This is a genomic window from Candidatus Tisiphia endosymbiont of Hybos culiciformis (assembly GCF_964030975.1).
In the GTDB taxonomy this organism is placed as follows: Bacteria; Pseudomonadota; Alphaproteobacteria; order Rickettsiales; family Rickettsiaceae; genus Tisiphia.
The window spans coordinates 1-922,746 of record NZ_CAXIQH010000001.1 but is presented as its reverse complement, the minus strand read 5'-3'; the positions used below and the strand labels follow the sequence as shown (position 1 = coordinate 922,746).

Below are 922,746 nucleotides of genomic sequence, written 5' to 3'. Positions count from 1 at the left end.
GCAAGATATTTTGTTGCTTTATATAAAGTATCTGGTTTGAATATATTTAGTTCAATCCTACATTTGTTAAATTTTTATAAGGTAAATTTTATGGGTAAAGCTACCACAAAACTCAATACAATTATCAAAGCTCTGCAAGCAGGAGAAAATATTGAAAGCATAGATTTGTACAATAACAAGATAGGCAATAAGGGCGTTGAGTTACTAGTACAAGCCTTATTACAAAACCATACTGTAAAACGTATAAATTTGGATGGCAACCAGGTAGGTAATAAAGGGGCTATGTCAATAGCAAAACTCTTAGAGGGCAATGATTCTATAACGAGAATAGATTTGCACAATAACAAGATAAGCGATAAGGGTACAAAATATCTAGTACAAGCATTAGAAAAGAATAACCATATATTGATACTTGAGTTGTCTGGAAACAATAAGATAGAGCCTAACTTACAAAAAAATGTAACTGCACTATTACAGAGAAATATATTAAAAGCTGTAGAAACATTACCCAATGAGAATGACCAAGGAGATCAGGCACAAGAAAATAGTATATGTCAATGGATAGAAAAGAAAAGCCCCTTCCCCATTTCCTCCAAAATACAAACACAGTCGCAAAACAAATGCACACTAGACAAAAAACTACAGTCTATTGTACAAAAATTAAAAGAAATGCAGCAACAATTAGGCGTGATTATAGAAATGCAGCAGCAATTAGGTGGGATTATAGAAGAAATAGCATCACAACAACCCTTCTTACAAGAACATTCGCCTCAAAGTTCATCGTTATTAGGTAATATGAGTCTAATGGATATTTCTGAATTAACAGATTTTGTTTGCCTGGCTTGAATAAGCTCTTGTATACTCAAATGATTTGGAGAATTTGATTTGAAAATGGGGGGCGAGTACACGCAGCGTACATAAGATATATGAGTATGCGAGTCCCTGATATTTTCAAAAAACAATTCTTCAAAGTAGAAGAGTATACTGGTATTGCTAACTTGTTAAGAGCTATAGACATACGGTATTGCGAGTAGGCGTATGCCCCCCACAACTGTCGAAAGTTAGAAGAGAAAGCAGTTTTAGAGGTTATCATGGTAGTTTAACAGTTGTAGAAAAATAACCGATGTCATTGCGAGGAGACATGAGTCGACGAAGCATTTTTGTGTCATCCCTGCTTAAATTTAATGTCATACCTGCGAAAGCAGGTATCTTAGATTCCTACCTACGCGGGAATGACAGCTTACAATTGCTTCGTTCTGACTCATGCATCCTAGCTAATAAACGGCAAGCTGTTCCCTCTATGACTTTTAAATGCCATGCGTAAGGTGAATAATTAATTACAGCATATTTAATAGTTTTTCAGTTTTTGATAACCATTTATTATGCTACTTTCTTTTTTTATACCAGTATGCTCGAGAACAATATAATAATTGCTAACTTTAGAAATTCTTATGCATTCATCTATATCATAGATATTATCACTATGCTGCATCTCTTCATTTTTCGGTGCCTTTTCTCTTGCCTTTTCAATTGCTTTACTTCTTGATTGAGCAACTACCAAAGTCATAAAATGGCACTCTCCAAAGGAATTATTTTTATATGAACCAAGATTCACAAAAAACAGATGATTCTCGCTAACCGTAGGTTTTGTTTCATGAATGTGAATATTAAAACCATCAATAGTATCAGCTATAAACCAAGAATCAATATGTAAGGATTCAGGTATGCCTACCCATTTGCTTTTAATCTGTTGAGACATGTCTATATTTGATTTCCCAATTACAAACACCACATCATGTATTTCTATATTGCATCCTTCAATCTTACCACCAAGGTAAAAAATACCTAATTTAGGAGAGTTAAATATAAAATCATGAAATTGTTGCATATAAAAAGTTTTCAACAGACAAATTAAGATTATTTATAACACAAAAAAATGGTTCCATACAAGAGTTGCTGTCGCTTTTTAGTATAGACTTTGTTATAGCACAGGTACTGTTTTAGTTACCTCATCATATTTCTTTAACCTAGATAAGATAGGTTCTAAATCAGACAGCTTGATCATACAAGAGCCGTCACTTGGTGCATTATCTGGATCTTGATGAACTTCCATAAAAATACCAGCTACTCCAACACTAACAGCTGCCCTTGCCAGTATTTCAACATATTTTCTCTCACCACCACTACTATTGCCTATACCACCTGGCTGCTGAACCGAATGGGTTGCATCAAAAATTACTGGAGTACCGGTTTCTGCCATGATTGGTAAACTACGCATATCTGATACTAATGTGTTGTAACCAAAACACGCCCCCCGCTCGGTAAACATGATACTTTTAGCACCAAAATTTTCCAGCTTAGCATGAACATTCTTCATATCCCAAGGAGCAAGAAATTGTCCTTTTTTCACATTAACAACCTTATTGGTCATCGCTGCAGCACGCAGTAAATCTGTTTGTCTACATAAAAAAGCAGGGATTTGTAGTATATCGACAACTTCAGCAACTATAGCACATTGAGCCTCTGTGTGTACATCCGTAAGAATATGACAATTAAAGGCTGATTTTACCTTATACAAAATTTCTAACCCTTTGTCAAGCCCCCTACCACGGATGCCATTGATTGAAGTTCTATTTGCTTTATCAAATGATGATTTATAAACAAATGGTATGTTAAGTTTAGCAGTAATAGTAACAAGCTTGTCTGCCATAAATAGTGCGTGATCTAGAGTTTCTATTTGGCAAGGTCCAGCAATCAAAATAAATGGCAGAGCATTACCAATTTTGATGTTATGTAAGTCAATTATTTTTTGCATAGGTAACAGTATATCCTTCCTAAATTCTATTTAGCAATTGGCAAGCTAGATTCTTGTTGCTTATCATCAACTTGCTCAATTTTCTTAATTATCCCAGGATTTTTCTTAGAAGACAAATTAGCAAGAATAATAGCATTGATTATAAACAATGTGGCAAGCACTACTGTAGTTTTAGTCAAGAAATTAACCACTGTCCGACCTGCTACAACACCCATAGTCCCATTACCACCACCAACGCCACTCAATCCATCACTACCAGTCTTTTGCATCAAAATTACGATGATTAGCAATATTGCTATCACAATATGAACAAAAAGTAATATATTCATCATTTTCTAAAAACCCTAAAATTTAACATTTGAACTAACATTTGATAATCAAGTGAAGATTTGCCAACCATAACCCCATCAATATTCTGTAGATTCAATATTTTTTCTATATTATCTAAATTTACAGACCCACCATACACCAAGCTGATATTATTTGCAACTTGGCTTTGCTTGAGATAATAATTAAGAACTTCAAATATCTCTATTAATTCTTCTTTCCTAGGAATAATCCCTGTTCCTATAGACCAAATTGGTTCATAGGCTACTATTAGATGTTGTTCACCTATTATATCATAATTTGGCAAAGATTCCTCTAATTGCTTTAATAAGAAATTTTTATAATTATTATTTTTTCGTATAGCTAGATCCTCTCCAATACAAATAATAGGGGTAACCTGAGATTTTAAACAATTTTCTACTTTTTGTCTTATTAATTCATTAGATTCTTGCAAGAAATTTCTGCGTTCACTATGACCGATAATAGAGTAATTAATTCTACTCTGTTTTAGTAATAAGCTTGAATATTCTCCAGTATAACTCCCCTGCCCTGCAAATTGGCTGACATTCTGTCCACAAAACTCTAAAGATTTGAATTTATCAGATAAATAAGCAAGGTAAGGGACAGGAGGAGCTATAATAAGTTGATTATTATATTGTTGTTCTGTAAGCTTAGTGCAAAATTTAAATGCATCATCTAAACTCATATGCATTTTCCAATTAACAATAATAAGTTTTTTCATAAAAAATCACTTGCAGATATTAGTGGACGAACTATTTTAGTGTATTGTAAAAACTTAAAGAAGAAAAATTTTATATTTTATGTTAAATAATATTAGAAACGCTGCTGATGGTTTTGTAATGCGTGTTCTACTTGGCATGATTGCCTGCGCCTTTGTCGGATGGGGAATTAAAGATGTATTACAGACTAACAATAATTTTGATTTGATTACATTTTCTGATGCAAAGAATATTAGCCAAGAAGATTTCCTAAAAGAAAAAGCCGAACAAATTCGTATTATTCAAAGACAAAGTGGCACAAATCTTAGTGAAGAAGATATAAAGCAGTTAAATATTGATAATTTTATTATTAGAAAACTTATCAATAACCGTATTATCAACTATTTAATTCGCTATTATAATTTAGATATAACTGATGATACTGTAATTCAGTTGATTAAAGAAAATCCTAATTTTAAAAATGAACAAGGTCTATTTGATATAGAGCGATTTAAAGGTTTTTTAAAAAATTCCTACATTAATGAAGAAGACTATTTATCCGACATTAAAGAGCATACATTAAAAAATCTTCTAATTAGTATTTTTATAGAATCATTCCACACGCCAAAAATAATGGTTAGAAATATTGTAGATTATATGGCAGAAACAAGAGATGTAGATATTGTACAAATTGATCTAAAAAGTCAATCTAAAGACTTATCAATACCCTCTCCAACCACAGCCCAGTTAGAAGAACTGTACAAAAATAACCTAGCATTATTTGAAGTGCCGGAAAAACGTAGCTTGTCTTATGTAAAAATATCAACTGAAATATTATGCCAGAAAGTTCACAATAATGATGAGGAGTTATTAAATTTTTATCATGACAATAAAGAAGAATTTGCTAATAAAAAGTTTAGTGAGGTCAAAAAACAAGTTAATGAATTATTGCAACAACAAAAAACAGAAGAGTTGAAGCTATTAATGATCAAAAATTTAGAAGATGATGTTGCTGCTGGTTCAAGTTTAATAGAAATTGCCGGAAAATATGAACTACCCATACAAAATTTAGAATCTATAAGTTATCAGGATTTAGCGATTAATAAAATTGATATTGTCCAAAATGCTGACAGTATTTTTGATCTTGCAGAAGGAGAATTATCATACCCCATAGAATTAACTGATAAAGGATCCTTTATATTGGTTGAGATTAAATCTATTCAACCAAGCAAAGTACAAGAATTCTCAGTAATCAAGGAGCAAGTACAAACACTATGGAATGAACAATATTTGATAGGGCTAAATTTAAAAACCATAGAGACTATTGCTAAAGAATACACCCCAGCTAATAGTAAAGAATTTCTGAAAGTTATTACCAGCCAATCTACAGCTTTTTCTAGATCTGAGATTCATAATAATCAGTCCAGTCATCATCAACTACCAACAGAATTACTATCAGCAATCTTTCAGGCTAATATTGGCTCCAACACCCCAGTTTTTCAGTCGAAAGATAAGGCGTATTTTGCTTATGTAAAATCAAAAAAAATTGATAAGAAAAAAAGACAGGAAATACAGAAGAAAAATGAGAAAGATATTGCAAGTGCCATACAAAACAATGTTATTGATGAGCTGATTAGCTATGCTATCAAGAAAAACAAAATGAAACAAGTAGGGTCATGAACATTTTTAATTAATTTTCCGCCTGAAGAAATTTGCACTATTTAGCCTCTCCGTCAAAAGGGCTGTAAGTATTAGAGGTATAGTGAAACCTATTGAATTAGGTGATACAAACTTTGTGTCATACCTGCGAAAGCAGGTATCTAGATTCCCGCCTACGCGGGAATGACAACTTACAATAGTTATGTTCTTTATCACCTAATCCTATAGGCATAACTATAATACATGTTTGCGGTTAAAAATCACATCAAAATCCATAAGATTTTTACCTTATTTTGTCAAAAACCTTATGGATTTACAAAGTTTTTATAACCTAATCACAGTACCAAGCTTGTCATCCCTGCGAAAGCAGGGATCTAAAATAGTGGACAAAAAGCCCTGAGATATTATAGATTCCTGCCTACGCAGGAATGACATCCTTTTTGTTTAAACATAGCAGATGTTGTATCTTTAGACTTTTGACGGGGGAGCTATTTAAGCATTCCTTTTGTCGAACAATTACGTCTCTTCACTAAATCTTTTGATAGTTTCTCAACCATATCACTGGTAGTTGTAACAAATAAAAAAGGGAAGAAACCGTGAACAAAGGAAATAGCACTAATTTTTATCAAGGTATAACTAAGATAAAAAGAGTGTTTAAGATGCCCGAAGTAAGTTTCTTTTAACGATTTAGGGTGTTCTAAAAATAAATTTCTCATGTGACATCCTTGGTGGTAATAGTAAATAATTAAAATTTTGTCAACAGAGCCTAATTTGCTGTTGCCTTCCTTATCAGGCAACTAACATTATCGTTTTGCTCATCAGAGATTTCCAATGCTGTTCTATAATGATAATCAGTAGCCTTAATGCTTATCCCTCGCATAATCAAAAATTTTGCCATATAATAATTACCAGTTTCTGCAGCTTCGTGTAAAAGAGTATAATTATCATCCCCCCTTTTTTGAATTATTAAATAATTATCCAAAAGAGTCCTAAGAACAAATAAATTATTCTTTCTAACCGCCTCAAACGTTTTATCTGATGCCTCATTTACTATACTATTAGCAATACGTACATCACTATTATAATTATCAATAAACCTATCTATTATCTTTCTTTGATTTTCTCTATACCCACTATCATAAATTCTCTTAGACATTTGAATAAATTCATACATCGCCATTTGATCTAATCTTGCCTCTTCTGTAATCTTTCCCAATACTATATCATCATCTGGCAAGAATAACATTTGCTTTTCATCTTCTATGAATAAGGTTATTTCCGGTGATATTTCTTTAATGGTACTAACTGCACTTTGAGTAATTGGAGTAACTTTATTCGACTGCTTCTCATTTACTTTTCTCTCTTCCTTAACTACATTATTATCTTTCTCTTCAACAACTTTGCTAGACTGTTCCGGTTGCTTATCATCTTTTACGAATACTGGTACAGGGGTTTGAGTTTGCGAAGTCGCAGAAACTGGGGAATTCTTAGGAATGATCGGTATAATATCAGGTTTAGTAGCTTTAGATTCAGTATTTTCCTTAGGTAATACCGCTGGTATGATAGGGGGAGTTTCTTGAGACTCAGTAGGCTTTTTTTCTTGTAAAGAAGGTACTATATCTAAATTGGGCGTAACCTCTCCTTTCTTATCTTCACTATCTGCTTGCCGTGAATCTACTGGATTCTTTTCCTTATCTGGTATAGTTATAGGAGATACATTAGGCTCAGTTACTTCGGGATTAGCCTTGTTATCTATCTGCTCTCCAGCTATCTGAGGTTTAGGTAAAATAGGTACGTCAATAGGAGTATCCTGACTCTCTGTATTTTGCTTTTCAGTTGGTGGCAAGGTAGAAGAATTATTATCAATACTATTATTGTTTTTTCTGGACTCTTCTGGTTCAATTTTCCGAGACGGGATTTTATCTAATTGCTTCAATTCTTCTGAGTTATTTATTTTTTTATCATCTAGAGTATTTCCTAGAGATGGTAATTTATTATTTCCTAAATCAATGAAAGAATCTGTCTCCCCCTCTTCCTTACTGGCATCTTGAGGGGTGGATACTGGTTCTATTACTTCTGGTACTTGAGAATCAACTTTCTTAGAAGGTATAAACTGTTGTATTTCTTTCATCAAAGAATCTGTCTCTTTTGAATCTTCTTTGTGTTTATTCACTTCATCATTTTCTAATTGTGGCAATGCTGGAGGAAGAGGTGGTGGAGCAGAATAAGCCCTATCCATAAACAGAAAAATAGTTATCAGAAACATTACCAAGAATTTCTTATAACTTAATCTAGCTAATAATCTTAGAATAACAAAACTCCTACTCTCATTTCCAAGAACTCTATAACTAACCCGATTAGCATTTAGCCATAGTAAACTGACGTCATTGTGAGGAGCTACTTTGCTACGATAAAACAACTGTAAGTTGTCATTCCTGCGTAGTAAATTGTCATTCCCGCGTAGGCGGGAATCTAGATTCCTGCTTTCGCAGGAATGACATAAAACAATATTGCTTCGTTCTGGTTTCACCCCTCCTAGCAATGACAGAGTAATACTAATCTGGTTAGCTATATTAAAGTACATTAGCATTCTCACATTTTTTATATTATTAGCATAGCAAAAAAGAGGCTATAGCTAACAGGGCAGTTTAAAAGTCGCAACTAATGATATAAGAATCTGTTTTAAGAAATGCATAAACGTCATTGCGAGGAGCCGCTTCGCTACGACACGGCAATCCAAAAAATTGCAACGGCAAAAATAAAACAACAAGCTGTTTATTTGGATCGCCACGCCACTTCGTGGCTCGCGATGACGGTTATTCGTTTCTATAATCTAGTATTTTATATCATTAGTTGCGACTTTTAAATTGCCCTGATAGCTAACCCAACTAACATTACTCCGTCATTGCGAGGAGGCATAAGCCGACGAAGCAATCTAATGAATAGTGGATTGCCACGAGTACTATGTGGTCTCGCAATGACGAAAGTACTTTTACCCACCGTCATTGCGAGGAGCTACTTTAGTAGCGACGAAGCAATCCATCTTTGGTTACCTTTATGGATTGCTTCGTCGACCTTATGGCCTTCCCTCGCAATGACACCAGTTTACATGGATAAATGCCCATCTGGTTAGCTATATACTAACATAATTTACTTTCTGCACTAAGTCATTTTTGATCATTTGGTAATAACTTTTGAATCTCTTTTTCTACTAACTGCCTTACTAATAAAGGCAAGTTTTTATCTAACCATTGGCTCAATTGTGGTCGTATCATCTCAACAATTAGCTCCTCTAATGTTTTGACCTTAGAGTTTGAAGTATTTGAGTTAATCTCTCGAGCTGTTTTCGAGAAATGTTGGAAAATCTTGGTAGTTTCTGCTGCAGATTTATTGGATATCAATGATGCCTGCAATAACTCCTCTGTTAATTGACTATGCACATTATTCTCTTCTAGATTATCTCCTTCATTCCAGGCTTCCCCCTCACCTACTATGTTAGTCAACTCTAATATATCGTCATCATTAGATTGGGTACCACTACGATTATCAATCATTCCCTTAATTGATTTCAGTATCTCTTCAACTGACATATCTTGGTTTTTTTTATGATCTTTACTCATAATTAAAAACCTATAATAAGTTTCTTCTTAAGCCCCTTAAACTCACCTTCAGGAGTAAAATATTTAACTTTTAATTTCAAGCTTTTTGCCGTCAATTCCCCCAGTAAAGATTTAATTTGGTAAGCCGTTAAGATAGAGTCTTTGTATGCATCAACTTTTGATATCTTAGCATTATATAATTTTTCTTCAGCAGTAAAAACTTCTAAAATTGTCTTAGAACCAACAATTTCTTCCTGCATCGTCCCATCATAAGCTATCTGGGCAGCTTCTACTCCTTGCGATGCGGCAATAATTCTAGATTTTGCTGCTTCAAATCCTTCCCAACTGCCAATAGCACTTGCTCGTATTTGTTTTATTGTATCATCAAGTTGAATAGCTGCAGTCCTAGTAGCATTTTTAGCTCTCCTAATTTTTGAATATTCACTACCCTTAGAATAAATAGGTATACTAACTGATAAATTTGATGTAGTACTTATACTATCGGGATGATCCGGCATTTCTGGGGTATAGTAAGTTTTACCAGATTGAACTTTAAAGCTTACTCTAGGCAGAAGTTCAGCCTTTGCCGCTATTTCGGCAGCTTTATGACTTTTAACACTATGTCTTATAGCATCTATGCTAGGATGAACATTTACAGCCCTCTCTATTAAAGCCCCTAATGAATTAGGTAAGTTGCCCGGCATAGGAGGCATAGCAATATCATCTGCTTCTATACCAAACATGCGAATGAAGTCTGCTTTTATTGCTTGATACTTAGCATATAAGGCTAATCTATTAGTTTCAGATGCTGCAAGAGAGGCCTTGGCACTAGCTAAATCTATTAATGTTGCTTCACCTAATTTTAGTTTCTCTTCGATGGTTTGTAAGTTATGTTTAGTCATTTTTAGACTAATTTCAGAAATCTCATATTTTTCTTTTGTTTCATAACATTCGAGATAATTTTTTATTAAGTTTAAAATAACTTTCTGTTCTCCCTCATAATATTTAGCACGCGATGCTCTAAAAGCTGACTGGGCAGCTTTCAAATTTGCCACACTACTACCACCACTAAATATAGGCTGTTCTAATATTAAAGTTCTTTGTTGTGACTTTAATTCTTTTTTAGGATATAAAGCCTCATATCGCCCTTTCGTTTTATTACCACTAATATTAGAATCAATATTATAAGATGCACTAGGCATAAAAGCTGAGAAAGCTGCAGAAAATTGTTCAATCTCATTTAAAAAATTCTGTCTAATGGTTTGTAAGTCACCATTATTATTATACGCACTAGATAAAGCATCAGGTAAGTCGACAGCCAAAACCGAACAGTTTAACAAAATGATAATGGCAAAATGTGTAAATTTATACATAGTTGATTCTAAATATGTTTATGTTAAAAAATTTGCTAGCTTCTGCAATAAGTTAAAGGTATCATTGAGTTAAAAATTGACCTATTACATAAAGCTAATATGTAACATATCAAAAACTAATCTTGAGAGCAACATAACAGTGTTAAACTATAGTTTTTATTTGTATTATCTTTAAGTAATATTATAGATTCCCAATTCAAAAATTTTAATATAAATAATTTATTATGCCTAATATATATTCTCTCCTTTCAGACAGTGCTTTATCTAGTATCTTATCAAACCCTTCTATTACTGCTACTATAAAGCAGTTGAAATTTGATTCTACGGAAACATTCAAAATGTTTTCCAATAACTTAAAGAATATTAAAAAAAGAGCTGGCTCCATATATGACATATTTGTAGATTCAGATTCGAACGATCAACAACAAAACCGAGAAATAGCTGAAGCTTTTAAAGAAACAGTTGGTAACTCCTTAGATAAATTGGACAAATATCTTGACGAACAAGAACAAGCAAAGGAGGGTATGTTGTTTTTTGAAAGCACTTTCATTGAATACATAATAAACACTCTTGAAAGTATTTTGCAGTTTCAAAACAAATTAAATGCCTCATATCCTGGAGCGTCAGAAAAGATCATCGATTTTTGCGGAAATTTATTAATTGCTTTAATATCTATACAAATGCCGGTAGTCGGTTTAATACTCAAAGGAAGTGGCTTGTTAGATTCGGTAAAATCTTTTCTCAGTACGGAAAATCTAACAAAAACAGTAGATAATTGGAAGGCAAAACTAGCAATAGTTGAAGAGAAGATAGCTACAATAGAAAAACATCCAGACCTTAAAGAAAAATATTGTAAAGCCAAACAAATTTCTGAAATAGCAGAAACAACAGGAGCATCACCTGTAGCTGTAGCATCATTAGGGTTAGATGTTGATTCTTTGAACAAAATTAATAAATCGGTTAAACAAGATCCACAAGAGAAAGATTCTTTTAAAAAACTTATTGACTTATCTAAAGAAATGCCCTATAGTAGGAGTGGTATAATTGGGGCTGTTGGGGCCATACATGATGGTGTGAATGACATCCTTAGACATATGCCAAATAAAGAAAAAGATTTAAAAAATTTAATCGTACCGGAATTATGCGGTATAAAAGAAACCCTCCTCTCTACATTAAATCCTAATAAAAGCGTAATTGATAAATTAGACTGTTGTTATAAAGCAACAAAAAGTATATTTACTATCACTTCCCAAATACAAGAAGCAGTCAAATTAACCCCCGACAGAGAGAAAATCGTCAGAACTTTTGTAAATTTAGTTAAGGATAAAACACAAAATATTCTCCCAGCACACTTTTTACAAGATATTACATCATTAAAGACTACTTTAAAACCACTATCCGCACTAGTGCAAATTGGCAATGCTATGAAAGTAGCTCTTGGAAATAGCAGTAACAAAGCCCAAGGCACAGCACGGGAAAGGTAATAGGTCACAGCTATCAAAAGTTAGAAAGTAGAACGGGTTTTAGGTTGCTTTTTTCATTTTTTATACCAAGAATAAATTACTCTTAGAAACGAACGATTTAAAGAGATACTGAAACAACAATATCTGACACTTATAAATAATAAAGGTATACTAAACAAAGATATTATGGAAGTTATACGTACTAAATTAGGGGGTGGCACTAGAGTCATTATTTCGTCAGAACCTTCATCTAATAGCAGGAGATAACATTATATTACATATGAAGGATGATACAATTTATATTACCTTAGCGTAGAATATTTTCTGAATTATATAGTGAAACCTATTGAATTAGGTGATACAAACTTTGTGTCATACCTGCGAAAGCAGGTATCTAGATTCCCGCCTTCGCGGGAATGACAACTTACAATCGTTATGTTCTTTATCACCTAATCCTATGAGCATAACTATATCATGACCTCTACTAACCCAGGTTAAAATGATACTCTCAACTTCACCGAACCTTGATGGCTAGAGTATTTATTATTAGAAGCTAAATAATCATATACTGCCATAATTTCTGTTGCCCCACGTTTTAGAGTAATAGTTCCGCCAATTTTGTAGTTGTATTTAGCAGGTTTTTCAAGTAGCAATACTTCCTCTCTTCTATTGGAACCTGACGTTATCTGCATACGAACCTTCTGTTGCTTATTATGCAAAAACCTCTCGCCTTCTATATGCAATCCAGGAATCACCTGGGTAGTATCATTGATCTTCATTGGTATAACTGCTTCAAACCCTATAATCCCAGAAGCCCTCCTGTCATTAGTAGCAGCGACCGAGAGACTTTGTGCTTCAAAGCTTTCATTATATCCCGCAATATTGTATCCTCCGTACTTTAGTCCAATATTTGGCGTAATTAATACTTTACCAACCTGCGACTTGTGAGCAACTACTACCTTACTACTATATGAAGTATTAGCAAATTTAGCCTTAGCCAACTGCTTTTGTACTGGTATTTTTGCAGAAACATTACCAAAAGCAAAGGAAAGAACGCCTTGTAGTATTAATTTATCAGACAAATTAGTTTGACCATATATAGATATTACGTGGGCGTGGGCAGCAACTTTGTCGGTACGATTCTTGTATTTAAAGTTAGATAGGACATAGTTATAAGCTCCTCCTATAATACTACCACCTTGCAGCTCTATATCACCCCCTATAGTTGCAGCCCTAGTTCTGCCGGTATATCTACTTAACACATTGTAACCATTATACTTAGCTGTTCCAATCGTACCACTAATCCAGACATTTTTAGACATAACATTATCTTCATCACCAGAGCCAAGAACTGCAAGATCAAATTGGTGGAATCTTGATTGAACAGACTGTTCTATAAAATCAAAAACTGACACTACTGAATTTATTGTTGCTGAAGTTACTTGTTTTTGTACTTCTACTGTTTGTTGTTCTAATGCTTTTACCTGTTCTTGCAATATTAATTCATCGTTGTTGTTACGAGAAGCAGTATCGTTGTCAGCTGGTATATTTGACTGTAACACTGGACTCGATGGTGTTTCTGATTTTGAGCTTGAGTCTTCTTTTTTTTGTACTTCTATTGCTTCTTTCTCTTCTGATTCTAAATTTTGATTTGAGTTTTCTTTTTTTTGTACTCCTATTGCTTCTTTCTCTTCTGATTCTAAATTTTGATTTGAGTTTTCTTTTTTTTGTACTTCTATTGCTTCTTTCTTTTCTGATTCTAAATTTTGATTTGAGTTTTCTTTTTTTTGTACTTCTATTGCTTCTTTCTTTTCTGATTCTAAATTTTGATTTGAGTTTTCTTTTTTTTGTACTTCTATTGCTTCTTTCTTTTCTGATTCTAAATTTTGATTTGAGTTTTCTTTTTTTTGTACTACTACTTGTTCTGGCTGTGCGTTTACTTGTTTTTCAGTATTCCTCTTGTTGCGTTTCTTCCGCTTTTTACGTACCATTTCCTGTTGTTCACCTTGAACTGGCACTATGCTTGATCCCGTATTATTTTGAACAAATGTAGCATCAGAAATTTTATTAGTTTCAGGAGTTAATAGTTGTTGAGCAACCTGCTTAGGAACAATAGGTTGCTGGTTAATTGCTCCATTATTCTGTTCCACTGCTGACTCTTTTTGTAATTCTGCTAGTTTGGCAATATTCTTATTGAGTCTCTTTTGTTTTTTACTTACTACTTCCTTCCACTCTCCTTCATTTCCATCTGACACTATGTTTGGTTCAATATTGTTTTGAGTACATGCAACATCAGGAGTTTTATTAGTTGCAGGAGCTAATAATTGTTGAGCTGTCGGCTGAGCAACAATAGGTCGTTGGTCAATTATTCTATGATTCTGCTCCACTACTAACTTTTCTTGTAATTTTGCTAGTTTGGCAATATCTTTCCTAAATTTTCTCTGGGCTTTACTTTCTACTTTAGTCCACCCCTCTTCATCTAGCACTATGCTTGGTTCAATATTGTTTTGAGTAAATGCAGCATCAGGAATTCTATTAGTTGCAGGAGTTAATGGTTGTTGAACAACCGGCTTAGGAACAATAGGTTGTCGGTCAATTGCCCTATTATTCTGCTCAGCTCGTGCCTGCTGTCTCTGCTCCTTATTCATTTGTTTCACCATATCCAGCACCTGCTTCTTATCTGCTGTTATTTTAGCTTCTATTCTAGTTTCATCTTTCTTCCTCTGTTCTTGTCTTTTCATTGCTTGTTTAAACTCATTATCTTTATGCTTTTGTTTTAATTCCTTCAATTGATTCCGATGATGGGTATTGGGCATCGTTGATGTTGTTGGCAATATTAGCGGTTCTGCTCCTCTGCTTGATGTTCCTAAGTCAGGAGGCTCAGTAATACTAAGATTGTTGAATTCAAGAATTAATTCTTGTTCTTCATCCTCCTGAGGTTTTATTTTTTGGAGCTGATTATCTGTACTTAGCAAGTCTGTGTTCTTTGAACCATTATTATTGAATAATGGGCTTAATACTCTACTTATATTAGATGAACTGTTTTTTTTATTAGAAGTACTCGTCGTTACATCCTTAATAGGAGATTCAAGGATAGGATCACGACTATCTCTACAATCTCTGAACGCATCTGATTGAGAATTATTAGAAGGTGATAGCACAAGATTTGGTGGAACCTTAGCAGGTGTTGATGTAGCGAGTTTAGCAGGACTAGTAGTTGGAGAACTACCAAGATTAGTACCACTATTTTGGTATGATGACAATGGACTAATTGCATCCCATCGTTTTACCTTTGTACTAGATGTTGCTGCAATAATACCTGGTATATTCTCTTTTGATGAGTTATTTACTTTTGCACTAGGATTCCGTGTTATTACTCCAGCTTGTTTTATTTCTTCTATAGATTTATCTACTCTTTCTCTAAATAACTTGCTTTCTTCTATAGATGAATTTCTTTTTTTTCCCAAAAGAAGTACTTCTTCTGATATTTCTTGTAATCCAGAGCTTTGCCTTTCTGTATAATTATGTTCATCTAATAATTGATTTACTTCTTGAAATGGATACCTTACTTTATGTGATTTCTGCTGGACAATTGTAGACAGCTCTGGCGTTGATCTCGTGTATTCTTGCGTTAATAATGAGGGGCTTCTATTCTCATCTACATCTGTCTTAAATGCAAAGTATGAATTATAGCTGAATTGCTTTAGACTTAAACTACTTGACCCTTTAGGTGAAATGTTTTCTGAATCTAATTCTCCATCAGACAATGATGTATTTAAGCTTGATAGAACATTTGTTTTTTGAGATTGAGTGTCATTTAGGTTAAACTTATCCACAGTACTAGTATTAGTGAGAACTTCCATCTGTAATATAGATTTATCAGCTTTGGCACTTGGTAAACTGCTATCCTCAGATTTAAAGTATGCACCATAGCTAGATTTATTTGGACTTACCCCTTTAGGTGGTGGAATGTTTTCTGAATCTAATTCTCCATCAGACAATGATGAATCTAAGGGTAACGAAACATTTGTTTTTTGAGACAAAGTGTCATTTGGCTCAAATTCATTTACAGTATTCCTATTAGTAAGAATTTTCGATGGTGATTTAGATTTATCAGTTTTGACCCTTGGTGGACTGCCACCCTCAGATTTAAAGTATGCACCATAGCTAGATTTATTTGGACTTACCCCTGGTGGTGGAATGTTTTCTGAATCTAATTCTCCATCATACAATGATGCATCTAAGTTTAATGAAACATTTGCTTTTTGAGGCTGAGTGTCATTTGGCTCAAATTCATTTACAGTATTCCCACCAGTAAGAATTCTCAATGGTGATTTAGATTTATCAGTTTTGACCCTTGGTGGACTGCTATCCTCAGATTTAAAGTATGCACCATAGCTAGATTTATTTGGACTTACCCCTGGTGGTGGAATGTTTTCTGAATCTAATTCTCTATCATACAATGATGAATCTAAGGGTAACGAAACATTTGCTTTTTGAGATTGAGTGTCATTTGGCTCAAATTCATTTACAGTATTCCTATTAGTAAGAATTTTCGATGGTGATTTAGATTTATCAGTTTTGACCCTTGGTGGACTGCCACCCTCAGATTTAAAGTATGCACCATAGCTAGATTTATTTGGACTTACCCCTGGTGGTGGAATGTTTTCTGAATCTAATTCTCCATCAGACAATGATGCATCTAAGGGTAACGAAACATTTGCTTTTTGAGACAAAGTGTCATTTGGCTCAAACTCATTTACAGTATTCCCAACAGTAAGAATTCTCAATGGTGATTTAGATTTATCAGTTTTGCCCCTTGGTGGACTGCCACCCTCAGATTTAAAGTATGCACCATAGCTAGATTTATTTGGACTTGAAACACTTGAATCTTTGGGTGATGGAATGTTTTCTGAATCTAATTCTTCATCAGACAATGATGCATCTAAGTTTAATGAAACATTTGCTTTTTGAGACAAAGTGTCATTTGGCTCAAACTCATTTACAGTATTCCCAACAGTAAGAATTCTCAATGGTGATTTAGATTTATCAGTTTTGACCCTTGGTGGACTGCCACCCTCAGATTTAAAGTATGCACCATAGCTAGATTTATTTGGACTTGAAACACTTGAATCTTTGGGTGGTGGAATGTTTTCTGAATCTAATTCTTCATCAGACAATGATGAATCTAAGGGTAACGAAACATTTGCTTTTTGAGACAAAGTGTCATTTGGCTCAAACTCATTTACAGTATTCCCAACAGTAAGAATTCTCAATGGTGATTTAGATTTATCAGTTTTGACCCTTGGTGGACTGCCACCCTCAGATTTAAAGTATGCACCATAGCTAGATTTATTTGGACTTACCCCTGGTGGTGGAATGTTTTCTGAATCTAATTCTCCATCATACAATGATGCATTTAAGTTTACAATATTGCTACTAGTGAGAATTCCCGATGATGATCTAGATTTACTAAAACCTTTAGGTGGTGGAATGTTTGCTTTAGGTGGCGGAATGTTTTCTGAATCTAATTCTCTATCATACAATGATGCATTTAAGTTTACAATATTGCTACTAGTGAGAATTCCCGATGATGATCTAGATTTACTAAAACCTTTAGGTGGTGGAATGTTTGCTTTCGGTGGTGGAATGTTTTCTGAATCTAATTCTCTATCATACAATGATGCATTTAAGTTTACAATATTGCTACTAGTGAGAATTCCCGATGATGTTCTAGATTCACCAAGCTTGACACGCGGTGAACCGCTACCTTCAGTTTTACATGCACTGATTAATACTAATTGTGCTAACCCAACATTGAATAACATGCTTATTCTTGAATTCATATGTAATCTTCTCCATTGTTGAATGGCTTTGTTTGGAATGGTATAATTTACCCTAATTTGCACTGAATCACTCCACTTGCACAAAAAACACCCTCCAAATGAATGCCATTGATTAATAATATTTTAAATAACTACCCCTTCTCATTTTTTAAACTTAGTTTTTGTGTCAAAAAAGTTGAACCGACAGATCTTTTGACACCAATCTGATAAATTCACATAAAAATCTTTACGTCATCATTACCTAATTAATGATTGTAACAGTAACCTACAATTGTATATACTAAATATTTAATAAAAGATTATATTTATATCCTCTAAGTTGTAAATTTATCAACATTCTACCGCATTGCCCAAAATACCTAACTCATATTATAGTGAAACCTATTGAATTAGGTGATACAAACTTTGTGTCATACCTGCGAAAGCAGGTATCTAGATTCCCGCCTACGCGGGAATGACAACTTACAATAGTTATGTTCTTTATCACCTAATCCTATAGGCATAACTATAACTGATTTTATAGTTTCCTTTGGTTCACATTATTTGATATTATTGTTAATTTTTTGGGTAATGATATGGTAGATAATTAGGAAAAAACTATCTTTATTTTTAATTTAAGCATATATGTGCAGTAATATTTTAATATGGGGAACATCAATAGTCGGGTAACAGAGAAAATGTTACCATTCTCTCTGTTACCCGACTAATATTTTTCTGGAATTTCAGATATAGTTATGCTCATAGGATTAGGTGATAAAGAACATAACGATTGTAAGTTGTCATTCCCGCGAAGGCGGGAATCTAGATACCTGCTTTCGCAAGGTTAACACAAAGTCTGTATCACCTAATTCAATAGGTTTCACTATATCATACCGTTGGTGAAGATTAAGTCAGTATTAAAGGCTTGGGTTTGGAAATGCTACAGATAAACGAGCAGCCATAGAAAAGTTAATGCTAGATTTTTCGTTGATGGGGATGTAGCGGATACAATGGTATCCGCTTAAGAAAATCCAATAATAAGTCATGAATTATTATTAGAGTGTTGAAACCTAGAAATGAGTACTATATATTGCTAGTCTATATAAAAATACGACTAAACAAGTTTGTAATAACTAATAACATAATATTGGCTATATAGTCTCCCCGTCAAAAGTGCAAAAAATTAAAAAATTAGCAGCTTAGCAAAAAATTTTTTGTATAAAATTTTAGAGTTTAATTCTTTTGATGTAAATTTTTAATATAAAAAGATGATTTCTAGAAATTTTTTGCACGATGATTTGTTAACGATTTTGTAATCGTTTGATTAATTTTCTTTTATTGAGTCATTTTTATGTAGAAAAATTTGTTTTGAGAAGGTGATTACCAATACACCGTAAGTTCAATCCTACAGCGGAAATTAACGGATTTATTATATCTCCTATTACTCCTTTTAAGTAATTTCTGCCAACTCTACCATAATGCTTAAGGTGTCCTATTATCGGCTCTATAGCACTTCTTCTCTTGATCATTGCCTTATCATCTGAGGATAGCTTCTTCTTGCAATATGGGCTATACACCTTGTCTTTTTCTTTAAAATTATTCCCCTTATAGCCTAAATCAACAAATGTCCTGGCTATTCCCACTCCTGTTAATTTCTTTACAACCTCTACAGTCTGCGATAATGTATGACCATCATATGGATTGCCATGAAATGATTTGGCCGCTAATACAAAATTACCTCGACCACTTACTGCTATCGAAACCTTGTTACCAAACTCATAGGGTTTGTTTAATTTCCCTTTACCTATGCACTCTACCTCCGGTGCGTGAAAACTATATAATACTTTATTATCCTCCTTATATCGCTCTTTCTCTGCTTTACTCAGTATAGATTGTGCCTGAATCTTTTTAATCTTATTTAGTATTTCTTGCTGCTTTAATGACAAACTTAACTTTGTTTTTGCTATTTCTCGCTGACATATTCTTATTAAACGACCCAGCAATATCTTTAAATGTTGCATTACCTTCTTACGTTTTTTGGCTTTACTATTATCCTTATATTTCCATAATTTTACTATGTCTTTTTTATATTGCTTGGCATATGTCTCATGTAACTTAATGCCTAAAGTATGACATAACTTTACTAGCTCTATTCTTGCCTTATCCATCAAATACACATCATGAGGATACTTAATATTCTTAATTTGTACTGTAGTATCAACGATTATCGATGCTAAGTCTTTTTTTTTAAGCACTCCGACTTTGCAACCAATTCTTGTTAATTCTTTTAATATCTCATTATATCCTTCTTCCCCTAATATAGCACGAAACCTTCGTATACTAGCTTCTGATATCTCAGCATCTTTCTGCAAATATTCCCAACCACAAAAATATTGCCAATATACGTTCTCTCTCAGCTCTTCTTCAGCTGCAGCATCTGACAGGTTATACATCGCTTGCAGCATAGTTACTCCAAGTAATAACCTGTGACATCTGCGATTCCTACCAAATTTCTTGATATTAACATTTGTCAATAACCATTCCTCTAAAACAGTCCAATTTATTAACGATCTTAATTTATATAACTTGTTATTAGGGTTTAATTCTTCGGTCAATTTATAACCAAAAAGCTGTCCTTGTTTTTGGGATTTTATTATATCTTCTATCGGCATAATTCATACAATCCATAAGGTTTCTGCCAATATTATAGCATTTTCTTATGGATTATCTAGATATTTTTACCCGCTAACCATATTATATATTATCCTTCTAGACTTTTGACGGGGAGACTATATAGCCCACCATATTGTTGATGTAGTTTATAAGAAAATTAACTTATGACCTGGATTCTAAGCTTTTCGGAAAAAAAAGAGGTTATCCATTACCCCCCTACATGGACTTCACATACCCTCTGGTTTTGGATGGTCTCCATCATTGTGTAAATCATTAAATATATCAAAATGCTCATATATTGTTTTTTTCTCTAAGCTCCTATGTGAGATTAGTGGAGGTATAGCAAACACTTCATCTAATGCCTCAACAATAGGTGTAACTATAAGAAGAGATAATGCTTTCGCTATACTGTGCGTATCACCTGAATATTGCTTATATAAATCTTGATATTTTATTACTACATCCTCAATAATAACAACTTTAGTGCGGGGATAATTCGATAGCATCAGGTTCCAAGGATCAGAATTTGTTCTGTGATCATTGCCACCAGATCTAATATCACTTCTATATAATACTGCAGGTTTATCTAAAAATTTACTGTGAATAAATTCCGCTACTGTACCAGTATCTAGCTCCGAACCGTCAAAACTAAATATACCCCCATCAGTTTCTTTTACTTGTTTTAAATCATTATTTTTTATATGTTGAGCGTGGGCATCTCTTTGTTCTAAATTTTGGGGCAATATACATTTATACTTACCATTAGACGCCTCTTCTAATGCCAAAGATAAATATAAATTACCTATAAGATCCTTATTAGTAAATAAGGGACCTGCAAAATATAAATTATAAGATTTTTTAGTTATATCATCATTCTCAGAAGAGGCAGATAAATTCATAGAGTGATTAAGCATATATTTATAAAGCCCTATATTTAGTTGTTAACAAAAAAATCAAATTATGTTCTGTAAAGTTTTTAAACTTCTACCGGATTAGTTACCACCTGGCTTTTATCATCAAACGATATTCTAGGAACCTGTCGGAGAATAGCGAATTTATCATATTTACTGAGCTCTTCTAAATATTCTGCTCTTCTTTCTTCACTTGTTTCCAGGTAGCTAAAGGTTTTCTTTTATAACTAAAGCCTAACTTTTTTAATATCCTACCAGCTTGCGATCCTGTAATTCCAAATTCTTTACCAATATCTCTTAACTTAACATTTGGATTGCTTTTTACAAACTCTTCTAATTTCTGTTTATCAACTTTACTTTTAAAACCTAATCTAGCTCTTGCTAATATCGTTCCTTCCTTTCTATTCCTTACGTTCCAACGACTAATTGTATTTTTATGTATGTCAAATATCTTTGCAGCAGCTCTTTGACTGCTGCCTTTTTCTATATAATTTATTACTTTTTTTCTTAAATCTTCGCTATATGGGCTTGTTGACATTTTTCTCTTATTTTTATCATATCTTATCACCTAATTTAATATGTTTTACTATACATTTTATAGTTGAAATTGTCAAAGCATTCTTGCTACTGATATCACATTTTTCACTTCCGCTCAACCTGAATATGTAAACTATACCTTAACGAAGCTACTACAATTCTTAAATTATAATTTAAAATAGACAGTATCTTCCTTATAGCTCATCAACTCGATATTCTAATGCAACTTCCTTACCATAAAAAGCTATAGCAATCTTGGCAATTTTCTTGATATGCACATGTTCTTTTATTTTAGCGTCATATTGTTTTCTCGCTATTTGATCTAGCCCTTCTTTGGCAACAGATTCTAGGTTTCCTGCCGTTTTGGCTATTTTATATTCAACTACAATAGCACTATCTCCACGACCAGCTATTGGTACTAACATATGATCACATCTGCCACGCCCTGACTCTCTATTCGATTCTATTACATATTGCACCGTCAGTGGTGCTAATATTCCACCCATCAGATTATGGTAACCTCTCTCCACAAGCATATCATGGTAGCTGGTTGATTTTAGTAAAAATTCTTGAAGTTTCTCGCCAAACTGAACTATTTGATGATTAATTAGTAATTTGATAAAATTATCATACTCATTAATTTCAATATTTAATTTATTTGTCACCCATTTTCTTACTCTTGTAATGTAAATATTTCTTACTTCTTTATTAGGGATCGTTAAACGATAAGTTGGATCCTCTGGATTATCATCAGCAAGTAACGGATTTAAGTAACCGGCAAATAATAATAAACTGTAAAAGATGTTGGGATCATCTTCAATCTCTCCTAGTGAGATTTTTGTATATAATCGCTTAACTATACCTTTCCCCTCTAATAAGCTTTGTAAATCTTCTTGTATCTTATCTGACAATAATGCTTTATCAACAAATCCAGTACCACCACTATCAATCCAGTAAGTATCGAGTTTTCCCTTATGAGCAAGGCACTGCATAATTGACCATGGATTATAGATTATCTCTCCGCCAAATGTGTAGCCATTATACCAATCCTTAATTTGCTCAGGATTTGTCTCAAGTGGTACTTTAATTAGTAATTCATCAACTTCCCCTTGGGTAAAGCCATAAAACTTAGCGAAATCATCATCAAGCAAAGTATATTCAGTAATGTTGTTCAAATCTGAAAATAAATTAGCTTTAGCAATACGCAAAATGCCAGTAATTACACCTTTTTCTAAACAAGGATTACCTTTTAAACTACTACCAAACATCCCACGAAACAACTCAAGTACTTGCTCAAACTCTTCCGTCTTATTGCCAAATTTAATGTAGGAACTACTGATCGGTGTATCATATTCATCGATCAATATATAGACTTTTTGCTTAAAATGTTTGTACAACACTTCACTTAAAAAACGTAAACTATTTTTTAAATCATTCTTATCAAGTTTCCCATCAAAATATCGCCTTAGTTTTTCTTTTTGTGCATTATCTAATAGCCCTGTATCTTCCATCACATGATGATTTAAGTAATGATCACGGCGGCCTCATGAACAATTAGTTAATTTCTATTAAAGCATTAGTAAAACGTTTTAAGTTCTTTGGTGACCAACCCATAGTAAGCATCATTTTGGGTCTAATCTCCCTTTTAGTCTTTATTTTATTTAAAATATTTAATACAAATCTTCTGATAATTGCCATATTCGCAGGAGCATTGCCTTGTCTTATGCTACTTGCATCCTCGTTAAATACCACGTCTATAGTTATGCTCATAGGATTAGGTGATAAAGAACATAACGATTGTAAGTTGTCATTCCCGCGAAGGCGGGAATCTAGATACCTGCTTTCGCAAGGTTAACACAAAGTGTGTATCACCTAATTCAATAGGTTTCACTATACATTTAAAAAATGTAATGCTCTGATACCCTCATGTTTTGTTCCTCTCAGCGTTTTACCATCTATTGCATAATGTTTTTCACTTAAATTGTTAGTAAAATATTTTACTAACACCTTATTTAATTGACTAGAATCAAGACTAGTAAAAAAACGTCTAATTGTACAATCACTAGGCGTACCATTTTCAAACGGAAAATATTCTCTCAAAGTATCAATATGTGCCTTGCCAAATTCTTCAATCTCCTCCCAACTCTCCGCCCGTGCGGCAACCGCTACCATTGCTAAAAACACTAACTCTATTAAGGGATATGCTATCTTACTTTCTTGTCTATGATCTTCAATATCCCAAAAATGTTCTGCAAAGTTCTTGACGAATTCTCTCTCTCTTAACATCACTATCTCCAAATAATAATTATTTTATTAAGAGATTCTTACGATATTACTCCACTATTTGCAAAAACTTTATTATTAACATTTCTTTACCTTCTGTTCATGAGACCGCCGTGGTAGTATCAATATCTCCGTCACACAATGATTTAAAACTTACACCTCTAGTTTTTAAATCCTCTATTAAAGAGACAAGGTGTGACATTGATCTACCTAGGCGATCCAATCTCCAGACAATCAGAGTATCACCTTTCTGCAATATTTTAATGCATTGATCTAAACCTGGTCGCTCAATTTTAGCCCCAGATATATGATCAGTAAATATATTATTTTTCTCACATCCTAAATTTAATAGTGCATCAATTTGCATTTGTAAATCTTGTTCATATTTACTAACACGTGCATATCCAATTTTTCTATTCATTCTCATTTATTGTGTTGTATGATGAGTATCCCAAACTTAGATTTATGAGATGACAATATAATATAAAATATGATAGTCTTTTGAAAGAAAAATTATTGTCTCAACAAACGCTCGTTTGATAAGACATTATATCTATTGAATTATTGTCACATTATTGCCATGATAAAAAACGACAAACTGGCTATTCTCTCTGAACTAGAAAAGTTTGCTTTATATGGATTACCAGATTTCAACAACGAACAACGTAGAAAATATTTTAATAGCCCGCTTTGGTAAAACATATCCTCATAACGGGTTAAATATTCTTCATCTTCTTTGGAGCGTTTATCAGTATATCTCTTATCTTCAGGCAGTCCCAAACGACTATAGAATTTATGCCACTCTTCATCAGAGCTGTCATCTTTTGGCACAGCAACTCGCTGATTCAAGCTCTTCTCTGCTTCCAAATAGCTCTGAGCTAAAGATGATACATCCTTGAATTTACCCAGCGACTCAGCTTTGCGTATTTCTTCAGGCATGTTAGCTAGCCAGTCATTACCAGAGAAAGTAGGGCTAGTTTCATAGTTATTGGCAATTAATTCTTTGCTCATATGCTTATTCTTCTTTTGAATTTTCTAGTTCTTTTTTTAACTTTTTTATTTCTTCAATGGTTAGTTTTGTATATTTAGCTATTTTTTCTATTGGTTCATTATCAATTAACATTTCTTTTGCCACAACTATAGCATTTTCTTTAATACCTTCAACTTTGCCTTCAACCTTGCCTTCAGCCTTGCCTTCTTCTCTACCTTTTTGCTCAGCTGAAACTATATAATCACGTTGTTTTAAGGATTCATTGACATATCTATTATACTCTATACGTTCTTTATCAGTCATTTTTAGGATGCTAAGTCGTTCAGCTACTTTCTTCATATAAGGTGATTTAAAATCATCTCTAACTTCAGCATGTTTAGCAAAATACAACCATTCATCCATTTCCTTTTTTATAATATCGTCAAAAAGTGGTACAGAAATAATAAAATATTCTGGAAATACATTATGAATATCCACTACCTTACCCTCCTTATCGGCAAGATGTACATCTAAAGGATGTTCTCTATCGATTTCTCTAAAAATAGTCTTACCATGACATAAAGGCGATTTCATACCTGCATAAGCAAAATATATTAAGTTGATATGAAATACTTTCTTGATACTAGTATAATCCTGACTAGCATAAATACTATCGACAATCAACCGGCTACTATTAAAACAAGCTTTATGAAGCAACAGGCTAGTATATGTGCGATCTATTTCAACAATATATTTATGACCTTGTTGATCTTCAACAATAACATCAGCAACGCTTTTTTTTAGGTCTTCATTTTCTTTATTACTTTCACTTTCAAGCAAGGCAATGATTTTTACTGCTGGATAGCCACCGACATCTCTAAGTATCGCCGAAATAAAGCCCTCGACTATCTCATAGTCACCTTTATTTTTCAGTAAAAATTTAATTGCGTAGTCCAACGACATCAGCGGTTTACTGCTCATAACTTATCCTCATTATAAAAAACTACTCTATTTTAGCACCATCGATATTATTAACTCCATCATCTTCTGAAACCTGCGAGCAGATATATAGAAACAACGCTTAGGTAGCCTTCAAGGAAGGCAGTGTAATCACTTTCCTGCCAAACGAAATTGCTGCGATATATACCACTCATTTGAGCTAAATCCTCTAATACTATCTTACCATCTTCTCCACTAAAAAGCTTGCAATAAATTGATTTTAATTGCTCTTTTGTTAGTAAATTTGATGGGGGTGAGTTAATTGATAGTTTCATTTATTTTCCCTTAGTCTTGTATCTGTTGTTGCTGCTGTTGTAATTGTTGCATTTGCATCATCTTACGTTGTTGTCTGATTTGTAATACTTCTTGCTCATTCTTAAGGATTGAACTTGGAGTCCCTCTCAGCTCAAAAAATAGTTTAAAACATTCATCCCAGTTGATATTATCATAAATCTCAGGCAAAAAGTTACTGATATAGTGAAACCTATTGAATTAGGTGATACAAACTTTGTGTTAACCTTGCGAAAGCAGGTATCTAGATTCCTGCCGTTGCTAAGAATGACAACTTACAATAGTTATGTTCTTTATCACCTAATCCTATAGGCATAACTATAGTAGCGTCAAACTCATAGAGACCATTAATACCACGCTGACATTTCTCGGCATCTATTCGACACGTACCTAGCAAATTTCTTACTTTAGTTATCATCTCTTCCCGTAAATATTTCCTACCAATAGCAAATGGTGAAAAGCCTACTTTTTCTGCTATTTCATTAGCTTGTTGTAATCTAGACACTGTTAACAAAGCTTATTTAATGGGTGAATAAAGTCTTTTTTGCTACAAATTATAAGATTCTCTGGAAATAGGTACACTATTCCTTCAAAAATCCTATTTATTCTCGTCGAAAAATAGCTCAAAATATAATTAATTAGCCATCTCCAACAGTCTCCTAGATGATATCTTTGCTAAATATTTTTCAAACAAACCATAATTTTTAATCATATAAATATTCCTTATAACCCCTTATATTACAACTGACTTCCAGGCTTTTGTCAGTTGATTAATTGAAAAACACCCCCCTATATTTCGCAGCATATCTCAACTAAAGATTGCTGTCAATAGTTTATTTTCTATTATTTGTATTATTATTAAATTTTTTATATTTAGTTATTCCAAATTAGCTTATATCTATAAATATAACAGATTTTTACGCTCCACTAATAGCCGTTTTCATTATTTTTGCGGGATTGCTTATTTTTTCCATGCCACAGTACATATCTTTGCTGTATTTATCCTTAATCCAATGCCCAATAAAGGCAGCAGTTGGTTTGAGAGTGATCTTATTGCAAGTCGTATCTTCTTCAATTGCTTCTAACTTGCTAAACCAGGATTTGTCCAAGTTCTCACCGTATAACTTTAACAAATATTGCCTTATTTTATACCACACTGACTCTGGGTTTAGTCCACTTAGCTCTAAATAATAATCCGATGGAGTTCTTTTGTTAGTAATACGCAATTGCAGAACCTCTTTGCCATATACCTCTTGCACTTTATTGAGCAATGTGCATTTATCAGGTTCTGACAAAGAGATATCTGCTAGATCAATCTTGTATTCATCTCTAGATATTATATAGTTATGCTCATAGGATTAGGTGATAAAGAACATAACGATTGTAAGTTGTCATTCCCGCGAAGGCGGGAATCTAGATACCTGCTTTCGCAGGTATGACACAAAGTCTGTATCACCTAATTCAATAGGTTTCACTATACCTGCTTTCGCAAGGTTAACACAAAACATAGTTGAGCCACATTCATTAAATTGCTTTATTTGTAGGAATTTCTGTATTATCCGAACGAAAAGTTAAGTTTGGGATATTATAGTAATAAACTAAAAGCCTACTAACAAAAGCTCCTATAAATACTGCAACAATAGAGTATTTTATTGTACTATAATCATGCTTATAAGCATAAGAGTCCAATAATATACTAAAGATCGCACCCCACAATATTAATATTTCAAAATTAATTTCTCTAGGTATATACTCCATATTTGCATCATGTTTACAAATTAAATTCCGGAATATTATACCAACACTAGAAGTCAAACAGGCAAAACATGAACCCCAGAACTCTAGTGGTTCAATTCTTTGTACAATTACGGTTATAACACCAATTATCATAAAAGATGCTTGTCCTAAGGAATCACAAACAATAAGAGTATTATTGCGTATTTTTTGGATAAAATTATCTTCATATAATTGCTTGTTATAATAAGCTAGTAATTTAATAGCAAAGAAACCAATAAGCACCGTTATAAAAATACGACAAGTATAATATGGAGTTAAAATAAAATTAACATTAGAAACATTGTGTACTACGACATCAAGTAAAATACATCCTAGTAAGGATGGTAACAGTGCTAATACAAAAGTAGTAAACAACGTGGCATTTGTTCTAGCCGATATAATGATCCCAGAAATTGCGAATGCTATACTCCCTATAACTCCAATAACATAACACCATGCTGAATCGATAGATTTTAGCAGTAGAATATGGCATCTATAGCTTTCTACAATTTTTTTATATTCATCACTATTGATAAATTCTTTAATTGAATTGTTAAACCGAGCAACTAAGTTAGAAGATACGGTTTTCTTACTAAACATTAAATGCACAGGAGTTTTAATACCAGTAGGTATCTCTTCTATTTGATCTTTTTCTTCATAATTTAAGACAAGTACTACCCCTGCGATTTTGTCAGCAAGAAATCCATCAATTTCATTACGTAGTAGCCCCTTAAATAGCTCCTCATTACTTCCATATTTAATGATGATGTCATTATTACTCACCTGATTTAGGTAGTCAGTTGTTCTTGCGTTGCCATAAACAGCTTTTCTAATTATACCAAGACGAAAATTTAGTAAACGTATCTGAGCTAAGAATTCATTTGTATTATTAAAATGCAGATGTTTTCTTGCTGAACGTGAAGTAAATAAGGAAATTTCTGCAAATCGATATGGAATGGAGAAATTGGCAAAGACCGCTCTTTCCTCGGTATAAGTAAGTCCTGGCACCATATCACTTTTACCTTGTTGGATATTGGATATTACTCGTTCCCAAGCAGAATCAGTATATTGTATACCAATGTTAATTTTGCTACTAATAGCATTGATTAATTCAATATCTAAACCGGTGACACCATAGCTATCACTTCTAGTTATATAACTAAACTGGTATGGTTCCAATGGATACCAATCAACAAGCAAACTTTCTTTATCAGGCGTCCTTTCAGTGCATTGAGTAAAATATGTGTCAAGGGTATTAGCTAGTTGATTACTATTCGCATTAGGGTTAGTAACTTTATGATCCGCAGAGGCAAAAAAGTTTTGTAAGATAATAATAATCGGGATAATACTCTTAAGTATTTGCATGGTGTACAGCTCTTTTCATTAGAATTCTATTTTAAATTTGAGTATACACTATTTTGTAGTGTGTACTAATATATCACCATCAAAAAATTTAATATTAAATTCCTGTTTTCTGCTTGCCATAACTTTTGATGTTATGAATTCCCCATCTGCTGATTTAATTACCGTAAAACCACGTTTTAGTACGGTTTTATAGTCTAAACTGGTAAGAAGTAGATTATTTAAATTTAGTTGATGCTCATAATTTTTTAACTTAGTGCTAATAGATTTTAGTGTATAATTAAATTGATGCTCTAATTCCAAAGCCTTATAGTCGACTTTTTTTAGAGGATTTAATATTTCTATATTCAGTGATTCAAGTTTTGCCACTTTAAATCTAAGTAAATTCGGCAAAGAATCTGTTAATCTAAAACTGAGTTCATCAAGAAGTTGTTGATTATAATCTATATAAGCAGTTAGACTCCTGGAAATATTAGTATTGGAGTTAACGACTTGCTGTTGATATTTAACCAGCTGATTAATACGATTAAGTAATGTCTCATAATACGAACTTATTGTATAATTGAGACCAGAGAGTACAGGTACGGCAAATTCAGCTGCGGCGGTTGGAGTAGGAGCCCGTTTGTCAGCTACTAAATCAATTAAAGTATTATCTACTTCATGCCCAACTGCTGAAATAATAGGAATATCTGAACTAAATACACTACGTACTACTATCTCTTCATTGAATGCCCATAAATCTTCTATAGAACCACCACCTCTTGCAACAATTATAACATCAGGTTTTATATTTTGCTCTAATTTATTAAATCCTTCAATTGCCTCAGCAATTTCACTTGCAGCATTCCCGCCTTGAACAGTAACTGGCCATATTAGTACGTGAGACGGACAGCGATCATTAATACGGTGTATAATGTCCTTAATTACCGCCCCAGTCATTGAGGTAACTACACCAATCTTATTAGGCAAAAAAGGTAATGGTTTTTTGGGTTTATCAAATATACCTTCTTTTTCTAATTTTGCTTGCAGCTCCTTAAGAATCTGCATAATAGCCCCAAGACCCGCAGGCTCAAGGTTTTCTACCGACAGTTGATACCGTGAATTTCCTGCATATCCAGATAGTTTGCCAATAGCTACCACTTCCATGCCATCAACTGGTGTAAATTGAATCTTTGCAAGTACCGGACGCCAACAAGTGCAAGCTAGAACAGCTGTATTTTCTTTAAGATTAAAATAACCATGACCAGAAGTTGCTATCTTAAGACCAGAAATTTCTCCCTTTACTCTAATATAACCAAAATTATTTTCTAGCAATTCCTTAATCTTACTAGAGATTTCAGTGACTGAGAATTCTTGATTTACTAAATTAGTAATAAAATTATTTTCTATCATAAGGGACAACACAATAATTAAAGACGATTAAGTAAAACTAATTTATGTACTATAGTAATTTATAGCTAACTCGACTAACGTTACGTATGGCGTCAGTTTACTATGGCTAAATACTCATAGGGTTAGCTATATAGCTCCCCCTAATAAGTTCTTGATATTAAGTTGTCATTCCCGTGTAATTATGTCATTCTTAGCAACGGCGGGAATCTAGTAGATACCTGCTTTCGCAGGTATGACACGCGTATAGAGGAATCTAGATTCCTCTACTTACACAGGTATGACAATTGCTTTGTCGCTAATAGCAAAGAAATTATCTAGAACTTTAACGGGTTAGTATAGTTTTTTAAACAAAACACAAAAAAGATTATCACTTAATTATTTTCTTTTGTCGATGGTTTTTATAATTGAACTATAGCAATTCTTTATCTCTTGTTTTCTTCAGATTTTCTTCTTCTTTTTGCTTACCTTTAAATTTTGTTAGAAATTCATCTGTTATGTATATAATATCCATACTAAAGCTAAGATGAGGAGCCTCTAATATTATAGTACAATCACTATCTGCAAATCTAATTTCCTTATCACCTAACCTAGGATTCTGGCTATAGGTAAGCTTGTATTTTTCTGAAAGCAACTGATAAAATTCTGTGAATTTACTTTTATCTATTGTTAAGATTACTGCTTGGATAATATTATCATCATTACATATCATTAGTAGCTTAGTAAGCCCCTCTAATTTAACATCTCTAACATTGACATAATAATTATACCCATCCCAATGATTCTGTTCTTTTTTGCTGATATGATATAGTTTCTCTACGTCTGATATAGCTGCTTTATTTAATTCAAAACCCAAGGGAGCCGGATTAGCATTAACATTTAAGTTGAAAATTAAAATAAATAATATGTATAATAGCCTAGTGATCATAAATAGTTACCTTTTATATATTTAAGTTATAACATAATAATATACTAACTATTTAGACTTTCAACCAATCATTTCATTTGAGAGGCATAAAATATACTAAAAGCTACCTTCAAAAGTTATTTTTGATCAAATTCTGAAGCTTAATTGCCAGTACAGACTTATTAAACTACCTGCCAATTACATGATAAGGAACTAATTTGATGTAAAATAGATACAATTTTTGCAATTAGACTATAAAAATAATTATATTCAAAAATTCTAAATAAGTCTCAGTTGCAGTCAGTTTAGTGTTTGATATAATCTATGCAACGAGATTAATAAATCTTGCTGGCATCTTGGTATAAAAATACATTTAATGTCTGATAATGTTAACAATCTATTTGGAGAGCTATAATATGAATAAAGGAGAATTAGTAGCATTAATGGCTGAAGCAGGTCATTCAAAAACTGATGCAGAAAAAGCCCTAACTTGGGTTGTAGATAGTGTACTTAAAGCACTTAGTCGTGGTGAGGACGTGAATCTAGTGGGGTTTGGCTCTTTTCACATACAAAGTAGAGCTGCACGTGAAGGTCGTAATCCAAAAACTGGTGAAAAAATGCATATTTCTGCTTATAAACAACCAGTATTTAGAGCAGGTAAGAAAATGAAGGAAGCCTGTAATAATTCTTAAGTTGTCTTTACTTAGAGCTTTCGCTATAAAATTTGTAGTTTTTTATAATTTTTATTTTGAAATTAGGCATATAGCTAACCTGTTTGGTATTTAGCTACAGTAAACTGGTATAGTTATGCTCATAGGATTAGGTGATAAAGAACATAACGATTGTAAGTTGTCATTCCCGCGAAGGCGGGAATCTAGATACCTGCTTTCGCAGGTATGACATAAAGTTTGTATCACCTAATTCAATAGGTTTCACTATATCATTGCGAGGAGAGCATAAGGTCGACGAAGTGACCTATAATTAAGCGTGGATTGCTTCGTCGTGCTTCGCTACTGCTCGCTAATAGACAAAGTAATGTTAGTTGGGTCAGTTATATTTATAATATAGTATATATGAGATAGGCTTCACTAGAAAAACTTTGTATGGAGAAACTGTTAAAATGGGAACGTCGAAATAAATCTTTTGATCTTGAATTCGAAGAAATTAAAAATTTATGCAGAAATTTTTTAATTAGGGAAGATAAGTTTATTGTTACTAAAGCAGAACATGGTCTTGCTAATACAAATTATATTATTGAATTTGAGAACGGAGATAAATTTATATTACGCATTAATGTTCGAAACCCAGAGTTAGGTGAAAAAGAATTTAAACTTTCGCATTTACTCAATAATGAACCTTTAGTTCCCAAATTTCTTAGCTTTAATCCTATAAATGAAATAACAAACTACTCTTGCAGTTTTGTAGAATATCGTGAAGGCAATTTATTATCAGATTTTTTAACTGAGCCTCAATTCACAGATCAAATCCCAGCAATCTACGATAAATTAGGTGAGTTTCTTGCCCACTTAAGTGTTTATCAATTCCAAGAGAGTGGTTTACTTACTGCAGATTTATCAATCAGTAAAATTACTACCGAACATAATGAATATAATTTATTTGTAAATTATATTTTAGATAAAGTAACTAAACCCAGAGTAAGAACTAAGTTAGGTGAACAACTTTTTCATAGTTTAAAAAATAAAATTATTTTATATGAAAAATCTTTTCCCAATAAATACAATAATCAATTGGTGCATGGTGATTTTAAACCTTCCAATATTTTAGTTAAGAATATAGACGGAACATTAATTTTATCAGGAATATTAGATTGGGAGTTTGCTTATTCTGGTTCAGTATATGGTGATATTGCAACTTTATTTAGGTTCAGATATTTATGTGACAAGCAGCTAAAAGAGAGTTTCATTTCTGGGTACTCAAAAATGTCAAAGTTACTAGACTCAGACTGGGAAAAAAAAGCAAAATTAGTTGATTTAGTAAATTTATGCGATTTGTTAGATTCTGAAGATGAAAGACCTAACATGTATAGTGACATAATAGAGTTAATCACTGATAGTTTAGATTTTATTGATTCTTAGGAGCAATTGATAAGTGGAGTTAAATAGAATGATCAAAGAATATCTTGAAGGTAGGTTTAAACAAGGCAGGCTTTATAATAGTTGGCTGATTGATGTTGATGATACGGCAAAGGCTTTAGAGAATTTACAAATATTTATAGAAAGCAGTTTGTTTGCAGATAAAATTCAATTAAAAAATCATCCAGATTATCGGTTAGTAGCAAGGGATAATTCTGTTACCACTAATGTCAAAGACATATCTGTTGACCAAATTAGAGATTTACAGCAATTTTTTTATAAAACATCGTCAATCTCTAAATACAGAGTAGCTGTTATTTATCAAGCCGATCTAATGAATCTTAATGCGGCAAATTCCTGCCTTAAACTTTTAGAAGATACACCAAAGGATAGTTTTATTTTCTTAATTACCTCAAGAGCTGCTGGTATCATAAGCACTATAAGGTCTAGATGTGCTAAAATTAATATAAAATCACAAAATCGCTTAGTGGGGAGTGAAATATATGTTAAATTTATTACATATATTGCTAATTGTTCAGACCCTAAAGTGAGGCTAAATATTATTGAAGAATTTACCAGTAAAAACAAAGGGTTATGGGAAGATTTTGCTTGCAGCATGCTATATCTAGTTAATAGAATTACTAAGAAATCGCTCAATATCAATATTGAATTCAATGAATTAGAGGATAAAATATTTAATCAATTATCTTCTAATTCACCTGATTATTTGGTAACAAAATTTGCCAATATTAAACGAATAATAAATAATACTATAGATTATGACCTAGACTTAAGAGCTAGTACCATAGAATTAATGGAAGAATTTACTTAATTTATTTTTATGACAATATTCTTTTTAATACGACACGGTGAAACAGATTGGTCTTTAAATGAAAAACATCAATTAAAAGGTGGGTACAGGGATTTGCCATGTTTAACGCCAAATGGGATTAGACAAGCCCATGAATTATCTAAAAATCTGAGATTAAAAAATGCAGAATTAATTCTATCTTCTCCGTATACTAGGGCGTTGCAAACCGCAGCAATTCTTTCAAAAAACATTAATTTAGACATTACTGTAGAATTTGAGTTAAGAGAGTGGCAACCAGATTTAGGGTTAGGAATTAGCAATCAAATACAATTAAAAAATGCAATAGATGATTATGAAAGAAATAATGGTATATACCCAGCAGGTATCCCTAAAACGTGGGAATCAAAAAGTTCTATAAAAGACAGAACGGAAGGTATTCTAAGAAAATATCTAAACTACAGGTATGTAATAGTAGTAACTCATCAGCAAGTAATAAAAACATGGGTAAATGCTAATCAGATAATCCATTGCTCTATTAATGAGTTAGAGATATAGCTAACCCGGTTAGCATTACTCCGTCTATGGAGCTACTTTAGTAGCGACGAAGCAATGTAATGAATATGGATTGCTTCGTCGGCTTATGCCTTCTCGCAATGAAGCCAGGCTGCTTTCTTTATAACTTTTAAACTGTCCTACCAAATTGCCTGGTGTTTTTTCTCTAACATTTCAGTATTTTCTAGTATATAATATAGCCACGTGGTTTGACAATTAATCCACTAATAATGATTATGAACAATTATTTTGAGTTATTAGGCATAGAGACAAAATATGATATTGACTTGCCTATCTTGGATCGTCAATATTTTGCTATGCAGCTAAAATATCATCCAGATAGAATTAATTCTAACAGCGAAAAGCAAAAAAATTTATCTATCTCTATTGATGTCAATAAGGCTTACGCAACGCTTAAAGACGATTTAGCTCGAGCTGAGTATCTTCTCTTGTTAAACAATATAGTCTTGGATGACATAACGGTTAGGCAAGGTATCTCAAAGGAACAATTAAATGTTGTGTGGAGTGAATTGGAGTTTGTTGAAACTACTCAACAATTAACTAAATTACAATCTATGCTAAATAACAAAATTCTTGAAAGAGAACAACTTACTAAATCTCTAACTATTGCGTTCCAAAATCACAATATGCAAGATGCTATTGATAGTACTATAAGATTTAAATATCTTAAAAACTTAATTAATAATATTCAGCTAAAAATCAAGTCATGCAAATAATAGAAATTAGTGAGGCTGGTTCTTCCCAGCATAAAGAGAATGATAATAATATAGCAGTTGGCATAGATTTTGGTACAACAAACTCATTAATTGCTTGGTCAAATCAACAAGTGGTACAAATTATCACAGATGATCAGGATATAGAATTAATCCCATCAGTAATAGCTTTTTATGGCGAAAGCTTTATTGTGGGTAATCCTAATATAGTCGATAATCTTCGTTCTATTAAAAGGCTTTTCGGTAAAAAACTATCTGATATACAAAATAACCCAGCACTTTTTGCCTTAGTGAAAGATTATATTGACTTAAATAGTCAAACCTTACGGTTACAATTTGCTGAAAAACTGATGACCGTTCCAGAAATTGCCGCACAAATCTTTCTATATTTAAGGCAACAAGCTACTGAAAAATTAAATTCAGAAATCAAAAAAGCGGTAATAACCGTGCCAGCACATTTTAACGATGCCGCTAGAGGAGAAGTGATGCTGGCAGCAAAAATTGCTGGCTTTGAGGTGCTGCGGTTAATTGCAGAACCAACAGCAGCAGCTTATGCATATGGTTTAAATAAAGAGAGCAGTGGGTACTATTTAGTATATGACTTAGGGGGCGGGACTTTTGATGTATCAATTCTCAATATGCAAACTGGTGTACTTCAGGTTATTGCCACTGGCGGAGATAATATTTTAGGTGGTGATGATATTGATCACTTAGTGATGAAGTATTTTTGTGATAAATATAAATTAGTGGAATCTAATGAATTAATAAAATTAGCAAAAAAAGCTAAAGAAACACTTAGTGTTCAAAATAAATTTGGTATTATATATGAAGAAAAGGTATTGGAATTAGATATAGAAAATTTTGAACGGTTAATATTGCCATTGGTAGAACGTACCATAGCTATTACTAAAGATACACTAGAACAGGCAGAGAATCCTGATATTTCAGGTATTATCCTGGTTGGTGGCTCAACTCGCATACCGTTAATTAGTAAAAGTTTAAGGCAAACGTTTAATACTAGACTTCCTGCAAAAGTTATTTTTTCAGATATTAACCCAGATAAGGCGGTAGTATGGGGGGCGGCTCTGCAAGCAGAGAACCTAACTGCAGCAAATATTAATTCCTTATTAATCGATGTAGTACCTTTGTCACTTGGTATCGAACTAAATGGCGGGATTACTGAAAAAATTATTCTGCGTAATAGTCCCATACCGATATCGGTTACTAAGGAGTTTACCAATTATGTAGATAACCAAACTTCTATGAAGTTGCATGTGGTACAGGGAGAAAGAGAAATGGTAGAAGATTGTCGGTCGCTTGCAAAATTTGAACTGAAATTGCCACTAATGAAAGCAGGTGGAGTGAGGATAGAAGTAACATTTTCTATTGATGCAGATGGTATTTTGTCAGTATCAGCTCTAGAGAAAAATAGTAATATATCACATAACCTTGAAATAAAACCAAGTTATGGTTTAAATGACAGTGAAATTACCGAGATTTTAGAAAATGCGTATCAAAATGCGGCTAGTGATCATAATAAGAAATTGTTGCAAGAAACAATTATTGATACAAAATATTTGATTTATAATATAGAAAATGCTATTAGGGAGATGCCAAATCTTCTTGCAAAAAATGAAATGAGAAAAATTGATATGGCAATTAAAACTTTAAAAGAAGCAATAAATTCAAATGATCGTGATTACATTATAGAATGTAGCAATAATTTTGAGAGTATAACAGAGCATTTTCTTTCTGAAAGATTAAATAATGCTACTCTGAGCTTACTTAAAGGTAAGCATATTGATGAAATAAACTAAAAAGGAATGATAACTAATGCCTAAAGTAATTTTTGTGGTAGATAAAGATGGTACGGAAAAAATAGTGGATGCCCATATAGGATTATCTATTTTGGAAATTGCTCATCAAAACGACATTGATCTTGAAGGTGCATGCGAAGGATCACTAGCATGTGCCACTTGCCATGTTATTGTAGATGAGGAATTTTATCACAAATTAAAAAATCCTTCCGAGGCAGAAGAAGATATGCTTGACTTAGCATTTGGTCTTACTCATACTTCAAGACTTGGTTGTCAGATTATTGTTAGTGAAGACCTTGACGGTATAAGGGTTCGCTTACCATCTGCTACCCGTAATATTAATTTATAATTGAGTATAATAGAGTGATACGTAAAATTTTACTTTTTATTTGTTTAACTTACACCATAATATGGTTCGCCATTGCTTATACTATCAAAAGCAATATGGTAAGTACTATAAATAATTCACAGACAGATAATATTAAGATATCTTATAGCCAAGTCAAAGTTTCTGGCTTTCCTTCTCGCTTGCAGATTAGCTTAGTCGAGCCAAAAATAAAATTTATCGATCATGTTAATTCCAAGGAAATATCTGCTGAGAAAGTGACATTTTTATTCGATTTTAGTTTTAAAAAAGCTAACTTGATTTTAGGGCAAACCATAAAACAGCAAGAAAATTTTGCTGGTAAGTTAACTGAATATAGCGTTCAGTCGAAGGAAGATATTGCGGCACTAGTTAAATTTAATAAACCTATATATAAATTGTCTAGTGGAGATAGTTTAAAATCTATCGTGAAGTTTCTGCAAGTTAACAATAAATTATTATCAGTTATTCGTGAAGATAAGGAATTCTTTAATATTAGTGACTTGGTTTTCTTAATCAATAAAGCAAAGTCCCAGGATGGTGAAGATATAGCTTTACAATTACGTTTGTCATATGCTGCGGAGGAAGATTTTTTGAATTTTAAAACAGCCAGGCTTGATTTAGCCACATTGATAAATATTGCTACTGATCAAGGTAAAGATACTAATTATATCAAAAATTTAAACATTGATCGGTTAGTTTTTTCTTGTGATGATAATGCTCAAGTAGCTTTGATAGGAGGCTTACAATTTTTTGATAGCAACTTACCAAAAGGTAAATTATCTTTTGAGCTAACTAATTATGATGATATCATCGATAAGTTGATTCCTAATAATTTGTTATTACCTAAAAAAATGCTCCGAGCTATCATTGAGAAAGCTGCTAATTCTTCTGTATCTAATGAAATGGTTAAGGCTGATGATAATGAAGTAGCGACTTGTGAAAAGGTAAAATTTGATATTGAGTTTTCTGATAATGGTATACATATAGGTTCAATTAATTTGCTTGAATTTAAACTAGAGGATAGTAAGATTGATGCTCTGCAAGAATAGATTAGGGTGGTTTAAAAATTACAATTAATGGTAGAAAATACTAGGCTATAGAAATGAATAGTCGTTATTGCGAGCCACGAAGTGGTTGCGGTAATCCATGTTCTTGGATTGCTTCGTCGGCTTATCCCTCCTCGCAATGACATAGTAATGCTAATCGGGTTAACTATAAATACTGAAAGAAAATAAGGAGTTAAACTATGAGAAATGTTAAAGAAGTATTTTCAGATAGAACGTGCTATAAGTTTTTGGATAAGCCGGTTGATAAAATTTTATTGGAAGAAATTTATAATATAGCAAAACTTGGTCCTACTTCAGCTAATTGCTGCCCTTTAAGAATTGTTTTTGTTCAGAGTCCAACTGAAAAAGATAAGTTGTATAAATGCCTAGCTTCAACTAACGTAGAAAAAGTTAAGTCAGCACCTGTTACAGCTATTTTTGCCTTTGATACTAAGTTTTATGAATTAATACCCAGATTATTTCCTCATGATGTCAGTATAAAAGATTATTTTTCTTCTTCTGAGCAAATTGCTTTAGATATTGCAGCTCGCAACTCATCATTGCAAGCAGCTTATTTCATGATTGTGGCGAGGAGTAAAGGGCTGGCTTGTGGTCCTATGTCAGGGTTTAATAAAGAGGCTATTAATAGTACGTTCTTTAATAATACAAATCATCAAGTAAATTTTATATGTAACATCGGTTACAGAGATGGTGATAACTCCTTCTCACGCCTACCAAGACTAGACTTCAATGAGTGTTGTAAGATTATATAGCCGTGGTTAAGTGAATATCTTATAAAGCATAGACTATACAAATTACAATCCTATATAATTAGATTTTTGTATAGCCTAAAAATCTAATTACTAATCTTTTGGCGTAATATAATTGTCTCTATAAAGTGTAAAAACTAGGTTGTACGAAGGAATTTTTAAAATGAGCAAATTTATTTAGGTAACTTGCAATTATGAAAAAATTCAACCTACCACAAACTTATAAAGCAATCGTGTATAATCTGTTTGGCAATCCATCTGAGGTATTAAAAGTTGTTAGGTTAGAAATGCCAATACCTCTGGATAATGAGCTATTGGTTCAAATGCATGCATGTGCTATTAATCCTTCGGATTTATTAACGATCAGAGGAAGGTATCCTGACAGAGTAGATTTTCCTAAAATAGCTGGTTTTGAAGGAGTTGGAACTGTTCGTGCTGCTGGTGATTCTAATAATAATCACCTAGTTGGTAAAAGGGTATTGGCATTAAAAGGGAAAGATACTTGGCGAGAATATAATATTATTCCAGTTCAAGAAGCTATTTTAATACCTGATGAAATTGATAATCGAACAGCTGCACAATTATATATTAACCCTCTTACTTGTTGGCTAATGTTAGTTAACAAATTAAAAATTGATAAAAGTGATATTCTTTTAATCAATGCTGGCAATTCAATTTGTGGGCATATTATTGCTGGTTTTTCTAAAATCTTAAGCTTTGATTTGATTTCAATTGTAAGAAGTGCTGAAAATAAAGTTAAACTGGAACAATTTGGCCTAAAGAAAGTTATTAACTCAAACGAAGAAGACATATCTGAAGCTATTTTAAAATTTACAAATAACAGAGGGGTTGATTATGCTTTAGATGCAATTGGTGGTAATGCAGGAGCAGAAATGCTAAAAGCGATTAATCCTGGTGGTAAATTTTTGCAATATGGTCTAATGTCTGGGCAACAGCTTCCAGCTTCTTTCTTTACTGATGCAACGGAAAAAAATGTACAATTTGAATTTTATCATTTGCGAGATTGGGTATATGGTGAACCAGTAAACTATAGACAGGAAATATTTAAACAAATGATAGAACATTTTATTAAAGCAGATATAAAACTGCCTATAGACACTGAGTACAATATAGATCAAATTGCAAAAGCTGTTATTATGGCAGAATCTGAAGGAAGAAATGGTAAAATCCTACTTAATTTTGATCTTAATACAAATGGTGATACCGAAAAAATGCATGTATAACTAACCAGTCAAGGTTCTAGGAGACTGTCGAAAATGATTGCTTCGTTGGCTTACGCCTCCTCGCTTTAGGAACTTATAACAATATCAAGAACCTAGGGGCTATATTTGAGTATACGTCTTGATTTGCAATAAAACTCTGATATTATGCAAAATGAAAAATTTAATTGTAATGCATAACTTACAGTTGTATTACAATTAGTAATTGGGATAATCGTAGACTGATGAATGACATTTTCTCTAGTACATTGCCTATTCTTTTGATTCCCTTGCTTGGTAGTATTATCAAAAGGAAATGGTTGACTTCTGAAGAGTTTTGGCGGGGGATAGAAAAATTATCATATTTTTTTCTTTTTCCTGTCATGCTTTTCAATAATATATCTGTAGCTGATTTAAATGCATCTTCTATAATAAAACTGGTATTAGGATTAATCATCTCTTCTTCTATTATTGCTGTTGCTTTAATCATTTATCAGAAAAAAACCAACTTTGACAAGATTCAGTTTACCTCAACTTTTCAAGGGGCAGTACGCTATAATAGTTATATCTTTTTTGGTGTTAGTAGTCCTCTTTTGGGGCAGGAGGGACTGGCTATAGTATCAGTGATTTCATCCTATATGATCATTTTTACTAATATCATATCAGTAATGATTTTTGCCCATTATGTTCCTGATAGTTCTGTAGCTCAGAGTCCTAAAGCTAGCTTTATATTAATGCTTAAATTGATAGTGCAAAATCCCTTGATTATTGCTAGTATCGTTGGATTCCTTTTTAATTATTCTAATTTAGAATTACATCTTAGCATTAAGAAAACCTTATCTACCTTGTCTGATTCTGCTTTAGCTATAGGTATGCTAAATGTTGGAGCAAGCCTTAAATTCTTTATGCGTGGTACGATTGTGTACAATGTATTATTTACTAGTTTTGTTAAGTTAGTGGCTTTTCCTATTGTTACAATAATTGTATTGTCACTAATGTCAATTACTGGTACTGCTAAATCAGTTGGGGTTTTATATAGTTGTTTACCATGTGCCAGCACTGCTTACGTTTTATCACGTCAGCTTGGTGGGGATCCAGAATCTATGGCATCAATTATTACCTTCACAACACTTTTTTCAATAGTTTCATTGTCAGTTCTCATGTGGATAAACATATAGCTGTCAAAACTTGAAGTAATTAAGGAGCAACATCTATGGATGAAATGAATAAAATAAACTATCTCAAAGCCCTAGAATATCATAGCAATGGTAAGCCAGGCAAAATTGCTATTGCTGCAACTAAGCCTTTGGATACTCAACAGGACTTGGCTTTGGCTTATACCCCTGGGGTAGCAGCACCATGTCTCGAAATTGCTAAAAATATAGATGATGTTTATAAATATACTGCTAGAGGCAACTTAATTGCCGTAATAACTAATGGTACAGCCATTCTTGGTCTTGGTAATTTGGGAGCAGCTGCGTCGAAACCAGTAATGGAAGGAAAAGCTGTTTTATTCAAAAAATTTGCTGATATTGATTCTATTGATCTTGAAATAGATACTACTGACCCAGATGAGTTTGTTAATGCCGTAAAATATCTTGGTTATAGTTTTGGTGGTATTAATTTAGAAGACATTAAATCTCCTGAATGTTTCATAATTGAGAAAAAATTACAAAGCTGTATGCAGATACCGGTTTTTCATGATGATCAGCATGGAACGGCTATTATTGCTGCGGCAGGCCTTATTAATGCGGCTTATATTACAAATCGCTCATTGGATAGTTTGAAAATTGTAGTAAGCGGGGCAGGGGCGGCAGCGATTGCCTGCATTGAATTATTAATTGCACTTAGTGTCGACAAAAAAAATGTTATACTATGTGATAAAATGGGAGTTGTTTACAAGGGTCGACAAGAAGGTATGAATGAATGGAAGGAATTATACGCTGCTGAAACCGATTTACGTACCATGAGTGATGCTATGAAGTCAGCCGATGTATTCCTTGGCTTGTCTTCTAAAGGTGCGGTATCGAAAGAAATGGTAGCTAGTATGGCTCCAAATCCCATCATTTTTCCGATGGCTAACCCAGACCCAGAAATTACCCCAGAGGATATACAGGCAGTTAGAAGTGATGCGATTATTGCTACAGGACGCTCTGATTACAATAATCAGCTTAATAATGTTATGGGCTTTCCGTATATTTTCCGCGGAGCTTTAGATGTTAGAGCTACTACTATTAATCAGGAAATGAAAATAGCCGCAGCGTTTTCTTTAGCGGAACTAGCAAGACAAGCTGTGCCTGATGAAGTTTATAAAGCATATCCTGGTAGGAAAATGGTTTTTGGTTCAGATTACATAATTCCTGTACCATTTGATCCGAGGTTAATTACTACTGTTTCGATGGCAGTAGCTAAGGCGGCTATAGATAGCGGAGTTGCTAAAATTACAGATTTTGATTTTAAGAACTATGCAAGGGAATTAGAAAGCAGACTAAATCCCATCTCACATTACATGAGTCTATTATTTGAAAGAATCCAACAATCAGCACCTAAAAGAGTAGTTTTTGCTGAAGGTGAGGAGGAAGAAGTAATTATGGCTGCTATTACTATGAGAGATGCTGGTCATGCTCAGCCTATCCTAGTGGGTAGATATGATAAAATATCTGCCGTTTTAAATAAAATAGGTATGAATTATGATTTAGAAGGTATTACCATAATGAATGCGGCTATTAACCAAAATCTTAATAAATATATCGATACTCTTTATAGTCGATTACAGCGTAAGGGTTATTTATACCGTGACTGTGCTAGACTCGTTAAAAGCGATAAAAATATATTCTCAGCTATCATGATAGCTTGTGGCGATGCAAATTGTATGGTTACTGGCGTAACAAAGAGCTATTATAATAGCTTAGAGGATATTATGAAGGTAATGGAACCTAAAGAAAATAATAGAATATTAGGATATTCTATTATGATTGCCAAGGAACATAATATAATTATTGCTGATAATAGCGTGACTGAACTGCCAAGTGAGCAAGAACTTGTAGAAATCACCTTGCAGACTGCCAGTATAGCAAGAAATATAGGGATGACGCCAAAGATTGCACTACTTTCCTTCTCAACTTTTGGTAATCCAATGAGAGACAAAGCAAATAGAGTACGGGAGGCTGTTAGAATCTTAGATAGTATGAATCTGGATTTTGAATATGATGGCGAAATGTCAGCTGATGTTGCTCTGAATCCTAATTTACGTAATTCATATAAGTTTTGTCGGTTATCAGGTCCTGCTAACGTCTTGATTATGCCCGGTCTGCATTCGGCTGCAATCTCAACGCAACTATTGCAAGAATTAGCCAGAGGTGTTTTTATCGGGCCAATAATTAATGGCTTTGAATATCCGGTACAAATAGTACGAATGGGGGCATCAGCAAGTGAAATAACAAAAATTGCCACATTCGCTTGTATAGATGCAATAAATCTTTAGGATAATTTAGAGGTATCTGTTTTATAGCTAACTCTACTAATAATTACGTCTATTCACTTAGGCATACTAACCTGAATTTGGTATAAGATATAGTTATTATATATCAAATTCAGGTTAGTTATGCCATGAGTGCGTTTCAAGCTCTAGGAGACTGTTGGAGATGACTAATTAATTATATTTTGAGCTATTTTTTGGCGAGAATAAATAGGATTATCGCAGGAATAGTGTACCTATTTCAAGAAAATCATGTTTATTCGCAGCCAAAAAGAGCCAAATATAGAATTACTTTAGTCATTTCCGACAGTCTCCTAGATTATATAGTTATGCTCATAGGATTAGGTGATAAAGAACATAACGATTGTAAGTTGTCATTCCCGCGAAGGCGGGAATCTAGATACCTGCTTTCGCAGGTATGACACAAAGTTTGTATCACCTAATTCAATAGGTTTCCTATATACACAAAAGATCCTGAAATAAATTCAGAATGACTATTTTTTATTCAAAATTCCTTTTTACATTATACTTTATATCCCCTTGTCCCCATTTTCTTGTTAAGTTATACAGCTAATAGAGCTACATTGCTGTGCCATTACAACTATTATCATCAACTCCTCAAGTTTCTACAAATAATAAATTTATTAATATCAATAAAAAATTACTTGATTAAGCTAGGACACTATATTATTATTAGTTGAAATAAATGGTAAAAGTTAAATTATTATAACAATGGATGAATCTGATAAATCAAAAGAAAGAATAAACCTAATTATAGGTATGCGTTTAAAAAAGCGTCGTATAATGCTGGGTATAAGTCAACAAGAATTGAGCACAGCTATTAATCTTAGTGTAAAGCAGATACAAAGATATGAAGATGCTACTACCCCAATAGCTAGTAGTATATTGTATTTTTTTGCAAAATTATTAAATGTATCTATCGAGTATTTTCTTGATACAACTGAAACTACTAATGCATTAGATAATTACCTATTTGAAAAACAAGACAATAATAAGTTTTTGAATGATATTATTGCCGAGGATAGGGTAGAATATTTAGTACCTTTAAAATACGATACAGAAGAAGTGTCCTACCTTGTTAAAGTATTTACCAAAATTCAAAATCCACAGATTAGACAAAAAATAGTTGATCTTATTAGCTCAATAGTAGCATCTCAAGACGTGAATACAGGATAATAGTAGATTGTAAGTTATCATTCCCGCGTAGGCGGGAATGACAACTTACAATCGTTATGTTCTTTATCACCTAATCCTATGAGCATAACTATACCTCACAACTGTCGAAAGTTAGAAGAGGGAGCGGTTTTATATAGTGTACTTTAAAAGTCGTATGTGGTCAACGTCATTGCGAGAAGACCTTAGGTCGACGAAGCAATCCATAAAAGTAACCAAAAATGGATTGCTTCGTCGGCTCACGCCTCCTCGCAATGACGCCAGTTATTTCCCCGCAACTTTTAAACTGCCATGCGTAAGGTGAGTCATTTAAGTATATTACTGGTGCTAAACACTGCTCCTATTTCTTGATTTTTCACTAAATCAATAACTTCAACTACTTGTGCTCCTATAAGCTTAGCTTGAATCTGTTTATTGCTAAATTGAGGATCATTCTTTGTTACAGCAATTACCGACGGACAAGTATCTTGTACTAACTGATTATAGTCATCAAAACCTTTGAGTTGAGGTAACATAAGTACTTTATCAACAAAACTTAAGCTACTTAAGATATCTGCACGTTGCAACTGATTATGAATGACTTTACGTTTTTTATAATTAGTAATAGTTTCATCTGGTTCTAACGCTACAATTAGACATTTTCCTTGAGCTTTGGCTTTACGTAAAAACTGTATATGGCCATAATGTAATAAATCAAAACATCCTCCAACTAGAACTAGTTGATCATTTTTTGAACATTTATGCAATAATGTTTTTTTATAATAAATTATTTTTGAATGCTTATCTTTAACTGCACCAGAATTATTCAGATTACTCAAGTATATATGTGAGCTGCAAGATTCGAGTGTAACAAACATTTCTGCTAAAAATAGGTGCCTTAACATATTTTACGATCCTATTAAGTTTTTAAAGTTAATTCTAAATTAATTCTTAGCTCTTGTTCTAAAATAGCAACTAGATCATCAGAGGATTTTGATTGCCATCTACCAGCAGCGTAATAAAAATGGTAAGGACCACTAATCGGTGAAGATAGCCAAATTTCCTTAGCAGCGGAGTGTTTATTAATAACAAATATACCTTGGTTAGTAGTTAGAGTTAGAATGTCATTCTGAAAATCAATATCGATAAGGCAATCCTTATCTTCTGCCTCAATTATTTCTGCAATTGAAGATATTGTTTGTTCAGCTAATTTAGCAAATTCAGTATCATCCATACTTAATGTTCCTTCAAATTCTTGCGATAATTCTTAACGTGCTTCTTATGATCATTAAAATTATTAGAAAAATTATGCCCACCTGTACCGTTACCTACAAAATATAATGAATCAATTTTAGCGGGATTTACTACAGCTTCTAGAGATTTTACTCCAGGACAAGAAATAGCTCCTGCTGGTAAACTGGCAACATAATATGTATTATAGGGTGATTGTATTGCAAAATCTTTTTTAGTTAATGGTTTTGTTAGTCTATCTTTCCCAACTGTTATAGCATAAATTGTTGTTGCATCTGATTGTAGTTTCATATGTTTTTTTAGGCGATTTAGAAATACAGCGGCAATCGAAGGTTTTTCTACATCTAAGGTAGCTTCCTTTTCCACAATGGATGCTAAGATTAACACATCAAGGCGGGTTTTTAATAGAGAATTAGGTGATAATTTTTCCATAGCTTTGTCGAGCTGTAAAGACATTAATTTCCGCATTTTATCAATGATTTGCTCTTTCTGATCGCCATATGAAAAAAAATAGGTAGATGGCATTAAAAATCCTTCAGGAATTGTCCCTATAATCTCTCCAATTAATCGTTCTTCGCTATTAATTTTTTTTATTATTTCATGTACAAGCATACCTTCAGGTATAACCATTTTATGAATAATTGATTTGCCACTGGATAATATCCTTAAAGTTTGCATAGGAGAAATATTTTGAGTAAAAATATATTCCCCACTCTTTATAGAATGTTTTAACGAATATATTTTTGCAAGAAAGGCAAATAAAGAAGGATATTTAACGATGTTATGATCATTTAATATCACAGCAATTTGATCAGTCGATAATTTAGGTTTGATTATTACCGTCTTATTTTCTACAAGTGAACCAGGCACAAATAAGTAGAATATACAAAAGTTGATTCCACTAACCAGTAAAATCAATGCGATAGTTACAAAAATGAATTTTATTTTTAGTATTTTTTTAAACAAGATACACCTGATTGGAATTAAACAGATTCATATAATTATAGCACAAAATAATCCAGCACTAATAGCATATGGGGAAATTTATTATTTTTTATGATCTTCCATCATATTCCCATACTCAGTACTTTTTATTTTTATAAGCTTATCATATTTTGCTTTAAGTTCATTTAGGGAATAATTACCATCATAATATCCTTGGATATTAATGATTCTTTCTAAATAAAAATTCAACTGCTCAGCATCATTTGCTAAAATATCATTATCAATTTTTAAGTCTTTTGTAATATAGATTAATGCCTGATTTTTGACAGCTGAACAGTATAATTTAAATTCTTGGATTTTTCTTATAATAATAGGAATATCTTCTGGTTTTGTCACTATCATTGCTACTAACATAACCACTAATATTTCTCCTAGAGACATATTTTATACTAATTTCTTATGACGATATTTAGGATTAATAATATTTTCACCTGTTACATTAATCATATAATCATGATAATCTTGGTAATTTCCTTCAAACCACGTAGCATTTCCATCTTTATCAAAAGCAATAATATGTGTTGCTATTCTATCTAAAAACCAACGATCATGGCTTATTACTAACACACATCCAGCAAAATCTAAAATAGCATCTTCTAAGGCTCGTAATGTGTCAACATCCAGATCATTTGATGGTTCATCAAGTAATATAACATTAGCTCCTTCTTTTAATAATTTAGCTATATGCACTCTATTACGTTCACCTCCAGAAAGTTGCCCTACTTTCTTTTGTTGGTCGCCACCCCTAAAATTAAAGGCTGCACAATAAGCTCGACTTTTCATTGACCTAGAACCAAGTTGTAAATCTTCAAGACCTGAGGAGATTTCACTCCACACAGTGTTGTTATCATCTAGAGTATCCCTTGATTGATCAACATAACCAAGTTTAACAGTTTGTCCTAATTTAATAGAGCCATGATCTGGATTAGTTTTACCAGTGATAATATTAAATAAGGTAGACTTACCTGCTCCATTTGGACCTATAATACCAACAATCGCTCCTGGAACAATTTTAAAACTAAAATCTGATAACAGTATCTTGTCATCATATCTCTTTGCTATATGCTCTGCTTCTATAACTAAATCCCCTAGGCGTGAACCATTTGGTATAATAATTTGTGCTACGCTTGATCTTTGTTCTTTTTGTTTGATCAACAGATCTTGGTAGGCAGTAATTCTAGCCTTGCTTTTTGATTGCCTTGCCTTTGGTGATTGGCGTATCCATTCAAGTTCTCGTTTTAATTGCTTACTCCTATCATCTTCTTCTTTATCTTCAATTTCTAATTTTGCTTGCTTTTGCTCAAGCCAAGCAGTGTAATTAGAATGCCATGGAACACATCTACCTCGATCCACTTCTAATATCCAATCCGTTACATTATCAAGAAAATATCGATCATGGGTAATAACTACTACCGTACCTTTATAATTTTTTAAATAATTTTCTAGCCAAGAGACCGATTCAGCATCTAAATGGTTTGTTGGTTCATCAAGTAATAACATATCAGGTTTTTCTAGCAAAAGTTTACATAATGCCACTCGCCTTTTTTCACCACCTGAGATTTTTGTAACATCGGCATCTTTATCTGGACACCTTAATGCAAACATAGCAATCTCTATTTCCCGCTCTAAGCTCCAAGCGTCACAACTATCTATTTTTTCCTGTAGATCAGCCTGTTTTGCTAGAAGTTCATTCATTTCATCATCTGACATTTCTTCAGCGAATTTATTGCTTATTTCATTAAATTCATCGATTAATGCTTTCTTGTCATTTAAACTTTCCATAACATTATCGAAAACATTCAGAGTAGGATCAAGATGTGGCTCTTGAGCTAAATAGCCAACTCTAACCCCATTAGCAGCAAAAGCCTCACCATCATATTCTTTGTCAATAGCTGCCATGATTTTTAGAAGAGTAGATTTACCAGCACCATTTGGACCAATAATACCAATTTTTGCCCCTGGTAAGAAAGACAAATACGTTTCCTTTAAAATTTGTTTACCGTTGATGGTCTTACTTAGACCATTCATAACATAAACATATTGATACGACATAATCCTTAATTCCTTTATTTTTTGTAATTTATTTGTAGTTTTTAAATAGTTAGTGGAACAGATTAACCTTAACATACACTCTTTAAGGAAACTATATACATACACAACCTAAATATTTTGTTTATTTGTCCAAGTTGTAAATTCAGACATACTATAGTTATGCTCATAGGATTAGGTGATAAAGAACATAACGATTGTAAGTTGTCATTCCCGCGAAGGCGGGAATCTAGATACCTGCTTTCGCAGGTATGACACAAAGTTTGTATCACCTAATTCTATAGGTTTCACTATAAAAACCCCTTTTAAGTTTCCATGGACTTGCTCTTTTAACCATTGTAAAGCACCTTTTTTGTAACCACCTCCATCTATAATGATAATAACATTATAGACACTTTGTTTTCTAATATTTAATATTGTATAAGGATATTTTTCATCTGCAGAACCGCCTGATTGTTGCCACTTAGATTCAATAACAAGACAATTAGAATGTTTTGTAGGATGATATAGAATAAAATCGCATTGCCAAGCAGTATTATAAATAGTTTCTCCTAAATTAAATTGTCTAGTATAGATTGGTTGTGCTAATACTTGTGAAGCAATAAATCTAGTCTTAGGAACAAAAACGTAACCTTCCCTAACAATGCGATTATTTATAAATATCTCAAGTTCATACCCTGTTTTATTTGCAATTGCTCCACCTTGTATTCTATTCATAATTTCTAATCAAAACTTCTTCTGTATTTTTCCTTCCATTAGCTTTACAATTAATAGTACGCGGTGCTTCTATAATCTCTATATAAAAATCTTTATACAGATGCTTTATAAACTGAATATTAGAATTTGAAAGCATAAAATATACACCTTTATCGTTTAATTCTTTACATTTTTGATAAAGTTTTATCTGATCTGTTTCTGTAAAATCAAGTTTTGTATATTTAGTAAACGATGTATTATTTATAGGATGATAAGGAGGATCAATATAAACAAAATCACCTTTATTTGGAGAAATCTTACTGAAATCTTGATATTTTATATCAACATTTTGTAGTAATTTACTACAAGCTATTATATTTGTCTCATCAGCTATTGCTGGATTTTTGTACTTCCCCATAGGCACATTAAACTCACCTTTGTTATTGACTCTATACAGACCATTATAACAGGTTTTATTAAGATATATAAAACGTCCAGCAACTTCTATATCATTATCATTAATAAATTGTTTCCGGATTTTGTAATAATATTCTTCACAATGATTTACTTTATGTTTTGCCAGTAGCTTTATCAATTCTTCAGGTTTATGTTTAATCACAGCATATGTAATAACTAAATCTAGGTTTATGTCTGATACGGTCGCACCAGACGGGGCAAGAGCAAACAACAATGCTCCTCCTCCTATAAATGGTTCATAATAGCTTTTATAAGTTTGCGGTGTTCTTGTGGATAGTTCTTTTATTAAACTTCTTTTTCCACCTACCCATTTTACAAATGGTTTTGCCTTATCGTCATTTTCAATTATTATGTCATCATTTTTTAGCACACTTTTTCCTATCCTTGATAAAGCTCCATTAAACGATATTCCTAAATTGTTTACTGATTCAATTTGCATAAGAATTTACCATTCCTCTTTTACCTGTTGTTACTTGAAATATAGCAGTATATAACTCCTTTTTTGATCATTAAATTTTTAATCCAGATTTATCCCAATCTTTATTAAAAATCTCTAAACCGGAATCTGTTAGTGGATGATCTAATAATTGCTTGATAATTTTACCAGACATTGTAGCAACATCAGCCCCATACATAGCAGATTGATAGACATGGTTAGGGTTTCTTATAGATGCAGCAAGGATTTTTGTTTGATACTGATAATTATCATATACTTGTTTTATATCACTTATTAAACTAATACCATTCTGACCTATATCATCAAGTCTACCGATAAAAGGTGATATATAAGATGCCCCAGCTTTTGCAGCGATAAGAGCCTGATTAACAGAAAAGCATAAGGTCATATTCACTTTTTTTCCTTTATCTGCAAAATATTGGCATGCCTTAATACCATTCCATGTCGTAGGTAACTTAATCACAATATTACTGGATATTTCTAAAATTTTATTACCTTGGCTAATCATAGTATTAACATCATTCGCAAGCACTTCAACACTAACATCGGAAGTTATTATCTTACATATTTTTGCAATAGTTGATACAAAGTCATATTTTGTCTTAGACATCAAGGAGGGATTAGTAGTTATACCGTCAATGATACCTAATTGGTTAATCTCATCAATTTCTTCAATATCAGCACTATCTAGAAAAATTTGCATTTAATTTAACCTCGACAAAATTGAATCAAGTTCTTCTAAATTACTATAGTGAAATATTAATTTTCCACCAATTGGGTAGTCTTCAATAGTTACTTTTATATTAAATCTTTCTGACAAAGATTTAGCTAATAATTGTAGATCATTCTCTTTACTACTTTCTTTTAGAAAACTTCTCCCTATACGTTTACCATGTTCCGGGGTTTTTGTATATTCATTTTTAGACCAATTTCTTACTATATCTTCAGTTTGACGAACACTCAAATCATTATCAATAATATGGTTAGCTATCACCTCCGCTTGCTGATGATTAATTAGACATCTTGCATGTCCCATAGTTAAAAGCCCTTCATTTATTTTATCTTTGATAGATTGTGGCAATTGATTTAGTCTTAATAAATTAGCTACATGACTACGACTTTTGCTAAGTTTTTCTGCTAATTTCTCTTGTGTATAACCAAACTCTTTTATTAACCTTTCAAATCCTTCCGATTCTTCTATAATAGATAATTCCTCTCTTTGAATATTTTCAATTAGTGCTATCTCTATAATTTCTTTATCCCCTAGATCTTTTATAATAGCAGGGATATCAGTAATCTTAGCTAGCTTACAAGCACGCCAACGTCTTTCACCAGCTATAATTCTATATTTTCCATCACTGATTGAACTAACAATGATTGGTTGCAACAAACCATTATTACTTATGGAGTCAGCTAATTCTTTTATTTTATCATATTCAAATTTTTTCCTTGGTTGATTATTTCTAGCTTCAATCTTATCAATATCTATAATTTTTACTAATTCATCTTTTTCTACAGTAAAAACTTCTTCTCCAAGCAAAGCTGATAATCCTTTACCTAAACCTTTGTTTTTCATATATTTCTACCTAAAATCTCTTTCGTAAGTTCTATATAAGCAATAGAGCCAGTACATTTATGATCGTAGATAATTGCTGGCTGACCGTAAGATGGTGCTTCAGATAGTTTTACATTTCGTGGAATAACTGTCTTAAACACCAAACTTCCTAAGCATTTTCTAACATCATCCTCTACTTGCTCAGTTAATCGATTGCGCTTATCATACATAGTAAATAAAATACCAGCAATTTTTATTTTTGGATTTAAATTCTTTTCTACAATTTCAATTGTTTTTAACAAATGACTTAATCCTTCTAATGAATAAAAATCACACTGCATAGGAATTAATACATAATCACAAGCCACTAACGCATTAACTGTCAGCAGATTAAGAGAGGGAGGGCAGTCTATAATGATATAGTCATATTTATTGACTAACTTATTTAGTAAATCTGATAATAAATATTCACGCTTTTTTATACTTAATAAATCTGATTCAGCACCGGATAAATTAGTGTTAGCTGTAATTAATTGTAAATTTGGAATATTTGTTTGTATTATGGCTTCTTCAATCGTTTTTAAACCAATTAATACCTGATAAATAGTAACTTTTCTATCTTGTTGGTTTATACCAAAACCAGTACTACTATTTCCTTGAGGATCTAAATCTATAACCAAGATTTTTTTATTCATTACAGACAAAGCTGTTGATAAATTTACAGTAGTTGTAGTTTTAGCAACTCCACCTTTTTGATTAACTATCGCAACTATTTTTGTCATATATGTTACTAATTTCTAGAATCTTACTATTATCAGAAGTCTCACTATCATACATAGAATGACAAAAAGACCATCTTTTTTTAGCAATCTCAATTTCTTTTTGATATTGCTCACCTTTAAATAATAAATACTTATTTTTTACATTAATATGTTTAGTATAAACAAATATTTTCTCTAGCTGAGTACAGGCTCTAGAAGTTAATATATCACAATCTAATTTAACATTTTCTATTCGTTGATTAACCACATTGACTTTATTACTAGAAATTTTAGAAGCTTGCAATAAAAAAACAGATTTTCTTACATCAGATTCTACTAAAGTAACATTTTTTATTCCAGCAATAGACAAAACTATCCCCGGAAACCCACCCCCCGAACCAACATCTATTAAATGAATATTTTGGTCATTTATATACTTCATTAGCTGCAAAGAATCTAAGATATGCCTTACCCAAAAATCACGCTCGGTATTACAAGAGACAAGATTAATAGTTTTATTCCATTTCAATGTTAATGATTGATACTTCTCAAGGGCATCTAATACTTCACGTGAAACATTACTATAGTAATACATTAATGTCTATATCTTGTTTTTATATAAATTATAATTGCTATTAAAGCAGCTGGAGTAACTCCAGATATTCTTCTAGCAGCACCAATAGTAGCCGGTTTATGATACTGGAGTTTTTCTCTTACTTCTGTAGACAAGCTTGGTATTTTAAAGTAATCAATATTCTCATCTAATAATTCCAACTCTTCTTCTTTAAATAATTGAATATCTGCATTTTGCCTAATCAAATAAGAAGAATATCTTGATTCAATACAAAGATAATGAAGAATTTTTCTATTTAATGAAAGAAGTTCTGGAAATATCTCTATTGTTTTATCAATACCAAAGTTTGGTAGCCCTAGCAAATCAAAGGCGGTTTTATATGAACCATCTTGTGCGATAGACACACCCAGATTAGCTAACTTAGTAGTTGTTAAAGAAATAGTTTTTACAATATTTTCTATCTTATGAATATCGTCACATTTTTTACTAAAAATTTCTTTACGTAAATTGGATATAATACCAATATCTATAGCCATTTGAGTTAGTCTTAAATCTGCATTATCTGCTCTAACAGAAAGCCTATACTCAGATCTAGAAGTGAACATTCTATAAGGCTCTACTGTACCAAGAGTAATCAAATCATCAATCATAACACCAATATAGGCATCTGCTCTTGTCAAAATAAAATTTGATTGATTTTTTAGCGATAAGGCTGCATTAATGCCAGCCATAATTCCTTGCCCCGCGGCTTCTTCATAGCCAGTGGTACCATTAATTTGACCAGCAAAATACAATCCTTTAATTTTTTTTGTTTCTAACGTTACTTTTAATTCTCTCGGATCAACATAATCATATTCTATTGCATATCCCGGTCTTAACATAGTAGCCTTTTTAAGACCAGGAATGGTTTTTAACAATGCCAATTGTATATCTTCAGGCAACGATGTAGATATACCATTTGGGTATATAGTATGATCGTCCAACCCCTCTGGTTCTAAAAATATTTGATGACTTGCTTTAGAGAATCTAGTAACCTTATCCTCGATGGATGGACAATATCTTGGTCCTATACCCTTGATTTGTCCAGAATACATAGCTGATTTATCTAAATTATTCCTAATAATTTCATGAGTTTGTTCAGTTGTTCTAGTAACGAAACAATTTATTTGCTTTATCTTAACAGAATTTGTAAGTTCTGAGAAAGGGCGTGGTACGGTATCTCCAGCCTGCACTTCTACTTCGTTATAATCAATTGTTCTTCCATCTATTCTTGGAGGGGTACCAGTTTTTAACCTACCAAGAGAAAAACCAAAAGATTTTAAAGTGTTAGATAAACCGTATGACGGATTTTCACCTATTCTACCCGATGGGGTTTTCTTAGTTCCTATGTGAATAAGTCCGGATAAAAACGTACCTGTAGTTAACACAACTTTTTGACATTCAATTCGCGTACCATCATCTAAGGTCAATGATTTTACTTTAGAGCCTAGGACTTCAATATTTTCTACAGATGCACATAAAATTGTTAAATTTGGGTGATTTATCAAAGCATTATACATAGCTTTTTTATAAAGTTTTCTATCAGCTTGAGCTCTTGGCCCCCAAACTGCTGGTCCTTTACTTTCATTGAGCATCTTATAATGGATACCAGCTTGATCTATAATTTTACCCATGAGTCCATCAAGTGCATCTATCTCTTTTACTAAAGTACCTTTTGCTACCCCACCTATTGCAGGATTACATGACATTTCACCAAGATTATCTAATTTTAGAGTAATTAAAAGAGTATCTACACCTAGACGTGCAGAAGCTGACGCAGCCTCACAACCAGCATGACCACCACCAATAACTACAACGCTGTATTTCATAATGACTTATTCTACAATTTCTTTTTCAGTAAAGAAAAATTTTACTTCTCTTTCAGCACTTTCTAAAGTATCAGAACCGTGGATACTATTAGCCTCAATATTTTCTGCAAAATCTTTCCGAATTGTACCTGGTTCAGCATTTTCTGGGTTAGTAGCTCCCATTACTTTACGATTTTGTAAGATAGCATTTTCCCCTTTAAGCACCTGCAAAACAACAGGACCAGAAATAATGCACTCTATTAAACTATTAAAAAATGCTCTTGATTTATGTTCTGCATAAAAATTTTCTGCTTGTTCTCTAGTTAAAATAGTCATTTTTTGAGCTACTATTTTCAGCCCATTATTTTCTAAGTAAGAATTAATTTTACCAATTAGATTTCTTCTCGTAGCATCTGGTTTAATCATTGAAAATGTATATTCTTGAGTCACAGTAAACCTTTATTAATTTATTATTAACATTTATATAAATTTATATATTTTTGGCAAGTAAATTCTGACAGTGCAGTTAAAGTAACACGTTATGCAATTTTTCTAGAACTATAATTCCAAGTTAAAGAAAAAAGTATTGCTCCCAAGAAAGCAGAAAGGCTAAAAAATAAAAAAACACCATTCCAACCTAAATTATCAGAAACCCAACCAACACATACACCAGCAAGTGCAGCACCAAGATAACCAAATAAACCTGAAAGACCATTAGCCGTACCAACAGCTTGTTTATTAGTAAAATCTGCTGTAGCAATACCTATTAAGACTTGTGGTCCAGATACAAAAAAACCAACCAAAGAAAGAGTAATAATACTAAATATTTCATTCTCATTTGGTATTTGCCAAAATAAAATAATAGTAAAAGCCAAAGCAAACATAAATACTGAGCCAACTGGTCCGCGTCGTCCCTGAAATATTTTGTCTGATGTCCAGCCAGCAACAATACCACCAATTAAACCTAGAAGGTCATAAGAAGCAACTTGCCAACCAACTTGAGTAATAGTAACATTCTTTAGTTCGCACAAAAATACAGGAACCCAAAAAATCATACCTGAACGTACAATATAGACAAACATGTTGGCAAAACACACATACCACATTAACCTATTACAAAATACAATTTTTATTAGTTGACTTGTTAATAAATTATCACAATCACTACCAAGAGATATATCACATTCTTTATACTCTTCCACTATAGGTAAATTAACCTCATTAGGAGAATTACGTAATCTATTAAATAAAAATAATGATATTAATAATGCAACTATTCCAGGAATTATAAACGCTGATTCCCAACCGTAAACGTCTATTAAATAACCACATACTATCATAGTAATTGCTCCACCAATTTGATTAGAAGTGGCTCCCAAAGACCATTTTGTTCCTAATTCCTTAGAAGCATACCAATAAGTCAACATACGTGTTGCAGGCGGCCAACCCATAGATTGAAACCAATTATTCAGAATCCACAAAAGACCAAGCGATGTTATACTGGAAGCAAAACCCGATAATAATGTTATAATACCTACACAGACAAGACCAATTACCATAAATATACGAGCATTTGATCTATCGCTCAAGAAGCCATTACACAACTTTCCTACACCATAAAATATAGAAGCGGTTGTTAAAATCCAACCAAGTTGAGTTTTTGTTACGTCGAAATGCTCCATTAAAGCAGGCATTACAATATTAAAATTCTGACGACAAAGTATGAATGTTGAATAACCAATAATTATCGAATATAAAATTCTAATACGCCAACTATTATACTTTTTAGCATAAGGAGGTCTTTCTTTAAAGGGTATATTTACCATCATTTCCTTGATTTATCAATTTTTCAGTATATATTCTTGTCAGGAAAAATACCACAAGCTATTATGTATTTTATATCTAAAACTTGCTCTTTATCAAATATACTTGAGATATATTACAAACTAGGTTAATTTATCTATAAAATATAAGGTAAAAAATTAATTCTAAATGACAATTATTACAAAACTACTAAGATTTTCTGTATTTTTTGTTATACTCTTGCAATTATTATCATGTACCCCTGGTGTTCCTTATGAGATTAAAAGCCCGTGTGTATCTATTGAATCAACAGATCCGTCTAATATTGGAAACCCATGTGTTCGTAGACCGGTGAATTTAACCGTCGATATCGCTTAAAGGTTGCTTTAATAGTGTACAAAATCAGTAAATCTTATGTCAGTAGATTTTATAATTATCTTATAGATTACATCTTACCAGCAAGATGTTTGTCTTGTGCTGAAATGACTGAGACTAAAGAGGATTTCTGCCAAGATTGTTGGAAGAAACTTGATTTTATTACAAAACCCTATTGTATTATTTGTGGTAGTAGATTAAATATATCAATTTTAGATAATATGTGTTGTGCAAAATGTTTCCAACATAAACCACATTATAACATATCACGTAGTTTAATAAAATTTAATGAGCATAGCAAGAAAATAATTCACGCTTTTAAATATCAAGACAAAACTATTCTTGCCAAAACCTTTAGTAAATTATTTTATAGACAATATCATAGCGAGGTTCAGGACATTGATTTGATCATTCCAGTTCCCATGAATAGGTTCAAAAGATTGTTTAGAATGTATAACCCTGCTTTGATTATGGCTCTAGAAATCAGCAAATTACTCAAAAAGCCGGTTAGTCCGGACGCATTAATTAAGTCAAGATGGACTAAATCCCAAACATTTTTATCTAAAAAAGAACGAGAAAAAAACTTATCAAATAGCCTTATATTCAATAAAAAATATCAAATTATAGGTCAAAAAATATTATTGGTGGATGATGTGTTGACCACTGGAACTACAATTAATAAATGTACTAAGATCTTAAAAGACTCCGGGGCTGAGCATGTTTATGTTATGACAATTGCCATGACATAACACACTCATTTCTATATAACTACCCATTAATGTTATAGGCTCTGTAAACAAAATTTAAATTACTAGACTCACCTTACGCATAACCCCACAGCTGTCGAAAGTTAGAAGAGGAAGAGGTTTTATGCAGGACAGTTTAAAAGTCGTATGTGGTCAACGTCATTGCAAGGAAGACCGTAGGTCGACGAAGCAATCATGTTTTGTGTCATCCTTGCTTAATATTAATGTCATCCCTGCGAAAGCAGGGATATAGATTCCCGCCGTTGCTAAGAATGACAACTTACAATTGCTTCGTCGACCTTATGGACTCCTCGCAATGACGTTTGTACCTATAACCCGTCATTGCGAGACCACGTAGTGGTCGTGGCAATCCATTTCTAATCATTTTTATGGATTGCTTCGTCGCCTAAAGTGGCTCCTCGCAATGACAGTTAGAGATCGGTTTTTTTCCTTAAATTGATACATTATGTCGAATTACACTTTCACTATAAAATAAAAAATGTAGGGTACTTATATCTTGAGAATGTGATATAAATAATTGTAAGAGGGTGACTTGTGGGGTACTTGATTGAGATAATCGAGCATAGAATAAGTACCCTCTTACAAAGTTTGCTTTGAACAAATTGCAGAAGGTGCTGGAAGCAGCAGCCTTGCACAATAAGATGAAGGAGATTATATCATGAGTAAAATAATAGGTCTAGATGTAAGTAAAAAATGGTTAGATATAGTGAAACCTATTGAATTAGGTGATACAAACTTTGTGTCATACCTGCGAAAGCAGGTATCTAGATTCCCGCCTACGCGGGAATGACAACTTACAATAGTTATGTTCTTTATCACCTAATCCTATAGGCATAACTATATATGTTTATATGAGTCTAACAATAAACCGATATATAATCGTTTTTCCAATGATAAGTTAGGGCATGAAGAACTGATAACACTAATAAAGAATGACGAGATTAAGCTAATAGTATGTGAGCCTACTGGAGGTTATGAAGCTGAGATTTGCCAAAAATTGTATAATAATAAACAACAGATACATAGGGTCAATACATATAGTTTTAATTCATTTAGTAAATCGGTGAATTTATGTAAAACTGATAAGAAGGATGCATTTAAATTAGCATATTATGGCGATAAAATGCAACTTTCAGCAAATTATGTATATCAAGTTGAATCCGAGACTTTGAAGAGGTATCAGCAAAGGCGGGAAGATTTAGTTCTAATACTGAGTAATGAAAAGAAGAGGCTACATCATAGTATTGATGGTATTGATAAAGAGAGTATAGAAAAGCTCATTAAATTTTTACAGAATGAAATAGCTGAGCTTGATAAAAAATTAAGTGAGGTATAGTTATGCTCATAGGATTAGGTGATAAAGACCATAACGATTGTAAGTTGTCATTCCCGCGAAGGCGGTAATCTAGATACCTGCTTTCGCAGGTATGACACAAAGTTTGTATCACCTAATTCAATAGGTTTCACTATAATAGATGAGTCAGAAGAGTTAAAAGAGAAGGTGAAAATATTAGAGACTGTACCTGGTATTGGTAAATGTTTGGCTACAAAACTAATTAGTTTTGTACCTGAATTGGGGGATAAAAATTATAGTAGTAACGAATTGTCAGCAATTGTGGGGATAGCTCCTTATGCCCGTGATAGTGGTAATAAGCAAGGACGAAGATTTATTAGAGGCGGTAGGAAAATACCACGGGATGCTTTATATATGGCTGTATTAACTGGCAAAAATGGTTTTCAATATTTAAAAACTTTATATGATAGACTTGCTAACAATTTTAAACCTAAGAAAGTTGCTATAGTTGCATGCATGCGTAAACTACTTGAAGTGTGCCATAAACTTATTCAACAAAAACGTTGTTTTGTTATTTAGATAAATATTTTTATTTTTTTTTGAAAATTTAGATAAAAGATAATTGCTGTTGACAAAATTTAAATTATTCTATTTTGACTCTTTATTAGCTGCAAATTATAAGATTTTTTTGAAATAGGAATAACTATTCCTGCAAAAATCTTATTAATTTTCGCTTAAAAATACTCAAAATATAAACAATTTAAATTTTGTCAACAGAACCTAGATTTGCTGAAAGTTTTAGTGAAAAAGAACTAGCCATACTGGGTGTTAATAGGAACAAATCCCCTTACTATAGTACTTTAACGCTAATTACCCGCAAACTAATATACGGAATAATTATGATCTGGTTAGCTATAGCTATAAGATTAATGTATTAGGCTAATTAATTTATGGATTAAGCTATTTTACTAGCATTGCTTTCTGCAAATTTCATTGTAGAGATGGTGGCCAGAGCTGGAATCGAACCAGCGACACAAGGATCTTCAATCCTTTGCTCTACCAACTGAGCTATCTGGCCGCACAACACCTATGGTGGTAGCTAAAGTAAGGTCAATGTTAATAGGTTCTGCGAATATTTCTTTCAACAAGCATATTTTGTCATTGTTTTCGTCTTTGAATTCGTAACAATCATTATTAAAGAGAAATGTTCACAGTAACCATAAAGAAACTTTGTCCTTATAATCTTTAAATATAGCCCCCTATTATTGTCCAGATTTCCTACTAGGCTCTTTTTTACTAGCTTCCTTATTAGTCTCATCTGTTATCTGTGACTGTGGTAACATTATTTTGACATCAGCTTTATTCTCGAGATCAGCAACATACTTTAATATAGCATCCCTACTAAGCTTATTGGTTATATTAGCGGTAGCTTCCTCCTTAGAAGGTATCTGTGCAGGTCTTTTATCAAGTACATTAATAATATGCCAACCAAACTGGGTTTTAACTGGAGAAGATATTTCATTTACTTTCATTGATAATGCTTTATTTTCAAATTCAGGCACTAACTGCCCAGAAGTGATATAGCCTATCTCTCCACCATTTCCCTTAGATCCTTCATCTTGCGAGAAATCTTTAGCAAGCTTGGTAAATTTTTCCCCTTTATTAAGCTTATTTTTTACAGTTATCGCTTCTTTTTCAGTGTTAAGCAAAATATGGCTTACTTTTACTTCTTCTTTTCCTTTTAAGCTAGCAACTAATTTATCGTACTCAGCATTAACCATTTTCTCATCAACATGAGATTTTACATAACGTTCCATCAATTCTTGCTGAACCATTTGGTTTTTCGTTATATTCAACTTAGCTTGAAATTCTTTCGAAGATTCAATATTAGAATTTTTAGCTTCCTGCTCAAGCAATTTTGTATCGATATAACCACGAACTAACATTTCCTGTATGTTCGCATTGAGATCAGAAAATTTCTTGCCTTTAGCACTTGGTTGGGTATCTAAAGAAGGTTGAAATTGTTGCATAACCTGCGATTCTTTTACTTCACCACCTTTATAGGTAGCAACAACTTTATCTTCGTCAGCGAAAGCACTGCTTGCAAGTAAGCTAGCAGATAAGAAAGCTATAGAGATTCTTTTCATTTGTTATCCATTTATATTTGTTATTATGGCTAGATTTTATAATGATAACCACCCGACGTCAACAGCTATTTACAAATTTGTTTGATAAATATTATAAAATACCATATTTTACAATATACTAATTTTTTATAAGGTGTCATTTTTTATAGAGGTGCCATTTTTACAAAGCTATTTACAGAATCTAGGATATAAATGTTTTCTTTACTTAAAAAATTATTCGGCACAGCAAACGATAGAAATATCAAAAAACTATTTTTAGAAATTGAAAAGATTAATTTGCTGGAACCTTCAATACAAAAGCTTTCTGATGATGAATTGAGAAATAAAACAGAGCAATTTAGACAAAGATTAAAAGATGGGGAATCATTAGATGACTTAACTTATGAAGCTTTTGCTGTCGTACGAGAAGCTGCAAAAAGAGTCTATGGAACGAGGCATTTTGATGTTCAGCTAATAGGTGGATTAATATTGCATCGTGGTATGATTACTGAAATGCGTACAGGAGAAGGGAAAACTTTAGTTGCCACATTACCTGCATATTTGAATGCTCTTACTGGTGAGGGAGTGCATGTTGTTACGGTAAATGATTATTTAGCAAAGCGTGATGCTGAATGGATGGGGAAAATCTATAATTTCTTAGGATTGTCTGTTGGTTGTATCGTTGCTAATATCAGTGACAAAGACAGACGTAATGCCTATAGAGCAGATATTACTCATGCAACTAATAACGAGCTTGGATTTGATTTTCTTAGAGATAACATGAAATATAGTGAAGATGCTAAGGTACTTCGTCCCTTTAAATTCGCTATTATTGACGAAGTTGACTCAATTTTAATTGATGAAGCAAGAACTCCACTAATTATATCAGGTCCAGTAGACGATCGCTCAGATTTATACACTAAAATTGATAAATTGATTCGTCAGTTTAAAGATGAAGATTACGAAAAAGATGAGAAATTACGAACAGTTAATCTTACTGAGGATGGTATAACTCATGTAGAATCAATGCTTGTGACCAATAGTCTTATTGAGAAAGGTTCAAGCCTTTATGATTTTGAGAATTTAAGTTTGGTTCATTATGTCAATCAATCATTAAGAGCACATATTCTCTTCAATCGTGATGTTGATTATTTAGTGCGTGATGGAAAGGTGATGATTATTGATGAATTTACTGGACGCGTTATGGAGGGTAGGCGATATTCTGAAGGGCTGCACCAAGCACTAGAAGCAAAAGAACATGTACAAATTCAAAATGAGAATCAAACTTTAGCTTCTATTACTTTCCAAAACTATTTTAGGAATTATCCCAAATTATCCGGCATGACTGGTACAGCAATGACCGAAGCTACAGAGTTAAAGGACATCTATAATCTTGATGTGTTGGCTGTTCCTACTCATAATCCAATCACTAGGGTTGATTATGATGATGAGATTTACGGCAATAAACATGATAAATATCAGGCTATTATAAAATTAATACAAGAATGTTATGATCGTGGTCAACCCGTTTTGGTTGGAACGGTTAGTATAGAAAAGTCTGAAGAAATTTCTAAATTACTTACCAAAAATAAAATAACTCATAATGTTTTAAATGCAAAATTTCATCAGCAGGAAGCATTTATTATAGCTCAGGCTGGACGATTTAAAGCTGTGACTATCGCCACAAATATGGCAGGTCGTGGTACCGATATTATGCTTGGTGGTAACCCGGAAATGCTAATAGAACAACTTTCTTTACAAAATCTACCTGAAGAACAGTATCAATTAGAAATGGTCAAAATAAAGGAACAAACATCCGAAGAGAAGCAATGTGTAATAGAAGCTGGAGGATTATTTGTTATAGGTACTGAAAGACACGAGAGTCGTAGAATAGATAACCAATTACGAGGAAGAGCTGGTAGACAAGGTGATCCAGGTAATACAAAATTTTTCTTGTCTCTAGAAGATGATCTTATGCGTATTTTTGCTTCAGATCGTATTTCTGGAGTCCTAAGAACGTTAGGTCTAAAAGATGGTGAAGCAATACATCACCCTATGATTAGCCGTTCGCTTGAAAAAGCTCAGCAGAAGGTTGAAGGACATAATTACGAGATACGTAAAAACTTATTACGTTTTGATGATGTTATGAACGATCAACGTAAGATATTTTATGAACAACGTACTGATATCATTGCGTCAAAATCTGTCCATGATTTTTTAGCTAGTATGACAAAAGAACTAGTGGAAAAAGTGGTATTAACTTTCATTCCCCCTGGTTCTTATAGGGAAGACTGGGATGTAAATGCTCTAACAGGAGAGTTGCAGCGTATTTTTGCTGTAAAACTAAATCAAGAATCTATAACAAACGCTAATGTTACCGAGATAGAGGTGATATCTAATGTTGTCCAAATGGTAAATGACCTATACCAGGCAAAAAATGAAGCCTATAGCGTTGACTTAATGAATGACGCAATTAAGTATATTCTACTAACAACTTTAGACCAAGTATGGAAAGATCATTTACATAATTTAGATCATTTGCGACAAGGTATATCACTAAGGGCTTATGCCCAAAAGGATCCACTTAACGAGTATAAAAGAGAGGCATTCAATTTATTTGAACAAATGCTTAATAATTTGAAGGAGCTATTTATCCAGAAAGTTTGTCATCTTCATATGGATACTAGCCACATTAAAAAAGAATCAATGTCTTTGGCAAATAAAACGCTGCAAAAGACAATGCGAGAAACTAGGGAAGACCCAGCTTTTAGTAAATATAATGCTGGGGTTAGTATTGAAACTCAGCTTAAACCCATTAAAACTCAAGTCAATCCACAGGATAGAATACAATCAGATCCATTAAGTTGGGGAAAGGTGGCTAGGAATGAGTTATGTCCTTGTGGTTCCGATAAGAAATATAAATATTGTCATGGAAGTAATGAGATGAAGTGATCTATTAGCGTTATTCTTATGCTAAGGAAAGGCACATCAAGGGAATTAATTATACATAACCCATGCAAAATAAATACATTATTACATTTTTCTGGCAACATATAAAACCATATAAATGGTTTTACTTGGTAATGCTACTTGCTCCTACTATAAGTAGTTTTTACCCATCTGCCAATTATTATGCGATTAAATTATTTCTTGATACAATAGCAGCCCAAGAAAATCTAACTTACAAGTTAGTTTTACTACCGATTATAATATTCATGTCTGCACAAGTGATTTTAGATTTGGTGTGGCGTGTCAGTAACATAGCTGAATGGAAGGCGGCACCTTATGTGCGGTGTTCTATATTGCTCCAATCATACGACTATGTTCAGCACCATTCTTATTCATTCTTCCAAGAAAATTTCACAGGAGCCATCAGCAGCAAAATCAAAGGCATTTTGGATGGATATGATAAATTCTGGGCGGAGATGCATCATGGATTACTGCAAAAGATTCTTAAATGCGGTGTAAATTTTTGTGCCCTTAGCCTTGTTAACACAAATCTTGGCATATTTGTACTAATATGGTGTAGTTTGTACGTACCAATTATGTATAAATTATCAACTAAATTAAACCAATTATCTTGCTTAGAATCTGAAAGTAAGCATTTTATAATTGGACAAATTGCAGATAAAATTACTAATATTATTTCGCTTTTTTCTTTTTCTTCTAGGGCAAGAGAATTAAAGGCACTAGATAATAATATATTAAATGATTTTATTCCCAAACAGGTAAAAACATACAAATATAACTTTAAAACTCAAATAATAGGTGCGTGCCTATATATTGTTTTGTTTGCTTTTATTCTCTTCTATATGTTGCATTTAAGAATACATGGCTCAATTTCTGTTGGAGATTTTGCTTTTGTCTTTGGTGTTGCCTTGGTTGTTGCAGAAGATATCTGGGATACAACAATTTCGTTGCAGGATTTTGCTAGATCAATGGGTGATCTAAAGAGTGCTTTGTCATTAGTCACTATCAACCAGCAGGATTTGGATAAACTTAATGCAAGTCCGCTAATAGTTGATAAAGCTATTATTGAATTTAAAAATGTAAATTTTGGTTATAGCAAAGAACTGATCTTTAAAAATCTAACTCTTTCTATTAGTCATGGTGAAAAGGTAGGAATAGTTGGTCATTCTGGTAGTGGTAAATCAACGATTGTTAATCTCTTGTTACGTTATTTTAAAGTTACAAATGGTCAAATTTTAATAGATGGGCAAAATATTGATGATGTTACTCAGGATTCATTACGACAAAACATCGCAGTAATTCCTCAAGACACTTTGTTATTTCATCGAACACTGATGGAAAATATCAGATATGGGAACCAAGATGCAACTGATGTGGAAGTAATTGAGGCAAGCAAAAAAGCACATATTCATGAATTTATTACAACACTGCCAGAAGAGTATAATACTTATGTTGGGGAGCGAGGTATCAAATTATCTGGTGGACAGCGGCAAAGAGTGGCAATAGCAAGAGCTATTCTGAAAGATGCCCCTATTCTTATCTTAGATGAAGCAACTTCTGCCCTTGATAGTCAAACTGAGCGTTTGATCCAAGATAGCCTTAACTTCCTAATTCAAGATAAAAGAAAGACTGTGCTTGCAATTGCCCACCGCTTATCCACTTTAAAGCATATGGATAGGATAATTGTGTTAGATAAAGGTGTAATGATTGAAGAAGGCACACATCATACATTAATTCGTAATAAACATAGCCTATATAAAAAATTATGGAAGTTACAGGAAATTTAGGTTATGGCAGGACACACGCTTCTGCTTTGAAAATTGGCTCCGTAAAACTTCGGGGCATTCGCGTACTCCACGTATGCTTTGTACGCTCCGATCGTTCACCCCTTGTTTTACGTTCCAATTCTTCAAATCATTTGAGTATACAGTTGGTGAGAATTCGCCCTACACAAAATGTAGCCAACATGGTAGAACCAAATCTTACGCATAAGGAGGTAACAAATTATGTGAAGCTAAGGGACGAGATGTATTGGGTTGTAACGCAAGTGAAGGATATAAGCTCCGAAATACTAAATATTGTATTGCTCTACTGGATTCACAGACCATGACACGATACAAGATGGAATTTATCTGACCCCTAGAGGAGTCTGTCCAGAAAAGTGTGTAAACTCCCTCTTTTGTTAGATTTTTATATATAACCTATTTCGAAATTTATACGCTTCTCTGAACAGAGTCCAATTACAAATTATGTATAGCAAGTGGATTAATATACCGCGTTAATTATTCCAATTGGTATTATTACTCAATAACTTTATTCAATTGTACATCATGAAAATTATGATAAAGATTTTCAATTTCCTGCTCATAAGCAATGAGTTCTGCTATAGTCCAATTAAAATGATCAAAAATATTATATGCGTTATTGATCTTAGTATCAATACCAACTGTATTAAGTCTGCCATTAGATAATAACTTTCTTAGCTTTGTTTCCTGTATTTTTTTATATTCATCATGGTTTGCTGTGCCAAATTCTGCGATATTATGCATCTTTCTAGTTCGTATTTGTATTTCTATGTTACGTTCATAGATATCAACTACAGCTATAACATGCAAAGAACGGTAGCCATTATTCTTAGGTTTATCAATATAGTTTTTAGACTTCTTAACATTAACAGAATAGAGATTGTAAATAATAGCCAATACTTTATAACAGTCTTCTTTTTTATCAACTATAACTCTAAAAGCAATTAGATCCGTTAATTCTTTCAAAGCGATAGTTTTTCTTAATATCTTCTTTAAAACAGAACAAGGATCTTTTAATCTGTAATGTATTTCAGCTGCTATATCATTTTTATAAAGTTTAGTACTAATTTCACCTATGATATTACGTAAATCGTTAGTATTTGTATATTGCATAATTATGCTCTACTATAAATGACAGTGAACTTGTTTAAAATATTCTTTTGTTTTACAATAATTTAAGTTGATAGTTTAATAGCTAAATTCATTTTAGCCAGAAAAAATATATTAAATTATTTTAATATATTAAAAAATATTAAGTATTATAAATTATTTCAATTGTTAAAAAGTATTAAGTATTATACGTAAGTAAAAAATACATGGGTATAATCCAGAGAATTGGCAGATTATGTTTTGTATTTAAAGTACAATTCTCTAATCTAAAGATCCTAAGACTTACAGGATGATAATAGTTTAAATAAATTATATATATTATGGAAAATAAGAATATCTTGTGTCCGCAAGAGATTTATGAGAAACATTTGTTAATAATTAACAATATAAAATTCACATCAAGGGAAATAGATGTAATAGCATGCATTATACATGGGAAAAACACAAAAGGAATAGCTAATTTTCTATCAAATGAGGACAAACAGATCGAGACGAGAACCATTGAAAGTCATATTTCTAATATCAAAAGGAAAATAGGAACAAATTCCCGAGAGGGGATTGTAAACTTTATAGAGGAATCTGATAAATATAAATTAGTGCAAAGTTATTATTTAAGCTTATTAATTCAACAAGAATTCAGAAAAATCTTGAAGGAAATTTTAATAATAACAAAGTCTGATAATATATCATTTTTTATTGTTTTACAAAACCTGAGAAATAATGACTCAGGAAACAATGATTTAAACTTGATGATCAATAAGATACGTAGTGATTTACAACTTATAGGCATAACAGTTTTTGTAGAACTGCGAGAGAATCTTGATGCTCCTATAGTTTTAGGAAAGCACAAGAACAAAGGTAGAAAGCAGTTAAGGCAATGTATAATCTATGTTTTAGCTGTAAATGAAGCTAATATAGCTAAACAACAGGAATGTAATAATTATGTTGTTATGTCTAATGATCAGGATATATCTAAAGTATTTTTCCTTATACCGCAGGAAGAACAATGTATAAAATTTTTACCTAAACAAAATAATTTTGAATATATTAATTTCTTTCCATCAAAACAATATCATTTTATTTCTTTAGAAATTATCACAAAAGTTTTTTCTAATGCGAATATAGACAATATGCTCCTTAAGTTTAGTGAAAGATATAATAATATTATATCTAATAATTCTGATTTAGTTTTTCCTAAATCTCATTTAACAGATAAAAATATTCAAGGTAAAGGCAAGAATATTTACTTACCAATATTTGGTGTATTGGTTTTGATTATTTGTAGTACTTATCTTTTAATATTTAGCCCAACTATAGACAAAACGGTTAAAAGTCAAGAAACAGAAGTGTCATGCCTTAAACCACAAGAGTCAATAATATTTCCTAAGAATTTGACCAGTTGGAATATACCAAGACAAGATAATGTTTTCATTGGTAGAGAAAAACTATTGAGTGATTTATATAATAAATTACATCAGAATCATACACCAGGAGCAATAAGTAATTTAGCAATTAATGCATGTGCTGGACTTGGGGGAATCGGTAAAACACAATTAGCCTTGCAATATATAAATCATACAGAATATCCTTATACACTTAAAGTTTGGTTTCTGGCAGAAAATATTGATCATCTATATAATAAATATATTGAATTTGCTAAGTTATTAGGATGCTCAGAAGTTATATATACAAAAGAAAACATTATTGCTTATGTTAAACAATGGTTAGTTAAAAATCCAGGATGGCTTTTAGTTTATGACAAAGTAAACAGTTATCGTGAAATTGAGCCATTTTTACCAGAATCTGGTGGATATGTAATTTTAACAACTCGCCAGCGTTATTGGCCAACAAAGTTTTCAGTATTACCTATTGATATCATGACAGAGGAGGAGGCTATCAAAACAATAAAGACTTTAATAGGACGAAATATAGCAGAAGAACAAAATGCTATAAAAAAATTAGTTGGAGTTTTAGGATATTTACCCTTAGCATTGGCACAAGCTGGAGCTTACATTAAGCAAAAACATATCACTATTCCAGAATATTTAGATCTTTACAAAAGGTATGAGACAGAATTACTAACGGACGATACTTTTTTAGAAGAGACAAATAACTATAACTACCCAGTGGCAATAACCTGGAACATTAGTTTAGAGGCAATTGTTAAAGATACTAAGATTAACAATGAACCACCTATAGCTATTGAGCTTTTAACAGTATGTGCTTATCTAGCACCAAATAAAATCTCTCGTAAACTATTGCTTACATGGTTACAAACAGCTTATCCTCATTTACCATCTCCACAATTAACGTTAAATAAGCATATTGCTCTATTGTGGCAATATTCAATGATCAATTATGATGATAATGATAATATTACTACACACCGCCTAGTACAAGCAGTTTTACGTCACCAGCTCAGTCAAGCATTAGACAGCAAAAATAATATTTATGCTACCTTAAATTTAAGATGGTTTGAACTATTATTACGGTTTTTTGTAGATAATGAACACGAATTTAGGCTAACTGATTCTTTTCAACAACTTATTAAAACTAGTCAGCAATTTAAAAGTAAATTTAAGGATCAATATAATGAAAATCTTGCTGCAATGGATTTAATGGTTTCTTTGCTTTATTTGGGACAAGAAAAATATGAAGAATTTATAAAGATACTTGATGATGTCAATAGATATTTAAAGAAAACTGACGGTTTAGAAATGTTAAAATGTAGAGTTCTATCTTTATATTCACTATATTTTTGTAAAATTGGTAATTATCACAAAGCCGAAGAAAAAATAAATAAAGCATTTTATCAGTATGATAAGATTAAAATAAATAAAGCATCAGAAGATAATGATATGAAAAATTTAAAGGCAGAATTATTGACCAATAAAGCTCAACTTATCTTAACTCAAAATCAAATAATAGATAAAGCCAATAGAAATAAGCTAGAAATAGAAACTGCCATTGAAGCAGTTCAAGAAGCAATAGGTCTATTTAATGAAACTCACAAAACCAGAGATTCTTTAGGAGCAACCATATTATATGGAACGCTACTTATCTTAACAGATCAAGTTGATAAAGTGATAATAGAGTTTAATAAATATAATGACTTAATTGAGAAAATAGCTGATGGTAGAATAAAAATGTCTTTTTATATAACTTATTCAGATGCTTATTTGAGTAAGAAAGATTTTAACAAAGCTTTAGAGTATTGTAATAAAGCTAAACAACAGGCAGAGAAATTACATCTTAACAACGAACTAAATAATATTAACAATCAAGAGAGAACTATTAAAGCCTTATTGCAATAAAATGAGCTATAGCTTCATTTTTAAAGAACCTAGGCTGTGAAGGTTTCTAATTGATCTATATTTTGAGCTATTTTTTAGTGAGAATAAATAGGATTTTTGAAGGAATAGTGTACCTATTTCAAGAAAATCATGTTTATTCGTAGCAAAAAAGAGCCAAAATCAGGTCACTTTAGAAACCTTCACAGCCTAGGAGACTGTCGGAGATGACTAATTAAGTATATTTTTTGTGTATTGCTTCGTTGTGCTTACAAACTCTTCACAATGATGGAGTAATACTAATCGGGTTAGCTATAACTTAGTTTTTTTTTAAGTTCAAGAATTAATAGTAGGAAAAAACTTTTTTTTATATTATAAATATTTTAAAAAATATTAGATCAAAGATGAAAATAAAATCAAATTTAAAATCAACAAGGAAAGGTGAAGAGGATGCTTACTCTTCTTTTGAACAAAGGGTAGATAAAGATAAAGAAAGTTATTATTTCCATCAGCCTTGTATAGAATTTCCTATTATTGATAAAAATAAGCAGGTAGTTGTTGATATAGTAGAGCAAATGCATGATGCTATGAAAGGTTGTGGTATAGGACTTGCTCATAATCAATATCCTAAAGCAGAAAATGCAACAAATCCTTATGCTATTTTTATTATAGAAGCTAGGGATGTTCCGTTTGAAGTTTTTATTAACCCAGTAATCGTTGGATATACTGAGGAAAAAGTAGGTTTTTATCATGGTTGTTTAAGTGCTCTAGGATATGAGAGTGCAAAGGTTGCTACCTACAAAGAAGTTTTAATCGCATTTTATGCCGAAGACCTTAAAACACTGCAAGTAAAAAAATTCGCTGATTTCGCATCGGTAATTTGCCAACATGAATTTAATCATTTGACTACTAAAGGTACTTATGTAGATACAATTTACAATCATGTTAATGGGAACCATGAACTAGCCAAGGATTTTTTCTCTACTGATGAGCAGATTAAGTCAGATAAACGTCGATACTCATTAGATACTGTAAGTGATGATATTCCTTGTTTAATTCCTTCAAATATTTTATCAAAATGCAAAAAATATTTAAATGAGAATAAGCTATATAATGATGCTGTCGATGATTATTTAATAAGTCATCCTGAAGATAAACCCCTATACGAACAGTTAAGTAACTTACCAGATACACAGTTACCATTATACGGAGAGGTAATACCTCACCATAGTGAAAGCTAAACTAAATAACCATACATACAATACAGGCGTCATTGCGAGGAAGACCATAGGTCGACGAAGCACAATCCATAAAAGTAACCAAAAATGGATTGCTTCGTCGGCTCACGCCTCCTCGCAATGACGCCTGTTATTTTCCCGCAACTTTTAAACTGCCATGATGACCTCTAAACCCGCTCTACCTTCTAACTTTCGACAGTTATGGTAATACCCTACATTTTTTATTTTGTAGTCCCCCCGTCAAAAATCTAAAGATACAACATCTGCGTGACCGTTCACGGTTTTTCAATTTCTTCCTAAAATCTTAATTTTTAGATGTAGTTTTTATAGTTTTCACATCTTTTAATTATAAAATCTCAAGCAATAGTAGATTTTGCTATAAAGAATTTATACTAAAAACATCAAAAATCATGATAAACTGAAAAACCGTGAACGGTCACACATCTGCTATGTTTAAACAAAAAGGATGTCATTCCTGCGTAGGCAGGAATCTATAGTGAAACCTATTGAATTAGGTGATACAGACTTTGTGTCATACCTGCGAAAGCAGGTATCTAGATTCCCGCCTTCGCGGGAATGACAACTTACAATCGTTATGTTCTTTATCACCTAATCCTATGAGCATAACTATACCTGCTTTCGCAGGGATGACAAGCTGTATCCGTTCAAGGGGTTGCCTGAGACTTAGCAACAGCTCTTCTTTTAGTATATTTTATATTAAGAATTACAATCAAAAGATGCGAAAATTGCGTCTTAAAATCTAAATTACAGAAGGAAAACTACCTTTTAGTTGACCAGCTACAAATCTCAGCCAACCCCTTACGGATACATCCTGTTTTGTGTTAACCTTGCGAAAGGCAGGCATCTAGATTCCCGCCGTTTGCTAAGAATGACAACTTACAATTGCTTCGTCGCTACTAAAGTGTCTCTTTGCAATGACTTTTGGAGTTCAGCTTATATCATCTGTTGAATCTGGCAGTTTGTTCTTTAAGATAAAAGGTATTTGTAGCAATAGGAAAATGAACATTATAGGTATTGCTCCAAATATTTTAAATATAACCCATGTAGATTCTGCAAAATTACGCCATGTTATTTCATTTAATACTGCCATGAGCAAAAGAAAAGCTGCTGTTCTATAGCTTAAAACATTCCAATTCTTATCTTCAAGTTGGACAAAATGATTAAACATATATTTCATAAATGCCTTATTTCTTACTGCACTAATAAAAAATGTTCCACAAAAAATTAAATATAGAATAGTCGGTTTGATCTTGATATACATAGAGTTACCACTGATCAAAACTATACTAGCTGAGACTAATAACACTCCAGAAGATATTAATGATAATCTTGAAACTTTGCCTTCTATAAAATAACACAGACTAACACAAATAATTGAAGTAATAAGTATATATAACGTTGCACTTTGCATGCTACCACCATAAAAATAGCCAACGAAAAAAGCTATAAGCGGAGCAACTTCTGATAAAAAATTAAGCATAAATTAGGTTTATTTCTCCGTTACTAGTTTTCTGTGCATCTGATTTTTATTTGTATGAAGATATTAATTAAACCTAGAGTACAAATATAAAAAACGACTTGCAAACCATTGGGCTTAGCAATATATCCAGTAATCATATTTAGGAATTTACCGTAAATACTGTTATCAGAGATTAGCCATGAGCTATCCCAAAGCTGGTCTGGCAGGATAGTAACAATTCCAGAAGAAGTTAATATACCAGCTGCTTCTGCTGCAAAGCCACTAGCAATAAACATTAATAAAATTGAAGATATGCGAAATATATATTGTTGGTTTGCTAATTTTATAAAACCTAAATATATAACGATACCAAGTGTTAGTCCACTGACCATGCCAATAATTAACCCTAGTAGATAACTATTAGCGTCAATTATTTCAACTGAGGAAATACTATAAACTAATAAAATAATTTCCATTCCTTCTCGAAGGATAGTTGCTGCAACAATCAATACTAGCATTATATAACTACTATCGCCGCTACTAATTTTTACAGACAAATCATTAAGATGTCGCTTTATCTTAATACCATAACCTTGCATCCATACTATGGTCCAACCAATTAACACAACTGTTAGTAAAATAACTCCGGAATTAAATATCTCATCACCCATACCACTAAATGATATGGATATAGTGCGAGTAAAGAAAGCAAATAATGCAGCAGACACTGTACCAAGCATAACTCCAGCAATTATATAAATTCTAGATTTTTCTAATTGTTTTGTTACAGCAAGTATTACACCAAGTAACAAAGCTATTTCTAAGCATTCTCTAAATACTACTAACGCTATTTTAAACATTTAAACCGTAAATAAATCTAATTAACAATGAGAGATCCTTGAGCCGTCTCTTGATGAAAGTCTCCGAAGAAATCATATTTACCAGGGGCTAAAGGGGCAAGTATTATGTTTATAGAGTCATTTGGCATAATGATCTTTTCGCGATGCAGATCATGACTTTCAAACTCCTCTACGGTATTATCTTGGTTGTGGATAATAAAACGAATTTTCTTACCACTAGGCACTGTGATAGTATCAGGGTCAAACCTATGATTTTTTATAACCGTTACAATTTCTAACATAGTATTATCTACATCATTTTTCGAGCTAACTTTATTATTAATTGTAAAAATTATTATACCTAATAAGAGAACAACACCTAAAAAAAGTCCAATGGTAGTTTTTCTTTCCATAATTTTAACTTGAAAGCTTTATTAAAGTTACAAAATACACTAACGCGATCATAATCACAAGTACATATAAAAGAGTGTAGTTTTTTTGTTTCTTGTTTTTTGGTAAGTTCATAAGCACCCTCCCTAAATTATACAGTATAATTGTATTTCCACTAAGTTAAAAGATCTTGTTTTAACTTTAAATTATTATTTTTATTAATAATAGTCCTATAAACTTGTATATTTTCCAAAACACGTTGCACATAATTCCTAGTTAGAGGATATGGTATTAGTTCTATCCAATCAATTATTTGCCATAAATTCTTTAGTTTTCGTGGATCGCCAAATAAATTAATCCACCTTGGTATCGTATTGGAACCAGCATTATAAGCTGCAATAGTCAGAATATATGATCCTTCAAATCGTTGTAACAGTTTTTTTAAATAATTACTACCTAACATAATATTATATTCAGGATCAGTGGTTAGTTTTTTGATATGACATTGATGATTAAGAGATTTCGCAGTATCACAGGCAGCTGCTTTTTCGAGTTGCATTAGCCCATGCCCTTTAGCATCATTAATGGCGTATTGATTAAAACCCGATTCATGCCTTATAATACTATATGTTAAAGCTTCTTCTATAGGAGCGGTTTTTACTGCCTTCATATGTTGGATAGGGAAAGCATAATCTTTAATAAAAACATGATATTGACAAGCAACTCTTGCTATTTCTACCATATGGAAAATATTGTCATAGCTACTAATTATATCAGTAATTAATAAAATCTCAGACGGTTCTGATGATCTTCTAATAGCCGTGTCAGCATATAAGAAAGCTAAACTATACTTACCATATTTAATTAGATATTTTATTGCTCTAATAATCTCACTATTTTCCATGTTAGGCTTAACGGACTTTGGTTTTTGTGGTAGAATTAAGTGATTCTTTTTAAGTTCAATATTTGCCAACTGCCCATAAAATAGATAAGGATATTTGCCTGCCATATTATAAAATTTATTCGCTTGTTTCATATCCCCTTTGGCTTGATATGTTCTAGCTAGCCAATATTGTCCCCTTGATATACTTAATGGCTTTGTTGCAACTTTCATAAATTTATTAAAATGACTTAAAGCAAGGTCAGGCTTATCTAAAAATCTAAGGGCAAGCCAACCACTAAACCATTCTACTTCTCTTGTATGTTCATGTATATGTTCATGGCTGACAGTAAGAGGTATAGTAATTATTTTATAGCTATTGGCAAAATCTTTTTGGTCAATAAATTCTCTGGCATAATAAGATTGTAAACGACCCCAACGAGCAGAATGTATTTTATCTAGCTTTACTTTTTTAAATAGAGCAATATTCTTGCTGGTTGGCTTCTCTTTTTTCTTGGAATCCAAATAGTGAAATAATAAAGCAGGAGTATAATATTTTTCTGATAGTTTTTGAAAAAGTTTTTCACTGTTACTAGATTGGTTTAGTATAGAAATTTGGGCAAGGAAATTCTGTTTATAGCCATTACTCACATAGTGCATATATTTTTTGGCACTATTAATATCCGCTGCCCATAAATATAGATCAATCTTTTTCACATGATCTTCTTCACGTAATATATTTTTGAAATTAGTCAAATATTCCTTTTCTTCTTGTGCAGTAAAGACTCCATAAATCCAACCATTTTTTATAATCTTCGCTAATTTTTGTTGATCTTTTATTAATTTTTTACCAGCTAAAGCGTAGAACTTATGACCTAAAGCAGTAATTGGCTCGTTTTTACTAAACCAGTTGACGATTAAAGTTTTGTCTGTGTCATAATTTAAATATTGTTCTGCCTTCTCCTTTAGTCTATTGACCTGTGGCCAGTGGGGATTGTCTTGTATGAATTTTATTACCGATGCAAAACTATTTTTCTTATAATCTTGGTCTAAGAACTGTTGAGACAAAACAATTTTAATTAAAGCTTGATCTTTTGAAGCTTTTGCCATCTTCTGACAATCTTGCCATTCTTTGTTGTCTAGATGGATAAAAGTTTCTTTAACATAGTCAAATGCCATTGACTCTGATATTAATAGCTCTAGAATTATTAAAACTATTGACAGTATTGTCTGAATTCTCATAATCAGCAGTGGCTCCTTAGCACTTAGTTGGAATTGGTGTATATCTGTTAGTGTCATTCCCGCGTAGGCGAGAATCTGTAATATTTCAGGGTTTTAGATTCCCGCCTACGCGGGAATGACACCTCATTTTGATGTCATCTAACTACGATGGGAATCTAAAAAAAACCGTTTAAAAAGTTCTGGAATATTATAAATTTAAATATATTAAGGTGTTATTATGAATAGAGCATTTGTCTTCCCGGGTCAAGGATCGCAAATAGTTGGTATGGGAAAAGAGTTTTATGATAATTTTCAAGTAGTAAGAGAGACCTTTGAAATTGTCGATGATACTCTTGGCAGAAAATTAAGTCATATTATCTTTAATGGATCAAGTGAAGATTTGACTTTGACAATTAATGCCCAACCAGCATTAATGACCATATCTATGGCAATAGTGAATGTCATTAAACAACAAACAAATAGAAATATTAGTAATCTGTGTTCATATGTTGCCGGTCATTCTTTAGGAGAATATAGTGCATTATGTGCAGCGGAAAGTATAGATATACAAGTGACTACCGAATTGTTAGCAGTACGTAGTAAGTCCATGAAAGAAGCCTATCCGTTAGGCGAAGGTTTAATGGCAGCATGTATAGGCATTCCTCTAGGAAAGCTTGAAGAGATCGTTAAAGAGGTTGCCAACTTTGGTATAGCTAACGATAACATAGAGGGGCAAGTAGTAATTAGCGGTGAGATTATGGCGGTGCAGAGGGTGATGTCTATTGTAAAAGATTTAGGATACAAAGCTATTAAATTGAATGTAAGTAGTCCTTTTCATTGTGGTTTGATGAAGCCAGCAGAAGATAAAATGGCAAAGGCTTTAGATAAAATAACAATTAATAAACCGCTTGTTCCAGTAATACAAAATGTTACAGCCAAGCCAACAACTAATCCTATAGAAATAAAACAAAACTTAATCTCACAGATTTGTGGTAGAGTGAGGTGGCGTCAAACCTTAGACCAATTAGCAAATCTAAAAATAGAACAAATAGTTGAAATCGGTGCAGGTAAGGTTCTAACGAATATGCTAAAAAAAACGGATCATAAATTTGATTTAATTAATGTTTCTACTATTGTTGAATTGGAAGAGTTTCTTAAAATTGTATAGCCAGAATATAGTGTATACACGAATGATCTGAAGAATTGGAACGTAAAACAAGGGGTGAGTGAGCGGAGCGTACAACTAGTACGTGAGTACACGAATGCCACAACTGTCGAAAGTTAGAAGAGGAAACGATTTTAGATAGTGTGCTTTAAAAGTCGTATGTGGTCAACGTCATTGCGAGAAGACCGTAGGTCGACGAAGCAATTTTTTTGTCATACCTGCGAAAGCAGGTATCTAGATTCCCGCATAAGCGGGAATGATGGTATGGACGAGTGAAGCGAAATATGCTTTACTTGTACGGAGTCTGGTGAAAAATGTTTTTCAGTTGCTCCAAATTAAATAACAATTTAATTAATAGGTCCATACCATGATAAATAATAGCATAGAAAATAGTATAATTGGAATAGATTTAGCAAAAAATATTATGCACTTGGTGCAAGTTGATCAAAATGGCAAAAAAGTCGGTCATCAAAAAGTTAAAAGAGATGAGTTAATAGGATGTTTAAACAATCTCAATAAAAGTTCACTGGTGGTCATGGAAGCATGTGGAGGAGGTAATTATTGGTCGCAAGAAATTAACAAGCTTGATTTGCAAGTTAAGTTGATGAAAACAAAAGATGTAAAAATTTATGCAACATCGAGGCAGAAAAATGATTATAACGATACCTTAGCAATATGTAAAGCTGCTCGCGATCCAGAGCTAAAAGATGTGTTACCCAAAAGCAAAGAGGAACAAGATATAAAATTTTTGCATAAAATCCGAAGTAATACGATCAGAGATCGAGTACAAAAAACTAATTCTACAATATCAAGTTTATATGAATATGGTTATAATACAAAATTAAGCAAAAATAAATTTTGCAAAGCATGTAAGTCGGAGGTAGAATTAGCGTATATAGAAGGTTATATAACTTCTGGGGTACAGTCAATTTTACTTTTAGAATGTGAAGAAATTGAGAATTTGTGTAACAAAGAAAAAACTTTAGAAAAGCTGATAATCAGTAATAATAAACAGAATGAGAAAGCTATTAGGTTGCAGACAATTTTTGGGATTGGAGCAATCAATGCTAGTTGTTTGAGCGTAGCACCAATGGAAAATTACGCAACCCCGAGGGATTTTTCTGCGTCGCTTGGTTTGGTGCCAAAACAATACACCTCAGGAGATAAGATAGTTTTAGGAGGAATTAGCAAACAAGGTGATAGATATGCTAGAACTATGTTGATTCAAGCTGCAAGAACAATAGCAATAAGAGCCAAAAGCGATAAAGAATCAAAAGATAAGCTAGTTCAGTGGGCAGTGAAGAAATTTGCTGAAAACAAATCATATAATATTATATGTGTTGGTTTAGCGAATAAATTAGCTAGAATAGCTTATGCAGTAGTTACCAATGGCAGCGAGTATGTCGCAAATTAGCGCTGTTGGCAAGAAGGATAATTTATGTCAATTAAGCAAAAGAATGGCAATTGGTAAATATTGCGAGTAAGTTAGTAACAATAAAGAGAACGAAAGTAAAAGAGTTAATGAAATAAGTATTCTGAACAAAATCCGCAATTATGTCGAGGCTCTAGAAGCCGTGGGAATGAGAGGTTACTCAAGGATATTTAGAAGAATGCAGAAACCATTATGGCACTCGATGCCGAATATATGACCGCTTCCTTTGTGGCTCTATTTTTTATTTTCTTTATTGACAAATTCACTCGTCCATATATGACAACTTACAATCGTTATGTTCTTTATCACCTAATCCTATGAGCATAACTATATAATGCTTAAAGATTTGCTTTGCAGTAATTAATAAGAGAAGAGGAATCACCTTGGATAAAGCTATTTTTTGGGTTATTATTGTTGGTACTATTATAGTAACTTTGACTTTGATATCTAGTATATTGATGCCATTTTTTATAGCTGGAATAATATCATATATATTACAGCCTATAATTGACAATCTGTCGTTACGATATAAATTATCTAGAACTATAGTAGTTTCAGTAATTTCCTTCCTATTTTTTAGCATTCTTGCTATAGTACTAGTGGTATTACTGCCTATCATATATCAACAAACAACTTTGCTGGTTAATAAGATTCCAGCTTATAAAGATTATTTACAAACTGAATTAATACCTGTTATTACAACAAAAATTTATTCGATAGATCCAAATATTGCTGATACTATAAAAAATTCTATTAGTAATTTTGTTAATGGTATATTTTTGCTGCTCACAGGGTTTGCTAATAATATTTGGCACGTTACTATGGTAACAATCAATTTAGTGGTGTTAATTTTATTAATACCACTTATATTATTTTATTTCTTGCGGGATTGGTTAACAATGTCAAACAATATCAACCTCTTACTACCTGTAAAAGGTAAAAAGAAAATTCAAGAAATATTATCAGCCATTAATATTTCCTTGTCTGCTTATATAAGAGGGCAACTAAATGTTTGTTTATTATTATCAATCTATTACGGAGTCTCTTTATCGATCCTTGGTGTAGATCTAGGAGTATTGTTAGGGGTTTTGTCTGGTTTCTCAATAATTATACCATTTGTTGGCATCTTAATATCCTTTTCTCTTACCATGATTGTTAGTTACTTTGCTTTTGGTATGGTTAATACATTATTTTATATAATCATTATCTATTCGGTTGGTATAATAGTTGAAGGATATATTTTATCACCGAAAATCATAGGTGATAAGATTGGTCTACATCCTCTTTGGATAATATTTGCGGTTCTAGCATTAGGTAATATATTTGGTTTCTTGGGTATATTATTTGCTATACCAATTGCCAGTATAGTAAAAGTTTTATTTTTAGCTGCTATCGATTTTTATAAATCCAGTAAGTTTTATAGATAACCCGACTATAGTGAAACCTATTGAATTAGGTGATACAAACTTTGTGTCATACCTGCGAAAGCAGGTATCTAGATTCCCGCCTACGCGGGAATGACAACTTACAATAGTTATGTTCTTTATCACCTAATCCTATAGGCATAACTATAGCATTACGCCAAATTCACAAACGTCATTGCGAGGAGCTACTTTAGTAGCGACGAAGCAATCCAGAGAAATGATTAGAAATGGATTGCTTCGTAGGCTTACGCCTCCTAGCAATGACACCAGTTTACTATAGCTAAAACCTTCCATAGCTATATAAGAGTTAAATATGAGAGATTCCCAGCAATATATATTACCATTATTTGGTAATGATCGATATATTCTAGATAATTTTATTAATTCACCTTCTAATCAAGTCGCGTACCACTCAATTAAAAACTGGTCGATAACTTGGGGTAGTAAACCCTATGAGTTTACAGTTTTGCTTTATGGTCCACCATCCTCTGGTAAGACATATCTTAGTAAAATATGGCAGAATTTGTCGAATGCATTTTGTATAAAAAAAGATTCAGATATACTTAGTGCAGAGCATATAATGCAGTATAATGCTTTTATTATGGAAGATATAGAATTCTGGCATGAAAGGAATATCCTCCATTGTTTTAATTTAATAAGTGAGTGTCGTAAATATTTGTTGATGACTACAGGAAGTTTAGCTAATAATTTTGCATTACAGGATTTATCGTCAAGGGTCAATTCGGTTCTAAGATTAGAAATAAAACAGCCAGATGATGAATTGATGAGCAAGTTAATCTTTAAGTATTTTTCCGATCAGTCGGTTAAGGTATCTGACTGTGTAATTGAATATTTATTAATTAATTTGCCAAGGCAATTTGATCAAATGATGAAATTATTAATGGCAATAACGCATTATGCATTAGTGCATAAGCGACCTATTACCATCTCTCTTATAAAACATGTACTTAAATAGGAAGTTTGGAAACACTGGGTTGGCCTTACTGTAACTTAGAAGCCCTCACAGCCTAGTTCGGATTAGTTATATAGTGAAACCTATTGAATTAGGTGATACAAACTTTGTGTCATACCTGCGAAAGCAGGTATCTAGATTCCCGCCTACGCGGGAATGACAACTTACAATAGTTATGTTTTTTATCACCTAATCCTATAGGCATAACTATAGATTATGTTGACGATTTAGTTAATATTCTTCTCCGATTGCTTGCAATTGATAAAACCCGTGTATATAATTGCTATATTTTATATATAGCTAACCCGAATTTCTTGATATTGTTATAAGTTTCTGAATGTCATTGCAAAAAGGCATGAGCTTACGAAGCAACCTATTTCTGGTCTTTTGGATTGTTTCGTCGCTCTAAAGTAGCACCTCGCTAATAGCGGAGATGCTATCTAGAACTTTAACGGATTTAGCCATAGAAAAAATTAAAAGCGTATCTAACCGCTTTAATCAGAACTACAAAACCATAATAGAATTGCTGAGTATATGCCGTTTCCAAATGTCAATCCTGTTATTTTCTCTATTGGACCATTTAGCGTTTATTGGTACTCCATGGCTTACGTTTTTGGTGTAATATTTGGGTGGTTTTATGCTTATAAAATTATAAAAAGATTTGACGTTAGTGTTACCACGGAAACCTTCGAAAATTTTATTACTTGGGTTGTTTTAGGAATTGTAATAGGGGCTAGATTAGGTCAGGTGTTACTATATGATCCGGTTAAATATTTTTCTAATCCTATTACCATTTTAAAGACCTATGAAGGTGGTATGTCTTTTCATGGCGGCATTATTGGTATAGCCATATCTTGCTATCTTTTCTGCCGCAAATATAAAATTAGATTCTTTTGTCTAGGTGATATACTAGCTACAGTTGGTCCTATCGGTTTATTTTTAGGTAGAATAGCCAATTTTATTAATGGCGAATTATATGGCAGAGTGACTACAATGCCCTGGGGAATGATTTTTCCAAATAGCGATCTACAAACAAGACATCCTAGCCAACTCTATGAGGCATTTCTGGAAGGAATTATATTATTTTCAATTCTAGCTTATGCTACTTTTAGACATAAAAGCATAAAAATCTATAGTTTGAATTCTGCTATATTTCTAATATTCTATTCGGTGTTTCGAATTATTATAGAAATGTTTCGTGAACCAGAAGATTGTTATACAAGTCTTATTTTTAATAATATAACTATAGGGCAATTTTTATCATTACCTATGCTGATAATAGGGATTTATTTAATAATACGAATTAAATGCCAATTGACTCCAAAATAAGAAAACTTATTGAACAGAATGGTAGTATTAAGCTTGATGAAATGATGCTCCAAGTAACGTCTGTAGCTCCTTCTTCCTATTATCAAAAACAAGACAAGTTAGGTTGCTTAGGAGATTTTACGACAGCTCCTGAAATCTCTCAGCTTTTTGGTGAAATGATAGCTTTATGGGCTATTGACCAATGGTATAAAATGGGTTGTCCTCGGAAGACAAATTTAGTTGAGATAGGTCCTGGACAAGGAGTATTAATGCGGGATTTACTAAATGTTGCTAAATTAGTTCCAGAATTCTACCAATCTCTCTCAATAGAATTAATTGATATTAATCCTCATTTTATCAAGAAACAGAAAACAAACCTAAAGTTGACGGGTTTACCTATCAAGCACTATACAGCAGTACAATATATCTCTAAAATTCCTTCTATTATAATAGCTAACGAATTTTTTGACGCTATGCCAATTAAGCAATATATTAAAAGCAAAGAGCTTTGGTATGAGTCAACACTTATTATTGACCCAACTGATGGTAAAATTAAATTCGATAAAATAGAAGTTAGTAAGGAGTTGCAACGCTATCTACTGCAAGAACACTCAAACGCACATGATGGAGCAGTAATAGAAGAATCACCTAAATCATTAGAAATCATAAAATTTATTAGCAAGCATATAATGAAATTTGGTGGGGCTAGCTTAATTATCGATTACGGTTATGATATAGATCCAATAAAAAGGATGCGTAACCAATATAATCCTACTTTACAAGCGATAAAAAATCATAAATATTACCCACTGCTTGAAACTTTAGGAGAAGCTGATTTATCAGCACATGTTGACTTTTATGCCCTAAAAACAGTAGGCAGAAATATAGGAATAAATGTGTATGGATCAATAACTCAACGTGATTTTTTAATTAATAATGGTCTATTATTACGAAGCGAACTCTTACAAAGTAAATTACCTACTATAGAGGCAGATATCATAGCAAAACAGGTTGATAGACTAATTGCTCCCAATAAAATGGGGCTATTGTTTAAAGTATTGTACCTTGTACAGGAGTAAAAAATATAATTAATTAGTCATCTCCGACAGTTTCCTAGAATCTCTTTTTTGTAATTAAGTTTGTTCATTTGTAAATTAATTGGGCTATAAACAGAAAAACAAGGTAAAATTATGAAATTAAACAAAACTAGTTTAGAACTAGTTAAAAATAATCTTATTATACTTATTATTCTTCTAGTAATTAGACTTCCTGCACAAGTCACTTATGCTGAGGAATTTGGAGGAGATGCTTCACCTCAAACCACAACGCACTCTAGTGTGCGTAAGAATGGAAGTACCGAGACCACGTACAAATTACCAACAGAACTAAAACCTTGCAGAAAGTATATTATATTTTCTGAAGAAAATTTAATTATTCTTGGAGATGGGAAACCACAAGTTGTGAATACAAATTATAGCTGTACAGATGGAAGAAAAATAAATGTAAGGTATCTGAATAAGGGAGCTAATAATTTAGCGATTATTCCAGTTGAAGAAGAAAACCAGATTCTGATTTTTACTGGTAGGGTATCAGCTAGTGGGGCACTATAGTGAAACCTATTGAATTAGGTGATACAGACTTTGTGTCATACCTGCGAAAGCAGGTATCTAGATTCCCGCCTTCGCGGGAATGACAACTTACAATCGTTATGTTCTTTATCACCTAATCCTATGAGCATAACTATATATGGTGCAAATCAATATGAATGGCATATAAAAAATAAAAGAGGAATATTTCATAATATAAATACTGATAATACAGTGCTTTGTGATGAAATAGAATAGTATGACTGAGTGAGTTTAGTTAACATTCAGGTATTAGATCTATAGTAGTTGTATATTGATATCAGGTTGCAACTTGATTTTTCTTTTATAATCTTTCTCAAAACGCTTTACCATCAGATATGCTAATATCACAAAGAAAATAAGATATATGATGGGGAATAATTTAAAGTTTAGATATTTCATTAATACTAGACATACATAATTTGCACTGCCAGACATCAACATTGACCCCATAGTATGACCAAGACCTATTGCCCGGTAGCGATCATTAACAGCAAAAGCTTTTACCATAGTACCATGGGCAAGAGCATTGAAAGGGGCTACAAAACATGCGAGCATCAAACAAGAGCCTAAAGCCAAATTAACCATTTGGTAGTTAATCGAAATAATAAATAATAGACTAGCTAAGATAGTACCGTATAAGCTAAGCTTAAACACTTTCATTTGATTAAATCGATCGGCAAGTAAGCCGGAAATAGGCATAGAAATTGCAAAGCACATAATGATCAGCACTGAAAAAACACTCATAATGAAACTAGTCTGTGGTAAAACCATAGGTAAATATTGTCTCATAAAAATAATGGGCAGTTGATAAGTCACACCAAATCCACCAGCGAGAAATATCACCATCAAAATGATTCTCCACTGTTTGTTAACCAGAACAGCTAAACTTTTTATCTTTATATTATTTTCTTGATTTTTCTTAAATTCTGGTGTTTCATCAAGTTTCCGGCGGAAATATAGCGTAATTAAAGCTAAAGGCAAACTAATTAAAAAAGGAATACGCCAGCCCCAGTCTGGAAAAATATGGGCACTAAAAAAATTGGTTACCCCAATTCCTAGTAATAATCCTAAAACTCCAGTACAACGAGTTATCGCTGAAGCTGTATATCGATATTTCTCTCCTAAATGTTCGATGACGTAAATAGCCGCACCGTCATATTCTCCAGCTACAAAAACACCCTGCATAATGCGACACAAAACCAGAATTATTGTACTCCAAACACCAATAGACGAGTATTCTGGCAAACAGCCTATAACCATGGTAGGTATCACAATACCTATTATGGTTATAGTTAACGCCACCTTACGTCCATAAAGATCTCCTATATAACCAAAAATTAGTGAACCAATAGGTTTTGATAAATATGCTACCGCATAAACAGCAAAAACATTTATTAGACTCGTTATATAATCAGCATTTGGGAAAAATTTGACAGCAATAATTCCGGCAGAAAAACCGTACAAACTATAGTCATAATATTCAACAATCGTCCCTAAAAATGCTCCTATAATTTTATTTTTTGATTTTTTTTTCATTTTTCATCTTATTTAAGCCCCTTCAGTTAGTAATTTATTTCTGACTGAAGGTGATAAGTTAATATTAAGCTCTTTTAAAGCTTTCTCATCAATATAATCAGGAGCATTCATCAATAAATCTTCCGCCTGTTGATTTAATGGAAAAGCTATCACCTCTCTAATATTGGTTGAATCGGTTAATAACATAACAATCCTATCTATGCCAGGGGCTATCCCGCCATGTGGTGGTGCACCAAATTTAAACGCCCTGATCATTCCGCCAAATCTTTTATCTACAACTTCCGAGGGGTATCCAGCGATCTCAAAAGCCTTATACATTATTTCCGGTTTATGATTTCTAATTGCCCCGCTAGATAACTCGATACCATTACAAACAATATCATATTGATATGCTTTAATAGCTAGTAGATCATCTACTGTTTTGGCTGATTCTAGTATTTCCATACCACCTTGCGGCATAGAAAACGGATTATGGCTAAAATCTATTTTGTTAGTTTGCTCATTTAATTCATAAAATGGGAAATCTGTTATCCAACAAAACTCAAAACAATCTTTTTTAAGTAAAGCTAAATCTTCACCTAATTTAGTCCTCAACTTACCAGCAAGTTTAGAGGCTTTATCCACTTTATCACTAGTAAAAAAGACAGTATCGCCATTTTGTAGATTTGCTAAAGATTTTAAATTCAATAATTGTTCCTCTGTTAAAAATTTAACAATAGGCCCTTTAGCTTGCCCATTTTCTAGAAACTGGATGTAACCAAGCCCGCTTGCTCCCTCGGAAGTTGCAAATTCTGCCATTTTGTCAAAGAAGCTTCTCGGTAAAGCAGAAGTTTTAGGAGCTGGCACCGCTCTTACAACAGAACCATTTTTTATATTTTCTTTAAAAATAGCAAAGTTAGACTCTTTAAATAATTCGGTAACATCGGCAATGATTAGCGGATTTCTAAGGTCTGGCTTGTCAGTGCCATATTTTAACATTGCTTCTTCATATGGAATTTGGACAAAAGGGGTATTGGATATTTTTTTATCAGAAAATTTGCTAAATATTTCATACATTACTGGTTCAATGGTATTAAATATATCTTCCTGCGTGACAAAAGACATCTCTATATCCAATTGATAGAATTCACCTGGTGACCTATCCGCTCTTGCATCCTCATCTCTAAAACAAGGAGCTATCTGAAAATAACGATCAAATCCCGATACCATAAGCAATTGTTTGAATTGCTGAGGGGCTTGCGGTAAAGCATAAAATTTTCCAGGATGTAATCGGCTGGGTACTAAGAAGTCCCTAGCCCCTTCTGGTGAACTGGCAGTTAGGATTGGCGTTTGAAATTCTGTAAAACCACCCTGCATCATAAGATAACGTAGATGAGCAATAATTTGCGATCTTAGCATAATGTTATTATGCAACTTTTCACGTCTAAGATCTAGGAAACGATATTTTAACCTAGTTTCTTCGGGAGAAATTTGTTCAGAATTAACCATTAATGGTAAAGCTTCTGCATTAGATTCAATTATAAACTCACTTACCAATATTTCAATTTTACCGGTCATTAACGAGTCATTTATTGTATCATCGGGTCTTGCTACTACTTCGCCGACAATAGTTATAACTGATTCATACCTTAACCGACTAGCAGCATCCATTAAACTTGGATTTTGATCGGTAAACACCAATTGACTGACACCAAAATGATCCCTAAGATCAATAAAGACTAAATTACCGTGATCCCTTCTCCTATGTACCCAGCCAGATAATTTTACCTTTTTCCCAACATCACTTAATCGCAATTCATTACAATTATGCGTTCTATATTTATGCATCTTACTCAACATATTTATTTTGTTTGTATAGATATATAAAAAATATCCATATTAGGCAATAGACTTCTTGTTAAATTCTATCCTTCCTAATAGACAATATATCATAAAAATCAACCACACTAATAGATATATGCAAATTATTTGAAGAATTGTATATATAGCTAATCCAAATGTGGTGTGGGTATGACGTTTTACAGTTTTATGTCAACCCTGCGAAGGCAGGGTTCTAGATTCCCGCCGCAGTTAGGAATGACAAAGAGGTATGTGGAAATGACATCTTTTTCGTTGAGGTAAATACTAATCGGGTTAGCTATAGAGAATTTATCAAATTTCGATTTTTTGTTTGACATTAAAAAAATATTGTACTTTACTTATAGTGTTTGGCAAAATTACAACGTACCTTTGATAATAATAGGATGTACTTATGGAAGATAATGATGGTAATGATTCTGGCTATGAAAGTGATGAAGAGGGGGCTGTTAAAGGCAGAAAAGATGCCATACAAAAAAAGGTGACTAATGCTATCGCAGATTTTCAAAATGACTTAAAATCTGGGGAAGGTTTTTTTGCTGATGTGCTCGCAACTGCAGCAAGATCTAATGGAGGAATTATTGAGGTTAGCAACCGGGATTTTTCGACGGCATGTAAAAGTTTTTTAGAAGCACAAAAAGGTGAGAATGTAACAAGTGCAAAAGATGTTAAGAGCTTACCAGAAGCTATAAAAGCCATAGAGAAAAAAATTAACAAGCTTGAGAAAGATGGTATTAACCCAGAATATTTTGCTGATTTTAAGAAGTATCTAAGAAATTACCAGAAGGATATAGCTGAGAAATTATCAACTAATGAAGGAATTAGAAAGGTTATAAACAAACGTTTTGTTAATACGCTGTTTCTAGACGTACCGCTTATGAGTCGTGATGATGAAGGGAGACCTAAATCTATGTATTACCAAGATAAAACATCTTTTTTCTCCCAGATTACACCTCGTATCAATGATATTCCGCCTGAATTAGAGAAAGCTATGTTGTCTATGTTGTCGCAAAAGAATTTTCCTGAATTAGTCGATTCAATTAATCAGGAAACTCTTAAATTTTTTACATCAGGTGGTGATGGAAAAAAATGGGGTGTGTTAGATAACAACAAAATTACACAAGACAACATCAAGAAATTTGCTAATTCTATTAACAGCATTCTTGAAGATATGAATAGCAAGGCGTTTGAATTAGAAACAAAACAAGTAGAACAAGCAGTTATTAGTAAGATTAAAGAAAAACTAGATATTCCAGATAAGCAAAAAGAAAAAATTATTAAGCACTTATCCTCAGCATTAACCAAACTTGATCCTGACGATCTACGAATGAACAAAGGCGACATAATATCAAAGATTGCAAAAGATATTGTAAAGCATAAAACTATTGGCTCACATTTTACCAAAGATTTTACTATTTCTACTGAACAACTACAAAATGTTTCTAATCAGCTAATCGAGAAATACGGTAAGAAAAACGAGCAGTCAATGAAGCCTGCATTGATTAGCCTTCCAGAAGCAAAACCAGAAAAGAAAATTAACACAGAAATAAGCTCACCGATAATTTCCAAGGTAATTGATGCGGTTTTAAAAGAAAAAAATGCCAAAATAAAACCTGAACAGCGGACAGAAATTGAAAAGAATTTATCAGCAGCTTTGTCTGATATTGATCCTGAATATCTAAAAAGTCAGGCAGATATTTTAACAAAAGACCTTACAAACAAGCTTGTGGATAAGGGTAATACTAGTTTGTGGAATAAGAGCTTTACTATTGACAGTAGTAAACTAGAAAAAATTTCTATGGCAGTAAAAAACGTTGAAGAAAAGAAAAGCGATAAATTTGTTGAAAAAGAAATTAAAAAATCCATTTTTTCTCATGCAATGTCGGATAGTGCTTTGGCAGAAAAATTATCTAGCTTTCTAACTGATAATAAAGTTTCTGATATAAACACAAGACTTGCCGGGGTTGTGAATGATAAAGTTGTTACCGATGGTAAGATAAAATTAGAAGCTAATGACATGAAGAGTATTACAAACCAACAATTAGTAGAGCTTAGGAAAATAAACCCAAAATCATTTGATAAAATACTATTTCCAACTATAGAACCTACTCCTAAGATAACAAGACTTTTAGCACATGAGCCACATACTAAAATTACAAAACCTCCTGTGACTCCTATAGTCCCATCTATTAAAAAGAAGCCAGGTTATAACATTACTCGTTAAATTTATGTATAGCTACCCGAATAAGTTCTTGATATTGTTATAAGTTCCTGAATGTCATTGCGAGAAGACGTAAGCCGACGAAGCAATCGTAAGTTGTCATTCCCGCGAAGGCAGGCATCTTAGATTCCCGCTTACGCAGAAATGACAAGGGAGTGCGGGAATAACAATTTACAACCGATCTCTAACTGTCATTGCGAGGAGCCACTTTAGGCGACGAAGCAATCCATAAAAATGATTAGAAATGGATTGCCACGACCACTACGTGGTCTCGCAATGACGGGTTATAGGTACAAACGTCATTGCGAGGAGTCCATAAGGTCGACGAAGCAATTGTAAGTTGTCATTCTTAGCAACGGCGGGAATCTATATCCCTGCTTTCGCAGGGATGACATTAATATTAAGCAAGGATGACACAAAACATGATTGCTTCGTCGACCTACGGTCTTCCTTGCAATGACGTTGACCACATACGACTTTTAAACTGTCCTGCATAAAACCTCTTCCTCTTCTAACTTTCGACAGCTGTGGGGTTATGCGTAAGGTGAGTCTAGTAATTTAAATTTTGTTTACAGAGCCCAGGGCAGTTTAAAAGTCGCAACTAATTATATAGTTATGCTCATAGGATTAGGTGATAAAGAACATAACGATTGTAAGTTGTCATTCCCGCGAAGGCGGGAATCTAGATACCTGCTTTCGCAAGGTTAACACAAAGTTTGTATCACCTAATTCAATAGGTTTCACTATATAAGAATCTGTTTTGAGAAATGCATAAACGTCATTGCGAGGAGCCGCTTCGCTACGACACGGCAATCCAAAAAATTGCAACGGCAAAAATAAAACAGCAAGCTGTTTATTTGGATCGCCACGCCACTTCGTGGCTCGCGATGACGGTTATTCGTTTCTATAATTTAGTATTTTATATCATTAGTTGCGACTTTTAAACTGCCCTGGTTTTGCACATCTCTGTTTTATCTTGCTAAACTTTATGATTTTTGCTATTAATCATTGTCAAGATATAAAATTTTTTTATATCTAACCTGAATAATATTACGCTAAACTCACAGACGTCATTGCGAGTCGGCGTAAGCCGACGAAACAATTTATAAGTTATCATTCTTAGCAACAGCGGGAATCTAGATAGCTGCTTTCGCAAGGTTAACACAAAATAGGGATTGCTTCGTCGCCACTAAAGCGACTCCTCGCAATGACGCCAGTTTGCTATGGATAAATACTAATCTGATTAGCTATAAAGTTTTCTTTACAAGTAACAGCTAGTTTTTTTAAGGTTATTATAATGAGTTATTTAAAATTTTTTCCTCACCTAATATTATTAGTATTTGTAATAAACTCTTCCGCTCAAGCTAGATGGGGTAGGTATGAGGATGCCCCTATTGAGATTAAATTTCATAACATTGATATTAATATTAACCAGGATGGCACTTCTGAAGACATAACGGAAATGCGTGCAAAAATACTAAAAGAATCAGGGCGTAGTACTTTTGCCCAATATCGCTTGAATTATAACGAATATAGTTCTCAGATTTCTATATTAGAAGCTAAAACTATTTACAATGGACAAGAATATATAGTTACTAAAGACATGATTGAGGATAAACCTCTAGCCTGCCCTGGTAAAGGTTTTGATCAACTAAAACAAATAACCATATCATTTCCTAAAGCAGAACTTGGAGCAGAAATATACTTAAAATATAAGTATGTTGAAACAAAAGTTCCTGTGGATAATTTTTATGGTACTAATTTATTTTACGGTACGTGGGGTTATTGGCAGGCAAGTCACACTAAGATCAATTCTAAATTACCTCTAAATATTAAAGTAAACGATCCAAAAGGCGTATTAAAAATTATTAAAGATGCTGAAAGTAACTTTCATTCGGCAGAGATTATCTTAGAAAAACCTGTTTACAATGCCCTAACAAATGAACCAGACAATGGTGTATTAAATATTAAGCATACTACTTGGCTATCCTTGTCAAGTTTAACCAAATGGCAGGATTTGGCTAAACAACTTGCTCCTGGATATTCTAATGTAATTAATCAACCACTTCCTGCAATTTTTATGAATATAGTGGAATCTGCTGTAGACAAGAATACAGACGAAGAAAAAATTAATTTTGTCACTTCTGCATTAAATGAAAAAATTCAATATATGGGCGATTGGCGAACGGTATCAGGTCGTTACTTCCCTAGAGATTTAGAGAAAATAGCTAGTTCCCAAATTGGTGATTGCAAAGATTTCTCTGCAAGTACTGCTGCTATATTGCAAAAACTTGATTATAAGGTTCAACCTATTATAGTAATGCGAGGTATTACTAATTTTTCTAATCCAGATGCCTTACCTAATATGGGAAATTTTAATCATGTTATGCTTAAAGTAACTAATAAAAATGGCAAAATATATTGGATTGATCCAACAAATTTTATTAGTATGGCACAAGGAATCTTTCCAGATATTGCTAACAAGAGAGCATTGGTATTGGATTCTCAAGAAGCAGGCTATACCAAGATTGCTAATATACAACCTGAAAATTCACAAACTATATTACACAATGAATTAGTTATACAAAATAATATTGTAAAGGTGTCTGGTCAGTTTGATCTAAAGGGAGAAGCAGCATCAAGCATAACCGGTCAGGGATTATATAATTCAGCTGAGCAGCTAAAGGATTCTGCTTTCCGCATGTTGAGTGGAGAATATCTGAATGAAGAGGACAAGAAATCCTTAGAATTACCTGATCTTACTTCTCGTATTGTCAAGGATCTTACAATCAGATATGCATTACAGCAAAGAAATAGAATTTCCAAAACAAATATGGGGGCTGCTTTAAGTTTAAGGTCTAGTAGAACGGAGGGTATCACTGATACAGCTTTTGACCAAATATCAGATATCTTTATAGGAGTACCTGAAACTAATAAGAAATGTATGACTATCAAAAATATTATAGTTAAAGACTGTAAAAAATTAAACTTTGAGATTGATACTCCCTGGATATATGTAAATAGATCATGTAAATATCAGAATAAAGATACTATATTCACAGATATAATAACCATAAAGAAGATCTTGATTACCCAGGAAGAATTAAAAACTTCTCAATATAAAAATCTTAAAACTAAGTTAGAAAATGAATTTTCTCGAGTTGCGATAATATTAGGTAAGTAACAGCTTATATTATTCTATTTTGACGCTTTCTTATTAGTTTTAACGTAAGAAATAACAAAGTGTGGGCTTAACCTACCCAACCTCACTTTGTTATTTCTTAGACCCACATCTTCCATGCCTACCAGACATTTGAGTATACTGCTTTTTTCCTTGTCTCTAAATAAATGTAAAATTTGAGCGATGGTAATTATATAATAATTACTCCTAAAGTAATATTATTACTTTTTTTGTCAAAAAACTTTACATATCAAAATATTTTGATATTATATGAAGTGTATAATATCAAAAGTAAATGATTTTCTTATATAGGTTAACATATCAAAAACATTTAACCAAATAATTTAAGTAAATGTATAGCTATACAATTAAGTAACTATTAATAGTATAACTATAAGAACTATCAATTAATCTGAGGTATGAATATGAAGATTACTAATTTTACAACAGGCTTAATCCTTATAGTTACCGTATCTGCTCTAGTTCTTTTCATGGACATCAATAAAATGGGGAATGACATTACTTATCAACTATTAGTAATTATTTTAATCTTTATTGAAATGATGTTGATCATGATTTCTATCAGGTGGTTATATGGTATTAGGCAGACATGTAACAATCTCCAAAGCGTTAGTCAGGACTTCTCTAATATTTTCACTAAAAGTAAAGAAGAAACGATTTTGTTACATAAAGAATTAAGAGAGTTAAGTATCCTAACTAACAAGAAAGAACAGCAGATTTCGCACATGACCTTTCATGTAGATGAAATAGAAAAGTACGTAAAGACTTTACTTGATGAGATGAGAGTAAGTTTAGCAAAGAAAAAGGATTATTAACAAAATAACAACCTTAACTAATGTAGGTGCTAGACCTCTTCTACAATGAATAGTGAACACGTGGTGTAACCGCACGTGTTCATCACAATCTATGATATAGCAAGAACTATATTAAAAATCGTCAACACTTTTTGAAATGGTGCTGTATAAGCCATCTTCTCTTTTAATTATATCATACTCTCTTTGGGCTATTGAGTCGATGAAGTGAATATTACCTGATATACCAGCATATGAAGATGTACTATTCAACGTCGCTAAAAATCGCTCTTCCGTAAATTTAGTACCTATATATTTTGATGTTATCCTTCCTAAATCATAAGCCACAGCATGCATAAAAGATAAATGATTAATACCTATATTTTTAGCCTTTTCTATTATATTACTATTTACAATATTCAACGAACCAGTGAAGGCAATATCTATCGGTTCAGAATAATCGATATTTATTCTGTTATCACCTATTATAATTGCTTTTTTATCTAAATTATGCTTATGAATACTATCAAAAAGCAAATCTAAATTTTTACCATCATCCGACAGATAAATTACAGGTTTAGTTTCCGTATCCTCCATTTCATTTAAATTATCAACACTATTTGAGACAGTTAATACCGCTTTTTCTATTGACTCAGGTATATTAGCATAAAATTCACTCCGCACTAAGGTAGAATTTTTCTGAATTAATATATTTTGGATAAGTTGGTTGGTTGTTTGTGCATGACGACCTGAAGGTAGAAGTGCAATAAAATTTTTATAATCATTATCTGCAAAGTAATTAATTATTTTTGTCAGCTGCTTTGACGGAGCATGCCCAAAAACAAAAAGTTTCTTGTCTGCCAATACAGGATTATTAGACATGGTAATTATAAAAATATTATGTGTTTTAGCTTTATTAGCAATTAGAGAAGTAAGGTTTGAATATAATGGTCCTAGAATAATTTTCGTCTTACGGGCTAGTATTTTGTCCATCGCAGCAAGTACTTGCTTTTCATTAGAGCCATCATAAGAAGTGACATGGACATAAGTTTTTAAGCCATCCTCTAGCCCCATTTTAATTAATTGGTTATATTGCTTACCTAATGTAGAATTTTCTCCTGTTAGAGGCATTAAAATAGCAACCTCTAGGGTTTCTGGCACAACTTCTTTCGTTGTAGGAATAACAATAACTTCTTTCTTAGATTGGCAAGAAAATAAAGAAACAAAACATATAAATGATAAGATGACCTTTAAAAATTTTTGCTTTATACTATTCATAATACTTATCGGCAATTGGGATTAAATCATGATCTTTAAACCAGGACTATACATTGTCTCAACACCTATTGGTAATTTAGATGATATAACATTTCGAGCTTTAGAAACACTAAAAAACTCTACAGTAATACTGTGCGAGGATACCAGAATATCAAGAAAATTACTAGCAAAACATAATATAAAGACCAAGTTACAAGTATATAATGATCATAGTGATTATCAGTCAAGAGAAGTTATATGTACACTTATTGATAATGGAGCAATAGTCAGCCTAATATCTGATGCTGGAACACCATTAATATCTGATCCTGGCTATAAACTAGTCAGACAATTGAGAGAGCTTAATTATCACGTAGATGTTATACCAGGTGTTTCTGCACTAACCACAGCTATAACCATTTCTGGATTACCGTCAGATCGTTTTTTATTTGCTGGATTCTTACCAAAAACCATTGAAGGTAAAAAGAAGGTTTTTACAGAATTGGCTAACATAAAAGCAACTTTGATTTTTTTTGAAACTGCTAGCAGAATAGAGCAATCGTTACATACGGCTCTTGCTGTTCTTGGCAATAGAGAAGTATGTGTAGCACGTGAACTTACTAAATTGCACCAAGAAGTAAAGTCAGGGTTAATAGAAAACGTTATAAATTTCTATAAACAGAATATTATTAAGGGAGAGATAGTATTACTAATTTCCGGTACTTCTGAAGAGGTTAATGCAGCTACCCTAGCAGATGACTTAAAAAAATTTATACATTTGCATTTATCTAAGGGATGGAGTGCAAAAAGTGTTACAGATATGGCTAATGAAAATTTTGGAAGAAGCTATAGCAAGAAAGAAATATATACTGTAGTGAATAAAATCAAGAGTTCGAGTGATTAATTACAGCTAAATAGCTACCCTGGTAGCATTATGCTGTCTATTAGTGAGGAAGTAAGCTACCCGACTAAGTTCTTGATATAGTTATGCTCATAGGATTAGGTGATAAAGAACATAACGATTGTAAGTTGTCATTCCCGCGAAGGCGGGAATCTAGATACCTGCTTTCGCAGGTATGACACAAAGTTTGTATCACCTAATTCAATAGGTTTCACTATATTAAGTTGTCATTCTTAGCAACGACGGGAATCTAATACTACAGTCGTAGTTTACAAATAATATAAAATGTATTAGTATGTATGGTATAGTTGAAGGAGGAGATGACATAAGGAAGCATTCTTAAGGCTATCCTTATGGCGAAGACGACACCAAGCCAGAGCAAAAGATTGTCACTTTAAAGATAAAGAAAGAACCCGTACACTGTATGTGCAAAGTTTACGACTGTAGTACTAAGCTCCCTGCTTTCGCAGGGATGACACAAAAATGGATTGCTTCGTCGGCTCACGCCTCCTCGCAATGACGCCAGTTATTTTCCCGCAACTTTTAAACTGCCATGATGACCTCTAAACCCGCTCTACCTTCTAACTTTCGACAATTGTGATGACGAACGTTATCCGACTAAAACCTTCTCGGATTAACTACACGTCTGTGAATTGGGCGTAAAGTTAGCCCTGGTCAGCCATCTCAACTATTAACTACAACTAATTACCATGATCTAGACAAGCCTATCTTAGTTGCTCGTAAAATTATGTAGAATAAACAATAAATTATGGTATTTATTACAGTAATTATTGGTGTAATTGGTACGTCAAGATATAATGATGCCGTTAAACCAAGGAAATTTACAATCAAGGCTATGATAACTGAATTGATAATCATTTGAGCAGGATTACTAGAAATCATCCTAGCCGTCATGGCTGGAATCAGCAAAATACTAGTGACAAGCAGTGTTCCAACAATTTTAATAGTCGAGAATACTGATAAAGATAATAGTAACAAAAATGCCAATTCAATTGTTTTTACTTTTATTCCTTTAATTTGAGCAATATCTCTATTAATTACAATTAGAATAATTTGACGGTAGAAATAGCAAATGAAAAAAACAACCGACACAAATATGATTGATAAAATTAAGATATCATTTAAAGAGGTAGATAAAATATCACCAAATAATAGACTAGTAATCTTAATCTGTAGTGGGTACATATAACTTACTACCAAAGCCAAAGATAGCATAAAATTTGATACCAAGATTACCACACTACTGCTACCTGATCTATTTTTTAGGGTGAATACTAAGATAGCAAAAATAATGGCGACAACTAATCCCGAATAAACAACAGGCAAATGGATTAGTATACTAATACTTCCAGCAAGTAAACTTGCATGCGACAGACCATCACCAAAATAAATATATTTCTTCCATAAACTTAGACAACCAAGAGGAGCAAAAATTAAACTGACTAGAATTATAGTTAATATTATTAGAGTCATTTAATACGATTTTTAATAAATAAGTTGAGAATAGCACTTAGTGCTTAATTATTTTTGTGGTATATATTATTAGTAATTCACATTAATGGTATTTAAAAGTCATAGGGAAAACAACCGGGCGTCATTGCGAGGAGTGTGTAAGCACGACGAAGCAATTGTAAGATGTCATTCTTAGCAACGGCGGGAATCTATATCCCTGCTTTCGCAGGGATGACAAAAAAATTGCTTCGTCACCTAAAGTGGCTCCTCGCAATGACAGTTAGAGATCGTTTTTTTCCTTAAATTGGTACATTATGTCGAATTACACTTTCACTACAAAATAAAAAATGTAGGGTACTATGATTTTGTCTACTCTTGTTGCTTACTGCATAAAACCTACCAAACCAACTATATCCAAAATTGAGGTTTAAACAGGTTTTGGTATTTGTTGAAGTATAAAGTTTTTCACTTTCTCAAATGCGGTATTTTCAATCTGTCTAATTCTTTCCTTAGAAATTTTATATTCCATACTAAGAATATCCAAAGTTTTCGGAGAATCTGTTAATTTACGCTCAGTGAGAATATGTAATTCACGATCATTCAATATCTTCATCGCTTGAGTTAACAAATTATGTTTATTAGCAGAATCCTCTTGGCTAATTAATCTTAGTTCTTGACTTGGACGAGTTTCTGGTAAAAATTCAATTAATTCGCTACCGCCATTATCATCACTATTTACCAAATTGTTCAATGATAAGTCCGGACCAGATAATCTAGCATTCATTTCACTAACTTCATTGGTAGTCACTCCAAGCTCTTGAGCAATTTGAGCAAAATCTTGATCTGTAACAGTTCTTGAATATAAGTTAGCAATTTTATGCTTAATTTTACCAAGACTAAAGAATAACTTTTTTTGTGCTGCTGTAGTACCCATTTTAACCAAAGACCAAGATCTCAAGACATATTCATGGATTGAAGCTTTAACCCACCACAAAGCATAAGTAGACAAGCGAAAACCTAAATCAGGATTATATTTCTTTACTGCTTGCATCAGACCTAAATTTCCTTCTGATACAAGCTCATTTAGAGGTAGTCCATAATTTCTATATTTAATGGCAATTTTTGCTACTAATTTCAAGTGGCTAGTTACTAACTTATGAGCAGCTTCTAGATCATTTTGTTCAAGATAGGCTTTAGCAAGTAGAAATTCCTCTTCTTGTGAAAGTGATGGGATTTTATTAATTTTTTGCAAATATTGATAAAACCCTGATTCTGCAGAAATTACTGGCACACTAATTTTGTTAGTCATATAATACCTTTAAAATAGATCGCTAAGTAGATTGCTTTATTAAAATAGAACTCTTTACTTAAAAAGATTTAAAACGAGTATATAATATCATAAGTTTAAGATATTATAAATAGACTTTTCGTAAAAAGTTGGAATTTAATTTTTTATAGCTAACTCGATTAGCATTACTCTGTCATTGCGAGGAGCTACTTTAGTAGCAACGTGGCAATCTAAATAAATGTGGATTGCCACTACACTCACGTGGTCTCGCAATGACGGAGTAACGATAATCAGGTTAGCTATAAGAGAGCAAGATAGTGTTACATAAATCTAACAAAAGTTCCAATAGGAAGTTTGCTTTAGCCTTAGTTAGCTTAGCATTTAGTATGGTTTTTTTAAGCTTTGCATCGATACCAATTTACAATTTATTTTGTAAAGTCACTGGCTATGGCGGTACCACAGCAAGACAGGAGCTTAATATATATTCTCCTAAAAAGGGAACTAGAGTGATAACTATAGAATTTGATTCTAATGTTGATAGTAATTTACCTTGGCGATTTATTCCTAAACAAAGAAGGGCTACAGTTATCCCAGGACAAAATACACTAATTTTTTATGAGTCTGAAAATCTAAGTAATGATGATATAATAGGAACTTCTGTTTATAATGTTACACCTAATAAAGCCGGTAAGTATTTTGTTAAAGTACATTGTTTTTGTTTTGAAGAACAGCTGTTAAAAGCAAGAGAAAAAATGTTAATGCCCGTAACATTTTTTATAGATTCTGATTTTGAAGAAGATAAAGAAATGAATGATGTTGATACAATAACCCTATCTTATAGTTTTTACAAGGTAAGAGTTGTTGAAAAAGAACCAATGAAATTCAAATAATAATTTAAAAAATAGAAATTTAGTATATATTTCTATAGCTAACCTGATTAGTATTACTCGTCATTGAGAGGATCCGCTTTGGTTACAGCTATCGAAAGTTAGAAGAGGAAGCGGTTTTAGATAGTGTACTTTAAAAGTTGTATGTGGTCAACGTCATTGCGAGTCGCCACTAAAGTGGCGACGTGGCAATCCTTTTTGTGTCATCCCTGCGAAAGCAGGGATCTTAGATTCCCGCCTACGCGGGAATGACATGGAAGCCACGGGAATGACAACTTACAATTGCTTCGTCAGCTCATGCTTCCTCGCAATGACTTAGTAATACTAATCAGGTTAACTATACTTTCAATAGATAATTTTAATAAAAAAAGTTAATTATTTTATGACCATAACCATTCATACACCAGAAGACTTTAAGAAAATGCATATTGCAGGCAAACTTGCTGCAGAAACCTTAGATTTCATTACTAATTATGTAAAACCAGGAGTAAGTACCCTCTATTTAAATGATCTCTGCCATGACTTTATTGTATCCAATAATGCAATTCCTGCACCTTTAAACTATAATGGCTTCCCAAAATCAATTTGTACTTCTGTTAATCATGTAGTATGCCATGGTATTCCAAATGATAAACCCCTTAAGAATGGTGATATAATAAACATTGACGTTACCGTAATTGTCGACGGATGGCATGGTGATACTAGTCGAATGTATTACGTTGGCGATGTCGGAATTAAAGCAAAACGCTTAGTGCAAGTTACTTATGATGCTATGATGATAGGAATTGAATTAGTGAAACCAGGAGTACATTTAGGAACTATCGGAAATGCTATACAAACTTATGCTGAGAAGCATAATTATTCAGTTGTTAGAAATTATACTGGTCACGGGATAGGACGTATATTCCATACAGAGCCAACTATTCTACATTACGGTAAAGCTGATACTGGTTTGATATTGGAGGAAGGTATGTTTTTTACTATTGAACCAATGGTAAATACTGGACATCACTCCACCCATTTAAGTAAATTAGACGATTGGACAGTCACCACAAGTGATAAATCATTATCAGCACAATTTGAACATAGTTTAGGTGTGACTAAAGATGGTTTTGACATTTTTACTTTGTCACCAAAACATTTAACATATCCACCTTATAAAACAGATTTATGATAGAACAATATGAAAGATGATACTCCTCATTATATTGGACACAGACAACGTCTAAAGCAACGTATTATTGTTTCTGCAGAGAATCTTGCGGATTATGAATTGCTTGAAATGATATTATTTTCTGCAATACCTAGAAAAGATGTAAAACCATTAGCAAAGGAATTACTAACACGATTTGGTAGTCTCGCTGATTTAATAAATACAGATAAAGAAAAACTGCTTAATATTAAAGGAACTAATGATAATTTATATGTAAATTTTGTTATTATACGTGAACTAACTAATAGGATGCTAAAACAAAAAGTAATCAATCAAAATGTCATTAGCTCTTGGAGTATTCTAATAGACTATCTAAAAGCAACGATGGGTAATATGAAGACAGAACAGTTTCGTATCTTATTTCTAAATAAAAAGAATGTCCTGATTGCTGATGAAGTTTTAAGCCAAGGCACCATAGATCAGGCAACAATATATCCAAGAGAAATAATTAAAAGAGCTTTATTTAATGAAGCTGGGGCAATTATATTAGTACATAATCATCCAAGTGGTGTTAGTAAACCTTCAAATACTGACATTAAATTAACACACAAAATAGTAGAAACTTGTGCTAATGTGAATATATCTGTTCACGACCACGTAATTATTGCAGCCAATGAATATTTCAGTTTTAAATCTAATATGTTGTTATGAGTGATTTTATTAATTATAGTTTTTTATTTTTGTTATCTCTTATAGTAACAAGCTTTCTTACTTGGTTATTGATTTTCAATCTTCCATCTTTTGGAATGGTGGATATACCGGATCCACGTAGAGTACACAATAGAATTACACCAAGAGGAGGTGGGCTTGCTATAGTAATAGTGACAATAATTGGTCTTATCACCTATGAATATTTTGTAACAAAAACGCTGATAAACTCAATTAAGATTGTACCTTTATTGCTGATCATTTCTACAATTTCTTTTTTAGATGATCTTATCTCTATTCCTGTATTTATAAGACTAATTGTTCACATAATTTGTTCTACAATAAGCGTTGTATTATTTTTATCTCCAGCATTATTGTTTCATCACGAATTACCATTATATATTGATTTTGTGTTATCTATACTATACTTGGTTACCTTTTTAAATATTTATAATTTTCTTGATGGAATAGATGGTATTAGTGGTGCTGAATCTATTCATTTATCCATCACTATATTGATACTCTGTTATTTAAAATCTGATATAATAATAAATATAAATTTTATAATTATACTTAACGTCATTATATTGGGATGTTCTATAGGTTTTTTAATATTTAATTGGCATCCTGCTAAAATATTTATAGGAGACATAGGCAGTATAAGTTTAGGATTCTTACTAGGTTTATGTTTGCTACTTATTTCAGCTTCTAGTATTGATTTATTTATTGCTTCATCTATTGCTAGTTTATATTACATGACCGATGGAGGATTAACCATATTAATTAGGCTACTTAATAAGGAAAAGATTTGGCAACCTCACTTAAAGCATTTTTTTCAAAAAGCAGTTAGAAATGGTAAAACTCATAGGGAAGTAGTGTATAGAATTATAATATGCAATATATTACTGATGGTATTATCAATCTCTTCTCTGTATTTTCCTTTGGTATCAATTATTTTTGCTGTATTAGTAGTAATGGTTACAATCATTAATTTTGCACATGAAACCGCTCAGCCATGACATCAACATAATTATTAGACGAATCTTTGGCAAGCAGCACCCATTGCTTGCAGAAATTATGGTTAATTGGAGTAAGATTGTTGGATCAAAATTTAGTAGCAAAACTATTCCTCTAAAAATAGCTAAAGTTAAAGAGAAAGGACAGTTAATAAATATTTTACACGTACAAGCAGAAAATTCGAGTATTGCTTTAGAAATATCATACTTTCAACAAATAATCATTGAGCGTATTTCGGTTTATCTGGGTTTTAAGGCTATACATAGCATAAAAACTACAATCTATATACCGTAACGAAAAATTAATCATAATTTCTCCTGCAGGGAATTTTGTTCCAAACGACTCTTAAGCCCTGTGAAATCGACTATTTTTGCATCTTGCTCCTGGCAGGCACAAGTAAAAATATATCTATTTTCATCTGTAACTTTTTGAACACATTGCCCGCAAATACCTTTCATCATACATTGCATAGGAGAGTTAATGCTTACTATTAGTTGGGGTTTTTTACCAAAAAAATCATCTTTTATATCTCTTATAGCTTGCATCATTTCTGAAACACCGGCGGCTATTATCCGATCTATAGTCACATCTTTCCAAAGATAACAATACCCCATTATAGCATACAACAAATCACCCTTAACACTAATATCTTGCGATCGATTTTTTGATAAAATCCCCTCTTCACAACACCAAACTACTATATCAGCTGATTCTTCAATTTTTTCTTGATAAAATCTATCTTGTAAATTTTTATAACCGACAAAATATATAATTTTACAATTATTCTTTTTAAGAGCCTTAGCCATTGAGCATAAAACCGCATTTCCAACCCCTCCACCAACCAACACTATATTGCTATCCTTTAATATCTCAGTTGGCTTACCATTAGGTCCCATTAGTACTACCTGCTCATTTTTCGATAAATATCTACATAGTTTACTTGATTTACCATTTTGCCAAACTATCAAATGAATTAACCCCTTCTCTGAATCAACATAAGCCCCAGCAACAGCCAAAGGTTCAATAATTTTTGAAATATCACTAGAATAATTTTGCAAACGGAAAAATTGCCCTGGTTGAAAATTATGTGCAGCAAGAGGAGAATGTATTACAAGCTCTACTATCTTATCAGAGAGAATATTAACCTCTTCAATACGACTCATTAATAGATAATCTAGTTTAGCGAAGAAATCCACATAACTACCAGGAAAATTTGGGCTATTTTTGATAAGTTTTTTTCTGATATTTTTGTATCCCTCTTTACTACTTGCTATAGCTTTAACCACACTTCCAGAATATAAAGGATTACAATCACCAAAATAAGTGACATTGTCTTCTAAACAATTATTTACTCCCTCTTTATCGATACCTATTGCCATAAGTATAGTTCGTGCCTTAAAATTTTTCCTTACACCTAAATTATCAAATTCTATTGATTTAGCATAGTTGTACTGATCAATATCAATACCCAAAGCTATCATATTTTCAACAAATTTCACACCGGCACCCATAGCATACATCACTTCCTCAGGGTTTAACTTGTAGGCAGGAGAATCTTTTAATTTCCCCCTATAATAAATTGTTACTCCGCCTAATTCATCTAGGATTTGCTTGATAGCTTGTTTATTTTGTGCTTGCCTAAATAACTTTGCGTGCAAGATAAATTCTTCAGCTATTAATCTATCCTCATTTGTCCAATGTTGTTCTGTATGCTTTTTACCATTTTTCTCAACTGAGAACTGATACTTTTTTAGAAACTTTTCTACTTGTAACTTATAATAATTTAAGCTTTCAGTTGCTGCATCAATAGCGGTCAACCCACCACCAATAATAACAATAGGCATCCTGATAAGCAAATTAGTAGTAGATTGCTCTAAAAAAGCTCCTCCTGATTGTAAAGTCATTAGAAAGTCGGAAGCTGTTCTAACACCTTTTGCCAGAAAATTCCTCATTTCAACGATTTTAGGCTTACCAGCCCCAACACACCAAGCAACATGGTCAAATCCTAAATGAAACGCCTGCTCCATAGTTATATTACTACCTAAACTTACACCACCAAAAAGCTTAAACCGATCATTTCTTTGTAGTATCAGACGTAATATCGTTAAATTATTTTTATCCCATCTTGGAGTAATACCATATTCGACTACCCCGCCAAACCCTCCAGGTATTTTTTCTGATAAATTTTCTTTATAATCAGACCAATATTTAATAGGCTTGCTAATATCAAAAGGTAAAGGGGTAATTTTTAAACCATCTATGGCTACTACATCATGTCCGTCTCGTAATAAATAATGACTTAAGCTAAAGCCAGCTGGTCCTTGACCAACTACTAAAACCTTATAATTAGTTGGAGGATTTGGTAAAGGAGCAAAAATGTTAAGCGGATTCCAATTAGTAAGTAGTAAATATATTTCCACTCCATAAGGCAAAAGCAGAGTAGTTTCTAAGATATTGGACTCAACAAGAGGAATATCTACAGCTTCTTGTTTTTGATAAATGCAAGCATTGGAACAATCATTACAAATCCTATGACCAGTAGCCGCTACCATTGGATTATCAATGATAATAATAGCAAGGGCAGCTAGATTAAATCCCTTTGATTTTACATAATTCATCTCAGAAATTTTCTGTTTTAGCGGACATCCAGACTTTGATGACATAGCTGATAATAATCCTTTAGAGCATGAATCTTTTTCCTGCTTATGACAATAGATACAATAATGAGTATTATTTAAAACCGTATCTAGGTTAGATGTAGAATCTAAATAATCAAATCCTATTCTTGGATGATTTCTATATTTAGCTACCTTATCAGGATCTATTAGATTATCTTTATCTATTTTTTTTGGTAGAGAAAATAGTTGGCTTTCAATGTTATAGCTAACCCGACTAGCATTACGCCAAACGTCATTGCGAGGAGCTACTTTAGTAGCGACGAAGCAATCCACATAATCATCATTTTCCTGGATTGCTTCGTCGTGCTTACACACTCCTCGCAATGGCGGAGCAATGCTAATAGGGTTAGCTATATTATAAACCATAAAAGCCGCATATTGTGCAGCTATATCTAATTCAAAAGCATGTTTCTCAGCATCTAATTGCCATTCTATTACTTGACGAGCAAATTTATTTGTAAAATCATTTTCTGGATTCCTGCCTACGCAGGAATGACATCCTATTTTCGCAGAGAGATGACATCCTACTTCTAACGTTTCTTTGTCATTCCCGCGTAGGCGGGAATCTATATCCCTTCCTACACAGGAATGGCATCCTATTTTCGCAGAGGGATGATATCCTACTTCTAACGTTTCTTTGTCATTCCCGCGTAGGCGGGAATCTATATCCCTTCCTACACAGGAATGGCATCCTATTTTCGCAGAGGGATGATATCCTACTTCTAACGTTTCTTTGTCATTCCCGCGTAGGCGGGAATCTATATCCCTTCCTACACAGGAATGACATCCTATTTTCGCAGAGGGATGATATCCTACTCCCAAGAGTTTTTCTAGAGAATTTGCTACACTAGTAAAATCAATCTCTTGTAATTTCTCATGAGGATATTTTTTTACTGCAATACGCTGAACAAACTTTCTCTTACATTCATAAATTATATCAAACTCCTTATGACTGAATCTTATATTTGCTATTTCTTGCTCGATACCAAATAATTCAGCTAAAAAATCATCGAAAATAGGTGAAATTTCTAATAAAAACTCTGAGTAATATTTCTGATCGACTTGATCGGGATTAGCCCTTAATGATAAAATAGTTTGATAGAGAGAATAACTATGACTACTCAGGAAATTTAAAAAAATTTCATCTAATTTCCTTAGACCTTGTAGATTGTTTAAATCAACAAAATTTAAACCAAAGGCAAGTGTCATACTGTAATTCTAATTATGGTTTTGCAGGTTTGCACAGGCGTATATTATAGCTAAACATTATGCCAAATTCACATACGTCATTGCGAGGAGCTACTTTAGTAGCGACAAAGCAATCCAAGAAATTGATTAAAAATGGATTGCTTCGTCTGCTTACGCCTCCTCGCAATGACGTTTAAGTTAGGAGTATACTTAGCCCAGCAATGACGGTTGAAGTATTATATATAATATATGACATTTTTAGAAAATAACCTATAACCAAGATAACTGAAAAAGGTGACAATAACAGCTACAATAACGGACTTGATAATCATAAAAGCATCTGGCAGCACTCCTTCTGTTACTAAAAATTGAACTGGTCTTATAACAAGAAAAACAGGGTTAATCTCAAAGAGTATTCTTTTTGATTCTGGTACCATAGAATATGGGTACACTATTGGTATACTCCAATATATAACACTCAGAATTAAATTTAACATTTGAGGAACATCACGTATATAAGGGGTTAAAAATGCAAAAGCAATAGAACTACTGCACACGGAAACAACCAACGGCAAAACAAAGACTGGTACAAATAATATATTTATGCTAAATCTTTCAGGATATAAGATGATAAAAGCTATATACATAGCTACAAACGAATAGATTAGGTTATAAACTTGTGCTAAACTATCTGATATAGGAAAGATAGTTCTAGAAATTATGATCTTTTTTATAATCCCACTACGACTAGTTAATGAATTTGATGATACATTTAAACTAGTAGTAATAAATGTCCATAACGGTATAGCTCCAACTAAATTAATAATCATTGTTTCTCTTGGTTGTTTAAGTAAAAATCCAACAAAAAATGAAATAGTTATTATATGAACAAAAGGCTGAACTAGACCCCATAATGAACCTAAAAAAGAATCTTTATTTTGACGAGATATAGAAGCTTGGGTTAATAGCATTACTGACAACCAGTATTTTTTGGAAAAAAAATACTTTAACATTAGTAATTCCCACTATTATAAATTTTTAGTATTTCACTTGGATAACCATCCGCGATAATGCTACCTTCTTTCAATAATACACATCTATTACAATTCTCCCTAATAATATTTTCTTGATGACTTACTAATATTAAAATTGGTATATTTTGTAACTTATTTTTCATAAAATTAGTAGACTTCTCAACAAAATAACTATCACCTGTAGCAAAAATTTCATCTAGCAGAAGAATATCCGAATCTTGAAAAACTGATACAGAAAAAGCCAATCTTGATAACATACCAGAACTGTAATTTTTTACCGGTAAATCTATTTTACTCCCTAGCTCAGAAAAAATTATAATTTCTTGTTCTAATTCTTTGCTGTACCTACTTAACATATTATTATAAAGCATAAGCATTTTAATGTTCTCTCTGCCAGTTTGCTCTAACTCAAGTCCTATTCCAGTTTCAATGATAGCAGCAAAATCACCATGGACTGTAACTGTTCCAAACTTTAATGGATATATTCCAGCAATTACCTTAAGCAAAGAACTTTTACCTGAACCATTATTACCAACAAAGGCAATTCTTTCACCTGTTTGACAAGAAAAATTTATATTATTTAAGATAGAAATTGACGAAGGAAAAATATTACCCCCTTTAATAAAAAAACGCCTTAAGCTTTCTACTCTTTGTTGATTATTAATTCCTTCAACAAAACCATCCACTATTTCTATAGATACTAGTTTAGAAGCCATATGCTAAAAATATTTTTACATTTTTATTGAAGAATTAATCCATTCTTCAATAGAATTTTTAGGAAATAATCCAGTCTTAGTAGCCAATTGTTTACCATCTTTAAATAAGATCATCGTAGGTATAGCACGAATACCTAAACTTGAAGGTATATTAGGATTTTGCTCTATGTCCATTTTAACAATTTTCACTTTGCCTACCAATGTCTTGCTTAATTCTTCAAGAATAGGTGTTAACATTTTACATGGTCCACACCATTCAGCCCAAAAATCAACTAATACAACTGTAGTAGACTGTAAAACTTCTTGGTTAAAATTATCATCTGTTATATTACTTGCCATAATCCCTTAATTTTCAGTTATTAAACACACTATATATCATAAATTCAAGATACAATAGTTCCTATATATTAGCAATAACTTGTTGCACAAGCAAAAATTATACTTATAATTTTTTATTAAGTATGTACATACTTAATACTTTACAAGCAAATTAAAATTATCATGAGGAGAACTAAATGAGTAAGCAAAATAATGGTATTAGCTATACTAATTATAGTAAATTTTCTGCACCTAGAGAAGAAGGAGTAAAACCAAGTTGTGTTGTGCTAACCTATTCCGTTAGTCAAACATTAAACCAAGCACTAATTGCTTTGCAAGAAAGAGGAACAAGTGTACATTACATAATAGATAAAGACGGTCAACAATATCAATATCATAATGACTTAGAGTCAAAAACCTTTTTTGCCGGCGATAGTAGTTGGAAAGGACAAAAAAAAGTTAATGACTTTGGCATATCAATTATGCTTATCAATGATTCAAAAACTAATTTTACACCTTCTCAAATAGATAAAGTAAAAAAATGTCTTACAGATATCAAAGAAAGATATCCAGATTTAAATATTAAGGATGATCTTGTAGGTCTTGGTGAAGTATCTAAAATACATGTAGCACCTGGAAAATTCTTTCCTTGGAAAGATCTTGCAGAAGCTGGTTTTGGTAATTTTATAGAAACTACGAAAGACCAACAAGAAAACATACTAATACGTAAAAATGATCAAGGTGATATAGTCTCCAATGTTCAATCGCAGTTAAAAGATCATGGTTATAATATTTCAGTTGATGGAAAATGTGGTGACAAAACTACAAACTGGTTTGAGAAATTTAATGCCCGTTATGTTCCAGAACAGGAATCATCAAATAGTTGGTCTGAAGCAGATCAATATGTTTTAGACAATCTTCATCCTGCTGTTAATTTAGTAGGTGATTCTGCAAGTATATAACAAATAAGTAACTTACTATTACCCACAAATCTTTTATTAATACAAGGGTACCTAACCACGGTACCCTACACTATTTAGTATAACTTGTTAAAACAGACTTATTACGGTCATAATAAAGCTTCATAATCACAGAAGCAGTTTCTTCTATAGATCGTCTTGAAACATCAATTATTGACCATCCTTGTTGTTGACAAATTTGTTTTACTTGCATACATTCTTCCTGAACTACTTTAAAATTAGTATAACTGGTATTATCGCTTATCTGCAAAGAATGCATTCTAGTTTCTCTTATTTCAATCAGTCTAGTTGGATCAATAACTAAACCAATTATAAGTTGTTTTGTTACATTACCTAAAAGGTCTAAAAATGGATAACCATGTATATAAGGTATATTTGCCGTCTTAAATCCATTATATGCTAAATATACAGAGGTTGGAGTTTTTGATGTTCTAGAAGGACCAATCAGAATAATATCAGCTTCATCTAATTCACTAGTCATCTGACCATCATCATGTCTGAATGTATAATCAATAGCATGAATCTTATCAAAATAACTTTCATCAAATTTATAATCATAAACTAAACTTCCTTCTGTTTCTACACCCAAAAAAGCTGAAATTTCTTTTACAATTCTACCTACGACAGAAATACAAGGAATTTTCAAGTCATAACAAAATTTAGTTAAATTTCTTCTTAACTCATAATCTAAAATAGTGTATAATACCAAGCCTGGCTTCATCTTAATTTTTTTCAAAACCTCACTTAATAATTCTGCATTTCTTAACATCGGCCAATGATACAATTTCGATTCAATTTTGCTAAATTGTGACAAAGCAGTATGAGCTGCATGCTTAACTGTTTGAACTGAAGAGTCTGAAACTAAGTGAATAACTAGCTTATTCATAGTTTATTAGTCTTTGTGGATAATTTTTTATTCATACTTCAATATCTATATTAATATTAACTAATAATTAGGCATATGTATCACGTATTAAAAGGTTAATAACCTATAAAATACAAAGAATAATTTTGTGGATAATTTTGTGTGTAAAATGCTAGATATCCAATATCCATCACGTTCCCTCACTTTAAACACATAAGTTACTATAATTATCCACTAAAAAAATAATTATATAAATAATGTGAGTAATAATTACAACTAATATATTCTATCAAGTAATTTAACAATAAAAAATGTGTATAACTAAGTGTATATATAATATATCTACATATAAACAATCTCTACAACAACTAAAAAAATAATATATAATATATTAGATTAATATGGACTATTTTATGAATCAACTTTTACAAACTTTCAAAAAAAATAATACTGCCATACCAATCTGGTTAATGCGTCAAGCTGGTAGATATTTACCTGAATATCAAAAAATAAGAAAAACTGTTAGTGGTTTCCTAGATTTATGTTATGATGTTAACAAGGCTGTAGAAGTAACTTTACAACCAATAAGAAGATATAATTTTGATGCTGCTATAATTTTTTCTGATATTTTGGTTTTACCTGATGCATTAGGCTGGGATGTTAAATTTGAAGAAAATATAGGACCAATATTACGTAAATTTCAATCAAAAGATGATTTTAAATATCTTAAAGGAAATTATAGTGGGAAATTAAATGTAGTTTATGATATAATAAATAAAATTAAAGCAAACTTGCCAGTTGATACTGCACTAATAGGATTTGCCGGTAGTCCATGGACGGTAATGACTTATATGCTTGAAGGAAGAGGTAAACAAAATTTTGAGACAAGTAAAAAATTTATTTATGAAAATAATAATTTAGCACAAGAACTACTAGACTTTATTACAGAGAAGACTATTATCCATTTAATAGGACAAGTAAAGGCTGGGGCTGACTTAATACAACTGTTCGATTCATGGGCAGGAATATTAGGAGAGCTAGAATATGACCAATTTGTTATACAACCAACAAAAAAAATAGTAGTAGCTTTAAAAGAACAATTTCCGTATTTGCCGATTATAGGTTTTCCAAGAATCTCTGGACTTTTGTATGAAAAATATATTAGTAATACAGGGGTGGATGTTATTGGGGTAGATCAATTTGTACCAATTGATACTATGAAATTATGGAGTAAAAAGGTTGTTGTACAAGGTAATTTAGATCCATTTATACTTCTTACTAATAAAGAAATTATCGCAAAAAAAGTAGATAAAATAATTTATAATTTTAAAGAAAGAAATTTTATATTTAATCTTGGACATGGTGTTTTACCGAATACACCAGTTGAAAATGTTGAATTTTTAGTTAATTATGTTAGAAAATTTAAATACTAAAATATCTCGGAAAAAGATAGCTATTGTACTTTTCAATCTTGGTGGACCAGATAGTTTAAGCTCAGTTAAGCAGTTTTTATTTAATTTATTTTATGATAGAGCAATTATTAACCTACCAAATCCCTTAAGATTTATTCTTGCTAAAATAATATCAATTACCAGAAATAAAAAATCTCAAAAAATATACTCTCTAATAGGTAATAAGTCACCTATTTTACAAGAAACAGAATCTCAAAAAGATGCTATTATAGAAAAATTAAGAAGCATTATAAATGATGACTTTAAAATTTTCATAGCAATGCGTCATTTTTACCCTAATTCCAAAGAAGCTATAAGAAAAATAAATGAGTATAATCCTTCAGAGATAATATTGTTACCATTATATCCACAATTTTCTAGTACTACTACTGGGTCTTCGATTAAAGACTTTGTATCTTCTTTTCAAAAAGATACACATTCAAACCAAAATATACCAATTAAAACTATTTGTTGCTATCCCACCGATAATGAATTTATTGAAGCTCATTTATTATTAATAAAAAAATCATTAAAAAAGTTGAAAAACAAAGATATTTTTCGTATATTATTTTCAGCTCATGGATTGCCTACAAAAATAATAAAAGCAGGAGATCCATATCAGTGGCAGATTGAAAAAACTGTAGAAAATTTAGTGTCTAACCTTAATATAGATAATTTGGATTATAAGATAACTTATCAAAGTCGTGTTGGTCCAGTAGAGTGGCTAAAACCTAATACAGAAGATGAAATTGAAGTCGCTGGTAAAGAAAATAAACCTCTTATAATAGTTCCAATAGCATTTGTATCAGAACATGTTGAAACATTAGTAGAGTTAGATATGGAGTACAGGAAAATTGCTGATAAATATAAAATAGAATATATTAGAACTCCTGCTCTTGGAATAAATAAATTATTCATTAGTAGTTTAACTAAAATGATATCAAATTTAGTTAATGGTGGAGAAGGAACAAAAAATTTGATATGTAGTTCAATTAATAAAAAAATATGTCCTGGTAATTTTACTATGTGTCCTTGTAATTTAAAAATTTAAGTAATTCAAATAATTAGGAGATAATATTAATGGCTAGCTATTATTTATGGTTTAAAGCATTTCATCTTATATCAGCAATTTCTTGGATGGTAGGTCTATTATACTTACCAAGATTATATGTCTACCATTCTAAAGTTATAGTAGGTAGTGAAACTGATAAAATGTTTCAATTAATGGAAAGTAGGTTACTCAGAATAATCATGAATCCTGCTATGATAACCACCTATACTTTAGGCATAATCAATAGTTATATATATGGGTTAGTAGCTTTAGGAACATGGTTTTATATAAAAATGACAGCAGTTTTAGGTATAACTATTTTTCATGGTTTATTAGCTAGATGGCGAAAGAATTTTGTTGATGGAAAAAACGATCATTCTGAGAAATTTTATCGTATTATCAATGAAGTACCAGCATTATTTATGATAACAGCTGTTATTATGGTTATTGTTAAACCATTTGATTAATTTTAATGTAATTACTTATTAGTGCATTGAAAAATTAGTGTATAGTTAATATGATAAAATGGTACGAAAATAAATTTTAATGCAAATTGCTAAAATATTACTGCCATTAGCTAATCTTTTTCCATTGGATTATTTAATTCCAAATGAACTAGAATTAGCTATGGGCGACTTAGTAGTAGTTCCTTTTAGAAATAAGGAATTGACAGGTATAGTTTGGCAATTAGATATTGATATTTCAGAAAAATCTAACAAAATCAAATCTATTAAACAGAAAGTACCACTTGAATTTAGGCTTAATCATGAAATATTATCACTAATTAAATGGGCTGCTAATTATTATATGGTGGAACTTGGTTCAGTTGCCAAGTTGGTTTTGCCAATTGACATTGCTGAACAACCTATAAAAATAAAACATCAAGAGTTAAATAAAGATTTTACTCTACCATCCCTCTCAATAGAACAACAAAACGTACTTTCTCTATTAAGTCAATCTGATAAACCATCAATTATTAAGGGAGTAACCGGATCAGGAAAAACAGAAATCTATTTTCATTTATTAGCTGAATATTTAAGGCAAGGTAATCAAATATTGATAATGTTACCAGAAATTGCCTTAAGTCAGCAAATTATAAATCGTTTTACAGAACGCTTTGGTTTTCATCCAGTAATATGGAACTCTACGGTTACTAAAGCTCAAAAAAAGATGATTTTAAGAGGTTTACTGAACAATGAAATCAAAGTTATAATTGGTGCTAGAAGTAGTTTGTTTCTACCATATCATAGTCTTGGATTAATTATTATTGATGAAGAGCATGATAGTTCTTATAAGCAAGATGAAGGTATATTATACAATGCTCGTGATGTAGCAATATTACGAGGAAGCCTATCTACAACAAAAATAGTGTTATGCTCAGCTACCCCATCTATTGAAACGATTTATAATGTAAATACAGGTAAATATCAATTAATTGAATTGTCAAGTCGTTATCAGGAAGCAACTTTACCAGAAATTCAAATAATAGATATGAAGAAGGAGAAATTACCGAAAAATTCTTACTTATCTACAAAGTTAATAGCGTTAATTGGCGAAAAGCTGGCAAGCAAAGAGCAAGTGCTATTATTTTTAAATCGTAGGGGATATGCCCCATTAATGCTATGCAAGCTTTGTGGTTATCGTTTTACTTGCAATTCTTGTTCTGCTTGGTTAGTGGTACATAAATCTAGTAAAAAACTTGAATGTCACCATTGTGGCTACCAGAGTAGGATTCATATTGTTTGTCCAGATTGTTTGGAAAAAGATTCTTTAACTATCTGTGGTCCTGGAATTGAAAGAATTGAAGAAGAAACAAGATATCTGTTTCCTGATAGTAAAATTGCCGTAATCAGTAAAGATTATGCTCAGAAACCTAAAATGATTCATGAATTACTACATAAGATGGAACATTTAGAGATTGATATTTTGATTGGTACTCAGATGATTACTAAAGGTTATCACTTTCCCAATCTTACCTTGGTAGGTGTTATTGATGCTGATCTTGGAACTGTTGGTAGTGGAGATTTGCGATCAAGTGAACGTAATTACCAGTTACTTCATCAAGTTGGAGGTAGGGCAGGAAGAGAAGATAAAAAAGGTATAGTATTAATGCAAACTTATTATCCAGATAATGCTATATTTAGTTATATAAAAAATGGAGGAGATCAGTTTTTACAATATGAGCTTAAAACAAGACAAGCAGAGAATATGCCACCTTTTACCAAAATGGCATCGATAATTTTGTCTGGAAAAAATGAGCATAAAGTGTTTGAAATATCCAAAAATCTAGTTGCCATTGCCCCAAAAAGTTCGGCACGAATACTCGGGCCATCTAGTGCATTAATGTCTAAATTAGCAGGAAAATTTCGCTACCGTATCCTAATCATAGTAGATAGGAAATTTAATCTACAAAAATTCTTGCAAATATGGTTAAGTTTAATCAAAATCCCTTCTTTTTGTCATTTGAAAATAGATATCGATCCTAAGAGTTTTTATTAATTAATTAAAAAATGAATAACAAGCATATTGGCTCACTGTTACAAAAATCGATCATTTTAGAATGTTATTGACATTATTTGCGATTTCCCATTGACTAAAATAGATGGGAGTAATATAATGCCGACTTAGTTTTGTTTAAGGACTTAATTTATTTAAATTTTAGTTTAGGATATTTTTCATGTTCGCAATCGTCAAAGCAGGCGGAAAACAGTATAAAGTCGGCAAAAACAGTGTCATCAAAATAGAAAAAATTGATGGTGATAGAGGAGCAAAAATTCAACTTGATCAGGTATTAATGATTGGTGAAGATTCGAAGCCATCTTTTATCGGTACGCCAATGGTTCAAGGGGCTCTTGTTACAGCTGAAATTACTAACCAATTTAAAGATAGTAAGGTTATTATCTTTAAGAAAAAACGTCGCCAGAATTATCGTCGGAAGAATGGTCATAGGCAGGAATTAACTGAACTGAAAATATTAGACATTACTAAACTATAACGGAATTTATTTAAGGATATTTAGATGGCAACCAAAAAAGCTGGTGGTAGTTCTAGAAACGGTAGAGACTCAGCCGGTCGTAGATTAGGTACTAAAAAATCTGATGGACACTCTGTCATACCAGGTAATATAATTGTTAGACAACGTGGTACTAAAATTTATCCAGGTGAAAATGTTGGCCTTGGAAGAGACCATACGTTATTTGCTTTGATTACAGGTAAAGTAGAATTCTCTAGTAAGAGAGGTCATAAAATAGTCAGTGTTGTGTGATGATATAATTCTAAATTTGAGACATTATGGTTATTAGAACATATTTCTGGTACATTCTCTTTACAAATTGATGAGAATATGCATCTTCATTTGCCTAATAACACGCCTGCTAGATATCTTCCTGCTAGCGAAAATATAGCCAAGACCATATATAGTTCCCCCGTCAAAAGTCTAAAGATACAACATCTGCTATGTTTAAACAAAAAGGATGTTATTCCTGCGTAGGCAGGAATCTATAATATCTCAGGGCTTTTTGTCCACTATTTTAGATCCCTGCTTTCGTAGGGATGACAATCTTGGTACTGTGATTAGGTTATAAAAACTTTGTAAATCCATAAGGTTTTTGACAAAATAGGGTAAAAATCTTATGGATTTTGATGTGATTTTTAACCGCAAACATGTATTACCTCTAATACCTACAGCCTTTTTGACGGAGCGACTATCTAGCTTCCCGCCGTTGCTAAGAATGACGGGAGTGCGGGAATGGTACTAAAACTGTTGTCATACCTGCGGAAGCAGGAATCTAGCATGTAAATTGTAATCATCTATTGCCCCCCCCTTGACCACAAAAAAAATTAGTTAATTTTGGTTAAAATTCAGATAAAATTCCCTAAAATCATTGGTAATTTTTAATTTATATATAGTTATGCTCATAGGATTAGGTGATAAAGAACATAACGATTGTAAGATGTCATTCCCGCGAAGGCGGGAATCTAGATGCCTGCTTTCGCAGGTATGACACAAAGTTTGTATCACCTAATTCAATAGGTTTCACTATAGCTATATGAACTTTATAGTTTCAATTATAAAACCGCTCTTTTAACAACAGCTAGTTACAATCCACAACTAATTATGTAATCATTGCATAATTGCCACTAAATTTTATATTCCCACAAATTTTTTGCAAAAATACTTTACATATTAAAATATTTTAATACTATATAATTTTAATAATAAAGTTATTAAAATTTATTTATAGTAATGAAGAATCGTGTAAGTCTAAAAAAAGTCATTGCGAGGAGACAATTTAGTAGGGCGACGAAGCAATGTAAGTTGTCATTTCCGTGGACTCCTATGTCATTCCCGCGTAGGCGGGAATCTAAGATACCTGCCTTCGCAGGTATGACATAAAAATGGATTACTTCGTCGCTACTAAAGCAGCTCCTCGCAATGACGGTTTTTAGTCCCCAACGTCATTGCGAGACCACGTAGTGGTCGAAGCAATCCACATTCATTAGATTACTATGAATAAATGATAATCGGGTTAGCCATATGACCTAAAAGACTAGGTTAATGCCAACGATACATATGAAATAACAGTACTTCATTGATAACTAATAAATACTGATCACTTTTGACCGAAATAAAAGAGAGGAAAAAATGCCATTAGAACAAACTATTATACAACAAATAAAAAACAACTCTATTACTACCCTTGACCTGAGTAGTAAGCAGATAGGAAATGCGGAAGTAAAAGAACTAGCAAACCTCTTAAAGGATAATAAATCTATTACTATGCTTTACTTTTGGGGTAACCAGATAGGAGATGCAGGAGCGAAAGGTCTAGCAGAAGCCTTAAAGGATAATCAATCTATTACTACTCTTGACCTTCAAAATAACCAGATAGGAGATGTAGGAGCGAAAGGTCTAGCAGAAGGCTTAAAGGATAATAAATCTATTACTACTCTTTACCTTAATAATAACAAGATAGGAGAGGCAGGAGCGAAAGGTCTAGCAGAAGGCTTAAAGGATAATAAATCTATTACTACTCTTGACCTTCGGTATAACCAGATAGGAGATGCTGGAGCGAAAGATTTAGCAGAAGACTTAAAGGATAATAAATCTATTACTACTCTTTACCTTAATTCTAACCAGATAGGAGATGCAGGAGCGAAAGGTCTAGCAGAAGGCTTAAAGGATAATCAATCTATTACTACTCTTGACCTTCGGTATAACCAGATAGGAGATGCAGGAGCGAAAGGTCTAGCAGAAGGCTTAAAGGATAATCAATCTATTACTACTCTTAGACTTGATTATAACCAGATAGGAGATGCAGGAGCGAAAGGTCTAGCAGACCTCCTAAAGATTAATCCCTATATTACTCATCTTGACCTTTCTGGAAACCAGATAGGAGATGTTATAATGAAGGAGATAGCAACAGCCCTAAATATTAATAGAGATTTTGCTAATAAAGCCAGACAAGAGGCTGCCAAGCTAAAACAGCAACAACAAGCAGAGGCAGCTGAAAAAGCCAGACAAGAGGCTGAAAGACTTGAGCAAGAGGCAAAGCTTAAAGAACAAGAGGAGACTAATAAATTAAAAGTACTAGAGGAGGCAAAAGTGAAAGAATATATACCAAATATACCGGTTGTGAAATTATTTGAGGTAGAGGGTGGAGATGATCAGTTTGATAAGGATGACCAAGCTACTATCAGACAAGTATCAAATCTAATCCGAGATGGTAACGACCGCCTGCAAGAACATGTCGAGAAAGGGGTGCTGGTGGTTGGTGATACTGGGAGTGGCAAGAGTACACTCACTCACGCCCTTGCTGGAAGAAAGTTGCAGGCGATTTTTGATGATGAAATTAAAGAATTTGTTATTGACGCGATGCAACCACTTGCTGATATTGTCATTGGTCATAAAATGGCTTCCGAGACTAAGATTCCTAATAAATGTGTTGCTAAAGGTACAACCATTTGGGATTGTCCTGGCTTTAATGATACTGAGCTTGTTCTAGAAATCGTTAACAGATTCTATATTAAAAGGCTCTTTGAAACTACAGAGCAGCTAAAATTTGTGTTGGTGGTAAATGAATCGGATTTAAGGAGTAAAAGAGGTAATGATTTCCTTGAAACACTATCTAATTTTATAAAAAGTTTTAAGGATATTGGGTCTATAGAGGGCAGCATATCTTTAATATTTACCCATGTCCCACCAAACAAAAATATGGATAATATTAAAAACTCTATAGATAAAATATTAACAGATAATCAAAGGGCAACAGATGAACACAAGGCACTGATTAATAATTGCTCAATACATCTATTCTATAAACCAACTACAGAAGGTGAGTTAGTTGTACCTGACTTACTTGCGGCAATAGAAGAGTCATCCAAATATTCTGACGTTAAAGATGAGATGGTCAATATAACTATTTCAAAGAAAGCTATGGAGTGTTCATCTCATCTGTTAAATACTGCTAGTAGTAATTTTAATCAACTATTAGAGGTGATAGTTAAAGCTATTGGTAATGCAACTCAGTGTTCAAATGTCAATCCACTCAATGCATTTTCCGAGAATTATAATCTTGTCAAAGATTGGGTACCCTCATCAATTAATTACAACGAACTGAAACAACATAGTGAAGGTGAATATTTTCTAGGACTGGAATTATTATCAAGATTGCAGAAAGTACTTAATAAGCAAATAGAGAGTATATCAGATGCCATAACAATCTTGCAGATAGCAGTGGATATTTTTGCTGAATATGCTGAGTCTGATAATTCTCAGCTTAAGCATCAGATACAAGACTATGGTTATTGCTTACAGCAGCAATATGACTATGTGAAATTTTTCTCTACTGTCTGTAAAGCTGAATTACCTGAACATGCAAAGATTGCCGAGTTAATAACAGCTTGCCACACTAAAGTAACAGAGAATCTTGAGTATCAAGTTAGTAGTTTTCCTATTGATGAGAACCAATCTGACCCAGATTATTATAGTAAAGCTATAGAATATCTGGAAAATTACCAAGATTCTCCTGCCTGCAAGAATCTTAAGGCTATAGCCTATAGTTGCTTAGCTAGTATTGCTGAGAAGGATGGTGCCAATGAAGCATCATTGGTTTACTATGCAAAAGCTATAGATGCCAATATCTATCAACCAAAGATATATGAGAAACTCGGGCAGTTTTTTTTAAACAAGGGTGAATATGCTAAGGCGATTGACTGCTATAAAGTAGTTAATAATGAATTTGAGATAAAAGCCTGTTTTAAAGCATGGTTAGAACAAGATAAAAGAAATCCTGATATAATGCTAAAACAGGCTGAATATTTTGAGTCTATATGTTTATTTGAGCAAGCCAAAAAATATTATCACCATGCATTCAGCCTAAGTCATGATGAAAATTTTAAGGTTGCGGTTTTAGAGAAAATTAAGACTATTGTTAATGTTGCTGCTCAGGGACAAGATTTTATCGCCAGAATACAGCAAGAGCCTGATTTTTGTAATTATGACCTGGTAAATGAAGAATTTACCAAAAATCTACTTGGCGATGTAGTTTTAAAATGTGATTTGTACTGCTAAAAGGTTGCGAAGCAGTTTTGCTACAAGTATATTTTATATTTCTTGATAATAATACTTTATTCACTTCATCATACCTTGATTTTAGTTTGCAGACAAACTCTAATATAGCAAGATTTAGGGATATTCAAAAATTCCAAATTCAAGTTTATATGATAGCAATGGTTCAAAATTTTAAAAGGATAATTAAATTAAAATTATTTTTTTGTATTTTTACCCATTGCTACTAAACCTATTGTTACTAAAAAGTAAAAATATTGGTGTAATTTTAACCACTTATACTTTTTCAACAATCCGGTCTCTACCTTTACAAATTATGTAAATCTTTCAGTTTATAAAGCAATTCTCTGTACATCATCCAACAGTCTCCTAAAATAACTAGGCTTTAAAATAATCCGTAAAAGCTCCAATCTAAACTGGTTTAAGGTTCGCAATATGTGCCATACGCCCCGCCATTCCTTATCAGGCTTCCAGGGCTTTATAATTTTTACTAAGAATTTCATATGTGTACCATATGTACAAATCCTGAAATTTAACCTACAAAAAAATCTATTTTTAACCCTGTTGCAAGGGGGAAAAATATGACAGAATCATTAACTTTTTCCGACGGTTTAGTTGAAAATGCTGATACTATTTTCTATAACATAGTCGGTAATTTCGTCCCGCCTGAATGGCGAAACCTTACTAATAATTGTGGTAAGCAATTAACTAAAACTTCTCGTCAACTTCTATCTTTGATAGTTTCTTGCATGAAAACTAATCGTTATAATAATACACAAGACTCACAAGAGTTACAAGAAGGCTATCATTTTTTCCAACAAGAGCTAGGAGTTAGTCAAAGTAGGGTTAAACAATGTCTAACAGAATTGCAAAAAAGTGGGTTCATTTATCATACTTTAATTACTACGGTCAAATATAATATAAAATGCCGTAACATTTTATGTATCAAACTTCTTAAGAAATTTACAAGTTTTCGTAAAGCTAATAATAATTCTTATCACTTTAATCACACTAATATCCAGTCTAGCTATCAAAATATTTTAACCCAACCTGGAGAAAATTCTAACTCAACTCAGAAAAAATTAAAAAAAAATGCATCTATATATATCTATATTATCTAGATACGAAAAAAATAAAAAAAATTGTGGACAAAATTGTGGACAAAGTGTGTCAGAGCCTGAATCAACTGAGGAGCAAAGCCTTAATTTACCGCTTGAGGTACCGGAAAAAAGAGGTGAACAAAGTTTGTCAGAAGTTGAGTCAACTACGGAGCAAAGCTTTAACTTATCGCCAGAGATAACGATAAATTCAGGTGAACAAAGCTTAGCAGAGCTTGAGTTATCTGAGGAGAAAAGTTTGAATTTACCTACGAAGGTAACGGTAAGCTCAGTAAATGAAGCGTTACCCTACAATTCCACAGACGACAATTCCGGCGATGCAGCTCTAACTGATGACAAGTCAGACTCCGATTCAGATTCTGACTCAACAGATGGATATTCAGGAGGTAGCGAGTCTGAGCAAGAAGCTAGTGGAAAATTGTCTAGGTGGCTTAGGGATGTTACTAAAATGGCTAAAGGCTTGTATTCACCTATGGAGCTAAAGGAGTTTTATCCATTGACCGAAGAAGATGCTGCTTGGCTAAGAAGGAGAACAGGTCGTGATTTCAATTTGAGTTTCATGAACAAGCTGTTGATTAAACATAGCGTGGACTCTCCTAAAAATCTCTTTCCCTGCAAGCAAGCAGTACTGAATTACATGAGAAAAACTTTGCGTCATGAAATGCGTTCACCAACTGTAGCTAATAACCCAAACTTTAACTTCAAGCTGGACAATGCTACCAAGGCAAGAGAGGCTTATTTGCGGAAGGTAGAAGCTAATAAGGGCGTTAAACCACTGAATCAGTTGCAACGCAAGATTGTTGGAGCTTTTGAGCCTAATACTGCTTATAAATTGCTGACTAGCTGCAGTTTTTTTGGAGTATGTGACGATGAATACAAGATTGATCTAGCAGACATCTCTTTGTCAGAACCTGATAAATGCACATTGCTCAATAAAGTGCAAGAGGTATATGGTAAAGAGGTTCTGCAATTGCGTATTACTAACAAAAGAACTCCATCGGATTATTATTTAGAGCTAAGTGGACTAAACCCAGAGTCAGTGTGGTATAAAATAAGGCAATATTTGTTAAAGTTATACGGTGAGAACTTGGACAAATCCTGGTTTAGCAAGTTAGAAGCAGTTGAAGAAGATACGACTTGCAATAAGATCACTCTCAAACCAACCACTGCCTTTATTGGACACTGGATTAAGGATAAATACAGCAAAGATATGTACTGTGGCATGGAAAAAATAAGCAATCCCGCAAAAATAATGAAAACGGCTATTAGTGGAGCGTAAAAATCTGTTATATTTATAGATATAAGCTAATTTGGAATAACTAAATATAAAAAATTTAATAATAATACAAATAATAGAAAATAAACTATTGACAGCAATCTTTAGTTGAGATATGCTGCGAAATATAGGGGGTGTTTTTCAATTAATCAACTGACAAAAGCCTGGAAGTTAGTTGTAATATAAGGGGTTATAAGGAATATTTATATGATTAAAAATTATGGTTTGTTTGAAAAATATTTAGCAAAGATATCATCTAGGAGACTGTTGGAGATGGCTAATTAATTATATTTTGAGCTATTTTTCGACGAGAATAAATAGGATTTTCGCAGGAATAGTGTACCTATTTCAAGAGAATCATGTTTATTCGCAGCCAAATATATAGTGAAACCTATTGAATTAGGTGATACAAACTTTGTGTCATACCTGCGAAAGCAGGTATCTAGATTCCTGCCTTCGCGGGAATGACAACTTACAATCGTTATGTTCTTTATCACCTAATCCTATGAGCATAACTATAGAATTACTTTAGTTGTTTCCGACAGTCTCCTAGTACCATCAGTAAGTTTGGCTCAATAGAGGATATCTTTGTGAGCATGGTAACATTGTTATAGCTGCTGAAAAGGCTGGTTGTATACTCGAATAATTTGGATAATTGGATTTAAAAATGAATAGACTTCCTGCATAAGTCAAAGAAGCCCTCGGGATTTTTAGAAGAAACGAAGCCGAGTACCGCGGCGTACTTAAATGTACGTGAGGAGCGGAGGCAAGTTTCGACGACAAAATCACCAACTAGATTGACTTATGCAGGAAGTCAAAAGTAGAAGAGTATATCTCGCCACTTAGGTTGCACCGGATTATTAATAGCGATAAATATTTAGCCAAATGTGTCAATTTAGCTTTAGCCATTGCGGTAGATAGAGCAGAAGGGGTGTTATATGACAGAGCAATTAACGGTTATGAAGAAGTGACCTATAACAAGGATAATCAGGCAATCGCTACTAAGAAAAAATATTGTTCTAAGTCGTTGCTGGAATATCTTAAAGCTAATTCGCAGAAATATCAAACGAGGAAAAATGATACTAGTTATAGCACTTAACATATAGGTTCATACATTATTTTAAACGTTCTACAACTTGCCTCAAATACAGAAATACCTTTATCTAATAATTTTCTAATGTTATTTTTTATCGGAAACCAATGATGTTCAATAGGATTTAAATCAGGGGAATAAGGTGGTAAAAATTTTAGTTTGCAGCCAGCTTTTTCAATTAATTCTTTAGCCCTTTTGGATTTATGAAAGCTTGCATTATCAGCAATGACAACCTGTCCAGGCTTTAGCTCCGGCACAAGGCAATTTTCTATATAAGCTTCAAATACCTTACTATCACAGCTCCCAGTAAAGACTAGTGATGCGATTAAACTATTCTGATTTAACGCACCAATAAAACTTGTTCTTTCACTACGTTTTCCCGATTTACTCCCATTACAACGACTTCCTTTCATTGACCATCCATATTCATATGATTCATTATCATTTATGCCCGCTTCATCAAGATAAACACGTCTCTCTATCGGCACTTTTTCTAATTCACTGAGAAAATCTTGTCGCTTTCCTTCATCTCTTTCTTTATACGCATATGTCTTTTTTTTCGAGTAATGTTGAGTTTCTTTAAAGCTCGGCTGATAGTCATTATACTTGCAACATTATCTAATTCTTTTGCTATTTCTGTAAGCGTTAACGAGTTACCCTTTTCTACTAAATGACGCAACTCCGATAAATCAGGGATTTTATGACCATATCCTTTCTGGTATCCCTCCTTTGACTTTATATCTCCAGTTTGTTTCTTTAATCTAATCCAATCATAGATTATTGACCGACTAATTTTAAAGGTTTCGCATGTAAGTGCTACTTTCTTATATTTCTCATAATGTTCTATAACTCTAGAACGTAAATCGTAACTGTAGGGGGATGCCATATTTCTATTATATAATTTTTTTATTATTTATCATTATAACTTATTTGAATCCATATGTTAAGTGCTATACCATAGGAAAAATAGTGATGAAGCTGAACAGGCGGCAAAAGTTCAAGAAATGTCAAAAATGATAGATATAGCTAATTTTGAAATAGAATCGTATGAAGCAGAATATGCAATTGCCAAAGGGCAGTAAGCCCAGAGTGATGAAAACTACTAGTAAAGCTAAAGCCAGCAAAGAGCTTCCTAGCTCTACCTCTAAAAGCCTTAAGTTTCCAGTGGACTGGTCGCCTTACCCATTTCAACTACCTTTGTGGAGATATTTATACTCTGGTGGGAAGAAAGCTATAGCAATTTGGCATAGAAGAGCTGGTAAGGATATTATGGGTATTAATTGGATCACTGCTAGTGCCATTCGGGAAGTTGGCATTTATTGGTATGTTTATCCTACCTATAATCAAGCTAAAATGAGTATATGGGATGGTATGACATTATCGGGGCGTCCTTATATGTCATTTATCCCTAAAGGCATTATTGCTCGTAGTCAGCAATATAAGCAACGGATATTATTTAAAAATGGCTCAGTGATTCAGTTTGTCGGTAGTGATCGTTATGCTACTATCAGGGGTAGTGGTATTAAGGGAGCAGTTATCTCAGAGTATTCTTACCATGATCCACGAGCTATGAGCTGTGTTATAGAGCCGATGGTAATTCGTAATAATGGCTGGTTGCTTTATTTATATACTCCTTCCGATAATCCAAAATTAACACATGGTGAAGAATTATACCGGAAATACCAAGATAGTCCGGAAGTGTTTTGCCAAATAAAAACTATTGAAGATACTACGGATAATGAGGGACAACCACTAGTCGATAAAAACAAGTTAGTTTCTGTTGATATGACTAACGAAGAGATTCAAAGAGAGTTTTATCTTAATCATTTAAGAACTAGACCCTATCAATATGGACGTAACGTATTGCCCCATGATATGAGTAGAAGACAAATGCCGACTTTGGATACTCGGTTACAACAAGCTAATGAAATAGCAGAAAAAGTAGGCTTTTCACCATTTGCTATTGGTAGGAAATATTTACGGGAAGAGATGATAACTAAAGTAAGAAGTTTGCTAGGTAGGTGTCGAATAGATGCTGAGAAATGTCAGCGTGGTATTAACGGCCTCTATGAGTTTGATGCTACTAAAAGGGGCGTGCATTCTAGCTCCTCGAGAGCTACTGATATAACCGAGAGCTTTTGTTATTTAGCGATGGACGTTAAAACTGGTAATGAGCAACAGCAATCGCAATATAATATATCACAATATCGTAAAGCAATGAATGATTATAATGCTTTGGAGAGGTAAGTAGGATGGGTGAAAGTAGTATAAATATAAACGACTATAATATAGACGAGGTAGTATAATGTCATTTTGGTCTAACCCATGGAAAGCAACTAAAAGTTTTATTAATAGGTATATTCCTGGTGGTAAATATCTTACTGGTTCTGATCTAGAAAGGCACAAGCGTAACTATGAGGAATCACGCGATCGCTATAATAATTATGGTAGTGAAGCACAAACTACTATCGATAATCTATCTGGCGAAATACAGCAATCGATGCAGGGTTTACGTTCTCTAGAGGAGCAACAATACTACTATAGCAATAGAAGCTATGAGATGGAAAACCAATTAAATCAGTATGCTAGCCAATATGATAGTGGTTTAAAGAATATAGAAACACAAAGAGCTAGGCTATCTTCCTCATCTCAGCAACTTAAACAATCTTTTGAAAGCTTAAAACAGAAGGCTCCAGCTCTTGAAGCAAGAATGAGAGAAGTGGAACAACTACCGGGTGCCTTCCAAAACCTCTACGACCGAGTAGCTCAGCAGGAAGAAAGTTTGCGAGGTTTAACTGAAGAAGAAGCAGGCAGTGCAATTGCTAAACATCAGCAAGATGTTGAATCGTTAAAAAAGCAATGTCAGGCAATAGAAGAGAAAATCCGTTATTCTATGAATGATATTACCAGGGAACATAAAAATATAAGTATGGAGAAAGCTGAGCTTGAGCATCAGTTAGGTAACTATCAAGCAAGTCAAGATCGTCTATTGCAAGATACTAGTAAATTTGATCAGGCAAGATATCAATTAACCAGCATGATTGACCAATATAAACAACAGCAAAACAGAGCAGAACAAATAGAGACTGATTATGCTAATCGGCAATCGCATATTCAGGGTCTACAAGATAAGTTAAGGAGTTATAGTGGATCTGCACAAAGCCAGTTGGATAGCTATGCTCACGATGTAAAGTGGCGGGCTGGAAAATATGAGAAATCAGCTGGAATCACTGGTTTGGTACAGGGGGGAGTTCTTGGTGCCTTAACTTTTGGAGCTACTATGGGACTCGCAGGACTCGCAGGATTCGGAGGACTCGGAGCAGGAATAGCTGCTGGGACAGGTTCAGGGTTAGTTGGTATTGGTCATTATATGAACACATCAAATATTGCTAATAAACTGGGAAACCTTGAAAAAATTGATCTTGCTAATAACCATCAATATGATGGTATGTCAGGCAATTTAGACCAAATGGCAAGATATGGTAGATCAGGACTAGAAAAAATGCCGATAGCTGAGCTTGGTGGTTTAAAACAAGCAGTAGAACATTTTAACATGAGGTCAGTACCTAGACTACAAGATTTACCGAAATTATCTGAATCTCTGGGCAAGATAGTCTCACTTAAAGATATTGAAGGATTAACCCTTGGTTTGCCTAGCATGACTGCAGCTAGTAAGAAATATAATTATGAGGTATTATATGATTTTTACCGCAATGGTATGGCAGATAAAATAATACCACTAACTGGTATGGAAAATATCTTGCCTACTGAGATCGAACAAAATCAATGCCGGGATGCCATATACAAGGCATTCTATATCGATATATTCAGGATGCAAAAGGAAAACAAAGAAATGACTGCCACTGAGATGCAAATTAGGACGGAGGAACAATATCGTTTAATGTCTCCGATGGTTGGTAGAATTGAGAGTGAGTTGTTAAATCCGTTAATCATGGCAATATATCAAACACTAATCAAATATAACAGAGTACCAATCTTAGAGGGAGCAAATAGCCCACCCGAGATAGAGATTGAATATGTTTCACCATTATCCAGAGCCCAGAAAACATCAGCAATAGCCAGCGTTGAACAAGTATTAGGTTTCTTTCAACGAAGTGGTATCAGTAACTTTTTTCCTGAAATCTATGATAATATTAACTGGGATGAATGTTTTAAACTATTTTTTGAGCTGAGAGGGGTTCCAAGTTCAATCCTTAAGAATGAGCAAGAAGTATTACAAATCAGACAACAACGTAAGATAATGCAAATGCAACAGTTACAACAGCAACAACAGATACAAGGGTAAGAAGAATAAATGAAACTATTAATTAACTCCTCATCCCCACCAAATTTACTAACAAAAGAGCAATTAAGATCAATTTATTGCAAGCTTTTTAGTGGAGAAGATGGTAAGATGGTATTAGAGGATTTAGCTCAAATGAGTGGTATATATCGCAGCAATTTCGTTCGGCAGGAAAGTGATTACACTGCCTTCCTTGAAGGCTACCTAAGCGTTGTTTCTATATATCTGCTCGCAGGTTTCAGAAGATGATGGAGTTAATAATATCGATGGTGCTAAAAATACTAATGAATCAGATAAGTAATAGCGATATTTAATAACAATTAAGAGGTTATGTTATATGTTTTTATCAAAGTTTCTTGATCCTAAAAATGATTTTTGTTTTCGTAAAATCTTTGGTACTGAAAAGAACAAAGATATACTCGTGCATTTTTTAAATGATGTTCTCAAGTGTGAAGGAAATGAGAAAATAATTGAGGTGACGTTTTTACCAACTATCCAAGACCCTGATATTGCTATTTACAAAAAGTCTATTGTTGATGTTTTATGTAAAGATCAACACGGCAATCAATTCATAGTAGAGATGCAGGTAAGTAAGCATCCAGGATTTGAGAAAAGAGCCCAATATTATGCAGCTAAAGCCTATTCTCAGCAAATAATTAAAGAAGATGAGAACCACAAGAAAATGGCAGTATACGCCAAATTAAAAGGAGTAATATTTTTAGCAATAGCGGATTTTGTGATGTTTGACGATAAAAAACATTGGAAATCACAACATCGTATTTTAGATACAGAGAGCTATGCCAATGATTTAAAAGATTTTTACTTTGTTTTTTTAGAACTCGAGAAATTTAATAAAACTATTAATGAGCTAAAAACTATTGAAGAAAAGTGGATGTATTTTTTTAAGCATGCAGGAGATAGTGCATTAACATTAACAGAAATAGAGAATTTAATAGGTAAGGATGAAATTATAAGGAGAGCCTTTGAGGCTGTAGACCAAGCTAGCTGGTCAGAGGCAGAACTTAACACCTATGAGCAAATGACCAAAGCTCGTTTTGATAATTTAGCGGTAGAACAGCAACAAATTGAAGATGCTGAAGCTGAAGGCGAAGCTAGAGGCGAAGCAAAAAAAGCTATAGCCATAGCAAAGAAAATGTTTGCCAGAAGAAAGCCAATAGATGAAATAATTGAATTTACCGGGCTAACCATTGAAGAAATAAAAAAGTTAAAAAAAGAACTAGAAAATTCAAAAGAAGAATAACCTATGAGCAAAGCAGTAACTGCTAATAACTATGAAACTAGCCCTACTTCCTCTGGTAATGACTGGCTAGCTAACATGCCTGAGGAAATACGCAAAGCTGAATCACTGGGCAAATTCAAGGATGTCTCATCTTTAGCTCAGAGCTATTTGGAAGCAGAGAAGAGCTTGAATCAGCGAGTTGCTGTGCCAAAAGATGATAGCTCTGATGAAGAGTGGCATAAATTCTATAGTCGTTTGGGACTGCCTGAAGATAAGAGATATACTGATAAACGCTCCAAAGAAGATGAAGAATATTTAACGCGTTATGAGGATATGTTTTACCAAAGCGGGCTATCTAAAAGACAAGGTGAGAAGCTGCTTAATTCTTTGTATGGTTTTTCGCAGGATTTGCAGAAACAGCAACAAAATGCTATTGAGCAAACACGTCACTCTCACATTGGTTGGCTGAAAGACAATTACGGTGAAGGTTTTGACAGTAAAATGACAGTGATGCAGGCAGCCTTATCTAAGTTTGGCACTAAAGAATTGGCTAAATTAATTGAAGACTCACATTACTCACCAGCTTTAGTTGATTTATTAGTTAAAGTCGGTGAAACCTTAAAATCCGACTCGTTAGTAACTGGTAAAGAGCTACCAGCAATTAACAGTAGGGACGGGGCATTAGCAGAGATAGAAAAACTTGAATCTGACCCCGAGTTTGTGGTAAAATTAAAGAGTAAAGACCATACGGGACATGAGCAAGCTGTTAAACGTAGGGAACAATTGTACAAAATCGCTTATGATAAAAAACAATAGACTTACTTAGCATAAGTCAATCTAGTTGGTGATTTTGGTGTCGAAACTCGCCTCCGCTCCTCGCGTACGTCTATGTACGCTGCGGTACTCGGCTTCGTTTCTCCTAAAAATCCCTCAACTATCTTTGACTTATGCTAAGTAAGTCTAATAAAAAATAACGTAACCAACCAATCATTAAAGTTTGATGTAGGTGACGACTCATTTTAAGGCTGCAACTTCGCAATAACCTATCAATCATATATACCAGAAAAATCGTTAGTTGTGTAGCGAACAACTACCACATTCTAGTATAAATGATATCGTACTTTAAATATTGATAGATTATTTGAGGAGGAAAAATGGAACAAATAACAGATGGTCTTAAAGAACAATTTGCCAAAAATATCAACTTAGTTATTCAGCAAGAAGGCTCTAAACTACGAAAATGCGTTACTAATGGCACACAGGATACTGAGGTAATTAGCTTTGAGTCAATGACTACCCATGAGGTGGAGAGTAGAACTAGGCACCCGATTGACCCTGATAATCATTTGCATGGGCATTACGCTGATGATGGAGACCGTGACAGGTATAATGACCCCATAAAATAGGACCAAAAAAAATAGATTAATCCGAGTAAATTTGTTAAAAAGCAAGTAAATTGAAAGGAGAAAAAAGTGAGCGTTAAGAAACAATATGCTGCAGAATTTAAGGCTAAGTTGGCAATAGAATTAATCAGTGATAAAAAAACTATTGTTGAGGTTAGTAGTGAATATAAGGTGCCTCAAAGTAATTTACATGAGTGGAAAGCGAAATTACTTGCCTCTGCTAAAGACGCCTTTCTGCCTGAATCAGAAAGAAATAAGCAGTTGAAAATATTAGAGCAAGAAATCAATGGCTTACACAAGATTATAGGGGAAATTACAGTTGAAAATAATTTTCTTAAAAAAAAATTAAAACTATAAATTATGATAGTCGCGTCAGTATGTTAGATGTTCATGATAATATATCAATTAGGCACGCCGCAAGGTTATTAGAGGTTCATAGATCGAAATTTTACTATCAACCTGTACTTAATGATGATAGTGAACTCGCGAATATAATAACTGAGATTTATAGCAAATCTGATTGTCGTTATGGTTTTAGAAAAGTATATGCGGAGCTTATAGATACTGGATTTAATACTAATAAAAAGAAAGTACAAAGACTGATGAAAGAACTTAGCTTTCAAGGGTTATATCCACAAAAGAAATGTATAACAACGATAGGAAATAAAGAACATAAGAGCTACCCATATTTACTGGAGGGAGCAGATATTGTAAGAATTAATCAAGTTTGGACTACTGATATCACGTACATAAAATTACCAGATAGATTTATGTATTTCATTGCCATAATTGATTTATACAGCCGTTATGTTGTAGCATATGGATTAAGTCATAGTTTAGAAGGAGAATTTTATGTATTTATATTAGAAAAAGCGTTGCAAACAGGTAAACCAGAGATATTTAATAGTGACCAGGGGTCTCAATTTACCAGCGGTGATTTTGTAAAATTATTGATTGAGCATAATATTCAAATCAGTATGGATCATAAAGGTAGGTGCTTTGATAATATACATATTGAAAGGTTATGGAGGACAATAAAACAGGAGGCGATATACTATTATAAACCTGAAAATATTTCTGATTTAGAAAAAATATTGAATGAATTTATTAGATGGTATAGTTATGCTCATAGGATTAGGTGATAAAGAACATAACGATTGTAAGTTGTCATTCCCGCGAAGGCGGGAATCTAGATACCTGCTTTCGCAGGTATGACACAAAGTTTGTATCACCTAATTCAATAGGTTTCACTATATAATAATGAGAGGCGACATCAATCTCTTAACTATAAGAGACCTGCTGATATTTATCAGCCAATAAAAATAGATTAACTCTGTTGAAATTTTATATTATCTGTATTTTATTTATAATAAAAAATAGTTAATTTTTATATAGTTAAAAACGGATTAACTTATTTTTTTTGGTTTGACATTTGGGTACACTATAATTCTAGTCAATTAAATAAGGTGTTAGTAAAATATTTTACTAACAATTTAAGTGAAAAACATTATGCAATAGATGGTAAAACGCTGAGAGGAACAAAACATGAGGGTATCAGAGCATTACATTTTTTAAATGTATATGCAGCTGAATCAGGTATAGCACTTAACATATAGGTTCATACATTATTTTAAACGTTCTACAACTTGCCTCAAATACAGAAATACCTTTATCTAATAATTTTCTAATGTTATTTTTTATCGGAAACCAATGATGTTCAATAGGATTTAAATCAGGGGAATAAGGTGGTAAAAATTTTAGTTTGCAGCCAGCTTTTTCAATTAATTCTTTAGCCCTTTTGGATTTATGAAAGCTTGCATTATCAGCAATGACAACCTGTCCAGGCTTTAGCTCCGGCACAAGGCAATTTTCTATATAAGCTTCAAATACCTTACTATCACAGCTCCCAGTAAAGACTAGTGATGCGATTAAACTATTCGTATACTTGCAGCAAAACTGCATAACTCTATTAAATTTTTTTGGTAGTATGAATTTATTTTATAAATTTGGGTTCCTACTATGCAAATATCACCGATTAGTAAAAAAACTGGTTGAAAAACTATCAGTTATACTATAACATTTCAATTATTAAACGTAATGAATGAATCAAAATGAAAAAGCCAAAAGTAGCGACCTTAAGTGCTGAGGAACGAGAAGAACTAATACAACATATTAAGGCAAGTTCATTAACAGGAGATGATCAGCAAGCGGTGATAGAACTTGTGAAATTTTGTAACGAACTAATAGACAAGCTAGCATCATCAAACATCAGTATAAATAAGCTTAAGGAGATGATGATTGGTTTTAAGGCAGATAACAAAAAAAAGATAGTTCAGATTCATTAAAAGAACCACCGAGTGAATCTGATAATAAGAATGGTGGTAATGAAGAAGAGTACGATGAGTCCAAGAAGAGAGATCGCAGTAATTGGCAAGGTAAATATGGATTTGATGATTATCAGGATGCGAATACCAGCTATTTATCTCCTGAGAATTTTTGTAGTGGTGATAGCTGTCCTCACTGTGATAATGGTAAACTCTATAATAGTGAAGCTAGAAAATTGCTACAATTTACAGGTAATGCTCCAATTACAGTCAACAGATATGTAAAGAAAACGTTACGCTGTAATGCTTGCGATTATACAGTTATGAACAATAAGAATATCAACAAATGGACAAATAGTAGCAAAAGTGCAATAGTGTTACAAAAGACCTACGGTACTCCCTTCTATCGTTTATCTAGGTTGCAAAGTTTAAGCGGGGTTCCTGTATCATATAGCACTCTGTGGCAACAATATTTAGATGTTTGGCAAGAAGATGGTGGAGCTGAAATTTACAGGGTATTATTAGAAATGGCTGCCGAATGTAGTTCACTGAACCTTGATGATACTAGAGCCAGGATTTTAGAAATTACTGTAGCCAATAAAAAATTACGAGCTCAAAATAAGAAAGGACGCAGTTGTTATACCACTACTATATGTGCTAAGACTGCCAATAATGAGGTGATAGTTTTATATTTTACCGGTAATAAGCATGGCGGGGAAAATATTGGTAACGTACTAAAGAATCGTAAGAATAGGACTGATTCTATTCATTTAATGACTGATGCAAGTAACAATAATAACCCGGTATTATCAGAAGCAGATAAAGAATTACTGGCAATAATAGTGATGATCAATTGTTTGTCACATGGGCAGAGAAAATTTACAGAGAATGAACCATATTACCCTGAAGAATGCGGATATTTTCTCAAACAGACTGGTGGGATTTACCATAATGAACATCAATGTAAAGAGATGAGCCTTGAGGAAAAGCTGAAGTACCATCAGGAACATAGCAGTAAATATATAGAAAACATATATAACAAAATAGACGAATTATTTAACGACAAGAAAGTTGAGCCTAATAGTAGGTTTGGGCAAGCTATGAAATATTGGTTAAATAATAAAGAAGGTTTGACGCAATTTTTGAAAATTCCAGTTAGCAGTCTTGATAATAATTGGGCTGAGAGGTCACTACGTACCATTATTTTACAAAGGAAGAATTCATTATTCTTTAAAACAATCAATAGTGCTGAGATACATAGTGGTCTGTATAGTATAGTAAAGACTTGTAGTGAGAACGAGATCAATGCCTTTAAATATTTAAATTGGCTGCAAGAGCAGAGCAGCAAAGCAAAGAAGCATCCTACGAATTATACGCCTTTTGCCTATGCAAGATATATAAATAATACGGAATTAATCAAGACAGCAGCTTAAATGACAGGAAGCCAATCATTGGAGAGTTTGGCAGAACTAGGATCACCATTATGAATAAGAATGTGTAAGGTTCTATAGCAAATTTGATAAGATGAATTATCAGATGGGGAAAGTTTGTATACTTGCAGCAAAACTGCATAACTCTATTAAATTTTTTTGGTAGTATGAATTTATTTTATAAATTTGGGTTCCTACTATGCAAATATCACCGATTAGTAAAAAAACTGGTTGAAAAACTATCAGTTATACTATAACATTTCAATTATTAAACGTAATGAATGAATCAAAATGAAAAAGCCAAAAGTAGCGACCTTAAGTGCTGAGGAACGAGAAGAACTAATACAACATATTAAGGCAAGTTCATTAACAGGAGATGATCAGCAAGCGGTGATAGAACTTGTGAAATTTTGTAACGAACTAATAGACAAGCTAGCATCATCAAACATCAGTATAAATAAGCTTAAGGAGATGATGATTGGTTTTAAGGCAGATAACAAAAAAAAGATAGTTCAGATTCATTAAAAGAACCACCGAGTGAATCTGATAATAAGAATGGTGGTAATGAAGAAGAGTACGATGAGTCCAAGAAGAGAGATCGCAGTAATTGGCAAGGTAAATATGGATTTGATGATTATCAGGATGCGAATACCAGCTATTTATCTCCTGAGAATTTTTGTAGTGGTGATAGCTGTCCTCACTGTGATAATGGTAAACTCTATAATAGTGAAGCTAGAAAATTGCTACAATTTACAGGTAATGCTCCAATTACAGTCAACAGATATGTAAAGAAAACGTTACGCTGTAATGCTTGCGATTATACAGTTATGAACAATAAAAATATCAACAAATGGACAAATAGTAGCAAAAGTGCAATAGTGTTACAAAAGACCTACGGTACTCCCTTCTATCGTTTATCTAGGTTGCAAAGTTTAAGCGGGGTTCCTGTATCCCATAGCTCGTTGTGGCAACAATATTTAGATGTTTGGCAAGAAGGTGGTGGAGCTGAAATTTACAGGGTATTATTGGAAATGGCTGCCGAATGTAGTTCACTGAACCTTGATGATACTAGAGCCAGGATTTTAGAAATTACTGTAGCCAATAAAAAATTACGTACTCAAAATAAGAAAGGACGCAGCTGTTATACCACTACTATATGTGCTAAAACTACAAATAATGAGGTGATAGTTTTATATTTTACCGGTAATAAGCATGGCGGGGAAAATATTGGTAACGTACTAAAGAATCGTAAGAATAGGACTGATTCTATTCATTTAATGACTGATGCAAGTAACAATAATAACCCGGTATTATCAGAAGCAGATAAAGAATTACTGGCAATAATAGTGATGGAGTAGCTGGCGAACTAATTCCTTTAGATGGTTTGGTATGGGATCAAACTTGTTAGTTTTAGTTTGACGCCAGGCTTTAAATTGCTGAGCTACTTGCTCAATAGTAATTGATGGTATTTGCATAGTAGGAACCCAAATTTATAAAATAAATTTTATACTAACAAAAAAATTAGATAGAGTTATGCAGTTTTGCTGCAAGTATACAATGATAATGAATCATATGAATATGGATGGTCAATGAAAGGAAGTCGTTGTAATGGGAGTAAATCGGGAAAACGTAGTGAAAGAACAAGTTTTATTGGTGCGTTAAATCAGAATAGTTTAATCGCATCACTAGTCTTTACTGGGAGCTGTGATAGTAAGGTATTTGAAGCTTATATAGAAAATTGCCTTGTGCCGGAGCTAAAGCCTGGACAGGTTGTCATTGCTGATAATGCAAGCTTTCATAAATCCAAAAGGGCTAAAGAATTAATTGAAAAAGCTGGCTGCAAACTAAAATTTTTACCACCTTATTCCCCTGATTTAAATCCTATTGAACATCATTGGTTTCCGATAAAAAATAACATTAGAAAATTATTAGATAAAGGTATTTCTGTATTTGAGGCAAGTTGTAGAACGTTTAAAATAATGTATGAACCTATATGTTAAGTGCTATAGTAGCGGAACATTATAATAGCTATGCAGTAGCATATCACAAAGAGAAGATAGCAGATGTAAGTAGTACAGCATTAGAAGAGTTAGAGAACATTGTAAAAATATGTGGTGGTTATAAGAAATTAGGCTTAGCTCCGGTAGAGAAACAATTATCTGAACTTGATAAAATACGACAACAAGAAGTGAAAGATGTAGACAAAGTAATGACCCAGATGGAAGTAGCTGAGAAATCTTATCATAAACAACTGAAGAAAATACAGTTATCGACTGATAAATTATCAAAATCTAATCCCGATAAAGAAAAATTGAATATTTTTATAAAACTAAAGCTAGAAGCACAAGAGCCAATTAGAACTGATAAACCGCTACCAGAAGACAAAGAAAGAGATGAGTCTTTAAAAATGAAAATTGAGACAACTAAAAAAGTAGATAGTATGATAGAAAGATTTATGAGTAAAGGCTCTCCATCTAATAGACCACCACCATTAAATAAATCAAAACTACAATTAAATAACACTCAAGGGAGGTAACTATAGCAATTATCTTTTATCTAAATTTTCAAAAAAAAATAAAAATATTTATCTAAATAACAAAACAACGTTTTTGTTGAATAAGTTTATGGCACACTTCAAGTAGTTTACGCATGCATGCAACTATAGCAACTTTCTTAGGTTTAAAATTGTTAACAAGTCTATCATATAAAGTTTTTAAATATTGAAAACCATTTTTGCCAGTTAATACAGCCATATATAAAGCATCCCGTGGTATTTTCCTACCGCCTCTAATAAATCTTCGTCCTTGCTTATTACCACTATCACGGGCATAAGGAGCTATCCCCACAATTGCTGACAATTCGTTACTACTATAATTTTTATCCCCCAATTCAGGTACAAAACTAATTAGTTTTGTAGCCAAACATTTACCAATACCAGGTACAGTCTCTAATATTTTCACCTTCTCTTTTAACTCTTCTGACTCATCTATTATAGTGAAACCTATTGAATTAGGTGATACAAACTTTGTGTCATACCTGCGAAAGCAGGTATCTAGATTCCCGCCTTCGCGGGAATGACAACTTACAATCGTTATGGTCTTTATCACCTAATCCTATGAGCATAACTATACCTCACTTAATTTTTTATCAAGCTCAGCTATTTCATTCTGTAAAAATTTAATGAGCTTTTCTATATTCTCTTTATCAATACCATCAATACTATGATGTAGCCTCTTCTTTTCATTACTCAGTATTAGAACTAAATCTTCCCGCCTTTGCTGATACCTCTTCAAAGTCTCGGATTCAACTTGATATACATAATTTGCTGAAAGTTGCATTTTATCGCCATAATATGCTAATTTAAATGCATCCTTCTTATCAGTTTTACATAAATTCACCGATTTACTAAATGAATTAAAACTATATGTATTGACCCTATGTATCTGTTGTTTATTATTATACAATTTTTGGCAAATCTCAGCTTCATAACCTCCAGTAGGCTCACATACTATTAGCTTAATCTCGTCATTCTTTATTAGTGTTATCAGTTCTTCATGCCCTAACTTATCATTGGAAAAACGATTATATATCGGTTTATTGTTAGACTCATATAAACATATATAGTGAAACCTATTGAATTAGGTGATACAGACTTTGTGTCATACCTGCGAAAGCAGGTATCTAGATTCCCGCCTACGCGGGAATGACAACTTACAATAGTTATGTTCTTTATCACCTAATCCTATAGGCATAACTATATCTAACCATTTTTTACTTACATCTAGACCTATTATTTTACTCATGATATAATCTCCTTCATCTTATTGTGCAAGGCTGCTGCTTCCAGCACCTTCTGCAATTTGTTCAAAGCAAACTTTGTAAGAGGGTACTTATTCTATGCTCGATTATCTCAATCAAGTACCCCACAAGTCACCCTCTTACAATTATTTATATCACATTCTCAAGATATAAGGTTTTATGAGGAATTATCTAAGCAATTACCAGAAAATAGTAGGGTTTTCGCAGACAAAGCCTATCAAACAGGGAATCAGCCAGTTGCAGATCAAGGTGGTATTACTCTATACACCCCGGTTAAGAAAGCTAAAGGGCAGGAATTGTTAGATGCGGCAGATAGACTACTATCCAGTGCAATATCAAGCGTGAGGCAACCCATAGAGTCGCTATTTAATTGGATTGAAGAAAAGACCAATATACAAATAGCTAGTAAGGTCAGATCTTACAATGGGCTTATGGTACATGTTTTTGGTAAAATTTCGGTAGCTCTATTCATGATGCAAACTCGGTTTTGCTCTTAATTGGCATTTTAAGTCCAAACAATGCAGATTTTTTTTGAGCCAGTCACGCTCAACGCTTAACTGACCAATTTGCTCATATAGGCTCTTATTAACTCCTGCTGATTTGGCTCAGCACTCTGGGGCTTACTCTTAAAGCCTTGTACTAATAATTCAAGCCCCTGTTTTTTCCAATTACTTATCTGCGTTGCATGAACGCCATACTTACTAGTTATCTGTGCTATTGTTAGCTCACCCTTGATTGCCTCTATGACAATTTTTGTCTTCTCCTCGGCACTATATTATAATTTCACTGTTTGCAAACAAAATTACTGAAACAAGAGAAATCTTTAATAATTATAGAAACAAACTATTTAAGGTTATGACAACTTAAAGTTGCGACTTTTAAATTGCCCTGGGCGTTTATTCGGGTGTTTGCTTGGAAAAATTTTTGCATACCTCGACTATATCCTATTATTAGTTTAATAATGTAAGTACTTTTTTATTATTTGTTAGCAACTAATTTCGTGGGGATATATCAGCTCGCAATGACGCCGGTTATTTTTCCACAACTTTTAAACTACCATGATAACCTCTAAACCCGCCTCCCCTTCTAACTTTCGACAGTTGTGACGCGAATACCACGCAGTTTTGTGGAGCCAATTCTTCAAAGCATTTGCGTATATATATCTAGAATCTTAACAGGTTATAGCACTTAACATATGTTCGTATTAAATAAAAGAGATTCTGTATTTGAGGCAAGTTATAGAATGTTAAAAACAATGTATGAACATATATGTTCAGTGCTATAACTAATAAATGTACAAAGGAAAATTTAAAGAAAGGGCTGTTTTTAAAAGTGTATAAACAATCAGTTAAAGGTAGTGACAGCGAAAGTCGAACTTAGGCAAATATTACAAAAGTAATATTTGCTATATTAAGTCTTTAAAGGAGGTAATCCAGCCGCAGGTTCCCCTACGGCTACCTTGTTACGACTTCACCCCAGTCGCTAATTTTACCGTGGTTGGCTGCCTCTTACGTTAGCTCACCACCTTCAGGTAAAACCAACTCCCATGGCGTGACGGGCAGTGTGTACAAGGCCCGAGAACGTATTCACCGCGGCATGCTGATCCGCGATTACTAGCGATTCCAACTTCATGTTCTCGAGTTGCAGAGAACAATCCGAACTGAGATATCTTTTAGGGATTTGCTCCACGTTACCGTATTGCTTCCCTCTGTAGATACCATTGTAGCACGCGTGTAGCCCAACCCATAAGGGCCATGATGACTTGACATCGTCCCCACCTTCCTCCGGCTTATCACCGGCAGTTTCCTTATAGTTCCCGGCATTACCCGCTGGCAAATAAGAATGAGGGTTGCGCTCGTTGCGGGACTTAACCCAACATCTCACGACACGAGCTGACGACAGCCATGCAACACCTGTGTGTGGTCCAGCCGAACTGAAGGGATGCATCTCTGCTTCCCGCGACCACCATGTCAAGGGTTGGTAAGGTTTTTCGCGTAACATCGAATTAAACCGCATGCTCCACCGCTTGTGCGAGCCCCCGTCAATTCCTTTGAGTTTTAATCTTGCGACCGTACTCCCCAGGCGGAGTGCTTAATGCGTTAGCTACGAAACCGAAAGAATTTCTCCCGATATCTAGCACTCATCGTTTACGGCGTGGACTACCAGGGTATCTAATCCTGTTTGCTCCCCACGCTTTCGTGCATCAGCGTCAGTTGTAGCCTAGATGACCGCCTTCGCCACCGGTGTTCCTCCTAATATCTAAGAATTTCACCTCTACACTAGGAATTCCATCATCCCCTACTACACTCTAGATTAGTAGTTTTGAAAGCAGTTCCGAGGTTAAGCCTCGGGCTTTCACTTCCAACTTACTAAACCGCCTACGCACTCTTTACGCCCAGTAATTCCGAACAACGCTAGCCCCCTCCGTCTTACCGCGGCTGCTGGCACGGAGTTAGCCGGGGCTTTCTTGGTCAGGTACCGTCATTATCTTCCCTGCTGAAAAGGGCTTTACAACCCTAAGGCCTTCGTCACCCACTCGGTATTGCTGGATCAGGCTTTCGCCCATTGTCCAATATTCCCCACTGCTGCCTCCCGTAGGAGTCTGGGCCGTGTCTCAGTCCCAGTGTGGCTGATCATCCTCTCAGACCAGCTACAGATCGTTGGCTTGGTAGGCCATTACCCTACCAACTACCTAATCTGACGCGGGCTCATCCATCAGCGATAAATCTTTCCTCCGAAGAGAATATACGGTATTAGCATTTATTTCTAAATGTTATTCCGTACTGATGGGTAGATTCCCACGTGTTACTCACCCGTTTGCTACTAACTAATTTAGAGCAAGCCCTAAATTAATCCGTTCAACTTGCATGTGTTAAGCATACCGAAAGCGTTCGTTCTGAGCCAGGATCAAACTCTCAAGTTTGATCCTGTCTACTTTTTATTCAAAAAATTGACAGGTTTAATTTATCACTTTAAGTGATAAGTACATTTTGCTGTCACTACCTATATCTGATTATTTACTTTTAAAAACAGCTTACGAGTTAAACGAGTAATCGTCTTTTCGTAGGGGTAATCATATGCAAAATCTACTACGCTGTCAACTGCTATTTTGATTTTTTTTGCATAAGCTTCTAATTTTTTAGATTAAACCTTTGTCCCATAGCATATTGCGTTAACAAATTCTTAATGGGGTCTATATTATCAATAGCTTTAAGCCCTAAACGCCTTAGGTGCCATAAGGGTTTTGAATGATTTGAAAAAATACTATTTAAGCCCTCAGTAATCATGTACATATTAAAATTATCATTTTGCCTTAATTTTTGATATCGCTCTAGCATTGCTGCATTTGTACCGCTATTTGCCACTAATTGAGTTAAAGTTCCAATATCCTTGATGCCCTGGTTCAAACCTTGACCAGCTAGCGGATGGATTACATGTGCACTATCTGCTATAACTGCTATTTTATTATGAAAATATTTACTAGTTATCCGGGCTTTTAAAGGAAAAGTGCTAATATCACTATCCACCGCAATAGCTCCTAAAGAATTTCCACAATTTCTACCTACCAAATACTCAAATTCTTCACCAGGCAAACTCATCAATAGTGCAGCCTGCTCTTGGCTGCTAGTCCATACTATAGACGAGGTTTTTTGATCCTTAAGAGGCAAAATAGCAAAAGGACCAGATGGCATAAAATGTTCAATAGCACAATTTTCATGATTTTTCTCATGCCTAATATTAAATGTCAAGGCAGTTTGGTTATATGCTTTTTCTATTTTATTAAAAAAATAATATTGACGTGCTTTAGAATTATGTCCATCACAAACAATCAATAAGTCACTATTTATAGTCTTCTTGTTATCCAAATATATGATTGAATGCTCAGCTTTACTATCAATCTTTTTATAACCACACTGATCAATTAGGGTGATCAATGAGTTCTTTTTAACATTTTCTAGTAATATCTGCTTAAATTCACTGTTTTTTACTATATAACCTAATGCATCATTGCCTTTGATATTTGGTATACTCAAATGATTTGAGTATAAATGCAGCATTTCTGGTGCCTTGTTATCAACAACATAAATTTCCAGCATTTTGCTAGCTACTTGCTCAATCTCAGACCACACATTAATAACTTCTAAGAACCGCGAAGAAGCAGGAGTTAAGGCAATAGCCCTAATATCAGCACAAAAGCTACTAGAATTTATTGATTGACGCTCAAGGATAGTAGTTTGAATATTCTTCTCGGCAAACGATAACGCCGTAAGCATACCACTTAAACCACAACCTAATATTACTATTTCTTTTTTCATCATGTCACCTTATTAGATTGACTAATAAAATACTTTAAATATGCTCCACTTGCTATAAAACTTAACAGAAAATAAATTAGAGCAATATCTAAATAACAATTATTCATTTTAAATGACCCAAGAAAACAAATGAATAAAGTCATTATACTAGTTAAACTATTCAACACTAATAGTTTGACAAAAATATTTACATTTTTAAGCAATAAATAAATCATTAAACCAACGAATAAAATATTGATGATTAAATAAAAATTTATCATAGACCTATTTAAATTAAACTGATTAGTTGATTATTTGTCCATTCTAGCATAATATCCTGCTATCACTAAGAGTTTTATAGCTAACTCGATTGCATTATGCCAAATTCACAAACGTCATTGCGAGGAGCCGCTTTGCGGCGACGAAGCAATCCCACAGCTGTCGAAAGTTAGAAGGTAGAGCGGGTTTAGAGGTCATTATGGCAGTTTAAAAGTTGTGAAAAAATAACCGGCGTCATTGCGAGGAGGCGTGAGCCGACGAAGCAATCCATTTTTGGTTACTTTTATGGATTACTTCGTCGACCTACGGTCTTCTCGCAATGACGTTGACCACATACAACTTTTAAAGTGTACTATCTAAAACCGCTTCCTCTTCTAACTTTCGACAGTCGTGGAAGCAATCCAGGAAATGATTAAAATGGATTGCCACGACCACTACGTGGTCTCGCAATGACGCTTGCCTGGATCTTACGCCTCCTCGCAACGACGAAGAAGCTATAGTGAAACCTATTGAATTAGGTGATACAAACTTTGTGTCATACCTGCGAAAGCAGGTATCTAGATTCCCGCCTACGCGGGAATGACAACTTACAATAGTTATGTTCTTTATCACCTAATCCTATAGGCATAACTATATCTAAAACCTTGATGGTTTAGCTATACTATTTTTTTATTTATAAAAATTTATTTTATGCACGACACTGACATCATAATAATTGGAGCAGGTCCAGTTGGATTATTTGCTATTTTTCAAGCCGGGATGCTTGGTATGCGTTGCCATGTTGTTGACTCGCAAACAATAATAGGCGGGCAATGTAGCATACTTTATCCAGAAAAACCGATATACGACATACCAGCCTACCCTAAAATTATGGCAGAAGAACTGGTAGCACAATTGGCATTACAAGCCAAGCCGTTTAATCCGACTTACCATCTCGAACAGCAAGTTATACAATTAAAAAAAGAAGAGGACTATTTCCAAATTACCACTTCTAACAACATTACAATAACTGCTAAAGCTATTATTATAGCTGCTGGCTGCGGTTCTTTTGGGCCTAATAGACCACCACTAGCCGGTATAGAAGCATTTGAAGGAAAATCAGTATTTTATTTTATCAATAACCGCAATAGTTTAGCCAACAAAGAAATTGTTATAGCTGGTGGCGGAGATTCGGCGGTAGACTGGGCAATATCACTCTGTGAAATTGCTAAAAAAATATATTTAGTACATCGGCGTGAGAAATTTCGGGCAGCTCCTGAAACTATAAGGAAGCTCAAAGAATTAGCAGATAATGGCAAAATTGAGTTGGTAATTAATTATCAACTAGAGCATTTAGTAGGAAAAGATGGTATCCTAGAAGCAGTTGAAGTAAAGGATTTTGAGGGGAATATTCGCACCTTACCGGCAAATATATTATTACCATTTTTTGGACTTAGCCAAGAACTTGGTCCGATAAAAGATTGGGGCTTGAATGTTAAAACGAATCATATAATTGTCGAGCCAGGTCATTTCGAAACTAATATTCCAGGTATTTATGCAATTGGTGATATTGCTAGTTATCCGGCAAAATTAAAATTAATTCTTACTGGTTTTGCAGAAGCAGCAAGTAGTTTACATCATGCCTATAGTAGGGTATTTGAAGGTAAAGCCTTACATTTCGAATATTCAACTACCAAAGGAGTGCATAAATAGTAGGGTAATTTAAAAGTCGTAGAAAAATAACCGACGTCATTGCGAGAAGCCGCTTTAGCGGCGACGAAGCAATCCAAAAAATTACTAAAAATGGATTGCTTCGTTGGCTTACGCCTCCTCGCAATGACGCTAATTGTTTTTTCTGAAACTTTTAAACTGCCCTGTACAAATAGGGAGCGAATAAATAGTGAAGGAACACGGTAATATAATCAACGGTAAATATTTTGCAGAACAAATATTATCTAAACTAAAGATAGAAATCAATTTACTCAAAGAGCAATATCAGTTGATACCAACTCTTGCTATTATACTAGTGGGCGATAATCCAGCTAGTAGTATATATGTAAGAAATAAACTAAAAGCAGCAACAAAAATTGGCATGAATGCTTTGCAAATAAATTTATCCGATGAAGTTCAAATTGACCATATACTAAATGAAATCACTATACTCAATAATGATTCAAATATCTCTGGGATCATCGTACAACTCCCCTTACCTAACCATATCAATAAAAATTTAATCTTATCTGCTATTGCCCCTAGCAAAGATGTTGATGGTTTTCACCCTATAAATGTTGGTTATCTACATAGTAACTCAGGCGATGGATTTATACCCTGTACCGCCCTTGGCTGTATTGAGTTACTTAAACAAGTTGAGAAAGATTTAGCTGGCAAGAATGCTGTAGTTATAGGACGCTCTAATATTGTAGGAAAACCATTGTCAGCTTTATTAGCTAGAGAAGATTGCACTGTTACTTTATGTCACTCAAAAACTCAAAACTTACACTCTATAACTTCCCATGCTGACATAGTAATATCAGCTATCGGCTCCCCTTTGACATTAACAGAAGAATATTTTAACCCTCAATCTATAGTGATTGACGTCGGTATTAGTAAACTTAGCCATAGTGACAAGATGGTCGGAGACGTTGATTTTTCAAATGTTGTCGATAAAGTACGATATATATCACCAGTTCCTGGCGGTGTTGGACCAATGACTGTTGCTTTTTTGCTCAAAAATACAGTTAAAGCAGCAAGACAAAACAGACTCCTATAGCTAACCCGACTGACATTACTTCCCCAGTTCACAAACGTCATTAGACCAATTAGTGTTAATAGACTTCCTGCATAAATCAATCTAGTTGGTGATTTTGTCGTCGAAACTTGCCTCCGCTCCTCACGTACGTCTATGTACGCGAAGGTAGCAGGCTTCGTTTCTCCTAAAAATCCCTCAACTATAGTTATGCTCATAGGATTAGGTGATAAAGAACATAACGATTGTAAGTTGTCATTCCCGCGAAGGCGGGAATCTAGATACCTGCTTTCGCAGGTATGACACAAAGTTTGTATCACCTAATTCAATAGGTTTCACTATATGAGTACAAAGATTGTCACCCCTACGAAAATACAGGGGTGACAATCTTAAACAACTTGTTAGTATGGGGAAAATAGCGGTTAGAAGTCCATGCCGCCCATACCACCCATACCACCACCCATGCCACCACGTGGCATAGCAGACTCATCTTTATCAGCTGGTTCATCAATAATAAATGCTTCAGTAGTAATAATCAAAGAAGCAACTGATGCCGCATCTTGTAAAGCAGTACGCACGACCTTAGTTGGATCGATAATACCAGCCTTAATCATATCAACATAAGTCATATCTTGAGCATTAAAGCCAAAGTTTTTATCTTTACTATCAGTAAGTTTCCCAACTACAATAGCTCCATCCATACCAGCATTTTCTGCAATTTGCCTTACTGGAGCTTGTAGAGCTTTCTTAACAATGTTAATACCAGCCTGTTGATCTTCATTAGCACTTTTTAGCGATTCTAAAGCTCTTGCCGCATAGAAAAGAGTAACACCACCACCGGCAACAACACCTTCTTCTACTGCAGCTCTAGTAGCATGTAAAGCGTCCTCGACTCGATCTTTTCTTTCTTTTACTTCAACTTCAGTAGCTCCACCAACTTTTAAGACAGCTACACCACCAGCAAGTTTAGCTAAACGCTCTTGTAATTTTTCTTTATCGTAATCTGAACTGGATTCATCGATTTGTTTACGAATTTGTGAGCAACGAGCAGCAATGTCTGCCTTACTACCAGCACCATCAATTATAACGGTATTTTCTTTGGAGATAGTAACTTTTTTAGCAGTACCTAGCATTTTGATATTAACATTTTCAAGTTTCATACCAAGATCTTCACTGATGAGCTGACCACCTGTTAAAATAGAGATATCTTCCATCATGAATTTTTTTCTATCGCCAAAGCCAGGAGCTTTAACCGCAGCAACTTTTAGTCCGCCACGTAATTTATTTACTACCAGAGTAGCAAGTGCTTCTCCTTCTACATCTTCAGCGATTACTAATAAAGGACGTCCTGATTGCACTACTGCTTCAAGTACTGGTAACATTTGTTGTAAATTTGATAATTTCTTTTCAAATAGTAAGATAAACGGATTCTCCAATTCAGCTACCATCTTTTCAGAATTAGTAACAAAATATGGTGATAGATAACCTCTATCAAACATCATACCTTCAACTACATCTACTTCAAAGCTAAAATTCTTAGCTTCTTCAACGGTAATTACCCCTTCTTTACCAACTTTTTCCATCGCCACAGCAATTTTTTCACCAATTTCTTTATCACCATTTGACGAAATAGTACCAACTTGAGCAATCTCTTCTTGGCTACTGATTTTTTTACTGGCTTTCTTAATTTCTTCAACTACTAGGTTAACAGCTGAATCTATACCACGTTTTATATCCATAGGATTAAAGCCAGCTGCTACTGCTTTATTACCTTCCCTTGCTATTGCTTGAGTTAGAACAGTTGCAGTAGTTGTTCCATCACCAGCAACATCAGATGTTTTGCTTGCCACAGATTTTACCAATTGAGCTCCCAAATTCTGAGCTTTATCTTTTAGTTCAATGGCTTTTGCCACTGTTACCCCGTCTTTGGTTAGTCTTGGTGATCCGAATGATTGTTCAATTGCAACATTTCTACCTTTTGGACCTAATGTTACTTTTACGGTATCAGCTAAAATATCAATACCTCTTAGCATTTGTTCACGTGCATTTGAGCCGTGTCTTATTAATTTTGTTGCCATATTATATTCTCCTTACAAATTAAATAATTCTTATAATAATTTAAATAAATTATTAACCAATTATGCCCATGACATCACTTTCTTTCATGATAATCAGATCTAAACCATCAACTTTAACCTCAGTACCAGCCCACTTGCCATATAGTACTTTATCACCTACTTTAACTTCTAATGGGTGGATAGTACCATTTTCCCCTCTCACTCCTTTACCTACAGCTACTACTTCGCCCTGCATAGGCTTTTCCTTTGCTGTATCAGGGATAATAATCCCCCCGAGTGTTTTTTCTTCTTGTTGAATTGGTTTTACCGCAATTCTATCATGCAACGGTCTAAAAGACATTTTTACCTCCATAAAATTAATACTTACACATTGTGTATTCTATATATGCTTGATTTTGTAACAGTTCAAGGGGTAAAAAGAAAAATTCTTAAGAATAATTATTGTGCGTATATTTGTAAAAGTATGATAAAGTTTAGGCACTGTTAACAAAGCTTATTTAGTTGATGAATTAATGGATTTTTTAGCGAAAATTAATAAGATTTTTGCTGGAATAATATACCCATTTCAAAAAAATCTTATAATTTGTAGCAAAAAAGACTTTATTCACCAATTAAATAAGCTTTGTTAACAGTGTCTAATAATGGAACAACAGAAACAGAGCGTTAGTTAAATAATTATTTATGTTTAGACCAGTACTAAAAACATCAGTTAATGCTATTTATTGGATATCCTTTTTTAGTGGAGGAATAATAGCATCTATACTTATAAGTTCAATAGCGTTAATATTACTGCGGTTATTAAAATCGCTAACAATTAATAAAAATCCTGATAAATGGATTATTAAACAAAAAGCTTTTGCACTTGTTACAGTAGCTATAGGAAATATTATTTTTAGTAGTTTAGAAGAATTATCAAGAATAGATAGCCCCGTCGTGCTATCTATTCTTTCAGTTTTTGTATTTATTAATATACTCGTTATATTCTATTATAGTGTGCTAATGCTAGTATAGTTATGCTCATAGGATTAGGTGATAAAGAACATAACGATTGTAAGTTGTCATTCCCGCGTAGGCGGGAATCTAGATACCTGCTTTCGCAGGTATGACACAAAGTTTGTATCACCTAATTCAATAGGTTTCACTATATATTCAATTATCGAAGTAAAAGAGTTAATACCCTAGGTTCTGTTGACAAAATTTAAATTATTCTATTTTGACTCTTTATTAGCTGCAAATTATAAGATTTTTTTGAAATAGGAATAACTATTCCTGCAAAAATCTTATTAATTTTCGCTTAAAAATACTCAAAATATAAACAATTTAAATTTTGTCAACAGAACCTAGTTTATTTTTGATAATCTAGCACTATGTCTTCCACCTTCAAATTTAGTGGTTAAAAATTTATCGACCATTTGACATGCTAGTTCTTCATTTGGTATTTTAGCTCCTAACACTATTATATTAGCATCATTATGAGCCCTTGCTCTTTCTGCCATAAATAAATCAAAACATAAAGCAGCCCTTATTTCAGATATACGATTTGCGGCAATTGACATACCTATACCAGTTCCACAAATTAAAATTCCTAAAGGTGCTCTATTTTCTAAAATTCCATCAACAACTTTTTTAGAGTAATCTGGATAATCCACTATTTCTTGACTATAAGTACCATAATCAAAGATAGATATATTTTTATTGTTTAAATAACTGATTATTTTGCTCTTAAGTAAAAATCCGGAGTGGTCACTGGCTATTAGAACGCTGTAAGTTTTCATAACTACTTAAATTTTGGTAAAAAAAATACTAGAATTAATTGTACATTAAAGTTAGTTTATTGCATAATGAAATTGCAAATTTTTTGGTATGTTATGAAAAGCAATATATTTTTTATCTATTTTGTAATATTTATGATTTCTGGTTGTTCTACTCAACCTCCAGCTCCTATTGAATATAATCGTGGAAAGGATTTTTCTCAAAAATCTACAACCATAAAACCACCAACTACAACATATTCCGAAAATAGCAATATATTAGAAGGTGATGAAGGTGAAATAATAGGTAGAGAGCTTGATGAAAAAGAAAAAGATTTTGATGCTCCGACTGGTTTCTTACAAGAACGCCATGCTATAAAGACTCAAAATCAGGACGATGTAATAATAGTTCCAAGAGTAAAGCTAGATGATAATAAGATAATCTACCGTGAGGCGCAACTAGGGGAAACGTTAGAATCGATAGCCAATGAGTATGGTCAAACGGCTGAACAATTAGCTGAGCTAAATAACATGTCTGAACCATATCATCTTAACAAATCTCAAATTATCATGATAAAAGTTAGTACTGAGCTATTAAATAAAAAAAACCAAGAAATATCCATAAGAAAAAGTGCCATAAAAGAAGCGGAAAATACTGTACCAATTAATACACCAAAATTTATCAAACCAATCGATGGTAAAATTACCATCAAATTTGGTGAACAAACATCTAAAGGAAAAAGCAAAGGGGTTAATATTGCTGCAAACAAAGGTGCTATTGTAAAATCTATCGCATCAGGTAAAGTAATGTTTGCAGGTAATGATACGAAGTTTGGTAACTTACTAATAGTAAAATTAGATGATAGCGACCTTTATGTTGCTTATGCTTATTTACAAGACCTAACTGTTCAAAAAGGAGCAACAGTTTCCCAAGGAGAAGTCATAGGACATGTAGGGAATACTGGAGATGCTGAATATCCTCAGCTGCATTTTGCTATTCGTCAGGGGAAGTTAGCTGTTGATCCGTTACAATATGTAAACTATTAAAATTTCACCTTACACATGGCATTTATAAAGTTATAGGGAAAACAGCTAGCGTCTATTAGCGAGGAGTCACTTTGGTGGCAACGAAGCAATCTAATTTATACTATAGTTATGCTCATAGGATTAGGTGATAAAGAACATAACGATTGTAAGTTGTCATTCCCGCGAAGGCGGGAATCTAGATACCTGCTTTCGCAGGTATGACACAAAGTTTGTATCACCTAATTCAATAGGTTTCACTATAACTTTATGGATTGCTTCGTCGACTCTACGGTCTCTCTCACAATGACGTTGAGACCACAACTGTCGAAAGTTAGAAGAGGAAACGGGTTTATAGGTAATCGTAGCAGTTTAAAAGTTATGGTGTCATTCCTAGCTGCGGCGGGAATCTATAATATTCCAGAGTTTTTTGACGCTATTTTATATCCCTGCCTACGCAGGGATGACACAAAACCAGCTTCTCCTTCTAACTTTCGACAGCTGTGACGTTGAAACCTTGCTTCGTCGCTACTAAAGTAGTTCCTCGCTAATAGACCGAGAGACTATCTAGAACATTAACGGGTTAGCTATAAAATACTCCGCCCGTTATTCCCCTTACTTGGCAAAAATCCTCTATATTGTGCATCCCAAAGAGTTTTATATAGCCCTTCTCTAGCGATTAACATAGCATGAGTACCATCTTCTACAATTTTGCCACGCTTAAATACTAAAATACGATCCATGTGCAGGAGTGTTGATAAACGGTGGGCAACGACTATAGTTGTAGCATTAGTGGTTTCCAAAATTTCATCAATAGATTTTTGAATTAAAGCCTCGGTTGGTGAATCAAGTGCCGATGTTGCTTCATCTAAAATAAGGATGGGTGCATTTTTTAAAATAGCTCTAGCGATGGCAATCCGTTGCCGTTGCCCGCCACTTACTTTTACCCCTCGTTCACCAACTATTGAGTTGTAACCATTGGGCATCTGCAAAATATCGTCATGTATTCTAGCTTTTTTACAGGCTTCTTGAATCTCTGGTAAAGTAGCATCATATTTAGCCAACTGCAAATTTTCTAGAATAGAACGATGAAACATCGTAATATCTTGTGGAATTACTGAAATATTGCTTCTTAGCGACTCTTCCGTTACCTGCGAAATATCGTATCCATCCACTAAAATGGCTCCGCTTTGCAAATTGAAATATCTGAGCAGACATTTAATTAAGGTAGTTTTGCCAGCCCCTGATGTACCAACTATCCCGATCCTTTCTCCAGCTTTGATATGCAATGTAAGATTGTCAAAGATATTATTTCCACCACTACCATAGTTGAAGGTTACATCTTGATATTTAATGTCACCTTTGATACGAGGAAGCAACTTAGCATTTTCTGCATCGGTAACATCTGAGATAGTATTAATAAAGTTATATGAAGATTTGATGGCAGCAATTTTAGGGTTGATAGAAAATATGATATTGTCTAATAACTGATCAATCGCCCATTCAATGTTAAAAGTAATCACCATACTAATGGCAAAATCACCAGCACTGATTTGTCCAGTTTTGTATAAATATGCTGTCACAAATATTTGAGCTGCTGCCAGTAAAGTAATTAATATGCTATCGGTCAAATCTACATAATAAGCATCATATACCCGAGTTTTTCGATCCCAACCTTTCCACTTATCAATGGCAGGTAGGAGTTTTAATTTCAGCTCTGTCCAAACATTGCCAATAATTTTAATACCAAAAATATTACCAACAGAGTCGTTGATAATGCCTACTGCTTCTTGTCGTGCCTTAACATATTCTTCTTGCAGTTGCATTTGTTTTTGGAGCAAAACTGACAATATTGGTACATATACTGCAATAAAAACAATTAACACTCCAGCGATCTTATAATTCATTATGCACAAAAATATTATGCCGCTTACAATAGTTGTAAGCTGAGTCAAAGAACGATAAAGAACCGTGATGACAGTTATAATACCATCTTGAAAATCAGTAATTTTACTGGCAATTTCTCCTGATAAATGGGAATCAAACCAATGTAAAGAATGTTTCATAGTCTTACTGTAGGTATCTTCAACGATTTCTGCCAACATCACTGGCTTGTATTTAATATCAAGAAGCCTACCAATAAAATACACTCCGTGGTGCATCATTTTATATAGTATGAATAATAAGAGAAGTAGGGTAACATTGTCATTTGGATTCTTGGCAATAGTATCAATAATTTCTCTGGTTTGATAATTAACAAACATATTAAATAATGCAGCACTGATGGCTATAAAAGTAAGGCTAGCTAGGTATACTCGGTATTTGTAAGCCAAGGAGTATAGATATGATTTTAGTTGGTAGTTTGAACCCATAAAATATTTATTTCTAGTTATGCAAAAATGCACTTCATTATAGCAGCTTACACCTCCCCCACTAAGTGTTTTTTTAGGATTTTTAATTATGCTCTATCATTGACATAAGCCAGACATCACAATATATTTGATAATAAAACAATTATAATGAGCAGTATAGTGCAAAAATTTCTAAAATATTCAGTAGCGTTATTTATTTTAATAATTGTTATATTGCTGGTAACTCCTTTATTTATTTCTTTGGAATCATATAAAAGACTAGCCTCTGATAAAGCCAAAGAAATAACCGGTCGAGAGCTACAAATCAATGGCAATATCAGCATTTCTTTGTTGCCCACTCCGACTATTACAGTTAAAGATGTAGCTCTTGCTTCTCTACCCAATGCTCATTACCCTTCTTTATTGGAAGTTAAGGAAGTAACGGCTTCTATTTCTATATTATCTTTACTTAAAGGAAAGATAGACATTTCAACGATTGAAATTAACAAACCATTAATTAACTTGGAACGGATGAGTAATGGTTTAGCTTCTTGGGAATTTGCTAAAATGCCAACCAATGTTAGCAAAACTTCAACGGATGAAACGAATAATAGCAAGACGCCGTTTTCTTTATATGTCAACTTAATTAAAATTGTTGATGCTAAGTTAAATTATGTTGATTTTGCTGATAAGACTAAAGGTAATAATGCTGCCCCAACAACAATAGATATTGATAGATTAGAGATCAAAGACCTTCATGGTCCATCTGATTTAGCCTGTCAGTTCTATTCTTCCGGCAAGCATTATGATATCAAAGGTAATATACAAGATAAGCAAGGTGTCATAGCTTTAACAGTAGATTTAAATGCTCTACAAGAAAAGGTTAATTTCTCAGGTAACTTTGCTTACGACAATATGACTTTTGCTGGACAGCTAAAATTGGAAGGAACTGCTAAAAACCTGCAAAGTATTTTTCCTAATATGCCTATCCTGCACGATTTAGATCATAAACTAACTTTTAATATTAATAGTGATAAGAAATTATTAAAAATTAGTGATATTGATTTTACCGCAGGTAAGTTATTAGCTAAGGGTAATGCTAACTTTCGCTTTGAAGATAATAAGATAGATTTAAGAGTTAAATTATTAGATAAGACATTTTCTCTGGCAACAAGCTTCGCCTATTTAGATCAGAATTTATCTCTAAATGGTATTAATTTAACTGTAGATAAAGCTAATTTAACAGGTAATGTAGGAGTTAAAGATTGGGATAAAGAGCTAGTTGTTTCTTATAATGTAAAAATTAGTGAGATACCAACCATTGCTAGTTTATTTGGTAAGACTATACCGATTAATCTTGGAGATATTTGGCTAAAGGGCGAGACCATTAAACAACAAAATTTTCTTAAAACTAATATAAGTAAATTTACTCTTGAGTTTAAAAAGAAGCCTATAAATTTCAGCGGAGCAGTAAATGTCAATTTAGCATCTGCTAAACCAAAGGTTTTATCAGATATAACAATAGCTTCCTTAAATTTAGATGATTTCACTGATGTACCATCTAATAGCGTATCTGCTAGCTCTGTACAAAGTGCAAACAATTCTGCGCCATGGTCTAAAGATACTATAGATTTATCATTTTTAAATAAACTTGATGGAGACTTAACTCTAACTATACAGAAGATTATTAAAGGGAGCCTGATCTTTGATAATGTAAAAACTACTATGTTACTTGCGGGTGGCGTGCTGGATATTAAATCTTTAAATGGTAATTTATTTGGGGGAAGTTTAACCGCTACTGGACAAATTTCTTCGCAAGTTAATCAACCTGTTAGTTTTAAAGCTAGTCTTAAAGATGCTAAGCTAAAAAATATAGCAGCACAGGGAAGTAAAATTAAAGTTACGCAAGGGACGGTTAATTTGGTAACATATCTCAAAACAAAAGGTCAAAGCCAATCTCAATATGTAGGTAACTTATTCGGTACAGCAACATTAACGGCATCTGACGGTATAGTTAGCGGATTTGATCTACAAAAACTATTAGATAGCCTTAGAAATATTAAAAACCTGGCAACTATTTTAAAAATGCTAGATACTTCCTTGGCAAGTGGTGAAACAAATTTCCAAAAGCTTGCGGTAGATAGTGAAATAACAGAAGGTATAGTTAACATAACAGACGGTAAATTAAATGCTGCCTCGTCAGAGCTAACAGTTACTGGAAATGTTAACCTGCCTAAATATACACTTGATATAGATAGTGTTATTAATGTAAATATAAATTCGATACCACCATTGAAAGTTCGCCTTTATGGCAATCTAAATAACCCACAGCATAAACTTGATACTAAGGCATTGCAAGAATATCTTACGAAGAATTTAGTAAATAGTGTGGTTGATGGCGTTAAGAAAGGTACAAAGCCTGAAGATATATTAAAAAATATTATTGGAGGAAGAAAAAATAAGCAAGGAGAAGGAACGCAAAATGATCAAAATGAAGAGTCTTCTGCTAATAAAAATCCTGTCAACAAAGTAAAATCTACCATTGAAAAGGGGCTAAAAGGGTTATTTAAATAATGACTCTATTTAGTATATAGCTAACCAGGGCTAGCTATATTATACTCAAAAAATTTTCTGAAATAATATCTTTTGTTATTAGTGCTACTAAATTTTATGCTATATTATTTTATAACTGATATAGTAAAACCTATTGAGTTAGGTGATACAAACTTTGTGTCATACCTGCGAAAGCAGGTATCTAGATTCCCGCCTACGCGGGAATGACAACTTACAATAGTTATGTTCTTTATCACCTAATCCTATAGGCATAACTATATAGGGTGTTAATTAAGAGCGTTTTTATGGCAAAAATTAAAATAACAGAACAAGAGAGAGATAACTACATATCAGATAAATCATTTTTGGAACATGCTCTTATATATGCTATTAGAGCTAAGGACAATAAAACACTTGAATTGTTAAATAGTAGGTGTCCTAATTTCAATTCTTTTATTAAAATTAAACCCGAAGATTTATTTAAAGAATTAATGCCCTTAGTCACAAATGATAAACATGAAAAGATAGTAAAATTAATAATTAACAAATTCGATAGTAGTTTAAGCCAACAAAGAGATTCAAGAGATGCAACTTTGCTTGATCAAGCTGCTTGCTATGGAGCCGCAAAAATTATAAAAATCTTACTTGCAAAGGGATTTAATCCTAATAATCAAGATTTTTATGGACAGACTTCATTACATCGTGCAGTAACTGCTAATAGTCTAAAAACTGTTCATCTGCTTATTAAACAGCATAAAATAGACTTAAATAAACATCCTGAAACAAACTTATTAAATATTCCAGACCAAGATGGCAATACACCACTTCACTTAGCAATTTTTCATAAGGATTATTTAGTATTAGGAGCATTAAAAGATGCAGGGGCAAAGCAAAATGTAGCGAATAAAAGAGGCTATAATTGTTTGGAACTCTATAATGCATTGACGAAGGGAAGTGCAAAAGTTATGATGCCAAACTTACAACCACCTGAGGAAAAAGAAAACATAAAATTTTATGAAGGAATGACAAGTTTTTATAAGGGTATTTTGTCTGATGAAAATCAAGTAGAATTTTTTGTGAGGGTGCGACCTGGAAAGTCGATTAAAGTAATTGATTGATAGAATAAAGCGAAAGTTTAATTCTACTTAATCCTGCTGTTCTTCCGGCAGAGTCTATCGGGTCTGGCTTCCTTGGTAACGAGGGGGTTAGAAGCACCCGAGACAATGTACCTCCTGGTTCAATCGGTATACGAGTCGTGAGATAGTATATAACTGCTAGTATCAAAGCGGTTGGAGGGCTAGGCTATGATGGTAAGGTGAACATACGTGAATTGCTGATAAAGATCGTTAGGAATAAGAGGCGGAAGATACTAATACGCCTCAACCAAAAAGGTAAATGGGTGGATAATGGATTCTTCAGTGCCATTACGAAGACAACAACCCCATCGGTCGAGAGGCAACACCTAACCCATTAATGTTACTTAATCTGGAACAGGGTAAGCCCCTTTACTTCACCAAGAAATTGGTAGGTTAACCGTAAGGAAGATTGATAAGTAAGGGGGTAAACGATTCTGGAGAAAGCAAAGGCTGTTATGTAATGTAACAGATAGGAGAAAATTCTCCACGCGAAAGCGGGCAGACTTCCAGTTGGTCTTTGATGACAAGAAAATGAGTAAACAATTCGAATATGAGGAAAGCAAATAGATTGTGAGTAATATTACTGGTGCACCCATAGACAATAGAATATCTAGTTGGTCTCAAATACAATGGGAACAACATGAGGTGATTGTTAGAAGATTACAAATGCGTATTGTCAAGGCTGAACAAAGTAAGAAATGGAACAAGGTGAAAGCCTTGTCTCGTATTCTTACAAGCTCTTTTGCTGCGAAAACACTAAGCATCAAACGAGTAGCTGAAATTAATAAAGGTAAAAACACTGTAGGCGTAGATGGAATTAAACTTGATTCCCCTACTGCTAAATGGCAGATGATTGCAAAATTGAAGAAGAAGGGATACAAACCAGAACCTCTAAGAAGAGTTATGATTAAGAAAGCAAATGGAAAATTAAGACCGCTAGGCATTCCAACAATGCGGGACAGATGTCAGCAAGCACTATATTCGCTGCCTCTACTTCCCATAGCTGAATGCAAGGCAGATCCGAATTCCTATGGCTTTCGTCCAGGAAGATCTACAAAGGATGCTATCGAACAATGCTGGATAGCATTGCGAATGAAAATTTCGGCAAATTATGTTCTAGAAGGTGATATAAAAAGTTGTTTCGATGAGATAAGCCATGATTGGATAATGGAAAATATTCCTATAGATAAATCCATTTTACAGAAATGGTTGAAAGCTGGATATATCGAAAGGAATAAATTCTATCCAACAAATAAAGGTACACCTCAAGGAGCTTTATGCAAAGCTTTGCATAATGAACCTTATGCAAAGAAAGTAATTATGCAAAGCAACCTATCAAATCCAAGTACCAATAATAATTTTATTGCATTTTACTTTGCATAATGTCCTAGATTGATAGTGTAGTGCAACTCACTACGTAATTATCATTCTAGGAGACATAATTATGGAAAAGAAATTATTAACTGTTCTAATCAATGATCTTGAACAGGAAATGCTGCGGCTTAACTATACCCCTGGCTCTATGCAATTCTACCGTAGACGATGGAGAATGTTACTGCAATTTGCTCAGGAATGCGGTGAAATTTTCTATTCAGAACGTTTAGGAATAGATTTTGTTGAAAAGCATTTTCGTATCTTTGAGAAAGATTTTAATCGAACCCTTTCTCAATCTGAAACCCAGGAATTGCGTATTATACGAATGATAGGTGATTTTCAATTGCATAATACTATTTTACGCCGATACTATAAGCATGAAGAAATTCTTACTGCACCATATTTTATCGCTATCAGCGATCAATTTAAATCATATTGTGTAAGTAAAGGTTATTCAAAGGTTACAACCAATCACTATGTTACGCAATCTGCACGATTCATGGATTATCTTGTTTCACAAAACATAGCAAATTGCCAATCACTCAACATTACGCTGATCAATAATTATATCAAAACCTTGGCTGGATATACATATAAAACTGTGGAACAAAATATCTGCTCTATGCGAGCTTTCTTCCGCTTTCTTTTAGAAACAGGAGAAGTGCAAACTGATTTTGCTGCAAAAACACCAATGGTACAAGCAAGAAAACAAACTCGGATTCCTTCAGTATGGACTGCAGATGAATTAAAAAAATTAATTATAGCAATTGATAGAGGTAGTCCTAAGGGCAAGAGAGATTATGCTATAATCTTATTGGCATGCTGTTTAGGGATGCGTTGCACAGATATTAAGTCTCTTAAAATGGAAAACTTCAATTGGTCAGAAAAGAAATTAGTTTTTATTCAATCAAAGACAAAAACGTCATTATCTTTACCATTAACACAAGAAGTAGGATGGGCTGTAATTGATTACCTTAAATATGGTCGTCCTAATATAGATAATTCATATGTGTTCGTAAGACATTTAGCCCCCTTTTTGCCTTTTTCAGAAGGAGATCATTTAACCCAAATCATTAAAAGGTACGTGGAGCTAGCACATCTTCCTACTCTCAAGAAAAGAAGGGGAATGCATTCTCTTAGGCATACTATGGCAAGTACTTTACTTGAGCAAGATACTCCTCTTTCTACTATTTCAGAAATTTTAGGTCATGCTGATCCAGATTCAACAGCCATTTATTTGAAGGTTAATATAGCAAAGCTGAAAGAATGTGCCATTTCATTTGAAGAGGTTAGCAACCATGAATGATATTTTTTACACAGGTTCTTTTAAGAGTCATATTCAAGATCATATAGAACTAAAACAAGCTATAGGATACAAATATGACGCTGAAGCTAAGCATTTAAAACGCTTCGATAGATTCGTACTAGACCATTATCCTAACGCTACTGTTCTTACCAAAGAAATTGTACGTGACTGGTGTTGTAAAAAAAGTTACGAAGCACAAGCTAATCAATGTTCTCGCTCATCTATCATCCGACAATTTGCTAAATATCTGGATTCTATCGGATTAGAAGCTTACATCCTTCCAAAAGGCTATTATCCAACAGAAAAACAATATATGCCCTATATTTATACTACATCAGAGTTAGCAAGATTTTTTGCAGAAACTGATAAATGTAAATATTGCTGTGAATGTCCATATCGGCATCACATTATGCCCATAATTTTTAGGATGATTTATATGTGCGGACTAAGGCTATCAGAAGCAAGACTTCTTAAAGTTAGTGATGTTAATCTTGAAGATGGTATCCTTACCATTGATCATTCTAAAAAAGATAATAGTAGATTGGTTCCTATGTCTAATACACTTACAGAACGTTGCCGAGATTTTTCGAAAGAAGTACATCCATACCAGGTTGCAGAGAATTATTTTTTTCCTGCTCTTGGGGGCAGACCAATGACAATAGGGAATCTTTATAAAAATTTCCGTAAGTTCCTATGGCGAGCTAGCATCTCACATGGTGGCAAAGGGAATGGTCCACGTATCCATGACTTTCGTCATACTTATGCTGTTCATTGTTTAAAAAGATGGGTTGAGGAAGAAAAAGATCTAACTGCATATTTTCCTGTACTTAAAACCTATATGGGTCACGATTCGTTCCAAGAAACGGCTTATTATGTAAATTGTAATCATCTATTGACCCCTTTAAAGGAAAAATTGTAATGAAAATTGCCCCCCTAAATAAGTAACAATATCTCCGAAAAATTAATATTGTTAATATTTTTTTTAAGGAGTTTTAAAGGGGTGTTTATAGTGGAAACAATAGGAAGAATACGTAGGATGTACCACGTTGATGGTAAGGCAATTAAAAAAATTGCTAGAGAATTGAATATATCAAAGAATACAGTAAAAAAAGTCATTCGTAGTGATCAAACCAAATTTGAGTTAGCAAAATATACCAAAGATAAACCGGTTCTTGGTAATCATCTTGCAGTACTAAATCAGTTATTAGTAGAGAATAGCAAGGAGCCGGTTCGACGCAGAATGACGGCAAAGAAACTATACCAACAGCTACAGATATCGGGTTACACAGGAAGTTATGAAACTGTGAATCTAATTGTCAGGGCATTTCGTAGAGAACGCGAAGCAAAGGGTCAACAAGTTTTTATTCCACTAAATTTTGAACCTGGAGAATCTTTTCAATTTGACTGGGGAGAAGAGGAGATATGTTTAGATGGTGAGATTATTAGAGTAAAGGCTGCAAGAATAACACTATGCTACAGCCGTCATTCTTTGGTTATTGTCTACCCTAACGAGCAACTTGAGATGGTGATGAAAGCACATGAAGAAGCCTTTAAGTTTTTTGCTGGCTGCTGTAAGAAGGGAATTTATGATAATATGAAGACAGCCGTTAAAGAGATATTAGTCGGCAGGAATCGTATTTTTAACGAAAAGTTTGTTCAGATGGCATCTCATTATTTATTTGAACCGACTGCTTGTACTCCAGCATCTGGTTGGGAGAAGGGGCGAGTTGAAAAACGAGTAGGTGATACTAGACGTAACTTTTTTACACCAATACTGACAGGGGAAAGCTATGAAGATATCAATTATTAACTCAGAGAGATGTCTTTAAATTGGTCTAAAACTAGACAGCATCCTGACTTTAAAGAGCGGACAATCTTTGAAGTATATGAGGAAGAAAAGCCATATTTAATAAAATATAGAGGAGAATTTACAGCTTACAGATTGCATCCAACTATAGTTTCGCCTTTAAGCCTTGTGCAATATGATACTAATATGTATAGCGTTCCGTGTGAATATGTAGGTGTTGCTGTGCAAATTAAATCCTATGCCTGGGAGATAGTTATCCTATATGAAAGCAAGGTTATAGGAGAGCATGTTCGCTGTTTCAATCGCTACCAGAAGATTTATAATCCATGGCATTATATCTCAGCTCTGGAACGTAAACCAGGGGCTTTGCGTAATGGTGCTCCCTTTAAAGAGCTTATGAGCTTATTACCAGAGGTATTTAGTAAGATACGCAATAAACTGGAAAACTACAAGGACAGTGATAAACAATTTATAGCAATTCTGCAGTTGGTTAATAAGTATGGATTAGACAAGGTGACTAATGCCTGTAATTTAGCAATTACTATTGGTGGCTGTAGTGCTAAATTAGTTGAGCAGTATTTACAACCAGCTATACAAGTAGATATCAATGAATATAAGTTTATTCAGTTAAAAACTCCACCAGACGCTGATTGCAGCAGTTACAGTAAAATACATTTAACAACCTATTCAGTAGTGGAGGAAAATTAAATGAAGGAGTTAATATTATTATTAGATAAATTGGGTTTAGCAGGAATGAAGATGCAGTTAACAGAGATGGATTTAGCAAAAGAAATGCCTGTGGGAGCAGTATATGAAGCATTAAAAAGGCTTCTTGAAGCAGAATGTCAGTATAAAAAATCACGTTCATTGAGTTATCGACTACAGCTAGCTAGGTTTCCTACAATAAAGCTACTTTCGGACACTAGCCAAGCTAAATTGGTTAGCCATTGTGATATACAAAAAGTTGTTGATAATCAGCAGAATATAATGTTAATTGGTGGTTCTGGGTCAGGCAAGACTCATCTAGCAATTGGTTTAGCATTTACTGCAGTTGAAAAGGGTTGCAGGGTAAGGTTCTACACTTTAAATGAATTAGCTAGCCAATTACTAAATGCTAGAATGCATAACTATGAGCTCAAATTCATCGATTCAGTTAAGAGGTTCAATGTTATTGTGATAGATGAACTGGGCTATGTACCAATAAAGCCCGAGGCTAGATTCTTACTATTTGAGCTGTTTGCAAAATTATATGAACAGTCCTCGCTTATCATAACCACCCATTTGAGATTTGAAGAATGGGAAGATATATTTGGTAATCCTAAGGCAACAAAGGCAATTATCGATAGGCTAACCCATCATTGTCAAATCATAGAAACTGGTAATAAAAGTTTTAGAGGAGGAAAAGATGCAGAATAAAGATTAAAATAATATACTATTATATAAATTAAAAATTACCAATGATTTTAGGGGATTTTATCTGAATTTTAACCAAAATTAACTAATTTTTTTTGTGGTCAAGGGGGGTCAATAGTTTATTACAATAGGGGGTCAATAGATGATTACAATTTACAATTAGGGTTTGTGATGTTAATTTGCAATCCTCTGCTATCATTACCTTAACTGGTAAAGGAAATAAAGCTAGAAGAGTTCCAATAATGAAAAATACGGCTTCTTTATTACAAAATTATATCCTAGAAAATAAACTAGATAAACCTTGGAAAAATGAACACCAATTATTTATCAATAATCAGCATCATAAACTTACTAAAGAAGGCATTGCTTACATTGTTTCTAAATATGCCATATCCGCAAGGAAAACGTCAACAATTATACCTTTTAAAGTAAAAGTACATATGTTTCGTCATTCAAAGGCTATGCATTTATTACAGGCAGGAGTCAACCTCATATATATCCGTGATTTCCTTGGTCATGTTGATTTAAAAACCACAGAAATTTATGCTAGGGTAGATACTGAGGTAAAAAGAAAGGCAATAGAAAATGCTTATCCCGATTTGATTGAAAGTAATCTTCCGGATTGGAGTAAGGATCAAGCTTTGCTTTCTTGGTTGTCAGAATTAAGGTAGCTTGGATATTATGCAAAGTAAATAAATAAAAAAGTCTGGAGTATAGCAGATTATAGAGCTTTACTTTGCATAATACTTTACTTCGCATAAGGTTCAATCATATCACCGATAATAGCAAACTTAACGCTAGATGGCATGGAAAGGATTCTGGAGCAGTCTTTCTCTAGTCTCCCCGTCAAAAGTCTAGAAGGATAATATATAATATGGTTAGCGGGTAAAAATATCTAGATAATCCATAAGAAAATGCTATAATATTGGCAGAAACCTTATGGATTGTATGAATTATGCCGATAGAAGATATAATAAAATCCCAAAAACAAGGACAGCTTTTTGGTTATAAATTGACCGAAGAATTAAACCCTAATAACAAGTTATATAAATTAAGATCGTTAATAAATTGGACTGTTTTAGAGGAATGGTTATTGACAAATGTTAATATCAAGAAATTTGGTAGGAATCGCAGATGTCACAGGTTATTACTTGGAGTAACTATGCTGCAAGCGATGTATAACCTGTCAGATGCTGCAGCTGAAGAAGAGCTGAGAGAGAACGTATATTGGCAATATTTTTGTGGTTGGGAATATTTGCAGAAAGATGCTGAGATATCAGAAGCTAGTATACGAAGGTTTCGTGCTATATTAGGGGAAGAAGGATATAATGAGATATTAAAAGAATTAACAAGAATTGGTTGCAAAGTCGGAGTGCTTAAAAAAAAAGACTTAGCATCGATAATCGTTGATACTACAGTACAAATTAAGAATATTAAGTATCCTCATGATGTGTATTTGATGGATAAGGCAAGAATAGAGCTAGTAAAGTTATGTCATACTTTAGGCATTAAGTTACATGAGACATATGCCAAGCAATATAAAAAAGACATAGTAAAATTATGGAAATATAAGGATAATAGTAAAGCCAAAAAACGTAAGAAGGTAATGCAACATTTAAAGATATTGCTGGGTCGTTTAATAAGAATATGTCAGCGAGAAATAGCAAAAACAAAGTTAAGTTTGTCATTAAAGCAGCAAGAAATACTAAATAAGATTAAAAAGATTCAGGCACAATCTATACTGAGTAAAGCAGAGAAAGAGCGATATAAGGAGGATAATAAAGTATTATATAGTTTTCACGCACCGGAGGTAGAGTGCATAGGTAAAGGGAAATTAAACAAACCCTATGAGTTTGGTAACAAGGTTTCGATAGCAGTAAGTGGTCGAGGTAATTTTGTATTAGCGGCCAAATCATTTCATGGCAATCCATATGATGGTCATACATTATCGCAGACTGTAGAGGTTGTAAAGAAATTAACAGGAGTGGGAATAGCCAGGACATTTGTTGATTTAGGCTATAAGGGGAATAATTTTAAAGAAAAAGACAAGGTGTATAGCCCATATTGCAAGAAGAAGCTATCCTCAGATGATAAGGCAATGATCAAGAGAAGAAGTGCTATAGAGCCGATAATAGGACACCTTAAGCATTATGGTAGAGTTGGCAGAAATTACTTAAAAGGAGTAATAGGAGATATAATAAATCCGTTAATTTCCGCTGTAGGATTGAACTTACGGTGTATTGCTAATCACCTGCTCAAAACAAATTTTTCTACATAAAAATTAGCAAATAAAGAAAATTAATCAAACGATTACAAAATCGTTAACAAAACGTCATGCAAAAATTTTCTAAAAATCATCTTTTTATATCAAAAAATTACATCAGAACAATTAAACTCTAAAATTTTATACAAAAATTTTTTGCTAAGGTGCTAATTTTTGAATTTTTTGCACTTTTGACGGGGAGACTCTCTATTCATAAGAGAGTAAACGGTAAAAAGTATAATCCCAAAATAAATCTTATTCGATACGCAGATGACTGGATTATCACAGGAGATACAAAAGAACTATTAGAGACTCAGGTTAAACCACTAATAATGGAATTCCTGAAAGAAAGGGGGCTTGAACTATCTCCCGAGAAAACCAACATCACTCACATTAATGATGGTTTTAACTTCTTAAGCCAGAATATTCGAAAGTACGAGAATAAACTCATTATAAAACCTTCAAAGAAAAGTATCAAAAACTTTTTAGAAGATATACGAGGTACAATTCGTACCAACAAATCAATGGCTCAAGGGGAATTGATAAAAATCCTCAACCCTAAACTAACCGGTTGGGCGAACTATCATAATGCAGTATCATCGGCAAGTACCTTCAAAAAGGTATCACATAACATTTGGCAAGCACTATGGCAATGGTGTAAAAGGAGACATCCAAAGAAAAACTTACGATGGATTAAAAGTAAATACGTATACTTGCAGCAAAACTGCATAACTCTATTAAATTTTTTTGGTAGTATGAATTTATTTTATAAATTTGGGTTCCTACTATGCAAATATCACCGATTAGTAAAAAAACTGGTTGAAAAACTATCAGTTATACTATAACATTTCAATTATTAAACGTAATGAATGAATCAAAATGAAAAAGCCAAAAGTAGCGACCTTAAGTGCTGAGGAACGAGAAGAACTAATACAACATATTAAGGCAAGTTCATTAACAGGAGATGATCAGCAAGCGGTGATAGAACTTGTGAAATTTTGTAACGAACTAATAGACAAGCTAGCATCATCAAACATCAGTATAAATAAGCTTAAGGAGATGATGATTGGTTTTAAGGCAGATAACAAAAAAAAGATAGTTCAGATTCATTAAAAGAACCACCGAGTGAATCTGATAATAAGAATGGTGGTAATGAAGAAGAGTACGATGAGTCCAAGAAGAGAGATCGCAGTAATTGGCAAGGTAAATATGGATTTGATGATTATCAGGATGCGAATACCAGCTATTTATCTCCTGAGAATTTTTGTAGTGGTGATAGCTGTCCTCACTGTGATAATGGTAAACTCTATAATAGTGAAGCTAGAAAATTGCTACAATTTACAGGTAATGCTCCAATTACAGTCAACAGATATGTAAAGAAAACGTTACGCTGTAATGCTTGCGATTATACAGTTATGAACAATAAAAATATCAACAAATGGACAAATAGTAGCAAAAGTGCAATAGTGTTACAAAAGACCTACGGTACTCCCTTCTATCGTTTATCTAGGTTGCAAAGTTTAAGCGGGGTTCCTGTATCCCATAGCTCGTTGTGGCAACAATATTTAGATGTTTGGCAAGAAGGTGGTGGAGCTGAAATTTACAGGGTATTATTGGAAATGGCTGCCGAATGTAGTTCACTGAACCTTGATGATACTAGAGCCAGGATTTTAGAAATTACTGTAGCCAATAAAAAATTACGTACTCAAAATAAGAAAGGACGCAGCTGTTATACCACTACTATATGTGCTAAAACTACAAATAATGAGGTGATAGTTTTATATTTTACCGGTAATAAGCATGGCGGGGAAAATATTGGTAACGTACTAAAGAATCGTAAGAATAGGACTGATTCTATTCATTTAATGACTGATGCAAGTAACAATAATAACCCGGTATTATCAGAAGCAGATAAAGAATTACTGGCAATAATAGTGATGATCAATTGTTTGTCACATGGGCAGAGAAAATTTACAGAGAATGAACCATATTACCCTGAAGAATGCGGATATTTTCTCAAACAGACTGGTGGGATTTACCATAATGAACATCAATGTAAAGAGATGAGCCTTGAGGAAAAGCTGAAGTACCATCAGGAACATAGCAGTAAATATATAGAAAACATATATAACAAAATAGACGAATTATTTAACGACAAGAAAGTTGAGCCTAATAGTAGGTTTGGGCAAGCTATGAAATATTGGTTAAATAATAAAGAAGGTTTGACGCAATTTTTGAAAATTCCAGTTAGCAGTCTTGATAATAATTGGGCTGAGAGGTCACTACGTACCATTATTTTACAAAGGAAGAATTCATTATTCTTTAAAACAATCAATAGTGCTGAGATACATAGTGGTCTGTATAGTATAGTAAAGACTTGTAGTGAGAACGAGATCAATGCCTTTAAATATTTAAATTGGCTGCAAGAGCAGAGCAGCAAAGCAAAGAAGCATCCTACGAATTATACGCCTTTTGCCTATGCAAGATATATAAATAATACGGAATTAATCGAGACGGCAGCTTAAATGACAGGAAGCCAATCATTAGAGAGTTTGGCAGAACTAGGATCACCATTATGAATAAGAATGTGTAAGGTTCTATAACAAATCTGATAAGATGAATTATCAGATGGGGAAAGTTTTGCCGTAAATTTACCTTTGGATAGGCGTTTAGAGCATAACCAAAAGCCTTGACCATCAAAGGACAAAATTTTAATGGCAGTTCTGTTTTTATTATAGAATAAAAACAAGGAACCATTAAGAGGGTTGGAAGAAAGTTTTTGTCTGCAAACAGCTATTAAACCATCGATACCCTTACGAAAGTCGATGGCAATAGTGGCAACAAAAATAACTGACTGAGGGGTTATAGCACTTAACATATATGTTCATATTAGAAAAAGATATTTTGTATTTGAGGCAAGTTGTAGAACATTAAAAATAATAGACCTCCTTCGAAACTCGCTTGTACGCAAGGGTATGAAGGAGACACTTCGTCTCGAACCGCAGCGTATTCTAATGTACGTGAGGATTCGAGTGCCACAGCTGTCGAAAGTTAGAAGAGGAAGCGGTTTTAGATAATGAGCTTTAAAAGTCGTATGTGGTCAACGTCATTGCGAGAAGACCGTAGGTCGACGAAGCAATCCATAAAAGTAACCAAAAATGGATTGCTTCGTCGGCTCATGCCTCCTCGCAATGACGTTGGTTATTTTTTCGCAACTTTCAAACTACCATGATGACCTCTAAAGCCGCTCTACCTTCTAACTTTCGACAGTTGTGATTCGAGTACCGGTATCACGTACAAATCACCAGCAGAAGTAGAGTTTCGAAAGAGGTCTAGTGTATTAACATATATGTTAAGTGCTATAGTTGCAGCATAGAAATGTCTGAATTATGATTTTTGGATCCAATGTTTGGATAATAAGCTTGGTACCATTTGGTTTAATAATGTGGCAAGTGTAGTAATTTTGTTTGGGAGTAGCCACAGGATCAGTATCTATAGAATTTACTAGTTGAAATGGAAGGAAATTAATATCTTGTTGCAGTTTTGCTGCAAGTATACGTTGAATTGAACTAATTATTGTTTTATTAATATTGAGATGTTTGGCTATATCTTTGCAAGAATAGTGATGGAGTAGCTGGCGAACTAATTCCTTTAGATGGTTTGGTATGGGATCAAACTTGTTAGTTTTAGTTTGACGCCAGGCTTTAAATTGCTGAGCTACTTGCTCAATAGTAATTGATGGTATTTGCATAGTAGGAACCCAAATTTATAAAATAAATTTTATACTAACAAAAAAATTAGATAGAGTTATGCAGTTTTGCTGCAAGTATACGCTGCATCAGATAGTTTATGTAGTGATTCTATTATAAATTCTGAAGTAGAAGTACATTTACAAAGTCAAAAATCACCTTGGAAGGAAATATTAATACATTTGAGAGATTGGTACGGGAATTTGATATATCATACATGGTTTACTAAAGTAATATTTATTGATTATAATAAAGAAAATAATTTGTTAAACATAAGAGCCGATACAACTTTTTATGGAAATTGGATTGATAGTAATTATAAACAGGATATTTTAAAGGCGTCACAGTTAATAATTCCTCAAATTCGCGATATAGAAATTCATCAATAAATAATTAAGTAGTAAAGAGTTATGCATTGGTATTTATAACTGTAATAATTTTTGATACTATAATGACGTCAAAAAGCAACATCTATGAGTTTATATTAGTGTCATTTTAATATATTATTGACGTAATAATTGACGTAATATGTTGTTTTAAGTAACATTAAATTTTGTTTGGGATTGACTATGATAGTTTTAATAGGTGGTGAAAAAGGTGGTACAGGTAAATATGAATTAGAATAGTAATAATTTAATACTCATCTTTCATTTTTTAGAAAAATTTGAAATAATATTAAGAGTGGTACGATGATAGGATTACAACAAATAGATGTTGTTTAGTTACGATTTATACAAAAATAAAGTGATAGCCATAAAAGCAATTTTAAGGGTAGTTACAAAAGCATTTTATTCTCCCTTTTTGTCTTTACATAAAATACAGATATACATACTGTGTAAGCTTATAATTGCGAAATTTGACGGTTTATAAATAAATCTCTTCTTGCGTTCGAATTTCAGTAATTTAAACTTTATTTTTATACGTTATATCTGTAACGGTTCGTTTTCATCGTCAAAACTGGGTCAAATTAAATGACTTTTAAAATTCAATGTATATCACATTATTAGGCTAAATTATATATTGACATAAGGTACACATTGTCATTAATATTATATAATGACAAAAAAATATAATTATAATTTTTCATCTGAAAAGAACTATAAGCTTATACAAGAAAGAGATATAAGCTTCGAAGAAATAATTTCAGCTATTGAAAATAATTGTTTGTTAGATGTAATTGAGCATCATAACTCTCAAAAATATCCTAACCAAAAAATGTATCTAGTTGAGTTTAATTTTTATGTTTATCTTGTTCCTTTTGTTATTGAAGATAATGAAACAATTTTTCTTAAGACAATTATACCAAGCCGTAAAGCTACTCAAAAATATTTAAAGGAGACAAAAAACAATGAAAAATAAAAACAATAATTCTTCAAAAATATTACTTGATGAAGAGGAAAAATTATTATTAAGTTCTTTTGAAAATAATGAATGGAATACAGCTAAAACCATGAAAGAGGAAAAAGAAAGAGCTATAAAAGCTGCAACCAACTATTTACAAAAAGATATGCGTATTAATATTCGTATTTCTAGTAGTGATTTAAACCGTATCAAGCAAAAAGCAGCTTATGAAGGATTACCTTATCAAACGCTTATTGCAAGTATTCTTCATAAATATTCAGCAGGACATTTATTTTTTAAATGAAATAATTTTAGAAACAACATCCAATTTTAATTTAATATGCTGAAATAGGATAAATACGTTATGGTGTTGATGAACCTTTAGAGCAAGAAACTTATAGTTTCTATATTGCGTATAACCCTATTTTGACGAATGAGGTTTATAACTTTTCTCTGTTTCTCTTAGACCTGACTTAACTTTTGCTAATTATATTTTTGTACATACATTATAACGGAATGTAGAAGCCCTAAATCACACTACAAAAATAAGATAGAAGTTATATTATCTTTAAAAAAAACGCTTTATCAATATGAAAACTACCTTACCTATCCGCTCAGTATTAATTAAAGAAAAGCTAGATGATATTGTTAAAGAAATTCTAGATGTAGCTGAATCAAAGATAGCAATGATTATTTTATTTGGTTCTTATGCTAGAGGGAAGTGGGTACAAGATGAATATACTATAGGTCATATTACCTATAGTTATCAAAGTGACCTTGATCTTATGTTAGTACTAAAAAAAGGCAAATATGTAGGTCATCTTGGGTTAAGAATAGAAGAAAAAATAGAAAAAAGACTAGAGAAAAAATTATTAAGAGACCCCTTGTCTAAAGAACCATGGATAACTTTAGTATTAGAATCAATTAACATGGTAAATACTCAATTGGAAAAAGGGCATTATTTCTTTTCCGATATAAAAAAAGAAGGAATTCTTTTATATGATAGTGGAGAATTCCAGTTATCAGAAGCCAAAAAGTTACCTTGGGGAGAAAGAAAACAAATAGCTAAAGAAGACTATGAGTACTGGTTTGGAAGAGGCAAAGGTTTTTTTATTGATTGTAAATACCCATTAGAAAGGAAGGAATATGCTTTATCATCTTTTTACCTTCATCAAGCTACCGAGAGTTTTTATAATGCCATTCTGTTAGTCTTTTCTGGTTATAAACCAAAATTGCACGATATAAGAAAATTAGGCGGTATATATTGAAACCTATTGAATTAGGTGATACAAACTTTGTGTTAACCTTGCGAAAGCAGGTATCTAGATTCCCGCCTTCGCGGGAATGACAACTTACAATCGTTATGTTCTTTATCACCTAATCCTATGAGCATAACTATAGCAGGAAATTACAATGAAGAGCTAGGGCAGATATTTCCTCATTCTAGTTTTGAACAGAAGCAATGCTTTAACTTACTTAGACAAGCATATATTGAAGCTAGATATAACAAAGATTATAAGATTGACGAAGAGCAATTACTTTACCTTATTGATAGAGTAAATAAATTAAAAATAGTGACTGAAAAGATTTGTTTAGAAAGAATTAATAAGAGATAATTTTATAAACCATCATGTCAATAATTCCTGAATTTGAAAACTAAGTTATAACAAACATTCGTAGAATTTTATTAAGCGATAGGCAAACTAAGTTTACTTTTTTAAACAATACACGTTGAATACTTTTCAATGAAGTGTAAGTTCAAAATGAAATTGTCACTCTTTTTCAAAGTCTATAACTTTACCCCCTATTGAAATAAATACCCCTTTAAGGATTCAAAAATTGTTCATCTAACCACAGTATATGCGGGGGTGGTATGAGGGGGTGGCACACCCCCTTCTTGACCCCCCTAAGTTAAAATAATAGTAATAATTGAAATACAACTTAACTTTTTCAATTACCCGTTTTTTGGTAATTGCACACTTACATGTTGGGGGATTTTTCCCCCAACGTGCGCTCAAACAGTTTCAGGAGTAACATCGTCAGAATACAAATTTTTTATAGGGCTATAACACTTGCTCTAATCATTAGCATTGATATAATTATAAATGTTAGTGATGTCTTTCATCCATCATTAAAAATCGACCTATTAAGCTTCTAGCTTTCTATGCTAGGGGTCTACTGTTATAAGTAAACTTTTTCTTCGAAGGTATGAAATTCAGTAGGTGGTCATTTTAATGACTGATGAAAGCCCCTAGCACCAACTTAAATTAGGGTCGATTATATGGATGAATTAAAATCTCTCATTTGGTTCCAAATAATATCTTACATCGTGATAATACTAATACTCATCATTCATTTCTGGAAAAATTTGAAGTGATAAATTTGGCGGCAAGTACTTCTCTAAAAGTTATGGGGAAAGGTACAATGCGATCCTTCTTACCTTTACCATTATTGATCCGTATTTGGCACTCATTAAGCTCAACATCATCTATTTTAATTTTTACCAGCTCTCCTACTCTAACTCCAGTATATAACATGGTTTTTATTATTATCATGTGTTTTATGTTTTGATCATTCCACACTGCATCGTAATATCTTTTGATATCCTCATCCGAAGGTACATACGGTAATTTCTTGGATTTAGTCTGTACTTTAACATTTAATATTTTCCTAAGTTGCCTAAATAATTCTTTCAAATAAAAGTAATCAGGTTTCTCACTTCTTAGCAACTTGCTTTGCTTTTTGCGGTACAGTTTGTGGCACAGTGTTGCTATTATCAAGCATACGTACCTTCTAGTTTAATACGTGCGTTCATATCTAGTCTAGAGTGGCTACTTTTTATCAAATAAACCTCGCTAATATCTAACAATCAATTGACAAATTAAGTCAAAATCCATAGTGTGTCAATCACAAAAACTAAAACGTTACTTTTTACGTGAGCGTTCACGGTTTTTCAATTTTGTTCTAAAATTTTAATTTTTAGATGTAGTTTTTATAGCCTATACACCTTTTAATTGTAAACTTTTCAAGTAATAGTAGATTTTCCTATAAAGAATTTGTACTAAAAATATCAGAAATCATGGTAAACTGAAAAACCGTGAACGCTCACCTTTTTACTGTGAAAAATATTAAATTTAGAGCTAGTCTTTTGCTCAAGAAAATAAAGATATCAATTTATTTAACACTGAAAGTTATTAGGGTTACAGAGAAATAGTGCTTTCAATAAGAAGATAGGTTTGCAAAAAATAGCCTCCTCTATAAAGCCTATCACTATAATGGATATAGCCACACATTTCGCTTTTCACACGTTCCGTTACGGTGGGTCAAATTACGTGATAACATTTAACGAGTGCTTATGTAAATTTAAAAATTTTAAGTGGTTTGATAATAGGAGTCCTATTAGCCAAATAATTTGTGGGTAATAGTAAGCCCTAGAACCCCATCTACGTTATTTTTTTATGAAAAGTACTTTACAAATCAAAAAATATACTTTAATTTCTATATAAAGTCTTAAACAATAAGATGTTAAGAATACGACTGTGATAGGCGACAGAGGATATGATAGTAGTGCATTTGTAGAAAGCTTAGAGAATAAGGAGTGTAAGGTTGTTATACCACCAAAGTCTAACCGTAAAGTACAACGTGAATATGATAAACACACTTATAAAGAACGGCATTTAATTGAGTGCTTCTTTAATATTTATACAACTAATACAATAGAAGGCTTAAATAGCCAATTACGCAAATAAAAAGACAGAGCCTGAAGGTATAAATTAATGAATACTAAGGATATAGTTTACATAGCTCTTTTTGCTGCAATTACGGCTGCATTAGGTATCATACCTGGTATCGTAATTCCTGTTATTGGTGTTCCTATAAGTGCACAATCTCTAGGAGCTATGCTTTCTGGCAGTATTTTAGGAGCTAAAAGAGGTGCTTTATCTCAAATTCTTTTTCTAGGAATAGTATCACTTGGTCTTCCAGTTCTTGCTGGTGGGCATGGAGGCTTAGGATCAATTTTAGGACCGAGTGGTGGATTTCTTTTAGGATGGCCTATTGCAGCGTTTGTTATTGGTTTTTTATTTAAAAAAAATTGGTCTAATTTAACTAATATTAGTGCTTTTATATATATTATAATTGGCGGCATACTAATTATGTATATTATAGGTATTTTATGGCTTAATATAATTATTAATATTTCTATAAATCAAGCTTTTATTGGAAGTATGATATTTATCCCAGGAGACCTTATTAAAGCAGTTATTGCTACTACTACAGCATTGGTAGTAAAACGTTCTTACCCTATAATACAAGATTAAGTTTTAATATTAGTTAAAGTATAAGCTATAAAGTCTATATGATAAAAATTGAAAATGTTAATTACAGTGTTAATAATTATGATATTTTATCAAATATCAGTTTAATACTAGGTGAAAGAAAAATTGGTATAGTTGGAGCAAATGGTAGTGGAAAAAGTACATTTGCAAGACTTCTTAATGGCATTAAACTACCTACTACTGGACTTGTAACAATTGATGGTTTAGATACACGTAAATTTGGTAAAGAAATAAGACGTAAAGTTGGATTTGTATTTCAGAATCCAGACAATCAAATTGTTTTTCCAATAGTTGAAGAAGACCTTGCTTTTGGTTTAAAAAATCTTGGTTACAATAAGGATAAGATTGAGCAAAGTATAAATTCAATCTTATCCTTATATAATATACATAATTTGCGTAAATCTCCATCTCATCTTCTTAGTGGCGGACAAAAACAATTATTAGCTATTGCCGGGGTATTAGTGATGGAACCTGATTACATAGTATTTGATGAGCCTACGACGCTTTTAGATTTAAGAAATAAAAAAAATATTTTCCAAGTAATAGAAAATTTAAAGCAAGTTGTTATTATGATTTCTCACGACCTTGAATTATTATCAAATTTTGATCGTGTAATTGTTTTTGAGCAAGGGCAAATAATTGGAGATGATCATCCTTCTATTACTATACCTTTATATAAAAATATGATGATATGAATTTAGATACTTATTATCAATATAACTCTCCTATCCATCGCTTATCCCCAAGGATTAAGCTATATTCTCTAGTAGTTTTTTCAAGCGGATTATTTTTAGTATCTAATTTATTTTTGCTTAGTATAAGCTTATTTTTTACATTTTTTTTATATTTTATAGCTAAAATACCACTACAAAAATTATTTATTCAATTACGCCAGATTACTATTATAATATTAATTATTTTGCTTGTTCATATATTTACCAGTAATTGGATAGTAGGAGTACAAGTCATCATTCGATTTGCAACATTATTACTTTTCGCTTCATTGATAACACTTACAACACGTATATCTGAAATGGTTGATAGCCTTAATGAAATTTTAATTTTATTATCTTATGTTGGGATTAATCATAAGAAAATAAGTCTATCCCTGTCTCTTGCCATACGATTTATTCCTGTGATTGTTAGTATTTTTCAGGAAATAAGTGTAGCTCAGCGTACCCGTGGTTTAGAACGTAATTTTATTGCAACTATAATTCCTACAATTATAAAAATTCTAAAAACAGCAGAAAATATTGCTGAAGCTATTGAATCACGTTCTTGGTAAGGGAACTGTAAATATTAAATCTAGAAGAATAACAACTGCTATTCATTCTGTATATAAGGTAGATATATACCATTATTGTCTACGTCACAACCCCGTTATGAATTTTCTTAATCATACGCTTATCAATGTTATCAAAGTAGCTACTTTCAATAAAAAGCTGTCCGTCCTCTAAGTTCATTTGTTTATGAGTTTGTGCAAACAAAGTAGCACCATATTTTCTTGCGGGATAGTCAATATTTAAGGCCTGCTGCTTATTAAAACGGGAATCAACTCCCACAAAGCGTAAAACAAAAGCGACCCTTTTTGCCAAAGGTCCATCTTTAAGACGAGAGCTTCTATGAATTACATTTTTATTGAACAAGAGTACATCTCCTACTCACGGCGGTCTCATGAACAAAAGGTAAAGAAATGTTAATAATAAAGTTTTTGCAAATAGTGGAGTAATATCGTAAGAATCTCTTAATAAAATAATTATTATTTGGAGATAGTGATGTTAAGAGAGAGAGAATTCGTCAAGAACTTTGCAGAACATTTTTGCGATATAGTTATGCCCATAGGATTATGTTCTTTATCACCTAATCCTATAGGCATAACTATATATTTGGTAATCCTAAGGCAACAAAGGCAATTATCGATAGGCTAACCCATCATTGTCAAATCATAGAAACTGGTAATAAAAGTTTTAGAGGAGGAAAAGATGCAGAATAAAGATTAAAATAATATACTATTATATAAATTAAAAATTACCAATGATTTTAGGGAATTTTATCTGAATTTTAACCAAAATTAACTAATTTTTTTTGTGGTCAAGGGGGGGCAATAGTTTATTACAATTTACAGCTAAATACTATTCGGGTTAGCCATAATTGAATTATAACTGTAACCTCTTACGCATAGTCATAAAACCTTGGGGAGCAGGATTGTTATCAACAAATTCCAGGATTTGTTTGGCAGTTTCAAAAGCTGTTCTTGAGGTAGTATCAACTGTTAAATCATATTCTAGCAAACTACTTGCGTGAACTCGGTCTATTTGATCATTCGATAAACCTATAGCCCGATCACCGCGTAGAATTTCTCGCTCCTGCATTACGGAAAGATCACAGAAGACTCCGACAAAATAGACAATATAGCTACTTAAGACTTTTATGTAAGATTTAAGACAGGAATCATCAAATAAGACTTCATCAATAATAATATTATTCCCTCGGCTTACAAGCAGATTGGCAAAATCTGGCATTACCCCAAAAAGTTGCTCAGCTTTTATACCACTCTCAACCCGCATGGTTAAACCACGATCGTTTCTTCCTGGCACAAAGGTAAAATATTCGCTAGATGCTTTATCATCATATGAGCATGGTATCATATTGATAAAACTATCTACACCAAAAGTAAGCCAAGACTCCTTACTTAAATATTGTATTGATTTTGCGATAGACGTTTTGCCGGCAGAACCGCATCCGTTTAAAAATATAATCTTACTCATATGGTACCTTGCTGTTCTTTCTCGTTGCTACAATATAGCTAACCCGACTAGCATTTAGCCATAGTAAACTGGCGTCATTGCGAGACCCACGTAGTGGTCGTGGCAATCCATTTCTAATCACTTTCCTGGATTGCTTCGTCGCTACTAAAGTAGCTCCTCGCAATGACGCCTGAGATATCAACAACTTATTCGGGTTAGCTATATATACTAAATATAACAGATTTTTATGCTCCACTAATAGCAATTTTCATTATTTTTGCAGGGTTGCTTATTTTTTTTCATTCCTCAATACATTACTCTTGCCCACATTTTTTTAAAGAGTTATCATTATCCCGAACTGAAGTTATAGTAATTAAGTTAGGGAATCAATAAATTAATAGAAGCACCATGGATAAAAATATTATAACTACAGAATATAAAGAGTTTTTAGAACAGTTAAAAGCCCGTGTAGCTACAAGTCGTTATCAAGCAGCACAATCTGTTAATAAAGAGCTGATAATTTTATATCATCATATTGGTAGCGAAATTTTGACTCGTCAAGAGCAACATGCCTGGGGTGCTAAAATAATTGACAAACTTAGTCGTGATTTAATATCTGCTTTTCCTGAAATGAAAGGATTTAGCACTCGAAACCTTAAATATATGCGACAATTTGCTAAGGAATATCCTGATTCTACATTTGTGCAAGAGGTACTTGCACAATTAACATGGTATCATAATGTTACCTTACTAGGTTCTTATATCCGAGCTTCAACTGACAAACAAGATCTTACTAACCAACGACATGAAATTTTAACGTATACAAATAACAATAATCTTAAGGTTGATGAGTTTATTGAAATTCATATGTCATCTCATAAGACAGCTAAGCAGAGAAGAATTAGTGAGCTTTTAGAGAAATTAAATAGTGCAGATATACTTATTGTAACTGAGATTAGTAGACTCGGCAGAAGTACATCTGAAATTATTGGACTAACGGCTTCTTTATTAAAAGCTAAAATAAAATTAATTGCCATCAAACAAAATTTAGTAATCATCCATGATAGATATGATATGAACTCTAAAGTAATGGTCACTTTTTTCTCACTATTTGCTGAACTGGAAGGAGATTTGGTAAGTCTTAGGACTAAAGAAGCATTAAAGGCAAAAAAAGCTAATGGCATAAAGCTTGGCAAGCCTGTTGGTACTATACAAAAAAGTAAATTCGATAAGGACATAGATAAGGTGAAAGAACTTTTACACATGGGCTTATCTGTTAGAAAAATAGCAAAGTACCTTGGGTACCCTAATTATTTGTCATTGAATAAATATTTAAATAAAAGAAAAATTAAGGAAATGGCTAGCTAAGACTATATGCTATCATGGTTACAGGTCTACTCTGGTGAAGATACGGGGAATAAGATATAAGAATTTGAATTAGTACTGCAGAAATACAATAATTGCGGTCCTGAGGTTATTGAGAATTTTATTTTTTATCTAACTGGTAATCGGTTAGAACAAGAAGATGCTGTTCTAACACATTCATTATTATACGAGGATTTGTTACTTACAGGCGTTAGTCTACCGTAACGAAACCTGTGGGATATACTGTAATCATTGTATACTTGCAGCAAAACTGCATAACTCTATCTAATTTTTTTGTTAGTATAAAATTTATTTTATAAATTTGGGTTCCTACTATGCAAATACCATCAATTACTATTGAGCAAGTAGCTCAGCAATTTAAAGCCTGGCGTCAAACTAAAACTAACAAGTTTGATCCCATACCAAACCATCTAAAGGAATTAGTTCGCCAGCTACTCCATCACTATTCTTGCAAAGATATAGCCAAACATCTCAATATTATAGCACTTAACATATGGATTCAAATAAGTTATAATGATAAATAATAAAAAAATTATATAATAGAAATATGGCATCCCCCTACAGTTACGATTTACGTTCTAGAGTTATAGAACATTATGAGAAATATAAGAAAGTAGCACTTACATGCGAAACCTTTAAAATTAGTCGGTCAATAATCTATGATTGGATTAGATTAAAGAAACAAACTGGAGATATAAAGTCAAAGGAGGGATACCAGAAAGGATATGGTCATAAAATCCCTGATTTATCGGAGTTGCGTCATTTAGTAGAAAAGGGTAACTCGTTAACGCTTACAGAAATAGCAAAAGAATTAGATAATGTTGCAAGTATAATGACTATCAGCCGAGCTTTAAAGAAACTCAACATTACTCGAAAAAAAAGACATATGCGTATAAAGAAAGAGATGAAGGAAAGCGACAAGATTTTCTCAGTGAATTAGAAAAAGTGCCGATAGAGAGACGTGTTTATCTTGATGAAGCGGGCATAAATGATAATGAATCATATGAATATGGATGGTCAATGAAAGGAAGTCGTTGTAATGGGAGTAAATCGGGAAAACGTAGTGAAAGAACAAGTTTTATTGGTGCGTTAAATCAGAATAGTTTAATCGCATCACTAGTCTTTACTGGGAGCTGTGATAGTAAGGTATTTGAAGCTTATATAGAAAATTGCCTTGTGCCGGAGCTAAAGCCTGGACAGGTTGTCATTGCTGATAATGCAAGCTTTCATAAATCCAAAAGGGCTAAAGAATTAATTGAAAAAGCTGGCTGCAAACTAAAATTTTTACCACCTTATTCCCCTGATTTAAATCCTATTGAACATCATTGGTTTCCGATAAAAAATAACATTAGAAAATTATTAGATAAAGGTATTTCTGTATTTGAGGCAAGTTGTAGAACGTTTAAAATAATGTATGAACCTATATGTTAAGTGCTATAATAAAACAATAATTAGTTCAATTCAACGTATACTTGCAGCAAAACTGCAACAAGATATTAATTTCCTTCCATTTCAACTAGTAAATTCTATAGATACTGATCCTGTGGCTACTCCCAAACAAAATTACTACACTTGCCACATTATTAAACCAAATGGTACCAAGCTTATTATCCAAACATTGGATCCAAAAATCATAATTCAGACATTTCTATGCTGCAACTAACCCCTCAGTCAGTTATTTTTGTTGCCACTATTGCCATCGACTTTCGTAAGGGTATCGATGGTTTAATAGCTGTTTGCAGACAAAAACTTTCTTCCAACCCTCTTAATGGTTCCTTGTTTTTATTCTATAATAAAAACAGAACTGCCATTAAAATTTTGTCCTTTGATGGTCAAGGCTTTTGGTTATGCTCTAAACGCCTATCCAAAGGTAAATTTACGGCAAAACTTTCCCCATCTGATAATTCATCTTATCAGATTTGTTATAGAACCTTACACATTCTTATTCATAATGGTGATCCTAGTTCTGCCAAACTCTCTAATGATTGGCTTCCTGTCATTTAAGCTGCCGTCTCGATTAATTCCGTATTATTTATATATCTTGCATAGGCAAAAGGCGTATAATTCGTAGGATGCTTCTTTGCTTTGCTGCTCTGCTCTTGCAGCCAATTTAAATATTTAAAGGCATTGATCTCGTTCTCACTACAAGTCTTTACTATACTATACAGACCACTATGTATCTCAGCACTATTGATTGTTTTAAAGAATAATGAATTCTTCCTTTGTAAAATAATGGTACGTAGTGACCTCTCAGCCCAATTATTATCAAGACTGCTAACTGGAATTTTCAAAAATTGCGTCAAACCTTCTTTATTATTTAACCAATATTTCATAGCTTGCCCAAACCTACTATTAGGCTCAACTTTCTTGTCGTTAAATAATTCGTCTATTTTGTTATATATGTTTTCTATATATTTACTGCTATGTTCCTGATGGTACTTCAGCTTTTCCTCAAGGCTCATCTCTTTACATTGATGTTCATTATGGTAAATCCCACCAGTCTGTTTGAGAAAATATCCGCATTCTTCAGGGTAATATGGTTCATTCTCTGTAAATTTTCTCTGCCCATGTGACAAACAATTGATCATCACTATTATTGCCAGTAATTCTTTATCTGCTTCTGATAATACCGGGTTATTATTGTTACTTGCATCAGTCATTAAATGAATAGAATCAGTCCTATTCTTACGATTCTTTAGTACGTTACCAATATTTTCCCCGCCATGCTTATTACCGGTAAAATATAAAACTATCACCTCATTATTTGTAGTTTTAGCACATATAGTAGTGGTATAACAGCTGCGTCCTTTCTTATTTTGAGTACGTAATTTTTTATTGGCTACAGTAATTTCTAAAATCCTGGCTCTAGTATCATCAAGGTTCAGTGAACTACATTCGGCAGCCATTTCCAATAATACCCTGTAAATTTCAGCTCCACCACCTTCTTGCCAAACATCTAAATATTGTTGCCACAACGAGCTATGGGATACAGGAACCCCGCTTAAACTTTGCAACCTAGATAAACGATAGAAGGGAGTACCGTAGGTCTTTTGTAACACTATTGCACTTTTGCTACTATTTGTCCATTTGTTGATATTTTTATTGTTCATAACTGTATAATCGCAAGCATTACAGCGTAACGTTTTCTTTACATATCTGTTGACTGTAATTGGAGCATTACCTGTAAATTGTAGCAATTTTCTAGCTTCACTATTATAGAGTTTACCATTATCACAGTGAGGACAGCTATCACCACTACAAAAATTCTCAGGAGATAAATAGCTGGTATTCGCATCCTGATAATCATCAAATCCATATTTACCTTGCCAATTACTGCGATCTCTCTTCTTGGACTCATCGTACTCTTCTTCATTACCACCATTCTTATTATCAGATTCACTCGGTGGTTCTTTTAATGAATCTGAACTATCTTTTTTTTGTTATCTGCCTTAAAACCAATCATCATCTCCTTAAGCTTATTTATACTGATGTTTGATGATGCTAGCTTGTCTATTAGTTCGTTACAAAATTTCACAAGTTCTATCACCGCTTGCTGATCATCTCCTGTTAATGAACTTGCCTTAATATGTTGTATTAGTTCTTCTCGTTCCTCAGCACTTAAGGTCGCTACTTTTGGCTTTTTCATTTTGATTCATTCATTACGTTTAATAATTGAAATGTTATAGTATAACTGATAGTTTTTCAACCAGTTTTTTTACTAATCGGTGATATTTGCATAGTAGGAACCCAAATTTATAAAATAAATTCATACTACCAAAAAAATTTAATAGAGTTATGCAGTTTTGCTGCAAGTATACAAACTTTCCCCATCTGATAATTCATCTTATCAAATTTGCTATAGAACCTTACACATTCTTATTCATAATGGTGATCCTAGTTCTGCCAAACTCTCCAATGATTGGCTTCCTGTCATTTAAGCTGCTGTCTTGATTAATTCCGTATTATTTATATATCTTGCATAGGCAAAAGGCGTATAATTCGTAGGATGCTTCTTTGCTTTGCTGCTCTGCTCTTGCAGCCAATTTAAATATTTAAAGGCATTGATCTCGTTCTCACTACAAGTCTTTACTATACTATACAGACCACTATGTATCTCAGCACTATTGATTGTTTTAAAGAATAATGAATTCTTCCTTTGTAAAATAATGGTACGTAGTGACCTCTCAGCCCAATTATTATCAAGACTGCTAACTGGAATTTTCAAAAATTGCGTCAAACCTTCTTTATTATTTAACCAATATTTCATAGCTTGCCCAAACCTACTATTAGGCTCAACTTTCTTGTCGTTAAATAATTCGTCTATTTTGTTATATATGTTTTCTATATATTTACTGCTATGTTCCTGATGGTACTTCAGCTTTTCCTCAAGGCTCATCTCTTTACATTGATGTTCATTATGGTAAATCCCACCAGTCTGTTTGAGAAAATATCCGCATTCTTCAGGGTAATATGGTTCATTCTCTGTAAATTTTCTCTGCCCATGTGACAAACAATTGATCATCACTATTATTGCCAGTAATTCTTTATCTGCTTCTGATAATACCGGGTTATTATTGTTACTTGCATCAGTCATTAAATGAATAGAATCAGTCCTATTCTTACGATTCTTTAGTACGTTACCAATATTTTCCCCGCCATGCTTATTACCGGTAAAATATAAAACTATCACCTCATTATTGGCAGTCTTAGCACATATAGTAGTGGTATAACAACTGCGTCCTTTCTTATTTTGAGCTCGTAATTTTTTATTGGCTACAGTAATTTCTAAAATCCTGGCTCTAGTATCATCAAGGTTCAGTGAACTACATTCGGCAGCCATTTCTAATAATACCCTGTAAATTTCAGCTCCACCATCTTCTTGCCAAACATCTAAATATTGTTGCCACAGAGTGCTATATGATACAGGAACCCCGCTTAAACTTTGCAACCTAGATAAACGATAGAAGGGAGTACCGTAGGTCTTTTGTAACACTATTGCACTTTTGCTACTATTTGTCCATTTGTTGATATTCTTATTGTTCATAACTGTATAATCGCAAGCATTACAGCGTAACGTTTTCTTTACATATCTGTTGACTGTAATTGGAGCATTACCTGTAAATTGTAGCAATTTTCTAGCTTCACTATTATAGAGTTTACCATTATCACAGTGAGGACAGCTATCACCACTACAAAAATTCTCAGGAGATAAATAGCTGGTATTCGCATCCTGATAATCATCAAATCCATATTTACCTTGCCAATTACTGCGATCTCTCTTCTTGGACTCATCGTACTCTTCTTCATTACCACCATTCTTATTATCAGATTCACTCGGTGGTTCTTTTAATGAATCTGAACTATCTTTTTTTTGTTATCTGCCTTAAAACCAATCATCATCTCCTTAAGCTTATTTATACTGATGTTTGATGATGCTAGCTTGTCTATTAGTTCGTTACAAAATTTCACAAGTTCTATCACCGCTTGCTGATCATCTCCTGTTAATGAACTTGCCTTAATATGTTGTATTAGTTCTTCTCGTTCCTCAGCACTTAAGGTCGCTACTTTTGGCTTTTTCATTTTGATTCATTCATTACGTTTAATAATTGAAATGTTATAGTATAACTGATAGTTTTTCAACCAGTTTTTTTACTAATCGGTGATATTTGCATAGTAGGAACCCAAATTTATAAAATAAATTCATACTACCAAAAAAATTTAATAGAGTTATGCAGTTTTGCTGCAAGTATACTAATCATTATTATGGTACAAAGAATCGCACGTTCCCTAACACCCCGCCAAAGATGTGTAAGGAACTTATTATTTGGCATTAGTTTTGGTACAAAAAAAGTAAATATGAAAATTGCCTTAAGACAGAATTCCTTGATCTAAGGGGGGGGCAAGGCTGAATCACCCCATTAATTTATAATTAACTGCTCCTCTGTAAGTAGTATAAGTAAAGCCTTAAAGACCCCTTGCGAGAAAATTCGTACCTTCCCGCAAAGAACCCCCTATACACCTTTTAATTGTAAACTTTTCAAGTAATAGTAGATTTTCCTATAAAGAATTTGTACTAAAAATATCAGAAATCATGGTAAACTGAAAAACCGTGAACGCTCACCTTTTTACTGTGAAAAATATTAAATTTAGAGCTAGTCTTTTGCTCAAGAAAATAAAGATATCAATTTATTTAACACTGAAAGTTATTAGGGTTACAGAGAAATAGTGCTTTCAATAAGAAGATAGGTTTGCAAAAAATAGCCTCCTCTATAAAGCCTATCACTATAATGGATATAGCCACACATTTCGCTTTTCACACGTTCCGTTACGGTGGGCCAATTAATAAGAAATAATTTAATTATTATAAGGAAAATGTTGAGCTTCATCTGTAAACTGATCATGTGTAAACAACAACAACATATTATTATCGATATGATCCTTAAGAGGCAAATAGGTAATTAAATCATAAACTTGCAAGTCTATTTTGATCGGTAAATTACTGTCATTAAGTAGCGTAAATATACGATCCATGGTCTTCTCATCAAGTGAGCCATAAATTACTAGGTCAATATCGGAGTTGGAACGGTAAAGACCAGTAGCACGTGAACCAAATAAACCAACACGATCTATTTTTTCTGAGAAGGGCAACAAAATACTACGCAGTGTATTTAATTGTTTTGTGCTTAATCCATGGTTAAACATATTTACCTTCTACATCTCTGCTGCAAATTCTAACATTTTTAGATTCATGTTCTCTAATTCAGGATAATAATTTTTTTCAATATCTATAATAATCTTCTCAAATTTTTTGAAGTCATAGGTATGTGACATTTTATTACGAGAATCTAGAGCATCCATCCATATTTCACCATTCTTGATTAAGTTAGCAGCTATTGAGGCTTTAATTACAGCAGCTGGAGTAATGGTTTCCAGTATAACACCTTTATATTCCAGATAATCTTTAAGTACTTTCCATGTCAATTCCCATGTATATTCGAACCGTTGAATAATTCCTTCTTGTTCTAACTGACTTACCTTACGCTCTCGCATTATATATATAGCTTCACGTAATAAAGCAAAAGCACATTTGAAATTGTCAAAACGATATAACCAACGAGGTTTTTCTAAGTTACTAAGTATAGTCATATTAATCCTACATCTAATAGATTAATTCTTTTTGAAGTTGTTTATCAAAGGTTTTTATTTTATGACTTTTATTTTGTTCGCCTTCTACTAAAATCATATAATCTCCAAAATCAGCTTTGCCGGTTACGTACTTTTCTAATGCTTCTAGTACTACTTCTCTGTGACCTATAACGATACCAGTTGAATCAGTTAATGTTATTATTGCTTGATATATCTTATCTCTAGAGAATCCTTTTACTTTCAAAACCCATGCAAATTCTAAAATAGCGTAAGAAGAAATAAATAAAGAATTTTTCTGAGTAATTTTTAAAAGAAACACTTGAGCTTCTTTTGCCAGCTCCTGCTCATCCTGTAAGTAGGCTTTAACTAGTACATTGGTGTCAACTCCTATCATTTTCAGCTATCGCTTTACTAATTGCATCATCTATATCCTCAATAGACATCGGTTCCTCTTGAGTTTTACTTTTACCCATACCAAAAAAGCTGGTAATACTTTTCTTTACAGAAAAAATTTCTAAACTATCATCGTTTTTTATATTGATTACCAGCTCTGAGCCAGAATGTAACCCTAACTTGGTTCTTAATGTCTTAGGAATTACTAATTGACCTTTTGAAGATAAAATTGCCTTCGCACTCATAAACATAAACACTTAAATAATAAATGTATCTGATAAGTAAGTTATCATAACTTACTTTAGATTGTCAATATGTAAAAAATCTCAAGAACTTTAAAAATTATAGAAAATAATTTTATAAATCATCCCGTTCAATAATTCCTGAATTTGAAAACTAAGTTATAACAAACATTCGTAGAATTTTGTTATAACTTAGTTTTCAAATTTAGGTTGTAATGTCCTTTGCAGCTCAGTATCCACACTTGTTTTTTGTCATGGAGTATTTTATAAATTAAGCGATGTTCTAAGTTAATGCGTCTTGACCAATATCCTGAAAATTTATGTTTTAGCTTCTCAGGTTTACCTATACCAAATTCTGGAGTATTGGTTATACTTTCTATTAATGATTCTATACGTTTTATAATTAGTTTATCGCTTTTTATCCAAAAACTAAAATCCGTTTTTGCTTCATCTTGCCAAATTATCTGATACATTTTAAGTATGTAATAATTTTTGCTCAAGTTTTTCTATTCTAGCATTTACTTGTTCTGTACAGTCTTCAGCTGGAACAGTTTTATAGTTCATCCAATATTGCTCTTCTATTTCTTGATAATGTTCATAATCTTCTTTAGCTAGTATTATTGATACTACTCTTCCATGTTTTGCTATAGCAACCGGTTCTCTTCGTGCAATATCAATTATTTCAGCAAATTTATTTCTTGCCTCATTCGTGCTGTATGTACGCATAATGTCTTTTTATTATAATAATGTACATAATATACAATTAATAATAATTATAAACAAGAAAATGAACGACCTACTCAAATTAAAATGACTTTCAAAATTCAATGTGGTTTGCTTTAATTTGAGCCGGCTAGATATTCAATCCAAAAACTTCTTATCATTTTTTACCTTTATAGTTATGCTCATAGGATTAGGTGATAAAGAACATAACGATTGTAAGTTGTCATTCCCGCGAAGGCGGGAATCTAGATACCTGCTTTCGCAGGTATGACACAAAGTTTGTATCACCTAATTCAATAGGTTTCACTATACTTGGCTTTAAGTAAATTTAGGCAAAGAGTAAAGATTATCAATTCCCCTGTCATTTTTTGGCATAAAACATTAAAAATGTATATCATAAAATGGTCGTTTTATAATATCTACTATGAATAATAAAAACACTAATATATAAATATACGTGTTATATATCTATTATGATGATTTAGAGGTTTATAGTAATTATGCCTAAAAATGCCAAAATTATTGCTGTTGACAAAATTTAAATTGTTTATATTTTGAGTATTTTTAAGCGAAAATTAATAAGATTTTTGCAGGAATAGTTATTCCTATTTCAAAAAAATCTTATAATTTGCAGCTAATAAAGAGTCAAAATAGAATAATTTAAATTTTGTCAACAGAACCTAGGTAAGTCTATTAAACATAACACACTTTCTTCACAGCATTAATAACGTCTTCAATAGTTGGTAAGGCTAGTTTCTCTAAATTAACAGCATATGGTAGGGGAACATCCTTACCCGAGATAATTTCTATAGGAGCATCTAAATAATCAAATGCCTGACTCATTACCATACTAGCTATAGTTGCCCCAACCCCTGCAAAAAACCAGCCTTCTTCTATAACAACTAACCGATTAGTCTTTTTGACTGATTGCAATATAGTTTCTATATCCAAAGGCTTAATCGTTCTAAGGTCAATTACCTCACAGTTAATGCCATTATCCTGTAAACTATTTGCCGCATCTAAAGCCAACTTAACTTGTAAGGAAAATGTTACTATAGTGACATCATCACCCTCAGTAAGTTTCTTAGCTTGCCCGAAAGGAATAGGCTCAATTATTTCTGGAACCTCAAAACTATGACCATAGAGAATTTCATTCTCTAGAAAAATCACTGGATTGTCATCACGAATAGCAGTCATTAACAGCCCTTTGTGATCTTCCGCACTATAGGGAGCTACTACCTTTAACCCCGGAATATGACTATAACAAGCTGCATAATTTTGGCTATGTTGAGCTGCAACTCGACTTGCTGCCCCATTTGGTCCACGGAATACTATCGGACATTTAATGGTTCCACCAGACATATAATGGGTCTTAGCTGCAGAGTTAACTATTTGATCCATTGCTTGCATGGCAAAATTAAATGTCATAAATTCAACAATCGGACGTAACCCCGAAAAAGCCGCCCCAATAGCTACCCCAGTAAAGCCATGTTCTGTTATTGGCGTATCAATTACTCTTTTTGCACCAAACTGATCTAACAATCCTTGGGTTACCTTATATGCTCCCTGGTACTCAGCAACTTCCTCTCCTATAATAAAGATACTATCATCTTTCAACATTTCTTCTTGCATTGCCTGACGCAAAGCTTCCCGTACCGTTATTTGTAACATCTTCCTACTCATTAAACGTAAATATTAGTATATAGTTCTCTCTTGTCCGGTAGGCTTGAGTTCTCTGAAAATTCAACTGCTTCTGCAATAATATCTTTGACTTCTTTGTCAATTTCCTTCAACTGCTCTTCACTAGCATATTTATGGTCTAGGATTATCTCTTTTACTTGCGATAAAGTATCTTGTTCTTTATACATCTCCACTTCTTCTTTACTACGATATTTAGCTGGATCAGACATTGAGTGTCCTCTATAACGGTAACTATCCATTTCTAATATTATTGGTCCGCCACCATTTCTTGTAAACTCTGTAGCCTGCCGAGCATAATCATATACTGACTCTAGCGACATAGCATTTACTCTAAATCCGGTAATACCACATGATTCTCCTTTCTTGTAAAGGTCAGTCATAAAGGTAGAACGGGCTACTGAAGTACCCATAGAATATTGATTATTTTCAATAATATAAACTATCGGTAAATTCCATAATGCAGCCATATTAAAAGCTTCATATACTTGCCCCTGATTAACTGCCCCATCTCCTAAAAAAGTAAAACACACATTATTAGTATTTCGATATTTTTCAGCAAAAGCCAGTCCAGTACCTATAGGTACTTGAGCTCCTACAACACCATGCCCACCATAAAATTTGTTTTCTACGTCAAACATATGCATTGAGCCACCCTTGCCTTTCGAACAACCAGTCTCCTTACCCATTAGTTCTGCCAATACATATTTTGCTTCAGTTCCTGCCGAAATAATATGGGCATGATCCCTATAGCTGGTAATAGTATTATCACCAATCTGTTTTACTAAATCTATACCAGTAATTATCGCTTCCTGTCCAATATATAAGTGACAAAACCCACCTATTAGACCCATACCATATAACTGTCCACATTTTTCTTCAAATCTTCTAAGTAACAATATCTTTCTATAAGACTTGAGATATTGAACACTATTTAGTTTATATTTCCCGGGAACAATCATCTATAACTCCTCTATATTCTCAACTATTTATCAACGTCATTGCAAGGAGCTACTTTAGTAGCGACGAAGCAATCCAAAAAAGTAATCAAAAATGGATTGCTACGACCACTCATGTGGTCTCGCAATGACGTTGGTTATTTTCCTGCAACTTTTAAACTGCCCTGCCTTGTTAGTGTCGCCCCAACCTCAAGCCCTTAAATTATCAAGGATTAACTGCCAATTTATGTTTTAAATTTACTAATTTTATATGACAATTAATGCTACATTTAGGATTAGCTACTTTTTTTTGTGCAATACAATTTTCCTTAGGTCTCAAAGCAATATTACTCAAAAATTCTTTAGTCTCCTTAGGCATATATTGCACTCTAACCTTTGCTATACCACGTCTTTTAAATCCCAAAATTTCAGCAGATTTTTCTGAAACATCTATAATACGGTTTTTTTTAAAAGGCCCACGATCATTAACCATAAGAATCAAGGATTTATTATTACTTAAGTTAGTAACTTTGACCAAGCTAGGCAACGGTAAACTACGATGAGCTGCACTTAACATATGTTTATTATAGGTATCACCATTTGCTGTTTTCTTTCCATGAAAATTATGCTTGGAACCATACCAAGATGCCATACCTACTTGGTTACAATTAACATCTTCCTTAGGCTTATAAGTTTTACCTTTGATAGTATATTTTTTGCCTATCTTATAATGTCCCTTATAATGAACATTTTTAGGATCTTCCTGTGATAATTTGCTATATAGCCTAGTCTTTGGGGAAGTAAAACAACCACTAAGTCCTATACAATAAACTAGCAACAAAAGAATAGGTCTAAATTTCACTTTCATTTACATCATTATTATCAATCTTTTCAGTTTCCTTTATTTTAACGTGACAGACAACTCTTTCTACACCATTGATTTGGGAAGCAATAGAAGTGACCATTTCTAACTCTTCCTCAGACCTTGCTAAACCAAATATATATACTATATTATTAACTGTAACAATAGTGTAATTTACCCATTTTATATCTCGGTTAACAAAAGTCCTAGTCTTAATTTGACTAGTAATCATAGCATCTTTAGTATATTGCACTAAGTCAAAATGATCACTTTTTTTATCTATTATCAATTCATTAATAACTTCATGAACCCCTTTTTCATCCCAGACAAGTTCTACAGCTTTTAATGCATCTTCTTTTTTGTCTATGATTCCAGTCAGTAGCACCCTCCCCTGTTCTACCTCAACCTTAATCTTAGTATATAATTCTCTGAAATTATTTTTTATAAAAGAAGCTTTGATCTTTGTCGATATTTTCACGTCATCAATTGTTTCTGCAATTGATTGATCTTTTGCAGCCGCGATAGTAGAACTAGTTGCTGCAGTAAAAATAGCCGGAAAACAACCTGTAAGCATGAAAGATAAGATTATAATAATAAAGTTAATTCTATACATAATCCTCCTTAATCTACGTAATATCCGCCCTTTAAGATAAAGCTTCAAATAGTTCATTATAGTAAATAATATAGTAAGCACAACTAATTTCTGCCCAGAAATTTTAATATAACCCCATTAGCATTACTCCATCATTGCAAGGAAAAGCGTAGGTCGACGAAGCAATCCTGTTTTGTGTCATCCTTGCTTAATATTATAGTGAAACCTATTGAATTAGGTGACACAAACTTTGTGTTAACCTTGCGAAAGCAGGTATCTAGATTCCTGCCTATGTGGGAATGACAACTTACAATCGTTATGTTTTTATCACCTAATCCTATGGGCATAACTATAATGTCATCCCTGCTTCAGTGCGGGATCTTAGATTCCCGCCGTTGCTAAGAATGAAGGGAGTGCAGGTATGACACAAAAATGGATTGCTTCGTCAGCTTCATGCCTCCTCGCAATAACGTTTGTGAATTTAGTGTAATGTTAGCCCCGATTAGCTATAAATCCTCTAAGCTCCATTTTGCTCTAGGGCAGAAATTGAATGAGTTAGTAAGATTATTTTGCAAACGTTCTAGCCCAGCATAAGCGATCATAGCAGCATTATCAGTACATAAATGTGCTGGCGGCACTAAAAGTACATAGCCTTGCTTTTCTGCTTGATGCTTAAGTATAATTTTCAAATAAGTATTAGCGGCAACTCCACCAGCAAGTACGCAGGTTTTTTGTGGTAATGCCGACTTACCAATAAATTCCTCGTACATTGCAAAACTATTAAGCATTTTTATTGACAAGATTTCTCCAACTACATATTGAAAGCTGGCAGCTATATCATTAATTTCCTGTTCACCTATAGGCTGTAACTTGGATATTAATATACGTACTGCCGTCTTTAAACCTGAAAACGACATATCACAACCAGCTTGATGAATAATGGGTTTTGGCAAAATATACTTAGATGGATTACCAAATTTTGCTCTTCTCTCAATTTCTACGCCCCCAGGAAAAGGTAAATTCAGCATTTTTGCCACTTTATCAAAACATTCTCCCACCGAGTCATCGATAGTTTGTCCTAAAATTTTATATTTACCCAACGCTTGGACAGCAACAAATTGACAATGCCCCCCTGAAACTAATAGAAATAAATAAGGATATTCAGCCTTATTGGTTAATCTAGCAGTGAGTAAATGCCCCTCTAAATGGTTAACTGCAATAAAAGGCTTCTTTAAGACACTAGCAACTACTCTGCCAAACATTGAACCAACTATCACCCCACCTATCAAGCCAGGACCAGAAGTAGCTGCGATTCCGTCTATATTGGATAATTCAAGATGACTTTCATCCAAAACATATCTAACTGCTTTTTCTAAATTTTGCAAATGCGATCTAGCAGCGATTTCTGGCACCACTCCTTGAAAAGCCTTATGTTCTTGGTGTTGGGAAATAACAATATTCGATAAAATTTCTTTATCTGAGCTAACTATTGCTACGCCAGTATCATCACAACTTGATTCAATACCTAATATTTTAATTATTGTAATTTCTCCTTTAATAAATCATTCACTAGGTTAGGATTGGCTTTGCCTTCAGTTTTTTTCATTACTTGTCCAACGAAAAAACCAAATAACTTATCCTTACCGCTTCTATAGGCAGCAACAGAGTCAGGGTTTTCTGACAACACTCCGTCAATTATAGCAGTTAGTATACCACTATCTGACACTTGCACTAAGTCTTTTTCTTTAATAATTTTTTCCGGCTCTTGTCCAGTTTCAAACATAGTTTCGAAAACTACTTTGGCAATCTTTCCTGAAATCACCCCATCTTCTATTAGTTTCACCATTTGAGCAAGCATTTCTGGGGTAATTTTACACTCACTTAAGCTAATGGAATTTTTATTAAGCTGACCAAATAACTCACTAATAATCCAATTAGCAAGTATTTTGGGATTGCATAAGCTAACTGCTGCCTCGAAATAACCTGCTACTTGTTCATCAATTACCAAAACCTCAGCATCATACGCATTTAAACTATATTCTGTCATATATCTTTGAATTTTTGCATCCGGTAGTTCTGGCAAATCTCGAGCTAATTGTTCTATTAGCTCCTCAGATAGAACTATTGGCAATAAATCTGGATCAGGAAAGTATCGATAATCATGAGCTTCTTCTTTTAGACGCATCGTCCTGGTTTCACCAGTATCAGCATCAAATAATCTAGTCTCCTGGATTATTGTCTGACCATCTTCAATTAAATTTACTTGCCTATTTGCTTCAAACTCTATTGCTCGCATAATATTACGAATCGAATTGATATTCTTGATCTCACACCTTGTACCAAGTGGATTCCCAGGAAGCCTGACTGAAACATTAGCATCGCAACGTAATGATCCTTTTTCCATATCACCATCACAACTTCCTATATACCTCAACAAAGTTCTGAGTTTACGAACAAACTCAGCCGTATCTTCTGGCGAATCAAGGTCTGGTTCAGTAACAATCTCCATTAATCCTATACCAGAGCGGTTTAAATCAATGAAGCTATAATGAGGAGATTGATCATGGATGGACTTACCTGCATCTTGTTCTAAATGCACACGATTAATTCTGATTCTTTTGGTTGTTCTCTGTTCAGTTACTATATCCAAATAGCCATCTTGGACAATTGGATGATAGAATTGTGAAATTTGATAGCCCTGAGGTAGATCAGGGTAAAAGTAATTCTTACGATCAAATCTTGAATTAAGATTAATTGTCGCGTTAAGTCCAAGACCAGTCTTAATTGCCTGATGGACACAATATTCATTTAATACTGGTAGCATTCCAGGCATTGCTGCATCAATCAAAGATACTTGTGAATTGGGAGGAGCAGCGAATTCGGTAGAACTACCAGAGAAAAGCTTGGATTTTGAAGAAATTTGGGCATGGATCTCCACACCTATCACATATTGCCATTTACCTGTATTACCAATAATATAAGTCATTTAAAATCTCTTTATAGTTTAGTATTTGTTCTAATTTAAACGAAAAAGATGTCATTCTTAGCAACGGCGGGAATCTAGATACCTGCTTTCGCAAGGTTAACATAAAAATGGATTGCTTCGTCACCACTAAAGTGGCTCCTCGCAATGACGTTGCATTATCTGCATAAGTCCTGTTTTTAAGTTGTTTGTATTGGTATTATACCTGAACTTTAGGAGTTATACCACTTAAACCTTGGGTCAAAATTTTACCAGGATACCAGTGTAGCAACGGCGGGAATCTATAGTATCTCAGAACTTTTCAGGCTCTATTTTAGATTCTCGCCTACGCGGGAATGACAAACATTATCTGGCTAAAACCTTCTCAGGTTAGCTATATCATATTTTCAATAAAAATTGTAGTTATTTTATAATTTTTTATTTTTTGCTGTAAGTCTAGGCTGTGTGAAAGTTTCAACACAACCTAGAATTAATTATGTATTTTTTGATAAATATTATATAATTCTTCTTTAACCATTAATGGAGATTTATATATGAGGAATAACCATAACAATTTACCCCTGCCAAATCATGTTAGTCAAGCAGCGTTTCTTGCCGCCTGTGCAAGGATAGCCGCTACTAATGGCTTGCGTCCCATACCTGTTGTTAATAATTTGGATATTCCAAATCCTAATACACTTTCTGTTGTTAATAACAATTTGGATATTCCAAATTTGAACGTTCCAACCCCTGATACGCCCGTTGTTACCTTGGATAATACCTCTGATATTCACCTTGCACTACTAGGAGCCGAACAACCACCTACAGAGTAATCCAATCTCACCATTTCAAGAGCTTGTTTTTACAGCTTTTGAAGTGATATAGTGAAACCTATTAAATTAGATGACAAAAAACATAGACTCGGGGATGACAAACATTATCCGGCTAAAACCTTTTCGGGTTAGCTATATATCCCCTAATTCAATAGGTTTCACTGTATCTACCCGATTAGCGTTAGGTATAGTTATGCTCATAGGATTAGGTGATAAAGAACATAACGATTGTAAGTTGTCATTCCCGCGAAGGCGGGAATCTAGATACCTGCTTTCGCAGGTATGACACAAAGTTTGTATCACCTAATTCAATAGGTTTCACTATATTTTACAATACCTACTTACTTTAACAATTAATAGGAGATTATATATGATTAAAGATACTTATGATTTAGACCTTACTGGCATTGCTAACGGTAATACTGTGACTTTAGATACTACCACCACATCCCCATTACCGCAGAACAACAATGCAAATGCGATGAAGATGAGCAACAATACTATTATTAGTAGTATTACTATTGAGAACAATAACCAGCCCATGAATGTGATAGGTGAAGATTCTGAGAGTTCAGAGAGTGAAGATCTTGGTATCTAACCCCAATTAGCATCACACCGTCATTTGTCATTCCCGCGTAGGCGGGAATCTAGATACCGCACCGAAGCAGGGATGATACAAAACAGGATTGTTTCGTCGCCATTAAAGCCCCTTCTCGCAATAACGGCAATTTACAATGTTAACAAATACTTTAAAAAAGTTTTACTGATTTGTCATGAAGCAACATAATTCCTGTAGTGAAAAATGGGGTGAATATACTCTTTACTTCATGCAACAATGCTTCGTTACTAATTTCTTGTTGCAATTCTTCTCTAATTAAATCAAAGATTTCCTGCAAGTTTTTACCACCATCTATCATTTGTTTAAAAACATATTTGGTATAATTAGAAACTGGTATAGCAATATTGATATTTTTTAAAAATGAATTATTTAACGTAAGATTAATGCTGTTGCCAGCTATCAAAGCACTAGCCTCTATATGATCATAAATTTGTTTGCCAATCCCCGCAATACCGTAAAAATATGGTACATTATCCAAATTATCAAGAGTAGCAATGGTATTTTTTGCATTAGAAACAAAAAAACTGTGTTTAATGATATTGCCAACCATTAATTCACAAATTGCTTGCTGAGTTATTATATCCATCCTCTTAATTTTCTGCAGAAGAGAGAAATCCTTAATATAATTCTCAATTCTTAGAGCTAATTTTTCGCTAACATCAGAAAATTCGACAAAATTTAAACCTGCATTATGAATAAATTCGTATAATTCAGGAATAGAATAAGCCCTATCTTGTTTATGCAAGAACATATCATATAAACCTACATCACCAAAAATAACATGGTCTGCTAATAGCTCTTGTCCACGTATATACCAATTAGTTGCAGGAAAGCCAGCTATAACAGCCTTGGCATTCATTATTTCCTCTACCCTATTGCTAACACCCTGGTTTACCATTTTCATAATATCTTGCACTTGATATAGTCCAGTACGGCCATATTTGGCATAAACCATTACACCAATTGCTCCATTGGCAGTCAGAGAATCCTTCAAAATCTTTAAACCATCAGGTGGGCTTTGCAAATGGTGCAATACTCCTGAACAATTAATATAGTCAAACTTACCTAAATTAAGCTTTGGAATATTTAAGATAGAGTCATATACCCATTTAATATTAGTAAGACCACGTTTCTCGGCACGTTTTTGAGCGATATCCATACTTGGCTTGCTAAAATCTAAATATACCACTTCGGCATTTTTATTTTTTAGCTGCTCTGCCATGTATATAGCAGAATCACCAGTACCACCACCGGCAATTAACACTCGAAAACCTGAATTAAAATCCTCTTTACCTTGATATAAATAATGATTTAATTCACCCAAGAATTCACCGCTAACCGCCAGTAATCTTTTTATTTCATCCTCAGGATCTCTATAAGGATAGGGATAATCTTGATAATGTTCTTGAACTACAGCAAGATCTTTCGTTGTTTCGGTAGGGACATTAATCTGTGTTTTTAATTGTTTAGATTTTGACATAGAGAAAATTCATATTGTATTGGAGTTGATAAACAAACTTAGGTTTTTAGATATAGTTATGCCTATAGGATTAGGTGATAAAGAACATAACTATTGTAAGTTGTCATTCCCGCGTAGGCGGGAATCTAGATACCTGCTTTCGCAGGTATGACACAAAGTTTGTATCACCTAATTCAATAGGTTTCACTATACCTGCCTACGCAGGTATGACAACCATTGTAATTGTCATTCCCGCGTAGGCGTGAATCTCAGGGCTTTTTAAGATTTTTAGTTCCCTGCCTACGCAGGTATGACAACCATTGTAACTAAATTTTTCCAATGTGAGTATAATAGAAAAAATCATATTATCAAGTCCTTTATCTGTAATTGTATAGTATGACGTTCTTGCCAACTATTCATTTTTAACGAACCAATCACAGAAATATTATGTGACTTAATATTAAGTAAAATATTCTCTATAGGACTAGATACAGCATTAAAAGCAATAGCAGGAAGTGCCTTAGAGCCAAAAGCTTCCTTAGAAGGTGCCAGCAAACATTTTATATGTTTTCCTCCAACTATGTCGGCTCTCAAGACAAAAAGATTAGAGAATTTAAATATTGGCTCAGGATTTCCTTGGCCAAATGGTTCAAGTTTACTTAGCTCATCCATTAGTAGCAAATTTACACTACTTGTAGTGAGTTCTGCATCATATTCTTCACATATAAGCTCATTCTGATTACTCATATCACTCTTAAATGAGTGATTTAAGAATTCTTGCAATTCTGGTAATTTTTCTTCTAATACTGTAAATCCAGCAGCCATTGCATGCCCACCACCAACTACAATTAACTCTTTAGTCTTGGCATTGATGATTTTACTACCAAAATCAACATTTTTGATGGAACGACAAGAAGCCTTACCTATTCCATCATTCAAGGCTATAACCGATACCGGTTTATTAAATTTTTCCTTTAATCTTCCAGCAACAATACCGATAACACCTGGATGCCAGCCTTTACCAACTATAAACAAGCAATTATCATTTTTTTGGGTTAAAGCTATTTGAATAGCTTCCTCTATCATTATCAGCTCTATTACTTTCCGTTCATTATTATGTTTCTCTAACTCCTGTGCTAATTTATTTGCTTCTATGGCACATTCAGTAGATAAAAGACTAGCCCCCAATGATGATTTACCAACTCTTCCACCAGCATTAATCCTAGGCCCTAAGACAAATCCTAAATGATAACAGTTTGGTTTTTCCTTTAAACCAGCAATGTCGCATAAGGTTGTCATACCCAAATTCTTTCTTTGCTGAAGAACTTTTAATCCTTGAGCAACAAACGCTCGATTTAAGTGAATAAGCTGCATTACATCACATACTGTACCAAGGGCAACTAAATCTAAATATTGCATTAAGTTGGGTATATTATAGCTACTCCGAGCGTCATTGCGATTGGAATTTATTTCCTCTCCGATTTTTAAATCGCCCTTGGCAAAAAAATTCTGTTTTTTTAAATCAGATAATAAGGCAGTAGCAAATAAAAATGATACTCCTACAGCAGCCAGATACTTATAATTGCTGGTTTCATCAATACGATTCGGATTAACAACAGCAACAGCCTCAGGTAATATATCACTACTAATATGATGATCGATCACTATCACATCAAGCCCTACTAGAGATGCATATTTCAGAGCTTCATGTGCCATTGCTCCACAATCTACGGTAATAAGCAGCTTAGTTGCATTATCCTTAATTTTCTGCATAGCAGCTGGGGTTGGTCCATATCCTTCAGCAATTCGGTCTGGAACGTAAATATCAACATCTTGTCCCAAGTTCCTAAATAAATTCTTAAGTAGCGATGAAGATGTAGCACCATCAACGTCATAATCAGCAAATATACAGATTTTTTGTTTATTTATAATGGCTTCTATGGTTCTATCTACTGCCTTTTGCATATCAAGTAAATGGAAAGGATCTGGCAGTAAGTTCTTAAGCTTAGGTGATAGAAAATCAGTAGCTTGTACCAAATTCTTTAGGCGGGGGGATAGAATCCTAGCTAGAAAATCACTAATTTCTACAGAACGACAAAGCTCTAAAACATCATCCTCGCTAACTAATCGCTGCTGCCAAATTTTGCCATTTACTGAAAATCTTGCTTCTAGTGCTATTGACATCTAGGGTAACCCTATTAAAAATTAAAGTCGTTAGACTCTTCGCAAAAGTCTACGTCATCATTACTCCGTCATTGCGAGGAGGTCATCAGACCGACGAAGCAATCCATTTTTAATCACTTGTCTGGATTGCTTCGTTGCCACTAAAAGTGGCTCCTAGCAATGCATCTTGGTTAGATCACCCTAAACTTGTTATCTACCAAAATCTGTTATATCTATAATATAACAGATTTTTATGATCCACTAATAGCAATTATCATTATTTTTGTGATGTTTTTAATTTTTTTATCATCCATCTATACAGAAGAGTATAAAGACTAGTACTACAGTCGTAAACTTTGCTCATACAGTGTACGGGTTCTTTCTTTATCTTTAAAGTGACAGGCTCTGTCCAGAAAAGTGTGTAAATAATGACATCCTTTTTATTTAAACATAGCAGATGTTGTGTCTTTAGACTTTTGACGGGGGGACTTATTAGTACTACTAACACATAATAGCTAAAATATCTAAGTTAGCAGCATCTCCACTTAATAATGTGGGATCACTATCTTGAAGAGATTGTTTTACATCCTCATGACCGTTTTTACATGCAAGATGAAAAGCCATGGCATTAAGTGGTACTAATGCAGTTAAGGCATTATAGAAAATGTTATCTTTCTGCTCTAAAATAAATTTTACTACCTCATTATGACCATATTCAGCTGCCCAAAGCAAGGCTGGATAACCATGATCATCTACTTCACCTAAATCAAAACCTTGCTGTACAAGAGCTATTATCTCCTCTTTAGACATCTTAGTCCCTTGAATCATTTTGCTCTTGAAGCAGAGAAATAGTTCTGATGGATTCAGTTTTTCTACTTTTGTCATTACATTTTCTCATTTTTTGTTTTTGTATACATACCCGTAGCAGATTAATTATCAAAAATCAAGCGTATTTTTACAAAAAAGTGAAAATTATTTAACCGTAAAGTAATTTTTTCAACTTATACACCAACTCTAAGGCTTGTTTAGGGGAGAGTTGGTCGGGGTCGATTCTATTAATTTCTTCTTCTAACTTATTGAATTTTATCTCTTTTTTACTTTCTACTGGTAAGTTAAATAAACTTAAATTGTTTGATTCGTTATTTAATATATTCTTATTTTTGCTAGTAGCGGTTTTCTCTAATTTTGTTAAAATGTCGTTCGCCCTAATTATAACAGATTTTGGTAGCCCCGCTAAGTAGGCTACGTGAATTCCATAAGATTTATCAGCTGCCCCTTCGATAATATTATGCAAAAATAATATTTCTTTTCCCAATTCCTCAATAGCAACTGTATAATTTTTCAGGCTTGGCAAAAAATTACTCATGCTGGTTAATTCATGATAATGCGTGGCAAATAAACACCGACATTTGAGACTATCATGAATATGTTCAAGTACTGACCAAGCAATTGATACACCATCATATGTCGAAGTTCCGCGACCAACCTCATCTAGTATCACTAAGGAGTTTTTAGTAGATTGAGCTAAAATAGCTGACGTCTCTAGCATCTCCACCATAAAAGTCGACTGTCCGGCTTGTAAATCGTCCCCTGCCCCTATTCTACTAAATATCTTGTCTACCACACCTATCTTGGCACTTGTAGCTGGTACAAAACTACCAATTTGTGCTAATATGGCTATTAGGGCATTTTGCCGCAAAAAAGTACTTTTACCAGACATGTTGGGTCCAGTAATTAACCAAATTCTATTAGCTTCTGATAAAGTACAATTATTGTTAATAAAGCTTTTTTTATTGTTGAACAAACTTTGTTCAACAACTGGATGACGTCCCTTGATAATTTCAAAAGTTAAATCGTTAGTTAAAACTGGTCTGACATAATTATATTCATCGGCAATATAAGCAAAATTACAGAACACATCAAGCTGACTCAAAGAACAGCTAAGCAATCGAAGAAACATAGCATTATCAATAACTTGCCGACATATTTTATTATATAATTCTAGTTCAAGACTAACCGCCAAACTTTTGCTATTAACCATATCACTTTCTAATTTTTGCAATTCAATAGTAGTATACCGACTAGCATTAGAAGTTGTTTGGCGGTGAATAAATTTGGTGTCTACCATCTTATCACTGTGTCTTAGGGTAATTTCAATAAATAACCCAAGTACATTATTATGCGATATTTTAAGAGTTTCAATGCCAGTATCCAGGCGATATAGATTTTTTAGTTTCTCGATATGTGATTTGCCATTATTAATTAGATCATATAATTCTTGTAGTTTAGGATGATAATGATGATTTATTACCCCTCCTTCATTGATATTATTTGGTGCATCTTCTCTAATTGCCTGGTCTATTAAGGAATATAACTGTTCATTACCAGATAATGGTTTAATTAAGTTTTCTATATAGTCTGGCAGATTTAGCCCGTAATGAGCGATAAATTCACCTTTTATTTCCAGGGCAGCATTTAACGTATATTTAATATTTAGCAAATCTCGTCCTGAACCGCGATTCATCATAATTCTAGACAAACAACGCTCTAAATCCCCCGTTTTCTTGAGTAACTTTTTAATATTTCCTACTATTGCAATATTTGTATAAAAAAACTCTGTTATATTTTGTCGAGAATTTATTTCATCAATATCTATTAGTGGTGTTGATAAAAAGTGATATAATAGACGGCTGGCAGCTTTAGTAACGGTATGATCAATAGTAGCAAGGACGCTACCCTTAGTTTTTCCTAATAAATTACTAGTAATTTCCAGATTCCGCCGAGTTGCCGAATCAATAATCATAAAATTATGGTAATTAACCAACCGAGGTAAAGGTAGAGAAGGTATATTTTGCTTCTGGGTCAAAGATAAATATTCTAAGACACTACCAATACTACTTATTTGACATTCAGATATTTCGCCTATGCCTTTTAGATCATTTATTTTATAAAAATCTAAAATAATTTTATGGCATTTCTTACTGGCAAAAAAACTATCAACTTGATATGAGATACGGAAATGCAATTGGCTATGAATATTACTAGCTAATTGCTGCCCTCTCAAACTTTCGCTAAGTAAAATCTCTTTGGGCTTAAGACGTGATAGTTCGTTAATAATTTCATTCTGCGGAATCTCGATAACTGAAATCTCTGAAGTAGAGATATCCACGTAACAAATTGACGCTCTGTTTTTTAGCAAAACTAAACTTGCCAAATAATTAGGTTCACAAACATCAATTAAAGATTCCTCGGTAATAGTACCTGGAGTGATGATACGCGTTACGTCCCTATTTACTACAGCCTTATAGCCACCACGTTTTTTTGCTTCTTCTGGCGTCTCTAATTGATCGCAAATAGCAACTTTGTAATTTTCTTCAATTAATTTATTTAAATAAGTCTCAAGAGCATGATGAGGAACCCCACACATAGCGATCTCACAATCACCATTAGAACCTCTTTTAGTCAGAGCAATACCTAAAACTTGACTGGCAAGAACGGCATCATCAAAAAACATTTCATAAAAATCACCCATCCTAAATAATAAAAGACAATCAATATTAGCAAATTTGATGTCTAAATATTGTTGCATCATCTTTGTTGATTGATCATAATTATACTTCTGACGGAATTCTTCTAAAGTCATAACTACACTAATTATAAGAAATAACTAAATGATAAAGGTGATAGGATGTCTTGTCAAACAGGATAAATGAGCTATTAACGAAGAACATGGTCAGGGCAATTTAAAAGTCGCAACTAATAGTGAAAAAACCAGTTTTATTTAGGTGAGTAGCCGTCATTGCGAGGAGCCGCAAAGCGGCTACGCGGCAATCCAAAAATTGCAGCGGTAAAAATAAAACAGCAAACTGTTTATTTGGATCGCCACGCCACTTCGTGGCTCGCGATGACAACCACTTGTTTCTGTAATTTAGTATTTCTATCATTAGCTGCGACTTTTAAACTACCCTGGAACATGGTATCCAATTTGTACCTGTTAATAGCCACTATCCTCTCTATTGTTTTAGAATTTAAGCCTTGCCCCAATAAGAGCAACAGTACCTCTAGTCTTTTTCTTAGGAGCTTCAACACAATAAACTGGTTTACCTTTAGCTTGGAAATAAGATATTTCAGCATAAGGCAATAACCCTGGTGTTACTAAATATTGAGTACCAAGACTTACTGTATCAACAGTATTTTTATACTTCAATGATCTAAAATAAGAAACACTTGTTTTCATAGGACCTTGTCCATAAGCAACTGCCCCATTATAATATTGCGTATTACGACCAACTTTATGATAAATGTTTGAAGTCAAACTTTTACCTAAATTACCATAAGAAGCTGCACAGGAAATATTACCATAAGTAAAGACTGCCCCTAAATTGTAAGCAGTTAGATTTGATAGCTTATTTCTAGATAATACATTGTTATCGGGGTCTAGTACTATAATCTTATTAGCTGGCTTAGCATATTCTCCTGTAACAGCCACTTTTACTGATACATCCTCTAGAATTTCATACTTATAGGATATCCCAGCAGAAACCGCATCTTTGACATTCTGATTTATAATCACCTGATTGCCTTTAGCACCGTTTATACCTGGTAATGTTACTTTATTTATACCAGAACTTAATTTACTAAAACCTTTATCATCTAAATTTTTTAGCCCGCGATTACCACCAGTATTTGCTGAATCAGGAATATAAGAAATACCAAACTGAAAACCTTGCATTTCCGGTGTATAGTAAGAAATTTTTCTAGACGCCTCTGTTTTATTACTTATATCATCAAAGCTATTGCAGGACGAACTTATATGGAAAGTACCGGGAGTGGTATCAAAGTCTGGCTTCAAATCTTGATACTTCATATTATCATCATCTAGTACTGCAAACCTACTCCAACCAAAACCAGCTACTGCCGCTGCAATCAAACCTGGAGTAACACTCATGTTAGAAGCAGCGTCATGAGGAGACCCTAACTCCACTTTACCATACTCTGTTTCTATGAAAATATGAGAACCATTGTAACCTGCGGAAAGCTTTGGTTTAGTTGTTGTTAGTAAAACTATTTTAGCTCCAGCTGTTATATCATTCAATTCCTGCTTGACAGTAGCCATGAAAGCAGCTTCAGTATAAAATGCAGGATTTTTATTATTATCAGTAATATTTTTACTTGTCCCTGACAATTTCTCCTGATTTCTATAAACACTAGATTGAAAACCAAAGAATCCTTCTAATTTTATTCCCGTATCTTCTGAAGCAGCATCAGCTGGAACTGAAGTAGCACAACCACTAGCAAATGCCATGCTTGAAAAGCAAGAACAACATAGCAACATTATTAATTTTTTCATTGTAATACCTAAATTTCAATTCACTTAATCTTTATTTACTCTATATTTTACGTTCATCTACACCTAAATACAGAGCAATTTTCTATTTGGGATTATAGCATAAGATAAATCATTATGTAACTAATAACTTGCAAATAGTTGTGTTTACTACATAAATATATTTAGGTTATAATGACAAAATTACCATTATAATGATAATTTTTAATTGTTGCTAACATCATAAAAATATTGTATTTATATTGATAGGTTGATTGTTATGAAAAGCAAAGGTGGGTTAAACCCACCTTTTTTATTAAAGTCTTTAAATATTTTTATTTTGTAATGCAAACTATAGAGCAACAAATTATTAATGCTATCCAGGATAACCTGAAAGATATTGGTTTTGATTTAGTAAAAGTAACTTTCAAGGGTTCAAGCCATAAAGTGCTTGAAGTGTTAATAGATAGATTGGATGGCAAAAAAGTTAATATCATAGATTGTCGTAATGTTAGTAGAAATATCTCGGCACTTTTGGATGTTGAAGATATAATTAGTGATAAATATTTTTTAGAAGTTTGTTCAGCAGGTATCGAACGTCCACTAATAAAATTTGAAGATTATACTAGATTTCTCGGTAGAGAAGCTACCATAAAATTAAAAGAACTACTAAATGGTCAAACTCGGTATCAGGGAAAGATAGTTAAAGCTGAAGATAACAAAATTTATCTGAATACTAATGGTAAAGATGTAATATTTTCATTTGATATGATAAAAAAAGCTTCTTTGGTATTGACAGATGAAATGTTCAGAAATTTAATGAATAAAAAATCTTAAAAGGCAGTGACTTTATGGTTAATATTGGTAACATAGAAATTCTACAGATTATAGACTCTGTGGCTAGAGAAAAGAACCTTCCTAAGGAGGCTTTGCTTTCGGCAATGGAACAAGCTGTACAGGCTGCAGGACGTAAAAAATATGGCAATGAACATAATATAAAAGCTGATATTAACAGAAAGAATGGTAATATTAGTCTTTTTAGAGTCCTTGATGTAGTGGATGATGTAGAGGATTATTTTACTCAAATTTCTTTAAATGATGCTATTGAAAAGAAGGACGATGCTAAAATTGGTGATGAGATTTATGAACTTTTACCCCCCATTGATCTTGGGCGTGTTGCAGCTCAAACAGCTAAACAAATAATAATACAACGCGTTGGTGAAACGGAAAGAGAAAAACAATATGAAGATTTTAAAGATAAGAAAGGTGAAATTCTAAACGGTACTGTTAAGAGGATAGAGTTTAATAATATTATAGTTGATCTTGGGCGTGCTGAAGCAATAATTAAAAAGGAACAGCTAATTAGAGGAGAAAGTTTTAAGGTTAATGACCGTATTAAAGCTTATGTACAAGATGTAAGATTAGTGTCTAAAGGACCGCAAATCTTTCTATCTAGAAGCGATGACCAAATGCTAGTAAAATTATTTGAATTAGAGATTCCAGAAATTTATGATAATGTAATTGAATTACGAGCTATAGCCCGTGATCCTGGTTCAAAGGCAAAAGTTGCAGTCTTTGCCTCTGATTCAAGCGTTGATCCTATAGGTTCATGCGTAGGAATCAAAGGTAATAGGATTAGAGCTATTACTAATGAGCTTAATGGTGAAAAGATAGATATAATATTATGGAGCAACAATATTGCCCAATTTATTATGAATGCACTGGCTCCTGCAGAAATTGCAAAAATTGTCATCGATGAAGATAAAAATATAGTTGATGTAGTTGTCTCTCAAGATAATTTGAGTCTGGCAATTGGTAGAAGAGGTCAAAATGTTCGTTTAGCATCTAAGCTTACTGGCTGGAATATTAATATAATGACTGAAGATCAAGAATCTAAACGAAGAAATGATGAGTTTCGTTCTGCTACCGAATTATTTATGGAATCCTTGGATGTTGAAGAAGTGGTAGCACAGCTGTTATCTGCTCAAGGTTTTACTTCTTTAGAGCAGTTGGCTTCCAGTAAAGTTGAAAATTTAATGAATATTGAAGGCTTTGAAGAAGAATTAGCAACTGAGATAATAGAACGATCAATAAACTATGTAAATGCTAAGAATGAAAAAATTATTATTAAGCTCGAGGATTTAGGTGTTGAACAAGAATTAATTGATATATTGGATTTACAACCGGAATTCATATTAAAATTAGCTGAATATGGTGTAAAGACTATAGAAGATTTAGGAGAGTTGACAGTTAAAGAGTTTAGGGCATTAGTGCCTAATTGTAGCATGCTAGATAATGATATAGAATTACTGATTCGCACGGCTCGTATTGGTGATGATGAGTAAGTTGTTTAGGCAGGGATAAAAATTTAATTATGGATGTTTTATATCTACTGGCAGGGACAGAATCCTTGGTATTATAAATGATACTTGGTAGATTTGCTGAAGATTATAAACATTTTACAAAAGACTTATTGTCAGTCAAAGAAAAAATTTAAAGAAAATTTAACATTAAGTATTAGTGTCCGGAATTTTATTGATATAATTGAAATATTACCAACAAAAGTTAGCTAATTCGGGATTAGCTAATTCGGGATTGAAGTAATTTGGTAGATGGTATTGCACAAATCTATCTTAAGCCAAGATAATAAATTTTGAATAAAGAAAATTAGCAATTTCCTTAAAAAAACTGGTATTATAGTATAAGCACGAGATGCAAGTGCTTGTACTATATTTGGTACGTGAACAGGCGGGTACGCCTTTAAATTTTGCGGAACCAATACTCAAGAACATTCGAGTGTATTAAGCTCTGTGAAGGTTTCTAAAGCACCTTAATTTTGGTTCTTTTTTGCTGCAAATAAATAGCACAAAATATGGATAAATTATAAAGCTTCACAAAGCATAGCTATCTGCTAATCAGGTAGCAAAATTATTTACAAAACTTTAGCATATATAATTGCTATTTAAAGGTTTAATATTTATGACGTATGACCAAGAACCTAAACCAAAAAAGTTAACACTTGGTGGCTCAAAACTCTCACTTAACAAACCCTCTCAATCTACTAATGTTACTAGAGGTTTTGTTAGTTCTGCAAAAACGGTTGTAGAAGTCAGAAAGAGTAGCACTCCAACTGGTACTTTATCTTTTAATAAACTTTGGTCTGGTGGCTCTACTACTCAGAGTGGCGAATCTGCTGCTGGGGAAGAATTTAATAGACGCCTAACTATTTTAAAAAAAGCAGCAGAAGATGCAAAATCTAAGAGTAGTGACAATAAGATTAGTACTCTTAGTAAACTTGCAAGCATCAATCAATCTGTGTCACAGGATTGTTTAGAAGATACCACAGAAAGTGTCCAGGATGAATCACAAAATATCGAAAATGATTCTGAGCTACTTCCTACATTAACAAATCCATCTCCACAAGATAAAAACCAATCCAAGCCATTTGTTAGATCGCCGGTGATTGGTTCACAGAGTCATTTTGGTGTTGTGCTTGAAGATATTTCTTCAACAGACAAGGTTGGGGATAATAAAATAGTAGTACCAAAGGTTAAAATTGAGGAGCCTAAAAAATTAAAAAAGGCAGATATTTTCAATATGCTTGATGCAGACGGAAGTGATAATGCCGGTAAAACTAGAAGCCTTGCCTCAATAAAAAGAGCAAGGGAAAAAGAAAAGCGTAAAGCTTATCAACAAACACCTGACAAAGTGTATAGAGAAGTTATTATTCCTGAAGTCATTTCTGTCGGAGATCTAGCCAATAGGATGTCTGAGCGAGCAACTGATGTTATAAAAGAATTGATGAAGCTTGGCATTATGGCTACGACCAGCCAAACGATTGACACAGATACAGCAGAGCTTATTGCTACTACCTTAGGTCATACAGTAAAAAGGGTTCAAGAATCCGACGTTGAGAATATATTGATGAGTGAAGCTGATAAAGAAGAAGATTTAAAGCATAGAGCTCCTATTGTAACGATTATGGGACATGTCGATCACGGTAAAACTTCGTTACTTGATGCTTTAAAATCAACCGACTTGGCAAGTCAGGAGGCAGGTGGCATCACCCAACATATTGGTGCTTATCGGGTAACATTGCCTGATGGTAGAGCTATTACTTTCCTTGACACTCCAGGACATGAAGCGTTTTCAGAAATGAGGACTAGAGGTGCTAAGGTAACTGATATAGTAGTTATAGTAGTTGCGGCAGATGATGGAATAAAACCACAAACAATTGAAGCAATTAATCATGCTAAGGCAGCAAATGTTCCGATAATTGTAGCAATAAATAAGATAGATAAACCGGATATTAATCTTGACCGAATTAAGAACGATCTATTAATTTACGGTTTAGTTAGCGAAGATTTGGGTGGAGATACCATAATTGTACCGGTTTCAGCTTTGAAGAAAACTAATTTAGATAAATTAGAAGAGGCTATATTATTGGTGGCAGAAATGCAAGATCTTAAGGCTAACTTTAGCGGACTCACTGCTGGTGTGGTCATAGAGGCAAAAGTTGATAAAGGCAAAGGGGCTGTGGCTACTATATTGGTACAACGTGGTATTCTAAAAATTGGAGACATAGTAGTTGCCGGAACGAAATATGGTAGAATTAAGAGAATGAATAATGATAAAGGAGCGGATCTTACCGAAGCGGAACCAACTTTACCAGTAGAGATTTATGGTTTAAATGAAGCCCCACGTGCAGGAGATCAGTTTAATGTCGTACAGAATGAAAAACAGGCTCGGGATATTGTAGAGTATCGTGAACGCCTGGCAAAAGAAAAGAAAATTTCTGTTACCAAAAGATCAAGCCTAGAAGAATTATTCCTAAAAGCTTCTGGCAGCACTGGTATGATAAAGGAGTTACCGATAATTGTTAAAGGCGATGTGCAAGGTTCGATTGAAGCAATTGTTACTAGTCTATTAAAGCTGCCAAATGATGAAGTTCGTGTAAGAATTTTACATCATGCAGTAGGCGGAATATTGGAGTCAGATGTTACCTTAGCTAAAGCATCAAATGCTATTATTATTGGTTTTAACGTTAGAACTAATAGTAATGCTTCGATTATGGCAGAAAGAGAAAAAGTAGATATTAGATATTACTCTCTTATCTATAATTTACTAGACGATATTAAATCAATACTCAGCGGTATGCTTTCACCAATTATTCGTGAGCAATATATTGGTACAGTCGAGATCAGGCAAATATTCACTGTCTCGAAGGTTGGAAAAATTGCTGGTAGTTATGTTACTAAGGGTACTATTAAAAGAGGTGCTAGGGTTCGATTGTTACGAGATAATATTGTTATTCACGAAGGAAAACTCAAAACTCTCAAACGTTTTAAAGACGATGTCAAAGAAGTTCACGAGAACTTTGAATGTGGTATCGCTTTTGAAAATTATGAGAATATCGAACAATCCGATATTGTAGAAGTTTTTGAAATTATTGAAGAAAAAAAACAGTTATTGTAAATGAAAAAAGTTTCCGATAGAGACAAGTCTTCAAGACAAAAAAAAGTTGCATCATTAATAAATGAAGCATTAGTGGAAGTGCTAAGACGTGGTAAGATGTTAGATGAACGACTGATTAATTGTCCGGTAACTATTACCAAGGTCTTAGTTACTGCTGATTTAAAAGTAGCACATTGTTATTTTTTACCATTTAATACAGTTTTTAATGAAATACAACTTACTGAATCTCTAAATAATTCGAAATATGCTATAAGAAATTTTATAACTGCTAAAATTAATTTAAAATATTCACCAGAAATTCGTTTTCATTATGATCTCGGATTTGATAATGCTGATAAAGTTGATAAGTTATTGAAGCAAGCTGAGATTAATCGAATGAATTAGGATTTTAAAATGAATCAAAACCTTACCCATCGTAAAGCAACAATTGCTGATTTAACAGCAATTGTCACCCTTCTTTTAGAAGATGAACTTGGACAAACAAGGGAACAGCTCTCAGAAAAATTGGATCAAGCTTATATTGACGCATTCCACAAAATAGATAACGATCCAAATCAATATTTGATGATAATGGAAATGGATAAAGAAATTGTTGGCACTTGCCATTTGACCATCATGCCATCACTAACTTTCAGAGGGGCAACAAGGATGCAAATTGAAGCTGTTCGCGTTTCAAAAGACTATAGAGGACAACATTTAGGGGAATGGATGATGAATACTGCAATGAAGTATGGTAAATCAAAAGGGGTGTCTATTGTTCAGTTGACAACTAATAAAAAACGTTCAAGAGCCAAACAGTTCTATGAGAAACTTGGTTTTGAAGCAACGCATGAGGGGATGAAATTATATTAGACTTCCTGCATAAGTCAATCTAGTTGGTGATTTTGTCGTCGAAACTTGCCTCCGCTCCTCACGTACATTTAAGTACGCTGCGGTGCTCGGCTTCGTTTCTCCTAAAAATCCCGAGGGCTTTTTTGACTTATGCAGGAAGTCTATTGGAAAAAAGAAAAAGCATCGTCTCAATGATTGAGTAATTTTGCTGATTATTCTTTTTCAAGGACAATCTATTTCTCCAAAACATTTGAGTACGCTCCTCTTGCATATCAGGCACAACTGTCGAAAGTTAGAAGGTAGAGCGGGTTTAGAGTTCATCATGGTAGTTTGAAAGTTGCGGAAAAATAACCAACGTCATTGCGAGGAGGCATAAGCAGACGAAGCAATCCATTTTTGGTTACTTTTATGGATTGCTTCGTCGACCTACGGTCTTCTCGCAATGACGTTGAACACATACGATTTGTAAAGGTAATGTTAGTCCTGTTTAGATAAAAAGAATTCCATAGTGATCTCGCAATGACCTTGAGTATACTAAAGCCTATTTAAACTTATAATTTTTAATTTCTTAAAATTCAATCTCAATTACCACAACGGGATAAGACCTACTCTACAGAATCATAATTTGATGACAGCTCTAATTCCCCCATAACAACTGTAGCATCTTCTACAACATCAAGGCTCTTATTACTCTCATCAGTACTATTGCCTTCATCTACTTTATCAGTAGTATCCTGTTGAAGTAAGAAAGCATCCTCATTAGCATAATGTTTATGTAATAAGTCTATACTATCTCCTATCTTGTCATAATGCAATACAATCTCTGAATCTGGATAAATGCTTTTAGCTAATTCTTTTAACTTTTCCCTATCTGAAGTGCATTCTATAAAAGAAAGTGTATAAGCTATTTCTGGTTTTTCTGTTAGTAATGCAATTTGTTTACCAATAAACTCATGCTGTAACTTATTAGTATCCCCTATAATATGTATATTACAGTCCTTGTTCTCTAACTGAATCTGATGTAACTTACTCAATTTCTCTGATTTTACTGTACACATAGCATTCCAGCAATTATCAAAAACACTATCTTCTAAAGAGGTGCCTTTTTCTTTTAAAATAGCCTTATTTAATTGTTGACGAAAGATTTCTGTTTCAATTGCGCCACATTTATATCGTGAAATTATCCCTAATTCTTTTTCTGCTGCAAGTGCTATCTTAGCAATAGTTTCTACTGGTAATTTACTTGCTGCAGCAAATGCCTTTATTGTAAGAGTCCTATCTGTATCAATTAGTTGAGAATATCTAAATATATGTATTGTCATAATACTCCTGATGTTTCATTAGTGAGTTAGCAGACTGTCGAAAATAGCTGGGAATATAATTAATTAGTCATCTCCGACAGTCTTATAGTCAAGATTTACTGATTCGTTATAGGGTTAATCACTTTGTAGTATAACTTTAAACTACCATAAATACAACAATATTATAAATTTATGCTATACTTCAATGTTCAGTATAATTATCATACTGTTATAGCACTTAACATATGGATTCAAATAAGTTATAATGATAAATAATAAAAAAATTATATAATAGAAATATGGCATCCCCCTACAGTTACGATTTACGTTCTAGAGTTATAGAACATTATGAGAAATATAAGAAAGTAGCACTTACATGCGAAACCTTTAAAATTAGTCGGTCAATAATCTATGATTGGATTAGATTAAAGAAACAAACTGGAGATATAAAGTCAAAGGAGGGATACCAGAAAGGATATGGTCATAAAACCCCTGATTTATCGGAGTTGCGTCATTTAGTAGAAAAGGGTAACTCGTTAACGCTTACAGAAATAGCAAAAGAATTAGATAATGTTGCAAGTATAATGACTATCAGCCGAGCTTTAAAGAAACTCAACATTACTCGAAAAAAAAGACATATGCGTATAAAGAAAGAGATGAAGGAAAGCGACAAGATTTTCTCAGTGAATTAGAAAAAGTGCCGATAGAGAGACGTGTTTATCTTGATGAAGCGGGCATAAATGATAATGAATCATATGAATATGGATGGTCAATGAAAGGAAGTCGTTGTAATGGGAGTAAATCGGGAAAACGTAGTGAAAGAACAAGTTTTATTGGTGCGTTAAATCAGAATAGTTTAATCGCATCACTAGTCTTTACTGGGAGCTGTGATAGTAAGGTATTTGAAGCTTATATAGAAAATTGCCTTGTGCCGGAGCTAAAGCCTGGACAGGTTGTCATTGCTGATAATGCAAGCTTTCATAAATCCAAAAGGGCTAAAGAATTAATTGAAAAAGCTGGCTGCAAACTAAAATTTTTACCACCTTATTCCCCTGATTTAAATCCTATTGAACATCATTGGTTTCCGATAAAAAATAACATTAGAAAATTATTAGATAAAGGTATTTCTGTATTTGAGGCAAGTTGTAGAACGTTTAAAATAATGTATGAACCTATATGTTAAGTGCTATAACACTCAAAAATTATAAGAGAGTTATTATGTTAGAAGACTTAATATTATTGTTAGAACGACAATTATCAACAATTTCTAAAAATTTAAATTTTTCTCATTCAACATCCTCCTACTATCATGCCACCATGTTTTGGTGTCTTAGTTATTAATCCCTATTTTTCTACTTTTTAAGATTTTTATTACTATTTGATCTTTGCTTTTAGCAAGAATTTGTTTGTTTAATTATTATCTGGTTAGTATTTATCCATAGTAAAATAACGTCATTGCGAGGAACCACTTCAGTGGCGACGAAGCAATCTAATGAATGTGGATTGCCACGACCACTACGTGGTCTCGCAATGACGTCTTGTATTTTTCTGTAATTTTTAAATTACCATGGGTTATGATAAGGTAAGTTACTTATTAGCACCAGTTGCCTTTATATCATAATCTTCACTGAGAAATTTTCTTTGCATCTCTGACTTACCGAGTACCTTTGCCTTGTTAGTTTTATGATTTTTGTTAGTTTCTACTCCCTTAATTTTTTTACTACTATCTGTTTTAGCTTTACTTGGTAACGCTCTATCAACAGTTTTTTGGTTAGTATTTTGTCGTGCAGGACATTTATATTTTTCTAAATCTTTTTTAGTTTCACGCAGCATAGATTTAATCTGCTCTAGCTCTTTGTGCAAATCACTATTTGCCTTATCATTCTTGTCATTATTTTGTCTCTTCACCTTATCATTTGCCGAGTTCAATGAAGGATATTCTTTTTCTTGATTTAGCTTTCGCCTTTCAATATGTTCCGCATCTTGTTTTACCATCTTAATATACATCTGACGATTTCTTAAAGTTGGATTGATTGTTTCAGTATCATACTCACTAAGCAAATCTCCCTCATCATCATCAAAATTTTCTTCCATGACGTTTCTTTTTGCTGTCGCTATATATTTTTTATTATAAAGCGGTGGACGCTTGCCACCGGCAAAACCTTTGCTATCTATAATTTTATTATTAGCAGATTTTTTGAAATATCCTCTAAAACCATCAGTACAACCTGAAAGTAGGGATAATCCCAAAAATACAATAATAATTCTTTTAAACATAAATCAATCCGATAATTTTCTAGTAACATTCTATAGCTAACCAGGGCTAACATTACTTTGTCCTTGCGAGGAGCTACTTTAGTAGCGACGAAGTAATTGTAAGATGTCATTCCCGCGTAGGCGGGAATCTAGATACCTGCTTTCGCAGGGATGACACAAAAATGGATTGCTTCGTTCGGGCTTCGCACCTCCTCGCAATGACGGAGTAATATTAGTCCTGGTTAGATATAGTAACATAATTAATGACACAAAATCACTGAAGTTGCAACAATCAGTTTATTATTTCTTCTACTGTATCAGCTAAAATCATACTACCGTCATTTCTTCTTTTTAATAATTCATGAGATGCCCGCTCTAATATATCACGATTTTTTATTAGCACTAAGAGTTTATCAGCTAATTTTTTTGCAGTGATTTTATTTTGTTCAAAACACCACCCTGCCCCACTATCTTCCAGAGCTTTGGCATTATAGAATTGATGATTTTCAGCTGCCGTAGGTAGCGGAATAAAAATTGCCGGCAACCCAATATAGCTAAGCTCAGAAATAGTTGATGCCCCAGCTCTGGATATTACTAGTTCTTGGTTTGCATATTGCTGATCCATATCATAAAAAAAATCGGATACTTGATGCTGGATGTTTAATTCACTATAAATTTTAACAATATTATCATGATCTTCTAGAAGAGCTTGTTGAGTAATATGCAATTTAATATCAGGGTTTGATTGCACTAACATTTTAATAGCTTCCGGTATTAAAGTAGAAAAAATCTTTGCTCCTTGGCTTCCACCAAAAATGAATATTCGGAAAGTATCATTGTTAAAATTATCTTTAACTTTTAGCTTTTTAACATTCTCCCGTACTATATTTCCTATAACTAATTTCTTATTATTATCAACAATATTATAATTTTTAGTTTCCTCATAGGTAAGAGCAACTTTTTTGGCACATTTTAGAAAAAATCTATTAACTTTACCAATAAAGCAGTTTTGTTCATAAATTACAATAGGAATACGTAATAATACAGCCGCTATCAAAGGAGCAGCTGTTGGATAGCCACCAAACCCAATTATAACATAAGGTTTAGTCTGCACTAATAGCAATAACATCTTAAAAGTCACAAATAATAAAGAAATCAATAATTTAAACTTATTAATTAACCCTTTAGGTGGTAATCTAAAATTTATTATATGTGGAATGAGCGGTAAATCTTCAGTTAAATATTTTTGACATCTAACATCAGTAATAAGGTGTAACTTATACCCGCGTTTCACCAATTCTTCAGCCAAAGCAATAGCGGGAAACAGATGACCTGCCGTACCACCACCAACAACAATTATATTCTTCATATCTCAATATCTTGAATCTTATAGTTAGTAAGGGAAGTTTTATGTTTGGTAAAACCAAGCAACATCCCAGTAGCAATAGCTATGGCAAAAGTTGAAGAACCACCATAACTAATAAAGGGTAAGGTCATACCTTTGGTTGGTAATAAATTCAAGGTAACTCCTATATTAATTATGGCTTGTAAACCTATCTGTGCAACAATACCACTTGCTGCAAATTGAGCAAATTTATCTTCTTCATTAATGAGTTTTAGTAAACTACGAATCACTATAAAAGCAAATATTCCTACAATTATCAAGCAGATAATTGCCCCAAATTCCTCACCAGCAACGGCAAAGATAAAATCAGTATGAGAGTCCGGTAATACTTGTTTTACCGCTCCTTCACCAGGACCACAACCATACAAACCACCATGCTCAAATGCTCTAATTGACTTACTAACTTGGTAATTACCAATACTCTCTGGATCAAAAAAACTATTAATCCTTTGTGCTACATGAGGTAGCCAAAAATAAGCTGCTGTAACGCCAAATAGCAACATAAAAGTAGCAAGCATAATCCAAAATATCGGCATACCAGCAATAAAAAGTTGAATACCAAAAATCGCAGTAACCATCACTAACATACCAAAATCTGGCTGGATAATTAATAATAAGGCAATGATACCATACAAAACTATACAGATAGAAAAACTTGGAAAATCCTCCTCAAATTTCAGTGATAATATCCAGCCTGCCACTACTGCAAAGAATGGTTTTATAAATTCTGAAGGCTGCATCGAAAAACCTAAAATATTAACCCAACGAATGGCACCTTTAACCTCATAACCATAGAATCTAACTAAAATTAACAATACTATACTGACAATAAATCCTAGAATTGATAATCTCTTTATCCATTTTCTTGAGAAAGAAGAAAAAACAACAATAAGTAACAAGGCACTAGCAAGATAAAATAATTGTCTAGAGGCAAAATAATGCTCATTAAGTCCAATTCTATTTGCTACTACTGGTCCTGCTGTGGTAACCAATATTATACTAAAAACAAACAGGGTTACTAAAGCAATAATCATTTGTTGATCTATACTACGCCACCACCATTTTAGGTAATTGTTAGATAACTCATTATTAGGATTATCTTTGATCATGATTAGCAATAATATTATATAACTCTATAAATAGATTTCCGCGTTCCTCAAAATTTTTGAATTGATCGTAAGAAGCACAAGCTGGAGCTAACAAAATATTCTTCAACTCCCCCTTATCCTGCATTGCATCGTTAACAGCAGCATTAAAAGCCTCCTGTAAATCTTGACAAATTTGGAAATCTACCTTGCCCTTAAGTGATAATGCAAAAAGCTCTTTATCTTGACCAAAAAGATAAGCTTTACGAATTTTATTAAACCATGGCTCTAAATTTGTTATTCCTCCTTCTTTTGCCACCCCTCCAGCTAACCAATATATATTATCAAGTGCTGCAATGGACTTAGAAGCAGCAATGCCATTGGTAGCCTTACTATCGTTATAAAAATTTATCTTACTTGAATGATCTGAGTATATTGTGCCAACATATTGCATTCTATGCGGTAAGCCCTTAAACAACTCGATGGCAGCAATTATTTGTTCTGGTGTTACCCCTATAATCCGACAAGCCGCATAACTGGCGGCAATATTCTCCTGATTATGTATGCCTTGTAAATAGCTATTATTACGGAGATTAACAGTAATCGGTTCAAAAATATTGTCATAAACAACATTATTATAAATTGACACTCCTTTATCAAGGATTTTACCAACAGAGATTGGTAAAACATTTGTTTTATTTTCCTTTTCTACTTCTAGAAAAATATTATTGGTAATTTCATTATCAACACTAATTATGGCAAATGAATCTTTGTCCATTCGATTAAAGATTTTCTTTTTAGCGGCAATATAGCCTTGTATATTATTATGTCGCTCTAAATGATCTTCGGTAATATTAAGAAGCACAGCAATTTTAGCTTTAAAACTGCTTAATAAGTCTAACTGAAATGAAGATAGCTCTAATACATATCCTTGACAATCTAATCCCATACTTAAGGCAGGAAAACCAATATTTCCGCCAACTGGGTAATCAAAACCACAAGATTGTAAAATATGACCAGTTAGAGCAGTGGTAGTACTCTTACCATTAGTACCAGTTATACCAATGAAATTAGTTTTATTTTTCCCTCCAAACTTAACTTCTTCAAATAATAGGTCTATATCTGAGGTTATTGGTATATTACGGGAATTAGCCATTGTAACAATGTCATGCGACAAGGGAACACCTGGACTCAGTAGTATCCTATCAAGAACCTGCCACCGTGGATCAGACAAGCCAACCAGATTATCGTTTCCATAGATTTTACTGAAAGCATCCCTACTGCTACTTAGTTGATCATAACAAATTATCCTAGCTACTTTATTTAATGATTGATAAGCAGCCATACCAGTCTTACCCAACCCAACTATACCTATATTCTTATGCTTTTGTGAAAGAAATGATGACATGATTTTTAATTTAATAATCCATCATTTACTGTACTTTCAGTAGTTCATTGATTTTTGTAATAGATAGCTTAGTCATTCTCGCTACTTCTTCAATAGAGTTACCGTTGTTTATCATCATTTTTATTAATTTAGCTTCACCTCTAGCTTCTCCTCTGGCTTCTCCTCTAACTTCGCCAATTTGAATGCCTTTTCTTTTACCAATCTCTATACCTTCTTCTATCCATACTTGGGTTATACTAGGCATAAGTTCCTCTCCTTTTTCTTTAGTTAAACTGGTGATTAACATTTTTTCTAACTCTATTTTATCACTTTGCTCAATAAAGGTCAAAGTATAGTGTAATAGATTTCTTATATGGTCATAACCTATGCTTACTTTAGTTAATTCAGGCAAGAGATCAGAGATTTCTTGCCATCTTTTCAGTAATTGACGCTCGTGGATGTGTTTGAGAAAAAATAACAGAATACCAGACCACACCTTTTTCTTAAGTTCTTCATCTGGGATATCCTGCACGTTAATAAGCTGATAATCATTTATCCAGAAGCACCTTGCTAAGTCTGGGTAGGTAAATAAATCCCATATGTTAAGTGGGGCATCATATTTTTTCTTGCCATTGTACAACACTAACGGATAGATTAACGGAAGGCGTTTAGATTTAGGATTAATAGTTAAATATCGATCGCAAATATTCACCATATATTTAAATAACCTAAACGCCATTAGCTGATCAACCGTACTTTGATGCTCTAATAACAAAAAAATATAGCCATCCGTATCATTAAACTTAACAGAAAATAATATGTCCGAGATAGTTTCAGAAAGGCCTGGCTCAATAAAACTATCTTTTTCTAATTTTAGAGTTGTACTATCGATTAAAGTCAGCACATCCTTAGGCAAATGAGTTGCCAGAAACTCTTTGGCAACTATTGGATTCTCCATAGATTTACGAAATATTTTATCATGTTTTGGTCTGTCTGGAGTCATAAAAAGCTTATATAGCCAATCTAATAATTCGTTATTTACTGTATTTTCAGTAATTCATTGATTTTAGTAATAGATAGTCCAGTCATTCTAGCTACTTCTTCAATAGAGCTACCATTACTTATCATCATCTTTATTAATTTAGCTTCTCCTCTAGCTTCTCCTCTAGCTTCGCCCCTAGCTTCTCCTCTAGCTTCGCCCCTAGCTTCGCCTCTAGCTTCGCCCCTAGCTTCGCCTCTAGCTTCGCCAATTTGAATACCTTCTTCTATCCATACTTGGGTTATACTAGGCATAAGTTCCTCTCCTTTTTCTTTAGTTAAACTGGTGATTAACATTTTTTCTAACTCTATTTTATCACTTTGCTCAATAAAGGTCAAAGTATAGTGTAATAGATTTCTTATATGGTCATAACCTATGCTCACTTTAGTTAATTCAGGCAAGAGATCAGAGATTTCTTGCCATCTTTTCAGTAATTGACGCTCGTGGATGTGTTTGAGAAAAAATAACAGAATACCAGACCACACCTTTTTCTTAAGTTCTTCATCTGGGATATCCTGCACGTTAATAAGCTGATAATCATTTATCCAGAAGCACCTTGCTAAGTCTGGGTAGGTAAATAAATCCCATATGTTAAGTGGGGCATCATATTTTTTCTTGCCATTGTACAACACTAACGGATAGATTAACGGAAGGCGTTTAGATTTAGGATTAATAGTTAAATATCGATCGCAAATATTCACCATATATTTAAATAACCTAAACGCCATTAGCTGATCAACCGTACTTTGATGCTCCAATAACAAAAAAATATAGCCATCCGTATCATTAAACTTAACAGAAAATAATATGTCCGAGATAGTTTCAGAAAGGTCTGGTTCAATAAAACTATCTTTTTCTAATTTTAGAGTTGTGCTGTCAATTAAAGCCAGTACCTCTTTAGGTAAGTGAGTTGCCAGAAACTCTTTGGCAACTATTGGATTCTCCATAGATTTACGAAATATTTTATCATGTTTTGGTCTGTCTGGAGTCATAAAAAGCTTATATAGCCAATCTAATAATTCGTTATTTACTGTATTTTCAGTAATTCATTGATTTTAGTAATAGATAGTCCAGTCATTCTAGCTACTTCTTCAATAGAGCTACCATTACTTATCATCATCTTTATTAATTTAGCTTCTCCTCTAGCTTCTCCTCTAGCTTCGCCCCTAGCTTCGCCTCTAGCTTCGCCAATTTGAATACCTTCTTCTATCCATACTTGGGTTATACTAGGCATAAGTTCCTCTCCTTTTTCTTTAGTTAAACTGGTGATTAACATTTTTTCTAACTCTATTTTATCACTTTGCTCAATAAAGGTCAAAGTATAGTGTAATAGATTTCTTATATGGTCATAACCTATGCTCACTTTAGTTAATTCAGGCAAGAGATCAGAGATTTCTTGCCATCTTTTCAGTAATTGACGCTCGTGGATGTGTTTGAGAAAAAATAACAGAATACCAGACCACACCTTTTTCTTAAGTTCTTCATCTGGGATATCCTGCACGTTAATAAGCTGATAATCATTTATCCAGAAGCACCTTGCTAAGTCTGGGTAGGTAAATAAATCCCATATGTTAAGTGGGGCATCATATTTTTTCTTGCCATTGTACAACACTAACGGATAGATTAACGGAAGGCGTTTAGATTTAGGATTAATAGTTAAATATCGATCGCAAATATTCACCATATATTTAAATAACCTAAACGCCATTAGCTGATCAACCGTACTTTGATGCTCCAATAACAAAAAAATATAGCCATCCGTATCATTAAACTTAACAGAAAATAATATGTCCGAGATAGTTTCAGAAAGGCCTGGTTCAATAAAACTATCTTTTTCTAATTTTAGAGTTGTGCTGTCAATTAAAGCCAGTACCTCTTTAGGTAAGTGAGTTGCCAGAAACTCTTTGGCAACTATTGGATTCTCCATAGATTTACGAAATATTTTATCATGTTTTGGTCTGTCTGGAGTCATATATGTTTATTTGCTTTCTCATCTCCAGGTAATACATAACTCGGTCCTTTCCAACTTGATGAAAAATCAAATTCTCTATATGGCTGATCAAGTTTAACTGGCTCATATATTACTTTTGCCAGAGTCTCATCATATTTAACTTGCACATAACCAGTTAATGGAAAATCTTTTCTAAGAGGGTGACCAACAAAATCATAATCTGTTAGAATACGGCGAATATCATGACTACCAGTAAAATTCACCCCAAACATATCATATGCTTCACGTTCATACCAACAAGCAGCACTAAAGATTCTGGTAATCGAAGGGATTATGTCACTCTCTCCAACCTCAATTTTAACTAATATACGTTTATTTAATTTAAGACTTAGTAAATTATATACTACCTCAAACCGTTTGGGACGGTCTAAAAAATCGGCAGCAAACAAATCTGTCAGTACAGTAAAACGTAAATCCTCAGACTGCTTAACTGACGATAAAAATGGTAACAGACTTTCTATAGTAGATTTGTAAGCAACAAAATGTACATTTGAAGCATTTGGGGATACAGGCAAAGCGGTTAACTTAAGCCCTTGATTTTTTATTAAGTTATCAATAATCTTTTCCATATTATACACTCTTCTGCTTTAAATAATCGAATACATACAGCACCCTTGTCATCCCCGCGTAGGCGGGGATAGCTCCCGCACTGAAGCAGGGATGACATTACCTTAGTAAGTTTTATTCAAAATTCCTTCATGAAACCTAGTAGTCCTTCTAATTTTCCTTTGTAGCTGCATTAAGCCGTAAATCAAAGCCTCTGCAGTCGGAGGACAACCTGGTACATATACGTCTACCGGAACGATTTGATCACAACCACGTACTACCGAGTAGGAATAATGGTAATAGCCACCACCATTGGCACAGCTTCCCATTGACAGAACCCATTTAGGCTCAGTCATTTGGTCATAAACTTTTCTAAGAGCTGGAGCCATCTTATTAGTTAAGGTTCCTGCAACTATCATTAGATCAGATTGACGTGGGCTGGGTCTAAATAACATACCAAAACGATCCATATCGTAACGGCTAGAAGCAGCTTGCATCATTTCTACTGCACAACAGGCAAGACCAAAGCTCATAGGCCAAAGTGAATTAGATCTAGCCCAGCCGAGCAAATCATCGAGTTTAGTTATCAGGAAGCCCCGATTTGAGATTTCTTCTGCAAGTAGCTTATCTTGATCATATAAATCTATTTCTTCTTTCATGTCATTACTCCCAATCTAAGGCTCCTTTTTTCCATTCATATATAAAACCAATGGTAAGTACGAATAAGAAAAACATCATTGAAAAAAAACCAAATTTACCAATTTTTCCAAGCGTAATAGCCCATGGCATCAAAAAAGTTACTTCTAAATCAAAAATAATAAATAAAATAGCTACTAGATAAAAACGTACATCAAATTTGCTTCTAGCATCACTAAAAGGCTCAAATCCGCATTCATAACTATCCAGCTTAGCCTTATTATATTTCCGAGGACTCAAAAGCCTCGGTAATGTAACTATTATCAACGACAAAACTGCTGCTATAGCAAAAAATACCGCTATAGGCAAATATTCCTGTAATATGTGTGATGTTTCCAACATTAGTAATTACCTTAATAGAGTAAACATATAGCTAACCCGAATAAGTTCTAGATATCTCAGACGTCATTGCGAGGAGGCGTGAGCCGACGAAGCAATCCATTTTTGGTTATTTTTATGGATTGCTTCGTCGACCTACGGTCTTCTCGCAATGACGGAAGATATCTAAAACCGCTTCCCCTTCTAACTTTCAACAGCTGTGAGTAAAGTGGCTCCTCGCAATGACAATTTGTCGTTGCTCGACGTAATAGCAATTTAAGCAAAATAACCGCTCCAAAGGCACTGCACACCCACCATATTTGCCAAATATTAAATGAAATCATACCTATTATATAATAATTTATAAAGCAAGCATAGGCAACAGACTTGTAATTTAACGTATCTATATCTATTTCCTTACCAGTTAGATTCATCTTAGCACTTTTAGGGGACTGCACTAAGCTTATATTACTAATTTTTTGAATATATTTATAAATTAAAGATAAAAATAGTATCAAACCGATTAAGCCCGTCTCAAATAAAATTTGCATTATATTATTATGCGGGTGCAGAGGAAAAGGTGACCAAGTCCATTGGTGATAACTAACCATTTGTTCTTTATCAATTTTAAAATTTCTTGACGAAGCAAATCCATAGCCTAAAATTGGTTTTTTGATAATTTGTTCAGCAACAAAGTGCCAAATAAACACACGATGCTTGGCAGAATCCGGCAGAAACTTAGCATAATGATCTGATGCATAATGTGGTTGTATTTTATAGGCAATTATCGGCATCATTATTGAACTGGTTATCATAGCAAAGGTAAATAATTTCAAAAAAATAGATTGTAGTGATTTGGATGCTAACAATCTATTTGTTAAAAATACTAACCCACCTATGGTAAATGCTAAGAAGCTTGCCAGACTATCAGAGATAGATAATAAATAAAAAATTAATAGATAATATATTAGTGCTAATAGATATTTATGATATAGTATCAGTATAGCAATAAGCAGCCAGGAAAGAACTGACAATAAAGAACACCCTCGATCAAGAATAAATAAAAAGAACTGACCGGAAGATTTTGGCTGAAAAATAGCACGGAAGGTTCTTGTGATGATACCGTGAGATGAGTATTCTATAAAGAATAGAGCAATTGCAACTACTATTCCTAAAATAAAATATATTTTTATTTTACTTACATTGATAGGTAATTTGTCAATATGGCTATTTACGATAAATCCTATTAAAACAATTAAAAAAACTTGTAGATAATTAAGTAAAGAGGCAGGATAATTAAGTGAATAAAAATTTGTTACAAGACACCAAAGAGCAAATAATATTTCCAATTTCCACTTGGATAACAAAGTTTTTTTAATAGTGGCATATGGCAAATTAATAAATATTTTATCTGACAAAGCAATTAATATAGTTAATAACCAGATAGGAACTATTACTGCCGCAGAAAAACCAGCAATTAATCCAACTGCTGGAAATAGCATTACTAGAATGTAAAACAGGGATTGTATCATTCTTAAATATCCTTATAAACAATCTTTAGCAAAAATTTCATAAATTGGGTGTTCAAAGGTGGAAACTGAAATGCTTGATGAGATAAGCCATCCTTGGAAAATTAACATAGGGTCTTCATCAATCTTATGCTCTGTAATGGTTAATAGCATATAATTATCCCTATTATAAGGATCGAGATTTTTTATACATTTATGAAGTTTAATTTGAATATTACCAAAATATTGTGGTTCATTAGGTTTTAATAACATCTCCTTTGATGTTGCAGTAATTTTATTTAAAGTGACAATCTTACCTAAAGGGCAAGTTTTTAATTCTGAATTTTCAGCATTATTTGGTATATTGGGTAAGCTATTGTCGTTAATTTTATTGTCGTTAATTTCTAACTCGTTACTATCCTCATCGGTAGTATCGAAGAATTCTATATCTTGAACAGTATCTTCAGCTTGCCCATAAGGAGCAATAATGCATAGAACCACCATTATACTGGGAAATATAAGGTGCTTCATTAATTTCTGTAGCATTCGAAAATAACAATTAGTTGTACTTGGATTGGTAGTTATACTACCTTGTAGTAAAATTGTATATGTAAAAATTTATAATTTTTTTTATTGTAATTTATTTTTCTATACTCCATATTGGTAGGGTAACTATGTATAGCTAACCCAACTAACATTACGCTAAACTCACAGATGTCATTGCGAGGAGCTACTTTAGTAGCGACGAAGCAATCCTGTTTTGTGTCATACCTGCAAAAGCAGGTATCTTAGACTCCCGCCGTTGCTAAGAATGACAACTTACAATTGCTTCGTCGGCTTACGCCTTCTCGGAATGACGGCAGTTTACTATGGATAGATATTAATAGAATTAGCTATCCAACTATAGTCATTTAAATTGAGGATATTATCCCTATTACAGTATGGGAACTAAATAGACTTTTTTATATTCTTGACAGGATGATTTTGTTTTTTACTGTACATCATACAAATAATTACGTGAGTAAGACTTAATGCAAGCTATTATCCGCCTTATATTAACAAACCCAAGAATCAACTCTAAATTTAGGACTGGTTTTTCGTACTTTTCTATATTTATTTTTATGGGTTTTGCTACTTTTGTATCTTCATCGATCAATAAATTCGTTAATGATACTATGTCAATCACCATAGCAGAACCAGAAACAGTTGAGTCCTTAAAAGAACTATCGGATGAAATATCCCAAATTGTTACGGTCAAAAAAGGTGATACATTAAAGGCAATACTTTTGCACCAACAAATTCCAAATAAAGAAATAACTCAAATTGTAAAAATAGCAAAAGACAAAAATATTGAATCTTCTCTGAAGATAGGGCAGCAACTGGTTTTTGATTATGAAATAAAAATTATTGAACAAGATGATGAAGATCTTGCTTCTGAGTCCCGTACATTGAATAAACTAACTATAGCTTATGATAAGATTAAATCGTTAGAAATTATTAGAGAAGATGAAGATTTTTTTGCAAGAGACATAACCAAATCTTTCAATAAACTATTAACCAAATCGTCAGTAGTTATTAATTCAAACTTTATGTCAGCTTTAAAATCGTTAGGGTTATCAAGTAACAGTATAATTGAAATGATCAACTCGTATAGTTATCAAATTGATTTTCAACGTCAAATTAAAAGTGGTGACACTGTAACTGTTATAACCGAAAAATTTGTTACCAAAGATGGTAAATTTTCCCATCATGGTAAGGTTTTACATGTATCACTTAATTTATCCGGTAAGGAGTATAATATTTTTCGATATTCTCCAAATAATACACCAAATAATCATGATTTCTTTTCTGAAGATGGTAAAAGTGTCAAAAGAAGTTTGCTTAGAACACCTGTCAAATTAGTTAGAATTTCTTCACATTATGGTAATAGGCATCATCCTACTTTAGGTTATACCAAAATGCACAAAGGTGTTGATTTTGCTGCTCCAATTGGTACGCCAATTTATGCGGCAGGCAACGGGGTGATAACTGAAATAGGCTGGAAATCTGGTTATGGAAAATTTATACAGATCAAACATAGTCAAAATTTATCAACTGCTTATGCCCATGCTTCTAATTTTGCTAAAAATCTTAAACCAGGAAGTATAGTAAAACAAGGGCAAGTTATTGCGTTTGTCGGTAATACTGGTATAACTACCGGATACCATCTACATTATGAAGTTAAAATAAATGGTAAGAACGTAAACCCCATGCATGTTAAATCTACTCCTGGTATAGAACTTACTGGCAAGCAATTAGCACAATTTAAACAATTTAAAAGTAAGATAAGATCTTTAAGTAGTGAGCTTGATAATAAGTCAGAAATTGCTGAAAGTTCAGGAGTAAAATTTCTCTGACAGTCTCCTAGAATGACATCTTTTCCGTTAGGGCAATAGACAAATGCTACTCTGGTAGCTATATAGAAGAATATAGAAAAAACGAGCAGAGGTACTTAAGGAAAAAGATAAAATTGAGAATTAAATAAAAAAACAAAAGAATATGTACTTATCTGAAATGAAAATGTATGATAGGATTATATATGATTATGGATTTTTTTATGCAAATATTACCTTTTCTTGTACTAATGTTTTCTATTGGGAACTGTTACGCAGATTTCTCTCTTAATTCCTCTATACAGCGTGAAGCTGACAGCAATACTGGACGAAACTATCTCAAAGGGTCTATACCTAAGGATGTTATAGAGCCGTACTTAACACATTTAAAAACCATTCTCTCACCCGAAGATTACAAAAAATACACGCAGAATCAACAAAAGCGTGATTCGGGAATGTATCATGTGACTATAATTAGACCTGATGAGTACAGCGTCTTGAATAAAGATTTATCAAATTTTATAGGATATCCTATAAGTATTAGGTGCTTTGGTATCGGGAATGTTCGAGAAGCAGATAACGAGGCCTATTTTTTAGTATGTCAAAGTCAAAATGCTGCTAATTTAAGACAACATTTTAATCTACCTACACAGGACTTTCATGTTACACTAGGATTTAAAGAAAAAGATATTTTTGATCAACCAAAGGACAAATCGTCTTTAATTTCTCCTTATTCTATTTTAGAAAAATAGACATGTTGTTGACTGCTGGAAACTTATCAGCAACTTGCTATTTTTTAACTTAATAACCGTTACTTACGGTAAGTTTGTTTGTAATATGCATATACCATTAACATTAAAAAAGATATTACTAATTATTCGTCAGAATAGCCGTATAGTTATTAAATTGGTGATTATAGATCAATTAGTAAAATGGTGGTTTATAAATTATCTAAGGGGTAAGATTGGTCTAACACTAAAAGTGACAAGCTTTTTAGATATAGTTTATAGCTGGAACCATGGTATTAGTTTTGGACTGCTGCGAAATTATTATCAGTATAGTAATATGTTTTTTACAGTTGTTAATTCTGCTCTTATAATATATTTATGGTATCTCTTATTAAAATGTAAGACAATGACAGGCTTTGTTGGTTATAGCTTTATCATTGGTGGTGCTATTGGTAATTTGATTGATCGTTTTGTTAATGGGGCAGTGTTTGATTTTATTTATTTTCATTATGAAGATTTTGGTTTTGCAATATTTAATCTAGCTGATAGTTTCATTTCATTAGGTGTAATATTCTTGTTACATGATTATTATAAAACCAAGAAAATTATTGAACAACAACAAAATATTAAATATAATCACACTATGATACAAGCTGAAGCAGATAGGATCCGTGAGCTTGGTTTTAAGGAAAATATAAATTTAAAAGGAGATTGAGTGCGTAAAATTTTTTGGTTATTTGTTACTGTAATAATGTTGTCTGCATGCGGTAAAAAAATAAAAGAGACAATAGGGATAGTGACGCCTGGCCCCAATGAATACAGGGTCGAGCGTAATAAAACTTTAGAAATGCCACCCCACTATGACTTACCGGCTATTGAAAAGAAAGATAAAGAAAGCCTTAAAACGCCTTCTGCAAAAACTCTTAATGATGGTGAACAAGCTCTCATAGAGGAAATAGAAAAGTAATACCCACGACTGTCGAAAATTAGAAGGTAGAGCGGGTTTAGAGGTTATCATGGTAGTTTTAAAAGTTGCGGAAAAATAATTGGCGTCATTGCGAGGAGACGTGAGCCGAAGAAGCAATTTTTTGTCATACCTGCGAAAGCAGGTATCTAGATTCCCGCTTACGCGGGAATGACAACTTACAATTGCTTCGTCGACCTACGGTCTTCTCGCAATGACGTATTTTTGGTAAAAGTGCCTCTGTCATTGCGAGACCACGTGAGTGTAGTGGCAATCCATTGTAAGTTGTATCATTCCTAGCCTGCGGCGGGAATCTGGAACCCTACCTTCGCATGGATGACACAAAACAGGATTGCTTAGTTGATCTACGGTGTTCCTCACAAGACTAATTATATAATTTTTTCGCTTTTTCACTTAGTGGACAGAAATTTTGGTATATACTCAAAGATATAGAGAAATAACAATTGCCGGAGTTTAAAATAAGGTGAGTGATAATAATAAAAATGTTGTGCTGAATTTTGGTCCACAGCATCCAGCTACCCATGGGGTTTTAAGATTAATCTTAGAAATGGATGGTGAGGTAATCAATAAGGCAGATCCACATATTGGCTTACTGCATCGTGGTACTGAGAAATTAATTGAGTATAAAACATATCTACAAGCTATACCATATTTTGATCGATTAGATTACGTATCACCGATGTGTCAAGAACACGCTTTTGCCTTAGCGGTTGAAGGATTGCTTGGCTGCGAAGTGCCAAGACGAGCTCAATTTATTCGAGTATTATTCTCTGAACTTACCCGTATCCTTAATCACATACTTAATATCACAACCCAAGCTCTGGATGTTGGGGCTACTACACCTTTATTGTGGTTATTTGAGGAACGTGAAAAAATTATGGAATTTTATGAGCGTGTATCTGGTTCTAGAATGCATGCAAATTATTTCAGACCTGGTGGCGTTTCCCAAGATTTACCAGATGGTATATTAGAAGATATTGATGTTTTTATTCAACAATTTTCTAAAAAATTACAAGATGTTGAAACTTTGTTAAATGACAACAGAATTTGGAAACAACGTCTAGTAGATATCGGAGTAGTAAGCCAAAAAGAAGCTATGGATTGGGGGTTTTCTGGTCCAGTATTGCGAGGTTCAGGTATTGCCTGGGATCTCAGAAAAACCAATCCGTATGATGTATATGATGAATTAGATTTTGATATCCCAATTGGCAAAAATGGTGATTGTTATGATAGATATTTGGTTCGCATTGAAGAAATGTATCAATCGCTTAAAATTATACAACAATGTCTTGAGAAAATACCAGAGGGTAGCATTAAAACTGATGACCCTAAAATTGCTCCGCCATCAAGAGAGCAAATGAAAGAATCGATGGAAGCAATGATTAATCATTTTAAACTTTACACTGAAGGATATGACGTGCCACAAGGAGAAATATATCGATTTGTTGAAGCCCCAAAAGGCGAGTTTGGTGTATATTTATACTCTGATGGAAGCAACAAACCCTATAGATGCCGTATTAAAGCCCCTGGATTTGCTCATCTGCAAGGTCTAGACTTCATGTCAAGAGGATATTTGATGGCAGATGTGGTAACTATTATTGCCAGTCTTGATATTGTTTTTGGAGAAATTGACCGATGAATGATGAACCACTAAATTTTAGTTTTAATGATGAGAACTTAAAAAAAGCTCAGAATATTATTAAGAAATATCCTGAAAATAAACAAAAAAGTGCTATCCTACCGCTACTTGATCTTGCCCAACGGCAAATGAATGGTTGGTTACCTAAAGCATCGATAGAGTATGTAGCAAATTTTCTAAATATGCCTTTCATCAGAGCATATGAAGTTGCAACATTCTATACCATGTTTAATCTACAGCCAGTGGGGCGATATCACATACAAATTTGTGGTACTACCCCCTGTTGGCTAAGGGGTAGCGATAAAATTGCTACTATCTGTAAGAAGAAACTTGCTATTAATTTCGGTGAGCTAACCAGTGATAAAAAGTTTAGCCTTACAGAAGTTGAATGTTTGGGAGCTTGCGTTAATGCCCCAATTGTCCAAATCAATGATGATTTTTTTGAAGATTTAGATGAAGAAGGAATGATTAAGTTAATTGATAGCCTTACTTAGCCCCCCGTCAAAAGTCTAAAGATATAGTGAAACCTATTGAATTAGGTGATACAAACTTTGTGTCATACCTGCGAAAGCAGGTATCTAGATTCCCGCCTTCGCGGGAATGACAACTTACAATCGTTATGTTCTTTATCACCTAATCCTATGAGCATAACTATAGAGATCGGTTTTTTTTCTTAAATTGATACATTATGTCGAATTACACTTTCACTACAAAATAAAAAATGCAGGGTACTTATGATGTTATTCCCGCGAAAGCGGAAATCTATAATATCTCTAGGCTTTTTGACAAAGCCTAGGTAAGTCTATTATTGTCTTTAACATTCATCCTTATAGACTCCCCACAATAGCTTCTTAGGCAGCCATCCAGTACAATTTTTACAACGTACTTGGCAATGATCTTTTTTGCATTTATTAAGTAAGCAACGGACATGATTACTTACTTTTGCAACAACTTTACTTGGATCATCAGCTACTCTAGTAAGAATTACCAACTCTGGACTTACCACAATCACCGACCTTTTACCGGATAATACGCTCGAATGTACCCAACCCCCCTCTCCTTTTATGTCACGGATTTGCCTCCATTGTTCATATTCTGCAATAATTTCTATTGGTTCTCCCTTTTTAATAAATACCCATTCTATAGGGGCTCTGATCGTAGGACCAACTCTAGCATTTACCTCATTAGCCTTTATCGAGGCAAATCTGGGTATAGGCAATTTCTGGTTATCCGCTTTTGTTAGCAAAGGTATAACGGTCAAGATAAGTATACTTCCGATATATAGAGGTAATTTGATTACCATGGGTAGCCTAGGTAAGGAATTTTGAATAAAATCTATGGGTTTGTCATCCCCGCGTAGGCGGGTATCTAAAACATCACCTAGAAAGTATTGAAATATTATAGATTCCCACCTACACGGGGATGACAAGCATTGTGACTCGGTTCTATTCAAATTTCCTCCTAGTATTTCTCTGAGTCATTTTCTTCCAATTCATGCAATGCGTCATCTCGTTTAGCTATTACATAATTACCTGATCTAAATTGCCCTTTGATCCGATTTATTTCATATTCACTAAGACCAATAAATTTCAGAATTGTTCCACCAAGTTGCAAACCAGTCTCGTAATTTTCTGGGATGATTGTGGTTGCCCCAGCATCATAAAATTCTCTAGCATTTTGTAGATTTTTTAATCTTACAATAACTTCAAGATCTGGAAAATTACTTGAGATCGTTCTAAGAGACTTTTTGATGGTAACCTTATTATTCATTGTAAGTACTAGGGTTAAAATCCTTTCTGCTCCAACGGCTTTTAGCGTATCAATTTGCGATACATCTCCCCTAAAAACTGGAAATCCATTAGCTGTTTCTTCTTTGACAATTTCGTCATTAACATCTAGTGCTATATAATTGATCCCTTCAGCTTCTAATACTAATGCTACCATCTTACCAACACTACCAAAACCGGCAATTATTATATGGTTTGTTAAATCTCTTGCCCCAAGTTCTATAATTTGTATTGGAGTTTTCCCAAGCTGTTTATCAAGTTTCTCAGCAAGTTTCCTTCCTAAAATTGCCAGTAATGGAGTTAGTGCCATGGTACATGTCACCACTAATAAAAGCACATTGGCAGTACTCTCTTCAATAACACCACTTTCTTTACCAAGACCGAATAAGATAAAAGCAAATTCTCCACCCTGTGATAACAATAAACCAGCATGCAAAGCCACTCCCCGATTAAAGCCAAATAAGATACAAAAGGCGGTAATAATTAATGTTTTTACCATGATCAAGGCAACAGAGCAAGTTAGGATAGTTGATATCTGAGCATATATTTCTTGTGCATCAATATTCATACCAACGCTCATAAAAAATAGTCCTAACAATAAACTTTTGAAAGGATATATACTTTCTTCCGCTTGTAATCGAAACTCTGTTTCTGCGACTAAAACCCCCGCCACAAAGGCTCCCAGAGGAAGTGATAGACCAAAATATTCTGTTGCCCAAGCAGCAGATAGAACTACCAATAAAGTCATGGAAATTGGCAGCTCGTTTATATCACCATTTTCTGATGAAATGAACCCAAATAAAGGTCTTAGCAATACTCTACCTGCAATAAATATGGCAAATAGAGCAATGATAGCCTTAAGCAGAGCTATTCCCAGAGCTGATGCTAAAGAAGCTTTACTATCACTAGCAAATAGCGGTACAATAACTAGTAGAGGTACAACTGCTAAGTCTTGTAATAACAAGATAGCTAGGGATATACGACCCAATTGAGTCGCCTGGCTACGACTCTCCTCAATAACTTGCATGACAAGTGCCGTTGAGGATAAAGCAAGCCCCCCCCCAATAATAATTGCAGCACCACTATTACCACTAATTAAAGCAACAGCGGCAGCAATTATTATAGTGGTTGTTAATACTTGTAGCGAGCCAAGACCAAATACATATCGCCTCATTACCTTTAATCTTTCAAAAGATAATTCTAAACCTATAGCAAAAAGCAAGAAAACTACTCCTAATTCTCCTAGTAATTTTGTTTGATCATAGGTTACAATCCTAAATCCATGGTCACCAATTACTGCTCCGGCAATTAAATATCCCAAAACAGGACTTAGGTTAAGACGTTTCAGTATTGCTACAACAAATACAGCAGTTCCTAATAAAATTATAATATTGACAAGAATATGCTCTCCCATTTACACCTTTTCTTCAGAAGTATTTATACATTATTTTTTAACTACACTAAGTAGTTTTCAGTAAAAAACCTAAGATTTTTAATTTATTTTTTTTTCCACATCTCTTCCAATTTAAAATGCTCTCTAGTTTCTGGGTAGAAAATATTAACTAATATATCTCCAACATCTATTAACACCCATTCAGATTTTTCAAGCCCTTCAATATTAGTACTGATATTAGCCTGATGTTTTAGCTCTAAAGATAAATATTCAGCAATTGCCCCGACATTTTTAGTTGAACGTCCGCTTGCAAGAATAATATATTCAGCTAATGTGGTTTTTTGCTTTATATCTATTACAACTATATCTTCCGCTTTTTTTTCTTCTAAACATTTAACGACGAACTCTTTTAATAGTTCAATATTTTCTATCATAATTATCCTTTTGTTTTTTTGAATCTAAAATGATGACATTTTTAGCACAATTCCACGATATGTTATTATATTGCTAGTTTGCTTTTTATCAATGTTTGTCTTAACATTCTTGATAAAACTATTAAAACTCAAGTAGAGTAAAATATTTGTTTGTATATATTCTAAACAAATTGAGAGCTAGGAGACTGTCGTAGATGACTAAAGTAATTATATTTTGAGCTATTTTTCGGCGAGAATAAATAGGATTTTCGCAGGAATAGTGTACCTATTTCAAGAAAATCATGTTTATTCGCAACCAAAAAGAGCCAAATATAGAATTACTTTAGTCATCTACGACAGTCTCCTAGATTAAATGAATCTCCTAAAACGCCAATAGACTTCCTGCAAAACTCTACTTCTGCTGGTGATTTGAACAATGGTGAGGTACTCGAATCCTCGCGTACCTTAGAATACGCTGCGGTTCGGGGGGGAAGCGTCTCCTTCAAATCTCTCAGCACAAGCGACTTCTGCAGGAAGTCTAATATTTATATGACAATTTTGCAAATAATTTAAAGATTGCAGGCTATAAATTTTTGATGTATTTTGTACAAAAAGTTTAAGGAAAATGGCAATATCTATTACAGAACTTGAAAAGATTATACGTTATAGTTTTCCAAATGCCAAAATAAAAATCATTGATCTAGTTGGGGATCAGGATCATTATTCCTTAGAGATACAAGATGATGCTTTTCTTGGAATCAGTCTCATTAATCAGCACAAGATGGTAAAAAAAGCTTTAGCAGAAATATTGGATAATAATAAATTACATGCTATCACTATCAAAACTATCAGCCCTTTTAACTTTTAGGCAATGCCTTAACAAGTCGATCACAGACCCTAATTTATTGTATTCAAGTAAAAAAATAGCCTGAATATTGCACGAAGGTAGCAAAATTTACCTACTAACCCCTTGTAATATAAGGGGTTTAGACGAATTACATAAAAATACAAATTGTATATAGTGAAACCTATTGAATTAGGTGATACAAACTTTGTGTCATACCTGCGAAAGCAGGTATCTAGATTCCCGCCTTCGCGGGAATGACAACTTACAATCGTTATGTTCTTTATCACCTAATCCTATGAGCATAACTATATTTAATATTTTATATATTTTAGCCCGTAGCCCTTATGAGCCAATGTCTAGTACTAAGCTTTTCTAAGTAAATTATATAAAAACTTTTTAGCATCTTTTTTCACTTTTTATATGAAATAACTGCAATTAAGCCTTGACTTCTACAAAAAAATTTATTTATTATAGTAAATGGTTTATTTTAACTACAGTATTAGATTAAACATTAATGCAATATATTTAAAATAGGAAACAATTTTTATGAAAATTCTCTCTTTCAAATCTCTTGCTATACTTGCTTCAGCCTCACGTTTAGCTGGTGCATTCCCTATACAGACCAATAATGCAGACAACCACTTCAATATGATCACTAGCGATCATTATTATAGTACAAATGGGGATATACCTTTAAGTACACCGTATAATAAATTAGGTTCCAACAATTCTTTAGAAGAATTGGAGCATAATGCAAAAATATTAGACAATGCTGTGAAGAAGTATGAAGATTTATCTTCGAACGAACATTCTTTAGAAGAATTTGACAAGTTGCCTGAATTGCAGAGCTATAATGAAAGCTCTTCCCCTTTAAACACACCTGAGACAAGTTCTATCACTACAACTGAGGAAACTTCTACTAATGTACTTGAAGAAATTTCTACTGAAGCTCCCCCTTCTGAGACAACTTCTACCACTACAGCTGAGGAAACTTCTACTAATGTACTTGAAGAAACTTCTACTGAAACAGCAATACATTCTGCCCAAGAGTACCCCCCTAATCAACAGTGGTGGTCATATCTATCAGCTATAACTGCAGGGAGCGGGCTACTAGCTACTGCTATCTATATCTATATCTATATCTACAAGAAATATTGTAATGGATCACAAGTAAAACCAAACCCAAATTCAGAAACATGGTTAGATTTCTCAAATCTTATTGCCCCTGTAACAAACACCATTACATTAAAACTTGATGATGTAGATTCAGTAGAACTTATGGCTACAGACCTCCATATGAATGTTCAGCAAGTGTAAATGCTATCATTTGAGCAAGTCACTCTTATTATAGACCAAAGAAGTATCTTCACTAATATCAGTGTGACTTGTTTGCCATCATCTATAGTTTATCTACAAGGAGCCAATGGTTGCGGAAAGACTTCATTACTCAGAATGGTCAGTAATTTACAGTATCCAACAAGTGGTAGTGTTGTATATAGATCATTAAACTGTAAATATTTAAAAAAACCTTATTGTACTTATATTGGTCATAATCTTGGATTAAAATCTCAAATAACTGTATTAGAACATTTAAAATTCTGGTCTACAATTTATGATTCCCTTGAAACATTAGAGTCTTCGATATACTATTTCAAATTATATAATATTTTGCATGAGAAATGTTACAGGCTTTCTGCTGGTAACCAAAAAAAAGTTGCCTTAGCAAAACTCATTGCTTGCCAATCAAATTTATGGTTATTGGATGAAGTAGAAGCAAATCTAGATCAAGAAAATAAAGAATTACTATATAGCTTGATTATTTCAAAAGCAAATAACGGTGGGATTATTTTGCTTACCTCTCACTCTAATATAGATATTAAGTCAGCACAAATAATCAATCTTGAGGATTATCCATTCTTGAGCAAATAACTTTTGATATTCAGGGCAGTTTAAAAGTCGCAACTAATGACAGAAATACTAAATTACAGAAACAAGTGGTTGTCATCGCGAGCCACGAAGTGGCGTGGCGATCCAAATAAACAGTTTGCTGTTTTATTTTTACCGCTGCAATTTTTGGATTGCCGCGTAGCCTCTTTGCGGCTCCTCGCAATGACGACTACTCACCTAAATAAAACTGGCTTTTTTACTATTAGTTGCGACTTTTAAATTGCCCTGTTTGATATTTCAAGAAATGAGGGTTGACTTTAGTCGTTTAAATATGTATATTTTAATGTATATGTTAATGTCAAAATTATGAGATTATAGAGCGTGACAAAAATTATTAGTTCTAAATACAAAGCAAGCAGAAGGCTTGGTGTGAGCTTGTGGGGCGATAGCAAAGATGCCTTCAATACAAGAAACTACCGCCCTGGTCAACATGGTCAGAATAGTATGATTAAAACTTCTGATTATGGTGTACACTTGAAAGCTAAACAAAAGCTTAAGTGTCATTATGGTCGGATTAACGAAAAACAATTTAGAAACACCTTTACTCTTGCACAAAAAATGAAAGGTAATACTGGTGAAAATTTTATAGGTCTATTAGAAAGAAGGCTTGATGCTGTTATATACAGAATGAATATTGCCCCAACGATTTTTGCTGCAAGACAATTTGTTACACATGGTCACATTAAGGTGAATGGTAAAAAGGTTGATATCCCAAGCATGAGGCTAAAAGAAGGGGATGTCATTGAGCTAAAGGAATCAGCAAAACAAATTCCTGTAATACTTGAAACAGCTAGTAAACAAGAAAATACCGTGCCAGGTTATCTCACTTTTGATGCTCATTCATTGTCTGGTAAATTTGTTAGAATCCCTGTAATTTCTGATGTTCCATACCCTTTCGAACCAGAAGTACATTTAGTAATTGAGCTTTATTCAAGATAGCGAGCCCAAGACTCTGATAGACTTACTTAGGTAAGTCTATTGTGTACATAGTATCTTAACATTTTTTATTTTGTAGTGAAAGTGTAATTCGACATAATGTACCAATTTAAGGAAAAAAGCTGTTCTCTAACTGTCATTGCGAAGAGCTACTTTAAGCGATGAAGCAATCCTGTTTTGTGTCATACGCCCGCGAGGTTTAACTTGTCATCCCTGCGAAAGCAGGTATCTAGTCGCTCCGTCAAAAAGGCTGTAGGTATGAGAGGTAATACATGTTTGCGGTTAAAAATCACATCAAAATCCATAAGATTTTCACCCTATTTTGTCAAAAACCTTATGGATTCACAAAGTTTTTATAACCTAATCACAGTACCAAGCTTGTCATCCATGCTTCAGCGCGGTATCTAGATCCCCGGGACCGCCCCCCCTGCGGGAATGACAACTTACTTCGTCGCTTACACCCCCTCACAATGACGCTTGTGTAGCATAATATCCTTATAATTTTTTGCTATTTTTACGATAGAATAAAAAATGTATGGTACTATGATTGCGTATTCCCACCTACTCGAGAGTACACATCTTTTGTTTTAACGTAATAGATGTTGTGTTTTTAGACTTTTAGCGGAACAATTATTTAAAATTTTCCAGTCGAGCCAAATCCACCAGCCCCTCTAGGTGTTTCATCTAATAAATCCACCTCGTCCCATAATATCTGCTCATATCTAGAAATCACCATCTGGGCAATTTTCATGCCACGCTCAATTACAAAATCTTCTTTAGCATGATTAATTAAAATTACCCTTATCTCACCACGATAGTCGGCATCAATTGTACCAGGTGAATTTAGTACAGTAATGCCGTGTTTTAGTGCTAAACCTGATCTTGGTCTGATTTGAGCTTCTAAATGACTAGGCAAGGCTATACAAATTCCCGTGGGTACTAACTTTATTTCTTGTGATTTTATAGTTATTGGCTCAATATTCGCTGCCATCAGATCCATACCACTACTCTGCTCGGTCGCATAACCAGGCAAAAGAGCTACAGAATGCTCTAATCTTTTAATTTTAATGTCCATAAAGATGATATTTTTTAAAATGATATTGATCAGGTTGATTAGATTCTGCGAACATAGTTAGACTTTTACTTAACCATATTACCATTGGCATCATAAATTTCGATTTTTTCAAGTTTGTCTGCCTCTTTATATGGATAAGTAACCCTGGCTGTAATATAACCTCGATTATTAGATATAGCCCCTTCAACTGGAGTACCTGCCACTTCCCACAATCCAAGAGTCATAACGTCAAGCACTCCATGTCCAGCAGCTCTTAAATAATTCGCACCAGATTTTCTTGCTATAGCCCTGTATGTTTCCATATATTTTCCATTTTCCTCTTGATGACGATCAACTATTTCCATACCATGAGACAGAAAACAACCTTTCATTTGGCATTGCCTTATATCTGATATTGAAACCCCCTCATTAGAAGCAGCTTTGTATACAGAGCAGCTAGATAAAATTATCATTATAATAAAAAGACAACTATTAACTATGTATTTACTAAACATTCTTTGTTTTCTATCTGTTAGAGTATTAGCACTATTAATGTTTATCACATTAGGAAAGTCAAAGGATAAATTATAGCCATATTTGCATTATATGTCAATATTCATTATTACCGCCCAGGGCAGTTTAAAAGTCGCAACTAATGATATAAGAATCTGTTTTAAGAAATGCATAAACGTCATTGCGAGGAGCCGCTTCGCTACGACACGGCAATCCAAAAAATTGCAACGGCAAAAATAAAATAGCAAGCTGTTTATTTGGATCGCCACGCCACTTCGTGGCTCGCGATGACGGTTATTCGTTTCTATAATCTAGTATTTTATATCATTGATTGCGACTTTTAAACTGCCCTGGCTCCCCTACTCCTTTCTAATAAGATCTGTTTAAAGTAAATTCTAATAAAGAAGCTAAATGTTCTTTATAAATATTTTGTATGGGAATTTGCTTTAACAAATTACTAGCTTCATTGTTAATAGATGCTAAATAGTCGATAATTTGTTGCTTAATACAATGTTCTATCATCAAATCTCGTATTAGTTTAAACTCACTTTCAGATCTATTATCTGCCTTAATCATTTCTTGAATTTTTAACTGCCACTGATCATCAAGCTTCTTATATAAGAAAATTAGTGGTAGAGTTATTTTTCCCTCTAAAAAATCATCACCTATATTCTTACCAAGATCACAACTATCTCCCAAATAATCAAATAAATCATCAATGATTTGAAAAATATTTCCTAAATATCTACCAAATTTTTGTAAAATCTCACAAATTTCGTTAGATTGACCAGAAATAATTGCCCCTGCTTCGCAAGATACACCAAATAATTCTGCAGTTTTTGCCATAATTATTTCATTATATTCCGTTTCATCAATAATTCTTCGCTGATTCAATTTCACCAGTTGCGAGACCTCTCCTTCTGATATAATTGCTGAAGCTCTTGATAAAGATTTCATTGCTTTAATAGATTTTGTATCGACCATTAGCTGAAATGATTGGCTAAATAAGAAATCCCCCACTAGAATACTAGCCTTGCTATCCCAAATAACGTTAGCAGTAGGTTTGGATCTTCTCATAGTACTTTCATCTACTACATCGTCATGCAGTAAAGTTGCTGCATGAATAAACTCTACAGCCCCAGCAAGCTTTATATTATCTTCCCCTACATAACCAAACATTTTACTAGTTAAGATTGTTAGTAATGGTCTGATTCTCTTTCCACCAAATTCTAGCAAATATTTACCTATTACGCTAACTAGCTCCTCTTTGGTAGCTAAGTGGCTTATAATAAGCTTATTCAATGCAGAAAGTTCTTTGCTTAAGTCTTTATGTATTATTTTTATAGTATCCAATTTACGTCTCTATTTTCTAATTTTTATTTTATATTCTCCTGCCAAACATCACTGTCAGTTTCCAAAAAAGGTTGAACCATTAACTGTTTTAACAACTTTTGATGCTCATTGAAATCAGGTATTAGCTCTTCTATTCTTTCTGTTATAATATCACCAACTCGTATTTTTTCCGAGGCTTTTTTGTATAATGCTAGATAATATAATGGTAAAAACTTATTAAGATCGACTGTGCCAATTTTTCCTTTTTCTATATTATTGGAATCTAATTTATACTCAAAACTTATGTCACCTGAATTAGAATCGGGATGATCTGATACAGTTTTCACAAAATACTTGATACCCTCTTTGTATACCATACGACTATCTTCTGAAAATGTTTTAAATCTACCTAAATTTAACAAGTAATTGGTTATAATATCAGTTACTTTTAAATAATTATTGACGACCACAAGACCATTAATATCAAACTGCCCAAATGAATTTAGCTTGCATTCACTTGACAACCGGAATCCAGTATTATTAGAAAATAAACTAAGATTATTAATTTGAGCTCTCATTACATCTTTTGTTCTAGCAAAAAAATTTATATCTAAATCAAAAATATATTGATGATTTTCTAATTCAGTTAAATTGAATTTATCTTTATTAGCATTAATATACTGTAATTCTTCCATTAACGATGAATTATTAGGAAGTGCTGACATATAGGGTAATAAATACTGGATAGAATTTAATATATTATCGGAAAATCCTGATTTCAAATCAATTTTTGATTTAACCTTAAGGTGGCTAGCACGATTACCTTCTTCTTCTCTATTTTGATATAAGAAACTAGTCAAAAAGTCTTGAACATTGCTTGAAAACTTGCTTGATATCATTTTTATTTCTAAATCGTTAGCAAATTCACTATATACAGATTTATTTGTTTTTATATAAAACTTACCTTCAAAACTAAAAGGTATTGGCCAAGCAAATCTATATAATAAAAGACCGGCTGGTATCCTTCTGTTAATAATATTACTTTCTAAGATGTTCGTTGAATAAGTAATATTTAATTTTTGCGGCACATTATTTTTAAAATCTTCTAGATCAGTATAATATTTTTTCTTTTCTAGTGAAAATGAAATGATTGTATGATCTTCATCATATAGTTTCTGTTGGTCAAATAAATCAAAGATTTTAGTTTTGTCAGATGTTAATTCCAACTTTTTAACAAAATTGATAATTTCAAACGGATCTTTTTTTTGCATGAAAATCTTAAATAACTTAAAGCTTAAAGGAAGCTTTGCTATAAAAGAATAATTATCACTTTCGAATTTTGCACCAAAGCCCAATTGAATAGGTTTATAACGACCTGTTGCGTTACCAGAATAAGTGATAAAGCACGCTTGTTTTAGTAAGTCATAACCTATATAAATCGGGGTATGAAATTCAATTATACTATTCTCCCCCTCTTCACGCCAACCAACTATTTGAAAGGCAATTTTAAATGGAAAGCCATAGCTGGTAATTTTCTTAAATTTAACAAAATATTTTCGTTCACTATTTATCGTATTAGCAGCAATGTCACGGTTACCATATTGTTGATTAATCTTACCAGCTATAGAACCAATAATTAAGAACCAAGAAATGGTATAAATCAAAAGGACTACAGCAATTATTACTGATATATATATTAACGTTTTTCGCATGCTAATTACATAATTTTACATATTCACGGTTTAATTGTACTATATCCCAAAACCATAAAATAATTATAATAATAAAAATTGTTAGTAAATAAATTACTATTGAGTCACATGTGGCAGTAGGCACCATAATAAATATAAAAGATTGAATAAAAGCTCCTAAAGATTTACCAAATTTAGTACTAGTAAGCTCAACAGCAGCTTTACCTTTTGTTCGAAGTTCTAATGATAAAGGAATATATGCCATTTCCTTTGTTGAATCAAATAACGAATATTTAGTTGATTTACTTAAAATATTTTGTATTCCTCCAATAATTACAGCAGCATAAATTGGATTAAAGTCTTTGATACCACAACCTATATCTTCTGAGAAAATAACAAAAATAAAAAACATTAAGCCAGTTATCAAAAACATTAAAGGTGTTAATAATGCTGAAATTAACCAAGTAAACTTCCTAATCACATTACTGCCAACTATCATAAAAGTAACGCAGGAAATTCCCATCCAAATATTAAACCTACCCATAAAATTTATATAATCTAACGTATTGGGATTAAGCTCTCTTACTTTAGCTTTCCACGGACCTTCCACTATATTAGTAAGGGTTCCATAACAAATTATCAATAAAGCAATACGCCCAACATATTTTGAGTTAATAATCAGCCTTATACTATCCAGAAGTGGTAAGGAGGTTTTTGCCTGTATTTGAGTTACCTTAAAATCAGCCCTTAATCCCTTGTCGTTCAAAATAAGATAATTAATTAACCTAAATAACAACATGGCAATTATACCGGCAAATACTATTATAGAAATAATCGGTTGTAGCATTAGTTCTGAATTATATTGCAAATCTTCATTTATTATAACTTGAGCATCAGATAATTCTTGTACTTTTGAGAAAGCTACTAACACATTACCAGCAAGAATTAGACCAACATTGCCTACCATTCCCAGAATTGGATAGAAACGTTTCGCCTTACTTGTATCAAAAATATTATTAGCAAATTGCCAGAACATTAGATTAATAATTACTGCACTCCATAATTCTGCACAAACATACATGATAGCATAACTCCACTTACCCATTATCTTGATAAACCACCGAAAATTAGGGTACAAAGATACTAAATGTTCTATCTGCTCAGCATTTGGATGATAAAACTCCTGATTGGGATAAATGACATAGGCAAATATCAGAAAGAATAACAAAAAGCTTGAAATTATTATATAAAAAATATATTCAAAACGTATGTGATTACTGAGTTTTACATAGAATACAGCGAATAATATAGAAGATGGCAGAACAAGCCAAAGTTTTAGAAAACTGATGACCTCTACTCCCATTGACGGCACAACTAACCCGTCTTTAACGGATCTCAATGCACCAAAATTAAAAAGAACACACAGCATCATTAATGCCATAGGTAGAAAAAGTTTCAGTTCTTCCTTCTCTATTGGCCAAATGATTTCCTGAATTTTAGAAAAAATATTTTTGAATGGTAACATTATATTACACAAAGAATTACCTAAACCTTTTAAAGCTCTATGGCAATAAAGTCAATGAAAATTAGCATATTTCTCTATTAACAAAATAGTTTTCGTGTGAGCATCACAACAATTATATCATGAATTTCGTTTGCACTAAGAGCGGAAGCGTTTATTTTTACTATTCTATCTGGAAATTTATCTGATATATCTTGAAACCTATTATAAACTTTTTGATGAAATTCAATATTCTTACTTTCAAATTTATTATTATTACCTCTTGCCCATGCTCTTTCTAAAGCAATATTTGGCTCTATATCAATAAAAAAAGTAATATCAGGCATCACAGGCGATATTAGAGATTTATGAAGGTCATACACTAAATCACTGCCCACATCTTGCCCCTGATAACAAGCCGTAGAATCTATAAACCTATCACAAATAACTGAAACTCCTGAATTTAGTTTAGGAATAATCCTTTTATGAACATGTTCGTAACGTGCTGCCATGACTTGTAGCAATTCTGACATAGGCAATAAATCTTGATAAACTAAAATATCACGCATTTTCTCAGCAGCAATAGTTCCACCCACTTCACGCGTTAAATCTACCCGGATATTTTGCGATAGTAAATACTGGTATAACATATCACTCTGGGTGGATTTACCGCAGCCTTCTCCGCCTTCAAATGTAATAAATTTACCACTTTTAATTGACATAACTACCACTATTCATTTCATGTAACCTTGAAATAGTTCTCTTAAATTCATCACTACGCAAACCATTCTGATATATTTTTACTGGCTCATCTTGTAAGGTCATAAATAGTACAACCTTATAAAAATAAGCATTATCAACAAAATTGATGAATCTAACAGCTAAGTCTGTATTATCAGGACTTATTATACTAATATTTTCTACTATTATAACAGAAAATTTTTGACAAATATCTACATAATCAACATAACCTAATTCTCTTACAAATAACTCTTCAAAATTTGTTACTAATATTTTCTCGCCAGCCATTTTAAAAGATATTTTTCGTCCAAAAACAGTAATATCCTTAGGAACTAGTTGGTTATTATGATTTAACTTGCTAATAAGTTCTTGTGTCTCCAATTTATTATTTTCATTTATTGGATAGATTATACGCTTGTTAGTCATCTGTATAACTTTATCTAATCGATAATCATGCTCACTATCTAAGTGTATGACTTCAAACCTTTGATAAATCTCTTTAATTATTGGCAAAAAAGAATTTCTTTGTAAACCATCTTTATACAAATCTTCTGGTTTAGTATTACTGGTAATGAAGATAAATACCTTACATTTCATCAGTTCAAGTAGTAGCTGTCCTATGATCATCGCATCAGTTATATCTTTAATTTCAAACTCATCAATACATATTACTTCCGCTTGTTTTGCATAATTTGCCGCAATGCTTTTTATAATATTATTCTTAGATTTTAATTTGCCTTGTAACTGATAAATATCTTTATGTACTGATTGCATAAAGTTCTGGTAATGTATCATTAACTTCTTAATTTGCAATATTTGAAAAAAATGTTGCATTAATAAAGTTTTGCCATTACCTACATTACCATATAGGTAAATACCTTGTTTTGCTAATAAATTACTATTAAAAAATCTAAAAAAGGATTTATTCTCAATTTGTTTAACAAAACTCTTGATTCTACTAAGCAGAAGCAACTGCTTTTCATCAAATTTTAATTCAGACAATCGATTATATTCTCATTAAAGTTATTATTATGGGGTATCCTGAACTCGTTGCGGGTTCTAGGTTCTGTTGACAAAATTTGAATTATTCTATTTTGACTCTTTATTAGCTGCAAATTATAAGATTTTTTTGAAATAGGAATAACTATTCCTGCAAAAATCTTATTAATTTTCGCTTAAAAATACTCAAAATATAAACAATTTAAATTTTGTCAACAAAACCTAGGTTATACACGCAAAATATCCTGAAACAAGTTCAGGATTACTCCGAAACTCAAAATACTAATGTTGTACTACTCATTGGCTTATTCTTTTTTTAATTTTTCTATTTCTTCAAGGGTTAGTTCAGTATATTTAACTATTTTTTCTATTGACTCATTATCAGCCAACATTTTCTTTGCTAATGCTATTTTTTCTTCAACTTTGCCTTTAGCTTCACCTCTAGCTTCGCCTCTAGCTTCAGCATCTTCAATTTTTTGCAGTTCTACTGCTAAATTATCAAGACGAGTTTTAGTTATTTTCTCATAGGTATTAAGTTCTGCTTCTGACCAGCTAGCTTGGTCTACTGCCTCAAATGCTCTTCCAATAATTCTATCATTACCTATTAACTGCTCTATTTCTTTAAATGTACTATGCTCTGCATGCTTAAAAAAATACATCCACTTTTCTTCTATAGTCTCTAAATTATCGATAGTTTTATTAAATTTTGCTAGTTCTAAAAAAACAAAATAAAAATCTTTTAAATCATGTGCGTAACTGTTAGTATCTAAAAGACGATGTTCTGATTTCCAAGATTTTTTATCGTTAAACATCACAAAATCAGCTATAGCTAAAAATATCACCCCTTTTAATTTAGCATATACTGCTAGTTTTTTGTGGTTCTCATCTTCTTTGATTATTTGCTGAGAATATGCCTTAGCTGCATAAAACTGTGCTCTTTTCTCAAACCCTGGATGTTTACTTACCTGCATCTCTACTATCACTTGATTACCATTTTGATCTTTACATAACACATCAACTATCGACTGCTTATATGCAGCAATAGAAGGATCTTGGATAGTTGGTAAAAACGTTACCTCAATTATTTGTTCACTTCTTTCAAATTTCAGAATGTCATTTAAGAAATGAACAAGTATATCCTTATTCTTTTCAGTACCAAAGATTTGGCGAAAACAAAAATCATTTTTAGGATCAAGAAACTTTGAAAAAACCATATAATATAACTTCTTAATTGTTGCTAAATATCGCCTTTATTTATAACTAACACTATTTTACCATCTTCTCTTCCAAGAATCTTGCATAAATTAAACTTTACCCATATATTTTTCAAACTTATTTTTCTCGTCTTGATATTTATCTGCATCCGGTAGGGCTGGTTTTTTAACCGTAATATTTGACCATTTGCTGGAAAAAAACTTAGCTCTCTCTATCCAATCAATCAGCTGTTCTGACTCTGGCTTAATAGCTTTAACCGGACACTCAATCTCACATACTCCACAATCAATACATTCGTCAGGATTAATCACTAACATTAACTCTCCTTCATAAAAGCAATCTACAGGACATACTTCTACACAATCAGTATATTTACATTTTATGCATTCATCAGTAACAACATAAGTCATAAATTGTCATACTCCTTGAATTTGGCAATTAAAACGCAAGTTCTTAAACCTAATACTAATAAAAAATATAGTATAGCACTTATAAACATTAGCACTAAGGGCAATAACATAGAATTATCAATGGTAGGGCTACCTAGCCTTAAAACGCTGGCTGGCTGATGTAAACTATACCAAATATTTACTGAGAATTTTACTATAGGAACATTGATAAAACCAATCAGAGCAATCACCGAGGCTGGTTTTTCAGTACGGCTTATCCTATCACCACTATTCACCACCACGATATAACTTAAATAAAGTAAGAATAGTACGAACATTGAGGTAAGTCTAGCATCCCAAACCCACCAAGTCCCCCAAATAGGCTTTCCCCATAAGGCTCCTGTCACCATACTAATCATACAAAAAACTGCACCAATAGGAGCACTTGCCATTGCCATTAAGAACGACATTCTAGTCTTCCACACTAGGCTAGACAAACTACAAATAGCGATAAATGTATAAATCCCTAGTGCCATCCAAGAAGCTGGTACATGAACATACATAATCCTAACCATATCCCCTTGTTGGTAATCTGGTGGCGATACTATCAAAGCTTGATATAAGCCCAACCCCATTACTACTAACATTGCAACTAGCAATAATGGTAGCATGGTTCGTACTAACTTACTAAAAAAATAAGGGTTTAGTAATTTAAACATAAACATTCTAATTATGGTTTTATAGGATACACAACCGTCATTGCGAGAAGACCATAAGGTCGACGAAGCAATTTTTGTGTCATACCTGCGAAAGCAGGTATCTAGATTCCCGCCGTTGCTAAGAATGACAGCTTATCACTGATTTGTCGGGCTTCGCTACTCCTCACAATGACGTCTTGGATTACATATACGTCATTGCGAGGAGACCATAAACTCGACGAAGCAATTTTTGTGTCATACCTGCGAAAGCAGGTATCTAGATTCCCGCCTTCGCGGGAATGACAACTTATCACTGATTTGTCGTACGATACTACTTCTCGCAATGACGGTTGGATAACAGCTTTTTGCAATGACGAATGATTAGAATTGTTGTTTAAGCATTTAGACAGTTGATTAATTATTTTTAAATATTGATTATAAAATAAATCACTATTGATGTTAGTCACTTGCCAATTCTCACTTTCAATTGCCACTACTTCTACTTTAAAATTTTTATACAAAGCAACATCTTGCTCTGTACTTAGTAATAAACATTTACTATTGGACATACTTAATAAATGCTCAAGATTACTAATATATTTAAGGCTCTTTTGGTCAGAGCTATATAATCTTGCAACGCTTTTTTTACTATTATCAAAAAAATATTCTAAACTATCACTAAGCAAGATTACATCTGTTAAAGACACTAATCTTTGATGTTTGATTTTTGCAAGATCATCTATTTGTTTTTTTGCCTCTTCAAGATTCTGGTAAATATCTGAACTAATCTCAGGAAATCGTTTAGATAATATCTGAGATAATTGTTCTAATAATAGTTTTACATTATCTAAATCAAGCCAAATATGCCAATTATCATAGGAGTTATTACCAATAATTCTTAGCCCATTAAAATTACTAACTTTAATAACATTTTTATTATGACCATTCATCAATTTGCCAGCAAAGCCATCAAATTGCTCATCTATATAAAATACAATATCTGCATCTTTGACTTTTTTAAGATCACTAGGTCTTAAATTATAATGATGCGGACAATCATTGTTATTAGCAATAGCAACAATTTCTGTTTGATCTTTCACTAACATCGCTATAATGCTTGCTAATGGAGTTATACTAGTAACAATTTTCACCTTACCTACATTGGCAAAAGCTCCATAATTAAATAATATCATAATTATAACAATAAAAATGCTAGCACTAATATTAATTTTCATTTTTTTTAATTTTCAACGTTATTTTTCAATGCCTTGGATGTTTTATTTTTTCCAAGTATTATATGGAAATTATTTATAAGCACTATCATGATCTGTATGCAAAGTTAGTAAACGTAAGTAAGATTCTTCTCTTAGTGCCAATGCTCGATATTTTTGTGAGAACCTAAAAGAGTAAATCTGATGCTTATTCTTAGTTATTTTGGATACGATTACTTCCCATTTTAGACCTTGATCCCTATATAACTCATCCCAAGTTAAATGACTTATTTTTTTTAACACTTTAATTAATGCTAATTGATTATTTTTTTCAAGAGCAAACAAATCTTTTTGAAACTCTGGATTATTCATATCTATTTTTATTTTAGACATGTTCAATTTTCTCAACAATTTCTTGTAAGTTATCTTTTGGTTTATTTCTTTCTGCCCACGATAATGCTTTATCTAGTTTAGTCAAGGTGTCTCCTTGATATAACCACTTTTCTGAGGTTGGAATAAATTCTCCTGTCTTAATGATCCATGTACCATTATCTAATTGTTCGATTAATACCATTTGTCCTGCAAATACTTTGCCAAGCGATAGTTGACCGTTACTACCTATTACTTTCACTTGTTGATTTTGCTTCATAGCATTTTCCTAATTTAGTGCCTTAGGAATTTATTATACGATAATTATACTATTTTATCAAGTAATTGATGCTTACTAAGCGTAAAATCACTTGCAATCCAAGAGCTTTTTAATTTGCATATCACTATGCCAATATCTTTACCATGAATATTTATTTTCTGCAAGTCATGCCCATTTATCGGGAATATTGGTCGGGATTTAGATTGGTATGTATCTAGAAATTTGTTTGCTATATCTCTATTTAATTTGCCTAATGATACTAGAATAATTATATATTGCAGGTAATCATCCGGATAATTAGCAGTTTCCCACCAAATTTCTCGTAATGTGAATTCGTTGATTTCCTTATTAACAAATCTAAGTATAGCAATGATTTTGATTGCTTGTTGCCGAGAAAATTTTAAATTTAGTAAATCACTTAGTGGTAGGTTCTTTATGTGATAAAATAATAGTGAATACCTAGTGTAAGGTTCTAAAGAACCGAAATTAATTGCTTCCACCAAAGGTTTCTTATCAAACTTGCTAACTGGTAATATTATTTGCAATATACCATTATCAAACATTTGCTGCAAAATATTAGGACTATTATCTGAGATAATTAATTTGTCCATCTCCCATTTTATCCGTTCTTTTGATAATAATTTAAGATTTTCTCGTAATTTAATACAGGCATCTAACCCATTAATATCTAACTGTCTTGCATAATAGCAGGAAAAACGGAAAAAACGTAAAATACGTAAAAAATCTTCTTCAATCCGTTCAAATGCTTGTCCGATAAATATTACCTTAGATTCTTGCAAGTCATCTATTCCACCGAAATAATCATAAATTTTATGCTCAAATGGACAATAACTTAATGCGTTAATGGTAAAATCTCTTCTAGCAGCATCTTCCATAAAATCATCAGTAAATATGACTTCTGTGTGCCGGCCATCACATTTTATATCTTTCCTAAGTGTAGTAATTTCAAATTTCTCATTATTTAGTAAAGCCGTAACTGTGCCATATTTTATGCCAGTTGGGATGACCTTAATATTGGCTGTTGATAAAATATCTGTTACTTGCTCTGGTAATAAACTGGTTGTTATATCAATGTCATAATTAACTACACCAAGAATAGCATCCCGAACGGCTCCCCCGACAATCCTAGCCACTCCACCACCTAGTTTAATTATTGACAAGATTTCTTTGTAATAATTGGATTGGATAGATAATTCTCTTGTTATGATATTCATTAACAATCCTAGATTATGTGGTTTAAACGACAAAGATGTCATTCCTGCCTCCTCTTGTCATTCCCGCGTAGGCGGGAATCTATAATATTTCAGGGCTTTTTTAGATACCTGCTTTCGCAGGTATGACATCATATTTCGCAGAGACGACATCTTTCTTCATGCAAGACCCTTGTTAATTCCCTACTAAACTACTAGCAAACGCAGCCGGATCAAACGGCTTTAGATCGTCTATCTTCTCTCCTATCCCTAAAAAACATACTGGTAAGGCGAATTTCTGCACGACACCAACCACAACCCCAGCTTTTGCCGTACCATCTAATTTAGTAACTATCAGACTTGTTATGTTAGCAATAGCAGTAAATTGTTCAACTTGATTATATACATTCTGTCCAGTTGTCGCATCAATTACTAATATACTATGGTGAGGAGCTGTATCATCAATCTTCTTAATAACCCTAACAATTTTGGCAAGTTCTTCCATCAGATTCTTTTTGTTATGTAACCTACCGGCTGTATCAATAAATAATATATCCACATCGTTTTTTATTGAAGATTGCATAGCAAGATAAGCAACACTAGCAGGTTCGGCTGATTCTTCACCAGTAATAAACATTGAGCCACTTTTATCAGCCCAGCTAGATAATTGACTAACAGCAGCAGCTCTAAATGTATCACAAGCGGCAATAGCCACTTTCTTACCCTGTTTACGATAAATACTAGCTAACTTGCCTATGCTCGTAGTTTTCCCTGAACCATTAACGCCGCAAACTAGTATGACATTAAGCTTTTTATCGTGTAATTCAAAATTTTTACTAGCCTTTATCAATAATTGCCCGATAATGTCGGCAAGTTGTTCTTTGATTACCAAACTACTTACTTCTTTATCAAATTTGATAGTTCTTAGTTTATTGACCAGCTCTATTGCTACAGAGGCAGTAATATCTGCAGATATTAACAACTCCTCTAATTCCTGTAAAGTCTGCTCATCTAGTTTTTTTTTGTAAAATATCTGGTCAATGCCCGAAGATATTTTATTGGAACTATTAACTAATACCTGCTTTAATTTAGTAAATATAGATGTCATTTCACCGCCGCTCTTTTAAGTCGATCATTGATTGCAACGCCGATACCAACCTCTGGGATAGAGGCAACGGCAATTGCTAATCCATTTAATTCTGCGTAATTATCTAATATTCTAAGACTGGCAAATAAATTGCTAGCAGCGATAATTAAATCTCCGGTTAAACTTAAATTAAGTGAAAAATTGCCCTCTAGCTTACTATCCGCAAAATTAAGACCTACCTCATTAGCTTCTAAACTCTCGGCATTCAGTCTCATTTTAACTCTTGGTGAGTAATGTTTATCCATCATCCCTGGAGCTTTAATTTGCATCAAACTAGATGCTTTATCTAGTTTCTTACCAAGAACCTTCTCTAACGCTTCCAGCGTAATAAAACCATCTCGCAAAATAGTTAAGTTATTAGTGGTACTATCCACTATGGTTGACTCTATACCATACTGACACTTATAGTCATTAGACTTTCTGAAAAACTCTACTTCTGCTGGTGATTTATACGTCGATTCGGTACTCAAATCCTCACGTACATTTAAGTACGCTGCGGTTCTCCGTTCCGAGTCTCCTTCAAATCCCCCAGCATAAGCGACTTTTGCAGAGAATCTTGAATTATCTTCTAAAATAAAAATATCTTGGTCATTTGCAAAATGTTCTTTTACATGCTCTAAAGTAGTAGCACTAATGTAACCTGATGGGTTAGCACTAGGAGCTGCTATCGGCGTGCCTGACTTTCTTATTAGCTCCAAAGCCATATTATGTGATGGTATACGGAGTGCAATCGTTGTCAGCCCGGATAATACTGATTCAGCTATATTTGCTCCACTTCTTAATGGTACAACAATTGATAAAGGTCCTGGCCAAAATACCTCACTTAACTTAAGAGCGTCTGCATTAAATTCCCCGATAGCTTTAGCTTGACTCATGGTTGCTACATGGACAATCAGAGGATTTATGCTTGGACGCTTTTTTATCTTAAAAATCTTCTGACAAGCTTGCTCATTACTAGCATCTGCCCCAAGTCCATATACTGTTTCTGTGGGGAATGCTACTATATTGCCAGATTTGATAAATTTGGCAGCCTGTCGTAATATATCCGTCATAAAGCACTAAATCTTGCTAATTTATCAAATAATTGTGTAACCATTCTGAGCAACAATAAACGATTATTAGCAATTGTACGATCTTTATCTTTAACCATCAGATTATCAAAAAAATCATTAATGGGTTTTAACATTTCTAGTAGCACACTCAATGCCTTGGTAAAATCTTTTTCGGCAATGTATCTGTCTATTTCCTTAGAAACGTTTCCCAATGATAAAAATAATTGTTGTTCATATTGTGAAATAAAAGCGTTTTGATCAACTTCTCCTTCTATATTACTACCTTCTAGTATATTATTTGCTCTTTTGTAAATAGTTAATAAATTCTCACCATCAACTCCAGCGAGAAACTTTTGTAAAGCACAGAGCTTTATCTCGGTAATCACTAGATCTCCTTCAATATCAAAATCAATAACCGCATTAATTAACGATAGATCATAGTGATTTTTAAAATAATATTTGGCTCGTTCTTCTAAAAACCCTAAGACTATCTGATTACTTTTATTATATGTTATATTCTCTTCAGAGTATAGCTGAATTACATACACAACTAATTGCTTAATATTGATAGTTAATTTATTAGCTAAAATTATCCTAATAATACCTAATGCTTGGCGTCTGAGTGAGTAAGGATCTCTTGAACCACTTGGCTCTTCTCCTATTAATATCAAACCTACTAAACTATCCAGTTTATCAGCAATTGCCAATATTGCACTATTTCCCATTGGCAAACTATCTGATAGACCTTGTGGTTTATAATGATCTCTTATTGCCAAGGCAATCTGATCATCTAACCCTTCAGCTTTGGCGTAATAATATCCCATAATACCTTGCAGCTCAGGAAATTCTCCTACCATTTCAGTTGTTAGATCACTTTTACAAAGTCTAGCTGCTAGTTGCAAATCCTGATTTCCTGGCATTAGATAATTACAAATATCAGCCATTCTCTCTGTTTTTTGCTTTATACTGCCAAGCTTTGCATGAAATGTTATCTGTGCAAGTTTTGGCAATTTTGATTCTAAACTATTAGATAAGTCCTGCTGATAAAAATATAATGCATCAGATAGTCTAGCGGCTAATACCTTCTCGTTACCACTTACTATAATATTCTGATCATCAGGCATATTACTAACAAAAAGAAAATAAGGGGCAAAATTACCAGCTTGGTCAAAAGTACTAAAATATTTCTGATGGGTACGCATTGAGCTAACTAGCACTTCACTAGGTAACTGCAAAAATATCTCAGGTATTTTACCGACCATAACCATTGGCAATTCTACTAATCCTGTTACTTCTTCTAATAATTTTTCATCGTCTTTTATAACTAGATTAAGTGACTTGGCTATTTTAGATAGCTGGCTTTTAATCATTTCCTTGCGTTCTTCTTGGTCAATAATGACATTACTCTCCCGCAGCTTGTTCTGGTATTCAGAAAAACTGTCTATAGTAATCAGTTCAGGACTAAGAAATCTGTGTCCAAAGGTAATATTATTTGCCGTCAAATGCCCGTATTTAATGGCTAGTGTTTTTCCATCAAATATACATAAAATATTCCTAAGTGGTCTAATCCAACTTATATCATAATTCCCCCAATACATAGATTTTGACCAAATATACTTACTAATTGCTTTAGGAATTATCTCTTGCAATAGTTCTCGTATATCGGTTTCTGTGGTACTCTTTACTATTATATAATATAATTGCCCTTGCACTAATACCTTAGATAATTTATTTTGCTCAATAGACTTCCTGCAAAACTCTACTTCTGCTGGTGATTTGTACGTCGATGCGGTACTCGAATCCTCACGTACACTAGAGTACGCTGCGGTTCTGCGTTCCGCGTCTCCTTCAAATCCCTCAGCACAAGCGACTTTTGCAGGAAGTCTAATATTATTTGACCGACAAAACCCTTCTATAGCCTGCTGCGTTGCCGAAACTTTTGGTCCTCTAATGGTAATTTCTTTTGGTGGTATAAATTTCGGTAAATTTGTAATATGTACAGCAATTCTCCTAGATCCAACATATAGCTGAACATCAGCAACTAACTCACTTTCTTGCAAGATTGTCGTAAATATGGTTTTATAAGCTTCTGCTGCATTTTTCTGCATTAAAGCCGGTATTTCTTCGCTAAAAATTTCCAGTAATAACTCACTCATATTAACCTTCTTTATCTTCTAGTTCTAACCATTTATTACAGCATATTTTTGCTAAATTACGTATTCTGAGTATGTAAGAAGCTCTCTCTGTTACACTAATTACCCCCCGGGCATTTAATAGGTTAAAGAGATGGCTAGCTTGAATACAATAATCATAAGCTGGCAAAGGTAAATCTGCAGCAATTAATTCATTACATTGTTTCTCACTATCAATAAAATGCTGGGATAATATTGCTACGTCAGCCAATTCTAAATTAAACTTCGAAAATTGTTTTTCAGCGGCAAAATCTACTTCACCATAAGTTAAAGCCTTTTCTCCAATCTGACCATTCCAATCAAGATTTTTTACCTCATTGATTCCTTGTATGTAAAGTGCTAAACGTTCTAAACCATAGGTAATTTCACCAGCCACTGGACGACAATCAATACCACCAATTTGTTGCATATAAGTAAATTGTGATACTTCCATACCATCACACCATATTTCCCAACCAAGTCCAGCAGCACCAAGGCTAGGAGACTCCCAATCATCTTCAACAAACCTAATATCATGTTTCTGCAAATCTATACCAAGACATTCAAGGCTTTTTAAATATAGTTGTTGTATATCGTCAGGAGATGGCTTTAGTATAACCTGAAATTGATAATAATGCTGCATTCTATTGGGATGCAGGGCATATCTACTATCATGAGGACGCCGAGAAGGCTGAACATAAGCTACAAACCAAGGTTTCTTACCAAGGGTTCGTAGTACAGTAGCAGGGTGAAAGGTGCCAGCTCCAACATGGGCATCATATGGTTGCAAAATAGCACAACCATAATCTTGCCAGTAATTCTGCAGGGTTAATATAATTTGCTGAAATGATAATTTTTGCATATTGGTAAATTTATTTGTTCCTTTGAAAAAATATTATAGCTAACCCGACTAGCATTATTTCGTCATTGCGAGGAGGTGCGAAGCCCGAACGAAGCAATCTTGTCTTGTGTCATACCTTCTTGTGTCATACCTGCGAAAGCAGGTATCTAGATTCCCGCCTACGCGGGAATGACATAATTACGCAGGTATGACATAATATCTAAAACTTATTCGGGTTAGCTATATTTAAATCTTACTCCACGTTCCCATTGGATTCTGTTTATAACAATCAATTATCGGTGTTGCAATAGTTAGTTCATTTATTGTTTTAATTACTAAACTTAAATTATCTAAAGCATCGTATATTATAACTACTCTCTGAAAATGTGTGATATAATTTTTGTTACTAAGAATTTCTTGTATATCAGATGGTGCAATGATTATTAGGATGGTAGCTTGATTAGGATTCTCTAACTGATGAGTAATATAGACTGGTTGTTTTTCTGGTAATGGATCAAGTTTACTACCATGCGGAATAAACTGTTTTCTAGAATAAGTCCATATCATCTTGTTTAGTGATTCTTGGACTTCAATATCTGGAGCTAAAACTACAATTCTCAAATTGCTATGATAAGATTTTTCTACTAAAAGACAGGTTGTTTTATATAGTAACCCTTCGGCAGTATGATAAAGACTAAATTGTTGCATGATTATTCTCTTTTAAGTACAAATGTATCTCATTTAGAAAATAAATATTAAAAAAAGATTTTACCCCAGTATAATTGGGGCAACTCGCTTTAATTGACTGCTAAAAACACCTGGCTTACATTATTTGACAATATCGTTATTATTTTCCGCTATATTAAACCTAATCAGGACAGAAACTAATTCACTTAAATTAACTGATGAGATACTACTAGCTACGATAACATCCTCTAATATTTTATAGCCTGATTCTTTTTTAATAAGGCTATAATTGCTTTGTAATAAAGGATATTTAAATCAATTATTTTTTTCCTGCAACTTATTTATGCAGGAAATTTATTATATAATAATTTATTCAGCCTTGATATAGAAAAATTCAATTTTGTTGTTGCTATTTATGTACTATAAAATTAATGTTATGGATATATAAAGTTAATTCAGAGAAACCGATGAGAAAAAGTAAACTTGGGTTATAGAGTACGAACAACAACAAATGTCTGATGGTATAGTGAAACCTATTGAATTAGGTGATATAAACTTTGTGTCATACCTGCGGAAGCAGGTATCTAGATTCCCGCCTACGCGGGAATGACAATTTACAACTTCATGTCATCCCTGCGAATGGCAATTTACAATTGCTTCATCATCACCAAAGCGACCCCTCTCAATGACGGTTCGTCACCTACTTAGCATTATTGACGAATTTGTCTTAAATTGCTAATTTTTGTAATATCTAGCTTGCTACTAGACCGTATAGGGTTAATATCTATGCCGCCACGTCTTGTATATCTGGCATAAACAGTTAATTCATCGGGATCGCAAAACTTACTAATATCACAAAAAATACGTTCAACACATTGTTCATGAAACTCACTATGATTACGAAATGACACCAAATATTTTAATAACGAACTATGGTCAATTTTTCTGCCTCGATAACTAATTTGTACTGATGCCCAATCTGGTTGGTTAGTAACCAAACAATTCGATTTTAGCAAATTAGAATATAGCACCTCATCCACTATCTGCGTATTATCTTCTAATAATTTTGGCAAATTCTGGCTAATCTCAAAACTAGTAATTGTTACCTCTAACCTATCGAGATTTATGCCTGAAAAAGATTGCATCCTAGTACCATCATATGACTCTAAATCTTTTAGGGAAACTATTACAGCTGACTCAAATATTAAACTTAAATCCCTGGTAATTAATTCTTTTACTTGCTCTGAACTTTCAAACTTAGTATTATTAAAAGAATTTAAGTAAAGCTTTAGTGATTTTGATTCTACAATATTAGGTGAATCGCTACTCACCATAAATTCCAATATCCTTACCTCAGGTTTACCAGTTTGCCTTAGCCAAGAGACCTCATAACAATTCCAAATGTCAAAGCCATGGAAAGGCAAAGCACCTACTATCTGTAATTGCTCTCTAGCAAAATTACGACTAATTGGGTATAATAAAGTATTGTCATACAAATCTATATAGGCAGTTTGCTTGCCGAGTAGAGTTCCCAGTTCCATTCTATTTTATCTCCATTTATTTGAGCCAGTAAGTCATGTAATTAGGATGCTCTGTGCCATTTAATAAATATTTGAAACCCATAGCAATCCTTAATATAAACCACACCAATAAGCATAGATACAATACAGAACCGATTAGTATTATGGTAGTTATCATAGATATCATAATACCCACAAATCCCATCCAGAAAGTACGCCATATAAAAATATAATGACTGGCTAAATATTTATTTTTAATATCCTTATTAATATAGGAAAAAACTGCTCCAATAATGGGTAATAATGGAGCAACTATCCCACACAAAAATAATATATAAACTACGACAAGATTCGGTCTTCCTGCTTTTATATATTTCTTAATTTCCTTATCCATTTTTATCTCTTTATAATTAGTGTATCTAACGCGTCATTGCGAGACCACGTGAGTGTAGTGGCAATCAATTTCTAATCACTTTCCTGGATTGCTTCGTCGTGCCTCCTCGCAATGACGATTAGATAAGTCTACTAAAATTCTTAACCACTAAGTGCATTATACTACCATATTTTATATAATCTAGCTCATTATCTGTAAAAACTTGTAATATTACTTCGATAGTCTCAACTATACCACTTTTCCTCTTGATAGTACAACTAAGTTGTTGATAAGGCTGCACTTTTTTACTTAAATCCGTAATTGTAATATACTCAGAACCATCAAGTTTTAAATCACTTACCGTACAAGAAGTAAGCACAAGCGGCAAAACACCCATACCAACTAAATTTGACCGATGAATTCTTTCAAAACTTTCAGCAATTACCGCTTTTACTCCAAGTAAGCTAGTACCTTTTGCTGCCCAATCTCTCGACGAACCAGAGCCATATTCTTTACCTGCGAAAATTACTAAAGGGATAGAGCGAGCTTTATAATCCTGAGCTGCGTCATAAATACTCATTTGTTGACCATCTAGTTGATTGATCGTTATCCCCCCATCAATTCCAGGACACATAGCATTTTTAATCCTATTATTGGCAAAAGTACCACGCATCATTACTTGATGATTGCCACGCCGTGATCCATAAGAGTTAAAATCCGCCGGTGAAATACCCTGCTCGGTTAAATATTTAGCGGCAGGGCTTGTTTTACTAATATTTCCGGCTGGCGATATATGATCAGTAGTAATGGAATTGCCAAATATGGCTAATATTCTAGCAGATCCTATATCATGCAATCCACTGGATATATGTTCGATACCTTCAAAATAAGGAGGATTATTGATATAAGTACTATTTTTATTCCAATTATAAGTATCACCTTTAGTTATCTTGATATTTTGCCATTCCTTATCACCTAAAAATATATCACTATATTTGTCCTTGAACATTTTACAGTTAATAGATTCTTCTATTAATTTTTTTATCTCCTGTTGAGTAGGCCAGATATCCTTAAGATATACATCCTTACCGTCGTGACCTTTGCCTATCGGATCAGTATCAAGATTAATATTGATAGTACCTGTGATAGCATAAGCAATGACTAACGGGGGAGATGCAAGATAACTAGCTATGGTTAGAGGATGCACCCTGCCCTCAAAATTTCTGTTACCAGATAATACCGAAGCAACAACCAGATTATTTTTGGTAATAGTCTCTTCTATTTCCGGCAAAAGCGAACCAGAATTGCCGATACAAGTAGTACAACCATAACCGACAAGATTAAAACCTAAATCATTGAGATACTGATCAAGCCCGCTTGTTTTTAAATATTCCGTTACTACTTTTGAACCAGGAGCCAATGAGGTTTTAACCCATGGTTTTTTCACCAACCCAAGTTCTACTGCCTTTTTAGCCAGCAAGCCTGCACCAATCATTACATTAGGATTGGAAGTATTGGTACAGCTAGTAATTGCTGCTATCACTACATCACCATGACCTATAGCATATTTACAGCTATTAACCTGCAGCAAACTGTTGTCATCCTCGCCTAACTCAATGTCATCCCTGCCTAACTCAATGTCATCCCTGCCTAACCCAATGTCATCCCTGCCTAACCCAATGTCATCCCTGCCTAACCCAATGTCATCCCTGCCTAACCCAATGTCATCCCTGCCTAACCCAATGTCATCCCTGCCTAACCCAATGTCATCCCTGCCTAACCCAATGTCATCCCTGCGAAAGCAGGGATCTAGATTCCCGCCTTCGCGGGAATGACATAAAGATTCGCGGGAATGACTTAGGGTTGGAGAGATACTAACCGGATTAGCTATATCAGCAACAGGGTATTTTTTATCAATATTAACGTCACCTTTGGTTAAAGAAGCTAGTTCAGCGTTAAAATTACTAGCCATATTTTTTAGGTTAACCCGATCTTGCGGGCGTCTTGGTCCTGCTAAGGAAGCTTCGATAGTAGATAAATCCAGTTCTAATGTGTCAGTATATTCTGGGATAATTGTCGATTCGTACCATAATGATTGTAGCTTAGCATATTGCTCTACTAATTTTATGCGATTTGCATCTCTAGCTGTCAAATTAAGATATTTTATAGTCTCATTGTCAATTGGGAAAAAGCCACAAGTAGCACCATATTCAGGCGCCATATTTGATATAGTTGCCCTATCTGCCAATGTTAGCGAATCCAGCCCGTCTCCATAAAATTCAACAAATTTGCCAACAACATTTCTCTTTCTAAGCATTTGGGTAACGGTTAGCACCAAATCTGTAGCCGTAATCATCCCATTTAAAGAGCCACTTAACTTAAAACCAATTACTTCTGGTAAAATCATTGATAGAGGTTGACCGAGCATTGCCGCTTCAGCCTCAATCCCCCCTACTCCCCAACCAAGAACTGACAGACCATTAACCATCGTAGTATGGCTATCTGTACCAACCAATGTATCCGGATAAGCGAAAGTCACTCCTTCTTGTTGTTTAGTCCACACAACATTAGCTAAATGTTCCAAATTAACCTGATGACAAATGCCTGTTCCCGGCGGCACTACTTTAAAATTATCAAATACTTCTTGCCCCCATTTCAAAAATTGATAACGCTCTATATTTCTCGCTACTTCCATTGTGACATTTTTATCAAAAGCATCACTTGTTCCATAATAATCAACTTGCACAGAATGATCTATCACCAAATCAACAGGAATCAAAGGATTAATCTTTAATGGGTCGCCACCTAGTTTTTTTATAGCATCACGCATAGCAGCCAAATCAACAATAGCCGGAACACCAGTAAAATCCTGCATCAGCACCCTAGCCGGCATAAACGGTATTTCAGCCTCAGATTTCCTTGCCTTAAGCCATTCTTTAAATAGCAACAACTTCTCTTGGCTACTAGTTAGACGCAGGACATTTTCAAATAATATTCTTAAACTATAAGGTAGACGCTTTAACTCAAGCCCAATATCATTTGCCGCCTTATTTATGTCAAAAATTTTATAAATATTATCTCCAACAGATATTTCTTTAAGATAATCATAATTCATACTAGCTACTCCCAATTTGTTTTATGGCTAACTCGGCTAGTATTACTTCATAGCAAACTGACGTCATTGCGAGACCACGTGAGTGTCGTGGCAATCCATTTTCATTTAGACTGGATTGCTTCGTCGGCTTTACGCCTTCTCACAATGACCTTTGCGCCTATAACTCGTCATTGCGAGGAGTGTGTAAGCACGACGAAGCAATCCACTTCTGGTCTTTTGGATTGCTTCGTAGCTACTAAAGTAGCTCCTCGCAATGACAGAGTAATACTATTCTGGTTAGCTATAATTTTGAGTATACACTAAAAATATGTAGCACTAAGTGTTTCATTTAATTTAACTTAAAAAACATTTATAGTGTTATAGCTAAATAGTTGTTGTCTAGAAAGTGATTAGAAATGGATTGCTTCGTCGGCTTTACGCCTTCTCGCAATGACGTTTGTGCCTATATAGTGAAACCTATTGAATTAGGTGATACAAACTTTGTGTCATACCTGCGAAAGCAGGTATCTAGATTCCCGCCTTCGCGGGAATGACAACTTACAATCGTTATGTTCTTTATCACCTAATCCTATGAGCATAACTATAACTCGTCATTGCGAGACCACATAGTGGTCGTGGCAATCCATTATTCATTTAGACTGGATTGCTTCGTCAGCTTACGTCTCCTCGCAATGACTATTTAGGAACGATATTATTTTTTATTAAACAATTTTGAAATTAAATCTTGACTTCTATACAAAAAACCTATTTTATCAATTTCGATAGTTTATATTAACTATCTTGTTAAGTTAAGTATTAATTAATATTATTAAATAGGAAATAATTTTCATGTCAAAAACAATACCATCTTTTAATCATTATCGTGATTCACAAGATACTGACTGCTTAAATAACCAATATTATAATGATGAAAAGAACTTTGCAAAATTACCTCCTGAATTGCAACGACTTCATCTGGAAGAAACTATAAAAGAATACGGTGCAGAACTACTAGAAGGAGACGCTCTAGTTGCTGCTAAAAATTTAGGATTCTATACTCCTGCCTCTTCTTCTGATACAGATAATAGTTGGCTTAATACTGCTGCTAATGTTATTTCAGCTATCCCTAAAGGACTTATCGTTGTACTCGCTGCTAGTGAAGCATTAAAGGCTGTTGGTGCATTCCCTACTGAATATAATCCTAACCACCCATCTGCAGAACCTGCAGAGAATCCTGAACCAATTCTTCATAGAAGTGCTCGTGCTGCTGGAATACCCGTAAGAGAACTCGCAGATTTGCCAAATCAAAACTGCGTTGCAGTTGCAGTAAAGTCTTGGGAATATACAGCTTCTCGTGATTGGATTAGTGCTAATCAGCGCCAAAATACCGAGGTATATGCTCGGTGTTTTAACGAAGTTTGCAAGGATCAGCAAGTTCCTTCAACTGAAGGAGCATTATGGATTGGCGGCAAATATTCCCTTCCCCCCGAGAGTGGCTACATATAGCACTTAACATATAGGTTCATACATTATTTTAAACGTTCTACAACTTGCCTCAAATACAGAAATACCTTTATCTAATAATTTTCTAATGTTATTTTTTATCGGAAACCAATGATGTTCAATAGGATTTAAATCAGGGGAATAAGGTGGTAAAAATTTTAGTTTGCAGCCAGCTTTTTCAATTAATTCTTTAGCCCTTTTGGATTTATGAAAGCTTGCATTATCAGCAATGACAACCTGTCCAGGCTTTAGCTCCGGCACAAGGCAATTTTCTATATAAGCTTCAAATACCTTACTATCACAGCTCCCAGTAAAGACTAGTGATGCGATTAAACTATTCTGATTTAACGCACCAATAAAACTTGTTCTTTCACTACGTTTTCCCGATTTACTCCCATTACAACGACTTCCTTTCATTGACCATCCATATTCATATGATTCATTATCATTTATGCCCGCTTCATCAAGATAAACACGTTTCTCTTTCGGCACTTTTTCTAATTCACTGAGAAAATCTTGTCGCTTTCCTTCATCTCTTTCTTTATACGCATATGTCTTTTTTTTCGAGTAATGTTGAGTTTCTTTAAAGCTCGGCTGATAGTCATTATACTTGCAACATTATCTAATTCTTTTGCTATTTCTGTAAGCGTTAACGAGTTACCTTTTTCTACTAAATGACGCAACTCCGATAAATCAGGGATTTTATGACCATATCCTTTCTGGTATCCCTCCTTTGACTTTATATCTCCAGTTTGTTTCTTTAATCTAATCCAATCATAGATTATTGACCGACTAATTTTAAAGGTTTCGCATGTAAGTGCTACTTTCTTATATTTCTCATAATGTTCTATAACTCTAGAACGTAAATCGTAACTGTAGGGGGATGCCATATTGCTATTATAAAATTTTTTTATTATTTATCATTATAACTTATTTGAATCCATATGTTAAGTGCTATAACAGCAATACACATAACTGCTGATCAACAAGTAGACATAAAATATCAAATTGGTGGTTCCAATAGTATGGAAACAGTTTCCTTCACATGTCCTTCAGATGCTTATGCGCACGTCCAGAATGCACGGACATTAGCATCTAATGGTAACCTTACAGAGGCTATGAAAGAAATAAAACTGGCTTTTGAAATACGCCCGAACTATAGACTTGCCCTAGAAGCTCAGGATGATATATCAAAATTACTAGCATCTTCCACCTCTTTAATTGATGAAATTTCTACTCCTACAACAAACTCTACTATAACGGAAAAAGGAGCTACTCCCGCAGAACCTAACAGTACTCAATATAATGGGGATTCTATTCCTACAGCATCACCACACAAACAAAGTGCTGAAGGTCAAGGATGGGGGGAATATTTAAAGGACAAAGTAGGAGGAATAGTTGGTGCAGGCGTAGGAGTAATTGGTACAGCTGCACTTCTTTGTGCTGCGTATAAGGTCAAACAGTATTGTAATAAATTAAAAGGAGTATTTGTTATAGAAAATGCAGATACTGGGAACCCTGATGTCTATATTTCCCTAGTACCAAACAATGCAGCAAACGTCTTGAAATTAGTTGAAGATAATACAGACGCTGGAGAGCAGACAGACAGTATACAGGTTCAAATGTTAGGCATAGATGCATAAGTTGCCAAAAGAACAGTAAGAACTATTGTCAAAAAAGCAAAGAAGTAATCCTGTTTTATGTCATCCCTGCGAGGTTTAACTTGTCATACCTGCGAAGGCAGGTATCTTAGATTCCCGCCTTCGCGGGAATGACAAGAGAGTGCGAGAATGGCAATTTACAACCGATCTCTAACTGTCATTGCGAGGAGCCACTTTAGGCGACGAAGCAATCCATAGAAATGATTAGAAATGGATTGCTTCGTCGGCTTTACGCCTTCTCGCAATGACGTCTGTATCTATAACCCGTCATTGCGAGACCACATAGTGGTCGTGGCAATCCATTATTCATTTAGACTGGATTGCTTTGTCGGCTTTACGCCTTCTCGCAATGACTATTTAGGAACGATATTATTTTTTATTAAACAATTTTGAAATTAAATCTTGACTTCTATACAAAAAACCTATTTTATCAATTTCGATAGTTTATGTTAACTATCTTGTTAAACTAAATATTAATCAACATTATAAAATAGGAAATAATTTTCATGTCAAAAACAATACCATCTTTTAATCATTATCGTGATTCACAAGATACTGACTGCTTAAATAACCAATATTATAATGATGAAAAGAACTTTGCAAAATTACCTCCTGAATTGCAACGACTTCATCTGGAAGAAACTATAAAAGAATACGGTGCAGAACTACTAGAAGGAGACGCTCTAGTTGCTGCTAAAAATTTAGGATTCTATACTCCTGCCTCTTCTTCTGATACAGATAATAGTTGGCTTAATACTGCTGCTAATGTTATTTCAGCTATCCCTAAAGGACTTATCGTTGTACTCGCTGCTAGTGAAGCATTAAAGGCTGTTGGTGCATTCCCTACTGAATATAATCCTAACCACCCATCTGCAGAACCTGCAGAGAATCCTGAACCAATTCTTCATAGAAGTGCTCGTAATGTGAATGACATGGAATTTATACAACGACACATTGACTTGGATAATCAGAACTGTATTGCAACTATGAGAAAGATATTTACCAAGGTCGATGTACCATATGGAATAGTATACGAGATACGTGCTAAGTGTTTTAAGGAGCCTTGCCAAAATCAGCAGTTTAGTTCAGACCAAGCAGAGTACCTTACTGAAGGATACCCTATCTATTGGATGGCAATACATGGAGCTGGTCCGGAATCAATAGACATAAAATATTCAGCTGATGGACCTCCAAATATCGACCCGACTGGTGAGGTAATCCACTTTAACTGCTCTGAACCAGCTTATCCGCACGTACAGAGGGGAAATAGTTTGCGTGATGAGGGCAAGTATATGGAAGCTCGAGCTGAATACAATGAGGCTTTTGCGAAGCGTTCGAATTATAAGCTTGCACAAGAAGGTATTGCTAAACTAGAAGAATTAGAAAAAATTACTACCGAAGTATCTTCCACCTCTTTAATTGATGAAATTTCTACTCCTACAACAAACTCTACTATAACGGAAAAAGGAGCTACTCCCGCAGAACCTAACAGTACTCAATATAATGGGGATTCTATTCCTACAGCATCACCACACAAACAAAGTGCTGAAGGTCAAGGATGGGGGGAATATTTAAAGGACAAAGTAGGAGGAATAGTTGGTGCAGGCGTAGGAGTAATTGGTACAGCTGCACTTCTTTGTGCTGCGTATAAGGTCAAACAGTATTGTAATAAATTTAAAGGAGTATTTGTTATAGAAAATGAAGATACTGGGAACCCTGATGTCTATATTTCCCTAGCACCAAACAATGCAGCAAACGTCTGGAAATTAGTTGAAGATAATACAGACGCTGGAGAGCAGACAGACAGTATACAGGTTCAAACGTTAGGCACAGATGTATATAGTGAAACCTATTGAATTAGGTGATACAAACTTTGTGTCATACCTGCGAAGGCAGGTATCTTAGATTCCCGCCTACGCGGGAATGACAAGAGAGTGCGAGAATGGCAATTCACAATCTTATGTCATCCCTGCGAGGTTTAACTTGTCATACCTGCGAAGGCAGGTATCTTAGATTCCCGCCTACGCGGGAATGGCAAGAGAGCGCGGGAATGGCAACTTACAATCTTATGTCATCCCTGCGAGGTTTAACTTGTCATACCTGCGAAGGCAGGTATCTTAGATTCCCGCCTACGCGGGAATGACAATAGTTCATTAGGCACAGTCGACTAAGGTCTGTTCGTATTGTGGTTCTTGTCCTTCAAGTTCCATCATTTCTTGAGTACAAGAGGTAGCATGGATATCCTCATGAGATGCAGTAATTAATGACTTAATAGCTTCTAATACACCTGAACGATTCTCTGCATTTAAATTGACAATCCACTGAACAGCCACTTGCACTTCTTCCGGTAATGATTTAATTTCAGCAAGATTAGCAGAAGAGTTAAAATGCTCTAAATACTCTAGATATTGTAAATATTCTGATGCACTTTCATGCTTTTGTATATCTGATACAATCCACTGAACGATTTCCTGTAACTTTTCTACTGTTATAGGTACATCAGAATATGGTTCTTTATTAACATCTGATATAGTACTAGCAGGCTTTAACTTAGCACCTACCATTACTGATAATTTAGGTTCTGCAGCATCTTCTACTACGTTTGAACCTAAGTTATCATCAATCTTATCACCTGCCATTATATTTGACAACTCAGACTCTCTAATATCTGGTATTATATCAGAGTTTAAGTTAGCACTACTGCCATATCCTTCGTCATCAATCTCACCGCTTACCATTGCATTTGTGTTTAAGTCTGAGTTTAAAACTTCAGGTTCTTTAAGATTATCTTGGTAATCAGCCATTAATCTATCGCACAGATCTTGCACCAACTTGGAATTATTTGCTAGGTACTGTTCAGCGATTAGCTTTAACTTTGCTATATTACTTTTACTAGAATCATCTAAATTTTTACATTCTTTTGTAATAGGTAGCACTATTTCTGTATTTTGTCCTTCACCCGTTAGATCTAACCTAACCTCAGTTGCATCACCTTCTTCATCATTTTTCATAAGCATATCAACTAAGCCGTTAAACAACCACCCTAATACTCCATCGAAATTAGCTGATGGTATCTGAGCTTTTATTTTGTCATCTACACCAAAATTGATAGAACAAATTGAGGTGCGTTCCATAATGTCTGCTTGTTCGTGATAAGTATGACCTTCTTTAAGCACCTGTAGCACCATAGCAGCTGGACGATTAGCCCCAAGACCACCATCGGCAAAAGCATAAGGCTTGCCAGCAGCATAGTCATAGTCGCGTACAGCCTCATTATTAACAACCGCTTTAAAATAGGTCGGTGCTGCAGTAGTTGCAAGAAGCACGTCCTTTATTCTAATATGTATGCTATGCTTATCCTCACTATCAAAGATCTTTATGCTATCTCTTCCCTCATTCAAATCAGCAACTGGTATAATAAGACGACAGAGACTATCATCCAACCTATTATCCCCTAAATGTTTTTCTAGCATTTTGTCCAAAGGTTCTTGGCTATATTTGTGTTTTATTATTCCCCAATTAAACCAATTTTTAGGGAAGATTTCAGGAGCAGTATTTTCAAATAATTCTAAAGCTTCTTTGGCTGAATAACGAGGTTCTGTTGAGCCTTCTTCTTTAGGAATTGTTAACAAAGCAGCAATTAACCCACCAACGCTAGTACCAGAAATAATATTAAATAATTTAGATATAGGCTGCTTAGTTATTTCTTCTATTTTCTGCAGTACAACTAACTCAGCTATTCCTTTTACTCCACCACCTGAAAGACAAAGAACTTTATTTTTCTCTATTGGATTTTTACTCATAAATCACCCCTCCTAACCTAATAAAAAGTTTTATAATATTATGCTACCATAAGTTTAATATTATAACAAATAAAAATTTATAACTATACATAAAAAAATGAACTTATGGTTCTGGCATTTAGAATTTTGAAATTCAAAAATTAAAAAACTTGGTAACACTTCCCAAGCTTTTATAATAGCCTAGTATAAGTCAAAAAAGACTTAGGGATTTTTAGGAGAAACGAAGCCTGCTACCCTTGCGTACATAGATGTATGTGAGGAGCGGAAGCGAGTTCCTACGACAAAATCACCAACTAGATTGACTTATACAGGAAGTCTATTATAATTGTCTTAGCTATAGTAATAAATTAAGCATTCGTAGCTCAGCTGGATAGAGCGTTGCCCTCCGAAGGCAGAGGTCGTTGGTTCGAATCCAATCGAGTGCACCATTCAGGACAATTTGCTACTTTTTGCAATTCTGTGAATGGAAAAGCCAGAACGTAATGCAGCTTACAGCCCTCGAGTGTTAGGTTCGAAAATATAAAATTTAATAATTCCCTTTTTTCATCAATTGTCGAACCTTTAAAAGTTTCATAGACGTTTGTACTGATACATATAAGGTCTGCAAGCTTTTTAGAAAGCTTATCACCTACTTTGTCATAACTCTTAATTAGTTCAGTTAATTCATATTAAGGATACCTCTAAATAAAAATTCTTTACCTCTATATTGAAAAGGTTTTTTATGCCAACCCATACATACTGCCTCACAAGCTTTAAAAGTTTCTTTATTATAGTGAAACCTATTGAATTAGGTGATACAAACTTTGTGTCATACCTGCGAAAGCAGGTATCTAGATTCCCGCCTTCGCGGGAATGACAACTTACAATCGTTATGTTCTTTATCACCTAATCCTATGAGCATAACTATATAAGATAGAAAGAGTTTATACAAAGGCTGTAACTTAAATATAACAAAATACTTATTATTTTAAGAAGTATATAATAAACTATTGGTAGTATTTTTATTCTTGGTTATAATATACTTTGTAATTAAAATAATAGTAGGTAGTTATATGGAAGATATTCATAATTGGCAAACAAAATACGCAAGTTGTCATTATGCCGATAGGTTACTGAGCAAACTATCTGAACTGAACCAGCAAGTAACGCAACCAGTAAATATTGATGAGATTAGAAAAGGTATATATTACGCTAAAAAATATCATGGTTCGCAAATGCGACAATCCGGCGATCCATATTACTCCCATCCGATAGAGGTAGCGTATATGGTTGCTGAATATACAGCATTAGAAATACCAAAATATTTCAGGACTGATATGATCATTACTAGTTTACTGCATGATACTATTGAAGATACAACTCTTACCGAAGACATGATTGGTAAGGTTTTTGGCAAGCAAATTGCCAGCCAAGTAGTAGATTTGACTAGAATTAAAATAGATAGAAAAATTAATGCATCAGAAACCTTAGAGTTATTGCTCTCTCAAAATAAACAAGATGTGTTACATGTTAAATTATTCGATAGACTCCATAATATGCGTACTATTGGATTTAAATCTCATGAAAAAATTAGAAAAATAGTAGAGGAGACTTTAAGTTACTTCATACCTTTTGCCACATATCTTGGACTTAATAAAGTAGAAGAGGAGCTAAGTAAATTATGTTTGAGATCAATTCTAACTAAGACTAACTTACAACGTATACTTGCAGCAAAACTGCATAACTCTATCTAATTTTTTTGTTAGTATAAAATTTATTTTATACATTTGGGTTCCTACTATGCAAATACCATCAATTACTGTTGAGCAAGTAGCTCAGCAATTTAAAGCCTGGCGTCAAACTAAAACTAACAAGTTTGATCCCATACCAAACCATCTAAAGGAATTAGTTCGCCAGCTACTCCATCACTATTCTTGCAAAGATATAGCCAAACATCTCAATATTAATAAAACAATAATTAGTTCAATTCAACAAGCCCATCAACCTTCCCTCAAAACTTCTCCTACCTCAACTTCAAATAAAGTTCTACAACACGATATTAATTTTCTCCCATTTCAACTAGTAAATTCTATAGATACTGATCCTGTGGCTACTCCCAAACAAAATTACTACACTTGCCACATTATTAAGCCAAATGGTACCAAGCTTATTATTCAAACACTAGAGCTAAAAACCATAATTCAAACATTTCTATGCTGCAACTAACCCCTCAGTCAGTTATTTTTGTTGCCACTATTGCCATCGACTTTCGTAAGGGTATCGATGGTTTAATAGCTGTTTGCAGACAAAAACTTTCTTCCAACCCTCTTAATGGTTCCTTGTTTTTATTCTATAATAAAAACAGAACTGCCATTAAAATTTTGTCCTTTGACGGTCAAGGCTTTTGGTTATGCTCTAAACGCCTATCCAAAGGTAAATTTACGGCAAAACTTTCCCCATCTGATAATTCATCTTATCAGATTTGTTATAGAACCTTACACATTCTTATTCATAATGGCGATCCTAGTTCTGCCAAACTCTCCAATGATTGGCTTCCTGTCATTTAAGCTGCCGTCTCGATTAATTCCGTATTATTTATATATCTTGCATAGGCAAAAGGCGTATAATCCTCAGGATGCTTCTTTGCTTTGCTACTCTGCTCTTGCAGCCAATTTAAATATTTAAAGGCATTGATTTCATTCTCACTACAAGTCTTTACTATACTATACAGACCACTATGTATCTCAGCACTATTGATTGTTTTAAAGAATAATGAATTCTTCCTTTGTAAAATAATGGTACGTAGTGACCTCTCAGCCCAATTATTATCAAGACTGCTAACTGGAATTTTCAAAAATTGCGTCAAACCTTCTTTATTATTTAACCAATATTTCATAGCTTGCCCAAACCTACTATTAGGCTCAACTTTCTTGTCGTTAAATAATTCATCTATTTTGTTATATATATTTTCTATATATTTACTGCTATGTTCCTGATGGTACTTCAGCTTCTCCTCAAGGCTCATCTCTTTACATTGATGTTCATTATGGTAAATCCCAGCAGTCTGTTTGAGAAAATATCCGCATTCTTCAGGGTAATATGGTTCATTCTCTGTAAATTTTCTCTGCCCATGTGACAAACAATTGATCATCACTATTATTGCCAGTAATTCTTTATCTGCTTCTGATAATACCGGGTTATTATTGTTACTTGCATCAGTCATTAAATGAATAGAATCAGTTCTATTCTTACGATTCTTTAGTATGTTACCAATATTCTCCCCGCCATGCTTATTACCGGTAAAATATAAAACTATCACCTCATTATTGGCAGTCTTAGCACATATAGTAGTGGTATAACAGCTGCGTCCTTTCTTATTTTGAGCTCGTAATTTTTTATTGGCTACAGTAATTTCTAAAATTCTAGCTCTAGTATCATCAAGGTTCAGTGAACTACATTCGGCAGCCATTTCTAATAATACCCTGTAAATTTCAGCTCCACCATCTTCTTGCCAAACATCTAAATATTGTTGCCACAGAGTGCTATATGATACAGGAACCCCGCTTAAACTTTGCAACCTAGATAAACGATAGAAGGGAGTACCGTAGGTCTTTTGTAACACTATTGCACTTTTGCTACTATTTGTCCATTTGTTGATATTCTTATTGTTCATAACTGTATAATCGCAAGCATTACAGCGTAACGTTTTCTTTACATATCTGTTGACTGTAATTGGAGCATTACCTGTAAATTGTAGCAATTTTCTAGCTTCACTATTATAGAGTTTACCATTATCACAGTGAGGACAGCTATCACCACTACAAAAATTCTCAGGAGATAAATAGCTGGTATTCGCATCCTGATAATCATCAAATCCATATTTACCTTGCCAATTACTGCGATCTCTCTTCTTGGACTCATCGTACTCTTCTTCATTACCACCATTCTTATTATCAGATTCACTCGGTGGTTCTTTTAATGAATCTGAACTATCTTTTTTTTGTTATCTGCCTTAAAACCAATCATCATCTCCTTAAATGCCAATTAAGAGCAAAACCGAGTTTGCATCATGAATAGAGCTACCGAAATTTTACCAAAAACATGTACCATAAGCCCATTGTAAGATCTGACCTTACTAGCTATTTGTATATTGGTCTTTTCTTCAATCCAATTAAATAGCGACTCTATGGGTTGCCTCACGCTTGATATTGCACTGGATAGTAGTCTATCTGCCGCATCTAACAATTCCTGCCCTTTAGCTTTCTTAACCGGGGTGTATAGAGTAATACCACCTTGATCTGCAACTGGCTGATTCCCTGTTTGATAGGCTTTGTCTGCGAAAACCCTACTATTTTCTGGTAATTGCTTAGATAATTCCTCATAAAACCTTATATCTGCAGTACCAGCATCCGTTATTCCAAAATATTGCGGTATAGGCAAGTATCCCTTTTTGTAACTTCCCGCTGCATGTAATTTAATCCCGTAATAATGGAGTTTTTTAGTTGCACAGTAACCATTATTAGTCGCAATCTCTGGAGCTATTTTTGCGTTAAATCTTCTACCTCTATGAGCTAATATTATTGGCATAGAATCCAAAAGTAATGGATAAGACTGATTATAATCTTTTGGAAGTTGGTGATAGAGAGCTGTCATTAAACCGCTAAACAGATGAGAAACTTTATTTAATCTCTGTACAAAAGCTACATAGCTTGGTAACGCTTTAAACCAGTCACGCAAGTGCCTATCGGTATATTCATAAATTTCCTTAACTGTATGGCGTTTACTCATAATACCGAATATATAGATTGTCATAACCTCTTCATCCGAGAAAGTTAAATTTGAATAATTAGAAATACGTGCCATGTTTTTTCTTAACTTATGTTGATATTCTTTGCAAATAAATAGGTAGAGTGATATTAATTGTGATTGCCAATCCATATAAAATGCCATTTTACGTTGAAAACAAAGACATTTTATCTATTGGATTGGTACTTTTCAAGCATTCACTTAGTCTTCTTCAGCTCTTAATTCGCATTTAAGCTTATTTATACTGATGTTTGATGATGCTAGCTTGTCTATTAGTTCGTTACAAAATTTCACAAGTTCTATCACCGCTTGCTGATCATCTCCTGTTAATGAATTTGCCTTAATATGCTGGATTAGTTCTTCTCGTTCCTCAGCACTTAAGGTCGCTACTTTTGGCTTTTTCATTTTGATTCATTCATTACGTTTAATAATTGAAATGTTATAGTATAACTGATAGTTTTTCAACTAGTTTTTTTATTAATCGGTGATACTTGCATAGTAGGAACCCAAATTTATAAAATAAATTCATACTATAGCACTTAACATATGGATTCAAATAAGTTATAATGATAAATAATAAAAAAATTATATAATAGAAATATGGCATCCCCCTACAGTTACGATTTACGTTCTAGAGTTATAGAACATTATGAGAAATATAAGAAAGTAGCACTTACATGCGAAACCTTTAAAATTAGTCGGTCAATAATCTATGATTGGATTAGATTAAAGAAACAAACTGGAGATATAAAGTCAAAGGAGGGATACCAGAAAGGATATGGTCATAAAATCCCTGATTTATCGGAGTTGCGTCATTTAGTAGAAAAGGGTAACTCGTTAACGCTTACAGAAATAGCAAAAGAATTAGATAATGTTGCAAGTATAATGACTATCAGCCGAGCTTTAAAGAAACTCAACATTACTCGAAAAAAAAGACATATGCGTATAAAGAAAGAGATGAAGGAAAGCGACAAGATTTTCTCAGTGAATTAGAAAAAGTGCCGATAGAGAGACGTGTTTATCTTGATGAAGCGGGCATAAATGATAATGAATCATATGAATATGGATGGTCAATGAAAGGAAGTCGTTGTAATGGGAGTAAATCGGGAAAACGTAGTGAAAGAACAAGTTTTATTGGTGCGTTAAATCAGAATAGTTTAATCGCATCACTAGTCTTTACTGGGAGCTGTGATAGTAAGGTATTTGAAGCTTATATAGAAAATTGCCTTGTGCCGGAGCTAAAGCCTGGACAGGTTGTCATTGCTGATAATGCAAGCTTTCATAAATCCAAAAGGGCTAAAGAATTAATTGAAAAAGCTGGCTGCAAACTAAAATTTTTACCACCTTATTCCCCTGATTTAAATCCTATTGAACATCATTGGTTTCCGATAAAAAATAACATTAGAAAATTATTAGATAAAGGTATTTCTGTATTTGAGGCAAGTTGTAGAACGTTTAAAATAATGTATGAACCTATATGTTAAGTGCTATACCAAAAAAATTTAATAGAGTTATGCAGTTTTGCTGCAAGTATACGAATAACGTTACTGCGTAAACTAATATTTTGTGGTCCCTCATGAACATTTAAAAAGCTACCAACACCATGACCTGTACCATGCGGATAGTCTTGCCTATCTCTCCACAGAAATTGCCGGGCTAGAACATCTAAATGGCTTCCTGTAGTAATATTAACCGGAAATTTAATTGTCGATAGAGCAATATGTCCCTTAAGAACTTGAGTATAGCGTAATTTTTGTTCCTCGGTAGGGTTGCCTATAGCAAAGGTTCTGGTTACATCAGTAGTACAACCTTTATATTGCCCACCAGAATCAATTAATAATATACCTTTACCTAAGATTTTTTTTGCTTGATGACTTGTCGCCCGATAATGAATTATGGCACTATTTTCCTTAAAACCACATATAGTCGGGAAACTATCCATAACATATTGATCTTGCTTAGATCTAAATTCTGTTAATATTTCTCCTAGATCATATTCAGTTTGATCTTGTAAATTTGGTAATTCAAACAAATATGCAAAGAATTCACATAGTGCCACCGCATCATTAATATGAAAATTAATTGCGTGCTTAATCTCAATATCATTCTTAAGCGCTTTAGATAATTGACAAGGGTCGTTAATTTTTGCTACTAGCTTATTATTTAGCAAATCCATAATGTAACTTGAGGCAAAATTTTCATCAACGAGAACCTTATTAGCTTGACCCAACATACCGGCAAATCTTTCCTCTGGTAAGATAGTTATATTAGGGCGAGCAATCGTAACATCTTGATTAGCTCTATTTGGATTAGTAAATAAATATAGCTGATCTTGAGTGATCAGAACTATAGCAAGCATCAATGGTGAATGTGAAATGTCACTTGCTCTGAGATTTAATAACCAGCATATTGAATCTGCCGAAGTAATAATCATCGTATCTGCAGAATATTTAGTCAGTAGATCGCGACATATAGTAATTTTATTACTATATGATTGACCAGAAAATTTATCATCATGAATATATATCTTTGATGATGGTTCCGCTGGTCTATCATGCCAAATTTGATCTATTAAATTATCAGATATTTTATGTAAACGGGATTTTATTTTGGAAAATATTTGTAACTTAACATTAGTAAAGAGTTTCGAATCATATCCCAAGATGCTATCATTACCTAAATAATCATCCCAAGCAAAATAGGGTAAATCTTTAATATCAAAAATCTTAAAGATTTCTGGAGCTAGCTCACGCTTACTTTGTTGTAGATAACGACCATCTGTAAAAAATACCGCCTTATCTTTGCAGATCACCGCAATACCATTGGATCCGCTAAAGTTGGTTATATATTGCAGTCGCTTAGCACTTTCATGGACATACTCGCTAAGATATTGATCATTAGAAGGTACTATATAGCCATCTATTTTATACTTAGCAAACAGCTCTCTAACACTACTGATACGTTTTTGCATTAAATTACTATTTAGAAAAGGGTTTATCTGCTTCTGTCATTAGTCTTATTTATAGATCTAACATGGGTAGAAGCAACTTTTCCATCACTTGGAGCCTTAGATATATCTTTTTCAATAGATTTGCCAATAAGTTGAGCGGCTTTTAGAACTTCAGGACTTAACTTTTTCAAGCTGTTATCTAAGGGTTTTGCCAGCTGTTGTTCTTTTGCAAGCTGTGGAACTCTACCTAGCACCCCATCAATAGACACTTTGAAATAATCGGCAGTAGCTACCACTGTATCAGTAACCAGCATTTTTTGAGTATTATCATCTTCTTTTAGAAAAGGACGAAAGGCATCTTCACTAAAACCAAGCGTTTTCCCTAAGGTAGATTGAGTTAAACTGTTTTTGGCTAGCTCCTTGTTGATAAAATTTTTCAAATTAGCACTTAATGCTTCTGGGGATAGTGGAGTGTATTGTTGTTTTTCGCCAGAGTCAAATTCCTTTCTACCTAACATTTCATCAATAGAGCAATTAAAATAATTAGCTAGTTTGATTATGTTTTTTATCTCAGGACGCCGATTATCTAGCATCTTTCTCATAGTAGTTTCTGGAACCTCTGAAGCCTCAGCTAGTTTACCTACCTTTAGCCCTTCATCCTTCATTTTTGTATTAAGGAAATCCTTTATATTTTCAAACCAACCCATTAAACATAATTTTTTATAAAATTTATCCGTGAAAAACGGTTTTCTTCTTGACAAGAAAAAAACCTCATAGTAAAGTTGCTTATCTTACCAAATGAACTTAAGAAATTCTTTTAGTAAGAAAAACTTTAAGGAATCATAACATTCAATATATAAATTCAACCGCTTGTCAATATATGTAAGTTGAATATAAAAAGAATGTTAATTAACCCTAAAAACTCAATCATAAAAGGAAATACTTCATGAATATATACAATATTTATTTGATAATCAAATATATTATTGCTTATTTAGTAACTTTTTTATTAAAAATGCAACCTAAACTATTATTTTACTCAACAACTAATAGGAATATTTTCCCGATAATCATAATCAGGGGGTTTTGTGCAAAATGATCTTGATGAAAAAACATCAAAATATGATAAAGAGCTAAAACAACTATATAGCAAGATTATGACTATATCAGGCTACATAATCGCTATGAGGGCAGATTGTATCAAAGAAGCCAAAAAGACTGAGGAAACTCTAAAAATTATAGTTAGACGTACATATGACATTAGAGGCGGACTTTGGATATGTTTGATTACTATATGGTTTTTAGTTGTACTTTTTTTGCAAAAAAACTTTTAGCTAGGCTCTGTGAAGGTTTCTAATTGCTCTATATTTTAAGCTATTTTTTAGTGAGAATAAATAGGATTTTTGAAGGAATATAGTGAAACCTATTGAATTAGGTGATACAAACTTTGTGTCATACCTGCGAAAGCAGGTATCTAGATTCCCGCCTACGCGGGAATGACAACTTACAATAGTTATGTTCTTTATCACCTAATTCAATAGGTTTCACTATAGTGTACCTATTTCAAGAGAATCATGTTTATTCGTAGCAAAAAATAGCCAGAATTAGGTCACTTTAGAAACCTTCACAGAGCCTAATACCTATAGCTAATTAATTTGAATTTGTGACCCGCGGGATATCTTCACAGCTGTCGAAAGTTAGGAGAGGAATGGGTTTTAAATAGGGTAACGTCATTACGAGAAAGACCGTAGATCGACGAAGTTATCCACAAAAGTAACCATAAGTAGATTGCTTTGTCGGCTTATACCTTCTCGCAATGACAGCGGTTATAAACCCACAACTTTTTAAACTGCCATGATGTCCTTTAAAACCCCTTCCTCTTCTAATTTTCGACAGTTGTGTTGTTTTCCCTATGATTTTTAAACCACCATGCGTAAGGTGAGTCAATTAACTATCTCAAAATTATATCATATTAACTTTCCTGTCATATACTGAGTTTAGAACATAATTTTAAGTCTTATGGAACCTTGATGACTTCGATACCCTTTGCTCAAATGGCAATTATATTCCATTAATATTTCGGTATTCCTTCTAGCTAATAATAAGCTAGTACCAATATTATAACTAATAGCAGATTGTTTTGGTAGTATGGTTTGTTGTTCAAAGATAATATTATTTATCAATATTTTACTATCAATCTTCTGACTTTTATTATTAAGATATTTCTCAATAATGCCATGTAGTATTGGAGTAATTGTTACATTCTGAGTAGTTGGTAGAGCTGGTAACAATAATTTACTACCAATAGAGCCAACCCAGAAATTTTGTGACTTAGCTTTCAGAGATAAATTATATGTTTCTATATTAGTTTCAGTATAAGCACTGTCTTGATACTGTTCATATCTAATACCTATACCAGGAATTAGGGTAAAACCTTGAGAGAATCCAATATTATAGTTGAGTCTGGTATCAAAATGATAGCTATTATTCTGGTACTTACCAGATACATTGTATGTAATATCATCCATAGAACGTATAGATTTGTTGGTAACATAATTACGGGTGGTAGAGAACACTCCTTGTAATGATAAACTATTCCCCAAATTCTTCTGACCATAGATGGATATAATATGACCAGAGAGCAAAATTTTATTATTTTGATTTTGAAATTTAAAGTTAGAACATATATGACTATACGCAATACCAAATAAGTCCCCTACCGCTTTCTCTGTTTCAACATCAAATCCAATAACAATACCTTTGCTATTACTCTTGTAACCTATAATATTTTGGAACATATCCTGTTTACTCATGCTATACAAACCTTTAACCCACACACCCTTTGATATGTTACTAACTAAAGATTCTTCCTCATCACCCGCTCCAATAGTTTTAAATATTATGGGCATTCTAGTAAAAAACATATTGCTATTTGCTGATATTATTTTTGGCATCAGAGGTGCTATCCCAACAACGGTTGATATTTCTTCTACTGCTCTTGGTATAGAAACCTCTACGAGCTTTTCAAGCTCTTGTTCCTCTCTCTGTTTTTCGTCACTCATTTGTTGTACAAGTGCTTGTTTACTTTCTTCCTGTTCTTTCTCGGACTCTTGTTTATCCTTCAGTTGTTGTTTAAGTTGAGCAATCTTATTTAATTGCTGCCTGTTTTCATCACTCGTTTGTTGTACAAGTGCTTGTTTACTTTCTTCCTGTTCTTTCTCGGACTCTTGTTTATTCTTTAGTTGTTGTTTAGGTTGAGCAGTCTTCTGAGCTGTATCCAGTTTTTCGTCACTCATTTGTTGTACAAGTTCTTGTTTACTTTGTTGTTCTTTCTCTAGCTTTTCTTGTATATCTTTTATGGTTTGCTCAGACTGGGCAGTCTTCTGAGCTGTATTCAGTTTTGCATCACTTAATTGTTGTGCAAGTTCTAGTTCATTTTTTTGTGCTATCTCGAACTTTCCTTGTATATCTTTTATGGTTTGCTCAGACTGAGCAGTCTTCTGAGCTGTATCTAGTTTTGCATTATTCAATTGTTGTTCAAGAGCTAGCTCATTGTTTTGTGCTATCTTGAGCTTTCCTTGTATATCTTTTATGGTTTGCTCAGACTGAGCAGTCTTCTGAGCTGTATCTAGTTTTGCATTATTCAATTGTTGTTCAAGTTCTAGTTCATTTTTTTGTGCTATTTCGAACTTTCCTTGTATATCTTTTATGGTTTGCTCAGACTGAGCAGTCTTCTGAGCTGTATCTAGTTTTGCATTATTCAATTGTTGTTCAAGTTCTAGTTCATTTTTTTGTGCTATTTCGAACTTTCCTTGTATATCTTTTATGGTTTGCTCAGACTGAGCAGTCTTCTGAGCTGTATCTAGTTTTGCATTATTCAATTGTTGTTCAAGTTCTAGTTCATTTTTTTGTGCTATTTCGAACTTTCCTTGTATATCTTTTATGGTTTGCTCAGACTGAGCAGTCTTCTGAGCTGTATCTAGTTTTGCATTATTCAATTGTTGTTCAAGTTCTAGTTCATTTTTTTGTGCTATTTCGAACTTTCCTTGTATATCTTTTATGGTTTGCTCAGACTGAGCAGTCTTCTGAGCTGTATCTAGTTTTGCATTATTCAATTGTTGTTCAAGTTCTAGTTCATTTTTTTGTGCTATTTCGAACTTTCCTTGTATATCTTTTATGGTTTGCTCAGACTGAGCAGTCTTCTGAGCTGTATCTAGTTTTGCATTATTCAATTGTTGTGCAAGTTCTAGTTCATTTCTTTGTGCTATTTCGAACTTTCCTTGTATATCTTTTATGGTTTGCTCAGACTGAGCAGTCTTCTGAGCTGTATCTAGTTTTGCATTATTCAATTGTTGTTCAAGTTCTAGTTCATTTCTTTGTGCTATCTTGAGATATTTTCTTGTTCTCTCAAGCTGAGTAGTTTTTTCATCTATTGCTTCTCTTTCCTTAGTTAGTTGTTGTGTAAGTTCTAGTTCCTTGTTTTGTGATGTCTCGAGCTTTCCTTGTAGTTCTTTTAATTGTGCACCTAGATTAGTAACCTTACTAATTGCTACCTGTTTCTCATCAGCCAGTAGTTTTACACTTTCTTGTTCTGTACCGAGCTTTCCTTGTAGTTCTTTTAATTGTGCGTCTAGATTAGTAACCTTACTAATTGCTACCTGTTTCTCATCAGCCAGTAGTTTTACACTTTCTTGTTCTGTACCGAGCTTTCCTTGTAGTTCTTTTAATTGTGCGTCTAGATTAGTAACCTTACTAATTGCTACCTGTTTCTCATCAGCCAGTAGTTTTACACTTTCTTGTTCTGTCTTGAGCTGTCCTTGTAGATTTTGTAGTTGTTGTGCAAGTTCTAGCTTATTTTTTTGTGCTGTCTCGAACTCCTTTTTTGTTCGCTCAAGTTGAGTATTTTTCTCAACTGTGTTAAGCTTCTCTTTACTCAGTTGTTGTTCAAACTGAATAGCCTGCTTAATTGCTTCCTGTTGCACCTCATTCAATTGTTGTACAAGTTCTTGTCCTCTTGCTTTCTCTTTCTTAAGATCATTTTCTAACGTGAAATTATCTAAATTACACTCTTCCATGTCAATCTCCTCTGCACTTAGTCCTAATAAGTACTCTTCAACATTGAGTTCCTTATCAGGTAGTGGCATTGCTATAATATCAACATTTGTCACAAGTAGTAGCACTATAAATACAATATTATTTTTTGATATCATAATCCATCTCCAATCATTTTGTACATTTAGTTAGTCGAAAATTGTCAGTTACATGAGTTACTGATGTCTATTCGAACGATTCCAAGAATTAGATTTGAAAATGAATGGTGAATGTGCCGGCAGTACATATACTCTTCTGCTTTCAAAAACAATCCTTGAAAGCATGATAGTATAACAAACATAAACGACATTGAATAGTCAAAAGATTCAAATAGGGTCTTTTTAAAACCCTTAAATTCTCACCCTACGCATAACTCCTATGGCAATTTGCAAATTGCAGAAAAATAACCGGCGTCATTGCGAGACCACGTGAGTGTAGTGGCAATCTACTTTTTGACTTATGCAGAAAGTCTATTAGATTGCTTAGTTGGTACAAAGTGGCACCTCGCTTAGACACCGGACTGTTTTCTCTATGACTTTTAAATGCCATGTGTTAGGTGAATTAAATTTATTGTATATACGCCAATTCAGGATAAAGATGTTATAAATATTCCTCAATTTGTATAGCAAAGTTACCTTTACTACGTCCTAAACATCTAGATTAATTACATTCAAGGCATTTGCTTGAATAAATTGTCTTCTAGGTTCAACAATATCTCCCATTAATGTTGAGAAAATTACTTCGGCACTATCTTGTTCGTGTACTTTAACTTGCAGCAAAGTTCTTCTTTGAGGGTCTAATGTTGTCTCCCCTAATTGATCAGAATTCATTTCTCCAAGACCTTTGAAGCGTTGAATAGCTATACCTTTCTTCCCGCTTTCTAATATATAATTCAGCAACATACTAGGCAGTGTAATCATATATTCCTGGCTTTTAATTAATAACTTTGTTTGCTCAATAAATAAGTCTACAAGTGGAGTAAACGATTTAGCTAGCTGAATAAATTCAAAAGATTCAAGCTGTTCTTTCGATAAAATTTTACTTTCTTTTTGTCCTCGAACAAAGCGGAAAAATTCTATTTTATTTGTACTAACTACAAATTGCCAATCTGTTTTATCAGGTGATATATCACCAAGATTTAAAATATTCAAAGCCTGAGTTATTTCATTTGTCTTATCTTGATCAAATATTTGATTACCTAACAAACCTTTTATAGATAAACATTCTGCAATTTGTCGATTAAATTTTTTGCCAACTTGATCAAGTAATGCAACGAATCGGATAACCTTTTTGATTATCTCATCAAGGTCATGACCACTGATCTCTCGTCCATTATACAACATAATTGTTGCATCACTAATAGTGTTTTTTACTAAATAATCTTGCAAAGCTTGTTCATTTTTTAAATAAAAATCGTTATTACCTTTTTTTACTTTATATAAAGGCGGCTGAGCTATATATAAATATCCTTTATCAATCAATTGACGCATGTGTCGGTAGAAGAAAGTAAGTAATAAGGTTCTAATATGCGAGCCGTCAACATCAGCATCAGTCATAATAATTATTTTATGATATCTTAGCTTATCCAAAGAAAAATCTTCATTACCAATAGCCGTTCCAAGAGCTGTTATTAATGTTCCTACTTGCTCAGAATTTAACATTTTATCAAATCTAGCTCTTTCAACATTCAGGATTTTACCTCGTAATGGCAAAATTGCTTGAAACTTTCTATCTCTACCCTGCTTCGCTGTACCGCCAGCCGAGTCTCCTTCAACAATAAATAGTTCCGAAAGAGCCGGATCTTTTTCTTGACAATCAGCAAGTTTTCCAGGTAAGTTTGAAATTTCAAGAGCTGATTTTCGACGGGTTAATTCCCTTGCTCTTTTTGCTGCTTCTCTGGCAGTTGCTGCTTCAATAATTTTATTAATAATTATTTTTGCGTCGCTAGGATGTTCTTCAAACCATTCTAAAATCTTAGTATATACAGCATTCTCTACGATAGGACGGACTTCAGAACTGACTAATTTATCTTTAGTTTGTGATGAAAATTTCGGGTCTGGTACTTTTACTGATAGAATACATGACAGCCCTTCTCTAGTGTCATCGCCAGTGAAATTTACTTTGCTTTTTTTATTGAGTCCAATATTCTCGGTATAAGTTGTAATAACCCTAGTAAGAGCGGCTTTAAAGGCAATAAGGTGCGTACCGCCATCACGTTGTCTTATATTATTAGTAAAACACAAAATATTTTCATGATATGAATCATTCCAATTCATTGCCAATTCAAAAGTAATACCTGTTGCTTGATTATTAGTATTGAGTGATATACATTTATGTAATGAAGTTTTGGCCTTGTCTATATATTTGACATAAGCTTCTACACCACCAGTAAAGCAAAACTCTACTTCTTGTGGTTCGGCAAAACGATGATCTTTTAGTAATATCCTGACACCAGAGTTTAAAAATGCTAGTTCCCTAAGTCTATGCTCTACAGTAGCAAAATTAAATTCAATCATGCTAAAAGTGGTAATAGATGGGAAGAAGGTAATTTCGGTACCTTTTTTCTCTACTGACTCTCCTTTTAGTGTGAGTGGTGTTTCAGCAGCACCATCTCTAAATCTTATAAAATATTCCTTATTATCCCGCCAAATTCTAAGCTCTAACCATTCTGACAGGGCATTTACCACAGATACACCAACACCATGCAACCCACCAGATATTTTATAAGAGTTCTGATCAAATTTACCACCAGCATGCAATTGGGTCATAATAACTTCAGCTGCTGATATCCCTTCTCCTTCATGAATATCAACAGGTATACCACGTCCATTATCACGCACTGTTACAGATCCGTTGGTATTTAGGATTACTTTAATTAGGTTACAGTGACCAGCTAAAGATTCATCGATAGCATTATCAACAACCTCGTAAATCATATGATGTAGTCCTGACCCATCGTCAGTATCACCAATATACATACCCGGTCTTTTCTTAACTGCCTCAAGACCTTTTAAAACCTTGATAGAATCAGCCCCGTATTCTAATTCTGTTATTGACTCTTGTTGATTATTTGACATATCCTAACATTAAATAAAAGATAAAAGATAACTATACAGCAAAATTACAGCAAGTGTATAGTTTTCAAGTAGTTTATTAACAAATATCTTTTACTAAAAATATTTATTGTTTATTATTATCTCTTATCAAATTATAGCTAACCCGACTAACATTACACAAAATGACGTCATTGCGAGGAGCTACTTATAGTAGCGACGAAGCAATCCTGTTTTGTGTCATACCTGCGTAAGCAGGTATCTAGATTCCCGCCGTTGCTAAGAATGACAACTTACAACTGCTTCGTAGGCTTACGCCTACTCGCAATGACGTCAGTTTACTATGGTTAAATACTAATCGGGTTAGCTATATTCTTATAAAAAACCTTATATAGTGTACACAACAATGACAAAACTAACTTTTAGAGATGTTCCATCTGTAATGGATGATTATGATGTTTTTTTATTTGATCTTTGGGGGGTGGTAGTAGAAGGAGATCAAGTTTATCCTGGGGTAGCTGATAATATTAACAAAATAATTAAACAGCAAAAGAAGGTTTTTTTTGTTACTAACGCTCCACGTAGCAGATTTTTCTTATTTAACAAAATTAAGAGTTGGGGTATTAACGCAACGGAAGAAATGGTTTTTAGTTCTGGCGAAGTAGCAATTGATATGATATTAGAAAGTGATAAAAGATTTGGTATCAAAAGCCCTATAGTTTATCATCTTGGTCAAGAAGACAATGAGCTTTTGAGCGAATTGCAGACGCCTATTACCACCAACATAGATGAAGCCAATATTCTTCTGTTAACGCTCCATCGTGATGAAGGAAAAAATTTAAATTTAGATGAGTTTGATGATTTATTTAAAACTGTAGTAAAAAGAAACATAATTACTATATGTGCCAACCCAGACCTTGGAATTGTGCAACAAGGCATACGGAGATATTGCTCTGGATATTTTGCGGCACAAATAAAGCAATTTGGTGGTGAGGTAATTTATAGCGGCAAACCATGTCTAGAAATATATCATGCAGTATTAAACCAGTTACCCGATATTTCATTGAAACGTGTTCTGATGATAGGCGATACTTTCTTTACTGATATTTTAGGAGCAAATAACATGGGAATTGACTCAGCTTTAGTATTAACAGGTAATGCAGCAATATTTCATAGCCAATATCATACCATCGAAGAAAAATTGCAGCACTTGAAAATTGCCGCGACTGAGCAGGGAGTAATGCCAAGTTTTGTTATTCAATTGACTACAAATTAACTCAATATCTCTCTTAGTTGAACTTAGTCTATTTATAGGCTTACAAAAATTTACTATATAGAGCTAACCCGTTATAGGTTCTAGATAGCTTTTCCGTTATTAGCGAGGAGCTACTTTAGTAGTGACGAAGCAATGCTACTCCTTGCAATAATTTAGGATATTATAACAATATCAAGAACCTATTCGGGTTAGCTATTCAATAATTACTGATAACAGGTATAATATGGCAGATCCTACTAAAACAGATCCTAAACAACGCTGGAAAGATGCCATAGGGAAATTTAAACGAGCCATAATACCTGAGCAATATAGTCATGATGAATTAGTTGACTGTGTTAGGGTAAGGGTATCAGGCACTATAGAGCGGGATAAAATTATGCCCTATCTTGAAGAAATTGCTCAAGCTAAGCAAACTCTTAATGGTTACGAATATCCAATTCTACGAATGAATGAAACTGAGTTAAAAAATCATCAACTATTTTATGATAAACAATCTAACAGTTTAGTTGATAGTAACAACCAGACTGCAACTACTTTTGGTAAGGAAAGCAAATATACCAAAGACATTCAAGCTTTTGTAATGGCAAAAGATGGTTCTCTTTATATTGGTACTCATAAAGGGCAATATGATCTTATAGAGCTTACTCTAACACATGCTTCGTTTTTAGGTGGTAGACCAGCAGAACTGGCAGGTATGGTTATAGCACTTAACATATGGATTCAAATAAGTTATAATGATAAATAATAAAAAAATTTTATAATAGCAATATGGCATCCCCCTACAGTTACGATTTACGTTCTAGAGTTATAGAACATTATGAGAAATATAAGAAAGTAGCACTTACATGCGAAACCTTTAAAATTAGTCGGTCAATAATCTATGATTGGATTAGATTAAAGAAACAAACTGGAGATATAAAGTCAAAGGAGGGATACCAGAAAGGATATGGTCATAAAATCCCTGATTTATCGGAGTTGCGTCATTTAGTAGAAAAAGGTAACTCGTTAACGCTTACAGAAATAGCAAAAGAATTAGATAATGTTGCAAGTATAATGACTATCAGCCGAGCTTTAAAGAAACTCAACATTACTCGAAAAAAAAGACATATGCGTATAAAGAAAGAGATGAAGGAAAGCGACAAGATTTTCTCAGTGAATTAGAAAAAGTGCCGAAAGAGAAACGTGTTTATCTTGATGAAGCGGGCATAAATGATAATGAATCATATGAATATGGATGGTCAATGAAAGGAAGTCGTTGTAATGGGAGTAAATCGGGAAAACGTAGTGAAAGAACAAGTTTTATTGGTGCGTTAAATCAGAATAGTTTAATCGCATCACTAGTCTTTACTGGGAGCTGTGATAGTAAGGTATTTGAAGCTTATATAGAAAATTGCCTTGTGCCGGAGCTAAAGCCTGGACAGGTTGTCATTGCTGATAATGCAAGCTTTCATAAATCCAAAAGGGCTAAAGAATTAATTGAAAAAGCTGGCTGCAAACTAAAATTTTTACCACCTTATTCCCCTGATTTAAATCCTATTGAACATCATTGGTTTCCGATAAAAAATAACATTAGAAAATTATTAGATAAAGGTATTTCTGTATTTGAGGCAAGTTGTAGAACGTTTAAAATAATGTATGAACCTATATGTTAAGTGCTATAGTATTAATGAGGAGGGTAAGATAGATATGATTAGTAGTGATAGTGGTCATTATGCCCCCGAGCCATTAGATATGTATCGAGGAATTAAAAAATTACAAGAATTAATGCCAGAAGTTTTTACTCCCGATTCTAGCATCAACTATTATTATGATGAAACTACCCATAATATGAAAATGAGTGAATTCTTAGAAATGATGGAAAAACCTACTATTAATGGCATACCACTAAATCAAGAACTTAGAAATGAAAGAATTAAACAAACAAAAGAATATACAGAAAATCTAAAAAATGCTGTTTCTATCAAGATTTATAGTAATGAAGCAGATTTACCAAATACTATAGCAAACTTAACTAAAGAAAAACAACAAGAATTAGCAAGAGGGCTAAAGCAGCCTATGATTAGCCTATCTGTGATAGGCTCTGAACAAAATCCCAAAGCTTATAGTGTATCTGAGCTAACAATTTCGGTTCTAAATTCTGGTAGAGCAGATTCTATGCAAAACTTATTGGACTCTGGGATAACCAATAGGAAAGAATTTCATGAAATAAGACCTTTATATTATGCTACTGCACAAGGTAACACAGATATTGTGAAAACAATGCTTAATAATCCGAATATGCAGGAATCTTTAAAACAAGAAACATTTAATCCAATGCCTACTACCTTACATATGTCAGCCCAACTTGGTAATACTGATATAATAACTGAAATACTAAAATATCCTGTAGGGCGTGAACTATTAACTCAAAAAGACTTTAACGGCGATACTCCTTTGGAAGTTGCTAACAGATATGGCAACAACTTAGCAGTTAATATTCTAGAGAAAGAATATTTTGAATCTGCTAAGGAACAATTAGCAAAATATTTTAAAACACAGATGGAAGATAAAGAGCTTATTACTACAGCTCATCAGAATGAAATGAAAAAGGATGTAATAGCTATATTATCCCCTCTGGCTACACCGGACAATGGAAAATATAATGATATTATAGAAGTTGCCGGATCGATAGTTAGAAAATCTGCTCAAATTGCTGATAAAAAATTAGATTGGAAACAGAAAATTGCAGAAATAGGTGATATCATAAAAGATGCATTACCTAAAATCTTTTCTAATGAGAGAAAACAAAAATTAAAAAATATATTAAAGGATACGAATATTGTAACTGAATTACAAAAACTCCGTAAAGACCATCAAATAAAGAGTGATAATAGTAATATAAAAAAAACAATTCCAATAACACCAACAAAAACTGTAAAAAATAATAAGGGAGATCAAATCATTAAATTGTAACATATGTTGGCTCTGTCCAGAAAAGTGTGTAAATTTCGAGATAGGTTATATATAAAAATATAACAAAAAAGGAAATTACATGAATAAAAAAACAAATGAATCAATAAAGCAAGCAGTAGATTTATTAATAGATAATGATACAGATGTAAGCACAATACTGAAAGAAGGAGGATTATTAAAAGAATTGACCAAACGCTTGATAGAGAAGGCATTGCAGTCAGAATTGAATAATCATCTAGGCTATGATAAATACAGTCGTGTAGATAATGATAATGCTCGTAATGGTATAACTAGCAAAAAACTGATCTCCGAACATGGAGCGGTTGAGATAGAAGTACCAAGAGATAGGCGTAGTACCTTTGAACCAGCAATACTACCGAAAAGACAAAAACGTTTTGATGGTTTTGATGATAAAGTCTTATCATTATATGCTAAAGGTATGAGTGTATCTGATATTAAGGTTCAATTACAAGAGTTGTATAGTGTTGAAATAAGTGAGAGTTTAATCAGTCAGATCACCGATGATGTAATGGATGATGTAAAAGCTTGGCAGAGTAGACCGTTAGAAGAGATATATCCGATAGTATTTTTTGATTGTTTAGTAGTAAAAGTTAGGCAAGACAAAAGGATAATTAACAAGGCAATATATGTTGCATTAGGGATTGATTTATCTGGTAGAAAAGATATATTGGGATTATGGATCAGTGAAAATGAAGGGGCAAAATTTTGGCTTGGTAATTTTACTGAAATGAAAAATAGAGGATTAAAGGATATACTGATTGCCTGTAGTGATAATCTTACTGGTATGTCTGAGGCGATAGAAGCAGTTTATCCAAAAACAGAACATCAATTATGTATTGTACATCAGATTAGAAATAGTTTAAAATACGTATCATATAAAGATAGGAAGCAGGTGGCTAGCGATTTAAAGCCGATATATACTGCAGCAACGGAAGAACAAGCACATTTAGCTTTAGTATATTTTGAAGAAAAATGGAATAAACAATATCCACAAATTGCCAAATCATGGTATAATCATTGGGATAATTTAATGATTTTTCTAGGATATCCAGAGGCAATTAGAAAGGTAATTTATACCACTAATTCAGTTGAATCTGTTAATAGTCAATTGCGTAAAGTAACAAATAATAAGCGTGTTTTCCCTAGTGATAGTGCTGTTTTTAAAAGCTTATATTTGACAATTGACTATATGACCAAAAAATGGACTATGCCTATTCCCAACTGGAATGAAGCTATGGCTCATTTGATGATCAAATTTGAAGATAGGCTTAACAAAATTTAATGACCTATTTTGGAAATTTACACACTTTTCTGGACAGAGCCCATATGTTGATTATAGTTGCTTTTTATCATCTGAGTTTATATCCTAAAATATTTGGGTGAATGAATAAAATATTCGTGATATTTTCTTACTTGAATTGCAATCTTTAATTCTGATTTACAAAATGTCCTCTGAAAATGCAATACTTCTAGGTAAAAGCGACAATGGCAAACCTCTATACGCTGAAGGTTATCAACATATTTTATTACTAGCACCACAGGGGTCTGGCAAGGGGGTGTGTTTTGTCCTTCCTGCTTTGTTAACTTATTCCGAGTCATGCGTTGTTCATGATATAAAGCTCGAGAATTATGAACTTACAAGTGGATACAGAGAATCGATTGGACATAAGATTTTTGTTTTCAATCCGCTCTCGTGCAAAAACAAAACTCATAGATATAATCCGCTGGATTTTATTAATTTGGATTCTGAAGAAATAATCAATGACATTCAAAAGATTGCGGATTTATTAATCAAAGATAACGCTAGTAGTAAAAGCTTATTTACGGGGTTAGTTCTATATCTTTGCTACGATACTACCAAAACAAGATCGCTAGGTGAAATAGCAAGAATGCTACAAAGGAACTTAGTTCAAGAGCTGTCAGATGGAATTAATAAGGCAAAAGGTACAATTCATGAGTATGGTTTTGAAATACTCTCGTCTTTTCTGAGTAAAACTGGCAAGGAACAAAATTTCCTGATCAGGGAGCTAAGCCATTATCTATATCCATGGACTAACCCACTCATTGATTATGCGACTTCAAAATCAGACTTCGATATTGCTGATTTAAAAATAAGCAAAATGACTCTTTATGTTGGAGTAAACCCTGCTGATATCAACAGGCTACAACCAGTATTGCAATTATTCTACAACCATATGGCAGATAGGTTAATAAATGCCGCCCAAAACCTTGGTAATACTGAGAAAAACGCAGGGGTATGCTTATTGATGGATGAGTTTTATTCAGTTGGCACATTGGAAATGTTTACATCATGTTTGCCTTATTTCCGTGGTTACAAAATTAAATTGTTCTTGATATCGTCAAATATTGGCAAAATAGAGGAAGTTTACGGCGAAAATGAAACTAAAAATATTATATCAGACTGTACGTTTAAAATAGCATTCAGGGCTAATGATTATAAAACGGCAAATCTTATATCTGAATTATGCCAAGATCGGGAGAAAAATACAGAGCTGCTATCCCGGGAGCAAGTCATGAATTTGCCAGTAGATTCTCAAGTTATTTTAATGGGCAAAGAACAGCCTGTAATTTCAAAAAAAGTTTTCTATTATGATGACGAGAAAATGAAGAAAAAAATTATTGCCCCAGTGATGCTGTGATGATTTGTAAAATGTAGCACAGTCAAGATTATTTTTCATCGGGTTTGCTCCAACTTATTAAGCAAATACATGTAATTCTTGTATCGCTGGAATTAAAGGGCTTTCCTCAGGCAATTCAGTCTCGGGTTGCCCGATTTTCTGCCACTTTCTTTACCAATAATTCAGCACGATAGTCACGCCATCGTAAGTCCGGTATGAATCGTATTTTAATAATATTAAACATAAGTGGTAGAAAATGAAAATTTTATTATTTCTAATTTGTTTGTGTTCTACTCTTGCTATAGCAAGCGAACCTAACTATTATCCTAATCGACTTAATTGTTGTAAGGTTACTAAGAGTACAGTAAATGATTACGAACCGGAAGAGTTCCAACTATCCAATAACTTACTTAGAAGAACAGGGCAACACCCAATCTATCGTGGTACAAAAATCATAATAAAGGGTATATTGTTAGACCAAGATTGTGTTCCAGTATCAGATGCAAAAATATATTTATGGCAGGTTGGAAGTGACGGGAAATATCCATATGTACCACTTCGTACTCGTATCAATAAAAAAATGCTAAACCTTGTAAGTAAATCAAGTTTTACTGGGTCTGGTACGGCTACTACCAATAATAAAGGGGAATTTTATTTTGTTACTATACATCCTGGTAAAATTGGTCATGAAATTGCCAATGTAAACATTAGAGTTGAACATTTGGATATTGGACAATTACAGACCAAGTTATATTTATCTAACTCAACGATTGATTTAGATAATTGCGGAGAAGTTAGCCATGTTCTGACTAATGTTCATAGTGGCATCAGAACTTATGAGTTTAAAGTTGTGATGTCGGGGAGAACATTCAAAAGATATTAATGTTCTCAGTCTTTGCATCCGCAGCAATCTTCTACAATTGGCTTTTCTAAGGGTGGATTTTCTAATGGTTTTTTTAGTCCACAAGAAGTTAAGATTAAGCCGCTTAATAATATTAGAGGTAAAAAAATATTGTTTTTCATGATAATTAACAAATTAGTTGGAAATAATTCTACTGTTTATAGGTCTACTAAAAAATATAGCAAACTATTTTTTTTGATTGTAGCATATTTATTGTGCATCACTAATAGTTTTGCATTAGATTATAGCAAATCTGGCGTTAAAATGCTTGATTCATCTCCCGTTCCAGATACAGTATTTTTTTTTGATGATAAAGGTGAAAAATATTCTCTTGATAATTTTGAAGGAAAAACGATATTATTGGTATTTTGGGCAACATGGTGTGCATCTTGTGTTAAGGAAATGCCGGATTTAGATATATTGCAAAAAGATTTTAGAAAGCTACCATTTGCTGTAATTCCTGTATCACAAGATTATCAGGGAATAGAGGTTATACAGAAATATTATAAAAATTATGATATAAGATATTTACCAATCTACCATGATTTTAGGAATCAATTATTTAAAGCTCTTTCAATAGTAGGGGTACCAACTGCTATCCTAATTAGTCCAGATGGGAAAATGCTAGCAAGTTTTGTTGGTATTATTAACTGGTATGATACAGAAATTAGGAGTATTATTTTGTCAAATATTCCCGGGAATCATCCAGAACCCAAAAATAGTTACCGAGAACAAACTATTAATCAACCGATTAATAAACAGTTAGAACCTAAAGAGCAGAAAGATAAAAAACTAGAAATACAACAAAATATACAGGAAGAGCATAATGCTTCTGAAAAAACAAAAAAGGAGTAACTAATGCGTAAAGCACATAATAAAAATTCAATTGCCGAGGCGAAATTTGATCAGGTAGTTGCTAAACGTCAAGTAGGCAAGTTAGAGCAATTATTCTCCTTGCTACCTATAATAGGTTCCGGGACATCAAAACCAGTAGTTGCGGTTCTTCGCCTTAGTGGAGTTATAGGTAAAGTAAGCTCAATAAAATCAGGGCTAACTATTGAGTCGCTACATGAGTTAATTGATAAGGCTTTTGAAACCAAAAATCTTGAGGCTCTATGTTTAAGTATAAATTCTCCAGGTGGTTCACCTGTGCAATCTGAGCTGATTAGCAAACGTATAAGGTTATTAGCTCAAGAAAAGAAAATACCCGTTTATAGTTTTGTAGAAGATGTGGCAGCATCTGGCGGATATTGGCTTGCCTGTATTGGTGACCAAATATATGCATCTAGGAGCTCAATTATTGGTAGTATAGGAGTTGTTTCGGCTAGTTTCGGTTTTCCTGCTGCTATCAATAAACTTGGTATAGAAAGGAGAGTATATACAGAAGGTAAAAATAAATCTATTCTTGATCCATTCCAGCCAGTGCAGGAGAGAGACATTAAAATTATTAAGCATCTACAAAAACAGATTCACGGACATTTTATAGATTATGTCAAAGAGCGTCGAATCGGTAAGTTGACTCAAGAAGATGATATTTTATTTAATGGAGAATTCTGGTCTGGGAAAACTGCTGTTGATTTTGGTTTAATTGATGGTATAGATGACATGTATAGTTTTATAAAAAGGAAATATGGGGATGTAACTATTAAATATGTAGCTAATAAACAATCATGGCTTAAGAAAAAGCTTGGCATGGTCAGGCAGGATGTCGTACAAGAATTTTCTGATAGCTTGATTGAGTCGATAGATAATAAGATTACCTATGATAGATTTAATATACGGTAATATATAGCTAATCCTATTACATTATACCCAATTCGCAAATGTCTATTAGCAAAGCAACTTCTCGCAATGACGGAGTAACCCTAATCAGGTTACTCAACTTTTAATAACTTACAATAATAAATTATGAATTTTATCGATGAAGCTAAAATATATTTAAAAGCGGGTAATGGTGGTGATGGAGCGGTTAGTTTCCATCGAGAGAAATATATCGATATGGGAGGCCCTGACGGTGGAGATGGTGGTCGTGGTGGTAGCATTATTTTTAAAAGCAATTCTCATCTTAATACTTTAGTAAATTTCAGGTATAAACTACATTTTAAAGCAGAAAATGGTGAAAATGGTAAAGGTTCAAACCGAACTGGTAAATCTAAACCAGCTTTAGTATTGCAAGTACCAGTTGGAACGCAAATATTTTCAGAACACAATGATGTTCTACTATATGATTTTACTTCAGATGAACAAATTTTTGAAATAATTAAAGGGGGAAAGGGAGGACTTGGTAATAGCCATTTTAAGTCATCAATTAATCAAGCTCCGCGACGTAGAACTGAAGGTATCGTAGGAGAAGAGATGTGGGTAAATTTACAACTCAAACTACTTTCAGATGTTGGGCTTATAGGGTTACCTAATGCAGGGAAGTCCACTTTTCTTGCAGCAACGACTTCAGCAAAGCCTAAAATTGCTGATTACCCATTTACCACACTAAGCCCAAATCTTGGTGTTGTTTATGTAGATGATGAAGAATTTGTGATAGCTGATATCCCAGGTTTAATAGAAGGAGCCCATTTGGGACATGGACTCGGTGATAAGTTTCTAAAACATATTGAGAGATGTAATTTATTGATTCATTTGATATCAGCAACAAGTGATAATTTGCTTGCTGATTATCAAACCATTAGGAATGAACTTGAATCATATTCGAGTTCATTAAAAAATAAGACAGAAATAATTTGTTTGAATAAGTGCGATGTTTTGTTAGAAGAAGAAGTTCAAGACAAAATTACTGAATTGCAAAAAATTACCAGTGAGGAGATTTTTGCAGTTTCTGCCTATACAAGAACTGGATTAAATATGATAATAAAAAAAGCTCTTGAAAATATAAAAAGTACCAGACTATAAAACTAATCATGTTCGTGTATATTCAATGGATTATACTTGATAGTTGTTTTACTTGCCTCCCCAGGAAGCCCCACCATCAACGGTAATACATGAACCTGTAACATAACGAGATGCTTTGTTTGAGGCAAGGTATAAAATTGCCCCGTCAAGGTCACTAGGTTCTGCTATAAAATTTAGAGGGGTAAGTTCTTCTATTGCTTTACGTTTTTCTTCTGTATTTAATCGGTGATCTGTAAGCGGTGTATGAAATATACCAGGTATAATACAATTAATACGAATATGTGCTTTTGCCAACTCTCCGACTAATGCCTTTGTCATTTGGATAACAGATGCTTTAGAGGCACAGTAACCAGCGATATTTTCACATAAACGGTTGGCTCCATTGACACTACTAATATTGATAATACTCCCATGGATTCCATGGTTTCTCATATGATTAGCAACTTTTTTGGTAACGTACCAAACTCCCAATACATTGGTTTGCATAATAGACTCGAAATCATCTAGTTCACATGATGCAAAGATTGGGGTGGGTTTTGCAATTCCTGCATTATTAATGCAGATATCTATGAGTTCTCCTTGTTCTTTTAATGTATTAAAGGCTCTTTGAACAGATATCTTATCTGCTACATCCATTTCCAGGGCGATAGCGTTGTTAAGCTCAGAGGCTAAAGTTTGCAGTTTATCTAGTCTTCTACTAGCCAATATGATTCGTACCCCCACAGTAGAAAGAAGGCGAGAAAATTGCTCTCCGAGTCCACTACTTGCTCCTGTAATTAAAGCTGTTTTACCTGTTAAATTGAAAAGTTGCATTGTTTTAATCTTAATTACCAATTATATTCAAAGATACTACGCATTGGAATATAAAACAAGGGGTAAGAGAGTGCAGCGTAGTAAGGTAATTTATACCACTAATTCAGTTGAATCTGTTAATAGTCAATTGCGTAAAGTAACAAATAATAAGCGTGTTTTCCCTAGTGATAGTGCTGTTTTTAAAAGCTTATATTTGACAATTGACTATATGACCAAAAAATGGACTATAGTTATACCTATAGGATTAGGTGATAAAGAACATAACTATTGTAAGTTGTCATTCCCGCGTAGGCGGGAATCTAGATACCTGCTTTCGCAGGTATGACACAAAGTTTGTATCACCTAATTCAATAGGTTTCACTATATACCAGAAAGCACTCTCAGTTTTAGGACACTATTACCACGCATTCTCAATAATAATTGGTAGAGTGTAAGGTTTAATAATTATTAAATCAAATCTAACCCGATAGTTTTGATATTTTGGGTTAGAGCTTAAAAACATACTGGCAGCTCTTTTTATTCTCATCTGTTGATGAGTTGATAATATTCTATCATCCACGTCAGAACTCCTTGCTTTTACTTCTATAAAAACAAGTTGTTTACCACGTAGGGCAATAATATCAATCTCGCCGACATAATATTTCTTACGATGATAGAGAATTTGATAAAATTTAATTTTGTAAATAACAATAGCTACATACTCAGCTATTAAACCAAGCGTAATTTTCCTCATATAGCCGATATTTAAAATTAAACATTAAACGATTTCCCACATCCACAATTACCTTTTTCGTTTGGATTATTAAAAGTAAACCCTGATTTAAACTTATCTTCTACATAATCCATTTCACTTGCTAGAAGATACATTAGAGCTTTTGGATCAATTAATATTCTTACACCTTTATCTTCTAGCACCTCATCAAACTTATTTTTGACATCGGCATATTCTACATAATAAGATAGACCGGAACAACCTCCCGACTTTACGCCAATCCTAATACCAAAAGATGGTTTATCGCGTTTATCTATCAATCTTTTTATTTGCTGGGCGGCTGCATCAGTCAATGACATAACATTTTTCATAATAGTTACTATGATTTTTTAGTTTTATAATCAGCTATTGCCGCTTTTATGGCATCTTCTGCCAATAAAGAACAATGAAGTTTTACTGGCGGCAAAGATAATTCCTTGGCTATTTCAGTATTTTTTATACTACCAGCCTCATCAAGGGATTTACCCTTAACCCATTCAGTTACTAAGGAGCTTGAAGCAATAGCAGAACCACAACCAAATGTTTTAAATTTTGCATCTGTAATAATTCCATCTTTACTAACTTTAATTTGTAGCTTCATTACATCACCACAGGCAGGAGCTCCAACAAGACCTGTCCCAACATATGCATCATTTTTGTCTAATGATCCCACGTTACGCGGATTTTCGTAATGATCCAGTACTTTTAAACTATAGCCCATGTTATTCCCTATATTAATAATTATTACTTCTTCTAACAATCTTTAGTGCCATTCTTGCCAGCATTAAGTCCCGCAACTCTTTGTCATTCCCGCGTAGGCGGGAATCTAGATACCTGCTTTCGCAGGTATGACATTAAACTTAAGCAGGGACAACACAAAACAGGATTGCTTCGTCGCCACTAAAGTAGCTCCTCGCAATGACGGTGGTACCCTTAATAAAATATTTGTGGGTAACTACATCCACTTTTGCTTATTCCCTTATGATTTCAGTAGCAATAAAATCACTTTCGGCTATTTCTTTATTCAGTAACGAGGTGCTGTTTCTATCTATACAATCCTCTATCAGTTCTTTTAAACTAAAAGCACAAGAAAGAACAGTAAATTCCTCTTCTTTGAATGACATTGAGACCACACCCTGTTTGGTAGAAATTTTTTCTGCCATTGCTTCAAGTTTACTTTGGCTTTTAGCAGTTAAAATTGTAAACGGATGATATGATATCCCTGAATGTTTGCCCCCACCAGCATCATTAAATTCTAGTAACTTCAAGGAAGAGGTATCTGCTTTTCTCCCTACCTCTATGGCAGCTATAGATACTAAATTTACTAATTTAGCAGGAGATAGCTGTTTACTTGCTACAATTGACACTTTATGAGGTGCAGAACTGATGCTCTGACCTATATACTGCTCTATAAATTCAAACTTTCTTTGTTCAGGAGTAGAATAGAATGGTTTATATCCAGATAAAATTTTACTATTTCCTTTTAGCATCGCCTTAATTTCTTCCACTGTATCAGTATCTGTACAAATAGTAATCCCATAATATTGTAAACTTTCTACAGGGGTTTCTGATGTTCTTTTCAATTGTTCTTCAGCTGTACCTTCAGTCATGGTATTCGTGAAATCGGAAAAAACAGATCCTAACCGGGATTGACATTCCTCTCTTACTTTGCGTATTGAATCACCATCTGCAAAATAGACTTCCACAGCAGGCATCTTCCCTTCAGGAAATCTATGCCCCATTCCTAGGGACATATGACCCAAAGCATTTAATGATTTACCAAATGGGATATCTTGATTTAAAATTGAAAATAGTGTATTTAATTTTGACATTTTATGCCTCTAATATTAAATTTGTCAGTGTACCGCCCACTTGATTTGCTTCAAATTAACTCCCTCTTGAACCATCTCCCAAAGAGGGCTTAGTTCTCTTAACTTGTTAATTTTTGACTTTATTAACTCTACAGCATAATCTATTTCTTCTTTAGTGGTAAATCTACCAATACCGAACCTAATCGATGTATGTGCCATTTCTTCGTCAACCCCCATAGCTCTTAACACGTATGACGGTTCCAGTGAAGATGAGGTACAAGCTGAACCAGACGAAACGGCTAAATCCTTAATAGCCAATATCATCGACTCACCTTCGACATAAGCAAAACTTAAATTTAGATTTCCCTTATATCTCCTATTCATATCACCGTTTAAATAGACATCAGCAATTTGTTTAGTAATATTATTATAAAATCTATCAAAAAGCTCTTCTACGCGTTTAGCATCTTTTGACATTTCAGACAGAGCTAATTCGCTAGCTGCCCCAAGCCCAACAATTAAAGGAGTTGGTAGAGTCCCAGAACGCATACCTCTTTCCTGCCCACCACCATTTAAAATTGGCACTAATCGTACCCTAGGCTTTTTCCTGACATATAAAGCACCAATACCTTTGGGACCATAAATTTTATGTCCAGAAATACTTGCCAGATCAATGTTACAATCATTAACATCTATGGGAATTTTACCATATCCTTGGGCGATGTCTGAATGAAAAAATACACCTAATTCCCGACAAATTTTGCCAATTTCTTTAATTGGTTGGATAACACCGATTTCATTATTTACCGCCATCACTGATACCAACATAGTTTGGTCGGTTATGGCATTTCTTAATTGTTGTAAATCAATCAAACCACTTGGCTGAATTGGCAAATATGTTACCTTAAACCCTTCATTCTCTAAATGCCGGCAGGCATCTAAAACGCATTTATGTTCACTTATCACCGTCACTATGTGATTTTTTTTACTACCATAGAATTTAGCAATACCTTTTATCGCTAAATTATTAGATTCAGTAGCACCAGAAGTAAAAATAATTTCTTTAGGATCAGCACCAATAAGCCTTGCCACTTGTTCTCTTGACTTTTCCACAGCCTCTTCGGCTTCCCAACCAAAAGAATGGCTCCTAGAGTGCGGATTACCAAATTTAGTGGTAAAATATGGCAGCATACATTCCAAGACCCTTGGATCCATAGGAGTTGTCGATTGATAATCCATATAAATTGGTAGTGATTTACCACTTAATTTTACTTTTTGTCTTAATTTTTCTAATTTATCCATACTAAGTTACCCTTTAGTGTCATTCCAACAGGAATATCATCCCTGCTTCAGTGCGGGATCTAGATTCCCGCCTACGCGGGAATGACAACTTACAATTTTGCATCATCCCCACTCAACTTACTGTCCATCCCTGCTTCAGTGCGGGTTCTAGCACAACTGTCGAAAGTTAGAAGAGGAAGCGAGTTTTGTGTCATCCCTGCGTAGGCAGGGATCTAAAATAGCTTCAAAAAACTCTAGAATATTATAGATTCCCGCCGTAGCTAGGAATGACACCATAACTTTCAAACTACCATGATGACCTCTAAACCCGCTCTACCTTCTAACTTTCGACAGTTGTGAGTTCTAGATTCCCGCCTTTGCTAAGAATGACATAGCGGATAATATACTTCTTCAAACGCTTTAATAAATGTCACAACATCTTCAATAGTTTGTTGATAATCAAAACTTACTCTAATCGAAGACCTAGCATCATCCTCACTAAATCCCATGGAAGATAATACATGTGACTTACCAACTTTCCCTGATGAACAGGCAGAACCGGAGCTAACCGCTATACCCCGTAAATCAAAAGCTATCAACTTGGTTTGTGCATCAGTTTTGGACACAATCATCAAGGTGGTATTAGGTAGTCTTTCGACATTCTTCGAGACTATTTTAACATTGCTATAGTGGAGTAAATTTTGCTCCAAATATGTCTGTAATTTTTTCATTTTGTTATATCTATCTTCTACCTCATTAACAGCTATTGATGATGCAAGCCCGAACGAAGCAATTGCCAGTACATTTTCTGTACCTGATCGAATATTCCTCTCTTGCCCTCCACCAATCATCATCGCTTTAAGCGTATGTCCTGCCTTGACAATCAAAGCACTACTTCCTTGTACTCCTCCTAATTTGTGAGCCGATATAGTAGCAAAATCAACTGCTAATTCTTTAATATTGACCGGTATTTTACCAACTGCTTGCACACAATCACTGTGAAATACCGCCCCATATTTTTGGGCAATTTTAACCAACTGTTGTATATTTTGCACAACACCACTTTCATTATTAGCCAGCATCACAGAAACTAGCTTTTTACTAGCTAGACTTGCCAATAATAATTGTTCTAAATGGTCAATATCAACAATGCCATCACTATCAACACGGATAATTTTAATATTATCTCGATATTTAGTGTGATCAAAGATCGATAAATGCTCTATGCTAGAAACAAAAATTTCTCCGTCATAATAATTATTCATCAGCAAATTATTACTCTCTGTGCCAGAGGAAGTAAAAATTACCTGATATTCTCTAGAATTTATATCAACGCCAACAGATTTCGCAACCTGCTGCCTAGCTATTTCCACTAAACTCCGAGCATAACGCCCTTTGCTATGAATGGAAGACGGATTATAATATGCCTCTTTCATCAAATTCTCCATCAGTTCCTTAACCTTAGGATGAATGCTAGTAGTAGCATTATGATCTAAATATAACATAATTTATCAGCCCACTAATATAAAAGTTGTAAAAAAAATAATTTTTATATTAGTTTTAGTATATGGAAGTTTATAGATAACCCAATTAGCACTACTTCGTCCATTAGTGAGTAGTGCTTATGCACACGAAGCAGTACTGTTTTTTGTGTCATCCCTGCTTCGGTGCGGGATATAGATTCCCGCCTACGCGGGAATGACAATTTACAATTGCTTCGTCGCTACTAAAGTAGCTCCTCGCAATGACAAGTTATTGGTACATACGTCATTGCGAGACCACGTGAGTGGTCGTGGCAATCCATTTCTAAATTTTCCTGGATTGCTTCGTCGGCTTATATACCTCCTCGCAATGACGGAGTAATGTTAATCGGGTTAGCTATGTACCTAAAGCATATCAGCTATAGAAATGGTATCAAAATAGTTCCTTATATGCCGACTTAAACCCAACCATAAATGATGGGCGTTACATTGCACTTTATTAGGTACGCAACTACTTCCGGATTTCCCTAAACATCTGGTCATTTCAATATTCTCATCTACCGCATCAATAATATTAGTAATCTTGATATTATCTAATTTCTCATTAATGATGTAACCACCTTTTGGACCTTTCGTTGCTCTAACTATATTAGCCTTCTTAAGTTTTGCAAAAATTTGTTCCAAATAATTAACCGGTATATGTTGTTTTGCTGAAATTTCAGCCAAGGTAACAGGCATATCTGACATTTGTGATGCGATTTCTAAGATTGCCATCACTGCATATCGCCCCTTTGTAGTTAATTGCATACAAACAACTCCACCAATTATAACATAATCTTATAATATCCTACTAATTTAGTCAAGTATTATATCAACAAAAAAATCCCATTGACAGTAACAAAATTGGTAACTAAACTTTACTTCACTATTACTATAAAATTGAATTAATATCATATTATAAATTTTAAAATGGAGAGTAACTATGTTTAAGAGCCAAGAAGATAATGCTACCTCTACAAGTGAAGAAATAACAGAAGAACAACACAAAAAAAAATATGAAGAATTTTTAGCCTCTTTAGAAAGCTCCCGAGCAAAACTTGAGGGAAAGTCAGTAGAAGAAATCAAAGAATTGAGCCTATTAGAATTGGCTAAGTATTTTTGTGATGATTATCTGCTTATCATAAAACAGCAAAAACAGAGTCAAATTCTTTCTGACCCTACCATCTACCATGAGGAGCCAAAACACAACGCGTATATCTATTTAGACAAACACACTAAACCTGATATGGACAAGTTCACATCAGCTTTTGATGCACTGAGAATTAAGATTTTAAATTTGTCAGAAGCAGATAAAATTGCTTCTGGTACATTCACCATCTTGGAAGCGATAAAAAATAATATGACCTCCTTACAGTCAACAGCACCTGTATTTTGCCATGACAAAATATCAGATCTCAAATCTCCAATTGGAGATACACTATCTAATATTGTTATTCGTTATTGGGAATTGTTAAAGTCTCCTTATAACCGAACGACTTTGGAAAAAATTATCAATAGTCAGGACGGTACATATCTTACTGAAGAACAGCAATCTACTGTTGATGTTAGCTATGAAACATTCACAATGGAAACAGTGTCATATAATATATCCGAGCAATCACAAACTCTGGATAGTAATATTCAAGTACCTACAACTGGTTCTAGTAATTTAGGTGACGATGATTTAGCTTAAATGAACTAGCATAAATATAGCTAACCAAAAAGGTTTTAGCCATACAACTGACGTCATTGCGAGAAAGACCGTAGGTCGACGAAGCAATCCTGTTTTGTGTTAACCTTGCGAAAGCAGGTATCTAGATTCCCGCCGTTGCTAAGAATGGCAACTTTTTCGTTGAAGCAAATGGGTGAATACTAACCCTGGTTAGCTATATAAATATATCAAATTTGATGTATACATGATATATATACTATCTATACTTCAAAAATTATCCTAAATGCGAATTTTCTGCAATTTATTGATTATTAAAATTATTATTTTGTTACCGATTTGTAGTTTGGCACAAGCTGATAAGCAGGGAATAAACAAGCAGTTTAGCTTTTTGTCCACAGATTATATTGAATATAGCCAAAAGGAACAATTTATTTATGCTAAAGGTAATGTTCAAATCATATTAGATAATTATTTTCTAACGGCTAATTCCTTGATTTATGATATAAGACAAGATCAGCTCTGGGCTGAGGGAAATGTTAGAATTACAGAACAGCAAAATAGAGTTCAAAATAAAGTTATTTTAGGAGAATTCGTCATATTAAAAGATAAGCTAAAGGCAGGAATAATTTCAGACTTTGTTTTATATTTTGGTGATAATACGCTTTTAACGTCAAAATTAGCTGAAAGAGTAAATGAAGATGTTTTTCGGTTGCATAATAGTACCTTTACCCCATGTAAAATACTATGCAACCAAAAACCTATTTGGCAAATTTCTGCAAAGAATACAGAGATAGATTTACATAAGAACAAAATGGTTTATAAGCATCTATTTTTCGAGGTATATGGTATCCCAATCTTCTATACTCCCTATTTTTCTCATCCAACACCTAAGGCTCCTGCAAAATCGGGAATGTTGACACCTGGAATGCAAGATAGTGCTTTAGGGATACCACTATATTATAGAGCTAAACCTAATCTAGATTTTACTCTAACCCCTAGGGTTTTTTGGGGAAAATATACGATTTTTGAACTAGAAACTCGTTACAAACCAAATGAAAGTGATTATATATCTTTAGATGCTAACTATGGTAAAGTGCCGTATTCCTTAAAGAATGGTGATATAACGATAAAAAATACTAAGGTAAACTCATATTATCTATTAAGCAATGGTAATTTCACCACAAACGATTATCGATACGGATTTAGGTTGCAACGTACTTCTGATAAAGCCTACTTAAAAAACTATTATAATAATTATACTTCATATTTGACCTCTAAGTTATATTTAGAACATGTCAATAATTACAATTACTTATTAATGGAAGGGATGTATTTTGAAGGACTAGGAACAAATGATTCTAGTAACACCAGTCCATTAATTTTCCCCAAAGTTAGAACTAAGAATGTTATACCCTTAAATGACGATGAAACTACTAACATAGTTATTGAGAATAATGCATTAATCTATAAAGAAAGAAACGGCAGAAAACTAGGGCAAGTTGCATTACAACTTGCAGTGGATAATAATTTCTTAACTTCATCTGGTCATTTATTTAATATTACCTTACGGAATAGATCAGACATATATTTTATTAATCACCTATATTCAAATAATTCTAGGCAGAGCAAGGTTCTTGCGAGGAATATACCAGAAATTCAAAATACTTGGCGTTATCCATTAGCTGGATCAATCTTTGATAAAGCTAGCCTATTTGTCGAACCAATTATATCGGCAACTATTGGACGCAAACATAATTCTAATAAGAAATTTTCCTTTATTGATCCATCGAAATATGAACTATCGGAAAATAATATATTTAGTTCCAATCGCTATAGTGGTATAGATCGCCATGAATTTGACAATAGATTAAGTTATGGAATTAGTTCTTCTATACTTTCAGAGCAAAATTATTCAAGTTTATTCCTAGGACAAACCTACAATAATAATCTTATTAATAACAAATCTATTGATAATATTGAAAATGTTGGCAGAATTTCCAGTAGCTTTTCTGATAAAATGGAGCTGTTCTATAGATTTAGAAAAAGTAAGAATTTTAGCCCCATTAGAGATGAATTAGGTGGCACCCTTAACTCTAAGACAGTTCAGTTAACTGTTGGATTGGTTCAAATTTCTAACGTACAGAAATATTATTCTACAAATGAATTAATTGATAATAAAGTAAGACAACTTTACTATAACTTTACTTATCAATTGACAGAAAATTGGTCAGTTGCCTATGATATGAGAATAGATTGGTTAAAAAACAAAATAAATGTTCTTTCTAAGAGTATCCAGGTGACATACTTGAACGATTGTGTTAAAATAGCAGGAAAACTTTCAGACAATTATATGGGAGATAGTAGTAGGGGGATAAAAAAGATTTTTGCTGTCCCTACTATTTCTGTAGGTCTAAAAATATTAAATATGTGAGCCTAAAATTATGAAGAAGTTAAATATGAAGAAGTTATTTTGTTTAGTTACCATCATCTTTAACATAACTATAGCGAAAGCAGAATTATCCAACATAGTTGCATTAGTTAATAATGAGCCAATTACCTTACATGAATTTCTAGCTAGAAAACATATGATCATGGCACTTAATAATATTCCTAATCCTGATCCTAAAACAAACAAACAGCTTGATAAGATGGCAATTAACAGCATGATTGATGATGTATTACTTTATCAATCAGCAAACGGTAAAAAAAGTTCTGATAGTGAAATAAATGACTCTATAGAAACCATCGAGCAACGTAATAAAATGGAAAAAGGGCATTTAATAAAGTTTTTGAAGAGTAAATCTGTAGATATAAATAATTTTAAATTTCAAATAGGTGCCGAAATTATCAAAATGAACATTTTATCTAGTATTTCTAGATCAGTTGCTATTAGTGCAAAAGAAGTTAATGATATAATATTAGCGACAGATTCAAAAGATGCAGAAATATCAGCACAGATTTTTACTTCAAAAGATAAAGATGACAAAGCTTTGCATAAGATGTGTGATTTACAAAAACGTCTTAAAAATTGTTCTGATATCAAAGAATCCTTATACCAAGATTTTGCTACATTAGAGGTAATTAATCAAAATCTAAGTACTCTAGATTCTACGCTGCAAACAATTATCAAAGATTTAAATACAGGAGAAAGAAGCAGTGTTTTCGAGATGCAAGATGGATTTAAATTAATCTTAATGTGTAACAAGCAGATGATTAATGTTACTAGCGATGAAAATAATTACGTAGTAAATCTGTTAACTAATAAGAGAATGTCACAAAAAGCACAAAAATACTTTGATGATATGCGTAAGAAAGCATATATTAAAATAATGCTTCCTTTGTGATCTCAAATAATTTGAGTACCTTACCTTCAATTGCAAAGCATGCTAGCAAACATGGTATTACTCCTATTAGGAAATATGGTCAGAATTTCATTTTTGATAGTAGCCTGTGTGATAAAATAGTTCGAGTAAGTGGACTGAAGGAACATGATTCTGTCTTAGAAGTTGGTCCCGGTACAGCCGGACTCACTAGAGCTATCCTTTCCTGCAACCCTAAATCTTTAACTGTCATTGAAACTGACGTTAGATGTATACCTTTACTTACGGAAATAAGAGAACTGTCTCCTAATCTACATATTATTCATTCGGATGCTGTTAAATTTGATCTATCAACCTTAAATCATAACAAAATGACTATTATTTCAAATTTACCTTACCAAATAGGTACAGAGTTAGTCATAAAATGGTTAAAAAAATTACCATTAATAAATAGCATGACTTTAATGCTGCAAAAGGAAGTTGTAGATCGAATATGTGGTAAAGTTGGGACAAAATCCTACGGAAGATTATCAGTAATATGTCAGTTACTTTGTTCAGTTGAAAAATGCTTTGACGTTAATCCGCAAGCTTTCTACCCTGCACCAAAAGTCCACTCGGCTATAGTTAAACTTGTGCCTTGTAACAATAATGCATTAACAGCTGGATTAATTGAAAAAGTTGAGTTAATCACTAGACTAGCATTTGGTGAACGACGTAAAATGATTAAATCATCTCTGAAAAAACTAACGTCACGCATAGAAGATTTGTTAGCAGAATTAAAGATTGATAATTCTTCTCGAGCTGAAAATTTATCCCCCCAAGATTATTTATCTTTAGCAAAATCATATTCAAATGAATCACTATATAGCTAACCCAACTAAATTACTCCGTCTATTAGCGAGAAGTAGCGAAGCACTACGAAACAATTGTAAGGTTTCAACGTCATTGCGAGGAGTGCGTGAGCCGACTAAGCAATTTTTTGTCATCCCTAGGCAGGTATCTAGATTCCCGCCTTACACGGGAATGACAGAATGGTGCGGGAATGGCAACTTACAATTTTGTGTCATCCCCTGCAAGGTTTAACTTGTCATCCCTGCGAAGGCAGGGATCTTAGATCCCCGCCTACGCGGGGATGACAAACGTTATCCGACTAAAACCTTCTCGGGTTAGCTATATAATAGACTTCCTGAATAAGTCAATCTAGTTGGTGATTTTGGCGTCGAAACTCGCCTCCGCTCCTCACGTACGTCTATGTACGCTGCGGTACTCGGCTTCGTTTCTCCTAAAAATCCCGAGGGCTTTTTTGACTTATGCAGGAAGTCTAATTACTATTATAGGAAATTATGATGAGAAAATATTGTTTCAAAATTGATAAACTAATTCGTGATTTAGTCCCAGGAATTATGCGTTCTCGTGGTGTTTTAGTATTTGAACGCAGTATGAAAGGAGATGAATATATCCAGCGTCTTAAAGATAAATTGTTGGAAGAAGCACAGGAAGTGATTGATGCAAAAACACCAGATGAAGTTTCTGAAGAGCTAGCTGATTTGCTGGAAGTGATTTATGCATTAGGCAAAGAACACAACTTGTCGATGGAACAAATTGAAGCAAAGCGTCTTGTTAAAAAGCAGCAAGATGGTGGTTTTGATAATCGTATTTATGGCTCTTATATAGAAATGCACTCTGATAACAAAGATATTGGTTATTTTTTAGCTAGACCAGAAAAATATCCTGAAATAAAATTATCTGATATGAAATAATTTCTTTGACTTATTCGTTACATATCCTATCGAAGTTTTTTCATAGAATCTAAAGTAGTTTCTAAAATCATACTTGCTGCAATTGAATCATCTTTTTGGTTACGTTCTCGTCTTCTGACCCCTAATGATTTTAGTAGGTTATTGGCAGCAAGGGAAGTAAGTCTTTCATCTTGTAGATATATAGGAAGATTTGTTGCAAAGCTTAATTTTGTGCTGAATTTTAGCACAATTATAGTTTGCTCACTAGATTGACCATTCATACTAATAGGCAAACCTATAACTATACCACAGATGGAATAAGTTGCGACCAAATCTAATATTGACTTAATCTTATTTTCTTCTATCGTTTCATGAATAGTTTTTAGCGGCATAGCGATGGTCTGTTCTTGATTTGAGATAGCAATGCCTGTTTTCCGCATTCCATAATCTATAGCAATAATTGATCTATTAGCTTGTAAAAGCTGAAAAAATTCTTGCAATGCTGCTATTATCATGATACCTAAATTACAATTTATACAAAGTACGTGTTTATTATGTCAGAGCTAATTCAAAAGCATATAGATAGTAAATTAATAAAACTATCTTTAGTTTTTGCCCTTATTTATTTCATATTTTTTAATTCAGTAGTTTCTTGTTACAAATTCAGTTACTACAAGGTAACTTTTTTGAAAGCGATATTGGAGTTGAGTAAAGAGTTTATATATATTTACTTTACTTGTTTTATCATTTTTTTTGGTTTAACTATCCATCGGCTTGTTTTTATAATTGGGACGATATTTTTATTTATAACGGGGGCAGTTGCCAGCTATTACCTATATTTCTTTAAAATTTCTCCTACAAAAGAAATGATGGGTAGTTTTTTCTCCACCGACTTGAATGAACTATACGAGATAGTCAGCATCAGGTTAATTATATGGTTAGTTTTTAGTTTGTTTAGTTGTGTTTATACAATGAAACACTTCGCCACTTTAAATAGTAAACTATTTGTCACAAAATTACTATCAGCAATTTGTCTTTTAATTGCTGTTAATAATATTATTACACCACAGTTTAAAGTTCTAGATAGTTATTTTCCTATTCAATATCTACATAATACATATTTATATTTCTCTAATAATAGCAACAAAAATAGCATGCGTGAGGATATAAGTAAGAAATTTTCTTTTACCGATCAATCTGATCAAAATATTATAGCCATACTTGTTATAGGAGAAGCAGCACGATTTGATCATTTTGGTATTAATGGTTATTCCAGGGATACTACGCCATATTTAGGTAATATTGAGAATCTTTTTTCATTTAAAGCACAATCTTCATCTAATCATACATGTATTTCAGTTCCATCTCTTATGTCTCGCCATCCTGCTAGTGATTTAGACAAAATCACAGAAGATACAAGTTTTATATCAATTTTTACCAGCCTTGGTTTTAATACTAATTGGATTGGCACTCAGAATTTGCGACAATCTTTAAAAAGGAAAAACCCATCTACAATTTATGATGAGGTTCAGTTTAGCATAATACCTGGTGGCTCTGCTTTGTTAAGAATGCATGACCATGATGAAAAAATGTTACCTTATATTAAGAATATTTTAAATTCTACTACTAAAGGTCTTTTAGTTATTCATACAAGTGGTAGTCATTGGCAATATTCTGCTAGATATCCTCAAGAATTCGAAAAATTTACTCCTAAGTGTAATTCCACTATTATGGTAGATCAAAGCACTTGTGATCTTGAAGAGTTAGTTAATGATTACGATAACACTATTTTATATACTGATTTTTTTTTGTATAACATGATAGATTTATTAAAAAATAGTAACGCCATTCTAATGTATGTTTCTGATCACGCTTAATCTTTAGGAGAGCATGGTTATTATGGTCATGGTGGACCGATGATCCCAGAACAAACCACAATACCTTTTTTAGTTTGGGTATCGGATGAATTTAAAAAAAAACATCCTGACTTGGTGAGTTCTATAGCTAATCATTTAGGTACTGAAATTAGTCATGACTATGTATTTCATTCGATTCTTGATTGTGCTGGCATCCGTTCGCCAGTGATTGAAAAAAATTTAAGCCTATGTGCTAAGAAGTCATATGACTAAAATTTACCTAATTGCTGGTGAAATATCAGGAGATTTTATAGGGGGGCGTTTGATACAAAACCTAAAAAATATCTATAAATTGGAGGAAATGAAATTAGAACTCGTTGGTGTTGGGGGAAGCCAAATGCAAGAGGCGGGATTGCAGCATAGCCTTTTCCCGATTAGTCAAATAAATCTTATGGGCTTCGTCGAAATTATACCACATATTTTTAGGATCACTAAGCTAATCAAACAAACTATTGACGATATTATTCAGCATAATCCAGATTTATTAATTACTATAGATTCACCAGGCTTTACTTATAGAGTGGTAAAGAAGGTTCGAGAAATTAGACCTAACTTAAAGACCATGCATATTGTTGCCCCATCAGTCTGGGCGTATAAACCTTCCCGGGCTATGAAATATGCCGAAATTTATGATTATTTGTTGGCTTTACTACCATTCGAGCCACCATATTTCCAAAAAGTTGGGCTAGATTGTCGATATATTGGTCATCCAATATTAGAGCAGTATTTTTATGAGGATAAAGATAAACAACAATTAAAACGGGAATTACAAATACCTATTCTTGCAAAATTATTATGTGTCACTTGCGGTAGCCGCAAAGGTGAAATAATAAGGCATGCACCTATCTTTATAGAGGCAATTAATTTGCTAGCAAAGCAGTTCTCCAATCTTCAAGTGATATTTGTCCTTGCTGATCCTAGCCACCAATCTTTAATTGAATCATTTTTATCAGATGCAGTATTTAGCTACCATTTCTCAAGTGACAGACTTAAGATTTTTGCTGCATCTGACCTTGCTCTAGCAAAATCTGGTACTAATACTTTAGAAATTGCTGCTTGTAACACGCCAATGGTTGTTGCTTATAAATTAAATATCGTAAGTTTTTTTCTAATAAAATTATTAATAAAAATACCTTACATTTCTTTGATTAATATTATTGCTAATAAGGAGATTTTACCAGAATTAATTCAATTTAACTGTACTAAATCAAATATAGCAACAAGGCTTACATCACTGTTAGTTGATAAAGAAAAAGCAGATGAACAAGTAAAAGAAAGCCAAAAAATCTTAATGGAATTAGGTTGTAAGGGATCTAACTCTCCCTCAAATGTGGCTGCTCATATTATAAAAGATTTATTGCAATGACACCGGTTATTTTCCAACAGCTTTTAAATTGTCATTATGACTGCTATAGTTATGCCTATAGGATTAGGTGATAAAGAACATAACTATTGTAAGTTGTCATTCCCGCGTAGGCGGGAATCTAGATACCTGCTTTCGCAGGTATGACACAAAGTTTGTATCACCTAATTCAATAGGTTTCACTGTATCAGCATGACCACAACAAAGCTATTTATCTTTTTATAAAAAATCTATAATAAACACTTAGTGCTACCTTGGTTTTGAGTTATAATTTATATTGCTGTTAAAGAATATAGGGCTGTCTTTACATCGCGTGGTTCCTATGGTACACTGACAATAAGCTGTCTAGGTTCTTATAGCTAGCCCTTTTGTCATTGTGTGTGAGGAGCCACTTTAGTGGCGACGAAGCAATCCTGTTTTTTGTCATCCCTGCTTCAGTGCGGGATCTAGATTCCCGCCTACGCGGGAATAACAACTTACAATTACTTCGTCGACCTTATGGACTCCTCGCAATGACGTTGTCTGGCGGGCTGCTTTTACCTGGACACTAGTGTGCGTTTACATGGATGACACAAAATAGGCTTGCTTCGTCGTTCTACGGTCGTCTTCGCAATGACGGAGTAATGCTAATGGGGTTAGCTATAAAACAAACAACAAATAGTTATAAAAATATAATATTTATGAAAGAACATTTTAAAAGAACCATTACTGGCATAATGTCAAGCTTATTATTTTTTCCAACTTTGGTAATTGCTAGAGATTCAAAATATCCAGAAAGCGAACAAGAAAGAAAGATGGAGGAAATGGGTTCGATAGTTGGAGGAGAAGGTTTGATATTTAGACCAGGCAGAATCAAAAATGAGTCTACAAAAACCGAACTAGGTAATATCAATAAATATTTATGGCAAGCTTCTATAGAAACCTTAAATTTTGTACCTCTTGCTTCAAGTGATTCAATAGGTGGAGTTATTATTACTGAGTGGTATAGCCCAAAAGGAAAAACAGATTTCCGATTTAAAATAAATATTTTTATAAAGGATAACGTTATTAGTCCGGAGGCAATTCAAGTAAGAATATTTGAACAAACACTTAAAAATGGTCAATGGCTAGATAACTACACTACGCTAGATCTAGCTAATAACATAGAAGATAAAATTTTACGAAAAGCTAGAGAATTATATATTAGTACAGAAAGAAAATAATGACACACTTACCCTACATTTTTTATTTTGTAGTGAAAGTGTAATTCGACATAATGTGCCAATTTAAGAGAAAAAACCTATCTCTAACTGTAGCGGCTCGCTTTCGAAATGGTATTGGCTTGCTTTCATTGTAAAAACCGGCTCAAATTAAATGACTTTCAAAATTCAATGTGGCTCGCTTTAATTGACCGCGAAAAATATCTAGCTCAAATTAAATGATTTTATAGTTTCCTTCGGCTCACATTATTTGACATTATCATTTGACAATCTCGTTAATTTTTTTGATGGTAATATGGTAGATAATTAGATATAGTTATGCTCATAGGATTAGGTGATAAAGAACATAACGATTGTAAGTTGTCATTCCCGCGAAGGCGGGAATCTAGACACCTGCTTTCGCAGGTATGACACAAAGTTTGTATCACCTAATTCAATAGGTTTCACTATAAAAACGTTCATTATTTTTAATTTAAGCAGACATGTGAAGTAATATTTTAATATGGGAAACATCAATATTTTTTTTGGCATTCCAAATATCGTACTGTTGCTGAAGATTAAGCCAGTATTCAGGGTTTGTGTTTGGAAATGCTGCAGATAAACGAATAGCCATAGAAGAGCTAATGCTAGATTTTTCGTTGATCAGGAAGGATAAAGTTTTACGGGTAACTCCAAGCGATAGAGATGCCTCAGTAACAGTTAAATTTAAAGGTTCTAAATATAATTCTTTTAATATACTACCTGGGTGTGGGGGATTGAACATATATACCTCGCTTTAATGATAATCTAAATAATCAACGTCATGTGCATCTCCATTACTAAAACGAAATATAAGACGCCAATTACCATTAATTTTAACTGACCAGAAGTCTTTCATATTACCCTGCAACTTGTGCAGTCCGAGTCCTGGTAAATTCATGTTTTCTATCTTAGTTGCAGCCTTTAAGTTAGCCAGTAACAGCCTAAGTTTTTTTATATGATCACTTTGTATTCTTGTAGTATCGCCATTATTAAATAAATTGTTTAGACCTTTATGGCTGAAAGTTTTGATCATATCCTAAATAACCTTACCTTACTATAAGTGTAACATATAACGTTATAGTTATCAAGATAATTATCTGGCATTTTTTAAAGATTATATTGAGTTCAGTTTTTACGTAAAACTATAATTAGAAGAAAAGCTAATTGTGTTGTTAATTTTATAATTTTTATTATAAAATTAACAATGAGTTTATGATATAGTTATGCTCATAGGATTAGGTGATAAAGAACATAACGATCGTAAGTTGTCATTCCCGCGAAGGCGGGAATCTAGATACCTGCTTTCGCAGGTATGACACAAAGTTTGTATCACCTAATTCAATAGGTTTCACTATAGCACTTAACATATATGTTCATATTAGAAAAAGATATTTTGTATTTGAGGCAAGTTGTAGAACATTAAAAATAATAGACCTCCTTCGAAACTCGCTTGTACGCAAGGGTATGAAGGAGACACTTCGTCTCGAACCGCAGCGTATTCTAATGTACGTGAGGATTCGAGTGCCACAGCTGTCGAAAGTTAGAAGAGGAAGCGGTTTTAGATAATGAGCTTTAAAAGTCGTATGTGGTCAACGTCATTGCGAGAAGACCGTAGGTCGACGAAGCAATCCATAAAAGTAACCAAAAATGGATTGCTTCGTCGGCTCATGCCTCCTCGCAATGACGTTGGTTATTTTTTCGCAACTTTCAAACTACCATGATGACCTCTAAAGCCTCTCTACCTTCCAACTTTCGACAGTTGTGAGGGAGCTAGATTCCCGCCTACGCGGGAATGACAATGTAGGGTAAGATGAATTAATTAAAGTACTTACGTTCTTTAGTTACTGTTTCATCTTCACTAGATGGTTTATTATTTTGCCATTTTTTAGCAGACTCACGTTTATTACTATTATTATCAGTGTTATCTTTATAATGTTCAGATTTATGATTAGTCATAACGTCTGGAGTAATGGTAGCATCAATATTTTTTATGGTTAATTTAGCTTTGCCTTTATTGTCAAAACCAATAAGTTTGACTTTTACTATATCACCATGTTTTAAAACACTAGATACAGACTCAATACGTTCTTTTGATATCTCACTAATATGGATGAATCCATCACGATTACCTAAATAATTGATAAATGCTCCGGAGTCTAATATTTTGACAACAGTTCCATTGAATATGCTACCAATTTCAGGCTCAATGGCAATTAACTTAATCTTGGCGATTGCCATATCTAGCTTCTCTTTGCCTACCGCAGAAACAGTTACATTACCATCATCACTTATGTCAATTTTAGCTGATGTTGTATCACAAATTTCACGGATTACTTTACCGCCAGCTCCGATAACATCTCTAATTTTGTCTTTATCAATTTTAAAGCTATGAATACAAGGGGCGTGTTGGCTGATGTTGTTATTGGTTTTATTAATAGCCTTATCCATTTCTTGTAAAATATGAACACGACCAAGCTTTGCTTGAGCTAACGCATGTTTCATTATTTCAAATGTTACGCCAGATATTTTAATATCCATTTGTAGGGCGGTTATGCCTTCCGTGCCACCAGCTACTTTAAAATCCATATCTCCAAGATTATCTTCATCGCCAATAATATCAGATAAAATTACAAACTTATCGCCTTCTTTTATCAAACCCATAGCAATACCCGATATAGGAGTTTTGATCGGTACTCCAGCATCCATAAGAGCCATTGAGCTACCGCAAATAGTAGCCATGGATGATGAACCATTACAGGCGGTGATTTCTGACACTACCCGAATGGAATAAGGAAAATGTTCTTTAGTTGGCAACATGCGGTTAATGGCTCTCCATGCTAGTTTGCCATGACCTATTTCTCTGCGACCAGGAGCCCTTACTGGGGTGGCCTCTCCTACTGAATAAGGGGGAAAAATATAGTTAAGCATAAAACGCTCTTTATATTCGCCATCTAAACTATCAACAATTTGTTCATCTTGACCAGTACCGAGTGTAGTAACTACTAAACTTTGTGTTTCTCCTCTAGTAAACAAGCTTGAGCCATGTGTTTTTGGCAGTATCGCTACTTCGCAAGCTATATTTCTTATATCTTCAGGTTTTCTACCATCTATACGGATATTTTTCGTTAATACGTCTTGACGCAGTATTTCTGATTCTACTTCTTTAAGAGCGAATTCAATTTGTGAGTTAGTGAGATTATTATTAGCAATATCTTCTGCAAAGTGCCGCTTAATTGTATCATGAATTTGTTTTACCGCTAATAGTCTTTCTTGTTTTAATTTTATAGCAAAAGCATTTTTAATATCTTCTTGCACTATGCTGCTAATTTGTTCTTTTAAGCTAGTAGGAAATAACTCGGTAGGCTGTAATTTAGGCTTCCCAGCAATTTTTACTAAATCATTAATCAACTCAATTACAGGCTGCAATGATTTGTGACCAAATTCAATAGCTTCTAGCATTTGTTCTTCGGATAATAAATCGGCTTCAGACTCAACCATCATAACTGATGTATCAGTTCCTGCCACTACTAAGTCCAGTTTACTAGTTTTTAACTGGTTAAATGAAGGATTTAGGATGAATTTATCATCTACCAAACCAACTCTACTGGCTGCTACTATATGTTGGTAGGGTGCTGCAGATAAAGCTAATGCAGCTGATGCTCCGATAATTGCTAATATATCACTATTACACTCAGGATCGTATGAAAGAACAGTACAAATTACTTGGGTTTCATTAAGAAAAGCGGGATGGAATAATGGTCTAATTGGTCGGTCGATCAAGCGTGAGACAAGTACTTCTTTTTCTGAGCCTTTTCCTTCTCTTTTAAAAAACCCCCCAGGTATTTTACCAGCAGCAAACGCCATTTCTTTATAATGGACAGTGAGAGGAAAGAATCCTATCCCTTCTTTAGCTTCTTTGGCACTTACGGCAGTGCATAATAAGACAGTCCCTCCCATTTTTACCATAACTGCTCCATCAGCTTGACGAGCAATTTTACCAGTCGTTAATTCAAGTGTTTTCCCACCTAATTCTATCGTTTTAGTTATTTCTTCAAACATTCTTTTTCCTTATTTAATTAACAAAAAACCCGGCTAATTCTTTGATTTTTTAGCCGGGTTTTATTTTATTTTCTTATTCCTAATTTATTAATCAACGACAAATATCTGCTTAAACTTTGTTTCTTGATGTAATCTAATAATCGACGCCTACGACCAACTAACATTAACAATCCTCTTCTTGAGGAAAAATCTTTGTGATTAGTTTTAAAATGCTCTGTTAAATTGCTGATTCTTTCAGTTAGAATTGCACATTGCACTTCACTAGAACCAGTATCATTTTCTTTAGTAGCATATTCTGTAATTAATTGTTGCTTACGCTGTGCTGTAACCGACATCAGTAATCTCCATGTTTATTTTATAGGTTAAATACTCGTAAAGAATTAAAGCAATTTTCACTCAAGCTACCAATTGCTAATAGAGAATCTTGATATCGAATCCAAACTAATTCAATAGACTTCCTGCAAAACTCTACTTCAGCTGGTAATTTGGACAATGATGCGGTACTCAAATCCTCACGTATACTAGAGTATGTTGCGGTTCTGCGTTCCGGGTTTCCTTCAAATCCTTGCGCATAAGTGACTTTTGCAGGAAGTCTAATCCTTTCAAGACAATCAAAATAGCATTTCTGACCATAAATAATTTTTTTAGCTTGGTCAGTAGTAGCATCAAGTACCAGGATGTCGTCCAGTACTGCTTCAATCTTTATACTTTTTTCTTCAAGGAATTTCTTTGTTCCTTGGCTTTGTATATCAAGTTCTGATAATTTAATAGCATTGCATGCTGTAAATATTCCAACCTTAGTACGCTGCAATTCTAACACAAATGCTAAACTTTGCAAGGATAAAGCAATATCTTCTGCTAGAGTCCTTACATACGTTCCCTTAGAGCATTCTACTTGATAAGTAGCTTGATTATTTTGGTGGTTAAAATTAACACATTCTAGATTATATATTTCAATATTCCTAGGGGTTAATTCTACTGCCAAATTTTCTCGTGCTAATTTATAAGATCTAATACCGTTAACTTTTATAGCAGAAAAGGCAGGGGGGCGTTGTTTAATTGTCCCTATGAATTTTTTACAGATATTATGGCAATCGGCTTCATTAGGAGTATGATCAGTAACGCCGATTACTTTACCCGAGGCATCTGCTGTATCAGTTTGTTTACCAAACTGTACGGTAAAAATGTAAGTTTTCCTTGCATCCACCAGAATTCGTACTAACTTTGTTGCTTCACCAATTGCTAAAGGTAATACACCTTCTGCTTCAACATCCAAGGTTCCACAATGACCAACTTTAGCTCCTGCAAGGTTTCTCTTAACTATAGCAACAAGCTTTGCTGAGCTGATGCCTTTAGGTTTATAGATATTAAGCCAATAATTAGATTTCCTACAAAACTCTACTTCTGCTGGTGATTTGGACAATAGAGAGCCTTCAAATCCTTGTACATAAGTGGTTTTTGCAGAAAGTCTATTATTATGATGAAACATTATTAGCATTCCTTATAGTTAATTAGTTATCTCCGACAGTTTCCTAGGCTCTTATATCTTAAAAAAGTGTTATAAGTAGTTATAAGAGGGTGACTTGATAGGCTCTTGACTGTGAAATAGTTGTATACAGAATAAGTACCTTCTTACAAGGTTTGCTTTAAACAAATTGCAGAAGGTGCTGGAAGCAGCAGCCTTGCACAATAAGATGAAGGAGATTATATCATGAGTAAAATAATAGGTCTAGATGTAAGTAAAAAGACGCATTTAAATTAGCATATTATGGAGATAAGATGCAGCTTTCAGCTAATTATGTATATCAAGTTGAATCAGAGACCTTGAAGAGATATAAGCAAAGGCAAGAAGATTTAGTTCTAATGTTGAGTAATGAAAAGAAGAGGCTACATCATAGTATAGATGGCATTGAAAATCTACTACAAGCCAGCTTTAATGCTGGTGATCCGCGATTACTGCAATTCAGAACCCAAGAAGCTTTATATAAGCAGGCTTTTGTTATCTCAGAACAAATAAAACACCTACTATTCAATAGAGTCAATAACAAAGGTGAATTTAATGTGCCTATGGGAACGTACAAAAATCCAGCAATAGTTGATGAGACAAATATAATAGCTTGTAGTAAATTGCTACAAAATATTGATAGCAATGATAAAGCAGAATATATCATTAAGAGCTTTGAAGGACTAAGATTGCAACCATATTATTGCCCGGCTGGTTTAAAAACTATTGGCTGGGGGCATGCGATAAAAGAGTACGAGCAACAACAAATGTCTGATGGTATATCACGAGAACATGCTGACTATAGTGAAACCTATTGAATTAGGTGATATAAACTTTGTGTCATACCTGCGAAAGCAGGTATCTAGATTCCCGCCTTCGCGGGAATGACAACTTACAATCGTTATGTTCTTTATCACCTAATCCTATGAGCATAACTATAGCGAATATGTCAAAGAAATTTCTCCCAGACTGTTTAAGCTTTATTAAGATTCCGGTGATATTTATTAACTAAGATTTATTTTTCACTTTTAATATTGTTTTTTCTTGCTATCATTAATAGCCAGTCTATTGATGATAAAAAAATGATAGGGTATCCACAACAACAAACAAGTTTAAACAAAGAACAAAAAGAAGCTGTGGGGTTACTATCAGGCTCTGTCCAGAAAAGTGTGTAAATTTCCAAAATAGGTCATTAAATTTTGTTAAGCCTATCTTCAAATTTGATCATCAAATGAGCCATAGCTTCATTCCAGTTGGGAATAGGCATAGTCCATTTTTTGGTCATATAGTCAATTGTCAAATATAAGCTTTTAAAAACAGCACTATCACTAGGGAAAACGCGCTTATTATTTGTTACTTTACGCAATTGACTATTAACAGATTCAACTGAATTAGTGGTATAAATTACCTTTCTAATTGCCTCTGGATATCCTAGAAAAATCATTAAATTATCCCAATGATTATACCATGATTTGGCAATTTGTGGATATTGTTTATTCCATTTTTCTTCAAAATATACTAAAGCTAAATGTGCTTGTTCTTCCGTTGCTGCAGTATATATCGGCTTTAAATCGCTAGCCACCTGCTTCCTATCTTTATATGATACGTATTTTAAACTATTTCTAATCTGATGTACAATACATAATTGATGTTCTGTTTTTGGATAAACTGCTTCTATCGCCTCAGACATACCAGTAAGATTATCACTACAGGCAATCAGTATATCCTTTAATCCTCTATTTTTCATTTCAGTAAAATTACCAAGCCAAAATTTTGCCCCTTCATTTTCACTGATCCATAATCCCAATATATCTTTTCTACCAGATAAATCAATCCCTAATGCAACATATATTGCCTTGTTAATTATCCTTTTGTCTTGCCTAACTTTTACTACTAAACAATCAAAAAATACTATCGGATATATCTCTTCTAACGGTCTACTCTGCCAAGCTTTTACATCATCCATTACATCATCGGTGATCTGACTGATTAAACTCTCACTTATTTCAACACTATACAACTCTTGTAATTGAACCTTAATATCAGATACACTCATACCTTTAGCATATAATGATAAGACTTTATCATCAAAACCATCAAAACGTTTTTGTCTTTTCGGTAGTATTGCTGGTTCAAAGGTACTACGCCTATCTCTTGGTACTTCTATCTCAACCGCTCCATGTTCGGAGATCAGTTTTTTGCTAGTTATACCATTACGAGCATTATCATTATCTACACGACTGTATTTATCATAGCCTAGATGATTATTCAATTCTGACTGCAATGCCTTCTCTATCAAGCGTTTGGTCAATTCTTTTAATAATCCTCCTTCTTTCAGTATTGTGCTTACATCTGTATCATTATCTATTAATAAATCTACTGCTTGCTTTATTGATTCATTTGTTTTTTTATTCATGTAATTTCCTTTTTTGTTATATTTTTATATATAACCTATCTCGAAATTTACACACTTTTCTGGACAGAGCCTACTATCAATAGGAACCTTCCTTGAATATTTTGATTTGATGATATATGTTCACATGGCGGTATTTCTTAATGAATTATTTTTTCCCAAAACTGATCCACACACTACTGCTTTGTATTCTGCAAGTGCTTTTTGTGCAACTTACATACTTAGACCATTAGGGGCTTTAATATTTGGATGGATAGGTGATAATATAGGGCGTAAGCCAACAGTTATCATCACAACTTTCATGATGTCATCCGCTTGTATTGTTATGGCTAATCTGCCTACTTACGAACAAATAGGAAGTGTAGCGGCTTGGGTAGCGATTATCTGCCGGGCTACTCAAGGCATGTCTTCAATGGGCGAAATAGTAGGGGCGGAACTTTATTTAACTGAAATGCTTCAGCCACCAATACAATATGCAAGTGTTGGATTGATGGGGGCTTGTGCTGTCCTCGGAACGTTAGCTGCTTTAGGAATTGTCTCATGTGTTGTTTCTTATGGTATTAATTGGCGTGTAGCATTTTGGATTGGTGCCGTAATCGCATTTGTTGGTTCTGTTGCAAGACAAAAACTTAGAGAAGCCCCAGAATTTGCCGATGCCAAACGTCGAATAAAAAAAGTTTTTAAAAAAACTAATACAGACATAAATATTTTACAAGACGATCCCATTTGGCAAGAAAAAGTTAATAAAAAAACTGTAATAGCTTTCTTTTTATTACAATGTGCTTTACCGCTATGTGTTTATTTTATTTATATATATTGTGGTAATATTTTAACAACTCGCTTTGGTTATACATTGCCCGAAGTGATTCAGCATAATTTTATTGTCTGTCTAATAGAACTATTAACCATATTGATATTATGTTATCTAAGTTTAAAAGTGTATCCATTATTAATCATAAAAATTATACTGCTAGTATTTTCTGTTTTTATGATATTTTGTCCGTATTTATTGAATAATCTTAATTCTCCTGATCAGTTATTTTTTGATTCAATTCTTTATAGTCTTATGGAAGCAATGCTTAGACCCAGCTACTCCCATTTGTTTAAAAAGCTTTCCTATATTTAAACGTTTTACCTGTGCTAGTATAACATTTGCTGTATCTCGTGCTATGATATATGTTATTAGTGCTTTTGGTTTTGTCTACCTTATAGAGTGTTTTGGCAATTGGGGAATATGGGTTATTATGATTCCGACAATTATCGGTTTTGCTTACGGGTTATCTCATTTTGAAAATCTGGCAAAATCAGCTAAAATCATTCGCTCAAAAAACTGTATAGTTTAGGAGACTGTCGGAAGTGGCTTATAGTCAATAGATAAACTTTGGTAACATAGATTGATTAATTGTTGCTCGGCTGTTGGTATTTCCAAGTAGAAACAACGAGTTATAAAATATCCTATAGTTTCCTTAACTATCTTCAGTGCTTTTTCCGGTGATTTAGCTCCTAGTGTTTGCAAGTTATGAATGCGATCAAATAATTTAATCAATAGCACGTCAAATCTCTTTTGTTGAGATAATAAATCCAAAGTCTCTTTGGAGCTAATCTTGCCGTAAGGTTTGACCCTTGTTAGAGCTTCCACTTGGCTAGCAACGTTACTCCCAAAAATTCGAGCAATCATCTCTTCAGTAAGGGTTGTATCTTCGATCGTGTCATGCAGTAAACTGGTAATGATCATGTCAGTTTTAAACAATGGCTGAACTTCTTGGGCTGTGTATTCCGCAACCATGTAGGCTACTTCTATTGGATGGGAGTAATAGGGATCGCCGGATTGTCGCATTTGACTACCATGATATTTCTTAGCGTAATAGATAGCTTTGATAATTTCTCTGATATCTACTGGATCAGTTGCTTTGTTATTTAGTAAAATCAATTTATTAAGTAACTTATCAGAATATTCACAAGATTTAAATTTTTTCCACCAATTTGTAATATCTTCCATAAAACACCTCCCCATTATTTTAATTGTACATTAAATTAAACTAATATTGCCAATGATTTTATTATATTTTTTAAGAATTATTTTGGAATTTATGCCAAAGATTTTCAATCGCCTGCTCATAGCTAATGAGTTCTGATATAGTCCAATTAAATTGGTTAAAAATATCATAGGCGTTATTTATTTCAGTATTAATAGCAACTGTATTAAGTCTCTCCTCATAGAATAACTTTCTTAGTTTTTCTTCCAGCGTCTTTTTATATTCCTCATGGTTGGCGGTGCCAGATTCTGCTATATCATGCATCGTTCTAGTTCGTATTTGTATTTCTATATTACGGTCACAGATGTCAGCCATAACTATGAGATGCAAAGAACGATAACCATTATCCTTAGGATTAGCAATATAGTCTTTAGTCTTTCCCATTTTAACAGAGTATGTATTGTAAAGAGTAATCAATAATTTATAACAGTCATATTGTTTATTAACTATAATCCTAAGACCAATTAGGTCAGTTAATTCTGTCACAGTGATATTCTTTCTTACCATCTTCTTTAAAGTAGAATAAGGGTCTTTTAGTCTGTACTGTATTTCAGCGACTACATCATTTCTACGCAGGTTAGCACTAATATTAGCTATAATGTTACGTAAATCGTTAGTAGTAGTACCTTGCATAATTTATTATATTCTCTACTCAGAATCTTTGATGCTAACAAGTAATAATTAGCTTGTCAATTATCAGTAATTATTATTTAATGAAAATTAATATTTTTATATCTTTACAAAGCATTATATTACTATTAACATAACTAAGTATAAGTTTATAAGCCAACAAATTCTATCAGGGCTATAGGATAAATTGCTTGATTTTATTATCTGCTGAGACATGACTGCATTCGATTTTTTTGTTGTTATGTAGTTATGCCCATAGGATTAGGTGATAAAAACATAACGATTGTAAGTTGTCATTCTTAGCAACGGCGGGAATCTAGATACCTGCTTTCGCAAGGTTAACACAAAGTTTGTATCACCTAATTCAATAGGTTTCACTATATCATTAAACGTTTTCTGAATATCATCCATTGTCACAGTAGATATTTTTATTTTATAATAGTCTTGACCATATAGCTCCATTTTAGCAATATCAGACTTCCAGCCCTTATTCTTACGTTTACAGTGTTCTTCAATATATTTATCAAAGAATTCTTGAACGGTTAAATTGGTTAGGTATTTGATTTAATATTGATGCAATCTTAGATTAATTATCATTAATAAAAATGAACTTATAATAACTGGGTGTTTCTTAAAAGAATTAACCTATTTTTATAGTATTTTTTTAAGTAAGTTTTCAAGGATTTCCCCCAATTCTCATGATAAATTGATCAACATATTAGTTGAAATATTTCTTAAAATTAGAGAAGCAAAGTTTATGAGTACTAAAGTTTTAAGAGTATAACACAATAACGGGGATAGTATCGTTGTAAGAATGCAAATTTTACCTTGCACTTCTCGCAATGACCACCTGGGGTCTCAAGAACTTATTCGGGTTAGCTATAAATTACATAATTCATATAAAATTAAATATTTTTTTACTATTCTACTTAGTGCTAGCAATCTTATAGTATATATTAACTATTTATATTGCACCAAATCTAAGAACATGAAATATGATAAACCCAATTTTAAAACAATTTATAATTATTTTACCTGAGATAATGCTGACCTTATTGGCGTTACTTACTCAGCTATCTGCAGTATTATTTAGTAAGAAAATTAGAATCATCACTAATATTACAATATTACTATCGATTGTACTTTTTTTTGCTTGTGTGCAGAGTGAAGCAATAGCCTTTAATAATTCCTTTGCCACTAATAGTTTTACTGGTGCTTGTAAATCTTTTGTTTTACTTTTTTCAGTAATGACCATGATAATTTATAATGATTATTGTAAAATCACTAATGAAAATTTTAAAACGGAGTTTATAACTTTAATACTACTTTCGACTGTTGGTATTTTTGTTACTATATCAGCCCGTAATTTTTTATTGTTATTTGTGGCTATGGAATTGCAAGCATTAGGAGCTTACGTACTAGCTGGCTTTAGTTTGCATAATATTAAATCATCAGAAGGGGCGTTAAAATATTTCATTCTAGGTAGTTTGATTAGTTGCCTAACATTATTCGGGATATCCTTTATTTACGGATTTGGTGGTAGTTTAGATTATAGTAATATTCTACAAAAATTAAATCAATCACCGCAGCCAAATATTGGTTTAATAATTGGCTTAGTACTTTTTTTAAGTGGTATTTTCTTTAAATTATCTAGTGCTCCTTTGCATGTTTGGACGCCAGATGTATATGAGGGGTCGCCAATTTCTTCAGTTAGCTATTTTGCTGCTGCCACAAAAATTGGCAATGTAGTGGTATTATTAAATATAATAACGATGGTAGTTGGTGATTATAAACAAATTTCAGTTGATTTAATCAAAATAACGGCAATTTTGTCGATGTTGGTTGGGGCAGGTGGAGCTATTAGACAAACCTCCCTCAAAAGGCTAATGGGATATAGCACTATTCTAAATATTGGATATGTTTTGATGGGAGTTGCTTTGCATAGTGATCAAGGTAGTATTGCTGCATTAATATATATGTTTATTTATGCTGCTTCTGTCACCGGCTTTTTTGCCTGTTTAATTGCTCTGTTGGGGAAAAAAGCCGATACAGCAAATTTTGATGATATTAAAGGTCTTGCCTCTAGCCGTAAGGCTTTAGCTGGTGGGATTGCGGTTATCATGTTTTCAATGATTGGCATCCCCCCGCTGGCAGGATTTTTTGGTAAATATTTGATTTTTTATCAGGCTATTATAGAGCAGCAATTTACTCTGGCATTTATAGCTATTGGCACGAGTATTATAGCAGCTTATTATTACCTAAAAATAGTCAGGTCTTTGTACTTTTTTGAAGCAAATAAAAGTTTGCAGCCAGATTTAATACCAACTCATCAAGGATTGAAGTTTATCAGTTGTCTTGTTATAGGATTTCTCTTATTTTATTCTCTCTTGATCTGATGAGGTAATTTAATGCAGGGCAGTTTAAAAATTGTAGGAAAAATAGTCAGCGTCATTGCGAGGAGCCACTTTAGCGGCAATGAAGCAATCCTAGGAAAGTGATTAGAAATGGATTGCTTCGTCGGTCTTATGACCTCCTCGCAATGACGACTTGAACTTTATGAGGTAATTATGTCTTGGCAGAAAAAATATAAGCTACTAGTGTTTGATGAAATAGATAGTACTAGCTGTGAAGCTATTAGGATGGCTAAGGCTTGTCCTGATGGGAACTATGTAATATTGGCAAAGAATCAAACAAAATCGCGTGGAAGAAATAGTAAAATTTGGCATTCTAGTCTAGGAAATTTGTATGTTAGTATATTATTAAATCATCAGATTGATCTTACTTATATCCCGCAATTGTCTTTTGTTATGGCTATTGTTGTTTATAAAACCATTAATTCTTTGACTACTAGATCAGGAAATTCTATCAAATTAAAATGGCCGAATGATATTTTGATAAATGACAAGAAAGTATCTGGTATATTGCTTGAATCTATTAGTATAAATAACAATAATTATCTTATTATAGGTATGGGTGTTAATATTAGAGAAAGTCCTTTAAATATCGATCAATTGGCAACCAATTTATCTGATGAAGATATAGAAGTAAAAGATCCAGAATATTTATTAGATCTTATGATGATTAATTTTGAAAAATATTTTAGTAAATGGAAAGAACAGGGATTTAGCAAAATAAGACAATATTGGCTTAAAAAAGCTTACAAGCTAGGCGAGATGGTTAGCATAAATGATGGAAACACAAAAACCTCAGGAATTTTTAAAGATATAGATGAATATGGTGGCATAAGAATTCAGCTTGATAGTGGGAAGATAGCTACTTTACTTAGCCCTGAGATATCGTAACTGGAGTAAAGTCATCCTGAACTTGTTTCAGGATCTGTTACAATGTGATAATATAGTGAAACCTATTGAATTAGGTGATACAAACTTTGTGTCATACCTGCGAAAGCAGGTATCTAGATTCCCGCCTTCGCGGGAATGACAACTTACAATCGTTATGTTCTTTATCACCTAATCCTATGAGCATAACTATATCTAGATCCTGAAATAAATTCAGGATGACTCAAAACGTTCTAAGATATCGTAGTTTCTTGCTTATAGCTAGCTGATTAGTCATTGTGAGGAGACCATGAGGTCGACGAAGCAATCTAAATTTAATCATTTTCTGGATTGCTTCGTTGCTACTAAAGTAGCTCCTCGCAATGACGTTAGTTTACTATGGATAAATACTAACTTAGTTAGCTATACGTAGTAACATTAAGTTGTTGATAAAATTTGATAGCTTTGTTTAAATCTTCTGCTGTATCAACAGAAATGGGGATATTGTTAACATAACATATCCCTATAGACATATTATTTTGCAAGGCTCTTAGTTGTTCTAGTTTTTCGCTTAATTCTAAAGTTGAGGCTGGTAAGTTTATGAATTTAGTTAATGCTTCTTTGCGGAACCCATACATTCCTACATGATATAGAAATTCTTCAGCACCGTGTGGAATGAGGCTACGAGAAAAATACAGAGCCTTATCATTATGGTCAGCAATAACTTTGACATTACTCTGACCATTTACTGCGTCTATACCGACTTTTACCACTGGGGTCATAATATCATGGCTACTGGACTTTAGGCTTTCAATAACTTTGATAATTGATTCCGGCTCAATAAAAGGCATATCACCTTGGACATTCAGGATATAATTAATATAGTGATTATCTGGTATTGCTTGAAATGCTTCGTATACACGTTCGGTACCAGTTTGGCATTCTGGGTTGGTCATAATGAATTGTCCACCACAATCAGTAACTTTTTTAGCTATAGTTTCTGAATCAGTTGCCACATAAATATTTTTTAACTTTGTTAAATGTACTTGCTTAATAACACGCTCAATTATTGACAATTCTCCTATAAGTTGCAGAGGTTTCTTCGGAAGTCTTACTGAATCAAGTCTTGAAGGGATAATAATTGCAACATCAGAATGCATAAGCTACCATATTAAAGATATTTATCAAAATAATTGTTGACATGATAGGCTTTTTAAACGATAAAGTAAAGCTTATTAGACATGGTTCTTAAGACATAATTTGTCTTTAAGTAGTATTGTTTAGGGCTCGTAGCTCAGCTGGTAGAGCACTTGACTTTTAATCAGGTTGTCCCGGGTTCGAATCCCGGCGAGCCCACCACTTCAGGGTACTTAGCCCCTTAATCATACCTGGATACCGCCAATATTTAAAAGGTGAAGGTATTAAGGGTTTGTAGCTCAGCTGGTTAGAGCACACGCCTGATAAGCGTGAGGTCGGAAGTTCAAGTCTTCTCAAACCCACCATTCGTAAGTATTCTTTATGAATCTTGAGAATAGTATAATTGATCAATTAAGCCATAACAAGCTAGCTATGTACTGGCTTAGAAATGGTATAATCTCGCTTGCTCTTGCTGGGGTGTATTCAATAATATTGGTAATGCTCCGTACTCCAATGTTAGTTAACCTATTTCCCAATACAGAAATCTTTAAATCAGCTTTGGTTATTCATGTTAATTTATCAATCCTAGTTTGGTTGATATCTGTTACAGCATGTATTTGGAGCTATAATTTACAGCCGACGACTTCCATTATAACATATGTAATATTAGCATTTTTTGGCACTGCACTAATAGCTTTGTCACCACTTTGTGGACAAAATTTTCCTATAATGAATAATTACATACCAATGCTGGAGAATATAATATTTATTCTCGGAATTAGTTTATTTGGTGTGTCGGTATTATTATTTTCATCAAATGTCATCCTAATCGGGATAAAAAACCTAAAAAATCATAAATTGATTGATTTTACCATCCTCTCTACCGCAATAATGTGGGTGTTAGTATGGGTATGTTTTATTTGCTCTTATTGTCAACTACAACAAGTTATTAAACTTGTGCCAGTCGATATAGAATTTTACTACGAATTGCTTTTTTGGAGTGGCGGGCATTTATTACAATTCCTTTATACGCAAATTCTGATATTAGTTATGACAATGTTATTCCATGCTTGGATAGGAAAAGAATTAAGATTTAACAAACTGTATCTGGGGTTATTATATTTAAATTTTGTGATAAGTATTGCAGCTATTTGGGGACACTTATCATATGATATTATAGATGCTGAATTCAAAGAATATTATACTAAACAAATGAAATATGGTGGCGGGATAGCACCAACTTTGTCTTTGGTAATAATGTTTTATGAGCTAGTTACAGCTAACTGGATTAGCATTATGCCAAATTTACATACGTCATTGCGAGGAACCACTTTAGTAGCGACGAAGCAATCCAAAATAGCGATTAGAAATGGATTGCTTCGTCGGCTTACGCCTTCTCGCAATGACGTCAGTTTACTATGGTTAAATACTAATCGGGTTAGCTATATAAAGGCAAGCATAATTTGTTCTAGCATATTATTTTTGTCTGGGGGATTTATTGGCATGTTAATCACTGGTATGAACGTCACTATTCCTGCCCATTACCATGGTTCAATTGTTGGAATAAGTGTGGCATTTATGGGTTTTAGCTTTCTTTTATGCGATAATTTATGTGATAATAAACAAAAGAAAAATTCATATTCTTCTGCAGCAATTATTACTTTAACTACCGGACAAATGCTACATATTATAGCTCTTCTTTTTGCTGGTGGCTATGGGGTGATGCGAAAAACACCGGGTGTAGAAATGACTATTAGCAGTAAGTTACTGATGGGTGCAATGGGAGGTGGGGGACTGATTGCTATTGTTGGTGGCTTGATGTTTGTTATTATTTGTGGTAAAAAGATGTTGTTGAAATAATTAGCAGAATAAAAGTAATGACCTTGAAAAAACCTACTATAGAAGAAGCCCAAGAGGCAGTTAAAACTTTATTACGATTTATTGGTGAGGATCCAAATAGAGAGGGGTTACTAAAAACTCCTGATAGAGTAATAAAAACTTACCAAGAAATGTTTTGTGGGTACGATAAAAATGTAGAAGAAATATTATCTACTAAGTTTTATGAGATTGGTAACTTTCAGGACTTCATTTTATTAAAAGACATAAAGTTTAATTCTTTTTGCGAACATCATTTATTACCAATAAATGGTACGGTTGATATAGCTTATATACCAGATAATTGTATAATAGGTATAAGTAAATTTGCCAGAATAGTTGATGTTTTTGCAAAAAGACTACAGATTCAAGAGAAAATGACAGTACAAATTGCTGAAACATTACAGGAATATATTAAGCCTATGGGTGTTGCGGTCAGGATTTCTGCATTACATAGCTGTATGACTCTTAGAGGCGTTATGCAAAATGATAGTATTATGAATACTATGCATTATACTGGCATATATTTAGAGCAGCAAAAATATCGCCACGAATTTTTAAATATTATTGCCAAAAAATAATCAAAGCTATAGCTAACAATTTTTCAAATAATTTGCATATATCTATTAGTGTAGTTAATTTTTATGATATATTGCTTATGTAGCTAACCCGTTAAGGTTCTAGATAGCCTATTCGTCATTGCGAGGAGGCGTGAGCCGACGAAGCAATCTAATGAATGTGGATGCTTCAACCACTACGTGGTTTCGCAATGACGTATACACTAGTGCATAACAACTTTGCAATACACCGTCATTGCGAGGAAGACGAAAGTACTTCCGTCATTGCCAGACCACATAGTGGTCGTGGCAATCCATAAAAGTAACCAAAAATGGATTGCTTCGTCGGCTTACGCCTCCTCGCAATGACGCCGGTTATTTTTCTACAACTTTTAAACTACCATGATGACCTCTAAACCCGCCTCTTCTTCTAACTTTCGACAGTTGTGGAATGACATCTTTTCCGTTAAGGTAAATGGGCAAATGCTAACAGACTAGCGATATAATACAAAAGTAAATATGAGTACAATCAACAAAGTAAATCATTTAGCTATCATCATGGATGGCAATGCTCGATGGGCTTTAGAAAAAGGCTTACCAAAATCTGAGGGACATAGAGTAGGTGCTGATAGAGTAAAAAAATTATTACCAGATTTTATAGAACTTAATATACCTTATATTACACTTTATACTTTCTCATCAGAGAATTGGTATAGATCAAAGACTGAGGTCACATTTTTACTAAAATTACTACGTTATTACCTAAAAAATGAGACTGCATCACTACACAAGAATGGAGTTAAAATAAAAATTATCGGTAGATTGGAACCATTAGATACTATGTTACAGAAACAAATTCATGATGCTGTAGAATTAACAAAACATAATAATAAAATAACTCTCTGTTTTGCTTTTAGCTACGGTGGACGGGCGGAGATTGTTGATGCATGTCAGAAAATCATCAATTCTGGTAAAACAAGAATTAGCGAACACGAATTTGCTAATTATCTGTACGATCCAGAAATGCCAGATGTAGATTTGTTAATTCGTACTGGGGAAACATATAGGATTAGTAATTTTTTACTATGGCAAGCCGCATATGCCGAACTATATTTTTCACCTAAATACTGGCCTGATTTTGACAAACAATATCTATTAGAAGCGTTAAACGATTATTCAAAAAGGAAGAGGACTTTTGGTGCTAGGTAAAAAAAAGTCTAATATAGTAGTTAGAATATTATCAGCCTTAGTAATAGGACCGGTATTTATTATAGCGATAATGTTTATCAAGTCGTTATTTTACATACTGATGTTATTAATTGCCGTAGGTATGTTATATGAATGGTACCAAATGACCAAATCATCCTTTTCTTATGGATTACTTGGCTTTATTATGATTCCCATTCCTATTATATCTTTAGTAATAATTGCTATTGAGGATAAAAATCGGTGGCTATTATTACTCTATTTTACTATAATATGGTCAGTTGATGTATTTGCGATGATTGGCGGGAAAAATATAGGGGGAGCTAAACTTGCTCCTAAGATTAGTCCTAACAAAACTTGCAGTGGATTAATTACAGGAGTATTGGCTAGCGGGGTTACGGCATTTTTATTGAGTTTGATGCCAGGGTTTGATTTGCCAACTTACTATTTGTTAAACAAACGGCACTTAATTATAGCAGCTTTTTGTTTAGCACTAATAGCACAAATGAGCGATTTATTTATTTCGTATTTCAAACGCAAATTTGCTATTAAAGATAGTGGCACTATAATACCAGGTCATGGAGGCGTTTTAGACCGATTCGACAGCATAATTCTCACCGCCCCAATATTATTTTTTATTATTAAAATATTATGAATTATCAATATTTTATTGATGTAATTAAAAGATCCAAAATTATAATATTTAATGTATTGCTTTCTTTATTATTAGCTTACTTTATTTTCCATTCTATTTATGGTAATAGAGGAATTATTGCTTATTTTACATTAAATCAACGACTGGAAAAAGCTTACAGTGAACTAGAAACCTTAAGGGCAGAGCGTGTTGAACTTGAACATAAAGTAAAACTACTTAGACCAGAATCTCTAGATAAAGATATGCTTGACCAAGAAGCAAGAAGAGCGTTAGGAGTGGCCTCTCCAACAGAACAAGTTTTTACCACAAAATAGGTTCTGTAATGAATATTCAGGACAGTTTAAAAGTCGTGAAAAAACAATCGACGTCATTGCGAGGAGTCACTTTAGTGGCGACGAAGCAATCCAGAAAAGTGATTAGAAATGGATTGCCACGACCACTACGTGGCCTCGCAATGACGCCTTGGATTTTCAGACTATTTTTTCAGCAACTTTTAAACTGCCCTGACGATAACCAATATTATAAAAATTTATTCTTTACAAATAAAAAATTAGGAGGTTATTATTAGCATTATAGTTTTTCACAATGATCTTCCAGAAGATTTTAATATTGCGGGAGATCTAGCAATCGATACAGAAACGATGGGATTAAAAGTACATAGGGATAGGTTATGCCTTTTGCAAATGAGCAATGGTGATGGTGATGCTTACTTAGTAAACTTTATTGATAAGAGCTACGCAGCCCCTAATTTAAAAAAATTATTACTTGATAAAAATCGCTGTAAAATATTTCACTATGCTCGATTTGATTTAGCCGCAATAAAGAAATATCTTGAAATTGATTTAGAGAATATCTTCTGTACCAAAATATCTTCTAAATTGGTTAGAACCTATACTGATTCTCACGGTTTAAAAGATTTATGCCGCGAACTACTGTCAGTGCAAATTTCTAAACAACAACAATCTTCCTATTGGGGAAGAAGTGAGCTGACAGAAGAACAAAAAGAATATGCTGCCAAAGATGTCCTTTATTTACATCAACTTCGTGCTATCTTACAAGATAGATTACTGGTCGAGAATAGGTTAGACCTTGCAGAACAAATTTTTAAATTCTTACCTATTAGAGCTAATTTGGATCTGATCGGTTGGAACGATATCGATATTTTTATGCACTAATCTCTATGAACAAAATATAAGTTACTATTATAATAGATAACCAGATTAGTATTACTCTGTCATTGTGAGGAAGACCTTAGGTGAACGAAGCAATCCTATTTGTGTCATCCTTGCTTAATATTAATGTCATACCTACGAGGTTTAACTTGTCATACCTGCGAAAGCAGGTATCTTAGAGATTCCCGCCGTTGCTAAGAATGACAACTTACAATTGCTTCGTCGCTACTATAAGTAGTTCCTCGCAATGACGTTCAGGCACTTATAACAATATCAAGAACCTATTTTGGTTTATATGAATTTCAAAGATATAGGAATAATAATTGCCAAAAAACCATTAAAAGAAAATTCGGCTATTGTTACAGTTTTTACTGAGAATCATGGCTTATATTCTGGTGTAATACGAGAAACATCTAGAAAATCTGGTTCTATAAATCAGCAAGGTAATATAGTTGATTTTTTTTGGCAAGCTAGATTACATGAGCATATAGGAATGGCTAAATGCGAGTTAATAAAATCTTATGCTGGTCTTTTAATAACTAATAAAATTAAGCTATATGCCTTTAATTCAATTATTAGCCTTATTAAAATAGCATTTCATGAGAGAGAAAATCACAATAATTTTTTTCCAATTTTTATAAAATATTTAAGCAGCTTAGCAAATAATTTTATTTTTGAAGAATATATTAGATTTGAATTAGCCATACTCCAAGAATCGGGCTATGGTCTTGAACTGGATAAATGTGTGGTAACAGGTAGTCAAGAAAATCTGAAATATGTCTCACCAAAATCTGGGAAAGCTGTCTGTTTATCAGCAGGGCTAGAATATCAAGACAGGCTTCTAATTTTACCACAATTCCTAACCACCACTAAGTGTGAAATTACTAATAATGATAAAAAACAAGCGTTTGAGTTGACTAGCTATTTTTTTAATCGATATTTCTTTGACAAACAACAACCACTATATGCCCAAAATAGTCAGACACGAGATAGTTTTATAGAATATATGCTAAGAACCTAACTCACCTTACGCATGGTATTAAAAGTCATAGGAAAAACAGCCAGGCGTCATTGCGAGGAGCCACTTTGGTGGCAACGAAGCAATCATGAATGTGGATTGCCACTACACTCACGTGGTCTCGCAATGAACGTACTGGAGATTTTAAATGACCTCATTAATAGCTATTTTCAAATTGAGCAAAACCTGGCTGGTCTTCCTTATTCCTTTTATAGTTATGCTCATAGGATCAGGTGATAAAGAACATAACGATTGTAAGTTGTCATTCCCGCGAAGGCGGGAATCTAGATACCTGCTTTCGCAGGTATGACACAAAGTTTATATCACCTAATTCAATAGGTTTCACTATATTTTAGCAGGCTCTCTTTTTTTACCCTCAGGTATGATTACCTTTAGAATCAATAGACTTCCTGCATAAGTCAAAAATAGTTGAGAGATTTTTAGGAGAAACGAAGCCGAGTACCGCAGCGTACATAGACGTACGTGAGGAACGGAGGCAAGTTTCGACGACAAAATCACCAACTAGATTGATTTATGCAGGAAGTCTAATAAGACATAGATCAATTTGGAATGCATTCGTTCATATCTTGTCTGCTCTTGTTGCTGGCTGTGTGAAACCTACCAAACCAGCTATATCCAAAAATTATCTATATGGGATAGGTGTGGGGTTGATAGCACTTGAATATATTTAAGCTTGTTTAAGTAGTAAGTGCTACCTGGTTAACTTGATATGTAAATTACCATTCCCAATTTTACAATATAATTCAATTATTTTCTTTCTTGGTATTTTGACTATCACTAATAGTTGATTGTTGTTGATTTCTCAGTTTATTCTTTTCTTCTATTGAGTTAAGAAAAAAATAAGTAAATGTTAAGAATCCGATTAGCATAGGAATAAAAACGAATATAATAGCATTGCGTTTTCTAACAGATTCTTCACGATCTAAACGACTCTCCTGTTCTTCATATGTTTCCCCTAATTCATTACGCCATATATCTTCTTGATCTGAATTATTTTCTAGCATTTTATACCTTTCATTTTCTAGGTTTTGTTAATATTTATTTACAATGGCTTAGCAATTAAACTATAAAATATTATATATAAATTAAAATTTAATATTTAGTTATGTTAATTTAAATTGAATTCATTGTAAAGATTATTAGGTTTCTAATTAGTTATAAAACTTTGATATATCAATAATTTAGTTGATTTATGGTATATAGTTATGCTCATAGGATTAGGTGATAAAGAGCATAACGATTGTAAGTTGTCATTCCCGCGAAGGCGGGAATCTAGATACCTGCTTTCGCAGGTATGACACAAAGTTTGTATCACCTAATTCAATAGGTTTCACTATAGTACAGCACATTAAATTAGGTGCCAAGAATATAGGAGAAATTTCAATAATTTGCTAAGGCTTATTAGTATTTCTCTCTTAATATAGTATCACCTAATCCTATGAGCATAACTATATCGTAATGGTAGAAGAAGTCTATTGCTAAAATACTACAAAACTAATATTTTTTGGGTGGTTCTATACATGACGTCTGTTTACTATGGATAAATGCTAATAGGGTAGCAGGGAAGTTTAAAAGTCGCAACTAATGATATAAGAATCTGTTTTGAGAAATGCATAAACGTCATTGCGAGGAGCCGCTTCGCTACGACACGGCAATCCAAAAAATTGCAGCGGCAAAAATAAAACAGCAAGCTGTTTATTTGGATCGCCACGCCACTTCGTGGCTCGCGATGACGGTTATTCGTTTCTAAAATCTAGTATTTTATATCATTAGTTGCGACTTTTAAACTGCCCTGATAGGGTAGCTATAGTTATGCCTATAGGATTAGGTGATAAAGAACATAACTATTGTAAGTTGTCATATATGGACGAGTGAATTTGTCAATAAAGAAAATAAAAAATAGAGCCACAAAGGAAGCGGTCATATATTCGGCATCGAGTGCCATAATGGTTTCTGCATTCTTCTAAATATCCTTGAGTAACCTCTCATTCCCACGGCTTCTAGAGCCTCGACATAATTGCGGATTTTGTTCAGAATACTTATTTCATTAACTCTTTTACTTTCGTTCTCTTTATTGTTACTAACTTACTCGCAATATTTACCAATTGCCATTCTTTTGCTTAATTGACATAAATTATCCTTCTTGCCAACAGCGCTAATTTGCGACATACTCGCTGCCATTGGTAACTACTGCATAAGCTATTCTAGCTAATTTATTCGCTAAACCAACACATATAATATTATATGATTTGTTTTCAGCAAATTTCTTCACTGCCCACTGAACTAGCTTATCTTTTGATTCTTTATCGCTTTTGGCTCTTATTGCTATTGTTCTTGCAGCTTGAATCAACATAGTTCTAGCATATCTATCACCTTGTTTGCTAATTCCTCCTAAAACTATCTTATCTCCTGAGGTGTATTGTTTTGGCACCAAACCAAGCGACGCAGAAAAATCCCTCGGGGTTGCGTAATTTTCCATTGGTGCTACGCTCAAACAACTAGCATTGATTGCTCCAATCCCAAAAATTGTCTGCAACCTAATAGCTTTCTCATTCTGTTTATTATTACTGATTATCAGCTTTTCTAAAGTTTTTTCTTTGTTACACAAATTCTCAATTTCTTCACATTCTAAAAGTAAAATTGACTGTACCCCAGAAGTTATATAACCTTCTATATACGCTAATTCTACCTCCGACTTACATGCTTTGCAAAATTTATTTTTGCTTAATTTTGTATTATAACCATATTCATATAAACTTGATATTGTAGAATTAGTTTTTTGTACTCGATCTCTGATCGTATTACTTCGGATTTTATGCAAAAATTTTATATCTTGTTCCTCTTTGCTTTTGGGTAACACATCTTTTAGCTCTGGATCGCGAGCAGCTTTACATATTGCTAAGGCATCGTTATAATCATTTTTCTGCCTCGATGTTGCATAAATTTTTACATCTTTTGTTTTCATCAACTTAACTTGCAAATCAAGCTTGTTAATTTCTTGCGACCAATAATTACCTCCTCCACATGCTTCCATGACCACCAGTGAACTTTTATTGAGATTGTTTAAACATCCTATTAACTCATCTCTTTTAACTTTTTGATGACCGACTTTTTTGCCATTTTGATCAACTTGCACCAAGTGCATAATATTTTTTGCTAAATCTATTCCAATTATACTATTTTCTATGCTATTATTTATCATGGTATGGACCTATTAATTAAATTGTTATTTAATTTGGAGCAACTGAAAAACATTTTTCACCAGACTCCGTACAAGTAAAGCATATTTCGCTTCACTCGTCCATACCATCATTCCCGCTTATGCGGGAATCTAGATACCTGCTTTCGCAGGTATGACACAAAGTTTGTATCACCTAATTCAATAGGTTTCACTATATCCTTATAATTCTTTGCTATTTTTACGATAGAATAAAAAATGTCTAGTAAAACTTAAATGTAATTTACCCATCACAATCCATACTAAAGTAACTTGGTAAGGATGTATCAATTATTATTTCTTTACCAAGTATTTTCTCAGGTAAGATTATTTTTTTGGCATGTAGTAACATTTCTTTGGATAGAGCTGTTGCTTCTAAGGTTCCATATTTTCTATCACCTATTATAGGGCAATCTAGCATTTTTGCATGGAATCGAAGTTGATGCATCCTGCCAGTAAGAGGAGTAAATTCAACCAAGGTCAAACCATTATCTAAATTCTTAAGTAATTTATAGCGAGTTATTGATAATTTGCCATTTTCCTCATCACTTTGGACAGTTTCATACGCCCCACCTCTATTCTTACCTATCATACCACTAATTTCTCCTTCAAATTGTGGAAGCCTACCTAACACTACCGCAATATAGGTTTTTTGAATATCCTTTTCCTGGAAGGCTTTAACTAATTTTATACTACTCGCATAATTTTTAGCAATTAGTAATATCCCTGAAGTATCTTTGTCTAACCTATGAACCAATTTAAAATCTGACCCTTGGCTATTTAAATATTGCAATGCATCATCTATAGACAGGCTTATTTTACTACCACCTTGGGTGGCAAGACCTGCTGGCTTATTGATTGCTATAAGCCACTCATCCTGATAAATTAGATAATCCTTCAATAATTTACCGGCTAGTATAATTGCTGAATTTGCAAAAACCCTATCAGAAATTTTTGGAGGTTGTAAATTTAAACTATCCTCTATAAAAATTTGATCACCAACATTTATTCGCAGATTGGCTGCTACCTTACAAGAATTAACCATTATCTGCTTAAACCTTAAGGCACGCTCAATCACCCCTTGAGTAAGACTAGGATATAATTTTTTCAAGTAACGATCCAACCTACAAGGCAATTCTAGATCAACATTTAATATTGTCATATATGCACTCCTTAGGCACTCTTTAATAAAAAATAACTCCACAATATACAAGATAATAGTATAATTGCACAAATCTGATGGAGTAAAGCTATTAACACAGGTACTGAATATAAAATAGTCACTATGCCAGCTAACATTTGTAATAGCAATACACCAACAATATAATAAGCCACTTTATTTAATTTAGGATGCTTGGTTTTGATTAAGCTCACTACTAAAAATCCAGCACTAACACAAAGCATATATGCTCCCATTCTATGGAAAAACTGAACAATTACAGGATCACTCAAGCTATCTATAGTAAGTAGTTTAAACGCTAGTTCTTCAGGTATAAAATTATTGCCCATTAATGGAAAGCTATTATATACCTGACCAGCATCAAGACCCGCAACTAGCCCCCCTAAAAAAATCTGTATGTAAACTATACTAATAGTTACTAAACAACATAATTTTGCTAGGTTTAAACTTATTGTTTGTTCATTTAGTAAAATATCGAAACTATTTTTCATCAACTGATAAAACAATAAATTATAGATAATAATCGCTATAATCAAATGCCCAGCTAAGCGAAAATGACTGACATATGGCTGCAAAATTAGCCCACTTTTTACCATATACCAACCCATAAACCCTTGAACCGCAAATAATAACAATATCCCCAAATATACTGGTAGTGATTTGCTAGCAATTTGCTTCGTTACCAAAAAATATAGTAACGGTATCAGATATAATAAACCGACAACTCTACCAGCAAAACGATGAATAAATTCAATCCAAAAAATAAATTTAAACTCTGAGAGAGTTATATTAGTATTTTTTTGCTTATATTCGACTGATTGTTGATATTTACTAAATTCATCCTGCCACTCAACAGTATTGAGTGGTGGTACAACACCTGATACTGGCTTCCATTCAACAATTGACAAACCAGCATCAGTAAGCCTAGTAAAACCACCCCAAAAAATCATAAACACCACCATGCAACAGCACGCAGCCAACCAACGTTTTACTAATATTTGTGACATTAAACCCATTATCTTTGATATCTATAATATAACAGATTTTTTTGATCCACTAATAGCAATTATCATTATTTTTATGATGTCTTTAATTTTTTCTATAACTATTAGACACTCTTATGCTTATCGTATTTGAATCTAATTCAATATTGGTCATATAGTCTGGTGTAAAATTGCTAGCAAATTCACTTAAGGTTTGTTCGAGAATAAATTTACTATGCTGCTGGACTATTAGCATAAAATCTGGTTTACCAACAATTTCTAGAAAAATTCTGTCATTTATAGCAAAATTAGCGTCTTTTCTTGCTTGTTGAATAAAGCGTATTAAATCTCTTGCTATACCTTCTTCGTATAGCTCCTTTGTTATTTCTAAATCTAGCAATATTAGTCCATGATTATTGGCTAAAGATTTTGTACCTTTAACATTTTTAGGTTGTAAAACTAGAGAGAACTCGTCTTTATTTAGTTGCTCCCCCGCTATTATTAGATGTTCAGGGGTAAGCTGCCACTGCTGCTTTTTAGAAGCTATTATGATATCTTTGACTTTATGAGGTAAACGTTTGCCTAAATTAGGAAAGTTAATCGATAATTTATGATCGGCATAATTTTCTACATCATTTCTATAAATAACCCTTTTAACATTGATCTCATCTTTAATCAACTCTTCAAATTTTATTAATAATTCATTATTGTTACTAATGATTGTTAAACTGCTCAGTGGTTGTCGAGTCCGAATATTTTCACTACTTCTAATGAATAAAGCATTACTACAAATATCTAATATTTGATCCATAGTGCTGACCAAATCATCATCAACTTCTATCGTATCAAGTGTAGGAAAATCTGTTAAATGAACACTATCCCCTTCCTTTTCTGATCCTATCAACCCCAAATAAATTTCCTCGGAAATTAATGGCAGTAAACTGGATTGAGCGGAAGACATTACTATGATACAACTATATAAGGTATTATAAGCATTTTTCTTATCTTGATCTTTTTCACTTTTCCAGAAACGATTCCTACTTCTTCTAATATACCAATTATTTAATACTTCAAAAAAATCGGCAACGTTACTATAAGCTATTTGACTGTCAAAATTATCTAACCCATGCTGAATTTTTTGTACTGATATTTTTAGTTTTGATAAAATATAACGATCTAGCACATTTTGAGAGTTAAAGTCTAGCTCAGCTTTGATCTGGTCAGCATTAGCATACATAGTAAAAAAGTGGTAGGCATTCCAAATAGGCTTGATAAATAAACGTAAGCTCTCATAAACCATTTTCCCGTCTTTATCGATCAATAATTCCTGACCTTTAACCACATTGGCAGAGAGCATGGTAACTCTTAGAGCGTCAGAACCATATTTATCAAATAATTCTAGCGGATCAGCATAATTATTAAGACGCTTTGATAATTTTTGTCCGGTGCTGTCTAGTATAACTCCATGGCAAATACAATTTAAAAAAGGTGGTTGGTCAAAAAGGGCAGTTGACAGTACCATCAGAGTATAGAACCAGCCACGTGTTTGTGCTGAATATTCCACTATAAAATCAGCGGGAAAATGCCCCTCAAACCACTCTTTATTTTCAAATGGGTAATGTGCTTGTCCATAAGGCATAGAGCCGCTTTCAAACCAACAATCAAAAACATCTTCTATTCGACGCATCATTGATTTGCCGGTTGGATCATCTGGATTCTTTCTAGTTAGCTGATCAATAAAAGGTCTATGTAAATCAACGATTGTCACCCCAAAATCTTTTTCTAGCTCCTCTATTGACCCATACACGTCAATTCTAGGATAAGCCGGATCATCCGACTTCCATACTGGTAGAGGCGTCCCCCAAAATCTATTACGGCTAATAGACCAATCTCTAGCATTTTCTAGCCATTTGCCAAATAGATTATCCTTGATATGCAAGGGTATCCAATTAATTTGTTGATTTAGTTCAACCATCCTGTCTTTAAATTCGGTAACTTTCACATACCAAGAAGGAACTGCTTTGTATATAAGAGGAGTGTCAGTACGCCAGCAATGCGGATAATTATGAATATATTGCTCGGTTTTAAGCCAATTACCCTGATTTTTTAACTTAATAATAATTTGGTCATTAGCCTCAAATACTTGTAAACCAACAAAATCATAAATTTCTTTGGTAAATTTTCCAGCATTATCTACAGGACAAACTAGCTCTATTCCTTGAGATTGACAAAGAATCTGATCCTCCTCACCAAAACCGGGAGCCATATGTACGATACCGGTGCCGTCTCCTTCGACTACAAAATCTCCGGAAAGGACTTTGAAGCTACCGGGATGATTGGAAAAATAATCGAATAATGGTTGGTAAGTAAGATTCAGGTTTAATAGAGACTTACCTTCAATTATATCATAATTTGTGTCAGCACTAAGCCCTAATTCTTTGCTATATTTTTCCAAAGCAAATTTAGCCAAAACATAACAAACCTGACCATTTGGCACTAGAACATATTCAATATTTGCTCCAATGGCTAATGCTAAATTAGCCGGCAAAGTCCATGGTGTCGTAGTCCATGCCAGCATTCTATATTCATTATATTGCACAGCACTTGGCAATTTCTCATTAAGTACAAAACTTACCGTAACCGCCTTGTCAGCTCTTTCTCTATATGAATTGTCTAGCCTAGTCTCAAAATTGGATAAAGGTGTCTCACATGCCCAGGAATAAGGCATTACTCTCATCGATTCATAGAGAAGTCCTCTATTGTATAATTCTTTAAAAGCCCACAAAACAGATTCCATAAAGGCTTTATCCATAGTTTTATAGGAATTGTTAAAATCCACCCATCTTGCTTGCCTATTAACATATTCTTGCCACTGATCAGCATATTTCATGACCGATGATTGACAATGCTTGTTAAATTTATCAATACCAAAATTGATGATGGCAGTTCTACCAGAAATACCTAACTCCTTTTCTGCTTGCATCTCGGCAGGAAGCCCATGACAATCCCAGCCAAAGCGTCGCTCAACTCTTTTTCCTTTACTGGTTTGATAACGTGCATAAACATCTTTGATGAAACCAGTTAGCAGATGTCCATAATGTGGTAAGCCATTAGCAAAGGGCGGACCATCATAAAATATGAATTCATTAGACCTCTTTCGAAACTCTACTTCTGCTGGTGATTTGTACGTCGATCCGGTGCTCGAATCCTCACGTACATTAGAGTACGCTGCGGTTCTGTGCTCCGTGTCTCCTTCAAATCCCTCAACACAAGCGAGTTTCGAAAGAAGTCTATTATTCTGTCCATTTTTTACTGATGATCTAGCATCTATAGTTTTTTGGAAAATATTATGCTTCTGCCAATAAGCTAGAATCTTTTTCTCAATTGTTGGAAAATCAACATTAGATTGAATATCTGGATAGTGTTTTTTAGTCATGTTTGTAATATTGATTATTATGAAAATAGTCGAATAATTGGTATGTCGACAAGATTTGGTAGCTTTAAAATATTCTTACATTTAGAGGTCATAGTTATGATATTGGATAAGGATTTAGTGATATACTTATCAGTATCTATATTATTTTCTGACTCATCTTGAATATAATAGAGTATTGAAGTTATATAAACGCTGAGTAACAAACCTCTCTTAGTATAATAATTATAATCTATAGACTTATCACCTGCATAACGCCAAATTAAGTCACACGTACGAAAAGCTATTTTTGTTGCAAATATGCTGTTTGATGGTGTGGTAAAATAACTGCGATTCCTTAAATGTACAAGTTTTGAGTCTATATAGCTAACCTGATTAGTATGTAAACTGTCGTTATTGCGAGGAGCAGAGTTACTACGATGAGGAAGCTGTAAGTTGTCATTCCCACGTTGTAAGTTGTCATTCCCACGTTGTAATTTGCCATTCCCGCATTGTAATTTGCCATTCCCACGTTGTAAGTTGTCATTCCCGCGTAGGCGGGAATCTAGATTCCGGCTTTCGCCGGAATGACATAAAACAGGATCGCTTTGTTCGGGCTTTACGTCTTCCTCACTAGTAAACGTCTGTGAATTTGGTGTAATGTTAGTCGGATTAGCTATACAATCTTTTATTCTAATTCTTAAAGCTAAATCAATTTTATCCCTTATTTTCGTCGGAGTTTCTTGTTGAGATAGCAAGTTAAGCATGTTCTGGTCTTGCCAATTTTCAAAGAAATCAACTACTTCCCTTATGCCACCCGGAAAAATTATATGGCAATATCCTTTAACAAATCCACACTCTTCTTCGGTATCTGCTAATAATTTATTATTCCACTGACTAAAAGCTAGCAGCTTTGGTAAAGTCTGTACAAATTGTACTTTTAAACTATGGTATTTCTCTTCAATAGTCATAAATGCATCTTTTAATCTTGACATATAAACTTAGTATATAGATAATGTCACTATCATTCAACAGTCTAATTTGTGCTAAAAGGGGGTAATTAAAAGTGATACTAGTAAATGTTCATGCTGGGAATGGTGAACAAGCAATTAAAAATTTGAAAAGAAAAATGCAAAGAGAGCTTGTTTTTCGTTCAATGAAAATGTCGCGTTTCTATGAACCTCCTTCAGTAAAACGTGTCCGTAAGGATCAAGAAACAGAAAGAAGGAAAAGAAAAGTTGCCCGTAAACAACTGATGGAAGGTTAAAACTATTATATCTGCGAAGCAGGGCAGTTTAAAAGTCGTGGAAAAACAAACAACGTCATTGCCAGGAGGCGTGAGCCGACGAAGCAATTTTTTTGTCATCCCTGCGAAAGCAGGGATCTAGATTCCCGCCTACGCGGGAATGACATCTTACAATTGCTTCGTCGACCTACGGTCTTCTTGCAATGACGGTGGATGAGAGTACTTCCGTCATTGCGAGACCACATAGTGGTCGTGGCAATCCACATTTATTAGATTGCTGTCGCTACTAAAGTAGCTCCTCGCTAATAGACAACATACACGGAAATGACAGCCTATGCAGGAAGTCTAATGACATCTTTATAATAATTCTTCAATTTATGTCAATAATAGTTCAAAAATTTGGTGGAACTTCCATTGCTAATATTGCAAGAATAAAAGAAATCATTCCAATTATTAAACTTGAAAAGCAGCATGGAAATCAAGTAATAATTGTGGTTTCAGCTATGGCTGGTGTTACCAATCAGCTTGTTACTTTATGTAATGAAGTCTCTAGTCTTAAGACTAATTCAGAGCTTGCAGAATATGATACCGCTCTTTGTAGTGGAGAGATGGTGACAGCGTCCTTACTCGCCCTTGAGCTACAACAACAAGGCATAGATGCAAGATCTGTGCTAGCATGGCAATTACCAATCTTAACCAATGATAATTATAGCAAAGCTTTGGTTGAGCAAATCTCTACTAATTTATTAACAGAATGTCTTAAACAAAACATCATCCCGATAATTGCCGGATTTCAGGGTATCAGCAATAATAATAGGTTGGCAACGCTTGGTCGGGGGGGATCGGATACTACCGCCTCGTTAATTGCAGCTGCTATGCAAGCTGATAGATGCGATATATACACTGATGTAGAAGGAGTTTTTACTGCCGATCCGCGTATTGTCCCTGGGGCAAAGAAATTATCACAGATTAGTTTTGAGGAAATGCTGGAATTTGCATCTTGTGGGGCGAAAGTGTTGCATCCACGCTCCTTAGAAGCTGCTATTAGATATAACGTACCCATACGCGTTTTATCGTCGTTCTCACTACCATTATACCATGAAAATAATGGTACACTAATAACATCTAGAGAAAAAATTATGGAACATAGAAAAATTACCGGCATTACTTCCAACAAAAATTTATTAAAATTAGTAATAAATTCCACTCAATTAACTTTTTCTAAGATATGTAACCTCATCGCTGACCATAATATTCACCTAGAATTAATGGAAAATATTGAGGAAAATAAACAATATAGTTTTATTATCCAACTATCGGATAAAAACAAATTACAGCACTTCCTAGATGAGCTAAAAAATGCTAATCAGATAGATAATTTTATTATCGACAGCCAAGTTTCTATAGTATCGATTATTGGTCACGGCATTAAAAATGATCATAACTTACTTAATATAATATTAACTGAACTGGAAAAAGAAAATGTATCAGTGAAAATGATACAAATTTCAGAAATTAAAATTTCTATCCTAATAAAAGACCTCGACACCGAGAAAACAATACGTTGCTTACACCAACTATTTGAATTAGGTAGGGTTTTATGCTGAATAAACACAAATTTGCGGAACTTATTGTAACTTTTTTCTATGTAGGTAAAATAAAATATTGCCCTGGTACATTTGGCTCTTTGGTTGCTTTCCCTTTGTGCTACTGGATATTATATCTTTCCATGCAAGCAGAGCTTATTAGTATCTTTATTATCGCTTTTTTGATTTGCCTATTACTATTTATATTGGGTACCTATTTTTCTTCAATATACATACACTATAGTAAGCGAGAGGATCCAAGAGAAGTGGTGATTGATGAGGTGGTTGGTCAAATGCTAACAATAATATTAAGCTTCCCTTCTGTTTTTTTCATGAATTATTCAGGACTTACAAAATATTTAAGTTCACCTGTGCTAAATTTTATCTTTTTATTGGCTTTACCTTTTGTTCTGTTCAGATTTTTTGATATCATCAAGCCATGGCCAATAAATTGGCTTGATGCCAATATTAAAGGTGGTATTGGTGTTATGGTAGATGATATTGCTGCAGCAATCTTTGCTTCAGTTATGCATTATGCTATCACCTTTACTCTAATAGATTGGTTTGGTTAAAAGTATTTGAGATTTCCTACTTTAAAGCAGAAGAGTATACTCTACTGAACCGATTAACGGAGTAACCAATAACTTATAATCATATTCTGTGATTAAGTAGTAAGTGTAATATTCGTGAACATTTTCTATAGTTACATCCTTAATAATTCTTTTCCCAAGCAAAATATCCGTTTTATCCTGATCCAACTTGAGATTTGTGTCTATTATTACAATTTTCATACCAATAAATTTGTCATGTTGTATCTTTAGCTCAACTTTAATAACAGCATTTTTGGATAGATTATTAGACACTGCAATAATTAAACAGATAATAATCTGTGCTATATGGTCATTGATATCTGTGCTATATAACCTTGTAAATATTAATTCAACATTATGATTTTTGGATTTTAAAAAATCAATAGCTAGTCTATTAATTTCTGCAATAGAAATTTTGTTATCCTCAGAAGCCGGAGAGTACAAATAACGATAAAATTGCAAATAGCTTATAAGTCTATTGGTACTATCCTGAATCAGTTTAGTAGCTTTTTCTTGATAGTCTATAGTTTTTATTAAGCCAACACTATTATCTATAACACCTATTGTTCCTGCAAAATCATGACATATTTTTTCATTTAAAGCTTGGCATAGTCTTATTGAATTTAACATAAGCTATATTTTAATAAACTCGTTTAGCTGGTGGGATTGCATCCACTTCATCTGTTAAAGTTGTAAGAGTTACCGGTTTATAATCCAGTTTGACATTACCTTGTTCATCGATCCAAGCGAGTGTATGTTTCATCCACTCCTCGTCGTTACGCTCTAAATAATCTTCCCTAGAATGAGCCCCTCTACTTTCTTTTCTATTGGCAGCAGAGTGCATAGTAATTACTGCTTGGTCTAATAAATTAGCTAATTCTAGTGCTTCTACTAAATCGCTATTCCATATTAATGATTTATCATTGATCTGAATATTGGCATATTCCTTTCGTGCCTGGTCAATCAGTTCTATTCCTTGATCTAGAACTTCTTGGGTTCTGAATACTGCCGCATGATTTTGCATAATTTTTTGCATTTTGAGTCTTAGGCTAGCTACTGGTATAGCCCCTTTAGCATGACGTATGCCATCAAACCTGCTAATTATTTTATCCAATATCGATTGAGGCAGAACCTTATGAGGTTGACCCACTTTAACAATTTCAGCAGCTTTTTTCGCCGCCGCCCTACCGAATACCACTAAATCAAGCAAAGAATTCGATCCTAATCGATTAGCTCCATGTACTGAAACACAGGCAGCCTCACCAATTGACATTAACCCAGGAATAATTTTAGGATGATTATCCTGATCTTTATCAATAACTTGCCCGTGGTAATTTGTTGGTATTCCCCCCATATTATAATGTACTGTTGGTAGTACAGGTATTGGTTGTCTATTAACATCAATACCAGCAAAAATCTTTGCTGTTTCGGAAATACCCGGCAAACGTTCGTGCAGAATTTCCGGCGATAAATGATCTAAATGTAGAAATACATGATCTTTATGCTCACCTACCCCTCTATTTTCTCTGATTTCCATGGTAATGGCTCTTGAGACCACATCTCTTGAAGCAAGGTCTTTAGCAGCTGGAGCATATCGTTCCATAAATCTTTCACCATTGGAATTTACCAAATATCCCCCTTCTCCTCTAGCACCTTCTGTAATTAAGCAGCCAGACCCATATATACCAGTTGGATGAAATTGGACAAATTCCATATCTTGCAAGGCAATAGAACTTCTTGCCGCCATTCCCCCTCCATCACCAGTACAAGTATGAGCACTTGTGGCAGAAAAATAAGCTCTACCATATCCGCCAGTAGCTAATACTACTAAGTGAGAATGAAAGCAATGTATTGTCCCGTCATCAAGATTCCAGGCAACTACCCCTACACATTCTCCATTATTCATTAACAAATCAATGGCAAAATATTCAATAAAAAATTGGGCTTTATTTTTTAAAGCCTGTTGATATAAAGTATGTAATATGGCATGCCCCGTACGATCTGCTGCAGCGCAAGTCCTTTGAGCCGCTTGTCCCTTGCCATAATTTGTCGTCATACCACCAAAGGGACGTTGATAAATTTTGCCTTCTTCTGTTCGCGAGAAAGGTACCCCATAATGCTCAAGCTCCAGTACCGCCGCAGCTGCATGTTTACACATATACTCAATAGCATCTTGATCACCTAGCCAGTCCGATCCTTTTACGGTATCGTACATATGCCAACGCCAATCATCTTGCCCCATATTACCAAGGGAAGCACTGATACCACCTTGTGCCGCTACAGTATGGCTTCTAGTTGGGAAAACCTTGCTAATGCAAGCCGTACTTAGGCCCTCTTTTGCCATGCCAAAAGTTGCCCTAAGACCAGCTCCTCCAGCTCCAACTACCACTGCGTCAAATTGATGATGGACAATATTATAAGATTTAGACATTCATATATTCCCTTTTATTCCAAATATGCTCAAATAATTTTAACCTATGATAACCCGATTAGCATTACTCCGTCATTGCGAGGAGGCGTAAGCCGACGAAGCAATCTAATGAATGTGGATTGCTTCAACCACTATGTGGTTTCGCAATGACGTATACACTAGTGCATAACAACTTTGCAATACACCGTCATTGCGAGGAAGTAGCATTGCTACAACGAAGCAATCCACATTGTCTTTAATCATAGATAGATTGCTTCGTCGACCTTATGGTCTCCTCGCAATGACACCAGTTTGCTATGGCTAAATGCTAATAGAGTTAACTATAATAGTATAGCATAAAATAATGCTACCACTAAGAATGCAATTGTTATAATACAAAATATTTTCAGAAATATAATTAACCCAATACGAAGTTTGATACAACTAATATAATCTTCAATTACCACCTGCATACCAAGCATTGAATGATAAAAGGTGGTAATAATCAATATTCCCAAAGGGACAATATTGTAAGGTTTCTGTAAAACACCAACAAAATGAGTCAAATCTTTGCCCATATTACATTTAATAAAAAATATTAGCCAAATAGAGCAAATTGCCAAAATAATAGCAGTGATTCTTTGATGTAACCAGTGACTAGAAGCGCTCTTTGCCAAATCTGTCCTTAAATTATTATTCATACAGAGACCATAAATTAAATTACTATAACAACCAAAAAGCTAATGTCATCATTATGGAAGCTATTACAACAAACCATCCTGTGAAGTTAATAGCTCTTATTGAAAAGCAATGTCCACTATCCCAAATTAAGTGACGCACCCCATTGCATAGATGATAAAACCAGGCGAAACTTATGAATATTGGGGGAATTTTAAATAAGCTACATGTGAAAAACTGTAAATATTCAGGATTAAATTTGCTAAAAGCCAAAAAAATAAAGCACCATACCAATACTGATAGTCCAAAAAATAAGCCTACTCCCGTCATACGATGAAAAATAGACAAAACAGAGCTTATCTGTTTTTTGTATATCGTTAAATGAGGAGAAGTTGGTCTACTATTATAAATTTCCGGCTTTGTTTTTGTCGTATATTTTGTCATAAATTACATTTTATATTAAAACAACAGTAGAGAGATCCAAAATGGAATATAACACAATAGGAGTAGATGATAAATACTGTTATTATTTATTTTTATAAGTTTGTTCAAATAATATTTGCTTTTCGGTATTAATCACCTGCTCTATCTTTTCAGTAAGGCTTCGAACATCAGATTGTTCTATTTCCTCTACCGGGATAACATCAATAATTTTTACTTGAATTACACCTGGCTTTTTAATCCAAAGACCCTTTGGCCAATATACACCTGCATTATGAGCCATCATCACTATTGGTACTTTTGCCAATGAGGCTAATTTCACTGCACTAGGTTTAAATTTAGTGTTTTGTTCTGGTTTAAATCTAGTAGATTCAGGAAACATAACCAACCATAAGCCACTTTTTATCTTTTCTTGTCCTTCTCTTAAAATTTGACCAACTGAGATATTGGCATTACGGTCTACGGCAATTGGCTTAACCATTTCCAATCCCCAACCGAATAACGGGATATTAAATAACTCTTTTTTTAATACCCAAGAATGCTCAGGTATAATTAATTGTACAAATATTTGTTCCCAGCATGATTGGTGATTAGACAATACTATAGAAGGAGATGAAGGCAATTTGTCTAGACCAGAAACTTGGTATTTTAAACCACAAAAGATTCTAGCCAGCCAAATAAATACGTAGGAGAAAATAAACCCTATCCTATATCTTATATAATAGTTGACATTGAAAAATGTTACGGGTATGTAACATATAAGGAAGAATGTAATGGTAAATATAGCAAGTAGTGCATAGAATGTTAATACTCTTAAACGCCAAAACATAGTTGGTTAACTCACTTGTTAATAATGAACAGATATATATCTATTATATAATAGATATATAATAGCACATAAGATTACTTCTATCCATAGTATAATTATTCGGAGAAATGCAATGAAAAAAACAGCTCTATCAGGATGTCAAGTGACCGGGGCTTTGCATTTAGGAAACTATCTCGGAGCAATTGTCAATTGGTCTAAGCTCCAAGATGAATATAACTGCTTGTTCTTTCTAGCCGATTTGCATGCTATTACTATAGATCGTTCACCTATAGAACTAAACTCTTCTATATTGCAAACTGTTGCTATATATATAGCAACAGGGCTTGTGCCAGAGAAAACTACCATATTTGTACAAAGTATGGTGAAAGAGCATACGGAACTTGCTTGGATATTAAATTGTGTTACCCCACTTGGTTGGCTTAAACGGATGACTCAATTTAAAGACAAAGCGGGAAAAGACCAAGAAAATGCTGGTTTAGGATTATTGTCTTACCCAGTATTGATGGCAGCTGATATATTATTATATAATGCTGATATAGTACCTGTTGGCGATGATCAAAAACAACATTTAGAGCTTACCAGAGATATTGCGGCTATTATCAACAGGAAATTTAATCAAGATATCCTAAAATTACCTGAACCATTAATTCAAGGCTCATCAAGAATAATGAGCTTAAAAGATGGTCGTAAAAAAATGAGTAAATCTGATCCATCTGATTTATCTCGTATTAATTTAAATGATAGTCGAGATCAAATTTACCAAAAAATTAAAAAAGCTAAGACCGATCATTTAGCTGAAATCAGTTATGATCCTCAGAATAGACCAGAAATTAGCAATTTAATTAATATTTATCGCAGTTTATCTGGTACTAATATTGACAAAATAGTTGATCAATACCAAAATGCTGGCTTTGCCAAATTTAAGGATGATCTAGCTGATATCATCATCACAACTCTAACTCCCATTAATACTAAATATGCAGAGTTAATGAAAAACCCAGATTATCTGATAACTACACTACATAACGGAGCAGATAAAGCTAGAATTATCGCTACTAAAACTCTGACTGAAATCAAAAAATTAATGGGCTTTGTTGTGTAAAACCAATTACGAACTCACCTTACGCATGGTATTAAAAGTCATAGGAAAAACAGCATAACTGTCGAAAGTTAGAAGAGGAAGCGGTTTTAGATAGTGTACTTTAAAAGTCGTATGTGGTCAACGTCATTGCGAGAAGACCGTAGGTCGACGAAGCAGTTGTAAGTTGTTCCCGGAGTTCCCATGTCATATATGGACGAGTGAATTTGTCAATAAAGAAAATAAAAAATAGAGCCACAAAGGAAGCGGTCATATATTCGGCATCGAGTGCCATAATGGTTTCTGCATTCTTCTAAATATCCTTGAGTAACCTCTCATTCCCACGGCTTCTAGAGCCTCGACATAATTGCGGATTTTGTTCAGAATACTTATTTCATTAACTCTTTTACTTTCGTTCTCTTTATTGTTACTAACTTACTCGCAATATTTACCAATTGCCATTCTTTTGCTTAATTGACATAAATTATCCTTCTTGCCAACAGCGCTAATTTGCGACATACTCGCTGCCATTGGTAACTACTGCATAAGCTATTCTAGCTAATTTATTCGCTAAACCAACACATATAATATTATATGATTTGTTTTCAGCAAATTTCTTCACTGCCCACTGAACTAGCTTATCTTTTGATTCTTTATCGCTTTTGGCTCTTATTGCTATTGTTCTTGCAGCTTGAATCAACATAGTTCTAGCATATCTATCACCTTGTTTGCTAATTCCTCCTAAAACTATCTTATCTCCTGAGGTGTATTGTTTTGGCACCAAACCAAGCGACGCAGAAAAATCCCTCGGGGTTGCGTAATTTTCCATTGGTGCTACGCTCAAACAACTAGCATTGATTGCTCCAATCCCAAAAATTGTCTGCAACCTAATAGCTTTCTCATTCTGTTTATTATTACTGATTATCAGCTTTTCTAAAGTTTTTTCTTTGTTACACAAATTCTCAATTTCTTCACATTCTAAAAGTAAAATTGACTGTACCCCAGAAGTTATATAACCTTCTATATACGCTAATTCTACCTCCGACTTACATGCTTTGCAAAATTTATTTTTGCTTAATTTTGTATTATAACCATATTCATATAAACTTGATATTGTAGAATTAGTTTTTTGTACTCGATCTCTGATCGTATTACTTCGGATTTTATGCAAAAATTTTATATCTTGTTCCTCTTTGCTTTTGGGTAACACATCTTTTAGCTCTGGATCGCGAGCAGCTTTACATATTGCTAAGGCATCGTTATAATCATTTTTCTGCCTCGATGTTGCATAAATTTTTACATCTTTTGTTTTCATCAACTTAACTTGCAAATCAAGCTTGTTAATTTCTTGCGACCAATAATTACCTCCTCCACATGCTTCCATGACCACCAGTGAACTTTTATTGAGATTGTTTAAACATCCTATTAACTCATCTCTTTTAACTTTTTGATGACCGACTTTTTTGCCATTTTGATCAACTTGCACCAAGTGCATAATATTTTTTGCTAAATCTATTCCAATTATACTATTTTCTATGCTATTATTTATCATGGTATGGACCTATTAATTAAATTGTTATTTAATTTGGAGCAACTGAAAAACATTTTTCACCAGACTCCGTACAAGTAAAGCATATTTCGCTTCACTCGTCCATACCATCATTCCCGCTTATGCGGGAATCTAAGATATAGTGAAACCTATTGAATTAGGTGATACAAACTTTGTGTCATACCTGCGAAAGCAGGTATCTAGATTCCCGCCTACGCGGGAATGACAACTTACAATAGTTATGTTCTTTATCACCTAATCCTATAGGCATAACTATACCTGCTTCCGCAGGTATGACATTAAATTTAAACAGGTATGACACAAAACATGATTGCTTCGTCGGCTTATGCCTCCTCGCAATGACACCAGTTTGCTATGGATAAACACTAACGAGTCAATATAAATCTTCCTAAAAATTAATAGCCCTCCTATCTACAGCCAAAGCTGCTTCCTTTATGGCTTCACTTAAGGTAGGATGGGCATGACAAGTTCTTGCTATATCTTCTGAAGAAGCACCAAATTCCATAAATGCTACAAGTTCTGCAATCATAGTACCAGCTGAAGAACCTATAATATGTGCTCCAAGCACTTTATCCGTTACGCTATCAGCTAATATTTTTACCATCCCATCGGTAGAGCCTGTAGCTCTGGCTCGACTATTTGCCAAAAATGGAAATTTACCAACCTTATAATCAATCTTAGCTTCTTTTAATTGTTCTTCCGTTAAACCAACACTTGCCACTTCTGGATAAGTGTAGATGACACTTGGAATAAGATTATAATTAACATGACCTGCTAAGCCTACCATAATTTCAACGGCAGCAACAGCTTCCTCTTCTGCCTTATGAGCAAGCATAGGACCAGCAATTACATCACCGACAGCATAAATATTAGGAATTATTGTTTGGAACTGGTCATTAACCGTAATTCTATTTTGTTTATCTGTTTTAATAACTAATTTATCTAGCCCTAAATCTGTTGTATGAGCTTTTCTGCCAACGGCTAATAATACTATATCAGCACTGATCTGTTGCACTGAGCTATCAGTTGTTTGTTGTATATTTAAAATAACTTTTCCTGCTTTTTTCTCAGCAGACAGAACCTTAGTATTTAATCGCAATTCAATTGATTGCTTTTGCAGGATTTTGGTAAATTGACTGATAATCTCTTTATCTAAAGCTGGCACAATGCTTCCAGCATATTCAATAACCGTTACTTTAGAACCAAGCCTATTCCATACCGAACCAAGCTCTAAACCTATATAACCGCCACCAATTACTACCATAGTTTCCGGGACTTTAGCAAGACTCAAAGCTCCCGTTGATGAAACTATATATTCCTCATCAACAACAATATTGGGCATTTCAATAATATCAGAGCCAGTAGCAATTAAAATATTCTTACCAGATATCTGTTCAACTGATGTACCGTTAGTAATCTCCACAAGATTGGCTGAAATAAACTTAGCACTTCCTGTAAATTTAGTGATTTTATTTTTTACAAACAAACTTTCTATACCCTTACATAAGTCTGATACTACCTGACTTTTTTTACTCATCATTTTTTGTAAATCAAGTTTGGCTGAGGTCATAATACCAATATCAGCACAATGGTTTAACACTTCATGATATTTTTCAGAAAAGTTTAGTAATACCTTGGAAGGAATACAGCCAACATTTAGGCAAGTACCACCAAGCGTCACCCTTTTCTCTATACAGGCAACCTTCATACCCAACTGGGCTGCTCTTATTGCTCCTGTATAACCAGCAGGACCACTACCAATCACTATTAAATCAAATTCTTGCATATATTTTTCTCCATAATATAGCTAACCAGTTAAGGTTTTAGATAACTCCTTTGTCTATTAGCGAGGAGCTGCTTTAGTAGCGACGAAGCAATCCAAAAAGTAACCAGAAATGGATTGCTTCGTAGGCTTATGCCTACTCGCAATGACGGAGTAGTGTTAATCTGGTTAGCTATAATAGCATTATAAACCATAAACATACCAACACTAATAGTTTTTAAAAAAATAATTGTTTTTTATAGCTAACCCAAATAAGTTTTAGATATTATGTCATTCCCACACTCCCTTGCCATTCCCATACTCTCTTGTCATTCCCGCGTAGGCGGGAATCTAGATACCTTTCGTAGAGATGACAAGATTTCTTTGTTGCTAATAACAAAGAAATTATCTAGAACTCATTCGGGTTAGCTATAATTATTCAAAATCATTAAATAATGCGGCACATCCTTAAAGTATCCTGTAGATGGAACAAAGCTATCTACTATTTGGAAACCAGCTGTTTTATAGGCACTAATTGCTTTGTAGTTTGATTGATTGGGATCAATTAGCCAGGTGGTAACTTGTTCTTTTTCGTTTATAAATCTTGCTAAGGTCATTGAGCTTAAACCTAATCCTAAAAAATCTTCTTGTCCTATCATAAAGTCTATAGTCCAATTGGTTTCTTCAGGTTTAACCCAAGGTACTAGATGTTCTGGTGTAGAGTCGTTTGCGTCTGATGTCATTATTAATGCATAGGGTTGCATGTCATAAAAGCCTAGCCAATAATCAAAAATATCTTTCGTGCCTTGTAAATAATTCCGTAAGTTTTCTAGTAGATCGCTACTATTGTCCCAGTGATTTTTAACATGTGGTTTATCAAACCAAGATTTTATTAAATCTTCATCCTGTGGTTGGGCTAAGCAAAAACTTATCTTAGCATCATTCAGTTCTCTATGCTTAAGTGTACTCATATCAACTCTGTATTTATTTTAATCTCTTATAAATTTTTCAGAGGGTGAATTTTCCATAAGATTTTTAGCTATTTCACTATCTGACATGCCATTGTTTTTTGTAGATTGCATATATATAGCTACTAATTCTACCATTTTATCGCAAAACTCAGATTGCAGCATTTGAGAAGCTTCTAATTTTTGCCTGTTCATTAAATCTATAGTCTCGAGTTTTTTGCTTTTTAAAAACTTATCAATTTCTGCATTTTGTTGTTCAATTAGGTTATTGGCAGTTTCCTTGCCATCTTTAAGCATTTCTTCTCTTAGAACCTCAATCTGTTGTATCTGCTTTACAGCATCTTCAAATAATAAGGTCATATCTTCGTTAAGCTTCTGAGCTTCTGCAACTTGGTTTTTGATAGCAATAATTTTGTCATCTAACGATTTTAGAATTATATTTTTTATTGGTCTATAGACTAAATACACAAAAATTAAGAAACAGATGGCTAGCCAAAATTTTTCGTCAAATAAGAGCATTACTTTATCTTTTTATAAGATTCTTTTAGTAATTCTAGATCAACTGGTTGATTAGTAATTCTTTGAATTAATAATTTTGCTAAATTGACACATGAATCATTTTCATCAAGCCAAAACGATTTGTTAATTGTTTCTATATCATGACGATTATTTTCAATTTGTACTTTCAATTCATTATGGAGTTGCTTTTTTTTTGATAAAAAAGATGTTTCCATCGCATCTTTAGCTTCTTTCTTAATATTTTCTACGATATTTGATGTTTCTTCCAGCTGACCAGCATATTGCTTGTGCAGGATATCAGCTTTTGCTGCAAGACTTTCTGCACTAGCAATATTAGTATCTATATAAGTTTCTCTACTCTTAAGAATCTTTTCAGTTAAAGGTACGATGAACTTATGAACTAAAAGATATAAGAAGCTGAAAGCAACTACCAACCAGAAGATTTGTGAACAATAAAAAGCAACGTCAAACTGAGGCATAGTTATCTTAAGCAAATATTAGTAAAATTGCAATTACAAACGAGAATAAACCCATAGCCTCGGTAAGCCCCGCTCCAATTAATGCCACTCTTTGTAATTGATCACTAGCTGAAGGGTTACGAGCAATTGAATTTAGCAACGCACTGAATATATTACCTACACCAATGGCAGCCCCTAGCATACCAATAGCCATAAGCCCTACACCAATAAATTTTAGAGACGTCGTATCCATATTATATAAACTCCTAAATATAAAAATTTTAATAGACTTACCTAGGTAAGTCTAATGTGAATTTACAGCATCATTCAAATATACACAAGCAAGAATTGTAAAGATATAAGCTTGAAGTATTGCTACAAAAATCTCAAATCCAATAAGGACAACAATTAGTGGAATTGGCAAGAATTTAAGGAAAATCATTAATGAAACTATAAATCCTGCCATCACTTTTAATAATACATGTCCTGCCATCATGTTAGCCGCTAATCTTAAAGATAGACTTATGGGTCTTGCTAGATATGCGAATAATTCTATTACGATCATCAGAGGAGCCAACCAAAGAGGAGTGCCTTTAGGTAAAAATATTGATAAAAAATGGACCCCATGATTAATAAAACCAATAATTGTCACCATAAAAAATATCATGATTGCTAAGGCAAAGGTTACCGCTATATGACTAGTAACAGTGAATCCGTAAGGAATCATTCCGAGCAAGTTACATAATAAAATAAACATAAACAAAGTGAAAATTAATGGTATAAACTTACGCCCCTTCTCTCCAACATTTTGACTTAACGTCACTGTAATTATATCATAAATTATTTCTGCACTAAGCTGTAATCTAGACGGAATAATTTTTTCTGATTTTAAAGCTAAATAAAAATACAACAGAGCTATAACCCCAGCAAGCAGCATATACAAACTGGAATTGGTAAAACTAATATCAAAACCAAATAAGTTAATTTCTACTAGTTTCTTTATTGCAAATTGATCTAAAGGACTATGGGACATTATTTTTTATATTTAATTTCTGCCAAATTATTCTAAAACCTGTAAGCATACCTATCACTAAGAATATTATAATACAAAATGGTTTAGAATTAAACAACTTATCTAATGTAAAACCAGCAATCAATCCCAACATCACGCTAGAAACCAAATCTAGTGCAATAGCAAACGCATCAATTTGTTTTTTTGGATTAAGTTTAGGACACTGAGGATTATTTGTTTTAAATTTCTTAATCCTTTCTTGTATATCTTCTAATTCTTTTTGTCCCAAAATACATTCCTATCATTTAAGTATAGGGTTAGTAGTAGAGCTGTTTAATGCTTTATCAATTTCTTTAGAAAGAGTTTGCAAATCATAGCCGTTGGTTTGTATACCATTGACAAAAAATGTAGGTGTACCAACAAAATTTGGAGCACTAGCAGCAAGGTTAGTATTGGCTAATAATGTTTCAACAATTTGGTTATCATTAAGACATTTAGCGTAAGTTTCTGCTGACACTCCACCAATTTGAGCTATATTTGTTAGCAATTCACGATATCTATTGCTGACTCCCCATTTATCTTGTTGCGACAATATTACGCTTTGGAATTTAAGAAAACTATCTGTATTATTTGGACAACGCTGCAAAATTGCTGCATCTAAATCCTGTTTATTACCAATAAATTCACGAATTATGTAAGCAATTTTATTGGTGTCAATATATTTTTCTTTAAGTTTTGGTAGAATTATGTCATGATAATAGGCACAATGCGGACAAGTTGGAGAAAAATACTCAACTACCACTACATTTGCCTTAATATTACCAAGGACTATATCATTTCGGCTAACATTGAACGTCGGCTTATAGGGCATCTGTGGTAGACTAACAACCTGTATATCAGTCTTTACATCAGCAGATTCAGTTTTTGCAGAATCCGTTGTCGTATCTATAGGTTTATCCGTATTAGTTGAAATTGCACGGTCTGGCTGTTCCGTTTCCTGATTATCAACTGTTATGTCTAATTTGTCATTAGCAAGGTTGTCATTATTTTCTTCTATTGGTGTTTTTTCCTGACTCACCTCAGCCTTATTATCAGACTGCTTGTTTTCATTATTAGATTTGTCACTTTCTTCTGAGCATGATATTAACAATAATGAGATTAGAATGATAAGGATATTACGCATAGTTTGGATATATTCTTTTAAGTTAAATTAAAACCTGATTTGTTTATTAAACATAAAGTTTTACTTATCTTTAAGCAATAAAAACTTGCATTTTAAAGACAATATATTTTATATTACCCCCATATCTGTAGGAATTATATTAAATCTCTAATAGAGTTGTTGGTTGATTTGCTAATAGGATGGTATAATATTGACAATTTGGTTGATATACTCGAATGATTTGAAGAATTGGATTTGGAAATATCAGGGACTCGCATACTCACGTACCTCATGTACGCTGCGTGTGTTCGCCCTTCATTTTCAAATCCAATTCTCCAAATCATTCAAGTATACAGTAGGGATTATTAGTTATGTATGAAAAAAGATTAAAAGACTGTTTCGTCTCTTTAAGCTCTGAATATATCGTGTCTTGTAAGTATCCCAATACTTTAAAAAGGTCTTTGCGTACTTTTAGTATTATAAAAATTCTACAACAAAATAGTGATTTGCTTGATTATCTTAGTTCTAATAGTCAAAAGAACTTGAGATATATTCTTGAACAGCATGGAACACTTGCCATTGGGCTGTTAAAGCAACAAAAATATCAAATGGAAGAAATAACAAATTTTGCTACCTCTCTTAAGCAATTATTGGATTATTTAGAATATTCTTCTAATTCACATCATGAAGAAGATAATCAAGCACTAAAAACAGTAATGGATTTAGCAGAAAAGTTTGTGCAACATTGCTGCCTATTAATAACTGAAGATATTAAGAATCAAGATGTTATCAATAATCTACAGGCGACTGCAATTATTGTGAATTTAGATAATCTGTCAACAGAACAACAACATTTACTTTTAGATCAATTATTGCTTATTAAAGAGTTATGGCAGATTGATTCTACCGTTGATATAAAGAAAGACTCTGTCCCATTGTTATTCCATGCCAATATATTATTAATACTGAAAGAAGAGAACTTAGTAGATTATAAATATATTTTTGAAAAAATTACTAACTTTCTGATAAATGATCACAATGTATTAATGGAATTAACCAATGCTAAGTTAATTTGCTTATATAATAGACTAAAAGATCTATGTGTTAAATCTAAAATTATAAACCACATTTTGATAAGAATACATGAGGAGTCAAGATTTAGGAAGAGTTCCAATAAATTTAATAATTCAAGATATGATCTTTTAGAATCATTTGAAAATTATAATATCATGATACATCAGATAGAAAATACAGAATTTGCTATAGTAGAAAGATTTCTACTCCAGCGAAATAGCTTTATGCATGAAGTTTTAATTAATATTATAAAGCATATAAATGCTATCAGGATGTTCAATATAACCGTAGATCCTGATCTTAATTATATACTAGCTTATATTAGAAAAAGGTTAACTCAAAATATTCAAAGTGGTCATACTATTTCTTTAATGATTTCTTCTATTGAATCTAAGTTTTCTTCAAAACTTGAAACTAAAATTATTAAACGATATATTTCTTTAGATAGTTTTACAAAAAATGCCTTAAAAACTAGGTATCAACTGCTATTTAGCAATATTAGCTCATTGTTAAAAAAAGATATGCATTATGCAGAATTTATACAACAAGTAATAGCCTGTAAAATCGCAGCTGACTATAAGGTAAATAGCAATGTTACTTCAACTAAAATGAGGATAATTGAACAGGAAAGGGAAACAGTAATAAAACAATTACGTGAAATAAATTTTGTAGAAATTTTTAGTGATAAATATTTAAATAAAACATTTAGTTTAAATTTTAAAAAATATGTCAGGAGGACTAATATAACAACTCCTGCAGGTTATGTTACAGTAATCATTAGAATATTACTGACAACTTTTAGTACTGAACAGCTTCAGCTTTTATCACAATTCTTAATGAATGGTAATTTAACTACAATTCAAGCAATTGTTCATCAGGAATTGGTTATGCAAGTTAAAAAACGCACCACTATAAGTAAAATAATATATTATGTATTTACTAGGAAAAAAAATGAGCTTACCATACTTAACAGCCTCAAGAGGACTCTAAATGAATATACTATGTTACTTCCAAGAGAAGCTACCACAAAACTATAGGGCTATGATAATTAGAGAAACTACATTAAAACTATACGCCTCTGCTTTGAAGAGTATAGCTAACCCGACTAACATTACGCCAAATTCACAGACGTCATTGCGAGGAGCTACTTTAGTAGCGACGAAGCAATCCATAAAAGTGATTAGAAATGGATTGCTTCGTCGGTTTATGCCTCCTCGCAATGACGCCAGTTTACTATGGCTAAATGCTAATCGGGTTAGTTATATAAAATTATTCAAGAAGTTTATGGCTTACACGCTATTACTATTGCCATTAATAGCATATGGCAAGATTGTTAATACTGATAGTTTGGAGCAAATAAATAAGGAATATGAAGAATTATGCAATAATTATTCCCCCGAGGATATATTGCTGGTTCTAGGAAGAGACAAAGTTATATTCAAATCATTTTTTCCACCAATTAACCAATTGAATAAAAATGAATTATCTAAGCTATCTGAATTATTTAAATCAATTAAATCATCAAAGGTAGCTTATATTGATACAATATTGTTTACAGAGTATAAAAATGAGTTATTAGATAACAATCTGCCTAAATTTATAAAAGATGTAATGGATAAAGGCAGTCCAGTAATTGTTAGTGACCGTAGTTTAACTGGTAACTTTAACAATATAAAGAAACTAGAAGTATGGAAGGCTGATTATTTAAAGAAATTTAATATTGATTTATCTAAAAGTTTCCCTCAACATAATTATCTTATTTTTAATAACATGGAGCCTTTTGATAATACTTATCCGACATTTTATCAAGGTATATTGAGTAGCAATAATAATCCTTCATTTGGGTTAATATTGAATTTCTTAATAGAAGTGAAATTCATGCCAAAAGTCCTAATAATGGTTGATGAGAATTCCAGTGAGTTAAATGTAATGGAAAGTCAACTGAGAAATTATGACAATAATGTGATGTTTATTGGTTATAATTATCGATTATCTGACACAAAAGAATCAATATTCAGTTCTCATGATTTTATAAAATTATTCAATGAGTTGGTTAATAAGGTAAATGCCACAAAAAGAAACAATGCCAAAATTAAAGTTAAGAATCAAAAAAGTATAAATCCGTATGACAATAAAAAATAATTTTTTATTAAAATTATTAAACTTCCTGCATAAGTCAAAATTATTATTAATTCTTGTTATGTTACCATACACAAGTTATGCAATAATTATTCCTACTTATTCCATAGATTCTGTTACGGTAAGAAATTTATTTGAAAAAATTGTGGCAAATAGCTTAGTGCTAATCAATATTGATGATACAATAATTACACCTAAATCTAATATGTTTCGTTATGCTAATCCTTATGCAGGGTTTGTTGAAGAACTTGCTGCTTTGAGAAAGTATCATTCCAATATGGATGAAATAATTGCTAAGTTGATACTGCAAAGACAAGTTATGTTAGTAGAAGCTAATTGGTCGAAATTTATTGATAAGCTAAAGAATTCTGGGGCTTTGGTTTTTGGATTTACTAAAATTAACCCAGCATGTAGAAGGATTGAAAATTATGAGGAATGGCAATATGAGCAACTGAGTAGACTTGGTATTAAATTTACTGATAAAGTTAATAATAAGGAAATATTAAAATTTGATGAGACTGATCAAAGGTCACCCATTTTTTATAAAGGCATAATATTTACTGATTTTTTAAATAAAGCTCAGGCACTATATGAGTTTATGCGTATCACAAATATTTTACCTGATAACATTATAATTTTTGAGAATAGAAAAAGTGAATTAAAATATCTAGATAATTTTCTCAAAACAGTTGACATAGATTATTATGGCATAGAATATTTAGCGGTTACAGAATTAAAAGGCACTCCACAGGCTAATATAGTGAAGTTGCAACAACAAACTTTATTAAAAACAGGAAAGTGGTTAGAAGATGATGATGCTAGGCAATTTATAGAAAATAACAAATGATGGTTAATTTAATTAGGTCTTTAAGAAGTTTAATTACCGAAGCTGGAAGGATTGCTCTAATAACAAGAGATTTAGAGTTAATAGTTTCTTATAAAGATGATAATTCACCTGTAACAAATGCTGATAAAGAAATTAGTGATTTTATATATGATGGCTTAAAAGAGCTAACACCTAATATTCCTGTAATTTGTGAAGAAAGAGAGATAGTTACTTTAAATGAAGAACAATTTTGGTTGGTTGATCCGATCGATGGTACAAAAAGTTATGTAAAAGGCGAGGATACATATACAGTAAATATTGCATTGATAAAAAATGGTATGCCTATTATTGGTTTTATCTATCAACCATCCATGCATAAATTACATTATACAGATGCTAATAATGTTTTACGAATTGAACAAAATAATGTGGAAGTAAGCGTTGATGCCTTACCTAGAAATCACTATAGTGCTGTTGTTAGCTCGCGTTGCTCCAATTTAGATATTAAGAATTTTTTAGAGAAACATTTAATTACTGAAGTAGTTAGTGTACCAAGCTCAATTAAATTATGTTTAATAGCAGAAGGGAAAGCCGATATTTATCCCAAATTTGGGACAACTATGGAATGGGATATCGCAGCGGGTCACGCGTTAATTAAAGCTAATGGTGGGAATGTTGTTGATTTAGATGGCAATGAATTAGTTTATCAAAAGAAGAATTTCCAGAATCCTCATTTCTATGCTTATAGTCGATATTTCCCTATTTTTACTTCATTGTAATATTATATTTCTTATATCAACCTATAGCTACGATTAGCATTTATCCATGCAAACTAGCGTCTATTAGGTTCTGTTGACAAAATATAAACAATTTATAGTTATGCTCATAGGATTAGGTGATAAAGAACATAACGATTGTAAGTTGTCATTCCCGCGAAGGCGGGAATCTAGATACCTGCTTTCGCAGGTATGACACAAAGTTTGTATCACCTAATTCAATAGGTTTCACTATAAATTTTGTCAACAGAACCTAGAGACGAGCAATTTTAGTGGAGACGAAGCAATGAAAACGATCAATTTGCATTGTTTCGTTGCTACTAATAAAGTATCTTCTCACTAATAGACGGAATAATGTTAGCCCTGGTTAGCTAGTCTCCCCGTCAAAAGTCTAGAAGGATAATATATAATATGGTTAGCGGGTAAAAATATCTAGATAATCCATAAGAAAATGCTATAATATTGGCAGAAACCTTATGGATTGTATGAATTATGCCGATAGAAGATATAATAAAATCCCAAAAACAAGGACAGCTTTTTGGTTATAAATTGACCGAAGAATTAAACCCTAATAACAAGTTATATAAATTAAGATCGTTAATAAATTGGACTGTTTTAGAGGAATGGTTATTGACAAATGTTAATATCAAGAAATTTGGTAGGAATCGCAGATGTCACAGGTTATTACTTGGAGTAACTATGCTGCAAGCGATGTATAACCTGTCAGATGCTGCAGCTGAAGAAGAGCTGAGAGAGAACGTATATTGGCAATATTTTTGTGGTTGGGAATATTTGCAGAAAGATGCTGAGATATCAGAAGCTAGTATACGAAGGTTTCGTGCTATATTAGGGGAAGAAGGATATAATGAGATATTAAAAGAATTAACAAGAATTGGTTGCAAAGTCGGAGTGCTTAAAAAAAAAGACTTAGCATCGATAATCGTTGATACTACAGTACAAATTAAGAATATTAAGTATCCTCATGATGTGTATTTGATGGATAAGGCAAGAATAGAGCTAGTAAAGTTATGTCATACTTTAGGCATTAAGTTACATGAGACATATGCCAAGCAATATAAAAAAGACATAGTAAAATTATGGAAATATAAGGATAATAGTAAAGCCAAAAAACGTAAGAAGGTAATGCAACATTTAAAGATATTGCTGGGTCGTTTAATAAGAATATGTCAGCGAGAAATAGCAAAAACAAAGTTAAGTTTGTCATTAAAGCAGCAAGAAATACTAAATAAGATTAAAAAGATTCAGGCACAATCTATACTGAGTAAAGCAGAGAAAGAGCGATATAAGGAGGATAATAAAGTATTATATAGTTTTCACGCACCGGAGGTAGAGTGCATAGGTAAAGGGAAATTAAACAAACCCTATGAGTTTGGTAACAAGGTTTCGATAGCAGTAAGTGGTCGAGGTAATTTTGTATTAGCGGCCAAATCATTTCATGGCAATCCATATGATGGTCATACATTATCGCAGACTGTAGAGGTTGTAAAGAAATTAACAGGAGTGGGAATAGCCAGGACATTTGTTGATTTAGGCTATAAGGGGAATAATTTTAAAGAAAAAGACAAGGTGTATAGCCCATATTGCAAGAAGAAGCTATCCTCAGATGATAAGGCAATGATCAAGAGAAGAAGTGCTATAGAGCCGATAATAGGACACCTTAAGCATTATGGTAGAGTTGGCAGAAATTACTTAAAAGGAGTAATAGGAGATATAATAAATCCGTTAATTTCCGCTGTAGGATTGAACTTACGGTGTATTGGTAATCACCTTCTCAAAACAAATTTTTCTACATAAAAATGACTCAATAAAAGAAAATTAATCAAACGATTACAAAATCGTTAACAAATCATCGTGCAAAAAATTTCTAGAAATCATCTTTTTATATTAAAAATTTACATCAAAAGAATTAAACTCTAAAATTTTATACAAAAAATTTTTTGCTAAGCTGCTAATTTTTTAATTTTTTGCACTTTTGACGGGGAGACTAGCTATAACCCCAGACTTTTTGGATTTTGGTACTTAATCCAAAGATCAATTAATAATTTAGTAATAATAATTGCAGAAAACATCGATGATATTATACCAATAGTTAGTGTTACCGCGAAGCCTTTTATAGCACCAACACCAAATATGAAAAGTAAAAATGCTGCTATCAAAGTTGTAACATTTGAATCAAGGATTGTCGCAAAAGCTGATTCAAACCCTGTCCTTATAGCATACAGGTTAGATGCACCTTTTTTAAGTTCTTCCCTTATTCTTTCATAAATGAGTACATTGGCATCAACTGCCATGCCAATCGTTAATATTATACCAGCAATTCCTGGTAAAGTTAATGTAGCTTGGAAAAGTGACAATAAAGCTAAAATATAAAGTAACGCTAGACTTAATGCTATATTGGCAAAAATTCCAAGAATTCCGTACGACCAAATCATGAATATCACTACACTAGCAAAACCAATCAAACCTGCTTTCTTGCCCGCCTCTATTGAATCTGCTCCAAGATTTGGTCCTATGCTCCGTTCCTCTATTATTTTTAAAGGGGCTGGTAACGAACCAGCTCTAAGTAACAAGGCTAATTCATTGGCTGATTCAACAGTAAAATTACCTGAAATTATACCGCTTCCTCCAAGAATTGGTTCATTAATTACTGGAGCACTTAATAATTTGTTATCAAGCACGATGGCAAGCCTCTTGCCAGAATTATTTTTGGTTATTTCTGCAAATAATTTGCTACCAAGATTATTAAAGGAAAAAGCAACAGCCGGTTGGGTATTTTGGTTAAAAGAAGCTTGGGCAGTTATTAGTTGTTCACCACTAACAATAACTTTTTTCTTAACAACTACGTAATATTCTTTTTTATCTGGATTTTCTCCTTTAACTAAGATTGAACCAGAGGGTAAGCGTCCATTTACTGCTTCTTGTATGTTGGCAGTTTCATCAACTAAATGGAAGGTTAGTTTTGCAGTTTTACCAAGAATATTTTTGAGTTGTTGTGGGTTTTCCTCACCTGGTACCTGGAGTAATATATGTTTATCGCCTTGCCTTTGGATGTTAGGTTCTTTAGTACCTGTACTATCCACTCTCATTCTAATTATTTCAATTGATTGGGCAATTACCTTATGTCTTAATTCGGCAAGTTTAGAATCACTATAGCTAAGCTTAACATTAGAATTATCGTTTTCTACAGTAATTTCTTGGTCGATTTTACCTAAGATATTTTTCACCGTTTTGTAATCTTCTGGGTTTCTCAATTCAAACTGCACCGTACGATTTTTAGCGATAAGATTTTTATAGCCTACCTTATCTTCCCGTAAATATTTCCGTAAATGATCGGTCAAATTTTCCATTGTATCATTTAAATAGGCATCAAAATCTACATCTAACAATAGATGAGCTCCACCTCTTAAATCAAGCCCCAGATTTACCTTATAGTTTGGTAATATTTTAGAATCTATAGTTGTAAAATTAGGTAAAGCACAAATAAATGCCCCTAATGTACATAAAATAGACAGGTATATTTTCCATTTAGCAATATTCTGCACCGTTATTTTCCTTTGTCTTTTTTATTTTTGTTAACAGCTATAGCTTCTTTTTTATGACGACTTGTAATATCGAGTATTGCGGATTTCAAAACTTTGATTCGTATATTTTCGGATATTTCAAGGTCTACTGTGTTGTCAGTATCGTTAATCTTGCTGACTATACCAAAGATTCCGCTATTAGTTACTACTTCTTCTCCCTTTTTAACGCTACTTACCACGCTTTCTTTCTCCCGACGACGTTTTTCTTGTGGTCTAATTAGAAAAAAGTAAAATACAATGAAAATCAATACCATCGGCACCATGCTTGTTAGTACTGACTGCATAGATGATTCAGGTGCTGCTGGAACTACTTCTTCAGTTTCTTTGATTGATATTGTATCGTCATCTGCGTAGGCGTTTTCTATAAACATAATATATCTCCTAATGTTTTGTTTTTACTATAGTAAAAGTAGTTGTGTTATGGACTGACGTCATTGCGAGGAGCTACTTTAGTAGCGACGAAGCAATCCAAACAAACAGTGACTAGAATGGATTGCCACTACACTCACGTGGTCTCGCAATGACGGAGTAATGAGCCATACTTACTCCAGACAAGTTAGCAAAGATTGGTATCTAGCCATATCTAATTTAATAATATCCTTTTTTGTATCGTCATTTTCTTCATTTATTTCTCTTTTTAACAATGCTATCTTTCCAGCTATTTCATGTGCTTGCAAATTGCTAGTATCAACAGCAAATTCAGTTATTATATTTACCTTAGTATCCGTAACCTCAGCTAATCCTGAATAGACAAAATATTTGAATACAGAATTACCTACTGTTATTTTTGTCAAACCAGCGTTTAAACTAGCAATCAATAACTCATGACCAGGTAAAACACCAAATTCTCCTAACTCTCCGTGCATTGTCACCATCTGAGATTCCTGGTCAAACACAATATTTGTCGGCGTTACAATTCTAACTCTAATTACTTTGCTCACTTATGCTACCCACTTATGCTACTTTGGCTTTAAGTGTTTCAGCTTTCTCTACTGCTTCGTCAATACTACCTATCATATAAAAAGCTGCTTCTGGTAAATGATCGTATTTGCCGGAAACCAAGCCATGAAACCCTTCAATAGTGTCAGATAAACTAACAAGCTTTCCAGCCATACCTGTAAATACTTCGGCAACATGGAAAGGTTGGGATAAAAATCGTTGAATTTTCCTTGCCCTAGCAACAGTTAATTTATCTGCTTCCGATAACTCATCCATTCCTAGAATGGCAATTATATCTTGCAGGGATTTATAGGTCTGTAAAACTTTTTGTACCTCACGAGCGACTGAGTAGTGTCTTTCTCCAACAATTGCAGGACTTAGCAATTGTGAACCACTATCAAGCGGGTCTACTGCCGGATAAATACCAAGCTCGGCAATTTGTCGACTAAGTACAGTCGTTGCATCCAAATGGGTAAAAGAGGCAGCAGGAGCAGGGTCAGTTAGATCATCTGCCGGCACATAAATAGCCTGTACCGAAGTAATTGACCCAAACTTTGTTGAAGTAATACGCTCTTGTAACTCACCCATATCAGTTGCTAATGTTGGCTGATAACCAACTGCCGAAGGTATTCTACCTAAAAGGGCTGATACCTCAGAACCAGCTTGCGTGAAGCGAAAAATATTATCGACAAAAAACAACACATCCTGTCCTCCATCTAAATCCCTGAAACTTTCGGCTATAGTGAGTCCAGTTAAAGCAACTCTAGCTCTTGCACCGGGCGGTTCGTTCATTTGTCCATAAACCAGGGCTACTTTAGATTTTTCTGGATTCTCTAAATCAATTACATTAGAATCAATCATTTCATGATACAAATCATTGCCTTCTCTAGTCCTTTCTCCAACTCCGGCAAAAACTGTATATCCTCCATGAGCTTTGGCAATATTATTAATAAGCTCCATAATTAATACTGTTTTTCCTACCCCAGCACCACCAAATAACCCAATCTTCCCCCCTTTTGAATAAGGAGCTAACAGATCAATGACTTTAATTCCTGTAACCAAAATGTTTTTTTCAGTTGACTGGTCAACAAAATTGGGGGCTGGTCGGTAAATTGAAGCAAAGCTAGTTGCCTTAATTTCACCCCTTTCATCAATTGGCTCACCAATTACATTCATTATGCGTCCAAGCGTTTCAGTGCCAACAGGTACCTTAATGGTATCTCCAGTATCTACCACCTCTTGACCTCTTACTAACCCTTCTGTTGGATTCATAGATATGCATCGAACAATATCATCTCCTATATGCTGTGATGCTTCTAATATCACCTTTTCTTCATTATTATAGCACTCAAGTGCATTGAGAATTTTCGGCAATTTTCCATCACTACTAAACTGCACATCGACTACAGCTGAAATAATTTGCACAATCTTACCGATAGTTTTTGTCATATTTTTCCTTACATATCCTAAGTATTATAGTAAATTAGGCTCTGATCGTCATTGTGAGAAGTCACTTTAGTGGCGACAAAGCAATCCTGTTTTATGTCATCCCTGCTTCAGTGCGGGATCTAGATTCCCGCCTACACGGGAATGACAGCTTACAATTGCCACGCTCACATACGTTCGCTCACAATGACTAGCTATTCACCCACCTAATTAATTTTATATAGCTTCTGCCCCTGCAATAATTTCAATCAAATCTCTAGTAATTAAATCTTGTCTAGATCTATTAAGCGTTAATGTTAACTTATTAATAAGCTCATTAGCATTTTTTGTCGCATTATCCATCGCTGTCATTCTAGCCCCTTCTTCACTAACTCTACTTTGTAGAAAAGCATAATTAATTTGTGCAGTTACATAAAGATTAATCATATTCAAAATAAGCCCTTCACCTTCGTATTGATAGCTTAAATATTGCTCATTTGAAGATAGCTGTTTTTCAATGGGTAATATTTGCTGTTTAGTTGCAATCTGGGTCATAGCGTTTTTACATTTATTAAAATATATTTGACAACTACTAATTTTAGAATTATTTACCATCTCCATTATTTTATCTTTAATCTGAAATGCCAAATTATTATTATAATATTTGGGAAAATCATAATAATTGTCAATATAATGAGAATATTGCCATTTGAATAGATCGTAGCCTTTTTTGCCAATAATAATAAGCCTTACTTGTTTACCAGCATTTTCCAAATTTGCAATATCAAATTTCACCTGTTTGGATACTGAAAAATTAAAAGACCCGCATAAACCGCGTTCCGAGGTAATTATTACCAGCAGGTGCGGCTTACTCACATCACTTAAATATAATTCTTCTGAAAAAAATTTTCTTTCCCCTTCAGCCATATTTTGCAAATTATTCTTAGACGCTACATTAGACATCGTATTCTGTAAAATCTCAATATAATCTTCTGAGTCCTTAATTTGGTTTTTGGCTTTGGTAAATTTGGTAGCCGAAACTATTTGCATAGCCTTAGTAATTTTCTGCGTTGATTTAACACTCTTAATACGAGACCTTAATTGTTTTAAACCGGACATAGCTACCTAACCTTATTGTCAGTAAGAAAGTTCTGTACAAATTTTTCTAAGAAAGATTTTAACTTTCCTTCCGTTTCTTTAGTAATTTGCCCCTGATTTTTAATAGATAATAAAATATCGTTTTCTTTAAGTTTTATTTCTTGGAGTAATTTATGTTCAAAGTCTTTTACTAATTCAACAGGAATATTATCGAGATAATTTTTTACCCCAGCATAAAGACTTACTACCTGTTCTTCAACAGAGAAGGGGGCATATTGATCCTGCTTCAATATCTCGCTTAGCCTTGTACCATGTGCAATAAGTTGCTTAGTTGAACTGTCTAAGTCTGAACTAAACTGAGCAAAAGCGGCTAATTCCCTAAATTGCGCTAATTCAAGTTTGACACTTCCTGCTACTTGTTTCATAGATTTTACTTGTGCAGCTGATCCTACCCTACTCACTGATATACCAATATTTACCGCTGGTCTAATACCTTTATAAAACAGCTCATTTTCTAAAAAAATCTGTCCATCAGTAATTGATATAACATTGGTTGGAATATATGCAGACACATCACCCGCCTGGGTCTCAATAATTGGCAAAGCCGTAAGAGAACCACCACCATCTTTATCTGACATATTTGCTGCTCGTTCCAGTAACCTAGAATGTAGATAGAATATATCTCCCGGATAAGCTTCACGCCCCGGTGGTCTTCTAAGTAATAGCGAGATTTGTCTATAGGCAACAGCGTGTTTACTCAAGTCATCGTAAATGACTAATGCATGCATGCCATTATCACGAAAATACTCGCCAATACTACAGCCAGTGTAAGGTGCCACATATTGTAACGCAACGGGATCAGAGGCAGTGGCTGCGACAACTACCGTATATTCCATGGCTCCTGAATCTTCTAATTTCTTTACTACTTGGGCAACAGTCGATCTTTTTTGACCGATAGCTACGTAAATACAATAAATCTTATTTTTTTCATCACCGTCAAGATGGGCTTGTTTCTGGTTAATAATCGTATCGATAGCAATTGCCGTTTTCCCTACTTGCCTGTCACCAATAATTAACTCCCTCTGACCTCTGCCAATAGGAATTAGGGCGTCAATCACTTTAATGCCCGTTTGTACTGGGTCTCTAACACTTTGTCTAGCAATGATCCCCGGAGCATTTTCTTCTATATTTCTATAGCTATCAGTTATAATCTCACCCTTACCATCAATAGGATTTGCCATACCATCAACGACCCTTCCAAGCAATGCTTTACCAACTGGTACTTGTATAATCTTGCCAGTTCTTTTTACCGAATCACCTTGTTTTACTTCTCGATCATCGCCAATCAATATGATACTTACAGAGTCTGTTTCAAGGTTAAGAGCAAGACCTTTCACCCCTGAGGCAAATTCAACTACCTCACCAGCTTTTACATTATCGATGCCATATACTCTAGCTATACCATCCCCAACTGTTATAACTTGCCCTACTTCTCGTAAATCACTAAATTGTTCAATATTAGCAATTTCTTTTTTTAGCACTTCCGCAAGTTCAACAGCCTTTAATTTTTGGGTAGAACCCATAAACATTTCCCTCGTAAAATTTATTTAAAAACTTTCTAACCAACGTCATTGCGAGACCACATAGTGGTCGTGGCAATCCTGTTTTGTGTCATACCTGCGAAAGCAGGTATCTAGATTCCCGCCTACGCGGGAATGACAACTTACAATTGCTTCGTTGCCACTAAAGTGGCTCCTCGCAATGACGTTTTGCAGTTTTTAAGGTTTTCATTATTTTTTCTAACATTCCAGCAATAGAGTAATCCCTAACTATGCTGTCATATTGTATAATAATACCACCAATAACTGACTGATTCTGACTAAAATTTATAGCAACTTTCTGCTGAAAATCAGCTTCTAAATATTTTGTTAACCATTGCTTTTCTTTACTATGCAAAATTTTAGCAGAAGTTATTGTTACCATCTTAATATTTCTGTTTTTATTAAGTAGTTGTTGGTATAATACCACTATATTTGATAAAATAGGCATACGTGAATGTTTTAGCAATATTAACAAAAACTGCTTAACTATAGATTCAACATTAAAGTTTTTGGTAATTAATTCAATTATTTTACATTTATCAATATCCTTTACTATAGGAGAAAATATCACATCCTTGATTTGTAGATTATCATTGATAAATTGATCAATAATCGTAATCTGCTCAAATATTCTATCTTCCAAAGCATTAGCTAGGGCATTATCAAATAACGCAGAAGTATAATTTTGTACTAATTGATTGTTGATCATTATGTTGTTATATCCATAAAATTCTAACTAAACCAAGCAATAATAAGCCACGTAAAGCCAGGAAAGCAAACCATGTAAGATTGCCCATAACACAGAGTGGTTGATATTAAACGAAATAGCCATAGCCAGTGCCGAACCAAATGATACACCATGCCGCATAACAATATTTATTCGCCGCTTTCGTGGAAAAGTTTCATAATCTTCAATATTCATCTTACTCATTGCTTTTACCTCACATTTAAATTTAAGATTCTTGCCATAGCTATACTTACTTATACGTCATTGCGAGGAGTAGCTTCGCTGCGACGAAGCAATCCAAATCTAACTTTTCCCTGGATTGCTTCGTCGCTACTAAAGTAGCTTCTCGCAATGACGTTGGGTAATTCGTCATTGCGAGACCACGCGAGTGTAGTGGCAATCCATTTCTAATCAGTTTCTTAGATTGCTTCGTCGTGCTTATGCACTCCTCGCTAATAGACGGAGTAATATTAGCTATACTTATAACACAATCTATCCTTACCACTAAGTATATTTAGAAAAAATTATTAGACTTCTTGCATAAGTCAAATATGAATGGCTCTACCGTAAGCCTGCAATACTGACTCACCCATCATTTCAGATAAGGTTGGATGAGGGAAAATACTATTGATTAAATCAAGCTCTGTACCTTCCATAGTTCTAGCAATTACATAACCTTGAATTAGTTCGGTAACCTCTTCACCTATCAAATGAGCTCCTAGCAATTCTCCAGTTTTTTCATCAAAAATCGTTTTAATCATCCCTTCAGTACAACCATCAACTAAAGCTTTACCATTAGCGATAGATGGGAATTTGCCAATTTTTACTTGGTAACCAGCTTTTTTCGCTTGTTCTTCAGTAAGTCCTACACTAGCAATCTGCGGTGAGGAATAAGTACAGCCTGGAATATTAAGCTTCTCTATCGGATGAGCTTTAAGCCCGGCAATAGTTTCTACAGCAATAATACCTTCGTGACTTGCCTTGTGTGCAAGCCATGGGGCTGATGTGACATCACCTATTGCATAAATTCCTTGTTCACCAGTTTGCATAAACTGATTGGTAATAATATGACCTTTCTCTATTTTAATATTAGTTTTTTCTAGATTAAGATTTTCCGTATTGCCAACTATACCAACTGCCATCAGCAAAGTTTCAGCTTGTATTTTGTGGTTCTTTCCTTCTATCTCAACTTCAATCGCAACATGATCTTGTGTTTGACTATGATTTAATAACTTGCTATTAGTATGAATTTTTATACCCTTTTTTTCAAAAGTTTTTCGTGCCATTAAAGAAATTTCTTCATCTTCAGCCTGTAAAATCCTATTTTGCACTTCAATTATGGTGACGTTTGTTCCTAAAGAGTTATAAAATGAAGCAAATTCTATACCAATCGCTCCTGATCCAACTATAATCATAGATTTTGGTAATTTATCCAGCATCATAGCTTCCTTAGAGGTAATAATTTGCTTACCATCTGGTTTAAATCCATCTAAGATTCTAGACCTTGCACCTGTGGCAATTATTATATTTTGTGCTTTAATCGAAATTTTTTGACCGTTACTATCGATATCTATCACTTTGCCGGTTCCAAGTACAGCAGTACCATCAATGCTAGTAACCTTATTCTTCTTTAGTAAGGACTTAATGCCAGATGTTAACTGTGCAGATATATCTCTAGAACGCTGTACTATTTTTTTTAAATCAAAGCTTGGTTCATTGACTATAATACCATAATCCTGAGCATGCCTAATTTTCTGAAATAATTCAGCTGATTTAAGTAGTGCTTTTGTTGGTATGCATCCCCAATTTAAACAAACCCCTCCTAAATGCTCTTTCTCAATTAACACAACTTTTTTATTCAGTTGTGCTGCCCTAATTGCAGCGACGTAACCACCAGGCCCCCCCCCAATAATTGCTATATCATAATTTTCCATTAATATTTCCACTTATTCATATTGCCTTTTAATGTTTTCTCTACCGCTAACCCGACTAACCTCCGTCATTGCGAGGAGGCGTAAGCCAACGAAGCAATTGTAAGTTGTTATTCTTAGCAACGGCGGGAATCTAAGATCCCGCACTGAAGCAGGGATAACACAAAACAAGATTGCTTCGTCACTACTAAAGTAGCTTCTCGCAATGACACATAATACTAACCAGGTTAGTTATATAACCAATGGCTAATTGAAGTTAATCTAAGAAAACCTTTTGAAGAGATTTTTTTGCTAATTTTCCTTCAGTAAGAAAGTCCTTATTTAAATGAGTAGCCTTATTATTCAATAACCTTAATTGTAAGTAATCACTAATTGCCTGGGTAAATTCACCAATTTTGTTCCGAAAAAAATGATCGGCTCCTTGGATGAGCTTATAGTCGACAGTTATATGTTTCTGCTTAGACAATTTACCTACCAGCTCAAGCACTGATTCTTCTGACACAATACTATCATTGTCACCTTGTATTACAAAGCCGGAAATAGGGCATTGAGACAAGAAGGAAAAATCATATTTATTTACTGGTGGAGATACCATAATAAAATTATTAATCTCTGGTCTTCTCATGATAAGTTGCATGGCTACCCATGCTCCAAAAGAAAAGCCTGCTATCAAATTTATACTACCAGTAGGGTTGTTAAGCTGTAACCAATCAAGTGCTGTTGCAGCATCAGTCATTTCACCAACACCATTATCAAACTCTCCTTGAGAGCGTCCAACTCCCCGGAAATTAATTCTGAGTACTGTGAATCCATTAGATACTAATGTTTTATACACGTTGTAAACCACTTTGTTATTCATAGTACCACCGTGAAGTGGATGTGGGTGTAATACCAAAGCAAGCGGAGCTTTAGAATCACTAGATTTAGTATATAGTCCTTCAATCCGACCGGCAGGACCATTAAAAAAAACTTCAGCCATAATTATACACTATCATACATTAATTTATATCGACCACTAAGACAAATTAGCAAAAATTATAGCATGCTACTTCACATATTTCAAGATAACTAAATACATTCCTGTCAATCGAATTAGCTATAGCTAACACGATTAACATTTAGTCGGATAATGTTTGTCATCCCCGCGTAGGCGGGGAACTAAAATAGAGTCAGAAAAGCCCTGAGATATTATAGATTCCCGCCTACGCTGGAATGACATCTTTTCCGTTGAGGTAAATGGGTAAATACTAATCGTGTTAGCTATATTTAGTTTTACTAAATTTATAATAGGTTGTATTTTAGTAAATTTAAACTATTAGTTACCAATAAGGTGAGAGTAACAATCATTTTTATATTCTTGTGTATAATTTCTGTAGCAAATAAGATCTATGGATCAGCTTGGTTAATCGACACAGGTAAGTATAGATATATGGCTACTACTGCTACTATTGATAAAAATTCTGAAAATATTAAACAAATAAGAGCTGATCTTTTTATACAAATTCAGCGTAAATTAGCAAATTTAAAAGAACGTATCAAGTTAGTTAATAATTCATCAGCTCTGTATAATAAGTTATTTTACCAAATTCAATCCTTAGAACGTACTTCAAGAGAAATATCTTCATATCAAGACCAATTAATGAGAATTTTTGCTATCGAATATGGTGTTAATAACAACCAGAATTTAGGTATTCAATTGCTTTATAAAGAAAATAAATTTCAGGGAACTCATGATATGAACTATCTGTCTGACAATAAAGAAATTGGTATATTTTATAAAATTAAGCTCTTTCAGAATGTTCGTCGGGTAGTTTCTGTACAGCCAAGAATATATATGACTCAAGATGGTTGCGAGCAGATATTTTCTTATGAATTATTATTGTTATCAGCAATGTCCAAAAAAATTCGAACAATTTTAGGTGAAACTTCAGTATTTGCTGAAGGTATTTTGAGTTTTGGACAAGACCTAAATAATCCATATGGCAAAAGAAGCCATTATAGTTTTTCAATATCTAAAGGTGTTGAATTTCAAAATGGTATCATGTTAGTAAGCTTTGCTAAATATTATAATAGAACAAATTGCGGTAATATTTATAATAAAACTTTATACAAGCAATTTTCAATTGCAAAAAAGATTAAGTTTGGTAATCTGAAGAAGAATAGTCTAACAACACAAATAGGGTATTTTGTGGATAAAAGCCTGATTAAACAGCGTTATAAAATATCAGGAGTAATATTTTCAATATGGCTGGATGTATAAAGAACCTAAATACAGAATTTCTAGATAAATTATTAGATATCTTAGTAAAAGAACAACTAGTTACTGATTTTCAAATATCTTATGTTAAGTTTAAATTAGCTGAGACCTCTGCTGAAAATGATTTTCTTAAGGTAATAATTGAAGAAGGAATTATTAATAATGAGATAATTATAGAAATTTTGTATAATTATAAACTATTGCCACTATTAAGTGTACAAGAAACTCAGGTTAAGATTTACGATTACTCAAAAATTGATCAATATGTCAGAAACGGTTATTTCATTTATGAGAATGATGAAAATAATAAGGTGCTTGCTATAAATGACCTAGCTTATTTAAGGAAGTTATCAACAATACATTATAACGTACCAATTAAGTTGGTTAGGAAGAATGATTTTTATAAGTTACTTGAACGAAATTTTAGTCATTTGAACATCATCAAATCCAAATATTTTCTTGAATTTATCTCATTATACATGATAGCAAAAAATGTCAACTACACTAAGTCAATTCTCATATTTTTTGCAATATATTTTGCTATATTACTTAATTTTAAACATCTTTTTCATACAATTAATATTATCTGTTATTTCTCACAAAATATTTTGAAAATTATGCTATTTAACCAAGCAGTAATTACGCCAAATATAACTTTTAAAAATAGTTATATATACTCCAATGATTCCCTACCTATTTATACTATCTTACTGCCATTATATAAAGAGTCAGGTAAACTAAAGTCGATAATTAGTTGTATCGCTAATATTAATTATCCTAAACATAAATTAGATGTCAAAATCATTGTTGAAGTAGATGATTATTTGATGAACAAGGAAAGCATTCTATATGAATTACCTTGTTATATACATTTGATTAAAGTACCATTTAGTCTACCTAGAACTAAACCTAAAGCCCTTAATTATGCCATGCAATATTGTAAAGGGAAATATGTAGTAATATATGATGCGGAAGATAGACCTGATACTGATCAACTCCTTAAAGCAGTAATGGCCTTTGATGATTTACCAAAAGAGTATGTGTGTTTGCAAGCTAAACTTAATTTTTATAATGAGAATGAAAATTTACTCACTAAGCTTTTTAGTATAGAATATTGTTTATGGTTTAAATATCTTCTGAAAGGTTTAAGTTTGATGAACTTACCGGTAACTCTTGGGGGAACTAGCAATCATTTTAAGGTTGATGCCTTACAACGAGTAGGTTTCTGGGATGCTTATAATGTTACTGAGGATGCTGATTTAGGAATTAGACTATATTCATTTGGTTATAAAGTTCATATGATCGATTCTTATACTTTAGAGGAATCGCCTATAGATATTATCAGTTGGATAAATCAAAGATCTCGTTGGATAAAAGGATTTATCCAAACATTTTTGGTATTTCTTGCCCAAAAAGACAAATATAAAAAGTTTAAATTTTATCAAATAATTACTATTTTCATTTTTATTGGTCTTTCTTCTTATGGTTTTTGTTGTTTACCATTTCTAATACTAACTATTAAAATTAATAGATTGCCTATAATTGATTATTTGTGGATAGTTAATAGTTTTTTTGCTTTCTCATATCTTTATGGTAGTGCTTTTTTTATTTTACTGAGCAAAAAAGGCAAAATAACTAATTTTCGAGTGCTAGATATTGCCGCTTTGTTGGTATGGCCTTTATATTTTTTACTGCATACAGTAGCAAGTTACAAGGCCATTTGGCAGATTATTTTTACGCCCTTCAAATGGGATAAAACTCAACATGGGATTAGCACCCTAGACCTTGAATAGACCTAGACACTGTTATAGCACTTAACATATAGTTATGCTCATAGGATTAGGTGATAAAGAACATAACGATTGTAAGTTGTCATTCCCGCGAAGGCGGGAATCTAGATACCTGCTTTCGCAGGTATGACACAAAGTTTGTATCACCTAATTCAATAGGTTTCACTATATATGTTAATACATTAGACCTCTTTCGAAACTCTACTTTTGCTGGTGATTTGTACGTGATACCGGCACTCGAATCACAACTGTCGAAAGTTATAAGGTAGAGCGGCTTTAGAGGTCATCATGGTAGTTTGAAAGTTGCGAAAAAATAACCAACGTCATTGCGAGGAGGCATGAGCCGACGAAGCAATCCATTTTTGGTTACTTTTATGGATTGCTTCGTCGACCTACGGTCTTCTCGCAATGACGTTGACAAAGCTTATTTAATTGATGAATTAATGGATTTTTTTTGCAATAGGATAAGATGTCTACAATACTTCCAAAAACATTTTATGAAAGAGATACGCTTATTGTATCACAGGAGCTACTTGGAAAGGTTCTGTGTTTTGGTAATATAGAAGCACGAATTATTGAAACAGAAGCTTATATCGGAGAAGATGATCCTGCTTGTCATGCAGCCAAGGGGATGACGCCTCGTACAAAGCTTATGTATGGTTCTGCTGGTAATGCATATGTATATTTAATTTATGGTATGTATCATTGTTTAAATATAGTGACAGAAAAACCAGGGTTTCCAGCTGCTGTATTAATTAGAGGAGTGTATCAATATAGACCTTCAGCAGTTTTACTTGATGGACCTGGTAAATTATGTCGTGCTCTTGGAATTAATAAAACCCAAAATGGTCAAGATATGACTAGTAATAAATCCTTTTGTGTTATTGACGTAGGTAACACTCCTCAATTTATTACTACCCCTAGAATTGGTATTAGCAAAGGTACCGACAAACTTTGGCGTTATTTAGTACTCTAGACACTGTTAACAACTTACAATTACCAACTATATTTTGTGTCATACCTGCGAAAGCAGGTATAGTGAAACCTATTGAATTAGGTGATACAAACTTTGTGTCATACCTGCGAAAGCAGGTATCTAGATTCCCGCCTTCGCGGGAATGACAACTTACAATCGTTATGTTCTTTATCACCTAATCCTATGAGCATAACTATATCTAAAACCGTTTCCTCTTCTAACTTTCGACAGTTGTTGGGGATATCCATACATGAGTTAATTGATACTAATTAGCCTGCATGAAATATATGTTTTTTAGTATGTGATTTTACATATGGATTCTCAGTTTTAGTATAAATAAATCTTATTGGCACACCGGGTAAATTAAAAGCTGCCCGCAAGTTGTTTATAAGGTACCTAGTATAACTATCAGTGATTTTCTCAGGGTTATTGGAAAATAGTTTAAAGGTTGGTGGACGAATTTTTGTTTGAGTCATATATTTAATTCTAACACGTCTACCGCCTTTTTGTAAGGGTAGCGGATGTTGTTCAAGGGCAAAACCTAACCAATCATTCAGTTTACTTGTTGCGATTTTTTTGTTCCATAAATTATAAATTTTAATAGATTCATCTAGCACCACATTAATATTATGTTTTTTCAAGGCTGATATGAATATTATCGGCAATCCTTTAACTTGCGGTAGATTGGTTTCTATCTTATAAGAAAATTCTTCTTTAAATTTATCTTGGTCTCTTTTCTCAATCAGATCCCACTTATTAACTACTATGAGCAGGCTTCTGCCTTGCTCTATAACATAATTGGCAATATTTAGATCTTGTTGTTCCAAAGGACTTCGTGCATCAATCATCAGAATAACAGTATTAGCAAACTTGATACTATTAATCGCATCGGAAGAGGATAATTTTTCTAAGGACTTAGTGACGGTTCCTTTCTTTCTTAGACCAGCCGTATCAATTAATTTAAATTTATTATCATTATATAGCCAATCAATTTCTATAGATTCCCTTGTTATACCAGCTTCAGGTCCTGTTAATAATCGTTCATCGTTAATAATGCTATTAATAAAAGTAGATTTTCCTGCGTTTGGTCGACCACTCACCACTATTTGTATATAGTTGGCTTTTATTGGATCGGTTAATTGGTCAATTAATTCTTCCTCTCCCCCCTCATTTCCTAATTCTTCAGTTATTGCATCGTATAAATCTGCCATACCAACACCATGCTCGGCAGAAATTGGCACTATATTATCAAAACCAAGCTTGTAGTATTCTTTAGCAAAATCAAATCGTCCTTCACATTTATTAACGATTAACACAGATTTCTTATTATATCTTCTGATAAAATTAGCAAAAAACTGATCTTCAGGTAATACACCATCCTTACCGTCTACTACAAGACATAGCAAATCTGCCTCTAGAATCGCTTCCATAGTTTGTTGCATCATTCTACATTCTAATTTTTCATCTTCTGCTTCTTCTAAACCGGGGGTATCAATTACCGTAAAATCGAATGGTCCAATTTGAGCATCAGCGTATTTTCGGTCACGTGTTACCCCAGGGCGATCGTGTACGATGGCTTTTTTCCTGATAGCCAGACGATTAAAGAGCGTAGATTTTCCGACATTGGGTCTACCAATAATCGCCACAATTTTTTTATGCATGTCACTTTATCTTATCATAATAACGCGTTGGCACTAATATCAAATCATTTGAATATTAGCAATATTTGCTATATTATTAGCACTTAAATGATATAAAAACAATATTTTAGATAATATATAACGGCAACAATGAGTACAAATAATAATATTAATGATGTTGTAGAAATTACAGCACAAAGTGGTTCATCAATTTTTTCTCTGATATCATCCTCTGATATTATAGGAAAATCTGTTATGATAATTTTGGTAATTGCCTCAATCTGGGCATGGACAATAATCATAGATAAGCTGCTTCATTTAATGCAAGTAAGAAAGAAGGTTGCGACTTTTGAAGCCACTTTTTGGTCTGGAGCAGTTTTAGACCAATTATATGAAACTATCAAAAGAACAATCAATAATCCTCTTGCCGCAGTTTTTGTAGCAGCGATGAATGAATGTAATCGCCAGAACTCAAAAAATCTCACTGATGCACTTAAAATTAGCCATAAAGAGCGAATAATACAATCTATGTATTTGATCAGAAATCGTGAAGTTGAAAGATTAGAACAAAATTTAGGTTTTTTAGCAACTGTTGCCTCTAGTACACCCTTTATAGGATTGTTAGGTACTGTTTGGGGGATTATGCATAGTTTTCAGTCTATTGCAGCATCAAAGAATACCTCACTTGCTGTTGTAGCTCCTGGTATTGCAGAAGCCTTACTAGCAACGGCAATTGGTTTATTTGCGGCAATTCCGGCAGTGATTTTTTATAATTACCTTTCTGCCCAAATAATGAAGATTAACAATAAAATTGATGATTTCATTAATGAACTAAGTTCTATATTATCAAGAGCCATAGATGAAGGAAAAATGTAATGGCAATACAATTACGTAACCAAGGCAATCAAAGGTCTAGAAGTAATTTAGTCAGTGAAATCAATGTTACACCACTCGTTGATGTCATGCTAGTACTATTGATCATCTTTATGATAACTTCTCCAATGCTAGTATCAGGTATTAATGTTGATTTACCAGAAACAACTTCTAGTCCACTGTCAGGACAAGATGAGCCGTTAGTGATTAGCATTAATAACAAAGGAGAATTATATTTATTGGAATCTAAAATAGAAAGACAAAATTTGGCTAGCAAACTAACTAATATTACAAAAGAAAAAAAAGATACTAGGATTTTTGTAAGAGGAGACAAAAATGTATCCTATGGCGAAGTAGTTAGTGTGGTAGCTGAAATCCATGCCGCTGGCTTTTCTAAAGTAGCACTAGTTTCAAATATTAAATATAATGAAAAATAATAATACTGTTTCTGTCTCTTTTATTTGCTCGGTAGCACTTCATTTAGTAATAATCTATTTTTTCTTGTTTGGTCTGCCATCATTATTTAAAAAACTTCCTGAAGAGCAAGTAATAGTTTTTGAAATGCTACCAATTAGTAATCAATCTAATGTACCTAATAAAACCAAACAGCCTGAAAAAGCTATAGAAAATCAAGATGCAAAAAAAGTAGAACAAAGCAAACCTGATTATGTAGAAGAGAAGAAACCTGTAGAACAACCTATTGAAGAAAAGAAAATTGTAGAAGAGAAGCCGGTAGAAGAGAAGAAAGTCATTGAAGAGAAACCTATTATCGAGGAAAAAAAGCCTATAGATCAAAAACCTGCAGAGACAAAACCTATAGAAGAGAAGAAACCTGAAGAAGTGAAGAAGCCTACAGAAACAAAAAAACCTCTAGAGAAAAAAAAGAAAATTCCTAATAAAAGTGACTTAGATTCTTTGCTTAAAAATTTAGAACAATCATCTGAAGGAGCTAATGCAAAATCGAATAAACAAGCAAGAGCCAAAGAAAATAAAGAAACTCAGGAGTCAAAAGGTTCCTACGATGAAACATTAGCTCTTTCTATCAGTGAAATATCTTTAATTAAGCAGCAAATAGAAAAATTATGGAGCAAACCTATTGGCATACAAAATCTTGAGCAGTTACGGGTCACTTTGTATATAGCTTTAAATAAAGATGGTAGTGTTAAAGAGGTAAAAGTAAAAGAAACAATCTGCCCAAATATAACGCAAACAGCTTGTGATGCTCTATCTGATAGTGCAATGAGGGCAGTATGGCAAGCAAGTCCTATTAATAATCTAGACCCTCAACGTTACGATAGCTGGAAAGAATTTAATTTTCTTTTTAATCCAAGTAATAGCAATTTTTCAAATTAATTTCTAGGGGTTTGGTTTGGTATAGAGCTAACTCGACTAACATTATGCCAAATTCACAAACATCTATAGTTATGCTCATAGGATTAGGTGATAAAGAACATAACGATTGTAAGTTGTCATTCCCGCGAAGGCGGGAATCTAGATACCTGCTTTCGCAGGTATGACACAAAGTTTGTATCACCTAATTCAATAGGTTTCACTATATAGTAAAACGCATTAAATTAGGTAAATGAATTATCTTGAACCCATTACGGGAAAGCCGCACGATGAGGTTCTAACAAGGCTCTGTCCAGAAAAGTGTGTAAATTTCCAAAATAGGTCATTAAATTTTGTTAAGCCTATCTTCAAATTTGATCATCAAATGAGCCATAGCTTCATTCCAGTTGGGAATAGGCATAGTCCATTTTTTGGTCATATAGTCAATTGTCAAATATAAGCTTTTAAAAACAGCACTATCACTAGGGAAAACACGCTTATTATTTGTTACTTTACGCAATTGACTATTAACAGATTCAACTGAATTAGTGGTATAAATTACCTTTCTAATTGCCTCTGGATATCCTAGAAAAATCATTAAATTATCCCAATGATTATACCATGATTTGGCAATTTGTGGATATTGTTTATTCCATTTTTCTTCAAAATATACTAAAGCTAAATGTGCTTGTTCTTCCGTTGCTGCAGTATATATCGGCTTTAAATCGCTAGCCACCTGCTTCCTATCTTTATATGATACGTATTTTAAACTATTTCTAATCTGATGTACAATACATAATTGATGTTCTGTTTTTGGATAAACTGCTTCTATCGCCTCAGACATACCAGTAAGATTATCACTACAGGCAATCAGTATATCCTTTAATCCTCTATTTTTCATTTCAGTAAAATTACCAAGCCAAAATTTTGCCCCTTCATTTTCACTGATCCATAATCCCAATATATCTTTTCTACCAGATAAATCAATCCCTAATGCAACATATATTGCCTTGTTAATTATCCTTTTGTCTTGCCTAACTTTTACTACTAAACAATCAAAAAATACTATCGGATATATCTCTTCTAACGGTCTACTCTGCCAAGCTTTTACATCATCCATTACATCATCGGTGATCTGACTGATTAAACTCTCACTTATTTCAACACTATACAACTCTTGTAATTGAACCTTAATATCAGATACACTCATACCTTTAGCATATAATGATAAGACTTTATCATCAAAACCATCAAAACGTTTTTGTCTTTTCGGTAGTATTGCTGGTTCAAAGGTACTACGCCTATCTCTTGGTACTTCTATCTCAACCGCTCCATGTTCGGAGATCAGTTTTTTGCTAGTTATACCATTACGAGCATTATCATTATCTACACGACTGTATTTATCATAGCCTAGATGATTATTCAATTCTGACTGCAATGCCTTCTCTATCAAGCGTTTGGTCAATTCTTTTAATAATCCTCCTTCTTTCAGTATTGTGCTTACATCTGTATCATTATCTATTAATAAATCTACTGCTTGCTTTATTGATTCATTTGTTTTTTTATTCATGTAATTTCCTTTTTTGTTATATTTTTATATATAACCTATCTCGAAATTTACACACTTTTCTGGACAGAGCCTCTAACAAGGCTCGTAAGTGGCGATGCTTACGCCTACTCTCTAACCGCCCTGATCGACATTTTGTATAAAAACGCTTGCAGGATTATCAATTATGTATATAATCTCAGAGAGGTAGGGTATAAATATATTCTCCAACTTGATTAGATTCCTTGCATAAATCAATCTAACTGGTGATTCTATCGTTGAAACTTGCCTACGCTCCTCACGTACGTGCTAGGTGTGCAGGCTTCGTTTCTCCTAAGATCCTCAACTATCTTTAAATTATGCAAGAGGTCTATTGTTATTATTAGATAATATTACCCCTTACAGTTTCTTATCATCTTTATGCCCAACTGAAGTTATATTTATTATTTTTTCTTCACTTCCCTTGTTTCCTGTAATTCCTAGTTTTATTAATCGTATTTCTATTAAAGATATGTTTAATCTATAATTATGACTTTTTACAACATATAACAAATTAATTTTCTAAGAATAAGACTATAAATGTACTTTTTACTTTGTATTGCTATGACAACTACGTTAATGTTAATTAATTTTTAACAAATAAATTAATTAGTAGGTAATAGAATGGTTATATTTAGTATGCTACAAAATAGTCTTGTTAATAAATATTTAGTAAAAAAAAATATAGTTTTTATTTTTTTGTTTTTCTTATTACAAAAGTTTGACTTATCTAATGTTATGGCAACAGGGCTTAATGAAGAGATAGGGCGGATATCTAATCCACACCTAAATTACCATTATGATGAAGTAGAAGTAATATGGAGTGCTATTGATGAAGCCAGAGATGAATTGAAAAAATTAAAACAAAAACAGTTACAAACAATAATGCCATTTAAGAATGCAAATGAGTTGAAAGAGGAATTTGATTCATTAACAGCTGATTGCTCAGTATTACTTAATCTCAAAAGAAGCTGTAATTTTAAGAAGCAAGCCATCATAGATGAGATATCATCTAGCGAAGAAACACAACAAAATTTTTTTGTTGAATTTGAAAACAATGACTCGTTATTACCTAACGAAGAGCAATATATTTATGATCCAGCCCTAAACTCACTATTAGTAAAACCCACCAATACAACAGAACTAGAATATGATCTTAACTCCCCAAGCAACTTTGATGCAGAGGAGCAGGAGCAAGCGATCGCTAAACAGGTCTCATTTAGTATAACCCCTAGTCCTTCTGCTAGACTTGAAAGAGTAAACAAAGAGTTAGCAAATTTAATAGAAAGTATAAGTATGATTGAAAATCATGAGTTACTACTCAAAGAAAAAGAAGATGAGTACTACCAACAATTAAGTGCTATCCAACAAAAAGAAACTGATATCCATGAATTAGAAAAAAAAAGAAAAGCCCTCATTGAATCTGAATCTAAGTTAGCAAATATGCCATTAACTCATCCTATTACCCAATCCTCCTCAGTTTTGGTTCCAAGAACAGAGATAGATACATGTGTTGATCTAGAACAAATATTTGGAAACAATTTTGGGTTGAAAAAATTGTTTGAAGGAAATGCTCCAATAGTAGCTAAACCCCAGCATATGATGGCAGAGCAACGCCAACAGTTGCAAGATGAAGGATACTATTCTTCGGAAAATTTAATAATAGGAGCGACTCAACCATCTACAATAACAGAATCTAATCCAATACAGCAAAATTCTAGAGGAAGAAAATGGGTAGATTCTGTAACAAGAAATTGGTTATCATTGAGAGAGGAGTTAAAGGTATCTGATCAATATGAAATATTTGGAGACAGCTTTGGGTTAGAAACATTGTTTGAAGAAAATGTTCCAATAGTAGCTAAACCTCAACATATGGTAGCAGAACAAACAGTTCCAATTCAGACTATGGAAGCGGCAGAACCAATAGTGCCTATTAGAACTATGATAGCAACAGAAAAAATAGTTCAAGTTCCGACTATGGCAGTAGCAAAACTAATAGCTCCAATTCAGACTATGGTAGTAGAACAAACACTTCCAATTCAGCCTATGGAAGTAGTAGAACAAATAGCTCCAATTCAGACTATGGTAGCAGAACACACAGTTCAAGTTCCGACTATGGCAGTAGCAAAACTAATAGCTCCAATTCAGACTATGGTAGTAGAACAAACACTTCCAATTCAGCCTATGGAAGTAGTAGAACAAATAGCTCCAATTCAGACTATGGTAGCAGAACACACAGTTCAAGTTCCGACTATGGCAGTAGCAAAACTAATAGCTCCAATTCAGACTATGGTAGTAGAACAAACACTTCCAATTCAGCCTATGGAAGTAGTAGAACAAATAGCTCCAATTCAGACTATGGTAGCAGAACACACAGTTCAAGTTCCGACTATGGCAGTAGCAAAACTAATAGCTCCAATTCAGACTATGGTAGTAGAACAAACACTTCCAATTCAGCCTATGGAAGTAGTAGAACAAATAGCTCCAATTCAGCCTATGGAAGTAGTAGAACAAACACTTCCAATTCAGCCTATGGAAGTAGTAGAACAAATAGCTCCAATTCAAACTATGGAAGACGAAGTAAAGGGATATGATCCAAACCATCGAAAAAAAAGGAGTATAGCTGTGCCTGATAAGGCAGACGTTGTTCCATATGAAGATGAAGAAAGCTTTGGGTTAGAAACATTGTTTAAAGAAGAGGAGCCGATAGCAGCTGAACCTAATGATCCAGTAGATGACCCTCCATCTCCAGTAGCTACACAAACAGATTCAGAAACTGAACAAACCAACTCAGAAACTAAACAATCAAGTCCAGAAGATAAACAACCAGATTCAGAAACTACACAATCAACTCCAATAGTTGAACAACCAGACTTAAAAACTACACAATCAAATTCAGAAGATAAACAACCAGATTCAAAAACTACACAATCAACTCCAATAGTTGAACAACCAGATTCAGAAACTACACAATCAAGTTCAGAAGATAAACAACCAGATTCAGTAGTGATTCCATCTGCTCAAACATTAACTGAAGAAAATAGCTATATTCCATCTATTAATTTTGATATCGAGAAAGATATAGCAAAATATACTACATATATAGAATTTGACTATTTGGATATGATTTCTAATGCTTTAACTATTAGAAATCATATCTTAACAGATAATTCTACGGCAAATGTGGTAGCGGCAGGAGATAATGATTATATTATTAAAAAAGGAGGATGGATTCAATTCATCAGATCTATTACCAAACAACAACAACAAGGAAATATTTTAGCCTTTAAAAATAATCAGCAAGGTGTCATTTTAGGTTTTGATGCACAACCTCTTGATAAGCTCATTATAGGAATCGCATATGCTCTTGCAAGTTCGCATACTAAATTGCAAACCATCTTTAATGACAAGCAAAATACTATTTTACATGTAGCTGCAATTTATACCCAATATACATTATCACCAAATATATATCTGAATTCTTATCTCAAATATGGTAAAGCCTTTATTAAAAATAAAGGGGAAAGGAATAATATTGCAATTGATAGTAAGACTGAAGGTTATATAACACGTGCGAAACTTGAAACTTACTATAAAATGGATTTAGATAAATTTCTGTTCAAACCAATAGTAGGAATAATATTTGATCGTTTTTTAATCAACAATTTTACAGAATATAGGAAAGAATTTAATATTAATGTACCAACTAAGAAAGGAGAAAGAATATTACTTGAAACTGGAATAAGTTTAAGTAGAAACATTTTAGTAAAAGACATTTCAATTATTCCTGAAGTTCACATAAAATTAGACAATACTGTTCTACTAAATAATTCAACCGGCACAATTACCTTTACTAACACATTACATCAAACCCCAATAGTAGTTCCCACCATAAAACCTGTAGGATCATCTGCAAAGAATGTTAAATATACTTTAGGAGGTTATGTAAACGTACAATCTGTCTTACCATTTAAACTAGGTGCTGGTTATGATTATAGTTTTAAAAGAAACTTTAATACCCACTCTTTCTATTTGAATGGACTAATTAAATTTTAATTAATATAGCCACCCAAGTATAGCTAGTCGCTCCGTTAAAAAGGCTGTAGGCATGAGAGGTAATACATGTTTGCGGTTAAAAATCACATCAAAATCCATAAGATTTTCACCTTATTTTGTCAAAAACCTTATGGATTTACAAAGTTTTTATAACCTAATCACAGTACCAAGCTTGTCATCCCTGCGAAAGCAGGGATCTAAAATAGTGGACAAAAAGCCCTGAGATATTATAGTGAAACCTATTGAATTAGGTGATATAAACTTTGTGTCATACCTGCTTTCGCAAGGTTAACACAAAGTTTATATCACCTAATTCAATAGGTTTCACTATAGCTTCCGTCATTGCGAGAAGACCGTAGGTCGACGAAGCAATCCAGGAAAGCAACCAAAAATGGATTGCTTCGTCGGCTCATGCCTCCTCGCAATTACACCAGTTCATTATACACATATACTGTAATTTATAAGATACTAGTATAAAATTATGGATTTGCAAAGATAATTAATATCACTTTAATATAAAAATTAGCAAAATTTATAGAACAGTTATAAAAAAAGTATAATTCTTACTATTTTTGTATTAGTGCAAGTATATATTTAGAGTATTATACTAGATATACTCCTGATAGGAGTATATCTAGTAGTTTGAGTATACGGAATAAATATAAGAAAAAGTTTTTTATGACAAATGATGCTAAAATAGAACATATAGACTTTGGTAATGCATTATCAGAGCGTTACCTCTCTTATGCTCTATCAACAATTATGTCAAGATCTTTGCCTGACGTTCGTGATGGATTAAAACCAGTCCATCGGAGATTATTGTATGCCATGCTGCAATTAAGGTTAGAACCAACCTCTGGCTATAAGAAATGTGCAAGAGTTGTTGGTGATGTAATTGGTAAATATCACCCGCATGGTGATGGTGCAGTCTACGATACATTGGTACGTCTTGCTCAGAGTTTTTCTCTCAGATATCCGCTAATTGATGGACAGGGAAATTTTGGTTCTATTGATGGAGATAATGCAGCAGCTATGCGTTATACGGAATCAAGAATGACAGAAATTTGTACCTTATTAATGTCAGATATAGATCAAGATACTGTTGATTTTCGTGCTACCTATGATGATTCAGATACTGAACCAGTCATTATGCCGGCTATGTTTCCTAATTTACTGGCTAATGGTTCAGAAGGTATAGCAGTTGGCATGGCAACCAGTATCCCACCACATAATTTACATGAATTATGTGATGCACTAATATATTTAATTGACCATCCTGAATCAAAGGTTACCGATATTTTACAATTTGTAAAAGGTCCTGACTTTCCAACGGGTGGCATAATTATTGATAGAATCGATTCAATCCATCAATCCTATAGTGTGGGGCGTGGTAGTTTTAGAGTAAGGGCAAGATGGGCAAAGGAAGATTTAAGTTATGGTTTATATCAGATAGTAATTACTGAAATACCTTATCAAGTGCAAAAATCTAAGCTTATCGAGCAAGTAGCTGGTTTGTTGAAAGATAAAAAAATTCCTTTAATAGGTAATATCAGGGATGAATCAACGGAAGATATAAGATTAATTATTGAACCCAGGGATCGCAATTGTGATCCTAATGTAATTATGGAGTCATTATTCAAATTGACCGTTCTAGAAAATAGAATCCAACTTAATATGAATGTTATAGGCTCAAATAATATTCCTAAAGTAGCTAATCTACTGGAAATATTGCAGGAATTTTTATTGCATCGACAAAATATTATTACTCGTAGATCCAAATTTCTTATTGGCAAGATTGAACATAGATTGGAAATTCTTAAAGGTTTAAGAATAGCTTACCTCAACTTGGATGAAATAATCAAAATTATTCGTGAAGAAGATGAGCCTAAACAAGTAATGATCGCTAAGTTTAGTTTAACTGATCTGCAAGTTGAAGCAATTCTCAATACAAGATTAAGATCTTTAAGAAAATTGGAAGAACAAGAAATTATTAACGAACATAATTCACTAGAAAAAGAGCATGCAAATCTGCAGAAAATTTTACAAGATCCGAGTGAATTAAAGAGAATAGTTAAAAAAGAAGTTAAAATGGTGCAAACAAAGTTTGGTATTACTACTAAATTAGGAATGCGTCGAACTAGTTTTGAAGAGGCGAATATTATCGCTCAGGTTGTTGATATTTCAGCTTTCATAACCAAAGAACCTATTACCATAATATGTTCCAAAATGGGATGGATTCGCTCTTTGAAAGGTCATAATAATGATTTATCAACTGTAAAATATAAAGAAGGAGATGCAGAAAATTTTATTCTTGAGGCTTATACTACTGATAAAATCCTTATATTTAGTGCATCGGGGCGGTTTTTCACTATTCTAGGCGATAATATATTCAGAGGGAAAGGCAATGGAGAATCGATAAAGTTGATCATAGATATTGGCAATGACGAAATAGTAAGCATGCGTGTCTATCAACCCACTCAAAAACTTTTACTAGCCAGTAGTATTGGCAAAGGATTTATTATTGATTCAGATGAAGTAGTAGCACAAACTAAACTTGGTAAGCAAATTATGCAAGTTCCTGAAAATCATTACTGTATTGCTTGCGTACCGGTAGATGGTGATTGTCTTGCTTGTATAGGTGAAAACCGGAAATTATTAGTATTTAATTTAAATGAAGTACCAATAATGAAGCGAGGACAAGGCGTAACTCTACAAAAGTTCAAAGATGCCAAACTAATGGATGTTAAGATATTTGATAGTAGTTTAGGACTAAGCTGGAAAATAGGAGAAAAAACTAGGGTAGAGAAAGATCTTTTACCATTTCGTGGACGACGAGGTTCTGTTGGCAAAATCCCTCCTAGTGGATTTCCTAAAAATAATAAGTTTTCCTAATTTTGTACAAATGTCCTAGAATTTAAGTAACTATTATATTGATTGTAGCTATAATACATATTATATGTATATATAAATGAGGAATATATGAAAAGTATTAATGCAAGAGAAGCACAAAATCATTTCGGTAACTTAATGAATAGTGCTATAAAAGAACCAGTGATTATTAATAAATATGGAAAACCATTTTCTGTATTGATGTCTTACGAAGAATATGAACATTTTAATAAATTTGAAGATTTTTACTGGGCGATAAAAGCAGACGAATCTAAAAAAAATGGGTTACTTACAAAAGAAAAGACGAACGAATTTTTTGATAAGATATTAGAAGAATAATTTTGGACATTATCTTATCAAGGGATGCCGAGAAATTTATCTCACACTTACAGAAAAAACAGGCAAGGCAAATAGTAATAAAGATAAAAGAACTAAGCCAAACTGGTCATGTTCAGGATAGCAAAATTTTACAGGACCCAAAAAGAAATTATTTTAGAGTTGATTCCGGTGAGTTTAGAATTATTTATCAACATCAAAATAACGAGTTACTAATAGTGCTAATAGGTAAAAGAAATGACGATGAAATATATAAATTGTTTAGTAGAAAGAAAGGCTAGGTAGTATAAATTAAGGTTATTATGAGTAGAATATTAATCAAGCCCTTTAGTTTAGAGTCCGGAAAGACAAGTGCTAATATCAATGCTATTGAGAGAAAGTCCAATAATAGTTCAGTTATGGACTATGTTCTACTGATGAAACCAAGAGTTATGGCACTTGTGGTATTTACCAGCTTTTCTGGTCTATGGCTTGCCCCAGGCGTAATCCATCCATTTATAGGTTGCATTGCTATGATCTGTATTACGCTTGGGGCTGGTAGTAGTGCCGCTATTAACATGTGGTATGATAGAGATATTGATGCCATAATGAAACGTACACAAAACAGACCTTTAGTTACCGGGGTTATAGAACCGCAGGATGCTTTAGCTTTTGGCATAGTTGTTGCCTTCTTCTCAGTTTTTCTGATGGGACTTTGCGTTAATCTGTTATCGGCTTTATTGTTACTAATAACCATATTATATTATGTCTTCATTTATACTATGTGGTTAAAACGTTCAACCATGCAAAATATAGTTATTGGTGGAGTGGCAGGTGCACTACCGCCTATGATCGGTTGGGCAACCGTAACTAATGAGATTTCCCTTGGCTCTTTTTCTTTATTTATGATTATTTTAACTTGGACGCCGCCGCATTCTTGGGCATTGGCAATTTTTCGCTCAGAAGACTACAAAAATTGTGGTGTCCCGATGATGCCGGTAGTAAAGGGAGATTATTATACTAAGAAACAAATTCTTGCTTATAGTATCATTATGTTTATTACTACATTTATACCTTTTTTCTTAGGAATAAGTAGTCTTGTATATTTAGTAACTGCACTTATATTGGGGCTAATTTTTCTATATTATGCTGTTTCTCTATTCCGTGATAAAGATAACAAACAAGCTAAGAAATTATTTGCCTATTCAATATTTTATCTTTTTAGCATTTTTCTAACATTGGATTTCTTTTGAAACTATAGCTAACCGACGTCATTATTACGAGACCACGTAGTAGCCGAAACAATCCACATTCATTAGATTGTCTTCGTCGCTACTAAAGTGGCTCCTCGCACTGACGTCAGTTTGTTATGAACAAGTACTATTCGGGTTAGCTATATCTCTTATGTTTATAGCTTTTTGATGCAACAACTAGCAGTCACTCTCTATATATTCAGTTAAGCCCCCCTGGAGTGCTGTCATTGCTGCCCCTGTTTCTCCTCCCATGTTTAAGTATATAGCGTCATTTCCTGCCGCAGGTAGGACAATATGAGAGCATACTATGACGTATTTTGGTGTATTATCTGACGTACCAGAAAATGTTGCCACTCTTGGCACAGATTGCTGTTCTAATGACTGCGTGACATATACGCCGATCTGTTCGTATGAACTGTCAATTTCATCTCCGGCAGGCTGGTGTCCTGGTCTGGTTGGTAATGGCTTTGTTCTTACCGAAGATAAATCATATATATTATTATTATGAGATGTAGGTGGTATGCTTTCCGGTGATTGTTCCTGAGGATGTCTCTTATAAACTATCTGCTGACGTTGCCCGGCATTCACCTCTTGAGATGCATCAGTTTCCATAGCTATGGAAGTACTTTCAACCTTTTTATCATTACAAAACTTGTTGTTTATGTATGTGACACAGCCAGCAATAGTAGCTGCAGCACTGACGATAGAAACTACCGGAACTATTAAGAATTTTCCTATGATGTATCCTAGTGACATTGCTTCCTTAGAAGCAATGTAGCTCTCAGGAGTGGGTTCTTCATTAGTATGAGTAGCATCTTCCTTTGTAATAGTAAAGCCACCTTCTGTAGTAGTAGACTCGTTATCAATATTTTTTCCATTTTCATCTAGTATGTAGTTATGATCTAGTATCACTTTAGTAAGCTTAGTTCCGTTAAGATATGGTAAGATATATTTTGCTTCTTCTACATTTATCATGTTAGATTTTAGATTCAATAGATTAAGATTAACATTATTCTCTTTTATTGCTTCTATAAAAGCTATGACTCCTTCTACCTCTAGTTTATCCCCTTGTAAAAACAAGCTAGTAATCTTAGTACCTTTCAACGCTTTTCCAAGATTTGCTGCTTCTATAGAGTTTATGTGGTTATTATTTAACTCTAATGTCGTAACATTACTATCCTTAAGCATTTGTACAAGTTTTATTGCTGTCCTAAGTTCTAGTTTGTTTGAATCTAAAATCAAGTAATTAATCTGAGTCTTGTCAAGCATTTTTCCAAGAGGCGTTGCATTTTTGGAATTTATTTGGTCATTGTGTATCCACAATTTAGTAATTGATGGATTATTTTGGATTTTTTGTTTAATGGCTTTTATATCCAAAGCAAAAGCCATTAATAGAGTTTTATCTTCATCATCTACTACATAATTATCATTTCCTGCTGAACGTTTTGCCCTAATAATAGACTGCTCATCATTTGCTGTTGAATGAGATGATAATTGTTCATTCTGGTTGGATGCTTTGACTTGTTTAACAATTTTTGTTGTAGTACTTGATGTTTTAGTAGATTTAACAGAACTTTGTTGCGTTAATGAATTCAGATGAACGTGGCTATTTTGAGTAACTACAGAGGTCATATCGTTAGAAGTAGGTTGGTGACTTATCTTAGTGGGTAAGCTGTGGTGATTTTCCAAAAGACTAGACGTATTTTTTAAAAAACTAGTGTTATCAGACTTAATCATAGATAAGACAGCAAGTTGCAATAGCAAATCCCCTATATCAGTATGAGAAACATCTCCCCTAACAACCTTTACCTTTTGAGGTTCCTCGTATTGAGTTTTTGGATAGTTATTCCTCCGAGATTGATTAGCTCGAGCCCCACTATTATTATGTGTATTACTTCCCATTACTTATTTCTCCTTTATTTATATTACAAATTATTAAAATTGCTGACTATTAATTAATATCAGGGACACAATACCAATATTTTAATATTTAGCAATATTTATGTAATATAATCTGCCCTATAATATTAAAATAATGGTAACTTTTATGTAATATAAACTGGCGATATAGCTGCTCTGTTAGAAAATTGTAAAGATGAGAGATAAAAATAACCTTAATTTGATAATGAGATATTAGTTGTTCTTATATCGAATTGAAGTTACATAGACAAGTCATAGGTGTATACTCAAATGATTTGAAGAATTGGAACGTAAAACAAGGGGTCTAGGCGTACAAAGCTTTGTTTCGCACGTGCGAATGCCCTGCAAGTATTTGCAGGAGCCAATTCTTTAAAGCAGAAGAGTATATATAAGGCATTGCAAGGAGTGTACAATCCCTAAGTGTCGTTGCGAGCTGATATAACCACAACTGTCGAAAGTTAGAAGGTAGAACGGGTTTAGAGGTCATCATGGCAGTTTAGAAGTTGCGGGAAAATAACTGGCGTCATTGCGAGGAGACGTGAGCCGACGAAGCAATCCATTTTTGTGTCATACCTGCGGAAGCAGGTATAGTTATGCTCATAGGATTAGGTGATAAAGAACATAACGATTGTAAGTTGTCATTCCTAGCTGCGGCGGGAATCTAGATACCTGCTTTCGCAGGTATGACACAAAGTTTGTATCACCTAATTCAATAGGTTTCACTATATCTTAGATTCCCGCCTACGCGGGAATGACATGGGAACTCCTGGAACAACTTACAACTGCTTAGTCGACCTACGGTCTTCTCGCAATGACGCTGACCACATACGACTTTTAAAGTACACTATCTAAAACCGCTTCCTCTTCTAACTTTCGACAATTGTGCTGATATAACCCCCACGAAATTAAGTGCGTCTAAGTTCCGTCTTTATAATAGATTCCAGGGGTTCTGCCAAGAGGTATAAGTATAATGCTTTTAAAGATGTGGGTAATAGACAGAGCAATGCTATCGGGTTAGCTATAAATATTATTCAACATCAAAATCAAAATACTGATCTTTATAAGGCTCGTCTTGTAAAGTATAATGCCACCATTCAGGCGAATATTCCTCAAAATTATACTTTTTCATTTTTGCACGTAAATAATTACGATTTTGTAAGTAACGTTGATCAATTAGGTTACTATCATGGTTAGATACTGAGTCCATAAGATCTACAGAGCTAAACATGTCAACCGTATTATCATCAAAATAAGGTATAGAACGACCGTTTCTTACGGTTCTTTTTGTCATTCTAGGGTTGGTATTTAATTGCTTCCCAAGTTCAATAATAGTTAAATCTACCGTACTTCCACGACTATGAGGTGATTGCTTAGCGATATAGCCTAACAGAAAAATTTCAGTTTTATTGATGTACGGATAATGAGAGTCTTTCATTCTTTGATCAGTGCTATCCTCTCCCCAACTAACAAAATGTTGTACAGCTTTTTGTGGTCTATAAGCATCATAAACTACCAAAGAGTAATTATCATTTTTTATATCTTGCTGAACATTTTTTAGGGCAATCGCTGCTTCCTTAGTTAGCACAGCTCTAGGAGCTTTATAGCCCCTGATCTGTTCTCCTATAAAATTTCTATTACTATAATACATCATATGTTGCATTATGGTTGGGTCTATTTGATCCAAATACTCAAAACCTTTAGGTAAATTAGTTGTTTTATTTAACATGATATATCTCTCTATTAAACTAATATTCAATATTTAGTGACAAAATTATTGTTAATAAAAAATAATAATTTATCATGCACTTTTCTACAAAACAATATCTTATTATTGAATTGTTCTTGTGATAATATAGCTAACCCGTTAAGATTCTAGATAGCTTTTTCGTCATTGCGAGGAGCTACTTTAGTAGCACAGCTGTCGAAAGTTGGAAGAGGAAACGGTTTTAGATAGTGTACTTTAAAAGTCGTATGTGATTAACGTCATTGCGAGGAACACAGGGTGAAATTTGCACCCTCGCAATGGCACTATTTCCGCTATTGTTTTGCACCCTTGAAACCCTAGTACTCATAAGCCTTTCTCCTCTAATTTTAATTAATATTTTGCACATTATTTTAACTTAATATATTGGTCAATTTCTTGTAAAAATTGAGGAATATACCCAAAAATCTACTATAAAACTACTATAAAAATATTATTTTTAAAACCATACTTTTAGTTGAATTATTGTTATAATAGTCAATAAAAATATATTAATTTAAATACCTAATTAACTTTATATATTGTTACATAATTAATTATATTAATTAATTATGTAACAAATTTAGTTTAGCTAGATATATGACACCAGTTCATTTCATCTTCCAAAAATACAACAACCAGAGCTACCAAATGCTAACCCTCTTGAAAAGCTGCAATAACAATTTTAGTGGCTGTTATTAGATCAACACTATTCTAAAGAACTTTAAAAAAAATCTTAGTTTTATTAAAAAATCCCCTTTACTCTGCGGAAAAATAATAGTATTTGTGAAAGACGATACTACGTGGTGTAGTGTCAAGCACCGAGGTTAGAAGACAATCGAACAAATTTCACTCTAACCTCAGTGTCTATTTTCTGAAACTCAAAAAAAACAGGAGTCAAGTCTATGCCTACCTATATTAAAAATCAACAAAAAACTACTTAATTTAAATAAAAAAATACCAATAACACCATCAGTGACAACACTGTTGAAACTAATAACATAATTGAGGTAGGTATATGACAACTTTTAATTCGCATTTTACTCAAGAATCTACAAACAAAATTATTTGCCCTAAAACTGGACAAGATTACTATAATGATACCAAAGAAGACGGCTTACTGCTCATAGCGTCGTCCGGAAAGAACAAAAGCAAGGTTTTTTACTTACGAAGAACAGTTGGTGGTAAACAACGTCATATTAAGTTAGGTAGTTTATCTAAGTCGGAGATATAGTGAAACCTATTGAATTAGGTGATACAAACTTTGTGTCATACCTGCGAAAGCAGGTATCTAGATTCCCGCCTACGCGGGAATGACAACTTACAATAGTTATGTTCTTTATCACCTAATCCTATAGGCATAACTATATCAGTAGTAGAAGCAAGAAACAAAGCTATTGAGATGAAAGCTGAGATTTGTAAAGGCATTAACCCTCTTGAAAAATTAGCTATTACAAATAATCCAATAGATGATAAACTAACCAAGTTAACCGTTAAAGAGTTCTTTGATAAATATATTGAAGAACACTGTAAACGTAAGAATAAGGGCTGGAAGTCTGATATTGCTAAAATGACTCTATATGGTAAAGATTATTATGAAATAAAAATATCTACTGTGACAATGGATGATATTCAGAAAACGTTTAATAATATTAGTAATAATAGAGGTATATATAGTGCTAACAACTTTCTTAAGTTATTTAGTGCGATGTTCAATAGAGGTATTAGATGGCAAATGTTAGATAAGAATCCAGCAAAGGATATTGAGAAAAATCTAGAAAACGTCAGAGAAAGATATATTGCAACCCAAGAGGAACTGTCAAGGTTCATTAATGTAGTTATTGAGAAATGTACTAGGATAATTGCGGATGTGATATTAATGCTATTATTCACTGGAGCAAGGAAAAGTAATGTTTTTTCTATGAAATGGCAGGATATTAATTTTGAAAATATGACATGGTCTATACCAGCTAAGTCTGCTAAAAATAATAAAACACAAAGAGTTCATTTAGTGAACTCCGCCCTAAGGATATTGACAATGAGAGAAAAAGAGAATAATAATAAATCAATATGGGTATTTCCTAGCGATCAGAGTAAAAGTGGTCACATAGCCTCCCCTGATTATATTTGGCAGAAAATTTGTAAATTGGCTGGTATTGAAGATTTAAGGATACATGATTTAAGAAGAACACACGGCAGTTGGATGCGTAAAGTTGGAGCAGATAGAGAGATAATAGCTGAGGCTTTAGGTCATAAGGATCAAAGGTCAACTGGAGTATATGATATTATAGGGAAGGAGCAAGTTAGAGAGTTCCAGGACAAATCTGCGGTTCCATTAGACAAGATTCTAGAAGACCTAGGATTTTTTCCAGAAAATGAAATAACTATGCCAAAGGCAACAAAAGAAATTGCTGATAATATTGAAGCTAATAATACTATTGAGGCACTGCAAAGTCAGATTAAAGCACAGCAAAAAATGATTGAAGAATTGACGCAACAGATAACTAAATAATATATAAACACAAGAGTAATGCTGGGCTCTGTCCAAGAAAGTGTGTGTGTGCCAAGAAAAGGCGCATTAGTCTTACAGGTGAAAGTCCTGTTATGGAAGGAGAAGCTAGCTCCACCATATAGCGAGTCTTGCACTGCTGAAGGTAACAACAGTGGTGAAGCGTAGACAGCGAAACATTCGAGCCGAAACCAAATGGTGAACGTAATAGCCCCGAAATTTTATTGGTAGTGGAAGCTGATGTTCTACACAAGACAGCAAGCAACAGAAAACTAGAGGTCAACCTAGCAAACTATCTTGCTTTTCGGGAGCCGTATGCGGTAGTTCCGCACGTACGGTTCTGAGGAGGGGTCTAATTGAGTGATTGGTTAGGTCTACTACCAAATGTTACCAAGAGCTTGATGCGAAGAAAGCAGTTGGAACAGATGGTATGGACAAATCAAACTATAGCTTAAACCTTACAGAGAATATCAGAGAATTGGCTAGTAAGCTAAAGAATATGGTATATAAACCAGGGAATATACTAGAGGTAAAGATACCAAAGGAAGGAAGCCCGGGTAAATATAGGACTTTAGGGATTAGCAATTTCGAAGATAAGCTCTGCCAAAAGATGATGAAGAAAGTACTTGAGAACATCTATGAGCCATTATTCCTTAAATGTTCCTACGGTTTCAGGGCAGGAATTGGATGTCATGATGCAGTAAGAGAGCTTTCAAAACATCTTTATGAAAAGGAGGTTGAGAGCATAATAGACTTAGACTTAGCAAACTTTTTTGGTACAGTGGACAGGAAGATATTGATCGAAATATTACAGGAGAAAGTCCAGGATATGAGGCTAATTAGGTATTTAATCCGTATGTTTAAGGCGGGAGTATTATCTGATGGAGAGTTAACTATCCAGGAAGAAGGGGTAATTGCAGGAAGTATTGTAAGCCCCGTACTTGCGAATATATTTGCTCATTATGTACTAGATGAATGGATTAAAAAAGTAGTTACCCAGCATTGCAGGGGAGAGGTAGAGTTATTTCGCTACTGTGATGATGCGGTGATATGCTGTAGATATGAAGAGGATGCAAAGAAGATTAAAGCAGTTCTTGCAAAACGACTCGAAAAGTATAAACTTAAACTTAATGAAGAAAAGACCAGAGTGGTCAGATTTTCAAAGAGTCAGCTGTTTCGAGGTATAAAACAGGAGGTCTTTGATTTTCTAGGATTTACCTTTTATCTGGGAAGGTCTAGGAATGGTAGAATAATACCTAAAGTAAAGAGTAGTGGAAAAAGAATAAGAGCCAAGTTAAAGAAAGTTAATGACTGGGGTAAAGGCATTAGAAACAAATGCAAACTACCTATCATATGGGCAACATTCTGCAGCAAGCTTAGAGGACATATCCAATATTATGGAGTGTCGCACAATTGCAATGCAGTAGATAGTTTCATATGGAAGGCGGTTAAAATAATGTTCAAATGGCTAAACAGACGCAGTCAAAAGAAATCACTTAACTGGGAACAATTTAAACTTTTCATTATACGCCACCCTTTGCCAAAGGTAAAAGTATATCATGTCATGTTAAGTGTACATACTGTGTAAATGATGATATCTTGAGCCCATTGCCTTAATAGGGCACGATGCGGATCTAACGAGGGGCGTAATAGGTGACTATTACGTCTACTCCACGAAATGACAATTTTTATAAGAAATATTATAAAAATATACTTATTATTCGCTTTTCTTTTAAGTATGATTTTATCATAAAAAATAATTAAGTGTTATGAGCAAAACAATAGCATATTTACGGGTATCAACTATTGACCAAGATATTGAAAAAAATAAAGCAGCTATTTTATATTTAGCCAATGAAAAAAATTTAGGTAGGGTATCCTTTGTCGAGGAATTTATCTCAGGTAAAATTAATTGGCGTAAACGTAAAATTGCTATAATTTTAGATGAGATGAAGAATGGGGATAAAATTATTGTTAGCGAATTATCAAGATTAGGTCGTAGTATGCTCGAATGTATGGAGATTTTATCAATAGCTAGTGCAAAAGGTATTGCTATTTATGCTGTTAAGGGTAATTGGCAACTAGATAATACTATTCAAAGTAGAATTGTTGCTATGGCATTTTCTATGGCTTCAGAAATAGAACGTGATTTGATTTCTAAACGTACTACAGAAGCTTTACGAGTACGTAAAGAAGCTGGTATGAGTTTAGGTCGTCCACAAGGAATAGGAAAAAGCAAACTAGATATTTATCGTCCCGAGATTGAAGCTCTATTGGTTAATGGAGCAACTCAAAAGTTTATTGCAATGCGATATGGTTGTACGGAAGCTAACCTACATCACTGGCTTAAAAAAAGGGGGATTAGCAAAATTTCATATACTTCTTTAAAACAGGTTGTATAGAATGGCAAAAAAGCCGCTTCCTACTGAGATAATAGTAACTTTATATCACCAACTTGCTAATTTATCTGCAAAGCATCCAGATAGGAATAAACTTATTAAAGAAACCGCTGAGGTGTTCAGTGTTTCATTTTCCACAGTACGTCGTGCAATTAAAAACTATAGTCAGCCTCGTTCTATCAAGCGTGCTGACTACAATAAGCCAAGGAAAACTAGCTTTGAGGAAATGTTACGTTATTGTGAATTGATAGCTGCACTTAAAATTCGTTCAACTAATCGTAAAGGGAAGCAACTCTCTACACCTAGAGCTATAGCAATATTGGAGGATCATGGAGTAGAGGTAGATGGTAAGCAAATTATCCCTACTAAAGGTTTGCTTACTAAACCCACAGTTAATCGTTATTTAAAGGTATACTTGCAGCAAAACTGCATAACTCTATTAAATTTTTTTGGTAGTATGAATTTATTTTATAAATTTGGGTTCCTACTATGCAAATATCACCGATTAGTAAAAAAACTGGTTGAAAAACTATCAGTTATACTATAACATTTCAATTATTAAACGTAATGAATGAATCAAAATGAAAAAGCCAAAAGTAGCGACCTTAAGTGCTGAGGAACGAGAAGAACTAATACAACATATTAAGGCAAGTTCATTAACAGGAGATGATCAGCAAGCGGTGATAGAACTTGTGAAATTTTGTAACGATCTAATAGACAAGCTAGCATCATCAAACATCAGTATAAATAAGCTTAAGGAGATGATGATTGGTTTTAAGGCAGATAACATAAAAAAGATAGTTCAGATTCATTAAAAGAACCACCAAATGAATCTGATAACGAAAATGGTGGGAATGGGGAAGGTTGCAATAGTCCCAAGAAGAAAGATCGCAGTAATTGGCAAGGTAAATATGGTTTTGATGATTATCAGGATGCGAATACCAGCTATTTATCTCCTGAGAATTTTTGTAGTGGTGATAGCTGTCCTCACTGTGATAATGGTAAACTCTATAATAGTGAAGCTAGAAAATTGCTACAATTTACAGGTAATGCTCCAATTACAGTCAACAGATATGTAAAGAAAACGTTACGCTGTAATGCTTGCGATTATACAGTTATGAACAATAAGAATATCAACAAATGGACAAATAGTAGCAAAAGTGCAATAGTGTTACAAAAGACCTACGGTACTCCCTTCTATCGTTTATCTAGGTTGCAAAGTTTAAGCGGGGTTCCTGTATCATATAGCTCGTTGTGGCAACAATATTTAGATGTTTGGCAAGAAGGTGGTGGAGCTGAAATTTACAGGGTATTATTGGAAATGGCTGCCGAATGTAGCTCACTGAATCTTGATGATACTAGAGCCAGGATTTTAGAAATTACTGTAGCCAATAAAAAATTACGTACTCAAAATAAGAAAGGACGCAGCTGTTATACCACTACTATATGTGCTAAGACTGCCAATAATGAGGTGATAGTTTTATATTTTACCGGTAATAAGCATGGTGGGGAAAATATTGGTAACGTACTAAAGAATCGTAAGAATAGAACAGATTCTATTCATTTAATGACTGACGCAAGTAACAATAATAACCCAGTATTATCAGAAGCAGATAAAGAATTACTGGCAATAATAGTGATGATCAATTGTTTGTCACATGGGCAGAGAAAATTTACAGAGAATGAACCATATTACCCTGAAGAATGCGGATATTTTCTCAAACAGACTGGTGGGATTTACCATAATGAACATCAATGTAAAGAGATGAGCCTTGAGGAAAAGCTGAAGTACCATCAGGAACATAGCAGTAAATATATAGAAAACATATATAACAAAATAGACGAATTATTTAACGACAAGAAAGTTGAGCCTAATAGTAGGTTTGGGCAAGCTATGAAATATTGGTTAAATAATAAAGAAGGTTTGACGCAATTTTTGAAAATTCCAGTTAGCAGTCTTGATAATAATTGGGCTGAGAGGTCACTACGTACCATTATTTTACAAAGGAAGAATTCATTATTCTTTAAAACAATCAATAGTGCTGAGATACATAGTGGTCTGTATAGTATAGTAAAGACTTGTAGTGAGAATGAGATCAATGCCTTTAAATATTTAAATTGGCTGCAAGAGCAGAGTAGCAAAGCAAAGAAGCATCCTACGAATTATACACCTTTTGCCTATGCAAGATATATAAATAATACGGAATTAATCGAGACGGCAGCTTAAATGACAGGAAGCCAATCATTAGAGAGTTTGGCAGAACTAGGATCACCATTATGAATAAGAATGTGTAAGGTTCTATAACAAATCTGATAAGATGAATTATCAGATGGGGAAAGTTTTGCCGTAAATTTACCTTTGGATAGGCGTTTAGAGCATAACCAAAAGCCTTGACCATCAAAGGACAAAATTTTAATGGCAGTTCTGTTTTTATTATAGAATAAAAACAAGGAACCATTAAGAGGGTTGGAAGAAAGTTTTTGTCTGCAAACAGCTATTAAACCATCGATACCCTTACGAAAGTCGATGGCAATAGTGGCAACAAAAATAACTGACTGAGGGGTTAGTTGCAGCATAGAAATGTCTGAATTATGATTTTTGGATCCAATGTTTGGATAATAAGCTTGGTACCATTTGGTTTAATAATGTGGCAAGTGTAGTAATTTTGTTTGGGAGTAGCCACAGGATCAGTATCTATAGAATTTACTAGTTGAAATGGAAGGAAATTAATATCTTGTTGCAGTTCTTTATTTGAAGTTGAGGTAGGAGAAGTTTTGAGGGAAGGTTGATGGGCTTGTTGAATTGAACTAATTATTGTTTTATTAATATTGAGATGTTTGGCTATATAGTTATGCCTATAGGATTAGGTGATAAAGAACATAACTATTGTAAGTTGTCATTCCCGCGTAGGCGGGAATCTAGATACCTGCTTTCGCAGGTATGACACAAAGTTTGTATCACCTAATTCAATAGGTTTCACTATATCTTTGCAAGAATAGTGATGGAGTAGCTGGCGAACTAATTCCTTTAGATGGTTTGGTATGGGATCAAACTTGTTAGTTTTAGTTTGACGCCAGGCTTTAAATTGCTGAGCTACTTGCTCAACAGTAATTGATGGTATTTGCATAGTAGGAACCCAAATTTATAAAATAAATTCATACTAACAAAAAAATTTAATAGAGTTATGCAGTTTTGCTGCAAGTATACTCTAAATCTATCACGGCTAAACTGGATAAAGCCTTAACCCCAGGGTTTAATGACAATAATACTAGCGACGTTGAACAAAGTGAAGCTTTATCAGAAGGTAAGAATTTAGTAATCCATAATTTAAGAATTGCTGTAGCTTCGCTAAGATATAATTTACATATTCAGGATGACTATACGGAAGTTAATCATTATAATAATAGTAACAAGAGTTACTGTAATGGATCAATAACCAAAACTATCAACCAAATCAGAAACTTCCAGAAGGTGTTAGATAGGCAGCATCTAGAAGAAATGCAACAGGAGAAAATTCAACAAAGTAAAGGTATGGGAATGAGTATGTAATATGTTTGGAAATGATAGGGTAAGTTCAGGTTTAATTATGTTGAATAGAGTGGTTTTAAATAATAATGAAAGGGTCTTTATTGCCAGGACTTTTATCGCAAAAAGTCATAGCATAAAATTTGTAATAAATAGATGATTGGATAATAAATATGACTGTCAAAACAGCTAATGTCACAACTGAAGAAAGCAAAGTTGTGCAAGGTAACAAGCTACCAAGAATGAGGGTAGGGACAGATGATTTTAAAACATTATTGTTAAATAGTGATGTATTTGTTGATAAAAGCCTAATGGTTAAAGAATTATTGGAAGATAGTGGTGATGTAATCCTGATCGCTAGACCAAGGCGGTGGGGTAAGAGTTTGAATATGAATATGCTCCAGAAGTTCTTTGAAATAGAGGTAGATGAGAGAGGTGAGGTTTTACCTGAAAAAGACAGAGTAAATAACAAATTATTTATCGGGGGCGAAATAGATTTAGGATTAGCCAGTGGTAAAAAAAGAACACTTAAAAAGTTGCAAATAGCCCAGTATTTAGAGATTATATCTGATTACCAAGGTCAATTTCCAGTGATTTTTATTAGTTTTAAAGATGTTAAGGGTAGCAACTACCAAGAGATTGAAGTAGGTATCAAGGATCAAATTATAGAATTATTTGCAAGTCATCATTACTTAAATCATCATGTGATGGAAGATACAGGACTATTAGATAATGCACAAAAAGAAAAACTAAGGCGATATTTTGATGGGAAACTTGAGAAGAATGATTTTAAAAATAGTTTGCGTTTTTTAAGTGAAGTGCTGTACAAACATTTTAAGCAAAAAGTCTATATATTGATCGATGAATATGATACACCGATCAATAGTGCTTATCTAAAATTTGGCGAGAGATTAAAAGAGTTTGAGGATGTACTAGAGATGTTTCGCGGAATGTTTGGTAGTAGTTTAAAAGGTAATCCTTGTTTAGAAAAAGGAGTAATTACCGGCATATTGCGTATCGCTAAAGCTAATTTATTTTCAGATTTAAATAATGTTAGTGAGTATACTTTGCTTGATAAAAAGTTTGCTAAATTTTATGGCTTTACCCAAGGAGAAGTTGATGAATTACTAACCAAAGTACCACTTGAGACGAATCCTGAGAAAATAAAAGATTGGTATAATGGTTACAATTTTGGAGGAGAAATCATCTATAACCCATGGTCGATCATGCAATGTTTAGCTCACGCGGGAAGTCTTGATACTTACTGGGTTGATAGTGGTGGCTTATCGCTAGTGGATAAAGCCTTCATTGACGATGATATACAAGAAGATCTGCAAAGCCTATTAGAAGGGAAAGGCATAGTTAAGAAACTATATAAACAAGTTTCTTTAGGAGAGATCGAAGATAATCCCAACATCTTTTTCAGTCTATTGTTATTTGCCGGTTACTTGAGTCCGTTACTTACTGATGATAATGTGGAGAGTCCAAGATATCGTTTGACTATTCCTAATACAGAGGTACGTAACATTTATGTAGAAAGGGTAATAAAATGGGTGACTAAAAGACTAAATATAAAAATTAATGAGTATGATAATTTTATCAAATTATTAATTACTCAGCAAATATCTCAATTTGGCGAGAAGTTGCAAGAATATTTATTAAAATCAACCAGCTATCATGATATGCTTGTGGAGAGAGATTACCATAATCTGATGGGCGGAATATTAGCACCACTGACGGTGCAATATGTAATAGAATCGAATAGAGAGTCTGGATATGGCAGATGTGATCATATGTTAGTACCAATAGTTGGTCGTGGAGATAGTGCTATTATCGTTGAATATAAAATATGCAAAATCCCGGAAGAGTTAGAATCTGTAGCAAAAATAGGATTAAAGCAAATTATAAATAAACAATATGACGCTAAAATAAAAGAACATGTGCATATCAAGAAAATTACTAAGATTGCGATAGCTTTTTGTGGTAAGGAAGTTGCACTAGAATATCGAGTTGATGAGATATAAGGAATATACGGTCTATTATAATTTAAGAATTGCCTTAGCGGAACAAAGGCATAGTTTACATATTTAGGTTGAGTGGAAGTTAAAAATATTATATCAGTAGCAAGAATGTTTTGACAAGTACAACTATAAAATATGTTGATAACAAGGTATATGACCGTAATTGGTAACAAGGTAATTGTCCGGAAATAGAGTATAAGAATCTCTCAAATTAAAAGAGAGAGGTTATGCCAAGTAGGACAAAAATATTACAAGAGGTTATAAAAATGCGATTGGGGTTGTGACGTAGACAATGGCATTCGGTTAAGCTTCTAACATATTTACTCCTAGTAATTATAGATATAGAGTACATACTTGATTTAGTCGTATTTTTTATATAGACTAGCAGTTAATAGTACTTATTTCTAGGTCTCAACGCTCTAGTAACTTAAGACTTATCATTGGATTTTCTTAACCGAATGCCATTGTCTACGTCACAACCCCTAAACGAGGTAATTCGCCAGTAATTAGAAAAAATGACCAAAGAGAAAAAGTTGAAATTACTATAAAAGTGCCGTTTGGGAAAAGCAGTAAATTCACCAAAACGGCATTTAATGTTAAGACAGCAAATCTTGAACAAATTTCTGATGAAATGGCAAAAATTTCGAATAAGATTTTTAATATTTTTGAGATAAACGCAATGCAGTTAGAGTGAAAGTAGAGCATTTTCCTAAAAATTCATGTAATTACAGATAATATTTTTTACTAAACAAAATTATTTTGTCAAAACTTGAGTGATCTGCCTTCACAAGTTAATAATTTTATTTTATAAATAACCTATAAATACTAGACCTCAGTCTAAAAACCGTTCCTCTAGATTTATTCACATTACAATTAATTTTTATTTAAAGGTCATTATGAAACTATCAATTTGGATGGAAGTAAATAATTTAAAAACCTGTAAGGTAGCCAGATTATTTAAAGTATCATCATCCCATATTTACAAATATATCTACGAAAACACCATCCCAAGACCCAAAGTGATGAAAAGAATTTTTTTTGCAACCTATGGAGCTGTTACTCCTAATGATTTCTATGGAATTGGTACAGAACTCTTGGAAAAAAAAATTACTTGAACAATTAAAATATAAAGTAGTGAAGGAATGAGAAAAAATATGAGCAAAGATAAAAGAACACGAGAAGAAATATTTAATGATTTAGCATCAGCCATTCGTAATTCGCATGATCAAGAGATAAGTGAACAAGAATCAAGAAAGCTAGCAAGAAATTTTATAAGGTTTAGCCAAAGATTTATCGAGATTCAACTTAGAATAGATAAGGAAAAGGAATTAGCACGCAAAGATTGCGATTGACTTTATTAGGGAGTTAGTTAGAATCACAGTTGCAATCGGGGATACGGTAATGCATGTTCAGAGCTAGGGTAGTAATATCCTAGCTTAGGATAGAACATTACAGTATCTTTTGCAATAAAAAAACTAATCAAGAAAAGGAGTTTGATAATGACTGATAAAGCTATAAAGGCAATTATTTTATCACGTGTCTCTTCTAAAGATCAGGAGGAAGGTTACTCACTTGAGGTACAAAAAGATCGGCTAGAGAAATATTGCGAGCGTAAAGGCTTGCATATTATACAAAGCTTTAAACTTGTTGAATCTTCTACCAAAGGTGATCGTAAACATTTTATGGAAATTATCAAATTTATTAAAAAAGAGCGAGAACCTATCGCTTTTGTTGCTGATAAAGTTGATCGTATCCAAAGAAGCCAAAAAGAATCTCCTATACTAGATGAGCTAATTAAGCAAGGTAAATTGGAACTGCATTTTAACAGTGAAGGTTATGTTATTCATCAGCAGTCAAGTGCTCATGAATTAATGATGTGGGGCATAGGCGTGGTAGTCGCTAAATGCCATACTGATTTATTAAGTGAAAATGTTAGAAGAAGTTTTAAACAAAAAATAGAAGTTCATGGGGAGTGGTAAGGCTCCTCTCCTGTTGGATATAGTTATACCTATAGGATTAGGTGATAAAGAACATAACTATTGTAAGTTGTCATTCCCGCGTAGGCGGGAATCTAGATACCTGCTTTCGCAGGTATGACACAAAGTTTGTATCACCTAATTCAATAGGTTTCACTATATTTAAATAAACGGGATGAAAGGGGTAGAGGGACAATAGTAATTGATCCAGTTAATGGTAGTATTATTAGCAAGATATTTGAAACCTATGCAACAGGAGCCTATACTCTATCAGAAATGGTGACCAAAGCTAAGGAATGGGGATTGCGTAGTAAGAAGGGCTATCATATAGCTAAGTCAGTTATACATCACATACTACAAAATCCTTTTTATTATGGAGAAATGAGAGTAAAAGGAGAGTTGTGGTCGCATCATTATCAAACACTTACTAATAAAGAAACTTTTAAAGCTTGTGAGGCAGTACGTATGGGTTGGCATAAAAAACCTTTTCAATATAGAGGTAAAGAATTTTTATTTAGAGGTATCCTTAATATGAATTAACTGAACTAATTAAGAGTTATGACAAAGTAGGTGATAAGCTTTCTAAAAAGCTTGCAGACCTTATATGTATCAGTACAAACGCCTATGAAACTTTTAAAGGTTCGACAATTGATGAAAAAAGGGAATTATTAAATTTTATATTTTCGAACCTAACACTCGAGGGCTGTAACCTGCATTACGTTCTGGCTTTTCCATTCACAGAATTGCAAAAAGTAGCAAACTGTCCCGAATGGCTGACTTGATTGGATTCGAACCAACGATCAAGAAGCCTAATCTCTCCTAGCCAAGTGGGCATAGTCATCATATTTTAGCAAATCAATATCATATGAAAAACTTTTATTAGTTATATAATATTCCAGTAATCGCATCATACCTTGTTTATGATGATCCAATTCCTCCCTAGTGATATCTATCTCTAAAGTTTGGATTATTGGCTTTGAGCTAGAAATTTTTACGTAAGTAACCTGTTTAACGCTATGAACTTCTATACCAAAACCACCTTCTTGTAACATTAGAGCCTCAATTATTAGCTGTGGAGATAATCCACTCTCTACATCTTTTCTACTCGGTAAGCTACCAGTTTTATAATCGATAATGACAGCTGCCCCAAACGCATCTATCTCAATTCTATCAGCAACTCCAATTATTGTTAATTCTTGTCCCCCAATATTTAATAAAATTTCTCCTCTACTTTCAGAATAAATATATTTGTAATCATTTCTACGTTGTTCATCAAACTCAATAAAAGACTCAGCAATAGGCATAAATTTTATTTGCCAAATTTTTTGCGTATAGGTTGGCAGAATAGTATTCTGTAAAATATTATTACTAATATCCAATATTAAGCCAACTTTGTTATTTTCTAACTTATTATAATTTCTCGAATATTGTTCTAAAACCTTATGAACAAAACTACCAAATTCAGATATTTTGGGTTCCTGCCCTATCATATCTTTACTTCTCACATTCAAAATTTTCTTAGCATAGAAACTGTAAGGATTCCGTACTAACATTTCTATATCAGTAACTGATATTACCTCGGGAAAAATTGGACTATATATACTCGAATGCTTTGAAGAATTGGCTCCGCAAAACTGCGGGGTATTCGCGTACTCACGTACTAACTGTACGCTCCGCTCGCTCACCCCTTGTTTTACGTTCCAATTCTCCAGATCATTCGAGTATACGCAACCATTATGATTAATTGACTCAACCATATTAATATTAACATTATTTTGTACATCCACTAAGTCACTTTCTGCTAAATATGTTAAATAATTTTCTGGAATCAAACTTTGTTGTAAAATAAATTGCAATTTTAGTAACAAATTCGATGGTAATAAACCAGATTTGCCATCTTGTCTTTTTGCTCTAGTAATTATTACTTGGGCATTATGCAGAAATAAATAGAAATAATATTGATCTATAGAAGAACTAGTAACCATATGTAATTTTTTTAGCGTTTGCTCATTAATCCATTGGCTAATAGATGACGATGACGACCAGCATCCTTGATTAAAGTCAGTTAAAATTACTAGATCAAATTTAAGTAACATTAAATCTTCAACTTTACCAATGATTATATTCTTAGAATAATTTTGATGGGCAAAATACTTACAACTAGACATTAAGCCCTTCAGCAACCTTGGGAAATCCTTCTTATTATCTAATGTTAAATTACAATTAGTTTTTATTAACTCCGATAGAAAATTCGATAATTCAACAGCTGGCTGTTCATGCCAAATATCTCGATAAAGTTTTTCAGCAATGCTAATCGAAGATTTTAATATTTTAGCAAAACTATTACCACTACTGGTATAAAGTAAGTCTATTAGTTTCTTACACCATTCTATTAATTCACTATCATTGGTTTTTTCTACTAGAGATAGCATTTGATCTGATTGCCGAACAAAACGATTCTTACCGTTCATTAAAAGTTCTAATCTTTGAACTAATTTACAGTTAATCAAAGGATTTTTTAATAGTAAAAATAGCTTTTTTATATCAAAATCATTACATAATATTTCACTAATGGAAATTATTAGAGAACTAATTAATGTTTCTGATAAATTATCACCTAGTAAATCTTGGAATTCTAAGGAATATTTGGTCAGAAAATTACAATAAAAATTCTTGGTTGTTTGATTATTAATAATAATAGCTATTTTCTTATCACTATATTGTTGGCAAATCAGGCTTATTTGCTCTGCCTCTTGAAAAATATCTTCAAGCTCAAAATATTTTATATGATCTACAGCTAATTGTTGAGATTCATCAGCTATATAGCTACCCTGATTAGTATTTGTCCATAGCAAATTGTCGTCATTGCGAGAAGGCGTAAGCCGACGAAGCAATCCATTTCTAACCACTTCCCTGGATTGCTTCGTCGTGCTTACGCACTCCTCGCAATGACGGTTGGGCAAAACTATTTCCGTCATATTGGGAGTAATGTTAGTCGGGTTAGCTATATCCTCAAAGATTATCTTATTAAAAATCAAATTATCTGATTGATGACTATCTAGAGGCTGAAAATCTGATAAATTTTTATTGAGAATTGTCAGTAATTTTTTAAAGTTATATAAGCAATCTTCTTCAGGATTATCAAGAGAATCTGATAAATTACTAATAGGTGGCAAAATTATAAAACCATCCAGTGAATTAGCAACATTATTTAAAAAATTCCATAATATGGGATTATCACCTACTATGCCGGCTACTATTAAACTAGTACCAGCTCTTTTCAGCCTTGCTATCTCTGCATCCATCATAGTTATTTGATAATTTACCCGATCTAGCAATCCTAACAGTTCTATCTTTTTTTGCCATTCAGAATGGGTGTATTTAAGAAATTGATAAATAATACTCCAATGTTGCGATAGGCTTATTTTTTCTATTTCATTTACAGAATCTATCGATAAATTATTACAAGCTAACTGATAAAATAACTCAGCTATTGTTGAACAAAATTGCAAAGATTGTGTTATGCTGAATTGTAAATTACGATAATTATGAATGATTTCTGCTAGGATAATTTTTTCTTGCAAAAGCGTTATAGGCTGTAAATTTTCTGATGCAATAGCAAAGATTTCTTCACCTTCAGCCATAATATTAGACAAAGGAATAATATTTGGCAAAATCGTAATATTTTGTTTGTTAATCAAAATATTTTGTAATTTCCAACAAGCAAGACCACTTGGCAATATAATCTTAAGATTGTCAATAGAATTCTTCCCACTGAAATTATCTAAAATAAAATCAGCTAATATATCTAAAAACGATGAAGATGGGTTAGTTCTATAGAGGTTCATTAATTCCGTATTAGTTAGATTATATAAATGCTATAGCTATAATAGCATAATTTGATAACACCACTAATAGCTAAAACTCTTATAAAATTTATTTTAGTAAATCCGGCAATTAAAGGAATAAATTTCCCCCACAATGGCATTAGCATAAGCCCAAATATAAATATGTTATATTTAAAAAAGAATTGAGATAATAATTGCTGATTAGTATGAATCTGAGCATTCTTAGAAAAATAAAAAATTCTTAATAACATTATACCAAGAAAATAATTTATACTAGTAGCAACTAATGAGGCAATAGTTGCTATCACAACTATTATTAAATTGTTATAAACACCAAACATCTTCATAGAATGAACAATTAATTCACTATCTAAACTTAAAACTAAATTACCTACTAAACTATCAGTAAATAGTAACGAATAGGCTTCCAACTGATCCATAATTCAGACTACCATATATAAAGTTTGACAAAATACTATTCAATACTATAATTTAGCACCTTGTAGCTAAGCCGACTAAATTACTCCGTCATTGCGAGGAACTATTTTAGTAGCGACGAAGCAATCCATTTTTGTGTCATCCCTGCGAAAGCAGGGATCTTAGATTCCCGCCTACGCGGGAATGACAACTTACGATTGCTTCATAGGCTTACGCCTTCTCACAATGACGGAAGTATTACTATGGATAGATACTAATCGGCTTAGCTTAAAATACAACATATTATAATTTAAATTTTTTATGAATAAAGCTCTATCCTTGAAAAAACCACTTTTGTTATGGTCTCTTGCCAGCCTGTTTTTTGCATTTCAATTTATACTAAGACTTTCGACTGGAATTCTTAGAGAAGAAATTATCCAAAAATTTGCCATTGATACCATAGCATTTGGTTCACTTGCTGGATATTATTATTTAGGTTATGCAGGAATGCAATTACCAATCGGTATAATGCTAGATAAATTTAGCTTTAGGATTGTTGCATTCATATCTATCTCAGTTACCTCTCTTGGAGTTTTAGTTTTTGCTGCAAGTTCAAATTTTAATCAGCTAATTATTGGGAGATTGATGATTGGAGCGGGTTCTGCTGTTGGGTTTTTATCAGTAAATAAGATTACCAGGACTTATTTCCCAGCAAAATATCATTCTATGATATTGGGATTTGCTTTTACCTTTGGCTTAGTTGGAGCAGTATTTGGTATTACTCCAATGAAACTATTATTTACCCATTTTGGTTATTACTACACCTTTTATAGTTTAGCAGCAGTGGGATTTATTATTGGACTAATTATTTTAGTAATAAAAAATGATGATACAAGCAGTAACTCACATGCTGTTCCAGATTCCAAATCTTCAATATTGAAACTACTATGCAATCCCACAATTTTATTAATTGGATTTTTTGATGCTCTAATGGTAGGAGCATTGGAAGGTTTTGCTGATCTATGGGCTATTCCATTCTTCAAACAAATTTATCAAATGGATGATATGGAAAGTAACTTGGTTACCTCATTCGTTTATATAGGTATGTGCTTTGGTGGACCAGTGCTTGCACTTATGGCTAATTTAGTAAAATCACCTAATTTTGTAATAACAATCACTGGATTAGTAATGACCATAATTTTTGTCATTCTATTATCTTTTCCTTCATTAAATTTCTTTGTTACTAGTTCTTTAATGTTTTCATTAGGAATTTTTTGTTGTTACCAAGTTCTAATTTTTACCATTGTCGGTAACCTTGTTACGGAAAAATCTGTTGGACTTGCCGTTGCAATAGTCAACTGTATCAACATGTCCTTCGGTCATTTCTTTCACAAAATTATGAGTTATTTAATCTCTTATAATTGGGATGGATTACTGAGTGAATCTGGTACACCTATCTATAGTCGCTATGATTTTATTATGGCAATTTCTATAATTCCCATTTGTTGTCTTATCGGGATACTCGGTCTTTGGTATTTGTCTAGAAAATTAAAAACTCAAATATCAATCAAGGGGCTTGTGGGAGAGAAAGTTTCATCTTAAGTGGTGATAGCAACCACAAACTCATTACGAGAAGGCATGAGCCGACAAAGCAATCTAGTAATATAAGTTTTCTTGGATTGCTTCGTCGGTCTTATGACCTCCTCGCAATGACCATTAGGTAAAACTGCTTCCGTCATTGCTAGGCCACGTAGTGGTTGTGGCAATCTATTTCTAATCACTTCCCTGGATTGCTTCGTTAACCTACGGTCTTCCTCGCAATGACGTTAATCACATACGACTTTTAAGGTGTCTTGCATAACCGCTTCCTCTTCTAACTTTCGACAGTTGTGACGCGAATGCCCCGAAGTTTTGCGGAGCCAATTCTTCAAATCATTTGAGTATAAATATTTTTATAAAATATTACTAATAAAGCTTAGTGTACATTATAATTGTTGTATACTACATAATATAACAATTTGTCCTAATAACAAAATGACTAACAAAAATACTTTATTGCTAATTGATGGTTATGGGTTTGTCTTTAGAGCATACCATGTTCAGCCACCATTAACTTCTCCGGGTGGCTTAGCTGTCGGGGCACTTTATGGTTTTACTTCAATGCTGTTAAAGCTACTGAATGATTTTAAGCCAGAGCATGCTATTGTCGTTTTTGACTCTGGAGGAAAGAATTTTCGTCACCAAATTTATGACCAATATAAGGCAAATAGACCTCCTCTACCAGAAGATTTAAAGGCTCAATTACCACTTATTCGCCTAGCAGCTGGTAGCCTAAATTTTCCAATAATTGAGAGAGCTGGTTATGAAGCAGATGATATAATTGCAACTCTAGCTCATAAAGCATCTACATTACAACAAAATACTATCATTATTTCTTCTGATAAAGATTTAATGCAATTAATCAATTCGCATACTAAAATGTATGACCCAATAAAAGCAAAATACATCTCCGAAGATGACGTGATCGAGAAATTTGGTGTAGAACCCGGTAAGATCAGGGAAGTAATGGCGTTGATCGGTGATAAATCAGATAATATACCAGGCGTTCCAAGCATTGGCCCTAAAACTGCTGCAACGCTTATTAAACAATTTGGTTCATTAGCAGAGCTGTTAAATTCACTCGAGCAAATCACTAACGACCGCCAGAGGACAATCATCAGCTCCTCAAAGGAGCTGGCATTAATTTCTTGGCAATTATTTAGCTTAGATTATAATGTTGATATCGAGTTAGATTTTAGTTTATTGCAATATACCCCACCTAATAGTAAGCAAATCTCTGATTTTCTGGCAGAGTATGGTTTTAAATCTCTAAACAAAAGGGTGGAGAATTTATTCCAAATACAAATTACCAACGAATCTTTACCGACTAAGCAGATTATAATCCAAGAAGTTTCTTCTCAACAACAGCTTGATACTATGCTAGCTAACGCAGAAGAATATGGGATCGTCAATATTCATCTATCAGATTATCCTGGACAAACTCCTTCTATAATTTTATCGATTGATGGTAAATGCTACAATATTAAATTCATTGCTAAAGCCTCTGGCAATATCTCTGATTTACTTGCTTACGATTTTCGTCAAAACTATCTGAATCAATGGTTTATGACTGATATTCTTCAATTACTAAGAAACAAGTCTATTAAGAAGATCACTTATAAACTAAAAGCATTATTAAAGTTCTTTGTCGATAGTGAAATATACTCATGCGAGGATATTGAACTAATGCAATATCTGATATCTGCTGGCAAGCCTCAGAAAAATCCATTTGATGGGGTGCAAAAAGATAGCTTGGAAAGCGTAGCAGTAGTGGTTAGCAATTTTAATACTAATTACCAAAAACTGTTGCTAGAACTAAAAGATAATCATGCCTTAACACTATATCGAGAGATTGATTTACCTTTATGTTATATAATAGATAAAATGGAAAAAGTCGGGGTTAAGATCGACTCGCAATATCTTAAACAGCTATCTAGTGAGTTTGGTAATGAGATTACTCAATTAGAACAGAAAATTTTTACTATTACTGGGACAAAGTTTAACATCGCCTCACCAAAACAGCTTGGAGAGATTTTATTTGAAAAAATGCAATTACCCTTTGGTAAATTGTCATCAAAAGCTAAGTCCTATTCTACTAGTGCAGAAATTCTTGAAAAAATTAGCGAGAGTGGCTTTGATATTGCTGATTTATTGCTAAAATGGCGTCAATTAACTAAATTAAAAAATACTTATACGGATAGCTTACCTACGCAGGTAAATCCGACAACTAATAGGGTGCATACAACATTTTTACAAACTTCAACTAGTACTGGTAGGCTTAGCTCTCAAGAACCCAATTTACAAAATGTACCAATTCGCTCAAAAGAAGGTAATAAAATCAGAGAAGCTTTTATTGCAGAAGATAAGCATAAATTAATTTCAGCTGACTATTCTCAAATTGAACTGCGAATATTGAGTAGCATGGCAGATATACCGTCCTTAAAGCAAGCTTTTGTTAATGGTGAGGATATCCATAGTAAAACAGCTTGTAATATATTTAAAATTACTAAAGAGGAGTTAACATCCGACCATCGACGTAAAGCAAAAGCCATAAATTTTGGCATTATCTACGGTATTAGTGCTTTTGGACTAGCAAAACAGTTACATATTAGCTCTTCACAAGCATCTGACTATATAAAAAAATATTTTGAAGAATACCCAGAAATTCAAAGATATATGGAATATACAAAAAATTACGCCAAAGAACATGGTTATGTCCTGAATCTCTTCGGACGAAAATGCTTTATTCCCCTAATTCATGATAAGAAACAATCCTTGCAGCAATTTGCCGAAAGGGCAGCAATCAACGCTCCAATCCAAGGAACTAGTGCTGACATAATAAAAATAGCGATGATTGATCTTGAGCGTAAAATGCAACAGCTAAAATTGAAAACCAAGCTAATTTTGCAAATCCATGACGAGTTACTTTTTGAGTCCCCCATTGATGAGGTAGAACTAGCAACTCAACTAATTAAAACTACTATGGAAAACTCACCTAAATTAATAGTTCCGCTTATTGTCGAAACTAAGGTAGGAGATAATTGGATAAATATGCATACTATCTAGTCGCTCCTTCAAAAAGGCTGTAGCCATAAGAGGCAATATACTCTTATTCTTTAAAGAGTTAGCTACTGCAAATACTTGCGGGGCATTCGCGTGCGAAGCAAAGCTTTGTACGCTCCGCTCGCTCCTCCTTTATTTTACGTTCCAATTCTTCAAATCATTTGAGTATACATGTTTGTGGTCAGAAATTACATCAAAATCCATAAGATTTTTACCTTATTTTGTTCAAAACCTTATAGATTTCCAAAGTTTTTGTAGTCTAACCACAGGGCAGAGTCTGTTGCCCTTGCGAAGGCAGGGAGCTAAAATGCTTCTTAAGAAACCAAAGCCATCCTGAACTCGTTTCAAGATCTATATACATTTAACAAGATCCTGAAATGAATTCAGGATGACTAAAAATACAAAAAAACCTGGGACATTATAAGGGAACTGTAAATATTTGCAGAAATTTCGCATATAGTGAAACCTATTGAATTAGGTGATACAAACTTTGTGTCATACCTGCGAAAGCAGGTATCTAGATTCCCGCCTTCGCGGGAATGACAACTTACAATCGTTATGTTCTTTATCACCTAATCCTATGAGCATAACTATATCCAAACACTCTATTGCTTCTGGAATAGATGTAATCTCATTCTTTTTACTATCAATAACTTTGCCGAATAAAGTTATACCTGATTCAGCTGCATATACATTTAAAAAATGTAATGCTCTGATACCCTCATGTTTTGTTCCTCTCAGCGTTTTACCATCTATTGCATAATGTTTTTCACTTAAATTGTTAGTAAAATATTTTACTAACACCTTATTTAATTGACTAGAATCAAGACTATAGTGAAACCTATTGAATTAGGTGATACAAACTTTGTGTTAACCTTGCGAAAGCAGGTATCTAGATTCCCGCCTACGCGGGAATGACAACTTACAATAAGTTATGTTCTTTATCACCTAATCCTATAGGCATAACTATATATCCCATAAATGTACCAATTTGACAGTTCTCTACTCGACCTGCTGTCCCAGTATACTGACGCTGAACACCCGAAGATTGTTCCCCTTTTTTTAAAAATCCAGTGTCATCAAAAGTTAAATATCCTTGCGTCCCAAGGTTTTCTATAGTTATTTTAATCAATGCTTTTTTTAATGCCACAACGTCAATAGCTGCATAACATAAAAGATACTGAAAATTGTATGGTGTCTTAGCTCCTACCATTTCCGTTAATTGCCAGCTATTCTTCCTCTCAACAGAACTCATTAATGCTTTGACATACAGTGACATATTATTAAAAGTTCTATAATCATTACATCCTACTCTTAAACCGCTCTGACCTTCTTCTATCATTCCTTCCAGTTCTTGCCATATCTTGATGTTATCCATTCCTTATCTCATCTCCTCCTTCAACTATGCCATACATTCTAATACATTTTATATTATTTGTAAACTACGACTGTAGTGTTAGCCATATAACATATTTCAAAATTTATACACTTTTCTGGACAGAACCCATATAGGGATAACACTTATCTTTTTTAAAACACACTGAATAAGTCAGAAGAATTAAGAAATTTGCTATTAAGCCTTAAAATTACTATCTTTCATTTCTCTCCAAGCTTCAAGAATTTCTTTTAACACTTCTTTATTTGTTTCAATTTCGTGGTCATCAAAATCACTCAATGATTTTATTAAGTCCTCAAGATCTTTTAGTGTTAATTCAGATATATCTTCATCTGGATAATTTTCTTCTAAACTCATAGCAATTTCGTCAACATCATTCCAATGCATTATTTTCACCTATATTATTTTTTATAGCCAATTACTATTACCATTTAATCAACTCTACCAATAAATAATATATTAGTGCATGTTTATAATAGTATATTATTAAAGGGGGTGAGATTATTATGCAACTAATATACTGTTTTGCTTTGGAGAATTGACCTGACTGGTTTTTTAGTTTAAACTGACAACATTAGATATTATAGTTAATTAGAGGTACATATGACATCAGCAGATGAAGAAAAAAATAATATAGTGTTATTTAATATTGGTGGTAGTAATGAAAGCCAAAAAACTCAGCATAGTACCAACATGTCTAAATTTAGTTCAGCAATACCAACTATTGATCTTAAACCCCATATGCTAGATGGTAAACTAGACAAGGATCATATAGTAAATGAAATATTGGATCAAGTTGACCTAGTAAAAACAACACCCATACTTAATATACAATTTAATTCAAACATGGAAAAACCGTTATTTGATGAAGAGGACTTAACGACATTAAAAAACTTAGGCATTAAAGTTTGTTTAACCTTTGGCAATTATAACGCACAAGCTCAAGATTTGCAGACTAATTTGCAACCTCTTCTTAGTAATGTTAACCATGTGTTTTTTGCCAATGCTAATGACCAAATTAGGGCTGTGGCTGAAAATCATGTAGAAAAAGAGAGAGCTTCACACATCCAGTCCATATCAGTTAGTAATTTAATAGAGTCAGAGATTCTAAGCAGGCCCCCTAATATATTATTGTCAGGGGAGTTGCCTAATAAAGAGAGATTAAATGAGGTGGTAACCGCAGCAAAAGAATTAGGTAATACTAGGGTAATTATAGCCAACCATTCTTCATCTATCGATGATGTAGCCAATATTATTGCAAGCAAATTTGGACTCAGTAACGAAGATCAACAATTAGGTATTAAGCTAGAAGTTGAGGAAATTTTACAAGATAAGGTTGGTGGGGCTAAAAAATTAGAGAATTACATATCGCAATTATCTCAACAATTCCAAAAAGATCTTGGAAAAACAGAGATAAATCCTATTGATATATATTTTGATCTATCCGATCCACAAAAACTTCAGAATATTGTCAAGCAAGCTAAGTATACTATACCTCAACAGGGGTACACTATTGGAAATTTTGCGAATGGTTGTATTCCATTAGTCCAAGCAGGCTCTAATATTGCTGATGAAATTAGGCAAAGGGAAGATGTTCGAGGCATTAACAGCCCAACTATTCATGATATGCAAGAGAGTCTAAATGAGTATAAATTAGAGAATGTTATTAAGAGAGTTATCAATACTTTTAAGCAGATGACAAGTAAAGGGAGCAATACGATATCAACGAAACAGGATAAGGTAGAATACCCTCAGACAGATAATCTAACAAATGAGAATTATTGGTATGATGAAACGGATATATCCAACTTACTAAAAGCCTCATTAAATGAAAATAGAGTTTCTATTCAACCAGCTGTATCACTAGCTTCTGATGAGTATAACAAGGATATATTACGGCATGTTATGCTTGAAGCTATAACGTCGGTAAATAGTGGGAAGGACTCTGCTGTTATGCCAATTAACACCGGACATGAACACTGGGTTAGTTTAGCGATCACTAAGGACAAGGATAAAAATATAGTATTTACCTATAATGATCCTATGGGAACGGAGATAAATGACAGATCAGGGTTACTAGCGACGATTAAAGACGTTTGCCCTAATAACGTTAAAATTGTTGATTTAAAGACTAAACAGCAACAAAATGATAAGGATTGTGGACCTTTTATTGTAGATAATTTAACTAAAATGGCAAAGGGCGAGAAGATTCTTTCTATTGAGAACTCTAACGATATGGGATCAAAATTACGTGGGAAACATGCAAAAATAATGAACATCGTCGAAGAAATCGAGAAAAAGACTAATAGCATAAGAAAAGCTATGGCTTCCTATACATTACCTCGCCCTGTTACATCTCCTCCTCCTGTTAAGAATAGTATCCACTCTAGAGGGATATAGCACTTAGGGGACACAACTGTTGAAAGTTAGAAGAGGAAGGGGGTTAGAAGGTTTTTATAAGTAAAATTTACACCTGTTTCAAGGTATGTTACGATGTGCTATGTCTAGAGCCTGAAATAAATTCAGGATGACTCAAAACACCTAAGAAGCCAGGGTTCCACCTACGCGGGAATGATATCCTTCCGTTGAAACAAATGGGCAAATACTAATCGGGTTAGTTATAGATGATCAGGGCAGTTTAAAAGTCGCAACTAATGATATAAGAATCTGTTTTGAGAAATGCATAAACGTCATTGCGAGGAGCCGCTTCGCTACGACACGGCAATCCAAAAAATTGCAACGGCAAAAATAAAACAGCAAGCTGTTTATTTGGATCGCCACGCCACTTCGTGGCTCGCGATGACGGTTATTCGTTTCTAAAATCTAGTATTTTATATCATTAGTTGCGACTTTTAAACTGCCCTGATAGATGATACTATTTTATGCTTTGACAGGAATAGAGCAGTTGGATAAAATAAAGTTAGAGAAGTTAATATAGAGATTAAATTTTTATGTCTAAGGATAGTATTACAGAAGAGTTATTAGAAAACCAACTCTTTGAAGTCTTGAAAACTAACGATATAGATAAAGATAGGAAAATACTTGAAGTATGCGAAAACATTGCAACGGCTACAATAAATCTTCCTCAAGACCCACCACCAGCTAAACTAGATTTATATAAAACTATCTATAAGTACCAATTAAATAAATTAGACTTAGATATTAAAGATTTAAAAAAACTATCAGCAGTAATAAATGACTCATTTCCTGGCAATGAACATAAAGAACTAAGAAATGTTATAGATACCCATCTTAATACATCTCCTATGGAAGAGAAAATTAGCTTAACAACTTTATATGAAGCAGCAGGAAACTGGACAAAGGAACAAAAAATAACCCTTAATAATTCAGCTAAACAATATTTAAAACAATATTTAAATAACCCCCAAAAAGATGGAGAACAACAACTGGATAAAGCCTGCTTTGAGTTAGGTTTATATGGGAAAAACACAGAACCATTTAAATCATTTATAAAAAACCTTCTCAATCTTAACAAAGAAACAATAAATTCCATTGAAAAGCTAAAAACAAGCTTAGTAGAAAAAAATATACAATCAATAAATGAGGTAGGAGATGAGCTCCGATTTGATGAAAGATTTATTTCTTATAAAATGGAATTGGAAAGATATACTAATATTAAAGATGCTAAGGTAGATGCAAGAATCAGAAATTTTTTTAGAAATGAGCAGATTAAAATAGAGGAAAAAGCAATCTCTCCACAAGATATTGATAAAGACAGAGCTCAAAAAAATTATGATTTATATAGTAAGAAGCTACTTGAATACAGTAAATACAGTAAGGAAAGATCTGATTTTGCAGTTATAGTAAATAAATTATTAGATGATGGTAATGTAGAAGCCTTCATTTCTCAGCAGAATTTAATAAATTGTTTAGAACATTATGATTTAATAACTCAATACGAAAATTTATCTACACAGCAAGGACAATATACTCTTTCAGGAATAAATGTAGCCTGGGAAAACAATAGTAAACTAAATCATGGTGACACAGGATTTTTAGTATCAAAGCCTGATATTGTTAACCCATATCTTGAATCTTTACCATCTCAAACTATTAAACTAGGCGCAGATGATTTAGAAACTATACGAGTTAAACTTAATTATGCCAAAAATCAAAGAGGTGATAAACCATTTGCTATAGTTTGTTCCGATGGTATCCATTGGACTTTATTAGTTGTAGAACCTATTGAACAAAAATATAGATTTATTGATTCGTACGGTGAGAGTCTAAAAGATCAGAATCTTAAAAAAATATTGGAAGATGATAATAATCTTAAAAACGTTGATGTACCACCAATAAAACAACAAAGTAATAATCTATCTTGTGGGGCATGGGTTCTACAAAATGCTCAAACTATTATGACTAAAGGAATAGGAGCTAAACTTGAAGAGTTTGGCGATAAGGAGCTATTACCATTACATAAAGATAATTTATATATTTTTGACTCTGAAATAAGAAAGCAACCAGATTTTATTAATCATAATATAAATTTCTTACCTGTGAGAGATATACTACCTTTAGAAAAAATAGCTGAAGTACCGAAAGTAGCCTTAAATAAAAAAATACTAGAATCAGCAGATGTGCCTGTGCCAAATGTATTAAAAATGCCACCAGAACTATCAGCAGTAATAAATGACTCATTTCCTGGCAATGAACATAAAGAACTAAGAAATGTTATAGATACCCATCTTAATACATCTCCTATGGAAGAGAAAATTAGCTTAACAACTTTATATGAAGCAGCAGGAAACTGGACAAAGGAACAAAAAATAACCCTTAATAATTCAGCTAAACAATATTTAAAACAATATTTAAATAACCCCCAAAAAGATGGAGAACAACAACTGGATAAAGCCTGCTTTGAGTTAGGTTTATATGGGAAAAACACAGAACCATTTAAATCATTTATAAAAAACCTTCTCAATCTTAACAAAGAAATAATAAATACAAAAGTACCAGACTCAATAGATATGCCTGTGCAAAATGTATTAAAAACGCCACTAGAACTATCGGCAGTAATAAATGACTCATTTCCTAGCAATGAACACAAGGAACTAAGAAATATTATAGACACACATCTTGCAGAAGAAAATAGAATGCGGCAAGCGGAGTTAGCTGGTAAGAGAAAAGCTTTCAATGAAGACCCAAAGTTCAAACTTGTCAAAGATATGTTGCGTGATAAAGGGATGGCGGAGCAGCAGGCTTTTGTAGCAAAGGGGGCTAAACAAGCAGGTTTGTCGGCTGGTTATATTGCTCAAGAAAACGTCACCGGTAATAGTTTCATTTTAAAGCAATTTTATAAAAGTCATACTGATTGTTTGGCTATAGACAATCAAAAAAAACGAATGCAAGCCTTGAATGATAGAAGAGACGGTGTGCAGGAGTTGATTGGTTCAAGTCTTTATCAATTGCTATTATATGATCGTGCTCCTAAAGAAGAGTTAGTAACACCTGACCAGAACAATCCAAACTCACTTTTTGTTCGCTCTAAATTCTTTGACAATGTTGTGCAACTTTATGAATTTGCTGGCTCTCCACCCGGTGAACCACTGAAAGCAGATGATAATAAGGAATTGCAGAAACTAGAAGGATTGGAAAAGGTCATTGCTGCTTGTCATATGTTAGGAGAAATAGATTATTATGCTGCTAATTTGATGGTACAAGATGGTAATACTGTAACTAAAATTGATCATGGTCGATCTTTTATGGAGTTCCATCAAGATTTTCCTGCTATGATTAAGTCAACATATACACGTTTTGTTGACTTTGGCTATGCTGGTGCTATTCGGAAAGGTAACTTGTCATTTAGTATCGAAAAATATAGTGAATCATTGAAACAAATGCTTACGCAACTTGATGAGAAGAAAATAGATGATATAGTGGAACAACGAATTGCTGAATTACGAAAAGCTGGCTTTAACCCTGAAGGTATTACTACATTTGCTAAATTCCAGGATGGTAATGCTAAACCTACGGCTATTAATAATTTTGCTGATTTAAAATTATTTTATAAAAAAAATATAAAAGAAAACCTGACTAATATGAAAGAGGTGGCAAAATCAGCAGAGATAGTAAGTAAGTTTAGTAACGTCTCTCACCCATTTAAAAAAGGTCAGTGGATAGAAGCTTTTGCTCAATCAAGAACCCAAGATCCAGTATCCTATGCTGCTCATCGTGATATTAAAATTGAGGGGAAAAATGCCTTGCAATGGGCTCATGACAATAATTATCAAATAAAAGTTCCAGCTGCTCCGATTACGGAAATCGTTCAGGAACAGCAATGGCAGAAAAATACAACAGATGGTAATGGCAAGAATCAGAAGTTTCGGTTACTAAAACTCATAAAACTACAGCAAGTCTAGACCCAGCAGAATATATTATATATGCAAAAGATCAGTTGAAGATAGCGCTATCAAAATCTGAAACAGAGTTTCTTAATTCAGCGGTTGCTTTAGAACTAACAAATGCTTCAGGCAAAACTTATCAGTCTATGGTAGAAAAATCAGTGGCAGCAAAACACAGCCTAGATACAGAGCTAAAGAAAAAAATGCACGATCAAGATCAAGCTGCTGGTGATAAATTACTTCCTGTGATTGATAATTTTGTTGGTAAAACATTAAATAAAGAAGTAACAGCAGAACGAGTAGAACAGTTTTATGATAAGTTACTTACCCATCTTAAAGTAGAAAATTATCTTACTGATAAGGATATTGCTGACATAAAGAAAGATCAGGATTATAAAAAGAATATCCAAGAAACAACCAACTTAATAAAAGCAACGACACCTGATTTAACCGGTAGTGATAAGATCTGTTATAAAGTAGCAAATTTTTGTAAAGAAATAGGATTATCTGGTTTATCAAATTATTTTATAAAAAAAATCACTCCTGAGAAATTAGATAAGATTCATAAGATAGAGAATGCTTTAACTGAAAGTATAAAAATTAATGAAATATTGTTAAAACCTAGTGGTGGTAAAGAGGGAATACAAACAAAAAGACTTGAAGCAGTTAAAAAAGTTACTCAATCTGATTTAGAAACCAGAAGGTTAAAGCAAAGAGGTCGAGGATAACTGTCATTTTTCAAAGACAACGTGAACGTTCACTCAGCGAAGAAAAGATGTTGAAAGGTTTCAGTTGTTCAATTTAATTTTCAGCCTCAATTCTGGATTAGATAATTTTGGGATATAGCTGGTTTGGTAGGTTTCATACAGTAAACAATAAGAGCAGGTAAGATATACACGAATGCATTCCAAGTTGCTCTATCCCTTGTAAATACTTACATTTCTACCTTTCTTAATCCAGATGCTCGGGTTATGAAGTTTTTTGTTGATGATGATTTTTAGTTGTTTTTACCAGATTCTCAAAATGAGATAATCCGTATGCAAAAGCAATAATTGCAGGAACCATAATAAACCATATTCCCCAATTGCCAAAACACTCAATAAGGTAGACAAAACCAAAAGTGGTAATAATATGCATTAAAGCACGAGATATAGCAAATGTCATGCTAGCACAAGTAAAACGTTTAAATACAGGAAGGCTTTTATAAAAAATGGGAATAGCAGGATCTATGGACTTCTTTAATAAAATTATAAAAAATTGAATCAAAAATAACTGATAAGGACAATTAACATTATTCAATAAATACGGACAAAATATTATAAAAATAGAACATATTATTAGTATAATTCTCATGGTTAATAATGGATACACTTTTAAACTTATATAACATAATATTAATACGGTTAACAGCTCCATTAGACAGACAATAAAATTATGATAAATAACTTCGGATAGTGTGTAACCAAAGCTAGTTCTCAAAATATTAGCACAATATATATAAACGAAATAAAAAGATACCGGTGTAACACATTGTAATAAAAAGAAAGATAGTACGGTTTTTTTATTAACTTTCTCTTGCCAAATAGGATTATTCTGAAAAACATTTATATCTGTATTGGCTTTATTAAAAGCTCTCTTTATTCGACGTTTAGCATTAGCAAATTCTGGGGCTTCTCTAAGTCTGGTTCTCGCAACAGAACCAATCAAGGCAACCGTTGCTCCTATCCAAAATGCTACACGCCAGTTAAGAAGATTAGAAGTAACAAGTGATGCAACCCCTAAAGCAGTTAACGTTCCTAGAATAGCAAAAGACCCTATCAACCCAACACTTGCATATTGTATCGGTGGATCAAGCATTTCCGTTAAATAAAGGTCTGCCCCTACTATTTCGCCCATAGCAGACATACCTTGAACAATACGGCAGATGGTCACTATCCAAGCTGCTGTATTTCCTATCTGTGCGTAAGTAGGTAGGTTAGCCATAATGATACATGAAGATGCCATCATGAGAGTTGTGATTATAACCGTTGCCTTACGTCCTATATTATCACCTATCCATCCAAAGATTAAGGCACCAACAGGTCGAAAAACAAAGGTAGAACAAAGAGCCAAAGACATCATTAAAGAGTTGGAGTGAGGGTCAGTTGGTTCAAAGAATAATTCATTAAGAAGTACCGCCATGTGTACATATATCATCAAATCAAAATATTCAAGGAAGGTGCCTATTGATAGTAACCCTACAGCTTCTTTTTGTTCCCTAGTTAAACTTTTTTGTTCTTGTTGGTACTCTATCATTTTTTACCTTTCTTTTGATAGTAGTACTATAAATATTGATGGTTTAATTAATGATAGCAAGAAAACATAATATTGAAAGTGGAAATGATAAATTTCTAGTTACAATAATATCACTATCTTCAATAGAGCCTAAAGATTCTTGGGGAGATTTCTTTGATGTACATACTATATATGTCAGGGAAGTCTTCTCTAAACTAAAATATTTCGAATGTTTTATGGGTATAATTCTTCATAGCCCTACATTTTTTATTTTGTAGTGAAAGTGTATAGTTATGCTCATAGGATTAGGTGATAAAGAACATAACGATTGTAAGTTGTCATTCCCGCGAAGGCGGGAATCTAGATACCTGCTTTCGCAGGTATGACACAAAGTTTGTATCACCTAATTCAATAGGTTTCACTATAATTCGACATAATGTACCAATTTAAGGAAAAAAAAACCGATCTCTAACTGTCATTGCGAGGAGCCACTTTAGGCGACGAAGCAATCCAAAAGACCAGAAGTGGATTGCTTCGTCGTGCTTACACACTCCTCGCAATGACGCTTGTGTAGCATAATATCCTTATAATTTTTTGCTATTTTTACGATAGAATAAAAAATGTAGGGTATGATAATTCTTCCATGATGCAAGAAAATATCTATAAATACGTACCCTTCTTAATCTATAATTTGGGTCATAAGGTGTGTTTTAGTAAATAAAGACATAAAATTCTCAGAAGTAGCATTTGCTACTGTTTCTAGGTTTGTTTCTTTTATTTCAGCTATTTTTTCTGCGACATATTTCACAAAAGCCGGTTCATTTTGTTTGCCACGCATCGGAACAGGGGCAAGATAAGGAGAATCTGTTTCAATTAATAATCGGTCTAGTGGAATATAACGTACTATATCCTGCAAAGCGGTGGCATTTTTAAAGGTTACAATTCCAGCAATTGATATATACATACCAAGGTCAAGCATTTTCTTTGCCAAATGCTTTGAAGCGGTAAAGCAATGAATAAGACCGCGAAACGCGGTATTTTGCATTTCGCTACTTAGAATATCAATAGTATCTTCTTCTGCTTCTCTTGTATGAACTATAATTGGCAATCCTATACTTTGAGATGCTTTTATATGCTCTTGAAAAGAACTAATTTGTTTATTTTTGTCGAATGTCTGGTAATAATAATCAAGACCAGTTTCACCAATTCCAATAATTTTCGGGTGATTACAATATTCCATAATAGTTTCGCACGAGACAATTTCCTTGACTTCATTTGGATGAACACCGCATGAAGCAAATATGTTACTGTATTTTTTGGCTATTTCTAAAATATCTGGGAATTCCTCAATGGTAGTACATATAGTCTGCATGTACCTAACATTATTATTCTCAGCTCTGCTTACTATTGCTGATAAATCTTCTTTTAACATGTTAAGATGGCAATGAGAGTCAATTAATATACTCTTCTGAATTGAGTATGTCATGATTTTATCCAATTTTTTGAGGCTATTATATTTGCTATTTTTTCTACTTCGTTAAGTGAAGTATAATTATATTGTTCAAGCTGAGCTACAGATTGCTCTAGTATTTTAGCTATTCTTAATTCTAGCAAATTCTGTATAAACGATAGATGTTTAGGTGATTTAAAATTACTAGGACAGAATATATAAAGAGGTTTGCCAGTGGAAGCTGCCTCACTACACATAGAAATCGAATCAGCAGTAGAAATTATGTAATCTGCCTGTGCCAACATACCAAAATAAGGATTAGGTTTAGTTTCTTCCTCTGTTGGATCGTAAATAATAGCAGACGAAGGCACTTTATTTTTGATGATTTGTTTTGCTGAATTAGGGGTACGTCGACTAAAGCTAATAAACAGAGTATATTTTTCATCTTGATTTTTAGTAATATTAGATAATATTGCGGCAAATTCGCGAGCATTTTCGTCGGTAAATTGATAATTTTTGCTATTACCACCAATAATTACCGATATAAACTGCTTAAGGTTTGGATAATTCTTGCGTAATTCGATACCACCAGCCTGTATTTTTGCTTGGACGTTATTAAGTGCTCCAGTAATTCTCAGTATACTCGAATCATTTGTGCATAGTTCTTCTCTACTAACCTTATCATGATGTGGTAGAATAATTAGGTCAAATTGCTCAAACGGCAGATTAGGGCGCATAATTTGAACAATTTTTACTTTACCAGCAGATTTATGTTTTAAATAACTTGCTAAGGAAGCAGTTCTTCTCCCAGCAGAAATTATTAAGTCAGGGAATCCTTCCATTTTCCACGATTGTAACAGCTGCTTTTTTACATGGATAGGGCTGAAGGCCAATAAAAAATTTGGTAATTTACCCAAAAAATTATAGTCAATAGGTTTTAGTTGATAACCAAGACCTATTTTTTCTGCTAGGGCTATAGATTGATTCACACTACCCACCCTGTTGTCAGCTAACACCCAAATTTTAGGTTTAATATTATACATTTCTAATAATTCTTGCTAAGTTATTGTTTTAATTATAGCTAACCAGGGTTAGTATTTATCCATAATTGATCTAGGACAATGTTTGTCATCCCCGCGTAGGCGGGGAGCTAAAATAACGCTCAAAAAGCCTTAGCCATTATAGATTCCCGCCTACGCGGGAATGACAAAGAGTTGCGGGGATGACATCCTTTTCGTTGGAGCAAATGGCTAAATGTTAGCCCTGGTTAACTATAACTAAATAGCCACTTTATTAATTACCAATTCATTATTCGTTGATTTTATACTTACAGTATCACCGTTACCTATAGTACTAGAAAGAATCATTTTGGCAAAATGGTTTTGTAGTTCTCGTTGTATAACTCTTTTCAATGGTCTAGCACCAAACATTGAATCATAGCCTTTATCAGCCAGGTAATTTATAGCCGATTCATCAAATTGCAATGTAATATTTTGTTGCAAAAGAATTTTTCTTAAATTATCTAGTTGTATTTTGACAATATCATGTATGTTGGCATGAGTTAGTTTATGAAATAGAATAATCTCATCTAGCCGGTTTAAGAACTCAGGTTTAAATATTGCTCGTACATATTGCATTACTTGTTCTTTGATTTTATCTTGGTCATCGGCTTCTTGTTGGTTAACAAGTATTTCAGCCCCAAGGTTAGAAGTAAGAACAATGATGGTATTTTTAAAATCAACGACTATCCCTTGACTATCAGTTAGGCGTCCTTCATCCAAAATTTGTAGCATAATATTGAAAATATCCGAATGAGCTTTCTCTACTTCATCAAATAAAATGACTTGGTAAGGTCTCCTGCGTACTGCTTCTGTTAAAATTCCTCCCTGCTCATAACCAACATACCCTGGAGGAGCTCCAATCAAACGTGATATAGAGTGTTTCTCCATATATTCAGACATATCAATTCTGAGTATAGCATTACGATCGTCAAATAAAAAAAGTGCCAAAGCCTTGGTTAGTTCGGTTTTACCAACACCAGTGGGACCTAAGAATAAGAACGATCCAAGCGGTCTATTATGATCCTGTATCCCAGCACGAGAACGACGCACAGCATCGCTAACTCCTTTTATAGCTTCATCTTGACCAATCACCGATTGACGCAGTTTATCTTCCATCGCTAGTAGCTTTTCACGCTCGCTTGATAGCATTGTATCAATCGGTATACCAGTAATTTTGGAGATGATTATAGCTATATCGTTTTCTGATACAACTTCTTTTGATGGTTGGTTATTTCCCCCTTCTATTGCTTGTTGTAGTTTCTTAGTTAAATCAGGAATAATACCATATTTCAGCTCACTAGCTCGGGCAAGATCGCTACTTCTTTCTGCTCGTTCAAGTTCTGATCGAGCTTTTTCTAGCTCCTCTTTTAATTTTTGTTCAATATGTATTTTGGATTTCTCCGCTTGCCAGCTAGCACTCATATCATAAGAAAGAGATTCAAGTTTAACTAATTCGTCTGTTAATTGGATAATTTTCTTTTTTGAATATTCATCATCTTCTTTTTTTAGAGCCGCTAGTTCAATTTTTATTTGAATGATACGGCGATCAAGCTCATCCAGTTCTTCTGGTTTACTAGATAATTCTATTTTTAGCCGACTACATGCTTCGTCTATTAAGTCAATAGCTTTATCTGGTAAATAACGATCAGTAATATATCTGTTAGATAAAGTGCTGGCGGCAATTATAGCATTATCAGCAATTCTTACACCATGATGTAATTCATATTTGTCCTTAATGCCACGTAGAATTGAAATAGTATCTTCTACTGTTGGTTCGCTAACATAAACTGCTTGAAACCTTCTAGCAAGAGCTGCATCTTTTTCAATATATTTACGATATTCATCTAAAGTGGTAGCACCAATACAATGGAGTTCTCCTCTAGCAAGCATTGGTTTTAGTAAATTTGATGCATCCATAGCTCCATCTGTCTTACCAGTTCCTACTAAAAGATGTAGTTCATCAATAAATAAAATAATTTCCCCACTAGAGTTTTTAATCTCATTTAATACAGCTTTTAGTCGCTCTTCGAATTCCCCGCGATATTTAGCCCCAGCAATTAAAGCTCCCATATCAAGTTCAATGATACGACAATTTGCTAGAGTTTCTGGAATATCTTGGCTAAATATTCTTTGGGCTAGCCCTTCTATTATGGCTGTTTTACCAACCCCTGGCTCTCCTATCAGCACCGGGTTATTTTTCATTCTTCTCGACAGAACCTGTACTGTCCTTCTAATTTCCTCATCTCTGCCAATTATTGGGTCAAGTTTACCAAGTTCTGCCAACTCAGTTACATCTCTACCGTATTTTTTTAGGGCATCATAACTATTTTCAGAAGAGGCACTATCAGCCGTCTTACCTTTTCTTAACTGTAGAATTGCTGCGTTTATTTTCTTATTAGTTATTGAATTATCCGATAAAATCTTACCAGCAGCGGTGTTATCATACGATAAGCCTTCAAAAATTCGCTCAATAGTCACAAAACTATCAGCATTATTCTTGGCAAGCTCTGATGCTTTATCAAGTAACTTTAGTGCTTCCGATGATAGGTAAAGTTGCCCCCCTCCCTCTATTTGTACTTTCGGGATTTTGTTTAATTCTATAGTTAAAGCTCTATTTAAATCATCTAAGCTAATACCTAAAATATTAATGAGATTATCAATAACACCGCTATCATCGTTTAATAAGCTTGCCAATATATGTAATGGCAATATTTGCTGATGATCATTTTTTGCTGCTATGCTCTGGGCATTAGACAGCACAGATTTTGCATGGGTAGTAAATTTCTCTATGTTCATTGCAATAACCTCACAAATTTTAGATTAGCTCAAAGTTTATTATTGAATATATCATAATATTTTCTTCCACTAAGTCTTTATATAAATAATAATTAATAATAATCAAGGGGGTAGTTAGGTGATGAACTTGTTTCAGTTAGGGGGCATCCTGAATTTATTCCAGGATATTGTTACGTATACATAGATACTGAAACAAGTTCAGGATAACTTTGTTATATCGATAAATCAAATTTCTTGATTAATCTACTTAAATCTTATAGAACTTATAGGGGAAGTATAGCTAACCCGAATAGGTCTTGATATTGTTGTAGTCTCCTAAATGTCATTGTGAAGAGGGGCGAAGCCCGAACGAAGCAATCTTTAGTGTCATCCCTGCGTAAGCATGGATCTAGATTCCCGCCTACGCGGGAATGACAACCTATGCTAGATTCCCGCCTAGGTGGGAATGATAACCTATGCTAGATCCCGCACTGAAGCAAAGGTATGACACACAACAGGATTGTTTCTTCGTCACTGAAGTGAGTTCTTGCAATAACGTAGAGGCTATCTAGAACCTATAACGACTTAGCTATAAATAATGGTTATCCATTGTTATTTTTATAATATAAATTATTTTTTAGATCGGTAATGAACCACAACATATTTAACTTAGCAGCTGCCATTGTCCTGTCCCTTGGTATTATTTTTGGATGGCAATATTTTTATGATAAACCAAGATTACAAAAATTAGAACAGCAAAATAAAATATATAATAAGCAAGTTCAAGAGTTAAAGAAAAAGAATATTCAAGTAGAAAGCCCTAAAGAAGTTGAAGCACCTATTTCTACTAAGAGAATTCGGATAAGCTCAGAATTACTTTCTGGATCAATATCTTTAAAAGGACTGCGGTTTGATGATTTAATTTTGTTGAAATATAAGCAAGATCTATCACCAGACAGTAAACCTGTGGTGTTATTTGCTCATTCTCAGTCAGAAGAAGCCTATTTTGCTGAAATAGGTTGGTTTAATAAAGATAACAGTACTATTCTTCCTGATAGCGAAACTCTTTGGCAGGCTGATAATGATGAGTTAACGCCTACAAAAGCTGTAAATTTATCATGGATTAACAAAGATGGGGTTAAATTCTTGATTACTATAAGCATGGATAGTAATTACTTATTTACCATAGATCAAACTACGGTGAATGATAGTAAGCAACAAATCTCAGTGCAATATTATGGATTAATTAACCGTAAATATATTGGCAAAGAGAAATCAGTTAATATCCTACATCAAGGGCCAATTGGTGTTATTGATGGTAGGCTTAAAGAACATTCTTTTGATGATTTAAAAGATAAGAAAACTGAGAAATTTTTGCAAGGTGTTGTTGATTGGGTTGGTATAACAGATAAATATTGGTTAGCTTCCTTAATTCCGGATAAAGTTAGCATGTATAGTTCTAACTTCAATTATGCAATAAAGAACGGTGTTGAAAAATACCAGGTTGACTTCATTTCCTCAACTCACGCCATAGAAGTAGGAAAAAAGTTTGCTATATCACAAAAATTATTTGTTGGAGCAAAGAAAGTTGATTTATTGGATAAATACGAAAAGCAATATAATATTAAGTTATTTGACCGGGCAATTGATTTTGGTTGGTTTTATATAATCACTAAGCCAGTCTTTAATGCTATGAACTTTTTCTATCGCTATGTTGGTAACTTTGGTGTTAGTATATTGATTGTAACTGTTATTATAAAACTGCTAATGTTTACTTTGGCTAATAAGTCATATCGTTCTATGAAAAGAATGAAAAATATTCAGCCTGAAGTAGAGAGGATTAGGGCGTTATATGCTGATGATAAAATGAGGCTTAACCAAGAAGTTATGGCTTTGTACAAAAGAGAGAAGGTTAATCCCTTAGCTGGTTGTCTGCCGGTTATTGTACAAATCCCAGTATTTTTCTCAATTTATAAAGTATTATACGTAACTATTGAGATGCGTCAGGCACCATTTTTTGGTTGGATAAAAGACTTATCTGCTCCCGATCCAACATCAATTTTTAACTTGTTCGGGTTACTGCCATTTGCTTGCCCAAGCTTCCTGATGATTGGTGTATGGCCTATTTTTATGGCTATGACTATGTTCCTACAGCAAAGGATGAGTCCAGAACCAGCTGACCCAATTCAAGCACAAGTAATGAAATTTATGCCGCTGGTTTTTTTAGTAATGTTTAGTAGTTTTCCAGCTGGATTATTAATTTATTGGTCCTGGAATAATATTTTATCAATAATTCAGCAATATTACATCAATAAGCTAGATAATAATGTCGGTTGATAAGGTTACAAAACTCTTCCGTCAAGAGGTAAAATTTATAGCTGGTGTGGCAAAAATAAATCAGTTTCCCAACACATCTGTGCCAGAGATTGCCTTTGTTGGTAAATCAAATGTTGGTAAATCAAGTTTAATTAATAGTATATGTAATAATTCGAGTATTGCTAAGGTTTCTAATACTCCTGGTCGAACTAGGCAAATAAATTTTTTCTCTATTATCGATAAACTTATTTTAGTTGATCTCCCTGGATATGGCTTTGCTGAAGTTCCCATATATATAAAACAACAATGGGAAGTATTAATAACATACTATCTCCGAATGAGTGTAAACCTCAAATTAGTAAATTTGTTGATTGATGCTAGAAGAGGCGTAAAGCAGAATGATATGGAAATTGCTAAATTGTTACTTTCTTGCAATAAAGATTTTCAAATTGTTTTCACAAAGTCAGATAAGGTAACACATAAAGAAAACCTTACTATGGTAGCACAGAATTTTCTTGCAACTTTAGGCTACTCCTGTAATGTAATTTATACAAGTAGTAGGAGTAAAGAAGGTGCAAAAGAATTGCAGTTTAGTTTGGCAAAATGCATTAAATTATAAAGAAAAAGAAGGTAAAGATTTTACCCATGTAAAAGATACTGCTTTAATCAAAGATATAATAAGACGTAGTAGTGAAGTTAGAGATCAAGTTATGGTATTTAAGCTACCGTCGTTAATTATTGGTGATGACAAATTATTGACGAGTTTTGCAGAAGTAATACAGCTACTTGATAGTTGTGGAATCAAAATCTTTATAGTGCATGATCATACTAATTTGGTGAATGATACGCTGAAATTGTTTGGTTGCGATGAGAAATTTATCGATAATATTAAGGTAGCGGATTATAAAAGTTCGCAGATTATAGAAATGGTTTTGTCCGGGTATATTAATAAGCGTATAGTTTCCAAGCTCTGTAGTTTAGGTTGTTATGCTATTGGTATCTCCTGCAAAGATGCTAATCTTATTCAGGCTAAGAAATCAAAATTACTGCATAAGAGAGACATGAATAAAGATGTGATAGATATTGGGTTTATCAGTGAACCAGTTATAGTAAACCCTGAGATTTTAATAAATTTTGAGGATAGCAATATTATTCCTGTTATAGCACCAGTAGCCAGTGATGAAAAAGGTAATACTCATCTGTTGGATGTAAATATGACTGCCTCAATAATTGCTTCCTCATTAAATGCAGAGCATCTGGTATTATTATGTGATGGAACAGAATTTACCGAAGAGAACTATATACGCGTACAGGATGTTAATGTATTAAAAGAGATGTTGAATGAAGCTGTTGATCCAAAAAAAGTTGGTTTGATTGGGGCGGCTTTAAGTGCTATTCAAAACAATACTGATTACGTGCATTTTCTCAATGCAACTTTCCCCGACTCTATATTATTAAGCATATTTACAAGTAAAGAACGCGAGTTGCCAATTATATAAAAAGATGTGGGCAATCTTATGCATGACATTTAAAAGTCATAGGGAAAATAGCCTGGCGTCATTGCAAGGAGCCACTATTATGGTGGCGACGAAGCCAATCCAAGAGCCTGGATTGCTACGACCACTACGTGGTCTCGCAATGACGCCTGAGATATCTAGAACTTATTCGGGTTAGCCCTACTACAAAAATAAAAGATAATTGCTATTAGTGGAGCATAAAAATCTGCTATATTTATAGATATAGCCGAATTTGGGTTAAAGAGGGTTAATTTATGTCAGGTAGTTTAGTATCAGATCCATTATTTGTTGGTTTAACAAGACCTGCAATGATATTTGGTGTAAGTATAAAATTTGCAGCACTTAATATGATCATGTCTATGTCATTATTTATTCAAAGTAATAGTATTATGAATTTGCTTGTTGCCTTTGTAATTCATATGATAGGGTATGTAATATGTTTTAAAGAACCAAGATTTATAGAATTGTTGTTAAATAAATCTTCTAAATGTAGTCAGTGTCCCAATAAATCATTCTATGGAGCGAACTCATACGGTATTTAAAAGAACAGTATAAAATGACAAAATGATAAAATTATCTGTAACAAAAACAGCCAAAGAGTCGAGAGCTAGGAAAGAAAAGCCTACTTCGCACTTTATTCCTTATAAGTGCCATTGGGATAGTAATACTATTCTAACCAAAAATAACGAATTATTACAAGTAGTAAAGATAGGAGGATTTTCCTTTGAAACAGCTGATGATGAGGATCTAGATATTAAAAAAAATATCAGGAATTCGTTACTTAAAAATATGTCATCAGGCAATATTGTGATGTATTTCCACACGATCAGAAGGCGTAGGCCAGTGATTTTTGATGGGCTTGAATATACCTCTGACCCTACCATAAAAGTGCCTAATGATTTCACAACTTATTTATCAAATGAATGGCGTAAGAAACATGCCGGCTCTAGATCGTTTTTTAATGAGTTGTACGTTAGTATCCTTTATCGACCAGATAAAGCTGGAGTTGCTGTAATCGAGTACCTCATTAAGAAGCTAATGCAAAAGTCTAATAAATTGGCTTGGGAAAATGACATGCGAGAGATGCAAGAAAGTTTGCGAGAAATGTCCTCGAGAGTAGTTAATACATTCCATAGTTATGGTGCCAGGCTACTTGGTGTACGCAAATCTAGTAGTGGTTATTGTTGTGATATTATGGAGTTTCTTGGTACTCTTGTGAATTGTGGCTCTTCAATGCAGATGGTCGTTCCAAGAAGTTCAATAGACCAATATCTTCCAACCCATAGATTGTTTTTTGGTTCCAGGTCTATAGAAGCACGTGGTCCAGCCGGCAGAAGATACGCTGGAATACTAAGTATTTTAGAATATGGACCATCTACATCAGCTGGACTCTTTGATGGTTTTTTACAAATGCCTTTTGAGTTTGTCATGACGCAGAGTTTTATTTTTGCTAATAGAACAGTGGCGATTAATAAAATGCAACTACAACAAAATAGGATGATTCAAGCAGACGATAAGGCTGTATCACAAGTCGCCGAAATCTCTCGAGCACTTGATATGGCTACCAGTGGTGATATTGGTTTTGGAGAACACCATTTTTCACTTCTATGCTCTGATAGTAATTTAAAATCCCTTGAGGATACCCTATCTATGGCTTCTGTTGAGCTGTCCAATTCTGGAATTCAACCAGTTAGGGAAAAAATTAATATGGAACCGAGTTATTGGGGACAACTTCCTGGAAATATGGATTATATAGTAAGAGGATCTACTATCAATACTTTAAATATGGCTAGTTTTGCATCTATGCATAATTATCCATTAGGTAAGGTTTTTAATAATCATTGGGGAGAATATGTGACTGTACTCGATACTACTTCGGGTACACCTTTTTATTTCAGTTTCCATGTTAGGGATGTTGGGCATAGTTTGATTATTGGTCCAACTGGAGCTGGTAAAACAGTATTAATGAATTTTTTATGTGCACAAGCACAAAAATTTAAACCTAGAATGTTCTTTTTTGATAAAGATCACGGTGCTGAAATATTTATTAGATCACTTAACGGGGTTTATACCACAATTGACCCAGGGGGAGAATGTAACTTTAATCCCTTGCAACTTGATGATACTGGAGAGAATAGAACATTTATATTAGAGTGGCTTAAAGTATTGGTTACTTCTAATGGAGAATCGTTATCATCAGAAGATAATAGGACTCTATCACAAGCAGTAAGTGGTAATTTTAAGCTGGAGAAGAAGGATAGAAGATTAAAAAATGTTGTAGCATTTTTAGGTATCGACGGTCCTAATAGTTTGGCAGGTAGGATTGCTATGTGGGTTGGTAGAGGCTCTCATGCTAGAATATTTGATAACGAGACAGATAATATTGATTTGCAGAAAGCCCGAGTATTTGGCTTTGATATGACAGAGCTGTTAAAAGATCCAATTAGTCTTGCTCCTGTACTACTATATATCTTCCATAGAATTAGTATTTCTTTAGATGGTCAAAGAACTATGATAGTTCTTGATGAGGCATGGGCTTTGATTGATAATCCGGTATTTGCTCCGAAAATTAAGGACTGGCTAAAAGTTTTGCGTAAGTTAAATACTTTTGTAATTTTTGCTACCCAAAGTGTTGAAGATGCAGCTAAAAGCAGAATTAGCGATACTTTGATTCAACAAACTGCTACACAAATATTCTTACCAAACCTTAAGGCAACCGATATTTATCGTAGTGCCTTTATGCTTAGTCAACGTGAATATATTTTAATAAAAACTACAGATCCAACATCGCGTTATTTTCTAATAAAACAAGGAGTAGATGCGGTTGTTGCTAAAATAAATTTAGATGGTATGAATAATATTATTAATGTTCTTTCTGGTCGAGTTGAAACGGTGTTATTGTTGAATCAGATTAGAGAGAAATATGGTGATGATCCTGAAAAATGGTTGCCTGTATTCTATGAGGAAGTAAAGTCACTTTAGTTAATTTATGCATTATAAACATAAAAAATTATTAACTCTATTATGCTGTAACTTCAGTACCAATTGGTTATTGTATTTATTATATGGTGCTAAAACATTTGGTAGGATATTGATTTTATGTAGTACATTGAATTTTACTATTATCCATAATAGTTATGCAGAAGAAAAAGGTACTTTAGATACTATAATTGATATTCTTTCAGGTTTGACCTGTGAGACTCAAGGTGTTGGCGACTTATTACGTACAGAATTTTCTCACACTTGTATACCAGCATCATTTTTTTCCTTTGGTATTGCGAATATAATATCGCCAGGAATTTATGCTAATACGATGCTGCGTCTTAAAATAAATGATCATGTATTATTTGATCACGATTACCCCGGGGGGCAGTGTGCAAGAAATAATAAAATTGATCCCAATGATCCCAAATTAACATTTGCATTTTGCAATAATATTAAGTTAGCAGCTGTTAGATTTGAGGCAATAGCCATTTCTGCTATTGCTATTGCTAAAGCCGTATTAACCGGTACAGATCCGTGGGATGATATTATGGAGGCGTGGAAGAGCAATAAAGGCGGATACCACACTATTTATAAGGATCAAAAAGATGGTGATACTGGTGTAATGTTGGACGTGCCTTTGCCAGTTGTTTTTAAAGTAGTAAAGCAAAAGGATACTATGTGTGTAGCTGCTCCCACTATATTGGCAGATTGGGTAGCGGTTGGCTGTAAGTATATTAGAGAGCCATACCCTGAATCTATGTATGCGTCTTTTATGAATCTTGATAGCAGCAATGCTAAAGAAGGCTCTAATAAAGCTGCTACTGACCCAATGGCAATAGTTGATTGCGGCTTGTCATCTTCTAGTTGTTACCAAAGGGCTTATAATAACTCTAAAACAGCGATAGTCATATCTGCACCATTAATCGAATGTATTAAGGAAATGACAGCAAGATTACTGATTAGTAAAGATGTTTGTACATTTGATGATGTTAATAAAGTGATTAATTCTAGTAAAAGGGAGAGTAGTGTATTATTTCAGTTCCAACGTAATATGCACAGAACTGTTACTGCTTTATTAACTATATATGTAATTTTCTTTGGTTTTAAAATCGTACTTTCTAGTGATATTCCGCCTAAAAATGAAATAATTAATTTTGTATTAAAAATGTTATTTGTAACCTATTTCTCTGTAGGTATAAACATTACTCCTGGTAGTAGTTCTGACTATAATCGGCTAGATGGTATGGTGCAGTGGGCTTTTCCTTTGTTATTAGGAGGAATAGATACGCTTGGTGGTTGGGTTATGAATGCTTCTCCATCAGATTTGTGTAAATTTGAACCCAAAGATTATAACGATAAAAGTCTTTCTTATATGCCATTATGGGATGCATTGGATTGTCGAGTAAGTCATTATTTGGGATTAGATATACTATCAACCCTAATGGTAGAAAATCAATATAGAAATCATGATTTCAAGAATTTTGACTTTTTTAGTTTTTCAGCTCCACCCTATGTATATTTACTGATTCCTGCTATTATTTCAGGTAACATGACTCTTGTGTCTTTGGCACTTTCTTATCCTTTATTAGTGATTTCTGTTGGAGCATTTATGGTGAATGCTACAGTGATGTGCATGATATCTATAGTAATATTGGGTGTTTTAGCCCCTCTTTTTGTACCAATGTTTTTATTTGAATATACTCGCGGTTACTTCGAATCGTGGGTAAAGTTGCTAATATCATTTTTGTTACAGCCTATGGTTGTGGTAACCTTTATGATTCTGATGTTTTCGGTTTACGATGTTGGTTTTTATGGTCACTGTAAATATACAAGTAAAACTATACAAAATAGTATAGAAAGTGGAGGCGACGGAAAAAGAGCTGTAAAAATATTTTTTGTTGATAATGATTGGAGTAAATATAATAGTGAAGCCGAGGTTAAAAGTTGTAAGAATAGTTTAGGTTATATGCTTAATAATCCACTTGCAACAGTTGTTGATTTTGCTAAAGATAACCTAAATGAAATGCTCACAGAAAAACCAGGAAGTGGCAGTACAAGTAGTCATTTATCTAAATTCCAATTTCTCCAGGGTATTATTATGGGACCCGGTATGTTCTTTGTATCACCAAAATTAGTTTTTGAGAAAATTAAGGATATTGTTCTAGCGTTAGTTACTGCCTGCTTTACTTTGTATTTAATGTATCACCTTAGTGCTCAATTGGCAGACTTTGCAGCTGATATGACCGAGGGTGTAGCACTTAGCAGTGTTGCCATTCATCCGCAAGCAATATATAAAGCTGGTATGGCTGCTATTGGAGCGGCTGGAAAAATGGGAGCAGCCGATAAAGCAGCTGGGGGCGGTGGAGCTAAGGATTTAGCTGGAGGTGGCAAAGGTGGTGGTAGTAGTGGAGATAAAGGTGAATTAGCAGGAGATAGTGACTCTAGTGGTGGTGGTGAATCAGGAGGAGATACCGTAAGCACCGGCGGTTCGGTTGGAGCTACTGGATCAGTAGGAGGGGGAATGAAATCTTTGGGTGGTAGTGGAGTTTCTCTGCCAATCCGTCATATAACAGAAGCTACTACAACTGGTGTGAGTGAAGGAGGTTCTTCAAGTGGAGCAGGATCCTCACATGAATCGAGAGCTAATTTTGAGACTAGTACTAGTGACGGAGCTGTTTTAGTTCCAACTACGACAATAGCAGAAACAAGCAATTCTATTAATAGCTCACCACAGCTAGCTACAAATAAACAAGAATTAGGCAAACCTCTGGACAAAGTAGGTTCTGCATCGACATTGCCAAAAGAAAAAAAATCATATGGGTTACTTCCTAAAACTCCAAAAGAAATGGAGGAGCATACCTTACAACCCGGAGAGGCTGGTTATGTTAAACAAGAAATAAGAAATCGTGAGATAAAAGATAGAAATGCTAAATTAGAGGAACAGGCATTTAAAGATTTCAAAGAAAAACCTCTTAAAAATAGAGCAGCTAAACAAATTATAGCGGATAGAACTAATGTAAAAGTAAAAAAAGATGGCTCTGATGAAAATTCATAAAGTCATACAAATTTTTATACAATTTTGCTTGATATTTTTTTCAGTTGAGGTTTCTGCTGGTTATAGAAATGTTGGGGTTTCTGCTGGTTATGGAAATATGTGTCCATCAGTTTCATTTGGGGCAGATGATTATTTAAAGCAGAATACTGCTTACGGTCATATTATGTTTAGTATTGATATGATTGGTACTCCTGGTGCTTGTGAGCCAACTAGTCCAATTGATTCAGAGTTTAAATTTTGTCTAAAAAATAAAGAAGGGAGTTCTCCAGAATGTAAAGTTATTACTCTTAATTTAAATGATTCTAGGCGTCTTAGTGAGTTAAGCACTGATAATAATCCTGATTTAGGTGGCAATACCTTATTGAAGGATATTATTTTGACAGTAAAAATTATCGATAAAAAATTATTGTGCCTAGTAATGTCTACCTCAAAAGGGCAGCTTCCATTGGCTTGTAGGCATACTAACATACCAGCTCCGCCATTACCGTCAGATGAACAATGTCGGAACATAGGTAGAACTTGTTATATGGGTACTACTAAAAGTCAGTCGTTATTTAATTTTTCTGGGTTAGCTGTAGATTGTATGAAGGAAACTCTTGATAAAGTTTTTTTCCGTTATAGTAACTGTAATCCAAAAAATGATAAGGTTAGTTTGATTGGACTTAATCCCTTTTCAAAATTCCAAGAATCTTTGAAAATATCTATTAGGGCAGCATTAATATTATATGTTATGTTTTTTGCTGTTAATATGATTCTAAGTAAAGAATATGGTAATATAGATAAAATAGCAACTTTTGTTATGAAACTAATATTGGTTACTTATTTTGCTACTGGTATTGGACCGGTCTATTTTAAGGGTGGTAAAGAAACTACTGACAATGGTATGTTGCAGTATGGTTTACCGTTACTTACTGAACTTACTCCACAATTTGCCCAAATAGTTTTTAATGCTGGTGGTTCTAGAGGATTATGTGAGTTTGATGCTAAGAAGTATAAAAATGGTTATAGTTTTTATGCCCTTTGGGATGCTGTTGATTGTCGGATAGCTTATTATTTGGGTATGGGGTTAATCTATAATACAGAAGCTATTTTAAATAACATTAATAGCGTGTCAGGCGATAATAAAGGTACTGCTATTGAAATTTCCAAAAAACCCGGGAGTGAAGCTCCGGATGCATTAGGTAGGGTGGGAGCGTTCAGATTCTTTATCGTACTATTTGGTTTTTTATTATCTGGCAATATCATAATAGTAGCATCTGGACTAATATTTTCTGTAATATTTGTGTCAATAATTTTATATTTTATAACCCATTACCTAGTATGTTTAGTTACCATATATGTCATGACCTATATTTCTCCTATATTTATTCCTATGGTTTTATTTACTAGAACTAAAGCATATTTTGATGCATGGCTAAAAATTTGTATATCTTGTGCATTGCAACCTGCAGTAGTAGCTGGTTTTATTGCCTTGCTACTTACTATGTATGATTCGGCAATATACAAGAATTGTCAATTTATGAGGCATGACTATGTTAGTGCTAATGTTCAGTTTAGTACTTTTGAGCTTAGATTACCAATGGATAAACCTGAAGATTGTAGAAATAGCGTTGGATATAAATTGTTACAATATTATTCAGGGACAGGCTGGGAGAATCATCTTTTAAGTATTTTCCCAGTTAAATCAATTGTTACGGATATCTTCTCATTAATGGTAGATTTACTCTATGTATTAGTTTTTTCAATTATTTTTTATTATTTTTCAAAATCAATTAGTAAATTTGCAGCTGAGCTTACTGGCGGTCCTATCATGGAATCTGTAACAGCCAGTCCTACTAAGATAGTTGATATGGTTAAGAAAGGGATTGACTTTATTGCAGATGCTTCAGAAAAATCAAGGAAAGGAGGAGAAGAAGCAAAAGATTCAGCTAGTGGTGGTGAGGGGGCGGTTGGAGATAAGATGGGTTCAGGTGGTGGTATGGGTTCAGGTGGTGGTGGATGATGATTATAGACAACCCGACTAACATTACGCTAAATTCACAAACGTTTATTAGCGATGAAGCAGTTCTGTTTTATGTCATCCCTGCGAAAGCAGGGATATTAGATTCCCGCCTACGCGGGAATGACAACTTACAATTGCGAGGCGATATGAAGTTTGAACGAATCGATCCTGCTTTGTGTTACCCTTGCTTCAGTGTGGGATATAGATTTCCGTCGCAGCTAGGAATGATAACTTACAATTGCTTCGTTGATTCACACCTTCTCGTTAATAGCGTCAGTTTACCATGGCTAAAACCTTCTCGGGTTAGCTATAACTTGGATATTATCATATGAAAGGAAATTTATCAAAACTTATAATGTTACTAGGCATAATTGCTTTGTTGGTTAGCGTTGTTATGGTAGTGCTTGCGATGATAGGATCAGTAAAAATTACTAATGGTTGTCTTATGAGATATGATGACACAAAAGGTGGTAATACTACCGATCGTATTACTAATACGGTGATGCTTAATGCAACAGCAAACTATACTGTAATTACTAAAACAAAACCAGATGGCTCGCTTGAAACGGAGTATGATCCTAACCGTTATGGAGAATGGTTAAATACTAACCTAGCTGTTACAAATGAGCAGGAGATTAAGTTTAAAATAGATGGTAATATAAGCCTTTGCCGAGCTTATATACCAAAAAATAATATTCAACAACTTTCAGATTTGGATAGTAATGGTAACAAAGTTGCTATTCCTAGGGTTGAAGAAACCAATGCAGAACCGCTATCCTTAATTTTTGATGCTAAAACTGATGAATGGCGAAATATAGCTGAATTGTTTGCTAATGATAAGGTTGTAATATCAATTTTACCGGATCAAAAGAAACTGCCAAATATGGCTAATGTTAGTGTAAAAAATATTTTTAAGTTTGTTAAACAAGATGGTGAATCTAAAAATTTTATAGAACAGGAAAATTGCTCGGAAGGGAAGAGAGAATACAGCCCATTATGTGGCAGATATTCAATATATTCTGGGGAGTATGTCACTGGTTGTAGTCCGCCGCCGGCAAATTGTGACAATCCAAATGCAAAGAATTGTGCTAATAGTAATGCCGTAAGATCGGTGTGTTGGAGTAAGCCAGAAGATCGAGAGTTAGGTTATGGGGTATGCGTACTAGATGCAGGTCATTTAGCTAGTTACTGGAAAACAATATGTGATAAGATTGGGTTTTGGGCTAATGTTAAGGGGGTGGCACCAGAGCCTTATCGAGATGATGGTTTCTTTACATCTCCGTGGTCTGACAAGGTTGATAAGCTATTCACGGATTTTCATCCAGAATGTTCTAATAATTCAAATATTTCATCTTCTACATGTCCAGGTATTGATCGTGGAGAAAAAGACAGAAAATATATAGAAGGAGAATATCAGAAAGAAAGATATTTCTGGTATTCTGCCGATGGTCCAACAGGTCTATTATACAGGATAGATAATAGTGAAACTCCGACTAAATCTCTAGGAACAGGCTATAGATTTGCTAAAATAATTGATAAAGATAAAGATAAAGATTACGATTCGGTAAATAATAGTAAAGAAGATGATAAGAAATATAAAATTATTTATAACGATATTATAACCGCTACAGGACAAAGCTATTTACAATATCGTTTCTGGTCAAAATATACTGACTATAGTGAAAATACTGGTGGTTATGTGTTAAACATTAAGCAGACCAAATGTCGAAGAAGTAATGGTAATAGTTTTAATGATGATATGACTAATCGTGGTAAAGTACAATATTTAATAATGCCATATGGTGAGAATCCTAATAAACCTGGTACATCTTATATCCCTACTAATATTGGTGTGAAAGATGCAGACGGTAATGCAAAAATTACTGCGAATGATAATGGATATCTATGGATGAGAATCCTCAATAAACAAGAGGATTATAAAGAAAGTTATGGTAGGTACAAAGTAGAATTTCGCACCTCACAAAAGGTTGGTAGTTTTACTTTTAATGTTCTAAATCCTTTATTTGAGTTATTAAAAGGAAAAATCAAAGGTGCTGCGGTAACGATCTTTCAGAATATGACATGCTATGGTGGTGGAGTTACTACCTGTAGTAACTTTTTTAACTATATAAAAGCAGTATTAATTCTTTACGTTATGTCGTATGGAGCAATGTTTTTACTAGGTATTGTTAAAATCAATCAACAGGATTTGGTAATTAGGATAGCAAAAATTGCTATAGTTAGTGGATTAATGAATGAGAGTACTTTTAGATTTTTTAATGAGTATATATTTGATTTTATCACTAATTTTTCAGATGGGATAATTTCCAATATGAGTGGCTATAGTATGTTTTCGTCTACGGACAAGATATCAAATCCTTTTATGTTCCTAGATGCATTAATGAGTAAAATATTATTTAGTAAAACTTTTGCTGGTCAAGTGCTATCTTTATTATCAATGGGTCTTAGTGGGCTGATTTATTTTGTTATACTATTTATTAGTATAATTATAGTAATCATTACCGTTCTTCGGGCGGTGGCAGTTTATATTATGGCATTTATGGCAACAGCTTTGTTAATCGGTATAGCTCCACTATTTCTTACGTTCATGCTATTTGATTTTACGAGATATTTATTTGATAATTGGGTGAGGTTTACTTTTAGATATATGATAGAGCCGGTAATCTTAATGGCGGGAATTATTATACTTACTCAGTTGTTTACAATTTACTTGGATTTTACAACTGGTTATAGTGTGTGTTGGAAATGTGCTTTACCAATAAAAGTTCCATTCCCTACTATTCAAGGTCTTCCTGCAATTTTCTCTAACTTAGAGATTTTTTGTATCAATTGGTTTGCACCTTGGGGAATGGATCATCGTTCTGGGATGATGGGATTAAATATGCAACATTATATTGCATTGATTATCATTTCCTATGGAATGTATGGTTATGTTGAATTTTCTGGTCAAATGGTAGCAAAATTAACTAGTACTGCTGGCCCTTCTGCTACCTCTATGGGACAAGGGATGTCATCGGCAATAGAGCAAGGAGCTTTGAAAAAAGTTGGTTTAGACAAAAAAGGAAGAGACGAAATCAAGCAAGGTGCTAGTAAAAGATTAAAAGATAGGAATAAAGCCCTCGATAAGGGTAATAAAGCTATATCCAAAGGTGATACTAAGGACAGCGATGGTAACAATAAGACTGAAAGTGCAAAAAGTAGTGCTGAAGGTGGCGAAAGTGCTTCTAATACGGATATGAAGTAATAACTGAAAACAAGTGAATGGGATGAGAAATTTTAGATATCTAATTTTGTTGGTAGATTTACTACTTAAGGGGCAAGTATTTATTGCCTTAGTAGTTCTCTTAGCCTTCCATCCTGCCAAAGCTGATGATAATAAATATGCTTGGATGAATTCGACCTTAGGAGGGCTTAGTATTTTATTTTCATCATGCCTAGAAGCACCAAAATTCAATGGTTTTCAAGAAGGTAGGATTTCTTTAGACCTTGCAAAATCAAATATATGGAATTCTACTGGTAACTACGTTAAAAAAGATAAAAAAATTCAGTTTGAGTGGAGTACTAGGGGAGCTGTAGTTGTAAGTAATCTAAGAAAACACCTAGTGATTTACCGTATAGATCCAAGGTTTGATAACCCTCAAATATTTATTAAAACTTTTAATTATTTAACTAATAAGTATGAAGCTACTGACTTCCAAGAATTCAAGGCAACTGATCCAACTAAAGATTATATAACTTTAGCATTTAACAAAATGCAAAATTATGTAGACTATTTTAACTTTGCTAAAAACAGACAAAAAATTCGTGTGGGAAAAGGCGATGTAATAAATATAACCCTTGCAAGAACAGGAGATTTTTTTAGTGTAGCTACTGACGAAGATGTGTTAAAAACAGAACTTGATAATAATCAATTGGCAGTTTCGTCACTTTATACCAATAGTAACCTTGATAATAGAATATTATATTCAACTGCAGAAAAATTATGTAATGTTATTGATCCCTCAAGAAAGGTAGAATGTAGCGGTACTGGAACAAATACCAAATATAGAGTATTAGATAAGCTAGTATTAGTTGGTAAACCATTAACTCAAACCTCTATAGAACGTATGAATAGCTTAGGGGTTACAAGTTGCCCTGATTCTACCAATGATAATAACAATACTCCAGTGTGCTTCTATGACCAAGGAAGAGGGATGAGGATATCGGTAAGTGGTCAGGTCATAAAGAGAGCAGCAGAAAGTTTTGTATACTCTAAATTTTTAAAAAAGAATTTCTTATATTATAAATCTGATGTTGCAGGGGCTTTAGATTTCTCAACTGATTGGGCAATTCAAGGCATGTTTACTGCCCTAAGCAAGCCTTTAATGAGCGATTGGACTACCTTTCCCAATCTTAATGCACTTAATTTTTATATTAATAGCTCTGATGTAGATTTGAGTGCCGGTTTCTTACATTTTGGACGCTACATTATGATTGTAGAAATAGGTAATGGTGATAAAATTATTAGTGATGCTCAACAAAAAAACATAGAAGTTGAATACACTATAATGGAAGATGGTGGAACACCAGCTGAATCAACCGTAGGCACACAAATTACCCAAGATTTTTCAATTGATGCTAACCAAGATGGGTATTTATGGGTTAGAGTAAAGAATCCTAATAAAGAGGTAATGGGAGAAATTAATATAAATTATGCTAATTACACTGGGAGTACTTGGTTTTCAGATATTGTATATAAAGGGGCAGTTAAACCTATTACTGATAAGTTTCATGAATTTACTATGAATTTCTATGAAAAATTAACTAGAAATGCAACGTTGCAACGAATCACAAGAGCAGCATTAATTCTCTACGTCACTATATATGCTTTAACTTTTTTAGCGGGTGCTACCCAGATAACGGCTAAAGATTTATTAACTAGGTTTATAAAAATAACTTTGATAGTAACACTAATAGGAGAAAATAGTTGGAACTTTTTTAATGACTACTTATTTAGTGCCTTTATTGAGGGTACTGACTATATAATGACTAATGTATCAGGACTCACCAGTTCTAAGTCTAATATTTTTGGTTTTATTGATCCAATATTTGATAAATATACCAATGGTAGATTTTGGTTATTATTATTCATACAGCTATTACAAATCCATAATGGTCTTATTGTTGTTGCTATCATAACTATTTATTCTCTTACGCTTTATTTTAGAGCTATTTTGGAAGTTATCATAGGTTACGTTATAGCGTATATTGGGCTGTCAGTTATGATCTCTTTAGCACCATTTTTTATAATCTTGGTACTATTTGAGCAAACTAAAAGTATCTTCGATAACTGGTTATCTACCTTATTCAGTTATGTAATGCAACCAAGCATATTATTAATATTTTTTCTATTAATAGATCAAGTGATGTCGGAACAACTTTTAAAAATTGTGGTTAGAGCATGTTGGAACCCTGACTTTCTACCAATAGCTATAGGCTTAGATCTAACACATATTGACATACCAATTAATTTTTCTTTCAAATTACCATTTTTACCTGGGATACCTTTCTTTAGCCCCTCAGTTACAGAAATTGATGATTTAGATGCTTTATTAAATTCTACGGGTACATTTTTGGTAATATTTACCAGTAGCTTGTTATTCTATGCTTATTGTCTAATGGCTCATGGGCTTGTGGAGTATGTTACTATAGTGGTTTCTCAATTGACGAATGTAACGCCTGCAAGGCAGGAAGGTAATTTCCAAGCCCCTGATAATCCTACAAAATCTATCATTCATGATATGGAAACTGTAGCACAACCTATTAAGGATGTAGCTCTTGCCCCAGCCAGAATATTTAAAGACAAAGTGATAGATCAAAATTATAAAGCAAGAGGCAAAGAAGACTCTGAAAACAAAAAAGAGTATACTGGCAAAATATTTGCCTCAAGACATGATTCAGATGGTGGTGGAGCAGGTGGCACCCCTACTAAAAGGGAATAATTACTATTTAAGCCTAGGTTTTATAAATGAAGAATATCCTTACTATTTTATTAATTTCTATATTTTGCCTTTCAGGGTGTACTGGGGATAGGTGCATTGATGCAGATGATTTTGGTTTTATAAAGTTTGTAATTTCTTCAAGATATAAGAAAGAAGAGTTAAGTGGACAACAAGATAATCAATCAGCTCCCTGGGTTGATAGTGGATATAATGTAAATGGTCAACCACTTACTATATTGGTAAAAACCTGGGACTTCGTTAAAGGAGATAAGAATAACCCTTCAGAGTTATCAGCTTGGTGTGCATGGTATGGTCAGGAAAATAATAAAAATACTTTATCTGAATTTTGTAAGAGATTACAAGTATGCCAATTTATAGATGGTAGGATGTGTACGAATAGTAAGGATGCTAAAATTAGTAATGCACCATGTTTATTTAAAAATGGAGTGGGACTATATTTATTAATTGCTGAGCGTGGTACAGACCCTAATATTTCATTGCAGACACAACGTGCACCAGATGGAATTACCAAACATCTTGGTGAGCCTATTGTTAATTTTTACGACCTTAATAAAAGAGGTGAATTAGTAAAAGCTGGAGGAATAAGTTATCAATATGAAGATGTTGATAACAATGACTACGATAAATCTCCATTATATTTTAAGATATTAGATAAATTTTATGATGATAATAATGGTCAGTATCGTGTAGTTATTAAATCTGGGGTCAATGACACTAGACCCGATCCTATTGACTTTTTAACAAATTTAATAAAAGTTGAGTTATTTGGTAACGATAAAGAAAAGGGTCTAGTTAGGGCAATTTACGAGAATATTATTAAAACACCAGGGTATCGTCTATCTGTTTCGGCTTTGTTAACTTTGTATATTATATTTACAGGATTTTCTTTTCTGATTGGCAATGTTAATCTCACACATACTGAATTAATAATTAGAATAGTAAAAGTTAGTATAGTATCAACTTTACTTAGTTCTACTATTAGTTGGCAATTTTTCCATGATTACTTATTTGTGTTTTTTGTGGAAGGGGTAGAGCAAATATTACAAATAATTAAACAAACTGCTGCAACAGGCCCTGGGTCTTGGAGTATTATAAGCTTGATGATTGCCCCACAAACTATGGCAAAACTATTTTCATTACTGTTCGTCGACCCATTAGGGTTTATATATATAATTCTATTCCTGATTGCTCTTTATTATATCTTCATGATGGTATTTAAGGCTACTGTTATATATCTTACGGCATTGATAATTATTGGGATGATTATCATAATGGCTCCCATATTCATTTGCTTTATGTTATTTGGTATCACACGCTCATTGTTTGAGAACTGGTTAAGACAGCTGATTTCATATGCTATACAACCAATTATATTATTTACTGGTCTAGCGTTTATTTCGATTATTATCAGAACGGAGATATATTCTTCACTTGGTTTTGGTGTATGTAAGTACGACTTCCCAGATTTAGGGCCAATAAATGAATTATTTGGTAGTATTAATGAAGATCTAGATACTAGTCTTGGTGACTCGATATTTTATTGGTGGTTTCCATCTCCAATGAAAGGTAACAATTTTAGTAAAACAAGAGCTGATATATTAGTACCTGTCGATCATCGTATAGCTGATGGTTCACCAAATGGCAAACTATGTTTAGCTTATGAATGTAAGGAGAATAGATATATTGAGTTACCATTTTTAGATCCAGTCAAAGATTTAACAAGAATTAACAACTTTTTTAATGGTAAGTTTGTTCAGCTGGATGGATTATTGTTAATTTTTGTATGTGTTTATTTACTAAGTAAATTTAATGATATAGCTGTTTCAAGTGCTAAATTCTTATCTAACACATCAGGTAATTTAACAAATTTACAAGCAGTTGGACAAGCTGCCTTTACCCCTATTCAGCAACAAATAGAGAGACCTGCAAACTATGCTTTCGGTGCTGTCAAGCAAAGGGTAGATCAAGTAACTGAGAAGGCAAGTATGTTTGTTGCCAGTAAGTATGAAGAATGGATGATGGGGGGGGTAGCACAAGAGGCACTTGACCCAAAAGCAGTAAAATCTAGTGTTTTAAGTGAGGTAAAAAGAACGCACGGTATAGATTATAAAGACGTTAATGTTAAAGCTGGAAGTGATTACCAAAGAGCTATTAGCGAGGTTATGAAAACTATTAAACCTGATGAGTCAGTTAAAGAATTTACTGGTAGTTATTCAGAAGTTCGGGATCATCTAGCAGCTCTTAAATTTGGGGCGGGTAAGAAATATGATTCTCTTAACGAAGATCAAAAGAAAGAACTTAATGAGTCAATGAAAACTAAAGATGGTAAGACTTTACGAGAATTAGCCAGTGATGCAAAGTTTACCAAAGATTTCCAGCAAGCTTATATGAACTCGCATCAAGAAATGTCAAAAAGAGGAGTAGGGCTATTTGGTAAGAATATAGCACCTCTCAGAAGTTGGCAAGAGATGAACAAGCGTGTTGATGACAAGAGAAAGTTACGTGATGGGAAACGTAGAAATATAGGAGAGAAAATATATGCGGGTTATGAAGGATTAAAGCGGGAAGCCTTGACTGCTATTGTTGGTAAAGATTTACGTGATGCTTTTGAGGGTAACCTGACTGGAGCTGAGTGGGAAGATTTTAATTATAATGATCCAAGACTTAGAACCCATAATGAATCACTTAATGATGAACAACGATCTTTGGAATATCAAAAACTTAAGACACAAATCAATAAAGAAACCATTGCTGTTCAGGAAGATATATCGTCTCCTGAGTATCTAGCTAGACTTGAATTACAGGGTAGAACAGCAGATGTTGATTATTATGAAGAATTAACCAACAAAGACCTTGCCTTCCAGGTATATGATGCACTTGCCCAAGGTGAAAATGATGGAAAAAATCCGGTATTAATGGGAGAAAGATTTATGAGAGAGAAAGCAACAGATACTCAAACTCGTGAAATGATTGATAATGCTCATAAGATTGAGCAAAGAATGATCGATGATGATAGATATGTACGTAGACAAGAATATTATGATGTTATGCGTGAAAAAGCTGAAGCTAATGGTGATAATAAATCTTTAGAGTATAGTGAGGCAGTACTGAAGAAAATAGCAGGAAGAAAAGAGCTTATTAAAAAGGAAATTAAATCTCATGTTGATGGAATTAATCAATATCGCTTAGCTGCTAAAATGTCTAAATATGAAAAAGATTAGATCAATTTATAGAATCATTTTTTAAATATTTAGCATATCTCCCACATTGTTGAATGAATAGGGGCATTGGTTAATTCCTATTCATTTAACAATACGAAGTTCTTAAGAATCCCTTGACATTTATTAATTATTTTGTGACAATATATATTAAAACTATTTTTATTTTGTAGTGAAAGTGTAATTCGACATAATGTACCAATTTAAGGAAAAAAACCGATCTCTAACTGTCATTGCGAGGAGCCACTTTAGGCGACGAAGCAATTGTAAGTTAAAAGTATGATCCTGTCATACCTGCGAAAGCAGGTATCTAGCACAACTGTCGAAAGTTAGAAGAGGAAGCGGTTTTAGATAGTGTGCTTTAAAAGTCGTATGTGGTTGACGTCATTGCAAGAAGACCGTAGATCGACGAAGCAATCCATTTGTGTTTACTTTTATGGATTGCTTCGTCGATCTACGGTCTTCTTGCAATGACGTCGACCACATACGACTTTTAAAGCACACTATCTAAAACCGCTTCCTCTTCTAACTTTCGACAGTTGTGCTAGATACCTGCTTTCGCAGGTATGACAGGATCATACTTTTAACTTACAATTGCTTCGTCGCCTAAAGTGGCTCCTCGCAATGACAGTTAGAGATCGGTTTTTTTTCCTTAAATTGGTACATTATGTCGAATTACACTTTCGCTACAAAATAAAAAATGTAGGGTACTGTGGGTTAAAATAGTCATCAAATTTGTATTTATTTAATAACCTACTAATTGGAATTTAACTTGACAAGGAGTTTTTAATGTATATAATGCACTATACAAACCGGATAAAACGGATAAAATTTGAATTAGGTAAAGAAAGGTCGGTTTCGCTATTCTTTTAGGAGTTATAAAGTAAATAACTCTTATAAATTAAGGGATGTTTAATCAAATAACATAGAGTTATAAGAAACTAATTTATAAATATTATTTTCTTATGACTTCTAAGGTAGGTAGAGATGGTTTTAATGAGTAGAAGATCGTTTATATATGGGGTATTATTTGTTACAATAGCGATTGTTGTGGTGATAGTTTTTATCAAAAAAATAGATAATAGACAAATTGTTGCTCGGCAAGTTGACAATCAATCTGTTGTAGTTCCTGTTGAAGTGGTTAAGGCACAGTATTCAGAGGATACAAAAGATATATTGGTGACAACAGGAAAAACCTTGCCCTATGAAACACATGCAGTTAAAGTTAATATAACAGGGAAAATTAAAGAGCTTGACTTGCCCATAGGTAGTTATGTTAATAAAGGTGATATTTTAGCAGTATTAGATACCACGCAAATTGACTACCTGATTGAACTTGCAAATGAAGAGTATCGGCTTAAAGAGAAAAAAGCTAATGCAATGAAACAGTTATCAGATAAGAATCTCATTAGCTATACAGAATATGTAAACCATCGTATAGAATACCTTGATTCTAAGCATAAATATTATACATTACTTGATGACAAGACCAATCATTATATTATTGCTCCGTTAAGTGGCATTGTTGAACGAAAACTTGTTGCTAACGGAGAGCTTGTTATGCAGAAGGATAAAATTGCCGTTCTTTATGATGTTCATATTATCAAGGTTGCATTTGAACTCGATGAAAGCGACTATCAGAAATTTAAAAGTTCTCCGGATAGCTATGTTAATATCTATATTCCTGCTTTAGATTTAGCTCTTAAACTAAGTGATTTTAAAACTTCAGAAATTGCTCAAGAGAAGAATCACTCAGTCTATATTGAAACGTTTATTCCAAATGATGATAATTTAATTACACCGGGCTTATTTGTTAATGTAAACGTTATTTTCAATAGCAATAAGCAACGGATAAAACTACCAAACTCAGCCATTTTCTTTGAATCCTATTATTTTGTCTATGTTATTGAGAATAATATAGCTAAAAAAGTAAGGGTTGAAATAGGTGATAGTGATAGTCAAAGTGTAGAGGTAGTTAGTGGCATCAAACCAAATGATCAAGTGGTTATTTCGGGCAAAAAGGGATTGTATGATGGGACTAAGGTTCTGATTGAAGATAAGACAACTGGGTCAGAATTATAATAATTAAAATGTACTGAAATAGGGGATGAAAAAAAATAAGAAATACGCAAAAATAATAAAAATAGCTATTAGTGGATTATAAAAATCTGCTATATATATAGCTAACCTTATCCTTACTTATATTGAAGAACTAAAATAGATAAATAAATTAGACAAATGAAAACACTATACTTTTTTATAATACTATTATTTTTTAGTTCTGTTTATGCTAAGGAGATTAATCCAGCTGAACTTCAAAAAATGAATTTAATACAAGCTGGGGAAATACATCAGCTAAACAAGAAAAAACTTGATCTTGAGCGAGAAGTGGCGAAGCAAGCTGCAGAGATAGAAGAGTCCCAAAATAATAATAGTAACGATAATAATAGCTCAAGTAACTCAAATTCTTCATCAAATACTGGACAAAGAGCTGCTCCTAGTAACAATTCTACCCCAGAACAATACATTATTGATAGTAATAATCGTAATACTCAAGAGAATACAAATTCTCAAATGAATTCTAAAAAATATGTGAATGATGGTGAGAATCTTGATATTACTACAACAAAAGATCAAAATACTACTAGTTCTGCACAAAAGACTAATCAATCACCAAGTGAAGCAACTAGGACTTCAAGCCAACAAGAAATAATTTCAGATGATAATAAACAATCGGATAGCCAAATTGGTCAAAGGGGAGAAGATAGTGAACTGCAAGTACGTTCAGAAAATATTGTAAAACTTGAACTATTACAGGATGATGTTGAAGCAGCTGAAGAAAAATTATCAGAGTTGCAAAGTAACATAAATGATTTGGATAATGAATACACGAAGAAAAAACTAGCATTTGAAAAACTAGAACAACTAGAATCCCAATTGCCTAAACAACCTGAGATAAAAACTAATTCATTAGATCAGCAAGCTCAACAAAGTGGAGCTGGTTTACAGGATGATTCAAAGGTGCAAAAGGAATTGCCTGCTAATTCACAACAACAGATGGCAGACTTGGTTCAAAAAGAAGCAGAGTTAAAGGATGCACAGGCTAAGGTTAAAGCACACGAAGCTACGATAATGGAGAAGGACAAGCTATTAGCAGAGATTAAAAGAGGCTCAAAAAATGAGATAGTAGCGACTCAACAAGAAACTGAAGCTCAGGATAAGTTGGCTGCAGTAGTTCAAGAAAAACTTCAATTGGAGGAGAAGTTAGCAGCGGCTACTGCAAACATAGCAGAGTTGACTACAAAAGCAACAGATTTGGATGCAAGAGAAACAAACTTGGCTGAAAAAAACGCAGAGTTACAAGCGGCTAATGAAAGTTTACAACAACAGACAGCAGCTTTAACTAACAAACAAAATGAGGCGGATACTAATTTAGCTGGGCTGGTTGAAGTGGCTAAGGCTCGTGAAGCTGAAATAACAGAGAAGCAACAAGCATTAGCAGATTTAGCTAAAGAAAAAGAGGAAGCACTTAAAGCTAACGAAACTACGATGGCAAACTTAGAGCAAGAGAAAAAGCAGTCAGCTGAAAAGTTAGAAGATATTAATAAAGAAAAAGATGCGGCTCAGGCTAAGTTGGATGCAGAGGTTAAAGAGAAGCTTCAGTTGGTGAGGAGCTTAGAAGATGCTAATAAGGCTAAAAAAGAATCAGAAGAGAAGATAGCAGATTTGGATAAAAAAAACGCAGAGTTGAATCAACAAAAAGCTGCAGCGGAGCGAGCTGCTCAAACTGAGATGGCAGAGTTGACTCGACAAAAGGATACAGCAGAGCAAGCTGCACAACAACAAGAAACAGCTTTGGCTGCAAGAAATGCAGAGTTACAGACGGCTAATGAAAGTTTACAACAACAGACAGCAGCTTTGGCTGAAAAAGAAACAGCTTTACAGGTGGTGCAGGATAACCTTGCTGCAGCGGTTAAAGATAAGGAGCAATTAGCAAATGCTAACAAAGAATCACAACAACAAACAGCAGCTTTGACTCAACAACAAATTGACGCTCAGGCTAAGTTGCAAGAATCAGAAAATAAGATAGCAGATTTGATTAAAGAACAAGAAAATGCACAGGCTAAGTTGGATGCAGCTGATAAAGCTAACAAAGATACGATGGCAAAGAACCAACTTGCTCAGGATGAAATAGAAAAGAATAAAAAAGAGTTAGAAAATTTAGCTAAAGAAAAAGACGAAGCACTTAAAGCTCACGAAACTGCGATGGCAAACTTAGAGCAAGAGAAAAAGCAGTCAGCTGAAAAGTTAGAAGATGTTAATAAAGAAAAAGAGGCTGTTCAGGCTAAGTTGGATGCAGAGGTTAAAGAGAAGCTTCAGTTGGTGAGGAGCTTAGAAGATGCTAATAAGGCTAAAAAAGAATCAGAAGAGAAGATAGCAGATTTGGATAAAAAAAACGCAGAGTTGAATCAACAAAAAGCTGCAGCGGAGCGAGCTGCTCAAACTGAGATGGCAGAGTTGACTCGACAAAAGGATACAGCAGAGCAAGCTGCACAACAACAAGAAACAGCTTTGGCTGCAAGAAATGCAGAGTTACAGACGGCTAATGAAAGTTTACAACAACAGACAGCAGCTTTGGCTGAAAAAGAAACAGCTTTACAGGCGGTGCAGGACAAGCTTGCTGCAGCAGTTCAAGATAAGGAGCAATTAGCAAATGCTAACAAAGAATCACAACAACAAACAGCAGCTTTGACTCAACAACAAACTGACGCTCAGGCTAAGTTGCAAGAATCAGAAAATAAGATAGCAGATTTGATTAAAGAACAAGAAAATGCACAGGCTAAGTTAGATGCAGCTGATAAAGCTAACAAAGATACGATGGCAAAGAACCAACTTGCTCAGGATGAAATAGAAAAGAATAAAAAAGAGTTAGAAAATTTAGCTAAAGAAAAAGAGGAAGCACTTAAAGCTAACGAAACTACGATGGCAAACTTAGAGCAAGAGAAAAAGCAGTCAGCTGAAAAGTTAGAAGATGTTAATAAAGAAAAAGAGGCTGTTCAGGCTAAGTTGGATGCAGCGGAGCAAACTAAAGAGCAAGCAGAGAAGGCATTAGACGAGAAAGGCAAGGAATTAGCAAATACGATAAAAGCTTTGAATGACAAACAAACTGAAGCTCAGGCTAAGTTGGATGCAGCTGATAAAGTGTACAAAGATGCGATAACAAACTTAGAGCAAGATAATGAGCAGTTGGCGGCGAACTTAGCGACGGTTAATGGAAACATAGAAGATTTGAATCGACAAAAAGTTGAAAAAGATGCAGAGTTACAAGCGTCTAATGAAAGCTTACAACAACAGAAAACAGCTTTAGCTGGAAAAGATACAGAATTACAAGCGGCTACTGCAAACATAGCAGCTTTGAATCAAGAAAAAGATGAGTTGGATGGCATTGCTAAGAAGCGCGAAGCTACTATAGCAGAGAAGGACAAGGAATTAGCGGATGCTAAACAACTCGCACAAACTAAGCAAGATCAGTTGGTTGCAGAACTTAAAGATCACGAAACTGTGCTAAAGGAATTAGCAGATATTATAAAAGACTCAGGTGCCAAGATAGAAGATTTGGCTCGACAAAAGGATGCAGCAGAGCAAGCTGCAAAACAACAAGAAACAGCTTTACAGGCGGTGCAGGACAAGCTTGCTGCAGCGGTTCAAGGAAAAGAAGAGGCGGAGAAGAACTTAGCGGTGGTTACTGAAAGTTCACAACAACAGATAGCATCTGTGACTAAAGAAAAAGAGAAATTGGATGAATTGGCTAAGACGCACGCAGCTGCGATGGTAGAGAAGGACAAGACATTAGAATTAGTTCAGAAAGACTTGGAACTAGCGAAGAGCAAATTTGAGGCAGAAAGAGAGAAGTCCGTTCAAGAGAATGTGTTGTTACATCAGAGGTTTGAAGATGTAACAAAAATCTCAGAAGATAAGAGAAAAACTTTGACTGAAGAACAGAAAGATATGCAGGGTAAGTTAAAAGTTGCACAAGATGAGATAGAAAATAATAAACAAGTATCAGAAAATTTGGCTAAACAAAAAGATGAATTGGATAGATTGGTTAAAGATCGCGAAACTGCAATAATAGAGCAAGAAAAGAAATTAGCAGATGCTAATAAGGCTAATGAGGACTCAAAAGTACAGATAGGAGCTTTGACTAAAGAAAAAGAGGAAATGGATAAAGTTAAAGAGCAGTTGGCGAAAAATTTAGCTGAAGATCAGGCTAAGTTGGATGTAGCTGATAAAGCTAACAAAGATACGATGGCAAAGAACCAACTTGCTCAGGATGAAATAGAAAAGAATAAAAAAGAGTTAGAAAATTTAGCTAAAGAAAAAGACGAAGCACTTAAAGCTCACGAAACTGCGATGGCAAACTTAGAGCAAGAGCGGAAGCAGTTGGCGGAGAAGTTAGCAGATGTTAATAAAGAAAAAGAGGATGTTCAGGCTAAGTTGGATGCAGCGGATAAAGTGTACAAAGATGCGATGGCAAACTTAGAGCAAGAGCGGAAGCAGTCAGCTGAAAAGTTAGAAGATGTTAATAAAGAAAAAGAGGCTGTTCAGGCTAAGTTGGTTGAAGCAGATAAAGCGTACAAAGATGCGATGGCAAACTTAGAGCAAGAGCGGAAGCAGTTGGCGGAGAAGTTAGCAGATGTTAATAAAGAAAAAGAGGATGTTCAGGCTAAGTTGGATGCAGCGGATAAAGTGCACAAAGATGCGATAACAAACTTAGAGCAAGATAAGGAGCAGTTGGTACAGAACTTAGCAGATGCTAATAAGGATAAAGATGACTCAAAAGTACAGATAGCAGCTTTGACTCAACAACAGAATGAAACTAAGGCTAAGTTGCAAGAATCAGAAAATAAGATAGCATCTGTGACTAAAGAAAAAGAGGAATTGGATGAATTGGCTAAGGTACACGAAGCTACGATAGTAGAGAGGGACAAGGCGTTAGCGGATGCTAATGAAAAATCACAACAACAGATAGCAGATTTGATTACAAAAGAAGACGAGTTAAAGGTAATTCAAGATAAATTGGCTGAAGTGAATCAAGCTCACGAAATTGCAATAGCAAAACAACAAGATGATGCACAGAATAAGTTACAGGGAGCTAATACAAATTACCAAGCTGACCTTGCCAAACAACGCGATCAATTAGCGGTGGAGTTAAAGGCAACGCAGGATAAGTTGAACAATGCACGATCTAAGATAGCACAGAATCACCAGCTATTAGAAGCAAAACCAGTAGATAAGAAAGCAGTTAAAGCTTCACTTACGACTAATATAGCAAATGATAATGCAACTTCATCGAAAATAGGATATGCAAATCAAAAAAAAGAAAAAGAACAAGAACTTGCACAGAGACAGGCACAAGTAAAAATAGAGGAAAGAAAATTAGCCTCTAAAGAACAAAATCTTGCACAAAGACAGGCAACAGTTAAAATAGAGGAAAGAAAATTAGCCTCTAAAGAACAAAATCTTGCACAAAGACAGGCAACAGTTAAAATAGAGGAAAAAAAATTAGCCTCTAAAGAACAAAATCTTGCACAAAGACAGGCAACAGTTAAAATAGAGGAAAAAAAATTAGCCACTCAAGAATTAGATATTACACAAAGACAGACAACAGTTAAAACAGAGGAAAGAAAATTAACCCCTCAAGAATTAGAGATTAAACAAAGACAGGCAACAGTTAAAACAGAGGAAAGAAAATTAACCCCTCAAGAATTAGAGATTAAACAAAGACAGGCAACAGTTAAAACAGAGGAAAAAAAATTAACCCCTCAAGAATTAGAGATTAAACAAAGACAGGCAACAGTTAAAACAGAGGAAAAAAAATTAACCCCTCAAGAATTAGAGATTAAACAAAGACAGGCAACAGTTAAAACAGAGGAAAGAAAATTAACCCCTCAAGAATTAGAGATTAAACGAAGACAGGCAACAGTTAAAACAGAGGAAAAAAAATTAGCCTCTAAAGAACAAAATCTTGCACAAAGACAGGCAACAGTTAAAATAGAGGAAAAAAAATTAGCCACTCAAGAATTAGATATTACACAAAGACAGACAACAGTTAAAACAGAGGAAAGAAAATTAACCCCTCAAGAATTAGAGATTAAACAAAGACAGGCAACAGTTAAAACAGAGGAAAGAAAATTAACCCCTCAAGAATTAGAGATTAAACAAAGACAGGCAACAGTTAAAACAGAGGAAAAAAAATTAACCCCTCAAGAATTAGAGATTAAACAAAGACAGGCAACAGTTAAAACAGAGGAAAAAAAATTAACCCCTCAAGAATTAGAGATTAAACAAAGACAGGCAACAGTTAAAACAGAGGAAAGAAAATTAACCCCTCAAGAATTAGAGATTAAACGAAGACAGGCAACAGTTAAAACAGAGGAAAAAAAATTAGCCTCTAAAGAACAAAATCTTGCACAAAGACAGGCAACAGTTAAAATAGAGGAAAAAAAATTAGCCACTCAAGAATTAGATATTACACAAAGACAGACAACAGTTAAAACAGAGGAAAGAAAATTAACCCCTCAAGAATTAGAGATTAAACAAAGACAGGCAACAGTTAAAACAGAGGAAAGAAAATTAACCCCTCAAGAATTAGAGATTAAACAAAGACAGGCAACAGTTAAAACAGAGGAAAAAAAATTAACCCCTCAAGAATTAGAGATTAAACAAAGACAGGCAACAGTTAAAACAGAGGAAAAAAAATTAACCCCTCAAGAATTAGAGATTAAACAAAGACAGGCAACAGTTAAAACAGAGGAAAGAAAATTAACCCCTCAAGAATTAGAGATTAAACGAAGACAGGCAACAGTTAAAACAGAGGAAAAAAAATTAACCCCTCAAGAATTAGAGATTAAACGAAGACAGGCAACAGTTAAAACAGAGGAAAAAAAATTAACCCCTCAAGAATTAGAGATTAAACAAAGACAGGCAACAGTTAAAACAGAGGAAAGAAAATTAACCCCTCAAGAATTAGAGATTAAACAAAGACAGGCAACAGTTAAAACAGAGGAAAGAAAATTAACCCCTCAAGAATTAGAGATTAAACAAAGACAGGCAACAGTTAAAACAGAGGAAAAAAAATTAACCCCTCAAGAATTAGAGATTAAACAAAGACAGGCAACAGTTAAAACAGAGGAAAGAAAATTAACCCCTCAAGAATTAGAGATTAAACAAAGACAGGCAACAGTTAAAACAGAGGAAAAAAAATTAGCTACTCAAGAATTAGAGATTAAACAAAGACAGGCAACAGTTAAAACAGAGGAAAGAAAATTAGCCTCACTAGGATCATCACAGTTTCAAAACAAAAAGACAAAACTTATTCCAACCCCAAATAAAGTTCATAAAATGGAGCTTGCAAAAACCCTGAAAACGCAAGAGGCTTTAAAATCATCCCAAGGAAATCAAGTGATTAAGAGTGAGCAAGTTACTGGAGAAAGAAAGGAATTAAGTGCCTACTCTCCATCCATTAAGAATCCAAGCAAACTACCGGTATTAAAGGGGAAGGGACTAGCACTTAATAATGGTAGTCAAGTAGTAATAAATGATCAATATCAAAAATCACCTCAACCAAAAAGTGAAGTAGCGGCGTTAAAACAGGAGGGGGGTGTACAACCGCTCAATAATCCAAGAACTACAGATGAAACTGTAATCCCCAATACCAATAGCTTAGTTAAAGCAGAACCGACTGAGGAAATTGCAGGTCTAAAGAAGCTGAAATTTGAGGTCATTAGTCCAACGATAATAGTGGGGGCTGATATTTCTAAAGTTAAACAAAAAGGTGGAGTAAAAAACAAAGATCGATCCAGTATCACGGAAAGAAAAATACCAGTAATAATACCTAGAGCCGTAGAGTTTAAAAAAACCAGACTTAAGAAAGTTGGACAACCATAAATAGCCTTATGACTCACCTTACGCATAATCCACACGGCAATTTAAAAGTTATAGAAAAGTACAAGGCGTTATTGCGAGACCACGCGAGTGTAGTGGCAATCCACATTTATTTAGATTGCCACGTCGCCACTAAAGTGGCTCCTCGCAATGACACGGTGCTGTTTTTCCCATGGCTTTTAAATGCCATGCGTAAGGTGAGCCTATGATAAAAAGATTGTTGGAGCATAGTAGCATTTTTACGGTGATCAATATTGTGGTGGTGCTGTTTGGTATATACGCATATTTGCAGCTGAAAATTCAACTTTTACCCAATATCCCTGTTTCAAATATTTATATTTCTATTATCAATCCGAACGTCAAGCCGGATTTGATAGAGAAATATACTACTAAACCTTTTGAAGAAGTTTTTTCGCATGTTGATGGTCTTGAGTCGATTCTGGCTATTAGTCAATTAGGAGAGAGTAAAATAACGTTAACTATTGCCAAGAAAGTTCCGATAGAACGGGCAATTAATCAAGTTAGAGATTTGATACTAAAAAACAAAGCTCTCTTACCAGAAGGGGCTAAGGATCCTATAATCTCTACTGAAAGCTTTTCGGCTTTACCAATGATGTATATTGCTGTGAGTTCTACTAACAATTTATTAGTTACTGCCGAGGATATTGAAACAATCAAGAAAAAGCTTAAATATGTTGATGGTGTAGCCAACTCATCTAGTTTTGGCGTGACAGAAAAAGTGATTAATATCGATATTGATCCAGAAAAAATTGCAAAATATTATATCCCTTTAGATAGCGTCCTTGCTTCATTAACACTACAAAACACTGATTTCTCTGGTGGTAAACTATCAAATCAATATAAAACGGAGTATATATCTTTTGATACTACAATCAATAAGTTAAGTGATTTTGGTGACATCAATTTGGAAAGTAATAATGTTGCTATAAAATTAAAAAATATTGCTAGCATTACGATATCAGATAAAGAAGCACTTAGCTTTGCCTATTTTGGTGCTGATAAAATTGTTTTATTAGGTATTTTTGCTAAGTCAGATGCAAATCCAGTCGATGTATCAAAAAATGTAAAGCATTTCCTAGAATATTACGAAAAGGTCAATCCCCAATTTACCTTTCAGGTTGTTATCGATGATAGCCAAGATATTTTACAAGCATTTCAAGAAGTGAAAAAAACTTTGATTGAATCGGTGTTGTTGGTGTCAGTAATTGTTTTACTGCTGATGGGTTCATTGCGATATTCAATTATTGCAATCTGTGCAATTCCAGTCTCAATTGCCGCTTGTTTAATTGTGCTATATTTGTGTGGTTTTACACTCAACTCGATAACGATGCTGGCAATGGTTCTGGCTATAGGGTTGGTAGTTGACGACTCTATCGTAGTGATTGAAAATGCTGAACATTACTATCGGGAAAATAAAGATGCTTTAACTAGTATATTGCAAGCAATCTATAGCCTTTTTCTATCTGTTTTAATATTGATGCTTACGCTAGTAGTAATATATATACCTATTTTGTTTATTAAAGGAGAGGTAGGAAAAATTTTACAGGAATTTTCTCTATCAATCATTGCTTGTTTAGTGATGTCCTTTATCGTTGCGTTTACCTTAACACCCATATTATTTTTAAAACTAGCAAATAATACGCATGAAAGCAAATTTGCTCAAATTGTTAATAAGACTCTGGATATGATTACCGGCAAATATAAAGGTTCTTTATTTTTTATTATACGCCATGCCAGAGTATTTTTATTCTTGGTGACTATAGTTGTAGCGGCTGGTACATATGTTGCAGCAAACTCTATGAAAATAGAAATTGAGCCATTTGAAAAAAAAGATATGATTATACTTACCAACATCTTTATGCCCAATACAAATTTAAGTTACATCCATCATTATATGGACAAAATTACTAAAACAATCAATAGTAATGATAATATTAAATATACCCTAAACATTGAAGAATCGCCACGTTCAACGGTTTGGATGATATTAAAAGATAAAACTAAAGCGGTGCAGACATTGCATGAAATTGAAGCTAAACTCGCAAAAATAGCGGTAGGTGGAGATGTTTCAGTGAAGTTTGCCCAGGGGAAAAATACTGGTTCAGCAAAAGGTAATGTTGAGTTGAGCTTTTATGTCAATAACCACTCGTCTATGGATAATGCTTGGCAGGATGTGCATTTTATACAGGCTAATTCACAGAATTTATTTACTAATGTTATAGCTATTGCTACTTCACTTGTGCAAGATTATAAAATTGCCTGTAATCAAGATAAGTTATTCAAATATGGTTTAAGCCAGAAAGATATATCAAATACTTTGGATATTCTGTTTAATGCCAGAAAAATAGGAAACTTTAAGCATTATGATAATACTTATGATGTTGTCGCTAAATCAGACCCTAAATTTGGTAAAATGCTAAGTAATATACAAAATATGTTTATTACAACACAGAAAAATGGAGAAAACCTTATTCAACTTAAGGATATATGTGATGTTAATAGGGTGAATACAGTTAATCAAATTATGCGTTATAACGAGCAATATTCTATTGAAGTAATTGCTACTGCTAAATATGGAGTTAAATTACAAGATGCAGTTCATTTTATTGATCAGTTAAATAGTCAATTGCCAAGTGATAGTGATATTAGCTATAGTGAACAGACGAAAATGCTTATTGATTCAACATCATCATTTACATTACTAATTTTAGTATCTGTATTTGGGCTTTACTTGTTAATGTTTGCACGTTTTAACGATTTAGTGCTATCATTTGTTATTTTAGTTGGAGGAATTCCAGCGGCTTTAAGTATAGCTTTATTGAGTTTATATTTTACTCAAGGGGGGTTAAATATCTATACTCAAATATCACTTATCACATTAGCGGGGTTAATGACCAAGCATAGTGTATTGTTATGTAGTGCAATGCATCAAAATGGGCAAGGAGGGGTAAAGGCAATAGTAACAGGAGCCACATCAAGAATCAGGGCAATCTTAATTACTTCTCTGGCTATGAGTATTGGTTTGCTGTCACTTTTCTTTGATAGTGGTAATTATGCCAATAGTCGTTTTCAAATGGCTATAGTTCTAGTAACAGGCATTGTTGTTGGATCGATATTAACGCTTTACGTAACACCTTTGCTTTACATTAGGTTTTATCGTATCCGTTACCAACGTGTTCATATAAATAATAAACCGTGCTAAAATGTCTATAATTTCAAAGGAAAATATAAAATCTATGGATATTTTCTTATCCCTTGTTGACAATTATTAAGAAAAGGAGTAACATGCTCTTTGAGTTTAATAATTAACTCTTTATAGCATGAAAGCCTTATTCTGAATGTCAGTTATTTGGTTTAATTTCTACGGAAGAGTTGCGAATTAAGTTCAGATAAGTAACTCTATACTAAAAGGTTTTTATGACTACTAAAGTAGGTAAGGTCAAATGGTTTAATACAACCAAAGGCTTTGGTTTTATTCAACCAGATGATGGTGGGAGTGACGTTTTTGTCCACATCTCAGCTGTAGAGCGTGCCGGGATCCGTAATCTTAATGGGGGTCAAAGTGTAGGCTTTGATCTAGAAGACAATAAGGGAAAAATTTCTGCTGTTAATCTGCAAATAAAGTAATATTTATTTACAACTACAAGCAACTACTCAAAATTTATGAGTGGTTATTAAACTAGTGAATTTTGGGTAGTATCATCTTTTTATACACTTTGTGCATTATCTTTTGTAATTCAGTGTTCACTGTAAGTAAAACTGTAATTTTATTGGACTATTTAAGTATACTCGAGTGATTTGGAGAGCTGGTTTTAAAAAACAATTTTTCAAAGCAAAATAGTATATATGGTAGAATTGTATTTATAATTACAGCCGCTTTTACTATACAATAATTAATAACCCGCTTTATAACATAAGAACTTAATCATAAACTTATTCTTTTTTAAGGTATAGAATATATGTTTGCTCAGATGCTTTGAAGAGTTGGAATATATTCTTTTGCTTTGAAGAATTGTTTTTTTGAAGATATCAATGGTTTGCACGCTCATCTACCTATATAGGTAGATACGTGCTTCTCATTCTCAAAAATAATTATTTAAAGCAAAAGAGTCTAATTACAAGTTGTCTTCCAATTCCCTAAAGCATTTGAGTATTTTTAATTTACGATAAATAATATTGGATTTAATAATGAAAAGTTTTAATTTACCAAATGAAGTGATTATATCACTTGAACAGATGAACATCAGCACTCCGACAGAAATTCAAAGAGAGGCTATACCGATTGCGATGCAAGGTAGTGATATTCTCGCTTCTAGTCAAACTGGTTCGGGTAAGACCCTTGCCTATTTACTACCAATCGTCAATTCTTTTATACAGACTAAATCAATGGCGTTGGTACTTGTACCAACTCGGGAATTAGCTAGTCAAGTACGTACTACTTTAACTAATGTGACTACTCAAATTAAGCTTCCTAGTGCGGTTTTAATAGGTGGTGAACCAATGCATAAACAATTTACGCAGCTAAAAGCAAGTCCTAAAGTGGTGATTGGAACTCCAGGTCGTATTATAGATCATTTAATGCGTGGTACCTTAAAATTAAATACAGTTCAATTAGTGGTGCTTGATGAGATGGACAGAATGCTTGATATGGGTATGAAAGAACAATTAGAAGAAATAAATAAATATATACCTGAAAAACGACAGGTTTTAATGTTTTCAGCTACTATGCCGAAACATATTATTGCACTATCGCAAAAATATGTGATTAACCCTAAACGTATTACTGTTGGTTCAACTACTCAGGCTGCTTCTCAAATAAAACAAGAAACCTTGCGTGTTTCTGATAAAGAGAAATTCCCTGAGCTGATAAAGCAATTAAAGCAACGAGATGGTTCTATAATTATTTTTGTGAAAACTAAGCGTGGTGCTGATCAGCTGGCAAAAATGTTAAAATTTGAAGACCACAAGGCTGAAGCTATACATGGTGATTTAACACAAGGTAGACGGGATCATGTAATTGCATCATTTCGCTCTTCTCGTCATAGAATTATGGTGGCAACAGATGTTGCAGCTCGTGGCTTGGACATACCTCATACACAGCATGTTATCAATTATGACTTACCAATGTCTCCAGAAGATTACTTGCATAGAATAGGTAGAACTGGTAGAGCCGGTCTTTCAGGTTGTGCATTATCCTTCATTTCTCCAGAAGATAATATCAGATGGAAAGCTATTGATCGTCTAATGAATCAAGGTGAAAGTACTTCAAGAGAAGAAATGACAGGAAGTAAGAATCGTAGAAGACCATTTAATGGTAATAATAACAATAATGGTAAGAAAAGTTATTTTCCTCGTAATAATAACGATAAGAAACCTTATGCTGGTCGTCCTAGAAATAGCAGAGCGTCCTAATTTAGTAAAAGTAGTTGGGTTAGTATAGCTAACCAGTTAAAGTTCTATATAGAGCTTTTCCATCTATTAGCGAGGAATGCATAAATACTGCACTCAAAGCGTCATTGCGAGACCACGTAGTGGTCGTGGCAATCCACCATTTTTAGATTGCTTCGTCGGCTGTGCCTACTTGCAATGACGTTGGGGACTTTACTACTAAAGTGGTTCCTTGCTAATTAAACGCCAGTTTGCATGAGAAATACTATTTGGGTTAGTTATAATAAAGGGAAAACATAAAAACCAAACAATTCATTATTTAAGGATAAAAACAAAAGTGAAAGTAATTAAGATCGCACCTTCATTACTATCAGCAGATTTTGCTAATTTGCAAAAAGAAATCCGTTCTTTGGAAGAGGCTGGGGCTGATATGATCCATATAGACGTTATGGATGGGCATTTTGTACCTAATTTAACATTTGGCCCTACTATAATAAAAGCCTTAAGATCTTATACTGCATTACCGTTTGATATACATCTAATGATTAATAACCCAGAATATTCGATTAAAGAGTATGCTAGTAGTGGGGCAGATATTATCACTATCCATCCTGAAACAACTATTCATCTTGACAGAACTTTAGACATTATTCAAAATTTAGGAATAAAAGTAGGGGTTGCACTACTTCCTTCCACCAACCCAAATTCTATAGATTATATTATTGATAAAGTAGATTTGATTCTAGTAATGACTGTAAATCCTGGATTTTCTGGTCAAAAATTTATAGAGAATCAGCTAGAGAAAATCAGAATTATTTCAGAAAAAATCAAAAATTCTAGCAAACCTATATTGCTTTCTGTAGATGGAGGAATAAATAATGTTACTAGTAAGAATTGCATCAAAGCAGGAGCTGATATTTTAGTATCAGGTAACTTTATTTTCCAATCAAAAAATTATCAAAAACAAATAGATTTACTAAGACAGTAACTATGTGATTCGTAATAGCTAATCCTAATAGTATTTGCCAATGAGATCGGCTCTGTTCAGAAAAGTGTGTAAATTTCAAAATAGATTATATATAAAAATATAATAGGTCACTTTAGAAACCTTCCCTAGTATCTAAAAATTAAAATTTTAGAGAGAAATTGAAAAACCGTGAACGGTCACGCTGGCTATTTGCGAATCCGTGAATTTAATTATATAAGTTTATCCGCTACTTATAGTGAAATCTATTGAATTAGGTGATGCAAACTTTGTGTCATACCTGCGAAAGCAGGTATCTAGATTCCCGCCTACGCGGGAATGACAACTTACAATAGTTATGTTCTTTATCACCTAATCCTATAGGCATAACTATAGCAATTCGCCATATTTTAATTGATATACTCTATGCATTCTACTTGCCATTTCATGATTATGAGTTACCACAATAATAGAGGTATTTTTTTGATTGGCAGTTTTAACCAATAAGTCAAAAACCTCATTAGCAGTATTAGGATCTAGATTACCGGTAGGTTCATCAGCTAGAATAATTTGAGGGTTATTAATTAAACTACGGGCAATAGCTACTCTTTGTTGTTCACCACCAGATAATTCACCCGGCATATTATGTATTTTATTAGCCAATCCTAACTCTACTAACAACTCTTCTGCTTCCTTAAAAGACGATTTATGATCATTACCAGCAATCAATTTTGGCATTGCTACGTTCTCTAAGGCAGTAAAATCTTTGAGCAAATGATGTTGTTGATAGATAAAACCTATATTATGCAGTCTTATTGTATGAGCATAATTCTGGGAATAATTTGTTGAAGCTATCTCTACCACACCACTATTCGGGGTGTCGAGTAGACCAGCTATATGCAGTAAAGTTGATTTACCGCTACCAGAAGAGCCTATTATGGCAACTAATTCCCCTTGCATTACAGTTAAATTAACATTACTTAATACTTCAACAATAGATTTTCCCTGCTGATATTTTTTAGAAATATTTTTTAATGTTAACACAGTTTTATTCATAACGAAGGGCATCCACAGGATTCAACTTAGCAGCTTTATATGCAGGATAAATTGTTGCACAAAAGCATAGAGTGATAGAAATACTTGCCACTAATGTTACATCTTCCATTTCTACCTTCGATGGTAGACTGTATAAATAATAAATTGCTGCTTCAAAAATTTTAGTACCAGTTATTTTCTCCAAAATATTTCTAATAGACTGGATATTATAAGCAAAGCTCGTACCTAATATTACACCTAAAACAGTACCTAACACACCGATAAACATACCATTACAAATAAAAATAAGCATAATATGCCTAGTACTTGCCCCAATAGTACGAAGCACTGCAATATCCGAGGTTTTGTCTTTAACCAACATAAACAAGCTAGAAACAATGTTAAAGGCTGCTACCATAATAATTAAAGAAAGAATAGTAAACATTGCTACCCTTTCAACAGCTAAAGCACTTAGAAATTGTGAATGTGATTTCTGCCAACTTATCACTCGTAATTTTGATCCTAAAATATTTTGTATCTCCCAAGCAAAAATTCCCGCGTTACTCGGCTCTATTGTTGTTACCTCGATTAGATTTATAACTTCACCAAAAGACAAGAAATTTTGTGCAGCAATAAGTGGCATTAAAATAGTTGCCGAATCATAATCATACATACCGCTAGTAAAAGTAGCTACAACTATGAATTCTTTAGACCTAGGCATACTACCAAAAGCAGTAGAAATTGAATTAGGAGAAATTAATTTTATTTTTTCTCCTAATTCAATTCCTAGGTTATGAGCAAGTTCATTACCGATTGCCACCACATCTTTACCAGAAAAATCAGCAAAATCTCCGGTATTAACATTTTGTAGAATCTGATTTTTATATTGGAGTTCACTTAAATCTATACCTTTAATTATAACGCCACTATTCGTTCTTGTACCTAATGCCAGAGCTTGTCCTACAACACTTGGAGAAATATGTCTTATATAGTTCTTGCTAAGTAGTTTTTTGTTAATTTCATCATAATTTACTATAGAACGTGATATAGGGGTTATGCTAATATCACCATTGAGTCCAATAATGTTTTTAGTTAATTCATAATGGAAACCGTTCATAACGGACATGACTACTATCAATGCAGCAACACCAATGGTAACACCCATCAAAGAAAAACCAGAAATAATAGAAACAAATCTCTCATTCTTCTTGGCTCTAAAATATCGAACTGCTACTTTTAGAATAAAATTATTTTTTATCATTATTATAATTCAGATTTATTAAAAATCGTATCTTCTTGCAATAATTTATAACAAGCTATCAATGCTATTACTATAGTGATGCACATAACAATTGCTAATGACGTAAAAGTGCCTTGATAAAAATAACTAACCAATTGCAAACACATTGCTGTAATAATCAATCTTCCTGATACTAGTATAGCAGTAATCCTACCTTTAGCATTTGGTAGACTCTCTAATGCAAGTATCCATAAAATATTACAAGGAAATATGCTACCAATCGCCACTAATTGCACTACTATCGTTATTATTAATGGATCATTAGTTTCAAGCATAACCAGAACTATAGCAGCAATTACAAAAGCTACAAGTGCTGCAATACTAAAGAAAAAACATTTTTTCTGTCCAAACTTGTTAAAGAAATAACTATTGCTAAAACTAATAACTGCAAATGTTGTAGCCATGGCTCCTTGATATAGACCAAATTGTTGAATAGGCACCCCTAGATCTTGCATATACAAGATAGGAGAAATACCAATAAACACCCAATAAGCTTGAAATAAAAAAATCAGGGTTATTAGATAATAGATAGCTTTTTTAGATTTAAAGACTACGCTATATTCTCTTAGGGATATTTGTACATTATCATTTGCCTGCCCTTTGGGAATAAATAATATGCCGATTATCAAACACAAGACTCCCAATATTAACAGTATAGCAAAATTACCTCGCCAACTAAGCAAAAAATTTACATAACTTCCTACTACTGGTGCAAAAGCTATGGCTAAGGTAACAGTACCATTTAAAACTCCCACCATTTGTTGTTGTTGTTCGACCGAATATACATCAGCAAGTATCACATATGCAAGCACCGCTACACCAGATATACCAGCCCCTTGCAGGAACCGACCAAATAGCATCATGTAATAATCTATGGCAAACAGACAAAAACTACTACCAATAACAAATATTACAAGACCTATAAGAATAATTACCCTTCTACCAAACCTGTCTCCTAAATTTCCAACAATTAAAGCAGTGATACAATGGGCTATGAGGTTTATTCCTAACAGAAATTCAACCTTAAAAGTAGATAGACTAAAGGTATCTTGTAAATCTGGAAAACTAGGAACAAATAAATCTACCTCAGCTCCAGCCAGAATTTCCATAATTATAATGGCAATAAACAAATTCATAAAACCACAGTTTCAGATTAGAGAATGAATATATATTATACTTGAAACATATCTAATGTTTTCAACTTATTTTTTGGATTCCGTTCACACGGAAATAACAAGAGTTTTCGTATAGCTAAGGGATGCAACGGGAGAATGACAAGAGGAATGGAATATACAGGAAGTCTAATATTGCTTCGCAGTATTTCAAAGAAAAAGCTGGTATAGATAAGAATCTATACCAGCCCTATAGAATAGACTTCCTGCATAAATTCAATCTAGTTGGTGATTTTGTCGTCGAAACTTGCCTCCGCTCCTCACGTACGTCTATGTACGCGAAGGTAGCAGGCTTCGTTTCTCCTAAAAATCCCTCAACTATTTTTGACTTATGCAGGAAGTCTAATAAAGAAATTATTTCTTCGGTGCTTCTTCCTTTTTCTTCTTCACACTTGGATCTTGTTCATCCGAATTCTCGTCTGGTTGTTGATTTGCGTTCGCTTCTTGTTGCGGATCCGCGTTCGTATCTTTTTTCTCAGAAGGCGTTGCAGCAGTAAAAGCAGAAATAGAGAAAGCTAAAGTTAGAATAATAGTTAATAAATTTTTCATAGTAAACCTCATTTTTTGTACTGGTGATTCTAGCTTAAACTGTGTAATATTCAAGTCAAATAATGGATAAAATTGTCTTCCGATATAAAAATAAATTATTAATAGGATAACTATGTGTCATTTTAGTTAATATATCTATTATTACAGGTTTTTTACTCTATAGTTAACCCGATTAAATTACTCCGTCATTGTGAGGAGGCATGAGCCGACGAAGCAATCCATAAAAGTAACCAAAATAGATTGCTTCGTAGTGCTTACGCACTCCTCGCAATGACGTCTGTGAATTGGGAATAATGTTATTCGGGTCAGCTATAGTGAAACCTATTGAATTAGGTGATACAAACTTTGTGTTAACCTTGCGAAAGCAGGTATCTAGATTCCCGCCTTCGCGGGAATGACAACTTACAATCGTTATGTTCTTTATCACCTAATCCTATGAGCATAACTATATATCTCTACAAATTTATTGATTGTTCTTGGCAGATTATTTTATAAATCTCGCATTTTTCTAGCAATCTAGCGTGAGTATCCCGTGCAATTAACGCTCCATGGTCAATTAGCAAAATTTCATCAGCCTGTTCTATACTTGAAATACGATGGGCAATCGATAATATAGTTTTGCCTTTCATTATTTCTTGCAATCTACTCAGTAATTTTTGTTCATTTTCGCTATCTAAAGCACTCATTGCTTCATCTAAAAGTAAAATTTCTGGGTTATATAGAATTGCCCTACTGATAGCTATTCGTTGTTTTTGTCCTCCAGATAATCTAATACCCTTCTCGCCAATTTCAGTATCTAGCCCTTCTTTAAGATTTTGGACAAAATCCATTATTCCGGCGTCATTAGCTGCTTCTATTATTTCTTCTATACTCGCATCAGGTTTAGCAAAAGCGATATTTGACCTAATCGTACCAGAAAAAATACTTGAATCTTGAGGGACATAGGCAATCATGCGTCTTATCTGATGATCTTGAGTCCTTGATATATCTTGACCAGCAATTCTAATTATTCCTTTCTCAGGAAAATAAAATTTTAACATTAATTGCATAATGGTACTTTTACCGGCACCCGATCTGCCAACTATACCAATAAACTTACCTTTATCTATTTTAAATGACAGATCATCTATAATTAAATTGTCTAATCTTGATGGATAGGCAAAACTTACATTATCAAACTCTATACTCTTCTGCTTTGAAGAAGCTTTATTATCTTGATAATCATCTACTGGAATATTTGTATAGCTAACTAGATTAGTATTTATCCCTAGCAAATTGACGTTATTGCGAGAAGGCATAGGCCGACGAAGCAATCCATTTCCAGTCACTTTCCTGGATTGCTTCGTCGCTACTGAAGTAGCTTCTCGCAATGACGTTTGTGAATTTGGTGTAATGTTAGTCGGATTAGCTATACGTTGATTTTTGGAAGTATAATCTATAAGAGCAAAAACCCTTTCCGATGCTACAAGAGATGAGTACACTTCACTTAAAAGCTCAAAAATACCCCCACTACTTACTCCAGCAATGATAGCATAATAAATAAATGATATCATCTGACCTGATGATAAATGACCCTGCACTATATCTCTGCTACCTACCCATATAACTATAGTGATAGAGAACAATATAACTGAAATAGCCAAAGCAAAAAATGCCGAACGGATTTTTAGTCGACTTGCCGCATGTTGTAAATAATCAGAAACTTGCTTATTGAAAGCTGCTATTTTATTTGCCTGCTGATTAAAAGCTTGTATCGCACAAATATTTGATACGCTCTCTTCTAAATTAGCGGTAATATTGGCTTGTGATTTGAGAGCATTTTTTGATAAATTTCGTACATATTTGCCAAATCTTATTAGTGGTAGCAATAATAATGGTATAATAATAATGACAATCGCAGCGAGTTTAGGACTCTGATAGAACATTAAGATAATTCCACCAATTAACATTATTGAGTTACGAACAAAAAACGAGAGAAAATTGACAATCAACTTAGAGATAAGCTCTATATCTACATTCAGGCGGGAAATGATATCACCAATTTTGAGATCCTCAAAACAAGCAATATCAAAATTAATTATATTACTGTAAGCTTCTTGCCTAATTTGACTAACGATTTTTTCAGCAATATTATTAATGAAATAGGAACGGAAAAAACTACCTACACTAAAAATTAATATTAAAATACTAATATATAATATTGATTGATCGATTGATTGCAGATAATCTTCTTTTAAACCGTTATCGATTAACTGCCTAAAAGCTCCACCCATTGCTAGCAACGAAATTGACACACATAATAATGCCAACATGACAATTGCCAGATCTAATTTATAGAACTTTAAATAGTTGATAAATCTACAAGGAATTGTCTTATGTATTACAAACATAATTTTGTTACTTGCTGGTGCCGGATGTCGGATTTGAACTGACGACCTACCGCTTACAAGGCGGTTGCTCTACCACTGAGCTAATCCGGCAAATAAGAAAAAGCTCGTGTGACCTTAATGTCATTCCTACACGCCATTCTTAGCAACGGCGGGAATCTAGATACCTGCTTACGCAGGGATGACATCTTCGTGCAGAAATATGTCAACAAAAACTTAAGGCTGTTGACAAGGAGATATGCGGTGTATGTCATTCCCGCGTAGGCGGGAATCTAGCTAGATCCCTGCTTTCGCAAGGTTAACACAAAACAGGATTGCTTCATTGACCTGCGGTCTTCCTCGCAATGACGTTGGTCACATATAACTTTTAAACTGCCTTTTCTAAAACCCCTTCCTCTTCTAACTTTTGACAGCTGTGAATCTATCTTCCACACCGAAGCAGGGGATAACACAAAACAGGATTGCTTCGTCACCACTAAAATATTTCCTCGCAATGACGGTATGTTATTTAAGCTTTCTTTGACTCTTTCTTAGGAGGCTTTATTTTGCGATTCTTAATTCTTATTTCCATTTTCTTTTTGATCGATGCTGGGAGTGCTATACCAGCTTCTTCAATAAACCTAGCAACACGCTCTGTAGGTTGAGCCCCAGTACTTAACCAATACTCTATACGATCAGATTTTAGAATTACACGATTTACATCACCTTTGACAAGCATTGGATCATAAGTACCTACCTTCTCCAAAAAGTCACCATCTCTAGGAGCTGTTGCATTTGCTACAACTACTCTATAATGAGGGCGTTTCTTTGCTCCACCTCTTGCCAAACGAATTTTTGTTGCCATATACCCTACTATTACTTAATCTTTTCTTCTTTAAAAGGAACGTGTTTCCTAACTACTGGATCATATTTCTTAAATGCCAACTTCTCAGTTTGGGTCTTAGGGTTACGTTTCTTTACCAGAAAATACCCTGTACCAGCTGTACTAACAAGTCTTACCAAAACATTTTTATTTTTTTTAGCCACAACTATCAAACCTTTTTTGTATTAATTTACAAATTGCCAGTCATAATAAAAGTAAGCCAGCAAATAGTCAAGAGTAAAATAGCATCCTTAAATTTAATTACAGTTCCTGCTCGACTTTTCCATTTATCTATTACAGTTTATAAGATAGCTTTTTGTACCATATCGTTGACTCTTTTTGCAAATCCACCAGTATCATTGACTGGCTCACCTTCTAGAATACATGCTTGATCATACATTAATTTCACCAACTCCTCATTAGCAGAATCTGTATTATTTGAGATTATATTAGCGTTAATTTTCTCAATAATTTTATGCTTAGGGTTTAGCTCAAGTATTTTAGCAGATGATGCCATTAATTGTTTTTGCTCAATTAAGAATCTTTCCATACGAATATCCATAGCTCCATCACCAACAACAAGACAAGTTGGACTTAAAGTAAGTTTTTTAGAAATCCTTACATCTTTTACTAAATTACCTAATATTTCTTTAAAATACTCCGTTAATTTGCTATATTCATCATTGTCTTCTTTTATATCTTCAGTTTTCTGCTCAGACTTCTCTAAATCAATATCACTTCTAGTAACTGATTTAATTGCATAACCCTTGTAGCTACTATTAACATTAACCCAAAAATCATCAACTGTATCAGTAAACAGGAGTACATCGATATTTTTACTTAAAAATCCTTCTATTTGAGGGCTAGAAAGTAATTTTGCTGAATCATCACCACTAAGATAATATATAGTATCCTGCCCTTCTTTAAAGTTACTAATATAGTCATCAAGGCTAATCATTTTACTTAAAAGGCTACTTTTAAATATACATGTCTCAAGTAATTTATCATGATCACTCGTTGCCTCACATAATCCTTCTTTTAAAGCAGCACCAAAATTAGACCAGAAGTTATTGTATTCCTCTATAGACTCGTCTTTTTTCTTTTTTAGTTCACCCAAGACTTTTTTGGTTATTGCGGCTTTAATCTTCTCTAAAGTACTATTATGCTGCAAAGATTCGCGACTAATATTAAGAGGTAAATCCTCTGAATCTACTACCCCTCTTAGGAACCTTAGGTAAGAAGGTATTAAGTCTACATTCTCATCAGAAATAAAGACTCTCTTGATGTATAATTTTACTCTTCTCTTACGATCAGGGTGGAATAAATCAAAAGTTTTAGTTGATGGAATAAATAACAAATTAGTAAATTCAACAGTACCTTCATTTTTATTATGAATAGTTAACCAAGGATCATCCATCGAATAAGACAAAGTTTTATAAAATTCCTTATATTGTTCAAAAGTCAAATCAGATTTAGGTCTTGTCCACAATGCGGAAGCTGAATTAAGCTGTATTTCATTATTAGTTGATTCATCAATAAAATATATAGGTATGGCAATATGATCAGAATAACTTTTAACTATATGCTTCAATCTAAAATGATCAATATAACTATCTTCTTCTGGCTTAACGTGAATAACTACCTCAGTTCCCCTGGTAAAATCATGATCAAAATCATCTACAATATATTCCCCAAGACCATCTGACTGCCAAACATAAGATTTTGCTTCTCCTGCTTTTCGTGAGGTAACAGTAATGCTATCAGCAACCATAAAAGCTGAATAAAACCCAACGCCAAACTGTCCTATCAACATACTGTCTTTTTTGGCATCTCCAGACAGGTTGTTTAAGAAATTTCCTGTGCCAGATTTTGCAATAGTTCCTAGATTATCGATCAAATCTTCTCGGTTCATACCAATACCATTATCTCTAATAATAATCTGCCTTTTATCTTTATCAATTTTTACAGTAATTTTAAAGATAGGATCATCTGCAATAAGTTTTGCGTCACTTTGTGCTAAATATCTTAACTTATCACAAGCATCCGAAGAATTAGATATTAATTCACGCATAAAAATCTCTTTATTAGTATAAAGAGAATGGATCATTAAATTTAAAATCTTACCAACTTCAGCGTCAAACTTCTTTTTTTCTTGGGTCATAGTTAAGTCCTATAATACTACGGTTTAATGTTATATATATAGTGTTTTAAATGTAAATTTAAATAGTCTAATTCAATATTTTTTATTGCTAATAGTTTCAGACTATTAGTGTAACCTAATATTATCTCAAAATTATTTTTATTAATTTTCCATTTTTTAGACAGAAAATTGATAATAGCATTATTAGCCTTGCCATCCTCTGGAACTGACTTTATAAATAATTTTAGATAATATTTATCATTAATTATAATAAACTCACCTATCTTATCTGTTTTTGCGTTAGCTTTAACCTTAAGAGCAAGAATGGCCACCTTGTTATTTGGGTTATAGTTAAAAACTTGGGTCATGTATTTGCAGCTATAGTAAATTAACGCGAAAGACTATATAATATAGCTAACCCGAATAAGTTCCTAAATGTCATTGCGAGTAGGCGTAAGCCTACGAAGCAATCCATTTCTAATCACTTTTATGGATTGCTTCGTCGCTACTAAAGTAGCTCCTCGCAATGACGCCAATTTACTATGGCTAAATACTATAGTTATGCTCATAGGATTAGGTGTAAAGAACATAACGATTGTAAGTTGTCATTCCCGCGAAGGCGGGAATCTAGATACCTGCTTTCGCAGGTATGACACAAAGTTTGTATCACCTAATTCAATAGGTTTCACTATATTCTGGTTAGCTATAAATAACCTAATATTCGGTTATATCTATAAATATAGCAGATTTTTATTACCCACTAATAGCTATTTTCATTATTTTTTACATAAAGTTGTCATTCCCGCGTAGGCGGGAAGCTAGATCCCTGCATTCGCAGGGATGACACAGAACAGGGTTGCTTCGTTCGAGCTTCGTGGCTCCTAGCTAATAGACGTTTAGGTACGTTTGAGGTTAAATAACAAAAATCTATTTTGAATCTATCCAAGATATATTACCATCCCGACGGTAATAAACTATATTAATGCGATTAGTATGACTATTTTGAAACATTAACGCAGGAAGATTTTCGAGATCCATTTTCATAACTGCTCCACTTACTGATAAAGTTAATATTTCTACAGATTTCTCTGCTATAATTACAGGATTATCGGATGCTGATACATTATCTTCGTCTTCATGTTCATGAGGCGTTATAGTATATTTGACTGCTTTAGGTGCTGCTTCGGATATTTTAATTCTATCATGACGATCCTTGAGTTTAGATTTGTACTTTCTAAGCTGCTTTTCAAGTCGGGACAGAGCAGTATCAAATGCTGAATATATGTCATCTGAAGCAGCATTACCTTTCAATATAATATGTCTGCCTGTGCCATCATTCACTACAATATCACAAACCAGTTGGAATCCTTGTTTAGAGAAATGTACGTTTGCACTAATTATAGTAGAAAAGTACTTTTCGGCTACTTGTGTAGTACGACTTTTTACATAGTCTTGCAAAGAATTGCCAATAGAAATATGTTGACCTGATACTGATATTTGCATAAAACCCCCTTTTAATTTATAGTTTATAGCTAATCGAGTTAGTTATATCTATAATATAGCAGATTTTTATGATCCACTAATAGCTGTTTTCATTATTTTTGTAATGTTTTGTATTTTTTCTATAGCTAACCCGACTAACATTACTCCATCATGCGAAGGAGTGCGTAAGCACAACGAAGCGTTGAGGAATGACATTTGATCCTATGTCATTCCCACCTAGGCGGGAATCTAGATATAGTTATGCTCATAGGATTAGGTGATAAAGAACATAACGATTGTAAGTTGTCATTCCCGCGAAGGCGGGAATCTAGATACCTGCTTTCGCAGGTATGACACAAAGTTTATATCACCTAATTCAATAGGTTTCACTATACCTGCCTACGCAGGGATGACACTAAATGTATGGACGTCAATATGCTATGGGTAAATGACTAATAGGGTTAATTATCTATATTTTTCTGTCTTTGAAATATAAAATTAATCACTTTTCCACTTAGTGGAAGAAATTTTTGTAGTATACTCAAATAATCACTTATATTAACTACAGGATTCTTTATACTTGCAAAGTAAACATACATCAATAGAATTAGACCATTAAATTACAAGAGGAATTTATGCTAAATAACATTAACTTTATCAGTAAGGAATTATCAAATAATCAAGCAACTGTAGTGTTTATTAACGAACAGCTGAAATTAGACAGTAATTTATTACTACTTGACCAACAACATCATGGCTTAATTTCTAAAACTATTCAAAATAAATTACTATTTACTGGAAAGTTTGGACAAATTAAAATTGTTAATTCTGTTGCTAAGGATGGGGAAATAAAATATTTAATCATAGTTGGCACTGGTGATGAAACAAAATTAACTACCTCTTGTATTGAAGAGCTTGGAGCCAAAATCTTGTCCTGTAGTACTTGCCGTAAAATTAGCAGTATTGGTATAAAAATTTCTCATAATATCGGACAACATCAACCAGCTATTGTGGCTTCTATTATAGCTAGCGGCTGTTTGCTTGCTTCATATAAATTTGATAAATACAGAACTACTCAAAGTGAGGGAGAAAAATTTGCTGTAGATTCTTTGGAGATTTCTATAGATGATAAGTCTAAAGCAGAAGAATTATTTAGTGATAAAAAATCATTAGCTGAGGCAGTATTTTTTGCTAGAGATATGATAAATGAACCAGCCAACATTAAAAACCCTCAATCTTACTCTGAAAAAATATTAGAACATCTTGAACCATTAGGAGTTGACATTATTATTATCGGCGAAAGAGAAATGAAAAATCTTGGCATGGGGGCTTTACTTGGCGTTGGACAAGGTTCACAAAATGAATCAAAACTTGTAGTAATGCAATATAATGGTTTGGGTGATGACACCCCGCCTGTAGCTTTTGTTGGTAAAGGAGTTACTTTTGATAGTGGTGGGATTTCTATTAAACCAGCAGCTAACATGGGAGATATGAAATATGATATGGCTGGGTCAGCAGCAGTAGTTGGAGCAATCATGGCTTTGGCTAGTCGTAACGCACAAGTTAACGTGGTCGGGGTAGTTGGTCTTGTAGAAAATATGCCTTCAGGTAACGCTCAACGACCAGGGGATGTGGTGACCACTATGTCTAAAAAAACAGTGGTGGTGGAGAACACTGATGCAGAAGGTCGGTTAGTTTTGGCTGATGCAATTTGGTATACTCAAGAAAAATTTAAACCTCAATGTGTAATCGATCTTGCTACCCTTACTGGAGCTATTATTGTTGCTCTTGGCAAAACTTATGCTGGGTGCTTTGCCAATAATGATCAATTAGCTAATAAGCTAATAGAGGTTGGTAATAAAGTTAATGAGAAATTATGGCGTATGCCTCTACATAAAGATTTTGATGAGATGATAAAATCAGACATTGCTGATCTTGCCAATATTGGTAACGTCCCTGGAGCAGCTGGTAGTTGTACAGCAGCTCAATTTATAGGAAATTTTATTAAGGAAGGTATGGCTTGGGCACATCTGGATATTGCTGGTGTTGCCTATAATAAAAAAGATCATCCCCTTGGTTCTAGAGGAGGAGTAGGTTACGGTGTAAGACTTCTTAACCAGTTTATCCAAGATCACTATGAAAAATAATCAAGCAAATCAGACAAATCGTATTTTTGTAGTTGGTAATGAAAAAGGTGGAGCGGGTAAAACTACCTGCTCCATGCATCTTATTACTGGCTTACTTTATAATGGTCATACGGTAGCTAGTATTGATACTGATTCACGTCAGGGTTCTTTAACAAATTATTTAAAGAACAGAGGTGATTACAATTTGAAAAATCCGGACAATACGGTTAACGCTCCTCAACATTTTCATTTGACTGAAAGTCAAGAACGAGTTGTTGGAGCTAAGGAAGAGGACGAGAAAACTAGGTTTGAACAAATAATTGAACAGACAAAAAATGCTGATTATGTAGTAATCGATACACCAGGAAGCTACTCTTTCTTATCGAGATTAGCTCACTCTTATGCCGATACGGTCATTACTCCAATTAATGACAGTTTCCTTGATTTTGACGTATTAGGCAAAGTTAATGCTGATAATTTGTCAATTATTGCTCCGTCACTCTATAGCCAAATGATTTGGGAACAGAAAATGCAGAAAGCTAATCGTAATGGCGAGACAATTAATTGGATTGTTATGCGTAATCGATTAAGTAACTTGGATGCCGTAAATAAAAGGAAGGTTGGTACTGCTCTTGAACAATTAGCCAAAAGAATTAGCTTTAAGATTGCTCCAGGCTTTAGTGAAAGAGTAATTTTTCGGGAATTATTTTTACAAGGACTAACATTACTTGACTTAACAACAGCTAATCATGGTAAAACACTTAGTATATCACATGTAGCTGCTCGTCAAGAATTGCGAGATTTTTTTAAATTTCTTGGTATTTTGTAAGAATATATAGCTAACCTGGTTAGCATTACTCCGTCATTGCAAGAAGCCACTTTAGTAGCGACGAAGCAATCGTAAGTTGTCATATATGGACGAGTGAATTTGTCAATAAAGAAAATAAAAAATAGAGCCACAAAGGAAGCGGTCATATATTCGGCATCGAGTGCCATAATGGTTTCTGCATTCTTCTAAATATCCTTGAGTAACCTCTCATTCCCACGGCTTCTAGAGCCTCGACATAATTGCGGATTTTGTTCAGAATACTTATTTCATTAACTCTTTTACTTTCGTTCTCTTTATTGTTACTAACTTACTCGCAATATTTACCAATTGCCATTCTTTTGCTTAATTGACATAAATTATCCTTCTTGCCAACAGCGCTAATTTGCGACATACTCGCTGCCATTGGTAACTACTGCATAAGCTATTCTAGCTAATTTATTCGCTAAACCAACACATATAATATTATATGATTTGTTTTCAGCAAATTTCTTCACTGCCCACTGAACTAGCTTATCTTTTGATTCTTTATCGCTTTTGGCTCTTATTGCTATTGTTCTTGCAGCTTGAATCAACATAGTTCTAGCATATCTATCACCTTGTTTGCTAATTCCTCCTAAAACTATCTTATCTCCTGAGGTGTATTGTTTTGGCACCAAACCAAGCGACGCAGAAAAATCCCTCGGGGTTGCGTAATTTTCCATTGGTGCTACGCTCAAACAACTAGCATTGATTGCTCCAATCCCAAAAATTGTCTGCAACCTAATAGCTTTCTCATTCTGTTTATTATTACTGATTATCAGCTTTTCTAAAGTTTTTTCTTTGTTACACAAATTCTCAATTTCTTCACATTCTAAAAGTAAAATTGACTGTACCCCAGAAGTTATATAACCTTCTATATACGCTAATTCTACCTCCGACTTACATGCTTTGCAAAATTTATTTTTGCTTAATTTTGTATTATAACCATATTCATATAAACTTGATATTGTAGAATTAGTTTTTTGTACTCGATCTCTGATCGTATTACTTCGGATTTTATGCAAAAATTTTATATCTTGTTCCTCTTTGCTTTTGGGTAACACATCTTTTAGCTCTGGATCGCGAGCAGCTTTACATATTGCTAAGGCATCGTTATAATCATTTTTCTGCCTCGATGTTGCATAAATTTTTACATCTTTTGTTTTCATCAACTTAACTTGCAAATCAAGCTTGTTAATTTCTTGCGACCAATAATTACCTCCTCCACATGCTTCCATGACCACCAGTGAACTTTTATTGAGATTGTTTAAACATCCTATTAACTCATCTCTTTTAACTTTTTGATGACCGACTTTTTTGCCATTTTGATCAACTTGCACCAAGTGCATAATATTTTTTGCTAAATCTATTCCAATTATACTATTTTCTATGCTATTATTTATCATGGTATGGACCTATTAATTAAATTGTTATTTAATTTGGAGCAACTGAAAAACATTTTTCACCAGACTCCGTACAAGTAAAGCATATTTCGCTTCACTCGTCCATACCATCATTCCCGCGTAGGCGGGAATCTAAGATCCCGCTACTTTCGCAGGGATGACACAAAAATGGATTGCTTCGTCGGCTCACGCCTCCTCGCAATGACGCTAGTTTGCTATGGATAAATACTAATAGGCTAGCTATTTAAAGGAAATATAATAGGGATAACAAATGTCAGAATTTACCAATTTGCAATATTGTAAAGGAAAGGAATCTGGTGCTAATGAAGCTGGAGAATTAGGGGGAATATATAGTAGCCAAGATAATGTTCTGTTTATGGTTAAAAAGGAAAATAAGGCTGAAAAAAATATATCAGAGTTTTTAGGTGCCAAAATTTTCCAAGCAACAAATCCAGAGCATGGAGCCAAAGTTTCGCTCATTGTACCTAATCATCTTATCGAGAAAGTAGAACAAAAAAGAGGGCTACAAAATGATGGTTCTGAAATATATGTGCAATCTGAGTTTTTTAAGAATTACAGTGGAGACATGTATGTCGATATGGATAACAACATGTCTAAAAAAACTAAGCCAGGTGGTTGGTTGCGAAAAGATGGGGGAAGGCCAATTTTCATGGGAACAAGAGAATTATTGTCAAGTACTTTAACTAAAGCTTTTAAAGAACTTCATTATAGTGATTTTGATAAAATAGTTCCAACTAGCTTATTAATAGGCGACTTTGATATTCATACAGGTAATATAGGAGTTATAAGAGACCCAGACAATTCTACTATCCCGCCTAAACTAGTTCGTTTCGATTTTGCTGGAAGTTTTAACCAATTAGAGGATGATATCCATCCAAATTCTTGGTCTAGACATCTGCCCTTACTAGGTCCAACTAATCATTTTAGAGAATTTCCAAGCACACTAAAGTATAATGATTTATTTGTAAAAGGTTTACTTGATACTGCACAAGTTGATTTAAATAATACTATTGACAATAGCTTTGCCGAATTATCAAAATATTATAGTGATAAAGTACTAGCAAATTGGGCAAAAATGGCAATGAGCCAAAAATTTAACAATATAGCCCCAGAAAACATAAAGATTGCTGATGTTAAAGATGCTCTTAAAGAGGCTATACAAAAGAGACAACAATCATTAAAAGAATATGGGTTGCAGATTAAACTAGGTCTTTTAGTAAAAAAAGGAAAAATTAACAAGCCAGAATTAAAAAAATTAATCCATGAACACTTGGATTATTTTAGTAATATAGTTGACCAAAGCAAAAAACTAAAATTCAGAAAAAAAACTAAAGGAAAATATATTGAATATATTTTAGGTACTAAAGCTCGAGAAGTACTATTAATTAAAGAAATAGCCCAAATAGCAGGAGAAACAGTAAAGCAAGAAAAACAAGCACTATCAATAAAAGCTAATAATCTTGCAAATAATCTAGCACCATCTGTGCAAATATCTAGAAAAGCACTAGACGTTATGCATATTAGTGATTCAACAACTACTACAATTAGCTCCGTATCACCATCCGAAGTAGTCCCAATCAAAGTAGATTTGGTGACATTAGCTTTTAGACAAGAAATTATTGCTAAGCAACAAACAACATTAAAAAACATTCTGGCTGAAGCAAATATTAAGAGTGATACAGGAGTTGCTGTTACTAATATTGCTATTAATTCTCAGCAATTTAAAGAGTTTGTAGAAAATAACAACGAATTAATACAAAAAACCTGGGCTAACTCCATTACCAAGAGTACTGTTACTCAAGCGATGAATGATGAAGTGCAAAGTTATGCAAAAATCCATCAGGCTAATAATTTTAAACCATTAACTTGGAGCGAGCAGGCATTAATAGACAATATAACTGATACCAGGTCAAGGGTTATTAAAGTCAAAGATCAAGAATTATTTGAACTAACAGAAACTACGCTCAAGACTTCTACTAAAGTAATTTTAGAAGATTGCGTAACAGAAAAAGAGATTACCAATTATCGCAATATTAATCTACCATTAACAATCAAACCATCTGGTACAGCCGTACATCTTTCGTTCCCAGTACAAAACGAGAAAGGTGAAAATATTGAGGTCTCGAAGGCACTGTATTTTACTACTCATTATAACGAGCAAGGAAAACTAGTAGAAATAACTAACCCATTATCATTAAAGTTTACCGGTAATGATAAAGATGCTATAGGCTATATACAAAGGGGAAAACATATTTACACTGTTCCTGTGACCAAGGGTCAATATGAAACAATGCTACAAGAAGTAGCAAAAAATCAAGGTTGTAATATTAATATGTCACAAACCATTATCCCCCCTGAGGCAAGTGACTCTATAATGCATAATAGTGAATTAAAGCAAATTCAGAATAACTTAAAACGTCATATAACTAATGCACCACCTAAGATAGTACCGCCAATGCCCAAGACATCACCCCAACAGCAAAATCGTGATAGAGCTTGAAAGTGGCACGGTTAAATTTCTTCCAATCAATCAGCATTATGTTGAAAGCAAAGTTATTATTTTTTACACTTGAAAAAGTTAATCTTAGCTGATATAAAACAAACAGCTTTATATATACTATTTTGCGTATTTGAATTGCTTTTTCATTTACATAAGTCCGTGAAACCATGATATTTTTAAAAAACAAGTCTTGAAAGCAGGCAAGTATACGCACCCTTAGCTCAGCCGGATAGAGCAACGGATTTCTAATCCGTAGGTCAAAGGTTCGAATCCTTTAGGGTGCACCATTCAGGACAATTTGCTACTTTCTGCAATTCTGTGAATGGAAAAGCCAGAACGTAATGCAGCTTACAGCCCTCGAGTGTTAGGTTCGAAAATATAAAATTTAATAATTCCCTTTTTTTATCAAGTGTCGAACCTTTAAAAGTTTCATAGGCGTTTGTACTGATACATATAAGGTCTGCAAGCTTTTTAGAAAGCTTATCACCTACTTTGTCATAACTCTTAATTAGTTCAGTTAATTCATATTGTCTTTCCTTTAATTGAGCTTTCTTACGTAAAAATTCTTCTCTAGTAAAACTGCCATCTACTAAGAAATCACGGCGGTCTCATGAACAAAAGGTAAAGAAATGTTAATAATAAAGTTTTTGCAAATAGTGGAGTAATATAGTAAGAATCTCTTAATAAAATAATTATTATTTGGAGATAGTGATGTTAAGAGAGAGAGAATTCGTCAAGAACTTTGCAGAACATTTTTGCGATATAGTTATGCCCATAGGATTAGGTGATAAAAACATAACGATTGTAAGTTGTCATTCCCGCATAGGCGGGAATCTAGATAGTCTCCCCGTCAAAAGTCTAGAAGGATAATATATAATATGGTTAGCGGGTAAAAATATCTAGATAATCCATAAGAAAATGCTATAATATTGGCAGAAACCTTATGGATTGTATGAATTATGCCGATAGAAGATATAATAAAATCCCAAAAACAAGGACAGCTTTTTGGTTATAAATTGACCGAAGAATTAAACCCTAATAACAAGTTATATAAATTAAGATCGTTAATAAATTGGACTGTTTTAGAGGAATGGTTATTGACAAATGTTAATATCAAGAAATTTGGTAGGAATCGCAGATGTCACAGGTTATTACTTGGAGTAACTATGCTGCAAGCGATGTATAACCTGTCAGATGCTGCAGCTGAAGAAGAGCTGAGAGAGAACGTATATTGGCAATATTTTTGTGGTTGGGAATATTTGCAGAAAGATGCTGAGATATCAGAAGCTAGTATACGAAGGTTTCGTGCTATATTAGGGGAAGAAGGATATAATGAGATATTAAAAGAATTAACAAGAATTGGTTGCAAAGTCGGAGTGCTTAAAAAAAAAGACTTAGCATCGATAATCGTTGATACTACAGTACAAATTAAGAATATTAAGTATCCTCATGATGTGTATTTGATGGATAAGGCAAGAATAGAGCTAGTAAAGTTATGTCATACTTTAGGCATTAAGTTACATGAGACATATGCCAAGCAATATAAAAAAGACATAGTAAAATTATGGAAATATAAGGATAATAGTAAAGCCAAAAAACGTAAGAAGGTAATGCAACATTTAAAGATATTGCTGGGTCGTTTAATAAGAATATGTCAGCGAGAAATAGCAAAAACAAAGTTAAGTTTGTCATTAAAGCAGCAAGAAATACTAAATAAGATTAAAAAGATTCAGGCACAATCTATACTGAGTAAAGCAGAGAAAGAGCGATATAAGGAGGATAATAAAGTATTATATAGTTTTCACGCACCGGAGGTAGAGTGCATAGGTAAAGGGAAATTAAACAAACCCTATGAGTTTGGTAACAAGGTTTCGATAGCAGTAAGTGGTCGAGGTAATTTTGTATTAGCGGCCAAATCATTTCATGGCAATCCATATGATGGTCATACATTATCGCAGACTGTAGAGGTTGTAAAGAAATTAACAGGAGTGGGAATAGCCAGGACATTTGTTGATTTAGGCTATAAGGGGAATAATTTTAAAGAAAAAGACAAGGTGTATAGCCCATATTGCAAGAAGAAGCTATCCTCAGATGATAAGGCAATGATCAAGAGAAGAAGTGCTATAGAGCCGATAATAGGACACCTTAAGCATTATGGTAGAGTTGGCAGAAATTACTTAAAAGGAGTAATAGGAGATATAATAAATCCGTTAATTTCCGCTGTAGGATTGAACTTACGGTGTATTGGTAATCACCTTCTCAAAACAAATTTTTCTACATAAAAATGACTCAATAAAAGAAAATTAATCAAACGATTACAAAATCGTTAACAAATCATCGTGCAAAAAATTTCTAGAAATCATCTTTTTATATTAAAAATTTACATCAAAAGAATTAAACTCTAAAATTTTATACAAAAAATTTTTTGCTAAGCTGCTAATTTTTTAATTTTTTGCACTTTTGACGGGGAGACTAATTATATATTCGTTATTCCATCCAATTGGACTTATATGTTTTAATAATGATATTTTCTATTTCAGAAGTTAAATATTCACGAGATCGTCGGTCTTTATTCTTAGGTTTTCTTAATAAAGGAAATTATGACATGTTGATAAACATAATAAAATTCATATCTTGCAGTAAAAAGCATATTAGGTCTGATTAAATAAGTAAATAATTTTTGTGATAATTACGTACTTTAATGTTAGTAGAAAATCATAAACATTCAGTAAATGGTATAATTTACTGAATGTTTGTAAGGGTGAAAATCTACAGTTTTTGATCGAAAAATAATACATGCAATAAAAAATTCTTTTTACAGAAAGTAGTAAATTATATTATACCAATATAAGGGATTTATAGGAGATTTTTTAAAAAGATATTTTATCTTTTTATGGAGAGATTTTAGAAAAAATCAGAAAAACTAGCCTCTACATGCCTTATATCTAAAGGAATACAGCCTTATGCCACATTCCTACATAAATGTTGCTACTTCCCTTAATAGTTCAGAGATTATACCAGAAGCCATTACTGGCGATATGCACAGCATAAACAAAGCAAATTTCGCCATCCTTAATTGGTTTGGAGTACAATTAAAACCAAGATTCACTAACCTTAATGATCAACTAAAAAACCTTTATTGTACTAATGATATTAACCTATACGCAGATTACTTAATTAAGCCAATTGCTCAAATTGATCAACAATGTATTATTGTACAAAAAAGTAATATTGATAGGCTCGTTGCTACCTTAGCACTTAAGGAAATGAACCAAGCTAATTTAATAAAGAAATTATGTCACTTGCCACCAGAAAATACTCTACGTAAAGCAGTTTTTGAGTATGATAAATTGGTAAGGAGTATTTATACTCTTAAATATTTAATGGACATTCAATTACAGAAAGTAGTGCATAAATCACAAAATAGAATTGAATCATATCACCAATTACGAGCTGCTATTGCAAAAGTTGGCGGTAAAAAACAATTATATGGCAAAACAGACATTGATGTAGAAATCAGTAACCAATGCGGTAGATTAGTTGCTCATGCGATTATTTACTACAACTCTATGATCCTATCTGCAGTTCTCGAGAAATACAATCACCTTGCTAATAATAAAAGATTTTTGGCGGTAATTAAGAAAATATCACCTGTTACTTGGCACCATCATATTCACTTTCTTGGTCAATATACTTTTCAAAATCAAGATAACGTCATTGATATAGACAAAATTATAGAAAATATTGATTTGGCTTATTAATTCATCTTGCAATTGATCTTATGACAAACACTAATAATTTTGGTATTGGTAAAAAAATAAACTTGTTAAACAGCTACACTACTTATAAGCAGAAGAAAAAGGCTATAAGGATCATGATTTTCATTTCATAAATAGTAAAAAGAACCTCAACTTAGAAACCATATCTTTTTCTCCAGTGATTGTCAATATCCAGCAACTATAACTGTCAATAACATTCTAAAATGTCCGGGTTTTGTAACAAGGTAATTGTCCGTTTTGTTGTGAATCTTTTTTTTTAAATTCTTAAAAAATATTTTTAAAAATTTAGATGGTTGTGGTTGTGGAATTGTGGAGAACTTTTTGAAAAGTTATCCATAATTCCATAACCAGAAAAGAAAGCTAGCGATTCACAATAACTAACTCACTTTACGCAGCAATACTATTACTATCAGCCTTTTTGCTTAACTCCACAATTACCTTGCCACTTGCATCATATTTTGCTAATCTCCTAGCACCATGGAAAATAGCCAGTTCTCCATTGGTGTATTCATGTATCATTACTCTACATTTTACATAATGATACCTCTGGTCATTACTTGGGATTTGCAAGAGTTTTTTGTTATAGGAAACAGTATTATCTTTTGCTACTACTCTTTCCTCTTGAATCGATAATATGTCTTGTAAATCCCTTCCAGCATAGGGGATAAACGCACTCTCCTTAAGCTCTGGAGTCACACAAAACTGTTCATTATATTCTGGAACAAAAATTTCCTTGAGATAACAATTTGCCTCTCTAATCGTTCTAATACCAGCTACTCTGAATTCTTGTGGCAAACGTTTCTGCAGAGAGCCAAACATCCTCTCTGACCTACCTCTTGCCTCCGGAGAATAGGCATGGATAAGCTGAATACCAAGTTGCTTGCAAGCTCTTCCTACTTGGGTCGGGTTATTCTTATCTACCTTACCACCAGCTATTGGCGTGTAAGCATAATGGCTACCTCTATCCACATACAGAGAACTAAATAACCCTCTAGCTCCTATTACTTCTGTCAGGGCTATAAAACAGCTACCTGTTCCTTCTTCCTCTATTAAAAATGCTGAATATATTTCATTGCTGGCATCGTCCATTGTCACTATAGTGAAACCTATTGAATTAGGTGATGCAAACTTTGTGTCATACCTTGCGTAAGCAGGTATCTAGATTCCCGCCGCAGCTAGGAATGACAACTTACAATTGTTATGTTTTTTATCACCTAATCCTATGGGCATAACTATATCAAATCCGGATGATACCCTAGTCCATAAATCCACTCATGGGTAGAACCATCCTGATGCAGCATCATACCTACCATCGCCTTTCTAGCTCTTTTAAGACGATGGTGAGGCTTCTTGATAGTAAGCTTACTTACTAAGCCACATCCTTGCAGTGATACCCTAACAAAATTGTAACTATGAGTAAATTTATGTTTCTTTACTAACTGTTCATGAAAATGTTTAGATGTAAAATCATAGTATGTTTCTTCGTATAATTTTAGCATTTGCTCTACTTCATCAACTGCTACTTTGTTAGGTGGCATATGGCCTATCCTTCTATCTAACAGCCCAGAAAACCCACCTTCCTCATACCTCACTTTCTTTCGTCTAAAGGTTCTTTCACTGCATCCTAATAAATCTGCTGCAACTTCGTTGCTAATTTCTCCTCTATCGTATCTGTCGTATATTTCTTCGAATCGCATTTTTATAACCTCTTGTAATATTTTTGTCCTACTTGGCATAACCTCTCTCTTTTAATTTGAGAGATTCTTATACTCTATTTCCGGACAATTACCTTGTTACCAATTACGGTCATATACCTTGTTATCGACATAAAAAAATAATAGAGTTTGACTAATGGAAGAGATTTGTGTATGATCATAGTTAACACCTCAATAACGGTTGTAATTTAATAGCGATGCTATTGGATTAATTTCGCTAGTAAGTACTTTTGAGTTCGGAAAATTTCTAAGTACTTACTAGTTTAGTATAATATTTAAGTCTTAGCTTTGTTGATAAACTAGGCTTGAGTTTAAATATTACATAGTTTGAGACTTATAGCTAATCCGATTCGTCATTGCGAGGAGTGCGTAAGCACGACGAAGCAATCCATTTTAATTACTTTCTAGATTGCCACGACCACTATGTGGTCTCGCAATGACGCCAAGGCTAAATACTAATCGGGTAGCTAAACCAAAATATGTATTTTGGTTCTAAAAAATTAGTCAGTAGTTACTGACCTCTCCTTTTTTGGTCTCATCCTATTTTAGGAGTTTAATATAATTATTTTGGGGTGTCAAGAGAAATATTACAACGTTTCATCAGAATTATATTATGAATGTTTCTGGAAACATTAAAAAATTTTTAAAATTAAAACTTAAAGATAGAAAATTAAAAAGAAAAGACTTTGTACAAGGTAGTGGCATTCCTTCTTCAACATTAGGTAATATTACCAAATCTGAACATTATAGCCCTACCCTCAGAAGTATTATTATTATAGCAGAGTACTTTGAATGTTCTATTGATGAAGTTGTTGGTAGGAATATATATATTTCTCTAAACACAGAAAATTATAAATTTCAAATAATTGATTCAGAAAGTATTGGTATTAATTTAAAAAATTTTCTTACTGAAAAAGTAAAAAAACTAAATTTAAATTCCTATAAATTATCTAGAGAACTTGGATTTAATGAACATATTATCCATGATTTTATAAAGGAAGATTCTTTACAACAAACTTTAGGTAGTGCCGTAACGATAGCCCTAGCAGATTATTTCCAAGTATCAGTAGATGAAATGATTGGTAGAATTAAACCCGTTGCTTCTTCTGATAATAGTGAACATTCTCAACAAAATTCCAATCGTGATACTGATATGAAAATTTAACGTACTAAAACGATTTTTGCGGTAATATTATCAGCTACTTTTAGCCAAATTTTATCAGTAGTATAAATTTCCATGTTATAATAGCAACCAGTTGCTATACAGGCTCTGTCACCTAAAGATAGACCATAATCTTTTGTTAAGCGACTTAACTTACCGGTATTGATACATATATTTCCACAAAAGGGTATGATTTCTGGCACTATATCTGTTATGATTACATCAATTTCATTTTCTGCTATATTAGACCTAATCAGGACAGAAACTAATTCACTTAAATTAACTGATGAAATGCTACTACTTGCGATAACATCCTCTAATATTTTATAACCTGATTCTTTTTTTAATAAGGCAATAACTGCTGATGTGTCCAGCAAATATTTTTTTGTTTTGGTCAAAGATTTAGAACTTGTTGACATCTTCACTTCTCATAATTTCTAACTCTTTTTGCAAATCAATATTCTTATATTTACTCAAAATATTTCTGGCTCTTTCTATATTAGCATGAAAAGTTGAAACTATTAATTCTGAGTCTTCATATTTAATTGAAACTTCATCACCTGCTTTAAGTTGCAGTTTCTTTCTAATTTTAGCTGGAATAGCAAGTCTGCCATTACTATCTATATAACTTTTTAGTGCTGTCATAATATATACCTATAATATTAAGATTAATATAAATCTACAATATATACAGTTTAGACAAAATTATAAAAATGGTCAATTTAATAAATAGTTGAATCATAAAAACATTATATTGACTTTAGACAAATAGATATTTAAAATCTAAGGTGGAATTACTGCAAAGTAATTCTGGGGTTTAGCAACCTTTATCTGACAGCGGTATGCATTATACCGTAAAAATGGTGCTTCTCGGTCTTTTATGGTCGGGGAGACGATAGTTATGTCCAGGGCTTAAATGTTTACATTTAAGCCTAAAGGCTATCGTAGCTGTCCTAAGGCGGTTTTTCTACCCCCCGATCACCAATCTAGATTCACTTACTTCTAAAAATCTTGTCTTTGGTGGTCAAAAACTTACAATTTTTTGACATTCAGGGGAAGATTATATGCATTTAAGTTGCACGGCGGTCTCATGAACAAAAGGTAAAGAAATGTTAATAATAAAGTTTTTGCAAATAGTGGAGTAATATCGTAAGAATCTCTTAATAAAATAATTATTATTTGGAGATAGTGATGTTAAGAGAGAGAATTCGTCAAGAACTTTGCAGAACATTTTTGCGATATAGTTATGCCCATAGGATTAGGTGATAAAGAACATAACGATTGTAAGTTGTCATTCCCGCGAAGGCGGGAATCTAGATGCCTGCTTTCGCAAGGTTAACACAAAGTTTGTATCACCTAATTCAATAGGTTTCACTATATTGAAGATCATAGACAAGAAAGTAAGATAGCATATCCCTTAATAGAGTTAGTGTTTTTAGCAATAGTAGCGGTTGCCGCACGGGCGGAGAGTTGGGAGGAGATTGAAGAATTTGGCAAGGCACATATTGATACTTTGAGAGAATATTTTCCGTTTGAAAATGGTACGCCTAGTGATTGTACAATTAGACGTTTTTTTACTAGTCTTGATTCTAGTCAATTAAATAAGGTGTTAGTAAAATATTTTACTAACAATTTAAGTGAAAAACATTATGCAATAGATGGTAAAACGCTGAGAGGAACAAAACATGAGGGTATCAGAGCATTACATTTTTTAAATGTATATGCAGCTGAATCAGGTATAACTTTATTCGGCAAAGTTATTGATAGTAAAAAGAATGAGATTACATCTATTCCAGAAGCAATAGAGTGTTTGGATATCAAAGGAGCAATAGTTAGTATTGATGCAATGGGGTGTCAAAAAAATATAGCTAAGCAAATTGTAGAGAAAGAGGGTGAATATATTTTGGGTTTAAAGATGAATCACCCTGGATTGTACAACGAGGTTGAAAAAGCTTTTCAGACAGAGGTTTTTGAGTTTTTAGGAACGGATATTGCAGGAACATATGAAAAGGGACATGGCAGAATTGAGGAAAGAAAATGTCGCATAATTCGTGATATTAAGAAAATAACTAATGATGATCAATGGGCTAGTTTGAGTTCTGTTATTGAGATCAAAAGAAAAGTAGTTGAAAAAAATAAAGTGTCAGAATCAGTAAATTATTATATCAGTAGTTCCAACAATTCTGCTGAAGTAATGTTAAAGAATATAAGGTCCCATTGGGGAGTTGAATCTATGCATTGGATACTATAGTGAAACCTATTGAATTAGGTGATACAAACTTTGTGTCATACCTGCGAAAGCAGGTATCTAGATTCCCGCCTTCGCGGGAATGACAACTTACAATCGTTATGTTCTTTATCACCTAATCCTATGAGCATAACTATAGACGTGGTATTTAACGAGGATGCAAGTAGCATAAGACAAGGCAATGCTCCTGCGAATATGGCAATTATCAGAAGATTTGTATTAAATATTTTAAATAAAATAAAGACTAAAAGGGAGACTAGACCCAAAATGATGCTTACTATGGGTTGGTCACCAAAGAACTTAAAACGTTTTACTAATGCTTTAATAGAAATTAACTAATTGTTCATGAGGCCGCCGTGTAAGGATCAGGCTAAAAGAAAAAGGTTGTGTGGCTGTAATTCCATCAAGGAAGAACCGCAAAATTCCAATAGAATTGGATACAGAGCTTTATAAGGCACGGCACTTAATTGAAAATTTTTTTGCTAAGCTTAAACAATATAGGGCGATTGCAACACGCTATGATAAAACGGCTCAAAACTTTTTGGGGGCGATTCATCTTGCTGCTTCTGTAATTTTGTTGAATTGATGACACGCCCTAGCCAATTGCTGCTTTTTGATTTTAATTTATTTCCTATATTCATAAATAGTAATCTTATCATTATCTGATAGTCAAAATTTACCCAACAACCAGATTAAGTAATTTTCAGTTTATCAGATTAAATCTTTAGTACAACTAAGTTACCAATCTATCAACATCTAGACTTCTTCTAACGAAACGACGATAAGACAAGTAGAACTAATAGATATTATCAATTTGGTAATCTAGTGCTACTTCCTTGCCGTAAAAAGCCATAGCAATTTTAATGATTTTCTGAACATGTGAGTATTCTTTTATTTTAGCCTCATATCGTTTTTTCACAATTTGATCTAGTCCCGCTTTTGCAACAGATTCTAGAATATCAGGAGATTTGCATATTTTATATTCAATAATAATAGCATTGTTCTGCTTTCTGACTTTAGGTAGTAACATAATATCAGCTCTACCATTGCCTGTCTCTCTTTCACTTTCTATAATATAATCTGGTGTTAGTATATTAATTAGACCAAGCATAAAACCGCTGTAAAATATTTCGGCTTTTTTCTCACCTGTTTGGTAAAAACTGGTAGCGTTTAATAATAGCTCTTGCAACCTTTCTTTAAATTCCTCTATCTTGCAAGCAGGTAATAAACTCACAAAAGAGTAGTATCTGGAACTATCGATTTTTAATTGATCAGTTACCCATTGCAGCATTCTGGCATTATATATATATCTTACTTCTTTGTTAGGTACAGACAATTCATAGATATTTTCTTCTGGTTTTTTGGCAGTAGGGTTTAAATAACCACTAAATAATAACAAGCTAAATAGTCCTATTGGTTTATTGATATCAGCAAAACTTATTTGTTTGGTAATAGGTGAGATAATACTCTTTCCAGCAGCTAAGTTTTGTAAATCTTCTTGCATCTCATCTGATAACAATGTTTTATCAATAAGCGAAGTACCACCGCTATCAAGCCAATAATGATCAAGCTTACCTTCATTAGATAAACACTGCATAATTGACCAGGGATTGTAAATTATCTCACCACCGAAATTATAACCATTATACCATCCTTTAATTTGATCGGGATCAGTATCGAGTGGTACTTTGGTCAATAACTCATCAACTTCTGCTTGGGTAAAACCATAAAACTTAGCAAACTTTTTATCTAGTAAGGTATATTCACTAACATTATTCAAATCCGAAAATAAATTAGCTTTAGCAACCCGTAATATGCCAGTTATTACGCCTTTTTCTAAGTAAGGATTACTCTTTAGGCTGCTGCCAAATATCCCACGAAATATCTTTAGTACATCATCAAATTCTTTTAATTTACCACCAAATTCAATATAAGCACTATTAATAGGTGTATCATACTCATCAATTAATATGTAAACTTTTTGACCAAAATGTTTAAAGAGTAATTCACTTAAAAAGCGTAAGCTAGTTTTCAAATCATTTCCCTTAAGTTTCCCATCAAAATATCGCCTTAGCTTGTCTTTCTGTGCATTATTTAATAACCCTGTATCTTCTGTAACATGCTGAATTAAATAGCCATGACTTGCAAATAATGCTATAATTTGATCTTTGACACCTGCTGCAATTTCCTTATAACTACCACCTTTTACATCTTTAAGATTGAGCAAAATCACAGGGTAATTACCTTGCTGAACCATGGCATATTCTTCACTATTAATATTTAAAGAACCTAATGTCTTTATACCTTTAATACCTAAATCGATTTCCCCACCGGTAAAGAGAATGCGATTGACTCTATCTTCCGTAGGTAAAAGAACACCATTTTGATCTACTTCTATTTCAAAAAATTTCCGGAGCATATCCATATTCAAACTCTTACCCCAACGCCTTGGTCTAGTAATAAGGATTACTTCTCCACTATCTTCTAATAATTCTTTAATCATTAAACTTTTATCAACAAATATATCACTATTTAACAATAACGTCTCAAAATCATCAGTACCTACCCTCATTCTTGGTAGCTTATTGTTACTTTTAATAATATTATTTTCTTTAGTTGATATATTATCAGAAAGTTCTACTATCATATTAATTTCATTATATTAGAAAATTATTATAAACTTTATTAGGGAATAATAACACAAACAAGCTAGCCTAGCGAGTAGATTTACATAAAATAAATTTCTTACATCATGCGTGTGGTTAATCTATTATTTTAGTGGTAGTCATCTGATTAATAATGATAGGAAGAATTATTAGAAAATCCCTAATATTCACGTAATGTGAGTGTTTGAATAATTAATAATTTTATGTCTATTGTGGTTCTGAAATTGTCCACTACGCCCCGCCATTTTTGTACAAGTCGTCGTTTTTTCAAAAATATCGAACGGGAAACGTAGAGAGGTCTCAAGTTTCTTGCCATTCAGTTTGAGGTTCTGAAATACGAAATTTATCATTTTGCGTTTTTCGAGGGTTTCAGAACCTTTGAAGGTTTCATAGGCTTCAGAAGCTAGAGTTATTAGCATTGTAGCGGTATCAGTAAATTTATCGTCTGCTTCCTCATAAACTTTAAGTAAACGAGTAATTTCATATTGACGATCTTTTAATTGTTGTTTCTTTGCTTGGAATTCTTCTTTGCTTAGTTCGCTGCCTAATCTTAAATCAATTAATGAATTTAGTTTATTTTCATTTTCTGTATGTTCTTTCTTTAAAGCAGCTGTTGCTTGCCCATGCTCGTCTTTTTTTAGCTCATTTGTGCTTTTTAGATACGCTAGAGTCTCTTTTAGCACTTCTGGCTCCCTGATACCTATTCTTTTAAAAACCTCTTCTACCTGCTTTAAAACCTCATCTTCTCTTACATAAATCTTTTTGGTTGGATTCTTTGGATCCCATGTACCTAAATATAAGTCCATTCGTCCACTTTACCATCTGAATATAGTGAAACCTATAGAATTAGGGTATACTTGCAGCAAAACTGCATAACTCTATTAAATTTTTTTGGTAGTATGAATTTATTTTATAAATTTGGGTTCCTACTATGCAAATATCACCGATTAGTAAAAAAACTGGTTGAAAAACTATCAGTTATACTATAACATTTCAATTATTAAACGTAATGAATGAATCAAAATGAAAAAGCCAAAAGTAGCGACCTTAAGTGCTGAGGAACGAGAAGAACTAATACAACATATTAAGGCAAGTTCATTAACAGGAGATGATCAGCAAGCGGTGATAGAACTTGTGAAATTTTGTAACGAACTAATAGACAAGCTAGCATCATCAAACATCAGTATAAATAAGCTTAAGGAGATGATGATTGGTTTTAAGGCAGATAACAAAAAAAAGATAGTTCAGATTCATTAAAAGAACCACCGAGTGAATCTGATAATAAGAATGGTGGTAATGAAGAAGAGTACGATGAGTCCAAGAAGAGAGATCGCAGTAATTGGCAAGGTAAATATGGATTTGATGATTATCAGGATGCAAATACCAGCTATTTAGCTCCTGAGAATTTTTGTAGTGGTGATAGCTGTCCTCACTGTGATAATGGTAAACTCTATAATAGTGAAGCTAGAAAATTGCTACAATTTACAGGTAATGCTCCAATTACAGTCAACAGATATGTAAAGAAAACGTTACGCTGTAATGCTTGCGATTATACAGTTATGAACAATAAGAATATCAACAAATGGACAAATAGTAGCAAAAGTGCAATAGTGTTACAAAAGACCTACGGTACTCCCTTCTATCGTTTATCTAGGTTGCAAAGTTTAAGCGGGGTTCCTGTATCATATAGCTCGTTGTGGCAACAATATTTAGATGTTTGGCAAGAAGGTGGTGGAGCTGAAATTTACAGGGTATTATTGGAAATGGCTGCCGAATGTAGCTCACTGAATCTTGATGATACTAGAGCTAGAATTTTAGAAATTACTGTAGCCAATAAAAAATTACGTACTCAAAATAAGAAAGGACGCAGCTGTTATACCACTACTATATGTGCTAAGACTGCCAATAATGAGGTGATAGTTTTATATTTTACCGGTAATAAGCATGGCGGGGAAAATATTGGTAACGTACTAAAGAATCGTAAGAATAGGACTGATTCTATTCATTTAATGACTGATGCAAGTAACAATAATAACCCAGTATTATCAGAAGCAGATAAAGAATTACTAGCAATAATAATTATGATCAACTGTTTATCACATGGACAGAGGAAATTTACAGATAATGAACCATACTATCCTGAAGAATGCGGATATTTTCTCAAACAAACTGGTGGGATTTACCATAATGAACATCAATGTAAAGAGATGAGCCTTGAGGAAAAGCTGAAGTACCATCAGGAACATAGCAGTAAATATATAGAAAACATATATAACAAAATAGACGAATTATTTAACGACAAGAAAGTTGAGCCTAATAGTAGGTTTGGGCAAGCTATGAAATATTGGTTAAATAATAAAGAAGGTTTGACGCAATTTTTGAAAATTCCAGTTAGCAGTCTTGATAATAATTGGGCTGAGAGGTCACTACGTACCATTATTTTACAAAGGAAGAATTCATTATTCTTTAAAACAATCAATAGTGCTGAGATACATAGTGGTCTGTATAGTATAGTAAAGACTTGTAGTGAGAACGGGATCAATGCATTTAAATATTTAAATTGGCTGCAAGAGCAGAGTAGCAAAGCAAAGAAGCATCCTACGAATTATACACCTTTTGCCTATGCAAGATATATAAATAATACGGAATTAATCGAGACGGCAGCTTAAATGACAGGAAGCCAATCATTGGAGAGTTTGGCAGAACTAGGATCGCCATTATGAATAAGAATGTGTAAGGTTCTATAACAAATCTGATAAGATGAATTATCAGATGGGGAAAGTTTTGCCGTAAATTTACCTTTGGATAGGCGTTTAGAGCATAACCAAAAGCCTTGACCGTCAAAGGACAAAATTTTAATGGCAGTTCTGTTTTTATTATAGAATAAAAACAAGGAACCATTAAGAGGGTTGGAAGAAAGTTTTTGTCTGCAAACAGCTATTAAACCATCGATACCCTTACGAAAGTCGATGGCAATGTGGCAACAAAAATAACTGACTGAGGGGTTAGTTGCAGCATAGAAATGTTTGAATTATGGTTTTTAGCTCTAGTGTTTGAATAATAAGCTTGGTACCATTTGGCTTAATAATGTGGCAAGTGTAGTAATTTTGTTTGGGAGTAGCCACAGGATCAGTATCTATAGAATTTACTAGTTGAAATGGGAGAAAATTAATATCGTGTTGTAGAACTTTATTTGAAGTTGAGGTAGGAGAAGTTTTGAGGGAAGGTTGATGGGCTTGTTGAATTGAACTAATTATTGTTTTATTAATATTGAGATGTTTGGCTATATCTTTGCAAGAATAGTGATGGAGTAGCTGGCGAACTAATTCCTTTAGATGGTTTGGTATGGGATCAAACTTGTTAGTTTTAGTTTGACGCCAGGCTTTAAATTGCTGAGCTACTTGCTCAACAGTAATTGATGGTATTTGCATAGTAGGAACCCAAATGTATAAAATAAATTTTATACTAACAAAAAAATTAGATAGAGTTATGCAGTTTTGCTGCAAGTATACGAATTAGGTGAAATTATATGATATAAAAAAGAGGAAATATCAAAAGTCCATATAGTGAAGAGGAAAATGTCAACAAGTCCATATAGTGAAGATTTAAGAAAAAAAGTAATAAATTATGTAGCAAGAGGTAACAGTCAAAGAAGTGCTGCCAAGATATTTGATATACATAAAAATACAATTAGCCGTTGGAATGTAAGGAAGAGAAAGGAAGGAACGATATTGGCGAAAGCTAGATTAGGCTTTAAAAGTAAAGTTGATAAGCAAAAATTAGCAGATTTTGTAGAAAATAATTCAAATATGAGGTTACAAGATATTGGTAAAGAGTTTGGGATTGCTAGGTCCCAAACTGGTAGGATATTAAAAGAGTTAGGATTTAGTTATAAAAAAAAACCTTTAGCTATATGGAAGCGAGTGCAGAGAAACGAACTGAATATTTAGAAGAGATCAGTAAATATGCTAAAGAACAAATAGTACATATTGATGAAAGTGGTATAGATATAGTTATGCTCATAGGATTAGGTGATAAAGAACATAACGATTGTAAGTTGTCATTCCTAGCTGCGGCGGGAATCTAGATACCTGCTTTCGCAGGTATGACACAAAGTTTATATCACCTAATTCAATAGGTTTCACTATATATTCAATTCTCTAGCAATTTTTTTAATTGCCTTACCATCAACGTGGTACATCCTACGTATTCTTCCTATTGTTTCCACTATAAACACCCCTTTAAAACTCCTTAAAAAAATATTAACAATATTAATTTTTCGGAGATATTGTTACTTATTTAGGGGGGCAATTTTCATTACAATTTTTCCTTTAAAGGGGTCAATAGATGATTACAATTTACAAATATTTAAGAATAACTGAATTTTGCATTGGTGGGTGAATAAAGTAACTATGGAGCAGAAATAAAGGACAATCTTAAAATGATAGTGTGAATGATGATTGGATATTATCATATTATATGATAATATGATAATATAACAATTAAAGAGTGAGGAATTAATGCCAAAAGTCATTACGGTAACAGAGGCAGTACGGTCGTTTTCTGATATTATTGGACGCGTACATTATCAGAGAGAAAGTTTTGATATTAAAAAAGGAGGAAACATTGTGGCAAGAATCACGCCGGCTAAAATAAGTGATAGTATAGCAGTAAAAGACTTAAATGAATTTTTTCGCAATGGTCCGCATCTTGATAAAGATGATATAGAGGAATTTGCCAAAGACATTAATACTGTAAAATCCTTAAAGTTACAAGATTGGGGGAATAAATGGGATTAATAATTGATAGTTCAGTAATTATAGCGGCGGAAAAAGGCAAAATAAATTTTGCACAGTGGCTGCAATATGATCAAGCTTGTATTAGCCCTATTACTGTTACAGAATTATTAATAGGAGTTAGTAGGGCAAATACTGAAGAGCGTCGCATGAAAAGATCGGTATTTGTCGAGCATATAATCAACTCGATTACTGTACTAAATTTTGGTGTTGAGGAAGCAAGAATTTACAATCAAATTCTTCATAATTTATTTCTCGAGAACCTGACCGTAACTATTCATGATATGCTAATTGCGGCGTCAGCCATAGCTCATAGTTATCCGGTACTCACTTTAAATGAACGAGATTTTAAAAGAATAAAAGGGCTGGAAGTGTTGGAGGTACAAAATGAAACAAAATAGCTAACAGAAAAGAATCATCAATTATATAGTTATGCCTATAGGATTAGGTGATAAAGAACATAACTATTGTAAGTTGTCATTCCCGCGTAGGCGGGAATCTAGATACCTGCTTTCGCAGGTATGACACAAAGTTTGTATCACCTAATTCAATAGGTTTCACTATAGTAGCTAATAGGAGCTATTAATGAACCAGACAAAAGGTTCGATCTTGAATGGAAAGCTTGGCAGCAAACTTCAAGGTAGGATGGAATTCACAGGAGTGGTTATACTGATTGTCAGTATATGCCTAGCAAGTAACGATGTTTTTGCTGATAAGGTAATTGATACTTACCAGCATGTAAATGGCAATGCATTTAGTTTAATAACTGAATATATAGGATAATAAGGTTGTTTAACCAGATTGCAAAGGAGTAAGATAACATTTATGAGAAACATAATCCAGTCACAGGATAGCTTAAAGTCACTGGAAAATCAGAAAAATATAGACCTACTATATCAGAAAGTGACTACTTTTAAGGAAGAAGGCTTTGTTACGATGATTAAGCGGAAACTAGCTGGTCTTGATTTAACCAAACACCAGCGGCAAATGCAGGATATAGCAAAAAAGGCTATTAATCAGCCAAGACCAGTTGCAGGAATTACCAGAACTCAGAAGACCATTAGCTATAGTTTTGCTCCAACTTATACATTAGATCAAGATGTGTATTTACCGTGTGGGCGATTATTACATCCAGCTGGTACTAAGGTAAATCCACTAGATCATATGAGTTGGGATGATAGATTAACATTTATAGATGGTACTGACCAGGATCAATTAACTTGGCTCAAACGGCAATATATTGCATCAGAAAAAGTAGAAGAAGAGATTAAAACTAGTGAAAATAAGATAGTCTTGGTAGCTGGTAAGATTTTAGAACTTAGCAAGGAAATAGGGCGTCAAATCTATTTTGATCAATTTGGTGCTTTAACTAGTAAGTTTAATATTAAACATGTACCGGCGATAGTTGAGCAGCAAGGCAAATATTTGCAGATCACCGAGGTAAATGTTAACTAATAGATAAGAATTATAGTGCTATATTAATAGCATTATGCTATAATTGATTAATATTAAGTGATCAATAAAGTTTATGTATGATATTGAGTTTGCTAAACAAGCGATTAAGGATTTACGTCGTATCCCTAAGGATTATGCATCGCATATAGTTAACAGAATAAAGCTAGTTGCCATTGATCCATACGGAGTAGAGTTGGATATTAAGAAACTAAAGGCTACAGATAAGGCTTATAGGTTGCGTATTGGAAATTATCGGGTGATTTATGAGATAGAGGAACAAAAATTATTAGTTACTATTATTAAAATTCAAAGTAGAGGTAATGTATATGGTTAATTTAGATAATATCAGTTTTATTGAAGATTCACATGGTAAAAAAGCCGTTATTTTATCAATAGAAGCTTATGAGGAAATCAAAGAAAAATTAGAAGAATTAGATGATTTGAATAGCTATATCAAGGTAAAGAGTGAAAATCAAGAAAGTTTTCCGGTTAGCATCAGTGAAAAATTAGTTTTAGGAGATGAATCAAATATTAAGATAATTAGAGAATATCGAGGATATAGTCTTACTAAACTTGCTAGGCAGCTAGGTATTAGTGAGGCGTATTTGTCGCAAATAGAGAATAAGAAACGTAGAGGTAATATAGATTTATATAAAAAAATATCTCAGGAATTGGATATAGATATTGATTTATTAATCTAGTCAATATGGATGATATATGAATAACAAAAGAGGTTCGACCTTGAAGGGAAAGCTTGGCGGCAGACTTCAAGGTCGGATGATATAGTTATGCCTATAGGATTAGGTGATAAAGAACATAACTATTGTAAGTTGTCATTCCCGCGTAGGCGGGAATCTAGATACCTGCTTTCGCAAGGTTAACACAAAGTTTGTATCACCTAATTCAATAGGTTTCACTATAGTAGCTGGTTTGGTAAACAATCAATCGATAGCCCCTTTTGTTTTTAATGGAACTTGCAATACAGAGTTATTTAATAATTGGGTTGAGAAGTTTTTAATTAAAGAGTTAAAAGCAGGACAGGTTGTAGTTATGGATAATGCTAGTTTCCATAAATCAAAGAAGACAAAGGAATTAATAGAATCAGTTGGCTGCAAACTTATCTTTTTACCTCCATATTCACCAGACTTAAATCCCATAGAGAAGTTTTGGGCAAATATGAAACGATGGATTAAAAATAAGGTAACAGAAACTAGCAAATTATTTGAAATTATTGCTATGTTCTTTGTCACCTAATTCTATAGGTTTTACTATAAATTAAAAATTACCAATGATTTTAGGGAATTTTATCTGAATTTTAACCAAAATTAACTAATTTTTTTTGTGGTCAAGGGGGGGCAATAGTTTATTACAATAGGGGGGCAATAGATGATTACAATTTACAATCGACGCATTTCAACAATCCTTTAGTTTTTTATAAACTTAATGATTTATATCACTATGTCAACTCATTTGATGACACGCCCTAAAACAAACAATGGATTATTTAATAAATGTCAATCAAGGCAAGGCGTATGAATTTAACCGTGAAGTTGGTGAATTTAAACAAGAGCATACCGTTATTCAAAATAAACTCGATAGATTGATGGATTTCTTAGTAGATGGCAGTTTTACTATAGTTATGCCTATAGGATTAGGTGATAAAGAACATAACTATTGTAAGTTGTCATTCCCGCGTAGGCGGGAATCTAGATACCTGCTTTCGCAGGTATGACACAAAGTTTGTATCACCTAATTCAATAGGTTTCACTATAGAGAAGAATTTTTACGTAAGAAAGCTCAATTAAAGGAAAGACAATATGAATTAAGTGAACTAATTAAGAGTTATGACAAAGTAGATGATAAGCTTTCTAAAAAGCTTGCAGACCTTATATGTATCAGTACAAACGCCTATGAAACTTTTAAAGGTTCGACACTTGATGAAAAAAGGGAATTATTAAATTTTATATTTTCGAACCTAACACTCGAGGGCTGTAACCTGCATTACGTTCTGGCTTTTCCATTCACAGAATTGCAAAAAGTAGCAAACTGTCCCGAATGGCGGGGCGTAGTGGACAATTTCAGAACCACAATAGACATAAAATTATTAATTATTCAAACACTTACATTACGTGAATATTAGGGATTTTCTAATAATTATTCCTATCATTATTAATCAAATGGCTGCCACCAAAATAATATTTTATACCCAAACCAGAGCATATGAAAAACTTGGTGTCACGTGACCGATTTTCAAAACATGTTTCACAGTTTAGATTAACCATACGTACGATGTTAAGAAATTTATTTTCTGTAAATCTACTCGCTGGGCTAGCTTGTTTGTGCTATTATCCCTTAATAAAGTTTATAATTATTTTCTAATAATAATGTAATTAATATGACAGTAAAACTTTCTGATAATATATCAACCAGAAAAACTAATATTGTGAACAGTAACAATAAACCACCGAAAATGAGGACAGGCACGGATGAGTTTTATGACTTAGTGGTAAATAGTGATGTCTTTGTTGATAAAACTATGATGATCAAAGAATTGCTAGAGGATAGTGGTAAAGTTATCCTGATCACCAGACCAAGGCGGTGGGGTAAGAGTTTGAATATGAACATGCTTCAGAAGTTCTTTGAAATAGAAGTGGATGAGAAAGGCAACGCTTTACCTGAAGAGAATAGAATAAATAACAAATTATTTATCGGGGGTGAAGTAGATTTAGGTTTTGACGAGACTAAAAAGCTAAAGTCTTTAAAAATTGCAGGCAATGCAAGTAGTATGAAACGTCAAGGTCAATTTCCTGTGATTCTGCTCAATCTTAAAGATGTAAAAGGTAGTAGTTATCAGGAAATAGAACTAGGTGTAAAAGATCAAATTATAGAATTATTTGCAAATCATCATTACTTAAATCGTCATGTGACAGAAGATACAGGACTATTAGATAATGCACAAAAAGAAAAACTAAGCCGATATTTTGATGGGAAACTTGAGAAGAATGATTTAAAAAATAGTTTGCGTTTTTTAAGTGAAGTGCTGTACAAACATTTTAATCAGAAAGTCTATATATTAATCGATGAATACGATACACCAATCAATAGTTCTTATATTGAGTTTGGTGATAAAGCAAAAGAATTTAAGCAAGTACTTGAGTTATTCCGTGGCATGTTTGGTAGCAGCCTAAAGACTAATAGTTGTGTAGAAAAAGGGGTAATAACTGGTATATTACGAATTGCTAAGGCTAATTTATTTTCGGATTTGAATAATGTTCGTGAATATACTCTGCTAGATGAAAAATTTGCCAAATTTTATGGCTTTACTCAAGTAGAAGTTGATGAGTTATTAACCAAAGTACCGCTTGACACGACTCCTGAAAAAATTAAAGTTTGGTATAATGGCTATAATTTTGGTGGTGAGGTGATTTATAATCCATGGTCAATTATGTTATGTTTAGATAGTAGAGGTAAGCTTGATCATTATTGGTTAGATAGCGGTGGCACCGGTTTGGTTGATAAAATATTACTATCCGATGAAATGCAAATTGATCTCCAACAATTAGCTAGCGGTAAAAGTATTATTGCACCTATTACTAGACAAATTAGTTTTAGTGATATTAACACACGGTCAGGACTATTTAGCTTATTGCTATTTAGCGGTTATTTAAACGCAATGGTAATTGAGTCAGAAGAGGATATCTATGAACTATCTGCTCCTAATAAAGAGGTAAAACATATATATAATGCAAGATTATTACAATGGGTGAGTAGCAAGTTACAGATGGATAGTTCTTTATATTATTCATTTGCTAGTTTGTTGCCTGCAGGTAAAACAGAAGAATTTAAAGAAAAATTACAAGAGTTATTACTAAATGCTACTAGTTTTCATCAAACTGGCGAGAAAAAAGCTGAGCTATTTTATAGTGGTTTTATGCTAGGTTTGATTAACACCTTATCTCCTGGCTATATCATAGAAAGTGAAAGAGAGACAGGCAATGGTAGAGCTGATATTATGTTACTACCTAAAGCAGGAAAACAGAATAATGCTATCATTATTGAATATAAAATATGCAAATCTCCTGATATTCTAGAATCTGTTGCAAAAGAAGGCCTCGATCAAATTGTGAGAAAACAATATGATGCTAAAATAAAAGAACACCCCCATGTTCAGAAAATCATTAAAATTGCTATGGCTTTTTGTGGTAAAGAAGTTGCACTAGAATATCAAATTGATAATATATCTTAAGGTCTGCTTGTCTTTACTCGTTACTCCGTTAAAAGTTTACTTCAGGGAAAGTCATAGTGTTATTCATTACTCTATTTGTGGTAGACATTAAGGGACAATGCGAAGAGAGTCCGTTCTCTGGTTGGTGCATGCTAGCAAGTGTTTGGCTTAACTGTAAATTGTAACGAGCTTTTGACCCTTTTGGAACAAAAATTGTAATAAGAATTGACCCTAAGCCTAATCGCACTGTAACTCAGATAAAATATGACTTCCGGAGTTTTTATTCTTAATTCTCAAGGGGTCAATTTTTATTACAATAGAGGGTCAAAAGCTCATTACAATTTACAGTGGAGATTTTTGCTGAATATGCTGAGTCTGATAATTCTCAACTTCAGCATCAGATACAAGACTATGGTTATTGCTTACAGCAGCAATATGACTATGTGAAATTTTTCTCTACTGTCTGTAAAGCCGAATTACCTGATCATACAAAGATTGCTGAGTTAATAACAGCTTGCCACACTAAAGTAACAGAGAATCTTGAGTATCAAGTTAGTAGTTTGAAGATTGATGAGGAGCAATCTGACCCAGCTTATTATCATAAAGCTATAAAATATCTGGCAAATTACCAAGACTCTCCTGCCTGTAAGAATCTTAAGGCTATAGCCTATAGTTGCTTAGCTAGTATTGCTGAGAAGGATGGGGCTGAGGAATCACCATTGGTTTACTATGCAAAAGCTATAGATGCCAATATCTATCAACCAAAGATATATGAGAAACTCGGGCAGTTTTTTTTAAACAAGGGTGAATATGCTAAGGCGATTGGCTGCTATAAAGTAATTAATAATGCATGTAAGATAAAAGTATGTTTTAAAAAATGGCTAAAACAAGATCAAGAGAATCCTGATATAATGCTCAAGCAAGCTGAGTATTTTGAGTCTGTAGGTTTATTTGAGCAAGCCAAAAAATATTATCTCAACGCATGTGGTCTAAGTCATGATAATACTTTTAAGGCTGCAGCTTTAAAGAAAATTGGTAATATTATGGTTAATACTGCTACTCAGGGGCAAGATTTTATCACCAGAGGGGAGGAGCATGATTTTTACAATTTTCCCTTGGTAGATAGACCATTTATTGATAATCTGCTTGGCGAAATAGATTTAACAAATAATTTGTACTGCTAAAAGATGGCAAAGCAGTTTTGCTGCAAGTATATTTTGTATTTGTTAGTTCCTAAAATAACTAGGCTTTAAAGTAATCCGTAGAAGTTCCAATCTAAACTGGTTTAAGGTTTGTAATATGTACCATACGCCCCTCCAGTTAGAACTTGTCTGCAAACTAAAATCAAGGTATGGTGAAATATAAATAGTTTTAAAAAGGAATATTATGAAATCTGTAGTAACTTTAGCAAACGAACAATACTCGGCAGAACGTGATAGACGTGAGAAACGTGAAAAACAAGCAAAATATGACAAGAAGTGGGCAAATATTCGTGCAAATAGTGAACAGCATTATTATAAAAAACCGCTCTACAATAAAAAACCTTACAGTTGGGAAAAAGGGAAGACAGATGCTAAAAATATAGAGCTTTTAACCGAAATTACAAATCTTATGGAGTCTTGTAATAAAGGCTTAGTTTCAGCTAATGTGAGCTATATATTTGAGATATACAATAAGCGATATGAAAAACTTCATGCTAAACACAATAAGTCTGAAAAAGAACTGCAAAAAGAAACAAAGCTATTAGAAAAAATACTTTATAGAATAAAATATGATAATGGAAAGCTCAATGATGATAATGAGAATCTTTGTTGCTGTATAGCAAAAACGCTATGTGTTGTTTTACTTATTGATCCATTTCTATACATAGGTCTTTCGGTAGAAGATTCTATCGGAGTATGGAAAAATCGGCTATTTGGTTCAAATGACATACGATTAGGAGAGAATTTTTCTTGGTTAGTTAATAATTTTACTATTGAGGAATCACAGCCAAGTTCGAGTACTCATTTAATGCCAGGTAAAATTATTTCTAAATTACCGGCAACCACTACTATTGTTACTACGGCTATTGTAGAAAACAATAGAACTCAGGATGAACATCCTTCTACTAGTAGTGGGCTTAAAGGTCTCGGATATACTAACTGGGGAAAGGCTATTGAAATTAAGGGAGATGATCAAGCTCGTGGTATAATGTACGAGAAGATGATACCTACTTCTATATGCTTTAAGGTAAATAGTAACAATATAGTAAAAATTGAACAATACAGATCAATTATGCTACCTGATAGTCTAAAAGGTGAAACTACGCTTCAACTAGCTTGTAGTAAGCCAAATGGTATTAGAATGGCAGCAGAAGATGCAGCATATTTAGTAATTAATTATGATCATAGTGGTAAACTAGAAAAAATGACCGTACCCAATACTCCAAAGCTTTCTACTAATCCCGATTGGCCTGTTTTAACTGTTTATCATGGTAAAGTATGTAGTCTACCAGTAAGTAGTGGGACTTATAATTGGATTGTGCAAAAAATACAAGAAAATCATGGAAATGTGGTGATTGGTCATACGGAAGACTATCATTTAGATTACTTTGGTACATAAGAATATAACAAAGAAATACATAGTAGTAGGTATGATATTTTTATCGAGTCTATAATATAGATTGTGTGTGAGCCAAGAAAAGGTGCATTAGTCTTACAGGTGAAAGTTCTGTTATGGAAGGAGAAGCTAGCTCCACCATATAGCGAGTCTTGCACTGCTGAAGGTAACAACAGTGGTGAAGCGTAGACAGCGAAACATTCGAGCCGAAACCAAATGGTGAACGTGATAGCCCCGAAATTTTTGTGGTAGTGGGAGTCGATGTGTTACACAGCATAGTAGACAAAAGAAAACAGGAGGTCAACCTAGCAAATCCAAAAGTTTTCAACCACCGGGGTCTCAGGCGTTAGCGAGTTTGTAGAGATTAATGACACAACTTGGGAAGTCCCTATAACTCTTACTGTAAGGTAAGTATTCAAAGTACAAATGCCAAAACATAAGGCTTTGGAGATGGTGTAAGGATGGCTGAGTCAGTTGTAGTAGTGATGAAACTCCGTAATGGGAGTGGAGCGAAGGGCTGGCAGAAAGGTAATACTAATTATACCTTGTTAATTCTATATTGAAAGATAATTAGTATTAGAGTCTATATATTAAGCACTAGTAAATATTATTTATTTCTTGTATTACTGGGTAATCCATATATAATGAACAGATATTTATATCCGTTTGTTACGGATATAGGTTTTTCTTCTACTTTTTTAAAATATTCAATAGGTAACATTATGAAGAGCAGAGATTATGACAAGGGTAGAGACTACATTGTTAATCTTTCAAAAGATTCCCAGAGATTAGTATTGTTAAAATTGTTAGACTATGCTTTTATTGAACCAAAAAGCTTGAACATTTTGAAATCCTTATTCCCACAGCCAAAAGAATATTTTAAACCTGAAGAATTATCTCAAACAATGGATAACAGTACGGTAAAGCAAAATATTCTGAATATTGTTAAAAAGCATTTTTATTCTGTTACCAAAAATAATCAAGATAATCTAATAAATATCTTACAATATTTATTCTCAGATAATAAATTAAACATTAAAGATTTTTTATTAGATAATTTTATTAGTTTTAATAAAATTCTAGTTAATTTATTTGCAACTGGTGGCAAAGGTAAATTAATAGAATATTTATTGGAACATAAAACCAACGAAGAATTTACTTTTAAAGACGCTTTAACTGAGAAGACCATAAAATATGAAGGTAATAATTACAGCCTATATGATATTTTTAGTGAAAATTTTCCTAAAAAATTACAACAAAATTTAAAAACCATACAGAAATCAACTCTAGACAATGGGTGTAAACCTTCTGTGCAACGATATTATCAAAATGAAGTAACAGAATATCTAGCTAAGCTTAAAGGAGCTTGTATCTTTGAAAATAAATTCATTGAATTATTCTACACATTATTTGATTTCAGTAATCAAAATAATGTAAAACTATTTTTAAATAAATTTTCTGATCTTTTTAAGAACATCAATCGGAATGACGATCAAAAGGTATGCCAATTTAATTCTATTAATAATGTTTTTAATCAGAGTTTTCTATATAATTGCGATATATCAGAACGAATTACATTTTTTGCATTTCGTTGCAGTTTAGATAAAGAAGATAAAGATTGTGTTTTATCATTAAAGATTCAAAAAGATATTCAAATATTAATTAACCATAAAATTATTGGCGCTAAAGATTTTGCCTTACAAAAAGAAGCCACAAAATTTTTATTTTACCAAACTAACGAAGGAATCGAAAATACTTATAACATTTTATCGGAGAACGCTGATAAGATTAAAGACGGTTCCATTATATTAGCGAAGATATTAGTTAATTACACAACATTACCCATAAACAAAGTCCAAGTATATAATAAATTAAGTGCTAATCTCTTGAATACAACTGGAAAATATAATTTTGAGTTAATAGATTCTTATACTAAAAATGCCATTTCATTAATAGAAGAAAACATAGGGGAATTAAACACTGAACAGATAGAACAACAGAATAATGTAACTATCAATGCTATCAGAAATGCTTACTGGAATAGGGGCTCATATTATACTAAATTTGGTAATAATATTGAAGCTATCAAATATCATTTACAATATCTAAAATTGATAAATAAACGAGATATTTGGGATCATATAGAAGATATTAAAATGATTATTAATAATTTTAATAATCATCCAGAATTTTCAACAGAAATAGATCAGATATTTAATATTTTGTCTACAAAACAAGAGGATGAAAATCTTAATCAAACGTTAGATCAGAGACGAGAATTATTTAATAACATTATAAAAAGCAAGATTACCAGAAATAATGTGCAGGAGCATCTGGAACAAATTAATAAATTACAATCTTCTAACACTATTAAATCTGTAGCTCTAGAAGTTTGTAAAAATATATTAGTTTCATTGGTAGCTCAAGATGAACAAAAATTAACCATAGTCTTTAGTACCTCGTATTTAAATTTATCTTATGAAGAAGGAAGAAAACATTTTTCTTTGGACGCACAGGATAGTACAGATTTAGTACAAGCTGTCATATTCTTTATAAAACATCAAAAATTTCAAGTCGCAGCTGAATATCTTTGCAAAGCAGAGACTAGATATGAAAGTATGAAGCAAACTTTTAGCAAATTAAATACAGCATTTAGCAATTTACATCTGGAATTAGCCTTAAATTTTATAGCACAAGATATTAAGTCACATAAATCTATTATAGAAAAACATCTTGCTCTCGCTGAAAAACTAAGCCCCGACTTAGATATACAATCGTATTATCTCGTTTTTAATATTCTACTTGGCGAAATAAATGAAGAACAAATTGAAAAACAAATTCAACAGAATCCAGAAATACAAGATTTAGTTGATGAAGAAATCAAGGAGTGTGTAGCTGACAACAAGAACTTGCATCAATCTAGTAATCTACCTACAGTATCAGAGCCAGTAGATAAAGTGGCAATATACCAAAAAGCTGCTCATAAGTTTTATCAAGAGCAGAAAAGAAAGTTAGATAATCATTTTAACCTTAATAAACAAGACTATTTTTCCTGGAAAGTTGGTGACAAAGTATACTCTACTAAAAATAGTGAAATTGCTGATCTAGGATATGGTAAATATTGTATTATTGATGATAAATTAAAAGGCCTGCAACAATATGAGTTTTATAAAAAAGCTATGGAGAAAGGCTATGTCAATAAATCGTTTGATCAAAATGGCATCAAACATGTTGGCAGTACTTATGAGGTTAAAATTTGTACACAGGATGGTAGATTACATAACAATAATGTTTGTTATATTAATCCAGAAGGGAAAAAACTCATTATTTTTGTTAAGCAAGCAAATCATTCTGACATAAAAGAACTTTTCTCCACATCTGTAAAGAATATAATGGTTGACTCAGATTATTTATCAGAGCATCAAGAAGACAATAAACCGCAACAAAGTCTTGATATATATCCTGATTACGACCCAAATGACTTTAACGTTGATTGTCTAGGGGAAGAGGAAGGGAATTAGCAACATTTATGTAGGAATGTGGCATAAGGCTGTATCCCTGTAGATATAAGGCTTCCAGAGACTAGTTTTTTTGATTTCTTCTAAAAATCTTTGGGTCTATCAGAAAGATTGTGTGTGTGCCAAGAAAAGGTGCATTAGTCTTACAGGTGAAAGTCCTGTTATGGAAGGAGAAGCTAGCTCCACCATATAGCGAGTCTTGCACTGCTGAAGGTAACAACAGTGGTGAAGCGTAGACAGCGAAACATTCGAGCCGAAACCAAATGGTGAACGTAATAGCCCCGAAATTTTATTGGTAGTGGAAGCTGATGTTCTACACAAGACAGCAAGCAACAGAAAACTAGAGGTCAACCTAGCAAATCCAAAAGTTTTCAACCACCGGGGTCTCAGGCGTTAGCGAGTTTGTAGAGATTAATGACACAACTTGGGAAGTCCCTATAACTCTTACTGTAAGGTAAGTATCCAAAGTACAAGTGCCAAAACATAAGGCTTTGGAGATGGTGTAAGGATGGCTGAGTCAGTTGTAGTGTATACTTGCAGCAAAACTGCATAACTCTATCTAATTTTGGCTCTGTCCAGAAAAGTGTGTAAATTTCGAGATAGGTTATATATAAAAATATAACAAAAAAGGAAATTACATGAATAAAAAAACTAATGAATCAATAAAGCAAGCAGTAGATTTATTAATAGATAATGATACAGATGTAAGCACAATACTGAAAGAAGGAGGTTTATTAAAAGAATTAACCAAACGTTTAATAGAGAAGGCACTGCAGTCAGAATTGAATAATCATCTAGGCTATGATAAATACAGTCGTGTAGATAATGATAATACTCGTAATGGTATAACTAGCAAAAAACTGATCTCCGAACATGGAGCGGTTGAGATAGAAGTACCAAGAGATAGGCGTAGTACCTTTGAACCAGCAATACTACCGAAAAGACAAAAACGTTTTGATGGTTTTGATGATAAAGTCTTATCATTATATGCTAAAGGTATGAGTGTATCTGATATTAAGGTTCAATTACAAGAGTTGTATAGTGTTGAAATAAGTGAGAGTTTAATCAGTCAGATCACCGATGATGTAATGGATGATGTAAAAGCTTGGCAGAGTAGACCGTTAGAAGAGATATATCCGATAGTATTTTTTGATTGTTTAGTAGTAAAAGTTAGGCAAGACAAAAGGATAATTAACAAGGCAATATATGTTGCATTAGGGATTGATTTATCTGGTAGAAAAGATATATTGGGATTATGGATCAGTGAAAATGAAGGGGCAAAATTTTGGCTTGGTAATTTTACTGAAATGAAAAATAGAGGATTAAAGGATATACTGATTGCCTGTAGTGATAATCTTACTGGTATGTCTGAGGCGATAGAAGCAGTTTATCCAAAAACAGAACATCAATTATGTATTGTACATCAGATTAGAAATAGTTTAAAATACGTATCATATAAAGATAGGAAGCAGGTGGCTAGCGATTTAAAGCCGATATATACTGCAGCAACGGAAGAACAAGCACATTTAGCTTTAGTATATTTTGAAGAAAAATGGAATAAACAATATCCACAAATTGCCAAATCATGGTATAATCATTGGGATAATTTAATGATTTTTCTAGGATATCCAGAGGCAATTAGAAAGGTAATTTATACCACTAATTCAGTTGAATCTGTTAATAGTCAATTGCGTAAAGTAACAAATAATAAGCGTGTTTTCCCTAGTGATAGTGCTGTTTTTAAAAGCTTATATTTGACAATTGACTATATGACCAAAAAATGGACTATGCCTATTCCCAACTGGAATGAAGCTATGGCTCATTTGATGATCAAATTTGAAGATAGGCTTAACAAAATTTAATGACCTATTTTGGAAATTTACACACTTTTCTGGACAGAGCCGCGTAAAGTAACAAATAATAAGCGTGTTTTCCCTAGTGATAGTGCTGTTTTTAAAAGCTTATATTTGACAATTGACTATATGACCAAAAAATGGACTATGCCTATTCCCAACTGGAATGAAGCTATGGCTCATTTGATGATCAAATTTGAAGATAGGCTTAACAAAATTTAATGACCTATTTTGGAAATTTACACACTTTTCTGGACAGAGCCAGTTTCGACACCAAAATCACCAACTAGATTGACTTATGTAGGAAGTCTATTGTTTTTTATCATAAGCGATTTTGTACAATTGTTCCCTACGTTTAACAGCTTGCTCATGTCCCGTATGATCTTTACTCTTTAATTTTACCACAAACTCGGGGTCAGATTCAAGTTTTTCTATCTCTGCTAATGCCCCGTCCCTACTGTTAATTGCTGGTAGCTCTTTACCAGTTACTAACGAGTCGGATTTTAAGGTTTCACCGACTTTAACTAATAAATCAACTAAAGCTGGTGAGTAATGTGAGTCTTCAATTAATTTAGCCAGTTCTTTAGTGCCAAACTTAGATAAGGCTGCCTGCATCACTGTCATTTTACTGTCAAAACCTTCACCATAATTGTCTTTCAGCCAACCAATGTGAGAGTGACGTGTTTGCTCAATATCATTTTGTTGCTGTTTTTGCAAATCCTGCGAAAAACCATACAAAGAATTAAGCAACTTCTCACCTTGTCTTTTAGACAGCCCGCTTTGGTAAAACATATCCTCATAACGCGTTAAATATTCTTCATCTTCTTTGGAGCGTTTATCAGTATATCTCTTATCTTCAGGCAATCCCAAGCGACTATAGAATTTATGCCACTCTTCATCAGAGCTGTCATCTTTTGGCACGGTAACTCGCTGATTCAAGCTCTTCTCTGCTTCCAAATAGCTCTGAGCTAAAGATGATACATCCTTGAATTTACCCAGTGACTCAGCTTTACGTATTTCCTCAGGCATATTAGTTAGCCAATCGTTACCAGAAGTAGCAGGGCTAGTTTCATAGTTATTAGCAGTTACTTCTTTGCTCATAGGTTATTCTTCTTTTGAATTTTCTAGTTCTTCTTTTAACACTTTTATTTCTTCAATGGTTAGTTTTGTATATTTAGCTATTTTTTCTATTGGTTCATTATCAATTAACATTTCTTTTGTTGTGGTTATAGCTCTTTTTTCTTCACCTCTAGCTTCGCCTATAGCTTCACCTTCAGCTTTGCCTTCCTTAAAACGTTCTTCTAGTGCAATATCTTCCGCATCTTCCTGCAATTTGCACCTTACATATAAGTCGTATTCTTCTGAGGTTAGTCCATGCATCTCGATAACATGGTATGCCTCTAATACTTTACTGCTCTTTATTCCTGCAGGGGGAGTATTTTCTTTTGTTGCATATTTGAATAGATGTAACCACTCATCTGCTATACTCAATAATGGTTGCTTAATATCTTGAAATTTTTTAAGTTCTATAAATACATATGATATATCAAATATGTGTTGTTGTTTCTTAGTTGTTGTCTCAATAACTTTATGAAAATTTATATATGGTACTTCTTCAGCAAATATTTTTGATTTCATTAATGAAATTACTACTATCGGCAATAAATCATCGTGCGTCACTCCTTCTGTAAGTTGTTGAACATATGAATGAGCAGAATAATATTGTAGTCTTTTTAAATAATCACGTTCATTTCTTTTCTGCATTTCAATAATGTACCAGTGACCTGATTCATCTTTAACTTTCAAATCAAATACACTTTTCTTTCCTTGAGAAATCCTAGGTAACTGCTCTGGTGAAAGAAAATTGATTTCCTTAATTCTGTGCTTTTCAGGTAAATTAAGAATACTGTTAAGAAATTCTTTTAGCCTATCCAAATCACTAAAAATTTTCTTAAATAGACTATCATTTGTTGGGTCTAAATATTTTTGCATATCAATTACTCCCTTCTATATTATTAACTCCATCATCTTCTGAAACTTGTGAGCATATATATAGGAACAAAGCTCGATGCCCTTCCAGAAAGGCAGTGTAATCACTTTCTTGCCTAACAAAATTGCTGCGATATATACCACTCATTTGAGCTAAATCCTCTAATACTATCTTACCATCTTCTCCACTAAAAAGCTTGCAATAAATTGATTTTAATTGCTCTTTTGTTAGTAAATTTGGTGGGGATGAGGAGTTAATTGATAGTTTCATTTATTCTTCCTTACCCTTGTATCTGTTGTTGCTGCTGTTGTAATTGTTGCATTTGCATCATCTTACGTTGTTGTCTGATTTGTAATACTTCTTGCTCGTTCTTAAGGATTGAACTTGGGGCCCCTCGTAGCTCAAAAAATAGTTTAAAACATTCATCCCAGTTGATATTATCATAAATCTCAGGAAAAAAGTTACTGATACCACTTCGTTGGAAGAAACCTAATACTTGCTCAACGCTGGATATTGCTGATGTTTTCTGTGCCTTGGATAGTGGTGAAACATATTCAAGCTCTATCTCGGGCAGGCTATTTGCTCCCTCTAAGATTGGTACTCTGTTATATTTGATTAGCGTTTGATATATTGCCATGATTAACGGATTTAACAGCTCACTCTCAATTCTACCAACCATCGGGGACATTAAACGGTACTGTTCCTCTGTCCTAATTTGTACCTCGGTAGCAGTCATTTCTTTGTTTTCCTTTTGCATCCTGAATATATCGATATAGAATGCCTTATATATGGCATCCCGGCATTGATTTTGTTCGATCTCAGTAGGCAAGATATTTTCCATACCAGTTAGTGGTATTATTTTATCTGCCATACCATTACGGTAAAAATTAACACTGCCTGGCGTAGTATAGAGCGGTAAGTAATATCCGTCTTTTGGTACTAATAATGGTGGGTCTAGCTGTTTTTGGGCTACTTTTAGGGTGATTTGTCTTAAACTATTTAACAACTTAATATCAGGTAGTACATGATGAGCCGGAGCATAGCCATATACTTCGCCTTCTTCTTTTACCCACCGCGTGACAAAAAATGGGAAATAAGAATAGCCCGATTGACTGATAATTTTTCGCTCAGCTAAATAGATATATTCTGAACTATACTCTAATGTTGATGAGCTAGATGTTGAGGGGCTAGCTGCCGTTGATTTTCTGCCTTTATTTTTCTGATTTTGAGCTTGTGGGCTAACTATATGCAATATTTCTACTATTTCATCAGGATTTTTGGCTAGCCTTTCCTTGAAAGGGGCAAAGTCTTCCCATTTAGCTGATGCCGATTTTATCGGCATGCTAAAGAGTCGGTACATTGTCTTAACAAAACCAAACTTGTCCTCTTCAAAATAACATTCTTGTAAATTAATATTACGAAAGAACAGAGTTTGTGCTAATTCTAAATCTTCTTCAACATAGAATATCGCAGTACCAAAGGCTGATAAATTCAAAAAAAACTGATGAATCTGATTATAAAAATTAGAAGCCGGATTATTAAATATATCCATTAGAGTTTTTTCTAGCATTTGAGCTAGCATGTTACGTTCAGTGGTGGTTAAATATTCCTGCTGCTCGTCATTTTCAGCGACTATAGTAAGGTTAAACCAGTTCATTGCTGGGTTTACCAACAAGCTTTGTAAACCTGATGCTAATTGCTCTCTTGACCAAATAGAAGTTGAATCAAATATTACTTTATTACTCTCAGTTTGTGGGCATACATATTTCTTCAGCTCATCCCATATATGATGCCATTTCTCCCTCTTGCTCTTGAGACTGTCAAAATATTCAATTTTTTTGTTTAAATCATTATCAGCCATATGCTGTTACCATATTACGTGTGTTTGTGTTTGGATTTATGGTTGAGTTTGGGTTTAAATATGGTTCGCCAAGCTTCTTTGACACTTTCTTGAGCTTCTTGATAAATTCGTTATCATATAACACCTCGTAGTTATATTTCTTGCCACTAGCTGCAGTCATGCTAGGCAAACCAAGGGTTAACCCTTCAATATCTTTAAGTGATACTATCTTGCCCAGAGATTCAGATAATTGCGGTAAATCTTGTAGTCTAGGTACTGACCTCATGTTAAAATGCTCCACTGCTTGTTTTAACCCTCCAGGCTCAGATATCGGCATTTTTTCTAGTCCTGATCTACCATATCTTGCCATTTGGTCTAAATTGCCTGACATACCATCATATTGATGGTTATTAGCAACATTAACTGTTTCAAAGTTTCCCAGTTTATTAGCAATATTTGATGTGTTCATATAATGACCAATACCAACTAACCCTGAACCTGTCCCAGCAGCTATTCCTGCTCCGAGTCCTCCGAATCCTGCGAGTCCCATAGTAGCTCCAAAAGTTAAGGCACCAAGAACTCCCCCCTGTACCAAACCAGTGTTTTCAGCTGATGTCTCATATTTCCCAATCCGCCACTTTACATCATGAGCATAACTATCCAACTGCTTTCGAGCAGATGAGCTATAATCATTTATAGTTATGCTCATAGGATTAGGTGATAAAGAACATAACGATTGTAAGTTGTCATTCCCGCGAAGGCGGGAATCTAGATACCTGCTTTCGCAGGTATGACACAAAGTTTGTATCACCTAATTCAATAGGTTTCACTATAGTGGTATTGTTGCCCTTCTAGAGAACGTAAACCCTGCATCGATTGCTGTATTTCGCCAGATAGATTATTGATAGTAGTTTGTGCTTCATGAGCATAATTATTATAGCGAATGCGTGATTCTTCATAGTTACGCTTGTGCCTTGCTAAATCAGCACCAGTAAGATACCTGACACCAGGAATCTTAGTAATACCCCTAATAATACCCTTAGAAACAGTATCGCTACAATAGGCTCCAACACACCCTGCACTTACAGCTAGGGCTGCTAACAATGGAAGCATTATACTACCTCATCCATATTATAGTTGTTTATATTTATACTACTTCCGCCCATCCTACTTACCTCTCCAAAGCATTATAATCATTCACCACTTTACGATATTGTGATATATTATATTGTGATTGCTGTTGCTCATTACCAGTTTTAACGTCCATCGCTAAATAACAAAAGCTCTCGGTTATATCAGTAGCTCTCGAGGAGCTAGAATGCACGCCCCTTTTAGTAGCATCAAACTCATAGAGACCGTTAATACCACGCTGACATTTCTCGGCATCTATTCGACACCTACCTAGCAAACTTCTTACTTTAGTTATCATCTCTTCCCGTAAATATTTCCTACCAATAGCAAATGGTGAAAAGCCTACTTTTTCTGCTATTTCATTAGCTTGTTGTAACCGAGTATCCAAAGTCGGCATTTGTCTTCGGCTCATATCATGGGGCAATACGTTACGCCCATATTGATAGGGTCTAGTTCTTAAATGATTAAGATAAAACTCTAAATCTTTACCCCTATTCATATAAAAATCGATAATATCGACATAGTCTTGTTTTTCTTGAACAAACCAAATCACCGTATAATCAACAATACCTATATCCCAATAAGTATTAACCTGATAGCTTGCATCAAATGGCACATAGCCAATACGCCCCTGACTTTCAGCCAGCCGTAATTGTTCAACAAAAGTACCACCCTGATCAGCTCTCTTGTAACGATAGGCAGCAAAGTCACAATAAAACTCTCTTTGAATCTCTTCATTAGTCATATCAACAGAGACTAACTTGTTTTTATCGACTAGTGGCTGTCCCTCATTATCGGTAGTATCTTCAATAGTTTTTATTTGGCAAAATACTTCCGGATTATCTTGGTATTTCCGGTATAATTCTTCACCATGTGTTAGTTTTGGATTATCGGAAGGAGTATATAAATAAAGCAACCAGCCATTATTACGAATTACCATCGGCTCTATAACACAGCTCATAGCTCGTGGATCATGGTAAGAATACTCTGAGATAACTGCTCCCTTAATACCACTACCCCTGATAGTAGCATAACGATCACTACCGACAAACTGAATCACTGAGCCATTTTTAAATAATATCCGTTGCTTATATTGCTGACTACGAGCAATAATCCCTTTAGGGATAAATGACATATAAGGACGCCCTGATAGTGTCATACCATCCCATATACTCATTTTAGCTTGATTATAGGTAGGATAAACATACCAATAAATGCCAACTTCCCGAATGGCACTAGCAGTGATCCAATTAATACCCATAATATCCTTACCAGCTCTTCTATGCCAAATTGCTATAGCTTTCTTCCCACCAGAGTATAAATATCTCCACAAAGGTAGCTGGAATGGATAGGGTGACCAATCCACCGGAAATTTAAGACTTTTAGAAATAGGGCTAGGAAGCTCTTTGCTGGCTTTAGCTTTACTAGTAGTTTTCATCACTCTGGGCTTACCGCCCTTTGGCAATTGCGTATTCTGCTTCATATGATTCTATTTCAAAATTAGCTACATCTATCATTTTTGACATTTCTTGGGCTTTGGTTACCTGTTCACCTTCATCACTATTTTTCCTATGGTAACTATAGTGAAACCTATTGAATTAGGTGATACAAACTTTGTGTCATACCTGCGAAAGCAGGTATCTAGATTCCCGCTTACGCGGGAATGACAACTTACAATAGTTATGTTCTTTATCACCTAATCCTATAGGTATAACTATAGTATCATTTTTCCTCGTTTGATATTTCTGCGAATTAGCTTTAAGATATTCCAGCAACGACTTAGAACAATATTTTTTCTTAGTAGCAATTGCCTGATTATCCTTGTTATAAGTCACTTCTTCATAACCGTTAATTGCTCTGTCATATAACACCCCTTCTGCTCTATCTACCGCAATGGCTAAAGCTAAATTGACGCATTTGGCTAGATATTTATCGCTATTAATAATCCGGTGTAATCTAAGTGGTGAGATACAACCAGCCTTCTTAGCTGCAATAACAATGTTACCATGTTCACAAAGATATAATAGGAAATTAGAGATATCCTCTATTGAACCAAACTTACTGATGGTACTGGATGATATCTTTGCTAAATATTTTTCGAACAAACCATAATTTTTAATCATATAGAACTCTTTAAAAATCCCTTGTAATAACCTCTATTATACCTGATTTTCAGGTTTTTTACTACTTGAAAAATAAAAACTAAAAAAGTGAAATTTTTAATAACAAGTGATTAATTACCTCAAAAAAAATTTCGCGAAACGCCCCCCTATACCCCATTTTGTGCCACAGACACCCCCCGGGTGATTTTGTGGGCAATTTTTGCCAAAAAATGTAAAAAAGTGACAAAAACTGCTAAAAATCTCACCAGAATAGCTATAGATGATGAATTTAGGGGTGAACTTCTGCTGTACCAGCAGAAGCTCTACCTTTGTAAGCCGCATTACTCTCATACTTTCCAAATCCTTATAATCTCATATGTGATTTGTATGTACTTTTCAACCTTCAGTAATTGGTTGATTATTATTAACCTCTTTGTAATCATTCTTTTTTCTCGCTAATACAATTAGTCTTTTCTTCGGTTTGCCATAGCTTACAGTCCTGCCATTCTATCGACTTCCATCAACTCAAAAGTAAAATTCTGGCTATTGCAAGCATCTTCCAAAGCTTTTTTGTAATTAGTCCTAATCCAGTGTCCAATAAAGGCAGTGGTTGGTTTGAGAGTGATCTTATTGCAAGTCGTATCTTCTTCAACTGCTTCTAACTTGCTAAACCAGGATTTGTCCAAGTTCTCACCGTATAACTTTAACAAATATTGCCTTATTTTATACCACACTGACTCTGGGTTTAGTCCACTTAGCTCTAAATAATAATCCGATGGAGTTCTTTTGTTAGTAATACGCAATTGCAGAACCTCTTTACCATATACCTCTTGCACTTTATTGAGCAATGTGCATTTATCAGGTTCTGACAAAGAGATGTCTGCTAGATCAATCTTGTATTCATCGTCACATACTCCAAAAAAACTGCAGCTAGTCAGCAATTTATAAGCAGTATTAGGCTCAAAAGCTCCAACAATCTTGCGTTGCAACTGATTCAGTGGTTTAACGCCCTTATTAGCTTCTACCTTCCGCAAATAAGCCTCTCTTGCCTTGGTAGCATTGTCCAGCTTGAAGTTAAAGTTTGGGTTATTAGCTACAGTTGGTGAACGCATTTCATGACGCAAAGTTTTTCTCATGTAATTCAGTACTGCTTGCTTGCAGGGAAAGAGATTTTTAGGAGAGTCCACGCTATGTTTAATCAACAGCTTGTTCATGAAACTCAAATTGAAATCACGACCTGTTCTCCTTCTTAGCCAAGCAGCATCTTCTTCGGTCAATGGATAAAACTCCTTTAGCTCCATAGGTGAATACAAGCCTTTAGCCATTTTAGTAACATCCCTAAGCCACCTAGACAATTTTCCACTAGCTTCTTGCTCAGACTCGCTACCTCCTGAATATCCATCTGTTGAGTCAGAATCTGAATCGGAGTCTGACTTGTCATCAGTTAGAGCTGCATCGCCGGAATTGTCGTCTGTGGAATTGTAGGGTAACGCTTCATTTACTGAGCTTACCGTTACCTTCGTAGGTAAATTCAAACTTTTCTCCTCAGATAACTCAAGCTCTGCTAAGCTTTGTTCACCTGAATTTATCGTTATCTCTGGCGATAAGTTAAAGCTTTGCTCCGTAGTTGACTCAACTTCTGACAAACTTTGTTCACCTCTTTTTTCCGGTACCTCAAGCGGTAAATTAAGGCTTTGCTCCTCAGTTGATTCAGGCTCTGACACACTTTGTCCACAATTTTGTCCACAATTTTTTTTATTTTTTTCGTATCTAGATAATATAGATATATATAGATGCATTTTTTTTTAATTTTTTCTGAGTTGAGTTAGAATTTTCTCCAGGTTGGGTTAAAATATTTTGATAGCTAGACTGGATATTAGTGTGATTAAAGTGATAAGAATTATTATTAGCTTTACGAAAACTTGTAAATTTCTTAAGAAGTTTGATACATAAAATGTTACGGCATTTTATATTATATTTGACCGTAGTAATTAAAGTATGATAAATGAACCCACTTTTTTGCAATTCTGTTAGACATTGTTTAACCCTACTTTGACTAACTCCTAGCTCTTGTTGGAAAAAATGATAGCCTTCTTGTAACTCTTGTGAGTCTTGTGTATTATTATAACGATTAGTTTTCATGCAAGAAACTATCAAAGATAGAAGTTGACGAGAAGTTTTAGTTAATTGCTTACCACAATTATTAGTAAGGTTTCGCCATTCAGGCGGGACGAAATTACCGACTATGTTATAGAAAATAGTATCAGCATTTTCAACTAAACCGTCGGAAAAAGTTAATGATTCTGTCATATTTTTCCCCCTTGCAACAGGGTTAAAAATAGATTTTTTTGTAGGTTAAATTTCAGGATTTGTACATATGGTACACATATGAAATTCTTAGTAAAAATTATAAAGCCCTGGAAGCCTGATAAGGAATGGCGGGGCGTATGGCACATATTGCGAACCTTAAACCAGTTTAGATTGGAGCTTTTACGGATTATTTTAAAGCCTAGTTATTTTAGGAGACTGTTGGATGATGTACAGAGAATTGCTTTATAAACTGAAAGATTTACATAATTTGTAAAGGTAGAGACCGGATTGTTGAAAAAGTATAAGTGGTTAAAATTACACCAATATTTTTACTTTTTAGTAACAATAGGTTTAGTAGCAATGGGTAAAAATACAAAAAAATAATTTTAATTTAATTATCCTTTTAAAATTTTGAACCATTGCTATCATATAAACTTGAATTTGGAATTTTTGAATATCCCTAAATCTTGCTATATTAGAGTTTGTCTGCAAACTAAAATCAAGGTATGATGAAGTGAATAAAGTATTATTATCAAGAAATATAAAATATACTTGTAGCAAAACTGCTTCGCAACCTTTTAGCAGTACAAATCACATTTTAAAACTACATCGCCAAGTAGATTTTTGGTAAATTCTTCATTTACCAGGTCATAATTACAAAAATCAGGCTCTTGCTGTATTCTGGCGATAAAATCTTGTCCCTGAGCAGCAACATTAACAATAGTCTTAATTTTCTCTAAAACCGCAACCTTAAAATTTTCATCATGACTTAGGCTGAATGCATGGTGATAATATTTTTTGGCTTGCTCAAATAAACATATAGACTCAAAATATTCAGCCTGTTTTAGCATTATATCAGGATTTCTTTTATCTTGTTCTAACCATGCTTTAAAACAGGCTTTTATCTCAAATTCATTATTAACTACTTTATAGCAGTCAATCGCCTTAGCATATTCACCCTTGTTTAAAAAAAACTGCCCGAGTTTCTCATATATCTTTGGTTGATAGATATTGGCATCTATAGCTTTTGCATAGTAAACCAATGATGCTTCATTGGCACCATCCTTCTCAGCAATACTAGCTAAGCAACTATAGGCTATAGCCTTAAGATTCTTGCAGGCAGGAGAATCTTGGTAATTTTCCAGATATTCTATAGCTTTACTATAATAATCTGGGTCAGATTGGTTCTCATCAATAGGAAAACTACTAACTTGATACTCAAGATTCTCTGTTACTTTAGTGTGGCAAGCTGTTATTAACTCGGCAATCTTTGCATGTTCAGGTAATTCAGCTTTACAGACAGTAGAGAAAAATTTCACATAGTCATATTGCTGCTGTAAGCAATAACCATAGTCTTGTATCTGATGCTTAAGCTGAGAATTATCAGACTCAGCATATTCAGCAAAAATATCCACTGCTATCTGCAAGATTGTTATGGCATCTGATATACTCTCTATTTGCTTATTAAGTACTTTCTGCAATCTTGATAATAATTCCAGTCCTAGAAAATATTCACCTTCACTATGTTGTTTCAGTTCGTTGTAATTAATTGATGAGGGTACCCAATCTTTGACAAGATTATAATTCTCGGAAAATGCATTGAGTGGATTGACATTTGAACACTGAGTTGCATTACCAATAGCTTTAACTATCACCTCTAATAGTTGATTAAAATTACTACTAGCAGTATTTAACAGATGAGATGAACACTCCATAGCTTTCTTTGAAATAGTTATATTGACCATCTCATCTTTAACGTCAGAATATTTGGATGACTCTTCTATTGCCGCAAGTAAGTCAGGTACAACTAACTCACCTTCTGTAGTTGGTTTATAGAATAGATGTATTGAGCAATTATTAATCAGTGCCTTGTGTTCATCTGTTGCCCTTTGATTATCTGTTAATATTTTATCTATAGAGTTTTTAATATTATCCATATTTTTGTTTGGTGGGACATGGGTAAATATTAAAGATATGCTGCCCTCTATAGACCCAATATCCTTAAAACTTTTTATAAAATTAGATAGTGTTTCAAGGAAATCATTACCTCTTTTACTCCTTAAATCCGATTCATTTACCACCAACACAAATTTTAGCTGCTCTGTAGTTTCAAAGAGCCTTTTAATATAGAATCTGTTAACGATTTCTAGAACAAGCTCAGTATCATTAAAGCCAGGACAATCCCAAATGGTTGTACCTTTAGCAACACATTTATTAGGAATCTTAGTCTCGGAAGCCATTTTATGACCAATGACAATATCAGCAAGTGGTTGCATCGCGTCAATAACAAATTCTTTAATTTCATCATCAAAAATCGCCTGCAACTTTCTTCCAGCAAGGGCGTGAGTGAGTGTACTCTTGCCACTCCCAGTATCACCAACCACCAGCACCCCTTTCTCGACATGTTCTTGCAGGCGGTCGTTACCATCTCGGATTAGATTTGATACTTGTCTGATAGTAGCTTGGTCATCCTTATCAAACTGATCATCTCCACCCTCTACCTCAAATAATTTCACAACCGGTATATTTGGTATATATTCTTTCACTTTTGCCTCCTCTAGTACTTTTAATTTATTAGTCTCCTCTTGTTCTTTAAGCTTTGCCTCTTGCTCAAGTCTTTCAGCCTCTTGTCTGGCTTTTTCAGCTGCCTCTGCTTGTTGTTGCTGTTTTAGCTTGGCAGCCTCTTGTCTGGCTTTATTAGCAAAATCTCTATTAATATTTAGGGCTGTTGCTATCTCCTTCATTATAACATCTCCTATCTGGTTTCCAGAAAGGTCAAGATGAGTAATATAGGGATTAATCTTTAGGAGGTCTGCTAGACCTTTCGCTCCTGCATCTCCTATCTGGTTATAATCAAGTCTAAGAGTAGTAATAGATTGATTATCCTTTAAGCCTTCTGCTAGACCTTTCGCTCCTGCATCTCCTATCTGGTTATACCGAAGGTCAAGAGTAGTAATAGATTGATTATCCTTTAAGCCTTCTGCTAGACCTTTCGCTCCTGCATCTCCTATCTGGTTAGAATTAAGGTAAAGAGTAGTAATAGATTTATTATCCTTTAAGTCTTCTGCTAAATCTTTCGCTCCAGCATCTCCTATCTGGTTATACCGAAGGTCAAGAGTAGTAATAGATTTATTATCCTTTAAGCCTTCTGCTAGACCTTTCGCTCCTGCCTCTCCTATCTTGTTATTATTAAGGTAAAGAGTAGTAATAGATTTATTATCCTTTAAGCCTTCTGCTAGACCTTTCGCTCCTACATCTCCTATCTGGTTATTTTGAAGGTCAAGAGTAGTAATAGATTGATTATCCTTTAAGGCTTCTGCTAGACCTTTCGCTCCTGCATCTCCTATCTGGTTACCCCAAAAGTAAAGCATAGTAATAGATTTATTATCCTTTAAGAGGTTTGCTAGTTCTTTTACTTCCGCATTTCCTATCTGCTTACTACTCAGGTCAAGGGTAGTAATAGAGTTGTTTTTTATTTGTTGTATAATAGTTTGTTCTAATGGCATTTTTTCCTCTCTTTTATTTCGGTCAAAAGTGATCAGTATTTATTAGTTATCAATGAAGTACTGTTATTTCATATGTATCGTTGGCATTAACCTAGTCTTTTAGGTCATATGGCTAACCCGATTATCATTTATTCATAGTAATCTAATGAATGTGGATTGCTTCGACCACTACGTGGTCTCGCAATGACGTTGGGGACTAAAAACCGTCATTGCGAGGAGCTGCTTTAGTAGCGACGAAGTAATCCATTTTTATGTCATACCTGCGAAGGCAGGTATCTTAGATTCCCGCATAAGCGGGAATGATGGTATGGACGAGTGAAGCGAAATATGCTTTACTTGTACGGAGTCTGGTGAAAAATGTTTTTCAGTTGCTCCAAATTAAATAACAATTTAATTAATAGGTCCATACCATGATAAATAATAGCATAGAAAATAGTATAATTGGAATAGATTTAGCAAAAAATATTATGCACTTGGTGCAAGTTGATCAAAATGGCAAAAAAGTCGGTCATCAAAAAGTTAAAAGAGATGAGTTAATAGGATGTTTAAACAATCTCAATAAAAGTTCACTGGTGGTCATGGAAGCATGTGGAGGAGGTAATTATTGGTCGCAAGAAATTAACAAGCTTGATTTGCAAGTTAAGTTGATGAAAACAAAAGATGTAAAAATTTATGCAACATCGAGGCAGAAAAATGATTATAACGATGCCTTAGCAATATGTAAAGCTGCTCGCGATCCAGAGCTAAAAGATGTGTTACCCAAAAGCAAAGAGGAACAAGATATAAAATTTTTGCATAAAATCCGAAGTAATACGATCAGAGATCGAGTACAAAAAACTAATTCTACAATATCAAGTTTATATGAATATGGTTATAATACAAAATTAAGCAAAAATAAATTTTGCAAAGCATGTAAGTCGGAGGTAGAATTAGCGTATATAGAAGGTTATATAACTTCTGGGGTACAGTCAATTTTACTTTTAGAATGTGAAGAAATTGAGAATTTGTGTAACAAAGAAAAAACTTTAGAAAAGCTGATAATCAGTAATAATAAACAGAATGAGAAAGCTATTAGGTTGCAGACAATTTTTGGGATTGGAGCAATCAATGCTAGTTGTTTGAGCGTAGCACCAATGGAAAATTACGCAACCCCGAGGGATTTTTCTGCGTCGCTTGGTTTGGTGCCAAAACAATACACCTCAGGAGATAAGATAGTTTTAGGAGGAATTAGCAAACAAGGTGATAGATATGCTAGAACTATGTTGATTCAAGCTGCAAGAACAATAGCAATAAGAGCCAAAAGCGATAAAGAATCAAAAGATAAGCTAGTTCAGTGGGCAGTGAAGAAATTTGCTGAAAACAAATCATATAATATTATATGTGTTGGTTTAGCGAATAAATTAGCTAGAATAGCTTATGCAGTAGTTACCAATGGCAGCGAGTATGTCGCAAATTAGCGCTGTTGGCAAGAAGGATAATTTATGTCAATTAAGCAAAAGAATGGCAATTGGTAAATATTGCGAGTAAGTTAGTAACAATAAAGAGAACGAAAGTAAAAGAGTTAATGAAATAAGTATTCTGAACAAAATCCGCAATTATGTCGAGGCTCTAGAAGCCGTGGGAATGAGAGGTTACTCAAGGATATTTAGAAGAATGCAGAAACCATTATGGCACTCGATGCGGCTCTGTCCAGAAAAGTGTGTAAATTTCGAGATAGGTTATATATAAAAATATAACAAAAAAGGAAATTACATGAATAAAAAAACAAATGAATCAATAAAGCAAGCAGTAGATTTATTAATAGATAATGATACAGATGTAAGCACAATACTGAAAGAAGGAGGATTATTAAAAGAATTGACCAAACGCTTGATAGAGAAGGCATTGCAGTCAGAATTGAATAATCATCTAGGCTATGATAAATACAGTCGTGTAGATAATGATAATGCTCGTAATGGTATAACTAGCAAAAAACTGATCTCCGAACATGGAGCGGTTGAGATAGAAGTACCAAGAGATAGGCGTAGTACCTTTGAACCAGCAATACTACCGAAAAGACAAAAACGTTTTGATGGTTTTGATGATAAAGTCTTATCATTATATGCTAAAGGTATGAGTGTATCTGATATTAAGGTTCAATTACAAGAGTTGTATAGTGTTGAAATAAGTGAGAGTTTAATCAGTCAGATCACCGATGATGTAATGGATGATGTAAAAGCTTGGCAGAGTAGACCGTTAGAAGAGATATATCCGATAGTATTTTTTGATTGTTTAGTAGTAAAAGTTAGGCAAGACAAAAGGATAATTAACAAGGCAATATATGTTGCATTAGGGATTGATTTATCTGGTAGAAAAGATATATTGGGATTATGGATCAGTGAAAATGAAGGGGCAAAATTTTGGCTTGGTAATTTTACTGAAATGAAAAATAGAGGATTAAAGGATATACTGATTGCCTGTAGTGATAATCTTACTGGTATGTCTGAGGCGATAGAAGCAGTTTATCCAAAAACAGAACATCAATTATGTATTGTACATCAGATTAGAAATAGTTTAAAATACGTATCATATAAAGATAGGAAGCAGGTGGCTAGCGATTTAAAGCCGATATATACTGCAGCAACGGAAGAACAAGCACATTTAGCTTTAGTATATTTTGAAGAAAAATGGAATAAACAATATCCACAAATTGCCAAATCATGGTATAATCATTGGGATAATTTAATGATTTTTCTAGGATATCCAGAGGCAATTAGAAAGGTAATTTATACCACTAATTCAGTTGAATCTGTTAATAGTCAATTGCGTAAAGTAACAAATAATAAGCGTGTTTTCCCTAGTGATAGTGCTGTTTTTAAAAGCTTATATTTGACAATTGACTATATGACCAAAAAATGGACTATGCCTATTCCCAACTGGAATGAAGCTATGGCTCATTTGATGATCAAATTTGAAGATAGGCTTAACAAAATTTAATGACCTATTTTGGAAATTTACACACTTTTCTGGACAGAGCCCTCGATGCCGAATATATGACCGCTTCCTTTGTGGCTCTATTTTTTATTTTCTTTATTGACAAATTCACTCGTCCATATATGACATAGGAGTCCACGGAAATGACAACTTACATTGCTTCGTCGCCCTACTAAATTGTCTCCTCGCAATGACTTTTTTTAGACTTACACGATTCTTCATTACTATAAATAAATTTTAATAACTTTATTATTAAAATTATATAGTATTAAAATATTTTAATATGTAAAGTATTTTTGCAAAAAATTTGTGGGAATATAAAATTTAGTGGCAATTATGCAATGATTACATAATTAGTTGTGGATTGTAACTAGCTGTTGTTAAAAGAGCGGTTTTATAATTGAAACTATAAAGTTCATATAGCTATAGTGAAACCTATTGAATTAGGTGATACAAACTTTGTGTCATACCTGCGAAAGCAGGCATCTAGATTCCCGCCTTCGCGGGAATGACATCTTACAATCGTTATGTTCTTTATCACCTAGTCTCCCCGTCAAAAGTCTAGAAGGATAATATATAATATGGTTAGCGGGTAAAAATATCTAGATAATCCATAAGAAAATGCTATAATATTGGCAGAAACCTTATGGATTGTATGAATTATGCCGATAGAAGATATAATAAAATCCCAAAAACAAGGACAGCTTTTTGGTTATAAATTGACCGAAGAATTAAACCCTAATAACAAGTTATATAAATTAAGATCGTTAATAAATTGGACTGTTTTAGAGGAATGGTTATTGACAAATGTTAATATCAAGAAATTTGGTAGGAATCGCAGATGTCACAGGTTATTACTTGGAGTAACTATGCTGCAAGCGATGTATAACCTGTCAGATGCTGCAGCTGAAGAAGAGCTGAGAGAGAACGTATATTGGCAATATTTTTGTGGTTGGGAATATTTGCAGAAAGATGCTGAGATATCAGAAGCTAGTATACGAAGGTTTCGTGCTATATTAGGGGAAGAAGGATATAATGAGATATTAAAAGAATTAACAAGAATTGGTTGCAAAGTCGGAGTGCTTAAAAAAAAAGACTTAGCATCGATAATCGTTGATACTACAGTACAAATTAAGAATATTAAGTATCCTCATGATGTGTATTTGATGGATAAGGCAAGAATAGAGCTAGTAAAGTTATGTCATACTTTAGGCATTAAGTTACATGAGACATATGCCAAGCAATATAAAAAAGACATAGTAAAATTATGGAAATATAAGGATAATAGTAAAGCCAAAAAACGTAAGAAGGTAATGCAACATTTAAAGATATTGCTGGGTCGTTTAATAAGAATATCTCAGCGAGAAATAGCAAAAACAAAGTTAAGTTTGTCATTAAAGCAGCAAGAAATACTAAATAAGATTAAAAAGATTCAGGCACAATCTATACTGAGTAAAGCAGAGAAAGAGCGATATAAGGAGGATAATAAAGTATTATATAGTTTTCACGCACCGGAGGTAGAGTGCATAGGTAAAGGGAAATTAAACAAACCCTATGAGTTTGGTAACAAGGTTTCGATAGCAGTAAGTGGTCGAGGTAATTTTGTATTAGCGGCCAAATCATTTCATGGCAATCCATATGATGGTCATACATTATCGCAGACTGTAGAGGTTGTAAAGAAATTAACAGGAGTGGGAATAGCCAGGACATTTGTTGATTTAGGCTATAAGGGGAATAATTTTAAAGAAAAAGACAAGGTGTATAGCCCATATTGCAAGAAGAAGCTATCCTCAGATGATAAGGCAATGATCAAGAGAAGAAGTGCTATAGAGCCGATAATAGGACACCTTAAGCATTATGGTAGAGTTGGCAGAAATTACTTAAAAGGAGTAATAGGAGATATAATAAATCCGTTAATTTCCGCTGTAGGATTGAACTTACGGTGTATTGCTAATCACCTGCTCAAAACAAATTTTTCTACATAAAAATTAGCAAATAAAGAAAATTAATCAAACGATTACAAAATCGTTAACAAAACGTCATGCAAAAATTTTCTAAAAATCATCTTTTTATATCAAAAAATTACATCAGAACAATTAAACTCTAAAATTTTATACAAAAATTTTTTGCTAAGGTGCTAATTTTTGAATTTTTTGCACTTTTGACGGGGAGACCACCTAATCCTATAGGCATAACTATAGCTCTATTAGTGAGGAGGGAGTAACAGATGAGACAATGGTAAATCTAAAAACGTCATTGCGAGGAGTAGCATTGCTACGACGAAGCAATCCATTTCTAATCATTTTTATGTATTGCTTCGTCGCTACTAAAGTAGCTCCCCGCAATGACGGTGGTACCCTTGTTGATAAAACTATTTGTGGGTAAAAGTAAGGCTAAAATACTTGGGAGATTGTCTATGGTTTAACACTATTCTAACAAATACAAAAACCTGAATAATAATAAAAATTATCTTAGTATTTCTTCAGATTTTTGTAATTTCTTCCTTTTTAATTAAGGTAACTTGTTCAATAATATCAAGGTCAACCCCTGCTTGAAGTAATTTTTGTGCTATATTTAATCTATCGTCCTTTTGTTTCTGTAAAAATATTTCTGTAATCTTCTCCAAATTCTCAATCCTTATATCGGGCAAATCCATTACTTTAGGTCGAATCTCCTTAATATTAGCAGGAATAGTGATACTATAATTCATGCCTTTATCTTGGTTATCATTGACCTTAAAATTCCCATAGTGGGCATCTATAATATTTAAGCACTCAAAAAAAGTTAGTTCATCATTCTGTCTGAAAGTTGGAGTGAAAATCAATTTAAGTGTATACTTGCAGCAAAACTGCATAACTCTATCTAATTTTTTTGTTAGTATAAAATTTATTTTATAAATTTGGGTTCCTACTATGCAAATACCATCAATTACTATTGAGCAAGTAGCTCAGCAATTTAAAGCCTGGCGTCAAACTAAAACTAACAAGTTTGATCCCATACCAAACCATCTAAAGGAATTAGTTCGCCAGCTACTCCATCACTATTCTTGCAAAGATATAGCCAAACATCTCAATATTAATAAAACAATAATTAGTTCAATTCAACGTATACTTGCAGCAAAACTGCAACAAGATATTAATTTCCTTCCATTTCAACTAGTAAATTCTATAGATACTGATCCTGTGGCTACTCCCAAACAAAATTACTACACTTGCCACATTATTAAACCAAATGGTACCAAGCTTATTATCCAAACATTGGATCCAAAAATCATAATTCAGACATTTCTATGCTGCAACTAACCCCTCAGTCAGTTATTTTTGTTGCCACTATTGCCATCGACTTTCGTAAGGGTATCGATGGTTTAATAGCTGTTTGCAGACAAAAACTTTCTTCCAACCCTCTTAATGGTTCCTTGTTTTTATTCTATAATAAAAACAGAACTGCCATTAAAATTTTGTCCTTTGATGGTCAAGGCTTTTGGTTATGCTCTAAACGCCTATCCAAAGGTAAATTTACGGCAAAACTTTCCCCATCTGATAATTCATCTTATCAGATTTGTTATAGAACCTTACACATTCTTATTCATAATGGTGATCCTAGTTCTGCCAAACTCTCTAATGATTGGCTTCCTGTCATTTAAGCTGCCGTCTCGATTAATTCCGTATTATTTATATATCTTGCATAGGCAAAAGGCGTATAATTCGTAGGATGCTTCTTTGCTTTGCTGCTCTGCTCTTGCAGCCAATTTAAATATTTAAAGGCATTGATCTCGTTCTCACTACAAGTCTTTACTATACTATACAGACCACTATGTATCTCAGCACTATTGATTGTTTTAAAGAATAATGAATTCTTCCTTTGTAAAATAATGGTACGTAGTGACCTCTCAGCCCAATTATTATCAAGACTGCTAACTGGAATTTTCAAAAATTGCGTCAAACCTTCTTTATTATTTAACCAATATTTCATAGCTTGCCCAAACCTACTATTAGGCTCAACTTTCTTGTCGTTAAATAATTCGTCTATTTTGTTATATATGTTTTCTATATATTTACTGCTATGTTCCTGATGGTACTTCAGCTTTTCCTCAAGGCTCATCTCTTTACATTGATGTTCATTATGGTAAATCCCACCAGTCTGTTTGAGAAAATATCCGCATTCTTCAGGGTAATATGGTTCATTCTCTGTAAATTTTCTCTGCCCATGTGACAAACAATTGATCATCACTATTATTGCCAGTAATTCTTTATCTGCTTCTGATAATACCGGGTTATTATTGTTACTTGCATCAGTCATTAAATGAATAGAATCAGTCCTATTCTTACGATTCTTTAGTACGTTACCAATATTTTCCCCGCCATGCTTATTACCGGTAAAATATAAAACTATCACCTCATTATTTGTAGTTTTAGCACATATAGTAGTGGTATAACAGCTGCGTCCTTTCTTATTTTGAGTACGTAATTTTTTATTGGCTACAGTAATTTCTAAAATCCTGGCTCTAGTATCATCAAGGTTCAGTGAACTACATTCGGCAGCCATTTCCAATAATACCCTGTAAATTTCAGCTCCACCACCTTCTTGCCAAACATCTAAATATTGTTGCCACAACGAGCTATGGGATACAGGAACCCCGCTTAAACTTTGCAACCTAGATAAACGATAGAAGGGAGTACCGTAGGTCTTTTGTAACACTATTGCACTTTTGCTACTATTTGTCCATTTGTTGATATTTTTATTGTTCATAACTGTATAATCGCAAGCATTATAGCGTAACGTTTTCTTTACATATCTGTTGACTGTAATTGGAGCATTACCTGTAAATTGTAGCAATTTTCTAGCTTCACTATTATAGAGTTTACCATTATCACAGTGAGGACAGCTATCACCACTACAAAAATTCTCAGGAGATAAATAGCTGGTATTCGCATCCTGATAATCATCAAATCCATATTTACCTTGCCAATTACTGCGATCTCTCTTCTTGGACTCATCGTACTCTTCTTCATTACCACCATTCTTATTATCAGATTCACTCGGTGGTTCTTTTAATGAATCTGAACTATCTTTTTTTTGTTATCTGCCTTAAAACCAATCATCATCTCCTTAAGCTTATTTATACTGATGTTTGATGATGCTAGCTTGTCTATTAGTTCGTTACAAAATTTCACAAGTTCTATCACCGCTTGCTGATCATCTCCTGTTAATGAACTTGCCTTAATATGTTGTATTAGTTCTTCTCGTTCCTCAGCACTTAAGGTCGCTACTTTTGGCTTTTTCATTTTGATTCATTCATTACGTTTAATAATTGAAATGTTATAGTATAACTGATAGTTTTTCAACCAGTTTTTTTACTAATCGGTGATATTTGCATAGTAGGAACCCAAATTTATAAAATAAATTCATACTACCAAAAAAATTTAATAGAGTTATGCAGTTTTGCTGCAAGTATACGTTAATCATGGCAATATATCAAACGCTAATCAAATATAACAGAGTACCGATCTTAGAGGGAGCAAATAGCCCACCCGAGATAGAGATTGAATATGTTTCACCACTATCCAAGGCACAGAAAACATCAGCAATAGCCAGCGTTGAGCAGGTATTAGGTTTTTTTCAACGAAGTGGTATCAGTAACTTTTTTCCTGAGATTTATGATAATATCAATTGGGATGAATGTTTTAAACTATTTTTTGAGTTACGAGCAGCCCCAAGCTCAATCCTTAAGAACGAGCAAGAAGTATTACAAATCAGACAACAACGTAAGATGATGCAAATGCAACAGTTACAACAGCAACAACAGACACAAGGGTAAGGAGAATAAATGAAACTATTAATTAACTCCTCATCCCCAGCAAATTTACTAACAAAAGAGCAATTAAAATCAATTTATTGCAAGCTTTTTAGTGGAGAAGATGGTAAGATAGTATTAGAGGATTTAGCTCAAGTGAGTGGTATATATCGCAGCAATTTCGTTCGGCAGGAAAGTGATTATACTGCCTTCCTTGAAGGACATCGGGCGTTGTTTCTATATATCTGCTCGCAGGTTTCAGAAGATGATGGAGTTAATAATATCGATGGTGCTAAAAATACTAATGAATCAGATAAATAAAGGTAACAGTTAGGAGTTTATATTATATGGCTTTAGAAAAGTTTCTTGATCCTAAAAATGATTTTTGTTTTCGTCAAATCTTTGGTACGGAAAAGAATAAAGATATATTAGTGCATTTTTTAAATGATGTTCTTAGCTTTGAAGGAAATGAGAAAATAATTAGTGTAACGTTTTTACCAACTATCCAAGAGCCTTATATTGCTGCATATAGGCAATCTATTGTTGATGTGCTATGTCAAGATCAAAACGGTAATCAAGTAATCGTAGAGATGCAGGTAAGTAAACATATGGGATTTGAAAAAAGAGCCCAATATTACGCAGCTAAAGCATATTCTCAGCAAAGACTTGAGGAAGATGAGAAATACAAGGACATGGCAGTATACGCCAAATTAAAAGGAGTAATATTTCTAGCGATAGCAAATTTTGTGATGTTTGACAATAAAAAACATTGGAAATCACAGCATCGTATTTTAGATACAGAGAGTTATGCCAATGATTTAAAAGATTTTTACTTTGTTTTTTTAGAACTGACGAAATTTAAAAAAACTATTAAAGAGCTAAAAACTATTGAAGAAAAGTGGATGTATTTTTTTAAGCATGCAGGAGATAGTACATTAACATTAGAAGAAATAGAGAGTTTAATAGGTAAGGATGAAATTATTAGGAGAGCCTTTAATGCTGTTGACCAAGCTAACTGGAGCGAAGAAGAATTGCGTACCTATGACAAAATAACCAAAACTCGTCTTGATAATTTAGCGGTAGAGCTGCAGAAAATTAAAGATGCTAAAGCTGAAGGCAAAGCTGAAGGCAAAGCTGAAGGCAAAGCTGAAGGCAAAGCTGAAGGCAAAGCTGAAGGCAAAGTTGAAGGTGAAGCTATAGGTGAAGCTAGAGGCGAAGCTAGAGGTGAAGTAAAAAAAGCTATAGCTACAACAAAAGAAATGTTAATTGATAATGAGCCAATAGAAAAAATAGCTAAATATACAAAACTAACCATTGAAGAAATAAAAGTGTTAAAAGAAGAACTAGAAAATTCAAAAGAAGAATAACCTATGAGCAAAGAAGTAACTGCTAATAACTATGAAACTAGCCCTGCTACTTCTGGTAACGATTGGCTAACTAATATGCCTGAGGAAATACGTAAAGCTGAGTCACTGGGTAAATTCAAGGATGTATCATCTTTAGCTCAGAGCTATTTGGAAGCAGAGAAGAGCTTGAATCAGCGAGTTACCGTGCCAAAAGATGACAGCTCTGATGAAGAGTGGCATAAATTCTATAGTCGCTTGGGATTGCCTGAAGATAAGAGATATACTGATAAACGCTCCAAAGAAGATGAAGAATATTTAACGCGTTATGAGGATATGTTTTACCAAAGCGGGCTGTCTAAAAGACAAGGTGAGAAGTTGCTTAATTCTTTGTATGGTTTTTCGCAGGATTTGCAAAAACAGCAACAAAATGATATTGAGCAAACACGTCACTCTCACATTGGTTGGCTGAAAGACAATTATGGTGAAGGTTTTGACAGTAAAATGACAGTGATGCAGGCAGCCTTATCTAAGTTTGGCACTAAAGAACTGGCTAAATTAATTGAAGACTCACATTACTCACCAGCTTTAGTTGATTTATTAGTTAAAGTCGGTGAAACCTTAAAATCCGACTCGTTAGTAACTGGTAAAGAGCTACCAGCAATTAACAGTAGGGACGGGGCATTAGCAGAGATAGAAAAACTTGAATCTGACCCCGAGTTTGTGGTAAAATTAAAGAGTAAAGACCATACGGGACATGAGCAAGCTGTTAAACGTAGGGAACAATTGTACAAAATCGCTTATGATAAAAAACAATAGACTTCCTACATAAGTCAATCTAGTTGGTGATTTTGGTGTCGAAACTCGCCTCCGCTCCTCGCGTACGTCTATGTACGCTGCGGTACTCGGTTTCGTTTCTCCTAAAAACCCCTCAACTATTTTTGACTTATGCTAAGTAAGTCTAATAAAAAATAACGTAACCAACCAATCATTAAAGTTTGATGTAGGTGACAACTCATTTTAAGGCTGCAACTTCGCAATAACCTATCATAAAAGAGCCACTAATATCATATATACCAGAAAAATCGTTAGTTGTGTAGCGAACAACGACCACATTCTAGTATAAATGATATCGTACTTTAAATATTGATAGATTATTTGAGGAGGAAAAATGGAACAAATAACAGATGGTCTTAAAGAACAATTTGCCAAAAATATCAACTTAGTTATTCAGCAAGAAGGCTCTAAACTACGAAAATGCGTTACTAATGGCACACAGGATACTGAGGTAATTAGCTTTGAGTCAATGACTACCCATGAGGTGGAGAGTAGAACTAGGCACCCGATTGACCCTGATAATCATTTGCATGGGCATTACGCTGATGATGGAGACCGTGACAGGCTAGTACTACAGTCGTAGTTTACAAATAATATAAAATGTATTAGTATGTATGGTATAGTTGAAGGAGGAGATGACATAAGGAAGCATTCTTAAGGCTATCCTTATGGCGAAGACGACACCAAGCCAGAGCAAAAGATTGTCACTTTAAAGATAAAGAAAGAACCCGTACACTGTATGTGCAAAGTTTACGACTGTAGTACTAGAACACATAGAATTTAAAATACCAACTATTTCAAGACGCTTTTTGACGGCATCGAGCTATCATTGGAACGCTACCATGGATAGGAACGATAAGCTAAACCTATTAACCGATCCCACCTCACATTTTCCTAAAATGGCAGGTTGGGCAATGGGTAGACAACAAGACCGGGTAATTATTAGTGCTTTTGCCAGTCCTGTCAGAGCAGGACGGACAGGCAATAATGTTATTAACTTTGATGTAGCTAATAATGTGGTACCGATAGGAATTAGGGTTACTGATGCTAATTTAACCTTAAATGCTCAAGCTGCAGTTGTCGCCAACAGAGGCATCATTGACTCGAAAAGAGCTGGGCTAACAGTTGACAAACTAATAAAAGCTCATCATACCTTGAAAAAACGCTCTTTTGGTATGTATGATAAATTATACTTACTATGCTCAAGCAATCAAATCTCAGACTTGTTATGCGATCCACAAATTACCAATTATGACTATAATAACGTTAGAGCTTTAGTAAGTGGTGAAGTTAATAGTTTCTTAGGGTTCACTTTTATTACTAGTGAGATGCTGGGTGGTATATTTGATAATACTGGGGATGCTAATCAATCTAGATATGCTGTTAGGGATTGCTATGCCTTTAATGAAGGAGCTATAAGATTCAACACGGTCAACGGTTCTAACAAAAAGGGCATTGAAGAGCTAGTGCAATATCATTACGCCAAAGTATTATATTACAGCGAAGCCTTTGGAGCGAGCCGTGATAACGAACAAGCAGTAGTAGTAATAAAATGTTTAGAGAATTACGATCGCAACAGCCATCAAGGTGCATTGTGGAAAGCAATAGAGGCGGTTCATCACAAGAGAGGTGTGCATAGCATAACAATGCCATGGCAGATGTTTGGCAATCAATGTCGGAATAGTGATAATACAGATGATATTAATGAAAATGATTTAGCAGTAATTGCCAACGACAATTTAGCTACTAGAGTACGAGGGATGGTCATGAGAAGAGCGGCTGCCAATGTTGCTGCTGTTGATGGTGGTGGTGGTGCTGAAGATGATGAGTTTGGTGGTGGTATTGTTGAGAGTGAAAATGAGGATGCCTAACTACAAAATTTATTCAATAGACTTCCTGCATAAGTCAAAAATAGTTGAGAGATTTTTAGGAGAAACGAAGCCGAGTACCGCAGCGTACATAGACGTACGTGAGGAACGGAGGCAAGTTTCGACGACAAAATCACCAACTAGATTGATTTATGCAGGAAGTCTAATAGTGTACTACCGTGAAATATGAGATTATCAAGAAGGCAGTAGTGCTACTTGGGTCAAATGTTGGTATTAGTAGCATTGGTGGTGGTAGAGTATCAAAAGCCGAAGAATTATGTGAGGAATTTGTTAACCCTGCTATTGAAGATACTATATTAATGGTTAAGTGGTCATTTGCCTTACGGAGAGTCGATAATATCGAAGGTAATAGACAAAACTTCACCGAAGTGCCGGACATTAATGATTGTATTAAATGTGCGGTAATAGTGCCATCTAATCTACAATTTTATACAGAAGCAGGTAAGATTTACTTCAAGGGCGGTAAACTTACCTCGCTGTTTTACTACAGTAGAAAGATTGTTGATAATTTACTAAATAACGATACGACTATTTGGCAACAAGTACCCGCCAGCTTTAAGTTATTAGCGGCTTTATCGTTAGCCTCACAAGTATCATTTGCTATGTATTCCGATAGTATATTTGCTGATGGACTAAAAAAACAATATTTGATCAAATTAGAAGAAACAAGAAGGATTTATGCGGTTGATTATAATCTAATTAATTCCGGCGAAGTGTAAATACTCTATGCAACAAGAACAATTTGTTTACTCACAGAAAAACAACTTTTCAGGTGGTGAGCTAACACCAACCATTGAAGGAAGAACTGAGCTAGCATTATATCAGAATGGTGTTAAGAAGCTGATTAATTTCATGCTATTGCCATCAGGTGGCATTATGCGTAGACATGGTACACAATTTGTTCATTTGTTCACTGATAATGTGCCAAAGAAAATGGCAGCTGTGATGTTTTCAAGAAAATTATCCTACTTGCTGGTTTTTGAATCGCACCAGCTAGAGACTCGCTGCTTATTCTTTGTTGGTGGGGAATTGTTGTTAACTAGTAAAGTTATACAGGATGAGGGGCAAAATTTCCATTTTCGCCTTAAGGATTTTTCTTATGTAGTGTTTCAAGGAATTGCTTATATTTCCTTTGGTAATAAGAGACCAATTTTTAAATTCTCCGTTGATCCGCAAATTGTCGAGCAATTTTACCAACATATTGAAGAACAGGCAAGAAAGAGACAAGTAGAATATGGTGAAAGAGCTGAGATAGCCTCAAGTAGTAGCTATGAGCTAGCCAGCAATTTTCCTGGTAAAGATAAGATGTTTATTATTGAACCTCTAAAATGCCAAGTTAATTATTTTACTGTAAGGCAAGAAGGATATAATACCATACAAAAACCTTTTAATGAGGTAATCTATGGAGCGGAAGTAGATAAAATTAACGATGAGCTAAAAGCTCTTTACCAACGAGCATCAAGTTTATCATATAGTAATCAATCTCCCATCTACAAAGCTGAGCAGGAGAAGTTATATTGTACTTCAGTGGTTACTTTTGAAAACCGACTATGGTGCTTTGGGGTTAATAAAAATATTCATTCAATTTGGGCAAGCTATAAGGGGGATTTTAGTGATTTTAGGATGGCATATAGGACTTTGCTAGAGGCTCGTAACCCGTTAAGTGCTTTTTCAGCAACCTTCTCCTCATCTACTTTTGATAATGTCCTATGGTCGGTGCCTTTTGCCGATGAGTTATTATTAGGCACTAGTGATGGTATTTATTTAGTCAAAGAAGGAGATCGAGCTAAGGGAGAGTTTGTTAAAATCCATAAAGAGATTGAGCTACCGATATCACCACTGAAACCAGTAATAATCGGTAAGACCATCTTCTTTGTTGAAGGTAATGGCTGTAAAATCAATAGTTTGTATTATTCACAAGAAAAAGGCGGTTTTCAGATATCAGACATCACTGCCTATGCTGAACATATATTTGCTGGTGGTATTAGACAAATTGTCGGCTGTAATAGCCCCTTTTCGATGATAGTGGCAGTGCTAAAAAATGGCTCTTTTGCTAGTTTTATCTATTCGCATGATTTAAAAATTATGGGCTGGTCACAACATTGGCTAGGTGGCGATGGTCAAGTATTAGGTATCACGCCGATCTATGCTGAAAGTGGCGATATGTTATACTTGCATGTTCGGAGAAGTGATGACACTGGTGTAAGCAGCAAGGAATATCTAGAAGTACTGCAAACTCGTTATTTTTCTGCCAAGCATTTTGTTACTGATAAAGCAGTTTATGCTGATTGTCATGTAAATATCCAACAGCCTGGAGAGAATGCTGCTTATCGGTCAATGATGCAATCATTAAAGGACGATAGTGCTTATGAGTTTAGAGGTGATATAACCAAGCTAGAGCATATTGTGCAAGCTCAAGCAGAAACTATCTTGAGACTTAAGCTCGATAATGTTGCTGATTGTTTTAAATACAAAAATAGGCTAGTTGCTAATTATGATGAACATAGAACAGAGATAGAGAATTTTTTACAAAAATATTATCAAAATTATTTACCTAAGATTATGAACATTCTTGCGGTATCTTTTGCCTATCATCGAATATTCTCACGTATTTATGCGGAATTAGACAATATATTTTTAAATAATCCTGAAAGCTTTGTTACAATCGAGCAATTATTATATGATGGTGAGCGGCTTGGTGGTGATATTATTGAAGCGGTGGAGCTACTGAATGAAGGTGATGTACCAGCTATTTTAAGAGATGGTGGCTTGATGGAATATCTGCCTAATAGTGCTTTTTCCTTTCGTCCAACTATTTGTCTGCAAATAAAAAAGCTAAATACCGAGCTAATCCGATTCATTGCTGGTACGGTGCAAGATATTATGGCAACTGCTAAGCAAAATATTGATCTACAATTTGAAGTAAGTAGAGAAATACAAGAGATGCGGTCAGCGGTTAGTCATATCAATAAGAAAATATTACTATACTATGCTCAGCAGGATAGTGATAAAAAATCCGGGCTGCTAGTTAATTTAAAGAAGTTTTTTGCCAAAACTGGAGTGGATTTTTACCCAGAATTGCTAAATATCGCTCATCCAGAACTAACTAAATATATATTTGGTGAGCAAACTAAACAATTAATTAGCCAGCAAATTATTGGATTTGACCAACATACTAGCAAGCAACAAATAAATGATAAATTATCAATCATTACTAATCAATTAATCGATAAATTACAACAAATACATAATGACAACAAGATTAATGAGCTGAGCAATTTCAAAAGACGAGAAGAAATAGTTGATTGCCTAAGAAGTATAATACTCGATAAACCATTAAGCAGAGATATTAGGGAATATATTTTGTCTGATAGTTTTAGTCAAACTATCGATAATATTGTAGATGAAGTAACAAACAGAATTGCCCCGATAATGGGGGGAGGCAACCTATCCTCATTAAACTCCCTGCATAAGTCAAAGATAGCTGAGGGATTTTTAGGAGAAACGAAGCCGAGTACCGCAGCGTACACAGACGTACGCGAGGAGCGGAGGCGAGTTTCAACGACAAAATCACCAACTAGATTGGCTTATGCAGGGAGTTTATCGTCCTCTAGAGCATCGGTATATAGTGAGGAAGATGGTATTGAACCACTAGCGGGTAAAATATTTGAGCAAATGCAAGAACTCAAAGAAGGGCTAGCTTATTTGCAACGGAACATTATTGAGTATTGCCAGTTAATTATGCCGAGCTTTCATCCGGCTTTATTGAAAGATATTCTTGAGGATGAGAAGAGCCTAAAATTAGAGAAATATTTACTGTTATCAAAAAGATATTTTCCAGTTTTTAAAAAACTATTTCCTGATATTGGCGGTTATGAGCTAAGTAGTATAGCTCGTAATTGTCTGCCATCATTCCAGCAAATAAATATTGCCACTATATTGCCAATCTTTCAGAAAATTGCCGTATCTATTATTGGTGATGAGGAATTACATGATTTGAGGATTATCGATAATGAGCTGATAAGGCTAAAACATCCTGTAAGACATTTGTCGGTAGGTTTTCCTTATTCTTCGATATTACAGACTTTTCCCCTGATATTTCCGGATGAGGTAGAACATGCTCCGAAAAAAGATGCGGAACTTGGATTGAAGGTCTTTAATAGTAAAGGTGGTTATATTGCAGAAAGGCTAGATAATGGGCAAATAGATAGGCAGCATATTAATAGCAGATATGTAGATAGTGATGCATTGATTAGATTGGTTAATGATAAGAAATATTTAACAACATCAACAGCTACTAAAGAAGTATGTGACTTATTTGCCACTCCTTACCAATCAGGTTGGGTGAATTTTATTATGCACGGAGAAATTAAAACTGATATTGATGTTACTTTTAAGGTCGATAAGCCTTATCCAGTTAGTATATTAAAAATCTATGCTAAGGCAAAAATCTTGCAAAATTATAAGGGTAGTGGGTGAACGGTAATTTTTAAATTATCTTAACCAATATAATTAAAATATCTTATTGATGTTGATAATAAATTATATTAATATCATAGTTGCTGAGTAGTTGCTGAGTATTTTGTTCAACAATAAGAGCATAAGTATCTTTGTGAGTTAATAATTTATATATTACTCTAATCTACTAAATAACAACCAATTTGGAGGTATTTGAATATGAGTAAAAACCCATCAGGAAGCTGGAAAGACGATAAAGAATGGCAAGAGATCAAAGGAAGCTTAGCGAGTGTATCTTGCAAAAAGTTTGAACAAGAACAAGCACGAAAGCAAGCAGAAGAACAAGCAAAGAAACAAGTAGAGAAAGATAATAATGATCAACAAGCACACTATGTTACTGAAATAATATACGATAACCCTTCATTAAACAAACTCTTCAAGGGTTCTGCTAAATCTGGAGTATATTTGAAAGATTTAATAACCACAGCACTTACTTCCGTGCAGTCATTAGCTCAAAGTGATTCTGCAGAGTATGCCATGCCAATGGGTGACATCAATGATGATACAAGCGAAGGTTAATAATAACCTAGTTTACATGAGAGGGATAGAGGCATAAATAGAGTTCGTCTAGACTGTGTCAATTTAGAAATTTCCCCCTAAAACTTAACTACTGCTTTATATTTATTTAAGATTACCAGTTTGGTAAGCTTTTCTTTAAAGCGAGAGACCCCTAACAGCACAGGGGTCATAACGCCAACTGAGTTCCTCAGTCCACTTTATCCTCACTAGATAAGTACCAATCGGATAATGCCCTAATTCCCCGAAAGAATCGACTGCCAAAAGCAGATTTTTCAGCACATTACACAACTAATACTGATTATAGTTTAACATATTTTTGTAACAAATTAAATAGCTAAAAATTTTTAAAGGGTAAAAAATAGTAATGTTTGATCTTCTAAATTTTTTCTCGAGTGGAGCTAGTATATTTGCTACAGGTAGCTCTTTATTTAATACTTACGCCCAGCTAAGAAGTAATAAAGAAAAAACCAAGCAGTCTTTATATGAGCAGCAGCATTTATTGAGACAACAACAGGAAAATGTTAGGTTTGACCGTCAGCAACTAATTGAAAGAACTGCGGAATATGGGGCAATATCGAGTTATCACGTTGATATGCTGAGGCAAGAGCAGTTATATAATCGCCAGCAGTTGGGCTATAATATCCTGAAAACTGGTATTGGTATAACTGGCACTGACTCAGCTGGCTTATTACTACGGCATATGGCTTATATGGATGAGATGAAGGCAAGAAGCGTAGAAGCTGAACATTTTCACCAAAGACCAAGATCGAACTTAAACACAGCAATGATTGATTTAAATAAGGAAGCAATTAACCGCAATATTGGTTCGATCAAGTCAGCTTCGCCTTGGCAGAATCTTGGTACAATTTCAAAAGGTGTATTTGATCTTGCTGAAATATCAAGAATTAATGAAGGGATAATAGACAAACAAAAAGGAAGTGATAAACAAAGATGAAATGGCAAGTTATAGCAGGAATAAGTCAGCAAATTAATGAAGAAGCTAAAGGCTATTTGATACGTAAGCTGGAAAAAGATGCCAGCGTAGAAATGCCAAATTTATGGGCAGACTTTATTAAAGATACCACTACGCACTTGCATCAATCACAGAGTAATATTGAGGTAGCTAGCGATAACAAAAGCGGTGGTTTTGGTTGCTTAACGCAATTTGATGAATTGCATCCGGATTATCTAGAAAATAACAAACCGTTCATCGAGTATTTTTTAGGCAAGTATGATAAGCGAGCTATCGACTATCTGCAACAAGCCAAGAACCCACTGACCAGGCGTATGTTGCAAGCCAAGATTAATGACTACCGAATATCTTTAGTTGGGCAAATAAGTCATACAGAAGCCAAGCTGATTGATGGTAAACGTCACCATTTAGCAATTGAAGCTATCGAAAAGTTTAAGATTGCTACTTATGATAACCCTGAGTTTTATAGTAGTAATTTACAAGATAGCATAATAGCTATTAGCTCTTTATCATTACTGCCCCAAGAAAAAGAACAAATGCTGATTAATGCCAGACAAGCTTTGGCATTTGCTGCAGCATTAGGTACTTTAAAGCATTCGCCGGATGCTATATTAAATCCCAATATAAAGGCTGAATGGAAAGAAGATTTATCGCTTGAACAAAGGGTTAAGCTAGAGGGGCAAGCAAATAATCTATTGCACCATCAGCAATTATTGAAACAACATCAACTTAGTTCGCTTACCAATGCCCATTTTCACAGTATCCTAAATACTGGCAAAGGTGTTGATGGCGTTGAAAATCTACTGCAAACCAGCTTTAATGCTGGTGATCCACAATTACTGCAATTCAGAACCCAGGAAGCTTTGTATAAGCAGGCTTTTGTTATCTCACAACAAATAAAGCACCTACCATTAAACCAATGTCAGGAAATATTACAACAAATTGCTCCAAAGAGTGGAGATATTGATTATGACAAGAAAGAGAAACTATATCATATTTTAGCTGAGCAGTTTAATAAACAGCTTAAATTGGCTAAAACAGACCCAGCTGGGATGGTTGAGGAAATGTATGCCGATGAAATACCTAAAGACATGCCATTGTTTCAACGTTTATTGCTTAGGAAACAATTGCAACAGCAAAAAGGCATCCCTAGTTACGATCAGAAATATTTAATGCTATCTGAGCTTATTGACTATTCAAAAAAGATTGGGAGTAAGGATGTTAACCAAATTCAACAAACCACTGACAGTATAATTAGTCTGCGAGGTGATGACGGGAGCGGTGAGCAATATGGTTTGGATATACTGGACGAAATCTTAAGGGGTAAAGGAGATTTAGAGTGTCTGACTCAATTCTATGCTGAGAGTAGGCTATATAACCGTAAGACTGCATCAGCCTTTATACAGATGATCGCACTAGTTAACGAGCTATCAGTAAAAAGTCAGCCATTATTTATCGGTCATGAAATGACAGAATTTAACAAAGAAATTGACAAAAATGATATATTAAAGCGATGGGGTAAGGATTTAGCTAAAGTTGATATTCAAAACGAGACAGAGATTAACCAAACACGGCAAGCCATAAAATATTTAGCTAAATACTACCAACGTACTGAAGACTTAGAAATTGATAAAGCAGTAAAAAAAGCAACCACCAAATTAATTAGTGAGGTCTATATGCGAATAGATAGTAAGAATCTGCAAATACCCCGTCAGGTGGTAGTACAGCGTATGATTCATGACTTGAATGCTGATAACATAGAGGCTAGTTTAGTAGAGATACAACTTGCTATTGTTAATGGTAGTATAGCTTGTGATTATGGGACTATCGTAGCTGAGGGTAATGGTAGAAGTACTATAGATAATATTAATGACCCAACAGGACAATATGCCGCTGCAAGAGTACGAGAATGTTTACAACACGGCAGATGGAATCTAACAGCTGACAAGAAGAGTGTCTATTATAGTTTCCCTACCAAAGATGGTCGGTATTTGCCGATTGTAGCAAATGATGGTAACATACTAAAATTTGATTTGCTAGAGCTAAATAACCCTAAAGCTTTAGAGCAACAAAAGCAAAGATTATTACAAACTATCTCTGAGTATCCACAATATGATTAGTACGATGGAAAATGATGACAGCTTAAATAGTTACTCAGGTTATCGGGCAAATAGCAAACCAATTCACCCACGTTACTATTCTACCTTATTACCGGAGCGTATATCTTATAATAGTGTCTTTGATTTGTTAGGTAGTAGTAAATGGGATGTTTGGCGAGCAGTTAGCCGGCAAGCTTATGCAGATAGTCCAAGCCTATCAACCTTATGGCGATCTTTTAACCCACAACATATTATTGATCCTGAGTTCCAGGATATTGCTGAATATTCTGAGAATTATAATAACAAATTAACCAAAGAAGATTTTGAGCAAAAATATAGTGACTCAGGTTTAAAATATGACCCTAATTTTACCAATCAATTAGTAGAAGATATTTTAGAGAGGAAAAAGCAGCGAGAAATTAATGAGTATATCATTGCTGCGGGTAAAGGCGGATTAGTGGAAGCTATTGGCAAATTTGGAGCTGAGATAGTATTTGGTAATTTGTCGGTAATTAACATTGCTGCTAGCTTCGTTCCTATTGGTGGGCAAGCAAGATGGGCGGCAGCTGCTTTAAAATATGGCATACTTCCAACAACATTAGCTAAGGGTTTTGTCTGTGGTGCTGTAGGTCAGGCAGCTATCGAACCATTTCTTTATAATGAGCGACTTACTGAACAAAGACCTTATGACTTGTCGGATAGTTTGATTAATATTATAGAAAGTGGTTTATTTGGTGCAACTTTACACGGTCTTGGTTATTCGGCTAAATATTTGCGAGACAAATTGTACTTACATTCCAATAAGCTACGTCCTGAGATTGAGACCTTACATCCGATAGTTGATAGTCAGTTAAAAGAGAATATTGATGCCGTACTAAAAGAGACATTTCCTCAAGAGAGGATAATAGGAACTGAGCAAGTTGATAGTCAAATACCAACAAGTGCCAATGCCAACGCTGAAAACAGTTCTTTATCAAGGTTAACTGAATTACAAGCAAAGAAATTACAATTAATTACGGCAGCTGAGCAACAATATCCTTTATATTCTGTCCAGCAGAGGAAAATAGCAGAATTACAACAACATATGCATGATCAGTTTGGTACTAATGGCAAGATTGAGCAAGTACCAAAATGGTTCTTGGATATTTTACTAGAGGAAGAAGGCAAATTACAACAATTATATCAGGAACATATTAATAACCCGGAGTTTCAGGAATATTTGACAGCAGTAAAACAATTAGATCAGCAAATTATCAATAATTTACGACGTCAGCAATGGGAGACTAAAGGCTATGATTTATCGCCTGAGGATTTATATATAGCAAGAAAGCAGCTAGAGGAAGGCAAGCATATAAATCTTGAGAACCCACAAGAAGCTGAATCTTTTTACCATGGTGATGATGAGAAATTTGATACTAGCAATGCTGCTCCCAATCTACAAGAGCATCTAGCTTCTTTAGAAGTTGACATAGCCCATCTACCTGAACAACAAAAGGTTACTTATCAAGCAGAAGCCATCAAGCAAGATGTTATTTACCAACGAACCGAAGAAATCTTACGCAAGGTTAAGCAAGGGGCAGACCCTTCAGAACTAGAGGAATTATTTAAAACTCTAGCTCTTGTCGATCAGCAATTAGTAGATAAGCTAAAAACTATCCATAAAGAGTTTGTCGGACAGGAAAGATTAGATTTGCTAGAAAGAGACAAAAAAATAGATATGTTCATTGATGATTTTAAGAATGAACACTTTGTAAAAAAAAGAAATAATGCCCTAAATTTACTCAAGATGGCTGCCATAGAGAGATTTATTAGAAATCATACTAATAAGGTTGCTGCGATAAAAGAATATTTACGGCAAGTTGATTTACGACAACAAACTACTGCCAAAGAGCTGTTATTTGGTCTTACAAGAGATTTAGAGAAAGCTGGTGTGATACACGAGTTTGGAGACGTCCGTTACCAGGATGCAATAATACAGGAATTATGGAATATCAGCCATCCTGATAAAAAGCCGACTGGTAGTGAAAGGGCAATGATAGTCGCTCAAATAATCAATAAATGGCAAACAGCTGCCATCAATAGAGCTAATCTAGCAGGTGGTTATATAATACCGTTAGAAGGTTATATTACTAAACAAGAGCATAATAGTCTTAAACTTCGAGAAGCGGGTTATGAGCCATGGTTGAAATTTATCTATCCGCTACTTGATCACCAGAAAATTGCTAAACTAAATGACAAAATAGATTATAAGGCAATATTTAATAATCTTGCCAGTAGCATTCATTTAAAAGATACTGACCAATATTTAAATATAGCATTTACTCACATTAAAGGTAGTAACTTAGCTGATGTGGCATCAGCTAGTAGGAAACTACATTTTAAATCGCCAGAAGCTTGGTTAGCATATCAGAAGGAGTTTGGTAATTACGTACAAAATGACTTTGTTGACCAAATCATTAGCCCTTTAATTAAAAGCCGATCTTTTATCGCTGATTCGATAGTTAGTAACCTTAATATACTAGGTCGGAGCATCGGGGTGATGGAGAGTATGGGTTGTAATCCTGAGTTAATGCTACAATCAATCAAAGGTACTTTTACCAGGGAACTACAAGAATTAGCAACTAAAGACCCAGCTATTAGCCCTCCTTCGAAACTCGCTTATGCTGAGGGATTTGAAGGAGACTCGGAACGCAGAACCGCAGCGTACTCTAATGTACGTGAGGATTCGAGTACCGCATCGACGTACAAATCACCAGCAGAAGTAGAGTTTCGAAGGAGGGCTTTAAAGCAATTAGCAATACTGAGTAATCCAAACAGTTTTGTCAATCAGTTAGACCTAATGCTAGGAGTTAAGCCACAAATACCGTCAGTTGATCGTATCCTTGGAGCTTATCGCTCTTGGAAATGTATGGCAAATCTTGGCAAAGTGGTACTTTCTTCAATACCTGATATGATCACTTTTGTCAGTGAGTTACAAAATAATGGCATACCACTAATGAAATCTTATGCGAATATATTGCAAGTGTCGGTTACAGGTTTTAATGGTGAAAAGAAAAAAGAACTTGCTAGTTTGCTTGGTGTGGCTGTAGATTCACTACTTGGTCATAGTCATTCTCGTTTTGCAGGAGAATACCCAGTATCTGGGGGCGTATTTAAACTTACCAATGCATTTTTTAAACTAAATTTTATGGAATGGTGGGATAATGCTTGGAAATCTACAGTTGGTAATTTGTTATCGCATAATTTAGCGTCACAAGTCAATAAACCCTTTAACTCGCTATATCATAACTTACAGATTTTGCTTAATAGATATGGGATTAATGAAAGTAACTGGCATCTTTATCAGCATTTAGTGCAGCAAATAGAGAATAAACCATATTTAATACCCGATATGGCATTACTACCTGATCATTTACTAGACCAACATTTACAACAACAAAGTGGTAATAGTATAATCAGCCCTATTAATAGGGATAGACTCAAGCAGGACTTAACCAATAATTTACGAAGATATTTACTTGACCGAGTTGATACAGCTATTGCCACTCCGCATACTGCTGAAAGGAATGCTGTATTATTTGGTAATTTAGGCATTAAGGCAGGTTCGCCAGCTGCCGCGGTGATTAAGTGTATAATGCAGTTTAAAACTTTTGCCTATACTTACATTACTAGACCGTTAAAATCAGTAACCATCGATCAGATACCAACCCATCAACAAATAGGTAGTGGCAATTTATTGGATTTAGGAACATGGAAGGATATTGCTAAATCAATGAGAAACCCAACTAGTATTAAAATGTTGTTGCAATTATTACCGGGTTCCATAGGGCTTGGTTACCTATCAATCAATGCTAAAAGGTTATTTGACGGAAAAGAATGGCTTGATCCAAATGAAGAAGGAGTATTTATGGCATCCTTATTACAGGGTGGTGGTCTTGGATTATTTGGAGATTTTTTCTTTAATGAGTATGATAGTTATAATAATCTGCTTAAAGCTTTAGCAGGAACTATGGGTAGTGATATCATTGATTTTGGCACAATAGTTACTTTAATCAAAAATGGTGAGGTGGATAAGGCAGAAGAGTTGCTTAAGAAATCCCTTCAAAGAAACATCCCAGGTCGTAATTTATTCTACCTACAGCCGGCTTTATGCGGTTTCCATGACTGCCATAGCTTGAATTGGTAAGAAAAATAATGCCCATAATAATTGAAAATGACAATAGACCTTTTGCAAAACTCGCTTATGCTGAGGAATTTGAAGGAGACGCGGAACGGAGAACCGCAGCGTACTCTAATGTACGTGAGGATTCGAGTACCGCATCGACGTACAAATTACCAGCAGAAGTAGAGTTAGGCAAGAGGTCTAATAAAGCAAAACCATTTGTAAAATGGGTAGGTGGAAAAAGAAGTTTAATAAAAGAACTATCCACAAGAACACCGCAAACTTATAAAAGCTATTATGAGCCATTTATAGGAGGCGGAGCCTTGTTGTTTGCTCTTGCTCCATCTAGTGCGACTATATCAGACATAAATCGAGATTTAGTTATTACATATGCTGTGATAAAACATAAACCTCAAGAATTGATAAAGCTACTGGCAAAACATAAAGTAAATCATGGTGAAGAATATTATTACAAAATCCGAAAACACTTTATTAATGGTTAATGATAATGATATAGAGGCTCTGTCCAGAAAAGTGTGTAAATTTCCAAAATAGGTCATTAAATTTTGTTAAGCCTATCTTCAAATTTGATCATCAAATGAGCCATAGCTTCATTCCAGTTGGGAATAGGCATAGTCCATTTTTTGGTCATATAGTCAATTGTCAAATATAAGCTTTTAAAAACAGCACTATCACTAGGGAAAACACGCTTATTATTTGTTACTTTACGCAATTGACTATTAACAGATTCAACTGAATTAGTGGTATAAATTACCTTTCTAATTGCCTCTGGATATCCTAGAAAAATCATTAAATTATCCCAATGATTATACCATGATTTGGCAATTTGTGGATATTGTTTATTCCATTTTTCTTCAAAATATACTAAAGCTAAATGTGCTTGTTCTTCCGTTGCTGCAGTATATATCGGCTTTAAATCGCTAGCCACCTGCTTCCTATCTTTATATGATACGTATTTTAAACTATTTCTAATCTGATGTACAATACATAATTGATGTTCTGTTTTTGGATAAACTGCTTCTATCGCCTCAGACATACCAGTAAGATTATCACTACAGGCAATCAGTATATCCTTTAATCCTCTATTTTTCATTTCAGTAAAATTACCAAGCCAAAATTTTGCCCCTTCATTTTCACTGATCCATAATCCCAATATATCTTTTCTACCAGATAAATCAATCCCTAATGCAACATATATTGCCTTGTTAATTATCCTTTTGTCTTGCCTAACTTTTACTACTAAACAATCAAAAAATACTATCGGATATATCTCTTCTAACGGTCTACTCTGCCAAGCTTTTACATCATCCATTACATCATCGGTGATCTGACTGATTAAACTCTCACTTATTTCAACACTATACAACTCTTGTAATTGAACCTTAATATCAGATACACTCATACCTTTAGCATATAATGATAAGACTTTATCATCAAAACCATCAAAACGTTTTTGTCTTTTCGGTAGTATTGCTGGTTCAAAGGTACTACGCCTATCTCTTGGTACTTCTATCTCAACCGCTCCATGTTCGGAGATCAGTTTTTTGCTAGTTATACCATTACGAGCATTATCATTATCTACACGACTGTATTTATCATAGCCTAGATGATTATTCAATTCTGACTGCAATGCCTTCTCTATCAAGCGTTTGGTCAATTCTTTTAATAATCCTCCTTCTTTCAGTATTGTGCTTACATCTGTATCATTATCTATTAATAAATCTACTGCTTGCTTTATTGATTCATTTGTTTTTTTATTCATGTAATTTCCTTTTTTGTTATATTTTTATATATAACCTATCTCGAAATTTACACACTTTTCTGGACAGAGCCGATATAGAAATTGCTGGACGTTTTATATATCTTAATAAAACCTGTTATAACGGGCTTTATAGAGTTAATAACAAAGGTGAATTTAATGTACCTATGGGAACGTACAAAAATCCAGCAATAGTTGATGAGGCAAATATAATAGCTTGTAGCAAATTATTACAAAATGTTAATATAAAATATCAAGATTTCAGCAAAATTTCTCCAAATGAAGGTGATTTTGTTTATATTGACCCTCCTTATCATCCTATAAATAATAAATCGTTTACTAAATATACAAAATTTGATTTTACAGAAACAGATCAGATAAAACTTTATCAAAAATGTAAAGAGTTAAACGATAAAGGCGTATATTTTATGCTTTCAAATTCTAATATCCAGTTTATAAGGCATATGTATAAAGATTTCTATATAGAGATTATCGAAACACCACGTTCTATTGTATACTTGCAGCAAAACTGCATAACTCTATCTAATTTTTTTGTTAGTATAAAATTTATTTTATAAATTTGGGTTCCTACTATGCAAATACCATCAATTACTATTGAGCAAGTAGCTCAGCAATTTAAAGCCTGGCGTCAAACTAAAACTAACAAGTTTGATCCCATACCAAACCATCTAAAGGAATTAGTTCGCCAGCTACTCCATCACTATTCTTGCAAAGATATAGCCAAACATCTCAATATTAATAAAACAATAATTAGTTCAATTCAACGTATACTTGCAGCAAAACTGCAACAAGATATTAATTTCCTTCCATTTCAACTAGTAAATTCTATAGATACTGATCCTGTGGCTACTCCCAAACAAAATTACTACACTTGCCACATTATTAAACCAAATGGTACCAAGCTTATTATCCAAACATTGGATCCAAAAATCATAATTCAGACATTTCTATGCTGCAACTAACCCCTCAGTCAGTTATTTTTGTTGCCACTATTGCCATCGACTTTCGTAAGGGTATCGATGGTTTAATAGCTGTTTGCAGACAAAAACTTTCTTCCAACCCTCTTAATGGTTCCTTGTTTTTATTCTATAATAAAAACAGAACTGCCATTAAAATTTTGTCCTTTGATGGTCAAGGCTTTTGGTTATGCTCTAAACGCCTATCCAAAGGTAAATTTACGGCAAAACTTTCCCCATCTGATAATTCATCTTATCAGATTTGTTATAGAACCTTACACATTCTTATTCATAATGGTGATCCTAGTTCTGCCAAACTCTCTAATGATTGGCTTCCTGTCATTTAAGCTGCCGTCTCGATTAATTCCGTATTATTTATATATCTTGCATAGGCAAAAGGCGTATAATTCGTAGGATGCTTCTTTGCTTTGCTGCTCTGCTCTTGCAGCCAATTTAAATATTTAAAGGCATTGATCTCGTTCTCACTACAAGTCTTTACTATACTATACAGACCACTATGTATCTCAGCACTATTGATTGTTTTAAAGAATAATGAATTCTTCCTTTGTAAAATAATGGTACGTAGTGACCTCTCAGCCCAATTATTATCAAGACTGCTAACTGGAATTTTCAAAAATTGCGTCAAACCTTCTTTATTATTTAACCAATATTTCATAGCTTGCCCAAACCTACTATTAGGCTCAACTTTCTTGTCGTTAAATAATTCGTCTATTTTGTTATATATGTTTTCTATATATTTACTGCTATGTTCCTGATGGTACTTCAGCTTTTCCTCAAGGCTCATCTCTTTACATTGATGTTCATTATGGTAAATCCCACCAGTCTGTTTGAGAAAATATCCGCATTCTTCAGGGTAATATGGTTCATTCTCTGTAAATTTTCTCTGCCCATGTGACAAACAATTGATCATCACTATTATTGCCAGTAATTCTTTATCTGCTTCTGATAATACCGGGTTATTATTGTTACTTGCATCAGTCATTAAATGAATAGAATCAGTCCTATTCTTACGATTCTTTAGTACGTTACCAATATTTTCCCCGCCATGCTTATTACCGGTAAAATATAAAACTATCACCTCATTATTTGTAGTTTTAGCACATATAGTAGTGGTATAACAGCTGCGTCCTTTCTTATTTTGAGTACGTAATTTTTTATTGGCTACAGTAATTTCTAAAATCCTGGCTCTAGTATCATCAAGGTTCAGTGAACTACATTCGGCAGCCATTTCCAATAATACCCTGTAAATTTCAGCTCCACCACCTTCTTGCCAAACATCTAAATATTGTTGCCACAACGAGCTATGGGATACAGGAACCCCGCTTAAACTTTGCAACCTAGATAAACGATAGAAGGGAGTACCGTAGGTCTTTTGTAACACTATTGCACTTTTGCTACTATTTGTCCATTTGTTGATATTTTTATTGTTCATAACTGTATAATCGCAAGCATTACAGCGTAACGTTTTCTTTACATATCTGTTGACTGTAATTGGAGCATTACCTGTAAATTGTAGCAATTTTCTAGCTTCACTATTATAGAGTTTACCATTATCACAGTGAGGACAGCTATCACCACTACAAAAATTCTCAGGAGATAAATAGCTGGTATTCGCATCCTGATAATCATCAAATCCATATTTACCTTGCCAATTACTGCGATCTCTCTTCTTGGACTCATCGTACTCTTCTTCATTACCACCATTCTTATTATCAGATTCACTCGGTGGTTCTTTTAATGAATCTGAACTATCTTTTTTTTGTTATCTGCCTTAAAACCAATCATCATCTCCTTAAGCTTATTTATACTGATGTTTGATGATGCTAGCTTGTCTATTAGTTCGTTACAAAATTTCACAAGTTCTATCACCGCTTGCTGATCATCTCCTGTTAATGAACTTGCCTTAATATGTTGTATTAGTTCTTCTCGTTCCTCAGCACTTAAGGTCGCTACTTTTGGCTTTTTCATTTTGATTCATTCATTACGTTTAATAATTGAAATGTTATAGTATAACTGATAGTTTTTCAACCAGTTTTTTTACTAATCGGTGATATTTGCATAGTAGGAACCCAAATTTATAAAATAAATTCATACTACCAAAAAAATTTAATAGAGTTATGCAGTTTTGCTGCAAGTATACGAAACACCACGTTCTATTAATTGTAAAGCTAATGGCAGGAAAAAGGCAGAAGAGGTTTTGATTAGGAATTATATCTAGGTCGTTACTAGGTTGAACAAAATTTTAATTGTCTAGGTTTGGAATATTTTTAAGCGAATGCAGGAACCCCAATGTATAATTCATACACCATTGAGCTTCAGCATTTTCTATTTGAGTAATATCTTCTTTTGAAATTGATAAAAGATAATCTTTAATATCCCTTATTACATCAGTTTTAAAGAACTTACACATTTCTTCTTTCGTAATAATTTTATTTTGGCGTATAATAGCTTCACACCAAATAGAATGTGTATGTATTAAATTACGTAAATACGCAGCTGTATGCTCACCATAAAAAGAATAGACTTTATAAATTAATTCTTTCTGATTTTTGCTATAAATAGCAAAACGTATTTCTTCAGGCGGAGGAATGCCATCATCTTCAAAATTACCAAATGTTGAACATAAAGATCGTGTTACTGGTCCATGTTCCCAGGCTTCAATCTCTTCTGCAAAAAGCGGTCTATCAAATAAAGCAAGACTTATTCCTTGAGCAAAATATATTAGTTTTTGTAGCTTTAGTTGGGTTATGGTATCGCCGGCTTTTCTATCTACTAAAACTAAAAAATAATTAGCTATATCCAAACAACTAAGTATCTTGTTTCTTTGTTTTTTATTCATAACTATTCTTAAATTTTGTTCACAGCACCTAATTGAATTTTATGATTTCAATTTAACAGATATTGACTAAAAACCCAAGAGTTATTATAGCAATTTATGATGTAAAAATATCACAATACTTGATGCAAACTACAATTTTTTATGCTATAATAAATCCTCTGAAACACAGGTATTATAGAGGTTTATATGAGAAAAATTGCAGTCAGATTTAACAAGTTACAAGATATAGAAAATCTTAAAAAAATCATGAGAAATGTTTACGCGAGTAATAGTGATCATTTACCAGATATCGCTAAATTTCATTTGGGCGAGAAGATTTTTATACCAAGTCAGGTAGAGAAAGCGGAGTTGCACATAATCACTGCCAGCGGCACTGAAATTATAACATTTTCTAAAGCTACACTAAGCTTTTATTTAGGCACGCAACATCCTTTTGCTAAAGTAGCCATGACCTCTGAGAATGAAGGTAATTATATTGTCCTGCCTTGGAATTTAGATAGCCGAACTGGTAGAGATAATCTGAGGAACCTAATCAACCGAATTCCTAGCAACGTTAGAGAGCTAAAATATATCATCCATATTGATGATTATAATATTAATAGTCAAACCAACCTAAATAATAGTAGCAGTTTAAGTCAAAGCCTAACTTCACTAGCTAGTTTACACCTATCAGATATTGCGGCAGAAGATGAAACAGAAGGTTTACTTAAAAGAATAGATGATTTAGAAAAACAAATAGAAGGTTTAGAAAATAAGCTGCAAATTCGAGAACAAGCTGCTAAGGAGCAAAATTGGACTTTAGTCCTACCAATAAGTACCCTATCTAATGGCGGTGGTACTCGCATATCTCCTAACATGTTTCTTAATGGTTCTACTATGACATCAAAAGGTTGGGTGAGTCATGCCAACCTTAACAAGATTGTCGGTAATGTTACTCTTGATCTTATTAATAAGAAACTAACTATTGATGGTAATATTTATGGTTATGTTGATGTTGCTTAAGCCCAATAGGTCTAATATTTAATAACTTTTAGAGATTTATATGATAGCGATATTAAGTGCCTTTATAGGATTTTGCAGTAGTTTTATACCGGAGATTTTGCATTTTCTCAAAGACAAGAAGGACAAGGAACATGAGCTTAAATTAATTGATTTGCAGTTAAAAGCTTTAAAGACTGGTCATAGTGCTAGACTTGAGGAAATCCAAATTAAGGCTGATAATGATGAGAATAAATATCTATATCAATATGCTGGTATGCAAACAACCAGTAACAGCAGTAATAATTGGGTAGATTTTTTAGCTACCAGCGTTAGACCAATGATTACTTATATATTTTTCCTGCTCTATGCAGCATTAAAAATAGCCATCTTCATAAAATTTGGTGCATCAGTGGACACCATATGGAGCAGTGAAGACCAAGGCATATTCTGTGCAGTTATTGGTTTTTGGTTCGGTCATCGGGCTTTTGGCAGATACCGAGTTAATGGTAACAATAAAGGTTATCTCTATGGTAATGGCAGTGGTAACGGTCACACCTATGTCAATGGTAGTGGCAATGGTAAGATTAATGGCTACTAATATTACTAGTAATAGTAAAGCAGAATATATCATTAAGAGCTTTGAAGGACTAAGATTGCAACCATATTATTGCCCGGCTGGTTTAAAAACTATTGGCTGGGGGCATGTGATAAAAGAGTACGAGCAACAACAAATGTCTGATGGTATCTCGCGAGAACACGCTGATTACTTACTAGAGCAGGATGTAGAACAAGCTAAATATGCCATTTATCGACATTGCGGCGTACCATTAAACTACTGCCAAGAAGGGGCTTTGATATCATTTGTCTTTAACTGTGGAGCTGGTGCCTTTCAAGTTTCCAGTTTACGACAGAAGTTGCTACGAGGTGAATATTTATCAGCTGCCGATGAATTTCCTAAATGGGTTTATGCCCGTGGTATCAAGCTTAAGGGTTTGATTAGAAGACGATTATTAGAAAGAGCAATATTTTTACAGAACTAGATATGACAGGGCAGTTTAAAAGTCGTAGAAAAAATAACCAACGTCATTGCGAGAAGCCGCGAAGCTAGAACGAAGTAATCCAAAAAAGTGAGCAGAAATGGATTGCTTCGTCGGCTTACGCCTCCTCGCAATGACATTTAGGAACCATCATATAACAAGGATAAAAAAATGAAAGCCGCAAGGATAAAAATAGAAAAGAATCAAGAGCAGTATCAAAACATTGTTAGCCAAAATGTTGTTAATTTGAGCAAGAAGAAAAATAAACCTCAAGAAGTTGTAGTAAATGATACTATAAAACAGACTTCTCCTGAGGTGACATCGCAAACTATGCCGCAAACTGTTGAGCAGGCAAGAAAACACTATGCTATTTCTAGCAATAATGATAGTGTTGCCAGCCAGAATATCATTGAGGCAAATGAGTCAATAGCTGAAAAAGTGAAAGAGCTGAATCAGTTGGAGGAGATACATCAAAAGCTAATCTGCAAGGAAGATAGCCTAAAGCTAGAAGTGATGAACTATATGCAATTCCATATTTACCTAAAAATGGGCGATCATATGCTTGTCTCGTGGAAGAACTGTACTCGCAGAACATTTGACCTACCAAAGTTCAAAGTTGATTACCCTGAAATATATAGCGAATATGTCAAAGAAATTTCTCCCAGACTGTTTAAGCTTTATTAAGATTCCGGTGATATTTATTAACTAAGATTTATTTTTCACTTTTAATATTGTTTTTTCTTGCTATCATTAATAGCCAGTCTATTGATGATAAAAAATGATAGGATATCCACAACAACAAACAAGTTTTAAAAAACAACAAAAAGAAACTATGTGGTTACTGTCAATAGGAACATTCCTTGAATATTTTGATTTGATGATATATGTACACATGGCGATAGTTCTTAATGAATTATTTTTTCCCAAAGTTGATCCACCCACTACCGCTTTATATTGTGCAGCTACTTTTTGCTCAACTTACTTACTTAGACCATTAGGGGCTTTAATATTTGGATGGATAGGTGATAATATCGGGCGTAAGGCAACAGTTATCATCACAACTTTCATGATGTCATCTGCTTGCATTGTTATGGCTATTCTGCCTACTTACGAACAAATAGGAGGTGTAGCGGCTTGGGTAGCTATTACCTGCCGGGCTGTTCAAGGTATATCTTCTCTGGGCGAAATAGTAGGGACAGAACTTTATTTAACCGAAACACTTCACCCACCAATACAATATGCAAGTGTTGGATTGATAGGGGCTTGTGCTACCTTAGGAAAGTTAGCTGCTTTAGCAATTGCCTCACTTGTTGTTTATAATATTTTTAACTGGCGTATGGCATTTTGGATAGGTGGAGTAATTGCCTTGATTGGTTCCGTTGCCAGAAACAAACTTAGAGAAGCTCCAGAGTTTGCTGATGCAAAACGTCGAATAAAAAAAGTTTTTAAAAAAACTAATACAGATATAAATATTTTACAAGACGATCCCATTTGGCAAGAAAAAGTTAATAAAAAAACCGTACTAGCTTTCTTTTTATTACAATGTCCTTTACCGGTATGTATTTATTTTGTTTATATATATTGTGCTAATATTTTAAAAACTAGCTTTGGTTACACACTATCCGAAATTATTCACCATAATTTTATTGTCTGTATAATGGAGCTGTTAACCACATTAATATTATGTTATTTAAGTTGCAAAGTGTATCCATTAGTAATCATGAAAATTATACTTATAATATTTTCTATTTTTATGATATTTTGTCCGTATTTATTGAATAATCTTAATTCTCCTTATCAGTTATTTCTGATTCAATTCGTTATACTCTTATGGAAAAAATGCTTAGACCCGGCTACTCCCATTTGTTTAAAAAGTTTTCCTGTATTTAAACGTTTTACTTGTGCTAGCATAACATTTGCTGTATCTCGTGCCTTGATGTATGTTATTAGTGCTTTTGGTTTTGTCTACCTTATTGAGTGTTTTGGCAATTGGGGAATATGGGTTATTATGATTCCGACAATTATCGGTTTTGCTTATGGATTATCTCATTTTGAAAATCTGACAAAACCAGCTGAAATCACCTCCTCAAAAAAATGTATAGTTTAGGAGACTATAGCTCAAAATATAATTAATTAGTCATCTCCGACAGTCTCCTATAGCAAGTGGCTTATAGTCAATAGATAAATTTTGGTAACATAGATTGATTAATTGTTGCTCGGCTGTTGGTATTTCCAAGTAGACACAACGAGTACAATATTTTTAAAAATTATTGTCACTAACCTATGTAAATTTTATAAAACTAGTTGCTGTGATTATTTTGTTACTTTATTAAAAAATTAATAGTTTTTTTAATTTTTTTATTTGCACAAGTTTTAATTTTCATTCATCATATTAAAAATAGCTATCAATTTGGTTTGTTATTTTTTGAGTTAGTTGTTTGGGTCTGTTTTCTAGATATTTAGCCCTACATATAAGGTTTGTTTGTAAAGATTATAGGCTGTTTTTCCTATTTACAAGCTAATTAATATAAAAATTAGTACATATTGCTAAGTGTATATCTAGGATAAGAAAAACAGAAGTAGGCTATCTAATTTTCACTAAAAGCTACTTAGAACTAATTAAATTTATGAGGTAAATATTATGCCTAGACCTATACTTAAAAAAGTTATCGAAGATTTGCAAGCAGGAAAGGATATTAAGGGAATAGATTTGAAACGTAACCAGATAGGCGATGAGGGAGCGAAGGCAATAGCACGTGCCTTAGAGAACAATAAAACTTTGACGACAATAAACTTGAATGACAACCAGATAGGCGATGAGGGAGCGAAGGCAATAGCACATGCCTTAGAGAACAATAAAACTTTGACGACAATAAACTTGAATGACAACCAGATAGGCGATGAGGGAGCGAAGGCAATAGCACATGCCTTAGAGAACAATAAAACTTTGACGACAATAGATTTGGGATTGAGCCAGATAGGCGATGAGGGAGCGAAGGCAATAGCACACGCCTTAGAGAACAATAACACTTTGACGACAATAGATTTGGGATGGAACCGGATAGGCTATGAGGGAGCGAAGGCAATAGCAGACGCCTTAGAGAACAATAAAACTTTGACGAAAATAGATTTGCAACATAACCAGATAGGCTATGAGGGAGCGAAGGCAATAGCAGACGCCTTAGAGAACAATAAAACTGTAACAAACATAGATTTGGGTAGCAACAAGATAGGCGATGAGGGAGCGAAGGCAATAGCACGTGCCTTAGAGAACAATAAAACTTTGACGGAAATAAATTTGTGGGGTAACCAGATAGGCGATGAGGGAGCGAAGGCAATAGCAGACGCCTTAGAGAACAATCACACTTTGACGGCAATAAGTTTGTGGAGGAACAATATAGGCTATGAGGGAGCGAAGGCAATAGCAGACGCCTTAGAGAAAAATAAAACTTTGACGACAATAGATTTGGGATGCAACCAGATAGGCTATGAGGGAGCGAAGGCAATAGCAGACGCCTTAGAGAACAATAAAACTTTGACGACAATAAGTTTGGGATGGAACCAGATAGGCTATGAGGGAGCGAAGGCAATAGCACACGCCTTAGAGAACAATAAAACTGTAACAAACATAGATTTGGGTAGCAACCAGATAGGCGATGAGGGAGCGAAGGCAATAGCAGACGCCTTAGAGAACAATAAAACTTTGACGACAATAAGTTTGGGATGGAACCAGATAGGCGATGAGGGAGCGAAGGCAATAGCAGACGCCTTAGAGAACAATCACACTTTGACGGCAATAAGTTTGTGGAGGAACAATATAGGCTATGAGGGAGCGAAGGCACTAGCACACGCCTTAGAGAAAAATCACACTTTGACGACAATAAATTTGGGTGAAAACAAGATAGGCTATGAGTTACAAAATGATATAAATAAACTATTATATAAAAACAAATTACAAGCAGAAGAATTATCTAAGAAGATCGATCAAGGAATAGATTTTGTACAAGAACAATTGCTTCCTGCTGATAATATAAAGGCAGAAGAGCAGCAAGGAATTTTCAAAAAAATTCAACAAATTAAAGAAATCGTACAAGAGCAAAAATTAGCACATCCAGAAAAGGTACATGATGCGGTACTTGCCGAAATAAATAGCCATAAGAATAATGTTCTGAAAGCAAAGGGTGATAAAGAAATACAACAGCTTGTTAATGAATATAAGTATGATGTTATGCTGCTACAATTAAAGAAAATGCAACAATTAGAGGTGGCTATAGGGGAAATAACACCGCTTAAGGGGCAGTCATCAATTCAAGAAACGCTAACACAACAGATAAAACATAGCTCAGGAACGAAAACAGTCAGTTATCATGATTGTAAGTTGTTATTATCTGACGCAAGTAATTCCGATGATTTATATAAAGCGTTTGAGAGGTTATTAACAGGAGATGTTGTCCAGCCAGCAGGAGAGGCTTAAGAATTTTCAAGCGAATTTCTAAATATTACAAAAGTCTGAATAAATATTAAGTTATTTTTTATTATTCAGGTTTTTGTATTTAGAGCCTGTTAAACCATAGACAATCTCCCCAGTTTTTTGTTGTGGTTCTCTAGAGTCTTAGTTAACAAAATTTCTACTTCATAACTAGTATTTTCACTTTCCAAATCTGTGAAATCTATTATTATTACGCTTGTAATTTTATTAGACTCTAGAATTTTCATCAGTTCCATTGCCCCATTGTCAGTAATATAGTTATTGCTAAGATTTATTTGGCTTGTGGTTCCATTAATTTCCAAAGCTTGAATAATTTTGATAAACCCAACATCACCAATATCATTAGCATTGAGATTCATTTGCTCTATAGTGCTATTGCTATTATTTGCTAAAAACTTGGCTAGTATAATTGCTCCTTGATCACCAATATTATTGTCACTAAGATTTATTTGCTTGATAGTTTTATTATTTGTTAGAAACTCCGCTAGTATTATTGCCCCTTGATCACCAATATTGTTACATTCAAGGTCTATATTAGATAAGTTGTGATTAGTCCCTAACGTTTTGACCAGCAGACTTAATCCATCAGAGCCAATATTGTTGTTACAAAGATTTATTTTGGTTATCAGCTCATTATGCTCCAAAGCTTTGCTAACTATCTTAATTCCTTCTACACCTATCTTGTCTTCGGTAAGATTTATGTGGGTTATATTATTGCTCTGCAAAATGTTTCTAAGTATTTGTGCAGCAATATTAGTGATATTATTTATTTCTTCAGTAATAAATTTGTTTTGTTGTTGATTTTTAACACTGGTAGTCATAAAATTAATTCCTATTTTTGTCATAGATAATAGACGCTGGGGTTAGTTTGCATTGCTTTCCCTAACCTCAGTGTGTGACACCCCGTAATATCCTGTCCCCAAATACTCTCATTAATCAGAACACAGTTGTTTTTCCCTTGTTATGGTGTTAAACATTATTAATCTCATCATTGTTAAAATCTTCAGCTGAATGCAGTGTTACCGGTATTTGTAAAATGACAATCGTACCTTTACCTTGCATACTGCTAATGTCAATTTTACCATTTAGTTCGTAAATAAATTGTTTGATTAAGTTTAAGCCTAAACCTAATTCTATACTTGATTCTGAAATATCTTTGCCATTGTTAGTAGAGCTAGTAAAGATAAGAGAGCCATCGAGGCTATTTAACTGCTTATAGAGATATTGTTGCATCTCTTCAGACAGACCAATAGCCGTATTATGAATAACAAATTGTAAAATATCTTTATCATTTTGTGGTTCTAAGGTTTTTGCAGCAAAAAAATTGCTAGTTAAAATAATACTATCTTGCTCAGTGAAAATAATGGCATTACTAATTAACTGAGTTAATATTGTTTTAATTCGAAAACTATCGCCAATGAGACAACTTGGCAGATTCCCAAAATGATTCTCCAGTTTTATGCCTTTATACTTAGATGTTATGACTAGTTTAGCAATAACGTTCTCTATTAACTGAAAAGGGTAAAATCTTTCAGAAATTATGGGTATGACGCTTGTGCTAGTAGTTGAGCTTGAATAGCACTCAGTAAAATCTAGAATATTTTGAGAGTAATCAAATAGTTCTTTAGCATAATCGGCAATATCAGCAGAGAACTGATTGATTTGAGAATTAACTACTTCATGAAGTAGTTCTATACGGTGCCAAATGTTATTACAGGAAGCTTTTGTGTTAAGAGCTGTATTTTTTATGAAGTCTTGGTGTATTAAAATATTTTGTTGTAACTCAATAATAATATCACGACTGATATTATTATTTTCATTAGTAGATTTATTTTGTTTGTTTTCTTGTTGATTTTTAATATCGGTAGGCATAGAATTAACTCCTATTTTACTGTGGTGAAGTAGACACTGAGGTTAGAGAAAAATTTGATGTATTTGGTATCTAACCTTAGTGCTTGACATTTACACTACGTAACGTCTATTAACAAATATCCTTATTTTTCCTCAGAGTACAGCGGTTTTTTCACAATTAGTAAATTTTTTTATAAAATTTTTTAGAATAGTGTTAAACCAGAGACAGTGAGTAAAGTTATCATTGATAGTTAAGGGCTGAATAGCTGATAAGTAAGCCGTAAATTAGCTGCTGTAAGCCTTGTATTACAAGGCTTACAGTGCATAAATACTGCTTATAAACTTTTCCAATCTAAGGCAAATATGAGTCTAAAATTGTATCAGGTTTTTTTGCACCAAATAAAGCTAATTGTTTAGCAAAAGCAAGGGCGTATTTTCATTGATTTTGACTTCTGAACCACCATTTTTACCAACATACTGATGATTATTGTAGCACTTTTGTGATATTTATGATACAATAAGTGAGATATTTATGTACTTGAATAATGAATACTTACCATCATGGCTACTACTAAAAATAATCCGTTACCATTTTTTAATTGGGTTGGCGGCAAAAGAAAACTCGCTGATCAATTAATAAAATATGTTCCTGCTACCTTCAATAATTATTATGAGCCTTTTCTTGGCGGTGGGGCATTATTCTTCAAAATAAAAGATAGGTGTCAGAAATGTTTTCTATCTGATATTAATTTAGAATTAGTTACCAGCTACAATGCTGTAAAAAAGAATCCAACAGCAGTAAGTGATTTATTTGCAACCCATAAAGAACAACACTCAAAAAAATATTATTATCGCGTACAAAAACATAATGACAGCAATGACCCTACTAACATCACTGCTCGGTTTCTTTATTTAAATAAATATTCTTTCATGGGTATGTATCGAGTTAATAAGAGTGGTAAGCTTTGTTTGTCCTTTTCTTCTAAAAAATATAATAGTGCTAATATTGACAAGAAATTACAACAATGTAGTAGCTTTCTAAGTGATGCCTTAATTTACGTTACTGACTTCTCGTTTATCGTATACTTGCAGCAAAACTGCATAACTCTATCTAATTTTTTTGTTAGTATAAAATTTATTTTATACATTTGGGTTCCTACTATGCAAATACCATCAATTACTGTTGAGCAAGTAGCTCAGCAATTTAAAGCCTGGCGTCAAACTAAAACTAACAAGTTTGATCCCATACCAAACCATCTAAAGGAATTAGTTCGCCAGCTACTCCATCACTATTCTTGCAAAGATATAGCCAAACATCTCAATATTAATAAAACAATAATTAGTTCAATTCAACAAGCCCATCAACCTTCCCTCAAAACTTCTCCTACCTCAACTTCAAATAAAGTTCTACAACACGATATTAATTTTCTCCCATTTCAACTAGTAAATTCTATAGATACTGATCCTGTGGCTACTCCCAAACAAAATTACTACACTTGCCACATTATTAAGCCAAATGGTACCAAGCTTATTATTCAAACACTAGAGCTAAAAACCATAATTCAAACATTTCTATGCTGCAACTAACCCCTCAGTCAGTTATTTTTGTTGCCACTATTGCCATCGACTTTCGTAAGGGTATCGATGGTTTAATAGCTGTTTGCAGACAAAAACTTTCTTCCAACCCTCTTAATGGTTACTTGTTTTTATTCTATAATAAAAACAGAACTGCCATTAAAATTTTGTCCTTTGACGGTCAAGGCTTTTGGTTATGCTCTAAACGCCTATCCAAAGGTAAATTTACGGCAAAACTTTCCCCATCTGATAATTCATCTTATCAGATTTGTTATAGAACCTTACACATTCTTATTCATAATGGCGATCCTAGTTCTGCCAAACTCTCCAATGATTGGCTTCCTGTCATTTAAGCTGCCGTCTCGATTAATTCCGTATTATTTATATATCTTGCATAGGCAAAAGGTGTATAATTCGTAGGATGCTTCTTTGCTTTGCTACTCTGCTCTTGCAGCCAATTTAAATATTTAAATGCATTGATCCCGTTCTCACTACAAGTCTTTACTATACTATACAGACCACTATGTATCTCAGCACTATTGATTGTTTTAAAGAATAATGAATTCTTCCTTTGTAAAATAATGGTACGTAGTGACCTCTCAGCCCAATTATTATCAAGACTGCTAACTGGAATTTTCAAAAATTGCGTCAAACCTTCTTTATTATTTAACCAATATTTCATAGCTTGCCCAAACCTACTATTAGGCTCAACTTTCTTGTCGTTAAATAATTCGTCTATTTTGTTATATATGTTTTCTATATATTTACTGCTATGTTCCTGATGGTACTTCAGCTTTTCCTCAAGGCTCATCTCTTTACATTGATGTTCATTATGGTAAATCCCACCAGTTTGTTTGAGAAAATATCCGCATTCTTCAGGATAGTATGGTTCATTATCTGTAAATTTCCTCTGTCCATGTGATAAACAGTTGATCATAATTATTATTGCTAGTAATTCTTTATCTGCTTCTGATAATACTGGGTTATTATTGTTACTTGCATCAGTCATTAAATGAATAGAATCAGTCCTATTCTTACGATTCTTTAGTACGTTACCAATATTTTCCCCGCCATGCTTATTACCGGTAAAATATAAAACTATCACCTCATTATTGGCAGTCTTAGCACATATAGTAGTGGTATAACAGCTGCGTCCTTTCTTATTTTGAGTACGTAATTTTTTATTGGCTACAGTAATTTCTAAAATTCTAGCTCTAGTATCATCAAGATTCAGTGAGCTACATTCGGCAGCCATTTCCAATAATACCCTGTAAATTTCAGCTCCACCACCTTCTTGCCAAACATCTAAATATTGTTGCCACAACGAGCTATATGATACAGGAACCCCGCTTAAACTTTGCAACCTAGATAAACGATAGAAGGGAGTACCGTAGGTCTTTTGTAACACTATTGCACTTTTGCTACTATTTGTCCATTTGTTGATATTCTTATTGTTCATAACTGTATAATCGCAAGCATTACAGCGTAACGTTTTCTTTACATATCTGTTGACTGTAATTGGAGCATTACCTGTAAATTGTAGCAATTTTCTAGCTTCACTATTATAGAGTTTACCATTATCACAGTGAGGACAGCTATCACCACTACAAAAATTCTCAGGAGCTAAATAGCTGGTATTTGCATCCTGATAATCATCAAATCCATATTTACCTTGCCAATTACTGCGATCTCTCTTCTTGGACTCATCGTACTCTTCTTCATTACCACCATTCTTATTATCAGATTCACTCGGTGGTTCTTTTAATGAATCTGAACTATCTTTTTTTTGTTATCTGCCTTAAAACCAATCATCATCTCCTTAAGCTTATTTATACTGATGTTTGATGATGCTAGCTTGTCTATTAGTTCGTTACAAAATTTCACAAGTTCTATCACCGCTTGCTGATCATCTCCTGTTAATGAACTTGCCTTAATATGTTGTATTAGTTCTTCTCGTTCCTCAGCACTTAAGGTCGCTACTTTTGGCTTTTTCATTTTGATTCATTCATTACGTTTAATAATTGAAATGTTATAGTATAACTGATAGTTTTTCAACCAGTTTTTTTACTAATCGGTGATATTTGCATAGTAGGAACCCAAATTTATAAAATAAATTCATACTACCAAAAAAATTTAATAGAGTTATGCAGTTTTGCTGCAAGTATACTATTGAGTAACCTATCTGTATAATGACAATTTGTATATCTTTCTTCCCAATCATGTTTTAAAGCATCAGAATCTTCCATATATGTAAATTGTAATCATCTATTGACCCCTTTAAAGGAAAAATTGTAATGAAAATTGCCCCCCTAAATAAGTAACAATATCTCCGAAAAATTAATATTGTTAATATTTTTTTTAAGGAGTTTTAAAGGGGTGTTTATAGTGGAAACAATAGGAAGAATACGTAGGATGTACCACGTTGATGGTAAGGCAATTAAAAAAATTGCTAGAGAATTGAATATATCAAAGAATACAGTAAAAAAAGTCATTCGTAGTGATCAAACCAAATTTGAGTTAGCAAAATATACCAAAGATAAACCGGTTCTTGGTAATCATCTTGCAGTACTAAATCAGTTATTAGTAGAGAATAGCAAGGAGCCGGTTCGACGCAGAATGACGGCAAAGAAACTATACCAACAGCTACAGATATCGGGTTACACAGGAAGTTATGAAACTGTGAATCTAATTGTCAGGGCATTTCGTAGAGAACGCGAAGCAAAGGGTCAACAAGTTTTTATTCCACTAAATTTTGAACCTGGAGAATCTTTTCAATTTGACTGGGGAGAAGAGGAGATATGTTTAGATGGTGAGATTATTAGAGTAAAGGCTGCAAGAATAACACTATGCTACAGCCGTCATTCTTTGGTTATTGTCTACCCTAACGAGCAACTTGAGATGGTGATGAAAGCACATGAAGAAGCCTTTAAGTTTTTTGCTGGCTGCTGTAAGAAGGGAATTTATGATAATATGAAGACAGCCGTTAAAGAGATATTAGTCGGCAGGAATCGTATTTTTAACGAAAAGTTTGTTCAGATGGCATCTCATTATTTATTTGAACCGACTGCTTGTACTCCAGCATCTGGTTGGGAGAAGGGGCGAGTTGAAAAACGAGTAGGTGATACTAGACGTAACTTTTTTACACCAATACTGACAGGGGAAAGCTATGAAGATATCAATTATTAACTCAGAGAGATGTCTTTAAATTGGTCTAAAACTAGACAGCATCCTGACTTTAAAGAGCGGACAATCTTTGAAGTATATGAGGAAGAAAAGCCATATTTAATAAAATATAGAGGAGAATTTACAGCTTACAGATTGCATCCAACTATAGTTTCGCCTTTAAGCCTTGTGCAATATGATACTAATATGTATAGCGTTCCGTGTGAATATGTAGGTGTTGCTGTGCAAATTAAATCCTATGCCTGGGAGATAGTTATCCTATATGAAAGCAAGGTTATAGGAGAGCATGTTCGCTGTTTCAATCGCTACCAGAAGATTTATAATCCATGGCATTATATCTCAGCTCTGGAACGTAAACCAGGGGCTTTGCGTAATGGTGCTCCCTTTAAAGAGCTTATGAGCTTATTACCAGAGGTATTTAGTAAGATACGCAATAAACTGGAAAACTACAAGGACAGTGATAAACAATTTATAGCAATTCTGCAGTTGGTTAATAAGTATGGATTAGACAAGGTGACTAATGCCTGTAATTTAGCAATTACTATTGGTGGCTGTAGTGCTAAATTAGTTGAGCAGTATTTACAACCAGCTATACAAGTAGATATCAATGAATATAAGTTTATTCAGTTAAAAACTCCACCAGACGCTGATTGCAGCAGTTACAGTAAAATACATTTAACAACCTATTCAGTAGTGGAGGAAAATTAAATGAAGGAGTTAATATTATTATTAGATAAATTGGGTTTAGCAGGAATGAAGATGCAGTTAACAGAGATGGATTTAGCAAAAGAAATGCCTGTGGGAGCAGTATATGAAGCATTAAAAAGGCTTCTTGAAGCAGAATGTCAGTATAAAAAATCACGTTCATTGAGTTATCGACTACAGCTAGCTAGGTTTCCTACAATAAAGCTACTTTCGGACACTAGCCAAGCTAAATTGGTTAGCCATTGTGATATACAAAAAGTTGTTGATAATCAGCAGAATATAATGTTAATTGGTGGTTCTGGGTCAGGCAAGACTCATCTAGCAATTGGTTTAGCATTTACTGCAGTTGAAAAGGGTTGCAGGGTAAGGTTCTACACTTTAAATGAATTAGCTAGCCAATTACTAAATGCTAGAATGCATAACTATGAGCTCAAATTCATCGATTCAGTTAAGAGGTTCAATGTTATTGTGATAGATGAACTGGGCTATGTACCAATAAAGCCCGAGGCTAGATTCTTACTATTTGAGCTGTTTGCAAAATTATATGAACAGTCCTCGCTTATCATAACCACCCATTTGAGATTTGAAGAATGGGAAGATATATTTGGTAATCCTAAGGCAACAAAGGCAATTATCGATAGGCTAACCCATCATTGTCAAATCATAGAAACTGGTAATAAAAGTTTTAGAGGAGGAAAAGATGCAGAATAAAGATTAAAATAATATACTATTATATAAATTAAAAATTACCAATGATTTTAGGGGATTTTATCTGAATTTTAACCAAAATTAACTAATTTTTTTTGTGGTCAAGGGGGGTCAATAGTTTATTACAATAGGGGGTCAATAGATGATTACAATTTACATTTTATTATGGAGAAATGAGAGTAAAAGGAGAGTTGTGGTCGCATCATTATCAAACACTTACTAATAAAGAAACTTTTAAAGCTTGTGAGGCAGTACGTATGGGTTGGCATAAAAAACCTTTTCAATATAGAGGTAAAGAATTTTTATTCAGAGGTATGCTTAAATGTGCCGTTACCGGTAATTTAATTACTTCTGATACTAAGAGCAAAGAATATAAAAATGGCGAAATATCAGAATGGACTTACTTAAGAGCTTGGAGTCCAGAAGATCCTAAAAAAGCTATTTGGGTCAGGGAAGATGAAATATTAGGGCAAATTGAGGAAGTATTAAAAACCTTACAAATAAAAAATCCTGAGATATTAAAACAAACAATGGATTATTTAATAAATGTCAATCAAGGCAAGGCTTATGAATTTAACCGTGAAGTTGGTGAATTTAAACAAGAGCATACCGTTATTCAAAATAAACTCGATAGATTGATGGATTTCTTAGTAGATGGCAGTTTTACTAGAGAAGAATTTTTACGTAAGAAAGCTCAATTAAAGGAAAGACAATATGAATTAACTGAACTAATTAAGAGTTATGACAAAGTAGATGATAAGCTTTCTAAAAAGCTTGCAGACCTTATATGTATCAGTACAAACGCCTATGAAACTTTTAAAGGTTCGACACTTACTGAAAAAAGGGAATTATTAAATTTTATATTTTCGAACCTAACACTCGAGGGCTGTAACCTGCATTACGTTCTGGCTTTTCCATTCACAGAATTGCAAAAAGTAGCAAACTGTCCCGAATGGCGGGGCGTAGTGGACAATTTCAGAACCACAATAGACATAAAATTATTAATTATTCAAACCTCCATGCTCATATTAGAATGAACTATTTCAACTGGTATTAGAACTCATAACTTATCGTTGGAGTTTTTTTAACCAAATGCCATTGTCTCCGTTGCAATCCCAAATTAACAATGGATTGATAAAAAGCCAATGAATGCTTTTAGCTATTTGCTATGCTAAGGAGTCTTCAGATTGACGATTCTCTTGATTATAAAATGTATCTCTTAATGTTGCATAATGATCTAGGATAGCTTTAGGAATCTGAGGTATACTTAATTTATCATTAGTATCCTTCGGTAAACTTATTGATATATTATGGCGTTTTGCTTCATAAAATTTTATCACTATCTGACCGTAAATAACAGTCTTTATCTTCTGTAGGTAATAATATATGCATTGTTTGCATTATTAATTGAAGGATTTGAATACGCAAATGTTATTGCTGATAAAGCCTATGATAGCGATGCCTTCATTGGGCAAATTGTAGCACAAAATAGTATTCCTATAATTCCACCAAAACGAAATCATAAAATACAGCGACATATGATAAATATCTTTATAAAGAACAACATTTAATCGAGTGTTTCTTTAATAAAATTAAGCATTTTAGAAGTGTATTTGCCAGATTTGATAAAAAAGCCTCTTCCTTTATGGGTTTTTCAGCTCTTGCCTCTGTTGTCTTATGGTTAAGATAGGTACACAACCTAGTAAATTTTTTATAAAATTAGCTACTGTAACTATTTTATCATTTTATAAAAGAATTAATAGTTTTTTTTAATTTTTTATTGGCAGAAATATTAATTTTCATTCATTATATTAAAATTATAGCTTGTTAAATGGTTTATCATTTATTAAGTTAGTTATTTTTTCTGTTTTCTAGATATTAAGATAAGCCTATTTCATTTTAAAATAGACTTAATCTTATGGTAAATTATCCTGTTGTTCCTGGGGCTATAATAAAATATAGATCCGTTGGAGTATTGATAATGGAGAATGAATCAGGAATGGATGAAAAAATTATTGCTGTACCTGTTAATAAGGTAGATATTTCTTTTGGCGATATCAAAGAGTATTAGTAATCTCAGTGTTCTATTTAAACTAATGGTACAACATTTCTTTGAGCATTATAAATATCTTGAAAAAGGCAAATAGGTGAAAGTTTTGGGTTGGAAGGATGTAAAAACAGCTAAAAAACTAATTCAAGAAGGGGTAAGGAGATTAACCGAATGAATAAAAACATATCTTAAAGGTTTATACTCTTGAACAGCTTTTAGAATATAGATACTGTAACAAAACTAATTAATAAATAATAAAGCGAGTAGGTAAATATGATCAATGAATTAGTGCAAAGATTAAGTGAAGGTAAACATGAGGTGGTAATAGGTCATAGAGATGAACCATATGAAGAAATAAAACAAAGGATAGAGGATGGTTATATTCATGTAAAATTTACCCAAACTAGAGGTGGTACGGAATTGGGTATTAATGTTGATTTAAACAACACCAATGTAAAAGAATTAGATTTTAGTAATGGGAAAGGAATGCTGCATATTGAAGGTACTACAAACCTAAATTACAATCAAGTAAGATGTATAGTTGATATTGACCTTGACACAAGAAAAGGATCAGGATGTTTACAAGTTGTAGAAGAAGAATTAATAAACAGTAATACTAGAACTGTAAATTGATATTAATAAATAAGATAGGAGAAGATATGTCAGAAGAAGATAATGCAGAATATATATGCTTAGTAAGTGAAGAAGAGCAATATTCAATATGGTTTGCTTGGAAGGAAATACCACTAGGTTGGAAACAAGTGGGACCTAAGGGGAAGAAAGAGGAGGTTCTAAATTATGTAAAAGAAGTATGGATTGATATGAGACCAAAAAGTCTTAGACAACAGATGGAATTGCTATGTCATAAATAATACCTGGATAATTCCTAAAATTCTCATTTTCGGAGTTTATAATAAATTGAAGAAATTATAAATAAAGTAAAAAGAGGTACCTATTAACATACCACCAACTATATAGCAAGACTAATAGATTGTCTGCTTTCATTGGCAGCACCCACAACTGTCGAAAGTTAGAAGAGGAAGCGGTTTTAGAGAGATTTCATAGGTAAGGTTAAGTAGCTATAATTAAGTATTAGTTAAAATATAAACCTACTAATATAATTTTCCTTGCTCATTGAGAAGGAATTTATTTAAAGATAGTATACTTTTTTATCTACGAGATCCTCTTAAAACCCTTTCCTCTTCTAACTTTCGATAGCTGTGTTGCAGTGCCACTTGTGAGTAGAAGGGGTTTTTTGCAAGAGGTCTCTAGAGCTTTATTGATAAGGCGTCCAGAAACCAAATTGATTTTAAATTGATATTTTGATGGTTAAAAATGATCTGTTATGTGAAAATAATTAAAGGTTTAAAATTGTTATGTATAAGATACCATTAGCTCCTTATTCTAAAATATTTTATAACGAATGGAAGTTAGATCAAAATAGAAGTGACTACAATATAGTTTTTGATCAAAATCTTTCTGGTTTACTGGAAATACAAAGGTTAAACGATGCTATAAAAAGATTTATATCAGATTATGTTATACTTAATAGTCATATAGACAATAAAGATAAAGATTTGTATTGGGTAAAAAATGATACAATCCATGAAATAGACTTTTTTGAAAAAAAAATACCCAATAGCAAGATTTTATCTTATATACAAAAACCGTTTGATTTAGAAACAGGTCCTTTGTATAGATTCGGGTTAGTAAAAGTAAACAATAATAATTATAGATTAATAATTGTTTTGCATCACATTGTTATAGATGGACAAACAATGGATTATTTTATACAAGAATTATCGAATTATTATAATAATAAATTTTGTAAAAGTGGCACTTCTAAAGAAGAACAATTATCAAAGATAACAAAATTATCTATAGAATTATCAGAGTATGTATATCTAAATAAAGAAAAAAGTAAGTCTTTTTGGAAAGAAAAATTAAAAGAAATAGAACCAATAGATTTAAGATTTTTAAAATTAAATAAGAATAAAATATTAAATGATAATTTAGAAATACAATCATTAAGTGATGTTGGAGAAATAAGATTTAGTTTTGACAAAGAAATATTTTTTAAATTAAATAAGTTAAAGAAAAAATACGTAGTAACACCATATTTATATGGTAAAAGTATAATTGCAATATTGCTAAATAAATATAGTGGTAAAAATAGCTTTTGTATAAGTTATCCAGTAGCTATAAAGAAAGGAGCGGATTTTATACATGGGGCTTACATTAACACTATAATGATTCCTTATGATTTTAGTACAATAAGTACTATTTTAGATATTTTTAATCAAACAAAAAAGTTTATAAAAGCACTAAGACCCAATGATATAAATCATAGTTATTTACCCATTTTTAACATTATATCTGCATTGAATAAAGAAGTATTAAATATTTCATTTTCTCAAACAAATTTAAAAGACAAAATTTTGGAATTTGTAAACGTAGAAAGTAAAGTAAATTATAGTACAAATATTGATTTAATAAATGATGTGTTATTTGAACAAGAAATTAGAAATGAAGAAATTAATTATAGAATAAAATATAAGTTAGATAGAATAGAAATAAGTTTATTAAAAGAATTTATAGAGAGTTATAAAAGATTATTTACTGAAATACTAGAGGAATTAGTAAACATAGAAAATATAAAAAATTTAAATTATATTAAGGGTTATAATCTATTATCCAAGGAACAATACACTCAAATAGTATATACCTGGAACGATACAGGCAAAGAATATCCACGTGATAAGACTATACATGGATTATTCGAGGAGCAGGTAGAAAGGAGTCCAGACAGTGTTGCATTGGTATATGAGGATATACATCTTAGCTACAGGGAAGTGAACGAAAGAGCGAACAAGCTAGCACATTACATAAGAAGTAGAGAGGAGATTGAGCCTGATACATTAATAGCACTTTGTTTGGACAGAAGTGAATATATGCTAATTAGTATACTTGCTGTACTTAAGGCAGGTGGAGCATATGTACCAATGGATACAGGCTATCCTGATAGCAGAATAGAATATATAGTTAATGATACGAGGGCAAAGGTGTTATTAACTAACAGTATATATCAGGAAAGGCTTGATGGTATTGATAAAGAATCTAATACAAGTGTGATTGCGGTAGATTCTGCAGAAGTGCAAGAAGCATTGGTCAGTGCATCTATATTCTCTCCTGTTACTAGAACAGAAAGTAGAAATCTTGCCTATGTTATATATACTTCAGGCACTACAGGTAATCCTAAAGGTGTAATGATAGGGCATAGAGGGGTGGTAAATACCATCGCATCATTAAATGATGTATATGATTTGAAAAAAGGCAACAAGATAACAGCCTTTACATCTTATATTTTTGATGTATCAGTTTCAGAGTTTTTTACAGCATTATTTCGTTGTGGAGAGATTCATTTATTAAATGATACAATAAGATATGATTCTTATTTAATTAGTTCTTATGTTAGAAAAAATAATATCAATTATGTATATTTACCTCCAATATTATTATCTAATTTACCAAAGGCTAAATATAAGGCACTTTGCGGAATAATATACGCAGGAGAGCCATGTGATATAAATACAGGTAAGTATTGGTCAAATGATTATAAGTTATATAATTATTATGGTCCAACAGAAGTAACGATATATGCATCAGGTAAACAAATAAAAAATGGAGATACTAATTTAATAGGTACACCGATCTCAAACACTAAGGTCTACATTTTAGATAATAACCTAATTCCATTACCTATAGGAGCTATAGGGGAGTTGTGTGTAGGAGGAGTGGGACTTGCCAGAGGATATTTAAACAGAGCGGATTTAACGGCTGAGAAATTTATAGCAAATCCGTTTAGAACAGAAAAAGAATTAAGGCAAGGTGAAAATGCAAGATTGTACAGAACAGGAGACCTGGCTCGTTTACTTCCCGATGGTAATTTAGAATATATAGGACGAAATGACTTTCAGGTTAAGATTAGGGGATATCGGATAGAGTTAGGAGAGATAGAGTCAGCTCTTCTGTCATATGAGGGCATTAAGCAAAGTGTTGTAGTAGTGCGAGAGCATGTAAGTGTTGATGATTCTACAGGTAACAAATACCTGGCAGGATATTACGTATCGGATCACAAACTCAAGGAATCAGATATTCTTACTTATCTAGAGTTTAAATTACCAGAATATATGGTACCGAGTACTTTAATACATTTAGAAAAACTACCGTTAACAATCAATGGCAAATTAGACAGAAAAGCATTACCAGATACTGAGTTTACTGATAAGGATAATTATCTTGCCCCACGCAATGAACTAGAAGCAAAGATGTGTCAAATATGGGCTGAGGTATTGGGGATAGAAGTAGATAAAGTAGGAATTCGTGATGATTTCTTTAGATTGGGAGGAAATAGTATTCTAGCAATTAGGCTAGTAAGTAAATTAAGTAAAGAGTTAGATAGAAATGTAAGCATAGCCACCATTTTTAAATCTCACAGCATAGAAAGATTAATAGAGTATTTAAAAGATAATGCAGAATCTAGCACTAATATAAGTAAAGTTAGTACAAGTAACGCAGAACAACAATTATTATCATTTGCACAAGAGCGTCTATGGTTTATTGAAAAGTATGAAGAAGGAACAAACGCATATAATATACCAATGTTATATAAGTTATCTGCTGATATCAATCTTGATACATTAGAAATGAGCCTTAAAGCTGTAGTGGCAAGACATGAGATTTTAAGAACATTAATTAAGGAAAATACGGAAGGACTAGGATATCAACTAGTCTTGGATAATACCAAAGACTTATTAGAGATAAATAAAATAGTTATAACATGCAAGATAGAATTAGAAACGGAATTACAAAAAGCAGTAAATTATGTATATGATTTATCAAATGAAATACCAATAAGAGTTTGTTTTTATTGCTTACAACCTGACAAAGAGTACTATACAAGTATAGTAGTACATCATATAGCATTTGATGGATGGTCAACCAATATATTTTTTAATGAGCTACAAGAATATTATAACTATTATTTAGCCAAATCAAAAGGGTTTGAGGCTAAACTAAATCTTCCTGATATTACGATTCAATATAAAGACTTTGCATTATGGCAAAGGAATTACTTAAGTGGTGATAGGCTAGATAGTCAGTTAAACTATTGGAGAAGTAAACTAGAAAATTATGAGACATTAAATCTAGTTACAGATAAACAAAGACTAAAACAGGTAAATTATAGTGGAAAGAATATTTATTTTGAAATTGATAAAGGAGTATCGATAAGCTTAAGAGAGTTGGCAAAAGAATTAAAAGTAAGTCTATATAGTGTATTATTGTCAGCATATTATTTAATGCTAAGGGTTTATAGTAATCAGGATGATATAATAATAGGGACAGCTGTATCTAACAGGCATTATAATCAAGTAGAGAACTTAATAGGATTTTTTGTAAACACTATAGTTTTAAGAACTCAAATAAGGTCAACAAGTACAATTAAAGAGTTTATAGAAACTGTAAGCAAGGAGGTAATAGAAGCACAACTTCATCAGGATTTACCATTTGAGAAATTAGTAGAAGAGTTACAAGTAGAAAAAGATACAAGCAGGCACCCTATATTCCAGGTTATGTTTGGGTTGCAAAATTTTGGTTTTAATACAAAATCAGAGTTATTACAAGGATATGTATCAGATACAAATTTGTATAACGTGGCAAAATTTGATATAGAAACATTTATAGATGATAGCCAAGAGATTTTAAGAGGAGGTTTTAATTATGCAGTAAGTCTATATACAGAAGAGACAATAAATAGATTAAAGGATACATACCTTAAAATAGTAGAGCAAATAAGTAATTGTCAAGTAGAAGCGAAGATATCAGATATAGGTTACTTAAATAAGGAAGAGTATGAACGGATAGTTTATAATTGGAACGATACAGGCAAAGAATATCCATGTGATAAGACGATACATGGATTATTTGAGGAGCAGGTAGAAAGGACTTCAGACAGTATTGCATTGGTATATGAGGATATACATCTTAGCTACAGGGAAGTGAACGAAAGAGCGAACAAGCTAGCACATTATATAAGAAGTAGAGAGGAGATTGAGCCTGATACATTAATAGCACTTTGTTTGGACAGAAGTGAATACATGCTAATTAGTATACTTGCGGTACTTAAGGCAGGTGGAGCATATGTACCAATGGATCCAGGCTATCCTGATAGTAGAATAGCGTATATAGTTAATGATACGAGGGCAAAGGTGTTATTAACTAACAGTATATATCAGGAAAGGCTTGATGGTATTGATAAGGAAGCTAATACAAGTGTGATTGTGGTAGATTCTGCAGAAGTGCAAGAAGTATTGGTCACTGCATCTATATTCTCTCCTGTTACTAGAACAGAAAGTACGAACCTTGCCTATGTAATATATACTTCAGGTACTACGGGTAATCCTAAAGGTGTGTTACAACTACATAGCAATATAATAAGGTTATTAACCGCTACACATGAATGGTATAAATTTAATCATAACGATGTTTGGACATTATTTCATTCGTATATATTTGATTTTAGTGTATGGGAGATATGGGGTGCATTTAATTATGGTGGGAAATTAATAATTCTATCTAATGAAAAATCAAGAGACTTGAATATATTTTATGAACTTTGTCAGCAACAAAAAGTTACAGTACTAAACCATACACCCACGGCTTTTTATCAATTTGCTGATATAGTTATTAGTAATAATAAGCTAACAAGTTTCAGATATATAATATTTGGAGGAGAGGCTTTAAATTTAGAACAACTAAAAGGTTGGTTTGAGTATTATAGTGATAATACTCCAAAATTAATAAATATGTATGGAATTACGGAAACTACAGTACATGTTACATATAAGCAGTTGAAAAAAGATGATATAAGCAACAATTCAGATATAGGAAAGCTTATACCGGATTTAAAAGCCTATATTTTAGATAGTAATCTAATCCCATTACCTATAGGAGCTATAGGGGAATTGTATGTAGGAGGAGTGGGACTTGCCAGAGGATATTTAAACAGAACTGATTTGACTGCTGAGAAATTTATAGCAAATCCGTTTAGAACAGAGAAAGAATTAAGGCAAGGTAAGAATGCAAGATTGTACAGAACGGGAGACCTAGTTCGTTTACTTCCTAATGGTAATTTGGAATATATAGAACGAAATGACTTTCAAGTCAAGATTAGGGGATATCGGATAGAGCTAGGAGAGATAGAGTCAGCTCTTCTGTCATATGAGGGCATTAAGCAAAGTGTTGTAGTAGTGCGAGAGCATGTAAGTGTTGATGATTCTACAGGTAACAAATACCTGGTGGGGTATTACGTATCAGATCACAAACTCAAGGAATCAGATATTCTTACTTATCTAGAGTCTAAATTACCAGAATATATGGTACCGAGTACTTTAGTATATTTAGAGAAACTACCATTAACAATCAATGGCAAATTAGACAGAAAAGCATTACCATATCCTGAGTTTACTGATAAGAATAATTATCTTGCCCCACGCAATGAACTGGAAGCAAAGATGTGTCAAATATGGGCTGAGGTATTAGGGATAGAAGTAGATGAAGTAGGAATTCGTGATGATTTCTTTAGATTGGGTGGAGATAGTATTTTAGCAATTAGGTTGGTAAGTAAGGTAAATATAGAATTTAAATCAGGTGTTAAAGTTAGAGACATATTTAAATTAAAATGTATATCTAACTTAGCAGAAACTATTTTTACTACTAACAATGACGAACAAGTTATATCATATATACCATTTAGTCTCGTAAATATAGAAAATTATAAGGATATAATCTCTAATTTTGAATTGATAGAAGATATTTATCCTGCAAGCTATCTACAAATTGGCATGCTGTTAGAATCCAATATGAATGATAAAAGTACATATCACGACATATTTTCTTATTTAATTAGTGCTAGGTATAATGAATATAAACTTTTATCTATCTGGAAATCTTTGGTCAATAAATATGAGTTATTGAGGGCAGCATTCGTCCTAAATGATAACGGCTGGAATGTTATTATACACAAAGATAGTAAACTAGATTATCAACTCTATAAAAATCAAAAGACTGTAGATTTAGTAGTACAGGAAAAAAGGAATGGTTTTGGTTATAATAAACCAGGTTTATTTAGATTAATAGTTAATGATTTAGGTAATAGTTTTGATTTTGTATTATCATTCCATCATGCAATTACAGATGGTTGGAGTGTAGCGTCTTTAATAAATGAGTTTATACAAACATATGTAAATGATAAGCCTATCATACCAATTCCAGATTTGCAATATGGAGAATTTGTTCAAAATGAAATATTGGCAATCGAAGATCAAAGGAATGCAACTTTCTGGAAAGAATATTTAGACAATTACAATGTTACAAAAGTTAATTGGAAATTTGATAAAGTAACATCTGAAAATAGCCTATATGATAAATTTATTAATTTATCTACCGAACAAGTCACTTTGATACATAGGTTGGCTAAAGATTTAGTGATTAGTATTGATAGTATATTTTTATTAGCGTATCTAGAAACTTTATCATTCTTTACAAATAATACTGATATAATGGTTGGTCAAGTAGTAAACAATCGTCTGGAAAAAGAAGGGGGAGATAAGTTATTTGGTTTATTTTTAAATACTATTCCATTTAGATTTAATATAAATAATACATCAAACTATTCTAGTAAGCTATTAGAAGTATTTGCAACTAAGGTTAGATTGCAACAATATAAACATTTACCTTATGGATATATAAAGTCGTTATTTAAACAAGAATTGTATGATTTTGCATTTAATTTTATACATTTTCACATATTTAATGATAGTTATTCTAATCTGGAATCTTTTGAAGGATATGAAAGAACAAATATACCATTTGTTCTTAGTGTATCTCAATATAAAGAATCCATGTTTCTAGTAAAATTTAGTGTGCATGATAATTATATTAGTCAAGATTTTCTGGATTATTTTACAGTATATTATCAAAAATCCTTACTTAATATATTAAATAATCCAGGTGGTACTAAATTATGCCTTACTGAACAGGATTATAAACAGATAGTTTATGATTGGAACGATACAGGCAAAGAATATCCACATGATAAGACGATACATGGATTATTTGAGGAGCAGGTAGAAAGGAGTCCAGACAGTATTGCACTGGTATATGAAGATATGCATCTTAGCTACAGGGAAGTGAACGAAAGAGCGAACAAGCTAGCACATTATATAAGAAGTAGAGAGGAGATTGAGCCTGATACATTAATAGCACTTTGTTTGGATAGAAGTGAACACATGCTAATTAGTATACTTGCGGTACTTAAGGCAGGGGGAGCATATGTACCAATGGATCCAGGCTATCCTGATAGTAGAATAGAGTATATAGTTAATGATACGAGGGCTAGGGTGTTATTAACTAACAGTATATATCAGGAAAGGCTTGATGGTATTGATAAGGGAGCTAATACAAGTGTGATTGCAGTAGATTCTGCAGAAGTGCAAGAAGCATTGGTCAGTGCATCTATATTCTCTCCTGTTACTAGAACAGAAAGTACAAATCTTGCATATGTAATATATACTTCAGGTACTACAGGTAATCCTAAAGGTGTAATGATAGGGCATAGGGGAATAACAAACTTAGTAACACTACAAAGCGAAGAACTTGGGTTAGCTGATGCTAAGAAAAGTAAAAATTGTTTGTGGTATGCAAATTATGTATTTGATGCTCACGTATGGGAAATTTATTCAACTATATGTAATGGGAATACTATATATGTAATAAATAATAATATTAGGCAAGATATAAGATTACTAAGCGGATATATAGAAGATAATACTATTGATATAGCACTTTTGCCACCTGTATTATTAAATAATATTGATATTTTAAAATTAGACACTCTTATAATAGGAGGAGATACAATTGATAAGAAATTATTAAGTTGTTATCAAAACAATAATTTAACAATAATAAATGCGTATGGTCCTACGGAAATTACCGTATATACAAGTTTAAAGCACTATAATTCCAGTTTTTCTAGAGAGATAGGCAAGCCTATTTCAAACACTAAGGTCTACATTTTAGATAGTAACCTAACTCCTCTTCCTTTTGGAGCTATAGGTGAATTGTATGTAGGAGGAGTGGGACTTGCCAGAGGATATTTAAACAGAGCGGATTTAACGGCTGAGAAATTTATAGCAAATCCGTTTAGAACAGAAAAAGAATTAAGGCAAGGTGAGAATGCAAGATTGTACAGAACAGGAGACCTGGCTCGTTTACTTCCTGATGGTAATTTGGAATATATAGGACGAAATGACTTTCAGGTTAAGATTAGGGGATATCGGATAGAGTTAGGAGAAATAGAGTCAGCTCTTCTGTCATATGAGGGTATTAAGCAAAGTGTTGTAGTAGTGCGAGAGTACGTAAGTGCTGATGATTCTACAGGTAACAAATACCTGGTGGGGTATTACGTATCAGATCACAAACTCAAGGAATCAGATATTCTTACTTATCTAGAGTTTAAATTACCAGAATATATGGTACCAAGTACTTTAGTACATTTAGAGAAACTACCATTAACAATTAATGGCAAATTAGACAGAAAAGCATTACCAGATACTGAGTTTACTGATAAGGATAATTATCTTGCCCCACGCAATGAACTAGAAGCAAAGATGTGTCAAATATGGGCTGAGGTATTGGGGATAGAAGTAGATAAAGTAGGAATTCGTGATGATTTCTTTAGATTGGGAGGAAATAGTATTCTAGCAATTAGGCTAGTAAGTAAATTAAGTAAAGAGTTAGATAGAAATGTAAGCATAGCCACCATTTTTAAATCTCACAGCATAGAAAGATTAATAGAGTATTTAAAAGATAATGCAGAATCTAGCACTAATATAAGTAAAGTTAGTACAAGTAACGCAGAACAACAATTATTATCATTTGCACAAGAGCGTCTATGGTTTATTGAAAAGTATGAAGAAGGAACAAACGCATATAATATACCAATGTTATATAAGTTATCTGCTGATATCAATCTTGATACATTAGAAATGAGCCTTAAAGCTGTAGTGGCAAGACATGAGATTTTAAGAACATTAATTAAGGAAAATACGGAAGGACTAGGATATCAACTAGTCTTGGATAATACCAAAGACTTATTAGAGATAAATAAAATAGTTATAACATGCAAGATAGAATTAGAAACGGAATTACAAAAAGCAGTAAATTATGTATATGATTTATCAAATGAAATACCAATAAGAGTTTGTTTTTATTGCTTACAACCTGACAAAGAGTACTATACAAGTATAGTAGTACATCATATAGCATTTGATGGATGGTCAACCAATATATTTTTTAATGAGCTACAAGAATATTATAACTATTATTTAGCCAAATCAAAAGGGTTTGAGGCTAAACTAAATCTTCCTGATATTACGATTCAATATAAAGACTTTGCATTATGGCAAAGGAATTACTTAAGTGGTGATAGGCTAGATAGTCAGTTAAACTATTGGAGAAGTAAACTAGAAAATTATGAGACATTAAATCTAGTTACAGATAAACAAAGACTAAAACAGGTAAATTATAGTGGAAAGAATATTTATTTTGAAATTGATAAAGGAGTATCGATAAGCTTAAGAGAGTTGGCAAAAGAATTAAAAGTAAGTCTATATAGTGTATTATTGTCAGCATATTATTTAATGCTAAGGGTTTATAGTAATCAGGATGATATAATAATAGGGACAGCTGTATCTAACAGGCATTATAATCAAGTAGAGAACTTAATAGGATTTTTTGTAAACACTATAGTTTTAAGAACTCAAATAAGGTCAACAAGTACAATTAAAGAGTTTATAGAAACTGTAAGCAAGGAGGTAATAGAAGCACAACTTCATCAGGATTTACCATTTGAGAAATTAGTAGAAGAGTTACAAGTAGAAAAAGATACAAGCAGGCACCCTATATTCCAGGTTATGTTTGGGTTGCAAAATTTTGGTTTTAATACAAAATCAGAGTTATTACAAGGATATGTATCAGATACAAATTTGTATAACGTGGCAAAATTTGATATAGAAACATTTATAGATGATAGCCAAGAGATTTTAAGAGGAGGTTTTAATTATGCAGTAAGTCTATATACAGAAGAGACAATAAATAGATTAAAGGATACATACCTTAAAATAGTAGAGCAAATAAGTAATTGTCAAGTAGAAGCGAAGATATCAGATATAGGTTACTTAAATAAGGAAGAGTATGAACGGATAGTTTATAATTGGAACGATACAGGCAAAGAATATCCATGTGATAAGACGATACATGGATTATTTGAGGAGCAGGTAGAAAGGACTTCAGACAGTATTGCATTGGTATATGAGGATATACATCTTAGCTACAGGGAAGTGAACGAAAGAGCGAACAAGCTAGCACATTATATAAGAAGTAGAGAGGAGATTGAGCCTGATACATTAATAGCACTTTGTTTGGACAGAAGTGAATACATGCTAATTAGTATACTTGCGGTACTTAAGGCAGGTGGAGCATATGTACCAATGGATCCAGGCTATCCTGATAGTAGAATAGCGTATATAGTTAATGATACGAGGGCAAAGGTGTTATTAACTAACAGTATATATCAGGAAAGGCTTGATGGTATTGATAAGGAAGCTAATACAAGTGTGATTGTGGTAGATTCTGCAGAAGTGCAAGAAGTATTGGTCACTGCATCTATATTCTCTCCTGTTACTAGAACAGAAAGTACAAATCTTGCATATGTAATATATACTTCAGGTACTACAGGTAATCCTAAAGGTGTAATGATAGGGCATAGGGGAATAACAAACTTAGTAACACTACAAAGCGAAGAACTTGGATTAACTGATGCTAAGAAAAGTAAAAATTGTTTGTGGTATGCAAATTATGTATTTGATGCTCACGTATGGGAAATTTATTCAACTATATGTAGTGGGAATACTATATATGTAATAAATAATAATATTAGGCAAAATATAAGCTTACTAAGCGGATGTATAGAAGATAATGTTATTGATATAGCAACGATACCACCTTTATTGTTAAATTATCAACATTTACTAAAACTGGATACTTTAGTGGTAGCAGGAGATATGGTCAGTCAAAATGTATTGGATTATTATTTAAATAACAATATAAAAACAATAAATGCTTATGGTCCAACTGAAACAACAGTATGTGCTAGTTTAAATAATTATAATAATGGAGACACTACTAATTTAATAGGTACACCGATCTCAAACACTAAGGTCTACATTTTAGATAGTAACCTAACTCCTCTTCCTTTTGGAGCTATAGGTGAATTGTATGTAGGAGGAGTGGGACTTGCCAGAGGATATTTAAACAGAGCGGATTTAACGGCTGAGAAATTTATAGCAAATCCGTTTAGAACAGAAAAAGAATTAAGGCAAGGTGAGAATGCAAGATTGTACAGAACAGGAGACCTGGCTCGTTTACTTCCTGATGGTAATTTGGAATATATAGGACGAAATGACTTTCAGGTTAAGATTAGGGGGTATCGGATAGAGTTAGGAGAAATAGAGTCAGCTCTTCTGTCATATGAGGGTATTAAGCAAAGTGTTGTAGTAGTGCGAGAGTACGTAAGTGCTGATGATTCTACAGGTAACAAATACCTGGTGGGGTATTACGTATCAGATCACAAACTCAAGGAATCAGATATTCTTACTTATCTAGAGTTTAAATTACCAGAATATATGGTACCAAGTACTTTAGTACATTTAGAGAAACTACCATTAACAATTAATGGCAAATTAGACAGAAAAGCATTACCAGATACTGAGTTTACTGATAAGGATAATTATCTTGCCCCACGCAATGAACTAGAAGCAAAGATGTGTCAAATATGGGCTGAGGTATTGGGGATAGAAGTAGATAAAGTAGGAATTCGTGATGATTTCTTTAGATTGGGAGGAAATAGTATTCTAGCAATTAGGCTAGTAAGTAAATTAAGTAAAGAGTTAGATAGAAATGTAAGCATAGCCACCATTTTTAAATCTCACAGCATAGAAAGATTAATAGAGTATTTAAAAGATAATGCAGAATCTAGCACTAATATAAGTAAAGTTAGTACAAGTAACGCAGAACAACAATTATTATCATTTGCACAAGAGCGTCTATGGTTTATTGAAAAGTATGAAGAAGGAACAAACGCATATAATATACCAATGTTATATAAGTTATCTGCTGATATCAATCTTGATACATTAGAAATGAGCCTTAAAGCTGTAGTGGCAAGACATGAGATTTTAAGAACATTAATTAAGGAAAATACGGAAGGACTAGGATATCAACTAGTCTTGGATAATACCAAAGACTTATTAGAGATAAATAAAATAGTTATAACATGCAAGATAGAATTAGAAACGGAATTACAAAAAGCAGTAAATTATGTATATGATTTATCAAATGAAATACCAATAAGAGTTTGTTTTTATTGCTTACAACCTGACAAAGAGTACTATACAAGTATAGTAGTACATCATATAGCATTTGATGGATGGTCAACCAATATATTTTTTAATGAGCTACAAGAATATTATAACTATTATTTAGCCAAATCAAAAGGGTTTGAGGCTAAACTAAATCTTCCTGATATTACGATTCAATATAAAGACTTTGCATTATGGCAAAGGAATTACTTAAGTGGTGATAGGCTAGATAGTCAGTTAAACTATTGGAGAAGTAAACTAGAAAATTATGAGACATTAAATCTAGTTACAGATAAACAAAGACTAAAACAGGTAAATTATAGTGGAAAGAATATTTATTTTGAAATTGATAAAGGAGTATCGATAAGCTTAAGAGAGTTGGCAAAAGAATTAAAAGTAAGTCTATATAGTGTATTATTGTCAGCATATTATTTAATGCTAAGGGTTTATAGTAATCAGGATGATATAATAATAGGGACAGCTGTATCTAACAGGCATTATAATCAAGTAGAGAACTTAATAGGATTTTTTGTAAACACTATAGTTTTAAGAACTCAAATAAGGTCAACAAGTACAATTAAAGAGTTTATAGAAACTGTAAGCAAGGAGGTAATAGAAGCACAACTTCATCAGGATTTACCATTTGAGAAATTAGTAGAAGAGTTACAAGTAGAAAAAGATACAAGTAGGCACCCTATATTCCAGGTTATGTTTGGGTTGCAAAATTTTGGTTTTAATACAAAATCAGAGTTATTACAAGGATATGTATCAGATACAAATTTGTATAACGTGGCAAAATTTGATATAGAAACATTTATAGATGATAGCCAAGAGATTTTAAGAGGAGGTTTTAATTATGCAGTAAGTCTATATACAGAAGAGACAATAAATAGATTAAAGGATACATACCTTAAAATAGTAGAGCAAATAAGTAATTGTCAAGTAGAAGCGAAGATATCAGATATAGGTTACTTAAATAAGGAAGAGTATGAACGGATAGTTTATAATTGGAACGATACAGGCAAAGAATATCCATGTGATAAGACGATACATGGATTATTTGAGGAGCAGGTAGAAAGGACTTCAGACAGTATTGCATTGGTATATGAGGATATACATCTTAGCTACAGGGAAGTGAACGAAAGAGCGAACAAGCTAGCACATTATATAAGAAGTAGAGAGGAGATTGAGCCTGATACATTAATAGCACTTTGTTTGGACAGAAGTGAATACATGCTAATTAGTATACTTGCGGTACTTAAGGCAGGTGGAGCATATGTACCAATGGATCCAGGCTATCCTGATAGTAGAATAGCGTATATAGTTAATGATACGAGGGCAAAGGTGTTATTAACTAACAGTATATATCAGGAAAGGCTTGATGGTATTGATAAGGAAGCTAATACAAGTGTGATTGTGGTAGATTCTGCAGAAGTGCAAGAAGTATTGGTCACTGCATCTATATTCTCTCCTGTTACTAGAACAGAAAGTACAAATCTTGCATATGTAATATATACTTCAGGTACTACAGGTAATCCTAAAGGTGTAATGATAGGGCATAGGGGAATAACAAACTTAGTAACACTACAAAGCGAAGAACTTGGATTAACTGATGCTAAGAAAAGTAAAAATTGTTTGTGGTATGCAAATTATGTATTTGATGCTCACGTATGGGAAATTTATTCAACTATATGTAGTGGGAATACTATATATGTAATAAATAATAATATTAGGCAAAATATAAGCTTACTAAGCGGATGTATAGAAGATAATGTTATTGATATAGCAACGATACCACCTTTATTGTTAAATTATCAACATTTACTAAAACTGGATACTTTAGTGGTAGCAGGAGATATGGTCAGTCAAAATGTATTGGATTATTATTTAAATAACAATATAAAAACAATAAATGCTTATGGTCCAACTGAAACAACAGTATGTGCTAGTTTAAATAATTATAATAATGGAGACACTACTAATTTAATAGGTACACCGATCTCAAACACTAAGGTCTACATTTTAGATAGTAACCTAACTCCTCTTCCTTTTGGAGCTATAGGTGAATTGTATGTAGGAGGAGTGGGACTTGCCAGAGGATATTTAAACAGAGTGGATTTAACGGCTGAGAAATTTATAGCAAATCCGTTTAGAACAGAAAAAGAATTAAGGCAAGGTGAGAATGCAAGATTGTACAGAACAGGAGACCTGGCTCGTTTACTTCCTGATGGTAATTTGGAATATATAGGACGAAATGACTTTCAGGTTAAGATTAGGGGGTATCGGATAGAGTTAGGAGAAATAGAGTCAGCTCTTCTGTCATATGAGGGTATTAAGCAAAGTGTTGTAGTAGTGCGAGAGTACGTAAGTGCTGATGATTCTACAGGTAACAAATACCTGGTGGGGTATTACGTATCAGATCACAAACTCAAGGAATCAGATATTCTTACTTATCTAGAGTTTAAATTACCAGAATATATGGTACCAAGTACTTTAGTACATTTAGAGAAACTACCATTAACAATTAATGGCAAATTAGACAGAAAAGCATTACCAGATACTGAGTTTACTGATAAGGATAATTATCTTGCCCCACGCAATGAACTAGAAGCAAAGATGTGTCAAATATGGGCTGAGGTATTGGGGATAGAAGTAGATAAAGTAGGAATTCGTGATGATTTCTTTAGATTGGGAGGAAATAGTATTCTAGCAATTAGGCTAGTAAGTAAATTAAGTAAAGAGTTAGATAGAAATGTAAGCATAGCCACCATTTTTAAATCTCACAGCATAGAAAGATTAATAGAGTATTTAAAAGATAATGCAGAATCTAGCACTAATATAAGTAAAGTTAGTACAAGTAACGCAGAACAACAATTATTATCATTTGCACAAGAGCGTCTATGGTTTATTGAAAAGTATGAAGAAGGAACAAACGCATATAATATACCAATGTTATATAAGTTATCTGCTGATATCAATCTTGATACATTAGAAATGAGCCTTAAAGCTGTAGTGGCAAGACATGAGATTTTAAGAACATTAATTAAGGAAAATACGGAAGGACTAGGATATCAACTAGTCTTGGATAATACCAAAGACTTATTAGAGATAAATAAAATAGTTATAACATGCAAGATAGAATTAGAAACGGAATTACAAAAAGCAGTAAATTATGTATATGATTTATCAAATGAAATACCAATAAGAGTTTGTTTTTATTGCTTACAACCTGACAAAGAGTACTATACAAGTATAGTAGTACATCATATAGCATTTGATGGATGGTCAACCAATATATTTTTTAATGAGCTACAAGAATATTATAACTATTATTTAGCCAAATCAAAAGGGTTTGAGGCTAAACTAAATCTTCCTGATATTACGATTCAATATAAAGACTTTGCATTATGGCAAAGGAATTACTTAAGTGGTGATAGGCTAGATAGTCAGTTAAACTATTGGAGAAGTAAACTAGAAAATTATGAGACATTAAATCTAGTTACAGATAAACAAAGACTAAAACAGGTAAATTATAGTGGAAAGAATATTTATTTTGAAATTGATAAAGGAGTATCGATAAGCTTAAGAGAGTTGGCAAAAGAATTAAAAGTAAGTCTATATAGTGTATTATTGTCAGCATATTATTTAATGCTAAGGGTTTATAGTAATCAGGATGATATAATAATAGGGACAGCTGTATCTAACAGGCATTATAATCAAGTAGAGAACTTAATAGGATTTTTTGTAAACACTATAGTTTTAAGAACTCAAATAAGGTCAACAAGTACAATTAAAGAGTTTATAGAAACTGTAAGCAAGGAGGTAATAGAAGCACAACTTCATCAGGATTTACCATTTGAGAAATTAGTAGAAGAGTTACAAGTAGAAAAAGATACAAGTAGGCACCCTATATTCCAGGTTATGTTTGGGTTGCAAAATTTTGGTTTTAATACAAAATCAGAGTTATTACAAGGATATGTATCAGATACAAATTTGTATAACGTGGCAAAATTTGATATAGAAACATTTATAGATGATAGCCAAGAGATTTTAAGAGGAGGTTTTAATTATGCAGTAAGTCTATATACAGAAGAGACAATAAATAGATTAAAGGATACATACCTTAAAATAGTAGAGCAAATAAGTAATTGTCAAGTAGAAGCGAAGATATCAGATATAGGTTACTTAAATAAGGAAGAGTATGAACGGATAGTTTATAATTGGAACGATACAGGCAAAGAATATCCATGTGATAAGACGATACATGGATTATTTGAGGAGCAGGTAGAAAGGACTTCAGACAGTATTGCATTGGTATATGAGGATATACATCTTAGCTACAGGGAAGTGAACGAAAGAGCGAACAAGCTAGCACATTATATAAGAAGTAGAGAGGAGATTGAGCCTGATACATTAATAGCACTTTGTTTGGACAGAAGTGAATACATGCTAATTAGTATACTTGCGGTACTTAAGGCAGGTGGAGCATATGTACCAATGGATCCAGGCTATCCTGATAGTAGAATAGCGTATATAGTTAATGATACGAGGGCAAAGGTGTTATTAACTAACAGTATATATCAGGAAAGGCTTGATGGTATTGATAAGGAAGCTAATACAAGTGTGATTGTGGTAGATTCTGCAGAAGTGCAAGAAGTATTGGTCACTGCATCTATATTCTCTCCTGTTACTAGAACAGAAAGTACAAATCTTGCATATGTAATATATACTTCAGGTACTACAGGTAATCCTAAAGGTGTAATGATAGGGCATAGGGGAATAACAAACTTAGTAACACTACAAAGCGAAGAACTTGGATTAACTGATGCTAAGAAAAGTAAAAATTGTTTGTGGTATGCAAATTATGTATTTGATGCTCACGTATGGGAAATTTATTCAACTATATGTAGTGGGAATACTATATATGTAATAAATAATAATATTAGGCAAAATATAAGCTTACTAAGCGGATGTATAGAAGATAATGTTATTGATATAGCAACGATACCACCTTTATTGTTAAATTATCAACATTTACTAAAACTGGATACTTTAGTGGTAGCAGGAGATATGGTCAGTCAAAATGTATTGGATTATTATTTAAATAACAATATAAAAACAATAAATGCTTATGGTCCAACTGAAACAACAGTATGTGCTAGTTTAAATAATTATAATAATGGAGACACTACTAATTTAATAGGTACACCGATCTCAAACACTAAGGTCTACATTTTAGATAGTAACCTAACTCCTCTTCCTTTTGGAGCTATAGGTGAATTGTATGTAGGAGGAGTGGGACTTGCCAGAGGATATTTAAACAGAGTGGATTTAACGGCTGAGAAATTTATAGCAAATCCGTTTAGAACAGAAAAAGAATTAAGGCAAGGTGAGAATGCAAGATTGTACAGAACAGGAGACCTGGCTCGTTTACTTCCTGATGGTAATTTGGAATATATAGGACGAAATGACTTTCAGGTTAAGATTAGGGGGTATCGGATAGAGTTAGGAGAAATAGAGTCAGCTCTTCTGTCATATGAGGGTATTAAGCAAAGTGTTGTAGTAGTGCGAGAGTACGTAAGTGCTGATGATTCTACAGGTAACAAATACCTGGTGGGGTATTACGTATCAGATCACAAACTCAAGGAATCAGATATTCTTACTTATCTAGAGTTTAAATTACCAGAATATATGGTACCAAGTACTTTAGTACATTTAGAGAAACTACCATTAACAATTAATGGCAAATTAGACAGAAAAGCATTACCAGATCCTGAGTTTACTGATAAGGATAATTATCTTGCCCCACGCAATGAACTAGAAGCAAAGATGTGTCAAATATGGGCTGAGGTATTGGGGATAGAAGTAGATAAAGTAGGAATTCGTGATGATTTCTTTAGATTGGGAGGAAATAGTATTCTAGCAATTAGGCTAGTAAGTAAATTAAGTAAAGAGTTAAATAGAAATGTAAGCATAGCCACCATTTTTAAATCTCACAGCATAGAAAGATTAATAGAGTATTTAAAAGATAATGCAGAATCTGGCACTAATATAAGTAAAGTTAGTATAAGTAACGCAGAACAACAATTATTATCATTTGCACAAGAGCGTCTATGGTTTATTGAAAAGTATGAAGAAGGAACAAATGCATATAATATACCAATGTTATATAAGTTATCTGCTGATATCAATCTTGATACATTAGAAATGAGCCTTAAAGATGTAGTAGCAAGACATGAGATTTTAAGAACATTAATTAAGGAAAATACAGAAGGACTAGGGTATCAACTAGTTCTGGATAATACCAAAGACTTATTAGAGATAAATAAAATAGTTATAACAGGCAAGATAGAATTAGAAGCGGAATTACAAAAAGCAGTAAATTATGTATATGATTTATCAAATGAAATACCAATAAGAGTTTGTTTTTATTGCTTACAACCTGACAAAGAGTACTATACAAGTATAGTAGTACATCATATAGCATTTGATGGATGGTCAACCAATATATTTTTTAATGAGCTACAAGAATATTATAACTATTATTTAGCCAAATCAAAAGGGTTTGAGGCTAAACTAAATCTTCCTGATATTACGATTCAATATAAAGACTTTGCATTATGGCAAAGGAATTACTTAAGTGGCGATAGGCTAGATAGTCAGTTAAACTATTGGAGAAGTAAACTAGAAAATTATGAGACATTAAATCTAGTTACAGATAAACAAAGACTAAAACAGGTAAATTATAGTGGAAAGAATATTTATTTTGAAATTGATAAAGGAGTATCGATAAGCTTAAGAGAGTTGGCAAAAGAATTAAAAGTAAGTCTATATAGTGTATTATTGTCAGCATATTATTTAATGCTAAGGGTTTATAGTAATCAGGATGATATAATAATAGGAACAGCTGTATCTAACAGGCATTATAATCAAGTAGAGAACTTAATAGGATTTTTTGTAAACACTATAGTTTTAAGAACTCAAATAAGGTCAACAAGTACAATTAAAGAGTTTATAGAAACTGTAAGCAAGGAGGTAATAGAAGCACAACTTCATCAGGATTTACCATTTGAGAAATTAGTAGAAGAGTTACAAGTAGAAAAAGATACAAGTAGGCACCCTATATTCCAGGTTATGTTTGGGTTGCAAAATTTTGGTTTTAATACAAAATCAGAGTTATTACAAGGATATGTATCAGATACAAATTTGTATAACGTGGCAAAATTTGATATAGAAACATTTATAGATGATAGCCAAGAGATTCTAAGAGGAGGTTTTAATTATGCAGTAAGTCTATATACAGAAGAGACAATAAATAGATTAAAGGATACATACCTTAAAATAGTCGAACAAATAAGTAATTGTCAAGCAAAAGCGAAGATATCAGATATAGGTTACTTAAATAAGGAAGAGTATGAACGGATAGTTTATAATTGGAACGATACAGGCAAAGAATATCCATGTGATAAGACGATACATGGATTATTTGAGGAGCAGGTAGAAAGGACTCCAGACAGTATTGCATTGGTATATGAGGATATACATCTTAGCTACAGGGAAGTGAACGAAAGAGCGAACAAGCTAGCACATTATATAAGAAGTAGAGAGGAGATTGAGCCTGATACATTAATAGCACTTTGTTTGGATAGAAGTGAATACATGCTAATTAGTATACTTGCGGTACTTAAGGCAGGTGGAGCATATGTACCAATGGATCCAGGCTATCCTGATAGCAGAATAGAGTATATAGTTAATGATACGAAGGCTAGGGTGTTATTAACTAACAGTATATATCAAGAAAGGCTTGATGGTATTGATAAGGGAGCTAATACAAATGTGATTGCAGTAGATTCTGCAGAAGTGCAAGAAGCATTGGTCAGTGCATCTATATTCTCTCCTGTTACTAGAACAGAGAGTACAAATCTTGCCTATGTAATATATACTTCAGGTACTACAGGTAATCCTAAAGGTGTAATGATAGGACACAGGGGGGTGGTATGTTTTTGTTTTGAAAACAATTATCTTTTAATGAATAGTAATACCGCCGTACTTGGTTATTCAAATTACGTATTTGATGGTAGTATTTTTGATATTTTCTCAACATCGTTAAATGGAGGAAAATTAATTCTTTCTAATAAAGATGTTATACTTAATGAATTTGAACTGTACAATATACTAACCCAGCATTCTATTAATACACTGTTTATAACAACAGCATTGTTTTCTTATTATTCTAAATTAAAAGATACTAATCCATTAAATTATTTATCTAATCTTTTATTTGGTGGAGAAAAATTAAATATTGATGATTTAGAAAAATTTCTAAGCACTAATAATACCACTAATTTAATTCATGTGTATGGTCCTACTGAAAATATTGTTTTTTCAACATATTGCAATGTAGTTTCTAACGATAAAATAATAGCTCCAATAGGTAAGAAACTATTGGATAAAACATTATACATACTAAGCACAAACCTAATTCCATTACCTATAGGAGCTATAGGTGAATTGTATGTAGGAGGAGTGGGACTTGCCAGAGGATATTTAAACAGAGCGGATTTAACGGCTGAGAAATTTATAGCAAATCCGTTTAGAACAGAAAAAGAATTAAGGCAAGGTGAAAATGCAAGATTGTACAGAACAGGAGACCTGGCTCGTTTACTTCCCGATGGTAATTTAGAATATATAGGACGAAATGACTTTCAGGTTAAGATTAGGGGATATCGGATAGAGTTAGGAGAGATAGAGTCAGCTCTTCTGTCATATGAGGGCATTAAGCAAAGTGTTGTAGTAGTGCGAGAGCATGTAAGTGTTGATGATTCTACAGGTAACAAATACCTGGCAGGATATTACGTATCGGATCACAAACTCAAGGAATCAGATATTCTTACTTATCTAGAGTTTAAATTACCAGAATATATGGTACCGAGTACTTTAGTACATTTAGGGAAGCTACCATTAACAATCAATGGCAAATTAGACATAAAAGCACTACCAGATTCTGAGTTTACTGATAAGGATAATTATCTTGCCCCACGCAATGAATTGGAAGCAAAGATGTGTCAAATATGGGCTGAGATATTGGGGATAGAAGTAGATAAAGTAGGAATTCGTGATGATTTCTTTAGATTGGGAGGAAATAGTATTCTAGCAATTAGGCTAGTAAGTAAATTAAGTAAAGAGTTAGATAGAAATGTAAGCATAGCCACCATTTTTAAATCTCACAGCATAGAAAGATTAATAGAGTATTTAAAAGATAATGCAGAATCTAGCACTAATATAAATAAAGTTAGTATAAGTAACGCAGAACAACAATTATTATCATTTGCACAAGAGCGTCTATGGTTTATTGAAAAGTATGAAGAAGGAACAAATGCATATAATATACCAATGTTATATAAGTTATCTGCTGATATCAATCTTGATACATTAGAAATGAGCCTTAAAGATGTAGTAGCAAGACATGAGATTTTAAGAACATTAATTAAGGAAAATACAGAAGGACTAGGGTATCAACTAGTTCTGGATAATACCAAAGACTTATTAGAGATAAATAAAATAGTTATAACAGGCAAGATAGAATTAGAAGCGGAATTACAAAAAGCAGTAAATTATGTATATGATTTATCAAATGAAATACCAATAAGAGTTTGTTTTTATTGCTTACAACCTGACAAAGAGTACTATACGAGTATAGTAGTACATCATATAGCATTTGATGGATGGTCAACCAATATATTTTTTAATGAGCTACAAGAATATTATAACTATTATTTAGCCAAATCAAAAGGGTTTGAGGCTAAACTAAATCTTCCTGATATTACGATTCAATATAAAGACTTTGCATTATGGCAAAGGAATTACTTAAGTGGTGATAGGCTAGATAGTCAGTTAAACTATTGGAGAAGTAAACTAGAAAATTATGAGACATTAAATCTAGTTACAGATAAACAAAGACTAAAACAGGTAAATTATAGTGGAAAGAATATTTATTTTGAAATTGATAAAGGAGTATCGATAAGCTTAAGAGAGTTGGCAAAAGAATTAAAAGTAAGTCTATATAGTGTATTATTGTCAGCATATTATTTAATGCTAAGGGTTTATAGTAATCAGGATGATATAATAATAGGGACAGCTGTATCTAACAGGCATTATAATCAAGTAGAGAACTTAATAGGATTTTTTGTAAACACTATAGTTTTAAGAACTCAAATAAGGTCAACAAGTACAATTAAAGAGTTTATAGAAACTGTAAGCAAGGAGGTAATAGAAGCACAACTTCATCAGGATTTACCATTTGAGAAATTAGTAGAAGAGTTACAAGTAGAAAAAGATACAAGCAGGCACCCTATATTCCAGGTTATGTTTGGGTTGCAAAATTTTGGTTTTAATACAAAATCAGAGTTATTACAAGGATATGTATCAGATACAAATTTGTATAACGTGGCAAAATTTGATATAGAAACATTTATAGATGATAGCCAAGAGATTTTAAGAGGAGGTTTTAATTATGCAGTAAGTCTATATACAGAAGAGACAATAAATAGATTAAAGGATACATACCTTAAAATAGTAGAGCAAATAAGTAATTGTCAAGTAGAAGCGAAGATATCAGATATAGGTTACTTAAATAAGGAAGAGTATGAACGGATAGTTTATAATTGGAACGATACAGGCAAAGAATATCCATGTGATAAGACGATACATGGATTATTTGAGGAGCAGGTAGAAAGGACTTCAGACAGTATTGCATTGGTATATGAGGATATACATCTTAGCTACAGGGAAGTGAACGAAAGAGCGAACAAGCTAGCACATTATATAAGAAGTAGAGAGGAGATTGAGCCTGATACATTAATAGCACTTTGTTTGGACAGAAGTGAATACATGCTAATTAGTATACTTGCGGTACTTAAGGCAGGTGGAGCATATGTACCAATGGATCCAGGCTATCCTGATAGTAGAATAGCGTATATAGTTAATGATACGAGGGCAAAGGTGTTATTAACTAACAGTATATATCAGGAAAGGCTTGATGGTATTGATAAGGAAGCTAATACAAGTGTGATTGTGGTAGATTCTGCAGAAGTGCAAGAAGTATTGGTCACTGCATCTATATTCTCTCCTGTTACTAGAACAGAAAGTACGAACCTTGCCTATGTAATATATACTTCAGGTACTACGGGTAATCCTAAAGGTGTGTTACAACTACATAGCAATATAATAAGGTTATTAACCGCTACACATGAATGGTATAAATTTAATCATAACGATGTTTGGACATTATTTCATTCGTATATATTTGATTTTAGTGTATGGGAGATATGGGGTGCATTTAATTATGGTGGGAAATTAATAATTCTATCTAATGAAAAATCAAGAGACTTGAATATATTTTATGAACTTTGTCAGCAACAAAAAGTTACAGTACTAAACCATACACCCACGGCTTTTTATCAATTTGCTGATATAGTTATTAGTAATAATAAGCTAACAAGTTTCAGATATATAATATTTGGAGGAGAGGCTTTAAATTTAGAACAACTAAAAGGTTGGTTTGAGTATTATAGTGATAATACTCCAAAATTAATAAATATGTATGGAATTACGGAAACTACAGTACATGTTACATATAAGCAGTTGAAAAAAGATGATATAAGCAACAATTCAGATATAGGAAAGCTTATACCGGATTTAAAAGCCTATATTTTAGATAGTAATCTAATCCCATTACCTATAGGAGCTATAGGGGAGTTGTATGTAGGAGGAGTGGGACTTGCCAGAGGATATTTAAACAGAACTGATTTGACTGCTGAGAAATTTATAGCAAATCCGTTTAGAACAGAGAAAGAATTAAGGCAAGGTAAGAATGCAAGATTGTACAGAACGGGAGACCTAGTTCGTTTACTTCCTAATGGTAATTTGGAATATATAGAACGAAATGACTTTCAAGTCAAGATTAGGGGATACCGGATAGAGCTAGGAGAGATAGAGTCAGCTCTTCTGTCATATGAGGGCATTAAGCAAAGTGTTGTAGTAGTGCGAGAGCATGTAAGTGTTGATGATTCTACAGGTAACAAATACCTGGTGGGGTATTACGTACCAGATCACAAACTCAAGGAATCAGATATTCTTACTTATCTAGAGTCTAAATTACCAGAATATATGGTACCGAGTACTTTAGTATATTTAGAGAAACTACCATTAACAATCAATGGCAAATTAGACAGAAAAGCATTACCATATCCTGAGTTTACTGATAAGAATAATTATCTTGCCCCACGCAATGAACTGGAAGCAAAGATGTGTCAAATATGGGCTGAGGTATTAGGGATAGAAGTAGATGAAGTAGGAATTCGTGATGATTTCTTTAGATTGGGTGGAGATAGTATTTTAGCAATTAGGTTGGTAAGTAAGGTAAATATAGAATTTAAATCAGGTGTTAAAGTTAGAGACATATTTAGATTAAAATGTATATCTAACTTAGCAGAAACTATTTTTACTACTAACAATGACGAACAAGCTATATCATATGTACCATTCAGTCTAGTAAATATAGAAGATTATAAGGATATAATCTCTAATTTTGAATTGATAGAAGATATTTATCCTGCAAGCTATCTACAAATTGGTATGCTGTTAGAATCTAATATGGATGATAAAAGTACATATCACAATATTGCTAATTATTTAATTAGTACTAGATATGATGAAGATAAATTTTTATTTATCTGGAAATCTTTAATCAATAAATATGAGTTATTGAGGGCAGCATTCATCCTAAATGATAACGGGTGGAATGTTATTATACACAAAGATAGTAAACTAGATTATCAACTCTATAAAAATCAAAAGACTGTAGATTTAGTAATACAGGAAAAAAGGAATGGTTTTGATTATAATAAACCAGGTTTATTTAGATTAATAGTTAATGATTTAGGTAATAGCTTTGATTTTGTACTTTCATTCCATCATGCAATTGAAGATGGTTGGAGTGTAGCGTCTTTAATAAATGAGTTTATACAAACATATGTAAATGATAAGCCTATCATACCAACTCCAGATTTGCGATATGGTGAATTTGTTCAAAATGAAATATTGGCAATCGAGGATCAAGGAAATGCAACTTTCTGGAAAGAATATTTAGACAATTACAATGTTACAACAGTTAATTGGAAATTTGATAAAGTAACATCTGAAAATAGCCTATATGATAAATCTATTAATTTATCTACCGAACAAGTCACTTTGATACATAGGTTGGCTAAAGATTTAGTGATTAGTATTGATAGTATATTTTTATTAGCGTATCTAGAAACTTTATCATTCTTTACAAATAATACTGATATAATGGTTGGTCAAGTAGTAAACAATCGTCTGGAAAAAGAAGGGGGAGATAAGTTATTTGGTTTATTTTTAAATACTATTCCATTTAGATTTAATATAAATAATACATCAAACTATTCTAGTAAGCTATTAGAAGTATTTGCAACTAAGGTTAGATTGCAACAATATAAACATTTACCTTATGGATATATAAAGTCGTTATTTAAACAAGAATTGTATGATTTTGCATTTAATTTTATACATTTTCACATATTTAATGATAGTTATTCTAATCTGGAATCTTTTGAAGGATATGAAAGAACAAATATACCATTTGTTCTTAGTGTATCTCAATATAAAGAATCCATGTTTCTAGTAAAATTTAGTGTGCATGATAATTATATTAGCCAAGATTTTCTGGATTATTTTACAGTATATTATCAAAAATCCTTACTTAATATATTAAATAATCCAGGTGGTACTAAATTATGCCTTACTGAACAGGATTATAAACAGATAGTTTATGATTGGAATGATACAGGCAAAGAATATCCACATGATAAGACGATACATGGATTATTTGAGGAGCAGGTAGAAAGGACTCCAGACAGTATTGCACTGGTATATGAGGGTATACATCTTAGCTACAGGGAAGTGAATGAAAGAGCGAACAAGCTAGCACATTATATAAGAAGCAGAGAGGAGATTAAGCCTGATACATTAATAGCACTTTGTTTGGATAGAAGTGAATACATGCTAATTAGTATACTTGCGGTACTTAAGGCAGGTGGAGCATATGTACCAACGGATCCAGGCTATCCTGATAGTAGAATAGAGTATATAGTTGATGATACGAGGGCTAGGGTGTTATTAACTAACAGTATATATCAGGAAAGGCTTGATGGTATTGATAAGGGAGCTAATACAAGTGTGATTGCAGTAGATTCTGCAGAAGTGCAAGAAGCATTGGTCAGTGCATCTATATTCTCTCCTGTTACTAGAACAGAAAGTACAAATCTTGCATATGTAATATATACTTCAGGTACTACAGGTAATCCTAAAGGTGTAATGATAGGGCATAGGGGGGTGGTATCTCTTATAAAGAATAGTGAGTATGTAAATATTGATTCTGATGATTCGTTAATTCAATTTGCTGATATGGCATTTGATGCTACAACTTTTGAAATTTGGGGTTCTTTATTAAATGGAGCTAAATTATTTATTCCAAGTAACAAAGTGGGTTTGGTTACTGATATCAATTTATTTTATAAAACATTAATAACAAATAAAGTTTCTACATTATGGTTAACAAAAACTTTATTTGATCAATTATTTTTGATTAATGAAAGTATTTTTAAAAATATTAACTATTTATTAATAGGAGGAGAGTCATTAAATAAAGGTCTAATATCTAGATTAATGGATTCAAATAACGTCCCACAAAATATTATTAATGGTTATGGCCCTACTGAAAATACAACATTTAGTTGTACATTAAATATTAATAAAGATAATGTTAAGGTTACAGATTCTATACCTATTGGTATACCATTGACTAACAGAAAAGCCTACATTTTAGATAGTAACCTAACTCCTCTTCCTTTTGGAGCTATAGGTGAATTGTATGTAGGAGGAGTGGGACTTGCCAGAGGATATTTAAACAGAGCGGATTTAACGGCTGAGAAATTTATAGCAAATCCGTTTAGAACAGAAAAAGAATTAAGGCAAGGTGAGAATGCAAGATTGTACAGAACAGGAGACCTGGCTCGTTTACTTCCTGATGGTAATTTGGAATATATAGGACGAAATGACTTTCAGGTTAAGATTAGGGGATATCGGATAGAGCTAGGAGAGATAGAGTCAGCTCTTCTGTCATATGAGGGCATTAAGCAAAGTGTTGTAGTAGTGCGAGAACATGTAAGTGTTGATGATTCTACAGGTAACAAATACCTGGCAGGGTATTACGTATCGGATTACAAACTCAAGGAATCAGATATTCTTACTTATCTAGAGTCTAAATTACCAGAATATATGGTACCGAATACTTTAGTACATTTAGAAAAACTACCATTAACAATCAATGGTAAATTAGACAGAAAAGCATTACCATATCCTGAGTTTACTGATAAGGATAATTATCTTGCCCCACGCAATGAATTAGAAAAGCAAATAATTCATATCTGGTCAGAAGTTCTAAAATTACCTATAGAAATTATAGGCATTAATCAAAGTTTTTTTAAGCTTGGTGGTAATTCTATATTAATCATAAAATTAAAAAGTAGATTAGTCAGAATTCAGTTATTAAAAGATATCACTGTTACAGATTTATTTAGATATTACACCATTCAAAAGTTAGTTGAACATTTTATTGTAAAAGAAGTCCAGGACGAGTTTAAATTATTAAATCCTAAATTAACATCTGAAACAGATATTGCAATACTTAGTTTATCTGGAGCATTTTCTGGAAATGATCATGTAAGTAACTATTGGAATATGATTAAAAATGGCTTAGAAGGGATACAAAAATATAACATGGAAGAATGCCGTAATTTAGGCGTTGCAGAAGACAATCTTATTAACCCAAATTTTATACCAGTTAGTGGACATGTCCCTAATATAGATTTATTTGATCCATTATTTTGGAATTTATCTAGGATAGAAGCAAAATTAACCGATCCTCAAATAAGAAAATTCTTGGAACATTGTTGGTACACCTTAGAATTAGCTGGCTATATAACAAAACGTAAAGAGCTTAATATAGGAGTGTTTGCTGGAAGTGGTAATAGTGATTATTTTTACAACAATGTGACAAACAGTGATGACAGGGATAGTATTAATATGTGGGAAGCATCTACTATGAATAATAAAGATGCTCTAACGACTAAAGTTAGCTATTTGCTGGGGCTAACAGGTCCTGCTAATAATATTAATACTGCCTGTTCTACAAGTTTAGTAACTGTAGTTGAAGCTTGTAAGAACCTATCGTTTGGCATATGCGATATGGCTCTTGCCGGTGGAGTATCATTCTTACTACCTAATCAAGTTGGATATATATACCAAGAAGGGATGATTGCATCTAAAGATGGCCATTGCCGACCTTTTGATAAGGAAGCTAATGGTACTATCAGTGGTTCAGGTGTAGGAGTGATTTTATTAAAACGCTTAAGTGATGCTATAAAAGATGGGGATAGGATTTTAGCAGTAATAAAAGGATACGCAACCAATAATGATGGCGATAGAAAAATAAGTTATACCTCACCAAGTGTAATTGGTCAAGCAGAATGTATTATTAATGCTCAAAGAATGGCAGGATTATTATCAGATAGTATTGATTATATAGAAACTCATGGTACAGGCACGAACATAGGAGATCCAATAGAAATACAAGCATTAAATCAAGCATTTCATTATAATAAATCCAACGAGAAAAGGTTAACTAAGTGCATTTTAGGAGCTGTTAAAGCAAATATAGGTCATTGCAATTCTGCTGCTGGAATAGCTGGTTTAATTAAAATATGTAAAATGTTAGAAGATAGGATCATTCCTAAACAAATAAATTATGTTCACGCAAACCAAGAACTAAGTTTAGATAAAACCAATTTTGGTATTATTACTGCAAATAGGAAATGGCTACCACGAGATGATAAACCTAGAATTGCTGGAGTTAGCTCTTTTGGAATTGGAGGAACAAATGCACATGTCATCATTAGTGAATTTATATCTGATACTAGTTTACAAAAAAATAAGGCTCAATCAAATAATTATTATAATATAACAGTTAATAACACTTTAGTATATATATTACCAATTACTGCAAAGACTAAGAAATCATTAACAGAATACAAACAAGAGTTTATAAAGTATTTAAAAGATACAAATGATGACATATCTGATATTGCTTATACGCTAGAACAAAGGCGTGAACATTTTAATTACAGATATGTAATTAGCTGTAATTCTTTACCAAATGCTATTAAGAAGTTAGAAAGTAACGATGAAATTATAAAGGTTTCAGATAAAATTATATCACAAAATCTTAAAAATATTTTTATGTTTCCCGGTCAGGGTTCTCAATACATAGACATGGGTTTTGAACTTTATCAAAATGATGAAGATTTTAAATTAATAATAGATAACTGTATTGAGATAATTAAAAAACAGAGCGATATAGATCTTGGATTAATTTTATTTCCAAGGCTATATGGAAAAGTAGAGGAGAATATCAATCTAACTAAATGGGCACAACCGTCCTTATTTATTATATCATATGCATTAGCTAGATTGTTAAACAAAATCGGAATAATAGCAGAAGCATACATAGGTCATAGTATAGGTGAATATGTAGCAGCAACTTTATCTGGTGTCTTTAGCTTAGAATCTGCACTAAAGTTGGTAATGGCAAGAGGCAGATTAATGCAGGAAATGCCAACTGGGAAGATGTTATCAATACAATCGTCAGTAGATGAAATAGTGAAATATGTAGAGCAAAATAATTGTGAGGTGGCAGTTATTAACTCTAATACTAATTGTGTTGTATCTGGTTTAGAATTAGATATTAATAAATTAAAAGCCAAGCTAAATAAGCTAAATATTACATCTTTAATTTTAAATACATCTCATGCATATCATTCGTGTACCATGGAGGAAGCAGCGAAAAGATTTATAAAAGAATTTGATGGAGTTACAATAAATAAACCTAAAACCAAATTTATTTCTAATGTAACAGGAGAATTTATTCAAGATAAAGAGGCAATAAGTCCATTATATTGGGCAAATCAAATAAGAAAGCAGGTGCAATTTGCTAAAGGTGTCGATACCATATTTAATTATTATAATGGAGATGTTGTCTTTATAGAAGCTGGTCCAGGTAGAAGTTTAAATTCATTTGTTCAGCAATATAAAGAAGTAAGGTCAAATGAGATTATAAGTATTCAATTAATGAGGTCATTAAAAGAACAAGGTAGTAAACAAAATATAAAGAATAAAGAAGATATATTGGGTATTTTGTGGCTCAACGGATTTGCTGTTAATCTAAATAAATATACCAATCCTCAAGTAGTTTTATTACCAACCTATCAATTTGATTATAAGTCTTATTGGATTAAAGAATCTAGAATCAATAATTTTAAGCATAATAAATTAAATCCTTTAAATGATATGTTTTATGCCAGGGAATGGAAAAGAATTGGCAAATTAATGATTAGTAATAATTATAGGAATTTAGCTAAAAAAAATATTTTAATTTTTAACAACGAGAATAATTCTGATTACATCGATCAATTAGTTTTTAAAATATCTTTAATTACAAAAAACTTTAAATACATAAAAAATACCTTGGGTGAATACATTGAAGATGGTAATTCTGTATCATTAAATTTGTCAAATCAATTACATATAAATAAGCTAAAAAAGTTAATGAATGATAAAGTTATATTTGATACAACCATATATTTCTCTTCAGGTATCCGTGATAATGCAATAAATAGCGATATTAGTGCAGCATATTATTTAAATACGGCAATATATAATGATTTAACTGAGGTACATCAATTTATCTCAATTTCATGTAATAATTATAATGTTTTGGGGGATGAAACTTTAGCACAATTTCCAAGTGTTATTCCTGGTATAACAAAATCATTACCAATAGAGAATTCAAATCTTAATGCTACACATTATGATATTAATTTTGAAAGTGATGTTGAAGGAGTACTTAAATTTTTAGCATCAATAATTGATAATAAATATGAATCTAATTTAGTGGTAGTTAGGAATAAATATTTATGGGTTCCTATTTATAAAAAAATAGCTTTAAATACGATCATACATAAGTCACTAGTTAAGGATGGTGATTCAATATTAATAAGCGGTGGATTGGGTGGTATCGGATACTCATTAGCACAGTATATTAACACTATCGCAAATGATTTAAATATTATTTTAATCGGTAGAACTGATCAGCTTGCATTAAGCAAAAAATACAGAACTAATTTAACTATGCTTAAAGATATTAGAAAAAACAACATATTTTATATTTCATGTGATATTGGTAATTTAGATAGCTGTAATTTATTAATTAATAAATTACGTCAATTAAATATAGCTAAATTAAATTTGGTTATACATTCTGCCGGTATTGGGGCAAAGAGTGCTATAGAGGTTAAGGAAATCTCTGATATCTATGCTGTTGCTGATCCTAAGATACAGGGAATGATTAATATAATAAAAATATCTAAACAACTTAGTTTAGGTACAATAATAACCTGTTCATCATTATCCACTATAGTCCCTTCTTATGGTAACATGGAATATATTGCAGCTAATTTATTTTTAGATGAAATATCTTACAGAAAATATTTAAACATCGATAAGATTATAACGGTAAATTTTAATCAAATATCAGATGTAGGAATGGCTTTTGAATTTATCAGTAAGAATAAAAACAGCCCTAGTCTTAATAGCATTTGTAGTGATAATATACCAAACATAATCGATATTGTTAATAATAATACAAAGAAATTGAATCATATTATACTTTCTAAATATGATATAGAGGAGCAATTATTAGTAAATAAATATACTTGCAATTTAGAAAAAGAGGATAATCAGGCAATAATTATAGTTGAAAAAACTTTTACGGAATTGGAGTATAAATTAGCTCAAATATTTTGTGTAACCTTATGTTTAGACGAAATAAGTTTGCATGATGATTTCTTTAGGTTAGGCGGCAACAGTATTCTAGCGATAAGATTAGTAAATAAAATAAATAGAGTGCTAAACAGTAATGCTAATATATCCTCTGTTTTTAAATATAATACAGTAGAAAGGTTAGCTCATTACTTAGAACGTAGTAACAAAGATAATATACTAGAAGATAATGTACTAATGGAAAAAATTGTCGTAACTAGAGTAGAACAACAATTATTATCATTTGCACAAGAGCGTCTATGGTTTATTGAAAAGTATGAAGAAGGAACAAATGCATATAATATACCAATGTTATATAAGTTATCTGCTGATACCAATCTTGATACATTAGAAATGAGCCTTAAAGCTGTAGTAGCAAGACATGAGATTTTAAGAACATTAATTAAGGAAAATACAGAAGGACTAGGGTATCAACTAGTTCTGGATAATACCAAAGACTTATTAGAGATAAATAAAATAGTTATAACAGGCAAGATAGAATTAGAAGCGGAATTACAAAAAGCAGTAAATTATGTATATGATTTATCAAATGAAATACCAATAAGAGTTTGTTTTTATTGCTTACAACCTGACAAAGAGTACTATACAAGTATAGTAGTACATCATATAGCATTTGATGGATGGTCAACCAATATATTTTTTAATGAGCTACAAGAATATTATAACTATTATTTAGCCAAATCAAAAGGGTTTGAGGCTAAACTAAATCTTCCTGATATTACGATTCAATATAAAGATTTTGCATTATGGCAAAGGAATTACTTAAGTGGTGATAGGCTAGATAGTCAGTTGAACTATTGGAGAAGTAAACTAGAAAATTATGAGACATTAAATCTAGTTACAGATAAACAAAGACTAAAACAGGTAAATTATAGTGGAAAGAATATTTATTTTGAAATTGATAAAGGAGTATCGATAAGCTTAAGAGAGTTGGCAAAAGAATTAAAAGTAAGTCTATATAGTGTATTATTGTCAGCATATTATTTAATGCTAAGGGTTTATAGTAATCAGGATGATATAATAATAGGGACAGCTGTATCTAACAGGCATTATAATCAAGTAGAGAACTTAATAGGATTTTTTGTAAACACTATAGTTTTAAGAACTCAAATAAGGTCAACAAGTACAATTAAAGAGTTTATAGAAACTGTAAGCAAGGAGGTAATAGAAGCACAACTTCATCAGGATTTACCATTTGAGAAATTAGTAGAAGAGTTACAAGTAGAAAAAGATACAAGCAGGCACCCTATATTCCAGGTTATGTTTGGGTTGCAAAATTTTGGTTTTAATACAAAATCAGAGCTATTACAAGGATATGTATCAGATACAAATTTGTATAACGTGGCAAAATTTGATATAGAAACATTTATAGATGATAGCCAAGAGATTTTAAGAGGAGGTTTTAATTATGCAGTAAGTCTATATACAGAAGAGACAATAAATGGATTAAAGGATACATATCTTGAAATAGTAGAGCAAATAAGTAATTGTCAAGTAGAAGCGAAGATATCAGATATAGGTTACTTAAATAAGGAAGAGTATGAACGGATAGTTTATGGTTGGAATGATACAGGCAGAGAATATCCACATGATAAGACGATACACGGATTATTTGAGGAGCAGGTAGAAAGGACTCCAGACAGTATTGCACTGGTATATGAGGGTATACATCTTAGCTACAGGGAAGTGAATGAAAGAGCGAACAAGCTAGCACATTATATAAGAAGCAGAGAGGAGATTAAGCCTGATACATTAATAGCACTTTGTTTGGATAGAAGTGAATACATGCTAATTAGTATACTTGCGGTACTTAAGGCAGGTGGAGCATATGTACCAACGGATCCAGGCTATCCTGATAGTAGAATAGAGTATATAGTTGATGATACGAGGGCTAGGGTGTTATTAACTAACAGTATATATCAGGAAAGGCTTGATGGTATTGATAAGGGAGCTAATACAAGTGTGATTGCAGTAGATTCTGCAGAAGTGCAAGAAGCATTGGTCAGTGCATCTATATTCTCTCCTGTTACTAGAACAGAAAGTACAAATCTTGCATATGTAATATATACTTCAGGTACTACAGGTAATCCTAAAGGTGTAATGATAGGGCATAGGGGGGTGGTATCTCTTATAAAGAATAGTGAGTATGTAAATATTGATTCTGATGATTCGTTAATTCAATTTGCTGATATGGCATTTGATGCTACAACTTTTGAAATTTGGGGTTCTTTATTAAATGGAGCTAAATTATTTATTCCAAGTAACAAAGTGGGTTTGGTTACTGATATCAATTTATTTTATAAAACATTAATAACAAATAAAGTTTCTACATTATGGTTAACAAAAACTTTATTTGATCAATTATTTTTGATTAATGAAAGTATTTTTAAAAATATTAACTATTTATTAATAGGAGGAGAGTCATTAAATAAAGGTCTAATATCTAGATTAATGGATTCAAATAACGTCCCACAAAATATTATTAATGGTTATGGCCCTACTGAAAATACAACATTTAGTTGTACATTAAATATTAATAAAGATAATGTTAAGGTTACAGATTCTATACCTATTGGTATACCATTGACTAACAGAAAAGCCTACATTTTAGATAGTAACCTAACTCCTCTTCCTTTTGGAGCTATAGGTGAATTGTATGTAGGAGGAGTGGGACTTGCCAGAGGATATTTAAACAGAGCGGATTTAACGGCTGAGAAATTTATAGCAAATCCGTTTAGAACAGAAAAAGAATTAAGGCAAGGTGAGAATGCAAGATTGTACAGAACAGGAGACCTGGCTCGTTTACTTCCTGATGGTAATTTGGAATATATAGGACGAAATGACTTTCAGGTTAAGATTAGGGGATATCGGATAGAGTTAGGAGAAATAGAGTCAGCTCTTCTGTCATATGAGGGTATTAAGCAAAGTGTTGTAGTAGTGCGAGAGTACGTAAGTGCTGATGATTCTACAGGTAACAAATACCTGGTGGGGTATTACGTATCAGATCACAAACTCAAGGAATCAGATATTCTTACTTATCTAGAGTTTAAATTACCAGAATATATGGTACCAAGTACTTTAGTACATTTAGAGAAACTACCATTAACAATTAATGGCAAATTAGACAGAAAAGCATTACCAGATACTGAGTTTACTGATAAGGATAATTATCTTGCCCCACGCAATGAACTAGAAGCAAAGATGTGTCAAATATGGGCTGAGGTATTGGGGATAGAAGTAGATAAAGTAGGAATTCGTGATGATTTCTTTAGATTGGGAGGAAATAGTATTCTAGCAATTAGGCTAGTAAGTAAATTAAGTAAAGAGTTAGATAGAAATGTAAGCATAGCCACCATTTTTAAATCTCACAGCATAGAAAGATTAATAGAGTATTTAAAAGATAATGCAGAATCTAGCACTAATATAAGTAAAGTTAGTACAAGTAACGCAGAACAACAATTATTATCATTTGCACAAGAGCGTCTATGGTTTATTGAAAAGTATGAAGAAGGAACAAACGCATATAATATACCAATGTTATATAAGTTATCTGCTGATATCAATCTTGATACATTAGAAATGAGCCTTAAAGCTGTAGTGGCAAGACATGAGATTTTAAGAACATTAATTAAGGAAAATACGGAAGGACTAGGATATCAACTAGTCTTGGATAATACCAAAGACTTATTAGAGATAAATAAAATAGTTATAACATGCAAGATAGAATTAGAAACGGAATTACAAAAAGCAGTAAATTATGTATATGATTTATCAAATGAAATACCAATAAGAGTTTGTTTTTATTGCTTACAACCTGACAAAGAGTACTATACAAGTATAGTAGTACATCATATAGCATTTGATGGATGGTCAACCAATATATTTTTTAATGAGCTACAAGAATATTATAACTATTATTTAGCCAAATCAAAAGGGTTTGAGGCTAAACTAAATCTTCCTGATATTACGATTCAATATAAAGACTTTGCATTATGGCAAAGGAATTACTTAAGTGGTGATAGGCTAGATAGTCAGTTAAACTATTGGAGAAGTAAACTAGAAAATTATGAGACATTAAATCTAGTTACAGATAAACAAAGACTAAAACAGGTAAATTATAGTGGAAAGAATATTTATTTTGAAATTGATAAAGGAGTATCGATAAGCTTAAGAGAGTTGGCAAAAGAATTAAAAGTAAGTCTATATAGTGTATTATTGTCAGCATATTATTTAATGCTAAGGGTTTATAGTAATCAGGATGATATAATAATAGGGACAGCTGTATCTAACAGGCATTATAATCAAGTAGAGAACTTAATAGGATTTTTTGTAAACACTATAGTTTTAAGAACTCAAATAAGGTCAACAAGTACAATTAAAGAGTTTATAGAAACTGTAAGCAAGGAGGTAATAGAAGCACAACTTCATCAGGATTTACCATTTGAGAAATTAGTAGAAGAGTTACAAGTAGAAAAAGATACAAGCAGGCACCCTATATTCCAGGTTATGTTTGGGTTGCAAAATTTTGGTTTTAATACAAAATCAGAGTTATTACAAGGATATGTATCAGATACAAATTTGTATAACGTGGCAAAATTTGATATAGAAACATTTATAGATGATAGCCAAGAGATTCTAAGAGGAGGTTTTAATTATGCAGTAAGTCTATATACAGAAGAGACAATAAATAGATTAAAGGATACATACCTTAAAATAGTCGAACAAATAAGTAATTGTCAAGCAAAAGCGAAGATATCAGATATAGGTTACTTAAATAAGGAAGAGTATGAACGGATAGTTTATAATTGGAACGATACAGGCAAAGAATATCCATGTGATAAGACGATACATGGATTATTTGAGGAGCAGGTAGAAAGGACTCCAGACAGTATTGCATTGGTATATGAGGATATACATCTTAGCTACAGGGAAGTGAACGAAAGAGCGAACAAGCTAGCACATTATATAAGAAGTAGAGAGGAGATTGAGCCTGATACATTAATAGCACTTTGTTTGGATAGAAGTGAATACATGCTAATTAGTATACTTGCGGTACTTAAGGCAGGTGGAGCATATGTACCAATGGATCCAGGCTATCCTGATAGCAGAATAGAGTATATAGTTAATGATACGAAGGCTAGGGTGTTATTAACTAACAGTATATATCAAGAAAGGCTTGATGGTATTGATAAGGGAGCTAATACAAATGTGATTGCAGTAGATTCTGCAGAAGTGCAAGAAGCATTGCTCAGTGCATCTATATTCTCTCCTGTTACTAGAACAGAAAGTACAAATCTTGCCTATGTTATATATACTTCAGGTACTACAGGCAATCCTAAAGGTGTAATGATAGGGCATAGAGGGGTGGTAAATACCATCGCATCATTAAATGATGTATATGATTTGAAAAAAGGCAACAAGATAACAGCCTTTACATCTTATATTTTTGATGTATCAGTTTCAGAGTTTTTTACAGCATTATTTCGTTGTGGAGAGATTCATTTATTAAATGATACAATAAGATATGATTCTTATTTAATTAGTTCTTATGTTAGAAAAAATAATATCAATTATGTATATTTACCTCCAATATTATTATCTAATTTACCAAAGGCTAAATATAAGGCACTTTGCGGAATAATATACGCAGGAGAGCCATGTGATATAAATACAGGTAAGTATTGGTCAAATGATTATAAGTTATATAATTATTATGGTCCAACAGAAGTAACGATATATGCATTAGGTAAACAAATAAAAAATGGAGATACTAATTTAATAGGTACACCGATCTCAAACACTAAGGCCTACATTTTAGATAATAACCTAATTCCATTACCTATAGGAGCTATAGGGGAGTTGTATGTAGGAGGAATGGGACTTGCCAGAGGATATTTAAACAGAGCGGATTTAACGGCTGAGAAATTTATAGCAAATCCGTTTAGAACAGAAAAAGAATTAAGGCAAGGTGAGAATGCAAGATTGTACAGAACAGGAGACCTGGCTCGTTTACTTCCTGATGGTAATTTGGAATATATAGGACGAAATGACTTTCAGGTTAAGATTAGGGGATATCGGATAGAGCTAGGAGAGATAGAGTCGGCTCTTCTGTCATATGAGGGCATTAAGCAAAGTGTTGTAGTAGTGCGAGAGCATGTAAGTGTTGATGATTCTACAGGTAACAAATACCTGGCAGGGTATTACGTATCGGATCACAAACTCAAGGAATCAGATATTCTTACTTATTTAGAGTTTAAATTACCAGAATATATGGTACCAAGTACTTTAGTACATTTAGAGAAACTACCATTAACAATTAATGGCAAATTAGACAGAAAAGCATTACCAGATCCTGAGTTTGGGAGAGATATTGATAGCTATGTAGCCCCACGAAGTGAACTAGAGAGCAAGGTATGTAGTATTTGGGGAGAAGTCCTTAATTTATCTTCAGATAAGATAGGTATTCATGATAACTTCTTTAAGCTAGGTGGTAATTCTTTCACTACAGTTAAATTGATCACTAAGATAAATAAAAATTTTGATACTAATATTTCAATTCAAGATATATTTTTATACCCAACAATTTCACAAATAGTTAAAGTTATATAAAGCACAGAAGAACCAAATTTGATGTAAAATGTTTTATAAAAAATAAGAGGACAATATGAATAAGAATTTTCAAAACTTTACAATCTTTCCAAAAGAAGAGTCGCTGGTTTCTTTAGTAACATCAAAGAAAATTCTATCATTAGATTCTATTGCTCTTGGGAGTATTGGACTCAGTACAATTCAAAATAGTGGGATGAGCAAGACTGATTTTATAGGGAAAATAATGCATAATCAATCTTCATCAGATATTGTTATAGATACTTTCTTAGGGAGGATAGGTGTCTTTGTAATTCCTATTGTAAGTGAAGAAATTTACAATGATGATGGGCTTGTTAATGCGTTACAGGATGCTATAGCTTTAGCGGAATTATGTGGTGCTAAATGTGCCTCTTTAACCGGGTTGATACCATCTGCTACTAATTACGGTTATGATATTAAAGCTAAGAATAAGAATCCTAATTTTTTGATAACTACTGGGCATGGCACAACTACTTCAGCTATGGTCTTAAACATAGAACATGTACTTGACAGCACAAGAAGAAATATAGAGTTGGAAACTCTTGCATGTATAGGACTTGGATCAATTGGTCTAACAACACTACAATTAATGCTATCAGTTTTAAAACATCCTAAAAAGCTAATTTTATGTGATATCTTCTCTAAATTAGGGGAACTAGAAAAAATATCACATATGTTATCCTCGCACTTTAATTATAAGGGTGAAATTTTAATTGCTGAATCTATCAATTGTAAACTTCCGGAATTAGTTTATAATGAAGCAACATTATTGGTTGGTGCAACTAATGTTCCTAATATTGTATCCCATAATTTATTAAAACCTGGAATAATTATTGTAGACGATTCTGCACCACATATTTTTGATCCTCTTAATTGTATAGAACGCTTTAAAAAGCAAAAAGATATTTTAGTACTTCAGGGGGGTAAATTAACTCTACCCGTCCCAATACATTTCACGTACTACTATGATAATAGTTTAGGGATAGGTAAAACAGAATTAGAAGAAGTAATGGTTCATTCTAATCTTTATGAAATTATGGGATGTGTATTGGGAAGTATATTGCCGCTTGCTTCAAATAAAACACCAGCTACCTTAGGATTAGTAGAAACTAAGATAGCTATTTCTTATTATAATTTCCTTAAAGAACAGAGAATTAAAGGATCTTCATTACAATGTGAGGATTATTACTATCAACAGAATGATATAGTAAAGTTTACCAATATATGCAGGGAAAATTGTAAATGATTCTGTAAAAATTTAGCATAACCCAAGTTGCTACAGAAAAGTGGTAAATTAGTGAGTAGGCGTAAGCGTCGCCATTTACGCCCTATAGCTGTCAAAAGTTAGAAGAGGAAGGGGTTTAATAGGGTCTCCATAGGTAAAAAAGGTATACTTGCAGCAAAACTGCATAACTCTATCGTATACTTGTAGTAAAACTGCAAATATGGAGAGAAAGGTCATTGATTAATAAAAAAACTGGTTGAAAAACTACCAGTTATACTATAACATTTCAATTATTAAACATAATGATAATTAATTAAAATGAAAAAGCCAAAAGTAGCAACCTTAAGTGCTGAAGAGAGAGAAAAACTAATACAGCATATCAAGGAAAATTCATTAACAGGAGATGAGCAGTAAGCGATAGTAGAACTTGTGAAATTTTGTAACGAACTAATAGACCAGCTATCATCATCAAACATCAGTATAAATAAGCTTAAGGAGATGATGATTGGTTTTAAGGCAGATAACATAAAAAAGATAGTTCAGATTCATTAGACCTCTTTCGAAACTCGCTTGTGCTGAGGGATTTGAAGGAGACGCGGAACGCAGAACCGCAGCGTACTCTAATGTACGTGAGGATTCGAGTACCGCATCGACGTACAAATCACCAGCAGAAGTAGAGTTTCGAAAGAGGTCTATTAAAAGAACCACCAAATGAATCTGATAGCGAAAATGGTGGAAATGGAGAAGGTTGCAATGATCCCAAGAAGAGAGATCGCAGTAATTGGCAAGGTAAATATGGTTTTGATGATTACCAGGATGCGAATACCAGCTATTTAGCTCCTGAGAATTTTTGTAGTGGTGATAGCTGTCCTCACTGTGATAATGGTAAACTCTATAATAGTGAAGCTAGAAAATTGCTACAATTTACAGGCAGTAGCCCAATTACAGTCAACAGGTATGTGAAGAAAACACTACGCTGTAATGCCTGCGATTATATAATTATGAATAATAAAAATATCAACAAATGGACAAATAGTAGCAAAAGTGCGATAATATTACAAAAGACCTACGGCACTCCCTTCTACCGTTTGTCTAGGGCGTGTCATCAAATGAGTTGACATATGGATACAAATCATTAAGTTTATAAAAAACTAAAGGATTTGTTGAAATGCGTCGATATGCTTTAAGAGATGAACAATGGGAAAGGATAAAGGATACACTACCAGGAAAAGAAGGAGATGTAGGATAACAGCTAAGGACAATCGTCTTTTTGTAGAGGCGGTACTATACAGATATAGAGCAGGAATAGCTTGGAGAGATTTGGAGATTTTAGGGTATTCATACCAGACATACAAGATGGAGTCAAAAAGGAGTTTGGCAGAAGGTATTTGAGTTACTTGCAGCTGATGCAGACAATGAATATGCGATGATCGATTCTACAATAGTGCGTGTACATCAACATAGTGCTGGTGCAAAAAAAAAGTCATAACAACTGATCAAGCTATTGGTCGTAGCAAGGGTGGTTTGTCGACTAAAATACATGCAACTGTTGATGGACTTGGTAACCCGACTGGCTTTCATTTAACAGCAGGACAGGCACATGATTTGCAAAGGAGTGATGCACTAATGGAAAGACTAACACAAGGGTTGTATGTACTTGCAGATAAGGCTTATGATGCATATGAGAGAGTAAGGAACAGGCTAAAAGAAAAAGGTTGTGTGGCTGTAATTCCATAGTTGGTTTAAGAAATCATATACACAATAAAGCTAGCAAATTATCAGGCGGGCAGAAACAGCGTGTTGCAATTGCTCGTGCTCTCATTAATAAACCACAGTTAGTACTTGCTGATGAACCAACTGGTAACCTAGATCATAATTCAGCTTTGCAAGTAATGAAGTTAATTTTGGAGATAAACAAACACTATAATACTACCTTTATAATTAGTACACACAATAATGAAATAGCAAACTACTGTACTTCAAATATTCAAATGTTAGAGGGTATGATAATATGATGATAGCCAAAAATATGATGTGGAAGATTATAGCAAAAAAATTACAGCAGCACTTTCAGGAATTAGCTAGGTGTAAGGTGGCATAAGTAGAGGTGTATTGTGTTTATTGATCGTACATAAACCAAAGCTTCAAAAGGTTAATTAAGAACTAAATAGTATATGCAGTTATTTAATACCTTAGATTCCAATAATATAGATTTATTGGATGTGAATAATGGTTATGATAAGGTTTTTGTCTATATCGTAGATATGGATAAGTACACGAACAACCTAGACCAATTTTGGAGTTTCCTTTCTATAGGTGAAAGGAAACAAGCAAGGAGGTATTATACCAAGTTACTTACCGATCGTTACGTTATTTCACATGGGATTCTTAGGTATATTTTAAGTTACTATACTAAACAGCCAGCTCATAGCTTAAAATTTATTAATAACAGGTATGGCAAACCTTTTTTAAAGGATAGCAATATTCAATTTAACATGTCTCATTCGTATAATATGGTTTATTATATAGTAGCACATAATTATAAAGTTGGCATAGATATAGAATTTCATGATAATACTCTTGATGTAATGGAATTGTCAAATTTGGTACTTACTCCAAAAGAAATTACATTACTTGAGTCTTTTAGTATCGAAGAAAGGTATAAAACTTTTTATACTCTCTGGGCTAGAAAAGAAGCGTTAGTAAAAGCTATTGGCAAAGGATTATCCTACCCTATTAATACCATAGAAGTTATGCCTATTGCTTCATATGATAAGATTACTCTTACTAGCAACAACAATAATGCTAAGCAGGAACTATACAGCTATACATTAAGAACAACCCCCAATTATTCTGGAGCTATTGCCACTGAAACTAAAATAGATGTGATAGTCTACTTAGAGGCAATTAATCAACAAGGTGTTTTTGAGGGAGCCACACTTGATGTCACGTACCAAGTATACGAATCATGGCTAGTACTACAGTCGTAGTTTACAAATAATATAAAATGTATGGTATAGTCGAAGGAGGAGATGACATAAGGAATGGATAACATCAAGATATGGCAAGAACTGGAAGGAATGATAGGTATACTTGCAGCAAAACTGCATAACTCTATTAAATTTTTTTGGTAGTATGAATTTATTTTATAAATTTGGGTTCCTACTATGCAAATATCACCGATTAGTAAAAAAACTGGTTGAAAAACTATCAGTTATACTATAACATTTCAATTATTAAACGTAATGAATGAATCAAAATGAAAAAGCCAAAAGTAGCGACCTTAAGTGCTGAGGAACGAGAAGAACTAATACAACATATTAAGGCAAGTTCATTAACAGGAGATGATCAGCAAGCGGTGATAGAACTTGTGAAATTTTGTAACGAACTAATAGACAAGCTAGCATCATCAAACATCAGTATAAATAAGCTTAAGGAGATGATGATTGGTTTTAAGGCAGATAACAAAAAAAAGATAGTTCAGATTCATTAAAAGAACCACCGAGTGAATCTGATAATAAGAATGGTGGTAATGAAGAAGAGTACGATGAGTCCAAGAAGAGAGATCGCAGTAATTGGCAAGGTAAATATGGATTTGATGATTATCAGGATGCGAATACCAGCTATTTATCTCCTGAGAATTTTTGTAGTGGTGATAGCTGTCCTCACTGTGATAATGGTAAACTCTATAATAGTGAAGCTAGAAAATTGCTACAATTTACAGGTAATGCTCCAATTACAGTCAACAGATATGTAAAGAAAACGTTACGCTGTAATGCTTGCGATTATACAGTTATGAACAATAAGAATATCAACAAATGGACAAATAGTAGCAAAAGTGCAATAGTGTTACAAAAGACCTACGGTACTCCCTTCTATCGTTTATCTAGGTTGCAAAGTTTAAGCGGGGTTCCTGTATCATATAGCTCGTTGTGGCAACAATATTTAGATGTTTGGCAAGAAGGTGGTGGAGCTGAAATTTACAGGGTATTATTGGAAATGGCTGCCGAATGTAGCTCACTGAATCTTGATGATACTAGAGCTAGAATTTTAGAAATTACTGTAGCCAATAAAAAATTACGTACTCAAAATAAGAAAGGACGCAGCTGTTATACCACTACTATATGTGCTAAGACTGCCAATAATGAGGTGATAGTTTTATATTTTACCGGTAATAAGCATGGCGGGGAAAATATTGGTAACGTACTAAAGAATCGTAAGAATAGGACTGATTCTATTCATTTAATGACTGATGCAAGTAACAATAATAACCCGGTATTATCAGAAGCAGATAAAGAATTACTGGCAATAATAGTGATGATCAATTGTTTGTCACATGGGCAGAGAAAATTTACAGAGAATGAACCATATTACCCTGAAGAATGCGGATATTTTCTCAAACAGACTGCTGGGATTTACCATAATGAACATCAATGTAAAGAGATGAGCCTTGAGGAGAAGCTGAAGTACCATCAGGAACATAGCAGTAAATATATAGAAAATATATATAACAAAATAGATGAATTATTTAACGACAAGAAAGTTGAGCCTAATAGTAGGTTTGGGCAAGCTATGAAATATTGGTTAAATAATAAAGAAGGTTTGACGCAATTTTTGAAAATTCCAGTTAGCAGTCTTGATAATAATTGGGCTGAGAGGTCACTACGTACCATTATTTTACAAAGGAAGAATTCATTATTCTTTAAAACAATCAATAGTGCTGAGATACATAGTGGTCTGTATAGTATAGTAAAGACTTGTAGTGAGAATGAAATCAATGCATTTAAATATTTAAATTGGCTGCAAGAGCAGAGCAACAAAGCAAAGAAGCATCCTACGAATTATACGCCTTTTGCCTATGCAAGATATATAAATAATACGGAATTAATCGAGACGGCAGCTTAAATGACAGGAAGCCAATCATTAGAGAGTTTGGCAGAACTAGGATCACCATTATGAATAAGAATGTGTAAGGTTCTATAACAAATCTGATAAGATGAATTATCAGATGGGGAAAGTTTTGCCGTAAATTTACCTTTGGATAGGCGTTTAGAGCATAACCAAAAGCCTTGACCATCAAAGGACAAAATTTTAATGGCAGTTCTGTTTTTATTATAGAATAAAAACAAGGAACCATTAAGAGGGTTGGAAGAAAGTTTTTGTCTGCAAACAGCTATTAAACCATCGATACCCTTACGAAAGTCGATGGCAATAGTGGCAACAAAAATAACTGACTGAGGGGTTAGTTGCAGCATAGAAATGTCTGAATTATGATTTTTGGATCCAATGTTTGGATAATAAGCTTGGTACCATTTGGTTTAATAATGTGGCAAGTGTAGTAATTTTGTTTGGGAGTAGCCACAGGATCAGTATCTATAGAATTTACTAGTTGAAATGGAAGGAAATTAATATCTTGTTGCAGTTTTGCTGCAAGTATACAGACAAACGAACAAACAAAATACCAACTCAAATATAAACTCACAATCTCGTAATGATTGTAACAACTACAGGTACCATATGAACAGTCCAAGTAACAACCAAATTAACAGCCAAAATGCTAATTATTTAAAACGTAAACAAGATACCAGAAAAAAGATCATGCTAGGAGGTTTAGTAATAAAAGCAGGACTGGATTACTTACATCCAGAAGATATTGAAGTTCTTTACGGTATGTTGCTAACAAGCAAAACGCTACTTAATACCAATCCAGAGATTTTTGAGTATTGGAGAGAATGTGGTAAAGATTTGAAGAAAATACAAGTGAACTGAGGAACAAAGGTAAACATACAGCTAACCCGACTAACATATATGCCAAATTCACATACGTCATTGCGAGGAGCTACTTTAGTAGCGACGAAAAACCCATTTTTGGTTACTTTTATGGATTGCTTCGTCGACCTACGGTCTTCTCGCAATGACAAATAATAGATACATCGTCATTGCGAGACCACGTAGTGGTCGTGGCAATCCACGCTTCGTTCGGGCTTCGTGCCTCCTCGCAATGACGTCAGTTTATCATGGATAAATACTAATAGGACTAACTATAAAAAAGCAAACATAAAAAACTAAGTGAACTAAATAGAAATGAAACAACTAATAATAGCTTTAGTAATCTTACTACCACAAATAACCATTGCCAAGGATTTTGGTATATATGGAACAATTTTTGAGGTTAAGGAGGAAGGATTTTTAGCAATGATCCAAAGAAAACTAAAGCTAGTTGATATAGAACAGGAGCAAAGAAAAATGTTAGAAATTGCTAAAAATAGAATAGAAGAACCTGTACTCGTTACAAATATAAAACGAACTGAGAAACCACAGAGTTTTACCTATGAGCCAAGCTATATGGTAAAAGAAGATATTGTCTTACCTAATGGCAAACTACTTTATGCACTAGGTACAAGAGTTAATCCACTAGATTGTAAATTGTAATCATCTATTGACCCCCTATTGTAATAAACTATTGACCCCCCTTGACCACAAAAAAAATTAGTTAATTTTGGTTAAAATTCAGATAAAATCCCCTAAAATCATTGGTAATTTTTAATTTATATAATAGTATATTATTTTAATCTTTATTCTGCATCTTTTCCTCCTCTAAAACTTTTATTACCAGTTTCTATGATTTGACAATGATGGGTTAGCCTATCGATAATTGCCTTTGTTGCCTTAGGATTACCAAATATATCTTCCCATTCTTCAAATCTCAAATGGGTGGTTATGATAAGCGAGGACTGTTCATATAATTTTGCAAACAGCTCAAATAGTAAGAATCTAGCCTCGGGCTTTATTGGTACATAGCCCAGTTCATCTATCACAATAACATTGAACCTCTTAACTGAATCGATGAATTTGAGCTCATAGTTATGCATTCTAGCATTTAGTAATTGGCTAGCTAATTCATTTAAAGTGTAGAACCTTACCCTGCAACCCTTTTCAACTGCAGTAAATGCTAAACCAATTGCTAGATGAGTCTTGCCTGACCCAGAACCACCAATTAACATTATATTCTGCTGATTATCAACAACTTTTTGTATATCACAATGGCTAACCAATTTAGCTTGGCTAGTGTCCGAAAGTAGCTTTATTGTAGGAAACCTAGCTAGCTGTAGTCGATAACTCAATGAACGTGATTTTTTATACTGACATTCTGCTTCAAGAAGCCTTTTTAATGCTTCATATACTGCTCCCACAGGCATTTCTTTTGCTAAATCCATCTCTGTTAACTGCATCTTCATTCCTGCTAAACCCAATTTATCTAATAATAATATTAACTCCTTCATTTAATTTTCCTCCACTACTGAATAGGTTGTTAAATGTATTTTACTGTAACTGCTGCAATCAGCGTCTGGTGGAGTTTTTAACTGAATAAACTTATATTCATTGATATCTACTTGTATAGCTGGTTGTAAATACTGCTCAACTAATTTAGCACTACAGCCACCAATAGTAATTGCTAAATTACAGGCATTAGTCACCTTGTCTAATCCATACTTATTAACCAACTGCAGAATTGCTATAAATTGTTTATCACTGTCCTTGTAGTTTTCCAGTTTATTGCGTATCTTACTAAATACCTCTGGTAATAAGCTCATAAGCTCTTTAAAGGGAGCACCATTACGCAAAGCCCCTGGTTTACGTTCCAGAGCTGAGATATAATGCCATGGATTATAAATCTTCTGGTAGCGATTGAAACAGCGAACATGCTCTCCTATAACCTTGCTTTCATATAGGATAACTATCTCCCAGGCATAGGATTTAATTTGCACAGCAACACCTACATATTCACACGGAACGCTATACATATTAGTATCATATTGCACAAGGCTTAAAGGCGAAACTATAGTTGGATGCAATCTGTAAGCTGTAAATTCTCCTCTATATTTTATTAAATATGGCTTTTCTTCCTCATATACTTCAAAGATTGTCCGCTCTTTAAAGTCAGGATGCTGTCTAGTTTTAGACCAATTTAAAGACATCTCTCTGAGTTAATAATTGATATCTTCATAGCTTTCCCCTGTCAGTATTGGTGTAAAAAAGTTACGTCTAGTATCACCTACTCGTTTTTCAACTCGCCCCTTCTCCCAACCAGATGCTGGAGTACAAGCAGTCGGTTCAAATAAATAATGAGATGCCATCTGAACAAACTTTTCGTTAAAAATACGATTCCTGCCGACTAATATCTCTTTAACGGCTGTCTTCATATTATCATAAATTCCCTTCTTACAGCAGCCAGCAAAAAACTTAAAGGCTTCTTCATGTGCTTTCATCACCATCTCAAGTTGCTCGTTAGGGTAGACAATAACCAAAGAATGACGGCTGTAGCATAGTGTTATTCTTGCAGCCTTTACTCTAATAATCTCACCATCTAAACATATCTCCTCTTCTCCCCAGTCAAATTGAAAAGATTCTCCAGGTTCAAAATTTAGTGGAATAAAAACTTGTTGACCCTTTGCTTCGCGTTCTCTACGAAATGCCCTGACAATTAGATTCACAGTTTCATAACTTCCTGTGTAACCCGATATCTGTAGCTGTTGGTATAGTTTCTTTGCCGTCATTCTGCGTCGAACCGGCTCCTTGCTATTCTCTACTAATAACTGATTTAGTACTGCAAGATGATTACCAAGAACCGGTTTATCTTTGGTATATTTTGCTAACTCAAATTTGGTTTGATCACTACGAATGACTTTTTTTACTGTATTCTTTGATATATTCAATTCTCTAGCAATTTTTTTAATTGCCTTACCATCAACGTGGTACATCCTACGTATTCTTCCTATTGTTTCCACTATAAACACCCCTTTAAAACTCCTTAAAAAAAATATTAACAATATTAATTTTTCGGAGATATTGTTACTTATTTAGGGGGGCAATTTTCATTACAATTTTTCCTTTAAAGGGGTCAATAGATGATTACAATTTACACAAAAGGACAATCATACTGAATCAATATGGGTATTTCCTGGCAATAATAGTAGCGATCATTTACAAGAACCTAAAAGAGCGTGGAAGAGAATTTGCCAATTAGCTGGTATTGATGATTTAAGAATCCATGATTTAAGAAGAACACACGGTAGTTTAATGCGTAAAGCTGGAGCAAATAAAGAGGTGCTAATGCAGGCTTTAGGTCTTAAAGATATAAGATCAACAAAAATATATGATTCTATAGAGAGTGATCAAGCTGAAGTTGAAGAATTTATGGAAAAAGTTATACAAGACCTAATGTTGCCAGAAGATACAGTAACCCCTCAAACAGAAATGAACAAAAATGCGGATAATATAAGGAAAAAGGAAGAATGAAGCACGGTAACGAAAGGAAAAAGAATTGCAGCACAAATAAGAGAGCTTAAATATAAGTATATTTAATAATCAGCAGCAATCAACTTGTTCGATAATTAGTAATTACAAGCTCTCTAGTGATACTCTTCTGTCCGGTTAGGGCATATTTGGCGTCAATAGTATTTATGGTGAAATCTTGGTATATTTCTCGGATAAAGTCAGTATTACTATTAGAAATCATTAATTTTACACCTTTGCTAGTTAGTTCTTTAACGAAATTTCTAAGTCTAATTTGTTCATTCTCATCAAATGGCAATCTAGTATAAAATCTTTCCCCAGCTTGGTAATAAGGCGGGTCAAAATAAACAAAATCATTTTCCTTAGGTTCGATAAACGGTATACTTGCAGCAAAACTGCATAACTCTATTAAATTTTTTTGGTAGTATGAATTTATTTTATAAATTTGGGTTCCTACTATGCAAATATCACCGATTAGTAAAAAAACTGGTTGAAAAACTATCAGTTATACTATAACATTTCAATTATTAAACGTAATGAATGAATCAAAATGAAAAAGCCAAAAGTAGCGACCTTAAGTGCTGAGGAACGAGAAGAACTAATACAACATATTAAGGCAAGTTCATTAACAGGAGATGATCAGCAAGCGGTGATAGAACTTGTGAAATTTTGTAACGAACTAATAGACAAGCTAGCATCATCAAACATCAGTATAAATAAGCTTAAGGAGATGATGATTGGTTTTAAGGCAGATAACAAAAAAAAGATAGTTCAGATTCATTAAAAGAACCACCGAGTGAATCTGATAATAAGAATGGTGGTAATGAAGAAGAGTACGATGAGTCCAAGAAGAGAGATCGCAGTAATTGGCAAGGTAAATATGGATTTGATGATTATCAGGATGCAAATACCAGCTATTTAGCTCCTGAGAATTTTTGTAGTGGTGATAGCTGTCCTCACTGTGATAATGGTAAACTCTATAATAGTGAAGCTAGAAAATTGCTACAATTTACAGGTAATGCTCCAATTACAGTCAACAGATATGTAAAGAAAACGTTACGCTGTAATGCTTGCGATTATACAGTTATGAACAATAAGAATATCAACAAATGGACAAATAGTAGCAAAAGTGCAATAGTGTTACAAAAGACCTACGGTACTCCCTTCTATCGTTTATCTAGGTTGCAAAGTTTAAGCGGGGTTCCTGTATCATATAGCTCGTTGTGGCAACAATATTTAGATGTTTGGCAAGAAGGTGGTGGAGCTGAAATTTACAGGGTATTATTGGAAATGGCTGCCGAATGTAGCTCACTGAATCTTGATGATACTAGAGCTAGAATTTTAGAAATTACTGTAGCCAATAAAAAATTACGTACTCAAAATAAGAAAGGACGCAGCTGTTATACCACTACTATATGTGCTAAGACTGCCAATAATGAGGTGATAGTTTTATATTTTACCGGTAATAAGCATGGCGGGGAAAATATTGGTAACGTACTAAAGAATCGTAAGAATAGGACTGATTCTATTCATTTAATGACTGATGCAAGTAACAATAATAACCCAGTATTATCAGAAGCAGATAAAGAATTACTAGCAATAATAATTATGATCAACTGTTTATCACATGGACAGAGGAAATTTACAGATAATGAACCATACTATCCTGAAGAATGCGGATATTTTCTCAAACAAACTGGTGAGATTTACCATAATGAACATCAATGTAAAGAGATGAGCCTTGAGGAAAAGCTGAAGTACCATCAGGAACATAGCAGTAAATATATAGAAAACATATATAACAAAATAGACGAATTATTTAACGACAAGAAAGTTGAGCCTAATAGTAGGTTTGGGCAAGCTATGAAATATTGGTTAAATAATAAAGAAGGTTTGACGCAATTTTTGAAAATTCCAGTTAGCAGTCTTGATAATAATTGGGCTGAGAGGTCACTACGTACCATTATTTTACAAAGGAAGAATTCATTATTCTTTAAAACAATCAATAGTGCTGAGATACATAGTGGTCTGTATAGTATAGTAAAGACTTGTAGTGAGAACGGGATCAATGCATTTAAATATTTAAATTGGCTGCAAGAGCAGAGTAGCAAAGCAAAGAAGCATCCTACGAATTATACACCTTTTGCCTATGCAAGATATATAAATAATACGGAATTAATCGAGACGGCAGCTTAAATGACAGGAAGCCAATCATTGGAGAGTTTGGCAGAACTAGGATCGCCATTATGAATAAGAATGTGTAAGGTTCTATAACAAATCTGATAAGATGAATTATCAGATGGGGAAAGTTTTGCCGTAAATTTACCTTTGGATAGGCGTTTAGAGCATAACCAAAAGCCTTGACCGTCAAAGGACAAAATTTTAATGGCAGTTCTGTTTTTATTATAGAATAAAAACAAGGAACCATTAAGAGGGTTGGAAGAAAGTTTTTGTCTGCAAACAGCTATTAAACCATCGATACCCTTACGAAAGTCGATGGCAATAGTGGCAACAAAAATAACTGACTGAGGGGTTAGTTGCAGCATAGAAATGTTTGAATTATGGTTTTTAGCTCTAGTGTTTGAATAATAAGCTTGGTACCATTTGGCTTAATAATGTGGCAAGTGTAGTAATTTTGTTTGGGAGTAGCCACAGGATCAGTATCTATAGAATTTACTAGTTGAAATGGGAGAAAATTAATATCGTGTTGTAGAACTTTATTTGAAGTTGAGGTAGGAGAAGTTTTGAGGGAAGGTTGATGGGCTTGTTGAATTGAACTAATTATTGTTTTATTAATATTGAGATGTTTGGCTATATCTTTGCAAGAATAGTGATGGAGTAGCTGGCGAACTAATTCCTTTAGATGGTTTGGTATGGGATCAAACTTGTTAGTTTTAGTTTGACGCCAGGCTTTAAATTGCTGAGCTACTTGCTCAACAGTAATTGATGGTATTTGCATAGTAGGAACCCAAATGTATAAAATAAATTTTATACTAACAAAAAAATTAGATAGAGTTATGCAGTTTTGCTGCAAGTATACCTTTCTCTGCTTTACTCAGTATAGATTGTGCCTGAATCTTTTTAATCTTATTTAGTATTTCTTGCTGCTTTAATGACAAACTTAACTTTGTTTTTGCTATTTCTCGCTGACATATTCTTATTAAACGACCCAGCAATATCTTTAAATGTTGCATTACCTTCTTACGTTTTTTGGCTTTACTATTATCCTTATATTTCCATAATTTTACTATGTCTTTTTTATATTGCTTGGCATATGTCTCATGTAACTTAATGCCTAAAGTATGACATAACTTTACTAGCTCTATTCTTGCCTTATCCATCAAATACACATCATGAGGATACTTAATATTCTTAATTTGTACTGTAGTATCAACGATTATCGATGCTAAGTCTTTTTTTTTAAGCACTCCGACTTTGCAACCAATTCTTGTTAATTCTTTTAATATCTCATTATATCCTTCTTCCCCTAATATAGCACGAAACCTTCGTATACTAGCTTCTGATATCTCAGCATCTTTCTGCAAATATTCCCAACCACAAAAATATTGCCAATATACGTTCTCTCTCAGCTCTTCTTCAGCTGCAGCATCTGACAGGTTATACATCGCTTGCAGCATAGTTACTCCAAGTAATAACCTGTGACATCTGCGATTCCTACCAAATTTCTTGATATTAACATTTGTCAATAACCATTCCTCTAAAACAGTCCAATTTATTAACGATCTTAATTTATATAACTTGTTATTAGGGTTTAATTCTTCGGTCAATTTATAACCAAAAAGCTGTCCTTGTTTTTGGGATTTTATTATATCTTCTATCGGCATAATTCATACAATCCATAAGGTTTCTGCCAATATTATAGCATTTTCTTATGGATTATCTAGATATTTTTACCCGCTAACCATATTATATATTATCCTTCTAGACTTTTGACGGGGAGACTATCTATAGAATTTACTAGTTGAAATGGAAGGAAATTAATATCTTGTTGCAGTTTTGCTGCAAGTATACGTTGAATTGAACTAATTATTGTTTTATTAATATTGAGATGTTTGGCTATATCTTTGCAAGAATAGTGATGGAGTAGCTGGCGAACTAATTCCTTTAGATGGTTTGGTATGGGATCAAACTTGTTAGTTTTAGTTTGACGCCAGGCTTTAAATTGCTGAGCTACTTGCTCAATAGTAATTGATGGTATTTGCATAGTAGGAACCCAAATTTATAAAATAAATTTTATACTAACAAAAAAATTAGATAGAGTTATGCAGTTTTGCTGCAAGTATACGGTCTTCTAGAATCTTGTCTAATGGAACCGCAGATTTGTCCTGGAACTCTCTAACTTGCTCCTTCCCTATAATATCATATACTCCAGTTGACCTTTGATCCTTATGACCTAAAGCCTCAGCTATTATCTCTCTATCTGCTCCAACTTTACGCATCCAACTGCCGTGTGTTCTTCTTAAATCATGTATCCTTAAATCTTCAATACCAGCCAATTTACAAATTTTCTGCCAAATATAATCAGGGGAGGCTATGTGACCACTTTTACTCTGATCGCTAGGAAATACCCATATTGATTTATTATTATTCTCTTTTTCTCTTCCTGTCAATATCCTTAGGGCGGAGTTCACTAAATGAACTCTTTGTGTTTTATTATTTTTAGCAGACTTAGCTGGTATAGACCATGTCATATTTTCAAAATTAATATCCTGCCATTTCATAGAAAAAACATTACTTTTCCTTGCTCCAGTGAATAATAGCATTAATATCACATCCGCAATTATCCTAGTACATTTCTCAATAACTACATTAATGAACCTTGACAGTTCCTCTTGGGTTGCAATATATCTTTCTCTGACGTTTTCTAGATTTTTCTCAATATCCTTTGCTGGATTCTTATCTAACATTTGCCATCTAATACCTCTATTGAACATCGCACTAAATAACTTAAGAAAGTTGTTAGCACTATATATACCTCTATTATTACTAATATTATTAAACGTTTTCTGAATATCATCCATTGTCACAGTAGATATTTTTATTTCATAATAATCTTTACCATATAGAGTCATTTTAGCAATATCAGACTTCCAGCCCTTATTCTTACGTTTACAGTGTTCTTCAATATATTTATCAAAGAACTCTTTAACGGTTAACTTGGTTAGTTTATCATCTATTGGATTATTTGTAATAGCTAATTTTTCAAGAGGGTTAATGCCTTTTGCTATCTGGTTTTTTAGTTCAGCAGCTTTATTCCTTGCTTCTAGTACCGAAATATAAGGGAATCTACCTAAGTTAATTGTACGACTACGACCTTTCTTCTCCACTGTTTTACGTAAGTAAAAAGTCTTACTTCTTTTGCTTGCAATAAGAAACAAGCCCTTTTCTTTGGTATCATTATAAAAATCTTGTTTAGTTTTAGGAAGAATAATTTTACTTACAGTGTCTTGAGTAAAATGCGAATTAAAAGTTGTCATATACCTACCTCAATTATGTTATTAGTTTCAACAGTGTTGTCACTGATGATGTTATTGATATTTTTTATTTAGATTAAGTGGTTTTTTATTGATTTTTAATATAGGAGGGCATAGAGTTAAATCCTGTTTTTTGTTTTTCGGAAAATAGACACTGAGGTTAGAGTGAAATTTGTTCGATTGTCTTCTAACCTCGGTGCTTGACACTACACCACGTAGTATCGTCTTTCACAAATACTATTATTTTTCCGCAGAGTAAAGGGGATTTTTTAATAAAACTAAGATTTTTTTTAAAGTTCTTTAGAATAGTGTTGATCTAATAACAGCCACTAAAATTGTTATTGCAGCTTTTCAAGAGGGTTAGCATTTGGTAGCTCTGGTTGTTGTATTTTTGGAAGATGAAATGAACTGGTGTCATATATCTAGCTAAACTAAATTTGTTACATAATTAATTAATATAATTAATAGAATTATGTAACAATATATAAAGTTAATTAGGTATTTAAATTAATATATTTTTATTGACTATTATAACAATAATTCAACTAAAAGTATGGTTTTAAAAATAATATTTTTATAGTAGTTTTATAGTAGATTTTTGGGTATATTCCTCAATTTTTACAAGAAATTGACCAATATATTAAGTTAAAATAATGTGCAAAATATTAATTAAAATTAGAGGAGAAAGGCTTATGAGTACTAGGGTTTCAAGGGTGCAAAACAATAGCAGAAATAGTGCCATTGCGAGGGTGCAAATTTCACCCTGTGTTCCTCGCAATGACGGAGTAATGCTATTCAGGTTAGCTATATGAACGAAAATATGAATAATAATTGGTAAATAAACATGACTGACCTTTTACAAGAAGTTTTAAGCGATAAAAATGAAGAAAAAAAACTTTATTATTTTAAAAAATTTCTTCCTATCACTATAATCCTCACACTTATAGTGATATTATTTATGTTAATAAATAATTGGCGAGATAGAAAGGAAATAGAGAATAACCAAAAGACAGGTGATATTTTAGTTAAATCTATTGCTCTTATTAATGATAATAAAGATCTTGCCATAAAGTCTTTGGATAATTTAATGGCAACAAGTAGTAATAAAGCAAATGGTTTAGCTGTTATCGAGCAAGTTAGTATCAAAATACACCAAGGAGACTTTATTGAAGCCAGAACTTTATTAAAAGAAGTTATTGATAACAATAATTATGATGAATTAACAAGTGCATATGCTCATCTAGTTTGGTTGAGTTTAATGATAGACAAACCAAATTCGTCTGATGTAAACAATAATGAAATCGAGAAATATTTAAATTATTTTGATGATGAAAATAAACCATTCTTTGGTACCGCAAATATTATCAAAGCAACTTGGTATATTAGAAATAATTCAAAAGATTTAGCAGAAAATACTTTAAAAAAGTTAATCTCACTAGAAAGTACAACTCAAACAGTTAAAGAGCAGGCTAAAGCTTTACTTGCAAATTTACAATAATAAGGGTCAAAATTATGATAAAACAACTTATAGCTAAGATGACTAATATTACTTCCAATTCACAAACGTCATTACGAGGAGTCACTTCAGTGGTGACGAAGCAATCCTTTTTGTGTCATCCCTGCGAACGCAGGGATCTAGATTCCCACCTACGCGGGAATGACAACTTACAATTGCTTCGTCGGCTCACGCCTTCTCGCAATGACGCTAGTTTGCCATGGATAAATATTATAAAACAACGGTTAATTATTTTCTTACTACCTTTTGTTCTAACTTCTTGTGGTCTGGGAGCTAACAAAACAAAAAATATTGTAGAATTAACTCCTAGATTATCTGTAGAAAGTAATGAAGCAATTCAAATAGATTCTACTATAGAATCAAATATATTTATCTCTGAAATGCTTCAGAATAAGGAATATACTGTTACAAAACATAAAATAATAGCCGAGCCAATTTTTAAGAAAGCTGTTGTCTATACCATAGATAGTAAAGGTAATGTCTCCGCCTTTTCTATGAAAGACAAATCTATTATTTGGTCATATAATATAAGTGCTAACAAAAGTGATAATTATGTTGGTGGCGGGATCTTATACCATAATGACAAGCTATACGTTACCTATGGTTCAAGATTCCTGGTAGTTTTAGATAGTAAGTCAGGTCATGAAATAATCAGAAAAGAACTACCTGATATTACCAGAATAAAACCAGTACTAATTAATGATCATACTATTATAGTTCAAACAATAACTAATCAAATATTAGCTATTAATATTAAGAAATTAAATTTTGTTTGGCAACATGAAGGCATAATTGAAACTTTATCATCAAGTTATCATGTTGCTCCAATAGTACAAAATGGCTATGTGATAGTAAATTATAATTCAGGGCAAATTCTTGCTCTAGAAGCTAATAGCGGCAAAATTTTATGGAGTAACGATTTATCTAGCAAGCAAGAGATAGGTTTACCAAATTTCGAGGCAGCTTTTATATTATGTAAACCCATTATCAATAACTCTCACATATATATAGCTAATAGTGCTGGCAAGATAATAAAGCTAGACATTATAACGGGTAATATCCTCTGGCAAACTAAAGCTTATGACGTACAATCAATGTCTTTAGCTGGCAATAGTTTATTTATAACAAATAATGCTGGACAAGTGGCTGCTATAAGCACTGAATTTGGTAAGGTTAAGTTTGTAGCAGATCTAAACGATGGAAAAGATATCAGAAGAGTTAAAGCTTCATCCTTTTTAGCCCCGATAACTGCTAAAGTAAGCGTAGAGGCAAAAGATTGGAATTTAAATATTATTTCTACTAAAGGTGAATTATATAGTTTCCAAGCAGATATTAATGGTAATTTAAATACTACCCCGGTGATTAGTAAAATTACTAAAAATATTGAATATCATGGTAAAACATGTTGTGGTACTATGTATTTTACTACTGATAAAAAAATTATGCTGATAGATTAGTCAAGAGATTATATTATGGTATAATTTAATATATTGTACATTTATCTTGACAAAACACTTGGTATAATGCTATTTAATATAGCTCAGATTGGGATAATGGCAACGGTAATTCTTGCACTATTTCCAAGTATAATTCTAATTAATAAAGATATATAACGTGAAAACTTATTCTGCAAAACCATCACAAATTCAAAAAAAGTGGTGGGTTATAGATGCTAAAGACCTTGTATTGGGTAGGCTTGCCAGTGAAGTAGCTAAAATCTTACGCGGTAAACATAAGCCTTCCTTCACCCCTCATTTAGATTGTGGGGATTATGTAATAATAACTAATGCCAAACATATTTGTTTAACGGGTAAAAAATCAGCTCTTAAAGATGGTAAAATCTATTATCGTCATACTGGTTTCCCGGGCGGAATAAAAGATACAACTGCTGGAAAAATTCTGGCTGGTAAGCATCCTGAACGTGTCGTTAAACTGTCTGTAAAAAGAATGATCACAAGAAACGTTCTAGGATCAAAGCAGATGGGTAATCTATATGTCTACGCAGAGAATGAACACCCACATGAAGCCCAACAACCAGAGCTTTATGATTTTGCAAGCAAAAATACAAAGAATAAAAAATAGTGAATTATGACAACATTAAAGCTTCAAAGCGAAAACACCAAAAACGCTACAGTTCAGAGTAAGTTAGTTAAGCAAAAAACGTCTGTAGAAAACAGTGATAACAAAGTTTATGGTACAGGCAGAAGAAAAAATGCAATTGCCAGAGTATGGTTAAAAAGTGGTAGTGGTAGGGTAATTGTTAACAAAAAAAATGTTGAACAATATTTCACTCGTGAAACTCATACCCAATCTCTCTTACAGCCATTCGTTGTAACCAAAACTTCTGGACAATATGATGTAATATGTACTGTCAAAGGTGGCGGAATGTCAGGACAAATGGGAGCTGTATTGCATGGTGTTGCTAGAGCTCTTGATAAGATCGCTCCAGAATTTCACAGTATTTTGCGTAAATCTGGTTTCTTAACAAGAGACTCAAGAGTTGTAGAGCGGAAAAAATATGGTAAGCATAAAGCAAGAAAAAGTACACAGTTCTCTAAACGTTAAACTTTTCCCGCGTTACGCGGGACAAATATTGGAAACTGCTTATACTCACTAGATGGGTTAACAGCACTTTGGTATAATTATGCAAGATTCTGGTATTTTCAAGAACAATTCTTTAAAGCAAAAGAATTGTTCTTTGCTTTTTCTTGAGACTACACTTATCTTGAAGCTCTTTCCATCATGGCGGGGTAGCTCAGTTGGTTAGAGCGGCGGAATCATAATCCGCATGTCGGGGGTTCAAATCCCTCCCTCGCTACCAGAAATATACTAAGTCACCAAAAATTATAGCAGTGCTTTAGAAGGGATGACCACATCAAAGAGATTAAATAGACCGCTCATACTGCAAGGGTTAGCTTTTGTATTGGCTCTCTTGAAAACTCGCTTATGCTGAGGAATTTGAAAGAGATGCCTCACCTTGAACCGCAGCGTACTTTTTAGAATGACATTTTATAGTGAAACCTATTGAATTAGGTGATACAAACTTTGTGTCATACCTGCGAAAGCAGGTATCTAGATTCCCGCCTTCGCGGGAATGACAACTTACAATCGTTATGTTCTTTATCACCTAATCCTATAGACATAACTATACAATACTTTCTATGTCTATACCTACGCAGGGCAGTTTAAAAGTCGCAACTAATTATACAAGAATCTGTTTTGAGAAATGCATAAACGTCATTGCGAGGAGCCGCTTCGCTACGACACGGCAATCCAAAAAATTGCAACGGCAAAAATAAAACAGCAAGCTGTTTATTTGGATCGCCACGCCACTTCGTGGCTCGCGATGACGGTTATTCGTTTCTATAATCTAGTATTTTATATCATTAGTTGCGACTTTTAAACTGCCCTGATACCTACGAGGTTTAACTCATACCCTACATTTTTTATTCTATCGTAAAAATAGCAAAAAATTATAAGGATATTATGCTACACAAGCGTCATTGCGAGGAGCCACTTTAGTGGTGACGAAGCAATCCAAAAGACCAGAAGTGGATTGCTTCGTCGTGCTTACACACTCCTCGCAATGACGCCAGTTATTTTCCCACAACTTTTAAACTGCCATGATGACCTCTAAACCCGCTCTACCTTCTAACTTTCGACAGTTGTGGTGTCATCCCTGCGTAGGCAGGTATAGTTATGCTCATAGGATTAGGTGATAAAGAACATAACGATTGTAAGTTGTCATTCCCGCGAAGGCGGGAATCTAGATACCTGCTTTCGCAAGGTTAACACAAAGTTTGTATCACCTAATTCAATAGGTTTCACTATATCTAGATTCCCGCCGTTGCTAAGAATGACAACTTTTTTGCTATTTTTATGATAGAATAAAAAATGTAGGGTATAGCAATCTAGCTTGTACTACGTTGTCCATAAATTAGGAATTCCTGGTTACCTTTTGCTCCTAGAATAGGGCTGGGTATTATCCCAACTATGTTGAAATGATAATTTGATTCTAGCCATTGTTGAATTTTGTCACATACTCTTTGGTGTAAGAGTTGGCTTCTGACAATGCCACCATTCCCGACCTCATTCTTTGCTACTTCAAATTGGGGCTTAATTAGAGCAACTAGACTACAATTATCTTTTGCTAAACCAAATGCAGTAGGTAATATGGTGGTAAGGCTAATGAAGCTGGCATCACAAACGATCATATCTGGTGGCAAACTAATTTGCTCAATTGTTAAATACCGGGCATTAGTTCTTTCAATTACTGAAATTTTAGGATTATTACGTAGTTTATGATGTAGTTCACCATATCCTACATCTACCGCAAAAATCTTTCCGGCATTTCTACGGAGTAAAACCTCAGTAAACCCACCAGTACTAGAGCCTATATCTAGACAAACTAGCCCTTGTGGATCAATATTGAAATGGTCTAGAGCAGCAATTAATTTTAACGCCCCTCGTGATACATAATCATGTATCGGGCGTTTTATAATAATATCACGAGTATCAGTTGATACTCCAGTACCTGGTTTAGTATTTTGGAGCTGATTAACATATACTTTGCCTTGTATTATTAAGCTTCGTGCTACGTTAATATCATCAACTAATTGGCGTTCTACTAAATGCTGGTCAAGTCTTATTTTTTTCATCAATCAAATTTATAGTGTCCTTAATACCAAAAAGTTTAATAAAAGACCCAAGCCTTGGTCCCTCAGTTTGCCCAAGTAATATTTGATATAATTCTTTAAAATAATCTCGCAAATTACTATAGCCATGATTATTACCTATATCATAAATTTTCTCTTGAATCTGCTCGGAAGTAATATCTACTGGTAAAGCAGATAACATAGTGCTGATTTCTTGTAAAATAATTTTCTGCTGATCATTAGGAGTTAAATAGCACTTATTCGCTTTAATAAAGTCATTATAATAACCAATGGCAAAATCTGTTAAATGATCAAGGTACGGAGCATTTTGCTTCGTCGCATCTGGAGCGTATTTACTGATAAACCCCCAGAGTACCGATTTATCTTCCGGGTTACAAACTGATGCTAGGTTAAGCAATAAGCTAAAACTAATGCCAAAAGTTTCGATAATAGGCACATTGCCATGATGAATATGGTGTACTGGATTGGCAAAACGCTTTACTTGATCTGTTTCTAAGTGATATTTTTTATTGAATGTAATATATTCATCAACATTTTTAGGTATTACGTCAAAATGTAAGCGTTTGGCTCTTGTTGGATTTTGATAGATAAATAGTGCCATACTTTCCATAGGGGCATATTGTAACCATTGATCAACTGTGATACCATTGCCTGTAGATTTAGAAATTTTCTCTCCATCTTCATTGAGAAATAATTCATAGAAAAATTGTACTGGTTCAACTCCACCCAAGATTCGACAAATCTCGCAATATAACCTAGCATTATTCATATGCTCCTTACCATACATTTCATAATCAACTTGTAATGCAGCCCAACGCATAGCAAAATCAGGTTTCCATTGTAATTTGCAATGCCCCTTTGTCACAGGAACTTCAACCAATTTCCCTTCCTCGTCTTGATAGCTAATAGTGCCGTTTAAACGATCAGTTTTGGTAATAGGTACTTGTAGGACAATACCAGTTTTTGAACAAATCGGCATGAAAGGTGAATAGGTTGCTTTTCTTTCAGCTCGAAAGGTTGGTAACATTAGATCCATTATCTCATCATATTTGTCTATGACTTTCAGCATCATCTGATCAAATAAACCGGATTTATAACATTCTGTACTACTAACAAATTGATATTCAAAGCCAAACCTATCCAGAAATGAGCGAAGTTTAGCATTCATGTAATGTCCATAACTTTCACATTCACCAAAAGGGTCTGGCACAGATGTCAGGGGTCTACCAATATGTGGTGCTATCATATCAGGATTGGGGATATTATTGGGAACTTTACGCAGACCATCCATATCATCAGAAAAACAGAACATCTTAGTTGGAATATTCGATAGTTGTTTAAATGCTTCTTGCACCATTATAGATCTAGCAACTTCTGCAAATGTACCTATATGTGGTAATCCTGACGGTCCGTAGCCTGTTTCAAATAATACATAACCTTTAGCGGGGGTTTTACCACCCAGCTGATCTAATATTTTTTTTGCTTCTAAAAAAGTCCAAGCGTTTGACTTAACCGCATCTTCTAAAATTTCTAATTCTGACATCTATAATATCCATTTCCATATAGTTTAATTTTTCCCATACACGTCCGCTTTGAAAAATTGGTTCCACAAAACTTCACACTAGTGTCCAAGTAAAATCAGCACATCAAATAGCGTCATTGCGAGGAGGCATAAACCGACGAAGCAATTGTAAGTTGTCATTCCCGCGAAGGCGGGAATCTAGATACCTGCTTTCGCAGGGATGACACAAAACGTAATTGCTTCGTCGCCACTAAAGTGGCTTCTCGCAATGACGTCAGTTTACTATGACTAAGTGCTATTCGGATTAGCTATATGTTCCAATTCTCCAAATCATTTGCGTATACCAAGATTATAAGTATACATGGTTTTATGTAAATTTATAAATTTATCTCTTGAGTTTTTTATAATATTCTTAGACAATAGCAGCTTAAAAATTAGTATTTACTTATGACTATTCCTTCTATTGTCCATTTTATTCGTAAAGACAGCTTTAGAGTCTTACATATAGCCCTAATTTGTACATGCATCTTTGCCTTATTTTTAGCTTATTTTATCGAATATATACTACATTTTACACCTTGTCCTTTGTGTATTTATCAAAGATTCCCATATTTATTTATCATCAAGATTTCAGTTGTAGCACTAATTATTAAAAAAATAAGCAAATATACTTTATTTTTTATCGTTCTAAACTTATTAGGTGCTTGCATATTAGCAGGCTATCATAGTGCCGTGGAAAGAGGAATAATTGCACCAAGCACTCTTTGTTCAACTTTAATCCATATTCCAAAACACTTATCCATCCAAAATATTAAAGAGATATTTTATAGCCAACCGGTCACGACTTGTACCAAAGCAACAGTTAAATTATTTGGTATGTCCATGACAGAATGGAATTTACTGCTAAACCTCTCTTTATTACTAGGGGTACTCCTTATTTGGTTTTATCCTAATAGTGCTAAATCTGAAAACAATATCACTATAGAATAAAATGTGACTAGCACTAAGTATAAATTTAAAAAAATATAATAATTTTTTAAATAACTTGACGGAGGGAATCTAGATACCTGCTTTCGCAGGTATGACATCTTTCATAGGTATGACATCACAGTTTTAGTGCCATTCCCGCACTCCCTTGTCATTCCCGCGTATGCGAGAATCTAGAACCATACTTTCGCGGGAAGGAAACCTTTTGCGTTTTAACATAATATATCAATCAGCACGTTGCAACCAATGCCCTTCAGCTGGCGACAAGTCACTTGCTACAGCTCTCCTATCATCAAATACAAAACACTCTCCCTGCCATAGATTGCTACGATTATGTGTATCTTCTAGATATTGTAAAATACCACCTTTAAGATGGTACACATCATTAAAGCCAAGTTTCTTTAAGTAGGCTGTTGATTTTTCACACCTAATTCCACCAGTACAATACATCGCTATTTTCTTCCCAACAAGTAAGTCTTTATTTTGTTCTACCCATTTTGGGAATTGTTTAAACGTCTCTGTCTTTGGGTCTATAGCACCTTTGAAAGTACCGATACATACTTCATAGTCATTCCTAGTATCTATTACTACCACATTATTTTGGCTAACAAACTTGTCCCAATCATTTGGCTCAATATATTCTCCCTTAAGACTAGCAATATCAATATCTCCAACTGCCATAGCAATGATTTCTTTTTTAAGCCTTACTCTTAATTTTTGGAAAGGATGAATGTCACAGTAATTTATTTTAATATTTACATCTTCTGCTAACGTAAGGCTGATAATTTCATCTAGTAAAAAACTTACCTGTTCTTTTGTACCAGAAATTGAACCATTAAACCCTTCAAGAGCTAAAAGAATAGTACCTCTAACGCCTCTTTTCTTGCCAAGATGTAAAATCTTTGGTAACAAAACCTCAAGATTTTCTAGTTTAGTAAAACTATAAAAACTTAATACTGATATTTTAACATTATTATCCATAGTAAAAATTATATTTTAGAAATTTAAAAAGCTTGTAAGTTGTCATCCCCACATAAGCGGGAATCTAGATACCTGCTTACGCAGGGATGACATCACAGTTTTAGTGCCATTCCTGCACCATAGTACCCTACATTTTTTATTCTATCGTAAAAATAGCAAAAAAAGGATACTATGCTACACAATCGTCATTGCGAGGAGTGTGTAAGCACGACGAAGCAATCCACTTCTGGTATTTTGGATTGCTTCGTCGCTTAAAGTAGCTCCTCGCAATGACATTTAAGAACTTATTCGGATTAGCTATATAAGTCAATTTGTTACCGGCAAAGCTATAAACAGAGACACACCCCGTCTCTGTACCAACAAAATTATATTTTGTTTTTTAATATTTCGTGCATTCTCATATAATAAATTTAATTGCTCTATAGAAACTATTGGCTGCTGATTGCATGCTACTACTAAATCACCAATTTTAAATTTATAATTTTTCTCATCCTTAGGAAGGTCAGTTACAATAATACCATTGGCTTTACTACCAATGGCAAATTTTTGTTTAAGATTATCGGATAAATTACTGAAAGTAATATTACTTTTTACAATAGAGGTTTTATCACTCACCTCATCGCTTACTTTTCTAGGCTCTGGTTCCTCTTCCTGACTAATCTTACCATTTAGCTCGTGATTCTTACCATCGCGTACGATAACAATTTTTACCTCTTGATCAACAGTAGCTTCAGCAACCATTACCTGTAACCTTCTTGAACTTGTTATTGGTTGCCCAGCAAACTCTATTATTACATCTCCAGGCTTTATACCAAATTTTTCACCTGAACCATCCTTTTGTACTTCCACTACTAATGCTCCTGAGGTTTCTTTTAGCCCAAATCCTTCAGCTATTTCATTAGTTACTTCTTGAATTATTACTCCAAGCCCACCGCGATTAATTTTCCCATTTTGCCTTAGCTGGTTAACAATTGATCTGGTAGTATTAGATGGAATGGCAAATCCAATACCAATATTAGTTCCAGAAGGTGAGAACATTACCGTATTGACTCCTATAACTTCGCCATTAATATTAAACATTGGTCCACCAGAATTACCATTATTGATAGCCGCATCAGTTTGTATAAAATCATCTACTATGCCACTATCAATATCGCGTCCTTTTGAAGATATGATACCAACAGTTACAGTTCCCCCAAGTCTACCAAAAGGATTACCAATCGCAATAACCCAATCCCCTACCCTAGCCTTACCAGAATCACCAAATTTTACGAAAGGCAAAGGACTTTCTGCCTCAATTTTTAAAAGAGCAAGATCGGTTTTTTGATCACTACCTACCAATTTAGCTGACATCTCTCTATTATCAGTTAATTTTACGTGTATCTCATCCGCATTAGCAACTACATGATGGTTAGTAACAATAAAACCAGCCGAATCTATAATAAAACCAGAACCAAGGGGAACAGATTTAGGGTTTGAATACATCTCATCAAAATTAAAAGGTAGATTAAAACGCTCCAAAAGTTCATTTAAATAATCGAACGGAAAATATTCAAAAGATTTCTTATGAAAATCTTCTGATTTCTGGTCTGATTTTTGACTATATTGCACTGTATACACATTTACCACAGCCGGGATAAGTGGCTCAACAATGTCTGCAAAACTATATTTATAGGGTTCAACTTTTACTGGCACTGACTGTAAATTACTAGATTCCTCAGGAGCAGCAGCATCCTTAGTTAATGGAATTTGATTTAACGAAATATCTTCAGCAAAAGCAGAAAATGCTAGCCATAGGCTCATCAGCAGAGCTATAACCAAATATTTCAGTAAATTATTACACTTAATAATATTTTGAACCATATCATCTATCTAATTAACACAATCTGTCAATTATTTGCAAAAATTGACCGTAGTTTAAACCTGTCCATATACTCAAATATTTCCTTACAGGAACTTATACGTAAAACGTCATTGCGAGGAGCTACTTTAGTAGCGACGAAGCAATCCAGGAAAGTGATTAGAAATGGATTGCTTCGTCGGCTCACACCTCCCTCGCAATGACGCCAGTTTACTATGGCTAAATGCTAATCGGGTTAACTAAATTACTATTTCCCTAAATTTAAATATCTAAATAACTCCGCTTCTGGAGACAATACAAAAGAAGTATCATCTTTCTTTAAAGTATTCTTATATACTTCCAACGATCTATAAAATTTATAAAATTCTGGATCAACAGAATAAGCAAGGTTATATATCTTGGCTGACTCCCTATCACCTTCTCCTTTGATAATTTGAGATTGCATATAAGCTTCAGCAAGCAATATTTTACTTTCTTTGTCAGCTCTGGATCTTATACGGGCTGCTTCTTCTTGCCCTTCAGCTCTTATTTGAGTCGCCTCTTTTTCACGAGCAGTTTGCATACGGCGATAAATTGCCGCACTATTTTCTTTCGGCAAATCAGCTCTTAAAATTCTAACATCAATTACATCAAGTCCAAAATTTCTTGCCTCTTGATTAACTTGATTTAAGATATTTGACATTATTTCAGACCTTTCACTGGTAAGAAGGCTAGTTAAAGGTAATCTACCTATAACTTTTCTCATCGAAGATTCTAGGTTTTTATTAAGCCTAATTTTAACCCCCTGATAGTTATGAACAGTTTTGTAAAACATCACAGGATCAACAATACGAAATTTGGCAAAAGCATCAACGATTACCCTTTTCCCATCAGAAGCAGTTAGTTCCTTTGCCTCTGCCTCTACATTTAAGATACGTTTATCAAAAAATTCAACATTTTGAATAAATGGAATCTTGACATTTAATCCAGGACTCTCAATTGTCCTTACCGCTTCGCCAAATTGAAATACTACAGCAGAATGGCGTTGGTCAACAGTAAACAAAGCACTAATAACTGATAGGAATAATACAAGAGCTACAAAACTTATATAATAAATTGTCTTCATCTGGCACTACTCCTTAATTTTATTTTGCTGAATTGCCATATGCGGCAAAACGCCATTAGTACCCATAATAACCTTGCTGGTACCCATTAGAACTTTTTCTATAGTTTCCAGATAAAGACGATCCTTAGTTATCGATTTATTAGCAACATATTGTGTATAGACAGCAGCGAATCTCTTACTATCTCCTTCAGACTTTGAAATAACTTCTTGTCTGTAACCTTCTGCTTCTTGCACTATTTTAGCCGCTTCACCCCTTGCTTTAGGTAAAATATCATTATTATAGGATTGTGCTTGGTTTATCTCACGTTCTTTATCAGCTTTAGAAGTTTGTACATCCCTATAAGCATCGATTACTTCAGCTGGTGGTTCAGCTTTTAGTAACTGCACTTTTTCAATACCAACACCAGCATTATAATGCTCAAGGATTTTTTGAGTTAAAGCTTCAATTTTATTAGTTATTTCTTGTTTCTGGTCTGATAATATTGAAGAGATAGGAGTATTGCCAATAACTTCTCTTATCGCACTTTCAGCAACTGTTTTTACCGAATCCTCTGGATTGACAATATTAAAAATATATTTTTCCAAATCACTAATATGCCACATTACGTCACAATTTAGTGCCACAATATTCTCGTCGCCTGTAAGCATAGTACTCTCAGCCGTCATAGCTTTTGTACTATCCATATTAGGTTTAAGGTTACTTGTTGATCTATAACCAATCTCAATTCTCCGAGATTGGTTTACCTTCTCAACTACTACCTGTTCAAACGGCAAAGGAAGGTGATAATTCAAACCAGGAGATCCTTTGCGAACAAACTTACCAAACCTCATTACAGCTGCTTCTTCTCCTTCCTTAACTTCATAAACTCCGGAAGCAAACCAAATGCCAACTAATGATAAAAATACTAATATCATTATATTGTTGTTGAAACCAAAGTTATTGAAAAACTCGTGAAAATTAAACTTATTTTTTTTCCTTGGTCTAGTAAATATATTATATTCACTTTTTTCTTCCTCTTCGGAATCTCCCCAAGGGGATTTTTTTAAAATTTGATTAAACATTTTCTGCTATTGCTATTTTGTTAATTTGTATATTATATCACTAAATATAGTTAGCACTAATATCTTATAAAATAAATCTAGTATATAATTATATCTTGTATCTCTAACTGCGTCAAGTTCGTTACCAAAAAAACCTAACCTATTATAATATAACTTTAATTTAAAAACGATGATTGATATAAACCAACAACAAATATTAAATAAAATTTCCAATATTACCTTTAGTGACAATACGAAATTAATCGATATTATATCTAACATTGTAATTAAGGATAAAAATATTGGATTTGCAATTGATATTTTTGGCAAGAACCTTAAGGAAGTAGATGAAATAAAAATTAAAGCCATCAATAAATTAAATGAAATAGCTAATATCGGCAAAATAACCATAGCTTTGACTAGCAGCAAAAACTTAGCTAAGAAATCAACTAATCCAAAAGTTAAATATTTCATTGATGGAGTAAAAAAGGTAATATTGGTGGCATCTGGTAAAGGGGGAGTTGGTAAATCTACTATAACCGCATTGATAGCCGAACAATTAAATCTTGAAGGATATAAAGTAGGAATAGTGGATGCTGATATTTATGGTCCGTCAATTCCACAAATATTTGGTATTAGTGATGTACCAGAAATAGTGTATAATAAAATGACCCCTTTAAAATCGCGGGGCATTGAAATTATTTCTATTGGATTTCTTATTCATAATAATTCTGCTATTGTTTGGCGTGGTCCAATGGCTAGCAAGACAATTTACCAGCTATTATCTCTCACTCATTGGCAGGAGTTAGATTATTTAATTATTGACATGCCCCCTGGTACCGGTGATATTCACTTGAGTATTTTAGAAAATTACCAATTAGATGGAGTAATAATAGTAACCACTCCACAAAAAATGGCGGCAATAGATGTCGTTAGGTCAATTGATTTATACAAAAAATTTAACTTACCAATTTTAGGTATTATAGAAAATATGAGCTATTTAATTGAAGCAAGCTCAGGAAAGAAAACCCAGATATTTAGTGGCAATAGTGGAGAAAATTTTGCCAAAGAGTATAATATACCTTTAATCTGTAAGATTCCTATTGAACCGAAATTATCCTATAATTGTGATAATAGTATTTGCCTTACAGATATAATTAAACTACCAATAAAACAATTTGTTTAATAATTCACCTTAGCATGGTATTTAAAAATCATAGAAAAAACAGCCTGGCGTCATTGCGAACGTATTGTCCTTTTCTGCAACTTTTAAATTGCCATAGGGGTTATGCGTAAGTTAATAAGTAGGATTATATGTCAAACATAGTCAAAATAGAAGAAATACCAACTATTAAAAGACCTGATTGGATAAAGGTTAAAGCACCAAACTCACATCAATATCATGATACAAGAAAGATAATTGAGAGTTTAAAATTAAATACAGTCTGTCAAGAGGCTGCCTGCCCTAATATAGGAGAATGTTGGGCAAAAAAACATGCTACGGTTATGATTTTGGGATCTGTCTGTACTCGTTCCTGCCGTTTTTGTAATGTTAAAACTGGTCGTCCCGATTTACTCGATCCGCATGAGCCACAAAGATTAGCTCAAGCTGTGATGAAATTAGGGCTTGAACATGTGGTAATTACTTCAGTTGATCGGGATGATTTAGATGATGGTGGAGCTGAACATTTTGCCAATTGTATAAAAGAAATAAGACTAGCTTCTCCTAATACTACGATTGAAGTTTTAACACCAGATTTTCTTAAGAAAGATGGAGCAGCTGACATAGTGGTATCAGCAAAACCTGATGTTTACAATCATAATGTAGAAACAGTACCTTCTTTGTACAAAACTATTAGACCAGGAGCTAGGTATTACAATTCATTAAGTCTTTTGCATAATGTAAAAAAATTAGATCCTGAGATTTTTACTAAATCAGGCATGATGGTTGGGCTTGGAGAATCGAATGATGAAATTATGCAAGTGATGGACGATTTAAGGGAAGCTAAAGTTGATTTCTTAACTATCGGGCAATATTTACAACCAACCAAAAATCATGCAGCAGTTGCTAGATATGTTTCTCCAGAAGAATTTAAATATTTGGAAAGAATAGCCAAGGTCAAAGGGTTTTCGATGGTTTCTGCCAGTCCATTAACCCGTTCTTCTTATCATGCTGGCGATGACTTTCAAAAATTGAAGGATAATATCAAATCCAAAGATTATATAGCTAACCCGATTAGTATTTATCCATAGTAAACTTACGTCATTGCGAAAAGGCGTAAGCCAACGAAGCAATCTAATGAATATGGATTGCCACGACCACTACGTGGTCTCGCAATGACGAGTACTTTTACCCAAACGTCATTGCGAGGAGCTACTTATAGTAGCGACGAAGCAATCCATAAAAATGACTAGATTTAGATTGCTTCGTCACAGCAAAGCTACTTCTCACTAATAGGCGGAGTTAATAGGGTTAGCTATAGTAATTTATAGTGAAACCTATTGAATTAGGTGATACAAACTTTGTGTCATACCTGCGAAAGCAGGTATCTAGATTCCCGCCTACGCGGGAATGACAACTTACAATCGTTATGTTCTTTATCACCTAATCCTATGAGCATAACTATAGATACTGTAAACATTATAGAAAATGAAAAAAATATTAAAAAAACACAATCTAAAATTACCAGTGATAATATCGTTCTTACTCGGTATTGCTACTGGAGTAGGCTATAATGAAATAAGCCCTACAGCTTCTTGGCATAGTTTTCACAATGAAACTGATAATTTAAATGTTTGTTTTACCCCTCCATCTGGTTGTGGCTCATTAATAGCACAAGAAATATCTAAGGCTAAGGATAGTATCTATATTCAAGCATTTGGTTTAACTTCACAAAAGATAGTCGATCAATTAATTAAGGCTAAACAAAATGGTGTTGAAATAAGGGTATTATTGGATCGTAGTAACTTACATGACAGATATTCTAAAATGCATGAATTAAAACGGGCTGGTATTGATGTATCAATAGATAAAGTACCAGGTATTGCTCACAATAAAATTATGATTATTGATAAAAGTAAGGTGATTACCGGTAGCTTTAATTTTACTAACGCGGCTGATAATAGAAATGCTGAAAATGTTTTATTAATAGAAAATAGTGATATTGCAGAAACTTATCTGCAAAGCTGGCTTAGCCGTCGAGCAAAGAATTAGTACACCTAGCTAGTCTCCCCGTCAAAAGTCTAGAAGGATAATATATAATATGGTTAGCGGGTAAAAATATCTAGATAATCCATAAGAAAATGCTATAATATTGGCAGAAACCTTATGGATTGTATGAATTATGCCGATAGAAGATATAATAAAATCCCAAAAACAAGGACAGCTTTTTGGTTATAAATTGACCGAAGAATTAAACCCTAATAACAAGTTATATAAATTAAGATCGTTAATAAATTGGACTGTTTTAGAGGAATGGTTATTGACAAATGTTAATATCAAGAAATTTGGTAGGAATCGCAGATGTCACAGGTTATTACTTGGAGTAACTATGCTGCAAGCGATGTATAACCTGTCAGATGCTGCAGCTGAAGAAGAGCTGAGAGAGAACGTATATTGGCAATATTTTTGTGGTTGGGAATATTTGCAGAAAGATGCTGAGATATCAGAAGCTAGTATACGAAGGTTTCGTGCTATATTAGGGGAAGAAGGATATAATGAGATATTAAAAGAATTAACAAGAATTGGTTGCAAAGTCGGAGTGCTTAAAAAAAAAGACTTAGCATCGATAATCGTTGATACTACAGTACAAATTAAGAATATTAAGTATCCTCATGATGTGTATTTGATGGATAAGGCAAGAATAGAGCTAGTAAAGTTATGTCATACTTTAGGCATTAAGTTACATGAGACATATGCCAAGCAATATAAAAAAGACATAGTAAAATTATGGAAATATAAGGATAATAGTAAAGCCAAAAAACGTAAGAAGGTAATGCAACATTTAAAGATATTGCTGGGTCGTTTAATAAGAATATGTCAGCGAGAAATAGCAAAAACAAAGTTAAGTTTGTCATTAAAGCAGCAAGAAATACTAAATAAGATTAAAAAGATTCAGGCACAATCTATACTGAGTAAAGCAGAGAAAGAGCGATATAAGGAGGATAATAAAGTATTATATAGTTTTCACGCACCGGAGGTAGAGTGCATAGGTAAAGGGAAATTAAACAAACCCTATGAGTTTGGTAACAAGGTTTCGATAGCAGTAAGTGGTCGAGGTAATTTTGTATTAGCGGCCAAATCATTTCATGGCAATCCATATGATGGTCATACATTATCGCAGACTGTAGAGGTTGTAAAGAAATTAACAGGAGTGGGAATAGCCAGGACATTTGTTGATTTAGGCTATAAGGGGAATAATTTTAAAGAAAAAGACAAGGTGTATAGCCCATATTGCAAGAAGAAGCTATCCTCAGATGATAAGGCAATGATCAAGAGAAGAAGTGCTATAGAGCCGATAATAGGACACCTTAAGCATTATGGTAGAGTTGGCAGAAATTACTTAAAAGGAGTAATAGGAGATATAATAAATCCGTTAATTTCCGCTGTAGGATTGAACTTACGGTGTATTGCTAATCACCTGCTCAAAACAAATTTTTCTACATAAAAATTAGCAAATAAAGAAAATTAATCAAACGATTACAAAATCGTTAACAAAACGTCAGGCTCTGTCCAGAAAAGTGTGTAAATTTCCAAAATAGGTCATTAAATTTTGTTAAGCCTATCTTCAAATTTGATCATCAAATGAGCCATAGCTTCATTCCAGTTGGGAATAGGCATAGTCCATTTTTTGGTCATATAGTCAATTGTCAAATATAAGCTTTTAAAAACAGCACTATCACTAGGGAAAACACGCTTATTATTTGTTACTTTACGCAATTGACTATTAACAGATTCAACTGAATTAGTGGTATAAATTACCTTTCTAATTGCCTCTGGATATCCTAGAAAAATCATTAAATTATCCCAATGATTATACCATGATTTGGCAATTTGTGGATATTGTTTATTCCATTTTTCTTCAAAATATACTAAAGCTAAATGTGCTTGTTCTTCCGTTGCTGCAGTATATATCGGCTTTAAATCGCTAGCCACCTGCTTCCTATCTTTATATGATACGTATTTTAAACTATTTCTAATCTGATGTACAATACATAATTGATGTTCTGTTTTTGGATAAACTGCTTCTATCGCCTCAGACATACCAGTAAGATTATCACTACAGGCAATCAGTATATCCTTTAATCCTCTATTTTTCATTTCAGTAAAATTACCAAGCCAAAATTTTGCCCCTTCATTTTCACTGATCCATAATCCCAATATATCTTTTCTACCAGATAAATCAATCCCTAATGCAACATATATTGCCTTGTTAATTATCCTTTTGTCTTGCCTAACTTTTACTACTAAACAATCAAAAAATACTATCGGATATATCTCTTCTAACGGTCTACTCTGCCAAGCTTTTACATCATCCATTACATCATCGGTGATCTGACTGATTAAACTCTCACTTATTTCAACACTATACAACTCTTGTAATTGAACCTTAATATCAGATACACTCATACCTTTAGCATATAATGATAAGACTTTATCATCAAAACCATCAAAACGTTTTTGTCTTTTCGGTAGTATTGCTGGTTCAAAGGTACTACGCCTATCTCTTGGTACTTCTATCTCAACCGCTCCATGTTCGGAGATCAGTTTTTTGCTAGTTATACCATTACGAGCATTATCATTATCTACACGACTGTATTTATCATAGCCTAGATGATTATTCAATTCTGACTGCAATGCCTTCTCTATCAAGCGTTTGGTCAATTCTTTTAATAATCCTCCTTCTTTCAGTATTGTGCTTACATCTGTATCATTATCTATTAATAAATCTACTGCTTGCTTTATTGATTCATTTGTTTTTTTATTCATGTAATTTCCTTTTTTGTTATATTTTTATATATAACCTATCTCGAAATTTACACACTTTTCTGGACAGAGCCAAACGTCATGCAAAAATTTTCTAAAAATCATCTTTTTATATCAAAAAATTACATCAGAACAATTAAACTCTAAAATTTTATACAAAAATTTTTTGCTAAGGTGCTAATTTTTGAATTTTTTGCACTTTTGACGGGGAGACTAGCTAAGATGAATTACAGATATCTGTTAACTTTTATGATTCTTCTATTTCTTCCCCCAAGCAACATACTTTATCATATGGGTTAGGATCATATCCTTGAGCAGCGTTTGAAGTACAATCTTCTTCCTGTGTATAATCTTCTGTAGCACCAGAAACTTTCATAACATTAATAGTATTCTTAAGTGCCTTTCTTATACCAGCATGATTAGTTTTGTGATCAAATTCTACTAAAACAACATTATTATCGTTTTCATAAATTTTGCTTGCCCATAACCTAATATCTTCGTTTATTTTAAGTTCTAGAAAAGATTTTCCTAACCTTTTAACCCCATTAGAATCTTTTACTATACCTTTCGTTAAAGCAGTGCTAAATGCTTTCTGCTCAGAGTTCTCTAATGAATTGAACAGAACAGGGGCAATCATAGCATAAATATTATGGTGTTTCTTACCAATATTGACAATATTTTCATCCTTTGTTGTATATGATACATCGTATACTTGCAGCAAAACTGCATAACTCTATCTAATTTTTTTGTTAGTATAAAATTTATTTTATAAATTTGGGTTCCTACTATGCAAATACCATCAATTACTATTGAGCAAGTAGCTCAGCAATTTAAAGCCTGGCGTCAAACTAAAACTAACAAGTTTGATCCCATACCAAACCATCTAAAGGAATTAGTTCGCCAGCTACTCCATCACTATTCTTGCAAAGATATAGCCAAACATCTCAATATTAATAAAACAATAATTAGTTCAATTCAACGTATACTTGCAGCAAAACTGCAACAAGATATTAATTTCCTTCCATTTCAACTAGTAAATTCTATAGATACTGATCCTGTGGCTACTCCCAAACAAAATTACTACACTTGCCACATTATTAAACCAAATGGTACCAAGCTTATTATCCAAACATTGGATCCAAAAATCATAATTCAGACATTTCTATGCTGCAACTAACCCCTCAGTCAGTTATTTTTGTTGCCACTATTGCCATCGACTTTCGTAAGGGTATCGATGGTTTAATAGCTGTTTGCAGACAAAAACTTTCTTCCAACCCTCTTAATGGTTCCTTGTTTTTATTCTATAATAAAAACAGAACTGCCATTAAAATTTTGTCCTTTGATGGTCAAGGCTTTTGGTTATGCTCTAAACGCCTATCCAAAGGTAAATTTACGGCAAAACTTTCCCCATCTGATAATTCATCTTATCAGATTTGTTATAGAACCTTACACATTCTTATTCATAATGGTGATCCTAGTTCTGCCAAACTCTCTAATGATTGGCTTCCTGTCATTTAAGCTGCCGTCTCGATTAATTCCGTATTATTTATATATCTTGCATAGGCAAAAGGCGTATAATTCGTAGGATGCTTCTTTGCTTTGCTGCTCTGCTCTTGCAGCCAATTTAAATATTTAAAGGCATTGATCTCGTTCTCACTACAAGTCTTTACTATACTATACAGACCACTATGTATCTCAGCACTATTGATTGTTTTAAAGAATAATGAATTCTTCCTTTGTAAAATAATGGTACGTAGTGACCTCTCAGCCCAATTATTATCAAGACTGCTAACTGGAATTTTCAAAAATTGCGTCAAACCTTCTTTATTATTTAACCAATATTTCATAGCTTGCCCAAACCTACTATTAGGCTCAACTTTCTTGTCGTTAAATAATTCGTCTATTTTGTTATATATGTTTTCTATATATTTACTGCTATGTTCCTGATGGTACTTCAGCTTTTCCTCAAGGCTCATCTCTTTACATTGATGTTCATTATGGTAAATCCCACCAGTCTGTTTGAGAAAATATCCGCATTCTTCAGGGTAATATGGTTCATTCTCTGTAAATTTTCTCTGCCCATGTGACAAACAATTGATCATCACTATTATTGCCAGTAATTCTTTATCTGCTTCTGATAATACCGGGTTATTATTGTTACTTGCATCAGTCATTAAATGAATAGAATCAGTCCTATTCTTACGATTCTTTAGTACGTTACCAATATTTTCCCCGCCATGCTTATTACCGGTAAAATATAAAACTATCACCTCATTATTTGTAGTTTTAGCACATATAGTAGTGGTATAACAGCTGCGTCCTTTCTTATTTTGAGTACGTAATTTTTTATTGGCTACAGTAATTTCTAAAATCCTGGCTCTAGTATCATCAAGGTTCAGTGAACTACATTCGGCAGCCATTTCCAATAATACCCTGTAAATTTCAGCTCCACCACCTTCTTGCCAAACATCTAAATATTGTTGCCACAACGAGCTATGGGATACAGGAACCCCGCTTAAACTTTGCAACCTAGATAAACGATAGAAGGGAGTACCGTAGGTCTTTTGTAACACTATTGCACTTTTGCTACTATTTGTCCATTTGTTGATATTTTTATTGTTCATAACTGTATAATCGCAAGCATTACAGCGTAACGTTTTCTTTACATATCTGTTGACTGTAATTGGAGCATTACCTGTAAATTGTAGCAATTTTCTAGCTTCACTATTATAGAGTTTACCATTATCACAGTGAGGACAGCTATCACCACTACAAAAATTCTCAGGAGATAAATAGCTGGTATTCGCATCCTGATAATCATCAAATCCATATTTACCTTGCCAATTACTGCGATCTCTCTTCTTGGACTCATCGTACTCTTCTTCATTACCACCATTCTTATTATCAGATTCACTCGGTGGTTCTTTTAATGAATCTGAACTATCTTTTTTTTGTTATCTGCCTTAAAACCAATCATCATCTCCTTAAGCTTATTTATACTGATGTTTGATGATGCTAGCTTGTCTATTAGTTCGTTACAAAATTTCACAAGTTCTATCACCGCTTGCTGATCATCTCCTGTTAATGAACTTGCCTTAATATGTTGTATTAGTTCTTCTCGTTCCTCAGCACTTAAGGTCGCTACTTTTGGCTTTTTCATTTTGATTCATTCATTACGTTTAATAATTGAAATGTTATAGTATAACTGATAGTTTTTCAACCAGTTTTTTTACTAATCGGTGATATTTGCATAGTAGGAACCCAAATTTATAAAATAAATTCATACTACCAAAAAAATTTAATAGAGTTATGCAGTTTTGCTGCAAGTATACGATACATCGTTAGAAATGTGCCAAACTTGATGATTTTCTTTAGGATGATCAGAAGTCTTATCATGAGAAGATCGATTACTCTTTTTAATATTCTGATAATATTGATGTATAATTGTCCAGTGGTTCAAACATTTTGTAACAAAATTTTCTTTGTATGAGGAATCTTCTTGAGTAGTAGCAGTATCTTTAGACTTACCTTCAGAGCTATATTCTTCTAAATCACGATTAGAGCTATCAATATGATCGTTCGCAGAAATCACGATCTGTTGCTCTTCACTAATAGTTTGATTTATAATTTCTAAAGAAAAAGTAACTTCATCATCTTCAGCGATTTTATTAATAACGTTTTTAATTTTACCTTCTGAGTTTGATTTTGTTGTAGAATCTATTGATAATAGATAATACTGACATATATCAAGTATGCTTTGATAAGCACTTGAAAACTCTCCCCTTATGGCCTCACAATCTTTGTATATTTGTTTAATATAACTCCAATTTTCTTTTAGAAATTCTTTATTATCATCATTATCTGCAAATACCTTTAATATAAAACCTAATTTAACCTCATTAAGGTAAATTTTAGGCTCTATTTCATATTGAAAGGATTTACGGGGTTTTAACAAATTTTCTGCCAAATCTAAATAATGTTTAGTTTGAACTAAGTCTTCAATAGTTAAATATAAGTCCGCCACTTTTATGACAGTTATAAGATCTCTCCCTAAAAAATCCTTTTTTAGGAGCTTATCTAAAACTTTTTGATAATCTATTTTTTCTATCTTATTTTTAGACCAATATTTCAAACAACTTAGAATCCTCAAGGTACTTTCAGGCGTGTCACTCTTAAAGTTCGAAGCATTAACTATCTTCTGTATAGTGCCAACACTATACTCCCCTGTTTGCATGATAAATCCATCTGAAAACTCTTTAATAGTTGTACGGATTTCTTGGCTTTGTGTTGAAAAAGCTTGCTTAATTATTTCTAGTTCCTCCTGTATCTTTTTAACAAATGCTCGATCAAAATTATGATATGAAAACAGAGCTATAAATAATTTTTTAGCTTCACCAGATAAATTAAATTTACTAACTAAATGATCAAGAATATCATTTTTAAATGAACCACTTTCTATATTATATAAAGCTATTAATAAACCATATAAATCTTTCCCCATCTGAGTATCATTAGCATATTTCATCAATTCTAATGATACTTTAATTGTTTCTTGTAAATTTCCCTTATGCTTACAGTAATAAAGACGCAGTTTATAAGCGTGGTGTTTATCACTGTTGGTTACACCACTATTATTATCAACGGTTAATTTAACTAGTTCGCGAGTATAATCATCTAATAATTCTTCATCTCTTTTTGTTAATGACCCTATCTTTATATATCGCCATATTAACTCTTCATAGTGAGTTATCTTTAATGAATTTAATGGCATATCTCCTATAATAGAACATATTATGTTTATATAACTATCAGGATATATACCTTTATAACATTCCTTTAGAAACTTATCCACAACACAAACCTGAACTATATAAGATTCATTATTCTTCTGTGATACCCGAAGAAATAACTTCATATGTCTAGGAATTTCATCTATTTTGTTATTTAAGATAACATAGAAACATTCTAAGAGTTTTGCTGATGTCCCTAAAGATTCTGCTGACACTTCCTCTTTCTTGGATACAACTACATATCCTTCTAATTTTTGCGTGGATGTAACTGAATATTCTGCTAATTTTTCCTTTAATTTTTCTACATTTTCATCGTAATTTTTTTGATTAAATTTTTGTAGTATTTCTGAAGCATTCTTAGCCCCTTTTTTATCTTTTAACCATTGAATTAATTTTTTGTTTTGCTGTATGTCTGATTTAGTGTTTAATACATTCTGTAAAGATTCAACCAAATCTAATAATGTTAAGTTATCCTTGTTTAATCTATTAGGATTAAACAAATTTTCACTCAAAACTTTACTATTCAATAAATATTTGATAACAGCTTCCTCGTCTTCCTCTATCTTTAAATGCTCACGAGTTAATATAAGCCTATGTAATATCGACTCACATAGGTTTTTTGTAGCCTCATCTGTTTTTGCAGCTTCATCTGTTTTTTGAACAAAACTAGACAAGAATTGTTCGATAATCTTTATATATTTTTTCTTCTGTCCATTAGTTATATCAACTGCATTGAGGGAAAGTAAAATATGTCTGAGTATAAAATCTCCCATTGTAAATTCATCATGATTACTTAAAGGTGTAAGTAAAACAATTTCTAATTGCTCAGAGTATTTTTGTTGAGGACTAATAGTACTAGCTGGCTCTCCAGTACTTACTGAACTACTAGCTGCTGAGCTGGTACTTGTAGACTTTCTTGGAAGGGGTTTATGTTTTTTTTTCATATAAATAAATTTAACAGCCAAGGGTTGATGATGCTATATTTAAATCCTTTGGCATTTAATAAAAATATAGTTATGCTCATAGGATTAGGTGATAAAGAACATAACGATTGTAAGTTGTCATTCCCGCGAAGGCGGGAATCTAGATACCTGCTTTCGCAGGTATGACACAAAGTTTGTATCACCTAATTCAATAGGTTTCACTATATATCATTTAAATAAATTACACAATAAATTATATAGATTTACTCCGTCTAAAAATTGGATATTTTATGGACTATGTATGGCATTTTTATAAGTCAAGCTCCATCAAAGTTATCGCCAATCAGGGCAGTTTAAAAATCGCAACTAATGATAGAAATGCTAAATTACAGAAACAAGTAGTTGTCATCGCGAGCCACGAAGTGGCGTGGCGATCCAAATAAACAGTTTGCTGCTTTATTTTTACCGCTGCAATTTTTGGATTGCCGCGTAGCCGCTTTGCGGCTCCTCGCAATGACGACTACTCACCTAAATAAAACTGGGCTTTTACTATTAGTTGCGACTTTTAAATTGCCCTGATCGCCAATAAGTTAATCTCAAGAGTAAGAATTTAACCTAATAGTGATATTTTAAGAAACATGTAATAAATGCTTAGCGATGATTCAATTTGTGGTATAATATCTAGTATGATATAATAATAGGAAGGCTCTCATGCAAAATAGTAATAAATGGTCGTCAAAATATGCAGATTGTATCTATGCTACTACGTTACTCAGTAAATTAGAAAAACTAAACCAGCAAGTGACTCAGCCAGTAGATATGAATGAGGTTAGGAGAGGTATATATTATGCCAAAAAATATCATGGTAGCCAAATGCGCCTATCAGGCGTTCCCTATTATTCCCATCCAATAGAGGTAGCTAACATGGTTGCCGAATATACAGGATTAGAAATGCCCAAATATTATAGGACTGATATGATCATCACCAGCTTACTGCATGATACTATTGAAGATACGGAATTAACCGAAAATATGATATCTCGAGTTTTTAGCAAACAAATTGCCAGACAAGTGGTAGATTTGACCAGGGTTAAAACTCATGGAAAAATTAGCTCATCAGAAACATTAGATTTATTATTTCAACAAAAAAAATATGATGTAGCATTGATTAAATTATTTGATCGAATTCATAACTTACAAACCGTAGGAGCTAAATCACCAGAAAAGGCAATGAAGATCATTAGTGAAACAGTAAGGCACTTTCTAATTCTTTCTACATACTTAGAAGTACCACAAGCCGAGCAACAATTAATAAAATTATGTTATAAAAGTTTTCTGACTAAACAACCAAGTGCCGATGAGTCTAAGAAAAATATCCAGACTATTTTGCCAACTTTTCAAAATGAAATAACCCGTATGCAAAACCAATAATTATAGGAATCATAATAAACCATAATCCCCCATTACCAAAATGCTATAGTTATGCTCATAGGATTAGGTGATAAAGAACATAACGATTGTAAGTTGTCATTCCCGCGAAGGCGGGAATCTAGATACCTGCTTTCGCAGGTATGACACAAAGTCTGTATCACCTAATTCAATAGGTTTCACTATACCTTGCACAGCACGACAGATGATTACTATCCAGGAGCAGCTCACCTTACGCATGGCATTTAAAAGTCATAGGGAAAACAGCACAACGTCATTGCAAGGAATCACTTTAGTGACAACTGTAAGTTAAAAATATGATCCACATTTATTTAGATTTTTATTACACTAGTGATATTGTTACAATCATAATATTTATTATTTCAACTTTTTATATTTTTTTCTTGCTATCATCAACTAAATTAAACGATATTAATAATTATAAGTAATTAGGTAAAGAAATGATAACATACCAAAATCATAGAGTCTTAACAAAAGAACAGAAAGAAGCGGTAGGGTTATTGTCAATTGGAACATTTTTGGAGTATTTTGACCTGATGCTCTATGTTCATATGGCAGTCTTTCTGAATGAGTTATTTTTTCCACAAACTGATCCGCACACTGCTACTCTTCTATCGGCTCTTGCCTTCTGCTCCACTTTTGTTTTTCGACCAATTGGTGCTGTGCTATTTGGTTGGATAGGTGATAAAGTAGGTCGTAAAGCTACGGTAGTTGTCACAACTTTTATGATGGCATGTTCTTGTTTGGTGATGTTTAGTTTGCCTACTTATGCCCAAATTGGCATTACTGCTTCTGTCTTAATCACTATTTGCCGGATATTTCAGGGCATATCATCCTTAGGAGAAGTAATAGGGGCAGAATTATATTTAACAGAAATGACCAAACCACCTTTACAATATCCTGTTGTTGGTGTCATTTCAATATTTGCTGATCTAGGTGGAGTATTTGCTGTAGGTGTTGCAGCACTGGTTACTTCACATGACTTTAATTGGCGATATGCTTTTTTATTTGGTGCAGTGATTGCCCTGGTGGGAGCTGTGGCAAGAACGCGTCTTAGAGAAACTCCAGAATTTGCTGATGCAACCAAAAGATTGCTAAATAAACTTAAAACTTTTGGTTTAGAGAGAAAGGATATTACTAATCAGCAAATGTTAAATGAGAAAGTTAATATAAAAACTATATTAGCTTATTTGTCAATTGAATCGACTGGACCAATTTGGTTTTATTTCTTATATATGCATTGTGCTACTATACTTAAAACCACCTTCAATTATAGTGTTGAACAAATTATCAGTCACAATTTCATTGTTATAGTAGCAAGATTCCTTACTGCTATTCTATATGCTTATTTGAGTTATAAAATATCTCCACTAAAAATTTTAAAAATGAAATTAGTAATTTGTGTTAGTATTATTATATTTGTACCATATTTATTAACTAATATCCCATCGCCTTTCTATTTGTTATTATTGCAGTTGTTTATATTGCTATTTAAAACAGGAATATTTCCTGCGGCTCCAATGATTTATAAACAGTTTCCTGTATTTAAACGTTTTAGATGTGTTAGTATCTCATTCGCTGTGGTACGGGCAACAATGTATGTTATTACTTCTTTTGGATTAGTTTATTTAATAGAATATTTTGGTAATTGGGGATTACTAATATTATTTGTACCATTCCTTATGGCATATGGGTTTGGTTTGCGTCATTTTGAAATGTTAGAAAAATTACGCAATATATATCCCCCGTCAAAAGTCTAAAGATACAACATCTGCTATGTTTAAACAAAAAGGATGTCATTCCTGCGTAGGCAGGAATCTATAATATCTCAGGGCTTTTTGCCCACTATTTTAGATCCCTGCTTTCGCAGGGATGACAAGCTTGGTATTGTGATTAGGTTATAAAAACTTTGTAAATCCATAAGGTTTTTGACAAAATAGGGTGAAAATCTTATGGATTTTGATGTGATTTTTAACCGCAAACATGTATTACCTCTCATACCTACAGCCTTTTTGACGGAGCAACTAAATAGTCAACTATAGTGGTCGAATAGGCGTTTATTTTCGCCCATTCAAAACAATATTACCAGTAATACCCTATCTTTAAATCAGCAAAGCATTAGACACAAAGTTAGTCAACGTAGGTTGCAAGAAAGATGTTAATTCTTTATTGATTTCATCAATATTCTCGATTTTATTACCATCTCGACTTAAGGTCATCTCACCAGAAGTAACATGCTGCATGACAGATTCAATTATTTGCTTATGGTCATGCTTACCATCCATATATCGCAAAGCAAACTTCTCAAAAAGGTTAATACCTACCACTTCATGTCTTTGGTTTGTTACCCACATATTGGATGTATGAGTTACCTGATATGAAATAAGCTGTGATGCTTTAGGTTTATCAAGATTTACTTCTTTCCTAGTATTCTGCAATGTGATATTAATATATCCTTGCAACACTAACTTCATGGCGTTAGCCAGAAACTCAGTCTTTATTTCATTCAATTTTGAGCCATTCAATTTTTTATTACTACTCACGGCAATTTTATCAAAACTCATCGGATTATTGATATTCTCAGAGAAAGTGTAAAGTATCGCTTTCATATAAGGAGAAGATGTTGATAAACTATTATCCTTATTACCATTATGAAAAAACTTCACGGCTTCAAGCGAATTAAGGTCTATCTCAACAGAAGGCTTTTCTGGTACTATATTAAATGTCATATTAAACTTAGTAATATCCTCATTATTGATAGATCTATTTAATTTTACACTATTGTGGCAAAGCAAAGTTGACCTAAATCGACGATTGGTAATGAAGTCCATATATTGTTCTATTCTAACAATATCATTTATCGCTTGTAATTTTTCTACTACTTTTGCAGGCATATTTCCTAAATACATGGTAGAAATATTACAATCAGACAGATATTGTAGATTATTTTTTTTAGCCTCATCCATAAATTCATGAAAATAATATTGTACATTATCTTCTTCTAAATGGTCATGACGCAAATAATGGTCATTTTGTTTGGCAAGCAAACTAGCTTCAGCCTGTAACACTTGAGCATAAGGAGACTTAGAATCTTTCAAGCTATCATTAACGAATTCAAGTAATAATCTAGATTGAGTAACTTTATCCTTAATGTTATCAAAAGTATTCGAGTGATAAAGCATCATATCTCTTATCGGACGAATCATATTCCAGCCAGGTAGTGTATTATAACTAATATACATGATTCCATTGTCTGATAAATTTTTATTACCTATCTCAAAAATCTTATCCTGAACTAATTTTGGTACCCAGGAGATTACTCCATGGCAAATTATATAATCAAATTTACCAAATGATTCGTCAATATCTGTAATAGAATAATGTCGAAATTCTATGTTTTTAAGATCTAATCCTTCTTTATATTTATTAGCTTCATCTATTTGCACTTTAGATAGATCAACCCCAACAAAATGTGCTTTAGGATAATTAACAGCATGAGGTATTAAATTACCGCCTGCAGCACACCCTAACTCTAAAACCCGTGCAGTCTCAACTGCTGGTGGTTTCATACCAAATAACACAGCTAGTGTCTGTATATGGTATGGAGAGGTTAAGGCATACGAATAACTATCATAAGGCACTTCATCGTATGTATTCTGAGGGGTTGAGGTAAGCTCCAAATTAGTAGTCATATGTTCTCCACACTAAATTTAAACGAATTATACACTAAAAAACTTAATACACTAATAGTCTTTTTACATTAAATTGGTAATTTATAAGTAAACCCTATACCAAATTCTCCAACCCCCATGGTCTTTTTGATGGGAGCTGCTGGTGTAAATTTCTGGGTTTTCATATCCAGAGTATCATAATTAACCTTTATTGAATGAACAGCTTGTAATTTTACTGCTATATCAATGCTGAAATTACTAGATAAATCCTTAGAAAATCCAAGACCTACTTGCCAAGCGAAACAATTACTACGAGTAGCTCTAATTCTAAAATATTCTACATCCATTAAATTCCAACGAGAAGAAGCAGAGCTAACTTTTACCTGGGCAATTCCAGCCCCTAATATGACAAAAGGAGTGATTTCTTTAATTTTATCAAAATCATATACCAGATTAAGTATATATAGATTAGAAATTATCTTAGTGGTGCCTGGAGTTTGTGGTATAATTAAACTGGCAACCTCTTGTTTGGGTAGAACGTAATTTAGTCGGTATTGTGGATGATGCGTTACTGAAAACTCAATAGCCATTTGCGGGTAGAAGCTATAACCAATCTTACCACTATACATCTTAGCCCTTTTTAAGGTAAAACCACTACCTGAACTATGGCAAAATTTCTTCACCACCGGTTCTGCTATGCCAGCTTCCGTCCCAATATAAAAAAATCTCTGATCAGCCTTAATCTCATCTGCCTGAGCATTGGTAAAAAATAATGAACATATATAAATTATAGACAATATTTTTGGTATACGCAAATGCTTTGGAGAATTGGCTCCGCAAAACTTCGGGGTATTCGCGTACTCACGTACTAATTGTACACTCCGCTCGCTCACCCCTTGTTTTACGATCCAATTCTTCAGATCATTTGCGTATAATTTATTCATTATAATTTTATGCTTATTGAAAGCGTGAATTATATAATTATCCACTGATAGGTCAATATAAAAAATTTTTAGCTAACCCGTTAAGGTTCTAATGGATTGCACGACCACTACGTGGTCTTACCAATAGACGGAGTAATCTTATTCGGATAGCTATATGTTTATACCATCACCAATCCACCATTAACATGGATAGTTTGACCAGTAATATAGGAAGACTTATCGCTTGCTAGGAAAGCTACTACATTTGCAACATCCTCCGGTGTTCCAAGGGTTCTCAGAGGAATTTTTTGCATTATCGCTTCTTTTTGAGCTTCGTTTAACTTATCAGTCATGTTTGATTTAATAAAACCAGGAGCAACTGCATTAATTGTGATCCCCCTACTTGCCACCTCAAGTGCTAGAGATTTTGTCATACCTATCATCCCAGCTTTGGAAGCACAATAATTTGCTTGTCCTGGATTACCAGAAACTGCAACCACAGATGCTATATTAATTATTCTACCATAACGAGTTTTCATCATTTTTTTTATCGCTTCACGATTTAGAATAAAACTAGCTTTTAAGTTGATATTTATAACTTGCTCAAATATTTCATCGGACATTTTTATTGCTAACATATCGTTGGTGATTCCGGCATTACAAACCAAAATATCTATTTGCTCAAGATTAGCCACCAAGTTAGTGCATTCATCGCTATTAGCTAGATTACATGGTACTATCGTATAATTATCTTTTAAGTTATGGCCAAGTTCTTGTAGCTTCTCTTGGTTACTACCACTAATTACTACATGGCTACCAAGAGAGTGTAGTAGCTTAGCAATGCTACCACCAATTGCTCCAGACGCTCCAGTAATTAGAGCTTTTTTATCAGTCAAATCTATCATTTTAACTCCAATTTCTAATTATTTAAGTATAGCTAACCCGACCGAAGTTGCCATTCCCGCACTCCCTTGTCATTCCCACACTCCCTTGCCATTCTTAGCAACGGCGGGAATCTAAGATCCCACAACTGTCGAAAGCTAGAAGAGGAAGCGGTTTTAGATATAGTTATGCTCATAGGATTAGGTGATAAAGAACATAACGATTGTAAGTTGTCATATATGGACGAGTGAATTTGTCAATAAAGAAAATAAAAAATAGAGCCACAAAGGAAGCGGTCATATATTCGGCATCGAGTGCCATAATGGTTTCTGCATTCTTCTAAATATCCTTGAGTAACCTCTCATTCCCACGGCTTCTAGAGCCTCGACATAATTGCGGATTTTGTTCAGAATACTTATTTCATTAACTCTTTTACTTTCGTTCTCTTTATTGTTACTAACTTACTCGCAATATTTACCAATTGCCATTCTTTTGCTTAATTGACATAAATTATCCTTCTTGCCAACAGCGCTAATTTGCGACATACTCGCTGCCATTGGTAACTACTGCATAAGCTATTCTAGCTAATTTATTCGCTAAACCAACACATATAATATTATATGATTTGTTTTCAGCAAATTTCTTCACTGCCCACTGAACTAGCTTATCTTTTGATTCTTTATCGCTTTTGGCTCTTATTGCTATTGTTCTTGCAGCTTGAATCAACATAGTTCTAGCATATCTATCACCTTGTTTGCTAATTCCTCCTAAAACTATCTTATCTCCTGAGGTGTATTGTTTTGGCACCAAACCAAGCGACGCAGAAAAATCCCTCGGGGTTGCGTAATTTTCCATTGGTGCTACGCTCAAACAACTAGCATTGATTGCTCCAATCCCAAAAATTGTCTGCAACCTAATAGCTTTCTCATTCTGTTTATTATTACTGATTATCAGCTTTTCTAAAGTTTTTTCTTTGTTACACAAATTCTCAATTTCTTCACATTCTAAAAGTAAAATTGACTGTACCCCAGAAGTTATATAACCTTCTATATACGCTAATTCTACCTCCGACTTACATGCTTTGCAAAATTTATTTTTGCTTAATTTTGTATTATAACCATATTCATATAAACTTGATATTGTAGAATTAGTTTTTTGTACTCGATCTCTGATCGTATTACTTCGGATTTTATGCAAAAATTTTATATCTTGTTCCTCTTTGCTTTTGGGTAACACATCTTTTAGCTCTGGATCGCGAGCAGCTTTACATATTGCTAAGGCATCGTTATAATCATTTTTCTGCCTCGATGTTGCATAAATTTTTACATCTTTTGTTTTCATCAACTTAACTTGCAAATCAAGCTTGTTAATTTCTTGCGACCAATAATTACCTCCTCCACATGCTTCCATGACCACCAGTGAACTTTTATTGAGATTGTTTAAACATCCTATTAACTCATCTCTTTTAACTTTTTGATGACCGACTTTTTTGCCATTTTGATCAACTTGCACCAAGTGCATAATATTTTTTGCTAAATCTATTCCAATTATACTATTTTCTATGCTATTATTTATCATGGTATGGACCTATTAATTAAATTGTTATTTAATTTGGAGCAACTGAAAAACATTTTTCACCAGACTCCGTACAAGTAAAGCATATTTCGCTTCACTCGTCCATACCATCATTCCCGCTTATGCGGGAATCTAGATACCTGCTTTCGCAAGGTTAACACAAAGTTTGTATCACCTAATTCAATAGGTTTCACTATAGTGTACTTTAAAAGTCGTATGTGGTCAACGTCATTGCGAGAAGACCGTAGGTCGACGAAGCAATCCATAAAAGTAACCAAAAATGGATTGCTTCGTCGGTTCACGCCTCCTCGCAATGACGCCAGTTATTTTTCCACAACTTTTAAATTACCATGATAACCTCTAAACCCGCTCTACCTTCTAACTTTCGACAGTTGTGGCTAATATCCCGCACCGAAGCAGGGATGACATAAGACAGGATTGCTTATATTTGTTATTCATCCTCTTCTATAATTACTGTTTCACTATCAAAGATAATATTAGCATTATGAGAAGATTTTTGACGAATTAATTGTTCTATTTCGCAACAGATAGCTGGATGTTCTCTTAGGTAATGTTTAACATTCTCTCTACCCTGCCCTATACGAGTATCCTTATAGGAAAACCAAGAACCAGACTTTTCTACTATTTCAAACTTAACGCCAAGGTCAATTATCTCGCTTTCTTTAGAAATACCACTACCATACATTATGTCAAATTCTGCAGTTTTGAATGGTGGAGAGACTTTATTTTTAACAACTTTGACTTTAGTTTGACTACCTACTACTTCCTCTTTATCCTTGATTGATGAAATTCTTCTGATATCTAGCCTCACTGAGGCATAAAATTTTAAAGCATTACCACCTGTAGTAGTTTCTGGGCTGCCAAACATAACACCTATTTTCATTCTAATTTGATTAATGAAAATAATTATACAATTAGTTCTGGAAATCGATGCGGTAAGTTTCCTAAGGGCTTGGCTCATTAATCTGGCTTGTAACCCCATGTGGGAGTCACCCATTTCTCCTTCAATCTCTGCTTTAGGTACAAGAGCGGCAACACTATCGATAACAACCATATCAATAGCTCCAGAGCGTACTAGAGTATCAGTTATTTCAAGAGCCTGTTCCCCGGTGTCTGGTTGAGAAATAATAAGCTCGTCAATATTTACTCCAAGTTTTTTGGCATATGCTGGGTCTAAAGCATGTTCTGCGTCAATAAAAGCACAAGTGCCACCTTTCTTCTGTGCTTCAGCAATTACATGTAGAGTTAAGGTAGTCTTTCCTGAACTTTCCGGTCCAAAAATTTCAATAATCCTTCCCTTAGGTAAACCACCTATACCAAGTGCTATATCAAGCCCTAGCGATCCTGTTGGTATTGCCTCAACATCTACAGCCCGACGTTGACCAAGTTTCATGACCGAACCTTTACCATAACTTTTCTCGATTTGGCTAAGTGCGGCAAGTAGTGCTCTTTCTTTGTCTATAACATTCATTTTTAGAATCTGCTAAATAAAATCAAGTTAAATTTATAAAGTAACATACGAGAGAAATCCAGTAAAATAATATTTGTAAAATGTCATTCCCGTACTCCCTTGTCATTCCCACCTACGCTGAAAGGGCATCTTACAATGACGAAGTAATATTATTGAGTTAGCTATACACAACATTTTTTGCTTTGCAATGTCTGAGTTTCAGATAAATTGGCAAGCTAAACAATGTTAAAACTCTTATGACATAGTAGTAACGGTAATCACACGCCATAGTAACAAAAAATAGTACTACCGAGAACACAAGACCTATAGCGACAACATAAATTAGAATAGCTTTTTCAGGATTATTAGATTGTTTATTTGTTAAAATGGCTATTAAATAAACAAATATTAGTATAAAGCTAATAAAATTCTTAGTTACTACCCTTGGAAATGCGTCTAAGTAACTTATCATCAGGTTTTTCACATGATTTTTTTTAAGATAAATGCCATATTTTTGTGCTTCGTTAGGATCAATAAGTAAATCGTTATTATAGTACCCAGACTCCTTCATTAACAAAATGAAATTCTTCATGCGATGTTTAAGAAAAGCGAGTGGATGGTGAATTACAGCTCTTATATAACTAGACTCCATCTCTTGTAATTTTATGGGGTCTGACGTAGAATTGTAAATCCCATTATCACCAGAAACTAAATAATTAACTAACCCAGGAGTATAGAGGGCTTTAAGCTTTTCAAAACTATATATTTTATTTTCTTTAACATAGTCTGGTAGTACATCATCATTATCTATTTCAACACTTATCCCTGCCATGTCAAATAATAGGCGTACTTGCTTTGCATGACTATCTGTAGAAAAATGCTTAGCAAGCTGATTATTACCCTCTATTATTAGTAAGGAAAGGATAGTAGTAATTATTATTCTGATAAACCAATTATAGCTAACCCGACTAGCATTTAGCCATAGTAAACTGACGTCCGTCATTGCGAGGAGTAGCGAAGCACGACGAAGCAATCCATTCCTGGTCACTTTTGTGGATTGCTTCGTCGCTACTAAAGTAGCTTCTCGCAATGACGTCTGTGAACTTGGCATAATGTTAGCCGGGTCAGCTATAGCTTTAAGATAAACTGACAATACAAAAAAAACTAAAATTGGTGCGATAAATTGTGCTTGAAATTTAACGCCAACAACATAAAAAATAACTAATAATAGTCCAATAACTGTCAAACAAGATGGTCGGTTTTGATGATAGATATAAAAAACACAACTAGCTACTACAAAAAAACTACCTACGGCAAACCCTATATCTTTCCAAATTATGCCAGATTGAGCTAATATATTTGGCAGAAATGGTATTACAAAATAAAGATATCTATATTTATTTTGTGGGTCAGCATAAAAAAGCAATAATATACCTCCCCACAAAAACACTAAATGCAATAATAGCATTACCTGTGGACCTTGATAGATATGATTGAGTAACGACCACACCATTGACATTAAAGGCGGATGATGAGAGAAATAGTTTCCACTAATACTTTGTTCATATTGATAAAAACTATCAAACGACATTCCACCAGGATAGGCTGATAAGAAATGTAAAAACATTAAGACGAAACATAAAATAACGGGATAATATTTACGCCAAAATTCTGTATAAAAAATATTCTTCATAATTAAAAAAAATCCTTGAGATATTATATAGCTAACCTGTTAAGGTTTTAGATAGCTTCTCCGTCATTGCGAGGAAGACCGTAGGTCGACGAAGCAATCCATTTTTGTGTTAACCTTGCGAAAGCAGGTATCTTAGATTCCCGCCTACGCGGGAATGGACAACTTACAATGTCATCCCTGCGAAAGCAGGTATCTTATCCCGACTACGCGGGAATGACATAATTACACGGGAATGACAACTTACAATTGCTTCGTTGGTTTATACTCCTTTCAATGACAAATGACAAGAGCTAATGTTGAATCTCCCCTCCCTTTTGAGGAAACATTTCACCAATGATCGAATCTCCTTCTGGATTAATTGGAAATGGCCACATAACATAAGCTTCCATTTTCTTTGAAACAATGCTACGCTCCATTACATGATCTATTGGCCAAGTAAATTTCTTACTAGAGTCAAGCAACACTCTTGCTGCAGGTAAGCTAATCATATATGCCGTTGCTGTAGTAAAGCCTATGTCATTAGTGCCTATTTTTTTCAAAAGTGGATTATTATGCACACTGAGAAATACCTTTTCTTTAAAATGGATCATATACAAATAAACGAAATCCCAATATGATGGAAGTGTGTTTATAGTTTTTAGAAATTGTTCCCGGAAATTTGCACTAAGTACTGAGTCATCTTCCAATATTAATGCATATGGAATATTTTTTTGAACCATTTTATACCAAATCTCTCGGTGACTGCAATATACGCCAAATTCTCCAGCAGTTAGGGTACGAGGTAATATTGAAAAATCAGAATAATATTCCACATCTTCTGAAGGACACCGAATAGTATAATAACTATTTGCTAATAAGAGTTCAGGATTGCTTTTTATCTCTCGACCGGAAAATTTTAATCCCTTATCATCAACGGTTTCTAGTAAATACCCGTCAACAGCATTAAATCTTTCGTAATTTAACCCATTCTTTTGAAGTTGCTGAGTTATTTTTTGATATCTTTCTGGGCTACGATCCAAGTTTACTACAAAAATCTTAATATCCTCTTCTAATATCGCCTTAGTTTTTAATACTTCTGTAGGTAGAAATTTAAATAACGAAAAAGAAATTATAATAACTGTTAGTAACAGTACTATATGTTTATATTTTATATTTCTATGCATTTTAAACCAATTTTAACAACAAAGAAGTGATGGTCTGTAAGCCGGATTTTGTATAGATAATATTTCTATTATCTATTGCAGTTATTTATCTAGGATAAATGTTACCATTTACCTCAAGCGATCTACCCGCACTACTACTAGCCAGAGATGCCTAGGAACATGTAAGTTCTGTAGTGCCTATTTGATCTTGCTCTTGGTGGGGTTTACCATGCGTAGCTTGTTACCAACCTACCGGTGTGCTCTTACCACACCATTTCACCCTTACCAAACCATGTTAAATTATAATTTGGCGGTATATTTTCTGCGGCACTTTCCCTAAAAGATTACTCTCCCGCTGGACGTTAACCAGCACCATATCTCTGTAGAGTCCGGACTTTCCTCGTAAATTCTAGTATAGATTTTTACGCAACTGCACGACCATCGAGGTGATTATGTTTTAATATAGTTGCCTAGTCAATGATTTTTTTTACTAGAACACTTAGTGCTAGCTAAAAATATGCTATTATTGATTTTTTCAAGATAAATAATTATAAATTTATGGTAGTAAGTATAAAAATTGCCGCTGAATTACGGGATAAATTACATGGCTTAAATCTTTTTAATCCGCAACATCTACAATTTTACCAAGAAATGGCATTTACTTTTATTAAAGGTAATGAAAATGAAATATTACAGATATATAAAGATATTAAGGGCAATAAGACTATAGGGACAGGCTTTAACATGGATAATCCAAGAGCAAAAACTATTTGGCAGGCAATATTTCAGGGTTTGATATCATTTGATAAAGTTTATAATGGTGAGCAAACTATTACAACACAACAATCTCGAATGATATACGACTATAAGAGTGCCGTTAATCGCATCGAACTAAAAAATATTTATGGCAAATCCTGGGATAAGCTAAAACCTAACGAGATGCTGATGATTGAGGATTTGTATTGGAATGGTGGTAATAAGCTAGTGGGTAAATTTACCAAGTTTTTTAAGCATATGGTTCTTTATGCTGAAAGCTCTAAGTTAAAACATCTTACACAAGGATTAATTGAAGTAAGAGAAGGTTCTAATAAAGAGAGAATTAGGGGAATTCAAAATCGTAGAAATGTGCAAAGTGAAATAGGCGATTCGTCCAAATGCCCTACCCTATTCTCATATAGTGGATATTCTCACGATTTTTTTCACTACCACCTCTTGTAAAATAGACTGTAAGTCACTATATCAAAACTTATTAAGTTGATTTGTTTAATTGGAATTAGGAGTGTATATGGCAAAAATCATAGGTATAGATTTAGGAACAACAAATTCCTGCGTTGCAGTAATGGAAGGCAAAGAACCAAAAGTTATAGCAAATGCTGAAGGGATTAGAACGACTCCATCAATGGTAGGATTTGCTAGCGGTGGTGAAAAGTTAATTGGCGAACCAGCAAAACGCCAAGCTGTAACCAACCCAAGGAATACTTTATATGGCGTTAAAAGATTGATAGGTAGGAATTTTTCTGATCCTATGGTTAAAAAAGATCAAGACCTTGTACCGTACCAGATTGTAAAAGCTGCTAATAATGATGCTTGGGTCGAAGTTAACGGAGAGAAATATTCACCTAGCCAAATTAGTGCTTATATTCTCCAGAAAATGAAAGAAACAGCTGAAAATTATCTTGGTGAAAAAGTAACGCAAGCAGTTATTACTGTCCCAGCATATTTTAACGATGCACAGCGTCAAGCAACTAAAGATGCTGGGAAAATTGCTGGTTTGGAAGTATTAAGGATAATCAACGAACCAACAGCAGCCGCTTTAGCATATGGTTTTGATAAAGCTGAAAGCAAAATAATTGCCGTTTATGATCTTGGTGGCGGTACGTTCGATGTATCAATTTTAGAAATAGGTAACGGAGTATTTGAGGTTAAATCTACCAACGGTAATACTTTCCTTGGTGGAGAAGATTTTGATTCAAGAATTCTAGATTATTTAATTGATGAGTTTAAGAAAGAAAGTGGTATGGATTTACGTAAGGATCCTTTAGCTTTGCAACGTCTGAAGGAAGCTGCGGAAAAAGCTAAAAAAGAATTATCGTCTGTACCGCAAACTGATGTTAATTTGCCATATATTACGGCTGATAGCTCAGGCCCTAAACATTTAAATATAAAATTTACTAGGGCAAAATTAGAGTCCTTAGTGGCAACGTTAATTGATGATACAATAGAGCCATGTAGGAAAGCATTAAAAGATGCTGGGCTAAAAGCTTCGGATATTCAGGAAGTAGTACTTGTTGGTGGTATGACTAGAATGCCAAAAGTTATTGACAAGGTAAAAGAATTTTTTGGTCGCGAACCACATAGAGGAGTAAATCCTGATGAGGTCGTAGCTTTAGGTGCTGCTATTCAAGGCGGGGTGTTAAACAAAGAAGTTACTGATATATTATTGTTAGATGTTACCCCTTTATCTTTAGGTATTGAAACTCTTGGCGGGGTGTTTACTAGGCTGATTGATCGTAATACAACTATTCCTACTAAGAAAAGTCAAACATTCTCTACAGCTGAAGATAACCAACATGCCGTAACAATTAGAGTTTTCCAAGGTGAACGGGAAATGGCATCTGCTAATAAACTGCTTGGACAATTTAATCTTGATGGTATACCACCTGCATCACGAGGAACACCTCAAATTGAAGTAACCTTTGATATAGACGTTAATGGTATAGTTCATGTTTCGGCCAAGGACAAAGCTAGTGGCAAGGAACAAAAAGTAACTATCCAGGCTTCTGGGGGGCTTAGTGATAAAGAAATTGAACAAATGGTAAAAGATGCGGAAAAAAACGCTGAGGATGATAAAAAGCGTCGTGAACTAATTGAAGCTAAAAATAGTGCAGACAGCTTAGTTTATTCAACAGAAAAGACTCTAAAAGAATATGATAGTAAAATATCAGCTGACGATAAACAACAAGCAGAAAACGCTATAACAGAGTTAAAGGCAGCTTTAGAGTCAGATAAGCTTGAAGAAATTAAAGCAAAAACTGACACTCTGATGACAGCAAGTATGAAGCTTGGAGAAGCCATGTACAAATCTCCGTCAGGCGATGATAGTAACGCGGGAGCTGAGGCAAGTAATGACGATAAAGTAGTTGATGCTAATTACGAGGATGTAAGTAATAAGTAATTATTAATGAATGTAGATTGCCACGACCACTATGTGGTCTCGCAATGACGGAAAAGTACTTTTGCCAAAGTCATTGCGAGGAGCTACTTTAGTAGCGACGAAGCAATCCATTCTTGACTACTTTTATGGATTCCTATGGTCTTCCTCGCAATGACGTTTGTGAATTGAGGCAATGCTAATCTAGTTAGCTAAAAATAAAATTTAAAATAAGATATCTTTAATTATGTCGACAAAAGATTATTACCAAATACTTGGAGTTAATGAATCTGCTAGCCAAGAAGAAATAAAAAAGGCTTATCATAAATTAGCGATGCAGTATCATCCTGACCGTAATTCACAGGATCAACAAGCAGAAAAAAAGTTCAAGGAAATAAGTAGTGCTTATGATGTGCTAAAAGATGAACAGAAAAGAGCGGCATATGATCGTTTTGGACATGAAGCTTTTCACAATTCAGGAGGAGCATCGTCAGCCAGAAGACATGCTGCTGGAGGAATGAATCCTGATTTAAATGATATATTTGGTGATTTTTTTAATGATTTTATGGGCGGTGGGGCAAGAAGACAACGCCAACCAACTAGCGTTAGAGGCTCAGATCTAAAATATGACATTACAGTTACTTTGCCAGAAGCATTTCGTGGTATCGACAGAAATATTAGTTTTACTAGTGAAGTAAAATGTTCACCATGTAACGGTAGCGGTTCAGAAAATAATAATACTGACATGACCAAATGTGATGATTGTAAAGGAAAAGGGGTTAAAATAATACAACAAGGCTTAATCATCTTAGAACAAACTTGTGCAAAATGCCAAGGTGCAGGACAAATAATTAAAAATCCATGTAAAAAATGTCATGGTCAAGGGCGTTATTCACAACATAGAAATTTATTGGTAAATATTCCAGCTGGTATTGAAGAAAGTACAAGAATAAGGCTTACTGGGGAAGGAGATGCTGGAATACGAGGAGGCAATAACGGGGATTTGTATATTTTTGTTACTGTTAAGCCGCATGACCTGTATAAAGTTGATGGAATTAATCTGCATTGTAGACTGCCTATTAGTTTTATTAAAGCTATTTTAGGTGGAGAAATAGAAGTACCAGATATAGAAGGTGGTAAGGTAAGGTTAAAGATACCCGCCGGCACACAAAATGGCGAACAACTCAGGCTAAAAGGCAAAGGTATGTCTAAGGTTAGGTCAACCATTAGAGGTGATATGTTTGCCCACATGCATATTGAAATACCAAAGAACCTTACTAAAAAACAAAAAGAATTACTAGAGCTGCTAGATAAAGAATTGACAAGCGACAAAGATGAAGATGATGCTAGTTTTTTTAATAAAATGAAAAACTTATGGTCATAAAACTTAATTTATAGCTAACCCGATTAGTATTTTTTACGTCAAACTAACATCTAGGAGACTGTCGGAGATGACTAATTAATTATATTTTGAGCTATTTTTAGGCGAGAAGTTCACAGGGACTTGTCATCCCTGCTTCGGTGCGGGATCTAGATTTCCGCCGTTGCTAAGAATGACAAGGAAAAGCGGGAATGACAAGAGAGTGCGGGAATGGTGCTAAAACTGTGATGTCATCCCTGCTTTCGCAAGGTTAACACAAGAATGGATTGCTTCGTCGGCTCACGCCTCCTCGCAATGACGCCAGTTATTTTTCCGCAACTTTTAAACTATAGTGAAACCTATTGAATTAGGTGATACAAACTTTGTGTCATACCTGCGAAAGCAGGTATCTAGATTCCCGCCTACGCGGGAATGACAACTTACAATAGTTATGTTCTTTATCACCTAATCCTATAGGCATAACTATATAATCTAGTATTTTATATCATTAGTTGCGATTTTTAAACTACCCTGCTCTATGCCAATCAAAACCCCCGTATCCTTGCTAGTGATTTGTTCGATCGCTCTTTTATAAAATTCAAAAATTGGCTAACCGAATCAACTATATCATCATTTTTACAATGTGGAAAACTTAACAATTCGTTGAGTAATATAGTGTTAAAAGCCGATTGTTTTGGTAAAACTACGGCTGCAGATTGGAATAAAGCTAAAACCGAGGAAAATCTAGTGATTTTATCAAGTTTAGGCTTTATGGCAACTATATTAACAACCCCGTCTAATCTTAAATCTTGTATAACTTGCTGACCACTGGCTTTATCTTCAATTAATATATATCTAGGACAATATTTCTTGGCTAATTTCTCTACTTGCCCTTTTAACTCTGGATAAGTGACTTTCTGCCTGAACAGCCCGACAAGATAATATTTCTTATCTAAAATGCCCCAAGAGCTACAAACACTATAATCAGCATTTTCTGAAATTTTAATTGCAGTATCCCAGCTTTGCACAAAATAATCAAATTTCTTCGGTATAGTTTCGTAAAAACTAATATCCTCAATATTTAACAATATACAATTATTCGATATTGGTTCTTGCAAATATTGAGCAGCATAATTATGCACCCCAATTTCTTGTTCTAATTTAATAAGATAATCAGGATTATCGCGAAAACTATGTAAAATATCACCTATAACATATTGATATTTATAGTTATTAATTGAAAATATTTGTTCTCGTTTCGCCATAGCTGGAATTTTCAAATGATGCCAATAATTGGAATTTGCCAACAAATGTCCGCTTAAGTCTTCTTCATGTAATCTTTGCATAACTAATACTATTGCTCCGGTGTTTTTGTTGTTAAGTCTGGTAACAAATGTTTGTTCAAACCATTCAATTACCCTCTTACGCATTTTGGGTGAGTTGATTTGAGTAGGGTTATGTGGGTCATCAATAATAAGTATATCACCCCCCTCACCTGTCGCCGAACCACCAACTGACGTAGCAAACCTAAAACCATTATTATTTGTCAAAAATTTACTTTTCTGATTATGTTTTTTACTTAAAATAGTCTTCGGAAAAATTTGCTGATACCAGTCGGAAGTAAGTATCAAACGACAATCTAAAGAATGTTTTACACTTAATACTTGAGAATAGCTGGCAGACATAATCCTTTTTGCTGGATCATGCCCTAATATCCAAGCTGGCCATGCTACTCCAATACATACAGATTTTAGAGACCTGGGTGGCATATTGATGATTAGCCTCTTAATATCCCCATTCTGTACTGCTTGCAAATATTCAGCAATTAGCTCAATATGCCAATTGGCTTGATATTCTATTCCAGGATTAATGGTATTAAATACTTTATTGATGAAACTATTAAAATCTTGTCTCAATATTGCATGTAATAACTTCTTCGGATAAGTCATTGATATTCCTACATACTATCTTTAATGTCATTCCAGCAAAAGTGCATAAAACGGCGTCATTGCGAGGAGGCATGAGCCGACGAAGCAATCCAGTCTTAATGAATAATGGATTGCCACGACCACTGCGTGGTCTCGCAATGACGGTATGTTGCAAAGTGGCTCCTCGCAATGACGGGGAGAGATGACACTATTTTGTCCTAAGTTAACTTTTTAGAGTATATTTACTCAAAAATTCAGCTATGATTTCTTTATCCTCTTCTTTCATTATGGTATTTTCATTTAAATACTCATCTTTGCTAAGCTTATTCAGCTGGATAATTAAATTAACTAATTTATTCAGTGTTTCAGTAATATTTTTTTTAATTATTACCTCTCCCTTGGATTTTTTTGATCCTAGCTCGTCTAACTCGACTTCAAGGAGAGAAACTATCTTAGTAATAAAACTATATAATGTGGCAATTGTGTCGTTTGTCATAATCTATCTCCACCATCTATAGGCTTCAGACCGACAAGAGACCTTTTCTCGTTTAAAGTCATAAAACTAGCATTAGAGATTTTAGCCCATAAATTCTCACGTTTTTCGGTCAATGCTGAAATACTATCACGATCAAAATCAATAATAATCTCCTCTTGATACCAGTGTGACAACCAGTTACCTAAAGCATCTGATAATTTATCAAGCAACGGAATTAACGTCTCTTCCCACAGAGCTAATCTAGCTTCTTGCATATTACTATAAGTATTATCACCATTAATACCTAGCAATTGAGGGGGGATACCAAAAGCCAAAGCTATCTCCCTAGCTGCAGAATTTTTTGCCTCAATAAAATCCATATCTTTGTATACTTGCAGCAAAACTGCATAACTCTATCTAATTTTTTTGTTAGTATAAAATTTATTTTATAAATTTGGGTTCCTACTATGCAAATACCATCAATTACTATTGAGCAAGTAGCTCAGCAATTTAAAGCCTGGCGTCAAACTAAAACTAACAAGTTTGATCCCATACCAAACCATCTAAAGGAATTAGTTCGCCAGCTACTCCATCACTATTCTTGCAAAGATATAGCCAAACATCTCAATATTAATAAAACAATAATTAGTTCAATTCAACGTATACTTGCAGCAAAACTGCAACAAGATATTAATTTCCTTCCATTTCAACTAGTAAATTCTATAGATAGTCTCCCCGTCAAAAGTCTAGAAGGATAATATATAATATGGTTAGCGGGTAAAAATATCTAGATAATCCATAAGAAAATGCTATAATATTGGCAGAAACCTTATGGATTGTATGAATTATGCCGATAGAAGATATAATAAAATCCCAAAAACAAGGACAGCTTTTTGGTTATAAATTGACCGAAGAATTAAACCCTAATAACAAGTTATATAAATTAAGATCGTTAATAAATTGGACTGTTTTAGAGGAATGGTTATTGACAAATGTTAATATCAAGAAATTTGGTAGGAATCGCAGATGTCACAGGTTATTACTTGGAGTAACTATGCTGCAAGCGATGTATAACCTGTCAGATGCTGCAGCTGAAGAAGAGCTGAGAGAGAACGTATATTGGCAATATTTTTGTGGTTGGGAATATTTGCAGAAAGATGCTGAGATATCAGAAGCTAGGTATACTTGCAGCAAAACTGCATAACTCTATCTAATTTTTTTGTTAGTATAAAATTTATTTTATACATTTGGGTTCCTACTATGCAAATACCATCAATTACTGTTGAGCAAGTAGCTCAGCAATTTAAAGCCTGGCGTCAAACTAAAACTAACAAGTTTGATCCCATACCAAACCATCTAAAGGAATTAGTTCGCCAGCTACTCCATCACTATTCTTGCAAAGATATAGCCAAACATCTCAATATTAATAAAACAATAATTAGTTCAATTCAACAAGCCCATCAACCTTCCCTCAAAACTTCTCCTACCTCAACTTCAAATAAAGTTCTACAACACGATATTAATTTTCTCCCATTTCAACTAGTAAATTCTATAGATACTGATCCTGTGGCTACTCCCAAACAAAATTACTACACTTGCCACATTATTAAGCCAAATGGTACCAAGCTTATTATTCAAACACTAGAGCTAAAAACCATAATTCAAACATTTCTATGCTGCAACTAACCCCTCAGTCAGTTATTTTTGTTGCCACTATTGCCATCGACTTTCGTAAGGGTATCGATGGTTTAATAGCTGTTTGCAGACAAAAACTTTCTTCCAACCCTCTTAATGGTTCCTTGTTTTTATTCTATAATAAAAACAGAACTGCCATTAAAATTTTGTCCTTTGACGGTCAAGGCTTTTGGTTATGCTCTAAACGCCTATCCAAAGGTAAATTTACGGCAAAACTTTCCCCATCTGATAATTCATCTTATCAGATTTGTTATAGAACCTTACACATTCTTATTCATAATGGCGATCCTAGTTCTGCCAAACTCTCCAATGATTGGCTTCCTGTCATTTAAGCTGCCGTCTCGATTAATTCCGTATTATTTATATATCTTGCATAGGCAAAAGGTGTATAATTCGTAGGATGCTTCTTTGCTTTGCTACTCTGCTCTTGCAGCCAATTTAAATATTTAAATGCATTGATCCCGTTCTCACTACAAGTCTTTACTATACTATACAGACCACTATGTATCTCAGCACTATTGATTGTTTTAAAGAATAATGAATTCTTCCTTTGTAAAATAATGGTACGTAGTGACCTCTCAGCCCAATTATTATCAAGACTGCTAACTGGAATTTTCAAAAATTGCGTCAAACCTTCTTTATTATTTAACCAATATTTCATAGCTTGCCCAAACCTACTATTAGGCTCAACTTTCTTGTCGTTAAATAATTCGTCTATTTTGTTATATATGTTTTCTATATATTTACTGCTATGTTCCTGATGGTACTTCAGCTTTTCCTCAAGGCTCATCTCTTTACATTGATGTTCATTATGGTAAATCCCACCAGTTTGTTTGAGAAAATATCCGCATTCTTCAGGATAGTATGGTTCATTATCTGTAAATTTCCTCTGTCCATGTGATAAACAGTTGATCATAATTATTATTGCTAGTAATTCTTTATCTGCTTCTGATAATACTGGGTTATTATTGTTACTTGCATCAGTCATTAAATGAATAGAATCAGTCCTATTCTTACGATTCTTTAGTACGTTACCAATATTTTCCCCGCCATGCTTATTACCGGTAAAATATAAAACTATCACCTCATTATTGGCAGTCTTAGCACATATAGTAGTGGTATAACAGCTGCGTCCTTTCTTATTTTGAGTACGTAATTTTTTATTGGCTACAGTAATTTCTAAAATTCTAGCTCTAGTATCATCAAGATTCAGTGAGCTACATTCGGCAGCCATTTCCAATAATACCCTGTAAATTTCAGCTCCACCACCTTCTTGCCAAACATCTAAATATTGTTGCCACAACGAGCTATATGATACAGGAACCCCGCTTAAACTTTGCAACCTAGATAAACGATAGAAGGGAGTACCGTAGGTCTTTTGTAACACTATTGCACTTTTGCTACTATTTGTCCATTTGTTGATATTCTTATTGTTCATAACTGTATAATCGCAAGCATTACAGCGTAACGTTTTCTTTACATATCTGTTGACTGTAATTGGAGCATTACCTGTAAATTGTAGCAATTTTCTAGCTTCACTATTATAGAGTTTACCATTATCACAGTGAGGACAGCTATCACCACTACAAAAATTCTCAGGAGCTAAATAGCTGGTATTTGCATCCTGATAATCATCAAATCCATATTTACCTTGCCAATTACTGCGATCTCTCTTCTTGGACTCATCGTACTCTTCTTCATTACCACCATTCTTATTATCAGATTCACTCGGTGGTTCTTTTAATGAATCTGAACTATCTTTTTTTTGTTATCTGCCTTAAAACCAATCATCATCTCCTTAAGCTTATTTATACTGATGTTTGATGATGCTAGCTTGTCTATTAGTTCGTTACAAAATTTCACAAGTTCTATCACCGCTTGCTGATCATCTCCTGTTAATGAACTTGCCTTAATATGTTGTATTAGTTCTTCTCGTTCCTCAGCACTTAAGGTCGCTACTTTTGGCTTTTTCATTTTGATTCATTCATTACGTTTAATAATTGAAATGTTATAGTATAACTGATAGTTTTTCAACCAGTTTTTTTACTAATCGGTGATATTTGCATAGTAGGAACCCAAATTTATAAAATAAATTCATACTACCAAAAAAATTTAATAGAGTTATGCAGTTTTGCTGCAAGTATACGCTATTTCTGTAAGCGTTAACGAGTTACCCTTTTCTACTAAATGACGCAACTCCGATAAATCAGGGATTTTATGACCATATCCTTTCTGGTATCCCTCCTTTGACTTTATATCTCCAGTTTGTTTCTTTAATCTAATCCAATCATAGATTATTGACCGACTAATTTTAAAGGTTTCGCATGTAAGTGCTACTTTCTTATATTTCTCATAATGTTCTATAACTCTAGAACGTAAATCGTAACTGTAGGGGGATGCCATATTTCTATTATATAATTTTTTTATTATTTATCATTATAACTTATTTGAATCCATATGTTAAGTGCTATATAACTTTATTCGGCAAAGTTATTGATAGTAAAAAGAATGAGATTACATCTATTCCAGAAGCAATAGAGTGTTTGGATATCAAAGGAGCAATAGTTAGTATTGATGCAATGGGGTGTCAAAAAAATATAGCTAAGCAAATTGTAGAGAAAGAGGGTGATTATATTTTGGGTTTAAAGATGAATCACCCTGGATTGTACAACGAGGTTGAAAAAACTTTTCAGACAGAGGTTTTTGAGTTTTTAGGAACGGATATTGCAGGAACATATGAAAAGGGACATGGCAGAATTGAGGAGAGAAAATGTCGCATAATTCGTGATATTAAGAAAATAACTAATGATGATCAATGGGCTAGTTTGAGTTCTGTTATTGAGATCAAAAGAAAAGTAGTTGAAAAAAATAAAGTGTCAGAATCAGTAAATTATTATATAGTTATGCTCATAGGATTAGGTGATAAAGAACATAACGATTGTAAGTTGTCATTCCCGCATAAGCGGGAATGATGGTATGGACGAGTGAAGCGAAATATGCTTTACTTGTACGGAGTCTGGTGAAAAATGTTTTTCAGTTGCTCCAAATTAAATAACAATTTAATTAATAGGTCCATACCATGATAAATAATAGCATAGAAAATAGTATAATTGGAATAGATTTAGCAAAAAATATTATGCACTTGGTGCAAGTTGATCAAAATGGCAAAAAAGTCGGTCATCAAAAAGTTAAAAGAGATGAGTTAATAGGATGTTTAAACAATCTCAATAAAAGTTCACTGGTGGTCATGGAAGCATGTGGAGGAGGTAATTATTGGTCGCAAGAAATTAACAAGCTTGATTTGCAAGTTAAGTTGATGAAAACAAAAGATGTAAAAATTTATGCAACATCGAGGCAGAAAAATGATTATAACGATGCCTTAGCAATATGTAAAGCTGCTCGCGATCCAGAGCTAAAAGATGTGTTACCCAAAAGCAAAGAGGAACAAGATATAAAATTTTTGCATAAAATCCGAAGTAATACGATCAGAGATCGAGTACAAAAAACTAATTCTACAATATCAAGTTTATATGAATATGGTTATAATACAAAATTAAGCAAAAATAAATTTTGCAAAGCATGTAAGTCGGAGGTAGAATTAGCGTATATAGAAGGTTATATAACTTCTGGGGTACAGTCAATTTTACTTTTAGAATGTGAAGAAATTGAGAATTTGTGTAACAAAGAAAAAACTTTAGAAAAGCTGATAATCAGTAATAATAAACAGAATGAGAAAGCTATTAGGTTGCAGACAATTTTTGGGATTGGAGCAATCAATGCTAGTTGTTTGAGCGTAGCACCAATGGAAAATTACGCAACCCCGAGGGATTTTTCTGCGTCGCTTGGTTTGGTGCCAAAACAATACACCTCAGGAGATAAGATAGTTTTAGGAGGAATTAGCAAACAAGGTGATAGATATGCTAGAACTATGTTGATTCAAGCTGCAAGAACAATAGCAATAAGAGCCAAAAGCGATAAAGAATCAAAAGATAAGCTAGTTCAGTGGGCAGTGAAGAAATTTGCTGAAAACAAATCATATAATATTATATGTGTTGGTTTAGCGAATAAATTAGCTAGAATAGCTTATGCAGTAGTTACCAATGGCAGCGAGTATGTCGCAAATTAGCGCTGTTGGCAAGAAGGATAATTTATGTCAATTAAGCAAAAGAATGGCAATTGGTAAATATTGCGAGTAAGTTAGTAACAATAAAGAGAACGAAAGTAAAAGAGTTAATGAAATAAGTATTCTGAACAAAATCCGCAATTATGTCGAGGCTCTAGAAGCCGTGGGAATGAGAGGTTACTCAAGGATATTTAGAAGAATGCAGAAACCATTATGGCACTCGATGCCGAATATATGACCGCTTCCTTTGTGGCTCTATTTTTTATTTTCTTTATTGACAAATTCACTCGTCCATATATGACAACTTACAATCGTTATGTTCTTTATCACCTAATCCTATGAGCATAACTATAGAAATAGTTTGCAAGAATTAATTTATAAGAATGAGAATTAAAATGAGGAAGTATTTAAAAGTGGTATTTTGGCAACTTGAATTATATTTTTAGTAATTAAAGCTAGGACAGGCAATTATTTTTAAAATGGTAAGACTCAATTTTAAGTTGATTCAGTACATTATCGATGATAGAAATAATTAGTCTCCCCGTCAAAAGTGCAAAAAATTCAAAAATTAGCACCTTAGCAAAAAATTTTTGTATAAAATTTTAGAGTTTAATTGTTCTGATGTAATTTTTTGATATAAAAAGATGATTTTTAGAAAATTTTTGCATGACGTTTTGTTAACGATTTTGTAATCGTTTGATTAATTTTCTTTATTTGCTAATTTTTATGTAGAAAAATTTGTTTTGAGCAGGTGATTAGCAATACACCGTAAGTTCAATCCTACAGCGGAAATTAACGGATTTATTATATCTCCTATTACTCCTTTTAAGTAATTTCTGCCAACTCTACCATAATGCTTAAGGTGTCCTATTATCGGCTCTATAGCACTTCTTCTCTTGATCATTGCCTTATCATCTGAGGATAGCTTCTTCTTGCAATATGGGCTATACACCTTGTCTTTTTCTTTAAAATTATTCCCCTTATAGCCTAAATCAACAAATGTCCTGGCTATTCCCACTCCTGTTAATTTCTTTACAACCTCTACAGTCTGCGATAATGTATGACCATCATATGGATTGCCATGAAATGATTTGGCCGCTAATACAAAATTACCTCGACCACTTACTGCTATCGAAACCTTGTTACCAAACTCATAGGGTTTGTTTAATTTCCCTTTACCTATGCACTCTACCTCCGGTGCGTGAAAACTATATAATACTTTATTATCCTCCTTATATCGCTCTTTCTCTGCTTTACTCAGTATAGATTGTGCCTGAATCTTTTTAATCTTATTTAGTATTTCTTGCTGCTTTAATGACAAACTTAACTTTGTTTTTGCTATTTCTCGCTGACATATTCTTATTAAACGACCCAGCAATATCTTTAAATGTTGCATTACCTTCTTACGTTTTTTGGCTTTACTATTATCCTTATATTTCCATAATTTTACTATGTCTTTTTTATATTGCTTGGCATATGTCTCATGTAACTTAATGCCTAAAGTATGACATAACTTTACTAGCTCTATTCTTGCCTTATCCATCAAATACACATCATGAGGATACTTAATATTCTTAATTTGTACTGTAGTATCAACGATTATCGATGCTAAGTCTTTTTTTTTAAGCACTCCGACTTTGCAACCAATTCTTGTTAATTCTTTTAATATCTCATTATATCCTTCTTCCCCTAATATAGCACGAAACCTTCGTATACTAGCTTCTGATATCTCAGCATCTTTCTGCAAATATTCCCAACCACAAAAATATTGCCAATATACGTTCTCTCTCAGCTCTTCTTCAGCTGCAGCATCTGACAGGTTATACATCGCTTGCAGCATAGTTACTCCAAGTAATAACCTGTGACATCTGCGATTCCTACCAAATTTCTTGATATTAACATTTGTCAATAACCATTCCTCTAAAACAGTCCAATTTATTAACGATCTTAATTTATATAACTTGTTATTAGGGTTTAATTCTTCGGTCAATTTATAACCAAAAAGCTGTCCTTGTTTTTGGGATTTTATTATATCTTCTATCGGCATAATTCATACAATCCATAAGGTTTCTGCCAATATTATAGCATTTTCTTATGGATTATCTAGATATTTTTACCCGCTAACCATATTATATATTATCCTTCTAGACTTTTGACGGGGAGACTCATTAACTATTATTTGCTGTGTATTTCAATAAATGAAGTGCTAAAAAATACTAATTTTGTGTGTGCATGAGATGTGTTTTTTTGCAAAAATAACCTATGAAATTATTGTAAATTGACAGATAATGCAATTTCCTATACTATTAAAACTTGACCTAATTAACTGGAGGAAATGCTATGAGTATCGGGCTTTTAATGGAAATATCACTAATAGGTCTTGGTGGAGACGAAGGGAATCGAACCCCCGACCCTCTGCGTGCAAAGCAGATGCTCTACCCCTGAGCTACATCCCCAAATCGCCAATGCACAGGTAGTTTATATACCTTTTCACACGTAAGGTCAACAACCTTATTGCAAATTTTATCTCAAGTTAAATTTTTGCTCTACCCCAAGGTAATGCTTTGCCATCAGAGCCAATTACTAAATCTCCTGAAACGTCGTATTCTGCTGCCAAAAAAGAAGATTTGCCGGATATAAACTTTACTGGTTTAATTTTTTGTCCATGATAAAAATACTCTTTAGCCTGTTCCCTAGAGGTTGGGTTATTTTTAGATGCTGTTTTAGCTTTTGACATATTATGTAATCACCTCAAATATTTTTCTATATATATAATCTAAATCATAAAATATCTCACCTTTAATATTTGTCAAGGAAAAGCTGTAACATATATCAGGGCAGTTTAAAAGTCGCAACTTTAAGTTGTCATAACCTTAAATAGTTTGTTTCTATAATTATTAAAGATTTCTCTTGTTTCAGTAATTTTGTTTGCAAACAGTGAAATTATAGAGATAGTTATTGCCCGGAGTAATGACATTACCAATGGTGCCTTTCCTGTACTTATAGCTGACTTGTCTTCCTCAAAAACTTTATCTTTTACCCAATTTAGATTATTCTCACACGACCAATGATTTCTATTAAGCTTTAGCAATATAGTGAAACCAGGTGTATTAGGTGACAAGAATATAGTAATAAATTTCTAAAGATTTAGCGATATTTTCTTCTATTTATATCACCTAATTCAATAGGTTTCACTATAGAACAAGTTGGAAATTTGGTAAACCAGATATTAATATTTTATTTTTAGTAATGGTAATTGGTAAAATGTCGGTGCCAATATTCTGGAAGCTTTAAGGTGGTACCTTTTGTCTAGACAAAAATTTAGATAATTTGAGATATAATTCTCAAAAATTGACTCTATAGTTCGTATAATACCTTATGGGGATTTTTCGCACAGATCATACCGATGAGCCAATAAGACTATAAATACAGATAATCCTTTGCAACTAGAACATCTGGTGGCTTAAATAAACTCTAACTTTTCTCGGTTAAAAATATTTAATCTTTGACAATCCTACCTCATTATATTTATATTTTGGACTAAATGATTTCCATACACTTAATGGGTTATAAAGTATAGGTTCAGTAGGAACTATAATGGTTCCCGCTACAACCCCATAATACGGTTGATATCAATAGCAGTTTTTTTTCATCGTTTAATAGAGTTGATGAATATTTTAAATGTGTATTATGGGAGAGGGAAGGGCTAAAAGAGAAAATGTTGCAAGCACTTTCCAATTAATAAAATGTACCAACTATCCTTAGAGTAAATTATTTAAGGGTAGTGGGTACATTGAAAATGTAATTATCTTTTTGCTCTAGAAGCAAAAATTAATGATACGCAATACAATATTAAAAAATATTCAGATTAAAGATAAACAAATTAGGAATAATTAAATAAACAACTATTAATTTTGGAGGATGAATATTATGACTAAACTTATTGGACTTTCTAAATTTGATATACTTCTTGAAAAATTACAAGCTGGTGAAAAATTGACCAAAATAGAGCTTGAAAACCATGGAATTGGTACTAGTTGTAAATTGTAATGAGCTTTTGACCCTTTTGGAGCAAAAATTGTAATAAGAATTGACCCTAAGCCTAATCGCACTGTAACCCAGATAAAATATGGCTTTCGGAGTTCTAATTTTTAATTTTCAAGGGGTCAATTTTTATTACAATAGAGGTGAGCGTTCACGGTTTTTCAATTTCGCTCTAAAATTTTAATTTTTAGATGTAGTTTTTATAGCATATACACCTTTTAATTGTAAACTTTTCAAGTAATAGTAGATTTTTCTATAAAGAATTTGTGCTAAAAATATCATAAATCATGGTAAACTGAAAAACCGTGAACGCTCACCAATAGAGGGTCAAAAGCTCATTACAATTTACATAATGACATTTTCAGTTGTATACTCTCTAACCGCCATGTTCACAAATCACTCCGATGTATCTAAAAAAATCTCTACTCCATTTATCCGACAAGCATTTATTAAATCATTATCTTTAGTAGCAATACTTAATCCTTCGTGCATAGCCAATAATAAGTAATTTGCGTCATATGAGGTCAGTTTATGACTACGTGCGGTATTTATAATCTCAGACATAGAAAATGACAAATCAGAAGTGTATATTGCTAAAGAACCTAACAAATCTATAAACCTAGTTGAATCAGCAGTCTTTAATCTACCACGTTTTTCAGCCATAAGCAAAACGTTAATTACTTCAAGTATCCAAAGTGGTGGTACCAAAGCCTTGGATTGAGCAAGAGAGTTAAGAACTATTTCGGAATAACTATCAAATTCATCTTCAAAACACCATGACATAGCAACGGAGCAATCCAATATAAAAGACTTAGTCATTATTTTCTTCCTGCTGTTATTAATTCTTTGAGAGATAAACCAGCAAGTTTTTTTCCTTGACGGAATTCAGCAAGACTGTTTATTGTTTCTTCAATATTGAATCTTTGTTGGGAAGGAATAGGCATAAGAATTGCAATTGGTGCATTATGTTTAAAAATAGTGAATTTCTCCCCATCTTTTACTCTTTTAAGAAGATTAGAAAAATGTGTTTTTGCTTCAAAGGCACTAATTTGGTTAGAAAGCTTTTCTTTCATAATATTTGCTGATTAAATTAAATATAAACTAGTATTAGACTAGTTTATATTTATATCTGACAATGTCAATATTATTTTTGGTGCAAGTTTGCCAGGGCAGTTTAAAAGTCACAACTAATGATATAAAATACTAGGGCGTGTCATCAAATGAGTTGACATAGTGATATAAATCATTAAGTTTATAAAAAACTAAAGGGAAAGTTGAAATGCGTCGGTATGCTTTAAGAGATGAACAATGGGAAAGGATATACTACCTGGAAAAGAAGGAGATGTAGGAGTAACAGCTAAGGACAATCGTCTTTTTGTAGAGGCGGTACTATACAGATATAGAGCAGGAATAGCTTGGAGAGATTTGCCTGAGAGATTTGGGGATTTTAGGGCAATTCATACCAGACATACAAGATGGAGTCAAAAAGGAGTTTGGCAGAAGGTATTTGAGTTACTTGCAGCTGATGCAGACAATGAGTATGCGATGATCGATTCTACAATAGTGCGTGTACATCAACATAGTGCTGGTGCTAAAAAGAAGTCATAACAACTGATCAAGCTATTGGTCGTAGCAAGGGTGGTTTGTCGACTAAAATACATGCAACTGTCGATGGGCTTGGTAACCCGACTGGCTTTCATTTAACAGCAGGACAAGTACATGATTTGCAAGGGAGTGATGCACTAATGGAAAAACTAACACAAGGATTTCATGTACTTGCAGATAAGGCTTATGATGCATATGAGCGGGTAAGGAACAGGCTAAAAGAAAAAGGTTGTGTGGCTGTAATTCCATCAAGGAAGAATCGCAAAATTCCAATAGAATTGGATACAGAGCTTTATAAGGCACGGCACTTAATTGAAAATTTTTTTGCTAAGCTTAAACAATATAGGGCGATTGCAACACGCTATGATAAAACGGCTCAAAACTTTTTGGGGGCGATTCATCTTGCTGCTTCTGTAATTTTGTTGAATTGATGACACGCCCTAGGCTGTGTAAAGGTTTCTACTGAGTCCAAATAAGAACTCCTGCAAAATGCAAAAAAGATAAAAAAACAGAAGCCGTTTTATCAAATCTTGAGAAAAGTAATTCTAAAGTTTGCTATTAATAGCATCAATTAACTCAAATTCTTTAATTTTAAGTAATAACTAACATATACTTATCTACAAAATCTGTGGATAAGTATATGTATAATATATGGGTATTACGTGAATAACTTTTTTTGCCATTTCTTATGAGTTTTTAAACATAACAAATCTAAAAATGTAAAAATAGAGCTTACACAGAATAAAGGATTGACTCGTACCCATCTTTTATTTGCTAAAGATTCATTTTCTCAATTTAGCAGAATATTGCCACATAGGATTCCAATAACTCTTAATTAATGATTTAGCTGCCTCTCTACTATCTATAATTATACCAAATTGTTGTAGTGATGATGGGAAAAAATTATGACTGCCAAAGTAAAATATTTTATCATCTACCATCCAAAATTTATTATGATTTCTTATATGTTTATTAGCTATATTATTATAACTCATATAAGCAAGATGTAAATGTTGGTTTAATTTTTTTGTTGCTGCTTTCCTATCAACTTTATACTCTGATATTATAGTCTGTAATATGTAATTATATAAATATTGTAAATTTACATAGGCTGAATCAGTCATGGTTAAATTACTAGTAATTATCTGTGTATCTACTGAATTATAATATATAGCATAGGCTATTGCTTGTATGATATTGCCATTTATCGTATCAAGTGGCGGTAACATCTTATGTTTTAATGGATTATTTAGAAGCCCTCTCATAAAAAATGCTTGTTGACTAATTTTAATAGAACTCGTAGCATTTTTTAGAGCGAATACTCTTGCTAATTCTGATTGATCAGCATCATTACCTATCCCAACACCATTATTAAGTTTACTTACAAACATTGCCTGAACATTTAAATCATTTAAATGTCGTAGTGAATTATTATTGAACTCCGTATCTACCTTAAAAAGGTGTGCACATTTCTTTGAAATAGCACCATCCTTATATGTGTAACAACGATTGACATCTAAACCAGGATTGTGACGAACATAGTCCCATAATATATTAGCATAAATTGTTGCACCACTGGCAACAGCTCCAAATATTTTAAGATTTGAATCATTGGCTGGTCTTGCTTCTAGATAATCGTCACCCCATAAATTCTCTCCACCAGTAATTAATATATTTTTATCCACAACAATAACTTTTCCATGATTCCAGGCAAAATCAAGGACGATATCATGTTGAACATCTTCATTACCACAATTAGATCTAAACATACATGATCTAACACTAGTAACAGATACAACTAATTTGTTCTTAGTAGGTAAATTAGCAGTAATATTGCGTAAATAATCCTTGATGAACATGCTAGGTGTCTCATGATATGTTCCATAAAGTAAGCGTACCATTATAGGATGAGGGGAGTTAATAGTCTTATATCCAAGTGTTGTAATAGCATTTCTTAACATTGAAGTAAATGCTCCTGTACTCAGGGATGTCTTACCAAGAGTTACAATATCTATAGAACTTTCAGCCTTAATAATTGTACTATAAATATTTTCTAAAATATCATGGGCATTTGTTAAACATAATTTTCTATCATCCAAAGTAAACTCAGCCCTTTTACAAATACTAACCCCAAGACAATCTGATTGAGCATGGCATGTTGGCACAAAAAATTGCTTATCTATTATATTATCACCAACTGGCGTAAATCCTTGATTATATTTTTCAACAGATGTTCCCCAAATATTGGGTGTTTGTAACAACCAGTGGTTTGGCACAAAATAATTAGTAGAAGGTTTATTATAAGTAATATTATTATATTGAGGGAATGTTGTTAATAAATGTTTATATATATCATCAATTGATATTGGTTGTGCTACTGTTACTTGAGCTGTAAACAATAATAATTTAATAGTTAATATTAACCGATATTTATATTTAATATACATTCCCATATAGCTAACCAGTTAATGTTCTAATACAAGGTTAAAAACATTTTTCATAAAATTCAGTGATCTTGTTTTTAACCTTAACTGGATCAATCATCATATTAATCGCACCTCTAAATTCCGCTGAATTTGCTAAACCACCACTATACCAACCTATATGTTTTCTAGCTAGCTGAACGCCAGTATCGTTTCCGTAATATTCTAACATGGCATCATAATGACTTAGTATCACCTCTAGCTGCTCTGTCATTGAAGGCGAGGGAAGCTCTTCTCCTGTTTCAAGATAATGGGCTATTTGAGAAATAAACCATGGTCTACCATATACTCCCCGACCAACCATTATACCATCAGCACCGGATTTTTGTAAGCACTCCTTAGCTTTAGATAATGAGGTAATATCTCCATTAGCGATAACTGGAATCTTTACCGCATCCTTAACCTGCCTTATAAACTCCCAATCTGCTTGACCAGAATAAAACTGGCACCTTGTTCTACCATGAATGGTGATCATTTGGATGCCAGCATCATAGGCTATTTTTGCCAAATTTGGTGCATTCTTAGTATTCTCATCCCAGCCAGTACGCATTTTTAAAGTTACTGGGATTTTTACCGCTTTTACCGTAGTCTCTAAAATTTTTGCCGCTAATTTCTCATCTCGCATTAAAGCCGAACCAGAATAGCCACCTACTACTTTTTTAGCTGGACAACCAAAATTTAAATCAATAATCTTTGCCCCCATATCCTCATTCATTTTAGCCGATTCTGCTATTATATCAGGTTCGCATCCAGCAATCTGTACACATGAGCCAGTAGCATCGTCTTGAATGATTGCACATCTTTGCAAAGATTGCCTTGTTTCAATAATCATTGCCCTACTTGCTACCATTTCAGAGATTACCAGACCTGCACCAAATTTTCGCACTAATTTTCTAAATGGTAGGTCAGTAACCCCAGACATTGGAGCTAATATCACCGAATGAGGTAGCTGAATATTACCTATTTTTATCATCAACTTATTTTAATTAGTTAAATCAGAGATTATAGCTGAATAAAAAATTCTTTGTACTAAATCATGGTAGTTTAAAAGACGCAATTAATGACATAAAATACTAGGTTATAGAAACTAATAACCGTCATTGCGAGACCACGTAGTGATCGTGGCAATCCAGGTAACAGCTTGCTGTTTTATTTTTGCCGTTACAATTTTTTGGATTGCTTCGTCGGCTCATGCCTCCTCGCAATGACGTTTGGGAACTTATACTAAGTCCGTAAATTGTACGTCATCAGCACCACCTAAAGTAACATGCGTTTTGTTTGATACTTCATGGGTATAATAATAATTATTATAGTTAAATTCTAAGTGACCATTATGCATAAAATGACAACCTGTGATAGGGTGAGCAGGATTAGCGTCAAAGGTTACAATAAACTGATTATTATTTATTGATAAGGTTATTCCTTCCCATGCTGTCGTAGGAGCATCATTAATAATATCATTGCCTGCGGTACACTTTATTTTTACTTCAAATTGTGAACCCTTATCAGGTTGGATAATATTGTTAAGATATGTTATCATAATAGTAGCTACCTTACATTAACCCACTACATTAATTGTAGTAGATTTCATTTTTTATGCAAGCCATTTATTATGTTTTCTAAAAGTTTTGCCTAAAAATTCTTACATAATTCGTAAAGCAAAAAATTAATAAAAAGTAGTGCAAATTTACTATAAAACTATATAATTAAAGCTATTTAAATCAACTGAAAAAGCCATATTTGGTCAATCTATAGCTAACCCGGCTAGTATTTAGCCGAATAATGTTTGTCATCCCTGTGCGGGATATAGATTCCCGCCTACGCGGGAATGACAACTTACAACGAAGCAGTCCTGTTTTGTGTCATACCTGCGGAAGCAGGTATCTAGATTCCCGCCTACGCGGGAATGACATCTTTTTGTTTGAAACAAATGGACAAATACTAATCTGGTCAGTCCCATCCAAAAAGGTTATATTATGAAAATCGATGTAGAAATTATTCGAACCTATCAAGATTGGAAAAATCATAAATTTATCAATAAACTATTAGTGAAGAAGGTTGTGTGTGCTATACTAAGTAAATATAAGAATTTTAAAGGAGTGGCAAGGTTTGAGCTAGCGATATTACTAACTGATAATAATGAAATGTTAAATTTGAATAGCCAATTTTGTGGTAAGGGGAAAGCTACAAATGTGCTATCATTTCCTGATATAGAATTAGATTTTCGGCATTTACTTGAATTTACTCCTAACTTAGATTATATGTATTTAGGAGACATAGCTTTTGGCTATGAAATAATTCAGAGCGAAGCTATAAGTCAAAATAAAAACTTTGGAGATCATTTTATACATCTTTTGGTACATAGTATTTTGCATTTACTTGGTTTTGATCACCAAGATGATGAGGAAGCAACTATTATGGAAAATTTAGAAGTAGAAATATTAAAGGATTTTGCTATTATTTCTCCATATTAACTAATTATTTCTAGGTTATGTGAAAAAAGAAGATCTTCCCTCTATTAACTCTAAAAAGGCTATGCTTAAAAACCCTTCAAAATTTGACATTCTTAAATCTTGGTTCTCTCGTCTGTTTTCCAAAGAAAAGATAGAGGATAATTTTTATTATACTATTAAAAAGCTAAAATCTAACAGTAAGAAAATGACGTTAGAAGAACAAAAGATTTTCATGAACCTTTTGAAATTTGGTCATAAAACTGTAGAAGATGTAATGATCCCTAGATCTGACATTAAGGCAGTAAAATTAACCACTAGCATAGAGGAGTTAAGCCAAATGCTTAATAGCAAAATACCTCATACTAGAACGTTGGTTTATGATGAAACGTTGGATAATATAGTTGGTTTTGTTCATATAAAGGATTTGTTTAAGATACTTGTTACTAAGCAAAATTTGCCGTTAAAAAGAATAATTCGTAAACCTATCATTTCTGCCCCTTCAATGAAATTGATAGATTTATTAGCAAAGATGCGAAGAGATCGTGTGCAGATATCTATAGTTGTTGACGAATATGGAGGAACTGATGGCATTGTAACCATTGAAGATATTATGGAAGAGATAGTTGGTAGAATAGATGATGAGCATGATAAAAAATCGGATAATGATAATTTCAAAATTATCAATAATAATACCATTTTATCGAATGCCAGGGTAAAGGTTGAGGAGCTTGAATTAGCTCTTGGTGTGAAATTAAAAACAGAAAATGATGAATTCGATACAATTGGTGGTCTAGTCTTAGCAAAAGTAGGTAATGTGCCTTCGGTTGGTACTAAAATTGATATTGAAGAACAGGTCGAACTTGAAGTGATTGATGCATGTCCGAGATCACTTAAACAGGTTAAGTTACGATTAAAAAATGGCACATTATTACCTAATTATACTTTATGATTATTACAACTAATTTAGCCATGAGTTATGGTGCAAAAATATTATTTACCGACGTAAATGTTCATATCAGAAATGGTAATAGATATGGACTTGTTGGAGCAAATGGTGCTGGTAAATCCACTTTTTTTAAAGTTCTAATTAAAGAAGAGGAATCAAGCATTGGTGAAGTTAATATACTCAAGAAGGCTCGTATTGGTTGCTTGAAACAAGATCAGTTTCTTTATGAAAATACTTCAATTATTAATACTGTTATTGCTGGTAGAAGTGAATTATGGCAAGCTCTGCAAGAAAAGGAAAAAATACTAGAGAATGAGCAATGTGATGAGCAAAGCGGTTATCGGTTAGGTGAGTTGGAACAAATTATCGCTGATAACGATGGATATATCTCGGAAATTTTTGCCATTGAGTTGCTACTGGGTCTAGGGATACAGGAAAAATATCATCATCAACCATTATCCGTTTTATCCGGTGGATATAAACTTAGAGTATTACTAGCACAAAGTTTATTCAATAATCCTGATATATTACTACTTGATGAACCGACAAACCATCTTGATATAGTTTCGATTTATTGGCTGGAAAATTATCTAAAGCAAAAATTCAGAGGTGCTTTAGTATTTATTTCACACGATCTGGCTTTTCTTAATAATATTTCTACCCATATTCTTGATATAGATTATGGTACCATCAAAACTTATACTGGTAATTATGATATTTTTATTCGTGATAAACAGCTAGTTGCCGACCAAAAGCTTAAGGATCTTACTAATATAGAGAAGAAAATTGCTACTATGCAGGTTTTTGTTGATAAATTCCGGGCTTCAGCTAGTAGAGCTAAGCAAAGTAGCTCAAGGGAAAAGCAAATAGAGAAAATGGAACTACCTGATATACAAAAAAGTTCACGTATTAGTCCATATTTTAATTTTAAGCAAAAAAGACCATCTGGAAAATTAGTATTACAAGTTAAGGGCGTTTCTAAAAATTATGAAAATAAAAAAATATTAAATAATGTAAGTTTTACCGTAACACGAGGGGAAAAAATTGTTATTATTGGTCCAAATGGTATTGGTAAATCCACTTTACTAAAAATTCTTCTTGGTAAAATATCCTCAGATTTGGGAAGTTATGAATGGGGATATGAAACTCAAATTTCTTATTTTGCTCAGGATCATCATGAATTATTAAATGAAAATATCAACGTTATTGATTGGTTATCCAACCAAATACCTACTGAGAATGATAATACTCTGCGTAGTATATTAGGTCAGTTATTATTCCGTAAAGATGAAGCAAACAAGAATATTTTAAATTTGAGTGGAGGAGAAGGAGCACGTTTATTATTAGCCAAAATTATCTTGGAAGAAGGTAACATATTAGTTTTAGATGAGCCAACCAATCACTTAGATATTGAATCTAAGCATATGCTAAAAAATGCACTAATTAACTACCCAGGTACTTTGATATTGGTAACTCATGATAGAGACTTTGCTAGCAGTATAGCCACAAGGATTATTGCACTATCACATCAAACTATTACTGACTTTAAAGGTAAGTATCAGGAATATTTGGCTAAATATAGTAATGATTATTTGGATAGTAATTGGGTATTGACAAATAAAGGAACAAAATAACAAAGCTGTCATCCTGCTTCGTACACCACAACTGTCGAAAGTTAGAAGGTAGAGCGGGTTTAGAGGTCATCATGGCAGTTTAAAAGTTGCAGGAAAATAACTGGCGTCATTGCGAGGAGGCGTGAGCCGACGAAGCAATCCATTTTTGTGTTAACCTTGCGAAAGCAGGGATATAGATTCCCGCCTACGCGGGAATGACAAGGGAGTGCGGGAATGACAACTTATAATTGCTTCGTTGACCTACGGTCTTCTCGCAATGACGTTGATCACATACAACTTTTAAAGTACACTATCTAAAACCGTTTCCTCTTCTAACTTTCAACAGTTGTGCTTCGTACACCTTGCAATGAACTATTACCCACATCTTTTTTAAGTGTTATATACTCCTCTGATTGTCAATAACATAAATAATATTAGATCTTAAATATGAATAATCAGCAGCAATTAATACCAAATTTTATTACTTTAAATAAGCTCGGTCATGATATTGACATTCCAATAAGATGTAGTAATAAAGCTAAACGCATTGCCATTAGAATAAATTACAAAGGAGCTGAATTAGTTCTGCCTAATAAAAATTTTAATGCAGGATATAAATTTCTATTAGAAAAAGAATCTTGGATAAGACGGAAATTGCCAGATATTTCAAAACAAGATCCCATAGATAATAATACCATAACAATCTTTGACAGAATATACTCATTACTACATATTGATGCGGATTATAATAAAGTGCAAATAGAAGAGGATATTATTCAGATATATTCTCCACCTTTTCAACATAAGAGTACCTTAATACGATTCTTGCAAGACAGATTGTTACTAGAAGCAATGAGCCTGGCTACTCTTCTGAGTAAAGAACATAATATAAACTTTAGTAAAATAAAAATTACGAATAATAAGAACAAATGGGGTAGTTGCTCCAGTAAGACTGTGCTTACTTTTAATTGGCGGCTTATTTTTGCTCCAAAAAAAATATTAAAATACTTAGTGGTGCATGAAATATGTCATATAATGGAAATGAATCACAGTAAATATTTTTGGCATTTAGTGGCAAGAGTCTATCCGGATTATAAGTTGGCTAGATTATGGCTTAAGGAAAATGGCAATAAATTGCATCAATATTTACAATAGATTTTACCAGACTAATCTTTGCTCCGTTCCCATTGAGCGTTAAGTAAAGCCTATCTTATCATATAGGAACATTATGAAGATTGTTGATCTTTAAGCACAATTGTTTAGGAGGCAAATAAATCAATTATTATTTGTTTACTTTTTGATGGAGATACCTTAATATTTAGAGACATTAATTTTTATAAACAAAGTGTTATCTTATGGTGAACTTACAGACCAAACTTAACTCGTTAATGGTTCAAAAAAATATCAATGCTGTAGAGATAGAGAAGAAAACTGGAATAAGTAGAAATACTGTTTATAGCATTTTGTATGGTAGCTCAAAAAATCCTAGTGCTAGTAATTTACAACTAATTGCTAAAGCCTTAGATGTTAATTTGGAAGCTCTTATTGTTGATAGTGAAATAAATCTTGGGGTGTTGACTGTTGATCAGATGAAAATCTTTAGCAAAGCCACTAGTTTAACCATTAATATGTTAATTGAAAGAAATTTAAACTTTTCATTTGCCAATCTTACAAGTCTAATAAAAGAAGTATATGAATATGCTCTAAAGAAGCAGTCTGTTGATAATACATTTATAGATTGGATGATTGAGAAATATCATAAGCCTTAATTTTGTTTGAATACGATCTATACACTCAAATGATTTGAAGAATGGGGGCAATAAACAAGGGGTGAGCGAGCGAAGCTATAGTAGCCTACATTAAATTGTCATTCCCGCGTAGGTGGGAATCTCTAGATACTGTTGTAAGTTGTCATTCCCGCGTAGGCGGGAATCTAAGATACCTGCTTTCGCAGGTATGACATTAAACTTAAGCAGGTATGACACAAACTGGAATTGCTTTGTCGGCTCGAGTCCATAGTACCTACATTTTTTATTCTATCGTAAAAATAGCAAAAAATTATAAGGATATTATGCTACACAAGCGTCATTGCGAGGAGTGTGTAAGCACGACGAAGCAATCCACTTCTGGTCTTTTGGATTGCTTCGTCGCCTAAAGTGGCTCCTCGCAATGACAGTTAGAGATCGGTTTTTTTCTTAAATTGATACATTATGTCGAATTACACTTTCACTACAAAATAAAAAATGTAGGGTACTATGGCTCGAGCCTTTTTGCAATGACGAAGATAATCGCATAGCAAAAGGGAAAGCTATGCGACTATTGCTGCTTTTTAAACTATATCATATCCCTAAAGAGCTATTTTTTGCTTGCTAACATACCGAAGCTTCACAATCAACCCCAATGATTTCCACATCGCTAGGGTTAGTAATAGTAAAATCTACTTCACCTGGATGATCAGAAAGACATATATTTAAACTTAAACTATCGCAATTCGAGGCTACTATATGACCAGGGGTATCTTCTTTTACATCACACCCTCGCGTTTTTCCGTATGCAGGTGTAAGTCCTGGCTTAATGCTACCAGGTTTATAATCCACGTTAAATGTAGGGTGAATTATTGTTCCATTGCTAGCCTTAAACTCTTCGCAACTAAACTGACCCCCTGTACTAAAGTCGGGTATTTCAAAAGATTTTTTTTTACCGCCTGGAAAATCCCAACATCTCTCTTGAATTACTCCAGGACAACTTGATTCATCTTGCCCAAATAAATTAGGTAATTCTGATCCTTCTAATTCAAATTCTTTATTATTCTCAATGGTAGTTATTTGGGGGATATTATTCTCGTTATTCCAAAGCCATGACGTAGGAAAAAAATCTATAAATCGCTTTGCTAAATCACTCCAAGAAGATGTTTTAGAGAAAAAATCTTTAGGAAGTTCTGCTATAGAAACGTTTCCAGGATATACTGTAGAAACGTCTCCATATACTACAGGAACATCTTTATAACCTTCTTCAAGCCATGTCGAAATAAGGGCTGAATTATTTGGGGAATTACTAGTACTGTTATTAATACCAATTAATTTATTGCCTGTATTGTTTTCAATTGGGCTAGCAGAAAAAAATGCTACCGTATAAGCAGTCAGACCACAGAATATAGAACTGATTTTCATAATTTACCTGCTATTTAAGTATAATATAATAAATAAATTAGAATCATCTCGTAACACCTATTTATTAGCTCTTCGATGTACGTAATTAAAACATAGCATAACATAATTTCAACACAAAATCCTATTGTTGTCAATAGAGTTTGTAAAAATCAAAAAAAATTATCATTATTAAATTTTATGTATCCTTAAAAAAGCTAATACAAATAACATACTAAATAACGTAGTAAATAAAAAAAGATTGGACCATTCCATAGAATTTGCACAAATACCAGATAAACAGGATAAAATGATCCGTACGAAAGAACTAAAAGAGGAAATAATAGAGTACTGCGTGGCAATCAATTGGCTATTGCATAAACTAGAAAAATAAATAACCAGCACGGTATTACCAAGCCCACAACAGAAATTTTGTACAGTAATAGTTATAGTAAATATAACTATATCATGACCTACTATAGATAAAAACATTAGCATTAGGGGAGATAGTAATTGTAGACTACCACATATTAGGAGACTTCGATATATTCCTATTCTTGCAGTTAAAATACCGCTAACAATCCCCCCAAAGGTCATTAGTATGAATCCATAGGTTTTTGAAATAGAAGCAATTTCTTGGGAGGTAAAAGACAAATCAATAAATAATGGAGAACTCATTGCCATAGGAATTGAGTCACTTGCTTTATATAGAAAAATAAACAGCATAATGAACATCCAATTTGGATGGTTTCGTTTTAATAATAGTAAGCTATCACCAATGACTTGAGAATATTGGGTAAATGAAAGTAAATTAGTAAAAATGTGTTCCGTTTTTTTTGTAGCAGGCTCTTGCATGTATAAGATTATTATCGGGGCTGCCATTGTTATAAAAAAGGTACATAGATATACCAAATGCCAATTAAAGATGCAAGATACATATAATGCCCCTGTACTATTAATAAGCATTCCTATACGAAACCCCGTGTTACTAAAAGTTGTGGCAATTGAGAGTTCTTCCTTTGTTGCAGAGCGTTCTATACGATAAGCATCTAAAATAATATCTTGAGTTGCTGCACAACAGGAAATAGTAAAATTTAAAATTGCAGTAATAACTATATTAACAGGAGGGTGTATAATTAAGAATCCACTAGTAGCAACTAATAAACATCCTTGGGCAGCTAGTGCCCATCCACGACGTTGACCAAATTTTCTGCATATAATGGGTATAGAATATTTATCAATAAAAGGTGATAATATTGGTTTTAAGCAATAGGGCAAAGATGTTAGAAACATCACCCCAATAATATCAGTTGAATATCCTGCTTGTGATAATTGGTAATGAATAGTAAATGTAACCAATGAAAAATTTCCTCCTGCAACTAGACCTAGTAAGAAGAAACAAATAAAATAAGAGTGCTTGCGATTAGTTGTCATATTCAGGAGTTATATCCATCTTTTTGGACAGTTATCTAAAAAGTCTTTTGTGTTTTAATGCACTGTCAGTCTTGGAAGACTAAATATCACAATTTCCTTGTTATTTCAATATAACATCCACAATTAAACTAATTTAACCTCGATATATAGCTAACCCGTTAAAGTTCTAGATAATTTCTTTGTTATAGTTATGCCCATAGGATTAGGTGATAAAAACATAACGATTGTAAGTTGTCATTCTTAGCAACGGCGGGAATCTAGATACCTGCTTTCGCAGGTATAACACAAAGTTTGTGTCACCTAATTCAATAGGTTTCACTATAGAGGTATCTAGATTCCCGCCGTTGCTAAGAATGACAACTTACAATTGCTTCGTCGTGCTTACATACTCCTCGCAATGACGCTTGTGTAGCATAATATCCTTATAATTTTTTGCTATTTTTACGATAGAATAAAAAATATAGGGTACTATGGGTAGAGCCAAGCATGAGTTATTAACAAGAACTATTGACTCGTATTTTTATAAGTGATAGCATGAGCATGGGTCTTATGAACTACAAAATTTATATAGCTAACCCATTTAGTGAAGCTATCTAAAACTTTAACCGATTAGATATAGTGCCAATACAGATAGGTTCATAAAATGTTAAATCCAACATCTTATACAATAGAAAACTTAAGTGATGCACGAGAGTTTTTGTCTAAATTTCACGATCCTGTTATTTTAACTAATAAAAGTGGTAGTACGAGATATTACGGTATGCTAGTGCTTGATTATATTTTTAAAACACTAACCAAAGAATTCTCCCAAATCGTAAAAATCATCGTTAATGTAGAAAATGATCACGCGGCTTTATTTACTGCTATCAAACTTAATTACCAAAATATAATTTATACTGGTGAATCAGCAGAAGCTAGAAAGTTGGTTGCCCCTCTGCTGTTTGGCGAGTAACATTAGTTAAAAACCAATCTGTGTTTTTAGAGATAAGACTTCTAGAGAACGTCCATTCTTCTTGCATGTTTTTTATCTTACTAGTTATCTTTTTACCCGTGAATAATACTTTTATAAAAATGTTATTAGCAAAGGTATAGGCTTCAGAAATTTTGGCATCTAATGTGCTACCATGAACAAATTCTCCATAAGTTTCAGAAAAAATATGAAATTCTTTTATATATCTTTTATCCACCAATGTTAGTAAATCTTCAATATCGTCATCATTAGAAGCTTCAATGATCAGCTCAAAAGCTGCTTTTGCACTATGCAAAAATTTTCTTGCTTGAAATGATGGAAGCTTAGCAGATATAGCTTGAATTCCAGCTATTATATCCACAGAATTTTCGTCAACTATTAACCCATCAAATTCCATAGGATTGATAGGGAAGGGGCTTACCTGAGGTGTGTTTTTCTTAAAAATACCACTAGTAGCAGTTTTTGCTGTATAAGTAACGTCTCTAATTGCTGTTTCACCAAAAAAGGAAGATTTGTGTTTAGCTGGATCATCCTCTGATGTAGTGCCAAGCGTAGCAATTAACCTATTTATAATAAAAAAAGCGACTCCAGCAAAAATTAACAATTCTATTATTTGAGCAGACATTATTATAACTCACTGTTTAAATTTTTTACATATAATGCATCTTGCATTAAACCATTTTACGCGAATTTGGCTTTTACAATTAACCCGACTAACATTTACCCAACGGAAAAGATGTCATTCCCGCGTAGGCGGGAATCTATAAAATATCAGGACTTTTTAGTTCTATTTTATGTTCCCGCCTACGCGGGAATGACATCTTACAACGAAGCAATCCTGTTTTGTGTCATACCGCAAGGTTTAACTTGTCATACCTGCGTAAGTAGAGGTATCTAGATTCCTGCCTACGCAGGAATGACAAGGGAGTGCGGGAATGGACACTAAAGCTGTGATGTCATACCTGCGAAAGCAGAGGTATCTAGAGTTAAAGAATGACAACTTACAAATTGCTTTGTCGTGCTTACACACCCCTTGCAATGACGTCTTATTTTATACCGTAAAATTCTTTAGCATTTTTTATCATAATATCAAATTCTTTATTATTCGGTGTATCTGGTGTTGCTCCTTCAATAAATGTGCCACCAATTACCCCAATATCGTTAGAACCACTACCTGCTAACTTTTTAGGAAATACATAAAAAGCCCGTTCTACATCTTGTCCAGATTCAGTTTTGCCATGCGGTAAATATACTAAAATCATATACTGTAAATCTTGTGGTTTTTGGTCTTTTAGCATAATTAAATGTCCTTGCACCGGAACTAGCGTATTATCTTTATTAAGCTCTTTTGCTCCGAGACCAGTACAATTAATGATATATTTAGTATCAATTTCAGAAAATGCAGTAATTTTCTTTTGTACAAACTTTACCTTAGGTTTTAAGTAATCTGTTAATTCTGTCATCAGAGTAGCCGTATCCATGAAGATACCATCATCATAAACAACCATTTTGCGGGTGGTTCCATTACCAAAGTCAAGAATAACGTCTTTTGCCGGCTTCATAACTTTAGCGACAACATAAGGTTCTAAATCTGATGACTTCCTATTCTCAAAATAAGATGGAGTAATAATTGCTCCCTTCTTAATGTATGGGTTAGCATTCTTTGCTATTTGTTCATAAAATTTATAAGCATCAACACCTATTTTATTAATAACTTTTTCCATCTTATGATTATTGTCCATAGATACTGGTGCGAGCAATCCACCAGCATTGTGTGAAGTTAAATGATCATAACGGTCAGCAACGATCGTTATATCTGTATAACCATTCTCTACCAAATCATAAGCAGTGTATAATCCTAAAACTCCAGCACCAATGATTGTTATAGCTGTTGATTTTTTAAGGTCTGAAGAATATTTTGATTGTTCAAGCAACCGATTAACATAGTGTGCTGAGCCTGGTCCTAATGTCCAACCACTACCTCCATGACCATAATTATTAGCGATAATTTTATTACCCTGGCGTTCAACGCTCATATTAGGTGCCCCATGTCTCATAGGACGATGGCACGATATCTTTTCTCCAAGATGAGCTTCCTCTAAATTTGGCGGAGTAATATTTCTGACCTCATATTTGGGTTCTATGTTGGCACAAGCAAGCATTGGCACTATCAAAAAAATAGTTGTAAACGAATATTTAAAATACTTAAGAACGTTAAACATGATAACTGCCTTGATAAAATTGTTATCGTTAATACTACCCTAACTTATATTTAGAGCAATGTAATGGTATACTTTAATATAATGGAAACAAAATGACAAGCAATTTTACTAAGTTTGTTGTGAACATTTCTCTTTATAGCTAACCCGACTAACATTACTCCACCATTGCGAGCCTACTTTTACCCACAAATAGTTTTATCAACAAGGGTGCCACCGTCATTGCGAGGAGCTACTTACAGTAGCGACAAAGCAATCCATAAAAGTAACCAAAAATGGATTGCCACGACCATTGCGTGGTCTCGCAATGACGAAAGTACTTTTAGCAAAGCGTCATTGCGAGAAGGCCGTAGGTCGACAAAGCAATCCATAAAAGTGATTAGCATGTAATTCAATTTAAAAATTTAAATATTTGACAAATATTTATGCGTCAACACTTAGTGCAGCTATAAAATAATGTTATAAGTAAATAGAACTAACCCATTAATGTTTTAGAATGGCGGGAGTCTAGATACCTGCGTTCGCAGGTATGACATTACAGTTTTATTGTCATTCCCGCGTAGGCGGGAATCTAGATAGCTGCGTTCGCAAGGTTAACACAAAACAGGACTGCTTCGTCGATCTTATGATCTCCTCGCAATGACGCCAGTTTATTATGATTAAATACTAATCGGGTTAGCTATAATTACAAGAAATTTATTTTAGGTGAGTATGATAACAAAATATCTTAAAAAAGTTTTTAAAGCCAAGAATTGTAAATCACATACATTTATTGATTTTACTAATTTAGGGAATTCAGAATTTAGGGATGTGAAAGTTGGGATAGAGGCGTATCGTCGAAATGTTATAGTTTATCGATGTGTGAATTTAATAGCCCAGTCAGCAAGTCATGTCCCCTGGATAGTTAATAAAAATAATCGAGGTTCTTTGGAGAAAATGCCAAATCATCCTGTTTATAATTTATTGAAAAAACCTAATCCAGAAAAAGCCGGAGCAGATTTCTTTGGTGAAGTGATAGCAAGTAAGCTGTTATATGGTAATGCTTATATTTTAGCAACATCAATAAATAATCGTCCCCGAGAGATTTACTTATTACCTGCCAATTCAACTGAATTAGTGTTAGAAAGGAATTCCCCAGTAGCGTACCGATATATGAGTAGTAGTGGAGAAAAAATTTATCCTATTTCACCAATTGATCGAATGAGTAAGGTGTTACATTTGAAGAATTATCATCCTACTAACTGTTATTATGGGCTATCTTGTCTTGATGCAGCTTCCTTATCAATTGATTTGCATTCACAAGCTACTAGTTGGAATAGTTCTTTACTGAGGAATGGTGCTCGTCCAAGTGGAGCATTGATAGTCAAAGAAACGAATGGTTATCTTAGTGATGAACAGTTTGATAGGCTACATGAGCAACTTACCGAGAAATTTACCAGTAGTAATAATTCTGGTAAGCCTCTTCTTTTAGAAGGTGGGCTTGATTGGCAAGAAATGAGTATTAATCCAAAAGATATGGATTTTATTGAGGCAAAAAATTCTGCAGCTAGGGAGATAGCTTTGGCTTTTGGTATCCCCCCTCAATTGCTAGGTATTAATGGTGATAATACTTATAGTAATATGCAAGAAGCTAGATTAGCTCTGTGGGAAGAGACGTTAATTCCGTTGCTTGATAAATTATCAGATGCTTTAGGTAACTGGTTGTCACACTGGTATCAAGAGGAGATTATTATTGATTTTGATCGTGATAGTATTTCAGCATTGACCGAAAAACGTGAGAATTTATGGGCTAAAATCTCTAATGCTAGTTTTATGACTTTAAACGAGAAAAGGTCTCTTGTCGGTCTGAAGCCTATAGATGGTGGAGATAGATTATGACAAACGACACAATTGCCACATTATATAGTTTTATTACTAAGATAGTTTCTCTCCTTGAAGTCGAGTTAGACGAGCTAGGATCAAAAAAATCCAAGGGAGAGGTAATAATTAAAAAAAATATTACTGAAACACTGAATAAATTAGTTAATTTAATGTATACTTGCAGCAAAACTGCATAACTCTATTAAATTTTTTTGGTAGTATGAATTTATTTTATAAATTTGGGTTCCTACTATGCAAATATCACCGATTAGTAAAAAAACTGGTTGAAAAACTATCAGTTATACTATAACATTTCAATTATTAAACGTAATGAATGAATCAAAATGAAAAAGCCAAAAGTAGCGACCTTAAGTGCTGAGGAACGAGAAGAACTAATACAACATATTAAGGCAAGTTCATTAACAGGAGATGATCAGCAAGCGGTGATAGAACTTGTGAAATTTTGTAACGAACTAATAGACAAGCTAGCATCATCAAACATCAGTATAAATAAGCTTAAGGAGATGATGATTGGTTTTAAGGCAGATAACAAAAAAAAGATAGTTCAGATTCATTAAAAGAACCACCGAGTGAATCTGATAATAAGAATGGTGGTAATGAAGAAGAGTACGATGAGTCCAAGAAGAGAGATCGCAGTAATTGGCAAGGTAAATATGGATTTGATGATTATCAGGATGCAAATACCAGCTATTTAGCTCCTGAGAATTTTTGTAGTGGTGATAGCTGTCCTCACTGTGATAATGGTAAACTCTATAATAGTGAAGCTAGAAAATTGCTACAATTTACAGGTAATGCTCCAATTACAGTCAACAGATATGTAAAGAAAACGTTACGCTGTAATGCTTGCGATTATACAGTTATGAACAATAAGAATATCAACAAATGGACAAATAGTAGCAAAAGTGCAATAGTGTTACAAAAGACCTACGGTACTCCCTTCTATCGTTTATCTAGGTTGCAAAGTTTAAGCGGGGTTCCTGTATCATATAGCTCGTTGTGGCAACAATATTTAGATGTTTGGCAAGAAGGTGGTGGAGCTGAAATTTACAGGGTATTATTGGAAATGGCTGCCGAATGTAGCTCACTGAATCTTGATGATACTAGAGCTAGAATTTTAGAAATTACTGTAGCCAATAAAAAATTACGTACTCAAAATAAGAAAGGACGCAGCTGTTATACCACTACTATATGTGCTAAGACTGCCAATAATGAGGTGATAGTTTTATATTTTACCGGTAATAAGCATGGCGGGGAAAATATTGGTAACGTACTAAAGAATCGTAAGAATAGGACTGATTCTATTCATTTAATGACTGATGCAAGTAACAATAATAACCCAGTATTATCAGAAGCAGATAAAGAATTACTAGCAATAATAATTATGATCAACTGTTTATCACATGGACAGAGGAAATTTACAGATAATGAACCATACTATCCTGAAGAATGCGGATATTTTCTCAAACAAACTGGTGGGATTTACCATAATGAACATCAATGTAAAGAGATGAGCCTTGAGGAAAAGCTGAAGTACCATCAGGAACATAGCAGTAAATATATAGAAAACATATATAACAAAATAGACGAATTATTTAACGACAAGAAAGTTGAGCCTAATAGTAGGTTTGGGCAAGCTATGAAATATTGGTTAAATAATAAAGAAGGTTTGACGCAATTTTTGAAAATTCCAGTTAGCAGTCTTGATAATAATTGGGCTGAGAGGTCACTACGTACCATTATTTTACAAAGGAAGAATTCATTATTCTTTAAAACAATCAATAGTGCTGAGATACATAGTGGTCTGTATAGTATAGTAAAGACTTGTAGTGAGAACGGGATCAATGCATTTAAATATTTAAATTGGCTGCAAGAGCAGAGTAGCAAAGCAAAGAAGCATCCTACGAATTATACACCTTTTGCCTATGCAAGATATATAAATAATACGGAATTAATCGAGACGGCAGCTTAAATGACAGGAAGCCAATCATTGGAGAGTTTGGCAGAACTAGGATCGCCATTATGAATAAGAATGTGTAAGGTTCTATAACAAATCTGATAAGATGAATTATCAGATGGGGAAAGTTTTGCCGTAAATTTACCTTTGGATAGGCGTTTAGAGCATAACCAAAAGCCTTGACCGTCAAAGGACAAAATTTTAATGGCAGTTCTGTTTTTATTATAGAATAAAAACAAGGAACCATTAAGAGGGTTGGAAGAAAGTTTTTGTCTGCAAACAGCTATTAAACCATCGATACCCTTACGAAAGTCGATGGCAATAGTGGCAACAAAAATAACTGACTGAGGGGTTAGTTGCAGCATAGAAATGTTTGAATTATGGTTTTTAGCTCTAGTGTTTGAATAATAAGCTTGGTACCATTTGGCTTAATAATGTGGCAAGTGTAGTAATTTTGTTTGGGAGTAGCCACAGGATCAGTATCTATAGAATTTACTAGTTGAAATGGGAGAAAATTAATATCGTGTTGTAGAACTTTATTTGAAGTTGAGGTAGGAGAAGTTTTGAGGGAAGGTTGATGGGCTTGTTGAATTGAACTAATTATTGTTTTATTAATATTGAGATGTTTGGCTATATCTTTGCAAGAATAGTGATGGAGTAGCTGGCGAACTAATTCCTTTAGATGGTTTGGTATGGGATCAAACTTGTTAGTTTTAGTTTGACGCCAGGCTTTAAATTGCTGAGCTACTTGCTCAACAGTAATTGATGGTATTTGCATAGTAGGAACCCAAATGTATAAAATAAATTTTATACTAACAAAAAAATTAGATAGAGTTATGCAGTTTTGCTGCAAGTATACGAAATAGCAAAAGAATTAGATAATGTTGCAAGTATAATGACTATCAGCCGAGCTTTAAAGAAACTCAACATTACTCGAAAAAAAAGACATATGCGTATAAAGAAAGAGATGAAGGAAAGCGACAAGATTTTCTCAGTGAATTAGAAAAAGTGCCGATAGAGAGACGTGTTTATCTTGATGAAGCGGGCATAAATGATAATGAATCATATGAATATGGATGGTCAATGAAAGGAAGTCGTTGTAATGGGAGTAAATCGGGAAAACGTAGTGAAAGAACAAGTTTTATTGGTGCGTTAAATCAGAATAGTTGTATACTTGCAGCAAAACTGCATAACTCTATCTAATTTTTTTGTTAGTATAAAATTTATTTTATAAATTTGGGTTCCTACTATGCAAATACCATCAATTACTATTGAGCAAGTAGCTCAGCAATTTAAAGCCTGGCGTCAAACTAAAACTAACAAGTTTGATCCCATACCAAACCATCTAAAGGAATTAGTTCGCCAGCTACTCCATCACTATTCTTGCAAAGATATAGCCAAACATCTCAATATTAATAAAACAATAATTAGTTCAATTCAACGTATACTTGCAGCAAAACTGCAACAAGATATTAATTTCCTTCCATTTCAACTAGTAAATTCTATAGATACTGATCCTGTGGCTACTCCCAAACAAAATTACTACACTTGCCACATTATTAAACCAAATGGTACCAAGCTTATTATCCAAACATTGGATCCAAAAATCATAATTCAGACATTTCTATGCTGCAACTAACCCCTCAGTCAGTTATTTTTGTTGCCACTATTGCCATCGACTTTCGTAAGGGTATCGATGGTTTAATAGCTGTTTGCAGACAAAAACTTTCTTCCAACCCTCTTAATGGTTCCTTGTTTTTATTCTATAATAAAAACAGAACTGCCATTAAAATTTTGTCCTTTGATGGTCAAGGCTTTTGGTTATGCTCTAAACGCCTATCCAAAGGTAAATTTACGGCAAAACTTTCCCCATCTGATAATTCATCTTATCAGATTTGTTATAGAACCTTACACATTCTTATTCATAATGGTGATCCTAGTTCTGCCAAACTCTCTAATGATTGGCTTCCTGTCATTTAAGCTGCCGTCTCGATTAATTCCGTATTATTTATATATCTTGCATAGGCAAAAGGCGTATAATTCGTAGGATGCTTCTTTGCTTTGCTGCTCTGCTCTTGCAGCCAATTTAAATATTTAAAGGCATTGATCTCGTTCTCACTACAAGTCTTTACTATACTATACAGACCACTATGTATCTCAGCACTATTGATTGTTTTAAAGAATAATGAATTCTTCCTTTGTAAAATAATGGTACGTAGTGACCTCTCAGCCCAATTATTATCAAGACTGCTAACTGGAATTTTCAAAAATTGCGTCAAACCTTCTTTATTATTTAACCAATATTTCATAGCTTGCCCAAACCTACTATTAGGCTCAACTTTCTTGTCGTTAAATAATTCGTCTATTTTGTTATATATGTTTTCTATATATTTACTGCTATGTTCCTGATGGTACTTCAGCTTTTCCTCAAGGCTCATCTCTTTACATTGATGTTCATTATGGTAAATCCCACCAGTCTGTTTGAGAAAATATCCGCATTCTTCAGGGTAATATGGTTCATTCTCTGTAAATTTTCTCTGCCCATGTGACAAACAATTGATCATCACTATTATTGCCAGTAATTCTTTATCTGCTTCTGATAATACCGGGTTATTATTGTTACTTGCATCAGTCATTAAATGAATAGAATCAGTCCTATTCTTACGATTCTTTAGTACGTTACCAATATTTTCCCCGCCATGCTTATTACCGGTAAAATATAAAACTATCACCTCATTATTTGTAGTTTTAGCACATATAGTAGTGGTATAACAGCTGCGTCCTTTCTTATTTTGAGTACGTAATTTTTTATTGGCTACAGTAATTTCTAAAATCCTGGCTCTAGTATCATCAAGGTTCAGTGAACTACATTCGGCAGCCATTTCCAATAATACCCTGTAAATTTCAGCTCCACCACCTTCTTGCCAAACATCTAAATATTGTTGCCACAACGAGCTATGGGATACAGGAACCCCGCTTAAACTTTGCAACCTAGATAAACGATAGAAGGGAGTACCGTAGGTCTTTTGTAACACTATTGCACTTTTGCTACTATTTGTCCATTTGTTGATATTTTTATTGTTCATAACTGTATAATCGCAAGCATTACAGCGTAACGTTTTCTTTACATATCTGTTGACTGTAATTGGAGCATTACCTGTAAATTGTAGCAATTTTCTAGCTTCACTATTATAGAGTTTACCATTATCACAGTGAGGACAGCTATCACCACTACAAAAATTCTCAGGAGATAAATAGCTGGTATTCGCATCCTGATAATCATCAAATCCATATTTACCTTGCCAATTACTGCGATCTCTCTTCTTGGACTCATCGTACTCTTCTTCATTACCACCATTCTTATTATCAGATTCACTCGGTGGTTCTTTTAATGAATCTGAACTATCTTTTTTTTGTTATCTGCCTTAAAACCAATCATCATCTCCTTAAGCTTATTTATACTGATGTTTGATGATGCTAGCTTGTCTATTAGTTCGTTACAAAATTTCACAAGTTCTATCACCGCTTGCTGATCATCTCCTGTTAATGAACTTGCCTTAATATGTTGTATTAGTTCTTCTCGTTCCTCAGCACTTAAGGTCGCTACTTTTGGCTTTTTCATTTTGATTCATTCATTACGTTTAATAATTGAAATGTTATAGTATAACTGATAGTTTTTCAACCAGTTTTTTTACTAATCGGTGATATTTGCATAGTAGGAACCCAAATTTATAAAATAAATTCATACTACCAAAAAAATTTAATAGAGTTATGCAGTTTTGCTGCAAGTATACCTTTCACTACGTTTTCCCGATTTACTCCCATTACAACGACTTCCTTTCATTGACCATCCATATTCATATGATTCATTATCATTTATGCCCGCTTCATCAAGATAAACACGTTTCTCTTTCGGCACTTTTTCTAATTCACTGAGAAAATCTTGTCGCTTTCCTTCATCTCTTTCTTTATACGCATATGTCTTTTTTTTCGAGTAATGTTGAGTTTCTTTAAAGCTCGGCTGATAGTCATTATACTTGCAACATTATCTAATTCTTTTGCTATTTCTGTAAGCGTTAACGAGTTACCTTTTTCTACTAAATGACGCAACTCCGATAAATCAGGGATTTTATGACCATATCCTTTCTGGTATCCCTCCTTTGACTTTATATCTCCAGTTTGTTTCTTTAATCTAATCCAATCATAGATTATTGACCGACTAATTTTAAAGGTTTCGCATGTAAGTGCTACTTTCTTATATTTCTCATAATGTTCTATAACTCTAGAACGTAAATCGTAACTGTAGGGGGATGCCATATTGCTATTATAAAATTTTTTTATTATTTATCATTATAACTTATTTGAATCCATATGTTAAGTGCTATAACTTGCCTACTGAAGCAGGAGATTGCTCGGCAAATTGTTGTAATGATTTTCTTTGTTGATCTCGCAAGTCAGTTGCTGGTTTTAATCCATCTAAGGTCGATTGATATTTCTTTTCTTCTTGCATTGATAAATCACTACTATTGACAGTATTAGCAGTAATCATCATATCCTGAGCAGTAGTGATAGTTTGAGAGAAGTCAATATCTTGCCCTTTATTCTTCTCCAAAGCTATCATCATTTCTCGATATTTACCTTGGGTTACTGGCAAACTATAGACATGTCCTAGATGTTCTATATAGCCTATTGCCTCATCTGCTTCACCATTAAATCTCACTGGTTTTGGGCTACTGATTTCTGACAATTTACCTTGACTATCATAATGAGCGGTAAAATATACTGCTCGATCTTTAGCAATATTTCGACCATTTTCATCTTGTACGGCTAATGACAAATGCATTGAACCATTTTTACTTGCCAATTCTGTTGGAAAATCTATGGTTCTATAGCTATTGATTTGCTTAACAGTGCCATCTGACAAAGAAACTAGAGCATTAATTTTATGAGTTGTTTCCTTGATAGTAGCTAACTCATCACCTGAATCATTTCTTACTATCTGGCTTCTGACATTACCTTGCCTATCACCATCTTGCCAGTTCATTGTATGAAATTGATCAGCAAAATTATGATGAACTTTCCTATATCCAACTATCTCTGTTCTTTCTAGTTCAGCTTTAACTTCAGCATTTGCAAAGGCTTGATCAATTATTGCTCTATTATTGACATTTTTAAGATATTCAGCAAATTCCTTATCTTCATAGCCAGCTACGGTTGCATCATGATTCTGGGATATATATTCTCTTAAAATATCACGCTGTTTTTGCAAGATTTCCTGCCTGATGGCTTCGGTAATCGGGTCTAATTCTTCTATACCCAGAGATGAATCTGCTAAAATAAATAAGTCTTGTGATTCTTCTATTTGTTCTACAACCTCATTACTATCCTCTTGAAGAATATTAGTGGGCTGCGGGTTATCTTTCATAATCTTCTCTACTAATTACGTCTTGGGTTGCATATACGTCATTGCGAGAAGGCGTGAGCCGACGAAGCAGTCCATTTCTAATTACTTTATGGATTGCTTCGTCGCTACTAAAGTAGCTCCTCGCAATGACGAGTTATAGGCATACATGTCATTGCGAGACCACATAGTGGTCGTGGCAATCCACTTTTATGGATTGCTTCGTTGCCACTAAAGTAGCTCCTCGCAATGACGCCGATATTGCTAATACTTACGTTATGAGACTGCAAAAATAATAGAGTTTGACTAATGGAAGAGATTTGTGTATGATCATAAGTACACCTCAATAACGGTTGTAATTTAATAGCAATAGCTATTGGATTAATTAATTTAGCTAGTAAGTACTTTCAGTCGCGAAACCTTCAAGTACTTACTAGTTTGCTCAATGTAATATTCAAGTTTTAGCCTATTAATAAGCTAAACGCTTGAGTTGTTACACTGGACTTTTTAGAACGAGACTTATAGCTAATCCGATTCGTCATTGCGAGGAGCCACTTTAGTGGCGACGAAGCAATCCAGAAAAGTGGATTGCCACTACACTCACGTGGTCTCGCAATGACTCTCGGACAGCTAAGCCAAAATATGTATTTTGGCTCTAAAAAATTAGTCAGCAGTTACTGACCTCTTTTTTTTGGTCTCATTCTATTTTTGCAGTCTAATATAATTATTTTGGGGTGTCAAGTAAATAATTTCACCGCGCGAGTTTTTGTTTTTTACTTAATCCTTGAATTCCTGTATGACTCTTGTTAAAAAAATACAACAATTTTTAGAATCAAAATTTGAAGAACTCAAACTAACAAGAAAAGAGCTTTCTAAGCAAAGTGGTATTTCTTATAATAATATTACTAGTATTATGAACGGGTTAAGCTCTACTACTCAAATGTATAATATATTGAAAATAGCTGACTATTTTAACTGTTCTATGGACGAAGTTGTAGGAAGAAATCAATATCTTTCTTTACCTAATACAGAAAGTCCAGAATTTTGTAAAATTACACCAAGTGATATCATTTCTAATATAAAAAAGTTTCTGATTGACAAAGCAGAAAAACAAAATCTAAATTTGTATAAACTAAGTATTGAAATAGGCTTTAGTAATAATTCTTTACATGGGTTTGTTAATGGTAAGAGAGAACAAAAAACTTTTAATAGCCAAATCGCAGTAGCCCTAGCAGATTATTTTCAAGTATCAGTAGATGAAATGATTGGCAGAATTAAACCCGCTACTTCTGATAATGATAAACTTTCTCAACAAAACCCCAATTGTGATAGTGATTTGAAATAATAATTTATATCAATTGTTTCCTTTACCAATTTGAGTGAGATTTAACTTAAAAATTTTTTTCTTGCTTTTCTACTTGGAAATAGTGTCTTTAGAAAAATAGTTTCTTTATCTTCTTTGATGTAAGGTACAGCATATACTTCAGTTACTACTCTTACATATAAAATCTGCTGATCAGGATATTGCTCTTGATTGTGATGTTTCGTTATATCTAGCAGATTTCCATCTGCTATAGCCTGAATTATTTCTTCAAAGCCTATCCCCCTTTCAAGTAATAATTTCGAATTTTTCTCATAATTATATCTAAATTTAATCAACTTACACTACCTAACAACATCTATAATCTTGTGGCTTCTTTATGAATCAGCATATTAATATATGTTTGATATGCTAATCCAGCCTTTGAAGCTTTAATTTTTATAGCTTCAATATCCTGCTGGGCTACTCTTATGGTAATCGGATGTTTTTGTTTTAGATGTGTTTTAGCCGCATTTTGAAATAGACCAAGATCATCCTGGTTTTTAATACTAGGTTGTTTTCCAAAATTAATCTCTATTTCTTGTTCGTATTTATCTAATTTGTAGTTCATAATTTTACATAGTTTTTATTTAATAATAATACATACAGTGTACATACTATGTCAATATATTTTAGAATTATTATATAAAAACATTATATTGACTTTAGACAAATAGATATTTAAAATCTAAGGTGGAATTGCTGCAAAGTAATTCTGGGGTTTAGCAACCTTTATCTGACAGCGGTATGCATTATACCGTAAAAATGGTGCTTCTCGGTCTTTTATGGTCGGGGGGATGGTAGTCGTATGTTCAAGGCTCAAGTGTTTACATTTGAGCCTGATGGCGTCTATCATAGCTGTCTGTCGGCAGTTTTGCTAACTCCCCGATCACCAATCTAGATTCACTTCTTCTAAAAATCTTGTCTTTGGTGGTCAAAAATTTACAGTTTTTTGACATTCAGGGGAAGATTATATGCATTTAAGTTGGGATTTGGATACAACCATTTTCGCTACCTTTTTAACTTTTAACTTAGCAGTAGGTCTATTTTTTAGTCGTGGTATAAAAAATATTAACGAATATGCTATAGGCAACCGCAATTTCTCCACCAGTACTATAACTGCTACAATTATTGCTACTTGTATTGGTAGTGGTTTTTTTTCTGGGGCAATTACTGAATCTTATAGACAAGGTCTATACTTTATCATTCCGGCAATTTGTGAACCTTTGGCTCTGATAATCGTTGGTTACTTATTAGCTCCACGTATGGCAGAGTTTCTAGGTAATCTTTCCATAGCTGAAGCCATGGGGAGTCTGTATGGTAAAAAAGTTCAATTGGTTACAGCCGTAGCAGGTATTTTCCTTTGTATAGGAATAGTTGCATTGCAATTTAAGGTTTCAGCTACCATGTTGCAACTTTTCTTTAATGTTTCCAGTTTTTATGCCGTTTTGGCAAGTGCTGTTATAGTGATATTATACTCGGCTTTTGGTGGTATCAGGGCTGTTACTTTTACAGATATAATACAATTTTTTACTTTTGGCACTATCGTTCCTGTAATTACTTTGATAATTTGGGGAACTCTCCATGATCCTCATAAAGTTTTTGTAACAATTAATGAAAGCCCTTTATTTGATTATAGTCAGGTATTTAATTTCTATAACTCTAAGTCTATAAGTTCCTTTTTCTTGTTATTAGTTTATCTAATTCCAGCTTTTCAACCGGTTTTTTTCCAGAGATTGGCAATGGCTAAGGATGTCATGCAAGCTAGACAGTCTTTTATAACAGCAGGTTTAATTTGTCTTGTGATATTAGTAATAACAATCTGGGTTGGAATATTATTACTGGCAGATAATCCTAATCTTAACCCTAATAATTTATTAGCCCATATTATAGAGAATCACAGCTATCCAGGATTAAGAGGACTTACTGCTATAGGTATTATCGCGATAATTATGTCTACTGCAGACTCATACATTAACTCTTCAGCTATATTATTTACTAATGATATTTTAAAATTATTAAATTTTATACCTAACCCAACTAACATTACTCCGTCATTGCAAGGAGCCACTTTAGTGACCCCAACTAACTCGTCATTGCGAGGAGCTACTTTAGTGGCGACGAAGCAATCCAAGAAAGTGATTAAAAATGGATTGCTTCGTCGTGCTTCGCTACTCCTCGCAATGACGAGTGGGGTACATACACGTCATTGCGAGAAGCCACTTTGTGGCGACGAAGCAATCCAGGAAAGCGGATTGCCACTACACTCACGTGGTCTCACAATGACGCCTGGGGTGCTTCAACGTAATAATCTTAGTGATCTCATTATATTACGTATTTCCGCTGTTTTTGTTGGTATTTTTGCTATTTTCCTAGCTTTCAAAGCAAGTAGTATACTTGATTTACTGCTAATAGTATTAGGTGTTTATATGCCTGTAGTTTCAGCACCTTTCCTTTTAGCAATCCTAGGCTTTCGTAGTAGTAGTAAAGCGGTATTAGTTGGAATGTTTGCTGGATTTATTACAGCAGTTAGTTTTAAAATCTTAAATGTAAAAATGGGGGCTACCGTACCAGCTATGGCAGCTAATTTGTTAACTTTGATGTTTAGCCATTACTTTTTTAAACAAGCTGGTGGTTGGATTGGTGTGAAAGACCCCAGCCCTATAATCGCTCTCAGACTGGAACGTAAAAGAAAATTCAGAAAAATTATTAGTTCAATCAAACAATTTAATCTGATAAATTTTTGTAAAGGCAATCTACCAAAAAATGAAATTACTTATTTTCTATTTGGCTTCTTTGTAATAATATCCACTTATTCCTCGTTATTTACTATTTCAGAATATTATAGCACAAAATATGCTGATATTTATCACTTCATTTACCACTCAGTATTAATAATATCTACCGGGCTTGTAACTTATCCAATATGGCCTCCTAGATTTAAAAACGAGAGCTTTATAGCATTAGCTTGGAATCTAGGTATTTTATATCTATTGATTTGTGTTGGAAGTATGTTGGTCATGATTAGCGAATTTCATCAACTACAATTAATAATATTTATTATTAATTTGTTAATTACAGGGATATTGCTTAGGTGGCAAGTAGCTTTATTTATAACGATTTTTGGTACATTTGCATCATTGCAATTTTTTAAATGTTATATGGGTGAAGACTATTTAACTAGTAATTTCGGTAGTATACAATTTCAAATAAATTTCCTTTTGTTGCTATTTAGTAGTGTATTAATAGCATTTCTAAAACCAAAACAAAAATATGAAGAACTGTCTGAAACCATGAAGAGTGCATGGGAAGCAAAATCAAGGAAACTAACGCATGATTTGATAAAAGTAACACAACATGAAGAAGAGTTTTTTAATAGAATAACAACTCAAGAACAACAGCAACTTAATACCTTGTACCTTCAACTTAAAGAATTATGTGCAAAACTACAAAAAACAGATAATAAAGACCAGATTTCTCGGATCACTGAAGAATCATGTGAAATAATAAAACGAATAGAGGCTGGAGCTTTATATCTTTCAACTATTACTCATAGAGTAAGACATCAGGTGCATATTAAGCTTACTAAAATCAACATTATGGATTTAGTAAATGAAGTAGTAGTAGAATGTGAAAAATTATTTGCTCAACCATTACGGTTTATGAGCCGATATAAAATAAAATATCCTAATATAATATGTGACCCAGAAAAACTGAAGGCAGTAATAAAAAGCCTGGTGATTCATGCTATCAACAATAATGTTGATAGTAATCTGGTGGGTATTTTTCTAGAGGATGATATTCTAGATTTTGAACTAAATATATCAGAAGCTACTAAAAGTAAAAAATCAATTGAAGCAATAAGACTAACAATAAAAGACCAAGGTGATAAACTTACTGAGCAACAACTTAAATGTATACTTGCAGCAAAACTGCATAACTCTATTAAATTTTTTTGGTAGTATGAATTTATTTTATAAATTTGGGTTCCTACTATGCAAATATCACCGATTAGTAAAAAAACTGGTTGAAAAACTATCAGTTATACTATAACATTTCAATTATTAAACGTAATGAATGAATCAAAATGAAAAAGCCAAAAGTAGCGACCTTAAGTGCTGAGGAACGAGAAGAACTAATACAACATATTAAGGCAAGTTCATTAACAGGAGATGATCAGCAAGCGGTGATAGAACTTGTGAAATTTTGTAACGAACTAATAGACAAGCTAGCATCATCAAACATCAGTATAAATAAGCTTAAGGAGATGATGATTGGTTTTAAGGCAGATAACAAAAAAAAGATAGTTCAGATTCATTAAAAGAACCACCGAGTGAATCTGATAATAAGAATGGTGGTAATGAAGAAGAGTACGATGAGTCCAAGAAGAGAGATCGCAGTAATTGGCAAGGTAAATATGGATTTGATGATTATCAGGATGCGAATACCAGCTATTTATCTCCTGAGAATTTTTGTAGTGGTGATAGCTGTCCTCACTGTGATAATGGTAAACTCTATAATAGTGAAGCTAGAAAATTGCTACAATTTACAGGTAATGCTCCAATTACAGTCAACAGATATGTAAAGAAAACGTTACGCTGTAATGCTTGCGATTATACAGTTATGAACAATAAAAATATCAACAAATGGACAAATAGTAGCAAAAGTGCAATAGTGTTACAAAAGACCTACGGTACTCCCTTCTATCGTTTATCTAGGTTGCAAAGTTTAAGCGGGGTTCCTGTATCCCATAGCTCGTTGTGGCAACAATATTTAGATGTTTGGCAAGAAGGTGGTGGAGCTGAAATTTACAGGGTATTATTGGAAATGGCTGCCGAATGTAGTTCACTGAACCTTGATGATACTAGAGCCAGGATTTTAGAAATTACTGTAGCCAATAAAAAATTACGTACTCAAAATAAGAAAGGACGCAGCTGTTATACCACTACTATATGTGCTAAAACTACAAATAATGAGGTGATAGTTTTATATTTTACCGGTAATAAGCATGGCGGGGAAAATATTGGTAACGTACTAAAGAATCGTAAGAATAGGACTGATTCTATTCATTTAATGACTGATGCAAGTAACAATAATAACCCGGTATTATCAGAAGCAGATAAAGAATTACTGGCAATAATAGTGATGATCAATTGTTTGTCACATGGGCAGAGAAAATTTACAGAGAATGAACCATATTACCCTGAAGAATGCGGATATTTTCTCAAACAGACTGGTGGGATTTACCATAATGAACATCAATGTAAAGAGATGAGCCTTGAGGAAAAGCTGAAGTACCATCAGGAACATAGCAGTAAATATATAGAAAACATATATAACAAAATAGACGAATTATTTAACGACAAGAAAGTTGAGCCTAATAGTAGGTTTGGGCAAGCTATGAAATATTGGTTAAATAATAAAGAAGGTTTGACGCAATTTTTGAAAATTCCAGTTAGCAGTCTTGATAATAATTGGGCTGAGAGGTCACTACGTACCATTATTTTACAAAGGAAGAATTCATTATTCTTTAAAACAATCAATAGTGCTGAGATACATAGTGGTCTGTATAGTATAGTAAAGACTTGTAGTGAGAACGAGATCAATGCCTTTAAATATTTAAATTGGCTGCAAGAGCAGAGCAGCAAAGCAAAGAAGCATCCTACGAATTATACGCCTTTTGCCTATGCAAGATATATAAATAATACGGAATTAATCGAGACGGCAGCTTAAATGACAGGAAGCCAATCATTAGAGAGTTTGGCAGAACTAGGATCACCATTATGAATAAGAATGTGTAAGGTTCTATAACAAATCTGATAAGATGAATTATCAGATGGGGAAAGTTTTGCCGTAAATTTACCTTTGGATAGGCGTTTAGAGCATAACCAAAAGCCTTGACCATCAAAGGACAAAATTTTAATGGCAGTTCTGTTTTTATTATAGAATAAAAACAAGGAACCATTAAGAGGGTTGGAAGAAAGTTTTTGTCTGCAAACAGCTATTAAACCATCGATACCCTTACGAAAGTCGATGGCAATAGTGGCAACAAAAATAACTGACTGAGGGGTTAGTTGCAGCATAGAAATGTCTGAATTATGATTTTTGGATCCAATGTTTGGATAATAAGCTTGGTACCATTTGGTTTAATAATGTGGCAAGTGTAGTAATTTTGTTTGGGAGTAGCCACAGGATCAGTATCTATAGAATTTACTAGTTGAAATGGAAGGAAATTAATATCTTGTTGCAGTTTTGCTGCAAGTATACGTTGAATTGAACTAATTATTGTTTTATTAATATTGAGATGTTTGGCTATATCTTTGCAAGAATAGTGATGGAGTAGCTGGCGAACTAATTCCTTTAGATGGTTTGGTATGGGATCAAACTTGTTAGTTTTAGTTTGACGCCAGGCTTTAAATTGCTGAGCTACTTGCTCAATAGTAATTGATGGTATTTGCATAGTAGGAACCCAAATTTATAAAATAAATTTTATACTAACAAAAAAATTAGATAGAGTTATGCAGTTTTGCTGCAAGTATACGGAAAAAAGTTGGCTCTGTCCAGAAAAGTGTGTAAATTTCCAAAATAGGTCATTAAATTTTGTTAAGCCTATCTTCAAATTTGATCATCAAATGAGCCATAGCTTCATTCCAGTTGGGAATAGGCATAGTCCATTTTTTGGTCATATAGTCAATTGTCAAATATAAGCTTTTAAAAACAGCACTATCACTAGGGAAAACACGCTTATTATTTGTTACTTTACGCAATTGACTATTAACAGATTCAACTGAATTAGTGGTATAAATTACCTTTCTAATTGCCTCTGGATATCCTAGAAAAATCATTAAATTATCCCAATGATTATACCATGATTTGGCAATTTGTGGATATTGTTTATTCCATTTTTCTTCAAAATATACTAAAGCTAAATGTGCTTGTTCTTCCGTTGCTGCAGTATATATCGGCTTTAAATCGCTAGCCACCTGCTTCCTATCTTTATATGATACGTATTTTAAACTATTTCTAATCTGATGTACAATACATAATTGATGTTCTGTTTTTGGATAAACTGCTTCTATCGCCTCAGACATACCAGTAAGATTATCACTACAGGCAATCAGTATATCCTTTAATCCTCTATTTTTCATTTCAGTAAAATTACCAAGCCAAAATTTTGCCCCTTCATTTTCACTGATCCATAATCCCAATATATCTTTTCTACCAGATAAATCAATCCCTAATGCAACATATATTGCCTTGTTAATTATCCTTTTGTCTTGCCTAACTTTTACTACTAAACAATCAAAAAATACTATCGGATATATCTCTTCTAACGGTCTACTCTGCCAAGCTTTTACATCATCCATTACATCATCGGTGATCTGACTGATTAAACTCTCACTTATTTCAACACTATACAACTCTTGTAATTGAACCTTAATATCAGATACACTCATACCTTTAGCATATAATGATAAGACTTTATCATCAAAACCATCAAAACGTTTTTGTCTTTTCGGTAGTATTGCTGGTTCAAAGGTACTACGCCTATCTCTTGGTACTTCTATCTCAACCGCTCCATGTTCGGAGATCAGTTTTTTGCTAGTTATACCATTACGAGCATTATCATTATCTACACGACTGTATTTATCATAGCCTAGATGATTATTCAATTCTGACTGCAATGCCTTCTCTATCAAGCGTTTGGTCAATTCTTTTAATAATCCTCCTTCTTTCAGTATTGTGCTTACATCTGTATCATTATCTATTAATAAATCTACTGCTTGCTTTATTGATTCATTTGTTTTTTTATTCATGTAATTTCCTTTTTTGTTATATTTTTATATATAGTCTCCCCGTCAAAAGTGCAAAAAATTCAAAAATTAGCACCTTAGCAAAAAATTTTTGTATAAAATTTTAGAGTTTAATTGTTCTGATGTAATTTTTTGATATAAAAAGATGATTTTTAGAAAATTTTTGCATGACGTTTTGTTAACGATTTTGTAATCGTTTGATTAATTTTCTTTATTTGCTAATTTTTATGTAGAAAAATTTGTTTTGAGCAGGTGATTAGCAATACACCGTAAGTTCAATCCTACAGCGGAAATTAACGGATTTATTATATCTCCTATTACTCCTTTTAAGTAATTTCTGCCAACTCTACCATAATGCTTAAGGTGTCCTATTATCGGCTCTATAGCACTTCTTCTCTTGATCATTGCCTTATCATCTGAGGATAGCTTCTTCTTGCAATATGGGCTATACACCTTGTCTTTTTCTTTAAAATTATTCCCCTTATAGCCTAAATCAACAAATGTCCTGGCTATTCCCACTCCTGTTAATTTCTTTACAACCTCTACAGTCTGCGATAATGTATGACCATCATATGGATTGCCATGAAATGATTTGGCCGCTAATACAAAATTACCTCGACCACTTACTGCTATCGAAACCTTGTTACCAAACTCATAGGGTTTGTTTAATTTCCCTTTACCTATGCACTCTACCTCCGGTGCGTGAAAACTATATAATACTTTATTATCCTCCTTATATCGCTCTTTCTCTGCTTTACTCAGTATAGATTGTGCCTGAATCTTTTTAATCTTATTTAGTATTTCTTGCTGCTTTAATGACAAACTTAACTTTGTTTTTGCTATTTCTCGCTGACATATTCTTATTAAACGACCCAGCAATATCTTTAAATGTTGCATTACCTTCTTACGTTTTTTGGCTTTACTATTATCCTTATATTTCCATAATTTTACTATGTCTTTTTTATATTGCTTGGCATATGTCTCATGTAACTTAATGCCTAAAGTATGACATAACTTTACTAGCTCTATTCTTGCCTTATCCATCAAATACACATCATGAGGATACTTAATATTCTTAATTTGTACTGTAGTATCAACGATTATCGATGCTAAGTCTTTTTTTTTAAGCACTCCGACTTTGCAACCAATTCTTGTTAATTCTTTTAATATCTCATTATATCCTTCTTCCCCTAATATAGCACGAAACCTTCGTATACTAGCTTCTGATATCTCAGCATCTTTCTGCAAATATTCCCAACCACAAAAATATTGCCAATATACGTTCTCTCTCAGCTCTTCTTCAGCTGCAGCATCTGACAGGTTATACATCGCTTGCAGCATAGTTACTCCAAGTAATAACCTGTGACATCTGCGATTCCTACCAAATTTCTTGATATTAACATTTGTCAATAACCATTCCTCTAAAACAGTCCAATTTATTAACGATCTTAATTTATATAACTTGTTATTAGGGTTTAATTCTTCGGTCAATTTATAACCAAAAAGCTGTCCTTGTTTTTGGGATTTTATTATATCTTCTATCGGCATAATTCATACAATCCATAAGGTTTCTGCCAATATTATAGCATTTTCTTATGGATTATCTAGATATTTTTACCCGCTAACCATATTATATATTATCCTTCTAGACTTTTGACGGGGAGACTATATAACCTATCTCGAAATTTACACACTTTTCTGGACAGAGCCAAAAAGTTACTGATACCACTTCGTTGAAAAAAACCTAATACCTGCTCAACGCTGGCTATTGCTGATGTTTTCTGTGCCTTGGATAGTGGTGAAACATATTCAATCTCTATCTCGGGTGGGCTATTTGCTCCCTCTAAGATCGGTACTCTGTTATATTTGATTAGCGTTTGATATATTGCCATGATTAACGGATTTAACAGCTCACTCTCAATTCTACCAACCATTGGGGACATTAAACGGTATTGTTCCTCTGTCCTAATTTGCACCTCGGTAGCAGTCATTTCTTTGTTTTCCTTTTGCATCCTGAATATATCGATATAGAATGCCTTGTATATGGCATCGCGGCATTGATTTTGTTCGATTTCAGTAGGCAAAATATTTTCCATACCAGTTAGTGGTATTATTTTATCTGCCATACCATTACGGTAGAAATTAACACTACCCGGCGTAGTATAGAGCGGTAAGTAATATCCGTCTTTTGGCACTAATAATGGTGGGTCTAGCTGTTTCTGGGCTACTTTTAGGGTGATTTGTCTTAAACTATTGAGTAGTTTAATATCAGGTAGCACATGATGAGCAGGAGCATAGCCATATACTTCACCTTCTTCTTTTACCCACCTTGTCACAAAAAATGGGAAATAAGAATAACCTGATTGACTGATAATTTTTTGCTCAGCTAGGTAGATATATTCTGAGCTATATTCAAGTGTTGATGAGCTAGATGTTGAGGGGCTAGCTGCCGTTGATTTTCTGCCTTTATTTTTCTGATTTTGAGCTTGCGGGCTAACTATGTGCAATATTTCTACTATTTCATCAGGATTTTTGGCTAGCCTTTCCTTGAAAGGGGCAAAGTCTTCCCATTTAGCTGATGCCGATTTTATCGGCATGCTAAAGAGTCGGTACATTGTCTTAACAAAACCAAACTTGTCCTCTTCAAAATAACATTCTTGTAAATTAATATTACGAAAGAACAGAGTTTGTGCTAATTCTAAATCTTCTTCAACATAGAATATCGCAGTACCAAAGGCTGATAAATTCAAAAAAAACTGATGAATCTGATTATAAAAATTAGAAGCCGGATTATTGAATATATCCATTAGAGTTTTTTCTAGCATTTGAGCTAGCATGTTACGTTCAGTGGTGGTTAAATATTCCTGCTGCTCGTCATTTTCAGCGACTATAGTAAGGTTAAACCAGTTCATTGCTGGGTTTACCAACAAGCTTTGTAAACCTGATGCTAATTGCTCCCTTGACCAAATAGAAGTTGAATCAAATATTACTTTATTACTTTCAGTTTGTGGACAAACATATTTCTTCAGCTCATCCCATATATGATGCCATTTCTCCCTCTTGCTCTTGAGACTGTCAAAATATTCAATTTTTTTGTTTAAATCCTTATCAGCCATATGCTGTTACCATATTACGTGTGTTTGTGTTTGGATTTATGGTTGAGTTTGGGTTTAAATATGGTTCGCCAAGCTTCTTTGACACTTTCTTGAGCTTCTTGATAAATTCGTTATCATATAACACCTCGTAGTTATATTTCTTGCCACTAGCTGCAGTCATGCTAGGCAAACCAAGGGTTAATCCTTCAATATCTTTAAGTGAGACTATCTTGCCCAGAGATTCAGATAATTTCGGTAAATCTTGTAGTCTAGGTACTGACCTCATGTTAAAATGTTCTACTGCTTGTTTTAAACCACCAAGCTCAGCTATCGGCATTTTTTCTAGTCCTGATCTACCATATCTTGCCATTTGGTCTAAATTGCCTGACATACCATCATATTGATGGTTATTAGCAAGATCAATTTTTTCAAGGTTTCCCAGTTTATTAGCAATATTTGATGTGTTCATATAATGACCAATACCAACTAACCCTGAACCTGTCCCAGCAGCTATTCCTGCTCCGAGTCCTCCGAATCCTGCGAGTCCTGCGAGTCCCATAGTAGCTCCGAAGGTTGCGAGACCAAGAACTCCCCCCTGTACCAAACCAGTGATTCCAGCTGATTTCTCATATTTTCCAGCCCGCCACTTTACATCGTGAGCATAGCTATCCAACTGGCTTTGTGCAGATCCTACTATAACTCCTTAACTTATCTTGTAGACCCTGAATATGCGATTGCCGATTAGCATAATCAGTCTCTATTTGTTCTGCTCTGTTTTGCTGTTGTTTATATTGGTCAATCATGCTGGTTAATTGATATCTTGCCTGATCAAATTTACTAGTATCTTGCAATAGACGATCTTGACTTGCTTGATAGTTACCTAACTGATGCTCAAGCTCAGCTTTCTCCATACTTATATTTTTATGTTCCCTGGTAATATCATTCATAGAATAACGGATTTTCTCTTCTATTGCCTGACGTTGCTTTTTTAATGACTCAACATCTTGCTGATGTTTAGCAATTGCACTGCCGGCTTCTTCTTCAGTTAAACCTCGCAAACTGTCTTTCTGCTGGGCTACTCGATCGTAGAGATTTTGGAAGACACCCGGTAGTTGTTCCACTTCTCTCATTCTTGCTTCAAGAGCTGGAGCCTTCTGTTTTAAGCTTTCAAAAGATTGTTTAAGTTGCTGAGCTGAGGAAGATAACCTAGCTCTTTGGGCTTCTATATTCTTTAAGTTATTATCATATTGGCTAGCATACTGATTTAATTGGTTTTCCATCTCATAGCTTCTATTGCTATAGTGGTATTGTTGCCCTTCTAGAGAACGTAAACCCTGCATCGATTGCTGTATTTCGCCAGATAGATTATTGATAGTAGTTTGTGCTTCATGAGCATAATTATTATAGCGAATGCGTGATTCTTCATAGTTACGCTTGTGCCTTGCTAAATCAGCACCAGTAAGATACCTGACACCAGGAATCTTAGTAATACCCCTAATAATACCCTTAGAAATAGTATCGCTACAATAGGCTCCAACACACCCTGCACTTACAGCTAGGGCTGCTAACAATGGAAGCATTATACTACCTCATCTATATTATAGCTGTTTATGTTTATACTCCTTCCTTTCATATCAGCTCTTTATCTCTCCAAAGCATTATAATCATTCACCACTTTACGATATTGTGATATATTATATTGTGATTGCTGTTGCTCATTACCAGTTTTAACGTCCATCGCTAAATAACAAAAGCTCTCGGTTATATCAGTAGCTCTCGAGGAGCTAGAATGCACGCCCCTTTTAGTAGCATCAAACTCATAGAGACCGTTAATACCACGCTGACATTTCTCGGCATCTATTCGACACCTACCTAGCAAACTTCTTACTTTAGTTATCATCTCTTCCCGTAAATATTTCCTACCAATAGCAAATGGTGAAAAGCCTACTTTTTCTGCTATTTCATTAGCTTGTTGTAACCGAGTATCCAAAGTCGGCATTTGTCTTCGGCTCATATCATGGGGCAATACGTTACGCCCATATTGATAGGGTCTAGTTCTTAAATGATTAAGATAAAACTCTAAATCTTTACCCCTATTCATATAAAAATCGATAATATCGACATAGTCTTGTTTTTCTTGAACAAACCAAATCACCGTATAATCAACAATACCTATATCCCAATAAGTATTAACCTGATAGCTTGCATCAAATGGCACATAGCCAATACGCCCCTGACTTTCAGCCAGCCGTAATTGTTCAACAAAAGTACCACCCTGATCAGCCACGGCGGCCTCATGAACAATTAGTTAATTTCTATTAAAGCATTAGTAAAACGTTTTAAGTTCTTTGGTGACCAACCCATAGTAAGCATCATTTTGGGTCTAGTCTCCCTTTTAGTCTTTATTTTATTTAAAATATTTAATACAAATCTTCTGATAATTGCCATATTCGCAGGAGCATTGCCTTGTCTTATGCTACTTGCATCCTCGTTAAATACCACGTCTATAGTTATGCTCATAGGATTAGGTGATAAAGAACATAACGATTGTAAGTTGTCATTCCCGCGAAGGCGGGAATCTAGATACCTGCTTTCGCAAGGTTAACACAAAGTTTGTATCACCTAATTCAATAGGTTTCACTATATCAATAACTTTGCCGAATAAAGTTATACCTGATTCAGCTGCATATACATTTAAAAAATGTAATGCTCTGATACCCTCATGTTTTGTTCCTCTCAGCGTTTTACCATCTATTGCATAATGTTTTTCACTTAAATTGTTAGTAAAATATTTTACTAACACCTTATTTAATTGACTAGAATCAAGACTAGTAAAAAAACGTCTAATTGTACAATCACTAGGCGTACCATTTTCAAACGGAAAATATTCTCTCAAAGTATCAATATGTGCCTTGCCAAATTCTTCAATCTCCTCCCAACTCTCCGCCCGTGCGGCAACCGCTACTATTGCTAAAAACACTAACTCTATTAAGGGATATGCTATCTTACTTTCTTGTCTATGATCTTCAATATAGTGAAACCTATTGAATTAGGTGATACACACTTTGTGTTAACCTTGCGAAAGCAGGCATCTAGATTCCCGCCGTTGCTAAGAATGACAACTTACAATCGTTATGTTCTTTATCACCTAATCCTATGGGCATAACTATATCGCAAAAATGTTCTGCAAAGTTCTTGACGAATTCTCTCTCTCTTAACATCACTATCTCCAAATAATAATTATTTTATTAAGAGATTCTTACGATATTACTCCACTATTTGCAAAAACTTTATTATTAACATTTCTTTACCTTCTGTTCATGAGACCGCCGTGGGTAACGGGAAGCCCCATTATTTCTTGATTTTAGCTAGAAGCTATGTTAAGTTTGGGGAAATCTAAGATTATATTAGATTCTTGATTTCATTTAGTGTTATCTTTCGTTTTTTCAGTCGTTGAATTTTTGTACATTGTTCAATCATGTCAGGTGAGTAAAGCTGATAGCGTGATTTAGTAACATCGGCGATTTCTAATAAACCTTCCTTAGTCCAAAAACGAATTGTAGGTACAGTCGCATTAACTGCTTTTGCAAGTTCGCCAATTTTCAATAACTTCTCTGATAATATTATATCTGGAGAGTTTATACCTTTTGCTGCTTTAAGATAAATATCAAGAGAGCGGTTTACTGCATTAAAGATAATTTTTTCATATGCTTCTTTTGAACCACCAAGCTGCAAGGTTTCTAGAGATGTTATATAAGGTAACCTTTCTTGTGGTCTGATAATAGCTGGTGGATAACCTTCAATTATTAGAATTAAATTCATTAATAATCGTGCAGTTCGACCATTGCCATCTGAAAAGGGGTGGATAGTTACCAACCGATAATGTGCTTCTCCTGCTAGTTGTACAGGATGCATATCTTCACGTGATTTTAGCCATACCATAAAATCTGCCATCAAGTTTGGTACTTTCCTTGGATTAGGCATTATTACTCTTGAACCTGAAATACGTACTGGCACTCGTCTGTAACATCCAGCATTATGATCATCAATTCCCTTTAAGATAAGACCATGGATTGCTAGAATATCATTTTCAGTAATTTCACAAGTTTTCTTTTGCTGGATTTTATGAATTAACTCCAAAGCCTGTGCGTGATTTGTCGCTTCCAGATGTTCTACTAATGATTTGCCACCAATTGTTAAACCTTTTTCAATTACAACAGCAGTTTCCTTTCGTGTTAAGCTATTTCCCTCAATCGCATTGCTGGTATAGGTAAGCTCCACTTTAAACCATTCTTCCAAATTTTTAACCAATTCCGGAGTTAATGGTCTTAGAACATCGAGTTGACGCTTTTTATTGTTTAATATCTTATACTTCATATGAAGAAGTATAAAGTATCACGTAATACTTTTCAATAATTATTGTACTGTATACTAAATAAAATATATAATAAAACGACATTAACTAATCAATTATCTTCTGAGAGTCAAATGCTAGAGTTTCACATAGGATATTAGAGCCAATATTTGTTTTTGTTTATAAATGCAAATGTGAGTTGACATATCAGTAAGTATATTTTTTCTCATAATATCACGCACAAACTTTACTTTATCCTAATTTTCTTTACAGCCTTTCATTTACCAGCAGTACCTGTAAAAAACACATCTACTTTTTTCTATCCCCCACTACACCCCGTCCATTCCAAGAAGGGATATTTTGCTGCCTATATGAATCTTACCACACAAAATAAGCTGATTTATGTAAATTGTAATCATCTATTGACCCCTTTAAAGGAAAAATTGTAATGAAAATTGCCCCCCTAAATAAGTAACAATATCTCCGAAAAATTAATATTGTTAATATTTTTTTAAGGAGTTTTAAAGGGGTGTTTATAGTGGAAACAATAGGAAGAATACGTAGGATGTACCACGTTGATGGTAAGGCAATTAAAAAAATTGCTAGAGAATTGAATATATCAAAGAATACAGTAAAAAAAGTCATTCGTAGTGATCAAACCAAATTTGAGTTAGCAAAATATACCAAAGATAAACCGGTTCTTGGTAATCATCTTGCAGTACTAAATCAGTTATTAGTAGAGAATAGCAAGGAGCCGGTTCGACGCAGAATGACGGCAAAGAAACTATACCAACAGCTACAGATATCGGGTTACACAGGAAGTTATGAAACTGTGAATCTAATTGTCAGGGCATTTCGTAGAGAACGCGAAGCAAAGGGTCAACAAGTTTTTATTCCACTAAATTTTGAACCTGGAGAATCTTTTCAATTTGACTGGGGAGAAGAACAATTTATAGCAATTCTGCAGTTGGTTAATAAGTATGGATTAGACAAGGTGACTAATGCCTGTAATTTAGCAATTACTATTGGTGGCTGTAGTGCTAAATTAGTTGAGCAGTATTTACAACCAGCTATACAAGTAGATATCAATGAATATAAGTTTATTCAGTTAAAAACTCCACCAGACGCTGATTGCAGCAGTTACAGTAAAATACATTTATAGTTATGCTCATAGGATTAGGTGATAAAGAACATAACGATTGTAAGTTGTCATTCCCGCGAAGGCGGGAATCTAGATACCTGCTTTCGCAGGTATGACACAAAGTTTATATCACCTAATTCAATAGGTTTCACTATAGCCAAGCTAAATTGGTTAGCCATTGTGATATACAAAAATGTTGATAATCAGCAGAATATAATGTTAATTGGTGGTTTTGGGTCAGGCAAGACTCATCTAGCAATTGGTTTAGCATTTACTGCAGTTGAAAAGGGTTACAGGGTAAGGTTCTACACTTTAAATGAATTAGCTAGCCAATTACTAAATGCTAGAATGCATAACTATGAGCTCAAATTCATCGATTCAGTTAAGAGATTCAATGTTATTGTGATAGATGAACTGGGATATGTACCAATAAAACCCGAGGCTAGATTCTTACTATTTAAGCTGTTTGCAAAATTATATGAACAGTCCTCGCTTATCATAACCACCCATTTGAGATTTGAAGAATGGGAAGATATAGTGAAACCTATTGAATTAGGTGATACAAACTTTGTGTCATACCTGCGAAAGCAGGTATCTAGATTCCCGCCTACGCGGGAATGACAACTTACAATAGTTATGTTCTTTATCACCTAATCCTATAGGCATAACTATATATTTGGTAATCCTAAGGCAACAAAGGCAATTATCGATAGGCTAACCCATCATTGTCAAATCATAGAAACTGGTAATAAAAGTTTTAGAGGAGGAAAAGATGCAGAATAAAGATTAAAATAATATACTATTATATAAATTAAAAATTACCAATGATTTTAGGGAATTTTATCTGAATTTTAACCAAAATTAACTAATTGTTCATGAGGCCGCCGTGGGTCAATAGTTTATTACAATAGGGGGGCAATAGATGATTACAATTTACACTCTACTAAATATAAGATAGGAAGAGTTTAGTATACTTGCAGCAAAACTGCATAACTCTATCTAATTTTTTTGTTAGTATAAAATTTATTTTATAAATTTGGGTTCCTACTATGCAAATACCATCAATTACTATTGAGCAAGTAGCTCAGCAATTTAAAGCCTGGCGTCAAACTAAAACTAACAAGTTTGATCCCATACCAAACCATCTAAAGGAATTAGTTCGCCAGCTACTCCATCACTATTCTTGCAAAGATATAGCCAAACATCTCAATATTAATAAAACAATAATTAGTTCAATTCAACGTATACTTGCAGCAAAACTGCAACAAGATATTAATTTCCTTCCATTTCAACTAGTAAATTCTATAGATACTGATCCTGTGGCTACTCCCAAACAAAATTACTACACTTGCCACATTATTAAACCAAATGGTACCAAGCTTATTATCCAAACATTGGATCCAAAAATCATAATTCAGACATTTCTATGCTGCAACTAACCCCTCAGTCAGTTATTTTTGTTGCCACTATTGCCATCGACTTTCGTAAGGGTATCGATGGTTTAATAGCTGTTTGCAGACAAAAACTTTCTTCCAACCCTCTTAATGGTTCCTTGTTTTTATTCTATAATAAAAACAGAACTGCCATTAAAATTTTGTCCTTTGATGGTCAAGGCTTTTGGTTATGCTCTAAACGCCTATCCAAAGGTAAATTTACGGCAAAACTTTCCCCATCTGATAATTCATCTTATCAGATTTGTTATAGAACCTTACACATTCTTATTCATAATGGTGATCCTAGTTCTGCCAAACTCTCTAATGATTGGCTTCCTGTCATTTAAGCTGCCGTCTCGATTAATTCCGTATTATTTATATATCTTGCATAGGCAAAAGGCGTATAATTCGTAGGATGCTTCTTTGCTTTGCTGCTCTGCTCTTGCAGCCAATTTAAATATTTAAAGGCATTGATCTCGTTCTCACTACAAGTCTTTACTATACTATACAGACCACTATGTATCTCAGCACTATTGATTGTTTTAAAGAATAATGAATTCTTCCTTTGTAAAATAATGGTACGTAGTGACCTCTCAGCCCAATTATTATCAAGACTGCTAACTGGAATTTTCAAAAATTGCGTCAAACCTTCTTTATTATTTAACCAATATTTCATAGCTTGCCCAAACCTACTATTAGGCTCAACTTTCTTGTCGTTAAATAATTCGTCTATTTTGTTATATATGTTTTCTATATATTTACTGCTATGTTCCTGATGGTACTTCAGCTTTTCCTCAAGGCTCATCTCTTTACATTGATGTTCATTATGGTAAATCCCACCAGTCTGTTTGAGAAAATATCCGCATTCTTCAGGGTAATATGGTTCATTCTCTGTAAATTTTCTCTGCCCATGTGACAAACAATTGATCATCACTATTATTGCCAGTAATTCTTTATCTGCTTCTGATAATACCGGGTTATTATTGTTACTTGCATCAGTCATTAAATGAATAGAATCAGTCCTATTCTTACGATTCTTTAGTACGTTACCAATATTTTCCCCGCCATGCTTATTACCGGTAAAATATAAAACTATCACCTCATTATTTGTAGTTTTAGCACATATAGTAGTGGTATAACAGCTGCGTCCTTTCTTATTTTGAGTACGTAATTTTTTATTGGCTACAGTAATTTCTAAAATCCTGGCTCTAGTATCATCAAGGTTCAGTGAACTACATTCGGCAGCCATTTCCAATAATACCCTGTAAATTTCAGCTCCACCACCTTCTTGCCAAACATCTAAATATTGTTGCCACAACGAGCTATGGGATACAGGAACCCCGCTTAAACTTTGCAACCTAGATAAACGATAGAAGGGAGTACCGTAGGTCTTTTGTAACACTATTGCACTTTTGCTACTATTTGTCCATTTGTTGATATTTTTATTGTTCATAACTGTATAATCGCAAGCATTACAGCGTAACGTTTTCTTTACATATCTGTTGACTGTAATTGGAGCATTACCTGTAAATTGTAGCAATTTTCTAGCTTCACTATTATAGAGTTTACCATTATCACAGTGAGGACAGCTATCACCACTACAAAAATTCTCAGGAGATAAATAGCTGGTATTCGCATCCTGATAATCATCAAATCCATATTTACCTTGCCAATTACTGCGATCTCTCTTCTTGGACTCATCGTACTCTTCTTCATTACCACCATTCTTATTATCAGATTCACTCGGTGGTTCTTTTAATGAATCTGAACTATCTTTTTTTTGTTATCTGCCTTAAAACCAATCATCATCTCCTTAAGCTTATTTATACTGATGTTTGATGATGCTAGCTTGTCTATTAGTTCGTTACAAAATTTCACAAGTTCTATCACCGCTTGCTGATCATCTCCTGTTAATGAACTTGCCTTAATATGTTGTATTAGTTCTTCTCGTTCCTCAGCACTTAAGGTCGCTACTTTTGGCTTTTTCATTTTGATTCATTCATTACGTTTAATAATTGAAATGTTATAGTATAACTGATAGTTTTTCAACCAGTTTTTTTACTAATCGGTGATATTTGCATAGTAGGAACCCAAATTTATAAAATAAATTCATACTACCAAAAAAATTTAATAGAGTTATGCAGTTTTGCTGCAAGTATACTGTATTCATCGTCATATACTCCAAAGAAACTGCAGCTAGTCAGCAATTTATAAGCAGTATCAGGGTTAAAAGCTCCAACGATCTTGCGTTGCAACTGATTCAGTGGGTTAACGCCCTTACTAGCTTCTACCTTCCGTAAATAAGCCTCTCTTGCCTTGGTAGTATTGTCCAGCTTGAAGTTAAAGTTTGGGTTATTAGCTACAGTTGGTGAACGCATTTCATGACGCAAAGTTTTTCTCATGTAATTCAGTACTGCTTGCTTGCAGGGAAAGAGATTTTTAGGAGAGTCCACGCTATGTTTAATCAACAGCTTGTTCATGAAACTCAAATTGAAATCACGACCTGTTCTCCTTCTTAGCCAAGCAGCATCTTCTTCGGTCAATGGATAAAACTCCTTTAGCTCCATAGGTGAATACAAGCCTTTAGCCATTTTAGTAACATCCCTAAGCCACCTAGACAATTTTCCACTAGCTTCTTGCTCAGACTCGCTACCTCCTGAATATCCATCTGTTGAGTCAGAATCTGAATCGGAGCCTGAGTCTGACTTGTCATCAGTTAGAGTTGCATCGCCGGAGTTGCCGTCTGTGGAATTGTAGGGTGACGCTTCATTTACTGAGCTTACCGTTACTTCCGTAGGTAAATTAAAACTTTTCTCCTCAGCTAACTCAAGCTCTGCTAAGCTTTGTTCACCTGAACTTATCGTTATCTCCGGCGATAAGTTAAAGCTTTGCTCCGTAGTTGACTCAATTTCTGCCACATTTTGTTCACCTCTTTTTTCCGGTACCTCAAGCGGTAAATTAAGGCTTTGCTCCTCAGTTGATTCAGGCTCTGACACATTTTGCCCACAATTTTGTCCACAATTTTTTTTATTTTTTTCGTATCTAGATAATATAGATATATATAGATGCATTTTTTTTTAATTTTTTCTGAGTTGAGTTAGAATTTTCTCCAGGTTGGGTTAAAATATTTTGATAGCTAGACTGGATATTAGTGTGATTAAAGTGATAAGAATTATTATTAGCTTTACGAAAACTTGTAAATTTCTTAAGAAGTTTGATACATAAAATATTACGGCATTTTATATTATATTTGACCGTAGTAATTAAAGTATGATAAATGAACCCACTTTTTTGCAATTCTGTTAGACATTGTTTAACCCTACTTTGACTAACTCCTAGCTCTTGTTGGAAAAAATGATAGCCTTCTTGTAACTCTTGTGAGTCTTGTGTATTATTATAACGATTAGTTTTCATGCAAGAAACTATCAAAGATAGAAGTTGACGAGAAGTTTTAGTTAATTGCTTACCACAATTATTAGTAAGGTTTCGCCATTCAGGCGGGACGAAATTACCGACTATGTTATAGAAAATAGTATCAGCATTTTCAACTAAACCGTCGGAAAAAGTTAATGATTCTGTCATATTTTTCCCCCTTGTAACAGGGTTAAAAACAGACTATTTTGTAGGTCAAAATTGGGGAATTCTGTTTGAGAAGTGACATATGAATTACATATGAAATGTTTAGCAAGACTGTGAAAAAGCCTAGAAGTCTGATAAGAACTGGTGGGCGGTAGTGGATTCGAACCACCGACCTTTACGATGTCAACGTAATGCTCTAACCAACTGAGCTAACCGCCCCTATTTTTTTATGCTTTAATTTTATACTTAAAGCAACAAGATATTCAAATATACATCAAACAGTAACATGTCTAATCTATAATAGCCTTAATTTCAAGTTTTATTTGCATTATTTTAAATATTCAGCTAGAATCTAGCATAAAATTATAAATAAATGACATTAAAATCTCAAGCTTTTGATATCAACAATAATTTTGTAGTGGCACTGGATGGTCCAGCAGCATCAGGTAAAAGTACAATTGGACGAATGTTAGCACAAAAACTTAATCTCACCTACTTTCAATCAAGCATTGTATATAGAAGCCTTGCTCTTTCTTGTATAAACCAAAAAATTGATCTTACTGACATAAATAGAATAATTGAATTATCTAAATCCACGGAATATATACAAAATTCAGAACTTGATAGTGAGGTTGTAGGTAATATAGCTTCACAAGTTGCTGTTGTACCGGAAGTAAGAAATAATCTGGGAGTATATTTGGTAAAATTAATAAAAACAACTCCTAGAATTATAATGGAAGGTAGAGATATTGGAACAGTAGTGGCTCCTTCGGCTGATTTAAAGATTTTTATCAAAGCAGATATTGTTATTAGAGCAAAGAGGAGATATAAAGAACTGCAAAAGAAAGATGGAGAATGTTTCTTTGATGCAGTTCTAAAACAACTGGAAACAAGAGACAAAAGGGATATAGAGCGTGATATTGCTCCGTTAACTACCTCTCCAGGGACATTAGAAATTGATACTTCTTATCTATCACCAGAAAAAGTGATTGATAAGATTATGGAGTTTATTTCAGTTAGGTAACATCAACATATTTTATGTGCCATAGGTTGTTTTATCTACATTTATTAACCATTCATAGTTGATTTAGTTGGATTTGATTACTAGTGAGATAGAAAGCAACTCGCTTGAGCAAATTCAAATCAATTGACTATATTTATTATACTAGATGGCACAACTAGTATTAGAGAATAATATGCAGAAAATTAAGAAAAAATTTGTTTCCCAACTTGCAGAAATTAGCCTTCAATCTCATGAGGATTTTGCACAAATGCTTGAAACCATAAGTACTAGTCATATAAAAGAAGGTACTGTTGTCAAAGGTCAAGTAGTAGGTATTGCCAAAGGAATTATCATAGTTGACGTTGGATTAAAGAATGAAGGTAGAGTTCCCGTAGAAGAATTTGCCCTAGCTAGTAGTCAACCTTTACCAGAAGTTGGTGATATAGTTGATGTATATATTGAGAAAATTGAAGGTCGCAACGGTAGAACTATATTGAGTCGTGAAAAAGCTATTAGAGAAGAATCATGGGGACATTTAGAAATTGCATGTGCTAAAAAGCAGTTTGTTGATGGGGTAATATTTGGGCGTGTAAAAGGTGGATTTACCGTTGACGTATCAGGGGTTGTTGCTTTCTTGCCTGGAAGTCAGGTAGATGTTAGACCAATAAAAGATATTTCTTCGTTAATGGGTATCAAACAACCATTCCAAATTTTAAAGATGGATAAAAAACTTGGTAATATTGTAGTTTCTAGAAGAGCTATACTTGAGGAATCAAGATCTGAGGCTAGGGATGAAATGTTATCGAAAATTAAGGAAGGAATAATATTAGATGGTGCAGTAAAAAATATCACTGATTATGGTGCATTTATCGCTTTAGGTAGTTCAGGTAATGTAGACGGTTTATTGCACGTTACTGATATTTCATGGAGTAGAATAAATCACCCTTCTGAAGTTTTGTCGTTAGATCAAAAAGTTAAAGTTATAGTTATAAAATTTAACGAAGAAACTAAGAGAATTTCACTTGGTATGAAGCAACTTGACCATAATCCATGGCAAAGTATAAAAGAAGAATTCCCGGTTGGTACAATAATGACTGGCAAAGTAACAAATATTGCTGATTATGGAGTATTTATTGAACTAAAAGATGGCATTGAGGGGCTTGTTCATTCAAGCGAAATTAGTTGGGTAAAATTAAATCAACATCCTAAGAAAATGCTTACTATTGGTCAAGAAGTACAATTCACAATTTTAGAAGTTGATACTGATAAACATAGAATATCTTTAAGTATTAAGCAGTGTCAAGCTAACCCCCTTATTGAGTTCGCCCATCGTAATCCAATAGGTAGTATAATTAAAGCGCCAATACGAAATATCACTGACTTTGGTATGTTTGTAGCACTTGATGATAACATTGACGGCATGATTCATGAGACAGATATAAGCTGGGAAGGTAATGGTATTGAACTGTTAAAAACATATAAAAAGAATGATCAAATAGAATGTAAGGTTTTATCCATTGACATTGAAAAGGAACGTATAAGCTTAGGTATTAAACAATTAAGTGAAGAAACGCAGCAAGATGAAGTTGAGATGTACAAAAAAAATATGGTCGTTACTTGCTCAGTCACTGCAGTTCAAGATGATAGGATAGAAGTTGCTTTAGACAATAAAATATCGGGCTTCATCAAGAAGACTGATCTTTCTAGTGAAAAAACCGAGCAAAAAACTGAAAGATTTGCCCCTAATGACAGAATTGATGCAAAAATCATTACCATTGATAAAGCATCTCATAAAATTACTTTATCAATAAAAGCTCTTGAAATAGAAAGGAGAGAAAAAGCTATCAAAGAATATGGTTCTGCTGACAGTGGAGCTAGTCTAGGAGACATACTTGGAGCAGCTCTTGACGATAGTAAAGATGATAAGACAAAATGATATTGAGATTAACAATGAAAAATGCATACTGGAAACGGTTCTTCGTATGCGTTTTAACTTTTTTATTATTCAATAGATACTTTAATTATTAAAATCATCTATTGAACAGGTTATATGCCAGGGCAGTTTAAAAGTCGCAACTAATGATATAAGAATCTGTTTTGAGAAATGCATAAACGTCATTGCGAGGAGCCGCTTCGCTACGACACGGCAATCCAAAAAATTGCAACGGCAAAAATAAAACAGCAAGCTGTTTATTTGGATCGCCACGCCACTTCGTGGCTCGCGATGACGGTTATTCGTTTCTATAATCTAGTATTTTATATCATTAGTTGCGACTTTTAAACTGCCCTGGTTATATGCCGCTTTAAACCTGATTGACTTATACCTGAATTTGATATAACAAGTTATATCAAATTCAGGTTATTATATAATAAGGAATTCCTATGGACAGTTTAATAATTAAAGGTGGTATCCCCCTTGAAGGTAGTATTAGCATTAGCGGGGCTAAGAATGCGGCGTTACCGATTATGACAGCTGCACTCCTTACGGATAAGCTTAATATTAATAATATTCCAAAGCTTACCGATATTCTCACAATGAAAAAATTACTTGAGAATTTAGGTAGTGTTGTCACTGTAACTGATCATCAAGATCACTTGAGCATGGATATCGATAGCAGCAATATTAATAATTTTACTGCACCATATGATATAGTACGTAAAATGCGTGCTTCTATTTGGGTTCTTGGACCTCTACTCTCTAGATTCTCTAAAGCTAAGGTTTCCTTACCTGGAGGATGTGCTATAGGTGCTCGGCAAGTAGATTTACATATAGCAGCTCTGCAAGCTATGGGAGCAAATATTGATGTTGATCATGGTTATATTAATGCTACAATCAAAGGTAGATTAAAAGCTGTACATTTTGTTTTTAAACAAATATCTGTTGGAGCAACAATTAACTCCATAATGGCAGCGACTTTAGCTGAAGGAGAAACAATATTATTTAACTGTGCTAGAGAACCAGAAATTGTTGATCTATGCCATTGTCTTAACAAAATGGGTGCGGAAATAAATGGAATTGGTACAAGCGAAGTAAGAATTGCTGGTAAATCTTATTTAAAAAATACCCACTATTCAGTCATGCCGGATCGTATTGAAGCTGGTACCTACATGATGGCGGCGGCCATTACTAAAGGCAATTTAAATATTTATGGAATTAATAGCAATATTGTTGAAAATATAGTATTAAAACTCATTGAAGCTGGCATAAAAGTTGAACCTATTGATAATGGTTTAAGAGTTTCTTATGTAGACAGATTAAATCCCGTAGATATCCATACAAGCCCATATCCAGGTTTTGCAACAGACTTCCAAGCTCAGTTTATGAGTCTTATGACTCTTTGCAGCGGTTCTTCTACAATCACCGAAACTATTTTTGAAAACCGCTTTATGCATGTTCCTGAATTATGCCGAATGGGTGCAAATATAACAGTTAAAGGAAATAGTGCTATAATACACGGTGTACCTTTTTTGACAGGTGCTGAAGTTATGGCAAGCGATCTCAGAGCCTCGGTGTCTCTAGTATTAGCTGGACTTGCCGCCAATGATACAACAAAAATACATCGAATTTACCACTTAGATCGTGGATATCAAACCTTGGAAAAAAAATTAAGTAATTGTGGAGCAAACATAGTACGAGTTACAGGGGATAGTGTTTAAAAAAACAGATAAGTACTCTGACACGTAAACCATAGTACCCTACATTTTTTATTCTATCGTAAAAATAGCAAAAAATTATAAGGATATTATGCTACACAAGCGTCATTGCGAGGAGTGTGTAAGCACGACGAAGCAATCCACTTCTGGTCTTTTGGATTGCTTCGTCGCCTAAAGTGGCTCCTCGCAATGACAGTTAGAGATCGGTTTTTTTTCTTAAATTGATACATTATGTTGAATTACACTTTCACTACAAAATAAAAAATGTAGGGCTATGCACGTAAACCCTTGTCAGGAATTAATTAATCTACTTCCTTAAAAGCCCGTGAACGGTCACCTTTGTTTTACTATCCAATAACTTTCATTAATTCATCCCATTCTCTTTTGGTCATACCACTAGATTCTAGAGTAACATCTTCTTTATTAATTAGTCTTTTTATGACATCCAGTCCTTTTTTAGAAATATTATTACCTTCTAGTCTATATTCCTTAAAAGAGTCATAAGTAAAAGGTACCCAAGCTTTCACTATTTCTAGCATCTTTTCTGCATATATTCTGATTTCGTATTGAGCATGAGAATCGGCTCGTAGTAACAGAAAATTTAACAGATTATGCAAATTAATTTTCCAATACCATTCTGTATAATAGTTTAAGGTTAAATTCATTCTTGCAAGTTCCCTAGTAATACCTATGGTATTTTCATCGATAATATTCCCCTGTTCATCTTGGTTCATCATTTCAGTATAATGCTGATAGCATATTTTAGCATCTTTTTCTAGTAGCACTAATACTTTATCTGCAATTTTTTCTGGAATTTCTTCATCACTTCTTCCTTGCTTATTTGTTGTAGATTGAGCAGCAAGATTCTGTTTTTCTGGTAAATAAAATTCATTTCCTAATATAGAATATCTAGCTGAATATTCATTAACACTAGCGGTTCTATGACGTATCCATTGTCTTGCAACAAAGATAGGTAGTTTAATATGAAATTTGATATCACACATTTCAAATGGTGTCGTATGTTTGTGACGCATTAGGTAATTAATTAAACCTTTATCTTGGCTTAGTTGTTTTGTCCCTTTACCATACGATACTCGTGCTGCTTGTACTATGCTACTATCATCACCCATATAATCAATAACCCTGATAAAACCATGATCTAGTACTTTTATGGGTTCAAATAATAACTCTTCAAGAGCTGGTACAGTTGCTCTTTTAGTATTGTAATTAGTATCGTGCATTTTTTCCCTCAATTATCTTTGACTTATCCAGGAAGTCTTGTTTGAAAATTTGTTAATTCCAGCATCAAATATTCGTCCATAGGGATCTTACTTTGATTAAGCATTCTATTGATATTAGAACCAAGTGCTTTAAATAACTTACCTTTGGCAATTACCGTTCTAGTGCCAACTGGTACTTTACCATGCAGAGCATACGACACAATTAAAGGGCAATTAATATCACCAATTTTTATGTCTAGTTTTTTACCTTCTTGCACTGAATCATAAAGCACCTGTCCATTCGATAATTTAGTAATCTTTGCATCAACCCCTACTTTATCTCCACATAATAACGGCATCCTATAAGCTATTTCATCATCAAATATCTTTACTTCATGACTATTAACAAAATTATTAGGTAATATTGAATTTAGGACAATATTAACCCTGTAAGGTGAATCATATGCTTTATTTTCTTCGTTAGAATATACATATTTTGCAGGAAGTATAGCTTGTCTGGTTTGTCCAACCATCATACCTACTACTACAGAATCAATTCCTGGCATAATTGTTCGAGAACCAAGGGTAAAGGTTTTAGTATTTTCGCTGAGTAAGTTATTGTTAATATCCAATAATTGGTAATGTAATGTGACTACATGACCACAAGTCGCTGGACCAACAGTCCCATTACCAAAGCTATTAATCTTAAACATTGGCTGAATTAAATCTCTATTAACCTCTATAGTATATTTACCATCAGTAATAGGTTTATTAGTTGGTTGTAGTAAGTTTTCAAAGAATAGTCTACCTTCTTCTGTTTTAAGAGCATTGATCAAAACTTTTGAAACAGTTTTTTCAAGGAAATTACCAGTTAATGGTATATTTGCTTGTTCAGGAGTGCTAGTACTAGTATTGTTAGTACTTTCTGCTTCGTTGGTCGTCTGAACCTTAGGGGCATTCTCCTCAGGTGGAGATTGCGTTTTCATTTGAACAATAGAGTAAATAATTGCTGCCGCAATTATAAAAGTTAAAGCTTTTTGCATATAATATTCCTTCCTTAAGTATCTTTAGTTTGCTATGGATAAATACTAATCGGTTTAGCTATATATTCCAAGATGGTCAAAGGCATTTTTAGTAATGACTCTGCCTCTCGGGGTGCGTTGTAATAATCCTATTTGTATTAGATAGGGTTCGATAGTCTCTTCAACAGCATCACGTTGTTCTGATAGAGCTGCGGCAATTGTCTCTATACCAACCGGACCCCCACCATAATTATCAGCTATAAACTTTAAGTATCTATAATCATTACTGTCCAAACCTATTTTGTCAACTTCTAATCGATTTAGTGAAATATTGGCAATATTTTTATCAATTTCTAGCTGATCATCGACAGAAGCGAAGTCTCTCACCCGTCTAATTAGTCTAAGGGCAATTCTTGGGGTTCCTCTACTACGCCCCGCTATTTCTTCTAACGCATCATCGGTTACATTAATTGCCAGCAATTTACTAGCTCTACTCAAAACAAGTTTTAATTCAGCCACATTATAAAAATGTAAACGTAATGGTATACCGAATCTATCTCTCAAAGGGTTGCTCAATAGACCGAGTCTAGTAGTTGCTCCAACTAAAGTAAAATTAGGTAGATTGATTTTTACTGATCTTGCTGCTGGTCCTTCGCCAATAACTATATCTAAAGCGAAATCTTCCATTGCTTGGTACAATACTTCTTCAATATTTGTGCTAAGACGGTGAATTTCATCAATAAATAACACGTCATTATCTTGCAAATTAGTAAGTATGGCAGCTAGGTCAGCTGCTTTTGATATAGCAGGTCCTGAGGTGGACTTAAAATTTACTCCCATTTCCTTAGAAATAATTTGGGCAAGAGTGGTTTTACCAAGTCCAGGGGGACCATAAAATAAGGTATGATCTAAATGTTCAGACCTATTTTTAGCTGCTTGGATGAAAATGGATAAATTCTCTTTGATTTGTTGTTGTCCAACAAATTCTTTTAAGTAGCTAGGTCGTAGAGAAAACTCTTGATCGCTTGGGAGTATATCAGCTGATAAAACGTTTTTAGACATTGGAACTACGTGCCTTTAATGCAAGTTTAATTAGTTCATTAATAGAGAGATCAGGATTCTTTGCAATAATTTCCTGTACTAAATTATGTGCTTCAGCTCTATTAACACCAAGTGAGGTTAAAACTAATGTAGCATCAGATGATATCTTAGCTAAGTCACTATCATTCTTATCGAGGGGAAGATTGTTAGCAAGGTTAGTTAAGGCTTTATCCTTTAACTCTATGATAATTCGTTCAGCTAATTTTAGCCCAACACCGGAAACGGCTTTAAAAGCTTCTTTATCCCGCCTGGCTATCGCTGATTGGATTTGCTCAGGTGATAAATTTGATAAAATAGCTAAAGCCATCCTTGTTCCAATGCCGTTCACTGATTGTAATAAATTAAAAACAAACTTCTCTTCAAGAGATAAAAAGCCGTAAAGATTAATATGATCTTCTCTTACATGCGTTTCAATAAATAATTGACAAAACTCATTAACGACTAATTTATTTAGAGTTTTACTACTACAATACACTAAATATCCCACACCACTAACATCAATAATGACATAATCATTAAAACATGCATCTATTTTACCTTTTAGTTTACCAATCATAATTTTTTAGTATCAGATTTTGCTTTTGGCTTACGATTTCTCGTGCATATATATGTTATCACTGGTGCTGTAGTTATTAACAAAGCCAAAATATAATGCAATAACGTTGGAGTTTCAGAGCAGTGACATTGACCATCATCCTGGAATGTTGACATAAGTATAAATTTTGCGACAATCCAAGTGACCACCCCATATATAAGCAAGTATACGATACATTTGACTTTTTTACAGATATCTTTCATCATATTTTCCTCTTCTATTTAATATATAGCTAATCCGACTAGCATTATTCCGTCATTGCGAGAAGTGCATAAGCATGATGAAGCAATCCAAATATAATCTCTTTCCTGGATTGCTTCGTCGCTACTGAAGTAGCTCCTCGCAATGACACAAATTTACTATGGCTAAATACTAATCGGGTTAGCCATATCTAATAACAATAATAGAATATTTGAATAAATGATAGAGAAAGTAACTCTCTAATCCAGCAATTCTAATTGTTTAACAATACACTAAATATTCACACCACTAATATCAATAATGATATAATTATTAAAATATTTCATTTATTTTTACTTTTTAGTTAGCCAATCATAATTTACTTGATATTAGAGTATAGTATTTTTTAAAAACTTCTTGCGTTGTATTATGAAATGTATTATGTGCATGGCAATAGTCAAGTATAGTGCTTGGGTATGTTATAATATGAAAACAGGTATTTATTTATGGCAGAAAATAGACAAATTAGTACACCTAATTATTCAGAAGAGCTGCAACAGATACACTCGATACAAGTTTCTGGAGGAGGAGCAGTAACATTTTTGGGGCGGGGAATTTCGTTGTATACTTGCAGCAAAACTGCATAACTCTATCTAATTTTTTTGTTAGTATAAAATTTATTTTATAAATTTGGGTTCCTACTATGCAAATACCATCAATTACTATTGAGCAAGTAGCTCAGCAATTTAAAGCCTGGCGTCAAACTAAAACTAACAAGTTTGATCCCATACCAAACCATCTAAAGGAATTAGTTCGCCAGCTACTCCATCACTATTCTTGCAAAGATATAGCCAAACATCTCAATATTAATAAAACAATAATTAGTTCAATTCAACGTATACTTGCAGCAAAACTGCAACAAGATATTAATTTCCTTCCATTTCAACTAGTAAATTCTATAGATACTGATCCTGTGGCTACTCCCAAACAAAATTACTACACTTGCCACATTATTAAACCAAATGGTACCAAGCTTATTATCCAAACATTGGATCCAAAAATCATAATTCAGACATTTCTATGCTGCAACTAACCCCTCAGTCAGTTATTTTTGTTGCCACTATTGCCATCGACTTTCGTAAGGGTATCGATGGTTTAATAGCTGTTTGCAGACAAAAACTTTCTTCCAACCCTCTTAATGGTTCCTTGTTTTTATTCTATAATAAAAACAGAACTGCCATTAAAATTTTGTCCTTTGATGGTCAAGGCTTTTGGTTATGCTCTAAACGCCTATCCAAAGGTAAATTTACGGCAAAACTTTCCCCATCTGATAATTCATCTTATCAGATTTGTTATAGAACCTTACACATTCTTATTCATAATGGTGATCCTAGTTCTGCCAAACTCTCTAATGATTGGCTTCCTGTCATTTAAGCTGCCGTCTCGATTAATTCCGTATTATTTATATATCTTGCATAGGCAAAAGGCGTATAATTCGTAGGATGCTTCTTTGCTTTGTTGCTCTGCTCTTGCAGCCAATTTAAATATTTAAATGCATTGATTTCATTCTCACTACAAGTCTTTACTATACTATACAGACCACTATGTATCTCAGCACTATTGATTGTTTTAAAGAATAATGAATTCTTCCTTTGTAAAATAATGGTACGTAGTGACCTCTCAGCCCAATTATTATCAAGACTGCTAACTGGAATTTTCAAAAATTGCGTCAAACCTTCTTTATTATTTAACCAATATTTCATAGCTTGCCCAAACCTACTATTAGGCTCAACTTTCTTGTCGTTAAATAATTCATCTATTTTGTTATATATATTTTCTATATATTTACTGCTATGTTCCTTATGGTACTTCAGCTTCTCCTCAAGGCTCATCTCTTTACATTGATGTTCATTATGGTAAATCCCAGCAGTCTGTTTGAGAAAATATCCGCATTCTTCAGGGTAATATGGTTCATTCTCTGTAAATTTTCTCTGCCCATGTGACAAACAATTGATCATCACTATTATTGCCAGTAATTCTTTATCTGCTTCTGATAATACCGGGTTATTATTGTTACTTGCATCAGTCATTAAATGAATAGAATCAGTCCTATTCTTACGATTCTTTAGTACGTTACCAATATTTTCCCCGCCATGCTTATTACCGGTAAAATATAAAACTATCACCTCATTATTGGCAGTCTTAGCACATATAGTAGTGGTATAACAGCTGCGTCCTTTCTTATTTTGAGTACGTAATTTTTTATTGGCTACAGTAATTTCTAAAATTCTAGCTCTAGTATCATCAAGATTCAGTGAGCTACATTCGGCAGCCATTTCCAATAATACCCTGTAAATTTCAGCTCCACCACCTTCTTGCCAAACATCTAAATATTGTTGCCACAACGAGCTATATGATACAGGAACCCCGCTTAAACTTTGCAACCTAGATAAACGATAGAAGGGAGTACCGTAGGTCTTTTGTAACACTATTGCACTTTTGCTACTATTTGTCCATTTGTTGATATTCTTATTGTTCATAACTGTATAATCGCAAGCATTACAGCGTAACGTTTTCTTTACATATCTGTTGACTGTAATTGGAGCATTACCTGTAAATTGTAGCAATTTTCTAGCTTCACTATTATAGAGTTTACCATTATCACAGTGAGGACAGCTATCACCACTACAAAAATTCTCAGGAGATAAATAGCTGGTATTCGCATCCTGATAATCATCAAATCCATATTTACCTTGCCAATTACTGCGATCTCTCTTCTTGGACTCATCGTACTCTTCTTCATTACCACCATTCTTATTATCAGATTCACTCGGTGGTTCTTTTAATGAATCTGAACTATCTTTTTTTTGTTATCTGCCTTAAAACCAATCATCATCTCCTTAAGCTTATTTATACTGATGTTTGATGATGCTAGCTTGTCTATTAGTTCGTTACAAAATTTCACAAGTTCTATCACCGCTTGCTGATCATCTCCTGTTAATGAACTTGCCTTAATATGTTGTATTAGTTCTTCTCGTTCCTCAGCACTTAAGGTCGCTACTTTTGGCTTTTTCATTTTGATTCATTCATTACGTTTAATAATTGAAATGTTATAGTATAACTGATAGTTTTTCAACCAGTTTTTTTACTAATCGGTGATATTTGCATAGTAGGAACCCAAATTTATAAAATAAATTCATACTACCAAAAAAATTTAATAGAGTTATGCAGTTTTGCTGCAAGTATACAATTGTTCCCAAGTAAAGTTCTGATCTTCTCTACCAAAATGCCCATATGCTGCAGTTCTTTGATAACAAGCAGTTTGCAATTTTAGTTGTTTTATAATTTTACCTGGTCTTAAATCAAAATGTTCATTTACTAATTCTGCTATTTCGTTATCAGTTAATTTGCCAGTACCAAAAGTATCAACTAAAATAGATACAGGGGCTGCCACTCCAATTGCATAGGATATTTGTATTTCACAACGATCCGCTATTTCAGCTCCTACAATATTCTTAGCAATATAGCGAGCCATGTAGGCAGCAGAACGATCTATTTTTGTTGGGTCTTTACCAGAAAAACAACCACCTCCATGCCTAGCCATTCCCCCATAAGTATCTACTATAATTTTTCTGCCAGTAAGCCCACAATCCCCTACGGGTCCACCAATAACAAATCTACCAGTGGGGTTAATTAAATATTTTGTATCCTTACTAATCCATTCTGCTGGTAGCTCTGGTTTAATGATTTCATCCATTACTGCTTCTACTATCTGGCTATGAGTTACATGGCTATAATGTTGAGTTGATAATACAACCGTATCAACACCAACCGGCTTATTGCCTTGATATCGTAAAGTAATTTGTGACTTTGCATCTGGACCAAGCCATGGCAAAATTCCTTGCTTACGTAATTTAGCTTGCCTCTTAACTAAGTTATGAGCATAATATATTGGGGCTGGCATCATAACTGCTGTTTCATTACAGGCGTAACCGAATACCATCCCTTGATCACCAGCACCGATCATATCCTCATCTTGATTATCTACACCAATAGCTATATCTGCTGATTGCTTGGTAATGCCGGATATAACGGCACACGAATCTGCATCAAATCCAAGACTAGGGTTATTATAACCAATTTCTCTTACTGTATCACGTGCTATTTGCTCTATATCAACCCAAGAATCTGTAGTAATCTCTCCACTCACCAGAATCATGCCAGTTTTCACTAAAGTCTCACATGCAACACGGCATTTAGGGTCTTGAGTGATAATTGCATCTAAAATCGCATCAGAAATTTGATCAGCGATTTTATCTGGATGCCCTTCAGATACAGATTCAGAAGTGAAGACTTTATTTTTTATCATAAAAATGCTCTTTAGGTTAACAAAAATAATTTGCGTTTATATTTATTCAACAAATATAGCAGATTTTTATGCCCCACTAATAGTTGTTCTCATTATTTTTGCGGTATTTCTTATTTTTCTTGCATTTTTGAGTATATCCATACACGATTGTACGCTCCTCAAACGTCATTGCGTCGCTACTAAACTACAGTGAAACCTATTGAATTAGGTGATACAAACTTTGTGTCATACCTGCGAAAGCAGGTATCTAGATTCCCGCCTTCGCGGGAATGACAACTTACAATCGTTATGTTCTTTATCACCTAATCCTATGAGCATAACTATAGTACAGCTGTCGAAAGTTAGAAGAGGAAGCGGGTTTAGAGGCATAGTACCCTACATTTTTTATTCTATCGTAAAAATAGCAAAAAATTATAAGGATATTATGCTACACAAGCGTCATTGCGAGGAGTGTGTAAGCACGACGAAGCAATCCAAAAGACCAGAAGTGGATTGCTTCGTCGCCTAAAGTGGCTCCTCGCAATGACAGTTAGAGATCGGTTTTTTTCCTTAAATTGGTACATTATGTCGAATTACACTTTCACTACAAAATAAAAAATGTAGGGTACTATGGTTTAGAGGTCATCATGGTATAGCACTTAACATATGGATTCAAATAAGTTATAATGATAAATAATAAAAAAATTATATAATAGAAATATGGCATCCCCCTACAGTTACGATTTACGTTCTAGAGTTATAGAACATTATGAGAAATATAAGAAAGTAGCACTTACATGCGAAACCTTTAAAATTAGTCGGTCAATAATCTATGATTGGATTAGATTAAAGAAACAAACTGGAGATATAAAGTCAAAGGAGGGATACCAGAAAGGATATGGTCATAAAATCCCTGATTTATCGGAGTTGCGTCATTTAGTAGAAAAGGGTAACTCGTTAACGCTTACAGAAATAGCAAAAGAATTAGATAATGTTGCAAGTATAATGACTATCAGCCGAGCTTTAAAGAAACTCAACATTACTCGAAAAAAAAGACATATGCGTATAAAGAAAGAGATGAAGGAAAGCGACAAGATTTTCTCAGTGAATTAGAAAAAGTGCCGATAGAGAGACGTGTTTATCTTGATGAAGCGGGCATAAATGATAATGAATCATATGAATATGGATGGTCAATGAAAGGAAGTCGTTGTAATGGGAGTAAATCGGGAAAACGTAGTGAAAGAACAAGTTTTATTGGTGCGTTAAATCAGAATAGTTGTATACTTGCAGCAAAACTGCATAACTCTATCTAATTTTTTTGTTAGTATAAAATTTATTTTATAAATTTGGGTTCCTACTATGCAAATACCATCAATTACTATTGAGCAAGTAGCTCAGCAATTTAAAGCCTGGCGTCAAACTAAAACTAACAAGTTTGATCCCATACCAAACCATCTAAAGGAATTAGTTCGCCAGCTACTCCATCACTATTCTTGCAAAGATATAGCCAAACATCTCAATATTAATAAAACAATAATTAGTTCAATTCAACGTATACTTGCAGCAAAACTGCAACAAGATATTAATTTCCTTCCATTTCAACTAGTAAATTCTATAGATAGTCTCCCCGTCAAAAGTCTAGAAGGATAATATATAATATGGTTAGCGGGTAAAAATATCTAGATAATCCATAAGAAAATGCTATAATATTGGCAGAAACCTTATGGATTGTATGAATTATGCCGATAGAAGATATAATAAAATCCCAAAAACAAGGACAGCTTTTTGGTTATAAATTGACCGAAGAATTAAACCCTAATAACAAGTTATATAAATTAAGATCGTTAATAAATTGGACTGTTTTAGAGGAATGGTTATTGACAAATGTTAATATCAAGAAATTTGGTAGGAATCGCAGATGTCACAGGTTATTACTTGGAGTAACTATGCTGCAAGCGATGTATAACCTGTCAGATGCTGCAGCTGAAGAAGAGCTGAGAGAGAACGTATATTGGCAATATTTTTGTGGTTGGGAATATTTGCAGAAAGATGCTGAGATATCAGAAGCTAGTATACGAAGGTTTCGTGCTATATTAGGGGAAGAAGGATATAATGAGATATTAAAAGAATTAACAAGAATTGGTTGCAAAGTCGGAGTGCTTAAAAAAAAAGACTTAGCATCGATAATCGTTGATACTACAGTACAAATTAAGAATATTAAGTATCCTCATGATGTGTATTTGATGGATAAGGCAAGAATAGAGCTAGTAAAGTTATGTCATACTTTAGGCATTAAGTTACATGAGACATATGCCAAGCAATATAAAAAAGACATAGTAAAATTATGGAAATATAAGGATAATAGTAAAGCCAAAAAACGTAAGAAGGTAATGCAACATTTAAAGATATTGCTGGGTCGTTTAATAAGAATATGTCAGCGAGAAATAGCAAAAACAAAGTTAAGTTTGTCATTAAAGCAGCAAGAAATACTAAATAAGATTAAAAAGATTCAGGCACAATCTATACTGAGTAAAGCAGAGAAAGGTATACTTGCAGCAAAACTGCATAACTCTATCTAATTTTTTTGTTAGTATAAAATTTATTTTATACATTTGGGTTCCTACTATGCAAATACCATCAATTACTGTTGAGCAAGTAGCTCAGCAATTTAAAGCCTGGCGTCAAACTAAAACTAACAAGTTTGATCCCATACCAAACCATCTAAAGGAATTAGTTCGCCAGCTACTCCATCACTATTCTTGCAAAGATATAGCCAAACATCTCAATATTAATAAAACAATAATTAGTTCAATTCAACAAGCCCATCAACCTTCCCTCAAAACTTCTCCTACCTCAACTTCAAATAAAGTTCTACAACACGATATTAATTTTCTCCCATTTCAACTAGTAAATTCTATAGATACTGATCCTGTGGCTACTCCCAAACAAAATTACTACACTTGCCACATTATTAAGCCAAATGGTACCAAGCTTATTATTCAAACACTAGAGCTAAAAACCATAATTCAAACATTTCTATGCTGCAACTAACCCCTCAGTCAGTTATTTTTGTTGCCACTATTGCCATCGACTTTCGTAAGGGTATCGATGGTTTAATAGCTGTTTGCAGACAAAAACTTTCTTCCAACCCTCTTAATGGTTCCTTGTTTTTATTCTATAATAAAAACAGAACTGCCATTAAAATTTTGTCCTTTGACGGTCAAGGCTTTTGGTTATGCTCTAAACGCCTATCCAAAGGTAAATTTACGGCAAAACTTTCCCCATCTGATAATTCATCTTATCAGATTTGTTATAGAACCTTACACATTCTTATTCATAATGGCGATCCTAGTTCTGCCAAACTCTCCAATGATTGGCTTCCTGTCATTTAAGCTGCCGTCTCGATTAATTCCGTATTATTTATATATCTTGCATAGGCAAAAGGTGTATAATTCGTAGGATGCTTCTTTGCTTTGCTACTCTGCTCTTGCAGCCAATTTAAATATTTAAATGCATTGATCCCGTTCTCACTACAAGTCTTTACTATACTATACAGACCACTATGTATCTCAGCACTATTGATTGTTTTAAAGAATAATGAATTCTTCCTTTGTAAAATAATGGTACGTAGTGACCTCTCAGCCCAATTATTATCAAGACTGCTAACTGGAATTTTCAAAAATTGCGTCAAACCTTCTTTATTATTTAACCAATATTTCATAGCTTGCCCAAACCTACTATTAGGCTCAACTTTCTTGTCGTTAAATAATTCGTCTATTTTGTTATATATGTTTTCTATATATTTACTGCTATGTTCCTGATGGTACTTCAGCTTTTCCTCAAGGCTCATCTCTTTACATTGATGTTCATTATGGTAAATCTCACCAGTTTGTTTGAGAAAATATCCGCATTCTTCAGGATAGTATGGTTCATTATCTGTAAATTTCCTCTGTCCATGTGATAAACAGTTGATCATAATTATTATTGCTAGTAATTCTTTATCTGCTTCTGATAATACTGGGTTATTATTGTTACTTGCATCAGTCATTAAATGAATAGAATCAGTCCTATTCTTACGATTCTTTAGTACGTTACCAATATTTTCCCCGCCATGCTTATTACCGGTAAAATATAAAACTATCACCTCATTATTGGCAGTCTTAGCACATATAGTAGTGGTATAACAGCTGCGTCCTTTCTTATTTTGAGTACGTAATTTTTTATTGGCTACAGTAATTTCTAAAATTCTAGCTCTAGTATCATCAAGATTCAGTGAGCTACATTCGGCAGCCATTTCCAATAATACCCTGTAAATTTCAGCTCCACCACCTTCTTGCCAAACATCTAAATATTGTTGCCACAACGAGCTATATGATACAGGAACCCCGCTTAAACTTTGCAACCTAGATAAACGATAGAAGGGAGTACCGTAGGTCTTTTGTAACACTATTGCACTTTTGCTACTATTTGTCCATTTGTTGATATTCTTATTGTTCATAACTGTATAATCGCAAGCATTACAGCGTAACGTTTTCTTTACATATCTGTTGACTGTAATTGGAGCATTACCTGTAAATTGTAGCAATTTTCTAGCTTCACTATTATAGAGTTTACCATTATCACAGTGAGGACAGCTATCACCACTACAAAAATTCTCAGGAGCTAAATAGCTGGTATTTGCATCCTGATAATCATCAAATCCATATTTACCTTGCCAATTACTGCGATCTCTCTTCTTGGACTCATCGTACTCTTCTTCATTACCACCATTCTTATTATCAGATTCACTCGGTGGTTCTTTTAATGAATCTGAACTATCTTTTTTTTGTTATCTGCCTTAAAACCAATCATCATCTCCTTAAGCTTATTTATACTGATGTTTGATGATGCTAGCTTGTCTATTAGTTCGTTACAAAATTTCACAAGTTCTATCACCGCTTGCTGATCATCTCCTGTTAATGAACTTGCCTTAATATGTTGTATTAGTTCTTCTCGTTCCTCAGCACTTAAGGTCGCTACTTTTGGCTTTTTCATTTTGATTCATTCATTACGTTTAATAATTGAAATGTTATAGTATAACTGATAGTTTTTCAACCAGTTTTTTTACTAATCGGTGATATTTGCATAGTAGGAACCCAAATTTATAAAATAAATTCATACTACCAAAAAAATTTAATAGAGTTATGCAGTTTTGCTGCAAGTATACGAATAGTTTAATCGCATCACTAGTCTTTACTGGGAGCTGTGATAGTAAGGTATTTGAAGCTTATATAGAAAATTGCCTTGTGCCGGAGCTAAAGCCTGGACAGGTTGTCATTGCTGATAATGCAAGCTTTCATAAATCCAAAAGGGCTAAAGAATTAATTGAAAAAGCTGGCTGCAAACTAAAATTTTTACCACCTTATTCCCCTGATTTAAATCCTATTGAACATCATTGGTTTCCGATAAAAAATAACATTAGAAAATTATTAGATAAAGGTATTTCTGTATTTGAGGCAAGTTGTAGAACGTTTAAAATAATGTATGAACCTATATGTTAAGTGCTATAGTTTAAAAGTTATGGGAAAATAACCGGCGTCATTGCGAGGAGGCGTAAGCCGACGAAGCAGTTGTAAGATGTCATTCTTAGCAACGGCGGGAATCTAGAGCCCTGCTTTCGCAGGGATGACATTAATATTAAGCAAGGATGACGCAAAACAGGATTGCTTCGTCGACCTACGGTCTTCTCGCAATGACGTTGACCACATACGACTTTTAAAGTGCCTTACCTAAAACCTCTTCCTCTTCTAACTTTCAACAGCCCTGACTAAACTAGCCCCTCGCTAATAGACGCTAGTCTACTTTTAAATAGCTTTCTCCACATTAACTATGATAAGAGGCGATTTGTTCATTTCATGTTTCAATATTTTACGAATAGCCGACCTTACAGCATTTTCGATCTGCTCATTAAGGAGATTACCTTTTGATTTTCTCTGAATTTCTATCGTTTCAGCAATACCATCTTTGATTACATTAATTAACTGTGCATCATCATTAGAATCAAGAAGTCCTGGCATAGATAAAATAGGTCGGCAGGTAAGTTCACCCTTTCGATTTATTATCAGAGAAGCCACTACTATACCAGTATCACGCATACGTCTGCGAGTTCTAAAAATTGATGATTCAGCTGGTAAAAGATAATTGCCGTCAACAGCCAAATAACCTGTTGTTACCTTAGATAAGATACGAGGATTATGAGGATCAAGTAATACTAAGCTACCATTTTCTACTTCAACAGCATGTTTTATACCATTTTTACGTGCTAATTTTGCTTGCTCATGTATATGTACCGGCTCACCATGTACTGGCACGCAAATTTGAGGTCTAATTAAGGCGTACATTTGCTTGAGTTCGTCAATTGATGGATGTCCAGAAACATGGACGAAATGATCTCGTTCAGTTATCACTTCAATTCCTGCTCTTACAAAAATATTAAACATACGGAAAATTTTCTTTTCATTACCAGGAATAATTTTTGAAGAAAATATAACTGTATCTTTAGGAGCTAACTTGATACTAGGGTGACTATTATTTGCCATTTTGGCAGTAGCTGCTAGAGGCTCCCCTTGACAGCCAGTAGCAATAATTAAAAGTTCTTGCCTTTTAAACCTTGCTACATCTCGCTCATCAATTAAAGGAGCAATATCTTTCATATAACCACTTTCCTGAGCTGCAAGTAAAATTCTATGCAAACTTCTTCCGGATAGCACTACTTTTCTTCCTGCCATCTGACCTGCATGAATTATAGTTTCAAGCCGTGCTAAATTTGAGGCAAAAGTTGTGACCACGATCATCTGAGGACAACCTGCTATAATATCTATTAAACTTTTACGTACTTCTCCTTCCGACCCAGAAGTTCCTGCATTAAATACATTAGTTGAATCACAAACTAAAGCTAAAACCCCTTCATCTCCATAGGATTTTAGTAGAGCCTCATCAGCTTTCTCACCAAGCAAAGGATCATGATCAAATTTCCAATCTCCAGTATGAAAAACATTGCCAGCTTCTGTGCGTATCATAATAGCCTGCATTTCTGGAGCTGAATGGGTGAGCGGTACCATTTCTAATTGGAATGGATCAAGATTTATTTTTGCCGAAGGTTTTACTTCATGAATTTTTATAGTTTTAGCGAAATCATATTCGGCTAATCTAAGTTTTAGAAAATTTGCTGTAAAGGTAGTGGCATATATTGGACATTTTAGACTGCTCCACAAATATTGGACTGCTCCCAAATGATCTTCATGTGCGTGAGTTAGAACCAAACCCAATAAATCTTTTTTATATTGTTCGATAAAGCTAATATCAGCAATTATCATATCAACCCCTGGTAAATAGTTGTCGGCAAAACCGCTGCCGCAGTCAACCATCAACCACTTTCCCTTATAATGATATAGATTGACGTTTATGCCTATTTCATTTGCACCGCCAAGTGGTAAAAATAGTAAATCATTTTTATGATTTTTAATGTTGAATGACATGTTAACTTCTATATTATGTATGGTTTGCGTATGCTTTTATACCTTATTTCTGGCTTTTAGTCTATGATTAATACTAATTTAGTTTATACTAACATATTTGCCTTTGGTATAGTCTTATTATTAACCCTATTATTTCCTAGTTTTGATATAGATTTCTCAAAATTATTCTATGACAGTAAGGATGGATTTATCTACCGTGACAATAATATTGTCCAATTATTGTTTGAAATTATTCCGACATTAACTAAATTACTATTTATAGTAACATTATTATATCTACTTTACTTAATTGTTAAGCACAAAACTTTCAATAAGCTTATTATTTCTGGAGGATTTTATATAATTTTATCTACGGCCATAGGTCCTGGATTATTGGTGAATCATATATTTAAAGAAAATTTTGGTAGAGCTCGTCCTGTACAAATTAAGGATTTTAATGGTACAAAGAATTTTACTCGAGCTTTCTCCGTCTCTAATGAATGTGTACATAATTGCTCATTTTCATCAGGACATGCGGCTATGGGCTATAGCTTAACTAGTCTTGCTTATATTGTTCCTTTTATATATTTTTCAAGAATCTACAGTATTTCCTTGATTTTTGGTTCATTAATCGGGCTAAGCCGTATATTAATGGGAGGACATTTTTTAAGTGATGTACTAGCTTCTTGTTTTGTTGTATTAATAATTAATCATATATTGTATTTATGTTGGCAAAAACTAAAATTGATGTAAATAAAATTGCAATTAGTTATAACAGTTCCACGAAATCGTTAGAACTAGTTAACCAGCTTGAACTATTTTATAAGTTTTGTAAAGTGGAAGAAGCAGAAATAATTATTGTAGTTGGCGGAGATGGAGAATTATTACATGCCATACACCGTTATATGCACTTGAACATTCCTTTTTATGGCATTAATTCTGGCAATATTGGATTTTTAATGAATCCAATTATTGTCGAAAAGTTAGTAGATAATTTACAAGAATCGATAGTTTCTCATTTATATCCTTTAGAAATGCAAGTAGAAACTATAGATAATAACACCTACACTGCCCTAGCCATTAATGAAGTCTCAATATTTCGTAAAACCAACCAAGCAGCTAAATTTAAGATTGAAATTGATCAAGTTGAACGTATGAGTGAATTAGTAGCTGATGGGGCAATGGTTGCAACTCCAGCTGGTAGTAGTGCTTACAACTTATCTGCCGGGGGACCTATTTTGCCACTTGAGTCAAATGTATTATGTCTAACCCCAATTTGTCCTTTTCGTCCAAGACGTTGGCATGGTGCGTTATTACCATTTTCCACTACTATAAAATTTGAAATTTTAGAAAGTAATAAAAGACCAGTAAATGCAGCTGCTGATTTCCAGGAATTCGATGATATTAAATCAGTATTAATTAGATCAGTAAAAAGCAAGATGATCAAATTACTATTTGATAAAAAAAATAGCCTTGAAAATCGTATTATCAAAGAGCAATTTAATGGGTAACAGGGTTAGTTATAAATAATTTAATTTGTGCTAAACACGTTGCCACGGCAGTTTCAGTTCGTAGGACATTTGCTCCTAGACTTATTGATAAACTATTAGGTTTCAATGAAAGCATCTTAAGTTCATTTGGTGAAAACCCGCCTTCTGGACCGACAATAACTGAAATATTTGAGTATAATATAGGCATGATTTTTAATAATGTATTATTTTCATCTTCATTTTCATTAGCATATATTATAGAATTATCTAGGTTTTGGTCGAGGAAAAGACTAAGTGATATTAATGGCATAAGAATGGGTGGTGTTAAACGTTCGGACTGTTCTGTAGACTCGACAATACATTTCATCAATTTTTGATTATTAACATTACGAAATTGAGATCTTTCTGTGATTAATGGAATAATCTTTGTCACCCCAAGTTGTACAGCCATATCTACGGCATCTAACATTCTATCACTTTTAATAATCGATATCCCTAAAGTAAGTTCAGGCTCGGTTATTGCTTTTCTTAAAATATTAGTAAGCCTAACACGTAAATTATTTTTTGTTATATCAGTAATTTGTGCTATAAACTCACCATCTATGCCGTTGAAAATTCTAAAATGATCACCAATTTTTAGTCTTAATACTGTTTTAAGGTAGTGACTGTGATCTTCTGTAAGATTTAACGAATAATTTTCAATTAGTTTGATATTGCTATATATTCTATGAAGACGAGAAATTTTCATAATTTTAACTTTTTCATTTACTTCAAAATATATTATTAAGAAAAAACAACAATAAGAAAACTGACTCAAACAGAAGGAGATAATATAGTATGCAAAGAAAACTCACAGAAATAGAAGATAGTTTGTTTAAAACACTTCACAAAAAAGGTAATCCTTTAGTGTTGTATAATGTTTGGGATGTTGGCTCAGCACAGATTGTAGAGAAGTCGGGGGCAAAAGCATTAGCTACAAGTAGCTGGGCAGTAGCAAAATCTTATGGTTATGAAGATGGTGAAAAATTCCCTCTTAAATTAGCCTTACAGAATTTAAAGAATATTATTGAAAAAGTCAAAGCACCCGTAAGTTTTGATTTTGAATCAGGCTTTGCATCAAAATTAAGTGATTTAATAGAAAATGTTGGTCTCGTAGTTGCAACAGGGACAATTGGTATAAATTTTGAAGATCAAATTATTGGGAAAGAAAAGGCAAGATACTCTATAGAAGAGCAATGTAAACGAATTAAAGCAATTAAAGAAGCTATCAAGGAACCATTGCCTAATATGTTTATTAATGCTAGAACGGACATCTTTTTTCAAAAAGATACATCTGAGCATAATGAGCAAGACTTAAAAGAAGCTATTGAACGAAGCAAAGCTTATGCAGAAGTTGGAGCCGATGGGTTTTTTGCCCCAGGCTTAGCAAATCATAATTTTATAAAACAATTATGTGAATCTTCACCTATTCCTGTCAACATAATGGTGCAAGATGTAACGGCAGTAAAAAACCTTGCTAATTTAGGTGTATCTAGAATTAGTTACGGCCCTTTCCCGTATATTGCAGTAATGCAAGAATTGGAGAAATCTGCAATTGAAGTGTTGACATGTATAGATGCAAATAAAAAGACGTAATTATCGTAAGAGGAAACTAGTACATTTATGGATAATAAAAAAGATACTATCATAAAAGATAAAAAAGAAAAGCCAAAGGAAATAGGTGGTTTTAAAGGTCAAGAACCCACTACCCACGGAGATTGGCAGCATAAAGGTAGGGTAACTGATTTTTAAAGAATTTATGCCAAGTTTTCATCAAGTCAAAATCCTACCATATAATCCACAAGAATTATTTCACTTAGTTCTTGACGTAAAGTCATACCCTGAATTCTTACCATGGTGTAAAGCGGCTAGAGTCATCTCAGAGAGTGAGAATCAAATTATAGCTGAATTAGTAATTCAGTTAAAAGGTTTTTCAGACAACTATCAATCAAGAATTATATACTCAAGTGATTTGAATAAGCAGAGATATTCCATTGAAGTAGAGGCAATCTCCGGACCATTTAAATATTTAAAAAATTTATGGCAATTTTCTCAAGAAGATACTGGTAGTAAAATAGAGTTCTTTATTGATTTTAAGATGAAGTTTGCCATAGTTGATAAGTTAGTTGGTATGTTCTTTGCTGATGCTACTAGGAGAATGGTCGATGCATTTGAAAAAAGAGCCGATACTATGTTGACTAAAGTGATCTGCTAAATTCACGGAACTCATTAGAGTTCCTGCACAAGTCAAAAATAGAATCACTTTAGTTATTTCCAACAGTCTCCTAGGCTGTGAAGGTTTCTAAAGTGACCTAATTTTGGCTCTTTTTTGCTACGAATAAATATGATTTTCTTGAAATAGGTACACTATTCCTTCAAAAATCCTATTTAGTCGCTCCGTCAAAAAGGCTGTAGGTATGAGAGGTAATACATGTTTGCGGTTAAAAATCACATCAAAATCCATAAGATTTTCACCCTATTTTGTCAAAAACCTTATGGATTTACAAAGCTTTTATAGTGAAACCTATTGAATTAGGTGATACAAACTTTGTGTTAACCTTGCGAAAGCAGGTATCTAGATTCCCGCCTTCGCGGGAATGACAACTTACAATCGTTATGTTCTTTATCACCTAATCCTATGAGCATAACTATATAACCTAATCACAGTACCAAGCTTGTCATCCCTGCGAAAGCAAGGATCTAAAATAGTGGACAAAAAGCCCTGAGATATTATAGATTCCTGCCTACGCAGGAATGACATCCTTTTTGTTTAAACATAGCAGATGTTGTATCTTTAGACCTTTTGACGGGGGGACTATTTATTCTCACTAAAAAATAGCTCAAAATATAGATCAATTAGACACCTTCACAGCCTAGGTTCTGTTGACAAAATTTAAATTATTCTATTTTGACTCTTTATTAGCTGCAAATTATAAGATTTTTTTGAAATAGGAATAACTATTCCTGCAAAAATCTTATTAATTTTCGCTTAAAAATACTCAAAATATAAACAATTTGAATTTTGTCAACAGAACCTAGCTCATAGCAATTATCTTGACACACCCCCACTTTCTTGAACAGAGCCGTTTTTTGATAGTGCTGATTTAGTTTTATGCCGCTCTTCTTCTATTTTTTTTACAAAGTTGGTAGTTGTGGGAGAAGAGATTCCTTCTTTCGTTTTTTGATTAATTTGTTTAGCATTCAGTATAATAGGCTTACTATCTACATGCTCCGAAAGACCGTATTGTCCAACATTTTTGCCAGTTAATACGTAAGTTATATAATCTACCATATGTTTTACAAAATTGCTAATCCCACCGATAGAATGAGCTTCTAACTGAAACCACGTCTTACCATCTTTTGTTTTGCCAACTAAAAATTCTCTAAATATTTCGCCAGCCTGAATTGACGCATCGGACTCAGCTTTATTGCCCCTATGATGAGAAGAAAAACGCTCTTTAATTAGCCCTAGATCTTTTAATTTATCGTACATACTCCCATTATCTTCAACCATTATATGGGCACCTTGTAGAAAATCACTCGAGTGTGGTAACACAACTTTTGCCATTATGTCTATTATTACAGCAGCTTTTTGTAGGCTATCCATTGGGTTGGTAGATTTTTTAGGTGTTTTTAGTATATTTTGTATAAGAGCTTTTTTAGTGTCAGGCGGGTCTATGGGAAGTGATTCAACACGCTCAACCAAATGTTCCCTAAGATTTTCTACCTTTAACGTTGAATAGTCAGTGGTAATATCTTTCATTTTTGCTATTCCCATTGTAGAGTTTTATGCCTTATAAAGGAAAAACATCAACTTCATTAGGCTTTCCGACTTAGTGGCTATCCTAAAAATAGAACCGCTTAAAATTTAAAGCCATATCGTATACCTAAATTAGTCAGACCTGCATTAGGTTTTACGATATCAGCATTAGAGATATGGTCAAGCATTAATGTAATTGCATGTATTTCATTAAATTTTACCCCTAAACTAAAACTTTCTCTAAATAAAAGCCTTGATCCTAAGGGGCGTTTTTTCAAGGCTCGTTGTTTTGGTGATTTTTTCAATTCACCATTATGAATCGCCCCTCCAAGACTTACCTCCCAAAACATAGATTCCATTATATCAAAACGCCAAGTGAGCCCACTATAAAAACTACTTGCATATCTACTATTGTTAATATCTGCTCCTATATGAGGATAACCACGCAAAAATTTGTATTTTTCAAAAAGATATTCTAAATTAACGTCGTATCCTTTCTCATAACGATGTCCTAACTTAACATTTATGTCGTGTTTTAACAGCCCTATTCTTATTTCATCAGCTAGAACTCTTTGCCCAATTAAACAAAAAGAAATACTTAAAAAAACCAATAATATTAAACGATTCATTATACCCCAAAATTTTGGAAAAATTATCCTGATTACTAAACAGTTACTTCACCTAACAACTCAGTTAATTCTCCTATAAACTCTAGACTATCAGGACTATTAGAAATATCAACAAATGAACGATGCAAGGGGTTATTAGTTAAAGCAGCCCCTCCAATCGCATCCTTAAGATTATACTCCCCATAAAGAACCTTAGATAAACTATTAACTAATTCTTGTAGTTCAGTATCCAAATGAAGGGCGTGCATCACTACCTCAGCAAAACTATCCTCTGTTTTTCCCCTTCCTTCCTCAATACCATTTCTATAAAGAATATATTTATTACCGTTTTCTTCTCGATTTTCGTCTAAGAATTGCTTGAATAAATTTGTATTAGCCCAATTAGCTTTGAATGCAGTAAACTTTTTATCTTCAAAAAACTTTACTACATCCTTATTTGTTGCTAACTCCTTAAAAGAATATTTTTGTCCATAATTTGTATTAAGGGCTTCTTTAAGGTTTTGGTTGTTAATAGTGAATAAATGCAAGTCTTCTACTCCCAAACCTTTATATTGAAGCAAGTCCTTTGCACTATGGCCATATTCATCTAAAGCAGCAATATCTGCCCCTTTCTCTTTTAGCTTAAGAATTAAATTCTTTTTTAAAGGATCGGTCGGTTTTACTGCATAGTGTAAAATCGCTAAATGTAATGGAGAAAAGTTAGCATAACCACAAAAAATGTTAACTTCTGCACCCAATTCTACTAATTGTATAGCAAGAGAGGGAATCCCCTCTTTAATAGATAAGGTTAAAGGGGTGTTATCATAACCTATGCTATAGTTATTATAATCTTCTGGAGTACCATTACCATAACGAAAATTAATAAATTCACCAAGCTCTGTTTCTTCTAATTTTGCTTGAGCGTCCTTTAATATAATATTAGTCAGCTGAGTTGCAATATCTTTATTACCTTCTGCAAATTCTACAAAACCTGCTGTAGCTATTGCTAGCAAAAGTAGATTATCGCCCTTAGGATTATCCCAAGAAGTCTCCTGCTCTTCTGTGCCAAAAAAACACTTATAAGCCAACCCTTCGGTATCCTTTTCTAATAACCTTGTTAGTGCCTCAATTTCTTCTTCTCTTTTTCCAATTTTATAAACAGCTGTTCTTATTTCGCTAATTAACTGGAAATCTTGATTATTTTCTGTAAGTTCATACATAATAGTTACCGCATTAATGTGTTAATAGGATTTGTTATGCGTTATTGAGAAAATCAAACGCCGCAACCTATAGTTATTATTTAAAATCTAAGTTCTACAAAAGTAGTTGCATGATATACATTTATACTAAATTGTCAAATAAAAAATAAGTTAATCACAACCCAGGGCAGTTTAAAAGTCGCAACTAATGATATAAAATACTAGATTATAGAAACGAATAACCGTCATCGCGAGCCACGAAGTGGCGTGGCGATCAAAATAAACAGCTTGCTATTTTATTTTTGCCGCTGCAATTTTTGGATTGCCGCGTCGTAGCGAAGCGGCTCCTCGCAATGACGTTTATGCATTTTTCAAAACAGATTCTTATATCATTAGTTATAATTTTTAAATCGCCCTGAATCTCAACGCAATTCTTGATTTTCTATCTGAGTATACTGGGCTGGAGAATAATTCTCATCATGTTTAGTCAACAATCCACGAGCTATGAATAGATTATCTGATAGTTTCCCTACCGCTACTATTCCTTGATTCTCGCGAAACAAAGCCGGTAAAACCCCTTGATAAGATATTTCTAGGTCTTTAATGTCATCAGTAATGACAAAATGCACCTTATCAGCAGTAATTTTTTTAATTGAACCTACTTTGACTAACCCCCCTACTCTAAATTCTTTGCCAAGTTTTAACTCATTAATTTTTGATGGAGGATAAAAAAATACTATATTATCTTCAAGATTATATAATATCATATATATCCCCCCGGCACTGCATAATAGGTAAAATAATATAATTTTTAATCTATTTTTCACCCTTTTGTGCATTAACTAACCTAACCTTAATCTTATTATAACCTATCCAACTTGTTACCAACAATAGGCCAAGAGCCAAGAAAGCAAACAGGTATGAAACTAGCAAATACTTCATCTTAATATTTCTTTGGGTTTTGTTCCATTATTCTAATAAATTCTATAATCTCTTGAGCTGAACTATTTAAGTAAAAATGCTTTACATACTTCCCTTGTTTATCCATTAAATAAACAAAAGAAGAGTGATCTAACATATAATCTTCATTATTATTATCTATTTTAGCATAATACACCTTAAATTTATCAGCCACTTCTTTAATCTGTTGTTCACTACCTGTTAAACCAATAAATTTAGGATTAAAATGTTTTAAATATTCCTTAAGAATATCCGAACTATCACGCTTGGGATCGACAGTAATAAAAACAAATTCAACATCAATTTTATATTTATCAAGAGTATTAATAACTTCCGTTATTTTTTGCAAAGAAGTAGGACAGATATCAGGACAATAAGTGAAACCAAAATAAATTAAACTTAATTTTCCCTTCAAACTATCGCTATTGAAAATCTTATCATCTTGATCAGTTAACTCAAACTTTCCACCAATTTGCACATCATCATTATACCCCCTTCCTCTGCCAGCAAGAGGTTTTTGTGGTGTATCAACGGATAACCAAAGATAAAGTGACATAATAGTTATCAATAGCCCCACTGCTACAATAATTCCTATGATAATATTAGGCTGACCTTTCTCTTTCATTGTATTTCTTCTTTATATTATTTTATAATATTGATTGATTTTCTATTTAATATCTGTGCTACTTCCAATGCTGCGTAAGTAACAATGCTACTAGCACCAGCACGCTTAAAACATAGCAATGATTCTATCAAAGCCGCCTGCCAATTTAAGGCATTGGCATCTGCAGCAAGCCTTAACATAGCATATTCACCGCTTACCTGATAGGCAAATATATTAGTATTAAAGCTATTTGCCGCTTGTGCGATGATATCCAAAAACATCATACCAGGTTTAATCATAATCATATCTGCCCCTTCAGCCAGATCATGCTCTATCTCTAACATAGCCTCTCTGCCATTTCGCACATCCATCTGATAGGTCGCTTTATCTAAATAAGCTGCCTTGTTACTGCTTACCGCATCTCTGAATGGCGAATAAAAATTTGAAGCATATTTTGCGGCGTAAGATAGTATATTAACGTTAATAAACCCTTCTGAATCTAGCATTTGACGTATTGCCATAATCCTACCATCCATCATATCAGATGGGGCTACAATATCTACTCCAGCTTTTGCTAAAACTAAAGCTTGCTCACACAAAGCTTTAACCGTTTTATCATTATCTACATCACCATTATGCAAAATACCATCATGTGCATGCGTAGTATAAGGGTCTAGTGCAACATCACATATTATACCAATATCGATGTTAGCATCTTTGATACTTCGTATCGTCCTACACATTAAATTATCTAAATTATATGCTTCATCAGCATTTTCACTTTTTAATTTTGCCTCTATACAAGGGAAAAGTATTATTGCATTTATACCATTTTCATAAGCCTGTCTAGCCGTCAATACTGCTTGGTCAATAGACAACCTATATATACCAGGCATGGTGGCAATCTCCTGACGCTGGTTCTCACCTTCAACAACAAATAATGCTAGCACCAAATCATTAACGCTTAGCATATTCTCTGCCACTAATTCTCGTAGCCACCGAGTTTTTCTATTTCTTCGTAATCTTACTGCTGGATACATCAATTTCTCAAATTTTTAAGTTCAATACAAAATAATCTATAGCTAACCCGATTAGCATTACTCCGTCATTGCGAGGCAGTAGCATTGCTACGACGAAGCAATCCATTTCTAATCACTTTCTTGGATTGCTTCGTCGCTACTACAAGTAGCTCCTCGCAATGACGAAGAAGTTATCTAAAACCTTCTCGAGTTAACTATATTATTTTTACTCTTTTTAAGCAATATATCATAAAAATTTCTGCCACTAAGTGAAAAAATGCTTTAATTGCATAAAATAACTCACCTTACGCATAATTCACATGGCAATTTAAAAATTGCATGAAAGCACAAGGCGTCATTGCGAGAAGGCGTGAGCCGACGAAGCAATCCATTTTTGTGTTATAGTGAAACCTATTGAATTAGGTGATACAAACTTTGTGTCATACCTGCGAAAGCAGGTATCTAGATTCCCGCCGTTGCTAAGAATGACAACTTACAATAGTTATGTTCTTTATCACCTAATCCTATAGGCATAACTATAACCTTGCGAAAGCAGGTATCTAGATTCCCGCTTACGCGGGGATGAAATAAGATTGTAAGTTGCCATTCCCGCACCACTTTGTCATTTAAACATAGTAAATGTTGTGTTTTTAGATTTTTAATGGAGAGACTATTTAACCAATATCCAATGTTAAAAAATAAGGCACATGATCAGAAGGCAGGAGCCAGTTCCTAGCTTCTGTTAAGGAGCTGACAGATAACATCTTATCTTGTAAGTTAGAACTAGTCCAAATATGATCTAATCTACGTCCCCGATTAGATTTTTGCCAGTCTATGTTTCTATAACTCCACCAAGTATAAAGCTTTTGATCATACGGTACGAAATGGCGGCTACTATCGATAAAATCTAAGGAAGATTGTAACTCCAACAAGGTTGAACGTTCTACATCTGTATGGCTAACAACATTACGCAATTGACGACTAGACCATACATCATGCTCATGAGGGGCGATATTTAGGTCTCCTGTTATGATCATCTTGCTATCTTTACTACGATTATTAGTTAACCATTGTTGGGCTAATTTTAAGTATGCCAATTTATGTTTAAATTTCTCATTGATCTTTACATCAGCTATATCCCCGCCAGCTGGTACATAAAAATTATGTATCTCAATACCCAAGGCCTCAACTGCTACATGCCTTTTGTCACTATTATACAACTCAAGGGAAAAGCTATTAGTAACAGGAAATTTCGATAAAATTGCTACTCCATTATAAGATTTTTGCCCTGAATAATATATATGATTATAACCCATATCATTAATAGCTTGATGAGGAAATAGCTCATTAACTGTTTTGGTCTCTTGCAGCGATATAATATCAGGCTGATGTTCATCAATTAACCTCTTAAGCAAACCAAGTCGCAAGCGTATGGAGTTAATATTCCAAGTTACTATTTTCATTTACAGAATCTTCCCGATATTTTCATTAGACTTACGCATAATCCCCTTGTCATTCCTGCACCCTCTTGCCATTCCTAGCTGCAGCGGGAATCTATAGTTATGCCTATAGGATTAGGTGATAAAGAACATAACTATTGTAAGTTGTCATTCTTAGCAACGGCGGGAATCTAGATACCTGCTTTCGCAGGTATGACACAAAGTTTGTATCACCTAATTCAATAGGTTTCACTATAAGATCCCTGCTTTCGCAGGGATGACATTAAATTTAAACAGGGATGACACAAAACAGGATTGCTTCATCGCTCTAAAGTAGCTCCTCGCAATGACGCTAGGATGTTTTCCCTATGGCTTTTAAATGCCATGCGTAAGGTGAGTAACTAAATGCTTTAAAACCCTAAGAACCTTTGCCTCTGGGCTAAGATTTTTCGCTGCCCATTTCTTGATCCATGGTTCTATAAGCTGCCACATGTTAATTTCTGGATCGAGCTGCTGTCCTACCCCTTCAACTACTACTATAGTTTTCTGTAATAATAGCAATTGTGGTTGCACCTCCATGCCAAAATCTTCGGTAATTTTAAATAATTGGGCAAGTAACTTGCCTATAGAAATATTTTTAATAGCATATCCTATAATCGGTTCACTCACTGCTCTACATGCTTGAGCGAAAAGGTCAAGATCGGTATTTTGATGTATATAACCAGCCCTAAGATGTACAAGTGCTACTAACTTATAGTTTTTACTTAGAAAACCAAATAGGCTCTCAGCAATTGCCATTCTATCTTTATCAGATAATCTACCCATAATACCAAAATCTAGTAATACTATACTACCATCTGATCTGACTAAAATATTGCCAGGGTGCAAATCTGCATGAAAAAAACCATCTCTATATACTTGATTAAAAAACATTATAGCAAGTTTTTGAGCTATTTTAGCTGGTTCTAATCCCTGTTCTATAAGTTTATCTTGAGCATAAATTGATATTCCATCTACCCATTCTGTGGTTATTATATATTCATGGGTCAATTGCCAATAAACTTTAGGAATATATATATTAACATCATTTTGAAAATTGTCGAACAGTTCTGAGGCAGCAGCTGCTTCTAAACGTAGATCAAGCTCAAACTTCATACTAGCATTAAATACGTCCATTACTGCTACTAATCGTAATCTTTTTAATTTTGTGAATATTCTCGCTACTAGCCTAGCCAGAATATATAAAAGTTTAATGTCCTTATTATAGGTATGATGAATTTTAGGACGCAATATTTTTACTGCAACAAATTCCCCTGATTTCAACCTAGCTCTGTGTACTTGAGAAATTGAAGCCGCTGCAACTGGTATATCCTCAAAGTTAGAAAATAGCTCATCGACACTTTTTTCAAAAGACTCCTCTATAATCTGTCGTGCTATGCTACTACTAAAAGGTGGCAGCTTATCCTGTAAAGATTGCAAGTAGTTAGTAATCTTGGTTCCTATAAGATCTGGTCTGGTGGAAAGATTTTGCCCAAATTTTATATAAACAGGACCTAGCTTCTTAAAACAATCGGTTAATCTCATACCAAAATCATCTTTTGGTGGCTTAAATAAACCAATTGGATAAAATACTATAGTTACCATCCAGCCAAGAATTTTTAACCTAGATGGTAATTTTACGGTACCTGGATAAGTCAAAATTTGCTGCTTGCTTACCACTCTCAATATATGCAAAAAATTCAATAATAAGCTAATCATCTATAACCACTGTGAATAGCAGCAACCCCTAAGTTAAGATTCTTATAGCTAACATCATTAAATCCAGCATCCTTTAACATAATTGCAAAATTCTCCTGATCTGGGAATAAACTGATACTTTCTACCAAATATTGATAAGCTGATTCATTATTTGCCACCATTTTACCAATCTTAGGAATAATATTAAACGAATAAAACTGGTATAATTGCTTCAGACCTTCATATTCCATTTTAGAGAATTCTAAACATAGAAATTTACCCTTGGGCTTTAATACACGATAAGCTTCTTTTAGCACATTGTCAATTTTTGACACATTTCTAATACCAAATGCTATAGTATAATAATCGAAACTATTATCAGGAAAAGGTAATTTTTCTGCATCAGCAACAACATACTCTAATCCTTGTAATATATTACTATCAATAGCTTTATTACGTGCCACCGTTAGCATATCTAAATTTATATCACACAAAGTAACTTGGGCTAATATATTCTGCTCCTTAGCTCGCTTTATTAGCCTAAAAGCTATGTCACCTGTACCACTTGCCACATCCAATATATTTGATTTTAAATTGGGGATCTGTCTAACAAATTCATTTTTCCATAAACGATGTATTCCTAAGCTCATTAAGTCATTCATTACATCATATTCATTAGCAACGCTAGAGAAAATATTTCTAACCAAATCTCTTTTCTGTTCAAAGGACACTTTTGAAAAGCCGAAATTTACTTGACCAGGGGAGCTGTCATTATTGTCCATATATTTCTACTAGTTTATATTGTAAATCATTTGAGTATATATTAATAACAGCTATTTTTTAAAAGAAAAATGCTGGATTATTAAATTTTATCAATACCATCAATACTATGATGTAGCCTCTTCTTTTCATTGCTAAGCATTAATACCAAATCTTCATCATTGGAAAAACGATTATATATCGGTTTATTGTTAGACTCATATAAACATATATCTAATCATTTTTTACTTACATCTAGACCTATTATTTTACTCATGATATAATCTCCTTCGTCTTATTGTACAAGGCTGCTGCTTCCAGCACCTTCTGCAATTTGTTCAAAGCAAACCTTATAAGAGGGTGCTTATTCTGTGTACGACTATTTCACAGTCAAGAACCTATCAAGTCACCCTCTTATAACTACTTATAACACTTTTTTAAGATATAAGAACCTAGAGTTTAGAATGTCAGAGTTACCTATCTTATCAATAAGCATTTTCTTGCCTTTACTAAGTGCATTATATATCCTACTGTTTATTAAACAAAGTAGGTCGGTTAATAAACAAATTTATGCGATATATGTTGCAGTTTTAAGCTCGATATTGACACTAATATCTACTATTTATTTATTAGTTCAATTTGATAGTACATCAAAACTTTACCAATTTGTAGAACGTTATAGTTGGATTCAATCTATAGGTCTTGAGTTTCACATCGGAGTTGATGGAATCTCGATATTTTTTGTTGTTCTGACCAGCTTCCTAACCCTTATTTGTATTATAGCTAGCCTATTTACCATCAAAAAATATATCAAAGAATTCTTGTTTTGTTTTTTATTAATTGAATCTTTTTGCATTGGGGCTTTTTCTTCAATGAATTTACTATTATTTTACTTATTTTTTGAAGTAATATTAATCCCGATGTATATAATTATAGGAATTTGGGGTGGTGAAAACAGAGTTTATGCTTCCGTAAAATTCTTCCTCTATACTTTTTTTGGGTCGGTATTTTTCTTATTGTCACTCATATATATTTATAGCCAAGTTCATAGTTTTAATATGCTTGAGTTGAACGAATTATTACCTTCGTTAGCATTATCGGTACAGAAAGTTTTATGGTTGGCAATCTTTATAGCTTTGGCGGTAAAAGTTCCTATGATACCATTCCACACTTGGCTTCCTGATGCACACGTACAAGCCCCAACTGCTGGGTCTGTCATTTTGGCTGGTATATTATTAAAACTTGGAGCATATGGTTTTTTACGTATATCATTACCAATGTTTCCAAATATATCAAAAGAATTTGCATTTTATGTATTAGTGCTGAGTATATTTGCTGTAATATATGGTTCACTAGTGGCACTAGCTCAAAGAGACATGAAAAAGATGATAGCTTATTCATCGATAGCTCATATGGGCTATGTTACTGGTGGAATTTTTAGTTTGACAGAAGTGGGGATTAAGGGTGCAATATATCAAATGATTAGCCATGGTGTGGTAGCATCTGCTTTGTTTCTGATAGTTGGTAGTTTATACGACAGATTGCATACTAAAGAGATAGATCAATATGGTGGTGTGGCAAATAAAATGCCAATACTTGCCACTTTTTTCATGATTGCTATGCTTGGTTCTATAGGTTTACCAGGTACTAGCGGTTTTATAGGAGAATTCTTAAGTTTAATAGGTATTTATCAAGCTAATGTAGTGATAGCTATGATAAGTGCTGTTGGTATTATTCTTGGAGCTGTTTATATGCTAAAACTTTACAAAGAAGTAATGCTAGGACAAATTACTAATGATCAGGTTGCAAGCTTTAAAGATCTATATCTCTATGAGATAGTTGCAATTATGCCATTATGTATAGCAATAATTTACTTAGGTTTGCTGCCAAATGCAATTATCAACATACTTGATGTGTCAACCCATAGAATTTTGTTACAAGTGTTTTCTGTTGTAAAATAGTTACTCAAATTAACTTAAATTAATACTATTGTTTTGATAAATTAATAATTTCTTCATACAATGGTAAACTATCATTTTATTAATACTTGTAATGGTATGATAACTATGATAGGCTCGATGTGTAAGTTTTGTTACTCAAATATAAGGTCGCAAACTATGGAAGAAAAAGCTTTAGATACGGGCGTTACTGTTAATGAATTACCAATTGAAACAGAAGAAGAAATGGAAGCACGCTTGGATCGTGAGGAATCGTCTAGAAAACTAAAGGCAATTATATTTGTTGTCATACCGCTTTTAATCGGTTTCTTAACGTTTACTTATTTTTTTCTTAATTCAATAGAAGAAAAAAACAAACTTTTGAAACAAGAACAGTCAAAGCAACAGACTAGTCAAGATACCCAAACAAAAAACAAGTAAAATATAATTTCACCTACTTTACCGAGCAATTATTGTATGAATTTTTTACTTGTTCGAGAACTGGTACGTTATTCTCTCGGCTTCCGCAGTTTTTATTAGTTGCTCTACCAGCTAAAAGGCTGTAGAGATAAGAGGTGATACATGTTTGTGGTCAAAAATCACACCAGAATCCATAAGATTGTTACCTTATTTTGTTCAAAATTTTATGGATTTCCAAGATTTTTATAGTCTAATCACAGGACAGAGCCTGTTATAGCACTTAACATATGGATTCAAATAAGTTATAATGATAAATAATAAAAAAATTATATAATAGAAATATGGCATCCCCCTACAGTTACGATTTACGTTCTAGAGTTATAGAACATTATGAGAAATATAAGAAAGTAGCACTTACATGCGAAACCTTTAAAATTAGTCGGTCAATAATCTATGATTGGATTAGATTAAAGAAACAAACTGGAGATATAAAGTCAAAGGAGGGATACCAGAAAGGATATGGTCATAAAATCCCTGATTTATCGGAGTTGCGTCATTTAGTAGAAAAGGGTAACTCGTTAACGCTTACAGAAATAGCAAAAGAATTAGATAATGTTGCAAGTATAATGACTATCAGCCGAGCTTTAAAGAAACTCAATATTACTCGAAAAAAAAGACATATGCTTATAAAGAAAGAGATGAAGAAAAGCGACAAGATTTTCTCAGTGAATTAGAAAAAGTGCCGATAGAGAGACGTGTTTATCTTGATGAAGCTGGCATAGATGATAATGAATCATATGAATATGGATGGTCAATGAAAGGAAGTCGTTGTAATGGGAGTAAATCGGGAAAACGTAGTGAAAGAACAAGTTTTATGTATACTTGCAGCAAAACTGCATAACTCTATCTAATTTTTTTGTTAGTATAAAATTTATTTTATACATTTGGGTTCCTACTATGCAAATACCATCAATTACTGTTGAGCAAGTAGCTCAGCAATTTAAAGTCTGGCGTCAAACTAAAACTAACAAGTTTGATCCCATACCAAACCATCTAAAGGAATTAGTTCGCCAGCTACTCCATCACTATTCTTGCAAAGATATAGCCAAACATCTCAATATTAATAAAACAATAATTAGTTCAATTCAACAAGTCCATCAACCTTCCCTCAAAACTTCTCCTACCTCAACTTCAAATAAAGAACTGCAACAAGATATTAATTTCCTTCCATTTCAACTAGTAAATTCTATAGATACTGATCCTGTGGCTACTCCCAAACAAAATTACTACACTTGCCACATTATTAAACCAAATGGTACCAAGCTTATTATTCAAACACTAGAGCTAAAAACCATAATTCAAACATTTCTATGCTGCAACTAACCCCTCAGTCAGTTATTTTTGTTGCCACTATTGCCATCGACTTTCGCAAGGGTATCGATGGTTTAATAGCTGTTTGCAGACAAAAACTTTCTTCTGACCCTCTTAATGGCTCCTTGTTTTTATTCTATAATAAAAACAGAACTGCCATTAAAATTTTGTCCTTTGATGGTCAAGGATTTTGGCTATGTTCTAAACGCCTATCCAAAGGTAAATTTACGGCAAAACTTTCCCCATCTGATAATTCATCTTATCAGATTTGTTATAGAACCTTACACATTCTTATTCATAATGGTGATCCTAGTTCTGCCAAACTCTCTAATGATTGGCTTCCTGTCATTTAAGCTGCCGTCTCGATTAATTCCGTATTATTTATATATCTTGCATAGGCAAAAGGCGTATAATTCGTAGGATGCTTCTTTGCTTTGCTACTCTGCTCTTGCAGCCAATTTAAATATTTAAAGGCATTGATTTCATTCTCACTACAAGTCTTTACTATACTATACAGACCACTATGTATCTCAGCACTATTGATTGTTTTAAAGAATAATGAATTCTTCCTTTGTAAAATAATGGTACGTAGTGACCTCTCAGCCCAATTATTATCAAGACTGCTAACTGGAATTTTCAAAAATTGCGTCAAACCTTCTTTATTATTTAACCAATATTTCATAGCTTGTCCAAGCCTACTATTAGGCTCAACTTTCTTGTCGTTAAATAATTCGTCTATTTTGTTATATAGTAAAACCTATAGAATTAGGTGACAAAGAACATAGCAATAATTTCAAATAATTTGCTAGTTTCTGTTACCTTATTTTTAATCCATCGTTTCATATTTGCCCAAAACTTCTCTATGGGATTTAAGTCTGGTGAATATGGAGGTAAAAAGATAAGTTTGCAGCCAACTGATTCTATTAATTCCTTTGTCTTCTTTGATTTATGGAAACTAGCATTATCCATAACTACAACCTGTCCTGCTTTTATAGCACTTAACATATGGATTCAAATAAGTTATAATGATAAATAATAAAAAAATTATATAATAGAAATATGGCATCCCCCTACAGTTACGATTTACGTTCTAGAGTTATAGAACATTATGAGAAATATAAGAAAGTAGCACTTACATGCGAAACCTTTAAAATTAGTCGGTCAATAATCTATGATTGGATTAGATTAAAGAAACAAACTGGAGATATAAAGTCAAAGGAGGGATACCAGAAAGGATATGGTCATAAAATCCCTGATTTATCGGAGTTGCGTCATTTAGTAGAAAAGGGTAACTCGTTAACGCTTACAGAAATAGCAAAAGAATTAGATAATGTTGCAAGTATAATGACTATCAGCCGAGCTTTAAAGAAACTCAACATTACTCGAAAAAAAAGACATATGCGTATAAAGAAAGAGATGAAGGAAAGCGACAAGATTTTCTCAGTGAATTAGAAAAAGTGCCGATAGAGAGACGTGTTTATCTTGATGAAGCGGGCATAAATGATAATGAATCATATGAATATGGATGGTCAATGAAAGGAAGTCGTTGTAATGGGAGTAAATCGGGAAAACGTAGTGAAAGAACAAGTTTTATTGGTGCGTTAAATCAGAATAGTTTAATCGCATCACTAGTCTTTACTGGGAGCTGTGATAGTAAGGTATTTGAAGCTTATATAGAAAATTGCCTTGTGCCGGAGCTAAAGCCTGGACAGGTTGTCATTGCTGATAATGCAAGCTTTCATAAATCCAAAAGGGCTAAAGAATTAATTGAAAAAGCTGGCTGCAAACTAAAATTTTTACCACCTTATTCCCCTGATTTAAATCCTATTGAACATCATTGGTTTCCGATAAAAAATAACATTAGAAAATTATTAGATAAAGGTATTTCTGTATTTGAGGCAAGTTGTAGAACGTTTAAAATAATGTATGAACCTATATGTTAAGTGCTATAACTCTTTAATTAAAAACTTCTCAACCCAATTATTAAATAACTCTGTATTGCAAGTTCCATTAAAAACAAAAGGGGCTATCGATTGATTGTTTACCAAACCAGCTACTATAGTGAAACCTATTGAATTAGGTGATACAAACTTTGTGTTAACCTTGCGAAAGCAGGTATCTAGATTCCCGCCTTCGCGGGAATGACAACTTACAATCGTTATGTTCTTTATCACCTAATCCTATGAGCATAACTATATATTAGTTCTTTGATACTGCTTCCCACTCTTCTTTCCAATCAGTATTTCTCCTGTTTTCCCCCAACCTTTATCCTGGCAAATACTCATATCTATACCACTTTCATCAATATGTACTATTTGTTCTTTAGCATATTTACTGATCTCTTCTAAATATTCAGTTCGTTTCTCTGCACTCGCTTCCATATAGCTAAAGGTTTTTTTTATAACTAAATCCTAACTCTTTTAATATCCTACCAGTTTGGGACCTAGCAATCCCAAACTCTTTACCAATATCTTGTAACCTCATATTTGAATTATTTTCTACAAAATCTGCTAATTTTTGCTTATCAACTTTACTTTTAAAGCCTAATCTAGCTTTCGCCAATATCGTTCCTTCCTTTCTCTTCCTTACATTCCAACGGCTAATTGTATTTTTATGTATATCAAATATCTTGGCAGCACTTCTTTGACTGTTATCTCTTGCTACATAATTTATTACTTTTTTTCTTAAATCTTCACTATATGGACTTGTTGACATTTTCCTCTTCACTATATGGACTTTTGATATTTCCTCTTTTTTATATCATATAATTTCACCTAATTCTATAGGTTTGACTATAAATAGTAGACGGCAATATAACCCTCAATTCGGGATAAGGATAAGTCTTTAAAAAGGTGTGGGAAATAGCAATAGACCTCCTTCGAAACTCTGCTTCTGCTGGTGATTTGTACGTGATACCGGTACTCTGCTCCTCACTCGCATTAGAGTACGCTGCGGTTCGAGGCGAAGTGCCTCCTTCAAATCCCTCAGCACAAGCGAGGTTCGAAGAAGGTCTAATCCATAAAAGTAACCAAAAATGGATTGCTTCGTCGGCTTATGCCTCCATACATGACGCTGGTTATTTTTTGGCAACTTTTAAACTGCCATAATTACTTCTAAACTCGCTCTACCTTCTAACTTTCGACAGTTGTGGGTCTAATGTACTGAGGGAGGAAAAAATAAACAATCTCAAAATAATGATAATTGCTATTAGTGGAGCATAAAAATTTGCTATATTTATGGATATAAGAATCTAATTTGGAACAATATGTTACATCGAATCTAGGTTAATATAACAAGTTGTGATACACTTAGTTATAAAGATTCCATTATAAGCATATTATATTTCTAACTAAAATATGGCTATAAAATGTTTAAGAATTCTAAGCGATTAAACTTATCACAACAGCCTCTTCTGCAGGATAGCCTTGGAGGAGAGAACGCGGATTATCAGCCATCAAGAAAACGAGTTAAGCTGGAAGGGGCTAGGCTAGATAATTCATCTTATCCCATGCAAGATGTTACAGATATAACAATAACTCTAACAAAAATAAAAGAGAAAGTAGAACAGATAGTAAGTTCAAAGTATACTTGCAGCAAAACTGCATAACTCTATCTAATTTTTTTGTTAGTATAAAATTTATTTTATACATTTGGGTTCCTACTATGCAAATACCATCAATTACTGTTGAGCAAGTAGCTCAGCAATTTAAAGCCTGGCGTCAAACTAAAACTAACAAGTTTGATCCCATACCAAACCATCTAAAGGAATTAGTTCGCCAGCTACTCCATCACTATTCTTGCAAAGATATAGCCAAACATCTCAATATTAATAAAACAATAATTAGTTCAATTCAACAAGCCCATCAACCTTCCCTCAAAACTTCTCCTACCTCAACTTCAAATAAAGTTCTACAACACGATATTAATTTTCTCCCATTTCAACTAGTAAATTCTATAGATACTGATCCTGTGGCTACTCCCAAACAAAATTACTACACTTGCCACATTATTAAGCCAAATGGTACCAAGCTTATTATTCAAACACTAGAGCTAAAAACCATAATTCAAACATTTCTATGCTGCAACTAACCCCTCAGTCAGTTATTTTTGTTGCCACTATTGCCATCGACTTTCGTAAGGGTATCGATGGTTTAATAGCTGTTTGCAGACAAAAACTTTCTTCCAACCCTCTTAATGGTTCCTTGTTTTTATTCTATAATAAAAACAGAACTGCCATTAAAATTTTGTCCTTTGACGGTCAAGGCTTTTGGTTATGCTCTAAACGCCTATCCAAAGGTAAATTTACGGCAAAACTTTCCCCATCTGATAATTCATCTTATCAGATTTGTTATAGAACCTTACACATTCTTATTCATAATGGCGATCCTAGTTCTGCCAAACTCTCCAATGATTGGCTTCCTGTCATTTAAGCTGCCGTCTCGATTAATTCCGTATTATTTATATATCTTGCATAGGCAAAAGGCGTATAATCCTCAGGATGCTTCTTTGCTTTGCTACTCTGCTCTTGCAGCCAATTTAAATATTTAAAGGCATTGATTTCATTCTCACTACAAGTCTTTACTATACTATACAGACCACTATGTATCTCAGCACTATTGATTGTTTTAAAGAATAATGAATTCTTCCTTTGTAAAATAATGGTACGTAGTGACCTCTCAGCCCAATTATTATCAAGACTGCTAACTGGAATTTTCAAAAATTGCGTCAAACCTTCTTTATTATTTAACCAATATTTCATAGCTTGCCCAAACCTACTATTAGGCTCAACTTTCTTGTCGTTAAATAATTCATCTATTTTGTTATATATATTTTCTATATATTTACTGCTATGTTCCTGATGGTACTTCAGCTTCTCCTCAAGGCTCATCTCTTTACATTGATGTTCATTATGGTAAATCCCAGCAGTCTGTTTGAGAAAATATCCGCATTCTTCAGGGTAATATGGTTCATTCTCTGTAAATTTTCTCTGCCCATGTGACAAACAATTGATCATCACTATTATTGCCAGTAATTCTTTATCTGCTTCTGATAATACCGGGTTATTATTGTTACTTGCATCAGTCATTAAATGAATAGAATCAGTTCTATTCTTACGATTCTTTAGTATGTTACCAATATTCTCCCCGCCATGCTTATTACCGGTAAAATATAAAACTATCACCTCATTATTGGCAGTCTTAGCACATATAGTAGTGGTATAACAGCTGCGTCCTTTCTTATTTTGAGCTCGTAATTTTTTATTGGCTACAGTAATTTCTAAAATTCTAGCTCTAGTATCATCAAGGTTCAGTGAACTACATTCGGCAGCCATTTCTAATAATACCCTGTAAATTTCAGCTCCACCATCTTCTTGCCAAACATCTAAATATTGTTGCCACAGAGTGCTATATGATACAGGAACCCCGCTTAAACTTTGCAACCTAGATAAACGATAGAAGGGAGTACCGTAGGTCTTTTGTAACACTATTGCACTTTTGCTACTATTTGTCCATTTGTTGATATTCTTATTGTTCATAACTGTATAATCGCAAGCATTACAGCGTAACGTTTTCTTTACATATCTGTTGACTGTAATTGGAGCATTACCTGTAAATTGTAGCAATTTTCTAGCTTCACTATTATAGAGTTTACCATTATCACAGTGAGGACAGCTATCACCACTACAAAAATTCTCAGGAGATAAATAGCTGGTATTCGCATCCTGATAATCATCAAATCCATATTTACCTTGCCAATTACTGCGATCTCTCTTCTTGGACTCATCGTACTCTTCTTCATTACCACCATTCTTATTATCAGATTCACTCGGTGGTTCTTTTAATGAATCTGAACTATCTTTTTTATGTTATCTGCCTTAAAACCAATCATCATCTCCTTAAGCTTATTTATACTGATGTTTGATGATGCTAGCTTGTCTATTAGTTCGTTACAAAATTTCACAAGTTCTATCACCGCTTGCTGATCATCTCCTGTTAATGAATTTGCCTTAATATGCTGGATTAGTTCTTCTCGTTCCTCAGCACTTAAGGTCGCTACTTTTGGCTTTTTCATTTTGATTCATTCATTACGTTTAATAATTGAAATGTTATAGTATAACTGATAGTTTTTCAACTAGTTTTTTTATTAATCGGTGATACTTGCATAGTAGGAACCCAAATTTATAAAATAAATTCATACTATAGCACTTAACATATGGATTCAAATAAGTTATAATGATAAATAATAAAAAAATTATATAATAGAAATATGGCATCCCCCTACAGTTACGATTTACGTTCTAGAGTTATAGAACATTATGAGAAATATAAGAAAGTAGCACTTACATGCGAAACCTTTAAAATTAGTCGGTCAATAATCTATGATTGGATTAGATTAAAGAAACAAACTGGAGATATAAAGTCAAAGGAGGGATACCAGAAAGGATATGGTCATAAAATCCCTGATTTATCGGAGTTGCGTCATTTAGTAGAAAAGGGTAACTCGTTAACGCTTACAGAAATAGCAAAAGAATTAGATAATGTTGCAAGTATAATGACTATCAGCCGAGCTTTAAAGAAACTCAACATTACTCGAAAAAAAAGACATATGCGTATAAAGAAAGAGATGAAGGAAAGCGACAAGATTTTCTCAGTGAATTAGAAAAAGTGCCGATAGAGAGACGTGTTTATCTTGATGAAGCGGGCATAAATGATAATGAATCATATGAATATGGATGGTCAATGAAAGGAAGTCGTTGTAATGGGAGTAAATCGGGAAAACGTAGTGAAAGAACAAGTTTTATTGGTGCGTTAAATCAGAATAGTTTAATCGCATCACTAGTCTTTACTGGGAGCTGTGATAGTAAGGTATTTGAAGCTTATATAGAAAATTGCCTTGTGCCGGAGCTAAAGCCTGGACAGGTTGTCATTGCTGATAATGCAAGCTTTCATAAATCCAAAAGGGCTAAAGAATTAATTGAAAAAGCTGGCTGCAAACTAAAATTTTTACCACCTTATTCCCCTGATTTAAATCCTATTGAACATCATTGGTTTCCGATAAAAAATAACATTAGAAAATTATTAGATAAAGGTATTTCTGTATTTGAGGCAAGTTGTAGAACGTTTAAAATAATGTATGAACCTATATGTTAAGTGCTATACCAAAAAAATTTAATAGAGTTATGCAGTTTTGCTGCAAGTATACAGTTCAAAAGAGATAAGTGACACAGGTAAAATTACTCAACTAAGAGAAATAGAGGCAGCCCACTATAAACCTTTAATTCAGCAACTAGCTTATAAGAAGACTCAAGAAGAGCTAAAGGATTTAGCAATAATATTGAAAGATATAGGATATTTAACCACAAAGTTAGGAGAATTAAGTGAAGAGCTTAAATATTACACAGATGCTGCAGTATTCTACCAATATGTCATTGCTATACTAGACGAGAAGCTAAGTGTTCAGAATAAAAATGAATTTACCAAACAAGAAATGGTATATCCATATAAGCAATTAACTGACATACAAGAGTTGATATTCTCAGCAATTGGTGGAGACAAAAATAAAATGCCGGTTGTTAGAGAGGAAGCTACGAGCAATAAACTTCCATTATCCAAGTTGCGACTCAGAGCTGATCTAGATATGGAAATGATAGAAAAAAATTATCGACAACAGGTAAATGCTGATAACCAAGAAGAGAAACAAAAATATCAAGAATTATACGTAAAGACTGCAAGAGAGTTGTTTGAAGACACTGCTAATATAATGCAAAAGTTTTTGGCTCAATTATATAGTGATAGTGAAAAAGAACTAACTATATCACCACCTTGTAAATATGCAGTGATAGGGCTTGGTTCGATGGCATTAAAGCAAATGACGCCATATTCAGATTTGGAATTTGCAATTCTTACGGAGAATGAAGATTACAAACAAAATGACGATCCAAAGATACGGGCATATTTTAAGAACCTAAGCCACTTGGTAAACTTTAAGATGATCAATCTAGGGGAAACAATAATTCCCACCAGTAAGTATGGTTTAGATATGAGTCACATAGTACATAGAGCAGTTAACTTTGATCTTGGAGGGAAAACACCACTTGGCAGAATAGAAAATGATAAACCATATGAGTTAATAAAAACAATAGATGGGATGCTGTATTATGTGCGTAATAAAGGAGAAAAAACCAGTCATATAGATAAGAACTTACCACATATACTAGAGAAGGTTTGCTATGTGCATGGTGATGAGCAACTTTTTAAGAGCTATCAAGAGAAAGTTATAGAGTTTTTGCACAGTAAAAATGAAGACGATCTACAAGGTAGATTAAACTGCGAAATAAGAGCCATTAAGCTACTAAAAGAGGGGGCGGTAGAAATTAACTACCTTAAACACACACCAAATCTAAAACCTACAAAAGGTAACCTAGACGAATTACAACCTAACTTATTTGGTGATGCAGGTAAATTATTTGACGTTAAGCAAGAGATATACCGATTACCTGATCGTATGGTATACAATCTTGGTCTATATTATGGTATTGAAGGAGATAGTGCTTGGGATATAATCGATAAATTAGAGAATCAAGGAATAATCACTTCAGAGGCGACAATAAACTTAAAAAATGCAATAACTTTTGCAACTACCCTCAGATTAAAGACCTATCTGCACCATAAAGCACAAACAGAAGATATGTCGATATTTACTAAACCAGCTGAAACTGAATCTGAACTCGAACCACAAACTATACAGATGTTTCATTTATCTAAGGAAGATTTAGGAGAACAAGGTAGATTGTTCCAATATTTTTATACCGCACTGCCGCTGCATGAAAAACTGAAAAATTTTTGTGAACAATATCAAATATTAAGTAATGAAGACAAGCAAACCTTTTTTCGGGGCAATAAGTTTTATACAGATGATTCCATAAATAAAGGACTTATCCATTATAGATTAGCTCAATATAAAGATGCACGGAACAATTTCGAGATAACCTTAGCTAATCCAGATAATCGAGATAATTTGCAAGTAAGATTGATGTTAGGCATTATATATAGCAACTTTGGTAATGGAGATAAAGCTATTGAGCAATTTCAGTATTGTTTGTCTGTTTCTAAATGTGTCTACAAAACGGAGATTCATTTCGTTGTTGCCATGTGTTTAAATAATATAGGACTAGCATATCATACTAAAGGACAATATGAACAAGCTATTAAGTATCTTGAGGATAGTTTAAAGCTAAAAGAACTTATCAACAAAGGTGAGCCTAATAAAGATGTTGCTTATTCTCTAGGTAACCTAGGTGTAGTTTATAGCCGTAAAGGTCAACTTGATAAGGCGGTAGAGTATCTTACTAAAAGTTTTGATATAATGCAATATCTCAATAAAGGCAAACTTCATCCAGATATTGCATATTCGCTAAGTATCTTAGGCTTAGTTTATATTCATAAAGGGCAGCATGATAAGGCTATAGAGTGTTTCACTAAAAGTTGTAATATGAAACAGCTCCTTTATCAAAATGAACCTCATCCAGATATTGCAGTTTCACTAAATAACCTAGCTGTAATATATGAACTCAAAGGAAATTATGGTCATGCTATATATTGCTATACTGAAAGCCTAAAAATTTTGAAACGATTATATGAAATATCTCACCCAGATATTGCTACTTTACTAAATAACCTAGCTGTAGTTTATAAGCATAAAGGACAATATGATGAAGCCATAGAGTATATTGCTAAAAGTGTTAATATGAGACAACAGCTCTATAAAGACGAGTTCCATCCATATGTTGTTGGCTCTTTCAATAATCTATGGAATATTTATAATACTAAAGCACAACATGAGCAGCCTGTAAAATATTACACTATAGCCCTAGAGATGATGCAGACAGCTGTTGAAGATTCTCTGAATAATCTAGGGATAGTGCATAACCATACAGAGTGCGATGATCAAGTTACAAGGTATTATACTAAAGCTTTGAAGATTATGGAACTCACCTACGAAGCATCTCATCCAGATATTGCTGCTTCGTTACATAACCTATGGCACGTTTATTGGTATAAGGGGCAACATGAATTGACTATAGAGTATCCTGCTAACAGTTTGAAGATAATGGAACTCATCTATAACGAACCTAATCCAGATGTTGTTGCTTCGCTAAATAGCCTATGTAATGTTTATAGGGGTAAAAATCAATATGAGCAGGGTATAGAATATTACACTAGAAGTTTAGAATTGATGGCACGTCTCTATAAAGGTAAAGTTCATCCGAATATTATCTTTTGTTGGAATAAGCTAGCTTTATATTATTCCAAACTTGGAGATACACAGAAAGAACTTAACTGTTTAGAGCAAGCATCGAAGATGGTAAAAGTTCTATTTAGGCAAGATAACTCGGATATTCAATATGTGGATGAGTCTAGTAATAATACGGCTATGCTTGGTAATTATCCTGAATTTTCTGAAGAAATATTATAGTTATGCTCATAGGATTAGGTGATAAAGAACATAACGATTGTAAGTTGTCATTCCCGCGAAGGCGGGAATCTAGATACCTGCTTTCGCAGGTATGACACAAAGTTTGTATCACCTAATTCAATAAGTTTCACTATAAGTTAAGAGTCGAGTCTGTCCAAAAATGACCTATTTTAGAAATTTACACTTTGACTCTAATGAGCTGATAACAAAACAAATTAAAGAAGAATAGTATGCCCCAAAGAAATGATAAAGTATCTTGGATTAATGAGTATCGGAAAAATAACTTTGATGTACCTAAGAAATATATCTCACCTCCTAAGGTAAAGGTTATTAACCCTGCTAATCTAGCTAATTTGGATTTTAGCAAGTTGAATGTACCCTCTTGGATGATACCTTTGATTATTATGGGAATTGGTATCTCACTTGCGAACTCTGTTGATTCTACAGCTATTGGAAATAATACAGATACTCAGAATGATACGGTAACAGACAACAATGCTGATACAAATGTTACAAGCACAGCCCCAAAAATAGCATGGGTTCAGCAAAATTCATCTTCTTTCCAAAATTCTACATTGGTCGATCATACCAAAAGAGTAGTGGTAGATATTGAAAGTGCAGATTTTTACTTTAAAAGGGGGCTTAACTTAAGAGACCAAGGTAATAATGCAGAGGCGATAATAGCCTACAATAGAGCTATAAAGTTTAATCCTAACAATGTTGCGGATATATACTTTCAGAAGGGAAATAGTTTAAGATATCAAAATAAGCATGTAGAGGCAATAGAAGCCTACGATAAAGCTATAAGCTTGTACCCTAACAATGCAGATTTCTATTACTACAAGGGGGATGGCTTAAGATACAAAGGTAAGTATGAAGAAGCAACAGAAGCTTACAATAAAGCTATAAGCTTGAATCCTAACAATCCGTATTCCCACTATTATAAGGGAAATAGTTTAGGATACCAAAATAAGCATGCAGAGGCAATAGAAGCCTACAATAAAGCTATAAGCTTGGATACTAACAATGCGTATTTCTACTTTTATAAGGGAGCTAGCTTAAAAGAACAAGGTAAACGTGTAGAAGCAATAGTAGTCATCAATAAAGCTATAAGTTTAAATCCAAGCAATGCAGATTTTTACTTTCATAAGGGAACTATTTTAAGAGGGCAAAGTAAGCAAGCAGAAGCGATAATAGCCTTCAATAAAGCTATAAGCTTGAATCCGTATCAGGCAGATTTTTACTTTCACAAGGGACGTAGCTTAGCGTTCCTACACAACTATGAAGAGGAGGTTCTAATCTACGATAAAGCTATAAATTTGAAACCAAACAAGGTAATTTACTACAATTATAAGGCATATAGCTTAGCACTGCAAAGCAGATATGAAGAGTCACTGGAAGCCTACGATGAAGCTATAAGAGTTACTTCTCCCGACGACAACATCAGGCGTGTTACCTACGCTATTTCTAAAGCAGCTGTCTTCGAACTACAAGGTAAGTATGAAGATGCAATAATAGCCCTCAATGAAGCTATAAGCTTGAGACAGAACGATATAGATTGCTACACTAAAAAGGCAGATATCTTAAGCAAACAAGGTAAGACAGAGGCAATGACCGTCTACGAGCAAGCAATAAGAATCATCGACAATGCTATAAACTTGTATCCGAATGATGTAAATTGCTACACTAGAAAGGCGGGTATCTTAAGTAAACAAGGTAAATATCCAGAGGCAATAACAACCATCAATAAGGCTATAAGATTGTATCCGAACGATACAGATTATTACCTTCAAAAGGCACTTATTTTAAAAAAACAAGCTAAATATCCAGAAGCAATAATGGCTCTCAATGTGGCTATAAGCTTGAGAGCCAGTCATGTAGACTGCTACGTTGAGAAGGCAGATATCCTAAACAAACAAGGTAAGTATCCACAGGCAATGACAGTCTACGAGCAAGCAATAAGAATCATTGATAATAGTATAAGATTGGATGCGAACTATGAACACTATTATAAAAAGGCGCTTATTTTAAGCAAACAAGGTGAGAATACAGAGGCAATAACAATTTACGATCAAGCTATAAAATTGAATCCGTACAAAGCGGACTTATACTTTCAAAAGAGTGTTGTCTTAGGAAAACAAGGTAACCATTATGCAGCAATAGTATCCATCGAGAGAGCTATAATTTTAAAGCCTGCTGAAGCAAATTTCTACTATTATAAAGGAATTATCTTAGAAATGCAGGGTAAGCATTATAAAGCAATGGCAGCCCTCAATAAAGCTACAAGCTTGAATTCAAACGAAGCGGATTTCTACTGTTGTAAGGGGGATATCTTAAGATATCAAGGTAATAATGATAAGGCAATAGAAGCCTACAATCAAGCTATAAACTTGAATCCGAACAATGATGAGTTCTACTCTCACAAGGCAATTAGTTTAAGAATGCAAGGTAATAATGCAGATGCAATAACAGCTATCAATCAAGCTATAAACTTGAATCCAGACAATATGGGCTTCTATTTTCAAAAGTGGCTTATCTTAAAATACCAAGGCAAAAATGAAGAGGCGAAAGTAGCTTACGATAGAGCTATATTCCTGAAAGGTAATAGTGCCGAAGCAATAACAGCTATTGAGCGGGCTATAAGCTTGAACCCAAATGAGGCAGATTTATACTTTCAAAAGGGGCTTATCTTAGAACACCAAGGTAATAATAAGGCAATATTAGCCTATGATAAGGCTATAAACTTAAATCAGGAGGCGGGTTTTTACTTTAAAAAGGGTATCGTCTTAAAAAACCAAGGTAATAATGCCAAGGCGATAATAGCCTACGATGAAGCTATAAACCTAAAGTCAGGTTTTGCGGATGCTCACTATAACAGGGACGATGCCTTAAAAGATATTAATTATACGGAAGAAAATGTACCACTAGCGGGAGAGTTGTAATTTAGAACTAGTGCTACAGTCGTAAACTTTGTGCATACAGTAAGGGAACTAGTCTCCCCGTCAAAAGTCTAGAAGGATAATATATAATATGGTTAGCGGGTAAAAATATCTAGATAATCCATAAGAAAATGCTATAATATTGGCAGAAACCTTATGGATTGTATGAATTATGCCGATAGAAGATATAATAAAATCCCAAAAACAAGGACAGCTTTTTGGTTATAAATTGACCGAAGAATTAAACCCTAATAACAAGTTATATAAATTAAGATCGTTAATAAATTGGACTGTTTTAGAGGAATGGTTATTGACAAATGTTAATATCAAGAAATTTGGTAGGAATCGCAGATGTCACAGGTTATTACTTGGAGTAACTATGCTGCAAGCGATGTATAACCTGTCAGATGCTGCAGCTGAAGAAGAGCTGAGAGAGAACGTATATTGGCAATATTTTTGTGGTTGGGAATATTTGCAGAAAGATGCTGAGATATCAGAAGCTAGTATACGAAGGTTTCGTGCTATATTAGGGGAAGAAGGATATAATGAGATATTAAAAGAATTAACAAGAATTGGTTGCAAAGTCGGAGTGCTTAAAAAAAAAGACTTAGCATCGATAATCGTTGATACTACAGTACAAATTAAGAATATTAAGTATCCTCATGATGTGTATTTGATGGATAAGGCAAGAATAGAGCTAGTAAAGTTATGTCATACTTTAGGCATTAAGTTACATGAGACATATGCCAAGCAATATAAAAAAGACATAGTAAAATTATGGAAATATAAGGATAATAGTAAAGCCAAAAAACGTAAGAAGGTAATGCAACATTTAAAGATATTGCTGGGTCGTTTAATAAGAATATGTCAGCGAGAAATAGCAAAAACAAAGTTAAGTTTGTCATTAAAGCAGCAAGAAATACTAAATAAGATTAAAAAGATTCAGGCACAATCTATACTGAGTAAAGCAGAGAAAGAGCGATATAAGGAGGATAATAAAGTATTATATAGTTTTCACGCACCGGAGGTAGAGTGCATAGGTAAAGGGAAATTAAACAAACCCTATGAGTTTGGTAACAAGGTTTCGATAGCAGTAAGTGGTCGAGGTAATTTTGTATTAGCGGCCAAATCATTTCATGGCAATCCATATGATGGTCATACATTATCGCAGACTGTAGAGGTTGTAAAGAAATTAACAGGAGTGGGAATAGCCAGGACATTTGTTGATTTAGGCTATAAGGGGAATAATTTTAAAGAAAAAGACAAGGTGTATAGCCCATATTGCAAGAAGAAGCTATCCTCAGATGATAAGGCAATGATCAAGAGAAGAAGTGCTATAGAGCCGATAATAGGACACCTTAAGCATTATGGTAGAGTTGGCAGAAATTACTTAAAAGGAGTAATAGGAGATATAATAAATCCGTTAATTTCCGCTGTAGGATTGAACTTACGGTGTATTGCTAATCACCTGCTCAAAACAAATTTTTCTACATAAAAATTAGCAAATAAAGAAAATTAATCAAACGATTACAAAATCGTTAACAAAACGTCATGCAAAAATTTTCTAAAAATCATCTTTTTATATCAAAAAATTACATCAGAACAATTAAACTCTAAAATTTTATACAAAAATTTTTTGCTAAGGTGCTAATTTTTGAATTTTTTGCACTTTTGACGGGGAGACTAGATCCCCGCATACGCGGGGATGACAAACATTGCCATTTCAAAACCAATTCTTCAACCAGAAGAGTATAGATATTGATTTATGCAGCGAGTTTATCCCGTAATACTTCAATTAATTTATTAATTGCCTCATCAGGATTTATATTTTCAAGAATTGCAAGTTCCCCAGCAAGCCTATTTAAGGCTGATTCATAAATAGTTCTTTCACTATAAGACCTATCACTATCAACGTTCTTGTAAAGATCTCGTACCACTTCTGCTACAGCTACTATATTACCAGAATTTATTTTACTTTCATACTCTTGGGCTCTTCTACTCCACATCCTATTACCTTGCTTAGCTTTACCCTGAAGTGTTGAATATATTATAGTCAGATCAGTCTTACTAACAAGCTTTCTAAGACCCGAGATAGTGGCTCTATTTACAGGTACTTTTAGAATCATTTTGTCTTGAGGAAACGATATTACATAAACCCTAATATCAGCCCCAGCTATGATTTGCTGTTCGACATTTACTATCTCTCCAACTCCATGGGATGGATATACAATTCTTTCCCCTACTTTAAATTCAGATGATGTTGACATGCTTACTCCTTATCCATTATAAAAACTTAGATTATAGTTAGCTTATTTGAATTTGCCTAAGCAAGTTACTCCTAACCCCTTATCATCAAATCCTATTGAATTAACTATTAGTTCTTTTGCAAACTCACTATACTAAAGATGATAACACACATGGAGTATAACATATTTTGGGAGAATAACAAAGTATAAGTTATAAAATTTAAGGGTGCAGGCAATAGACTTCCTGCATAAGTCAATCTAGTTGGTGATTTTGTCGTCGAAAATTTGCCTCCGCTCCTCACATACGTCTATAGTGAAACCTATTGAATTAGGTGATACAAACTTTGTGTCATACCTGCGAAAGCAGGTATCTAGATTCCCGCCGTTGCTAAGAATGACAACTTACAATAGTTATGTTCTTTATCACCTAATCCTATAGGCATAACTATATGTAGCACAACTGTCGAAAGTTAGAAGGTAGAAGGGGTTTAGAGGTTATCATGGTAGTTTAAAAGTTACGGAAAAATAACTGGCGTCATTGCGAGGAGGCATGAGCCGACGAAGCAATCCTATTTTGTGTCATCCCTGCGTAGGCAGGGATCTAGATTCCCGCCTACGCGGGAATGACAAGGAGTGCAGAAATGACAACTTACAATTGCTTCGCCGACCTACGGTCTTCTCGCAATGACGTTGACCATACACGATTTTTAAAGTGTACTATCTAAAACCGCTTCTTCTAACTTTCGACAGTTGTGGTCTATGTACGCGAAGGTAGCATGCTTCATTTCTCCTAAAAATCCCGAGAGCTTTTTTGACTTATACTAGGATACTGAATAATGTTTATTAAACCATCGCCAAATCATTTATATCTAACCCGATGGTCATTACTCTGTCTATTATATTTTCTTAACAATTAAACTAGCATTAGTTCCACCAAAGCCAAATGAGTTAGAAAGTACGTAATTAATTTTTGTCTTTCTAGCTTCTAAAGGCACTAAATCTATTTTTGCTTCCGGTATCGGTTTATGTAAATTTAGAGTTGGTGGGGCAACTTGATCCCGCATTGCAAGAATTGAATATATTAACTCCACGCTACCAGTTGCTCCGAGCAAATGACCGATAGATGATTTCGTTGATGACATAAGAACATTTGGGTTGGCATCCAAAAATAATTTTTGGACAGCTAGTAACTCAACAGCATCACCAACTTGGGTAGAAGTACCGTGAGCATTGATATAATCAATAAGACTTGCATCAATTTTTGCATCTTTAAGAGCATAAAACATAGCTCTATAAGCACCTCTTCCATCAGGATGAGGTGAAGTCATATGATAAGCATCTCCAGTAGAACCATACCCGACAATTTCAGCGTAAATCTTAGCGTTTCTGCTAAGAGCATGCTCATATTCTTCAAGTACTACAACGCCTGCTCCTTCTCCCATTATGAATCCGTCATGATCCTGATCCCAAGGTCTTGATGCAGTTTCAGGGGTAGAATTATATTTAGTAGATAACGCCCTTGCAGCAACGAATCCCGCCACTCCAACCGGAGTAACCGGTGCTTCGGCTCCACCAGCAATCATAACATCCACATTACCATATTGAATCATACGCATAGCATCTCCTATGGCATGAGCTCCAGTAGAACAGGCTGTTGCTACTGCTTGATTTGGTCCAGTAAATCCGTATTTAATGGAAACGTGACCTGAAAGGAGATTAATTAATGAGGCAGGGATAAAAAATGGGCTAACTTTGCCACTATTTTCTTTATGAAACTTTACTGATGTCTCTTCGATCATCTTAAGTCCACCGATTCCTGAACCGAGTATTAAACCTGTCCTATCTCCGGATAATTCATCTTTTACTTGCCATCCACTATCCTCGATTGCCTCGGTAGCTGCTGCAACACCATATTGGATGAATAAATCCATCTTATGTACATTACGAGGGTCAATAAATTTCTCCGGGTTAAAGCCATTATCAGTTGAATGCTCCACAATACCAGCTATTTTACAAGCAAGGTTGGAAGTATCAAACCTAGTAATTGTCTTAATACCACTACGTCCCTCTATAATACCATTCCAAGAAGGCTTCACGCCCACTCCCAGAGGGGTGATTAGTCCGATACCTGTTATAACGACTCTTCTAGTTGACATAACTATAACTTATGATTAATTTTTTTTATGTTGTCTTACGTATTGTATCAGAACCCCAACTGTTAAAATTTTACTAGCATCTTCATCTGGTATATCGCATTTATACTTTGCTTCTATTGCCATCATTAATTCAACTATATCTAAACTATCTGCTTTAAGATCCTCAACAAATCTAGATTCAGGAGTAATTAAATCTTTTTTTACTTTTAATGTGTTAGCAACGATTTCAATAACATCTTGTTCGATAGTATCCTGATCGACAATATTTTGTGCAATATTTTCATCCATAATTAGAACCTCATAACATAAATTAAATTTAGTAAAATATTCAAACTCTAACTACTTACAATGATTTGTATAGAATAAACATAATTTCATACATAAGTAAGTTTTGAGTAGATCGATACAACAGTTTCAAACTTCTAGCATAAAAATATATTTTATGCCAGTGGAAAATAAACAAGATTATAGCATTACCTATAAATCTTTACATTTAAAGAGACATATCACCTAACTTAATCTTTTTAATTTTATTATTTATAATATTAAGAAACCATAGTTGTTTCTTATTGTATAATTGTTAACTTATTACGTTAATTATATACGTTTTTTCTTAATAATAGAGATAATAATGCCAAGAGACAAAAGAATAATTGTCATAGCCAGGGTAGTATAAGATGGAATATGAATAACATGTTCAGCGAATATTTTTATACCAATAAATATTAATATTAATGCTAGTGAATATTTTATATAACTAAATTGCTTAACAACATTAGCTAAACACAAGAATAAGGCACGTAAACCTAATATGGCAAAAATATTAGAAGTATAAATTATATAAGGATCCTTAGTGATAGCAAATATTGCTGGTATACTATCAATGGCAAACACAATATCCATGACTTCTATCATGATTAATGATGCAAGAAGAGGAGTAATACTGATACCTTTGCTAGTTTTAATAAAGAATTTGTAACCAGAAATTTTTGGGGTAAGATTAAAGTATTTTTGTAGGATTCTATAAATATACGATTCTTGCACTTTCAAATTTTTATTTGATATATAGAAAGTTTTTATACCTGTAATTATAAGGATAATCGCAAAAACATATAATAACCAAGAAAATTTTGAGATAACAATGACGCCTAAATATATAATTATAGCTCTAGACACTATGACCCCTAGAATCCCCAAAAACAATATTCGATGTTGATAGATCAAAGGAATAGAAAAAAATTGGAAAATCATTAAAATAATAAAAATATGATCCAATGACATGGCTTTTTCTATAAAAAAACAAGTGTAATATTCTTGGGCTTTTTCTCCTCCCATATCAAAGAAAATAAAAAGACCAAAGAGGCATGCTATAATTAAGTAAAAAAGACTAAAATAAATAGTTTGGCGGAAGGTTAATACCTTATTTTCTTTGTTGGCAAAACCAAGATCATAGATTAGTAACCCTACGATCACTATACAAAAAACAACCCACGTCAAAGTATCCTCCTATAAGCCTAGGCGATGCACACATAATTAGTGAGATGTATACATCTTTCAGTTAAACGTCATTGCGAGGAGCCGCTTTAGTTACGATGCGGTAATTGTAAGTTGTCATTCTTAGCAACGGCGGGAATCTAGAGATACCTGCTTTCGCAAGGTTGACACAAAACAGGATTGCCTCGTCGTGCTTACACACTCCTCACAATGACGTTGAAGAATTTTGTGTGCATCGCCTAGCCTATAAGCTACTATAATAACTTGAAGAATTGACTTTTTCAAATTATTAGTTTTTATTGTTAAGCATTACCCATTCGTGAAGTAAAGTGCGATTCTTTGATACCAAGATTTTGCAAAGCATTGTGCCACTTATGCTCTGGATGACCAGAGAAAATAAACTCTTTATCACAATCTGTTATTATCCACAAATTATCCTTAATCTCTGCTTCAAGCTGCCCTGCTTTCCAAGAAGTGTAGCCAATAATAAATAAACTATTTTTAGGGCCATGACCAGAAGCAATATCATGAGGTATTTGAGGATTAGAGCTAACTGCTAGATGATTCTGAAACTTCAATAATAAATTCTCGTTATAATCATCAGAATGCAGGAAGAATCCACGTTCATGCTCAACTGGTCCTCCCAAATAGATAGGCATCATAATATTATCTACCTGAACATCAGATATTTTGAAGAACGATTTTATTTCTATATGATTTACTAAATTATTGAAAATTAAGCCCATCGCCCCTTCTGCTGTATGAGACAGCATATAAACAAGTGACTTATTAAATATACCATCAAGCATGTAAGGAGTAGCTATCAAAACCTTACCAGACAAATTATCAAAAATTTTATTATTTTCATTCATAATGTTTATTGTATTGTAAAATTTATTTAGTCTATAATTATTATTAATACACTAGCTTTTAGATACATATAGTGTTAAATTACGCCTATTCAATAAAAATTTTGAATATGATAATAAATATACCCTATCTGTTCTAAACCTAAAGTAATTTTTTAAAAAGTCTAATGTTTACTTGGTTTGACATAACAATACTGGCAATTATTACTGCTTCATCAATGCTTGGAGCCTATAGGGGACTTGTAAAACTTACTATCAGCTTACTTGGCTTTATATTTTCAATTATTTTTGCCTATTACCTATCTCCATATATTACTAAAATCATTACTCCGTATTTTATTAACCATATTGCATTGGTAATTAGCTCTGGGATTATCTCCTACATTATATCTTGGATTTTATGCTCTTTTTTAACCAATAAATTTCTTTTGATGATTTCCGTTATAAGTGGTGGACTTATTGACAGAGTTCTGGGTTTAGGCGTTGGTATGTTTAGAGGTATGATTATTTGTTTATTCCTATTTCTAATCTTAACAATTTTCTTTTCTGGCAGTTATCTGCAAGCAAAAACGCTAAAAGATGTTATGCAAAATACTACCATTGATAAATATCCGGAATGGCTTAAAGAATCCGCGACTACTCCCTATCTAGATAATTTAAGTAAGAATTTTATAAAAACTCTACCACAAAATAGTTTGGAATCCATTAAGTTACCTATAAAATCAGAGAATATTGATACTACAAATGTGTTAAAAGAATCACAATCCAAAGAATCTCCCAATAAAATGAAAAAACTTTCTGAAGATCTTAGACAAGAACTTGATGAGGTATTGTCGCAAGAATTAGAGAAAAATGATTAGCTCATTTCAAGCAAAAATACATTTGATGTTATTCCTAGCGGGAATCTATAATACTTCATGGTTGTCGAAAGTTAGAAGAGGAAGCTGGTTTAGAGGTCATCATGGTAGTTTAAAAGTTGTGGAAAAATAACCGGCGTCATTGCGAGGAGGCGTGAGCCGACGAAGCAATCCATTTTTGGTTACTTTTGCGGATTGCTTCGTCGGCTCACGCCTCCTCGCAATGACGTTGACCACATACGACTTTTAAAGTGCCTTACCTAAAACCGCTTCCTTTTCTAACTTTCGACAGCCCTGCTAGATATAGTGAAACCTATTGAATTAGGTGATACAAACTTTGTGTCATACCTGCGAAAGCAGGTATCTAGATTCCCGCCTACGCGGGAATGACAACTTACAATAGTTATGTTCTTTATCACCTAATCCTATAGGCATAACTATACCTGCTTTTGCAGAAATGACATTAAGTTGAGCTGACAAATATTATAAATAGTTAATTTATGAAATCATATACCTTTAAAGAGCATTTTCTAGAGCTAAAAGCTAGATTATTACGAGTATTTACTGCATTCATTATTGGTTTTATTATTTGTTATTATTTTAGTAGTAATATATATGATATTTTATTAGAACCACTTGCAGAATTAAGTCATGCTAATATAAGAAGGGTAATCTATACTGGTCTTACTGAAGCATTTTTTACTTACATAAAACTTGCGGCTTTTGTTTCTTTTCTCATGATTATGCCAATTATCACCATAGAATGCTTTCTATTTATAAAACCTGGACTATATCCACATGAGAAAAAATATGCGGCTTTTATTCTTTTTATGTCCCCTGTTTTGTTTTGGTGTGGGGGTATCTTTGTGTTTTACTTTGTTATGCCTCGTGCCTGGCAATTTTTTTTGAGCTTTGAAAATGATAATGTCATTATTCCTCTAATTCTAGAAGCTAGAGTTAGCGAATATTTAAATTTAGTAATTCAGCTAATTATTGCTTTTGGTGTAGCCTTTCAATTGCCAATTATTATGTTAATATTAAATTTATTAAAAATATTAACAGCAAAAGACTTAGTGAACAAGAGAAGATGGTCTATAATAATTATTTTCATTATTGCTGGTATTTTAACTCCACCGGATGTGTTGAGCCAATTTGCCCTTGCAATACCAATGCTTTTATTATATGAAACTTCAATAATTATGTGTAAATTTGTAGAAAACCGAGGAAAATAGATGCTAGATATAAAATGGATTAGGGAAAATAAACAGGAATTTGATGATTTACTTATCAAAAGGGGAATTGCTCCAATGTCCGATAAAATTACTAAACTAGATGAAAGCAAACGTCAGTTAACTAATCTTATCCAACAATTCCAACATGCAAGAAAGAAAAAATCTAGATCTTTAGGTAACATACCTAACAAGGCTAGTAAGGAATTTGAAGAACTAAAGCGTGATGTGGATCATATAAATGAAAAATTAGAAGAACTGACTCTAAAATTAAATAGTAATCATCAGCTCAACGATATGTTGGAAGTACTGCCAAACCTTCCTGATGATGACGTACCATATGGTACTGATGGAAGTATGAATAAGCTTATTAGAACAGTTGGAGACATTACAACAAAACCATCACCATTGTTAGCTAAGCAGCATTTTGAGCTTGGTGAGAGTTTAGGTATGATGGATTTTGTACGTACTGCTAAAATGTCTGGTAGTAGATTTGTAACTCTCAAGGGAGATTTAGCAAAGCTAGAGCGTGCATTGATTAATTTTATGATTGATACTCATACTCAGGAATTTGGCTTTACTGAATTATCTCCTCCATCTTTAGTACGACCAGTTGCCATGTATAATAGTGGTCAGTTGCCAAAATTTGCAGAAGAGTCGTTTGAGACGACGAATAATTACCGGCTAATTCCAACAGGAGAAGTACCTCTTGTTAATATGGTATCTGATACTATAATAGCTAGGGAAGAATTGCCTATACGTTATGTTGCTTATACCCCCTGTTACAGATCAGAATCTGGAAGTAGTGGTAAAGATACTAGAGGTATGATACGTATGCATCAATTTGGTAAAGTGGAATTGGTTACAATAACTACTGCTGAAGAGTCTAAGCGTGAACATGAATATATAACTAATGCAGCTGAAACCATTCTAAAAAAACTTGATTTATCATATAGAGTTATGTTGCTTTGTACTGGAGATATGGGATTTAATGCACAAAAAACCTATGATTTGGAAGTATGGTTGCCAGGTCAGAATCTATATCGTGAGATTTCAAGCTGTTCTAATTGTGGAGATTTTCAGGCGAGAAGGATGAAAGCTAGATATAAAGAATTTGGTAGCAACGAAACTACTTTTGTGCATACGTTAAATGCTTCTGGTTTAGCAGTTGGTAGAACAATAATCGCAATTCTAGAAAATTATCAAAATACAGATGGTTCAATAACGGTTCCAGATGTTTTGGTGAGTTATATGGGTGGGTTAGAACGAATTCATACAATTAAATATTAAGTATGAAAGATTGAGATAATTATGCTAAAAACAAAAGAATATAAATAATATATGTTTATTTAGTAGGTATCATTGGTGTTTAAAATAGCTAGCAATTCAAGAAAAATTGATAAGGATTTGTACAATAATTCTGCAGAGAATTTCATTCCAATTGCTTGTCACTATAATGAAAATACTCTGTTAACTAAGAATGGGGAACTACTCCAGACTATCCAAATAAACGGCATTAATGCAGAAAATATTAGTGATAAGCTATTCAATCTACGAGAAGTAGTGCGTAATGCTATCAAGAAAAATGCTCATAATAAAAATTTTGCATTTTGGATACATACGGTACGACGTAAGACAAACTTAGATGACCCAACTCCTTACAATAAATTGTTACCAGCTAATATTCACAATCTATGGCAACAAAAAAATTACTGGGATGATAAATTTGTTAATACCTTATATATCTCAATAATTTATGATTCTAATAACATTAAAGTTAAAGATATTAACTCTTTGATAACTTCTTTGTCTTTCGATAAAATTGTCAATTACCAAAATAACTACTTAGATAGTGTTTTTAAAATGCTAAATAGTACTGTTGATACAATACTTTTGGATTTACAAGATTTTGGTGCAGTAAAGTTAGGAATAAGATTTGAAAAGGAGGAATCTTACTCTGACCTGATGTTTTTATATCGTAGAATAGTCCATCTCAACGAGGAATATTGCTTAGTGCCAATCGCCAATTTATCTAAGGCTTTAGCGTCCAATCAATACGCAGTTGGTAATGATAAGATTGAAGTAATAAGCCAACATGGTAAAAAGTTTGCATCCATTATTTCAATAAAGGAATATCAAGAAGTATCCTCAGCTGCCCTTGATGGATTCTTACAATTACCTGTAGAATTAATAGCAACAGAAATATTTTATTTCGTTGATAAAAAAGAAGTATCTAAAGCATTTGAAGAACAGGCATATATTTTACAAGTTAGTAAAGATGCTAAGCTTGCTGAAATTACCGGAATAGACAAGATAATGAATCTTGATGCTTCAATCCCAAACCAATTTTGTAAACAACAAATTTCCATTGCTATTATAGGATCAGACTTGAACAAATTGGATCAATCAATTGCTCAGGCATCTAAGGAACTTGCTAAAATTGGGGTTGTCCATGTACGAGAAGATATAAATTTAGAGTCGACATTTTGGGCACAACTTCCAGGCAACTTCTCTTATATTAGAAGGTTGGCTCCAACAATTATCGAAAATATAGCTGCCTTAGCTTCATTACATAATTTTCCGACTGGAAGTCAAAATAACATATGGGGTAAAGCAATAACTTTGCTTAGAACGGAGAAGGGAACACCTTACTTTATGAATTTTCATGCTAAAAGTAATAACAGAGGAAATACTTGTATTTTTGGCACAGCCAATACTGGTAAGACTGTACTAACAAATTTTTTAATTTCTGAAGCAACTAAGTATAAGCCAACAATATTGTATCTTTCCAACAATAATAATTCAAAGATTTTTGTTGAGTCAATTGAAGGGCAGTGGATTGAAAAAGAAAAAAACCTAATAAATCCGTTTTTACTAGATGATACTCTAGAGTCAAAGCATTTTATTATCGAATTTCTTAAGATAATTTGTAATAATTCTTTTTATCCCTTAAACGAGGTCGAATTAGCTTTTCTAGAAAAGTTTGCTGATAAAATTCACAGTTTAGATAATAAGGATCGTAATTTTTCATCCATTTTAAAAATAATCGATTTTTCTATAGAAGGTGGGGAGTTAATCAAACTAAAATTAACTGATTATGCAGAAGGAGGATTATATGATGGTATATTTGATAGTGATAAATTTCCTTTATCCGAAGGCAATATAATAGGATTTAATTTATATTCTTTCTCTGAGAAGTCCTTTACTGAACGTTTTTATCCAACAGATAGAAAACTTCTAGAAGCATTCTCAATGAATTTAACTAAGCATAATAGTTTATGTGTAGGGTTAATATATGCTTTTAACTATCATTTAACTATTACAGGGAAGAGTCCAAAAATATTAGTAATAGATAATCTTGATTCCTTGTATAGACCTGAAAATTTTGATAACATATCACAGATGATTTCTAATAGATTGCTGAAAAATAATGGAGTCATGGTTAGTAATTTTAATTTCAGTTATTTGCAGTCGATAAAAACAAGGGTGTTACAGAATTGGTTGGACTTAACAGATACTAAAATAATTTTACCATCAGAAATAAAATTGCAGTATTTAGACCAAATTTTAGGGTTAAATGAATCAGAAATCAAGAAATTATCGAAATTTACGATTGCTTCTAGAATGTTCTTAATAAGCCAAGATAGCCAATCTATTGCTGTGGAGCTGAGTATAGGAAGTTTAATTGGCATTATTAAAATTTTATCTTGTAGAACTGAGGAATTAAAAATATATCAAAAAATATTACAACAATATCCAGGACATCCTGATAGTTGGATTAATTCTTTGTATATAGCATTAAATCGTATTTAGTTGGAAGAGGAATTTGGTGCTAAAAAAATATTATCTAGTATTGTTCTTGTTGATTTACTCAAGCAATAGTTATGCATCATTTTGGAATGGAGTTGCAGAATGTTTAAATAATCCCTGCAATTGTGGTTATGGTGAGATAAATGAAACATGGAACAATGAGGTCAAAAGAACAATAAAGCCAAACCCTCTATGTCCTCCATGGAATAGGCGGGATGGACGTGATGCAGATAATTGCTTAATTCAATTTGATCCTCCTGAGAATTGGATTGGCTTTTATCTGCAGCATTGTGCGGAACATACAACAGAAAGTTCTTATTTTGCACCAAAAATTCGCATAAGAACTCAAAGTTGCAATGCATTTGCCTGCTGGAATCAATCCACTTCTCTAAATTGGGATGGTGAATGTGTAATATGGCCTGGGGCTTATGCCTTACCTCTACTCAGAATTTGTGCTAGAATTGCTGTCCCAGCAGTTGAACCGACGTCATTAAATAGTAAAGGAACGCCCGCAGATCCTGGTTACACTCCTGGGAAGCACTTGAATGATGTTGGTTTTCCAGAAGATGATACGTCACCAATAGGAGAGGATGGAAAGCCTATTAAATTTGATAGACCAAAGTTATGTGCATATAGTGATCCTGGTTTGGTGAATCTTGTTTCAGCTACCGGAGTTCACTTAGATCCGCTGGACTGGAACCCAGTAAGACAGCCTCTTCATAAAACAGATGAATTACACCCTCTTACAAAAGTCCTGGTATTTTTAATAGATATTAAGACTAGTCTGACTATGTCAGCACTATTGGGTAAGTTATTAGATATGCTGGGGGCTGAAAACACAGCAGGTCTTGATGTTATAAAACAAATGGTTAAATGGGTAGGATATATTCTTGAGCAACAATGGATGTATGATATAGCAAAAGAGATCCTAAAAACAATTGGGACACTAAATCGTTCTGTTGATGATTACGAATTTGGTTGTGTTGAGTTACCATTTGGCCCTTTCCCACCCCCATATTGTCCTAAATTAGCTCCATTAATTATTACTCCCACTACCAAGTCGGTATGTAGCAAGAAGAAAGAAGGTAAGAAGAAAAACGAACTGTTTGTTCAGTCTTCAGATGCACCGTGTGTGGTATCTAAATTAAGGAATAATCTTATTCATAATGTCGTGCGTGTTAGTTTAGATAATCTGATACCTCTTTGTAAAAATAAAGAAAATCCTCAAAAAACCGATAAATGTGTAGTAATAAATAATCTTGGTCCATTTGCTTCAGCTAAAGGGATTCATATTGCTACCGTTCAACGTGATGCAATAAAAAAGTGTCCAGTTGGTAATACAGAACCTTGTGTTAACACAAAAATTGATTTTAAGTGTAGCGTTACTGAAAATGGTTGTGAAGATGGGTTTAGGATAGTCTATGCACAAAAAATAGGCGAGCATTCTAAACCAAGTGATTATTATGTTGATGATCTGCCTGATTGTAACAGCCGTGAGGCAAATGGTAAAACTACTTGTCAAGAAATATGGGGAATAAATATTGGAGAATTTATCGATGTTAAGATTGAATTTCCTAAGGTACAAAGTCAGGATGGTAACAATTTATTATCACTAAAGAAATCCTTTGAACTCAAAGATAATAATGGCAATAACCGGCCTTTTGTTGTATCAATTGCTAAAGATGCTTTTTTGGATACTACCTTAGACCCTGATTTTCGCCGTGATCCACAGTCTATTTGTGTAACAGAAGGAGATCAGCTGGTCGGTTGTGAAAAAAGAGTGACAGACGGCTACCAAATCTTAACCCAAGAGTGCGGGGTAGATCCCGAAGTTATTTGCCCTAATAATAGCTATTATACCCCCCAATTTGTTGCGTCAATACAAGTATTAGACACAGAAGGGGAGAAGGTTGATTTAACTAGCACTGTTGTTACACCATTGTTGGTAAACTCAAATTATAAACAAAAGATAGAAGAAATAATAAATTTAGCAGGATATAATTTTACTTCCTTCATGGCATATATTTCTAATACTCCTCCAGCTATATATACTGCTATACCTTTTTCTGGGAAAAACTCTATGAATCCTTCAACGATATATGGTGAATACAAAAACGACAAGGAACCCAACAAAAAGGCTCCCTACGATACTGAAGGAAAACCTATTACAGATGCGATATATTTGAAAGGTCTTGAATATATAAATGGTAAATATATTCAAGGGGCAACACATGGTTGTTTACAATTAAAAGATATAGAGAAATGTATTCCTGGAGTAAATAATACTAATTGTGTACTAGCAAAACTACTTGAATCAGATACAATTGATTGTTTAAACTTTAAGGAACAAAGTACACAATATCAAAACCTTCTTCCCCTATGTAAATCTATTACTAATTGTAACTCTATAAAGACTATTGAGGGTATAACAATTTATAAATGCAATACTATACATTGTTATACAAATGATCGTAATCCAGGAGTTGAGGTATGTAAAGTGTCTGTAGATTTCAATAATAGAAGTTATCCCTCCCCATTGCAAGGAGACAAGATAAATACCGGGCAGCATTACGATCCTGCTTCTAAGGAAAAGGAGGTGCCTAAATATGATCCTAAGATTTATGCAATCCGAGATAAAACTTCTCAGGAATTAGGTTTTTGTACTCCAATTAAGGTTCCTAAATGTGAAGCAATTTCTACCCCGACTGATATCAATGGTAACGCAACATGGAGGTCTGATAACCCAAGTGACCCAAGAACAGAAATAGGTCATTTGGCATTAGGTACTTGCAAACCTGGTTGGGTAGTAATCGATCCGAATAAACCACTGCAACGTTACTGTTTATCAAATATAGATAGCAAAACCATTGCTTTTGAGGTATTACCAAATGGCGTTGGTTGTAAAGAAGGCACTGCTCTTAGTTCCAAATATACAAGCGATTTCAAAGATAGTTTTCCTGTTAAAAATAGCTATGATCCTTTAACTAAAACTGGTACCTCTGTACTTGGTGGTCCACACGGTTCTGTAGCAGATCTAACAGATACATTACATTGGGCAAATTATGAGTTTGATATACCTAATACTAATATACTGAACTCTTTTACAATAGGTGGAACTGGTTCGTATTATGATGATTACTTAATGATTAAAGTCAATGATAAACTTATTTATACCGGTCCCCCTAACCATGAGTTTAAGGATATAAAATGTAGAGATTATAAAGCTGATAATTGTGTTGTTTACATTTCTAAAACTGGTAAAGAAGAAGATTTTGTAAAAGCCCCCGACATATATAGAGCTACTCGCTTGTCAACACCAATTAATCTGATGCCATATTTACGAAATGGTAAAAATAATATTAAGATTTATGTTGGAGTTGTTGGTGGAGGGATTTTGAACCTTACTATTAAATACCAACTAAAATAACAATAGTAAATTTTTGAGAATATAAAGAGTCTATTGGTGTAATATTTTGTAACATAATGTAACTTGCATATAATTGGTTAAGGTACTAAAATAGCTCGAATTTCTAAAATATTAGTAGAATTGACCAATGCAAGTATCCATACTAAGCCCTGTGAGTTGTTATGGGGTAGGCGTTCATTCCGGTAACATTACTCAGTTGACTTTAAGACCAGCTGCAGAAAATACTGGCATTGTCTTTGTCAGAACTGATGTAAGGCAAGAGATAAACTTTATTCAAGCTAGTTGTTTGAATGTCTCAGAGACTTCTTTCTCTACTACCATAAAAAATGAGCATAATATTTCCATTTCAACTATAGAGCATTTAATGGCAGCTCTTTGGGGATGTGGGATCGACAACTTAATAATTGAAATCGATGGTTCTGAAGTGCCGATAATGGATGGTAGCAGTAAAGCTTTTGTTTTTATGATAGAATGTGCTGGTCGAAAATTACAAAATGCCCCAAAGAAATACCTAAAAATCTTAAAAGAAATTAGGGCAATTCACAAAGATTGTGAGCTAGTGTGTAGCCCCTCTCATAGTATGACGGTTGATATGACAATAGATTTTGCTAGCAAAGCTATTGGCAAGCAAAATTTACTCTTCTCAGAAAATGAATCTTTCAAAAATAATATTGCTGATGCTAGAACTTTTGGATTTGTCCATGAACTTGAATATTTAAAAAGTAAGGGGTTGGCACGTGGTGCCTCTCTCGATAATGCTATAGGTATAGATCAAGATATTATAATAAATCACGATGGACTTAGATATAGCGATGAATTTGTGCGGCACAAACTTCTCGATCTATTCGGAGATTTATATACTACAGGAGGTCATCTAATAGCTAACATTACTGGTTATAAAACTAGTCATGCTCTGAATAATCAATTTTTACGACAAGTATTTAGTGATCCTAGTGCTTATCAATGGGTTAGTGATAGAGAAATTTAAGCTTACAGCAGCTCAGGTTTAATTATATGGCTAATGAAGAAAAAGAAGCTATAAAGTTCAAAGAATTAGAAAAACAAATTCAGCAATTAAAAAAGCGAGTTCAGCCAGGAATAGATATGCATAGTGCAGCATCTTTTAAGACTGGTTTGGTCTATAATTTACTCCTAAAGATAGAGCCTTTATTGCACAAGAAGGCAAAACCTCTATTGAATAAAACTGAACCTGTATTTAAGTTCATATACCAATATTTTTACCTATTATTATTTTTCTGCCTAGTAATGTTTATAGTAACTACGTCTCGTATATATGATCGAGCTGAATTAGTATCTGTTGCAAAAAATTATATGCTGTCTGAACAAGCACGATCTATGATTGTAGTCGGTATGATATCTATGATTATTATTGTTGCTAGGCGTTACTCCTTTATCGTTAATATTTATAACTTTCTAGAAGCTTCTGTAACTAGTTTTATTGTGATTTATTCCTTTACCTTTGCCATAGCTCTTATCGTTCACTCTTTAATGATCAAATTTAACATAATAGATATCCAAAATGTTCAAGAAACTAATATCATGTATATATTAATAGCAATATTTCTAGCCACAATGTTTATTTTTAACCCAGTATACTTAATAATAAAACGTCATATGCAACTTTATTATCGTAAGTGGATACATTATCAACCATCTTTGCTATTGGTAGCTACTATTTTTTGTATGCTAATATGCATATCTGCTACAATCTGGAGTGAAAGATACTTCGTTTATCCAGAAAAGGGTAACGAAATAATAAAAATATATGCTGCTATTTGGTTGCAAGTTAAGTTTCTCCTCCCTATTTTTATAATTCATGCTATAGGATTGCTAATAAGTGAATATTATATTGATAAAAAACGCAAAGAAATATATGGGGAGTAAATGACAGGGCGATTTAAAAGTCACAACTAATAGCAGAAAAAGACCGGTTGTATTTAGGTGAATAACCGTCATTGCGAGGAGCCGCAAAGCGGCGACGCGGCAATCCAGAAATTACGATGACAAAAATAAAACAACAAGCTGTTTATTTGGATCGCCACGCCACTTCGTGGCCATAGTCCCCCCGTCAAAAGTCTAAAGATACAACATCTGCTATGTTTAAACAAAAAGGATGTCATTCCTGCGTAGGCAGGAATCTATAATATCTCATGGCTTTTTGTCGACTATTTTAGATACCTGCTTTCGCAGGGATGACAAGCTTGGTACTGTGATTAGGTTATAAAAACTTTGTAAATCCATAAGGTTTTTGATAAAATAGGGTGAAAATCTTATGGATTTTGATGTGATTTTTAACCGCAAACATGTATTATAGTGAAACCTATTGAATTAGGTGATACAAACTTTGTGTCATACCTGCGAAAGCAGGTATCTAGATTCCCGCCTTCGCGGGAATGACAACTTACAATCGTTATGTTCTTTATCACCTAATCCTATGAGCATAACTATACCTCTAATACCTAGTCTCCCCGTCAAAAGTCTAGAAGGATAATATATAATATGGTTAGCGGGTAAAAATATCTAGATAATCCATAAGAAAATGCTATAATATTGGCAGAAACCTTATGGATTGTATGAATTATGCCGATAGAAGATATAATAAAATCCCAAAAACAAGGACAGCTTTTTGGTTATAAATTGACCGAAGAATTAAACCCTAATAACAAGTTATATAAATTAAGATCGTTAATAAATTGGACTGTTTTAGAGGAATGGTTATTGACAAATGTTAATATCAAGAAATTTGGTAGGAATCGCAGATGTCACAGGTTATTACTTGGAGTAACTATGCTGCAAGCGATGTATAACCTGTCAGATGCTGCAGCTGAAGAAGAGCTGAGAGAGAACGTATATTGGCAATATTTTTGTGGTTGGGAATATTTGCAGAAAGATGCTGAGATATCAGAAGCTAGTATACGAAGGTTTCGTGCTATATTAGGGGAAGAAGGATATAATGAGATATTAAAAGAATTAACAAGAATTGGTTGCAAAGTCGGAGTGCTTAAAAAAAAAGACTTAGCATCGATAATCGTTGATACTACAGTACAAATTAAGAATATTAAGTATCCTCATGATGTGTATTTGATGGATAAGGCAAGAATAGAGCTAGTAAAGTTATGTCATACTTTAGGCATTAAGTTACATGAGACATATGCCAAGCAATATAAAAAAGACATAGTAAAATTATGGAAATATAAGGATAATAGTAAAGCCAAAAAACGTAAGAAGGTAATGCAACATTTAAAGATATTGCTGGGTCGTTTAATAAGAATATGTCAGCGAGAAATAGCAAAAACAAAGTTAAGTTTGTCATTAAAGCAGCAAGAAATACTAAATAAGATTAAAAAGATTCAGGCACAATCTATACTGAGTAAAGCAGAGAAAGAGCGATATAAGGAGGATAATAAAGTATTATATAGTTTTCACGCACCGGAGGTAGAGTGCATAGGTAAAGGGAAATTAAACAAACCCTATGAGTTTGGTAACAAGGTTTCGATAGCAGTAAGTGGTCGAGGTAATTTTGTATTAGCGGCCAAATCATTTCATGGCAATCCATATGATGGTCATACATTATCGCAGACTGTAGAGGTTGTAAAGAAATTAACAGGAGTGGGAATAGCCAGGACATTTGTTGATTTAGGCTATAAGGGGAATAATTTTAAAGAAAAAGACAAGGTGTATAGCCCATATTGCAAGAAGAAGCTATCCTCAGATGATAAGGCAATGATCAAGAGAAGAAGTGCTATAGAGCCGATAATAGGACACCTTAAGCATTATGGTAGAGTTGGCAGAAATTACTTAAAAGGAGTAATAGGAGATATAATAAATCCGTTAATTTCCGCTGTAGGATTGAACTTACGGTGTATTGCTAATCACCTGCTCAAAACAAATTTTTCTACATAAAAATTAGCAAATAAAGAAAATTAATCAAACGATTACAAAATCGTTAACAAAACGTCATGCAAAAATTTTCTAAAAATCATCTTTTTATATCAAAAAATTACATCAGAACAATTAAACTCTAAAATTTTATACAAAAATTTTTTGCTAAGGTGCTAATTTTTGAATTTTTTGCACTTTTGACGGGGAGACTACCTACAGCCTTTTTGACGGAGAGACTAGCTCGCGATGACGGTTATTCGTTTCTATAACCTAGTATTTTATATCATTAGTTATGACTTTTAAATTGCCTTGCTCAGCAATAATTCTATAACTTGTTCAAATTTCAATAAATATTCTTGTTCTTTATCAAGATCTTTTAATTTAAAACTATTACTCATTTGTTCATCATCACCAACAAAAATAGCATATTTAGCTTTCTGTAGATTAGCTCGGGTCATTCTTTTGGCTATTTTACCTTTAGCGTCTAAGGTAACAGAAATATTTTTTTGACGCAATTGGTTTGCTAAAATTAAACAATATTCTAAATTATTGTCGCTAATAGGAAAGATAAATACTGGTCTTGCCTTAGGTATGTTATATTCTCTCATTAAGGCAAGCCTTTCAATTCCAGCAGCAAAGCCAATGGCTTTTGTCTCGTGACCTCCCATAATTTTGCTCAACCCATCATATCTTCCACCAGCAAGAATTGTCGACTGACTACCAAGTTTGGTAGTAGTAAACTCAAAAGTTGTATGGCAATAATAATCAAGCCCCCGTACTAACCTTGGATTAATAATATATTTTACATTAAGCAAATTTAAGTATTTTAACACATCATCAAAATATCTTGCAGTCTCGCTATTATAATAGCGAGATATTAGCGGACTATTTGCAACTATCTTTTTATCATTTTCATCTTTTGAATCTAATATCCGCATCGGATTTTTGATCAGTCGCTTTTGGCTATCTTCTGATAATTCTGACTTATAGTCATTGAAATACTCTACCAATTTCTGTTGGTAGAGAGTACGAGTTGCAGCACAACCAATTGAGTTTATTTCTAAAGTTGTATCTCTATCTATTTCTAAAGCCTGAAGAACGTCTAATGCAAGCTTAATTGTTTCAGCATCGTTACTGGCTCCTTCTTCTCCACCAATATATTCAAAGTTTATTTGATGAAATTGCCTTTGTCTACCAGCTTGTGGTCGGTCATAACGAAACACTGGACCACTTGAAAAGAATTTAATAGGTAATGTTTGTTGCAGGTTATTAGATATAAATGCCCTAATAATGCCAGCTGTAAACTCAGGTCTAAGAGAGATATTATTATCACTCTTATCAAGAAAACTATACATTTCCTTGCTTATTACATCAGAAGTCTCTCCAAGTGTGCGGTCAAAGACTTTAGTATATTCAAGTATCGGTGTACTCATGGCTTGATAACCATAAAGTTCACCGATATGTTTTGCTATGTTAATTATATAATCGTGAATTATATAATCCTCAGGTAGTAGGTCTTTAGTGCCACGTAATGGTTGTAGTGCATTATTCATACAAATTAAACTTATCGTTTTATAAAGAACAATCTAAGAATATACAGAATAAACATTACCACAAACCAGTATATCAGCAATTGACCTGCAATCATCAAATTAAAATTACTATCAAATATTTGTATAGATAGTAAATATAGGCAAGCTACTAAAACAAATGGTATAATGATAAATGCGGCAGGACATTTAAAGGGTCTTGTAGCATTTGGCATTTTTATTCTAAACAACATGACTATTATAGCAACCGCTGTATAATCTATTAATGATCCCATGGATGAAAACTGCACAAGCACTGTAGTTGGGCAAAATCCTCCTAATAATGCAGCAAGTACAGAAAATATTAAGATAGTAATATAAGGACTATCATGTTTAGGATGAAGTGTTGCAAAGCTTTTTGGCAATAATCCATCTCGGGCAATTACATAAAAAATACGGGATGTAGCATAAATATTCATCATTAGTACCGTAGTCATACCACATACTGCTCCAGTAGCAACTATAGCAGAACCGACATTACTATTGTTCAAGCTAAGTGCATGAGCAAGAGGTTGGTCATTATTAAGTTGAGCAAAAGGTGCTATGCCAGTGACTAGTCCAGCTATTATAACATATACTATTGTTGCAATTACTAGTGATCCAATAATACCGATCATTAAATCTCGATTAGGGTTTTTGCATTCTTCAGCTGTAGTGGCTATTGTGCCAAAACCTGTCATAGCAAAAAATAGGATAGATGCCCCAACTAGCATGTTATTGAAGCCAAAAGGTAGAAAATTCTGCCAATTTGTAGCATCAAAATGCGGTGTAGCAAACACAATAAAAGCAAATATAGCTGCCATTTTTACAAATACTAAAATAGCATTTAGTTTTTTACTATCTTTTGTTCCTAAATACAAAACAAAAGAGACAAACACTACAATAAGAAAAGCGGGTAGATTTATTATTCCACCATTGCTAGGCACGGTAGTTAAAGTCTCCGGCAAATTTATTCCACCAGCTGACAATATTGCCTGAACATATCCAGACCAAGCGGCCGCAACAGCCCCAGCAGCAAAACCAAGCTCTAATATAATAACACTGCCCATTAACCAAGCAAACACCTCACCAAATGCTATATAAGAGTAAGTATAAATACTACCAGAAGTAGGTAACATTGTGGCAAGCTCTGTATAGGCAAGAGCAACAAAAATACATGTTCCACCTGCAATAACATAGGATAGCATCACTGCTGGACCAGAAAATTGAGCGGCAACTAGACCAGTTGTTACAAATACACCCGTACCTATTATAGCACCAAGTCCTAATAATATCAGGTCAAATGCTCCTAGGGTTTTGCTAAGACCGCTAGTCTTACCTAGTTCTTTTATTGATTCAAAACTTTTTTTTGTTAAAAAACTCATTATTTCTCCAATTTTAATAATAGATAAATACTATAGCTACTATATAGCTAATCCTGATAAGATATTGATATCTCAGGCGTCTATTAGCGAGAATGCATAAGCCAACGAAGCAATTTTTTTGTCATCCCTGCGAAAGCAGGGACTAGATTCCCGCCGTTGCTAAGAATGACATCTTACAATTGCTTCGTCGGCTCACACCTCCTCGCAATGACGCAGGTTATTTTTCTACAACTTTTAAACTACCATGATAACCTCTAAACCCCTTATCTTCTAACTTTCGACAGTTGTGACTGAGGTGGCTCCTCGCAATGACGGAGAGGTTAGCTATAATAACAAGTTATTCCAAATTTGGTCATATTTATAAATATAGCAGATTTTTATTACCCACTAAGTAGCTATTTCATTATTTTTGCGATATTGCTTATCTTTTTATATAGGAAATCTATATTATGCAATTTCTCTAGTGATCCATCCCCCACCAAGAACCCGATCATTATCATATATGACACAAGCTTGACCAGGAGTTACAGCTTTCTCTGCAGACATTAACTTTACTTTAATTTCTGTAGCACTCATTTTGCTAATCTTGGCAAAGGTAGCAGGACGAGTTGAACGAATCTTAACTTGCACATCAATTTCCTCTTGTGCAACCATTTCTTTACCCAGCCAGTTAACATCCTTAATAGTAAATTCGGTAGAATCTAATACCGAATCTGGACCAACATATACAATTTTTGTATTAGGGTCAATTCTTACTACATAAAGTGGCTCCTGAAAAGCTATTCCAAGTCCACGACGTTGACCTACAGTATAGTTTATTATACCATTATGTGTCCCAAGCTCAAAGCCGTCTACATGGATTATTTTACCTTTTTCATTAGCATTGGTTCGTATATTACTAATTACCTTCCTATAATCACCATCTGGCACAAAACAAATATCTTGGCTATCAGGTTTATCTGCAACGCCTAAATTAAACTTGGTAGCAATATTTCTTGTTTGTTCCTTACTTAATTCTCCCAAAGGAAAAGATAGATAATTTAGTTGTTCTAAGGTAGTTGCAAACAAAAAATAGCTTTGGTCTTTGCCAATATCAATACCAGTATGTAATTCTGCTCCATCTATACCTTCAATTTTCCGCACGTAATGACCAGTAGCAAGACAGTCAGCTCCTAAATCTTTTGATACTTTTAATAAGTCTTTAAATTTAACTGACTGGTTACATTTTACACAGGGCAGGGGTGTTTCACCTCTAATGTAACTATCAGCAAAGTCATCAATTACGGACTCTTTAAATTTAGACTCGTAATCTAGTACATAATGCGGAATGTTTAACTTATCTGCTACCATTTTTGCGTCATAAATGTCTTGCCCAGCACAACAGGCATTTCTTTTCATAGTGGCTATGCCGTGATCATATAATTGTAGTGTTATACCAATGACTTTATGTCCTTGTTCACAAAGCATAGCAGCCACTACTGAGCTATCAACTCCACCAGACATTGCAACTACTATTGTAGATGGATTACTTATTCTATTACTCATTACATTATTGGTACATATATGTTATGGTAAATATAAATTACCAACTAGGAGACTGTTGGAGATAACTAATTAATTATATTTTAAGCTATTTTTCGGCGATAATAAATAGGATTTTTGAAGGAATAGTGTACCTATTTCAAGAAAATCCTGTTTATTAGCAGCCAAAAAGAGCCAAATATAGAATTACTTTAGTTATTTCCGACAGTCTCCTAGATAAACAAAACAATACATTATAATAACTTTATAGTTAAATTACAATAGGCTTTTAAACTGTCCTGATTTTTAATCCTCCATTAATTTTTAATATCAAAAATTGCTCCTAGCAACTTTTCAAATCAAATATAGCAGATTTTTATGCTCCACTAATAGCAATTATAGTTATGCCTATAGGATTAGGTGATAAAGAACATAACTATTGTAAGTTGTCATTCCCGCGTAGGCGGGAATCTAGATACCTGCTTTCGCAAGGTTAACACAAAGTTTATATCACCTAATTCAATAGGTTTCACTATATCAGTAGTTGCGACTTTTAAACTGCCCTGTACCTCAATAATCAACATAATTCTTGACTCATTAAACTTTCTTACTCAAACTAATAGCTATATTACACATTAACTTGACAATTTTATTAATTAGGGGGGCGAATACTACTTCATTACTGCCTTGCACTAGAGCTATATCTTTATGCTCCGTTTCATCAAGCTGAAATTGCTTTATACTATCTAATAATTCTTTTTCTAAATTATATCCTTCGAGATAATCTATTTGTTTCTGATAATGTTGTTCAATCACTTCTTCTACACTTTGTGTTAGTAGCATAGCAGTTTTTGTTCCTATCAATATTGACCCACTACCAAGTATATAACCAATAATATGCCAGAATGGCATCAAGATAGTTGGTCTAACGTTACGTTGTAATAACAAGTTAGTAAAGTAGCTTAAATGTACTTCTTCTTGCTGCATCATATGTTTTACTGTAGAATAGGTCTCATGGTTTTTACAATAATTTAATTGTCCTTCATAAATTCGTTTAGCACCGTATTCCCCGGCATAGTTCACTCTAATAATTTCTTTTATGATATTTTCTGAATTGGTAAAATCGGGTCTTGCCATACGCCTTAGCTATTTAAATAATATTATTTAGCAATTTTATACCTAAAATTTATTCCATCAAGAATATAATGCAGAAATTTATCAGTTCTTTAAGAGATAGATTTATATCTTAGTTGACAGTTTAGTATTATTATGGTATAAGTAAGTCTGCTACTTCGTATTGGATATGAGTTTATGAAACGTACATTTCAGCCTAGCAATTTAGTAAGAAAAAGAAGGCATGGCTTTAAGGCAAGAATGGCAACTGTTGGTGGTAGGGAGATTTTAAGGAAGCGTCGGGCAAAAGGCAGAAGAAAATTATCAGCATAGTCAGTGCTTATTTTATCCCTAAAAAATCAGAAAGAATTTGACCTAGTTAATAAGTTAGGAAAAAAATTCCATAGCCCTTATTTTATTACAATAATAGCAAAAGATTTTACTAAGCTTCTTACAAAATTGAATGTAGGAAATAATGTTGATGGCAAAACTATCAACCCAACACAGTTATGTAAAAAATCTAGTGAAATTTTAGAGAGTTCGTCAAATATAGTACTTTTTGGCATAAAAGCCGGGAAGAAATTAGGAAACGCTGTTATTCGTAATAAAATCAAGAGACGTATCAGGCATTTAGTTAGGCTTCTAAGTAAAGAATCACAGCCCAAACCCAATAGTTGGGCAATGATAGTTATACCTAAGAAAGGCTTTGAGCAAATTGAGTTTGCAACTTTACTAAGTGAGTTATATAGTCTCCCCGTCAAAAGTCTAGAAGGATAATATATAATATGGTTAGCGGGTAAAAATATCTAGATAATCCATAAGAAAATGCTATAATATTGGCAGAAACCTTATGGATTGTATGAATTATGCCGATAGAAGATATAATAAAATCCCAAAAACAAGGACAGCTTTTTGGTTATAAATTGACCGAAGAATTAAACCCTAATAACAAGTTATATAAATTAAGATCGTTAATAAATTGGACTGTTTTAGAGGAATGGTTATTGACAAATGTTAATATCAAGAAATTTGGTAGGAATCGCAGATGTCACAGGTTATTACTTGGAGTAACTATGCTGCAAGCGATGTATAACCTGTCAGATGCTGCAGCTGAAGAAGAGCTGAGAGAGAACGTATATTGGCAATATTTTTGTGGTTGGGAATATTTGCAGAAAGATGCTGAGATATCAGAAGCTAGTATACGAAGGTTTCGTGCTATATTAGGGGAAGAAGGATATAATGAGATATTAAAAGAATTAACAAGAATTGGTTGCAAAGTCGGAGTGCTTAAAAAAAAAGACTTAGCATCGATAATCGTTGATACTACAGTACAAATTAAGAATATTAAGTATCCTCATGATGTGTATTTGATGGATAAGGCAAGAATAGAGCTAGTAAAGTTATGTCATACTTTAGGCATTAAGTTACATGAGACATATGCCAAGCAATATAAAAAAGACATAGTAAAATTATGGAAATATAAGGATAATAGTAAAGCCAAAAAACGTAAGAAGGTAATGCAACATTTAAAGATATTGCTGGGTCGTTTAATAAGAATATGTCAGCGAGAAATAGCAAAAACAAAGTTAAGTTTGTCATTAAAGCAGCAAGAAATACTAAATAAGATTAAAAAGATTCAGGCACAATCTATACTGAGTAAAGCAGAGAAAGAGCGATATAAGGAGGATAATAAAGTATTATATAGTTTTCACGCACCGGAGGTAGAGTGCATAGGTAAAGGGAAATTAAACAAACCCTATGAGTTTGGTAACAAGGTTTCGATAGCAGTAAGTGGTCGAGGTAATTTTGTATTAGCGGCCAAATCATTTCATGGCAATCCATATGATGGTCATACATTATCGCAGACTGTAGAGGTTGTAAAGAAATTAACAGGAGTGGGAATAGCCAGGACATTTGTTGATTTAGGCTATAAGGGGAATAATTTTAAAGAAAAAGACAAGGTGTATAGCCCATATTGCAAGAAGAAGCTATCCTCAGATGATAAGGCAATGATCAAGAGAAGAAGTGCTATAGAGCCGATAATAGGACACCTTAAGCATTATGGTAGAGTTGGCAGAAATTACTTAAAAGGAGTAATAGGAGATATAATAAATCCGTTAATTTCCGCTGTAGGATTGAACTTACGGTGTATTGCTAATCACCTGCTCAAAACAAATTTTTCTACATAAAAATTAGCAAATAAAGAAAATTAATCAAACGATTACAAAATCGTTAACAAAACGTCATGCAAAAATTTTCTAAAAATCATCTTTTTATATCAAAAAATTACATCAGAACAATTAAACTCTAAAATTTTATACAAAAATTTTTTGCTAAGGTGCTAATTTTTGAATTTTTTGCACTTTTGACGGGGAGACTATATAGGATAGTCTCAAAGATATAGAGCTAACCCAATTAGCCTTACTCTTTCATTATGAGCTAAGCTCAGTCTTTATAATAAATTCCAGGGATTCTGCCAATGGTTTTATGGCATACAAATAATTAAATTCAATAGACTTCCTGCATAAATCAATCTAGTTGGTGATTTTGTCGTCGAAACTTGCCTCCGCTCCTCACGTACGTCTATGTACGCTGCGGTGCTCGGCTTCGTTTCTCCTAAAAATCCCTCAACTATTTTTGACTTATGCAGGAAGTCTAATAATAAATTTCCCAAGGGTAAAATATGAATAAATCCTTTTATCTTTTACTGTGTTAGGTTGGAAAATTCTCTGTATGCCTTGACTATAGACTACCACACCTATAACCACAACTGTCGAAAGTTAGAAGGTTCCCCCGTCAAAAGTCTAAAGATACAACATCTGCTATGTTTAAACAAAAAGGATGTCATTCCTGCGTAGGCAGGAATCTATAATATCTCAGGGCTTTTTGTCCACTATTTTAGATACCTGCTTTCGCAGGGATGACAAAAAATAGGATTGCTTCGTCGCCTAAAGTGGCTCCTCGCAATGATAGTTAGAGAAAGGTTTTTTTTCCTTAAATTGGTACATTATGTCGAATTACAGTATACTTGCAGCAAAACTGCATAACTCTATCTAATTTTTTTGTTAGTATAAAATTTATTTTATACATTTGGGTTCCTACTATGCAAATACCATCAATTACTGTTGAGCAAGTAGCTCAGCAATTTAAAGCCTGGCGTCAAACTAAAACTAACAAGTTTGATCCCATACCAAACCATCTAAAGGAATTAGTTCGCCAGCTACTCCATCACTATTCTTGCAAAGATATAGCCAAACATCTCAATATTAATAAAACAATAATTAGTTCAATTCAACAAGCCCATCAACCTTCCCTCAAAACTTCTCCTACCTCAACTTCAAATAAAGTTCTACAACACGATATTAATTTTCTCCCATTTCAACTAGTAAATTCTATAGATACTGATCCTGTGGCTACTCCCAAACAAAATTACTACACTTGCCACATTATTAAGCCAAATGGTACCAAGCTTATTATTCAAACACTAGAGCTAAAAACCATAATTCAAACATTTCTATGCTGCAACTAACCCCTCAGTCAGTTATTTTTGTTGCCACTATTGCCATCGACTTTCGTAAGGGTATCGATGGTTTAATAGCTGTTTGCAGACAAAAACTTTCTTCCAACCCTCTTAATGGTTCCTTGTTTTTATTCTATAATAAAAACAGAACTGCCATTAAAATTTTGTCCTTTGACGGTCAAGGCTTTTGGTTATGCTCTAAACGCCTATCCAAAGGTAAATTTACGGCAAAACTTTCCCCATCTGATAATTCATCTTATCAGATTTGTTATAGAACCTTACACATTCTTATTCATAATGGCGATCCTAGTTCTGCCAAACTCTCCAATGATTGGCTTCCTGTCATTTAAGCTGCCGTCTCGATTAATTCCGTATTATTTATATATCTTGCATAGGCAAAAGGTGTATAATTCGTAGGATGCTTCTTTGCTTTGCTACTCTGCTCTTGCAGCCAATTTAAATATTTAAATGCATTGATCCCGTTCTCACTACAAGTCTTTACTATACTATACAGACCACTATGTATCTCAGCACTATTGATTGTTTTAAAGAATAATGAATTCTTCCTTTGTAAAATAATGGTACGTAGTGACCTCTCAGCCCAATTATTATCAAGACTGCTAACTGGAATTTTCAAAAATTGCGTCAAACCTTCTTTATTATTTAACCAATATTTCATAGCTTGCCCAAACCTACTATTAGGCTCAACTTTCTTGTCGTTAAATAATTCGTCTATTTTGTTATATATGTTTTCTATATATTTACTGCTATGTTCCTGATGGTACTTCAGCTTTTCCTCAAGGCTCATCTCTTTACATTGATGTTCATTATGGTAAATCCCACCAGTTTGTTTGAGAAAATATCCGCATTCTTCAGGATAGTATGGTTCATTATCTGTAAATTTCCTCTGTCCATGTGATAAACAGTTGATCATAATTATTATTGCTAGTAATTCTTTATCTGCTTCTGATAATACTGGGTTATTATTGTTACTTGCATCAGTCATTAAATGAATAGAATCAGTCCTATTCTTACGATTCTTTAGTACGTTACCAATATTTTCCCCGCCATGCTTATTACCGGTAAAATATAAAACTATCACCTCATTATTGGCAGTCTTAGCACATATAGTAGTGGTATAACAGCTGCGTCCTTTCTTATTTTGAGTACGTAATTTTTTATTGGCTACAGTAATTTCTAAAATTCTAGCTCTAGTATCATCAAGATTCAGTGAGCTACATTCGGCAGCCATTTCCAATAATACCCTGTAAATTTCAGCTCCACCACCTTCTTGCCAAACATCTAAATATTGTTGCCACAACGAGCTATATGATACAGGAACCCCGCTTAAACTTTGCAACCTAGATAAACGATAGAAGGGAGTACCGTAGGTCTTTTGTAACACTATTGCACTTTTGCTACTATTTGTCCATTTGTTGATATTCTTATTGTTCATAACTGTATAATCGCAAGCATTACAGCGTAACGTTTTCTTTACATATCTGTTGACTGTAATTGGAGCATTACCTGTAAATTGTAGCAATTTTCTAGCTTCACTATTATAGAGTTTACCATTATCACAGTGAGGACAGCTATCACCACTACAAAAATTCTCAGGAGCTAAATAGCTGGTATTTGCATCCTGATAATCATCAAATCCATATTTACCTTGCCAATTACTGCGATCTCTCTTCTTGGACTCATCGTACTCTTCTTCATTACCACCATTCTTATTATCAGATTCACTCGGTGGTTCTTTTAATGAATCTGAACTATCTTTTTTTTGTTATCTGCCTTAAAACCAATCATCATCTCCTTAAGCTTATTTATACTGATGTTTGATGATGCTAGCTTGTCTATTAGTTCGTTACAAAATTTCACAAGTTCTATCACCGCTTGCTGATCATCTCCTGTTAATGAACTTGCCTTAATATGTTGTATTAGTTCTTCTCGTTCCTCAGCACTTAAGGTCGCTACTTTTGGCTTTTTCATTTTGATTCATTCATTACGTTTAATAATTGAAATGTTATAGTATAACTGATAGTTTTTCAACCAGTTTTTTTACTAATCGGTGATATTTGCATAGTAGGAACCCAAATTTATAAAATAAATTCATACTACCAAAAAAATTTAATAGAGTTATGCAGTTTTGCTGCAAGTATACGAATTACACTTTCACTACAAAATAAAAAATGTAGGGTATGACTATGGACACACTCAGTATCTCTTTCTAAAGATATGATTGATACTACTATTGCTAATTTCTCTGATAGTGACAAAGTAGATAAGGCCAATCTTTCTACATTGTTTGGTTCAGCACTTGCAGATCTTCCTGATGCAACATAGAACCATTAAGTGTTTTTACTCAACTCCTCTACCTTTGCAGAACATAGCGTAAATTGATTGAGACATTCAAAATCTTCAGTTTCTAGATACAAAGTCTCTGGCAAACATATTTTAGCTGTAAAGTTATTATCCATACTAACTTTAAGCAGTAAAATTATTCTGATATTATTACGTTCAGGGCTAATACGTTTTTTAAGCAAATCGACTATTTGACATAATTCAGAATTATTTTGTGGGTAAAGTTTTATTTCTAATTGTTCTTCATTTATTATATCGTCAATAGTTGCAAAACTTCTAGCGATTAATCTTGTTCCCCCAGCATCTTTAAACAAATCACAACTCACCACCACCAAACTTTGAATATCAAGTAAATGAACGAAATTCTTTAATATTTCTTCACTATAAATAGTCAATTCAAAAATGCCAAATTGATCAGATAGTTGTAAAGTGATAAACCTGCCGCGAGATGACATACGCGAATCTTTTTTTTGTATTACACCAGCAATCCTTATTTGACTAGTCCCATTGGGAAAATCCTTTTGTAGATTAATTGAAGTCGAAATATTAAGTCTGGCTAACAAATCTTGATATCTTGATAATGGATGTAATGTAATAAACAGCCCTAATACCTCAAATTCATAACAAGATGCAGTATTATTATCCAGTGGTTCTGCATCAATTAAGACTTGCTGATTTGTCGAACTTACCTTAATCAGGCTAAATTGATCGGAAACTCTCTCAGTATGGTAGGAAGAGGCATAAGCCAGAAGCTTAGAAACACTTAACAGCAACTGATTACGATTAGAATGTAACGTATCAAAACATCCAGCTTTAATAAGATTTTCTAATAATTTTCGATTAATTGATTTAGGTGGTAGCCTTTCAATAACATCTATAATACTTTTAAATTTACCATTTTTAACCCTTTCTGCTACTAATATTTTACCAAAATCAACCGTAACACTTTTAATAGCAGCGAGAGCATAAATTATAGATTTCTGTCCTTCAACTTTCTGGGACTCCTGCAATTCCTCTTGTATGTCATCCCTGCAATCCTTTATGTCATCCCTGCGAAGGCAGGGATCTAGATTCCCGCCTTCGCGGGAATGACATAGAATTGGAGAAATGTTAATCTGGTTAGTTACAGTACTAAAATAACCAGCAGAAAGATTGATATTAGGCGGGATAATAGCAATGTTATTATTTCTGGCTTCTTGAATGAATAGATTAATTTTATCATGGTTATTTAATTCAAGATTTAAGCATGCCACCAAGAATTCGGCTGGGAAATTGGCTTTCAGATAAGCTGTTTGATAAGATATTACTCCATAAGCTGATGCGTGTGCTTTATTAAAACCATAGCTAGCAAATTTAGCAACCGTTGCAAAAATGGATTGGGCTTGCTGACGTGAAATATTATTGGCTATTGCCCCTTTAATAAAAATTTCTTCTTGTTCTGCCATTTCGGATTTTATTTTTTTCCCCATAGCTTTACGAAGTATATCTGCCCCACCTAAACTATAGCCTCCCATTTCTTTGGCAATTTCTAAGACCTGTTCCTGATAGATAATAACTCCATAAGTTTCATCTAAGATAGGTTTAAGCATCTCATGCAAGTAATCTGGTTGCTGCAAACCATGCTTGCAAGCAATATAAGTTGGGATGTTCTCCATCGGACCAGGGCGGTATAATGCTCCTAAGGCTATTATATCTTGGATGGAGTCAGGTTTAAGACGCCTTAAACTATCTTGCATTCCGCCACTTTCAAACTGGAAAACACCAATAGCTCTACCACTACATAGCATTTCATAAGTTTTCTGATCATCAAATAGCATATTACTAAAATCAATATTTATGCCATGTTCTTTTAGCAGTCCTAAACATTTAGTAATGACAGTTAGAGTTTGCAGACCTAAAAAATCAAATTTAATTAAACCAGCAATCTCAGCATATTTCATCGAATATTGTACTACCAACATATCCGAATTTAGGTCTTTATAAACCGGTAATATTTCTACTAAATCTTTGCCAGCTATCACGATCCCTGCTGCATGGGTAGAAGCATGCCTATTAAGCCCTTCAAGTACTAAGGATGTATCAAGAACTTGTTTGATCAGCTCCTCTTGACCATCTAAGTTATACAAACCTTCACCACGTGCTGCTATGTTTAACTCTTTTACTTCCTTGATAGCTTGATTTAATGTAACAGGAGAAACAGCATTAAATGGTACAAGCTCAGTTAAATATTCGGCATATTTATAAGGTAAACCAAGAACTCGTGATACATCTTTGATCACAGCTTTTGCTTGCATCTTACCAAAAGTGATGATTTGACCAACTTTATTATCCCCATATTTAGAACGTACGTAATTTATAACTTCCCCTCGTCGCTCTTGACAAAAGTCAATATCAAAATCTGGCATTGATATACGTTCAGGGTTCAGAAAACGCTCAAATAGTAGACCGAATTGAAGAGGATCAAGATCAGTAATTAGAAGACTCCACGCAACTACTGACCCCACCCCAGAACCTCTACCAGGTCCTACCATAATATTTTGTTGCTTACTCCATTTTATAAAATCAGAAACTATCAGAAAATAGCCAGCAAAATCCATCCGACAAATAATATCTAGTTCGTAATTAAGACGAATTAAATATTGCTGTTTAAAATCTTCCTGCTTATCTATGGAAATATTTTCCCGTTTAAATTTTGTATCAAGTCTTGATAGTAATCCGGCTGTCGATTCTTTCTTAATTATGTCTACTTCATTAATATTTAGACTAGAGAAATTTGGTAACATTGGTGGATTAGCATGTGCTATAAAATGGCATCTTTGGGCTAAATGTACCGTATTTTGTACAGCATTAGGTAAGTCACCAAAAAGCTCTAACATTTCTTTTGGTGATTTAAAATAACATCCGTTACTTACCTTTTTACGTTCCTCCACTTCTTTACTAACGCCAGTAGATATACATAATAATACATCATGGGCATCATGCATATTAACATCACTAAACAATACTTTATTGGTAGCAACTAGTGGAATACCAAGATTACTGGCTATTTTTATATAATTTTCTTCTATAGATTGTTCTATTGCCAGATTATGTCGCATAATCTCAAAATAGAACCGATCACCAAAAATGCTTTGTAGTTTAGTTGCCCAAAAAATGGCTAATTCTTCATCCCTAGCGATCAGACTTTTGCCAATTATACCATCAGTATAAGCTGATAAAATAATCAGCCCTTCCTGGTACTTAACTAAATCATCAAAAGTAATATGATTACAAATTTTACGATCATTTTTAGTAAAACTATCACTAACAGCCTTCAGTAAATTTTTATAACCAATTTCATCCTTGGCAATAAGCACAATTTCACAAAAACTATTTTCGGTAAAAGCAACATTTACAATTGCACCATTTATAGGTTGTATTCCTGCTTTACAGCTAGCTAGAGCAAATTCTAACGAGCCAAATAAATTCCCCTTATCTGCTAAACAAATTGCTGGCATTTTATGCAATCGAGCTAGCTCCACTATACGCTCAATTGTTAAAGCACTCTCAAGAAATGAATATGAGCTTTGTACTCTTAAGTGAATGAAATCAAACTGCATCTTTTATACCAATAAGATAATATTTAAATCCTAGAGCTTTTAGCATATTTCCATCAAGAATATGCCTGAGATCGATAATTATAGGAGATTTAGCTTGGCTGTGAATAAGTGACCAATCTAAATCTTTAAACTCCGACCATTCGGTTGCCACTATAATTATATCACTATTTTGACATGCACTAAGTGCTGAATCAGAAAAAAATACATTTTTTAGTTCTTTTTTAGCATTATTCATACCTACCGGATCGAAAGCTCTAATATTTGCTCCTTTATCAACTAGGATTTCAATGATTTTAATAGCCGGACTATTTCTAATATCATCCGTACCAGCCTTAAAAGTCAGACCCAATACACTAATAACTTTATTATGTAAATCGTTGCCTATAATATGATGAACTTTATCCACCATATCATACGGTCTCTGATCATTACTATTTATAACAGAATTAACTATTTGGAAGTTACATTGATAATGTTTAGCTATTTGTGCAAGTGCTAACAGATCCTTAGGAAAACATGACCCACCAAATCCAGGGCCAACATTTAAAAATTCTTTGCCTATTCTCTTATCCAATCCAACAGCAAAAGAAAGCTCTTTAATATTTGCCCCAGTTTTCTCGCATAAATTTGCCATCTCATTAATAAAAGCAACTTTAGTTGCTAAAAAAGCGTTTGAGACATATTTAGTCAGCTCTGCAGTAACCAAATCAGTAGTTATAAGAGGTACATTTTTTGTAGTCAAAGGTCGGTAGATATCTTTTAGTAAATCTTCTGCCTGTTTATTATTGGTGCCAATCAATATTCTATCAGGGTTTAGAAAATCATCTACAGCAGTACCTTCTCTAAGAAATTCAGGATTTGAAGCAACAGAAAATTTCAGATTCTTGTTATTTAAATAATCGATAATTTGGTTACATGTTGTGGGAGGTACCGTAGATTTTATAACAATCAAACAATCATCTTTAATCCATGTACATAAATTATCAATAGCAGTAAATATATATTGCAAATCTGCCTCTCCTGAAGGTAAAGGCGGTGTTCCTACTGTAATAAATACCGCTTGTGAGTTTTGTAATTCAGCCGAATAGCTAGCTGTAAATCGCAACTTACCAGATTTTACTAATGATGGTAGATATTTAGCTAGTTTTGGTTCATAAATTGGTAAAATATTTTTTTTTAATTGGTTGATCTTAGAAATATCAGTATCTAAACAAGTAACATCGTGTCCTAGGTAACTCATCATTACGCCAGATACCAGCCCAACGTAACCAGTGCCTATAAAATGAAGTTTAATACTCATTAATTATCCTTATATACTTAGTGCAACAACTTTGTTATGCTATGCTGCTATATCTAACCAGAGTAGTATTTGTCCTATTTAAACGAAAAAGCTGTCATTCCCGCGTAGGCGGGAATCTATAATATTTCAGGGCTTTTTGAGTACTATTTTAGATTCCCGCCTACGCGGGAATGACATAGGAACTCCTGGAATGACAACTTACATTGCTTTGTCGGCTTACGCCTTCTCGCGAATAGACGGAATAATACTAATCTGGTTAGCTATATAAAGTATATATTAATTGACCAAATACTAAATAATAAAATGATGCTCATTAAAAGATTTTTCATCAACCTAAGCATAATAGTTTGTACAATTGTAGTAATTTTAAGTTTATTAATATTAAGCGGTAGTAAAGGATATTTAGATAAGCCAATTAAGAAAATAATAGAATTTTACCTCGATAAAAAAAATATGAAAATACGGGTTGGTAATTTACAAATAAGACATAATATTCTGTCAATTGATAAAATCTTTATGGATTTAGCAAATAACACCCAAGGTAAAATTAGCGATTTCAAGATTAGTTTTTTTATTGATAATATAACAAGTAAACCATTAATTCATAGTATTATTGATATAGATAGTTTTTCCTTAATCGCTAAGGATAATCAACCCATAATAGATACTAAAATATCTGCTAAATACATTGTAGATTTCTTTGAAAATAGGGTTGAAACAGAGTTAAACTTAAGTCCTATAAAAAATACTACTCTACTCGACAGTTATGGTAAGAAATTACCAGAGGGGGAAGGAGTTTGTTCTTATGAAAGTAAAATTTCTATAACTTCTAAGAAGTCAATCAATTGTAAGTTAACATTTGGTGATAAAGTCTATCTATCATTCAATAGTATCTTGGATGGTAGCATAATTCAAGCTAGTGGCAATGTTGAGAATATTCCTATAATGATTTATCAGATTGCTGAGAAAATTATTCCTAATAACCAAGTAATTTTATTTCTACAAGAATATATCAAAGATGGTTATATTAGAAATGGGGAGTTTGATTTTAATTTTGATAAGAACAATTTAGAGAAAAATATTGCTCTAGAAACACTAGTAAGAGCCAAGCTGCATGTTGTAGATCTTGAGTATAAATATGATGCAGACTTTCCCCCTCTAAGAAAAATTGATACTGATATTACTATATCTGGAACCTCGGTTAAGTTCATATTAAATAAGGCATATAGTAGTAACAGTCTTATTTCCAATGGAGTAATAACCTTTGATTGGCAAGGGATGGATAAGTCGAATTTTGTCGTTAGTGCCATAGCTAAGGGATCGGTTATCGATCTAATTGATTTTATGTCAAACGAAGATTATAATAAAGTAAAGCAACAAGGAATCGATCTTAAAAAAATTACTGGAACTGCTAATTCAAAAATTGGCATAATAATACCGCTTAACCCAGTTATGAAAAATACTTATGACATCTCTACGATAATAACTGGCGTGAATACCAAAGCATTTAGTGACAATGTCATATTAAAAAATGCCAAAATAACCGGAACATTTAATGGCTATAAGCTAAACTTGATGGGTACAGGTAAAATTAATGACTATGACAGTAATTTTAGTTACCAATATAATATCGATGATAATAACCATGATGATTATCAGCATCTATTAAAAGTAAAAACTACCATTGTCGGTAATAACCAGAAACTTGGTATGTTCAAGTTAATTTCAGGTAGTAGTGTCCTAGATTTTGAGTATAAAGAGCAACAAGATAAGAAAAGTAAATATAATATTGGCTTCATTAAAGCTAATGCTAACCTCAAGAACTTGGAATTTTATATTGATAAAATATCTGTACATAAAAATCTTTCTAATGAAGCCCAACTTGTGTTAACTGGCAAGTTATATGATGACCTAAAGGGTGATATTAATTTTGACCTTTCGGGTGAAAATAACTTAAAAATAGTTGGTAAGGTTAAAATACAAGATAATAAATATGATATTACTTTACCTATTATTGCTTATGGTACAACTGATCTAATAGGAAAATTACTTTTAGGTAAAGATAGCTTGAGTGCTGAATTTCAAGGAAAACAACTAGATTTGTCTAAGTCTAATATGATGCAATTCTTAGAAAAAGAAGGGGATCCAAAAAATATTCATTTAAAAGTTGATGTAAACAGGGTGCGATTAAAAAATAATATAATGCTTGATAAGCTTAATTTACAAATTGATTGTGATAAAATAAAATGCTTTTCTGGTTCTTTAGATTCAAAAATTGGCACTAAATCTTTTAAAATGCTACTTACAGAAAAAAAGGATCTGGAACAATGGATAGTTACCTGTGATAATGCTGGAGCTTTATTTAGAGGTATTGGCATGTATAATAACATGAAGTCTGGTATTATCAATCTAACACTTGATACAAAAAGGCATGAGGTTAAGAAGGGGGAAGTGATACCAATCTTAGATGGTACATTTGACATAAAACGTTTTGTTACTACTGATATGTCTTTTCTAACTAGAATGATATCATTTGTTTCGTTTCCAGGTTTTATGAGTTTTATATTAAATAATAAGGATATCTTGTTCAATAATATGACAGGTAGCTTTAGTTATATAGGTAATACCGTAAATATTGCTGATACATCAGCTACTGGACCATTTTTTGATTTTACCATGAAAGGTAGCATTGATACTAATAAACATCAAATAAAGCTTAAAGGTAATGTGATACCTTCTTTCTTTTTTGCTAGTACCATTATCACTAAAATACCAATAATTGGTAACATATTGTCAAAGGTTGCTCCTTATTCTGTAGAGTTAAAATATAAGGACTAAAATTTAAGTAAAAATGATCTTTTTTCTTGGGGGGATATAAACAGTTCGATCTTGGTCATTTATAGTGTTGTCATGATTTATCTTTTCCATGACACCAATAAAATAATTACCATAGGGCATTAACTTTACTATTGCCCAACCATCCTTAATAAATTGAGCAATTTTATCTAAGTCAGATTTATTTTCAGCAAAAGATATAATTTGTTGAGGAGGTGTTACCCTTGTCATAACATTATTTTGTTATTAAATTTTTTATAAAAATGCATGTTTTCTCTACGACTCACATTTAACTGTAAAAAGAGGTACGCAGGCGAATATCTCCGCAGGTATATTTGCGGTATCAATGCCTCAAAGCAGGAGAGTATACATATTTATTAAGCAATTGCAATTACTTAATCTTCAGAATATTTATTATTATTCTTCTTCCACCTATTATGAAACCAGAACCATTGCCCTGGGTTTTCTTGAACCCAATTACCTAAAATTTGGTTAATAGTAACCATTATATTATAACAATCTGTTTTATTATTATTAGTTTTTTGTAATTTTATGGGGGGGTGAATAATAGCTTTAAAATAACTGTTTTTACTATTAGTGCGAACCACTTGTAATGGTATAATTGGGTAGCTGAACTGTAATGCAATTTTAGCAATTGCATGAGCGGTCATGGCGGGTTGCCCTAAAAATGGCACTTCAATACCATTATTCATTTTTTGATCTACCAGCATGCCAATTGCATATCCTGATTTGATGGCAGATATTAGAGTTCTTGCCCCTTGTGATCCTTTGGGAATTAGCTTTATATCACCACTTGTACGCATATCGTTAATTAGTTTGTCAACATAAGGATTATTTAATTTGCGGTAGATAATAGCAAATTTAGGATAAAATTTATTGATAATTTTAAGGGCAAAATCCCAATTAGCAAAATGTCCGGTAAATAATAAGAACGGTTGATGTAGCTTCTGGAATTCTATTATATTCTCAAGCCCACTTATCTCTACCCGCCTAGATAATTCTTCCTCTGACATCCTGCTAATATATGGAAATTCTCCTATAAAACTGCCAAAATTATCCCATACTTGATTAATGATTGCTTCGGAATTTATACACCCTGCATTTGTGTATATAGTCTTGCCCAAAATATTTTGAATATTTTCTTTTGCAACTTTATTGACTGGTAACAAAGGTCCTATCTTCCTTGCTAAATATCGACAAATATTTACAGATTTGTCGATGCCCAATGCTCTTAGTATCTTTACTATTATTAAAACAAGAAAATACTCTAATAGGTATTTAATATTATTAAATAATTTTTTCATATATTAAATCTATTAATAATTGTTTATTATCTAATAATAAATATACATCGCAACATATTACGGATAAATCAGTATCATATATTCTTACGTAATCTTTTCTAGTAGTTATTAGCAAAGAGTTAGATTTTTTTGATTGCTCTTTTAAATATTCTAAATCCTTTGCAGAATATTGATGATGATCCGGGAAAATTTTATGACCGACTAACTGTAGTCCATAATTTGCTAATGTAGAGAAAAATCTTTCAGGGTTACCTATACCACTAAATGCAAAATAGTTTTTTGTCTTATCAATGTCTATAGATGGAACTATTTGAGCTTGAAAAAAGGTGCGTTCCTTATATAAGGGAAAAGAATCAATATTATCAGATCCTACTGAAATAACTATATCGGCTTTGTCCATAGCTTGTTTGGGGTATTGACGTAGAGGACCAGCTGGAATTAAAAATTCATTGCCAAATAACCTATTAGCATCAACTGATAGAATAACAATATCCTTATGAAAATTAGGATTCTGCATTGAATCGTCTACTATAATCACCTTTGGCTTAATCCGTTCTATAAAAGGCTTTATATCTTGAATTTTCTTTGCGGCAATGACTTTACCATATTTTAACAACATTACTGCTTCATCTCCAACATCTGCTACTGTATGGTGTTCTTCAACTAGCAATGTCGTTTGGAGCTTACTGCCATAACCTTTACTGATAATTATAAAATCAATGTTAATAGCTTTTAATAACTGAGCAAGGAAGATCACTATTTGAGTTTTACCAGTACCCCCAATGCTTATATTACCGACACAAATTACTTTGCATGGAAATATTATCGGACGTGCCATGATCCTTCTTAGATAACTAGCAAAGAGATATAGCCAGCTTAACGGTAATAATAAATAGGCAATAATATTTTTGGTCTGCCAAAATTTAGGGTAAATAAGCCTGATCATAGTTATATTAAATAAGTCTAGAATTGGTTTGAAATGAGTTAAGACAACTTCAGACCTATCATGGAAATTATCATAGTGGTAATAAAGAAAACTCGCATAGCAGAATATGGTTCATTAAAATACATTATTCCTACTATTACTGTTCCTACCGCCCCGATACCAGTCCACAGAAGATAAGCCGTACCAAGAGGTAGTTTATCTAGAGTCTTACTGAGACAAACAAAACTTAATATTGAAAAACCAATAAAAGCTATAATAGGTTTTATTTTGGTAAAACCATCTGACAATTTCAACGATATAGAAAAACCTATTTCAAATAATCCGGCAAATATAAGGAGAATCCAAGTGGCTAGCATATTGTTACCTTTGTTTAACCTGTCCTGAAGATTGGCTATTTTGTGGAGATTTTCTACTAGGTAAGTTAGGCTGTACCTGAGTCTTTATTATATCTAATTTGTTATATTTTTGATTAATTACAGACTTTACCTCACTATTTAATAGATGTTCTTTAGCGGCATTATACTCTACTGATTGTTGTTTGCTCAAAAATTCTTTATTATTTTTTGACAAATTATTTTTTAGAGTAGTAATTTTTTGCTCTTGCTCACTCATGGATTTATCAGTACTGAGAATCATCCCACCAATTTTTTCACCTATTTTGGGAGCATATTCTATTGCGAGAATAGAAGCCGGTACTACCATAAAAGCAAATGTAGCCCCAGCTGTTGCAACGCTAATAGCCCCAACTGCTAAAACACTAATAGCAGTTATAATTTTGCTGGTTGCTTGTTTAAATATTTCCATTTTCTTATTATGTTTTGCTGTAACAGTTACTATTCTATTCATTTCCAATCGCACATTATCACTTACCTCTCTGGGATTTTGATATTTTTTTACTGCATGCATTACCGTTGTGCGAAATATTTCTGGTTCAACTTGGATGAAATTTGTTAATTCATAACTATTTTTTGCTGCCAACAAATCTTTTATCACTTGTTTTATTACTCCCCTCTCTTCAGAATTTGCCTCACCAAAATTTGTATTTATTAGTGCACCAATTACTATATCTTCTGATTTGTTTAGAATATTATCTCTATCCTGATAGTCTACCGCATCCGGAGAGATTGCTACCGAAAACAACATTAGAACTGTTGAAAAACTATCATCTGTAATAACTTTCTGACCAAAGAAAGTTCGTAATTTACCAATACAATTACCTATATGAACCTTAATTTCAGGTGTTAATTTTAGTCTAATTTCGTAATCAATAGCTATTATATTAGCAAGTGTTAAACATGCTTGTTTTGTTATATTATTAATTAACTCTTCACATATGCTTTTTCTGCATATAGAAACATTTGTACTGTTGAAGATATCCATAATCTTATTTATTTACTGTTATTTCTCTTATACGCATGTTAAGTTTTGTAAAAAAAATATCAGGTGTTCTTTCTGTTGATAGTTTATAAATAACCTTGGGTTCTAATACATTTTCTTTTTTTACGTCTATAGATAGTACAATAGTATTTTCTGGCATACAAGAGTATATTTCTTTTATAACTGTCAAAAAGGTTATAAAATCTTTAGTAGCGAATCTTATGTAAACATCATAATTCTTTATCCTTATAGTATCTTGCCTTGTTGCCACCTCTGACCTAACACCACTTAAGAATTCTTGTTTAATAGATATGGTAATCGGCTCATTTAGATTGTATTTTTTTGATAAACTATCAATTTCCATTATTAATCTTGCTCGCTCTAAACAACTTTGCCTAGCAGAAATAGATAATAGTTTCGAATATCTTGCATATGTTTCTAGTATTTTATGTTTTGAATTTATTATAGAATATAGCTTTAACGTTTCTTGAGCTAAAGATTCCTCAATATTGTGATTCTTGGCAATCGACTCCATATAATCTTTATTGAGACTTTGCAGCAACCATAAAATGGTAGAGATACACAGACAACATATAACAAATTTAAAAAAAATAACATTTTTTAGATGAATAATAAAGTTTTTAAGCATCTTTTATCCTTTCTTTTTAATAATAATAACTGATGCCGGTATTACCACTCTATTAGGTAAATCTAATATTTGGTCAGTAAATATTGTAAAATTAATATCCATATTGCTAAATGTTTCACTAAAATTTGCAATGTTTTGTTCTAAGAATTTAGTAGCATCTTCAATTAACATATCATTAGCAATAAGTTTTAATGACATCTCGATTTGTATATACTGATTAGATGATGACAGCGTATTATCTAGATCCAACCTTTGCCATTTAATCTCTTCTAGATGCATGTTAGGTGGCAAAGTTGTTAAAAACTTTTCGAACAAATCAAATGGTATTGGTACGGGCATTTGCAATAATGATTCAAAGACATATAAATCAGCTAAATTAGTGGCGTTTTGAAGATATGGATAGGTTTGCTTAACGTTATAATAATCTTGTTCAGTACTAAAATAATGTGAATTTAAAATATCCAATTTTTTGTAATTTGCTACGGTTTTAACTTTGATAGCAGATGCAACAAATATCAATATTATTAGTATAGTAATGAGTGGTTTAAAAACTAAAGAGCTGATAATATTGAGTTTAGCTATCGAGTCTAAATATTGGTTAGAGGCTAGAAAGCTTTTTTGTTCATTAAATAATTTGACGATCATACCATCTGAAAATTTGTTATTCTTACCTAATATATCATTGGACTTACATATTACTGGATGTCCACCAAAACTGGATTGTTCTAACAGCAACTTTAAATTTTGGTCTACTATGAGAATTATACAAACTTTAAGGGCTAGACTATCAATATAGTTTTTACAAGATATCAAACAATCTTCCACTTCTTGTTCGATTATACCCTGAATATATAAGTCTGACTTATCAGATGGGTAGTCAAATGTTTGTTTTGAGATTATATTACCTTGGTGTTTAACAATAAGTTTAATGCCACTGCTATTTAAAATACATACAAAAATTTGTAAATATTCACTATATTTATTATTCTCAACATTTTTTACAATTTTATTGATAATTGTTTGCAACTCTAAAGATAAAAAATAAACTCCTCCAAACTTTTGGCTATTATTTATCAGCAGATTTTCAAGTAGTTTATTTAAAGGAGGTGTATAAGGACTAGATACAATCATAGTATTCCACACCTCACTAGGGCTAGTATTGATATTATAGACAGTGTAACCAACCATATAATCTGCAGGAAAATACTCTTCAATAAACTTCCTCACAGGATTGGTTTTTACTATTGAATGTAGTACAGGTACTAGTTCATGGCGTAATTGACATTCAGAACCGCTTAATAAGAAGAAAACATAATGTTTCTTGAATTTAGCAAAAAATTCTTTATAGGAGTCTAATTCATTTTGCTTTCCAGCAGATATAAATAAACTACCTACAACTTGATCATGAACCAAAGCACAAAGAAATGTACCTTTATCTCCTATTAGGATAATAATATTTTTTCTGTACAAAAAATATGCTATAAGTTTGTGCAACATTTTTATAAAAACTTGCATTTTTAGTCGATTGAATATATTAACCATAAATTAGTACTTAACTTATATTTAGTTAGCTATAAAAAGTGTATTATAGCATGTGATAATCCTTCCACTAAGTATCTTTAGCATTTTTTTTAATAATAAGTTGCATTAAATTTTCTAAACAAGGTTTTATAAAAGGTACAATAGGTTGAGGGATATTATCGAAAGAAAAAAAAGCAAGTTTTTTACATAAATGGGGTTCTTTATTTGAAATTATACCTATAAAGTTATTTATTCTATAGAAATAATTCAAATATTTCTCCTTATTTTCCAAATTCTCACTATAATATGGACTTAATATCAAATCAATTTCATCTAATCTAGGTAATATTCCAATCTCTTCTCTAGCTTCTCTTTGGGCAGCAATTTTTGGAGATTCATTCCTGTCTATCTTGCCTCCTGGAAGAGCAAAATAACCAGCAAAGGCACTAGTGTTCGCACGCTTCATTAAGAGAATTTTATTATCATAAGATATAATAGCTAGATGAACTAGCTTAATTAATTCATTTCTTGTCATTGCATATACCAGCTTTCTGGACTCAAAAACGCAGCATAAAGTAAGTAAAATATTACACTTCTATCTATAGTTATTGGGCAATGCCGAATATTCCTGTAAAAAAAATTTGCAACGGGGTCGATATTACATTAAAATATAAATTTCCAATTTAGTCAAGGAGCATAATAAAATGACAGTGCTAAGATATGATTTGTATAGAAGTGTACATAAGTTCATTCGTAAGGAGCTGTACCAGTTCGGAGAAAAGCTAGGTAAAACAGATTTTCGGAAAATAGGAGATGTAACTAGTATTAAAGGTTCTTTTGATAATATTGTATTTGATCTAAAAATGCATGCACAAAAAGAGGAGAAATATTTTACCCCACTGTTTAATAAAAAAGGATCAACCGTGCATAAGCATGTTGAACAAGTGCATTTCAACCAGCAAGATGAACTGATGGAGTTTCAGGGGCTTTTTGAAACTGCGATAAAAACAGTGGATGATGAAGCACGGGTTATACAGGGCTGCCACATCTGCTCCTCATATGATCAGTTTTTGTCTCACAATCTTCTGCATTTTTATCAAGAAGAAACTATATTAATGCCTGAATTATGGAAGCTTTATTCTGATAAAGAGTTGCAGCAGGTTACCGTGGATAGTTATAAAGGTATGCCAAAACATGTTTTATTAGATAGCTCGGGCTTCTTCCTGGGTTTGAATTTCCTTGAAAAGCGTACTTATTTACAAGATCTTAAAGAAGCTTGCTCACCTGAAATGTTTTTTGAAATTTGGAAGCGTACATTAGTCTCAGCAGGCTGTTTCACTGCTGATGAAAAATCCGCTTTCGCCATTGAGTTTGATTTGCCCTTAAAAGACACTACTGTAGACAGTGCAGAACTTGTTGACCATTCCGTAGACCAATGACTGTGTCCAATCTTGCTGGTAGGTAACTTATGTCAAAGAAATATAGAGTTGTTGTTGAATTACCATAACTTATAATTAATAAAAACTTTTATAGTTAAGCAGACTAAACAGTACTCTACAATTCAAATACGTCATTGCGAGGAGACCTTAGGTCGACGAAGCAATCCATAAAACTGATTAGAAATGGATTGCCACGACCACTACGTGGTCTCGCAATGACGCCAGTTTACTGGCTAAATGCTAATAGGGTTAGCTATAAAAAGTTTATTATAGCATGTGATAATTCTTCCACTAAGTATCTTTAGTATTTTTTTGGCGATTTAAAAATATGTATAATATTTGTTGTATAGCTAACAATTCATCAAATAATTTGCATATATCTATTAGTGTAGTTGATTTTTATGATATATTGTCATACAGAAAGGATGAATTTTATAGCTAACCAGGGCTAACATTACTCCGTCATTGCGAGGAGCTACTTTAGTAGCGACGAAGCAATCCTGTTTTGTGTTAACCTTGCGAAAGCAGGTATCTAGATTCCCGCCTACGCGGGAATGACAATTTACAATTGCTTCGTCGGCTTACGCCTCCTCGCAATGACGGAAGTATTACTATGGCTAAATGTTAATCTGGTTAGCCTATATACTCAAAATAAAAAAATACACTTATTGCAAATTAAATGAGTTGATATACTTAGTGTAGATATATTAATGTGATATAAAATTAAACAAAATATTTTTCCAAGGATTATTTACTCATGACTAAACTTACCACTGAAGAAATTAGAAGTAAATTTATAAGTTATTTTGTTGCCAATAATCATCTGCACGTTCCAGCTAGTTCTCTTATTCCTCATAATGATCCTAGTTTAATGTTTGTTAATTCTGGGATGGTGCAATTTAAAAATGTTTTTACCGGTCAAGAAAATAGAGATTATCAAAGAGCGGTTACTAGCCAGAAATCACTACGGGCTGGTGGTAAGCATAATGATCTTGAGAATGTTGGCTATACCGCAAGACATCATACATTCTTTGAAATGTTGGGCAATTTTTCTTTTGGGGATTATTTTAAGGAAGAAGCAATATATCATGCTTGGAATCTTTTAACCAAGGAATTTGCTATAGCCAAAGAAAAACTATATGTAACGGTTTATCATACTGATGAAGAAGCAGTTACATATTGGAAAAAAATTGCTAATTTAAGCGATGACCGAATTATTAAAATAAAAACCACTGATAATTTCTGGTCAATGGGAGATACCGGACCTTGTGGACCATGTTCAGAAATTTTTTATGATCATGGAGAACAGATAAAAGGTGGGTTGCCAGGGACGGAAGATCAAGATGGGGATCGTTTCATTGAGATTTGGAATATGGTCTTTATGCAATTTGAACAATTAGATAGTGATACTAGGATTGAATTGCCTAAAAAATCTATTGATACAGGAATGGGGTTAGAGCGTATTAGTGCTGTGATGCAAAACGTGTATAACAATTATGACACAGATTTATTTAAGGAAATAATCGCCTATACCGAGAATATAGTAAAAGTTAAGGTGGAAGGAGAGGCTAAGTTTTCTTATCGGGTTATTGCCGATCATCTACGTGCTTGTGCTTTCTTAATTAGTGATGGCATCATGCCATCAAATGAAGGTAGAGGCTATGTACTTAGGCGTATTATGCGTCGAAGTATGAGGCATGCACATATACTTGGTAGTAGTGAGCCTTTGATGTATAGATTGCTACCTAAATTAGTAGATATTATGGGAACAACTTATCCTGAACTGAGAAGGGCTGAGGATTTTGCCAGTAATATTCTGGAACAGGAAGAAATAAGATTTAAAGCAACTCTTGAACGAGGTCTTAAACTACTGGATGATGAAACAAAGCATCTTAGTAATAACTCAGAACTTTCAGGAGAAATAGTCTTTAAACTATATGATACATATGGCTTTCCGGTTGATTTAACTGAAGATATATTAAAAGGTAAACAAATCTCAGTTGATCTTGATGGCTTTAATAGTAAGATGCAAGAGCAAAAAGAAAGGGCAAGAAAATCTTGGTTAGGTTCGAATGAGTCTAAAACAGATAAGATGTGGTTTGATATTAAAGCAGAATTTGGTAGTACCGAATTTTTGGGTTATTATTTGAATGAGGCGGAAGGTAAGATATTAGCTCTAATTAAAGATAATAAATTAGTTGATACTATAGAAGCTAGTGAGGAGAAATTCATTTTAATTAGTAATCAAACTCCTTTTTATGGGGAGTCTGGTGGACAGATGGGTGATATAGGTTATATTAAATCTACTAACAGTAAAATTAGAGTAGTAGATACTGTAAAATATCTTGGTTCAATAATTGCTCATATATGTGTTTTTCAGGAAGGGGCAAACATCAAGGTTGGAGATAGTGCCGATTTTGCTATTGATGTCAAGTATCGTAATAACTTAAGAATTCATCATTCTGCAACTCATATATTACATGCAGTATTACATCAAGTTCTGGGTAAACACGTAACGCAGAAAGGGTCGCTCGTAGCACATGATCGTCTACGCTTTGATATTAGCCATATGGCAGCATTGACGATAGAAGAAATTATCTTGATAGAAGATAAAGTAAATCAGATTATTACTGATAATTCGAAAGTTACTACAACATTAATGTCAACAGATGAAGCTATTAAGGCAGGTGCTATGGCTTTATTTGGTGAAAAATATGATTCTGAAGTAAGGGTGGTAGCAATGGGCAATCCGCTTGAACTAAACTCACTGGAACTTTGTGGTGGTACCCATGTTACTAGAACCGGTGACATTGGGATATTTAAAATTACCAGCGAACATGCTATTGCAGCTGGCGTTCGAAGGATAGAAGCTGTTTGCGGTGAATTTGTCTTAAAATTAATCAGGCAGAATGATGCGGTGATTGAAAACATATCTGCAACCTTAAAAATAGGTAAGAATGAAATTATTGAGAAAGTTAATAGTCTAATTGCTAGTAAAAAACAATTAGAAGATCAGTTAGTAGCCCTTCAGGTCTCGATGCTTGACTTGAATATTGAGCAAATTGCTAAAGAATCAGTCAGTGTCTCCGATATACAATTTATTTATAAGATAATACATAATTTGGACACTAAAATATTACGCTTATCTGCTGAACGAATAGTTGATAAGTCTGATAACCTTGTAATTATATATATAGCTATGCCGGAAAAATCTAAAGAGGTTGGTGGTAGTGCAGGGCATAATTCTGGTAAATTATCGATTACAGTTGCGGTTAGTAGAAAAATCAGTAATAAGATACATGCTGGTAATTTGGCTAAAGAAATCTCTATATTCCTTGGCGGTAGTGGTGGCGGTGGTCAAGCTAATATAGCCCAAGCAGGTGGCACGGATGTCAGTAAAGTAGAAAAATTACCAGATATGATAAGGGAGTTGTTATCATGACTTAAGCCAATCTCTCTCACTAATTTTGTGTGCATCGCCTAGGCGTGTGCTTTTGTACCTCATTTTTAAATCCAATTATTCAAATCATTTGAGTATATAGTTTTGATTATGTGGCAAAAATGTTATAAAAATTAGTTGATTTCTTTTATATTAGCTATTAACCTATAATTTCAATAATTAGTTTTAGGAAAATTTGATGTCCATAGAGGTTCTTGTTGTTGATGATGAAGCAGATATTAGAGATTTAGTTTCAGATATTTTAAAGGAGGAGGGGTTTACTACCAAAACTGCTGCTAATAGTATTCAAGCTTTTAAAATACTCCAAGAGAGAACTCCATCAGCAATTATTTTAGATATTTGGTTGCAGGGTAGTGAGCTTGATGGACTTGGAATTTTGGAGATAGTAAAAAAACGTTATCCGCTAATGCCTGTGATAGTCATCAGCGGGCATGGTAATATTGAAACGGCAGTAAATGCTATTAAAATGGGTGCTTATGACTATCTAGAAAAGCCGTTTAGTCATGATAAACTAGTTATCTTGTTAAAAAGAGCCTGTGAGACAACTAAGTTAAAGCGTGAGAATCTTGATCTAAAATCAAAAGTTATTGATAAAACTGAGCTTATAGGTAACTCTCACATTACAGGCAAACTTAAGGCTGATATTGAGAAAGCTGCTTTGGCTACTAGTAGAGTATTTATTCAAGGTCAAATTGGTAGTGGTAAAGAACTAGCTGCTCGATTAATTCATAAAAAATCAAAAAGGGCTAATACACCTTTCGTAATCTTTAGTCCTGTATGTATGGAGCCTGAACGGGTTCATCAAGAATTATTTAAAGGAATAGATAACCAGGGCATTAGACGCCCTTCAATATTAGAAGTAGCAAATAATGGTACTTTGTATATAGATGAAATTAGTGGTTTACCAGTTTCGGTACAAGTAAAATTACTTAAATTTTTGCAAGACCAAATATTTCATAAGCCAGGAAGTAAACCAATAAAACTAGATATAAGGATTATTGCTGCAACTTCTAAGATTGTACAAGAAGAGGTAAGTAGAGGTGAACTCCTAGAGGATTTATATCATCGATTAAATGTTATCTCCCTAAAAATCCCATCTTTATATGATAGAAAGGATGATATGTCTGCATTAGTGAAGTATTTTGTTAAGCAACTTTCTAAGTTCTCTGGTTTAAAAATACGGGAGTTTTCTGATGATACAATTGCAGCTTTCCAAGTTTATAGTTGGCCAGGTAATATAAGGCAATTACGTAATGTAATAGAGTGGACTTTAATCATGAATCCACTATCTTCAAATAGTAACCAAATGATCAAACCAACTATGATACCACCAGAAATTCTGGTTAATGACTCTAGTTCTGAAAAGCAGGAAGATAATGTTGATATGATGATCATGCCATTAAGAGAGGCAAGGGAGATTTTTGAAAAGCAATATTTAGCTGCTCAGATGAATCGGTTTAATAATAACATTTCCAAGACCTCAGCCTTTGTAGGTATGGAACGTTCAGCTTTACATCGTAAATTGAAATTACTCAATTTACATATTCCTACTAATAAATTTAATGATGAGGATTTTCATGACAATTACGAATAAGAAAATTTTATCAACTGTTATAGCTAATAACTATGTTGTAATTGCTAAAGTAATAATAGGGGTAGTCGCTCTGTTTGCTGGGGCACAAATTGTTATTCCTCTCAAGCCAGTACCGATAATCATGAATACTGTGCTGATTAGTATTATTGCTTTTACTTATAGCTCACGACTTAGTTTTGTTACGGTTTTAGCTTATATTACGGCTGGCATAGTAGGGCTACCAATGTTTAGCAAAATGTCAGGTGGCTTAGATTATTTTCTTGGTACAACATGTGGCTATTTTATAGGATTCTTAATTGCTACCCCTGTGATGAGTATACTTAAAAATAAGTTTTCTAAAGAGTTTACCGGAGCATACTCACGTCATTTGAGTATGTTTTGTGCCTGTCTTGTAGGACACATTATAATTTACTTTTTGGGAGTTAGTTGGTTAGCAACAATTATAGGAGTTAAACAGGCTATTTATAGCGGGTTTATAATATTTATACCTACTGGCTTAGTAAAAATCTTAATATTTTCTTCTATATATTCTTATATAAAAGGCAGAAAGAATGTCTTATAAAATATTCAAATGCTTCAAATCATTTGAGTATCTCAAAATAAGATTAATTATTATAACTTTGCTTTTATTCCTTACCGGATGTTCGGATTCCTCAAGAGATGCAAATGGTTTGTTATCTAATAGCCAGAGTCTTATTATTAGAAATTATATAGCAGAGCAGAATAAAAATAAGGTACGAGTAAATATTAAAAATAAATTTGGTTCAAATCTTAGGGGCTTAAAGCTAGTAGGTGTTAAACTGATAAATGAGGATCTTTCTGGTGTTGATTTAAGTTTCTGTGAAATATCACGGGTGGATTTCTCAGGAGCAAATTTTGAGAATACAACTCTTACAAAATCTATAATTCAAGAAAGTGATCTCTCTAATGCTATATTAAAAAATATATCAGCTTATGGTGTAGATTTTCAAGCATCTATATTTGAAAATGCCCATTTGGAAAATAGTAATTTTATTCAATCAAATTTTGAGGACACTGACTTTGTTAAGGCTAATTTAGAAAATGTTAATTTTGAAAATGCAAATCTTACTAAAACCATATTTGATGATGCTATTATCAGTAAATCTAATTTCCAGAAAAGCAATTTAAGGGAAAGTAGTTTTAAAAAGGCAGTTATATCACACTCTATTTTTTATGGGACAGATTTGCGGCAAATACTAGCTAATTATGTCAATATAACTGATTGTTATTGTGAATCTGTAGATTTAACGGGAGTGGATTTTACTGGAGCGGTTATTAACAATTCAGACTTTACTCATGCTATTATTAATCAAGCTCAATTAAAAAACATAAAGCTTACTAACTCGTTATTCTCTTTCTCTTCTTTTCAATTTGCAGGTTTTGCCGATGCAATTATTGAAAATTGTAATTTAAAAAATACCAATTTTAATAATGTGCAATTGAAACGAGTGCAAATTCAAAATAGTGTAATGGATAACGCTCACTTTAATGACACTAATATCAAGGATATATTAATAAAGAACTGCCATGGCATTTTTCTTAAATTAAATAAAATTAATATTGCTAATGCTGATATTGAGAATAGTAATCTTACTGGCATATTATTAAATAATAGTTATGTCAAGCAAGCAACTATTATTAATTCTGATTTGACCAATAGTGAATTAATAAACTCTAATTTCTCTGATACTCAATTTAATAAGGTGAATTTTACTAAAACACTGATACAAAATACTGTTTTAAATGAGATAAAGTTTGTTAACAACTATTTCTATCAAATAGTCATCATAAATTCAGATTTATCAGGAGTCGCTTTTGATAGTTCGCCAATCATAAATTCTCAATTAAATAATGTGAGATATAAAGATTGTAATTTTATTAACTCAGATTTCAATAGAAATATTGTGTTAAATAGTCAGGACTTTTATAAATTTAAGTCAGTAAATACTATACATTCTGTAAAGGATTTAGAGCAGGTGAAAGACTTATCAAATATCAATTTACAAAGTTTAAATTTGTCAGGTCTGGTATTTAAGCAAACTATTTTTTCAGGTTCTATTCTTAAAGATATCGATTTATCTAATGCTATAATTCAGAGTTGTATATTACAGAATACTGATCTAACTATGGCAAATCTAAGTAATGCAGATTTCAGTAAATCGTCGCTTATTGGCAGCAATTTAGAATCTGCTAAACTTTATAATACAAATTTTAATGATACTGATTTAACAAATGTTAATTTTATTGGGGCTTTTGTTAGTAAAATATCTTTAGTTAATGCAAAGCTAGATGGTACCAAAGGGCTTGAGGGTAAAGGGCAGCAGTAGGAATATAGAATAACTACTGTAAACAATTAAAGGGAAGGTTTATCATTATCAGAAGTAGTAGGTTTAATTCTGCCAATTATTTCATCTAGCGATACTTGAAAATAATCTGCTAGGGCTACTACGATTTGGCTATTCAAAGTTTTTTGTTCTTTATTAACAAAACTATGTAAAGACCCACTACTAAACCCTATATCCATACCTAGTTTATACAAATTTAGATTGTGTTCCTTTGTTTTATCAATCAGAAACTTTTTTATATTAAAAGTAATATCAGTTGGTATAATTTCAAAAAATTCTGGACTTTTTGTATTAGGTAAAGAAACATATTGATTTCTTCCTACCACTTCATCCATAGAGCATTTAAAGTAGTGGGCTATTTTAAATATATTATACATTTTGGGACTAGACTTTAATTCATTCATAATATTAGTAATACTATTATAAGGAATGCCACTTTGCTCAGAAAAGTCTTTTCTTGTTAATTTAAGTTCTTTAAATTTTGACTTTAAAAATTGTTTTATTTCTTTAACAAGAGTCATGTTAGGAATTCAAGGATTAAGTAAAAACAAAATATTCCCACAATAGGAATATTTTTTCTTGACACCCCAAAGTAACTATATTAGACTGCAAAAATGGAATGAGATTATAAAAAAAGAAATCAGTAATTACTGACTAATTTTTTTAAACCAAAAAGACATTTTGGTAAATCTCAAACTAAAAAAACCAGTGTAACACTCAAGCATCCAGCGTATTAATAAGGCTAGAGCTTGAATGTTACATTTGGAGTTATAAACTAGTAAGTACCTAGAAATTTTCCGAACTCGAAAGTACTTACTGGTGAAATTAATCCAATAGCATTGCTATTAAATTGCAACCTTTATTGAGGTGTTAACTATGATCATATACGAATTTCTTCAACTAGTCAAACTCCATTATTCTTTTTGCAGTTTTGTGTAGCTAATCCGATTAGTATTGAGTCATTTGTTTCAACGAAAAAGATGTCATTCCCACGTCAGGGCAGTTTAAAAGTCGCAATTAATGATATAAGAATCTGTTTTGAGAAATGCATAAACGTCATTGCGAGGAGCCGCTTCGCTACGACACGGCAATCCAAAAAATTGCAGCGGTAAAAATAAAACAGCAAGCTGTTTATTTGGATCGCCACGCCACTTCGTGGCTCGCGATGACGGTTATTCGTTTCTAAAATCTAGTATTTTATATCATTAGTTGCGACTTTTAAACTGCCCTGATTCCCACGTAGACATATTATAGTGAAACCTATTGAATTAGGTGATACAAACTTTGTGTTAACCTTGCGAAAGCAGGTATCTAGATTCCCGCCTTCGCGGGAATGACAACTTACAATCGTTATGTTCTTTATCACCTAATCCTATGAGCATAACTATATAATTAAGATAAACAAAGGTTGACTAACATGGATAATACAATACAACTATTAATGTTCTCAGTAGTTGGTATACTCATTGTGCTAATACTATTAATCATGACTTCTATCAAGTGGCTTTACAATATTAGGGTTAACATTGATCATCTTGACAAGAAGACTAAGGACTTTCCCAACACTTTTAGCCAGGATATAGAGGTAGCAAAACTGCTGCACCAAGAATTAAAAGAGCTTATTAATATAAATGCTAAGAAAGAAGAAGAAATATTGCAGGGAGTATTTTTTTCAGAAGAGATAAAAATATATCTCAATATGTTACTTACTGAGATCATAGCTTTTAATAAGCGGAATCATCTGAGTAAAGAACAACAAGCAACTAACAATGAGGATAATTAAATAGTTGCTTCGTCAAAAAGGATGTAGACATAAGAGATAATATAGATAGTCTCCCCGTCAAAAGTCTAGAAGGATAATATATAATATGGTTAGCGGGTAAAAATATCTAGATAATCCATAAGAAAATGCTATAATATTGGCAGAAACCTTATGGATTGTATGAATTATGCCGATAGAAGATATAATAAAATCCCAAAAACAAGGACAGCTTTTTGGTTATAAATTGACCGAAGAATTAAACCCTAATAACAAGTTATATAAATTAAGATCGTTAATAAATTGGACTGTTTTAGAGGAATGGTTATTGACAAATGTTAATATCAAGAAATTTGGTAGGAATCGCAGATGTCACAGGTTATTACTTGGAGTAACTATGCTGCAAGCGATGTATAACCTGTCAGATGCTGCAGCTGAAGAAGAGCTGAGAGAGAACGTATATTGGCAATATTTTTGTGGTTGGGAATATTTGCAGAAAGATGCTGAGATATCAGAAGCTAGTATACGAAGGTTTCGTGCTATATTAGGGGAAGAAGGATATAATGAGATATTAAAAGAATTAACAAGAATTGGTTGCAAAGTCGGAGTGCTTAAAAAAAAAGACTTAGCATCGATAATCGTTGATACTACAGTACAAATTAAGAATATTAAGTATCCTCATGATGTGTATTTGATGGATAAGGCAAGAATAGAGCTAGTAAAGTTATGTCATACTTTAGGCATTAAGTTACATGAGACATATGCCAAGCAATATAAAAAAGACATAGTAAAATTATGGAAATATAAGGATAATAGTAAAGCCAAAAAACGTAAGAAGGTAATGCAACATTTAAAGATATTGCTGGGTCGTTTAATAAGAATATGTCAGCGAGAAATAGCAAAAACAAAGTTAAGTTTGTCATTAAAGCAGCAAGAAATACTAAATAAGATTAAAAAGATTCAGGCACAATCTATACTGAGTAAAGCAGAGAAAGAGCGATATAAGGAGGATAATAAAGTATTATATAGTTTTCACGCACCGGAGGTAGAGTGCATAGGTAAAGGGAAATTAAACAAACCCTATGAGTTTGGTAACAAGGTTTCGATAGCAGTAAGTGGTCGAGGTAATTTTGTATTAGCGGCCAAATCATTTCATGGCAATCCATATGATGGTCATACATTATCGCAGACTGTAGAGGTTGTAAAGAAATTAACAGGAGTGGGAATAGCCAGGACATTTGTTGATTTAGGCTATAAGGGGAATAATTTTAAAGAAAAAGACAAGGTGTATAGCCCATATTGCAAGAAGAAGCTATCCTCAGATGATAAGGCAATGATCAAGAGAAGAAGTGCTATAGAGCCGATAATAGGACACCTTAAGCATTATGGTAGAGTTGGCAGAAATTACTTAAAAGGAGTAATAGGAGATATAATAAATCCGTTAATTTCCGCTGTAGGATTGAACTTACGGTGTATTGGTAATCACCTTCTCAAAACAAATTTTTCTACATAAAAATGACTCAATAAAAGAAAATTAATCAAACGATTACAAAATCGTTAACAAATCATCGTGCAAAAAATTTCTAGAAATCATCTTTTTATATTAAAAATTTACATCAAAAGAATTAAACTCTAAAATTTTATACAAAAAATTTTTTGCTAAGCTGCTAATTTTTTAATTTTTTGCACTTTTGACGGGGAGACTACTTAAAAGGAGTGATAGGAGATATATTAATCCGTTAATTTCCGTTGTAGGATTGAACTTACGGTATATTGCTAGACATCTTCTCAAAACAAATTTTTCTACATAAAAACTAGTCGATAAAAGAAAATTAAATACAAGAATTTTCTAAAAATTAGCTTTTTATAGCAAAAATTTGAGCCAAAAAAATTAAACTTCAAATTTTATACAAGAATTTTTTGCTAAGGTGTTAATTTCTTAATTTTTAGCACTTTTAACGGAGAGGCTATCTAAAGACAACAATACCGTTATGGTTGGTTGCGGGGGTTGGATTTGAACCAACGACCTTCAGGTTATGAGCCTGACGAGCTACCAGACTGCTCCACCCCACGATAACACCCATTCAAGGATTGGTTTTTATTTTTGTTAGCCAAGATGGTACACTACAACTTCCGAAATAAGCAAAACTTGGCTAGGCTTTCTTACCAAAATTAAGACCAGCAAACTTTTTATTAAAGTCACTGACATTTTTATTAGATTGGTTAACAATATTTCCAGATTCTTTAGTCCATGCTGGGTGTTTCCTATAATCAACATCCATCAGAATTTCTTCTGCATAACCACCGGAATTTGTTTCAAAAACATCATTACTAATGATAATTTTGAACTTCTTATATTTTGGGTGTATTCCAGCTTTCATAATGCAGCACCAACTTTTTTCTCAGCTATCTTTCTTTTTATTACTTGTGCTTTATCTGAAAGTATATCACTTGATATTTTAAGCATATACTCATCAAAACCACCTACCTTCTCAACAGAACGCAAACATTTGGCATTTACCGAAAGCCTATATTCTTGCCCAGTAAGATCACTTGCAAACCTTACCACTCTCAGATTAGGCTCAAAGCGTCTTCTAGTTTTTCTTTGTGAGTGTGACACTTTATTACCGTGTAAAACACCAACTCCACTAAGCTCACATCTACGAGACATTGTGACTCCTATAATTAATCATCAATATAATATAAGCAATTATACTCCTATTAGGAGTATATGTCAACATGTACATCTGTAAATAGTACAAAACTTTTAATAGTCAAAACCTCTGAAGCGTTGGAAACATATCGCTCATTGAATAAAGGGCAGGAGGCTTATCAGATATCCAAATGGCAGTCCGAATCGCCCCATCAACAAAGGACTCTCTTGATCCTTGATGTTTTAGAGTAATGGTTTGGTTATCCCCTAAAAATAACACCTGATGTTCTCCATGTAAATGTCCCCCTCTAATAGAAGCAATGCCAATTTCACCAGCCTGTCTTTGCTCTTTTACAGTACGATCAAATATCGCACATTGATTAAAATCTAAGTTTCTAGCTTTTGCCACAGCCTTACCTAACATTATAGCCGTACCAGACGGCGCGTCTTTTTTCATACGATGGTGACAATCTAAAATCTCTATATCGTAAGTATTATCTAGAATTTCTGCCGCCTTTTCTGCCAACATCGCCAGTAAATTTGCCCCTAAACTCATATTAGCTGAATAGAATATTGCCAAATTTTTGGAAACTTCATGTAAACGATCAAGCTGATGGTTAGTCAAACCAGTAGTGCCAATAACTAATTTGTTGTTGTGCATAATGGCACAATCAAGCAATTTTTCCAATATCTCGTTACTAGAAAAATCGATAATCACCTCAGATTTACTACAAAACTCAGCAAGATCATCTATGTTATTTTTCCTAGAAAATGTTGTAGAAAGCATACAACTATTAAATCCATTTATTTTTTGAATTATCATCTGTCCCATTTTACCGGTAGCACCACAAATACCTATAGCAACACTCATTTTAATCCTCTATATTGTCTTAAACAATGTACTAGTGGTTTTACATTACTATTCACCATAGTACTTATCACTTGACCAATCAATATAACATGATCCCCCACTTCATATTGACTAAACTTGTTGCACTCAACATGGCAAACGGCTCCTTTAATCAAAGGACAATTACTAGTTTGTCCTAAATCATATGAAACACCAGCAAATTTATCCGTATTAAACTTAGAAAAATGCCTAGAAATATCCTCTTGATTTTCGGCTAAAATACTAACAGCAAAATACTCACTACCAGCAAAAGCACTGATACTAAAGGATTTTTTATCAAGACAAAACAATACCAATGGTGGTAACAAGGAAACCGAGGTAAAGGAGTCTGCAGTAAAGCCAAATAGCTTTTCATTGTATAAAGTAGTGATAATAGTAACGCCAGTAGGCAAAGTACTAAGAGCTTGTTTAAATTGTTCGGAATTCACTATTGAAGCCATTTTTTAGTAATACGACTAATTGTACCATCTTTTTTTAATTCACTAATAGCTTTATTAACATTTTCAACAAGTTTAGAATCTTTTGGCATAGCGATAGCAAGTTCAGATGAGAACTCTGTTAAACTAAAACTAGCAAAATCAGGATTATTCTCAATAAATTTCTTAGATTGTGATTCCTCTAGTACCACCACATCTATAACTTTTGACTTTAATTCTTCAACTAGCATTAAATTATTTGATAAATAATTTGTCCTAATATTAAACTGCTTGGCTAAATCCTGAACTATCACCGCCCATGTTGTACCAAGTTGTACACCAACAACTTTATTATCCAAATCTTCAACCACCTTTAAATCATCTGTTGCTCTATATAACACTGACACGTTAGTTGTTACGTAAGATTCTGAAAAGCTAATGTGTTTTTTACGCTCTTCGGTCACTGTTAATCCAGCGATCACTATATCAACATTTTCGCTAGCCAAGGATGCAAGTAAGCCATTAAAATCAAAATTTTTAATTATAACTTTTTTTTCTAGTTTTTCTCCTATAGCATTAATAATATCAATGTCAAGTCCTACTATCTGCCCATTTTGAATAAATTCATAAGGTGGATTATCTGCAGAAGTTGCAACTATTAAGTTCTTATCTTGAGATTTGTTATCACAACCAGACATTAAAAAAGAAGATACAATAAGGAAGAAGAGCTTTATTAATCTCATAAAAATCAAATAACTATTTTAATCGTCACTATATTATTGCACTTCTTATGATCATATACAATAGACTTTTTTGAAATTTGTCGATAACATGGTATATGATCATAATTGGTAACAAGGTAATTATCCGGAAATAGAGTATAAGAATCTCTCAAATTAAAAGAGAGAGGTTATGCCAAGTAGGACAAAAATATTATACTTCTTCATCTTATTGTGCAAGGCTGCTGCTTCCAGCCCCTTCTGCAATTTGTTCAAAGCAAACCTTGTAAGAGGGTACTTATTCTGTGTACGACTATTTCACAGTCAAGAGCCTATCAAGTCACCCTCTTATAACTACTTATAACACTTTTTTAAGATATAAGAGCCTAGGTCACGCAAACTTCGACAATCAGTAAAGTGACCAAATAACATAGTTACTAAATGATTCCATGTACTAAATTTCTTGCTATACTTATCACTTTGATGGCTCTTTACTAATTTTGATATTATTTCTCTATCTAATAATTTTACAATTACCCCAAATGTGCTATGTTGATACATGGCATAAATCCTTTTTAAAGTTGTGTTAACAGGTATTATACCTGAACTTTAGGACTTATGCCACCTTTAAACCTTGGGACAAAATTTTACCCGGACACTATGTACCGTTGCTAAGAATGACAACTTACAATTGCCACTACACTCACGTGGTCTCGCAATGACGCCTTTTAAATTGCCGTGTGGATTATGCGTAAGGTAAGTGAATAAGTTCTTGATATTGTTATAAGTTCCTAAATGTCATTGCGAGGAGGCGTAAGCCGACGAAGCAATCCAAATCTGGAATCATTTTTTGGATTGTTTCGTCGCCACTGAAGTGGCTCCCTCGCAATGATCGGAGAGATTATCTAGAACCTTAGCTGGTTAGCTATAGAAAGGAATTCTGGATAAAAAATAGAAGGTATTATGTTTGCATTAGAACAAAAATATTTTGGATTAGTAGCTGGAGTAGATGAAGCTGGTAGAGGACCGTTAGTCGGGCCTGTAGTAGCTGCATCTGTCATCATTGATCAAACAAAAATCATAAATGGTATTAAAGATTCCAAAAAACTTACTAGAGAAAAGAGGAATTTGTTATATGAACAAATAACTCAGAATTATATTTGGTCTGTTGGTATAGTGTATCACGATGAGATAGATATAATTAATATCCTTGAAGCAACTAAGAAGGCTTGTACTATATCAGTAGCAAATCTTTCTGTTAAACCAGATACAGTATTAATAGATGGTAACATGAAATTTGACGATTCAAGATTTATTAGTATAGTAAATGGCGATAATTTATCGATTTCTATTGGAGCTGCATCTATTATTGCAAAAGTTACTAGAGATCGTTTGCTACTTGAGTATGCCAAAGAATTTCCAGAATATATGTGGCATAAGAACTTCGGTTATGGGACGAAAGAGCATCTAAATGCTATACACTTTCATGGTCTTTCGCCTTACCATAGAAAGAGCTTTAAGGTAAAAAGCTTTCAATTATACAGCTAACCCAACAGTCTCCGTGACCGTTCACGGTTTTTCAATTTCTTCCTAAAATCTTAATTTTCAGATGTAATTTTTATAGTTTTCACATCTTTTAATTGTAAAATTTTCAAGCAATAATAGATTTTGCTATAAAGAATTTATACTAAAAATATCAGAAATCATGATAAACTGAAAAACTATAATGGTTCCCAAATTTTAGACAAAAAAATAGAAAGAAAGAGATAGTGTTATACTCATAGGATTAGGTGATAAAGAACATAACGATTGTAAGTTGTCATTCCCGCGAAGGCGGGAATCTAGATACCTGCTTTCGCAAGGTTAACACAAAGTTTGTATCACCTAATTCAATAGGTTTCACTATAACAGCAGGACAGGCACATGATTTGCAAGGGAGTGATGCACTAATGGAAAAACTAACACAAGGATTTCATGTACTTGCAGATAAGGCTTATGATGCATATGAGCGGGTAAGGAACAGGCTAAAAGAAAAAGGTTGTGTGGCTGTAATTCCATCAAGGAAGAACCGCAAAATTCCAATATAGTTATGCCTATAGGATTAGGTGATAAAGAACATAACTATTGTAAGTTGTCATTCCCGCGTAGGCGGGAATCTAGATACCTGCTTTCGCAGGTATGACACAAAGTTTGTATCACCTAATTCAATAGGTTTCACTATAGAATTGGATACAGATATTTATAAGGCACGACACTTAATTGAAAATTTTTTTGCTAAGCTTAAACAATATGGGGCGATTGCAACCCGTTATGATAAAACGGCTCAAAACTTTTTGGGGGCTATTCATCTTGCTGCTTCTGTAATTTTGTTGAACTGATGACACGCCCTAGATTTTTTTTACTTTCATCCAATTTTTTAAAATTTTCAATCGTTTTACATATTAGCCAAAAGTAATTAATATTCAGGTTATAGAGCTTGCAGTATACTTGTTGCAACGACAAAACATCCTACAAACTTTTAATATTAGATTACTATTCTTAATACAATTGTCTCTCCTTCCTTCCCAAACTCAAGCTAATATTAGCTTATAATTCGCAAAAATATTTAATCATTGATTGCGACTTTTAAACTGCCCTGTTATATTATACAAATATTTACACTTGAATTTTTTCAGTTTATCTGATATGTATTATCCTGGGTAGGTGTCCGAGTGGTTTAAGGATCTAGTCTTGAAAACTAGCGTACGGGCAACCGTACCGTGGGTTCGAATCCCACCCTATCCGCCATTCGGGACAGTTTGCTACTTTTTGCAATTCTGTGAATGGAAAAGCCAGAACGTAATGCAGGTTACAGCCCTCGAGTGTTAGGTTCGAAAATATAAAATTTAATAATTCCCTTTTTTCATCAAGTGTCGAACCTTTAAAAGTTTCATAGGCGTTTATACTAATACATACAAGGTCTGCAAGCTTTTTAGAAAGCTTATCATCTACTTTGTCATAACTCTTAATTAGTTCAGTTAATTCATATTGTCTTTCCTTTAATTGAGCTTTCTTACGTAAAAATTCTTCTCTAGTAAAACTGCCATCTACTAAGAAATCCATCAATCTATCGAGTTTATTTTGAATAACGGTATGCTCCTGTTTAAATTCACCAACTTCACGGTTAAATTCATGAGCCTTGCCTTGATTGACATTTATTAAATAATCCATTGTTTGTTTTAATATTTCAGGATTTTTTATGTAAATTGTAATAAACTATTGCCCCACGGCGGTCTCATGAACAAAAGGTAAAGAAATGTTAATAATAAAGTTTTTGCAAATAGTGGAGTAATATCGTAAGAATCTCTTAATAAAATAATTATTATTTGGAGATAGTGATGTTAAGAGAGAGAGAATTCGTCAAGAACTTTGCAGAACATTTTTGGGATATTGAAGATCATAGACAAGAAAGTAAGATAGCATATCCCTTAATAGAGTTAGTGTTTTTAGCAATAGTAGCGGTTGCCGCACGGGCGGAGAGTTGGGAGGAGATTGAAGAATTTGGCAAGGCACATATTGATACTTTGAGAGAATATTTTCCGTTTGAAAATGGTACGCCTAGTGATTGTACAATTAGACGTTTTTTTACTAGTCTTGATTCTATAGTCAAACCTATAGAATTAGGTGATACAAACTTTGTGTCATACCTGCGAAAGCAGGTATCTAGATTCCCGCCTTCGCGGGAATGACAACTTACAATCGTTATGTTCTTTATCACCTAATCCTATGAGCATAACTATAGGTTGATATCTAGAACCAGAAGTATGTTAAATATATGTAAAAATCATTGACAAACAGGGGTTATCATTCTTGCAGACATCAAAGAAGTACGTTGATAGATAAAAAGAATATCCATTTTATATTAATAATTATTACTAATTACGAAATAATTGATTTTACCCCTACAAAATACCATGAAAAATCTGTGTGTTTTACCTCAGCACATGATAAAACAGATTAAAGAGAGGGAAAAGAGTAGACAACACTTGATTAAAGCATACTTATGAAAGCAACATTATATATTTTAAGTGCATTTGGACTTGGGGCAATGAAAGCCAGTATAGTAAAATCTCTTAATAGCAATACTCCTATTTCTTTAGTGGTGTTTTTACAATTTTTTCTTTGTACTATCTTTTTCTTACCAAAAATTATAAGGTCTCGGGGTAAATTAATAGTGTCACAACATTATTGGGCGCTAATTACCAGGGGATTATTAGGTATAGGGTATTGGTATTGCATGTTTTCGTCAGTAAATTACTTGTCTCTTTTCAATGTCAGTACACTTACAAGTTTTTCTCCATTTTGGGTATTACTAATAACTAGCATTTTTATTGATAAATCTATCAACAGAGAACTATTTTTTCTAGCAATAATTGGCTTTATCGGGTGCTTATTAATATTAAAACCGTCGAGAGAAATTACAAATTTGGGAGCAATTCTTGGATTGTTTAGTGGAATATTTATGGCACTAACTCTCATATCAATAAAAAATTTACTAAAAACAGAAAATTCAGATAGAGTGTTAGTATATTATTTTGGGGTAGCTTCTCTTGGTATGTTACCGTTTTTAATGAATCTTGCTATAACACAAGTATCTTTAAAGGATTGGGTTTTGCTATTAATCAATGCTCTGTTGATGCTTTTACACCAAATATTATTAAATAAAGGATTAGCAATTGGTTTAGCTACTGAAATGAGTATTTTAGCTTATAGCAGTGTTTTATTTTCTTTAATTTTAAGTATAGTTATTTGGCAAGAAATACCAGATATTTTTTCAATTGTTGGAGCATTAATAATAACCTCAAGTGGAATATATATAGCCAGGAGACAAAAATCATAACCCGAAAGCATCCAAAGTTTTAGGACAATGTTACCAAGCATTCTCGATAATAATTGGTATACCGTAAGGTTTAATAATTATTAGATCAAATCTAACCTGATAATTTTGATATTTTGGGTTAGAGCTTAAAAGCAGACTATTTTGTAGGTTAAATTTCAGGAATTTTGTCTGAGAAATTACATATGGTGTACATATGAAATTTTTAGTAAGAGTCAGAAAAGCCTGGAAGGCTGATAAGAAATGGTGGGCGATAGTGGTTTTGAACCGCAGGCATTTTCGTTTACACCGAGAGGGTCGGCAGTTCGAGTCTGTCATCGCCCACCATATATCTCTAAGTTTTCAGGGTTTTCTACTCTTACTAAAAAATTCAGATGTAATTCAGATGTAATTTCTCAGACAATAATCCTGAAATTTGACCTACAAAAAAATCTATTTTTTACCCTGTTACAAATTTTGAGTATTTTTAAGCGAAAATTAATAAGATTTTTGCCGGAAATAGTTAATCCTATTTCAAAAAAATCCTGTTTATCAGCAGCCCAAAAGAGTCCAATATAGAACTGCTTTAGTTATTTTCGACAGCAACTATCTTTTATCTAAATAACAAAACAACGTGTTTGTTGAATAAGTTTATGGCACATTTCAAGTAGTTTACGCATACATGCAACTATAGCAACCTTTTTAGTTTAAAATTATTAACAAGTCTATCATATAAATCTTTTAAATATTGAAAACCATTTTTTACTTACATCTAGACCTATTATTTTACTCATGATATAATCTCCTTCATCTTATTGTGCAAGGATGCTGCTTCCAGCCCCTTCTGCAATTTGTTCAAGGCAAACCTTGTAAGAGGGTACTTATTCTGTACACGACTATTTCAATCAAGACCCTATCAAGTCACCCTCTTATAATTACTGTAAAGGTTTCTAATTGATCTATATTTTGAGCTATTTCTTAGTGAGAATACATAGGATTTTTGAAGGAATAGTGTACCTATTTCAAGAAAATCATGTTTATTCGTAGAAAAAAAGAGCCAAAATATAGATCAATTAGAAACCTTTACAGACCCTAGGAGACTGTTGGAAATAACGAGTGAAGAGATTTTTTATGAGGCTATGTTTTGGTTTAGATTCTCATCTACACGGTAATGATATTAAAGATCATGAGAGCGATAATGATAACCCATCAATTTTGCAGACCACTAAGAATTTAGATTTTTATAGATATAAAATTACTATTGAATATTTAGGAACTGCTTTTGTTGGTTGGCAGAAGCAGAGTGATGCTTTATCTATTCAACAAATACTGGAAGATGGTATCTATAAATTTACTGGTGAAATAGTAGCAGTACACGGAGCCGGTAGGACTGATGCAGGGGTGCATGCTTTAGGGCAAGTAGCACATTTCGATTTAATGAAATATATGCACCCTTATAAAGTTATGCAGGCTATCAACTATTTTGTCAGATATCATAATATAGCAGTAGTTGATTGTGTGCTAGTAGACAGGAATTTTCATGCAAGATTTTCTGCTTTAGAACGTCATTATGTCTATAAAATTATCAATAGACCTAGCCAAGTTATAATAGATTTAAATCGTGCTTGGTGGATAAAATACCCTCTTGATGTTGAAGCAATGAGACGCGGAGCTTCCTACCTTATAGGACATCATGATTTTAGTTCATTTAGAGGTAAGTTCTGCCAAGCAAAGTCACCTATAAAAACCTTATCTGAATTAACTATTACCCAAAAAAATGAAGAAATAAAAATATATTTTTCTGCTCGATCTTTTTTACATAATATGGTTCGAAATATTGTTGGTAGTTTAGTATTAGTTGGACGTAATATATGGCAGGAAGATGATATCCAAAAAGTTCTGGATGCTAAGAAAAGAGAAGCAGCAGGAGCAAAGGCTCCAGCATGCGGGCTGTATTTTCTTAGAATCGACTATTAACTTATCACTACTTCAAAAGTTGTCTAAATAACTTTTGAAGTAACGGTTAAAATGAATAATAGTTATTGTGTCTTTACTTCTACTTGTACAACCTTCTGAGTGTTGTTATCGAAATATAAGAATAAGTCAAATTTATCACCAACTGTTAGTATAGTCTTTAAATCCAAAAGCATAATATGCATACCGCCCGGCTGTAGAACAGCACTGGTTTTGGTTGGGATAACTAGCTTATCAAGTTGTACCATTTTGCTAACACCTTTTTCGTCAACAAAACTTTTATGTAATTCAACCTTGTTAGCAACATCGGAAGAAACATTTACTAAATTATAATCTGTATCAGAATTATTAACAATCTCAAGATATATTGCCGAATTATTACGTTTGCCAACAATAGTTGACGTCGAAGGTCTTGCCCAAGCATTTAGTGTTTCAATAGATTCAGCTGATGCAATCGTATTATTATTTGGGGTAGTAGTCGCAAAACAGACTGGCAGGCTAAAACATAGACTAACAGCAATGATGGTTATTATCTTCTTAAGTACCATATTATCCTCATAAATTAAGTTACTCGAGTCACTTTAGTATACATCATATTATATGATACACTAAGTATTATTTAGTATATAATTCTAATTTTGGTTTACTTTAACAAATTTCTGTTTCACAGTATCCCAATTATAGTGAACATTTACTGTTTTAATTTCTGTAACTGTAATATCTCCGTTGGATAGCTGTGCAACATCAAAGCCTTTTTGGATAGATTCAGTAATTAGAGTCGCTGATTGACAAATATATCTAACATTACAAAAGGGATGATTATCACCATCTAATGAATTTGTTGCTTTCTTAGTTGGGGTATTCAAAATAGATATGTTTTTTTCTTTCATTCTAGATAACTTCAGATATTCTGTACTGTTTTATAACAGTTTCGTAATAAGGTGGCAAGACCTGTTTGTTGTTAATTTAAGTTATTTAGTCTTTTGTAATGAGGTGTATCCTGTGCTAGGAAGTTTTAATTTTTCAAACTCGGCAATAAAGTTATTTTTCTATTTTTTAAAGAAAAGGAAAATTAAACTAATTGTTCTGGGTTTGTTATGCATAATGTTGGGAACGATACCTGCTATTGATAGTGTGTTGCTGCAAAAAATTATAAATTTGCTAGAGTCTTTCTCTGATGAAAAGGTTAAAGAGCTACCTTCCTCTATGATGTTTTGGGCAATAATATATGCATTTTGGTGGATGGGTGTAAATGTTATGTGGCGGGTTTATGATTATGTTTATCTAAAAACAATGCCCTATATCAAAGGACAGATACTAGATGAGATGTATAATTACACTCAGTATCATAACCATAAATTCTTTCAAGAAAACCTTGCTGGTCATATTACCAATCGTATTACTGAAGCTTCTAGATCTTTCGAAATGGTTCTATCCTTATTTGGTGAAAAAATTATATATAAACTAGCTATAATTATTTTCTCTCTAGTAGCCATGTACTCCGTTCATCAAATATTTTCTACTATATTCCTGATATTTATTTGTGTTTTTATAGGGACTAGTGTTATTTGTTCAAGTACAATAAACAAATATTCAGTAAATTATGCACGCAGTAAATCAATAGTTGCCGGTAATATTGTTGACTTAATAGCCAATATTGGGGCAGTACGCATGTTTACTTCTCATAAATTTGAACGTCAAAATCTAGCAGTAAAGATAGATAATGCTATAGTTAATGAACAAATTATGCAGTTTTTCATGTGGAAGCTACGTAATGTACTAGGAATAATCTGTGCTATAATGATTTTTATCATGATTTATTATTTGGCGATACTCCGTAGTCAAATGCAAATAACTATAGGAGATTGCGTATTGATACTTAATCTGTGTGTTACTGTTACTACTGAAATTTGGGATTTAACACAGGAAATAGGGGATATGTTTGAAGAGTTTGGTTCTTTTAACCAAACTCTATCATTGATGAAACCTCATATTGTAAAAGATATTGACAATGCACATATTCTGAATGTTACCAAAGGTGAAATAATATTTAAGAATGTTAGTTTTAAATATTATCATAATAATAATTTATTTGAGAATAAATCCATTACAATTTTGAGTCAACAAAAAGTCGGGTTAGTAGGATTTTCTGGTTCAGGAAAAACAACTTTTGTCAATCTCATCACACGGTTGCACGATATAGACCAAGGAGAAATTCTAATTGATAGACAAAATATTAGATATGTAACACAAGACTCTTTGCGAGAAAATATTAGCATAATACCGCAAGAACCAATCCTATTCCATAGGACAATTATGGATAATATTAGATATGGAAAAAAAGATGCTAGCTTAGAAGAGGTAATAGAGGCGGCAAAAGCAGCTCATATACATCAAGTTATTGATACTATGCCAGAAGGATACCAGAGCTTATGCGGTGAAAGGGGTAATAACTTGTCAGGTGGTCAGAGGCAGAGGATAGTAATAGCTCGGGCAATATTAAAGAATGCTCCCATATTAATCCTTGATGAAGCAACAAGCAGTTTAGATAGTGAGACTGAGAGCTTAATACAAGATTCTCTATCTTACTTAATGCAAAATAAAACTGTATTAGTTATAGCTCATAGATTATCAACTTTGTTAAATATGGATAGAATTCTGGTTTTTGATAAGGGTAGTATAGTTGAAGATGGAACACATGAAGAATTATTAAAAAACAGTAACTTGTACAAAAAATTATGGAAATCACAAGTAAAAGGTCTGATAATTTAAAGTCCAACAGTGTCTAGGGATTATGTCATCCCTGCGAAAACAGGTATAGTGAAACCTATTGAATTAGATGATACAAACTTTGTGTCATACCTGCGAAAGCAGGTATCTAGATTCCCGCCTACGCGGGAATGACAACTTACAATAGTTATGTTCTTTATCACCTAATCCTATGAGCATAACTATATCTAAAAAGTTTTGAGGTACTATAGATTCCCGCCTACGCGGGAATGACATCAATATTATAATAGTTTTTAAATTATTAGTAGAAATTATTTTAGATTTGGTATTGTAATAGGTTATAATTCTGTGTATCATGATAAATGTTTTGTTTAGTCACTCACCTTACATATGGCATTTAAAAGTCATAGGGAAAACAGCACAGTGCTATTAGCGAGGAGCCACTGTAGTGGGACGTGGCAATCTAAATAAATGTGGATTGCCACTACACTCACGTGGTCTCGCTAATAGCGTCTTGTACTTTTCTGCAATTTTTAAATTGCCGTGTGGATTATGCGTAAGGTGAGTTAATCATATTAATTGGAGAAATTTAATGCAAGTATTCGTTGGAAAAGCTGCTCTGGATTTTACAGCTAAAGCTATTATGCCTGATAATAGTATAGAATCTGAATTTAATCTTAGAAATTATGCTAAGGATCATAAAGTAGTCTTGTTTTTTTATCCGCTTGATTTTACTTTTGTTTGTCCGTCAGAAATTATAGCTTTTAATAATAGGTTGGGGGAATTTACTGAGAGAAATACAAAATTAGTAGCAATAAGCGTTGACTCGCATTTCTCTCATTTGGCTTGGAAACATACTCCTTACAATAAAGGTGGTGTTGGCAATATCCAGATTCCTATGGTGTCAGATATTAAAAAGAGTATCTCGCATAGTTATAATGTACTGCATGATGATGGAATATCACTGCGTGGTACTTTTGTTATTGATGAAACATTTATAGTGAGGCATTTGCTAGTTAATGATTTGCCGATTGGTAGAAATATTGATGAAGTAATAAGAGTGATAGATGCTATAGACTATAATACAAAACATGGTGAAGTATGTCCAGCTGGATGGAATAAAGGTGATGAAGGTATTACTCCTTCACATAAAGGAGTGGCACATTACTTAGCTTCTAATGCAGAGAAGTTATAGTAACTCAAATCATTCGAGTATATATGCCACAACTGTCGAAAGTTAGAAGGTAGAGCGGGTTTAGAGGTCATCATGGCAGTTTAAAAGTTGCAGGAAAATGACTGGCGTCATTGCGAGGAGGCGTGATCCGACGAAGCAATCTATTTTTGGTTACTTTTATGGATTGCCACGACCACTATAGTTATGCCTATAGGATTAGGTGATAAAGAACATAACTATTGTAAGTTGTCATTCCCGCGTAGGCGGGAATCTAGATACCTGCTTTCGCAGGTATGACACAAAGTTTGTATCACCTAATTCAATAGGTTTCACTATATGTGGTCTCGCAATGACGGAAGTACTTTCATCCTGCGTCATTGCGAGGAGGTGTGAGCCGACGAAGCAATCCATTTTTGGTTACTTTTATGGATTGCCACGACCACTATAGTTATGCCTATAGGATTAGGTGATAAAGAACATAACTATTGTAAGTTGTCATTCCCGCGTAGGCGGGAATCTAGATACCTGCTTTCGCAGGTATGACACAAAGTTTGTATCACCTAATTCAATAGGTTTCACTATATGTGGTCTCGCAATGACGGAAGTACTTTCATCCTGCGTCATTGCGAGGAGGTGTGAGCCGACGAAGCAATCTATTTTTAGTTACTTTTATGGGTTAACTCGTCGACCTGAGGTGTTCTTCGCTAATAGACGTTGACCACATACAATTTTTAAAGTATTTTGCCTAAAGCTGCGTCCTCTTCTAACTCTTGATAGTTGTGGGGTTAGCCTGTGATTGGAGAAATGTTAATCGGGTTAGCTATATAAATCCAGCCAAAGAGGTTTGATGCTTAAGGGGTTATTTTTGGATACTAACCAAGTATCTTATACAAAAGAAACTATTGATATTCTAAGACTGATTAGGAGTGAAAATGTTGGTTCAAGAACTTTTTGGAGTTTAATAAAGCTATTTGGTAGTAGTAGTGTTGCAATTGATAACATACAAGAGTTTTCTTTGCGGGGTGGGCGTTCTAAGCCAGTAAGGGTATTTTCTCAGAGTGAGGCAAATAAAGAACTTGAACTACTGCAAAAGAATAATGCTAAAATTATTACCTATAAATCTCCAGAATATTCAAGGTTATTGTTAGAGATTTTTGATTGCCCACCAATACTAAGTTATAAGGGCAATATTGGATTATTATCACATGAAAGATGTTTAGCAATTGTGGGGGCAAGAAATGCTTCAGTGAATGGTCGTGCCTTTGCTGCTAAAATTGCTAAGGAGTTGACAGATAACGATTATATAGTGGTTTCTGGACTTGCAAGAGGGGTTGATACAGCAGTGCATCAAGTAAATGTTTCTAAAACAATAGGAGTTATAGCTGGAGGAATTGATTATGTTTATCCCCCAGAGAATGTTAGATTATTTGAGCAAATCCAGCAAGATGGTTTGATAATTGCTGAATTACCAGTAGGGTCAAAACCGCTTGGGCAACATTTCCCGCAGCGTAATCGATTAATTTCTGGTATATCTCTTGGAACAGTAGTAATTGAGGCTAGTCTAAAATCTGGATCGTTAATCACAGCACGGTTTGCGTTAGAACAGAATAGAGAAGTATTTTCCGTACCAGGATTTCCACTAGATCCTAGGTGCCAGGGTACTAATAAACTTATCAAGGAAGGAGCTCATATGGTAGAATCTACTCAGGATATAGTGGCTAACTTACCACATTTTGCCAAAATTGTCAGTAAATCTAAAGAGGTAGCAAATGATTCAGCTGAAAATAATCAGTTTAAAGCGTTAGATATAAAATATGCTAATCCTATTACCAACGATATGCGTATGAGAGTTAAGGAGCTTTTATCTTCCACTCCTATAGATTTTGATTGTTTGCACCAAACACAGTTACCTTTGCAAACTATATATATGATAATATTGGAGCTAGAATTGGCTGGAAAAATAACTAGATATCCTGGTAACAAGATATCTTTAATTTATAAATAATATGAAATTAGTAATAGTAGAATCGCCAGCAAAGGCGAAAACGATAAATAAGTATCTGGATAGCGATTTTAAGGTTATTGCTTCGTTTGGACATATTAGAGACTTACCATCTAAAAATGGTTCAGTTTTGCCAAATGAAAATTTTGCCATGAAATATGTTATATCAGATAAAGCAGAAAAATATGTTGAAGCAATAACTAAAGATGCTGCCAAAGCTGAAATGGTTTATCTAGCAACCGATCGAGATCGAGAGGGAGAAGCAATTGCCTGGCATGTTGCAGAAATAATAAAAGAAAAAAACTCGATTAAATCTAATGATTTCTTTAAAAGAGTAGCATTTGACGAGATTACCAAGAAAGCTATTTTGCATGCAATGGAAAACCCAAGAAATATTGATATTGATTTGGTTAATGCTCAACAAGCAAGAAGGGCGTTAGATTATTTGGTGGGATTTACTTTATCACCGATATTATGGCGTAAATTGCCGGGATGTAGATCAGCCGGTAGAGTGCAGTCTGTAGCCCTCAGGCTTATTTGTGAACGAGAAGATGAAATTGAACGTTTTAAATCGCAAGAATATTGGGATATTAGTCTTAATGTTCTTAATAGTAACGAGGAACCGTTTTTAGCAAGATTAACTCATGTCAATGGTAAAAGATTAGAGAAATTCTCAATTATTAATGAATCCGCAGCTAATGCTCTAGTCAAGGAAATAAAATCAAAGAATTTTCATGTTGCAGTTCTAGAAAAAAAGCAGCAGAAACGTCAACCGCAACCGCCTTTCATTACTTCTTCGTTACAGCAAGAAGCAGCTAGAAAATTAGGGTTTACTGCTAAAAAAACTATGCAAATTGCCCAAAAACTTTACGAAGGTATGGATATAGGTAATGAAACGGTAGGTTTGATTACCTATATGAGAACGGATGGTACCACACTTGCTAGTGAGGCTGTTGAACAAATACGTCAGTTGATACATAAGAATTTTGGCGATAAATATCTACCAGCTAGCCAGCGAGTTTATAAATCTAGAGCCAAAAATGCTCAAGAAGCTCATGAAGCTATTAGACCAACTAATGTTACTCTACTACCAGACAAATTAAAAGATAAACTAGATAAAGATTATTACAGACTTTATGACTTGATTTGGAAAAGGACGGTGGCCTGCCAAATGGAAAATGTTATTATTGATTTAGTGGTAGCTCAGCTTGATACAGAAGATAAAGAATTTACAGCCAGGGCAACGGGTTCAATTATTGCCTTTGATGGTTTTTACAAAATTTATCGTGAAGGTCTAGATGATGAAACGGAAGAAGAAAATAGGCTGCTACCTTCGCTAAAAGAAGGAGAAAAATTAACTACGATTTCAGTGGATCCAGCTCAGCATTTCACTGATCCACCGCCAAGATATTCGGAAGCTAGTCTGGTGAAGAAGCTTGAGGAGCTTGGAATTGGTCGCCCGTCTACTTATGCGTCGATTATATCAGTGTTGCAAGATAGGAATTATGTGGTTGTTGAGAAAAAACGTTTCTTTCCAGAGGAATTAGGACGTTTAGTGACAACATTTCTGACAGGTTTTTTCAAGAAATATGTTGAATATGATTTTACAGCTGATCTTGAAAATGATTTGGATGAAGTGGCAGAAGGTAAAATAGAGTGGAAATTTTTACTAAAAAAATTCTGGGATGGGTTTAATAATAACGTAGAAATAGTTAGTGATAAGAAAATATCTGATATAATTCTTTATGTTGAACAAGCATTAGATTATCACCTATTTGGAGAAAAATCAGAAAATACTAATTCAAGAAATTGTTCATCCTGTTCTACAGGTCAATTAGGTCTAAAACTTGGTAAATTTGGGGCATTTTTAGCTTGTAGTAACTATCCTGAATGTACTTTCAAAAAACAAATTACTTCGAAAAATAGTGATATTGTTGACATGGTTGAAGAGAACAAATTATTAGGAATAGATAAAGAGGGTCATGATGTTTTGTTAAAAAAAGGTCCATATGGTTTTTATGTACAGACTAGCAAACAAGTTGCCAAGGGTGAAAAACCAAAACGTGCGTCATTGCCACCATCGGTAGCACAAAGTGACGTGACTCTTAGTTTGGCTCTAAGGCTTCTTGAGTTACCGGTTAAATTATGCTTGCACCCTGACTCTGATCAAGAGATTATACTGGGCATAGGTAGATATGGTCCGTATCTTAAATATCTTGATAGGTTTATTTCAATACCTAAAAGATACGATCCTTTTACCATTACAACAGAAATGGCTGTGGAAATAATTGAGGCTAGTAATAATAGGTTGAAGAATAAACCAGAGAAAGATGCTGACAAGCCAAAAGGAGTGGTAACAAAAGTTCCTAAAAAGAATGTTAGGACAAGGACTGTTGCTGCAAAAAAAACAACAAGCAAGAAAAAAGCCAAATAAGCGGTTAAAAAATTATGAGAAAGGTTATCACAAGATTTGCACCATCACCAACTGGTATGTTGCATATAGGTAATAGTAGGACAGCTCTGATAAATTGGTTATATGCTAGAAAGCATAATGGCATATTCATTTTAAGGTTTGATGATACCGATCTTGAACGTAGCAAGCAACAATATAAAAATGCCATTGAAGAGGATTTTAAATTTTTAGGACTTAACTGGGATCAAACTTTTTGTCAGTCTAATAGACTTGATAAGTATGAAGCGGTAAAAGCATTATTATTACAAAAAAATAAATTATATCCTTGTTTTGAGACTCAAGAAGAGCTTGAATTAAAGCGTAAATTACAATTATCAAGAGGACTCCCTCCGATCTATGATCGTGCAGCTTTGAATCTTACTAAACAACAAATAAATGATTATATTAGCCAAGGAAGAAAACCGCATTATCGATTCTTGGTATCGCATACTCCAATTATTTGGCAAGATATGATTAAAGGTGAAGTTAAATATGAAGGTAAAAATATTGGTGATCCGATAGTTATTAGAGAAGATAACAGCATGACTTATATGCTTTGTTCGGTTATTGATGATATTGATTATGCAATTACCCATATTATTCGAGGCGAGGATCATGTAACTAATACTGCAATTCAGGTGCAAATGTTTGAAACTCTAGGGGTAGAGGTGCCAAATTTTGCTCATCTGAGTCTAGTGATTAGTCGGGATGAAAAAATATCTAAAAGAATAGGGGGGTTTGAGATCGCTTCTCTAAGGGATGAAATTGGATTAGAGCCGATGGCAATTAATAGTTTCTTTAGTTTGCTTGGTTCGTCATCGGCTATTATACCGTTTAAGAATTTAGATGAGCTAATAAAAGAGTTTAACATTAATAATTTTTCTAAAAGTCCAACAACTTATTTGCAGGAAGAATTAGAGCGTTTAAATCATAAATTGCTAATCAACCTTAGCTTTGATGAAGTAAAGGATCGCTTAAAAGAGATTAAGGCTGAACAAGTAAATGAACAATTCTGGCTAGCAGTTAGAGGTAATTTAGAAAAATTATATGAAATAAAAGATTGGTGGAATATTTGTTATTCTCCATCTAAAGTTGAAGGATTAGATAAAGAATTTTTAAAACAAGCAGCTACTTTGCTAATAGATGAGCCGATAACCATCGATAGTTGGAGCATATGGACTAAAAGGATTATGGAAGTAACTGGTAAAAAAGGCAAGGAAATATTCCTGCCTTTAAGACTTGCTATAACGGGAATGACATCTGGACCGGAAATGTCGGTCATATTACCTCTACTTAGCAAAGATGAAATTATAAAAAGACTAATAAGTTGATTATTACCTTGAGGAGTTGGTAAAGTGAGCAGGAATAAGGGAGCATAAAAACTTTTGCGTAAAATTGAGAGAATTCTGTGGATATTGAGATATATGGTGTGTCCTAGTGTCTAGTTTGCTAACCTTAACAGAGTTAGAAATGGCTGCCATCCAATGTTTTTATTCCCTATTACTTTCTCACAATAACAATTATACATAACTTCACTTAACATAAAACATCTCAACATTTCTATTACAAAATACTATGCTAATTTTAAGAATTTTGTTTAATATGAAGCAACTAATTTAATTCTCTATCATATTCTTTATTTTGAATTTTTTCTATAGTGAAACCTATTGAATTAGGTGATACAAACTTTGTGTTAACCTTGCGAAAGCAGGTATCTAGATTCCCGCCTACGCGGGAATGACAACTTACAATCGTTATGTTCTTTATCACCTAATCCTATGAGCATAACTATACATATTTGTAACCTAAATTAGTGCAGGGCAGTTTAAAAGTCGCAACTAATGATATAAGAATCTGTTTTGAGAAATGCATAAACGTCATTGCGAGGAGCCGCTTCGCTACGACACGGCAATCCAAAAAATTGCAACGGCAAAAATAAAACAGCAAGCTGTTTATTTGGATCGCCACGCCACTTCGTGGCTCGCGATGACGGTTATTCGTTTCTATAATCTAGTATTTTATATCATTAGTTGCGACTTTTAAACTGCCCTGAAATTAGTGGTTGATCAATTTAGGATAACTATGCGTGTGATGTAGGAAATTTATTTTCTGTAAATCTACTCGCTAGGCTAGTACTACAGTCGTAGTTTATAAATAATATAAAATGTATTATAGTTATGCTCATAGGATTAGGTGATAAAGAACATAACGATTGTAAGTTGTCATTCCCGTGTAGGCGGGAATCTAGATACCTGCTTTCGCAAGGTTAACACAAAGTTTGTATCACCTAATTCAATAGGTTTCACTATAGAATGTATGGCATAGTTGAAGGAGGAGATGAGATAAGGAATGGATAACATCAAGATATGGCAAGAACTGGAAGGAATGATAGAAGAAGGTCAGAGTGGTTTAAGAGTAGGATGTAATGATTATAGAACTTTTAATAATATGTCACTGTATGTCAAAGCATTAATGAGTCACGGCGGTCTCATGAACAAAAGGTAAAGAAATGTTAATAATAAAGTTTTTGCAAATAGTGGAGTAATATCGTAAGAATCTCTTAATAAAATAATTATTATTTGGAGATAGTGATGTTAAGAGAGAGAGAATTCGTCAAGAACTTTGCAGAACATTTTTGCGATATTGAAGATCATAGACAAGAAAGTAAGATATAGTGAAACCTATAGAATTAGGTGACACAGAAACCATTATGGCACTCGATGCCGAATATATGACCGCTTCCTTTGTGGCTCTATTTTTTATTTTCTTTATTGACAAATTCACTCGTCCATATATGACAACTTACAATCGTTATGTTCTTTATCATCTAATCCTATGGGCATAACTATATCTAAAATAGTGGACAAAAAGCCCTGAGATATTATAGATTCCTGCCTACGCAGGAATGATCCTTTTTGTTTAAACATAGCAGATGTTGTATCTTTAGACTTTTGACGGGGGGACTAGTTAATGACAGTTTCAAAGATTACTTTCAGCAAATTGCCAATTAATCAGATGTTCTATATAAACTGAAACATAGTCCGGACGTTTATTACGATAATCTATATAGTAGGCATGTTCCCAGACATCACAAGCAAGTAAAGGTTTCATAGATTCAGTAATAGGAGTTTCAGCATTACTAGTCTTTACTATCTGTAATTTACCATTGTTAGAGACTAGCCATGCCCAACCGCTAGCAAATTGGCTTATTGCCGCTTGCTTAAATTCAGCAGCAAAATTCTCATAACTACCAAAATCTTTATTTATCTGCTCCAACATCCTACCAGTAGGCTTTCTTCCACCTGCAGGCTTAATAGAATGCCAAAAGAAAGTATGATTCCATATCTGTGCGGCATTATTAAATATGGCAACTGCATCTGGTTTGATACTTGCATAAATTATTAACTCCTCCAAACTCTTCTTTTGTAGTTCCGGATTATTTTGTAACAAATTATTCAAGTTAGTTACATATGCTTGATGGTGTTTCCCATGATGGTAATCAAAAGTTTCAGGAGAAAAATGTGGGACAAAATCACCTTTACCATAAGGCAATTCCGGTAATACAAAAGGATAAGATTTTTGGTTAGATTGGTTGCAATATATCATAATTTTCTCACGTTTAACATAAAAGGCTTACACTTTCAGTGTAACCTATTTTAAAAGCATTAACAAAATGTTCTTTATAGTTTTTAGTAAAATATAGCTAACCTGTTAATGTTCTAGACAGCCTATCCGCTATTAGCTACTTTAGTAGCGACGAAGCAATTGATGTCATTCTTAGCAACGGCGTGAATCTAGATACCTGCTTCCGCAAGGTTAACACAAAACAAGATTGCTTCGTCGACTTTGTCTCCTCGTAATAACACTTGGGGTCTCAAGAACTTATTCGGGTTAGCTATAACTCTTAAAATTAATAGTATAGCACAAAACTTTCAAGCACTAAGAGATTCTACAACCACATAGGAGAAATAATTTTTGACAAAAATTCTTTATGTTTTTGCAACTCTTCCTTAGTTGGTTTGATAACTACAATATCATTTTTGTTTGCCATAGTAGTTCTAACCGATAACTCACCTGTTTTTTGCACCTTTTTACTATTAATATTAAAGCTTATCTGCCTACCTCCAGTAAGCTCAACATAAACCTCTGCCAGTAATGCCGCATCTTTAAGTGCTCCATGCAACTTACGCGAAGTATTATCAATTTTATATCTTTTGCATAAGGCATCAAGATTAGCTTTCATTCCGGGAAACATCTTCCGAGCCAAAGCAAGAGTATCAATAGTATTGGAAAGTTCTAAGAACTCTGTATAAGGTCTTTTGAGCAGAGATAACTCGTAATTAATAAACTTAATATCGAATGTTGCATTATGTATAACAAGTTGGCTGCTACTAATAAACGCTAAGAATTCTTCAGCAATTTCTGCAAAGAGCGGTTTATCTTTTAAGAACTCCCCCGATATACCATGTATTCGATAAGCTTCTGTAGGCATATCTCGTTGTGGATTAATATAAAAATGGAATTGCTTACCGGTTAGAACTTTATTAACCATCTCAATAGCACCAATCTCAACAATCCTATGACCACTTTTGGGATCTAAGCCAGTTGTCTCAGTATCTAAAATTACTTCTCTTAATTGCTGCATTTTAATTTTTGTATTAGTTGAGTTATTTGTTTATCTAAATCTACTATATTAACATCAGTATTAATAACAAAATCTGCTTTTGCTATTTTAATCTGTTGTGACAATTGAATTTGTGCGATCTTATTATAAGTTGTTAAACTAAATCCTTCCCTAGACATTGCACGTTTTAATCTAGATTTCTCTGAGCAAAATGTTGTAACATAAAAATCAAAATATTTATCAAATTCAGCTTCAAAAAGTAATGGAATCTCAGCAAATGTAATTTCTGAATCACTATTTTGCCTTTTAAAAAGAGACAAACCTTCCACTACAAATGGATGAATAAAATTTTGCAATTCGCTTCTCGATGAATCATTAGCGTAGATTAGCTCTGCAATTCTTCTTTTATCAAAAATTTTTAGATCAGGCAGTAAGTTAAGAATTATATTTTGTATTGCCAGCTCTTTGTAGATATCCTTAATATATTCGTCAGCGGAAAAAGTCATAAATCCTAAATCAGCTAAATAATTTAAGACAAAAGTTTTTCCTGAAGCATAACTACCAGTAATTCCTACACAGATCATTCTAATAAATATTTTATTTTTCTATAATAAAAAGCCCATATTTATTAGCTAGCTCGATAGTTCTTTCTAGCTCAATAACGATCACTTTTTCTTTCTGTATTGCTACCCCTTTATAACCATAATTAGCTAAATTATTTATTGTATCTGGCCCTATTGTAGGTATATCAATTCTAGTATCTTGTCCTTTTTTCATCATTTTAACAAGTACCCCACTTGTAGAACTATTACGTAAATGTGAACATCTTTTTATTAAATTATCTGTACCCTCCGCTGCTTCAATACCTATAATATATCCATTATCAACAATTACTGATTGTCCTACATCAATCTGCCCTATACTATCTAATAGCTTCATGCCTAATTCGATATCTGTATTATCTATTTCTGATGGAACCATTATAGTCATAACACCCTTTTTTGCACTCAATATTTCATAACTAGACACCACTTGGAATCCCTTCTCTTCTAGAAAATCTGTTACTATACTAAGAAGTTTATCATCTCCTAAAAATTTTTGTCTCAATATGCGAGCAAGTAACCTTGAACCCATTAAATCTACTTTAACTGCTTTAAAATTAGGACGCTTTACACCACCAGCAAGAATTATATTTTTTACAGCATACTTACGAAAATACTCAATTATTGGTCTAACCATACCGATTTTAAAAAATTGGTGGGTAAAATCCTTATATAATACCGGATATGCTTCTCCTTCTAAAGCCGCGATATAACACTGTCCTCCTTGCTTAATGAAACTCTCAGCCAGTGAGATTGGCAATGAGCCATTTCCCGCTATAATTCCAACTATATTGAAAGGATTAGAAAAATTAGAATGTAAAGCTGAGGGCAAACCTGTCTCACGTATATTTAGGTCACGTGCATTTTTTATAGTCAAATGATTTGAAGGATGGGAAGGAAAAACAAGGGAAAAGCGAATATAGCGTATTCTTTGTATGTGAGTACGCAAATACCACCAAATTTTGTGAATCCACTTCTTGAAAGCAGAAGAGTATATTTGCAACATTTTAGCTATTTGCCTTATCATGATCTACTTGCCTTGGTTGACAAAACACTCTGGTACTATCCTGCTTTATAAAAGCGATAATTTGCTCTACAATATGATTACCTTTATATTGCTTTGAAACTTTCTCAATTCTATTAGTAAAAATACCTTCACTAACAAAAAGATCATCTACCGCTTTTATAGTATCAAGCGTTTCCTGATTATCAAAGCCACGTCTTTTCATTCCAACTAAGTTTATACCTTCAAGAAATGCCCTTTCACTTGTGGCTAAACCAAATGGAATCAAATCTCTCACCACTGCAGACCCACCGCCTATCATTGCATGCTGTCCTATACGTACGAACTGCAGAACAGCGGAAAGTCCTCCTATAACAGCATAATCACCAACTGTAACGTGTCCACCCAGGCTAGCATAATTTGCAAAAATTACATTATTTCCTACGATGCAATCATGTGCTATATGTACTCCAACCATAAATAAACCATTATTACCTATAGAGGTAACCATACCACCACCTTTACTACCAGCTTGAATAGTTACATATTCTCTAATAGTATTATTACTACCTATGATGACCTCTGACTTTTCTCCCTCATACTTAACTATTTGAGGGGGCTGACCAATAGAAGCAAATGGATACATAACTGTATTAGCACCAATTTTTGTTTTTCCCTCTATAACTACGTGTGACTTTAGCTCAACATTATCTGCTAAAATCACCTCCGCTCCAATAGTACAAAAAGGTCCTATTCTGACATTCTTACCAATAGAAGCCCTTGGATCTACTATAGCAGTTGCGTGTATAGCTGGTGATACCATCATTAATTCCTATTTTTAAACATAGCAGTAAATTTGCTCTCTGCAACTATCTGATCATCAACTTTAGCATTACTTGAAAATTTCCAAACAGAGGCTCTATTTTGTTCTACTTTAGCATAAATATGTAATGTATCGCCTGGTTCAACAATTTTACGAAATTTTGCCTCTTCAATAGACATAAAGAACACATCTTTATCTTTTTTGAAATCCATTGATTTTGCTACTAAAATAGCAGAAAGCTGCGCCATAGCTTCAATAATTAAAACGCCTGGCATTACTGGTTTTGTAGGAAAATGACCAGTAAAATGGGGTTCATTAAAAGTAACATTTTTTATACCCAGAATTGACTCATTAAGCTTAAACTCCAGCACCTTATCTATTAATAAAAATGGATAGCGATGAGGTAACATTTCCATTATTTCTACAATATTAATTTTCATCTACATTCTGTTTTTTTATAAGCTGTTTCATAATTACTGATTGTTTATGCCAATCTCTAATCGGCAGTGCAGGAAATCCACCAACTGTTACTCCTGATTCAACATCCTTTATAACGCCGGCTTTTGCTGCTACTTGCACTTTATCACCCAGCACTATATGTCCGGATAGTCCCGACTGCCCTCCAAGAGCACAATATGCTCCTATTGTAGCGCTACCTGATATACCGACTTGGGCGACAATAATTGACCCCCTTCCTATTATAGCATTATGTCCTATCTGCACTAAGTTATCTATTCTACATAAATCTCCTATCACCGTATCATTCATTGACCCTCTGTCAATAGTAGTATTACTACCTATTTCAACATTATTACCTATTTTCACCATACCAGTGTGGAAAATTTTCTTATGAACCCCTTTATCTGTTGCAAAACCAAACCCATCTTGTCCAATTCTTGCTCCAGCTAATATTACCACATCATCACCTATTATACTGTAACTTATTGAAACATTTGAGTATATTAATGCTCTATTACCTATTACTACTCCATAGTCTATAACAGTTCCAGATTCTATAACGCAATTATCACCTATTATAACATGATCTTCAATAACAACATTATGTCCTATATAACAATTACTTCCTATAGTGGCAGAATCTGAAATATAGGCAGATTGCATAATTTTGTTAGGATAAGTTTTTGCTCTACTATAAAACAAATCCACTAATTTTGCATAAAAGAAATACGGATTTCTTACTTTTAATAATATCGTTCCATTATTAGATTCTTGCGAAAAATTCTCTGGAACTATGCAGCATGAAGCTTTAGTGTTTTGGAATTGAACAATATATTTGCTATTACTTAAAAAACTTATATCACCAACACCAGCCTCCTCTAACGACTTAACATCATGGATTAACAAGTCACTGGAACATACTGCCTCAGCATCTATTAACTTTATAATTTCTGATAATTTATAAGAGGCAGATTTCTTATAAAAACGCGGATTTATCATAGTTACTTAATTTTTACGAAATGATAGGAACAGTATAAATGCATGATGGGAGCAGTATAAACGTCAGTTAAAAAATATTCAAGTTTTCTTACAATAATTTATATTTGTATAATAACAAAATCGTTAACTGATCAAATTTAGAATGTTGATATTAGTTGTTATTTGAGAAGTTGGAACTTGCTCACCTATTATAGCTACCCGAATAAGTTCTTGATATTAAGTTGTCATTCCCGCGTAGGCGGGAATCTAGATAGCTGTTTTCGCAGGTATGACACAAAATAATTGCTTCGTCACTAATAGCAAAGAAATTATCTAGAACTTTAACGAGTTACCTATTATTTTTTGTCCTCATTTTTCAAATTATTTGAGTATACTGTTTGATTATACTGTACAAATAGTATATGTTAGAACTTAGAAACAAAAATAGCAACAAAATCAGCTATTTATAATGTGGTAACTATTTATAGTATGGAATTCGATCCTAATCTACTATCTCGTATACAATTTGCTTTTACTATAAGCTTTCATATAATTTTCCCGTCTTTTACCATTGGTCTTGCTAGCTGGCTTGCTGTGGTAGAAGGGCTATGGCTGAAAACTGGCAATAATATTTACCAAGAAATATATAAATTCTGGGTTAAGATTTTTGCTATTACCTTTGGTATGGGTGTAGTATCCGGTGTTGTTCTGTCTTATCAATTTGGTACTAATTGGTCAGGTTTCTCAGATAAGATAGGTAATGTCCTTGGACCACTTTTAGCTTTTGAAGTGCTTACTGCCTTCTTCTTGGAATCATCTTTTCTGGGAATTATGCTGTTTGGCTGGAATAGAGTTAGTAAAAAGATGCATTTCACTGCTACTTTAATCGTGGCAATTGGTACGATTATCTCTGCTTTTTGGATTCTGTCAGCTAATAGCTGGATGCAAACTCCTACTGGTTATGAAGTACGAGCCGATAATATTTTATATCCGGTAAGTTGGTTAGACATTATTTTTAATCCTTCCTTTCCATATCGTTTTTGCCATATGATGGTTGCAGCATACTTAACTACAGCTTTTGTAATCGGTGGTGTCGCTGCTTGGTATCTTGTACGTAACAAATTTGTTGCCCATGCTAAAACCATGTTTGGTATGGCAATGTTGATGGCAGTATTTGTTGCTCCAATACAGCTTTTTATCGGTGACCAACATGGGTTAAATACTTTAGAATATCAGCCTGCAAAAGTTGCTGCTATGGAAGGTATCTGGGATACAGAAGAAGGAGCTGCCCTTAGACTCTTTGGCTGGCCTTCAGCACAAGAAGAGACAACAAAATATACTATAGAAATACCAAAAGTTGCTAGTTTAATACTGACCCATAGCTTAGATGGAGAAGTAAAAGGCTTAAAAGAATGGTCAAAAGAAAACCGCCCCCCTGTATTAATAGTATTTTTATGTTTCCGAGTAATGGTAGGAATCGGTATATTAATGATAATTACTGGGGCAATTGCCGTAGTCTTATATTTACGTAAAAGATTATTTGATACCAAATGGTTCCAATATTGGTGTATGTTGATGACGCCAACTGGCTTTATAGCCGTGTTATCCGGGTGGTTTGTTACAGAAATTGGTAGGCAACCTTATATAGTATATAATATAATCAGAACATCTGAAGCATCTTCACCAGTGCTAGGACAACACATCTTTGCCTCATTAATTGCCTTTGTGATAGTTTATGTGTTTATATTTGGCAGTGCCACTTATTATATTATAGATTTAATAAAGAAAGGACCTATAGCTAACCAGGGCTAGCATTTAGCCGTAGTAAACTGGCGTCATTGCGAGACCACGCAGTGGTCGTGGCAATCCATTTCTAGGCACTTTTGTAGATTGCTTCGTCGCCACTAAAGTGGCTCCTCGCAATGACGCTTTGGGTAAAAAATACTTCCGTCATTGCGAGGAAACCATAAGCACAACTGTCGAAAGTTAGAAGAGGAAGGGGTTTAGAGGTTATCATGGGAGTTTAAAAGTTGTGGAAAACGTCATTGCGAGGAGGCGTGAGCCGACGAAGCAATCCATTTTTATGTCATCCCTGCGAAAGCAGGTATCTAGATTCCCGCCTACGCGGGAATGACAAGGTAGTGCGGGAATGACAGGCAAATTCATGTAATACAGGAGAACATCAACCATGCTTAATTTTGCTCCCTATATAGATTTACCTTTAGTTTGGGGTGGACTAATTGTCATTGCAATCTTTCTTTATGTATTACTAGATGGTTTTGATCTAGGAGTTGGTATATTATTTCCATTTGCTCCTACTCAAGATTGCCGCAATAAAATGATGAACTCTGTAGCACCATTTTGGGACGGTAATGAAACCTGGTTAGTTTTAGGCGGTGGGGGGTTATTTGCTGCATTCCCACTGGCTTATTCAATTTTGATGTCAGCCTTCTATATACCAATTATCGCAATGCTTTTGGGCTTAATTTTCCGCGGGGTAGCTTTTGAATTTAGATTTAAAGCCACTCTAAAGGATCGTTATATATGGGATTATTCTTTCCATTTTGGTTCTGTCATCGCTACCTTATTTCAGGGAATTATGCTAGGAGCTTTTGTCCAAGGCGTTAAGATTGATGGTAGGGTATTTGCTGGTGATGCTTTTGATTGGCTGACCCCTTTTTCTCTGATGACGGGTATTGCATTGGTATTTGGTTATGCTCTGCTTGGTTGCACTTGGCTTATCATGAAAACTGACCAAGATACGCAAATATGGGCTCGTAAATCTGCAGCATATGTATTAATTTATGTTATGTTATTTATGGGATTAGTAAGTTTATGGGTACCATTTTTAAATGAAAGGATTCGTATATTTTGGTTTACTATGCCTAATTTTGCATATCTCTCATTCATTCCTATTTTAACTATTTTTACATTATTTATGTTATTTACCACTCTTTATAAAAATAAAGAATTCCAGCCTTTTTGTTACTCAGTTTTACTTTTTGCTTTAGGCTATTTAGGACTAATCCTAAGTATTTGGCCTTTTACAGTACCATATCAAATATCTTTATGGCAATCTGCAGCAATAGCTGAATCACAATCTCTAATGTTGGTAGGAGCTGGATTGCTGTTACCAGTAATATTAGGTTATACAATTTATTGTTATTATATATTCCGTGGAAAATCAACTCATCACCCGATGTATTAGTAAGTTGAGAAAAATTTTTATTTCTCAGAAATGCAAACAATGGCTTTGGTTTGTAATTTTATACTTAGTGGGGCTAATATTTGTGCTATCATTATCCTGTATAATTAAAGTTATCTTTTTTATACTTGGCTAATGATTTAGCTAACCAAATTAGCATTTAAGTCATAGTAAACTGCTGTCATTGCGAGGAAGCAATCCATTTTTGGTTACTTTTATGGATTGCTTCGTCACTACTAAAGTTGCTCCTCGCAATGACGCTTGGGGATCATCTTTTTTCCTTAAATTGACATGCATACCGAATTATACTTTCACGATAGAATAAAAAATGTAGGGTATGGCCTAATATACACACTGTAGCATATAGTTATGCTCATAGGATTAGGTGATAAAGAACATAACGATTGTAAGTTGTCATTCCCGCGAAGGCGGGAATCTAGATACCTGCTTTCGCAGGTATGACACAAAGTTTGTATCACCTAATTCAATAGGTTTCACTATAATTAGTTTTCAAAACAAACTACATTTTAATGACTTGTCGATAATTTTGTTTGTATAATTAGTTGGTATATTATATAGTCATGTATATATAACATATGACCAGTAGTAATATGAAAAATAATATTAATCAAATATCAGCTAGTGAATTTAAAAAAGATTTTTTAAAATTAGTTGATGAAGTTAAAAATAAACATAGTTCTTTCACTATAACCAAAAGAAAAGTACCTGTAGCTAGAGTAGTACCCTTAGAAAACAATAATGTTAAAGATACAAAAAGTTATTTTGGCTGTATGAAAGGAACAATAAAAATAAAAGGTGATATTGTAAATTACTCCTCCGAATTAGATTGGGAAGTTAATAATGACTAAACCTATAAATAATTATCATGAAAGTTACTTAGAGAACTTGACTTTAGATACTCACGTATTAATATGGTATGCAGAAGGGATTAAGCTAGCCGAAAAGCAAATTAATTTAATAGAAAAAGCTAGAGAGAAAGGAGTTTTATATATTTCTGCTATATCTATTTGGGAAATATCTCTGCTAGCGAGCAAAAATAAAATGGCTTTCTCTATTAGCATAACAGAATGGGTTGATAAGTTATTGTCTACTCCTGGTCTAAATCTAATTGCTTTATCGGTTCCAATTCTAATCCAAAGCTGTGAACTACCAAACTATGAACATAGAGATCCAGCTGATAGATTAATTATAGCCTCTACTAGATTTATCAACTCACATTTAATGACTTATGATCAAAAAATTATTGATTATGCCAATAATGGATATCTTAAAATAGCAAATAGCGACTATTAGCTTGTAAAAATATTCAGTTATAGAGCATTTTAATACAATCCTTATACTCTATTTACGAACAATTACCTTGTTACCAAATACTGTCATACACCTTGTTATCAACACTACATTTTAATGAATTTGCTGTAAAACTATAAAAAAAGTAATATAGGCAACTACAAATAAGACGATATACAAGGTGTAATTAAATATGTAGCCGGTCTGTGATCTACTTACTAAAGCCCCAAAGTAATTTACTGTTTTAGCAAAATTATTTGAACCGAATCTATCAATAACTCTTTGGTCTATCAAATTCAATAGCTTACTTAAGCTAGCGACTAATCTTACTACCAGCAAGTCATAAATTTCATCAAAATAATATTTATTTATCAACAATTTCTTGATAAATGTTATTTTTACTTTATGAAGAATGTTTTTATAAAAATAAATACCTAAAACAATACCTATTAATCCCACAACCATTGGCAACAATTTTATGTAAAGAGGCGGATGATTTGCTAGTCTTTGATAAATATGAATATTGAATATACTATCAAGGAAATAACCATTTGGTTTGTCAAGAGCAAGAATATAATGACCTATCATCCCTGCAACCAAACTGCCTACCGCTAGGAGATTAAGTGGCAGATTCATGATATTGGGTGATTCGTCAACGTGATTAAATTGATCCATAGTTAATCTAGTTTTTCCATGAAATACTAATAAGATAATTTTCATAGAATAAATGGCAGTCAAAATTGCCGCAACAATTCCGAGAATAAACACTATAGTACCTATTACACCACCGCTACTATATGCTAGCTCTAAAATCGCATCTTTTGAATAAAATCCCGCTAAAGGATAAATACCTATCAGTGCCAGTGAGCCAATTAAGAAATTACAGTAAGTAACTGGCATTTTATCTTTCAAACCACCTATCTTAAAAATATCTTGCTCATGACAAGCATGAATCACACTCCCAGCTGATAAAAATAATAAAGCTTTAAAAAATGCATGAGTAACTAAATGAAAAATACCAGCATTATAAGCTGACACACCGCAAGCAAGAAACATATAACCAAGCTGGCTGCAAGTAGAATAGGCAATAATTTTTTTTATATCATTCTGAACTATGGCAATAGTTGCGGCAAATATACAGGTAATCCCACCAATAATGGCAATAAAGCTCAATACCCCTACACTATACTCAAATAAATAAGAACACCTAGCTACTAAAAAAACCCCAGCTGTTACCATGGTTGCAGCATGAATAAGTGCTGATACTGGCGTTGGTCCTTCCATGGCATCTGGTAGCCATATATGCAAGCCAATTTGTGCAGATTTGCCCATACATCCTAAGAACAATAACAAACATACTATGTCAATTATTGATACGGTAAAACCCAATATACTTAATTGCATATTAGACAATAATTGTGCTTTATCAAATACGCTAGCAAAATCAACTACCCCAAAATAAACAATAATAGTAATGATCCCCACTATAAAAGCAAAATCCCCCACCCTATTAACGATAAAGGCTTTAATTGCTGCTTTATTTGCCGTTTCTTTTTGATACCAAAAACCAATTAATAAGTACGAACATAGACCAACCCCTTCCCAACCAAAAAATAATTGGACAAAATTATCTGCTGACACCAAAGCTAGCATAAAGAAGGTAAATAATGATAGAAATGATAGAAATTTAGGTAATCCTTCATCATCTGCCATATAGCCAAGAGAATAAATATGTACCACAGCTGAAATCCAAGTAACTACTATAAACATAATGGCGGTCAGCTGATCGACATAAATTGCCCAATTTATATTCATCTCACCAATTACTAGCCATTTTGCTAAAATTAGATGAATAATGACTTTGTTTATTGCCACATTATAAAATATAAAGCTAGCTAATATTGCCGATAAACTTATTGCAATAGTGGCAATAAAAGCTGCTTGCTTCTTGCTAAAACACTGACAAAACAAACCATTGATCATACCAGAAATCAATGGTAATATTACCGTGAATATTGCTGCTGCACTTACCATATCAGTTCCTAAAATTAAGTTAACCCGATTAACTATTACTCCGTCATTGCGAGGAGTGTGTAAGCACGACGAAGCAATCCATTTCTAATCACTTTCCTGGATTGCTTTGTCGCTACTGAAGTAGCTCCTCGCAATGACGTTGTCTAGACGCTCGACTTCGTGATAATTAATTTTCGGAGTTGCCATCGTCAATTAACCCTTCATCTGATTCATCTCATCCAGTTCTATCGAACCCTTATTTCTAAAATAAACTAATAATATAGCAAGACCTATTGCGGTTTCAGCAGCTGCTATTGTTAAGATTATTATACTAAAAATTTGACCAGATATCTCATGTGCATAAGTAGAGAATGCTACAAAATTTATGTTTACAGCAAGCAGCATCAATTCAATTGACATCAGGATTGTTATGACATTCTTACGATGCATAAACAAACCAACCATCCCTATACTAAAAATCAGTGCTGACAAAATTAAATAATGCTCCAAAGTGATAGTACTAATCATATTGTATTTCTCCTACTCCTGCATTTAAACGTGGTTTGACCATTAATATGCTATTATCTTTGTTTTTAGCATGTTGCTTGGCAATATCCTGCCTCTTAACTCCACTACGATGCCTAATAGTTAGAGTAATACAAGATATCATTGCCATAAATAGAATAATACCCGAAATTTGGAAAGGTAAAATATAGTCAGTATATAAGACTTGTCCAATAGCATGAGTATTAGTAGACTTCCTGAAAAAGTCTACTTCTGCTGGTGATTTGTACGTCGATTCGGTACTCAAATCCTCACGTACACTTAAGTACGCTGCGGTTTTCCGTTCCGAGTCTCCTTCAAATCCCTCACCATAAGTAACTTTTTCAGGAAGTCTAATATCTGATCCTACCTCAAATTGTCTATTATCTAAAACTATATCTTTAGCTCCTAAGCAAATTATCAGGACAAGATCAGCAAACATAATGAGTGCTACAGCAATACTAATAAATAAGTTTTTTTTGAATTGTACAATAATATCCGTAAAACGAATATTCAACATCATTATAACAAACAAAAACAATACTGCTACTGCTCCAACATATATCACCACCAACATCATTGCTAAAAATTCTGCTCCTAGCAAAATCATTAGCCCTGAAGCGTTACAGAAAGTAAAGATCAGCCATAATACAGAATAAACAGGGTTTTTACTAATGATCACCAAACAACTACTTATAACCATTAGCCCGGCAAATAAATAAAAAAACATCTCCATAATTATCTATATTTATAATCATTATGTAGCTTAATTGCTAATTCTTGCTCCCACATATCACCATTCTTCAACAATTTTTCTTTGTCATAAAGCAATTCTTCATGACTAATAGTAGCAAATTCAAAATTAGGACCTTCCACTATCGCATCAACTGGACATGCTTCTTGGCATAGACCACAATAAATACACTTGGTCATATCAATATCATACCTAGTGGTACGCCTACTACCATCTACTCTTTCTTCTGCTTCAATAATAATAGCCTGAGCTGGGCAAATTGCCTCGCAAAGCTTACAAGCAATACAACGTTCCTCACCATTGGCATAACGCCTTAATGCATGCTCGCCCTTAAATCTCGGGCTTATCCTCCCCTTCTCATAGGGATAATTTATAGTTACTTTAGGCTTAAAGAAATATTTCAAAGTTAGGCCAAGCCCTGATACTATTTCAAATAACAAAAAAGACTTCAGGTAATTAATTATTCTCATTTCATTATACACCAAAAATTTCTAGCACTAAGCATGTTTTACAAATTTAAATTATTCTATTTAACTACGAAAGATATCCAGGATCATTTTTAATTTCCAATAATTGATTAATTCTAGTAATAGATAAGCTAGTAATTTTAGCTACTTCCTCAATAGAGCTACCATTTTCTATCATCATTTTTATTAATTTAGCTTCTCCTCTAGCTTCTCCAATTTGGATACCTTCCTCTCTGCCTTCCTCTCGAGCTTTATCCCCAAATTTTTTGAGAGTGTTAGCTTCAATACGCAGCCACTTCAGATGATCTTCATAGGCAGCCCTTTCTTCCTCAGTAAAATTCATCACATCCAAAACTGTTAGGGCTTTTTTTAAGCTAACATCATTCAACTCTGCTGGTAGAGCATCTTTGTTCAGTAAATCGTTTCTAGTTAAAAACGTACTCCACATATCAAGAGAATTCTTTACCTTCTTTACTATGTCAGCCAGCTGTTCTTTTGGATTATTAGTAAACTTATTTAGCTCAATAGTATGCAACTCTAAATCCTTGAAATATAACAAACCGCTATCTTTTTCTACTATATGAAACACATTATGATATTTATCTTCATGTAAAATAGACGTAAAGTTTAATATATGAATGCCAATAGCTTTCGATAAAGTAGCATAGTCCTCAGCAGTCTTTAATTGCTCAGTATATAATTTAGCCCAATAATAAAGAGCTCTCTTATCATAATCAGCTTCGTCAGTAATTTGGATTTCAATATTAAATCTTTTGCCATCCTCTCCTTGTGCTTTAATATCTAAAATTGACAATTTATCGCTCTTGAAATTTTTTGGATTATATGGATTAAGAAGTTTTACTTCTGTTATTTGATCTTCCTTAGACACAATCGAATTGATTAGGGAAATAAGCAAATCCTTATTCTCTTCAACACCGAAGATTTTTTTGAAGGCGATATCGACTCTAGGACTGATATTTGACATAAATCTAACTAACTATATATATGTTTATTTTCCTTATTTTATAGCTAACCCGATTAATATTTAGCCATAATAGACTTTTGTCATTGCAAGACCACGTAGTGGTCGTGGCAATCCATTTCTAATCACTTTTAGGATTGCTTCGTCGACCTACTACGGTCTTTTTTCCTCGCTAATAGACGGAAGCTATCTAAAACCTTCCCGGGTTAGCTATAGGTAGTTTGGTAAATTATTGGTAAACATTAAAACACTTGATATTAACACCACCCAAAATAAAGTAAAAGGTAAAAATACTTTCCAACCTAAACGCATTAATTGATCGTAACGATATCTAGGTAACGTTGCTCTTATCCATAAGAAACAAAATAATAAAAACCCAACTTTTACTATAAACCAAATAAAACCCGGCACGAAATTCAAAAACTTAATACCAAAAGGTGGCAAATAGCCACCTAAGAAAAATGTTGTGGTCATACCGCTGGCTAAAATCATATTAGCATATTCGCCAAGAAAAAATAAGGCAAAACCCATAGAAGAATATTCAACATTATAACCAGCAACTAGCTCAGACTCAGCTTCTGATAAATCAAAAGGTAATCTATTAGTTTCTACAAGTACTGATATGAAAAATATTACTGCCATAGGTAATAACATCAAGTCAACCCACCAAGGCAATAATTGTTGCCTTTCTATGATTTCTGAAAGGTTAAGAGTTCCCGTCGTTAAAAGTACAGTAACAATCACCAACCCTATAGATACTTCATATGAAATCATCTGAGCTGATGAACGAATAGCTCCAAGGAAAGCATATTTCGAATTACTTGCCCAACCAGCTATGATTATACCATAAACCCCCAACGAGGAGATTGCCATAATATATAAAACCCCAACATTGATGTCAGCTAATACTAGCTTTTTATCAAAAGGTATCACTGCCCAACCAATTAAACTAAGCACAAAGGTAACCATAGGTGCTAAGGTAAATAATATTTTATCAGCTTGATTTGGTATAATTGTTTCTTTAAATAATAGTTTAACTGCATCAGCAATTGGTTGCAACAAGCCAAAATATCCAACTACGTTTGGACCTTTTCTCAGTTGCATTAGACCTATTACTCTTCGTTCAGCATAGGTAAGATAGGCTACACACAGCAGAAGAGGAATAGTGATAGATAGGACTTTCAACGCCACAATAATTAATGGTAATAGATATTGTTGAAATAACGATATCATGCAACTTTTTCCCTTTCTTGCTTTGATTCTAAGCACTTTGCCATAGTAATAGACGCCCTACTAATTGAATCTGTCATATAATAATTTATCGGTTTAGTCATTATATCATCGTTAAGTAATTTATCTGTAGAGGTAAATTCTATAAACTCACCACTCATTATCTCAGAAATATTGGCAAATACCGGGAACTCGGCTGCCAACTTATTTCTTATTTCAACTAAATTATTCATACCAAGATTTAGCCCTAAATTATTGGCAAGCTTATTTATAATAAGCCAATCTTCTTTTGCCTGTCCTACTGGACTAGTTGCTGCCCTGGCATATTGCGGTCTTCCTTCAAAATTTACGTAAATAGCATCTTTCTCCGTATAGCTACTAGCAGGAAAAATGACATCTGCTGCATTTGCTCCATTATCACCGTGATGCCCTTGATATACGACAAAAGATGATTTTATTTTGCTCATATCAATTTCATCGCTACCTAGTAAATAGACAAATTTGATATCACCTATTTCTGCCTTTTGTAAAATTTCATAAACCCCATTACCACCACCCTTAGAACTGAAATTTTTAGGGCTGAAACCTATATCTAAACTACCAACCATTGACGCATGATTATGCAATATATTAAAACCATTCCAATCGTCTCTAACTATTTTATATTTGTCCACCATCTGATGAATGAGTGCCAAAATAGCATAACCATCATCCCGAGAATATACTCCATCACCAATAATTATAACTGGATTTTTTGCAGCTGCCAACTCTTTAGAAAATTGATGTTCTCCTGATATTATTGCTTTAATTACCTCAGGGCTAGCCCCTAATTCACTGATAGAATAAGTTTGGTCGCTAATATTACCAATTCGAGCTACTTTTAACTGACCTTCTCTTTGTAATATACCAATACGAGAATTAAGAACCGGAGCTATTTGTCTAATATTTGCACCAATTAGCAAAATTAGATCAGATTTCTTAAGTTCAGAGATTGTTGTGTTAAATAGATAGTTTCCCCTGCTAGATTTGTCTATTTTATAATTAAACTGGTTGCTATCAAAATTATTACATCCTAGCTTTTGTAACAATGTTTTTAATAAAAACATTGATTCGGTGCAGGCGAGTGTTCCAGCTATTGCCGCCATTTGCTCACCGGCAAGCGACTGTAATTTTTGTGCTACCAGTGCAATAGCATCACTCCAGGAAGCTTCAACTAATTTACCGTTGTGTCTTATATACGGAGAATCTAACCTTTGATATCTCAAGCCGTCATAAGCAAATCGGGCTTTATCTGATATCCACTCATCATTAACCCTCGGTAATATCCTCATTACTTCAGATCCCCTACTATCGACTCTTATATTACAGCCTTGGGCATCCAATACATCTATTGATTCAGTTTTCTTTAATTCCCAACTACGAGCTTTAAAAGAATAAGGCTTTGAATTTAATGCACCAACAGGGCAAACATCTATAATATTGCCTGATAGCTCTGATTCAAGACTACGCTCAAGATACGAGGTAACTTCCATATGTTCTCCTCTGTAAAGAGCCCCTATTTCCTCAATTCCAGCAATATCAGTGGCAAATCTTATACATCTTGTACATTGTATACATCTAGTCATTTGGGTCTTAATCAAAGGCCCCATATATTTATCTTTGACCGTTCTTTTATTTTCCAAAAATCTAGAACGTGCTCCACCATATTTAAAGGCTTGATCCTGTAGATCGCACTCACCTCCCTGGTCACAAATAGGACAATCTAGAGGGTGATTGATCAATAAAAATTCCATTACCCCTTCACGAGCCTTTTTAACGCCGATAGTATTAGTGTGGATCACCATGCCTGGGGTAACAGACGTGGCACAAGAAGCAATAGGTTTTGGAGATTTTTCCATCTCTACCAAGCACATACGACAATTACCGGCAATCTTCAAACGTTCATGAAAGCAGAAATGGGGGATTTCTATACCAAGCTTGCTACAGGCACGAAATACGGTTGTGCCTTCCTCTACTTCAATTTCAATACCGTCTATAGTAAGTTTTATCATTGATATTCATATTATAGTTTTATATTACGTCAAAATTATATATAGCTAACCCGCTTAGTATTTAGCCATAGTAAACTTACGTCATTGCGAGGAGGCGTGAGCCGACGAAGCAATCCATTTTTGGTTACTTTTATGGATTGCTTCGTCGACCTACGGTCTTCTCGCAATGACGTTGACCACATACGACTTTTAAAGTGTACTATCTAAACCTGCTTTACCTTCTAACTTTCGACAGCTGTGGTATTCGCGTGTTCACGTACTATAGTTATGCTCATAGGATTAGGTGATAAAGAACATAACGATTGTAAGTTGTCATTCCCGCGAAGGCGGGAATCTAGATACCTGCTTTCGCAGGTATGACACAAAGTTTGTATCACCTAATTCAATAGGTTTCACTATATCTCACCCCTTGTTTTACGTTCCAATTCTTCAAATCACTTGAGTATACCATATTATATACTAGTCACTAATCTAAATTTTTCAATTTTGCAAGAATAACTTCTAACTAAAAATATTTAGCAAATTTTCTACATTATCCGTATCAGCAAGTTTATTATTTTTATATTCTCGACATTTAAGACATTTATGGGTTAAGACCAAACCTTTTTTACCATCTGTTTTATAGGCAATTGGCTGCATTAGTCCATTACATCCAGATGCCCTATCCCCAGGATTAACATCTACATGCTTACTGTAGAAACATATTGGGCAATGATTAGTATAACCATTGCCTTGGATGAATTCACCACACATCTCACAAATAAAATCTTCTTTATTTCTATAAAACTTTTTTGTTGCCATTAACTTAACGTATTCTTGTAATCTGTAAGGATTTCATTAATAATACGCCAAGATTGTGGAACTTCAACAGCGTTTGTTCCTGCAAAACCAGCAACGATTATCAAGGCTTTCCACAAGCTCCAGGCACGACCGCGATTCCATGTATCGGCATCCAACGAAAGTAGTGTACGAAAGACTTCCCTGCTTTTTTTCCCAAACATATTCCAAGCTATTGCTAGATCACAAGCTGGATCACCAATTCCCAACCCTCCAAAGTCAATGACAGCACTCAACTTTCCTTCCTGCACTAACAGGTTACCGACACTGATGTCACCGTGAACCCACACCGGCAAACCCTGCCAGGTAGTTGCAAGTGCCGCCTCCCAAAGCTCAAGAGCAACACCAGTATCGATTTTGTCCTTCAGAATATCAATTGCTTGCCGTATCTCAATATCGTAGGTCTTTAGCGTTCCCCCACGATAAAAATTATGTAATCCGGGCAAAGGTCCATCCGTCGTATCGATGCGTTGTAGAGCGATAAGAAACTGTGCTAGATTAGTTGCGAAGTCACACTGATCAGCTATATGTGCAGACGCAGCAGTGTCGCCCTCAATCCAGCGGTAAATTGACCATCGCCATGGATACCCCTCACCCGGTTCTCCCATTGCCAACGGCTCTGGAATTGGAAGAGGTAACAAAGGTGCCAATTTAGGCAACCATTTTTGTTCTATTTTTACCTTCATTGCATACTTTGCTGCACTTGGCATGCGTACAAGCATCTGTTTACCTAAGTGAAATGTTCGGTTATCCCACCCCCCAACCACGACTGGTTGTACAGGCAAATCTTTCCATTGTGGAAATTGACTGGTGAGTAATCTACTCACCAATGTGCTGTCTATAATTAATTTCTTATTATCTACTATTTGTGCTTGATCCATTTTATTTACCCCACTTAGCCTTTGGTCAGGAAGATTTTTGCTTTTGCCGTATGTACATGACCAGATTTGTATATACTTCTCTATCATCCTTTTTACTGAACTATCCAACACAAGTTCTTCGTAATTATAAGTAAATTCTATCCATCTTAAATCATGTGATTCGGCATTTTTTACAAAATAATCGTTGCAAACGGTTTTTAGCAAAAACCTCACATCATAATGATAATGTTCTTGTTCTTTAGCATTACTAGGAATAAAATGAACATCTATATCATAAATTTGCCTAGAAATTGGTTCAATATCTAAAATTCCAGATTCTTCCTGAGCCTCTTTAATTGCTACAGCTAAAAGGTCATTATTACCATCACAATGCCCCCCTGGCTGCAACCATTTATCTAACTTACGATGATGCATCAATAAGAATTTTGTTTTATTAGAATTAAGCAAAAATCCTGAACTGGTAAAATGCCCTTCTTTTGTTTCTCTACTAAACGGATTATCACAATTATCTAAAAAGTCTAACATCCTTTCTTTATATTCATTTTCTTCTTGAAAATTACTGATATAATTTTTTATATTCTCACGCAAATTCATAATATTTCTTTCCGTCCAATTTCGGTCATTTCTATCACCAGCTGCTTTATTTTTCCGATTTCTGACTTATTTGCGATCAGTAACGCATCTTTAGTATTAATAATTATTATATTATCAATTCCTATTACAGCAGTAAGCTTATTATTAGAGCTAATATATGAATTGGTACTATCAATGCTAATAACATCACCTTCACAGTAATTATTGGTTATATCTTTCTTTTGCATTTGCCATAAAGAATGCCAACTGCCAATATCATTCCAACTAAAATTGGCTTCTATCATGATCATTTGACTAATATTTTCGATTATAGCATAGTCTAAAGAAATTGGCGTAATATGTATGTATGGTTCTAAAGCAAGAGTTATATTATTATAATTTTTAGTTGCAGAATAATATGCTTCATATGCCTGTTTAAGAAGTTTCCTTTGGCATAATTTAGCCTGTTCTAGAATAAAATCTATATTAAAAATAAAAATTCCTGAATTCCAAAAATATTTGCCATTTTTATATTTGTCGTTTTCTTCTAAATAATTTTGTGCTTGTTGAATATTAGGCTTCTCCACAAATTGTTGGGTTTTGTAAATTCCATCTGCTAATAACTTATTTGTTTTGATATAACCATATTCGCTATTTGCAAAACTAGGTCTAATACCAATAGTACAAATACCAAATTTTGAGAGATAATTCAAAGATTTATTAATAGTATCTAAGTAGTTATCAACATCGTGTATATAATGGTCAGAAGGCAGCAATATAATCGTATCGTAACCATTATTTTTTGCTTGAATAGCTGATATAATCGCACATGATGCTGTATTTTTAGCCATAGGCTCTATTATTAAATCTGCTTCTATATTTAGTTCTCTAAGTTGCTCTTGTGTTATTACTTCATAATCCTTAGCAATTATTAAAGTTGGTTTACCTAAAGTTCTATTTGTAATCAAAGTTTTTTGGATTAAACTACAATTTTCAAATATTTTGATGAATTGTTTAGGTTGCATTTGCCTCGATAATGGCCATAATCTTGTTCCTAGACCACCAGCCATAATTACTGGTTTTATTTTCATATATTATTAATTGTCTAATGGTTAAACTAGATCAACTTATAGTATAAAATATGAAAGAAGTCCACTAAAAATAAATAAGAGAAATAATATATGCACAAACCCCTTAAGAAAAATAACTTTTTATTTAAAGTAGTTGGAGTGATGATAATTATCTACGGTTTGTACCAAGGTTATGTAGAGTTTTATAATCACCAATGGAGATATGTGACTCCTACCGACCAACAAGTACAGAAATATACAATTAGTGCAGAACACGCCCTACACTTATATCAATTAATGAAAGATACTCATGAAATATTAACTAAGCATAACATAAATTATTGGATTGAGGGCGGTACGCTTCTTGGAGCAGTAAGACACCAAGGTATCATACCTTTTGATGATGACTTAGATATCGGTATAATGCATGCTGATGAAATCAGATTACAAGATATATTAACGGATTTTACAGAGTTAGGTTATAAAATTCGCCATCAAGACTTTTACACAATATGCGATAAGAGATGTATAGATATCTTTATCTTCCGCCAAAAAGACAACAAGTTTTTATATAGTAATTTTAGAACATTAGGTAGATTTCCTAATGATTTCTTTTATGTTAATGAATTATTCCCACTGAGGAAATATCAATTTGGTGAGATTGAAGTTTATGGCCCTAATGAGTTTAAAGGGAATCTAGATAGAGCTTATCCGGAATGGGATAAATATGCTGTAATGCAACAACCACATAATTTTCATGTTACCCTTTCACCTATTGAACAAAAGACTAAATTCACTTTAACCCCGAAATTATTAGAGCCAGCTAGACCAACTGGACCTTTGGAAGATCGGGTAATTTCAAAGCCGTTAATTAAATAGTAATTTTTCAAATGTTTTATACTATATTATTGCTTACCGGACTTGTCGTTTTATTTGGTTTATTCGCTTGGTTTTATCATAAAACAATCAAACTACATGCAGAATTAGGCTTTATATCAAATAATTATTTAGAGACAAATAAGCAAAATCAAATTTTGCAGCAAGAAAAAATTTCTTATATTCAAAAGATTGAACAATTATCCAGTAAACTAGACTACCAAAGTCAATTGATAGCTGAAGCAGATAAAGCAAGGCAGGAATCATATGTATCAGCAAAAAATGCTTTATTTGATCTTGGTAATGAACTATCTAAACAATTAATTGAAATTCATAGACGAGAAAATCAAGAAGCTAGGGAATTATCAGAAAAAAATATTGCGGGAGCAACAAACAAATTTAATAGCGAGTTTGAACGTTTAATAACCATGGTTGGGTCGTTGAGTAGAGATATTGAACAATCTAAAGGGACAGTAGATATTATCAAACAGTCCCTGCTTTCTCCTTCTGGAGCTGGCTTACTTGCCGAGATTACTCTTGAGAATATTCTAAAGTCATCAGGTCTACGTTCTAATTTAGACTTTATCATACAATATTCTGTGACAACAGTTGATAATTTAAAACTTAGACCAGATGCCTTAATCTTTTTACCTTCTGATAATTTAATGGTTATAGATGCAAAAGCTTCAAAGTTTTTAGTAGATTTAGGACAAGATAGTACTAATCTTAGCAAAACCATGAATAATCATTTAAAATCCTTAAATAGTAAAGATTACGCAGAAAATATTTTAGCTAGTTTTCAAGATAAAAAGAAACATTTTGGTAATATAGTTACTTTAATGTTTGTTCCTACTGAACAGGCTATTGAGAAAATTCTGATTGCGGATAATAATTTTTTACAAAAAGCCTGGGAAAATAATATTTTTCCAGTTGGTCCAGCAGGACTTATGAATATGCTATCATTTGCCAAGTTCCAAATTTCAGATTATAGGCGTTCAGAAAATCACAAATTAATTATAGAAGAGGTAAGAAAATTACTGACCTCTATCGCTTCATTAGCAGAGCATTCGCAGAAACTTGGCAGTAATATTCAACATATAGTCAATAATTATGATAAGTTTGCCGCTTCTTTTAACCGACATTTTTTATCTCGAGCTAGGAATATTCAAAAATTAGGTGTAGATATTGGCAATAAAACAATCCAGTATCCTATAGAGCGTTATCAACTTGTCTCATCAAAATCTGAAATTATCGATGTTGAGTTAGTTGAATCCAACAAAATCGAGAAATTAGAATAATTACTGTTAATATTTGATGTTATAGGGTTAATATGCTAGACTAGAGCTAACCTGAGAAGGTTTTAGATAGCTTCCGTCATTGCGAGTAAGACCGTAGGTCGACGAAGCAATCCAAGAGCATGGATTGCCACGACCACTACGTGGTCTCGCAATGACGCCTGGAGTATCTAGAACTTTAACGGATTAGCTATATTTGGTTATGTATACTCTTCTGATTTGGAGAATTAATGAAGTTTCAAAAAGAGTCTGTTATTTTAAATAACGAACAAGACTCTATATTGTTTGCACAAACTATAGCTAAAAATTTAGAGTCTAATAAAATTATAACTTTTTCAGGTGATTTAGGTTGTGGAAAAACATTTATCTGTCGAGAGATTATAAAGTATTGTTGTGGATCTGATACTAATATCAGCAGCCCTACTTTTAATTTGCTACAAATTTATAAGACATCAAAATTCACGATTTATCATTTTGATCTTTATCGTTTAAACTATTTAGAAGAAATTTATGAACTAGGTATAGAAGAAGCCTTGCAGGGCAATATTTGTCTAATTGAATGGCCAGAAATAATTGAAGAAATATTACCGCTACCTATAACTAAAATTCACCTACAAATACTCGAAGATAATAAACGTTCTTGTAGTATTTTTCATTTCTCATAGCATAAATACTTCGTTAGATTGTATAGCTAACCCGAGAAGGCTTTAGCCATAGTAAACTGACGTCATTGCGAGAAGCAGCTTTGCTGCGACGAAGCAATCCAAATATAATCACTTTCCTGGATTGCTTCGTCGCTACTAAAGTAGCTCCTCGCAATGACGTATAAGTATAATGGTTTTAAAAGAGATGGGTAATAGTAATGTTATAGTGAAACCTATTGAATTAGGTGATACAAACTTTGTGTCATACCTGCGAAAGCAGGTATCTAGATTCCCGCCTACGCGGGAATGACAACTTACAATAGTTATGTTCTTTATCACCTAATCCTATAGGCATAACTATAGTCGGATTAGCTATACGAAGTATGCTTGAGTTCCAATTCAATAAAAAAATAATTAGTAATGACCCTTGATAATATTATTGTATTACTATATTTGATATCGATACTTGTTATTGGTATATACCACAGATCTAGACTTAGAGGCTTTGCCAATTATGCTACCGTTCAAGACAAGATTAAAAATAGCAAGATATTGTTAGTTGCAACTATTTTTACTTCGTCAGTTGGTGGAGCTACTACTTTGGGTATTGCTGAAAAAGCTTTTTCTGGTGATTTATCGTATAGCTATGGACTGATACTCTCTCTGCCAATTGATATACTAATAGCTATTTATCTCGTGCCACAAATAGCTAAACACTATGGAGCAGAAAGTGTCGGTGATATAATGGCAAAGTATTATGGTAGAGCAGGGCGTTTTATAGCTGGTATCACAACTGTTTTTGTATCTATAGGATTTGTTGCTGCTCAAATCAGTGTTAGTGGGTATATTTTTCAATATATTTTAAAAATTAACTACTTGGAAGGAACTCTATTAAGTTATGGGATTGTTATTATCTACACAACTATCGGTGGATTACAATCAATTATGTTTACTAATTTACTACAATTCTTTGCGATGATAATTGCTCTTCCAATTATTGCCATATGTGGTCTCAATAAAATTGGTATCAGTGACTTTATCAACCAATTGCCTATTGAAAAAGTATATTTTATCCATCATAATAATTTTGCCAGTGAGCTATTTATTAATACGATAACCGCCATGCTAGGCTTTTGTGTAATGAACTTATATCCTATTTTTATTCAAAGGGCTTTAATTAACAATAATGCCAAAAAGACTAGTAATGCTATATATATAAAATCAGGGATATATGCTATATTTTTAATATTTATAACCTTAAATGGGTTAATCGCCTATAATCTTTACCCCAACTACTCTTCTAATCTTGCATTGCCACACCTAATTGATCAAATAGTCCCCTCGGGGTTACAAGGCTTTGTTATAATTGGTTTGCTTGCATCAGTTATGTCTACTGCTGATTCTGATTTAAATGTTACCTCAATAGCCTTAGTAAAAGACTTGTTAAGCCCTATTTTAAAAATACAGAATCAAAAGAAATTATTGTTAATTGTTAGAATTGCTAATGTTATAATTGGGAGTTTTGCCATAATCATTGCTTTAAAATTTGATAATGTAATTGACCTAGTAGTGTTTATTACCGGGTTTTGGGGGCCAATAATATTAGTTCCTCTAATATTTGCCTTGTTTAACATTACTATCGCACCAAGAATGATGATTTTATGCGGATTAAGTGGAGCTACATCTTTCTTCATTTGGACATATTTTTTTGCTGATAATTTTCGACTAAAGGGGGTCTTTGTTGGTACTATGTGCAGTTTGTTAGTCTTTTGTATAGAGTTACTCAGAAAAAAGCTAGGTTATGTTACAAAAATCTAAACTTATAGGCAGTGATTTAATCAAATCTCACCTTGAGAGTGTACCCAGCCTTCCTGGAGTTTATAAAATGCTGAAAGCTGATCGGCAGGTTATATATATCGGCAAAGCTAAGAATCTAAAGAAACGTCTTACTAACTATATTAAAACTGATCTCGATAATAAAACAATACGGATGATCTCTCTAACCCATTATTTAGAGTATAATGTTACTAATTCTGAGATTGAAGCTTTATTGCTTGAAGCCCAATTAATTAAAAAATTTCAACCTAAGTTTAATATATTACTTAAAGATGATAAATCTTTTCCCTATATCAAATTACGCTTAGATGTTGATTACCCGCAATTAATTAAATATAGAGGAAAGAACTTATCTGGTGGTGAGTTCTTTGGTCCGTTTGTTTCCTCAGAGCAAGTCGATACTACCTTAAAAGAATTACAGAAAATTTTTAAACTACGTTCTTGCAGCGATAATTATTTTAACAATCGTAAACGCCCTTGTTTACAATACCAGATTGGTAGATGCTCTGCCCCATGTGTTAGCAAAATTAGTAAAGAAGATTATAGCGAACTAGTATGCCAAGTAAAAAATTTCTTAAACGGCAAAACTAAGGAACTACAAAAAACTCTATCACAAAAAATGGAAGAGTTAAGTATACAATTACGCTTTGAAGAAGCTGCCGAAATACGAGACCGAATAAAGGCACTGAGTTATATCCAACTAAAATCAACCTTATCCAGTAACTCTATAAAAAACGCTGATGTTATAGCTATTGTTGAAAAGAATAGTTATTATTGTATCCAACTATTTGTCTATAGATTTGGTCAATCTTACGGGAATATACCTTATTTCCCAATTCACACCGAGGATAGCAACAAAGCAGAAATACTGACACAATTTATAAATCAATTTTATCAAACTGCTCAGATTCCAGATGAGATAATTATAAATCATCCTATCATTGATCTAGAATTAGTAACCAAAGCTATTAGACAATTGAGTGGAAATAGTAAATTATCTATTACTCTCCCTACCCATGGTAATAAGGTTAATTTGTTAGAAAATGCTGAATTTAATGCCCAATTATCACTTAACCAACATTTAAAACAATTTGCTAAAAACCAAATAATCTTTCAACAAATACAACAATTATTCGACCTACCTGCTATACCAGAGAGAATTGAAGTTTATGATAATAGTCATATTATGGGAACATTTGCCGTAGGTAGCATGGTTGTTGCTAACCAATCGGGCTTTGATAAAAAAGAATATAGAATTTTTAATATATCTATTCCCCAGAGTGATGCCCAAGGTGACGATTATGAGATGTTAAGAATCGTTTTAACAAGAAGATTTACCAGATTAAAAAAAGAGCATCTAACAAATGAACAGGTAAGTACTTGTGACACTAATTCTTTAAAGCAGCAGAGTATACCTAGTTTAATAGACTCCCTGCATAAGTCAAAGATGGTTGGGGGATTTTTAGAAGAAACGAAACCGAGTACCGCAGCGTACACAGACGTACGTGAGGAGCGGAGGCAAGTTTCGACGACAAAATCACCAACTAGATTGATTTATGCAGGAAGTCTATTGACTTATGCAGGGAGTCTAATGATTATCGATGGAGGTAAGGGACACTTATCTGTAGTACAAAAAATAATGAAAGAATTTGATCTTAAAATTCCATTTGTTTGTATGTCAAAAGGACCTGACAGAAATGCTGGATGCGAACAGTTCCATATGCCAGGTAAAGAGACTTTTACAATCGATAAGAATCTTCCAGTGATGAAATATTTACAGATTTTGCGGGATGAAGCACATAATTTTGCTATAAAAAATCATAGGCTACGCCGTTCTAAAGCCATTAAAGTTTCTAGTTTAGATGACATAAGTTCAATTGGTGTCATCCGGAAAAAAGCCTTGTTACATTATTTTGGCTCATATAAAGCAATATGTGACGCCACTATTGATGAATTATCTAAAGTAAATGGTATAAGCCAAACTCTTGCAAAAAATATTTTCACTTCATTACATAATAAATAATAGGTTACTCATTGTTTATACAGAATAATGATAATAGCATAGCAATTATCTTTTATCTAAATTTGGCTCTGTCCAGAAAAGTGTGTAAATTTCGAGATAGGTTATATATAAAAATATAACAAAAAAGGAAATTACATGAATAAAAAAACAAATGAATCAATAAAGCAAGCAGTAGATTTATTAATAGATAATGATACAGATGTAAGCACAATACTGAAAGAAGGAGGATTATTAAAAGAATTGACCAAACGCTTGATAGAGAAGGCATTGCAGTCAGAATTGAATAATCATCTAGGCTATGATAAATACAGTCGTGTAGATAATGATAATGCTCGTAATGGTATAACTAGCAAAAAACTGATCTCCGAACATGGAGCGGTTGAGATAGAAGTACCAAGAGATAGGCGTAGTACCTTTGAACCAGCAATACTACCGAAAAGACAAAAACGTTTTGATGGTTTTGATGATAAAGTCTTATCATTATATGCTAAAGGTATGAGTGTATCTGATATTAAGGTTCAATTACAAGAGTTGTATAGTGTTGAAATAAGTGAGAGTTTAATCAGTCAGATCACCGATGATGTAATGGATGATGTAAAAGCTTGGCAGAGTAGACCGTTAGAAGAGATATATCCGATAGTATTTTTTGATTGTTTAGTAGTAAAAGTTAGGCAAGACAAAAGGATAATTAACAAGGCAATATATGTTGCATTAGGGATTGATTTATCTGGTAGAAAAGATATATTGGGATTATGGATCAGTGAAAATGAAGGGGCAAAATTTTGGCTTGGTAATTTTACTGAAATGAAAAATAGAGGATTAAAGGATATACTGATTGCCTGTAGTGATAATCTTACTGGTATGTCTGAGGCGATAGAAGCAGTTTATCCAAAAACAGAACATCAATTATGTATTGTACATCAGATTAGAAATAGTTTAAAATACGTATCATATAAAGATAGGAAGCAGGTGGCTAGCGATTTAAAGCCGATATATACTGCAGCAACGGAAGAACAAGCACATTTAGCTTTAGTATATTTTGAAGAAAAATGGAATAAACAATATCCACAAATTGCCAAATCATGGTATAATCATTGGGATAATTTAATGATTTTTCTAGGATATCCAGAGGCAATTAGAAAGGTAATTTATACCACTAATTCAGTTGAATCTGTTAATAGTCAATTGCGTAAAGTAACAAATAATAAGCGTGTTTTCCCTAGTGATAGTGCTGTTTTTAAAAGCTTATATTTGACAATTGACTATATGACCAAAAAATGGACTATGCCTATTCCCAACTGGAATGAAGCTATGGCTCATTTGATGATCAAATTTGAAGATAGGCTTAACAAAATTTAATGACCTATTTTGGAAATTTACACACTTTTCTGGACAGAGCCCTAAATTTTCAAAAAAAATAAAAATATTTATCTAAATAACAAAACAACGTTTTTGTTGAATAAGTTTATGGCACACTTCAAGTAGTTTACGCATGCATGCAACTATAGCAACTTTCTTAGGTTTAAAATTGTTAACAAGTCTATCATATAAAGTTTTTAAATATTGAAAACCATTTTTGCCAGTTAATACAGCCATATATAAAGCATCCCGTGGTATTTTCCTACCGCCTCTAATAAATCTTCGTCCTTGCTTATTACCACTATCACGGGCATAAGGAGCTATCCCCACAATTGCTGACAATTCGTTACTACTATAATTTTTATCCCCCAATTCAGGTACAAAACTAATTAGTTTTGTAGCCAAACATTTACCAATACCAGGTACAGTCTCTAATATTTTCACCTTCTCTTTTAACTCTTCTGACTCATCTATTACCTCACTTAATTTTTTATCAAGCTCAGCTATTTCATTCTGTAAAAATTTAATGAGCTTTTCTATACTCTCTTTATCAATACCATCAATACTATGATGTAGCCTCTTCTTTTCATTACTCAGTATTAGAACTAAATCTTCCCGCCTTTGCTGATACCTCTTCAAAGTCTCGGATTCAACTTGATATACATAATTTGCTGAAAGTTGCATTTTATCGCCATAATATGCTAATTTAAATGCATCCTTCTTATCAGTTTTACATAAATTCACCGATTTGCTAAATGAATTAAAACTATATGTATTGACCCTATGTATCTGTTGTTTATTATTATACAATTTTTGGCAAATCTCAGCTTCATAACCTCCAGTAGGCTCACATACTATTAGCTTAATCTCGTCATTCTTTATTAGTGTTATCAGTTCTTCATGCCCTAACTTATCATTGGAAAAACGATTATATATCGGTTTATTGTTAGACTCATATAAACATATATAGTTATGCCTATAGGATTAGGTGATAAAGAACATAACTATTGTAAGTTGTCATTCCCGCGTAGGCGGGAATCTAGATACCTGCTTTCGCAGGTATGACACAAAGTTTGTATCACCTAATTCAATAGGTTTCACTATATCTAACCATTTTTTACTTACATCTAGACCTATTATTTTACTCATGATATAATCTCCTTCATCTTATTGTGCAAGGCTGCTGCTTCCAGCACCTTCTGCAATTTGTTCAAAGCAAACTTTGTAAGAGGGTACTTATTCTATGCTCGATTATCTCAATCAAGTACCCCACAAGTCACCCTCTTACAATTATTTATATCACATTCTCAAGATATAAGTACCCTACATTTTTTATTTTGTAGTGAAAGTGTAATTCGACATAATGTACCAATTTAAGGAAAAAAAACCGATCTCTAACTGTCATTGCGAGGAGCCACTTTAGGCGACGAAGCAATCCACTTCTGGTCTTTTGGATTGCTTCGTCGTGCTTACACACTCCTCGCAATGACGCTTGTGTAGCATAATATCCTTATAATTTTTTGCTATTTTTACGATAGAATAAAAAATGTAGGGTATGAGTTAAACCTCGTAGGTATCAGGGCAGTTTAAAACCCCTTAAATTTATTCTTCACAATTATTTACCTTCATCTATACTCTCATCTGCAGATATTCTAAGAGTGAATTATGTTACAAATTAGCGAAAAAATTTTTTCTAATCTTAGTGGGCAGGAAAAATATGATATAATAAGTAGTAAGCAACGTGGAGATTGGGATAATACAAAAGATTTTATTATTAAAGGTAGAGAATGGATAATTGAAGAAGTAAAAAAATCAGGTTTGCGGGGACGGGGTGGTGCTGGATTTTCAACTGGCACCAAATGGTCGTTCATGCCTAAAGAACACCCAAAACCTAGCTATTTAGTGGTTAATGCTGATGAATCAGAGCCTGGTACATGCAAGGATCGTGATATTTTAAGGTATGAGCCGCATAAATTAATTGAAGGCTGTTTGCTTGCCAGTTTTGCTGTTAACGCAAATACTTGCTATATATATATTCGTGGTGAATTTTATAACGAATCATCCAATGTGCAGCGTGCTATAGATGAAGCTTATGATGCTGGTTTGATAGGCAATAATGCTTGTGGTACTGGGTACAATCTTGACATTCATTTACATAGAGGTGCTGGGGCGTATATTTGCGGTGAGGAAACAGCTTTGCTTGAGAGCTTAGAGGGCAATAAGGGTTTCCCTAGGCTAAAGCCACCATTTCCAGCTAATTTCGGCTTATATGGTTGTCCAACAACTATTAATAATGTTGAATCAATTGCCGTTGTACCTACTATACTTAGACGTGGGGGTGATTGGTTTGCTTCAATCGGTAAGCCTAACAGTACCGGCACGAAGATTTTCTGTATTTCTGGTCACGTAAATAAACCATGTAATGTTGAAGAAGCTATGGGGGTACCTTTAAAGGAGTTGATTGAAAAATATGCTGGAGGTGTACGTGGTGGCTGGGACAATCTGAAAGCTATTATTCCAGGTGGCTCATCAGTACCATTATTACCAAAGTCACTATGTGAAGATCTGGCAATGGATTTTGATAGTTTAAAGTCAGCTGGCTCAGCTCTTGGAACTGGGGGAATTATTGTTATGGATAATTCCACGGATATTATTTATGCTATTGCGAGACTTAGTAAATTCTACATGCATGAGTCTTGTGGTCAGTGTAGTCCATGCCGAGAAGGTACAGGTTGGATGTGGCGAATTATGATGCGATTAGTACGCGGTCAGGCAAGAATAGAGGAAATAGATCAATTACTGGACGTGACCAAAATGATCGAGGGGCGTACTATTTGTGCTCTTGGGGATGCTGCTGCTTGGCCTATCCAAGGTTTAGTTCGTCATTTTCGTCATGAGATTGAAGAAAGGATCTATTCAAAAAGGTGTGACAATTTTTAGATAGGTTATGTATAGCAAAACCCCCGCTATATTTACAAAAAAGATGTCATTACCCGCGTAGGCGGGACAGGGCAGTTTAAAAGTCGCAACTAATGATACAAGAATCTGTTTTGAGAAATGCATAAACGTCATTGCGAGGAGCCGCTTCGCTACGACACGGCAATCCAAAAAATTGCAACGGCAAAAATAAAACAGCAAGCTGTTTATTTGGATCGCCACGCCACTTCGTGGCTCGCGATGACGGTTATTCGTTTCTATAATCTAGTATTTTATATCATTAGTTGCGACTTTTAAACTGCCCTGATACCTACGAGGTTTAACTCATACCCTACATTTTTTATTCTATCGTAAAAATAGCAAAAAATTATAAGGATATAGTGAAACCTATTGAATTAGGTGATACAAACTTTGTGTCATACCTGCGAAAGCAGGTATCTAGATTCCCGCCTTCGCGGGAATGACAGCTTACAATCGTTATATTTTTATCACCTAATCCTATGAGCATAACTATATTATGCTACACAAGCGTCATTGCGAGGAGCTACTTCAGTAGCGACGAAGCAATCTAATGAATGTGGATTGCTTCAACCACTATGTGGTTTCGCAATGACGTTTTGTACTTTTCTACACTTTTAAAATTGCCATGAGGGTTATGCGTAAGGTATAGTGAAACCTATTGAATTAGGTGATACAGACTTTGTGTCATACCTGCGAAAGCAGGTATCTAGATTCCTGCCTTCGCGGGAATGACAACTTACAATCGTTATGTTCTTTATCACCTAATCCTATGAGCATAACTATAGCTGTGTGTGACATGTGAGTTAGTTTATGTTATTACATGCCATTTAGCAGCACGTAATAGCGGGGAATATAAATCTTCATCCATAGGAATCAAGATATTTTTCTCTTCTTCTATTGTGGGTGGTCTATCAAGGAAATAAATTTTCGGTGCATTTTTAATAATGGCAAAAGGCGTCTGTTCATCGCCTTCACCCATAACAAAAACTGCTGAAGTAGCCAAAGCATCCAAAATATTCACTTGTGTAACCTTTAATGGGCGATTGTAAAGATCAGGTTTATCAATATATGAATAAAGGGGAATAAAACCACACCAACCAAGAGCAATACCGGTCACACCTCGTCTCATGATTGTTGTATGACTGTCTGTAATTACAATACCAATCTTTTTAAGATTGTGTTTCTTTTTTAAATATTCCCATATCCAGATAACTGTTTTTTGAATATTCTCAGGATATAAAACATAGACTTCATGTACGTTTGATTCATCTATTCCTGCAGAAGGTATAAGTATACCATTCTTGATAGTTAAATAAAGATCATAAGGATTATTGTCAGTCTCCACCACCAAATCTGCTTCTTGCTGAATCAACAAATTCTTACATATACTATCCTTTGAAATTAAACGTCCTTGTATGACACTAATTATCTTGGATGTTATAGCAACAATATCCTCATCTACAAGTTCTTGGATATACTGATCTAAAATTTGTTCTAGACAATCATTAACCTCAATCCTGTGAGTTTTTATGCTTTTAACATGCATGGCATTCTATCATCCCATCAAGAGAGGTATTAAGGTTTGTACAAAATGTCAAGAGAGCTCCTTTATGTTTGTAAGTTTACAAATAGTATAATTAGAGTGTTTTTTTAAAATTTTTTCATCCCATCCTTTAAAATAGCTTAAATCAATGGATGTATCACCAGAATATAAGTGGTGTATTTTTGTTAGTATAAAATAAGAAATCAGATTATATTTTAAAAATAAATGAGCAATCTCAGCTCCACCAATCATAAAAAGTTTCTTTGCTGAGTTTAAAGATTGAATATATTGTAAGAATTCATTCAGTGAAGTCACTATCTTTGCATTGCTGGAAACAAAGTGAGGATTACGAGAAAAAACAATAATCTCTCTATTAGTCGACAAAGTTTTTGCTATTATATCATAAGTCTTTCGTCCCATAATCATAATATGTCCAATAGTTGTGGTTCTAAAATGTTCAAGTTCTTCAGGATAACTCCAAGGCAAAACACTTCTATAACTAATAACTCCTTGTTGCGTTGCTGCCATGATGCCTATTATCTTGTTTTTTTGCTTCATATGATACCTACTGTTGAAAGTTTTGGTATGTTGCAAAAAATCGCATATGGTCTTTTACATTATGAACACGCAAAAAATCTACCTTATCTTTTAATGCAAGGGAAGTAGCAATAGTTTCAATATCTCGATTTTTAGCATCAGCTAGAGAAAATGCCTGAATATAAGATTTTCTAGAATGTCCAACCATTACTTGAATACCTAAGCTCTTGAGTTCTTGAACATATCGTAAAATCTCTATGTTTTGATATGACGATTTTCCAAATCCAATACCTGGGTCAAGGATAATATCTTCTTGAGAAAAGCCAATATTTAAGAGATGTTCAATGGATTGCTCTCCCCATTCTTTTATCAAACTAATAGGTTTGTGTTCTAAAGATAGAATTAACTCTTGATTAGGTGGAATACTCAATGAATGCATGAAGCATAGTTTACAACCTTTCTCAGCAATGCTCTTCAGAGTCCAAACATCAAAATCACCTTTGACATTATTAATCCAACTAATCTGATAGTTTTCAAGAAGCTTCCTAACAGTGGATGACCAGAAACTATCTATGCTAACTTTAAGTATTTCATTATTTATTAATGTTGTAATCCCATCTAGAACAGGCTTTAATTTATTATATTCCTCCTCTGGTGTATGAATTACAGCCTCTGGTCTTGTGGATTGAGCACCAATTTCAATAATACTAGCACCATCACTAGCTAATTCTTGAATTTGTTCAATTGCTTTATCTAGATTGTTAAATTTCCCTCCATCTGAAAATGAATCACTTGTAATGTTAACAATCCCCACAAGTGAAGGATGTAGAACAAAGCTTTTAGAAAAAGAATTTGTTACAGACATCTTTGTCCAGGGCTGTACTTCCATGAGAGCTAAAAGATGTTGCAAGAATGGTCGAGTACTTAATTCTGGATGTGGAATTGTAAGCTGAGGGGTATTGAGCTGTAGTTCATCCCAAAGTAAAATATCTAAATCTATAATACGAGGTGTCCATTTTTCATAAGTAGCCAATCGTCCCATATCAGATTCTATCAATTTCATGGTTATAAGTAGTGCATCGGGTGATAAATCCGTCTCTCCGGCAACTATCATGTTTAAGAATGGCTTATTCCAAGATGGAGGAGCGTTATCTGGCAAAATCGCTTTGGTTTCAAGTACAATTGAAGATTTAACATTGCGTAAACAACCTTGTGTTAATAGATTCACAGCAATATTTAAATTATTAATACGATTTCCTAAATTAGATCCAAGACTAATATAAATCATTGCCCCCTCCTTTATTATATAAAGCAGAGCAGTAAGTAAAGGTTATATCCCCATGAACATCTTGGACGGGCGGTGACATTTTACGTGTCGTTACATTGACGCATTTAACAAGATCACGATGTTTTATTAAAGACTTATCAATAGCATGATAAACTTCTATCGTTAAATGTTCTACCAGATTAAAATGTTTAGTTTGGCAAAGGGATTTAATAGTTTGAACAAGCTCAAGATAACAAATTGTATCTTCAAGTTTGTCGGTAATTGTACCTTTTGGGAGAGTTGTAAATTCTAATTCAATATTAAAACTAACTAGTTGTGAATGAAACTTTTCTTGATCACTACATCCAAGATGAATCCATATCCGTAAATCTGAGATTATAAGTTTAAAAAAGTTCTTATTGAAAGTTTACCTCTTGTTGTATTGTATAAGTTTATCAAAAAAAAGATTTACCTAGAAATGAGCATAAAGCACCTTATTATAGTAATATAGCGAATATATTGAGTCAATAGTTTTTTTGTGCAAGTTATGCAGGGCGATTTAAAAGTCGCAACTAATGATATAAAATAAAAGCCTCCCTAGTGCTACAGTCGTAAACTTTATGCATACAGTGCACGGGTTCTTTCTTTATCTTTAAAGTGACAATCTTTTGCTCTGGCTTGGTGTCGTCTTCGCCATAAGGATAGGCTTAAGAATGCTTCCTTTGTTGTCGTAAATAAGCTTGAAAAAATCAACTTTACAAAACGTCTAATTTCTTGAACCGTAAGGCTGATAAAATCTTCTGTTTTTTTTTATATTCGTGCATTGAATCCAATTGCTCTTGACCTGCAGATATAGTTATGCTCATAGGATTAGGTGATAAAGAGCATAACGATTGTAAGTTGTCATTCCCGCGAAGGCGGGAATCTAGATACCTGCTTTCGCAGGTATGACACAAAGTTTGTATCACCTAATTCAATAGGTTTCACTATAGCTAAATAATAAGTTACCTTACGCAGGGCATTTAAAAATCATAGAGAAAACAGCTATTAGTGGGTAATAAAAATCTGCTATATTTTAGATATAACCAAATTCAGGTTATTTATAGCTAACTTGATTAGCATTTATCCATAGCAAATTGGCGTCATTGCGAGGAGCTACTTCAGTAGCGACGAAGCAATCTAATGAATGTGGATTGCTTCAACCACTATGTGGTTTCGCAATGACGTTTTGTACTTTTCTACACTTTTAAAATTGCCATGAGGGTTATGCGTAAGGTAACATAATAATTTACTCTAGACATATAATGAAACTTAGTCTAATCTCCTCTAATTTAAGATATGATGTTATTATTTAATTAACTTGTTATGGATAATCTAAACCAAATATTAAAATCTGCCCAAAGCAGTATCGAGTCAACTCAATCTCTATCAGAATTACAACAAATTAGGGTAGAACTCCTTGGGAAGAAAAGTTTACTCAATCAAGAAATGAAAAAACTAGGCGGTCTTGAACCAAATGATCGCAAGAAGTTAGGCGAGGTAGTTAATCTGCTGAAAGAGCAGGTTAGTAATTTACTACAAGCAAAACAAACTATCTTGGAAGAATTTGAATTAAATAAGCAGCTTGCTGAAGAAAAGACGGATTTAACCATTCCAGCTAGACAATATAAGAAGGGAAGCATTCACCCAATTACCCAAGCTACCGAAGAATTAATTCAAATATTTGCAAAATTTGGGCTAACCATTAAGGATGGTCCGACTATCGAAAATGATTGGTATAATTTCACAGCCCTCAATTTTTATGAAGATCATCCCGCCAGGCAGATGCATGACACTTTCTACCTAAAAGCGAAAGAAGGGGCAGATACACTTCCACTACTGTTACGTACCCATACTTCGCCAATACAAATCAGAACCATGCAAAATGATAAACCACCTTTTAGGTTTATCGCTCCTGGTAGAACTTATAGGTCGGATTCCGATATGACGCATACGCCAATGTTCCATCAGATTGAAGGTCTAGTACTCGATGAAAATATTAATATGGGACATTTAAAATATCTTATCACGGAATTTATTAAAGATTTTTTTGAACAAACAAATATTGACATACGTTTTAGACCAAGCTTCTTCCCGTTTACTGAGCCATCTGCCGAAGTGGATATTAAGATGCAGGGTAGTGATAAATGGCTAGAGGTGCTTGGTTGTGGTATGGTTCATCCAAACGTTCTTAAAAATGTTAATATAGATAGCGAGCATTATCAAGGGTTTGCTTTTGGGCTAGGTGTTGAGCGTTTTGCTATGTTAAAATACGGTATTAAAGATCTTAGACAATTCTTTGAAGGAGATATAAGATGGTTAAAACACTATAATTTCTCTGCTTTTGATATACCAACTTTAGCTGGGGGATTAACAAGATGAAATTTACTCTATCATGGTTAGAAAAATTCTTAGATACTGATAGTTCTGTTGCAGATATTGCTGACTGTTTAACTATGCTTGGTCTGGAAGTGGAAGAAATAGTAGATAAAAGGGTGGAGCTAAAAGATTTCGAAGTAGCTCACATACTAACTACTAAACCCCATCCATCGGCGGATAAACTTAAGATATGTCAAGTTCAAACTAATGAAGGAATTTTGCAAATAGTTTGCGGAGCAAGTAATGCTAGGGAGAATATTAAAGTAGTATTGGCAAAAATTGGTTGTGAAATTCCAAATGGTAAATTTAAAATTAAAGAATCGGTAATTCGTGGAGAAAAAAGTTGTGGTATGCTATGTTCGGAAGAGGAATTATTGCTTGGTACTAATTCGGAAGGTATCATAGAACTGCCGCAAGATGCTAAAGTAGGAGAGTCACTTATACAATATTATGGGTATAGTGATCCTGTCTTTGATATTAATGTTACCCCAAATCGTGGCGATGCTCTTGGTGTCTATGGTATAGCTAGAGATCTTGCTGCTAGTGGTATTGGTACGCTTAAAGAATTAGAAATAGCAGAAATTGCCGGAGAATTTGAATCTAATTTGAGTTTACAAGTAGAAAATGAAGAAGCATGTCCATTATTCGGCTTTCGAGAAATAAGAAATTTACAAAACAAACTAAGCCCTGATTGGTTGAAGCAATTATTGCAAAATATTGGAGTAAAACCAGTTTCAGCTATAGTGGATGTTACTAACTACATCTCATACAGCTTCGGGCAACCAATGCATGCTTATGATAGAAGTAAATTATTAGATAATATCCAAGTTGCGATTCTTAAAGAAAAAACTAAATTTGTAGCTTTAAATGGTAAAGAATATGATTTAAATGCAGGAGATTTGGTAATTCAAGATAATGGGCAAGTGCTGGCTCTTGCTGGTATTATAGGTGGGGATAATAGCAGTTGTGAGCTTGAAACGCAAAACATCCTGCTAGAAGCGGCGTGTTTTTCTCCTAAATATATTACTAAAACTGGCAGGCGTCTGCAGATTGATACTGATTCACGCTACCGTTTTGAACGTAATATTGATCAAAGTTTTACCTTAAAAGCCTTAAATATTGCAAGTAAAATGATTTTAGCTATTTGTGGAGGTGAAATTTCTGATATAGTGTATAATGAGGGGTTGGTCTTTGTGCAAAAATCCCTGGACTTCCCTATAAATTGCCTAGCTAAAATAACCGGTCTAAACTTAAACAAAACAGAGATTTGTGATATTTTAAAAAATCTTGGCTTTATTATAGTAGATATAGGTGATACTCTCAAACTTACCGTACCATCCTGGCGGCATGACATCACCATTAAAGAAGATATTATTGAAGAAATTGTTCGTATTTACGGTTATGACAAGTTAGAGCCGATTAAATTACCAGAAATGCAACTAACAAGAATTATACCTAAAGAGCAACGAAGAATTTCTGATATTAAAAGAATTTTAGCCAATTGCAGCTATGATGAGGTAGTAACAAATTCATTCATGGATAGTGAAATAGCAAAATTATTTGCTCCAATAAAAGAGGAGCTATTTTTGCTAAATCCTATTAATGTTGATAATAATTATATGCGACCTAGCATTATTCCTAAATTACTTAAATTAGTTCAAAAGAATTTAACAAGATCCATTAAAGACATTGCTTTGATGGAATTGGGGCCAATCTTTAACTCTTGTGCATCAGATGGAGAGTTAATTTTTGCTTCTGCAGTAAGATGTGGGTTCTATAATGAAAAAGATTGTCATTCTGCGGCTCGCCCCGTAGATGTTTTTGATATTAAATCTGACTTAGAAAATATTTTAAATTATGCAGGTCTACCGATTGATAAGTGCCAATTTGCTCCTATTGATTTACCTTATTACCATCCGACAAAGTCAAACCTTATAAAACTTGGTAAGAATATCATAGCATATTTTGGGCAAATTCATCCATCTATATTAAAGCATTTTGATATTGATTGTCAGATATTTGCCTTTGAAATAAATATTGCCAATATACCATTTGCTAAAGCAAAATTTGCTAAAAGAGACGAGTTTATTGTTTCCGACTTCCAACCAACCTGTAGAGACTATGCTTTTGTAGTTGATCTAGAGCAACCGGTTGGCAAGATCATTGCTTATATCAAGAATTCTAATAAAAAAATGATAAAATCAGTTGATCTATTTGATATTTATTCAGGAGATAAACTACCTTCTGGAAAAAAATCGGTGGCAATTACAGTGCAATTTCAAGCAGATGATCGGACGTTAAATGAAGCAGACTTAAATTTATTAAGTCAAGAAGTTATTGCAAGTGCTTATGAAAAATTCCAAGGTAAATTAAGAGAATAAATAAAATTTCTGGATAAAGTAATTTTTTTTAGCTAGAGTACTTGACTTGGCTTGATTAATAAAGTTATATTGTATAATTGGGCTATAAGAATAATTAATTTATGAGTGTTGTATGAAAAGTGGTAACGAAGATAATAAGGAAGGTTTAACTGTTGTCAATGAAGCTGTGAATAATATAGCTGAAGCTGTAATTGCAGTGCATAATAATTTGCCAGCATCTTCTGCCGAGAAACAAGATTTAGAGGGTGTTGCTGAGGTTCTAGTTGATGTGATGACTGTCTTGGATAGAAGTAGCTCGCTGCAAGATATAACAGCTAAAGATATAGAAGGGTTAGAGAAAAAAGCTGAGAACATGAAGAGCCGTTCATCAATTGGTGCTAAAATAAAGGCATGGTTCAACTCTTTTATTAACTTTTTAAAATCTCCGTTTAGTAAACAACATAAAGAAGAATTACAGCAAGCAACAAAAGATACTGTTAAAGAAATTGAGGTTGTACAGAAACAAGCTGTCAAAGAACAAGCTTTACAGGAACAAATAGCTACAACTATTCCAGCAAAAGAAACCCATGTACAACCACCTTTGATGGAAACTGATAAACCTCAAACAACGATAGCTAGAACAGCACCGTTAGCAGTACCAGAAACAACCCACCCTATACAAGATATTGAGCCAGTGCAAGCTGTAGTGGGGAATGCTCCAACTATGCCGCCATCACAGGTGACAACTGTCACTCCGATAGTTATGCCACCACCAGTGCAGGTAACAGTTAATATCGCTCCAGGTGTACCACCTCCACCACCTCCTCCGCCGCCACCAGCATATGTTGCACAGTCTGATCCTTTGGCTGCTATAAAAAGTATGGAGAAGAAGTCACCGGAGCAAATAGCAGAACTTGCAAAACCAACAGGTGGTGACCTCATAAACGAGCTGGAGAAAAGACTTGCGGCACGGAAAGAAAAAGCTGGTGAAATTCAAATTGATGAAAAATCGCCTAAACATCTTCAAGAGTTGGCTGCAATTAGAAAGCTGAGTGAAAAAGATCGCCTAGGTGAAAAAGAAGCAGTATATGGTCAAAAAATAGAAGTAGCAATAAAACCAGAAGCGGCAGCAGTTAGCCCCCCTAAGGTTGTACTTAAAGATGGAGTTCCAGTAGCACCACCGCCGCCCCCTCCTCCGCCACCTATGCCTGCTACTCAACCACCTAAACCAGTAGTAACCAAATCCTCGGTGGTAGCAGCACCAGCAACAAAGGGGCAAGCAAAACCTGTTCAACTTGCTGTCGATGCGGAGGCTCTCAAGAACGCGATGGGCAATTTTAGGAAGGTAGCTTCTTCTCCCCCTAAAGAAACAACAGAAAAACCTGTGCCAAATTTTAAGGCTCATCTTAAACCAATAAAAGGACACGGCGGTAGGGAGTAAGTAGCACGACTGTCGAAAGTTAGAAGAGGCGGCGATTTTAAGTACTCCCCCGTCAAAAGTTTAAAAACACAACATCTACTATGTTTAAACGCAAAAGGCGTCATTCCCGCACCACTTTGTCATTCTTAGCAACGGCGGGAATCTAGATCCCGCACTGAAGCAGGGATGACAGACTTTGTCCTGTGGTTAAACTATAAAAATCTTGGAAATCCATAAGGTTTTGAACAAAATAAGGTGAAAATCTTATGGAGCTTGATGTGATTTTTGACCACAAACATGTATTAGAATGTATGGCATAGTTGAAGGAGGAGATGAGATAAGGAATGGATAACATCAAGATATGGCAAGAACTGGAAGGAATGATAGAAGAAGGTCAGAGTGGTTTAAGAGTAGGATGTAATGATTATAGAACTTTTAATAATATGTCACTGTATGTCAAAGCATTAATGAGTTCTGTTGAGAGGAAGAATAGCTGGCAATTAACGGAAATGGTAGGAGCTAAGACACCATACAATTTTCAGTATCTTTTATGTTATGCCACGGCGGTCTCATGAACAAAAGGTAAAGAAATGTTAATAATAAAGTTTTTGCAAATAGTGGAGTAATATCGTAAGAATCTCTTAATAAAATAATTATTATTTGGAGATAGTGATGTTAAGAGAGAGAGAATTCGTCAAGAACTTTGCAGAACATTTTTGCGATATAGTTATGCTCATAGGATTAGGTGATAAAGAACATAACGATTGTAAGTTGTCATTCCCGCGAAGGCGGGAATCTAGATACCTGCTTTCGCAAGGTTAACACAAAGTTTGTATCACCTAATTCAATAGGTTTCACTATATCAGTAGTTCCAACAATTCTGCTGAAGTAATGTTAAAGAATATAAGGTCCCATTGGGGAGTTGAATCTATGCATTGGATACTAGACGTGGTATTTAGTCTCCCCGTCAAAAGTGCAAAAAATTAAAAAATTAGCAGCTTAGCAAAAAATTTTTTGTATAAAATTTTAGAGTTTAATTCTTTTGATGTAAATTTTTAATATAAAAAGATGATTTCTAGAAATTTTTTGCACGATGATTTGTTAACGATTTTGTAATCGTTTGATTAATTTTCTTTTATTGAGTCATTTTTATGTAGAAAAATTTGTTTTGAGAAGGTGATTACCAATACACCGTAAGTTCAATCCTACAGCGGAAATTAACGGATTTATTATATCTCCTATTACTCCTTTTAAGTAATTTCTGCCAACTCTACCATAATGCTTAAGGTGTCCTATTATCGGCTCTATAGCACTTCTTCTCTTGATCATTGCCTTATCATCTGAGGATAGCTTCTTCTTGCAATATGGGCTATACACCTTGTCTTTTTCTTTAAAATTATTCCCCTTATAGCCTAAATCAACAAATGTCCTGGCTATTCCCACTCCTGTTAATTTCTTTACAACCTCTACAGTCTGCGATAATGTATGACCATCATATGGATTGCCATGAAATGATTTGGCCGCTAATACAAAATTACCTCGACCACTTACTGCTATCGAAACCTTGTTACCAAACTCATAGGGTTTGTTTAATTTCCCTTTACCTATGCACTCTACCTCCGGTGCGTGAAAACTATATAATACTTTATTATCCTCCTTATATCGCTCTTTCTCTGCTTTACTCAGTATAGATTGTGCCTGAATCTTTTTAATCTTATTTAGTATTTCTTGCTGCTTTAATGACAAACTTAACTTTGTTTTTGCTATTTCTCGCTGACATATTCTTATTAAACGACCCAGCAATATCTTTAAATGTTGCATTACCTTCTTACGTTTTTTGGCTTTACTATTATCCTTATATTTCCATAATTTTACTATGTCTTTTTTATATTGCTTGGCATATGTCTCATGTAACTTAATGCCTAAAGTATGACATAACTTTACTAGCTCTATTCTTGCCTTATCCATCAAATACACATCATGAGGATACTTAATATTCTTAATTTGTACTGTAGTATCAACGATTATCGATGCTAAGTCTTTTTTTTTAAGCACTCCGACTTTGCAACCAATTCTTGTTAATTCTTTTAATATCTCATTATATCCTTCTTCCCCTAATATAGCACGAAACCTTCGTATACTAGCTTCTGATATCTCAGCATCTTTCTGCAAATATTCCCAACCACAAAAATATTGCCAATATACGTTCTCTCTCAGCTCTTCTTCAGCTGCAGCATCTGACAGGTTATACATCGCTTGCAGCATAGTTACTCCAAGTAATAACCTGTGACATCTGCGATTCCTACCAAATTTCTTGATATTAACATTTGTCAATAACCATTCCTCTAAAACAGTCCAATTTATTAACGATCTTAATTTATATAACTTGTTATTAGGGTTTAATTCTTCGGTCAATTTATAACCAAAAAGCTGTCCTTGTTTTTGGGATTTTATTATATCTTCTATCGGCATAATTCATACAATCCATAAGGTTTCTGCCAATATTATAGCATTTTCTTATGGATTATCTAGATATTTTTACCCGCTAACCATATTATATATTATCCTTCTAGACTTTTGACGGGGAGACTATTTAACGAGGATGCAAGTAGCATAAGACAAGGCAATGCTCCTGCGAATATGGCAATTATCAGAAGATTTGTATTAAATATTTTAAATAAAATAAAGACTAAAAGGGAGACTAGACCCAAAATGATGCTTACTATGGGTTGGTCACCAAAGAACTTAAAACGTTTTACTAATGCTTTAATAGAAATTAACTAATTGTTCATGAGGCCGCCGTGTGTACACTGTGCCTGCTCGCCCCTCATTTTCAAATCCAATTCTCCAAATTATTCGAGTATATTCATCCCCACTGTAGTGTTAAATCCACCATCTACATAATGTATTTCACCAGTAACTCCGGATGATAAGCTACTCAGCAAGTATAAAGCAGCCCCTGCAACATCACTAGAAGAAATATTCCTGCGTAACGGTGATGTAGCCTCATGGGAAGCTAACATAGTTTTGAAATCACTAATACCACTAGAGGCTAGAGTTTTTATAGGACCAGCTGATATAGCATTTACTCGGATATTATTTGATCCCATATCAGTTGCAAGATATTTTACACTGCATTCTAATGCAGCTTTAGCAAGTCCCATTACATTATAATTACGAACTACCTTTTGGGAACCATAATAAGTTAGAGTAAGGATACTACCACCATCCTTCATCAAAGGTTCTGCACGTTTTGCCATAGCAGTTAGAGAATAACATGATATATTCATGCTATTAAGAAAATTAGGTAGTGTGGTATCTATATATCTACCTTTTAATTCATTCCTATCAGAGAAAGCTATAGAATGAACCAAAAAATCAAGTTTACCCCATTTTTGTTCAATAATCCTAAACAAATTATCAAGTGACTCTTCATTTGTTACATCACATGGAACAACAAAATTACAACCAATCTCTTCAGCAAGAGGTCTAACGCGTTTTTCAAGCATTTCTCCTTGATAGGTAAGGGCTAAGTCTGAACCATGCTCTTTGACCATTTGAGCAATAGCCCAAGATATTGACAAATTATTAGCGACGCCTGTAATTAATCCTTTCTTACCATCAAGTAAACCGACAATTTGCATATATTCTCCATACTTAGTAATTATACCTTGCTCAAACAATAGCATTATGTATATTTTTGTAAATAACTTTCAAAATATAGCACTAATAATATATAGCACTAATGTTTTTATCCAAAATATTTATATTTATTTCAGGTATGGTTAGCGGTTTAGTTTTTGCTCCAACTTTCTTTGTACCTGGGTTATTTTTCTTGGCACTACTATGTCATCAAGTACAAATTGCTAATAGTTGGCAAGAGGCATCTCTATTAGGTTTTATATTTGGTTTTGGGCACTTCCTAGTCAGTATGTACTGGGTTAGCATAGGGATTGCTGTATATATTGATGAATTTTGGTGGGCAATACCATTGGCGTTATTTGGTCTGCCAATTTTTCTTGCTTGTTTTATTTCTATAACCTGCGGTTTGGGGTTTTTAGCGAAGAATCATAACTTGTATCAGTTTATCTTTTGCCTTTATTGGGTATTTTTTGAATGGGTAAGCTCATGGTTCTTTACCGGGTTACCCTGGAATCTGCTCGGATACGCTTTTTCATTTTCTGATACTCTTATCCAGCCTTCTAGTATTATAGGAGTATATGGTTTAAGTTTTATTGTAATATATATATCAACTAGTTTTTATCACCTATTTACTAAACAATATAATCTACTAAAAATATCATTAGTAAATTCATTGCTAATAATTTCTCTGATAACTTCCTACGGTTTATTAAGGCTACATAACAACCCCACCAATTTCTCAAATGTAAAAGTTCGATTAGTGCAGCCAAGTATTCCACAAACTGCTAAATGGGATGTTGCAGAATTCTGGAAAAATTTAAATCTTCATATTGCATTATCTGAAGAACCAGGTGACGTAGATCTAATTATATGGTCGGAAGCTGCTATGGTAGTACCGTATGATTATAAACCAATCAAAACGAAACTATTAAAAATGTTGGAAAGGAAAAAAGCAATTTTAATTACTGGTGGTATAACAAATAATAGTAAAAAAGGCGATGATTTTGAAATTTATACAAGTTTATATGCTTTAACAAAAGAAGGGGATAAATTATTTGAATATCATAAGTCTCATTTAGTACCATTTGGTGAATATATGCCTCTTAAATGGATATTACCATTGAAGAAATTAACCCCTGGGTTATTAGATTATACTGAAGGGAATGTGCAACTTGTTAGTCTTGATAAACCTAATATAATCATAAAACCGCTTATTTGTTATGAAGCAATCTTTCCAAGTCTCGTTCAAACGAGTAATAAACTTTCAGATGTGATTATTAATGTCACTAACGATACATGGTATGGAAATTCCTCTGGTCCGTACCAACATTTACAGATTAGTCGTATGCGTAGTATAGAAAACGGTCTTCCTATGCTTAGAACAGCTAATAATGGTATATCGGCTGTAATAGATCCAGTAGGCAGAATTATTCAACAACGAGCTCTCAATGAAATAGGTTATATAGATAGTTTATTACCAAATAAGCTAGAATATGAAACTTTATACTCCCAATTCGGGGATATAAGTGCTTTATTAGCAATAATATTTATCCTAATTACTCACCTTACGTATGGTATTAAAAGTCATAGGAAAAACAGCCATGCGTCATTGCGAGGAGCCACTTTGGTGGCAACGAAGCAATCCAAGAGCATGGATTGCCACGACCACTACATGGTCTCGCAATGACGTATTGTACTTTTCTACAATTTTTAAATTGCCATGAGCATTATGTGTAAGGTGAGTTACTATGACTAAATGATAATCGAGTTAGTTATACCTAGTACTACAGTCGTAGTTTACAAATAATATAAAATGTATGGCATAGTTGAAGGAGGAGATGAGATAAGGAATGGATAACATCAAGATATGGCAAGAACTGGAAGGAATGATAGAAGAAGGTCAGAGTGGTTTAAGAGTAGGATGTAATGATTATAGAACTTTTAATAATATGTCACTGTATGTCAAAGCATTAATGAGTTCTGTTGAGAGGAAGAATAGCTGGCAATTAGCGGAAATGGTAGGAGCTAAAACACCATACAATTTTCAGTATCTTTTATGTTATAGTTATGCCTATAGGATTAGGTGATAAAGAACATAACTATTGTAAGTTGTCATTCTTAGCAACGGCGGGAATCTAGATACCTGCTTTCGCAAGGTTAACACAAAGTTTATATCACCTAATTCAATAGGTTTCACTATATCTGCAGGTCAGGAGCAATTGGATTCAATGCACGAATGGCTCTGTCCAGAAAAGTGTGTAAATTTCGAGATAGGTTATATATAAAAATATAACAAAAAAGGAAATTACATGAATAAAAAAACAAATGAATCAATAAAGCAAGCAGTAGATTTATTAATAGATAATGATACAGATGTAAGCACAATACTGAAAGAAGGAGGATTATTAAAAGAATTGACCAAACGCTTGATAGAGAAGGCATTGCAGTCAGAATTGAATAATCATCTAGGCTATGATAAATACAGTCGTGTAGATAATGATAATGCTCGTAATGGTATAACTAGCAAAAAACTGATCTCCGAACATGGAGCGGTTGAGATAGAAGTACCAAGAGATAGGCGTAGTACCTTTGAACCAGCAATACTACCGAAAAGACAAAAACGTTTTGATGGTTTTGATGATAAAGTCTTATCATTATATGCTAAAGGTATGAGTGTATCTGATATTAAGGTTCAATTACAAGAGTTGTATAGTGTTGAAATAAGTGAGAGTTTAATCAGTCAGATCACCGATGATGTAATGGATGATGTAAAAGCTTGGCAGAGTAGACCGTTAGAAGAGATATATCCGATAGTATTTTTTGATTGTTTAGTAGTAAAAGTTAGGCAAGACAAAAGGATAATTAACAAGGCAATATATGTTGCATTAGGGATTGATTTATCTGGTAGAAAAGATATATTGGGATTATGGATCAGTGAAAATGAAGGGGCAAAATTTTGGCTTGGTAATTTTACTGAAATGAAAAATAGAGGATTAAAGGATATACTGATTGCCTGTAGTGATAATCTTACTGGTATGTCTGAGGCGATAGAAGCAGTTTATCCAAAAACAGAACATCAATTATGTATTGTACATCAGATTAGAAATAGTTTAAAATACGTATCATATAAAGATAGGAAGCAGGTGGCTAGCGATTTAAAGCCGATATATACTGCAGCAACGGAAGAACAAGCACATTTAGCTTTAGTATATTTTGAAGAAAAATGGAATAAACAATATCCACAAATTGCCAAATCATGGTATAATCATTGGGATAATTTAATGATTTTTCTAGGATATCCAGAGGCAATTAGAAAGGTAATTTATACCACTAATTCAGTTGAATCTGTTAATAGTCAATTGCGTAAAGTAACAAATAATAAGCGTGTTTTCCCTAGTGATAGTGCTGTTTTTAAAAGCTTATATTTGACAATTGACTATATGACCAAAAAATGGACTATGCCTATTCCCAACTGGAATGAAGCTATGGCTCATTTGATGATCAAATTTGAAGATAGGCTTAACAAAATTTAATGACCTATTTTGGAAATTTACACACTTTTCTGGACAGAGCCGCACGAATATAAAAAAAAACAGAAGATTTTATCAGCCTTACGGTTCAAGAAATTAGACGTTTTGTAAAGTTGATTTTTTCAAGCTTATTTACGACAACAAAGGAAGCATTCTTAAGCCTATCCTTATGGCGAAGACGACACCAAGCCAGAGCAAAAGATTGTCACTTTAAAGATAAAGAAAGAACCCGTACACTGTATGCATAAAGTTTACGACTGTAGTACTAGCTTATTTTCACTTCATATGTATCAATATTGTATACTTGCAGCAAAACTGCATAACTCTATCTAATTTTTTTGTTAGTATAAAATTTATTTTATAAATTTGGGTTCCTACTATGCAAATACCATCAATTACTATTGAGCAAGTAGCTCAGCAATTTAAAGCCTGGCGTCAAACTAAAACTAACAAGTTTGATCCCATACCAAACCATCTAAAGGAATTAGTTCGCCAGCTACTCCATCACTATTCTTGCAAAGATATAGCCAAACATCTCAATATTAATAAAACAATAATTAGTTCAATTCAACGTATACTTGCAGCAAAACTGCAACAAGATATTAATTTCCTTCCATTTCAACTAGTAAATTCTATAGATACTGATCCTGTGGCTACTCCCAAACAAAATTACTACACTTGCCACATTATTAAACCAAATGGTACCAAGCTTATTATCCAAACATTGGATCCAAAAATCATATTCAGACATTTCTATGCTGCAACTAACCCCTCAGTCAGTTATTTTTGTTGCCACTATTGCCATCGACTTTCGTAAGGGTATCGATGGTTTAATAGCTGTTTGCAGACAAAAACTTTCTTCCAACCCTCTTAATGGTTCCTTGTTTTTATTCTATAATAAAAACAGAACTGCCATTAAAATTTTGTCCTTTGATGGTCAAGGCTTTTGGTTATGCTCTAAAACGCCTATCCAAAGGTAAAATTTTACGGCAAAACTTTCCCCATCTGATAATTCATACGGCT

The 922,746-nt window shown here is 33.5% G+C and carries 956 protein-coding genes, 12 tRNA genes, 1 rRNA gene, 1 other RNA gene and 27 pseudogenes; 508 read left to right on the top strand and 489 right to left on the bottom strand.

Features of this window, described 5'->3' with window-relative positions:
- The first annotated feature begins 90 nt into the window (after window positions 1–90).
- Entirely contained in the window at window positions 91–846 is a 756-nt protein-coding gene (locus tag ACQH2P_RS04985; protein ID WP_425363267.1) for a leucine-rich repeat domain-containing protein, read from the top strand.
- 502 nt (window positions 847–1,348) lie between these two features.
- Here the strand turns inward: ACQH2P_RS04985 and ACQH2P_RS04980 are convergent.
- The 4 genes from ACQH2P_RS04980 to ACQH2P_RS04965 form a co-directional block, all read right to left on the bottom strand.
- Window positions 1,349–1,888 carry a DUF1543 domain-containing protein gene (locus ACQH2P_RS04980; RefSeq protein ID WP_425363266.1) on the bottom strand — a complete coding sequence of 180 codons (540 nt, stop codon included), beginning with the start codon at window positions 1,886–1,888 and terminating at the stop codon, window positions 1,349–1,351.
- Between the two features lie 93 nt (window positions 1,889–1,981).
- Entirely contained in the window at window positions 1,982–2,815 is an 834-nt protein-coding gene (gene kdsA, locus ACQH2P_RS04975; RefSeq protein WP_425363265.1) for a 3-deoxy-8-phosphooctulonate synthase, read from the bottom strand.
- Between the two features lie 26 nt (window positions 2,816–2,841).
- Complete coding sequence (gene secG / locus ACQH2P_RS04970; RefSeq protein WP_425363264.1) at window positions 2,842–3,147, bottom strand: preprotein translocase subunit SecG; 306 nt, start codon at window positions 3,145–3,147, stop codon at window positions 2,842–2,844.
- On the bottom strand, window positions 3,144–3,884 hold the full coding sequence (locus ACQH2P_RS04965) for a triose-phosphate isomerase (RefSeq protein WP_425363263.1): 741 nt from the start codon (window positions 3,882–3,884) through the stop codon (window positions 3,144–3,146). The genes secG and ACQH2P_RS04965 overlap by 4 nt, the downstream gene beginning before the upstream one ends.
- A gap of 79 nt (window positions 3,885–3,963) precedes the next feature.
- Here ACQH2P_RS04965 and ACQH2P_RS04960 point away from each other — a divergent pair, with 79 nt between their 5' ends.
- On the top strand, window positions 3,964–5,541 hold the full coding sequence (locus ACQH2P_RS04960) for a peptidylprolyl isomerase (RefSeq protein WP_425363262.1): 1,578 nt from the start codon (window positions 3,964–3,966) through the stop codon (window positions 5,539–5,541).
- A 6-nt stretch (window positions 5,542–5,547) separates the two neighbouring features.
- On the opposite strand, the gene ACQH2P_RS04955 is transcribed toward ACQH2P_RS04960, so the two are convergent.
- From ACQH2P_RS04955 to ACQH2P_RS04935, 5 genes are all read right to left on the bottom strand, one after another.
- The gene (locus ACQH2P_RS04955) at window positions 5,548–5,736 is read right to left on the bottom strand and encodes a hypothetical protein (RefSeq protein WP_425363261.1); all 189 of its coding nucleotides are present in this window, start codon (window positions 5,734–5,736) and stop codon (window positions 5,548–5,550) included.
- A gap of 272 nt (window positions 5,737–6,008) precedes the next feature.
- Window positions 6,009–6,317 carry a DUF6356 family protein gene (locus ACQH2P_RS04950; protein WP_425363260.1) on the bottom strand — a complete coding sequence of 103 codons (309 nt, stop codon included), beginning with the start codon at window positions 6,315–6,317 and terminating at the stop codon, window positions 6,009–6,011.
- The gene (locus tag ACQH2P_RS04945) at window positions 6,287–8,104 is read right to left on the bottom strand and encodes a hypothetical protein (protein WP_425363259.1); all 1,818 of its coding nucleotides are present in this window, start codon (window positions 8,102–8,104) and stop codon (window positions 6,287–6,289) included. Before ACQH2P_RS04945 ends, ACQH2P_RS04950 begins: the two co-directional genes overlap by 31 nt.
- Before the next feature lie 583 nt (window positions 8,105–8,687).
- Complete coding sequence (locus tag ACQH2P_RS04940; protein WP_425363258.1) at window positions 8,688–9,140, bottom strand: DUF2497 domain-containing protein; 453 nt, start codon at window positions 9,138–9,140, stop codon at window positions 8,688–8,690.
- A 2-nt stretch (window positions 9,141–9,142) separates the two neighbouring features.
- Window positions 9,143–10,492: a TolC family protein gene (locus ACQH2P_RS04935; RefSeq protein ID WP_425363257.1), complete on the bottom strand. Its 1,350-nt coding sequence runs from the start codon at window positions 10,490–10,492 to the stop codon at window positions 9,143–9,145.
- 338 nt (window positions 10,493–10,830) lie between these two features.
- Here ACQH2P_RS04935 and ACQH2P_RS04930 point away from each other — a divergent pair, with 338 nt between their 5' ends.
- A complete protein-coding gene (locus ACQH2P_RS04930; RefSeq protein WP_425363256.1) occupies window positions 10,831–11,976 on the top strand; it encodes a hypothetical protein in 1,146 nt (381 codons plus the stop codon).
- Window positions 11,977–12,449: 473 nt separating this feature from the next.
- Here ACQH2P_RS04930 and ACQH2P_RS04925 read toward each other — a convergent pair whose 3' ends face one another.
- Both ACQH2P_RS04925 and ACQH2P_RS04920 read right to left on the bottom strand, forming a co-directional pair.
- Window positions 12,450–17,783: an autotransporter outer membrane beta-barrel domain-containing protein gene (locus ACQH2P_RS04925; RefSeq protein ID WP_425363255.1), complete on the bottom strand. Its 5,334-nt coding sequence runs from the start codon at window positions 17,781–17,783 to the stop codon at window positions 12,450–12,452.
- Between the two features lie 382 nt (window positions 17,784–18,165).
- Entirely contained in the window at window positions 18,166–18,288 is a 123-nt protein-coding gene (locus ACQH2P_RS04920; RefSeq protein WP_425363254.1) for a hypothetical protein, read from the bottom strand.
- 263 nt (window positions 18,289–18,551) lie between these two features.
- Between ACQH2P_RS04920 and ACQH2P_RS04915 the strand changes: the two genes are divergently transcribed.
- Complete coding sequence (locus tag ACQH2P_RS04915) at window positions 18,552–18,683, top strand: hypothetical protein (protein WP_425363253.1); 132 nt, start codon at window positions 18,552–18,554, stop codon at window positions 18,681–18,683.
- 446 nt (window positions 18,684–19,129) lie between these two features.
- On the opposite strand, the gene ACQH2P_RS04910 is transcribed toward ACQH2P_RS04915, so the two are convergent.
- The 5 genes from ACQH2P_RS04910 to ACQH2P_RS04890 all read right to left on the bottom strand — a co-directional run bounded on the left by ACQH2P_RS04910 (window position 19,130) and on the right by ACQH2P_RS04890 (window position 23,671).
- Window positions 19,130–20,452 carry an IS5 family transposase gene (locus ACQH2P_RS04910; RefSeq protein WP_425362501.1) on the bottom strand — a complete coding sequence of 441 codons (1,323 nt, stop codon included), beginning with the start codon at window positions 20,450–20,452 and terminating at the stop codon, window positions 19,130–19,132.
- A 228-nt stretch (window positions 20,453–20,680) separates the two neighbouring features.
- On the bottom strand, window positions 20,681–21,352 hold the full coding sequence (locus ACQH2P_RS04905) for a nucleoside 2-deoxyribosyltransferase (RefSeq protein ID WP_425363252.1): 672 nt from the start codon (window positions 21,350–21,352) through the stop codon (window positions 20,681–20,683).
- 178 nt (window positions 21,353–21,530) lie between these two features.
- Window positions 21,531–21,932, bottom strand: coding sequence for an IS630 transposase-related protein (locus ACQH2P_RS04900; protein ID WP_425363251.1), 402 nt, complete (start codon window positions 21,930–21,932; stop codon window positions 21,531–21,533).
- A gap of 163 nt (window positions 21,933–22,095) precedes the next feature.
- Window positions 22,096–23,412: a PD-(D/E)XK nuclease domain-containing protein gene (locus tag ACQH2P_RS04895; RefSeq protein ID WP_425364108.1), complete on the bottom strand. Its 1,317-nt coding sequence runs from the start codon at window positions 23,410–23,412 to the stop codon at window positions 22,096–22,098.
- A 43-nt stretch (window positions 23,413–23,455) separates the two neighbouring features.
- On the bottom strand, window positions 23,456–23,671 hold the full coding sequence (locus tag ACQH2P_RS04890; RefSeq protein ID WP_425363250.1) for a hypothetical protein: 216 nt from the start codon (window positions 23,669–23,671) through the stop codon (window positions 23,456–23,458).
- Between the two features lie 8 nt (window positions 23,672–23,679).
- Between ACQH2P_RS04890 and ACQH2P_RS04885 the strand changes: the two genes are divergently transcribed.
- Window positions 23,680–23,820: a hypothetical protein gene (locus ACQH2P_RS04885; RefSeq protein ID WP_425363249.1), complete on the top strand. Its 141-nt coding sequence runs from the start codon at window positions 23,680–23,682 to the stop codon at window positions 23,818–23,820.
- Here ACQH2P_RS04885 and ACQH2P_RS04880 read toward each other — a convergent pair.
- From ACQH2P_RS04880 to ACQH2P_RS04845, 8 genes are all read right to left on the bottom strand, one after another.
- Entirely contained in the window at window positions 23,792–24,187 is a 396-nt protein-coding gene (locus ACQH2P_RS04880; RefSeq protein ID WP_425363248.1) for an ISAs1 family transposase, read from the bottom strand. The genes ACQH2P_RS04885 and ACQH2P_RS04880 overlap by 29 nt on opposite strands.
- Before the next feature lie 97 nt (window positions 24,188–24,284).
- A complete protein-coding gene (locus ACQH2P_RS04875) occupies window positions 24,285–24,605 on the bottom strand; it encodes a recombinase family protein (protein ID WP_425363247.1) in 321 nt (106 codons plus the stop codon).
- 146 nt (window positions 24,606–24,751) lie between these two features.
- Window positions 24,752–25,195 carry a hypothetical protein gene (locus ACQH2P_RS04870; protein WP_425363246.1) on the bottom strand — a complete coding sequence of 148 codons (444 nt, stop codon included), beginning with the start codon at window positions 25,193–25,195 and terminating at the stop codon, window positions 24,752–24,754.
- A gap of 4 nt (window positions 25,196–25,199) precedes the next feature.
- The gene (locus ACQH2P_RS04865; protein ID WP_425363245.1) at window positions 25,200–26,135 is read right to left on the bottom strand and encodes an Rpn family recombination-promoting nuclease/putative transposase; all 936 of its coding nucleotides are present in this window, start codon (window positions 26,133–26,135) and stop codon (window positions 25,200–25,202) included.
- A 59-nt stretch (window positions 26,136–26,194) separates the two neighbouring features.
- The gene (locus ACQH2P_RS04860; protein ID WP_425363244.1) at window positions 26,195–26,428 is read right to left on the bottom strand and encodes a Bbp19 family protein; all 234 of its coding nucleotides are present in this window, start codon (window positions 26,426–26,428) and stop codon (window positions 26,195–26,197) included.
- Window positions 26,429–26,438: 10 nt separating this feature from the next.
- Window positions 26,439–26,615, bottom strand: coding sequence for a hypothetical protein (locus ACQH2P_RS04855; protein ID WP_425363243.1), 177 nt, complete (start codon window positions 26,613–26,615; stop codon window positions 26,439–26,441).
- Window positions 26,616–26,688: 73 nt separating this feature from the next.
- Entirely contained in the window at window positions 26,689–26,949 is a 261-nt protein-coding gene (locus ACQH2P_RS04850; protein WP_425363242.1) for a hypothetical protein, read from the bottom strand.
- Between the two features lie 412 nt (window positions 26,950–27,361).
- A complete protein-coding gene (locus tag ACQH2P_RS04845) occupies window positions 27,362–27,715 on the bottom strand; it encodes a DnaA N-terminal domain-containing protein (RefSeq protein WP_425363241.1) in 354 nt (117 codons plus the stop codon).
- Window positions 27,716–27,806: 91 nt separating this feature from the next.
- Between ACQH2P_RS04845 and ACQH2P_RS04840 the strand changes: the two genes are divergently transcribed.
- The gene (locus ACQH2P_RS04840) at window positions 27,807–28,019 is read left to right on the top strand and encodes a hypothetical protein (RefSeq protein WP_425363240.1); all 213 of its coding nucleotides are present in this window, start codon (window positions 27,807–27,809) and stop codon (window positions 28,017–28,019) included.
- Here the strand turns inward: ACQH2P_RS04840 and ACQH2P_RS04835 are convergent.
- Together ACQH2P_RS04835 and xseA are read right to left on the bottom strand one after the other, a co-directional pair.
- Window positions 27,969–29,585 (bottom strand): substrate-binding periplasmic protein, encoded by a 1,617-nt coding sequence (locus ACQH2P_RS04835; RefSeq protein WP_425363239.1) that lies wholly within the window; start codon window positions 29,583–29,585, stop codon window positions 27,969–27,971. The two genes, ACQH2P_RS04840 and ACQH2P_RS04835, sit on opposite strands and share 51 nt — an antisense overlap.
- Window positions 29,586–29,633: 48 nt before the next feature.
- A complete protein-coding gene (xseA, locus tag ACQH2P_RS04830) occupies window positions 29,634–30,974 on the bottom strand; it encodes an exodeoxyribonuclease VII large subunit (RefSeq protein ID WP_425363238.1) in 1,341 nt (446 codons plus the stop codon).
- A gap of 162 nt (window positions 30,975–31,136) precedes the next feature.
- Here xseA and ACQH2P_RS04825 point away from each other — a divergent pair, with 162 nt between their 5' ends.
- Window positions 31,137–31,292: a hypothetical protein gene (locus tag ACQH2P_RS04825; RefSeq protein ID WP_425363237.1), complete on the top strand. Its 156-nt coding sequence runs from the start codon at window positions 31,137–31,139 to the stop codon at window positions 31,290–31,292.
- Between the two features lie 91 nt (window positions 31,293–31,383).
- On the opposite strand, the gene ACQH2P_RS04820 is transcribed toward ACQH2P_RS04825, so the two are convergent.
- Window positions 31,384–31,899, bottom strand: a complete 516-nt coding sequence (locus ACQH2P_RS04820; RefSeq protein WP_425363236.1) for a hypothetical protein — start codon at window positions 31,897–31,899, stop codon at window positions 31,384–31,386.
- A gap of 395 nt (window positions 31,900–32,294) precedes the next feature.
- Between ACQH2P_RS04820 and ACQH2P_RS04815 the strand changes: the two genes are divergently transcribed.
- The 16 genes from ACQH2P_RS04815 (at window position 32,295) to ACQH2P_RS04740 (ending at window position 46,264) form a co-directional block, all read left to right on the top strand.
- Window positions 32,295–32,570, top strand: a complete 276-nt coding sequence (locus ACQH2P_RS04815; protein ID WP_341757190.1) for an HU family DNA-binding protein — start codon at window positions 32,295–32,297, stop codon at window positions 32,568–32,570.
- 131 nt (window positions 32,571–32,701) lie between these two features.
- Complete coding sequence (locus ACQH2P_RS04810; protein WP_425363235.1) at window positions 32,702–32,863, top strand: hypothetical protein; 162 nt, start codon at window positions 32,702–32,704, stop codon at window positions 32,861–32,863.
- A gap of 118 nt (window positions 32,864–32,981) precedes the next feature.
- Window positions 32,982–33,974, top strand: coding sequence for an aminoglycoside phosphotransferase family protein (locus ACQH2P_RS04805; protein WP_425363234.1), 993 nt, complete (start codon window positions 32,982–32,984; stop codon window positions 33,972–33,974).
- Between the two features lie 28 nt (window positions 33,975–34,002).
- Window positions 34,003–34,803, top strand: a complete 801-nt coding sequence (locus ACQH2P_RS04800; protein ID WP_425363233.1) for a DNA polymerase III subunit delta' — start codon at window positions 34,003–34,005, stop codon at window positions 34,801–34,803.
- Between the two features lie 9 nt (window positions 34,804–34,812).
- Window positions 34,813–35,337 carry a histidine phosphatase family protein gene (locus ACQH2P_RS04795; protein WP_425363232.1) on the top strand — a complete coding sequence of 175 codons (525 nt, stop codon included), beginning with the start codon at window positions 34,813–34,815 and terminating at the stop codon, window positions 35,335–35,337.
- 233 nt (window positions 35,338–35,570) lie between these two features.
- Window positions 35,571–36,071, top strand: coding sequence for a Fe-S protein assembly co-chaperone HscB (hscB, locus tag ACQH2P_RS04790; RefSeq protein ID WP_425363231.1), 501 nt, complete (start codon window positions 35,571–35,573; stop codon window positions 36,069–36,071).
- Entirely contained in the window at window positions 36,062–37,885 is a 1,824-nt protein-coding gene (gene hscA, locus ACQH2P_RS04785; RefSeq protein ID WP_425363230.1) for a Fe-S protein assembly chaperone HscA, read from the top strand. Before hscB ends, hscA begins: the two co-directional genes overlap by 10 nt.
- Before the next feature lie 16 nt (window positions 37,886–37,901).
- On the top strand, window positions 37,902–38,234 hold the full coding sequence (locus ACQH2P_RS04780) for a ferredoxin family 2Fe-2S iron-sulfur cluster binding protein (RefSeq protein ID WP_425363229.1): 333 nt from the start codon (window positions 37,902–37,904) through the stop codon (window positions 38,232–38,234).
- A 95-nt stretch (window positions 38,235–38,329) separates the two neighbouring features.
- Window positions 38,330–39,301, top strand: a complete 972-nt coding sequence (locus ACQH2P_RS04775) for an RP198 family tick cell line-upregulated protein (RefSeq protein WP_425363228.1) — start codon at window positions 38,330–38,332, stop codon at window positions 39,299–39,301.
- A 197-nt stretch (window positions 39,302–39,498) separates the two neighbouring features.
- Window positions 39,499–40,071, top strand: a complete 573-nt coding sequence (locus tag ACQH2P_RS04770) for a malonic semialdehyde reductase (RefSeq protein ID WP_425363227.1) — start codon at window positions 39,499–39,501, stop codon at window positions 40,069–40,071.
- Window positions 40,072–40,262: 191 nt separating this feature from the next.
- Entirely contained in the window at window positions 40,263–41,312 is a 1,050-nt protein-coding gene (locus ACQH2P_RS04765) for a zinc-dependent alcohol dehydrogenase family protein (protein WP_425363226.1), read from the top strand.
- A gap of 221 nt (window positions 41,313–41,533) precedes the next feature.
- On the top strand, window positions 41,534–42,466 hold the full coding sequence (locus tag ACQH2P_RS04760; RefSeq protein WP_425363225.1) for an AEC family transporter: 933 nt from the start codon (window positions 41,534–41,536) through the stop codon (window positions 42,464–42,466).
- A 35-nt stretch (window positions 42,467–42,501) separates the two neighbouring features.
- A complete protein-coding gene (locus tag ACQH2P_RS04755; RefSeq protein WP_425363224.1) occupies window positions 42,502–44,772 on the top strand; it encodes an NADP-dependent malic enzyme in 2,271 nt (756 codons plus the stop codon).
- Window positions 44,773–45,111: 339 nt separating this feature from the next.
- Window positions 45,112–45,249 (top strand): hypothetical protein, encoded by a 138-nt coding sequence (locus ACQH2P_RS04750; protein ID WP_425363223.1) that lies wholly within the window; start codon window positions 45,112–45,114, stop codon window positions 45,247–45,249.
- A 249-nt stretch (window positions 45,250–45,498) separates the two neighbouring features.
- The gene (locus ACQH2P_RS04745; RefSeq protein WP_425363222.1) at window positions 45,499–45,963 is read left to right on the top strand and encodes a helix-turn-helix domain-containing protein; all 465 of its coding nucleotides are present in this window, start codon (window positions 45,499–45,501) and stop codon (window positions 45,961–45,963) included.
- A gap of 154 nt (window positions 45,964–46,117) precedes the next feature.
- Window positions 46,118–46,264: a hypothetical protein gene (locus ACQH2P_RS04740; protein ID WP_425363221.1), complete on the top strand. Its 147-nt coding sequence runs from the start codon at window positions 46,118–46,120 to the stop codon at window positions 46,262–46,264.
- 1 nt (window position 46,265) lies between these two features.
- Here the strand turns inward: ACQH2P_RS04740 and ACQH2P_RS04735 are convergent, their stop codons facing one another.
- From ACQH2P_RS04735 to ettA, 5 genes are all read right to left on the bottom strand, one after another.
- Complete coding sequence (locus ACQH2P_RS04735; protein ID WP_425363220.1) at window positions 46,266–46,778, bottom strand: adenylyltransferase/cytidyltransferase family protein; 513 nt, start codon at window positions 46,776–46,778, stop codon at window positions 46,266–46,268.
- 80 nt (window positions 46,779–46,858) lie between these two features.
- Window positions 46,859–47,173: an iron donor protein CyaY gene (cyaY, locus tag ACQH2P_RS04730; RefSeq protein ID WP_425363219.1), complete on the bottom strand. Its 315-nt coding sequence runs from the start codon at window positions 47,171–47,173 to the stop codon at window positions 46,859–46,861.
- A 2-nt stretch (window positions 47,174–47,175) separates the two neighbouring features.
- Window positions 47,176–48,156: an endolytic transglycosylase MltG gene (gene mltG, locus ACQH2P_RS04725; protein ID WP_425363218.1), complete on the bottom strand. Its 981-nt coding sequence runs from the start codon at window positions 48,154–48,156 to the stop codon at window positions 47,176–47,178.
- A gap of 81 nt (window positions 48,157–48,237) precedes the next feature.
- Window positions 48,238–48,576, bottom strand: a complete 339-nt coding sequence (locus tag ACQH2P_RS04720) for a DUF2672 domain-containing protein (protein WP_425363217.1) — start codon at window positions 48,574–48,576, stop codon at window positions 48,238–48,240.
- A gap of 3 nt (window positions 48,577–48,579) precedes the next feature.
- A complete protein-coding gene (ettA, locus tag ACQH2P_RS04715; protein ID WP_425363216.1) occupies window positions 48,580–50,247 on the bottom strand; it encodes an energy-dependent translational throttle protein EttA in 1,668 nt (555 codons plus the stop codon).
- Between the two features lie 175 nt (window positions 50,248–50,422).
- On the opposite strand from ettA, the gene ACQH2P_RS04710 reads away from it, so the two are divergent.
- Window positions 50,423–50,602 (top strand): hypothetical protein, encoded by a 180-nt coding sequence (locus ACQH2P_RS04710; RefSeq protein WP_425363215.1) that lies wholly within the window; start codon window positions 50,423–50,425, stop codon window positions 50,600–50,602.
- A gap of 11 nt (window positions 50,603–50,613) precedes the next feature.
- Here the strand turns inward: ACQH2P_RS04710 and ACQH2P_RS04705 are convergent.
- The 9 genes and pseudogenes from ACQH2P_RS04705 to ACQH2P_RS04665 all read right to left on the bottom strand — a co-directional run.
- A pseudogene (locus ACQH2P_RS04705) lies at window positions 50,614–50,961 on the bottom strand (PD-(D/E)XK nuclease superfamily protein); the annotation flags it as partial.
- Complete coding sequence (locus ACQH2P_RS04700) at window positions 50,954–51,856, bottom strand: DNA adenine methylase (RefSeq protein WP_425363214.1); 903 nt, start codon at window positions 51,854–51,856, stop codon at window positions 50,954–50,956. The gene ACQH2P_RS04700 and the pseudogene ACQH2P_RS04705, both read right to left, overlap by 8 nt.
- Window positions 51,857–51,926: 70 nt before the next feature.
- Entirely contained in the window at window positions 51,927–52,577 is a 651-nt protein-coding gene (gene fsa, locus ACQH2P_RS04695) for a fructose-6-phosphate aldolase (RefSeq protein ID WP_425363213.1), read from the bottom strand.
- The gene (locus tag ACQH2P_RS04690) at window positions 52,578–53,450 is read right to left on the bottom strand and encodes a ParB/RepB/Spo0J family partition protein (RefSeq protein WP_425363212.1); all 873 of its coding nucleotides are present in this window, start codon (window positions 53,448–53,450) and stop codon (window positions 52,578–52,580) included.
- A complete protein-coding gene (locus ACQH2P_RS04685; protein ID WP_425363211.1) occupies window positions 53,447–54,211 on the bottom strand; it encodes a ParA family protein in 765 nt (254 codons plus the stop codon). Before ACQH2P_RS04685 ends, ACQH2P_RS04690 begins: the two co-directional genes overlap by 4 nt.
- The gene (gene rsmG, locus ACQH2P_RS04680) at window positions 54,186–54,785 is read right to left on the bottom strand and encodes a 16S rRNA (guanine(527)-N(7))-methyltransferase RsmG (protein ID WP_425363210.1); all 600 of its coding nucleotides are present in this window, start codon (window positions 54,783–54,785) and stop codon (window positions 54,186–54,188) included. Before rsmG ends, ACQH2P_RS04685 begins: the two co-directional genes overlap by 26 nt.
- A complete protein-coding gene (gene mnmG, locus ACQH2P_RS04675; protein WP_425364107.1) occupies window positions 54,785–56,635 on the bottom strand; it encodes a tRNA uridine-5-carboxymethylaminomethyl(34) synthesis enzyme MnmG in 1,851 nt (616 codons plus the stop codon). Before mnmG ends, rsmG begins: the two co-directional genes overlap by 1 nt.
- Window positions 56,636–56,638: 3 nt before the next feature.
- Window positions 56,639–57,061: a nucleoside-diphosphate kinase gene (gene ndk / locus ACQH2P_RS04670; protein ID WP_425363209.1), complete on the bottom strand. Its 423-nt coding sequence runs from the start codon at window positions 57,059–57,061 to the stop codon at window positions 56,639–56,641.
- 89 nt (window positions 57,062–57,150) lie between these two features.
- Entirely contained in the window at window positions 57,151–58,437 is a 1,287-nt protein-coding gene (locus ACQH2P_RS04665; protein ID WP_425364106.1) for an MFS transporter, read from the bottom strand.
- A gap of 175 nt (window positions 58,438–58,612) precedes the next feature.
- On the opposite strand from ACQH2P_RS04665, the gene ACQH2P_RS04660 reads away from it, so the two are divergent.
- Entirely contained in the window at window positions 58,613–58,792 is a 180-nt protein-coding gene (locus tag ACQH2P_RS04660) for a DUF2706 domain-containing protein (protein WP_425364105.1), read from the top strand.
- A gap of 14 nt (window positions 58,793–58,806) precedes the next feature.
- Complete coding sequence (locus tag ACQH2P_RS04655; RefSeq protein ID WP_425363208.1) at window positions 58,807–59,538, top strand: ComFC family protein; 732 nt, start codon at window positions 58,807–58,809, stop codon at window positions 59,536–59,538.
- 669 nt (window positions 59,539–60,207) lie between these two features.
- On the opposite strand, the gene ACQH2P_RS04650 is transcribed toward ACQH2P_RS04655, so the two are convergent.
- A complete protein-coding gene (locus tag ACQH2P_RS04650) occupies window positions 60,208–60,375 on the bottom strand; it encodes a hypothetical protein (protein WP_425362515.1) in 168 nt (55 codons plus the stop codon).
- A 22-nt stretch (window positions 60,376–60,397) separates the two neighbouring features.
- On the opposite strand from ACQH2P_RS04650, the gene ACQH2P_RS04645 reads away from it, so the two are divergent.
- Complete coding sequence (locus ACQH2P_RS04645; protein WP_425364104.1) at window positions 60,398–60,892, top strand: IS110 family transposase; 495 nt, start codon at window positions 60,398–60,400, stop codon at window positions 60,890–60,892.
- Between the two features lie 18 nt (window positions 60,893–60,910).
- The gene (locus ACQH2P_RS04640; RefSeq protein WP_425363207.1) at window positions 60,911–61,429 is read left to right on the top strand and encodes a transposase; all 519 of its coding nucleotides are present in this window, start codon (window positions 60,911–60,913) and stop codon (window positions 61,427–61,429) included.
- Window positions 61,430–61,852: 423 nt separating this feature from the next.
- On the opposite strand, the gene ACQH2P_RS04635 is transcribed toward ACQH2P_RS04640, so the two are convergent.
- Both ACQH2P_RS04635 and ACQH2P_RS04630 read right to left on the bottom strand, forming a co-directional pair.
- Window positions 61,853–61,928 (bottom strand) — tRNA-Phe (locus ACQH2P_RS04635).
- A 184-nt stretch (window positions 61,929–62,112) separates the two neighbouring features.
- Window positions 62,113–62,997, bottom strand: coding sequence for a peptidylprolyl isomerase (locus ACQH2P_RS04630; protein WP_425363206.1), 885 nt, complete (start codon window positions 62,995–62,997; stop codon window positions 62,113–62,115).
- Between the two features lie 192 nt (window positions 62,998–63,189).
- Between ACQH2P_RS04630 and secA the strand changes: the two genes are divergently transcribed.
- On the top strand, window positions 63,190–65,928 hold the full coding sequence (gene secA, locus ACQH2P_RS04625; protein ID WP_425363205.1) for a preprotein translocase subunit SecA: 2,739 nt from the start codon (window positions 63,190–63,192) through the stop codon (window positions 65,926–65,928).
- Window positions 65,929–65,990: 62 nt separating this feature from the next.
- A complete protein-coding gene (locus ACQH2P_RS04620) occupies window positions 65,991–67,733 on the top strand; it encodes an ABC transporter ATP-binding protein (protein ID WP_425363204.1) in 1,743 nt (580 codons plus the stop codon).
- 513 nt (window positions 67,734–68,246) lie between these two features.
- On the opposite strand, the gene ACQH2P_RS04615 is transcribed toward ACQH2P_RS04620, so the two are convergent.
- Entirely contained in the window at window positions 68,247–68,864 is a 618-nt protein-coding gene (locus ACQH2P_RS04615) for a bifunctional (p)ppGpp synthetase/guanosine-3',5'-bis(diphosphate) 3'-pyrophosphohydrolase (protein ID WP_425363203.1), read from the bottom strand.
- A gap of 317 nt (window positions 68,865–69,181) precedes the next feature.
- On the opposite strand from ACQH2P_RS04615, the gene ACQH2P_RS04610 reads away from it, so the two are divergent.
- Together ACQH2P_RS04610 and ACQH2P_RS04605 are read left to right on the top strand one after the other, a co-directional pair.
- A complete protein-coding gene (locus tag ACQH2P_RS04610) occupies window positions 69,182–72,175 on the top strand; it encodes a DUF7779 domain-containing protein (RefSeq protein WP_425363202.1) in 2,994 nt (997 codons plus the stop codon).
- 380 nt (window positions 72,176–72,555) lie between these two features.
- On the top strand, window positions 72,556–73,392 hold the full coding sequence (locus tag ACQH2P_RS04605; protein ID WP_425363201.1) for a peptide deformylase: 837 nt from the start codon (window positions 72,556–72,558) through the stop codon (window positions 73,390–73,392).
- Between the two features lie 450 nt (window positions 73,393–73,842).
- On the opposite strand, the gene ACQH2P_RS04600 is transcribed toward ACQH2P_RS04605, so the two are convergent.
- From ACQH2P_RS04600 to ACQH2P_RS04580, 5 genes are all read right to left on the bottom strand, one after another.
- Window positions 73,843–73,998 (bottom strand): hypothetical protein, encoded by a 156-nt coding sequence (locus ACQH2P_RS04600; RefSeq protein WP_425363200.1) that lies wholly within the window; start codon window positions 73,996–73,998, stop codon window positions 73,843–73,845.
- Window positions 73,999–74,338: 340 nt separating this feature from the next.
- Window positions 74,339–74,890: a septation protein A gene (locus ACQH2P_RS04595; protein ID WP_425363199.1), complete on the bottom strand. Its 552-nt coding sequence runs from the start codon at window positions 74,888–74,890 to the stop codon at window positions 74,339–74,341.
- 23 nt (window positions 74,891–74,913) lie between these two features.
- Window positions 74,914–75,729 carry an FTR1 family iron permease gene (locus ACQH2P_RS04590; RefSeq protein WP_425363198.1) on the bottom strand — a complete coding sequence of 272 codons (816 nt, stop codon included), beginning with the start codon at window positions 75,727–75,729 and terminating at the stop codon, window positions 74,914–74,916.
- A gap of 17 nt (window positions 75,730–75,746) precedes the next feature.
- The gene (locus tag ACQH2P_RS04585; RefSeq protein ID WP_425363197.1) at window positions 75,747–76,121 is read right to left on the bottom strand and encodes a cupredoxin domain-containing protein; all 375 of its coding nucleotides are present in this window, start codon (window positions 76,119–76,121) and stop codon (window positions 75,747–75,749) included.
- Window positions 76,122–76,273: 152 nt separating this feature from the next.
- Window positions 76,274–78,277 carry a lytic transglycosylase domain-containing protein gene (locus ACQH2P_RS04580; RefSeq protein ID WP_425363196.1) on the bottom strand — a complete coding sequence of 668 codons (2,004 nt, stop codon included), beginning with the start codon at window positions 78,275–78,277 and terminating at the stop codon, window positions 76,274–76,276.
- Window positions 78,278–78,437: 160 nt separating this feature from the next.
- Here ACQH2P_RS04580 and fabD point away from each other — a divergent pair, with 160 nt between their 5' ends.
- The 3 genes from fabD to ACQH2P_RS04565 all read left to right on the top strand — a co-directional run bounded on the left by fabD (window position 78,438) and on the right by ACQH2P_RS04565 (window position 82,223).
- Window positions 78,438–79,367, top strand: coding sequence for an ACP S-malonyltransferase (gene fabD / locus ACQH2P_RS04575; RefSeq protein WP_425363195.1), 930 nt, complete (start codon window positions 78,438–78,440; stop codon window positions 79,365–79,367).
- Window positions 79,368–79,731: 364 nt separating this feature from the next.
- The gene (locus tag ACQH2P_RS04570; protein WP_425363194.1) at window positions 79,732–80,778 is read left to right on the top strand and encodes an IS110 family RNA-guided transposase; all 1,047 of its coding nucleotides are present in this window, start codon (window positions 79,732–79,734) and stop codon (window positions 80,776–80,778) included.
- A gap of 401 nt (window positions 80,779–81,179) precedes the next feature.
- Window positions 81,180–82,223: an AI-2E family transporter gene (locus ACQH2P_RS04565; protein ID WP_425363193.1), complete on the top strand. Its 1,044-nt coding sequence runs from the start codon at window positions 81,180–81,182 to the stop codon at window positions 82,221–82,223.
- Here ACQH2P_RS04565 and ACQH2P_RS04560 read toward each other — a convergent pair.
- Window positions 82,179–82,346 (bottom strand): hypothetical protein, encoded by a 168-nt coding sequence (locus ACQH2P_RS04560; RefSeq protein WP_425363192.1) that lies wholly within the window; start codon window positions 82,344–82,346, stop codon window positions 82,179–82,181. The two genes, ACQH2P_RS04565 and ACQH2P_RS04560, sit on opposite strands and share 45 nt — an antisense overlap.
- A 187-nt stretch (window positions 82,347–82,533) precedes the next feature.
- Here ACQH2P_RS04560 and ACQH2P_RS04555 point away from each other — a divergent pair, with 187 nt between their 5' ends.
- The 4 genes from ACQH2P_RS04555 (at window position 82,534) to ACQH2P_RS04540 (ending at window position 86,111) form a co-directional block, all read left to right on the top strand.
- Window positions 82,534–83,196, top strand: coding sequence for an HdaA/DnaA family protein (locus ACQH2P_RS04555; protein WP_425363191.1), 663 nt, complete (start codon window positions 82,534–82,536; stop codon window positions 83,194–83,196).
- 531 nt (window positions 83,197–83,727) lie between these two features.
- Window positions 83,728–84,522 carry a prolipoprotein diacylglyceryl transferase gene (gene lgt, locus ACQH2P_RS04550; protein ID WP_425363190.1) on the top strand — a complete coding sequence of 265 codons (795 nt, stop codon included), beginning with the start codon at window positions 83,728–83,730 and terminating at the stop codon, window positions 84,520–84,522.
- Window positions 84,501–85,580, top strand: a complete 1,080-nt coding sequence (locus ACQH2P_RS04545; RefSeq protein WP_425363189.1) for a class I SAM-dependent methyltransferase — start codon at window positions 84,501–84,503, stop codon at window positions 85,578–85,580. Before lgt ends, ACQH2P_RS04545 begins: the two co-directional genes overlap by 22 nt.
- A gap of 111 nt (window positions 85,581–85,691) precedes the next feature.
- Window positions 85,692–86,111, top strand: coding sequence for a palindromic element RPE1 domain-containing protein (locus tag ACQH2P_RS04540; protein WP_425363188.1), 420 nt, complete (start codon window positions 85,692–85,694; stop codon window positions 86,109–86,111).
- Here the strand turns inward: ACQH2P_RS04540 and ACQH2P_RS04535 are convergent.
- The 3 genes from ACQH2P_RS04535 to aspS form a co-directional block, all read right to left on the bottom strand.
- Entirely contained in the window at window positions 86,095–86,223 is a 129-nt protein-coding gene (locus ACQH2P_RS04535; protein ID WP_425363187.1) for a hypothetical protein, read from the bottom strand. The genes ACQH2P_RS04540 and ACQH2P_RS04535 overlap by 17 nt on opposite strands.
- 161 nt (window positions 86,224–86,384) lie before the next feature.
- Window positions 86,385–87,665 carry an MFS transporter gene (locus tag ACQH2P_RS04530; RefSeq protein ID WP_425363186.1) on the bottom strand — a complete coding sequence of 427 codons (1,281 nt, stop codon included), beginning with the start codon at window positions 87,663–87,665 and terminating at the stop codon, window positions 86,385–86,387.
- A gap of 12 nt (window positions 87,666–87,677) precedes the next feature.
- Entirely contained in the window at window positions 87,678–89,492 is a 1,815-nt protein-coding gene (aspS, locus tag ACQH2P_RS04525; protein WP_425363185.1) for an aspartate--tRNA ligase, read from the bottom strand.
- A gap of 424 nt (window positions 89,493–89,916) precedes the next feature.
- Here aspS and ACQH2P_RS04520 point away from each other — a divergent pair, with 424 nt between their 5' ends.
- The 4 genes from ACQH2P_RS04520 to ACQH2P_RS04505 all read left to right on the top strand — a co-directional run bounded on the left by ACQH2P_RS04520 (window position 89,917) and on the right by ACQH2P_RS04505 (window position 95,760).
- The gene (locus tag ACQH2P_RS04520) at window positions 89,917–91,746 is read left to right on the top strand and encodes a hypothetical protein (RefSeq protein WP_425363184.1); all 1,830 of its coding nucleotides are present in this window, start codon (window positions 89,917–89,919) and stop codon (window positions 91,744–91,746) included.
- A gap of 764 nt (window positions 91,747–92,510) precedes the next feature.
- On the top strand, window positions 92,511–92,687 hold the full coding sequence (locus ACQH2P_RS04515) for a hypothetical protein (RefSeq protein ID WP_425362513.1): 177 nt from the start codon (window positions 92,511–92,513) through the stop codon (window positions 92,685–92,687).
- Window positions 92,688–93,040: 353 nt separating this feature from the next.
- Window positions 93,041–94,927 (top strand): DUF3857 domain-containing protein, encoded by a 1,887-nt coding sequence (locus tag ACQH2P_RS04510; RefSeq protein ID WP_425363183.1) that lies wholly within the window; start codon window positions 93,041–93,043, stop codon window positions 94,925–94,927.
- Window positions 94,928–95,496: 569 nt separating this feature from the next.
- Window positions 95,497–95,760 (top strand): hypothetical protein, encoded by a 264-nt coding sequence (locus ACQH2P_RS04505; RefSeq protein WP_425363182.1) that lies wholly within the window; start codon window positions 95,497–95,499, stop codon window positions 95,758–95,760.
- Window positions 95,761–95,871: 111 nt separating this feature from the next.
- Here ACQH2P_RS04505 and ACQH2P_RS04500 read toward each other — a convergent pair whose 3' ends face one another.
- Window positions 95,872–97,014, bottom strand: coding sequence for a penicillin-binding protein activator (locus ACQH2P_RS04500; protein ID WP_425363181.1), 1,143 nt, complete (start codon window positions 97,012–97,014; stop codon window positions 95,872–95,874).
- A 28-nt stretch (window positions 97,015–97,042) separates the two neighbouring features.
- Here ACQH2P_RS04500 and rsmI point away from each other — a divergent pair, with 28 nt between their 5' ends.
- Window positions 97,043–97,897, top strand: a complete 855-nt coding sequence (gene rsmI / locus ACQH2P_RS04495; RefSeq protein ID WP_425363180.1) for a 16S rRNA (cytidine(1402)-2'-O)-methyltransferase — start codon at window positions 97,043–97,045, stop codon at window positions 97,895–97,897.
- Window positions 97,898–97,996: 99 nt separating this feature from the next.
- Window positions 97,997–98,131 carry a hypothetical protein gene (locus tag ACQH2P_RS04490; RefSeq protein ID WP_425363179.1) on the top strand — a complete coding sequence of 45 codons (135 nt, stop codon included), beginning with the start codon at window positions 97,997–97,999 and terminating at the stop codon, window positions 98,129–98,131.
- A 468-nt stretch (window positions 98,132–98,599) separates the two neighbouring features.
- Here the strand turns inward: ACQH2P_RS04490 and ACQH2P_RS04485 are convergent, their stop codons facing one another.
- Entirely contained in the window at window positions 98,600–99,388 is a 789-nt protein-coding gene (locus ACQH2P_RS04485) for a metal ABC transporter permease (RefSeq protein ID WP_425363178.1), read from the bottom strand.
- A gap of 406 nt (window positions 99,389–99,794) precedes the next feature.
- The gene (rpoH, locus tag ACQH2P_RS04480; protein ID WP_425363177.1) at window positions 99,795–100,676 is read right to left on the bottom strand and encodes an RNA polymerase sigma factor RpoH; all 882 of its coding nucleotides are present in this window, start codon (window positions 100,674–100,676) and stop codon (window positions 99,795–99,797) included.
- Window positions 100,677–100,972: 296 nt separating this feature from the next.
- On the opposite strand from rpoH, the gene ACQH2P_RS04475 reads away from it, so the two are divergent.
- The 5 genes from ACQH2P_RS04475 (at window position 100,973) to ACQH2P_RS04455 (ending at window position 104,714) form a co-directional block, all read left to right on the top strand.
- Window positions 100,973–101,545 (top strand): cytochrome c oxidase assembly protein, encoded by a 573-nt coding sequence (locus ACQH2P_RS04475; RefSeq protein WP_425363176.1) that lies wholly within the window; start codon window positions 100,973–100,975, stop codon window positions 101,543–101,545.
- A 379-nt stretch (window positions 101,546–101,924) separates the two neighbouring features.
- Window positions 101,925–102,716: a type I methionyl aminopeptidase gene (gene map, locus ACQH2P_RS04470; RefSeq protein WP_425363175.1), complete on the top strand. Its 792-nt coding sequence runs from the start codon at window positions 101,925–101,927 to the stop codon at window positions 102,714–102,716.
- Window positions 102,717–102,725: 9 nt separating this feature from the next.
- A complete protein-coding gene (gene radC / locus ACQH2P_RS04465) occupies window positions 102,726–103,406 on the top strand; it encodes a RadC family protein (protein ID WP_425363174.1) in 681 nt (226 codons plus the stop codon).
- The gene (locus tag ACQH2P_RS04460; protein ID WP_425363173.1) at window positions 103,403–104,422 is read left to right on the top strand and encodes an MraY family glycosyltransferase; all 1,020 of its coding nucleotides are present in this window, start codon (window positions 103,403–103,405) and stop codon (window positions 104,420–104,422) included. Before radC ends, ACQH2P_RS04460 begins: the two co-directional genes overlap by 4 nt.
- Window positions 104,403–104,714 carry a DciA family protein gene (locus ACQH2P_RS04455; RefSeq protein WP_425364103.1) on the top strand — a complete coding sequence of 104 codons (312 nt, stop codon included), beginning with the start codon at window positions 104,403–104,405 and terminating at the stop codon, window positions 104,712–104,714. The genes ACQH2P_RS04460 and ACQH2P_RS04455 overlap by 20 nt, the downstream gene beginning before the upstream one ends.
- An 11-nt stretch (window positions 104,715–104,725) precedes the next feature.
- Here the strand turns inward: ACQH2P_RS04455 and ACQH2P_RS04450 are convergent, their stop codons facing one another.
- The 4 genes from ACQH2P_RS04450 to trxA form a co-directional block, all read right to left on the bottom strand.
- On the bottom strand, window positions 104,726–108,307 hold the full coding sequence (locus ACQH2P_RS04450; RefSeq protein WP_425363172.1) for an FAD-dependent oxidoreductase: 3,582 nt from the start codon (window positions 108,305–108,307) through the stop codon (window positions 104,726–104,728).
- Between the two features lie 215 nt (window positions 108,308–108,522).
- On the bottom strand, window positions 108,523–109,299 hold the full coding sequence (locus ACQH2P_RS04445) for an ABC transporter permease (protein ID WP_425363171.1): 777 nt from the start codon (window positions 109,297–109,299) through the stop codon (window positions 108,523–108,525).
- Window positions 109,299–110,036 carry an ABC transporter ATP-binding protein gene (locus ACQH2P_RS04440; RefSeq protein WP_425363170.1) on the bottom strand — a complete coding sequence of 246 codons (738 nt, stop codon included), beginning with the start codon at window positions 110,034–110,036 and terminating at the stop codon, window positions 109,299–109,301. Before ACQH2P_RS04440 ends, ACQH2P_RS04445 begins: the two co-directional genes overlap by 1 nt.
- A gap of 15 nt (window positions 110,037–110,051) precedes the next feature.
- Complete coding sequence (gene trxA, locus ACQH2P_RS04435) at window positions 110,052–110,375, bottom strand: thioredoxin (RefSeq protein ID WP_425363169.1); 324 nt, start codon at window positions 110,373–110,375, stop codon at window positions 110,052–110,054.
- 176 nt (window positions 110,376–110,551) lie between these two features.
- Between trxA and ACQH2P_RS04430 the strand changes: the two genes are divergently transcribed.
- Window positions 110,552–111,316, top strand: a complete 765-nt coding sequence (locus ACQH2P_RS04430) for an N-acetylmuramoyl-L-alanine amidase (RefSeq protein ID WP_425363168.1) — start codon at window positions 110,552–110,554, stop codon at window positions 111,314–111,316.
- Window positions 111,317–111,386: 70 nt separating this feature from the next.
- On the opposite strand, the gene ACQH2P_RS04425 is transcribed toward ACQH2P_RS04430, so the two are convergent.
- Entirely contained in the window at window positions 111,387–112,220 is an 834-nt protein-coding gene (locus tag ACQH2P_RS04425; RefSeq protein ID WP_425363167.1) for a pyruvate, water dikinase regulatory protein, read from the bottom strand.
- 392 nt (window positions 112,221–112,612) lie between these two features.
- Between ACQH2P_RS04425 and hemE the strand changes: the two genes are divergently transcribed.
- From hemE to ACQH2P_RS04370, 11 genes are all read left to right on the top strand, one after another.
- On the top strand, window positions 112,613–113,632 hold the full coding sequence (gene hemE, locus ACQH2P_RS04420) for a uroporphyrinogen decarboxylase (protein ID WP_425363166.1): 1,020 nt from the start codon (window positions 112,613–112,615) through the stop codon (window positions 113,630–113,632).
- Complete coding sequence (gene hemH, locus ACQH2P_RS04415; RefSeq protein WP_425363165.1) at window positions 113,610–114,701, top strand: ferrochelatase; 1,092 nt, start codon at window positions 113,610–113,612, stop codon at window positions 114,699–114,701. Before hemE ends, hemH begins: the two co-directional genes overlap by 23 nt.
- A 29-nt stretch (window positions 114,702–114,730) precedes the next feature.
- Entirely contained in the window at window positions 114,731–115,168 is a 438-nt protein-coding gene (hemJ, locus tag ACQH2P_RS04410) for a protoporphyrinogen oxidase HemJ (RefSeq protein ID WP_425363164.1), read from the top strand.
- 79 nt (window positions 115,169–115,247) lie between these two features.
- Window positions 115,248–117,200, top strand: coding sequence for a primosomal protein N' (locus ACQH2P_RS04405; RefSeq protein ID WP_425363163.1), 1,953 nt, complete (start codon window positions 115,248–115,250; stop codon window positions 117,198–117,200).
- A 178-nt stretch (window positions 117,201–117,378) separates the two neighbouring features.
- Window positions 117,379–117,696, top strand: coding sequence for a 50S ribosomal protein L21 (gene rplU, locus ACQH2P_RS04400; protein WP_425363162.1), 318 nt, complete (start codon window positions 117,379–117,381; stop codon window positions 117,694–117,696).
- Between the two features lie 24 nt (window positions 117,697–117,720).
- Window positions 117,721–117,966 carry a 50S ribosomal protein L27 gene (gene rpmA / locus ACQH2P_RS04395; protein WP_425363161.1) on the top strand — a complete coding sequence of 82 codons (246 nt, stop codon included), beginning with the start codon at window positions 117,721–117,723 and terminating at the stop codon, window positions 117,964–117,966.
- A gap of 662 nt (window positions 117,967–118,628) precedes the next feature.
- The gene (locus tag ACQH2P_RS04390; RefSeq protein WP_425362792.1) at window positions 118,629–118,754 is read left to right on the top strand and encodes a hypothetical protein; all 126 of its coding nucleotides are present in this window, start codon (window positions 118,629–118,631) and stop codon (window positions 118,752–118,754) included.
- Window positions 118,755–118,947: 193 nt separating this feature from the next.
- Window positions 118,948–119,097: a hypothetical protein gene (locus tag ACQH2P_RS04385; RefSeq protein ID WP_425363160.1), complete on the top strand. Its 150-nt coding sequence runs from the start codon at window positions 118,948–118,950 to the stop codon at window positions 119,095–119,097.
- A 249-nt stretch (window positions 119,098–119,346) separates the two neighbouring features.
- Window positions 119,347–122,274 carry a hypothetical protein gene (locus ACQH2P_RS04380; protein WP_425362793.1) on the top strand — a complete coding sequence of 976 codons (2,928 nt, stop codon included), beginning with the start codon at window positions 119,347–119,349 and terminating at the stop codon, window positions 122,272–122,274.
- A 578-nt stretch (window positions 122,275–122,852) separates the two neighbouring features.
- On the top strand, window positions 122,853–123,392 hold the full coding sequence (locus tag ACQH2P_RS04375) for a hypothetical protein (RefSeq protein ID WP_425362668.1): 540 nt from the start codon (window positions 122,853–122,855) through the stop codon (window positions 123,390–123,392).
- A complete protein-coding gene (locus ACQH2P_RS04370; protein WP_425363159.1) occupies window positions 123,364–124,668 on the top strand; it encodes a DnaA N-terminal domain-containing protein in 1,305 nt (434 codons plus the stop codon). Before ACQH2P_RS04375 ends, ACQH2P_RS04370 begins: the two co-directional genes overlap by 29 nt.
- A gap of 278 nt (window positions 124,669–124,946) precedes the next feature.
- Here the strand turns inward: ACQH2P_RS04370 and ACQH2P_RS04365 are convergent, their stop codons facing one another.
- A complete protein-coding gene (locus ACQH2P_RS04365) occupies window positions 124,947–125,162 on the bottom strand; it encodes a hypothetical protein (protein ID WP_425363158.1) in 216 nt (71 codons plus the stop codon).
- Between the two features lie 350 nt (window positions 125,163–125,512).
- Here ACQH2P_RS04365 and ACQH2P_RS04360 point away from each other — a divergent pair, with 350 nt between their 5' ends.
- Window positions 125,513–125,764 (top strand): hypothetical protein, encoded by a 252-nt coding sequence (locus ACQH2P_RS04360; RefSeq protein ID WP_425363157.1) that lies wholly within the window; start codon window positions 125,513–125,515, stop codon window positions 125,762–125,764.
- On the opposite strand, the gene ACQH2P_RS04355 is transcribed toward ACQH2P_RS04360, so the two are convergent.
- A protein-coding gene (locus tag ACQH2P_RS04355; protein WP_425362619.1) for an IS630 family transposase occupies window positions 125,761–126,644 on the bottom strand; the annotation gives its coding sequence in 2 pieces (ribosomal slippage) (window positions 125,761–126,321 and window positions 126,324–126,644; 882 coding nt in all). The two genes, ACQH2P_RS04360 and ACQH2P_RS04355, sit on opposite strands and share 4 nt — an antisense overlap.
- A 161-nt stretch (window positions 126,645–126,805) precedes the next feature.
- Between ACQH2P_RS04355 and ACQH2P_RS04350 the strand changes: the two genes are divergently transcribed.
- The 7 genes from ACQH2P_RS04350 to ACQH2P_RS04320 all read left to right on the top strand — a co-directional run bounded on the left by ACQH2P_RS04350 (window position 126,806) and on the right by ACQH2P_RS04320 (window position 133,846).
- Complete coding sequence (locus tag ACQH2P_RS04350) at window positions 126,806–128,005, top strand: hypothetical protein (RefSeq protein ID WP_425363156.1); 1,200 nt, start codon at window positions 126,806–126,808, stop codon at window positions 128,003–128,005.
- 58 nt (window positions 128,006–128,063) lie between these two features.
- The gene (locus ACQH2P_RS04345; protein ID WP_425363155.1) at window positions 128,064–130,064 is read left to right on the top strand and encodes a portal protein; all 2,001 of its coding nucleotides are present in this window, start codon (window positions 128,064–128,066) and stop codon (window positions 130,062–130,064) included.
- 9 nt (window positions 130,065–130,073) lie between these two features.
- Window positions 130,074–130,310, top strand: coding sequence for a Bbp19 family protein (locus ACQH2P_RS04340; RefSeq protein ID WP_425363154.1), 237 nt, complete (start codon window positions 130,074–130,076; stop codon window positions 130,308–130,310).
- Window positions 130,311–130,398: 88 nt separating this feature from the next.
- A complete protein-coding gene (locus tag ACQH2P_RS04335; protein ID WP_425363153.1) occupies window positions 130,399–131,322 on the top strand; it encodes an Rpn family recombination-promoting nuclease/putative transposase in 924 nt (307 codons plus the stop codon).
- 3 nt (window positions 131,323–131,325) lie between these two features.
- Window positions 131,326–132,117 carry a hypothetical protein gene (locus tag ACQH2P_RS04330; protein ID WP_425363152.1) on the top strand — a complete coding sequence of 264 codons (792 nt, stop codon included), beginning with the start codon at window positions 131,326–131,328 and terminating at the stop codon, window positions 132,115–132,117.
- A gap of 338 nt (window positions 132,118–132,455) precedes the next feature.
- Entirely contained in the window at window positions 132,456–132,707 is a 252-nt protein-coding gene (locus tag ACQH2P_RS04325; protein ID WP_425363151.1) for a phage capsid protein, read from the top strand.
- Window positions 132,708–132,773: 66 nt separating this feature from the next.
- Window positions 132,774–133,846, top strand: a protein-coding gene (locus ACQH2P_RS04320; RefSeq protein ID WP_425363150.1) for an IS3 family transposase whose coding sequence is annotated in 2 segments (ribosomal slippage) — window positions 132,774–133,053 and window positions 133,053–133,846 — 1,074 coding nt in all. Because the reading frame shifts where the segments join, the coding sequence is not laid out codon by codon here.
- A 463-nt stretch (window positions 133,847–134,309) separates the two neighbouring features.
- On the opposite strand, the pseudogene ACQH2P_RS04315 reads toward ACQH2P_RS04320, so the two are convergent.
- Window positions 134,310–134,636 (bottom strand): annotated as a pseudogene (locus ACQH2P_RS04315) (transposase); the annotation flags it as partial.
- 179 nt (window positions 134,637–134,815) lie between these two features.
- Here ACQH2P_RS04315 and ACQH2P_RS04310 point away from each other — a divergent pair.
- From ACQH2P_RS04310 to ACQH2P_RS04300, 3 genes are read left to right on the top strand one after another with little or no spacing between them, the layout of a single operon-like run.
- Window positions 134,816–135,049, top strand: coding sequence for a hypothetical protein (locus ACQH2P_RS04310; RefSeq protein WP_425362589.1), 234 nt, complete (start codon window positions 134,816–134,818; stop codon window positions 135,047–135,049).
- A 30-nt stretch (window positions 135,050–135,079) separates the two neighbouring features.
- The gene (locus ACQH2P_RS04305) at window positions 135,080–135,313 is read left to right on the top strand and encodes a hypothetical protein (RefSeq protein ID WP_425362621.1); all 234 of its coding nucleotides are present in this window, start codon (window positions 135,080–135,082) and stop codon (window positions 135,311–135,313) included.
- 38 nt (window positions 135,314–135,351) lie between these two features.
- Window positions 135,352–136,461, top strand: a complete 1,110-nt coding sequence (locus ACQH2P_RS04300; RefSeq protein WP_425363103.1) for an IS66 family transposase — start codon at window positions 135,352–135,354, stop codon at window positions 136,459–136,461.
- Here ACQH2P_RS04300 and ACQH2P_RS04295 read toward each other — a convergent pair.
- On the bottom strand, window positions 136,458–136,592 hold the full coding sequence (locus ACQH2P_RS04295) for a hypothetical protein (protein WP_425363104.1): 135 nt from the start codon (window positions 136,590–136,592) through the stop codon (window positions 136,458–136,460). The two genes, ACQH2P_RS04300 and ACQH2P_RS04295, sit on opposite strands and share 4 nt — an antisense overlap.
- Window positions 136,593–136,749: 157 nt before the next feature.
- Between ACQH2P_RS04295 and ACQH2P_RS04290 the strand changes: the two genes are divergently transcribed.
- From ACQH2P_RS04290 to ACQH2P_RS04280, 3 genes are read left to right on the top strand one after another with little or no spacing between them, the layout of a single operon-like run.
- Complete coding sequence (locus tag ACQH2P_RS04290; RefSeq protein ID WP_425362589.1) at window positions 136,750–136,983, top strand: hypothetical protein; 234 nt, start codon at window positions 136,750–136,752, stop codon at window positions 136,981–136,983.
- A 30-nt stretch (window positions 136,984–137,013) separates the two neighbouring features.
- Window positions 137,014–137,247, top strand: a complete 234-nt coding sequence (locus ACQH2P_RS04285; protein ID WP_425362621.1) for a hypothetical protein — start codon at window positions 137,014–137,016, stop codon at window positions 137,245–137,247.
- A 38-nt stretch (window positions 137,248–137,285) separates the two neighbouring features.
- The gene (locus ACQH2P_RS04280; RefSeq protein ID WP_425363149.1) at window positions 137,286–137,816 is read left to right on the top strand and encodes an IS66 family transposase; all 531 of its coding nucleotides are present in this window, start codon (window positions 137,286–137,288) and stop codon (window positions 137,814–137,816) included.
- On the opposite strand, the gene ACQH2P_RS04275 is transcribed toward ACQH2P_RS04280, so the two are convergent.
- Window positions 137,790–137,933, bottom strand: a complete 144-nt coding sequence (locus ACQH2P_RS04275) for a hypothetical protein (protein WP_425363148.1) — start codon at window positions 137,931–137,933, stop codon at window positions 137,790–137,792. The two genes, ACQH2P_RS04280 and ACQH2P_RS04275, sit on opposite strands and share 27 nt — an antisense overlap.
- A gap of 66 nt (window positions 137,934–137,999) precedes the next feature.
- On the opposite strand from ACQH2P_RS04275, the gene ACQH2P_RS04270 reads away from it, so the two are divergent.
- Both ACQH2P_RS04270 and ACQH2P_RS04265 read left to right on the top strand, forming a co-directional pair.
- Complete coding sequence (locus ACQH2P_RS04270) at window positions 138,000–138,458, top strand: IS630 family transposase (RefSeq protein WP_425363147.1); 459 nt, start codon at window positions 138,000–138,002, stop codon at window positions 138,456–138,458.
- Window positions 138,452–138,994: a hypothetical protein gene (locus ACQH2P_RS04265; RefSeq protein WP_425363146.1), complete on the top strand. Its 543-nt coding sequence runs from the start codon at window positions 138,452–138,454 to the stop codon at window positions 138,992–138,994. The genes ACQH2P_RS04270 and ACQH2P_RS04265 overlap by 7 nt, the downstream gene beginning before the upstream one ends.
- 52 nt (window positions 138,995–139,046) lie before the next feature.
- Here the strand turns inward: ACQH2P_RS04265 and ACQH2P_RS04260 are convergent, their stop codons facing one another.
- From ACQH2P_RS04260 to ACQH2P_RS04250, 3 genes are all read right to left on the bottom strand, one after another.
- Window positions 139,047–139,418, bottom strand: coding sequence for a transposase (locus tag ACQH2P_RS04260; protein ID WP_425364102.1), 372 nt, complete (start codon window positions 139,416–139,418; stop codon window positions 139,047–139,049).
- A 165-nt stretch (window positions 139,419–139,583) separates the two neighbouring features.
- Window positions 139,584–140,048 (bottom strand): IS110 family transposase, encoded by a 465-nt coding sequence (locus tag ACQH2P_RS04255; protein WP_425364101.1) that lies wholly within the window; start codon window positions 140,046–140,048, stop codon window positions 139,584–139,586.
- A complete protein-coding gene (locus ACQH2P_RS04250) occupies window positions 140,018–140,194 on the bottom strand; it encodes a hypothetical protein (protein WP_425363145.1) in 177 nt (58 codons plus the stop codon). Before ACQH2P_RS04250 ends, ACQH2P_RS04255 begins: the two co-directional genes overlap by 31 nt.
- A gap of 124 nt (window positions 140,195–140,318) precedes the next feature.
- On the opposite strand from ACQH2P_RS04250, the gene ACQH2P_RS04245 reads away from it, so the two are divergent.
- Window positions 140,319–140,774 (top strand): hypothetical protein, encoded by a 456-nt coding sequence (locus ACQH2P_RS04245; RefSeq protein WP_425363144.1) that lies wholly within the window; start codon window positions 140,319–140,321, stop codon window positions 140,772–140,774.
- Between the two features lie 56 nt (window positions 140,775–140,830).
- Here the strand turns inward: ACQH2P_RS04245 and ACQH2P_RS04240 are convergent.
- The 5 genes and pseudogenes from ACQH2P_RS04240 to ACQH2P_RS04220 form a co-directional block, all read right to left on the bottom strand.
- Window positions 140,831–141,040: pseudogene (locus tag ACQH2P_RS04240) on the bottom strand (helix-turn-helix domain-containing protein); the annotation flags it as partial.
- A gap of 657 nt (window positions 141,041–141,697) precedes the next feature.
- Window positions 141,698–143,200: ribosomal RNA gene (locus tag ACQH2P_RS04235) — 16S ribosomal RNA — on the bottom strand.
- 208 nt (window positions 143,201–143,408) lie between these two features.
- On the bottom strand, window positions 143,409–144,593 hold the full coding sequence (ubiH, locus tag ACQH2P_RS04230) for a 2-octaprenyl-6-methoxyphenyl hydroxylase (protein WP_425363143.1): 1,185 nt from the start codon (window positions 144,591–144,593) through the stop codon (window positions 143,409–143,411).
- On the bottom strand, window positions 144,593–144,853 hold the full coding sequence (locus ACQH2P_RS04225) for a monovalent cation/H+ antiporter complex subunit F (RefSeq protein ID WP_425363142.1): 261 nt from the start codon (window positions 144,851–144,853) through the stop codon (window positions 144,593–144,595). The genes ubiH and ACQH2P_RS04225 overlap by 1 nt, the downstream gene beginning before the upstream one ends.
- A gap of 340 nt (window positions 144,854–145,193) precedes the next feature.
- Window positions 145,194–145,463: a hypothetical protein gene (locus ACQH2P_RS04220; protein ID WP_425363141.1), complete on the bottom strand. Its 270-nt coding sequence runs from the start codon at window positions 145,461–145,463 to the stop codon at window positions 145,194–145,196.
- 78 nt (window positions 145,464–145,541) lie between these two features.
- Between ACQH2P_RS04220 and ACQH2P_RS04215 the strand changes: the two genes are divergently transcribed.
- Together ACQH2P_RS04215 and ACQH2P_RS04210 are read left to right on the top strand one after the other, a co-directional pair.
- Window positions 145,542–146,543: an NAD(P)/FAD-dependent oxidoreductase gene (locus ACQH2P_RS04215; RefSeq protein WP_425363140.1), complete on the top strand. Its 1,002-nt coding sequence runs from the start codon at window positions 145,542–145,544 to the stop codon at window positions 146,541–146,543.
- Window positions 146,544–146,730: 187 nt separating this feature from the next.
- Window positions 146,731–147,600 (top strand): bifunctional 5,10-methylenetetrahydrofolate dehydrogenase/5,10-methenyltetrahydrofolate cyclohydrolase, encoded by an 870-nt coding sequence (locus ACQH2P_RS04210; protein WP_425363139.1) that lies wholly within the window; start codon window positions 146,731–146,733, stop codon window positions 147,598–147,600.
- Between the two features lie 398 nt (window positions 147,601–147,998).
- Here the strand turns inward: ACQH2P_RS04210 and groL are convergent, their stop codons facing one another.
- Together groL and ACQH2P_RS04200 are read right to left on the bottom strand one after the other, a co-directional pair.
- Window positions 147,999–149,654: a chaperonin GroEL gene (groL, locus tag ACQH2P_RS04205; protein WP_425363138.1), complete on the bottom strand. Its 1,656-nt coding sequence runs from the start codon at window positions 149,652–149,654 to the stop codon at window positions 147,999–148,001.
- 52 nt (window positions 149,655–149,706) lie between these two features.
- Window positions 149,707–149,994 carry a co-chaperone GroES gene (locus tag ACQH2P_RS04200; protein ID WP_425364100.1) on the bottom strand — a complete coding sequence of 96 codons (288 nt, stop codon included), beginning with the start codon at window positions 149,992–149,994 and terminating at the stop codon, window positions 149,707–149,709.
- A 341-nt stretch (window positions 149,995–150,335) separates the two neighbouring features.
- Between ACQH2P_RS04200 and ACQH2P_RS04195 the strand changes: the two genes are divergently transcribed.
- Both ACQH2P_RS04195 and ACQH2P_RS04190 read left to right on the top strand, forming a co-directional pair.
- Window positions 150,336–150,665, top strand: coding sequence for a hypothetical protein (locus tag ACQH2P_RS04195; RefSeq protein ID WP_425363137.1), 330 nt, complete (start codon window positions 150,336–150,338; stop codon window positions 150,663–150,665).
- Window positions 150,666–150,683: 18 nt separating this feature from the next.
- Window positions 150,684–150,836, top strand: a complete 153-nt coding sequence (locus ACQH2P_RS04190; protein WP_425363136.1) for a hypothetical protein — start codon at window positions 150,684–150,686, stop codon at window positions 150,834–150,836.
- A 158-nt stretch (window positions 150,837–150,994) separates the two neighbouring features.
- On the opposite strand, the gene rpiB is transcribed toward ACQH2P_RS04190, so the two are convergent.
- A complete protein-coding gene (rpiB, locus tag ACQH2P_RS04185) occupies window positions 150,995–151,429 on the bottom strand; it encodes a ribose 5-phosphate isomerase B (protein ID WP_425363135.1) in 435 nt (144 codons plus the stop codon).
- Window positions 151,430–151,522: 93 nt separating this feature from the next.
- Between rpiB and ACQH2P_RS04180 the strand changes: the two genes are divergently transcribed.
- The 3 genes from ACQH2P_RS04180 to ACQH2P_RS04170 all read left to right on the top strand — a co-directional run bounded on the left by ACQH2P_RS04180 (window position 151,523) and on the right by ACQH2P_RS04170 (window position 152,935).
- Window positions 151,523–152,452 carry a murein hydrolase activator EnvC family protein gene (locus tag ACQH2P_RS04180; RefSeq protein ID WP_425363134.1) on the top strand — a complete coding sequence of 310 codons (930 nt, stop codon included), beginning with the start codon at window positions 151,523–151,525 and terminating at the stop codon, window positions 152,450–152,452.
- A gap of 124 nt (window positions 152,453–152,576) precedes the next feature.
- Window positions 152,577–152,738: a hypothetical protein gene (locus ACQH2P_RS04175; protein WP_425363133.1), complete on the top strand. Its 162-nt coding sequence runs from the start codon at window positions 152,577–152,579 to the stop codon at window positions 152,736–152,738.
- Between the two features lie 74 nt (window positions 152,739–152,812).
- A complete protein-coding gene (locus ACQH2P_RS04170) occupies window positions 152,813–152,935 on the top strand; it encodes a hypothetical protein (RefSeq protein ID WP_425363132.1) in 123 nt (40 codons plus the stop codon).
- A gap of 80 nt (window positions 152,936–153,015) precedes the next feature.
- Here the strand turns inward: ACQH2P_RS04170 and ACQH2P_RS04165 are convergent, their stop codons facing one another.
- Entirely contained in the window at window positions 153,016–154,800 is a 1,785-nt protein-coding gene (locus ACQH2P_RS04165; protein ID WP_425363131.1) for an ABC transporter ATP-binding protein, read from the bottom strand.
- A gap of 159 nt (window positions 154,801–154,959) precedes the next feature.
- Here ACQH2P_RS04165 and ACQH2P_RS04160 point away from each other — a divergent pair, with 159 nt between their 5' ends.
- A complete protein-coding gene (locus tag ACQH2P_RS04160; protein WP_425363130.1) occupies window positions 154,960–157,353 on the top strand; it encodes an AsmA family protein in 2,394 nt (797 codons plus the stop codon).
- Window positions 157,354–157,457: 104 nt separating this feature from the next.
- Here the strand turns inward: ACQH2P_RS04160 and ACQH2P_RS04155 are convergent, their stop codons facing one another.
- Window positions 157,458–157,589, bottom strand: coding sequence for a hypothetical protein (locus ACQH2P_RS04155; RefSeq protein ID WP_425363129.1), 132 nt, complete (start codon window positions 157,587–157,589; stop codon window positions 157,458–157,460).
- Between the two features lie 48 nt (window positions 157,590–157,637).
- Here ACQH2P_RS04155 and ACQH2P_RS04150 point away from each other — a divergent pair, with 48 nt between their 5' ends.
- The 13 genes from ACQH2P_RS04150 to ACQH2P_RS04090 all read left to right on the top strand — a co-directional run bounded on the left by ACQH2P_RS04150 (window position 157,638) and on the right by ACQH2P_RS04090 (window position 169,156).
- Window positions 157,638–158,450, top strand: a complete 813-nt coding sequence (locus tag ACQH2P_RS04150) for an ankyrin repeat domain-containing protein (protein WP_425363128.1) — start codon at window positions 157,638–157,640, stop codon at window positions 158,448–158,450.
- Between the two features lie 588 nt (window positions 158,451–159,038).
- Window positions 159,039–159,851 (top strand): reverse transcriptase N-terminal domain-containing protein, encoded by an 813-nt coding sequence (locus ACQH2P_RS04145; RefSeq protein WP_425363127.1) that lies wholly within the window; start codon window positions 159,039–159,041, stop codon window positions 159,849–159,851.
- Between the two features lie 61 nt (window positions 159,852–159,912).
- Window positions 159,913–161,148: a site-specific integrase gene (locus ACQH2P_RS04140; protein ID WP_425363126.1), complete on the top strand. Its 1,236-nt coding sequence runs from the start codon at window positions 159,913–159,915 to the stop codon at window positions 161,146–161,148.
- A complete protein-coding gene (locus tag ACQH2P_RS04135; protein ID WP_425363125.1) occupies window positions 161,141–162,067 on the top strand; it encodes a tyrosine-type recombinase/integrase in 927 nt (308 codons plus the stop codon). Before ACQH2P_RS04140 ends, ACQH2P_RS04135 begins: the two co-directional genes overlap by 8 nt.
- Before the next feature lie 81 nt (window positions 162,068–162,148).
- A complete protein-coding gene (gene istA, locus ACQH2P_RS04130) occupies window positions 162,149–162,958 on the top strand; it encodes an IS21 family transposase (RefSeq protein WP_425362749.1) in 810 nt (269 codons plus the stop codon).
- A gap of 9 nt (window positions 162,959–162,967) precedes the next feature.
- Window positions 162,968–163,663: a Mu transposase domain-containing protein gene (locus tag ACQH2P_RS04125; protein WP_425362750.1), complete on the top strand. Its 696-nt coding sequence runs from the start codon at window positions 162,968–162,970 to the stop codon at window positions 163,661–163,663.
- Window positions 163,664–164,371 carry an IS21-like element helper ATPase IstB gene (gene istB, locus ACQH2P_RS04120; RefSeq protein WP_425362751.1) on the top strand — a complete coding sequence of 236 codons (708 nt, stop codon included), beginning with the start codon at window positions 163,664–163,666 and terminating at the stop codon, window positions 164,369–164,371.
- Window positions 164,372–164,526: 155 nt separating this feature from the next.
- A complete protein-coding gene (locus ACQH2P_RS04115; RefSeq protein WP_425364099.1) occupies window positions 164,527–165,039 on the top strand; it encodes a tyrosine-type recombinase/integrase in 513 nt (170 codons plus the stop codon).
- A gap of 284 nt (window positions 165,040–165,323) precedes the next feature.
- On the top strand, window positions 165,324–166,646 hold the full coding sequence (locus ACQH2P_RS04110; RefSeq protein WP_425362593.1) for an IS5 family transposase: 1,323 nt from the start codon (window positions 165,324–165,326) through the stop codon (window positions 166,644–166,646).
- A 149-nt stretch (window positions 166,647–166,795) separates the two neighbouring features.
- Window positions 166,796–167,476: a group II intron maturase-specific domain-containing protein gene (locus ACQH2P_RS04105; protein WP_425363124.1), complete on the top strand. Its 681-nt coding sequence runs from the start codon at window positions 166,796–166,798 to the stop codon at window positions 167,474–167,476.
- 34 nt (window positions 167,477–167,510) lie between these two features.
- On the top strand, window positions 167,511–167,744 hold the full coding sequence (locus ACQH2P_RS04100) for a hypothetical protein (RefSeq protein ID WP_425362589.1): 234 nt from the start codon (window positions 167,511–167,513) through the stop codon (window positions 167,742–167,744).
- Window positions 167,745–167,774: 30 nt separating this feature from the next.
- On the top strand, window positions 167,775–168,008 hold the full coding sequence (locus ACQH2P_RS04095) for a hypothetical protein (RefSeq protein WP_425362621.1): 234 nt from the start codon (window positions 167,775–167,777) through the stop codon (window positions 168,006–168,008).
- A gap of 38 nt (window positions 168,009–168,046) precedes the next feature.
- A complete protein-coding gene (locus ACQH2P_RS04090; protein WP_425362670.1) occupies window positions 168,047–169,156 on the top strand; it encodes an IS66 family transposase in 1,110 nt (369 codons plus the stop codon).
- Here the strand turns inward: ACQH2P_RS04090 and tnpB (ACQH2P_RS04085) are convergent.
- A complete protein-coding gene (tnpB, locus tag ACQH2P_RS04085) occupies window positions 169,153–169,509 on the bottom strand; it encodes an IS66 family insertion sequence element accessory protein TnpB (RefSeq protein ID WP_425363123.1) in 357 nt (118 codons plus the stop codon). The two genes, ACQH2P_RS04090 and tnpB (ACQH2P_RS04085), sit on opposite strands and share 4 nt — an antisense overlap.
- 198 nt (window positions 169,510–169,707) lie before the next feature.
- Between tnpB (ACQH2P_RS04085) and ACQH2P_RS04080 the strand changes: the two genes are divergently transcribed.
- The gene (locus ACQH2P_RS04080) at window positions 169,708–169,863 is read left to right on the top strand and encodes a hypothetical protein (RefSeq protein WP_425362973.1); all 156 of its coding nucleotides are present in this window, start codon (window positions 169,708–169,710) and stop codon (window positions 169,861–169,863) included.
- A 120-nt stretch (window positions 169,864–169,983) separates the two neighbouring features.
- Here ACQH2P_RS04080 and ACQH2P_RS04075 read toward each other — a convergent pair whose 3' ends face one another.
- Entirely contained in the window at window positions 169,984–170,382 is a 399-nt protein-coding gene (locus ACQH2P_RS04075) for a hypothetical protein (RefSeq protein ID WP_425363122.1), read from the bottom strand.
- Between the two features lie 66 nt (window positions 170,383–170,448).
- On the opposite strand from ACQH2P_RS04075, the gene ACQH2P_RS04070 reads away from it, so the two are divergent.
- The 4 genes from ACQH2P_RS04070 to ACQH2P_RS04055 all read left to right on the top strand — a co-directional run bounded on the left by ACQH2P_RS04070 (window position 170,449) and on the right by ACQH2P_RS04055 (window position 172,989).
- A complete protein-coding gene (locus tag ACQH2P_RS04070; protein ID WP_425363121.1) occupies window positions 170,449–170,769 on the top strand; it encodes a DnaA N-terminal domain-containing protein in 321 nt (106 codons plus the stop codon).
- A 667-nt stretch (window positions 170,770–171,436) separates the two neighbouring features.
- Window positions 171,437–171,739, top strand: a complete 303-nt coding sequence (locus ACQH2P_RS04065) for a toxin (protein ID WP_425363120.1) — start codon at window positions 171,437–171,439, stop codon at window positions 171,737–171,739.
- Window positions 171,729–172,025 carry a CopG family antitoxin gene (locus ACQH2P_RS04060; RefSeq protein WP_425363119.1) on the top strand — a complete coding sequence of 99 codons (297 nt, stop codon included), beginning with the start codon at window positions 171,729–171,731 and terminating at the stop codon, window positions 172,023–172,025. The genes ACQH2P_RS04065 and ACQH2P_RS04060 overlap by 11 nt, the downstream gene beginning before the upstream one ends.
- A 286-nt stretch (window positions 172,026–172,311) precedes the next feature.
- Window positions 172,312–172,989, top strand: coding sequence for a HEPN domain-containing protein (locus ACQH2P_RS04055; protein ID WP_425363118.1), 678 nt, complete (start codon window positions 172,312–172,314; stop codon window positions 172,987–172,989).
- Here the strand turns inward: ACQH2P_RS04055 and ACQH2P_RS04050 are convergent.
- The gene (locus ACQH2P_RS04050; RefSeq protein ID WP_425363117.1) at window positions 172,898–173,098 is read right to left on the bottom strand and encodes a hypothetical protein; all 201 of its coding nucleotides are present in this window, start codon (window positions 173,096–173,098) and stop codon (window positions 172,898–172,900) included. The two genes, ACQH2P_RS04055 and ACQH2P_RS04050, sit on opposite strands and share 92 nt — an antisense overlap.
- Before the next feature lie 8 nt (window positions 173,099–173,106).
- Between ACQH2P_RS04050 and ACQH2P_RS04045 the strand changes: the two genes are divergently transcribed.
- Entirely contained in the window at window positions 173,107–173,337 is a 231-nt protein-coding gene (locus ACQH2P_RS04045; protein ID WP_425363116.1) for a HEPN domain-containing protein, read from the top strand.
- Between the two features lie 732 nt (window positions 173,338–174,069).
- Here the strand turns inward: ACQH2P_RS04045 and ACQH2P_RS04040 are convergent.
- Window positions 174,070–174,501 carry a tyrosine-type recombinase/integrase gene (locus ACQH2P_RS04040; protein WP_425363115.1) on the bottom strand — a complete coding sequence of 144 codons (432 nt, stop codon included), beginning with the start codon at window positions 174,499–174,501 and terminating at the stop codon, window positions 174,070–174,072.
- 747 nt (window positions 174,502–175,248) lie between these two features.
- Between ACQH2P_RS04040 and ACQH2P_RS04035 the strand changes: the two are divergent.
- From ACQH2P_RS04035 to ACQH2P_RS04020, 4 genes and pseudogenes are all read left to right on the top strand, one after another.
- Window positions 175,249–175,419, top strand: a pseudogene (locus ACQH2P_RS04035) (transposase); the annotation flags it as partial.
- Window positions 175,420–175,497: 78 nt separating this feature from the next.
- Window positions 175,498–176,040: a biotin transporter BioY gene (locus tag ACQH2P_RS04030; RefSeq protein WP_425363114.1), complete on the top strand. Its 543-nt coding sequence runs from the start codon at window positions 175,498–175,500 to the stop codon at window positions 176,038–176,040.
- Between the two features lie 38 nt (window positions 176,041–176,078).
- Complete coding sequence (locus tag ACQH2P_RS04025; RefSeq protein ID WP_425363113.1) at window positions 176,079–176,753, top strand: energy-coupling factor ABC transporter ATP-binding protein; 675 nt, start codon at window positions 176,079–176,081, stop codon at window positions 176,751–176,753.
- Entirely contained in the window at window positions 176,750–177,343 is a 594-nt protein-coding gene (locus tag ACQH2P_RS04020; protein ID WP_425363112.1) for an energy-coupling factor transporter transmembrane component T family protein, read from the top strand. Before ACQH2P_RS04025 ends, ACQH2P_RS04020 begins: the two co-directional genes overlap by 4 nt.
- 79 nt (window positions 177,344–177,422) lie before the next feature.
- Here the strand turns inward: ACQH2P_RS04020 and ACQH2P_RS04015 are convergent, their stop codons facing one another.
- Entirely contained in the window at window positions 177,423–177,704 is a 282-nt protein-coding gene (locus ACQH2P_RS04015) for a hypothetical protein (protein ID WP_425363111.1), read from the bottom strand.
- 236 nt (window positions 177,705–177,940) lie between these two features.
- On the opposite strand from ACQH2P_RS04015, the gene ACQH2P_RS04010 reads away from it, so the two are divergent.
- Window positions 177,941–178,051, top strand: coding sequence for an ATP-binding protein (locus tag ACQH2P_RS04010; RefSeq protein WP_425364075.1), 111 nt, complete (start codon window positions 177,941–177,943; stop codon window positions 178,049–178,051).
- Window positions 178,052–178,214: 163 nt separating this feature from the next.
- Here ACQH2P_RS04010 and ACQH2P_RS04005 read toward each other — a convergent pair whose 3' ends face one another.
- Both ACQH2P_RS04005 and ACQH2P_RS04000 read right to left on the bottom strand, forming a co-directional pair.
- Window positions 178,215–178,826: a chloramphenicol phosphotransferase CPT family protein gene (locus ACQH2P_RS04005; protein ID WP_425363110.1), complete on the bottom strand. Its 612-nt coding sequence runs from the start codon at window positions 178,824–178,826 to the stop codon at window positions 178,215–178,217.
- The gene (locus ACQH2P_RS04000) at window positions 178,819–179,061 is read right to left on the bottom strand and encodes a hypothetical protein (RefSeq protein ID WP_425363109.1); all 243 of its coding nucleotides are present in this window, start codon (window positions 179,059–179,061) and stop codon (window positions 178,819–178,821) included. The genes ACQH2P_RS04005 and ACQH2P_RS04000 overlap by 8 nt, the downstream gene beginning before the upstream one ends.
- A 152-nt stretch (window positions 179,062–179,213) precedes the next feature.
- Between ACQH2P_RS04000 and ACQH2P_RS03995 the strand changes: the two genes are divergently transcribed.
- Window positions 179,214–180,173 carry a DUF1016 N-terminal domain-containing protein gene (locus ACQH2P_RS03995; protein ID WP_425363108.1) on the top strand — a complete coding sequence of 320 codons (960 nt, stop codon included), beginning with the start codon at window positions 179,214–179,216 and terminating at the stop codon, window positions 180,171–180,173.
- Between the two features lie 125 nt (window positions 180,174–180,298).
- Here ACQH2P_RS03995 and ACQH2P_RS03990 read toward each other — a convergent pair whose 3' ends face one another.
- Window positions 180,299–180,439: a hypothetical protein gene (locus tag ACQH2P_RS03990; RefSeq protein WP_425363107.1), complete on the bottom strand. Its 141-nt coding sequence runs from the start codon at window positions 180,437–180,439 to the stop codon at window positions 180,299–180,301.
- 66 nt (window positions 180,440–180,505) lie between these two features.
- Here ACQH2P_RS03990 and ACQH2P_RS03985 point away from each other — a divergent pair, with 66 nt between their 5' ends.
- The 4 genes from ACQH2P_RS03985 (at window position 180,506) to tnpB (ACQH2P_RS03970) (ending at window position 182,195) form a co-directional block, all read left to right on the top strand.
- Window positions 180,506–180,715: a hypothetical protein gene (locus ACQH2P_RS03985; RefSeq protein WP_425363106.1), complete on the top strand. Its 210-nt coding sequence runs from the start codon at window positions 180,506–180,508 to the stop codon at window positions 180,713–180,715.
- Between the two features lie 23 nt (window positions 180,716–180,738).
- Window positions 180,739–181,622, top strand: a protein-coding gene (locus tag ACQH2P_RS03980) for an IS630 family transposase (RefSeq protein ID WP_425362619.1) whose coding sequence is annotated in 2 segments (ribosomal slippage) — window positions 180,739–181,059 and window positions 181,062–181,622 — 882 coding nt in all. Because the reading frame shifts where the segments join, the coding sequence is not laid out codon by codon here.
- Window positions 181,606–181,854: a hypothetical protein gene (locus ACQH2P_RS03975; RefSeq protein WP_425363105.1), complete on the top strand. Its 249-nt coding sequence runs from the start codon at window positions 181,606–181,608 to the stop codon at window positions 181,852–181,854. The genes ACQH2P_RS03980 and ACQH2P_RS03975 overlap by 17 nt, the downstream gene beginning before the upstream one ends.
- Window positions 181,842–182,195, top strand: a complete 354-nt coding sequence (tnpB, locus tag ACQH2P_RS03970) for an IS66 family insertion sequence element accessory protein TnpB (protein WP_425362591.1) — start codon at window positions 181,842–181,844, stop codon at window positions 182,193–182,195. The genes ACQH2P_RS03975 and tnpB (ACQH2P_RS03970) overlap by 13 nt, the downstream gene beginning before the upstream one ends.
- Here tnpB (ACQH2P_RS03970) and ACQH2P_RS03965 read toward each other — a convergent pair.
- From ACQH2P_RS03965 to ACQH2P_RS03955, 3 genes are read right to left on the bottom strand one after another with little or no spacing between them, the layout of a single operon-like run.
- Window positions 182,192–183,301: an IS66 family transposase gene (locus tag ACQH2P_RS03965; RefSeq protein ID WP_425362670.1), complete on the bottom strand. Its 1,110-nt coding sequence runs from the start codon at window positions 183,299–183,301 to the stop codon at window positions 182,192–182,194. The two genes, tnpB (ACQH2P_RS03970) and ACQH2P_RS03965, sit on opposite strands and share 4 nt — an antisense overlap.
- 38 nt (window positions 183,302–183,339) lie before the next feature.
- The gene (locus ACQH2P_RS03960) at window positions 183,340–183,573 is read right to left on the bottom strand and encodes a hypothetical protein (RefSeq protein WP_425362621.1); all 234 of its coding nucleotides are present in this window, start codon (window positions 183,571–183,573) and stop codon (window positions 183,340–183,342) included.
- A 30-nt stretch (window positions 183,574–183,603) separates the two neighbouring features.
- Window positions 183,604–183,837, bottom strand: coding sequence for a hypothetical protein (locus ACQH2P_RS03955; RefSeq protein WP_425362589.1), 234 nt, complete (start codon window positions 183,835–183,837; stop codon window positions 183,604–183,606).
- 157 nt (window positions 183,838–183,994) lie between these two features.
- On the opposite strand from ACQH2P_RS03955, the gene ACQH2P_RS03950 reads away from it, so the two are divergent.
- A complete protein-coding gene (locus ACQH2P_RS03950) occupies window positions 183,995–184,129 on the top strand; it encodes a hypothetical protein (protein ID WP_425363104.1) in 135 nt (44 codons plus the stop codon).
- On the opposite strand, the gene ACQH2P_RS03945 is transcribed toward ACQH2P_RS03950, so the two are convergent.
- The 9 genes from ACQH2P_RS03945 to ACQH2P_RS03905 form a co-directional block, all read right to left on the bottom strand.
- Window positions 184,126–185,235 carry an IS66 family transposase gene (locus tag ACQH2P_RS03945; protein WP_425363103.1) on the bottom strand — a complete coding sequence of 370 codons (1,110 nt, stop codon included), beginning with the start codon at window positions 185,233–185,235 and terminating at the stop codon, window positions 184,126–184,128. The two genes, ACQH2P_RS03950 and ACQH2P_RS03945, sit on opposite strands and share 4 nt — an antisense overlap.
- Window positions 185,236–185,273: 38 nt before the next feature.
- On the bottom strand, window positions 185,274–185,507 hold the full coding sequence (locus ACQH2P_RS03940) for a hypothetical protein (protein ID WP_425362621.1): 234 nt from the start codon (window positions 185,505–185,507) through the stop codon (window positions 185,274–185,276).
- A 30-nt stretch (window positions 185,508–185,537) separates the two neighbouring features.
- Window positions 185,538–185,771 carry a hypothetical protein gene (locus ACQH2P_RS03935; protein ID WP_425362589.1) on the bottom strand — a complete coding sequence of 78 codons (234 nt, stop codon included), beginning with the start codon at window positions 185,769–185,771 and terminating at the stop codon, window positions 185,538–185,540.
- A 774-nt stretch (window positions 185,772–186,545) separates the two neighbouring features.
- Complete coding sequence (locus ACQH2P_RS03930; protein WP_425363102.1) at window positions 186,546–186,893, bottom strand: nucleotidyltransferase domain-containing protein; 348 nt, start codon at window positions 186,891–186,893, stop codon at window positions 186,546–186,548.
- A gap of 9 nt (window positions 186,894–186,902) precedes the next feature.
- A complete protein-coding gene (locus ACQH2P_RS03925; RefSeq protein ID WP_425363101.1) occupies window positions 186,903–187,337 on the bottom strand; it encodes a nucleotidyltransferase substrate binding protein in 435 nt (144 codons plus the stop codon).
- A gap of 13 nt (window positions 187,338–187,350) precedes the next feature.
- Complete coding sequence (locus ACQH2P_RS03920) at window positions 187,351–187,731, bottom strand: type II toxin-antitoxin system VapC family toxin (protein ID WP_425363100.1); 381 nt, start codon at window positions 187,729–187,731, stop codon at window positions 187,351–187,353.
- Window positions 187,718–187,981, bottom strand: coding sequence for an AbrB/MazE/SpoVT family DNA-binding domain-containing protein (locus tag ACQH2P_RS03915; RefSeq protein WP_425363099.1), 264 nt, complete (start codon window positions 187,979–187,981; stop codon window positions 187,718–187,720). Before ACQH2P_RS03915 ends, ACQH2P_RS03920 begins: the two co-directional genes overlap by 14 nt.
- A 176-nt stretch (window positions 187,982–188,157) precedes the next feature.
- Window positions 188,158–188,445 carry a Txe/YoeB family addiction module toxin gene (locus tag ACQH2P_RS03910; protein ID WP_425363098.1) on the bottom strand — a complete coding sequence of 96 codons (288 nt, stop codon included), beginning with the start codon at window positions 188,443–188,445 and terminating at the stop codon, window positions 188,158–188,160.
- Between the two features lies 1 nt (window position 188,446).
- Window positions 188,447–188,698 carry a type II toxin-antitoxin system Phd/YefM family antitoxin gene (locus tag ACQH2P_RS03905; protein WP_425363097.1) on the bottom strand — a complete coding sequence of 84 codons (252 nt, stop codon included), beginning with the start codon at window positions 188,696–188,698 and terminating at the stop codon, window positions 188,447–188,449.
- 191 nt (window positions 188,699–188,889) lie between these two features.
- On the opposite strand from ACQH2P_RS03905, the gene ACQH2P_RS03900 reads away from it, so the two are divergent.
- Window positions 188,890–189,021 (top strand): hypothetical protein, encoded by a 132-nt coding sequence (locus ACQH2P_RS03900; protein WP_425363096.1) that lies wholly within the window; start codon window positions 188,890–188,892, stop codon window positions 189,019–189,021.
- Window positions 189,022–189,388: 367 nt separating this feature from the next.
- Here ACQH2P_RS03900 and ACQH2P_RS03895 read toward each other — a convergent pair whose 3' ends face one another.
- The 8 genes and pseudogenes from ACQH2P_RS03895 to ACQH2P_RS03860 form a co-directional block, all read right to left on the bottom strand.
- The gene (locus ACQH2P_RS03895; RefSeq protein ID WP_425363095.1) at window positions 189,389–190,366 is read right to left on the bottom strand and encodes a pyruvate dehydrogenase complex E1 component subunit beta; all 978 of its coding nucleotides are present in this window, start codon (window positions 190,364–190,366) and stop codon (window positions 189,389–189,391) included.
- A gap of 11 nt (window positions 190,367–190,377) precedes the next feature.
- Complete coding sequence (gene pdhA, locus ACQH2P_RS03890) at window positions 190,378–191,355, bottom strand: pyruvate dehydrogenase (acetyl-transferring) E1 component subunit alpha (RefSeq protein WP_425363094.1); 978 nt, start codon at window positions 191,353–191,355, stop codon at window positions 190,378–190,380.
- A 202-nt stretch (window positions 191,356–191,557) separates the two neighbouring features.
- A pseudogene (locus ACQH2P_RS03885) lies at window positions 191,558–192,178 on the bottom strand (septal ring lytic transglycosylase RlpA family protein); the annotation flags it as partial.
- 4 nt (window positions 192,179–192,182) lie between these two features.
- On the bottom strand, window positions 192,183–192,806 hold the full coding sequence (locus ACQH2P_RS03880; RefSeq protein ID WP_425363093.1) for a BON domain-containing protein: 624 nt from the start codon (window positions 192,804–192,806) through the stop codon (window positions 192,183–192,185).
- Window positions 192,807–192,937: 131 nt separating this feature from the next.
- Entirely contained in the window at window positions 192,938–193,132 is a 195-nt protein-coding gene (locus tag ACQH2P_RS03875) for a hypothetical protein (protein ID WP_425363092.1), read from the bottom strand.
- Window positions 193,133–193,291: 159 nt separating this feature from the next.
- Entirely contained in the window at window positions 193,292–194,326 is a 1,035-nt protein-coding gene (gene tsaD, locus ACQH2P_RS03870; protein WP_425364098.1) for a tRNA (adenosine(37)-N6)-threonylcarbamoyltransferase complex transferase subunit TsaD, read from the bottom strand.
- Entirely contained in the window at window positions 194,323–195,771 is a 1,449-nt protein-coding gene (gene gatB / locus ACQH2P_RS03865) for an Asp-tRNA(Asn)/Glu-tRNA(Gln) amidotransferase subunit GatB (protein ID WP_425363091.1), read from the bottom strand. Before gatB ends, tsaD begins: the two co-directional genes overlap by 4 nt.
- Window positions 195,752–195,916 carry a hypothetical protein gene (locus tag ACQH2P_RS03860; RefSeq protein ID WP_425363090.1) on the bottom strand — a complete coding sequence of 55 codons (165 nt, stop codon included), beginning with the start codon at window positions 195,914–195,916 and terminating at the stop codon, window positions 195,752–195,754. Before ACQH2P_RS03860 ends, gatB begins: the two co-directional genes overlap by 20 nt.
- A gap of 385 nt (window positions 195,917–196,301) precedes the next feature.
- On the opposite strand from ACQH2P_RS03860, the gene ACQH2P_RS03855 reads away from it, so the two are divergent.
- The 4 genes from ACQH2P_RS03855 (at window position 196,302) to ACQH2P_RS03840 (ending at window position 197,367) form a co-directional block, all read left to right on the top strand.
- The gene (locus tag ACQH2P_RS03855; RefSeq protein ID WP_425363089.1) at window positions 196,302–196,580 is read left to right on the top strand and encodes a hypothetical protein; all 279 of its coding nucleotides are present in this window, start codon (window positions 196,302–196,304) and stop codon (window positions 196,578–196,580) included.
- A gap of 209 nt (window positions 196,581–196,789) precedes the next feature.
- Complete coding sequence (locus tag ACQH2P_RS03850) at window positions 196,790–196,930, top strand: hypothetical protein (protein WP_425363088.1); 141 nt, start codon at window positions 196,790–196,792, stop codon at window positions 196,928–196,930.
- A gap of 20 nt (window positions 196,931–196,950) precedes the next feature.
- Window positions 196,951–197,178 (top strand): hypothetical protein, encoded by a 228-nt coding sequence (locus ACQH2P_RS03845; protein ID WP_425363087.1) that lies wholly within the window; start codon window positions 196,951–196,953, stop codon window positions 197,176–197,178.
- Window positions 197,179–197,202: 24 nt separating this feature from the next.
- Window positions 197,203–197,367 (top strand): hypothetical protein, encoded by a 165-nt coding sequence (locus ACQH2P_RS03840; protein ID WP_425363086.1) that lies wholly within the window; start codon window positions 197,203–197,205, stop codon window positions 197,365–197,367.
- Here the strand turns inward: ACQH2P_RS03840 and ACQH2P_RS03835 are convergent.
- Window positions 197,330–198,679, bottom strand: coding sequence for a class I SAM-dependent methyltransferase (locus tag ACQH2P_RS03835; protein WP_425363085.1), 1,350 nt, complete (start codon window positions 198,677–198,679; stop codon window positions 197,330–197,332). The two genes, ACQH2P_RS03840 and ACQH2P_RS03835, sit on opposite strands and share 38 nt — an antisense overlap.
- Window positions 198,680–198,753: 74 nt before the next feature.
- Between ACQH2P_RS03835 and ACQH2P_RS03830 the strand changes: the two genes are divergently transcribed.
- Window positions 198,754–198,918, top strand: a complete 165-nt coding sequence (locus tag ACQH2P_RS03830; RefSeq protein WP_425363084.1) for a hypothetical protein — start codon at window positions 198,754–198,756, stop codon at window positions 198,916–198,918.
- Window positions 198,919–199,018: 100 nt separating this feature from the next.
- Here the strand turns inward: ACQH2P_RS03830 and recJ are convergent, their stop codons facing one another.
- The 4 genes from recJ to ACQH2P_RS03810 all read right to left on the bottom strand — a co-directional run bounded on the left by recJ (window position 199,019) and on the right by ACQH2P_RS03810 (window position 206,171).
- Window positions 199,019–200,842 (bottom strand): single-stranded-DNA-specific exonuclease RecJ, encoded by a 1,824-nt coding sequence (gene recJ / locus ACQH2P_RS03825; RefSeq protein WP_425363083.1) that lies wholly within the window; start codon window positions 200,840–200,842, stop codon window positions 199,019–199,021.
- A 480-nt stretch (window positions 200,843–201,322) separates the two neighbouring features.
- The gene (locus ACQH2P_RS03820; RefSeq protein WP_425363082.1) at window positions 201,323–201,706 is read right to left on the bottom strand and encodes an ankyrin repeat domain-containing protein; all 384 of its coding nucleotides are present in this window, start codon (window positions 201,704–201,706) and stop codon (window positions 201,323–201,325) included.
- Between the two features lie 91 nt (window positions 201,707–201,797).
- Window positions 201,798–204,464: a DNA mismatch repair protein MutS gene (gene mutS, locus ACQH2P_RS03815; protein WP_425363081.1), complete on the bottom strand. Its 2,667-nt coding sequence runs from the start codon at window positions 204,462–204,464 to the stop codon at window positions 201,798–201,800.
- Window positions 204,465–204,842: 378 nt separating this feature from the next.
- A complete protein-coding gene (locus tag ACQH2P_RS03810) occupies window positions 204,843–206,171 on the bottom strand; it encodes a porin (protein ID WP_425363080.1) in 1,329 nt (442 codons plus the stop codon).
- 321 nt (window positions 206,172–206,492) lie between these two features.
- On the opposite strand from ACQH2P_RS03810, the gene ACQH2P_RS03805 reads away from it, so the two are divergent.
- The 5 genes from ACQH2P_RS03805 (at window position 206,493) to ACQH2P_RS03785 (ending at window position 212,474) form a co-directional block, all read left to right on the top strand.
- Window positions 206,493–206,984: a ribosome maturation factor RimP gene (locus tag ACQH2P_RS03805; protein ID WP_425363079.1), complete on the top strand. Its 492-nt coding sequence runs from the start codon at window positions 206,493–206,495 to the stop codon at window positions 206,982–206,984.
- Window positions 206,985–206,998: 14 nt separating this feature from the next.
- Window positions 206,999–208,492 (top strand): transcription termination factor NusA, encoded by a 1,494-nt coding sequence (nusA, locus tag ACQH2P_RS03800; protein ID WP_425363078.1) that lies wholly within the window; start codon window positions 206,999–207,001, stop codon window positions 208,490–208,492.
- 634 nt (window positions 208,493–209,126) lie between these two features.
- A complete protein-coding gene (infB, locus tag ACQH2P_RS03795; protein WP_425363077.1) occupies window positions 209,127–211,622 on the top strand; it encodes a translation initiation factor IF-2 in 2,496 nt (831 codons plus the stop codon).
- Window positions 211,623–212,006 (top strand): 30S ribosome-binding factor RbfA, encoded by a 384-nt coding sequence (gene rbfA / locus ACQH2P_RS03790; protein ID WP_425363076.1) that lies wholly within the window; start codon window positions 211,623–211,625, stop codon window positions 212,004–212,006.
- 9 nt (window positions 212,007–212,015) lie between these two features.
- Entirely contained in the window at window positions 212,016–212,474 is a 459-nt protein-coding gene (locus tag ACQH2P_RS03785) for a GNAT family N-acetyltransferase (protein WP_425363075.1), read from the top strand.
- Between the two features lie 299 nt (window positions 212,475–212,773).
- On the opposite strand, the gene ACQH2P_RS03780 is transcribed toward ACQH2P_RS03785, so the two are convergent.
- Window positions 212,774–212,911, bottom strand: coding sequence for a hypothetical protein (locus tag ACQH2P_RS03780; protein ID WP_425363074.1), 138 nt, complete (start codon window positions 212,909–212,911; stop codon window positions 212,774–212,776).
- Between the two features lie 147 nt (window positions 212,912–213,058).
- A complete protein-coding gene (locus ACQH2P_RS03775; RefSeq protein WP_425363073.1) occupies window positions 213,059–213,775 on the bottom strand; it encodes a hypothetical protein in 717 nt (238 codons plus the stop codon).
- A 278-nt stretch (window positions 213,776–214,053) separates the two neighbouring features.
- Here ACQH2P_RS03775 and ACQH2P_RS03770 point away from each other — a divergent pair.
- A protein-coding gene (locus tag ACQH2P_RS03770; RefSeq protein WP_425363072.1) for an IS630 family transposase occupies window positions 214,054–214,937 on the top strand; the annotation gives its coding sequence in 2 pieces (ribosomal slippage) (window positions 214,054–214,374 and window positions 214,377–214,937; 882 coding nt in all).
- Between the two features lie 404 nt (window positions 214,938–215,341).
- On the opposite strand, the gene ACQH2P_RS03765 is transcribed toward ACQH2P_RS03770, so the two are convergent.
- From ACQH2P_RS03765 to ACQH2P_RS03700, 14 genes are all read right to left on the bottom strand, one after another.
- Complete coding sequence (locus ACQH2P_RS03765) at window positions 215,342–216,031, bottom strand: hypothetical protein (RefSeq protein WP_425363071.1); 690 nt, start codon at window positions 216,029–216,031, stop codon at window positions 215,342–215,344.
- A 78-nt stretch (window positions 216,032–216,109) separates the two neighbouring features.
- Window positions 216,110–216,268 (bottom strand): hypothetical protein, encoded by a 159-nt coding sequence (locus tag ACQH2P_RS03760; protein WP_425363070.1) that lies wholly within the window; start codon window positions 216,266–216,268, stop codon window positions 216,110–216,112.
- Between the two features lie 34 nt (window positions 216,269–216,302).
- Window positions 216,303–217,379: an undecaprenyldiphospho-muramoylpentapeptide beta-N-acetylglucosaminyltransferase gene (murG, locus tag ACQH2P_RS03755; RefSeq protein ID WP_425363069.1), complete on the bottom strand. Its 1,077-nt coding sequence runs from the start codon at window positions 217,377–217,379 to the stop codon at window positions 216,303–216,305.
- Complete coding sequence (gene ftsW, locus ACQH2P_RS03750) at window positions 217,376–218,524, bottom strand: putative lipid II flippase FtsW (protein WP_425363068.1); 1,149 nt, start codon at window positions 218,522–218,524, stop codon at window positions 217,376–217,378. The genes murG and ftsW overlap by 4 nt, the downstream gene beginning before the upstream one ends.
- On the bottom strand, window positions 218,511–219,908 hold the full coding sequence (gene murD / locus ACQH2P_RS03745) for a UDP-N-acetylmuramoyl-L-alanine--D-glutamate ligase (protein ID WP_425363067.1): 1,398 nt from the start codon (window positions 219,906–219,908) through the stop codon (window positions 218,511–218,513). Before murD ends, ftsW begins: the two co-directional genes overlap by 14 nt.
- Window positions 219,909–219,933: 25 nt before the next feature.
- On the bottom strand, window positions 219,934–220,890 hold the full coding sequence (locus ACQH2P_RS03740) for an Rpn family recombination-promoting nuclease/putative transposase (RefSeq protein WP_425363066.1): 957 nt from the start codon (window positions 220,888–220,890) through the stop codon (window positions 219,934–219,936).
- Between the two features lie 35 nt (window positions 220,891–220,925).
- Complete coding sequence (locus tag ACQH2P_RS03735) at window positions 220,926–221,918, bottom strand: Rpn family recombination-promoting nuclease/putative transposase (protein ID WP_425363065.1); 993 nt, start codon at window positions 221,916–221,918, stop codon at window positions 220,926–220,928.
- Between the two features lie 35 nt (window positions 221,919–221,953).
- Complete coding sequence (locus ACQH2P_RS03730; protein ID WP_425363064.1) at window positions 221,954–222,898, bottom strand: Rpn family recombination-promoting nuclease/putative transposase; 945 nt, start codon at window positions 222,896–222,898, stop codon at window positions 221,954–221,956.
- Entirely contained in the window at window positions 222,895–223,506 is a 612-nt protein-coding gene (locus ACQH2P_RS03725; RefSeq protein WP_425363063.1) for an NADH-quinone oxidoreductase subunit C, read from the bottom strand. Before ACQH2P_RS03725 ends, ACQH2P_RS03730 begins: the two co-directional genes overlap by 4 nt.
- Complete coding sequence (locus tag ACQH2P_RS03720; protein ID WP_425363062.1) at window positions 223,482–223,604, bottom strand: hypothetical protein; 123 nt, start codon at window positions 223,602–223,604, stop codon at window positions 223,482–223,484. The genes ACQH2P_RS03725 and ACQH2P_RS03720 overlap by 25 nt, the downstream gene beginning before the upstream one ends.
- 4 nt (window positions 223,605–223,608) lie before the next feature.
- On the bottom strand, window positions 223,609–224,142 hold the full coding sequence (locus ACQH2P_RS03715; RefSeq protein WP_425363061.1) for a NuoB/complex I 20 kDa subunit family protein: 534 nt from the start codon (window positions 224,140–224,142) through the stop codon (window positions 223,609–223,611).
- Between the two features lie 4 nt (window positions 224,143–224,146).
- Window positions 224,147–224,521: an NADH-quinone oxidoreductase subunit A gene (locus tag ACQH2P_RS03710; protein WP_425363060.1), complete on the bottom strand. Its 375-nt coding sequence runs from the start codon at window positions 224,519–224,521 to the stop codon at window positions 224,147–224,149.
- A gap of 56 nt (window positions 224,522–224,577) precedes the next feature.
- Window positions 224,578–226,029 carry an O-antigen ligase family protein gene (locus tag ACQH2P_RS03705; protein ID WP_425363059.1) on the bottom strand — a complete coding sequence of 484 codons (1,452 nt, stop codon included), beginning with the start codon at window positions 226,027–226,029 and terminating at the stop codon, window positions 224,578–224,580.
- A gap of 12 nt (window positions 226,030–226,041) precedes the next feature.
- Window positions 226,042–226,551: a DUF2155 domain-containing protein gene (locus tag ACQH2P_RS03700; protein ID WP_425363058.1), complete on the bottom strand. Its 510-nt coding sequence runs from the start codon at window positions 226,549–226,551 to the stop codon at window positions 226,042–226,044.
- A gap of 485 nt (window positions 226,552–227,036) precedes the next feature.
- Between ACQH2P_RS03700 and ACQH2P_RS03695 the strand changes: the two genes are divergently transcribed.
- The 6 genes from ACQH2P_RS03695 to nuoE all read left to right on the top strand — a co-directional run bounded on the left by ACQH2P_RS03695 (window position 227,037) and on the right by nuoE (window position 232,223).
- Window positions 227,037–228,401 carry a M23 family metallopeptidase gene (locus ACQH2P_RS03695; RefSeq protein ID WP_425363057.1) on the top strand — a complete coding sequence of 455 codons (1,365 nt, stop codon included), beginning with the start codon at window positions 227,037–227,039 and terminating at the stop codon, window positions 228,399–228,401.
- Between the two features lie 167 nt (window positions 228,402–228,568).
- Window positions 228,569–229,129 (top strand): hypothetical protein, encoded by a 561-nt coding sequence (locus tag ACQH2P_RS03690; protein WP_425363056.1) that lies wholly within the window; start codon window positions 228,569–228,571, stop codon window positions 229,127–229,129.
- A gap of 91 nt (window positions 229,130–229,220) precedes the next feature.
- A complete protein-coding gene (gene lspA / locus ACQH2P_RS03685; protein WP_425364097.1) occupies window positions 229,221–229,820 on the top strand; it encodes a signal peptidase II in 600 nt (199 codons plus the stop codon).
- On the top strand, window positions 229,821–230,072 hold the full coding sequence (locus ACQH2P_RS03680) for a DUF3035 domain-containing protein (RefSeq protein WP_425363055.1): 252 nt from the start codon (window positions 229,821–229,823) through the stop codon (window positions 230,070–230,072).
- A 481-nt stretch (window positions 230,073–230,553) separates the two neighbouring features.
- Entirely contained in the window at window positions 230,554–231,729 is a 1,176-nt protein-coding gene (nuoD, locus tag ACQH2P_RS03675; RefSeq protein ID WP_425363054.1) for an NADH dehydrogenase (quinone) subunit D, read from the top strand.
- Complete coding sequence (gene nuoE / locus ACQH2P_RS03670; RefSeq protein ID WP_425363053.1) at window positions 231,726–232,223, top strand: NADH-quinone oxidoreductase subunit NuoE; 498 nt, start codon at window positions 231,726–231,728, stop codon at window positions 232,221–232,223. The genes nuoD and nuoE overlap by 4 nt, the downstream gene beginning before the upstream one ends.
- A 7-nt stretch (window positions 232,224–232,230) precedes the next feature.
- Here the strand turns inward: nuoE and ACQH2P_RS03665 are convergent, their stop codons facing one another.
- The 4 genes from ACQH2P_RS03665 to rsfS form a co-directional block, all read right to left on the bottom strand.
- Window positions 232,231–232,362, bottom strand: a complete 132-nt coding sequence (locus ACQH2P_RS03665; RefSeq protein ID WP_425363052.1) for a hypothetical protein — start codon at window positions 232,360–232,362, stop codon at window positions 232,231–232,233.
- A gap of 181 nt (window positions 232,363–232,543) precedes the next feature.
- Entirely contained in the window at window positions 232,544–233,032 is a 489-nt protein-coding gene (locus tag ACQH2P_RS03660; RefSeq protein ID WP_425364096.1) for an SH3 domain-containing protein, read from the bottom strand.
- A 158-nt stretch (window positions 233,033–233,190) separates the two neighbouring features.
- Window positions 233,191–234,930 (bottom strand): cation:proton antiporter domain-containing protein, encoded by a 1,740-nt coding sequence (locus tag ACQH2P_RS03655; RefSeq protein WP_425363051.1) that lies wholly within the window; start codon window positions 234,928–234,930, stop codon window positions 233,191–233,193.
- An 83-nt stretch (window positions 234,931–235,013) separates the two neighbouring features.
- Window positions 235,014–235,343: a ribosome silencing factor gene (gene rsfS, locus ACQH2P_RS03650; protein WP_425363050.1), complete on the bottom strand. Its 330-nt coding sequence runs from the start codon at window positions 235,341–235,343 to the stop codon at window positions 235,014–235,016.
- A gap of 604 nt (window positions 235,344–235,947) precedes the next feature.
- On the opposite strand from rsfS, the gene ACQH2P_RS03645 reads away from it, so the two are divergent.
- Window positions 235,948–236,190, top strand: a complete 243-nt coding sequence (locus ACQH2P_RS03645; RefSeq protein ID WP_425363049.1) for a BolA/IbaG family iron-sulfur metabolism protein — start codon at window positions 235,948–235,950, stop codon at window positions 236,188–236,190.
- A 29-nt stretch (window positions 236,191–236,219) separates the two neighbouring features.
- Here the strand turns inward: ACQH2P_RS03645 and ACQH2P_RS03640 are convergent, their stop codons facing one another.
- Window positions 236,220–236,456, bottom strand: a complete 237-nt coding sequence (locus ACQH2P_RS03640) for a hypothetical protein (RefSeq protein ID WP_425363048.1) — start codon at window positions 236,454–236,456, stop codon at window positions 236,220–236,222.
- A gap of 361 nt (window positions 236,457–236,817) precedes the next feature.
- On the opposite strand from ACQH2P_RS03640, the gene ACQH2P_RS03635 reads away from it, so the two are divergent.
- The 3 genes from ACQH2P_RS03635 to rpsD all read left to right on the top strand — a co-directional run bounded on the left by ACQH2P_RS03635 (window position 236,818) and on the right by rpsD (window position 239,055).
- Window positions 236,818–237,486 (top strand): hypothetical protein, encoded by a 669-nt coding sequence (locus tag ACQH2P_RS03635; RefSeq protein ID WP_425363047.1) that lies wholly within the window; start codon window positions 236,818–236,820, stop codon window positions 237,484–237,486.
- Window positions 237,487–238,098, top strand: coding sequence for a heme ABC exporter ATP-binding protein CcmA (gene ccmA, locus ACQH2P_RS03630; protein ID WP_425363046.1), 612 nt, complete (start codon window positions 237,487–237,489; stop codon window positions 238,096–238,098).
- Window positions 238,099–238,437: 339 nt separating this feature from the next.
- Entirely contained in the window at window positions 238,438–239,055 is a 618-nt protein-coding gene (gene rpsD / locus ACQH2P_RS03625) for a 30S ribosomal protein S4 (RefSeq protein WP_425363045.1), read from the top strand.
- 179 nt (window positions 239,056–239,234) lie between these two features.
- Here the strand turns inward: rpsD and ACQH2P_RS03620 are convergent, their stop codons facing one another.
- From ACQH2P_RS03620 to ACQH2P_RS03530, 19 genes are all read right to left on the bottom strand, one after another.
- Entirely contained in the window at window positions 239,235–239,357 is a 123-nt protein-coding gene (locus ACQH2P_RS03620; RefSeq protein ID WP_425363044.1) for a hypothetical protein, read from the bottom strand.
- Between the two features lie 329 nt (window positions 239,358–239,686).
- Entirely contained in the window at window positions 239,687–240,127 is a 441-nt protein-coding gene (dut, locus tag ACQH2P_RS03615) for a dUTP diphosphatase (protein WP_425363043.1), read from the bottom strand.
- 65 nt (window positions 240,128–240,192) lie between these two features.
- Window positions 240,193–240,669 carry a hypothetical protein gene (locus ACQH2P_RS03610; protein WP_425363042.1) on the bottom strand — a complete coding sequence of 159 codons (477 nt, stop codon included), beginning with the start codon at window positions 240,667–240,669 and terminating at the stop codon, window positions 240,193–240,195.
- Window positions 240,670–240,988: 319 nt separating this feature from the next.
- Window positions 240,989–241,972 (bottom strand): polyprenyl synthetase family protein, encoded by a 984-nt coding sequence (locus ACQH2P_RS03605; RefSeq protein ID WP_425363041.1) that lies wholly within the window; start codon window positions 241,970–241,972, stop codon window positions 240,989–240,991.
- 23 nt (window positions 241,973–241,995) lie between these two features.
- Window positions 241,996–243,663, bottom strand: a complete 1,668-nt coding sequence (locus tag ACQH2P_RS03600) for a hypothetical protein (protein WP_425363040.1) — start codon at window positions 243,661–243,663, stop codon at window positions 241,996–241,998.
- A gap of 1 nt (window position 243,664) precedes the next feature.
- The gene (locus ACQH2P_RS03595) at window positions 243,665–245,167 is read right to left on the bottom strand and encodes an Npt1/Npt2 family nucleotide transporter (protein ID WP_425364095.1); all 1,503 of its coding nucleotides are present in this window, start codon (window positions 245,165–245,167) and stop codon (window positions 243,665–243,667) included.
- A 77-nt stretch (window positions 245,168–245,244) separates the two neighbouring features.
- The gene (gene tmk, locus ACQH2P_RS03590; protein WP_425363039.1) at window positions 245,245–245,865 is read right to left on the bottom strand and encodes a dTMP kinase; all 621 of its coding nucleotides are present in this window, start codon (window positions 245,863–245,865) and stop codon (window positions 245,245–245,247) included.
- Window positions 245,855–246,886 (bottom strand): cell division protein ZapE, encoded by a 1,032-nt coding sequence (zapE, locus tag ACQH2P_RS03585; protein ID WP_425363038.1) that lies wholly within the window; start codon window positions 246,884–246,886, stop codon window positions 245,855–245,857. Before zapE ends, tmk begins: the two co-directional genes overlap by 11 nt.
- A 302-nt stretch (window positions 246,887–247,188) precedes the next feature.
- The gene (locus tag ACQH2P_RS03580) at window positions 247,189–248,097 is read right to left on the bottom strand and encodes an Rpn family recombination-promoting nuclease/putative transposase (RefSeq protein WP_425363037.1); all 909 of its coding nucleotides are present in this window, start codon (window positions 248,095–248,097) and stop codon (window positions 247,189–247,191) included.
- 90 nt (window positions 248,098–248,187) lie between these two features.
- Entirely contained in the window at window positions 248,188–248,508 is a 321-nt protein-coding gene (gene fdxA, locus ACQH2P_RS03575; protein WP_425363036.1) for a ferredoxin FdxA, read from the bottom strand.
- The gene (locus tag ACQH2P_RS03570) at window positions 248,505–249,206 is read right to left on the bottom strand and encodes a heme ABC transporter permease (protein WP_425363035.1); all 702 of its coding nucleotides are present in this window, start codon (window positions 249,204–249,206) and stop codon (window positions 248,505–248,507) included. The genes fdxA and ACQH2P_RS03570 overlap by 4 nt, the downstream gene beginning before the upstream one ends.
- 101 nt (window positions 249,207–249,307) lie before the next feature.
- Window positions 249,308–250,420, bottom strand: a complete 1,113-nt coding sequence (locus tag ACQH2P_RS03565) for a metal ABC transporter substrate-binding protein (protein ID WP_425363034.1) — start codon at window positions 250,418–250,420, stop codon at window positions 249,308–249,310.
- A 69-nt stretch (window positions 250,421–250,489) separates the two neighbouring features.
- Window positions 250,490–250,768 carry a hypothetical protein gene (locus tag ACQH2P_RS03560; RefSeq protein WP_425363033.1) on the bottom strand — a complete coding sequence of 93 codons (279 nt, stop codon included), beginning with the start codon at window positions 250,766–250,768 and terminating at the stop codon, window positions 250,490–250,492.
- A 13-nt stretch (window positions 250,769–250,781) separates the two neighbouring features.
- Window positions 250,782–251,045 carry a hypothetical protein gene (locus ACQH2P_RS03555; RefSeq protein WP_425363032.1) on the bottom strand — a complete coding sequence of 88 codons (264 nt, stop codon included), beginning with the start codon at window positions 251,043–251,045 and terminating at the stop codon, window positions 250,782–250,784.
- Between the two features lie 44 nt (window positions 251,046–251,089).
- On the bottom strand, window positions 251,090–252,280 hold the full coding sequence (locus ACQH2P_RS03550; RefSeq protein ID WP_425363031.1) for a CCA tRNA nucleotidyltransferase: 1,191 nt from the start codon (window positions 252,278–252,280) through the stop codon (window positions 251,090–251,092).
- A gap of 172 nt (window positions 252,281–252,452) precedes the next feature.
- Window positions 252,453–253,364, bottom strand: a complete 912-nt coding sequence (ftsY, locus tag ACQH2P_RS03545) for a signal recognition particle-docking protein FtsY (RefSeq protein WP_425363030.1) — start codon at window positions 253,362–253,364, stop codon at window positions 252,453–252,455.
- A complete protein-coding gene (locus tag ACQH2P_RS03540) occupies window positions 253,361–254,455 on the bottom strand; it encodes an L-threonylcarbamoyladenylate synthase (protein ID WP_425363029.1) in 1,095 nt (364 codons plus the stop codon). Before ACQH2P_RS03540 ends, ftsY begins: the two co-directional genes overlap by 4 nt.
- Window positions 254,452–256,611, bottom strand: a complete 2,160-nt coding sequence (glyS, locus tag ACQH2P_RS03535) for a glycine--tRNA ligase subunit beta (RefSeq protein WP_425363028.1) — start codon at window positions 256,609–256,611, stop codon at window positions 254,452–254,454. Before glyS ends, ACQH2P_RS03540 begins: the two co-directional genes overlap by 4 nt.
- Window position 256,612: 1 nt before the next feature.
- Window positions 256,613–257,488, bottom strand: a complete 876-nt coding sequence (locus ACQH2P_RS03530) for a glycine--tRNA ligase subunit alpha (RefSeq protein ID WP_425363027.1) — start codon at window positions 257,486–257,488, stop codon at window positions 256,613–256,615.
- A gap of 65 nt (window positions 257,489–257,553) precedes the next feature.
- On the opposite strand from ACQH2P_RS03530, the gene ACQH2P_RS03525 reads away from it, so the two are divergent.
- A complete protein-coding gene (locus tag ACQH2P_RS03525; protein WP_425363026.1) occupies window positions 257,554–257,679 on the top strand; it encodes a hypothetical protein in 126 nt (41 codons plus the stop codon).
- A 34-nt stretch (window positions 257,680–257,713) separates the two neighbouring features.
- Here ACQH2P_RS03525 and ACQH2P_RS03520 read toward each other — a convergent pair whose 3' ends face one another.
- The 4 genes from ACQH2P_RS03520 to ACQH2P_RS03505 form a co-directional block, all read right to left on the bottom strand.
- Window positions 257,714–258,175: a DNA polymerase III subunit chi gene (locus ACQH2P_RS03520; protein WP_425363025.1), complete on the bottom strand. Its 462-nt coding sequence runs from the start codon at window positions 258,173–258,175 to the stop codon at window positions 257,714–257,716.
- A 689-nt stretch (window positions 258,176–258,864) separates the two neighbouring features.
- A complete protein-coding gene (gene queF / locus ACQH2P_RS03515) occupies window positions 258,865–259,695 on the bottom strand; it encodes an NADPH-dependent 7-cyano-7-deazaguanine reductase QueF (RefSeq protein ID WP_425363024.1) in 831 nt (276 codons plus the stop codon).
- Window positions 259,696–259,711: 16 nt separating this feature from the next.
- Window positions 259,712–260,068 (bottom strand): DUF4870 family protein, encoded by a 357-nt coding sequence (locus ACQH2P_RS03510; protein WP_425363023.1) that lies wholly within the window; start codon window positions 260,066–260,068, stop codon window positions 259,712–259,714.
- Window positions 260,069–260,186: 118 nt separating this feature from the next.
- Window positions 260,187–263,162: an aconitate hydratase gene (locus ACQH2P_RS03505; protein WP_425363022.1), complete on the bottom strand. Its 2,976-nt coding sequence runs from the start codon at window positions 263,160–263,162 to the stop codon at window positions 260,187–260,189.
- Window positions 263,163–263,990: 828 nt separating this feature from the next.
- On the opposite strand from ACQH2P_RS03505, the gene ACQH2P_RS03500 reads away from it, so the two are divergent.
- Entirely contained in the window at window positions 263,991–264,647 is a 657-nt protein-coding gene (locus ACQH2P_RS03500) for a hypothetical protein (RefSeq protein ID WP_425363021.1), read from the top strand.
- 3 nt (window positions 264,648–264,650) lie between these two features.
- Here the strand turns inward: ACQH2P_RS03500 and ACQH2P_RS03495 are convergent.
- A protein-coding gene (locus tag ACQH2P_RS03495) for an IS630 family transposase (RefSeq protein WP_425363003.1) occupies window positions 264,651–265,534 on the bottom strand; the annotation gives its coding sequence in 2 pieces (ribosomal slippage) (window positions 264,651–265,211 and window positions 265,214–265,534; 882 coding nt in all).
- Window positions 265,535–265,588: 54 nt separating this feature from the next.
- Here ACQH2P_RS03495 and ACQH2P_RS03490 point away from each other — a divergent pair.
- The 4 genes from ACQH2P_RS03490 to ACQH2P_RS03475 all read left to right on the top strand — a co-directional run bounded on the left by ACQH2P_RS03490 (window position 265,589) and on the right by ACQH2P_RS03475 (window position 268,448).
- On the top strand, window positions 265,589–266,287 hold the full coding sequence (locus ACQH2P_RS03490; RefSeq protein WP_425363020.1) for a hypothetical protein: 699 nt from the start codon (window positions 265,589–265,591) through the stop codon (window positions 266,285–266,287).
- A gap of 228 nt (window positions 266,288–266,515) precedes the next feature.
- A complete protein-coding gene (locus ACQH2P_RS03485) occupies window positions 266,516–266,698 on the top strand; it encodes a hypothetical protein (RefSeq protein WP_425363019.1) in 183 nt (60 codons plus the stop codon).
- A 113-nt stretch (window positions 266,699–266,811) separates the two neighbouring features.
- Window positions 266,812–268,161 carry a hypothetical protein gene (locus ACQH2P_RS03480; protein ID WP_425363018.1) on the top strand — a complete coding sequence of 450 codons (1,350 nt, stop codon included), beginning with the start codon at window positions 266,812–266,814 and terminating at the stop codon, window positions 268,159–268,161.
- Between the two features lie 104 nt (window positions 268,162–268,265).
- Entirely contained in the window at window positions 268,266–268,448 is a 183-nt protein-coding gene (locus ACQH2P_RS03475) for a hypothetical protein (protein WP_425363017.1), read from the top strand.
- A 10-nt stretch (window positions 268,449–268,458) separates the two neighbouring features.
- On the opposite strand, the gene ACQH2P_RS03470 is transcribed toward ACQH2P_RS03475, so the two are convergent.
- Window positions 268,459–270,108: a patatin-like phospholipase family protein gene (locus ACQH2P_RS03470; RefSeq protein WP_425363016.1), complete on the bottom strand. Its 1,650-nt coding sequence runs from the start codon at window positions 270,106–270,108 to the stop codon at window positions 268,459–268,461.
- A 351-nt stretch (window positions 270,109–270,459) separates the two neighbouring features.
- On the opposite strand from ACQH2P_RS03470, the gene ACQH2P_RS03465 reads away from it, so the two are divergent.
- Window positions 270,460–270,536, top strand: a tRNA-Arg gene (locus ACQH2P_RS03465).
- Window positions 270,537–270,771: 235 nt separating this feature from the next.
- Here the strand turns inward: ACQH2P_RS03465 and ACQH2P_RS03460 are convergent.
- Window positions 270,772–270,993 (bottom strand): hypothetical protein, encoded by a 222-nt coding sequence (locus ACQH2P_RS03460; RefSeq protein WP_425363015.1) that lies wholly within the window; start codon window positions 270,991–270,993, stop codon window positions 270,772–270,774.
- 167 nt (window positions 270,994–271,160) lie between these two features.
- Between ACQH2P_RS03460 and ACQH2P_RS03455 the strand changes: the two genes are divergently transcribed.
- From ACQH2P_RS03455 to tnpB (ACQH2P_RS03445), 3 genes are read left to right on the top strand one after another with little or no spacing between them, the layout of a single operon-like run.
- Window positions 271,161–271,841 carry an HD domain-containing protein gene (locus ACQH2P_RS03455; RefSeq protein ID WP_425363014.1) on the top strand — a complete coding sequence of 227 codons (681 nt, stop codon included), beginning with the start codon at window positions 271,161–271,163 and terminating at the stop codon, window positions 271,839–271,841.
- A 46-nt stretch (window positions 271,842–271,887) separates the two neighbouring features.
- On the top strand, window positions 271,888–272,313 hold the full coding sequence (locus ACQH2P_RS03450; protein ID WP_425362592.1) for a hypothetical protein: 426 nt from the start codon (window positions 271,888–271,890) through the stop codon (window positions 272,311–272,313).
- The gene (gene tnpB / locus ACQH2P_RS03445; protein WP_425362591.1) at window positions 272,301–272,654 is read left to right on the top strand and encodes an IS66 family insertion sequence element accessory protein TnpB; all 354 of its coding nucleotides are present in this window, start codon (window positions 272,301–272,303) and stop codon (window positions 272,652–272,654) included. The genes ACQH2P_RS03450 and tnpB (ACQH2P_RS03445) overlap by 13 nt, the downstream gene beginning before the upstream one ends.
- Here tnpB (ACQH2P_RS03445) and ACQH2P_RS03440 read toward each other — a convergent pair.
- From ACQH2P_RS03440 to ACQH2P_RS03425, 4 genes are all read right to left on the bottom strand, one after another.
- Window positions 272,651–273,760 carry an IS66 family transposase gene (locus ACQH2P_RS03440; protein WP_425362622.1) on the bottom strand — a complete coding sequence of 370 codons (1,110 nt, stop codon included), beginning with the start codon at window positions 273,758–273,760 and terminating at the stop codon, window positions 272,651–272,653. The genes tnpB (ACQH2P_RS03445) and ACQH2P_RS03440 overlap by 4 nt on opposite strands.
- Window positions 273,761–273,798: 38 nt before the next feature.
- On the bottom strand, window positions 273,799–274,032 hold the full coding sequence (locus tag ACQH2P_RS03435; RefSeq protein ID WP_425362621.1) for a hypothetical protein: 234 nt from the start codon (window positions 274,030–274,032) through the stop codon (window positions 273,799–273,801).
- 99 nt (window positions 274,033–274,131) lie between these two features.
- Complete coding sequence (locus ACQH2P_RS03430) at window positions 274,132–275,025, bottom strand: transposase (RefSeq protein WP_425363013.1); 894 nt, start codon at window positions 275,023–275,025, stop codon at window positions 274,132–274,134.
- Between the two features lie 69 nt (window positions 275,026–275,094).
- Complete coding sequence (locus tag ACQH2P_RS03425; protein WP_425363012.1) at window positions 275,095–275,298, bottom strand: hypothetical protein; 204 nt, start codon at window positions 275,296–275,298, stop codon at window positions 275,095–275,097.
- Window positions 275,299–275,493: 195 nt separating this feature from the next.
- Between ACQH2P_RS03425 and ACQH2P_RS03420 the strand changes: the two genes are divergently transcribed.
- Window positions 275,494–276,377, top strand: a protein-coding gene (locus tag ACQH2P_RS03420) for an IS630 family transposase (protein ID WP_425362619.1) whose coding sequence is annotated in 2 segments (ribosomal slippage) — window positions 275,494–275,814 and window positions 275,817–276,377 — 882 coding nt in all. Because the reading frame shifts where the segments join, the coding sequence is not laid out codon by codon here.
- Here ACQH2P_RS03420 and ACQH2P_RS03415 read toward each other — a convergent pair.
- Both ACQH2P_RS03415 and ACQH2P_RS03410 read right to left on the bottom strand, forming a co-directional pair.
- On the bottom strand, window positions 276,374–277,864 hold the full coding sequence (locus tag ACQH2P_RS03415; protein ID WP_425363011.1) for an aminopeptidase P family N-terminal domain-containing protein: 1,491 nt from the start codon (window positions 277,862–277,864) through the stop codon (window positions 276,374–276,376). The two genes, ACQH2P_RS03420 and ACQH2P_RS03415, sit on opposite strands and share 4 nt — an antisense overlap.
- A gap of 23 nt (window positions 277,865–277,887) precedes the next feature.
- On the bottom strand, window positions 277,888–278,604 hold the full coding sequence (locus ACQH2P_RS03410; protein ID WP_425363010.1) for a helix-turn-helix domain-containing protein: 717 nt from the start codon (window positions 278,602–278,604) through the stop codon (window positions 277,888–277,890).
- A 327-nt stretch (window positions 278,605–278,931) separates the two neighbouring features.
- On the opposite strand from ACQH2P_RS03410, the gene ACQH2P_RS03405 reads away from it, so the two are divergent.
- Window positions 278,932–279,177 (top strand): hypothetical protein, encoded by a 246-nt coding sequence (locus ACQH2P_RS03405; protein ID WP_425363009.1) that lies wholly within the window; start codon window positions 278,932–278,934, stop codon window positions 279,175–279,177.
- On the opposite strand, the gene ACQH2P_RS03400 is transcribed toward ACQH2P_RS03405, so the two are convergent.
- The 3 genes from ACQH2P_RS03400 to gyrB all read right to left on the bottom strand — a co-directional run bounded on the left by ACQH2P_RS03400 (window position 279,178) and on the right by gyrB (window position 286,011).
- A complete protein-coding gene (locus ACQH2P_RS03400; protein WP_425363008.1) occupies window positions 279,178–279,372 on the bottom strand; it encodes a hypothetical protein in 195 nt (64 codons plus the stop codon). It lies immediately after the preceding gene.
- Between the two features lie 468 nt (window positions 279,373–279,840).
- Window positions 279,841–283,053, bottom strand: a complete 3,213-nt coding sequence (locus ACQH2P_RS03395; RefSeq protein WP_425363007.1) for an autotransporter domain-containing protein — start codon at window positions 283,051–283,053, stop codon at window positions 279,841–279,843.
- A gap of 528 nt (window positions 283,054–283,581) precedes the next feature.
- The gene (gene gyrB, locus ACQH2P_RS03390) at window positions 283,582–286,011 is read right to left on the bottom strand and encodes a DNA topoisomerase (ATP-hydrolyzing) subunit B (protein ID WP_425363006.1); all 2,430 of its coding nucleotides are present in this window, start codon (window positions 286,009–286,011) and stop codon (window positions 283,582–283,584) included.
- A gap of 382 nt (window positions 286,012–286,393) precedes the next feature.
- On the opposite strand from gyrB, the gene ACQH2P_RS03385 reads away from it, so the two are divergent.
- The 10 genes from ACQH2P_RS03385 (at window position 286,394) to obgE (ending at window position 296,680) form a co-directional block, all read left to right on the top strand.
- Window positions 286,394–287,263: a TIGR01459 family HAD-type hydrolase gene (locus ACQH2P_RS03385; protein WP_425363005.1), complete on the top strand. Its 870-nt coding sequence runs from the start codon at window positions 286,394–286,396 to the stop codon at window positions 287,261–287,263.
- Window positions 287,264–287,486: 223 nt separating this feature from the next.
- Window positions 287,487–288,008, top strand: coding sequence for a hypothetical protein (locus tag ACQH2P_RS03380; protein ID WP_425363004.1), 522 nt, complete (start codon window positions 287,487–287,489; stop codon window positions 288,006–288,008).
- Between the two features lie 23 nt (window positions 288,009–288,031).
- Window positions 288,032–288,915 (top strand): IS630 family transposase gene (locus ACQH2P_RS03375; protein WP_425363003.1). Its coding sequence is split into 2 segments (ribosomal slippage): window positions 288,032–288,352 and window positions 288,355–288,915, totalling 882 coding nucleotides; the frame shifts between segments, so codons are not numbered across the junction.
- On the top strand, window positions 288,899–290,215 hold the full coding sequence (locus ACQH2P_RS03370) for an ankyrin repeat domain-containing protein (RefSeq protein ID WP_425363002.1): 1,317 nt from the start codon (window positions 288,899–288,901) through the stop codon (window positions 290,213–290,215). Before ACQH2P_RS03375 ends, ACQH2P_RS03370 begins: the two co-directional genes overlap by 17 nt.
- 79 nt (window positions 290,216–290,294) lie before the next feature.
- Window positions 290,295–291,518: an IS256 family transposase gene (locus ACQH2P_RS03365; RefSeq protein WP_425362497.1), complete on the top strand. Its 1,224-nt coding sequence runs from the start codon at window positions 290,295–290,297 to the stop codon at window positions 291,516–291,518.
- A 163-nt stretch (window positions 291,519–291,681) separates the two neighbouring features.
- On the top strand, window positions 291,682–292,896 hold the full coding sequence (locus tag ACQH2P_RS03360; protein ID WP_425363001.1) for a type IV secretory system conjugative DNA transfer family protein: 1,215 nt from the start codon (window positions 291,682–291,684) through the stop codon (window positions 292,894–292,896).
- Between the two features lie 235 nt (window positions 292,897–293,131).
- Window positions 293,132–293,758 carry a dioxygenase family protein gene (locus tag ACQH2P_RS03355; RefSeq protein WP_425363000.1) on the top strand — a complete coding sequence of 209 codons (627 nt, stop codon included), beginning with the start codon at window positions 293,132–293,134 and terminating at the stop codon, window positions 293,756–293,758.
- A 138-nt stretch (window positions 293,759–293,896) separates the two neighbouring features.
- Window positions 293,897–294,631 carry a TlpA disulfide reductase family protein gene (locus ACQH2P_RS03350; RefSeq protein WP_425362999.1) on the top strand — a complete coding sequence of 245 codons (735 nt, stop codon included), beginning with the start codon at window positions 293,897–293,899 and terminating at the stop codon, window positions 294,629–294,631.
- 3 nt (window positions 294,632–294,634) lie between these two features.
- Complete coding sequence (locus tag ACQH2P_RS03345; RefSeq protein WP_425362998.1) at window positions 294,635–295,561, top strand: S49 family peptidase; 927 nt, start codon at window positions 294,635–294,637, stop codon at window positions 295,559–295,561.
- Window positions 295,562–295,684: 123 nt separating this feature from the next.
- Entirely contained in the window at window positions 295,685–296,680 is a 996-nt protein-coding gene (obgE, locus tag ACQH2P_RS03340; protein ID WP_425362997.1) for a GTPase ObgE, read from the top strand.
- A gap of 48 nt (window positions 296,681–296,728) precedes the next feature.
- On the opposite strand, the gene ACQH2P_RS03335 is transcribed toward obgE, so the two are convergent.
- Window positions 296,729–297,493 (bottom strand): SDR family NAD(P)-dependent oxidoreductase, encoded by a 765-nt coding sequence (locus ACQH2P_RS03335; RefSeq protein ID WP_425362996.1) that lies wholly within the window; start codon window positions 297,491–297,493, stop codon window positions 296,729–296,731.
- Between the two features lie 82 nt (window positions 297,494–297,575).
- On the opposite strand from ACQH2P_RS03335, the pseudogene ACQH2P_RS03330 reads away from it, so the two are divergent.
- A pseudogene (locus ACQH2P_RS03330) lies at window positions 297,576–297,818 on the top strand (transposase); the annotation flags it as partial.
- Window positions 297,742–297,927 carry a hypothetical protein gene (locus ACQH2P_RS03325; protein ID WP_425362995.1) on the top strand — a complete coding sequence of 62 codons (186 nt, stop codon included), beginning with the start codon at window positions 297,742–297,744 and terminating at the stop codon, window positions 297,925–297,927. The pseudogene ACQH2P_RS03330 and the gene ACQH2P_RS03325, both read left to right, overlap by 77 nt.
- Here ACQH2P_RS03325 and ACQH2P_RS03320 read toward each other — a convergent pair.
- Genes ACQH2P_RS03320 through iscU form a run of 3 tightly spaced genes read right to left on the bottom strand, consistent with a single transcriptional unit; the run spans window position 297,891 to window position 298,965 of the window.
- Entirely contained in the window at window positions 297,891–298,226 is a 336-nt protein-coding gene (locus ACQH2P_RS03320) for a YraN family protein (RefSeq protein WP_425362994.1), read from the bottom strand. The genes ACQH2P_RS03325 and ACQH2P_RS03320 overlap by 37 nt on opposite strands.
- Window positions 298,227–298,243: 17 nt before the next feature.
- Window positions 298,244–298,576, bottom strand: coding sequence for a HesB/IscA family protein (locus tag ACQH2P_RS03315; protein WP_425362993.1), 333 nt, complete (start codon window positions 298,574–298,576; stop codon window positions 298,244–298,246).
- A gap of 8 nt (window positions 298,577–298,584) precedes the next feature.
- Entirely contained in the window at window positions 298,585–298,965 is a 381-nt protein-coding gene (iscU, locus tag ACQH2P_RS03310) for a Fe-S cluster assembly scaffold IscU (RefSeq protein ID WP_425364094.1), read from the bottom strand.
- A gap of 45 nt (window positions 298,966–299,010) precedes the next feature.
- Here iscU and ACQH2P_RS03305 point away from each other — a divergent pair, with 45 nt between their 5' ends.
- The gene (locus tag ACQH2P_RS03305; RefSeq protein ID WP_425362992.1) at window positions 299,011–299,148 is read left to right on the top strand and encodes a hypothetical protein; all 138 of its coding nucleotides are present in this window, start codon (window positions 299,011–299,013) and stop codon (window positions 299,146–299,148) included.
- A gap of 67 nt (window positions 299,149–299,215) precedes the next feature.
- Here the strand turns inward: ACQH2P_RS03305 and ACQH2P_RS03300 are convergent, their stop codons facing one another.
- The 5 genes from ACQH2P_RS03300 to ACQH2P_RS03280 all read right to left on the bottom strand — a co-directional run bounded on the left by ACQH2P_RS03300 (window position 299,216) and on the right by ACQH2P_RS03280 (window position 303,041).
- Window positions 299,216–300,076 carry a DUF2000 family protein gene (locus tag ACQH2P_RS03300; protein WP_425362991.1) on the bottom strand — a complete coding sequence of 287 codons (861 nt, stop codon included), beginning with the start codon at window positions 300,074–300,076 and terminating at the stop codon, window positions 299,216–299,218.
- Window positions 300,077–300,100: 24 nt separating this feature from the next.
- On the bottom strand, window positions 300,101–301,357 hold the full coding sequence (locus tag ACQH2P_RS03295; protein WP_425362990.1) for an IscS subfamily cysteine desulfurase: 1,257 nt from the start codon (window positions 301,355–301,357) through the stop codon (window positions 300,101–300,103).
- Between the two features lie 147 nt (window positions 301,358–301,504).
- A complete protein-coding gene (locus ACQH2P_RS03290) occupies window positions 301,505–301,630 on the bottom strand; it encodes a hypothetical protein (protein ID WP_425362989.1) in 126 nt (41 codons plus the stop codon).
- Window positions 301,631–301,716: 86 nt separating this feature from the next.
- Window positions 301,717–302,841, bottom strand: a complete 1,125-nt coding sequence (locus tag ACQH2P_RS03285; RefSeq protein ID WP_425362988.1) for a cysteine desulfurase family protein — start codon at window positions 302,839–302,841, stop codon at window positions 301,717–301,719.
- Window positions 302,842–302,885: 44 nt separating this feature from the next.
- A complete protein-coding gene (locus ACQH2P_RS03280) occupies window positions 302,886–303,041 on the bottom strand; it encodes a hypothetical protein (protein ID WP_425362987.1) in 156 nt (51 codons plus the stop codon).
- Between ACQH2P_RS03280 and ACQH2P_RS03275 the strand changes: the two genes are divergently transcribed.
- Window positions 303,035–303,199 carry a hypothetical protein gene (locus ACQH2P_RS03275; RefSeq protein WP_425362986.1) on the top strand — a complete coding sequence of 55 codons (165 nt, stop codon included), beginning with the start codon at window positions 303,035–303,037 and terminating at the stop codon, window positions 303,197–303,199. The genes ACQH2P_RS03280 and ACQH2P_RS03275 overlap by 7 nt on opposite strands.
- A gap of 23 nt (window positions 303,200–303,222) precedes the next feature.
- Here ACQH2P_RS03275 and ACQH2P_RS03270 read toward each other — a convergent pair whose 3' ends face one another.
- A complete protein-coding gene (locus tag ACQH2P_RS03270) occupies window positions 303,223–303,624 on the bottom strand; it encodes an Rrf2 family transcriptional regulator (protein WP_425362985.1) in 402 nt (133 codons plus the stop codon).
- A 175-nt stretch (window positions 303,625–303,799) separates the two neighbouring features.
- Between ACQH2P_RS03270 and ACQH2P_RS03265 the strand changes: the two genes are divergently transcribed.
- From ACQH2P_RS03265 to ACQH2P_RS03240, 6 genes are all read left to right on the top strand, one after another.
- On the top strand, window positions 303,800–304,549 hold the full coding sequence (locus ACQH2P_RS03265; RefSeq protein WP_425362984.1) for a hypothetical protein: 750 nt from the start codon (window positions 303,800–303,802) through the stop codon (window positions 304,547–304,549).
- 262 nt (window positions 304,550–304,811) lie between these two features.
- Window positions 304,812–306,959, top strand: a complete 2,148-nt coding sequence (locus ACQH2P_RS03260; protein ID WP_425362983.1) for an LPS-assembly protein LptD — start codon at window positions 304,812–304,814, stop codon at window positions 306,957–306,959.
- A 25-nt stretch (window positions 306,960–306,984) separates the two neighbouring features.
- The gene (locus tag ACQH2P_RS03255) at window positions 306,985–307,872 is read left to right on the top strand and encodes a SurA N-terminal domain-containing protein (RefSeq protein WP_425364093.1); all 888 of its coding nucleotides are present in this window, start codon (window positions 306,985–306,987) and stop codon (window positions 307,870–307,872) included.
- 11 nt (window positions 307,873–307,883) lie between these two features.
- The gene (gene rsmA / locus ACQH2P_RS03250; protein ID WP_425364092.1) at window positions 307,884–308,720 is read left to right on the top strand and encodes a 16S rRNA (adenine(1518)-N(6)/adenine(1519)-N(6))-dimethyltransferase RsmA; all 837 of its coding nucleotides are present in this window, start codon (window positions 307,884–307,886) and stop codon (window positions 308,718–308,720) included.
- Window positions 308,701–308,931, top strand: coding sequence for a hypothetical protein (locus tag ACQH2P_RS03245; RefSeq protein WP_425362982.1), 231 nt, complete (start codon window positions 308,701–308,703; stop codon window positions 308,929–308,931). The genes rsmA and ACQH2P_RS03245 overlap by 20 nt, the downstream gene beginning before the upstream one ends.
- Before the next feature lie 263 nt (window positions 308,932–309,194).
- The gene (locus ACQH2P_RS03240) at window positions 309,195–309,608 is read left to right on the top strand and encodes a nucleoside triphosphate pyrophosphohydrolase (RefSeq protein ID WP_425362981.1); all 414 of its coding nucleotides are present in this window, start codon (window positions 309,195–309,197) and stop codon (window positions 309,606–309,608) included.
- Between the two features lie 26 nt (window positions 309,609–309,634).
- Here the strand turns inward: ACQH2P_RS03240 and ruvX are convergent, their stop codons facing one another.
- Window positions 309,635–310,102: a Holliday junction resolvase RuvX gene (gene ruvX, locus ACQH2P_RS03235; RefSeq protein WP_425362980.1), complete on the bottom strand. Its 468-nt coding sequence runs from the start codon at window positions 310,100–310,102 to the stop codon at window positions 309,635–309,637.
- Window positions 310,103–310,141: 39 nt separating this feature from the next.
- Between ruvX and ACQH2P_RS03230 the strand changes: the two are divergent.
- The 5 genes and pseudogenes from ACQH2P_RS03230 to ACQH2P_RS03210 all read left to right on the top strand — a co-directional run bounded on the left by ACQH2P_RS03230 (window position 310,142) and on the right by ACQH2P_RS03210 (window position 314,558).
- Window positions 310,142–311,716: pseudogene (locus ACQH2P_RS03230) on the top strand (phosphoethanolamine transferase).
- On the top strand, window positions 311,709–312,869 hold the full coding sequence (gene lpxB / locus ACQH2P_RS03225; RefSeq protein ID WP_425362979.1) for a lipid-A-disaccharide synthase: 1,161 nt from the start codon (window positions 311,709–311,711) through the stop codon (window positions 312,867–312,869). Before ACQH2P_RS03230 ends, lpxB begins: the two are co-directional and overlap by 8 nt.
- 67 nt (window positions 312,870–312,936) lie before the next feature.
- Window positions 312,937–313,062, top strand: coding sequence for a hypothetical protein (locus ACQH2P_RS03220; protein WP_425362978.1), 126 nt, complete (start codon window positions 312,937–312,939; stop codon window positions 313,060–313,062).
- Window positions 313,063–313,582: 520 nt separating this feature from the next.
- The gene (locus tag ACQH2P_RS03215) at window positions 313,583–314,068 is read left to right on the top strand and encodes a DUF3576 domain-containing protein (protein WP_425364091.1); all 486 of its coding nucleotides are present in this window, start codon (window positions 313,583–313,585) and stop codon (window positions 314,066–314,068) included.
- A gap of 331 nt (window positions 314,069–314,399) precedes the next feature.
- The gene (locus tag ACQH2P_RS03210; RefSeq protein WP_425362977.1) at window positions 314,400–314,558 is read left to right on the top strand and encodes a hypothetical protein; all 159 of its coding nucleotides are present in this window, start codon (window positions 314,400–314,402) and stop codon (window positions 314,556–314,558) included.
- On the opposite strand, the gene ACQH2P_RS03205 is transcribed toward ACQH2P_RS03210, so the two are convergent.
- Window positions 314,538–314,828 carry a HigA family addiction module antitoxin gene (locus tag ACQH2P_RS03205; protein WP_425362976.1) on the bottom strand — a complete coding sequence of 97 codons (291 nt, stop codon included), beginning with the start codon at window positions 314,826–314,828 and terminating at the stop codon, window positions 314,538–314,540. The genes ACQH2P_RS03210 and ACQH2P_RS03205 overlap by 21 nt on opposite strands.
- A gap of 12 nt (window positions 314,829–314,840) precedes the next feature.
- Window positions 314,841–315,119, bottom strand: a complete 279-nt coding sequence (locus ACQH2P_RS03200; protein WP_425362975.1) for a type II toxin-antitoxin system RelE/ParE family toxin — start codon at window positions 315,117–315,119, stop codon at window positions 314,841–314,843.
- A 206-nt stretch (window positions 315,120–315,325) separates the two neighbouring features.
- Between ACQH2P_RS03200 and ACQH2P_RS03195 the strand changes: the two genes are divergently transcribed.
- Complete coding sequence (locus tag ACQH2P_RS03195; RefSeq protein WP_425362974.1) at window positions 315,326–315,652, top strand: hypothetical protein; 327 nt, start codon at window positions 315,326–315,328, stop codon at window positions 315,650–315,652.
- The gene (locus tag ACQH2P_RS03190; RefSeq protein WP_425362973.1) at window positions 315,652–315,807 is read left to right on the top strand and encodes a hypothetical protein; all 156 of its coding nucleotides are present in this window, start codon (window positions 315,652–315,654) and stop codon (window positions 315,805–315,807) included. Before ACQH2P_RS03195 ends, ACQH2P_RS03190 begins: the two co-directional genes overlap by 1 nt.
- Window positions 315,808–315,901: 94 nt before the next feature.
- On the opposite strand, the gene pnp is transcribed toward ACQH2P_RS03190, so the two are convergent.
- The 3 genes from pnp to truB all read right to left on the bottom strand — a co-directional run bounded on the left by pnp (window position 315,902) and on the right by truB (window position 319,643).
- Window positions 315,902–318,145, bottom strand: coding sequence for a polyribonucleotide nucleotidyltransferase (gene pnp / locus ACQH2P_RS03185; protein WP_425362972.1), 2,244 nt, complete (start codon window positions 318,143–318,145; stop codon window positions 315,902–315,904).
- A 65-nt stretch (window positions 318,146–318,210) separates the two neighbouring features.
- Window positions 318,211–318,480: a 30S ribosomal protein S15 gene (gene rpsO / locus ACQH2P_RS03180; RefSeq protein ID WP_250311643.1), complete on the bottom strand. Its 270-nt coding sequence runs from the start codon at window positions 318,478–318,480 to the stop codon at window positions 318,211–318,213.
- A gap of 20 nt (window positions 318,481–318,500) precedes the next feature.
- Window positions 318,501–319,643: a tRNA pseudouridine(55) synthase TruB gene (gene truB / locus ACQH2P_RS03175; RefSeq protein WP_425362971.1), complete on the bottom strand. Its 1,143-nt coding sequence runs from the start codon at window positions 319,641–319,643 to the stop codon at window positions 318,501–318,503.
- 281 nt (window positions 319,644–319,924) lie between these two features.
- Here truB and ACQH2P_RS03170 point away from each other — a divergent pair, with 281 nt between their 5' ends.
- Complete coding sequence (locus tag ACQH2P_RS03170) at window positions 319,925–320,467, top strand: glycoside hydrolase family protein (protein WP_425362970.1); 543 nt, start codon at window positions 319,925–319,927, stop codon at window positions 320,465–320,467.
- Here ACQH2P_RS03170 and ACQH2P_RS03165 read toward each other — a convergent pair.
- Together ACQH2P_RS03165 and ACQH2P_RS03160 are read right to left on the bottom strand one after the other, a co-directional pair.
- A complete protein-coding gene (locus ACQH2P_RS03165; protein WP_425362969.1) occupies window positions 320,432–320,566 on the bottom strand; it encodes a hypothetical protein in 135 nt (44 codons plus the stop codon). The genes ACQH2P_RS03170 and ACQH2P_RS03165 overlap by 36 nt on opposite strands.
- Window positions 320,567–320,841: 275 nt before the next feature.
- Window positions 320,842–322,065: an IS256 family transposase gene (locus tag ACQH2P_RS03160; RefSeq protein WP_425362497.1), complete on the bottom strand. Its 1,224-nt coding sequence runs from the start codon at window positions 322,063–322,065 to the stop codon at window positions 320,842–320,844.
- A 109-nt stretch (window positions 322,066–322,174) separates the two neighbouring features.
- Between ACQH2P_RS03160 and ACQH2P_RS03155 the strand changes: the two genes are divergently transcribed.
- Window positions 322,175–323,188: an MFS transporter gene (locus ACQH2P_RS03155; protein ID WP_425364090.1), complete on the top strand. Its 1,014-nt coding sequence runs from the start codon at window positions 322,175–322,177 to the stop codon at window positions 323,186–323,188.
- Window positions 323,189–323,401: 213 nt separating this feature from the next.
- Here ACQH2P_RS03155 and ACQH2P_RS03150 read toward each other — a convergent pair whose 3' ends face one another.
- The 3 genes from ACQH2P_RS03150 to ACQH2P_RS03140 form a co-directional block, all read right to left on the bottom strand.
- On the bottom strand, window positions 323,402–324,061 hold the full coding sequence (locus ACQH2P_RS03150) for an HD domain-containing protein (protein WP_425362968.1): 660 nt from the start codon (window positions 324,059–324,061) through the stop codon (window positions 323,402–323,404).
- 70 nt (window positions 324,062–324,131) lie between these two features.
- Window positions 324,132–324,731 carry a bifunctional (p)ppGpp synthetase/guanosine-3',5'-bis(diphosphate) 3'-pyrophosphohydrolase gene (locus tag ACQH2P_RS03145; RefSeq protein WP_425362967.1) on the bottom strand — a complete coding sequence of 200 codons (600 nt, stop codon included), beginning with the start codon at window positions 324,729–324,731 and terminating at the stop codon, window positions 324,132–324,134.
- A 258-nt stretch (window positions 324,732–324,989) separates the two neighbouring features.
- Window positions 324,990–325,190 (bottom strand): hypothetical protein, encoded by a 201-nt coding sequence (locus tag ACQH2P_RS03140; protein WP_425362966.1) that lies wholly within the window; start codon window positions 325,188–325,190, stop codon window positions 324,990–324,992.
- 533 nt (window positions 325,191–325,723) lie between these two features.
- Between ACQH2P_RS03140 and nuoN the strand changes: the two genes are divergently transcribed.
- Both nuoN and ACQH2P_RS03130 read left to right on the top strand, forming a co-directional pair.
- Window positions 325,724–327,124 carry an NADH-quinone oxidoreductase subunit NuoN gene (gene nuoN / locus ACQH2P_RS03135; protein ID WP_425362965.1) on the top strand — a complete coding sequence of 467 codons (1,401 nt, stop codon included), beginning with the start codon at window positions 325,724–325,726 and terminating at the stop codon, window positions 327,122–327,124.
- Between the two features lie 171 nt (window positions 327,125–327,295).
- The gene (locus ACQH2P_RS03130) at window positions 327,296–328,030 is read left to right on the top strand and encodes a biotin--[acetyl-CoA-carboxylase] ligase (RefSeq protein ID WP_425362964.1); all 735 of its coding nucleotides are present in this window, start codon (window positions 327,296–327,298) and stop codon (window positions 328,028–328,030) included.
- Window positions 328,031–328,057: 27 nt separating this feature from the next.
- Here ACQH2P_RS03130 and ACQH2P_RS03125 read toward each other — a convergent pair whose 3' ends face one another.
- Both ACQH2P_RS03125 and ACQH2P_RS03120 read right to left on the bottom strand, forming a co-directional pair.
- Entirely contained in the window at window positions 328,058–328,198 is a 141-nt protein-coding gene (locus tag ACQH2P_RS03125; RefSeq protein WP_425362963.1) for a hypothetical protein, read from the bottom strand.
- Between the two features lie 227 nt (window positions 328,199–328,425).
- Window positions 328,426–329,166: a 3-deoxy-manno-octulosonate cytidylyltransferase gene (locus tag ACQH2P_RS03120; protein ID WP_425362962.1), complete on the bottom strand. Its 741-nt coding sequence runs from the start codon at window positions 329,164–329,166 to the stop codon at window positions 328,426–328,428.
- A 123-nt stretch (window positions 329,167–329,289) separates the two neighbouring features.
- Between ACQH2P_RS03120 and ACQH2P_RS03115 the strand changes: the two genes are divergently transcribed.
- The 11 genes from ACQH2P_RS03115 to ACQH2P_RS03065 all read left to right on the top strand — a co-directional run bounded on the left by ACQH2P_RS03115 (window position 329,290) and on the right by ACQH2P_RS03065 (window position 335,982).
- Window positions 329,290–329,365 (top strand) — tRNA-Lys (locus ACQH2P_RS03115).
- Window positions 329,366–329,431: 66 nt separating this feature from the next.
- Window positions 329,432–329,508 (top strand) — tRNA-Ile (locus tag ACQH2P_RS03110).
- A 16-nt stretch (window positions 329,509–329,524) separates the two neighbouring features.
- Window positions 329,525–331,003, top strand: coding sequence for a hypothetical protein (locus ACQH2P_RS03105; protein ID WP_425362961.1), 1,479 nt, complete (start codon window positions 329,525–329,527; stop codon window positions 331,001–331,003).
- 23 nt (window positions 331,004–331,026) lie between these two features.
- Window positions 331,027–331,599: a GTP cyclohydrolase I FolE gene (folE, locus tag ACQH2P_RS03100; RefSeq protein WP_425362960.1), complete on the top strand. Its 573-nt coding sequence runs from the start codon at window positions 331,027–331,029 to the stop codon at window positions 331,597–331,599.
- A 495-nt stretch (window positions 331,600–332,094) separates the two neighbouring features.
- The gene (gene uppS / locus ACQH2P_RS03095; RefSeq protein ID WP_425362959.1) at window positions 332,095–332,784 is read left to right on the top strand and encodes a polyprenyl diphosphate synthase; all 690 of its coding nucleotides are present in this window, start codon (window positions 332,095–332,097) and stop codon (window positions 332,782–332,784) included.
- Complete coding sequence (locus ACQH2P_RS03090; protein WP_425364089.1) at window positions 332,747–333,436, top strand: phosphatidate cytidylyltransferase; 690 nt, start codon at window positions 332,747–332,749, stop codon at window positions 333,434–333,436. The genes uppS and ACQH2P_RS03090 overlap by 38 nt, the downstream gene beginning before the upstream one ends.
- Window positions 333,433–333,750: an FtsB family cell division protein gene (locus ACQH2P_RS03085; RefSeq protein ID WP_425362958.1), complete on the top strand. Its 318-nt coding sequence runs from the start codon at window positions 333,433–333,435 to the stop codon at window positions 333,748–333,750. Before ACQH2P_RS03090 ends, ACQH2P_RS03085 begins: the two co-directional genes overlap by 4 nt.
- Before the next feature lie 8 nt (window positions 333,751–333,758).
- A complete protein-coding gene (locus ACQH2P_RS03080; RefSeq protein ID WP_425362957.1) occupies window positions 333,759–334,004 on the top strand; it encodes a hypothetical protein in 246 nt (81 codons plus the stop codon).
- Window positions 334,000–334,611 (top strand): ribonuclease D, encoded by a 612-nt coding sequence (locus ACQH2P_RS03075; protein WP_425364088.1) that lies wholly within the window; start codon window positions 334,000–334,002, stop codon window positions 334,609–334,611. Before ACQH2P_RS03080 ends, ACQH2P_RS03075 begins: the two co-directional genes overlap by 5 nt.
- A gap of 292 nt (window positions 334,612–334,903) precedes the next feature.
- Entirely contained in the window at window positions 334,904–335,629 is a 726-nt protein-coding gene (gene recO, locus ACQH2P_RS03070) for a DNA repair protein RecO (RefSeq protein ID WP_425362956.1), read from the top strand.
- Between the two features lie 230 nt (window positions 335,630–335,859).
- Complete coding sequence (locus tag ACQH2P_RS03065; RefSeq protein ID WP_425362955.1) at window positions 335,860–335,982, top strand: hypothetical protein; 123 nt, start codon at window positions 335,860–335,862, stop codon at window positions 335,980–335,982.
- 408 nt (window positions 335,983–336,390) lie between these two features.
- On the opposite strand, the gene ACQH2P_RS03060 is transcribed toward ACQH2P_RS03065, so the two are convergent.
- A complete protein-coding gene (locus ACQH2P_RS03060; RefSeq protein ID WP_425362954.1) occupies window positions 336,391–336,651 on the bottom strand; it encodes an RC1041 family protein in 261 nt (86 codons plus the stop codon).
- Between the two features lie 217 nt (window positions 336,652–336,868).
- Here ACQH2P_RS03060 and ACQH2P_RS03055 point away from each other — a divergent pair, with 217 nt between their 5' ends.
- Both ACQH2P_RS03055 and ACQH2P_RS03050 read left to right on the top strand, forming a co-directional pair.
- A complete protein-coding gene (locus ACQH2P_RS03055; protein ID WP_425362953.1) occupies window positions 336,869–337,042 on the top strand; it encodes a hypothetical protein in 174 nt (57 codons plus the stop codon).
- A gap of 214 nt (window positions 337,043–337,256) precedes the next feature.
- The gene (locus ACQH2P_RS03050) at window positions 337,257–337,397 is read left to right on the top strand and encodes a hypothetical protein (RefSeq protein ID WP_425362952.1); all 141 of its coding nucleotides are present in this window, start codon (window positions 337,257–337,259) and stop codon (window positions 337,395–337,397) included.
- 405 nt (window positions 337,398–337,802) lie between these two features.
- Here ACQH2P_RS03050 and ACQH2P_RS03045 read toward each other — a convergent pair whose 3' ends face one another.
- From ACQH2P_RS03045 to ACQH2P_RS03025, 5 genes and pseudogenes are all read right to left on the bottom strand, one after another.
- Window positions 337,803–338,849 (bottom strand): IS110 family RNA-guided transposase, encoded by a 1,047-nt coding sequence (locus ACQH2P_RS03045; RefSeq protein WP_425362708.1) that lies wholly within the window; start codon window positions 338,847–338,849, stop codon window positions 337,803–337,805.
- Window positions 338,850–339,108: 259 nt separating this feature from the next.
- The gene (locus tag ACQH2P_RS03040; RefSeq protein ID WP_425362951.1) at window positions 339,109–340,026 is read right to left on the bottom strand and encodes an RluA family pseudouridine synthase; all 918 of its coding nucleotides are present in this window, start codon (window positions 340,024–340,026) and stop codon (window positions 339,109–339,111) included.
- A gap of 11 nt (window positions 340,027–340,037) precedes the next feature.
- Window positions 340,038–341,051, bottom strand: coding sequence for a COX15/CtaA family protein (locus tag ACQH2P_RS03035; RefSeq protein ID WP_425362950.1), 1,014 nt, complete (start codon window positions 341,049–341,051; stop codon window positions 340,038–340,040).
- 82 nt (window positions 341,052–341,133) lie between these two features.
- A complete protein-coding gene (ileS, locus tag ACQH2P_RS03030; RefSeq protein ID WP_425362949.1) occupies window positions 341,134–344,463 on the bottom strand; it encodes an isoleucine--tRNA ligase in 3,330 nt (1,109 codons plus the stop codon).
- 17 nt (window positions 344,464–344,480) lie between these two features.
- Window positions 344,481–344,753 (bottom strand): annotated as a pseudogene (locus ACQH2P_RS03025) (COQ9 family protein); the annotation flags it as partial.
- Between the two features lie 752 nt (window positions 344,754–345,505).
- On the opposite strand from ACQH2P_RS03025, the gene rpsU reads away from it, so the two are divergent.
- Window positions 345,506–345,706 carry a 30S ribosomal protein S21 gene (gene rpsU, locus ACQH2P_RS03020; RefSeq protein WP_341748434.1) on the top strand — a complete coding sequence of 67 codons (201 nt, stop codon included), beginning with the start codon at window positions 345,506–345,508 and terminating at the stop codon, window positions 345,704–345,706.
- Between the two features lie 95 nt (window positions 345,707–345,801).
- Here the strand turns inward: rpsU and ACQH2P_RS03015 are convergent, their stop codons facing one another.
- Window positions 345,802–345,951 (bottom strand): hypothetical protein, encoded by a 150-nt coding sequence (locus tag ACQH2P_RS03015; protein WP_425362948.1) that lies wholly within the window; start codon window positions 345,949–345,951, stop codon window positions 345,802–345,804.
- Between the two features lie 111 nt (window positions 345,952–346,062).
- Between ACQH2P_RS03015 and ACQH2P_RS03010 the strand changes: the two genes are divergently transcribed.
- Complete coding sequence (locus tag ACQH2P_RS03010; RefSeq protein ID WP_425362947.1) at window positions 346,063–347,292, top strand: aspartate kinase; 1,230 nt, start codon at window positions 346,063–346,065, stop codon at window positions 347,290–347,292.
- Window positions 347,286–347,843, top strand: a complete 558-nt coding sequence (locus ACQH2P_RS03005) for a phosphatidylglycerophosphatase A family protein (protein WP_425362946.1) — start codon at window positions 347,286–347,288, stop codon at window positions 347,841–347,843. The genes ACQH2P_RS03010 and ACQH2P_RS03005 overlap by 7 nt, the downstream gene beginning before the upstream one ends.
- A 21-nt stretch (window positions 347,844–347,864) precedes the next feature.
- Here ACQH2P_RS03005 and ACQH2P_RS03000 read toward each other — a convergent pair whose 3' ends face one another.
- The 5 genes from ACQH2P_RS03000 to ACQH2P_RS02980 all read right to left on the bottom strand — a co-directional run bounded on the left by ACQH2P_RS03000 (window position 347,865) and on the right by ACQH2P_RS02980 (window position 352,219).
- A complete protein-coding gene (locus ACQH2P_RS03000) occupies window positions 347,865–348,491 on the bottom strand; it encodes a hypothetical protein (RefSeq protein WP_425362945.1) in 627 nt (208 codons plus the stop codon).
- A 10-nt stretch (window positions 348,492–348,501) separates the two neighbouring features.
- Entirely contained in the window at window positions 348,502–350,292 is a 1,791-nt protein-coding gene (gene sdhA / locus ACQH2P_RS02995) for a succinate dehydrogenase flavoprotein subunit (RefSeq protein WP_425362944.1), read from the bottom strand.
- 320 nt (window positions 350,293–350,612) lie between these two features.
- Window positions 350,613–350,972 (bottom strand): succinate dehydrogenase, hydrophobic membrane anchor protein, encoded by a 360-nt coding sequence (sdhD, locus tag ACQH2P_RS02990; protein ID WP_425362943.1) that lies wholly within the window; start codon window positions 350,970–350,972, stop codon window positions 350,613–350,615.
- A 22-nt stretch (window positions 350,973–350,994) separates the two neighbouring features.
- Window positions 350,995–351,393, bottom strand: coding sequence for a succinate dehydrogenase, cytochrome b556 subunit (gene sdhC, locus ACQH2P_RS02985; protein WP_425362942.1), 399 nt, complete (start codon window positions 351,391–351,393; stop codon window positions 350,995–350,997).
- 82 nt (window positions 351,394–351,475) lie between these two features.
- Window positions 351,476–352,219: a lysophospholipid acyltransferase family protein gene (locus tag ACQH2P_RS02980; protein WP_425362941.1), complete on the bottom strand. Its 744-nt coding sequence runs from the start codon at window positions 352,217–352,219 to the stop codon at window positions 351,476–351,478.
- A gap of 112 nt (window positions 352,220–352,331) precedes the next feature.
- Between ACQH2P_RS02980 and trpS the strand changes: the two genes are divergently transcribed.
- Window positions 352,332–353,321: a tryptophan--tRNA ligase gene (gene trpS, locus ACQH2P_RS02975; RefSeq protein WP_425362940.1), complete on the top strand. Its 990-nt coding sequence runs from the start codon at window positions 352,332–352,334 to the stop codon at window positions 353,319–353,321.
- Window positions 353,322–353,802: 481 nt separating this feature from the next.
- Here trpS and ACQH2P_RS02970 read toward each other — a convergent pair whose 3' ends face one another.
- The 4 genes from ACQH2P_RS02970 to ACQH2P_RS02955 form a co-directional block, all read right to left on the bottom strand.
- Window positions 353,803–354,849 (bottom strand): IS110 family RNA-guided transposase, encoded by a 1,047-nt coding sequence (locus ACQH2P_RS02970; protein WP_425362708.1) that lies wholly within the window; start codon window positions 354,847–354,849, stop codon window positions 353,803–353,805.
- Between the two features lie 129 nt (window positions 354,850–354,978).
- Window positions 354,979–355,101: a hypothetical protein gene (locus ACQH2P_RS02965; protein WP_425362939.1), complete on the bottom strand. Its 123-nt coding sequence runs from the start codon at window positions 355,099–355,101 to the stop codon at window positions 354,979–354,981.
- A gap of 154 nt (window positions 355,102–355,255) precedes the next feature.
- A complete protein-coding gene (gene lpdA, locus ACQH2P_RS02960) occupies window positions 355,256–356,653 on the bottom strand; it encodes a dihydrolipoyl dehydrogenase (RefSeq protein WP_425362938.1) in 1,398 nt (465 codons plus the stop codon).
- A gap of 29 nt (window positions 356,654–356,682) precedes the next feature.
- The gene (locus tag ACQH2P_RS02955; protein WP_425362937.1) at window positions 356,683–356,844 is read right to left on the bottom strand and encodes a hypothetical protein; all 162 of its coding nucleotides are present in this window, start codon (window positions 356,842–356,844) and stop codon (window positions 356,683–356,685) included.
- A 73-nt stretch (window positions 356,845–356,917) separates the two neighbouring features.
- On the opposite strand from ACQH2P_RS02955, the gene ACQH2P_RS02950 reads away from it, so the two are divergent.
- Entirely contained in the window at window positions 356,918–357,058 is a 141-nt protein-coding gene (locus ACQH2P_RS02950; protein ID WP_425362936.1) for a hypothetical protein, read from the top strand.
- On the opposite strand, the gene ACQH2P_RS02945 is transcribed toward ACQH2P_RS02950, so the two are convergent.
- The 7 genes from ACQH2P_RS02945 to ACQH2P_RS02915 are packed head-to-tail and all read right to left on the bottom strand — an operon-like array spanning window position 357,055 to window position 360,769.
- On the bottom strand, window positions 357,055–357,600 hold the full coding sequence (locus ACQH2P_RS02945) for a GNAT family N-acetyltransferase (RefSeq protein WP_425362935.1): 546 nt from the start codon (window positions 357,598–357,600) through the stop codon (window positions 357,055–357,057). The genes ACQH2P_RS02950 and ACQH2P_RS02945 overlap by 4 nt on opposite strands.
- A gap of 18 nt (window positions 357,601–357,618) precedes the next feature.
- Complete coding sequence (locus ACQH2P_RS02940) at window positions 357,619–358,116, bottom strand: F0F1 ATP synthase subunit B family protein (RefSeq protein WP_425362934.1); 498 nt, start codon at window positions 358,114–358,116, stop codon at window positions 357,619–357,621.
- The gene (locus ACQH2P_RS02935; RefSeq protein ID WP_425362933.1) at window positions 358,116–358,595 is read right to left on the bottom strand and encodes a F0F1 ATP synthase subunit B family protein; all 480 of its coding nucleotides are present in this window, start codon (window positions 358,593–358,595) and stop codon (window positions 358,116–358,118) included. The genes ACQH2P_RS02940 and ACQH2P_RS02935 overlap by 1 nt, the downstream gene beginning before the upstream one ends.
- A gap of 7 nt (window positions 358,596–358,602) precedes the next feature.
- Window positions 358,603–358,827 carry a F0F1 ATP synthase subunit C gene (locus ACQH2P_RS02930; protein ID WP_425362932.1) on the bottom strand — a complete coding sequence of 75 codons (225 nt, stop codon included), beginning with the start codon at window positions 358,825–358,827 and terminating at the stop codon, window positions 358,603–358,605.
- Window positions 358,828–358,878: 51 nt separating this feature from the next.
- Entirely contained in the window at window positions 358,879–359,607 is a 729-nt protein-coding gene (locus ACQH2P_RS02925) for a F0F1 ATP synthase subunit A (RefSeq protein WP_425362931.1), read from the bottom strand.
- Window positions 359,597–359,875, bottom strand: coding sequence for an AtpZ/AtpI family protein (locus tag ACQH2P_RS02920; RefSeq protein WP_425362930.1), 279 nt, complete (start codon window positions 359,873–359,875; stop codon window positions 359,597–359,599). The genes ACQH2P_RS02925 and ACQH2P_RS02920 overlap by 11 nt, the downstream gene beginning before the upstream one ends.
- A 12-nt stretch (window positions 359,876–359,887) precedes the next feature.
- Complete coding sequence (locus ACQH2P_RS02915; protein ID WP_425362929.1) at window positions 359,888–360,769, bottom strand: DsbA family protein; 882 nt, start codon at window positions 360,767–360,769, stop codon at window positions 359,888–359,890.
- 350 nt (window positions 360,770–361,119) lie between these two features.
- Between ACQH2P_RS02915 and ACQH2P_RS02910 the strand changes: the two genes are divergently transcribed.
- The 6 genes from ACQH2P_RS02910 (at window position 361,120) to ACQH2P_RS02885 (ending at window position 367,378) form a co-directional block, all read left to right on the top strand.
- Window positions 361,120–362,859: a hypothetical protein gene (locus ACQH2P_RS02910; protein ID WP_425362928.1), complete on the top strand. Its 1,740-nt coding sequence runs from the start codon at window positions 361,120–361,122 to the stop codon at window positions 362,857–362,859.
- Complete coding sequence (locus ACQH2P_RS02905) at window positions 362,813–363,964, top strand: DUF2608 domain-containing protein (protein ID WP_425362927.1); 1,152 nt, start codon at window positions 362,813–362,815, stop codon at window positions 363,962–363,964. The genes ACQH2P_RS02910 and ACQH2P_RS02905 overlap by 47 nt, the downstream gene beginning before the upstream one ends.
- 58 nt (window positions 363,965–364,022) lie before the next feature.
- Complete coding sequence (locus tag ACQH2P_RS02900; protein WP_425362926.1) at window positions 364,023–364,808, top strand: DUF2608 domain-containing protein; 786 nt, start codon at window positions 364,023–364,025, stop codon at window positions 364,806–364,808.
- Window positions 364,805–365,566 (top strand): 3'(2'),5'-bisphosphate nucleotidase CysQ, encoded by a 762-nt coding sequence (gene cysQ / locus ACQH2P_RS02895; RefSeq protein WP_425362925.1) that lies wholly within the window; start codon window positions 364,805–364,807, stop codon window positions 365,564–365,566. The genes ACQH2P_RS02900 and cysQ overlap by 4 nt, the downstream gene beginning before the upstream one ends.
- 116 nt (window positions 365,567–365,682) lie before the next feature.
- On the top strand, window positions 365,683–365,820 hold the full coding sequence (locus ACQH2P_RS02890) for a hypothetical protein (RefSeq protein ID WP_425362924.1): 138 nt from the start codon (window positions 365,683–365,685) through the stop codon (window positions 365,818–365,820).
- Window positions 365,821–366,055: 235 nt separating this feature from the next.
- The gene (locus ACQH2P_RS02885; RefSeq protein ID WP_425362501.1) at window positions 366,056–367,378 is read left to right on the top strand and encodes an IS5 family transposase; all 1,323 of its coding nucleotides are present in this window, start codon (window positions 366,056–366,058) and stop codon (window positions 367,376–367,378) included.
- 194 nt (window positions 367,379–367,572) lie between these two features.
- On the opposite strand, the gene secD is transcribed toward ACQH2P_RS02885, so the two are convergent.
- The 12 genes from secD to ACQH2P_RS02825 form a co-directional block, all read right to left on the bottom strand.
- Window positions 367,573–369,126, bottom strand: coding sequence for a protein translocase subunit SecD (gene secD / locus ACQH2P_RS02880; RefSeq protein ID WP_425362923.1), 1,554 nt, complete (start codon window positions 369,124–369,126; stop codon window positions 367,573–367,575).
- Window positions 369,127–369,128: 2 nt separating this feature from the next.
- Window positions 369,129–369,536, bottom strand: a complete 408-nt coding sequence (yajC, locus tag ACQH2P_RS02875) for a preprotein translocase subunit YajC (protein WP_425362922.1) — start codon at window positions 369,534–369,536, stop codon at window positions 369,129–369,131.
- 171 nt (window positions 369,537–369,707) lie between these two features.
- The gene (gene atpC / locus ACQH2P_RS02870) at window positions 369,708–370,106 is read right to left on the bottom strand and encodes an ATP synthase F1 subunit epsilon (protein ID WP_425362921.1); all 399 of its coding nucleotides are present in this window, start codon (window positions 370,104–370,106) and stop codon (window positions 369,708–369,710) included.
- Window positions 370,107–370,119: 13 nt separating this feature from the next.
- Window positions 370,120–371,553, bottom strand: a complete 1,434-nt coding sequence (gene atpD / locus ACQH2P_RS02865; protein ID WP_425362920.1) for a F0F1 ATP synthase subunit beta — start codon at window positions 371,551–371,553, stop codon at window positions 370,120–370,122.
- Between the two features lie 213 nt (window positions 371,554–371,766).
- The gene (atpG, locus tag ACQH2P_RS02860) at window positions 371,767–372,648 is read right to left on the bottom strand and encodes an ATP synthase F1 subunit gamma (RefSeq protein WP_425362919.1); all 882 of its coding nucleotides are present in this window, start codon (window positions 372,646–372,648) and stop codon (window positions 371,767–371,769) included.
- Between the two features lie 2 nt (window positions 372,649–372,650).
- The gene (gene atpA / locus ACQH2P_RS02855; RefSeq protein WP_425362918.1) at window positions 372,651–374,210 is read right to left on the bottom strand and encodes a F0F1 ATP synthase subunit alpha; all 1,560 of its coding nucleotides are present in this window, start codon (window positions 374,208–374,210) and stop codon (window positions 372,651–372,653) included.
- Between the two features lie 160 nt (window positions 374,211–374,370).
- Window positions 374,371–374,937, bottom strand: a complete 567-nt coding sequence (atpH, locus tag ACQH2P_RS02850) for an ATP synthase F1 subunit delta (RefSeq protein ID WP_425362917.1) — start codon at window positions 374,935–374,937, stop codon at window positions 374,371–374,373.
- A 27-nt stretch (window positions 374,938–374,964) separates the two neighbouring features.
- The gene (locus ACQH2P_RS02845) at window positions 374,965–375,159 is read right to left on the bottom strand and encodes a hypothetical protein (RefSeq protein ID WP_425362916.1); all 195 of its coding nucleotides are present in this window, start codon (window positions 375,157–375,159) and stop codon (window positions 374,965–374,967) included.
- A 46-nt stretch (window positions 375,160–375,205) separates the two neighbouring features.
- Window positions 375,206–375,460, bottom strand: a complete 255-nt coding sequence (locus ACQH2P_RS02840; protein WP_425362915.1) for a hypothetical protein — start codon at window positions 375,458–375,460, stop codon at window positions 375,206–375,208.
- A 40-nt stretch (window positions 375,461–375,500) separates the two neighbouring features.
- Window positions 375,501–376,889: a dihydrolipoyl dehydrogenase gene (lpdA, locus tag ACQH2P_RS02835; protein WP_425362914.1), complete on the bottom strand. Its 1,389-nt coding sequence runs from the start codon at window positions 376,887–376,889 to the stop codon at window positions 375,501–375,503.
- 12 nt (window positions 376,890–376,901) lie between these two features.
- A complete protein-coding gene (locus tag ACQH2P_RS02830) occupies window positions 376,902–377,057 on the bottom strand; it encodes a hypothetical protein (protein WP_425362913.1) in 156 nt (51 codons plus the stop codon).
- Window positions 377,058–377,142: 85 nt separating this feature from the next.
- Window positions 377,143–377,865 carry an alpha/beta hydrolase gene (locus tag ACQH2P_RS02825; protein ID WP_425362912.1) on the bottom strand — a complete coding sequence of 241 codons (723 nt, stop codon included), beginning with the start codon at window positions 377,863–377,865 and terminating at the stop codon, window positions 377,143–377,145.
- A gap of 450 nt (window positions 377,866–378,315) precedes the next feature.
- Between ACQH2P_RS02825 and ACQH2P_RS02820 the strand changes: the two genes are divergently transcribed.
- From ACQH2P_RS02820 to ACQH2P_RS02810, 3 genes are read left to right on the top strand one after another with little or no spacing between them, the layout of a single operon-like run.
- Window positions 378,316–379,146 (top strand): hypothetical protein, encoded by an 831-nt coding sequence (locus ACQH2P_RS02820; protein ID WP_425362911.1) that lies wholly within the window; start codon window positions 378,316–378,318, stop codon window positions 379,144–379,146.
- Window positions 379,131–380,936, top strand: coding sequence for a glycosyltransferase family 2 protein (locus ACQH2P_RS02815; protein ID WP_425362910.1), 1,806 nt, complete (start codon window positions 379,131–379,133; stop codon window positions 380,934–380,936). The genes ACQH2P_RS02820 and ACQH2P_RS02815 overlap by 16 nt, the downstream gene beginning before the upstream one ends.
- A 50-nt stretch (window positions 380,937–380,986) precedes the next feature.
- Window positions 380,987–381,202: a hypothetical protein gene (locus tag ACQH2P_RS02810; RefSeq protein ID WP_425362909.1), complete on the top strand. Its 216-nt coding sequence runs from the start codon at window positions 380,987–380,989 to the stop codon at window positions 381,200–381,202.
- 17 nt (window positions 381,203–381,219) lie between these two features.
- Here the strand turns inward: ACQH2P_RS02810 and ACQH2P_RS02805 are convergent, their stop codons facing one another.
- The gene (locus ACQH2P_RS02805) at window positions 381,220–381,354 is read right to left on the bottom strand and encodes a hypothetical protein (RefSeq protein ID WP_425362908.1); all 135 of its coding nucleotides are present in this window, start codon (window positions 381,352–381,354) and stop codon (window positions 381,220–381,222) included.
- A gap of 48 nt (window positions 381,355–381,402) precedes the next feature.
- Here ACQH2P_RS02805 and ACQH2P_RS02800 point away from each other — a divergent pair, with 48 nt between their 5' ends.
- On the top strand, window positions 381,403–381,909 hold the full coding sequence (locus ACQH2P_RS02800) for a DNA-3-methyladenine glycosylase (protein ID WP_425362907.1): 507 nt from the start codon (window positions 381,403–381,405) through the stop codon (window positions 381,907–381,909).
- Here the strand turns inward: ACQH2P_RS02800 and ACQH2P_RS02795 are convergent.
- Together ACQH2P_RS02795 and der are read right to left on the bottom strand one after the other, a co-directional pair.
- A complete protein-coding gene (locus ACQH2P_RS02795) occupies window positions 381,866–382,084 on the bottom strand; it encodes a hypothetical protein (RefSeq protein WP_425362906.1) in 219 nt (72 codons plus the stop codon). The two genes, ACQH2P_RS02800 and ACQH2P_RS02795, sit on opposite strands and share 44 nt — an antisense overlap.
- Window positions 382,085–382,178: 94 nt before the next feature.
- Window positions 382,179–383,570 (bottom strand): ribosome biogenesis GTPase Der, encoded by a 1,392-nt coding sequence (gene der / locus ACQH2P_RS02790; RefSeq protein WP_425362905.1) that lies wholly within the window; start codon window positions 383,568–383,570, stop codon window positions 382,179–382,181.
- A gap of 129 nt (window positions 383,571–383,699) precedes the next feature.
- Between der and tolQ the strand changes: the two genes are divergently transcribed.
- From tolQ to ACQH2P_RS02775, 3 genes are read left to right on the top strand one after another with little or no spacing between them, the layout of a single operon-like run.
- Window positions 383,700–384,425 carry a protein TolQ gene (tolQ, locus tag ACQH2P_RS02785; protein WP_425362904.1) on the top strand — a complete coding sequence of 242 codons (726 nt, stop codon included), beginning with the start codon at window positions 383,700–383,702 and terminating at the stop codon, window positions 384,423–384,425.
- Window positions 384,425–384,859 (top strand): protein TolR, encoded by a 435-nt coding sequence (gene tolR / locus ACQH2P_RS02780; protein ID WP_425362903.1) that lies wholly within the window; start codon window positions 384,425–384,427, stop codon window positions 384,857–384,859. Before tolQ ends, tolR begins: the two co-directional genes overlap by 1 nt.
- Window positions 384,849–385,775, top strand: a complete 927-nt coding sequence (locus ACQH2P_RS02775; protein ID WP_425362902.1) for an energy transducer TonB — start codon at window positions 384,849–384,851, stop codon at window positions 385,773–385,775. The genes tolR and ACQH2P_RS02775 overlap by 11 nt, the downstream gene beginning before the upstream one ends.
- Window positions 385,776–386,097: 322 nt before the next feature.
- On the opposite strand, the gene ACQH2P_RS02770 is transcribed toward ACQH2P_RS02775, so the two are convergent.
- A complete protein-coding gene (locus ACQH2P_RS02770; protein WP_425362497.1) occupies window positions 386,098–387,321 on the bottom strand; it encodes an IS256 family transposase in 1,224 nt (407 codons plus the stop codon).
- A gap of 639 nt (window positions 387,322–387,960) precedes the next feature.
- Between ACQH2P_RS02770 and ACQH2P_RS02765 the strand changes: the two genes are divergently transcribed.
- The 6 genes from ACQH2P_RS02765 to cyoE all read left to right on the top strand — a co-directional run bounded on the left by ACQH2P_RS02765 (window position 387,961) and on the right by cyoE (window position 395,849).
- Window positions 387,961–391,392 (top strand): autotransporter domain-containing protein, encoded by a 3,432-nt coding sequence (locus ACQH2P_RS02765; protein ID WP_425362901.1) that lies wholly within the window; start codon window positions 387,961–387,963, stop codon window positions 391,390–391,392.
- A gap of 342 nt (window positions 391,393–391,734) precedes the next feature.
- Window positions 391,735–391,869: a hypothetical protein gene (locus ACQH2P_RS02760; protein WP_425362900.1), complete on the top strand. Its 135-nt coding sequence runs from the start codon at window positions 391,735–391,737 to the stop codon at window positions 391,867–391,869.
- A gap of 201 nt (window positions 391,870–392,070) precedes the next feature.
- Window positions 392,071–394,284: a DNA topoisomerase IV subunit A gene (parC, locus tag ACQH2P_RS02755; RefSeq protein ID WP_425362899.1), complete on the top strand. Its 2,214-nt coding sequence runs from the start codon at window positions 392,071–392,073 to the stop codon at window positions 394,282–394,284.
- Between the two features lie 87 nt (window positions 394,285–394,371).
- On the top strand, window positions 394,372–394,620 hold the full coding sequence (locus tag ACQH2P_RS02750; RefSeq protein WP_425362898.1) for a type II toxin-antitoxin system Phd/YefM family antitoxin: 249 nt from the start codon (window positions 394,372–394,374) through the stop codon (window positions 394,618–394,620).
- 2 nt (window positions 394,621–394,622) lie between these two features.
- Window positions 394,623–394,898 carry a type II toxin-antitoxin system RelE family toxin gene (locus ACQH2P_RS02745; protein WP_425362897.1) on the top strand — a complete coding sequence of 92 codons (276 nt, stop codon included), beginning with the start codon at window positions 394,623–394,625 and terminating at the stop codon, window positions 394,896–394,898.
- A gap of 21 nt (window positions 394,899–394,919) precedes the next feature.
- Complete coding sequence (cyoE, locus tag ACQH2P_RS02740; protein ID WP_425362896.1) at window positions 394,920–395,849, top strand: heme o synthase; 930 nt, start codon at window positions 394,920–394,922, stop codon at window positions 395,847–395,849.
- A gap of 177 nt (window positions 395,850–396,026) precedes the next feature.
- Here the strand turns inward: cyoE and ACQH2P_RS02735 are convergent, their stop codons facing one another.
- From ACQH2P_RS02735 to ACQH2P_RS02725, 3 genes are all read right to left on the bottom strand, one after another.
- Complete coding sequence (locus ACQH2P_RS02735; RefSeq protein ID WP_425362895.1) at window positions 396,027–397,751, bottom strand: leucine-rich repeat domain-containing protein; 1,725 nt, start codon at window positions 397,749–397,751, stop codon at window positions 396,027–396,029.
- Window positions 397,752–398,366: 615 nt separating this feature from the next.
- A complete protein-coding gene (locus ACQH2P_RS02730; protein ID WP_425362894.1) occupies window positions 398,367–398,492 on the bottom strand; it encodes a hypothetical protein in 126 nt (41 codons plus the stop codon).
- A 304-nt stretch (window positions 398,493–398,796) separates the two neighbouring features.
- Complete coding sequence (locus tag ACQH2P_RS02725) at window positions 398,797–399,495, bottom strand: M15 family metallopeptidase (RefSeq protein ID WP_425362893.1); 699 nt, start codon at window positions 399,493–399,495, stop codon at window positions 398,797–398,799.
- 1,033 nt (window positions 399,496–400,528) lie between these two features.
- Here ACQH2P_RS02725 and ACQH2P_RS02720 point away from each other — a divergent pair.
- A complete protein-coding gene (locus ACQH2P_RS02720; RefSeq protein WP_425362892.1) occupies window positions 400,529–400,744 on the top strand; it encodes a hypothetical protein in 216 nt (71 codons plus the stop codon).
- Here ACQH2P_RS02720 and ACQH2P_RS02715 read toward each other — a convergent pair.
- Complete coding sequence (locus tag ACQH2P_RS02715) at window positions 400,728–400,856, bottom strand: hypothetical protein (RefSeq protein ID WP_425362891.1); 129 nt, start codon at window positions 400,854–400,856, stop codon at window positions 400,728–400,730. The two genes, ACQH2P_RS02720 and ACQH2P_RS02715, sit on opposite strands and share 17 nt — an antisense overlap.
- A 56-nt stretch (window positions 400,857–400,912) precedes the next feature.
- Here ACQH2P_RS02715 and ACQH2P_RS02710 point away from each other — a divergent pair, with 56 nt between their 5' ends.
- The 7 genes from ACQH2P_RS02710 to ACQH2P_RS02680 all read left to right on the top strand — a co-directional run bounded on the left by ACQH2P_RS02710 (window position 400,913) and on the right by ACQH2P_RS02680 (window position 406,645).
- A complete protein-coding gene (locus ACQH2P_RS02710; RefSeq protein WP_425362890.1) occupies window positions 400,913–402,022 on the top strand; it encodes a tyrosine-type recombinase/integrase in 1,110 nt (369 codons plus the stop codon).
- A 361-nt stretch (window positions 402,023–402,383) separates the two neighbouring features.
- Window positions 402,384–403,607, top strand: a complete 1,224-nt coding sequence (locus ACQH2P_RS02705; RefSeq protein WP_425362889.1) for a reverse transcriptase domain-containing protein — start codon at window positions 402,384–402,386, stop codon at window positions 403,605–403,607.
- A gap of 181 nt (window positions 403,608–403,788) precedes the next feature.
- Window positions 403,789–404,421 carry a recombinase family protein gene (locus ACQH2P_RS02700; RefSeq protein ID WP_425362888.1) on the top strand — a complete coding sequence of 211 codons (633 nt, stop codon included), beginning with the start codon at window positions 403,789–403,791 and terminating at the stop codon, window positions 404,419–404,421.
- 1 nt (window position 404,422) lies between these two features.
- Entirely contained in the window at window positions 404,423–404,965 is a 543-nt protein-coding gene (locus ACQH2P_RS02695; RefSeq protein WP_425362887.1) for a hypothetical protein, read from the top strand.
- 34 nt (window positions 404,966–404,999) lie between these two features.
- Window positions 405,000–405,233: a hypothetical protein gene (locus tag ACQH2P_RS02690; protein WP_425362886.1), complete on the top strand. Its 234-nt coding sequence runs from the start codon at window positions 405,000–405,002 to the stop codon at window positions 405,231–405,233.
- Between the two features lie 30 nt (window positions 405,234–405,263).
- Window positions 405,264–405,497, top strand: a complete 234-nt coding sequence (locus ACQH2P_RS02685) for a hypothetical protein (RefSeq protein WP_425362885.1) — start codon at window positions 405,264–405,266, stop codon at window positions 405,495–405,497.
- Between the two features lie 38 nt (window positions 405,498–405,535).
- On the top strand, window positions 405,536–406,645 hold the full coding sequence (locus ACQH2P_RS02680; protein ID WP_425362884.1) for an IS66 family transposase: 1,110 nt from the start codon (window positions 405,536–405,538) through the stop codon (window positions 406,643–406,645).
- Here the strand turns inward: ACQH2P_RS02680 and tnpB (ACQH2P_RS02675) are convergent.
- Both tnpB (ACQH2P_RS02675) and ACQH2P_RS02670 read right to left on the bottom strand, forming a co-directional pair.
- The gene (gene tnpB, locus ACQH2P_RS02675; RefSeq protein ID WP_425362591.1) at window positions 406,642–406,995 is read right to left on the bottom strand and encodes an IS66 family insertion sequence element accessory protein TnpB; all 354 of its coding nucleotides are present in this window, start codon (window positions 406,993–406,995) and stop codon (window positions 406,642–406,644) included. The genes ACQH2P_RS02680 and tnpB (ACQH2P_RS02675) overlap by 4 nt on opposite strands.
- Before the next feature lie 320 nt (window positions 406,996–407,315).
- Window positions 407,316–407,546: a hypothetical protein gene (locus ACQH2P_RS02670; protein ID WP_425362883.1), complete on the bottom strand. Its 231-nt coding sequence runs from the start codon at window positions 407,544–407,546 to the stop codon at window positions 407,316–407,318.
- A 65-nt stretch (window positions 407,547–407,611) separates the two neighbouring features.
- On the opposite strand from ACQH2P_RS02670, the gene ACQH2P_RS02665 reads away from it, so the two are divergent.
- From ACQH2P_RS02665 to ACQH2P_RS02635, 7 genes are all read left to right on the top strand, one after another.
- On the top strand, window positions 407,612–407,968 hold the full coding sequence (locus ACQH2P_RS02665; protein ID WP_425362882.1) for a hypothetical protein: 357 nt from the start codon (window positions 407,612–407,614) through the stop codon (window positions 407,966–407,968).
- Window positions 407,969–408,117: 149 nt separating this feature from the next.
- A complete protein-coding gene (locus tag ACQH2P_RS02660; protein WP_425362881.1) occupies window positions 408,118–409,968 on the top strand; it encodes an AAA family ATPase in 1,851 nt (616 codons plus the stop codon).
- A gap of 893 nt (window positions 409,969–410,861) precedes the next feature.
- Window positions 410,862–411,080, top strand: a complete 219-nt coding sequence (locus ACQH2P_RS02655; protein ID WP_425362880.1) for a hypothetical protein — start codon at window positions 410,862–410,864, stop codon at window positions 411,078–411,080.
- A gap of 39 nt (window positions 411,081–411,119) precedes the next feature.
- Entirely contained in the window at window positions 411,120–411,317 is a 198-nt protein-coding gene (locus tag ACQH2P_RS02650) for a hypothetical protein (RefSeq protein ID WP_425362879.1), read from the top strand.
- A gap of 147 nt (window positions 411,318–411,464) precedes the next feature.
- Window positions 411,465–411,944: a recombinase family protein gene (locus ACQH2P_RS02645; protein ID WP_425362878.1), complete on the top strand. Its 480-nt coding sequence runs from the start codon at window positions 411,465–411,467 to the stop codon at window positions 411,942–411,944.
- 41 nt (window positions 411,945–411,985) lie between these two features.
- A complete protein-coding gene (locus ACQH2P_RS02640) occupies window positions 411,986–412,111 on the top strand; it encodes a hypothetical protein (protein WP_425362877.1) in 126 nt (41 codons plus the stop codon).
- Window positions 412,112–412,136: 25 nt separating this feature from the next.
- Window positions 412,137–412,481, top strand: coding sequence for a recombinase family protein (locus tag ACQH2P_RS02635; RefSeq protein ID WP_425364087.1), 345 nt, complete (start codon window positions 412,137–412,139; stop codon window positions 412,479–412,481).
- Window positions 412,482–412,750: 269 nt separating this feature from the next.
- Here the strand turns inward: ACQH2P_RS02635 and ACQH2P_RS02630 are convergent, their stop codons facing one another.
- Complete coding sequence (locus tag ACQH2P_RS02630) at window positions 412,751–415,789, bottom strand: PD-(D/E)XK nuclease family protein (protein ID WP_425362876.1); 3,039 nt, start codon at window positions 415,787–415,789, stop codon at window positions 412,751–412,753.
- A 14-nt stretch (window positions 415,790–415,803) separates the two neighbouring features.
- A complete protein-coding gene (locus tag ACQH2P_RS02625) occupies window positions 415,804–416,229 on the bottom strand; it encodes a YqaA family protein (RefSeq protein ID WP_425362875.1) in 426 nt (141 codons plus the stop codon).
- A 298-nt stretch (window positions 416,230–416,527) separates the two neighbouring features.
- Here ACQH2P_RS02625 and ACQH2P_RS02620 point away from each other — a divergent pair, with 298 nt between their 5' ends.
- The gene (locus tag ACQH2P_RS02620; RefSeq protein WP_425362874.1) at window positions 416,528–417,808 is read left to right on the top strand and encodes an MFS transporter; all 1,281 of its coding nucleotides are present in this window, start codon (window positions 416,528–416,530) and stop codon (window positions 417,806–417,808) included.
- Here the strand turns inward: ACQH2P_RS02620 and ACQH2P_RS02615 are convergent.
- Window positions 417,805–417,987, bottom strand: coding sequence for a hypothetical protein (locus ACQH2P_RS02615; RefSeq protein WP_425362873.1), 183 nt, complete (start codon window positions 417,985–417,987; stop codon window positions 417,805–417,807). The two genes, ACQH2P_RS02620 and ACQH2P_RS02615, sit on opposite strands and share 4 nt — an antisense overlap.
- A gap of 253 nt (window positions 417,988–418,240) precedes the next feature.
- Between ACQH2P_RS02615 and polA the strand changes: the two genes are divergently transcribed.
- A complete protein-coding gene (polA, locus tag ACQH2P_RS02610) occupies window positions 418,241–420,871 on the top strand; it encodes a DNA polymerase I (RefSeq protein ID WP_425362872.1) in 2,631 nt (876 codons plus the stop codon).
- A 389-nt stretch (window positions 420,872–421,260) separates the two neighbouring features.
- Here polA and ACQH2P_RS02605 read toward each other — a convergent pair whose 3' ends face one another.
- The 4 genes and pseudogenes from ACQH2P_RS02605 to iscX form a co-directional block, all read right to left on the bottom strand.
- Window positions 421,261–421,440, bottom strand: coding sequence for a hypothetical protein (locus ACQH2P_RS02605; protein ID WP_425362871.1), 180 nt, complete (start codon window positions 421,438–421,440; stop codon window positions 421,261–421,263).
- Window positions 421,364–421,672 (bottom strand): hypothetical protein, encoded by a 309-nt coding sequence (locus ACQH2P_RS02600; RefSeq protein WP_425362870.1) that lies wholly within the window; start codon window positions 421,670–421,672, stop codon window positions 421,364–421,366. Before ACQH2P_RS02600 ends, ACQH2P_RS02605 begins: the two co-directional genes overlap by 77 nt.
- 166 nt (window positions 421,673–421,838) lie before the next feature.
- Window positions 421,839–422,147, bottom strand: a pseudogene (locus ACQH2P_RS02595) (transposase); the annotation flags it as partial.
- Window positions 422,148–422,441: 294 nt separating this feature from the next.
- Window positions 422,442–422,651 carry a Fe-S cluster assembly protein IscX gene (gene iscX, locus ACQH2P_RS02590; RefSeq protein ID WP_425362869.1) on the bottom strand — a complete coding sequence of 70 codons (210 nt, stop codon included), beginning with the start codon at window positions 422,649–422,651 and terminating at the stop codon, window positions 422,442–422,444.
- 216 nt (window positions 422,652–422,867) lie between these two features.
- Here iscX and ACQH2P_RS02585 point away from each other — a divergent pair, with 216 nt between their 5' ends.
- The 4 genes from ACQH2P_RS02585 to ACQH2P_RS02570 all read left to right on the top strand — a co-directional run bounded on the left by ACQH2P_RS02585 (window position 422,868) and on the right by ACQH2P_RS02570 (window position 429,357).
- Window positions 422,868–424,664: a Ulp1 family isopeptidase gene (locus tag ACQH2P_RS02585; protein ID WP_425362868.1), complete on the top strand. Its 1,797-nt coding sequence runs from the start codon at window positions 422,868–422,870 to the stop codon at window positions 424,662–424,664.
- Window positions 424,665–424,943: 279 nt separating this feature from the next.
- Window positions 424,944–425,084 carry a hypothetical protein gene (locus tag ACQH2P_RS02580; RefSeq protein ID WP_425362867.1) on the top strand — a complete coding sequence of 47 codons (141 nt, stop codon included), beginning with the start codon at window positions 424,944–424,946 and terminating at the stop codon, window positions 425,082–425,084.
- Between the two features lie 131 nt (window positions 425,085–425,215).
- The gene (locus ACQH2P_RS02575) at window positions 425,216–428,647 is read left to right on the top strand and encodes a hypothetical protein (RefSeq protein ID WP_425362866.1); all 3,432 of its coding nucleotides are present in this window, start codon (window positions 425,216–425,218) and stop codon (window positions 428,645–428,647) included.
- Between the two features lie 35 nt (window positions 428,648–428,682).
- Window positions 428,683–429,357 carry a hypothetical protein gene (locus ACQH2P_RS02570; RefSeq protein ID WP_425362865.1) on the top strand — a complete coding sequence of 225 codons (675 nt, stop codon included), beginning with the start codon at window positions 428,683–428,685 and terminating at the stop codon, window positions 429,355–429,357.
- A gap of 86 nt (window positions 429,358–429,443) precedes the next feature.
- Here ACQH2P_RS02570 and ACQH2P_RS02565 read toward each other — a convergent pair.
- Together ACQH2P_RS02565 and ACQH2P_RS02560 are read right to left on the bottom strand one after the other, a co-directional pair.
- A pseudogene (locus ACQH2P_RS02565) lies at window positions 429,444–429,557 on the bottom strand (IS982 family transposase); the annotation flags it as partial.
- A gap of 41 nt (window positions 429,558–429,598) precedes the next feature.
- Window positions 429,599–430,924 carry an MFS transporter gene (locus ACQH2P_RS02560; RefSeq protein WP_425362864.1) on the bottom strand — a complete coding sequence of 442 codons (1,326 nt, stop codon included), beginning with the start codon at window positions 430,922–430,924 and terminating at the stop codon, window positions 429,599–429,601.
- 50 nt (window positions 430,925–430,974) lie between these two features.
- On the opposite strand from ACQH2P_RS02560, the gene ACQH2P_RS02555 reads away from it, so the two are divergent.
- Window positions 430,975–431,181: a hypothetical protein gene (locus tag ACQH2P_RS02555; RefSeq protein ID WP_425362863.1), complete on the top strand. Its 207-nt coding sequence runs from the start codon at window positions 430,975–430,977 to the stop codon at window positions 431,179–431,181.
- A gap of 31 nt (window positions 431,182–431,212) precedes the next feature.
- Window positions 431,213–431,353 (top strand): hypothetical protein, encoded by a 141-nt coding sequence (locus ACQH2P_RS02550; RefSeq protein ID WP_425362862.1) that lies wholly within the window; start codon window positions 431,213–431,215, stop codon window positions 431,351–431,353.
- A gap of 229 nt (window positions 431,354–431,582) precedes the next feature.
- Here the strand turns inward: ACQH2P_RS02550 and ACQH2P_RS02545 are convergent, their stop codons facing one another.
- From ACQH2P_RS02545 to clpB, 3 genes are all read right to left on the bottom strand, one after another.
- Window positions 431,583–432,365 (bottom strand): TatD family hydrolase, encoded by a 783-nt coding sequence (locus tag ACQH2P_RS02545; protein ID WP_425364086.1) that lies wholly within the window; start codon window positions 432,363–432,365, stop codon window positions 431,583–431,585.
- A 20-nt stretch (window positions 432,366–432,385) separates the two neighbouring features.
- A complete protein-coding gene (locus tag ACQH2P_RS02540; RefSeq protein ID WP_425362861.1) occupies window positions 432,386–433,396 on the bottom strand; it encodes a mitochondrial fission ELM1 family protein in 1,011 nt (336 codons plus the stop codon).
- A gap of 234 nt (window positions 433,397–433,630) precedes the next feature.
- Window positions 433,631–436,210, bottom strand: coding sequence for an ATP-dependent chaperone ClpB (gene clpB / locus ACQH2P_RS02535; protein ID WP_425362860.1), 2,580 nt, complete (start codon window positions 436,208–436,210; stop codon window positions 433,631–433,633).
- Between the two features lie 627 nt (window positions 436,211–436,837).
- Between clpB and yidC the strand changes: the two genes are divergently transcribed.
- The 18 genes from yidC (at window position 436,838) to rpe (ending at window position 473,647) form a co-directional block, all read left to right on the top strand.
- Complete coding sequence (yidC, locus tag ACQH2P_RS02530) at window positions 436,838–438,526, top strand: membrane protein insertase YidC (RefSeq protein ID WP_425362859.1); 1,689 nt, start codon at window positions 436,838–436,840, stop codon at window positions 438,524–438,526.
- Window positions 438,516–439,124 carry a ribosome biogenesis GTP-binding protein YihA/YsxC gene (yihA, locus tag ACQH2P_RS02525; RefSeq protein WP_425362858.1) on the top strand — a complete coding sequence of 203 codons (609 nt, stop codon included), beginning with the start codon at window positions 438,516–438,518 and terminating at the stop codon, window positions 439,122–439,124. Before yidC ends, yihA begins: the two co-directional genes overlap by 11 nt.
- Window positions 439,078–440,004: an amino acid kinase family protein gene (locus tag ACQH2P_RS02520; protein ID WP_425362857.1), complete on the top strand. Its 927-nt coding sequence runs from the start codon at window positions 439,078–439,080 to the stop codon at window positions 440,002–440,004. The genes yihA and ACQH2P_RS02520 overlap by 47 nt, the downstream gene beginning before the upstream one ends.
- A 22-nt stretch (window positions 440,005–440,026) precedes the next feature.
- A complete protein-coding gene (locus ACQH2P_RS02515; RefSeq protein WP_425362856.1) occupies window positions 440,027–440,179 on the top strand; it encodes a hypothetical protein in 153 nt (50 codons plus the stop codon).
- A 97-nt stretch (window positions 440,180–440,276) separates the two neighbouring features.
- Window positions 440,277–440,564 carry a VirB3 family type IV secretion system protein gene (locus ACQH2P_RS02510; protein ID WP_425362855.1) on the top strand — a complete coding sequence of 96 codons (288 nt, stop codon included), beginning with the start codon at window positions 440,277–440,279 and terminating at the stop codon, window positions 440,562–440,564.
- 25 nt (window positions 440,565–440,589) lie between these two features.
- Complete coding sequence (locus tag ACQH2P_RS02505; protein ID WP_425364085.1) at window positions 440,590–443,004, top strand: VirB4 family type IV secretion/conjugal transfer ATPase; 2,415 nt, start codon at window positions 440,590–440,592, stop codon at window positions 443,002–443,004.
- Window positions 443,005–443,011: 7 nt separating this feature from the next.
- Window positions 443,012–446,062, top strand: a complete 3,051-nt coding sequence (locus ACQH2P_RS02500; RefSeq protein WP_425362854.1) for a TrbL/VirB6 family protein — start codon at window positions 443,012–443,014, stop codon at window positions 446,060–446,062.
- Window positions 446,049–448,064: a TrbL/VirB6 family protein gene (locus tag ACQH2P_RS02495; RefSeq protein WP_425364084.1), complete on the top strand. Its 2,016-nt coding sequence runs from the start codon at window positions 446,049–446,051 to the stop codon at window positions 448,062–448,064. Before ACQH2P_RS02500 ends, ACQH2P_RS02495 begins: the two co-directional genes overlap by 14 nt.
- Complete coding sequence (locus ACQH2P_RS02490; RefSeq protein WP_425362853.1) at window positions 448,064–448,396, top strand: hypothetical protein; 333 nt, start codon at window positions 448,064–448,066, stop codon at window positions 448,394–448,396. The genes ACQH2P_RS02495 and ACQH2P_RS02490 overlap by 1 nt, the downstream gene beginning before the upstream one ends.
- Window positions 448,393–451,329, top strand: a complete 2,937-nt coding sequence (locus ACQH2P_RS02485; RefSeq protein ID WP_425362852.1) for a TrbL/VirB6 family protein — start codon at window positions 448,393–448,395, stop codon at window positions 451,327–451,329. The genes ACQH2P_RS02490 and ACQH2P_RS02485 overlap by 4 nt, the downstream gene beginning before the upstream one ends.
- A gap of 46 nt (window positions 451,330–451,375) precedes the next feature.
- Complete coding sequence (locus ACQH2P_RS02480) at window positions 451,376–454,066, top strand: TrbL/VirB6 family protein (protein WP_425362851.1); 2,691 nt, start codon at window positions 451,376–451,378, stop codon at window positions 454,064–454,066.
- A 26-nt stretch (window positions 454,067–454,092) separates the two neighbouring features.
- Window positions 454,093–457,308 carry a TrbL/VirB6 family protein gene (locus tag ACQH2P_RS02475; RefSeq protein WP_425362850.1) on the top strand — a complete coding sequence of 1,072 codons (3,216 nt, stop codon included), beginning with the start codon at window positions 454,093–454,095 and terminating at the stop codon, window positions 457,306–457,308.
- A gap of 984 nt (window positions 457,309–458,292) precedes the next feature.
- Window positions 458,293–459,387: an efflux RND transporter periplasmic adaptor subunit gene (locus ACQH2P_RS02470; RefSeq protein ID WP_425362849.1), complete on the top strand. Its 1,095-nt coding sequence runs from the start codon at window positions 458,293–458,295 to the stop codon at window positions 459,385–459,387.
- 156 nt (window positions 459,388–459,543) lie between these two features.
- Entirely contained in the window at window positions 459,544–467,253 is a 7,710-nt protein-coding gene (locus ACQH2P_RS02465) for a hypothetical protein (RefSeq protein WP_425362848.1), read from the top strand.
- Between the two features lie 202 nt (window positions 467,254–467,455).
- Window positions 467,456–470,473, top strand: coding sequence for an efflux RND transporter permease subunit (locus tag ACQH2P_RS02460; RefSeq protein ID WP_425362847.1), 3,018 nt, complete (start codon window positions 467,456–467,458; stop codon window positions 470,471–470,473).
- 215 nt (window positions 470,474–470,688) lie between these two features.
- The gene (locus tag ACQH2P_RS02455) at window positions 470,689–470,898 is read left to right on the top strand and encodes a cold-shock protein (protein WP_094648631.1); all 210 of its coding nucleotides are present in this window, start codon (window positions 470,689–470,691) and stop codon (window positions 470,896–470,898) included.
- 561 nt (window positions 470,899–471,459) lie between these two features.
- Window positions 471,460–472,683, top strand: a complete 1,224-nt coding sequence (locus tag ACQH2P_RS02450; RefSeq protein WP_425362846.1) for a DEAD/DEAH box helicase — start codon at window positions 471,460–471,462, stop codon at window positions 472,681–472,683.
- A 313-nt stretch (window positions 472,684–472,996) separates the two neighbouring features.
- Entirely contained in the window at window positions 472,997–473,647 is a 651-nt protein-coding gene (rpe, locus tag ACQH2P_RS02445; protein WP_425362845.1) for a ribulose-phosphate 3-epimerase, read from the top strand.
- A gap of 219 nt (window positions 473,648–473,866) precedes the next feature.
- Here rpe and ACQH2P_RS02440 read toward each other — a convergent pair whose 3' ends face one another.
- From ACQH2P_RS02440 to ACQH2P_RS02380, 13 genes are all read right to left on the bottom strand, one after another.
- Window positions 473,867–473,995, bottom strand: coding sequence for a hypothetical protein (locus ACQH2P_RS02440; protein ID WP_425362844.1), 129 nt, complete (start codon window positions 473,993–473,995; stop codon window positions 473,867–473,869).
- Window positions 473,996–474,013: 18 nt separating this feature from the next.
- Window positions 474,014–474,679: an ABC transporter ATP-binding protein gene (locus tag ACQH2P_RS02435; protein WP_425362843.1), complete on the bottom strand. Its 666-nt coding sequence runs from the start codon at window positions 474,677–474,679 to the stop codon at window positions 474,014–474,016.
- On the bottom strand, window positions 474,672–475,919 hold the full coding sequence (locus tag ACQH2P_RS02430) for a lipoprotein-releasing ABC transporter permease subunit (RefSeq protein ID WP_425362842.1): 1,248 nt from the start codon (window positions 475,917–475,919) through the stop codon (window positions 474,672–474,674). Before ACQH2P_RS02430 ends, ACQH2P_RS02435 begins: the two co-directional genes overlap by 8 nt.
- Before the next feature lie 2 nt (window positions 475,920–475,921).
- On the bottom strand, window positions 475,922–477,094 hold the full coding sequence (locus ACQH2P_RS02425; protein WP_425362841.1) for a multidrug effflux MFS transporter: 1,173 nt from the start codon (window positions 477,092–477,094) through the stop codon (window positions 475,922–475,924).
- Window positions 477,095–477,484: 390 nt separating this feature from the next.
- Window positions 477,485–477,679 (bottom strand): hypothetical protein, encoded by a 195-nt coding sequence (locus ACQH2P_RS02420; RefSeq protein WP_425362840.1) that lies wholly within the window; start codon window positions 477,677–477,679, stop codon window positions 477,485–477,487.
- 172 nt (window positions 477,680–477,851) lie between these two features.
- Window positions 477,852–478,106 (bottom strand): hypothetical protein, encoded by a 255-nt coding sequence (locus tag ACQH2P_RS02415; RefSeq protein ID WP_425362839.1) that lies wholly within the window; start codon window positions 478,104–478,106, stop codon window positions 477,852–477,854.
- A 28-nt stretch (window positions 478,107–478,134) separates the two neighbouring features.
- Entirely contained in the window at window positions 478,135–479,991 is a 1,857-nt protein-coding gene (locus ACQH2P_RS02410; RefSeq protein ID WP_425364083.1) for an ABC transporter ATP-binding protein, read from the bottom strand.
- A 93-nt stretch (window positions 479,992–480,084) separates the two neighbouring features.
- Window positions 480,085–480,159: transfer RNA gene (locus tag ACQH2P_RS02405), tRNA-Thr, on the bottom strand.
- A 415-nt stretch (window positions 480,160–480,574) separates the two neighbouring features.
- Window positions 480,575–480,910 (bottom strand): 30S ribosomal protein S16, encoded by a 336-nt coding sequence (rpsP, locus tag ACQH2P_RS02400; protein ID WP_425362838.1) that lies wholly within the window; start codon window positions 480,908–480,910, stop codon window positions 480,575–480,577.
- A gap of 11 nt (window positions 480,911–480,921) precedes the next feature.
- Window positions 480,922–481,092, bottom strand: a complete 171-nt coding sequence (gene rpmG / locus ACQH2P_RS02395; RefSeq protein ID WP_094649033.1) for a 50S ribosomal protein L33 — start codon at window positions 481,090–481,092, stop codon at window positions 480,922–480,924.
- A 137-nt stretch (window positions 481,093–481,229) separates the two neighbouring features.
- Entirely contained in the window at window positions 481,230–483,089 is a 1,860-nt protein-coding gene (gene htpG / locus ACQH2P_RS02390; protein WP_425362837.1) for a molecular chaperone HtpG, read from the bottom strand.
- A gap of 17 nt (window positions 483,090–483,106) precedes the next feature.
- Window positions 483,107–483,436, bottom strand: a complete 330-nt coding sequence (locus ACQH2P_RS02385; protein WP_425362836.1) for a DUF167 family protein — start codon at window positions 483,434–483,436, stop codon at window positions 483,107–483,109.
- A 63-nt stretch (window positions 483,437–483,499) separates the two neighbouring features.
- Window positions 483,500–483,637, bottom strand: a complete 138-nt coding sequence (locus ACQH2P_RS02380; RefSeq protein ID WP_425362835.1) for a hypothetical protein — start codon at window positions 483,635–483,637, stop codon at window positions 483,500–483,502.
- Here ACQH2P_RS02380 and ACQH2P_RS02375 point away from each other — a divergent pair.
- Window positions 483,630–483,878 carry a hypothetical protein gene (locus ACQH2P_RS02375; RefSeq protein ID WP_425362834.1) on the top strand — a complete coding sequence of 83 codons (249 nt, stop codon included), beginning with the start codon at window positions 483,630–483,632 and terminating at the stop codon, window positions 483,876–483,878. The two genes, ACQH2P_RS02380 and ACQH2P_RS02375, sit on opposite strands and share 8 nt — an antisense overlap.
- A gap of 117 nt (window positions 483,879–483,995) precedes the next feature.
- Here ACQH2P_RS02375 and hpf read toward each other — a convergent pair whose 3' ends face one another.
- Window positions 483,996–484,571 carry a ribosome hibernation-promoting factor, HPF/YfiA family gene (hpf, locus tag ACQH2P_RS02370; RefSeq protein ID WP_425362833.1) on the bottom strand — a complete coding sequence of 192 codons (576 nt, stop codon included), beginning with the start codon at window positions 484,569–484,571 and terminating at the stop codon, window positions 483,996–483,998.
- 256 nt (window positions 484,572–484,827) lie between these two features.
- Here hpf and ACQH2P_RS02365 point away from each other — a divergent pair, with 256 nt between their 5' ends.
- The 3 genes from ACQH2P_RS02365 (at window position 484,828) to ACQH2P_RS02355 (ending at window position 487,505) form a co-directional block, all read left to right on the top strand.
- A complete protein-coding gene (locus ACQH2P_RS02365; protein WP_425362832.1) occupies window positions 484,828–484,998 on the top strand; it encodes a hypothetical protein in 171 nt (56 codons plus the stop codon).
- Window positions 484,999–485,185: 187 nt separating this feature from the next.
- Window positions 485,186–486,697: a leucyl aminopeptidase gene (locus ACQH2P_RS02360; protein WP_425362831.1), complete on the top strand. Its 1,512-nt coding sequence runs from the start codon at window positions 485,186–485,188 to the stop codon at window positions 486,695–486,697.
- Complete coding sequence (locus ACQH2P_RS02355) at window positions 486,687–487,505, top strand: division plane positioning ATPase MipZ (RefSeq protein WP_425362830.1); 819 nt, start codon at window positions 486,687–486,689, stop codon at window positions 487,503–487,505. Before ACQH2P_RS02360 ends, ACQH2P_RS02355 begins: the two co-directional genes overlap by 11 nt.
- A 377-nt stretch (window positions 487,506–487,882) precedes the next feature.
- On the opposite strand, the gene ACQH2P_RS02350 is transcribed toward ACQH2P_RS02355, so the two are convergent.
- Complete coding sequence (locus ACQH2P_RS02350; protein WP_425362708.1) at window positions 487,883–488,929, bottom strand: IS110 family RNA-guided transposase; 1,047 nt, start codon at window positions 488,927–488,929, stop codon at window positions 487,883–487,885.
- A gap of 268 nt (window positions 488,930–489,197) precedes the next feature.
- Here ACQH2P_RS02350 and ACQH2P_RS02345 point away from each other — a divergent pair, with 268 nt between their 5' ends.
- The 4 genes and pseudogenes from ACQH2P_RS02345 to ACQH2P_RS02330 all read left to right on the top strand — a co-directional run.
- Complete coding sequence (locus ACQH2P_RS02345; protein WP_425362829.1) at window positions 489,198–491,447, top strand: Sca4 family protein; 2,250 nt, start codon at window positions 489,198–489,200, stop codon at window positions 491,445–491,447.
- Between the two features lie 210 nt (window positions 491,448–491,657).
- Window positions 491,658–491,734 (top strand) — tRNA-Arg (locus tag ACQH2P_RS02340).
- Between the two features lie 672 nt (window positions 491,735–492,406).
- Window positions 492,407–493,729, top strand: coding sequence for an IS5 family transposase (locus ACQH2P_RS02335; protein WP_425362501.1), 1,323 nt, complete (start codon window positions 492,407–492,409; stop codon window positions 493,727–493,729).
- 717 nt (window positions 493,730–494,446) lie between these two features.
- Window positions 494,447–495,208, top strand: a pseudogene (locus ACQH2P_RS02330) (Tn3 family transposase); the annotation flags it as partial.
- Between the two features lie 405 nt (window positions 495,209–495,613).
- On the opposite strand, the gene ACQH2P_RS02325 reads toward ACQH2P_RS02330, so the two are convergent.
- Complete coding sequence (locus ACQH2P_RS02325) at window positions 495,614–496,315, bottom strand: hypothetical protein (RefSeq protein WP_425362828.1); 702 nt, start codon at window positions 496,313–496,315, stop codon at window positions 495,614–495,616.
- Window positions 496,316–496,458: 143 nt separating this feature from the next.
- Window positions 496,459–496,923 (bottom strand): helix-turn-helix domain-containing protein, encoded by a 465-nt coding sequence (locus ACQH2P_RS02320; protein ID WP_425362827.1) that lies wholly within the window; start codon window positions 496,921–496,923, stop codon window positions 496,459–496,461.
- A 631-nt stretch (window positions 496,924–497,554) separates the two neighbouring features.
- On the opposite strand from ACQH2P_RS02320, the gene ACQH2P_RS02315 reads away from it, so the two are divergent.
- Window positions 497,555–498,106, top strand: coding sequence for a helix-turn-helix domain-containing protein (locus ACQH2P_RS02315; protein ID WP_425362826.1), 552 nt, complete (start codon window positions 497,555–497,557; stop codon window positions 498,104–498,106).
- On the opposite strand, the gene ACQH2P_RS02310 is transcribed toward ACQH2P_RS02315, so the two are convergent.
- On the bottom strand, window positions 498,103–498,522 hold the full coding sequence (locus ACQH2P_RS02310) for a type II toxin-antitoxin system VapC family toxin (protein ID WP_425362825.1): 420 nt from the start codon (window positions 498,520–498,522) through the stop codon (window positions 498,103–498,105). The genes ACQH2P_RS02315 and ACQH2P_RS02310 overlap by 4 nt on opposite strands.
- Window positions 498,506–498,748: an AbrB/MazE/SpoVT family DNA-binding domain-containing protein gene (locus tag ACQH2P_RS02305; RefSeq protein ID WP_425362824.1), complete on the bottom strand. Its 243-nt coding sequence runs from the start codon at window positions 498,746–498,748 to the stop codon at window positions 498,506–498,508. Before ACQH2P_RS02305 ends, ACQH2P_RS02310 begins: the two co-directional genes overlap by 17 nt.
- A 617-nt stretch (window positions 498,749–499,365) precedes the next feature.
- On the opposite strand from ACQH2P_RS02305, the gene ACQH2P_RS02300 reads away from it, so the two are divergent.
- Both ACQH2P_RS02300 and ACQH2P_RS02295 read left to right on the top strand, forming a co-directional pair.
- Complete coding sequence (locus ACQH2P_RS02300; RefSeq protein ID WP_425362823.1) at window positions 499,366–499,512, top strand: hypothetical protein; 147 nt, start codon at window positions 499,366–499,368, stop codon at window positions 499,510–499,512.
- Window positions 499,482–500,354, top strand: a complete 873-nt coding sequence (locus tag ACQH2P_RS02295; RefSeq protein ID WP_425364082.1) for an ISAs1 family transposase — start codon at window positions 499,482–499,484, stop codon at window positions 500,352–500,354. Before ACQH2P_RS02300 ends, ACQH2P_RS02295 begins: the two co-directional genes overlap by 31 nt.
- Here the strand turns inward: ACQH2P_RS02295 and ACQH2P_RS02290 are convergent.
- On the bottom strand, window positions 500,335–500,466 hold the full coding sequence (locus ACQH2P_RS02290; protein ID WP_425362822.1) for a hypothetical protein: 132 nt from the start codon (window positions 500,464–500,466) through the stop codon (window positions 500,335–500,337). The two genes, ACQH2P_RS02295 and ACQH2P_RS02290, sit on opposite strands and share 20 nt — an antisense overlap.
- 8 nt (window positions 500,467–500,474) lie before the next feature.
- On the opposite strand from ACQH2P_RS02290, the gene ACQH2P_RS02285 reads away from it, so the two are divergent.
- Together ACQH2P_RS02285 and ACQH2P_RS02280 are read left to right on the top strand one after the other, a co-directional pair.
- A complete protein-coding gene (locus ACQH2P_RS02285; protein ID WP_425362675.1) occupies window positions 500,475–500,690 on the top strand; it encodes a hypothetical protein in 216 nt (71 codons plus the stop codon).
- Between the two features lie 13 nt (window positions 500,691–500,703).
- A pseudogene (locus ACQH2P_RS02280) lies at window positions 500,704–500,937 on the top strand (transposase); the annotation flags it as partial.
- A 210-nt stretch (window positions 500,938–501,147) separates the two neighbouring features.
- On the opposite strand, the gene ACQH2P_RS02275 reads toward ACQH2P_RS02280, so the two are convergent.
- Entirely contained in the window at window positions 501,148–502,998 is a 1,851-nt protein-coding gene (locus tag ACQH2P_RS02275; RefSeq protein WP_425362821.1) for an AAA family ATPase, read from the bottom strand.
- Between the two features lie 186 nt (window positions 502,999–503,184).
- The gene (locus tag ACQH2P_RS02270) at window positions 503,185–503,823 is read right to left on the bottom strand and encodes a hypothetical protein (protein WP_425362820.1); all 639 of its coding nucleotides are present in this window, start codon (window positions 503,821–503,823) and stop codon (window positions 503,185–503,187) included.
- A gap of 217 nt (window positions 503,824–504,040) precedes the next feature.
- On the opposite strand from ACQH2P_RS02270, the gene ACQH2P_RS02265 reads away from it, so the two are divergent.
- Both ACQH2P_RS02265 and ACQH2P_RS02260 read left to right on the top strand, forming a co-directional pair.
- Window positions 504,041–504,274 (top strand): hypothetical protein, encoded by a 234-nt coding sequence (locus ACQH2P_RS02265; protein ID WP_425362589.1) that lies wholly within the window; start codon window positions 504,041–504,043, stop codon window positions 504,272–504,274.
- A 302-nt stretch (window positions 504,275–504,576) separates the two neighbouring features.
- The gene (locus tag ACQH2P_RS02260; protein WP_425362590.1) at window positions 504,577–505,686 is read left to right on the top strand and encodes an IS66 family transposase; all 1,110 of its coding nucleotides are present in this window, start codon (window positions 504,577–504,579) and stop codon (window positions 505,684–505,686) included.
- Here the strand turns inward: ACQH2P_RS02260 and tnpB (ACQH2P_RS02255) are convergent.
- Together tnpB (ACQH2P_RS02255) and ACQH2P_RS02250 are read right to left on the bottom strand one after the other, a co-directional pair.
- Window positions 505,683–505,997, bottom strand: a pseudogene (tnpB, locus tag ACQH2P_RS02255) (IS66 family insertion sequence element accessory protein TnpB); the annotation flags it as partial. The gene ACQH2P_RS02260 and the pseudogene tnpB (ACQH2P_RS02255) overlap by 4 nt on opposite strands.
- 25 nt (window positions 505,998–506,022) lie before the next feature.
- The gene (locus ACQH2P_RS02250) at window positions 506,023–506,448 is read right to left on the bottom strand and encodes a hypothetical protein (RefSeq protein WP_425362592.1); all 426 of its coding nucleotides are present in this window, start codon (window positions 506,446–506,448) and stop codon (window positions 506,023–506,025) included.
- A gap of 147 nt (window positions 506,449–506,595) precedes the next feature.
- Here ACQH2P_RS02250 and ACQH2P_RS02245 point away from each other — a divergent pair, with 147 nt between their 5' ends.
- The 18 genes and pseudogenes from ACQH2P_RS02245 to ACQH2P_RS02160 all read left to right on the top strand — a co-directional run.
- Window positions 506,596–506,967, top strand: coding sequence for an IS630 transposase-related protein (locus ACQH2P_RS02245; RefSeq protein ID WP_425362819.1), 372 nt, complete (start codon window positions 506,596–506,598; stop codon window positions 506,965–506,967).
- A complete protein-coding gene (locus ACQH2P_RS02240; protein WP_425362818.1) occupies window positions 506,931–507,104 on the top strand; it encodes a hypothetical protein in 174 nt (57 codons plus the stop codon). The genes ACQH2P_RS02245 and ACQH2P_RS02240 overlap by 37 nt, the downstream gene beginning before the upstream one ends.
- Before the next feature lie 433 nt (window positions 507,105–507,537).
- On the top strand, window positions 507,538–507,816 hold the full coding sequence (locus ACQH2P_RS02235; protein WP_425362817.1) for an antitoxin: 279 nt from the start codon (window positions 507,538–507,540) through the stop codon (window positions 507,814–507,816).
- Window positions 507,807–508,214 carry a PIN domain-containing protein gene (locus ACQH2P_RS02230; protein ID WP_425362816.1) on the top strand — a complete coding sequence of 136 codons (408 nt, stop codon included), beginning with the start codon at window positions 507,807–507,809 and terminating at the stop codon, window positions 508,212–508,214. The genes ACQH2P_RS02235 and ACQH2P_RS02230 overlap by 10 nt, the downstream gene beginning before the upstream one ends.
- Before the next feature lie 47 nt (window positions 508,215–508,261).
- Complete coding sequence (locus ACQH2P_RS02225; protein WP_425362815.1) at window positions 508,262–508,399, top strand: hypothetical protein; 138 nt, start codon at window positions 508,262–508,264, stop codon at window positions 508,397–508,399.
- Window positions 508,399–508,596, top strand: coding sequence for a hypothetical protein (locus ACQH2P_RS02220; RefSeq protein WP_425362814.1), 198 nt, complete (start codon window positions 508,399–508,401; stop codon window positions 508,594–508,596). Before ACQH2P_RS02225 ends, ACQH2P_RS02220 begins: the two co-directional genes overlap by 1 nt.
- A 42-nt stretch (window positions 508,597–508,638) precedes the next feature.
- Window positions 508,639–509,268, top strand: a complete 630-nt coding sequence (locus tag ACQH2P_RS02215) for a conjugal transfer protein TraW (RefSeq protein ID WP_425362813.1) — start codon at window positions 508,639–508,641, stop codon at window positions 509,266–509,268.
- A gap of 73 nt (window positions 509,269–509,341) precedes the next feature.
- Window positions 509,342–509,602, top strand: a complete 261-nt coding sequence (locus ACQH2P_RS02210) for a type II toxin-antitoxin system RelE family toxin (RefSeq protein WP_425362812.1) — start codon at window positions 509,342–509,344, stop codon at window positions 509,600–509,602.
- Entirely contained in the window at window positions 509,595–509,969 is a 375-nt protein-coding gene (locus ACQH2P_RS02205) for a helix-turn-helix domain-containing protein (RefSeq protein WP_425362811.1), read from the top strand. Before ACQH2P_RS02210 ends, ACQH2P_RS02205 begins: the two co-directional genes overlap by 8 nt.
- A gap of 205 nt (window positions 509,970–510,174) precedes the next feature.
- Window positions 510,175–510,522 (top strand): IS630 family transposase, encoded by a 348-nt coding sequence (locus ACQH2P_RS02200; RefSeq protein ID WP_425364081.1) that lies wholly within the window; start codon window positions 510,175–510,177, stop codon window positions 510,520–510,522.
- A 401-nt stretch (window positions 510,523–510,923) separates the two neighbouring features.
- Window positions 510,924–511,073, top strand: a complete 150-nt coding sequence (locus ACQH2P_RS02195; RefSeq protein WP_425362810.1) for a hypothetical protein — start codon at window positions 510,924–510,926, stop codon at window positions 511,071–511,073.
- A gap of 590 nt (window positions 511,074–511,663) precedes the next feature.
- The gene (locus ACQH2P_RS02190) at window positions 511,664–513,514 is read left to right on the top strand and encodes an AAA family ATPase (protein ID WP_425362809.1); all 1,851 of its coding nucleotides are present in this window, start codon (window positions 511,664–511,666) and stop codon (window positions 513,512–513,514) included.
- Window positions 513,515–513,840: 326 nt separating this feature from the next.
- Entirely contained in the window at window positions 513,841–514,677 is an 837-nt protein-coding gene (locus ACQH2P_RS02185) for a tetratricopeptide repeat protein (protein WP_425362808.1), read from the top strand.
- A 202-nt stretch (window positions 514,678–514,879) separates the two neighbouring features.
- Window positions 514,880–516,094 carry a hypothetical protein gene (locus tag ACQH2P_RS02180; RefSeq protein WP_425362807.1) on the top strand — a complete coding sequence of 405 codons (1,215 nt, stop codon included), beginning with the start codon at window positions 514,880–514,882 and terminating at the stop codon, window positions 516,092–516,094.
- 63 nt (window positions 516,095–516,157) lie between these two features.
- Window positions 516,158–516,280 (top strand): hypothetical protein, encoded by a 123-nt coding sequence (locus ACQH2P_RS02175; protein ID WP_425362806.1) that lies wholly within the window; start codon window positions 516,158–516,160, stop codon window positions 516,278–516,280.
- Between the two features lie 455 nt (window positions 516,281–516,735).
- On the top strand, window positions 516,736–519,612 hold the full coding sequence (locus ACQH2P_RS02170) for a hypothetical protein (protein WP_425362805.1): 2,877 nt from the start codon (window positions 516,736–516,738) through the stop codon (window positions 519,610–519,612).
- 635 nt (window positions 519,613–520,247) lie between these two features.
- A complete protein-coding gene (locus ACQH2P_RS02165) occupies window positions 520,248–521,471 on the top strand; it encodes an IS256 family transposase (RefSeq protein WP_425362804.1) in 1,224 nt (407 codons plus the stop codon).
- Window positions 521,472–521,513: 42 nt separating this feature from the next.
- A pseudogene (locus ACQH2P_RS02160) lies at window positions 521,514–521,684 on the top strand (IS256 family transposase); the annotation flags it as partial.
- Between the two features lie 87 nt (window positions 521,685–521,771).
- Here ACQH2P_RS02160 and ACQH2P_RS02155 read toward each other — a convergent pair.
- Genes ACQH2P_RS02155 through ACQH2P_RS02135 form a run of 5 tightly spaced genes read right to left on the bottom strand, consistent with a single transcriptional unit; the run spans window position 521,772 to window position 526,001 of the window.
- Complete coding sequence (locus tag ACQH2P_RS02155) at window positions 521,772–522,563, bottom strand: hypothetical protein (protein ID WP_425362786.1); 792 nt, start codon at window positions 522,561–522,563, stop codon at window positions 521,772–521,774.
- A 3-nt stretch (window positions 522,564–522,566) separates the two neighbouring features.
- Window positions 522,567–523,454 carry an Rpn family recombination-promoting nuclease/putative transposase gene (locus ACQH2P_RS02150; RefSeq protein ID WP_425362803.1) on the bottom strand — a complete coding sequence of 296 codons (888 nt, stop codon included), beginning with the start codon at window positions 523,452–523,454 and terminating at the stop codon, window positions 522,567–522,569.
- 1 nt (window position 523,455) lies between these two features.
- Complete coding sequence (locus ACQH2P_RS02145; protein ID WP_425362802.1) at window positions 523,456–523,722, bottom strand: Bbp19 family protein; 267 nt, start codon at window positions 523,720–523,722, stop codon at window positions 523,456–523,458.
- 10 nt (window positions 523,723–523,732) lie between these two features.
- Complete coding sequence (locus tag ACQH2P_RS02140; RefSeq protein ID WP_425362801.1) at window positions 523,733–525,313, bottom strand: portal protein; 1,581 nt, start codon at window positions 525,311–525,313, stop codon at window positions 523,733–523,735.
- Window positions 525,306–526,001 (bottom strand): hypothetical protein, encoded by a 696-nt coding sequence (locus tag ACQH2P_RS02135; protein ID WP_425362800.1) that lies wholly within the window; start codon window positions 525,999–526,001, stop codon window positions 525,306–525,308. The genes ACQH2P_RS02140 and ACQH2P_RS02135 overlap by 8 nt, the downstream gene beginning before the upstream one ends.
- An 8-nt stretch (window positions 526,002–526,009) precedes the next feature.
- Between ACQH2P_RS02135 and ACQH2P_RS02130 the strand changes: the two genes are divergently transcribed.
- Complete coding sequence (locus ACQH2P_RS02130; protein ID WP_425362799.1) at window positions 526,010–526,147, top strand: hypothetical protein; 138 nt, start codon at window positions 526,010–526,012, stop codon at window positions 526,145–526,147.
- Here ACQH2P_RS02130 and ACQH2P_RS02125 read toward each other — a convergent pair.
- The 7 genes from ACQH2P_RS02125 to ACQH2P_RS02095 form a co-directional block, all read right to left on the bottom strand.
- On the bottom strand, window positions 526,109–526,405 hold the full coding sequence (locus ACQH2P_RS02125) for a hypothetical protein (RefSeq protein ID WP_425362798.1): 297 nt from the start codon (window positions 526,403–526,405) through the stop codon (window positions 526,109–526,111). The two genes, ACQH2P_RS02130 and ACQH2P_RS02125, sit on opposite strands and share 39 nt — an antisense overlap.
- Window positions 526,406–526,463: 58 nt before the next feature.
- Window positions 526,464–527,906 (bottom strand): hypothetical protein, encoded by a 1,443-nt coding sequence (locus ACQH2P_RS02120; protein WP_425362797.1) that lies wholly within the window; start codon window positions 527,904–527,906, stop codon window positions 526,464–526,466.
- A 57-nt stretch (window positions 527,907–527,963) separates the two neighbouring features.
- Entirely contained in the window at window positions 527,964–528,119 is a 156-nt protein-coding gene (locus ACQH2P_RS02115) for a hypothetical protein (protein ID WP_425362796.1), read from the bottom strand.
- On the bottom strand, window positions 528,043–528,546 hold the full coding sequence (locus ACQH2P_RS02110; RefSeq protein ID WP_425362795.1) for a hypothetical protein: 504 nt from the start codon (window positions 528,544–528,546) through the stop codon (window positions 528,043–528,045). The genes ACQH2P_RS02115 and ACQH2P_RS02110 overlap by 77 nt, the downstream gene beginning before the upstream one ends.
- A gap of 470 nt (window positions 528,547–529,016) precedes the next feature.
- Window positions 529,017–530,324, bottom strand: coding sequence for a DnaA N-terminal domain-containing protein (locus ACQH2P_RS02105; protein ID WP_425362794.1), 1,308 nt, complete (start codon window positions 530,322–530,324; stop codon window positions 529,017–529,019).
- Entirely contained in the window at window positions 530,296–530,835 is a 540-nt protein-coding gene (locus ACQH2P_RS02100) for a hypothetical protein (RefSeq protein ID WP_425362668.1), read from the bottom strand. Before ACQH2P_RS02100 ends, ACQH2P_RS02105 begins: the two co-directional genes overlap by 29 nt.
- Before the next feature lie 578 nt (window positions 530,836–531,413).
- Complete coding sequence (locus ACQH2P_RS02095; RefSeq protein ID WP_425362793.1) at window positions 531,414–534,341, bottom strand: hypothetical protein; 2,928 nt, start codon at window positions 534,339–534,341, stop codon at window positions 531,414–531,416.
- A gap of 410 nt (window positions 534,342–534,751) precedes the next feature.
- Between ACQH2P_RS02095 and ACQH2P_RS02090 the strand changes: the two genes are divergently transcribed.
- Both ACQH2P_RS02090 and ACQH2P_RS02085 read left to right on the top strand, forming a co-directional pair.
- The gene (locus tag ACQH2P_RS02090) at window positions 534,752–535,798 is read left to right on the top strand and encodes an IS110 family RNA-guided transposase (RefSeq protein ID WP_425362708.1); all 1,047 of its coding nucleotides are present in this window, start codon (window positions 534,752–534,754) and stop codon (window positions 535,796–535,798) included.
- Between the two features lie 295 nt (window positions 535,799–536,093).
- The gene (locus tag ACQH2P_RS02085; protein ID WP_425362497.1) at window positions 536,094–537,317 is read left to right on the top strand and encodes an IS256 family transposase; all 1,224 of its coding nucleotides are present in this window, start codon (window positions 536,094–536,096) and stop codon (window positions 537,315–537,317) included.
- A gap of 412 nt (window positions 537,318–537,729) precedes the next feature.
- Here ACQH2P_RS02085 and ACQH2P_RS02080 read toward each other — a convergent pair whose 3' ends face one another.
- Entirely contained in the window at window positions 537,730–537,855 is a 126-nt protein-coding gene (locus tag ACQH2P_RS02080) for a hypothetical protein (protein ID WP_425362792.1), read from the bottom strand.
- 121 nt (window positions 537,856–537,976) lie between these two features.
- Here ACQH2P_RS02080 and ACQH2P_RS02075 point away from each other — a divergent pair, with 121 nt between their 5' ends.
- Complete coding sequence (locus ACQH2P_RS02075) at window positions 537,977–539,299, top strand: IS5 family transposase (RefSeq protein WP_425362791.1); 1,323 nt, start codon at window positions 537,977–537,979, stop codon at window positions 539,297–539,299.
- Between the two features lie 497 nt (window positions 539,300–539,796).
- On the opposite strand, the gene ACQH2P_RS02070 is transcribed toward ACQH2P_RS02075, so the two are convergent.
- On the bottom strand, window positions 539,797–540,168 hold the full coding sequence (locus ACQH2P_RS02070; RefSeq protein ID WP_425362790.1) for a hypothetical protein: 372 nt from the start codon (window positions 540,166–540,168) through the stop codon (window positions 539,797–539,799).
- A 58-nt stretch (window positions 540,169–540,226) separates the two neighbouring features.
- On the opposite strand from ACQH2P_RS02070, the gene ACQH2P_RS02065 reads away from it, so the two are divergent.
- Window positions 540,227–540,616 carry a hypothetical protein gene (locus ACQH2P_RS02065; protein ID WP_425362660.1) on the top strand — a complete coding sequence of 130 codons (390 nt, stop codon included), beginning with the start codon at window positions 540,227–540,229 and terminating at the stop codon, window positions 540,614–540,616.
- Complete coding sequence (gene tnpB / locus ACQH2P_RS02060; RefSeq protein ID WP_425362591.1) at window positions 540,604–540,957, top strand: IS66 family insertion sequence element accessory protein TnpB; 354 nt, start codon at window positions 540,604–540,606, stop codon at window positions 540,955–540,957. Before ACQH2P_RS02065 ends, tnpB (ACQH2P_RS02060) begins: the two co-directional genes overlap by 13 nt.
- Here tnpB (ACQH2P_RS02060) and ACQH2P_RS02055 read toward each other — a convergent pair.
- The 3 genes from ACQH2P_RS02055 to ACQH2P_RS02045 are packed head-to-tail and all read right to left on the bottom strand — an operon-like array spanning window position 540,954 to window position 542,599.
- Window positions 540,954–542,063, bottom strand: coding sequence for an IS66 family transposase (locus ACQH2P_RS02055; protein WP_425362670.1), 1,110 nt, complete (start codon window positions 542,061–542,063; stop codon window positions 540,954–540,956). The genes tnpB (ACQH2P_RS02060) and ACQH2P_RS02055 overlap by 4 nt on opposite strands.
- 38 nt (window positions 542,064–542,101) lie before the next feature.
- Window positions 542,102–542,335 carry a hypothetical protein gene (locus ACQH2P_RS02050; RefSeq protein WP_425362621.1) on the bottom strand — a complete coding sequence of 78 codons (234 nt, stop codon included), beginning with the start codon at window positions 542,333–542,335 and terminating at the stop codon, window positions 542,102–542,104.
- Window positions 542,336–542,365: 30 nt separating this feature from the next.
- Entirely contained in the window at window positions 542,366–542,599 is a 234-nt protein-coding gene (locus ACQH2P_RS02045) for a hypothetical protein (protein ID WP_425362589.1), read from the bottom strand.
- Window positions 542,600–542,748: 149 nt separating this feature from the next.
- Between ACQH2P_RS02045 and ACQH2P_RS02040 the strand changes: the two genes are divergently transcribed.
- The 13 genes from ACQH2P_RS02040 to ACQH2P_RS01980 all read left to right on the top strand — a co-directional run bounded on the left by ACQH2P_RS02040 (window position 542,749) and on the right by ACQH2P_RS01980 (window position 559,951).
- Window positions 542,749–543,132, top strand: coding sequence for a portal protein (locus ACQH2P_RS02040; protein WP_425362789.1), 384 nt, complete (start codon window positions 542,749–542,751; stop codon window positions 543,130–543,132).
- Window positions 543,133–543,141: 9 nt separating this feature from the next.
- Complete coding sequence (locus tag ACQH2P_RS02035; protein WP_425362788.1) at window positions 543,142–543,429, top strand: Bbp19 family protein; 288 nt, start codon at window positions 543,142–543,144, stop codon at window positions 543,427–543,429.
- A 26-nt stretch (window positions 543,430–543,455) separates the two neighbouring features.
- Window positions 543,456–544,475, top strand: coding sequence for an Rpn family recombination-promoting nuclease/putative transposase (locus ACQH2P_RS02030; RefSeq protein WP_425362787.1), 1,020 nt, complete (start codon window positions 543,456–543,458; stop codon window positions 544,473–544,475).
- Window positions 544,476–544,478: 3 nt separating this feature from the next.
- Window positions 544,479–545,270 carry a hypothetical protein gene (locus ACQH2P_RS02025; RefSeq protein WP_425362786.1) on the top strand — a complete coding sequence of 264 codons (792 nt, stop codon included), beginning with the start codon at window positions 544,479–544,481 and terminating at the stop codon, window positions 545,268–545,270.
- Window positions 545,271–545,622: 352 nt separating this feature from the next.
- Complete coding sequence (locus tag ACQH2P_RS02020; protein WP_425362785.1) at window positions 545,623–545,871, top strand: phage capsid protein; 249 nt, start codon at window positions 545,623–545,625, stop codon at window positions 545,869–545,871.
- Window positions 545,872–546,061: 190 nt separating this feature from the next.
- Complete coding sequence (locus ACQH2P_RS02015) at window positions 546,062–547,159, top strand: phage capsid protein (RefSeq protein ID WP_425364080.1); 1,098 nt, start codon at window positions 546,062–546,064, stop codon at window positions 547,157–547,159.
- A gap of 176 nt (window positions 547,160–547,335) precedes the next feature.
- The gene (locus ACQH2P_RS02010; RefSeq protein ID WP_425362784.1) at window positions 547,336–547,896 is read left to right on the top strand and encodes a hypothetical protein; all 561 of its coding nucleotides are present in this window, start codon (window positions 547,336–547,338) and stop codon (window positions 547,894–547,896) included.
- A gap of 7 nt (window positions 547,897–547,903) precedes the next feature.
- Window positions 547,904–551,656: a phage tail protein gene (locus ACQH2P_RS02005; protein ID WP_425362783.1), complete on the top strand. Its 3,753-nt coding sequence runs from the start codon at window positions 547,904–547,906 to the stop codon at window positions 551,654–551,656.
- A gap of 198 nt (window positions 551,657–551,854) precedes the next feature.
- Window positions 551,855–552,214 (top strand): hypothetical protein, encoded by a 360-nt coding sequence (locus ACQH2P_RS02000; protein ID WP_425362782.1) that lies wholly within the window; start codon window positions 551,855–551,857, stop codon window positions 552,212–552,214.
- Window positions 552,215–552,578: 364 nt separating this feature from the next.
- A complete protein-coding gene (locus ACQH2P_RS01995) occupies window positions 552,579–553,169 on the top strand; it encodes a hypothetical protein (protein WP_425362781.1) in 591 nt (196 codons plus the stop codon).
- Entirely contained in the window at window positions 553,166–555,307 is a 2,142-nt protein-coding gene (locus tag ACQH2P_RS01990) for a hypothetical protein (RefSeq protein ID WP_425362780.1), read from the top strand. Before ACQH2P_RS01995 ends, ACQH2P_RS01990 begins: the two co-directional genes overlap by 4 nt.
- A gap of 4 nt (window positions 555,308–555,311) precedes the next feature.
- Window positions 555,312–559,472 (top strand): palindromic element RPE1 domain-containing protein, encoded by a 4,161-nt coding sequence (locus ACQH2P_RS01985; protein ID WP_425362779.1) that lies wholly within the window; start codon window positions 555,312–555,314, stop codon window positions 559,470–559,472.
- A gap of 8 nt (window positions 559,473–559,480) precedes the next feature.
- A complete protein-coding gene (locus ACQH2P_RS01980; protein WP_425362778.1) occupies window positions 559,481–559,951 on the top strand; it encodes a palindromic element RPE1 domain-containing protein in 471 nt (156 codons plus the stop codon).
- A 56-nt stretch (window positions 559,952–560,007) separates the two neighbouring features.
- Here ACQH2P_RS01980 and ACQH2P_RS01975 read toward each other — a convergent pair whose 3' ends face one another.
- Window positions 560,008–561,231 carry an IS256 family transposase gene (locus ACQH2P_RS01975; protein WP_425362497.1) on the bottom strand — a complete coding sequence of 408 codons (1,224 nt, stop codon included), beginning with the start codon at window positions 561,229–561,231 and terminating at the stop codon, window positions 560,008–560,010.
- Between ACQH2P_RS01975 and ACQH2P_RS01970 the strand changes: the two genes are divergently transcribed.
- Genes ACQH2P_RS01970 through tnpB (ACQH2P_RS01960) form a run of 3 tightly spaced genes read left to right on the top strand, consistent with a single transcriptional unit; the run spans window position 561,216 to window position 562,552 of the window.
- Window positions 561,216–561,806 (top strand): DNA adenine methylase, encoded by a 591-nt coding sequence (locus tag ACQH2P_RS01970; protein ID WP_425362777.1) that lies wholly within the window; start codon window positions 561,216–561,218, stop codon window positions 561,804–561,806. The two genes, ACQH2P_RS01975 and ACQH2P_RS01970, sit on opposite strands and share 16 nt — an antisense overlap.
- A gap of 15 nt (window positions 561,807–561,821) precedes the next feature.
- Window positions 561,822–562,211: a hypothetical protein gene (locus ACQH2P_RS01965; RefSeq protein WP_425362660.1), complete on the top strand. Its 390-nt coding sequence runs from the start codon at window positions 561,822–561,824 to the stop codon at window positions 562,209–562,211.
- On the top strand, window positions 562,199–562,552 hold the full coding sequence (gene tnpB / locus ACQH2P_RS01960) for an IS66 family insertion sequence element accessory protein TnpB (RefSeq protein ID WP_425362591.1): 354 nt from the start codon (window positions 562,199–562,201) through the stop codon (window positions 562,550–562,552). Before ACQH2P_RS01965 ends, tnpB (ACQH2P_RS01960) begins: the two co-directional genes overlap by 13 nt.
- Here the strand turns inward: tnpB (ACQH2P_RS01960) and ACQH2P_RS01955 are convergent.
- The 4 genes from ACQH2P_RS01955 to ACQH2P_RS01940 form a co-directional block, all read right to left on the bottom strand.
- Complete coding sequence (locus ACQH2P_RS01955) at window positions 562,549–563,658, bottom strand: IS66 family transposase (protein ID WP_425362670.1); 1,110 nt, start codon at window positions 563,656–563,658, stop codon at window positions 562,549–562,551. The genes tnpB (ACQH2P_RS01960) and ACQH2P_RS01955 overlap by 4 nt on opposite strands.
- A gap of 38 nt (window positions 563,659–563,696) precedes the next feature.
- Window positions 563,697–563,930, bottom strand: a complete 234-nt coding sequence (locus ACQH2P_RS01950; protein ID WP_425362621.1) for a hypothetical protein — start codon at window positions 563,928–563,930, stop codon at window positions 563,697–563,699.
- A 30-nt stretch (window positions 563,931–563,960) separates the two neighbouring features.
- Window positions 563,961–564,194, bottom strand: coding sequence for a hypothetical protein (locus ACQH2P_RS01945; RefSeq protein WP_425362589.1), 234 nt, complete (start codon window positions 564,192–564,194; stop codon window positions 563,961–563,963).
- Between the two features lie 274 nt (window positions 564,195–564,468).
- Window positions 564,469–565,065, bottom strand: a complete 597-nt coding sequence (locus ACQH2P_RS01940; protein WP_425362776.1) for a Panacea domain-containing protein — start codon at window positions 565,063–565,065, stop codon at window positions 564,469–564,471.
- A gap of 186 nt (window positions 565,066–565,251) precedes the next feature.
- Between ACQH2P_RS01940 and ACQH2P_RS01935 the strand changes: the two genes are divergently transcribed.
- The 6 genes from ACQH2P_RS01935 (at window position 565,252) to ACQH2P_RS01910 (ending at window position 571,557) form a co-directional block, all read left to right on the top strand.
- Window positions 565,252–566,067 (top strand): hypothetical protein, encoded by an 816-nt coding sequence (locus ACQH2P_RS01935; RefSeq protein ID WP_425362775.1) that lies wholly within the window; start codon window positions 565,252–565,254, stop codon window positions 566,065–566,067.
- A 40-nt stretch (window positions 566,068–566,107) separates the two neighbouring features.
- A complete protein-coding gene (locus ACQH2P_RS01930; protein ID WP_425362774.1) occupies window positions 566,108–566,644 on the top strand; it encodes a hypothetical protein in 537 nt (178 codons plus the stop codon).
- Window positions 566,622–567,086, top strand: coding sequence for a lysozyme (locus ACQH2P_RS01925; protein WP_425362773.1), 465 nt, complete (start codon window positions 566,622–566,624; stop codon window positions 567,084–567,086). Before ACQH2P_RS01930 ends, ACQH2P_RS01925 begins: the two co-directional genes overlap by 23 nt.
- A gap of 168 nt (window positions 567,087–567,254) precedes the next feature.
- On the top strand, window positions 567,255–567,767 hold the full coding sequence (locus ACQH2P_RS01920; protein ID WP_425362772.1) for a hypothetical protein: 513 nt from the start codon (window positions 567,255–567,257) through the stop codon (window positions 567,765–567,767).
- A gap of 94 nt (window positions 567,768–567,861) precedes the next feature.
- On the top strand, window positions 567,862–569,190 hold the full coding sequence (locus ACQH2P_RS01915) for an MFS transporter (RefSeq protein ID WP_425362771.1): 1,329 nt from the start codon (window positions 567,862–567,864) through the stop codon (window positions 569,188–569,190).
- A gap of 534 nt (window positions 569,191–569,724) precedes the next feature.
- Window positions 569,725–571,557 carry a leucine-rich repeat domain-containing protein gene (locus ACQH2P_RS01910; RefSeq protein ID WP_425362770.1) on the top strand — a complete coding sequence of 611 codons (1,833 nt, stop codon included), beginning with the start codon at window positions 569,725–569,727 and terminating at the stop codon, window positions 571,555–571,557.
- 89 nt (window positions 571,558–571,646) lie between these two features.
- On the opposite strand, the gene ACQH2P_RS01905 is transcribed toward ACQH2P_RS01910, so the two are convergent.
- Window positions 571,647–572,393: a leucine-rich repeat domain-containing protein gene (locus ACQH2P_RS01905; protein WP_425362769.1), complete on the bottom strand. Its 747-nt coding sequence runs from the start codon at window positions 572,391–572,393 to the stop codon at window positions 571,647–571,649.
- 148 nt (window positions 572,394–572,541) lie between these two features.
- The gene (locus ACQH2P_RS01900; protein WP_425362768.1) at window positions 572,542–573,444 is read right to left on the bottom strand and encodes a sensor histidine kinase; all 903 of its coding nucleotides are present in this window, start codon (window positions 573,442–573,444) and stop codon (window positions 572,542–572,544) included.
- A gap of 540 nt (window positions 573,445–573,984) precedes the next feature.
- Here ACQH2P_RS01900 and ACQH2P_RS01895 point away from each other — a divergent pair.
- Both ACQH2P_RS01895 and tnpB (ACQH2P_RS01890) read left to right on the top strand, forming a co-directional pair.
- Window positions 573,985–575,010 carry a DNA adenine methylase gene (locus ACQH2P_RS01895; protein ID WP_425362767.1) on the top strand — a complete coding sequence of 342 codons (1,026 nt, stop codon included), beginning with the start codon at window positions 573,985–573,987 and terminating at the stop codon, window positions 575,008–575,010.
- Window positions 574,998–575,351, top strand: coding sequence for an IS66 family insertion sequence element accessory protein TnpB (tnpB, locus tag ACQH2P_RS01890; protein WP_425362766.1), 354 nt, complete (start codon window positions 574,998–575,000; stop codon window positions 575,349–575,351). Before ACQH2P_RS01895 ends, tnpB (ACQH2P_RS01890) begins: the two co-directional genes overlap by 13 nt.
- Here tnpB (ACQH2P_RS01890) and ACQH2P_RS01885 read toward each other — a convergent pair.
- From ACQH2P_RS01885 to ACQH2P_RS01875, 3 genes are all read right to left on the bottom strand, one after another.
- Window positions 575,348–576,457 (bottom strand): IS66 family transposase, encoded by a 1,110-nt coding sequence (locus ACQH2P_RS01885; protein ID WP_425362590.1) that lies wholly within the window; start codon window positions 576,455–576,457, stop codon window positions 575,348–575,350. The two genes, tnpB (ACQH2P_RS01890) and ACQH2P_RS01885, sit on opposite strands and share 4 nt — an antisense overlap.
- 302 nt (window positions 576,458–576,759) lie before the next feature.
- Complete coding sequence (locus tag ACQH2P_RS01880; RefSeq protein WP_425362589.1) at window positions 576,760–576,993, bottom strand: hypothetical protein; 234 nt, start codon at window positions 576,991–576,993, stop codon at window positions 576,760–576,762.
- Window positions 576,994–577,118: 125 nt separating this feature from the next.
- Window positions 577,119–577,244, bottom strand: a complete 126-nt coding sequence (locus ACQH2P_RS01875; RefSeq protein ID WP_425362765.1) for a hypothetical protein — start codon at window positions 577,242–577,244, stop codon at window positions 577,119–577,121.
- 130 nt (window positions 577,245–577,374) lie between these two features.
- Between ACQH2P_RS01875 and istA (ACQH2P_RS01870) the strand changes: the two genes are divergently transcribed.
- The 17 genes and pseudogenes from istA (ACQH2P_RS01870) (at window position 577,375) to ACQH2P_RS01790 (ending at window position 628,978) form a co-directional block, all read left to right on the top strand.
- Entirely contained in the window at window positions 577,375–578,184 is an 810-nt protein-coding gene (istA, locus tag ACQH2P_RS01870) for an IS21 family transposase (RefSeq protein ID WP_425362749.1), read from the top strand.
- A 9-nt stretch (window positions 578,185–578,193) separates the two neighbouring features.
- Window positions 578,194–578,889, top strand: a complete 696-nt coding sequence (locus tag ACQH2P_RS01865; RefSeq protein WP_425362750.1) for a Mu transposase domain-containing protein — start codon at window positions 578,194–578,196, stop codon at window positions 578,887–578,889.
- The gene (gene istB, locus ACQH2P_RS01860) at window positions 578,890–579,597 is read left to right on the top strand and encodes an IS21-like element helper ATPase IstB (RefSeq protein ID WP_425362751.1); all 708 of its coding nucleotides are present in this window, start codon (window positions 578,890–578,892) and stop codon (window positions 579,595–579,597) included.
- Window positions 579,598–579,767: 170 nt separating this feature from the next.
- Complete coding sequence (locus ACQH2P_RS01855; protein WP_425362764.1) at window positions 579,768–580,631, top strand: hypothetical protein; 864 nt, start codon at window positions 579,768–579,770, stop codon at window positions 580,629–580,631.
- 354 nt (window positions 580,632–580,985) lie between these two features.
- Entirely contained in the window at window positions 580,986–581,165 is a 180-nt protein-coding gene (locus ACQH2P_RS01850; RefSeq protein ID WP_425362763.1) for a hypothetical protein, read from the top strand.
- Window positions 581,166–581,512: 347 nt separating this feature from the next.
- A complete protein-coding gene (locus ACQH2P_RS01845; protein WP_425362762.1) occupies window positions 581,513–581,665 on the top strand; it encodes an inorganic diphosphatase in 153 nt (50 codons plus the stop codon).
- Window positions 581,666–581,917: 252 nt separating this feature from the next.
- Window positions 581,918–582,277 carry a hypothetical protein gene (locus tag ACQH2P_RS01840; protein WP_425362761.1) on the top strand — a complete coding sequence of 120 codons (360 nt, stop codon included), beginning with the start codon at window positions 581,918–581,920 and terminating at the stop codon, window positions 582,275–582,277.
- A 26-nt stretch (window positions 582,278–582,303) separates the two neighbouring features.
- Window positions 582,304–582,516 (top strand): MbtH family protein, encoded by a 213-nt coding sequence (locus tag ACQH2P_RS01835; protein WP_425362760.1) that lies wholly within the window; start codon window positions 582,304–582,306, stop codon window positions 582,514–582,516.
- Window positions 582,517–583,020: 504 nt separating this feature from the next.
- Window positions 583,021–622,830 (top strand): non-ribosomal peptide synthase/polyketide synthase, encoded by a 39,810-nt coding sequence (locus ACQH2P_RS01830; protein ID WP_425362759.1) that lies wholly within the window; start codon window positions 583,021–583,023, stop codon window positions 622,828–622,830.
- Window positions 622,831–622,885: 55 nt separating this feature from the next.
- Window positions 622,886–624,094: a hypothetical protein gene (locus ACQH2P_RS01825; protein WP_425362758.1), complete on the top strand. Its 1,209-nt coding sequence runs from the start codon at window positions 622,886–622,888 to the stop codon at window positions 624,092–624,094.
- Between the two features lie 408 nt (window positions 624,095–624,502).
- On the top strand, window positions 624,503–624,625 hold the full coding sequence (locus tag ACQH2P_RS01820; protein ID WP_425362757.1) for a hypothetical protein: 123 nt from the start codon (window positions 624,503–624,505) through the stop codon (window positions 624,623–624,625).
- 616 nt (window positions 624,626–625,241) lie between these two features.
- A pseudogene (locus ACQH2P_RS01815) lies at window positions 625,242–625,807 on the top strand (IS5 family transposase); the annotation flags it as partial.
- 35 nt (window positions 625,808–625,842) lie between these two features.
- Window positions 625,843–625,969, top strand: a pseudogene (locus tag ACQH2P_RS01810) (ATP-binding cassette domain-containing protein); the annotation flags it as partial.
- Between the two features lie 368 nt (window positions 625,970–626,337).
- Window positions 626,338–627,063 carry a 4'-phosphopantetheinyl transferase family protein gene (locus tag ACQH2P_RS01805; protein WP_425362756.1) on the top strand — a complete coding sequence of 242 codons (726 nt, stop codon included), beginning with the start codon at window positions 626,338–626,340 and terminating at the stop codon, window positions 627,061–627,063.
- Between the two features lie 269 nt (window positions 627,064–627,332).
- On the top strand, window positions 627,333–627,566 hold the full coding sequence (locus ACQH2P_RS01800; protein ID WP_425362589.1) for a hypothetical protein: 234 nt from the start codon (window positions 627,333–627,335) through the stop codon (window positions 627,564–627,566).
- 30 nt (window positions 627,567–627,596) lie between these two features.
- Window positions 627,597–627,830, top strand: coding sequence for a hypothetical protein (locus ACQH2P_RS01795; RefSeq protein WP_425362621.1), 234 nt, complete (start codon window positions 627,597–627,599; stop codon window positions 627,828–627,830).
- Between the two features lie 38 nt (window positions 627,831–627,868).
- Window positions 627,869–628,978 (top strand): IS66 family transposase, encoded by a 1,110-nt coding sequence (locus ACQH2P_RS01790; protein WP_425362755.1) that lies wholly within the window; start codon window positions 627,869–627,871, stop codon window positions 628,976–628,978.
- On the opposite strand, the gene tnpB (ACQH2P_RS01785) is transcribed toward ACQH2P_RS01790, so the two are convergent.
- Complete coding sequence (tnpB, locus tag ACQH2P_RS01785) at window positions 628,975–629,328, bottom strand: IS66 family insertion sequence element accessory protein TnpB (protein WP_425362591.1); 354 nt, start codon at window positions 629,326–629,328, stop codon at window positions 628,975–628,977. The genes ACQH2P_RS01790 and tnpB (ACQH2P_RS01785) overlap by 4 nt on opposite strands.
- Entirely contained in the window at window positions 629,316–629,543 is a 228-nt protein-coding gene (locus ACQH2P_RS01780; RefSeq protein WP_425362754.1) for a hypothetical protein, read from the bottom strand. Before ACQH2P_RS01780 ends, tnpB (ACQH2P_RS01785) begins: the two co-directional genes overlap by 13 nt.
- A gap of 47 nt (window positions 629,544–629,590) precedes the next feature.
- On the opposite strand from ACQH2P_RS01780, the gene ACQH2P_RS01775 reads away from it, so the two are divergent.
- Together ACQH2P_RS01775 and ACQH2P_RS01770 are read left to right on the top strand one after the other, a co-directional pair.
- Window positions 629,591–629,842, top strand: a complete 252-nt coding sequence (locus ACQH2P_RS01775; RefSeq protein WP_425362753.1) for a conjugal transfer protein TraD — start codon at window positions 629,591–629,593, stop codon at window positions 629,840–629,842.
- Window positions 629,843–630,157: 315 nt separating this feature from the next.
- A complete protein-coding gene (locus ACQH2P_RS01770; protein WP_425362752.1) occupies window positions 630,158–630,505 on the top strand; it encodes a hypothetical protein in 348 nt (115 codons plus the stop codon).
- A 143-nt stretch (window positions 630,506–630,648) separates the two neighbouring features.
- Here the strand turns inward: ACQH2P_RS01770 and istB (ACQH2P_RS01765) are convergent, their stop codons facing one another.
- Genes istB (ACQH2P_RS01765) through istA (ACQH2P_RS01755) form a run of 3 tightly spaced genes read right to left on the bottom strand, consistent with a single transcriptional unit; the run spans window position 630,649 to window position 632,871 of the window.
- The gene (gene istB / locus ACQH2P_RS01765; RefSeq protein WP_425362751.1) at window positions 630,649–631,356 is read right to left on the bottom strand and encodes an IS21-like element helper ATPase IstB; all 708 of its coding nucleotides are present in this window, start codon (window positions 631,354–631,356) and stop codon (window positions 630,649–630,651) included.
- Window positions 631,357–632,052 carry a Mu transposase domain-containing protein gene (locus ACQH2P_RS01760; RefSeq protein WP_425362750.1) on the bottom strand — a complete coding sequence of 232 codons (696 nt, stop codon included), beginning with the start codon at window positions 632,050–632,052 and terminating at the stop codon, window positions 631,357–631,359. It abuts the gene before it with no gap.
- Window positions 632,053–632,061: 9 nt separating this feature from the next.
- Window positions 632,062–632,871, bottom strand: coding sequence for an IS21 family transposase (istA, locus tag ACQH2P_RS01755; protein ID WP_425362749.1), 810 nt, complete (start codon window positions 632,869–632,871; stop codon window positions 632,062–632,064).
- 145 nt (window positions 632,872–633,016) lie between these two features.
- On the opposite strand from istA (ACQH2P_RS01755), the pseudogene ACQH2P_RS01750 reads away from it, so the two are divergent.
- Window positions 633,017–633,373: pseudogene (locus ACQH2P_RS01750) on the top strand (tyrosine-type recombinase/integrase); the annotation flags it as partial.
- A 79-nt stretch (window positions 633,374–633,452) separates the two neighbouring features.
- On the opposite strand, the gene ACQH2P_RS01745 reads toward ACQH2P_RS01750, so the two are convergent.
- Window positions 633,453–633,806 carry a DNA adenine methylase gene (locus tag ACQH2P_RS01745; protein WP_425364079.1) on the bottom strand — a complete coding sequence of 118 codons (354 nt, stop codon included), beginning with the start codon at window positions 633,804–633,806 and terminating at the stop codon, window positions 633,453–633,455.
- A 114-nt stretch (window positions 633,807–633,920) separates the two neighbouring features.
- Between ACQH2P_RS01745 and ACQH2P_RS01740 the strand changes: the two genes are divergently transcribed.
- Both ACQH2P_RS01740 and ACQH2P_RS01735 read left to right on the top strand, forming a co-directional pair.
- A complete protein-coding gene (locus ACQH2P_RS01740) occupies window positions 633,921–634,154 on the top strand; it encodes a hypothetical protein (protein WP_425362589.1) in 234 nt (77 codons plus the stop codon).
- A gap of 302 nt (window positions 634,155–634,456) precedes the next feature.
- Window positions 634,457–635,566 carry an IS66 family transposase gene (locus ACQH2P_RS01735; RefSeq protein WP_425362652.1) on the top strand — a complete coding sequence of 370 codons (1,110 nt, stop codon included), beginning with the start codon at window positions 634,457–634,459 and terminating at the stop codon, window positions 635,564–635,566.
- Here the strand turns inward: ACQH2P_RS01735 and tnpB (ACQH2P_RS01730) are convergent.
- The 5 genes from tnpB (ACQH2P_RS01730) to ACQH2P_RS01710 all read right to left on the bottom strand — a co-directional run bounded on the left by tnpB (ACQH2P_RS01730) (window position 635,563) and on the right by ACQH2P_RS01710 (window position 638,868).
- On the bottom strand, window positions 635,563–635,916 hold the full coding sequence (gene tnpB, locus ACQH2P_RS01730; protein ID WP_425362591.1) for an IS66 family insertion sequence element accessory protein TnpB: 354 nt from the start codon (window positions 635,914–635,916) through the stop codon (window positions 635,563–635,565). The two genes, ACQH2P_RS01735 and tnpB (ACQH2P_RS01730), sit on opposite strands and share 4 nt — an antisense overlap.
- Complete coding sequence (locus ACQH2P_RS01725) at window positions 635,904–636,329, bottom strand: hypothetical protein (protein ID WP_425362592.1); 426 nt, start codon at window positions 636,327–636,329, stop codon at window positions 635,904–635,906. Before ACQH2P_RS01725 ends, tnpB (ACQH2P_RS01730) begins: the two co-directional genes overlap by 13 nt.
- A gap of 46 nt (window positions 636,330–636,375) precedes the next feature.
- Window positions 636,376–637,215, bottom strand: a complete 840-nt coding sequence (locus ACQH2P_RS01720) for a transposase (protein WP_425362653.1) — start codon at window positions 637,213–637,215, stop codon at window positions 636,376–636,378.
- An 89-nt stretch (window positions 637,216–637,304) separates the two neighbouring features.
- Window positions 637,305–637,595: a hypothetical protein gene (locus ACQH2P_RS01715; protein WP_425362654.1), complete on the bottom strand. Its 291-nt coding sequence runs from the start codon at window positions 637,593–637,595 to the stop codon at window positions 637,305–637,307.
- Window positions 637,596–637,641: 46 nt separating this feature from the next.
- Complete coding sequence (locus ACQH2P_RS01710; protein ID WP_425362748.1) at window positions 637,642–638,868, bottom strand: tyrosine-type recombinase/integrase; 1,227 nt, start codon at window positions 638,866–638,868, stop codon at window positions 637,642–637,644.
- An 841-nt stretch (window positions 638,869–639,709) separates the two neighbouring features.
- Between ACQH2P_RS01710 and ACQH2P_RS01705 the strand changes: the two genes are divergently transcribed.
- The 5 genes from ACQH2P_RS01705 (at window position 639,710) to ACQH2P_RS01685 (ending at window position 643,202) form a co-directional block, all read left to right on the top strand.
- Window positions 639,710–640,363, top strand: coding sequence for a DUF2659 family protein (locus ACQH2P_RS01705; RefSeq protein WP_425362747.1), 654 nt, complete (start codon window positions 639,710–639,712; stop codon window positions 640,361–640,363).
- A gap of 230 nt (window positions 640,364–640,593) precedes the next feature.
- Complete coding sequence (locus ACQH2P_RS01700) at window positions 640,594–641,838, top strand: outer membrane protein assembly factor BamB family protein (protein WP_425364078.1); 1,245 nt, start codon at window positions 640,594–640,596, stop codon at window positions 641,836–641,838.
- A 157-nt stretch (window positions 641,839–641,995) separates the two neighbouring features.
- Window positions 641,996–642,463 (top strand): 50S ribosomal protein L13, encoded by a 468-nt coding sequence (rplM, locus tag ACQH2P_RS01695; RefSeq protein WP_425362746.1) that lies wholly within the window; start codon window positions 641,996–641,998, stop codon window positions 642,461–642,463.
- A gap of 6 nt (window positions 642,464–642,469) precedes the next feature.
- Window positions 642,470–642,946, top strand: a complete 477-nt coding sequence (gene rpsI, locus ACQH2P_RS01690) for a 30S ribosomal protein S9 (RefSeq protein WP_425362745.1) — start codon at window positions 642,470–642,472, stop codon at window positions 642,944–642,946.
- A 179-nt stretch (window positions 642,947–643,125) separates the two neighbouring features.
- A tRNA-Met gene (locus tag ACQH2P_RS01685) sits at window positions 643,126–643,202 on the top strand.
- Window positions 643,203–643,325: 123 nt separating this feature from the next.
- Here ACQH2P_RS01685 and ACQH2P_RS01680 read toward each other — a convergent pair.
- Entirely contained in the window at window positions 643,326–643,508 is a 183-nt protein-coding gene (locus tag ACQH2P_RS01680) for a hypothetical protein (protein ID WP_425362744.1), read from the bottom strand.
- Window positions 643,509–643,607: 99 nt separating this feature from the next.
- Between ACQH2P_RS01680 and ACQH2P_RS01675 the strand changes: the two genes are divergently transcribed.
- Both ACQH2P_RS01675 and ACQH2P_RS01670 read left to right on the top strand, forming a co-directional pair.
- Window positions 643,608–643,784 (top strand): hypothetical protein, encoded by a 177-nt coding sequence (locus tag ACQH2P_RS01675; RefSeq protein ID WP_425362513.1) that lies wholly within the window; start codon window positions 643,608–643,610, stop codon window positions 643,782–643,784.
- Window positions 643,785–644,096: 312 nt separating this feature from the next.
- On the top strand, window positions 644,097–644,264 hold the full coding sequence (locus ACQH2P_RS01670) for a hypothetical protein (RefSeq protein WP_425362743.1): 168 nt from the start codon (window positions 644,097–644,099) through the stop codon (window positions 644,262–644,264).
- Between the two features lie 28 nt (window positions 644,265–644,292).
- Here ACQH2P_RS01670 and ACQH2P_RS01665 read toward each other — a convergent pair whose 3' ends face one another.
- Both ACQH2P_RS01665 and ACQH2P_RS01660 read right to left on the bottom strand, forming a co-directional pair.
- Entirely contained in the window at window positions 644,293–645,039 is a 747-nt protein-coding gene (locus ACQH2P_RS01665; RefSeq protein ID WP_425362742.1) for a TlyA family RNA methyltransferase, read from the bottom strand.
- On the bottom strand, window positions 645,020–646,600 hold the full coding sequence (locus tag ACQH2P_RS01660; RefSeq protein WP_425362741.1) for a lysine--tRNA ligase: 1,581 nt from the start codon (window positions 646,598–646,600) through the stop codon (window positions 645,020–645,022). The genes ACQH2P_RS01665 and ACQH2P_RS01660 overlap by 20 nt, the downstream gene beginning before the upstream one ends.
- 426 nt (window positions 646,601–647,026) lie before the next feature.
- Here ACQH2P_RS01660 and ACQH2P_RS01655 point away from each other — a divergent pair, with 426 nt between their 5' ends.
- Entirely contained in the window at window positions 647,027–647,569 is a 543-nt protein-coding gene (locus ACQH2P_RS01655; protein WP_425362740.1) for a disulfide bond formation protein B, read from the top strand.
- Window positions 647,570–647,791: 222 nt separating this feature from the next.
- On the opposite strand, the gene trhO is transcribed toward ACQH2P_RS01655, so the two are convergent.
- Window positions 647,792–648,547, bottom strand: coding sequence for an oxygen-dependent tRNA uridine(34) hydroxylase TrhO (trhO, locus tag ACQH2P_RS01650; RefSeq protein ID WP_425362739.1), 756 nt, complete (start codon window positions 648,545–648,547; stop codon window positions 647,792–647,794).
- 306 nt (window positions 648,548–648,853) lie between these two features.
- Complete coding sequence (locus ACQH2P_RS01645) at window positions 648,854–650,410, bottom strand: Do family serine endopeptidase (RefSeq protein ID WP_425362738.1); 1,557 nt, start codon at window positions 650,408–650,410, stop codon at window positions 648,854–648,856.
- Here ACQH2P_RS01645 and ACQH2P_RS01640 point away from each other — a divergent pair.
- Window positions 650,402–650,611 carry a hypothetical protein gene (locus ACQH2P_RS01640; RefSeq protein WP_425362737.1) on the top strand — a complete coding sequence of 70 codons (210 nt, stop codon included), beginning with the start codon at window positions 650,402–650,404 and terminating at the stop codon, window positions 650,609–650,611. The two genes, ACQH2P_RS01645 and ACQH2P_RS01640, sit on opposite strands and share 9 nt — an antisense overlap.
- A gap of 44 nt (window positions 650,612–650,655) precedes the next feature.
- Here the strand turns inward: ACQH2P_RS01640 and hflC are convergent, their stop codons facing one another.
- Window positions 650,656–651,513: a protease modulator HflC gene (hflC, locus tag ACQH2P_RS01635; RefSeq protein WP_425362736.1), complete on the bottom strand. Its 858-nt coding sequence runs from the start codon at window positions 651,511–651,513 to the stop codon at window positions 650,656–650,658.
- A gap of 6 nt (window positions 651,514–651,519) precedes the next feature.
- Window positions 651,520–652,575, bottom strand: a complete 1,056-nt coding sequence (gene hflK, locus ACQH2P_RS01630) for an FtsH protease activity modulator HflK (protein WP_425362735.1) — start codon at window positions 652,573–652,575, stop codon at window positions 651,520–651,522.
- Between the two features lie 169 nt (window positions 652,576–652,744).
- Between hflK and ACQH2P_RS01625 the strand changes: the two genes are divergently transcribed.
- Complete coding sequence (locus ACQH2P_RS01625) at window positions 652,745–653,740, top strand: Mrp/NBP35 family ATP-binding protein (protein WP_425362734.1); 996 nt, start codon at window positions 652,745–652,747, stop codon at window positions 653,738–653,740.
- Between the two features lie 128 nt (window positions 653,741–653,868).
- Complete coding sequence (gene lipA / locus ACQH2P_RS01620) at window positions 653,869–654,807, top strand: lipoyl synthase (RefSeq protein ID WP_425362733.1); 939 nt, start codon at window positions 653,869–653,871, stop codon at window positions 654,805–654,807.
- A gap of 220 nt (window positions 654,808–655,027) precedes the next feature.
- Here lipA and ACQH2P_RS01615 read toward each other — a convergent pair whose 3' ends face one another.
- Window positions 655,028–655,159, bottom strand: a complete 132-nt coding sequence (locus ACQH2P_RS01615) for a hypothetical protein (RefSeq protein ID WP_425362732.1) — start codon at window positions 655,157–655,159, stop codon at window positions 655,028–655,030.
- Window positions 655,160–655,204: 45 nt separating this feature from the next.
- On the opposite strand from ACQH2P_RS01615, the gene ACQH2P_RS01610 reads away from it, so the two are divergent.
- Window positions 655,205–655,768 carry a phospholipase D family nuclease gene (locus ACQH2P_RS01610; RefSeq protein ID WP_425362731.1) on the top strand — a complete coding sequence of 188 codons (564 nt, stop codon included), beginning with the start codon at window positions 655,205–655,207 and terminating at the stop codon, window positions 655,766–655,768.
- 130 nt (window positions 655,769–655,898) lie between these two features.
- Window positions 655,899–657,221: an IS5 family transposase gene (locus tag ACQH2P_RS01605; RefSeq protein WP_425362593.1), complete on the top strand. Its 1,323-nt coding sequence runs from the start codon at window positions 655,899–655,901 to the stop codon at window positions 657,219–657,221.
- Between the two features lie 98 nt (window positions 657,222–657,319).
- Here the strand turns inward: ACQH2P_RS01605 and ACQH2P_RS01600 are convergent, their stop codons facing one another.
- Complete coding sequence (locus tag ACQH2P_RS01600; protein ID WP_425362497.1) at window positions 657,320–658,543, bottom strand: IS256 family transposase; 1,224 nt, start codon at window positions 658,541–658,543, stop codon at window positions 657,320–657,322.
- Window positions 658,544–658,787: 244 nt separating this feature from the next.
- A complete protein-coding gene (locus ACQH2P_RS01595; RefSeq protein ID WP_425362730.1) occupies window positions 658,788–659,261 on the bottom strand; it encodes a hypothetical protein in 474 nt (157 codons plus the stop codon).
- A gap of 66 nt (window positions 659,262–659,327) precedes the next feature.
- Between ACQH2P_RS01595 and ACQH2P_RS01590 the strand changes: the two genes are divergently transcribed.
- Both ACQH2P_RS01590 and tnpB (ACQH2P_RS01585) read left to right on the top strand, forming a co-directional pair.
- A complete protein-coding gene (locus tag ACQH2P_RS01590) occupies window positions 659,328–659,717 on the top strand; it encodes a hypothetical protein (RefSeq protein WP_425362660.1) in 390 nt (129 codons plus the stop codon).
- Window positions 659,705–660,058 (top strand): IS66 family insertion sequence element accessory protein TnpB, encoded by a 354-nt coding sequence (gene tnpB / locus ACQH2P_RS01585; RefSeq protein WP_425362591.1) that lies wholly within the window; start codon window positions 659,705–659,707, stop codon window positions 660,056–660,058. Before ACQH2P_RS01590 ends, tnpB (ACQH2P_RS01585) begins: the two co-directional genes overlap by 13 nt.
- On the opposite strand, the gene ACQH2P_RS01580 is transcribed toward tnpB (ACQH2P_RS01585), so the two are convergent.
- The 4 genes from ACQH2P_RS01580 to ACQH2P_RS01565 all read right to left on the bottom strand — a co-directional run bounded on the left by ACQH2P_RS01580 (window position 660,055) and on the right by ACQH2P_RS01565 (window position 664,274).
- Window positions 660,055–661,164: an IS66 family transposase gene (locus tag ACQH2P_RS01580; RefSeq protein WP_425362670.1), complete on the bottom strand. Its 1,110-nt coding sequence runs from the start codon at window positions 661,162–661,164 to the stop codon at window positions 660,055–660,057. The genes tnpB (ACQH2P_RS01585) and ACQH2P_RS01580 overlap by 4 nt on opposite strands.
- Window positions 661,165–661,202: 38 nt before the next feature.
- The gene (locus ACQH2P_RS01575) at window positions 661,203–661,436 is read right to left on the bottom strand and encodes a hypothetical protein (RefSeq protein ID WP_425362621.1); all 234 of its coding nucleotides are present in this window, start codon (window positions 661,434–661,436) and stop codon (window positions 661,203–661,205) included.
- 30 nt (window positions 661,437–661,466) lie between these two features.
- On the bottom strand, window positions 661,467–661,700 hold the full coding sequence (locus tag ACQH2P_RS01570; protein WP_425362589.1) for a hypothetical protein: 234 nt from the start codon (window positions 661,698–661,700) through the stop codon (window positions 661,467–661,469).
- 147 nt (window positions 661,701–661,847) lie between these two features.
- Window positions 661,848–664,274: a hypothetical protein gene (locus ACQH2P_RS01565; RefSeq protein WP_425362729.1), complete on the bottom strand. Its 2,427-nt coding sequence runs from the start codon at window positions 664,272–664,274 to the stop codon at window positions 661,848–661,850.
- 88 nt (window positions 664,275–664,362) lie between these two features.
- On the opposite strand from ACQH2P_RS01565, the gene ACQH2P_RS01560 reads away from it, so the two are divergent.
- From ACQH2P_RS01560 to ACQH2P_RS01545, 4 genes are all read left to right on the top strand, one after another.
- Window positions 664,363–664,569, top strand: coding sequence for a hypothetical protein (locus tag ACQH2P_RS01560; RefSeq protein WP_425362728.1), 207 nt, complete (start codon window positions 664,363–664,365; stop codon window positions 664,567–664,569).
- 395 nt (window positions 664,570–664,964) lie between these two features.
- Window positions 664,965–665,684 carry an HD domain-containing protein gene (locus ACQH2P_RS01555; RefSeq protein WP_425362727.1) on the top strand — a complete coding sequence of 240 codons (720 nt, stop codon included), beginning with the start codon at window positions 664,965–664,967 and terminating at the stop codon, window positions 665,682–665,684.
- 67 nt (window positions 665,685–665,751) lie between these two features.
- Window positions 665,752–665,994, top strand: a complete 243-nt coding sequence (locus ACQH2P_RS01550; protein ID WP_425362726.1) for a hypothetical protein — start codon at window positions 665,752–665,754, stop codon at window positions 665,992–665,994.
- A 148-nt stretch (window positions 665,995–666,142) separates the two neighbouring features.
- Window positions 666,143–667,462, top strand: a complete 1,320-nt coding sequence (locus tag ACQH2P_RS01545) for an MFS transporter (RefSeq protein WP_425362725.1) — start codon at window positions 666,143–666,145, stop codon at window positions 667,460–667,462.
- 342 nt (window positions 667,463–667,804) lie between these two features.
- Here ACQH2P_RS01545 and ACQH2P_RS01540 read toward each other — a convergent pair.
- From ACQH2P_RS01540 to fabG, 3 genes and pseudogenes are all read right to left on the bottom strand, one after another.
- Window positions 667,805–669,358, bottom strand: a pseudogene (locus ACQH2P_RS01540) (methyltransferase regulatory domain-containing protein); the annotation flags it as partial.
- A gap of 104 nt (window positions 669,359–669,462) precedes the next feature.
- Window positions 669,463–670,182: an outer membrane protein gene (locus ACQH2P_RS01535; RefSeq protein WP_425364077.1), complete on the bottom strand. Its 720-nt coding sequence runs from the start codon at window positions 670,180–670,182 to the stop codon at window positions 669,463–669,465.
- Window positions 670,183–670,475: 293 nt separating this feature from the next.
- Window positions 670,476–671,201 (bottom strand): 3-oxoacyl-ACP reductase FabG, encoded by a 726-nt coding sequence (gene fabG, locus ACQH2P_RS01530; RefSeq protein WP_425362724.1) that lies wholly within the window; start codon window positions 671,199–671,201, stop codon window positions 670,476–670,478.
- Window positions 671,202–671,267: 66 nt separating this feature from the next.
- Between fabG and ACQH2P_RS01525 the strand changes: the two genes are divergently transcribed.
- Window positions 671,268–671,429, top strand: coding sequence for a hypothetical protein (locus tag ACQH2P_RS01525; protein ID WP_425362723.1), 162 nt, complete (start codon window positions 671,268–671,270; stop codon window positions 671,427–671,429).
- Between the two features lie 280 nt (window positions 671,430–671,709).
- Here ACQH2P_RS01525 and ACQH2P_RS01520 read toward each other — a convergent pair whose 3' ends face one another.
- Window positions 671,710–672,756 carry an IS110 family RNA-guided transposase gene (locus ACQH2P_RS01520; protein ID WP_425362708.1) on the bottom strand — a complete coding sequence of 349 codons (1,047 nt, stop codon included), beginning with the start codon at window positions 672,754–672,756 and terminating at the stop codon, window positions 671,710–671,712.
- A 213-nt stretch (window positions 672,757–672,969) separates the two neighbouring features.
- Between ACQH2P_RS01520 and ACQH2P_RS01515 the strand changes: the two genes are divergently transcribed.
- Window positions 672,970–673,107: a hypothetical protein gene (locus ACQH2P_RS01515; protein WP_425362722.1), complete on the top strand. Its 138-nt coding sequence runs from the start codon at window positions 672,970–672,972 to the stop codon at window positions 673,105–673,107.
- Window positions 673,108–673,204: 97 nt separating this feature from the next.
- Here the strand turns inward: ACQH2P_RS01515 and recA are convergent, their stop codons facing one another.
- The 4 genes from recA to rnpB all read right to left on the bottom strand — a co-directional run bounded on the left by recA (window position 673,205) and on the right by rnpB (window position 677,505).
- Window positions 673,205–674,245 (bottom strand): recombinase RecA, encoded by a 1,041-nt coding sequence (gene recA / locus ACQH2P_RS01510; protein ID WP_425362721.1) that lies wholly within the window; start codon window positions 674,243–674,245, stop codon window positions 673,205–673,207.
- A gap of 157 nt (window positions 674,246–674,402) precedes the next feature.
- Entirely contained in the window at window positions 674,403–675,917 is a 1,515-nt protein-coding gene (locus ACQH2P_RS01505) for a hypothetical protein (RefSeq protein ID WP_425362720.1), read from the bottom strand.
- Between the two features lie 290 nt (window positions 675,918–676,207).
- On the bottom strand, window positions 676,208–677,080 hold the full coding sequence (locus tag ACQH2P_RS01500; RefSeq protein ID WP_425362719.1) for a glycosyltransferase family 25 protein: 873 nt from the start codon (window positions 677,078–677,080) through the stop codon (window positions 676,208–676,210).
- Window positions 677,081–677,101: 21 nt separating this feature from the next.
- Window positions 677,102–677,505, bottom strand: an RNA gene (rnpB, locus tag ACQH2P_RS01495) — RNase P RNA component class A.
- A 112-nt stretch (window positions 677,506–677,617) separates the two neighbouring features.
- Between rnpB and ACQH2P_RS01490 the strand changes: the two genes are divergently transcribed.
- From ACQH2P_RS01490 to dnaJ, 3 genes are all read left to right on the top strand, one after another.
- Window positions 677,618–678,277, top strand: a complete 660-nt coding sequence (locus ACQH2P_RS01490) for a hypothetical protein (RefSeq protein ID WP_425362718.1) — start codon at window positions 677,618–677,620, stop codon at window positions 678,275–678,277.
- Window positions 678,278–678,344: 67 nt separating this feature from the next.
- A complete protein-coding gene (dnaK, locus tag ACQH2P_RS01485; RefSeq protein WP_425362717.1) occupies window positions 678,345–680,234 on the top strand; it encodes a molecular chaperone DnaK in 1,890 nt (629 codons plus the stop codon).
- Between the two features lie 223 nt (window positions 680,235–680,457).
- Entirely contained in the window at window positions 680,458–681,594 is a 1,137-nt protein-coding gene (dnaJ, locus tag ACQH2P_RS01480; RefSeq protein WP_425362716.1) for a molecular chaperone DnaJ, read from the top strand.
- A 318-nt stretch (window positions 681,595–681,912) separates the two neighbouring features.
- Here dnaJ and ACQH2P_RS01475 read toward each other — a convergent pair whose 3' ends face one another.
- Together ACQH2P_RS01475 and terL are read right to left on the bottom strand one after the other, a co-directional pair.
- The gene (locus tag ACQH2P_RS01475; RefSeq protein ID WP_425362715.1) at window positions 681,913–682,035 is read right to left on the bottom strand and encodes a hypothetical protein; all 123 of its coding nucleotides are present in this window, start codon (window positions 682,033–682,035) and stop codon (window positions 681,913–681,915) included.
- Window positions 682,036–682,115: 80 nt separating this feature from the next.
- Entirely contained in the window at window positions 682,116–683,519 is a 1,404-nt protein-coding gene (terL, locus tag ACQH2P_RS01470) for a phage terminase large subunit (protein WP_425362714.1), read from the bottom strand.
- Here terL and ACQH2P_RS01465 point away from each other — a divergent pair.
- The gene (locus ACQH2P_RS01465; protein ID WP_425362713.1) at window positions 683,519–683,704 is read left to right on the top strand and encodes a hypothetical protein; all 186 of its coding nucleotides are present in this window, start codon (window positions 683,519–683,521) and stop codon (window positions 683,702–683,704) included. The genes terL and ACQH2P_RS01465 overlap by 1 nt on opposite strands.
- A 17-nt stretch (window positions 683,705–683,721) precedes the next feature.
- Here ACQH2P_RS01465 and ACQH2P_RS01460 read toward each other — a convergent pair whose 3' ends face one another.
- Both ACQH2P_RS01460 and ACQH2P_RS01455 read right to left on the bottom strand, forming a co-directional pair.
- Window positions 683,722–683,994: a hypothetical protein gene (locus ACQH2P_RS01460; RefSeq protein WP_425362712.1), complete on the bottom strand. Its 273-nt coding sequence runs from the start codon at window positions 683,992–683,994 to the stop codon at window positions 683,722–683,724.
- A pseudogene (locus ACQH2P_RS01455) lies at window positions 683,991–684,359 on the bottom strand (phage portal protein); the annotation flags it as partial. The gene ACQH2P_RS01460 and the pseudogene ACQH2P_RS01455, both read right to left, overlap by 4 nt.
- A gap of 81 nt (window positions 684,360–684,440) precedes the next feature.
- On the opposite strand from ACQH2P_RS01455, the gene ACQH2P_RS01450 reads away from it, so the two are divergent.
- The 4 genes from ACQH2P_RS01450 (at window position 684,441) to tnpB (ACQH2P_RS01435) (ending at window position 686,000) form a co-directional block, all read left to right on the top strand.
- On the top strand, window positions 684,441–684,731 hold the full coding sequence (locus tag ACQH2P_RS01450; RefSeq protein ID WP_425362654.1) for a hypothetical protein: 291 nt from the start codon (window positions 684,441–684,443) through the stop codon (window positions 684,729–684,731).
- 89 nt (window positions 684,732–684,820) lie between these two features.
- Window positions 684,821–685,177 (top strand): transposase, encoded by a 357-nt coding sequence (locus ACQH2P_RS01445; RefSeq protein WP_425362711.1) that lies wholly within the window; start codon window positions 684,821–684,823, stop codon window positions 685,175–685,177.
- 56 nt (window positions 685,178–685,233) lie between these two features.
- The gene (locus ACQH2P_RS01440; protein WP_425362592.1) at window positions 685,234–685,659 is read left to right on the top strand and encodes a hypothetical protein; all 426 of its coding nucleotides are present in this window, start codon (window positions 685,234–685,236) and stop codon (window positions 685,657–685,659) included.
- On the top strand, window positions 685,647–686,000 hold the full coding sequence (gene tnpB / locus ACQH2P_RS01435) for an IS66 family insertion sequence element accessory protein TnpB (RefSeq protein WP_425362591.1): 354 nt from the start codon (window positions 685,647–685,649) through the stop codon (window positions 685,998–686,000). The genes ACQH2P_RS01440 and tnpB (ACQH2P_RS01435) overlap by 13 nt, the downstream gene beginning before the upstream one ends.
- Here tnpB (ACQH2P_RS01435) and ACQH2P_RS01430 read toward each other — a convergent pair.
- The 3 genes from ACQH2P_RS01430 to ACQH2P_RS01420 form a co-directional block, all read right to left on the bottom strand.
- Entirely contained in the window at window positions 685,997–687,106 is a 1,110-nt protein-coding gene (locus ACQH2P_RS01430) for an IS66 family transposase (protein WP_425362590.1), read from the bottom strand. The genes tnpB (ACQH2P_RS01435) and ACQH2P_RS01430 overlap by 4 nt on opposite strands.
- A gap of 302 nt (window positions 687,107–687,408) precedes the next feature.
- The gene (locus ACQH2P_RS01425) at window positions 687,409–687,642 is read right to left on the bottom strand and encodes a hypothetical protein (RefSeq protein ID WP_425362589.1); all 234 of its coding nucleotides are present in this window, start codon (window positions 687,640–687,642) and stop codon (window positions 687,409–687,411) included.
- Window positions 687,643–687,789: 147 nt separating this feature from the next.
- Window positions 687,790–688,071, bottom strand: a complete 282-nt coding sequence (locus tag ACQH2P_RS01420; RefSeq protein WP_425362710.1) for an IS630 transposase-related protein — start codon at window positions 688,069–688,071, stop codon at window positions 687,790–687,792.
- On the opposite strand from ACQH2P_RS01420, the gene ACQH2P_RS01415 reads away from it, so the two are divergent.
- Both ACQH2P_RS01415 and ACQH2P_RS01410 read left to right on the top strand, forming a co-directional pair.
- Window positions 688,065–688,640: an ISAs1 family transposase gene (locus ACQH2P_RS01415; RefSeq protein ID WP_425362709.1), complete on the top strand. Its 576-nt coding sequence runs from the start codon at window positions 688,065–688,067 to the stop codon at window positions 688,638–688,640. The genes ACQH2P_RS01420 and ACQH2P_RS01415 overlap by 7 nt on opposite strands.
- A 107-nt stretch (window positions 688,641–688,747) precedes the next feature.
- Complete coding sequence (locus tag ACQH2P_RS01410) at window positions 688,748–689,794, top strand: IS110 family RNA-guided transposase (protein WP_425362708.1); 1,047 nt, start codon at window positions 688,748–688,750, stop codon at window positions 689,792–689,794.
- A gap of 721 nt (window positions 689,795–690,515) precedes the next feature.
- Here the strand turns inward: ACQH2P_RS01410 and ACQH2P_RS01405 are convergent.
- The 6 genes from ACQH2P_RS01405 to ACQH2P_RS01380 form a co-directional block, all read right to left on the bottom strand.
- A complete protein-coding gene (locus tag ACQH2P_RS01405; RefSeq protein ID WP_425362593.1) occupies window positions 690,516–691,838 on the bottom strand; it encodes an IS5 family transposase in 1,323 nt (440 codons plus the stop codon).
- A 334-nt stretch (window positions 691,839–692,172) separates the two neighbouring features.
- Window positions 692,173–692,247 (bottom strand) — tRNA-Ala (locus tag ACQH2P_RS01400).
- 77 nt (window positions 692,248–692,324) lie between these two features.
- On the bottom strand, window positions 692,325–692,528 hold the full coding sequence (locus ACQH2P_RS01395) for a hypothetical protein (RefSeq protein ID WP_425362707.1): 204 nt from the start codon (window positions 692,526–692,528) through the stop codon (window positions 692,325–692,327).
- Between the two features lie 120 nt (window positions 692,529–692,648).
- Window positions 692,649–692,912 (bottom strand): hypothetical protein, encoded by a 264-nt coding sequence (locus ACQH2P_RS01390; RefSeq protein WP_425362706.1) that lies wholly within the window; start codon window positions 692,910–692,912, stop codon window positions 692,649–692,651.
- A gap of 1,319 nt (window positions 692,913–694,231) precedes the next feature.
- Window positions 694,232–694,654: a type II toxin-antitoxin system VapC family toxin gene (locus ACQH2P_RS01385; RefSeq protein ID WP_425362705.1), complete on the bottom strand. Its 423-nt coding sequence runs from the start codon at window positions 694,652–694,654 to the stop codon at window positions 694,232–694,234.
- Window positions 694,654–694,908 (bottom strand): type II toxin-antitoxin system Phd/YefM family antitoxin, encoded by a 255-nt coding sequence (locus ACQH2P_RS01380; RefSeq protein ID WP_425362704.1) that lies wholly within the window; start codon window positions 694,906–694,908, stop codon window positions 694,654–694,656. The genes ACQH2P_RS01385 and ACQH2P_RS01380 overlap by 1 nt, the downstream gene beginning before the upstream one ends.
- A gap of 206 nt (window positions 694,909–695,114) precedes the next feature.
- Here ACQH2P_RS01380 and ACQH2P_RS01375 point away from each other — a divergent pair.
- Window positions 695,115–695,871: pseudogene (locus ACQH2P_RS01375) on the top strand (IS5 family transposase).
- Between the two features lie 351 nt (window positions 695,872–696,222).
- Here ACQH2P_RS01375 and ACQH2P_RS01370 read toward each other — a convergent pair.
- The 4 genes from ACQH2P_RS01370 to ACQH2P_RS01355 all read right to left on the bottom strand — a co-directional run bounded on the left by ACQH2P_RS01370 (window position 696,223) and on the right by ACQH2P_RS01355 (window position 699,853).
- Complete coding sequence (locus ACQH2P_RS01370; RefSeq protein WP_425362703.1) at window positions 696,223–697,887, bottom strand: phospholipase D-like domain-containing protein; 1,665 nt, start codon at window positions 697,885–697,887, stop codon at window positions 696,223–696,225.
- A gap of 37 nt (window positions 697,888–697,924) precedes the next feature.
- Window positions 697,925–698,896, bottom strand: coding sequence for a tRNA dihydrouridine synthase DusB (dusB, locus tag ACQH2P_RS01365; RefSeq protein WP_425362702.1), 972 nt, complete (start codon window positions 698,894–698,896; stop codon window positions 697,925–697,927).
- Window positions 698,897–699,142: 246 nt separating this feature from the next.
- Entirely contained in the window at window positions 699,143–699,463 is a 321-nt protein-coding gene (locus ACQH2P_RS01360) for a hypothetical protein (protein WP_425362701.1), read from the bottom strand.
- Between the two features lie 249 nt (window positions 699,464–699,712).
- A complete protein-coding gene (locus ACQH2P_RS01355) occupies window positions 699,713–699,853 on the bottom strand; it encodes a hypothetical protein (RefSeq protein ID WP_425362700.1) in 141 nt (46 codons plus the stop codon).
- 46 nt (window positions 699,854–699,899) lie between these two features.
- On the opposite strand from ACQH2P_RS01355, the gene ybeY reads away from it, so the two are divergent.
- From ybeY to ACQH2P_RS01330, 5 genes are all read left to right on the top strand, one after another.
- Entirely contained in the window at window positions 699,900–700,397 is a 498-nt protein-coding gene (ybeY, locus tag ACQH2P_RS01350; RefSeq protein WP_425362699.1) for an rRNA maturation RNase YbeY, read from the top strand.
- A gap of 61 nt (window positions 700,398–700,458) precedes the next feature.
- Window positions 700,459–701,325, top strand: a complete 867-nt coding sequence (locus ACQH2P_RS01345) for a hemolysin family protein (protein WP_425364076.1) — start codon at window positions 700,459–700,461, stop codon at window positions 701,323–701,325.
- A complete protein-coding gene (locus ACQH2P_RS01340) occupies window positions 701,322–702,956 on the top strand; it encodes an ABC-F family ATP-binding cassette domain-containing protein (RefSeq protein ID WP_425362698.1) in 1,635 nt (544 codons plus the stop codon). Before ACQH2P_RS01345 ends, ACQH2P_RS01340 begins: the two co-directional genes overlap by 4 nt.
- Before the next feature lie 426 nt (window positions 702,957–703,382).
- Window positions 703,383–704,090, top strand: a complete 708-nt coding sequence (locus tag ACQH2P_RS01335; protein ID WP_425362697.1) for a M48 family metallopeptidase — start codon at window positions 703,383–703,385, stop codon at window positions 704,088–704,090.
- A 200-nt stretch (window positions 704,091–704,290) separates the two neighbouring features.
- Complete coding sequence (locus ACQH2P_RS01330; protein ID WP_425362696.1) at window positions 704,291–704,704, top strand: helix-turn-helix domain-containing protein; 414 nt, start codon at window positions 704,291–704,293, stop codon at window positions 704,702–704,704.
- Between the two features lie 600 nt (window positions 704,705–705,304).
- Here the strand turns inward: ACQH2P_RS01330 and ACQH2P_RS01325 are convergent.
- The gene (locus tag ACQH2P_RS01325; RefSeq protein WP_425362695.1) at window positions 705,305–706,105 is read right to left on the bottom strand and encodes a hypothetical protein; all 801 of its coding nucleotides are present in this window, start codon (window positions 706,103–706,105) and stop codon (window positions 705,305–705,307) included.
- Between the two features lie 168 nt (window positions 706,106–706,273).
- Window positions 706,274–707,515, bottom strand: a complete 1,242-nt coding sequence (locus ACQH2P_RS01320; protein ID WP_425362694.1) for an MFS transporter — start codon at window positions 707,513–707,515, stop codon at window positions 706,274–706,276.
- A 643-nt stretch (window positions 707,516–708,158) separates the two neighbouring features.
- Here ACQH2P_RS01320 and ACQH2P_RS01315 point away from each other — a divergent pair.
- The gene (locus tag ACQH2P_RS01315) at window positions 708,159–708,467 is read left to right on the top strand and encodes a hypothetical protein (protein WP_425362693.1); all 309 of its coding nucleotides are present in this window, start codon (window positions 708,159–708,161) and stop codon (window positions 708,465–708,467) included.
- Here the strand turns inward: ACQH2P_RS01315 and ACQH2P_RS01310 are convergent.
- Window positions 708,430–709,110 carry a Tim44 domain-containing protein gene (locus ACQH2P_RS01310; RefSeq protein ID WP_425362692.1) on the bottom strand — a complete coding sequence of 227 codons (681 nt, stop codon included), beginning with the start codon at window positions 709,108–709,110 and terminating at the stop codon, window positions 708,430–708,432. The two genes, ACQH2P_RS01315 and ACQH2P_RS01310, sit on opposite strands and share 38 nt — an antisense overlap.
- A gap of 111 nt (window positions 709,111–709,221) precedes the next feature.
- Between ACQH2P_RS01310 and ACQH2P_RS01305 the strand changes: the two genes are divergently transcribed.
- On the top strand, window positions 709,222–709,383 hold the full coding sequence (locus ACQH2P_RS01305; protein ID WP_425362691.1) for a hypothetical protein: 162 nt from the start codon (window positions 709,222–709,224) through the stop codon (window positions 709,381–709,383).
- Here ACQH2P_RS01305 and ACQH2P_RS01300 read toward each other — a convergent pair.
- Both ACQH2P_RS01300 and ACQH2P_RS01295 read right to left on the bottom strand, forming a co-directional pair.
- The gene (locus tag ACQH2P_RS01300; protein WP_425362690.1) at window positions 709,348–709,515 is read right to left on the bottom strand and encodes a hypothetical protein; all 168 of its coding nucleotides are present in this window, start codon (window positions 709,513–709,515) and stop codon (window positions 709,348–709,350) included. The genes ACQH2P_RS01305 and ACQH2P_RS01300 overlap by 36 nt on opposite strands.
- 16 nt (window positions 709,516–709,531) lie before the next feature.
- Window positions 709,532–710,707, bottom strand: coding sequence for an FAD-dependent oxidoreductase (locus ACQH2P_RS01295; protein ID WP_425362689.1), 1,176 nt, complete (start codon window positions 710,705–710,707; stop codon window positions 709,532–709,534).
- Window positions 710,708–711,415: 708 nt separating this feature from the next.
- Here ACQH2P_RS01295 and ACQH2P_RS01290 point away from each other — a divergent pair.
- From ACQH2P_RS01290 to ACQH2P_RS01275, 4 genes are all read left to right on the top strand, one after another.
- The gene (locus tag ACQH2P_RS01290; protein ID WP_425362688.1) at window positions 711,416–712,582 is read left to right on the top strand and encodes a phage portal protein; all 1,167 of its coding nucleotides are present in this window, start codon (window positions 711,416–711,418) and stop codon (window positions 712,580–712,582) included.
- Window positions 712,579–712,761 carry a hypothetical protein gene (locus ACQH2P_RS01285; RefSeq protein WP_425362687.1) on the top strand — a complete coding sequence of 61 codons (183 nt, stop codon included), beginning with the start codon at window positions 712,579–712,581 and terminating at the stop codon, window positions 712,759–712,761. Before ACQH2P_RS01290 ends, ACQH2P_RS01285 begins: the two co-directional genes overlap by 4 nt.
- Window positions 712,762–712,908: 147 nt before the next feature.
- Window positions 712,909–713,142: a hypothetical protein gene (locus ACQH2P_RS01280; protein WP_425362589.1), complete on the top strand. Its 234-nt coding sequence runs from the start codon at window positions 712,909–712,911 to the stop codon at window positions 713,140–713,142.
- A gap of 302 nt (window positions 713,143–713,444) precedes the next feature.
- Entirely contained in the window at window positions 713,445–714,554 is a 1,110-nt protein-coding gene (locus ACQH2P_RS01275; RefSeq protein ID WP_425362590.1) for an IS66 family transposase, read from the top strand.
- On the opposite strand, the gene tnpB (ACQH2P_RS01270) is transcribed toward ACQH2P_RS01275, so the two are convergent.
- Window positions 714,551–714,904 carry an IS66 family insertion sequence element accessory protein TnpB gene (tnpB, locus tag ACQH2P_RS01270; protein ID WP_425362591.1) on the bottom strand — a complete coding sequence of 118 codons (354 nt, stop codon included), beginning with the start codon at window positions 714,902–714,904 and terminating at the stop codon, window positions 714,551–714,553. The genes ACQH2P_RS01275 and tnpB (ACQH2P_RS01270) overlap by 4 nt on opposite strands.
- Complete coding sequence (locus ACQH2P_RS01265; protein ID WP_425362592.1) at window positions 714,892–715,317, bottom strand: hypothetical protein; 426 nt, start codon at window positions 715,315–715,317, stop codon at window positions 714,892–714,894. Before ACQH2P_RS01265 ends, tnpB (ACQH2P_RS01270) begins: the two co-directional genes overlap by 13 nt.
- A 66-nt stretch (window positions 715,318–715,383) precedes the next feature.
- Between ACQH2P_RS01265 and ACQH2P_RS01260 the strand changes: the two genes are divergently transcribed.
- From ACQH2P_RS01260 to tnpB (ACQH2P_RS01245), 4 genes are read left to right on the top strand one after another with little or no spacing between them, the layout of a single operon-like run.
- On the top strand, window positions 715,384–715,542 hold the full coding sequence (locus ACQH2P_RS01260; protein ID WP_425362686.1) for an IS630 transposase-related protein: 159 nt from the start codon (window positions 715,384–715,386) through the stop codon (window positions 715,540–715,542).
- A gap of 5 nt (window positions 715,543–715,547) precedes the next feature.
- On the top strand, window positions 715,548–715,742 hold the full coding sequence (locus ACQH2P_RS01255; RefSeq protein ID WP_425362655.1) for a transposase: 195 nt from the start codon (window positions 715,548–715,550) through the stop codon (window positions 715,740–715,742).
- Window positions 715,743–715,788: 46 nt separating this feature from the next.
- Window positions 715,789–716,178: a hypothetical protein gene (locus ACQH2P_RS01250; RefSeq protein WP_425362660.1), complete on the top strand. Its 390-nt coding sequence runs from the start codon at window positions 715,789–715,791 to the stop codon at window positions 716,176–716,178.
- Window positions 716,166–716,519, top strand: a complete 354-nt coding sequence (tnpB, locus tag ACQH2P_RS01245; RefSeq protein WP_425362591.1) for an IS66 family insertion sequence element accessory protein TnpB — start codon at window positions 716,166–716,168, stop codon at window positions 716,517–716,519. Before ACQH2P_RS01250 ends, tnpB (ACQH2P_RS01245) begins: the two co-directional genes overlap by 13 nt.
- Here tnpB (ACQH2P_RS01245) and ACQH2P_RS01240 read toward each other — a convergent pair.
- The 6 genes from ACQH2P_RS01240 to ACQH2P_RS01215 form a co-directional block, all read right to left on the bottom strand.
- On the bottom strand, window positions 716,516–717,625 hold the full coding sequence (locus tag ACQH2P_RS01240) for an IS66 family transposase (RefSeq protein ID WP_425362670.1): 1,110 nt from the start codon (window positions 717,623–717,625) through the stop codon (window positions 716,516–716,518). The two genes, tnpB (ACQH2P_RS01245) and ACQH2P_RS01240, sit on opposite strands and share 4 nt — an antisense overlap.
- Before the next feature lie 38 nt (window positions 717,626–717,663).
- Complete coding sequence (locus ACQH2P_RS01235; protein WP_425362621.1) at window positions 717,664–717,897, bottom strand: hypothetical protein; 234 nt, start codon at window positions 717,895–717,897, stop codon at window positions 717,664–717,666.
- Window positions 717,898–717,927: 30 nt separating this feature from the next.
- Window positions 717,928–718,161, bottom strand: a complete 234-nt coding sequence (locus ACQH2P_RS01230) for a hypothetical protein (RefSeq protein WP_425362589.1) — start codon at window positions 718,159–718,161, stop codon at window positions 717,928–717,930.
- A gap of 147 nt (window positions 718,162–718,308) precedes the next feature.
- Complete coding sequence (locus tag ACQH2P_RS01225; RefSeq protein WP_425362685.1) at window positions 718,309–718,458, bottom strand: hypothetical protein; 150 nt, start codon at window positions 718,456–718,458, stop codon at window positions 718,309–718,311.
- A gap of 5 nt (window positions 718,459–718,463) precedes the next feature.
- The gene (locus ACQH2P_RS01220) at window positions 718,464–718,856 is read right to left on the bottom strand and encodes a helix-turn-helix domain-containing protein (protein WP_425362656.1); all 393 of its coding nucleotides are present in this window, start codon (window positions 718,854–718,856) and stop codon (window positions 718,464–718,466) included.
- A 64-nt stretch (window positions 718,857–718,920) separates the two neighbouring features.
- Window positions 718,921–719,964, bottom strand: coding sequence for a Sca4 family protein (locus ACQH2P_RS01215; RefSeq protein WP_425362684.1), 1,044 nt, complete (start codon window positions 719,962–719,964; stop codon window positions 718,921–718,923).
- 772 nt (window positions 719,965–720,736) lie between these two features.
- Between ACQH2P_RS01215 and ACQH2P_RS01210 the strand changes: the two genes are divergently transcribed.
- On the top strand, window positions 720,737–721,285 hold the full coding sequence (locus tag ACQH2P_RS01210) for a helix-turn-helix domain-containing protein (protein WP_425362683.1): 549 nt from the start codon (window positions 720,737–720,739) through the stop codon (window positions 721,283–721,285).
- 41 nt (window positions 721,286–721,326) lie between these two features.
- Here the strand turns inward: ACQH2P_RS01210 and ACQH2P_RS01205 are convergent, their stop codons facing one another.
- Window positions 721,327–721,599 carry a BrnT family toxin gene (locus ACQH2P_RS01205; protein WP_425362682.1) on the bottom strand — a complete coding sequence of 91 codons (273 nt, stop codon included), beginning with the start codon at window positions 721,597–721,599 and terminating at the stop codon, window positions 721,327–721,329.
- Window positions 721,600–721,619: 20 nt separating this feature from the next.
- On the bottom strand, window positions 721,620–721,871 hold the full coding sequence (locus tag ACQH2P_RS01200) for a CopG family antitoxin (RefSeq protein ID WP_425362681.1): 252 nt from the start codon (window positions 721,869–721,871) through the stop codon (window positions 721,620–721,622).
- Between the two features lie 403 nt (window positions 721,872–722,274).
- Here ACQH2P_RS01200 and ACQH2P_RS01195 point away from each other — a divergent pair, with 403 nt between their 5' ends.
- From ACQH2P_RS01195 to ACQH2P_RS01180, 4 genes are all read left to right on the top strand, one after another.
- Window positions 722,275–725,262, top strand: coding sequence for a sodium:solute symporter family protein (locus ACQH2P_RS01195; RefSeq protein WP_425362680.1), 2,988 nt, complete (start codon window positions 722,275–722,277; stop codon window positions 725,260–725,262).
- A 125-nt stretch (window positions 725,263–725,387) separates the two neighbouring features.
- Window positions 725,388–725,621: a hypothetical protein gene (locus tag ACQH2P_RS01190; protein WP_425362589.1), complete on the top strand. Its 234-nt coding sequence runs from the start codon at window positions 725,388–725,390 to the stop codon at window positions 725,619–725,621.
- 30 nt (window positions 725,622–725,651) lie between these two features.
- Window positions 725,652–725,885 carry a hypothetical protein gene (locus tag ACQH2P_RS01185; protein WP_425362621.1) on the top strand — a complete coding sequence of 78 codons (234 nt, stop codon included), beginning with the start codon at window positions 725,652–725,654 and terminating at the stop codon, window positions 725,883–725,885.
- 38 nt (window positions 725,886–725,923) lie between these two features.
- Window positions 725,924–727,033: an IS66 family transposase gene (locus tag ACQH2P_RS01180; protein WP_425362670.1), complete on the top strand. Its 1,110-nt coding sequence runs from the start codon at window positions 725,924–725,926 to the stop codon at window positions 727,031–727,033.
- Here ACQH2P_RS01180 and tnpB (ACQH2P_RS01175) read toward each other — a convergent pair.
- The 9 genes from tnpB (ACQH2P_RS01175) to ACQH2P_RS01135 form a co-directional block, all read right to left on the bottom strand.
- Window positions 727,030–727,383, bottom strand: a complete 354-nt coding sequence (gene tnpB, locus ACQH2P_RS01175; RefSeq protein WP_425362591.1) for an IS66 family insertion sequence element accessory protein TnpB — start codon at window positions 727,381–727,383, stop codon at window positions 727,030–727,032. The genes ACQH2P_RS01180 and tnpB (ACQH2P_RS01175) overlap by 4 nt on opposite strands.
- Complete coding sequence (locus tag ACQH2P_RS01170) at window positions 727,371–727,760, bottom strand: hypothetical protein (RefSeq protein WP_425362660.1); 390 nt, start codon at window positions 727,758–727,760, stop codon at window positions 727,371–727,373. The genes tnpB (ACQH2P_RS01175) and ACQH2P_RS01170 overlap by 13 nt, the downstream gene beginning before the upstream one ends.
- A 133-nt stretch (window positions 727,761–727,893) precedes the next feature.
- Complete coding sequence (locus tag ACQH2P_RS01165) at window positions 727,894–729,117, bottom strand: IS256 family transposase (RefSeq protein WP_425362497.1); 1,224 nt, start codon at window positions 729,115–729,117, stop codon at window positions 727,894–727,896.
- Window positions 729,118–729,339: 222 nt separating this feature from the next.
- On the bottom strand, window positions 729,340–730,662 hold the full coding sequence (locus tag ACQH2P_RS01160) for an IS5 family transposase (RefSeq protein WP_425362593.1): 1,323 nt from the start codon (window positions 730,660–730,662) through the stop codon (window positions 729,340–729,342).
- 89 nt (window positions 730,663–730,751) lie between these two features.
- Window positions 730,752–732,230 (bottom strand): portal protein, encoded by a 1,479-nt coding sequence (locus ACQH2P_RS01155; RefSeq protein WP_425362679.1) that lies wholly within the window; start codon window positions 732,228–732,230, stop codon window positions 730,752–730,754.
- Entirely contained in the window at window positions 732,223–732,882 is a 660-nt protein-coding gene (locus ACQH2P_RS01150) for a hypothetical protein (protein ID WP_425362678.1), read from the bottom strand. The genes ACQH2P_RS01155 and ACQH2P_RS01150 overlap by 8 nt, the downstream gene beginning before the upstream one ends.
- Complete coding sequence (locus ACQH2P_RS01145) at window positions 732,875–733,789, bottom strand: hypothetical protein (protein WP_425362677.1); 915 nt, start codon at window positions 733,787–733,789, stop codon at window positions 732,875–732,877. The genes ACQH2P_RS01150 and ACQH2P_RS01145 overlap by 8 nt, the downstream gene beginning before the upstream one ends.
- Window positions 733,790–733,851: 62 nt before the next feature.
- A complete protein-coding gene (locus ACQH2P_RS01140) occupies window positions 733,852–734,496 on the bottom strand; it encodes a hypothetical protein (protein ID WP_425362676.1) in 645 nt (214 codons plus the stop codon).
- 17 nt (window positions 734,497–734,513) lie between these two features.
- The gene (locus ACQH2P_RS01135) at window positions 734,514–734,729 is read right to left on the bottom strand and encodes a hypothetical protein (RefSeq protein WP_425362675.1); all 216 of its coding nucleotides are present in this window, start codon (window positions 734,727–734,729) and stop codon (window positions 734,514–734,516) included.
- Window positions 734,730–734,737: 8 nt separating this feature from the next.
- On the opposite strand from ACQH2P_RS01135, the gene ACQH2P_RS01130 reads away from it, so the two are divergent.
- Window positions 734,738–734,971, top strand: a complete 234-nt coding sequence (locus ACQH2P_RS01130) for a hypothetical protein (RefSeq protein ID WP_425362674.1) — start codon at window positions 734,738–734,740, stop codon at window positions 734,969–734,971.
- Here ACQH2P_RS01130 and ACQH2P_RS01125 read toward each other — a convergent pair.
- From ACQH2P_RS01125 to ACQH2P_RS01115, 3 genes and pseudogenes are all read right to left on the bottom strand, one after another.
- Window positions 734,929–735,243, bottom strand: a pseudogene (locus ACQH2P_RS01125) (ISAs1 family transposase); the annotation flags it as partial. The gene ACQH2P_RS01130 and the pseudogene ACQH2P_RS01125 overlap by 43 nt on opposite strands.
- Window positions 735,244–735,301: 58 nt before the next feature.
- Window positions 735,302–735,430 carry a hypothetical protein gene (locus ACQH2P_RS01120; RefSeq protein ID WP_425362673.1) on the bottom strand — a complete coding sequence of 43 codons (129 nt, stop codon included), beginning with the start codon at window positions 735,428–735,430 and terminating at the stop codon, window positions 735,302–735,304.
- A 181-nt stretch (window positions 735,431–735,611) separates the two neighbouring features.
- Window positions 735,612–736,586 (bottom strand): Fic family protein, encoded by a 975-nt coding sequence (locus ACQH2P_RS01115; protein ID WP_425362672.1) that lies wholly within the window; start codon window positions 736,584–736,586, stop codon window positions 735,612–735,614.
- Between the two features lie 506 nt (window positions 736,587–737,092).
- Here ACQH2P_RS01115 and ACQH2P_RS01110 point away from each other — a divergent pair.
- The 5 genes and pseudogenes from ACQH2P_RS01110 to tnpB (ACQH2P_RS01090) all read left to right on the top strand — a co-directional run bounded on the left by ACQH2P_RS01110 (window position 737,093) and on the right by tnpB (ACQH2P_RS01090) (window position 739,484).
- Window positions 737,093–737,725 carry a helix-turn-helix domain-containing protein gene (locus tag ACQH2P_RS01110; protein WP_425362671.1) on the top strand — a complete coding sequence of 211 codons (633 nt, stop codon included), beginning with the start codon at window positions 737,093–737,095 and terminating at the stop codon, window positions 737,723–737,725.
- Between the two features lie 159 nt (window positions 737,726–737,884).
- Window positions 737,885–738,235: pseudogene (locus ACQH2P_RS01105) on the top strand (ATP-binding protein); the annotation flags it as partial.
- A 141-nt stretch (window positions 738,236–738,376) separates the two neighbouring features.
- A complete protein-coding gene (locus ACQH2P_RS01100; RefSeq protein WP_425364075.1) occupies window positions 738,377–738,487 on the top strand; it encodes an ATP-binding protein in 111 nt (36 codons plus the stop codon).
- A gap of 266 nt (window positions 738,488–738,753) precedes the next feature.
- Window positions 738,754–739,143 carry a hypothetical protein gene (locus ACQH2P_RS01095; RefSeq protein WP_425362660.1) on the top strand — a complete coding sequence of 130 codons (390 nt, stop codon included), beginning with the start codon at window positions 738,754–738,756 and terminating at the stop codon, window positions 739,141–739,143.
- Window positions 739,131–739,484: an IS66 family insertion sequence element accessory protein TnpB gene (tnpB, locus tag ACQH2P_RS01090; RefSeq protein WP_425362591.1), complete on the top strand. Its 354-nt coding sequence runs from the start codon at window positions 739,131–739,133 to the stop codon at window positions 739,482–739,484. The genes ACQH2P_RS01095 and tnpB (ACQH2P_RS01090) overlap by 13 nt, the downstream gene beginning before the upstream one ends.
- Here tnpB (ACQH2P_RS01090) and ACQH2P_RS01085 read toward each other — a convergent pair.
- From ACQH2P_RS01085 to ACQH2P_RS01060, 6 genes are all read right to left on the bottom strand, one after another.
- Window positions 739,481–740,590, bottom strand: coding sequence for an IS66 family transposase (locus tag ACQH2P_RS01085; protein ID WP_425362670.1), 1,110 nt, complete (start codon window positions 740,588–740,590; stop codon window positions 739,481–739,483). The two genes, tnpB (ACQH2P_RS01090) and ACQH2P_RS01085, sit on opposite strands and share 4 nt — an antisense overlap.
- 38 nt (window positions 740,591–740,628) lie before the next feature.
- Complete coding sequence (locus tag ACQH2P_RS01080; RefSeq protein WP_425362621.1) at window positions 740,629–740,862, bottom strand: hypothetical protein; 234 nt, start codon at window positions 740,860–740,862, stop codon at window positions 740,629–740,631.
- A gap of 30 nt (window positions 740,863–740,892) precedes the next feature.
- Window positions 740,893–741,126, bottom strand: a complete 234-nt coding sequence (locus tag ACQH2P_RS01075; protein WP_425362589.1) for a hypothetical protein — start codon at window positions 741,124–741,126, stop codon at window positions 740,893–740,895.
- Between the two features lie 125 nt (window positions 741,127–741,251).
- On the bottom strand, window positions 741,252–742,208 hold the full coding sequence (locus ACQH2P_RS01070) for a hypothetical protein (protein ID WP_425362669.1): 957 nt from the start codon (window positions 742,206–742,208) through the stop codon (window positions 741,252–741,254).
- On the bottom strand, window positions 742,180–742,719 hold the full coding sequence (locus ACQH2P_RS01065; protein ID WP_425362668.1) for a hypothetical protein: 540 nt from the start codon (window positions 742,717–742,719) through the stop codon (window positions 742,180–742,182). Before ACQH2P_RS01065 ends, ACQH2P_RS01070 begins: the two co-directional genes overlap by 29 nt.
- A gap of 139 nt (window positions 742,720–742,858) precedes the next feature.
- A tRNA-Val gene (locus tag ACQH2P_RS01060) sits at window positions 742,859–742,935 on the bottom strand.
- Between the two features lie 154 nt (window positions 742,936–743,089).
- Here ACQH2P_RS01060 and cmk point away from each other — a divergent pair.
- The 4 genes from cmk to murA all read left to right on the top strand — a co-directional run bounded on the left by cmk (window position 743,090) and on the right by murA (window position 747,376).
- Window positions 743,090–743,740, top strand: a complete 651-nt coding sequence (cmk, locus tag ACQH2P_RS01055) for a (d)CMP kinase (protein WP_425362667.1) — start codon at window positions 743,090–743,092, stop codon at window positions 743,738–743,740.
- Window positions 743,741–743,912: 172 nt separating this feature from the next.
- Complete coding sequence (locus ACQH2P_RS01050) at window positions 743,913–745,655, top strand: 30S ribosomal protein S1 (RefSeq protein WP_425364074.1); 1,743 nt, start codon at window positions 743,913–743,915, stop codon at window positions 745,653–745,655.
- Between the two features lie 168 nt (window positions 745,656–745,823).
- Entirely contained in the window at window positions 745,824–746,000 is a 177-nt protein-coding gene (locus tag ACQH2P_RS01045; RefSeq protein ID WP_425362513.1) for a hypothetical protein, read from the top strand.
- A 101-nt stretch (window positions 746,001–746,101) separates the two neighbouring features.
- Complete coding sequence (murA, locus tag ACQH2P_RS01040; protein ID WP_425362666.1) at window positions 746,102–747,376, top strand: UDP-N-acetylglucosamine 1-carboxyvinyltransferase; 1,275 nt, start codon at window positions 746,102–746,104, stop codon at window positions 747,374–747,376.
- A gap of 344 nt (window positions 747,377–747,720) precedes the next feature.
- Here murA and thyX read toward each other — a convergent pair whose 3' ends face one another.
- From thyX to ruvA, 4 genes are read right to left on the bottom strand one after another with little or no spacing between them, the layout of a single operon-like run.
- Complete coding sequence (gene thyX, locus ACQH2P_RS01035) at window positions 747,721–748,614, bottom strand: FAD-dependent thymidylate synthase (protein ID WP_425362665.1); 894 nt, start codon at window positions 748,612–748,614, stop codon at window positions 747,721–747,723.
- Between the two features lie 23 nt (window positions 748,615–748,637).
- Window positions 748,638–749,636, bottom strand: coding sequence for an FKBP-type peptidyl-prolyl cis-trans isomerase (locus tag ACQH2P_RS01030; protein WP_425362664.1), 999 nt, complete (start codon window positions 749,634–749,636; stop codon window positions 748,638–748,640).
- A 54-nt stretch (window positions 749,637–749,690) separates the two neighbouring features.
- Window positions 749,691–750,677 (bottom strand): Holliday junction branch migration DNA helicase RuvB, encoded by a 987-nt coding sequence (gene ruvB, locus ACQH2P_RS01025; RefSeq protein ID WP_425362663.1) that lies wholly within the window; start codon window positions 750,675–750,677, stop codon window positions 749,691–749,693.
- Window positions 750,670–751,272, bottom strand: a complete 603-nt coding sequence (gene ruvA, locus ACQH2P_RS01020; protein ID WP_425362662.1) for a Holliday junction branch migration protein RuvA — start codon at window positions 751,270–751,272, stop codon at window positions 750,670–750,672. Before ruvA ends, ruvB begins: the two co-directional genes overlap by 8 nt.
- A gap of 725 nt (window positions 751,273–751,997) precedes the next feature.
- Between ruvA and ACQH2P_RS01015 the strand changes: the two genes are divergently transcribed.
- From ACQH2P_RS01015 to tnpB (ACQH2P_RS01005), 3 genes are read left to right on the top strand one after another with little or no spacing between them, the layout of a single operon-like run.
- On the top strand, window positions 751,998–752,138 hold the full coding sequence (locus ACQH2P_RS01015; RefSeq protein ID WP_425362661.1) for a hypothetical protein: 141 nt from the start codon (window positions 751,998–752,000) through the stop codon (window positions 752,136–752,138).
- Between the two features lie 56 nt (window positions 752,139–752,194).
- Complete coding sequence (locus tag ACQH2P_RS01010) at window positions 752,195–752,584, top strand: hypothetical protein (RefSeq protein WP_425362660.1); 390 nt, start codon at window positions 752,195–752,197, stop codon at window positions 752,582–752,584.
- Entirely contained in the window at window positions 752,572–752,925 is a 354-nt protein-coding gene (gene tnpB, locus ACQH2P_RS01005; RefSeq protein WP_425362591.1) for an IS66 family insertion sequence element accessory protein TnpB, read from the top strand. The genes ACQH2P_RS01010 and tnpB (ACQH2P_RS01005) overlap by 13 nt, the downstream gene beginning before the upstream one ends.
- Here the strand turns inward: tnpB (ACQH2P_RS01005) and ACQH2P_RS01000 are convergent.
- From ACQH2P_RS01000 to ACQH2P_RS00980, 5 genes are all read right to left on the bottom strand, one after another.
- On the bottom strand, window positions 752,922–754,031 hold the full coding sequence (locus ACQH2P_RS01000) for an IS66 family transposase (protein WP_425362659.1): 1,110 nt from the start codon (window positions 754,029–754,031) through the stop codon (window positions 752,922–752,924). The two genes, tnpB (ACQH2P_RS01005) and ACQH2P_RS01000, sit on opposite strands and share 4 nt — an antisense overlap.
- A 38-nt stretch (window positions 754,032–754,069) precedes the next feature.
- Window positions 754,070–754,303 (bottom strand): hypothetical protein, encoded by a 234-nt coding sequence (locus ACQH2P_RS00995; protein WP_425362621.1) that lies wholly within the window; start codon window positions 754,301–754,303, stop codon window positions 754,070–754,072.
- A 30-nt stretch (window positions 754,304–754,333) separates the two neighbouring features.
- Window positions 754,334–754,567, bottom strand: a complete 234-nt coding sequence (locus ACQH2P_RS00990) for a hypothetical protein (RefSeq protein ID WP_425362589.1) — start codon at window positions 754,565–754,567, stop codon at window positions 754,334–754,336.
- Between the two features lie 147 nt (window positions 754,568–754,714).
- A complete protein-coding gene (gene metK / locus ACQH2P_RS00985) occupies window positions 754,715–755,857 on the bottom strand; it encodes a methionine adenosyltransferase (RefSeq protein WP_425364073.1) in 1,143 nt (380 codons plus the stop codon).
- Window positions 755,858–756,039: 182 nt separating this feature from the next.
- Window positions 756,040–756,162 (bottom strand): hypothetical protein, encoded by a 123-nt coding sequence (locus tag ACQH2P_RS00980; RefSeq protein WP_425362658.1) that lies wholly within the window; start codon window positions 756,160–756,162, stop codon window positions 756,040–756,042.
- 8 nt (window positions 756,163–756,170) lie between these two features.
- Between ACQH2P_RS00980 and ACQH2P_RS00975 the strand changes: the two genes are divergently transcribed.
- The 7 genes from ACQH2P_RS00975 to tnpB (ACQH2P_RS00945) all read left to right on the top strand — a co-directional run bounded on the left by ACQH2P_RS00975 (window position 756,171) and on the right by tnpB (ACQH2P_RS00945) (window position 759,231).
- Window positions 756,171–756,368, top strand: a complete 198-nt coding sequence (locus ACQH2P_RS00975; RefSeq protein ID WP_425362657.1) for a hypothetical protein — start codon at window positions 756,171–756,173, stop codon at window positions 756,366–756,368.
- Window positions 756,369–756,559: 191 nt separating this feature from the next.
- On the top strand, window positions 756,560–756,952 hold the full coding sequence (locus tag ACQH2P_RS00970) for a helix-turn-helix domain-containing protein (protein WP_425362656.1): 393 nt from the start codon (window positions 756,560–756,562) through the stop codon (window positions 756,950–756,952).
- Between the two features lie 5 nt (window positions 756,953–756,957).
- Complete coding sequence (locus tag ACQH2P_RS00965) at window positions 756,958–757,152, top strand: transposase (RefSeq protein WP_425362655.1); 195 nt, start codon at window positions 756,958–756,960, stop codon at window positions 757,150–757,152.
- 46 nt (window positions 757,153–757,198) lie between these two features.
- A complete protein-coding gene (locus ACQH2P_RS00960; RefSeq protein ID WP_425362654.1) occupies window positions 757,199–757,489 on the top strand; it encodes a hypothetical protein in 291 nt (96 codons plus the stop codon).
- 89 nt (window positions 757,490–757,578) lie between these two features.
- Window positions 757,579–758,418, top strand: a complete 840-nt coding sequence (locus ACQH2P_RS00955; protein ID WP_425362653.1) for a transposase — start codon at window positions 757,579–757,581, stop codon at window positions 758,416–758,418.
- A 46-nt stretch (window positions 758,419–758,464) separates the two neighbouring features.
- Window positions 758,465–758,890: a hypothetical protein gene (locus ACQH2P_RS00950; RefSeq protein WP_425362592.1), complete on the top strand. Its 426-nt coding sequence runs from the start codon at window positions 758,465–758,467 to the stop codon at window positions 758,888–758,890.
- Window positions 758,878–759,231: an IS66 family insertion sequence element accessory protein TnpB gene (gene tnpB / locus ACQH2P_RS00945; protein WP_425362591.1), complete on the top strand. Its 354-nt coding sequence runs from the start codon at window positions 758,878–758,880 to the stop codon at window positions 759,229–759,231. The genes ACQH2P_RS00950 and tnpB (ACQH2P_RS00945) overlap by 13 nt, the downstream gene beginning before the upstream one ends.
- Here the strand turns inward: tnpB (ACQH2P_RS00945) and ACQH2P_RS00940 are convergent.
- Window positions 759,228–760,337: an IS66 family transposase gene (locus ACQH2P_RS00940; protein ID WP_425362652.1), complete on the bottom strand. Its 1,110-nt coding sequence runs from the start codon at window positions 760,335–760,337 to the stop codon at window positions 759,228–759,230. The genes tnpB (ACQH2P_RS00945) and ACQH2P_RS00940 overlap by 4 nt on opposite strands.
- A 302-nt stretch (window positions 760,338–760,639) precedes the next feature.
- On the bottom strand, window positions 760,640–760,873 hold the full coding sequence (locus ACQH2P_RS00935; protein ID WP_425362589.1) for a hypothetical protein: 234 nt from the start codon (window positions 760,871–760,873) through the stop codon (window positions 760,640–760,642).
- A 179-nt stretch (window positions 760,874–761,052) separates the two neighbouring features.
- Between ACQH2P_RS00935 and ACQH2P_RS00930 the strand changes: the two are divergent.
- Window positions 761,053–761,379: pseudogene (locus tag ACQH2P_RS00930) on the top strand (transposase); the annotation flags it as partial.
- 303 nt (window positions 761,380–761,682) lie between these two features.
- On the opposite strand, the gene ACQH2P_RS00925 reads toward ACQH2P_RS00930, so the two are convergent.
- Window positions 761,683–763,356: a ribonuclease J gene (locus tag ACQH2P_RS00925; protein WP_425362651.1), complete on the bottom strand. Its 1,674-nt coding sequence runs from the start codon at window positions 763,354–763,356 to the stop codon at window positions 761,683–761,685.
- Between the two features lie 63 nt (window positions 763,357–763,419).
- Between ACQH2P_RS00925 and ACQH2P_RS00920 the strand changes: the two genes are divergently transcribed.
- Complete coding sequence (locus tag ACQH2P_RS00920; RefSeq protein ID WP_425362650.1) at window positions 763,420–764,088, top strand: phosphatase PAP2 family protein; 669 nt, start codon at window positions 763,420–763,422, stop codon at window positions 764,086–764,088.
- The gene (locus ACQH2P_RS00915; RefSeq protein ID WP_425364072.1) at window positions 764,079–764,846 is read left to right on the top strand and encodes an NAD kinase; all 768 of its coding nucleotides are present in this window, start codon (window positions 764,079–764,081) and stop codon (window positions 764,844–764,846) included. The genes ACQH2P_RS00920 and ACQH2P_RS00915 overlap by 10 nt, the downstream gene beginning before the upstream one ends.
- On the opposite strand, the gene ACQH2P_RS00910 is transcribed toward ACQH2P_RS00915, so the two are convergent.
- The gene (locus tag ACQH2P_RS00910) at window positions 764,836–765,573 is read right to left on the bottom strand and encodes a 16S rRNA (uracil(1498)-N(3))-methyltransferase (protein WP_425362649.1); all 738 of its coding nucleotides are present in this window, start codon (window positions 765,571–765,573) and stop codon (window positions 764,836–764,838) included. The genes ACQH2P_RS00915 and ACQH2P_RS00910 overlap by 11 nt on opposite strands.
- Window positions 765,574–765,662: 89 nt before the next feature.
- Between ACQH2P_RS00910 and ACQH2P_RS00905 the strand changes: the two genes are divergently transcribed.
- Genes ACQH2P_RS00905 through ACQH2P_RS00895 form a run of 3 tightly spaced genes read left to right on the top strand, consistent with a single transcriptional unit; the run spans window position 765,663 to window position 767,079 of the window.
- Window positions 765,663–766,460 carry an isocitrate lyase/PEP mutase family protein gene (locus tag ACQH2P_RS00905; protein WP_425362648.1) on the top strand — a complete coding sequence of 266 codons (798 nt, stop codon included), beginning with the start codon at window positions 765,663–765,665 and terminating at the stop codon, window positions 766,458–766,460.
- 27 nt (window positions 766,461–766,487) lie between these two features.
- Window positions 766,488–766,616: a DUF1674 domain-containing protein gene (locus ACQH2P_RS00900; protein ID WP_425362647.1), complete on the top strand. Its 129-nt coding sequence runs from the start codon at window positions 766,488–766,490 to the stop codon at window positions 766,614–766,616.
- Window positions 766,617–766,623: 7 nt separating this feature from the next.
- Window positions 766,624–767,079: a type II toxin-antitoxin system RatA family toxin gene (locus tag ACQH2P_RS00895; protein WP_425362646.1), complete on the top strand. Its 456-nt coding sequence runs from the start codon at window positions 766,624–766,626 to the stop codon at window positions 767,077–767,079.
- 286 nt (window positions 767,080–767,365) lie between these two features.
- On the opposite strand, the gene ACQH2P_RS00890 is transcribed toward ACQH2P_RS00895, so the two are convergent.
- The 13 genes from ACQH2P_RS00890 to ubiE all read right to left on the bottom strand — a co-directional run bounded on the left by ACQH2P_RS00890 (window position 767,366) and on the right by ubiE (window position 776,972).
- Window positions 767,366–767,494, bottom strand: a complete 129-nt coding sequence (locus ACQH2P_RS00890) for a hypothetical protein (RefSeq protein WP_425362645.1) — start codon at window positions 767,492–767,494, stop codon at window positions 767,366–767,368.
- Entirely contained in the window at window positions 767,491–767,625 is a 135-nt protein-coding gene (locus ACQH2P_RS00885) for a hypothetical protein (protein ID WP_425362644.1), read from the bottom strand. Before ACQH2P_RS00885 ends, ACQH2P_RS00890 begins: the two co-directional genes overlap by 4 nt.
- Window positions 767,626–767,913: 288 nt before the next feature.
- A complete protein-coding gene (locus ACQH2P_RS00880; protein ID WP_425362643.1) occupies window positions 767,914–768,627 on the bottom strand; it encodes a hypothetical protein in 714 nt (237 codons plus the stop codon).
- Between the two features lie 98 nt (window positions 768,628–768,725).
- Window positions 768,726–769,253, bottom strand: a complete 528-nt coding sequence (locus ACQH2P_RS00875; RefSeq protein WP_425362642.1) for an acyloxyacyl hydrolase — start codon at window positions 769,251–769,253, stop codon at window positions 768,726–768,728.
- Between the two features lie 35 nt (window positions 769,254–769,288).
- A complete protein-coding gene (locus ACQH2P_RS00870) occupies window positions 769,289–770,452 on the bottom strand; it encodes a hypothetical protein (RefSeq protein WP_425362641.1) in 1,164 nt (387 codons plus the stop codon).
- Between the two features lie 401 nt (window positions 770,453–770,853).
- A complete protein-coding gene (gene ccmE / locus ACQH2P_RS00865; protein ID WP_425362640.1) occupies window positions 770,854–771,270 on the bottom strand; it encodes a cytochrome c maturation protein CcmE in 417 nt (138 codons plus the stop codon).
- A 104-nt stretch (window positions 771,271–771,374) separates the two neighbouring features.
- Window positions 771,375–772,016 (bottom strand): SCO family protein, encoded by a 642-nt coding sequence (locus ACQH2P_RS00860; protein WP_425362639.1) that lies wholly within the window; start codon window positions 772,014–772,016, stop codon window positions 771,375–771,377.
- Between the two features lie 17 nt (window positions 772,017–772,033).
- Entirely contained in the window at window positions 772,034–773,035 is a 1,002-nt protein-coding gene (gene hemB, locus ACQH2P_RS00855; RefSeq protein WP_425362638.1) for a porphobilinogen synthase, read from the bottom strand.
- Between the two features lie 441 nt (window positions 773,036–773,476).
- Window positions 773,477–773,632, bottom strand: coding sequence for a hypothetical protein (locus ACQH2P_RS00850; RefSeq protein WP_425362637.1), 156 nt, complete (start codon window positions 773,630–773,632; stop codon window positions 773,477–773,479).
- A gap of 56 nt (window positions 773,633–773,688) precedes the next feature.
- Window positions 773,689–774,477, bottom strand: coding sequence for an exodeoxyribonuclease III (gene xth / locus ACQH2P_RS00845; protein WP_425362636.1), 789 nt, complete (start codon window positions 774,475–774,477; stop codon window positions 773,689–773,691).
- A gap of 103 nt (window positions 774,478–774,580) precedes the next feature.
- Window positions 774,581–774,706: a hypothetical protein gene (locus ACQH2P_RS00840; protein ID WP_425362614.1), complete on the bottom strand. Its 126-nt coding sequence runs from the start codon at window positions 774,704–774,706 to the stop codon at window positions 774,581–774,583.
- 122 nt (window positions 774,707–774,828) lie between these two features.
- Window positions 774,829–776,211, bottom strand: a complete 1,383-nt coding sequence (ubiB, locus tag ACQH2P_RS00835; protein ID WP_425362635.1) for a 2-polyprenylphenol 6-hydroxylase — start codon at window positions 776,209–776,211, stop codon at window positions 774,829–774,831.
- The gene (gene ubiE / locus ACQH2P_RS00830) at window positions 776,208–776,972 is read right to left on the bottom strand and encodes a bifunctional demethylmenaquinone methyltransferase/2-methoxy-6-polyprenyl-1,4-benzoquinol methylase UbiE (RefSeq protein WP_425362634.1); all 765 of its coding nucleotides are present in this window, start codon (window positions 776,970–776,972) and stop codon (window positions 776,208–776,210) included. The genes ubiB and ubiE overlap by 4 nt, the downstream gene beginning before the upstream one ends.
- Before the next feature lie 441 nt (window positions 776,973–777,413).
- Here ubiE and ACQH2P_RS00825 point away from each other — a divergent pair, with 441 nt between their 5' ends.
- From ACQH2P_RS00825 to tnpB (ACQH2P_RS00800), 6 genes are all read left to right on the top strand, one after another.
- Entirely contained in the window at window positions 777,414–778,910 is a 1,497-nt protein-coding gene (locus ACQH2P_RS00825) for an NADH-quinone oxidoreductase subunit M (RefSeq protein ID WP_425362633.1), read from the top strand.
- A gap of 156 nt (window positions 778,911–779,066) precedes the next feature.
- Window positions 779,067–779,327 carry an RC1041 family protein gene (locus ACQH2P_RS00820; RefSeq protein WP_425362632.1) on the top strand — a complete coding sequence of 87 codons (261 nt, stop codon included), beginning with the start codon at window positions 779,067–779,069 and terminating at the stop codon, window positions 779,325–779,327.
- A 320-nt stretch (window positions 779,328–779,647) separates the two neighbouring features.
- Window positions 779,648–780,040: a helix-turn-helix domain-containing protein gene (locus ACQH2P_RS00815; RefSeq protein WP_425362631.1), complete on the top strand. Its 393-nt coding sequence runs from the start codon at window positions 779,648–779,650 to the stop codon at window positions 780,038–780,040.
- Between the two features lie 5 nt (window positions 780,041–780,045).
- Window positions 780,046–780,207 (top strand): hypothetical protein, encoded by a 162-nt coding sequence (locus ACQH2P_RS00810; RefSeq protein ID WP_425362630.1) that lies wholly within the window; start codon window positions 780,046–780,048, stop codon window positions 780,205–780,207.
- Between the two features lie 56 nt (window positions 780,208–780,263).
- On the top strand, window positions 780,264–780,689 hold the full coding sequence (locus ACQH2P_RS00805; protein WP_425362629.1) for a hypothetical protein: 426 nt from the start codon (window positions 780,264–780,266) through the stop codon (window positions 780,687–780,689).
- Complete coding sequence (tnpB, locus tag ACQH2P_RS00800; RefSeq protein ID WP_425362628.1) at window positions 780,677–781,030, top strand: IS66 family insertion sequence element accessory protein TnpB; 354 nt, start codon at window positions 780,677–780,679, stop codon at window positions 781,028–781,030. Before ACQH2P_RS00805 ends, tnpB (ACQH2P_RS00800) begins: the two co-directional genes overlap by 13 nt.
- Here tnpB (ACQH2P_RS00800) and ACQH2P_RS00795 read toward each other — a convergent pair.
- Entirely contained in the window at window positions 781,027–781,416 is a 390-nt protein-coding gene (locus ACQH2P_RS00795; RefSeq protein WP_425364071.1) for an IS66 family transposase, read from the bottom strand. The genes tnpB (ACQH2P_RS00800) and ACQH2P_RS00795 overlap by 4 nt on opposite strands.
- Window positions 781,417–781,442: 26 nt before the next feature.
- Entirely contained in the window at window positions 781,443–781,682 is a 240-nt protein-coding gene (locus ACQH2P_RS00790) for a transposase (protein ID WP_425362627.1), read from the bottom strand.
- A gap of 54 nt (window positions 781,683–781,736) precedes the next feature.
- On the opposite strand from ACQH2P_RS00790, the gene ACQH2P_RS00785 reads away from it, so the two are divergent.
- A protein-coding gene (locus tag ACQH2P_RS00785; protein WP_425362619.1) for an IS630 family transposase occupies window positions 781,737–782,620 on the top strand; the annotation gives its coding sequence in 2 pieces (ribosomal slippage) (window positions 781,737–782,057 and window positions 782,060–782,620; 882 coding nt in all).
- A gap of 3 nt (window positions 782,621–782,623) precedes the next feature.
- Here the strand turns inward: ACQH2P_RS00785 and ACQH2P_RS00780 are convergent.
- Genes ACQH2P_RS00780 through ACQH2P_RS00770 form a run of 3 tightly spaced genes read right to left on the bottom strand, consistent with a single transcriptional unit; the run spans window position 782,624 to window position 783,392 of the window.
- A complete protein-coding gene (locus ACQH2P_RS00780) occupies window positions 782,624–782,851 on the bottom strand; it encodes a hypothetical protein (RefSeq protein WP_425362626.1) in 228 nt (75 codons plus the stop codon).
- Between the two features lie 18 nt (window positions 782,852–782,869).
- Window positions 782,870–783,058: a hypothetical protein gene (locus ACQH2P_RS00775; protein ID WP_425362625.1), complete on the bottom strand. Its 189-nt coding sequence runs from the start codon at window positions 783,056–783,058 to the stop codon at window positions 782,870–782,872.
- Between the two features lie 4 nt (window positions 783,059–783,062).
- On the bottom strand, window positions 783,063–783,392 hold the full coding sequence (locus ACQH2P_RS00770; protein WP_425362624.1) for a helix-turn-helix domain-containing protein: 330 nt from the start codon (window positions 783,390–783,392) through the stop codon (window positions 783,063–783,065).
- A 652-nt stretch (window positions 783,393–784,044) separates the two neighbouring features.
- Between ACQH2P_RS00770 and ACQH2P_RS00765 the strand changes: the two genes are divergently transcribed.
- Genes ACQH2P_RS00765 through tnpB (ACQH2P_RS00755) form a run of 3 tightly spaced genes read left to right on the top strand, consistent with a single transcriptional unit; the run spans window position 784,045 to window position 785,107 of the window.
- Entirely contained in the window at window positions 784,045–784,284 is a 240-nt protein-coding gene (locus tag ACQH2P_RS00765) for a hypothetical protein (protein WP_425362623.1), read from the top strand.
- A 56-nt stretch (window positions 784,285–784,340) separates the two neighbouring features.
- Window positions 784,341–784,766 (top strand): hypothetical protein, encoded by a 426-nt coding sequence (locus tag ACQH2P_RS00760; RefSeq protein ID WP_425362592.1) that lies wholly within the window; start codon window positions 784,341–784,343, stop codon window positions 784,764–784,766.
- Entirely contained in the window at window positions 784,754–785,107 is a 354-nt protein-coding gene (gene tnpB / locus ACQH2P_RS00755) for an IS66 family insertion sequence element accessory protein TnpB (protein ID WP_425362591.1), read from the top strand. The genes ACQH2P_RS00760 and tnpB (ACQH2P_RS00755) overlap by 13 nt, the downstream gene beginning before the upstream one ends.
- On the opposite strand, the gene ACQH2P_RS00750 is transcribed toward tnpB (ACQH2P_RS00755), so the two are convergent.
- The 3 genes from ACQH2P_RS00750 to ACQH2P_RS00740 are packed head-to-tail and all read right to left on the bottom strand — an operon-like array spanning window position 785,104 to window position 786,749.
- Window positions 785,104–786,213, bottom strand: coding sequence for an IS66 family transposase (locus tag ACQH2P_RS00750; RefSeq protein ID WP_425362622.1), 1,110 nt, complete (start codon window positions 786,211–786,213; stop codon window positions 785,104–785,106). The two genes, tnpB (ACQH2P_RS00755) and ACQH2P_RS00750, sit on opposite strands and share 4 nt — an antisense overlap.
- Before the next feature lie 38 nt (window positions 786,214–786,251).
- Window positions 786,252–786,485, bottom strand: a complete 234-nt coding sequence (locus ACQH2P_RS00745; RefSeq protein WP_425362621.1) for a hypothetical protein — start codon at window positions 786,483–786,485, stop codon at window positions 786,252–786,254.
- Window positions 786,486–786,515: 30 nt separating this feature from the next.
- Window positions 786,516–786,749, bottom strand: coding sequence for a hypothetical protein (locus ACQH2P_RS00740; RefSeq protein ID WP_425362620.1), 234 nt, complete (start codon window positions 786,747–786,749; stop codon window positions 786,516–786,518).
- A gap of 195 nt (window positions 786,750–786,944) precedes the next feature.
- Between ACQH2P_RS00740 and ACQH2P_RS00735 the strand changes: the two genes are divergently transcribed.
- The 5 genes from ACQH2P_RS00735 (at window position 786,945) to ACQH2P_RS00715 (ending at window position 795,587) form a co-directional block, all read left to right on the top strand.
- A protein-coding gene (locus ACQH2P_RS00735; protein WP_425362619.1) for an IS630 family transposase occupies window positions 786,945–787,828 on the top strand; the annotation gives its coding sequence in 2 pieces (ribosomal slippage) (window positions 786,945–787,265 and window positions 787,268–787,828; 882 coding nt in all).
- Between the two features lie 37 nt (window positions 787,829–787,865).
- Window positions 787,866–791,153: a tetratricopeptide repeat protein gene (locus tag ACQH2P_RS00730; protein ID WP_425362618.1), complete on the top strand. Its 3,288-nt coding sequence runs from the start codon at window positions 787,866–787,868 to the stop codon at window positions 791,151–791,153.
- 18 nt (window positions 791,154–791,171) lie between these two features.
- Window positions 791,172–791,294, top strand: a complete 123-nt coding sequence (locus ACQH2P_RS00725) for a hypothetical protein (protein ID WP_425362617.1) — start codon at window positions 791,172–791,174, stop codon at window positions 791,292–791,294.
- 89 nt (window positions 791,295–791,383) lie between these two features.
- Window positions 791,384–794,095 carry a tetratricopeptide repeat protein gene (locus tag ACQH2P_RS00720; protein WP_425362616.1) on the top strand — a complete coding sequence of 904 codons (2,712 nt, stop codon included), beginning with the start codon at window positions 791,384–791,386 and terminating at the stop codon, window positions 794,093–794,095.
- 169 nt (window positions 794,096–794,264) lie between these two features.
- Window positions 794,265–795,587, top strand: coding sequence for an IS5 family transposase (locus tag ACQH2P_RS00715; RefSeq protein ID WP_425362593.1), 1,323 nt, complete (start codon window positions 794,265–794,267; stop codon window positions 795,585–795,587).
- A 268-nt stretch (window positions 795,588–795,855) separates the two neighbouring features.
- Here ACQH2P_RS00715 and ACQH2P_RS00710 read toward each other — a convergent pair whose 3' ends face one another.
- Entirely contained in the window at window positions 795,856–796,359 is a 504-nt protein-coding gene (locus ACQH2P_RS00710) for a CarD family transcriptional regulator (RefSeq protein ID WP_425362615.1), read from the bottom strand.
- 292 nt (window positions 796,360–796,651) lie between these two features.
- Here ACQH2P_RS00710 and ACQH2P_RS00705 point away from each other — a divergent pair, with 292 nt between their 5' ends.
- On the top strand, window positions 796,652–796,777 hold the full coding sequence (locus tag ACQH2P_RS00705) for a hypothetical protein (RefSeq protein WP_425362614.1): 126 nt from the start codon (window positions 796,652–796,654) through the stop codon (window positions 796,775–796,777).
- A gap of 140 nt (window positions 796,778–796,917) precedes the next feature.
- Here ACQH2P_RS00705 and ACQH2P_RS00700 read toward each other — a convergent pair whose 3' ends face one another.
- The 6 genes from ACQH2P_RS00700 to ACQH2P_RS00675 all read right to left on the bottom strand — a co-directional run bounded on the left by ACQH2P_RS00700 (window position 796,918) and on the right by ACQH2P_RS00675 (window position 800,860).
- Window positions 796,918–797,040 carry a hypothetical protein gene (locus ACQH2P_RS00700; protein WP_425362613.1) on the bottom strand — a complete coding sequence of 41 codons (123 nt, stop codon included), beginning with the start codon at window positions 797,038–797,040 and terminating at the stop codon, window positions 796,918–796,920.
- A 194-nt stretch (window positions 797,041–797,234) separates the two neighbouring features.
- Window positions 797,235–798,494 carry a beta-ketoacyl-ACP synthase II gene (gene fabF / locus ACQH2P_RS00695; RefSeq protein WP_425362612.1) on the bottom strand — a complete coding sequence of 420 codons (1,260 nt, stop codon included), beginning with the start codon at window positions 798,492–798,494 and terminating at the stop codon, window positions 797,235–797,237.
- A 15-nt stretch (window positions 798,495–798,509) separates the two neighbouring features.
- A complete protein-coding gene (acpP, locus tag ACQH2P_RS00690) occupies window positions 798,510–798,782 on the bottom strand; it encodes an acyl carrier protein (protein WP_425362611.1) in 273 nt (90 codons plus the stop codon).
- 309 nt (window positions 798,783–799,091) lie between these two features.
- Entirely contained in the window at window positions 799,092–799,991 is a 900-nt protein-coding gene (locus ACQH2P_RS00685; RefSeq protein ID WP_425362610.1) for a TerC/Alx family metal homeostasis membrane protein, read from the bottom strand.
- A gap of 61 nt (window positions 799,992–800,052) precedes the next feature.
- A complete protein-coding gene (locus ACQH2P_RS00680; protein WP_425362609.1) occupies window positions 800,053–800,190 on the bottom strand; it encodes a hypothetical protein in 138 nt (45 codons plus the stop codon).
- A gap of 100 nt (window positions 800,191–800,290) precedes the next feature.
- Entirely contained in the window at window positions 800,291–800,860 is a 570-nt protein-coding gene (locus ACQH2P_RS00675; RefSeq protein WP_425362608.1) for a YqgE/AlgH family protein, read from the bottom strand.
- A gap of 164 nt (window positions 800,861–801,024) precedes the next feature.
- Between ACQH2P_RS00675 and ACQH2P_RS00670 the strand changes: the two genes are divergently transcribed.
- Entirely contained in the window at window positions 801,025–801,717 is a 693-nt protein-coding gene (locus ACQH2P_RS00670) for a CvpA family protein (protein WP_425362607.1), read from the top strand.
- A gap of 99 nt (window positions 801,718–801,816) precedes the next feature.
- Here the strand turns inward: ACQH2P_RS00670 and ACQH2P_RS00665 are convergent, their stop codons facing one another.
- Both ACQH2P_RS00665 and ACQH2P_RS00660 read right to left on the bottom strand, forming a co-directional pair.
- Window positions 801,817–801,951 carry a hypothetical protein gene (locus ACQH2P_RS00665; protein ID WP_425362606.1) on the bottom strand — a complete coding sequence of 45 codons (135 nt, stop codon included), beginning with the start codon at window positions 801,949–801,951 and terminating at the stop codon, window positions 801,817–801,819.
- Between the two features lie 41 nt (window positions 801,952–801,992).
- Window positions 801,993–802,133: a hypothetical protein gene (locus tag ACQH2P_RS00660; protein ID WP_425362605.1), complete on the bottom strand. Its 141-nt coding sequence runs from the start codon at window positions 802,131–802,133 to the stop codon at window positions 801,993–801,995.
- Window positions 802,134–802,214: 81 nt separating this feature from the next.
- Here ACQH2P_RS00660 and tatC point away from each other — a divergent pair.
- The 6 genes and pseudogenes from tatC (at window position 802,215) to ACQH2P_RS00630 (ending at window position 812,085) form a co-directional block, all read left to right on the top strand.
- A pseudogene (gene tatC / locus ACQH2P_RS00655) lies at window positions 802,215–802,969 on the top strand (twin-arginine translocase subunit TatC).
- The gene (gene serS / locus ACQH2P_RS00650; RefSeq protein WP_425362604.1) at window positions 802,947–804,233 is read left to right on the top strand and encodes a serine--tRNA ligase; all 1,287 of its coding nucleotides are present in this window, start codon (window positions 802,947–802,949) and stop codon (window positions 804,231–804,233) included. The pseudogene tatC and the gene serS overlap by 23 nt, the downstream one beginning before the upstream one ends.
- Window positions 804,234–804,317: 84 nt before the next feature.
- Window positions 804,318–806,756: a VirB4 family type IV secretion/conjugal transfer ATPase gene (locus ACQH2P_RS00645; RefSeq protein WP_425364070.1), complete on the top strand. Its 2,439-nt coding sequence runs from the start codon at window positions 804,318–804,320 to the stop codon at window positions 806,754–806,756.
- A 16-nt stretch (window positions 806,757–806,772) separates the two neighbouring features.
- Window positions 806,773–810,180 carry a hypothetical protein gene (locus ACQH2P_RS00640; protein WP_425362603.1) on the top strand — a complete coding sequence of 1,136 codons (3,408 nt, stop codon included), beginning with the start codon at window positions 806,773–806,775 and terminating at the stop codon, window positions 810,178–810,180.
- Between the two features lie 127 nt (window positions 810,181–810,307).
- A complete protein-coding gene (gene lpxC / locus ACQH2P_RS00635; protein ID WP_425362602.1) occupies window positions 810,308–811,168 on the top strand; it encodes a UDP-3-O-acyl-N-acetylglucosamine deacetylase in 861 nt (286 codons plus the stop codon).
- 26 nt (window positions 811,169–811,194) lie between these two features.
- A complete protein-coding gene (locus ACQH2P_RS00630; protein WP_425362601.1) occupies window positions 811,195–812,085 on the top strand; it encodes a hypothetical protein in 891 nt (296 codons plus the stop codon).
- A gap of 407 nt (window positions 812,086–812,492) precedes the next feature.
- Here the strand turns inward: ACQH2P_RS00630 and ACQH2P_RS00625 are convergent, their stop codons facing one another.
- Complete coding sequence (locus ACQH2P_RS00625; protein WP_425362600.1) at window positions 812,493–812,627, bottom strand: hypothetical protein; 135 nt, start codon at window positions 812,625–812,627, stop codon at window positions 812,493–812,495.
- A 154-nt stretch (window positions 812,628–812,781) separates the two neighbouring features.
- Between ACQH2P_RS00625 and ACQH2P_RS00620 the strand changes: the two genes are divergently transcribed.
- Window positions 812,782–814,104 (top strand): IS5 family transposase, encoded by a 1,323-nt coding sequence (locus ACQH2P_RS00620; RefSeq protein WP_425362593.1) that lies wholly within the window; start codon window positions 812,782–812,784, stop codon window positions 814,102–814,104.
- Between the two features lie 278 nt (window positions 814,105–814,382).
- Here the strand turns inward: ACQH2P_RS00620 and hisS are convergent, their stop codons facing one another.
- From hisS to mnmA, 3 genes are all read right to left on the bottom strand, one after another.
- Window positions 814,383–815,636: a histidine--tRNA ligase gene (hisS, locus tag ACQH2P_RS00615; RefSeq protein WP_425362599.1), complete on the bottom strand. Its 1,254-nt coding sequence runs from the start codon at window positions 815,634–815,636 to the stop codon at window positions 814,383–814,385.
- 11 nt (window positions 815,637–815,647) lie between these two features.
- A complete protein-coding gene (locus ACQH2P_RS00610; RefSeq protein WP_425362598.1) occupies window positions 815,648–817,036 on the bottom strand; it encodes an amino acid permease in 1,389 nt (462 codons plus the stop codon).
- Window positions 817,037–817,483: 447 nt separating this feature from the next.
- Window positions 817,484–818,581, bottom strand: a complete 1,098-nt coding sequence (mnmA, locus tag ACQH2P_RS00605; protein WP_425362597.1) for a tRNA 2-thiouridine(34) synthase MnmA — start codon at window positions 818,579–818,581, stop codon at window positions 817,484–817,486.
- A 396-nt stretch (window positions 818,582–818,977) separates the two neighbouring features.
- Here mnmA and ACQH2P_RS00600 point away from each other — a divergent pair, with 396 nt between their 5' ends.
- On the top strand, window positions 818,978–819,196 hold the full coding sequence (locus tag ACQH2P_RS00600; protein WP_425362596.1) for a hypothetical protein: 219 nt from the start codon (window positions 818,978–818,980) through the stop codon (window positions 819,194–819,196).
- Here the strand turns inward: ACQH2P_RS00600 and ACQH2P_RS00595 are convergent.
- Window positions 819,155–819,694, bottom strand: coding sequence for a demethoxyubiquinone hydroxylase family protein (locus tag ACQH2P_RS00595; protein ID WP_425362595.1), 540 nt, complete (start codon window positions 819,692–819,694; stop codon window positions 819,155–819,157). The genes ACQH2P_RS00600 and ACQH2P_RS00595 overlap by 42 nt on opposite strands.
- Window positions 819,695–819,868: 174 nt before the next feature.
- Between ACQH2P_RS00595 and rpmH the strand changes: the two genes are divergently transcribed.
- The 5 genes from rpmH to tnpB (ACQH2P_RS00570) all read left to right on the top strand — a co-directional run bounded on the left by rpmH (window position 819,869) and on the right by tnpB (ACQH2P_RS00570) (window position 823,540).
- Window positions 819,869–820,003: a 50S ribosomal protein L34 gene (gene rpmH / locus ACQH2P_RS00590; protein ID WP_341757073.1), complete on the top strand. Its 135-nt coding sequence runs from the start codon at window positions 819,869–819,871 to the stop codon at window positions 820,001–820,003.
- A 3-nt stretch (window positions 820,004–820,006) separates the two neighbouring features.
- Window positions 820,007–820,447: a ribonuclease P protein component gene (rnpA, locus tag ACQH2P_RS00585; protein ID WP_425362594.1), complete on the top strand. Its 441-nt coding sequence runs from the start codon at window positions 820,007–820,009 to the stop codon at window positions 820,445–820,447.
- An 89-nt stretch (window positions 820,448–820,536) separates the two neighbouring features.
- Entirely contained in the window at window positions 820,537–821,859 is a 1,323-nt protein-coding gene (locus tag ACQH2P_RS00580; protein ID WP_425362593.1) for an IS5 family transposase, read from the top strand.
- Between the two features lie 914 nt (window positions 821,860–822,773).
- Window positions 822,774–823,199: a hypothetical protein gene (locus tag ACQH2P_RS00575; protein ID WP_425362592.1), complete on the top strand. Its 426-nt coding sequence runs from the start codon at window positions 822,774–822,776 to the stop codon at window positions 823,197–823,199.
- Window positions 823,187–823,540, top strand: coding sequence for an IS66 family insertion sequence element accessory protein TnpB (gene tnpB / locus ACQH2P_RS00570; protein WP_425362591.1), 354 nt, complete (start codon window positions 823,187–823,189; stop codon window positions 823,538–823,540). Before ACQH2P_RS00575 ends, tnpB (ACQH2P_RS00570) begins: the two co-directional genes overlap by 13 nt.
- Here tnpB (ACQH2P_RS00570) and ACQH2P_RS00565 read toward each other — a convergent pair.
- The 4 genes from ACQH2P_RS00565 to ACQH2P_RS00550 all read right to left on the bottom strand — a co-directional run bounded on the left by ACQH2P_RS00565 (window position 823,537) and on the right by ACQH2P_RS00550 (window position 830,447).
- Window positions 823,537–824,646 carry an IS66 family transposase gene (locus ACQH2P_RS00565; RefSeq protein WP_425362590.1) on the bottom strand — a complete coding sequence of 370 codons (1,110 nt, stop codon included), beginning with the start codon at window positions 824,644–824,646 and terminating at the stop codon, window positions 823,537–823,539. The two genes, tnpB (ACQH2P_RS00570) and ACQH2P_RS00565, sit on opposite strands and share 4 nt — an antisense overlap.
- A 302-nt stretch (window positions 824,647–824,948) precedes the next feature.
- Window positions 824,949–825,182, bottom strand: coding sequence for a hypothetical protein (locus ACQH2P_RS00560; protein WP_425362589.1), 234 nt, complete (start codon window positions 825,180–825,182; stop codon window positions 824,949–824,951).
- Between the two features lie 359 nt (window positions 825,183–825,541).
- Window positions 825,542–829,153, bottom strand: coding sequence for a DNA polymerase III subunit alpha (gene dnaE / locus ACQH2P_RS00555; RefSeq protein WP_425362588.1), 3,612 nt, complete (start codon window positions 829,151–829,153; stop codon window positions 825,542–825,544).
- Window positions 829,143–830,447 (bottom strand): UDP-glucose dehydrogenase family protein, encoded by a 1,305-nt coding sequence (locus ACQH2P_RS00550; protein WP_425364069.1) that lies wholly within the window; start codon window positions 830,445–830,447, stop codon window positions 829,143–829,145. Before ACQH2P_RS00550 ends, dnaE begins: the two co-directional genes overlap by 11 nt.
- A 142-nt stretch (window positions 830,448–830,589) precedes the next feature.
- Between ACQH2P_RS00550 and ACQH2P_RS00545 the strand changes: the two genes are divergently transcribed.
- Both ACQH2P_RS00545 and ACQH2P_RS00540 read left to right on the top strand, forming a co-directional pair.
- Window positions 830,590–830,721, top strand: a complete 132-nt coding sequence (locus tag ACQH2P_RS00545; RefSeq protein WP_425362587.1) for a hypothetical protein — start codon at window positions 830,590–830,592, stop codon at window positions 830,719–830,721.
- 38 nt (window positions 830,722–830,759) lie between these two features.
- On the top strand, window positions 830,760–833,291 hold the full coding sequence (locus tag ACQH2P_RS00540; protein WP_425362586.1) for a YhdP family protein: 2,532 nt from the start codon (window positions 830,760–830,762) through the stop codon (window positions 833,289–833,291).
- Window positions 833,292–833,294: 3 nt separating this feature from the next.
- On the opposite strand, the gene ACQH2P_RS00535 is transcribed toward ACQH2P_RS00540, so the two are convergent.
- The 8 genes from ACQH2P_RS00535 to ACQH2P_RS00500 all read right to left on the bottom strand — a co-directional run bounded on the left by ACQH2P_RS00535 (window position 833,295) and on the right by ACQH2P_RS00500 (window position 839,641).
- Window positions 833,295–833,519, bottom strand: a complete 225-nt coding sequence (locus ACQH2P_RS00535) for a DUF2674 domain-containing protein (protein WP_425362585.1) — start codon at window positions 833,517–833,519, stop codon at window positions 833,295–833,297.
- Between the two features lie 164 nt (window positions 833,520–833,683).
- Complete coding sequence (locus tag ACQH2P_RS00530) at window positions 833,684–834,613, bottom strand: LpxL/LpxP family acyltransferase (RefSeq protein ID WP_425362584.1); 930 nt, start codon at window positions 834,611–834,613, stop codon at window positions 833,684–833,686.
- Window positions 834,597–835,559: a tetraacyldisaccharide 4'-kinase gene (lpxK, locus tag ACQH2P_RS00525; protein WP_425362583.1), complete on the bottom strand. Its 963-nt coding sequence runs from the start codon at window positions 835,557–835,559 to the stop codon at window positions 834,597–834,599. The genes ACQH2P_RS00530 and lpxK overlap by 17 nt, the downstream gene beginning before the upstream one ends.
- Window positions 835,560–835,597: 38 nt before the next feature.
- Window positions 835,598–835,915, bottom strand: a complete 318-nt coding sequence (locus tag ACQH2P_RS00520) for a DMT family transporter (protein ID WP_425362582.1) — start codon at window positions 835,913–835,915, stop codon at window positions 835,598–835,600.
- Window positions 835,916–835,919: 4 nt separating this feature from the next.
- Window positions 835,920–836,939, bottom strand: coding sequence for an RP853 family protein (locus ACQH2P_RS00515; protein ID WP_425362581.1), 1,020 nt, complete (start codon window positions 836,937–836,939; stop codon window positions 835,920–835,922).
- Window positions 836,940–836,943: 4 nt separating this feature from the next.
- Window positions 836,944–837,585, bottom strand: coding sequence for a hypothetical protein (locus tag ACQH2P_RS00510; RefSeq protein WP_425362580.1), 642 nt, complete (start codon window positions 837,583–837,585; stop codon window positions 836,944–836,946).
- Window positions 837,586–837,588: 3 nt separating this feature from the next.
- On the bottom strand, window positions 837,589–839,082 hold the full coding sequence (locus ACQH2P_RS00505) for a hypothetical protein (protein ID WP_425362579.1): 1,494 nt from the start codon (window positions 839,080–839,082) through the stop codon (window positions 837,589–837,591).
- Window positions 839,083–839,194: 112 nt separating this feature from the next.
- A complete protein-coding gene (locus ACQH2P_RS00500) occupies window positions 839,195–839,641 on the bottom strand; it encodes an NUDIX domain-containing protein (RefSeq protein WP_425362578.1) in 447 nt (148 codons plus the stop codon).
- 175 nt (window positions 839,642–839,816) lie between these two features.
- Here ACQH2P_RS00500 and ACQH2P_RS00495 point away from each other — a divergent pair, with 175 nt between their 5' ends.
- The 6 genes from ACQH2P_RS00495 to ACQH2P_RS00470 all read left to right on the top strand — a co-directional run bounded on the left by ACQH2P_RS00495 (window position 839,817) and on the right by ACQH2P_RS00470 (window position 847,947).
- Window positions 839,817–840,545, top strand: coding sequence for a hemerythrin domain-containing protein (locus tag ACQH2P_RS00495; RefSeq protein ID WP_425362577.1), 729 nt, complete (start codon window positions 839,817–839,819; stop codon window positions 840,543–840,545).
- Between the two features lie 134 nt (window positions 840,546–840,679).
- The gene (locus ACQH2P_RS00490; protein WP_425362576.1) at window positions 840,680–840,850 is read left to right on the top strand and encodes a hypothetical protein; all 171 of its coding nucleotides are present in this window, start codon (window positions 840,680–840,682) and stop codon (window positions 840,848–840,850) included.
- Between the two features lie 452 nt (window positions 840,851–841,302).
- Complete coding sequence (alaS, locus tag ACQH2P_RS00485; protein WP_425362575.1) at window positions 841,303–843,987, top strand: alanine--tRNA ligase; 2,685 nt, start codon at window positions 841,303–841,305, stop codon at window positions 843,985–843,987.
- Window positions 843,988–844,180: 193 nt separating this feature from the next.
- On the top strand, window positions 844,181–845,599 hold the full coding sequence (locus ACQH2P_RS00480) for a sigma-54-dependent transcriptional regulator (protein WP_425362574.1): 1,419 nt from the start codon (window positions 844,181–844,183) through the stop codon (window positions 845,597–845,599).
- Window positions 845,583–846,161 (top strand): biotin transporter BioY, encoded by a 579-nt coding sequence (locus ACQH2P_RS00475; RefSeq protein ID WP_425362573.1) that lies wholly within the window; start codon window positions 845,583–845,585, stop codon window positions 846,159–846,161. Before ACQH2P_RS00480 ends, ACQH2P_RS00475 begins: the two co-directional genes overlap by 17 nt.
- Window positions 846,151–847,947: a pentapeptide repeat-containing protein gene (locus tag ACQH2P_RS00470; RefSeq protein ID WP_425362572.1), complete on the top strand. Its 1,797-nt coding sequence runs from the start codon at window positions 846,151–846,153 to the stop codon at window positions 847,945–847,947. The genes ACQH2P_RS00475 and ACQH2P_RS00470 overlap by 11 nt, the downstream gene beginning before the upstream one ends.
- A 26-nt stretch (window positions 847,948–847,973) precedes the next feature.
- Here ACQH2P_RS00470 and ACQH2P_RS00465 read toward each other — a convergent pair whose 3' ends face one another.
- Window positions 847,974–848,486 carry a helix-turn-helix transcriptional regulator gene (locus tag ACQH2P_RS00465; protein ID WP_425362571.1) on the bottom strand — a complete coding sequence of 171 codons (513 nt, stop codon included), beginning with the start codon at window positions 848,484–848,486 and terminating at the stop codon, window positions 847,974–847,976.
- Window positions 848,487–849,010: 524 nt separating this feature from the next.
- Here ACQH2P_RS00465 and ACQH2P_RS00460 point away from each other — a divergent pair.
- Window positions 849,011–849,151: a hypothetical protein gene (locus ACQH2P_RS00460; RefSeq protein ID WP_425362570.1), complete on the top strand. Its 141-nt coding sequence runs from the start codon at window positions 849,011–849,013 to the stop codon at window positions 849,149–849,151.
- Window positions 849,152–849,154: 3 nt separating this feature from the next.
- Here ACQH2P_RS00460 and ACQH2P_RS00455 read toward each other — a convergent pair whose 3' ends face one another.
- Window positions 849,155–849,331, bottom strand: coding sequence for a hypothetical protein (locus tag ACQH2P_RS00455; RefSeq protein WP_425362569.1), 177 nt, complete (start codon window positions 849,329–849,331; stop codon window positions 849,155–849,157).
- A gap of 51 nt (window positions 849,332–849,382) precedes the next feature.
- On the opposite strand from ACQH2P_RS00455, the gene ACQH2P_RS00450 reads away from it, so the two are divergent.
- Together ACQH2P_RS00450 and ACQH2P_RS00445 are read left to right on the top strand one after the other, a co-directional pair.
- Window positions 849,383–849,748 carry a hypothetical protein gene (locus tag ACQH2P_RS00450; RefSeq protein WP_425362568.1) on the top strand — a complete coding sequence of 122 codons (366 nt, stop codon included), beginning with the start codon at window positions 849,383–849,385 and terminating at the stop codon, window positions 849,746–849,748.
- Window positions 849,749–849,914: 166 nt separating this feature from the next.
- Entirely contained in the window at window positions 849,915–851,237 is a 1,323-nt protein-coding gene (locus tag ACQH2P_RS00445; protein WP_425362501.1) for an IS5 family transposase, read from the top strand.
- Window positions 851,238–851,720: 483 nt separating this feature from the next.
- Here ACQH2P_RS00445 and ACQH2P_RS00440 read toward each other — a convergent pair.
- The 7 genes from ACQH2P_RS00440 to ACQH2P_RS00410 all read right to left on the bottom strand — a co-directional run bounded on the left by ACQH2P_RS00440 (window position 851,721) and on the right by ACQH2P_RS00410 (window position 854,983).
- Window positions 851,721–851,797, bottom strand: a tRNA-Met gene (locus ACQH2P_RS00440).
- Window positions 851,798–851,877: 80 nt separating this feature from the next.
- Window positions 851,878–852,105 (bottom strand): 50S ribosomal protein L31, encoded by a 228-nt coding sequence (gene rpmE / locus ACQH2P_RS00435; RefSeq protein ID WP_341757110.1) that lies wholly within the window; start codon window positions 852,103–852,105, stop codon window positions 851,878–851,880.
- On the bottom strand, window positions 852,102–852,395 hold the full coding sequence (gene rpmB, locus ACQH2P_RS00430; protein ID WP_425362567.1) for a 50S ribosomal protein L28: 294 nt from the start codon (window positions 852,393–852,395) through the stop codon (window positions 852,102–852,104). Before rpmB ends, rpmE begins: the two co-directional genes overlap by 4 nt.
- Before the next feature lie 103 nt (window positions 852,396–852,498).
- Entirely contained in the window at window positions 852,499–853,248 is a 750-nt protein-coding gene (dapB, locus tag ACQH2P_RS00425; protein ID WP_425362566.1) for a 4-hydroxy-tetrahydrodipicolinate reductase, read from the bottom strand.
- On the bottom strand, window positions 853,245–853,727 hold the full coding sequence (locus ACQH2P_RS00420; protein WP_425362565.1) for a flavin reductase family protein: 483 nt from the start codon (window positions 853,725–853,727) through the stop codon (window positions 853,245–853,247). The genes dapB and ACQH2P_RS00420 overlap by 4 nt, the downstream gene beginning before the upstream one ends.
- Complete coding sequence (locus tag ACQH2P_RS00415; RefSeq protein ID WP_425362564.1) at window positions 853,715–854,446, bottom strand: ABC transporter substrate-binding protein; 732 nt, start codon at window positions 854,444–854,446, stop codon at window positions 853,715–853,717. The genes ACQH2P_RS00420 and ACQH2P_RS00415 overlap by 13 nt, the downstream gene beginning before the upstream one ends.
- 330 nt (window positions 854,447–854,776) lie before the next feature.
- Window positions 854,777–854,983, bottom strand: a complete 207-nt coding sequence (locus tag ACQH2P_RS00410) for a DUF4372 domain-containing protein (protein WP_425362563.1) — start codon at window positions 854,981–854,983, stop codon at window positions 854,777–854,779.
- A 402-nt stretch (window positions 854,984–855,385) separates the two neighbouring features.
- Here ACQH2P_RS00410 and ACQH2P_RS00405 point away from each other — a divergent pair, with 402 nt between their 5' ends.
- The 7 genes and pseudogenes from ACQH2P_RS00405 to truA all read left to right on the top strand — a co-directional run bounded on the left by ACQH2P_RS00405 (window position 855,386) and on the right by truA (window position 861,254).
- Window positions 855,386–855,970 (top strand): ribonuclease HII, encoded by a 585-nt coding sequence (locus tag ACQH2P_RS00405; RefSeq protein ID WP_425362562.1) that lies wholly within the window; start codon window positions 855,386–855,388, stop codon window positions 855,968–855,970.
- 401 nt (window positions 855,971–856,371) lie between these two features.
- A pseudogene (locus ACQH2P_RS00400) lies at window positions 856,372–856,800 on the top strand (transposase).
- Window positions 856,801–857,119: 319 nt separating this feature from the next.
- Window positions 857,120–857,209, top strand: a tRNA-Ser gene (locus tag ACQH2P_RS00395).
- A gap of 590 nt (window positions 857,210–857,799) precedes the next feature.
- A pseudogene (locus ACQH2P_RS00390) lies at window positions 857,800–858,000 on the top strand (transposase family protein); the annotation flags it as partial.
- A gap of 464 nt (window positions 858,001–858,464) precedes the next feature.
- On the top strand, window positions 858,465–859,301 hold the full coding sequence (locus ACQH2P_RS00385) for a DMT family transporter (RefSeq protein ID WP_425362561.1): 837 nt from the start codon (window positions 858,465–858,467) through the stop codon (window positions 859,299–859,301).
- A 245-nt stretch (window positions 859,302–859,546) separates the two neighbouring features.
- Window positions 859,547–859,625, top strand: a tRNA-OTHER gene (locus ACQH2P_RS00380).
- A 783-nt stretch (window positions 859,626–860,408) separates the two neighbouring features.
- Complete coding sequence (truA, locus tag ACQH2P_RS00375; RefSeq protein ID WP_425362560.1) at window positions 860,409–861,254, top strand: tRNA pseudouridine(38-40) synthase TruA; 846 nt, start codon at window positions 860,409–860,411, stop codon at window positions 861,252–861,254.
- A gap of 62 nt (window positions 861,255–861,316) precedes the next feature.
- Here the strand turns inward: truA and ACQH2P_RS00370 are convergent, their stop codons facing one another.
- Both ACQH2P_RS00370 and ACQH2P_RS00365 read right to left on the bottom strand, forming a co-directional pair.
- Window positions 861,317–861,799 carry a copper chaperone PCu(A)C gene (locus tag ACQH2P_RS00370; RefSeq protein ID WP_425362559.1) on the bottom strand — a complete coding sequence of 161 codons (483 nt, stop codon included), beginning with the start codon at window positions 861,797–861,799 and terminating at the stop codon, window positions 861,317–861,319.
- An 84-nt stretch (window positions 861,800–861,883) separates the two neighbouring features.
- Window positions 861,884–862,141 (bottom strand): DUF2671 domain-containing protein, encoded by a 258-nt coding sequence (locus tag ACQH2P_RS00365; protein ID WP_425362558.1) that lies wholly within the window; start codon window positions 862,139–862,141, stop codon window positions 861,884–861,886.
- A gap of 112 nt (window positions 862,142–862,253) precedes the next feature.
- Here ACQH2P_RS00365 and ACQH2P_RS00360 point away from each other — a divergent pair, with 112 nt between their 5' ends.
- Window positions 862,254–864,023 (top strand): ABC transporter ATP-binding protein, encoded by a 1,770-nt coding sequence (locus ACQH2P_RS00360; RefSeq protein WP_425362557.1) that lies wholly within the window; start codon window positions 862,254–862,256, stop codon window positions 864,021–864,023.
- A gap of 84 nt (window positions 864,024–864,107) precedes the next feature.
- On the opposite strand, the gene ACQH2P_RS00355 is transcribed toward ACQH2P_RS00360, so the two are convergent.
- Window positions 864,108–864,338 (bottom strand): hypothetical protein, encoded by a 231-nt coding sequence (locus ACQH2P_RS00355; RefSeq protein ID WP_425362556.1) that lies wholly within the window; start codon window positions 864,336–864,338, stop codon window positions 864,108–864,110.
- A gap of 235 nt (window positions 864,339–864,573) precedes the next feature.
- Here ACQH2P_RS00355 and ACQH2P_RS00350 point away from each other — a divergent pair, with 235 nt between their 5' ends.
- The 6 genes from ACQH2P_RS00350 (at window position 864,574) to gltX (ending at window position 870,940) form a co-directional block, all read left to right on the top strand.
- Window positions 864,574–865,176 (top strand): peroxiredoxin, encoded by a 603-nt coding sequence (locus tag ACQH2P_RS00350; protein WP_425362555.1) that lies wholly within the window; start codon window positions 864,574–864,576, stop codon window positions 865,174–865,176.
- Window positions 865,177–865,375: 199 nt separating this feature from the next.
- The gene (locus tag ACQH2P_RS00345; protein WP_425362554.1) at window positions 865,376–865,603 is read left to right on the top strand and encodes a hypothetical protein; all 228 of its coding nucleotides are present in this window, start codon (window positions 865,376–865,378) and stop codon (window positions 865,601–865,603) included.
- An 18-nt stretch (window positions 865,604–865,621) separates the two neighbouring features.
- A complete protein-coding gene (locus ACQH2P_RS00340) occupies window positions 865,622–865,873 on the top strand; it encodes a hypothetical protein (protein ID WP_425362553.1) in 252 nt (83 codons plus the stop codon).
- A 147-nt stretch (window positions 865,874–866,020) separates the two neighbouring features.
- Window positions 866,021–867,160, top strand: a complete 1,140-nt coding sequence (gene dprA / locus ACQH2P_RS00335) for a DNA-processing protein DprA (RefSeq protein WP_425362552.1) — start codon at window positions 866,021–866,023, stop codon at window positions 867,158–867,160.
- A gap of 1 nt (window position 867,161) precedes the next feature.
- Entirely contained in the window at window positions 867,162–869,591 is a 2,430-nt protein-coding gene (gene topA, locus ACQH2P_RS00330; RefSeq protein ID WP_425362551.1) for a type I DNA topoisomerase, read from the top strand.
- 14 nt (window positions 869,592–869,605) lie between these two features.
- A complete protein-coding gene (gene gltX, locus ACQH2P_RS00325) occupies window positions 869,606–870,940 on the top strand; it encodes a glutamate--tRNA ligase (RefSeq protein WP_425362550.1) in 1,335 nt (444 codons plus the stop codon).
- Window positions 870,941–871,220: 280 nt separating this feature from the next.
- Here gltX and ACQH2P_RS00320 read toward each other — a convergent pair whose 3' ends face one another.
- Complete coding sequence (locus ACQH2P_RS00320) at window positions 871,221–871,379, bottom strand: hypothetical protein (protein ID WP_425362549.1); 159 nt, start codon at window positions 871,377–871,379, stop codon at window positions 871,221–871,223.
- Between the two features lie 96 nt (window positions 871,380–871,475).
- Here ACQH2P_RS00320 and ACQH2P_RS00315 point away from each other — a divergent pair, with 96 nt between their 5' ends.
- The 3 genes from ACQH2P_RS00315 (at window position 871,476) to ACQH2P_RS00305 (ending at window position 872,114) form a co-directional block, all read left to right on the top strand.
- A complete protein-coding gene (locus tag ACQH2P_RS00315; RefSeq protein WP_425362513.1) occupies window positions 871,476–871,652 on the top strand; it encodes a hypothetical protein in 177 nt (58 codons plus the stop codon).
- A 150-nt stretch (window positions 871,653–871,802) separates the two neighbouring features.
- Window positions 871,803–871,934 (top strand): hypothetical protein, encoded by a 132-nt coding sequence (locus ACQH2P_RS00310; RefSeq protein ID WP_425362548.1) that lies wholly within the window; start codon window positions 871,803–871,805, stop codon window positions 871,932–871,934.
- 24 nt (window positions 871,935–871,958) lie between these two features.
- A complete protein-coding gene (locus ACQH2P_RS00305) occupies window positions 871,959–872,114 on the top strand; it encodes a hypothetical protein (protein ID WP_425362547.1) in 156 nt (51 codons plus the stop codon).
- Window positions 872,115–872,389: 275 nt separating this feature from the next.
- Here ACQH2P_RS00305 and ACQH2P_RS00300 read toward each other — a convergent pair whose 3' ends face one another.
- The 8 genes from ACQH2P_RS00300 to lpxD all read right to left on the bottom strand — a co-directional run bounded on the left by ACQH2P_RS00300 (window position 872,390) and on the right by lpxD (window position 878,119).
- A complete protein-coding gene (locus ACQH2P_RS00300; protein WP_425362546.1) occupies window positions 872,390–872,536 on the bottom strand; it encodes a hypothetical protein in 147 nt (48 codons plus the stop codon).
- Between the two features lie 52 nt (window positions 872,537–872,588).
- Window positions 872,589–873,215, bottom strand: coding sequence for a superoxide dismutase (locus ACQH2P_RS00295; RefSeq protein ID WP_425362545.1), 627 nt, complete (start codon window positions 873,213–873,215; stop codon window positions 872,589–872,591).
- A gap of 343 nt (window positions 873,216–873,558) precedes the next feature.
- On the bottom strand, window positions 873,559–874,254 hold the full coding sequence (dnaQ, locus tag ACQH2P_RS00290) for a DNA polymerase III subunit epsilon (protein ID WP_425362544.1): 696 nt from the start codon (window positions 874,252–874,254) through the stop codon (window positions 873,559–873,561).
- Window positions 874,242–874,817 (bottom strand): dephospho-CoA kinase, encoded by a 576-nt coding sequence (gene coaE / locus ACQH2P_RS00285; protein ID WP_425362543.1) that lies wholly within the window; start codon window positions 874,815–874,817, stop codon window positions 874,242–874,244. The genes dnaQ and coaE overlap by 13 nt, the downstream gene beginning before the upstream one ends.
- A gap of 13 nt (window positions 874,818–874,830) precedes the next feature.
- Window positions 874,831–875,625: an LpxI family protein gene (locus ACQH2P_RS00280; protein ID WP_425364068.1), complete on the bottom strand. Its 795-nt coding sequence runs from the start codon at window positions 875,623–875,625 to the stop codon at window positions 874,831–874,833.
- Between the two features lie 217 nt (window positions 875,626–875,842).
- Entirely contained in the window at window positions 875,843–876,661 is an 819-nt protein-coding gene (lpxA, locus tag ACQH2P_RS00275; protein ID WP_425364067.1) for an acyl-ACP--UDP-N-acetylglucosamine O-acyltransferase, read from the bottom strand.
- A 2-nt stretch (window positions 876,662–876,663) separates the two neighbouring features.
- Entirely contained in the window at window positions 876,664–877,101 is a 438-nt protein-coding gene (gene fabZ, locus ACQH2P_RS00270; RefSeq protein WP_425362542.1) for a 3-hydroxyacyl-ACP dehydratase FabZ, read from the bottom strand.
- Window positions 877,091–878,119 carry a UDP-3-O-(3-hydroxymyristoyl)glucosamine N-acyltransferase gene (gene lpxD / locus ACQH2P_RS00265; RefSeq protein ID WP_425362541.1) on the bottom strand — a complete coding sequence of 343 codons (1,029 nt, stop codon included), beginning with the start codon at window positions 878,117–878,119 and terminating at the stop codon, window positions 877,091–877,093. Before lpxD ends, fabZ begins: the two co-directional genes overlap by 11 nt.
- Before the next feature lie 468 nt (window positions 878,120–878,587).
- Here lpxD and ACQH2P_RS00260 point away from each other — a divergent pair, with 468 nt between their 5' ends.
- Window positions 878,588–879,910, top strand: coding sequence for a cytochrome ubiquinol oxidase subunit I (locus ACQH2P_RS00260; protein WP_425362540.1), 1,323 nt, complete (start codon window positions 878,588–878,590; stop codon window positions 879,908–879,910).
- A gap of 201 nt (window positions 879,911–880,111) precedes the next feature.
- Here the strand turns inward: ACQH2P_RS00260 and ACQH2P_RS00255 are convergent, their stop codons facing one another.
- Entirely contained in the window at window positions 880,112–880,258 is a 147-nt protein-coding gene (locus tag ACQH2P_RS00255) for a hypothetical protein (RefSeq protein WP_425362539.1), read from the bottom strand.
- A 28-nt stretch (window positions 880,259–880,286) separates the two neighbouring features.
- Between ACQH2P_RS00255 and cydB the strand changes: the two genes are divergently transcribed.
- Window positions 880,287–881,306, top strand: coding sequence for a cytochrome d ubiquinol oxidase subunit II (gene cydB, locus ACQH2P_RS00250; protein WP_425362538.1), 1,020 nt, complete (start codon window positions 880,287–880,289; stop codon window positions 881,304–881,306).
- Between the two features lie 162 nt (window positions 881,307–881,468).
- Here the strand turns inward: cydB and ACQH2P_RS00245 are convergent, their stop codons facing one another.
- Window positions 881,469–881,600 (bottom strand): hypothetical protein, encoded by a 132-nt coding sequence (locus tag ACQH2P_RS00245; RefSeq protein WP_425362537.1) that lies wholly within the window; start codon window positions 881,598–881,600, stop codon window positions 881,469–881,471.
- Between the two features lie 88 nt (window positions 881,601–881,688).
- Here ACQH2P_RS00245 and ACQH2P_RS00240 point away from each other — a divergent pair, with 88 nt between their 5' ends.
- From ACQH2P_RS00240 to ACQH2P_RS00230, 3 genes are read left to right on the top strand one after another with little or no spacing between them, the layout of a single operon-like run.
- Window positions 881,689–881,862, top strand: a complete 174-nt coding sequence (locus tag ACQH2P_RS00240; protein ID WP_425362536.1) for a hypothetical protein — start codon at window positions 881,689–881,691, stop codon at window positions 881,860–881,862.
- Window positions 881,863–881,914: 52 nt separating this feature from the next.
- A complete protein-coding gene (locus ACQH2P_RS00235; protein WP_425362535.1) occupies window positions 881,915–882,172 on the top strand; it encodes a type II toxin-antitoxin system Phd/YefM family antitoxin in 258 nt (85 codons plus the stop codon).
- Complete coding sequence (locus ACQH2P_RS00230; RefSeq protein ID WP_425362534.1) at window positions 882,165–882,617, top strand: type II toxin-antitoxin system VapC family toxin; 453 nt, start codon at window positions 882,165–882,167, stop codon at window positions 882,615–882,617. Before ACQH2P_RS00235 ends, ACQH2P_RS00230 begins: the two co-directional genes overlap by 8 nt.
- A gap of 111 nt (window positions 882,618–882,728) precedes the next feature.
- Here ACQH2P_RS00230 and nuoL read toward each other — a convergent pair whose 3' ends face one another.
- The 8 genes from nuoL to ACQH2P_RS00190 all read right to left on the bottom strand — a co-directional run bounded on the left by nuoL (window position 882,729) and on the right by ACQH2P_RS00190 (window position 890,836).
- Window positions 882,729–884,648 carry an NADH-quinone oxidoreductase subunit L gene (nuoL, locus tag ACQH2P_RS00225; protein WP_425362533.1) on the bottom strand — a complete coding sequence of 640 codons (1,920 nt, stop codon included), beginning with the start codon at window positions 884,646–884,648 and terminating at the stop codon, window positions 882,729–882,731.
- Window positions 884,649–884,840: 192 nt separating this feature from the next.
- Entirely contained in the window at window positions 884,841–885,155 is a 315-nt protein-coding gene (gene nuoK, locus ACQH2P_RS00220; protein WP_425362532.1) for an NADH-quinone oxidoreductase subunit NuoK, read from the bottom strand.
- Window positions 885,148–885,906, bottom strand: a complete 759-nt coding sequence (locus tag ACQH2P_RS00215) for an NADH-quinone oxidoreductase subunit J (RefSeq protein WP_425362531.1) — start codon at window positions 885,904–885,906, stop codon at window positions 885,148–885,150. The genes nuoK and ACQH2P_RS00215 overlap by 8 nt, the downstream gene beginning before the upstream one ends.
- A gap of 2 nt (window positions 885,907–885,908) precedes the next feature.
- Window positions 885,909–886,388 (bottom strand): NADH-quinone oxidoreductase subunit NuoI, encoded by a 480-nt coding sequence (gene nuoI, locus ACQH2P_RS00210; RefSeq protein ID WP_425364066.1) that lies wholly within the window; start codon window positions 886,386–886,388, stop codon window positions 885,909–885,911.
- 70 nt (window positions 886,389–886,458) lie between these two features.
- Entirely contained in the window at window positions 886,459–887,376 is a 918-nt protein-coding gene (locus tag ACQH2P_RS00205; protein ID WP_425362530.1) for an Rpn family recombination-promoting nuclease/putative transposase, read from the bottom strand.
- A 207-nt stretch (window positions 887,377–887,583) separates the two neighbouring features.
- Window positions 887,584–888,606 (bottom strand): NADH-quinone oxidoreductase subunit NuoH, encoded by a 1,023-nt coding sequence (nuoH, locus tag ACQH2P_RS00200; protein ID WP_425362529.1) that lies wholly within the window; start codon window positions 888,604–888,606, stop codon window positions 887,584–887,586.
- Window positions 888,603–890,654, bottom strand: a complete 2,052-nt coding sequence (nuoG, locus tag ACQH2P_RS00195) for an NADH-quinone oxidoreductase subunit NuoG (RefSeq protein ID WP_425362528.1) — start codon at window positions 890,652–890,654, stop codon at window positions 888,603–888,605. Before nuoG ends, nuoH begins: the two co-directional genes overlap by 4 nt.
- 35 nt (window positions 890,655–890,689) lie before the next feature.
- On the bottom strand, window positions 890,690–890,836 hold the full coding sequence (locus tag ACQH2P_RS00190) for a hypothetical protein (protein ID WP_425362527.1): 147 nt from the start codon (window positions 890,834–890,836) through the stop codon (window positions 890,690–890,692).
- A gap of 101 nt (window positions 890,837–890,937) precedes the next feature.
- Here ACQH2P_RS00190 and ACQH2P_RS00185 point away from each other — a divergent pair, with 101 nt between their 5' ends.
- Window positions 890,938–891,096, top strand: coding sequence for a hypothetical protein (locus ACQH2P_RS00185; RefSeq protein WP_425362526.1), 159 nt, complete (start codon window positions 890,938–890,940; stop codon window positions 891,094–891,096).
- A 59-nt stretch (window positions 891,097–891,155) separates the two neighbouring features.
- On the opposite strand, the gene ACQH2P_RS00180 is transcribed toward ACQH2P_RS00185, so the two are convergent.
- Genes ACQH2P_RS00180 through ACQH2P_RS00170 form a run of 3 tightly spaced genes read right to left on the bottom strand, consistent with a single transcriptional unit; the run spans window position 891,156 to window position 894,036 of the window.
- Window positions 891,156–891,455, bottom strand: a complete 300-nt coding sequence (locus ACQH2P_RS00180) for an RNHCP domain-containing protein (RefSeq protein ID WP_425362525.1) — start codon at window positions 891,453–891,455, stop codon at window positions 891,156–891,158.
- Complete coding sequence (locus ACQH2P_RS00175; protein WP_425362524.1) at window positions 891,455–892,960, bottom strand: phosphotransferase; 1,506 nt, start codon at window positions 892,958–892,960, stop codon at window positions 891,455–891,457. Before ACQH2P_RS00175 ends, ACQH2P_RS00180 begins: the two co-directional genes overlap by 1 nt.
- A 2-nt stretch (window positions 892,961–892,962) precedes the next feature.
- On the bottom strand, window positions 892,963–894,036 hold the full coding sequence (locus ACQH2P_RS00170) for a mannose-1-phosphate guanylyltransferase (RefSeq protein ID WP_425362523.1): 1,074 nt from the start codon (window positions 894,034–894,036) through the stop codon (window positions 892,963–892,965).
- A 90-nt stretch (window positions 894,037–894,126) separates the two neighbouring features.
- Here ACQH2P_RS00170 and ACQH2P_RS00165 point away from each other — a divergent pair, with 90 nt between their 5' ends.
- From ACQH2P_RS00165 to tsaE, 3 genes are all read left to right on the top strand, one after another.
- Window positions 894,127–894,894, top strand: coding sequence for a LicD family protein (locus ACQH2P_RS00165; protein ID WP_425362522.1), 768 nt, complete (start codon window positions 894,127–894,129; stop codon window positions 894,892–894,894).
- Window positions 894,895–894,905: 11 nt separating this feature from the next.
- On the top strand, window positions 894,906–896,189 hold the full coding sequence (locus tag ACQH2P_RS00160; RefSeq protein WP_425362521.1) for a DNA recombination protein RmuC: 1,284 nt from the start codon (window positions 894,906–894,908) through the stop codon (window positions 896,187–896,189).
- A 227-nt stretch (window positions 896,190–896,416) separates the two neighbouring features.
- Window positions 896,417–896,851: a tRNA (adenosine(37)-N6)-threonylcarbamoyltransferase complex ATPase subunit type 1 TsaE gene (tsaE, locus tag ACQH2P_RS00155; protein WP_425362520.1), complete on the top strand. Its 435-nt coding sequence runs from the start codon at window positions 896,417–896,419 to the stop codon at window positions 896,849–896,851.
- A gap of 13 nt (window positions 896,852–896,864) precedes the next feature.
- On the opposite strand, the gene ACQH2P_RS00150 is transcribed toward tsaE, so the two are convergent.
- Complete coding sequence (locus ACQH2P_RS00150) at window positions 896,865–897,005, bottom strand: hypothetical protein (RefSeq protein ID WP_425362519.1); 141 nt, start codon at window positions 897,003–897,005, stop codon at window positions 896,865–896,867.
- Entirely contained in the window at window positions 896,987–897,169 is a 183-nt protein-coding gene (locus tag ACQH2P_RS00145) for a hypothetical protein (RefSeq protein WP_425362518.1), read from the bottom strand. Before ACQH2P_RS00145 ends, ACQH2P_RS00150 begins: the two co-directional genes overlap by 19 nt.
- An 81-nt stretch (window positions 897,170–897,250) precedes the next feature.
- Here ACQH2P_RS00145 and ACQH2P_RS00140 point away from each other — a divergent pair, with 81 nt between their 5' ends.
- The 3 genes from ACQH2P_RS00140 (at window position 897,251) to ACQH2P_RS00130 (ending at window position 902,048) form a co-directional block, all read left to right on the top strand.
- Window positions 897,251–898,648 (top strand): sodium:solute symporter family protein, encoded by a 1,398-nt coding sequence (locus ACQH2P_RS00140; protein ID WP_425362517.1) that lies wholly within the window; start codon window positions 897,251–897,253, stop codon window positions 898,646–898,648.
- Complete coding sequence (gene uvrC, locus ACQH2P_RS00135; RefSeq protein WP_425362516.1) at window positions 898,632–900,689, top strand: excinuclease ABC subunit UvrC; 2,058 nt, start codon at window positions 898,632–898,634, stop codon at window positions 900,687–900,689. Before ACQH2P_RS00140 ends, uvrC begins: the two co-directional genes overlap by 17 nt.
- A 135-nt stretch (window positions 900,690–900,824) precedes the next feature.
- Entirely contained in the window at window positions 900,825–902,048 is a 1,224-nt protein-coding gene (locus ACQH2P_RS00130) for an IS256 family transposase (RefSeq protein WP_425362497.1), read from the top strand.
- Window positions 902,049–902,120: 72 nt separating this feature from the next.
- On the opposite strand, the gene ACQH2P_RS00125 is transcribed toward ACQH2P_RS00130, so the two are convergent.
- On the bottom strand, window positions 902,121–902,984 hold the full coding sequence (locus ACQH2P_RS00125) for an IS110 family RNA-guided transposase (protein ID WP_425364065.1): 864 nt from the start codon (window positions 902,982–902,984) through the stop codon (window positions 902,121–902,123).
- 52 nt (window positions 902,985–903,036) lie between these two features.
- Here ACQH2P_RS00125 and ACQH2P_RS00120 point away from each other — a divergent pair, with 52 nt between their 5' ends.
- The 3 genes from ACQH2P_RS00120 (at window position 903,037) to ACQH2P_RS00110 (ending at window position 905,282) form a co-directional block, all read left to right on the top strand.
- On the top strand, window positions 903,037–903,204 hold the full coding sequence (locus tag ACQH2P_RS00120; protein WP_425362515.1) for a hypothetical protein: 168 nt from the start codon (window positions 903,037–903,039) through the stop codon (window positions 903,202–903,204).
- A 509-nt stretch (window positions 903,205–903,713) separates the two neighbouring features.
- The gene (nuoF, locus tag ACQH2P_RS00115) at window positions 903,714–904,988 is read left to right on the top strand and encodes an NADH-quinone oxidoreductase subunit NuoF (RefSeq protein WP_425362514.1); all 1,275 of its coding nucleotides are present in this window, start codon (window positions 903,714–903,716) and stop codon (window positions 904,986–904,988) included.
- Window positions 904,989–905,105: 117 nt separating this feature from the next.
- Window positions 905,106–905,282 carry a hypothetical protein gene (locus ACQH2P_RS00110; protein WP_425362513.1) on the top strand — a complete coding sequence of 59 codons (177 nt, stop codon included), beginning with the start codon at window positions 905,106–905,108 and terminating at the stop codon, window positions 905,280–905,282.
- Window positions 905,283–905,352: 70 nt separating this feature from the next.
- Here the strand turns inward: ACQH2P_RS00110 and ACQH2P_RS00105 are convergent, their stop codons facing one another.
- From ACQH2P_RS00105 to ACQH2P_RS00080, 6 genes are all read right to left on the bottom strand, one after another.
- Window positions 905,353–905,493, bottom strand: a complete 141-nt coding sequence (locus tag ACQH2P_RS00105; RefSeq protein ID WP_425362512.1) for a hypothetical protein — start codon at window positions 905,491–905,493, stop codon at window positions 905,353–905,355.
- 145 nt (window positions 905,494–905,638) lie between these two features.
- On the bottom strand, window positions 905,639–905,767 hold the full coding sequence (locus ACQH2P_RS00100) for a hypothetical protein (RefSeq protein WP_425362511.1): 129 nt from the start codon (window positions 905,765–905,767) through the stop codon (window positions 905,639–905,641).
- A gap of 47 nt (window positions 905,768–905,814) precedes the next feature.
- On the bottom strand, window positions 905,815–906,552 hold the full coding sequence (locus ACQH2P_RS00095; RefSeq protein ID WP_425362510.1) for a putative folate metabolism gamma-glutamate ligase: 738 nt from the start codon (window positions 906,550–906,552) through the stop codon (window positions 905,815–905,817).
- 48 nt (window positions 906,553–906,600) lie between these two features.
- Window positions 906,601–907,107 carry a dihydrofolate reductase gene (locus tag ACQH2P_RS00090; RefSeq protein WP_425362509.1) on the bottom strand — a complete coding sequence of 169 codons (507 nt, stop codon included), beginning with the start codon at window positions 907,105–907,107 and terminating at the stop codon, window positions 906,601–906,603.
- A 7-nt stretch (window positions 907,108–907,114) separates the two neighbouring features.
- Window positions 907,115–908,374: a dihydropteroate synthase gene (folP, locus tag ACQH2P_RS00085; protein WP_425362508.1), complete on the bottom strand. Its 1,260-nt coding sequence runs from the start codon at window positions 908,372–908,374 to the stop codon at window positions 907,115–907,117.
- Window positions 908,361–908,750 (bottom strand): dihydroneopterin aldolase, encoded by a 390-nt coding sequence (locus tag ACQH2P_RS00080; protein WP_425364064.1) that lies wholly within the window; start codon window positions 908,748–908,750, stop codon window positions 908,361–908,363. Before ACQH2P_RS00080 ends, folP begins: the two co-directional genes overlap by 14 nt.
- Before the next feature lie 477 nt (window positions 908,751–909,227).
- Between ACQH2P_RS00080 and ACQH2P_RS00075 the strand changes: the two genes are divergently transcribed.
- From ACQH2P_RS00075 to ACQH2P_RS00050, 6 genes are all read left to right on the top strand, one after another.
- Entirely contained in the window at window positions 909,228–909,353 is a 126-nt protein-coding gene (locus ACQH2P_RS00075; protein WP_425362507.1) for a hypothetical protein, read from the top strand.
- Window positions 909,354–909,718: 365 nt separating this feature from the next.
- Window positions 909,719–910,774: a phenylalanine--tRNA ligase subunit alpha gene (gene pheS / locus ACQH2P_RS00070; RefSeq protein WP_425362506.1), complete on the top strand. Its 1,056-nt coding sequence runs from the start codon at window positions 909,719–909,721 to the stop codon at window positions 910,772–910,774.
- Window positions 910,771–913,152, top strand: a complete 2,382-nt coding sequence (gene pheT, locus ACQH2P_RS00065; protein WP_425362505.1) for a phenylalanine--tRNA ligase subunit beta — start codon at window positions 910,771–910,773, stop codon at window positions 913,150–913,152. Before pheS ends, pheT begins: the two co-directional genes overlap by 4 nt.
- A gap of 112 nt (window positions 913,153–913,264) precedes the next feature.
- Window positions 913,265–914,572, top strand: a complete 1,308-nt coding sequence (locus ACQH2P_RS00060; protein ID WP_425362504.1) for a hypothetical protein — start codon at window positions 913,265–913,267, stop codon at window positions 914,570–914,572.
- Window positions 914,573–914,895: 323 nt separating this feature from the next.
- Complete coding sequence (locus ACQH2P_RS00055; RefSeq protein ID WP_425362503.1) at window positions 914,896–915,126, top strand: hypothetical protein; 231 nt, start codon at window positions 914,896–914,898, stop codon at window positions 915,124–915,126.
- Between the two features lie 170 nt (window positions 915,127–915,296).
- Window positions 915,297–915,443: a hypothetical protein gene (locus tag ACQH2P_RS00050; protein WP_425362502.1), complete on the top strand. Its 147-nt coding sequence runs from the start codon at window positions 915,297–915,299 to the stop codon at window positions 915,441–915,443.
- Window positions 915,444–915,700: 257 nt separating this feature from the next.
- Here ACQH2P_RS00050 and ACQH2P_RS00045 read toward each other — a convergent pair whose 3' ends face one another.
- Window positions 915,701–917,023 carry an IS5 family transposase gene (locus tag ACQH2P_RS00045; RefSeq protein WP_425362501.1) on the bottom strand — a complete coding sequence of 441 codons (1,323 nt, stop codon included), beginning with the start codon at window positions 917,021–917,023 and terminating at the stop codon, window positions 915,701–915,703.
- A gap of 105 nt (window positions 917,024–917,128) precedes the next feature.
- Here ACQH2P_RS00045 and ACQH2P_RS00040 point away from each other — a divergent pair, with 105 nt between their 5' ends.
- Window positions 917,129–917,335, top strand: a complete 207-nt coding sequence (locus tag ACQH2P_RS00040; RefSeq protein WP_425362500.1) for a hypothetical protein — start codon at window positions 917,129–917,131, stop codon at window positions 917,333–917,335.
- Between the two features lie 68 nt (window positions 917,336–917,403).
- Here the strand turns inward: ACQH2P_RS00040 and ACQH2P_RS00035 are convergent, their stop codons facing one another.
- Entirely contained in the window at window positions 917,404–918,195 is a 792-nt protein-coding gene (locus ACQH2P_RS00035) for an enoyl-ACP reductase FabI (protein WP_425364063.1), read from the bottom strand.
- 101 nt (window positions 918,196–918,296) lie between these two features.
- Here ACQH2P_RS00035 and lnt point away from each other — a divergent pair.
- Both lnt and ACQH2P_RS00025 read left to right on the top strand, forming a co-directional pair.
- A pseudogene (gene lnt / locus ACQH2P_RS00030) lies at window positions 918,297–919,757 on the top strand (apolipoprotein N-acyltransferase); the annotation flags it as partial.
- Window positions 919,758–920,043: 286 nt separating this feature from the next.
- A complete protein-coding gene (locus tag ACQH2P_RS00025) occupies window positions 920,044–920,280 on the top strand; it encodes a hypothetical protein (RefSeq protein ID WP_425362499.1) in 237 nt (78 codons plus the stop codon).
- On the opposite strand, the gene ACQH2P_RS00020 is transcribed toward ACQH2P_RS00025, so the two are convergent.
- The gene (locus ACQH2P_RS00020; protein WP_425362498.1) at window positions 920,265–920,390 is read right to left on the bottom strand and encodes a hypothetical protein; all 126 of its coding nucleotides are present in this window, start codon (window positions 920,388–920,390) and stop codon (window positions 920,265–920,267) included. The genes ACQH2P_RS00025 and ACQH2P_RS00020 overlap by 16 nt on opposite strands.
- Before the next feature lie 112 nt (window positions 920,391–920,502).
- On the opposite strand from ACQH2P_RS00020, the gene ACQH2P_RS00015 reads away from it, so the two are divergent.
- The 3 genes from ACQH2P_RS00015 to tnpB (ACQH2P_RS00005) all read left to right on the top strand — a co-directional run bounded on the left by ACQH2P_RS00015 (window position 920,503) and on the right by tnpB (ACQH2P_RS00005) (window position 922,703).
- The gene (locus ACQH2P_RS00015) at window positions 920,503–921,726 is read left to right on the top strand and encodes an IS256 family transposase (protein WP_425362497.1); all 1,224 of its coding nucleotides are present in this window, start codon (window positions 920,503–920,505) and stop codon (window positions 921,724–921,726) included.
- Window positions 921,727–922,102: 376 nt separating this feature from the next.
- Window positions 922,103–922,540 (top strand): hypothetical protein, encoded by a 438-nt coding sequence (locus ACQH2P_RS00010; RefSeq protein WP_425362496.1) that lies wholly within the window; start codon window positions 922,103–922,105, stop codon window positions 922,538–922,540.
- Window positions 922,479–922,703: an IS66 family insertion sequence element accessory protein TnpB gene (gene tnpB / locus ACQH2P_RS00005; protein ID WP_425362495.1), complete on the top strand. Its 225-nt coding sequence runs from the start codon at window positions 922,479–922,481 to the stop codon at window positions 922,701–922,703. The genes ACQH2P_RS00010 and tnpB (ACQH2P_RS00005) overlap by 62 nt, the downstream gene beginning before the upstream one ends.
- Window positions 922,704–922,746: the final 43 nt, after the last annotated feature.

Bases quoted from the DNA above. Each gene is read 5' to 3' on its own strand.
- ACQH2P_RS04985 (WP_425363267.1), top strand. From the start codon at position 91: ATGGGTAAAGCTACCACAAAACTCAATACAATTATCAAAGCTCTGCAA.
- ACQH2P_RS04980 (WP_425363266.1), bottom strand. From the start codon at position 1,888: ATGCAACAATTTCATGATTTTATATTTAACTCTCCTAAATTAGGTATT.
- kdsA (WP_425363265.1), bottom strand. From the start codon at position 2,815: ATGCAAAAAATAATTGACTTACATAACATCAAAATTGGTAATGCTCTG.
- secG (WP_425363264.1), bottom strand. From the start codon at position 3,147: ATGATGAATATATTACTTTTTGTTCATATTGTGATAGCAATATTGCTA.
- ACQH2P_RS04965 (WP_425363263.1), bottom strand. From the start codon at position 3,884: ATGAAAAAACTTATTATTGTTAATTGGAAAATGCATATGAGTTTAGAT.
- ACQH2P_RS04960 (WP_425363262.1), top strand. From the start codon at position 3,964: ATGTTAAATAATATTAGAAACGCTGCTGATGGTTTTGTAATGCGTGTT.
- ACQH2P_RS04945 (WP_425363259.1), bottom strand. From the start codon at position 8,104: ATGTACTTTAATATAGCTAACCAGATTAGTATTACTCTGTCATTGCTA.
- ACQH2P_RS04940 (WP_425363258.1), bottom strand. From the start codon at position 9,140: ATGAGTAAAGATCATAAAAAAAACCAAGATATGTCAGTTGAAGAGATA.
- ACQH2P_RS04935 (WP_425363257.1), bottom strand. From the start codon at position 10,492: ATGTATAAATTTACACATTTTGCCATTATCATTTTGTTAAACTGTTCG.
- ACQH2P_RS04930 (WP_425363256.1), top strand. From the start codon at position 10,831: ATGTTTTCCAATAACTTAAAGAATATTAAAAAAAGAGCTGGCTCCATA.
- ACQH2P_RS04925 (WP_425363255.1), bottom strand. From the start codon at position 17,783: ATGTTATTCAATGTTGGGTTAGCACAATTAGTATTAATCAGTGCATGT.
- ACQH2P_RS04910 (WP_425362501.1), bottom strand. From the start codon at position 20,452: ATGCCGATAGAAGATATAATAAAATCCCAAAAACAAGGACAGCTTTTT.
- ACQH2P_RS04905 (WP_425363252.1), bottom strand. From the start codon at position 21,352: ATGAATTTATCTGCCTCTTCTGAGAATGATGATATAACTAAAAAATCT.
- ACQH2P_RS04895 (WP_425364108.1), bottom strand. From the start codon at position 23,412: ATGGAAGATACAGGGCTATTAGATAATGCACAAAAAGAAAAACTAAGG.
- ACQH2P_RS04890 (WP_425363250.1), bottom strand. From the start codon at position 23,671: ATGAGCATAACTATAGACGTGGTATTTAACGAGGATGCAAGTAGCATA.
- ACQH2P_RS04880 (WP_425363248.1), bottom strand. From the start codon at position 24,187: ATGTTAAGAGAGAGAGAATTCGTCAAGAACTTTGCAGAACATTTTTGG.
- ACQH2P_RS04875 (WP_425363247.1), bottom strand. From the start codon at position 24,605: ATGAATAGAAAAATTGGATATGCACGTGTTAGTAAATATGAACAAGAT.
- ACQH2P_RS04870 (WP_425363246.1), bottom strand. From the start codon at position 25,195: ATGAGCAAAGAATTAATTGCCAATAACTATGAAACTAGCCCTACTTTC.
- ACQH2P_RS04865 (WP_425363245.1), bottom strand. From the start codon at position 26,135: ATGAGCAGTAAACCGCTGATGTCGTTGGACTACGCAATTAAATTTTTA.
- ACQH2P_RS04860 (WP_425363244.1), bottom strand. From the start codon at position 26,428: ATGAAACTATCAATTAACTCACCCCCATCAAATTTACTAACAAAAGAG.
- ACQH2P_RS04835 (WP_425363239.1), bottom strand. From the start codon at position 29,585: ATGCAAATACTTAAGAGTATTATCCCGATTATTATTATCTTACAAAAC.
- xseA (WP_425363238.1), bottom strand. From the start codon at position 30,974: ATGATAGAAAATAATTTTATTACTAATTTAGTAAATCAAGAATTCTCA.
- ACQH2P_RS04820 (WP_425363236.1), bottom strand. From the start codon at position 31,899: ATGATCACTAGGCTATTATACATATTATTTATTTTAATTTTCAACTTA.
- ACQH2P_RS04815 (WP_341757190.1), top strand. From the start codon at position 32,295: ATGAATAAAGGAGAATTAGTAGCATTAATGGCTGAAGCAGGTCATTCA.
- ACQH2P_RS04805 (WP_425363234.1), top strand. From the start codon at position 32,982: ATGGAGAAACTGTTAAAATGGGAACGTCGAAATAAATCTTTTGATCTT.
- ACQH2P_RS04800 (WP_425363233.1), top strand. From the start codon at position 34,003: ATGATCAAAGAATATCTTGAAGGTAGGTTTAAACAAGGCAGGCTTTAT.
- ACQH2P_RS04795 (WP_425363232.1), top strand. From the start codon at position 34,813: ATGACAATATTCTTTTTAATACGACACGGTGAAACAGATTGGTCTTTA.
- hscB (WP_425363231.1), top strand. From the start codon at position 35,571: ATGAACAATTATTTTGAGTTATTAGGCATAGAGACAAAATATGATATT.
- hscA (WP_425363230.1), top strand. From the start codon at position 36,062: ATGCAAATAATAGAAATTAGTGAGGCTGGTTCTTCCCAGCATAAAGAG.
- ACQH2P_RS04780 (WP_425363229.1), top strand. From the start codon at position 37,902: ATGCCTAAAGTAATTTTTGTGGTAGATAAAGATGGTACGGAAAAAATA.
- ACQH2P_RS04775 (WP_425363228.1), top strand. From the start codon at position 38,330: ATGGTAAGTACTATAAATAATTCACAGACAGATAATATTAAGATATCT.
- ACQH2P_RS04770 (WP_425363227.1), top strand. From the start codon at position 39,499: ATGAGAAATGTTAAAGAAGTATTTTCAGATAGAACGTGCTATAAGTTT.
- ACQH2P_RS04765 (WP_425363226.1), top strand. From the start codon at position 40,263: ATGAAAAAATTCAACCTACCACAAACTTATAAAGCAATCGTGTATAAT.
- ACQH2P_RS04760 (WP_425363225.1), top strand. From the start codon at position 41,534: ATGAATGACATTTTCTCTAGTACATTGCCTATTCTTTTGATTCCCTTG.
- ACQH2P_RS04755 (WP_425363224.1), top strand. From the start codon at position 42,502: ATGGATGAAATGAATAAAATAAACTATCTCAAAGCCCTAGAATATCAT.
- ACQH2P_RS04745 (WP_425363222.1), top strand. From the start codon at position 45,499: ATGGATGAATCTGATAAATCAAAAGAAAGAATAAACCTAATTATAGGT.
- ACQH2P_RS04740 (WP_425363221.1), top strand. From the start codon at position 46,118: ATGTGGTCAACGTCATTGCGAGAAGACCTTAGGTCGACGAAGCAATCC.
- cyaY (WP_425363219.1), bottom strand. From the start codon at position 47,173: ATGGATGATACTGAATTTGCTAAATTAGCTGAACAAACAATATCTTCA.
- ACQH2P_RS04720 (WP_425363217.1), bottom strand. From the start codon at position 48,576: ATGTCTCTAGGAGAAATATTAGTGGTTATGTTAGTAGCAATGATAGTG.
- ettA (WP_425363216.1), bottom strand. From the start codon at position 50,247: ATGTCGTATCAATATGTTTATGTTATGAATGGTCTAAGTAAGACCATC.
- ACQH2P_RS04700 (WP_425363214.1), bottom strand. From the start codon at position 51,856: ATGCAAATTGAATCAGTAAACAATTTAGGAATATCGTTTAATGGAGCT.
- fsa (WP_425363213.1), bottom strand. From the start codon at position 52,577: ATGCAAATTTTTCTAGATAGTGCTGATATTGAAGAAATTGATGAGATT.
- ACQH2P_RS04690 (WP_425363212.1), bottom strand. From the start codon at position 53,450: ATGAAAAACAAAGGTTTAGGTAAAGGATTATCAGCTTTGCTTGGAGAA.
- ACQH2P_RS04685 (WP_425363211.1), bottom strand. From the start codon at position 54,211: ATGACAAAAATAGTTGCGATAGTTAATCAAAAAGGTGGAGTTGCTAAA.
- rsmG (WP_425363210.1), bottom strand. From the start codon at position 54,785: ATGTATTACTATAGTAATGTTTCACGTGAAGTATTAGATGCCCTTGAG.
- ACQH2P_RS04665 (WP_425364106.1), bottom strand. From the start codon at position 58,437: ATGGTAAATATACCCTTTAAAGAAAGACCTCCTTATGCTAAAAAGTAT.
- ACQH2P_RS04630 (WP_425363206.1), bottom strand. From the start codon at position 62,997: ATGAAAAGAATCTCTATAGCTTTCTTATCTGCTAGCTTACTTGCAAGC.
- secA (WP_425363205.1), top strand. From the start codon at position 63,190: ATGTTTTCTTTACTTAAAAAATTATTCGGCACAGCAAACGATAGAAAT.
- ACQH2P_RS04620 (WP_425363204.1), top strand. From the start codon at position 65,991: ATGCAAAATAAATACATTATTACATTTTTCTGGCAACATATAAAACCA.
- ACQH2P_RS04615 (WP_425363203.1), bottom strand. From the start codon at position 68,864: ATGCAATATACAAATACTAACGATTTACGTAATATCATAGGTGAAATT.
- ACQH2P_RS04610 (WP_425363202.1), top strand. From the start codon at position 69,182: ATGGAAAATAAGAATATCTTGTGTCCGCAAGAGATTTATGAGAAACAT.
- ACQH2P_RS04605 (WP_425363201.1), top strand. From the start codon at position 72,556: ATGAAAATAAAATCAAATTTAAAATCAACAAGGAAAGGTGAAGAGGAT.
- ACQH2P_RS04595 (WP_425363199.1), bottom strand. From the start codon at position 74,890: ATGCTTAATTTTTTATCAGAAGTTGCTCCGCTTATAGCTTTTTTCGTT.
- ACQH2P_RS04590 (WP_425363198.1), bottom strand. From the start codon at position 75,729: ATGTTTAAAATAGCGTTAGTAGTATTTAGAGAATGCTTAGAAATAGCT.
- ACQH2P_RS04585 (WP_425363197.1), bottom strand. From the start codon at position 76,121: ATGGAAAGAAAAACTACCATTGGACTTTTTTTAGGTGTTGTTCTCTTA.
- ACQH2P_RS04580 (WP_425363196.1), bottom strand. From the start codon at position 78,277: ATGACACTAACAGATATACACCAATTCCAACTAAGTGCTAAGGAGCCA.
- fabD (WP_425363195.1), top strand. From the start codon at position 78,438: ATGAATAGAGCATTTGTCTTCCCGGGTCAAGGATCGCAAATAGTTGGT.
- ACQH2P_RS04570 (WP_425363194.1), top strand. From the start codon at position 79,732: ATGATAAATAATAGCATAGAAAATAGTATAATTGGAATAGATTTAGCA.
- ACQH2P_RS04555 (WP_425363191.1), top strand. From the start codon at position 82,534: ATGAGAGATTCCCAGCAATATATATTACCATTATTTGGTAATGATCGA.
- lgt (WP_425363190.1), top strand. From the start codon at position 83,728: ATGCCGTTTCCAAATGTCAATCCTGTTATTTTCTCTATTGGACCATTT.
- ACQH2P_RS04545 (WP_425363189.1), top strand. From the start codon at position 84,501: ATGCCAATTGACTCCAAAATAAGAAAACTTATTGAACAGAATGGTAGT.
- ACQH2P_RS04540 (WP_425363188.1), top strand. From the start codon at position 85,692: ATGAAATTAAACAAAACTAGTTTAGAACTAGTTAAAAATAATCTTATT.
- ACQH2P_RS04530 (WP_425363186.1), bottom strand. From the start codon at position 87,665: ATGAAAAAAAAATCAAAAAATAAAATTATAGGAGCATTTTTAGGGACG.
- aspS (WP_425363185.1), bottom strand. From the start codon at position 89,492: ATGCATAAATATAGAACGCATAATTGTAATGAATTGCGATTAAGTGAT.
- ACQH2P_RS04520 (WP_425363184.1), top strand. From the start codon at position 89,917: ATGGAAGATAATGATGGTAATGATTCTGGCTATGAAAGTGATGAAGAG.
- ACQH2P_RS04515 (WP_425362513.1), top strand. From the start codon at position 92,511: ATGCATAAACGTCATTGCGAGGAGCCGCTTCGCTACGACACGGCAATC.
- ACQH2P_RS04510 (WP_425363183.1), top strand. From the start codon at position 93,041: ATGAGTTATTTAAAATTTTTTCCTCACCTAATATTATTAGTATTTGTA.
- ACQH2P_RS04505 (WP_425363182.1), top strand. From the start codon at position 95,497: ATGATTTCTATCAGGTGGTTATATGGTATTAGGCAGACATGTAACAAT.
- ACQH2P_RS04500 (WP_425363181.1), bottom strand. From the start codon at position 97,014: ATGAATAGTATAAAGCAAAAATTTTTAAAGGTCATCTTATCATTTATA.
- rsmI (WP_425363180.1), top strand. From the start codon at position 97,043: ATGATCTTTAAACCAGGACTATACATTGTCTCAACACCTATTGGTAAT.
- ACQH2P_RS04485 (WP_425363178.1), bottom strand. From the start codon at position 99,388: ATGACTCTAATAATATTAACTATAATTCTAGTCAGTTTAATTTTTGCT.
- rpoH (WP_425363177.1), bottom strand. From the start codon at position 100,676: ATGACTAACAAAATTAGTGTGCCAGTAATTTCTGCAGAATCAGGGTTT.
- map (WP_425363175.1), top strand. From the start codon at position 101,925: ATGACCATAACCATTCATACACCAGAAGACTTTAAGAAAATGCATATT.
- radC (WP_425363174.1), top strand. From the start codon at position 102,726: ATGAAAGATGATACTCCTCATTATATTGGACACAGACAACGTCTAAAG.
- ACQH2P_RS04460 (WP_425363173.1), top strand. From the start codon at position 103,403: ATGAGTGATTTTATTAATTATAGTTTTTTATTTTTGTTATCTCTTATA.
- ACQH2P_RS04455 (WP_425364103.1), top strand. From the start codon at position 104,403: ATGAAACCGCTCAGCCATGACATCAACATAATTATTAGACGAATCTTT.
- ACQH2P_RS04450 (WP_425363172.1), bottom strand. From the start codon at position 108,307: ATGACACTTGCCTTTGGTTTAAATTTTGTTGATTTAAACAATCTACAA.
- ACQH2P_RS04445 (WP_425363171.1), bottom strand. From the start codon at position 109,299: ATGTTAAAGTATTTTTTTTCCAAAAAATACTGGTTGTCAGTAATGCTA.
- ACQH2P_RS04440 (WP_425363170.1), bottom strand. From the start codon at position 110,036: ATGGCTTCTAAACTAGTATCTATAGAAATAGTGGATGGTTTTGTTGAA.
- trxA (WP_425363169.1), bottom strand. From the start codon at position 110,375: ATGGCAAGTAATATAACAGATGATAATTTTAACCAAGAAGTTTTACAG.
- ACQH2P_RS04430 (WP_425363168.1), top strand. From the start codon at position 110,552: ATGAGTAAGCAAAATAATGGTATTAGCTATACTAATTATAGTAAATTT.
- ACQH2P_RS04425 (WP_425363167.1), bottom strand. From the start codon at position 112,220: ATGAATAAGCTAGTTATTCACTTAGTTTCAGACTCTTCAGTTCAAACA.
- hemE (WP_425363166.1), top strand. From the start codon at position 112,613: ATGAATCAACTTTTACAAACTTTCAAAAAAAATAATACTGCCATACCA.
- hemH (WP_425363165.1), top strand. From the start codon at position 113,610: ATGTTAGAAAATTTAAATACTAAAATATCTCGGAAAAAGATAGCTATT.
- hemJ (WP_425363164.1), top strand. From the start codon at position 114,731: ATGGCTAGCTATTATTTATGGTTTAAAGCATTTCATCTTATATCAGCA.
- ACQH2P_RS04405 (WP_425363163.1), top strand. From the start codon at position 115,248: ATGCAAATTGCTAAAATATTACTGCCATTAGCTAATCTTTTTCCATTG.
- rplU (WP_425363162.1), top strand. From the start codon at position 117,379: ATGTTCGCAATCGTCAAAGCAGGCGGAAAACAGTATAAAGTCGGCAAA.
- rpmA (WP_425363161.1), top strand. From the start codon at position 117,721: ATGGCAACCAAAAAAGCTGGTGGTAGTTCTAGAAACGGTAGAGACTCA.
- ACQH2P_RS04385 (WP_425363160.1), top strand. From the start codon at position 118,948: ATGAAGAATCGTGTAAGTCTAAAAAAAGTCATTGCGAGGAGACAATTT.
- ACQH2P_RS04380 (WP_425362793.1), top strand. From the start codon at position 119,347: ATGCCATTAGAACAAACTATTATACAACAAATAAAAAACAACTCTATT.
- ACQH2P_RS04375 (WP_425362668.1), top strand. From the start codon at position 122,853: ATGACAGAATCATTAACTTTTTCCGACGGTTTAGTTGAAAATGCTGAT.
- ACQH2P_RS04370 (WP_425363159.1), top strand. From the start codon at position 123,364: ATGCATCTATATATATCTATATTATCTAGATACGAAAAAAATAAAAAA.
- ACQH2P_RS04350 (WP_425363156.1), top strand. From the start codon at position 126,806: ATGAAGCAGAATATGCAATTGCCAAAGGGCAGTAAGCCCAGAGTGATG.
- ACQH2P_RS04345 (WP_425363155.1), top strand. From the start codon at position 128,064: ATGTCATTTTGGTCTAACCCATGGAAAGCAACTAAAAGTTTTATTAAT.
- ACQH2P_RS04340 (WP_425363154.1), top strand. From the start codon at position 130,074: ATGAAACTATTAATTAACTCCTCATCCCCACCAAATTTACTAACAAAA.
- ACQH2P_RS04335 (WP_425363153.1), top strand. From the start codon at position 130,399: ATGTTTTTATCAAAGTTTCTTGATCCTAAAAATGATTTTTGTTTTCGT.
- ACQH2P_RS04330 (WP_425363152.1), top strand. From the start codon at position 131,326: ATGAGCAAAGCAGTAACTGCTAATAACTATGAAACTAGCCCTACTTCC.
- ACQH2P_RS04325 (WP_425363151.1), top strand. From the start codon at position 132,456: ATGGAACAAATAACAGATGGTCTTAAAGAACAATTTGCCAAAAATATC.
- ACQH2P_RS04310 (WP_425362589.1), top strand. From the start codon at position 134,816: ATGAAAAAGCCAAAAGTAGCGACCTTAAGTGCTGAGGAACGAGAAGAA.
- ACQH2P_RS04305 (WP_425362621.1), top strand. From the start codon at position 135,080: ATGGTGGTAATGAAGAAGAGTACGATGAGTCCAAGAAGAGAGATCGCA.
- ACQH2P_RS04300 (WP_425363103.1), top strand. From the start codon at position 135,352: ATGAACAATAAGAATATCAACAAATGGACAAATAGTAGCAAAAGTGCA.
- ACQH2P_RS04290 (WP_425362589.1), top strand. From the start codon at position 136,750: ATGAAAAAGCCAAAAGTAGCGACCTTAAGTGCTGAGGAACGAGAAGAA.
- ACQH2P_RS04285 (WP_425362621.1), top strand. From the start codon at position 137,014: ATGGTGGTAATGAAGAAGAGTACGATGAGTCCAAGAAGAGAGATCGCA.
- ACQH2P_RS04280 (WP_425363149.1), top strand. From the start codon at position 137,286: ATGAACAATAAAAATATCAACAAATGGACAAATAGTAGCAAAAGTGCA.
- ACQH2P_RS04275 (WP_425363148.1), bottom strand. From the start codon at position 137,933: ATGCAAATACCATCAATTACTATTGAGCAAGTAGCTCAGCAATTTAAA.
- ACQH2P_RS04265 (WP_425363146.1), top strand. From the start codon at position 138,452: ATGTTAAGTGCTATAGTAGCGGAACATTATAATAGCTATGCAGTAGCA.
- ubiH (WP_425363143.1), bottom strand. From the start codon at position 144,593: ATGAAAAAAGAAATAGTAATATTAGGTTGTGGTTTAAGTGGTATGCTT.
- ACQH2P_RS04225 (WP_425363142.1), bottom strand. From the start codon at position 144,853: ATGATAAATTTTTATTTAATCATCAATATTTTATTCGTTGGTTTAATG.
- ACQH2P_RS04215 (WP_425363140.1), top strand. From the start codon at position 145,542: ATGCACGACACTGACATCATAATAATTGGAGCAGGTCCAGTTGGATTA.
- groL (WP_425363138.1), bottom strand. From the start codon at position 149,654: ATGGCAACAAAATTAATAAGACACGGCTCAAATGCACGTGAACAAATG.
- ACQH2P_RS04200 (WP_425364100.1), bottom strand. From the start codon at position 149,994: ATGTCTTTTAGACCGTTGCATGATAGAATTGCGGTAAAACCAATTCAA.
- ACQH2P_RS04195 (WP_425363137.1), top strand. From the start codon at position 150,336: ATGTTTAGACCAGTACTAAAAACATCAGTTAATGCTATTTATTGGATA.
- rpiB (WP_425363135.1), bottom strand. From the start codon at position 151,429: ATGAAAACTTACAGCGTTCTAATAGCCAGTGACCACTCCGGATTTTTA.
- ACQH2P_RS04180 (WP_425363134.1), top strand. From the start codon at position 151,523: ATGAAAAGCAATATATTTTTTATCTATTTTGTAATATTTATGATTTCT.
- ACQH2P_RS04165 (WP_425363131.1), bottom strand. From the start codon at position 154,800: ATGGGTTCAAACTACCAACTAAAATCATATCTATACTCCTTGGCTTAC.
- ACQH2P_RS04150 (WP_425363128.1), top strand. From the start codon at position 157,638: ATGGCAAAAATTAAAATAACAGAACAAGAGAGAGATAACTACATATCA.
- ACQH2P_RS04140 (WP_425363126.1), top strand. From the start codon at position 159,913: ATGGAAAAGAAATTATTAACTGTTCTAATCAATGATCTTGAACAGGAA.
- ACQH2P_RS04135 (WP_425363125.1), top strand. From the start codon at position 161,141: ATGAATGATATTTTTTACACAGGTTCTTTTAAGAGTCATATTCAAGAT.
- ACQH2P_RS04125 (WP_425362750.1), top strand. From the start codon at position 162,968: ATGTCTTTAAATTGGTCTAAAACTAGACAGCATCCTGACTTTAAAGAG.
- istB (WP_425362751.1), top strand. From the start codon at position 163,664: ATGAAGGAGTTAATATTATTATTAGATAAATTGGGTTTAGCAGGAATG.
- ACQH2P_RS04110 (WP_425362593.1), top strand. From the start codon at position 165,324: ATGCCGATAGAAGATATAATAAAATCCCAAAAACAAGGACAGCTTTTT.
- ACQH2P_RS04100 (WP_425362589.1), top strand. From the start codon at position 167,511: ATGAAAAAGCCAAAAGTAGCGACCTTAAGTGCTGAGGAACGAGAAGAA.
- ACQH2P_RS04095 (WP_425362621.1), top strand. From the start codon at position 167,775: ATGGTGGTAATGAAGAAGAGTACGATGAGTCCAAGAAGAGAGATCGCA.
- ACQH2P_RS04090 (WP_425362670.1), top strand. From the start codon at position 168,047: ATGAACAATAAAAATATCAACAAATGGACAAATAGTAGCAAAAGTGCA.
- tnpB (WP_425363123.1), bottom strand. From the start codon at position 169,509: ATGTTAAGTGCTATAACCCCTCAGTCAGTTATTTTTGTTGCCACTATT.
- ACQH2P_RS04080 (WP_425362973.1), top strand. From the start codon at position 169,708: ATGAGCTTTAAAAGTCGTATGTGGTCAACGTCATTGCGAGAAGACCGT.
- ACQH2P_RS04075 (WP_425363122.1), bottom strand. From the start codon at position 170,382: ATGCAAATACCATCAATTACTATTGAGCAAGTAGCTCAGCAATTTAAA.
- ACQH2P_RS04065 (WP_425363120.1), top strand. From the start codon at position 171,437: ATGACAAAAAAATATAATTATAATTTTTCATCTGAAAAGAACTATAAG.
- ACQH2P_RS04060 (WP_425363119.1), top strand. From the start codon at position 171,729: ATGAAAAATAAAAACAATAATTCTTCAAAAATATTACTTGATGAAGAG.
- ACQH2P_RS04055 (WP_425363118.1), top strand. From the start codon at position 172,312: ATGAAAACTACCTTACCTATCCGCTCAGTATTAATTAAAGAAAAGCTA.
- ACQH2P_RS04045 (WP_425363116.1), top strand. From the start codon at position 173,107: ATGAGCATAACTATAGCAGGAAATTACAATGAAGAGCTAGGGCAGATA.
- ACQH2P_RS04030 (WP_425363114.1), top strand. From the start codon at position 175,498: ATGAATACTAAGGATATAGTTTACATAGCTCTTTTTGCTGCAATTACG.
- ACQH2P_RS04025 (WP_425363113.1), top strand. From the start codon at position 176,079: ATGATAAAAATTGAAAATGTTAATTACAGTGTTAATAATTATGATATT.
- ACQH2P_RS04020 (WP_425363112.1), top strand. From the start codon at position 176,750: ATGAATTTAGATACTTATTATCAATATAACTCTCCTATCCATCGCTTA.
- ACQH2P_RS04005 (WP_425363110.1), bottom strand. From the start codon at position 178,826: ATGAGTAAGATTATATTTTTAAACGGATGCGGTTCTGCCGGCAAAACG.
- ACQH2P_RS03995 (WP_425363108.1), top strand. From the start codon at position 179,214: ATGGATAAAAATATTATAACTACAGAATATAAAGAGTTTTTAGAACAG.
- ACQH2P_RS03985 (WP_425363106.1), top strand. From the start codon at position 180,506: ATGCAAATACCATCAATTACTATTGAGCAAGTAGCTCAGCAATTTAAA.
- ACQH2P_RS03975 (WP_425363105.1), top strand. From the start codon at position 181,606: ATGAACCTATATGTTAAGTGCTATAATAAAACAATAATTAGTTCAATT.
- tnpB (WP_425362591.1), top strand. From the start codon at position 181,842: ATGCTGCAACTAACCCCTCAGTCAGTTATTTTTGTTGCCACTATTGCC.
- ACQH2P_RS03965 (WP_425362670.1), bottom strand. From the start codon at position 183,301: ATGAACAATAAAAATATCAACAAATGGACAAATAGTAGCAAAAGTGCA.
- ACQH2P_RS03960 (WP_425362621.1), bottom strand. From the start codon at position 183,573: ATGGTGGTAATGAAGAAGAGTACGATGAGTCCAAGAAGAGAGATCGCA.
- ACQH2P_RS03955 (WP_425362589.1), bottom strand. From the start codon at position 183,837: ATGAAAAAGCCAAAAGTAGCGACCTTAAGTGCTGAGGAACGAGAAGAA.
- ACQH2P_RS03945 (WP_425363103.1), bottom strand. From the start codon at position 185,235: ATGAACAATAAGAATATCAACAAATGGACAAATAGTAGCAAAAGTGCA.
- ACQH2P_RS03940 (WP_425362621.1), bottom strand. From the start codon at position 185,507: ATGGTGGTAATGAAGAAGAGTACGATGAGTCCAAGAAGAGAGATCGCA.
- ACQH2P_RS03935 (WP_425362589.1), bottom strand. From the start codon at position 185,771: ATGAAAAAGCCAAAAGTAGCGACCTTAAGTGCTGAGGAACGAGAAGAA.
- ACQH2P_RS03930 (WP_425363102.1), bottom strand. From the start codon at position 186,893: ATGTTTAACCATGGATTAAGCACAAAACAATTAAATACACTGCGTAGT.
- ACQH2P_RS03925 (WP_425363101.1), bottom strand. From the start codon at position 187,337: ATGACTATACTTAGTAACTTAGAAAAACCTCGTTGGTTATATCGTTTT.
- ACQH2P_RS03920 (WP_425363100.1), bottom strand. From the start codon at position 187,731: ATGATAGGAGTTGACACCAATGTACTAGTTAAAGCCTACTTACAGGAT.
- ACQH2P_RS03915 (WP_425363099.1), bottom strand. From the start codon at position 187,981: ATGTTTATGAGTGCGAAGGCAATTTTATCTTCAAAAGGTCAATTAGTA.
- ACQH2P_RS03910 (WP_425363098.1), bottom strand. From the start codon at position 188,445: ATGTATCAGATAATTTGGCAAGATGAAGCAAAAACGGATTTTAGTTTT.
- ACQH2P_RS03905 (WP_425363097.1), bottom strand. From the start codon at position 188,698: ATGCGTACATACAGCACGAATGAGGCAAGAAATAAATTTGCTGAAATA.
- ACQH2P_RS03895 (WP_425363095.1), bottom strand. From the start codon at position 190,366: ATGTTACAAATAACGGTACGGGAAGCTTTGCGTCAGGCAATGCAAGAA.
- pdhA (WP_425363094.1), bottom strand. From the start codon at position 191,355: ATGATTGTTCCCGGGAAATATAAACTAAATAGTGTTCAATATCTCAAG.
- ACQH2P_RS03880 (WP_425363093.1), bottom strand. From the start codon at position 192,806: ATGTATAGAATTAACTTTATTATTATAATCTTATCTTTCATGCTTACA.
- ACQH2P_RS03875 (WP_425363092.1), bottom strand. From the start codon at position 193,132: ATGCCCATAGGATTAGGTGATAAAAACATAACGATTGTAAGTTGTCAT.
- gatB (WP_425363091.1), bottom strand. From the start codon at position 195,771: ATGACTTATATTATTGGTAATACAGGTAAATGGCAATATGTGATAGGT.
- ACQH2P_RS03855 (WP_425363089.1), top strand. From the start codon at position 196,302: ATGAGGAATAACCATAACAATTTACCCCTGCCAAATCATGTTAGTCAA.
- ACQH2P_RS03845 (WP_425363087.1), top strand. From the start codon at position 196,951: ATGATTAAAGATACTTATGATTTAGACCTTACTGGCATTGCTAACGGT.
- ACQH2P_RS03835 (WP_425363085.1), bottom strand. From the start codon at position 198,679: ATGTCAAAATCTAAACAATTAAAAACACAGATTAATGTCCCTACCGAA.
- recJ (WP_425363083.1), bottom strand. From the start codon at position 200,842: ATGTCAATAGCACTAGAAGCAAGATTTTCAGTAAATGGCAAAATTTGG.
- ACQH2P_RS03820 (WP_425363082.1), bottom strand. From the start codon at position 201,706: ATGACAAAAGTAGAAAAACTGAATCCATCAGAACTATTTCTCTGCTTC.
- mutS (WP_425363081.1), bottom strand. From the start codon at position 204,464: ATGACTTTAGAAGAATTCCGTCAGAAGTATAATTATGATCAATCAACA.
- ACQH2P_RS03810 (WP_425363080.1), bottom strand. From the start codon at position 206,171: ATGAAAAAATTAATAATGTTGCTATGTTGTTCTTGCTTTTCAAGCATG.
- ACQH2P_RS03805 (WP_425363079.1), top strand. From the start codon at position 206,493: ATGCAAACTATAGAGCAACAAATTATTAATGCTATCCAGGATAACCTG.
- nusA (WP_425363078.1), top strand. From the start codon at position 206,999: ATGGTTAATATTGGTAACATAGAAATTCTACAGATTATAGACTCTGTG.
- infB (WP_425363077.1), top strand. From the start codon at position 209,127: ATGACGTATGACCAAGAACCTAAACCAAAAAAGTTAACACTTGGTGGC.
- rbfA (WP_425363076.1), top strand. From the start codon at position 211,623: ATGAAAAAAGTTTCCGATAGAGACAAGTCTTCAAGACAAAAAAAAGTT.
- ACQH2P_RS03785 (WP_425363075.1), top strand. From the start codon at position 212,016: ATGAATCAAAACCTTACCCATCGTAAAGCAACAATTGCTGATTTAACA.
- ACQH2P_RS03780 (WP_425363074.1), bottom strand. From the start codon at position 212,911: ATGTGTTCAACGTCATTGCGAGAAGACCGTAGGTCGACGAAGCAATCC.
- ACQH2P_RS03775 (WP_425363073.1), bottom strand. From the start codon at position 213,775: ATGACAATACATATATTTAGATATTCTCAACTAATTGATACAGATAGG.
- ACQH2P_RS03765 (WP_425363071.1), bottom strand. From the start codon at position 216,031: ATGTTTAAAAGAATTATTATTGTATTTTTGGGATTATCCCTACTTTCA.
- ACQH2P_RS03760 (WP_425363070.1), bottom strand. From the start codon at position 216,268: ATGTTACTATATCTAACCAGGACTAATATTACTCCGTCATTGCGAGGA.
- murG (WP_425363069.1), bottom strand. From the start codon at position 217,379: ATGAAGAATATAATTGTTGTTGGTGGTGGTACGGCAGGTCATCTGTTT.
- ftsW (WP_425363068.1), bottom strand. From the start codon at position 218,524: ATGATCAAAGATAATCCTAATAATGAGTTATCTAACAATTACCTAAAA.
- murD (WP_425363067.1), bottom strand. From the start codon at position 219,908: ATGTCATCATTTCTTTCACAAAAGCATAAGAATATAGGTATAGTTGGG.
- ACQH2P_RS03740 (WP_425363066.1), bottom strand. From the start codon at position 220,890: ATGACTCCAGACAGACCAAAACATGATAAAATATTTCGTAAATCTATG.
- ACQH2P_RS03735 (WP_425363065.1), bottom strand. From the start codon at position 221,918: ATGACTCCAGACAGACCAAAACATGATAAAATATTTCGTAAATCTATG.
- ACQH2P_RS03730 (WP_425363064.1), bottom strand. From the start codon at position 222,898: ATGACTCCAGACAGACCAAAACATGATAAAATATTTCGTAAATCTATG.
- ACQH2P_RS03725 (WP_425363063.1), bottom strand. From the start codon at position 223,506: ATGGAAAAGATTATTGATAACTTAATAAAAAATCAAGGGCTTAAGTTA.
- ACQH2P_RS03720 (WP_425363062.1), bottom strand. From the start codon at position 223,604: ATGTCATCCCTGCTTCAGTGCGGGAGCTATCCCCGCCTACGCGGGGAT.
- ACQH2P_RS03715 (WP_425363061.1), bottom strand. From the start codon at position 224,142: ATGAAAGAAGAAATAGATTTATATGATCAAGATAAGCTACTTGCAGAA.
- ACQH2P_RS03710 (WP_425363060.1), bottom strand. From the start codon at position 224,521: ATGTTGGAAACATCACACATATTACAGGAATATTTGCCTATAGCGGTA.
- ACQH2P_RS03705 (WP_425363059.1), bottom strand. From the start codon at position 226,029: ATGATACAATCCCTGTTTTACATTCTAGTAATGCTATTTCCAGCAGTT.
- ACQH2P_RS03700 (WP_425363058.1), bottom strand. From the start codon at position 226,551: ATGCTACAGAAATTAATGAAGCACCTTATATTTCCCAGTATAATGGTG.
- ACQH2P_RS03695 (WP_425363057.1), top strand. From the start codon at position 227,037: ATGCAAGCTATTATCCGCCTTATATTAACAAACCCAAGAATCAACTCT.
- ACQH2P_RS03690 (WP_425363056.1), top strand. From the start codon at position 228,569: ATGATAGGATTATATATGATTATGGATTTTTTTATGCAAATATTACCT.
- nuoE (WP_425363053.1), top strand. From the start codon at position 231,726: ATGAATGATGAACCACTAAATTTTAGTTTTAATGATGAGAACTTAAAA.
- ACQH2P_RS03660 (WP_425364096.1), bottom strand. From the start codon at position 233,032: ATGGTAATCAAATTACCTCTATATATCGGAAGTATACTTATCTTGACC.
- ACQH2P_RS03655 (WP_425363051.1), bottom strand. From the start codon at position 234,930: ATGGGAGAGCATATTCTTGTCAATATTATAATTTTATTAGGAACTGCT.
- rsfS (WP_425363050.1), bottom strand. From the start codon at position 235,343: ATGATAGAAAATATTGAACTATTAAAAGAGTTCGTCGTTAAATGTTTA.
- ACQH2P_RS03645 (WP_425363049.1), top strand. From the start codon at position 235,948: ATGGCAATATCTATTACAGAACTTGAAAAGATTATACGTTATAGTTTT.
- ACQH2P_RS03635 (WP_425363047.1), top strand. From the start codon at position 236,818: ATGATCACTAGCGATCATTATTATAGTACAAATGGGGATATACCTTTA.
- ccmA (WP_425363046.1), top strand. From the start codon at position 237,487: ATGCTATCATTTGAGCAAGTCACTCTTATTATAGACCAAAGAAGTATC.
- ACQH2P_RS03620 (WP_425363044.1), bottom strand. From the start codon at position 239,357: ATGGATTTTGATGTGATTTTTAACCGCAAACATGTATTACCTCTCATA.
- dut (WP_425363043.1), bottom strand. From the start codon at position 240,127: ATGGACATTAAAATTAAAAGATTAGAGCATTCTGTAGCTCTTTTGCCT.
- ACQH2P_RS03600 (WP_425363040.1), bottom strand. From the start codon at position 243,663: ATGCGAAAAACGTTAATATATATATCAGTAATAATTGCTGTAGTCCTT.
- ACQH2P_RS03595 (WP_425364095.1), bottom strand. From the start codon at position 245,167: ATGTTACCATTCAAAAATATTTTTTCTAAAATTCAGGAAATCATTTGG.
- tmk (WP_425363039.1), bottom strand. From the start codon at position 245,865: ATGTCAATTAAAAGTGGTAAATTTATTACATTTGAAGGCGGAGAAGGC.
- ACQH2P_RS03580 (WP_425363037.1), bottom strand. From the start codon at position 248,097: ATGGTTTTTTCAAAGTTTCTTGATCCTAAAAATGATTTTTGTTTTCGC.
- fdxA (WP_425363036.1), bottom strand. From the start codon at position 248,508: ATGACTTATGTTGTTACTGATGAATGCATAAAATGTAAATATACTGAT.
- ACQH2P_RS03570 (WP_425363035.1), bottom strand. From the start codon at position 249,206: ATGTTTAAATTACTAAACCCTTATTTTTTTAGTAAGTTAGTACGAACC.
- ACQH2P_RS03565 (WP_425363034.1), bottom strand. From the start codon at position 250,420: ATGAAAATTAATATTAGTGCTAGCATTTTTATTGTTATAATTATGATA.
- ACQH2P_RS03560 (WP_425363033.1), bottom strand. From the start codon at position 250,768: ATGAATAATCCAGAGTTTCAAAAAGATTTGTTTGCTCTTGAAAAAAAT.
- ACQH2P_RS03555 (WP_425363032.1), bottom strand. From the start codon at position 251,045: ATGAAGCAAAATCAACAAGTGAAAGTAATAGGTAGTAACGGTCAACTA.
- ACQH2P_RS03550 (WP_425363031.1), bottom strand. From the start codon at position 252,280: ATGAATATCATAACAAGAGAATTATCTATCCAATCCAATTATTACAAA.
- ftsY (WP_425363030.1), bottom strand. From the start codon at position 253,364: ATGACATCTATATTTACTAAATTAAAGCAGGTATTAGTTAATAGTTCC.
- ACQH2P_RS03540 (WP_425363029.1), bottom strand. From the start codon at position 254,455: ATGACGGATATATTACGACAGGCTGCCAAATTTATCAAATCTGGCAAT.
- glyS (WP_425363028.1), bottom strand. From the start codon at position 256,611: ATGAGTGAGTTATTACTGGAAATTTTTAGCGAAGAAATACCGGCTTTA.
- ACQH2P_RS03530 (WP_425363027.1), bottom strand. From the start codon at position 257,488: ATGCAAAAATTATCATTTCAGCAAATTATATTAACCCTGCAGAATTAC.
- ACQH2P_RS03520 (WP_425363025.1), bottom strand. From the start codon at position 258,175: ATGCAACAATTTAGTCTTTATCATACTGCCGAAGGGTTACTATATAAA.
- queF (WP_425363024.1), bottom strand. From the start codon at position 259,695: ATGGAACTGGGAACTCTACTCGGCAAGCAAACTGCCTATATAGATTTG.
- ACQH2P_RS03510 (WP_425363023.1), bottom strand. From the start codon at position 260,068: ATGGATAAGGAAATTAAGAAATATATAAAAGCAGGAAGACCGAATCTT.
- ACQH2P_RS03505 (WP_425363022.1), bottom strand. From the start codon at position 263,162: ATGAATTATGATTATCTTAAAGAAATATCTGTTGGAGATAATATTTAT.
- ACQH2P_RS03500 (WP_425363021.1), top strand. From the start codon at position 263,991: ATGTCAAAAACAATACCATCTTTTAATCATTATCGTGATTCACAAGAT.
- ACQH2P_RS03490 (WP_425363020.1), top strand. From the start codon at position 265,589: ATGTTAAGTGCTATAACAGCAATACACATAACTGCTGATCAACAAGTA.
- ACQH2P_RS03485 (WP_425363019.1), top strand. From the start codon at position 266,516: ATGGATTGCTTCGTCGGCTTTACGCCTTCTCGCAATGACGTCTGTATC.
- ACQH2P_RS03480 (WP_425363018.1), top strand. From the start codon at position 266,812: ATGTCAAAAACAATACCATCTTTTAATCATTATCGTGATTCACAAGAT.
- ACQH2P_RS03475 (WP_425363017.1), top strand. From the start codon at position 268,266: ATGTCATCCCTGCGAGGTTTAACTTGTCATACCTGCGAAGGCAGGTAT.
- ACQH2P_RS03470 (WP_425363016.1), bottom strand. From the start codon at position 270,108: ATGAGTAAAAATCCAATAGAGAAAAATAAAGTTCTTTGTCTTTCAGGT.
- ACQH2P_RS03455 (WP_425363014.1), top strand. From the start codon at position 271,161: ATGGAAGATATTCATAATTGGCAAACAAAATACGCAAGTTGTCATTAT.
- ACQH2P_RS03450 (WP_425362592.1), top strand. From the start codon at position 271,888: ATGCAAATACCATCAATTACTGTTGAGCAAGTAGCTCAGCAATTTAAA.
- tnpB (WP_425362591.1), top strand. From the start codon at position 272,301: ATGCTGCAACTAACCCCTCAGTCAGTTATTTTTGTTGCCACTATTGCC.
- ACQH2P_RS03440 (WP_425362622.1), bottom strand. From the start codon at position 273,760: ATGAACAATAAGAATATCAACAAATGGACAAATAGTAGCAAAAGTGCA.
- ACQH2P_RS03435 (WP_425362621.1), bottom strand. From the start codon at position 274,032: ATGGTGGTAATGAAGAAGAGTACGATGAGTCCAAGAAGAGAGATCGCA.
- ACQH2P_RS03430 (WP_425363013.1), bottom strand. From the start codon at position 275,025: ATGGATTGGCAATCACAATTAATATCACTCTACCTATTTATTTGCAAA.
- ACQH2P_RS03425 (WP_425363012.1), bottom strand. From the start codon at position 275,298: ATGAAAAAGCCAAAAGTAGCGACCTTAAGTGCTGAGGAACGAGAAGAA.
- ACQH2P_RS03415 (WP_425363011.1), bottom strand. From the start codon at position 277,864: ATGCAAAAACGTATCAGTAGTGTTAGAGAGCTGTTTGCTAAGTATAAA.
- ACQH2P_RS03395 (WP_425363007.1), bottom strand. From the start codon at position 283,053: ATGATATCAAAAAATAATATTGTATTTATAGTGCTACTACTTGTGACA.
- gyrB (WP_425363006.1), bottom strand. From the start codon at position 286,011: ATGTCAAATAATCAACAAGAGTCAATAACAGAATTAGAATACGGGGCT.
- ACQH2P_RS03385 (WP_425363005.1), top strand. From the start codon at position 286,394: ATGACAAAACTAACTTTTAGAGATGTTCCATCTGTAATGGATGATTAT.
- ACQH2P_RS03380 (WP_425363004.1), top strand. From the start codon at position 287,487: ATGGCAGATCCTACTAAAACAGATCCTAAACAACGCTGGAAAGATGCC.
- ACQH2P_RS03370 (WP_425363002.1), top strand. From the start codon at position 288,899: ATGAACCTATATGTTAAGTGCTATAGTATTAATGAGGAGGGTAAGATA.
- ACQH2P_RS03365 (WP_425362497.1), top strand. From the start codon at position 290,295: ATGAATAAAAAAACAAATGAATCAATAAAGCAAGCAGTAGATTTATTA.
- ACQH2P_RS03360 (WP_425363001.1), top strand. From the start codon at position 291,682: ATGTCCTCTGAAAATGCAATACTTCTAGGTAAAAGCGACAATGGCAAA.
- ACQH2P_RS03355 (WP_425363000.1), top strand. From the start codon at position 293,132: ATGAAAATTTTATTATTTCTAATTTGTTTGTGTTCTACTCTTGCTATA.
- ACQH2P_RS03350 (WP_425362999.1), top strand. From the start codon at position 293,897: ATGATAATTAACAAATTAGTTGGAAATAATTCTACTGTTTATAGGTCT.
- ACQH2P_RS03345 (WP_425362998.1), top strand. From the start codon at position 294,635: ATGCGTAAAGCACATAATAAAAATTCAATTGCCGAGGCGAAATTTGAT.
- obgE (WP_425362997.1), top strand. From the start codon at position 295,685: ATGAATTTTATCGATGAAGCTAAAATATATTTAAAAGCGGGTAATGGT.
- ACQH2P_RS03335 (WP_425362996.1), bottom strand. From the start codon at position 297,493: ATGCAACTTTTCAATTTAACAGGTAAAACAGCTTTAATTACAGGAGCA.
- ACQH2P_RS03320 (WP_425362994.1), bottom strand. From the start codon at position 298,226: ATGAGGAAAATTACGCTTGGTTTAATAGCTGAGTATGTAGCTATTGTT.
- ACQH2P_RS03315 (WP_425362993.1), bottom strand. From the start codon at position 298,576: ATGAAAAATGTTATGTCATTGACTGATGCAGCCGCCCAGCAAATAAAA.
- iscU (WP_425364094.1), bottom strand. From the start codon at position 298,965: ATGGGCTATAGTTTAAAAGTACTGGATCATTACGAAAATCCGCGTAAC.
- ACQH2P_RS03300 (WP_425362991.1), bottom strand. From the start codon at position 300,076: ATGTCAAAATTAAATACACTATTTTCAATTTTAAATCAAGATATCCCA.
- ACQH2P_RS03295 (WP_425362990.1), bottom strand. From the start codon at position 301,357: ATGGATAAATTAGAAAAATTAAGACAAAAAGTAAAATTAAGTGGTAAA.
- ACQH2P_RS03285 (WP_425362988.1), bottom strand. From the start codon at position 302,841: ATGTTATATTTAGATCATAATGCTACTACTAGCATTCATCCTAAGGTT.
- ACQH2P_RS03275 (WP_425362986.1), top strand. From the start codon at position 303,035: ATGACAATTTACAATTGCTTCGTCGCTACTAAAGTAGCTCCTCGCAAT.
- ACQH2P_RS03270 (WP_425362985.1), bottom strand. From the start codon at position 303,624: ATGCAATTAACTACAAAGGGGCGATATGCAGTGATGGCAATCTTAGAA.
- ACQH2P_RS03265 (WP_425362984.1), top strand. From the start codon at position 303,800: ATGTTTAAGAGCCAAGAAGATAATGCTACCTCTACAAGTGAAGAAATA.
- ACQH2P_RS03260 (WP_425362983.1), top strand. From the start codon at position 304,812: ATGCGAATTTTCTGCAATTTATTGATTATTAAAATTATTATTTTGTTA.
- ACQH2P_RS03255 (WP_425364093.1), top strand. From the start codon at position 306,985: ATGAAGAAGTTATTTTGTTTAGTTACCATCATCTTTAACATAACTATA.
- ACQH2P_RS03245 (WP_425362982.1), top strand. From the start codon at position 308,701: ATGAATCACTATATAGCTAACCCAACTAAATTACTCCGTCTATTAGCG.
- ACQH2P_RS03240 (WP_425362981.1), top strand. From the start codon at position 309,195: ATGAGAAAATATTGTTTCAAAATTGATAAACTAATTCGTGATTTAGTC.
- ruvX (WP_425362980.1), bottom strand. From the start codon at position 310,102: ATGATAATAGCAGCATTGCAAGAATTTTTTCAGCTTTTACAAGCTAAT.
- lpxB (WP_425362979.1), top strand. From the start codon at position 311,709: ATGACTAAAATTTACCTAATTGCTGGTGAAATATCAGGAGATTTTATA.
- ACQH2P_RS03215 (WP_425364091.1), top strand. From the start codon at position 313,583: ATGTCAAGCTTATTATTTTTTCCAACTTTGGTAATTGCTAGAGATTCA.
- ACQH2P_RS03205 (WP_425362976.1), bottom strand. From the start codon at position 314,828: ATGTTCAATCCCCCACACCCAGGTAGTATATTAAAAGAATTATATTTA.
- ACQH2P_RS03200 (WP_425362975.1), bottom strand. From the start codon at position 315,119: ATGATCAAAACTTTCAGCCATAAAGGTCTAAACAATTTATTTAATAAT.
- ACQH2P_RS03190 (WP_425362973.1), top strand. From the start codon at position 315,652: ATGAGCTTTAAAAGTCGTATGTGGTCAACGTCATTGCGAGAAGACCGT.
- pnp (WP_425362972.1), bottom strand. From the start codon at position 318,145: ATGTTTGAAGAAATAACTAAAACGATAGAATTAGGTGGGAAAACACTT.
- rpsO (WP_250311643.1), bottom strand. From the start codon at position 318,480: ATGTCGGTTACAGCACAGCGTAAGCAACAATTAATTACAGAATATGCT.
- truB (WP_425362971.1), bottom strand. From the start codon at position 319,643: ATGCTAATAATGTTTCATCATAATAATAGACTTTCTGCAAAAACCACT.
- ACQH2P_RS03170 (WP_425362970.1), top strand. From the start codon at position 319,925: ATGCAGCTTTCAGCTAATTATGTATATCAAGTTGAATCAGAGACCTTG.
- ACQH2P_RS03160 (WP_425362497.1), bottom strand. From the start codon at position 322,065: ATGAATAAAAAAACAAATGAATCAATAAAGCAAGCAGTAGATTTATTA.
- ACQH2P_RS03155 (WP_425364090.1), top strand. From the start codon at position 322,175: ATGATATATGTTCACATGGCGGTATTTCTTAATGAATTATTTTTTCCC.
- ACQH2P_RS03150 (WP_425362968.1), bottom strand. From the start codon at position 324,061: ATGGAAGATATTACAAATTGGTGGAAAAAATTTAAATCTTGTGAATAT.
- ACQH2P_RS03145 (WP_425362967.1), bottom strand. From the start codon at position 324,731: ATGCAAGGTACTACTACTAACGATTTACGTAACATTATAGCTAATATT.
- ACQH2P_RS03140 (WP_425362966.1), bottom strand. From the start codon at position 325,190: ATGGAGCTATATGGTCAAGACTATTATAAAATAAAAATATCTACTGTG.
- nuoN (WP_425362965.1), top strand. From the start codon at position 325,724: ATGATAAACCCAATTTTAAAACAATTTATAATTATTTTACCTGAGATA.
- ACQH2P_RS03130 (WP_425362964.1), top strand. From the start codon at position 327,296: ATGTCTTGGCAGAAAAAATATAAGCTACTAGTGTTTGATGAAATAGAT.
- ACQH2P_RS03120 (WP_425362962.1), bottom strand. From the start codon at position 329,166: ATGCATTCTGATGTTGCAATTATTATCCCTTCAAGACTTGATTCAGTA.
- ACQH2P_RS03105 (WP_425362961.1), top strand. From the start codon at position 329,525: ATGAATCTTGAGAATAGTATAATTGATCAATTAAGCCATAACAAGCTA.
- uppS (WP_425362959.1), top strand. From the start codon at position 332,095: ATGAGTACAATCAACAAAGTAAATCATTTAGCTATCATCATGGATGGC.
- ACQH2P_RS03085 (WP_425362958.1), top strand. From the start codon at position 333,433: ATGAATTATCAATATTTTATTGATGTAATTAAAAGATCCAAAATTATA.
- ACQH2P_RS03080 (WP_425362957.1), top strand. From the start codon at position 333,759: ATGAATATTCAGGACAGTTTAAAAGTCGTGAAAAAACAATCGACGTCA.
- recO (WP_425362956.1), top strand. From the start codon at position 334,904: ATGAATTTCAAAGATATAGGAATAATAATTGCCAAAAAACCATTAAAA.
- ACQH2P_RS03060 (WP_425362954.1), bottom strand. From the start codon at position 336,651: ATGCTAGAAAATAATTCAGATCAAGAAGATATATGGCGTAATGAATTA.
- ACQH2P_RS03050 (WP_425362952.1), top strand. From the start codon at position 337,257: ATGCATAAACGTCATTGCGAGGAGCCGCTTCGCTACGACACGGCAATC.
- ACQH2P_RS03045 (WP_425362708.1), bottom strand. From the start codon at position 338,849: ATGATAAATAATAGCATAGAAAATAGTATAATTGGAATAGATTTAGCA.
- ACQH2P_RS03040 (WP_425362951.1), bottom strand. From the start codon at position 340,026: ATGACAATATTAAATGTTGATCTAGAATTGCCTTGTAGGTTGGATCGT.
- ACQH2P_RS03035 (WP_425362950.1), bottom strand. From the start codon at position 341,051: ATGTCACAAATATTAGTAAAACGTTGGTTGGCTGCGTGCTGTTGCATG.
- ileS (WP_425362949.1), bottom strand. From the start codon at position 344,463: ATGACTAAAAAACACTATCCAGATATTCAATCTAATGTTGATTTTCCA.
- ACQH2P_RS03015 (WP_425362948.1), bottom strand. From the start codon at position 345,951: ATGTGGATTGCCACGACCACTATGTGGTCTCGCAATGACGGAAGTACT.
- ACQH2P_RS03010 (WP_425362947.1), top strand. From the start codon at position 346,063: ATGTCAATAATAGTTCAAAAATTTGGTGGAACTTCCATTGCTAATATT.
- ACQH2P_RS03005 (WP_425362946.1), top strand. From the start codon at position 347,286: ATGCTGAATAAACACAAATTTGCGGAACTTATTGTAACTTTTTTCTAT.
- ACQH2P_RS03000 (WP_425362945.1), bottom strand. From the start codon at position 348,491: ATGTTAAATTCAATAAGACTATGCCAAGCTTTAAATGAAAAAATATGT.
- sdhA (WP_425362944.1), bottom strand. From the start codon at position 350,292: ATGTCTAAATCTTATAATATTGTCCATCATCAATTTGACGCAGTGGTA.
- sdhD (WP_425362943.1), bottom strand. From the start codon at position 350,972: ATGAATAATAATTTAAGGACAGATTTGGCAAAGAGCGCTTCTAGTCAC.
- sdhC (WP_425362942.1), bottom strand. From the start codon at position 351,393: ATGACAAAATATACGACAAAAACAAAGCCGGAAATTTATAATAGTAGA.
- ACQH2P_RS02980 (WP_425362941.1), bottom strand. From the start codon at position 352,219: ATGTTTTGGCGTTTAAGAGTATTAACATTCTATGCACTACTTGCTATA.
- trpS (WP_425362940.1), top strand. From the start codon at position 352,332: ATGAAAAAAACAGCTCTATCAGGATGTCAAGTGACCGGGGCTTTGCAT.
- ACQH2P_RS02970 (WP_425362708.1), bottom strand. From the start codon at position 354,849: ATGATAAATAATAGCATAGAAAATAGTATAATTGGAATAGATTTAGCA.
- lpdA (WP_425362938.1), bottom strand. From the start codon at position 356,653: ATGCAAGAATTTGATTTAATAGTGATTGGTAGTGGTCCTGCTGGTTAT.
- ACQH2P_RS02955 (WP_425362937.1), bottom strand. From the start codon at position 356,844: ATGGTTTATAATGCTATTATAGCTAACCAGATTAACACTACTCCGTCA.
- ACQH2P_RS02950 (WP_425362936.1), top strand. From the start codon at position 356,918: ATGTCATTCCCACACTCCCTTGCCATTCCCATACTCTCTTGTCATTCC.
- ACQH2P_RS02945 (WP_425362935.1), bottom strand. From the start codon at position 357,600: ATGAGTACACTTAAGCATAGAGAACTGAATGATGCTAAGATAAGTTTT.
- ACQH2P_RS02940 (WP_425362934.1), bottom strand. From the start codon at position 358,116: ATGCTCTTATTTGACGAAAAATTTTGGCTAGCCATCTGTTTCTTAATT.
- ACQH2P_RS02935 (WP_425362933.1), bottom strand. From the start codon at position 358,595: ATGCCTCAGTTTGACGTTGCTTTTTATTGTTCACAAATCTTCTGGTTG.
- ACQH2P_RS02930 (WP_425362932.1), bottom strand. From the start codon at position 358,827: ATGGATACGACGTCTCTAAAATTTATTGGTGTAGGGCTTATGGCTATT.
- ACQH2P_RS02925 (WP_425362931.1), bottom strand. From the start codon at position 359,607: ATGTCCCATAGTCCTTTAGATCAATTTGCAATAAAGAAACTAGTAGAA.
- ACQH2P_RS02915 (WP_425362929.1), bottom strand. From the start codon at position 360,769: ATGCGTAATATCCTTATCATTCTAATCTCATTATTGTTAATATCATGC.
- ACQH2P_RS02910 (WP_425362928.1), top strand. From the start codon at position 361,120: ATGTATGAAAAAAGATTAAAAGACTGTTTCGTCTCTTTAAGCTCTGAA.
- ACQH2P_RS02905 (WP_425362927.1), top strand. From the start codon at position 362,813: ATGAATATACTATGTTACTTCCAAGAGAAGCTACCACAAAACTATAGG.
- ACQH2P_RS02900 (WP_425362926.1), top strand. From the start codon at position 364,023: ATGTTACCATACACAAGTTATGCAATAATTATTCCTACTTATTCCATA.
- cysQ (WP_425362925.1), top strand. From the start codon at position 364,805: ATGATGGTTAATTTAATTAGGTCTTTAAGAAGTTTAATTACCGAAGCT.
- ACQH2P_RS02885 (WP_425362501.1), top strand. From the start codon at position 366,056: ATGCCGATAGAAGATATAATAAAATCCCAAAAACAAGGACAGCTTTTT.
- yajC (WP_425362922.1), bottom strand. From the start codon at position 369,536: ATGTTTATAGAAAACGCCTACGCAGATGACGATACAATATCAATCAAA.
- atpD (WP_425362920.1), bottom strand. From the start codon at position 371,553: ATGACAAAAACTATCGGTAAGATTGTGCAAATTATTTCAGCTGTAGTC.
- atpG (WP_425362919.1), bottom strand. From the start codon at position 372,648: ATGTCCGGTTTAAAACAATTAAGGTCTCGTATTAAGAGTGTTAAATCA.
- atpA (WP_425362918.1), bottom strand. From the start codon at position 374,210: ATGGGTTCTACCCAAAAATTAAAGGCTGTTGAACTTGCGGAAGTGCTA.
- atpH (WP_425362917.1), bottom strand. From the start codon at position 374,937: ATGATCAACAATCAATTAGTACAAAATTATACTTCTGCGTTATTTGAT.
- ACQH2P_RS02845 (WP_425362916.1), bottom strand. From the start codon at position 375,159: ATGAGTAAGATGAATATTGAAGATTATGAAACTTTTCCACGAAAGCGG.
- lpdA (WP_425362914.1), bottom strand. From the start codon at position 376,889: ATGGAAAATTATGATATAGCAATTATTGGGGGGGGGCCTGGTGGTTAC.
- ACQH2P_RS02825 (WP_425362912.1), bottom strand. From the start codon at position 377,865: ATGGCTGAAGTTTTTTTTAATGGTCCTGCCGGTCGGATTGAAGGACTA.
- ACQH2P_RS02820 (WP_425362911.1), top strand. From the start codon at position 378,316: ATGGCTACTACTGCTACTATTGATAAAAATTCTGAAAATATTAAACAA.
- ACQH2P_RS02815 (WP_425362910.1), top strand. From the start codon at position 379,131: ATGGCTGGATGTATAAAGAACCTAAATACAGAATTTCTAGATAAATTA.
- ACQH2P_RS02800 (WP_425362907.1), top strand. From the start codon at position 381,403: ATGTCTACAATACTTCCAAAAACATTTTATGAAAGAGATACGCTTATT.
- der (WP_425362905.1), bottom strand. From the start codon at position 383,570: ATGCATAAAAAAATTGTGGCGATTATTGGTAGACCCAATGTCGGAAAA.
- tolQ (WP_425362904.1), top strand. From the start codon at position 383,700: ATGAGTACAAATAATAATATTAATGATGTTGTAGAAATTACAGCACAA.
- tolR (WP_425362903.1), top strand. From the start codon at position 384,425: ATGGCAATACAATTACGTAACCAAGGCAATCAAAGGTCTAGAAGTAAT.
- ACQH2P_RS02775 (WP_425362902.1), top strand. From the start codon at position 384,849: ATGAAAAATAATAATACTGTTTCTGTCTCTTTTATTTGCTCGGTAGCA.
- ACQH2P_RS02770 (WP_425362497.1), bottom strand. From the start codon at position 387,321: ATGAATAAAAAAACAAATGAATCAATAAAGCAAGCAGTAGATTTATTA.
- ACQH2P_RS02765 (WP_425362901.1), top strand. From the start codon at position 387,961: ATGGTTATATTTAGTATGCTACAAAATAGTCTTGTTAATAAATATTTA.
- parC (WP_425362899.1), top strand. From the start codon at position 392,071: ATGACAAATGATGCTAAAATAGAACATATAGACTTTGGTAATGCATTA.
- ACQH2P_RS02750 (WP_425362898.1), top strand. From the start codon at position 394,372: ATGAAAAGTATTAATGCAAGAGAAGCACAAAATCATTTCGGTAACTTA.
- cyoE (WP_425362896.1), top strand. From the start codon at position 394,920: ATGAGTAGAATATTAATCAAGCCCTTTAGTTTAGAGTCCGGAAAGACA.
- ACQH2P_RS02735 (WP_425362895.1), bottom strand. From the start codon at position 397,751: ATGGGAAGTAATACACATAATAATAGTGGGGCTCGAGCTAATCAATCT.
- ACQH2P_RS02725 (WP_425362893.1), bottom strand. From the start codon at position 399,495: ATGTTAAATAAAACAACTAATTTACCTAAAGGTTTTGAGTATTTGGAT.
- ACQH2P_RS02720 (WP_425362892.1), top strand. From the start codon at position 400,529: ATGACAACTTTTAATTCGCATTTTACTCAAGAATCTACAAACAAAATT.
- ACQH2P_RS02710 (WP_425362890.1), top strand. From the start codon at position 400,913: ATGAAAGCTGAGATTTGTAAAGGCATTAACCCTCTTGAAAAATTAGCT.
- ACQH2P_RS02700 (WP_425362888.1), top strand. From the start codon at position 403,789: ATGAGCAAAACAATAGCATATTTACGGGTATCAACTATTGACCAAGAT.
- ACQH2P_RS02695 (WP_425362887.1), top strand. From the start codon at position 404,423: ATGGCAAAAAAGCCGCTTCCTACTGAGATAATAGTAACTTTATATCAC.
- ACQH2P_RS02690 (WP_425362886.1), top strand. From the start codon at position 405,000: ATGAAAAAGCCAAAAGTAGCGACCTTAAGTGCTGAGGAACGAGAAGAA.
- ACQH2P_RS02685 (WP_425362885.1), top strand. From the start codon at position 405,264: ATGGTGGGAATGGGGAAGGTTGCAATAGTCCCAAGAAGAAAGATCGCA.
- ACQH2P_RS02680 (WP_425362884.1), top strand. From the start codon at position 405,536: ATGAACAATAAGAATATCAACAAATGGACAAATAGTAGCAAAAGTGCA.
- tnpB (WP_425362591.1), bottom strand. From the start codon at position 406,995: ATGCTGCAACTAACCCCTCAGTCAGTTATTTTTGTTGCCACTATTGCC.
- ACQH2P_RS02670 (WP_425362883.1), bottom strand. From the start codon at position 407,546: ATGCAAATACCATCAATTACTGTTGAGCAAGTAGCTCAGCAATTTAAA.
- ACQH2P_RS02660 (WP_425362881.1), top strand. From the start codon at position 408,118: ATGACTGTCAAAACAGCTAATGTCACAACTGAAGAAAGCAAAGTTGTG.
- ACQH2P_RS02655 (WP_425362880.1), top strand. From the start codon at position 410,862: ATGAAACTATCAATTTGGATGGAAGTAAATAATTTAAAAACCTGTAAG.
- ACQH2P_RS02650 (WP_425362879.1), top strand. From the start codon at position 411,120: ATGAGCAAAGATAAAAGAACACGAGAAGAAATATTTAATGATTTAGCA.
- ACQH2P_RS02645 (WP_425362878.1), top strand. From the start codon at position 411,465: ATGACTGATAAAGCTATAAAGGCAATTATTTTATCACGTGTCTCTTCT.
- ACQH2P_RS02630 (WP_425362876.1), bottom strand. From the start codon at position 415,789: ATGAACCTCTATAGAACTAACCCATCTTCATCGTTTTTAGATATATTA.
- ACQH2P_RS02625 (WP_425362875.1), bottom strand. From the start codon at position 416,229: ATGGATCAGTTGGAAGCCTATTCGTTACTATTTACTGATAGTTTAGTA.
- ACQH2P_RS02620 (WP_425362874.1), top strand. From the start codon at position 416,528: ATGAATAAAGCTCTATCCTTGAAAAAACCACTTTTGTTATGGTCTCTT.
- polA (WP_425362872.1), top strand. From the start codon at position 418,241: ATGACTAACAAAAATACTTTATTGCTAATTGATGGTTATGGGTTTGTC.
- iscX (WP_425362869.1), bottom strand. From the start codon at position 422,651: ATGCATTGGAATGATGTTGACGAAATTGCTATGAGTTTAGAAGAAAAT.
- ACQH2P_RS02585 (WP_425362868.1), top strand. From the start codon at position 422,868: ATGACATCAGCAGATGAAGAAAAAAATAATATAGTGTTATTTAATATT.
- ACQH2P_RS02580 (WP_425362867.1), top strand. From the start codon at position 424,944: ATGCATAAACGTCATTGCGAGGAGCCGCTTCGCTACGACACGGCAATC.
- ACQH2P_RS02575 (WP_425362866.1), top strand. From the start codon at position 425,216: ATGTCTAAGGATAGTATTACAGAAGAGTTATTAGAAAACCAACTCTTT.
- ACQH2P_RS02560 (WP_425362864.1), bottom strand. From the start codon at position 430,924: ATGATAGAGTACCAACAAGAACAAAAAAGTTTAACTAGGGAACAAAAA.
- ACQH2P_RS02555 (WP_425362863.1), top strand. From the start codon at position 430,975: ATGATAGCAAGAAAACATAATATTGAAAGTGGAAATGATAAATTTCTA.
- ACQH2P_RS02540 (WP_425362861.1), bottom strand. From the start codon at position 433,396: ATGTATAATATTAAACCTAAAATTTGGGTGTTAGCTGACAACAGGGTG.
- clpB (WP_425362860.1), bottom strand. From the start codon at position 436,210: ATGAACATAGAGAAATTTACTACCCATGCAAAATCTGTGCTGTCTAAT.
- yidC (WP_425362859.1), top strand. From the start codon at position 436,838: ATGAACCACAACATATTTAACTTAGCAGCTGCCATTGTCCTGTCCCTT.
- yihA (WP_425362858.1), top strand. From the start codon at position 438,516: ATGTCGGTTGATAAGGTTACAAAACTCTTCCGTCAAGAGGTAAAATTT.
- ACQH2P_RS02515 (WP_425362856.1), top strand. From the start codon at position 440,027: ATGACATTTAAAAGTCATAGGGAAAATAGCCTGGCGTCATTGCAAGGA.
- ACQH2P_RS02510 (WP_425362855.1), top strand. From the start codon at position 440,277: ATGTCAGGTAGTTTAGTATCAGATCCATTATTTGTTGGTTTAACAAGA.
- ACQH2P_RS02500 (WP_425362854.1), top strand. From the start codon at position 443,012: ATGCATTATAAACATAAAAAATTATTAACTCTATTATGCTGTAACTTC.
- ACQH2P_RS02495 (WP_425364084.1), top strand. From the start codon at position 446,049: ATGAAAATTCATAAAGTCATACAAATTTTTATACAATTTTGCTTGATA.
- ACQH2P_RS02490 (WP_425362853.1), top strand. From the start codon at position 448,064: ATGATTATAGACAACCCGACTAACATTACGCTAAATTCACAAACGTTT.
- ACQH2P_RS02485 (WP_425362852.1), top strand. From the start codon at position 448,393: ATGAAAGGAAATTTATCAAAACTTATAATGTTACTAGGCATAATTGCT.
- ACQH2P_RS02475 (WP_425362850.1), top strand. From the start codon at position 454,093: ATGAAGAATATCCTTACTATTTTATTAATTTCTATATTTTGCCTTTCA.
- ACQH2P_RS02470 (WP_425362849.1), top strand. From the start codon at position 458,293: ATGGTTTTAATGAGTAGAAGATCGTTTATATATGGGGTATTATTTGTT.
- ACQH2P_RS02465 (WP_425362848.1), top strand. From the start codon at position 459,544: ATGAAAACACTATACTTTTTTATAATACTATTATTTTTTAGTTCTGTT.
- ACQH2P_RS02460 (WP_425362847.1), top strand. From the start codon at position 467,456: ATGATAAAAAGATTGTTGGAGCATAGTAGCATTTTTACGGTGATCAAT.
- ACQH2P_RS02455 (WP_094648631.1), top strand. From the start codon at position 470,689: ATGACTACTAAAGTAGGTAAGGTCAAATGGTTTAATACAACCAAAGGC.
- ACQH2P_RS02450 (WP_425362846.1), top strand. From the start codon at position 471,460: ATGAAAAGTTTTAATTTACCAAATGAAGTGATTATATCACTTGAACAG.
- ACQH2P_RS02435 (WP_425362843.1), bottom strand. From the start codon at position 474,679: ATGAATAAAACTGTGTTAACATTAAAAAATATTTCTAAAAAATATCAG.
- ACQH2P_RS02430 (WP_425362842.1), bottom strand. From the start codon at position 475,919: ATGATAAAAAATAATTTTATTCTAAAAGTAGCAGTTCGATATTTTAGA.
- ACQH2P_RS02425 (WP_425362841.1), bottom strand. From the start codon at position 477,094: ATGAATTTGTTTATTGCCATTATAATTATGGAAATTCTGGCTGGAGCT.
- ACQH2P_RS02420 (WP_425362840.1), bottom strand. From the start codon at position 477,679: ATGAAAAATTTATTAACTATTATTCTAACTTTAGCTTTCTCTATTTCT.
- ACQH2P_RS02410 (WP_425364083.1), bottom strand. From the start codon at position 479,991: ATGTTGGCATTATTATGTGTGTCAATTTCGTTGCTAGCAATGGGTGGA.
- rpsP (WP_425362838.1), bottom strand. From the start codon at position 480,910: ATGGCAACAAAAATTCGTTTGGCAAGAGGTGGAGCAAAGAAACGCCCT.
- htpG (WP_425362837.1), bottom strand. From the start codon at position 483,089: ATGACCCAAGAAAAAAAGAAGTTTGACGCTGAAGTTGGTAAGATTTTA.
- ACQH2P_RS02385 (WP_425362836.1), bottom strand. From the start codon at position 483,436: ATGACCCAAGTTTTTAACTATAACCCAAATAACAAGGTGGCCATTCTT.
- ACQH2P_RS02375 (WP_425362834.1), top strand. From the start codon at position 483,630: ATGCTCATAGGATTAGGTGTAAAGAACATAACGATTGTAAGTTGTCAT.
- ACQH2P_RS02380 (WP_425362835.1), bottom strand. From the start codon at position 483,637: ATGAGCATAACTATAGTATTTAGCCATAGTAAATTGGCGTCATTGCGA.
- hpf (WP_425362833.1), bottom strand. From the start codon at position 484,571: ATGCAAATATCAGTATCAGGTCAACATATTTCTATTGGCAATTCTTTG.
- ACQH2P_RS02360 (WP_425362831.1), top strand. From the start codon at position 485,186: ATGCTAAATAACATTAACTTTATCAGTAAGGAATTATCAAATAATCAA.
- ACQH2P_RS02355 (WP_425362830.1), top strand. From the start codon at position 486,687: ATGAAAAATAATCAAGCAAATCAGACAAATCGTATTTTTGTAGTTGGT.
- ACQH2P_RS02350 (WP_425362708.1), bottom strand. From the start codon at position 488,929: ATGATAAATAATAGCATAGAAAATAGTATAATTGGAATAGATTTAGCA.
- ACQH2P_RS02345 (WP_425362829.1), top strand. From the start codon at position 489,198: ATGTCAGAATTTACCAATTTGCAATATTGTAAAGGAAAGGAATCTGGT.
- ACQH2P_RS02335 (WP_425362501.1), top strand. From the start codon at position 492,407: ATGCCGATAGAAGATATAATAAAATCCCAAAAACAAGGACAGCTTTTT.
- ACQH2P_RS02325 (WP_425362828.1), bottom strand. From the start codon at position 496,315: ATGGACGATGCCAGCAATGAAATATATTCAGCATTTTTAATAGAGGAA.
- ACQH2P_RS02320 (WP_425362827.1), bottom strand. From the start codon at position 496,923: ATGCGATTCGAAGAAATATACGACAGATACGATAGAGGAGAAATTAGC.
- ACQH2P_RS02315 (WP_425362826.1), top strand. From the start codon at position 497,555: ATGAATGTTTCTGGAAACATTAAAAAATTTTTAAAATTAAAACTTAAA.
- ACQH2P_RS02310 (WP_425362825.1), bottom strand. From the start codon at position 498,522: ATGTCAACAAGTTCTAAATCTTTGACCAAAACAAAAAAATATTTGCTG.
- ACQH2P_RS02305 (WP_425362824.1), bottom strand. From the start codon at position 498,748: ATGACAGCACTAAAAAGTTATATAGATAGTAATGGCAGACTTGCTATT.
- ACQH2P_RS02285 (WP_425362675.1), top strand. From the start codon at position 500,475: ATGAGCATAACTATAGACGTGGTATTTAACGAGGATGCAAGTAGCATA.
- ACQH2P_RS02275 (WP_425362821.1), bottom strand. From the start codon at position 502,998: ATGATAGTAGAACTTTCTGATAATATATCAACTAAAGAAAATAATATT.
- ACQH2P_RS02270 (WP_425362820.1), bottom strand. From the start codon at position 503,823: ATGGACTTATATTTAGGTACATGGGATCCAAAGAATCCAACCAAAAAG.
- ACQH2P_RS02265 (WP_425362589.1), top strand. From the start codon at position 504,041: ATGAAAAAGCCAAAAGTAGCGACCTTAAGTGCTGAGGAACGAGAAGAA.
- ACQH2P_RS02260 (WP_425362590.1), top strand. From the start codon at position 504,577: ATGAACAATAAGAATATCAACAAATGGACAAATAGTAGCAAAAGTGCA.
- ACQH2P_RS02250 (WP_425362592.1), bottom strand. From the start codon at position 506,448: ATGCAAATACCATCAATTACTGTTGAGCAAGTAGCTCAGCAATTTAAA.
- ACQH2P_RS02245 (WP_425362819.1), top strand. From the start codon at position 506,596: ATGTCAACAAGTCCATATAGTGAAGATTTAAGAAAAAAAGTAATAAAT.
- ACQH2P_RS02240 (WP_425362818.1), top strand. From the start codon at position 506,931: ATGGAAGCGAGTGCAGAGAAACGAACTGAATATTTAGAAGAGATCAGT.
- ACQH2P_RS02235 (WP_425362817.1), top strand. From the start codon at position 507,538: ATGCCAAAAGTCATTACGGTAACAGAGGCAGTACGGTCGTTTTCTGAT.
- ACQH2P_RS02230 (WP_425362816.1), top strand. From the start codon at position 507,807: ATGGGATTAATAATTGATAGTTCAGTAATTATAGCGGCGGAAAAAGGC.
- ACQH2P_RS02220 (WP_425362814.1), top strand. From the start codon at position 508,399: ATGAACCAGACAAAAGGTTCGATCTTGAATGGAAAGCTTGGCAGCAAA.
- ACQH2P_RS02215 (WP_425362813.1), top strand. From the start codon at position 508,639: ATGAGAAACATAATCCAGTCACAGGATAGCTTAAAGTCACTGGAAAAT.
- ACQH2P_RS02210 (WP_425362812.1), top strand. From the start codon at position 509,342: ATGTATGATATTGAGTTTGCTAAACAAGCGATTAAGGATTTACGTCGT.
- ACQH2P_RS02205 (WP_425362811.1), top strand. From the start codon at position 509,595: ATGGTTAATTTAGATAATATCAGTTTTATTGAAGATTCACATGGTAAA.
- ACQH2P_RS02190 (WP_425362809.1), top strand. From the start codon at position 511,664: ATGACAGTAAAACTTTCTGATAATATATCAACCAGAAAAACTAATATT.
- ACQH2P_RS02180 (WP_425362807.1), top strand. From the start codon at position 514,880: ATGAAATCTGTAGTAACTTTAGCAAACGAACAATACTCGGCAGAACGT.
- ACQH2P_RS02170 (WP_425362805.1), top strand. From the start codon at position 516,736: ATGAACAGATATTTATATCCGTTTGTTACGGATATAGGTTTTTCTTCT.
- ACQH2P_RS02165 (WP_425362804.1), top strand. From the start codon at position 520,248: ATGAATAAAAAAACTAATGAATCAATAAAGCAAGCAGTAGATTTATTA.
- ACQH2P_RS02155 (WP_425362786.1), bottom strand. From the start codon at position 522,563: ATGAGCAAAGAAGTAACTGCTAATAACTATGAAACTAGCCCTGCTACT.
- ACQH2P_RS02150 (WP_425362803.1), bottom strand. From the start codon at position 523,454: ATGCAAAAATATTTAGACCCAACAAATGATAGTCTATTTAAGAAAATT.
- ACQH2P_RS02145 (WP_425362802.1), bottom strand. From the start codon at position 523,722: ATGAAACTATCAATTAACTCCTCATCCCCACCAAATTTACTAACAAAA.
- ACQH2P_RS02140 (WP_425362801.1), bottom strand. From the start codon at position 525,313: ATGGCTGATAATGATTTAAACAAAAAAATTGAATATTTTGACAGTCTC.
- ACQH2P_RS02135 (WP_425362800.1), bottom strand. From the start codon at position 526,001: ATGAGCATAACTATAAATGATTATAGCTCATCTGCTCGAAAGCAGTTG.
- ACQH2P_RS02125 (WP_425362798.1), bottom strand. From the start codon at position 526,405: ATGCTTCCATTGTTAGCAGCCCTAGCTGTAAGTGCAGGGTGTGTTGGA.
- ACQH2P_RS02120 (WP_425362797.1), bottom strand. From the start codon at position 527,906: ATGAAGCAGAATACGCAATTGCCAAAGGGCGGTAAGCCCAGAGTGATG.
- ACQH2P_RS02110 (WP_425362795.1), bottom strand. From the start codon at position 528,546: ATGATTAAAAATTATGGTTTGTTCGAAAAATATTTAGCAAAGATATCA.
- ACQH2P_RS02105 (WP_425362794.1), bottom strand. From the start codon at position 530,324: ATGCATCTATATATATCTATATTATCTAGATACGAAAAAAATAAAAAA.
- ACQH2P_RS02100 (WP_425362668.1), bottom strand. From the start codon at position 530,835: ATGACAGAATCATTAACTTTTTCCGACGGTTTAGTTGAAAATGCTGAT.
- ACQH2P_RS02095 (WP_425362793.1), bottom strand. From the start codon at position 534,341: ATGCCATTAGAACAAACTATTATACAACAAATAAAAAACAACTCTATT.
- ACQH2P_RS02090 (WP_425362708.1), top strand. From the start codon at position 534,752: ATGATAAATAATAGCATAGAAAATAGTATAATTGGAATAGATTTAGCA.
- ACQH2P_RS02085 (WP_425362497.1), top strand. From the start codon at position 536,094: ATGAATAAAAAAACAAATGAATCAATAAAGCAAGCAGTAGATTTATTA.
- ACQH2P_RS02075 (WP_425362791.1), top strand. From the start codon at position 537,977: ATGCCGATAGAAGATATAATAAAATCCCAAAAACAAGGACAGCTTTTT.
- ACQH2P_RS02070 (WP_425362790.1), bottom strand. From the start codon at position 540,168: ATGCAGTTTTGCTGCAAGTATACACTTAAATTGATTTTCACTCCAACT.
- ACQH2P_RS02065 (WP_425362660.1), top strand. From the start codon at position 540,227: ATGCAAATACCATCAATTACTATTGAGCAAGTAGCTCAGCAATTTAAA.
- tnpB (WP_425362591.1), top strand. From the start codon at position 540,604: ATGCTGCAACTAACCCCTCAGTCAGTTATTTTTGTTGCCACTATTGCC.
- ACQH2P_RS02055 (WP_425362670.1), bottom strand. From the start codon at position 542,063: ATGAACAATAAAAATATCAACAAATGGACAAATAGTAGCAAAAGTGCA.
- ACQH2P_RS02050 (WP_425362621.1), bottom strand. From the start codon at position 542,335: ATGGTGGTAATGAAGAAGAGTACGATGAGTCCAAGAAGAGAGATCGCA.
- ACQH2P_RS02045 (WP_425362589.1), bottom strand. From the start codon at position 542,599: ATGAAAAAGCCAAAAGTAGCGACCTTAAGTGCTGAGGAACGAGAAGAA.
- ACQH2P_RS02040 (WP_425362789.1), top strand. From the start codon at position 542,749: ATGCAGTTTTGCTGCAAGTATACGTTAATCATGGCAATATATCAAACG.
- ACQH2P_RS02035 (WP_425362788.1), top strand. From the start codon at position 543,142: ATGAAACTATTAATTAACTCCTCATCCCCAGCAAATTTACTAACAAAA.
- ACQH2P_RS02030 (WP_425362787.1), top strand. From the start codon at position 543,456: ATGGCTTTAGAAAAGTTTCTTGATCCTAAAAATGATTTTTGTTTTCGT.
- ACQH2P_RS02025 (WP_425362786.1), top strand. From the start codon at position 544,479: ATGAGCAAAGAAGTAACTGCTAATAACTATGAAACTAGCCCTGCTACT.
- ACQH2P_RS02020 (WP_425362785.1), top strand. From the start codon at position 545,623: ATGGAACAAATAACAGATGGTCTTAAAGAACAATTTGCCAAAAATATC.
- ACQH2P_RS02005 (WP_425362783.1), top strand. From the start codon at position 547,904: ATGCAACAAGAACAATTTGTTTACTCACAGAAAAACAACTTTTCAGGT.
- ACQH2P_RS02000 (WP_425362782.1), top strand. From the start codon at position 551,855: ATGAGTAAAAACCCATCAGGAAGCTGGAAAGACGATAAAGAATGGCAA.
- ACQH2P_RS01995 (WP_425362781.1), top strand. From the start codon at position 552,579: ATGTTTGATCTTCTAAATTTTTTCTCGAGTGGAGCTAGTATATTTGCT.
- ACQH2P_RS01990 (WP_425362780.1), top strand. From the start codon at position 553,166: ATGAAATGGCAAGTTATAGCAGGAATAAGTCAGCAAATTAATGAAGAA.
- ACQH2P_RS01985 (WP_425362779.1), top strand. From the start codon at position 555,312: ATGGAAAATGATGACAGCTTAAATAGTTACTCAGGTTATCGGGCAAAT.
- ACQH2P_RS01980 (WP_425362778.1), top strand. From the start codon at position 559,481: ATGCCCATAATAATTGAAAATGACAATAGACCTTTTGCAAAACTCGCT.
- ACQH2P_RS01975 (WP_425362497.1), bottom strand. From the start codon at position 561,231: ATGAATAAAAAAACAAATGAATCAATAAAGCAAGCAGTAGATTTATTA.
- ACQH2P_RS01965 (WP_425362660.1), top strand. From the start codon at position 561,822: ATGCAAATACCATCAATTACTATTGAGCAAGTAGCTCAGCAATTTAAA.
- tnpB (WP_425362591.1), top strand. From the start codon at position 562,199: ATGCTGCAACTAACCCCTCAGTCAGTTATTTTTGTTGCCACTATTGCC.
- ACQH2P_RS01955 (WP_425362670.1), bottom strand. From the start codon at position 563,658: ATGAACAATAAAAATATCAACAAATGGACAAATAGTAGCAAAAGTGCA.
- ACQH2P_RS01950 (WP_425362621.1), bottom strand. From the start codon at position 563,930: ATGGTGGTAATGAAGAAGAGTACGATGAGTCCAAGAAGAGAGATCGCA.
- ACQH2P_RS01945 (WP_425362589.1), bottom strand. From the start codon at position 564,194: ATGAAAAAGCCAAAAGTAGCGACCTTAAGTGCTGAGGAACGAGAAGAA.
- ACQH2P_RS01940 (WP_425362776.1), bottom strand. From the start codon at position 565,065: ATGAATAAAAAACAAAGAAACAAGATACTTAGTTGTTTGGATATAGCT.
- ACQH2P_RS01935 (WP_425362775.1), top strand. From the start codon at position 565,252: ATGAGAAAAATTGCAGTCAGATTTAACAAGTTACAAGATATAGAAAAT.
- ACQH2P_RS01930 (WP_425362774.1), top strand. From the start codon at position 566,108: ATGATAGCGATATTAAGTGCCTTTATAGGATTTTGCAGTAGTTTTATA.
- ACQH2P_RS01925 (WP_425362773.1), top strand. From the start codon at position 566,622: ATGGTAAGATTAATGGCTACTAATATTACTAGTAATAGTAAAGCAGAA.
- ACQH2P_RS01920 (WP_425362772.1), top strand. From the start codon at position 567,255: ATGAAAGCCGCAAGGATAAAAATAGAAAAGAATCAAGAGCAGTATCAA.
- ACQH2P_RS01915 (WP_425362771.1), top strand. From the start codon at position 567,862: ATGATAGGATATCCACAACAACAAACAAGTTTTAAAAAACAACAAAAA.
- ACQH2P_RS01910 (WP_425362770.1), top strand. From the start codon at position 569,725: ATGCCTAGACCTATACTTAAAAAAGTTATCGAAGATTTGCAAGCAGGA.
- ACQH2P_RS01905 (WP_425362769.1), bottom strand. From the start codon at position 572,393: ATGACTACCAGTGTTAAAAATCAACAACAAAACAAATTTATTACTGAA.
- ACQH2P_RS01900 (WP_425362768.1), bottom strand. From the start codon at position 573,444: ATGCCTACCGATATTAAAAATCAACAAGAAAACAAACAAAATAAATCT.
- ACQH2P_RS01895 (WP_425362767.1), top strand. From the start codon at position 573,985: ATGGCTACTACTAAAAATAATCCGTTACCATTTTTTAATTGGGTTGGC.
- tnpB (WP_425362766.1), top strand. From the start codon at position 574,998: ATGCTGCAACTAACCCCTCAGTCAGTTATTTTTGTTGCCACTATTGCC.
- ACQH2P_RS01885 (WP_425362590.1), bottom strand. From the start codon at position 576,457: ATGAACAATAAGAATATCAACAAATGGACAAATAGTAGCAAAAGTGCA.
- ACQH2P_RS01880 (WP_425362589.1), bottom strand. From the start codon at position 576,993: ATGAAAAAGCCAAAAGTAGCGACCTTAAGTGCTGAGGAACGAGAAGAA.
- ACQH2P_RS01875 (WP_425362765.1), bottom strand. From the start codon at position 577,244: ATGGAAGATTCTGATGCTTTAAAACATGATTGGGAAGAAAGATATACA.
- ACQH2P_RS01865 (WP_425362750.1), top strand. From the start codon at position 578,194: ATGTCTTTAAATTGGTCTAAAACTAGACAGCATCCTGACTTTAAAGAG.
- istB (WP_425362751.1), top strand. From the start codon at position 578,890: ATGAAGGAGTTAATATTATTATTAGATAAATTGGGTTTAGCAGGAATG.
- ACQH2P_RS01855 (WP_425362764.1), top strand. From the start codon at position 579,768: ATGAGAGTAAAAGGAGAGTTGTGGTCGCATCATTATCAAACACTTACT.
- ACQH2P_RS01845 (WP_425362762.1), top strand. From the start codon at position 581,513: ATGGTAAATTATCCTGTTGTTCCTGGGGCTATAATAAAATATAGATCC.
- ACQH2P_RS01840 (WP_425362761.1), top strand. From the start codon at position 581,918: ATGATCAATGAATTAGTGCAAAGATTAAGTGAAGGTAAACATGAGGTG.
- ACQH2P_RS01835 (WP_425362760.1), top strand. From the start codon at position 582,304: ATGTCAGAAGAAGATAATGCAGAATATATATGCTTAGTAAGTGAAGAA.
- ACQH2P_RS01830 (WP_425362759.1), top strand. From the start codon at position 583,021: ATGTATAAGATACCATTAGCTCCTTATTCTAAAATATTTTATAACGAA.
- ACQH2P_RS01825 (WP_425362758.1), top strand. From the start codon at position 622,886: ATGAATAAGAATTTTCAAAACTTTACAATCTTTCCAAAAGAAGAGTCG.
- ACQH2P_RS01805 (WP_425362756.1), top strand. From the start codon at position 626,338: ATGGATAAGTACACGAACAACCTAGACCAATTTTGGAGTTTCCTTTCT.
- ACQH2P_RS01800 (WP_425362589.1), top strand. From the start codon at position 627,333: ATGAAAAAGCCAAAAGTAGCGACCTTAAGTGCTGAGGAACGAGAAGAA.
- ACQH2P_RS01795 (WP_425362621.1), top strand. From the start codon at position 627,597: ATGGTGGTAATGAAGAAGAGTACGATGAGTCCAAGAAGAGAGATCGCA.
- ACQH2P_RS01790 (WP_425362755.1), top strand. From the start codon at position 627,869: ATGAACAATAAGAATATCAACAAATGGACAAATAGTAGCAAAAGTGCA.
- tnpB (WP_425362591.1), bottom strand. From the start codon at position 629,328: ATGCTGCAACTAACCCCTCAGTCAGTTATTTTTGTTGCCACTATTGCC.
- ACQH2P_RS01775 (WP_425362753.1), top strand. From the start codon at position 629,591: ATGAACAGTCCAAGTAACAACCAAATTAACAGCCAAAATGCTAATTAT.
- ACQH2P_RS01770 (WP_425362752.1), top strand. From the start codon at position 630,158: ATGAAACAACTAATAATAGCTTTAGTAATCTTACTACCACAAATAACC.
- istB (WP_425362751.1), bottom strand. From the start codon at position 631,356: ATGAAGGAGTTAATATTATTATTAGATAAATTGGGTTTAGCAGGAATG.
- ACQH2P_RS01760 (WP_425362750.1), bottom strand. From the start codon at position 632,052: ATGTCTTTAAATTGGTCTAAAACTAGACAGCATCCTGACTTTAAAGAG.
- ACQH2P_RS01740 (WP_425362589.1), top strand. From the start codon at position 633,921: ATGAAAAAGCCAAAAGTAGCGACCTTAAGTGCTGAGGAACGAGAAGAA.
- ACQH2P_RS01735 (WP_425362652.1), top strand. From the start codon at position 634,457: ATGAACAATAAGAATATCAACAAATGGACAAATAGTAGCAAAAGTGCA.
- tnpB (WP_425362591.1), bottom strand. From the start codon at position 635,916: ATGCTGCAACTAACCCCTCAGTCAGTTATTTTTGTTGCCACTATTGCC.
- ACQH2P_RS01725 (WP_425362592.1), bottom strand. From the start codon at position 636,329: ATGCAAATACCATCAATTACTGTTGAGCAAGTAGCTCAGCAATTTAAA.
- ACQH2P_RS01720 (WP_425362653.1), bottom strand. From the start codon at position 637,215: ATGCCGATAGAAGATATAATAAAATCCCAAAAACAAGGACAGCTTTTT.
- ACQH2P_RS01715 (WP_425362654.1), bottom strand. From the start codon at position 637,595: ATGCAAATACCATCAATTACTATTGAGCAAGTAGCTCAGCAATTTAAA.
- ACQH2P_RS01710 (WP_425362748.1), bottom strand. From the start codon at position 638,868: ATGACAACTTTTAATTCGCATTTTACTCAAGACACTGTAAGTAAAATT.
- ACQH2P_RS01705 (WP_425362747.1), top strand. From the start codon at position 639,710: ATGACTGACCTTTTACAAGAAGTTTTAAGCGATAAAAATGAAGAAAAA.
- rpsI (WP_425362745.1), top strand. From the start codon at position 642,470: ATGACAACATTAAAGCTTCAAAGCGAAAACACCAAAAACGCTACAGTT.
- ACQH2P_RS01675 (WP_425362513.1), top strand. From the start codon at position 643,608: ATGCATAAACGTCATTGCGAGGAGCCGCTTCGCTACGACACGGCAATC.
- ACQH2P_RS01665 (WP_425362742.1), bottom strand. From the start codon at position 645,039: ATGAAAAAAATAAGACTTGACCAGCATTTAGTAGAACGCCAATTAGTT.
- ACQH2P_RS01660 (WP_425362741.1), bottom strand. From the start codon at position 646,600: ATGTCAGAATTAGAAATTTTAGAAGATGCGGTTAAGTCAAACGCTTGG.
- ACQH2P_RS01655 (WP_425362740.1), top strand. From the start codon at position 647,027: ATGACTATTCCTTCTATTGTCCATTTTATTCGTAAAGACAGCTTTAGA.
- trhO (WP_425362739.1), bottom strand. From the start codon at position 648,547: ATGGATAATAATGTTAAAATATCAGTATTAAGTTTTTATAGTTTTACT.
- ACQH2P_RS01645 (WP_425362738.1), bottom strand. From the start codon at position 650,410: ATGGTTCAAAATATTATTAAGTGTAATAATTTACTGAAATATTTGGTT.
- hflC (WP_425362736.1), bottom strand. From the start codon at position 651,513: ATGAAGACAATTTATTATATAAGTTTTGTAGCTCTTGTATTATTCCTA.
- hflK (WP_425362735.1), bottom strand. From the start codon at position 652,575: ATGTTTAATCAAATTTTAAAAAAATCCCCTTGGGGAGATTCCGAAGAG.
- ACQH2P_RS01625 (WP_425362734.1), top strand. From the start codon at position 652,745: ATGATTGATATAAACCAACAACAAATATTAAATAAAATTTCCAATATT.
- lipA (WP_425362733.1), top strand. From the start codon at position 653,869: ATGTCAAACATAGTCAAAATAGAAGAAATACCAACTATTAAAAGACCT.
- ACQH2P_RS01610 (WP_425362731.1), top strand. From the start codon at position 655,205: ATGAAAAAAATATTAAAAAAACACAATCTAAAATTACCAGTGATAATA.
- ACQH2P_RS01605 (WP_425362593.1), top strand. From the start codon at position 655,899: ATGCCGATAGAAGATATAATAAAATCCCAAAAACAAGGACAGCTTTTT.
- ACQH2P_RS01600 (WP_425362497.1), bottom strand. From the start codon at position 658,543: ATGAATAAAAAAACAAATGAATCAATAAAGCAAGCAGTAGATTTATTA.
- ACQH2P_RS01590 (WP_425362660.1), top strand. From the start codon at position 659,328: ATGCAAATACCATCAATTACTATTGAGCAAGTAGCTCAGCAATTTAAA.
- tnpB (WP_425362591.1), top strand. From the start codon at position 659,705: ATGCTGCAACTAACCCCTCAGTCAGTTATTTTTGTTGCCACTATTGCC.
- ACQH2P_RS01580 (WP_425362670.1), bottom strand. From the start codon at position 661,164: ATGAACAATAAAAATATCAACAAATGGACAAATAGTAGCAAAAGTGCA.
- ACQH2P_RS01575 (WP_425362621.1), bottom strand. From the start codon at position 661,436: ATGGTGGTAATGAAGAAGAGTACGATGAGTCCAAGAAGAGAGATCGCA.
- ACQH2P_RS01570 (WP_425362589.1), bottom strand. From the start codon at position 661,700: ATGAAAAAGCCAAAAGTAGCGACCTTAAGTGCTGAGGAACGAGAAGAA.
- ACQH2P_RS01565 (WP_425362729.1), bottom strand. From the start codon at position 664,274: ATGAAAAAAAAACATAAACCCCTTCCAAGAAAGTCTACAAGTACCAGC.
- ACQH2P_RS01555 (WP_425362727.1), top strand. From the start codon at position 664,965: ATGCAAAATAGTAATAAATGGTCGTCAAAATATGCAGATTGTATCTAT.
- ACQH2P_RS01545 (WP_425362725.1), top strand. From the start codon at position 666,143: ATGATAACATACCAAAATCATAGAGTCTTAACAAAAGAACAGAAAGAA.
- fabG (WP_425362724.1), bottom strand. From the start codon at position 671,201: ATGATAGATTTGACTGATAAAAAAGCTCTAATTACTGGAGCGTCTGGA.
- ACQH2P_RS01520 (WP_425362708.1), bottom strand. From the start codon at position 672,756: ATGATAAATAATAGCATAGAAAATAGTATAATTGGAATAGATTTAGCA.
- ACQH2P_RS01515 (WP_425362722.1), top strand. From the start codon at position 672,970: ATGTGGTCAACGTCATTGCGAGAAGACCGTAGGTCGACGAAGCAATCC.
- recA (WP_425362721.1), bottom strand. From the start codon at position 674,245: ATGAATGTTATAGACAAAGAAAGAGCACTACTTGCCGCACTTAGCCAA.
- ACQH2P_RS01505 (WP_425362720.1), bottom strand. From the start codon at position 675,917: ATGAAGAATATTTTTTATACAGAATTTTGGCGTAAATATTATCCCGTT.
- ACQH2P_RS01500 (WP_425362719.1), bottom strand. From the start codon at position 677,080: ATGCATAGAAATATAAAATATAAACATATAGTACTGTTACTAACAGTT.
- ACQH2P_RS01490 (WP_425362718.1), top strand. From the start codon at position 677,618: ATGGTAGTAAGTATAAAAATTGCCGCTGAATTACGGGATAAATTACAT.
- dnaK (WP_425362717.1), top strand. From the start codon at position 678,345: ATGGCAAAAATCATAGGTATAGATTTAGGAACAACAAATTCCTGCGTT.
- dnaJ (WP_425362716.1), top strand. From the start codon at position 680,458: ATGTCGACAAAAGATTATTACCAAATACTTGGAGTTAATGAATCTGCT.
- terL (WP_425362714.1), bottom strand. From the start codon at position 683,519: ATGACTTATCCGAAGAAGTTATTACATGCAATATTGAGACAAGATTTT.
- ACQH2P_RS01460 (WP_425362712.1), bottom strand. From the start codon at position 683,994: ATGACAAACGACACAATTGCCACATTATATAGTTTTATTACTAAGATA.
- ACQH2P_RS01450 (WP_425362654.1), top strand. From the start codon at position 684,441: ATGCAAATACCATCAATTACTATTGAGCAAGTAGCTCAGCAATTTAAA.
- ACQH2P_RS01445 (WP_425362711.1), top strand. From the start codon at position 684,821: ATGCCGATAGAAGATATAATAAAATCCCAAAAACAAGGACAGCTTTTT.
- ACQH2P_RS01440 (WP_425362592.1), top strand. From the start codon at position 685,234: ATGCAAATACCATCAATTACTGTTGAGCAAGTAGCTCAGCAATTTAAA.
- tnpB (WP_425362591.1), top strand. From the start codon at position 685,647: ATGCTGCAACTAACCCCTCAGTCAGTTATTTTTGTTGCCACTATTGCC.
- ACQH2P_RS01430 (WP_425362590.1), bottom strand. From the start codon at position 687,106: ATGAACAATAAGAATATCAACAAATGGACAAATAGTAGCAAAAGTGCA.
- ACQH2P_RS01425 (WP_425362589.1), bottom strand. From the start codon at position 687,642: ATGAAAAAGCCAAAAGTAGCGACCTTAAGTGCTGAGGAACGAGAAGAA.
- ACQH2P_RS01415 (WP_425362709.1), top strand. From the start codon at position 688,065: ATGCCATATTTCTATTATATAATTTTTTTATTATTTATCATTATAACT.
- ACQH2P_RS01420 (WP_425362710.1), bottom strand. From the start codon at position 688,071: ATGGCATCCCCCTACAGTTACGATTTACGTTCTAGAGTTATAGAACAT.
- ACQH2P_RS01410 (WP_425362708.1), top strand. From the start codon at position 688,748: ATGATAAATAATAGCATAGAAAATAGTATAATTGGAATAGATTTAGCA.
- ACQH2P_RS01405 (WP_425362593.1), bottom strand. From the start codon at position 691,838: ATGCCGATAGAAGATATAATAAAATCCCAAAAACAAGGACAGCTTTTT.
- ACQH2P_RS01395 (WP_425362707.1), bottom strand. From the start codon at position 692,528: ATGTCAAAAGCTAAAACAGCATCTAAAAATAACCCAACCTCTAGGGAA.
- ACQH2P_RS01385 (WP_425362705.1), bottom strand. From the start codon at position 694,654: ATGACTAAGTCTTTTATATTGGATTGCTCCGTTGCTATGTCATGGTGT.
- ACQH2P_RS01380 (WP_425362704.1), bottom strand. From the start codon at position 694,908: ATGAAAGAAAAGCTTTCTAACCAAATTAGTGCCTTTGAAGCAAAAACA.
- ACQH2P_RS01370 (WP_425362703.1), bottom strand. From the start codon at position 697,887: ATGTATATTAAATATAAATATCGGTTAATATTAACTATTAAATTATTA.
- dusB (WP_425362702.1), bottom strand. From the start codon at position 698,896: ATGATAAAAATAGGTAATATTCAGCTACCTCATTCGGTGATATTAGCT.
- ACQH2P_RS01360 (WP_425362701.1), bottom strand. From the start codon at position 699,463: ATGATAACATATCTTAACAATATTATCCAACCTGATAAGGGTTCACAA.
- ybeY (WP_425362699.1), top strand. From the start codon at position 699,900: ATGAAAATCGATGTAGAAATTATTCGAACCTATCAAGATTGGAAAAAT.
- ACQH2P_RS01345 (WP_425364076.1), top strand. From the start codon at position 700,459: ATGCTTAAAAACCCTTCAAAATTTGACATTCTTAAATCTTGGTTCTCT.
- ACQH2P_RS01340 (WP_425362698.1), top strand. From the start codon at position 701,322: ATGATTATTACAACTAATTTAGCCATGAGTTATGGTGCAAAAATATTA.
- ACQH2P_RS01335 (WP_425362697.1), top strand. From the start codon at position 703,383: ATGAATAATCAGCAGCAATTAATACCAAATTTTATTACTTTAAATAAG.
- ACQH2P_RS01330 (WP_425362696.1), top strand. From the start codon at position 704,291: ATGGTGAACTTACAGACCAAACTTAACTCGTTAATGGTTCAAAAAAAT.
- ACQH2P_RS01325 (WP_425362695.1), bottom strand. From the start codon at position 706,105: ATGAAAATCAGTTCTATATTCTGTGGTCTGACTGCTTATACGGTAGCA.
- ACQH2P_RS01320 (WP_425362694.1), bottom strand. From the start codon at position 707,515: ATGACAACTAATCGCAAGCACTCTTATTTTATTTGTTTCTTCTTACTA.
- ACQH2P_RS01315 (WP_425362693.1), top strand. From the start codon at position 708,159: ATGTTAAATCCAACATCTTATACAATAGAAAACTTAAGTGATGCACGA.
- ACQH2P_RS01310 (WP_425362692.1), bottom strand. From the start codon at position 709,110: ATGTCTGCTCAAATAATAGAATTGTTAATTTTTGCTGGAGTCGCTTTT.
- ACQH2P_RS01305 (WP_425362691.1), top strand. From the start codon at position 709,222: ATGTCATTCCCGCGTAGGCGGGAATCTATAAAATATCAGGACTTTTTA.
- ACQH2P_RS01295 (WP_425362689.1), bottom strand. From the start codon at position 710,707: ATGTTTAACGTTCTTAAGTATTTTAAATATTCGTTTACAACTATTTTT.
- ACQH2P_RS01290 (WP_425362688.1), top strand. From the start codon at position 711,416: ATGATAACAAAATATCTTAAAAAAGTTTTTAAAGCCAAGAATTGTAAA.
- ACQH2P_RS01285 (WP_425362687.1), top strand. From the start codon at position 712,579: ATGACAAACGACACAATTGCCACATTATATAGTTTTATTACTAAGATA.
- ACQH2P_RS01280 (WP_425362589.1), top strand. From the start codon at position 712,909: ATGAAAAAGCCAAAAGTAGCGACCTTAAGTGCTGAGGAACGAGAAGAA.
- ACQH2P_RS01275 (WP_425362590.1), top strand. From the start codon at position 713,445: ATGAACAATAAGAATATCAACAAATGGACAAATAGTAGCAAAAGTGCA.
- tnpB (WP_425362591.1), bottom strand. From the start codon at position 714,904: ATGCTGCAACTAACCCCTCAGTCAGTTATTTTTGTTGCCACTATTGCC.
- ACQH2P_RS01265 (WP_425362592.1), bottom strand. From the start codon at position 715,317: ATGCAAATACCATCAATTACTGTTGAGCAAGTAGCTCAGCAATTTAAA.
- ACQH2P_RS01250 (WP_425362660.1), top strand. From the start codon at position 715,789: ATGCAAATACCATCAATTACTATTGAGCAAGTAGCTCAGCAATTTAAA.
- tnpB (WP_425362591.1), top strand. From the start codon at position 716,166: ATGCTGCAACTAACCCCTCAGTCAGTTATTTTTGTTGCCACTATTGCC.
- ACQH2P_RS01240 (WP_425362670.1), bottom strand. From the start codon at position 717,625: ATGAACAATAAAAATATCAACAAATGGACAAATAGTAGCAAAAGTGCA.
- ACQH2P_RS01235 (WP_425362621.1), bottom strand. From the start codon at position 717,897: ATGGTGGTAATGAAGAAGAGTACGATGAGTCCAAGAAGAGAGATCGCA.
- ACQH2P_RS01230 (WP_425362589.1), bottom strand. From the start codon at position 718,161: ATGAAAAAGCCAAAAGTAGCGACCTTAAGTGCTGAGGAACGAGAAGAA.
- ACQH2P_RS01220 (WP_425362656.1), bottom strand. From the start codon at position 718,856: ATGGCATCCCCCTACAGTTACGATTTACGTTCTAGAGTTATAGAACAT.
- ACQH2P_RS01215 (WP_425362684.1), bottom strand. From the start codon at position 719,964: ATGAAAGATAACCCGCAGCCCACTAATATTCTTCAAGAGGATAGTAAT.
- ACQH2P_RS01210 (WP_425362683.1), top strand. From the start codon at position 720,737: ATGACTCTTGTTAAAAAAATACAACAATTTTTAGAATCAAAATTTGAA.
- ACQH2P_RS01200 (WP_425362681.1), bottom strand. From the start codon at position 721,871: ATGAACTACAAATTAGATAAATACGAACAAGAAATAGAGATTAATTTT.
- ACQH2P_RS01195 (WP_425362680.1), top strand. From the start codon at position 722,275: ATGCATTTAAGTTGGGATTTGGATACAACCATTTTCGCTACCTTTTTA.
- ACQH2P_RS01190 (WP_425362589.1), top strand. From the start codon at position 725,388: ATGAAAAAGCCAAAAGTAGCGACCTTAAGTGCTGAGGAACGAGAAGAA.
- ACQH2P_RS01185 (WP_425362621.1), top strand. From the start codon at position 725,652: ATGGTGGTAATGAAGAAGAGTACGATGAGTCCAAGAAGAGAGATCGCA.
- ACQH2P_RS01180 (WP_425362670.1), top strand. From the start codon at position 725,924: ATGAACAATAAAAATATCAACAAATGGACAAATAGTAGCAAAAGTGCA.
- tnpB (WP_425362591.1), bottom strand. From the start codon at position 727,383: ATGCTGCAACTAACCCCTCAGTCAGTTATTTTTGTTGCCACTATTGCC.
- ACQH2P_RS01170 (WP_425362660.1), bottom strand. From the start codon at position 727,760: ATGCAAATACCATCAATTACTATTGAGCAAGTAGCTCAGCAATTTAAA.
- ACQH2P_RS01165 (WP_425362497.1), bottom strand. From the start codon at position 729,117: ATGAATAAAAAAACAAATGAATCAATAAAGCAAGCAGTAGATTTATTA.
- ACQH2P_RS01160 (WP_425362593.1), bottom strand. From the start codon at position 730,662: ATGCCGATAGAAGATATAATAAAATCCCAAAAACAAGGACAGCTTTTT.
- ACQH2P_RS01155 (WP_425362679.1), bottom strand. From the start codon at position 732,230: ATGGCTGATAAGGATTTAAACAAAAAAATTGAATATTTTGACAGTCTC.
- ACQH2P_RS01145 (WP_425362677.1), bottom strand. From the start codon at position 733,789: ATGCTTCCATTGTTAGCAGCCCTAGCTGTAAGTGCAGGGTGTGTTGGA.
- ACQH2P_RS01135 (WP_425362675.1), bottom strand. From the start codon at position 734,729: ATGAGCATAACTATAGACGTGGTATTTAACGAGGATGCAAGTAGCATA.
- ACQH2P_RS01120 (WP_425362673.1), bottom strand. From the start codon at position 735,430: ATGTTAAGAGAGAGAGAATTCGTCAAGAACTTTGCAGAACATTTTTGC.
- ACQH2P_RS01115 (WP_425362672.1), bottom strand. From the start codon at position 736,586: ATGAAGTATAAGATATTAAACAATAAAAAGCGTCAACTCGATGTTCTA.
- ACQH2P_RS01095 (WP_425362660.1), top strand. From the start codon at position 738,754: ATGCAAATACCATCAATTACTATTGAGCAAGTAGCTCAGCAATTTAAA.
- tnpB (WP_425362591.1), top strand. From the start codon at position 739,131: ATGCTGCAACTAACCCCTCAGTCAGTTATTTTTGTTGCCACTATTGCC.
- ACQH2P_RS01085 (WP_425362670.1), bottom strand. From the start codon at position 740,590: ATGAACAATAAAAATATCAACAAATGGACAAATAGTAGCAAAAGTGCA.
- ACQH2P_RS01080 (WP_425362621.1), bottom strand. From the start codon at position 740,862: ATGGTGGTAATGAAGAAGAGTACGATGAGTCCAAGAAGAGAGATCGCA.
- ACQH2P_RS01075 (WP_425362589.1), bottom strand. From the start codon at position 741,126: ATGAAAAAGCCAAAAGTAGCGACCTTAAGTGCTGAGGAACGAGAAGAA.
- ACQH2P_RS01070 (WP_425362669.1), bottom strand. From the start codon at position 742,208: ATGCATCTATATATATCTATATTATCTAGATACGAAAAAAATAAAAAA.
- ACQH2P_RS01065 (WP_425362668.1), bottom strand. From the start codon at position 742,719: ATGACAGAATCATTAACTTTTTCCGACGGTTTAGTTGAAAATGCTGAT.
- cmk (WP_425362667.1), top strand. From the start codon at position 743,090: ATGACATTAAAATCTCAAGCTTTTGATATCAACAATAATTTTGTAGTG.
- ACQH2P_RS01050 (WP_425364074.1), top strand. From the start codon at position 743,913: ATGCAGAAAATTAAGAAAAAATTTGTTTCCCAACTTGCAGAAATTAGC.
- ACQH2P_RS01045 (WP_425362513.1), top strand. From the start codon at position 745,824: ATGCATAAACGTCATTGCGAGGAGCCGCTTCGCTACGACACGGCAATC.
- murA (WP_425362666.1), top strand. From the start codon at position 746,102: ATGGACAGTTTAATAATTAAAGGTGGTATCCCCCTTGAAGGTAGTATT.
- thyX (WP_425362665.1), bottom strand. From the start codon at position 748,614: ATGCACGATACTAATTACAATACTAAAAGAGCAACTGTACCAGCTCTT.
- ACQH2P_RS01030 (WP_425362664.1), bottom strand. From the start codon at position 749,636: ATGCAAAAAGCTTTAACTTTTATAATTGCGGCAGCAATTATTTACTCT.
- ruvB (WP_425362663.1), bottom strand. From the start codon at position 750,677: ATGTCTAAAAACGTTTTATCAGCTGATATACTCCCAAGCGATCAAGAG.
- ruvA (WP_425362662.1), bottom strand. From the start codon at position 751,272: ATGATTGGTAAACTAAAAGGTAAAATAGATGCATGTTTTAATGATTAT.
- ACQH2P_RS01015 (WP_425362661.1), top strand. From the start codon at position 751,998: ATGGCAGAAAATAGACAAATTAGTACACCTAATTATTCAGAAGAGCTG.
- ACQH2P_RS01010 (WP_425362660.1), top strand. From the start codon at position 752,195: ATGCAAATACCATCAATTACTATTGAGCAAGTAGCTCAGCAATTTAAA.
- tnpB (WP_425362591.1), top strand. From the start codon at position 752,572: ATGCTGCAACTAACCCCTCAGTCAGTTATTTTTGTTGCCACTATTGCC.
- ACQH2P_RS01000 (WP_425362659.1), bottom strand. From the start codon at position 754,031: ATGAACAATAAGAATATCAACAAATGGACAAATAGTAGCAAAAGTGCA.
- ACQH2P_RS00995 (WP_425362621.1), bottom strand. From the start codon at position 754,303: ATGGTGGTAATGAAGAAGAGTACGATGAGTCCAAGAAGAGAGATCGCA.
- ACQH2P_RS00990 (WP_425362589.1), bottom strand. From the start codon at position 754,567: ATGAAAAAGCCAAAAGTAGCGACCTTAAGTGCTGAGGAACGAGAAGAA.
- ACQH2P_RS00975 (WP_425362657.1), top strand. From the start codon at position 756,171: ATGAGCATAACTATAGTACAGCTGTCGAAAGTTAGAAGAGGAAGCGGG.
- ACQH2P_RS00970 (WP_425362656.1), top strand. From the start codon at position 756,560: ATGGCATCCCCCTACAGTTACGATTTACGTTCTAGAGTTATAGAACAT.
- ACQH2P_RS00960 (WP_425362654.1), top strand. From the start codon at position 757,199: ATGCAAATACCATCAATTACTATTGAGCAAGTAGCTCAGCAATTTAAA.
- ACQH2P_RS00955 (WP_425362653.1), top strand. From the start codon at position 757,579: ATGCCGATAGAAGATATAATAAAATCCCAAAAACAAGGACAGCTTTTT.
- ACQH2P_RS00950 (WP_425362592.1), top strand. From the start codon at position 758,465: ATGCAAATACCATCAATTACTGTTGAGCAAGTAGCTCAGCAATTTAAA.
- tnpB (WP_425362591.1), top strand. From the start codon at position 758,878: ATGCTGCAACTAACCCCTCAGTCAGTTATTTTTGTTGCCACTATTGCC.
- ACQH2P_RS00940 (WP_425362652.1), bottom strand. From the start codon at position 760,337: ATGAACAATAAGAATATCAACAAATGGACAAATAGTAGCAAAAGTGCA.
- ACQH2P_RS00935 (WP_425362589.1), bottom strand. From the start codon at position 760,873: ATGAAAAAGCCAAAAGTAGCGACCTTAAGTGCTGAGGAACGAGAAGAA.
- ACQH2P_RS00925 (WP_425362651.1), bottom strand. From the start codon at position 763,356: ATGTCATTCAACATTAAAAATCATAAAAATGATTTACTATTTTTACCA.
- ACQH2P_RS00920 (WP_425362650.1), top strand. From the start codon at position 763,420: ATGATTAATACTAATTTAGTTTATACTAACATATTTGCCTTTGGTATA.
- ACQH2P_RS00910 (WP_425362649.1), bottom strand. From the start codon at position 765,573: ATGAAAATTTCTCGTCTTCATAGAATATATAGCAATATCAAACTAATT.
- ACQH2P_RS00905 (WP_425362648.1), top strand. From the start codon at position 765,663: ATGCAAAGAAAACTCACAGAAATAGAAGATAGTTTGTTTAAAACACTT.
- ACQH2P_RS00900 (WP_425362647.1), top strand. From the start codon at position 766,488: ATGGATAATAAAAAAGATACTATCATAAAAGATAAAAAAGAAAAGCCA.
- ACQH2P_RS00895 (WP_425362646.1), top strand. From the start codon at position 766,624: ATGCCAAGTTTTCATCAAGTCAAAATCCTACCATATAATCCACAAGAA.
- ACQH2P_RS00885 (WP_425362644.1), bottom strand. From the start codon at position 767,625: ATGTCATTCCTGCGTAGGCAGGAATCTATAATATCTCAGGGCTTTTTG.
- ACQH2P_RS00880 (WP_425362643.1), bottom strand. From the start codon at position 768,627: ATGAAAGATATTACCACTGACTATTCAACGTTAAAGGTAGAAAATCTT.
- ACQH2P_RS00875 (WP_425362642.1), bottom strand. From the start codon at position 769,253: ATGAATCGTTTAATATTATTGGTTTTTTTAAGTATTTCTTTTTGTTTA.
- ACQH2P_RS00870 (WP_425362641.1), bottom strand. From the start codon at position 770,452: ATGTATGAACTTACAGAAAATAATCAAGATTTCCAGTTAATTAGCGAA.
- ccmE (WP_425362640.1), bottom strand. From the start codon at position 771,270: ATGCACAAAAGGGTGAAAAATAGATTAAAAATTATATTATTTTACCTA.
- ACQH2P_RS00860 (WP_425362639.1), bottom strand. From the start codon at position 772,016: ATGAAAGAGAAAGGTCAGCCTAATATTATCATAGGAATTATTGTAGCA.
- hemB (WP_425362638.1), bottom strand. From the start codon at position 773,035: ATGTATCCAGCAGTAAGATTACGAAGAAATAGAAAAACTCGGTGGCTA.
- xth (WP_425362636.1), bottom strand. From the start codon at position 774,477: ATGAAAATAGTAACTTGGAATATTAACTCCATACGCTTGCGACTTGGT.
- ubiB (WP_425362635.1), bottom strand. From the start codon at position 776,211: ATGATTAGCTTATTATTGAATTTTTTGCATATATTGAGAGTGGTAAGC.
- ubiE (WP_425362634.1), bottom strand. From the start codon at position 776,972: ATGGACAATAATGACAGCTCCCCTGGTCAAGTAAATTTCGGCTTTTCA.
- ACQH2P_RS00825 (WP_425362633.1), top strand. From the start codon at position 777,414: ATGTCAGAGTTACCTATCTTATCAATAAGCATTTTCTTGCCTTTACTA.
- ACQH2P_RS00820 (WP_425362632.1), top strand. From the start codon at position 779,067: ATGGAAGAAAAAGCTTTAGATACGGGCGTTACTGTTAATGAATTACCA.
- ACQH2P_RS00815 (WP_425362631.1), top strand. From the start codon at position 779,648: ATGGCATCCCCCTACAGTTACGATTTACGTTCTAGAGTTATAGAACAT.
- ACQH2P_RS00805 (WP_425362629.1), top strand. From the start codon at position 780,264: ATGCAAATACCATCAATTACTGTTGAGCAAGTAGCTCAGCAATTTAAA.
- tnpB (WP_425362628.1), top strand. From the start codon at position 780,677: ATGCTGCAACTAACCCCTCAGTCAGTTATTTTTGTTGCCACTATTGCC.
- ACQH2P_RS00790 (WP_425362627.1), bottom strand. From the start codon at position 781,682: ATGTTAAGTGCTATAAAAGCAGGACAGGTTGTAGTTATGGATAATGCT.
- ACQH2P_RS00775 (WP_425362625.1), bottom strand. From the start codon at position 783,058: ATGGAAGCGAGTGCAGAGAAACGAACTGAATATTTAGAAGAGATCAGT.
- ACQH2P_RS00770 (WP_425362624.1), bottom strand. From the start codon at position 783,392: ATGTCAACAAGTCCATATAGTGAAGATTTAAGAAAAAAAGTAATAAAT.
- ACQH2P_RS00765 (WP_425362623.1), top strand. From the start codon at position 784,045: ATGTTTAAGAATTCTAAGCGATTAAACTTATCACAACAGCCTCTTCTG.
- ACQH2P_RS00760 (WP_425362592.1), top strand. From the start codon at position 784,341: ATGCAAATACCATCAATTACTGTTGAGCAAGTAGCTCAGCAATTTAAA.
- tnpB (WP_425362591.1), top strand. From the start codon at position 784,754: ATGCTGCAACTAACCCCTCAGTCAGTTATTTTTGTTGCCACTATTGCC.
- ACQH2P_RS00750 (WP_425362622.1), bottom strand. From the start codon at position 786,213: ATGAACAATAAGAATATCAACAAATGGACAAATAGTAGCAAAAGTGCA.
- ACQH2P_RS00745 (WP_425362621.1), bottom strand. From the start codon at position 786,485: ATGGTGGTAATGAAGAAGAGTACGATGAGTCCAAGAAGAGAGATCGCA.
- ACQH2P_RS00740 (WP_425362620.1), bottom strand. From the start codon at position 786,749: ATGAAAAAGCCAAAAGTAGCGACCTTAAGTGCTGAGGAACGAGAAGAA.
- ACQH2P_RS00720 (WP_425362616.1), top strand. From the start codon at position 791,384: ATGCCCCAAAGAAATGATAAAGTATCTTGGATTAATGAGTATCGGAAA.
- ACQH2P_RS00715 (WP_425362593.1), top strand. From the start codon at position 794,265: ATGCCGATAGAAGATATAATAAAATCCCAAAAACAAGGACAGCTTTTT.
- ACQH2P_RS00710 (WP_425362615.1), bottom strand. From the start codon at position 796,359: ATGTCAACATCATCTGAATTTAAAGTAGGGGAAAGAATTGTATATCCA.
- fabF (WP_425362612.1), bottom strand. From the start codon at position 798,494: ATGTCAACTAGAAGAGTCGTTATAACAGGTATCGGACTAATCACCCCT.
- acpP (WP_425362611.1), bottom strand. From the start codon at position 798,782: ATGGATGAAAATATTGCACAAAATATTGTCGATCAGGATACTATCGAA.
- ACQH2P_RS00675 (WP_425362608.1), bottom strand. From the start codon at position 800,860: ATGAATGAAAATAATAAAATTTTTGATAATTTGTCTGGTAAGGTTTTG.
- ACQH2P_RS00670 (WP_425362607.1), top strand. From the start codon at position 801,025: ATGTTTACTTGGTTTGACATAACAATACTGGCAATTATTACTGCTTCA.
- serS (WP_425362604.1), top strand. From the start codon at position 802,947: ATGCTAGATATAAAATGGATTAGGGAAAATAAACAGGAATTTGATGAT.
- lpxC (WP_425362602.1), top strand. From the start codon at position 810,308: ATGCAAGTATCCATACTAAGCCCTGTGAGTTGTTATGGGGTAGGCGTT.
- ACQH2P_RS00630 (WP_425362601.1), top strand. From the start codon at position 811,195: ATGGCTAATGAAGAAAAAGAAGCTATAAAGTTCAAAGAATTAGAAAAA.
- ACQH2P_RS00620 (WP_425362593.1), top strand. From the start codon at position 812,782: ATGCCGATAGAAGATATAATAAAATCCCAAAAACAAGGACAGCTTTTT.
- hisS (WP_425362599.1), bottom strand. From the start codon at position 815,636: ATGAATAATGCACTACAACCATTACGTGGCACTAAAGACCTACTACCT.
- ACQH2P_RS00610 (WP_425362598.1), bottom strand. From the start codon at position 817,036: ATGAGTTTTTTAACAAAAAAAAGTTTTGAATCAATAAAAGAACTAGGT.
- mnmA (WP_425362597.1), bottom strand. From the start codon at position 818,581: ATGAGTAATAGAATAAGTAATCCATCTACAATAGTAGTTGCAATGTCT.
- ACQH2P_RS00595 (WP_425362595.1), bottom strand. From the start codon at position 819,694: ATGGCAAGACCCGATTTTACCAATTCAGAAAATATCATAAAAGAAATT.
- rpmH (WP_341757073.1), top strand. From the start codon at position 819,869: ATGAAACGTACATTTCAGCCTAGCAATTTAGTAAGAAAAAGAAGGCAT.
- ACQH2P_RS00580 (WP_425362593.1), top strand. From the start codon at position 820,537: ATGCCGATAGAAGATATAATAAAATCCCAAAAACAAGGACAGCTTTTT.
- ACQH2P_RS00575 (WP_425362592.1), top strand. From the start codon at position 822,774: ATGCAAATACCATCAATTACTGTTGAGCAAGTAGCTCAGCAATTTAAA.
- tnpB (WP_425362591.1), top strand. From the start codon at position 823,187: ATGCTGCAACTAACCCCTCAGTCAGTTATTTTTGTTGCCACTATTGCC.
- ACQH2P_RS00565 (WP_425362590.1), bottom strand. From the start codon at position 824,646: ATGAACAATAAGAATATCAACAAATGGACAAATAGTAGCAAAAGTGCA.
- ACQH2P_RS00560 (WP_425362589.1), bottom strand. From the start codon at position 825,182: ATGAAAAAGCCAAAAGTAGCGACCTTAAGTGCTGAGGAACGAGAAGAA.
- dnaE (WP_425362588.1), bottom strand. From the start codon at position 829,153: ATGCAGTTTGATTTCATTCACTTAAGAGTACAAAGCTCATATTCATTT.
- ACQH2P_RS00540 (WP_425362586.1), top strand. From the start codon at position 830,760: ATGCTCATTAAAAGATTTTTCATCAACCTAAGCATAATAGTTTGTACA.
- ACQH2P_RS00535 (WP_425362585.1), bottom strand. From the start codon at position 833,519: ATGACAAGGGTAACACCTCCTCAACAAATTATATCTTTTGCTGAAAAT.
- ACQH2P_RS00530 (WP_425362584.1), bottom strand. From the start codon at position 834,613: ATGAAAAAATTATTTAATAATATTAAATACCTATTAGAGTATTTTCTT.
- lpxK (WP_425362583.1), bottom strand. From the start codon at position 835,559: ATGATCAGGCTTATTTACCCTAAATTTTGGCAGACCAAAAATATTATT.
- ACQH2P_RS00520 (WP_425362582.1), bottom strand. From the start codon at position 835,915: ATGCTAGCCACTTGGATTCTCCTTATATTTGCCGGATTATTTGAAATA.
- ACQH2P_RS00515 (WP_425362581.1), bottom strand. From the start codon at position 836,939: ATGGATATCTTCAACAGTACAAATGTTTCTATATGCAGAAAAAGCATA.
- ACQH2P_RS00510 (WP_425362580.1), bottom strand. From the start codon at position 837,585: ATGCTTAAAAACTTTATTATTCATCTAAAAAATGTTATTTTTTTTAAA.
- ACQH2P_RS00505 (WP_425362579.1), bottom strand. From the start codon at position 839,082: ATGTTGCACAAACTTATAGCATATTTTTTGTACAGAAAAAATATTATT.
- ACQH2P_RS00500 (WP_425362578.1), bottom strand. From the start codon at position 839,641: ATGACAAGAAATGAATTAATTAAGCTAGTTCATCTAGCTATTATATCT.
- alaS (WP_425362575.1), top strand. From the start codon at position 841,303: ATGACTAAACTTACCACTGAAGAAATTAGAAGTAAATTTATAAGTTAT.
- ACQH2P_RS00475 (WP_425362573.1), top strand. From the start codon at position 845,583: ATGACAATTACGAATAAGAAAATTTTATCAACTGTTATAGCTAATAAC.
- ACQH2P_RS00470 (WP_425362572.1), top strand. From the start codon at position 846,151: ATGTCTTATAAAATATTCAAATGCTTCAAATCATTTGAGTATCTCAAA.
- ACQH2P_RS00465 (WP_425362571.1), bottom strand. From the start codon at position 848,486: ATGACTCTTGTTAAAGAAATAAAACAATTTTTAAAGTCAAAATTTAAA.
- ACQH2P_RS00460 (WP_425362570.1), top strand. From the start codon at position 849,011: ATGCATAAACGTCATTGCGAGGAGCCGCTTCGCTACGACACGGCAATC.
- ACQH2P_RS00450 (WP_425362568.1), top strand. From the start codon at position 849,383: ATGGATAATACAATACAACTATTAATGTTCTCAGTAGTTGGTATACTC.
- ACQH2P_RS00445 (WP_425362501.1), top strand. From the start codon at position 849,915: ATGCCGATAGAAGATATAATAAAATCCCAAAAACAAGGACAGCTTTTT.
- rpmE (WP_341757110.1), bottom strand. From the start codon at position 852,105: ATGAAAGCTGGAATACACCCAAAATATAAGAAGTTCAAAATTATCATT.
- rpmB (WP_425362567.1), bottom strand. From the start codon at position 852,395: ATGTCTCGTAGATGTGAGCTTAGTGGAGTTGGTGTTTTACACGGTAAT.
- dapB (WP_425362566.1), bottom strand. From the start codon at position 853,248: ATGAGTGTTGCTATAGGTATTTGTGGTGCTACCGGTAAAATGGGACAG.
- ACQH2P_RS00420 (WP_425362565.1), bottom strand. From the start codon at position 853,727: ATGGCTTCAATAGTGAATTCCGAACAATTTAAACAAGCTCTTAGTACT.
- ACQH2P_RS00415 (WP_425362564.1), bottom strand. From the start codon at position 854,446: ATGAGATTAATAAAGCTCTTCTTCCTTATTGTATCTTCTTTTTTAATG.
- ACQH2P_RS00410 (WP_425362563.1), bottom strand. From the start codon at position 854,983: ATGTATCAACATAGCACATTTGGGGTAATTGTAAAATTATTAGATAGA.
- ACQH2P_RS00405 (WP_425362562.1), top strand. From the start codon at position 855,386: ATGTTTGCATTAGAACAAAAATATTTTGGATTAGTAGCTGGAGTAGAT.
- ACQH2P_RS00385 (WP_425362561.1), top strand. From the start codon at position 858,465: ATGAAAGCAACATTATATATTTTAAGTGCATTTGGACTTGGGGCAATG.
- truA (WP_425362560.1), top strand. From the start codon at position 860,409: ATGAGGCTATGTTTTGGTTTAGATTCTCATCTACACGGTAATGATATT.
- ACQH2P_RS00370 (WP_425362559.1), bottom strand. From the start codon at position 861,799: ATGGTACTTAAGAAGATAATAACCATCATTGCTGTTAGTCTATGTTTT.
- ACQH2P_RS00365 (WP_425362558.1), bottom strand. From the start codon at position 862,141: ATGAAAGAAAAAAACATATCTATTTTGAATACCCCAACTAAGAAAGCA.
- ACQH2P_RS00355 (WP_425362556.1), bottom strand. From the start codon at position 864,338: ATGATACACAGAATTATAACCTATTACAATACCAAATCTAAAATAATT.
- ACQH2P_RS00350 (WP_425362555.1), top strand. From the start codon at position 864,574: ATGCAAGTATTCGTTGGAAAAGCTGCTCTGGATTTTACAGCTAAAGCT.
- topA (WP_425362551.1), top strand. From the start codon at position 867,162: ATGAAATTAGTAATAGTAGAATCGCCAGCAAAGGCGAAAACGATAAAT.
- gltX (WP_425362550.1), top strand. From the start codon at position 869,606: ATGAGAAAGGTTATCACAAGATTTGCACCATCACCAACTGGTATGTTG.
- ACQH2P_RS00315 (WP_425362513.1), top strand. From the start codon at position 871,476: ATGCATAAACGTCATTGCGAGGAGCCGCTTCGCTACGACACGGCAATC.
- ACQH2P_RS00305 (WP_425362547.1), top strand. From the start codon at position 871,959: ATGGATAACATCAAGATATGGCAAGAACTGGAAGGAATGATAGAAGAA.
- ACQH2P_RS00300 (WP_425362546.1), bottom strand. From the start codon at position 872,536: ATGTTTAAACAAAAAGGATCATTCCTGCGTAGGCAGGAATCTATAATA.
- ACQH2P_RS00295 (WP_425362545.1), bottom strand. From the start codon at position 873,215: ATGATATATTGCAACCAATCTAACCAAAAATCTTATCCTTTTGTATTA.
- dnaQ (WP_425362544.1), bottom strand. From the start codon at position 874,254: ATGCAGCAATTAAGAGAAGTAATTTTAGATACTGAGACAACTGGCTTA.
- coaE (WP_425362543.1), bottom strand. From the start codon at position 874,817: ATGATCTGTGTAGGAATTACTGGTAGTTATGCTTCAGGAAAAACTTTT.
- lpxA (WP_425364067.1), bottom strand. From the start codon at position 876,661: ATGGTATCACCAGCTATACACGCAACTGCTATAGTAGATCCAAGGGCT.
- fabZ (WP_425362542.1), bottom strand. From the start codon at position 877,101: ATGAAAATTAATATTGTAGAAATAATGGAAATGTTACCTCATCGCTAT.
- lpxD (WP_425362541.1), bottom strand. From the start codon at position 878,119: ATGATAAATCCGCGTTTTTATAAGAAATCTGCCTCTTATAAATTATCA.
- ACQH2P_RS00260 (WP_425362540.1), top strand. From the start codon at position 878,588: ATGGAATTCGATCCTAATCTACTATCTCGTATACAATTTGCTTTTACT.
- cydB (WP_425362538.1), top strand. From the start codon at position 880,287: ATGCTTAATTTTGCTCCCTATATAGATTTACCTTTAGTTTGGGGTGGA.
- ACQH2P_RS00245 (WP_425362537.1), bottom strand. From the start codon at position 881,600: ATGCATGTCAATTTAAGGAAAAAAGATGATCCCCAAGCGTCATTGCGA.
- ACQH2P_RS00235 (WP_425362535.1), top strand. From the start codon at position 881,915: ATGAAAAATAATATTAATCAAATATCAGCTAGTGAATTTAAAAAAGAT.
- ACQH2P_RS00230 (WP_425362534.1), top strand. From the start codon at position 882,165: ATGACTAAACCTATAAATAATTATCATGAAAGTTACTTAGAGAACTTG.
- nuoL (WP_425362533.1), bottom strand. From the start codon at position 884,648: ATGGTAAGTGCAGCAGCAATATTCACGGTAATATTACCATTGATTTCT.
- nuoK (WP_425362532.1), bottom strand. From the start codon at position 885,155: ATGATTAGTACTATCACTTTGGAGCATTATTTAATTTTGTCAGCACTG.
- ACQH2P_RS00215 (WP_425362531.1), bottom strand. From the start codon at position 885,906: ATGGAGATGTTTTTTTATTTATTTGCCGGGCTAATGGTTATAAGTAGT.
- ACQH2P_RS00205 (WP_425362530.1), bottom strand. From the start codon at position 887,376: ATGTCAAATATCAGTCCTAGAGTCGATATCGCCTTCAAAAAAATCTTC.
- nuoH (WP_425362529.1), bottom strand. From the start codon at position 888,606: ATGATATCGTTATTTCAACAATATCTATTACCATTAATTATTGTGGCG.
- nuoG (WP_425362528.1), bottom strand. From the start codon at position 890,654: ATGATAAAACTTACTATAGACGGTATTGAAATTGAAGTAGAGGAAGGC.
- ACQH2P_RS00190 (WP_425362527.1), bottom strand. From the start codon at position 890,836: ATGTGGTCAACGTCATTGCGAGAAGACCGTAGGTCGACGAAGCAATCC.
- ACQH2P_RS00180 (WP_425362525.1), bottom strand. From the start codon at position 891,455: ATGGCAACAAAAAAGTTTTATAGAAATAAAGAAGATTTTATTTGTGAG.
- ACQH2P_RS00170 (WP_425362523.1), bottom strand. From the start codon at position 894,036: ATGAAAATAAAACCAGTAATTATGGCTGGTGGTCTAGGAACAAGATTA.
- ACQH2P_RS00165 (WP_425362522.1), top strand. From the start codon at position 894,127: ATGCACAAACCCCTTAAGAAAAATAACTTTTTATTTAAAGTAGTTGGA.
- ACQH2P_RS00160 (WP_425362521.1), top strand. From the start codon at position 894,906: ATGTTTTATACTATATTATTGCTTACCGGACTTGTCGTTTTATTTGGT.
- tsaE (WP_425362520.1), top strand. From the start codon at position 896,417: ATGAAGTTTCAAAAAGAGTCTGTTATTTTAAATAACGAACAAGACTCT.
- ACQH2P_RS00140 (WP_425362517.1), top strand. From the start codon at position 897,251: ATGACCCTTGATAATATTATTGTATTACTATATTTGATATCGATACTT.
- uvrC (WP_425362516.1), top strand. From the start codon at position 898,632: ATGTTACAAAAATCTAAACTTATAGGCAGTGATTTAATCAAATCTCAC.
- ACQH2P_RS00130 (WP_425362497.1), top strand. From the start codon at position 900,825: ATGAATAAAAAAACAAATGAATCAATAAAGCAAGCAGTAGATTTATTA.
- nuoF (WP_425362514.1), top strand. From the start codon at position 903,714: ATGTTACAAATTAGCGAAAAAATTTTTTCTAATCTTAGTGGGCAGGAA.
- ACQH2P_RS00110 (WP_425362513.1), top strand. From the start codon at position 905,106: ATGCATAAACGTCATTGCGAGGAGCCGCTTCGCTACGACACGGCAATC.
- ACQH2P_RS00105 (WP_425362512.1), bottom strand. From the start codon at position 905,493: ATGCTCATAGGATTAGGTGATAAAAATATAACGATTGTAAGCTGTCAT.
- ACQH2P_RS00095 (WP_425362510.1), bottom strand. From the start codon at position 906,552: ATGCATGTTAAAAGCATAAAAACTCACAGGATTGAGGTTAATGATTGT.
- ACQH2P_RS00090 (WP_425362509.1), bottom strand. From the start codon at position 907,107: ATGAAGCAAAAAAACAAGATAATAGGCATCATGGCAGCAACGCAACAA.
- folP (WP_425362508.1), bottom strand. From the start codon at position 908,374: ATGATTTATATTAGTCTTGGATCTAATTTAGGAAATCGTATTAATAAT.
- pheS (WP_425362506.1), top strand. From the start codon at position 909,719: ATGGATAATCTAAACCAAATATTAAAATCTGCCCAAAGCAGTATCGAG.
- pheT (WP_425362505.1), top strand. From the start codon at position 910,771: ATGAAATTTACTCTATCATGGTTAGAAAAATTCTTAGATACTGATAGT.
- ACQH2P_RS00060 (WP_425362504.1), top strand. From the start codon at position 913,265: ATGAAAAGTGGTAACGAAGATAATAAGGAAGGTTTAACTGTTGTCAAT.
- ACQH2P_RS00055 (WP_425362503.1), top strand. From the start codon at position 914,896: ATGGATAACATCAAGATATGGCAAGAACTGGAAGGAATGATAGAAGAA.
- ACQH2P_RS00045 (WP_425362501.1), bottom strand. From the start codon at position 917,023: ATGCCGATAGAAGATATAATAAAATCCCAAAAACAAGGACAGCTTTTT.
- ACQH2P_RS00035 (WP_425364063.1), bottom strand. From the start codon at position 918,195: ATGCAAATTGTCGGTTTACTTGATGGTAAGAAAGGATTAATTACAGGC.
- ACQH2P_RS00025 (WP_425362499.1), top strand. From the start codon at position 920,044: ATGGATAACATCAAGATATGGCAAGAACTGGAAGGAATGATAGAAGAA.
- ACQH2P_RS00015 (WP_425362497.1), top strand. From the start codon at position 920,503: ATGAATAAAAAAACAAATGAATCAATAAAGCAAGCAGTAGATTTATTA.
- ACQH2P_RS00010 (WP_425362496.1), top strand. From the start codon at position 922,103: ATGCAAATACCATCAATTACTATTGAGCAAGTAGCTCAGCAATTTAAA.
- tnpB (WP_425362495.1), top strand. From the start codon at position 922,479: ATGCTGCAACTAACCCCTCAGTCAGTTATTTTTGTTGCCACTATTGCC.